844 protein-coding genes, 19 tRNA genes, 3 rRNA genes, 1 other RNA gene, 30 pseudogenes, 2 riboswitches and 2 other annotated features (2 of these 901 cut by a window edge) are annotated in these 922,746 nt (G+C 55.9%); of the genes and pseudogenes, 547 read left to right on the top strand and 350 right to left on the bottom strand.

From position 1 onward, the window contains the following. On the top strand, positions 1-297 hold the end of the coding sequence (locus tag OGM67_08810) for a hypothetical protein (protein UYJ33688.1). The gene continues 303 nt to the left of window position 1, outside the view; only the last 297 of its 600 coding nucleotides appear in the window; the start codon falls outside the window, past its left edge; it ends in the stop codon at positions 295-297. A gap of 316 nt (positions 298-613) precedes the next feature. Here OGM67_08810 and OGM67_08805 read toward each other — a convergent pair whose 3' ends face one another. The 9 genes from OGM67_08805 to OGM67_08765 form a co-directional block, all read right to left on the bottom strand. After that, complete coding sequence (locus OGM67_08805; GenBank protein UYJ33687.1) at positions 614-2,098, bottom strand: site-specific integrase; 1,485 nt, start codon at positions 2,096-2,098, stop codon at positions 614-616. 118 nt (positions 2,099-2,216) lie between these two features. Further along, a complete protein-coding gene (locus OGM67_08800; GenBank protein UYJ33686.1) occupies positions 2,217-2,456 on the bottom strand; it encodes a hypothetical protein in 240 nt (79 codons plus the stop codon). Positions 2,457-3,183: 727 nt separating this feature from the next. Then, positions 3,184-3,372: a helix-turn-helix domain-containing protein gene (locus tag OGM67_08795; protein UYJ33685.1), complete on the bottom strand. Its 189-nt coding sequence runs from the start codon at positions 3,370-3,372 to the stop codon at positions 3,184-3,186. A 1-nt stretch (position 3,373) separates the two neighbouring features. Beyond that, on the bottom strand, positions 3,374-3,796 hold the full coding sequence (locus OGM67_08790) for a hypothetical protein (protein ID UYJ33684.1): 423 nt from the start codon (positions 3,794-3,796) through the stop codon (positions 3,374-3,376). Between the two features lie 342 nt (positions 3,797-4,138). After that, the gene (locus tag OGM67_08785) at positions 4,139-4,378 is read right to left on the bottom strand and encodes a helix-turn-helix domain-containing protein (GenBank protein UYJ33683.1); all 240 of its coding nucleotides are present in this window, start codon (positions 4,376-4,378) and stop codon (positions 4,139-4,141) included. 47 nt (positions 4,379-4,425) lie between these two features. Beyond that, entirely contained in the window at positions 4,426-4,596 is a 171-nt protein-coding gene (locus OGM67_08780; protein UYJ33682.1) for a hypothetical protein, read from the bottom strand. Positions 4,597-4,624: 28 nt separating this feature from the next. Continuing rightward, a complete protein-coding gene (locus OGM67_08775) occupies positions 4,625-5,194 on the bottom strand; it encodes an accessory gene regulator B family protein (protein UYJ33681.1) in 570 nt (189 codons plus the stop codon). 82 nt (positions 5,195-5,276) lie between these two features. Beyond that, on the bottom strand, positions 5,277-6,626 hold the full coding sequence (locus tag OGM67_08770) for a GHKL domain-containing protein (GenBank protein ID UYJ33680.1): 1,350 nt from the start codon (positions 6,624-6,626) through the stop codon (positions 5,277-5,279). Further along, on the bottom strand, positions 6,611-7,399 hold the full coding sequence (locus tag OGM67_08765) for a LytTR family DNA-binding domain-containing protein (protein UYJ33679.1): 789 nt from the start codon (positions 7,397-7,399) through the stop codon (positions 6,611-6,613). Before OGM67_08765 ends, OGM67_08770 begins: the two co-directional genes overlap by 16 nt. Positions 7,400-7,531: 132 nt before the next feature. Here OGM67_08765 and OGM67_08760 point away from each other — a divergent pair, with 132 nt between their 5' ends. The 8 genes from OGM67_08760 to OGM67_08725 all read left to right on the top strand — a co-directional run bounded on the left by OGM67_08760 (position 7,532) and on the right by OGM67_08725 (position 13,350). Beyond that, positions 7,532-7,888 carry a helix-turn-helix domain-containing protein gene (locus OGM67_08760; GenBank protein ID UYJ33678.1) on the top strand — a complete coding sequence of 119 codons (357 nt, stop codon included), beginning with the start codon at positions 7,532-7,534 and terminating at the stop codon, positions 7,886-7,888. Between the two features lie 219 nt (positions 7,889-8,107). Then, positions 8,108-8,530: a hypothetical protein gene (locus OGM67_08755; GenBank protein ID UYJ33677.1), complete on the top strand. Its 423-nt coding sequence runs from the start codon at positions 8,108-8,110 to the stop codon at positions 8,528-8,530. Between the two features lie 271 nt (positions 8,531-8,801). After that, positions 8,802-9,668 carry a hypothetical protein gene (locus OGM67_08750; protein UYJ33676.1) on the top strand — a complete coding sequence of 289 codons (867 nt, stop codon included), beginning with the start codon at positions 8,802-8,804 and terminating at the stop codon, positions 9,666-9,668. A gap of 36 nt (positions 9,669-9,704) precedes the next feature. Then, positions 9,705-10,529, top strand: a complete 825-nt coding sequence (locus OGM67_08745; protein UYJ33675.1) for a hypothetical protein — start codon at positions 9,705-9,707, stop codon at positions 10,527-10,529. Continuing rightward, on the top strand, positions 10,526-11,305 hold the full coding sequence (locus OGM67_08740) for a hypothetical protein (protein ID UYJ33674.1): 780 nt from the start codon (positions 10,526-10,528) through the stop codon (positions 11,303-11,305). Before OGM67_08745 ends, OGM67_08740 begins: the two co-directional genes overlap by 4 nt. Continuing rightward, positions 11,302-12,105, top strand: a complete 804-nt coding sequence (locus OGM67_08735) for a hypothetical protein (GenBank protein UYJ33673.1) — start codon at positions 11,302-11,304, stop codon at positions 12,103-12,105. The genes OGM67_08740 and OGM67_08735 overlap by 4 nt, the downstream gene beginning before the upstream one ends. Then, positions 12,102-12,776, top strand: coding sequence for an ATP-binding cassette domain-containing protein (locus OGM67_08730; protein UYJ33672.1), 675 nt, complete (start codon positions 12,102-12,104; stop codon positions 12,774-12,776). The genes OGM67_08735 and OGM67_08730 overlap by 4 nt, the downstream gene beginning before the upstream one ends. A 1-nt stretch (position 12,777) precedes the next feature. After that, a complete protein-coding gene (locus tag OGM67_08725) occupies positions 12,778-13,350 on the top strand; it encodes a hypothetical protein (protein ID UYJ33671.1) in 573 nt (190 codons plus the stop codon). Between the two features lie 283 nt (positions 13,351-13,633). Here the strand turns inward: OGM67_08725 and OGM67_08720 are convergent, their stop codons facing one another. The 21 genes and pseudogenes from OGM67_08720 to OGM67_08620 all read right to left on the bottom strand — a co-directional run bounded on the left by OGM67_08720 (position 13,634) and on the right by OGM67_08620 (position 39,149). After that, the gene (locus OGM67_08720) at positions 13,634-13,771 is read right to left on the bottom strand and encodes a hypothetical protein (protein ID UYJ33670.1); all 138 of its coding nucleotides are present in this window, start codon (positions 13,769-13,771) and stop codon (positions 13,634-13,636) included. A gap of 275 nt (positions 13,772-14,046) precedes the next feature. Next, positions 14,047-14,460 (bottom strand): annotated as a pseudogene (locus OGM67_08715) (M23 family metallopeptidase). Between the two features lie 1,225 nt (positions 14,461-15,685). After that, on the bottom strand, positions 15,686-16,075 hold the full coding sequence (locus OGM67_08710; GenBank protein UYJ33669.1) for a DUF6075 family protein: 390 nt from the start codon (positions 16,073-16,075) through the stop codon (positions 15,686-15,688). A gap of 90 nt (positions 16,076-16,165) precedes the next feature. Next, positions 16,166-16,600 (bottom strand): DUF3846 domain-containing protein, encoded by a 435-nt coding sequence (locus OGM67_08705; protein ID UYJ33668.1) that lies wholly within the window; start codon positions 16,598-16,600, stop codon positions 16,166-16,168. Positions 16,601-16,605: 5 nt separating this feature from the next. After that, positions 16,606-18,891 carry an ATP-binding protein gene (locus OGM67_08700; protein ID UYJ33667.1) on the bottom strand — a complete coding sequence of 762 codons (2,286 nt, stop codon included), beginning with the start codon at positions 18,889-18,891 and terminating at the stop codon, positions 16,606-16,608. Between the two features lie 47 nt (positions 18,892-18,938). After that, positions 18,939-19,271, bottom strand: a complete 333-nt coding sequence (locus tag OGM67_08695; protein ID UYJ33666.1) for a PrgI family protein — start codon at positions 19,269-19,271, stop codon at positions 18,939-18,941. 1 nt (position 19,272) lies between these two features. Then, positions 19,273-20,103: a hypothetical protein gene (locus tag OGM67_08690; protein ID UYJ36215.1), complete on the bottom strand. Its 831-nt coding sequence runs from the start codon at positions 20,101-20,103 to the stop codon at positions 19,273-19,275. A gap of 60 nt (positions 20,104-20,163) precedes the next feature. Next, on the bottom strand, positions 20,164-21,021 hold the full coding sequence (locus OGM67_08685; GenBank protein ID UYJ36214.1) for a nucleotidyl transferase AbiEii/AbiGii toxin family protein: 858 nt from the start codon (positions 21,019-21,021) through the stop codon (positions 20,164-20,166). After that, positions 21,015-21,608, bottom strand: coding sequence for a type IV toxin-antitoxin system AbiEi family antitoxin domain-containing protein (locus OGM67_08680; GenBank protein ID UYJ33665.1), 594 nt, complete (start codon positions 21,606-21,608; stop codon positions 21,015-21,017). The genes OGM67_08685 and OGM67_08680 overlap by 7 nt, the downstream gene beginning before the upstream one ends. An 81-nt stretch (positions 21,609-21,689) precedes the next feature. Next, a complete protein-coding gene (locus OGM67_08675) occupies positions 21,690-22,022 on the bottom strand; it encodes a TrbC/VirB2 family protein (protein UYJ33664.1) in 333 nt (110 codons plus the stop codon). Then, entirely contained in the window at positions 21,979-23,820 is a 1,842-nt protein-coding gene (locus OGM67_08670) for a type IV secretory system conjugative DNA transfer family protein (GenBank protein ID UYJ33663.1), read from the bottom strand. The genes OGM67_08675 and OGM67_08670 overlap by 44 nt, the downstream gene beginning before the upstream one ends. Before the next feature lie 5 nt (positions 23,821-23,825). Continuing rightward, entirely contained in the window at positions 23,826-24,650 is an 825-nt protein-coding gene (locus OGM67_08665) for a hypothetical protein (protein ID UYJ33662.1), read from the bottom strand. Beyond that, entirely contained in the window at positions 24,651-25,220 is a 570-nt protein-coding gene (locus OGM67_08660; protein ID UYJ33661.1) for a PcfB family protein, read from the bottom strand. Positions 25,221-25,352: 132 nt separating this feature from the next. After that, complete coding sequence (locus OGM67_08655; protein ID UYJ33660.1) at positions 25,353-29,651, bottom strand: hypothetical protein; 4,299 nt, start codon at positions 29,649-29,651, stop codon at positions 25,353-25,355. 67 nt (positions 29,652-29,718) lie between these two features. Beyond that, complete coding sequence (locus OGM67_08650) at positions 29,719-30,465, bottom strand: DUF3849 domain-containing protein (GenBank protein ID UYJ33659.1); 747 nt, start codon at positions 30,463-30,465, stop codon at positions 29,719-29,721. Beyond that, positions 30,462-30,875 carry a hypothetical protein gene (locus OGM67_08645; GenBank protein UYJ33658.1) on the bottom strand — a complete coding sequence of 138 codons (414 nt, stop codon included), beginning with the start codon at positions 30,873-30,875 and terminating at the stop codon, positions 30,462-30,464. Before OGM67_08645 ends, OGM67_08650 begins: the two co-directional genes overlap by 4 nt. 58 nt (positions 30,876-30,933) lie before the next feature. After that, positions 30,934-31,284 carry a type II toxin-antitoxin system RelE/ParE family toxin gene (locus tag OGM67_08640; protein ID UYJ33657.1) on the bottom strand — a complete coding sequence of 117 codons (351 nt, stop codon included), beginning with the start codon at positions 31,282-31,284 and terminating at the stop codon, positions 30,934-30,936. Further along, complete coding sequence (locus tag OGM67_08635; GenBank protein UYJ33656.1) at positions 31,281-31,547, bottom strand: type II toxin-antitoxin system prevent-host-death family antitoxin; 267 nt, start codon at positions 31,545-31,547, stop codon at positions 31,281-31,283. The genes OGM67_08640 and OGM67_08635 overlap by 4 nt, the downstream gene beginning before the upstream one ends. Before the next feature lie 64 nt (positions 31,548-31,611). Next, positions 31,612-32,331: a CAP domain-containing protein gene (locus OGM67_08630; protein UYJ33655.1), complete on the bottom strand. Its 720-nt coding sequence runs from the start codon at positions 32,329-32,331 to the stop codon at positions 31,612-31,614. A 69-nt stretch (positions 32,332-32,400) separates the two neighbouring features. After that, a complete protein-coding gene (locus OGM67_08625) occupies positions 32,401-38,715 on the bottom strand; it encodes an N-6 DNA methylase (protein ID UYJ33654.1) in 6,315 nt (2,104 codons plus the stop codon). 95 nt (positions 38,716-38,810) lie between these two features. Next, on the bottom strand, positions 38,811-39,149 hold the full coding sequence (locus OGM67_08620) for a TnpV protein (GenBank protein UYJ33653.1): 339 nt from the start codon (positions 39,147-39,149) through the stop codon (positions 38,811-38,813). On the opposite strand from OGM67_08620, the gene OGM67_08615 reads away from it, so the two are divergent. Further along, positions 39,139-39,423 carry a hypothetical protein gene (locus tag OGM67_08615; GenBank protein ID UYJ33652.1) on the top strand — a complete coding sequence of 95 codons (285 nt, stop codon included), beginning with the start codon at positions 39,139-39,141 and terminating at the stop codon, positions 39,421-39,423. The two genes, OGM67_08620 and OGM67_08615, sit on opposite strands and share 11 nt — an antisense overlap. Positions 39,424-39,964: 541 nt before the next feature. Here OGM67_08615 and OGM67_08610 read toward each other — a convergent pair. From OGM67_08610 to OGM67_08590, 5 genes are read right to left on the bottom strand one after another with little or no spacing between them, the layout of a single operon-like run. Further along, positions 39,965-40,540, bottom strand: coding sequence for a YodL domain-containing protein (locus OGM67_08610; GenBank protein UYJ33651.1), 576 nt, complete (start codon positions 40,538-40,540; stop codon positions 39,965-39,967). Then, complete coding sequence (locus OGM67_08605) at positions 40,540-40,944, bottom strand: hypothetical protein (GenBank protein ID UYJ33650.1); 405 nt, start codon at positions 40,942-40,944, stop codon at positions 40,540-40,542. Before OGM67_08605 ends, OGM67_08610 begins: the two co-directional genes overlap by 1 nt. A gap of 12 nt (positions 40,945-40,956) precedes the next feature. Beyond that, on the bottom strand, positions 40,957-41,901 hold the full coding sequence (locus OGM67_08600; GenBank protein ID UYJ33649.1) for a ParB/RepB/Spo0J family partition protein: 945 nt from the start codon (positions 41,899-41,901) through the stop codon (positions 40,957-40,959). Continuing rightward, positions 41,858-42,664 (bottom strand): AAA family ATPase, encoded by an 807-nt coding sequence (locus OGM67_08595; protein UYJ33648.1) that lies wholly within the window; start codon positions 42,662-42,664, stop codon positions 41,858-41,860. Before OGM67_08595 ends, OGM67_08600 begins: the two co-directional genes overlap by 44 nt. Positions 42,665-42,675: 11 nt before the next feature. Continuing rightward, a complete protein-coding gene (locus tag OGM67_08590) occupies positions 42,676-43,611 on the bottom strand; it encodes a DUF3991 domain-containing protein (GenBank protein ID UYJ33647.1) in 936 nt (311 codons plus the stop codon). A gap of 210 nt (positions 43,612-43,821) precedes the next feature. Here OGM67_08590 and OGM67_08585 point away from each other — a divergent pair, with 210 nt between their 5' ends. The 8 genes from OGM67_08585 to rhaD all read left to right on the top strand — a co-directional run bounded on the left by OGM67_08585 (position 43,822) and on the right by rhaD (position 50,882). Then, complete coding sequence (locus tag OGM67_08585; protein UYJ33646.1) at positions 43,822-43,959, top strand: hypothetical protein; 138 nt, start codon at positions 43,822-43,824, stop codon at positions 43,957-43,959. 576 nt (positions 43,960-44,535) lie between these two features. Continuing rightward, a complete protein-coding gene (locus OGM67_08580; protein ID UYJ33645.1) occupies positions 44,536-44,943 on the top strand; it encodes a helix-turn-helix domain-containing protein in 408 nt (135 codons plus the stop codon). A gap of 10 nt (positions 44,944-44,953) precedes the next feature. Next, positions 44,954-45,292 carry a hypothetical protein gene (locus OGM67_08575; GenBank protein UYJ33644.1) on the top strand — a complete coding sequence of 113 codons (339 nt, stop codon included), beginning with the start codon at positions 44,954-44,956 and terminating at the stop codon, positions 45,290-45,292. A 55-nt stretch (positions 45,293-45,347) separates the two neighbouring features. Beyond that, positions 45,348-46,106: an EFR1 family ferrodoxin gene (locus OGM67_08570; GenBank protein ID UYJ33643.1), complete on the top strand. Its 759-nt coding sequence runs from the start codon at positions 45,348-45,350 to the stop codon at positions 46,104-46,106. Positions 46,107-46,128: 22 nt separating this feature from the next. After that, positions 46,129-46,611, top strand: coding sequence for a GNAT family N-acetyltransferase (locus OGM67_08565; protein UYJ33642.1), 483 nt, complete (start codon positions 46,129-46,131; stop codon positions 46,609-46,611). A gap of 322 nt (positions 46,612-46,933) precedes the next feature. After that, positions 46,934-48,358, top strand: coding sequence for a rhamnulokinase (gene rhaB, locus OGM67_08560; GenBank protein ID UYJ33641.1), 1,425 nt, complete (start codon positions 46,934-46,936; stop codon positions 48,356-48,358). A 124-nt stretch (positions 48,359-48,482) separates the two neighbouring features. Further along, on the top strand, positions 48,483-49,904 hold the full coding sequence (locus tag OGM67_08555; GenBank protein UYJ33640.1) for an arabinose isomerase: 1,422 nt from the start codon (positions 48,483-48,485) through the stop codon (positions 49,902-49,904). Positions 49,905-50,051: 147 nt separating this feature from the next. Beyond that, positions 50,052-50,882 carry a rhamnulose-1-phosphate aldolase gene (gene rhaD / locus OGM67_08550; GenBank protein ID UYJ33639.1) on the top strand — a complete coding sequence of 277 codons (831 nt, stop codon included), beginning with the start codon at positions 50,052-50,054 and terminating at the stop codon, positions 50,880-50,882. Positions 50,883-50,957: 75 nt separating this feature from the next. Here rhaD and OGM67_08545 read toward each other — a convergent pair whose 3' ends face one another. Both OGM67_08545 and OGM67_08540 read right to left on the bottom strand, forming a co-directional pair. Next, complete coding sequence (locus tag OGM67_08545; protein ID UYJ33638.1) at positions 50,958-52,034, bottom strand: Xaa-Pro peptidase family protein; 1,077 nt, start codon at positions 52,032-52,034, stop codon at positions 50,958-50,960. A gap of 44 nt (positions 52,035-52,078) precedes the next feature. Then, entirely contained in the window at positions 52,079-52,951 is an 873-nt protein-coding gene (locus OGM67_08540; GenBank protein ID UYJ33637.1) for an AraC family transcriptional regulator, read from the bottom strand. Positions 52,952-53,285: 334 nt separating this feature from the next. Here OGM67_08540 and OGM67_08535 point away from each other — a divergent pair, with 334 nt between their 5' ends. Further along, entirely contained in the window at positions 53,286-53,978 is a 693-nt protein-coding gene (locus tag OGM67_08535; protein ID UYJ36213.1) for an L-ribulose-5-phosphate 4-epimerase, read from the top strand. Positions 53,979-54,097: 119 nt separating this feature from the next. Continuing rightward, positions 54,098-54,757, top strand: a complete 660-nt coding sequence (gene fsa / locus OGM67_08530) for a fructose-6-phosphate aldolase (GenBank protein UYJ33636.1) — start codon at positions 54,098-54,100, stop codon at positions 54,755-54,757. 64 nt (positions 54,758-54,821) lie between these two features. Here the strand turns inward: fsa and cls (OGM67_08525) are convergent, their stop codons facing one another. Continuing rightward, positions 54,822-56,369 carry a cardiolipin synthase gene (gene cls, locus OGM67_08525; protein UYJ33635.1) on the bottom strand — a complete coding sequence of 516 codons (1,548 nt, stop codon included), beginning with the start codon at positions 56,367-56,369 and terminating at the stop codon, positions 54,822-54,824. 183 nt (positions 56,370-56,552) lie between these two features. Between cls (OGM67_08525) and OGM67_08520 the strand changes: the two genes are divergently transcribed. The 4 genes from OGM67_08520 (at position 56,553) to OGM67_08505 (ending at position 60,907) form a co-directional block, all read left to right on the top strand. Further along, positions 56,553-57,227 carry an amino acid ABC transporter permease gene (locus tag OGM67_08520; GenBank protein UYJ33634.1) on the top strand — a complete coding sequence of 225 codons (675 nt, stop codon included), beginning with the start codon at positions 56,553-56,555 and terminating at the stop codon, positions 57,225-57,227. Between the two features lie 4 nt (positions 57,228-57,231). Then, the gene (locus tag OGM67_08515) at positions 57,232-57,978 is read left to right on the top strand and encodes an amino acid ABC transporter ATP-binding protein (GenBank protein ID UYJ33633.1); all 747 of its coding nucleotides are present in this window, start codon (positions 57,232-57,234) and stop codon (positions 57,976-57,978) included. Continuing rightward, the gene (locus OGM67_08510; protein UYJ33632.1) at positions 57,978-58,817 is read left to right on the top strand and encodes an amino acid ABC transporter substrate-binding protein; all 840 of its coding nucleotides are present in this window, start codon (positions 57,978-57,980) and stop codon (positions 58,815-58,817) included. Before OGM67_08515 ends, OGM67_08510 begins: the two co-directional genes overlap by 1 nt. Before the next feature lie 473 nt (positions 58,818-59,290). Next, complete coding sequence (locus OGM67_08505) at positions 59,291-60,907, top strand: ATP-binding protein (protein ID UYJ33631.1); 1,617 nt, start codon at positions 59,291-59,293, stop codon at positions 60,905-60,907. Between the two features lie 73 nt (positions 60,908-60,980). Here the strand turns inward: OGM67_08505 and recQ are convergent, their stop codons facing one another. The 6 genes from recQ to OGM67_08475 all read right to left on the bottom strand — a co-directional run bounded on the left by recQ (position 60,981) and on the right by OGM67_08475 (position 70,046). Further along, complete coding sequence (recQ, locus tag OGM67_08500; GenBank protein UYJ33630.1) at positions 60,981-63,230, bottom strand: DNA helicase RecQ; 2,250 nt, start codon at positions 63,228-63,230, stop codon at positions 60,981-60,983. Positions 63,231-63,249: 19 nt separating this feature from the next. Next, on the bottom strand, positions 63,250-63,822 hold the full coding sequence (locus OGM67_08495; protein UYJ33629.1) for a cysteine hydrolase: 573 nt from the start codon (positions 63,820-63,822) through the stop codon (positions 63,250-63,252). Between the two features lie 81 nt (positions 63,823-63,903). Further along, a complete protein-coding gene (locus OGM67_08490) occupies positions 63,904-65,853 on the bottom strand; it encodes a bifunctional metallophosphatase/5'-nucleotidase (protein UYJ33628.1) in 1,950 nt (649 codons plus the stop codon). A gap of 285 nt (positions 65,854-66,138) precedes the next feature. Next, positions 66,139-67,866: an MATE family efflux transporter gene (locus OGM67_08485; GenBank protein UYJ33627.1), complete on the bottom strand. Its 1,728-nt coding sequence runs from the start codon at positions 67,864-67,866 to the stop codon at positions 66,139-66,141. A 240-nt stretch (positions 67,867-68,106) separates the two neighbouring features. Then, a complete protein-coding gene (locus OGM67_08480) occupies positions 68,107-69,378 on the bottom strand; it encodes a GHKL domain-containing protein (GenBank protein ID UYJ33626.1) in 1,272 nt (423 codons plus the stop codon). A gap of 53 nt (positions 69,379-69,431) precedes the next feature. After that, positions 69,432-70,046 (bottom strand): class I SAM-dependent methyltransferase, encoded by a 615-nt coding sequence (locus tag OGM67_08475; protein UYJ33625.1) that lies wholly within the window; start codon positions 70,044-70,046, stop codon positions 69,432-69,434. Between the two features lie 381 nt (positions 70,047-70,427). Between OGM67_08475 and OGM67_08470 the strand changes: the two genes are divergently transcribed. Beyond that, complete coding sequence (locus OGM67_08470) at positions 70,428-70,676, top strand: DUF6061 family protein (GenBank protein ID UYJ33624.1); 249 nt, start codon at positions 70,428-70,430, stop codon at positions 70,674-70,676. A gap of 49 nt (positions 70,677-70,725) precedes the next feature. On the opposite strand, the gene OGM67_08465 is transcribed toward OGM67_08470, so the two are convergent. From OGM67_08465 to OGM67_08435, 7 genes are all read right to left on the bottom strand, one after another. Next, positions 70,726-71,751: a sensor histidine kinase gene (locus OGM67_08465; GenBank protein ID UYJ33623.1), complete on the bottom strand. Its 1,026-nt coding sequence runs from the start codon at positions 71,749-71,751 to the stop codon at positions 70,726-70,728. Beyond that, positions 71,748-72,425 (bottom strand): response regulator transcription factor, encoded by a 678-nt coding sequence (locus tag OGM67_08460; GenBank protein ID UYJ33622.1) that lies wholly within the window; start codon positions 72,423-72,425, stop codon positions 71,748-71,750. Before OGM67_08460 ends, OGM67_08465 begins: the two co-directional genes overlap by 4 nt. Before the next feature lie 19 nt (positions 72,426-72,444). After that, positions 72,445-74,517 (bottom strand): ABC transporter permease, encoded by a 2,073-nt coding sequence (locus tag OGM67_08455; protein ID UYJ33621.1) that lies wholly within the window; start codon positions 74,515-74,517, stop codon positions 72,445-72,447. After that, the gene (locus OGM67_08450) at positions 74,507-75,274 is read right to left on the bottom strand and encodes an ABC transporter ATP-binding protein (GenBank protein ID UYJ33620.1); all 768 of its coding nucleotides are present in this window, start codon (positions 75,272-75,274) and stop codon (positions 74,507-74,509) included. Before OGM67_08450 ends, OGM67_08455 begins: the two co-directional genes overlap by 11 nt. Before the next feature lie 77 nt (positions 75,275-75,351). Beyond that, positions 75,352-76,539 carry a hypothetical protein gene (locus tag OGM67_08445; protein ID UYJ36212.1) on the bottom strand — a complete coding sequence of 396 codons (1,188 nt, stop codon included), beginning with the start codon at positions 76,537-76,539 and terminating at the stop codon, positions 75,352-75,354. A gap of 35 nt (positions 76,540-76,574) precedes the next feature. Beyond that, positions 76,575-77,282 carry a hypothetical protein gene (locus tag OGM67_08440; GenBank protein UYJ33619.1) on the bottom strand — a complete coding sequence of 236 codons (708 nt, stop codon included), beginning with the start codon at positions 77,280-77,282 and terminating at the stop codon, positions 76,575-76,577. A gap of 10 nt (positions 77,283-77,292) precedes the next feature. Further along, positions 77,293-78,399, bottom strand: coding sequence for a DUF6076 domain-containing protein (locus OGM67_08435; GenBank protein UYJ33618.1), 1,107 nt, complete (start codon positions 78,397-78,399; stop codon positions 77,293-77,295). A gap of 222 nt (positions 78,400-78,621) precedes the next feature. On the opposite strand from OGM67_08435, the gene OGM67_08430 reads away from it, so the two are divergent. From OGM67_08430 to OGM67_08375, 12 genes are all read left to right on the top strand, one after another. After that, positions 78,622-79,242 carry a CHC2 zinc finger domain-containing protein gene (locus OGM67_08430; protein UYJ33617.1) on the top strand — a complete coding sequence of 207 codons (621 nt, stop codon included), beginning with the start codon at positions 78,622-78,624 and terminating at the stop codon, positions 79,240-79,242. A gap of 1 nt (position 79,243) precedes the next feature. After that, positions 79,244-80,590 carry a phage/plasmid primase, P4 family gene (locus tag OGM67_08425; protein ID UYJ33616.1) on the top strand — a complete coding sequence of 449 codons (1,347 nt, stop codon included), beginning with the start codon at positions 79,244-79,246 and terminating at the stop codon, positions 80,588-80,590. Positions 80,591-80,990: 400 nt separating this feature from the next. After that, entirely contained in the window at positions 80,991-81,206 is a 216-nt protein-coding gene (locus OGM67_08420) for an LLM class flavin-dependent oxidoreductase (GenBank protein UYJ36211.1), read from the top strand. A gap of 346 nt (positions 81,207-81,552) precedes the next feature. Beyond that, positions 81,553-82,842 carry a plasmid recombination protein gene (locus tag OGM67_08415; protein UYJ33615.1) on the top strand — a complete coding sequence of 430 codons (1,290 nt, stop codon included), beginning with the start codon at positions 81,553-81,555 and terminating at the stop codon, positions 82,840-82,842. 18 nt (positions 82,843-82,860) lie between these two features. Further along, complete coding sequence (locus tag OGM67_08410; GenBank protein ID UYJ33614.1) at positions 82,861-83,163, top strand: hypothetical protein; 303 nt, start codon at positions 82,861-82,863, stop codon at positions 83,161-83,163. Next, positions 83,163-84,890: a recombinase family protein gene (locus OGM67_08405; protein UYJ33613.1), complete on the top strand. Its 1,728-nt coding sequence runs from the start codon at positions 83,163-83,165 to the stop codon at positions 84,888-84,890. The genes OGM67_08410 and OGM67_08405 overlap by 1 nt, the downstream gene beginning before the upstream one ends. Positions 84,891-85,148: 258 nt before the next feature. After that, positions 85,149-85,907 carry a LytTR family DNA-binding domain-containing protein gene (locus tag OGM67_08400; protein ID UYJ33612.1) on the top strand — a complete coding sequence of 253 codons (759 nt, stop codon included), beginning with the start codon at positions 85,149-85,151 and terminating at the stop codon, positions 85,905-85,907. After that, on the top strand, positions 85,895-86,638 hold the full coding sequence (locus OGM67_08395; protein ID UYJ33611.1) for a hypothetical protein: 744 nt from the start codon (positions 85,895-85,897) through the stop codon (positions 86,636-86,638). Before OGM67_08400 ends, OGM67_08395 begins: the two co-directional genes overlap by 13 nt. Continuing rightward, positions 86,605-87,390: a GHKL domain-containing protein gene (locus tag OGM67_08390; GenBank protein ID UYJ33610.1), complete on the top strand. Its 786-nt coding sequence runs from the start codon at positions 86,605-86,607 to the stop codon at positions 87,388-87,390. Before OGM67_08395 ends, OGM67_08390 begins: the two co-directional genes overlap by 34 nt. A gap of 368 nt (positions 87,391-87,758) precedes the next feature. Continuing rightward, positions 87,759-90,839: a glycoside hydrolase family 3 C-terminal domain-containing protein gene (locus OGM67_08385; GenBank protein ID UYJ33609.1), complete on the top strand. Its 3,081-nt coding sequence runs from the start codon at positions 87,759-87,761 to the stop codon at positions 90,837-90,839. Positions 90,840-90,983: 144 nt separating this feature from the next. Next, entirely contained in the window at positions 90,984-93,401 is a 2,418-nt protein-coding gene (locus tag OGM67_08380) for a glycoside hydrolase family 3 C-terminal domain-containing protein (GenBank protein UYJ33608.1), read from the top strand. Between the two features lie 13 nt (positions 93,402-93,414). Continuing rightward, positions 93,415-93,960, top strand: a complete 546-nt coding sequence (locus OGM67_08375) for a GtrA family protein (protein UYJ33607.1) — start codon at positions 93,415-93,417, stop codon at positions 93,958-93,960. A 625-nt stretch (positions 93,961-94,585) separates the two neighbouring features. Here the strand turns inward: OGM67_08375 and OGM67_08370 are convergent. Beyond that, positions 94,586-95,479, bottom strand: a complete 894-nt coding sequence (locus tag OGM67_08370; protein UYJ33606.1) for a hypothetical protein — start codon at positions 95,477-95,479, stop codon at positions 94,586-94,588. Positions 95,480-95,643: 164 nt separating this feature from the next. Between OGM67_08370 and OGM67_08365 the strand changes: the two genes are divergently transcribed. The 9 genes from OGM67_08365 to OGM67_08325 all read left to right on the top strand — a co-directional run bounded on the left by OGM67_08365 (position 95,644) and on the right by OGM67_08325 (position 107,332). Beyond that, entirely contained in the window at positions 95,644-97,083 is a 1,440-nt protein-coding gene (locus OGM67_08365; protein UYJ33605.1) for a response regulator, read from the top strand. Positions 97,084-97,208: 125 nt separating this feature from the next. Then, on the top strand, positions 97,209-98,603 hold the full coding sequence (locus OGM67_08360; protein UYJ33604.1) for an ABC transporter substrate-binding protein: 1,395 nt from the start codon (positions 97,209-97,211) through the stop codon (positions 98,601-98,603). A gap of 310 nt (positions 98,604-98,913) precedes the next feature. Beyond that, positions 98,914-99,816 carry a sugar ABC transporter permease gene (locus OGM67_08355; protein UYJ33603.1) on the top strand — a complete coding sequence of 301 codons (903 nt, stop codon included), beginning with the start codon at positions 98,914-98,916 and terminating at the stop codon, positions 99,814-99,816. After that, positions 99,813-100,658, top strand: coding sequence for a carbohydrate ABC transporter permease (locus OGM67_08350; protein ID UYJ33602.1), 846 nt, complete (start codon positions 99,813-99,815; stop codon positions 100,656-100,658). Before OGM67_08355 ends, OGM67_08350 begins: the two co-directional genes overlap by 4 nt. 16 nt (positions 100,659-100,674) lie before the next feature. Beyond that, positions 100,675-102,405 (top strand): hypothetical protein, encoded by a 1,731-nt coding sequence (locus tag OGM67_08345; GenBank protein UYJ33601.1) that lies wholly within the window; start codon positions 100,675-100,677, stop codon positions 102,403-102,405. After that, a complete protein-coding gene (locus tag OGM67_08340) occupies positions 102,405-102,758 on the top strand; it encodes a glycoside hydrolase family 125 protein (GenBank protein UYJ33600.1) in 354 nt (117 codons plus the stop codon). The genes OGM67_08345 and OGM67_08340 overlap by 1 nt, the downstream gene beginning before the upstream one ends. Before the next feature lie 29 nt (positions 102,759-102,787). Beyond that, entirely contained in the window at positions 102,788-103,654 is an 867-nt protein-coding gene (locus tag OGM67_08335) for a glycoside hydrolase family 125 protein (GenBank protein UYJ33599.1), read from the top strand. Between the two features lie 204 nt (positions 103,655-103,858). Further along, complete coding sequence (locus OGM67_08330) at positions 103,859-106,234, top strand: glycoside hydrolase family 2 protein (protein ID UYJ33598.1); 2,376 nt, start codon at positions 103,859-103,861, stop codon at positions 106,232-106,234. 156 nt (positions 106,235-106,390) lie between these two features. Further along, positions 106,391-107,332: an ROK family protein gene (locus OGM67_08325; GenBank protein UYJ33597.1), complete on the top strand. Its 942-nt coding sequence runs from the start codon at positions 106,391-106,393 to the stop codon at positions 107,330-107,332. Here OGM67_08325 and OGM67_08320 read toward each other — a convergent pair. From OGM67_08320 to OGM67_08285, 8 genes are all read right to left on the bottom strand, one after another. Next, positions 107,295-107,582 carry a M23 family metallopeptidase gene (locus OGM67_08320; GenBank protein ID UYJ33596.1) on the bottom strand — a complete coding sequence of 96 codons (288 nt, stop codon included), beginning with the start codon at positions 107,580-107,582 and terminating at the stop codon, positions 107,295-107,297. The two genes, OGM67_08325 and OGM67_08320, sit on opposite strands and share 38 nt — an antisense overlap. A gap of 203 nt (positions 107,583-107,785) precedes the next feature. After that, complete coding sequence (locus tag OGM67_08315) at positions 107,786-108,307, bottom strand: hypothetical protein (GenBank protein ID UYJ33595.1); 522 nt, start codon at positions 108,305-108,307, stop codon at positions 107,786-107,788. Positions 108,308-108,385: 78 nt separating this feature from the next. After that, the gene (locus tag OGM67_08310; protein UYJ33594.1) at positions 108,386-108,550 is read right to left on the bottom strand and encodes a transposase; all 165 of its coding nucleotides are present in this window, start codon (positions 108,548-108,550) and stop codon (positions 108,386-108,388) included. A gap of 411 nt (positions 108,551-108,961) precedes the next feature. Continuing rightward, positions 108,962-109,555 carry a Fic family protein gene (locus OGM67_08305; GenBank protein ID UYJ33593.1) on the bottom strand — a complete coding sequence of 198 codons (594 nt, stop codon included), beginning with the start codon at positions 109,553-109,555 and terminating at the stop codon, positions 108,962-108,964. Between the two features lie 6 nt (positions 109,556-109,561). Beyond that, on the bottom strand, positions 109,562-109,738 hold the full coding sequence (locus OGM67_08300; GenBank protein ID UYJ33592.1) for an antitoxin VbhA family protein: 177 nt from the start codon (positions 109,736-109,738) through the stop codon (positions 109,562-109,564). A 262-nt stretch (positions 109,739-110,000) separates the two neighbouring features. Then, positions 110,001-111,068, bottom strand: coding sequence for an SGNH/GDSL hydrolase family protein (locus tag OGM67_08295; protein UYJ33591.1), 1,068 nt, complete (start codon positions 111,066-111,068; stop codon positions 110,001-110,003). After that, complete coding sequence (locus tag OGM67_08290; GenBank protein UYJ33590.1) at positions 111,065-112,189, bottom strand: GDSL family lipase; 1,125 nt, start codon at positions 112,187-112,189, stop codon at positions 111,065-111,067. Before OGM67_08290 ends, OGM67_08295 begins: the two co-directional genes overlap by 4 nt. After that, positions 112,186-113,112, bottom strand: coding sequence for a 1,4-beta-xylanase (locus OGM67_08285; protein UYJ33589.1), 927 nt, complete (start codon positions 113,110-113,112; stop codon positions 112,186-112,188). The genes OGM67_08290 and OGM67_08285 overlap by 4 nt, the downstream gene beginning before the upstream one ends. Positions 113,113-113,299: 187 nt before the next feature. Between OGM67_08285 and OGM67_08280 the strand changes: the two genes are divergently transcribed. From OGM67_08280 to OGM67_08160, 25 genes and pseudogenes are all read left to right on the top strand, one after another. Continuing rightward, positions 113,300-114,307, top strand: a complete 1,008-nt coding sequence (locus OGM67_08280) for a LacI family DNA-binding transcriptional regulator (protein UYJ33588.1) — start codon at positions 113,300-113,302, stop codon at positions 114,305-114,307. 281 nt (positions 114,308-114,588) lie between these two features. Then, positions 114,589-116,013 carry an ABC transporter substrate-binding protein gene (locus tag OGM67_08275; GenBank protein UYJ33587.1) on the top strand — a complete coding sequence of 475 codons (1,425 nt, stop codon included), beginning with the start codon at positions 114,589-114,591 and terminating at the stop codon, positions 116,011-116,013. Positions 116,014-116,089: 76 nt separating this feature from the next. Further along, positions 116,090-117,097: a sugar ABC transporter permease gene (locus OGM67_08270; protein ID UYJ33586.1), complete on the top strand. Its 1,008-nt coding sequence runs from the start codon at positions 116,090-116,092 to the stop codon at positions 117,095-117,097. Between the two features lie 20 nt (positions 117,098-117,117). Next, positions 117,118-117,984 carry a carbohydrate ABC transporter permease gene (locus OGM67_08265; GenBank protein UYJ36210.1) on the top strand — a complete coding sequence of 289 codons (867 nt, stop codon included), beginning with the start codon at positions 117,118-117,120 and terminating at the stop codon, positions 117,982-117,984. Positions 117,985-118,001: 17 nt separating this feature from the next. Continuing rightward, positions 118,002-119,025, top strand: a pseudogene (locus OGM67_08260) (glycoside hydrolase family 130 protein). A gap of 18 nt (positions 119,026-119,043) precedes the next feature. Next, positions 119,044-120,222: pseudogene (locus OGM67_08255) on the top strand (AGE family epimerase/isomerase). Continuing rightward, positions 120,209-121,392 (top strand): annotated as a pseudogene (locus OGM67_08250) (glycosidase). The pseudogenes OGM67_08255 and OGM67_08250 overlap by 14 nt, the downstream one beginning before the upstream one ends. 370 nt (positions 121,393-121,762) lie before the next feature. Then, positions 121,763-122,140 carry a hypothetical protein gene (locus OGM67_08245; protein ID UYJ33585.1) on the top strand — a complete coding sequence of 126 codons (378 nt, stop codon included), beginning with the start codon at positions 121,763-121,765 and terminating at the stop codon, positions 122,138-122,140. Positions 122,141-122,179: 39 nt separating this feature from the next. Continuing rightward, on the top strand, positions 122,180-122,938 hold the full coding sequence (locus tag OGM67_08240) for a hypothetical protein (protein ID UYJ33584.1): 759 nt from the start codon (positions 122,180-122,182) through the stop codon (positions 122,936-122,938). A gap of 120 nt (positions 122,939-123,058) precedes the next feature. Further along, a complete protein-coding gene (locus tag OGM67_08235; GenBank protein ID UYJ33583.1) occupies positions 123,059-123,640 on the top strand; it encodes an alpha-galactosidase in 582 nt (193 codons plus the stop codon). Continuing rightward, a complete protein-coding gene (locus OGM67_08230; protein UYJ33582.1) occupies positions 123,582-124,001 on the top strand; it encodes an alpha-galactosidase in 420 nt (139 codons plus the stop codon). The genes OGM67_08235 and OGM67_08230 overlap by 59 nt, the downstream gene beginning before the upstream one ends. Positions 124,002-124,064: 63 nt before the next feature. After that, a complete protein-coding gene (locus tag OGM67_08225; GenBank protein ID UYJ33581.1) occupies positions 124,065-124,346 on the top strand; it encodes a GH36 C-terminal domain-containing protein in 282 nt (93 codons plus the stop codon). 15 nt (positions 124,347-124,361) lie between these two features. Further along, positions 124,362-126,050, top strand: a complete 1,689-nt coding sequence (locus tag OGM67_08220) for a phospho-sugar mutase (GenBank protein UYJ33580.1) — start codon at positions 124,362-124,364, stop codon at positions 126,048-126,050. 123 nt (positions 126,051-126,173) lie between these two features. Further along, entirely contained in the window at positions 126,174-127,079 is a 906-nt protein-coding gene (locus tag OGM67_08215; GenBank protein UYJ33579.1) for a class I mannose-6-phosphate isomerase, read from the top strand. Between the two features lie 11 nt (positions 127,080-127,090). Beyond that, positions 127,091-127,276: pseudogene (locus OGM67_08210) on the top strand (hypothetical protein). Positions 127,277-127,344: 68 nt separating this feature from the next. Further along, positions 127,345-127,689 carry an HTH domain-containing protein gene (locus OGM67_08205; GenBank protein UYJ33578.1) on the top strand — a complete coding sequence of 115 codons (345 nt, stop codon included), beginning with the start codon at positions 127,345-127,347 and terminating at the stop codon, positions 127,687-127,689. A 950-nt stretch (positions 127,690-128,639) separates the two neighbouring features. Then, positions 128,640-129,815 carry a helicase RepA family protein gene (locus OGM67_08200; GenBank protein UYJ33577.1) on the top strand — a complete coding sequence of 392 codons (1,176 nt, stop codon included), beginning with the start codon at positions 128,640-128,642 and terminating at the stop codon, positions 129,813-129,815. Beyond that, positions 129,812-130,081, top strand: a complete 270-nt coding sequence (locus tag OGM67_08195; GenBank protein ID UYJ33576.1) for a hypothetical protein — start codon at positions 129,812-129,814, stop codon at positions 130,079-130,081. The genes OGM67_08200 and OGM67_08195 overlap by 4 nt, the downstream gene beginning before the upstream one ends. Then, positions 130,068-131,414 carry a relaxase/mobilization nuclease domain-containing protein gene (locus OGM67_08190; GenBank protein UYJ33575.1) on the top strand — a complete coding sequence of 449 codons (1,347 nt, stop codon included), beginning with the start codon at positions 130,068-130,070 and terminating at the stop codon, positions 131,412-131,414. The genes OGM67_08195 and OGM67_08190 overlap by 14 nt, the downstream gene beginning before the upstream one ends. A gap of 12 nt (positions 131,415-131,426) precedes the next feature. Next, positions 131,427-132,626 carry a site-specific integrase gene (locus OGM67_08185; GenBank protein ID UYJ33574.1) on the top strand — a complete coding sequence of 400 codons (1,200 nt, stop codon included), beginning with the start codon at positions 131,427-131,429 and terminating at the stop codon, positions 132,624-132,626. A 162-nt stretch (positions 132,627-132,788) separates the two neighbouring features. Further along, a complete protein-coding gene (locus tag OGM67_08180) occupies positions 132,789-133,964 on the top strand; it encodes a site-specific integrase (GenBank protein UYJ33573.1) in 1,176 nt (391 codons plus the stop codon). After that, positions 133,961-134,236: a hypothetical protein gene (locus OGM67_08175; protein ID UYJ33572.1), complete on the top strand. Its 276-nt coding sequence runs from the start codon at positions 133,961-133,963 to the stop codon at positions 134,234-134,236. The genes OGM67_08180 and OGM67_08175 overlap by 4 nt, the downstream gene beginning before the upstream one ends. 1,158 nt (positions 134,237-135,394) lie before the next feature. Next, complete coding sequence (locus OGM67_08170) at positions 135,395-136,093, top strand: LytTR family DNA-binding domain-containing protein (GenBank protein ID UYJ33571.1); 699 nt, start codon at positions 135,395-135,397, stop codon at positions 136,091-136,093. Position 136,094: 1 nt separating this feature from the next. Then, entirely contained in the window at positions 136,095-137,450 is a 1,356-nt protein-coding gene (locus tag OGM67_08165; protein UYJ33570.1) for an ATP-binding protein, read from the top strand. A gap of 397 nt (positions 137,451-137,847) precedes the next feature. After that, positions 137,848-140,979, top strand: a complete 3,132-nt coding sequence (locus tag OGM67_08160; GenBank protein ID UYJ33569.1) for a glycoside hydrolase family 3 C-terminal domain-containing protein — start codon at positions 137,848-137,850, stop codon at positions 140,977-140,979. A gap of 155 nt (positions 140,980-141,134) precedes the next feature. Here the strand turns inward: OGM67_08160 and OGM67_08155 are convergent, their stop codons facing one another. The 4 genes from OGM67_08155 to OGM67_08140 form a co-directional block, all read right to left on the bottom strand. Further along, complete coding sequence (locus OGM67_08155) at positions 141,135-141,662, bottom strand: hypothetical protein (protein ID UYJ33568.1); 528 nt, start codon at positions 141,660-141,662, stop codon at positions 141,135-141,137. 4 nt (positions 141,663-141,666) lie between these two features. Then, on the bottom strand, positions 141,667-141,843 hold the full coding sequence (locus tag OGM67_08150; protein ID UYJ33567.1) for an antitoxin VbhA family protein: 177 nt from the start codon (positions 141,841-141,843) through the stop codon (positions 141,667-141,669). 75 nt (positions 141,844-141,918) lie between these two features. Continuing rightward, positions 141,919-143,124 carry a helix-turn-helix transcriptional regulator gene (locus tag OGM67_08145; protein ID UYJ33566.1) on the bottom strand — a complete coding sequence of 402 codons (1,206 nt, stop codon included), beginning with the start codon at positions 143,122-143,124 and terminating at the stop codon, positions 141,919-141,921. Between the two features lie 3 nt (positions 143,125-143,127). Then, entirely contained in the window at positions 143,128-143,361 is a 234-nt protein-coding gene (locus tag OGM67_08140) for a hypothetical protein (GenBank protein ID UYJ33565.1), read from the bottom strand. A 238-nt stretch (positions 143,362-143,599) separates the two neighbouring features. On the opposite strand from OGM67_08140, the gene OGM67_08135 reads away from it, so the two are divergent. The 9 genes from OGM67_08135 to OGM67_08095 all read left to right on the top strand — a co-directional run bounded on the left by OGM67_08135 (position 143,600) and on the right by OGM67_08095 (position 158,193). Continuing rightward, positions 143,600-145,264, top strand: coding sequence for an MFS transporter (locus OGM67_08135; GenBank protein UYJ33564.1), 1,665 nt, complete (start codon positions 143,600-143,602; stop codon positions 145,262-145,264). A gap of 58 nt (positions 145,265-145,322) precedes the next feature. Continuing rightward, positions 145,323-147,062: a family 43 glycosylhydrolase gene (locus OGM67_08130; GenBank protein ID UYJ33563.1), complete on the top strand. Its 1,740-nt coding sequence runs from the start codon at positions 145,323-145,325 to the stop codon at positions 147,060-147,062. A 26-nt stretch (positions 147,063-147,088) separates the two neighbouring features. Next, entirely contained in the window at positions 147,089-149,368 is a 2,280-nt protein-coding gene (locus tag OGM67_08125) for a DUF4982 domain-containing protein (GenBank protein ID UYJ33562.1), read from the top strand. 11 nt (positions 149,369-149,379) lie between these two features. After that, complete coding sequence (locus tag OGM67_08120) at positions 149,380-151,962, top strand: glycoside hydrolase family 78 protein (protein UYJ33561.1); 2,583 nt, start codon at positions 149,380-149,382, stop codon at positions 151,960-151,962. Next, the gene (locus OGM67_08115) at positions 151,952-153,037 is read left to right on the top strand and encodes a family 43 glycosylhydrolase (protein ID UYJ33560.1); all 1,086 of its coding nucleotides are present in this window, start codon (positions 151,952-151,954) and stop codon (positions 153,035-153,037) included. Before OGM67_08120 ends, OGM67_08115 begins: the two co-directional genes overlap by 11 nt. Before the next feature lie 1,057 nt (positions 153,038-154,094). Beyond that, entirely contained in the window at positions 154,095-155,228 is a 1,134-nt protein-coding gene (locus OGM67_08110; protein UYJ33559.1) for a helicase RepA family protein, read from the top strand. 155 nt (positions 155,229-155,383) lie between these two features. Beyond that, positions 155,384-156,583: a site-specific integrase gene (locus OGM67_08105; protein UYJ33558.1), complete on the top strand. Its 1,200-nt coding sequence runs from the start codon at positions 155,384-155,386 to the stop codon at positions 156,581-156,583. A 162-nt stretch (positions 156,584-156,745) separates the two neighbouring features. Beyond that, the gene (locus OGM67_08100; protein UYJ33557.1) at positions 156,746-157,921 is read left to right on the top strand and encodes a site-specific integrase; all 1,176 of its coding nucleotides are present in this window, start codon (positions 156,746-156,748) and stop codon (positions 157,919-157,921) included. Continuing rightward, positions 157,918-158,193, top strand: a complete 276-nt coding sequence (locus OGM67_08095; GenBank protein ID UYJ33556.1) for a hypothetical protein — start codon at positions 157,918-157,920, stop codon at positions 158,191-158,193. The genes OGM67_08100 and OGM67_08095 overlap by 4 nt, the downstream gene beginning before the upstream one ends. A gap of 227 nt (positions 158,194-158,420) precedes the next feature. Here the strand turns inward: OGM67_08095 and OGM67_08090 are convergent. The 13 genes from OGM67_08090 to feoB (OGM67_08030) form a co-directional block, all read right to left on the bottom strand. Further along, positions 158,421-158,497, bottom strand: a tRNA-Arg gene (locus tag OGM67_08090). A 568-nt stretch (positions 158,498-159,065) separates the two neighbouring features. After that, on the bottom strand, positions 159,066-159,665 hold the full coding sequence (locus tag OGM67_08085; protein ID UYJ33555.1) for an ATP-binding protein: 600 nt from the start codon (positions 159,663-159,665) through the stop codon (positions 159,066-159,068). A 275-nt stretch (positions 159,666-159,940) separates the two neighbouring features. Then, positions 159,941-161,002 (bottom strand): glycosyltransferase, encoded by a 1,062-nt coding sequence (locus tag OGM67_08080; GenBank protein ID UYJ33554.1) that lies wholly within the window; start codon positions 161,000-161,002, stop codon positions 159,941-159,943. After that, positions 160,999-162,222 (bottom strand): glycosyltransferase family 4 protein, encoded by a 1,224-nt coding sequence (locus OGM67_08075; GenBank protein UYJ33553.1) that lies wholly within the window; start codon positions 162,220-162,222, stop codon positions 160,999-161,001. The genes OGM67_08080 and OGM67_08075 overlap by 4 nt, the downstream gene beginning before the upstream one ends. A gap of 146 nt (positions 162,223-162,368) precedes the next feature. Next, on the bottom strand, positions 162,369-163,349 hold the full coding sequence (locus OGM67_08070) for a glycosyltransferase (GenBank protein ID UYJ33552.1): 981 nt from the start codon (positions 163,347-163,349) through the stop codon (positions 162,369-162,371). Beyond that, positions 163,350-164,366: a glycosyltransferase gene (locus tag OGM67_08065; GenBank protein UYJ33551.1), complete on the bottom strand. Its 1,017-nt coding sequence runs from the start codon at positions 164,364-164,366 to the stop codon at positions 163,350-163,352. 20 nt (positions 164,367-164,386) lie between these two features. Next, a complete protein-coding gene (locus OGM67_08060) occupies positions 164,387-165,403 on the bottom strand; it encodes a glycosyltransferase (GenBank protein ID UYJ33550.1) in 1,017 nt (338 codons plus the stop codon). Further along, the gene (locus OGM67_08055) at positions 165,400-166,665 is read right to left on the bottom strand and encodes a glycosyltransferase family 4 protein (GenBank protein UYJ33549.1); all 1,266 of its coding nucleotides are present in this window, start codon (positions 166,663-166,665) and stop codon (positions 165,400-165,402) included. Before OGM67_08055 ends, OGM67_08060 begins: the two co-directional genes overlap by 4 nt. Beyond that, positions 166,666-167,886 (bottom strand): hypothetical protein, encoded by a 1,221-nt coding sequence (locus OGM67_08050; protein UYJ33548.1) that lies wholly within the window; start codon positions 167,884-167,886, stop codon positions 166,666-166,668. After that, complete coding sequence (locus OGM67_08045) at positions 167,886-168,875, bottom strand: glycosyltransferase (GenBank protein UYJ33547.1); 990 nt, start codon at positions 168,873-168,875, stop codon at positions 167,886-167,888. The genes OGM67_08050 and OGM67_08045 overlap by 1 nt, the downstream gene beginning before the upstream one ends. Then, complete coding sequence (locus tag OGM67_08040; GenBank protein ID UYJ33546.1) at positions 168,872-169,993, bottom strand: glycosyltransferase; 1,122 nt, start codon at positions 169,991-169,993, stop codon at positions 168,872-168,874. The genes OGM67_08045 and OGM67_08040 overlap by 4 nt, the downstream gene beginning before the upstream one ends. 106 nt (positions 169,994-170,099) lie before the next feature. Next, entirely contained in the window at positions 170,100-170,252 is a 153-nt protein-coding gene (locus OGM67_08035; GenBank protein ID UYJ33545.1) for a FeoB-associated Cys-rich membrane protein, read from the bottom strand. Between the two features lie 33 nt (positions 170,253-170,285). Beyond that, entirely contained in the window at positions 170,286-172,658 is a 2,373-nt protein-coding gene (gene feoB / locus OGM67_08030) for a ferrous iron transport protein B (protein ID UYJ33544.1), read from the bottom strand. Between the two features lie 175 nt (positions 172,659-172,833). On the opposite strand from feoB (OGM67_08030), the gene OGM67_08025 reads away from it, so the two are divergent. Further along, positions 172,834-173,331 (top strand): N-acetyltransferase, encoded by a 498-nt coding sequence (locus OGM67_08025; protein UYJ33543.1) that lies wholly within the window; start codon positions 172,834-172,836, stop codon positions 173,329-173,331. 58 nt (positions 173,332-173,389) lie between these two features. On the opposite strand, the gene OGM67_08020 is transcribed toward OGM67_08025, so the two are convergent. Genes OGM67_08020 through OGM67_08010 form a run of 3 tightly spaced genes read right to left on the bottom strand, consistent with a single transcriptional unit; the run spans position 173,390 to position 176,175 of the window. Next, positions 173,390-173,926 carry a hypothetical protein gene (locus OGM67_08020; protein UYJ33542.1) on the bottom strand — a complete coding sequence of 179 codons (537 nt, stop codon included), beginning with the start codon at positions 173,924-173,926 and terminating at the stop codon, positions 173,390-173,392. 60 nt (positions 173,927-173,986) lie between these two features. After that, positions 173,987-175,495, bottom strand: coding sequence for a HAMP domain-containing histidine kinase (locus OGM67_08015; protein UYJ33541.1), 1,509 nt, complete (start codon positions 175,493-175,495; stop codon positions 173,987-173,989). Next, a complete protein-coding gene (locus OGM67_08010; protein UYJ33540.1) occupies positions 175,492-176,175 on the bottom strand; it encodes a response regulator transcription factor in 684 nt (227 codons plus the stop codon). Before OGM67_08010 ends, OGM67_08015 begins: the two co-directional genes overlap by 4 nt. 203 nt (positions 176,176-176,378) lie before the next feature. Between OGM67_08010 and OGM67_08005 the strand changes: the two genes are divergently transcribed. Together OGM67_08005 and OGM67_08000 are read left to right on the top strand one after the other, a co-directional pair. Continuing rightward, positions 176,379-177,227, top strand: coding sequence for a glycerophosphodiester phosphodiesterase family protein (locus tag OGM67_08005; GenBank protein ID UYJ33539.1), 849 nt, complete (start codon positions 176,379-176,381; stop codon positions 177,225-177,227). A 94-nt stretch (positions 177,228-177,321) separates the two neighbouring features. After that, a complete protein-coding gene (locus tag OGM67_08000; protein ID UYJ33538.1) occupies positions 177,322-177,864 on the top strand; it encodes a DUF4830 domain-containing protein in 543 nt (180 codons plus the stop codon). A gap of 1 nt (position 177,865) precedes the next feature. Here the strand turns inward: OGM67_08000 and OGM67_07995 are convergent, their stop codons facing one another. Continuing rightward, positions 177,866-179,158: a hypothetical protein gene (locus OGM67_07995; protein UYJ33537.1), complete on the bottom strand. Its 1,293-nt coding sequence runs from the start codon at positions 179,156-179,158 to the stop codon at positions 177,866-177,868. Positions 179,159-179,394: 236 nt separating this feature from the next. Between OGM67_07995 and OGM67_07990 the strand changes: the two genes are divergently transcribed. Beyond that, positions 179,395-179,934, top strand: coding sequence for a phosphatase PAP2 family protein (locus OGM67_07990; GenBank protein UYJ33536.1), 540 nt, complete (start codon positions 179,395-179,397; stop codon positions 179,932-179,934). A gap of 14 nt (positions 179,935-179,948) precedes the next feature. Next, the gene (locus tag OGM67_07985) at positions 179,949-180,563 is read left to right on the top strand and encodes a hypothetical protein (GenBank protein UYJ33535.1); all 615 of its coding nucleotides are present in this window, start codon (positions 179,949-179,951) and stop codon (positions 180,561-180,563) included. A gap of 70 nt (positions 180,564-180,633) precedes the next feature. Here the strand turns inward: OGM67_07985 and OGM67_07980 are convergent, their stop codons facing one another. After that, positions 180,634-181,254, bottom strand: a complete 621-nt coding sequence (locus tag OGM67_07980) for a flavodoxin family protein (GenBank protein UYJ33534.1) — start codon at positions 181,252-181,254, stop codon at positions 180,634-180,636. A gap of 76 nt (positions 181,255-181,330) precedes the next feature. Between OGM67_07980 and rlmD the strand changes: the two genes are divergently transcribed. Together rlmD and OGM67_07970 are read left to right on the top strand one after the other, a co-directional pair. Further along, a complete protein-coding gene (rlmD, locus tag OGM67_07975) occupies positions 181,331-182,749 on the top strand; it encodes a 23S rRNA (uracil(1939)-C(5))-methyltransferase RlmD (protein ID UYJ33533.1) in 1,419 nt (472 codons plus the stop codon). A gap of 24 nt (positions 182,750-182,773) precedes the next feature. Then, positions 182,774-183,019: a DUF6061 family protein gene (locus tag OGM67_07970; protein ID UYJ33532.1), complete on the top strand. Its 246-nt coding sequence runs from the start codon at positions 182,774-182,776 to the stop codon at positions 183,017-183,019. 51 nt (positions 183,020-183,070) lie between these two features. Here the strand turns inward: OGM67_07970 and OGM67_07965 are convergent, their stop codons facing one another. The 7 genes from OGM67_07965 to OGM67_07935 form a co-directional block, all read right to left on the bottom strand. Then, positions 183,071-185,716: an ABC transporter permease gene (locus tag OGM67_07965; GenBank protein UYJ33531.1), complete on the bottom strand. Its 2,646-nt coding sequence runs from the start codon at positions 185,714-185,716 to the stop codon at positions 183,071-183,073. Between the two features lie 15 nt (positions 185,717-185,731). Beyond that, positions 185,732-186,403 (bottom strand): ABC transporter ATP-binding protein, encoded by a 672-nt coding sequence (locus OGM67_07960; protein ID UYJ33530.1) that lies wholly within the window; start codon positions 186,401-186,403, stop codon positions 185,732-185,734. A 135-nt stretch (positions 186,404-186,538) separates the two neighbouring features. After that, positions 186,539-187,438, bottom strand: a complete 900-nt coding sequence (locus tag OGM67_07955) for a HAMP domain-containing histidine kinase (GenBank protein ID UYJ33529.1) — start codon at positions 187,436-187,438, stop codon at positions 186,539-186,541. Continuing rightward, positions 187,431-188,108, bottom strand: a complete 678-nt coding sequence (locus OGM67_07950) for a response regulator transcription factor (protein ID UYJ33528.1) — start codon at positions 188,106-188,108, stop codon at positions 187,431-187,433. Before OGM67_07950 ends, OGM67_07955 begins: the two co-directional genes overlap by 8 nt. Before the next feature lie 16 nt (positions 188,109-188,124). Continuing rightward, positions 188,125-189,297 carry a hypothetical protein gene (locus OGM67_07945; GenBank protein ID UYJ33527.1) on the bottom strand — a complete coding sequence of 391 codons (1,173 nt, stop codon included), beginning with the start codon at positions 189,295-189,297 and terminating at the stop codon, positions 188,125-188,127. Positions 189,298-189,323: 26 nt separating this feature from the next. Continuing rightward, positions 189,324-190,526, bottom strand: a complete 1,203-nt coding sequence (locus OGM67_07940) for a hypothetical protein (protein ID UYJ33526.1) — start codon at positions 190,524-190,526, stop codon at positions 189,324-189,326. 5 nt (positions 190,527-190,531) lie between these two features. After that, positions 190,532-191,638, bottom strand: a complete 1,107-nt coding sequence (locus OGM67_07935) for a DUF6076 domain-containing protein (protein UYJ33525.1) — start codon at positions 191,636-191,638, stop codon at positions 190,532-190,534. A 221-nt stretch (positions 191,639-191,859) separates the two neighbouring features. Between OGM67_07935 and OGM67_07930 the strand changes: the two genes are divergently transcribed. The 16 genes and pseudogenes from OGM67_07930 to OGM67_07855 all read left to right on the top strand — a co-directional run bounded on the left by OGM67_07930 (position 191,860) and on the right by OGM67_07855 (position 203,773). Further along, positions 191,860-192,480 (top strand): CHC2 zinc finger domain-containing protein, encoded by a 621-nt coding sequence (locus tag OGM67_07930; protein ID UYJ33524.1) that lies wholly within the window; start codon positions 191,860-191,862, stop codon positions 192,478-192,480. Beyond that, complete coding sequence (locus OGM67_07925) at positions 192,455-193,846, top strand: phage/plasmid primase, P4 family (GenBank protein ID UYJ33523.1); 1,392 nt, start codon at positions 192,455-192,457, stop codon at positions 193,844-193,846. Before OGM67_07930 ends, OGM67_07925 begins: the two co-directional genes overlap by 26 nt. Before the next feature lie 377 nt (positions 193,847-194,223). Then, positions 194,224-195,513, top strand: coding sequence for a plasmid recombination protein (locus OGM67_07920; GenBank protein UYJ33522.1), 1,290 nt, complete (start codon positions 194,224-194,226; stop codon positions 195,511-195,513). Positions 195,514-195,528: 15 nt separating this feature from the next. Next, positions 195,529-195,714: a hypothetical protein gene (locus tag OGM67_07915; protein ID UYJ33521.1), complete on the top strand. Its 186-nt coding sequence runs from the start codon at positions 195,529-195,531 to the stop codon at positions 195,712-195,714. A 90-nt stretch (positions 195,715-195,804) separates the two neighbouring features. Then, the gene (locus tag OGM67_07910) at positions 195,805-196,035 is read left to right on the top strand and encodes a helix-turn-helix domain-containing protein (protein ID UYJ33520.1); all 231 of its coding nucleotides are present in this window, start codon (positions 195,805-195,807) and stop codon (positions 196,033-196,035) included. A gap of 31 nt (positions 196,036-196,066) precedes the next feature. Then, the gene (locus tag OGM67_07905) at positions 196,067-198,001 is read left to right on the top strand and encodes a recombinase family protein (protein ID UYJ36209.1); all 1,935 of its coding nucleotides are present in this window, start codon (positions 196,067-196,069) and stop codon (positions 197,999-198,001) included. Between the two features lie 119 nt (positions 198,002-198,120). Continuing rightward, a complete protein-coding gene (locus tag OGM67_07900; protein ID UYJ33519.1) occupies positions 198,121-198,942 on the top strand; it encodes a ParA family protein in 822 nt (273 codons plus the stop codon). Further along, on the top strand, positions 198,899-199,825 hold the full coding sequence (locus tag OGM67_07895; protein UYJ33518.1) for a ParB/RepB/Spo0J family partition protein: 927 nt from the start codon (positions 198,899-198,901) through the stop codon (positions 199,823-199,825). The genes OGM67_07900 and OGM67_07895 overlap by 44 nt, the downstream gene beginning before the upstream one ends. A gap of 12 nt (positions 199,826-199,837) precedes the next feature. Beyond that, a complete protein-coding gene (locus OGM67_07890) occupies positions 199,838-200,113 on the top strand; it encodes a DUF5720 family protein (protein ID UYJ33517.1) in 276 nt (91 codons plus the stop codon). A 29-nt stretch (positions 200,114-200,142) separates the two neighbouring features. Next, positions 200,143-200,328, top strand: a complete 186-nt coding sequence (locus OGM67_07885) for a hypothetical protein (GenBank protein UYJ33516.1) — start codon at positions 200,143-200,145, stop codon at positions 200,326-200,328. A 66-nt stretch (positions 200,329-200,394) separates the two neighbouring features. Further along, complete coding sequence (locus OGM67_07880) at positions 200,395-201,273, top strand: helix-turn-helix domain-containing protein (GenBank protein UYJ33515.1); 879 nt, start codon at positions 200,395-200,397, stop codon at positions 201,271-201,273. 48 nt (positions 201,274-201,321) lie between these two features. Further along, positions 201,322-201,684: a hypothetical protein gene (locus OGM67_07875; protein ID UYJ33514.1), complete on the top strand. Its 363-nt coding sequence runs from the start codon at positions 201,322-201,324 to the stop codon at positions 201,682-201,684. Continuing rightward, positions 201,677-201,988, top strand: a complete 312-nt coding sequence (locus OGM67_07870; GenBank protein ID UYJ33513.1) for a DUF5720 family protein — start codon at positions 201,677-201,679, stop codon at positions 201,986-201,988. The genes OGM67_07875 and OGM67_07870 overlap by 8 nt, the downstream gene beginning before the upstream one ends. A 98-nt stretch (positions 201,989-202,086) precedes the next feature. Then, entirely contained in the window at positions 202,087-202,587 is a 501-nt protein-coding gene (locus tag OGM67_07865; protein ID UYJ33512.1) for a PcfB family protein, read from the top strand. Next, positions 202,584-203,444, top strand: a pseudogene (locus tag OGM67_07860) (type IV secretory system conjugative DNA transfer family protein). Before OGM67_07865 ends, OGM67_07860 begins: the two are co-directional and overlap by 4 nt. A 29-nt stretch (positions 203,445-203,473) precedes the next feature. Beyond that, on the top strand, positions 203,474-203,773 hold the full coding sequence (locus tag OGM67_07855) for a CD1845 family protein (protein ID UYJ33511.1): 300 nt from the start codon (positions 203,474-203,476) through the stop codon (positions 203,771-203,773). Between the two features lie 74 nt (positions 203,774-203,847). On the opposite strand, the gene OGM67_07850 is transcribed toward OGM67_07855, so the two are convergent. After that, the gene (locus OGM67_07850; GenBank protein ID UYJ33510.1) at positions 203,848-205,260 is read right to left on the bottom strand and encodes a putative DNA binding domain-containing protein; all 1,413 of its coding nucleotides are present in this window, start codon (positions 205,258-205,260) and stop codon (positions 203,848-203,850) included. A 121-nt stretch (positions 205,261-205,381) separates the two neighbouring features. On the opposite strand from OGM67_07850, the gene OGM67_07845 reads away from it, so the two are divergent. Further along, positions 205,382-206,794 (top strand): relaxase/mobilization nuclease domain-containing protein, encoded by a 1,413-nt coding sequence (locus tag OGM67_07845; GenBank protein UYJ33509.1) that lies wholly within the window; start codon positions 205,382-205,384, stop codon positions 206,792-206,794. Between the two features lie 211 nt (positions 206,795-207,005). Next, positions 207,006-207,140: pseudogene (locus tag OGM67_07840) on the top strand (TnpV protein). A gap of 59 nt (positions 207,141-207,199) precedes the next feature. Here OGM67_07840 and OGM67_07835 read toward each other — a convergent pair. Beyond that, complete coding sequence (locus OGM67_07835; protein ID UYJ33508.1) at positions 207,200-208,192, bottom strand: AraC family transcriptional regulator; 993 nt, start codon at positions 208,190-208,192, stop codon at positions 207,200-207,202. 205 nt (positions 208,193-208,397) lie between these two features. Here OGM67_07835 and OGM67_07830 point away from each other — a divergent pair, with 205 nt between their 5' ends. The 7 genes from OGM67_07830 (at position 208,398) to OGM67_07800 (ending at position 215,976) form a co-directional block, all read left to right on the top strand. Continuing rightward, the gene (locus OGM67_07830; GenBank protein ID UYJ33507.1) at positions 208,398-208,982 is read left to right on the top strand and encodes an MptD family putative ECF transporter S component; all 585 of its coding nucleotides are present in this window, start codon (positions 208,398-208,400) and stop codon (positions 208,980-208,982) included. Beyond that, positions 208,979-209,722 (top strand): energy-coupling factor transporter transmembrane protein EcfT, encoded by a 744-nt coding sequence (locus OGM67_07825; GenBank protein UYJ33506.1) that lies wholly within the window; start codon positions 208,979-208,981, stop codon positions 209,720-209,722. Before OGM67_07830 ends, OGM67_07825 begins: the two co-directional genes overlap by 4 nt. A 12-nt stretch (positions 209,723-209,734) precedes the next feature. Further along, complete coding sequence (locus OGM67_07820; protein UYJ33505.1) at positions 209,735-211,207, top strand: energy-coupling factor ABC transporter ATP-binding protein; 1,473 nt, start codon at positions 209,735-209,737, stop codon at positions 211,205-211,207. Then, entirely contained in the window at positions 211,204-212,949 is a 1,746-nt protein-coding gene (locus tag OGM67_07815) for an ABC transporter ATP-binding protein/permease (protein UYJ33504.1), read from the top strand. The genes OGM67_07820 and OGM67_07815 overlap by 4 nt, the downstream gene beginning before the upstream one ends. Positions 212,950-212,963: 14 nt before the next feature. Further along, the gene (locus tag OGM67_07810; GenBank protein ID UYJ33503.1) at positions 212,964-214,700 is read left to right on the top strand and encodes an ABC transporter ATP-binding protein/permease; all 1,737 of its coding nucleotides are present in this window, start codon (positions 212,964-212,966) and stop codon (positions 214,698-214,700) included. A gap of 11 nt (positions 214,701-214,711) precedes the next feature. Next, positions 214,712-215,083 (top strand): metal-dependent transcriptional regulator, encoded by a 372-nt coding sequence (locus OGM67_07805; protein ID UYJ33502.1) that lies wholly within the window; start codon positions 214,712-214,714, stop codon positions 215,081-215,083. A 467-nt stretch (positions 215,084-215,550) separates the two neighbouring features. After that, positions 215,551-215,976, top strand: coding sequence for a sigma-70 family RNA polymerase sigma factor (locus OGM67_07800; protein ID UYJ33501.1), 426 nt, complete (start codon positions 215,551-215,553; stop codon positions 215,974-215,976). Between the two features lie 59 nt (positions 215,977-216,035). Here the strand turns inward: OGM67_07800 and OGM67_07795 are convergent, their stop codons facing one another. After that, the gene (locus OGM67_07795) at positions 216,036-216,410 is read right to left on the bottom strand and encodes a helix-turn-helix domain-containing protein (GenBank protein ID UYJ33500.1); all 375 of its coding nucleotides are present in this window, start codon (positions 216,408-216,410) and stop codon (positions 216,036-216,038) included. A gap of 171 nt (positions 216,411-216,581) precedes the next feature. On the opposite strand from OGM67_07795, the gene OGM67_07790 reads away from it, so the two are divergent. Beyond that, positions 216,582-217,565 carry a 23S rRNA (adenine(2503)-C(2))-methyltransferase RlmN gene (locus tag OGM67_07790; protein ID UYJ33499.1) on the top strand — a complete coding sequence of 328 codons (984 nt, stop codon included), beginning with the start codon at positions 216,582-216,584 and terminating at the stop codon, positions 217,563-217,565. A 239-nt stretch (positions 217,566-217,804) separates the two neighbouring features. On the opposite strand, the gene OGM67_07785 is transcribed toward OGM67_07790, so the two are convergent. Both OGM67_07785 and OGM67_07780 read right to left on the bottom strand, forming a co-directional pair. Continuing rightward, a complete protein-coding gene (locus tag OGM67_07785) occupies positions 217,805-218,713 on the bottom strand; it encodes an IS3 family transposase (GenBank protein UYJ33498.1) in 909 nt (302 codons plus the stop codon). Beyond that, positions 218,710-219,042: a transposase gene (locus tag OGM67_07780; GenBank protein ID UYJ33497.1), complete on the bottom strand. Its 333-nt coding sequence runs from the start codon at positions 219,040-219,042 to the stop codon at positions 218,710-218,712. Before OGM67_07780 ends, OGM67_07785 begins: the two co-directional genes overlap by 4 nt. A 363-nt stretch (positions 219,043-219,405) precedes the next feature. On the opposite strand from OGM67_07780, the gene OGM67_07775 reads away from it, so the two are divergent. The 7 genes from OGM67_07775 to rny all read left to right on the top strand — a co-directional run bounded on the left by OGM67_07775 (position 219,406) and on the right by rny (position 225,531). After that, positions 219,406-219,843 carry a sigma-70 family RNA polymerase sigma factor gene (locus OGM67_07775; GenBank protein ID UYJ33496.1) on the top strand — a complete coding sequence of 146 codons (438 nt, stop codon included), beginning with the start codon at positions 219,406-219,408 and terminating at the stop codon, positions 219,841-219,843. Continuing rightward, positions 219,827-220,069, top strand: coding sequence for a helix-turn-helix domain-containing protein (locus OGM67_07770; protein ID UYJ33495.1), 243 nt, complete (start codon positions 219,827-219,829; stop codon positions 220,067-220,069). Before OGM67_07775 ends, OGM67_07770 begins: the two co-directional genes overlap by 17 nt. 207 nt (positions 220,070-220,276) lie before the next feature. Beyond that, positions 220,277-220,804, top strand: coding sequence for a hypothetical protein (locus OGM67_07765; GenBank protein UYJ33494.1), 528 nt, complete (start codon positions 220,277-220,279; stop codon positions 220,802-220,804). Between the two features lie 94 nt (positions 220,805-220,898). After that, positions 220,899-222,581 carry a recombinase family protein gene (locus OGM67_07760; protein UYJ33493.1) on the top strand — a complete coding sequence of 561 codons (1,683 nt, stop codon included), beginning with the start codon at positions 220,899-220,901 and terminating at the stop codon, positions 222,579-222,581. Between the two features lie 32 nt (positions 222,582-222,613). Next, positions 222,614-222,877, top strand: a complete 264-nt coding sequence (locus OGM67_07755) for a hypothetical protein (protein ID UYJ33492.1) — start codon at positions 222,614-222,616, stop codon at positions 222,875-222,877. 5 nt (positions 222,878-222,882) lie between these two features. Continuing rightward, positions 222,883-223,626: a tRNA threonylcarbamoyladenosine dehydratase gene (locus OGM67_07750; GenBank protein UYJ33491.1), complete on the top strand. Its 744-nt coding sequence runs from the start codon at positions 222,883-222,885 to the stop codon at positions 223,624-223,626. A gap of 351 nt (positions 223,627-223,977) precedes the next feature. Beyond that, positions 223,978-225,531, top strand: a complete 1,554-nt coding sequence (gene rny / locus OGM67_07745; protein UYJ33490.1) for a ribonuclease Y — start codon at positions 223,978-223,980, stop codon at positions 225,529-225,531. Positions 225,532-225,843: 312 nt separating this feature from the next. Here rny and nrdD read toward each other — a convergent pair whose 3' ends face one another. Beyond that, positions 225,844-228,021, bottom strand: coding sequence for an anaerobic ribonucleoside-triphosphate reductase (nrdD, locus tag OGM67_07740; GenBank protein ID UYJ33489.1), 2,178 nt, complete (start codon positions 228,019-228,021; stop codon positions 225,844-225,846). 429 nt (positions 228,022-228,450) lie between these two features. Between nrdD and nrdG the strand changes: the two genes are divergently transcribed. From nrdG to OGM67_07720, 4 genes are all read left to right on the top strand, one after another. After that, positions 228,451-228,999, top strand: a complete 549-nt coding sequence (gene nrdG / locus OGM67_07735) for an anaerobic ribonucleoside-triphosphate reductase activating protein (GenBank protein ID UYJ33488.1) — start codon at positions 228,451-228,453, stop codon at positions 228,997-228,999. Positions 229,000-229,041: 42 nt separating this feature from the next. Beyond that, positions 229,042-230,418, top strand: a complete 1,377-nt coding sequence (locus tag OGM67_07730) for an MATE family efflux transporter (GenBank protein ID UYJ33487.1) — start codon at positions 229,042-229,044, stop codon at positions 230,416-230,418. Positions 230,419-230,655: 237 nt separating this feature from the next. After that, the gene (locus tag OGM67_07725; protein ID UYJ36208.1) at positions 230,656-231,702 is read left to right on the top strand and encodes an alcohol dehydrogenase; all 1,047 of its coding nucleotides are present in this window, start codon (positions 230,656-230,658) and stop codon (positions 231,700-231,702) included. Positions 231,703-231,744: 42 nt separating this feature from the next. After that, a complete protein-coding gene (locus OGM67_07720; protein ID UYJ33486.1) occupies positions 231,745-232,515 on the top strand; it encodes a conjugal transfer protein TraX in 771 nt (256 codons plus the stop codon). A gap of 245 nt (positions 232,516-232,760) precedes the next feature. Here the strand turns inward: OGM67_07720 and OGM67_07715 are convergent, their stop codons facing one another. Then, entirely contained in the window at positions 232,761-234,146 is a 1,386-nt protein-coding gene (locus OGM67_07715; protein ID UYJ33485.1) for a glycoside-pentoside-hexuronide (GPH):cation symporter, read from the bottom strand. Positions 234,147-234,175: 29 nt separating this feature from the next. Next, on the bottom strand, positions 234,176-237,247 hold the full coding sequence (locus OGM67_07710) for a DUF4981 domain-containing protein (GenBank protein UYJ33484.1): 3,072 nt from the start codon (positions 237,245-237,247) through the stop codon (positions 234,176-234,178). A gap of 186 nt (positions 237,248-237,433) precedes the next feature. Here OGM67_07710 and OGM67_07705 point away from each other — a divergent pair, with 186 nt between their 5' ends. The 3 genes and pseudogenes from OGM67_07705 to OGM67_07695 all read left to right on the top strand — a co-directional run bounded on the left by OGM67_07705 (position 237,434) and on the right by OGM67_07695 (position 239,103). Then, positions 237,434-238,297 (top strand): AraC family transcriptional regulator, encoded by an 864-nt coding sequence (locus OGM67_07705; GenBank protein UYJ33483.1) that lies wholly within the window; start codon positions 237,434-237,436, stop codon positions 238,295-238,297. Between the two features lie 80 nt (positions 238,298-238,377). Beyond that, entirely contained in the window at positions 238,378-238,872 is a 495-nt protein-coding gene (locus OGM67_07700; GenBank protein ID UYJ33482.1) for an MATE family efflux transporter, read from the top strand. Positions 238,873-238,902: 30 nt separating this feature from the next. Then, a pseudogene (locus tag OGM67_07695) lies at positions 238,903-239,103 on the top strand (alpha/beta hydrolase). A 72-nt stretch (positions 239,104-239,175) separates the two neighbouring features. Here the strand turns inward: OGM67_07695 and OGM67_07690 are convergent. The 3 genes and pseudogenes from OGM67_07690 to OGM67_07680 form a co-directional block, all read right to left on the bottom strand. After that, on the bottom strand, positions 239,176-239,487 hold the full coding sequence (locus tag OGM67_07690) for a type II toxin-antitoxin system RelE/ParE family toxin (GenBank protein UYJ33481.1): 312 nt from the start codon (positions 239,485-239,487) through the stop codon (positions 239,176-239,178). Continuing rightward, positions 239,477-239,737, bottom strand: a complete 261-nt coding sequence (locus OGM67_07685; GenBank protein UYJ33480.1) for a type II toxin-antitoxin system Phd/YefM family antitoxin — start codon at positions 239,735-239,737, stop codon at positions 239,477-239,479. Before OGM67_07685 ends, OGM67_07690 begins: the two co-directional genes overlap by 11 nt. A gap of 54 nt (positions 239,738-239,791) precedes the next feature. Continuing rightward, a pseudogene (locus tag OGM67_07680) lies at positions 239,792-240,085 on the bottom strand (hypothetical protein). A gap of 749 nt (positions 240,086-240,834) precedes the next feature. Here OGM67_07680 and OGM67_07675 point away from each other — a divergent pair. After that, positions 240,835-241,473 carry a DUF1847 domain-containing protein gene (locus OGM67_07675; protein ID UYJ33479.1) on the top strand — a complete coding sequence of 213 codons (639 nt, stop codon included), beginning with the start codon at positions 240,835-240,837 and terminating at the stop codon, positions 241,471-241,473. A 162-nt stretch (positions 241,474-241,635) separates the two neighbouring features. Here OGM67_07675 and OGM67_07670 read toward each other — a convergent pair. The 6 genes and pseudogenes from OGM67_07670 to OGM67_07645 form a co-directional block, all read right to left on the bottom strand. Beyond that, positions 241,636-242,412, bottom strand: a pseudogene (locus OGM67_07670) (virulence RhuM family protein). 95 nt (positions 242,413-242,507) lie between these two features. Then, positions 242,508-242,870 carry a DUF3846 domain-containing protein gene (locus tag OGM67_07665; GenBank protein ID UYJ33478.1) on the bottom strand — a complete coding sequence of 121 codons (363 nt, stop codon included), beginning with the start codon at positions 242,868-242,870 and terminating at the stop codon, positions 242,508-242,510. A gap of 430 nt (positions 242,871-243,300) precedes the next feature. Then, positions 243,301-243,798 (bottom strand): hypothetical protein, encoded by a 498-nt coding sequence (locus OGM67_07660; protein UYJ36168.1) that lies wholly within the window; start codon positions 243,796-243,798, stop codon positions 243,301-243,303. Continuing rightward, entirely contained in the window at positions 243,795-244,112 is a 318-nt protein-coding gene (locus tag OGM67_07655) for an STAS-like domain-containing protein (GenBank protein ID UYJ36167.1), read from the bottom strand. Before OGM67_07655 ends, OGM67_07660 begins: the two co-directional genes overlap by 4 nt. Before the next feature lie 41 nt (positions 244,113-244,153). Then, the gene (locus OGM67_07650) at positions 244,154-244,897 is read right to left on the bottom strand and encodes a hypothetical protein (protein ID UYJ36166.1); all 744 of its coding nucleotides are present in this window, start codon (positions 244,895-244,897) and stop codon (positions 244,154-244,156) included. Between the two features lie 394 nt (positions 244,898-245,291). Beyond that, positions 245,292-245,786 carry a tyrosine-type recombinase/integrase gene (locus tag OGM67_07645; protein UYJ36207.1) on the bottom strand — a complete coding sequence of 165 codons (495 nt, stop codon included), beginning with the start codon at positions 245,784-245,786 and terminating at the stop codon, positions 245,292-245,294. Positions 245,787-245,886: 100 nt separating this feature from the next. Between OGM67_07645 and OGM67_07640 the strand changes: the two genes are divergently transcribed. The 9 genes from OGM67_07640 (at position 245,887) to OGM67_07600 (ending at position 255,508) form a co-directional block, all read left to right on the top strand. Continuing rightward, positions 245,887-246,318 carry a GyrI-like domain-containing protein gene (locus tag OGM67_07640; GenBank protein UYJ36165.1) on the top strand — a complete coding sequence of 144 codons (432 nt, stop codon included), beginning with the start codon at positions 245,887-245,889 and terminating at the stop codon, positions 246,316-246,318. Next, positions 246,318-247,223, top strand: a complete 906-nt coding sequence (locus tag OGM67_07635) for a radical SAM protein (protein UYJ36164.1) — start codon at positions 246,318-246,320, stop codon at positions 247,221-247,223. The genes OGM67_07640 and OGM67_07635 overlap by 1 nt, the downstream gene beginning before the upstream one ends. A 450-nt stretch (positions 247,224-247,673) precedes the next feature. Beyond that, a complete protein-coding gene (locus OGM67_07630; GenBank protein ID UYJ36163.1) occupies positions 247,674-248,096 on the top strand; it encodes a sigma-70 family RNA polymerase sigma factor in 423 nt (140 codons plus the stop codon). Between the two features lie 345 nt (positions 248,097-248,441). Next, a complete protein-coding gene (locus tag OGM67_07625; GenBank protein ID UYJ36162.1) occupies positions 248,442-248,612 on the top strand; it encodes a hypothetical protein in 171 nt (56 codons plus the stop codon). Positions 248,613-248,749: 137 nt separating this feature from the next. Continuing rightward, a complete protein-coding gene (locus OGM67_07620; GenBank protein ID UYJ36161.1) occupies positions 248,750-248,935 on the top strand; it encodes a hypothetical protein in 186 nt (61 codons plus the stop codon). 86 nt (positions 248,936-249,021) lie between these two features. After that, a complete protein-coding gene (locus OGM67_07615; GenBank protein ID UYJ36160.1) occupies positions 249,022-250,527 on the top strand; it encodes a recombinase family protein in 1,506 nt (501 codons plus the stop codon). 373 nt (positions 250,528-250,900) lie between these two features. Then, positions 250,901-251,725 carry an extracellular solute-binding protein gene (locus OGM67_07610; GenBank protein UYJ36159.1) on the top strand — a complete coding sequence of 275 codons (825 nt, stop codon included), beginning with the start codon at positions 250,901-250,903 and terminating at the stop codon, positions 251,723-251,725. A gap of 88 nt (positions 251,726-251,813) precedes the next feature. Beyond that, complete coding sequence (locus tag OGM67_07605; protein ID UYJ36158.1) at positions 251,814-253,127, top strand: AraC family transcriptional regulator; 1,314 nt, start codon at positions 251,814-251,816, stop codon at positions 253,125-253,127. Continuing rightward, positions 253,124-255,508 (top strand): glycoside hydrolase family 31 protein, encoded by a 2,385-nt coding sequence (locus OGM67_07600; protein ID UYJ36157.1) that lies wholly within the window; start codon positions 253,124-253,126, stop codon positions 255,506-255,508. Before OGM67_07605 ends, OGM67_07600 begins: the two co-directional genes overlap by 4 nt. A gap of 839 nt (positions 255,509-256,347) precedes the next feature. Here the strand turns inward: OGM67_07600 and OGM67_07595 are convergent. Then, a pseudogene (locus OGM67_07595) lies at positions 256,348-256,737 on the bottom strand (M23 family metallopeptidase). Between the two features lie 9 nt (positions 256,738-256,746). On the opposite strand from OGM67_07595, the gene OGM67_07590 reads away from it, so the two are divergent. Together OGM67_07590 and OGM67_07585 are read left to right on the top strand one after the other, a co-directional pair. Beyond that, complete coding sequence (locus OGM67_07590; protein UYJ36156.1) at positions 256,747-257,109, top strand: hypothetical protein; 363 nt, start codon at positions 256,747-256,749, stop codon at positions 257,107-257,109. Positions 257,110-257,235: 126 nt separating this feature from the next. Beyond that, positions 257,236-257,469, top strand: a complete 234-nt coding sequence (locus OGM67_07585; GenBank protein ID UYJ36155.1) for a hypothetical protein — start codon at positions 257,236-257,238, stop codon at positions 257,467-257,469. 60 nt (positions 257,470-257,529) lie between these two features. Here the strand turns inward: OGM67_07585 and OGM67_07580 are convergent, their stop codons facing one another. Beyond that, positions 257,530-259,254 carry a M23 family metallopeptidase gene (locus tag OGM67_07580; protein ID UYJ36154.1) on the bottom strand — a complete coding sequence of 575 codons (1,725 nt, stop codon included), beginning with the start codon at positions 259,252-259,254 and terminating at the stop codon, positions 257,530-257,532. 319 nt (positions 259,255-259,573) lie between these two features. Between OGM67_07580 and OGM67_07575 the strand changes: the two genes are divergently transcribed. The 7 genes from OGM67_07575 (at position 259,574) to OGM67_07545 (ending at position 268,129) form a co-directional block, all read left to right on the top strand. Next, complete coding sequence (locus tag OGM67_07575; protein ID UYJ36153.1) at positions 259,574-259,780, top strand: hypothetical protein; 207 nt, start codon at positions 259,574-259,576, stop codon at positions 259,778-259,780. A gap of 338 nt (positions 259,781-260,118) precedes the next feature. Further along, on the top strand, positions 260,119-261,462 hold the full coding sequence (locus OGM67_07570; GenBank protein UYJ36152.1) for a hypothetical protein: 1,344 nt from the start codon (positions 260,119-260,121) through the stop codon (positions 261,460-261,462). Between the two features lie 102 nt (positions 261,463-261,564). Further along, on the top strand, positions 261,565-262,842 hold the full coding sequence (locus OGM67_07565; protein UYJ36151.1) for a hypothetical protein: 1,278 nt from the start codon (positions 261,565-261,567) through the stop codon (positions 262,840-262,842). Positions 262,843-263,151: 309 nt separating this feature from the next. After that, positions 263,152-264,516: a hypothetical protein gene (locus OGM67_07560; protein UYJ36150.1), complete on the top strand. Its 1,365-nt coding sequence runs from the start codon at positions 263,152-263,154 to the stop codon at positions 264,514-264,516. Between the two features lie 65 nt (positions 264,517-264,581). Further along, a complete protein-coding gene (locus tag OGM67_07555; GenBank protein UYJ36149.1) occupies positions 264,582-265,349 on the top strand; it encodes an ATP-binding cassette domain-containing protein in 768 nt (255 codons plus the stop codon). Continuing rightward, entirely contained in the window at positions 265,346-267,751 is a 2,406-nt protein-coding gene (locus OGM67_07550) for a hypothetical protein (GenBank protein ID UYJ36148.1), read from the top strand. Before OGM67_07555 ends, OGM67_07550 begins: the two co-directional genes overlap by 4 nt. A 90-nt stretch (positions 267,752-267,841) precedes the next feature. Further along, positions 267,842-268,129 (top strand): winged helix-turn-helix domain-containing protein, encoded by a 288-nt coding sequence (locus OGM67_07545; protein UYJ36147.1) that lies wholly within the window; start codon positions 267,842-267,844, stop codon positions 268,127-268,129. Positions 268,130-268,140: 11 nt separating this feature from the next. Here OGM67_07545 and OGM67_07540 read toward each other — a convergent pair whose 3' ends face one another. Then, the gene (locus OGM67_07540) at positions 268,141-268,566 is read right to left on the bottom strand and encodes a M23 family metallopeptidase (protein ID UYJ36206.1); all 426 of its coding nucleotides are present in this window, start codon (positions 268,564-268,566) and stop codon (positions 268,141-268,143) included. Positions 268,567-268,953: 387 nt separating this feature from the next. Here OGM67_07540 and OGM67_07535 point away from each other — a divergent pair. The 5 genes and pseudogenes from OGM67_07535 (at position 268,954) to OGM67_07515 (ending at position 271,611) form a co-directional block, all read left to right on the top strand. Then, positions 268,954-269,061: pseudogene (locus OGM67_07535) on the top strand (SOS response-associated peptidase). 173 nt (positions 269,062-269,234) lie between these two features. Continuing rightward, positions 269,235-270,023 (top strand): sigma-70 family RNA polymerase sigma factor, encoded by a 789-nt coding sequence (locus tag OGM67_07530; protein ID UYJ36146.1) that lies wholly within the window; start codon positions 269,235-269,237, stop codon positions 270,021-270,023. After that, the gene (locus OGM67_07525; GenBank protein UYJ36145.1) at positions 270,010-270,372 is read left to right on the top strand and encodes a DUF4179 domain-containing protein; all 363 of its coding nucleotides are present in this window, start codon (positions 270,010-270,012) and stop codon (positions 270,370-270,372) included. The genes OGM67_07530 and OGM67_07525 overlap by 14 nt, the downstream gene beginning before the upstream one ends. Further along, positions 270,359-270,985 (top strand): histidine kinase, encoded by a 627-nt coding sequence (locus tag OGM67_07520; GenBank protein UYJ36144.1) that lies wholly within the window; start codon positions 270,359-270,361, stop codon positions 270,983-270,985. Before OGM67_07525 ends, OGM67_07520 begins: the two co-directional genes overlap by 14 nt. Continuing rightward, complete coding sequence (locus tag OGM67_07515) at positions 270,982-271,611, top strand: PrsW family intramembrane metalloprotease (GenBank protein ID UYJ36143.1); 630 nt, start codon at positions 270,982-270,984, stop codon at positions 271,609-271,611. Before OGM67_07520 ends, OGM67_07515 begins: the two co-directional genes overlap by 4 nt. A gap of 279 nt (positions 271,612-271,890) precedes the next feature. Here the strand turns inward: OGM67_07515 and OGM67_07510 are convergent, their stop codons facing one another. The 24 genes and pseudogenes from OGM67_07510 to OGM67_07395 form a co-directional block, all read right to left on the bottom strand. Further along, a complete protein-coding gene (locus tag OGM67_07510; GenBank protein UYJ36142.1) occupies positions 271,891-272,097 on the bottom strand; it encodes a hypothetical protein in 207 nt (68 codons plus the stop codon). A gap of 233 nt (positions 272,098-272,330) precedes the next feature. Continuing rightward, positions 272,331-272,990: a hypothetical protein gene (locus OGM67_07505; protein ID UYJ36141.1), complete on the bottom strand. Its 660-nt coding sequence runs from the start codon at positions 272,988-272,990 to the stop codon at positions 272,331-272,333. Between the two features lie 803 nt (positions 272,991-273,793). Next, positions 273,794-275,029 carry a site-specific integrase gene (locus OGM67_07500; protein UYJ36140.1) on the bottom strand — a complete coding sequence of 412 codons (1,236 nt, stop codon included), beginning with the start codon at positions 275,027-275,029 and terminating at the stop codon, positions 273,794-273,796. Between the two features lie 37 nt (positions 275,030-275,066). Next, complete coding sequence (locus OGM67_07495) at positions 275,067-275,237, bottom strand: hypothetical protein (GenBank protein ID UYJ36139.1); 171 nt, start codon at positions 275,235-275,237, stop codon at positions 275,067-275,069. 105 nt (positions 275,238-275,342) lie between these two features. Next, on the bottom strand, positions 275,343-275,552 hold the full coding sequence (locus OGM67_07490) for a DUF6462 family protein (GenBank protein ID UYJ36138.1): 210 nt from the start codon (positions 275,550-275,552) through the stop codon (positions 275,343-275,345). Positions 275,553-276,225: 673 nt separating this feature from the next. Further along, positions 276,226-276,797 (bottom strand): annotated as a pseudogene (locus tag OGM67_07485) (CDP-alcohol phosphatidyltransferase family protein). Then, a complete protein-coding gene (locus OGM67_07480) occupies positions 276,787-277,851 on the bottom strand; it encodes an FUSC family protein (GenBank protein UYJ36137.1) in 1,065 nt (354 codons plus the stop codon). Before OGM67_07480 ends, OGM67_07485 begins: the two are co-directional and overlap by 11 nt. Positions 277,852-277,884: 33 nt before the next feature. Continuing rightward, complete coding sequence (locus OGM67_07475) at positions 277,885-278,928, bottom strand: HAMP domain-containing histidine kinase (GenBank protein UYJ36136.1); 1,044 nt, start codon at positions 278,926-278,928, stop codon at positions 277,885-277,887. Further along, positions 278,928-279,638, bottom strand: coding sequence for a response regulator transcription factor (locus tag OGM67_07470; GenBank protein ID UYJ36135.1), 711 nt, complete (start codon positions 279,636-279,638; stop codon positions 278,928-278,930). The genes OGM67_07475 and OGM67_07470 overlap by 1 nt, the downstream gene beginning before the upstream one ends. Further along, on the bottom strand, positions 279,617-281,050 hold the full coding sequence (locus tag OGM67_07465; protein UYJ36134.1) for a phospholipase D family protein: 1,434 nt from the start codon (positions 281,048-281,050) through the stop codon (positions 279,617-279,619). Before OGM67_07465 ends, OGM67_07470 begins: the two co-directional genes overlap by 22 nt. A 210-nt stretch (positions 281,051-281,260) precedes the next feature. Then, a complete protein-coding gene (gene cls / locus OGM67_07460; protein UYJ36133.1) occupies positions 281,261-282,820 on the bottom strand; it encodes a cardiolipin synthase in 1,560 nt (519 codons plus the stop codon). Positions 282,821-282,856: 36 nt separating this feature from the next. Beyond that, positions 282,857-283,537, bottom strand: a complete 681-nt coding sequence (locus OGM67_07455; GenBank protein ID UYJ36132.1) for a GTP pyrophosphokinase family protein — start codon at positions 283,535-283,537, stop codon at positions 282,857-282,859. 148 nt (positions 283,538-283,685) lie between these two features. Continuing rightward, positions 283,686-284,156, bottom strand: coding sequence for a hypothetical protein (locus OGM67_07450; protein UYJ36131.1), 471 nt, complete (start codon positions 284,154-284,156; stop codon positions 283,686-283,688). Continuing rightward, positions 284,129-286,825, bottom strand: a complete 2,697-nt coding sequence (locus tag OGM67_07445; protein UYJ36130.1) for a hypothetical protein — start codon at positions 286,823-286,825, stop codon at positions 284,129-284,131. The genes OGM67_07450 and OGM67_07445 overlap by 28 nt, the downstream gene beginning before the upstream one ends. Before the next feature lie 19 nt (positions 286,826-286,844). Beyond that, positions 286,845-290,465, bottom strand: a complete 3,621-nt coding sequence (locus tag OGM67_07440) for a helicase-related protein (protein ID UYJ36129.1) — start codon at positions 290,463-290,465, stop codon at positions 286,845-286,847. Positions 290,466-290,477: 12 nt separating this feature from the next. Beyond that, positions 290,478-292,994, bottom strand: a complete 2,517-nt coding sequence (gene pglZ, locus OGM67_07435) for a BREX-1 system phosphatase PglZ type A (protein ID UYJ36128.1) — start codon at positions 292,992-292,994, stop codon at positions 290,478-290,480. Between the two features lie 82 nt (positions 292,995-293,076). Next, positions 293,077-296,745 carry a BREX-1 system adenine-specific DNA-methyltransferase PglX gene (pglX, locus tag OGM67_07430; GenBank protein ID UYJ36127.1) on the bottom strand — a complete coding sequence of 1,223 codons (3,669 nt, stop codon included), beginning with the start codon at positions 296,743-296,745 and terminating at the stop codon, positions 293,077-293,079. A gap of 33 nt (positions 296,746-296,778) precedes the next feature. Next, positions 296,779-300,396: a BREX system P-loop protein BrxC gene (brxC, locus tag OGM67_07425; protein ID UYJ36126.1), complete on the bottom strand. Its 3,618-nt coding sequence runs from the start codon at positions 300,394-300,396 to the stop codon at positions 296,779-296,781. 26 nt (positions 300,397-300,422) lie between these two features. Beyond that, positions 300,423-300,992, bottom strand: coding sequence for a DUF1788 domain-containing protein (locus tag OGM67_07420; GenBank protein UYJ36125.1), 570 nt, complete (start codon positions 300,990-300,992; stop codon positions 300,423-300,425). Then, positions 300,989-301,594 (bottom strand): DUF1819 family protein, encoded by a 606-nt coding sequence (locus OGM67_07415; GenBank protein ID UYJ36124.1) that lies wholly within the window; start codon positions 301,592-301,594, stop codon positions 300,989-300,991. The genes OGM67_07420 and OGM67_07415 overlap by 4 nt, the downstream gene beginning before the upstream one ends. Before the next feature lie 357 nt (positions 301,595-301,951). Continuing rightward, positions 301,952-302,308: a BlaI/MecI/CopY family transcriptional regulator gene (locus OGM67_07410; GenBank protein ID UYJ36123.1), complete on the bottom strand. Its 357-nt coding sequence runs from the start codon at positions 302,306-302,308 to the stop codon at positions 301,952-301,954. A gap of 183 nt (positions 302,309-302,491) precedes the next feature. Beyond that, positions 302,492-302,749: a hypothetical protein gene (locus tag OGM67_07405; GenBank protein UYJ36122.1), complete on the bottom strand. Its 258-nt coding sequence runs from the start codon at positions 302,747-302,749 to the stop codon at positions 302,492-302,494. A gap of 7 nt (positions 302,750-302,756) precedes the next feature. Then, positions 302,757-303,161, bottom strand: a complete 405-nt coding sequence (locus OGM67_07400) for a hypothetical protein (protein UYJ36121.1) — start codon at positions 303,159-303,161, stop codon at positions 302,757-302,759. A gap of 382 nt (positions 303,162-303,543) precedes the next feature. Next, positions 303,544-305,673, bottom strand: a complete 2,130-nt coding sequence (locus OGM67_07395; GenBank protein ID UYJ36120.1) for a relaxase/mobilization nuclease domain-containing protein — start codon at positions 305,671-305,673, stop codon at positions 303,544-303,546. A gap of 108 nt (positions 305,674-305,781) precedes the next feature. On the opposite strand from OGM67_07395, the gene OGM67_07390 reads away from it, so the two are divergent. Continuing rightward, complete coding sequence (locus OGM67_07390) at positions 305,782-306,975, top strand: ATP-binding protein (protein ID UYJ36119.1); 1,194 nt, start codon at positions 305,782-305,784, stop codon at positions 306,973-306,975. A gap of 138 nt (positions 306,976-307,113) precedes the next feature. On the opposite strand, the gene OGM67_07385 is transcribed toward OGM67_07390, so the two are convergent. The 21 genes and pseudogenes from OGM67_07385 to OGM67_07285 all read right to left on the bottom strand — a co-directional run bounded on the left by OGM67_07385 (position 307,114) and on the right by OGM67_07285 (position 328,122). Beyond that, entirely contained in the window at positions 307,114-307,458 is a 345-nt protein-coding gene (locus OGM67_07385; protein ID UYJ36118.1) for a hypothetical protein, read from the bottom strand. A gap of 139 nt (positions 307,459-307,597) precedes the next feature. Continuing rightward, entirely contained in the window at positions 307,598-308,587 is a 990-nt protein-coding gene (locus OGM67_07380; protein UYJ36117.1) for a hypothetical protein, read from the bottom strand. Next, entirely contained in the window at positions 308,574-309,035 is a 462-nt protein-coding gene (locus OGM67_07375) for a C40 family peptidase (GenBank protein UYJ36205.1), read from the bottom strand. The genes OGM67_07380 and OGM67_07375 overlap by 14 nt, the downstream gene beginning before the upstream one ends. Positions 309,036-309,727: 692 nt before the next feature. Then, a complete protein-coding gene (locus OGM67_07370; protein ID UYJ36116.1) occupies positions 309,728-310,510 on the bottom strand; it encodes a hypothetical protein in 783 nt (260 codons plus the stop codon). Between the two features lie 23 nt (positions 310,511-310,533). After that, entirely contained in the window at positions 310,534-311,214 is a 681-nt protein-coding gene (locus tag OGM67_07365; protein UYJ36115.1) for a hypothetical protein, read from the bottom strand. Beyond that, positions 311,183-311,899: a hypothetical protein gene (locus OGM67_07360; protein UYJ36114.1), complete on the bottom strand. Its 717-nt coding sequence runs from the start codon at positions 311,897-311,899 to the stop codon at positions 311,183-311,185. Before OGM67_07360 ends, OGM67_07365 begins: the two co-directional genes overlap by 32 nt. Further along, complete coding sequence (locus OGM67_07355) at positions 311,868-312,341, bottom strand: PrgI family protein (protein ID UYJ36113.1); 474 nt, start codon at positions 312,339-312,341, stop codon at positions 311,868-311,870. The genes OGM67_07360 and OGM67_07355 overlap by 32 nt, the downstream gene beginning before the upstream one ends. Before the next feature lie 836 nt (positions 312,342-313,177). Further along, positions 313,178-314,068 (bottom strand): hypothetical protein, encoded by an 891-nt coding sequence (locus OGM67_07350; protein ID UYJ36112.1) that lies wholly within the window; start codon positions 314,066-314,068, stop codon positions 313,178-313,180. A 66-nt stretch (positions 314,069-314,134) separates the two neighbouring features. Beyond that, positions 314,135-315,052 (bottom strand): Abi family protein, encoded by a 918-nt coding sequence (locus tag OGM67_07345; GenBank protein UYJ36111.1) that lies wholly within the window; start codon positions 315,050-315,052, stop codon positions 314,135-314,137. 171 nt (positions 315,053-315,223) lie between these two features. Further along, complete coding sequence (locus OGM67_07340; GenBank protein UYJ36110.1) at positions 315,224-315,760, bottom strand: hypothetical protein; 537 nt, start codon at positions 315,758-315,760, stop codon at positions 315,224-315,226. A gap of 1 nt (position 315,761) precedes the next feature. After that, positions 315,762-316,496, bottom strand: coding sequence for a hypothetical protein (locus OGM67_07335; GenBank protein ID UYJ36109.1), 735 nt, complete (start codon positions 316,494-316,496; stop codon positions 315,762-315,764). Between the two features lie 249 nt (positions 316,497-316,745). Beyond that, a pseudogene (locus OGM67_07330) lies at positions 316,746-317,096 on the bottom strand (tyrosine-type recombinase/integrase). After that, positions 317,066-317,587 (bottom strand): hypothetical protein, encoded by a 522-nt coding sequence (locus OGM67_07325; GenBank protein UYJ36108.1) that lies wholly within the window; start codon positions 317,585-317,587, stop codon positions 317,066-317,068. The pseudogene OGM67_07330 and the gene OGM67_07325 overlap by 31 nt, the downstream one beginning before the upstream one ends. Then, complete coding sequence (locus OGM67_07320) at positions 317,584-318,333, bottom strand: ATP-binding cassette domain-containing protein (GenBank protein UYJ36107.1); 750 nt, start codon at positions 318,331-318,333, stop codon at positions 317,584-317,586. Before OGM67_07320 ends, OGM67_07325 begins: the two co-directional genes overlap by 4 nt. A 130-nt stretch (positions 318,334-318,463) precedes the next feature. Further along, positions 318,464-318,766 carry a hypothetical protein gene (locus OGM67_07315; protein ID UYJ36106.1) on the bottom strand — a complete coding sequence of 101 codons (303 nt, stop codon included), beginning with the start codon at positions 318,764-318,766 and terminating at the stop codon, positions 318,464-318,466. Between the two features lie 133 nt (positions 318,767-318,899). Further along, a complete protein-coding gene (locus tag OGM67_07310; GenBank protein UYJ36105.1) occupies positions 318,900-319,559 on the bottom strand; it encodes a hypothetical protein in 660 nt (219 codons plus the stop codon). A gap of 311 nt (positions 319,560-319,870) precedes the next feature. After that, entirely contained in the window at positions 319,871-321,373 is a 1,503-nt protein-coding gene (gene lysS / locus OGM67_07305; GenBank protein UYJ36104.1) for a lysine--tRNA ligase, read from the bottom strand. Between the two features lie 104 nt (positions 321,374-321,477). Further along, positions 321,478-321,966 carry a transcription elongation factor GreA gene (gene greA, locus OGM67_07300; GenBank protein UYJ36103.1) on the bottom strand — a complete coding sequence of 163 codons (489 nt, stop codon included), beginning with the start codon at positions 321,964-321,966 and terminating at the stop codon, positions 321,478-321,480. Positions 321,967-322,077: 111 nt separating this feature from the next. After that, positions 322,078-323,088, bottom strand: a complete 1,011-nt coding sequence (gene trpS / locus OGM67_07295) for a tryptophan--tRNA ligase (protein ID UYJ36102.1) — start codon at positions 323,086-323,088, stop codon at positions 322,078-322,080. A 421-nt stretch (positions 323,089-323,509) separates the two neighbouring features. Further along, positions 323,510-326,794: an N-6 DNA methylase gene (locus tag OGM67_07290; protein ID UYJ36101.1), complete on the bottom strand. Its 3,285-nt coding sequence runs from the start codon at positions 326,792-326,794 to the stop codon at positions 323,510-323,512. 188 nt (positions 326,795-326,982) lie between these two features. Further along, on the bottom strand, positions 326,983-328,122 hold the full coding sequence (locus OGM67_07285; protein UYJ36100.1) for a hypothetical protein: 1,140 nt from the start codon (positions 328,120-328,122) through the stop codon (positions 326,983-326,985). A 279-nt stretch (positions 328,123-328,401) separates the two neighbouring features. Between OGM67_07285 and OGM67_07280 the strand changes: the two genes are divergently transcribed. From OGM67_07280 to glmM, 3 genes are all read left to right on the top strand, one after another. Continuing rightward, the gene (locus OGM67_07280) at positions 328,402-328,782 is read left to right on the top strand and encodes an excisionase family DNA-binding protein (protein UYJ36099.1); all 381 of its coding nucleotides are present in this window, start codon (positions 328,402-328,404) and stop codon (positions 328,780-328,782) included. A 4-nt stretch (positions 328,783-328,786) separates the two neighbouring features. Further along, on the top strand, positions 328,787-329,245 hold the full coding sequence (locus OGM67_07275) for a low molecular weight phosphotyrosine protein phosphatase (protein ID UYJ36098.1): 459 nt from the start codon (positions 328,787-328,789) through the stop codon (positions 329,243-329,245). Positions 329,246-329,349: 104 nt separating this feature from the next. Next, positions 329,350-330,735: a phosphoglucosamine mutase gene (glmM, locus tag OGM67_07270; protein UYJ36097.1), complete on the top strand. Its 1,386-nt coding sequence runs from the start codon at positions 329,350-329,352 to the stop codon at positions 330,733-330,735. Between the two features lie 378 nt (positions 330,736-331,113). On the opposite strand, the pseudogene pckA reads toward glmM, so the two are convergent. The 7 genes and pseudogenes from pckA to OGM67_07235 all read right to left on the bottom strand — a co-directional run bounded on the left by pckA (position 331,114) and on the right by OGM67_07235 (position 339,787). Continuing rightward, positions 331,114-332,719 (bottom strand): annotated as a pseudogene (pckA, locus tag OGM67_07265) (phosphoenolpyruvate carboxykinase (ATP)). A gap of 217 nt (positions 332,720-332,936) precedes the next feature. Continuing rightward, positions 332,937-334,379 (bottom strand): C69 family dipeptidase, encoded by a 1,443-nt coding sequence (locus OGM67_07260; GenBank protein ID UYJ36096.1) that lies wholly within the window; start codon positions 334,377-334,379, stop codon positions 332,937-332,939. A 148-nt stretch (positions 334,380-334,527) separates the two neighbouring features. Beyond that, entirely contained in the window at positions 334,528-336,501 is a 1,974-nt protein-coding gene (locus OGM67_07255; GenBank protein UYJ36095.1) for a fructose-1,6-bisphosphatase, read from the bottom strand. A gap of 120 nt (positions 336,502-336,621) precedes the next feature. Beyond that, entirely contained in the window at positions 336,622-337,617 is a 996-nt protein-coding gene (locus OGM67_07250) for an asparaginase (protein UYJ36094.1), read from the bottom strand. A 49-nt stretch (positions 337,618-337,666) separates the two neighbouring features. Further along, positions 337,667-339,193 carry a UvrD-helicase domain-containing protein gene (locus OGM67_07245; GenBank protein ID UYJ36093.1) on the bottom strand — a complete coding sequence of 509 codons (1,527 nt, stop codon included), beginning with the start codon at positions 339,191-339,193 and terminating at the stop codon, positions 337,667-337,669. Beyond that, positions 339,151-339,462, bottom strand: coding sequence for a hypothetical protein (locus OGM67_07240; protein ID UYJ36092.1), 312 nt, complete (start codon positions 339,460-339,462; stop codon positions 339,151-339,153). The genes OGM67_07245 and OGM67_07240 overlap by 43 nt, the downstream gene beginning before the upstream one ends. Further along, a complete protein-coding gene (locus OGM67_07235; GenBank protein ID UYJ36091.1) occupies positions 339,419-339,787 on the bottom strand; it encodes a UvrD-helicase domain-containing protein in 369 nt (122 codons plus the stop codon). Before OGM67_07235 ends, OGM67_07240 begins: the two co-directional genes overlap by 44 nt. A gap of 447 nt (positions 339,788-340,234) precedes the next feature. On the opposite strand from OGM67_07235, the gene OGM67_07230 reads away from it, so the two are divergent. The 14 genes and pseudogenes from OGM67_07230 (at position 340,235) to OGM67_07165 (ending at position 352,801) form a co-directional block, all read left to right on the top strand. Next, the gene (locus OGM67_07230; GenBank protein UYJ36090.1) at positions 340,235-340,426 is read left to right on the top strand and encodes a hypothetical protein; all 192 of its coding nucleotides are present in this window, start codon (positions 340,235-340,237) and stop codon (positions 340,424-340,426) included. A gap of 246 nt (positions 340,427-340,672) precedes the next feature. Then, positions 340,673-341,461: a glycosyl hydrolase family 28 protein gene (locus tag OGM67_07225; GenBank protein ID UYJ36204.1), complete on the top strand. Its 789-nt coding sequence runs from the start codon at positions 340,673-340,675 to the stop codon at positions 341,459-341,461. 265 nt (positions 341,462-341,726) lie between these two features. Beyond that, entirely contained in the window at positions 341,727-342,194 is a 468-nt protein-coding gene (locus OGM67_07220) for a MarR family transcriptional regulator (protein ID UYJ36089.1), read from the top strand. A gap of 189 nt (positions 342,195-342,383) precedes the next feature. Further along, the gene (locus OGM67_07215) at positions 342,384-342,695 is read left to right on the top strand and encodes a hypothetical protein (GenBank protein ID UYJ36245.1); all 312 of its coding nucleotides are present in this window, start codon (positions 342,384-342,386) and stop codon (positions 342,693-342,695) included. Positions 342,696-342,720: 25 nt separating this feature from the next. Then, positions 342,721-344,389, top strand: a pseudogene (locus OGM67_07210) (ABC transporter ATP-binding protein/permease). A gap of 1 nt (position 344,390) precedes the next feature. Next, positions 344,391-346,202 (top strand): ABC transporter ATP-binding protein/permease, encoded by a 1,812-nt coding sequence (locus tag OGM67_07205; GenBank protein ID UYJ36088.1) that lies wholly within the window; start codon positions 344,391-344,393, stop codon positions 346,200-346,202. A gap of 393 nt (positions 346,203-346,595) precedes the next feature. Beyond that, positions 346,596-346,943 (top strand): cupin domain-containing protein, encoded by a 348-nt coding sequence (locus OGM67_07200; GenBank protein UYJ36087.1) that lies wholly within the window; start codon positions 346,596-346,598, stop codon positions 346,941-346,943. 281 nt (positions 346,944-347,224) lie between these two features. Continuing rightward, entirely contained in the window at positions 347,225-347,782 is a 558-nt protein-coding gene (locus tag OGM67_07195; GenBank protein UYJ36086.1) for a TIGR01440 family protein, read from the top strand. Continuing rightward, positions 347,779-348,504, top strand: coding sequence for a YggS family pyridoxal phosphate-dependent enzyme (locus OGM67_07190; protein UYJ36085.1), 726 nt, complete (start codon positions 347,779-347,781; stop codon positions 348,502-348,504). Before OGM67_07195 ends, OGM67_07190 begins: the two co-directional genes overlap by 4 nt. 216 nt (positions 348,505-348,720) lie before the next feature. Beyond that, complete coding sequence (locus OGM67_07185) at positions 348,721-349,134, top strand: EamA family transporter (protein UYJ36084.1); 414 nt, start codon at positions 348,721-348,723, stop codon at positions 349,132-349,134. A 96-nt stretch (positions 349,135-349,230) separates the two neighbouring features. Further along, a pseudogene (locus OGM67_07180) lies at positions 349,231-349,386 on the top strand (hypothetical protein). Between the two features lie 19 nt (positions 349,387-349,405). Continuing rightward, positions 349,406-350,224, top strand: coding sequence for an alpha-amylase family glycosyl hydrolase (locus OGM67_07175; GenBank protein ID UYJ36083.1), 819 nt, complete (start codon positions 349,406-349,408; stop codon positions 350,222-350,224). Beyond that, positions 350,109-351,164 carry a hypothetical protein gene (locus OGM67_07170; protein UYJ36082.1) on the top strand — a complete coding sequence of 352 codons (1,056 nt, stop codon included), beginning with the start codon at positions 350,109-350,111 and terminating at the stop codon, positions 351,162-351,164. The genes OGM67_07175 and OGM67_07170 overlap by 116 nt, the downstream gene beginning before the upstream one ends. Before the next feature lie 281 nt (positions 351,165-351,445). Next, positions 351,446-352,801 carry a citrate/2-methylcitrate synthase gene (locus tag OGM67_07165; GenBank protein UYJ36081.1) on the top strand — a complete coding sequence of 452 codons (1,356 nt, stop codon included), beginning with the start codon at positions 351,446-351,448 and terminating at the stop codon, positions 352,799-352,801. Positions 352,802-352,892: 91 nt separating this feature from the next. On the opposite strand, the gene OGM67_07160 is transcribed toward OGM67_07165, so the two are convergent. From OGM67_07160 to OGM67_07140, 5 genes are all read right to left on the bottom strand, one after another. After that, positions 352,893-353,636 (bottom strand): hypothetical protein, encoded by a 744-nt coding sequence (locus tag OGM67_07160; protein ID UYJ36080.1) that lies wholly within the window; start codon positions 353,634-353,636, stop codon positions 352,893-352,895. Then, positions 353,608-353,904 carry a hypothetical protein gene (locus OGM67_07155; protein ID UYJ36079.1) on the bottom strand — a complete coding sequence of 99 codons (297 nt, stop codon included), beginning with the start codon at positions 353,902-353,904 and terminating at the stop codon, positions 353,608-353,610. Before OGM67_07155 ends, OGM67_07160 begins: the two co-directional genes overlap by 29 nt. Next, on the bottom strand, positions 353,894-354,379 hold the full coding sequence (locus tag OGM67_07150) for an RNA polymerase sigma factor (protein UYJ36078.1): 486 nt from the start codon (positions 354,377-354,379) through the stop codon (positions 353,894-353,896). The genes OGM67_07155 and OGM67_07150 overlap by 11 nt, the downstream gene beginning before the upstream one ends. Before the next feature lie 167 nt (positions 354,380-354,546). After that, a complete protein-coding gene (locus tag OGM67_07145; GenBank protein UYJ36077.1) occupies positions 354,547-355,620 on the bottom strand; it encodes an acyltransferase family protein in 1,074 nt (357 codons plus the stop codon). Positions 355,621-355,672: 52 nt separating this feature from the next. Beyond that, positions 355,673-356,047 carry a transcriptional repressor gene (locus tag OGM67_07140; protein ID UYJ36076.1) on the bottom strand — a complete coding sequence of 125 codons (375 nt, stop codon included), beginning with the start codon at positions 356,045-356,047 and terminating at the stop codon, positions 355,673-355,675. 186 nt (positions 356,048-356,233) lie between these two features. Here OGM67_07140 and OGM67_07135 point away from each other — a divergent pair, with 186 nt between their 5' ends. The 11 genes from OGM67_07135 to OGM67_07085 all read left to right on the top strand — a co-directional run bounded on the left by OGM67_07135 (position 356,234) and on the right by OGM67_07085 (position 364,129). Beyond that, complete coding sequence (locus tag OGM67_07135) at positions 356,234-356,776, top strand: rubrerythrin family protein (protein UYJ36075.1); 543 nt, start codon at positions 356,234-356,236, stop codon at positions 356,774-356,776. Between the two features lie 296 nt (positions 356,777-357,072). Then, complete coding sequence (locus tag OGM67_07130; GenBank protein UYJ36074.1) at positions 357,073-357,666, top strand: DUF3793 family protein; 594 nt, start codon at positions 357,073-357,075, stop codon at positions 357,664-357,666. A 38-nt stretch (positions 357,667-357,704) separates the two neighbouring features. After that, positions 357,705-358,133: a flavodoxin gene (locus tag OGM67_07125; GenBank protein ID UYJ36073.1), complete on the top strand. Its 429-nt coding sequence runs from the start codon at positions 357,705-357,707 to the stop codon at positions 358,131-358,133. Between the two features lie 156 nt (positions 358,134-358,289). After that, a complete protein-coding gene (locus OGM67_07120) occupies positions 358,290-358,664 on the top strand; it encodes a cation transporter (protein UYJ36072.1) in 375 nt (124 codons plus the stop codon). Between the two features lie 225 nt (positions 358,665-358,889). After that, a complete protein-coding gene (locus OGM67_07115; GenBank protein UYJ36071.1) occupies positions 358,890-359,102 on the top strand; it encodes a ferrous iron transport protein A in 213 nt (70 codons plus the stop codon). Between the two features lie 63 nt (positions 359,103-359,165). Beyond that, positions 359,166-359,387 carry a ferrous iron transport protein A gene (locus OGM67_07110; GenBank protein ID UYJ36070.1) on the top strand — a complete coding sequence of 74 codons (222 nt, stop codon included), beginning with the start codon at positions 359,166-359,168 and terminating at the stop codon, positions 359,385-359,387. Positions 359,388-359,416: 29 nt separating this feature from the next. Then, positions 359,417-361,615, top strand: coding sequence for a ferrous iron transport protein B (gene feoB / locus OGM67_07105; GenBank protein ID UYJ36069.1), 2,199 nt, complete (start codon positions 359,417-359,419; stop codon positions 361,613-361,615). A 39-nt stretch (positions 361,616-361,654) separates the two neighbouring features. Continuing rightward, positions 361,655-361,864 carry a FeoB-associated Cys-rich membrane protein gene (locus tag OGM67_07100; protein ID UYJ36068.1) on the top strand — a complete coding sequence of 70 codons (210 nt, stop codon included), beginning with the start codon at positions 361,655-361,657 and terminating at the stop codon, positions 361,862-361,864. 76 nt (positions 361,865-361,940) lie between these two features. After that, positions 361,941-362,330 carry a helix-turn-helix domain-containing protein gene (locus OGM67_07095; protein UYJ36067.1) on the top strand — a complete coding sequence of 130 codons (390 nt, stop codon included), beginning with the start codon at positions 361,941-361,943 and terminating at the stop codon, positions 362,328-362,330. 184 nt (positions 362,331-362,514) lie between these two features. Continuing rightward, complete coding sequence (locus OGM67_07090) at positions 362,515-363,699, top strand: LL-diaminopimelate aminotransferase (protein UYJ36066.1); 1,185 nt, start codon at positions 362,515-362,517, stop codon at positions 363,697-363,699. A 19-nt stretch (positions 363,700-363,718) separates the two neighbouring features. Continuing rightward, entirely contained in the window at positions 363,719-364,129 is a 411-nt protein-coding gene (locus OGM67_07085) for a pyridoxamine 5'-phosphate oxidase family protein (protein ID UYJ36065.1), read from the top strand. A 233-nt stretch (positions 364,130-364,362) separates the two neighbouring features. Here the strand turns inward: OGM67_07085 and thiT are convergent, their stop codons facing one another. From thiT to OGM67_07070, 3 genes are all read right to left on the bottom strand, one after another. Then, complete coding sequence (thiT, locus tag OGM67_07080; GenBank protein ID UYJ36064.1) at positions 364,363-364,929, bottom strand: energy-coupled thiamine transporter ThiT; 567 nt, start codon at positions 364,927-364,929, stop codon at positions 364,363-364,365. A 77-nt stretch (positions 364,930-365,006) separates the two neighbouring features. Next, positions 365,007-365,124: riboswitch (TPP riboswitch) on the bottom strand. A 132-nt stretch (positions 365,125-365,256) separates the two neighbouring features. Then, complete coding sequence (locus tag OGM67_07075; protein UYJ36063.1) at positions 365,257-365,772, bottom strand: glucose PTS transporter subunit IIA; 516 nt, start codon at positions 365,770-365,772, stop codon at positions 365,257-365,259. Between the two features lie 92 nt (positions 365,773-365,864). After that, positions 365,865-366,431 carry a TetR/AcrR family transcriptional regulator gene (locus OGM67_07070; GenBank protein ID UYJ36062.1) on the bottom strand — a complete coding sequence of 189 codons (567 nt, stop codon included), beginning with the start codon at positions 366,429-366,431 and terminating at the stop codon, positions 365,865-365,867. A gap of 176 nt (positions 366,432-366,607) precedes the next feature. On the opposite strand from OGM67_07070, the gene OGM67_07065 reads away from it, so the two are divergent. Then, positions 366,608-367,381, top strand: coding sequence for an HD domain-containing protein (locus OGM67_07065; GenBank protein UYJ36061.1), 774 nt, complete (start codon positions 366,608-366,610; stop codon positions 367,379-367,381). On the opposite strand, the gene OGM67_07060 is transcribed toward OGM67_07065, so the two are convergent. Further along, entirely contained in the window at positions 367,378-368,742 is a 1,365-nt protein-coding gene (locus tag OGM67_07060) for a sodium-dependent transporter (GenBank protein ID UYJ36060.1), read from the bottom strand. The genes OGM67_07065 and OGM67_07060 overlap by 4 nt on opposite strands. A 133-nt stretch (positions 368,743-368,875) precedes the next feature. On the opposite strand from OGM67_07060, the gene OGM67_07055 reads away from it, so the two are divergent. After that, complete coding sequence (locus OGM67_07055; GenBank protein ID UYJ36059.1) at positions 368,876-369,928, top strand: aminotransferase class I/II-fold pyridoxal phosphate-dependent enzyme; 1,053 nt, start codon at positions 368,876-368,878, stop codon at positions 369,926-369,928. Between the two features lie 94 nt (positions 369,929-370,022). Here OGM67_07055 and OGM67_07050 read toward each other — a convergent pair whose 3' ends face one another. The 4 genes from OGM67_07050 to OGM67_07035 all read right to left on the bottom strand — a co-directional run bounded on the left by OGM67_07050 (position 370,023) and on the right by OGM67_07035 (position 373,228). Next, entirely contained in the window at positions 370,023-370,721 is a 699-nt protein-coding gene (locus tag OGM67_07050; protein ID UYJ36058.1) for an ABC transporter permease, read from the bottom strand. Beyond that, positions 370,721-371,719, bottom strand: coding sequence for an ATP-binding cassette domain-containing protein (locus OGM67_07045; GenBank protein UYJ36057.1), 999 nt, complete (start codon positions 371,717-371,719; stop codon positions 370,721-370,723). The genes OGM67_07050 and OGM67_07045 overlap by 1 nt, the downstream gene beginning before the upstream one ends. A 212-nt stretch (positions 371,720-371,931) precedes the next feature. Continuing rightward, positions 371,932-372,828, bottom strand: a complete 897-nt coding sequence (locus OGM67_07040) for a MetQ/NlpA family ABC transporter substrate-binding protein (protein UYJ36203.1) — start codon at positions 372,826-372,828, stop codon at positions 371,932-371,934. A gap of 148 nt (positions 372,829-372,976) precedes the next feature. Then, complete coding sequence (locus OGM67_07035; protein ID UYJ36056.1) at positions 372,977-373,228, bottom strand: hypothetical protein; 252 nt, start codon at positions 373,226-373,228, stop codon at positions 372,977-372,979. Between the two features lie 92 nt (positions 373,229-373,320). Between OGM67_07035 and OGM67_07030 the strand changes: the two genes are divergently transcribed. Next, positions 373,321-373,773 carry an RrF2 family transcriptional regulator gene (locus OGM67_07030; GenBank protein UYJ36055.1) on the top strand — a complete coding sequence of 151 codons (453 nt, stop codon included), beginning with the start codon at positions 373,321-373,323 and terminating at the stop codon, positions 373,771-373,773. A 193-nt stretch (positions 373,774-373,966) separates the two neighbouring features. Here OGM67_07030 and uxaC read toward each other — a convergent pair whose 3' ends face one another. Further along, complete coding sequence (uxaC, locus tag OGM67_07025) at positions 373,967-375,409, bottom strand: glucuronate isomerase (protein UYJ36054.1); 1,443 nt, start codon at positions 375,407-375,409, stop codon at positions 373,967-373,969. A 354-nt stretch (positions 375,410-375,763) separates the two neighbouring features. On the opposite strand from uxaC, the gene OGM67_07020 reads away from it, so the two are divergent. The 3 genes from OGM67_07020 (at position 375,764) to OGM67_07010 (ending at position 380,060) form a co-directional block, all read left to right on the top strand. Further along, positions 375,764-377,263, top strand: coding sequence for a tagaturonate reductase (locus OGM67_07020; GenBank protein ID UYJ36053.1), 1,500 nt, complete (start codon positions 375,764-375,766; stop codon positions 377,261-377,263). A gap of 286 nt (positions 377,264-377,549) precedes the next feature. Further along, complete coding sequence (locus OGM67_07015) at positions 377,550-379,034, top strand: altronate dehydratase family protein (GenBank protein ID UYJ36052.1); 1,485 nt, start codon at positions 377,550-377,552, stop codon at positions 379,032-379,034. A gap of 153 nt (positions 379,035-379,187) precedes the next feature. Beyond that, positions 379,188-380,060, top strand: a complete 873-nt coding sequence (locus OGM67_07010) for an aldose epimerase (GenBank protein UYJ36051.1) — start codon at positions 379,188-379,190, stop codon at positions 380,058-380,060. A gap of 251 nt (positions 380,061-380,311) precedes the next feature. Here OGM67_07010 and OGM67_07005 read toward each other — a convergent pair whose 3' ends face one another. Beyond that, positions 380,312-381,121, bottom strand: a complete 810-nt coding sequence (locus OGM67_07005; GenBank protein UYJ36050.1) for a gluconate 5-dehydrogenase — start codon at positions 381,119-381,121, stop codon at positions 380,312-380,314. A 127-nt stretch (positions 381,122-381,248) separates the two neighbouring features. Further along, a complete protein-coding gene (kduI, locus tag OGM67_07000; protein ID UYJ36049.1) occupies positions 381,249-382,094 on the bottom strand; it encodes a 5-dehydro-4-deoxy-D-glucuronate isomerase in 846 nt (281 codons plus the stop codon). A 278-nt stretch (positions 382,095-382,372) separates the two neighbouring features. On the opposite strand from kduI, the gene ilvA reads away from it, so the two are divergent. Beyond that, positions 382,373-383,578 (top strand): threonine ammonia-lyase, encoded by a 1,206-nt coding sequence (gene ilvA / locus OGM67_06995; GenBank protein UYJ36048.1) that lies wholly within the window; start codon positions 382,373-382,375, stop codon positions 383,576-383,578. A gap of 185 nt (positions 383,579-383,763) precedes the next feature. Here ilvA and OGM67_06990 read toward each other — a convergent pair whose 3' ends face one another. Continuing rightward, positions 383,764-384,939 (bottom strand): ATP-binding protein, encoded by a 1,176-nt coding sequence (locus tag OGM67_06990; GenBank protein ID UYJ36202.1) that lies wholly within the window; start codon positions 384,937-384,939, stop codon positions 383,764-383,766. A gap of 139 nt (positions 384,940-385,078) precedes the next feature. Then, positions 385,079-385,322 (top strand) — a binding site (T-box leader). Between the two features lie 114 nt (positions 385,323-385,436). Here OGM67_06990 and ilvB point away from each other — a divergent pair. The 4 genes from ilvB to ilvD all read left to right on the top strand — a co-directional run bounded on the left by ilvB (position 385,437) and on the right by ilvD (position 390,706). Then, entirely contained in the window at positions 385,437-387,101 is a 1,665-nt protein-coding gene (ilvB, locus tag OGM67_06985; protein ID UYJ36047.1) for a biosynthetic-type acetolactate synthase large subunit, read from the top strand. 10 nt (positions 387,102-387,111) lie between these two features. Continuing rightward, positions 387,112-387,681, top strand: a complete 570-nt coding sequence (ilvN, locus tag OGM67_06980) for an acetolactate synthase small subunit (GenBank protein ID UYJ36046.1) — start codon at positions 387,112-387,114, stop codon at positions 387,679-387,681. 164 nt (positions 387,682-387,845) lie between these two features. Further along, positions 387,846-388,865, top strand: a complete 1,020-nt coding sequence (ilvC, locus tag OGM67_06975) for a ketol-acid reductoisomerase (GenBank protein ID UYJ36045.1) — start codon at positions 387,846-387,848, stop codon at positions 388,863-388,865. 182 nt (positions 388,866-389,047) lie between these two features. Then, on the top strand, positions 389,048-390,706 hold the full coding sequence (gene ilvD / locus OGM67_06970; GenBank protein UYJ36044.1) for a dihydroxy-acid dehydratase: 1,659 nt from the start codon (positions 389,048-389,050) through the stop codon (positions 390,704-390,706). Between the two features lie 223 nt (positions 390,707-390,929). Here ilvD and OGM67_06965 read toward each other — a convergent pair whose 3' ends face one another. Continuing rightward, positions 390,930-391,448 carry a gamma carbonic anhydrase family protein gene (locus OGM67_06965; protein ID UYJ36043.1) on the bottom strand — a complete coding sequence of 173 codons (519 nt, stop codon included), beginning with the start codon at positions 391,446-391,448 and terminating at the stop codon, positions 390,930-390,932. Positions 391,449-391,586: 138 nt separating this feature from the next. Between OGM67_06965 and OGM67_06960 the strand changes: the two genes are divergently transcribed. The 3 genes from OGM67_06960 (at position 391,587) to ptsP (ending at position 394,566) form a co-directional block, all read left to right on the top strand. Next, positions 391,587-392,360 carry a Cof-type HAD-IIB family hydrolase gene (locus OGM67_06960; GenBank protein UYJ36042.1) on the top strand — a complete coding sequence of 258 codons (774 nt, stop codon included), beginning with the start codon at positions 391,587-391,589 and terminating at the stop codon, positions 392,358-392,360. 187 nt (positions 392,361-392,547) lie between these two features. Beyond that, the gene (locus OGM67_06955; GenBank protein UYJ36041.1) at positions 392,548-392,808 is read left to right on the top strand and encodes an HPr family phosphocarrier protein; all 261 of its coding nucleotides are present in this window, start codon (positions 392,548-392,550) and stop codon (positions 392,806-392,808) included. Between the two features lie 78 nt (positions 392,809-392,886). After that, positions 392,887-394,566 (top strand): phosphoenolpyruvate--protein phosphotransferase, encoded by a 1,680-nt coding sequence (gene ptsP / locus OGM67_06950; GenBank protein ID UYJ36040.1) that lies wholly within the window; start codon positions 392,887-392,889, stop codon positions 394,564-394,566. Positions 394,567-394,777: 211 nt separating this feature from the next. Here ptsP and OGM67_06945 read toward each other — a convergent pair whose 3' ends face one another. The 5 genes from OGM67_06945 to OGM67_06925 form a co-directional block, all read right to left on the bottom strand. Continuing rightward, positions 394,778-396,832, bottom strand: a complete 2,055-nt coding sequence (locus tag OGM67_06945; GenBank protein UYJ36039.1) for an AAA family ATPase — start codon at positions 396,830-396,832, stop codon at positions 394,778-394,780. After that, complete coding sequence (locus tag OGM67_06940) at positions 396,829-398,004, bottom strand: hypothetical protein (protein UYJ36038.1); 1,176 nt, start codon at positions 398,002-398,004, stop codon at positions 396,829-396,831. The genes OGM67_06945 and OGM67_06940 overlap by 4 nt, the downstream gene beginning before the upstream one ends. Next, positions 398,001-399,398 (bottom strand): radical SAM protein, encoded by a 1,398-nt coding sequence (locus tag OGM67_06935; GenBank protein UYJ36037.1) that lies wholly within the window; start codon positions 399,396-399,398, stop codon positions 398,001-398,003. Before OGM67_06935 ends, OGM67_06940 begins: the two co-directional genes overlap by 4 nt. Before the next feature lie 163 nt (positions 399,399-399,561). Next, entirely contained in the window at positions 399,562-400,446 is an 885-nt protein-coding gene (locus tag OGM67_06930) for a YitT family protein (protein ID UYJ36036.1), read from the bottom strand. A gap of 15 nt (positions 400,447-400,461) precedes the next feature. Next, complete coding sequence (locus OGM67_06925) at positions 400,462-402,075, bottom strand: peptide chain release factor 3 (GenBank protein ID UYJ36035.1); 1,614 nt, start codon at positions 402,073-402,075, stop codon at positions 400,462-400,464. 253 nt (positions 402,076-402,328) lie between these two features. Between OGM67_06925 and OGM67_06920 the strand changes: the two genes are divergently transcribed. Both OGM67_06920 and OGM67_06915 read left to right on the top strand, forming a co-directional pair. Further along, complete coding sequence (locus OGM67_06920; GenBank protein UYJ36034.1) at positions 402,329-403,321, top strand: Gfo/Idh/MocA family oxidoreductase; 993 nt, start codon at positions 402,329-402,331, stop codon at positions 403,319-403,321. Between the two features lie 59 nt (positions 403,322-403,380). Continuing rightward, positions 403,381-404,079, top strand: a complete 699-nt coding sequence (locus OGM67_06915) for a M23 family metallopeptidase (GenBank protein ID UYJ36033.1) — start codon at positions 403,381-403,383, stop codon at positions 404,077-404,079. A 210-nt stretch (positions 404,080-404,289) separates the two neighbouring features. On the opposite strand, the gene OGM67_06910 is transcribed toward OGM67_06915, so the two are convergent. From OGM67_06910 to OGM67_06890, 5 genes are all read right to left on the bottom strand, one after another. After that, on the bottom strand, positions 404,290-406,152 hold the full coding sequence (locus OGM67_06910; protein UYJ36032.1) for a heavy metal translocating P-type ATPase: 1,863 nt from the start codon (positions 406,150-406,152) through the stop codon (positions 404,290-404,292). 63 nt (positions 406,153-406,215) lie between these two features. After that, entirely contained in the window at positions 406,216-406,431 is a 216-nt protein-coding gene (locus OGM67_06905; GenBank protein ID UYJ36031.1) for a cation transporter, read from the bottom strand. A 195-nt stretch (positions 406,432-406,626) separates the two neighbouring features. Next, on the bottom strand, positions 406,627-407,028 hold the full coding sequence (locus OGM67_06900; protein ID UYJ36030.1) for a metalloregulator ArsR/SmtB family transcription factor: 402 nt from the start codon (positions 407,026-407,028) through the stop codon (positions 406,627-406,629). A gap of 91 nt (positions 407,029-407,119) precedes the next feature. Then, complete coding sequence (locus OGM67_06895; GenBank protein ID UYJ36029.1) at positions 407,120-407,473, bottom strand: hypothetical protein; 354 nt, start codon at positions 407,471-407,473, stop codon at positions 407,120-407,122. A gap of 75 nt (positions 407,474-407,548) precedes the next feature. Further along, on the bottom strand, positions 407,549-408,877 hold the full coding sequence (locus OGM67_06890; GenBank protein UYJ36028.1) for a uracil-xanthine permease family protein: 1,329 nt from the start codon (positions 408,875-408,877) through the stop codon (positions 407,549-407,551). A 248-nt stretch (positions 408,878-409,125) separates the two neighbouring features. Between OGM67_06890 and OGM67_06885 the strand changes: the two genes are divergently transcribed. Beyond that, positions 409,126-409,521 (top strand): thioesterase, encoded by a 396-nt coding sequence (locus OGM67_06885; GenBank protein ID UYJ36027.1) that lies wholly within the window; start codon positions 409,126-409,128, stop codon positions 409,519-409,521. Between the two features lie 45 nt (positions 409,522-409,566). Here the strand turns inward: OGM67_06885 and OGM67_06880 are convergent, their stop codons facing one another. Next, complete coding sequence (locus OGM67_06880) at positions 409,567-409,770, bottom strand: hypothetical protein (protein UYJ36026.1); 204 nt, start codon at positions 409,768-409,770, stop codon at positions 409,567-409,569. A 106-nt stretch (positions 409,771-409,876) separates the two neighbouring features. On the opposite strand from OGM67_06880, the gene OGM67_06875 reads away from it, so the two are divergent. Together OGM67_06875 and OGM67_06870 are read left to right on the top strand one after the other, a co-directional pair. Continuing rightward, complete coding sequence (locus OGM67_06875) at positions 409,877-410,881, top strand: nucleoid-associated protein (GenBank protein UYJ36025.1); 1,005 nt, start codon at positions 409,877-409,879, stop codon at positions 410,879-410,881. A gap of 118 nt (positions 410,882-410,999) precedes the next feature. Continuing rightward, positions 411,000-412,364: an MATE family efflux transporter gene (locus OGM67_06870; protein ID UYJ36024.1), complete on the top strand. Its 1,365-nt coding sequence runs from the start codon at positions 411,000-411,002 to the stop codon at positions 412,362-412,364. Between the two features lie 55 nt (positions 412,365-412,419). Here OGM67_06870 and OGM67_06865 read toward each other — a convergent pair whose 3' ends face one another. Beyond that, positions 412,420-413,271 carry a methyltransferase domain-containing protein gene (locus OGM67_06865; protein UYJ36023.1) on the bottom strand — a complete coding sequence of 284 codons (852 nt, stop codon included), beginning with the start codon at positions 413,269-413,271 and terminating at the stop codon, positions 412,420-412,422. Positions 413,272-413,612: 341 nt separating this feature from the next. Between OGM67_06865 and OGM67_06860 the strand changes: the two genes are divergently transcribed. Next, positions 413,613-415,016, top strand: a complete 1,404-nt coding sequence (locus OGM67_06860; GenBank protein UYJ36022.1) for a trypsin-like peptidase domain-containing protein — start codon at positions 413,613-413,615, stop codon at positions 415,014-415,016. 236 nt (positions 415,017-415,252) lie between these two features. Here the strand turns inward: OGM67_06860 and spoVAE are convergent, their stop codons facing one another. Genes spoVAE through OGM67_06840 form a run of 4 tightly spaced genes read right to left on the bottom strand, consistent with a single transcriptional unit; the run spans position 415,253 to position 417,669 of the window. After that, positions 415,253-415,609: a stage V sporulation protein AE gene (spoVAE, locus tag OGM67_06855; GenBank protein UYJ36021.1), complete on the bottom strand. Its 357-nt coding sequence runs from the start codon at positions 415,607-415,609 to the stop codon at positions 415,253-415,255. Beyond that, complete coding sequence (locus tag OGM67_06850) at positions 415,606-416,619, bottom strand: stage V sporulation protein AD (protein UYJ36020.1); 1,014 nt, start codon at positions 416,617-416,619, stop codon at positions 415,606-415,608. The genes spoVAE and OGM67_06850 overlap by 4 nt, the downstream gene beginning before the upstream one ends. Before the next feature lie 3 nt (positions 416,620-416,622). After that, on the bottom strand, positions 416,623-417,066 hold the full coding sequence (locus tag OGM67_06845) for a SpoVA/SpoVAEb family sporulation membrane protein (protein UYJ36019.1): 444 nt from the start codon (positions 417,064-417,066) through the stop codon (positions 416,623-416,625). Between the two features lie 33 nt (positions 417,067-417,099). Next, positions 417,100-417,669: a hypothetical protein gene (locus OGM67_06840; protein UYJ36018.1), complete on the bottom strand. Its 570-nt coding sequence runs from the start codon at positions 417,667-417,669 to the stop codon at positions 417,100-417,102. Positions 417,670-417,948: 279 nt separating this feature from the next. Here OGM67_06840 and prmA point away from each other — a divergent pair, with 279 nt between their 5' ends. Both prmA and OGM67_06830 read left to right on the top strand, forming a co-directional pair. Then, the gene (gene prmA / locus OGM67_06835) at positions 417,949-418,878 is read left to right on the top strand and encodes a 50S ribosomal protein L11 methyltransferase (GenBank protein ID UYJ36017.1); all 930 of its coding nucleotides are present in this window, start codon (positions 417,949-417,951) and stop codon (positions 418,876-418,878) included. A gap of 3 nt (positions 418,879-418,881) precedes the next feature. Then, positions 418,882-419,610 (top strand): 16S rRNA (uracil(1498)-N(3))-methyltransferase, encoded by a 729-nt coding sequence (locus tag OGM67_06830; protein ID UYJ36016.1) that lies wholly within the window; start codon positions 418,882-418,884, stop codon positions 419,608-419,610. Between the two features lie 174 nt (positions 419,611-419,784). On the opposite strand, the gene OGM67_06825 is transcribed toward OGM67_06830, so the two are convergent. From OGM67_06825 to OGM67_06815, 3 genes are all read right to left on the bottom strand, one after another. Further along, complete coding sequence (locus tag OGM67_06825; protein UYJ36015.1) at positions 419,785-420,813, bottom strand: A/G-specific adenine glycosylase; 1,029 nt, start codon at positions 420,811-420,813, stop codon at positions 419,785-419,787. Beyond that, positions 420,813-422,198, bottom strand: a complete 1,386-nt coding sequence (gene asnS, locus OGM67_06820; GenBank protein UYJ36014.1) for an asparagine--tRNA ligase — start codon at positions 422,196-422,198, stop codon at positions 420,813-420,815. Before asnS ends, OGM67_06825 begins: the two co-directional genes overlap by 1 nt. A 198-nt stretch (positions 422,199-422,396) precedes the next feature. After that, complete coding sequence (locus OGM67_06815; protein ID UYJ36013.1) at positions 422,397-423,515, bottom strand: stage II sporulation protein P; 1,119 nt, start codon at positions 423,513-423,515, stop codon at positions 422,397-422,399. Between the two features lie 139 nt (positions 423,516-423,654). Here OGM67_06815 and rpsT point away from each other — a divergent pair, with 139 nt between their 5' ends. Then, positions 423,655-423,921, top strand: coding sequence for a 30S ribosomal protein S20 (gene rpsT, locus OGM67_06810; GenBank protein UYJ36012.1), 267 nt, complete (start codon positions 423,655-423,657; stop codon positions 423,919-423,921). Between the two features lie 74 nt (positions 423,922-423,995). Here the strand turns inward: rpsT and OGM67_06805 are convergent, their stop codons facing one another. Together OGM67_06805 and OGM67_06800 are read right to left on the bottom strand one after the other, a co-directional pair. Further along, entirely contained in the window at positions 423,996-425,549 is a 1,554-nt protein-coding gene (locus OGM67_06805) for a PEP-utilizing enzyme (GenBank protein ID UYJ36011.1), read from the bottom strand. A 54-nt stretch (positions 425,550-425,603) separates the two neighbouring features. Next, complete coding sequence (locus tag OGM67_06800; GenBank protein ID UYJ36010.1) at positions 425,604-426,788, bottom strand: patatin-like phospholipase family protein; 1,185 nt, start codon at positions 426,786-426,788, stop codon at positions 425,604-425,606. A 245-nt stretch (positions 426,789-427,033) separates the two neighbouring features. On the opposite strand from OGM67_06800, the gene OGM67_06795 reads away from it, so the two are divergent. The 31 genes from OGM67_06795 (at position 427,034) to galE (ending at position 462,731) form a co-directional block, all read left to right on the top strand. After that, positions 427,034-427,963, top strand: coding sequence for a sugar phosphate nucleotidyltransferase (locus OGM67_06795; protein UYJ36009.1), 930 nt, complete (start codon positions 427,034-427,036; stop codon positions 427,961-427,963). A gap of 313 nt (positions 427,964-428,276) precedes the next feature. Next, positions 428,277-428,504 (top strand): phosphatase, encoded by a 228-nt coding sequence (locus tag OGM67_06790; protein UYJ36008.1) that lies wholly within the window; start codon positions 428,277-428,279, stop codon positions 428,502-428,504. Between the two features lie 90 nt (positions 428,505-428,594). Continuing rightward, positions 428,595-429,827 (top strand): M23 family metallopeptidase, encoded by a 1,233-nt coding sequence (locus tag OGM67_06785; protein ID UYJ36007.1) that lies wholly within the window; start codon positions 428,595-428,597, stop codon positions 429,825-429,827. 109 nt (positions 429,828-429,936) lie between these two features. Further along, positions 429,937-431,910 carry a peptidoglycan DD-metalloendopeptidase family protein gene (locus OGM67_06780; GenBank protein UYJ36006.1) on the top strand — a complete coding sequence of 658 codons (1,974 nt, stop codon included), beginning with the start codon at positions 429,937-429,939 and terminating at the stop codon, positions 431,908-431,910. 146 nt (positions 431,911-432,056) lie between these two features. Beyond that, entirely contained in the window at positions 432,057-432,860 is an 804-nt protein-coding gene (locus tag OGM67_06775; protein ID UYJ36005.1) for a dipicolinic acid synthetase, read from the top strand. After that, positions 432,857-433,438, top strand: a complete 582-nt coding sequence (locus tag OGM67_06770; GenBank protein UYJ36004.1) for a dipicolinate synthase subunit B — start codon at positions 432,857-432,859, stop codon at positions 433,436-433,438. Before OGM67_06775 ends, OGM67_06770 begins: the two co-directional genes overlap by 4 nt. Positions 433,439-433,665: 227 nt before the next feature. Continuing rightward, positions 433,666-434,937, top strand: a complete 1,272-nt coding sequence (locus OGM67_06765; GenBank protein UYJ36003.1) for a UDP-N-acetylglucosamine 1-carboxyvinyltransferase — start codon at positions 433,666-433,668, stop codon at positions 434,935-434,937. A gap of 312 nt (positions 434,938-435,249) precedes the next feature. Further along, positions 435,250-436,491: a cell division protein FtsZ gene (gene ftsZ / locus OGM67_06760; protein ID UYJ36002.1), complete on the top strand. Its 1,242-nt coding sequence runs from the start codon at positions 435,250-435,252 to the stop codon at positions 436,489-436,491. A gap of 30 nt (positions 436,492-436,521) precedes the next feature. Continuing rightward, entirely contained in the window at positions 436,522-437,529 is a 1,008-nt protein-coding gene (locus OGM67_06755; GenBank protein ID UYJ36001.1) for a hypothetical protein, read from the top strand. 609 nt (positions 437,530-438,138) lie between these two features. Further along, positions 438,139-441,066: an acyl-CoA dehydratase activase gene (locus OGM67_06750; protein UYJ36000.1), complete on the top strand. Its 2,928-nt coding sequence runs from the start codon at positions 438,139-438,141 to the stop codon at positions 441,064-441,066. An 11-nt stretch (positions 441,067-441,077) separates the two neighbouring features. Next, the gene (locus OGM67_06745) at positions 441,078-442,400 is read left to right on the top strand and encodes a 2-hydroxyacyl-CoA dehydratase (protein ID UYJ35999.1); all 1,323 of its coding nucleotides are present in this window, start codon (positions 441,078-441,080) and stop codon (positions 442,398-442,400) included. Positions 442,401-442,511: 111 nt separating this feature from the next. Beyond that, positions 442,512-442,587, top strand: a tRNA-Val gene (locus OGM67_06740). A 149-nt stretch (positions 442,588-442,736) separates the two neighbouring features. Further along, positions 442,737-442,812: transfer RNA gene (locus OGM67_06735), tRNA-Val, on the top strand. Positions 442,813-442,937: 125 nt separating this feature from the next. Continuing rightward, positions 442,938-444,746 (top strand): ABC transporter ATP-binding protein/permease, encoded by a 1,809-nt coding sequence (locus tag OGM67_06730; GenBank protein ID UYJ35998.1) that lies wholly within the window; start codon positions 442,938-442,940, stop codon positions 444,744-444,746. After that, the gene (locus OGM67_06725; GenBank protein UYJ35997.1) at positions 444,739-446,622 is read left to right on the top strand and encodes an ABC transporter ATP-binding protein/permease; all 1,884 of its coding nucleotides are present in this window, start codon (positions 444,739-444,741) and stop codon (positions 446,620-446,622) included. The genes OGM67_06730 and OGM67_06725 overlap by 8 nt, the downstream gene beginning before the upstream one ends. A 191-nt stretch (positions 446,623-446,813) precedes the next feature. Next, positions 446,814-447,275 (top strand): DUF4430 domain-containing protein, encoded by a 462-nt coding sequence (locus tag OGM67_06720; GenBank protein UYJ35996.1) that lies wholly within the window; start codon positions 446,814-446,816, stop codon positions 447,273-447,275. Beyond that, a complete protein-coding gene (locus OGM67_06715) occupies positions 447,253-447,774 on the top strand; it encodes a hypothetical protein (GenBank protein ID UYJ35995.1) in 522 nt (173 codons plus the stop codon). Before OGM67_06720 ends, OGM67_06715 begins: the two co-directional genes overlap by 23 nt. 167 nt (positions 447,775-447,941) lie before the next feature. Then, positions 447,942-448,439 carry a crossover junction endodeoxyribonuclease RuvC gene (gene ruvC / locus OGM67_06710; GenBank protein ID UYJ35994.1) on the top strand — a complete coding sequence of 166 codons (498 nt, stop codon included), beginning with the start codon at positions 447,942-447,944 and terminating at the stop codon, positions 448,437-448,439. A 98-nt stretch (positions 448,440-448,537) separates the two neighbouring features. Next, on the top strand, positions 448,538-449,137 hold the full coding sequence (gene ruvA, locus OGM67_06705; GenBank protein UYJ36201.1) for a Holliday junction branch migration protein RuvA: 600 nt from the start codon (positions 448,538-448,540) through the stop codon (positions 449,135-449,137). Positions 449,138-449,191: 54 nt separating this feature from the next. Continuing rightward, complete coding sequence (gene ruvB / locus OGM67_06700) at positions 449,192-450,214, top strand: Holliday junction branch migration DNA helicase RuvB (protein ID UYJ36200.1); 1,023 nt, start codon at positions 449,192-449,194, stop codon at positions 450,212-450,214. Between the two features lie 58 nt (positions 450,215-450,272). Then, positions 450,273-451,136, top strand: a complete 864-nt coding sequence (locus OGM67_06695) for a class I SAM-dependent methyltransferase (protein ID UYJ35993.1) — start codon at positions 450,273-450,275, stop codon at positions 451,134-451,136. 3 nt (positions 451,137-451,139) lie between these two features. Further along, the gene (locus OGM67_06690; protein ID UYJ35992.1) at positions 451,140-451,982 is read left to right on the top strand and encodes an energy-coupling factor transporter ATPase; all 843 of its coding nucleotides are present in this window, start codon (positions 451,140-451,142) and stop codon (positions 451,980-451,982) included. A gap of 227 nt (positions 451,983-452,209) precedes the next feature. Further along, a complete protein-coding gene (locus tag OGM67_06685; GenBank protein ID UYJ35991.1) occupies positions 452,210-453,085 on the top strand; it encodes an energy-coupling factor transporter ATPase in 876 nt (291 codons plus the stop codon). After that, positions 453,086-453,904: an energy-coupling factor transporter transmembrane protein EcfT gene (locus OGM67_06680; GenBank protein UYJ35990.1), complete on the top strand. Its 819-nt coding sequence runs from the start codon at positions 453,086-453,088 to the stop codon at positions 453,902-453,904. It abuts the gene before it with no gap. Between the two features lie 103 nt (positions 453,905-454,007). Next, complete coding sequence (gene truA / locus OGM67_06675; protein UYJ35989.1) at positions 454,008-454,769, top strand: tRNA pseudouridine(38-40) synthase TruA; 762 nt, start codon at positions 454,008-454,010, stop codon at positions 454,767-454,769. 118 nt (positions 454,770-454,887) lie between these two features. Then, on the top strand, positions 454,888-456,231 hold the full coding sequence (locus tag OGM67_06670) for a DUF5711 family protein (GenBank protein UYJ35988.1): 1,344 nt from the start codon (positions 454,888-454,890) through the stop codon (positions 456,229-456,231). Positions 456,232-456,311: 80 nt separating this feature from the next. Continuing rightward, positions 456,312-456,983 carry a CvpA family protein gene (locus tag OGM67_06665; GenBank protein UYJ35987.1) on the top strand — a complete coding sequence of 224 codons (672 nt, stop codon included), beginning with the start codon at positions 456,312-456,314 and terminating at the stop codon, positions 456,981-456,983. Positions 456,984-457,135: 152 nt separating this feature from the next. Continuing rightward, positions 457,136-459,448, top strand: a complete 2,313-nt coding sequence (locus OGM67_06660) for an ATP-dependent Clp protease ATP-binding subunit (protein UYJ35986.1) — start codon at positions 457,136-457,138, stop codon at positions 459,446-459,448. 65 nt (positions 459,449-459,513) lie between these two features. Next, a complete protein-coding gene (locus OGM67_06655; protein ID UYJ35985.1) occupies positions 459,514-460,515 on the top strand; it encodes a hypothetical protein in 1,002 nt (333 codons plus the stop codon). 185 nt (positions 460,516-460,700) lie between these two features. Further along, positions 460,701-461,633, top strand: coding sequence for an AraC family transcriptional regulator (locus OGM67_06650; protein UYJ35984.1), 933 nt, complete (start codon positions 460,701-460,703; stop codon positions 461,631-461,633). Between the two features lie 72 nt (positions 461,634-461,705). Beyond that, positions 461,706-462,731, top strand: a complete 1,026-nt coding sequence (galE, locus tag OGM67_06645) for a UDP-glucose 4-epimerase GalE (GenBank protein UYJ35983.1) — start codon at positions 461,706-461,708, stop codon at positions 462,729-462,731. 218 nt (positions 462,732-462,949) lie between these two features. Here the strand turns inward: galE and OGM67_06640 are convergent, their stop codons facing one another. Further along, positions 462,950-463,732 (bottom strand): AraC family transcriptional regulator, encoded by a 783-nt coding sequence (locus OGM67_06640; GenBank protein ID UYJ35982.1) that lies wholly within the window; start codon positions 463,730-463,732, stop codon positions 462,950-462,952. A gap of 122 nt (positions 463,733-463,854) precedes the next feature. Here OGM67_06640 and ugpC point away from each other — a divergent pair, with 122 nt between their 5' ends. The 10 genes from ugpC (at position 463,855) to OGM67_06590 (ending at position 477,793) form a co-directional block, all read left to right on the top strand. Continuing rightward, the gene (ugpC, locus tag OGM67_06635) at positions 463,855-464,967 is read left to right on the top strand and encodes a sn-glycerol-3-phosphate ABC transporter ATP-binding protein UgpC (protein ID UYJ35981.1); all 1,113 of its coding nucleotides are present in this window, start codon (positions 463,855-463,857) and stop codon (positions 464,965-464,967) included. 75 nt (positions 464,968-465,042) lie between these two features. Then, on the top strand, positions 465,043-466,926 hold the full coding sequence (locus tag OGM67_06630; GenBank protein ID UYJ35980.1) for a fructose-specific PTS transporter subunit EIIC: 1,884 nt from the start codon (positions 465,043-465,045) through the stop codon (positions 466,924-466,926). 104 nt (positions 466,927-467,030) lie between these two features. After that, complete coding sequence (locus tag OGM67_06625; protein ID UYJ35979.1) at positions 467,031-468,782, top strand: glycosyltransferase family 39 protein; 1,752 nt, start codon at positions 467,031-467,033, stop codon at positions 468,780-468,782. A gap of 18 nt (positions 468,783-468,800) precedes the next feature. Next, positions 468,801-471,140: a hypothetical protein gene (locus OGM67_06620; GenBank protein UYJ35978.1), complete on the top strand. Its 2,340-nt coding sequence runs from the start codon at positions 468,801-468,803 to the stop codon at positions 471,138-471,140. 14 nt (positions 471,141-471,154) lie between these two features. Beyond that, positions 471,155-471,775: an epoxyqueuosine reductase QueH gene (locus tag OGM67_06615; protein ID UYJ35977.1), complete on the top strand. Its 621-nt coding sequence runs from the start codon at positions 471,155-471,157 to the stop codon at positions 471,773-471,775. Positions 471,776-471,878: 103 nt separating this feature from the next. After that, entirely contained in the window at positions 471,879-473,174 is a 1,296-nt protein-coding gene (locus OGM67_06610) for a putative ABC transporter permease (protein UYJ35976.1), read from the top strand. Between the two features lie 83 nt (positions 473,175-473,257). Continuing rightward, positions 473,258-475,225 carry a BMP family ABC transporter substrate-binding protein gene (locus tag OGM67_06605; GenBank protein ID UYJ35975.1) on the top strand — a complete coding sequence of 656 codons (1,968 nt, stop codon included), beginning with the start codon at positions 473,258-473,260 and terminating at the stop codon, positions 475,223-475,225. Next, positions 475,222-475,875 (top strand): metallophosphoesterase, encoded by a 654-nt coding sequence (locus OGM67_06600; GenBank protein ID UYJ35974.1) that lies wholly within the window; start codon positions 475,222-475,224, stop codon positions 475,873-475,875. Before OGM67_06605 ends, OGM67_06600 begins: the two co-directional genes overlap by 4 nt. A gap of 126 nt (positions 475,876-476,001) precedes the next feature. After that, complete coding sequence (locus tag OGM67_06595) at positions 476,002-477,000, top strand: NAD(P)-dependent glycerol-3-phosphate dehydrogenase (GenBank protein UYJ35973.1); 999 nt, start codon at positions 476,002-476,004, stop codon at positions 476,998-477,000. A 10-nt stretch (positions 477,001-477,010) separates the two neighbouring features. Continuing rightward, complete coding sequence (locus OGM67_06590) at positions 477,011-477,793, top strand: Cof-type HAD-IIB family hydrolase (GenBank protein UYJ35972.1); 783 nt, start codon at positions 477,011-477,013, stop codon at positions 477,791-477,793. A 141-nt stretch (positions 477,794-477,934) separates the two neighbouring features. On the opposite strand, the gene OGM67_06585 is transcribed toward OGM67_06590, so the two are convergent. Together OGM67_06585 and OGM67_06580 are read right to left on the bottom strand one after the other, a co-directional pair. Then, positions 477,935-478,918: a helix-turn-helix domain-containing protein gene (locus OGM67_06585; protein UYJ35971.1), complete on the bottom strand. Its 984-nt coding sequence runs from the start codon at positions 478,916-478,918 to the stop codon at positions 477,935-477,937. 82 nt (positions 478,919-479,000) lie between these two features. Then, entirely contained in the window at positions 479,001-479,723 is a 723-nt protein-coding gene (locus OGM67_06580) for a uracil-DNA glycosylase (protein ID UYJ35970.1), read from the bottom strand. Positions 479,724-479,967: 244 nt separating this feature from the next. On the opposite strand from OGM67_06580, the gene OGM67_06575 reads away from it, so the two are divergent. The 3 genes from OGM67_06575 to OGM67_06565 all read left to right on the top strand — a co-directional run bounded on the left by OGM67_06575 (position 479,968) and on the right by OGM67_06565 (position 483,176). Then, positions 479,968-481,107 (top strand): hypothetical protein, encoded by a 1,140-nt coding sequence (locus tag OGM67_06575; protein ID UYJ35969.1) that lies wholly within the window; start codon positions 479,968-479,970, stop codon positions 481,105-481,107. A 71-nt stretch (positions 481,108-481,178) separates the two neighbouring features. Further along, entirely contained in the window at positions 481,179-482,051 is an 873-nt protein-coding gene (locus tag OGM67_06570) for a YitT family protein (protein UYJ35968.1), read from the top strand. 105 nt (positions 482,052-482,156) lie between these two features. Further along, entirely contained in the window at positions 482,157-483,176 is a 1,020-nt protein-coding gene (locus OGM67_06565; protein ID UYJ35967.1) for a helix-turn-helix domain-containing protein, read from the top strand. A 304-nt stretch (positions 483,177-483,480) separates the two neighbouring features. Here OGM67_06565 and buk read toward each other — a convergent pair whose 3' ends face one another. Together buk and ptb are read right to left on the bottom strand one after the other, a co-directional pair. After that, entirely contained in the window at positions 483,481-484,548 is a 1,068-nt protein-coding gene (gene buk, locus OGM67_06560) for a butyrate kinase (GenBank protein UYJ35966.1), read from the bottom strand. Positions 484,549-484,603: 55 nt separating this feature from the next. Continuing rightward, entirely contained in the window at positions 484,604-485,512 is a 909-nt protein-coding gene (gene ptb / locus OGM67_06555; protein UYJ35965.1) for a phosphate butyryltransferase, read from the bottom strand. 413 nt (positions 485,513-485,925) lie between these two features. Here ptb and coaD point away from each other — a divergent pair, with 413 nt between their 5' ends. The 7 genes from coaD (at position 485,926) to OGM67_06520 (ending at position 492,651) form a co-directional block, all read left to right on the top strand. After that, on the top strand, positions 485,926-486,417 hold the full coding sequence (gene coaD, locus OGM67_06550) for a pantetheine-phosphate adenylyltransferase (protein UYJ35964.1): 492 nt from the start codon (positions 485,926-485,928) through the stop codon (positions 486,415-486,417). 87 nt (positions 486,418-486,504) lie between these two features. Further along, positions 486,505-487,719, top strand: coding sequence for an acetyl-CoA C-acetyltransferase (locus tag OGM67_06545; protein UYJ35963.1), 1,215 nt, complete (start codon positions 486,505-486,507; stop codon positions 487,717-487,719). An 18-nt stretch (positions 487,720-487,737) separates the two neighbouring features. Next, positions 487,738-488,523, top strand: a complete 786-nt coding sequence (locus OGM67_06540; protein ID UYJ35962.1) for an enoyl-CoA hydratase-related protein — start codon at positions 487,738-487,740, stop codon at positions 488,521-488,523. 93 nt (positions 488,524-488,616) lie between these two features. Continuing rightward, positions 488,617-489,489 carry a 3-hydroxyacyl-CoA dehydrogenase NAD-binding domain-containing protein gene (locus OGM67_06535; GenBank protein ID UYJ35961.1) on the top strand — a complete coding sequence of 291 codons (873 nt, stop codon included), beginning with the start codon at positions 488,617-488,619 and terminating at the stop codon, positions 489,487-489,489. Positions 489,490-489,563: 74 nt separating this feature from the next. Continuing rightward, positions 489,564-490,733: an acyl-CoA dehydrogenase family protein gene (locus OGM67_06530; protein ID UYJ35960.1), complete on the top strand. Its 1,170-nt coding sequence runs from the start codon at positions 489,564-489,566 to the stop codon at positions 490,731-490,733. Between the two features lie 14 nt (positions 490,734-490,747). After that, positions 490,748-491,533, top strand: coding sequence for an electron transfer flavoprotein subunit beta/FixA family protein (locus tag OGM67_06525; protein ID UYJ35959.1), 786 nt, complete (start codon positions 490,748-490,750; stop codon positions 491,531-491,533). A gap of 17 nt (positions 491,534-491,550) precedes the next feature. Then, positions 491,551-492,651, top strand: coding sequence for an electron transfer flavoprotein subunit alpha/FixB family protein (locus OGM67_06520; GenBank protein ID UYJ35958.1), 1,101 nt, complete (start codon positions 491,551-491,553; stop codon positions 492,649-492,651). Positions 492,652-492,715: 64 nt separating this feature from the next. On the opposite strand, the gene OGM67_06515 is transcribed toward OGM67_06520, so the two are convergent. Together OGM67_06515 and OGM67_06510 are read right to left on the bottom strand one after the other, a co-directional pair. Beyond that, on the bottom strand, positions 492,716-493,393 hold the full coding sequence (locus OGM67_06515) for a hypothetical protein (GenBank protein UYJ35957.1): 678 nt from the start codon (positions 493,391-493,393) through the stop codon (positions 492,716-492,718). Beyond that, positions 493,390-493,944, bottom strand: a complete 555-nt coding sequence (locus OGM67_06510; protein UYJ35956.1) for a 5-formyltetrahydrofolate cyclo-ligase — start codon at positions 493,942-493,944, stop codon at positions 493,390-493,392. The genes OGM67_06515 and OGM67_06510 overlap by 4 nt, the downstream gene beginning before the upstream one ends. A 187-nt stretch (positions 493,945-494,131) precedes the next feature. Between OGM67_06510 and rfbC the strand changes: the two genes are divergently transcribed. The 7 genes from rfbC to OGM67_06475 are packed head-to-tail and all read left to right on the top strand — an operon-like array spanning position 494,132 to position 500,785. After that, positions 494,132-494,698, top strand: a complete 567-nt coding sequence (gene rfbC / locus OGM67_06505) for a dTDP-4-dehydrorhamnose 3,5-epimerase (protein ID UYJ35955.1) — start codon at positions 494,132-494,134, stop codon at positions 494,696-494,698. Between the two features lie 9 nt (positions 494,699-494,707). Next, a complete protein-coding gene (locus OGM67_06500; protein UYJ35954.1) occupies positions 494,708-495,505 on the top strand; it encodes an ABC transporter permease in 798 nt (265 codons plus the stop codon). A 12-nt stretch (positions 495,506-495,517) separates the two neighbouring features. Then, on the top strand, positions 495,518-496,294 hold the full coding sequence (locus OGM67_06495) for an ABC transporter ATP-binding protein (protein UYJ35953.1): 777 nt from the start codon (positions 495,518-495,520) through the stop codon (positions 496,292-496,294). A gap of 3 nt (positions 496,295-496,297) precedes the next feature. Then, entirely contained in the window at positions 496,298-498,172 is a 1,875-nt protein-coding gene (locus OGM67_06490) for a glycosyltransferase family 2 protein (GenBank protein UYJ35952.1), read from the top strand. Positions 498,173-498,185: 13 nt separating this feature from the next. Beyond that, positions 498,186-498,434, top strand: a complete 249-nt coding sequence (locus OGM67_06485; GenBank protein UYJ35951.1) for a kinase to dihydroxyacetone kinase — start codon at positions 498,186-498,188, stop codon at positions 498,432-498,434. 1 nt (position 498,435) lies between these two features. After that, positions 498,436-498,957 (top strand): transposase, encoded by a 522-nt coding sequence (locus OGM67_06480; protein ID UYJ35950.1) that lies wholly within the window; start codon positions 498,436-498,438, stop codon positions 498,955-498,957. After that, positions 498,947-500,785: a glycosyltransferase family 2 protein gene (locus OGM67_06475; GenBank protein ID UYJ35949.1), complete on the top strand. Its 1,839-nt coding sequence runs from the start codon at positions 498,947-498,949 to the stop codon at positions 500,783-500,785. Before OGM67_06480 ends, OGM67_06475 begins: the two co-directional genes overlap by 11 nt. Before the next feature lie 210 nt (positions 500,786-500,995). Here OGM67_06475 and cysE read toward each other — a convergent pair whose 3' ends face one another. Further along, positions 500,996-501,646: a serine O-acetyltransferase gene (cysE, locus tag OGM67_06470; protein ID UYJ35948.1), complete on the bottom strand. Its 651-nt coding sequence runs from the start codon at positions 501,644-501,646 to the stop codon at positions 500,996-500,998. 174 nt (positions 501,647-501,820) lie between these two features. Here cysE and OGM67_06465 point away from each other — a divergent pair, with 174 nt between their 5' ends. The 9 genes from OGM67_06465 (at position 501,821) to OGM67_06425 (ending at position 512,910) form a co-directional block, all read left to right on the top strand. Further along, the gene (locus tag OGM67_06465; protein UYJ35947.1) at positions 501,821-502,822 is read left to right on the top strand and encodes an SGNH/GDSL hydrolase family protein; all 1,002 of its coding nucleotides are present in this window, start codon (positions 501,821-501,823) and stop codon (positions 502,820-502,822) included. Positions 502,823-503,152: 330 nt separating this feature from the next. Next, positions 503,153-504,343, top strand: coding sequence for a dihydroorotase (locus OGM67_06460; protein ID UYJ35946.1), 1,191 nt, complete (start codon positions 503,153-503,155; stop codon positions 504,341-504,343). 149 nt (positions 504,344-504,492) lie between these two features. Then, positions 504,493-505,356, top strand: a complete 864-nt coding sequence (gene pyrF / locus OGM67_06455; protein UYJ35945.1) for an orotidine-5'-phosphate decarboxylase — start codon at positions 504,493-504,495, stop codon at positions 505,354-505,356. Then, positions 505,337-506,107 (top strand): dihydroorotate dehydrogenase electron transfer subunit, encoded by a 771-nt coding sequence (locus tag OGM67_06450; GenBank protein UYJ35944.1) that lies wholly within the window; start codon positions 505,337-505,339, stop codon positions 506,105-506,107. The genes pyrF and OGM67_06450 overlap by 20 nt, the downstream gene beginning before the upstream one ends. Next, complete coding sequence (locus OGM67_06445) at positions 506,107-507,012, top strand: dihydroorotate dehydrogenase (protein ID UYJ35943.1); 906 nt, start codon at positions 506,107-506,109, stop codon at positions 507,010-507,012. The genes OGM67_06450 and OGM67_06445 overlap by 1 nt, the downstream gene beginning before the upstream one ends. Positions 507,013-507,242: 230 nt before the next feature. After that, the gene (pyrE, locus tag OGM67_06440) at positions 507,243-507,839 is read left to right on the top strand and encodes an orotate phosphoribosyltransferase (GenBank protein ID UYJ35942.1); all 597 of its coding nucleotides are present in this window, start codon (positions 507,243-507,245) and stop codon (positions 507,837-507,839) included. A gap of 131 nt (positions 507,840-507,970) precedes the next feature. Next, entirely contained in the window at positions 507,971-509,101 is a 1,131-nt protein-coding gene (carA, locus tag OGM67_06435; GenBank protein UYJ35941.1) for a glutamine-hydrolyzing carbamoyl-phosphate synthase small subunit, read from the top strand. Further along, complete coding sequence (carB, locus tag OGM67_06430) at positions 509,094-512,333, top strand: carbamoyl-phosphate synthase large subunit (GenBank protein UYJ35940.1); 3,240 nt, start codon at positions 509,094-509,096, stop codon at positions 512,331-512,333. The genes carA and carB overlap by 8 nt, the downstream gene beginning before the upstream one ends. Positions 512,334-512,634: 301 nt before the next feature. Then, positions 512,635-512,910, top strand: coding sequence for an HU family DNA-binding protein (locus OGM67_06425; GenBank protein UYJ35939.1), 276 nt, complete (start codon positions 512,635-512,637; stop codon positions 512,908-512,910). 110 nt (positions 512,911-513,020) lie between these two features. On the opposite strand, the gene OGM67_06420 is transcribed toward OGM67_06425, so the two are convergent. Together OGM67_06420 and OGM67_06415 are read right to left on the bottom strand one after the other, a co-directional pair. Beyond that, positions 513,021-514,241, bottom strand: a complete 1,221-nt coding sequence (locus OGM67_06420; GenBank protein UYJ35938.1) for a 6-phosphofructokinase — start codon at positions 514,239-514,241, stop codon at positions 513,021-513,023. Positions 514,242-514,273: 32 nt separating this feature from the next. Beyond that, positions 514,274-515,098, bottom strand: a complete 825-nt coding sequence (locus OGM67_06415) for a Cof-type HAD-IIB family hydrolase (GenBank protein UYJ35937.1) — start codon at positions 515,096-515,098, stop codon at positions 514,274-514,276. 111 nt (positions 515,099-515,209) lie between these two features. Between OGM67_06415 and OGM67_06410 the strand changes: the two genes are divergently transcribed. The 6 genes from OGM67_06410 (at position 515,210) to OGM67_06385 (ending at position 519,045) form a co-directional block, all read left to right on the top strand. Next, positions 515,210-515,974, top strand: a complete 765-nt coding sequence (locus OGM67_06410; protein UYJ35936.1) for a DUF1624 domain-containing protein — start codon at positions 515,210-515,212, stop codon at positions 515,972-515,974. A 164-nt stretch (positions 515,975-516,138) separates the two neighbouring features. Beyond that, entirely contained in the window at positions 516,139-516,315 is a 177-nt protein-coding gene (rpsU, locus tag OGM67_06405; protein UYJ35935.1) for a 30S ribosomal protein S21, read from the top strand. Positions 516,316-516,482: 167 nt separating this feature from the next. After that, a complete protein-coding gene (locus OGM67_06400) occupies positions 516,483-516,992 on the top strand; it encodes a YqeG family HAD IIIA-type phosphatase (GenBank protein UYJ35934.1) in 510 nt (169 codons plus the stop codon). Next, positions 516,985-517,848 carry a TIM barrel protein gene (locus tag OGM67_06395; protein ID UYJ35933.1) on the top strand — a complete coding sequence of 288 codons (864 nt, stop codon included), beginning with the start codon at positions 516,985-516,987 and terminating at the stop codon, positions 517,846-517,848. The genes OGM67_06400 and OGM67_06395 overlap by 8 nt, the downstream gene beginning before the upstream one ends. A 117-nt stretch (positions 517,849-517,965) precedes the next feature. Then, on the top strand, positions 517,966-518,526 hold the full coding sequence (efp, locus tag OGM67_06390; GenBank protein ID UYJ35932.1) for an elongation factor P: 561 nt from the start codon (positions 517,966-517,968) through the stop codon (positions 518,524-518,526). Between the two features lie 72 nt (positions 518,527-518,598). Continuing rightward, entirely contained in the window at positions 518,599-519,045 is a 447-nt protein-coding gene (locus tag OGM67_06385; GenBank protein UYJ35931.1) for a zinc-ribbon domain-containing protein, read from the top strand. An 82-nt stretch (positions 519,046-519,127) separates the two neighbouring features. Here OGM67_06385 and OGM67_06380 read toward each other — a convergent pair whose 3' ends face one another. The 14 genes from OGM67_06380 to OGM67_06315 all read right to left on the bottom strand — a co-directional run bounded on the left by OGM67_06380 (position 519,128) and on the right by OGM67_06315 (position 533,220). Then, a complete protein-coding gene (locus tag OGM67_06380; protein UYJ35930.1) occupies positions 519,128-519,415 on the bottom strand; it encodes a hypothetical protein in 288 nt (95 codons plus the stop codon). A 107-nt stretch (positions 519,416-519,522) separates the two neighbouring features. Then, complete coding sequence (locus OGM67_06375) at positions 519,523-519,882, bottom strand: DUF2304 domain-containing protein (protein ID UYJ35929.1); 360 nt, start codon at positions 519,880-519,882, stop codon at positions 519,523-519,525. Between the two features lies 1 nt (position 519,883). Next, positions 519,884-520,603 (bottom strand): glycosyltransferase family 2 protein, encoded by a 720-nt coding sequence (locus OGM67_06370; GenBank protein UYJ35928.1) that lies wholly within the window; start codon positions 520,601-520,603, stop codon positions 519,884-519,886. A gap of 1 nt (position 520,604) precedes the next feature. Then, complete coding sequence (locus OGM67_06365) at positions 520,605-521,735, bottom strand: glycosyltransferase family 4 protein (GenBank protein UYJ35927.1); 1,131 nt, start codon at positions 521,733-521,735, stop codon at positions 520,605-520,607. A 95-nt stretch (positions 521,736-521,830) separates the two neighbouring features. Then, entirely contained in the window at positions 521,831-524,383 is a 2,553-nt protein-coding gene (locus OGM67_06360; protein ID UYJ35926.1) for a DUF2142 domain-containing protein, read from the bottom strand. 22 nt (positions 524,384-524,405) lie between these two features. Then, complete coding sequence (locus tag OGM67_06355) at positions 524,406-524,912, bottom strand: HAD-IIIA family hydrolase (GenBank protein UYJ35925.1); 507 nt, start codon at positions 524,910-524,912, stop codon at positions 524,406-524,408. A gap of 2 nt (positions 524,913-524,914) precedes the next feature. Further along, positions 524,915-526,474: an aldolase catalytic domain-containing protein gene (locus tag OGM67_06350; GenBank protein ID UYJ35924.1), complete on the bottom strand. Its 1,560-nt coding sequence runs from the start codon at positions 526,472-526,474 to the stop codon at positions 524,915-524,917. After that, positions 526,467-527,201 carry a 3-deoxy-manno-octulosonate cytidylyltransferase gene (locus OGM67_06345; protein ID UYJ35923.1) on the bottom strand — a complete coding sequence of 245 codons (735 nt, stop codon included), beginning with the start codon at positions 527,199-527,201 and terminating at the stop codon, positions 526,467-526,469. Before OGM67_06345 ends, OGM67_06350 begins: the two co-directional genes overlap by 8 nt. A gap of 144 nt (positions 527,202-527,345) precedes the next feature. Beyond that, positions 527,346-528,320, bottom strand: coding sequence for a glycosyltransferase family 52 protein (locus OGM67_06340; GenBank protein ID UYJ35922.1), 975 nt, complete (start codon positions 528,318-528,320; stop codon positions 527,346-527,348). A gap of 3 nt (positions 528,321-528,323) precedes the next feature. Then, positions 528,324-529,601 carry a polysaccharide ABC transporter ATP-binding protein gene (locus tag OGM67_06335; protein ID UYJ35921.1) on the bottom strand — a complete coding sequence of 426 codons (1,278 nt, stop codon included), beginning with the start codon at positions 529,599-529,601 and terminating at the stop codon, positions 528,324-528,326. 13 nt (positions 529,602-529,614) lie between these two features. Continuing rightward, positions 529,615-530,493: an ABC transporter permease gene (locus OGM67_06330; protein ID UYJ35920.1), complete on the bottom strand. Its 879-nt coding sequence runs from the start codon at positions 530,491-530,493 to the stop codon at positions 529,615-529,617. 262 nt (positions 530,494-530,755) lie between these two features. Beyond that, positions 530,756-531,472: an amino acid ABC transporter ATP-binding protein gene (locus tag OGM67_06325; protein ID UYJ35919.1), complete on the bottom strand. Its 717-nt coding sequence runs from the start codon at positions 531,470-531,472 to the stop codon at positions 530,756-530,758. Next, positions 531,459-532,226, bottom strand: coding sequence for an amino acid ABC transporter permease (locus tag OGM67_06320; GenBank protein UYJ35918.1), 768 nt, complete (start codon positions 532,224-532,226; stop codon positions 531,459-531,461). Before OGM67_06320 ends, OGM67_06325 begins: the two co-directional genes overlap by 14 nt. A gap of 154 nt (positions 532,227-532,380) precedes the next feature. Beyond that, positions 532,381-533,220 carry an ABC transporter substrate-binding protein gene (locus OGM67_06315; GenBank protein ID UYJ35917.1) on the bottom strand — a complete coding sequence of 280 codons (840 nt, stop codon included), beginning with the start codon at positions 533,218-533,220 and terminating at the stop codon, positions 532,381-532,383. A 643-nt stretch (positions 533,221-533,863) separates the two neighbouring features. Here OGM67_06315 and thrS point away from each other — a divergent pair. After that, positions 533,864-535,654, top strand: a pseudogene (thrS, locus tag OGM67_06310) (threonine--tRNA ligase). 125 nt (positions 535,655-535,779) lie between these two features. Here thrS and OGM67_06305 read toward each other — a convergent pair. The 3 genes from OGM67_06305 to OGM67_06295 form a co-directional block, all read right to left on the bottom strand. Next, positions 535,780-536,199, bottom strand: a complete 420-nt coding sequence (locus tag OGM67_06305; GenBank protein UYJ35916.1) for an AraC family transcriptional regulator — start codon at positions 536,197-536,199, stop codon at positions 535,780-535,782. Continuing rightward, on the bottom strand, positions 536,196-536,399 hold the full coding sequence (locus OGM67_06300) for a hypothetical protein (GenBank protein ID UYJ35915.1): 204 nt from the start codon (positions 536,397-536,399) through the stop codon (positions 536,196-536,198). Before OGM67_06300 ends, OGM67_06305 begins: the two co-directional genes overlap by 4 nt. A 173-nt stretch (positions 536,400-536,572) precedes the next feature. Beyond that, positions 536,573-536,722: a hypothetical protein gene (locus OGM67_06295; protein ID UYJ35914.1), complete on the bottom strand. Its 150-nt coding sequence runs from the start codon at positions 536,720-536,722 to the stop codon at positions 536,573-536,575. A 105-nt stretch (positions 536,723-536,827) separates the two neighbouring features. Here OGM67_06295 and OGM67_06290 point away from each other — a divergent pair. Then, positions 536,828-538,002: pseudogene (locus OGM67_06290) on the top strand (MFS transporter). Positions 538,003-538,155: 153 nt separating this feature from the next. Here OGM67_06290 and OGM67_06285 read toward each other — a convergent pair. Further along, on the bottom strand, positions 538,156-538,428 hold the full coding sequence (locus tag OGM67_06285) for a hypothetical protein (protein UYJ35913.1): 273 nt from the start codon (positions 538,426-538,428) through the stop codon (positions 538,156-538,158). On the opposite strand from OGM67_06285, the gene OGM67_06280 reads away from it, so the two are divergent. Next, entirely contained in the window at positions 538,406-539,110 is a 705-nt protein-coding gene (locus OGM67_06280; GenBank protein UYJ35912.1) for a hypothetical protein, read from the top strand. The two genes, OGM67_06285 and OGM67_06280, sit on opposite strands and share 23 nt — an antisense overlap. A gap of 7 nt (positions 539,111-539,117) precedes the next feature. Further along, on the top strand, positions 539,118-539,294 hold the full coding sequence (locus OGM67_06275; GenBank protein ID UYJ35911.1) for a hypothetical protein: 177 nt from the start codon (positions 539,118-539,120) through the stop codon (positions 539,292-539,294). A gap of 12 nt (positions 539,295-539,306) precedes the next feature. Here OGM67_06275 and OGM67_06270 read toward each other — a convergent pair whose 3' ends face one another. Continuing rightward, on the bottom strand, positions 539,307-540,098 hold the full coding sequence (locus OGM67_06270) for an rRNA pseudouridine synthase (protein UYJ36199.1): 792 nt from the start codon (positions 540,096-540,098) through the stop codon (positions 539,307-539,309). Further along, positions 540,098-540,592: pseudogene (gene ybaK / locus OGM67_06265) on the bottom strand (Cys-tRNA(Pro) deacylase). The gene OGM67_06270 and the pseudogene ybaK overlap by 1 nt, the downstream one beginning before the upstream one ends. Positions 540,593-540,959: 367 nt before the next feature. Between ybaK and aroF (OGM67_06260) the strand changes: the two are divergent. Then, the gene (gene aroF / locus OGM67_06260) at positions 540,960-541,979 is read left to right on the top strand and encodes a 3-deoxy-7-phosphoheptulonate synthase (GenBank protein ID UYJ35910.1); all 1,020 of its coding nucleotides are present in this window, start codon (positions 540,960-540,962) and stop codon (positions 541,977-541,979) included. A 258-nt stretch (positions 541,980-542,237) separates the two neighbouring features. On the opposite strand, the gene OGM67_06255 is transcribed toward aroF (OGM67_06260), so the two are convergent. From OGM67_06255 to OGM67_06225, 7 genes are all read right to left on the bottom strand, one after another. Continuing rightward, positions 542,238-543,005, bottom strand: a complete 768-nt coding sequence (locus OGM67_06255) for an SDR family oxidoreductase (GenBank protein UYJ35909.1) — start codon at positions 543,003-543,005, stop codon at positions 542,238-542,240. Between the two features lie 49 nt (positions 543,006-543,054). Beyond that, entirely contained in the window at positions 543,055-544,056 is a 1,002-nt protein-coding gene (locus tag OGM67_06250; protein ID UYJ35908.1) for a TPM domain-containing protein, read from the bottom strand. A 22-nt stretch (positions 544,057-544,078) separates the two neighbouring features. Continuing rightward, positions 544,079-544,705, bottom strand: a complete 627-nt coding sequence (locus OGM67_06245) for a hypothetical protein (GenBank protein ID UYJ35907.1) — start codon at positions 544,703-544,705, stop codon at positions 544,079-544,081. A 197-nt stretch (positions 544,706-544,902) separates the two neighbouring features. Beyond that, positions 544,903-546,081 (bottom strand): toxic anion resistance protein, encoded by a 1,179-nt coding sequence (locus tag OGM67_06240; GenBank protein ID UYJ35906.1) that lies wholly within the window; start codon positions 546,079-546,081, stop codon positions 544,903-544,905. 25 nt (positions 546,082-546,106) lie between these two features. Then, on the bottom strand, positions 546,107-546,736 hold the full coding sequence (locus tag OGM67_06235; GenBank protein UYJ35905.1) for a 5-bromo-4-chloroindolyl phosphate hydrolysis family protein: 630 nt from the start codon (positions 546,734-546,736) through the stop codon (positions 546,107-546,109). 93 nt (positions 546,737-546,829) lie between these two features. After that, complete coding sequence (locus OGM67_06230) at positions 546,830-547,354, bottom strand: DNA-deoxyinosine glycosylase (protein ID UYJ35904.1); 525 nt, start codon at positions 547,352-547,354, stop codon at positions 546,830-546,832. Beyond that, complete coding sequence (locus OGM67_06225) at positions 547,355-548,161, bottom strand: Cof-type HAD-IIB family hydrolase (protein UYJ35903.1); 807 nt, start codon at positions 548,159-548,161, stop codon at positions 547,355-547,357. Positions 548,162-548,332: 171 nt separating this feature from the next. Here OGM67_06225 and OGM67_06220 point away from each other — a divergent pair, with 171 nt between their 5' ends. From OGM67_06220 to OGM67_06205, 4 genes and pseudogenes are all read left to right on the top strand, one after another. Further along, complete coding sequence (locus tag OGM67_06220; protein ID UYJ35902.1) at positions 548,333-548,956, top strand: hypothetical protein; 624 nt, start codon at positions 548,333-548,335, stop codon at positions 548,954-548,956. Between the two features lie 60 nt (positions 548,957-549,016). Then, positions 549,017-550,804 (top strand): penicillin-binding transpeptidase domain-containing protein, encoded by a 1,788-nt coding sequence (locus OGM67_06215; GenBank protein UYJ35901.1) that lies wholly within the window; start codon positions 549,017-549,019, stop codon positions 550,802-550,804. A 210-nt stretch (positions 550,805-551,014) separates the two neighbouring features. Continuing rightward, positions 551,015-551,740, top strand: a pseudogene (locus OGM67_06210) (AAA family ATPase). A gap of 35 nt (positions 551,741-551,775) precedes the next feature. Further along, on the top strand, positions 551,776-552,180 hold the full coding sequence (locus OGM67_06205) for a methylglyoxal synthase (GenBank protein UYJ35900.1): 405 nt from the start codon (positions 551,776-551,778) through the stop codon (positions 552,178-552,180). Between the two features lie 57 nt (positions 552,181-552,237). On the opposite strand, the gene OGM67_06200 is transcribed toward OGM67_06205, so the two are convergent. The 11 genes from OGM67_06200 to serC form a co-directional block, all read right to left on the bottom strand. Further along, the gene (locus OGM67_06200; GenBank protein ID UYJ35899.1) at positions 552,238-553,257 is read right to left on the bottom strand and encodes an FAD:protein FMN transferase; all 1,020 of its coding nucleotides are present in this window, start codon (positions 553,255-553,257) and stop codon (positions 552,238-552,240) included. Continuing rightward, positions 553,254-553,658 (bottom strand): DUF3783 domain-containing protein, encoded by a 405-nt coding sequence (locus tag OGM67_06195; protein UYJ35898.1) that lies wholly within the window; start codon positions 553,656-553,658, stop codon positions 553,254-553,256. Before OGM67_06195 ends, OGM67_06200 begins: the two co-directional genes overlap by 4 nt. Before the next feature lie 57 nt (positions 553,659-553,715). Next, positions 553,716-556,586, bottom strand: a complete 2,871-nt coding sequence (secA, locus tag OGM67_06190; GenBank protein UYJ35897.1) for a preprotein translocase subunit SecA — start codon at positions 556,584-556,586, stop codon at positions 553,716-553,718. 208 nt (positions 556,587-556,794) lie between these two features. Further along, positions 556,795-557,700 carry a DMT family transporter gene (locus tag OGM67_06185; protein UYJ35896.1) on the bottom strand — a complete coding sequence of 302 codons (906 nt, stop codon included), beginning with the start codon at positions 557,698-557,700 and terminating at the stop codon, positions 556,795-556,797. A 142-nt stretch (positions 557,701-557,842) separates the two neighbouring features. Continuing rightward, positions 557,843-558,487 (bottom strand): HAD family hydrolase, encoded by a 645-nt coding sequence (locus OGM67_06180; GenBank protein ID UYJ35895.1) that lies wholly within the window; start codon positions 558,485-558,487, stop codon positions 557,843-557,845. 16 nt (positions 558,488-558,503) lie between these two features. Continuing rightward, positions 558,504-559,028 (bottom strand): QueT transporter family protein, encoded by a 525-nt coding sequence (locus OGM67_06175; GenBank protein UYJ35894.1) that lies wholly within the window; start codon positions 559,026-559,028, stop codon positions 558,504-558,506. Between the two features lie 6 nt (positions 559,029-559,034). Beyond that, a riboswitch (PreQ1-III riboswitch) is annotated at positions 559,035-559,136 on the bottom strand. A 145-nt stretch (positions 559,137-559,281) separates the two neighbouring features. Then, on the bottom strand, positions 559,282-560,184 hold the full coding sequence (locus tag OGM67_06170) for a DegV family protein (GenBank protein UYJ35893.1): 903 nt from the start codon (positions 560,182-560,184) through the stop codon (positions 559,282-559,284). Continuing rightward, complete coding sequence (locus OGM67_06165) at positions 560,181-560,690, bottom strand: tRNA (cytidine(34)-2'-O)-methyltransferase (GenBank protein ID UYJ35892.1); 510 nt, start codon at positions 560,688-560,690, stop codon at positions 560,181-560,183. Before OGM67_06165 ends, OGM67_06170 begins: the two co-directional genes overlap by 4 nt. Before the next feature lie 27 nt (positions 560,691-560,717). Continuing rightward, the gene (locus OGM67_06160; protein UYJ35891.1) at positions 560,718-561,548 is read right to left on the bottom strand and encodes a PfkB family carbohydrate kinase; all 831 of its coding nucleotides are present in this window, start codon (positions 561,546-561,548) and stop codon (positions 560,718-560,720) included. 170 nt (positions 561,549-561,718) lie between these two features. Then, entirely contained in the window at positions 561,719-562,879 is a 1,161-nt protein-coding gene (locus OGM67_06155) for a phosphoglycerate dehydrogenase (protein ID UYJ35890.1), read from the bottom strand. A gap of 104 nt (positions 562,880-562,983) precedes the next feature. Next, on the bottom strand, positions 562,984-564,078 hold the full coding sequence (serC, locus tag OGM67_06150) for a 3-phosphoserine/phosphohydroxythreonine transaminase (GenBank protein ID UYJ35889.1): 1,095 nt from the start codon (positions 564,076-564,078) through the stop codon (positions 562,984-562,986). 367 nt (positions 564,079-564,445) lie between these two features. On the opposite strand from serC, the gene OGM67_06145 reads away from it, so the two are divergent. Beyond that, on the top strand, positions 564,446-564,838 hold the full coding sequence (locus OGM67_06145) for a BlaI/MecI/CopY family transcriptional regulator (GenBank protein UYJ35888.1): 393 nt from the start codon (positions 564,446-564,448) through the stop codon (positions 564,836-564,838). A gap of 9 nt (positions 564,839-564,847) precedes the next feature. Here the strand turns inward: OGM67_06145 and OGM67_06140 are convergent, their stop codons facing one another. The 3 genes from OGM67_06140 to OGM67_06130 form a co-directional block, all read right to left on the bottom strand. Further along, positions 564,848-565,615 (bottom strand): TIGR03915 family putative DNA repair protein, encoded by a 768-nt coding sequence (locus tag OGM67_06140; protein UYJ35887.1) that lies wholly within the window; start codon positions 565,613-565,615, stop codon positions 564,848-564,850. Next, the gene (locus tag OGM67_06135) at positions 565,594-566,958 is read right to left on the bottom strand and encodes a putative DNA modification/repair radical SAM protein (GenBank protein UYJ35886.1); all 1,365 of its coding nucleotides are present in this window, start codon (positions 566,956-566,958) and stop codon (positions 565,594-565,596) included. The genes OGM67_06140 and OGM67_06135 overlap by 22 nt, the downstream gene beginning before the upstream one ends. A gap of 166 nt (positions 566,959-567,124) precedes the next feature. After that, a complete protein-coding gene (locus OGM67_06130; protein ID UYJ35885.1) occupies positions 567,125-567,754 on the bottom strand; it encodes an XRE family transcriptional regulator in 630 nt (209 codons plus the stop codon). 249 nt (positions 567,755-568,003) lie between these two features. On the opposite strand from OGM67_06130, the gene OGM67_06125 reads away from it, so the two are divergent. Both OGM67_06125 and OGM67_06120 read left to right on the top strand, forming a co-directional pair. After that, positions 568,004-568,273 carry a hypothetical protein gene (locus tag OGM67_06125; protein UYJ35884.1) on the top strand — a complete coding sequence of 90 codons (270 nt, stop codon included), beginning with the start codon at positions 568,004-568,006 and terminating at the stop codon, positions 568,271-568,273. 132 nt (positions 568,274-568,405) lie between these two features. Then, entirely contained in the window at positions 568,406-569,152 is a 747-nt protein-coding gene (locus OGM67_06120; GenBank protein ID UYJ35883.1) for a copper homeostasis protein CutC, read from the top strand. Between the two features lie 79 nt (positions 569,153-569,231). Here OGM67_06120 and OGM67_06115 read toward each other — a convergent pair whose 3' ends face one another. The 3 genes from OGM67_06115 to OGM67_06105 all read right to left on the bottom strand — a co-directional run bounded on the left by OGM67_06115 (position 569,232) and on the right by OGM67_06105 (position 570,597). After that, positions 569,232-569,990, bottom strand: coding sequence for a hypothetical protein (locus OGM67_06115; protein ID UYJ35882.1), 759 nt, complete (start codon positions 569,988-569,990; stop codon positions 569,232-569,234). Between the two features lie 73 nt (positions 569,991-570,063). Continuing rightward, a non-coding RNA gene (ssrS, locus tag OGM67_06110) (6S RNA) lies at positions 570,064-570,254 on the bottom strand. Between the two features lie 16 nt (positions 570,255-570,270). Then, positions 570,271-570,597: a DUF1292 domain-containing protein gene (locus tag OGM67_06105; protein ID UYJ35881.1), complete on the bottom strand. Its 327-nt coding sequence runs from the start codon at positions 570,595-570,597 to the stop codon at positions 570,271-570,273. A 131-nt stretch (positions 570,598-570,728) separates the two neighbouring features. Here OGM67_06105 and OGM67_06100 point away from each other — a divergent pair, with 131 nt between their 5' ends. Further along, positions 570,729-571,505, top strand: a complete 777-nt coding sequence (locus tag OGM67_06100; protein UYJ35880.1) for a peptidylprolyl isomerase — start codon at positions 570,729-570,731, stop codon at positions 571,503-571,505. A gap of 298 nt (positions 571,506-571,803) precedes the next feature. Here OGM67_06100 and uppS read toward each other — a convergent pair whose 3' ends face one another. The 6 genes from uppS to eda form a co-directional block, all read right to left on the bottom strand. Beyond that, a complete protein-coding gene (gene uppS, locus OGM67_06095; protein UYJ35879.1) occupies positions 571,804-572,529 on the bottom strand; it encodes a polyprenyl diphosphate synthase in 726 nt (241 codons plus the stop codon). A gap of 15 nt (positions 572,530-572,544) precedes the next feature. Beyond that, the gene (gene ruvX / locus OGM67_06090; protein ID UYJ35878.1) at positions 572,545-573,003 is read right to left on the bottom strand and encodes a Holliday junction resolvase RuvX; all 459 of its coding nucleotides are present in this window, start codon (positions 573,001-573,003) and stop codon (positions 572,545-572,547) included. A 305-nt stretch (positions 573,004-573,308) separates the two neighbouring features. After that, the gene (locus OGM67_06085) at positions 573,309-573,854 is read right to left on the bottom strand and encodes a biotin transporter BioY (protein UYJ35877.1); all 546 of its coding nucleotides are present in this window, start codon (positions 573,852-573,854) and stop codon (positions 573,309-573,311) included. 95 nt (positions 573,855-573,949) lie between these two features. Beyond that, complete coding sequence (locus tag OGM67_06080; GenBank protein UYJ35876.1) at positions 573,950-574,930, bottom strand: biotin--[acetyl-CoA-carboxylase] ligase; 981 nt, start codon at positions 574,928-574,930, stop codon at positions 573,950-573,952. 201 nt (positions 574,931-575,131) lie between these two features. Beyond that, on the bottom strand, positions 575,132-576,157 hold the full coding sequence (locus OGM67_06075; protein UYJ35875.1) for a sugar kinase: 1,026 nt from the start codon (positions 576,155-576,157) through the stop codon (positions 575,132-575,134). A gap of 91 nt (positions 576,158-576,248) precedes the next feature. Beyond that, positions 576,249-577,211 carry a bifunctional 4-hydroxy-2-oxoglutarate aldolase/2-dehydro-3-deoxy-phosphogluconate aldolase gene (gene eda / locus OGM67_06070; GenBank protein ID UYJ35874.1) on the bottom strand — a complete coding sequence of 321 codons (963 nt, stop codon included), beginning with the start codon at positions 577,209-577,211 and terminating at the stop codon, positions 576,249-576,251. Between the two features lie 294 nt (positions 577,212-577,505). Here eda and OGM67_06065 point away from each other — a divergent pair, with 294 nt between their 5' ends. Further along, on the top strand, positions 577,506-578,267 hold the full coding sequence (locus tag OGM67_06065; GenBank protein UYJ35873.1) for an IclR family transcriptional regulator: 762 nt from the start codon (positions 577,506-577,508) through the stop codon (positions 578,265-578,267). A gap of 410 nt (positions 578,268-578,677) precedes the next feature. On the opposite strand, the gene OGM67_06060 is transcribed toward OGM67_06065, so the two are convergent. From OGM67_06060 to OGM67_06050, 3 genes are all read right to left on the bottom strand, one after another. Further along, entirely contained in the window at positions 578,678-579,040 is a 363-nt protein-coding gene (locus OGM67_06060; protein UYJ35872.1) for a helix-turn-helix domain-containing protein, read from the bottom strand. 140 nt (positions 579,041-579,180) lie between these two features. Next, positions 579,181-580,242 (bottom strand): hypothetical protein, encoded by a 1,062-nt coding sequence (locus tag OGM67_06055; protein ID UYJ35871.1) that lies wholly within the window; start codon positions 580,240-580,242, stop codon positions 579,181-579,183. Positions 580,243-580,255: 13 nt separating this feature from the next. Further along, complete coding sequence (locus OGM67_06050; protein UYJ35870.1) at positions 580,256-581,665, bottom strand: MBOAT family protein; 1,410 nt, start codon at positions 581,663-581,665, stop codon at positions 580,256-580,258. A 221-nt stretch (positions 581,666-581,886) separates the two neighbouring features. On the opposite strand from OGM67_06050, the gene OGM67_06045 reads away from it, so the two are divergent. The 4 genes from OGM67_06045 to OGM67_06030 are packed head-to-tail and all read left to right on the top strand — an operon-like array spanning position 581,887 to position 585,749. Then, positions 581,887-582,819, top strand: coding sequence for a hypothetical protein (locus OGM67_06045; GenBank protein ID UYJ35869.1), 933 nt, complete (start codon positions 581,887-581,889; stop codon positions 582,817-582,819). A 9-nt stretch (positions 582,820-582,828) separates the two neighbouring features. Continuing rightward, entirely contained in the window at positions 582,829-583,806 is a 978-nt protein-coding gene (locus tag OGM67_06040) for an alpha/beta hydrolase (GenBank protein ID UYJ35868.1), read from the top strand. A gap of 15 nt (positions 583,807-583,821) precedes the next feature. After that, entirely contained in the window at positions 583,822-585,069 is a 1,248-nt protein-coding gene (locus OGM67_06035) for a hypothetical protein (GenBank protein ID UYJ35867.1), read from the top strand. After that, on the top strand, positions 585,066-585,749 hold the full coding sequence (locus OGM67_06030) for a DUF6320 domain-containing protein (GenBank protein ID UYJ35866.1): 684 nt from the start codon (positions 585,066-585,068) through the stop codon (positions 585,747-585,749). Before OGM67_06035 ends, OGM67_06030 begins: the two co-directional genes overlap by 4 nt. A gap of 76 nt (positions 585,750-585,825) precedes the next feature. Here OGM67_06030 and OGM67_06025 read toward each other — a convergent pair whose 3' ends face one another. From OGM67_06025 to OGM67_05985, 9 genes are all read right to left on the bottom strand, one after another. After that, a complete protein-coding gene (locus OGM67_06025; GenBank protein ID UYJ35865.1) occupies positions 585,826-586,680 on the bottom strand; it encodes a prephenate dehydrogenase in 855 nt (284 codons plus the stop codon). A 6-nt stretch (positions 586,681-586,686) separates the two neighbouring features. Continuing rightward, positions 586,687-588,003, bottom strand: a complete 1,317-nt coding sequence (gene aroA / locus OGM67_06020) for a 3-phosphoshikimate 1-carboxyvinyltransferase (protein UYJ35864.1) — start codon at positions 588,001-588,003, stop codon at positions 586,687-586,689. A 1-nt stretch (position 588,004) separates the two neighbouring features. Further along, positions 588,005-589,021, bottom strand: coding sequence for a 3-deoxy-7-phosphoheptulonate synthase (aroF, locus tag OGM67_06015; GenBank protein ID UYJ35863.1), 1,017 nt, complete (start codon positions 589,019-589,021; stop codon positions 588,005-588,007). A gap of 71 nt (positions 589,022-589,092) precedes the next feature. After that, positions 589,093-590,352: a shikimate dehydrogenase gene (locus OGM67_06010; GenBank protein ID UYJ35862.1), complete on the bottom strand. Its 1,260-nt coding sequence runs from the start codon at positions 590,350-590,352 to the stop codon at positions 589,093-589,095. An 18-nt stretch (positions 590,353-590,370) separates the two neighbouring features. Continuing rightward, a complete protein-coding gene (aroC, locus tag OGM67_06005) occupies positions 590,371-591,483 on the bottom strand; it encodes a chorismate synthase (protein UYJ35861.1) in 1,113 nt (370 codons plus the stop codon). Positions 591,484-591,633: 150 nt separating this feature from the next. After that, positions 591,634-592,659: a 3-dehydroquinate synthase gene (gene aroB, locus OGM67_06000; GenBank protein ID UYJ35860.1), complete on the bottom strand. Its 1,026-nt coding sequence runs from the start codon at positions 592,657-592,659 to the stop codon at positions 591,634-591,636. Between the two features lie 24 nt (positions 592,660-592,683). Then, positions 592,684-593,790 (bottom strand): chorismate mutase, encoded by a 1,107-nt coding sequence (locus OGM67_05995; protein ID UYJ35859.1) that lies wholly within the window; start codon positions 593,788-593,790, stop codon positions 592,684-592,686. 234 nt (positions 593,791-594,024) lie between these two features. Continuing rightward, positions 594,025-594,867, bottom strand: a complete 843-nt coding sequence (locus OGM67_05990) for an HAD hydrolase-like protein (protein UYJ35858.1) — start codon at positions 594,865-594,867, stop codon at positions 594,025-594,027. 116 nt (positions 594,868-594,983) lie between these two features. Then, positions 594,984-595,721, bottom strand: coding sequence for an NAD-dependent protein deacylase (locus tag OGM67_05985; protein ID UYJ35857.1), 738 nt, complete (start codon positions 595,719-595,721; stop codon positions 594,984-594,986). Between the two features lie 77 nt (positions 595,722-595,798). On the opposite strand from OGM67_05985, the gene OGM67_05980 reads away from it, so the two are divergent. The 14 genes from OGM67_05980 to OGM67_05915 all read left to right on the top strand — a co-directional run bounded on the left by OGM67_05980 (position 595,799) and on the right by OGM67_05915 (position 611,746). Beyond that, entirely contained in the window at positions 595,799-596,686 is an 888-nt protein-coding gene (locus OGM67_05980) for an NAD(P)H-hydrate dehydratase (protein UYJ35856.1), read from the top strand. A 265-nt stretch (positions 596,687-596,951) separates the two neighbouring features. Further along, a complete protein-coding gene (locus OGM67_05975; protein UYJ35855.1) occupies positions 596,952-597,947 on the top strand; it encodes a WYL domain-containing protein in 996 nt (331 codons plus the stop codon). A gap of 177 nt (positions 597,948-598,124) precedes the next feature. Beyond that, complete coding sequence (locus tag OGM67_05970) at positions 598,125-599,537, top strand: undecaprenyl-phosphate glucose phosphotransferase (protein UYJ35854.1); 1,413 nt, start codon at positions 598,125-598,127, stop codon at positions 599,535-599,537. A 33-nt stretch (positions 599,538-599,570) separates the two neighbouring features. Continuing rightward, positions 599,571-600,725 (top strand): glycosyltransferase, encoded by a 1,155-nt coding sequence (locus tag OGM67_05965; GenBank protein ID UYJ35853.1) that lies wholly within the window; start codon positions 599,571-599,573, stop codon positions 600,723-600,725. After that, positions 600,722-601,774, top strand: a complete 1,053-nt coding sequence (locus OGM67_05960; GenBank protein ID UYJ35852.1) for a glycosyltransferase family 4 protein — start codon at positions 600,722-600,724, stop codon at positions 601,772-601,774. Before OGM67_05965 ends, OGM67_05960 begins: the two co-directional genes overlap by 4 nt. 57 nt (positions 601,775-601,831) lie before the next feature. Beyond that, a complete protein-coding gene (locus OGM67_05955) occupies positions 601,832-604,234 on the top strand; it encodes a hypothetical protein (GenBank protein UYJ35851.1) in 2,403 nt (800 codons plus the stop codon). 18 nt (positions 604,235-604,252) lie between these two features. Continuing rightward, positions 604,253-605,191, top strand: a complete 939-nt coding sequence (locus tag OGM67_05950; protein ID UYJ35850.1) for a glycosyltransferase family 2 protein — start codon at positions 604,253-604,255, stop codon at positions 605,189-605,191. Between the two features lie 283 nt (positions 605,192-605,474). Next, the gene (gene rpe, locus OGM67_05945) at positions 605,475-606,128 is read left to right on the top strand and encodes a ribulose-phosphate 3-epimerase (GenBank protein UYJ35849.1); all 654 of its coding nucleotides are present in this window, start codon (positions 605,475-605,477) and stop codon (positions 606,126-606,128) included. A 14-nt stretch (positions 606,129-606,142) separates the two neighbouring features. After that, complete coding sequence (locus OGM67_05940) at positions 606,143-607,162, top strand: RnfABCDGE type electron transport complex subunit D (GenBank protein UYJ35848.1); 1,020 nt, start codon at positions 606,143-606,145, stop codon at positions 607,160-607,162. Further along, positions 607,143-608,417, top strand: a complete 1,275-nt coding sequence (locus OGM67_05935) for a hypothetical protein (protein ID UYJ36198.1) — start codon at positions 607,143-607,145, stop codon at positions 608,415-608,417. The genes OGM67_05940 and OGM67_05935 overlap by 20 nt, the downstream gene beginning before the upstream one ends. After that, the gene (locus tag OGM67_05930; protein ID UYJ35847.1) at positions 608,398-609,051 is read left to right on the top strand and encodes an NADH:ubiquinone oxidoreductase, subunit RnfA; all 654 of its coding nucleotides are present in this window, start codon (positions 608,398-608,400) and stop codon (positions 609,049-609,051) included. Before OGM67_05935 ends, OGM67_05930 begins: the two co-directional genes overlap by 20 nt. Positions 609,052-609,078: 27 nt before the next feature. Continuing rightward, a complete protein-coding gene (locus tag OGM67_05925) occupies positions 609,079-610,368 on the top strand; it encodes a DUF1015 domain-containing protein (GenBank protein ID UYJ35846.1) in 1,290 nt (429 codons plus the stop codon). 14 nt (positions 610,369-610,382) lie between these two features. After that, positions 610,383-610,934 carry a hypothetical protein gene (locus tag OGM67_05920; protein UYJ35845.1) on the top strand — a complete coding sequence of 184 codons (552 nt, stop codon included), beginning with the start codon at positions 610,383-610,385 and terminating at the stop codon, positions 610,932-610,934. Then, on the top strand, positions 610,931-611,746 hold the full coding sequence (locus OGM67_05915; protein UYJ35844.1) for a methyltransferase domain-containing protein: 816 nt from the start codon (positions 610,931-610,933) through the stop codon (positions 611,744-611,746). Before OGM67_05920 ends, OGM67_05915 begins: the two co-directional genes overlap by 4 nt. Before the next feature lie 113 nt (positions 611,747-611,859). Here the strand turns inward: OGM67_05915 and OGM67_05910 are convergent, their stop codons facing one another. Next, positions 611,860-612,042: a hypothetical protein gene (locus tag OGM67_05910; GenBank protein UYJ35843.1), complete on the bottom strand. Its 183-nt coding sequence runs from the start codon at positions 612,040-612,042 to the stop codon at positions 611,860-611,862. 83 nt (positions 612,043-612,125) lie between these two features. Between OGM67_05910 and OGM67_05905 the strand changes: the two genes are divergently transcribed. The 10 genes from OGM67_05905 to OGM67_05860 all read left to right on the top strand — a co-directional run bounded on the left by OGM67_05905 (position 612,126) and on the right by OGM67_05860 (position 622,794). Next, positions 612,126-613,001, top strand: coding sequence for a hypothetical protein (locus OGM67_05905; protein ID UYJ35842.1), 876 nt, complete (start codon positions 612,126-612,128; stop codon positions 612,999-613,001). Positions 613,002-613,228: 227 nt separating this feature from the next. Then, positions 613,229-613,378, top strand: coding sequence for a 50S ribosomal protein L33 (gene rpmG / locus OGM67_05900; GenBank protein ID UYJ35841.1), 150 nt, complete (start codon positions 613,229-613,231; stop codon positions 613,376-613,378). Positions 613,379-613,394: 16 nt separating this feature from the next. Next, positions 613,395-613,688 carry a preprotein translocase subunit SecE gene (gene secE, locus OGM67_05895; GenBank protein ID UYJ35840.1) on the top strand — a complete coding sequence of 98 codons (294 nt, stop codon included), beginning with the start codon at positions 613,395-613,397 and terminating at the stop codon, positions 613,686-613,688. Between the two features lie 24 nt (positions 613,689-613,712). Then, on the top strand, positions 613,713-614,252 hold the full coding sequence (gene nusG / locus OGM67_05890; protein UYJ35839.1) for a transcription termination/antitermination protein NusG: 540 nt from the start codon (positions 613,713-613,715) through the stop codon (positions 614,250-614,252). Positions 614,253-614,399: 147 nt separating this feature from the next. Beyond that, positions 614,400-614,825, top strand: coding sequence for a 50S ribosomal protein L11 (gene rplK / locus OGM67_05885; GenBank protein UYJ35838.1), 426 nt, complete (start codon positions 614,400-614,402; stop codon positions 614,823-614,825). A gap of 18 nt (positions 614,826-614,843) precedes the next feature. Next, on the top strand, positions 614,844-615,536 hold the full coding sequence (gene rplA, locus OGM67_05880) for a 50S ribosomal protein L1 (protein ID UYJ35837.1): 693 nt from the start codon (positions 614,844-614,846) through the stop codon (positions 615,534-615,536). Positions 615,537-615,670: 134 nt separating this feature from the next. After that, positions 615,671-615,810, top strand: a sequence feature (ribosomal protein L10 leader region). 55 nt (positions 615,811-615,865) lie between these two features. Next, a complete protein-coding gene (gene rplJ, locus OGM67_05875) occupies positions 615,866-616,378 on the top strand; it encodes a 50S ribosomal protein L10 (protein ID UYJ35836.1) in 513 nt (170 codons plus the stop codon). A 92-nt stretch (positions 616,379-616,470) separates the two neighbouring features. Next, the gene (gene rplL, locus OGM67_05870; GenBank protein UYJ35835.1) at positions 616,471-616,845 is read left to right on the top strand and encodes a 50S ribosomal protein L7/L12; all 375 of its coding nucleotides are present in this window, start codon (positions 616,471-616,473) and stop codon (positions 616,843-616,845) included. A 283-nt stretch (positions 616,846-617,128) separates the two neighbouring features. Continuing rightward, entirely contained in the window at positions 617,129-619,621 is a 2,493-nt protein-coding gene (locus OGM67_05865) for an MMPL family transporter (GenBank protein ID UYJ35834.1), read from the top strand. Continuing rightward, complete coding sequence (locus OGM67_05860; GenBank protein UYJ35833.1) at positions 619,618-622,794, top strand: hypothetical protein; 3,177 nt, start codon at positions 619,618-619,620, stop codon at positions 622,792-622,794. The genes OGM67_05865 and OGM67_05860 overlap by 4 nt, the downstream gene beginning before the upstream one ends. 366 nt (positions 622,795-623,160) lie before the next feature. Here OGM67_05860 and OGM67_05855 read toward each other — a convergent pair whose 3' ends face one another. Then, positions 623,161-623,862: a gamma-glutamyl-gamma-aminobutyrate hydrolase family protein gene (locus tag OGM67_05855; protein ID UYJ35832.1), complete on the bottom strand. Its 702-nt coding sequence runs from the start codon at positions 623,860-623,862 to the stop codon at positions 623,161-623,163. 105 nt (positions 623,863-623,967) lie between these two features. Continuing rightward, entirely contained in the window at positions 623,968-624,414 is a 447-nt protein-coding gene (locus OGM67_05850) for a CBS domain-containing protein (protein UYJ35831.1), read from the bottom strand. A 218-nt stretch (positions 624,415-624,632) separates the two neighbouring features. Here OGM67_05850 and OGM67_05845 point away from each other — a divergent pair, with 218 nt between their 5' ends. The 9 genes from OGM67_05845 to OGM67_05805 all read left to right on the top strand — a co-directional run bounded on the left by OGM67_05845 (position 624,633) and on the right by OGM67_05805 (position 635,220). Then, a complete protein-coding gene (locus tag OGM67_05845) occupies positions 624,633-624,986 on the top strand; it encodes an Asp23/Gls24 family envelope stress response protein (protein UYJ35830.1) in 354 nt (117 codons plus the stop codon). 39 nt (positions 624,987-625,025) lie between these two features. Continuing rightward, on the top strand, positions 625,026-626,711 hold the full coding sequence (locus OGM67_05840; protein ID UYJ36197.1) for a DAK2 domain-containing protein: 1,686 nt from the start codon (positions 625,026-625,028) through the stop codon (positions 626,709-626,711). A gap of 134 nt (positions 626,712-626,845) precedes the next feature. Continuing rightward, a complete protein-coding gene (gene recG / locus OGM67_05835) occupies positions 626,846-628,888 on the top strand; it encodes an ATP-dependent DNA helicase RecG (protein UYJ35829.1) in 2,043 nt (680 codons plus the stop codon). Positions 628,889-629,312: 424 nt separating this feature from the next. Next, positions 629,313-630,632, top strand: coding sequence for a serine hydrolase (locus tag OGM67_05830; GenBank protein UYJ35828.1), 1,320 nt, complete (start codon positions 629,313-629,315; stop codon positions 630,630-630,632). Between the two features lie 24 nt (positions 630,633-630,656). Next, entirely contained in the window at positions 630,657-632,102 is a 1,446-nt protein-coding gene (locus OGM67_05825; protein UYJ35827.1) for a nicotinate phosphoribosyltransferase, read from the top strand. A gap of 253 nt (positions 632,103-632,355) precedes the next feature. Further along, positions 632,356-632,751 carry a putative ABC transporter permease gene (locus OGM67_05820; GenBank protein UYJ35826.1) on the top strand — a complete coding sequence of 132 codons (396 nt, stop codon included), beginning with the start codon at positions 632,356-632,358 and terminating at the stop codon, positions 632,749-632,751. 372 nt (positions 632,752-633,123) lie between these two features. Beyond that, positions 633,124-633,261, top strand: coding sequence for a hypothetical protein (locus OGM67_05815; GenBank protein UYJ35825.1), 138 nt, complete (start codon positions 633,124-633,126; stop codon positions 633,259-633,261). Positions 633,262-633,537: 276 nt separating this feature from the next. Further along, positions 633,538-634,557 carry a glycosyltransferase family 2 protein gene (locus OGM67_05810; protein ID UYJ35824.1) on the top strand — a complete coding sequence of 340 codons (1,020 nt, stop codon included), beginning with the start codon at positions 633,538-633,540 and terminating at the stop codon, positions 634,555-634,557. A 9-nt stretch (positions 634,558-634,566) separates the two neighbouring features. Then, positions 634,567-635,220 (top strand): HAD family hydrolase, encoded by a 654-nt coding sequence (locus OGM67_05805; protein ID UYJ35823.1) that lies wholly within the window; start codon positions 634,567-634,569, stop codon positions 635,218-635,220. A 36-nt stretch (positions 635,221-635,256) separates the two neighbouring features. Here OGM67_05805 and OGM67_05800 read toward each other — a convergent pair whose 3' ends face one another. Beyond that, positions 635,257-636,141 carry a MerR family transcriptional regulator gene (locus tag OGM67_05800; GenBank protein ID UYJ35822.1) on the bottom strand — a complete coding sequence of 295 codons (885 nt, stop codon included), beginning with the start codon at positions 636,139-636,141 and terminating at the stop codon, positions 635,257-635,259. Between the two features lie 138 nt (positions 636,142-636,279). On the opposite strand from OGM67_05800, the gene OGM67_05795 reads away from it, so the two are divergent. From OGM67_05795 to OGM67_05775, 5 genes are read left to right on the top strand one after another with little or no spacing between them, the layout of a single operon-like run. Continuing rightward, positions 636,280-636,672, top strand: coding sequence for a hypothetical protein (locus OGM67_05795; protein ID UYJ35821.1), 393 nt, complete (start codon positions 636,280-636,282; stop codon positions 636,670-636,672). Between the two features lie 34 nt (positions 636,673-636,706). Continuing rightward, positions 636,707-638,062: a tRNA nucleotidyltransferase gene (locus OGM67_05790; GenBank protein ID UYJ35820.1), complete on the top strand. Its 1,356-nt coding sequence runs from the start codon at positions 636,707-636,709 to the stop codon at positions 638,060-638,062. Next, a complete protein-coding gene (gene acpS, locus OGM67_05785) occupies positions 638,059-638,433 on the top strand; it encodes a holo-ACP synthase (protein UYJ35819.1) in 375 nt (124 codons plus the stop codon). The genes OGM67_05790 and acpS overlap by 4 nt, the downstream gene beginning before the upstream one ends. 30 nt (positions 638,434-638,463) lie before the next feature. Then, complete coding sequence (locus tag OGM67_05780; protein ID UYJ35818.1) at positions 638,464-639,552, top strand: acyltransferase; 1,089 nt, start codon at positions 638,464-638,466, stop codon at positions 639,550-639,552. 53 nt (positions 639,553-639,605) lie between these two features. Then, complete coding sequence (locus OGM67_05775; GenBank protein ID UYJ35817.1) at positions 639,606-639,983, top strand: type II toxin-antitoxin system PemK/MazF family toxin; 378 nt, start codon at positions 639,606-639,608, stop codon at positions 639,981-639,983. Between the two features lie 26 nt (positions 639,984-640,009). Here the strand turns inward: OGM67_05775 and OGM67_05770 are convergent, their stop codons facing one another. Together OGM67_05770 and OGM67_05765 are read right to left on the bottom strand one after the other, a co-directional pair. Next, positions 640,010-640,705 (bottom strand): LrgB family protein, encoded by a 696-nt coding sequence (locus OGM67_05770; protein ID UYJ35816.1) that lies wholly within the window; start codon positions 640,703-640,705, stop codon positions 640,010-640,012. Then, positions 640,698-641,057, bottom strand: a complete 360-nt coding sequence (locus tag OGM67_05765) for a CidA/LrgA family protein (protein UYJ35815.1) — start codon at positions 641,055-641,057, stop codon at positions 640,698-640,700. Before OGM67_05765 ends, OGM67_05770 begins: the two co-directional genes overlap by 8 nt. Before the next feature lie 192 nt (positions 641,058-641,249). Between OGM67_05765 and OGM67_05760 the strand changes: the two genes are divergently transcribed. The 23 genes and pseudogenes from OGM67_05760 to OGM67_05650 all read left to right on the top strand — a co-directional run bounded on the left by OGM67_05760 (position 641,250) and on the right by OGM67_05650 (position 661,238). After that, positions 641,250-641,678, top strand: a complete 429-nt coding sequence (locus tag OGM67_05760; protein UYJ35814.1) for a hypothetical protein — start codon at positions 641,250-641,252, stop codon at positions 641,676-641,678. 265 nt (positions 641,679-641,943) lie between these two features. After that, a complete protein-coding gene (gene hisG / locus OGM67_05755) occupies positions 641,944-643,527 on the top strand; it encodes an ATP phosphoribosyltransferase (protein UYJ35813.1) in 1,584 nt (527 codons plus the stop codon). After that, complete coding sequence (gene hisD / locus OGM67_05750) at positions 643,524-644,807, top strand: histidinol dehydrogenase (protein UYJ35812.1); 1,284 nt, start codon at positions 643,524-643,526, stop codon at positions 644,805-644,807. The genes hisG and hisD overlap by 4 nt, the downstream gene beginning before the upstream one ends. Then, entirely contained in the window at positions 644,807-645,337 is a 531-nt protein-coding gene (locus tag OGM67_05745; GenBank protein ID UYJ36196.1) for a transposase, read from the top strand. Before hisD ends, OGM67_05745 begins: the two co-directional genes overlap by 1 nt. Next, positions 645,334-646,398: a histidinol-phosphate transaminase gene (gene hisC, locus OGM67_05740; protein UYJ35811.1), complete on the top strand. Its 1,065-nt coding sequence runs from the start codon at positions 645,334-645,336 to the stop codon at positions 646,396-646,398. The genes OGM67_05745 and hisC overlap by 4 nt, the downstream gene beginning before the upstream one ends. Before the next feature lie 23 nt (positions 646,399-646,421). Beyond that, positions 646,422-647,039 (top strand): imidazole glycerol phosphate synthase subunit HisH, encoded by a 618-nt coding sequence (hisH, locus tag OGM67_05735; protein UYJ35810.1) that lies wholly within the window; start codon positions 646,422-646,424, stop codon positions 647,037-647,039. Positions 647,040-647,060: 21 nt separating this feature from the next. After that, the gene (gene hisA, locus OGM67_05730; protein ID UYJ35809.1) at positions 647,061-647,780 is read left to right on the top strand and encodes a 1-(5-phosphoribosyl)-5-[(5-phosphoribosylamino)methylideneamino]imidazole-4-carboxamide isomerase; all 720 of its coding nucleotides are present in this window, start codon (positions 647,061-647,063) and stop codon (positions 647,778-647,780) included. 4 nt (positions 647,781-647,784) lie between these two features. Beyond that, positions 647,785-648,543 carry an imidazole glycerol phosphate synthase subunit HisF gene (hisF, locus tag OGM67_05725; GenBank protein UYJ35808.1) on the top strand — a complete coding sequence of 253 codons (759 nt, stop codon included), beginning with the start codon at positions 647,785-647,787 and terminating at the stop codon, positions 648,541-648,543. Between the two features lie 201 nt (positions 648,544-648,744). Next, positions 648,745-649,401, top strand: a complete 657-nt coding sequence (hisIE, locus tag OGM67_05720) for a bifunctional phosphoribosyl-AMP cyclohydrolase/phosphoribosyl-ATP diphosphatase HisIE (protein ID UYJ35807.1) — start codon at positions 648,745-648,747, stop codon at positions 649,399-649,401. Positions 649,402-649,403: 2 nt separating this feature from the next. Beyond that, positions 649,404-650,231, top strand: a complete 828-nt coding sequence (locus OGM67_05715; GenBank protein ID UYJ35806.1) for a histidinol-phosphatase HisJ family protein — start codon at positions 649,404-649,406, stop codon at positions 650,229-650,231. 112 nt (positions 650,232-650,343) lie between these two features. Continuing rightward, positions 650,344-650,434 (top strand) — tRNA-Ser (locus tag OGM67_05710). Between the two features lie 42 nt (positions 650,435-650,476). After that, positions 650,477-650,567: transfer RNA gene (locus OGM67_05705), tRNA-Ser, on the top strand. A gap of 207 nt (positions 650,568-650,774) precedes the next feature. Beyond that, entirely contained in the window at positions 650,775-651,431 is a 657-nt protein-coding gene (gene sdaAB, locus OGM67_05700; protein ID UYJ35805.1) for an L-serine ammonia-lyase, iron-sulfur-dependent subunit beta, read from the top strand. A gap of 13 nt (positions 651,432-651,444) precedes the next feature. Beyond that, positions 651,445-652,335 (top strand): L-serine ammonia-lyase, iron-sulfur-dependent, subunit alpha, encoded by an 891-nt coding sequence (gene sdaAA, locus OGM67_05695; protein UYJ35804.1) that lies wholly within the window; start codon positions 651,445-651,447, stop codon positions 652,333-652,335. 248 nt (positions 652,336-652,583) lie between these two features. Continuing rightward, positions 652,584-652,787: pseudogene (locus OGM67_05690) on the top strand (RNHCP domain-containing protein). A gap of 249 nt (positions 652,788-653,036) precedes the next feature. Then, positions 653,037-654,434 carry a Sapep family Mn(2+)-dependent dipeptidase gene (locus OGM67_05685; GenBank protein ID UYJ35803.1) on the top strand — a complete coding sequence of 466 codons (1,398 nt, stop codon included), beginning with the start codon at positions 653,037-653,039 and terminating at the stop codon, positions 654,432-654,434. A gap of 294 nt (positions 654,435-654,728) precedes the next feature. Next, positions 654,729-656,081: an RnfABCDGE type electron transport complex subunit C gene (locus tag OGM67_05680; GenBank protein UYJ35802.1), complete on the top strand. Its 1,353-nt coding sequence runs from the start codon at positions 654,729-654,731 to the stop codon at positions 656,079-656,081. A 3-nt stretch (positions 656,082-656,084) separates the two neighbouring features. After that, positions 656,085-657,041: an RnfABCDGE type electron transport complex subunit D gene (locus OGM67_05675; protein ID UYJ35801.1), complete on the top strand. Its 957-nt coding sequence runs from the start codon at positions 656,085-656,087 to the stop codon at positions 657,039-657,041. Then, positions 657,041-657,616, top strand: coding sequence for an FMN-binding protein (locus tag OGM67_05670; protein ID UYJ35800.1), 576 nt, complete (start codon positions 657,041-657,043; stop codon positions 657,614-657,616). Before OGM67_05675 ends, OGM67_05670 begins: the two co-directional genes overlap by 1 nt. A gap of 2 nt (positions 657,617-657,618) precedes the next feature. Then, on the top strand, positions 657,619-658,311 hold the full coding sequence (locus OGM67_05665) for an electron transport complex subunit E (GenBank protein ID UYJ35799.1): 693 nt from the start codon (positions 657,619-657,621) through the stop codon (positions 658,309-658,311). Further along, a complete protein-coding gene (locus OGM67_05660; GenBank protein UYJ35798.1) occupies positions 658,308-658,949 on the top strand; it encodes an electron transport complex protein RnfA in 642 nt (213 codons plus the stop codon). The genes OGM67_05665 and OGM67_05660 overlap by 4 nt, the downstream gene beginning before the upstream one ends. Positions 658,950-658,967: 18 nt before the next feature. Further along, positions 658,968-659,816, top strand: a complete 849-nt coding sequence (locus OGM67_05655) for an RnfABCDGE type electron transport complex subunit B (GenBank protein ID UYJ35797.1) — start codon at positions 658,968-658,970, stop codon at positions 659,814-659,816. Positions 659,817-660,083: 267 nt separating this feature from the next. Further along, positions 660,084-661,238, top strand: a complete 1,155-nt coding sequence (locus tag OGM67_05650; GenBank protein ID UYJ35796.1) for an FprA family A-type flavoprotein — start codon at positions 660,084-660,086, stop codon at positions 661,236-661,238. Positions 661,239-661,385: 147 nt separating this feature from the next. On the opposite strand, the gene OGM67_05645 is transcribed toward OGM67_05650, so the two are convergent. Further along, positions 661,386-661,462, bottom strand: a tRNA-Val gene (locus OGM67_05645). Positions 661,463-662,860: 1,398 nt separating this feature from the next. On the opposite strand from OGM67_05645, the gene OGM67_05640 reads away from it, so the two are divergent. After that, positions 662,861-664,804, top strand: a complete 1,944-nt coding sequence (locus OGM67_05640) for a replication initiation protein (protein ID UYJ35795.1) — start codon at positions 662,861-662,863, stop codon at positions 664,802-664,804. Between the two features lie 100 nt (positions 664,805-664,904). Here OGM67_05640 and OGM67_05635 read toward each other — a convergent pair whose 3' ends face one another. Then, positions 664,905-665,840 carry a GTP-binding protein gene (locus OGM67_05635; protein UYJ35794.1) on the bottom strand — a complete coding sequence of 312 codons (936 nt, stop codon included), beginning with the start codon at positions 665,838-665,840 and terminating at the stop codon, positions 664,905-664,907. 196 nt (positions 665,841-666,036) lie between these two features. On the opposite strand from OGM67_05635, the gene OGM67_05630 reads away from it, so the two are divergent. After that, positions 666,037-666,110: transfer RNA gene (locus tag OGM67_05630), tRNA-Gln, on the top strand. A 35-nt stretch (positions 666,111-666,145) separates the two neighbouring features. Next, positions 666,146-666,221 (top strand) — tRNA-Pro (locus OGM67_05625). Positions 666,222-666,509: 288 nt separating this feature from the next. On the opposite strand, the gene OGM67_05620 is transcribed toward OGM67_05625, so the two are convergent. From OGM67_05620 to OGM67_05600, 5 genes are all read right to left on the bottom strand, one after another. Then, positions 666,510-667,505, bottom strand: a complete 996-nt coding sequence (locus OGM67_05620; protein ID UYJ35793.1) for a hypothetical protein — start codon at positions 667,503-667,505, stop codon at positions 666,510-666,512. Continuing rightward, a complete protein-coding gene (locus OGM67_05615) occupies positions 667,498-668,241 on the bottom strand; it encodes an SDR family oxidoreductase (protein ID UYJ35792.1) in 744 nt (247 codons plus the stop codon). Before OGM67_05615 ends, OGM67_05620 begins: the two co-directional genes overlap by 8 nt. Before the next feature lie 36 nt (positions 668,242-668,277). Next, positions 668,278-668,694: a MaoC family dehydratase gene (locus OGM67_05610; protein UYJ35791.1), complete on the bottom strand. Its 417-nt coding sequence runs from the start codon at positions 668,692-668,694 to the stop codon at positions 668,278-668,280. 99 nt (positions 668,695-668,793) lie between these two features. Beyond that, positions 668,794-669,033, bottom strand: a complete 240-nt coding sequence (locus OGM67_05605) for an acyl carrier protein (GenBank protein UYJ35790.1) — start codon at positions 669,031-669,033, stop codon at positions 668,794-668,796. Between the two features lie 68 nt (positions 669,034-669,101). Continuing rightward, a complete protein-coding gene (locus OGM67_05600; GenBank protein UYJ35789.1) occupies positions 669,102-669,413 on the bottom strand; it encodes a hypothetical protein in 312 nt (103 codons plus the stop codon). 321 nt (positions 669,414-669,734) lie between these two features. Here OGM67_05600 and OGM67_05595 point away from each other — a divergent pair, with 321 nt between their 5' ends. From OGM67_05595 to OGM67_05575, 5 genes are all read left to right on the top strand, one after another. Next, positions 669,735-672,146 (top strand): transglycosylase domain-containing protein, encoded by a 2,412-nt coding sequence (locus OGM67_05595; GenBank protein ID UYJ35788.1) that lies wholly within the window; start codon positions 669,735-669,737, stop codon positions 672,144-672,146. Between the two features lie 355 nt (positions 672,147-672,501). Further along, a complete protein-coding gene (locus tag OGM67_05590) occupies positions 672,502-672,930 on the top strand; it encodes an ACT domain-containing protein (protein ID UYJ35787.1) in 429 nt (142 codons plus the stop codon). 120 nt (positions 672,931-673,050) lie between these two features. Next, complete coding sequence (locus OGM67_05585) at positions 673,051-674,280, top strand: homoserine dehydrogenase (protein ID UYJ35786.1); 1,230 nt, start codon at positions 673,051-673,053, stop codon at positions 674,278-674,280. A 15-nt stretch (positions 674,281-674,295) separates the two neighbouring features. Continuing rightward, entirely contained in the window at positions 674,296-675,186 is an 891-nt protein-coding gene (gene thrB, locus OGM67_05580; protein ID UYJ35785.1) for a homoserine kinase, read from the top strand. Positions 675,187-675,220: 34 nt separating this feature from the next. Beyond that, positions 675,221-676,426, top strand: coding sequence for an aspartate kinase (locus OGM67_05575; GenBank protein UYJ35784.1), 1,206 nt, complete (start codon positions 675,221-675,223; stop codon positions 676,424-676,426). A gap of 86 nt (positions 676,427-676,512) precedes the next feature. On the opposite strand, the gene OGM67_05570 is transcribed toward OGM67_05575, so the two are convergent. Further along, on the bottom strand, positions 676,513-677,793 hold the full coding sequence (locus OGM67_05570; GenBank protein UYJ35783.1) for an amidohydrolase family protein: 1,281 nt from the start codon (positions 677,791-677,793) through the stop codon (positions 676,513-676,515). Positions 677,794-678,057: 264 nt separating this feature from the next. On the opposite strand from OGM67_05570, the gene OGM67_05565 reads away from it, so the two are divergent. The 10 genes and pseudogenes from OGM67_05565 to OGM67_05520 all read left to right on the top strand — a co-directional run bounded on the left by OGM67_05565 (position 678,058) and on the right by OGM67_05520 (position 685,362). Continuing rightward, positions 678,058-679,359, top strand: a complete 1,302-nt coding sequence (locus tag OGM67_05565; GenBank protein ID UYJ35782.1) for an insulinase family protein — start codon at positions 678,058-678,060, stop codon at positions 679,357-679,359. Continuing rightward, positions 679,349-680,647, top strand: a complete 1,299-nt coding sequence (locus tag OGM67_05560) for an insulinase family protein (protein UYJ35781.1) — start codon at positions 679,349-679,351, stop codon at positions 680,645-680,647. The genes OGM67_05565 and OGM67_05560 overlap by 11 nt, the downstream gene beginning before the upstream one ends. A gap of 17 nt (positions 680,648-680,664) precedes the next feature. Then, a complete protein-coding gene (gene lgt / locus OGM67_05555) occupies positions 680,665-681,261 on the top strand; it encodes a prolipoprotein diacylglyceryl transferase (GenBank protein UYJ35780.1) in 597 nt (198 codons plus the stop codon). Beyond that, the gene (locus OGM67_05550) at positions 681,254-681,544 is read left to right on the top strand and encodes a prolipoprotein diacylglyceryl transferase (protein UYJ35779.1); all 291 of its coding nucleotides are present in this window, start codon (positions 681,254-681,256) and stop codon (positions 681,542-681,544) included. Before lgt ends, OGM67_05550 begins: the two co-directional genes overlap by 8 nt. Continuing rightward, complete coding sequence (locus tag OGM67_05545) at positions 681,531-681,704, top strand: hypothetical protein (GenBank protein ID UYJ35778.1); 174 nt, start codon at positions 681,531-681,533, stop codon at positions 681,702-681,704. Before OGM67_05550 ends, OGM67_05545 begins: the two co-directional genes overlap by 14 nt. 104 nt (positions 681,705-681,808) lie before the next feature. Continuing rightward, positions 681,809-682,661: pseudogene (gene folD / locus OGM67_05540) on the top strand (bifunctional methylenetetrahydrofolate dehydrogenase/methenyltetrahydrofolate cyclohydrolase FolD). Positions 682,662-683,030: 369 nt separating this feature from the next. Continuing rightward, positions 683,031-683,342 carry a 50S ribosomal protein L21 gene (rplU, locus tag OGM67_05535; GenBank protein ID UYJ35777.1) on the top strand — a complete coding sequence of 104 codons (312 nt, stop codon included), beginning with the start codon at positions 683,031-683,033 and terminating at the stop codon, positions 683,340-683,342. 14 nt (positions 683,343-683,356) lie between these two features. Continuing rightward, positions 683,357-683,608 carry a 50S ribosomal protein L27 gene (gene rpmA, locus OGM67_05530; GenBank protein UYJ35776.1) on the top strand — a complete coding sequence of 84 codons (252 nt, stop codon included), beginning with the start codon at positions 683,357-683,359 and terminating at the stop codon, positions 683,606-683,608. A gap of 63 nt (positions 683,609-683,671) precedes the next feature. Next, positions 683,672-684,955 carry a GTPase ObgE gene (obgE, locus tag OGM67_05525; GenBank protein UYJ35775.1) on the top strand — a complete coding sequence of 428 codons (1,284 nt, stop codon included), beginning with the start codon at positions 683,672-683,674 and terminating at the stop codon, positions 684,953-684,955. A gap of 2 nt (positions 684,956-684,957) precedes the next feature. Beyond that, positions 684,958-685,362, top strand: a complete 405-nt coding sequence (locus tag OGM67_05520) for a cysteine--tRNA ligase (GenBank protein UYJ35774.1) — start codon at positions 684,958-684,960, stop codon at positions 685,360-685,362. Positions 685,363-685,518: 156 nt separating this feature from the next. Here OGM67_05520 and OGM67_05515 read toward each other — a convergent pair whose 3' ends face one another. Further along, positions 685,519-685,656 carry a hypothetical protein gene (locus tag OGM67_05515; GenBank protein ID UYJ35773.1) on the bottom strand — a complete coding sequence of 46 codons (138 nt, stop codon included), beginning with the start codon at positions 685,654-685,656 and terminating at the stop codon, positions 685,519-685,521. A gap of 101 nt (positions 685,657-685,757) precedes the next feature. Between OGM67_05515 and OGM67_05510 the strand changes: the two genes are divergently transcribed. The 3 genes from OGM67_05510 to OGM67_05500 all read left to right on the top strand — a co-directional run bounded on the left by OGM67_05510 (position 685,758) and on the right by OGM67_05500 (position 689,799). After that, entirely contained in the window at positions 685,758-687,131 is a 1,374-nt protein-coding gene (locus tag OGM67_05510) for an RsmF rRNA methyltransferase first C-terminal domain-containing protein (GenBank protein ID UYJ35772.1), read from the top strand. 108 nt (positions 687,132-687,239) lie between these two features. Beyond that, positions 687,240-687,977, top strand: a complete 738-nt coding sequence (locus OGM67_05505) for a YebC/PmpR family DNA-binding transcriptional regulator (GenBank protein ID UYJ35771.1) — start codon at positions 687,240-687,242, stop codon at positions 687,975-687,977. Between the two features lie 187 nt (positions 687,978-688,164). Continuing rightward, entirely contained in the window at positions 688,165-689,799 is a 1,635-nt protein-coding gene (locus tag OGM67_05500; GenBank protein ID UYJ35770.1) for a PASTA domain-containing protein, read from the top strand. A 246-nt stretch (positions 689,800-690,045) separates the two neighbouring features. On the opposite strand, the gene rpsR is transcribed toward OGM67_05500, so the two are convergent. Genes rpsR through rpsF form a run of 3 tightly spaced genes read right to left on the bottom strand, consistent with a single transcriptional unit; the run spans position 690,046 to position 691,097 of the window. Continuing rightward, on the bottom strand, positions 690,046-690,288 hold the full coding sequence (gene rpsR / locus OGM67_05495) for a 30S ribosomal protein S18 (protein ID UYJ35769.1): 243 nt from the start codon (positions 690,286-690,288) through the stop codon (positions 690,046-690,048). Positions 690,289-690,324: 36 nt separating this feature from the next. After that, complete coding sequence (locus tag OGM67_05490; protein ID UYJ35768.1) at positions 690,325-690,801, bottom strand: single-stranded DNA-binding protein; 477 nt, start codon at positions 690,799-690,801, stop codon at positions 690,325-690,327. A gap of 11 nt (positions 690,802-690,812) precedes the next feature. Further along, positions 690,813-691,097 carry a 30S ribosomal protein S6 gene (gene rpsF / locus OGM67_05485; GenBank protein ID UYJ35767.1) on the bottom strand — a complete coding sequence of 95 codons (285 nt, stop codon included), beginning with the start codon at positions 691,095-691,097 and terminating at the stop codon, positions 690,813-690,815. Between the two features lie 318 nt (positions 691,098-691,415). Between rpsF and trkA the strand changes: the two genes are divergently transcribed. Further along, entirely contained in the window at positions 691,416-692,780 is a 1,365-nt protein-coding gene (trkA, locus tag OGM67_05480; protein UYJ35766.1) for a Trk system potassium transporter TrkA, read from the top strand. Positions 692,781-692,790: 10 nt separating this feature from the next. After that, complete coding sequence (locus tag OGM67_05475; protein UYJ35765.1) at positions 692,791-694,266, top strand: TrkH family potassium uptake protein; 1,476 nt, start codon at positions 692,791-692,793, stop codon at positions 694,264-694,266. Positions 694,267-694,380: 114 nt separating this feature from the next. On the opposite strand, the gene OGM67_05470 is transcribed toward OGM67_05475, so the two are convergent. Beyond that, complete coding sequence (locus tag OGM67_05470; protein ID UYJ35764.1) at positions 694,381-694,809, bottom strand: hypothetical protein; 429 nt, start codon at positions 694,807-694,809, stop codon at positions 694,381-694,383. 112 nt (positions 694,810-694,921) lie between these two features. Between OGM67_05470 and OGM67_05465 the strand changes: the two genes are divergently transcribed. The 3 genes from OGM67_05465 to OGM67_05455 all read left to right on the top strand — a co-directional run bounded on the left by OGM67_05465 (position 694,922) and on the right by OGM67_05455 (position 697,831). Beyond that, positions 694,922-695,764, top strand: coding sequence for a polysaccharide deacetylase (locus OGM67_05465; GenBank protein ID UYJ35763.1), 843 nt, complete (start codon positions 694,922-694,924; stop codon positions 695,762-695,764). 183 nt (positions 695,765-695,947) lie between these two features. Further along, complete coding sequence (locus OGM67_05460; GenBank protein ID UYJ35762.1) at positions 695,948-696,487, top strand: hypothetical protein; 540 nt, start codon at positions 695,948-695,950, stop codon at positions 696,485-696,487. Positions 696,488-696,505: 18 nt separating this feature from the next. Next, positions 696,506-697,831 (top strand): alpha-amylase family glycosyl hydrolase, encoded by a 1,326-nt coding sequence (locus OGM67_05455; protein UYJ35761.1) that lies wholly within the window; start codon positions 696,506-696,508, stop codon positions 697,829-697,831. 103 nt (positions 697,832-697,934) lie between these two features. Here OGM67_05455 and OGM67_05450 read toward each other — a convergent pair whose 3' ends face one another. From OGM67_05450 to OGM67_05435, 4 genes are all read right to left on the bottom strand, one after another. Beyond that, on the bottom strand, positions 697,935-699,407 hold the full coding sequence (locus OGM67_05450; GenBank protein UYJ35760.1) for a glutamate synthase subunit beta: 1,473 nt from the start codon (positions 699,405-699,407) through the stop codon (positions 697,935-697,937). A 15-nt stretch (positions 699,408-699,422) separates the two neighbouring features. After that, positions 699,423-703,973, bottom strand: coding sequence for a glutamate synthase large subunit (gene gltB, locus OGM67_05445; GenBank protein ID UYJ35759.1), 4,551 nt, complete (start codon positions 703,971-703,973; stop codon positions 699,423-699,425). A gap of 604 nt (positions 703,974-704,577) precedes the next feature. After that, a complete protein-coding gene (gene mscL, locus OGM67_05440) occupies positions 704,578-705,000 on the bottom strand; it encodes a large conductance mechanosensitive channel protein MscL (GenBank protein ID UYJ35758.1) in 423 nt (140 codons plus the stop codon). A 119-nt stretch (positions 705,001-705,119) separates the two neighbouring features. Beyond that, entirely contained in the window at positions 705,120-705,944 is an 825-nt protein-coding gene (locus OGM67_05435; protein ID UYJ35757.1) for an Mrp/NBP35 family ATP-binding protein, read from the bottom strand. A gap of 280 nt (positions 705,945-706,224) precedes the next feature. Between OGM67_05435 and OGM67_05430 the strand changes: the two genes are divergently transcribed. Continuing rightward, positions 706,225-707,541 (top strand): oligosaccharide flippase family protein, encoded by a 1,317-nt coding sequence (locus OGM67_05430; GenBank protein ID UYJ35756.1) that lies wholly within the window; start codon positions 706,225-706,227, stop codon positions 707,539-707,541. Positions 707,542-707,678: 137 nt separating this feature from the next. Here the strand turns inward: OGM67_05430 and OGM67_05425 are convergent, their stop codons facing one another. After that, positions 707,679-709,451, bottom strand: coding sequence for an ABC transporter ATP-binding protein/permease (locus OGM67_05425; GenBank protein ID UYJ35755.1), 1,773 nt, complete (start codon positions 709,449-709,451; stop codon positions 707,679-707,681). Positions 709,452-709,666: 215 nt separating this feature from the next. Further along, positions 709,667-711,421, bottom strand: a complete 1,755-nt coding sequence (locus tag OGM67_05420) for an SGNH/GDSL hydrolase family protein (protein ID UYJ35754.1) — start codon at positions 711,419-711,421, stop codon at positions 709,667-709,669. 171 nt (positions 711,422-711,592) lie between these two features. On the opposite strand from OGM67_05420, the gene OGM67_05415 reads away from it, so the two are divergent. The 3 genes from OGM67_05415 to OGM67_05405 all read left to right on the top strand — a co-directional run bounded on the left by OGM67_05415 (position 711,593) and on the right by OGM67_05405 (position 713,694). Next, positions 711,593-712,048, top strand: a complete 456-nt coding sequence (locus tag OGM67_05415; GenBank protein ID UYJ35753.1) for a DUF2975 domain-containing protein — start codon at positions 711,593-711,595, stop codon at positions 712,046-712,048. A 13-nt stretch (positions 712,049-712,061) separates the two neighbouring features. Continuing rightward, positions 712,062-712,277, top strand: a complete 216-nt coding sequence (locus tag OGM67_05410) for a helix-turn-helix transcriptional regulator (protein ID UYJ35752.1) — start codon at positions 712,062-712,064, stop codon at positions 712,275-712,277. 100 nt (positions 712,278-712,377) lie between these two features. Next, the gene (locus tag OGM67_05405; GenBank protein UYJ35751.1) at positions 712,378-713,694 is read left to right on the top strand and encodes a DUF4173 domain-containing protein; all 1,317 of its coding nucleotides are present in this window, start codon (positions 712,378-712,380) and stop codon (positions 713,692-713,694) included. Between the two features lie 366 nt (positions 713,695-714,060). On the opposite strand, the gene OGM67_05400 is transcribed toward OGM67_05405, so the two are convergent. The 3 genes from OGM67_05400 to OGM67_05390 all read right to left on the bottom strand — a co-directional run bounded on the left by OGM67_05400 (position 714,061) and on the right by OGM67_05390 (position 717,911). Next, positions 714,061-715,644, bottom strand: a complete 1,584-nt coding sequence (locus tag OGM67_05400; GenBank protein UYJ35750.1) for a UDP-glucose--hexose-1-phosphate uridylyltransferase — start codon at positions 715,642-715,644, stop codon at positions 714,061-714,063. 199 nt (positions 715,645-715,843) lie between these two features. Then, positions 715,844-716,773, bottom strand: a complete 930-nt coding sequence (locus OGM67_05395) for a sugar phosphate nucleotidyltransferase (protein ID UYJ35749.1) — start codon at positions 716,771-716,773, stop codon at positions 715,844-715,846. 121 nt (positions 716,774-716,894) lie between these two features. Further along, positions 716,895-717,911, bottom strand: a complete 1,017-nt coding sequence (locus tag OGM67_05390; GenBank protein UYJ35748.1) for a DUF2628 domain-containing protein — start codon at positions 717,909-717,911, stop codon at positions 716,895-716,897. Between the two features lie 391 nt (positions 717,912-718,302). Between OGM67_05390 and prfB the strand changes: the two genes are divergently transcribed. The 6 genes from prfB (at position 718,303) to OGM67_05360 (ending at position 722,510) form a co-directional block, all read left to right on the top strand. Further along, a complete protein-coding gene (gene prfB, locus OGM67_05385) occupies positions 718,303-719,424 on the top strand; it encodes a peptide chain release factor 2 (GenBank protein UYJ35747.1) in 1,122 nt (373 codons plus the stop codon). A gap of 1 nt (position 719,425) precedes the next feature. Continuing rightward, positions 719,426-719,893, top strand: a complete 468-nt coding sequence (locus OGM67_05380) for a MarR family winged helix-turn-helix transcriptional regulator (protein ID UYJ35746.1) — start codon at positions 719,426-719,428, stop codon at positions 719,891-719,893. A gap of 249 nt (positions 719,894-720,142) precedes the next feature. Further along, positions 720,143-720,625: a hypothetical protein gene (locus OGM67_05375; GenBank protein UYJ35745.1), complete on the top strand. Its 483-nt coding sequence runs from the start codon at positions 720,143-720,145 to the stop codon at positions 720,623-720,625. Further along, a complete protein-coding gene (locus OGM67_05370) occupies positions 720,531-721,172 on the top strand; it encodes an HAD-IC family P-type ATPase (GenBank protein UYJ35744.1) in 642 nt (213 codons plus the stop codon). Before OGM67_05375 ends, OGM67_05370 begins: the two co-directional genes overlap by 95 nt. 47 nt (positions 721,173-721,219) lie before the next feature. Next, positions 721,220-721,762 carry an HAD family hydrolase gene (locus tag OGM67_05365; GenBank protein UYJ35743.1) on the top strand — a complete coding sequence of 181 codons (543 nt, stop codon included), beginning with the start codon at positions 721,220-721,222 and terminating at the stop codon, positions 721,760-721,762. Beyond that, complete coding sequence (locus tag OGM67_05360; GenBank protein UYJ35742.1) at positions 721,701-722,510, top strand: HAD-IC family P-type ATPase; 810 nt, start codon at positions 721,701-721,703, stop codon at positions 722,508-722,510. Before OGM67_05365 ends, OGM67_05360 begins: the two co-directional genes overlap by 62 nt. A gap of 48 nt (positions 722,511-722,558) precedes the next feature. Here the strand turns inward: OGM67_05360 and OGM67_05355 are convergent, their stop codons facing one another. Then, a complete protein-coding gene (locus OGM67_05355; GenBank protein UYJ36195.1) occupies positions 722,559-723,209 on the bottom strand; it encodes a DUF1275 domain-containing protein in 651 nt (216 codons plus the stop codon). 352 nt (positions 723,210-723,561) lie between these two features. Here OGM67_05355 and OGM67_05350 point away from each other — a divergent pair, with 352 nt between their 5' ends. The 12 genes from OGM67_05350 to fucO all read left to right on the top strand — a co-directional run bounded on the left by OGM67_05350 (position 723,562) and on the right by fucO (position 734,535). Continuing rightward, entirely contained in the window at positions 723,562-723,954 is a 393-nt protein-coding gene (locus OGM67_05350) for a DUF2798 domain-containing protein (GenBank protein UYJ35741.1), read from the top strand. Next, positions 723,936-724,100: a hypothetical protein gene (locus OGM67_05345; protein ID UYJ35740.1), complete on the top strand. Its 165-nt coding sequence runs from the start codon at positions 723,936-723,938 to the stop codon at positions 724,098-724,100. Before OGM67_05350 ends, OGM67_05345 begins: the two co-directional genes overlap by 19 nt. Before the next feature lie 211 nt (positions 724,101-724,311). Continuing rightward, entirely contained in the window at positions 724,312-724,644 is a 333-nt protein-coding gene (locus OGM67_05340; GenBank protein UYJ35739.1) for a hypothetical protein, read from the top strand. After that, positions 724,641-725,699, top strand: a complete 1,059-nt coding sequence (locus OGM67_05335) for a V-type ATPase subunit (protein UYJ35738.1) — start codon at positions 724,641-724,643, stop codon at positions 725,697-725,699. The genes OGM67_05340 and OGM67_05335 overlap by 4 nt, the downstream gene beginning before the upstream one ends. Before the next feature lie 191 nt (positions 725,700-725,890). Further along, positions 725,891-727,807, top strand: a complete 1,917-nt coding sequence (locus tag OGM67_05330; GenBank protein ID UYJ35737.1) for a hypothetical protein — start codon at positions 725,891-725,893, stop codon at positions 727,805-727,807. Positions 727,808-727,956: 149 nt separating this feature from the next. Then, positions 727,957-728,331, top strand: a complete 375-nt coding sequence (locus tag OGM67_05325) for an ATP synthase subunit C (GenBank protein ID UYJ35736.1) — start codon at positions 727,957-727,959, stop codon at positions 728,329-728,331. A gap of 4 nt (positions 728,332-728,335) precedes the next feature. Further along, positions 728,336-728,641, top strand: a complete 306-nt coding sequence (locus tag OGM67_05320) for a V-type ATP synthase subunit F (GenBank protein UYJ35735.1) — start codon at positions 728,336-728,338, stop codon at positions 728,639-728,641. Positions 728,642-728,652: 11 nt separating this feature from the next. Continuing rightward, complete coding sequence (locus tag OGM67_05315; GenBank protein ID UYJ35734.1) at positions 728,653-729,243, top strand: V-type proton ATPase subunit E; 591 nt, start codon at positions 728,653-728,655, stop codon at positions 729,241-729,243. 11 nt (positions 729,244-729,254) lie between these two features. Then, entirely contained in the window at positions 729,255-731,009 is a 1,755-nt protein-coding gene (locus tag OGM67_05310) for a V-type ATP synthase subunit A (protein ID UYJ35733.1), read from the top strand. Between the two features lie 15 nt (positions 731,010-731,024). Beyond that, positions 731,025-732,413 carry a V-type ATP synthase subunit B gene (locus OGM67_05305; protein UYJ35732.1) on the top strand — a complete coding sequence of 463 codons (1,389 nt, stop codon included), beginning with the start codon at positions 731,025-731,027 and terminating at the stop codon, positions 732,411-732,413. Positions 732,414-732,587: 174 nt separating this feature from the next. Next, the gene (locus OGM67_05300; protein UYJ35731.1) at positions 732,588-733,211 is read left to right on the top strand and encodes a V-type ATP synthase subunit D; all 624 of its coding nucleotides are present in this window, start codon (positions 732,588-732,590) and stop codon (positions 733,209-733,211) included. Positions 733,212-733,386: 175 nt separating this feature from the next. Next, positions 733,387-734,535 (top strand): lactaldehyde reductase, encoded by a 1,149-nt coding sequence (gene fucO, locus OGM67_05295; GenBank protein UYJ35730.1) that lies wholly within the window; start codon positions 733,387-733,389, stop codon positions 734,533-734,535. A gap of 326 nt (positions 734,536-734,861) precedes the next feature. Here the strand turns inward: fucO and lepA are convergent, their stop codons facing one another. From lepA to OGM67_05270, 5 genes are all read right to left on the bottom strand, one after another. Further along, positions 734,862-736,670 (bottom strand): translation elongation factor 4, encoded by a 1,809-nt coding sequence (lepA, locus tag OGM67_05290; GenBank protein UYJ35729.1) that lies wholly within the window; start codon positions 736,668-736,670, stop codon positions 734,862-734,864. Beyond that, positions 736,670-737,851: an alanine racemase gene (gene alr, locus OGM67_05285; GenBank protein UYJ35728.1), complete on the bottom strand. Its 1,182-nt coding sequence runs from the start codon at positions 737,849-737,851 to the stop codon at positions 736,670-736,672. Before alr ends, lepA begins: the two co-directional genes overlap by 1 nt. A 55-nt stretch (positions 737,852-737,906) precedes the next feature. Then, entirely contained in the window at positions 737,907-739,217 is a 1,311-nt protein-coding gene (locus OGM67_05280) for a chloride channel protein (protein ID UYJ35727.1), read from the bottom strand. A gap of 252 nt (positions 739,218-739,469) precedes the next feature. Beyond that, positions 739,470-739,542 (bottom strand) — tRNA-Pro (locus OGM67_05275). An 84-nt stretch (positions 739,543-739,626) separates the two neighbouring features. Next, positions 739,627-740,322 carry a conjugal transfer protein TraX gene (locus OGM67_05270; protein UYJ35726.1) on the bottom strand — a complete coding sequence of 232 codons (696 nt, stop codon included), beginning with the start codon at positions 740,320-740,322 and terminating at the stop codon, positions 739,627-739,629. A 139-nt stretch (positions 740,323-740,461) separates the two neighbouring features. On the opposite strand from OGM67_05270, the gene OGM67_05265 reads away from it, so the two are divergent. The 5 genes from OGM67_05265 (at position 740,462) to OGM67_05245 (ending at position 745,491) form a co-directional block, all read left to right on the top strand. Next, complete coding sequence (locus OGM67_05265) at positions 740,462-741,199, top strand: AzlC family ABC transporter permease (protein UYJ35725.1); 738 nt, start codon at positions 740,462-740,464, stop codon at positions 741,197-741,199. Further along, on the top strand, positions 741,192-741,491 hold the full coding sequence (locus tag OGM67_05260; GenBank protein ID UYJ35724.1) for an AzlD domain-containing protein: 300 nt from the start codon (positions 741,192-741,194) through the stop codon (positions 741,489-741,491). Before OGM67_05265 ends, OGM67_05260 begins: the two co-directional genes overlap by 8 nt. A gap of 232 nt (positions 741,492-741,723) precedes the next feature. Continuing rightward, positions 741,724-742,479, top strand: coding sequence for a DeoR/GlpR family DNA-binding transcription regulator (locus tag OGM67_05255; GenBank protein UYJ35723.1), 756 nt, complete (start codon positions 741,724-741,726; stop codon positions 742,477-742,479). After that, the gene (pfkB, locus tag OGM67_05250; protein ID UYJ35722.1) at positions 742,476-743,387 is read left to right on the top strand and encodes a 1-phosphofructokinase; all 912 of its coding nucleotides are present in this window, start codon (positions 742,476-742,478) and stop codon (positions 743,385-743,387) included. Before OGM67_05255 ends, pfkB begins: the two co-directional genes overlap by 4 nt. A gap of 178 nt (positions 743,388-743,565) precedes the next feature. Continuing rightward, entirely contained in the window at positions 743,566-745,491 is a 1,926-nt protein-coding gene (locus OGM67_05245) for a fructose-specific PTS transporter subunit EIIC (GenBank protein ID UYJ35721.1), read from the top strand. Positions 745,492-745,626: 135 nt separating this feature from the next. On the opposite strand, the gene OGM67_05240 is transcribed toward OGM67_05245, so the two are convergent. Then, positions 745,627-746,703: a 6-phosphofructokinase gene (locus OGM67_05240; protein UYJ35720.1), complete on the bottom strand. Its 1,077-nt coding sequence runs from the start codon at positions 746,701-746,703 to the stop codon at positions 745,627-745,629. Positions 746,704-746,916: 213 nt separating this feature from the next. Between OGM67_05240 and OGM67_05235 the strand changes: the two genes are divergently transcribed. The 14 genes and pseudogenes from OGM67_05235 to OGM67_05170 all read left to right on the top strand — a co-directional run bounded on the left by OGM67_05235 (position 746,917) and on the right by OGM67_05170 (position 757,934). Further along, a tRNA-Tyr gene (locus OGM67_05235) sits at positions 746,917-747,001 on the top strand. 318 nt (positions 747,002-747,319) lie between these two features. Beyond that, a tRNA-Arg gene (locus OGM67_05230) sits at positions 747,320-747,396 on the top strand. Between the two features lie 569 nt (positions 747,397-747,965). Next, a complete protein-coding gene (locus OGM67_05225) occupies positions 747,966-748,169 on the top strand; it encodes a hypothetical protein (GenBank protein ID UYJ35719.1) in 204 nt (67 codons plus the stop codon). Continuing rightward, positions 748,166-749,095 carry a replication initiator protein A gene (locus OGM67_05220; protein ID UYJ35718.1) on the top strand — a complete coding sequence of 310 codons (930 nt, stop codon included), beginning with the start codon at positions 748,166-748,168 and terminating at the stop codon, positions 749,093-749,095. The genes OGM67_05225 and OGM67_05220 overlap by 4 nt, the downstream gene beginning before the upstream one ends. 6 nt (positions 749,096-749,101) lie before the next feature. Next, positions 749,102-749,929: a ParA family protein gene (locus OGM67_05215; protein ID UYJ35717.1), complete on the top strand. Its 828-nt coding sequence runs from the start codon at positions 749,102-749,104 to the stop codon at positions 749,927-749,929. Continuing rightward, positions 749,886-750,812: pseudogene (locus tag OGM67_05210) on the top strand (ParB/RepB/Spo0J family partition protein). Before OGM67_05215 ends, OGM67_05210 begins: the two are co-directional and overlap by 44 nt. An 8-nt stretch (positions 750,813-750,820) precedes the next feature. After that, positions 750,821-751,348, top strand: coding sequence for a hypothetical protein (locus tag OGM67_05205; protein ID UYJ35716.1), 528 nt, complete (start codon positions 750,821-750,823; stop codon positions 751,346-751,348). Between the two features lie 54 nt (positions 751,349-751,402). Then, entirely contained in the window at positions 751,403-752,044 is a 642-nt protein-coding gene (locus tag OGM67_05200; GenBank protein UYJ35715.1) for a DUF3846 domain-containing protein, read from the top strand. 10 nt (positions 752,045-752,054) lie between these two features. Beyond that, positions 752,055-752,366, top strand: a complete 312-nt coding sequence (locus OGM67_05195) for a DUF5720 family protein (GenBank protein ID UYJ35714.1) — start codon at positions 752,055-752,057, stop codon at positions 752,364-752,366. Positions 752,367-752,402: 36 nt separating this feature from the next. Then, positions 752,403-752,885: a PcfB family protein gene (locus tag OGM67_05190; GenBank protein ID UYJ35713.1), complete on the top strand. Its 483-nt coding sequence runs from the start codon at positions 752,403-752,405 to the stop codon at positions 752,883-752,885. After that, positions 752,885-755,752, top strand: a complete 2,868-nt coding sequence (locus OGM67_05185; protein UYJ36194.1) for a recombinase family protein — start codon at positions 752,885-752,887, stop codon at positions 755,750-755,752. Before OGM67_05190 ends, OGM67_05185 begins: the two co-directional genes overlap by 1 nt. Next, on the top strand, positions 755,712-756,089 hold the full coding sequence (locus tag OGM67_05180) for a TnpV protein (GenBank protein UYJ35712.1): 378 nt from the start codon (positions 755,712-755,714) through the stop codon (positions 756,087-756,089). The genes OGM67_05185 and OGM67_05180 overlap by 41 nt, the downstream gene beginning before the upstream one ends. Positions 756,090-756,205: 116 nt before the next feature. Then, positions 756,206-756,640, top strand: coding sequence for a MarR family transcriptional regulator (locus OGM67_05175; GenBank protein ID UYJ35711.1), 435 nt, complete (start codon positions 756,206-756,208; stop codon positions 756,638-756,640). Next, positions 756,633-757,934 (top strand): MATE family efflux transporter, encoded by a 1,302-nt coding sequence (locus OGM67_05170; GenBank protein ID UYJ35710.1) that lies wholly within the window; start codon positions 756,633-756,635, stop codon positions 757,932-757,934. Before OGM67_05175 ends, OGM67_05170 begins: the two co-directional genes overlap by 8 nt. 93 nt (positions 757,935-758,027) lie before the next feature. Here the strand turns inward: OGM67_05170 and OGM67_05165 are convergent, their stop codons facing one another. Further along, entirely contained in the window at positions 758,028-758,834 is an 807-nt protein-coding gene (locus tag OGM67_05165) for a helix-turn-helix transcriptional regulator (protein UYJ35709.1), read from the bottom strand. Between the two features lie 483 nt (positions 758,835-759,317). On the opposite strand from OGM67_05165, the gene OGM67_05160 reads away from it, so the two are divergent. The 18 genes and pseudogenes from OGM67_05160 (at position 759,318) to OGM67_05075 (ending at position 775,357) form a co-directional block, all read left to right on the top strand. Then, positions 759,318-759,506, top strand: coding sequence for a hypothetical protein (locus tag OGM67_05160; protein ID UYJ35708.1), 189 nt, complete (start codon positions 759,318-759,320; stop codon positions 759,504-759,506). Continuing rightward, entirely contained in the window at positions 759,503-759,844 is a 342-nt protein-coding gene (locus tag OGM67_05155) for a DeoR family transcriptional regulator (GenBank protein ID UYJ35707.1), read from the top strand. Before OGM67_05160 ends, OGM67_05155 begins: the two co-directional genes overlap by 4 nt. Next, positions 759,837-760,133, top strand: coding sequence for a DUF3847 domain-containing protein (locus tag OGM67_05150; protein ID UYJ35706.1), 297 nt, complete (start codon positions 759,837-759,839; stop codon positions 760,131-760,133). Before OGM67_05155 ends, OGM67_05150 begins: the two co-directional genes overlap by 8 nt. 376 nt (positions 760,134-760,509) lie before the next feature. Beyond that, positions 760,510-760,731 carry a DUF4318 domain-containing protein gene (locus OGM67_05145; GenBank protein UYJ35705.1) on the top strand — a complete coding sequence of 74 codons (222 nt, stop codon included), beginning with the start codon at positions 760,510-760,512 and terminating at the stop codon, positions 760,729-760,731. A 184-nt stretch (positions 760,732-760,915) separates the two neighbouring features. Further along, positions 760,916-762,496 carry a MobA/MobL family protein gene (locus OGM67_05140; GenBank protein ID UYJ35704.1) on the top strand — a complete coding sequence of 527 codons (1,581 nt, stop codon included), beginning with the start codon at positions 760,916-760,918 and terminating at the stop codon, positions 762,494-762,496. Positions 762,497-762,561: 65 nt separating this feature from the next. Continuing rightward, positions 762,562-763,206, top strand: a complete 645-nt coding sequence (locus OGM67_05135; protein UYJ35703.1) for a CHC2 zinc finger domain-containing protein — start codon at positions 762,562-762,564, stop codon at positions 763,204-763,206. Further along, positions 763,184-764,512, top strand: coding sequence for a virulence-associated E family protein (locus tag OGM67_05130; GenBank protein ID UYJ35702.1), 1,329 nt, complete (start codon positions 763,184-763,186; stop codon positions 764,510-764,512). Before OGM67_05135 ends, OGM67_05130 begins: the two co-directional genes overlap by 23 nt. A gap of 241 nt (positions 764,513-764,753) precedes the next feature. Continuing rightward, a complete protein-coding gene (locus OGM67_05125) occupies positions 764,754-764,951 on the top strand; it encodes a hypothetical protein (GenBank protein ID UYJ35701.1) in 198 nt (65 codons plus the stop codon). Next, complete coding sequence (locus OGM67_05120) at positions 764,952-766,622, top strand: recombinase family protein (protein UYJ35700.1); 1,671 nt, start codon at positions 764,952-764,954, stop codon at positions 766,620-766,622. Positions 766,623-766,712: 90 nt separating this feature from the next. Further along, positions 766,713-766,796 (top strand): annotated as a pseudogene (locus OGM67_05115) (Maff2 family protein). A 25-nt stretch (positions 766,797-766,821) separates the two neighbouring features. Then, the gene (locus OGM67_05110; protein UYJ35699.1) at positions 766,822-767,688 is read left to right on the top strand and encodes a CD0415/CD1112 family protein; all 867 of its coding nucleotides are present in this window, start codon (positions 766,822-766,824) and stop codon (positions 767,686-767,688) included. A 17-nt stretch (positions 767,689-767,705) separates the two neighbouring features. Continuing rightward, on the top strand, positions 767,706-768,140 hold the full coding sequence (locus tag OGM67_05105; protein ID UYJ35698.1) for a PrgI family protein: 435 nt from the start codon (positions 767,706-767,708) through the stop codon (positions 768,138-768,140). Next, the gene (locus tag OGM67_05100; protein ID UYJ35697.1) at positions 768,100-770,487 is read left to right on the top strand and encodes an ATP-binding protein; all 2,388 of its coding nucleotides are present in this window, start codon (positions 768,100-768,102) and stop codon (positions 770,485-770,487) included. The genes OGM67_05105 and OGM67_05100 overlap by 41 nt, the downstream gene beginning before the upstream one ends. A gap of 3 nt (positions 770,488-770,490) precedes the next feature. Then, the gene (locus OGM67_05095; protein UYJ35696.1) at positions 770,491-772,227 is read left to right on the top strand and encodes a C40 family peptidase; all 1,737 of its coding nucleotides are present in this window, start codon (positions 770,491-770,493) and stop codon (positions 772,225-772,227) included. A 14-nt stretch (positions 772,228-772,241) separates the two neighbouring features. Continuing rightward, positions 772,242-772,499, top strand: coding sequence for a DUF4315 family protein (locus OGM67_05090; protein UYJ35695.1), 258 nt, complete (start codon positions 772,242-772,244; stop codon positions 772,497-772,499). Further along, positions 772,489-773,172: a DUF4366 domain-containing protein gene (locus OGM67_05085; protein ID UYJ35694.1), complete on the top strand. Its 684-nt coding sequence runs from the start codon at positions 772,489-772,491 to the stop codon at positions 773,170-773,172. The genes OGM67_05090 and OGM67_05085 overlap by 11 nt, the downstream gene beginning before the upstream one ends. 151 nt (positions 773,173-773,323) lie before the next feature. Beyond that, complete coding sequence (locus OGM67_05080; protein ID UYJ35693.1) at positions 773,324-774,556, top strand: ATP-binding protein; 1,233 nt, start codon at positions 773,324-773,326, stop codon at positions 774,554-774,556. A 177-nt stretch (positions 774,557-774,733) separates the two neighbouring features. Further along, positions 774,734-775,357: pseudogene (locus tag OGM67_05075) on the top strand (DNA topoisomerase). Between the two features lie 90 nt (positions 775,358-775,447). On the opposite strand, the gene OGM67_05070 reads toward OGM67_05075, so the two are convergent. After that, positions 775,448-775,897 (bottom strand): helix-turn-helix domain-containing protein, encoded by a 450-nt coding sequence (locus OGM67_05070; protein ID UYJ35692.1) that lies wholly within the window; start codon positions 775,895-775,897, stop codon positions 775,448-775,450. A gap of 285 nt (positions 775,898-776,182) precedes the next feature. Here OGM67_05070 and OGM67_05065 point away from each other — a divergent pair, with 285 nt between their 5' ends. From OGM67_05065 to rnr, 12 genes are all read left to right on the top strand, one after another. Then, positions 776,183-776,746, top strand: coding sequence for a hypothetical protein (locus tag OGM67_05065; GenBank protein UYJ35691.1), 564 nt, complete (start codon positions 776,183-776,185; stop codon positions 776,744-776,746). A 262-nt stretch (positions 776,747-777,008) separates the two neighbouring features. Further along, positions 777,009-777,314, top strand: coding sequence for a helix-turn-helix domain-containing protein (locus OGM67_05060; GenBank protein ID UYJ35690.1), 306 nt, complete (start codon positions 777,009-777,011; stop codon positions 777,312-777,314). Positions 777,315-777,828: 514 nt separating this feature from the next. After that, positions 777,829-778,236: a type II toxin-antitoxin system PemK/MazF family toxin gene (locus OGM67_05055; GenBank protein UYJ35689.1), complete on the top strand. Its 408-nt coding sequence runs from the start codon at positions 777,829-777,831 to the stop codon at positions 778,234-778,236. Between the two features lie 6 nt (positions 778,237-778,242). Next, positions 778,243-778,479 (top strand): helix-turn-helix domain-containing protein, encoded by a 237-nt coding sequence (locus OGM67_05050; GenBank protein UYJ35688.1) that lies wholly within the window; start codon positions 778,243-778,245, stop codon positions 778,477-778,479. A gap of 117 nt (positions 778,480-778,596) precedes the next feature. Beyond that, on the top strand, positions 778,597-779,220 hold the full coding sequence (locus tag OGM67_05045; protein UYJ35687.1) for a helix-turn-helix domain-containing protein: 624 nt from the start codon (positions 778,597-778,599) through the stop codon (positions 779,218-779,220). Between the two features lie 4 nt (positions 779,221-779,224). Then, on the top strand, positions 779,225-780,598 hold the full coding sequence (locus tag OGM67_05040) for a site-specific integrase (GenBank protein ID UYJ35686.1): 1,374 nt from the start codon (positions 779,225-779,227) through the stop codon (positions 780,596-780,598). A gap of 85 nt (positions 780,599-780,683) precedes the next feature. After that, positions 780,684-780,989, top strand: a complete 306-nt coding sequence (locus OGM67_05035) for a hypothetical protein (GenBank protein UYJ35685.1) — start codon at positions 780,684-780,686, stop codon at positions 780,987-780,989. Between the two features lie 743 nt (positions 780,990-781,732). Continuing rightward, positions 781,733-783,256: a DUF1538 domain-containing protein gene (locus OGM67_05030; GenBank protein ID UYJ35684.1), complete on the top strand. Its 1,524-nt coding sequence runs from the start codon at positions 781,733-781,735 to the stop codon at positions 783,254-783,256. 1 nt (position 783,257) lies between these two features. Beyond that, entirely contained in the window at positions 783,258-783,947 is a 690-nt protein-coding gene (locus tag OGM67_05025) for a hypothetical protein (protein ID UYJ35683.1), read from the top strand. 98 nt (positions 783,948-784,045) lie between these two features. Then, positions 784,046-785,020 carry a choloylglycine hydrolase gene (bsh, locus tag OGM67_05020; GenBank protein UYJ35682.1) on the top strand — a complete coding sequence of 325 codons (975 nt, stop codon included), beginning with the start codon at positions 784,046-784,048 and terminating at the stop codon, positions 785,018-785,020. 119 nt (positions 785,021-785,139) lie between these two features. Then, positions 785,140-785,388: a preprotein translocase subunit SecG gene (gene secG, locus OGM67_05015; GenBank protein UYJ35681.1), complete on the top strand. Its 249-nt coding sequence runs from the start codon at positions 785,140-785,142 to the stop codon at positions 785,386-785,388. Between the two features lie 143 nt (positions 785,389-785,531). Further along, positions 785,532-787,667, top strand: a complete 2,136-nt coding sequence (gene rnr / locus OGM67_05010; protein ID UYJ35680.1) for a ribonuclease R — start codon at positions 785,532-785,534, stop codon at positions 787,665-787,667. 84 nt (positions 787,668-787,751) lie between these two features. On the opposite strand, the gene OGM67_05005 is transcribed toward rnr, so the two are convergent. Together OGM67_05005 and OGM67_05000 are read right to left on the bottom strand one after the other, a co-directional pair. Further along, on the bottom strand, positions 787,752-789,107 hold the full coding sequence (locus tag OGM67_05005) for an MATE family efflux transporter (GenBank protein ID UYJ35679.1): 1,356 nt from the start codon (positions 789,105-789,107) through the stop codon (positions 787,752-787,754). Between the two features lie 258 nt (positions 789,108-789,365). Continuing rightward, on the bottom strand, positions 789,366-790,583 hold the full coding sequence (locus OGM67_05000) for an iron-containing alcohol dehydrogenase (protein UYJ35678.1): 1,218 nt from the start codon (positions 790,581-790,583) through the stop codon (positions 789,366-789,368). Positions 790,584-790,768: 185 nt separating this feature from the next. Between OGM67_05000 and OGM67_04995 the strand changes: the two genes are divergently transcribed. The 5 genes from OGM67_04995 (at position 790,769) to OGM67_04975 (ending at position 798,101) form a co-directional block, all read left to right on the top strand. Next, positions 790,769-792,568: a penicillin-binding transpeptidase domain-containing protein gene (locus OGM67_04995; GenBank protein ID UYJ35677.1), complete on the top strand. Its 1,800-nt coding sequence runs from the start codon at positions 790,769-790,771 to the stop codon at positions 792,566-792,568. A 212-nt stretch (positions 792,569-792,780) separates the two neighbouring features. Beyond that, positions 792,781-793,299, top strand: coding sequence for a MarR family winged helix-turn-helix transcriptional regulator (locus OGM67_04990; GenBank protein UYJ35676.1), 519 nt, complete (start codon positions 792,781-792,783; stop codon positions 793,297-793,299). Continuing rightward, entirely contained in the window at positions 793,293-795,050 is a 1,758-nt protein-coding gene (locus OGM67_04985; protein ID UYJ35675.1) for an ABC transporter ATP-binding protein/permease, read from the top strand. Before OGM67_04990 ends, OGM67_04985 begins: the two co-directional genes overlap by 7 nt. Then, the gene (locus OGM67_04980; protein UYJ35674.1) at positions 795,050-796,981 is read left to right on the top strand and encodes an ABC transporter ATP-binding protein/permease; all 1,932 of its coding nucleotides are present in this window, start codon (positions 795,050-795,052) and stop codon (positions 796,979-796,981) included. The genes OGM67_04985 and OGM67_04980 overlap by 1 nt, the downstream gene beginning before the upstream one ends. 250 nt (positions 796,982-797,231) lie before the next feature. After that, positions 797,232-798,101: an RICIN domain-containing protein gene (locus OGM67_04975; protein UYJ35673.1), complete on the top strand. Its 870-nt coding sequence runs from the start codon at positions 797,232-797,234 to the stop codon at positions 798,099-798,101. 253 nt (positions 798,102-798,354) lie between these two features. Here OGM67_04975 and OGM67_04970 read toward each other — a convergent pair whose 3' ends face one another. Beyond that, the gene (locus OGM67_04970; protein UYJ35672.1) at positions 798,355-801,063 is read right to left on the bottom strand and encodes a valine--tRNA ligase; all 2,709 of its coding nucleotides are present in this window, start codon (positions 801,061-801,063) and stop codon (positions 798,355-798,357) included. 381 nt (positions 801,064-801,444) lie between these two features. After that, on the bottom strand, positions 801,445-801,786 hold the full coding sequence (locus tag OGM67_04965) for an arsenate reductase family protein (protein ID UYJ35671.1): 342 nt from the start codon (positions 801,784-801,786) through the stop codon (positions 801,445-801,447). 173 nt (positions 801,787-801,959) lie between these two features. Here OGM67_04965 and OGM67_04960 point away from each other — a divergent pair, with 173 nt between their 5' ends. The 14 genes and pseudogenes from OGM67_04960 to OGM67_04895 all read left to right on the top strand — a co-directional run bounded on the left by OGM67_04960 (position 801,960) and on the right by OGM67_04895 (position 813,444). Beyond that, positions 801,960-802,592: a VanZ family protein gene (locus OGM67_04960; GenBank protein UYJ35670.1), complete on the top strand. Its 633-nt coding sequence runs from the start codon at positions 801,960-801,962 to the stop codon at positions 802,590-802,592. Further along, the gene (locus tag OGM67_04955) at positions 802,589-803,887 is read left to right on the top strand and encodes a bifunctional folylpolyglutamate synthase/dihydrofolate synthase (protein ID UYJ35669.1); all 1,299 of its coding nucleotides are present in this window, start codon (positions 802,589-802,591) and stop codon (positions 803,885-803,887) included. Before OGM67_04960 ends, OGM67_04955 begins: the two co-directional genes overlap by 4 nt. A 151-nt stretch (positions 803,888-804,038) precedes the next feature. Beyond that, complete coding sequence (locus OGM67_04950; protein UYJ35668.1) at positions 804,039-804,335, top strand: anti-sigma factor antagonist; 297 nt, start codon at positions 804,039-804,041, stop codon at positions 804,333-804,335. 15 nt (positions 804,336-804,350) lie between these two features. Next, positions 804,351-804,785, top strand: coding sequence for an anti-sigma F factor (gene spoIIAB, locus OGM67_04945; GenBank protein UYJ35667.1), 435 nt, complete (start codon positions 804,351-804,353; stop codon positions 804,783-804,785). Positions 804,786-804,816: 31 nt separating this feature from the next. Beyond that, the gene (locus OGM67_04940; protein UYJ35666.1) at positions 804,817-805,500 is read left to right on the top strand and encodes a sigma-70 family RNA polymerase sigma factor; all 684 of its coding nucleotides are present in this window, start codon (positions 804,817-804,819) and stop codon (positions 805,498-805,500) included. A 610-nt stretch (positions 805,501-806,110) separates the two neighbouring features. After that, positions 806,111-807,622, top strand: a 16S ribosomal RNA gene (locus OGM67_04935). Positions 807,623-807,768: 146 nt separating this feature from the next. Then, positions 807,769-807,844 (top strand) — tRNA-Ala (locus tag OGM67_04930). A gap of 3 nt (positions 807,845-807,847) precedes the next feature. Continuing rightward, positions 807,848-807,924 (top strand) — tRNA-Ile (locus tag OGM67_04925). 245 nt (positions 807,925-808,169) lie between these two features. Continuing rightward, positions 808,170-811,001: ribosomal RNA gene (locus OGM67_04920) — 23S ribosomal RNA — on the top strand. A gap of 97 nt (positions 811,002-811,098) precedes the next feature. After that, positions 811,099-811,215: ribosomal RNA gene (rrf, locus tag OGM67_04915) — 5S ribosomal RNA — on the top strand. Together the 16S, 23S and 5S rRNA genes with 3 tRNA genes alongside form the textbook arrangement of a ribosomal RNA operon. Positions 811,216-811,339: 124 nt before the next feature. Beyond that, a tRNA-Lys gene (locus OGM67_04910) sits at positions 811,340-811,415 on the top strand. 414 nt (positions 811,416-811,829) lie between these two features. Then, positions 811,830-812,759 (top strand): ParM/StbA family protein, encoded by a 930-nt coding sequence (locus OGM67_04905; protein ID UYJ35665.1) that lies wholly within the window; start codon positions 811,830-811,832, stop codon positions 812,757-812,759. Then, a complete protein-coding gene (locus tag OGM67_04900; protein ID UYJ35664.1) occupies positions 812,756-813,028 on the top strand; it encodes a plasmid segregation centromere-binding protein ParR in 273 nt (90 codons plus the stop codon). Before OGM67_04905 ends, OGM67_04900 begins: the two co-directional genes overlap by 4 nt. Before the next feature lie 200 nt (positions 813,029-813,228). Beyond that, positions 813,229-813,444: pseudogene (locus OGM67_04895) on the top strand (DNA cytosine methyltransferase). Between the two features lie 84 nt (positions 813,445-813,528). Here the strand turns inward: OGM67_04895 and OGM67_04890 are convergent. From OGM67_04890 to OGM67_04880, 3 genes are read right to left on the bottom strand one after another with little or no spacing between them, the layout of a single operon-like run. Further along, on the bottom strand, positions 813,529-814,575 hold the full coding sequence (locus tag OGM67_04890) for a site-specific integrase (GenBank protein UYJ35663.1): 1,047 nt from the start codon (positions 814,573-814,575) through the stop codon (positions 813,529-813,531). Further along, positions 814,562-815,536 carry a tyrosine-type recombinase/integrase gene (locus OGM67_04885; GenBank protein UYJ35662.1) on the bottom strand — a complete coding sequence of 325 codons (975 nt, stop codon included), beginning with the start codon at positions 815,534-815,536 and terminating at the stop codon, positions 814,562-814,564. The genes OGM67_04890 and OGM67_04885 overlap by 14 nt, the downstream gene beginning before the upstream one ends. Continuing rightward, complete coding sequence (locus tag OGM67_04880) at positions 815,533-815,955, bottom strand: tyrosine-type recombinase/integrase (GenBank protein UYJ35661.1); 423 nt, start codon at positions 815,953-815,955, stop codon at positions 815,533-815,535. The genes OGM67_04885 and OGM67_04880 overlap by 4 nt, the downstream gene beginning before the upstream one ends. On the opposite strand from OGM67_04880, the pseudogene OGM67_04875 reads away from it, so the two are divergent. The 23 genes and pseudogenes from OGM67_04875 (at position 815,905) to OGM67_04765 (ending at position 833,112) form a co-directional block, all read left to right on the top strand. Beyond that, positions 815,905-816,318: pseudogene (locus tag OGM67_04875) on the top strand (DNA cytosine methyltransferase). The gene OGM67_04880 and the pseudogene OGM67_04875 overlap by 51 nt on opposite strands. Beyond that, positions 816,308-817,255, top strand: a complete 948-nt coding sequence (locus tag OGM67_04870; protein ID UYJ35660.1) for an amidoligase family protein — start codon at positions 816,308-816,310, stop codon at positions 817,253-817,255. Before OGM67_04875 ends, OGM67_04870 begins: the two are co-directional and overlap by 11 nt. Before the next feature lie 11 nt (positions 817,256-817,266). Continuing rightward, positions 817,267-817,752, top strand: coding sequence for a gamma-glutamylcyclotransferase (locus OGM67_04865; GenBank protein ID UYJ35659.1), 486 nt, complete (start codon positions 817,267-817,269; stop codon positions 817,750-817,752). A gap of 57 nt (positions 817,753-817,809) precedes the next feature. Continuing rightward, the gene (locus OGM67_04860) at positions 817,810-819,123 is read left to right on the top strand and encodes a hypothetical protein (protein ID UYJ35658.1); all 1,314 of its coding nucleotides are present in this window, start codon (positions 817,810-817,812) and stop codon (positions 819,121-819,123) included. Continuing rightward, positions 819,120-819,458 (top strand): hypothetical protein, encoded by a 339-nt coding sequence (locus OGM67_04855; protein UYJ35657.1) that lies wholly within the window; start codon positions 819,120-819,122, stop codon positions 819,456-819,458. Before OGM67_04860 ends, OGM67_04855 begins: the two co-directional genes overlap by 4 nt. A gap of 83 nt (positions 819,459-819,541) precedes the next feature. After that, the gene (locus OGM67_04850) at positions 819,542-819,850 is read left to right on the top strand and encodes a MobC family plasmid mobilization relaxosome protein (protein UYJ35656.1); all 309 of its coding nucleotides are present in this window, start codon (positions 819,542-819,544) and stop codon (positions 819,848-819,850) included. Positions 819,851-819,867: 17 nt separating this feature from the next. Then, positions 819,868-821,187 (top strand): relaxase/mobilization nuclease domain-containing protein, encoded by a 1,320-nt coding sequence (locus OGM67_04845; protein UYJ35655.1) that lies wholly within the window; start codon positions 819,868-819,870, stop codon positions 821,185-821,187. A 20-nt stretch (positions 821,188-821,207) separates the two neighbouring features. Beyond that, on the top strand, positions 821,208-821,459 hold the full coding sequence (locus tag OGM67_04840; protein UYJ35654.1) for a DUF4314 domain-containing protein: 252 nt from the start codon (positions 821,208-821,210) through the stop codon (positions 821,457-821,459). After that, a complete protein-coding gene (locus OGM67_04835; protein UYJ35653.1) occupies positions 821,456-822,196 on the top strand; it encodes a PcfB family protein in 741 nt (246 codons plus the stop codon). The genes OGM67_04840 and OGM67_04835 overlap by 4 nt, the downstream gene beginning before the upstream one ends. Beyond that, a complete protein-coding gene (locus OGM67_04830; GenBank protein UYJ35652.1) occupies positions 822,197-823,111 on the top strand; it encodes a hypothetical protein in 915 nt (304 codons plus the stop codon). It abuts the gene before it with no gap. Between the two features lie 82 nt (positions 823,112-823,193). Continuing rightward, complete coding sequence (locus OGM67_04825; GenBank protein UYJ35651.1) at positions 823,194-823,499, top strand: hypothetical protein; 306 nt, start codon at positions 823,194-823,196, stop codon at positions 823,497-823,499. A gap of 8 nt (positions 823,500-823,507) precedes the next feature. Then, complete coding sequence (locus OGM67_04820; GenBank protein ID UYJ35650.1) at positions 823,508-824,299, top strand: DUF4240 domain-containing protein; 792 nt, start codon at positions 823,508-823,510, stop codon at positions 824,297-824,299. Positions 824,300-824,401: 102 nt separating this feature from the next. After that, positions 824,402-827,206, top strand: a complete 2,805-nt coding sequence (locus OGM67_04815) for a type IV secretory system conjugative DNA transfer family protein (protein UYJ35649.1) — start codon at positions 824,402-824,404, stop codon at positions 827,204-827,206. Then, the gene (locus OGM67_04810; protein ID UYJ35648.1) at positions 827,203-827,547 is read left to right on the top strand and encodes a TnpV protein; all 345 of its coding nucleotides are present in this window, start codon (positions 827,203-827,205) and stop codon (positions 827,545-827,547) included. Before OGM67_04815 ends, OGM67_04810 begins: the two co-directional genes overlap by 4 nt. Before the next feature lie 136 nt (positions 827,548-827,683). Beyond that, positions 827,684-828,202 (top strand): ClbS/DfsB family four-helix bundle protein, encoded by a 519-nt coding sequence (locus OGM67_04805; GenBank protein UYJ35647.1) that lies wholly within the window; start codon positions 827,684-827,686, stop codon positions 828,200-828,202. 119 nt (positions 828,203-828,321) lie between these two features. Next, positions 828,322-828,507: a hypothetical protein gene (locus OGM67_04800; GenBank protein ID UYJ35646.1), complete on the top strand. Its 186-nt coding sequence runs from the start codon at positions 828,322-828,324 to the stop codon at positions 828,505-828,507. 44 nt (positions 828,508-828,551) lie between these two features. After that, on the top strand, positions 828,552-828,911 hold the full coding sequence (locus OGM67_04795; GenBank protein UYJ35645.1) for a DUF3847 domain-containing protein: 360 nt from the start codon (positions 828,552-828,554) through the stop codon (positions 828,909-828,911). Next, positions 828,877-830,373: a MobA/MobL family protein gene (locus OGM67_04790; protein UYJ35644.1), complete on the top strand. Its 1,497-nt coding sequence runs from the start codon at positions 828,877-828,879 to the stop codon at positions 830,371-830,373. Before OGM67_04795 ends, OGM67_04790 begins: the two co-directional genes overlap by 35 nt. Then, positions 830,370-830,669 carry a hypothetical protein gene (locus OGM67_04785; protein UYJ35643.1) on the top strand — a complete coding sequence of 100 codons (300 nt, stop codon included), beginning with the start codon at positions 830,370-830,372 and terminating at the stop codon, positions 830,667-830,669. The genes OGM67_04790 and OGM67_04785 overlap by 4 nt, the downstream gene beginning before the upstream one ends. 186 nt (positions 830,670-830,855) lie before the next feature. After that, the gene (locus tag OGM67_04780; GenBank protein ID UYJ35642.1) at positions 830,856-831,014 is read left to right on the top strand and encodes a transposon-encoded TnpW family protein; all 159 of its coding nucleotides are present in this window, start codon (positions 830,856-830,858) and stop codon (positions 831,012-831,014) included. A 41-nt stretch (positions 831,015-831,055) separates the two neighbouring features. Beyond that, positions 831,056-831,925: pseudogene (locus OGM67_04775) on the top strand (type IV secretory system conjugative DNA transfer family protein). Continuing rightward, positions 831,922-832,242 carry a hypothetical protein gene (locus OGM67_04770; protein UYJ35641.1) on the top strand — a complete coding sequence of 107 codons (321 nt, stop codon included), beginning with the start codon at positions 831,922-831,924 and terminating at the stop codon, positions 832,240-832,242. Before OGM67_04775 ends, OGM67_04770 begins: the two are co-directional and overlap by 4 nt. A 33-nt stretch (positions 832,243-832,275) precedes the next feature. After that, positions 832,276-833,112, top strand: a complete 837-nt coding sequence (locus OGM67_04765; GenBank protein UYJ35640.1) for a hypothetical protein — start codon at positions 832,276-832,278, stop codon at positions 833,110-833,112. Between the two features lie 37 nt (positions 833,113-833,149). On the opposite strand, the gene OGM67_04760 is transcribed toward OGM67_04765, so the two are convergent. Beyond that, entirely contained in the window at positions 833,150-833,527 is a 378-nt protein-coding gene (locus OGM67_04760) for a type II toxin-antitoxin system death-on-curing family toxin (protein ID UYJ35639.1), read from the bottom strand. Further along, a complete protein-coding gene (locus tag OGM67_04755) occupies positions 833,524-833,766 on the bottom strand; it encodes a type II toxin-antitoxin system Phd/YefM family antitoxin (protein ID UYJ35638.1) in 243 nt (80 codons plus the stop codon). Before OGM67_04755 ends, OGM67_04760 begins: the two co-directional genes overlap by 4 nt. Before the next feature lie 82 nt (positions 833,767-833,848). Between OGM67_04755 and OGM67_04750 the strand changes: the two genes are divergently transcribed. Next, positions 833,849-834,247: a PrgI family protein gene (locus OGM67_04750; GenBank protein UYJ36193.1), complete on the top strand. Its 399-nt coding sequence runs from the start codon at positions 833,849-833,851 to the stop codon at positions 834,245-834,247. Positions 834,248-834,273: 26 nt separating this feature from the next. After that, on the top strand, positions 834,274-836,580 hold the full coding sequence (locus tag OGM67_04745; protein ID UYJ35637.1) for a TraE family protein: 2,307 nt from the start codon (positions 834,274-834,276) through the stop codon (positions 836,578-836,580). Between the two features lie 69 nt (positions 836,581-836,649). Here OGM67_04745 and OGM67_04740 read toward each other — a convergent pair whose 3' ends face one another. Together OGM67_04740 and OGM67_04735 are read right to left on the bottom strand one after the other, a co-directional pair. Continuing rightward, positions 836,650-836,904 (bottom strand): CPCC family cysteine-rich protein, encoded by a 255-nt coding sequence (locus tag OGM67_04740; GenBank protein ID UYJ35636.1) that lies wholly within the window; start codon positions 836,902-836,904, stop codon positions 836,650-836,652. 47 nt (positions 836,905-836,951) lie between these two features. Next, positions 836,952-837,158 carry a hypothetical protein gene (locus OGM67_04735; GenBank protein UYJ35635.1) on the bottom strand — a complete coding sequence of 69 codons (207 nt, stop codon included), beginning with the start codon at positions 837,156-837,158 and terminating at the stop codon, positions 836,952-836,954. A 315-nt stretch (positions 837,159-837,473) separates the two neighbouring features. On the opposite strand from OGM67_04735, the gene OGM67_04730 reads away from it, so the two are divergent. After that, complete coding sequence (locus tag OGM67_04730) at positions 837,474-839,201, top strand: M23 family metallopeptidase (protein ID UYJ35634.1); 1,728 nt, start codon at positions 837,474-837,476, stop codon at positions 839,199-839,201. Between the two features lie 135 nt (positions 839,202-839,336). Here the strand turns inward: OGM67_04730 and OGM67_04725 are convergent, their stop codons facing one another. Then, the gene (locus tag OGM67_04725; GenBank protein UYJ35633.1) at positions 839,337-839,795 is read right to left on the bottom strand and encodes a phage holin family protein; all 459 of its coding nucleotides are present in this window, start codon (positions 839,793-839,795) and stop codon (positions 839,337-839,339) included. A gap of 142 nt (positions 839,796-839,937) precedes the next feature. Here OGM67_04725 and OGM67_04720 point away from each other — a divergent pair, with 142 nt between their 5' ends. Together OGM67_04720 and OGM67_04715 are read left to right on the top strand one after the other, a co-directional pair. Beyond that, entirely contained in the window at positions 839,938-840,927 is a 990-nt protein-coding gene (locus tag OGM67_04720; protein UYJ35632.1) for an N-acetylmuramoyl-L-alanine amidase, read from the top strand. Positions 840,928-841,040: 113 nt separating this feature from the next. Then, positions 841,041-842,069 carry a M23 family metallopeptidase gene (locus OGM67_04715; protein ID UYJ35631.1) on the top strand — a complete coding sequence of 343 codons (1,029 nt, stop codon included), beginning with the start codon at positions 841,041-841,043 and terminating at the stop codon, positions 842,067-842,069. Positions 842,070-842,169: 100 nt separating this feature from the next. On the opposite strand, the gene OGM67_04710 is transcribed toward OGM67_04715, so the two are convergent. Next, positions 842,170-842,874, bottom strand: a complete 705-nt coding sequence (locus OGM67_04710; protein UYJ35630.1) for a hypothetical protein — start codon at positions 842,872-842,874, stop codon at positions 842,170-842,172. Positions 842,875-843,016: 142 nt separating this feature from the next. On the opposite strand from OGM67_04710, the gene OGM67_04705 reads away from it, so the two are divergent. Beyond that, positions 843,017-843,952: a M23 family metallopeptidase gene (locus tag OGM67_04705; GenBank protein ID UYJ35629.1), complete on the top strand. Its 936-nt coding sequence runs from the start codon at positions 843,017-843,019 to the stop codon at positions 843,950-843,952. Positions 843,953-844,125: 173 nt separating this feature from the next. Here the strand turns inward: OGM67_04705 and OGM67_04700 are convergent, their stop codons facing one another. After that, the gene (locus tag OGM67_04700) at positions 844,126-844,950 is read right to left on the bottom strand and encodes a hypothetical protein (GenBank protein UYJ35628.1); all 825 of its coding nucleotides are present in this window, start codon (positions 844,948-844,950) and stop codon (positions 844,126-844,128) included. 205 nt (positions 844,951-845,155) lie between these two features. Between OGM67_04700 and OGM67_04695 the strand changes: the two genes are divergently transcribed. Then, positions 845,156-845,548 (top strand): hypothetical protein, encoded by a 393-nt coding sequence (locus OGM67_04695; GenBank protein ID UYJ35627.1) that lies wholly within the window; start codon positions 845,156-845,158, stop codon positions 845,546-845,548. Positions 845,549-845,583: 35 nt separating this feature from the next. Here the strand turns inward: OGM67_04695 and OGM67_04690 are convergent, their stop codons facing one another. Further along, positions 845,584-846,585, bottom strand: coding sequence for a hypothetical protein (locus OGM67_04690; GenBank protein UYJ35626.1), 1,002 nt, complete (start codon positions 846,583-846,585; stop codon positions 845,584-845,586). Positions 846,586-846,882: 297 nt separating this feature from the next. On the opposite strand from OGM67_04690, the gene OGM67_04685 reads away from it, so the two are divergent. After that, positions 846,883-847,863: a hypothetical protein gene (locus OGM67_04685; protein UYJ35625.1), complete on the top strand. Its 981-nt coding sequence runs from the start codon at positions 846,883-846,885 to the stop codon at positions 847,861-847,863. Positions 847,864-847,954: 91 nt separating this feature from the next. Here OGM67_04685 and OGM67_04680 read toward each other — a convergent pair whose 3' ends face one another. Beyond that, positions 847,955-848,743 (bottom strand): hypothetical protein, encoded by a 789-nt coding sequence (locus tag OGM67_04680; protein UYJ35624.1) that lies wholly within the window; start codon positions 848,741-848,743, stop codon positions 847,955-847,957. Positions 848,744-848,889: 146 nt separating this feature from the next. Here OGM67_04680 and OGM67_04675 point away from each other — a divergent pair, with 146 nt between their 5' ends. Continuing rightward, on the top strand, positions 848,890-849,897 hold the full coding sequence (locus tag OGM67_04675) for a M23 family metallopeptidase (protein UYJ35623.1): 1,008 nt from the start codon (positions 848,890-848,892) through the stop codon (positions 849,895-849,897). Positions 849,898-849,991: 94 nt separating this feature from the next. Here OGM67_04675 and OGM67_04670 read toward each other — a convergent pair whose 3' ends face one another. Together OGM67_04670 and OGM67_04665 are read right to left on the bottom strand one after the other, a co-directional pair. Then, on the bottom strand, positions 849,992-850,789 hold the full coding sequence (locus OGM67_04670; protein UYJ35622.1) for a hypothetical protein: 798 nt from the start codon (positions 850,787-850,789) through the stop codon (positions 849,992-849,994). A gap of 73 nt (positions 850,790-850,862) precedes the next feature. Continuing rightward, positions 850,863-851,414: a hypothetical protein gene (locus OGM67_04665; protein ID UYJ35621.1), complete on the bottom strand. Its 552-nt coding sequence runs from the start codon at positions 851,412-851,414 to the stop codon at positions 850,863-850,865. A gap of 479 nt (positions 851,415-851,893) precedes the next feature. Between OGM67_04665 and OGM67_04660 the strand changes: the two genes are divergently transcribed. Continuing rightward, complete coding sequence (locus tag OGM67_04660; GenBank protein ID UYJ35620.1) at positions 851,894-853,075, top strand: hypothetical protein; 1,182 nt, start codon at positions 851,894-851,896, stop codon at positions 853,073-853,075. Positions 853,076-853,168: 93 nt separating this feature from the next. After that, positions 853,169-853,567, top strand: coding sequence for a M23 family metallopeptidase (locus OGM67_04655; protein UYJ36192.1), 399 nt, complete (start codon positions 853,169-853,171; stop codon positions 853,565-853,567). On the opposite strand, the gene OGM67_04650 is transcribed toward OGM67_04655, so the two are convergent. From OGM67_04650 to OGM67_04630, 5 genes are read right to left on the bottom strand one after another with little or no spacing between them, the layout of a single operon-like run. After that, a complete protein-coding gene (locus OGM67_04650) occupies positions 853,500-854,582 on the bottom strand; it encodes a hypothetical protein (GenBank protein ID UYJ35619.1) in 1,083 nt (360 codons plus the stop codon). The two genes, OGM67_04655 and OGM67_04650, sit on opposite strands and share 68 nt — an antisense overlap. Further along, complete coding sequence (locus tag OGM67_04645) at positions 854,575-856,062, bottom strand: HlyD family secretion protein (GenBank protein UYJ35618.1); 1,488 nt, start codon at positions 856,060-856,062, stop codon at positions 854,575-854,577. Before OGM67_04645 ends, OGM67_04650 begins: the two co-directional genes overlap by 8 nt. Continuing rightward, positions 856,059-856,919, bottom strand: coding sequence for a carbohydrate ABC transporter permease (locus OGM67_04640; protein UYJ35617.1), 861 nt, complete (start codon positions 856,917-856,919; stop codon positions 856,059-856,061). Before OGM67_04640 ends, OGM67_04645 begins: the two co-directional genes overlap by 4 nt. After that, positions 856,903-857,805 carry a sugar ABC transporter permease gene (locus tag OGM67_04635; GenBank protein ID UYJ35616.1) on the bottom strand — a complete coding sequence of 301 codons (903 nt, stop codon included), beginning with the start codon at positions 857,803-857,805 and terminating at the stop codon, positions 856,903-856,905. Before OGM67_04635 ends, OGM67_04640 begins: the two co-directional genes overlap by 17 nt. Further along, complete coding sequence (locus tag OGM67_04630) at positions 857,789-860,008, bottom strand: hypothetical protein (protein UYJ35615.1); 2,220 nt, start codon at positions 860,006-860,008, stop codon at positions 857,789-857,791. The genes OGM67_04635 and OGM67_04630 overlap by 17 nt, the downstream gene beginning before the upstream one ends. Before the next feature lie 91 nt (positions 860,009-860,099). Here OGM67_04630 and OGM67_04625 point away from each other — a divergent pair, with 91 nt between their 5' ends. Genes OGM67_04625 through OGM67_04615 form a run of 3 tightly spaced genes read left to right on the top strand, consistent with a single transcriptional unit; the run spans position 860,100 to position 862,085 of the window. Continuing rightward, a complete protein-coding gene (locus tag OGM67_04625; protein ID UYJ35614.1) occupies positions 860,100-860,573 on the top strand; it encodes a response regulator in 474 nt (157 codons plus the stop codon). Then, positions 860,573-860,782, top strand: a complete 210-nt coding sequence (locus OGM67_04620) for a winged helix-turn-helix domain-containing protein (GenBank protein ID UYJ36191.1) — start codon at positions 860,573-860,575, stop codon at positions 860,780-860,782. Before OGM67_04625 ends, OGM67_04620 begins: the two co-directional genes overlap by 1 nt. Continuing rightward, the gene (locus tag OGM67_04615) at positions 860,766-862,085 is read left to right on the top strand and encodes a HAMP domain-containing histidine kinase (protein ID UYJ35613.1); all 1,320 of its coding nucleotides are present in this window, start codon (positions 860,766-860,768) and stop codon (positions 862,083-862,085) included. The genes OGM67_04620 and OGM67_04615 overlap by 17 nt, the downstream gene beginning before the upstream one ends. A gap of 105 nt (positions 862,086-862,190) precedes the next feature. On the opposite strand, the gene OGM67_04610 is transcribed toward OGM67_04615, so the two are convergent. Both OGM67_04610 and OGM67_04605 read right to left on the bottom strand, forming a co-directional pair. Continuing rightward, entirely contained in the window at positions 862,191-862,340 is a 150-nt protein-coding gene (locus OGM67_04610) for a hypothetical protein (GenBank protein ID UYJ35612.1), read from the bottom strand. A gap of 110 nt (positions 862,341-862,450) precedes the next feature. Beyond that, positions 862,451-862,906 (bottom strand): hypothetical protein, encoded by a 456-nt coding sequence (locus tag OGM67_04605; protein UYJ35611.1) that lies wholly within the window; start codon positions 862,904-862,906, stop codon positions 862,451-862,453. A 319-nt stretch (positions 862,907-863,225) separates the two neighbouring features. On the opposite strand from OGM67_04605, the gene OGM67_04600 reads away from it, so the two are divergent. The 6 genes from OGM67_04600 to OGM67_04575 all read left to right on the top strand — a co-directional run bounded on the left by OGM67_04600 (position 863,226) and on the right by OGM67_04575 (position 868,922). Continuing rightward, positions 863,226-863,546, top strand: a complete 321-nt coding sequence (locus OGM67_04600) for a helix-turn-helix domain-containing protein (protein ID UYJ35610.1) — start codon at positions 863,226-863,228, stop codon at positions 863,544-863,546. Between the two features lie 504 nt (positions 863,547-864,050). After that, a complete protein-coding gene (locus OGM67_04595; protein ID UYJ36190.1) occupies positions 864,051-866,000 on the top strand; it encodes an ATP-dependent DNA helicase in 1,950 nt (649 codons plus the stop codon). A gap of 15 nt (positions 866,001-866,015) precedes the next feature. Further along, on the top strand, positions 866,016-866,462 hold the full coding sequence (locus OGM67_04590) for a recombinase family protein (protein UYJ35609.1): 447 nt from the start codon (positions 866,016-866,018) through the stop codon (positions 866,460-866,462). Positions 866,463-866,471: 9 nt separating this feature from the next. Further along, a complete protein-coding gene (locus tag OGM67_04585; protein ID UYJ35608.1) occupies positions 866,472-866,897 on the top strand; it encodes a recombinase family protein in 426 nt (141 codons plus the stop codon). Then, positions 866,884-867,069, top strand: a complete 186-nt coding sequence (locus OGM67_04580) for a hypothetical protein (GenBank protein UYJ35607.1) — start codon at positions 866,884-866,886, stop codon at positions 867,067-867,069. Before OGM67_04585 ends, OGM67_04580 begins: the two co-directional genes overlap by 14 nt. Positions 867,070-867,176: 107 nt before the next feature. Further along, positions 867,177-868,922, top strand: coding sequence for a recombinase family protein (locus OGM67_04575; protein UYJ35606.1), 1,746 nt, complete (start codon positions 867,177-867,179; stop codon positions 868,920-868,922). Between the two features lie 163 nt (positions 868,923-869,085). On the opposite strand, the gene OGM67_04570 is transcribed toward OGM67_04575, so the two are convergent. Then, positions 869,086-871,620, bottom strand: a complete 2,535-nt coding sequence (locus OGM67_04570; protein UYJ35605.1) for a DEAD/DEAH box helicase family protein — start codon at positions 871,618-871,620, stop codon at positions 869,086-869,088. A gap of 187 nt (positions 871,621-871,807) precedes the next feature. Here OGM67_04570 and OGM67_04565 point away from each other — a divergent pair, with 187 nt between their 5' ends. The 5 genes from OGM67_04565 to OGM67_04545 all read left to right on the top strand — a co-directional run bounded on the left by OGM67_04565 (position 871,808) and on the right by OGM67_04545 (position 875,218). Next, positions 871,808-872,797 (top strand): Rpn family recombination-promoting nuclease/putative transposase, encoded by a 990-nt coding sequence (locus tag OGM67_04565; protein UYJ35604.1) that lies wholly within the window; start codon positions 871,808-871,810, stop codon positions 872,795-872,797. Positions 872,798-872,922: 125 nt separating this feature from the next. Continuing rightward, complete coding sequence (gene dgt, locus OGM67_04560) at positions 872,923-873,786, top strand: dNTP triphosphohydrolase (protein ID UYJ35603.1); 864 nt, start codon at positions 872,923-872,925, stop codon at positions 873,784-873,786. Between the two features lie 38 nt (positions 873,787-873,824). Continuing rightward, entirely contained in the window at positions 873,825-874,373 is a 549-nt protein-coding gene (locus OGM67_04555) for a hypothetical protein (GenBank protein UYJ35602.1), read from the top strand. 18 nt (positions 874,374-874,391) lie between these two features. Continuing rightward, on the top strand, positions 874,392-875,078 hold the full coding sequence (locus OGM67_04550) for a hypothetical protein (GenBank protein UYJ35601.1): 687 nt from the start codon (positions 874,392-874,394) through the stop codon (positions 875,076-875,078). A gap of 59 nt (positions 875,079-875,137) precedes the next feature. After that, positions 875,138-875,218: transfer RNA gene (locus OGM67_04545), tRNA-Lys, on the top strand. A 586-nt stretch (positions 875,219-875,804) separates the two neighbouring features. Here OGM67_04545 and OGM67_04540 read toward each other — a convergent pair. Further along, complete coding sequence (locus OGM67_04540) at positions 875,805-876,371, bottom strand: type II secretion system GspH family protein (GenBank protein ID UYJ35600.1); 567 nt, start codon at positions 876,369-876,371, stop codon at positions 875,805-875,807. A gap of 264 nt (positions 876,372-876,635) precedes the next feature. On the opposite strand from OGM67_04540, the gene OGM67_04535 reads away from it, so the two are divergent. The 4 genes from OGM67_04535 (at position 876,636) to OGM67_04520 (ending at position 884,341) form a co-directional block, all read left to right on the top strand. Continuing rightward, the gene (locus OGM67_04535) at positions 876,636-877,343 is read left to right on the top strand and encodes a LytTR family DNA-binding domain-containing protein (GenBank protein ID UYJ35599.1); all 708 of its coding nucleotides are present in this window, start codon (positions 876,636-876,638) and stop codon (positions 877,341-877,343) included. Next, on the top strand, positions 877,343-878,617 hold the full coding sequence (locus tag OGM67_04530; GenBank protein ID UYJ35598.1) for a GHKL domain-containing protein: 1,275 nt from the start codon (positions 877,343-877,345) through the stop codon (positions 878,615-878,617). The genes OGM67_04535 and OGM67_04530 overlap by 1 nt, the downstream gene beginning before the upstream one ends. A 213-nt stretch (positions 878,618-878,830) precedes the next feature. Then, positions 878,831-881,833 carry a glycoside hydrolase family 3 C-terminal domain-containing protein gene (locus OGM67_04525; protein UYJ35597.1) on the top strand — a complete coding sequence of 1,001 codons (3,003 nt, stop codon included), beginning with the start codon at positions 878,831-878,833 and terminating at the stop codon, positions 881,831-881,833. Between the two features lie 90 nt (positions 881,834-881,923). Further along, complete coding sequence (locus tag OGM67_04520) at positions 881,924-884,341, top strand: glycoside hydrolase family 3 C-terminal domain-containing protein (protein ID UYJ35596.1); 2,418 nt, start codon at positions 881,924-881,926, stop codon at positions 884,339-884,341. Between the two features lie 388 nt (positions 884,342-884,729). Here OGM67_04520 and OGM67_04515 read toward each other — a convergent pair whose 3' ends face one another. The 3 genes from OGM67_04515 to OGM67_04505 form a co-directional block, all read right to left on the bottom strand. Beyond that, complete coding sequence (locus OGM67_04515; protein ID UYJ35595.1) at positions 884,730-885,503, bottom strand: sulfite exporter TauE/SafE family protein; 774 nt, start codon at positions 885,501-885,503, stop codon at positions 884,730-884,732. 4 nt (positions 885,504-885,507) lie between these two features. After that, complete coding sequence (locus OGM67_04510; GenBank protein ID UYJ35594.1) at positions 885,508-885,939, bottom strand: MarR family winged helix-turn-helix transcriptional regulator; 432 nt, start codon at positions 885,937-885,939, stop codon at positions 885,508-885,510. 119 nt (positions 885,940-886,058) lie between these two features. Further along, positions 886,059-886,134, bottom strand: a tRNA-Ala gene (locus OGM67_04505). 287 nt (positions 886,135-886,421) lie between these two features. Between OGM67_04505 and OGM67_04500 the strand changes: the two genes are divergently transcribed. From OGM67_04500 to OGM67_04415, 18 genes are all read left to right on the top strand, one after another. Beyond that, the gene (locus OGM67_04500) at positions 886,422-886,694 is read left to right on the top strand and encodes a hypothetical protein (protein ID UYJ35593.1); all 273 of its coding nucleotides are present in this window, start codon (positions 886,422-886,424) and stop codon (positions 886,692-886,694) included. Position 886,695: 1 nt separating this feature from the next. Next, positions 886,696-887,490, top strand: a complete 795-nt coding sequence (locus OGM67_04495; GenBank protein ID UYJ35592.1) for a hypothetical protein — start codon at positions 886,696-886,698, stop codon at positions 887,488-887,490. A 15-nt stretch (positions 887,491-887,505) separates the two neighbouring features. Continuing rightward, on the top strand, positions 887,506-888,309 hold the full coding sequence (locus OGM67_04490) for a HAMP domain-containing histidine kinase (protein ID UYJ35591.1): 804 nt from the start codon (positions 887,506-887,508) through the stop codon (positions 888,307-888,309). 158 nt (positions 888,310-888,467) lie between these two features. Continuing rightward, positions 888,468-889,175: a UMP kinase gene (gene pyrH, locus OGM67_04485; GenBank protein UYJ35590.1), complete on the top strand. Its 708-nt coding sequence runs from the start codon at positions 888,468-888,470 to the stop codon at positions 889,173-889,175. A gap of 77 nt (positions 889,176-889,252) precedes the next feature. After that, the gene (frr, locus tag OGM67_04480) at positions 889,253-889,807 is read left to right on the top strand and encodes a ribosome recycling factor (protein ID UYJ35589.1); all 555 of its coding nucleotides are present in this window, start codon (positions 889,253-889,255) and stop codon (positions 889,805-889,807) included. A 99-nt stretch (positions 889,808-889,906) separates the two neighbouring features. After that, positions 889,907-890,767, top strand: coding sequence for a phosphatidate cytidylyltransferase (locus OGM67_04475; protein UYJ35588.1), 861 nt, complete (start codon positions 889,907-889,909; stop codon positions 890,765-890,767). 10 nt (positions 890,768-890,777) lie between these two features. Next, positions 890,778-891,929: a 1-deoxy-D-xylulose-5-phosphate reductoisomerase gene (gene dxr / locus OGM67_04470; GenBank protein UYJ35587.1), complete on the top strand. Its 1,152-nt coding sequence runs from the start codon at positions 890,778-890,780 to the stop codon at positions 891,927-891,929. A 134-nt stretch (positions 891,930-892,063) separates the two neighbouring features. Further along, positions 892,064-893,146: a M50 family metallopeptidase gene (locus OGM67_04465; protein ID UYJ35586.1), complete on the top strand. Its 1,083-nt coding sequence runs from the start codon at positions 892,064-892,066 to the stop codon at positions 893,144-893,146. Between the two features lie 11 nt (positions 893,147-893,157). Next, complete coding sequence (ispG, locus tag OGM67_04460; protein UYJ35585.1) at positions 893,158-894,210, top strand: flavodoxin-dependent (E)-4-hydroxy-3-methylbut-2-enyl-diphosphate synthase; 1,053 nt, start codon at positions 893,158-893,160, stop codon at positions 894,208-894,210. A 301-nt stretch (positions 894,211-894,511) separates the two neighbouring features. Further along, positions 894,512-898,819, top strand: coding sequence for a PolC-type DNA polymerase III (locus OGM67_04455; GenBank protein ID UYJ35584.1), 4,308 nt, complete (start codon positions 894,512-894,514; stop codon positions 898,817-898,819). Positions 898,820-898,965: 146 nt separating this feature from the next. Next, a tRNA-Gly gene (locus OGM67_04450) sits at positions 898,966-899,041 on the top strand. A gap of 52 nt (positions 899,042-899,093) precedes the next feature. After that, positions 899,094-899,426 carry a hypothetical protein gene (locus OGM67_04445; GenBank protein ID UYJ35583.1) on the top strand — a complete coding sequence of 111 codons (333 nt, stop codon included), beginning with the start codon at positions 899,094-899,096 and terminating at the stop codon, positions 899,424-899,426. A 116-nt stretch (positions 899,427-899,542) separates the two neighbouring features. After that, on the top strand, positions 899,543-900,250 hold the full coding sequence (locus tag OGM67_04440; protein ID UYJ35582.1) for a LytTR family DNA-binding domain-containing protein: 708 nt from the start codon (positions 899,543-899,545) through the stop codon (positions 900,248-900,250). After that, positions 900,251-901,534, top strand: a complete 1,284-nt coding sequence (locus OGM67_04435) for a GHKL domain-containing protein (GenBank protein ID UYJ35581.1) — start codon at positions 900,251-900,253, stop codon at positions 901,532-901,534. Between the two features lie 170 nt (positions 901,535-901,704). Further along, complete coding sequence (locus OGM67_04430) at positions 901,705-903,624, top strand: glycoside hydrolase family 2 protein (protein ID UYJ35580.1); 1,920 nt, start codon at positions 901,705-901,707, stop codon at positions 903,622-903,624. A 52-nt stretch (positions 903,625-903,676) separates the two neighbouring features. Further along, on the top strand, positions 903,677-905,239 hold the full coding sequence (locus OGM67_04425; GenBank protein ID UYJ35579.1) for an MFS transporter: 1,563 nt from the start codon (positions 903,677-903,679) through the stop codon (positions 905,237-905,239). 163 nt (positions 905,240-905,402) lie between these two features. Then, positions 905,403-905,486: transfer RNA gene (locus tag OGM67_04420), tRNA-Leu, on the top strand. 71 nt (positions 905,487-905,557) lie between these two features. Then, complete coding sequence (locus tag OGM67_04415; protein ID UYJ35578.1) at positions 905,558-906,499, top strand: AEC family transporter; 942 nt, start codon at positions 905,558-905,560, stop codon at positions 906,497-906,499. On the opposite strand, the gene OGM67_04410 is transcribed toward OGM67_04415, so the two are convergent. The 6 genes from OGM67_04410 to OGM67_04385 all read right to left on the bottom strand — a co-directional run bounded on the left by OGM67_04410 (position 906,500) and on the right by OGM67_04385 (position 912,374). Beyond that, complete coding sequence (locus OGM67_04410; protein UYJ35577.1) at positions 906,500-906,946, bottom strand: Lrp/AsnC family transcriptional regulator; 447 nt, start codon at positions 906,944-906,946, stop codon at positions 906,500-906,502. It abuts the gene before it with no gap. Positions 906,947-907,084: 138 nt separating this feature from the next. Then, the gene (locus OGM67_04405) at positions 907,085-908,446 is read right to left on the bottom strand and encodes a peptidoglycan DD-metalloendopeptidase family protein (GenBank protein UYJ35576.1); all 1,362 of its coding nucleotides are present in this window, start codon (positions 908,444-908,446) and stop codon (positions 907,085-907,087) included. A 72-nt stretch (positions 908,447-908,518) separates the two neighbouring features. Then, entirely contained in the window at positions 908,519-909,748 is a 1,230-nt protein-coding gene (locus OGM67_04400) for a M23 family metallopeptidase (GenBank protein UYJ35575.1), read from the bottom strand. Positions 909,749-909,752: 4 nt separating this feature from the next. After that, positions 909,753-911,669, bottom strand: coding sequence for a peptidoglycan DD-metalloendopeptidase family protein (locus tag OGM67_04395; GenBank protein UYJ35574.1), 1,917 nt, complete (start codon positions 911,667-911,669; stop codon positions 909,753-909,755). A 2-nt stretch (positions 911,670-911,671) separates the two neighbouring features. Beyond that, positions 911,672-912,049 (bottom strand): BlaI/MecI/CopY family transcriptional regulator, encoded by a 378-nt coding sequence (locus tag OGM67_04390; GenBank protein ID UYJ35573.1) that lies wholly within the window; start codon positions 912,047-912,049, stop codon positions 911,672-911,674. 233 nt (positions 912,050-912,282) lie between these two features. Then, positions 912,283-912,374: transfer RNA gene (locus tag OGM67_04385), tRNA-Ser, on the bottom strand. 291 nt (positions 912,375-912,665) lie between these two features. On the opposite strand from OGM67_04385, the gene OGM67_04380 reads away from it, so the two are divergent. Continuing rightward, positions 912,666-913,862 carry a cation:proton antiporter gene (locus OGM67_04380; protein ID UYJ35572.1) on the top strand — a complete coding sequence of 399 codons (1,197 nt, stop codon included), beginning with the start codon at positions 912,666-912,668 and terminating at the stop codon, positions 913,860-913,862. A 76-nt stretch (positions 913,863-913,938) separates the two neighbouring features. Here OGM67_04380 and udk read toward each other — a convergent pair. From udk to OGM67_04355, 5 genes and pseudogenes are all read right to left on the bottom strand, one after another. Beyond that, a pseudogene (udk, locus tag OGM67_04375) lies at positions 913,939-914,561 on the bottom strand (uridine kinase). 13 nt (positions 914,562-914,574) lie between these two features. Then, positions 914,575-915,054 (bottom strand): dCMP deaminase family protein, encoded by a 480-nt coding sequence (locus tag OGM67_04370; GenBank protein ID UYJ35571.1) that lies wholly within the window; start codon positions 915,052-915,054, stop codon positions 914,575-914,577. Positions 915,055-915,083: 29 nt separating this feature from the next. After that, positions 915,084-915,359: a sporulation transcriptional regulator SpoIIID gene (locus OGM67_04365; protein UYJ35570.1), complete on the bottom strand. Its 276-nt coding sequence runs from the start codon at positions 915,357-915,359 to the stop codon at positions 915,084-915,086. 94 nt (positions 915,360-915,453) lie between these two features. Then, the gene (locus OGM67_04360) at positions 915,454-917,331 is read right to left on the bottom strand and encodes a hypothetical protein (protein ID UYJ35569.1); all 1,878 of its coding nucleotides are present in this window, start codon (positions 917,329-917,331) and stop codon (positions 915,454-915,456) included. Positions 917,332-917,339: 8 nt separating this feature from the next. Continuing rightward, entirely contained in the window at positions 917,340-918,254 is a 915-nt protein-coding gene (locus OGM67_04355) for a radical SAM protein (protein ID UYJ36189.1), read from the bottom strand. Between the two features lie 105 nt (positions 918,255-918,359). On the opposite strand from OGM67_04355, the gene deoD reads away from it, so the two are divergent. From deoD to OGM67_04330, 5 genes are all read left to right on the top strand, one after another. Next, positions 918,360-919,091 (top strand): purine-nucleoside phosphorylase, encoded by a 732-nt coding sequence (deoD, locus tag OGM67_04350; protein ID UYJ35568.1) that lies wholly within the window; start codon positions 918,360-918,362, stop codon positions 919,089-919,091. A gap of 2 nt (positions 919,092-919,093) precedes the next feature. Then, positions 919,094-919,513: a cytidine deaminase gene (locus OGM67_04345; protein ID UYJ35567.1), complete on the top strand. Its 420-nt coding sequence runs from the start codon at positions 919,094-919,096 to the stop codon at positions 919,511-919,513. A gap of 64 nt (positions 919,514-919,577) precedes the next feature. Then, positions 919,578-920,741, top strand: coding sequence for a BMP family ABC transporter substrate-binding protein (locus OGM67_04340; protein ID UYJ35566.1), 1,164 nt, complete (start codon positions 919,578-919,580; stop codon positions 920,739-920,741). Positions 920,742-920,893: 152 nt separating this feature from the next. After that, a complete protein-coding gene (locus tag OGM67_04335; GenBank protein ID UYJ35565.1) occupies positions 920,894-922,027 on the top strand; it encodes a BMP family ABC transporter substrate-binding protein in 1,134 nt (377 codons plus the stop codon). Between the two features lie 247 nt (positions 922,028-922,274). Then, on the top strand, positions 922,275-922,746 hold the beginning of the coding sequence (locus tag OGM67_04330) for an ABC transporter ATP-binding protein (GenBank protein UYJ36188.1). It continues 1,043 nt past the right edge of the window; the window shows 472 of its 1,515 coding nt (coding positions 1-472); the start codon lies at positions 922,275-922,277; the stop codon falls past the right edge of the window.

Here is a 922,746-nt window from a genome sequence, read left to right as displayed (position 1 = left end):
ATTTCCTGTTTATTGGGTGCGCAGACCTATAGGGAGAAGCGTATAACAAAGGCCGAAGAACTCATTCCATATGTGGAGGCTTTGGAAGATTGCCGCATTGCTCAGAGGAGCAAGCCATTATATGTGGTGCTTCTCTTGGAAGGCGATTTTGGATCACAAACAAGAAATAAGGCTATGATAATGTATAGAATCCAGCAGTACCTTGAGAAAAAATTAAAATGGTTAAACTGCAGAATTTCTGTTGAAGATACCAGTACGTATAGCAAAAGACTATTCAGCATTGAGCGCATAGAATAGCCATTACATCTATATTTTCAACCAGCAACAATTAGCTTAGGATTCTCTCAGTGAATTCCTATTTTCTTTCCATTGAACCCATCTACCAACTCATCTACGGACAGCCATTCTGGTTGAGAAACGCTGCGAAAATTACTACACATTATCTAAAATCAGTTGCTCTTATTTGTAGAATACCAACAAAATTTTACGGCGATTCTAGAATTATTGCCAGCGATGCTTTCTCATAACCGGTTCAGTGGGGGTTCGAATCCCTCACGGCCCATAAAAAGAACGCAGCTATGTTATTTTTTTAAGATAACACAGCTGCGATTCTTTATTTTTCGTACAATTCACGGCTCAACTGATTGCGTATCGACTCCCGGCGTTTTTTGTATTGCTGGGTGTAGATCATTAAAGTCGTGCTCGGCTGGGCGTGACCTGCTTCAGCGGCAACCGTTGCAACACCGATGTCAGGATTCGACATGAGCAGGCTGACAAAGGTATGGCGAAACATGTGTGGGTGAATATCCTTGAGACCGGCTTTCTTTGCTACACGCTTTACCAGCGCATTGTAACCATCCGGGTTGCGAGGCCAACCGAAATCGTCAATGATGACAAATTCTTCTCCGGCCAGTCGCATCAGTGATTCACGCTTGCTCTCTTTGCTTTTTACCATGTCTCGTTGCCAACTGGCCCCCATCAACCTCTTTTTTGTGTACCACCACTCTTTGTATTGCTGCATAAATTCCATGTACTCTGGGGCTACATCAATATAACGGTCATTGCTTTCTTTGGTGGCTGTGTGCTGATAGCCGAAATCCCTAAAAACCAAAAGGCTTTTGTTGACATGAACGGTACATTCCTTGAAATCGAAATCACTCCATGTCAGTCCAGCCAATTCAGCACGACGCACACCCGTATTCAGAAGGGATAATACAATGGCTTGCTCCGGCATAGAGCATTTTTCAATTTCTGACATGAGTTTGCGTACTTCGTCCTCATGTATACAATCTACAAATCTGGGGCGTGCTCCTTTCGCCGGCATCTTGAATTCGGCTTGCACCGAGTGATAGCGCTCATTTGCAAAGTGCAGCACTTGATTGGCGAAGAGCACATATTCCCGAATTGTCTTTTTAGACAGGGGTCTCTCGTCGCGCTCAAAACGGAACGCATCGCGTACAGAAACACCGAGAATATTGGAAACCACTTCTGCCGTTTTTCGCGTGACTGCCGCGCCGCTGAAGCACTTCATGGCGGTATAAGCAGAAATGTCATAGCCAACTACCATTTTAGTAAAGGATTTGTTTTTCATTGCAGCATACTCTGGCAGGATAAAAGCATATTCACTGCGCAAACAGCCTTTTTCTTTAATTTCCTCAATAACTCTTGCGCAGTCCTCTCTTGTGATTTCGGACACGGACTTTTTGGCAAACCATGGCGCTACGCTTACGATTTTCTTCAGATAGCCAACTTTGTTGAGCGTTGTATTTGCCTTGTTTTTATCTGAGTCATAGTTGCCGCGCAGCAGCGCTGCAGGCTCCAGCTTGGCTTTTGCCGAAGCAATGTATTCCTCGGCTACTTCTTGGAATGGCTTATTGGCACCGCTGAGGCTGCGCTCGGCTTCTTCCTGTGCTTTTGCTTCAAATTCAAATGCTGCTGCCGTGGCTGCCGCTACGCGCTGCTTTGCGGTTCTTAGTGTTTTAGGGTCAAAATCAAAGCGGGAAAATTTGCGTATGGTCTGACCATTGAGTGTGATACTTGCTGTGATTTTGTAGTAGGCAGGTTTATTCTTTGGGGTACGCAGTTCGATGGATGCCATTTTCTATTCCTCCTTGGCTGATTTTTCTGACAAGCCACACTATACAGCGTTTGCCATAAAAGCGGTAGGCTGTCGTCAGAACGCACGACACCCTTGACATTGCGGCCCTTTTGTGCTCTTACCCAGCGGCATTTCTGCCCGAATTGTTGTAGTAATCAACTAGTTTCCCCAAGTTGATGTACCACTTGATGCCGGACTGAAATGCCACGCCGGGAACCTCTTTGCAAAGCCGCCGCAGGTAATACGGCGGCAGCCCCAACATTCGGCTGGCTTGCTTAATGCTGACGATTTGCGGCAGCACAATGTGCTCCACTTCTGCGGCTACAATTTCCGTAGCCATAACAGAATTCATTTCCATAGATTTTCCTCCTTCATGTGTATCATATTTGATTCCACAAGCATAGCGGCCACTTGTGGAAAACAAGTGACCGCCATAATCTGAAATCAAATTGTACGTCCTATTCGACACTACTTCCCGGACATACGAGGGCGAACCACCGACCCGGCTGCTGGAAACAGCTCCCGCTTCCTGTACCACATTGTTGGCAGTACCGCCGACGCCTTGAGAGCATCGCCACGGTGCGTATCATGATTGCTGACCCTTCGCTTGAGGTATGTGTTCCACGCCACCTCTCCCGCCTCTGGGGGCGCTCCACCGCCGTTACGGCGGTATCCTCGCGTCAAAACCGGGACGCACCTGCCGAAACGCTCCTTGGGTTGCGGCAAGGTCAGTTGTATGTAGCCGGTGATTCGGATATTTTGCTTTCAAGGTCCTCAAGGGGAGAGGGTCTTTTTTGTCCCTCTATATATATCATCGCAATTAAAAGCCAAATCGTGCAAAAAAATCAAAAAAATTTTATAATTTTTACTATAAGCCCCCAAAAGCTATCAAATTTTGCTATAATAAAGCTAAATATAGTATGATGATAAAGTGTTTGCTCAAAAGGCACCGCTACCCGCCGGAAGGGATGGACGATGCCGTGCAAACAGTTATGACCCAGTGTGAACTGTGGACAGATAATAACGATATGGAATCAGCCTAAAAGAGGAAGTGGCCGCCGCACTGAATTGCGACAGCCACTTTTTTAGTTAAATTTTGAATGCGGATACAGCCGCACAAATTCAAGAATCAAGGACTGATATAAATCTTCATCGAAATGTCCTTGTATAATGCTGCACTTTTTCAGCAGAGGATCGTAGCGATTAAGCAATTTCTCCATTGCCTTTTCATTACCCTGCTGGGCCAGCAAAAGGGTGTTTTTGAACATTCCCATTTTATTTTTCCTCCATTGCTTTGCGAATTTTGTCACAGGCGCTGTCACGGCGGCGCCTGACCGTACTGGCATCAACTCTCAACTTAGCAGCCGTAGCCGTAACGGAAAGACGGTCAATGTACAAGGCTATCATAACCTCGCACTCTTTCAGTTCCAGTTTGGGCAAATATTTTCGAATAGCTTCCCACATTAGCTTGGCTTCAATACTTTCCTCCAATGAATTACCTGAGCGCATGGATTGAGATTCAATATCCGAATCACAATCTTCAATCGAGCACTCATGTTCCTTAATCTTCATTAGTGCGCGGATATAATTTGCTCGCTGATTGTATACCACTCTTGTCAAATAGCTTGTAAGGCGCGCGGCTAATTCTGCATCCTCGCCGTAAATCCAATACTTATCGGCAATATTTTTCTTTGCCATTGTAAACCTCCTGAATTTTGAGTTTCATTGAATAGACCTCAAAACTCGGAGGGGCGCGGGCAGAAAACGGCAGTCCTCTGCCGCCAAAGCAAAAAAGAAGCAAAAAAATACGCCAGATGGTTATAAAAACCATCTGGCATACGAATAATACAAGAAAAACTACGCGGCGAAGGGACTTTTGAAAGGACGCAGTAGCGCTTGACGGGGTTTCTACCTTAATACGGCATGGCTCCGCTTACCGGAGCGTCAAGCACATCTGCCATGCAATACGCCTTTCAACTAAATATGTTCCACAAAAAGAAAAAGCCCGGCAAGCAAAAACTTGTCGGGCAGAAAGCGGATTTACTTTTCTTCCATCCAACCAAGGAATGTCTGCAATTTCTGTATGTCACCGTCATCGAGGTCTTGCAGTCGGTTAAAAATGTTGATACGGTCGGTTTCATCCCCGGCACCGGTAAAGAATTCCTGCGGGGTTACGCCGAGGTATTCACAGATGCGCAGAAATTCGTGCATTGAGGGCAATGCCTTGCCGATTGAAATACTGCGCATATAGCTGCCGCTTTTGCCAAGGTCAAGGCTCATTTTGTGTTCGGAAACGTGGAGGCGATGGCGCAGCTGCTAAGATGGGGTTACTTGCTGGGGGTCTTAGGCTGGGCTGCCGCGGGCTTTTTCTCCGGTCGGTGGGGCTGGTAAAAAAACGCAGCGCTTTGGGGCGGCCAACCATCGTATTCGCGGCGGATCATGCTTTGAATGGTTTTCCGTTCTGCTGCGTGCAAATGTTGCTTCATGGTTTCTTTCATGGGTGGATTCCTCCTGATTTATAAAGATTTATTGTATGCCAAAACCGGCTGTGGCCATCATAAGGGAAACTGCGACCGAAAGTTCCGCCAACGCAATGGAGCTGGCGAAAAGGTGGCCATGGACGCCCAACAGGGCAAGCGAAACAGCGTCCAGAAGCAATAGCCGCAAACGTGCGCGCTTTGCCATCGCCTTGCTTTCCGCACGGGAAAGGTGCATCTGCTTATTATCGGCAGGTGACGAAACCCATATCAGGGCAGAGGAGGCAATCATAATTGCCCAATAATTGTTGGGCTCCTCCGCAAAAATCGGTAAAGCGAACATCGTTGCAAAAATCATGGCGGCAGAGTATAATGCGCACTGCCATTCTGTTTTGGCATGGTAGCCGCCGGTGCGCTCACGGAGGAAAAGAAACGAAACGGTAAAGCAAAAAGCCAAACCGAAATCCGTAATCAGCCCACCAAGCAGTGTCAGAGCAATCAGGCCCACGGCGCGGGAAATATGTCGGTACAGCGCGTATTGGCACACCTCGACGTCGTCCTCTTTGATAAGACCGTGCGCCAGAAAGTATTGCGTCAGCTTTTTTGCAATCTGTTCCATCGGCATCTCCTTGTCATCTTTCGCCCTTATCCTACCGCAAACCAGGCTAAAGTGCCAAGAATCCTGCGCAAGTGACAGAAACTCATGCGTGAACGCAAGAATTGCAGGCCACATCGGGCCATTCAAAGCAGAATTGGAACGCACCGTCATGATAATCCATCGTGTAAAAGGCGTTGTTGCGGCGCAGCAGCTCTTTGGCACAGGGCAGACCAAAGCCGTGCAGATGCGGTTCCAATTTCGTTGTGGCAATACAGTCCTTTTCGATGTGGACCGGCAGGCTGGTGTTGATAATCGAGACATACAGCTTCGCATCGCCGTCCGCGTAGGCTTCGTCCCGCAAAACGCTGACCTCAATGCGGCGCTTTGCTTCCTCCAGCTTTAGGCAGGCTTCGATGGCGTTGTCCAGCAGGTTGCCCAGCACGACTGTGCAGTCAATCAGTTCGATTTGCAAGGGCGACAGGTCGTTGACTTCAAACTGAATATCGATATGCTGCTTCTGAGCGGCATAGCCCTTTTGGTTCAGCACGGCGTCGATGGCCGAGTTGTGGGTGTTGACCATCAGGGCACGCTCAGTCTGCTGCTCCTGCAAAGCGGCAAGATAGTCCTGTGCCTGTTGTGTCTCGCCTCCCTGCAGCATCCCGGAAAGGGCCGCGATGTGATGCCGAAAATCGTGCGTCATTTTGCGCTGTGTGGCGTAGGCGCTGCTCAAGGCATCAATGTTGGCACGCTGGGAGCGCAGCTGCTCGTTAAGCGTTTTTTGCTGCTCCTGCGCGAGGTTGTTTTTTTCTGTCAAATCTATCAAAATCAGAATCACGGCATTGGTTGCCAGCAGAATTCCACTTGAAAAAAGTACAAATGCGGCTGCTATTTTGCCGTTCATGGATAAATAATAGCAAATTGATATACCAACCAGAGAAATAAGTGGAAATCCAATTGTCAGGGGTGCCCATTTGATGCTGGCGGAACTTGCCACCATCGGCTTGTGAATCTTTTTGATTCCAGAAGAAAGTAAGAATTTGAGACTATATGTTATAGCTGCGCTTGCAAGATAGAGCTTCATATTCGCCACATATTCATCATAACGAATATGAAGCAATGCCAGCAGAGAATAAAGAACGCAAAATTCCAGCAAGGTGGAAATTGCATACGCCAAAACAACCACCAGCAGCCGCAACCAGAATTTCCCGGTATAAAGCAAGGATGCAAAAACGAAGTAAACCGTAATAAGTGCGGCAAATTTTAAAAGCGTTATCGGCGATTCTTCCGAAATATGCGAAACGAAAATCGTAGCGATATAAGACAATACTCCGCAGAGCAGCGCCCCCACTACAAAGCGTAAGCCTCTTGTTTTTCTTTCAAGAAACGCATCGCAAAAAACGGCCACGCACAGCACGTCCAAGCAGCTGAAAACGATCCCTAACCAATAACCCATTTTTTCGCGCTCCTCCACTGCGTATAGATTTTCCGCACGGCACTGGCTGTGTGCGAACTGACCGGCAGCTCGGTTCCGTCGCGCAGATACAGTCGCGTGCTTTGCAGATCGCGGATGTGCTCCATATTGACCAAAACGCTTTTGTGTGTGCGCACGAAGCCGTGGTTTTCCAGTAGGTCAGCCAAATCGGCCATGGTAGCGGTCGTGTACAACAAGGCCCGGTCGCCCCCCTGCAGGTGCAGGCATACCTTGCGGGCCGACATCTCGGCGTACAAGATCTGCTGCGGCTGCAGCTCGACATCCTCGCCATCGCAAAATATGCGAACCGTATCGCGGGTCTTGCGGTATGCGGTAAGGGCCTGCTGCACATAACGCTCCAGCTTTTGCGGCATCTCGGCTTTCAGCAGATAGCGAAACGCCTGCACCTCGTACCCCTGCAGGCTGTATTCGACGTAGTTCGTCACAAAAATCAGCAGCATATCGGGGCGCAGCTCATGCAGGCGACGGGCCAGATCAACGCCGTTCAGCGGGCCCATATCAATATCCAAAAAAGCCAGATCGTATTTTGCCAGCGGCAAAGCACGCAACTGCGCTGCATCTGTGGCGCAATCCACCGTGGAGCGCGGCATTTGCGGCTTTACGATGGCCTCTATCTTTTCCGCCAACTGACCGGCAAAGGCTGCGTCGTCATCGCAAACCAGTATGCGCATGGAAAAATTCTCCTTTTCGGCATTTTTGCCCGGCGTGTGCTTGCGGGCATCTGCTGCAAACATAATCTTTTGCCCCCCTTGTTGTCAAGTATCTTGCCTAAAATCGCAGAATTACTGTTGTTTTTCTGATTATATAACAGATATATCGGCGTGTCAAACGGTACACTATAAGGTAGTGGAAGGGGGCCGTTTGGTATGTTTGATATGGGCAAGCGCATCTGTAAATTGCGTAGGGACGCACACCTGTCGCAAAAGCAGTTGGGCGAGAAAATTGGCAAATCAGCCTCGACCATCGGTTCGTATGAAAACGATACTGCCGTGCCGACGCTGGAAAACGCGGCAGCACTGGCGGAAGCGCTTCATGTTTCGTTGGATTATCTGCTGTACGGTGAAAAGAGCCGCACCCTTCCGCTGCAAAAGATGAGCGAGAACCGCGTGCAGCTGTTGACCGATCTGGCGCAGGAGTTTGCAGCACCTACTAGCCACGGTGCAGCTTTCAGTGACCGAAAGCTGGATATTCTGCGGCGGCTGTATCAGGAATTTTATCGTTAAAAGCATTGGCTGCTCGGCGTGTCTGCCTCCGGTGGGGGCAGACACGCTTTTGCGTTCACGCACGATTTTCTGTCACTTGCGCAGGTTTTGTAGATTTCGGTGAAACGCTGTGGTATTTTGGGGGCACAGCAAAGGTTCCCAGCATCGGCGCGCAGATGCTGAATATATCCGCCCCGAAACAAACCCGATACAAGTTGCTTTTAAAATGGGGGAACTCTTATGACTACGTCAAGAAAATCTTTTCTTTCTTTTGCTGTGGCCTGCATTGTAGCGCTTATGGCGGCTACGGCAGCCTTTGCATCCAATTCTGCCGACACTGACTTCACCTTCAAATTTAGCGGTGGCTTGCCCCAAAGGACGGAATGGCGCTCAAAGACCGATGATACCAACGTCTATATGTCGGTAAAAGGCGTACAACACGCCTTTACCGCTCATGTGGTTGGAGCAGATAATAATTATTCCACCACTGCCCACGATTGCTCTCATGGATATACATATTCTATCTCTAATGTAGGCGTATATCGGATGCGCAACTGGGTGCACGATGGCTCGCCGAGTTATCCATATGCGGCCATCTATGCAGCGCCCAATTATGGATATGAATTTAGCGCGTGGGGCCAATGGAGTCCGGATTCCGTATGATGAGATAGTAGTATTATAAATTCCTTGTTTTATCTCTGAGTGTCCCAGTTCGTGTATTGGCTTTGCGATATCGAATCACTTTTTGCACTTTCAACGATTCACTGCAATAAGCCAATACACGAACTGGCTATTAGAGAAAACAAATCGCACTGAACTCTTGCGCCAAGAGGTCAACGGCTTTGGCTGCGGCGTGCTACAGCTATATTTAGTCTGTTATTATATAAATGTTGCACTACCCTGACTCAATTCACACCAGAACGGAGGAACCAATATGAGAGTTTCAAAGAAAGCGCTTCGTCCCTTTGCCGTGATTCTTGTTTCGCTGTCAATGTCTGCACTGCTCACCGGGTGCCAGACCTCCTCAGACAGCGCATCGCAGGCAGTCGGGGGTTCGGATGCAGAAAGCACTATCCAGCAACAGACCACCGACGCCTCCAATTCGGAGACGAATGAACAAAACGGTTCCAATGAAACGGTTGCGTCCTTGCCGCAGGTTTTTGTGACCGACGTAGAGGGCAACCGCCGAAACCTTTCCGATTTCCCCTGGGCGCAGAAATATCCGACTCTGCTGGACGGCATCGCAAGCGACACCCTGACAGACTATGCATTTTACACGATAGCCTCCGAAAATCTGAAAGCAAGGGGCGAAAGCCTGACGTGCGATTACTTCGGTGACCAACAGGTAACTATCTCTGTGGCGGGCGCTGAAAAGGGGGAGGCTGCGGCTCAGATTCCGCAGGATAAGTTACAGGAGGGGATAGACACCTTCGGTGAGAAGAACGAAAACTATGAATATCTGACTGTTACGGTGAATCTGACAAATTCCGGCAGCGCAGAGGCCGAGGCTTATCTGAACAACCTGTCCATTCGATGCTGTGTTGACGGTTCCATCGCAACAGAAACGACTTGCAGCGAGGCTGTCACATCTGACTTGCCCGCGGTTGCTTCCGGTGAAAAGAACCAGTTCCAGCTCATGTTGGCCCCGGGGGAGACACGCACTTGCACGGTCCTTTACTATGTGAGAGCGGAAATCGAGTTGAGTGACTTATATCTGAGGGCAAACCTCGGCGGTAATGCGGTGACCGAAGTCAAGACCGCCGACAATGTGATGAACGAAGAGTGGCTGGCGTTAGCCTAATGCTCCTGCCATGCACACAGAAACGGATATGTGACCATGAAAAGCATTCTATGTTTTGAGCTGAAGCGCTGTTTTGGAAGCAAGCGGCTGTATCTCTCTCTGCTGACAGGCATCGTCATTTCCCTTCTCCATATCATATTCGGGGTTCTTCCCTTGACCCAGTGGCTGTCGAGTTGGCAAGGAGATTTTTTTCTTACTCCTCACTCTGCATACGGGCATTGGATCGGGATGGACTCCTCCACTGTCTGGCCTACCCTTTTGTATATGCTTCTTCCGTTCCTTTGTGCCTTTCCGTTTTCGGATACTGTATCATGGGACTTTAACACGGGCTATGTGATGCAGATTTTTGTGCGCCGAAAAAAATCCACCTATCTGTTTGCCAAGGCTCTGACGATTTTTATTGCCTCCGCCTTTTTGACAGCGACAATCTTGTTCTTCGACTTTGCAGGCACCGCCTTATATTTGCCGCTTGTCCGGCCGGAAGCGCTTACCAACCTTTACGGAATCAGCAATCGCAGCCTGATGGCGCATCTGTTTTATCATAAGCCGCTGCAGTACACCGTCATCTATATTATAATGGATGCTTTATTGGTTGGCGCATGGGAAATCATTGCCCTGGCAGTATCGGTAGCTACAAGAAATCCTCTGCAGCCTGCGCTGTTTCCTTTCTTGCTCTACCTGCTCCTGTATTTTATCTGCAACTGGCTTCAGATGGATTCGGTCTCGTTGTTTGCAATTCTGTTGCCCTTCCAGCCTGCGGTCAATGTGAAATGGGTTACGATTGCAATTTACTTCTTAGCTGTCCCCATCGGCAGCATGACCATGTATTTCTTGAAGCGGAATAAGAGTGATGTGCTTTGACAATTTATCGGCAATTTTGGGTAACTTATAGAAAGCGATTGCTGGTTTATTCGCTTTTGTGCGTTGCGCTTGCAACCGGCAATGCACTTTTCTGGTTGCATAAATGGCATAAACAGGGTGTGGAGCTGTGCTTTGCCGACACTATGATGACAGGCGTTCAACCGAGCTTCCTTTTAATGCTGCTGATTCCCCCGACGCTTGGCCTTGTACACCAACTGAAGTTCATTTTAGAGCAGCCCTTTGTCATTTGTGCGTTAGATAATAGATCACGGCTTGCCCGCAATCTCCTTGCTGCGCTCCTTTTCATTGCGTTCAGAGCGGTGATGGCGGTTTCGATCCCGTCCATTGCATTGGGTGCTCTGCTGTTTCGAGGTAGCAAACCTTGTACATGGGAAAGCGGAGCAAGCTACTATGCCTATATGACGGGCCAAACGTTAATAACCCCTGTCAAAACAGGCTCCTTGATTGTCTGGCAGGCTATGACGATCTGGCTCACAGTCTTGCTGGTATCGATTCTTTTCCTGTCAATCAATCTTTCCTGCGAATCGCACCAGCTCGGAAGCATACTCTCATGGGGCGTCTGCCTTTTGGCTTTGTGGATGTGTTCGTTTCCTGTTACACCGAAACTATACAGGCTGCAAAAGAGCGTTTCTTTCTCCGTGAATCGAATTGCCGAAAATACAGTTTGGCGCTATTTTCTCTCAGGCATCTGTATTCTGTTTCTTGAATCTCTGTTTCTGCACTTTGCCGTTACCAGAAAGGACTTTTTAAAGTGAAGAACAGTTTTATTCGATTGCTCCTGCGGGATATCAAGAACTATATCCGAACGAATCGTTTCTTCCTGATCGCGGAAGCAGCGCTGTTTTTGATTGGCTGCATGATTGCGGATATGCAAAAGCCCGATAGCTACGGCAAATATACTACCATTCAATATTATATGCAGATATTTCGGGGCTGCTATCCGTTTACGGATGCCAGAACAGAAGTGTTTCAGGTTCCACTTACATGGTTTACACTCATGTACTTTTGTATTTACACTGCTCTCTTATATCCGATTCGGGACGCCAGCGGGGCAGGCATTCATGTTCTGCTGCGGGCAAAGAGCAGAGCCTTGTGGTGGTTCAGCAAATGTCTTGCGCTAACCGTGTGGAATCTGCTTTACTTTGCAGTCGGCTTTTGCTCTGTATGCGTATTCTGCTTTTTTACAAATGGTTTGTCTTGCTTTACCATTTTGCCGCATGATGTATTGCCTTGCGATGCTTTGACCTGCCTTTTGCCTTTCGGTTTTGCGTTGGCAATCTCGCTTCTTGCCTTTTGCCTTTGCATCTTTTGCTCTTTTGTCTGGGGACAGGTGTTTGCCATAAGTTGCCTTGTGGCCGTCTCATTCACTGAGTTTCCATCTCCTTTTCTCTGCTATGCCATGCTGATTCGCTGTAGAGCCATGTCTCCCGCTGGATTCGACGAAAGGGCAGGCTTGCTTTTCTACCTTATATTTGCCGGAATCGTATGCTTCATCGGTATGTTCCTGTTTTTACAACTTGACTTGTTTCCCGGACTTCAAAGGAGGCCGCAATGAAAGTTGAAATCAACCATCTTACCAAGGTGATTCAGGGCAATGTTGTTCTGGATGATATCAATGCCTGTTTTTCCTGTGCTTCCGGCGAAAACGGGGGACGGATTTACGGGATTCAAGGAATCAATGGAAGTGGCAAAACCATGCTTATGCGCGTGATCTGTGGCCTTGTGCTTCCCACAATGGGCACCGTGTCAATCGATGGAGAAATCATTGGTAAGGGTATCTCATTCCCGCGAAGCATTGGCCTTTTGCTGGAGAACCCAATCTTTATCGATGAATTCACTGGCGCAAAAAATCTTTCTCTTCTCTGTGATATCAAACGACTTGTTTCGCAAGCGCAGATTGGCGATACGTTGCGTCGTGTCGGACTGAACCCATCCGACAAAAGGCCCTTCCGCAAATATTCTCTCGGCATGAAGCAGCGCCTTGGAATCGCAGCCGCTATCGTTGAATCACCTGATCTGATTCTGTTGGACGAGCCATTTAATGCGTTGGATGAGTCGGGAATAAAAGAAATACGTGACCTTTTGCGTGAACTGCGCCAAAAGGGAAAGCTGATTGTGCTGACCTGCCATGATCGCCAGCAAATGGAATCGCTTGCGGATGAAATCATAGCGATGCGTGAGGGCCGGATTGTGAATGTGGACAAGAATTGCCACGAGGAGGTTTGAAGTGAAAAACAAACGACTTCATCATCGTGCGATTCTGCTTTTGCTCCTTTTGCTGGTTCTCTCTTTCGCAATCGGCCTGAGAATCACACGCTTAAATGGTTCTTATTTGGCAACCGAGGATTGTTATGGGTATCCGCAAAAGCCTATCGAGTGGAATGGTCTGAAAATAGAATTGATCGGTGCTGAAATTGTTGACGGGGAAGCATTTTTACAGGAATATAACATCGATCGGGAATCAATTTTTTCGGATTCCCTGTCAGAAAAGTACGCACTGTTTCATATATCTGTGACGAAGGTGTCGGATTCCCCATTGTTGACATACTATCGTTTTGATTATTGCGGAGCGGAAAAAGATGGCTGGCGAAATTTGGTTTCCCCGGAAATTTTCGAATCGCTGAACCCTCTGGCAAAAAAGCCGTCGCAGCTATCCGTAGGTGAAACCGAAGAACTCGCAATGGCGATTGGACTCCATAAGGATGCTTTTCGCAATACGGAATGGAGTAACCTTTCCACTTCCGATATAAGCCTCGTCATGTCTGTTTATCCACAAAAAGTGATTCTGCAATCTTCATGAGAGTGAAAATACACAGGAAAAGCAGCTTTGCCCCCAGTTCTGAAGCGCTGTATGGGGTATCGTACAGGCCTAAACTTAGGGGGCAATGGGTGCCGGTGCTCCGGCTACTCGCCGCTGCGGCGCTTGCGTGGGTGCTGATCAACGCCTTGGTCGAAGCCTACGGAGTGGGCGGGTGCAAATCTTGATGCGTTGAATCTTTGCAGAGGTCTGCAAATTAGAACTGCCGCTGCCTGGCTTCAAATCGAGTGTTAGCCGTCGCCGCGTTTGTTGATGTATGCCATAGTTAAGCCTCCTCAATGCGGGCAAGCCATGCGTCAAAGCTGGCCTTGCTGACTCGGATCGAAGTACCTATATGCAGCACACGGAAATCCGTTGTTGTGTTGCACAGTGTATAAGCTGCCCGCAGGCTGATGGACAGCATTTGGGCAATATCCTCGACCCGATAGACAAGCGCGCTTTGTTGCGTTGACTTGCCAATTTGTGTCGGTCCTATGGCATTGGTTTGAGAACCTGTCTCTATTGCTATCCCAGCCAGAACCGTTAGTATATTTGAATGGAATGACCCAGTGCTGGTTCAAGCTAACGGGTAAGCAGTGACAAATCGGAGGAATACCCTAGTCGATATAGCGCTTAATATGGGTATCTTATTAAATAAACCCAAAATCATGTTGCAGACTACTGTGCGAACACTAACTCCAAGGGGTTCATTCTCACGCCGTTTTGCATCACCTCAAAATGCAGGTGGTTGCCGGTGCTGTCGCCGGTGCTGCCTACATAACCTATAATCTGCCCTGCCGTTACCGCTTCACCTGCGGTAACGGCAGTTTGCGTCATATGGGCGTACCGCGTGGAAAGTCCAGCGCCGTTATCCAGCAGCACCTGATTGCCGTAGCTGTCGTTCCAGCCGCTGACCAGCACCGTGCCGCTGTGGGCAGCCAAGATGGGTGTTCCCTCCGGTGCGGGAATATCTGTGCCGCGATGCCCGGCATTGCCGAAGGCGTCCACTTCCCCGAAGTGGCAGGATATATAAGTGTGCCCCGGCAGCGGCCAGCACAACTCGCCATCGGCAACAGCAATCCCGCCGCACAGAGCAAGCAGGCTGGGGCGCATTTCCTCGGATAGCAGCTGGTGCAAAATGTCTTTTTGGTCTTGGGTGAAATTGTACAACTCGGCCAGTTCATCCACAGTTTTGCTGCTGACGGTGATGTGCAAAATATAGTCGGTCTGCTGCTCCGGGTCGGGGTCGTCCTCGGTGGGTTCGGGAGTGGTGTCTACTTCTTCGACCTCGTAGGTGATCTCGTGCATAGCCCAAAAGGTGTCTTGGATGCGCTGCATTTGGGCGGCATTGATAACGACAACGTCGCTATCAGAGTTGAGGTTGGTATGTACTGCAAAGATGGCCAGCACCTCCGGCCAGTAGCTCGCCCAAGTGTGACCGTCCTCGTAGTCGTAGGTGATGGTGGTTTCGCTGCACTCCGGGTGCGCCGACACAATGTCGTTGATCGCCGTGCCGAAGTCGGCGTTGGTGTCGGCTACGATTTCGGCAATAGGGATGCTGTTGGGATCGCCGGATTCATTCGCAAACAGGATGCCCATCGGTGAGCCGATCACCGCCGCAGCCGCGCCTATGACCATCGCCAGCAACAGCACCACGCCGCCTGCGCCAAGTAGCGCCAGCAGCGATTGCGCGGCGCGCCGCACAGTTTGGGAGAGCAGGGCTTTGATTTTGGCTGCGATATAATGAACGCCACGGCTGATTGCTTCAACCGTGGCTTGTTTATTGCTGATTGTGGGCAGCTTGGGTGCGTGGGTAACGATGGGAGCGGTATTGCCCGCCGCTGTGGCAGTCGTCTGCTTTTGCAGATAGCGGCGCACAGCCTCGCGGGTCAGGTGCTGCCGCTTTAAGCGCTGCATTTGGGCGCGGTAGTGCGGCAGTGTTGGTGCAAGAATATCAGCGGGCAGTGCGGGGGCTTGCGGCGCGGACTTTTTGGCTGCAACGGCCTTTTGGCGGAAACGCTGCTTTTTGAACATTTCCCGGCGTTCGGTCTGTGTGGGAACAATGACTTGTTCTTTTTCAGGCGGCTTTAGCGTAGTTGCGGCGCTGTCCTGTATATCCACCTTTCTGCGCCGCTCCTGCATCATACGAAACTTGCGGTAACTCATGCGGGCGGTGCTTTGCGTTGTGCCGTTTACACGGTCAACCGCGCCGGAAATGCCCTGCTGCACCTCGGTTTGTGCGTATTCTTCGGGTGATTCCTGCCGCTGCTCGGCGGCGCGTTCCCCCTGCGCCTTGGCCCGCATAAGTGTTTTGCGCACAAGCTGCTTGCGCTTTGCTTTAATTCCGGGCATCGTCGATCACCACATCGTCCAACTGGCGTGTGTATTCCGGGTAACGCAGTTTCACCGCCTCATACATATACGGTGCAAAGGAGCAGTCGAACAGGTCATAGGGCGTACAAGATTTGTCATCGTACCCATTCCAAAGGTTATAGGCAAAACGAGTCAGTTTCGTTGTGCCGGTGGTCTGCCAACCGGCGGCCAGTGATTCCGGCTTAATTTCATCTTTTTCAAAGTCGAAGCAACTTTCAATGTTGTTGCGGAGTGCGGGTACGGCAGTCAGGGTGTAAATCAGTGCGCGGTGGTAGCTGTCCATTGCCTTGCAGCGGTTGAGGTGGGTTAAGTATGCCCTACGGTGGGGAGGGGTCATAAACTTGGGTTCGGTCATGGTGGTATCCTCCTATTTTATATATCAGGCGTGTTTCCTTATTTCTAAGGCGGGCGGCAGCCCGCTTTTTGTTTGTGCAAAATCATGGGGTTAGCGCTCCCCGTGGTCGATGGGTCTGATCTTTAGTTTGTTGCCGTCGCGCTGGAATTGCTCGTACTGCTCCGGGGTACATTTCATTGCCAGTAGACCATGCGGCGTAGGGAGAAAGACAACAGGGTTATGATACAGCCTTTCATATAAGAAAACCTGTCTATCAGTCAAACTGATAAAGTCTTCTCCGCCATTGCCGCAGACCACAAAAGAACCTGCAAGAAAATCTGTATGTCCGTAAAGCCGGTTAGGCGGCAAACCGTCAATCTTCCCGGAGTCGTTGCAGATAACGCAAACGCTATCTCTCCACGGACGGCAACATTCAATATCACCGCCGACAAGCTCCTGCAATGCCCTTAATGTGTTGGGAATCGTGCGTTCCTCCGGGTATTTACCGGGCTGCACATACAGCACGCGGATTTCATTTTCACTCATAGGATTCACTCCATTTCACCGGGTTTGGTCGTGAGTAATTTGTATGTTTTGGTGTCTTTCGGTTGAGGGTTATTGAATGGGATAAGGCTGTTGCCCATCTTGATAATTCCCTCACCGGGTTGGGCCAACAGCAAATATTTCCGCTGCGGCTCGGACAAGCCGTACAGTTCTACTACGCTGTCAATGTCCTTGGTCTGACGCAGCATAACTACAAATTCGGAGTTTGCCAGCATTGCATAGGCTGTGTCATTGGTTAGGCAGTCTTGCACATTCTGCGTGATGCCGGTGGCGTAGGCGTTGTACTTCCTAAAACGTTTCCAGCTTGTGTACAGGAAATTGGCGCTCAAAGAATCGCGCAGTAGCAGATAGATTTCATCAAAGTATACCCATGTGGCGGCCTTGGGGTCGTTGCGTTCGTTGCTCATAACGGCGGTGTTGATGTACTCCAACATGGACAGCATAGCAACTGGCTTTAGCTGTTCCCCCAAGCTCTGGATGTTGAAGCAGATCAGGCGGTTGCTCATGTCCACGTTGGTGGGCTGGGCGAACGCTTGCATACTGCCGGTGGCGAAAATTCGCAATGCAAGCGCGATTTCCTTTGACCGTTTATCGCGTTGATTGTTCAGTGCCATCCACAAGTCTTTGATGGTCGGGCATGGCGCGGTATAGTTGGATTCCATCAAAGGTTTATAGATGTTTTCAAGGGCATCGTCAATCAGACTTTTATCACCGGCCAGAATATGCTCCTTGCCCATTATCTGCTCACACAGGCTCAATACAAATTCTGCCTTAGCAACATGGGGAGGAATTTTCGTTGCCTTATCGTATTTGAAGTCCAGCGGATTAAAGTGCGTAGCGCTGTCCACCGAGATATTCACAACCTCGCCGCCCAATTCCTGCACAAGCGGCGCGTACTCATTTTCGGGATCTACGACATAGAATCTAGCCTTAGTAAACCGCAGATACAGCATCAAAATTTCCAGCTTAACAAACATGGATTTACCGCCGCCGGAGGTAGCGACAACCATTGCATTGCCGTTCACAAGGCTAGTGCGCAGCCCGATGATGAGATTGCCTGTCACGGCGTTTCTGCCGTAACAGATGCCGCCCGGAGTGAGAATTTCTTGCGTATTGAACGGTACAAGTGCTGTCAGCGATTTCGTCAGCATCGTGCGCACACTCTCGATGCGGCGCAAGCCGTAAGGCATGGCCGTGTTAAAGGCGCGTTCCTGCTGAAAATACAACTCGGTGAATCGGCAGTTATAGTTTGCCGCCGTGGTTTTCAGTGCATCGGTTTCCAGCGCGAGATCTTCCAGTGTGTCAGCAAAGTAAGTGACGGTGAGCAGGCTCAAAAACATCTGCTGGTCGTTCTCCGTCATTTCTTTGCGGATGTTGGCAATGATGCGGTCCTGCTCCTGCGTCCGCTGCGGTACGGAGGAAGTGAAGTCCAGATTTTCCACGGATTTCTTATTGAAACGGACTTTCTCGGCATCGGTTTTCATCTGCGCATTGTCAATTTCTTTGAAAGCATCCTCGGTTTCCACCGGCTCAATGTCGATTGATAACACAATGTATGGCACTTGCTGGAGCAGAGCAGAGATAAACTTATCATCAAGCTGCTGCGGGTACTCGCTGATCGTCATGCACTTGGCATAAAAATCCTCGATTTCAATATGCTTTTTGCAAAAGCGGATGCAGTCCGGGGCGATAGAATCGCGGAAGTCCTGCCCCAGTTTGGCGCAATTATCAAAGTCGAAGTTAAAATGACCCTCCTCGGAAATGCGGAAAAACTTGTGCAGTACCTCCAGCCGTGCGCGGTTGTCCAGCGGCGTGACGGCACATTCCAAGGCGGAAAATGCAGACAGCAAATGCCCCTGCACCTGTACAAAGCGTTCGCGGGCCTCTTTTACGCCGGGTTTGTTCGTGGACACGATGATGTATTTATGCTGCACCACATTTCCATTTTCGCGGGCGTTGGCCTTGATTTGGCGGTTACGCTCGGCGCGGAGGGCATCAAAGCCGTCGTTCTCGCGGTGGTACAGCACATCACGGGCAAAGGCTTTTTCATCCATGCGCTGGCTGACGATGCAGACTTGCATCCAGCAGTCAGCGGGGATGCCCGCGTAGACCGTGCCAAGCTGCGTTAGAATATTCTGCTTGGCCGCGTCACTCTGCATGGCGTAGTTGATGTCGCTGATTTGCCACATCAAGCTGAACACATTTTCCGATTGCCAAACACCGTCTGCATAGATTCTGTCGATGGGGATGCTCTGCTGCACCGAACGCGGCATTTTATGGCTGCCGCGCGTTTTTCGCGTAGATGCGTACTCACTTAGTCTCAATGCTTATCACCTTTTTTCTTTTTGCAATATTTGTTGTCGGTTTTCCATAGCCGCCAATCGTTTCTGATAACTGTGCTGTCTATTACAACAAGCAGGAATTTTTCAAAGGTCAGACAGTCATAAGTGAAAAATCCTGCTGCTGCAATCGGCGCAGCGGCCACAATGCAGACCCAGCCCGCCGTTTCATGACCCAACAGCGGGGTCAGCCCCAAATAGACCGCAACTGCCACGGCAATGGCCGCGCCGGAGCAAATCATCTGCCGCAGATTCAGCCCCAAAAAGATTTCCTCTTGGTAATGGCGGATTTCTTTATTTATCGGAATTTGCATATTACAACCCCATCATTTCATGGATAATTCGGTCAGAGCCTTTGATAAGGCCAACCAATACGAGCATATTGAAAACTGTTTCTGCAAGATAACTCCACACAATAGTGGTTGCCTCGCCGCCTGTCACAGTCGGCGTACCGACAAATGCTGAGTAAATCACGCAGGCCAGTACAATGACCGCACCCTCTAAGCACACGCCGACATAACTTTTCAAAAACGATATGCCCACGGATTGTGTGCTTTCCCCCGCAAAAGCCGCCAGCGGCAGCGGAGCCAGCGCTGTGTACATATACAAACGGAAGAAGCGACCATACACGGTAAGGATCATTACAAAGGAAAGCACCGTAATGAACAAGCTGCCGAGAATCGTTACGAGCCATAGCGGTATGCTGGCGAGAAATCCCACATTTTCGATAGCGGTCTGCATTTCTGCGGGCAGCGACACCATAGCTTCTGAGATACCGCCCATGCTGTCGGCCATATCTGTGACGATGCCGTTACAGATGGAAAACACATTCAGCATAATGTCCATGCCATATCCCACAAGTGCCTTTGCCGCCACAAAGCGGAGAAAGTAGTGGATAGCAGCTTCGGGGCGTTTTAACTCGTGAAAATTCATTGTGTTTTTGCATAGCGATATAGCAAAGAACAGCACGACCAGTGCATAGCCAATGCCAACCATACCATTGTGCAGTGTCTGCATCACGCTCCACACTGCGCCGCCCTTAAAAGTTTGGGGGCCGGTTGTCACCAGCCCCCATAACTCACCCAGCTTTCCATTCCATGTAGAAAAGGCGTTGTTCAGATTTTCGACGATCCAGTTTTGATTCAAGTTTTCACCCACTTTCAGATAAAAGAAAACAGCCGACAGAAAGTCTGCCGACTGCATAGCTTAATTAAAAAAATTGTTTGTTATTAGGGTGTCCATTGTAGAAGCAACTGCATCACACACTTCATCAAAGCTGATGGTGGAAGCGTAGTCGAAATCTTTTCGGTAATTATCCCATTGCCTACGCATAATCTCGCTGTTTCGCACCGCTTCCACAATTGCTCTATAATCTTGCAAAATCGAATCAGAGCCTCGCTTACTGGCTGTAGCCATCAGTGCCGCCCCTAAAGCGGGAAAGTCTATATTTTCTGCTTGCAGTTTGGTAAGGATATAGACATCATAATAATCTCTTGGCCGGGTATTCTGGTCACTGCGAGATATTACAGTCTCCAGCTTTTCCGCCAGAATGGTGGCCAAATTGTATGCCATAACTTGAATATGACGATCTTCCAGCATCAACTTGTAGTCATATTGAATTTCGCGTGGTGTGATTTTATCGCCAGTAGTGATGTCCAGCTTTAAGGGGACTGCCATAGGCGGAAAATCGGCTGTCAAAGCTACGCGGTATCCAGTATATTCATCACCCTCCCGGATTTCACCAATGCTTTTGAATGTAAATGTGATGTCATCGTCAACAGGAACGGTGAGAATCTGCTCTATCATTTTTTGGACGGCATCCTGCGTAACTGGATAACCCTTTATGGTTGCATCCATATCCATTGTCGCTCTGGAGTTCAGCCCCACCATAGAGGAAATTAAAAAGCCACCTTTGATAATGTAATTATCCCGATACGGGGATAATGATACCCGCTCCAAGAATCGTTCCAGCATATAATTTTGCAGAACAAGCTGTGCGGAAATCTGGTTTTCTTTCGCCAGCTTTTTCATAATAGCTTTCAGCTGCATAGCGTTTTTCATAATAGTACCTCCAAATAAGGACGCAGCCGCTTTTCTACGCGTAGTTGATGAGCATATTCCGAAAGCAAAGGAATGTTCTTATCTTTACGGCCAGCGTACCGCTTGAATGCATCTGTAATGATCTGAATATCCGTGTGGCTGATGGGCTTTAGAATTTCACATAGGGTTTTTTCTGCATTGTAGGCCCGGACTGTATTTCCGGCAGGGGTGTCAACCAGCGCGATTCCAAGACTGTAATAAGGCTCTTTCTTGCAAGAGCATAAAATTCCCGCTGCTTTTGGACTGGATGTATTATATCCATAGGGAAATGCCATGTGAAACTTGTGTGGTGTCCTGTCAGTCAAATCATGCAGAAACAATGCGGTATCCAATGCAAATACACCACGCTTATATCGCTCTTGAATGGATACAAATTCATCCTCCCAAACTTCCGGCAGGGTATATACCCCACGGGAGACCTGATCTAATCGGCCTGTATCGGCCAAATATTTCAAACTTCCGCGTGATATTCCGGCAGAAGAAATCATAGCAGCAGTTACGATGCCATTATTTTGGGAAGCCAACTCTATAATCTTCGTTGTAGAATCCATAGCACACACCTTCTCTTAAATTGACTTTCACGCTAAACATTATACGCTTATTTAGCATAAAAGTCAACGAGACGGCATCGCTTACAGAATCATATCAAGAATATCCTTTGCAAAGTAAATGACTACGCCGCCAAAAAACGTCATAAAACCTTGCGCCCGCTGGCTGGCATCGTGGCCTTTGAGGGCAAGGCCGATTTGCACGATGCCGAAGCCCAGCAGGATTGCGCCGATGGCTTTGATGGCGCTGAACACAAAGTCGCTCAGATTGTTGATGGTCGTCAGCGGATCATCTGCAAAGGCAGGCATGGCCATAACAAAAGCAGCGGCAACCACCGTCGCCGCCACAAGATAAAGGCGCTTGATTTTGCGGTCAGTCACCTTGGTCGTATTGAGAGAAGTTTTCTTCATTTTCATAATAATTTTCCTCCGGGTGTTTTTCTAAGGAGTCGAGCTGTTCGTACATTTCTTCGGTGATTTCGGGTGCTGTCGCTGCGGCAACAGCGTCCATTGTGATAGTGACGGCGTCACCCATATAGTCGGGCGGCATTACATAAGGCTCACCTCCTGCATCGGGTGTATATTTTACATTCGGGTGATGAAGCAGATTATACTTTTTGTCGATGACCGGGTCCTCGCTGCGCATCAGCAGCAGGCACTCATCGTCACGCATACGGCGGATTTCATCGGGCATACACAGTTCACGGCCCGCCGTTTGCAGGCTGTCGCTGCTGCTGCCCCGGCTGCCTTTGCCAATGCTTTGGCTTTTGGTGCGTTCGGTTTCCTTGCCGAGAATTTTGGAAAGATACTCGTATGTACCGTACTCGTTACCGCCGAGGTAAAGCAGGGTGTCACAGTTTCCGATTATGCCTTCCCAATCGTCTTTGAACAGGCTTTTTAGCTGGGCAATGTTCTGCAAAACAATGTCACAGCTGATATTTCGGCTGCGGCACACTGCCAAGATATTTTTGAAGTTCTTGGGCAAGGCAACATTTGCAAACTCGTCCATCATCAGCCGCACATGAACCGGCAGCGCACCGTTGTATTCCGGCGTGGAATCTGCCAAACGAAAAAGCTGGTCAAAAAGCTGCGTGTAGAGCATCGTTGCAATGAAATTAAAAGTTGTATCATTGTCGGGCAAAACAATAAATAATGCCCGCTGCTCCAGCCCCATACGCGGCAGGAACATTTCATCGCGCGAAGTCATTTCCGCAAACTTGCGGGAGTTGAACATGTACATGTTTGCCGCTGCCGAAATTAAGATGGATTGCAGCGTCTTTTTCGCACCCAACATAAAAGACTTGAATTGCAGGACAGCGGGGTGCTGCGGGTCGCGGCGCTCCAGTTCTCCAAACAGCATCATCAAGGGGTTCTCGACCATTTCATTTTCGCTGACTTGGCAATTCAGAATCATATACATCAATGTGGAAAAATTCTGCTCACTGGCAGGGGCTTCGTACATGAGATAGAGAATCAGTGCGGAGATCAGCAGCACAGAAGAATCATCCCAAAACTTATCACCGCCGCTGGGGGCATCCTTGGGTTTGGTGTTGTTGACAATGGCGAACGCCAGCTTGATGGCGTCCTCATCGGTTTCGAGATAGGCCATCGGATTGTAATGGCCTTGAAAATGCACAAGGTCAAGCACTGTCACGCTGATACCTTTCGTTTCCATGATTCTGCCGAGGGTGCGCGTCAATTCCCCTTTGGGGTCCAGAAATAGATATGAGCCAATCAGTTGCAGCGCGTTGGGCTTCACATAAAAGCGTGTCTTGCCGCTGCCAGATCCGCCGATTACGATAATGTTGAGATTATGTTTATGCGCGTGGCTGTCGGTGCTGAAGCGTACATTCTCGGTCAAAATGTAATTTTCTTTGGTGTCTTTGGTATTGCGGTACTTGATGTTTAGTCTGTGGGCGCTGCCCCACTTGGCCGTGCCGTGCTCTGCGCCGGGGTGGCGATCTGCTTGGTCGAGCATATAGCAGTAGACGGCCAATGGATAAAGCACCAGCACCGCCAGCAGGAATTTTGGAGTGCTGGCGCACCAGCGCAGCATGGATGGGGTGTGCAGAATTTCGGACAACACTGCGGTGATTTCTGCCAGCCCCTGTGCCTGTTCAGTTGCCTGTGCCAGCGCTGCGGCAGTAAACAGCAGCGGTATCAGCAACAGCCCGTACAGAATAATTTCTGTGCGGCGGTCCTTATTCGGGCGCATGATGTTTAGCGGGCCTCATCCCGCTGCGGTGCGCTCTGACCGCGCTGCAAACCGAGTGCCTTTTCCACAGTGTCTCCAATAGTCACAGACAGTTCCCGAATTTCTTCCAGTGTTTTGCGTTCCTCGCCGGGTGGAATGTGGGTATCCATCCCGTCCAAAACAGCGGCAGCGGTATCGGGCATCGGCAGGGAAAACCGCCCGCAAAACTCCACCGATACTGCCATAGCCGTTTTTTGTAGATAGGGCGCTTGGGAGATACCCGGCGTGTGCTGCTCTGCGGTTGCAATGACGATTTCGGCGGACAGTCGTGCCAGCACTTCACGCTGCGGCATGGCCGTTGGGAACACAATCGCGTGTTGCTCGGCATCGTACCCGACAACGCCCTCATTTTGAAATATGATGTTGACCGGGGAAAGGCGCTCCAGTTCCTTGATGGCCTTGTCCATCTGCTCCGGCTTGATTTCAGGAATCGGATACGGCTTATTGCCGTAGGTCATGGACACATCGAAAAATGAGCCGACATTATAATAACCATTGACGCGCACAAGCTGCGGGATGCCTTTTGCCCCTTTGTTTACGCGTCGCCCGAATTTATCCCAGTCTTTGGCGGTCAATACGGCCCGCGCTTGCGGCAGGGTTTGCAGCACAAGTGCTGCATTGCCGGATGTGATATGGCTGCCAAGCCGCCCCCTGCCGTACAGATAGTCGGCAAGGCGCTGGCCATCCTGCACAACTTCCTGCAATACGGATTTTTGCGCCGCAATGGTTTCTTTAAGTTCGGCTTGCTTTTTGGCTTTCCACTCCTCGATGGGTAATCGCTGTTCGTACATTTATCGCTCCTCCTTCGCAGTAATATCCTGCACTTTTTCCTGCGCCTGTTCTGCCTTCTGCGCTGCATTTTTCAGTGCCATAATTGTGGCTCGCACAGATGGGCGTGGATCAATATCCAAAGGATTCTTCCCGCGCGTCAACAAGCTGTCGCCGGATTGACGGCGGGTTGGGTCTTTTTTTCGGTCTGCCGTAGTGACCTTGGGAATGGCATATCCCAACTGCTCATAGATGCGGTTCAGTTTGGCGACATCTTCAGCTTTGAACATGACGTCAACTTTTTCGTTCTGTGCCTTATCCTTGATGACCGCGAACAAGACGCCGTACTGCTTTGCCAATTCCTTAAACTGTCCCACGTCTTTGCTTTGCAGGGCAATAATTTTTAGTTCCTTGCCCTCCCGCAACAGACGGTCAAGGCTGGTTTTGCCTTTCACTTTAGGATTTTCCTTGGCGTAGGCCAGCGATAAGGCCAGTGCGTTTTTAATGCCCAGCGCAGACAGCTTAATGGCTACTTCGGTAACCTGTAAGGCTTCCCGCACCATCTGATCGGCTGCTTCGCCTCCGTTGTTCATCTTGTTTCACCTCATTTCGTTCTTCCTGTGCGGCAAGTTCTGCTTGCCGTAGTTTTTCCTGCACCTCGGCAGCATCTGTTTCGATGTCGGAACAGATGTAAACCTCATGGCGCAGGGCTTTCATTTGCTGGGTCAGTGATTTGATTTTTTCTTCCCGCGCGGCACGTTCCGGTTCACGCTTTTGCCGATATAAAACTTTGCGCTGGCGGGCAAGCTGTTGGATTTGGACTTCTGCATTTTCCTTGTAGGCCAGCAGTTCATCCATAGTTTCAATATGGTTTTCCCATAGGAATTTTGTCTGCTGCTGGTATCGGCTGAACAGCAGAAAATCCTCACGCAGCAAAAAGTAGCAGCGCTTTGTGCTCTTGCCGTGGTAGGCTTTCCGCAGCAGGGCGCAGTAGTGATAGTAGCAAGCCATAAAGCCGGACACCTTGGGATACCGGCGTGGCAGCTTGCCGCGATACCGCACCCGCTGCACAGGGGGCTGTAATTCTGTGGGCTGCCATTTCGGTTTTTCCGGGGCGTTTTCCTGCCGGTATTCCTGCTGCATTTCGATGGGCATGCGGTGCAGTTGGCGGTAATACTCCCGCAGCGCTGTTTCAGAAAAGCGCGGGTCGAGCCGGTCAATGCGGATATTTCGCTGAGCGTCTTTATGGCGCACGGCCATGTGTTCCACACGCGGGCCATATTTGACCGTGTAGCCCATGTTCTGCAATTCCGTGATAAAGCCATCTCGGCAAGCTGGTATTCGTTGGAGCTGCCGGTGGGTTGCCAGCCGTTGCCCTTGCCGTTTTTGTTTTCTCCTGCGGCAGTCAGCGTTTTGTTGTACGCGGCAATTTCGTCAGCGTTGACCTCATAGGTCTTTGCGATGGCCTGCGTTTCCGCAGAAAAATCCCACTTCGGATGCTCGTTATCGTAGGTCTTATCAATGTAGGCATCCAGAATGCTTTGCAGGGTGTAGCTGCCGCTGCGGGTCTGCTCAAACTGTTCTACTTTGGACAGGTCGGACACAAGGAAGAATGTAAAGCCCGCGCCCTCCAGTTCCAGTCCATTGCTTTGGCCGCTGGAGGATACGATTTTGCTGATTTCCACATTGCCTTTGGCAACTTGGTCTTGGCTCTCGGCCAGCGCATTGTCAGCATGGATGTGGTAATTGGCGCTGTAACTGGTCTTGTCGATCTGTTCACCGGCTGCCTGTCGGTTGTCGGCAAAGGTGGTCTTTTCTACATACCAACCCTCATCAGAATAGGCGGGTGTGATGTAGTAATTATGCTCATCGACAAGATAGCCGTCTGCAAAGGACAGGTAATAGGCATCGTAGGTCCAAGAGCCATCCAACGCTTTACCTTTAGAGACTGTAGAAAACTGGTTCTTGTACACCCAATCCGTGTACTGGCCGCTGCCGTTCTTGGCAAGCGCGGCGGTCCGCCCGGTGGCTGCCTTGGTGCGGCTGTCCACGGTGGGATAGGTGCCGGAAACAGCAAGAGCGCCGTCACGCAGCGGGATAACCACGCCGGTGGAGCGTTCTACGACATAATATTTGCCGAGGTACAAATTGCTGAAGCACAGCCAGCCGTTCTCAATTTTGGCGCTGGCAATAAGATGGTCTTTCTTCAGCACAGGCAGATAGTCAGATACCCACTGCCCGCTGTTGTTGCGGATTGTGGTATGCCAGATGGGATTGCCGTTCGCATCCACAATTTTGGAGTAGTCCACCACGCCGGTCACGCCATCGGGGTGCGTAATATCTTCGGCGGCGTAAAGGTCGTACACCGCGCCGTCCAGCGTGGCATCGCCGTGGGCTTGCCCGCTGGCAAGAGCTGTGCCGTGGGTGGTGCTGCCGCCCACATACCGCACGGCATCAAGGTCAACCTTGGAGATGCTGATTTCGCCCAAGGTGCGGTCATTTTTCATAACGCCGTCTGTTGGCGTGATTGTGTAGCTGTCCTCGTTGGCTGCTTTGCCGCTGTTGTCGGTGTTGTAGCTGCGGTTAGGGTTCTTGTACACATTGGAAATCGTGACAGTGGTTTCCACGCCGCCACTGGTAACCAGCTTGGTGCCGCCCTTGTCGGTTGTCAGGATGTCGGCATTGTAGTCGGCATTGTCCAGCCATAGCACGGAACTGTCATTGTCCTGCGTAATCTCGATATAATAGGCACGCTTGCCCAAGGGCGTTCCTGCCGTGCCGGGGCGGTCGATGTCCGTCCAGTCGCCAAAATACCCGGCAGGGGCTTTGGTTTCCACAAGGATAAACTTGCCCTGATTGCGCTGTGTGTAATACAGCGTGTGGCGCATCGCGTCATTGACGGCATAGGCGGCGCTGTTGATGACTGCATAGCTGCCGTCGCCCTGACGCTGCACGCTGTAGGTGTTGTAGCCCCCGGTGGGCTGGTATTTGCCGGTCACCACATCCCACTGATAGATCTCATACTGGGCATCGGCTGCGATCTGGTTGCCGGTTTCGCTGTCGGTTTTCTTGAGGTTGACCTGCAAACTCCACTCATCATTTTTCATAACATAGTCGTTGTTAGTGTTTGCGAGTACCGAGATGGTCTGGCTGCTGCCGTTCGTGCCCCAGTACTTGCCGAATCCATACGGTACTGTGATTTCCTCATAGCGGAACTGGATGCTTCCCAGCTGCGCTTTGGCCGCTGCTATAGCATTGTTGACAGCGTTCTGAGCCTCACCCTGCAATTCCGCAATCGCGGCGTCGCGGGCGCTGTTGGCGGCCGCATCAGCAGCCTCCTGCGTGGTGAAGGGTCCAACCTGTCCGTTGCGTGTGCCGGAGGTCTTAGTCACCGCGTAGTGCAGGCTCCAGCTTGCGGCTGCATCGCCGCCGTTCAAGTGATAATTATTGTCGTTCGTATGCCCGCTGGTGGTTACGGTCTGTTTGCTTGCCGGGCTGATAGACCAGCTGCCGCCCTCGATGGTGCCGGATTTGGTCGCGGGTTCGATTTCAATCGTTGCACCGTCCACTTTTTCCAGTGTGGCAGCCTGAATCTTGTCGGTACGCACACCATAGGAAAAATCAAAACTGCCGCTGGCGGTCTGGACAGGGGCATCCCAATCGGCAAAATACTCCTGCACGACGGGTTCGGGGGCTTCTTCGCCCTCACCGATTTCGGGACCGATCAGGGCAACGGTCTGCCAGCCCTCGCGACCGGGATTGTAGATGTAGGTGTAGTACCCACGGGCGGAAGCGTAGGTTTCCACACCGTTCAGCAGCTCATCGGCAGAGGCAAGATAAATTTCCGCGGCAGTGCTTTCAGGGAAGTTTTCGATGATATACATCTGTACATCGTCATAAATTGATGCGCAGAAATCCAAAAGAGAGATTTCTTCACCCTCGTCAGCGGAAAAAACAGCGGGCAGATCGTCCGCATCGCCCAAAGAAAGCTGGTTCAAGCCGCCCCAGATTCTGTACTGGTTGCCATAGTGGTCGCCGGGTACATACTGGTCTGCGCCAACCATAGAAGTATTGACATAAGTGTACGTTGGACAGTTCTTGGGCTGACCGTTGGCACCGTGGGTGCAGCAGTAGGCGGGTTCGCCGTTGAACCAAATCAGCCAAGTGCCATTGACTTTGGCGACCTTGGTGATTTTGCCGCTTGTTACGTCGGGGATAGGGCGTTCGCCGTAGGCAGCAATACCGGCATCAGCAAACGGAGATGCCACCGTGTGTTCACGGTCAATGGTGACATACAGCGTTTTAGTCTGCGTGCTGCCGTCGGGCGCGGTATAAACCAGCTGTGCGGTAAAATCCGCATCCGCCTGTACATATACGCCCATGACGGCGGCAGAGGTTTCATGGTAGCTATTGTGCAGCAAGGCATCGGCATCAGTGGCGGGTTCGCCGTAAAAGTCCAGCAGAGTCACGCTGTCCGGCAGAACCAGATCGAGCGTGCTGCCATCGGCAGGGTACTCCACCTGTGCCAGAATCGGCACAATGGCGTAGTCGGTATCTTCCAGCAAGGGCGTTGCCAGCGTATGATTGTCACTATCCAGCGCCTCGGCGCTCAAATAGCTATCCTGTTCCAAATCGGCATCCCACGCGCCAAGCCCGATTTTGGTCTCACCGGTCGCTACCGGCAAACCGTAGCTGCCAAGGTAGGAGCCTGTGGGGGCGTCCGGCATATCCTGATACAAAACCTCACCGTCAAAGGTGTAAGGCTCGTTTTCTTCAGCAGGCTCATCCGTGGTTGGTGCTGCGCTTTCCTCGGTAGCTGCTCCGGGGTCGGGGCTGCTGGCATCGGTCTGCCCGTTGTCGGTTTCAGACGGCTCGGTCTGCTGCTCCATCTGCACGGTTTCCTCGGTGGGCTGCGGTGTGGGTTCCTCCGCAAACGCTGCACCGGGCAGCATGGAGCAGAGCATTACCGCCGCCGCAAACAGTGCAGTAACGCGATGCTTCAATTTATAATGTGTTTCTTTCATTGTGAAATCCTTTCAAAACAGAGATTATTTCACGAAAAAAAGCGCCTGCAAAATGCAGACGCTGCGGTTATCTTTCGGGGGTATCCTGAGCGGGCTGGGCTTTGGCTTTTTCAAATTTTCGCACTTGGTTTACAAAACCGTCCAATAGGCAGGTATGCGCTTGTAGGTCAGCGTAGTAACAGGAACGGTCAAATCCACGGCGATCCATATCTTTGATCGTGCGAATGGAATCTGCCCATTCTCTATTTGTGTGAGAAATACGACCATCTCCATCACGGGTTTGAATGGCCGCTGCCAACACATATTTCGTGCGCTCCAAACCATATTCCGCCACTACCTGTTCAACAACGCCAGCGCCCAGCCGCAAACCATCAAAGCGCTGTGCAAGCGCTGCGTCAATCTCGTCCCGACACCTTTCATTCAAGTGGCAAGACGCATGGTACTGTGGCAATTCGCCGTGTTCGCGGGCATAAGTGACGGACTGTCGATATACTTTGGGTGGGTTCTGCTGCTGTTCCTTTTTCAGCAAGTCATCTGCGCGGTCTTCCACGCACTGAGCCACAATGCTCATATAATCGGTTTCCAGCTTGGAAAAATCCTTATACACATCCGCCAGCGGCGCGGGAGATTTCAGCAGCGCCCGCACCCGTGCAGGGGTGAGGTTCATTTCTTCCGTTGCAAGAATAATGTCCTCACGGACGCTGTACTCGTAGGCGTGGTGTAGAATTTCTTCTGGCGGCTGTGCGGTCAGCCATAGGCAATAGGCGCTCTGCTCCACCCGCATTTTTTCGCAGAGCTGCTCCTGCGGGGTCATTCGGCATCCTCAAAAACAAGAGAATTGCTTTCAAGAATATATTCCCAAAAGAAGCGTTTACCGTTCATATCCGCAGCATCATAGCAGAATGTGATAAGCGCCGGGAACATGGCTGCCGCTGCATCTTCGGAAACATTCAGCTTCTTCCCCGTGGCTGTGCAGTGGTTCAGATATTCCACCAGTTCGCCCAGCGTGGCCGCACTGCTTTCTTTCAAAATCGGTGTGCACGCTTCCGGCCACTCCTGTTTGTCCAGCGGCAACGCCAGCATTTCCTCGCTGATTGGGGCGCTGACTTCAATTTCTGTGTCTGGGCGCTGGCTGAAACCGTCCAGCACTTCAAGACAGCCTACGGTTTCTGCTTTTTCGAGCAGCGCAGCGGCCAAAACTTCAATAATATCATCGTAAGACATAACGTCCTCCTAAAAAGAAAAGCGCCCACAAAAGTGAGCGCTTGGGTAAAATATTCGGTTATGAGAACATCGGCAAACTGCCGTTTGCTGCATCTGTTTTCAGAATGGTGATCCAGTTGCTTTTGCCGTAGAGAAACCGCACGATATGCACCGTTTGCGTGGCATCGTCCACCGTATAGAACGCAAGGTAATTCATAACGATGGTGAAGCGGATTCCCCATAAGGAAAGCAGTTTGTCGGAAACGACTTCAAATTTGTGCGGGAATTCTGCCAGTGCTCCGATTTTTTCGTCGGCCACATCCAACAGCTTGTCGGCGGCAGTTGGATTTTTCAGTACAAGGTCGATATAGTCGTAGGCGTTCGCCATATCGCGCTCGGCGGCTTGGGTGACATGAATGTTGTATTTCATCTGCGCTCCCTGCGGTGGCGCAAATCAGCCATAACATCGGCAAAGGGGCGCGTGTTCCCGGCTTCTACGTCGGCAAGGCCCTCTTGCAGCTTGCTGTACAGTTCAATGCGGCCCGCCATTTCCTCGTAGGTTTCCATGCTCATAACGGCAAGGTCGCCCTTACCGTTTTTGGTAATAAAGACCGGCTCGTTGTAGGCATGGCAGTAAGAGGAAATGTCATTGTAGTTGTTTCTCAAATCTGCGCTGGAACGAATGTTCGGCATAGATAGCACCTCTCTTTCATACAAAAATTATATCATAATTTGTGTATGAAAACAAGTAGGAGTTTTAGTTGAATGTGACAGTCCAGTAGGTATACTGCCCCTCGGCGGTGGAGCAGAACCAACAAGCTACGCCCATGCTCGTAAAGCTGGCGTTGGTGATGTTGGCATAGTGGGCAGGACTGTTCTGCCAATAGCTGCATACGCTGCTGGCCGAGCCGATAGGACCGGCTGCGCAGATTTCGCTGCGGGTGGTCATGCCGCTGTGGTCGAACGCACCGCCCGCGACAAAGCTCTCGCAGCGGGAATCTGCCGCCGCGCTCAGCCCGCCGTCCATTGCCAGCGGGGAAAGTCCCACCGCCGCACGGATGGCGTTGATGTTCTCCTGCACGGCCCAGTATGCGCTGTCGCTGCTGTCGATGCTCCACCATTGCTCCGTACCGGCTGCTGGGTCGAACGGCACCGCACCATAACTCATACTAACCTGTGCCGGAGTGGCGGCTACGGTTTCCTCCACCGGGGCTTGCGTGGGTTCTGCGGTGGGGACCGCCGTAGGCTCTGCTGTCGGCGCGGGCGTGGGGGACTGTGTCGGTTCGGGTGTCGGCTCAGGGGTTGCTGTCTGCGCAGGTTCGGCAGTTGCAGCAGCTTCCATCGGCTGCGCAGTTTCTTCGGTGGCCGGTGAGATTTCCACCAGTGCAGCCGGTTCAGCCGCAAGAGTTTCATCCGCTGCCGCTGCACACCCGGACAGCGCCAATACTATGCCCAATGCAACAATAGATTTTTTCATAAAAACTACTCCTTTCATCCTTGGGGTGGTCGCGTATACGATTGGTCTTTCTGCCTTTAATCATAAAATTTATCGTTCCTCCTGTCCACGCTGTCGATTGTCGGTCTGACACTGTTGTTCCGGCCCGGTGTCGGTCACAATGTCTTTGTCGTTCATGTTCAGCAGTCCCTCCAGCACCGCAAGACGCTTACTCTTTTCAGTCAGTTCTGTTGCCTGTGGAAATGGCCGCTTGACTTCTTCCTCGGCGCTGGCAAGCTGCTGTTCCAACTGGATTTGCATATTGCGGGTCTTTTCAATGCTCGGTTCAATACCATTTGCCAAATTGGAAAGGCGTGTCAGATTGCCTAGCACATCAGCTCCCAGTTGAGTGCTATATGTACCAGAGCCAGCCAACCTTGCATGGTATTCGTTGCCAAAAGGCAGATGTTGGATTTGCAGTTCCATGCCCTTGAAATACCCGATAGGTACAGGCTTTTCGCTATTCAGTGCCAAGCCCAGCAGACCTAACAGGGCTTTCCCCGCAGGTTCTTTTTCGTAGTAAACTTTCTTTTCCAACTGGATACAGAAAACATCTTTGCCGTCCGCATCCACTGCGGAGTGTTCCTTTACGGTGGCGGCGTCTACCGTGGCATTTTCAATCTGATCTTTGCATTTTCGGATTTCAGCCGGGAAACCGATGGCAATTTTGTTCTCCAGTTCATACCGTTGGCTGTCATGGGCAGCTTTCAGTGTTTTAAGACGGGTCAACTGCACGTCCAAGTCCATCTTTTCCTTGATAAGCGGATTGCCTGCCGCCAATGCCTTTACCTCGGCGTAGGACAGTGCGGCCTCGTCCATATCATCGCAGCTGCGAGCCGGAGATTTTGAGGTCATGATCTGCCCGATGAATTTTTGCTTATTCTCGATAAGCTGCCATGAGTAGGCATCAAATGTCCCCTCCGTTACATAACGGAAAACATAGACCTCCTTATTTTCATTGCCCTGTCGTAATATTCTGCCCTCACGCTGCTCAATATCAGATGGCCGCCACGGTACATCCAGATGGTGCAGCGCCACAAGACGCTGTTGCACATTGGTGCCCGCTCCCATTTTGGCCGTGCTGCCCATCAGCACGCGAACGGCACCGCTGCGAACTTTTCCGAAAAGTTCCGTCTTGCGGGCATCGGTGTTCGCTTCATGGATGAAGGCAATTTCTGTTTCGGGGATTCCGCGTTCGATCAGCTTTGCTTTCATGTCATCGTAGACATTGAAAACGCCTGCCTTGGGCGTGGACAGATCGCAGAAAACAAGCTGCGCACTGCGTTGAGGCATGGTCTGCTCCCATATCTCAAAAATTTTGCCCACGCAGATATTGACCTTGCTGTCAGGATCGTCGGGCAAGTCGGGGTCGATCAAGCGCTGATCCAGCGCCAATTTGCGTCCGTCGTTGGTGATTTTCAGCATATTGTCCTCATAGGGCTTTACCATTTTATTGCGGATTTTGTCGGCTCGTTCGCCCAATTCCGCTACCATCTGTTTTTGTATTTCGGAGGGCTTTAGCTGGATGTTGGTCGGCTTGCCGCCCACAAGAGCAGGGACAGGCAGTTTCAGCATATCTGCTGTTTGAATGTCAGCGCATTCTTTGAACATTGCCATAAGTTCCGGCAGATTGAAAAAACGAGCAAAGCGTGTTTTTGTGCGGTAGCCGGTTCCCTCCGGCGCAAGTTCGATGGCTGTGACGGTTTCGCCAAAGGTGGCCGCCCAACTGTCAAAGTTTGCAAGGCCGTTGCGTTCCAAGGTGTACTGCTGCAAATAGCGCTGCATGGTATATAGCTCGGTCATGCTGTTGGAAATGGGGGTGCCCGTGGCAAACGTTACGCCCCGCGCCCCGGTGATTTCATCAAGGTACTGGCACTTCATAAACAGGTCACTGGCCTTTTGGCTCTCGGTGGTGCTGATACCCGCGATGTTGTGCATCTTTGTAACGGTCATGAGGTTCTTGAAATTGTGTGCTTCATCGACCATGAGGGAGTCTGCACCCAGTTCCTCAAAAGTCACCACATCATCCCGTTTCGGGGCGTCCAGTAAATTTGACAGCTTGGTTTTCAACTGCTTTTTCTTACTTTCCAACTGCTTGACGGTCAGACGGCTTTCGCTGTTGTCCATGCTCTCCAACTGCATCTCCAGTTCGTCAATTTGCTTACGGATAAACTCGGCTTTTCTGGCATCGGAAAGTGGAATCTTTTCAAACTGGCTGTGACCGATTACCACAATGTCATAGTTGCCGGTGGCGATTTTGGCGCAAAACCGTTTACGGTTTGACTTTTCAAAATCGCGCTGCGTTGTCACCAAAATGTTTGCGTTGGGGTATAGCTTCAGCGCTTCACTGGCAAACTGGCCTGTCAGATGATTTGGCACGGCGACAAGTGTTTTGCTGCATAATCCCAATCGCTTTTTCTCCATCGCGGCGGCGACCATCTCATAGGTCTTACCTGCGCCGACAGTGTGCGCCAGCAGTGTGTTGTGCCCATACAAAATATGTGCAATGGCATTGCGCTGGTGGGGCCGCAGCGCGATTTCCGGGTTCATGCCGAAAAACTGGATGTGGCTGCCGTTGTACTCACGGGGGCGAATGCAGTTGAACTTTTCATTGTACAGCGCCACCAAGCTTTCCCGGCGTTCACGGTCCTTGAAAATCCAGTCTTTAAAAGCATCTTCTATCATCCGCTGCTTGGCCTGTGCTTCTTCGGTGGCAGGACCATTGAGTTTATGCTGCTCCTTGCCGTTTTCGTCATAGATTGTATCGTAAATTTTGGTGGCCCGCAGGTTGAGTGCGTTCTCCAACAAATGATAGCCGTTGATACGTTTTGTGCCGTAGGTGTTCGTGACGCGGATATTATCGTTGCCCTGGCTCTTGTTGGAAATATACCAGTTATTCAGGTATTCATTGTAACGGACAGCTATTTTCTGTTCGCGGTAGGTTGACTGAAAAAGTTCATCGGCAAACCGCTTGATGATTTCCGGCCCGATCCATGTGACACCCAACCGAACCGTTATCTCGCCCGCCGTCAAGTCCTTGGGCTGCACCTGTTCCAACGCTTCTACATTGATGCGGAATGCCGGGTCTTGGTCGGCTGCAACATGAGCAATACGCAGCTTTTCGCGCACATTGCCGGATAAATACTCGTCCGCCATAAGGTAAACAGGGCTGCCGTCCTCCTGTTTGCGGAAAGGCTCTACAAAAATAACGCCCGCCAGTTCCTTAGCAAGCGTTGCTTCATCTTTCCCGGTAAGGTGCATCATGTAAGGCATATCGACCTTGGCACGTTCCCCGATGCTCAGTGCCAGAGCGTCCGATGCCGTGTCGGCGTGGTCTGGTATCTGTGCAGAGCGGATAGTCCTTTTGGTGAACATATCCGACTTGCTGATAAAGTTTCCTTTTTCATCGACATTTTCAAGTGAACACAGCAAATAGTAGCTGCTGTCATCCCGGAAAGACAACTCCGCGCTGCGGCTGTTGATTAGGCCGTGCTTGCCGCGGAAGGCATCATACTGGCGGTTAAGCTGGGCTTGCAGACGGCGGATTTCCTCGTCCGGCAAGTCCTGCAACTGCGCATCGATCAGAGCGCGGGTGGTATCGCGCAGTTCCACCAGTTTGCGGATACGCTCGGCAGATGCTGCGTTGGGATTACACTCCCGCATGACTGCGCCTTCGCGGTAATAGATTTTATCGTCCTTTACCGTGTAGCTGAAATTACGCACAAAGGGGTCGGCATCAATGTACTTGGTGTCCTCGCCGCTTTCTTCCTGCACAGAGATTTCGGCTTTTGTCAGCGTGGCGGTCAAGTGCTGCATGGCAGTGTCGATTTGCGTTTCCAGCAACGGCTTTCCGAAACGGTCCACCGCATCGGGGTCTATCGGCTGACAGGTGGAAGTCGGGCCATACGGACCGGAGACTATCTCCATTCTGCCGCAAATCATTTCGGAGTGCTCCACAAAGTAGCGGTTCATGGTAATGCCGTTGGCATCTTCTGCAAGGTGCAGCCAAGGCTCGTCCTGCTGGCGCAGTGTGTCACGCTTTTGCAGGAAAATTACATCCGTCATGATTTTAGTTCCGCTGCCCTTGAACGCATTGTTGGGCAAGCGCACCGCACCGATAAGGTCGCAGCGCTCGGCAATGTACTTGCGGGCACGGTCATCCTTTTTGTCCAATGTGCCGCTGGAGGTGATGATTGCCATGATGCCGCCGGTGCGCAGCTTGTCGATGCTCTTGGCAAAGAAATAGTCGTGAATGGGAAAATGCAGCCGGTTATACTGCGGGTCATTGACTTGGAAATTGCCGAAAGGGACATTGCCAATAACGCAGTCAAAATAGTTATCGGGGAGAAGCGCATTTTCATAGCCAGTCACTTGGATATTGGCCTTTTGATATAGCTGCTTTGAGATGCGGCCTGTGATGCTGTCCAATTCTACGCCGTAGAATTTGGCATCGCTGCTGCCAAAATGTCCGTGTGCGAGAAATGCGCCTGTGCCCATGCTGGGTTCTAGGATTTTTCCGCCCTTTACGCCGAAGCGTTCCAGTGCGCGGTAGATGGGGTGGATAACGGTGGCGGGGGTATAAAACGCCGTCAGGGTGCTGCTGCGGGCAGCTTCGTATTCGGATTCAGACAATGCTGCTTTCAGCTGGCTGTACTCGTTCGACCATGTACTTTTGTTCGGGTCGAACGCATCCGAAAGCCCGCCCCAGCCCGTGTACTGTGCTAAAATTTTCTGCTCATCCTCAAAAGCAGGGCTGCCGCCGTTCGCTACGCGCTGCTCGATTTCTTTCAGCTTTTGGATGGCGGCAATGTTGGCTGCAAACTTTTCGCGCGGTGCTGTCGGCAGGTTGTCCAGATAAGGGGCTTCATAGGTAATGGGTTCGCGGTGGTAAGGTTCATCTTCTGCCGAAAGCCGTTCTGCGTCCGCCATAACCTGTGCCACAAAGGGGCTGGGTTCTTCGATGACTTCGCCCACGATGGGTTCGGCAGTTTCTTCCGGCTGCTCTTGGCGGCTTGGAACTTCCGGGGCGGATAGTGCTGCATTTTTGGGGTTGGCAGCAAGCAGCCGCGCAAACTCCTCGTGGCTGACGGCACGGCCTACCAGCGGGAAACTTTCATCCCGCAGATGAATGTTTTCCCTGCCGATTTCCTCGACGGTAAAGGGTCTGTCATCTTCCAGATAAACCGTGCTGCCGATAGTTACAGGTGATTTTTCGACTTTTCTTGTAGTCGGATGATGCTTTTCAAACTCTGCTTCGGCGGTATTGATAAAATCCGAGAAGGCGCTGTTTTCAATGCCCTGCGCAGCAAGCTCGTGGTTATCTTGGAAGTAGTCGATATGGACAATGTTACCGTCAACCTCATAGCGGATTTCGTTCCGCAGAAGATTGGCATACACTTGGATCTCGTGCTCATCGTCCTCGGTGGTAGAGTAAGCAAACTCCACGCGGGTCAAGTCGGAGAAATTCGGCTCGTTTAGCCCCTCATTCTCGCAGAAATCCGTGATGGCGTGTTTTGCATGGTCGAGGGCGGCATCGTTCGCTGCGCGGGCGGCTTGCTGTTCTGCTGCCCATGCCTGATAGGGGGCTTTTTCGGCATCGGTCAGATACTGGTCGTTGTAAACCAAAAGCCGCAGGCGTTGGGCAACCTCTTTCCACTTCAAAACGCGGCGATACTCGCCGTCCTCTGTACGTCGGGTGATTTCAAGATTTTTGCCCATGTGGTCAAGAAAGCCGTGCCCACCATCACGGAAGAACCATGTGCCGCCGCCGATGCCGTATTCCTTTTTCAGCCAGCGGGCTTGATCTTCCTCGATAGGAAGTACCTGTGCAGAGAGATATTGCTGAATGCGAAATTTGCTATCTTCAAACCCGCCGCCTTTGCACAGTGCATCGGTAATGTCCTGCTCCGTAATGTACTTGCCGGATGCGTCAATGATGGGCTCGTTCCACTTTTTGGCTTCTGCCGCAAGGTCGATATTTTTTGCTTGCTGCTCATGGCTCGGCAGTCCTGCCTTTTCAGAATCTTCGGGAGTAAGAGTAAGCTGCTCCATCTGCTGCTGCACGGGTGTAGCCTTGATGGGAACCATCAGACGCCCTTGCTCGATGAGGTCAGCAATCTTTGCGGCAACAGCATCCCATGTCAGATTGACCTGTGCTGTTTTGGTAAGATAGTTACCCTCCCAAAGTTCAAGGTACATATCATGCCGGATAAAACCCACGGTATGGTCATCCACGAACAAATATGTATAAATTTGCTTGTAACAGTGCTTGCAAAAGGCGCTGCGCTCGGCAAGGTCGGGATGCTCATTGAAATATTCCAGAATAGCCGCATTGTCGGCACGGCTGAAGGATTCTTTCGCCAGCAAGCCTAGAATCAGTTCATCGCTCAGCGGCGGCAAATCAGAAATGGGTACAGAAAAAGCGGAGGGCGTGGTATCGCTCTCCGCTTGGGGTTCTTGTATTACAGGCTGTAAATCTGCTGCATCGCCAGTTCCTCGGCTTGGGCCTGCAAGGCGTTCATCCACTGCGTCCAGCCCATCGGGTCTGTCTGCCGGTTCGGGGCGGTGCTCTGCTGCATCAGCGTCTGCATCGTCTGTTCGATTTGCCGGTGTACTGCGTTGTCCATCTCCGCCAGATGTGGGTACAGCGTTCCCTCCAGCAGCATCTCGTCGAACACCATCGGCGCGTTCTCCAGCAGGAATTTCCGCCGCAGGCTGCCGTACTTGCCGATCTCCGGCATCGGCGGCTCGTTCAGCGTCAGCGCCGGGATTTGGTAGCCGTTCACCATCATGTACTCCATTGTTGACCTCCTTGGTGTTATTGCTTTCTTCCTGTTTGTCACCATAATAGCGGACTTTTTCGGCGCGTGCAACACTGTCGATTTCTCTCGTGATGCTACCGATCTGCTGCATGAGAGGCCGTGCCGCCTGTTGGCAAGCGCTGCCCAAACACAGAGTGATGCGGTTTGTATCAAACTGGTTCACGGACTCAAGGGCAGACAGGTCCAGCCGCGCAGTATCCACGCCGCACCGCAGCGCGGCCATATACAGACAGCTTTGGGTGATAAGCTGTAAAAATAGCTGCCGCTGTTCGTCTGGCTTGGCCCACTGTAAGCTGCTGCCATCTATGGCCTTTTCCAGCGCGGTTGTGAACATGGCGCTGCGCTGGGCAACGCAGGATGTGGAGAGCATGAGGAGGGCGCTCTGGATGCTGTCAGCGTGATTATCCGCTACGATTTTATCCCAAACAGGCCGCCAGTTCTGGTCTGTAATGACCCACGGCAGCGCGTCGGGGACCTCCGCACGGGGGATGGTATCGGAAATGTCAAACAGATACCGCAGCCGGGAAGAATTGGCGCGAGTGTCAAATACCGCGATACCGTGTGCGCCGCGCTTGACCCAGCGACCCGCATTATTATTCCAGTAAGCTATGTCGGCCACGGCTGTGGCGGTGGGGCTTTGCTCGTGAATCAAAAGCTGGTTCGGGAAACTATAATTATAAGCAATGGCCGCTGTCCGCAAAAATGCTTTCCAGCGGTCGCTGCTCTCCGTGACGGCTTGCAGTTGCTTTTTGGCAAGCGCACGGATATTTTCGTATTTTGCCATAGGCTGCTCCTTATCGCTCGTGCTGTTCTGCTTTTGACGGTGTGGCATTTTCAAGTTCCGGCAACAAGTTATCTACCTGCTTATACCCAATCGGCTGAACATAAAAAGCGTGTGTCTCGTTATCTTTGTGTGTCACAATAATATCGCTGACAGAGACGGAACGCATAGTTTTGGCGTTTGGACGGTCATCCCGATTATGCCGTGAATAAATGCTGTCCAGCGTTTCCCAACGCTCCATCTGCCCCTTGTACACGAGTTCGTAGTCCTTTGCTCCGGCAGCGAGCCTCGCAGGAGAATACTCCATAAAAACAAGGTCTCGCCTGTTAGTTTGATAGATTTCATAAGGGATTTGCACTCGCTTTTCGCTGCGAAATCCCCACGGAAAATAGGTGTCTGAATCAAATTGGAGTGGCTCATCCAGTTCATCTGAGAATACAACCGGTGTCACTGGCCGCCCACAATCCAAGGAATCCAGAATTTCATCCTTGAATTTTTCCACGCTTGTGTAAGGAACGATTTCACCGATCATCCCGCCTGCACCGAGATATTCGATGTAGCCGACTACTTTATCTGTCTTTTCTTCCATTATCTTTCCAACCTTTCCCAAAAAGATAGTTTGTTCCCGTAGCGTTCATCCTGCGGGCGTACCTTTGCGGCGGGCAGTTCACCGCTTGCCATATCTTCGACTTGCGGTAGAAAAAGTAGACGGCTGTATCGGTCTGCCTGGTCTTTGGATAGGCCCACGACTTTATCACCATTTAGTCCGCAGATGAGAAATCGCCCGCGCACGGTAATTCCCTCGTCATTGACCTGCCTGTTATATTTCAGCCGGCTTTGGGCTTTGCTGCATATCAGCCCGATGCGAGGTGTGCCAAACGGTTTTAGAATTTGGCTTTCACCCTCGATTACCTCGGAAACCGCAGTCGCCGCACTGGAAAAACCCGCTTGATAAGGGCAGTAGCTGGGTTCAACAACTAATAATCTCGTCATCGGTGTCCCCCCTCATCTGCTGCCGTGCTGGTGGGCGCGGGCATAGTTTTCCAGCAGTTTTACGATAACCTGCTGCATCTGGTCGCTTGTAAAGCCTTTCGGAAAGTATCGTTCAACTTTTGCAACGGGAATCATAAGCTGCGGGTCACGCGGCTTTACACTTGGCGGTTTGGCGGCCATAATATGCTGGATTTTTTCTGGTGTCAGTACGCTTTCCTTGCTGGCTTCTTTGAGCTTTTGCGCCTGTGATAGCGATGGTGTGCAACCCTCGGATTCCATGTAAGAGAGGAAGTCCTCTTGTTCTTCGGGGGTAAGGTAGCTAAGTTCTACGGCGGGAGTGGTTTTTAGCTTGCCATCATCCACCATTTTCATGAGTTCAGGGGTGAGTTTGTTCAGACGGATGAAGCGCTGGACTTGCTTAACACTTTCACCGGCTTCATCCGCGACAATTTGGTTTGAACGACGCTCATCAAAATTCGGGCCAACTTGGCCCGAATTTATTTTTGACGGTCTGCCGCTCTTTCTCTTTACGGCTTCCAGCTTCATCTGATACGCTTTCGCCTTTTCGCTCGGCAAAATATGCTCTCGTTGGCAGTTACTGTCCACCATCAGAATAATAGCAGTATCGTCGTCCATATCCCGCACAATGCAGGGCATAGTTTCCACGCCCGCCCGCTGGCTGGCATGACAGCGGCGGTGGCCCGCTACAATTTCATACCCACCATCTTTCCGAGGGCGGACAATGGCAGGGGTCATAACGCCGTATTCTTTTAAACTGTCCACCATTTTGTCCATTTCGTCATCGTCACGGACTTGAAAAGGATGATTCCGAAAGGGATGCAGTTCCGTCAGCGGCAAAATTTGGATTTTCTCTAATTTTGCGTCCTGCCGCTCCTGCTCACTCGAAAAGAGATTATCGAGTGAGGGCAGATTGATGTTGCTGCCGTACTCTCTCATTTTCCGTCACCTCCTTGGCAAGCGCTTTATATGCCATACTGGCTGGCCCGTTGGCATCGTAGGTCAGCACGCTATGTGTACTGGCAGCGCTTTCTGCTGTGCGCGTACTGACCGGGATTTCTGCACGGTAAATTTTCAGCGCGTGACCGTAGGCACTGCGCAGGGCAGCACACACATCTTTGGATAGGTTGGTGCGCTTGTCCACCATCGTCAGCACAATGCCGTCAATATCCAACCGGGGATTGATACGGCGCTTTACTTGGTTGACGGATTTGAACAGGGACACCAGACCTTTGAGGGCGAAATGCTGTGCCTGCACAGGAATCAGCACTCGATCCGCCGCAACAAGCGATGCCACGGTGATGATGCCCAGCGAGGGCATACAGTCGATCAAGCAGTAGTCATATTTATCCTTAAACGGCTCCAATGCCTGTTCCATGATTTTTTCGTGCGCCATAACATTTACAAGGCTCACTTCCATATCAGACAGACCAATGTCGGAGGGAATGAAATCTACCTTTTCTTCATGGTGAATTACCACTTCTGGCGGCTTTTCGTCCTTGATAACAGATTCCATTAGGTCGCTGATTGTTGCGCCGTTTTCGGTGCCCGCATAGCCGAGATAGCTGCTCAAATCGCCCTGCGGGTCGGCGTCCACCAACAGCACCTTGTAGCCCATCGCCGCAAGTGCTGTGCCAAGATTTACGGTGGTGGTCGTTTTGCCCACACCGCCTTTTTGGTTTGCTACTGCAATAGTTTTCATTTTCTGCTCCTTTACCGTTCCATGCTGATAAGTCTACGAGCCGCCAGCAGATAGTCGTTATAATCCTTGCCTATGGCGGGGGGCGTGTCCTGTACGACATATCCGCGTTCTGCAAGCTGTTTCGCAACAATTTTTGTGAAGTTTCGTCCGGGGTCGTCACGGTCAAAGCAAAGCGACACGCGCTTTACTTCGGGATGCTGCTGCAAAAAGTAGTCAATCGGCTGATGGTTCAACCCGCCCAGCGCCAAGTAGTGGACGCTGCGCCACGGGGAATCGTGTTTGTACTGCCGCAGCGTTGCGCCGGACATGGCATCAATGGGGGCTTCGTAGATTTCCACGGTATCGCAGTTTTCTGATTCGGCGGGAATCAGAAAACCATACTGCTTTTGACTGCCCGCGACATCTCCGCGAAAGCTGCCTTGACAGCCGCGCTGAAAAGCAGAGCGCGGTACGCCGTTTTCATCTTTGCCCACAAAAACGCAGTTGCGGTAGTTGCCGCGCGTAGTTTGGTATAGGATTCCACTACCCACACAGTAGCGCAGCACTTTCGGGCTGATGCCACGGTGCATCAGATAGGCCGTTGCAGCTTCGGTGTTTCGATCTGCGGTGGGTAACTCAAACGGGCGGGTCGTGTGCTGCTGGGGAGAAGAAGCCTTAGCCGTCTGAATAGAAACAGGCGCGGGAGCCATTGCACTCAACAACCGTACCGCCGAGACAAAGTCCATGCCCTCAACCTTTACCAGATAGTCGAGTGCATTGTTGCCACCCTTGCTCTGCGAAAACCAGTGAAACAGCCCATTTGCGGGCGTGATAACAAGGCTGCTGTGCGTCTTGGTGCAATACTCCTTGTCTGTTTTGCGGACAAGCTCGCCGGGATGGTAGGTTTCAAGGTACTGCATGACGCTGATGCGCCGTGCAGCCTCAATATTTTTTTGATATTTGCCCATGATGACCTCCGATTTTTGAAATTAAAAAAGCACCTTGCCTGTGGACAGGTAAGATGCTTATAAGAGCCGATATTCTCTTTTTCAGTTGGCTGTTTCTTCAGCCAGCTGGAGAGGGGGTGTGGGGGAGAGGAACACTGGGTCGGTATTCTACTAAAATGGTACACTTCCCCCTTGTTGGCGATATTGACATTCTAAAATGAACGATTTATAATGAGAAAAACGGTGGGGCATAAAAGCCTCGAATCCACAGTAGCTTTTTTCATCGCCAAAATCGCACCAAATGAGTCTTTTTTGGCGATTTTCGTCGCCAGCTTTTTTTCTGGCGACGAACCTGGCGATTTAGTCTGATTTTCACTACGAAATCGGACTAAAAACTCCGTCATAATAACTAATGCCTCTTGCTCGTGCGCCGATGCTATTTGTCACTGTTGCACAAGAAAAACGGGATTTTAAGATTTTCGTGATTCTCATAACCGCTTGAGTGGGGGTTCGAATCCCTCACGGCCCACCAATAAAAGAACGCAGACGCGCTGTTTTTGAAAAATGGTGTGGCTGCGATTCTTTATTTTTCGTACAATTCACGGCTCAACTGATTGCGTATCGACTCCCGGAGTTTTTTGTATTGCTGGGTGTAGATCATTAAAGTCGTGCTCGGCTGGGCGTGACCTGCTTCGGCGGCAACCGTGACAGCATCAATGCAGCAGGGGTCTGTTTTTTTGTGTGCAGAAGCTTTCCTGAGAGAAAAAAGCGTGGTATACTGAATGCAGCAATGCAGAGGCGGTAAGAGATAAAATTCGTTCTTAAAACCGCGTTCATTCGTTATGTAAAACAATTTTGACACTTGAAATTCCTTCGTGTAAAAGCAATTTGATAGACAATAGAGGTGCAATGTGGCAAGATGTTTCCGAAAGGGGGGCTGCGAATATGGAGATCGGGAAAAAGCTGAAGGATGCTCGTATGAAATCCGGATTTACGCAAGAAAACGTTGCTGAAAAGATCAATGTGTCCAGACAGACAATTTCAAATTGGGAAAACGAAAAATCGTATCCGGATATTATCAGCGTCATTGCGTTAAGCGATCTTTATTCCACAAGCCTTGATGATTTATTAAAGGGAGACCGGGAAATGATGGAGCATCTGGAAGAATGTACAAATGTTGTAAAAAGCACGCAGAAATTGATAGGCGCTATTATACTTAATGCGGTTACAGTGATTCTGTTGATTACTTTAAGTATGCTTTTGCCGGACAAGAGCTATTATTTGCTTGTGGTATTCTGTCTGGCTATTATGAGCTCGTCTGTGCTGCTGTATCAAATTATCAAACGGATTTAAGGAGAAATGGATGATAGAGTGGAATATGGTTTTGGCCGTGATATTTGTTGCAGCCGCAGTTGTTGGCGGGGCAGAAACCGTTTATCAGATCTACAAGCTAACGGTGCTTGATGCGGCTGCGCGTGGACTGGAACATCCGAAGCTGTGGGGGTTGCTTGCAGCCAATGGAAACAATTCAAGCGGATTGCTGTTATATCTGATACAAAGAAGAAATTATCCGCTGAAAACTATAGACGGTGAACAATTACAGCTTATTGAAAAAAGAAAAAAATCCGCCGGAATAGGTCTGGCGTTTATGGCCGTTGGTGCCATTGGATTTGTTTTGTGCTTTGGCGTGTTGACTACGTGATAGTGTTATAAGAAGTTGAGCAAGACTCATTCCAGCTTGCGGAGGGAACACCACAATGATACTATGCTTTTCAGGGACCGGAAACAGCCGCTATATCGCAGAGCGCATTGCAGAGGCGCTGCAGGACGAAATAGTGGACTTGAATGCAAAAATCAAGGCGGCAGACTATGCGCCGATACAGGCGGGGGAAGATATTGTCCTCGTCACACCTACCTATGCGTGGCGTATCCCGCAAATCGTGTCTGTGTGGCTTACTAAAACGGAGCTGCTTTCGGCAAAGCGCATTTGGTTTGTGATGGATTGCGGCAGCGAGATCGGTAATGCCGCAAAATTCAATCGTGTCCTTGCCGAAGAAAAGCGCCTGCAGTATAAGGGCACGGCACAGATCGTCATGCCGGAAAATTATATCGCCATGTTCAAGGCCCCGGAGAGGGAAGAGGCCGAAAGCATCGTGAGGGCAGCCGAGCCTGCTATCGCAGACGCCATTGCCTGCCTGAAAGAAAAAAAGCCTTTCCCGGCAACGCGAAGCAACCTCTATGACCGGTTTATGAGCAGCGCAGTAAATCCGATTTTTTATCGGCTTTTTGTGAAAGCTGCTGCGTTTCAGGTGAGTGATGCCTGCATCGGCTGCGGACAATGCGCCGACCGTTGCCCGCTGAACAACATTACCATCAGGGCCGGAAGGCCGGTGTGGGGAAACGATTGTACCCATTGCATGGCATGTATCTGCTATTGTCCGACCAAAGCGATTGAATACGGGAAAAAGAGTGTTGGAAAACCGCGCTACCATTTTGAGCAGCTGGGCCGCCGATAAGGAATGAGTGGGGGAGAGTACGATGGTAAAGTATAGAGAAATTGAGCCTTCTGATGATGCAAGAGTTGCCGAGATCGCCCGCTATAATTTGAAGAAGTTCCATCTGGATCTTCCGGGGACAGTATATTTCGACCCGGAGTTGGACCACCTGAGTACCTTTTACAGCGAGAAGCCCGATAAGCGCCGGTACTTTGTCGCGCTTGGTAAGGACGGCCAGGTTATTGGCGGTGCGGGGTTTGCGGAATTTGAAGGTCTGGACGATTGTGCAGAACTCCAAAAGCTCTATCTGGTGGATTCCGTCAAAGGGAAAGGCTACGGAAAAGATCTGGTACAGCTCGTTGAGGAGGGCGCAAAAGCGGCAGGGTACAAGAGCTTGTATCTGGAAACACATACAAACTTTGCCGTAGCCCTGCAGCTGTATGAGAAGATGGGATTTCAGCAGATCGAGAAGCTGTGTGTGACCCAGCACAGCACGATGAACCGATTCTATTTGAAGAAGCTGTAATGCGATTGCAAACATACGGCGCTGGAATATATGCAAACCGGGCCGGGAATCCCGGTGCTGTAAAGCAAATTTTGGGGGCTTGTATATAATTCGGCCTGTTTCCTTGGAGGACCGCTTCGGCGGCCCTCCCTTTTTTGTAAATGTGCCTGCTTACCCGCCTGTGCCCGGATGCTGCGGCAAAAGGGGACGGCAGGGCAGGAAAAAGAATGGAATTTTCACAAAGAATCAAGTTGTTTTGGGGATGGAACAGCCGCAGACGGTGGCGTATAATGCAGATACATTGAGTGAAAAGTACTGTCATTTTGCAAAGAAGGAGAACACTATGCAGACTTGTACACTGGCGGTCGACATCGGCGCATCCAGCGGGCGGCACATTGTCGGCACCGTGCAGGACGGCAGGATCGTCCTGCAGGAGGTCTACCGCTTTGAGAACGGCGTCCGGCGCAAGGACGGCCACCTCTGCTGGGACATCGACACGCTGGCCAGAGAGGTCGTCAACGGCCTGCGCGCCGCCCACGATGCCGGGTTTGCCCCCGCAACCATCGGCATTGACACCTGGGCGGTGGATTTCGTTCTGCTGGACGAGGCAGGGCAGCGCATCGGCGATGCCGTGGCCTACCGCGATGAGCGCACCGAGGGCATCCGCGAGGCGCTTGAAAAGGAGTACGGCCTGACCTTTGCCGAGCATTATGCCCGCACCGGCATCCAGTACCAGCCATTCAATACGGTCTACCAGCTTATGGCCCTCAAGAAGGAACACCCCGAGCAGCTGGCAGCCGCCCGGACCTTCCTGATGGTGCCCGATTACCTCAACTACCTGCTCTGCGGCGTGGCCGCCAATGAGTATACCAACGCCAGCACAACGGCACTGGTCGGCGCGGACAGCAAGGACTGGGACGATGCGCTGCTGCAAAGGCTCGGCCTGCCGCGCGGCATCTTCCAGCCTATCAAAACGGCGGGTACCGTGCTGGGGCATTTGACAACGGCAGTGCAGGCAGAGGTCGGCTTTGATGCCGAGGTCATCCTGCCTGCGACCCATGACACCGGCTCGGCCTTTCTGGCGGTGCCAGCGCGGGACGAGTTCGCCGCCTACCTCTCCAGCGGCACATGGAGCCTGCTCGGCGTCGAAAACCCGCGCGCCATCACCAACCCCGAGAGCTGCGCCGCCAACTTTACAAACGAGGGCGGTTACGAGTACCGCTACCGCTATCTCAAGAACATCATGGGCCTGTGGATGATCCAGTCCATCCGCCGCGAACTGGGCGAGCAGACCGGCACACGGCCCAGTTTCCCGGAACTGATCGCCGCCGCCAAGGGGGCGGCAGACTTCCCCAGCTGTGTCGATCCGGACGACAACCGCTTTTTGGCGCCGGAGTCGATGATCGAGGCGGTCAAGGCCGCCTGCGCAGACACGCAGCAGCAGGTCCCCGCCACCACCGGTGAGGTTATGCAGTGCGTTTACAACTCCCTGACGCAGGATTACCGCCGCGCGGTGGAAAAGCTGCAGACGCTGACCGGCAAGACCTACACCAGCCTGAACATTGTGGGCGGCGGCAGTCAGGATGCCTACCTCAACCAGCAGACCGCCAACGCGACCGGCCTGCCCGTCTTTGCCGGCCCAACTGAGGGCACGGCGCTGGGCAACCTGATGGTGCAGTTCATCCACGCGGGCGTGTTTGCTGATCTGGCCGAGGCCCGCGCCGCTATCAAGCGCAGCTTTGAAATTAAGGAATACCAGCCGCAGTAAACGGCCCGGCGGGGTGGGGGCACCCCGCCCTACTTACCCGCAAACAACCTTTTGCCTTACACGACAGGGCCGGGCATGCCCGGCCCCTACCAAATACAACAAATTCACATACAGGAGGTCCACCATGTTAGTTGAAACCAAGGCCCGCGTTGGCGTGTTTGCTATTGCGCTGGGCGCTTATCTGCCGCAGTTCCCCACGCTGGTGCCGGAGTTTGAGGGCCAGTACGCCGCCTTCAAAAAGACGCTGCCCGACACCGTTGAGATCGTTGACGGCGGCATCGTCACGACCAAGGAGCAGTCGATGGCAGCAGGCGATAAGTTCCGCGCTGCCGATGTTGATCTGGTCATCCTGCAGCTGCTGACCTACGCTACCTCTTATAATATGCTGCCGGCAGTGCGCGATCTAGATGTGCCGGTCGTGCTGGTCAATGTCCAGAAGAAGAAGGCACCCGACTACGCCAACACCGACATCCCGACATGGCTGGGCGAGCTGTACGCCTGTGGTGCCGTTGGCGAGATGGTCGCGGATCTGGAGCGCGCCGGCAAGCGTCATGCCGTTATCACCGGTGTGGTCGAGGGCGGTGACCCCACCGTGCAGGCTGAGATTGAAGATTGGTGCCGTGCCGCTCAGGTGCGCCGCCGTTTCCGCGATACAAACCTCGCCCAGATCGGCCGCCCCTACCCCGGCATGATGGATCTGTACATTGACGAGACGAACCTGTACAACCGCATGTGGCTCTACACCAAGCAGTTCGACTGGGAGAAGATGTGGGCCATTGCCGACAACATCACCGATGAAAACGCCATCCGCGCCAAGGCGCAGGATATTCTGGACACCTTTGACATTGAGGGCGGCGGCACCATCGAGAAGGTCTGGGATATGGCCCGCTATGTGGTCGCGTTTGAGCAGTGGGTCAAGGACGAGAAGATCGCCTTTGTGGCCAGCCACTATGACGGCTTTGCGCAGGGCAAGGCGGGCGTGCTGGATTCGATGCTGATCCCCGCATTCTCGATGCTGATCAAGCAGGGCGTTGCCTGTGCAGTCGAGGGCGACATCAAGGTGTCGATGGCTATGTCCATCCTCAAGACAATCTCCGGCTGCGGCCAGCTGAGCGAGATGTACTCCATTGACTTCAACGAGGATATCTGCATCATCGGTCACTCCGGCTCCGGCGATGCCGACATCTCTCAGGCCAAGAAGCCGACCATGAAGATCGTGCCGGTGTTCCACGGCAAGACCGGCGGCGGCTACCTGACCCAGTTCTATCCGCCGGTGGGCGATGTGACCTACCTCGGCATCACGCAGGACAAGGACGGTCACTTCAAGTTTGTCGTGGCCGAGGGCGTCAACGAGCCGGGCCCCATCTTCACCTTTGGCGATACCAACATGCGCACCCGGTTCAGCTGCGGCGCACGCGAGTTCTGCAACCGCTGGAGCGAGGCCGGCCCCACCCACCACATGGCCGCCGCCCCGGGCCGTCATATCGACACGATCCTGAAGGTCGCAAAGATCTTCAATGTGCCAGTGGATATTGTTACGCGGTGATTTACAACGAATGCACGGTAGGGGCCGGGCATGCCCGGCCCTCAACATAAAAATCATGACCCGTAAATGGGCAGCTGCGCAAGGTGGCGGGCCGGACATGTCCGGCCCCTACAGGCACGGCAAAAGCAAAAAAAGGAGCAAAAAACTATGTCTACAATTTATGAGATCCCCTGCGTCAAGGGCTTTATCCGCATGTGCAACGATGGCTGGCTGCAGGGCTGGCATGAGCGCAACGGCGGCAACCTGACCTACCGCATGACGGCGGAGGAGGTCGCTGCCTGCCGCCCCTACTTCGACGCCGAGCCGCGCGAGTGGGTCAACATGGGTGTTCAGGCCGATAACCTTGCAGGTGAGTACTTCATCACGACCGGCTCCGGCAAGTTCTTCCGCAATGTCGAGCCCGATCCCATCCACAGCATCGGCATCGTGGAGATCAACGACAAGGGCGACAGCTGGCGCATTGTCTGGGGTCTGGCCGAGGGTGCCCGCCCGACCTCTGAGTTCCCGAGCCACTTCATGAACCACAGCGTCCGCAAGGCGGCCACCAACGGCGCCAACCGTGTGATCTACCACTGCCACGCCACCAATGTCATTGCGCTGACCTATATCCTGCCGCTGACCGACCGCGACTTCACCCGCGCACTGTGGCAGAGCGCTACCGAGTGCCCCGTTGTCTTCCCCGAGGGCGTCGGCGTCTGCCCGTGGATGGTGCCGGGCGGTGCGGACATCGCCATGGCCACCTCCGAGAAGATGAAGACCTATCAGGCTGCCGTCTGGGCGCAGCACGGCCTGTTTGCCTCCGGCCCGGACTTTGACATCACCTTCGGTCTGGCGCACACCATCGAAAAGAGCGCCGAGATCTATGTCAAGGTGCTGTCGATGGGCGGCGGACTGATCCGCCAGACCATCACCGATGATGATCTGCGCGCCATCGCCCGCGACTTCGGCGTCACCCTGAACGAGAACTTCCTCGACTAAGCAATTCCGCAATAGACAAACAGCTCCCCCGTCCGCAGCAGTGCGGGCGGGGGAGCTGTTTGTCTATGCTGGGCGTTATTGACCTACAAGCGCCCAGTGCTTGTCATTGTGGTTCAGCACCTCGCAGCCGGTCTCGGTCACAAGGACGAGATCCTCAATGCGGACGCCGAACTCACCGGGCAGGTAGATGCCCGGCTCAATGGAAAAGATCATGCCGGGCTTGGCAACGGCTGTGTTGGCGCTGCTTACATCGCCCTTTTCGTGGTCGGTCTGGCCGATGAAATGGCCCAGCCGGTGGTTGAAGTATTCACCATAGCCGGCCGCCGTGATCAGGCTGCGGGCGGCAGCGTCAAGGTCGCAGAGCCGCACGCCGGGCTTGATAAGCGCCTCGGCGGCCTCGTTGGCGCGGCGCACAAGGTCATGCACGGCGGCCTGCTTCTCCGTGGGCTGCCCGCAGAACCATGTACGGGTCATATCGCTGCAGTAGCGGTCCTTGATGCAGCCCATGTCGAACAGCACACAATCGCCGGGCTTCAGCACCGTATCATCCGGCTCGTGGTGGGGGTCGGCGGCATTGGCACCGAAGGAAACGATCGTGGTAAAGCTCGGCCCTTCGCAGCCGTGGGCGCGGTACTGGCTGTCAATGAAGGAGGCAACCTCGCGCTCGGTCATGCCGGCCTTTACATACTGCTTGGCAGCCTCGTTCACAGCGTCATTGATGCGGGAGGCGGTGCGCATCAGCGCCTGCTCCTCGGCGTCCTTGCAGGCGCGGCAGTCATCCACGCAATCGCTGGACAGCACGACCCGCATACCGGGGTGCGCCTCCATCAACGGGATCAGAAACCGCGCCGGCCACTCCTTGTCGATGCCCAGCGGGGCGGCGGGGTCCACCACGGCGGCGATCTGTGCCACCGGGGCATCGGTGTCGGTATGCCAGATGGCCCGGCAGGGGACCTCCGGCAGATGGAACAGCCGGTTCAAAAACAGCACCGGCTCGCCGTCCACCGGCAGATAGAGTGCCAGCAGCCGCTCATAGGGGTCAACGGAGACCCCGGTCAGGTACCAGATGCTCTTCGGGTCGCAGACGATCATCTGTGTCAGCCCCGCTGCGCGCAGGGCGGTGCGCACACGGTCAATGCGTTCGGTTTTCATGAAAAATGCCTTCTTTCCCAAAACCCAAAATCTTCAAAGCGCAGTCACTCGGCCCCGGCGGGCTTCATCGCACTTTTGCGGTACTGCTGGGGGCTTTGCCCCACCATGGCGGCAAAGCGGGTCGAGAAATTGCTCTCGTCCCCGAAGCCGACCTGATGCGCGATCTCGCTGATGGAAAAATCCGTCAGCACCAGCAGCTCCTTGGCGCGGGTGATGCGTGTGGACAACAAAAAATTATAGGGCGTTGTGCCCATATACTGGCGGAACAGCCGCAAAAACCAGCTTTTGCTCACCGGCGTCTGGGCCAGCAGCCGGTCAAGCGAGAGCGGCTCGGCGTAGTGCTGGCGGATAAACTCTGCCGCATGCTCAATCAGGGTGCGGTTGGAGCGGCTCTCGTCCCCGGCCAGCAGCTGGCGCGCCATCAGCGCCAGCATCCTGTGCAGCAGCAGCCCGGTCTCGATCTGGGCGGCGGTGGTGCCATGCTCCCACTCGCTGGTCAGCGATTCAAACAGGGGCTGCATCTCCAGCCGGCTGACCGGCACGGCGGAAAGCCGCCCCAGCGGCAGCAGCACCTCGGCGAGGTTGGCAACGCCCGCGCCGTCCAGATGCACCCAGTAGTGGTGCCAGTGGTCCTGCCCGGGGGCCGTGCAGTAGCTTTGCGGGGTGCGGCAGTTCAGCAGCAGGGCACTGCCCGCAGGCAGCTCGATGCGCTGGTCGTTCTGCTCAATCAGACCGCTGCCGGACAGGGTGTAAAACAGGATATAGCTATCCTTGTCGGTGCGGGCTGTGGCAAAGTGGGCGCGGCCGTAAAAGTTGCCGGCCTCGGTGCAGTAAAAGGGCTGCGCCATGGCAGCGGCGCCGGGGGTGGCCCGCAGCCAGACGCTGCGCTCCTCCACGTCCATGTTACAAGTCAGCATAGGCTCTTCCTCCTACCCTTATGATACAACAAAGCGCGTGTTTGTCAAGGTAAAGTGGTGTGGCAGCGGGGTATTCTATTGTGCGCTTTATTACAACACCCCGCTGCAAAATCCTGCCTGCGCCACCATATCTGGTGCGCTGTGCCGCAGCAAAACGCAAGGCAACGCCAAAAATCCTGTCTGTATGCAGGTTTTGGTGTTATGCACGGCACAATTCCGGCCGCGCCGCTGCAAATATTTGAACAAAAATCCAGTGTTTTTGACTCTGGGGCCTGTTTTTTTTCACCGGGTCTGCTATAATGAAGGCAAAAGCCAACAAGGAGCGATCAGAATGCTGGAAAAACTCAAGCAGCAGGTCTATGAGGCCAATATGGAGCTGCCCCGCCGCGGGCTTGTCACCTACACATGGGGCAATGTGTCGGGCATCGACCGGGAGCGCGGCCTTTTCGTCATCAAGCCGTCCGGTGTCGCTTATGACGCGCTGACGCCGGAGCAGCTCGTCGTCATGGATCTGGACGGCAACAAGGTCGAGGGAGACCTCAACCCCAGCAGCGATACAAAGACCCATCTTGCGCTGTACCGGGCATTTCCGGCGTTGGGCGGCATCGTCCACACCCATTCCACCCATGCGGTGGCGTTTGCGCAGGCCCGGCGGGACCTGCCCGCCTTCGGCACGACCCACGCGGACTACTTTTACGGCCCGGTGCCCTGCACCCGGGAATTGACCCCCGCAGAGATCGAGGAGGACTACGAACTGAACACCGGCAAGGTCATCATAGAGACCTTCCGTGAGCGCGGCATCGACCCGGTGCATCTTCCCGCCGTGCTCTGCGCAAGCCACGGCCCCTTTACATGGGGCAAAACGGCCGCCGAGGCCGTCTACCACGCCGCAGTGCTGGAGGAGGTCGCCAAAATGGGCATCCTGACCCTGACGCTGGACCCCAACGCAGAGCCGGCGCCCCGGCATGTGCTGGAAAAGCACTTCCTGCGCAAGCACGGCCCCAACGCCTACTACGGGCAGGGGTAAGCGGTGCGCAAAATCCAAACTTCTGTCCGGTTTTTATCACACACTTTCTTGCCCGGGCACGGTCTGCCGTGTACAATAATGTTGACAGTAAAGCACATTTTTTACAGGAGGAGCGTTCTATGAAGTTCTATATCGACACCGCCAATGTGGACGAGATCCGCAAGGCAAATGACATGGGCATTATCGCAGGCGTGACCACCAACCCCAGCCTGATCGCAAAGGAGGGCCGCGACTATGCCGAGACCCTGAAGGAGATCACCACGATCGTGGACGGCCCCATCTCCGGTGAGGTCAAGGCCACGACCGCAGACGCCGAGGGAATGATCGCCGAGGGCCGCGCCATCTACGCGCTTGATCCCAAGCACATGGTCGTCAAGATCCCCATGACGGCCGAAGGCCTCAAAGCCATCAAGGTCCTCTCCGCGGAGGGTATCCCCACCAACTGCACCCTGATTTTCAGCGCCAATCAGGCATTGCTGGCCGCCCGCGCCGGTGCTACCTATGTCAGCCCCTTCCTCGGCCGTCTGGATGACATCGGCCAGCCCGGCATCGACCTGATCGAGACCATCCATGATATGTTCCTGAACTACCCCGACATCAACACCCAGATCATCGCCGCCAGCGTCCGCAACCCCATCCATGTGACCGATTGCGCGCTGGCCGGTGCCGACATCGCCACCGTGCCCTACAAGGTCATTGAGCAGATGCTGCATCACCCCCTGACCGATGCCGGCATTGAGAAGTTCAAGGCCGACTACACCAAGGTGTTCGGCGCATAACCTGCCCTGAAATGAGGAAAAGCCGCCTGTGTGGGTCCCACACGGGCGGCTTTTGTATACAGGCTCACATCAGCGGGCTGAACAGGCGCAGCACGCAGTCCAGACCGCGCAGGGCAACGCTGCGGCGGGCGGCGTACTCCTCGGTCACCTCATGGCAGAGGGGAAACAGCTCGTCAAAATCACGGCGCACCTCGGCCACGGCCCGGCAGCCGCAGAACCAGCACGCATTCTCAAAATGCAGATACAGGCTGCGGAAGTCAAAATTGATCGTGCCCACAACGGCCTCTGCGCCGTCTGCGACGCACTGCTTTGCGTGGATGAACCCGGGCGTGTACTCATAAATGCGCACGCCGCTCTTGGCCAGCGCCGCATAGTAGCTGCGCGTCACCGAGAAGATCAGCTTTTTGTCGGGGATACCCGGCGTGATGATGCGCACATCAACGCCGCTGGAGGCTGCAAGCCGCAGGGTACGCTGCATCTCATCGCTCAGGATCAGGTAGGGCGTGGTGATGTAGACATATTCCTTCGCGCTGCGGATCATGTTCAGGTAGACATTCTCGCCGGTGGCCTCATCATCCAGCGGGTTGTCGGCGTAGGGCAGCACTACGGCGTTCTCACGCGCGGTGTAGGGGACCTCGGGCAGGTAGCGCTCGATCTCGGGCGGCTCCTTCTGGGTCGCGCCCCACAGCTCCAAAAAGATCAGCGTCAGGCTGCGCACAGCGTCACCCTCCAGCCGGATGCCGGTGTCCTTCCACCGGCCGTAGGGGTGGGTGCGGTTAAAATATTCCTCGGCCAGATTGTAGCCGCCGGTAAAGCCGATGCGCCCGTCCACGACTGTGATCTTGCGGTGGTCGCGGTTGTTCATGAAAACATTCAGGATCGGAATGACCGGGTTGAACTGGCGGCACTGGATGCCGCGGCTCTCCAGCTTTTTGACAAAGGCGCTCGTGATAAAGCCGATGCTGCCCACATCATCGTAAAAAACGCGGACCTCGACACCGTGGGCGGCGCGCTCGGCAAGGATGTCCTCCAGCTCCTGCCAGGCGGAGGCGTCCTCAATGGCGTGGTACTCCATAAAAATAAAATGCTTGGCGCTGCGCAGTGCCTCCTTCTGTGCCTCCAGCGCGGCGCAGGTGTCGCCGTAGAAGGTCACATCGGTGTTGTCATAGGCCGGGTAGCCTGCCCGCGTCTGCAGGTAGTGGGCGTGGTTGCGCGCGGTGCGGTCGGGGTAGGGCAGCGCCCGGCGCTGGGCCAGCAGGGGCGCGTGGTAGCTGCGCAGCAGCGCAAGGTTGCTGTTGAACCGCTTGCGCATGACGCTGACCGCGCCGGCGCGGCCGAACAGCAGGTAGATCGTCAGCCCGAACACCGGGAACAGCAGGATCAGGATGATCCACGATATTTTATACGCAGAGTTGATATGCAGCCCGTATATGCGCAGCGTGATCAGGAAGGCCAGCACCGAGGTGCAGACCTGAATGGCGGTCGAGTAGTCGTTCAGCTTGATGGCCAGCCAGCAGATCCACGCGACCTGCAGGATGACGCCGATACCGGCAAACAGCATCCGGTTGACACTGTTCGGGATGGATTCGCGTTTTTCTTCGGTAGTGTTCATGATGTTTCTCTTTTCTGTGGAAGCAGTGTACCTTTTCTATCTCAACAGTATAGCACACCACCGGCAAAAATACCATAGCCCCGGCGGCTCTTGCAAAATGCGGGCGGATGTGCTACAATTTCATAGCATACTGTTTTGGTGGGAAATACAACCGCCCCCGTATATAAAGGAGAGAACCGCCCCATGTCCGAACGCCTTGTCGGCATCCTTCTGGATTCCTTTGGTAAAATCCTGCTGCCGGGTCTGACCGTTACGATCCCGCTGACCGCCATTTCCTTCACACTGGCGCTCATCATCGCCGTGGCGGTGGCGCTGGTCCAGTTTGCACAGGTGCCGGTGCTGCAGCGCATCGCCCGGTTTTACATCTGGGTCATCCGCGGCACGCCGGTGCTGGTGCAGCTTTTTGTCGTCTTTTACGGCCTGCCGGGTGTCGGCATCCTGATCGAGCCGTTCCCCGCGGCGGTCCTCGTCTTTTCAATCAACGAGGGTGCGTACTGCGCCGAGACGATCCGCGCCGCGCTCGAGTCGGTCCCCCGGGGCCAGATGGAGGCCGGGCAGTGCGTTGGCATGAGCTATCTGCAGATCATCCGCCGCATCATCCTGCCGCAGGCACTGCGCACGGCGTTCCCCACGCTGGCAAGCTCGCTGATCGCCATGATCAAGGATACCTCGCTGGCGGCCAACATCACCGTGACCGAAATGTTTATGACGACCCAGCGCATTGTGGCCCGCACCTATGAGCCGCTGGCGCTGTATATCGAAGTCGGTCTGGTTTACCTGCTGTTCTGCACAGTGCTGACCCGCCTGCAGGCCGTGGGCGAGCGCTACCTCAACAGCCGCGGCGCACAAAGGAGTTGAAGCTATGCTGGAAATCAGAAACCTGCGTAAGGCCTTCGGCCCGCTGCAGGTGCTCAAGGGCATTGATCTGGATGTGAACAAGGGCGATGTGGTGGCCATCCTCGGCTCAAGCGGCAGCGGCAAGACCACCATGCTGCGCTGCCTGAATTTTCTTGAGAGGGCAGATGCCGGCACGATGGATTTTGACGGCCGCCGCATCGAGCTGCACCGCGCCACCCATGCCGAGATCAACGCCCTGCGCCGCCGCACGGGCTTTGTCTTTCAGAACTACAACCTGTTTGCAAATAAGACCGCGCTGCAGAATGTGACCGAGGGGCTTATCATTGCCCGCAAGATGCCCCGCCGCACGGCCGAGGAGCTGGCCCATGCGCAGCTTGTCAAGGTCGGCATGGATGACCGCGCCGACTACTACCCCAGCCAGCTTTCCGGCGGGCAGCAGCAGCGGGTAGCCATCGCCCGCGCCATGGCGGCCGACCCCGAGATCCTCTATTTTGACGAGCCGACCTCTGCGCTTGACCCTGAGCTGACCGGCGAGGTGCTGGCCGTTATGCGCCAGCTTGCGCGGGAGGGCCGCACGATGCTGGTCGTCACCCATGAGATGGATTTTGCCCGCCATGTGGCCAACCGCGTGGTGTTTATGGAGCAGGGCGTCATTGTGGAGCAGAACACCGCCGAGGCGTTCTTCAACGACCCGCAGCAGCCCCGCACCCAAGAATTTTTACAGACCTACAAGCAAAGGAGCCTTTTGTAATGAAAAACCTGAACAGGCTGACCGCCCTGACCCTGACCGCCGCCCTGACCGCTGCGCTGACTGCCTGCGGCGGCACGGCTGCAGCATCCTCCGGCACGGCAGCGTCTGCCGATGCCACCGCCGCCGACCTGCTGAGCGAGATCCAGACCCGCGGCACCATCACCATCGCAATGGAGGGCACCTGGGCGCCCTGGACCTACCACGATGAGAGCGATACCCTTGTGGGCTACGATGTTGAGGTCGGCACCAAAATCGCCGAAAAGCTCGGCGTGGAGCCGCAGTTTGTTGAGGGTGAGTGGGACGGCCTGCTGGCCGGTCTTGACGCCGGGCGCTATGACATTATGGTCAACGGCGTTGACATCACCCCCGACCGCGCCGCAAAATACGATTTCTCCACCCCCTACGCCTACAACCGAACGGCTGTCATCACCCGGGCGGACGATGACAGCATCCAGACGCTGGGGGATCTGAACGGCAAGACGACCGCAAACACGATCTCCAGCACCTATGCCCAGCTGGCCGAGCAGTACGGCGCGACCGTCACGGCGGTCGATGACCTGAACCAGACCTTTGAGCTGCTGAACAGCGGCCGGATCGATGCGACCCTCAACGCCGAGGTGACCTTCTACGACTACACGAAGGAGCATCCCGATGCCAATGTCAAGATCGCTGTGCTGACCGATGATGCCAACGAGGTTGCGATCCCGATGCGCAAGGGCGAGGAGACCGCAACCCTGCGCGCCGCCATCGACACCGCCATTGAGGAACTGCGCGCCGACGGCACGCTCAAGGCGCTGAGCGAGAAATATTTCGGCACGGACATCTCGACCAACGACTGAAAAGCGCATTATCTCATTGCAGAGTGCCGCAGTCAGTCTGACAAAGTAACATAAGGCAATACCGCATAATTCTAAGTGCCGATACGGCGAGCGAGGTACGGCAGCTGCTAAGCCAAAAGCGCAGATAATACTTTGTGTATTATCGAGCATTTTGGCAACGCAGATGCCGTGCCGCACACCGAGCCGCAGCGAGGCGCTTCGGAGCGCAACCGCCGCTTGCGGCGGCTCTTGGCGCGGAGATCCGCCGGAGCGGTGCTTAAGCCGTCAGGCGGGAATTGTGCGGTGTTGCCATAGCTTTTCGCTGCAAGGGGGCAGGCCTGTAGGCCTGCCCCCCTTGGTGTTTTTGGTGCGGCAAATGGACAGAATCGCTGTATTTGTTGCAATAAAACAAATAACGCTTGCAATTTAACCGCAAAACAATTACAATGTAACTAATTGAGCGCAAACCGCAACAGGAGAACAGGGAGCATTGCATGATCAAAAGCTTTTACGAGGAGCCAATTTTCAGCAGCGATTTTCAGCGGAAGGATCTGCAGGTAATCGACAAATCCATCCAGCAGCTGCTGGATAAAAATAACGGCGTCGGCGTTGTAGGCGGCTTCTACACGCCGGGGCTGCCGGTCGGCATCATCAGTGAGCTGGCGCTGCGATCCCTCGGCTGCCATAGGGACGAGGTGTTCGGCAGCGGCTACACGATGCAGTTTGCTGACTGCTTTGCCGAGGACTGCGACCTGCGTGACCTTGAGAATTTCCGTCAGTTCAAGGGCAAGCGTACCCTCTGCCTGCACACCCGGGATGGGGGCTGGCGCTGGTTTTACCTCTGCAAGGACGAAAAGCAGCTGCCGGACGGCCGCGTTATGTGGCTGCTGACCCTTTGCGACTGCAACGCCCTGCACAAGCGCGAGAAATGGCTGGTCGAGGCGCGCAACAGCGCCGAGGCTGCCAACAGGGCAAAATCATCCTTCCTCTCCCGGATGAGCCACGACATACGCTCGCCGCTCAACGGCATTTTGGGCATGGCTAAGATCGCCTACGACAACGCGGAGAACCCTGAAAAGGTCCGCGACACGATGGAGAAGCTGACCGCCGCCGGGCAGCAGCTGGAAACGCTCATCAATGATGTGCTGGATATAAGCCGTATGGAGAGCGGCCGTATGCGGATCACCCATGAGCCCTTTGACCTGTATGAGCTGCTGGCCCGCTGCGGGGACACGCTGCACACCCAGGTGGTAAGGATGCAGCTGACCTGCCATGTGCATTTCAACCACCGGCATAGCCATGTTATCGGCAGCCCGTTGCATGTGCAGCGCATCATAGCGAATATCTCCAGCAACGCGGTCAAGTACAACCGGGTGGGCGGCACGATCAACTACACGCTGGACGAGATCCCCAAGGACGAGAACCACGCTGTCTACCGCTTTACGGTGCAGGATACCGGCATCGGCATGAGCGAGGAGTTCCAGCGCCATATCTATGAGCCCTTTATGCAGGAGAATGAAGCCCTGCGCAGTGAGCTGAAGGGCACCGGGCTGGGGCTGGCCATTGCGAAAGAGCTTGTGGACCTGATGGGCGGCACGATCACGGTAAGCAGCACGCTGGGCGAGGGCACGACCTTTGTCATTGAGCTGCCCCTTGAACTGGATCTGAGCGCGCCGAAGCAGCCTGCCGCGTGCAAGCCGCTGCCCAGCCTGAACGGGATGAAGCTGCTGCTGGCCGAGGATAACGCACTGAACGCCGAGGTCGCCTGCTACCTGCTGGAAAACGCCGGGGCTGCGGTGACGGTGGCCGAAAACGGTCAGGCGGCACTCGATGCCTTTTTGGCAACCGGTAAGGGGGAGGCCCCGCTGCTTGATGCGATCCTGATGGATGTTGTCATGCCGGTGATGGACGGTCTGCAGGCGGCGCGCGCGATACGCGAAAGCAGCCACCCGCAGGCAAAGGAGATCCCCATCATTGCGCAGACGGCCAACGCCTTTGCCGAGGATGTACAGCGCACACAGCAGGCAGGTATGAACGACCATATCTCAAAGCCGCTGAATGAGGCCGCTCTGCTGCGCGTGCTGGCGCAGTATTATAGGCCCCAACAGTAAAATAAAAATCAGCCTCGCCCGCCGCTGCAGTTATGCAGCGGCGGGCGAGGCCTTTATACGGCGGGCGATGCCGTTACTTCACGATAAAATGCTCTACGATCATTCGCTGCACCGGCGGGGTGTACTGCAGCACGGCGTAGGGCGTGCCGCGCGCGCTGACACGCTCGGCGCTGCGCAGACCGGCATCGACACCGGCGGGGGTGGGGACATAGTAGAACCCGCTGGTGGGCAGCTTTTCCATGGCGATCAGGCGCTGCTCAAGCAGCCATGCCTCAATGGCCTTGATGGTCGGGGCCTTCATGCCGGGGCCGCCGGCCTCGGCCAGCGCAGCCTTCAGCTCTGCACCGGTGTAGGCGTCCCCGTAGCGGAACTGCCCGGCGGTCTCCTCGGTCAGGGAAAAAGCTGCCTTGGGGCCCTTGGCGGCCTTGCGGGGTGTCTCGCCCTCGGCGGGGGCAGGCTCCGCAGCGGGGGGATCAAGGCTCAGCACGGCATCAGGATGTGCGGCGCGGTAGGCCTCGATGACGGCAAAAAAGCGCGCTGCGTACTTTTCATACTTGCGCTCGCCCATGCCGTACACGCCGATCATCCCCTCCACACTGCGCGGCGCGCGCAGGCACATATCGGCCAGCGATTTATCACCAAAGACAACATAGGGCGGCAGTCCCTCGCTCTGCGCGATCTCAAGGCGCAGCGTGCGCAGCTCGGCAAAGAGTGCAAGCCCTGCACCGGTCAGGCTGTCCATGATGCTGCGGTTTTGTGGCTTCGGGGCGGTGCGCTCCGGCTCCTGCCGGGGCGGCAGCCGCACAAGGACCTGCGCACCCTCCTTCAGCGGGGTGATGTCACCCAGACGCAGCACAGCGTACTGGTCATCGGTCTGTACAAGGTAGCCGTCCTCCAAAAGCTGGGCCAGCAGCCGGTCCAGCGTATCGCGCGGCAGCGCCTGCAGGGTGCCGTAGCTTTTCAGGCCCGGTGCGCCAAGCTCCCGCAGGCGGGCGCGGTTCGCGCCCTGCAGCGTGCCGAATACGACCGCCTTGCCGAACCGCCCGCGCAGCTCCGCCACGCAGTTGATCATCCGCTTGGCGGCATCGGTCAGGTCGGCCTGCTCATAGACATTGTTGCAGCTGCCGCAGCTGCCGCAGGGCGCGGTGGGATGCTCGCCGAAATAGGTCAGGATCGTGTTGCGCAGGCAGGCGGTGGTGCGGCAGTACTGCTCCATCACCTGCAGCCGCTGCAGATCGCGCTGGTACAGCAGCGCGGCGTCCTCCTCCTCTAAATCAGGGTTCTCCCTGCGCTCAAGCAGGAATTTGTTGATGATGACATCCTGCGCCGAAAAAAGCAGCACACATTGGGCGGGCAGTCCGTCACGCCCGGCGCGGCCGGCCTCCTGATAGTAGTTTTCCATACTGGAGGGCATGTTGTAGTGCAAGACAAACCGCACATTGGATTTGTCAATACCCATGCCAAAGGCGTTTGTGGCTACGATGACCGGCGCCTTGTCGTAGATGAAATCGTTCTGGTTGGTGCGGCGGGCCTCGGCGGTCAGCCCGGCGTGGTATTTGGCGGCGGCAAAGCCGGCCTCGGCCAGCAGCTCCTGCAGCTTATCGACATTTTTGCGGGTGGCGCAGTAGATGATGCCGCTCTCGCCCGGGTGGTCGCGCAGGTATTGCAGCACAAAGTCGTCCTTGCGGCGGGTGGCCTCGACCTGAAAATACAGGTTCGGGCGGTCAAAGCCCGTCACCAGCACCTTGGGGTTCTGCAGCCGCAGCGTGCAGCGTATATCCTCCTGCACTGTCCGGGTCGCTGTGGCCGTAAAGGCCGAGAGGATCGGCCGCCGGGGCAGACTGTCCACAAAGGCAAGGATCTTGAGGTAGCTGGGGCGGAAATCCTGCCCCCACTGGCTGATACAGTGCGCCTCGTCTACTGTGATCATCGAAAGCTCGGCCGCTGCGGCAAAGCTGCGGAAGGCGCTGCTCTCCAGCCGCTCGGGTGCGACATAGAGGAGCTTGTAGCTGCCCTCGGCGGCAAGGGTCAGTGCCTTGTCGATCTGCGCCTCGCTCAGGCTCGAGTTGATGAAAGCGGCGCGGATACCGGCGTTGTTCAGCGCCTTGACCTGATCCTGCATCAGCGAGATCAGCGGCGAGATGACAAGGGTAATGCCCGGCAGCAGCAGGGCAGGGACCTGATAGCAGAGCGACTTGCCTGCGCCGGTGGGCATGACGGCCAGTGCGTCCCGCCCGGCCAGAATGGCGTTGACAATCTCCTCCTGCCCGGGGCGGAAGGAATCGTAGCCGAAATAGCGTTTGAGCGCTTCAAGCGGTGTCATGGTGCGGATGCCTCCGGCCTTACAGGATCGTAAACTGGCAGGCACGCATGGCGTCCAGCGCGGTGCGGTGGGTGCCCGGTGTCACCCCGGCGCAGCAGTCGGAGAGGATCTCGATCTCCGTTTCGGGGAAGGCGGCGCGCAGCACCATCGCGTTGCTGATGACACAGATGTCGGTGCAGTAGCCGTAGATAACGATTTTTTCAAGGTCGGTCACGGCCTTGTTGTGGGCCATCAGCTCGTCCAGAATATCGCTGGGCAGCATATAGCTGCCGAAGGTGGCCTTGTTGATCACGCGGCAGACCGCAGGCTCGGTGCCGGCCATCGCGTTTTCCAGCTCCGGGGCAAGGTTCCAGCCGTCCTCGCCCTCGATGCAGTGCTCCACCGGCAGATGGCGGCCCTCCCGCGTTTCCAGATAGTTGTCGGGGTGGGTGTCGCGGGTAAAGAACATCCAGTGCCCGGCCTCGGCGTGGGCCTTGGCGGTATCGGCCAGATGGGCTACATTGGCCTGCGCAGCGGGGTTTGCCAGCGCACCGGTGATAAAGTCCTTCTGCACATCGACCACAATATCAAGAATGATTTTTTCGCTCTCCATGTTTGCTCTCCTTTTAGGGAAATACCTATACTGTATTCGTATCCAGTATAGCCCCGATGCGCCCTTTTGGCAAGGGCGGCCTTATGCGGCGCGGCGTCTGGCCTTTTTGACCAGCTTTCGGATCAGCAGTACAACCAGCACGATCAGCAGCACCGCCACGGCCAGCAGACCGGCGTAAACGGCGGTGAATTTGTTGGGATTCTTCAGCAGGGCAAGGGGGCTGCGGCTGGTATCGACCAGCTTGCGGCCGTGGGTGGTGCTGTAATACGCCGGCACATTGGCAATGCCGTCGCCGTCCGTGTCGGCAAACGAGGCCATATAGCGCGCGATCGAATCCCATGCCTTCAGCTCCCGGCCGTTTTCCGTGATGATGACATCCTCAAAGTCGGTGATGGGGGTGCCGTCCGCATACTTCGGCACGATGGCGAGGATGCCATAGGACATGTCGGTCACGGCGCTCAGCATCTGGCCGCTGTACAGGTCAGCCACGATGCGGTACAGCTTATCATCCTCCAACGCAACGCGCTGCCCGTCATCCTCAAGGCAGACATCGGTCACCTTGTTCAGCAGCAGCCGGTGCGGGTTGTAGGTGAAGTTCAGCCCGCTGCAATACAGGCGCGCCGTTGTCATAAAATCGGACACGGAGGCATCGATCTCTGCAGCAGTACGGATCTCCCGCCCGGTCAGGTAGACGCTGATGAGCGGATAGCCGGGCACGCCGTCCGCACCGATACCCAGCGAGAAGGAATTGAACACCTGCTCGACCGTAATGTCGCCCCGGGCGTAGGTGTCGCGCACTGTGCCGCTCGGCACAACGGCCAGATCCACCGGTACACCGTCATAGTCGGCGGCGTTCTCCACGGCGTAGACATAGGCATCCGCAATGATGTCGCCGAGGTTATGCTCCTCGTGGATGTTTTCAAGATCCTTCTGGGTGGAAAAGACAATGTCGTTCTCTGCAAGGACCTGATCCTTCGTGTAGCCGAACCGGGCAAGATAGTCGGTATCCACGGTGTCCATAAAGCTGTCGATCGTCTGCTGCGTGGCGGCGTGCACCGCAATATCCGATGTGATCGGGATCAGCTCATAGGCAGACATGGCCCACCGGCCGTCCGCCTGCTGTGTCAGCGTAAGCTCGCCAAGGTTCTTGCCGTACTCGCCGCAGGATACCACATAGGTGCTGCCGTGTTGGATCGGCTTCTCGAGCTCGGTGTGGGTATGGCCGCTCAGGATCAGATCAAGGTCGGGCACCGCCTTGGCCAGCAGCTCGTCCTCGGACTTGCTCTCGTCCTCCCATGTGCCGCTGTGGGAAACGCAGACGATCATATCCACATCCTCGTTGGCCTTGATGTCGGCCACGGTCTGTTTGACCGCCTCGATCGGGTCCTCAAATTTCAGCTCGCAGGTCGGGGCGCAGGCAAGCGCGTCCTTGCCGAAAACACCCACCACGGCAATGTCCACATCGCCCTTCTCCAGCACGGTATAATCGCTGACGCCGTATGTGGCAAAGGCGTCCTTCAGGCGCTGCTGCCCCTCGGTCAGGCCCTCTGCCTCCATCGTGTCCCAGTCTACATTGCAGACCACCATGGCCGGGACAGCATCCCCGGACGCCTGTGCGCTGGTCAGCATGTTGGCAAGCCCCTTGGAGCGATAGTCAAACTCATGGTTGCCGAGGGTCGTTACATCGCACCCAAGATGCCCCAGCATGCGCAGCTCGGCCGCCTGCGTTTCAAACACGGTCTGGATCAGTGTTCCCATAGAGAAGTCGCCGCCGTCGATCACCAGCGTATCGGGGTTTTGCGCCCGCTGCGCCTCGATCAGGGTGTTCATGCGTGCAAAGCCGCCCAGCTCTGTTTCCAGCCCGTCCACCACCGTGGTGAAGGTGTTCAGATGAGAGTGGGTGTCGTGGGTAAATACGATGTCTACCGCTGTGCCCGGTGCTGCGTCCTGCGCGCAAACGGGCCATGCGCAGGGCACAGCCGCAAGCAGCAGCACGCCCGCCAGTGCCAGCGCGGTACATTCTTTTCTCATTTCCTATTCTCCTTTACCAATGCCCGCCGAAGTCACAGGGCCGCAAGCTGCCGCCTCCCTCCGGTATATAAGAGCATTACTGCTATATAGTTGTAACCATATTGCTGATATTTTAGCATATATGCACAGCCCGCACAAGCCTTTTCGGCAAGGGTAAAAGAAAGCGGAAGAAATAGGATTTGACAGACATTGGAAGCTCTGGCAATGGCACACAAGGCGCAAATACAGCGCGGCCTCTGGCGAGCAGGGGCCGCGCTGTGATGACGAAGCGATGGAAAACACTTTTTATATCCGCACGACAAGGGTGCTGAAGCTCTCATACTGCTGGTAAGAGAACTCCTTGGCCTGCTGGTGGATGACCTGCATACCCACGGCCTCGATGTCCAATGTGCCTTTTCCGCCAAGGCGGTCGGCCTGTGCGGAGAAGGAGTCGAAAAAGTCGGTGTTGTCCCGGATGTGCAGCTCAAAATCGCCGTCCTCAAGCGCGACAAGCGTGATCTGTATCTCCGCGATATGCCCGGGTGCCTGTTCGAGGAACGCCGAGCAGCTTTCTGCTGCAGCCATCGAAACAAAGTACCGCTGCCGTGGTGCCGCCTGCCACCGGTCGCAAAAGGCTGCAATGCCGCCGGCCATGGCCGTGAACTCCCGGCTGCTGCCGTGCATCGTCAGTGAGTAGACCCGCGCGGCATCAAACAGGCGTTCCCGGCCTGTCAGGCAGCGCCATACAAAAAGCAGCAGCAGAGAAAGCAGCTCGGTCACGGGGTAGAGCCACCAAAACTGCGGCAGGGAAGTGGCAAAAAATACCGTGCAGGGCAGCAGTATTACAAAGTTTCGCAGCAGGGTGATGATAAAGGCGTTTTGCTCCTCATGAATCGAGCGATAATAGGTGTGCAGCACCATGCTGACACCGGCCCCTATACTGCTCAGGGCATACAGCCGCAGCGCCGGTGCGCCAAGGTAGTGCAGTGCCTCCTCGTGCAGACCGAAGGCACTGCAGATAAGGCCCGGAAACAGGAAGATCAGCGCCGCTGCGGTGCTGCCGGCATAGAGGCCCCACCGCAGCGCAAACGCGAGGGCGCGTCGTGCCGCCGGCAGGTTTTTCTCACCGTAAAAGGTTCGGAACAGCGGCTGCGCCGCCTTGGCAGCACCGATGTATATGTACAAAATCAGATACGCGGTGCTTTGCACCACGGCGAAAACCGCCACGCCGTTTTCCCCCTCGAGGCGCAGCAGCAGATGATTGGCAAAGAGGAAAAACACCATCCGGTACAGGTACGGGGCCGCGGCGGGCAGCCCGCTTTTCAGGCAGGAGAGTGTCTCGCGCGGGTTTGGCCGGGCAGCGGCAAGGTGCAGCGTGCGGTCTTTCGCAAAAAGGGCGGGCATATAGCACAGCACCGACACCGAAAGTCCAATCAGGGTAGCACCGGCGGCACCGGCTGTGCCCATCCCCAGACCCGGCACAAGCACAAGATCCAGCGCGATGCGGATGGCGTTGCCATACAGGGAACCACGCGTTGCCAGCCGCCGGTTGTCATCGCTGCGCAAAAAGTCGTTGAGCACATACTTTAAAAGAAAGAGCGGCGCACCGGATGCGATCAGACACAGATAGCCTTTGGCGGCGGTGTACAGTGTGCCGTCAGCGGGTGTGGTGCCCAAAAGCTCCAGAATTGCTTGCGGGAACAGATTGACAAGCGCGGCAAGCAGCACGCTGACGGCAAGCCCCGCCTGCAGGACGCGGTTGAAGCAATCTGTTGCCTGCGCGGGCTTTCCCTCCGCCAGAAGCCGGGCATAGCGCGTGCTGCCGCCCAGCCCCAGACCATGTACAAAGGCAAGGAGCATCGTATGCAGCGGCAGACTGAAGCAGAGCGCCGCCAGGCCGGTGACGCCCATCTGCCAGCCGATTACTATGGCATCTGCCATGGCAGCAAACGCCAGCCCTAAGGAGTACGCCAGTGAGGGGGCGAGCAGGCGGTGGAACATCCGCGGTGTAAAGTGATCCTTATGTTGACTCATAGCAGAGGATAGGCCTCCCGTATTTCATGCTTTGCAGTGCCTTGAAAAGCGGTTTTCTGCAGACTGGGTATCTATACTCTGATTATAATCGGATAATCCGGCTTTACCTCATTTTTGCGTGAAACGCCGGTTATTCTGCGTGAAATACAGCGGCGGCCGCCGCAAAAAAAGCGGAGGCTCACCGGGAGCCTCCGTGATAACTTGTTATGCTTTTGCGCCTGTTGGGGCTGCGGTGTTGCCTTAGCAGTTCAGGACAAGGCTGGCCGTCACGATGCCGTCCTGCAGGTGATAGCGGATGTTGCCGTCGTATTTGTCGACCGCCATCAGGATGCTTTCAATGCCGGTGCCCTTCGGCTCGATCATATCGTCCACGATCACAAGGCCGGGGGCACAGGGGTTGCTGCACACGATCACGAGCTTCCCCTTTTTTATGCGGAGGCTTACCGTGATCTTTCCGTGGGAGCCGCACGCCGTACAGCCGTTGCACGCGTTTTCCAGCAGATTGGAAAGGATCGCCACAAAGTCCATGTCGGCAATCGCCGTATCCTCGGGCACCTCGGCTGTCACCGAAACGGCAATGCCCTCCTTCTGCGTGCGGTTGTAAAAATTGTTCAGAATAGCGTTGACCGTGACATGCGGGCAAAAATCGATCTGGCTTGCGGTGTCCAGACTGTGGATAAATTCCTCAATATAATGCTCTGCCTCCTGCGGCTTTTCCTGCTGGAGCAGCAGCGCAAGATTCTGCATATGATGCCGGAAATCATGGCGCATGGCCTTGGCTGCCATGGCGTTTTCCCGCGCGGTGGCAAGCTGCCCCTGCAGGTATTGCACATTTTGGCTGATCAGCTCCATCCGCGCCTCGGCGCTCATGGATTGGATCGTGCCGAATATGACCCAGAGAACGGCAACGAAAATCACCGTGGTCGTGCCAAACAGCATGGAATACACGGTGTCGCGCGTATTGCGCATGATGAGTGCGACCAGCAGGGAAAACACAAATAAAAACAGCGCCGATACAAGCGAGATGGAATACCATGTCCGTTTTTTGTCCCCCGGTACCGTGCGCATATACGGGCGGGCATGGCGCAGATACAGCAGGATTGCCGGTACAGTCAGCGCTATGCGCACGATGCTGCGCGCGTATATCTGCCCAACGCTCGACAGGCCCGGCAGCAGACTGTCACACAGCAAAACCGAAAGACAGAGTATGATGCAGAAGATGTTTGCATAGGTGAGGATCAGGAACAGCTTTTTGCTGAAGGAGTCGGCCGAGGTGTACAAAAACAGCGCAACGGCCGGTACGATGGTGCCCACAAACGAGAAGGAGATCACATGCGGGGAGGTCTTGCCCAGCAGCATAAACGCCAGCAAGGCCCATACGATAAAGAACAAGGCGTAAAGCCCGTAGAGCAGCAGGGTCTTTTTGACCGAATACTTCCGCTCGGTCATTGCGGCAAAGCAGGCGATATGCGTTGCCACCATAAGCAGGGAGGTCATAACCAGATGATTCATTGCTATGCTACCTTTTCTTCCAAAAATCGGGCGGCGCGGCGAAAGAGTAATTGTCAGCCTAACATCAGGACGCCTGCACAATCAGACATTTGCGTAAAGGAAAGAGCCGGGAAATCTTTTCTTAATTCTTCAACGACAAAGTAGATTTCATCAGGATCCCATGCATCGCCGGCCTTCCATTTGCACTGCTCTAAAGCCTCGCGTGTCTCAAAGGCAACATCACCGATGATGATTTTGCCGTTCTCCTTTAAATAGCTGCGCAGGTCTGACAGAAAGCTTCTCTTTTGCGCATCCGTCAAATGATGCAGAGAGTATGTCGCAACAATATAATCATAGCGGCAGCTTCGCAAAGGCTCAACAAGCCCTTTTGAAAAGTCCCCCTGATATAAATGTGCGTTTGGCATTTTCTCAGATGCCAAAGCAATCATTCTTGACGAAAAATCCTGCCCATAGATGGAGCAACCGTGCTCGTACAGTTTGGTTGTCAATGTGCCTGTTCCGAACCCGATATCCAGCACAACGGCATTTTCTGATTCCATTATGGTCTGAAAAATGAACCCGAGCACCTTTTTATAACCGGCAAAGGGATAGGTATTTCCCTCATCAGAAAGGCCGACCGCTTTGTCATACCCATCAGCCCAAAGGTCAAATTCCTTGCTGTTCAGCATACTTATATCCTCGATGACTTCTGATTTATCTGCTGTTCCCGGCGGGCTTGCAGGGGACGCAGTTTTCCTCACAAAGCAGACCATAAAAAGCAGATCTGCCCCGGCGGCACCGCAAACCATTACACTTTTTTTACAGGATACCGCACCCATGGGTGCTTGTCAAGGCGCGCTTGCTATACCCTGAGTGCCTCGGTTCTGCACAGCGGCTCGCAAAACAGGAAAAAGCCCGTTGTTGGTTGGCTTAACAGTGATAAGGAACTAATTTACTTATCAACTGTTAGCTGACGGTTTCCGGGGTGCATACGGACAAATCCCGTCTGATTTCTAACAGGAAGTCAGACGGGATTTTCGCTTTATATTACGAATTATGGAGGACATACCATGAAAACCTTAATATCTTGTGCCTACAATATGGATAATTGCTGTGTGGAAGTGAAATTCAGCGACGGCAGTATGATTGCGATTGACACTATCGTCGTTGAGAACGAGATTGCTGACAATATGTATCAGCGGTCAGAGCTGGATTATTTGATCTACAACGCTCCTTTGGAGTATGCAGACCTTATCTTGAACGGCGATCCCGAAACCTATTTGAAAACTGTAACAGAATACAAGCCTTGGGATAGCTGACAACACGCTGCCCGCAGGAGAAAATCCTGCGGGCGTTTTTCTGTTTATATTATTTCCCTCCGTTGGATCTCAATTTAGGAAAGAAGATGACAATCTTGAAGCTCTTTCCCCACTGGGAAGCTGCTTCCAGATGAAGATTTAGATCGTCGGCCATCTTCTTAACCAGGTAAAGTCCCATACCGGTAGCCTTCTTTCTGCTGTCAGTAGAATCCCCGGTAAAGCCCTTTTGAAAAATGTACGGCAGATTATATTTTTTTACGCCAATGCCGTTATCTTCAACAGAAAGGATATCTGCAGTCTCCGAATGTATCACGGAAATTGTAAGCATGGGACTATCGCTGCTATATTTGATGGCATTGCTAACGATTTGTCCCAACATAAACTGAAGTCCTCTACGGTCTGTATAGACTGTTTCAGATTGCAGTTTGTTGAGAATGACAAAATGCTTCTCTTCAAGAAGTGGGGCATAGTCCTCCAGAACTTCACCCAAGCAGTCATTCAAATTGACATCCTCAAATCGGTAATCCTTTGTACTGCTCTTCAACCGGGCATAGTACAGCATCTGCGTGACATCCTCCTGAAGCTGACTGCGGACATAATCCAGCTTTGCTTGCAGGGAAGGAGAGATTTCATCGTTCCGGTTATCCAAGAGCATGGTCAGCAACGATAGGGGCGTTTTCGCTTCATGTGCCCAGCCCTCCACGTATTCTTCATAGTCCCGTAGGGCATCCGCCATATTGTTACTCTCGTTTTTGTATTCCCGTAAAACCGAAGCCAAAAATCGGACAGATTCTCCTTCTTTCTGACTAATGGCACTGAGCAGCCGTTCTTCATTGCAGATGGTAGGATCACTGAGGAAATCTCGGAACAGTTCCATGTGGGTGTTCTCCCTCTTGTTTAGTACAAACAGAATCGCTGAAAACAAAAGGATGCTCGTCAGAACTACTAACCCGATCAAGGTTTGAAATACCTGAATGTCAGAAATCCAAAGAATGACAGCGCAAAAGCAATCCACGCCCAGCAGCAACAGAAGCCAGGGGTAGTACCGTTCTATCATGTGCCAAAGCTGCTTCATAGAGACACCTCCGCTTCCAAACGGTAGCCCATTCCTCGAACTGCAACGATTCGCTGCTTCATTTCAAGGGCGGACATCGTTTTTTTCAGCCGGGTTAGGTTAACCTGCAAGGCATTTTCATCTATGTATTCCGTGGTTCCCCATAGTGCCATGCAAAGCTGCTCCGTCGTGACCAGAGCATCGCCGCCGGACAAAAGAGCGACCAACAGTTTTCCCTGATTTTTTGGAAGCACCACAGAGGTATTATGAATATAAAGCGTGTAGGTCTGCTGGTCTAACAGGAAATCTGGTCCCTCTATGAGATTGGTACGGCCTTCATACCTTTTGAGAATATTGGATACCCTGGCAAGAAGTCGATCTTTTCTGCACGGCTTCGTCAAATATTCATCGGCACCCAACTGGAACGCTTGCAGTTCATCCTTTACCTGATCTCTGGAAGTCAGCACCAGGACGGGGATAGCAGTTTTATTCTTTAGCTCCTGGCAGATTTGAAAGCCACTGATCTCCGGCAAGTTCAGGTCTAAGATCACAAGGTCAGGGCGGAGGGCTGCCAAGAGCCGAGCGGCATCTTCAAACTCGGTAATTGCCTCCACAAGATAGCCGTCCTTTTGGAGCATATCGCAGAGTTCTTCCCGCATATAGACTTCATCTTCCACAACAGCAATTCTTTTCATGACAGCACCTCCTTCCAAATTATTCTTCTCTCTGCGGCTGCATCAGTGTCAGCAAATACCGATCACTGGAGCGCTTGACCACTCTCATATAAATATATTCTATCACGCAAAGTAGTAAAATCATAGCAGCAGATACAAGCAGCATTTCAGACACTGTCCCACGGGTTCGGGACGAGAGTATCCCTGTAAATAACGCCCTGACTCCAAACAGACTGCTGACAGCCGCAACCAATACAGGAAGTCCCATAAACCAGGTAATTTGCTTTCCAGCAGACTGGCAAAGGGTTTCGTAAGTAGCTCCCAGGCGGATCAGGGTCTGGTATCTGCGCCCGGTTTTCTGCTGACTCATCAGGAACTGAACACCCACGATGGTGTTGGCAACTACCAGGAAAACAATCGCAAGATAGAGGGTAATATAACTGGATGCTATGGTGTAGAAAAGCTGACGACCTATATTCTGAAGATAGCTTTCATATTCAATGCCAGTTTCGTCCAGCTTCTCGTTCAAATCCAAATATGCAGTCATAAGGCTATTTCCATCCAGAGCCTGCTCACTGAGCACCGCATTGACATAGGTATCATACATTCCCTGGCTATAATATAGGAATGCTTCATCCGGAAGAATCAATGCAAAGGACAAGGTTATAGAACGGTCCGTGACCAAATTCACAGACTGAACCTCTCCTGTAAGATGAATCGGACTACCATCCAGTTCCACCTTGGGCTGTCCGGCCAATACTTGGTTCAGCATTGCGGTACGGCTTACCGTAGTAAACTCTGTATCAATATAGACAGCGGCCTCCTTTTCGCCTAATTGGAGAGCCGGTTTGCCGGACAATTCCAACAAACGATTATAGTCCGATAAACAAATCAAATATGGGTATGTGGCATAACCAAGATTGTTCAGAAGGACATCCCGGTCTTCCGACTGGGGCAGGCTCCGAAGAGAGTCCATAACAGCGTCCATGCTGTAGGCATTATCATAATCTTCTGTGGTGCGAATACGCCCAACCCTCATTTCAAAAAGCTCTGAAAATTGATTTTCCAAACCGTTTTCTTTCAGGGCTGCCTTTATATTCGGAAGAACCTGCGATGAATCTTCTGCAGTATGATCTTCAAAAGTATAGTCGATTACATGGCCAGAAGACAGGCTATTCGTTCCTGCAATTCCTACGCCCGCACCAAAACAACACAGCGCCGCCAGAATCAGCAGGGAGCTGATGGCCATGGAGGTTGACTGATGAATAACATTCTCCTGAATCTGCCGGAAGGTAAATACATGAAGCTGCTTATTTCCTTTTCCTTTCTTAACAATCAAAGCAATCAGCGCACGCATCCCATAGAAAAGCAGCATCGTACCAACTATGCCCAACAGCAAAGTCAGTCCCATCATACTTACCTTTGTCCATGCAATTCCCTGAATCGCCATGTAGTAAGCCACTGCCAACATCACACTTCCGCATATAGCAGCCAGTCCATAGATAACAGATGGCATTTGCTTTTTGGGGCGGTTCGTTGGCTGGGATAGCAAAGTACCGATCTCCTGGCGGCTGATTCGTCCACTCAAAATCAGAAGTGCCGTCAGCTTAATTGCCAGAAATCCTGCCAGCGTCCATTCAATTGCAGACCAGGATAAAGAAAACTGATGACCGATGATCCCCATGCCTACCAGCTTGGCGGTGACAAGACTGACAATTTCTGAAAGCACCACAGCCACAGGTAAGCCTATGAGCATGGCAAGAATACTGGTCAGGAAATCTTCCGCCAGAAGCATACCAAACAGTTTACTTCTACGCATCCCCAACATTAGATAAACACCAAACTCATGCCGTCTGCGCTCGAACTGATACTTGCAGGCAAAATAGATCAAAAAGAACAGAATACCGAGGGTCATCCCATAAAACGCAGGAATCAGAAGCAGGAGTTTGTCAACTGCGTCACTCTCCATTTTCTGCAAAAAGAGCATCACATCTTGAGTGGAGATGGAAAGAATCATGTAAAAGGCAACAATAGAAATCACCAGGGAGCTGAAAAACAGACCGTTTTCCTTTCGGCTGCGGTGGCTGTTCCGAAGAATGAGATTAGAGAACATTTGCGCTGCCCCCTCCCAGTTGCGCCATCACCTTCAGGATGCGCCCGTAGAACTCCTGCTGGCTTTCGTCTCCACGCCGAAGCTCATGAAAGATCACGCCGTCCTGGATGAACAGAATGCGCTTGCAAAAGCTGGCGGCATTGGAATCATGGGTTACCATCAGGATCGTAGCTTGTTCGTCACGATTCAGGCCGGACAGCTTCTCCATAAGACTTCTTGCGTTCTTAGAATCCAGCGCACCCGTCGGTTCATCGGCAAGGATCATTTGGGGATGTAAGATCAGAGCCCTTGCTGCCGCAACACGCTGACGCTGGCCGCCGGACATCTTGGACGGAAACTTATCCAGAACATCAGTGATTTCCAGATAGTCAGCCAACTGCTTCAGCCGCTGGCTGCTTTCTGCTTCGGATACCCCATGCAAGGAAGTCGGGAGCAGGATGTTTTCCCTGCCAGTCAGGTTGTCCAGCAATTCAAAGTTCTGGAATAGATAACCAACTTTTTTGCCACGGTACTCTGCAAGAGCCTTTCCCTTGAGGGATTGCAGAGTATCGCCTTCCACCTGAATGCTTCCACCTGTGGGTTGAATCACAGTCGCAATACAATTGAGCAGTGTGGATTTACCGGAACCGCTGCTTCCCATAATGCCGAGAAACTCTCCCGGCATCACCTGGAAGGTGATCCCATTCAGTGCCTTTGTTTGACTTGGCACATTGCCATAGATTTTTGTTAAATTTTCAATATTCAAAATGGGTTTCATGTGAATACCTCCTATCATTTGTAATAAAATGATAGCATGGGAACACAGCAAATACCACTTACAGTGGTTGTAAGGATTCAAGATATAAGTGGCGGCTCAAGGGGGACGAGCATATATTTTGTAAGAGCATCAGGCGACAATGATAAAATATACCGGATCGCCTCCTTGGCAAACCAGTTCGTTTTAATTGTATCCCAATCAGCAAGTCGGATAATCTCTGCTGTGCCGTTCTCAAAATCAACTGAAATTTCGCCCCATTCGCCGTCGCAGTCTGCTTGATATTCGTAGATTGTGGCGGCGATTTTCTTTTTGCGCTTGGTTTTGGTTTTCTGTTTCAGCCGGACAGCATGGAGCGCACCTTCGGCAACCAGCAGTTCTGTCAGTTTGTCCACCGCTTTCCGGTAGGCTCGCTCTGCACCGCTGGCTGTGCTGCCCTCAAACATAATCGCCAATTCTTCAAAAGTGGGGCGGTTCTTCCATGAGTCAACTCGCCCGCAGGTCATACAGATTGCTAACCGTTTTTCGAGCAAGGTCTGTTCCCGGTAATTCAGCTTCTCAAATGCCCGCTGTACCTTTTCTGCTTGTATGCCGTTCCAGAGGATGTCGGTATAGTTCCAGCTATCGTCAAGGGCTATATCCTCGCCTGTTTCCTCGCCGTCCTCGTCCGTTATATAGAACGGCTGCTGGTTGCGGATTCCACGGACAACTTTCAGATATTCTTCCGCAAGAGCAAGGTCGCAGTTATACTTCTTGGAAAACTGGTTGACCGCATCTTTGGTGTTATGGTACAGCCACGCCATTGATCGCACCATTTTGTAATTGGTCAGAGAGGATACCGACCATTTTTCTTCGCCCATGCGGAAACGGAGCATAGAATCCCAGATGAACGGATAGATGTATGTAGCATACTCCGCACCCTTGGCAGGATCATAGTCCATCAGCTTTTGGAGCATTTGCTCCCGGCAGGAGATCTTTATATCGATAAATCGGTCTGTGTCGTACAGATTGCCGCCGTCCACACTGAGAAAGCCTTTGATGCGCTTGTTGAGCTGCGTTTCGTAGTGGTGCAGAAAGAACGAAAAATATAGCAAATTCTTTTCCCGCAAAGCAGACAGGATATATTCATTCAGACTGTCCACCGCTGGCGGTTCCGGTTCCAGTTGGAAGATGCGCTCTGCCACATAGGGGATGATGCCGTCACCGTGTGGATTAACTTGGTGCTTCGGTATGTATCCGGTCATGTTCCACGAAAAATCATTTAGCATAGCGCACCTCCCTTCTAAGTAATCAGCGGGAATAATTAACCATAATTCCAAGTTTGTCTTGCAGCATTTATATTATCCAGAAGAACAGATGCAGGATTTGCCTCGTAATAGTACGTGCTCATATCCAAAATGCCTTCTTCCATTTCACCCCACTCTGCTGTGCGAGAAACAAAGATTCTATTATATACACACCAATCGCATGTGGTGGTGAAAGCAGCAATATCTGCAAAGTCTTTTGGAAATACAATTCTTCTTCCATTTGATGTTGGCTTAAGATAGTTCTCCATTATTTCTTTGAAATTCTTCAGATCATAATCCGTAGCGTTTTCCAAAGCTTTACAGACAATCAATTCTTCGTGCGTGAATTCTGTAAGTGTTTCTAAATGGTTTGCAAGAATTAGACCATAAATAACGCAAACCTTTGGGCATTCTGCATTTACGGTTTGTTTGAACAGATTGGCTACGATAATAGCCTTTTCCGGGCTGGAGTTTACATAGTTGTAAAGCTCGTTCAATCTTCTTTCGAGATTAAAGCCAGATGCAAGACCGTTCAGTAGATGGCCGAGTTTGAAGGTATTGTATTCAGATAGAAGATCATTTCCTATTCCGCCTACAATTCCCGCAACTGGGTTTACTACGCCCAACACACCAATAGAGCCAGAACGGATTATTTTGGTCATAGGATTGTCCATAACCCGGCTAAGCGCATTCCCAATATCAGTTAAATCATATTTCTGTGCCATTACATATTCCTCATTTCGTCCGTAATTTTGCTTCTTTCTTCAAAGCAGCCTGTCCCATCTCTTTTTCGTAATCACCTTTGGCATAGGCGACATTGCTCAGCGCTCGAAGCATTTTATCCTTTGCCAGCTTTTTCATAACCTCTGCAAGATCAGCGTCCAGAGTACCACGCTTCACATAGCGGTTTATGGTGTTCAGCCGTTTCTCATAAATCTGTTTCACCGGATGATCGTCCGCAAGCTCCCGTTGTTCTCTGCCTTTCAGGTTGCCGATCTGTCGGCAAGTGCGGTGCAGCTTGTCCCCCGGTGCATAGCCGCCGCAGTATTTGGTGTGCCTTGCGTTGGTGGTGAGGAACCACTTGCCGCAGATTTTGCATTTTTTCGGGGCATGACCAACACATAAGCCCTCAAAAAGATCAGACCGGAACATCCCTACAAAGGATACATAGTGCATCCGCTTGACCAGCTTCGCAACTTTTTCGCCGGGACGGATGACCGATATATACTGAACGGAATTATTCAAAGTAGACATCCAGGCATTGCCCTCCGTGATAGAGAACTCCGGCGGAAAATAGTCGCCGAACATTTTTGCAAAACCCTCTGCGGTGCGTTCTGCTTCATTGCCGTCTGATTTTTCTGCAAAATCAAGCATGGCCGTTTGGTATTCCCCAAGGGAGTATGCCAGATGCCCGAAAACTGCGGTATAGCGTTGGAGCATCATCGCATCGGCAAAGTTCTGGATTTCTTCAAATTGCAAAGAATTGGTTGCGGCTTTTATGGCAAACTCCACATATTTCAGCGCATTGTCCACAGTAAAGACTTTTTCAATCCGTTCTCTGTGCTTTGAGATATTCATATAGGAGAACGGCGGTGTTTGACTGAGAATATCAAGCATCGTCAGAGCAGCTTCCGTTGCAATAGGACAGAGTGCAGAAGCATCCTGTCCGGCGTTTAATATTCCAAGCAGCAGATTGATTTTCTCGCATTGCTCGTTCATCTTTGCGATGGTATCCGCAGGGACATTCAGCGCATCACAGGCAAGAGCGCCGACAGGAAGTGTTTTTCCCTCATATATGACCGTATCCTGCCAAAAATCCAATGTCATCAGTTCTTGGTTCATGCTTGCCCCTCCTGTCCTGTTTTTTCATTTTCTTAATTCTATCATGCTAATGTAAAGAAATCTACATCTATCCATAAGTTGTCCTGTTTTTTGAAACGGGGTTGTCCTCCGATTAGCCTGTTTTTTGAAAAATCCGGCATAACCATAGTAGAAGGAGCCAAACCCCTGCCAATCACGGCGGGTGTTTCGTGCTTTCTAAATACTATGAACGGAGGTTTTTCTATGACAATCTATGAAATCATCAAGGCGGCAATCAGCGTAAAGCAAGCCGCAAAACACTACGGGCTGAATGTCAACCGCAATGGTATGGCTTGCTGCCCGTTCCACAACGACAGGCATCCGAGCTTGAAGCTGAACGAGGATTATTTCTTCTGCTTCGGCTGCGGAGCCAAGGGGGATGTAATCGACCTTGTGGCAAGACTGTTCGATCTGAGCAGTTATGAAGCAGCGCAAAAGCTGGCTGCGGACTTCGGGCTTGACCCGAAACCGCCCACTGCCGCAGCTATGGTCAAGCCAAAGCGTCCCTATATCCGTCAGTTCCGGGAGAATGAAATGCTGTGTTTCCGGGTGCTGACGGATTATCTGCATCTGCTGGAAGATTGGAAAATACGATACGCACCCAAGACACCGGAAGATGCTCTGGATGACCGTTTTGTGGAAGCCTGCCAGATGCACTGCTATATCGAATATATGGCAGATGTGCTGACGGTGGGTGATCTGGAAGAACGGGTGGCATTGGTGGACAAGCTGATGCAGGACGACAAAATTGCTTTTCTGCAAGAGTATACCGCACGAAAGAAAAAGGAGGTGGCGCACCGTGGCGAAGAACCGGAAAACGCCTAATATGAATTTTCCTGTCTGGTTTGACGGGCAGAACATCAACGAAGCTCTGTTTTGTGAAGAATTTCTGCATGAGCGCAGAATCATCTTCGCAAACGGAGCTTTTTTCACGCCCGATGGTCGAGTGACGGATGACCTTCCTCTGCGTGGGGAGATTTACGACAAGCTGAAATTTTGTGCCGTGAACAACATCCCACGGAAGATCACCAACATTCTGGAAGTGCTGAAACTGGAAGCGCAGGTGTCTGACTTCCCTCCGGAGCAGGATCGCATCCATGTTGCCAACGGTACGCTGCTCTTGAACGGCACTTTCACCGAAGGCAGACCGGCTATCGTGCGAAGCCGTCTGCCTGTCGGCTATAATCCCGATGCTCCTGCACCGGTGATCTGGCTGAACTTTCTGGATGGGTTGCTTTACGCCGAGGACATTCCAACTTTGCAGGAGTTTATCGGCTATTGCCTGATTCCCTCCAACAAGGGGCAGCGCATGATGGTGATTAAAGGCAACGGTGGCGAGGGTAAATCTCAAATCGGTGCGGTGCTGTCCACCATCTTCGGCACGAATATGAAAGACGGCAGCATCGGGAAGATTTCTGAAAACCGTTTTGCCCGTGCCGATCTGGAACACATCCTGCTGTGCGTGGATGATGATATGCGGATGGAAGCTCTGCGTCAGACCAACTATGTAAAATCCATCGTGACTGCACAGGGCAAAATGGACTTGGAACGCAAGGGCAAGCAGAGTTATCAGGGCTGGATGTTTGCCCGGTTGCTGGCATTCAGCAATGGTGATCTGCAAGCCCTATATGATCGCAGCGATGGTTTTTACCGCAGACAGCTTGTGCTGACCACCAAAGAAAAGCCCATGGACAGAGCCGATGATCCTGACCTTGCAGAGAAGATGAAAGCTGAAGCCGAGGGTATCTTCCTGTGGGCATTTGAAGGCTTACAGCGGCTTGTTGCCAACAACTTTAAGTTCACGGAGAGTGACCGTATCCGGGAAAACCGGGAAGCGGTCAAGCGTGACAACAACAATATCTTTGATTTCATGGAGTCGGAGGGATACATCCGATTGAAAGCGGATGCTTCCATCAGCTCTAAGGATTTCTATGAAATCTACCGGATGTGGTGTGAGGAAAACTCCCTTGCACCGCTGAAAGCCCGTAGATTCAGCGATGCCATGATTGCCAATGCCGGGAGATTCAATCTGGAGCATTGCAACAACATCACCAACTCTGCCGGACGGCGGGTGTGGGGCTTTATGGGCGTGGAAGCTGTGGCAAGACCTCATATAAATGGATTTTACGATGTTTCGCCGTGTACGTACGTACCGGAGGACTGGCGGGATTGATTTTGCCAGTCATGCTCTGTACGTATGTACGCAGCATTTACCCCTGTTTTCTTCCGTTATAGGAAACAGCAGCTTTCAAAGCTGACCTGTTTTCGGGCATTAAAAATCAATGGTAATGGAAACAGCAAAGTTTTTGACCGCAGGACGAAACTATTTCACGAAATCGTGCTTCTCTGAACCGTGTACCCTGTTCACGGAACAATGGGTGTTTTCACTGTTCCAGACCAAACCACACAAAACGGCAAAGTGGGATATGGTCATATATGGACAGGACATCACAAGCGAAATTCTGAACGGATTTCGGAGATTGCAGATTTTTCACTGTTCGGTGCATCCACTCCACCTTGGAGCGCAGAGGTTGCACCGACACATGAACTGAATTATGGAGGATTTTATCAATATGAATATACGCAACGAAATAAAGGCACAGATCATCCGTGCCGGGATGACCATGCAGGAAGTTGTTGACCTGCTCTCGGACGAGTACGGATGGAGCGACAGCGTTTCCAACCTGTCCGCAAAATTACAGCGGGAAAGTATACGATACAAGGAAGTATTGGAGCTTGCCGCTGTGCTTGGTTACGACATCGTATGGCAGAAAAGACGGGAGAAGTGATACCCCGGCAACAGCCCTCCGCATCTCCCGTCCCCATAGGCGCACCGCAGTGCTGCCCATGGACAGGCAGTGAAAGATACGGTTTTCGCTGCCATCGTCTGCAAGAAATGTTCCGCAGAACAGCTTCATGCAGACGGGCTGACCAAGGTAAAAGGCGCAGACATTTTGCCTTGGTCAGCAGAGGTCACCGCAGTGACCGCATTCCCCCTCGGGAGAGCCCTCGGAGAGCCCACGGCACTTTGTAGCCAGCATGGATGAAAGTGTAATAGTGGGTTATTACACTTTGAAAAAGTGCCGTTCCTCAGCCCTCCGCTGTCTGCAAATCTTAAAGAAAGGACAAAAATCTATGGCAAGAAATGATGGAATTGATCGTACCTTAGCCAGAAATCAGGACTTGGAAACTCCGGATGATGTGACAAAAGTACAGGAACACAATGAGCGTGAAAAAGACCGTTATTCCAATGTGGACATCGTGCCGGAACGTACTGCGCTGAATGTTCACTTCAAGTCTCCCACTGACGATTATGTAAAAATGTTTGAGCAGATGGAGCAGGACAAGATCATCTCCACCAGAGGGCTGAAACCGGATGCCGTCAAATATGGCGAGTTGGTTTTCGATGTGAACTCCGCTTATTTCTACAACCACGGCGGCTATGAGTTTGCAAAACAGTTTTATGCCGATGCCTATAAAGCCGCCGTGGAGATCGTGGGCGGTGAGCAGTATATCCTCTCCGCTGTAATGCATGCCGACGAGCGCAACCGGGCAATGTCGGAAGCTCTGGGTGAGGATGTGTACCACTATCACCTTCATGTGGTTTATATCCCGGTGGTGGAGAAACAAATCCTGTGGTCGAAGCGATGCAAGGATGAATCCCTCCGGGGAACGGTAAAGGAAACGATCACACAGGTCAGCCGCAGTAAGAAGTGGGAATCCAAACCCGTTCTTGATGAAAACGGAAATCCTATGTTGAACGCAAAAGGGAAAAAGATTTTGAAGTCGTCCTACAGTGTGCTGCAGGATGACTTTTTCAATTTCATGCGAAACGCTGGTTATACCGATGTAGAGCGTGGAGAATGTGGCAGCACCGAAGAACATCTGACGGTGACACAGTTCAAGGTACAGGCCGAACAGCAGCGTTTGGAAGCTGTGACCGGACAGGTGGCACAGGCCGAGCAGAGCTTAGCGGATGCCAAAGCTGCCACGGAGAAGCAGAAAAAGAAACTGGAAGCTCTGAAAAAGGAAACTCAGGCTGCTAAGTCTGTTGCTATGACTGCACATGAGATTGAGTCGATGGGCAAGAAAAATCCCATTACGGGAAATGTTACCATGACGGCGGATGAGTGCCGCACGCTAAAGGATTATGCGGTCAGCAGCTTTGCGGAAAAGTCTGAGAAGCTGAAATACAAGCAGAAATTCGAGCAGGCAGATAAAAACGCAAAGATATGGAAAGACCGTTTTGAAAAACTGAACAAAGACTATGAGGAGCTGAAACAAAAAGCCCAGCCTTTCCTGGATGCGATTGAGATTGCATCTGAAAAGGTCTGGGCTTTTATCAATGCCATCCTCGCCAGGGGAAAGGAACTGTATGAACACAAACACCCTGCCCGCAATCGTGGACAGGACATGGAAATTTAAGAAAGGAACTATTTGCCTATGAAGAAAACCGTAGATGAAATTAACAAGATGATTATGGAAGATGCCCCGATGGAAGAAATCAACGATGCCATCGGCTATATTGATATTTGCTCCTGCTTCGATCCGATTTTTGAGCCGCCTATTGATTTTCTGGAAGAATGCCGCAAGCGTTGGGAAGCGGCACAGTCCTCTTTCTGCAAAACCATTGAGTGCAAGATCGGAAACACATGGTATGTGATTGAAACGGAGTGTGATGGAAATGAGCCACTTACCGACAAGGTAAAACGGCTCATTTTTTCTGACAAGGGGGTGATTTGTTAATGACTGCGACACAAAAGCATGATATAATTCCAATATGCACAACGGTACTGTCGGCTGACCAACCACCGAAGGAGGATATTATGTTGGATCAGCAGAAAATTACCATTCTCTATTGCCGTCTGAGCAACGAGGATGCCCAGGAAGGCGAGAGTAACAGTATCGCAAATCAGAGAGAGTATTTAACCCGATATGCCCGTGACCACGGGTATACAAACCTGAAAATTCTGGTGGATGACGGTTATACGGGGACGAACTTCAATCGTCCCGGTGTGCAGGAAGGCTTTGAGCTTGTCAAGCAGGGGCTTGTGGGCTGCTGGCTGGTCAAAGACCTCAGCCGCTTTGGTCGTGACTATCTGACTGTTGGACAATATACGGATATTATCTTTCCGAGTTATGATGTCCGCTTTATCGCTATAAATGATGGCGTAGACAGCAACCGGGGAGACAGCGAGGGCTTCGCCGCAATCCGTAATCTGTTCAACGAGTGGTATCCCCGTGATACCAGCAAGAAAGTCCGTGTCAGTTTGCGGCAGAGAGGAACCAGTGGGAAGCACATGGGCAAACCGCCCTACGGATACCGCTGTGACCCGGAGGACAAGGATCACTGGATTCTGGATGAAGAAGCGGCTCCGGTAGTCAAGCTCATCTTCGACCTTTGCATTGACGGCAAAGGCCCGGAGCAGATTGCAAGGATTCTGGAAGAAAAGCAGATTATGACCGCAAAGGCACTCTATGCCAAGCGAAAGAAAAAGCCGATGCCGGAAAGACCGTACCACTGGGGCAACCAGTCCATTGCAGGGATTTTGGAACGGCAGGAGTACACAGGCTGTACCTGCAACTTCAAGACTTATTCCAAGTCCTACAAGCTGAAAAAGCGGATTCCCAATGAGCCGGAGAATATGTTTTATCTGCCGGACACACAGGAAGCGATTGTATCTCAGGCACAGTTTGACAGGGTGCAGGAACTGAGGAAAAACAAACGCCGCCCCGCAAAAGCGGAACGGCAGGGATTGTTCTCCGGGCTTCTGTTTTGTGCCGATTGCGGCGGCAAGCTCCACTTTGCCACAAGCAAAAGCTTTGAGGGCAAGCAGGATCACTACGTCTGCAACAACTACAAGAGCAACCGTGGTACTTGTACTGCCCACTATATCCGGGAAGATGTGCTTCGTGAAATCGTTCTGGAACGCATCCGGGCAGTCAATGAGTATATCCGAAGCGATGTGGACGGTTTTCAGGAGGAATGGCTGCAATGCCGCAGGACTGACCAGGAGCGCAGCATCCGGGATGACAAAAAGAAGCTGGAACAGGCAAAGAAACGCCTTGCCGATCTGGATGTCATCATCGCCCGGCTGTACGAGGACTATGTTCTTGGAAATCTCAATCAGGACAGATACAGAAAGATGTCTGCGGACTATGAAGCGGAGCAGGAACGGTTAAAGCTCGAAATTGAAGTTATCGAAGAATGGGTGGAACAGCGGGAAGAAATGAACGACGGTCTGGATGCCTTTATCGCCCTGACACAGAAATATGTGGATGTGGAGGAGCTGACACAGACCATCGTGAACGAGTATATCAAGAAAATCATCGTCTATGCCCCGGACAAATCCAGCGGCAAGCGCAAGCAGAAAGTGAAGATTTTCTTCAACTTCGTGGACGATGTAGATATTCCCGTTATTTCCGAGCCTATCATCACGCAAACAACCTATGAACACAGAAAAACGGCGTGACCTTCGGGTCACACCGTTCTCTGCGACAAAATAGTTACTTGTCACTATTAAGCCTTGTCACAACAGGTTTTTTCAATGTTTTATAGTGCTACTGCACAGTAGTGGTCATACGGTGGTCAAGAATCTTCCATACCCAGCACGCGGCGTTCTGGAAATATCTTGAAAAAATTGGGCGATTCACTCGTAAAAGGTTGACGCGGCTGCGTTCGGGGGTATATCATATTTATATAGAACCTTGCGCGGAGGGAGGAACGCACGGTGATCCGAATCGGCATTGTGGACGATGAAAAACAAGAAAGAGACCAACTGAAACAGGCGCTGGCACGGTTTAGCGCGGAGAACGGCACAGAACTGAACGTACAGGAGTTCGACTGCGCGGCAGTCTATCTGGCGGCGCAAGACCGTGATTTTGACATTTTATATCTGGACATTGATATGCCGCAGATGTCCGGCATGGAACTGGCCGAAAAAATTCGGGAGACAGATCAAGACGTCATCCTCATTTTTTGCACGAATTTGCAGCAATTCGCGCTGAACGGGTACAGCGTTGGCGCGCTGGGCTTTATTGTAAAGCCTATACAGTGGTACTCCTTCCATATGTATCTGACGCGGGCGCTGAAGGCGCTGCAAAAGCGCGCCGGTCAAAAGGTTACGCCGCCGCACATTGTCGTCAAGGACGGCACCGTGACGCGGCTGCTGGATGCAGCGGAAATCGCCTATGTGGAGGTACGCCAGCACGACCTGCTGTACAACCTGTGCGGCGAGGACGGTAAGACCGAGATCATCAAAAACCGCGGTTCGATGCAGGAAATCGCGGCGCAGCTGACACCCTACGGCTTTGTGCGATGCAGCGCCAGTTACCTTGTGAACCTGCGCTGTATCACGGCGGTAAGCCGTATGAATGTCTATGTCGGCGGGGCGGCACTGCCCATCGGGCGCACCTACAAGGACGCCTTCACCGAAGCATTCTCCCGATATATGGCAAAAAAGGAGTGGGAAGATCCGTGCCGGTCATAAATTGGATACTGAGCCAGCAAATCCAGCTGGGTATGATTCTGTGCGCCTGCCTGTTTGTCCCGTGGGGGCAGCGCCGCAGCTGTTTCGTTCCGCGGCTGGCGGCGGGTGTATGCGTTTTTCTTGTGCTGACGGACACCCTGACATTCCTGCCGTTTTGGGCAAAATTGCTGCTGTATACGGCGCTGCTGTTTGCTCTGATATGGTTCAGCTTTGACTGCAGCCCGCTGCACGCTCTGTTTTATACAACCTGTGCCTACGCGGTGCAGCACATTGCCAGTAAGCTGGCCTATATGCCTTTTATTTGGCTGCTTCAGCATGGCCGCACAGACAGGCTCGTTACCTTTGTCATTCTGCTTTTCAGCAACCTTGTGGTCTGTCTGGTCATCTACCTGCTGTTCACCCTGCGCATCCGGCGCGGGCGCCTGCTGTTTGACAATGTCAAGACTGTGCTTTACTCCGGCTTTTTCCTGATTGCCGCGGTCTACCTGAGTGTTGTGCTGGAGGATGTTCTGGACAGCAGCGCAGAGTCCTACCTGACGGCCTATCTGGCGCTGAATGCGTTCTGCATCCTGTTTGCCATCACGATTCTGGCGCTGGAATTTTCAAATTGCAGCATCAAGAGTCTGGAACAAGAGAATGAAATGCTGGCGCAGCTGCTGGAATGTGACAAGCAGCAGTATGAGCAGGCAAAAAAGACATGGAAAAAATCAACATCCGCTACCATGACCTGAAACAGCAGTATTCCCGCGCCACAGATGAGGAACGCGCCCGTCTGGAAGAAGAAATGGACAACCTGAACCTGCGCTATCTCACCGGGAATAAGGCGCTGGACATCACACTGACCCAAAAGTCGGCACTCTGCGGGCAGGCAGGGATTCAGCTGGTCTGCTCGGCAGACGGCAGCTGTCTGGAGGATATGAAGCACTACCACATTTACTCCCTGCTGGGCAATGCGCTGGACAATGCCATTGAGTGTCTGACGCAGGTAAACGATGCGTCTAAGCGGGTCATCACACTGGACATCAGCCGCTGCCGTGACATGGCGGTCATCCGCGTGCAGAACTACACCCCCGCACCGCCGACGCTGCGGGACGGCGCTATCGTCACAACCAAACAGGATACCGAGGAGCATGGCTACGGCATAAAAAGCATCAAAAGCATTGCTGAGCTGTACGGCGCAACCGTGACCGGTGTGGACGACCTGAACCAGACCTTTGAGCTGCTGCTAAGCGGCCGCATTGATGCCACGCTGAACGCTGAGGTGACCTACTATGATTACATGAAGGAGCACCCCGACGCGAACGCGAAAATCGCCGTGCTGACTGCGGACGCGAACGAGGTTGCCATCCCGATGCGCAAGGGCGACGAGACCGCCACCCTGCGCGCTGCCATCGACACCGCCATTGAGGAAATGCGCGCCGACGGTACGCTGAAGGAATTGAGCGAGAAGTACTTCGGGACGGATATCTCCACGAATGAATAAATGAAGCATCCCCCGCCGCGTTGAAACGGCGGGGGAATTTTTGTGTGGGGGAGATGGATGGGAAAACGGGAAATTGCCGGAAGGCTGCGGGCCGGGTATGCCCGGCCCCTACAACTCTGTCTCGCGGCTCGTAGGGACGGGGCTCTGCTCCGCCCGCGCCGCGTACCCGCAATTTTGCACAAAGGGATGCGACCTTGTCTTGTGCGCTTTGCACTACGCTTTTTGTAATCTTTTTGTTACAATTACAGATTGCGCGCCCAAAACGACAGGTTATGCAAATTTTGTGCCACAAAGCCCCTTTTCTGCTACAATAAGGTCAGAACAAAGGCAGGGGCCAAAAGCCCCACCAAAATTCAAGGAGGAGAAAAATGCAAAAGAAAAAACTCACACCACTGCAAATTGTAGGCCATATTCTGCACACAGGTATTCTGGCTGTGCTGGCAGTTGTCATGGCAGTGCTGTTGTTTGCAGCCAACGTCATTCTGCCTAGTTACGCCCGCATGATAAATGCAATGCTGGGCTACAAGAAATCTTGGGACAACAGCAAAGTACAGACCGAAGGCCTGGACCTGGACTATAACACGGCGGACTATACCGCCGACACCATCGGTGATGCCGAAAAAGACCTGACCGACCGCATCAACAATGAAGGGGTCGTTCTGCTGAAAAATGACGGCGCCCTGCCCCTGGCCGAGGACACGACCGTGAGTCTGTTCTCTGCCAACAGTAAGCAGAATGTGGGTGCCGGGCTGATGGGCGGCGGCTCGCCGTTGAATACGGCCCTGACCGAGCGCGGCCTGAACGTGAACGAGACGCTGTGGAATTTCTACACGCAGGGTGCAGGTGCCGGGTATGGGCTGGCCAGCGGCTCCATCAGCTTCGGCGATGCCGAGGACTTCCGTATCAACGAGTGCCCGCTCTCTGTCATGCAGGGTGAGAGTGGTCTGCTGGACAGCGTACAGGGCACGACCCCGGTCTATATTCTCAAGCGTGTGGCAGGCGAGGGCCGTGATATGCCCCGTTCGATGTACAACCACGCTGCCAGTGAGGAAGACAAGGTCCGCAGCTATCTGGAACCGGACTCCACCGAGCGTGAGATTCTGCAATACCTGAATGATAACTACGACAATACAGTGCTGATCGTAAACTCCAACGCAGCGCTGGAGCTGGACTGGCTGGCCGATTACCCCAACATCAAGTCGGTGCTTTACGCGCCGACCATCGGCGCAGCTATGGCGGATGTGCTGACCGGCAAGGTCAGCCCCAGCGGGCGCACGGTGGACACCTTTGCGGCCGATGCCTCTGCATCCCCGGCGGCGCAGAACTTCGGTGATTATGCCTACTATGACGAAAACGGCAGCATCACAAAGTATAACTACGTCACGTATGAGGAAGGCATTTATGTCGGCTACCGCTATTACGAGACTCGGTATGAGGACGTTGTCCTCGGCCAGGGTAATGCGGGCGATTACGACTATGCCGGCGAGGTCGTGTATCCTTTCGGTTACGGCCTGAGCTATACGACCTTCGATTGGAGCGACTTTAAGGCAGACTGGAGCGGTGACACCTGCACGGCACAGGTCACTGTCACCAACACCGGCGATATGGCAGGCAAGGACGTTGTGGAGCTTTATGTACAAAGCCCCTATACGGATTACGACAAAGCAAACGGTGTGGAAAAGCCTGCCGTGGAGTTGGTCGGCTACGGAAAAACGTCTGAGCTGGCACCCGGCGCAAGTGAGACGGTAAGCGTTACCTTTACGAAAGACCAGCTCAAGGCATATGACGCCAGCGGTGCGAAAACATACATCCTGGATGCAGGTGACTACTATATTACCGCGGCAGAAAATGCCCACGACGCTATCAACAATGTGCTGGCGGCCAAGGGAAAAACCGTTGCAGACGGTATGACCGCCGACGGTGATGCGGCATTTGCCACCGTGTATACCCCTGCCAACACCGAGACAGATACCACCACCTATGCAGTCGACAGCCGCACGGGTGCTGCTGTCACAAATCAGCTGGATGCCGCCAAGGGCGATGCCGGTTACCTGACCCGCAGCGATTGGGCAGGCACGTTCCCGAAACCGGACGGCGAACCCAGCGATGTGATCAGCACCTGGGGCAATGAAATCAACGGCACGGATGCTGACGGCAAGCCCGCCTCTTACCAGTACAAAAAGACTGCCGGTGCAGAGCTGGTGGCGCAGCTGGATTCCACCGATTCCGGCAACCCGACTGTGGGTGATACCTACGAGGATGAAATCGTCTACGGTGCCGACAACGGGCTGAGCCTGATTGACCTGCGCGGCAAGAGCTACGACGACCCGATGTGGAACGACCTGCTTGACCAGCTGACGGCAGACGATTATTACAACATCATCACCTGCTCTGGTTACGGTGTGCCCGCCATCAATAGTGTGGGCAAGCCCTTTGTGATCGATGCTGACACAGCAAGCGGGCTGATCTACGGCGGCACCGGTACTATGTTCCCCAACATGATGACCCTTGCCCAGACCTGGAACCAGGATCTGGCGCAGGAATACGGCACGATGATCGGCAATGAGGCGGTCATCGGCGGCTGCGACGGCTGGTATGCACCGTCCATGAACATCCATCGTACCCCCTTCAGCGGTCGTAATGGTGAGTATTACTCCGAGGATCCGTTCCTTTCCGGCACAGTAGCATCCAAAGAAGTCTACGGTGCTGCCACCAAGGGGCTGTATGCCTATATCAAGCACTTTGCCTTTAACGACCAGGAAAACCACCGCGGCGACCGCGATGGGCAGTACGGCGCGGCAACCTGGCTGAATGAGCAGTCTGCACGCGAAATCTATCTCAAGCCTTTTGAGATGTGCATGAAACTGGATGACGTCACGCTGAACTATGTGGAGAAGCAGGCCGACGGCAGTTACAAGAATGCGACTACTACCATCCCGGCGGCACTGGGCGTTATGACAGCCTTCAACCGCGTTGGCGCGACCTGGACCGGCGGCAGCTACGCGCTGATTACCGGAATCCTGCGCACCGAGTGGGGCTTCAATGGCGCGGTTATCACTGATAACGCCAATACCGGCGTCTTTATGGGCGGCCAGCAGATGATCGAGGCAGGCGGCGACATGAAGCTGACTTACGAGAAAAACTCCGCCCGCTGGGATGATTTCGACAAAGACAATGCCGAAACCTACCACTATGCACGCGAGGCACTGCACCATGTGTTGTACACGACCGCCAACACCAAAGCAATGAACAGCGCAATGCCGGGCAGTATCTACAAGGATGGTCCGCAGGTCAGTACGACCGTGCGCACAGTGGTCAACATCCTCTGCACGCTGCTGCTGATTCTGCTTGCTTACCGGGTATTCCGTGTATGGAAGCCCAGCAAGCGCAAGCTGGCAAAGATGGAGGCAAAAGCGGCCAAGAAAGCGGCCAAGAAGGCAAACACCTAATTCGGAAAGTAAGGGCAACACCGCACAATTCCCGCCTGACGGCTTAAGCACCTCGCTCGCCGTATCGGCACTTAGAATTATGCGGTATTACCTAAGGGCGGCAGAATGCGCTGCCGCCCTTGCTTTTTATGCGGGGAGAGACCCATGAAACACACAGATATTATAACCAAACTAAACCTTGAACAAAAATGTGCTCTGCTGTCCGGTGATACCGTGTTCACGACGCGGGGCTACAAAAACGCGGGCGTGCCGTCCATCACCCTGTCCGACGGCCCCAACGGCGTGCGCAAGCAGGCCGGGGCGGCGGATCACCTGGGGCTGAACCCCAGCGTGCCGGCCACCTGCTTCCCCACAGCCGCCACCGTGGCGTGCAGCTGGGATCCGGCGCTGGGCGAGGAAATCGGCCGGGCCATGGGCGAGGAGGCCGCCGCGCAGGAGGTCGCCGTTCTGCTGGGGCCGGGCCTGAACACCAAGCGCAGCCCCCTCTGCGGCCGCAGCTTTGAGTATTTCTCCGAGGACCCGTATCTCGCGGGCAAGCTGGCGGCGGGATATATTCGCGGCATCCAGTCCAAGGGCGTAGCCGCCTGCCCGAAGCACTTTGCCGTCAACAGTCAGGAAACGCGGCGTATGGCTTCGGATTCCATCGTGGACGAGCGCACCCTGCGGGAAATTTACCTGACCGGGTTTGAAATTGCCGTCAAAGAGGGGCATCCCCGCAGCATTATGTCATCGTACAATCTTGTGAACGGTACCTACGCCAACGAGAATAAGCACCTGCTCATGGAGATCCTGCGCGGTGAGTGGGGCTTTGATGGCGCGGTCATCACCGACTGGGGCGGAAGCAACGACCACGCGCTGGGTGTGAAGAACGGCTCCACGCTGGAAATGCCCGCGCCCGGTGGGGACAGTGTGCGCGAACTGTTGGCGGCGGTGGAAAGCGGGAAAATCTCTGAATCCGACATCGACGCCCGCTTGTCAGAGTTGCTGCCGCTGGTGTTTGATACCAAGGCTGCGCTGGACGCTGCCCCGCGCGAGTTTGATGCGGCAGCCCATCATGCGCTTGCCCGCCGTGCCGCCGAGGAAAGCCTTGTGCTGCTGAAAAACGAGGGCGCTTTGCTGCCGTTGGCGGCGGGCAGCAAGGTGGCTGTTATCGGCGACTTTGCCAAAAATCCGCGCTATCAGGGCGCAGGCTCCAGCATGGTGAACTCGACACAGGTGGATGTGCTGCTGGATAAGCTGATTGACTCCGAGTTGAATGTCATCGGGTATCAGCAGGGCTTTGACCGCCACGGTAAGCCGGATGCAGCTTTGCAGAAATCCGCCTGCGAACTGGCGACACAGGCGGATACAGTTATTTTGTGCATGGGTCTGGATGAAATCGCCGAGAGTGAGGGTCTTGACCGCAGCAATCTGCGCCTTGCGCAAAATCAGGTGGATCTGCTGCAGGCTGTGGCGGCCGTCAACCCGAAAATTGTCGTGGTATTGTACAGCGGCAGCGTAGTCGAAACGCCGTGGCTGGACAACTGCCAAGCCCTGTTGTACGCCGCTTTAGGCGGTCAGGCGGGGGCGGGAGCCGTTGCGGATGCACTGACCGGCAAGGTCAACCCCTGCGGCAAGCTGGCAGAAACATGGCCGTTGGCCTACGCCGACGTACCCAGCGCTGCCGACTTTGCCACCCGCCGCAAGACCGTGGAGTACCGCGAGGGGCTGTACATCGGCTACCGCTACTTTACCACGGCGGAAAAAGCAGTGCGCTTCCCGTTTGGCTATGGTATGAGCTACACGACGTTTGCGTACAGCGATATGGCTGCCGATGAACAGGGGGTCAGCCTTACCGTAACGAACACCGGCAGCGTGGCAGGTACGGAAATCGTGCAGCTGTATGTTGCTAAAAAGAACAGTGAGCTTTTCCGCCCTGTCAGGGAACTGAAAGGCTTTGCCCGCGTAACACTCGCCCCCGGCGAGAAACAGCGCATCACCATTACGCTGGACGATAAGGCGTTCCGCTTCTGGAATGTCAAGGCTAACCGCTGGGAAATCGAGGGCGGCGAGTACGAGCTGCTTGTCGGCGCAAGCGTGGAAGACATCCGGCTGTGCGAGAAAATCTCCGTGCATGGAACGGCTACCGTGCATCCGTATGAAGATGTGGACCTGGATTGCTATTATAAGGGCGATGTGCTGAGCGTTTCCGATGCGGACTTTGAAAAGCTGCTGGGGCATCCCATCCCGGACGGAAAAACCAAAATTGACCGCAATCTGACCTTGGGCGAACTGAACCACGCACGTAGCCCGCTGGGCTGGCTTGTGTGGCTTGTGCTGACGATCCTGCTGGATGTCAGCTATAAACGCGGCAAGCCGGACCTGAACATTTTGTTCCAGTACAATATGCCCCTTCGCGCCTTGGCAAAGATGACAAACGGTGCCATCAGCATGGGCATGGTGGACGGCATTGTCATGGAATTGCAGGGCTTCTGGATCTTGGGTCTTGTGCGGGTGATTTATGAAGCGATTAAGAATGTGGTGCTGAATGCGCAGATGGAAAAGCGTCTGCGCGGCGCTTGATGGAGGTTGTATTATGCAGTTTTGGAATAATTTTGCGGCAAAACACCCTGCCGCAGCCAAGTGGGTGCGCGAGGGCGGTCTGTTCGTCATCGTGTCGAATCTGATTACCGTGTTCAAGTATCTGCTGCTGCAATTTCTGCCCGCTGCATTCAGCAGTCTGCCGGTGGTGGATTTCGGCTGGCCCGGCGTGGATGTGACCCTGTTTGGCGAAACCTTCAAGTGGAACATCCTCGGCTACGATGCCGCCCACGGCGGGCTGCCGTACTTCTGCGCGTATATGATCGCCATGGTCATTGGCGAGTGCATCAACTTCCCGATTCAGCGCAATTTCGTGTTCCGCAGCAAGGGCAATCTGGGCAAGCAGATCGCGTGGTATGTGTTGGCATTCTGCGTCATTACCTGCATTGTCAACTCCATCAACTGCGTATGGGTTGCCGTAGCCGGATTGCTTGTGCCGGACTTCATCTATAACATCGGCACGACGGTTTTGAACGGCGGCGTGTCTATGGTCATTTTCTTCTTTGTCAACAAAATCATCTTCCCTGAAAGCGGGAAGTGATTCTGAAACCAAAATAACATCAAGCCAAAAAGCGCATTGCAAAAGTACATTGCAATGCGCTTTTTGGCGCACTCGAAGGGATTCGCCAAGCCGCGGGGCACGGGCTGTTCGAATCCTCCCTTTTGCTGCCTCATAAAATCCGCGCATAACAAAAAGAGCAGCACCCCATAAGGTGCTGCTCTTGGTGCGCCTGAAGGGATTCGAACCCCCGGCACCTGGCGTCGGAGAACTACGACATGGCAGTGCAACCAGACGCTGAAGCGTGAATTTTGTTGGTTCTGCACATTTGCCGCTAAAACAAGAAAAAGCCCGTTGTTGGTTGTCACAACAGGCTTTTCCGGCATTTTATAGTGCCACTGCACAGTAGTGGTCAAATGGTGGTCAAAAACCGCGTAACCTTAAGATGAGATGCTTTAAGGATGAAAAGAATTACGATTTCAATCGGTACTTTCTTGCCCTGCTGCTACCCTCCGCAACAATCGCTCCACTGGCAATCAGTTCTAACAGATACATCTTTGTGCGGGGGACTTGTAAGCCGATGGCGTCGGCAATTTGGGTGCTACTTGCTTCCGATGTGTCGGTCAAATATTGAAGGATGTCGTTCTTTCGCTTCTCTGAGATAGAATTAGACTTTCCGCCGTTTTTTGCCGCCGTTTTTTGCCGCCGCTTTATTGGCGGCAAGCGGCAACAACAGTGTTGTGCGGTCTGGATTAAAGCTCTCCACGATTTCCGGCTCCTGCCAGCCCTGTTTTTGCCAGACGGTACGGATGCTCGGCAAACCGCTGCCCGCGCGCTCACCGACATTGATCAGGTTGAACATCTTAATGAGCGACTCGTTTCGCGGGTCGGATATGCTACCGGCAAGGGCCTCCTGCACATTGATACGGAACGCGCCGGGATTGGCGATGCGAATTTTATCCGGCCATTTTTGAATCACCAGACCGCGCCGGTCATAGTAGTCGGCGTGAATCAAGGCGTTTGCCAAAGCCTCGCGCAAAGCCTTATGCAGAGGGGTGTCGTCAATACGATCTGTACCCTCCAGCTTAAAAGGCACTTTAATATCCTGCGCAATCCGGTTGTATACGCGGAAGTAAAAGTCGCAAATGTTACCACTCCAATCACCGGAACTGGAGACGATACGGTCTGTCCAACGTTCATCTTCTGTGACAGAACGGTCATGCTCTTGATAATCCAGAAAATAATGTGGGAACTCGCGTACAATTTCGTATTCATGGCCGAACATAAGCAATCCGGCCGCTGTGGGGCGCAGTTTACCGTCCGTATCTCGCGCCATAGCACCGATGCGGTGCAGAAAATCCTCCACAGCTAATTCTGACCATACATGACCGGGTCGGAGATTATCCATGCGCTGGCGATAGCGGCGGATGGTGTCCCTGTCAAGGCAGTCTATCGTCATAGTAGGTGAAGGATACCCCAAGCTGCGAATAACAGCATTCTCATTGAATCCGGATTCAATAAAAAGTTGAATAGCATCTGTGCTTTGTTCAAGGCTGTACATCTCTGGCCTCCTACACATTTGAGTCCAGGATTTCGTCCGCACCCTCTTCACATGAAAGGTGAAAGGGCGAAAAATGACATATTTTTTTTAAAAAAAGGCATTGTAATGTTAGGTGCCTATGTTATACTTAACGCAAACCCATATCGGGTATGGAGGTAAGCGTAATGTACGGAATTTTAATTGTAGATGACAACTCTCTCGTCCGCATGTCGCTGGTGAACTTAATCAGCTGGAAGCAGCATAACGCTACCCTGGTTGCAATAGCGCATGATGGAAACGAAGCGTTTCGGTTGTGCGAAGAGCGTCTTCCACATATTGTAATCACCGATATAAAAATGCCCGGCTGTGATGGAATTACATTGATGCAGAAGATACACCGGTATTATCCGATGATTCAGGTTATCGCCATTAGTGCCCATGGAGTGTTTGAGTACGCTAAGCAGGCCATGCAGGCGGGATGCCTCAACTATATTCTAAAACCGATCAGTGGTGAAGAGCTGAACGAGTCCATTGCTTCGGCCATCGCTGTCATTCAAAGCAGAGGCGGACGGACAGACGAGGATCTGTACAACTTATACGAATATGCCTTGAACAGCTATCTTTCTTCTACCGAAAAATATTGTGCGGTCTTTTTGGCCGGCTGGGAGCTTCCGACGACAGAGGAGATCGAAAGCATCTGTGCGACAAAGTATTCGGGGCAGATATTGAAGGCACCCACTCAATACTTTCAAACCTTCTTATTGATTTTTGAGAAGAATGACGTCCTGGACAATTTGAAAAAGATAACAAATGCCTTAGTCGCTCGAGATGGTTGCAGATATGTGATTGAGCCCATTCCGGAGGCGGTATTGATTGACGAAGTGGGGAGCTATTTTGTTGGCATCAAAAAAAAGGTCGCCCTTACGGCTTTTTGGGCTGGGAATCTGGTCGTACATGACGAGAGGTTTATCTTAGAAAAATTAGAGGATGAAGTAAAAATCTATTGGTCTTTGATTGACTACCAGGGCATGGCTAACGCACTAATGAAGCGCTTGGACCGAAGTGACATCCGTGATTTCTCTGCGATGAGAAAAAACAAAAAACTGATTGAGGATTATCTGCGGCTGCTGATGACGATATGTTTGTCCCGGTTCGACGAAGTGTGCGAGCTAATGCTAAACATCCGTAACCAAGAAACGAACTTTCACTATAAGGACATACTTCAGGTTTTGGAAGATGTTGAGCAACTACTGCTTCTAATTTGTGAAGATGCGGCAAAACAGAAGCAGGACGGCGTCGGGATTTCCTGGAAAGTTCGCCGGATCATTGACATAAACTATCCGTCACCAATCAATCTCTCGATGTTATCGTCCATCTTGGTATATTCACCTTCCTATATTGATAGGAGTTTTCGGAAGATCTTTGGGATGAGTGTAAATCAATATCTCATTCAAACACGGCTTAATGCGGCGAAATCCCTGCTTTGGTCCACCAACAATAAAGTCAGAGATATCTCGGAAAGCGTTGGATATAATGACTACTTTAACTTTGCCAAACAGTTTCGGAAGCAGTTCGGCTTGACGCCGACAGAATACCGAGCACAGCGAGAACGTAATAAGACATAAAAAAAGATGGAATAATGACATATTCATTTACGGTCTGTTTGTTATACTGAATTTGCACCGGTGATAATGCAAATCCGCATGAATTTGCGAATAGGTGCAAAATACAACGAAGGAGAATAAACGAAATGAGAAAACGGAAAGCTTTTTTAGGAGTTGGTTTGGCCTGCGCACTTCTGCTTACTATGCTCGCCGGTTGCGGAGCACAGGAATCCAGTGCTGCGCCCACGTCTGAGGCGTCTGTGAAGACAGAACAGACTGAATCCCAGAGTGGAAATGTATTCACCAACCCGGATGTGAGCATCGGCGAGGGAACAATCACAGTGCTTACTAATGTGACGGAAGGCAATCGCCTGAAGGAATTGGAGAAATACGCTCAGGAGTTCGATGCGAAATATCCCGGTACTCAGAAGGTGGAATTCGAGGCCATCGACGATTATGAGAATCAGACGAAAATCCGTTTGTCCGGCTCGGATTATGGCGATGTCCTGCTGATACCGAACACGGTGGATGTTGAGAACTTGGACGAGTACTTTGTACCGCTGGGAAAATATGACGAGTTGTCGAAACAGTATTACTGCATTGATGACCGCACTTACGATGATGTGGTATACGGAATTCCGGTGTCGGTGCAGTTCACAGGAATCTTCTATAATAAAACGGTTTTCGAGGAAGCCGGCATCACACAGATTCCGCGCACGATTGACGAGTTTATGGATGTCCTAAAGACGATTAAGGAAAAGACGGATGCAATTCCTTTGTATACGGCATATGCGGAACAGTGGCCGCTGAATCAGTGGGAGGCCAACACGCTGACGGTGGCCGGCGATGTGGATTATCCGTATGTGTTGCAGGCTCATGATCGTCAGAACTTCTTGAAGGGGAGCCCGAACTACAATCTGTACCGCATTATGTATGAGGCCCCTGCAGCAGGTCTGATTGAAGACGATCCTGCCACGGCAACTTTTGACGAAGCAAAGCGCCTGATGGCAAATGGCAAAGTGGCGACATGTGTGTGCAGCTCTTGGGCAATCAGCCAATTCCAAGAGGCGGCTGCTGATGCCGGAGTGAGCGAGGATGTGATTGGGTACATGCCGTTCCCGACCCCAACGGCTGATATGAAGCAGTTGGTGCGTTTGGGTCGTGACTATGTGAACGGAGTCAGCGTACATTCTAAGCATCAGGACATCGCGCTTGCTTGGGTGAAATTCTTCGCGGAGACCGACTACTCCACTCGTCTTGCTTCCAGTGTTTCTCCCCTGGTTGGCAGTGAGCTCCCGGAGATCGCTGTGGATTGGTACGATTTGGGCGTAGAGTTTGCAGCCTGCACAGCGGCCCAAGGAGAAGATCAGGGTTTGCTCGATAAGATTGATAAGGAATCTGAGGTCGGCCTTCTGGATGCGACTTTTAAGCAGCGCATCATTGACGCCGCCATCGGCAACAGAGATGAAACCTACGATGATATCATGAATGATCTGAACAGCTCTTGGGTCGCCGCGATGGATACACTGGGCGTACAATGAGCGTCTGACTTGTTCAAATGTAGAAGATTGCTTTGCAGAATGAAGCGTTCTGCCTAACGCTTCATTCTGCTTTTTTACTTCATTTTGCTTTTCTACAAGGAATAAAGAAGCACCCAGTTCAGGAAGCTCTGATTATATCAATGAGAGCCGGCGGCAAAATACTTTGCATTTTTACCGTTTTCGGAACTGCAAGGACGGAGCAAAAGATTCGCCGCCAGCCGAAATTGAATTATTCAGAACCTTCTCAGATTCGGATGTAAATTAAGACCATCTGAAGCGGGGTAAAGGGTAACGAAAGGGATACACGTTGATGAAGAATTTCAAGTTTACCAGGTTTGCCGATTTGAAACGAAAAACTCAGCAACGAATTATCATTGTGGGCTTTTTACTATTTCCCACGACATTGCTGATCGTATTCAATTATCTGCCTCTTACACAGCTACTGCTTTACAGCTTTACCGACTGGAACGGCACCAGCAGAAATTTTCGGTTCGTTGGCCTCAATAATTACGCTAAACTGTGGCAGGATCCGGAACAATTTGCTGTCCTAAAGGTATCTTTGTACTACATCATCGGTACACTGATTCAGACGGCCCTTGCTCTGTATTTTGCGACGATTTTGAGCTTCAGGGTAAGGTTTAAGAACTTTTTCAAAGCTGTTATTTTTTTCCCTTATTTGATCAATGGTGTAGCTATCGGATTCATCTTCCTGCTTTTCTACCGCAGCGAAGGGATGCTGGATGTTGTTATGCAGTTCCTGGGATTGGGAACGCACATTCACAAGTGGCTGGGAGATCCCCACATTGTTAACTGGTCGATCGTGGCAGCATCCATATGGCGCTACATGGGATTTATGTTTGTGATTTTCTATGGAGCTATTTCCTCGATTCCCACGGACATTTATGAAGCGGCAGCAATTGACGGTGTGAATGCATGGCAGAGGTTTTGGTTCATTATTGTGCCATCAATCCGCCAGGTGATTTTCGTAAACCTGGTCATCAACATCAGTGGCGCGCTGAGCATTTATGAGATGCCGTATATCATGACAGGAGGCGCCAATGGAACAAAGACTTTTTTGATGAACATATTGGATACCGCTTTTAAATACAATAAATACGGCGTTGCTTCCAGTATGTCGCTGGTTTTGCTGGCTGTCGTTTTGCTTGTGGCAGTACTGCAAAAGCTTGTCATTGGAAAGGAGGAGGCAGAATGAGTGTCAGGAAGCGTTCTACCCTGCTTGGGAAAGTGCTGGTGGCACTGAAGTACATTTCCCTCATTCTCATCACGCTTGTGTGTTTAGCCCCCATTATACTGGCCATTGTTACATCGCTCAAATCAAAGGCGGAAGTGTATGATTTAGGTGTTCTGCAACTGCCTGAAAGGCTTCATTTTGAAAATTATGTCACAGCCTTTGTGGACGGAAATATGCTGAACGGTTTTATGAACACTGTCATCATGTTGGGTGTGTCGTTAATCTTCGTGATTTTGAACGGGACAATGCTCGCATATATCTTCAGTCGGTTTGAGTTCCGCGGAAAGAAACTTCTGAAAAACGCTTTCTTATTCGCTTCTATCGTCCCAAGTATGAGCGTTCAGGTGATGGTATACCGCATTATCAGTGCTTTAGGTGTGTATAATACGCGGATGGCGGGTTTTCTTCTGTACATCGGCACCGACATAATCGCCATCTATATTTTCTTGCAGCAACTCTCGACCATCCCCGTATCACTGGATGAAGCAGCCATCATTGACGGGGCAAGTTACTTCACAGTGTACCGACGCATCATTTTACCGTTGCTCCGACCGGCAATTACCACGATAGTCATCATAAAGGGAGTTGGAATTTACAACGACTTTTATATCCCCTATCAGTACATGCCAAAGAACAGCTTGCGTGTAGTTGCCACGACATTGTTTCAATTCAAAGGGCAATATGGAACGCAATGGGAGGTCATTTGCGCGGGTGCTATCATTACAGTTATCCCAATTCTAATAATATTTATCTTGCTCCAAAAGCAAATTTACAATGGGCTAATTCAGGGATCAATTAAATGAAAGGGAACTGTTTGCTATGGTAGAAAAGAAAAAAATGCTAATGTTTATCTCCCAGTTGGAGATGGCAGAAGTATCGGTGATTATCCCCACTCTGTCTTGGGTGGCAGAGCAAGCCGGAATGGTTTTTGAAGCTTACTTGGGGAGTGAGCGGGACGGACTTCTTTTTGCGAAAACGGGTAGCACAGTACTGGGGGGCAACCATTTTCAGCAGTTTAATTATTTGAATGCATATTATGACATTTACTATTTCATCTATGGGACAACCAGCTTGTTCGATTCTTCGATTCGGGCATTTTCTAAAAATGTAATTGTGCGAGCAAAATCCATCCGGGAATTTTACTGCGGCGTACAGGATTACTTTGGTCTGGAAGAAGAAAAAGTCGTATTGTTCGACACAGAGTACATCAACGACGGAACCACCAGCCGGGAATTTCTTCCGTATTTCTATCCGGAAGTGCTGTTTCATCAAGCGTGGGGATACATAGGTCAGAAGGAAAATTTTCTGCCCGAAACCATTATTTCGGAGATTCCCCCCCTCTCGAATACGATTGGAGTAGAAACTCTGTCGGCTGAAATAGCTCACCGGTACGAAAAGCAGGCAAAGGGAGTTGCTTTTGGCGATCCGGATGCCATTTTGTCCATGATGGCCACGCTTTGTCGGGATAAATATGTTGCTCTTTACGGGGCAGCGAAACCCAAAAAGTTGAAAGATATAGAGGTATCGTCCTACACCGAGCAATACACCTGTGCAATGGAAGATATTAAGCAGCTGACAAAGGCAACAAACAATAATGTTTTAGTCGGGCGCCAGATTGGGGACGGAGATTTGTTTGAGTGGGGAAAGCACGGCATCTGCATTAAAATCATGGATCCGAATCGTCCGGCGTTTCCGAGTGTTTCTACCATTCCGTATCAGTGGGCCAATACAGAACGCTGCTGGGATGAGAACGAACCCAGTGACGAACAACTGATGCAATATGCCCAGCAGGGAAAAATCCTCTCCACCTTAGTGTGGCATTCGGGCGAAATGGCCCATAACGAGGCCATGATCAATTTGATGGAGTTGGCTTCCTTCACCGGCATTAAAATGGGAATTGGCGTACATGCCGCACGCTATCAGACATGCCCACAGCTGTGGGAACTGCTTTCTGTGGAACGCTCACAGGGCGGTGTGTGGGGCTTGATCGAACCCATTCTGCACTGCGGCGGCATGGGTGTCATGGCCGAATGCGGCTGCCCCCCGGAGGCGCTGAAACAGCACTGCGTCCGTGCAATGAAGGAAATCGAAGAGATTGCCGGAAAAGCAGGAATGCCAAAGGGCTATATGGCATTTATGGATACTGATTTAAAAACGCTCACACAGCTTCATCCGGAGCTGTATCAGGCGGTGGAGGAAGTCGGTCTGGATTATTACATTTCTTCCGCACTGCCGGGAAGAAATCGCATTCTATACCAGGGAAAGTCCATGGTTGCTTTCAATCTTACCCCGCGCAATGTGTGCGCCGGGTCCCCCTATGTGCGTATGTCTGTGATGGAGGACATCGTTGAGTGTGAGCGCACTGCGCCCGGCTGGATTATGGGAGTGCTTGATTCGCCAGTTGTCTCGTTCACGCCATATATTTGGAATAGGGGCAGCAAATTCATGGAAATCGTCAACTGGATGGTGCATGGGGAGACAATCAATGTTCTTCCGCACACAATCTCGAGATACACTCGGATTCTCAAAAAAATGGGGTACATTGAGTAATGTTTATGATTAAGCCTTTGAAAGAGGCAATAGAAGAATCTTATACCAAAATTAGAGAGCTGGAAATTGCCCAGCTGTATGCCAGCTGCTACAAAACGGCATGGGAGACGACGCTGTCCCTAGAGGAAGATGGAAAGAGTTATGTATTCACGGGCGATATTCATGCCATGTGGCTACGGGACAGCGCAATGCAGCTTCTTCCGTATTTGAGTATGGCGGATATTGATGTTGTGGCGAGGGCTCTGCGTGGCGTTGTGCTTCAGCAGGCACACTTTATTCAAATTGATCCCTATGCCAACGCGTTCAACCGAAAGCCGATGGCAGCTGCTTTTGCGCAGATCACACGCAAATGAGCCCGTGGGTTTGGGAGCGAAAGTATGAGGTGGATTCTCTGGCGTTCTTTCTGTTCTTCCTGGAAGCCTATTTCCGTCGGACGAAGGATCGCACGGTATTTACCGAGACCGTGGTTGGTGCGGTGCAGACCATATTAGAGGTTTGGCGAACAGAGCAAAAACACGCGGAATTCTCCCCCTATCGGTTCGAACGTGACTCTCCTTTGAAAACGGAAACATTAAGCAATGGAGGGCAGGGCACGCTTGTGGGCTATACAGGAATGACATGGTCCGGCTTCCGCCCGAGCGACGACGCGTGCGAGCTGCATTATTTGATTCCTGCCAATATGCTGGCGGTCAGTGTGCTTAACCGTTTACAGGAACTACCATTGCCTGATGCCATCTTGAAATCTGCCAAATCGCTCAGCAGGGAGATTGATTCCGGCATTCAAAAGTTCGGAGTTATCGAGCATCCGAAGTATGGTCGCATTTTTGCCTATGAAGTGGATGGTCTTGGAAACTATACTTTGATGGATGACGCGAATCTGCCCAGCTTGCTGGGTGCCCCATGGTACGGCTACTGCCAGCCGGAGGATGAGATCTATAAAAACACGCGTCGTTTTCTCCTCAGCGAGAATAATCCATATTATTTCACGGGAAAGTTTGGCGCGGGGATTGGAAGTCAGCACACCCGTAAAGGGTATATCTGGCCGATTGCACTTGCCGTCCAGGGGTTGACATCCACGTCGCTTGATGAAAAAAAGGAAATCCTGTCGATGCTTTTCAACACCACCGCCGGCACCTATCACATGCATGAAAGTTTTGAGGCGAACGATCCGACACATTTTACGCGCGCATGGTTTGCATGGGCCGATTCGATGTTCTGTCTCTTGGTGCAGCAAATATATAAATTATGACGTACTCTATGCGTAGCTGCGATGCCATATGGGACGCGGAAGCGTTTATGCTCGCAGAAGGGAGGGCGTCGGAACAGAGTCATTCAATAACAGAGGAGTGCCGTCATGATAACACAAACACTGAACAGAGGCTGGTGCATCCGGCCATGTACGCACGGAGACTGGGAAATAAAGGCGAATATTCCCTGCAGTGTGTTGCATGCAATGCTGGATGCAAAACTGGTATGTGATCCCTTTTATCGAAAAAACGAGTATGAAGTCCGAGAGCTGTTTAATCAGGACTTTTGCTACACGCTGTGCTTTGTACCGCAAAAGGAGATTCTGAAGCAGGAGTATGCCGAATTGGTCTTTTACGGACTGGACACCCTGGCTGATATTCGATTGAACGGTGAGTTCCTCGCGTCGGTGGATAATATGCATCGCACATGGCGTTTGCCGGTTGCCGGCAAATTGAAAAGGGGCGAAAACCATCTGGAAATTATCTTTCGATCTTCGTTGAAATTTATCCGGGAAAAAGGTCAGGATCCCTCCATACACTATGTGGCAAAGGGCTGTATCCGCGGAAACAATTATTTACGAAAAGCACATTGTATGTTCGGCTGGGATTGGGGTCCCCAACTGCCGGATGCAGGTATCTGGCGCCCGGTGGAGTTGTGCGCTTTTTCGGACGCGCGCATCGCCGACGTGCGCATAAAGCAGGAACATTGCACCGGAACGGTCTTCCTTCAAACGAAAGTGCGTCTCGCCCAACTTGCAGACTTAGAGAGTTACACTGTCTGCTGCACACTCACTTCGCCGTCAGGAGATGCGCTATATGCACAAAGTGTGTCCGCAGAGGAAACAGCAGCGGTATCTTTCGTGCTGAAATCTCCGCAACTGTGGTGGCCGAACACGTATGGCGAGCAGCCTCTGTATACTTTGAATGTGGAACTGCATGACAAAGATAGTCAAGTGCTGGATGACTGGCACAAGCAGATTGGTCTGCGGGAGTTGACGATAAGCCGTAATCAGGATGAATGGGGTGAGGAATTCTGTTTTCGGGTCAATGGTGTCAAGATATTCGCCATGGGAGCTGACTATATACCCGAGGACAGTGTAGTCACGAGAGTTACGCCCGAGCAGACGCTGCGTCTTCTGAAGGATTGCGCCGCTGCCAACTTCAACACAATCCGCGTATGGGGCGGTGGCTACTATCCCGATGATTGGTTCTACGACGCCTGCGATCGCCTTGGCTTGATCGTCTGGCAGGATGCAATGTTTGCCTGTAATGTGTACCGGATGGATGCGGCGTTTGAAGAGAATATTCGTGCAGAGCTGCGGGACAATCTGCTGCGCATTCGTCATCACGCATGCTTGGGTCTTCTATGCGGTAACAACGAAATGGAGCTTGGCTGGGTGGGCTGGGAAGACGTGGTAACGCACCATCCTGCGCTGAAAGCAGACTACATCAAGATGTTCGAATACGTAATCTCGCAGGAAGCACAGATTAATGCGCCGGACGTGTTTTACTGGCCCTCCTCGCCCTCCTCGGGTGGTTCCTTCGATGATCCGAATGCCGAGAATCGGGGAGATGTCCATTATTGGGACGTATGGCATAGAATGAAGCCCTTTACAGATTACGAAAAGTTCTATTTCCGTTTTTGCTCTGAATTTGGATTTGAATCATTCCCCGGGCGCAAAACCATTGAGACTTTCACAGAGCCAAGTGACCGTAATATTTTTTCTCCCGTGATGGAAAGCCATCAGAAAAACGGTGCAGCCAATGGATTGATCATGTTCTATATTTCCAGCTATTACCGCTACCCGAAGGACTTTGACAGTCTGCTCTATATTTCGCAGCTTTTGCAGGCGGAAGCGATGCGGCACGGCGTGGAACACTGGCGACGTAACAGAGGCCGCTGCATGGGCGCCATTTACTGGCAGCTCAACGACTGCTGGCCGGTGGCATCGTGGGCCAGTATTGATTATTTCGGACGCTGGAAAGCGTTGCACTATTATGCACGCCGCTTTTTTTCGCCGCGTATGGTGACGGCAAAGGCGGAAGATGCCAAACTGCGGATGTGGGTTCACAACGACAGTCGCACAGCGCTTGAGGGCACGGTTGAGGTAGAGCTGAGAGACACGGCTTATGGTCTTTTGGCTCATATGGAGGTGCCGGTTCAGGTGCCGCCTCTCAGCGTGACAGAACTGGATCCGGTTGACTTTATGCAGGAGTTGGCGGAACGCGGACAGGATACGGTATTTGTTGCGTATCGGTTGTGCGAAAAGAACAATACCGGCGCATATGCCAGCACGCTGTTCTGTCGACCCAAACAAATGGAGTTACCACGACCGAACTACACAGTGCATGTGCTGGACTGCGGTAATGTGTTTGATATTTACGTAAAAAGCGATTGTTATGCGCATCAAGTGGAGATAGAAACAAACTTGACTGACCGCCCATTCTCCGATAACTACTTCTCCTTGTGTACACCGCAGGGTGTACATGTCGCACTGGAAAAGGACTCTGTGGCGCCGGGAGTGACAGCAGAACAGTTGCGAGAAAGCTTGCAAGTGCGTAGTGTGGCAGATACATTCTGAAAACTAAATATGTCATTTTTGCTTCGAAATAAGAATAGACATCAGCATTGGGGATAACACGGTGAGCCACTCCACTTCCCGTGCTAGCTGATTGATTTTGTAACGCAAAGAGAATCAGCGCAGAAACTACCCTGAAGCAGTAAAGGAGGACTTGGTATGGCATATTTGGGCGTTGACCTAGGTGGAACCAATATTAAGGCGGCGCTGGTGACGGAGGAAGGGAAAATCCTGCGAGAAGCATCAGTGCCCACGGCGCTCCCGCGTTCGTCCGAGGCTGTGTGCGATGACATAGTGAAGCTCTGCACAGAGTTGGCCTCGGGGGAGTGGGTGGAAGCAATCGGTGTCGGTTGCCCTGGTTCGGTGGATCGTGGCCGGGTGCTCTATTCTAACAACTTGAATTGGCATAATTTTAATATGGCAGAATATTTGCAGAGTCGTACAGGTCTGCCAGTTTATATCGGTAATGATGCCAATGTGGCAGCCTTGGGTGAGGCGCTGGCGGGCTGCGCCAAAGGTGCAGAAAGCGCGGTCATCGTGACATTGGGCACCGGCATAGGCGGTGGCGTAGTGCTGCAAGGAAAACTTCTAACTGGCTATACTGGTGTAGCCTCAGAGCCTGGGCATATGGTGATTATGGACAGCCTCGATGCACCACGCTGCACTTGCGGGCGGTGTGGATGCTTTGAAAGCCTCGCAAGTGCAACGGCTTTGATCCGAATGACGGCAGAGACATACCGTGCCCACCCGCAGAGCCTGCTACATACGCTGGCCCCGCGGGAGGATGCTATAACAGGACGAACCGCCTTCGATGCCGCAGTCCAAGGCGATATTGCGGCTCAGGAAGTGGTGGAACATTATATTCATTACTTGGCGGTTGGAGTAGCAAACCTCATTAATATCTTTTTCCCGGAAGTCATTGGACTTTCAGGCGGCGTGGCAAATCAGGGAGAGGCACTTTTGAAACCACTGCGTGCAGCAGTGGAACCGATGGTGTTCGGCAATGCCTTTGCCCAAAAGCATACGAGGATTACGACCTGTACGCTGGGTTACCACGCCGGGGTCATAGGTGCGGCGCTTCTGGCAAAACAAAAGCAGTAAAGCGAATATACTTTAAAGAATGCAAGCTCAGCGGATCAACCCTAACCCAGCCCTGCATGACCTCAAAATGCAGATGGTTGCCAGTTGAATCCACATACCCAACAACCTGCCCTGCCGTTACCGCTTCACCAGCGGTAACGGCAGTTTGCGTTTTGTGGGCATACAGGCGAAATAAACGTCCATAAACGGTGAGAATCACCGCACCTGCAGATTCGCATCCAGAAAGACGGATTGCTAATTTCCCTGCCAAGCACTCTGCCTGCTGCGTATATTCTGGAAATTGTGAAAGGACTCGCCTAATGCTGGGAAAAATTCCTCAGACCTAAAATGTGTATATCGTAACCGGGTATACGCAAAGGGCTTCGAAGTCCGGTTCCATATGTTATGCAGAATTTCAAAATGAATCCATATGACAGGGGCTTATTTCTGTTCTGCGGTAAAAAGTGCGACAGGTTAGGATTTTCCATGCTTATGCCATAAATAGGTCAAAAACGGAATCGGCGTGCCGAAGTCCGTTCTGTTGCTGAATACGCCAATGTCGGTTATGAAACCGCTGTTGACAGCAAACTGAACATTATATCCGGGTTTTAGCTGACCATTGCGCATATGGTCGTCTTTCATATGCATAAAAGTGGCATCTGTGTCTGTCTTGGAATAGCTGTTGCGATTCTCCCCGCAAATTGCCTTCTTTCTGTTATACTCCATCCAGCGGCTATACAAGAGAGCCAGTTCATCCCGCTCCCGAACGATCTCCGGCTTATGATGCCCGCGGCCTTTTTTCACTTCAATGCCCTGCGCCTCGATTTCCGCATTGAGCTGTTCCGGTCTTTTCTCAACCTTAGTCGAGGTCAGATTTCCTTGCGGACATACCAGCTCTTTCAACCTTGTCTTGATTTTCTCAAGCTGTTTGCTTACCTGCTTTAGCCATACGAATGTATACCGATTTGCCATGCTTTCGATTTTGGTTCCATCCACAAACACCTCAGAGTGCTCGGTATACCCTTTATCCTCCAGCTTCTTTACATATTGAAAGAACAAATCCTCGAACGCTTCCTACAGGTTACGGTTGCTCCGAAATCTTGCTATGGTGCAGTGATCCAGCGCTTTCTGATCCTCCAGCATCCAGCGGAATACCATATTCTCCCTGCACAGATCCTCTATTTTACGGCTGGAATATACGCCCTTCATGTAGGCGCACACCAGAACTTTAAATAACACACGCGGCTCTATCCGCAATTTTCGGATTTCCGAATAAACGCTATACAACTTTGTGAAATCCAGTCCCTCAAGCTGGGTGCTTGCCTGATAGAGCGCGTTGTGTTTCGATATTCTTATTTCTGTCGGCATCCGAAATTTTAACTGTTGACTTTTTTCCAAAATTTCGATATGCTGTTCTTGCTTTTGAGTTTCTTTCACAACTATTAACTTAAAGCAAAAGACCGAAGTTGTAAAGCCTTTTTTGGCTTTTTACTTCGGTCTTTCTTTTTTAGAGGGGGATGTGCAACAGCCCCCCCTTTTTTTTGGCGTTTTGTGGTGCCGCTGCACAGTAGTTGTCAAATGGTGGTCAACTACGAATGGGCAGAAATTCAGGGAGCCAAAGAAATAGAAGACTTGGACAGAGCCAATACACTATTCGGAAATCATTTCGCCAAATAGCTCTTTCAAAAAATCATCCACGCCGCCTGCAGCCTGAATTGTGGCAATCATCAAATCATCCGGGTCAACACGGGCAAAATCAATGACATATCCCGCATGGCGGGCAAGCTGCGAAAGAAAAACACGCTGGGTCCTGCCGTTGCCTTCGCGGAATGGGTGAAGTTCATTTGTCCGTTCGTATAAATCTACTATGGCAGAAATGAAATGTGCTTTATCTAACCCCACAAGAAAGCATTGCTTCTCTAATCTGGAAAAAATCGCACTTGATGTACTTTCAATTTGCGCAGCGAGGCAAAACTGCGTGCCTTTCTTTGCAATATCTACGGTGCGCGGCTTACCCGCCCATTCGTATAAATCTTCAAACAAAAAGCGATGAATCGCACAGTAATGCGCAAAATCGAAACTTTCTGCTAAAGGTTTTTCTTCCCATAAAGCAGCCTTGGCAGGAACGATCGTACCTTCCACAGCGTCCAAATCCGCTTGATTACGAATGTTCAATGTGTTTATCAATACAACCGTACCCGGATAGCACCCATCCTGCAAAGAATCCACTGCATAGTTTGCCATGGCATTTTACCCTCGCTGCGCCCTGCGCCGTGCCAGAATTTCGGCAGCCAAGGTGCGGGCATCTACTTTGCCGTCCATCAGGCGGCGGCAATCTATGCGAGTCTGTTCCGTAACCTCGTACCCTTCCATGCGCGAAGATGCCAAAGCGTTTTCCAATGCCTGTTCGCGGGTAATCGGTGCCATATACAAAACCGCCTTCCTATGATTTTGTATCTATTATAAACGATAAGCCGGGCAAAAGCAATCACGCTTTTGTCCGGCTTTCAGGGTCAAGGCAATACCGCATAATTCTAAGTGCCGATACGGCGAGCGAGGTGCGGCAGCTGCTAAGCCAAAAGCGCAGATAATACTTTGTGTATTATCGAGCATTTTGGCAACGCAGATGCCGTGCCGAAGCCGCTGGAGCGGTGCTTAAGCCGTAAGGCGGGAATTGTGCGGTGTTGCCTTAAGCAAGAATCAGCGACAGCAGATAGAACGGTGTCGGGTCCGGGGCGGCGGAGGGAAGCGCTGTGATCGTCACGGTGTGCCGGGCGCGGGGGGCGTGGTGCAGCACCGGGGTCAGCGCCAGACTGTCGCCCCAATCCTCGTCAAAGTTGCCGTCCAGCAAAATCGGGTGCGCGGTGTCGCCGTCCATCACCAGCTGCGCCTGCAGGGCGGGGCGTTGGATCGTGCGGCGGAACTGCACCGCAAGGCAGCTGCAGTCCACCGTAAAGGTCAGGGAATCCCCTGCCTTTTGGGCAAACCAGCCGTTTTTCCAGTGGTCGAGATGCCCAAGCTTTTCCCTCGTGTCGGCGCGGAAACCGTGCAGCGCGGGGCAGGCTTCGCGCAGTGTCAGCCGTTGGGCGTTTTCGTAGGCGTTGGCGGTCAGCGGGGCGGGCAGCGGAGATTCGGCTTCCGGCTCGTCCCGCTGGGCATTGACATCTGCCAGCAGCTTTGTAATCTCCTCTGCCACAAGCCCGTGGCCGAAGTCGTTCGGGTGCAGACCATCGGGCGTGAGCTGCTGCATTGTGTACTGTCCGTCTTTCATTTGGCGGTAGATCGTGTTTTGTACACTGACGCGGGGCAGGGCGTACCAATCGCCCACGGCACCGTGCTGTGCCTCGGTGGTCAGACCGCTGTCATAATAGATGTTGTGCAGCAGCACCAGCGCAGGACGGGACGGCCAAGACAAGATACGGCGGACGGCTCCCTCGTAGGTTTCCTGACAGAATGTGTTGCGTGTGTCGTTGACGCTGAAATCCAGCACGACAAAGTCGGGCTGGTACATCAAAAGGTCGGTCACAGCGCGGGACACCCCATACAGCGAGTCGGTACCGCCGATGCCGCCGTTGACATAGTGGAATTTTGCCTGCGGGAACGTTTCGCACCACCAGCGGTATACACGGTAGGCGTAGGTGTTTTCCGGCTGGGTGGTAAGGCTGCCCTGTGTGATGGAGCCGCCCAGAAATCCGATGGTCAGTTCCTCGCCGGCAGCGGCGCGGCAAAGGACGCTTTTCAGTTTGGTTGTGTTCATGCCTGTTCCTCCAGCTTGTGTTTCAAAAAGGCGGTCAATACCTCGGCGGCGGCACGGTGAGAGAGAACGCCCGGGTGCTGCCGCGAACCCACGGTGTCGGCAGTTGTGTCCGGCAGCGGCAGGTAGAAGGCGCGCGTGTCGCCGCTGCGGCTGCCGTATTGTTGAACGGCACCCTGCAGCACCTCCTGCAGCCCGCTGCCCAGCATTCCATAGCTCCAGACCAGCACGGCGCGGGGGTTGCGCTCACGCAGTATCGTCAAAAAATCGCAGACGGCATCTTGCAGGCGGCGCACATCCTCGGGGTGGTAGCTGCCGTCCGGCAGTGTGCGCAGCTTGTACGCTTTGCCGGTCACGGGGTCGAGCCACGCCGGATTGCAGAAGGCGTGTTCATCGTTGGTGGCGAGGTTTACAATGACTGCATTGGGCTGCCAAGCAGAAAAATCGTTCTGCTGTTTAGCACCGAGGGCAGTGTTGCGCGCACCCTCCGCCACGCCGCAGACCTGCTCGTAATAGGGCGGCAGGGTATGGTGCGGGTCATTGTCCCACCCGCAGACGATGCCCCAACCACTCTGGGAGACAAGGCGGTACTCAGCCCCGAGCGCATCGGAGGTCAGGCGGGCGTAGTGGTTTTCGGCGCTGAAAAAGGCACCGATCCAGTCCTCCTCCTGCCGGGCTCCCAGCGTACCCTCGCCGCTGGTGATGCTGTCTCCCACAAATTCCAGCCGACAGCGCGGCTCCGGCAGGGGCAGAAATTCGCCGCCGGCATATTCTACGGCGTTCAGCTGCAAAAAGTGGGTGGGATCCTGCTGCATCGGCTGTACATCATTTAAAAGGCGGACGTGCTTCGGCGTGCCGGGCGTCATACCGCGGAACGCGCAGACACGGTTGCGCCCCGGGGTCAGTGCCTGCCGGGCAATCCATGCGCCGTTCAGCTCGATGCTGACCCACGGCTCGATCTCGGTGTAGTCACACTCCAGTTGGAACCACAGCTCACTGCCGGTAAAAAGCAGCTCTGCGCCGGAGGCAGTCCAGAACAGCGGCAGCGGGTTGCGCCCCCTATGGCGGCCCAAGGCGCGGATCTGCGGCAGGACGGAAAGCGGGCTGATTTGCAGTGCGGTCATTTGCGGTACATTCCTTTGTAATAGGTTTCAATGATGTCGGCAGCGGGACGGTTGTTGACGGCGTAAGGGCTGGAAACGCCCGGGTCGGCGGGCCAGTCCCAGACGCCGAAGCCCTGTACAAAGGGAGCCTGACGGCAGGCATCGAACATGGCCTTGTACCATGCGGCCTGCTCGGCATTGTCCGGTGCGCCCGTCAGCTCCCAGTTGTTCGGTACGGCGGCGGAGCCATGCACCGCCATGCAGCCTGCCTCGGTAAAAAGCACGGGCTTACGGAATTTTTCTGCCACCTGTCCGATGCGCGCCAGCTGGCGCGGCCAGTCCTGCAACGGATAGTACCCGCTGGACGCAATCACATCCACGGCATCCCACCATGCGATGTGATCCTCGCCGTATTTGTCACAGTTATAGGTCAGTGTGCCGGGGTATACCCCGCGCACGGCGGCCAAAAGCTGCCGCCATTCGGCTTCACGGTGCTCGGTCATTGTCATCTCGCAGCCGGTGATGAACAGCTTGCAGCCTTCGCGGGCGGCGATTTCGGCGTAATGCAGCTGAAACGCTGTGTACTGCGCAAACCAACGGCCCCATTGGCTCTCGCAGGGGACATCGTGGTCAAAAAAACTGATGCGCGCCCGCCATACGCCGTTGGCGCAGTTGACGGTAGGCTTGAGTGCGACCTCCAGCCCAAGGCTGCGTGCAAAGCGGATGCAGCCGCAAAGCTCCGCGTCTGTGGGGGTGGCGGCGCTGCGGTAGTCGATTTCTTCACTGTACGGGGTGGCCTGCACCCCGGCAGGGGTAAGGATGACCCAGCGGCAGCCGGTTTTGGCGGCCATTGCGGCAAGGCTGCGGCGAGCGGTGCCCCCGCCCAGTACGCCGCGGTGCGGGAATACGGCAAAATTGACAGCAGTAAACGGGTGATTGAACATAGCGAGGCAACCCCTTTGCACGAAAAATATAAGTCCCTGTTTGGCTTTTAGTATAGCAAAGAAAAACGGTCTGTCAAGTAGTTTTAACTAAAAATGATTGCGGTATTTAGCTAATTTGATGGTTGACCTTTAGCCATACAGCCATTATAATAAAGTATATACTAGGATGGGTAAGGAGTGTTTGCGTATGGCAAAGGGTGTCCGGATGGCGGATATTGCCGAAAAATTAGGCATCAGCATCGTATCGGTGTCCAAGGCGCTGGCCGGCAAAGACGGCGTAAGCGAGGAGATGCGCGCCAAAATACTCTCCACGGCGGAGGAGTTGGGCTACCGTTCACCTGCTGCCAAGGCGACGGCCACGCAGCAGACCGGCGGACAGATCATCGGCGTGCTGGTGGCAGATCACTTTTTTAACGAAAATACATTCTATTCCAATCTGTACCGCGCTATTTTGCAGCACAGCGCACCGCAGGGCATCAGCGTGGCGATGGAAATCGTCTTCCCTCAGGCGGAGCAAAGCTGTACGATGCCTACCTTTTTGGTCAACCGCAAGGTGGACGGACTGATTTTTATGGGGGAGATCGACCGCCGGTATATGTCCACTGCTGCGCAGAGCGGCCTGCCGTTCCTGCTGCTTGATTTCTACGATGATGCGATCGCGGCAGACTGTGTGCTGTCCGACAATGTCAGCGGCGCGTATCAGCTGACCGAAACTATTCTGCGCACCGGGCGCAGGGAGATTGCCTTTGTGGGCAGTGTCAATGCGACCAGTTCAATCATGGATCGCTATCTCGGCTACACCAAGGCATTGCTGCGCGCCGGTCTTGAGCCGCGCGCCGACTGGCGGCTTGAGGACCGCGGTGCGGACGGACGGTTTATCCCGCTTACGCTGCCGCAGCAGATGCCGCAGGCATTTGTCTGCAGCTGCGATGAGGTTGCCTACAATCTGGTCGAGACACTGCGCCGTGCCGGATACCGGGTGCCGCAGGATGTGGCCGTGGCAGGATATGACGATTTCCGATATTCCACCATCTGCGATCCGCCGTTGACAAGCTACCGCGTGGATGTGGACAGCATGGCGGCCGCTGCCGTGGATCAGATGCGCCGTAAGATGGCACGAAAGCACAGCCTTGCCCCTACCATTATGGTGCCGGGGGCGTTGGTCGTGCGCGAGTCCACCGCCAAGCAGGATTAAGTATTTAACTTAAACGCAGGCTAAATAATTCGTTTAGCTTGCGTTTTGCCATATTTCGAGCGTTTTTGTTGTCGTTTTGCATAGTCAGAAACCACGAAATTTGCGCGATTTCCCAAGTTTAAGAAACTTTTAGCTAACATATTGACTTAAACGAAAGAAAATAATATACTAAATATGCAATCAGGAGTTAGCTAAACGGACGCGAGCGATGCGGAAACAAGAGCGAATGTTTAGGGGTACTCCGCCAATGAAACTGCTTTTCTTAAGGAGGAAAACGCATTATGAAAAAGCTTATCGCAATGGGTATGGCCGGTGCCATGTCCGCCGCACTGCTGGCAGGCTGCGGCGGCGCTGCATCTTCTGCCGCAGACACTGCTTCAACCGCCTCTACCGGTACCGAGGCATCCTCTGCCGCCACGACTGAAGCTGCAGATGGCCTGAACTACAGCAAGCTGACCGTTGGCACTGACGGCACCGACCTGACCGCCAGCCTGAAGATCCTGACCCAGCGCACTGACCTGATCGAGGACGGCACCTTTGATAAGTACATCTCCGAGTTCAATGCCATCTACCCCAACATCTCCATCAAGTATGAGGGCATGACCGACTACGCCAACGATATGACCACCCGCCTGACCAGCAATGACTGGGGCGACATCTGCATGGTGCCCACCACCATCCCCCTGACCGAACTGGGCGATTACTTTGAGCCGCTGTGCAGTGTTTCCGACATTGAGAACGACTACAACTTCGCCAGCAACCGTTCCTTTGACGGCACGGTCTACGGCATCCCCTCCACCGGCAATGTGCAGGGCATCGTCTACAACAAGGCCGTCTTTGAGAAGGCCGGTATCGACAAGCTGCCTACCACCCCTGATGAGTTCCTTGATGCACTGCAGAAGATCAAGGACAACACCGATGCCATCCCCCTGTACACCAACTACGCCGCAGGCTGGACGATGAGTGCCTGGGATGCCTACATCGGCGGCGGCGCTACCGGCGATGCCGACTGGATGAACATCACGATGCCCCAGACCGCTGACCCGTTTGCTCCCGGTGTCCCCACCGGTGATGCCCAGAGCGGTCCCTACGCCGTTTACTACACCCTGTACGAGGCTGTGAAGCGCGGTCTGACCGAGGATGACCCCACCACGACCGACTGGGAGGGCTGCAAGCCCATGATCAACAACGGTCAGATCGGTGCTATGGTTCTGGGCAGCTGGGCGGTCGTGCAGATGCAGGATGCAGGTGACCATGCTTCGGACATCGCCTATATGCCGTTCCCCATCACCGTCAACGGTACGCAGTACGCCTCCGCCGGTGCTGACTACTGCTTCGGTGTCAACAAGAACATCTCTGACGACAACAAGCTCGCTGCCGAGCTGTACATCAAGTGGTTCAGCGAGTCCAGCAACTTCTCTTACGACCAAGGCGGTGTTCCCGTTCTGAAGAGCCAGGAATACCCCGAAACCCTCGCTGCCTTTGACGGTATGGAGTTGGTTGAGGATACTACTGCTCCCAGCGAGATCGCTGACCTTGCCGATAATGTCAAACAGGAGGCTGAGCTGGCCCTGAACGCTGACGAGACACATGTGCAGCGTGTGGTTGAGGCTGCCGTCAACGGGGACGAGACTCTCGATGACATCGTGGCCGACTGGGACGATTCTTGGGGCAAGGCCGTTGAAAAATACGCCCCCAAGGCATAAATAACCTTGTAAGCCTAAGGGACGGGGGATGACCCCGCCCCTTGTTTTGTGGAAAATCTCAGAGGGAGGAAAACCTATGAGTACACCTGTTCAAGCCACTGCAAAGCCCAAAAAGAGCTTTCTCGAATGGTGCAAGAGTATGCGCGGGCAGCAGATCATCTGCACGGTGGTCTTTCTGGTGCTGCCGCTGCTGCTGCTTTTCATGTTCACCTATCTGCCGTTCTTCAAGATGGTGGAGTTCTCTTTCTTTAAAATGAAGTACATCGGACGGCGTACCTTTGTGGGGCTGCAGAATTACATTGATGTCTTTACCCGCAAGGACTGTTTCCAAGCCCTCAAGCTCAGCCTCTATTATATGGTCGGTTCGGTCGTGCAGATGGCGCTTGCGCTGCTGTTCGCCACGATTTTGAGCTTCAAGGTCAAGGGCGGCAAGTTCTTCCGCGGTGCGCTCTACTTCCCGTGCCTGATTTGCGGCATTTCGGTTGGTTTTATCTTCAAGTTCTTCTTCACCCACGGCTTTGTGCTGGACACACTGCTCTCCTGGGTGGGCTTCAACCCTGAAACGCTGCCGTACTGGCTGCGCGATGAGTCCATCAACAACATTGTGCTGGTGGCGTGTTCGGTCTGGAAATACGTCGGGCAGAACATCGTGATGTTCATCGGTGCAATCGCCTCGGTGGATGCCACTCTGTACGAGGCCGCCGAAATTGACGGCGCCAACGCATGGCACCGCTTTAAGGACATCATTCTGCCATCCATCCGCACCATCGTGGTGCTGAACCTCATCATCTCGGTTTCCGGTGCGTTGTCCGCCTTCGAGATGCCCTACGTTGTCACGGGCGGCGGCTTCGGCACATCGACCTACTTTGTTGTTATGGATAAGCTCGCCCACACTGACCAGAAGGTCGGTCTTGCCTCCGCGATGGCAGTTGTCCTGCTGGTACTCATCATGATCGTGACCTATGTGCAGAAGTGGGTGCAGCACATGATGGAAAAGGCGGAGAGCCGCCCGGTCAAGCTGACGGTAACCACCGAGCAGAACACCGCCGCCAAGGCGATGAGCGCCCGCCCGGCGAAGGAATAAGGAGGGAAACGGTTATGGCTATGGTAACAAAAAAGAACGATTCCGTTTCTTATAAAATCAAAAATGTTATCCTCAACATCTGCAAATATGCATTGCTGATTTTTGCCGCCTTCATTGCGCTGGTGCCCATTGTGTCCTGTGTCGTCACGGCGTTCAAAACGGTGGATGAGTACAACAACACCAACGTGATGACCCCGCCCAAAAGCTGGCTGAACTTCGATAACTTCATCACCGCATGGCAGAAGGCCGATATGGGACACGCCTTCCTGAACAGCTTTTTGGTGCTGGTCTGCGTGCTGGCAGGCTCCATTATGATCTCCTCGATGCTGGCGTATGTGCTGAACCGCTTTAAGTTTCCCGGCAACGGCCTGATCCGCAACCTGTTTATGATCGCCACGCTGATTCCCGGCATCGCCACGCAGGTCACCGTCTATCAGATCATGACGGCGCTGCACCTTGTCAACTCGCTGCCCGGCTATATGCTGCTGATGATGGGTACCGACGTTATCACCGTTTACATCTTCCTGCAATTTTTTGAGAACCTTTCAGTCAGTCTGGACGAAAGCGCCATTCTGGACGGCTGCAGCTACTTCGGCGTGTTCTTCAAAATTTTGCTGCCGCTGCTCAAGCCCGCTGTTGTGACCAGCGCTATCCTGAAAGGTGTCAGCACCTACAACGAGTACTATATGGCAAACCTGTACCTGCAGGACAAAAACAAGTATCAGGTCGTTTCCACCAGCCTGTATGTTTTCTCCGGCCCTATGGGCAGCCAGTATAACTACATCTGTGCCGGTGTTATCATCACCATCATCCCCGCGCTGATCATCTTCCTGCTGTGTCAGGATCAGATCTACAGCGGCATGGCCGCCGGCGCGGTAAAAGAATAATAGAGGAGTGACCCAATATGTCTACTGTAAAACTGTACTGCGGCGCACTGCCGAATATGCCCTGGCAGGAAAAGCCTGCCTCCTGCAGCGCCCCTGTTTGGCGCTATACCGAAAACCCCGTTATCGGGCGCAACCCGCTGCCCGGCGTGGCGCGCATCTTCAACTCTGCCGTGGTGCCCTATCAGGGCGCGTACATCGGTGTTTTTCCGCGGCGAGCAGGTCAACGGCATCCCGTATATCTATCTGGGACGCAGCGCCGACGGCATCCACTGGGATTTTGACAAGGATAAAATTCCCTTTGTGAACGAAAAGGGCGAGCCGTTTATGCCGGTTTATGCCTACGATCCGCGCCTTGTCGAGATCGAAGGCACCTACTATATTATCTGGTGCCAGGATTTCTACGGTGCGTCCATCGGTATGGCGAAAACCACCGATTTCAAGACCTTTACCCGCATCGAAAACCCGTTCATTCCCTTCAACCGCAACGCGGTGCTGTTCCCGCGCAAGATCGGCGGCTACTACACACTGCTGTCCCGCCCGTCCGACTCCGGTCATACGCCGTTCGGCGATATTTTCCTCTCCCAAAGCCCCGATATGGAATTCTGGGGTCGTCACCGCCATGTGATGAGCAAGGGCTCCAACTGGTGGGAGAGCGTGAAAATCGGCGGCGGCGCAGCCCCCATCGAAACCAGCGAGGGCTGGCTGCTGTTCTACCACGGCGTTACCGGCACCTGCAACGGCTTTGTCTACTCCATCGGCGGTGCCATCCTTGACCGCGATGAGCCGAGCAAGGTACTGTACCGCTGCGGCAATTTCCTGCTGACGCCCGAAACCGACTACGAGGAGCGCGGCTTTGTGCCGAACGTCTGCTTCCCCTGCGCGACCCTGCAGGATGCCGACACCGGGCGCATTGCCATCTACTACGGCGGCTGCGCGGACTCCTATGTCGGTATGGCGTTTACCACTGTGGACGAGGTCGTGCAATACATCAAGAATAACGACAACGCCAACGAAACCGACAAGGAAATCGGCATCCGCTGATAAAGGGGGAAAGGACTTATGCGCATAGCACAAGCAGCGCAGGCGATGCTGGAAAACGGCATCGTACCCTTTTGGAAAAACCTGCGGGACGACGAAAACGGCGGCTACTACGGCTATATGGACTTTGATTTGCAGCTTGACAAGACCGCCGAGAAGGGCTGCATCTTAAACAGCCGCATTTTGTGGTTCTTTGCATCGGCGGCGCTGGCAACCGGGCGCGAGGATCTGCGCGCCGAGGCGGATCACGCTTACCGTTTTATGACGCAGCACTGCGTGGACCGCACAAAACGGCGGTGTGTACTGGAGCGTGACCTACGACGGCAAGCCGCTGGACACCACCAAGCACACCTACAATCAGGCGTTTGCCATCTATGCGCTGTCCGCCTACTATCGGCTGACGAAAAAACGCCGACGCGCTGGCTTTGGCGCGCAGCCTGTTTGAGGCAATCGAGAGCCACTGCACCGATGCGGGCGGCTATCTGGAGGCTTTCACCATCGACTGGCAGCCCGAAAGCAACGAAAAGCTGTCGGAAAACGGCGTGATGGCGACCCGCACGATGAACACCCTGTTACACGTTTTTGAAGGCTACGCCGGTCTTTACGAAGCCGCCCCCCTCTGACGAGGTGCGCAGCGCGCTGGTGCGGATTCTGGACATCTATGTGTCTAAAATCTACAGTCCGGAGCTGCACCGCCAGCTGGTGTTCTTTGACCGCGACTACAACAGCCTGATCGATTTGTACAGCTACGGTCACGATATTGAAACGAGCTGGCTCATTGATTGGGGTACAAGGCTGCTGGGTGATGAAAAGCTGACCGCTGCCATCGAAGAAGTGGACAGCGATCTGGCACAGCACATTTATGAGATTGCCTACACCAAGCACAGCGTCGCCAATGAGTGCGAGCGCGGCACGGTGAACACCACCCGCGTGTGGTGGGTGCAGGCAGAAAGTGTGCTGGGCTTTGTGAACGAGTGGGAGAAATCCCACGACCCCAAATACGCCGCCGCTGCCGCAGATATTTATCACTTTATCTGCGACAAGATGGTTGACCCCCGCCCCGGCAGCGAGTGGTTCTGGCAGACCGATGAAAACGGCGTGCCTGCCCAAAAACCAATCGTAGAACCGTGGAAATGCCCCTATCACAACGGGCGTATGTGTCTGGAACTTATGAGGAGGGACCCCGATGTCCAAGTGTGAACTGCATCCCGAATACGCGCGCCAAAAAGCCAAACTGGAGGCGCTTTTGACCCGCCGCAACGCCGTTGACGAGGATTTTTACAACGGCATTTATGACCGCTGGCAAAACCCCGTGCTGACCCGCGAGATGATCCCGCTGGAATGGCGCTTTGACCTTGACCCCAAAACCAACCCCTATTTTATCGAGCGTCTGGGCGTCAACGCCGTGTTCAATGCGGGCGCTATCAAGCTGAACGGCAAATACTATCTGGTAGCCCGCATCGAGGGCAACGACCGCAAGAGCTTCTTCGGCGTGGCGGAAAGCGACTCCCCCGTGGAGGGGTTCCGTTTCTGGGACAAGCCCATTGAGCTGCCCGACACCTGCCCCGAGGAAACCAACGTCTACGATATGCGCCTGACCCAGCACGAGGACGGCTATATCTACGGCATCTTCTGCTCCGAGAGCAAGGATACCGCCAACCCTGACCTCAGCGCCGCCGTGGCAGCTGCCGGTATTGTGCGAACCAAGGATCTGAAAACATGGAGCGCCTGCCCAACCTTGTCACCAAGCGCAGCCCGCAGCAGCGCAACGTAGACCTGCTGCCGGAGTTTGTCAACGGGCAAATACGCCTTCTTTACCCGCCCGATGGACGACTTCATCGACACCGGCTCCGGCGGCGGTATCGGCTTTGGGCTTTGCAGCGACATTACCCACGCCATCGTGGATGAGGAAATCATCACCTCCGCCCGCCGTTACCACACCATCACCGAAGCCAAGAACGGCGAGGGTGCGACCCCCATCAAGACCGACAAGGGCTGCTGCACATTGCCCACGGCGTGCGCAACACGGCGGCAGGGCTGCGGTATGTCGTCTACGTTTTTGTGACCGACCTCAAGGAACCGTGGAAGGTCATTGCCGAGCCCTCCGGGTTCCTGATTGCCCCCCGCGGCTGGGAGCGCGTGGGCGATGTGTCCAACGTTGTGTTTACCAACGGCGCCATTGCGGACGATGACGGCAAGCTGTACATCTACTACGCCGCCAGCGATACCCGCCTGCACGTTGCCACCACCACGGTGGATAAAATGCTGGACTTCGCCTTCAATACCCCCGCCGACCCCCTGCGCAGCCGCGACTGCGTGGCGCAGCGGGTGGCGCTGATCGAAAAGAATCTGGAATTTTTGAAGAAATAAAAATAAGCAACCGGTAGGGGCCGGGCATGCCCGGCCCGGCCGTCTGCCATATCGTAAGGTTTGCGGTTTGGCACACACCGGGTGAGGCTTGCCTCGCCCCTACGGTGCATTTATGGGGAACTTACACCATGAAAAGGCTCAACATCGACAACTGGTTTTTTCCGCACAATGGCGCTTATCGGGGACTGGGTGCTTCTCAGTGTCCTGTGGGTCATCGGCTGTCTGCCTGTGGTGACAGCCGGTGCGGCGACACTGTCGGTGTTTGCGGTTGCCCATAAGATGGCAGCCGGGCAGGACTACGCCGTCTGCCGCGATTTCTGCAAGGCGTTTTCGGCGCGATTTCCGGCAGGCGACGGTCATCTGGCTGCCAATGCTGGCACTGGCGCTGCTGTTGGTGCTGGACGGCTGGTACGGCGGGCGCATCCCCGCGCCGTGGGGCGGTCTTTTGCGGGGTGCGGCTGTTGTGGCGGCACTCGTCTGGGCGCTGGCGCTCAGTTGGGGGCTGGCGCTGCTGGCACGCTTTACCTATAATAAAGGAAGCGATGCACTCAAAAACGGGCTTGTGCTGGCGCTGCGTACCCCGCGGGCGGCGCTGCTGACTTTGCTGCTTGCGGTTCTGCCTTGGGCGGTTTTAACAGGCGCACCCCGCGCTCTTTTTCTACCTGCTGCCGTTTTGGCTGTTCGTTTTGCCCGGTGCGTCCGCGTGGTGTATTGCCCGCGCCATGCGCCCTGCCGTGACCGAACTTGAGCATAAAAACAATTACTATCTTGACAGGGAGGAAAACCCATGATTCGATATGACGCTGCTGCCAAGATTTTTACGCTTTCTACCCCGCACACAAGCTACCAGATGAAAACAGATGCCGACGGTCGGCTGCTGCACACATGGTACGGGCGGCGTCTGCCTGACAGCTGCCCTGATATGGCCGAACCGCGCGCCCCGCACACCGATCCTGGCTGCTGGCCTGACCTGCTGCCGTTGGAATACCCTGCCCCCGGCACGGCGGACAATCGCTGCTGCGCCGTCTGCCCGGAGTACGCCGATGGCACCGAAGCTGCCGATTTGCGGTACGCATCCCACAAGATATTGCCCGGCAAGTACAGCCTGCCGCGTTTGCCTGCTTTTCGGCAGGATGCAAACGCCGAGAGCCTTTGCATTACGCTGTGGGACGCCGCCGGTCTGCAGGTCGAGCTTTGGTACGCGGTGTATCCGGACTGTGACCTCATTACCCGCGCCGCCGTCCTGACCAACACCGGCAGCGCGCCGCTGATTTTACGCAGGGCGGCAAGCGCTTGCTTGGATTTTTCCCCGCGCTCCGTTGGAGCTTATCACCACCGACGGCGTCTGGGCCGGGGAACGCACACCCCCACCGCGCCCCCTTGCGTCCCGGCGAGCAGACCATCGGCTCGGTGCGCGGCATTCCCGGTCACGCCACAACCCGGCGGCCATCCTCTGTACACCAGACACCACCGAAACGCAGGGCGAGGCATGGGGCGCGCTGCTGGTATACAGCGGCAACTTTGCGCTGACCGCCGAAAGCTGTGAGGCCGGTACCCGACTGCTGCTGGGCATCCACCCCTATCACTTTGCATGGACACTGGCACCGGGACAGAGCTTTGCCGTCCCCGAGGCGGCCTTTGTGTACAGCGGCAGGGACTTGGCGAAATGAGCCGGCAGTTCCACACGGCAATCCGCCGCCATCTTCTGCGCCGACCGTGGGCTGACCCGCAGACGCCCCGCCCGGTGCTGATCAACAGCTGGGAAGCCTGCTATTTTACCTTTGATGAGCAGCGTCTGCTGCAGCTGGCGCGCGCCGCCAAACAGGCCGACATCGACCTGTTTGTGCTGGACGACGGCTGGTTTCAGGGGCGCAACGATGACGGTACCAGTCTGGGGGACTGGGTCGCAGACCCCGCCAAGCTGCCCGATGGTTTACCGGGCTTATGCAAAAAAGTCAACGATATCGGACTGGATTTCGGCCTTTGGGTAGAGCCGGAGGCCATCAGCCCCGACAGTGATCTTTACCGCACTCACCCCGACTGGGCGCTGAAGATACCCCACCGCGAAACCGTTGCCATCCGCCGCCAGTATACGCTGGATTTCTCACGCCCTGAGGTTGTGGACGGCATCTGGGCACAAGCTGCAGGCGGTGCTGAATTCCTGCCCCATCCGCTATCTCAAATGGGATATGAACCGCAGCCTTGCCAATGTGTACAGTGCCGCGCTGCCCGCCGCAAGGCAGGGTGAGGTTTACCACCGCTATGTGCTGGGCGTCTACGAATTGCAGCGCCGCCTGACCGAAGCCTACCCCGACCTTCTGCTGGAAAACTGCGCCGGTGGCGGGGCGCGGTATGACTGCGGTATGCTGTATTTCAGCCCGCAGATCTGGTGCAGCGACAACACCGATGCCCGCGCCCGAATGAGCATCCAGTACGGCACCGGACTGTTTTACCCCGGCTGCACGATGGGCGCGCACTTTTCCACCGTACCCAACCACTGCACGGGACATATTTCCGCCCCGCAGGCGCGTATGGCGATGGCATTGTTTGGCACATTTGGCTTCGAGCTGGATCTGACCGCCTATACCCAGAAGAACTGGACGGTTTAACGCCGTTTATTGCATGGTATCGCGCCCACGGCGCACTGCTGCGCGGCGGCGATTTGTACCGCCTTGTCAACCCCCGATGCCGCCAACCTCGGCGCGGCGTGGATGACAGTCAGCCACGACAAGGTGGAAGCCGCCGTCTTTGCCGTAGGTACGGCACTGGCGGGCAGCGGCGGGCATTGCCCGCGCCTTGTTCTGCAGGGACTAAACGAATCCGTTGCTTACACCGTCACCGACGGCGAAAACACCGAAACCTGCAGCGGCTTTGTGCTGCAAACGCTGGGGCTGCCTCTGCCCGGTGATTACGGCGAGGCGCCGTCAAAAATCTGGTACCTGAAACAAGTATAAAAGGAGATGTTCCGAATGGATCACTGCAAGGAACTGTATGCCCGCTGGTTGGCACAGCCCGCGTTGGATGACGCCGTGCGGCAGGAGCTTGCCGGCATTGCAGACGATGACGCCGCCATTACCGACTGTTTTTACCGCGATCTGGAATTCGGCACCGGCGGTCTGCGCGGGGTCATCGGTGCGGGCACCAACCGTATGAACCTTTACACCGTGCGCAAGGCAACACAGGGGCTGGCGGACTACCTGAACGCAAGCGACCTGCCCAAAAAGGTAGCCATCGCCCACGACAGCCGCCATAACGGTGAGCTGTTCGCCCGCGAGACCGCCCGTGTGCTGGCCGCTAACGGCATCACGGCCTATATGTACCCCCGCCTTGAGCCGACCCCGGCGCTTTCGTGGGCGGTGCGGTATCTCGGCTGCGGCGCGGGCGTCTGCGTGACCGCCAGCCATAACCCCGCCAAGTACAACGGCTACAAGGTCTACGGCGCGGACGGCTGCCAAATTACCTTGGAGGCTGCCGAGAAAATTCTGGCAGCTATCGAAAAAATTGATTGCTTTGACGATGTCCGGCTGGCAGATTTTGACGCTGCCGCCGCCGCGGGGAAAATCGTTGGCATTGACGATGCCTGTCTGGACGATTTTGTGCAGGCGGTCTACGACCTGCGCGTGGGCGATGGTGCGGGCATTGATGCGCTCAAGCTCGTCTACACTCCGCTGAACGGCACAGGTCTGGAATGTGTTTCCAAACTGCTGAAAAAGCTCGGCGTGACCCATGTGACCGTTGTGCCCGAGCAGGAAAAGCCAGACGGTGACTTCCCGACCTGCCCTTACCCGAACCCGGAAATCCGCGAAGCTATGCAAAAAGGCTTGGAGCTGTGCGACAAAGTTCACCCCGATTTGCTGCTGGGCACCGACCCTGACTGCGACCGCTGCGGCACCGCCGTGCCTGATGGCAAGGGCGGCTACCGCCTGATTACCGGCAATGAGATGGGCATCATTCTGCTGGATTACATCTGCCGCACCCGTATGGCGCAGGGCACGATGCCCGCCGACCCCGTGGCAGTAACGACCATCGTTTCCACCGATATGGCAACGCCGGTGGCAAAAAAATACGGTGTGGAGCTGCGCCGCACCCTGACCGGCTTTAAGTTCATCGGTGAACAAATCGGCAAGCTGGAAGCCGAGGGGCACCCTGACCGCTATATCTTCGGCTTTGAGGAAAGCTACGGCTACCTGTCCGGCGCACACGTCCGCGACAAGGACGCTGTCAATGCCACGCTGCTTGTCTGTGAAGCAGCGGCTTGGTACGCCCGACAGGGCAAAACGCTGCTGGACGCCATCGAGGCATTGTACAAGGAGTTCGGTTACTACCGCAACGCGCTGTGCAGCTTTACCTTTGAGGGCGAAAGCGGTATGCACGCGATGCAGCAGCTGATGCAGAACCTGCGCACCGATGCCCCCACCGCGCTGGCGGGCTATGCAGTGGAAGGCTGTGTCGATTACGATACCAACGGCACCGGGCTGCCCCGTGCCAATGTGCTGGAATACCGCCTTGCGGGCGGGCATAAGCTGATGGTGCGTCCCTCCGGCACCGAGCCGAAAATCAAGGTCTACCTGTCCGCCGTGGGTGAATCCGAGGCAGCCGCCGATGCCGTAAACGAGGCATTGTCCCAAGCTGCCGCCCGGTTGATGCAGCAACAATAATCCATTTTGTTTTCTCTATACTGTCCTGCTCCTGCCGCCGCAAATGGCGGGGGCAGCTTTTGTTGTACCCTTTTCGGAAAATAAGTACGATACAGCGTATGCTGCACAATAGGAGGTATTTGTATGCCTGTTCTGAAACTGACCCCCACCTGCAAGGATTATCTATGGGGCGGCAACCGCCTGCGCACCGATTTCGGCATCAAGAGCGACCTTGACCCGCTGGCAGAGGCGTGGGTACTGTCCTGCCACCCGGACGGAGCCAGCTATCTGCCCGACGGCACCACGCTGGCAGAGTATGTTGCCGCGCACCCCGGCTGCCTTGGCACCGACTGCGACAAGTTCGAGCAGTTCCCGATTTTGACAAAGCTGATTGATGCCAAGCAGAACCTGTCCGTTCAGGTGCATCCGTCCAACGACTACGCGCTGAAAAACGAACACCAGTACGGCAAAACCGAGATGTGGTATGTGCTGGACTGCGTGCCGGGGGCGCACCTGTACTACGGCTTTGACCACGAGATATCCAAAGAGGAGTTTGCGGAGCGCATCAAAAATAACACCCTGACCGACGTGCTGAACGCCGTGCCGGTACATAAAGGGGACTGCTTTTTTATCCCGTCCGGTACGCTACACGCCATCTGCCAAGGCATCGTCATTGCCGAGGTGCAGCAAAACTCCAACGTGACCTACCGTGTGTACGACTATGGGCGCGTGGGCGCGGACGGCAAGCCCCGCGCACTGCATATTGAAAAGGCGCTGGATGTGACCCGCCGCACCCCGCCGCAAAAGCAGGATTTCGGCGGCCATCTTGCGCAGTGCGAGTATTTTACCGTTGACGTGAAAAGCGGGAGTTTCAATGGTACAGCGGACGAAAAATCCTTTGTGTCGCTGCTCATCACCGATGGTGCCGGCACATTGACCTGCGGCGGCGAAACAGCCTGTGTCCAAAAAGGCGAAAGCTATTTCCTGCCCGCGAACAGCGGCCATTACACTGTGCAGGGCAACTGCCAGACCCTTGTGACCCGCGTCTGAAGAAACATCCACCAGTCGAAAAAGCGGTTTTAAATGCAGATGCAGTTTGTGTTAGCCTTAATGATGTGCCGGGCTTTGACAAAGACCTGTATATGCCGGAGCGGCTTAAAGATGAAAACGGAAAGACTTATGCGTACAGGGATAGTGCCGGAAATTACTACGAATATGGATTCGGGTTGTGTTTTAAAAGAACCTAACAGCAGTCTTTTTATACATGAGCATTGAAAGTCGCCTGATTTAGCAGCGTGAAATAGTGGGAGGCGATATGATTCCAAAGGTGTATTTGAATCCAAAATTATCACTTTATGAACGCCGCAGACAGCTGATAGCGGTTTTATATGAACGGCAAAGCGATACCGTTGGTAATCTCGCCTTTGAATTTAATGTAAGTTCCCATACGATCCGCAATGATATTCGGATACTGGAATTGGAATATCCTATTTATACAAAGATAGGTGCGGGTGGAGGAGTGTTCATACTGGATTCGAGTCGCTTGCAGCAGCGATGGCTGACAGTACATCAGCGGGAACTTCTGATGGATGTGTGCAGTGTTTTGGATGATGAACAAGCCCTGCTTATGAAATCCATCATAGGCGGATTGTCACCGTGAATTGTGAATGGCGTGTAAACAATTAGCACTTACTATTGACCGACTGCTAATCTGCGATGTATACTAATCACACGGATTTACTCCGTACCAGCACCTTTACAATTGAATACACAGCATAACAGGTACTTTACTTTCCCGGTGGGGCGCACAGCAAGGTCAAGGCAGACCCCAACCCACGGCGGGGAGAGAACATAATGATACTCCAGATGCCCCACAGCTTCAGATGGGGTGACCGCGCAGGGATTGGAATCAGTAAGATCCTTGCAGAGTCAGTGTACGGTCGTCGTCAGCGGCTTGCCTGTTATGTTCCCAAGTCTGGGGGCGAGCGGCAAATTAGACATTTTTCTTCAGCATTTATTTTGATGTACACGGTCTCTTTTATTATTTACATGACCGTGTGATTGACGCTATTACGCGCAGTATTTGATTTTTATTGAATTTACATCAAGATTTGCGGGGAAAGTGTACCCTCACGCCCGGATAGAACAGAGAAAATATATAAAGAGCCCGGAGGACCTTACCAAATCGGTAAGGTCCTCCGGGCTCTTTTTTCTCCTCCGGAAAGTGTATTCAAGAGGGTTACACAGAATAACGATACAACACGGAAAGGTAGTGAACTTATGATTAGACCAATTCTGAGAGATTGTGTGAAATACGCACGAGGACCGCCAAAGTGAATCAGAACTGATTCACTCTGGGGAGGTAAAACCGAAAAAGTGAATCAAATCTGATTCACTCTCACATTTCGTCCAAACGCGCCCTGTGTGGGGCGGATGCTCCGTATCGCACACGGACGCGACATCACCCGCAAACCCGCCGTTTGGCGCGTATGTGGGGCTGTGGGACGGCATGAGCCGTACAACTTAACACTAGAGAGTAAAACTTACTACACACAAAATTACGATACTATGAGATAATAGATATATATCAAACAAGAAGGGATGATGCAAATGACTTTTACGAAACTTCCGAAATCTATTACCGCAGAAGAACTCCTCTCAACGCCGCTGCCGCCCGTAAAGTGGATTGTTCCCGGTCTGCTCCCGGCAGGACTGGCGCTGTTCGCAGGCCCCAGCAAGGCGGGCAAAAGCTGGCTGACCTTGTGGCTGTGTTTGCAGATCGCGCAGGGTAATCCTGTCTGGAATCGAGAAATAGAGCCACGCACCGTGATTTATTTTTCGCTGGAAGATACATTTAATCGTTTGCAAAACCGCATTTTTCAGCTTATCGACGGCGGAGATGCCCCAGAGCGTCTGATTCTCCAAACAGAATGCCCCAGCATCGGACAGGGCTTAGAAGAACAGGTAGAATCTTTGATTCATACATACCGCGATGTTGGCTTGATTGTCATAGATACACTTCAAAAAGTGCGTGTAAGCGATGGAAACGGTGGAATGTATGCGAACGACTATAAGGAGGCCGGTGCATTGAAAAAGCTTGCTGACAAGTATGGCATCTGCATTTTGCTGATTCACCACTTGCGTAAGCAGAGTGCGGCTGATCCGTTTGACCAGATTTCAGGCTCCACGGGGCTTATGGGTGTGGCAGATACAAGCTGGGTTATGCAGCGCAAGCGAATGAGCCAAACTGCTGATATTTTGCTTACCGGACGCGATATGGACGATAGAACGCTGCATTTGCGGGAAGGAAATTGCATCTGGACTTTGGAAGATGAAGAAACCGCAGAGGAACGAGAGATCAAGGCTGTGCCGGACTACTTGTGGAAAGCAGCTGAGTACATCGAAAGCATTGGGAACTGGCAGGGAACGGCATCTGAATTGCTTGCGGCAGCAGGTATTGAAAATGCCAAACCGAACCAGTTCACCTACAACATGGCCAAGTATTTCGATAAAGTATTCGAGCCGAAAGGGATTCACTATAAAACTCATCGAAAAAATAAGGTTCGCCTCTTGAACTTCTATGGTGACGATGGTGACGGTGGTGACGATGATATTGATATAACTCAATTATCGGGGTGGGGTATCCCAGAAAGACCGTCACCATCGTCACCATCGTCACTCGGAGCGCTTGAGGGAAGCAAGCATGGGCGAAGTGTTGCCACAGGGCAACCCGCCGAAAAGCCTACGGGGACAGCCCCGAACCCCTGTGAGGCTGTTGGCGCATGAGAAAGCGCAGCGTCGGAATCAACGTCCGCGTCAGCGTCACTGAAAAGAAAAAGGTGACGATGTTGGCTCGGAAGTGCGGCTTGTCACTCTCAGAGTATTTACGCCAGCGGGCGCTGGGATATGAGCCGGGCGGGCATCCGCCCACGGAGGTGTTTAATGTATTGGATAAACTCGATGAAATTGCAGAAATCAGTCAGCCAAGCACAAGCGCTAAAATCACAGCCTGTGCAGATGAGATAAGGGACCTGCTCATTGGCGGTAACTAAGATTTGGGCAATCAAGGACAGTTTACAGCGCGTCCTTGATTATGCCGCCAACCCGAACAAGACCGAATATGATGCCCTTGCTCAGACACTGCACTACGCAGAGAACGATGCCAAGACCAAGCTGAACGAGAGCGCCCAGCTTGTCACCGGCATCCATTGCAGGGCAAATCATGCGTGGGAAGATATGCGGGCTGTACAGGAACGCTTTGGTAAAACAGACGGCGTGGTGGCACTCCATGCCTACCAAAGCTTCCGCGAAGGGGAGGTTACTCCGGAGCAGTGCCACGAGATCGGCGTGGCACTGGCCCGCAAGGTCTGGGGCAAGCGTTTCCAAGTGCTGGTCGCCACCCACATGAATACGGACAACCTGCACAACCACTTCGTTATCAATTCTGTGTCTTATGTGGACGGCAAGAAATACGAGCAACGCCGCAGCCAATACGCAGAGTTCCGGGCGGCATCTGACAAGCTGTGCAGGGAGTACGGCCTGTCGGTAGTGGAGCAGCCCAAAGCCAAGGAACCGGCGCGGTACGCCCGGATGCGGGAAGCCATCGACCAAGCCTGTGAGGATGCCAGCACTGCAAAGGATTTCCACAGGGCGCTGTATCGGCAAGGGTATATTTTCGGCAGTGACCCCAATCGAAAGTATGCAACGATTCGGGCACGGGATGGCGGACGAGCCGTGCGGCTTTATAGGCTGGGAGAAGAATACGATCTTGCGGCCATAGATGACCGACTGCGCGGAAACTATCTGCTGTATGGGTCAGGGCTGTATGAACGGAAACGCCCGACCCGACAGTATACGCCGAAACGGTATCGCCCCAAGGATACCTATGTAGGAAAAGGCATCCTCCAAATTTTCTTCGAAGTATTCTTCGGGGAATCCCAGATGCACCGCTTATATCTGTACTACTGTTACCAACTGGGCATCTTACCCAAGAAGCAGCAGCCACGCATCAACCGTCCGGAATTAGAGCGCATTTGGAAAGACACCGAGAAAATCCTTGCAGAACACGCCTTTGTCCACGACCACAAGTTCCCGTCTTTACAGGCAATCGTAGACTACCGCAAGGGCTTGTCCCAGCGGATGGAAACCCTTGCCGCGCAACGGGCGGAAATCGTTAAGCAGATGCGCCGAAAGGACGCCTCGCCGGAGTTGGCTGACCAACGCATGATACTGACTTGCCAAATCGCCAAACTGCGCAAAGAGGATAAAATCGCAGGGGGAGCCATCAAGCGCGTCCAGAGAACACGCGAATCCAACCGCATAGATCAAGAAAATCAATATACGAACAACAAGAACCGACGCCGAAATCGTTCTCGGCAGCGCTGACAAGGAGGTACAATGGCTTACATCAAGAAAAAGTCCGAACGAAAATACAAAATCACTGTCTGCAACGGCTACAAGGTCAATGGGCAGAAACGCATGAAGGCGCAGACCATCACTGTGCCATCATCCGTGCCAAAGCGTGGCATCCAGCAATATGTCATGGCGGAGGCCGAGCGCATCGAGAAGAAGTTCAAGTATGGCGTAGAAGAAAGCGACCAGACCCACTTTGAACAGTACGCCGAAAATTGGCTCAAACGGCAGGAACCGTTCTTTAAGGCTACCACTTACGCAGGGTATAAGAGAAACCTTGACATTGTTTATCCGCTGATTGGGGGCATTCCGCTTGCAAAACTCCGCCCTATGACGCTTGAAGAAATGTGCGAGGAATTGCGCAAGCGCCCGGGGCATGGTGGAAATTGCATCAAGGAAACAACGGTGCAGAAATACCTCGAAACGGTTTCCTCTGTGCTGGAGGATGCCAAGAAAAATGACATTATTCCGTTTAATCCGGCGCACCGCGCTCGGAAAAAGCATTTTGAAAAGGAGGTGCAGCATATTCCGCAGAAGTATGAAATGAGTAAACTAATGCGGACGATTCAGAACGAACCGATTCTGTATCGCGCCTATTATACCTTGGCAATTACGACCGGATTGCGGCGTGGGGAACTGTGCGCCCTGCAATGGCGGGACATAACCGGTGCTTGTGAACTGACCGTCCGCCGTTCCCGCAGCTGCGCATCCGGGCAGATTGTTGAGAGCGACACCAAGAGCCATCGGGAACGGATTGTAACCATTCCGCTGGGGATATGGGAACTTCTGATGGCGCTGCGACAGCAGCAGGTGCTGCATAGCGGTGTTCCGGATAGAGAACAGCCGATTTTTACAGACCCCGATGGTCATGTACCGCACCCGGATACCTTTACCCGACATCTGCGTAAGCTGTATAAGCAATGCGGATTATCTGAGGATTACCACCTGCACACCCTGCGGCATTTCTACGCAACCTATCTGCTGCAGGAAGGCACCAGCAAACAGGTGGCGGCATCCCTGCTGGGTCATGCGGATACGGCATTCTTGGAGCGCACCTACTGCCACCCGCAGGACGTGGCGAAACAGCAGGCCGCAAACCTGATGCAAGATTTGTTGAACAACCAAAATCCGTGCTATGTTGCATTTATGAAAAATAAGAATAGAAAAGCCAAGAAGGCAGGTTAAATAAACAGCGGCACCGTCAGCAATGGCGGTGCCGTTTTTGTCAGTAATAGGTGAATTTTTAGCATAAAGATTGTTGGGTGTGGTGATAGCTTTCTGTCGCAGTTGTCGGTATGCTTTGTAGTACCAGAGGTCAATAAAACATACAAAGGAGCGTTGAAAACAATGGCGTCTATCAGAAAACGCGGCAGTAACAGTTACTTGATTGTGGTATCCCGTGGGTACGATTACGAGGGAAACAGGCTGAAATCCGTACAGAAAACGGTCAAGCCACCCAAGGAATATACACCGAAGCAAGCCGAGAAGTGGGTAAAGGAGCAGGCAATTCTATTTGAACGAGAGGTACAGCATACACCGGAACCCATTAACCGCAGCATTACGCTGGCAAAGTACATTGAGCATTGGGTGACCGATGTTGGACCGAAGAAGCTGGCTGACTCCACATTCCGACGCGACGAACAGGATATTCGCAGAATCTTGCCAGCACTGGGCAACTACAAGTTGACCGATTTGCGAAAAGAAGTAATCCGTGAGTTTTACGAGGAAATGCGGCACACACCGCGTCTGGACGGCAGAGGAAATCTATCCGAGAAGTCAGTCGAAGGTTTACACAACACGCTGTGCGGCATCCTATCGGCGGCTGTGGACGAGGGCTATTTGACCCACAATCCCGCATGGCGGTGCTATAAGCCCAAAGGAAAAAAGAAAGAACGCCCCGTAGCCGATGAGGAAACCGTAAAGAAACTGATTACAGCGTTTGAAGGTCAGAGTATGAAGTACGAAACCTATTTCAAGCTGGTGCTGGCAACCGGGCTGCGGCGTGGGGAAGCCTGTGGGCTGAGGTGGAGCGATATCAACTGGCGAAAGCGTACCATTCATGTACAGCGGGGTGTGGTCAAACTTAGTCACCAAGAATCAATCACTAAGGACCCTAAGACCAGCAGCGGTGATCGTATGGTCTACTTGAGCAAAGAAATGTGCCAGCTACTCAAAGCATGGCGGAAAGAATGCGAATGGGATAGGGCGCAAACCGCGAACGAAACCGTATCTGAAGATGATTACTTATTCCGCCAGCCGAACGGAAAGCCTATGTGCCCTAGCACATTCACATACAGATTCAAGCTGATATTGAAAGCAAATAACTTGCCGCTGGATTTGAATGTGCATAGCTTGCGGCACACAAACGCCAGCTTGCTGATTTCACAGGGCGTGGATGTGCGCACGGTGGCTAGCCTACTGGGCCATGCACAGGCCAGTACAACGCTGGATATTTACGTCCACGCCTTTGACAAGAACAAACGCAAGGCGCAGGAAAAGTTGGGAAAGGCGATTGGACTATGATGAAGAAAATCAAATTAACCAGAGCAAACAAAAGTATTACGCTGAAAGCACTCGCACCTTACTATTACCAGCAAAGGGCGCTTGGGTATGGCACACAAGAAGTTGGAAAGCTAATACTGAAAATTGATTCTCTCCCAACCGATAAAAAAGCAAGTTTCTACGCAGAAGAAATTTTCCTTATGCGAAGTACCATAAATCAGTTGAGAAATGATCAACTGGCAAAAGGGCAATACACTGATGCCGCAGATGATATGCTACTAAAATTATTCTAAACCTAAATAACATTAAAACAAAAAGCGCATTGCAAAAGCACATTGCAATGCGCTTTTTGGTGCGTCCGAAGGGATTCGCCAAGCCGCGCCCTAGAAACGCCCCACCGGGGCGTTTCTGCCCCGCAGGACGCAAAGCGCGGGGCACGGGCTGTTCGAATCCCTTCTTTTACTGCTCCGTAAAATCCGTGCAAAACAAAAAGAGCAGCACCCCATAAGGTGCTGCTCTTGGTGCGACCGGGAGGATTCGAACCTCTGGCCTTCCGGGTCGGAGAACTACGACACAGCGCGCAATTTGATGATATACTGCATTTTTTTGTTGGTTCTGCACTGCTCTGCCACACCTATCACGAGTAATATAAAACGATGTGCCAACGATAAAAACTGACCACCGGCAGCAAAAATCACTGCCGGTGGTCAGTTGGTGGTCAATCTGTTGCCCAAAATTGTAAGCTACAATTGAAAAGAAAGACCGTACCGTAGAAATGTCTCGACCCTCCTTGCGGGCTTTTTGCTGTTCAAATGCCACACGGGCAGCTTCTTCAATAAACGCTTTTACTTCTGGAGTCGCTGCAGGCCAGACAACATTGAACTGGCGGCAGATCTTATAAAATACACGATAAAATTCGTCCCAATCTTGGTTGCGGTTAAATAGACGCGTGGTTCAGAAGTTCCCGTTTCATTGTCCGATGAAAACGCTCAATCTTTCCTTGTGTCGGGGAATGCTTGATTCGCCCGTGAGTCGGCGGAATATTCAATTCCATGAGCCAACGTTCAAATTTCGTATAGCCTTTCCGAAAACCGGCAAACCGCGGTCCATTGTCGGAAAGGATAGAGTCCGGCAGCCCGTATTCGGAAAACACCTCTTGAAACATCGGAATGACAACATTTTTTGTGCTTAATCCGGGCGCTATTTTGATGGAAAAGCGCGAGAAATCGTCGATAATGGTGAGCGGATAACAATAGTTTTGGTCTTTCGTGAAGTAATTCTTTTCGACTCTTCACTTTTTTTCTGAATTGCGATATACTTTAGGCAACACCGCACAATTCCCGTCTTGCGGCTTAAGCACCGATCCGGCGGCTGCCGCACCTCGCTCGCCGTATCGGTACTTAGAATTATGCGGCATTGCCTTTACTTACTATGAACAGGGTTGGTGTGCTATGGTACGAGTTGCGGTTGTGGAAGACTCACGGCAGGACGCGGATATACTGTGTCAGCTTTTGGATACAGTAGAACGAGACCTGACGATAAAAACCTACCATTGCGCCGAGAACTTTCTGGAGGACATCGAGCAGGGGGTTGACATTGTCTTTATGGATATTGAGCTGCCCGGCTGTAACGGCATGGAGGCAGCCCGCCAGATGCGGCAAAAAGATGACAAGGCACTGCTGATTTTTATTACCAATATGGCGCAGTATGCGGTAAAAGGTTACGAAGTCGATGCGCTGGATTTTATTGTGAAGCCTGTGGCTGCCACGGATTTTGCCTTCAAGATGAAACGTGCCCTCTGTGCATTGGATGCTCGTAGACAATATGATTTTGTGATTGCCGATAAGCAGAATTTCCGCCGCATCAGCACAGCGGATCTCTGCTATGTGGAGGTGTCCGGTCACAAGCTGCTGTATCATCTGCCGCAGGAAGTTGTCGAGGTGCGTGGTCGTCTGACTGATGTCGAAAACCAGCTCAAGCCCCACGGATTTTTACGCTGCAACAACTGTTTTCTTGTCAACCCGCGCTATGTACGGGCCGTGAATGGTTACACCGTTACTGTGGAAACAGATGTTCTGCAAATCAGCCACCCGCGCCGCAAGGAATTTCTGCAGGAGCTCAGCCGCCTGCTTTCCAAAGGTGGTGTTTGAAATGCAGACACTTTATCATGGCAATGCGCTGTTTCTGTTTGCAATTCATGCCCCGGCGCTGATTCAGTTTTTGGTGGGTACATTGCTGTTTTCACACGGTTATACAAGAAAGCCGTACTTTGCTGCCAGGATGGTCACAGGTATAACAATCGCGTTGATTGCCTTTGCGGCGGTACTCGTTCCCATCGGCAGGCTTCCGATGCAAATGCTGATTGGTTCTGTACGGAAGTCTATCCTGATTTATGCATTTCTTTTGGCAGAAAACTACATCTTGCTTCGAAATACTTTTGAAGAATCCCGCCGCTGCATACTGACTGGCTTAATGGCAGGGTACGCGTATCAGCATTTCGGCTCACAGGTTTGTTTGTGCATATATGCCCTGTTTTTCCAAGATTTTGATAACTTGATTTTGGGTGGGCTTGTGTTCCGCTTCGTGGAGATTTGGATTTTTGCCGCCATTGCAGCATGTATATATTTTCTTTTTGCCAGACAGGCAAACTATATCGATAAAAACGGCATACAGGACAAAAACGTGTGGTTGCTTTCCCTCTGCACCATCGGTCTGCTGCTATTGTTAAGCAGCTTCCGGGACTATTATCAGGACGAAAGTCTGCCTCTGACCCTGATCACCCGAATTTTTAGTATGTTCTGCAGTGTGCTTTTGCTGCTTCTGCGCAGCGGATTCTTTGAGCAGAGCCATCTGCAGGCGGAAATTCAGACTATTCAACAGCTGCACCGCAGAGAAATTGCCCAGTATCAGCAAAATAAAGAAACGATTGATTTAATCAATGCGAAATGTCACGATATCCGCCACCGCCTGGCGCAGTACTGCAGCCACCCGGATGCCATCACCTGCGAGGAGCTGGCTCAGCTGGAAAAAGGCATCTCTATTTACGATTGCACAATAAAAACCGGCAATGAGACGCTGGATGTGATTCTGACCGAGCGTAGCCTCCTGTGCCAGAAAATGGGAATTACCTTTTCCTGCATTGTGGACGGCAGCAGTCTGGATGCTCTTTCACCGGGGGACATTTACTCACTATTCGGCAATGCTGTGGACAACGCGATTGAAGCCGTGGTGCAGCTGCCGCAGGAAGCAGAGCGGATAATCAGCCTGAATGTGCGCCAGCGCATGGGGATGCTGTCGATTCTGGTAGAAAATCCCTATGCCGGAAAGGTCGATTTTGCGGACGGACTGCCCCGGACAACCAAACAGGATACGCAGGAGCATGGCTATGGAATACGCTCGATTCAGATGATTGTGCGAAAATACGGCGGTGAAATGACAGTTACGGCAGATGAATTGTTCCATCTGTCAATACTGCTGCCGATATCCAACCATGCAGAGGTTTCATAGGCAATACCGCATAATTCTAAGTGCCGATACGGCGAGCGAGGTGCGGCAGATGCTAAGCCAAAAGCACAGACAATACTTTGTGCTGCAAAGGTGAGCGCCGCCAGTGGCGGATACAGCGAACCGAAGCAGGGGCAGCGGTCGCAGAGTGCGAGGGGCTTTTGCTCCCGAAGCACGATGCGGGTACCGCAACCCGACATTGGCGAGCATTTTGTGGCAACGCAGATGCCGTGCCGCAGCCGCCGGAGCGGTGCTTAAGCCGTTAGGCGGGAATTGTGCGGTGTTGCCATAAGGTTACGCCAAAAAATGATAAGTTTAGGACAGCTTTGAGAAAAGGCTGTCCTTTTTTGGTACACTGAAACCTGTAAAACTGCATAAGCAGTATGAAGGAGGAAAAACTATGCAAACTGAAAAACCGAAAAAACTGCGGATGCGTAGCGGCAATTTCATTGCGCTGACGGCACTGCCGATGGCAATTCTATTGCTGCTGAGTGTTGCCCTGACAGTGGTATCCAATATGCTTGCCTCTACATTGGATACCTATCTGGGAAAGGGAACCACGCAGAAGATTGTACCGGATGGTACCGCAGAATGGGACACAGAGTACTACACCGAGCTGTACAGCAATACGGACGATTCCGCCGCGGCAGCCTACGCGGTGGCAGAACAGCTAATGGAAGAAGGCAGCGTTCTGCTGAAAAATAACGGAATTCTGCCGCTGGCAAAGGGCAGTACACTGACACCCTTTGGTCGCGGGTATCTGGATCCGATTTACGGCCAGCTGACAAGCGGCGGCAGTGCTAAGTGGGTGGTGAATCCCGTCACGCCTGCGCAGGCGCTGGGCAGCGTTTATACGCTGAACGATGCCGCAGTGGATAAGATGAAGGCAGCTGGCTCTCCGGAAGCCTTGGGCGAGGCAGAGGAAACCAGCAAAGCCGGTGAAGTCGGCAATATGCTGGGCGGCGACAGCTTCCTGTATGAGTATGACCCTGCCATTTACGAGGGCATGGATGATGTGAGCGGTACGACCGGCATTGTCTTTTTGACCCGCGCAGGGCAGGAGGGCAGTGACAAAAAGACAGACGCGTATGCAGACGGTACGCCGCATTATCTGGCTCTGACCGAGAACGAAAAGGCGGCAATCCGCACGGCGAAAGAAAAAACCGGTCATGTGATTGTGGTGCTTGTCTCCTCCGCTACGATGGAGGTCACACCGCTGCTCTCTGGCAATCTGGAGGCGGATGCCATCCTGTGGGTGGGTCACCCCGGTGAGCGCGGCTTTACCGCGCTGGCCGGTCTGCTGGATGGCGATGTGACACCCAGCGGTCGCACGGTTGATACCTATGCAGCCGATTTGACTGCTGACCCGACCTACCAGAATTTCGGCGATTACCGCTATGAAAATGCAACGGTCACAAGCAGTAGCTTTACGGACGGCGGCAAATTCAATGCGCCGTTCATTGAGTATCAGGAAGATCTCTACATGGGCTACCGCTATTATGAAACGGCAGACTTTATGGATGACAGCTTTGTCTACGGTACGCTGGACGGCAAGGGTGCCTTTGTCGAGCAGGGCGCTGTCTGCTATCCCTTCGGCTATGGTCTGTCTTACACGACCTTTGCACAGGAAATCACAGATTATCAGGACAGCGGCGACAAGATTACCGTCACGGTAAAGGTCACCAACACCGGCAGCACCTACGCCGGCAAGGACGTTGTGCAGTTGTACTACAACGCCCCCTATACAGAGAAAGATATTGCCTACAAGGTGGAAAAGCCCGTTGCCAACCTGATTGCGTTTGATAAAACGGGTGTGCTGACCCCCGGCGCCAGTGAGACGGTAACACTGTCTTTTGCCAAGGAGGACATGGCCAGCTATTGCTATACCCACCAGAATCCGGACGGCACTACTGGTTGCTACTGGCTGGAGGACGGCGACTATGAAATCTCCCTGCGCAATAACAGCCATGATGTGATTGACTCCCGCACCACGTCCCTGACAGAAATGTGGTACGATGGCAGTGACGATGATCATATCCGCCAAAGTGATAAGGATGCCCAATCCGAGTTGGACGATAACGGTAATGCCACCGGCGTGGCCATGAACGGCAGTTTTGTGGCTGCCACCAACCAGTTCCAGACTTCCAGCGACTACATGAACAGTGAATCCACCATCCTGAGCCGCGCCGACTGGAAGGGTACCCAGCCAAAAGCACCCGAAAACAACACCAAGACCATCAGCGAGGAGTACGCCTCTCAGCTGGGCTCTGACTCCAGGTTTGATGTCAATACCGACCCGACCTTCGGTAATGTGGAAGGCAGCCTCGTCTATCATGCCGACCAGCCCACCAGTGATGAAAAAAACGGTCTGACGCTGGCCTCCATGCGCGGGCTTGCTTATGATGACCAGAAGTGGGAATCTTTCCTCAATCAGATTGACTGGAAGGCAGATAAAGACGGCATCATTATGAACCATTCCGGCGCTGCCTACGCGCTGGGTCAGATTGAAAGCCTTGGCATCCCCGGAACGGTGCAGGAGGATGGTGCAAACGGACTGAAGGTACAGGGTAATGATAACGGCTATGATATGTCCAAGTCTAGCTCCTTCCCCTTCGCCCCGGTCATTGCCGCCAGCTGGAATGAAGATTTGCTGTACGCCGTGGGCGCTGCCTTCGGTCAGGAAGCACTGCAAAACGGGATTACCGGTTGGTACTGCCCGGCAATCAACCTGCACCGCAATCAGTTCGCCGGACGTATTTTTGAGTATTATTCCGAGGACCCGGTGCTTTCCGGCAAGTTGGCCGCAGCCTGCATCTCCGGTGCAGGGGATCAGGGTATGGTCTGCTACCTCAAGCACTTTGCGCTGAATGAGACCGAAACCAACCGTTCCTCCATGTGCTACACATGGGCTACCGAGCAGACCATGCGCGACCTTTACCTGAAGGCCTTTGAGATTGCTATCAAAGAAGCCAAGATGACGGTAAAATATACAGCCGATGAAACCGGCGCTACGTCCACCAAGGTCATGCGCGCCTGCACCGGCATTATGCCTGCCCAGAACTGTGTGGGTCTGACATTCGGTCACACCAGCTACCCGCTGCTGAACAACGTCCTGCGCGGCGAATGGGGCTTCCGCGGCATGGTCATCTCTGACTACTGGGTATGGAGTGACAATAACCTGCGTGACCTCTGTGTGCGTATCGGTTGCGATGCGTACCTCTGCATGGCAATGCCTGCAATGTGGACGCTGACCGATTATGACAGTGCAACTGCCCGTTGGGCCATGCGCAATGCACTGCACAATATCGCCTACACGCTGGCCAACTCCAACGCTACACAGAATTGTGCTCCCGGCACGGTGTATAAGACGGGGCTTTCTCCGTGGAAGATTCCGTTTACTGTGCTGAATGTCATTCTGTATGCACTGGTTGTACTGTATATCTGGCGCTTGGTTCTGCGCATCCGCGACCAGAAGCAGCACCCGGAACACTTCAAGCCCAGCCGCAAAGAACGCAAAGCAGCAAAAAAATAAGCTGGGTATAGCGATGGTGATTTTGTTCCTCGTCAATAACCTATTACTTTCCGCTGTGGAAGATTCCGCACAATCCTAATCAATTCTGACATTCTCATATTTGCTTTTTTCTCCAAAAGACCCGCTGTGCATTTGCACGGCGGGTCTTTTCGTAATCATCGGGTTTCAGGACGGGAAAATCTCTGACAGGTGGGCGTTTGGTGCACCAAATGTTGTGCTTGCTTGCTGGCTGGCAATATCCTGCAGCAGATATGGACAGTGAGTGTGTTACGTTTTCGCCCCGCATTTTCCGACTGTATCGGCTGAATCCGGCTACATAATTTTCCATTCAAAATGCCGCACAAATAATTTTGCTCTTTCAGATGCGTGAAAATGGCCTGTGCCACAGACTCGATTTGCGTGGCAGGGCAAAATTGAGTTCCTTTTTTGGAGATATCCACTGTGCGTGGAACGCCGGCCCAATCGTATAAATCCTCAAAAAGAAATTTGTGTACTGTGCAGTAGTGCGCAAAATCAAACGAATCAACAGGCGGATTTTCTGCCCACAAGGCTGCTTTGGCAGGAACAATGGCACTTTCCACAGCATCTAAATCGCCCTGATTGCGAATGTCCAGTTTGTTTATCAAAATCTTTGTGCCGGGATAGCACCCATTTGCCAACGAAGTTACTTGATAGTCTGCCATCGTGTTAATTTCTTTGTGCCTTGCGCCGTTCCAAAATCTCGGCAGCAAGAGTGCGTGCATCTACTTTCCCCTCCATCAAGCGCAGGCAGTCACGGCGGGTTTGCTCGTCCGCACGATAACCCTCCATGCGGGAAGAGGCCAGTGCATTATCCAATGCGCGCTGACGCGTAATTTTAGGCATAAAAAAGACTACTAATACAGTAGTTGCCTATATCATACACGAAATTATACTTCTTTACAAGTAACAATTCCTCTTTTACGCGTGCCTTTCGGCGTTGGCACGGTAGGTGCTGGGGGAGCAGCCATAGCGCTTGCGGAAGGAATCCGAAAAATAGCTCAGTGAACAGAATTGCAGCCTTTCGCTGATGGCTATGACCGGCTCTGCGGAGTTGGCTAGCAAAAAGCAGGCGCGCTCCAGGCGGATTTCGCGCAGATAGTCCTTGAAGCTGCGGCCAGTTTCGGCGCGGAACTTGCGGCTGAGGTAGTAGGGCGCATAGCCCAGCTCTGCCGCAAGGCTCTCGATTGTGATGGGCTCCTCCATGCGGGAACTGAGCTGCTCCATACAGATGCGCACCGGCTTGGAGTACGCTGCGTTCTGGCGGTACTGATGCACCCGGCGCACAAAATCGTCCTGCATGGCGTTGTTGATGTCAATAATGGCTTGCATGGAACGGCTTTTCTCAACGCTCTGGTAGTAGCCGTCCGAGATGGTGTAGGCGGTTTCCGGCGGCAGGCCACCCTCCATAGCGGCGCGGGAAAATAGCGTGATGTTCACGATAATCATATTTTTCAGCTGGCGCAGCTCCTGCCCATCGCTGATATTGCCGATTTGCCCTTGGTTGAACATCGACTGAATTTTCTTTTTGTAGTGCAAATCCCCTTCACGCACCAGGCGGAGCATCTCGCGCTCGGCCTCATAGGTGCCGTGGCTGCCTCGGATTTCGGCCTCAGACAGAACCTGCGGCTGCTCATCCGGGAAGCGGATATCATCCGGCGTCAGTTTTTCGCCGGTGATGCAGTAGTGCAGAAGGATGCCGTATTCCAGCACGCGGGGCAGGCCGATGACCGGCAGGGCGCGGAAAAATTCAATGGCCGGGTCCAGCAGGGCGGGGGTCAGCTTGCGCTGCCGTAGCTCACGTTCCAGCTTGTTTGCGGAGGAATCATACATAAAAAACGGCCCAAGAATGTGCAGCTTTTCAAGCTCGTTCTTGTCAAACCTAGCATCGGCAATCCACAGAAGGCCCAGATTATTTGTCACAATGACCGGCTTGCGGTATTGCAGCATATGGGTGCAGATTTCCTCCTTGTGGGCATAGGGAACCACCAGCGGGTAGAACTGCTCGCCGCAGGGGCAGCTGGTCTGTAAAATATGTAGGCTACTGTCCAGCGTCCAGAGATAGAGCGCCTGACAGCAGGAGACCAAATCCTGAAAAACCGGCAGATACATTTCCTGATACGGCATGGCTTACTCCTCGCAAAGAAAAGGAAGCAGGATGGCTTCGTCGGTCTTGCTCTCTATCTGCAAAGCAGCATCCTGCAGCTGCACCTGCCCGCTGACTGCGGCGGCAAAGATAAACTGCGACAGCGTGGATTTCAGGTTCAGGCAGTCGCCATCCGTTGTCACCAGCATAACATTGCCGCTGCATTGCCCGATGGCCTGCAGCAACCTTCCATAATCAATATTTTTGCGCAGCTTCATAGAGGGCTCCCTTCGGTTTGACTTCTGCTTTTTGTTCATTATAATCATTTTTTTGCTACATTTCAATAGAATAGCTAAAATACGAAACTATTAGCTAATATATAAAATACAAATCGGCGTGCGTTGTGTTATATATAGAGCAGGAGCCAAGCAGGCGGCAAGCGTTCTTGCGGCCAAAAGAACGCGCCGCGCTGCTTGCAAAATGAGGAACGGCCCAAAAAACAACAGGAGGCGTATCATGCTGACAAAACTCTTTGAGTCAAAATTCTTTGACTCTAAAATCAAATCGGCCAACACACAGAACAGTGAGCGTTGGCTGGGCTATTTCTTTGGCCCGTGTCTATTGTATATGTGCTATTACGGCATTGCGAGCACCTATCTGACGCAGTTCTATACCGATGTGCTGGGCATTACCGGTATGTTTCTGACTCTGATGCCGGTCATTTCCAAAATTGTGGACGCTGCCACAAACATCGTGATGGGCCGCATCATTGACAATACCCGCACAAGGCAGGGCAAGGCGCGGCCGTGGGTGCTGATTTCCGGCGTGCTGATTGCCGTCACCGGCATTTTGCTCTACACTGTGCCGAAGGCCTCCTACACGGTGAAAATCATCTGGATTGTGGTCAGCTACAACCTGTTCTTTGCGCTGGCGTTCACCATCTACAATATGAGCCACTCCCTGATGGTGCCGCTGTCCACCCGCAACACCAAGCAACGCGACACACTGGCGCTGCTGAACTCCACCGGCACCACGATGATTCCCGGTATGCTGGTTACGATTGTTATGCCGCTGATGATTCGCGCCTTTGGCGTCGGCGCGGATTCACAGGGAACCTGGATTACCATGATGAGCATCCTCTCGGTGCTGGCCATCCCGGCAACGTTGCTGGAATACTACTTCACCAAGGAGCGCGTGACCGAGGATGCAGCGCCCATAGGTAAGGGCGCGGAGGAAAATAAAATTAGCTTTGCCCAGCAGATGAAGGCCTGCCTGAATGACCCCTATTGGTTGATTGTCATGGGCTTCTGGCTGACCTACCAGATTTTTAACGGTCTTTCGACCAACGGCATGATTTATTACTGCAACTGGGTACTAGGCAATTCGGTCGATTCCGGTGCTGCCAAGCAGGTGCTGGTCAACATGATTGGGCAGGCACCGCTGGGTATCGGCCTTGTGCTGCTGTGGCCGCTGGTGCGCAAATTCGGTAAGCGGTATGTGATGATGTTCGGCTTCGGCATTGCGGCCATCGGCTCACTGATTGTGCTGCTGGGCGGCAGCAATATGGGCATTGTTCTGAGCGGTCTGGTCATCAAGTCCATCGGCGCACTGCCAAGCTATGTTATGGCTGCGCAGCTGGCCGAGGCGCTGGACCACATCGAGTGGAAGAACGGCTACCGCGCCGACGGCTTCTCTGCGTCGGTGTACAGCATTATCATCACGGTTGCAGCCGGTGCGGCGCAGACGATTCTGCTGGCCGGTATCAGTGGGCTGGGCTACATTACCCCGACCTCTGCCGCTGACGTTATCACCCAGCCCGCGGCGCTGCAGACCTTCTTCAAGTGGTGCTTTGTGGGCGTGCCGATGATTGGCTACCTGATTGGCTCGCTGCTGATGATTCGCTTTGACGTTGAGGAGAAGATGCCGCAGATTTCTGCCGATATTACCGCCCGCCATAAGGCCGAGGCCGAGGCACGCGGCGAGGTCTACTACTCGCCCGAGGAAAAGGCGGCGATGGAGCAGGCCGAGCAGGACAAAATTGCCGAGGCCAAACGCATTGAGGAGCTGAAGGCCAGATGCGCCAAGAAGGGCCTGAATTTTGACGAGGAAGAGGCCAAATATCAGGCCAAGCTGGCGGAAAAGAAAGTGAAGGAAGCTGCCAAGGCGGCCAAGAAAAAGTAAAAAATCAGGATAAGAACGGCGGAAAAACCGCCGTTCTTATCCTGATTCTCGGGAGGAAATGATGGATTATTATTGTAACCCACTGAATCTGGAATACAAATACCAGCACTACGGCAAGGCTGCGCACCGGGAAGTTGCCGACCCGACGCTGATTCTCTTTAAGGGAACGTATTATCTGTTTGCCTCCATGTCGGCGGGGTTTTACTACTCCAAGGATTTGCTGCACTGGAGCTGGCACGAAAACCGCAATCTGGAGCTGTACCACTACGCGCCGGATGTACGCCAGGCAGGGGAATGGTTGATTTTCTGTGCCTCTGACCGCCACCACAGCACGATATGGCGCACAAAAGACCCCTTCGCCGACACCTATGAGAAGGTCAGTGAGCCGTTTGCCTTCTGGGACCCGGATACCTTTGTGGACGATGACGGGCGGGTGTATTTCTACTGGGGCTGCGACAGCGGCCGCCCGATTTACGGCATTGAGCTGGACAGCAAAACCTTTTTGGCGATTGGCGAAAAGAAAGCGCTGATTTTCGGCCAGCCGCAGGAGCACGGCTTTGAACGGCAGGATTTCCCGGGCCGGGAGGCGGAAAAACCGACCCTTGCCATGCGGATGCTCTACAAATTGATGGAGCTATCCGGCCGCGGCAAGGACGCACCGTTTATTGAAGGCGCGTTCATGAGCAAAATCAACGGCAAATACTATCTGCAGTATGCCGCCCCGGCTACAGAGGTTCCCACCTACGGAAACGGTGTGTATATCGGCGAAAACCCGATGGGGCCGTTTGTCTACCAGCAGCACAACCCCATGTCCTCCAAGCCGGGAGGATTCATCACCGGTGCGGGGCACGGCAGCACGATTCAGGACGCCTACGGCAACTGGTGGCACGCAGCGTCAATGCGCATTTCGGTAAATGCCAGCTTTGAGCGCCGCGTGGGGCTTTTCCCGGCTGGTGTGGACGAGGACGGGATTCTCTACTGCAACCAGAACTATGCCGACTGGCCGTTGCAGCTTCCGCAGGGCAAATTTGACCCGATGAACTTGCGCCCGGCATGGATGCTGCTGAGCTACAAAAAGACCGGCACGGCATCCTCCGCCACGGCGGGGCATGGTGTAGAGCTGGCCCTGAATGAGGATATCCGCAGCTGCTGGTGCGCCGAGGGTTGCAAGGGCGAATGGTACAAGCTGGATCTGGGCGGCACCTACACGGTATGCGCGGTGCAGATTGACTTTGCTGATGTGGATGTGCCGGTCCTCAAAAAGCCAAGGGCGGAGCGTTCCGACCTTCAAACCAGCAACCGCTATATTGACTCCGGCCGCAATTTGCGCACCCGCTGGCTGCTGGAAGGCAGCACGGACGGAAACGAGTGGTTCGTATTGCAGGACAAGCGCCGCGCTGACAGCGATTTGGCACACGACTGCCTGTATTTTGAAGCTGGCGTGCGGGTGCGGTACCTACGCCTGACGGCGGAAGAACTGCCCTACCATGAGAAATTTGCCCTCAGCGGTCTGCGTGTTTTTGGCCTGCCGCATGGCAAAGCGCCCGCAGCGGTGGAAACCGTCACCACCGCCCGGATGGATGCCACTACAGCACAGCTCTCATGGCCGCGGGCGGATTATGCCGTCGGCTACAATGTCCGTTACGGCATCGCGCCGGATAAGCTGTATGCAAGCTATCTGGTATACGAGACGCCCGGCGTTGTGCTGACGATGCTCAACAAGGACCAGACCTACTACTTTGCCGTGGATAGCTTTGGCGAGGGCGGCATTACCGAGGGCACGCCCCAAAGGCTGTAACCCGCTGATGAGAAAGGAATAGTACGATGAAACGAGTTTCTTTTAACGATAACTGGCGCTGCAACGGCAAGGCTGTGACCTTGCCGCACGATGCAATGATTCAACAACCGCGCGGCCCAAAGGCGGCCTGCGGCAGTGCGGGGGCGTTTTTCCCGGACGGTAGCTTTACCTATGAAAAAACCTTCCCGCGGCCTGCGGCGGAGCACGTGCTTTTACAGTTTGAGGGCGTGTATAAGGACGCCAAGGTCTACATCAACGGCAAGCTAGCGGGCGGTGCGGCCTACGGCTACATTCCGTTCTTTGTGGAGGCTGACGCCTTTTTGCAGGACGGCGAAAACACCCTGCGTGTGGAATGTGCCGTACAGCACCCGGATTCCCGCTGGTATTCCGGCGCGGGCATCTACCGCCCGGTCTGGCTCTGGACCGGCCCCAAGGACGGCATTGTGCCCGAGAGCGTGCGTGTCAGCACGGTGAGCATTGCCCCGACCGTCATCCGGGTGCAAAGCGACGCGCCGGTTCATTTTGATGCAGCCGGGGTGCAGGGCGAGGGCACGGACTTTACGCTTACCATCCCCAATGCCAAGCTGTGGAGCGAGGGCGCACCGAACCTCTACACTGCAAAAATCACCAACGGCAGCGATGAGGCCGCGCTGACCTTTGGCATCCGCAAGGTGGAATGGTCGGCCAAGGGGCTGTTCATCAATGGGCAGGAAACGCTGCTGCGCGGCGGCTGCCTCCACCATGACAGCGGGATTCTGGGCGCGGCCACCTATGACGAGAGCGAACTCCGCCGCGTGAAAAAGCTGAAGGAGGCCGGGTTCAACGCCATCCGCTGCGCGCACAATCCCTGCTCCCGCGCCATGCTGGAGGCGTGCGACAAGCTCGGCGTCTATTTGATGGACGAGACGTGGGATATGTGGTACAACCACAAAACTGTACATGACTACGCCGGTTCTTGGAAGGAAAACTATATGGCAGATCTGCAGGCCATGGTCAGCCGGGACTTCAATCACCCCAGTGTGATTCTGTATTCCATCGGCAACGAGGTTTCCGAGCCCGCCAAGCCAGCGGGCGTGCAGGCCGCCAAGGAGATGGTGGACTATCTGCACAGTCTTGATGCAAACCGCGCTGTGACCGGCGGCATGAACCTGATGATTCTTACCCGCAGCGCCAACGGCAAGGGCGTCTACAAGGAAGAGGGCGGGCTGGAAAAATCCGATGACGGCAAAATGCAGGGAATGTCCAGCACGATGTTCAACCTGATTACCTCGGTGGTCGGCCCCGGTATGAACAGGGGTGCCAACGGCAAAAAGGCCGATAGCATTACTACCCCGGTGCTGGATGCGCTGGACATTGCGGGCTACAACTACGCCTCCGGCCGCTACCCGCTCGAGGGCAAGGCCCACCCCAACCGCGTGGTGGTGGGCAGTGAGACCTTCCCGCAGGACATTGCCAAAAACTGGGCAATGGTCAAGCAGTACCCCTATCTGGTCGGCGATTTTATGTGGACGGCGTGGGACTACCTCGGCGAGGTCGGCATTGGCGCATGGGCCTACACGCCGGACGGCAAGGGCTTTGACAAGCCGTATCCGTGGCTGCTGGCCGATGTGGGCGCGTTTGACATTCTGGGCAACCCGAACGGCGAGGCGTTCCACGCGGCGGCTGTTTGGGGCAAGCTGGACAACCCGGCCATCTGCGTGCAACCCATCAACCACGATACAAAACCGGCCAAGGCAACATGGCGCGGCACAAATGCCCTGCCCAGCTGGAGCTGGTCCGGCTGCAACGGCAAAAAAGCCGTGGTGGAGGTCTACTTTGACGCCGCCAGCGTGGAGCTGTTCCTGAACGGGAAATCCATCGCCAAGGCGCGCACAAAGGGGTGCAAGGCAGTTTTCAAGGTAAAGTATGCGCCGGGCACGCTGGCGGCGGCGGCCTACGGCCCGGATGGACGCGAGCTTGGCCGCAGTGAGCTGCACAGCGCCGAAGCCCCGCTGCAAATTGCGGTACAGCCCGAAAAAGTCACGGCACACGCCGGTGAGCTTGTCTATGTCCCGGTACAGTTGACCGGCACCAACGGCGTGACGGAGTCGAACACCGACCGCAAACTGACTGTGACCGTAGCGGGCGGCGAGCTGTTGGCCTTTGGTTCGGCCAACCCCCGCACCGAGGAGCAGTACCACACCGGCAGCTTTACGACCTATTACGGTGCGGCGCTGGCCATCGTCCGGGCAGGCGACAGCGGCACGCTGACCGTGACCGCAACGGACGGTGAACATACCGGTAAAGCAGAAATTACGATTCAATGAGGAAATGCCCGATGAAAGCTACACATTTGCAGGTGGAATACCTGACCGCCCCGCTGGGGCTGGGCAACGCGCAGCCACGCTTTTTCTGGCACTGCACAGGCGGCGTCACCCAGACCGCCTATCAGCTGGTGGTGCGGCGGGGTGAGGAAACCCTCTGGGATAGCGGCCGGGTGGAGTCCGGCCATATGACGCAGATTGCATACGGCGGCAAGCCGCTGTGCAGCCGCGATATTCTGGATTGGAGCGTGCGCCTGTGGGACGAATACGGCACACCCGGTGAGGAAACCACTGCCCGCTTTGAAATGGGGCTGCTGAGCCCGGAGAACTGGCAGGCCAAGTGGATTAGCGGCAATTACAAGCCGGAGAAAAACCGGCGCTACCCGGTGGATTGCTTTCAAAAGAAATTCGCGCTGCACGGTGAAATTGTGAAAGCGCGGCTCTATGCAACCGCCCGCGGCGTCTACGATGTGACTATCAACGGCCACCGGGTCGAGGACTTTATCCTTGCCCCCGGCGCAACCGATTACCGCAAGCGGATACAGGTGCAGGCCTACGATGCGACGCCGCTTTTGCAGGCTGAGAACACGGTGGAGTTGCGCCTCGGGGACGGTTGGTACCGCGGCAGTGTGGCGGCCTACGGCGTGACGAACGTCTACGGCCGGCAGACCAGCGTGCTGGCGCAGCTGGAGGTAGTATTTGCAGACGGCCACACCCAGACCATCGTCACTGATGCAGACTGGTGTTGGAGCAATGACGGCCCCCTGCGCTTTGCCGATTTGAAGGACGGCGAGCTGTTTGACGCCCGCCGCCAACCCAGCTATGCCGGTACGGCGCTGGAGGTGTCCGCACCGGAACACGTTGCCTTGCTGCCCGCCGATAACGTGCCTGTTACTGAGCAGGAACGGTTCACCCCGGTGCTGTGCATCGCACAGGATGGGGCAAAAATCCTCGATTTCGGACAGAATATCGCCGGGTATCTGGCATTTACCGTGCAGGGCAAGCCCGGCCAGCGGCTGCGCCTTGTCTGCGGCGAGCTGCTGGACGAAAGCGGCCATGTGAACCTGCAGCCCATCCAGGAGACAAAGCCCGCGGACAAATGGACGCAGCTGGGTCTTGTGAAAAAGCTGATGACCGGCAAGGTCAGCGGCGAAACCGCGCTGACCCCGATGCAGGAGATTGACTTTATCTGCTCCGGCGTGAGGGACTGCTACAAGAGCAGCTTTACCGTGTTCGGCTTCCGCTATGTGCAGGTTGAGGGACTCGACGAGGTGAACCCGGCTGATTTCACGGCGATTGCAGTCTATTCCGCCATGGAGCAGACCGGGGATTTCCACTGCTCGGACGAGTGCGTGAACCAGCTGCTGCGCAACACGCGGTGGAGTATGAAAAGCAACTTTCTGGATGTGCCCACCGACTGCCCCACGCGGGAGCGCCTGGGCTGGACCGGCGATGCGCAGATTTTCTTTGACACCGGCGCTTACCTGATGAACACCGCGCCTTTCTTTGCCAAATGGCTGCGCGATATGCAGGACGCACAGTATGAAAACGGCCTGCTTCCGGCAGTGCTGCCCTACAACGGCGTCGAGATGATGTACAAGAGCACCGGCGAGTCAGTCGGTTGGGCGGATGCCGTATATCTGGTGCCGTACCGCTATTATAAGCGGTATGGCGATGTGGAAATCCTGCGCCGCTGCTGGCCGATGATGAAGCGCTACGCCGCGTATCTGCTGGGTCATCTGGGGCAAAGCGACAAAAAAGCCGCCAAGGCGAACCCCTACAACGCGTACACCTACGAGAAGGGGATGCACCTTGGCGAATGGCTGGAGCCGAAGGAATTCAACGAGGCAATTTCGGCAGGAAGCCGCCCCAAGCATACCGAGGAAGCCACGGCCTACTTCCACCTGACGATGACCACGATGGCGGAAATCGCCGATATACTGGGCGAAACGGACGATGCCGCCCTGTGGCGCACCTACGTGGAAGGCTCGCAGAAGGCCTACCGCCAGTTTGCCGAGTTGGACACCGACCGTCAGGCAAAGCTGGTCCGGCCGCTGGCGCTGGGCCTGCTGGACGGCGCGGAGAAAAGCAAAGCACAGCAGCGCCTGAAGCAGGCAGCGGAAAACTACCAGTACCGGGTCAGCACCGGTTTTCTGTCCACACCGTTCCTGCTGCCAATGCTGACCGAGTCCGGGTATGCGGATACCGCATACAAAATGCTGCTGAACCCGGAGCGCCCCGGCTGGCTGTATGAAGTGGCACAGGGCGCAACCACCGTCTGGGAAAACTGGGAAGGGTCTGCCAGTCGCAACCACTATTCTCCCGGCGCGGTCTGTCAGTGGCTGTTTGACACGGTGGCCGGTATCCGCGTGGCGGCCGAAAACCGCTTTGTGTTGGCCCCGGTTCCGGGCGATGGGCTGACCTTTGCACAGGCGGAATATGCCAGCCCCTATGGCAAAGTGACCAGCCGCTGGGAAAAAACAGAAACCGGCACAAAATTCAGCTTCTGTGTGCCGTGCAATACAACGGCGGAGATCCGCCTGCCGGACGGAAGCGTAAAACAGGTACAAGCAGGAGAGTATGCGTATGAAGTATAACAGCATCCGCCCGGGCCAGCTCTGGCTGGACACAGACGGCAAGCCAATTCAGGCACATGGATTTTCGGTATTTTACAATCCCGCCGACCAACGGTATTATTGGTACGGCGAGAATAAAGAGCACACGGTGGGCGGTGCCGCCAACAAGGTGTGGCACTGGGGCGTGCGGTGCTATGTTTCTGCCGATCTGTACAACTGGCAGGACAAGGGGCTGATTATCCCGCCGCAGCCCGATGATTTGCAAAGCCCGCTGCACCCCACCTACTGCATGGATCGCCCGCATATTCTCTACTGCAAAAAGACCGGCAAGTATGTGGCGTGGCTGAAAATTATGTGCGGCGCGACCAGCCAGTTTATGTCGGTGCTGCAGGCCGATGCCTTTACCGGTCCCTATGAGTTTGTGCACAAGGTGTACAAGCCCTTGGATATGGACACCGGTGACTTTGCGCTGGCCGTGGACGAAACCACCGATAAAGCGTATTTTATCTTTGACCGCCCGCATTTTGAGGTTGTGACGGCCACGCTCTCCGATACGTACACCGAGGTGACCGGCGAATTTTCGGAACATTACACCGGCCTGTGCCCGCCGTTCTCCCGCGAGGCACCGACCTACTTTACCCGCGGCGGCAAGCACTACCTGATTACCAGCGGCACCAGCGGCTACTACCCGAACCCCAGCCGGGTGTGCACTTTTACGGATTGGCATGGTACGTATACCGATTTGGGCAACCCCTGCATCGGCGATACCGATGGCACCAGCTTTTACGGGCAGTTCACCTGCGTGCTGCGCCTGCCCGGCACGGACAGATATATTGCAATGGCGGACCGCTGGAAGCCAAAGCCCAACCAGATGAAATTCGGGCGGCGGTATCTCAAGCTGGTGGAAAAGGCCATGTCCGGTGACCGACACGCAGATTTGCGGATTCCCGACCGCAGCATCCGCCCCGCGGGCACACTGTCCGGCAAGCCGATGACCCATATGGAAAACACGAGCATCGCCCGCTATGTCTGGCTGCCCATTGAGTGGGAGGGCGATAAGCCCACCATCCGCTGGCAGGAGGAGTGGAAAATCTGAGGGAAGTATGCTTTTAATGTAGGGTGCTATCAATCACGAGGAGAACAAATTCTCGGACTTATCTTGGAAGAAGTAATTGGGGACGCGAACTGTAACGCAAGCATAGCGTTTGGATATCCACAACGCATTTTTGGGGTGAACCCCAACCCCCCGCAGTTGAAAAATGTTACGATTTTCTCAATTATAGCCACTTTCCATTGACAGGCTGGTGAACTCTGTGTTATCCTGAATTTGCAGAGAATCTCTGCACAGCACCTTTACAACTGAATACACAGCATAACAGGTACTTTACTCTCCCGGTGGGGCGCACAGCATGGTCACGGCAGACCATAACCCACGACTGGGGAGAGGGCATAATGATACTCCTGCTGCCCCACGCGTCAGATGGGGTGACGGCGTTTGGATTGGAATCAGTAAGATCCTTACAAGGTCAGTGAACGGTCGCTGCCAGCGGCTTGCCTGTTGTGTTCCCATGTCTGGGGGCGAGCGGCAAATTAGACATTTTTCTTCAGCATTTATTTTGATGTACGCGGTTTCTTTTATTATTTACATAACCGCGTGATTGACGCTATTACGCGCATTATTTGATTTTTGTTGAATTCACATCAAGATTTGCGGGGAAAGTGTACCCCCACGCCCGGATAAAACAGAGAAAATATAGAAAGAGCCCGGAGGGCCTTACCAAATCGGTAAGGTTCTCCGGGCTCTTTTTTCTCCCCGGAAGGTGTGTTCAAAACGGTTATACGAAGCAACAAAAAGGAGATGAGCAAATGGCAAAAAGAAGTGTTCATTATGCCCGCGGACCTCCAGAGTGAATCAGAACTGATTCACTCTCTTGAATCAAAACCGAAAAAGTGAATCAAACCTGATTCACTCGCATACCACGCCCAAACGCGCCCTGTGTGGGGCTGATGTCCAGCATCGGACACAGCGCGAAGCTGCCCGCAAAGCCGCTATTTGGCGCGTCTATGGGGCTGTGGGACGGCGCGAGCCGTACAACTTAACACTAGAGAGTAAAACTTACTACACGCAAAATTACGATACTATGAGATAATAGATGTATACCAAACAAGAAAGGATGATGCAAATGACTTTTACGAAACTTCCGAAAGCAATCACTGCAGAAGAACTGCTCTCTACACCGCTACCGCCCGTAAAGTGGATTGTTCCCGGCCTGCTCCCGGCTGGTCTTGCTTTATTTGCTGGCCCCAGCAAAGCGGGCAAAAGCTGGCTGACATTGTGGCTTTGCCTGCAGGTCGCACAGGGTAAGCCTGTGTGGGGTCGGGAAATTGAACCGCGCACCGTGCTGTATTTGTCGTTGGAGGATACCTTCAACCGCCTGCAAGACCGTTTGTTCCGGCTTGTGGGCAGCGAGGATACACCGGAAAAGCTGATTCTGCAGACCGAATGCCAGAGTATCGGACAAGGCTTGGAGGAACAAATTACCAGCTTTCTTTACAACCATTCGGATACCGGGCTGGTAGTCATTGATACCTTGCAGAAAGTCCGTTCCTGCGATCAAAGTGGCAGTATGTACGCCAGTGACTACAAGGATGTAAGCACGCTGAAATCCCTGGCAGATAAGTACGGCATCTGCATTCTGTTGATTCATCATCTGCGTAAGCAGGCAGCATCTGACCCATTCGACCAGATTTCCGGTTCCAATGGTCTGATGGGCGCAGCGGACACCACATGGGTCATGCAGCGCAAGCGAACGAGCAAGAATGCTGACATTATCCTGACCGGGCGTGATTTGGACAGGCGAACGCTGTATCTGCATGAGGAAAACTGCATCTGGCTGTTGGACGAGGAAGAAACCGCCGAGGAGCAGCGGCTGAAGGCCGTGCCGGAATACCTTTGGAAAGTTGCGGAGTACGTCGGGCAAGCCGGAAAGTGGCAGGGGACTGCAACGGAACTGCTCTCAGCTGTTGGTATTTCCGAAGTCAAACCCAATCAATTCACCCGAAAAATGGCAGAGTATGCGAATGAGCTTTTTACTCCACGCGGTATCAAATACAAGTATACCAGAACTGAGCAAAAACGCCTGTTTGAGTTCTGTCATGACGATGATGACGGTGCTGACGATGATATCGACATAACGCAATTATCCGGCTGGGATATCTCAAAAACACCGTCATCATCGTCATCATCGTCATTCGGCAAGCCTTGGAGCAGAAAATATGGGGCATAACCCCATAGTGAACATCCAATTCAACTGAAATATTGACGTATATGCGTTAATCGCGATGATCGTAAAGAATGGCGCTGTTTCGCAAAACCGAAAAAGAAAAATGACGATGAAAATTTGAAATGACGATGTGCATTTTACAATCGCAAGGAGGTATAATGGCTTACATTAAGAAAAAATCCGAACGAAAATTCAAAATCACCGTCTGCAACGGCTATAAGGTCAATGGGCAGAAACGCATGAAAGCGCAGACCATCGCTGTGCCATCATCTGTGCCAAAGCGCGGCATTCAGCAGTATGTCATGGCTGAAGCGGAGCGCATCGAGAAGAAGTTCAAGTATGGCGTAGAAGAAAGCGACCAGACCCACTTTGAACAGTACGCGGAAAACTGGCTCAAGCGGCAGGAACCGTTCTTTAAGGCTACCACCTACGCAGGGTACAAACGCAATCTGGATATTGTTTACCCGCTGATTGGCGGTATTCCGCTTGCAAAACTGTTGCCCATGACGCTTGAAGAAATGTGCGAGGAACTGCGCAAGCGCCCGGGGCGTGGTGGAAATTGCATCAAGGAAACCACGGTGCAGAAATATCTCGAAACGGTTTCTTCGGTGCTGGAAGATGCCAAGAAAAATGACATCATTCCATTCAATCCGGCGCACCGTGTCCGCAAGAAGCATTTTGAGAATGAAGTGCAGCATATTCCGCAGAAATATGAAATGGGTAAACTGATGCGGGCAATTCAGAACGAACCGATTCTGTATCGGGCGTACTACACACTGGCAATCACGACCGGATTGCGGCGTGGGGAACTGTGTGCTCTGCAATGGAGGGACATAACCGGTGCTTGTGAACTGACCGTCCGCCGTTCCCGCAGCTGCGCATCCGGGCAGATTGTTGAGAGCGACACCAAGAGCCATCGGGAACGGATCGTAACGATTCCCATAGGAATATGGGAACTTCTGATGGCGCTGCGACAGCAGCAGGTGCTGCATAGCGGTGTTCCGGATAGAGAACAGTCAATTTTTACTGACCCCGACGGTCATGTACCGCACCTGGATACTTTTACACGGCATCTGCGCAAGCTGTATAAAAAGTGCGGGTTGCCAGAGGAATACCATCTGCATACGCTACGGCATTTCTACGCAACCTATCTGCTGCAGGAAGGCACCAGCAAACAGGTGACGGCATCCCTGCTGGGTCATGCGGATACGGCATTCTTGGAACGCACCTACTGCCACCCGCAGGACGTGGCGAAACAGCAGGCCGCAAACTTGATGCAAGATTTGCTGAACAGCCAAAATCCGTGCTATGTTGCATTTATGAAAAATAAGAATAGAAAAGCCAAGAAAGCAGGTTAAATAAGCAGGCGGCACCGTCAGAGATGGCGGTGCCGTTTTTGTCAGTAATAGGTAGAATTTTGGGTGAAAGATTGTTGGGTGTGGTGATAGCTTTCTGTCGCAGTTGTCGGTATGCTTTGTAGTACCGCAGGTCAAAAAATAACACTAAGGAGCGTGCAAAACATGGCGTCTATTAGAAAACGCGGCAGTAACAGCTATTTGATTGTGGTATCCCGTGGGTATGATTATGAGGGCAACAGGCTGAAATCCGTGCAGAAAACGGTCAAGCCACCCAAAGAGTATACTCCGAAACAAGCCGAGAAATGGGTAAAGGAACAGGCAATCCTATTTGAACGCGAGGTTCAGCATACGCCTGAACCCATCAACCGCAGCATCACACTGGCAAAGTACATTGAACACTGGGTAACTGATGTGGGACCGAAGAAACTGGCAGGTTCTACATTCCGACGCGATGAACAGGACATCCGCAGGATTTTACCAGCACTGGGCAACTACAAGTTGACCGATTTGCGTAAAGAGGTTATCCGTGATTTTTACGAAGAAATGCGGCACACACCGCGTCTGGATGGCAGAGGAAATCTATCCGAGAAGTCGGTCGAAGGCTTACACAACACGCTGTGCGGCATCCTGTCGGCGGCTGTGGACGAGGGATACCTGACACATAATCCCGCGTGGCGGTGCTACAAGCCGAAAGGAAAGAAAAAAGAACGTCCCGTGGCTGATGAGGAAACTGTCAAGAAGTTGATTACAGCGTTTGAAGGTCAGAGTATGAAATACGAAACCTATTTTAAGTTGGTACTGGCAACAGGCTTGCGGCGCGGTGAAGCCTGTGGGTTGAAGTGGAGCGACATTAACTGGAAAAAACGTACAATCCATATCCAGCGCGGGGTGGTAAAGCTGAGCCACGAGGAGTCCATTACCAAAGACCCGAAAACAGCCAGCGGTGACAGAATGGTATATCTGAGCAAGGAAATGTGCCAGCTATTGAAAGCGTGGCGTAAAGAGTGCGAGTGGGATAGAGCGCAGACAGCAAATGAAACTGTGGATGAGGATGACTACTTATTCCGCCAGCCTAACGGCAAGCCGATGAATCCCAGCACCTTTACATTCCGATTCAAGAAAATTCTCAAACAAAATGGCTTACCGACGGACTTGAATCTGCACAGCCTGCGTCACACCAACGCCAGCCTGCTGATTGCGCAGGGCGTGGATGTGCGCACGGTGGCTAGTCTATTGGGTCATGCACAGGCGAGTACAACGCTGGATATTTACGCCCACGCATTTGACAAGAACAAACGCGAGGCACAGCAAAAACTCGGAAAGGCGATTGGATTATGACGAGAAAAATCAAGCTGACCCGCGCGAACAAAAGCATTCTGCTGAAAGCGCTTGCTCCTTATTATTACCGTGAAAGGGCGCTTAGGCATAGCACACAAGAAGTTGGAAAACTAATACTGAAAATCAATCCTCTCCCAGCCGATAAAAAAGCCACTTTTTCCACAGAAGAAATTCGCCTTATGCGAACCACCATAAATCGACTGAGGAACGAACGGCTATCAAAAGGGCTGTACACAGACGCAACCGATGATATGCTGCTGAAGCTGATTTAAAGCGGAAATAGAGTAAACAAAAAATCACCTTGCAAACTACATTGCAAGGTGATTTTTTGGTGCGCCTGAAGGGATTCGCCAAGCCGCGCCCTAGAAACGCCCCACCGGGGGCGTTTCTGCCCCGCGGGACGTAAAGCGCGGGGCACGGGCTGTTCGAATCCCTTCTTTTACTGCCCCATAAAATCCGTGCAAAACAAAAAGAGCAGCACCCCATAAGGTACTGCTCTTGGTGCGCCTGAAGGGATTCGAACCCCCGGCACCTGGCGTCGGAGGCCAGTGCTCTATCCAGCTGAGCTACAGACGCAGATGTATGAAAAATCGCTTTTCAGCGGTTCTCAACATATGAAATTATAGGGAAAAATCGGTCAGATTCCAATAGTGGTCAATTCGTGGTCTGACTACCGTTGACCACCGCAGTTTGAACGCTGCAAACAACGATACATCGCACAAAAGCAGCAATAAAATATGCTCTGTCGCAGTTGTCGGAGCCGAACGCTCTATCCAGCTGAGCTACGATCGCTTATATATGAAAAACGCCGTTACAGCGTATTTCAATCTTGTAAAGTAGTCAATTTCCAATAGTGGTCAATTCGTGGTCTGACTACCGTTGACCACCGCGTTTTTGCAGATGCAAATTACGCTGTATCGAGCAAAAACGAGCCTAAAACCTGCGATGTCGCAGTTGTCGGAGCCGAACGCTCCTATCAGCTGCCCTATGTCAACGCAGGCTGTTTGCTACAGCTTTTATAGTATAGCAAATTTCAAAGCAAAATGCAAATGTTTCTTTGGGTTTTGTGCAGAATTTTTTGCAAATGGCGGGGCTGCCAGCGCAAAAATAAAGCGGCATCCGTGCATGAGGGATGCCGCCTGAATCACTTTTCTGCGTTGCTTTGCAGAATTTGTACGCAGTCTTGCATGGATGCCTCAAATTCTGTATCATTGTTATTCTTAAAGAATATCAGATTGTCCTTGTGCTGCGGGTCGGCCAGATTTTCCGGCAAAGAGAAATTGCAGCGGCTGATGTACTCATCCCAGTGCGCAAGCTTCCAAGTGTCGCGGTCGGAGTTGCGTTCGATCATGCGCTGATGCACGACATCAGGAGAGGTCTCGACCCAAATCACGGCCAGAGTCGCGCCCTTTTCAGCCAGTTTAGCCTTGAGGTCTGCGATAAAGGCGTTGTCGCGCACCTCCTTGGTGAAGGGGGCATTGACCAGAACAAGGTCGTTATAATCCAATGCCTCCAGCGCAAGGGCCAAAATGCAGTCGTACTCATAATCGCGGATATTCTTCTCAAAAAAGGCGCTGCTGCGGTCGTAGGGCTGCCCGGCGACCTTGAAGATCTGTTTGGACAGCACGATCAGGGTGTCCTTATCCAGATAGACGATATTGTGCAGCTGCTTTGCCAGCGCCTTGGCAACATAGGTCTTGCCGCAGGCGGGAGGCGAGGTCACGAGAATGAGTTTTTTGTTCATACAAATCCTTCCCCCATGCGTAAACATCTTGTACTTTGTGAACCATCGTCATTGTAGGACAAAAAATTAACAATGTCAATACGCGAATCTGCAGAATGAACAAAATGAGCAAACTGCACCAAGAAAACGGCGGATTTGTGTTATGTGGTAAGCAAAGCACATGGACTATTGTGCATCACATGGGAAAATGATGTATACGAAACGCGGCGTGCGGACAGCAAAAAAGGAGCCGCGGTGTCTATGCTGCGGCTCCGGTATTTCATATTTGTTTTTTCTTAATCCCGGCGCAGCCTGCCGCCCAGCAGGTAGTAGCCGGCCCAGTCCAGCTTGCCGAACATTGGCGAGCCGGTCCGCTTGGCCTCAGCCAAGGTAAAGATCAGGCGCACGCTGCGCCAACGGCAGGGCAGATAATAGGCGCTGTAGCACCGTTCGATCCGCATGCGCTCCAGCAGGGCGTGCAGCCAGGGGCTGCGCAGCGCGGCAATGGCCTTGTCACGGCGTACAGCGGCGCGCTTGGCCGGGTCGCGGCGCAAAATATCCGCCACGCCCTCGGCGTAGACGGTAAGCTCGGCGCGGTGCAGGGGGCGCATATCCTCCTGCGGGCAGTGGGCGTTGCAGCAGGCCTTATTCAGCTTGGCAAAATGCTCCGGCCAAATTTTGCAATAGTCGGCATGGTACCGGGTTGAGAGGGTACCGCCGCGGCTGCAATCGTAAAAGGTCAGCGGCGCGGTCAGGACAGTGTAGGTGAACGCCGGCTCCCGGCTGCCGAGCAGGGCAATATAATCCAATACAAATTGTAAATCTTCGCCAAGAGTATACTGTGTGTCAAACGGAACCTGCTGGGCATATTCAGTGCGGTAGAGCTTGTTCCACGGCATAGCCAGCAGGCAGTCCAGCCAAAGGCGCGCAAGACCGGTCTGCGGGCGGCTCTCAGCTGCGGAGGTAACCGGCGCGGTGTCGGCCTCCTCAGTCGTATACTGCCAGCAGACGAGGGAATGCGGCGCGCGCCGCTGGGCATCGAGCGCTGCCTGCAGGGCACCGGGACGCAGTGCATCATCGGAGTCCAGAAAAACGATATACTCGCTCCCGGCTGCAGCCAGACCGGCATTGCGCGCGCCGGAAACACCGCGGTCCTCCTGATGGATGACCGTGACGCGGGAATCCCGCGCGGCCCAGACATCGCACATTTTTCCGCTGTCGTCGGGGCTGCCGTCATCGACCAGAATACAGGCGATCGGCTCCTCCGTCTGTTGGGAGACGATGCTCTCCACGCAGCGGTCAAGGGTGGCCATGGCCTTGTAGACCGGCACGATAACGGTGATGGTCGGCTTGCTCACAGGGTACCTCCGGTTTCGATCATATCGTGCGCGATGCGCACAAATTCTGCGTAGTAATGCTCGGTGGAGAACTCTATCCCGCGCAGGGCTCCTGCCGCGCCCATCTCGGCGCAGAGGGCCGGATGCTCATACAGCATGCGGATGCTCCAGGCAAGCTGATCGGCTACGGTGTCACCGCGCTCCACAAGCACGGCCTGACTGCCCTGCAGATACTCGGGCATGCCGCCGCTGCGGGTGGCCAGCACGGGGCGCCCGCAGGCCATTGCCTCGACCGCGACAAGCCCGGCCGCCTCCTCCACCAGTGTGGGCACACAGCAGAGATCCGCCAGCCGGTAGTAATCGGGCAGATCCTCGTTGGGAATGTAGCCGGTAAACTGTACGCGGCTGCCAAGGCTTTTGGCCTGCTGTTCCAACCGGCGCTGGAAGGGACTTTGCTGGGTGCGTGCAAAGAAGGGGCTGCCTACGATCAGCAGCTTGATCTGCGGGATCGGCAACGCGGCAATGGCCTCCATCAGCTTATGGATGCCCTTGTCAGGGTCGAGCCGCCCGCAGTACAGTACGATGAAGTCCGCATCGGTAAAGCCGAGCTGTGACCGCAGCGCTTTGGAAGCGGGGCCGGGGCAGAAACGGCTGGTGTCGATGCAGTTATGCAGAATGTAGGCCCGCTGCGGGTCAAGGGTGCTGGTTTTCAGGTAATCCTCGCGGATAAACTCGCTCAGCGCCAGCACGCCGCCGTAGATGTCGTCCATCACGGGGGTACAGCCGGTCTGGCCGTGCAGATGCGCCAAGCACCGCCTGCGGCCGAACATCCGGCTGATGGCGCTGCATTGGGTCAGGTTGCCGCCCTCGGCCACGATCAGGTCAGGCGGGGGCAGCTCCAGCGCAAGCGAAAGTTGGACCTTCTGATACCATGGGTCATAGGGGGCCGCAATACCCATGCAGCGCTCGACAAAGACCATCGGCCAATACCGGCGGTGCCCGCTGGGGCGGGGGACATAGAGCATTTTGGTATGCTGCCAGCCCTCGGCAGCGCGGCGGGCGGCATCATCGGGGACACTGGCGCAGAGCAGCTCCAGCAGGCCCTGCTTTTCATTCTCGCGGATCAGATGGGTCAGCAGGGTCTCGACCGCGCCGCCCTGCACGGCAGGGACCGGCAGGTCCGGCGGCGGCACCAGCAGCACGCGGGGGCGTTTTTCTTTGTCGGGCTTTCGTATCGCCAAGGTCGGCTCCTTAGAAGGTGGATTTTGAACAAAAATACCGCCGCGCATGTAGGGGCCGGGCATGCCCGGCCCCGCGGCTTCACATCAGAGGGCACTTTTGGGTAGGCTGCGGGCCGGACATGTCCGGCCCCTACAGAGCAATGGACTTATTTGATTGGGCACAAGCTCTGCGCGCTCATCATGGCCCAGCGGGCAGCGCTGAGCTTTTCGGTCATCTTCATGTTACGGCAGTTCGGCAGGTAGCTGATCAGCCCCTGCATCAGGAACTGCTCCTTGCTGATCGCCTTGACCAGCTCGGGGGTGGGGTTCTGCCGGACCTTGGCGCAGAGGAAGAGATACCGCCGCCAGCAGGCCGCGTAGGCGGCATCAATAACAGTGCGGTCGGCGTGGTTCTCGACATAGAAGCGGTAGCGGTCGGCAAGGCCGTCCACGGCGTCAAAGGCCTCCGGGCGGATATTGGTGCGGCAGATGCTGCCGTTGCGCAGCCGGTAATGGTAGAGCGGCTTGTCGACGCAGACGACCTTGTCGCAGCGCCAGAACAGGCGGTGGGCCACAAAGTCGTCCTCATGCAGGCGGCCTTCGGGGTAGTGCAGCAGCTTCCAAACCTCGGCGCGGTACATCTTATTCCACGCAACGGTGTAGACCGTGCCGTAGGGGGTGTAAAACTCATTCAGCAGGTCCTTGCCGCAGAATACGCCCTCCTGCGTGGGGCGGGTGAAGTAAGCCGGGTCGCAGCTTTTGCCATTCTCCTGCACATCCTCGACCGAGCAGAGCGCCATATAGGCATCGTGGCGCTCGCAGGCATCGTACAGCGTCTGTAAAAAGCCGGGCAGAACCACATCGTCTGAGTCGATGAAGGAATAATAACGGCCCTTGGCGGCGTCAATGCCGGCATTGCGTGCGGCTGAAAGGCCCTGATTCTCCTGATGGATGACCCGGACGCGGGCATCGCGGGCGGCGTAGCGGTCGCAGAGGTCGGCGCAGCCATCGGTCGAGCCGTCATCGATCAGCAACACCTCAACAGGCACATTGATCTTCTGGTCAAGGATGCTCTCAATGCACTCCTCCAGATACGGCTTGGTATTGTAAATCGGCACGATCACACTGATCGCAATATGTTCCATCATTTATTTCCCCTTCCTCTTGTGCAGGCGGCCCCAGGCCGCTGCGGCGCCGTAGGTCAGCGTGGGGCTGGCACAGAACGCCGCCGCCCGCAGCTTTTCGCCCAGCGGCAGGTGGCGGCTGGACAGAATATCCGGTAAAATGGCGTCCAGATGTTTTTTGTGCGCCATGAATTTCGGCTTCAGCTCCGGCAGGTTGCCGGCTGCATCGCTCTGGCACCAGAACTGGTAGAAGATCCGCCAGTACCGCACCACAGCCCATTCGTAGTATTCCTCGCGCCCCGGCCGGGCCGAGAAGTATTGCAGCCATTCCCAGTACATCCGCAGATCATCGGTCTTGCGCGGCGGGAAACCGGCTGTGGTGATCTGCCCGGCGCGGGTGCGGTAGTGATACAGCACATCGGTCAGGCAGTTGCAGCGCTCCCCCTCAAAGACACGGTGCAGTACGCTGGCATCATCGCCAAAAAGCATCGTCTCATCGTAGTGAATGCCCTTTTCCCGGAAAAGCCGTGCATCAAACAGCTTATTCCAGCTTAAGGGCCCGTAAAAGCTGCCGGTCTGGAAGGCCTCCAGCAAAAGCTCCTGCGCATCGCGCACGCCAGGCTGGCGGATCGTGACACTGCGCCCCTCAATCCGGCGGCCCTCGGCGTCAATGCAGTCTGCGGCACAGGCGGCCAGCCGCACGCCGGGCTGCTGCACGGCGTTGTACAGCGTCTCAAACATCGCAGGCTCGATGAGGTCATCGGAGTCCACAATGCCGATGTAATCACCGCAGGCATTGTCCAGCCCGGTGTTGCGGGCGTGGGCAGGGCCGCCGTTGGGCTGGTGGAATACACGGATGCGGGCATCCTGCCGGGCCAGCGCATCGCAGACCTCGGCAGAGCCATCGTGGCTGCCGTCATCCACCAGCAGCAGCTCAAAATCGGTGAAGGTCTGGGCCAGAATACTTTCCACCGCCGGGCGCAGGTAGGGCCCGGTGTTGTAGACGGTGGAGATTATGCTGATTTTGGGATGGTCAGACATAGATACTTCCTTATATCATACTAGCTGCGTTGCCCCTGCAAAAGGGGCTGCTTTGCAATCGTGTACGCCGCCAACAAGCCCGGCCACTGCAGGGCGACACCTGCGCGGTACGGCAGGGCCAGCAGCCTGTGCGGGTCATGCTGCAGCCGCTCCCGCAGGGCGGCGCGAGCATCGGGGTCAGCCAAAATCTCGGCAAAAAGAGCGCGGCGGACGGCATACGGCAGATCTCCCCGGCAGCCGGTCAGCAGACCGTACTGATTCAGGCAGGCGCGCAGCCGGCTGGTGCGCTCATACGGGGCCGGGTCCATGCCGTTGGCGCGCAGCAGCTCGGCCAGCGCCGGGCGGGTGATGCACTCGGCATCCAGCAAATCGCCGCGCAGCCGGCGCGAAAGACTGCCGGCCTGCGTATCATACTGCTTATAGTATACACCATGCAGGCAATAAATGGCAGGGGTATTCTGTAAAAATTGTATGTTAAATAAAACATCCTCGTTGATCTTCAGCTGCGGCGAGAAGCGCAGCGCCCCGACGGACGACCGACGGAACAGCTTGGGATAAGGTGCGGCCAGCAGCCCCGTGTCAAACAGCAGGGGGGCGAGCGCACTGCCCAGCGCCTGCAGGTCGGGATAGGCTCCTTCGGCCAGAAAATCGGCAGGGGTCACAGTCGTGCCGCTCTCCCGCGTCAGACCGAACAGGATCATGTCCGCCTCGGTGGAAAGTGCCGCAAGCGCGGCCCAAAGTCCCGGCAGCAGGACATCATCGGCATCGAGAAAAAGCACCCAATCGCCGCGCGCGGCATCCAGCCCGGTGTTGCGCGCCGCACCCGCGCCGCCGTTTGGGCGGTGCAGCGCACGGACGCGCGGATCCTCAGCGGCAAGCGTGTCGCAAAGGGGGCCGGTATCGTCGGGGCTGCCATCGTCCACCAGCAGCAGCTCCAGCCCGGCGGGGGCATCGGCCAATGCGCTTGCTGCGGCGCGGCGCAGCGTGGCTGCGGCCTTGTAGCAGGGAATGATGACAGAAATGTTGCGTATGCTCACGGCTGTTCCTCTTGCAGAATCGTCTTGTAAATTTGTTCCAGCTCCCCGGCGTTGCGGGCGGCGTCATGGGTTTGCAGGGCCCGTGCGCGGGCGGCCCGGCCCAGTGCCATGCCGCCGTCAGCGCTCTGCAAAATGCGCAGCACGGCATCGGCAAGGGCCTTATCATCCAGCGCATCGCCGTAGAGCAGCCCCTCGCGGCCGTTTTCCAGCATTGAGGGGATACCGCCCACGGCGGCGGCTACGCAGGGGAGACCCAGCAGCATGGCCTCCCCCAGACTGTTGGGGCTGTTTTCACAGCAGGAGGGCAACAGAAAAACATCGGCCTCCAAATATGCCTGACGCATTGCGGCGGCGTCCAGCGGGCCGGTATAGCGGATGTGCCCCGCAATGCCAAGATCGGCGGCAAGCTGCTTACAATAGCGCTTGTAGGGGAACATCCGGTCAATGACGGGGCGCAGCAGCGGGCCCTTGTCAAGCGGCGGCCAGCCTGCGATGACAAGCTGTGCATCGCCGTAAGCTGCCAGCACGGCGGGCAGTGCCCGCAGGGCAGTGTGCAGGTTTTTCAGTGGGTAGTTGCCCTGCGGCAAAAACAGCACCGGCGCCGCGCCGAACTCCCGCGCATGCCAGGGGGTCCCCGTGTAAAACAGGGGGCGCAGCGTTTCATTGCAGGCGAAATACCGGGCGGCGGGGGCCAGAGCGGCGCAGGCGCTGCGGTCAAAGGCCGTGCGGCCGGTCACATAGCGGGCCTGTGCCAGAAGTGCGGCCTCCTTGGCAGCCAGTGCGTCAAAGCTTGCCTGCATCGTGTCAAGCAGCTCGCCGGGAACGATCCTGTCAAGGGTATGCCACAGCGCGCCGGAGCGGCGGTAGGCGGCGGGGACGCCATCGCACAGATGCGCGGCGCAGTCCCGCATGACGCCCTGTATGCTGAACAGCACAGGCAGACCGGCGGCCTTGGCAGCCTCGGCCATGGCGGCGGCCGCGTCATACTCGGTGCCCCAGATGTGGACAAGATCGGGCCGCAGCTGCTGCAGCAGCGGGGCAAAGGCGGCGGTGCCGGTCACAATACGGTAGTCCACGCCGTCCGCGCGGCCGGTTGCCTCTGCCTTGCCGACACACAGCACGGTCAGATGCAGCGCCGGGTGCGCCTGCAGCGCGGCAAGCTGCCCGGTCAGCCAGCTGCCGCTCACATCGCTGGCACCGGCCAGCCCGCAGGCGGCCGCCGCCTGCGGCAGCGTGGTTTTGACAAGCCAGAGGATCTGCATTTATATCCACCTCAAAAATTCATTTGCAACATACTCCGGTGTAAATTCCGGGTAGAGTGCGGCAACCTCGGCAAAGGGCAGGCGGCGGCCGCAGACCTCGTGCAGCCAGCGGCCAAGCGCTGACGCAGCGGCGGGGGTCGCGCCGTCCTCAGCGTGCAGCACCAGCGCCAGCGGGTAGCGCGCCAGATAGGGCAGCGCCGGGTCAGCCTTGCTCACGGCCAGATGCAGCACCGGCTTGCCGGTGCCAAAATAGCCGAACAGCTTGCTCGGCAGCTGGTTGTCGCAGGCATTGCCAAGGCTCACCAGCACATCGGCGCGGTCCTCCAGCGCGGCAGCGTCCTCGGGCGGCAGCAGACCGGGGCGCACAAAATTTGCACCCATCGCCGCAGCGGCCTTGTCGGCATCGGCGGCAAAGCGCTCCCACCCGCCGCCCGCCATCGTCAGCGTTACGGCGCTGTCGTGCAGCGCGCTGAACAGCGCCAGCGCAAAGCCGGGCTCGCGCAGTGCCGGGTAGAGACTGCCGCAAAAAACACACTGTACCGTGTCATGCCCGCCGCTGAAGGTTGTGCGCGGCAGCAGTGCCGGGAAGCCCAGCGGATGCACCTTGCCGCGGCGGGAGGCCAGCGGTGCGCCGTCCGCATAGTCCGGGACGGCCTGCGGCGTGATAAAGCTGCCGTCCAGCGCGTCAAGAAGCTGCCCCTCCCGTGCATAGCCGCCCGGGGCCGTGTAATCACGGTTTGCAGCATAGGGGTCAAGCTGCCAGAGAAATTTCTTTCCGCCGATGGCCGCTGTCTCCAGCGCAAAGGCGGCGCGGTAAGGCGCACAGACCGCACAGACCGCGTCAAAGTGAAATTCCGCGTCCAGGCGTTCGATCTCGCGGCGGCTGTCCACCGTGCGACGGGGGGCCTTCAGCACAAGCTGGCGGAAGGCTGCCGCCACCGCTGCCGGGTGGGCGCACAGGCGCGCCAGCCGCACAGCCACCGGGGTGCCGCCTTTACGGCCGTTTTCAAGGGCCTCGTTCATCAGGCGCTCATCGGCAAAGGCGAGCAGATGCTGCACGGCGCCCTGCGGCGGGGCGGGCGGGGTGTGCAGGCCGTCCCACAGTGTCAAAATATGTACGGTGTGGTCCCGCGCCAACAGCTGCTCCGCCAGGCGGAGGCCCATCAGGGCGTTGGCGCTGGCGGCGTTCTCCACACGGTCCAAAACAAGTAAAATGCGCATTATTGTCGGTCCTTCAAGAAAGTTCGGCAGGCCCACCGCCACAGCCGCGGCATATGCAGCGTCAAAAACGCCGAGAGCCTTATGCTGCGCGGCAGCTGCGGATTGCGCCCCAGCTGGGGGTCGTGCGCGCCCGCCCGGATGGCGACCTGCAGCTCATACAGCTGCACGCGGTAGGCATCGGCGTTGGCGCGCCGCAGGATCATGCTAGCCAGATAGACGAGCTTTTCGTAGTAAAAGGCGTTCACGCTCTCCTGCAGGGCAGCAGGGGCGGTGGCGCGTATCTCCGCCGCCGCGCGGCGCTGGTCATCAATGCTCTGGGGCGGCAGGGCGCGGTGGCTGGCACTGTCGGCGTGCTGGCGGTAGTGGTAGCCCGTAAAATCGCAGAAGGCGCACCCCGGCGCGGCCAGAAATGCCCGCCAGTTTGCAAGCAAATCCTCATTGTAGGCAAGGCCGTTGTCCAGCATATCCTCGCGCAGAAGATCGGCAGCGTAGAGCTTGTTCCACAGGCCGTAGTCCACCGCATGGTCGTGCAGCAGCGCGTCCAGATGGGCCGGGCCGCGCAGGATGCGGCAGTTTTCCGGCGCGGCGGCATCGGCGGGCGGCGTGTCGGCAAAGGTGTCATAGCGGCAGCAGGCCAGCGGCAGACCGCTGTTGGTCACGGCGGCGTACAGCGTGTCCAGCAGGTCGGGGTGGTACAGATCATCTGCATCGCAGAAGGAGAACCACCGCGCACCCAGCGCGCGCCCCTGCCGCAGGCCGGCCGTGCGTGCGGCACATACACCGCTGTTGGGCTGATGCAGCGCCACAAACCGCTGGTCCCCGGCTGCGATGGCATCGCAGAGCGCAGGGGAGCCGTCTGTGGAACCATCGTCCACCAAAATACACCGGAAACCGTCAAATTTCTGCGCGGCAATCGCATCGGTGCAGGCGGTCAGATAGGCTGCTGCATTATAGACCGGCACAATGACCGCGATCTCACAGGGCTTCATTTTGTCACCTCGGCATAGCGGCGCAGGTAAAATTCCTGCAGCACCGCAGCGCTTGTGTGGATATCGTACCCGGCGCGGACGGCTTTCTCCCGTGCCTGTGGGTCACGGCGGAAGGAGGCCGCCGCGATCGCATCCGCCCAGGCACCGGTATCCTGCAGCGGCAGGAACCGCACCCGGTCGGTGAAAGCTGCACCGGGGTCCACCGTGTCCGAGACAAAGCAGGGCAGACCGGCGGTCTGGGCCTCGACCAGCACTACAGGCAGCCCCTCAAACAGGCTGGGCAGCATAAAAGCGTCCATCGCATCGTAAAAGCTCTGGATATTGCTGCGCACCCCGGCAAAGATCACGCTGTCACCAAGGGCAAGCTCCTGCGCAAGCGCCTGCATTTTTTCGATATAGGCAGGCTCGCCGCCGCCCAGCAGCACCAGCCGCGCCTTAGGCAGACGGGCGCGCACGGCGGCAAAGATCTTCAGCAGGCCGGGGTGGTTTTTCTGGGCGGAAAACCGCCCCACATGGCCGAACAGGAGCTCCTGATCGGTCACGCCCAGTTCCCCGCGCAGCAGGGCGCGGCGCTGGGGGTCGCGGGCAGCAAACCGCGCTGTGTCGATGCCGTTCGGCACGACCGTAAAGGGCTTGCTGCCGTACAGCATCTGCCCGGCTTTTTCGCTGCAGGCAAAGCGGTCGGTAAGCCCGGCGCTGAAAAAGCTGCTCATAAACCGGTCCAGCCGGCCGACAAGGTTCGGCTCATAGGCGGTGTTGTGGCTGTGGCCGCACCGCACGGGGATGCCCGCCCGCCTTGCCACAGGGTTGTAAAACATGCCGAAGCCGCTGTAATGGCCGTGGATGATGCGCCACTCCGGGTGGGCGGCAAACAGGCGGTGCAGCTCGCGCAGATAGCGGGGGAGGTTATTGTCCTGCCGGACAGTCAGCTTATAGATGCGCCCGCCCAGCGCACGGATCTCATCATCGAAAAAGCACGGTTTATCGTAATGATATAAAAAATCGAACTGCACCTGCTCACGGTCGAGGGTGCGGTAGACATTCATGACAAAGGTTTCCATGCCGCCTGCGTCCATGGCGGGCATGATCTGTAAAACACGGATGGGCTCAGCGTTCACGGGCAGTGCCTCCCAAAATAATATACTTACCAATAGTATAGCGCTTTTTAGGGGATTGTGCAAGGACAGCCACAAAAAAAGCGGCTCCCGCAGGAGCCGCTCAGGGTCATTTCTTTTTCTTGTCAGCGTCAGCGCATTTGTTGTGGCAGCCTGCGCAGTTGCCGCCGCAGCCGCCCTGCCAGCCGCCGTTCTGGCAGATAAACAATATCGCCAGCGCCAGCAGCACAAAGATGATCACAACAACGATAATACTTGCCATAGGGGTCTACCTCATACTTTCTGCGGGGCGGGGTTATACCAGCCCGAACAATCCACCCACTAAGTGTACCACAAAAGCAACCACCCATGCAATAGCGCACTGCATCAGAACAACGCCGGCAGCGGCTTTGCTGCCGCCCAGCTCGCGCTTGACGGCAGCCACGGCAGCCACGCAGGGGGTGTACAGCAGAGTGAACACCAAAAACACAACGGCTGTGAACGGGGTGAACATCGTGCTCAGCGCGCCCGTATCCCCGCCAAGCAGAACGGTCAGGGTCGAGACGACGCTCTCCTTGGCGGTAAAGCCGGTGATGAGCGCCGTGCTGACGCGCCAATCACCAAAGCCGAGCGGCGCAAACACCGGCGCGATAAAGCTGCCGATGGCGGCCAGCAAGCTGGCATCGGGCGTGGCGGCCACATTCAGCCGTGCGTCAAAGGTCTGCAGGAACCAGATCAGCACCGTGGCCACAAAGATGATGGTGAAGGCCTTCTGCAGGAAGTCGCGCGCCTTCTCCCAGATCAGCTGGCCCACACTGCGCGCAGAGGGGAAACGGTAGTTGGGCAGCTCCATCACAAAGGGGACGGGCTCGCCCTTGTACTTGGTCAATTTGAGGAGTAGTGCGTACAAAATGCCGCAGACGATGCCTGTTAAGTACAGCCCGATCATCACAAGCGCGCGGTACTGCCGGGGGAAAAAGGCCGTTGTAAACAGCGCGTAGATCGGCAGCTTGGCCGAGCAGCTCATGAACGGGGTGAGCAGGATCGTCATTTTGCGGTCGCGGTCACTCGAGAGGGTGCGGGTCGCCATGATGGCGGGCACCGAGCAGCCAAAGCCGATCAGCATCGGCACAAAGCTGCGGCCCGAAAGCCCGATGCGGCGCAGCAGCTGGTCCATGACGAAGGCCACGCGCGCCATGTAGCCGGTATCCTCCAAAATCGAGAGGAAGAAGAACAGCGTGACGATGATGGGCAGAAAGCTCAGCACGCTGCCCACGCCCGCAAACACGCCGTCAATGACGAGGCTGTGCACAACAGGGTTGATGCCGTAGGCGGTCAGCGCCCGGTCGGTCAGGTCTGTCAGGGCGTCGATGCCGAGGGTCAGCAGGTCGGACAGACCGGCACCGATGACGCCGAAGGTCAGCCAGAACACCAGCGCCATGATGCCGATAAAGCAGGGCAGCGCGGTGTATTTGCCGGTCAAAACCTTGTCGATTGCTACGCTGCGTTTATGCTCGCGGCTCTCACCGGGGCGCACAACGGTCTTATCGCAAAGGCGTTCAATAAAATTGAACCGCATATCAGCCAGCGCTGCCTCGCGGTCAAGGCCGGTCTCGCTCTCCAGCTCGGCGATCGTGTGGGCAAGCAGCTCGGTCTCGTTTTTGTCAAGGTCCAGCGCTTTTTCAATCAGCGGGTCACCCTCGACCAGCTTGGTGGCTGCAAAGCGGACGGGCAGCCCGGCGCGGGCGGCGTGATCCTCGATCAGATGGTTGACGGCATGGATGCAGCGATGCACCGCGCCGCCCTTGCCGTCCCCCGCATCGCAGAAGTCGATGCGGCCGGGGGTCTCGCGGTGGCGGGCTACATGCAGCACATGCTCCACCAGCTCGTCAATCCCCTCGTTTTTTGCGGCGGAGATAGGTACGACCGGCACGCCCAGCAGCTCCTCCAGCGCGTTGACCATGATGGTGCCGCCGTTGGCGCGGACCTCGTCCATCATGTTCAGCGCCAGCACCAGCGGGATGTTCAGCTCCATCAGCTGCATCGTCAGGTAAAGGTTGCGCTCAATATTGGACGCATCTACGATGTTGATGATGGCGTCCGGGTGAGTGTTGAGCAGGAAGTCGCGGGTGACGATCTCCTCGCTTGAATAGGGGGACAGGCTGTAGATGCCGGGCAGGTCGGTGACGGTGGCCTCCTCATGCCCGCGGATCGTGCCGTCCTTGCGGTCCACCGTCACACCGGGGAAGTTGCCCACATGCTGGTTAGAGCCGGTCAGCTGGTTGAAAAGCGTAGTTTTGCCGCAGTTCTGGTTGCCGGCCAGCGCAAGGTGCAGCGGCTGCCCCTTGGCGATCTCGGCACCGGCCTTGCGGTCGTGGTAGCTGGGGGCTTTGCGCAACTCACCCACGCCGGGATGGGGTACGGGGGCGTGGCGCTCCTCACTGCGGGCAGCGCGGTCGGTCTCATGGACATTCTCGACCTCGATTTTTGCTGCATCGGCAAGGCGCAGCGTCAGCTCATAGCCGCGCAGCTCGACCTCGATGGGGTCGCCCATCGGCGCAACCTTGCGCAGTGTGACCTCGGTGCCGGGGGTCAGGCCCATATCCAGCAGATGGTGGCGCAGCTCGCCCTGCCCGCCAATGGTGCGCAGCACGGCATCCTGCCCGATTTTTAATTCCGCGAGTGTCATAATTACATCCTCTTGTTATAAAAGTTTGATGCTTCTAACTTTTGCAGATACAGTGTAGCACAACCGCGGTTGTGATGCAAGGGGGAATCCCGGCATACGCGCCCTACGGTGGACAGAGCCGGGAAATTGTGCTATACTGCCCGGGTATTATTTTATAATAAAGGAGAGAACGGCTATGACACTTACCGTCCGCAAGGCGGTGCGGGGCGATCTGCCGGCGCTGCTGGCGATCTATGAGAACGCCCGCCGTTTTATGCAGACCCACGGCAACCCGACCCAGTGGCCGGCCGGCTACCCCGGTGCCGCACGCCTGACGGCAGAGATCGACCGGGGCGTCTGCCATGTCGTGACGGGGGCGGGAGCGATACAGGCCGTGTTCTGCCTGATTTCCGGCGAGGACCCCACCTACCGCCAAATCGAGGACGGCGCCTGGCCGGAGGATGTCCCCTATGCCACGATCCACCGCCTGGCATCGGCAGGGCGGGTGGGCGGCATCGGGCGGTTCTGCATTGACTGGTGCCTGCAGCAGGGGCTGCCGCTGCGGGCCGATACCCACGCCGACAACATCTACATGCAGCGCGCGCTCACGGCAATCGGCTTTGTGCGCTGCGGCACGATCTATACCGAGGACGGCACCCCGCGGCTGGCGTACTACCACCGCCGCGCGGACTGACGCGGCACACAAAAACTGCCCTGCACGGAATGTGCAGGGCAGTGCTTTTATGGGCGGGTCATCGGCCGAAAACCGACCCCAGACCGTTGAACCAGTTGGTGATGCTCTCCACCTGACTTTGCAGGCTGCTCACGGTGTTCATCAGGGCGGGCAGCTCGGTCAGGACCTTGTTCAGCGCATCGACATCAATTTTTTTCAGCTGCTCGGTGATCTCGGGCAGATCCTGCATCATGTCGTCCAGCTGGCTCTGATCCAGCGTGTCCAGACTGGTCTGCACGGTGTCCGCCAGCGCGTTGACACGGTCACAGGCAGCCATGACATTGCTGTAGGCCACATTGATGCGCCAGCCGAAGAACGCCAGCACCACCAGAATCACCGCGACCAGAACCACGCTCAGGATCATCCGCTTGTGCTGGTTTGCAATGATGCCGCGGTTCTGCTGGTCCTGCAGCTCAAGCTGAGCCTCGATGCGGTTCAGCTGGGCCTTCAGGTCGGCGGCGTCCAGCCTGCCGTCCTGATTCTCATCATTGGCGCGGGTCAGCTCGTCCACGCGGGTGCGCAGCTGGGCGTCCATTTTTTCATTGATGCTCTCCATGAAAAGCCTCCTTTGTTCGGCATGTCAGGGATGCCGGACGGACCCGGCACCCGCAGGGAACTATGCTCTTGTGTCAGCCATCTCAAACCAGAAGGTCGAGCCCTGCCCCACAGCGCTGTTGACGCCGAACGCAAAGCCGTGCTGCTGCAAAATGGCTTTTGTGATGGACAGGCCCAGCCCCGTGCCGCTGCGGCCGGAATCCTGCCGCGCACGGTAGTACCGGTCAAAGAGGTAGGGCAGATCCTCCGGCGGGATGCCGGGGCCGTGGTCCTCGACCTCGATGCGGCAGCCGCGCTGCTGCGGAATGGCCCGCAGCACCACCACACCGTCGCTGCCGATGTGGTGGAAGGCGTTGCCCAAAAGGTTGTGCAGCACCCGCTCCATCATGGCCGGGTCGGCGCTGACAGGGCAGGCCTCATCAGCCTGCAGGTCAAGGTGCCAGTGGTTTTTGTCGCACAGGGCATCGTAGCGGCCGGCAACCTCAAAGCAAAGCTCGCTCATGTCAAAATCGACAAGGCTCGGCTTCTCGGCACCGCTCTGCACCTTGCTCAGCTCCATGACGCTGTTGACGAGCGTGGACAGGCGGTCGGTCTCGTCCACGATGATGTTGCACTGCTCGGTGCGCTTGGCATCATCATCGCCGGTCAGGTCGCGCACCGTCTCGGCATAGCCCTTTATCAGGGTCAGCGGGGTGCGCAGGTCGTGGCTGACATTGGCCAGAATGTCTTTTTCCAGCTGGGCGCTGCGCTTGACCTCGGCGGCCATGTGGTTGAAATCCTCTGCCAGACGGCCGATCTCGTCATGATGCTCGACCCGGATCGCCACATCGTAGTTGCCGGCGGCAATCTCCTGCGCACCGTTGGACAGCTTGCGGATGGGGCTGGTGAACCAGCGGCTGAACAGCACGGCCAGCAAAAGGTCCAGCACCAGCAGCACAAGCGCCACCGGGCCAAGAATCGTCCGCAGCACCTCGGCCGCCGTTGTGATCTGGGCAAGGCTTGTCGAAACGATAACGCCGTACTGCCCGTCGGCAGAAAGGCGCCCCACGCACATCTGCATGGAGCTGCCGATCCGTATGATCTGGTAGAGCGAACCCTCCTCAAACAGCTTTTGACGCAGCTGTATGGCCACCCGGGTGTCCACATTGTAGCCGAAATCCCCGCCGAACGCGCCGGTGCTTTCGTGCAGCAGGCAGGGGTACATGCTCTCATAGGCCTTGAGGCAGCGCAGCGTTGTATCGGAAAAATCGACACAGCAGCCGTCTACATTGATCCTTTTGTCCTGAAAGGTCCCGCTCACGCCGCTCCAGAACTCGTCGTTCAGGGTCAGGCCCAGATAGCTCCGGGTGGAGATGGGCTTGTCCGCCTGATCGATCATCGCTGTGATGGCGGCGGCCTTGCCGTCAAGCTTGGCACGGATCGTGCGGTTGTACTGCGGCTCCAGCGCAAAGGTGATGATGCTCCACACCAGCAGCAGGGTAAACAGCGTAATGCCGCCGATGAACAGCATCAGCTGCCCGCGGATGCTGACGGTGAAGGGATGCTTTCCCGCTTTATCGTGTTTTTTCATAAGGTGTCCGGGTCAAATTTGTACCCGATGCCCCATACGGTGACGATGTAGCTGCGGCAGTGGCCCAGATGGCCGCGCAGCATCTTGATATGGGTATCCACGGTCCGGTCCTCGCCGTAGTAGTCGTAATTCCAGACCTTTTGCAGGATCTTCTCACGGCTGAGGGCAATGCCCTTGTTGCTGACAAGAAAGACCAGCAGATCAAACTCCTTGGGGGTGAGCGGCGCCTCCTGCCCGGCGACCTTAACGCTGTGGCTGGCGGTGTCGATCGACAAATCACCGAAGGTATAGCTGCCGGCATCCTCCGCCGGCTTGGGCATTGTGCGCGCCAGCACCGCCTTGACGCGGGCTACCAGCTCCCGCGGGGAGAAGGGCTTGACCACATAATCATCGGCGCCGCTCTCCAGCCCGGCCAGCTTGTCGTATTCCTCGCTGCGGGCGGTCAGCATGATGACCGGGGTCATGATCTTGCGGGTGCGCATCTCACGCAGGCAGGTCATGCCGTCCATAAACGGCATCATGATGTCCAAAATCACAAGATCAATGCCGCCCTGGCTCAGCACGCTCAGCGCGGCGGTGCCATCGCCGGCTTCCTCACAGGTGAAGCCGGCGTACTGCAGATGCTCCCGGATGAGGTCACGGATGCGCGGCTCGTCATCCACGATCAGAATTTTAGCCATGGGATTACCCTCCTTACACTCTCTATAATACCACAATACATCGCAAGCGTGGAAGAATTGTGAAAAAAATAAAAACTTTTCTAAAAAGATGAGAACAGAAAGCCCGCCCGCAGCGCCCGTTTGTAAAACCTGCCGTCAATTTGCGAAAGCTGTTGCATTTTGCGCCCCTGCGCGGTACAATGGCAGCAGGAGCGTGATCTTGTATGAAAATTCTGCTTTGTGTTATCCTGCTGGTTGCAGCTCTTTTGCTGTTCGCCGTCTGGCCCGGCAAGCGCCGCGACGAACTGCGCCTGCCGTTCTACGGGCGCAATTACGCCCACCGCGGCCTTTTCGGCAAGGACCAGTGCCCGCCGGAGAACAGCCTGCCCGCCTTTGCCGCCGCAGCGCAGAACGGCTACGGCATCGAGCTGGATGTCCAGTTTACATCGGACCATCGGCTGGTTGTTTTTCACGATGATACGCTGGACCGCATGACGCCGGCCAAGGGCTTTGTGCATGATATGGACTGGGCGCATTTCTCCGCCCTGCCGCTGGCGGGCAGTGAGGAGCATCCGCCGCTCTTTGCCGATATGCTGCGCACGGTGGCCGAGGCCAACCCCGCCACGCCGCTGATCGTTGAGATCAAGAGCCGCAGCGAGTACAGCCAAACCTATCTGGAGGAGCTTTGCCGCGCGACCCTCGCAGAGCTCAAGACCTACCCCGGTCCCTACTGCCTTGAAAGCTTTGACCCCCGTGTGGTGGGCATTGTGCGGCGGCAGGCCCCCGAGGTGCTGCGCGGCCAGCTGGCCGACAGCTACCAAAGCTACCGCAGGATCGGCGTCAAGGCAGTCCCGGCGTTTGTCTTCTCCCACTGTCTGGGCAATGTGCTGGGGCGGCCGGATTTCATTGCCTGGTGCCCCGATGAGCGCAACTGGGCCGTGCGGCTCTGCGCGGCGCTCGGGGCCATGATGGTTATGTGGACCGCTCTGCCCGAGCATGACACCGAAAAGCTGGAAAAGGACTATGACGGCGTGATCTTCCAGTGGTATGCGCCGAAGCCGAAGTACAAGTAACCTGCCGCAGGCGCGGTGACCCCGCCCCCCGTAATACATAAACGAAGCAGCCCCCGCATACATTGCAGTGACAATGTGTGAGGGGGCTGCGCTTATGTTTATGTTTACTGTTACCAAACCGGGACTGCGGCAGGCCGGGGCGCTGGCCCTGTGTGCCGTCTGCCTGTGCGGCACCGTGGCCGCTGCCGTACATTTTACCGGGGATGCTGTCACCGCGTCCGCCGCTGCCGTGCCGGGCATCGAAACGACACAGGACATCGGCATCTACTTCAACGGCTACGGCTTTGACACCGACCTTGCCAGTGCCGCCGTAGATAAGGTGAAGATCCCCAAAAAGTGGGATGACAGCTTCGCCGCCTTCAACCAGATCGTGCAGGAGAGCGGGCTTGACCTTGCGGACTATAAGGGCAAGACTGTGGAAAAGTGGACGGTGCTGTGCCCGCAGCTTTCCACCGGGGAGCATGACACCTACTGTGTGCTGCTCGTCTACAAGGCCAAGGCAGTCGGTGCCTACCTGCTGCAAAAGCCCTCCGGCGAGGTGACGGGGCTGGTGACAGCCGCCAAGGCCAGTGCCGAGGCCGCCGCGCAGGAGGAGGATACGGTGGAGATCTCTGCAGACGCCTTCCCGCAGGATTGAATCAATCCTCCTCAAACATCCAGCGCGCGGTTGGCAGCGCATACACCGCACCGCAGAGCAGCAGCACGGCAGGGTCGCTGGTCAGGTGGGTGATCTGACTCTCCATATAGCCGTAGGCCAGCATCGTGACCAGACAGGCTACAGCCTGCCACTGACCGCGGCGGGCATAGCCGTACAGCGCCGCCATCATCAGGGCGCAGACCAACACGACCATGACCGGGCCGGTCAGGTAGAGCAGATACACAAAGATATTGTCCAGCGCGGGCCAGTCGGGAAGCATCTGGCCCGCAATTTTTATGGGAAATACACGGTAGGCCGCCCATGCCAGCGAGATCCGGCAGGTCAGCAGGTCATCAAGCTTTTTCAGCCAGGCGGGGCCGATGTCGTTTGCCCACGGGCCGATCTTTACCACAAAGAGCGGCAGGCTATAGCTTACCGCTGCCAGCAGCGGCACCAGCGCGGCGCAGCCGGCTGCCAGTGTGCGGCTGCCGGGGCGCGGGCCGCGCCGGGTATGCAGCTTTGCCGCTGCCAGCAAAGCTACAAGCAAAAAGGAGCAGAGCGCCGCCGAGCGGGACTTGGGGCCGATCATCAAAAACGCGCCGACCGCCGCCACGCCGGCCAACTCAGCCCAGGTCAGGCGGGCGCGGCGCAGCAGCACCCACGCCAGCACAAGGCCGAACACCACCCCGCCGAAGGTGTTGGGGTGACCGTAACCGAACATCAGGCGGAAGCTGCCGTCGCGCTCACTGGCGGCATCGGGGGCAATAACGCCCGCAAAGTGCAAAAGCTCCACCAGCGCCAGCGTGGGCAGGCCGCAGGCCAGCAGCGCCTTCATGCAGCGGCGCAGCGGTACATCCTTTGCGGCCAGCAGGGCAACGCAAAGCCCCAGCCACCAGATATTCTGCCCGTTGAAGTAGACCCACCGCGCCACAAAATACAGCGCACCGGCGCAGAGCAGGCTGCGCCCGCTGTACCTTGTGCCGAGCAAAATCTTGCACCCGAAGCATAGATACATCACCCAGTCCAGCACGGGGGAAACGCGGGTCTGCAGCCATGGCCAATTCTCCCGCGCCATGCTGTTGTTGAACACGACGATGAACTCATACACCATCACGCCCAGCAGGAACGCGGCGGTGCCGTACCGTTGGCGTACCGCTGCGCCGAGCGCGCAAAACAGCGGGCGTTCCTCCGCCCACCACGCGGTGGGGGAGAGCCTGCGCCGCAGAACCGGTACAAAATCAAGGCAGCCAGCCGCCAGCAAAAGCAGCAGCAGCGCATTTGCAAAACCAAACAAAAGGGACACCCCTCCTACAATGTAATCACCTCTGACCGCCAATGCCACAAAAAGCACGCAGATACACAGAATATCGCGTGCCCGTTGGGCTTGGCAGTCGGCGCACCCCGCGCGCCGTATCAGCGGCTGAAGGGGTGCGGTACTGCCTTTATTATAAACATCTGCATCGGCGTTTGACAAGCCTTTTTCAGAATGTTATTCTAATGGTGAAATGTTATGAATGGGAGGATACCCTTATGAATGCAGAGCAGTACCGCGCCGTGATCGGGTGGTTCAACGCAAGGCCCGCCGCCAAAAAGGCGCTGCGGCTCGTCAGCCGCGGGGCGGTGGGGCTGGTATATCTGCTCTACCTTGGTATGCTGGCGTGGCTGGCACTGCACCGCAGTGAACAGCTCTGGCCTGCGATCATTGTACCGGCAGCAGCGTTTCTGGTCGGCACGCTGGTGCGCCGGGTCATCGACCGCCCGCGCCCCTACACGGCGCTGGGGTTTGCGCCCCTCTTTCCGAAGGACAAGCCCGGCCAGAGTATGCCGAGCCGCCACTGCTTTTCGGCGGCGGCCATCGCCGGGGCCGCGTGGTTTGTGCTCCGCCCGCTCGGCATCGTGCTGGCCGTGCTGGGGGTGCTGATTGCGGTCTGCCGGGTCGTGACCGGCGTCCACTATATCAGCGATGTACTGGCAGGGCTGGCGTTCGGCGCAGCGTTTGCCGTGCTGGGCTGGAACGCCTTTGTGCTGGCGGCATCCGCTATGGGCTTTTACAGCATCATGCTATTATAAAAGGAATGAACTTTATGAAAAAAAGTATCGCAGCCGCCCTCTCCGTCTTGGCGGGGCTCGCCCTGACGGGGTGCAGCTTTCAGGATTTTATGCTCTACCTTTACGGCGGTGACGGCTTTGTCAAAAACGAGGAGCCGGACTATGCCAGCTGTGACGGTGACAACGGCGTGACCATCGTCTACGATCAGAACCAGTGGGAGCAGCCTGTCATGGCGCAGGCGGATACCCTCTCGCTGACGACCGGCAACCAGCTCAGCTACACGGTCGTGCTGCTGCAGATGACCGACACCTACACGGATTTTCTTGCCCAGTCGGGGCAGGAGCTGGAGGAAACGACCGGCACGGTCCGGTATGACATCGGCTTTACCATACCCGATGCCGCTGTGTCGGCGGTGCGCTATGACTGCGGCAGCTACCAGACGATCTTTGCCCAGATCGACTACGACTGCGGCGAGACGATCTATGTCACGGCCGCTGCCCGCACGCAGGATTATGAGCCGATCCTGACGCTGCTGCAGAATGTCTGGCCGACCGGCCATGCGCCGCAGTCCGCCCAGCAGGCGGATACCTCGGTCAAGGCCGTCACCGAGGAGGATGTCAGCGGCGGGCGCACCAAGAGTCTGGCATAACTCCCTCTGAAAAAAACAAGAGCGGCGCTCCCGCAGTGGGAACGCCGCTTTGCCGCCCGCAGGGCGCGTGTCAGCGGATAAAATTCGTCCGCTTGTCGTTTTCTGCAACAGGTGCCTCGATCCCGGCAGCCTTGCCGGCTTCGATGCAGCGCAGAATCCACGCCATGTTGCGGCTCAGATTGCGCATGATCTGCATACCCTCCGCATCGGCGGCTGCCTCCTCGGCCTTGCCGCCGTGGACCATCGGCCAGTAGGTCGAGCTGATGAGCGGCATCTCAAAGAACTGCGGTACCTTTTCCATGGCCTCCAGCGCCGTGGTCGTACCGGCGCGGCGGGCGCTGGTCACAACAGCGGCGGGCTTGTGGCGCAGGTATTTGCCGCCGCTGATGGCCAGCCGGTGCATAAAGCCCAGCATGCTGGCTGCCGCCGTGGCATAGTGGACCGGCGCGCCGAACACAATGCCGTCAGCCTTCCCGACCAGCGGCAGCACCTCGGCTACCGGCCCGCCAAAGATGCATTTGCCGGCCTTGCCGCAGCCGCCGCAGCCCACACAGCCGCCCACCGGGGCAGACCCGATGTGGAAGATCGTTGTCTCGATGTCGGCCTCGTTCAGTGCTTTGGCCATCTCGGCCAGCGCCGCGTTTGTGCAGCCGTCCTTGTGCGGGCTGCCGTTGATAAGTAGCACATTCATAGCAATACCTCCGTCATTTGCTCTGTATTTATAGTATAGCACACTGCGCAAGCCTGTGCAAAGAAAGGTCGTAACCATGCCCACTACCTGCCTGAACTACGATAAAAAGTGCGGCGGCTGTCCGCTGCTTGCACTGCCCTACCGGGAACAACTGAACCAAAAACAAGCCCGCCTGCAGGGGCTGCTGGGCGGGTTTGCCCCCGTCCGGGCCGTGCAGGGCATGGCCGAGCCGTACCATTACCGCAACAAGGCCATCGCCAGCTTTGCCATGCAGCACGGCAGACTGGTCTGCGGCCTGTATGCCGAGGGCACGCACAGGGTCCTGCCAAGTGCCGACTGCCTGCTGCAGGAGGAGATCCTCAACAAGACCCTTGCCGCCGTGCTGGAGGCCGCCCGCGCCTGCCGCTGGACAGCCTATGACGAGGACCGCGGCACAGGGCTGCTGCGCCATACCGTGCTGCGCAGCAGCGGGGACGGTAAGGTGCTGGTCACGCTGGTCACGCCCGGCGCAGACCTGCCCGGCAGCAAAAATTTCTGCGCCGCGCTGCGCAAAAAAGCGCCGTGGGTCGTCAGCATCGTACAGAACATCAACCCCACGCGCAGCAGCGCCGTGTTGGGCAACCGCGAGAAACCGCTTTGGGGACCCGGCTTTGTGCTGGATACGCTGTGCGGGCTGCAGTTTGCAATCTCGTCCCGCAGCTTTTATCAGGTCAACCGCACCCAGACCGAGGTGCTGTACAAAAAGGCGCTTGAGCTTGCCAAACTGACCGGACGCGAGACGGTCGTAGATGCCTACTGCGGCATCGGCACGATCGGCCTGTGCGCCGCGCCCCATGCAAAGCAGGTCATCGGTGTTGAGCGCAACCCCGCCGCTGTCAGGGACGCCGCCGCCAACGCCCGCCGCAACAAGCTGGCCAACGCCCGCTTTGTCTGCGCCGATGCCACGGAATGGATGATGGCCGCCGCTGCGGAGGGACTGCGCCCCGATGTGGTCTTTCTGGACCCGCCGCGCGCCGGCAGCACACCGGAATGCATAGCCGCCGTAAACCGGATGAAGCCCAAGCGCATCGTCTATGTCAGCTGTGACCCCGAAACACTGGCACGCGATGTGGCCGCCTTCACCCGCCTCGGCTGGCGCGCCGCCAAATTCTGCCCCGTTGACCTTTTCCCGCAGACACGGCATGTTGAGACGGTTGTCTTGCTTTCCAAGGGCGAAGTCGACTCGAAAAAGATTCGGGTTGAGTTCTCTTTGGAAGATATGGATATGTCCGAATTTCAGGATGGGGCAACCTATCCGCAGATCAAGGAGTATGTGTTGGAGCATACCGGGTTAAAGGTGTCCAACCTCTATATCTCACAGATTAAACGAAAATGTGGGATTGGGGTTGGTAAGAACTATAATCTGCCGAAGTCCGAGGATTCCAGACAGCCCCAGTGTCCGCCGGAAAAAGAGAAAGCAATCCGAGAAGCATTCAAATATTTTGGGATGATCTAACATCCCGCAAAATGGAGGTTTCTTATGGATAGATTGATTTCTTGTGAGTTTAACATGGATACCGCTTGTGTGGAACTGAAATTTTTAGATGGCAGCATGATTGCCATTGATACCATCGCCGTGGAGAATGAGGTTGCTGACAATATGTATCAACGGTCAGAACTGGATTATCTAATCTACAATGATCCGGTTGGATATGCAGACTTGATCTTGAACGGTGATCCCGAAATTTATCTAAAAACTGTAACTGAATGTAAACCCTTAGATTAAAACTCAGCCCTCTGCCTTTTCCTTGGCAGAGGGCCGTTTTTTGCTTAACAGTTATTGAGCATCCCTTAATTGCTCTACAACACTGCATTTCGCTGCATTGTCATACATCATGCAAGGAATCAGCCACCCCAGCAGAAGAAATACCGGAATTGTCAGCAGGACAGGCAGAATGGTGAATCGATACTCAAAGAACCAGAACATACTGCCCAGCATTTTTCCTGCAAGAGGTCCCACCGCCAGCGACAGAATAAAGGCCGCCGATACGGAGGACATTGCGTAAAACAATCCCTCGTAGATCAGCATGGTTTTGAGCTGCCGGTTCGTCATTCCTACAGCCTGAAGCACAGCAAATTCACGGCGGCGGGAAAGAATACTGGTCATCATGGCGTTGAAGAAATTTAAGAGTCCCACCAGCCCGATGATAGCACAGAGGATACCACCTACCAGAAGGAACATCTGCCGGAACTGAGCAAACTCAGAGCGAGCCGTGGCCTTGCTTTCATACATCAAGGGTGAAAACTCACCGGCAGTGAGCTTCGATAGATATTGCTCTGCTTCGGCCTCGTCTGCGTCGTCTGCTGTGTCGAACAGGTAGAGCATCGGAATGGCCGCACCGCCGCTGTCCCTCTGTGCGGTATCCACAGACAAAACTGTCTCATATCCAATACCACCATAACGATAACTCATGGAATACGGAAGCTCTACCAAGGCGCAGACCGTGTACTCTACATCTCTGGCTCCATACAGTTTTTCCTGAAAGTACTCCTCCGGTGTATCTTCGGTGCGGAGTTCCCCGGTGCGGCTGTCGATATATTTCACATCGTCCGCATAGGTGGCGGTGATCGTGTCTCCCACCTTGGGGTAGTATTCAGGATTGGGCAGATTACCGTAGTCATCTAAGGAAACCGCAATGGCAATAGCGTTATTGTTTGGCTCCAGCATAGGAGAAATATCTCCGTCGAACACTTGCAGCTTGTCAAACAGGCTGTTATCCAGAGCCTCGATTCTGGTATCTCCCATCACCATATCGCCCCGGTGCTCCATGCGGCTCATATGGCTGTCCAACTGCTCAGCACTTTCGTACCTTGCATAGTCCTGCCGCAGAGCATCCTCCGTCATCCAAAGATATACGGGTTTTCGCACAGCATATCCCGTGCCGGAAAGACTGGACTTTGTGTTTGCTGCGATCTCTTCGATCTGTTCCGGCGTGATGAATTCATCTGCCGGGTTGTAACGGAAATAGTCGGGCGTGCTGACGATAAAATCGGCGCAGGTCATGAAGGATACATACTTCTCCATGCTGAAGCCGCCCACAAAGGCACACAGTGCATTGAACAGCGTCACCGACAGTGCCAGAGACACCACCACCAGCACCGTCTTTTTTTTGTTTCGTCCCAGATTGGCAAAGGCCATCTGATGGAGCTTCGCTCCCCGGGTGCTGCGCTGTTTTTTCTTGGTCTGCATCGCATCTGTATATTTGGTAGCCTCCACCGGAGAAACCCTGGCTGCCATTTTCCCGGGCTTGGAGCAGGACAAAAGCACCGTCAGCAGGGCAAACAGCACGGAGCCAACAAAGATCACAGGCGAAGTGCTGATGGTGGTGATGCCTGCATCCAACTGGGTGGAGCGCAAGACAACAGGCACCAGAACAGCGCCAATGCCATAGCCCAACAGCAGCCCCGCCGGAATGCCGATCAGACAAAGCAGAAGTGCCTGCTGGCGAATGATGCGTTTGAGCTGCCGGGGCGTTGTGCCAATGGTTTTCAGAAGCCCGTAAAACCGGATATCCCCCGCAACAGAGATCTGGAAAATGTTATAGATGATAAGATACCCGGTGAAAATCACCAGCAGCAAAAAAGCTGCTATGGCGATCACAAGTTCCGGATCGAGATGCGACTCCAGCTGGGATGAGGTATATCCCCAGTTGACGCCGATCCGGACGCTGTTGGGATCGGTATAGCTGTCCCATGTGTAGCCGAGATCGGTATCCACCTGCTCCATCTGCCCTTGAATGTTTGTACTGGAAGCCATCATGACATTCAAATCGGTGCGGAAAGGCTGTAAACCTGTTTTCACTGCCTGCGCTTCGATGTCATCTGCGTAATCACGGCTGATGTTGATGTAATGAACAGGCATTAGTTCATCATAGTCCCAATAGCCCACCAGCGTAAAGGTATCTGTTACAGTAAAGGCGGTTTGATCCTTGTCCGTAATGGAATAGGAAACCGTGACCTCGGCGCCCAGCTCCGGCGTTACGCCAAGCAGCTGCAACGCTGCCGTATCCATGGCTACCTCTTTGCCGCTTTCGGGCATCCGTCCGGTAGTAGGGGTTGCATAGCTCCATTTAGTGCAGTTGGCATCCATGTAGCTGATCTCTGCAGGGGTTTTGGAAAAGACACCCTCCGCAGTGATACCGATTACCTTCCGTACCCCCGCAGCCTTCACCTTTGGGTGGGCAGCGATACGTTCCGCCTGCTCGGGGGAAACATCCTTAAAGGTACCGTGTGCATAGCCACCTACCTGCCGAAACTGGTAGGTTTCATAACTGGCGTTCAACGACAAGACAATGGTGAACATGGACGTAAATAGCAGCGTTGTCAGTGCAATGGCAAAAATAGCGATCAGATTGCGGCGACGGTTCGCATAAAGAGATTTTAAGCTGAGCTTTCGAATACATTTTCTGTTTTTGACATTCATCGTAGCCACCTCCCGTTAGTTCTGGGAGACGATCCGACCATCTTCGATACGGATAATGCGGTCTGCCATCTGCGCAATTTCTTCGTTGTGAGTGATCATTACGATTGTCTGGGCGAACTTTTGACTGGTGACTTTCAAAAGGCTCAATACATCCTGGCTGGTTTTGGAATCCAGATTGCCGGTGGGTTCATCTGCCAGAATGATAGCGGGTGCTGCCGCCAGCGCACGGGCAATGGCTACTCGCTGCTGCTGACCGCCGGAGAGCTGATTGGGCAGGGCATCCAGACGATCATCCAGCCCAAGTGTCTGTACAATTTGCTGTACGAAATCCTTATTGACCTTGCCACCGTCCAGCTCAATGGGTAGAACAATATTTTCATACACATTCAGCACCGGAACAAGATTATATGCTTGGAACACAAAGCCGATTTTCCTGCGGCGGAAGATGGTCAGCGCTTCCTCCTTCAGGGAGAAAATATCCTGTCCGTCCACCATGACCGTGCCACTTGTAGGGCGATCCAGCCCGCCCAGCATGTGCAGCAGCGTGGATTTGCCGGAGCCGGATGTGCCGACAATTGCAACAAATTCGCCCTTCTTTACACTTAAATCAACTCCATCCAACGCATGAACTGCGTTATTGCCGGAGCCATAAATCTTTTTCAGGTTTTTTGCCTGTAAAACTTCCATAAATGAGTACCTCCATAAAAAAATCTGTATGTATGAAAGGAAATGATCCTTTGATACATACAGATTATCGCATAGGAATCTTTCCACATTCTTTCCGGCGGAAAATGAAATCTAACAGTTTTGATAGAATTGTTGTTATTTCGGCAGAAATATGGAAAACGTACTTCCTTTTCCCGGAACGGAAGCAACCTTGATATAACCGCCCTCGCCGGATATGATCTGTCGGGCAAGGTATAAGCCGATGCCGATCCCTTCTTGTTTCTGCACACTATTTGAGCGGTAAAAGCGAGCAAATATCTTCGCTTGCTCATTTTCCGGGATGCCTGAACCGGTATCCGATATATCGATCCTTGCAAACATTTCATAGCTTACGGCAGAAATAGTAATGGTGCCATGCTCTGTATATTTGATGGCGTTGTCTACGATATTAGCCAGCGCTTCCGCTGTCCATTTGAAGTCGAATACAGCAAAAGCATCTGTATCCTGCAGTTGCAAAGACAATCCTTTTTCAGAAGCCTTGGCAGTATATTGTTCTACCACACTTTCAAGCAGCGGCTGCAGCGCTGCTTGCTGAGGGGAGAGTGAAATGATCCCGTTTTCCAGTCTGGAAAGCTTTACGAGAGAATCGATCAGAAATCGCAGCTTTTCCGATTGTTTGTACAGCGCCTCCACATTTGCCTTCGCCGATGCAGGCAGAGTTTCCTCCATCAAAAGCTCGCTGTATAACAGCAGATTTGCAATCGGCGTTTTCGTCTGGTGGGAAATGTCCGCAATCAAGGTTTTGATTTTGTCTTTTTCCTGAGCTATATTTTGAGAAGATGCTTCTGCTGCGGAAAGATAGTGCGCAAACTTCGTTTCCAATGCAGACAGCTGGCTTTCATCAAAATTGGTTTCAGAAAAGGAGCTGGTCATGGCAGCGTCCAGCATCCTTTCGATTTCTTCCATCGTTTTTCTGGTCTTTCTCCGCTCCCATAACACAACAGCTGCCGCCGCCAGAAAACACAGCAGTATGATCACAATGCCGGTTTTATTCATCTTTTGTCACCCAGCTATAACCGATTCCGTAGATGGTTTTAATGTATTTCTGTGCGCCAAGCTTATCCCTCAGACGCTTGATCGTAACAGACAAAGCATTTTCATCCACATATTCTGCGCCATCTGTCCAGATCCGGTCGACAAGGTCTCCACGGGTCATGGTTCGACCACGGTTTTCAACAAGCAGACGCAGTAATTTTTGTTCTGTTTTACTCAATTCCACTTTTGAATCTCCCACATAAAAGGTCATAGCCTCAAAGTCAAAGTGAAATAGATCCATATGGAACGGCGCATTTTTATGGCTTGACGCTTGCTTTCGCAGTTGGGTATTCACCCTTGCCCGCAAAACCGAAAGAGAAAAGGGCTTGGTAATGTAATCATCAGCGCCCCTCTCCAGTCCGTCTACGATGTCCAGATCGGTGTCGTTGGCAGTCAGCAGAATAACAGGAATATAGGGTGTGTTTTCCTTGACCTCCCGGAGCAGCTCGAGCCCGCTGCCATCCGGCAGATTGATATCCAGCAGGATCAGGGATACACCGCCGCAAAGAAGCTGTTCCTTCGCCGTTTTTAGGTCTTGGCAGGATATAATCTGACGGTCATCTGCTTTCAGTGCTTTACTTAAACCCTGATTCAACCCTATATCATCTTCAATAATCAATAATTGTTCCATGTATCTCACTCCCTCGTTATTCAAAGGCCACCATTATTTCCTTGGGTAATTTTTCGTTCTCACAGTTCAGAAGATAGGCGATTGCTCTGCTTGCAAATTTGTTTGTTTTCACTGTATCCCAATCGGCAAGCAAAATGACCTCTGCCTTGCCGTTCTCAAAATCTAATGATATTTCGCCCCATTCGCCGTCGCAGTCTGCCTGATATTCGTAGATTGCGGCGGCGATTTTCTTTTTTCGCTTGATCTTGGATTTCTGTTTTAGCCGGACTGCATGGATTGCGCCCTCGGCAACCAACAATTCCGTCAACTTGTCCACTGCTTTTCGGTAGGCTCGTTCTGCACCGCTGGCTGTACTGCCCTCAAACATAACCGCCAGTTCTTCAAAGGTGGGGCGTTCTTTCCATGAGCTGACACGCCCACAGGTCATGCAAATTGCTAACCGGTTTTCGAGCAAGGTCTGTTCCCGGTAATTCAGTTTCTCAAATGCCCGCTGCACCTTTTCTGCCTGTATGCCGTTCCAGAGGATATCGGTATAGTTCCAGCTATCGTCAAGGGCTACATCCTCGCCTGTTTCTTCGCCGTCCTCGTCTGTGACATAGAAAGGCTGCTGATTGCGGATTCCACGGACAACTTTCAGATATTCTTCCGCAAGGGCAAGATCGCAGTTGTATTTCTTGGAAAATTCGTTGACCGCATCCTTGGTATTGTGGTACAGCCAAGCCATTGACCGCACCATTTTGTAATTGGTCAGAGAGGACACCGACCATTTTTCTTCGCCCATGCGAAAACGGAGCATAGCATCCCGGATGAACGGGAAAATGTATGTAGCATACTCTGCACCCTTGGCAAGGTCATAGTCCATCAGCTTTTGGAGCATTTGCTCCCGGCAGGAGAGCTTTATATCTATAAATCGGTCTGTGTCGTACAGATCGCCGCCATCCACACCGAGAAAGTCTTTGATGCGCTTGTTAAGCTGCGGCTCGTAGTGGTGTAGGAAGAATGAGAAATATATCAAATTCTTTTCCTGCAAGGCAGACAGGATATATTCGTTCAGATTGCCCACCGCTGGAGGCTCCGGTTCCAGTTGGAAGATGCGCTCTGCCGCATAAGGAATGATGCCGTCACCGTGCGGATTGACTTGGTGTTTTGGTATGTATCCGGTCATATCCCATGTAAAATCATTCAGCATAGCGCACCTCCTTCCAAGAATGAATCTCAATATTTTTCGGCGTATTTCTCAACCAAATCTACTAACTCTAACCCAATTAAAGAGCTGTTCACTCGATCGCTATCTGTTTTAGATTTGCAATCCAGCATTGCCATCTGCGTAAGTTCATCATTGGGTTTCATCCCTGTTACATAAAACAAGGTATCAGATTCACGAGTTGTTTCAGCATGGCGCAACTTTTCGTCTAATACCCACATTCGAAATCTTTGTCCTCGTCCATTCATTTGCCATACATTTCGAAAGTCTAAGAACATCAAGCCCTCTAATGCTTCTGTGTAAATTATAACAGCGGTGATTTTTTTGAAAACATCAGGTGATACACCTATGCTCTGGGCAGCATTGGGATGCGTAAGAATACCATTTATCGCATTGGTTAACAAAGACCATGCTTCAAGGAAACTGTTCGAAGCAAAGTCACAATATGACCAATTTATATATAATAGATTGTACTCGTTGCTTTGTGGAACAGAAAATTTCGAAGAAGCGCTGTTAAGAAAATCTTTGAGTTTCATAACACGTGGACTTATATAGACAATCCCATTATCCTTGCAGAATGCTGGAATTTCTTTTCTACCTTCATCAGAAAGCAAAACGGTAGGTATCGCAATTTTGCATTCTTGATTCTCAATCGATGGGAACTTGGGACATTTCACCTCTATATTGATAGTAATTTTCTGAGCATCACCATTCAACGATAATTCGCCAATGAATCTCGCTTCTGGATTTTTTGACAACTTTGATTTGCCAATAGGAGGTTCATACAGGGCTTGTTTCCACCTGCTCCTGAACGTATAAAAATATAGAACAGATACTTCGGACACTGCTTCAAAAAATGTATCTTCGTTATAATTTTGTTTTCCTGCCGACAACTGATCTTTGATGAATCTTTCCATGTGGTCGCTTCCAAATACGGATTCTAAGCACGCTAATCGGCCAGATAAATTCATGCAGAAATTTGAATTAAAGGTATCGTTGTCAATAATGCCCTTAGCCTTGATTACCCCATGAAGATTAGGCTCGTTATTAAGCATTTGAGTATATCCAACAAAGGTTGTCAACCTGTTTTCTATTGCCTTTATAAGAAAATGTTCATCAGAATAATCGTCAAGCCAGCCACATTCCCAAATATTCTTCAAATAGTGGCATATTTCATAATCATTATGTATTGGAAAAGGTATATCATGTCGCATTTTTATCACCTACTCTTCATCTTTGCTTCTTTCTTCAAAGCAGCCTGATCCATTTCCTTTTCATAATCGCCCTTGGCGTAGGTGACATTGCTGAGCGCCCGGAGCATCTTGTCTTTTGCCAGCTTTTTCATAACCTCTGCAAGATCAGCGTCCAGAGTACCACGCTTCACATAGCGGTTTATGGTGTTCAGCCGTTTCTCATAAATCTGTTTCACCGGATGATCGTCCGCAAGCTCCCGTTGTTCTCGCCCTTTCAGATTGCCGATCTGCCGACAGGTGCGGCGCAGCTTGTCACCCGGTGCAAACCCACCACAGTATTTGGTGTGCCTTGCATTGGTGGTCAGAAACCACTTGCTGCAGATTTTGCATTTTTTCGGTGCATGGCCAACACACAAGCCCTCAAAGAGATCAGACCGGAACATCCCCACAAAGGATACATAGTGCATCCGCTTGACCAGCTTCGCAACTTTTTCGCCTGGACGGATGACGGATACATACTGAACAGAGTTGTTCAGGGTGGACATCCAGGCATTGCCCACCGTGATGGAAAACTCCGGCGGGAAATAATTGCCGAACATTCTGGCAAAGCCCTCTGCGGTGCGGTCAGCTTCGTTGCCGTCTGATTTTTCTGCAAAATCAAGCATGGCCGTTTGGTATTCCCCAAGGGAGTAAGCCAGATGCCCGCATACAGCGGTATAGCGTTGCAGCATAATTGCTTCGGCATAGTTCTGGATTTCTTCAAATTGCAAAGAATTGGTTGCGGCTTTTGTGGCAAACTCCACATATTTCAAGGCATTTTCGACAGTAAAAACCCTTTCTATCCGTTCTCTGTGCTTTGGCATGTCCATATAAGAGAACGGCGGGGTTTCGCTGAGAGTATCCAGCATCGCCAGAGTAGCTTCCTTTGCCATAGGACAGAGTGCAGAAGCGTCCTGTCCGGCGTTCAGCATTCCAAGCAGTAGATTAATTTTCTGGCATTGTTCATTCATTTTGGCAAGAGTATCCGCCGAAACATTCAGCGCATCACAGGCAAGAGTGCCGACAGGAAGTGTTTTCCCCTCATATATGACCGTATCCTGCCAGAAATCCAATGTCATCAATTCTTGACTCATGCTTACCCTCCTGTCCTGTTTTTTATTTTTCTAATTATATCATGTATATGTGAAGAAATCTATGTCCTCAGATAAGTTGTCCTGTTTTTTGAAACAGGATTGTCCTGTCATTAGCCTGTTTTTTGAAAAATCCGTCATAACCATAATAGAAGGAGCGAAGCACCTGCCAATCACGGCGGGTGCTTCGTGCTTTCCAGAATAATATGAATGGAGGTTTTTCTATGACAATCTATGAAACCATCAAGGCGGCAATCAGCATAAAGCAAGCCGCCGAACACTACGGGCTGAATGTCAACCGCAACGGTATGGCTTGCTGCCCATTCCACAACGACAGGCATCCGAGCTTGAAGCTGAATGAGGACTATTTTTTCTGCTTCGGCTGCGGAGCCAAAGGGGATGTGATCGACCTTGTGGCAAGGCTGTTCAATCTGAGCAGTTATGAAGCAGCGCAAAAGCTGGCTTTGGACTTCGGGCTTGACCCGAAACCGCCCACTGCCGCAGCTATGGTCAAGCCGAAGCGTCCCTATATCCGTCAGTTCCGGGAGGATGAAATGCTGTGCTTCCGGGTGCTGACGGATTATTTGCATCTGTTGGAAGATTGGAAAGTGCGCTATGCTCCCAAGACACCGGAAGATGCTCTGGATGACCGTTTTGTGGAAGCCTGCCAGATGCACTGCCATATCGAATATATGGCAGATGTGCTGACGGTGGGTGATCTGGAAGAACGGGTGGCATTGGTGGACAAGCTGATGCAGGACGGCAAAATTGCTTTTCTGCAAGAGTATACCGCACAAAAGAAAAAGGAGGTGGCGCACCATGGCGAAGAACCGGAAAACGCCTGATATGAACTTGCCCATGTGGTTTGACGGGCAGAACATCAACGAAGCTCTGTTTTGTGAAGAATTTCTGCAAGAGCGCAGGATCATCTTCGCAAACGGAGCTTTTTTCACGCCCGATGGTCGAGTGACGGACGATCTTCCTCTGCGTGGGGAGATTTACGACAAGCTGAAATTCTGTGCCGTAAACAATATCCCCCGGAAGATCACCAACATTCTGGAAGTGCTGAAACTGGAAGCGCAAGTGCCGGACTTTCCACCGGAGCAGGATCGGATTCATTTGTCCAACGGTACGCTGCTATTGAACGGCACATTTACCGAGGGCAGACCGGCTATCGTGCGGAGCCGTTTGCCGGTTGCTTACAATCCCGATGCTACTGCGCCGGTGATCTGGCTGAACTTTCTGGATGGGTTGCTTTACGCCGAGGACATTCCAACTTTGCAGGAGTTTATCGGCTATTGCCTGATTCCCTCCAACAAGGGGCAGCGCATGATGGTGATTAAAGGCAACGGCGGCGAGGGTAAATCTCAAATCGGTGCGGTACTGTCTACCATCTTCGGCACGAATATGAAAGACGGCAGCATCGGCAAGATTTCTGAAAACCGCTTCGCCCGTGCCGATTTGGAACACATTCTCCTGTGCGTGGATGATGATATGCGGATGGAAGCTCTGCGCCAGACCAACTATGTAAAATCCATCGTGACAGCACAAGGCAAGATGGATTTGGAACGTAAAGGCAAGCAGAGTTATCAGGGCTGGATGTTCGCCCGATTGCTGGCATTCAGCAACGGTGATCTGCAAGCCTTGTATGACCGCAGCGACGGATTTTATCGCAGACAGCTTGTGCTGACCACCAAGGAAAAGCAGGTGGACAGAGCTGACGATCCTGATCTTGCAGAGAAGATGAAAGCTGAAGCCGAGGGTATCTTCCTGTGGGCATTTGAAGGCTTGCAGCGGCTTGTTGCCAACAACTTTAAGTTTACGGAGAGTGACCGCATCCGTGAAAATCGGGAAGCGGTCAAGCGTGACAACAACAATATCTTTGATTTCATGGAATCAGAGGGATATATCCAGCGCAAAGCGGATGCGTCCATCAGCTCCAAGGATTTCTATGAAATCTACCGGATGTGGTGCGAGGAAAACTCCCTTGCACCGCTGAAAGCCCGCAGCTTCAGCGACGCCATGATTGCCAATGCCAGAAAATTCAATCTGGAGCATTGCAACAACATCACCAACTCTGCCGGACGGCGGGTTTGGGGATTCATGGGAGTGGAAGCCATTGCACGACCTCATATAAATGGGTTTTACGGAGATTCGCCGTGTACGTACGTACCGGAGGACATTCCGGAGGAATGGCGGCAGGTCGAGTAAATCCCATTGCTGGTACGTATGTACGCAGCAAAAGAGCGTGAAACGCTTGTTATAGAAACAGCACACATCCTCTCGTTCGGGCTGCTTCTATGTCCACAGGCTTTTGAAAAAGTGTCTGTGGACACCGGCTGCAAGAGGAAGTTGACACAGAACAGCTTCATGCAGACGGGCTGACCATGGGAAAAGGCGCAGACATTTTCGCCTTGGTCAGCAGAGGTCACCGCAGTGACCGCATTCCCCCTCGGGAGAGCCCTCGGAGAGCCCACGGCACTTTGCAGCCAGTATGGATGAAAGTGTCATAGTGGGTTATTACACTTTGAAAAAGTGCCGTTCTCCAGCCTTCCGCTGTTGCAAATCTCAAAGAAAGGAAAAATCCAATGGCAAGAAATGATGGAATAGACCGTACCGTAGCCAGAAATCAGGACTTGGAAACACCGGCTGATGTGGCGAAGGTACAGGAACACAATGAGCGTGAAAAGGACAGCTACAGCAATCAGGACATCGTGCCGGAACGCACTTCTCTGAACGTCCATTTCAAAGCACCCACGGACGATTATGTAAAAATGTTTGAGCAGATGGAACAAGACGGCGTGATCTCCACCAGAGGTCTGAAACCGGATGCCGTCAAATACGGTGAGTTGGTATTTGATGTGAATTCCGCTTATTTCTACAATCATGGCGGCTATGAATTTGCGAAACAGTTTTATGCCGATGCCTACAAAGCTGCTGCGGAGATCGTAGGTGGTGAGCAGTATATCCTCTCCGCTGTGATGCACGCCGATGAGCGCAACCGAGCAATGTCCGAAGCTTTGGGCGAAGATGTGTACCACTACCACCTTCATGTGGTTTATATCCCGGTGGTGGAAAAGCAGATCCTTTGGTCGAAGCGATGCAAGGATGAAGCCCTCCGGGGAACCGTTAAGGAGGTCATCACACAGGTCAGCCGCAGTAAGAAATGGGAGTCCAAGCCGGTGCTTGGCGAGGACGGAAATCCCATGCTCAACGCAAAAGGGAAAAAGATTTTGAAGTCATCCTACAGTGTGTTGCAGGATGACTTTTTCAATTTCATGCGAAACGCCGGTTATACCGATGTGGAGCGTGGAGAATGTGGAAGCACCGAGGAACATCTGACTGTGACCCAGTTCAAGGTGCAGGCAGAACAGCAGCGGCTGGAAGCTGTGACCGGGCAGGTGGCACAGGCAGAACAGAATTTGGAGGATGCCAAAGCTGCCACAGCAAAACAGAAAAAGAAACTGGAATCTTTGCAAAAGGAAACCAAGGCGGCAAAGACCATTGCGCTGACAGTGCAGGACATTGAAGTAATGGGCAAAAAAGCCACATTCGGAAACAATATCACGCTGACACCGGATGAATGCGACACACTCAAACGCTATGCGGTCAATGGCATTATCGCCAATGCTGACAACAAGCGTCTGAAAGAAAAACTGGCTTCCGCAGAAAAGACGGTTTCCATCTGGAAGCAGCGGTATGAAGCGGTAAACGAAAAATATATGGAACTCAAACAGAAAGCCCAACCCTTTCTGGATGCACTGGAAATCGCATCCGAAAAGGTTCGGGCTTTTATCAATTCTATCCTCATCAGAGGAAAGCAAACACAGGAACACGAACACCCTGCCCGGAAGCGTGGACAGGATATGGAACTTTGATGGAGGAATCGCCTATTGAAGAAATATTATGAGGAAGCGAAATATAATGCGGCATTTGACCGATGTGTGGATGTTATGAGCCAGATGCTCCAGAAATATGGACATCAGGTTTTGGATAAATTGGAACAGGACGCACCGCAGGGAGTGGAGCATTCCGAGGAAAGTAATCAAGCGCAGCTTCTGACGGATAAGGCTGCATAAAATTTGCAATTTACACGTTGCGTATTCGCTATGGCTATGCTATAATGATTACGCAACGTGTATTTTTTTGCTTTTGTGGAGAAAAGACGGATGGATTGTAAAAACAGAATTATAAAGTTGCGTGAAAGCACAGGACTGAATCGGAAAGATTTTTGCAAGCTCGTCCATATTCCTTACCGGACTATGACTGAATGGGAATTGGACAACCGCCATGCACCGGATTATGTGCTGTGGCTTTTGGAGTATTATATCCGCAACGAGGGACTTATGGTAAAAGGAAGGAATGAGGGAGGTGGAGATTCTGAAAAAGAAACAACTTAAATGCTATCTTTATACAAGAGTGTCCACCTCGATGCAGGTTGACGGATACAGCTTGGATGCCCAGCGTGACAAGCTGCGGAAGTATGCGGCATACGAGGATATGATCGTTGCCGGGGAGTATTCTGACGAGGGCTTTTCCGGAAAGAACATTCAAGGGCGGCAGGAGTTTCAACGGATGCTGAATGACATTCAGGACGGCAAAGATGATGTTTCTTATGTGTTGGTCTTTAAGCTGTCCCGATTTGGCAGAAATGCAGCGGACGTTCTGAATTCTTTGCAACTCATGCAGGATTTCGGTGTCAATCTGATCTGCGTGGAGGATGGCATTGACAGCTCCAAGGATGCAGGAAAGCTGATGATCTCTGTGCTGTCTGCGGTGGCAGAGATTGAGCGAGAAAATATCCGCACACAGACAATGGCAGGACGTGAGCAAAAGGCTCGTGAGGGCAAATGGAACGGCGGTTTCGCTCCATATGGATACAAACTGGAAAATGGAAACCTTGTCATTGCAGAGGATGAAGTGGAAGTAATTCGTGTCATTTATGACCGCTACATTCACACTAATGAGGGTGTTGCAGGAGTTGCAAAATATCTGAACCGCAATGGTTATACTAAGAAACTAAGACAGAATAATACCATTCCGGGATTTTCAAGAGATTTTGTGAAAAATGTATTGTACAATCCTGTTTATATGGGAAAGATTGCTTACGGCAGACGAAGAACAGAAAAGAAACAGGGTACAAGAAACGAGATGCACGTGGTTGAGCAGTCGGAGTTCCCGGTTTATGAAGGACAACACGAAGCTATCATTTCCGAAGAGGATTGGTATCTGGCACAGGAAAAGCGCAAGATCAATTCTTTTAAGCGGGAAAAGGTTAACAATCCAGACCACGCACACATCCTGTCCGGTATCTTGAAATGCCCATGCTGCGGAAAGAGTATGTACGGCAATATCGCCAAGGCGCACAGCAAGGACAAGAAAACACGGTATTATTACTACTGCAAAAATACGGTAACACCTACCGGGCATGAGTGCAGTTTCCGTCTGAATATCGAGCAGACGGAAATCAACAAATTTGTGGCGAAGGTTATCTCCGCTATGGTCAACAATCCACGGTTTGTAGAAGCGATTCAGGCGAAAATCGGAACAGCAGTTGATACAGAAGATATGGAACGGCAGATTGCTGTCCTACAAGGGCGGCTAAAGCAAGCCTTTGGAACGAAAAGCCGCTTGGAGCGTCAGATGGATACCTTGGACATCAATGATGCCCACTATGACAGAAAGATTTTGGACTTGCAGCGCCGCTATGATGAGCAGTATGACACCATAGAGGAAATCGAAGTTCAGATTGGCGAATTGCAAAGTCAGATCCGCAGCATCCAGCAGGAGAAGATTTCCGGAGACAATATCTATCGCTTGTTGCTGGCATTTGATGAAGTCTACCATTCCGCAATGGAAGCGGAGCAGAAGGAGTTTATGAAGGCCTTTATCGAGCGAATTGAGATGTTCCCGGAGAAAAGGAAAGACGGAAGCTGGATAAAGAAGATCGTATTCAATTTTCCTGTGCCTGTTGATGGTGAGGAAGTGAAAGAACTTCCCTTGGAAACTGAAACAACTGTCGAGACGGTAGTTCTTTTGTCCCACAAAAAAGCCGATAGTTATATCCACATTGATGTGGAGTTTGGAGAGGGCGAGGGCAAGATTCCGGTAGATAGTATTGCTAAAAGAGCCGAAGCGTACAAGCCCAAAGAAAAAGTGACCTACAAAATGATTAAGGAGTACATAGAAGCGAAATACGGCTTCAAGGTACATACCGCGTATATCGCAGAGGTAAAGCGAAATTTGGGATTGCCGATGTATGATGCTCCTAATGCGGTAGAAGAATTGAAACAGCCGAGGAAACATCCGACACCAGAAAAGGTAGAAGCAATCAAAGATGCACTTCGTTATTTTGCAGTGATATAAAACTTTACTTACAATCGAATATTTCTTACATAGCCGTTTATTCATTTATTTGAGTAAGCGGCTTTTTTCATCCCTATTTTTCGGAATAGGGATATTTTTTGTAGAAGGAGGAGGTTTATTTGAACACGCAAATCATCGCCATCGCCAACCAGAAAGGCGGCGTTGGCAAAACAACAACCTGTGCGAACTTGGGAATAGGTCTGGCACAGGCCGGAAAGAAAGTGCTTCTGATTGACGGGGACCCGCAAGGAAGCCTGACAATCAGCTTGGGAAATCCGCAACCGGACAAGCTGCCATTTACACTGTCGGATGCAATGGGCAAAATTCTGATGGATCAGCCTATACGCCCCGGAGAAGGTATTCTGCATCATGCAGAAGGCGTTGACCTGATGCCTGCGGACATCCAGTTATCCGGTATGGAGGTATCCCTGGTAAACGCCATGAGCCGTGAGACTATCTTGCGGCAATATCTGGACACGCTGAAGGGGCAATACTCCCATATCCTCATCGACTGCCAGCCCTCCCTGGGTATGCTCACAGTCAATGCGCTGGCCGCTGCGAACAGGATCATAATTCCCGTTCAGGCAGAGTATCTGCCCGCCAAAGGACTGGAACAGCTGCTCTCCACGGTAAACAAGGTAAAGCGGCAGATCAACCCCAAGCTCCAGATAGACGGTATCCTGCTGACGATGGTGGACAGCCGAACCAACTTTGCCAAAGAGATCTCCGCGCTCCTGCGTGAGACCTATGGCAGCAAGATCAAAGTATTCGGCACAGAGATCCCCCACTCTGTCCGGGCAAAGGAAATTAGCGCAGAGGGAAAAAGTATTTTCGCCCATGACCCTGGCGGCAAAGTGGCAGAGGGGTATCGAAATCTGACGAAGGAGGTGTTGAAACTTGAAAAGCAGCGCGAAAAAAATAGAGCTGGCCTCGGTAGATGATCTATTCTCCACCGAAGAAGGCCGTCAAGATGCAAAGCTGGAAAAGATTCAGGAGATTCCGCTGTCTGAGCTGCATCCCTTTAGGAACCACCCATTCAAAGTCAAGGATGACGAAGCCATGATGGAGACCGCTGACAGTATCAAGCAGTATGGCGTTCTGGTTCCGGCGATTGCTCGACCGGACCCAGAGGGCGGTTATGAGCTGGTAGCCGGACACAGGCGGCACAGAGCCAGTGAACTGGCAGACAAGGAGACCATGCCAGTCATTGTTCGGGATTTGGATGATGATGCCGCCACGATCATTATGGTTGACAGCAATTTGCAACGAGAAAGCTTGCTCCCAAGTGAAAGAGCCTTTGCCTACAAGATGAAGCTGGACGCCATGAAACATCAGGGAGAGCGAGTTGATTTAACTTCGTCCCAAGTTGGGACGAAGTTGAGAGCCGATGAAATATTGGCTCAGCAGGCTGGTTCAAGCAGAAATCAAATTCAGCGCTATATCCGTCTGACAGAGTTGATTCCCGAACTGCTGGACATGGTGGATGAAAAGAAGATTGCCCTGAACCCTGCCTATGAGCTGTCCTTTCTCAAAAAGGAGGAACAGGTAGACCTGTTGGACGCAATGGACAGCGAACAGGCTACCCCTTCTCTTTCTCAAGCCCAGCGGCTCAAGAAATACAGTCAGGAGGGGCATCTGACCCTCGATATGATGCGTGTCATCATGGGTGAGGAAAAGAAAAGCGATCTGGACCGAGTGACATTTACCTCTGACACCTTGCGGAAGTATTTCCCTAAAAGCTATACGCCCCAGCGGATGCAGGAAACCATCATCAAGCTGCTGGAGGCATGGCAGAAAAAGCGTCAGAGAGACCAGGAACGATGAAAGGAGCCGCCTATGAGGGATATTTCAGCCCGTGAGCTGAAAGGACACAACATTCTCGCCGTAGAGAGGTTTTGGGATGACACACGCTGGATGATTGAGTTTTCCGTCCTGCGTCCCAGCGCAGCTTACGGCAGTCCCGGAGAGGAAATGCGGCTGTTTTTGACCGAGGACGGGTATCAGGCCGCTCTGCAAAGCCAGCAGCGCCGGGAGATCAAGATCAAGCGTTACGCTCGTGTGATTGAGGGACATATCCTCGATTTCAAACCGGGAAAACGCCGCCGCTCATAAACCCATACAACGAAAGGAAAGGAATGACTATGTGTACGGTAAAGGAAATTCAAGAAGCAATCCGGGAAGATTGCAAATCTCAGCATGACATGGATACAACGGATATTGACCGCGTGATGCAAACACTTCCTTTCGCCCAGGAGGAGCCATTTGCAGAGGCGCGTCTTCAAAAGCCGCTGTTTTGGTTCTATGCAAGAAAATTTGAAAAGTGTTGAACACCGCAATTCTTTGGAATGAGGATTGCGGTTTTTTGTACCCAAAATTCGGAAGGAGTGAGGTCGATGGCCGTTTTTCGCATTGAACGGACCCGTGATTATACCGTGATGAGCAATCATCATTTACGAAATGCAAATCTGTCGTTAAAAGCCAAGGGGCTGCTTTCCATGATGCTGTCTTTGCCAGAGGACTGGAATTACACCACCCGTGGTCTTGCAAAGATTTGTAAGGAGGGCGTGGATGCCATAGGCGCTGCGTTGCGGGAATTGGAGGCTGCCGGTTACATTGTGCGGCACAAACTGCGTGACCGCCAGGGACGCATCAGTGATACGGAGTATGTCATATATGAGCAGCCACAGCCGAAGAACCCGGATACGCCCCAGCCGGATATGGCTTCACCAGATACGGAAAACCCGTATCTGGATAAACCGGATACGGAAAAGCCCGCAGAATTAAATATAGAGAAATCAAATACAGAAAAAACAATTACTTATGGATCAAGTACCGATTCTATTCCCTTCCGGGAGCCAGCGGCAGCACAGCTGCCGGAACGGAAAGGAAGGGATGCGATGTCTGTCTCAGAGATGGAAAGTTATCGGGATTTGATTCTGGAGAACATCGAGTATGACCACCTGTGCCGGGAGTTTACCACCTACCGGGAGGACCTGGACGAGATTGTGGAGCTGATGGTGGAGACTGTCTGCGCCAAGCGGAAAACCACCCGGATCGCTGGCAGTGACTTCCCCCATGAGGTGGTGCGCTCCCGTTTTTTGAAGCTGGACAGCGAGCATATCCGGTTTGTCATGGACAGCTTACAGAAAAACACCACCGAGGTCCGCAACATGAAGCAGTATCTGCTTGCGGTGCTGTTCAACGCGCCGACCACGATCAGCAACCACTACACTGCACAAGTCAACCACGATATGTATGCAGGCGGCTGGTAAACAGCCGCTTTTCTGCTGCCCGGATACACCGGGAGAAAGGATTTTGCCATGAAACGACCCCTTGCTTACATTACGGCTCCCTGGAGCAACAGCCAGTATGAGAACGCCGAGAACGCTGCGGCCTACTGCCGTCAGGTGTACGACGCCGGGTATTCGCCCATCTGCCCGGTGCTGTTCCTGCCCACCTTCCTCAAGGACGACATTCCCCAGGAACACAAGGACGGTCTGGATATGGCGCGGGACTACCTGCGCCGTTCCCATGTGCTGGTGGTCTGCGGCCACGGCATCGACGAGATCGTGAAGAATGACATTGCCACCGCCGAGCGCCTGCGGATTACCGCCACCACCCTGGACGGCATCCTGACCGTGAAGGGCCAGGGGCGTGGGAAAGGAGGTGCGCGCCATGCCTGAGCGTAAGACTGTGGGCCAGCTGATGGAGGAAATGCGCCTCAAGGCCGGGGCGCAGAACTACCACGGCCACGAATACATGGATTTGCAACGGTTTGCCGAGGACACCCGGCACATGATTATTTTTGATGTGCTGACGAACGATTCCCCTGTTGGCTGGAAAGGCGAACGAACCCGCCTGTTCCTGTCGGATACCGGTTATGAAAAAGCACTGGATAGTCAGGAAAAGGGGCAGATTAAGATTTTGAGCCACGCAAAGGTGCGTCAGGGCAATCTGCACTATGACCGTACTGACCAGTTACGCTAAGGAGGGCGGTATGAAGCGTTATCTTCTGCGGCGGCTGGTGGTTCCGCCTTAGCAAAAATGAGATTCCCTGCAAACTTCGTGGAAAGGAGGCGTTGAAAATGCAGGAAGAAGTGGAAAACAGAACTTTGACGCTGGTTGTCAGTGGAACAAAGTTTACCGGCAGAATGTTTAAGGCTGCCATAAGCAAGTACATGGCACATCGAAAGGAAAAGAAGCTGGAAAAACAGAGAAGCCGTGATGCGCCGGTTGTTCCGCATGGAAAACAGACTGTGAAGCAGCTTGTCGGGCAGAATCAGGGAATATCCAACATTGAGATCACAGACCCCTCTATCAAGGAGTTTGAGAAAATCGCCCGGAAATATGGTGTGGATTATGCGGTGAAAAAGGACCGCAGCAGTTCTCCGCCAAAGTACCTGATTTTTTTCAAAGGCCGTGATGCAGATGCTCTGACAGCAGCTTTTACAGAGTACACCAACAAAAAAGTCAAAAAGGCAACGAAAACAGAGCGCTCGTCCGTACTGGCAAAACTTAACCAGTTCAAAGAGATGGTTAAAAATGCTGTGGTGGATCGCACCAAGCGAAAGGAGCTGGAACGATGAAAAAGACATTGGACATCAAAAAGCTCATTTTGCTGAATATGCCGTATATCCTGATGGGACTGTTTGCTACCAATTTTGGAGAGGCATGGCGAATGGCACAAGGGGCGGATGCTTCAGAAAAGTTTCTTTCGCTGATTGCGGTTCTGCCTGGAGCGCTGGAAAGTTTCTGGCCAAGCCTGCATCCATTGGACTTGTTGGTAGGGCTGTGCTGTGGAGGCAGTCTGAGGCTGGCGGTGTATCTTAAAAGCAAGAACGCCAAGAAATATCGACATGGTTTGGAATATGGTTCGGCCCGCTGGGGAACCCGTGAGGATATTGCACCTTACGTTGATCCTGTATTTCAGAACAATGTGATTCTGACGAAAACGGAGAGCCTGACCATGAACAGCCGCCCCAAGGACCCAAAGACTGCCAGAAACAAAAATGTACTGGTGATTGGCGGCTCCGGTTCCGGTAAGACCCGCTTCTGGCTCAAACCGAATCTGATGCAGATGCACAGCTCCTATGTTGTGACGGACCCGAAGGGAACAATTCTGGTGGAGTGCGGAAAAATGCTCCAAAGGGGTGCGCCCAAGCTGGGGAAGGACGGGAAGCCAGTAAAAGATAAAAATGGCAAAGTCATTTATGAACCGTATCGTATCAAAGTGTTGAACACCATCAATTTCAAAAAATCCATGCACTATAATCCATTTGCGTATATTCACAGCGAAAAGGATATTTTGAAGCTGGTGACAACGCTGATCGCCAATACCAAAGGCGAGGGAAAAGCCGGGGACGATTTCTGGGTCAAGGCAGAAACGCTTCTGTACTGTGCCCTTATCGGATATATCCATTATGAGGCTCCGGTATGCAAACAGTATCTGGAGCGTTGGAAGGAGGAACAGAAATGAAGATTTTGAAATGTCTGCTGATGATCGTAACTGCACCGGTCATTTTGGTGTTGACGCTTTTTGTCTGGCTCTGCACGGGGCTGATCTACATATCCGGTCTGGTGCTTGGTCTACTAAGCACGGTAATTGCTCTGCTTGGCGTGGCTGTGCTGATTACCTATTCCCCGCAGAATGGTGTGATTTTGCTGGTTATGGCATTTTTGATTAGCCCGATGGGGCTGCCGCTGGCTGCGATCTGGCTGCTGGGAAAGGTGCAGAGTTTGAAATTTGCGATACAGGATTGGGTGTATGGGTAAATGATGTGAATATAATTTGGAATGAAAAAGAAGCAGGACAATGGGAGATGAGACCCAATGCCCTGCTTCTCTGTTTATTCGGAACGAACTGTAATATATTTTTGATTGCGACTTTTAGGTTTATCGGGAATAGTCATTTCTAATTGCCCGGATTCTAAAAGCGGATTGATATGTTTCAAAGTGAAGTTTCTTAAATCTTTGAAGCCGCAAAATACTGCAAGCTCTTTCTTGGATTTTGGTGTTGTGCAAAAAGTCAAAATCTGTTTGGATACCGTTGATAGTTCAATAACTTGGTGGGTAACTTGGTGGATAACTTGGTGGGCGTCACCCTCTAAGTTGTAGTTTACATTTTTCAAGATGACTCTGAAATCTGTCGCTGTTGAGGAAAATTCGGGCTTATATGCCTCTGTGTATCCAGGCAGCTTTTCAGTTTCACTGACGATTTTGCGCAGACCACTTCCACGGCGTTCCATGTACTTCATGCGGTGGAACAGGTCAGCGATCACAGGGTTTCGTCGCATCGAACGAATACTGTAAATATCGTATTCCTGAATTGAGCCGCCGCCAAACATACCGCCCGGAGATGTGATTTCCACCCGATCATCAAACATATCAATGTGGACTTCGCTGCCAAGCACAATATAATCACGATGGATGAGAGCGTTGACAAGAGCCTCTGTTACAGCTCGTTCAGCATAATCCGGCTTGTCTACCCGATACTGAGCTTCTTTGGCAAAACGGACTTTGGAATTATTGCGAATAAATTCACTGCCGCTTTTCAGTAAATAAATCAAATTCCCCTCGTATTCCTTATCGTCCAGCGCATCATCAAAGATAGAGCCTTTTTCCAAGCCATTCCACCGGGTACAGAACATACGGGAGTTATAAACTGTGTGCTGATCGGTCATGAGCTTTCCGGCATTGGTCAGGAACCCATTTTTGTCAGCCAAACCGAATGAGACATAATCGGATGGCTCGAAGCGGAGGCCGGTTCGTTCCAGATAGGTTGCCTCCAGGAGTGTGAAGCTGTAATCCTTTTTCACAGCTTCTGTTGTTAAGGTGTCAAAGGACTGATTGGTTCCCTTTAAGATCAGTTCATTCACAATGTAATCCGGTGCAATTACGCTTTCATTTCCAACACGGATGTATGCTTCCATTACTCCGTCTGCCTTGTAATAGTATGGGGTGCTGCGGCCAGGAGAAACCTCCAGAGCCAACAGGTTTTTACCATCTTCCTGCAATGGCTTTAAGATAAACTGCGGTAATGGTGTGATACGTTCTTTGATTAAGCGGCTGATCGCTTCAGCATCCTTTTGAACATCGGACAAGCCGATAGGCTCCCGGTCATCAGAGACTCCGAAAAACAGAGTGCCGCCGATCCCATTGGAAAAGGCACTGACACTTTTTAACCAGCTTTTTGGCTTTTTTGTTTCGAGAGCAACTTTGAAATCACATTCCGTTGCTTCGGCAATGAGCTGTTCTATCATAAAATCCCTCCTTTGAGGTTGTAGAATGTTCTTTTTTATTATACCCAGCGGAGAAAGTTATTGCAACGATAGAAGCAAAGAGTTCAGCGAAAAAATATTTATGAGAGGAGGGCCTTCTATTATGGCAACTACAAGAATCATGCCGCTTCATGTTGGCAAGGGTCGCACAGAAAGTCGGGCAATCAGTGACATCATCGACTATGTAGCAAATCCACAGAAAACAGATAACGGCAAGCTCATTACCGGCTATGCGTGTGACAGCCGGACTGCGGATGCAGAGTTCCTTCTGGCGAAGCGGCAGTATATCGCCGCCACCGGGCGGGTGCGCGGGGCGGACGATGTGATCGCTTACCATGTGCGCCAGTCATTCAAACCCGGTGAAATCACGCCGGAAGAAGCCAACCGTCTGGGTGTAGAATTTGCCAAGCGGTTTACCAAGGGCAATCATGCCTTTGTGGTCTGCACCCACATAGACAAGTCGCACATTCATAATCACATTATCTGGTCATCGGTCAGCTTAGAATATGACCGGAAATTCCGAAACTTTTGGGGCAGCACCAAGGCGGTTCGCCGGTTAAGTGATACCATCTGCATTGAAAACGGACTGTCCATTGTAGAGAATCCGAACCCTCATGGAAAGAGCTATAACAAATGGATGGGAGATCAGGCAAAGCCCTCTCATCGAGAGCTGCTTCGTGTGGCGATTGACAACGCATTATCACAAAGTCCTGCTAATTTTGAGGAGCTGCTGAAGCTGCTGCAAGAGTCCGGCTGTGAGGTATCAAAGCGCGGAAAATCGTATCGACTGAAGCTCTCTGGTTGGGAGAAAGCCGCCCGCATGGACAGTCTGGGCGAAGGATATGGATTGGAAGATTTGCGGGCAGTTCTCTCCGGGAAGAAAGCACATACCCCGCGAAAGAAAACAGTCACACAGGCAGAGCCGCCAAAGATCAATCTGCTGGTGGACATTCAGGCAAAATTGCAGGCTGGAAAAGGCGCTGGCTATGCTCGATGGGCTAAGGTGTTCAACCTCAAGCAGATGGCGCAGACCATGAATTACCTGTCAGAGCACAACCTGCTGGAGTATGCGGTTTTGGAAGAAAAGGCTGCGGCTGCCACGGCACATCACAATGAGCTTTCGGCGCAGATCAAAGCGGCTGAAAAGCGCATGGCAGAGATCGCTGTTCTGCGTACTCACATCGTAAATTATGCCAAGACCCATGAGGTCTATGTGGCATACCGCAAGGCGGGTTACTCTAAGAAATTCAGGGAAGAACATGAGAAAGAAATTCTGCTCCACCAGGCTGCTAAGAATGCCTTTGATGAGATGGGCGTCAAGAAGCTGCCCAAGGTCAAAGAGTTGCAGACAGAGTATGCGAAATTGCTGGAAGAAAAGAAAAAGACCTATGCCGAGTACCGGCGTTCCCGTGAAGAAATGCGAGAGCTTTTAACGGCAAAGGCCAATGTAGATCGGGTCCTGAAAATGGAGGTAGAACAGGATGTTGAAAAAGAAAAAGACCACGGCCAGCGGTAAGCTGGTCCTGGTCAAAAGCGTTCGCAGAACGCGTAGCCACAGAATGAAATTCTGTGTTCAAAGGGGCTTGGGGGCGCTGCCCTCAACAAGCAAGCGGAGAGGAAAATCACGGAGGGATTTTCTTCTCTGCGGGCCTGTGTGTATTAACACAGGCATTGCTTGCCGGTATTATCCCTGAATCAGAATAATTTCGGAATAACCACCGTTCTAACTATCCCACATGATGGAGACTGCGGGTGTCACGGAAGAACTGAAAGCCTGTGACCCTATGCGTTGGGTGGGGCTGATGAACACGCTGAAAGCGCAGGCAGAGGAAATTATTCAAGATGAACTGATTTACAAATAGTTTTTAGGCACAAGAAAGGCCGGGACTTTGCTATCAAGTGGCAAATCCCGGCTTTACTCTTATATATTTCCCAAATTCTTTGACCGCCGGTATTCCAGTGGGGACAGACCAAATTGCTTTTTGAATACCGAAGCAAATTTGCTCTGGTTTATATATCCAACCTGCTCCGCTGCCTCTGCTACAGACAGCTTTGTGGTAGAAAGTAATTCTGCGGCTTTTTTCATACGGGTTTCACGCAGATACACGGAGATGTTCTGTCCAAAAACTCCCCGGAAATAGTTTTTCAGGCTGGTTTCACTGACGGAAAACTGTGCAGCCAGTTCCCACGCAGGATGGTGCTGGCGCAGATCAGAAGTGATGATTTTTTCCACACGCTTTGCAATATCTACCTGTGTTTCTGTGAAGAATGTGCAGGCTTGAGAAGGCGGTATTTCTTTCAGATTCTGGAGCAGCGAAAAAAGCGCCAGGGTATAGATTTTCATTTGCATAATGGAAAGCGGCACAGAGATATCCAACAAGGACCACAGTTTTTTTAGTATTTCTTCTATTTCGGGAGAAATGGCCGAGATATAAGTGCTTCCAGCTGGGCAGTAAAGCTCTCTGATTTTGTGGAAATCAATATCAAATTCCGTTTGTATCCAGGCACTTTGCTCTGCTGCGGCATCCATATCAATAAAAAACTCCATACCTTCATAAATTCGGCGGGGATAAACATATTGCTGTCTGGCAAAGCGTTCTGTCAGAGATATTTCACCGTCTTTCACATACACAAAGTTTCCGTTATTCAGAATGAGCTCACACCGCCCGGTTACGCAGTAATTTAAGAGCAGCGGGCCTGTTTCTATGGAGCCATTATCACGAAAGTCCGGAGCTGCCCATGTGGGTGAATTTATAAAAATATAGGCTAAGGTGAGTCCGGGAAACAATGGGAAAAAGGTCATAGAGCCTTTTCCATCTTTCTCTTTTAAGATGAGCTCGGCGCTATATTCACTGCGTTTTATGGATATACCGGGGACTTCAATGCTTTTCTTAATGATTTCATCTATCTTCATTTCATAACTCCTACTATTCGGTTTTTTGGCGGGCCTGCTTGAATTGGCAATTCTATTATAAAAGCAGGAACCCAGCCAGTCAACCTTAAAACTCGTTGCTGTTTGGAGCTAAAAAGACGATTGGTTGTAGAGAACTGTGTCGTACTATGGTATCTTATAAAGAGGTTAGTAAATGCTAACCAGCAAATGAATGGAGGTATTCGTTATGAATAACAAGTTACAAACAAAAGACCTGATTAACCTCGGTCTGTTCACGGTTCTTTACTTTGTCATCGGGTGCTGTGTTGCTATTCCCATTGGGTTTGTTCCGATCTTTCTTCCTGTCCTCGGAAGTCTGTGGTCGCTGATTACCGGCATCCCTTTCATGCTGTTCCTCACCAGGGTTAAGAAATTCGGCATGGTTACAATCATGGGCGTTTTGAGCGGCCTGCTGATGGGGCTTACCGGTATGGGTTTCTGGGGTGTGCCTATGGGGCTGATTTTCGGCTTGCTTGGAGACCTGATTTTGAAATCCGGCGATTATAAAAGTGCAAAGAAAAGTATTCTTGGTTATGCAGTATTCAGTCTGTGGATGGTCGGTACATACATCCCCATGTATTTTATGGTCGAGGACTCCTGGGCCAGCTTTGCCGCCAGTTTCGGTGAGGAATACGCCGATCGGGTAATGGCGGTCATGCCGATGTGGAGCATTATCCTTGTGGTTGCCGGGATTTTTGTCTTTGCCATTTTGGGCGGTCTGCTTGGAAAAGCACTCCTGAAAAAACACTTTGCGAAAGCGGGAATTGCATGATGGAGGGGGTATCCTTCTCTGCCACAACGGACAATCGCAGAGGGATTCGGCTTGATCCGCGCACGAAGTTGATTTTGCTGCTGACGGTTACTACATTGATGTTCAGCACCAGCAACGAAGGGATTATGAATTTTATAAAACCTGTGTTAAGCCTGATCCCCTTTGTGCTGATCCTGTCGGAACGCCGCTTCAAAACGGCAGGCAAGTATCTGTTTTTATATCTTGCCTGTTTTGTATTGGAACGCATAGCTCTGACGACATTAAGTGGTCTGTTGTCCTTTGTGGTTTTGGCAATTACATCCATTATGACGCGGTTTGCCCCAGGCATTATGACGGGGGCCTATCTGCTTTCTTCAACCTCAGTCAGTGAGTTTATCGGTTCTATGGAACGTATGCACCTGACAGAAAAAATTATAATTCCTATGTCTGTTATTTTTCGTTTCTTCCCCACAATCAGCGAAGAATACCAGGCAATCCGGGACGCAATGAAAATGAGAGGCATACGATTTGGTGGGAAAAACCCATTTTTAATGGTGGAATACCGTCTTGTACCGCTGATGGTGTCCGTTGTAAAAATTGGGGATGAACTTTCCGCCGCTGCACTGACGCGGGGGCTTGGCGCTCCGGTCAAACGGACCAACGTATGTCAGATTGGTTTTCATATTCAGGACATGATTGCTGTTCTGCTCTGTGCTTTATGTTTTGCGCTGTTTTTGATGGGACAGTATTTTGTTTTTTAAGGGGGTGAGCTTATGATAAAGATTGACCATATTTCATTTTCCTATGGAGAAGAAAATGAAAATACCGGGGGCGTCCGGGATATTGATCTAAATATAGAAGATGGTCAGTTTGTTGTCCTCTGCGGTGAAAGCGGGTGTGGAAAGACCACGATTACCCGCCTGATTAACGGGTTGATCCCTCATTATTATGAGGGACAGATGACGGGAGAAGTATGGGTAAATGGGGAAAAGGTTTCCGAGCAGCCTCTTTACGATACAGCCGCAGTTGTAGGCAGTGTGTTTCAAAACCCCCGGTCCCAGTTTTTCAATGTGGATACAACCAGTGAAATTACATTTGGCTGCGAAAATCTTGGACAGCCAGAAAAAGACATCCGAGAACGGTTTGCAAAAACGGTTCGGGATTTCCGGCTGGAGAAGCTGATGGATCGTAATATCTTTCACTTATCCGGTGGAGAGAAACAAAAAATTGCCTGTGCCGGAGTATCCATTATGGAACCGGATGTTCTCGTTATGGACGAACCCTCGTCCAATTTGGATGCAGCGTCCATCCTTGATTTGAGAAAGATTCTTGCGTTCTGGAAGTCGCAGGGGAAAACAATTACTGTATCGGAACACCGGCTTTATTATCTCCGTGGTCTGGCGGATCGGTTTATTTACCTGGCAGAGGGGCAGGTGAGCCGTGATTATTCTGCGGCAGAATTTGAGCAGCTCACGGAGCAGCAGCGATCTAATATGGGACTGCGCACATTTGCTTTAGAGCGTCTCCTGCCTCCGGTTCTACCGCAGCAGGAAAAGACTGCCCTTGCGCTCCATAATTTCCGCTTTGCCTATAAAAATGAACCGGAAACCTTACATATCATGGATTGTGAAATTCCCACAAACCGAATTGTTGGGATTATTGGGAATAACGGTGCCGGTAAATCCACGTTCTCTCGCTGTTTCTGCGGCTTGGAGAAGCGCTGTGGGGAGATTGTCTGGAACGGAAGAAAATACCGTCCGAAAGACCGGCTGAGTACCTGCTATATGGTCATGCAGGAGGTAAATCATCAGCTTTTTACCGAGTCGGTTCTTGATGAAGTGCTGATTAGTATGGAGGAAGAAAACCAGGAGCGGGCAGAGGAAATCCTGAACCGGTTAGATTTGCTGGCTTTCAAGGACAGACACCCCATGTCCCTTTCCGGCGGCCAAAAACAGCGGGTAGCGATTGCCTCGGCAATCGCTTCTAAACGCTCTATTTTATTTTTTGATGAACCGACCAGCGGCCTTGATTATAAACACATGAAAGAGGTTGCAAATGTCCTGCGACAAGTCAGGGACACGGGTATTACCGTGTATGTCATTACTCATGATCTTGAGTTGATATTAGACTGTTGTACGGATATTGTCCATTTTGAGAACGGTTCCATCATTGACCAATTCCAAATGGATGAGGCGGGTCTTGAAAAAATCAGAAACTATTTCATAAAGGGGGTATCTGTAAAATGAAGGAGGAAAAGAAGGAGTCACCCATAGGCATCTTATGGGGATGGGGCAAACCCTATCACGGGAAATTCATCGGCAGCATTGCCCTTGCGGTATTAGGCGTAGCCTGCCAGATGGTGCCTTATTTCTGTGTAGCTCATATTGTTACGCTGATGTTGTCCGGGGATCAGAATTTTTCGCACTATACAGCAGCTTGTGTTATTGCGCTTTGCGGTTATTTGGGAAAAGTCATATTCTCAAATCTTTCCACAACAATTTCTCACGCAGCGACCTATTACACGCTGCGAGATCTCCGGGAGAATATTACCGAAAAACTGGCCCGCGTCCCGATGGGGACGATTTTAGATACTCCGTCCGGTCAGTATAAAACGACGATTGTTGACCGGGTAGAAGGGATGGAGCCAACCTTCGCGCACCTGATCCCGGAAATGACTGCAAATGTGCTGGTGCCTTTGGTAATTGTCGTGTATCTATTCGTCATGGACTGGCGCATGGCTCTCCTGTCCCTTGTCACGCTGGTGGTGGGCCTTGCGGTTATGTCTGCTGGCATGAAGAACTATCCCGTTAAGTGGGAGGGCGCGGTTAAAGCGGGAAAGCAGATGGCAAACGCCATTGTAGAGTACATTGGTGGGATTGAGGTAGTCAAAGCATTTAGTCAATCCGCCGGTTCCTACAAAAAATATTCTGACGCAGTAAACTACAATGCCAACTACTATGTGGACTGGATGAGAGAAAACCAGAAAACCATGAGCGCCTACAACGCCATTTTGCCCTCGGTGTTGATCTGTGTGCTACCCTGCGGCTTCGCGTTCTGGCTCTCCGGTAGCCTGGAACTTTCCACTTTCATGTCTACCGTAATTTTCTCGCTGGGCCTTGTTGGGCCGATTATCGCGGCCTTTACCTTTACGGACGATTTGGCCGTATTGGGGACAAATGTGGAAGAAATCAGCCAGCTTTTGAACGCTGAAGAACTGAACCATAAGGATGCGCCGGTCAAGCTGGCAGACACTGGCATTTCTCTTAGGTCTGTGTCTTTTTCCTATGATGGGACAACAGAGGTTTTGCATGATGTGAATCTCGCCATCCACCCCGGAACCATGACCGCCCTTGTAGGGCCGTCCGGCTCCGGCAAGTCTACGGTGGCGAAGCTGATTGCCGGGTATTGGGATGTTACATCCGGCAGCATTACCCTCGGCGGCCATGAGCTGAAGGATATGCCGCTGTCTGAAATTGCAGACCAGATTTCCTATGTATCTCAGGACAACTACCTGTTTAACCGCAGTATCCGGGAGAATATCCGCATGGGAAGCCCCAGTGCCACGGACGCAGAGGTGGAGCAGGCAGCCAAACAAAGCGGCTGCGACGCCTTTATCCGCAAGCTGGATAATGGCTATGATACGGTTGTCGGCAGCGCCGGTTCCCATCTTTCCGGCGGTGAACGCCAGCGGATTGCCATCGCCCGCGCCATGCTGAAAAATGCGCCGGTTGTCATTTTGGACGAGGCAACTGCCTATATCGACCCAGAGAATGAGGCGCTGGTGCAGAAAGCCATTTCCACTTTAACTGTCGGCAAGACCCTGATTGTGATCGCACACCGGCTGTCTACCATTGTTGGCGCAGATAACATCGTTGTGGTGAAGGATGGAACCATCCACGCACAGGGTACGCATGAGAAACTGTTGGAAACCTGCCCCCTCTACCGGGATATGTGGCAGGCGCATATCGGCGCGAAAGACCAGATGTAAGGGGGTGTTGTCAGATGTATGGAACATTGAAAAAAATCTTTGCTTTTGCAGGCAGCAAAAAAGGGCTTTTGAAAAAATCCCTGTTGTTTGCGTTTCTGTCCGGGCTGTTTTCAGCCATGCAGTTTGCCGCCCTCTTTGTAGTGATCGGTGCGCTGGTATCTGACAACCGGGACGGAAGCATTGTCTGGATTTCGTTGGGAATTATGGCGGTATCCCTCATCGGGCGTATCATCACGACCTACTTTTCCACGATGGAGCAAACGGAAACTGGATATTGCATGGTAGCGGAAAAGCGTATCCACATTGGAGATCGGCTGCGCTATATCCCGATGGGCTACTTCAACAAGAATAGTATCGGGAACATTACCGCCATTGTCACAACAACTTTGGGCGATGTAGAGAACTCAGCAGCCCGTGTCCTGGTGTCAGTGCTGGGCGGTTTTTTCAACTCGGTTGCCCTCGTCATCGTCCTGTTGGTATTTGACTGGCGGATCGGTCTTGTGGCCGCTGCCGGTGTCCTGATTTACCTTGCGGCGGCGGAACTGGCGCTTCGCAAATCTGCCGCGCTCAGCGGGGTACGCCAGCACACACAGGAGTCCCTTGTGGAGTCTGTGTTGGAGTACATTCAGGGGATGGGGATTGTCAAAGCATTTGGACTGGAACGGGACAGCACGCAGTCTATCGGCAGTGCAATTAAGGCGAGCTGCCGGGACAACCTGAAACTGACAAAGGCCAGTGTTCCCTATGACGCCATCAAACAGGCCGTTGTCCGGGTGTTTAGCGTCCTGTTGCTTTTGGCCTCGGTCTGGTTCTGGCTGGACGGCTCCCTGTCGCTGGCCTACGGCTTGATTTTGGTGATTGCTTCTTTCATGGTGTTCAACGATTTGGAGAACGCCGGGAATATGGCCTCTTTGCTGCAAATGCTGGCGGCCTCGATGGATACGGCAAACTCCATTGATGACACGCCGGTGATGGACGAGAAAGGCGCTGACATTACGCCGAAGTCCAGCGAGATCGTGTTTGACAAGGTGGATTTTTCCTACGCAGACCGCAAGATATTAGATCAGGTCAGCTTTACCATTCCCGAAAAAACGACTACGGCCATTGTCGGCCCTTCCGGGGCAGGAAAGACAACGATGTGCAATCTGATTGCCCGTTTTTGGGATGTGAATGCCGGGAAGATTACCATAGGCGGTACGGATGTACGGGATTTTAAGCTGGACAGCCTGATGAAGAATATCTCGATGGTGTTCCAGAGCGTATACCTCTTTGCAGATACGATTGAGAACAATATCAAGTTTGGCTGCCCGGATGCTACCCATGAACAAGTGGTTGAAGCGGCGAAAAAGGCTTGCTGCCATAACTTTATTTCTGCCCTGCCGGATGGCTATGACACCGTGATTGGCGAGGGAGGCGGTAGTTTGTCCGGCGGCGAGAAACAGCGGATTTCCATCGCCCGCGCTATGCTGAAGGACGCACCTATCATCATTTTGGACGAGGCAACAAGCAGCGTTGACCCGGAGAATGAGGATGAATTGCAGCGGGCTATCGAGGCATTGACCCATGACAAGACCATCATCATGATTGCCCACCGTCTGAAAACCGTCCGCAACGCCGATCAGATCCTTGTACTGGACAACGCTCATATCGTCCAGCGCGGCACTCATGCGGAGCTGATCCAGCAAAAGGGCCTGTATGCCGATTTTGTATCGGCCAGACAGGAGGCCATCGGCTGGAAGCTGGCTCAGTAAAGGAGGTTCAGATGAAACTTCATGCGTCCGGGGAGGACTACCTGGAAACCATCCTTGTTCTCCAAAAGAAACGCGGTATGGTGCGCTCCGTAGATGTGGCCCGGCACATGGAGGTGTCAAAGCCCAGCGTGTGCCATGCAGTGGCTACCTTGCGGGACGGCGGCTTTCTTACGATGGACGAAGATCACTTTCTCCATCTGACTGATGTGGGCCGCGAGGTAGCCGAAAAAATCTACGAGCGTCACTGCTTCTTTACCGAGCAGCTTATCACCGCAGGCGTTGACCCCAAAACTGCGGAGGCCGATGCCTGTCGTATTGAACACATCATCAGCGATGAGAGTTTTGACCGGCTGAAAGAGGTAGCCGAACAAGAGCAAAACTAAAACCGAATAATCCAAGCGATCCTGCCCCGCAAGACGGGGAAAGAAAAAAACCGTTGCAGGGCAGGCAGCTTTGTGCGCCCAAAATGGATTTTCCGGGTACTGCGGCGGTTTTGAGTAACATCAAGGCCGCCGTTCCTTATGCCCTCGACAAAGGAGTGACGACTACACGCTGACACGGCGGCTTTAGGAGGGAGCCGCCGTGAAGCAAAGACCGCTTCGACATAATTCGGCAGGAATTTACCTGTCAAAAAAAGCCTGACCGTCAATCGGCCCCCGTCTGCTTATGAACAGGCACTATCGTGGCTGGTCCATAAGCGTCATAAGTCCTCTTTTAGCAGCGCCAGCCGCCGTTCTTCGGATGCTGGCGCTTTTGTTTGTCGTTTTTTCGGGAATTTCCCCGAAAGATGTCGCTCACCGCCTTCATTTTGGTTCACCCGTCAACCCGTGAATCGAAATGGAGGTACATAATGCAGAAGATCAATCTTCGGGAACTGTATCCCGATGTGTATAAAACCAATGTCTTTGTAGACGTGGCCGAGGAAGTCGTGGCCGCGATCCGGGGCCAGGAGCAGGACGATGCCGCCTATGAACGCCGGAAGTTCCGACACAAGGCTCACTACTCTCTGAACCGGGAGGATGGCATTGAAAACGATGCCCTCAACCGGCCACTCACCCCGGAGGAAGTCCTGGAGCAGAAGCTGCTGCGGGAGGAAGTGTATGCCGCGCTGATGCAGCTGACCGCCATCCAGGCCCGGCGTATCTACGCCCGGTTTTACTTGGGCATGACGGTGGCCGAGATCGCCCGGATCGAGGGTGCTGACCGCCGCCGCGTGTGGGAGAGCATCCGGCGCGGACTGAAGAAGCTGGCGCGGTTGCTGGATACGGCCCAATAACCTGATCGCCTCATAGCGGCAAAAAGAGAGCCGGTGGGGGTTTTTATTCCTCCACCGGCTTACTTATTCTCTAAATGTTCATCTGGGTCAACCCCAGCCGTCTGCACCATCTCTTTTAGCTCATCAGTCAACGCGCGGGTCGAGTTTAACAGCACTTTTCTGGCAGCCGGAGGGCACGAAAGGTAAAGCTGCCGCATATCGTTGGCGGCTTGCTCATCTTCAGGCAGATCGAGATTCATCAGGGAATCTAAAGATAAATTCAAGACTTTGCAAAAAGCGCGCAGAACCTCAAAAGAAGGATTCTTCACCCCTCTTTCGCAGCCTTGAACGTGCTTTAGAGAAACGTGGCTCAGATCTGCGAGTTCCTGCTGCGTCAATCCTTTTTCCTTACGCGCTTTTTGTATCCTTCGTCCCAGCTCTTTTATCAGTTCCATAGGCACTATCGTCTCCTTAATTATATTTTATCGTGCCCATTTCCTTGCAGGAAGAACCTCATAAAAGGCGTTTTTGAGTACGATAGTACCTATTTTATTGTGCTTGTAAGGAGCTTGTAATCAAAAATACAGAAAAACAAACTTTTATTATTTAGAAGAAAGGATATAAAAATGAAACGTTTACCTAAATATACGCCTGCGGAAGTACGGAATGATCCATACGGATTTACTTACAAAGAAATGTCGGAAGTTATTGGCGAGAATGAAGCAAAAGCCTTATATGAAGAATTATATAAGCAATTACCACGCAAAAAAAATCTATCAATGTTGGTAAAAAATATTTGCAAAAGCAGTGATACTGAAAAGTATGTTTACGAACTGAAAGACAACAAATACATTGAAACGGTTTTTATCAAGCGGCGAGATGGTGGAACTGTTTGCGTGAGCACACAAGTCGGTTGTCCTGTTGGTTGTATTTTTTGTGAGTCCGGGCGAAATGGCTTTGTTCGTAATCTAACATCGTCAGAAATCGTACAACAGATTATATTGTTGCGTCGAAAAGTAAACCGTATCGTTTTTATGGGTATGGGAGAGCCTTTATTCAATTATGACAACTTGATAAAAGCAATCCATATTCTCCGAGATAGATATGGGCTCAACTTTCCAACCGACGGCATTACCATATCAACAGTTGGTCCGGTCGATCAATTAAAAAAATTGCGCGAGGAACATCTTAAAATTCAGTTGACAATATCTTTACACGCAGCAACACAATCTGCAAGAAATCGTATTATTCCTCACATGCGCATATATGCTATTGAAGATGTTGTTAAGCAAGCCTTATCCTATTCTGAAAGGCATAATCGCAAAATTGTCTTTGCGTATTTGCTTTTACCGGGTATAAATGACCGGCCCTCAGATGTAAGACAACTTGCAAAATGGTTTCGGGGCAAAAAAGTTATGATTAACGTGTTACAATACAACCCAACAAGCAATTCAAGAATTAAAGCACCACAGAAACGGGAAATAGTTGCATTCAAACATCAATTAGAGCAAGCAGGACTTGAAGTTACTATGAGAGTTTCTCATGGCAGAGAGATTAACGCGGCTTGTGGACAGTTAGCTAACACATATAATAAATTCAAAAAAAAATGATTAAAAGTGCCAGACGCATAGACGCAGAGCCGATAACGCATTAGGTCAAAAAACCTATGTGTTATCGGCTTTTTTATTTAATATTGCGCAAAAGCCGCTGTTCCCTATTATAGAATGGATTGCGGGTAGTGTATTAAAGTCGCCCTTTTTTAAGGATACGGCGGTATCGGGGAGGTATCGCCGTGTCCATTTGATATTGTCAAGATTAGTTGACACATTTTTCTCAAGGATATCACTGACTATGCCACCAGCTCCAAAGTCTCATAATACTGCCTACGTTTTACCATGGGAGGAACCCCTCCATTGGCAGAGCAGATCCTCCGGTTATTCCAGTAGCTGAGGAAGTATCTCCAAATGAGTACCTTTAATTCCTCTACCGTCATCTGCTTTGTATCATAACGGTCATAAAGGAGCTCTGTCTTCATTCTGGCCCACATACTCTCGCAGCGTGCATTATCATGGCAGCGCCCTCCCGCACTGTTCATGCTTTGCTGGATATGGTATTTCTGGATAGCTTGACGATAGACTTCGCTGGTATACTGTGTCCCACGGTCACTGTGGATAACAGCACCTTCCAGCGTGGGATAAGCAGTCAGGGCGTTTTCCAGTGTTCGGATACACAAATCTGCTTTCATGTTTGTTTCCATTGCCAGACCGAGGACGCTAAGATCAAAGCAATCGAAAATCGCAGATACATACAGTTTTCCATTGGAAGCCGGGATCTCTGTGATATCTGTAATGCACTTTTCTAATGGGACATCGGAATGGAAATCCCGCTTCAGCAGATCATCCGATTTCATGGCTTCCCGGTCTGCCTTTGTGAGTCCATTCGGTTTTCTCCTTGGCCGATGACTCAGACCGATTTGATCCATAACCCGGTATACAGTCCGCTCACTTGGGATATGGACTCCCTCCGGCTGTTTCAGCAACAGTGCCTGATACATCCGGATCCGTCCGTAAGTATCGTTACATTCGTCCTCGTTGATGATTTCTTTCATGGCATCCGCCAAGTCCTGGTACTTCCAAGGACGGTCTTTATTCGCAAGATATTTATAGAAACCTTGCCGGCTGATACCAAGCATCCGGCAATAAAATGAGATTTTTCCGGTAATCCTGCCGTCCTCTGTTTTCAAAGCCAGAAATATCATTCTCTGGTTTTTGCTGACTTCCGACGGCTGGCGGCGAAAAAAGCGCTGGCTTCCTCCAGAAATTCGTTTTCTTCCTTCAAACGGCGAATTTCTTTATCCTGCTCCTTCACCCGCTTACGCAGCATAGTAATCTCTTCTGACAGGCTCATTGCACTGGCAGGGGTCTGGGAACCTTCCCCGATATCTAACTTACCGGCCCTTACAGCTTTCAGCCAAGTATGGATGGTTCCTTCAGGGATTCCTAATTCTTTAGCAGCCTTAGCGCCACCGATTTCTTTGGCAAGCTTTGCTGCCTGTACTTTGTATTCATGGTCATATTTACGTGCCACTTTGAATACCTCCTTATTCTCATGATTCTATTATGAAATCCTTGAGAATAAACTGTCAACTTTTTTTATACCACACCAATTTTTATTTACTGTAACCCGCCTAATGCTTTGCGGTCAAAAAAAGCTATGCTCCGCAAGCGGGATATTCCGGCTATGAATGTGAACTGTCAATACATTTAGCTACTGCTTACATTTCCTTTGCGCCCGTCCGCGTCTTGCGGACGGGCGCATTTTGCTTTTTTCAACTTTTTTCTGAAAAGCGCACTCAAGAGCCATCTCCCGAACGGGTACGGAGCGAAAGGGGCAGAGAGGACAAGCCCTTAACTCCCGTCCTCTACTCCACGCGGGAAGGAGGTGAACTCTATGGAGCTATCTTCTTCCGACAAGGAAAGAATACAACATCAGTACGACGCATTAGCAAAGAAAACTTTGGTCGGCGAAGCGAAAAGCCACCGCCGCACTCTTGCGAAACGCGCAGCACGCGAAGTTACTTTTTCGGATTTGAGCGAAAGCGAACTCGCGCAGCTTTTCACAACGGACGAATACGAAAGCGATTATTTCCGTTTTCAAGTGTCCGGCTTTGATGTACTCGTCAAAAATGAACTGCTTGCCGAAGCCCTTAACGCTTTGCCCGAAAGGAAACGCGACATTATCCTTTTGTCCTACTTCTTGGATATGAGCGACGCGGAAATTGGCGAACTGCTGAATGTTGTACGCACGACGGTTTTCCGGCACAGGAAATCCGCGCTTGCGAAAATCAAACAGTATTTGGAGGGAAAAGCAGATGATGAATACCGTTAGGAAGTCTGAAAATCTGTTGCCGTTCCCTGTCATTTCCGCAGCGGCAAACGGCGACACAACCGCCATGTGCGCGATCTTGAAGCACTACGAGGGTTACATAGCGAAACTTTGTACCCGCACGCTGAAAGACGACGCGGGCAATACCTATTCCTATGTGGACGAGGAAATGCGTAACAGGCTGCAAGTGCGCCTTATTACCCGCACCCTTGCTTTTCATGTAGGATAATCTTTTAGCCCATGCGGGGAGCGTGTCCCCTTTCCACGCTTCCCGTTATGGGCTATTTGTCGTTCCGCAAAAGCATATCCGCTGTTGATGTGCTTTTGCAGGCCGACAAAGCCTATTGTTCTTTGACAAAGAAAGCGGCCTTTGGTGCGCAGCATAACAGGCAAACGGGTACATTCCGTCTGTACCGAGCCAGTCGGCGGGTACGCCATGACAGCTTTTCCCCTACGGGGAAAAGTCGAGCGACAACTACCGCGCCGTAAAACAGGTTTAGCAGCTTGTGGGCGACGACATACAAGGCGGCACAATGATACTCCCGCGTTGAACACCCTCAAAGTATTGCGCGGCGCACCCATAAGCATGGGCCGGGGTGAAACTCCCGTGAGGTTGCAGCTAACAACCGCCCGTTTCAGCCTTATTTCTCATATCGTACAAGCCGGAGCGCATATTCTGTACTATGCCGCTAACCGGGAGGGAAAGAAGATGATTACCAAGTTACAACTTCAACAAATGAGAAATGTTGATATTACACAGGTTGACCGCAGCACTTTGGTTGATATTCGTAATATCCATATTGACAGTTCTTTGCCAGCAGCAAAAAAAATGCAAAGCTACTTGGAGCAGATCGTCAATCCGTATTGTTTTCTTTGCGGCGATACGCCCGTAAGAATACGGTTTGTCGCAGAGGATAGAACGCTAAAGCAATCATTGTGCGATTACTTTTTAAGTCTGAAATAACCGCCGACTTTCCCTAACTCTATGGGTAAGACCTTGTGATTACGGGGCGAAAATGGTATAATTAACTCGTAATTATAGGGGGAAAGGAGGTATAATGCCCCGCATACGCAAAGACAAAATGGCACGCAGTTATGCAGAGCCGTTTTGGAAAATTGGGCTATACATTCGACTATCCAGAGAGGACGACAACGAGGACGAAAGCGAGAGTGTTATCAACCAAGAAAAGATACTCCGCGACTTTGTAGACAGCTATTTTGAGCCGGGAACCTATGTGATTGTAGACGTGTTTGCCGACGACGGATTGACAGGCACCGACACAGCGCGACCAAACTTCAAACGGCTTGAGGGCTGCATTGTCCGAAAAGAAGTAAACTGCATGATTATCAAATCCCTTGCACGCGGTTTCCGCAACCTTGCCGACCAGCAAAAGTTTTTAGAGGAGTTCATACCCATTAACGGTGCAAGGTTTATTTGCACAGGCACACCATTTATTGACACTTACGCAAATCCCCATTCTGCAAGCGGCCTTGAAGTACCTATTAGGGGAATGTTCAACGAGCAGTTTGCCGCGACCACTTCCGAAGAAATCCGCAAAACATTCAAGATGAAACGGGAGCGCGGCGAGTTCATAGGCGCGTTTGCCCCTTACGGCTACAAGAAAGACCCAAACGACAAAAACAGCTTGATTGTAGATGAAGAAGCAGCGGAGGTTGTCAAAAGCATTTACCATTGGTTTGTCAATGAGGGGTACAGTAAAATGGGGATTGCAAAGCGGCTTAACCAAATGGGAGAGCCGAACCCCGAAGCCTATAAGAAGAAAAAAGGCTTTAAGTATAACAACCCTAATTCCGACAAAAACGATGGTTTGTGGTCTGCCAGCACGATTGTAAGGATATTGCAAAATGAAGTTTATACGGGCGTAATGGTGCAAGGCCGTAATCGCGTAATAAGCTACAAAGTACACAAGCAGATCAACGTCCCCGAAGAAGAATGGTTTGTCGTCCCCAACACACACGAAGCGATTATTGACAGGGAAACATTCGAGAAAGCGCAAGCCCTACATAAGCGCGACACAAGGACAGCCCCCGGCAAACAGGAAGTCTATCTCATGTCCGGCTTTGTCCGTTGCGCGGATTGCAAAAAGGCCATGCGGCGCAAAACCGCCCGCGATATTGCCTACTACTCTTGCCGCAGCTACACCGATAAGAAGATTTGCAGCAAACATTCTATCCGGCAAGACAAGTTGGAAAACGCGGTATTGGCAGCGTTGCAAATGCAAATTGCCCTTGTAGATCGGCTTGCAGAAGAAATTGAACGGATTAACAACGCGCCTGTTATCAACCGGGAAAGCAAGAGATTATCCCATTCCTTGAAACAGGCAGAGAAGCAGCTAAAACAGTACAATGACGCTTCCGATAGCTTGTACCTTGATTGGAAAAGCGGTGAGATTACCAAAGAGGAATACCGCCGCTTGAAAGGCAAGATTGCAGAACAGATACAACAGCTTGAAGCGAACATCTCCTATCTGAAAGAGGAAATGCAGGTAATGGCTGATGGTATCGGAACCGACGACCCGTATCTAACCGCCTTTCTGAAATACAAAAACATTCAGAGCCTTAACCGCGGGATTATGGTTGAACTCGTAAAAGCGGTTTGGGTGCATGAGAACGGGGAAATAACGGTTGACTTCAATTTTGCCGACGAGTACCAGCGAATTATTGATTACATCGAGAATAACCACAACGTTATCCGAGTGATTGAGAACAAGGCAATCTAACGGCTTGCCTATTCAACACAAAGGAAAATCTAATGTTGTGCATAAATAAACGGCTCTACATCACCCATTGGCACGGCTTCAAGCACCCGCGCATCGCGCGCTATAATGCGGAGACTGTGTTTGCCCTGAGCGATAAGGAAAAGGACATCATCCAAAGCCACATGTGGCCGCTGACGCCCACCGATATGCCCCATAGCCGGGAGGCCGCGCTGGTCTGCATGGCGGACAAGATGTCGTCCGGCTACGAGACAGTGCTGGAACGCAAGGCACAGCGAAAGGAAAAACAAGAGAGGTAACGATAATGATCGATCAATATACACGCACCCGCGCCCAGCTGGGCACGCCCGCGCTGGACGCATTGCGCAGCGCCCATGTGGCGGTGTTCGGCATCGGCGGTGTGGGGGGACAGGCCGTTGAGGTGCTGGCGCGCAGCGGGGTAGGGGAGCTGAGCCTCTTTGACAGCGACACGGTGGCGCTCTCCAACCTGAATCGTCAGCTGGTGGCGCTGCACTCAACACTCGGCCTGTACAAGGTGGACGCTATGGCTGCCCGCATCGCGGACATCGACCCCACCCTCACCGTACACCCAAACCGGATGTTTTACAACGCCGAGACCGCCGACAGCGTGGATCTGACGCAGTTTGACTATGTGCTGGACTGCATCGACACAGTCAGCGCCAAGCTGCTGCTGATCCGCCGCTGCAAGGAGGCCGGGGTGCCGATCCTGTGCAGCATGGGGGCCGCCAACAAGCTGGACCCCACGGCCTTTAAGGTCGCCGATATTGAAAAAACAGCGGTGGACCCGCTGGCCAAGGTCATCCGCATCGAGTGCCGCAAGCGCCGCCTTGGCAAGGTCAAGGTCGTTTTTTCGGAGGAACCGCCCCTGCCGCCGCTGGCGGAGGAGACACTCGAGACCCCGGTTGCCGCACGCCGCACCGTGCCCGCCAGCAATGCCTTTGTGCCCGCCGCCTGCGGGCTGGTCTGCGGGTCGGAGGTCGTGAAGGATCTGCTGCGCAAGGCGGGGGTCTATCGCGGTCAAAAATAATTTTTGTGCGCCCTGTTTCAGAAAAACGGGGCGTTTTGCATGAAAAACACTACTTTACGCCCCGGTTCTTCTTGACAATTACACCAAAGCAAAGTAAAATTATATATAGGAAATAAAGAGCCAAACGGCAGGTCTGCCCTGTGCGTGGCTCCTTAAAGGGTGTCGCCCACCGGGAACGCCGCTTTTTTACGATATTCAACGTCGCTTAGACGGTTCTGTGTATATTCTGCGTGTAGGGGCATTGTGCGCCTTTTTGGCCGACCTGCCGCGTTTCTTCCTGTAACAATATCATAACGGAAAAGCGTCCCGCTGCGCCGCATCCTCCTATTTTAATAAGGAGTGAAACCAACTATGTCACCAATTTTGATCGTGGTGCTGGTTCTTGTTGCTGCCGCTGTTGCCGGGGCGCTTGGTTTTTACCTCGGCGGTGAAAACCGCAAGCGCACTGCTGAGGCAAAGATCGGCAGCGCTGAGGACGAAGCCAAGCGCATCGTGAACGATGCTATCAAGGCTGCGGAGCAGAAGCGTAAGGAAACCATCATCGAAGCAAAGGACGAAGCCTTTAAACTCAAGAGCGATGCTGACAAGGAGATCAAGGACCGCCGAGCCGAGATCACCCGTCAGGAGCGCCGCATCGACCAGAAGGAAGAGGCCCTCGACAAGCGCACCACCCAGATGGAGCGCAAGGAGGAGGACCTGAAGCGCCGCACCGAGACTGTCGAGGCTCGTCTGGACGAGCTGGAGCAACTCAAGCTGCGCCAGACCGAAAAGCTGGAAACCATCGCGGCCATGTCCAAGGAGGATGCCCGCGCCGTCCTGCTGAAGCAGGTGGATGACGAGCTGACCCATGAAAAGGCGATGAAGATCAGCGCCTATCAGGCAAACATGAAGGACGAGTGCGACAACCTCGCCCGCGAGCTGATCGGTCAGGCCATTGCCCGCTGTGCGGCCGATGCCACGAGCGAGGCCACCGTCAGCGTTGTGCCGCTGCCCAGTGATGAGATGAAGGGCCGTATCATCGGCCGTGAGGGCCGCAACATCCGCGCGCTGGAGACCGCCACCGGCTGCGATTTGATCATTGATGATACGCCGGAGGCCATCACGCTGTCCAGCTTTGACCAGACCCGCCGCGAGGTTGCCCGCATGGCCCTTGAACGCCTGATCGCTGACGGCCGTATTCATCCCGCCCGCATCGAGGAAACCGTTGACAAGTGCCGCCGCGAGCTGGAGATCCAGATGAAGCGCGAGGGCGACAAGGCTGTTATGGAGCTGGGCGTTCACAGCCTGCACCCCGACCTCGTCAAGCTTATCGGCCGCCTGAAATACCGCACCAGCTTCGGCCAGAATGTCCTGAGCCACTCTCTCGAGGTGGCATGGCTGGCCGGTCTGATGGCCGGCGAGCTGGGCGTCAATGTCCAGCTGGCACGCCGCGCAGGTCTGCTGCATGACATCGGCAAGGCCCTTGACCATGAGATCGAGGGCAGCCATGTCCAGATCGGCGTTGACATCTGCAAAAAGTACCGCGAGAACCCGCAGGTCATCCATGCCATCGAGGCGCACCACGGTGATGTCGAGCCCAAGACCACGCTGGCGTTCATCATCATGGCCGCTGATGCGATCTCGGCCGCGCGTCCCGGCGCCCGCCGCGAGAACATGGAAAGCTATATCAAGCGTCTGGAGACACTGGAGGCCCTCTGCAACGGCTTTGAGGGCGTGGAAAGCTCCTACGCTGTGCAGGCCGGCCGCGAGGTCCGCATCCTTGTCCAGCCGGATAAGGTCGGCGATGACGAGGTCATTCTGCTGGCCCGCAATGTCGCAAAGAAGATCGAGAACGAGCTGGATTACCCCGGCCAGATCAAGGTCAGCGTCATCCGCGAAAGCAGAGCAACCGAGTACGCAAAGTAAGGCTTATAACGAGCAAAACAACAGGCAGACCGTCAGAAATGGCGGTCTGCCTGTTTTGCTATACGATGCGGCAGGGGCCGGGCATGCCCGGCCCGCAGGCTTTCCCGCAAGAGGGTGCTTATTTTACAGTGCCGGGCCGCACATGTGCGGCCCCTACTGCATGGCATCGCAAGGCCCGGCGCAGGTTCTCGGACTTAATCTTCCTGCGGCTGGCGCAATGCACCCGGAAGGGATGAATCCCTCCCCTACAAAATAATAAGCCCCCGGCGTAATACCGTACAGCGGCAGGCGTCGGGGGCTAAACTTATTCTATTACAGATGCAGCACTCGATCCTTGATCTCGGCGGTGCGGCCCTGATTCCAGAACTGGGTGCCGATGTAGCCGCAGGTGCGGCGGGCGACATTCAGCTTGTTCTGGTCGCGGTTGTGGCACTTCGGGCACTCCCACACCAGCTTGCCGTCCTCCTGTACGATCTGGATCTCGCCATCGTAGCCGCAGACCTGACAGTAATCACTCTTGGTGTTCAGCTCGGCGTACATGATGTTCTCATAGATGAACTGCATGACCTTGATGACGGCCTCGAGGTTGTCCTGCATGTTGGGCACCTCCACATAGCTGATGGCACCGCCCGGGGACAGCTTCTGGAACTCGCTCTCAAACTTCAGCTTGGTGAAGGCGTCGATCTTTTCCGTCACATGGACATGGTAGGAGTTCGTGATATAGCTGCGGTCGGTGATGCCGGGCACAATGCCGAAGCGCTTCTGCAGGCACTTGGAGAATTTGTAGGTCGTGGATTCCAACGGCGTGCCGTACAGGCTGAAATCAATGTTGTGCTGGCTCTTCCACTTGGCGCAGGCATCGTTCATATGCTGCATGACATGCAGCGCAAAGGGCTTGGCGGCAGGGTCGGTGTGGCTCTTGCCGGTCATATACTTGCAGCACTCATACAGGCCAGCATAGCCCAGACTGATCGTGGAATAGCCACCGTAGAGCAGCTTGTCGATCGGTTCGCCCTTCTTCAGGCGGGCCAATGCGCCGTACTGCCACAGGATGGGCGCGGCATCGCTCAGCGTGCCTTTCAGGCGGTTGTGGCGGCACATCAGGGCCTTATGGCACAGCTCAAGGCGCTCGTCAAACAGCTGCCAGAACTTGTCAAAATCGCCGCCGCTGGACAGTGCCACATCCACCAGATTGATCGTGACAACGCCCTGATTGAAGCGGCCGTAATACTTGGGCTTGCCGTTCTCGTCCAGATAGGGGGTCAGGAAGCTGCGGCAGCCCATGCAGGTAAAGCAATGGCCCTCGCCGTTGGCATCGACCTTGTACTCCAGCATCTTCTTTTCGCTGATATAGTCGGGCACCATCCGCTTGGCGGTGCACTTGGCGGCCAGCTTGGTCAGGTAGTAGTAGGGCTGGCCCTCATAGATATTGTCATTTTCCAGCACATAGATGAGCTTGGGGAAAGCGGGGGTGATCCAGACGCCGGCCTCATTCTTGACGCCCTGATAGCGCTGGCGGAGCATCTCCTCAATGACGATGGCGAGATCCGACTTCAGGCGCTGATTGTCACCGGCCTCGTTCAGGTACATAAAGACCGTGATGAACGGTGCCTGACCGTTGGTGGTCATCAGCGTGACGACCTGATACTGGATCGTCTGCACGCCGCGCTTGATCTCCTCGCGCAGGCGCTTTTCAACGATCTCGGAGAGCTTCTCCTCGCCGGGGTCGATGCCCAGATCCTGCATCTCTGCCTCGACATCGCGGCGGATCTTCTTGCGGCTGATGTCAACAAAGGGGGCCAGATGAGTCAGGCTGATGCTCTGGCCGCCGTACTGGCTGGACGCGACCTGTGCGATGATCTGGGTTGCGATATTGCAGGCGGTGGAGAAGGAATGCGGCTTCTCGATGAGGGTGCCGGAGATGACGGTGCCGTTCTGCAGCATGTCATCAAGGTTGACCAGATCGCAGTTGTGCATGTGCTGGGCATAGTAGTCGGCATCGTGGAAGTGGATGATGCCCTCCTCATGCGCCTTGACGACCTCCGGCGGCAGCAGCATACGCATCGTCAGGTCCTTGCTGACCTCGCCGGCCATATAATCGCGCTGGACGCTGTTGACGGTCGGGTTTTTGTTGGAGTTCTCCTGCTTGACCTCCTCGTTGTTGCACTCGATCAGCGAGAGGATCTTGTCATCGGTCGTGTTGTGGGTGCGCTTGAGACTCTGGACATAGCGATAGGTGATATAGCGGCGCGCGACCTCGTAGGCACCGGTCGCCATAATGGCGTCCTCCACAAGGTCCTGAATCTCCTCAACATTCATGGCGTGGCTGCGGTTATAGCAGACCTCCTGCACATGGTCGCTGATCTCGATGATCTGCTGCTTCGTCAAGCGCTGGGCTTCGGGTACGACCTTATTTGCCTTTGTGATGGCCGAAATGATTTTGGTAATGTCAAAGACAGCCTCGCTGCCGTTGCGCTTGATGATCTTCATGGTAACTCCTCTTTTTGCAATCTATAGACAGGGTGCGTACAGTACAAATCGTATATCTTGTCAAATCGTACTAAGCCCGCTTTGCGAGCAAGACTATCATACCGCACCGGGCTGCAAAAGTCAATCGGCAAAACCACAATATATAGTGGGCGAAGTGTGAAATTTAACAAAATATTCCGTTTTCATCGTTTCATCGTTCAAAAACAAACATGCCAAAAATCAGGCGAAAATTTTAGCTATTTTGGTTGGTTCTACTCTGGATAACGGTATATCGCATAATATTGGCCTGCCATGCAGAAAGTCCCGCTTGAATTGTACCGGATAAACTGGTATACTGGTTGAGGTTTTGGGGTAGTATGCCCCATTACATACAAGATATTGGGTAACACTGTACAAGGCAGGGCAAGGACAGCCCGCAGGAGAACCGCTATGAATTACGCTACGATCAAATATTGTGACATTGCCAACGGCGAGGGCGTGCGCACCAGCCTGTTTGTATCGGGCTGCCGCCGCCACTGCCCCAACTGCTTCAATGCAGTGGCCTGGGACTTTGGCTACGGTGCGCCCTTCACCAAGGAGGTTCGCAACGAGATCCTTGAAAGTCTGGCCCCCGGCTACATCAACGGCCTGTCGCTGCTGGGCGGCGAGCCGTTTGAGCCGGAGAACCAGCGCGAGCTGCTGCCCTTTGTCAAAAATGTCAAGGTGCTGTACCCGAACAAAACGATCTGGTGCTATACCGGCAACAATCTGGAGCATGAGATCTGGCAGCCCGGCCCCGGCCGCTGTGAGGTCACCGATGAGTTCCTGCAGTATATTGATGTGCTGGTGGACGGCGATTTTGTGCAGGATCAGTATGATATTTCGCTGCGGTTCCGCGGTTCAAGCAACCAGAGGCTGATCGACATGAACAAGACCCGCGCAGCGGGCAGGGTGATCCTGTGGCAGGACGACCCGATCTTTGCCGACCACAGCATGTGACGGCTGCCCATTATTATAAATAAGGAGAAGTATAACCAGATCATGAGCTGTCAGGCAAAATCCAAATCTATGACCGAGGGCCCGCTGGCCAAGCAGATCCTGCTCGTCAGTCTGCCGCTGGCACTGTCCAACCTGCTGCAGATCCTTTTCAACATGTCCGATGTTGCCGTGGTGGGCCGCTTTGCGGGCTCGACCGCACTGGGCGCTGTCGGCTCCACCTCCACCTTTGTCACCCTTTTCACCGGCTTTCTCATCGGCCTGAGCAACGGCGTCAATGTCTTGGTCGCGCGGTACTATGGTGCCCGCCACCCCAAGGATGTCAGCAAGACCGTCCATTCGGCGCTGGTAGTCAGCCTGCTCGCCGGTATTTTGCTGCTGGCCGTGGGGCTGTTCGGCTCCCCCGCGCTGCTGCGGCTGCTCAACACGAAGGAGGATCTGCTGCCCGGCGCGATCCTTTACCTGCGGGTCTATTTTCTGGGCATGCCGGCGCTGGCGCTCTACAACTACGGCAATGCGGTGTTCAGCGCCATCGGCGAGACAAAAAAGCCGCTGGCCTACCTGTCCGTGGCCGGTGTGGTCAACATCCTTCTCAACCTGTTTTTTGTCATCATCTGCAAGCTGGATGTGGCCGGTGTCGCGCTTGCCAGTACGATTGCCCAGTGCCTTTCGGCCGGGCTGATCCTGCACGCCCTCACCAAGGTGGAGGACTGCTATGCGCTGGATCTGCACAGCATCCGGCTCGACCTCGGCACGACAAAGCGTATCCTGATGCTGGGCATACCGGCGGGCCTGCAGAACGCGATCTTTGCCATCGCCAACCTGTTTATTCAGGCGGGCGTCAACTCCTTCGATTCTCTGATGGTCAAGGGCAACTCGGCCGCCGCCAACGCCGATGCGATGATCTATGACGCGATGGCGGCCTTCTATATGGCCTGCGCCAGCTTTATGAGCCAGAACTACGGTGCCGGCAAGCTTGACCGGATGCGGAAAAGCTATTTTATCTCGCTGGCCTACTCCTTCGGCGTGGGCCTTCTGCTGGGCGGCGGGCTACTGCTATTCGGCCGCCAGTTCCTGATGCTCTTCACGACCGAGAGCGCCGTCGTCGATGCCGGTATGAAGCGCATTATGGTCATGGGGCTTGCCTACTGCATCTCCGCCTTTATGGACTGCACGATCGCCGCCTCCCGCGGGCTGGGCAAAACCGTTGGCCCGACCGTCATTGTGATTCTGGGCTCCTGTGTGTTCCGCGTGATCTGGGTCTACACGATCTTTGCGCATTTCCACACGATTCCTTCGCTGTATCTGCTGTACCCCTTCTCCTGGCTGCTGACGGCAGCGGCCGAGATCGTCTACTTCATCTTCAGCTATCGGCAGGCGATCCGCATCTTCCATGAGCAGGAGGCCCTTGCACAGCTGTAAAACCACCAAAAAACAGCGAGCGGCCCGCATGGGGGCCGCTCGCTGTTTTTTTATAGGGCTTACTCCCGGTATTTTTCCATCATCGTCTTGAACAGCTCCGCAGCGCCGGGCGGGAAGATTTTCCCATTCTGCGCAGCCTTTGCAAAATAGCGCCGGGCTTGCTATAATAGGCGCAGAAAAGTCGAAGGTCGGCGGCGGAAATAGGGCCGCGGCCTTCAGAAAGCAAAGGTGAAAGCAATGCAGACCTATACCTATGTCTCGAAAGGGAAATTTGAGCGGCGGGAAAAGCCCAAGCCGGTGCTGCAGGATGCGCGCGATGCCATCGTCAGGGTGATACTGGCGAGCATCTGCTCAAGTGATCTGCACATCAAGCACGGCAGCGTGCCCCGCGCCGTACCGGGCATCACGGTCGGTCATGAGATGGTGGGCATCGTTGAGACTGTCGGCGCTGCGGTGACCCATGTAAAACCGGGGGACCGCGTGACGGTCAATGTTGAGACCTTCTGCGGGGAGTGCTTCTTCTGCAAGAAGGGCTATGTGAACAACTGCACCGACAAAAACGGCGGCTGGGCACTTGGCTGCCGCATTGACGGCGGGCAGGCTGAATATGTGCGGGTCCCGTTTGCCGACACCGGGCTGAACAGGATTCCTGACGGCGTGACCGACCGGCAGGCGCTGCTGGTCGGCGATGTTCTTGCCACCGGTTACTGGGCGGCGCGCATCTCTGAGATCACCGAGGAGGACACCGTCCTCATCATCGGCGCCGGGCCTACGGGAATATGCACCCTGCTCTGCGTTATGCTCAAAAAGCCGCAGCGGATCATCGTCTGCGAAAAGGACCCCGGCCGCATCCGCTTTCTGCAGGAACAGTATCCCGAGGTGCTGACGGTCACACCGGAGGGGTGTGCTGCCTTTGTGCAGGCCAACAGCGCACACGGCGGTGCCGATGTGGTTCTGGAGGTCGCGGGCGCATCCTCCACCTTCCGCCTTGCGTGGGAGTGCGCAAGACCCAACGCCATCGTAACGGTGGTCGCGCTGTATGACACGGCGCAGACCCTGCCGCTGCCGGAGATGTACGGCAAAAACCTGACCTTCAAGACGGGCGGTGTCGATGGCTGCGACTGCGAGGAAACGCTGCGCCTCATCGCAGAGGGCAAGCTGAATACCGAGCCGCTCATCACCCACACTTACCCCCTGAGCAGGATCGAGGAGGCCTACGATCTGTTTGAAAACAAGCGGGACGGTGTGATAAAGGTTGCAGTCGAATGTCAAAGCATTGACTGATGCCGCCGCACCGCAAATCAACAACTGTAAAGGAATGACCGTATGACGAATCAGAAAACCCTTTCCAGCGGCGCAGGCCGCTTTGACATCAGCACAGCGGGCCTGCACATTCTGGCTATGACCCTTATGCTGATGGACCACCTCTGGGCCACACTGCTGCCTGCGCAGGAGTGGCTGACCTGTGCAGGCAGACTGGCTTACCCTATCTTTGCCTTTATGGCGGTGGAGGGGTACTTCCACACCCGCAGCTTCCGGAAATACGCACTGCGGATGCTGGTTTTCGCCGTGCTGTCCGAGGTTCCGTTCAATCTGATGTGCGGCGGGACATGGTTTTACCCGGTACACCAGAATGTGATCTGGACGCTGCTGATGGGCCTTTTGGGGGTGCATCTGCTGGAAACGGTGCGCCGAAAGCAGAACCCCGCTCTGTTTGCGGCGGCCGCAGTCGGCGTTATTCTGGCGGGGGCGGTGCTGGGAATCCTCTGCATGGTCGATTACTACGCTGTCGGCGTGCTGACGGTGTTGGTTTTCTACTTCTTCCGTGGTCGGGCATGGTGGTGCCTGGCAGGGCAGCTGCTCGCACTGTACTGGCTCAATGTCGAGATGCTGGGCGGCCTGATGTACCCTGTGCAGCTGTTCGGCGCTTCGTTTGAGATCTGCCAGCAGGGCTTTGCGCTGCTGGCGCTCGTCCCCATCTGGCTGTATCGCGGGCGGCAGGGATACCACAGCCGGTGGTTCCAATATTTCTGCTATGCGTTTTATCCTGTACACATGCTGGTGCTTGCACTGGCTCTGCAGTTCCTGAACCGCTGACACCCCAAATAAGCAGCAAAAACACCCCTCTCAGCATGAACCGCATCCCGTCAAGCGTACAATGAAATAAAATAAGATTTTGCTGCCAAGAGCACTGCTCTTGGCAGATTTTTTACGCAGCAAATGCCATCTGGTACTTTTCCATTGGCGTAACAACCCCAAGATTGCGCTGTAAAGCACTATACAGAAAAAGGGCTTCCGCCAGCAGATGCGGAAGCCCTTTTTGAGAAGGAGAATAGTGAATATCAGTTTTTCATTTCGGCGCGAATCTTATCGTTGGCCTCCTCGACCTTCATGCGGGAGAGGATAAAGGTAATGATGGCGTCCAGCACAAAGGGAATTACGAGGTACATGAGTTTCAGCATATTGATGCAGGATTCCGGCTGCACAGCCAGCGCCTTATCATAATTGCTGAACGCCAGCAGCCAGCCGGTGATGGCGGTGCCGAGACCGCCGCCCAGCTTGACACCGAGCGAGGTGCAGGAGTACATCGTGCCGTCCACGCGCTTGTGCTTCGTCAGCCAAGTGTACTCGGAGCAGGAGGCGATAACGGCATTCATATCGCCCTGCCACGGGCCCTGACCCAGTGCAGCGATGGCCGTGAAGAGCAGCATCATCTTGACATCGCCGGTGCCAGTATAGCCGGCCACAGCAACGAGCGCACGGGCTACGGTAGCAAGGGCATAGCTGCCGACATTCAGCTTGTACATACCGTGCATCTTGGCAACGAGGGTCGGGGTAAAGACCAGTGCGATGATCAAAGGAATGTTGATGGCCCAAGAGAACACGCCGAACAGGTTCTTGTCGCCAAGGATATGAGCAGTGTAGTAGGTACCCATGCTGATCATGGCACCGTAGATCTGCTGCAAAATGTAGGTAACGCAGATCATCAGGTAGTATTTGTTGGAACCCAGCAGCTTGGCAGCTTCGACAAGACCGTACTTCTCGTCTTTCTCGATTTCGGCTTTATCCGTGGTATCGACAAACTCTTCCTCCGGCAACTCCTTGACGGAGAAAACAGAGAGCGTGTTGACGATCAGACCGATCATGGCATAAACGATAGCCACGGTGCGCCATGCTTCGGCAGTGTCGCCCAGTGCGGAGACAGCCAGCAGCGTGACGGACTGGATGGCAAGGCTGGTGGCGAATGCGAACATGAAGCGGTAGGAACCCATCTCGACTCGCTCGGCGCTGTTCTTGGTGACAAGGGCGGTCAGGGCAGAGTAGGCGATGTTGTTGGCGGTGTAGAACACGGCATTCAGCAGAGTGTAGCAGATTAAGAACCATGCGTACTTGGCAAACTCGCTCATGCCCATGGGGATGGCGAAGATGCCGACCAGTGTGATGGCGCAGCCGATGTAGCCGTAGAGCATCCACGGGCGAGCCTTGCCCAGCTTGGAGTGCGTCTTGTCGATCATCGAGCCAAAGAAGATGTCGGTAATGCCGTCAAACAGCTTGGACACAGCAATCAGCGTGCCGACGATGCCGGGATTCAGGCCGACGGTGTCGGTCAGGTAAATCATAACAAACGAGGAGAGGAACGCATAGACCACGTTGCCTGCAACATCGCCGGAGCCGTATCCGACTTTGTTATACCATTTTAAATAGCGTCTTTCCGTGTTTTCAGACATGAGATTTTCTCCATTCTTTTGTGTAGGGGTTATGCTTTTTCAGGAATCAAACGGATGCTGAAATCGAAGGAAGCGTCGTCAAGGCGGTACTGCTCCGCCAGACGCGGCCCGCAGCTGGCAGAGCCGATGCCGTTCTGTGCATAGTCAAGGCAGAGAACGGTGCTGTCACAGGGATGCAGCTCATAGTTGTGCGCCTTTTCAGTCAACTCTTCCTGCGTGTAGTGCGAGGCGTTGAAGCAGAACGGCTTTGCACCGACAGCGGTAAGCTTGATGCCCGCGCCATCCAGTTGGACATAATCGCAATCATAGTGACTGCCGTTCTCCTGCGGGCGAATGTAGTCCTCGTGCTGCTGCCAGATGGTGGAACTGAAGTAGTCGTGGCTGGCAGCATGGTGCTTGTCGCAGTAGCTTTCCATCGGACCCATGCCGAAGTAACTGACGCGGGCCATTTCTTTTGGCAGGAACAGGCGCAGGCCAAAGCGCGGCAGTTCGGGGAATACCGTGTTGCGCTCAGCGTGCAGTGCCAGCGTTACTGCACCGCTGTTGGAAACCGTCCAGCAGACATCCAAATCAAGGAATTTCTGCAAGCTGATCGGTGCAATGCCGACTTTGGCGCGCAGAGTCACACCGCTGTCCGTCACCTGATACTCGGTGCGGTAGGCATTGGTCATACAGTGGTCATAGCGGGCAGCCAGCCAATCCAGCTTCAGCTTGCGGTCATTGTCCGTAGGAGCACGCCAGATGTTGAACTCCATTTCCTTGTCCAACAGGACTGCATCCTCGTACTGCATCGCGGCGAACAGACCCGTCAGCTTATTAAAGTTGTAGGTGAAGTTCTTGCCGCGCAGCGTCAAATGGCGGTCCGTCTCCTGAACAGTGATTGTGCTGTTGGAAGGGGCATCACTCCACATAGCCAAGGTTTTCTGGTTGCGGCTGTCTTCGTTTTCCAGCAGGATTTCATCAAACCCCAGAAGATGATCTTCCGAACGCAAGGGCAGGTCTTTTTTGCAATGGTAGAAGATTTTCAGGAAACACTTGCCTTTGTCGGGAATATGGACGGCCAACGGCAAGGCGCTTTCGCTGTGCGGCGGCAGGGTGAAACCGTCAGGGTAGGGGATGAAGCCGTTGTCGATGACCTTGCCGTCGCAGCTTACCTGATAGGTTAGTGCGGCATACTCAGTCAAATCAACAAAGTCCATGTAGTTATGCAGCGTGAGCATGCCGGATTCCCGGTCGTACTTCACAACACGCGCCGGGCGATAGATGTTCTTGAACTCCAACAGCCCGGTGTGCGGGCGGCGGTCGGGGTAGACCAGACCGTCCATGCAGAAATTGCCGTCATGCGGCCACTCATTGTGGTCGCCGCCGTAATAATAGATGTCGCGGCCGTCGGGCATCTTCCCTTTATAAATACCGTGGTCGCACCATTCCCACAGGAAACCGCCGACCAAGCCGTCATGGCTCTGAATGAACTGGAAGTAATCCTCCAAATCGCCGGGGCCGTTGCCCATGCAGTGGCTGTACTCGCACATGATATAGGGTTTGTCCGGCTCGTTGTCCAGATATTCCTGAATGCTTTCGAGAGAAGGGTACATATTGCTGAACATATCAATGTTCGAGAAATCATATTTACGGTTCTTGCTGCGGTACTGGGCGCTCTCGTAGTGGGTCAGGCGGCGGGGGTCAAAACTCTTTGTCCATGCCAGCGCTTCTTCGAACGTGCAGCCGTAGGCGCTCTCGTTGCCCATCGACCAGATGATGACGCAGGGACGGTTCTTGTCACGCTCCACGCAGAGGCGGGTGCGGTCTACGGTGGCCTCGGTGAACTCCGGGTTGTCTGCGATGGGCTTGTTCCAGTTTTCAACGTGGTTGGGCCAGCTTTCGTTGCCCTCGCAATAGTATTCGGACGCACCGTGGCTCTCGTTGTCGGCTTCATCAATGACAAAGAAGCCGTACTGGTCGCAGAGCTGGTAGAAGTAAGGCACATCCGGGTAATGGCTGGTGCGGATGGCATTGAAGTTGTGCTTTTTAATCATGAGCAGGTCTTTTTTCGTCTGCTCAAAGCCAACAGCATATCCCGTGACGGGGTCGGATTCGTGGCGGTTTACACCGTGGAACTTGATGGACTGGCCGTTGACATAAATCTGGTTGTTGGCAACATGAACCTCACGGATGCCGACACGGTCCGTAATAGTCTCGTTAGGCGTGTCCAACACAAGGGTATATAAGTAGGGCTGCTCTGCATTCCAGAGTGTCGGGTCAACAACGGTGATTTCTGCATGATAGGGGAATGCCGCATCATCCGGTGCTTCCACGGGCGTTACGCTGCCGACCATCGTGCCGGCTGCATCGTAGAGGGTGATGCGGGTGGCAACGGCGGAATCGTAGTAACGCAGGCGGACAGCAACCTCTGCGGTACTGCCGTGGATGTCGGTGGTGATGAAATAGTCCTCGATGCACTGTTCCGGTCGGTGCAGCAGGTAGACATCACGGAAAATGCCGTTCATGCGGAACATATCCTGATCTTCCATGTAACTGCCATCGCACCATTTCAGCACGAGGACCGCCAGATGGTTGGTGCCGTCCTGCAAAAACTTCGTTACATCGAACTCGCTTGTGGAATGGGCGACCTGACTGTACCCGACAAACTGACCGTTGAGCCAGACGTAGAAGCAGGAGGCAACGCCCTCAAAATTCAGAAATGCGCGCGGGGCAGCGGCATCCTTTTGGTAGGTGAAGTCGTAGAGGTAAGCGCCGCAGGGATTCTCTTTGGGAACATACGGCGGATCAGCGGGAAATGGATAACGGATGTTGGTGTACTGGTGGTGGTCGTAACCGTGGTTCTGCCACACGCTGGGGACCGGGATGCTGTCAAAAGCGGAGGCATCATAGCCGACCTCATAGAAAGCATCCTGCAAGTCATAAATACTGGCGTAGTACCGAAATTTCCAGCTTCCGTTCAAAAGCTGGAAGCGATCCGAGGTCTCGCGGTGCTCGACTAAGGCATCGCTGCGCCGGGATGCCGGAATGTAATAGGCACGATTCGGCATGGTACCCACATGCAGCGTGTGCGGGTCCTCGTAATAGTGCGGAATAATCATCCATTCTCCTCCTGTGATTTATACAGTTCTGCTTGCGTTTCGTCTGAAATTATTATACAATTTCTATATACAATAAAACATAAACGGTATTGCACTAAATATGCACAAAATCAATGGCTTTTTGTAAAGTGAAGGTAAAATGGACGAAGCACCTAGCAATATTCACAAAAACAGGAGGGAATTTTTGTGTACATTAACGCTGGATATCTGAACAATTCCCGTACAGATTTCAAAGACAACTCCACGCCGTTGGTGGTGGGCAGCTGTGGCACCTACCGGCTGAAAACGCGCCCCAAACTACCGACTTACTGGCAGAAAGGGCGCAGGGATTACCAGATTTTATATGTGGCAAACGGCAAGACGCATTTCTGGTTTGACGGCAAGGAAGAAATCGTCAGCGCGGGTCATATGGTGCTTTACAAGCCGGAAGAAATCCAAAAATATGTATATTATCTGGAAGATAACCCGGAAGTTTTCTGGATTCACTTCACAGGCAGTGATGTAAAGAACATACTGGAGTATCACGGCATCTCGCTCGATGAGCATGTGTTCTACTGCGGTGTGCTGCCGGATTACAAGGCGTTGTTCCGCAAAATCATTCAGGAGTTGCAGCTGTGCCGCTATGGGTACGAGGACTATATTGCATCGCTGTTCAACGATATTCTGCTGTTGGTGGACCGCCAACAGCATGAACAGAAAAAAACCACCGGCAACGTCCAAGAGCAAATTGAACGCGCGGCGGCTTACTTCAACGAGAACTATAACACAAAGATCAGCATAGACGATTATGCGGAATCCCTGCACATCAGCACCAACTGGTTTATACACAATTTCAAACAGTACGCAGGTATGTCCCCGGCCCAGTACATCCTCTCCTTGCGCATGGTCAACGCCCAAAGCCTGTTGGAGCGGACGACCTACAACATCAAGGAAATTTCCGAAATCGTAGGGTATGAGAACCCGCTGTATTTCAGCAGGGTGTTTAAGAAAGAGATAGGGAAGTCACCGGCGCAGTATAGGAAAGAAATGATCCCTACTGAGGCAGTATAAGGCGCGAGAGATTATCTGCTAATGAATGAGAGTATTATGATTCCGATACGGCGATTGCATTCTTCGGTGCGTATTTTAAGGTGCAGCAGCTGATCGTTATGACAGTAAACGGCTTGATTCAGGGCTGTTTGCCTATTATGCGGTTTAACTACGGTGCGGGAAACAGAGATAGGCTGCACTCCGCTTTCCGATACGGAACCGCTTTGGTCTCCGGTATGATGATACTGGGAACATTGACCGTCAACTTCTTTCCGGCGCAGCTTTTGGAATTATTTACAGCGTCGGAAGCCATGCGCTCCTTTGGAATATCCGCTATGCGAATCATGGCGGCAAGCTATCTGTTTTGCGGTCTCTCTACCATGATTTCCACCTATTTTCAGGCGACAGAAAAAGTAGGTTCCAGCATAGCGATTCAATTATGCAGACAACTGCTTTTCCTTGTTCCTGCCTTATGGTGTCTGAACAAATTATTCCAACTGAACGGAATCTGGCTTGCATTTCCTGTTGCGGAAACCGCCACTATGCTCATTGCTCTCATAATAATGGCATGGCATCGCCACAAAAATATCTTATAACATGTTCCAATGAGGAGAAATGATGAACGATACCATCCCCGCAGTCTGAACTCCAACGGCGGCTGGAACGTGACGTCCTCGCTGTCGTTCCTGAAGATGCCGATCTTGCAATACAGCAGCGAGATTCGCTCTGCCGTGCTGCTGGTACACGGAGAGAAAGCGCACTCCCGCTATTTCAGCGAGACGGCATACAGCAAGCTGACCGGCGATAACAAGGAATTGCTCATCATATTTTGATTTCGATAAAAGACACCTCCTGTAAACAAAAGCGCCGCTATGCAATCTGCACAGCGGCGTTCTTCATTATAAATATTTCGTATAATTTTGTGTTCCGTGGAAGATTCTGTAAATTTCCACGGCATTTCTTGGCTCATCAATTTTGAAGAGAGCCACATATCTTCCAATCAAGAACTTCCTGTATTCTCTCTGCCGAAGCACCTCGTCGCGGGAGTACCCATAAATTGTAGGAGTCTCTTCCAAACGAAGCAGCACTTCACCAAAATCTTTTACAAACGAACGAATTGCCTGCTGAGAGTCGAACTGTCTCTCAAAGTATCGCAAGATTTCTTGGTAATCATCCTCAGCTGCTGGCAGCAAAATGACATTATAACTCATACTTCTTGCCCGTTTCTTTTAGAATATCAGCAAGAGATCGCCCCATTCCAGCTTCGTGCTGTGCTTCAGCCGTTGCCAGCTTTGCGTATACATCATTCATGATTTGTTGGTGCTCATAGGCTTCCATGCTCATGATAACCATATCACCATAACCGTTTTTGGTTACAAAGATAGGTTCTGCTGTTTCATGACAGCGTTGGGAAATTGCGTTGGTGTTCTTTAAATCACGAATCGGAATAATTTCAGGCATAGTCTCAGCTCCTTTCGTGGCTCTATTATACCACAAAAAAGCCGCGCCTGCAACTCACAATCCCATAATTTCCTTGACGATGCGGTCGCAGCCCTTGATGGCTCCTACCAGCACCAGCAGGTTGAACGCCAGTTCTCCGACATAGGTCCAAACGGCGGTGACAACAGATGCGCTGGTATCCACGGCGGGCGGGCTGGACGAGATGGCGGATAAAATAATGCAGGACAACGCAATCACCATGCCCTGCAAACACACACCCGCATAACTGCGGATGAAGTTTTTACCCACACTGCTTGTAGGCTCACACGCGAATGTAGACAGCGGAATCGGCGCAATAGCGGCGTACATGCCCTTACCATAGACCCCGAAATCCATATCCTTCAGCATAGTAGTTACCTCCGCTTTGTATTGGGGAAGGGAACCGCTCCCTTCGATACTTCTATTATAAATCATTGCCTGTCCTATAATTTGTACTTTGAACACATTGCACGAAATTATACAATTCTCTGCTTTGATACAAACAAGCGCTCTCTGCAAATTCACCTCATCTTGAGGATTTGCAGAGAGCGCCTGTTAAATCTACTGTTTTATCACCCGATAATTTTCATCTTTGGGTCTTCAAGTATTATGAATAAGGGATACAAAGGCAAACTGGGAGTTATCAATTTCCCATATCGATAATTTCTTAGTTTGATGTAAATCGCTGTTTTTTAGTTTTTTATCAAATGAAGTACGTCCCGCCTATTTGGTGAAACGGTACATCTTTAGTTTTTTGATAAATGCTTGACTAAATCCAAAGATGATGGTCTATCAGAGAGACTGTTATATATCTTCAAGTTTAAAAAGATAATTTTCAATAATTTTTCAAAAATCAGAATCGACAATTCATGACAAATCACCCCTGAATCGGGGAACGTTTCTCATAGAAAAGAACTACAAAAAATAAGAAAATAAAAACGGAAAACCATTGTCTGTAGTATAAGTATTTGTTATTATGAAGTAAATAGAGGATATTTTACAAAGTAAAGCTTAATCTAGAGAATCTGCCAGTGGCAGGCCTCTGTAGATACCAAGGTATACAAAAGGAGAATGAAAAAATGAAAAAAGAAGACATGTCCTGTATCGACTGCGCAGTAAAAAACTGCAACAAAATGGATAAAACCTATCCGGATTTCTGTCTGACAACACACATGGATGAAGAAGTTCTAAATGAAGCTATGGAATGCTACAATGAAGACGAGAACCGCAAAGTAACAATCGCTGCAGCTGAAGTAGAGTATGAGAATTACTGCAAACATACCCGTGTCGAAGAAATCATGGATTTTGCAAAGAAGATTAATGCGAAAAAGATCGGGATCGCAACCTGTGTCGGATTGTTGAAAGAAAGCCGTATCCTGGCAGATATCCTGCGCAGACATGGCTTTGAGGTGTATGGTGTCGGCTGTAAAGCCGGAACACAGAAGAAGACATCGGTCGGCATCCCGGAATGCTGCGAAGGTGTCGGTGTGAATATGTGTAATCCAATCCTGCAGGCAAAGCTTCTGAACAAGGCGAAGACGGACCTGAATGTTGTGGTCGGACTTTGTGTGGGGCATGACAGTCTGTTTTACAAATATTCCGAGGCACTGACTACGACAGCAGTGACGAAAGACCGTGTATTGGGGCATAATCCGGTGGCGGCGCTTTATACTGCGGATAGTTATTATTCGAAGTTGAAGAAGAGTGAAGAAGAGTAATATTTCTAATTTGGGCGTTTAAAGATACATAAAGATATCCCATTCAAGCATTTCTCTTTTTATCCAACGAAAAAAAGAACACACAACACGCTGTATGTTCTCTTTCTGTAGTTACGTCACACTTACACCAGCAACCTGCTTTCCAATGGGGCTGCTCCGAAAGATGTACATTGTTACAATCTCATTCAGTTCTTGTAACTCATCTTGCTGCAAATAGTTCTTTGCAATAGAAACATCGGCTTTGACTATCTTCCCGTTTGGGGCATTCTTCCATGAGGTCAACCCCATGTGGTCTTTTGTGTGGTCTGCCCGTTGCACAATGACTTCTGCGGCAGTACTGCCATGAACAGCGTAGTGCATTTTATTCTGAACGGTTGCAAAAAAGTCTTTGGTCGTTTTGCTGTCTACCGAGTAATCTACGGCAGTAGCATAAATGTCCGTAATTTTCTGGTAAAAGCGGCGCTCGCTGGCGCGGATTTCCTGTATTTCGGAAACCAAATGGTCGAAGTAATCTTCATCAAAGATTTGCCCATTAATAAGCCGATCCTTATCCAGAACATATCCCTGCCGGGTAAATGTATCCAGCACTTTGGTTGCCCATTGACGGAATTGCGTGGCACGGGTGGAATTGGTGCGGTAACCAACAGCAATAATGGCGGGCAGGGAGTAGAATTTGTAGTGATAGGTCTTGCCATTATCTGCAACTTGTGCAAATTTTGCACAAGTTGTACTTTCGGATAATTCATTTTCCGCAAAAATATTCCGCAGATGTTTGGCAACAACACTGCGGTCAACATCAAACAGTTGTCCGATGCCTTTTTGCGTCAGCCAGACCTCGTGATCCTGAACGCGAACTTCTATGCCATCTGTCTCTGAATCTTTCGTGAAAACAAGAAAATCTGCTGTGCTGTTACGAACATACCGTTCTTTGCCTGCCATCGCTGCTCTCCTTACATCAGTACAATGTAAGAATAGTATATCATGCTTTTCAATAAGAGCAAAGCCCATTTTCACGATTTTCCATACAAATGGACTTATCTCTCATCACGTTCATTTTCTTGTGTATCATGCTGATGTTCCTCTCCCATACATTTGCCATACAATTCTGGTGTGCATTTGAGAGTAATCGGCTTCGGATATAGCTCAAGGAAAATCAGGGGTGAGTGATATTTTTTCTCATATTTTGCAATTTGACTATCCGTCAAACTTATCAGATCTTCACCACCGTCTCCGCATATCAGAAACGGACCTGCGAAGAAATCCGTTGGACCATATAAGCGGTTCGGTAGTATCACCGCATTGCTTCCGCGCAGAAATGCACAACTACATAAACAAAAAAGCAGAGAGTCATCCGTAAGAGGATAACTCTCTGCTTTCTTGTAAAGCCTTTTCTGCACAAGTTTGGTGTCAATGTGGTGTCAAATCAGCCAAACCGGGTTGATAAAAGGCGTGGAATCAATGCTTTTTAGTCGATGGGCTTCATCGTGGGGACTTGCACGATTCGCTCATTTGATAGTTATATCTTGGTTCATCATTGGGACATTACTGCGATACACCGCAAATTGCAGTTTTATCATATTATGTATTATTCTATCACGCTTTCGGCATTTGGTACACGGTTTGGTACATGAACCGCGTGATAAACCGGGATAGACATCGCATCTAATCAGGATAAATATCTATCGAAAAGAGTTGTTAACTAGTTGAGTGCAATGATGATGTAGCACAAAGGGTGGGCTGTCGACTGATGAACTTTGACAAATCAAATCTCATGCAAAAGCACGTTGACAGATTCTTCCATAATCCTAACTATATCAGCAACTTCTTTCACGATAAAATATGTATATGCTCATTGGATATAAGATCTTCAAAATCTCCATCAAATGTATAAAAATCAATATTGTTTGTTACACAGTACTGATAATAGAGATAATCATTTATGTCTACCAAATGCAAATTGCTGATAATGCTATGGATTGGATAATCCGATAAAGGTTTTAACTGTGATAAGGTTTCCACATCCGATATAACTTGCTCACAAAGGGCCTTTGTGTTCTGAAATTCTGGCATATGTCTAAAGTCTTTTAAATTTCCTGCTCCACGCTGCCCTTCCCTTCGCAATCTATTGAATTCGCGTAATTTGCTTTTTTGGACAGCTTGAATAATTTCAACCAATTGTTCTTCACAAGTTACAATTATTTCACCAGAGGTTTGCAATCTTGCCAGTAATGCACTTGCCGCCTGAACGCGACTTGCATCTGCTGGTGATGAAGGAAGCGCTGTAGCACAAACCTCCAACCATACACATGTATCTAAAAAAGTCATTCTTCGTTCAAATCCTCTCTCTTCAAAAGCGCACCTTCTTTCACAAGGCGGATTTTCTCAATAATAGCGCTGTTGGCATTGCGGATTTGTACTTTTGACATAATATCGTCACCGTAGTTGAGTATCATATCACCGATCACAGGATTTAAGAACGCCGTAATCACAAAGTCTATCCCAGAAAAATCCAAGATGATTGTATTATCAGTAATTCCATTTTCATTTATGCTACAAGAAATTGTATCAAAGCATCTCTTACCGTCCTCATAAGAAATTGCAGATGCTCCATTTGCATAATCTCTTATATAAATTACCATAGCAACCTCCCAATTGATATGATGTGACAACACATGCTATTTTATAGCTGATCCAATGAAATCGCTTCGATACTTTCTCCCGTTGGATCCAAAAACACCATTTTATCAAAATTAAATAGCTTGATTTTAAATGTAACATTTGTTCCACTTAAGTATCCGCGAGACATATCTGTTATTTGGGAACCATCACTCTTTAACATATAGTAAGCATTTCCAGAAAAGATGCACAATTCTCCGTTAACCTTTTGCAAATACTCTATTAGAGTTGGTAGTCCATATCCTCCAGATCCCTCGCGTGTTGTATTTCCCTTTTGAATTGCCCAACTTAACGCTTCCTTTGGATCTATATTCTTTGAGACTCTTTTTCTCAAGAAATAATCATGCACATTTTCAATAATAGTTTTACCATAATCAATAATATTTACACAAAGCGTAAAGGAATTTTCCTCATACAAAACATCGTACATTAAAAACACACGTTCTTGTGCGCTATGGTTATAAGAGTTAGAAACGATCTCACCAATGACTGTTGTAAAATACTCTTTTAGTACATCGGGATTTGCCGAAAGATTGTATGATACCATAAAATTGGATATTTCATGCAACGCCATTTCGACATCTTTATCTGAATCAAAATAGTAGATATTTAAGTTAGGAGACTTAATTAAATCTTCAATTTTTTCGGTAGAAACGAATTTCCCGTGCGTCGGATGAACCGTAGATATAACTCTCTGCGACAAATTCTTATGCCAGAGTATCTTAACATCCTTTACAGATTTTGCCAAATGTCCTATACTACAATAAAGATACGCAAGTACAAGCTTATCATAGTTTGGTGCTTTTTTCGTCCTTGCATGAGATAAGAACCTGCGTACAATCCTTTCGAGTAACCACTGCATCAAACAATCCCACAATATCGTCAAGAAATGTTCGATCAAAAGTGATTTCTAAAGGAATAGAGACATATAACCGATGGTCTTCCGCAAAATAGTTATAGACAAACATCTTTTTTCCTCAGTATACTAAAGCAGTATATACTATTATAGTATACAAAATTCACTTTCAAAATGCAATATTATTTTGTGTGAAATTATTAGATGTGTTAAACTATGCTTAGGAATAGGGACAGAAAGTGCCGGAGCGGTAATCCTGTGAATACCGCTCCGGCATATACATTATTTACATAATCTTGATTTTTCCGTTCAGATTTGCCATTGCCTGCTGCTTCTTTTCCTTGGTGGCTTCGGCGTAAATGTTCATTGTGGTGGTGATGTCTGCGTGGCCCATGATGTCCTGAATGACTTTTAGGTTCGTTTCATTTTCGCAGAATCGGGTACAGAATGTATGGCGTAAATTGTGTACGGAAAAGTGGCGGATCAGCATCGGCTGTCGCCCTTCTGCGCGGGCCTGCTCTGTTTCCTGTTTGTTGTAGCCTTTGTACATCCGCTCGATGACGCGGTTGATGGTATGCGGGTTGCATACGTTTCCAAAGCGGTTTGTTAGGATGAACCCGGAGTAACCATCGATTTCATCGTGGGCATCCCCGACAAGCACCTGCCAGTTTTTAAGTTGAACCAGAGCATCGTAGACCTCATCCATCATGGGAATTTCTCGGATGCCCGCTTCGGTTTTGGGGGTGGTTATGTGGTACTCTACCCGGCCATCGTCTTGCAGACGGTAAATCAGTGTGTGATTGATGTTGATGATGCGCTGCTTAAAATCACAATTGTATTCATTAGCCTATGCGGTCAAGTCATCTTATAAGGCGGTATCTTTGCAAGAAGAAATCCATGACTTCGCAGTTTACCCGCTGGAAGGTATCTGGACAAAAATAAATGGGGATTACCTTGACAAAGCAAAACTGGAATATACCATTATGATTCGACAGCCAGATTTCATCAGCGAAGAAATGGTAAATGAAGCGTTGGGCATGGTCAGAATAAAGAAGCCTAACCCCTTGCTTGAAGAAATTCATTTTGAAACGATGCAGAACGGACTGTGTGTAGAAGTTCTCCATGTTGGTGCTTTTGACGATGAACCCGTATCTTTTGAAAAAATGGATCAATTTTCAGCAGCACATGGTTTGCGGCGTTCAGAGAACTATCACAGAGAAATATATTTAAGCAACGCAAACCGTGTTGAAAAAAGCAAGCTAAAGACGATTTTACGCTATTCAGTTGAACAGATTCCTGCGGGGAGAGTGTAATGCACATTGTCGAGGCTAAAGGAATTTTATCTGCAAAGAATGGAATGAATTTATATCGGGGATGCTCGCACGGTTGTATATACTGCGATTCAAGAAGTAGTGTCTATCACATGGATCACGATTTTGAGGATATAGAAATCAAAGGAAATGCCATTGAATTATTAGAAGCCGCCCTGAAACGAAAACGCTCAAAATGTATGCTTGGAACAGGTTCAATGACAGATCCGTATATTCCTATCGAGCGCAAAATTGGAAATGTGAGAAAAGCACTGGAGCTGGCAGAACGGTATGGTTATGGTTTTTCCCTGATAACAAAGTCAGACTTGATATTGCGTGATTTAGATTTACTAAAATCAATCAATGAAAAAACAAAATGCGTCATACAAATGACGCTGACTACATATGATGAGGGACTATGCAAGAAGATAGAACCAAATGTATGCACAACAAAAGCACGGTTTGAAGTTCTAAAAGAATTGCGTCGCATAGGGATTCCAACCGTTGTGTGGCTCTGTCCTATTTTGCCGTTTATCAATGATACAGAGGAAAATATCAAAGGTATTTTGAACTACTGCTCTGAAGCCGAAGTCTATGGCATCATTTGTTTTGGAATGGGATTAACGCTTCGGGAAGGAAGTCGAGAGTATTTTTTTAGGCAGTTAGACCATCTATTTCCGGGAATGAAAGAAAAGTATTTGCAGACCTATGGTATGCAATATCAAATTGTAAGCAACAAGAATGATGAACTTATGCAGTTATTTCATCATACTTGCGAGAAGAACGGAATTGTGCATGATAACAGGAAAATTTTTGAATACTTGAGCACATTTGAAACGAAATGCGACAACGTTCAGTTGAGTTTATTTGATAAGGATTTCGCAGGCAAGTCGCCCAACGGCATATAAAAAAAACCGTTGTATTGGCGACTGAGTTCTTGCGGGCTCGTCAAAATATAAGTGGCCTAACGGCGGTTTGAAATGAAATCAAGCCGCCGTTTTCCTTTTGAAAAAATGGATTTACGGAGGGTGTGATAAAGTCGCCCTTTTTTAAGGATATGGCGGTGTCCGAGGAGGTATCGCCGTGTCCTTTTTGCCTTTTTGCAGTATCCATGATCTACACCAGTTAAAAAAAGCGTAGCTCCCCCTCCGGGATATTCTAACCACGAAGGTACAATATATCAGTACTATTCAGATAATACATTTTCATGCGCCCGAGCGGCTTCATGCCGCCCGGGCGTTTTTGCGTCTATATGGAGCCTCGGGCCAACTTGGCCCGAAGTCCGGCCCCGGTGCCGCTCTCCGCCGCCTTCCGTTTCGGCTACCTGTCAACACCAATCACCGAAACGGAGGTACACAATGAAGGAAATCAATTTGCGGGAATTTTACCCGTGGTATATGGAAGATGTTATGGTCGAAGTCACGGAAGAAGTTGCAGAAGAACTGCTGGCGGGTCAGAGGTACATCAAGGCCAGCCGCCGTCGTATCTATCGTAATAAGGCGCACTACTCGCTGGATGCCGAGGATGGCATTGAGTATTCTGCCTGCTTCTCTAACCCTTCTCCGCAAGAACTGATCGAGCGCATGGAACGCTTTGAACATATCTGCCATGCGCTGAATAGTCTGCCTGACGCACAGGGCCAGCGGGTGTTTGAGCACTATCTGCTGAACCACTCGGTCAAAGCGATTGCTGCCGCCGAAGGTGTGACGGAAAGGGCCATCAACGCCGCCATCCAGCGTGGCTTGGAGAACATGAAAAAATATTTGGAAAAAGTTCTGTGAGCCTATTCCTTTTCCCATTCTAACTGACACGGTTAATGAGAGGATGAACCTTCCTCACACAACTGAATAGCGGGGAACTCGGAGTGCCTGGCAAGGAGCCAAGCAACAGGTACGCCAAGACTTTTCCATAAGGAAAACGAGCGACAACTACTCATGCCGCAGGTGGGGACAAGCCATCTCCACGGCCACGATCTGCAACGGGCCGCAAGGAATAAGTTGGCAACTTATTCGCTCCGATTTGCCGCACAATCCAGCGGGGACGCTGACGGAAAAAACAGTTGTCTTGTGACAGGCCAAACATATAGCGTCAGCGTCCCCAGCTTTATAAGAAAGAAGGTCTTGACCATGAATGAGGAATGGAGCAACGACGCCTGCCGTGGCTATGTTATCAAAGCCATGGAAAACTGTGGGTTCCATGCAAAGGACATTCATCAGGTGCTCGTTGAGCTTTATGAAGTCTTTGACTTCTGCGCTGTTGAGGAGGCGGCGCACTACTACGAAAATTGGCAATACTGACCTCGGGCCAAGTTGGCCCGAGGTGTGGAGAAGAACGAAAGGACAGCACTCTTTGCCGGGTGCTGTCCTTTCGCTTTTCCCCACTGGGACAATGCGGGAAATGCTGGCAGTCAACCAACTACGCAAAGGAGGCTTCAATGGTACAATCCGTTACTTATCAGAGTGAAACCAAAACCGTCCATTTTCAGGGGAAAAGCATTGTGCTGGAAAGTCTTACGCCGGTACTCTCTCCGAAGGAAAAGGAAAAGCGAAAAAAGGAGATTGAACGCTGTCTTTATGAGGTGTTCAGCAAGTACAGAAGGGCCAGCGATACCCCGGCCTGACCATCGACAACATTGTCCTTCGGGGCTATCAATGGTATAATATACTTGTAGGTTGGTAGCTCCATTCCACAGGAAAGGAGCCCAACATGAATATCAGAGAAGATGTAATTTATGCAAGACAATCCGTAGACCGCAAGGACAGTATCAGCATTGAGAGCCAGATTGATTTCTGCAAGTATGAGTTGAAAGGCGGCAGTTGCCGGGTTTTCAAAGACAAGGGTTATTCCGGCAAGAATACCGACAGGCCCGAGTTTCAAAAGCTCCTTGGTGAGATACGCAAGGGCAAGGTTCGCCGGGTAGTTGTCTACAAACTGGACAGAATAAGCCGCTCCATTTTGGACTTTGCGAATATGATGGAGCTATTTCAGGAATACGATGTGGAGTTTGTTTCTTCCACAGAGAAGTTCGATACCTCGACCCCCATGGGCCGGGCCATGCTGAATATCTGTATCGTATTCGCCCAGCTTGAACGTGAAACAATTCAGAAGCGTGTCACAGACGCTTATTACTCCCGGTGCCTGAAAGGCTTTCACATGAGCGGTCAAGCTCCCTATGGCTTCGACTTGGAGCCGACGGTGGTTGAAAATATCCGCACAAAGATGATGGTAGCCGACCCCATAGCCGCAAGCCATGTACGCCTGATGTTTGAAATGTACGCCGAGCCCGAGACTTCCTTTGGAGATATTACCCGGTATTTTGAGGAACGGGGTATCAAAGTATATGGGAAGTCATTGACCCGTTCCTACTTATCCCAGCTTTTACGCAACCCCGTCTATGCACAGGCTGACTTGGAAATGTACGAGTTTTTCAAAAGTCAGGGTACGGTGGTAGTCAATGACGCCGCCGACTTCGCCGGGACAAATGGCTGCTACCTCTATCAAGGCCGGGATGTGAAGGAAGACAAGGACAAGAGCCTGAAAGACCAGATCCTTGTGATTGCGCCCCATGAAGGCTTTGTATCTGCTGATGTTTGGCTGAGGTGTCGTAAGAAGTTGATGACAAACACCACCTTCCAGAATGGCCGCAAGGCCCGTAACACTTGGCTGGCCGGGAAAATCAAATGCGGGAAATGCGGGTATGCACTCAAAACGACCCACAATCCCTCTGGTTATGAATATCTCCGCTGTTCCAAGCGGGCCGACCACAAGGGCTGTCCGGGGTGCGGCACTCTCCGCAAGACGGAGTTTGAACAGTTCATTTTTACCGCCATGGGAGAAAAGTTCCGGGAGTTCAAGCTACTGCGGGGCGGCGAGGAAAAGGCAAACCCGAAAATCACCGCCTATCAGGTGGAGCTTGCACAGGTAGAGGCCGAGATTGAAAAACTGCTTGATACGCTGACCGGGGCCAACGCCACCTTGCTGGCCTACGCCAACAAGAAAATCGAGGATTTGGACAACCGCCGCAAAACGCTGTCCAAGGCGATAGCTGACTTGTCCGTTGAAACGCTGTCCTCCCAGCAGATTGAATTGCTGGCCGGGTATCTGGACGATTGGGAGAATATCAGCTTTGAGGACAAACGAAAAGCCGCTGACGGCCTGATTTCTTCAATCAGCGCAACCAGCGACTATGTAAAGATAGAGTGGAAAATCTGACACTCTTTCCACTCTATCAAACCACTTGTTTCTTTATACTGCTTGTAGCCCCTTGTACACCGTTGCTTCTTATGATTGATGATCAAAAATAGGCTAGTAATCAGAAGTAAGGCCAATGAAAATATAAACGTCTTATATCGCTCCCCTCTAAAACGCTATCATACCCGGTATCGTAACACGCAGCATCTGATAAGTCAATCTTTTTTATGGAATTTATTTAGAAATTTGTTGAGAAATGGCTCAAAACTGGAAATGTCTACAAAACTTGGGAGTAGAAATTAGGAACAGCACGTGCTATCCTAATTTTAAACCACAGCAATATGGTGATCACTGGATATGCTGTATTAAAAAAACTAAAACAAGGAGAGACAAAATGAGTAAGAAAATCTTAGCACTGATTCTGAGTATCGTCATGATACTCGCCTGTCTAAGCGGTTGTAGCAGAACACAGCCATCCGACACAACCGAGCAGCCTTCGAACAGCGACCCTCAGCAGACCACAAAGACTACTACGGAGCCATCCACCTCTTCCGGAGATCCCACTGTCATTACCATATGGGACGGCAATGCCCACCAGAAGGCGTTTTTAACGGAGAAGGTTGCAGCGTGGAATGAGTCCATCGGCAAAAAACTGAATGTTCAGATTGAATATGTTTTTCAAGACGGTATGAGCGATAAGCTGACGGTCGCTTACGAAACCGGAACTGAGCCGGATATTTTTTATGAGCTGAATTACAATGCAAGAGTGCAGCGCAATGAAGTGTGCGCTATGGAAGATATTCCGGGAACAGAAGCAATCATTGAAAAGTACGGCCATTATGGAATTCCCACGCAGACCATCATCGGCGGCAAGACCTATTCCGTTTACAGTACAACTACCACCTACGGTATGGTCTACAACAGGGATATGTTCCGTGCGGCTGGTTTGGTAGACGAGAATGGTGAGCCCACTCCTCCCGAAACCTGGGATGAGTACGTGGAATACTGCCGGACCCTGACCAATCCTGCCAAGAAGGAATACGGTATCATCATTGACGGTAAAGACTCTTGGTGGTATGGCAACTACATCGGCTATGAAGCTTCTACCACCGATGGATTTAACAACTCTTGGAATATGCACGTGATGCAAAGGATTTTGCAGAGAGAATCGGTGCCAGAAAGGCTGTTCCTATTCACTGGGGAATGTTTGACGAAATAGACCCTAAGATATTCAAATTTGAAGGATCTGTAATCCCCCACATATATAAAGAGATAACCGATGTATAAGCAATCATATTGATGGGCAAATGCTTGTGGGCTACTGCACGAAGATGGGGCGCAGTTTCGACCCGGTTTTGATTTTTTTCTCTGTCAGCGTACAAAACAACGACCAGCTGAATTCCGTGGTATCGTTGAACAGCGGTATTGATTTTTATATTAAGAGCCGTGATAACGGGAAGATTTTGCTTTCGCTACAAGACTCACCAGCGTCAACAAGCACCACAGGCGTATATACAAGCGATAGCGGCACATTTCCACTGACCTATGAGATTCGTGTCACTTCCGATTCACTGCGTGACAGCCTTACCGCTTTTTACTCAACAATGCAGTTTCTGTGGTTTACAACGATTCCGTTTTTGCTGATTCTAACCTTGCTGGCCATCTTCCTTGCCTACAAACCGGTGCGATTGCTTGTCAAGGAAATGGAACCCACTGAGGAATCCGGCGGCAGCGAGTTTGATATTATCCGCAACTCCATCAGCGAGAAAAACACGAAAATCAGTGAACAGGCAGACCAAATGGAAAGTCTGCTTGTTGACCACCTTGTAGATGGCGGCCACAATTCCAAGCATCATTTGGCCGAACTGGGCATCAGCACCGAGCAAACGCCTTACTATTGTGTATATCTGATTGAGGGCAGCACTTTCCTTGCCGGAGAGATGAAGCAACTTTCCAAAGCCGCACAGAAATTCTTTGGGTTGCAAATGTTTATCACCGAGACGGAGGACGATACCCGCCGTATTGCTGTTGCTTTTTTGAAAGAGGAAAATAGCGAAGCGGTGCGCCTGTGGGCTTTGCAATGGTTGCGCGAGCAATACGCTGCCGAGTATACCATTAAAGCCGGAAAAGTCGTCACCGATCTGGATGAAATTCGTGCCAGCTTTATTTCCTGCTATCGGCAAAATGATGGACTTGCCGATATGAACCAGGTCCAAAAAGATTTGAAGTCTTTGGAGCAAAAAGAGGAACGTCGCAAAAAGCAGCAGGAGGACATCCTCAATTATTTGGAAAAACACTATGCCGACCCGGATTTGAGCCGACTCCAAGTTGCAGAAGCCTTTGAGATGTCCACCAGCACCCTGAGCCGCCTGTTCAAAAACCAAATCGGCGTTGGCTTTTCTGAGTACGTCAATGAAAAGCGCATTGAACGTGCCAAGGATTTGCTGCTGACAACCTCTGCCTCAACCCGCGAAATCGCAGAACAAGTCGGTTTACCCAATTACAACTATTTCCTACGTCTATTCAAAAGTACAGTTGGCGTATCTCCAACCGTATTTCGCCAAAATACAAAAAAGGCCGGGGAAATTTGTGAAACATCCGATAAAGGAGAACTTGTATGAAACCCTGCTATATTACGCACACTCATCCGCAAGCCTTAGCAGAAAATTGCATTATCGGTCCGCATTACCGTATCACGCTGCTTACAGATAAGCTTGTCCGCTTTGAGTACAATGCCCAGAACAAGTTTGAGGACCGCCCTACGCAAATCGTTATGAACCGCGATTTTCCGGCAGTTTCTTATACCGTAGAACACACGGCAGACGGTCTCGTTGTGCGCACTGATCGTCTGCGCATTGTCTATGACGAAAAGCCGTTTTCTCCCAATGGATTGTCCGTAGCGCTTGTCGGCTACGAGAACGCTCACACCGGCAACTGGTACTATGGTGATACTGTCCACGACTTGAAAGGCACCGTACGCACGCTGGATGCGGTGGATGGTGATAATGTTGAACTGGGCCACGGCTTGATCTCAACGGAGGGTTATGCGGTGCTGGATGACAGCACAAGCCTTGTCCTGCAGGATGATGGCTGGGTGGAATCCCGCAGCGGCGGAGAAGATTTCTATTTCTTTGGCTATGGCCGGGATTATTTGGAAGCCATTCAAGACTTTTATCATTTGTCCGGTCATGCTCCCATGCTGCCGCGCTATGCGCTGGGTAACTGGTGGAGCCGCTTTTATCCTTACACCGAAGAAACCTATCTCAGCTTGATGGAGCGTTTTCACAACGAAAACCTGCCCTTCTCTGTGGCGGTTATCGATATGGACTGGCATATTGTCGACATTGACCCTAAATATGGCAATGGTTGGACAGGCTTTACATGGAACAAGAAGCTTTTTCCGAAACCGGAACGTTTTCTTTCCGAGCTGCATCGGCGCGGCATGAAAGTTACCTTAAATGTCCACCCCGCAGACGGCATCCGCGCCTATGAAGATGCCTACACCAAAATTGCCGAAGATATGGGTGTTGATCTCGAAAGTGGCCATGCTGTAGAATTTGACCCTGCCGACCCTAAATTCCTGCAAAACTATTACGCCGATGTTCTTCGCCCTCTTGAGGATGAGGGGGTTGACTTCTGGTGGGTCGATTGGCAGCAGGGGACGCACACCCGCATTGCTGGGTTAGACCCGCTATGGATGCTGAACCACTACGGATTTTTGGATAACGGCCAAGGCGGCAAGCGCCCCATGGCGTTTTCCCGTTATGGCGGCCCCGGCAGTCATCGGTATCCCGTCGGTTTTTCCGGCGATACAATCGTCACATGGGATTCACTGCGTTTCCAGCCGTATTTTACAGCTACTTCCAGCAATATCGGGTATTGCTGGTGGAGCCACGACATCGGCGGCCATATGCTGGGCATAAAAGACGATGAAATGATGGCTCGTTGGACACAGTACGGTATTTTTTCTCCGATTATGCGTCTGCATAGCGTGTATAGCGAATTCTGCGGCAAAGAGCCCTGGCGCTATAAAAAGGAAACAGAGAAAGTAGTGGGCGATGCCCTGCGTTTCCGCCACAAAATGCTGCCGTACCTCTATACCATGAACCACCGCTGCTATGCCGAGGGGATTCCCCTTGTACTGCCTCTGTACTATATTGAGCAGAATCGAGCCGAAAGCTATGAGCATCCCAATGAATATTACTTTGGCAGCGATTTGCTGGTTCTGCCGGTAACCTCCCCGCGCTTGTCGGGATTGAATGTTGCTAAAGAAAAACTCTATCTGCCCGATGGCGTTTGGTACGACATCTTCACAAAGCGTGTATATCGCGGAAACCGTGAATTGGATATCTATCGCCCGCTGGATAAGATTCCTGTGTTTGCCAAGGCTGGTACGATTTTGCCGTTGACCGATGAAATTGACCCCGCCACGATTTCACAGAATCCGAAGCAGCTTCATGTTTGCGTATATTTGGGCGCGGATGGCACGTTCACACTGTACGAGGACGACAACGAAACGACTGCTTACGAGACACAGCCCGGTGTGCGCACAACTATGCAGCTCTGCGGTGAAAGCTTTACCATTCATGCTGCACAGGGTCAGACCGAACTTTTGCCCTCTGTACGCCAGTACACTTTGGAATTTAACGGCTGCGCTGATTTAAGTGATAAGGTCACTGTGCGTGTCGATGGCAAAGCCATCCCCTTTACTGCGTCCTATGAACCTGTCGGCCATGTATTCACGGTTACAGTTTCGGACATTCCCGTGACGGAAAATCTGCTGGTGAGCCTTGGCAGCGATGCCGTCTGCATTAGCAACGATGTGCAAAGCGAAATTTTCGCTTTCTTGGATCAGGCTGAAATTCAATTTATCTGGAAAGATCAGATTTTCAATCTCGTCAAGAATACACCCGACAAACTTTTGCTGCTCAGCAAGCTGTCCACACTGGAACTGCCCGCTGACCTTTACCGTGCATTGGTCGAGCTTATCACAGCCTATTAAGGGGAGATTCCATGCAAGTCAAAACTTTTTCACTAAAAGACGGGGCAACTTTGACTGCCTATCTGCATATCCCAGTGAATAAATGACCTTTACGTTCTGCACAGCCCGTCCAGCAGTGATTGTTTGCCCCGGTGGCGCTTATACGTCCTTGTCTGACCGAGAAGCTGACCCCCCGGCGCTTGAATTTTTGAATATGGGGTTCCAATCATTCATTCTGCGGTATCATGTTGGAGCAGAGGCACGGCACAAGCAGCCCCTACTAAAGGATCTGGCATAAGCAGTACTGTACCTTCGCGCTCACGCTGGAGCGCTACATATTGATGTAAACAAAATTGCGGTTCTCGGTTTTTCTGCCGGAGCGCATTTGGCCGCTTCCCTCGGCGTTCATTGGAATGACCCAGTCATCACGGCAGCTTGTGATGTAACGGAGTCGAGCCTACTCCGCCCTAATGCAATGATTTTGGGGTATCCCGTTATCACTGCCTACCAGTTTGCACATCAAGGCAGTATCGAAACCGTAAGCGCAGATTGTAGTGAGCCCTTAGACTATTGGAGTCTGGAGCGTTGTGTTACGCCACAAACACCGCCGACCTTTTTATGGCACACCATGAATGACCCCTGCGTACCTATGGAAAACAGCTTACTCTTTGCACAGGCGCTACACGCTACAAATGTTCCGGCTGAATGCCACATCTTCCCAGGCGGACCACATGGCATGACGACCTGTACCCAAGAGGTTGATACCCCTTCCGTTCATACCCGCCAATGGCTGATTTTGTGTGAAATGTGGTTGAAAGAGCTTTTCGGGCACTAACCTTTCATTTTGTGTTTACTATTTCCAACGGATTGACGCGAACGCCGTTCTGCATCACTTCAAAATGAAGATGGAAACCCGTGCTGTCGCCGGTGCTGCCTACATACCCAATAACCTGCCCTGCCGTTACCGCTTCACCTGCGGTAACGGCAGTTTGCGTCATGTGGGCGTACCGCGTTGAAAGACCTGCGCCGTTATCCAGCAGAACCTGATTGCCGTAGCTGTCGTTCCAGCCGGAGATAACGACCGTGCCGCTGTGGGCGGCGAGAATCGACGTACCCTCCGGCGCAGGAATATCCGTGCCGCGACGGCCGGGGTTGCCGTAAGCATCAGATTCACCGGAGTTGCAGGAAATATAGGTGTGGCCGGGCAGCGGCCAGACTAACTCGCCGTCCTCGATAATGCCGATATGCACAAGCTGGCAATGGCTGAAATTGAAAGACTCGGCAGAGATGCGTCGATTCCGTATTATTATGTAGGGGATTGGACGCACACGAACGATTACGGTGCTTACCGTGCAGCTGGATACGCAGCATGGGAACTTAAGCGAATGGGCAATATCTTTGCAGTGTATAAGCCTCTTGCCGATGCGGTGAATGCTGCGCAGGACAAGTGGCTGCCCATTCCCGCCCTGCTGCTGGAAAAGCCGGCACGGTTGCAGCATATTCCCGACCCCCATGCCGCAGATAACGGCGAGGCTGCCCAAGATCACCAAGCCGAAAAAGACGGCGGCGATTCACCGGCAAGACCGCTGGATGCAGTGAAAAATGCGAAAGAAAATCAGTAAGGAGGCATACCAAATGAAAGCAAAAACCAACCGTATATTGGCGTTTCGGCAGAAAGCTATGCATCTAATTCCGCCGTTGAATCGGAAGGGTACAGCGAAATCAAAGAAGCTGCCGGTAACGCGGAAATGAAAGCCTTAGGCGAAAGTATCCGCGCAGGGTCGGTAGCTACCGTAAAAACACCACAGCCGAAGCAACTACAGGAACCGTGTACTATATTTCCAATGATGGTGACGACGCAAACAGCGGTACATCGGCTGACGCGCCTTGGCAGAGCATTCAAAAAGTTAATGTATGTGAGCAATGCCAGAAAGAGGGGAGAGACTGAAATTGCAACGCCGGAAATGGCAACCGAATTTTAATCGCATTTCCTTTCGGTAAAGAGGTGCAGGCGGGAGATTATCCTGCCCACGCTTCTTTGCCTATTCAAAGAAAGTCATTGCATCCGTGCGGCTTCCGTCGATGCGCACTTCCAGATGCAGATGATTGCCCGTGACCCGCCCGGTGTGACCCACATAGCCGATGACCTCTCCCGACTGCACCTGCAGACCGGTGGTGACACAAATGCGGGAGCAGTGGGCGTACAGTGTTTCCAGCCCGCCGCCGTGGTCGATTTGAATGTAATAACCGTAGCTGCCGCCCCAACTGTCAAGACCGTTGGCAACGGTGACGATGCCATCTGCAGCGGCGAGGATCGGCGTACCCTCGGCGCAGGCAATGTCGGTGCCGGTGTGGGAGCTGACTTCGCCGGTAATGGGATCCACTCGGTGACCAAATTGAGAAGTAATCGTACCCGCCACTGGCAGCGGCCATTGCAGGGTGCCTGTCGGGATGCGGGTGCTGTCCGGGTTCATAAGTTTTCCCCCGCCCTGCTCAAAGCCGCCGAGCAATTCTGCCCACAGTTCCTCATACTGCGGGTCTTGTAAAAGTTGCAGATAGGTGTTCTGACGGGTGGTGAAATGATAATCTGCCGCCATCTCATCGGGTGTTTTGTGGGTCAGCTCAATAACAAGGACGGTTTCAGTTATCTCTGTGGTGGTCGGGTTTCCGTCCTCATCGGTGGTTTCTATTGTGGTAGTCTCCGGGTGGGTGGAACAATCCACCGCATTCATCGCCCACATAGTTTCCCGCAGTTTATCTACCTGCTCCTCTGTCAGTGCCGCAACGGGTGCGCCTTGTTCATTTCCTGAAACATACGAAGAAAAGACCGCCAGGACATCTTGCCAACGAATGTAGTACACGTCATCGTTGGCTGTAATGTCTTGGCGGCCATGCTGTACGGTGTCGGAGATTTCTTCCAGCCTGTCGCGGTATTCTGCGGTCAGTGTTTCTACTGCCTGTTGCACGGTAATTGTGTCGGTGTTGGGCGCATTGGCGGCAAAAAAGATGCCATAGGCCGAGCCGGACACAAAGGCCACAAGGCTGATGACAATAATAATGCTGAGTGCCACGCTAATCCCTGCAGCAATGGCCGCGACAAGACTGTGCAGGCCGACAAGAAAATGCCGTATTGCCGAGCGCACCGCCACAGCCGTCTTGCGGGTGCTGCTGGCGGCTTTCTGGATAGCAAGCTGCACTTGACGGGTACGGGTCTGCATTTGTGCTTGGGTTGTTATGCTCCACACAGTTTCATTTGCGGCGGTTCGCAGTTGGCGCTGACTTTGGGTCACACCGCGAATATCGCGCGGCACGGTCTTGGCGGTGACGGCTTTTTCTTTTGCTCGCTGGCGGGGCAAATCCGCCCCACGGCGCGAGCGCTGCTCTGCATCGGTCAGCGTGTCGTGCCCAGCCTGTTTCGGGCTGACACCGCGCTCACTGGCGGTGTGGGCGCGGGTGGTTTCGGTTTGTTCTGCGGCATGGCGTTCTCGGTACTTTTCTATCTGCTTGCGGGCAAACTTGCGGCCCTGCTGTACGGTGAAATCGGTGTTTTGTTTGATAGCCGAATAGGATGTATCGGTTACCACCGTGCTGGTATCTTGCGCAGTGGTATAATCACCGTCTCCCTGCGTAGAAGTGCTTTCTCGCAGCATGGTTCGGCTTTTCTCCTTGGCCTCCGCCCACGCCTTTTTCAGCGCAGCTTTCGGGATTTCCCCGGTTGCATTGCTTCTCGGCATATGCGCGGTTGGCTTTTCTTTAATATCTTTCATGGCATCACCCCACGTCATAAATTATTCAAATTGAATTTCAAAATCGTTCAAACAGCTTTTAAATTCTACACACAAGTCGCCGCTATAATAAGTCTCGTAATCAAAACAAACGCGGGAAGCATCCCGCACACCACTGCGCCTTAGACCATGCCAGAGCAATCGCTCGGTCAAGGCCAGACAACAAATTGGGCTAAAGGGCCATTACATATAAAAAAGCAATGCTGTATCTTCCGATTCTGGACGATACAGCATTTTCTTTGCAATTATGAAAAGATGTTGCTATAATAGAATCATCTCTCTGAAACGCGAGGTTTCTCCCATGAATTTATATATCAGTGCCGCCGAGTATGACTACCACACCCTGCTGAAAGTGGCCGAGATGGCAGGGCTTGCGGGAATCATTGGTTTTCATGAGGCCGGGGACGGCTATCTGGTAACTTTCCCGGATGGTGAAAATGCTGAGGCTCTCATCAACGATTATAAAGGTCGGCTGCGCGATTTGGAAAACAACATTTGGATGCACTAATGTAGGCATACAAATCGAAATTATTCGGGAAATGTGATTAACAGCGATGCAAATCCTGATGTCGCAATAAACATTTATCGATCGTCTACTAATTCTATGCCCGAAGTCAACTTAAAAAATCTCATAGGTAATAAATTTGCTGATGTTGTGATAACAAGAAACGGAACATCTTATAGTGTCGGGCCTCGCGCCGGAATCGGCACACGTTACTTGCAAAGAACATCATCTATTTCAAATTCTGGTGGAGGCCAATATATGCGGTAGGGGACAACGCCGTCTCCGTTTTACGCATATGATGTTCCTTATAATGTTTTCACCTGACTTTATGGTTGAGAAATATGAAAAAAGCCGCAAGATTCTCAATTGAAATTCTGTCCCTGCTTCTTCTCATGAGCCACTTTTTGGCTGGTTGCTCGGAAGAATACGGTTATAATTCCGAGGTTGCCGCCACAGAGTCTGCAACGCCAGCGCCAACAATTATTGATGAGGACGCGACGGAAACTGTTCCGTCTTCCGGCGAAGAACTGCATATGCTTACCGCACAACAGGGAATTGCCATGACTGTGGGCGGTGAAACAGCAAACGGGTGTTATAGTTTAGATCCTTACCCGGACGCATCCGCAGATATTATTTATTATGATTACTTAACGCAGGAATGCATCAGGTTATCTGCTGACGCAAATTTGGGGCATGATGCTGCAAGTACCGCCTACATCCCATCCTTTAAGGGTGGCGCAAGGTGCTTTGTTGTAGGGGACTATCTGTATGTTATAAAAAACGGACAGCCTTATACAGATGCCTCGGTCTCGGGTAATGACCCCACGGCCAGAATCTACAGCATGGCATTGGATGGTTCCGACAGAAAAATTCAGGAATACGGGTCGAATATGGTTTTCAATTGGTTTGGAGGCGTTGCAGGCAATGGAACGGATGCCCTTTTCACAATTGTGTCCATTGTCGACCCGCAAAAAGCGGAGGTGAAGTCCGCTTTAGTAAAATTCGGAAGAAATCTTTCGGGATATGAAATTTTATATGAGTGGAACGATGACGTTGTTGCTAATCTGGTCGGAACTTGTGATGATTCTTTTATTGCTACCATAACGTCAAAATCTGACCCCACAAAAACAGAATGGATAAGTATATCGCAAGAAAGAGTGTTGAAAGACAACTTACTCGGCGATGAAAAAGAATCCAATATCACGAGCTACACGATTTATGATGGCATTATGTATTACACAAAAGAAAAATCTGCCGCCGTTTACCGCTATGATATTCTCCATGATGTTCATCTTGAAAGCCTCGAAACTGATGAGTATGAAGATTTTCTTCCCTCTCGTACAATGATAAGTTGTGAGGTTAGGGATTCACATTTAATTCTTTATTTAGCGAACGAAGCCCTGTACAAAGGTACTTATGCTTCTGTAGATTTAGATACAATGCAGATTGCCCCATTGAATCTTTATGCAAAAGAAAACGGAGAGGATGTCTTTGTGGGAATATTTGCAGAGGGCGAAAAAGATTTCCTTGTTCGTGTTGGAAAATTCACACGAAAAAGAAACGATTACGGGACGGATGGGACCCCTTTCACCTATGAGCAAAGTTTCGAGGATTATGTACTCATCAGAAAAGAAGATTATTGGAATAGCCGGCCTAACTATCTAAGATTCAAATATTATGAGTAATCATGTGGATACAAATGTGGATACAAATTTGATTTTGAACGCATGGCGAAAAGCAAGGCGCTGAGCTTTAGCTGATTATGAATCTTACAAGGAGGAACGAATATGAAACTTTCTTGTGCCAAAGGCTTAAAGAAAAGGCGGCTTCTATATGCTGCAGCTTTCGGCGTCTTGCTGTTGATACTCGTACTTGCGCACCATATCCTTTATCAAAACAAGGGGGTTGACCGTGGGGAAATGTCTGCGCCGACAGATATGTTTACATCGGAAGACTCGTCTGAGCCAACGGAAATGTCTGCGCCGACAGATATGTTTACATCGGAAAACTCGTCTGAGCCAACAGAAGCATCGCACGAAATGATACAAGCATGGGACGGCAATGTTTCCCGCCTGCAAAAAATTAACGGTCCATATTCGACAGGAGTTGTTTCTGTATTGGCACTCGTCGATGACGAGGTATATTGCTATAATGTAGAAAATACAGCAACGATCTTTGCCTATAATCTTCAAAGCGGCGAGCGCACCATACTGGGACAAATTGACGGTTTATCGGTGGGGCTGGCACAGCCGGTCCTTTTGGACGGAAAAATATATTTTACTGTAAACAAAAGGACAGAAAACCCCGATATGGGCAACACCCTGATAGCCATTGACTGCCAGGAAAAACGTGCTTCGGAGTGTGTTTCCATAAAAGCCTCTGACCCGTTTATGCATATTGCCTTGTGGGGAGATCAGTTGCTGCTCTTGACGAGGGACGAGCTCGAGGACGGATATGTCAGTGAATTTTTTTCCTATAATCCGAGCACTGGCATGGTTTCCGAGGAACTAACGGAAAAAATATCCAAAGATGGTATGAGAGGCAGAATAATTTGGTGCTTTTGTGCGGCAGGGAATTTTTTATACACGCTTGAGCAGAGCGGCTCTGCCGATGCGCCGAGATTTTTTTTGGTAAAACGCGATACCGATTATATACAGTTAGCCGAATATGAAATAGAAAGTAAAGATTTACCTGCGCGTCCGGGAGAAATGTTCTGCGTAGACGAAAACCATTATGGTCTCCGAACTTTCGATGCCGACCTCCGTATTTTGGAGATTAACGCCAACAAAGGTGCGGAAGCAATCCAATTACTGGAGGAAACCGGCACGACAAGCGATTTGCAGGCAACAATTCCAACGCTTTACAGCAAAAAAAGCATATATTACAGAAATGCGGATAGCGCCCCTTTGTACAGTGAACTGCCCCTCCAAGTGCCGGAGGACGAGGAAATCTACCGCATTCGTTCGTGGAAAGATACGTTTTTGATTGAAAGCGTTTCGTCAAACACAACGTTATACAATACGATACACAGCTGGTATTTGCTTGCGCCGTCAACAAGCGATTGAACACAGGCTGCCGCTCATCAATGGGTAGCGGCAGTCTGCTGCGGCGCTCTATTTGTGGCCGCATTCTACACGGCGTTTGCCCGTGCGCAGTTGCCGCCTACCGCTAAACGTGGTAGTGTTGCGTGATTCCGGCGCTTTGCTTGCTTTTTATGATTTTTTACCGCCTCGTTGCTATAGGAATTACCTATGCAGGTCTGCGCGCCAAGGCAAAATAAATGGCAGCAAATTAAAAGACTGGTGATGCTCTGGCATCCATCCAGATACAATTGCGATAGGGGGAGAATCATGCATAATTCATCGTTTTGTCGAATGGCTTTTACCCTTTGTATTTGTCTGCTGTTTTCCGGATGTGCAGCTTCTCTTTCCGATGCAAACGCCAAAGGAAAAGAAACTGTCACAGAAAGTACATCGCAGACGGATTCTGTGGATTTGACGCAGCCATCTGACGGAAGTTCTGATGCCGCGCAGATGAAAATCATTTCATCCGCCAATGGTATTATCGCTTCTGGCATGTTGGGAAATGAAAAGGGCTGCTACGAGGTCTTTGATCGACCTGCCAACGGCGGAAACCTACTATATACCGACTATGCTACAAAGAGCCATATTTATCTTTCTAACCAGATTAACAGTGATCACAACAATGAGTCCGATACCAGTTATCTGGAAAGTACAATTGGCGGTTGTTATCTTGCCCTAAGTGATGATTACCTTTTTATTTTCAAACTGAACACGCCATCCTTTGCGGCAGACGAAACTTCTGAGCGACAAGGGTATATTGCACGATGTAACCTCGATGGTGCAGACCGACAAATCTTGACGAAATTGGCTGCGAATGAATCAATCGTAAGCGGCTGTGTTGCCTGCGACGGCGAAAATCTTTACTATCTTTCTTGTCTGCTTCAAGACAATGGCACAACAACCCCAAGCACATTGATTCAGTTGAAGATTGCCGATGGTACGCGACGGGAAATATGTCAACTCGATTCGGAATCACGACATTTCATCGTCGGAGCGCATCAAGATAAAATTATCCTAAAAAGCATTTTGAATCCGGCCAAGTTAAGCGATGACCTTTCTGCGGATGATATCGTACGCGCTGTCCAAGAGCAGGTACATCAGCTTACACTGCTTTCAACTGATGGTCAACAGCAGGAGCTTTGCCGCTGGAAGCAAGATGAGCGAAGCGAGATGTTTATGAACGGGAATATGTACTATTGGGACAAGGAAACGAACGGTCTTTATTGCTGGGATTTGGAAAGCGATACGCCGGAATGCTTGTTCTCCGATCCAATTTGTTTCGACGATGAAGTATCTTACGACCAACTTTCATTAAGTGCAGATTCTTTCGATGGGCATTTGTTGGCCACTGCTATGCATGATTCAGGCGGTCAGGCAGTTTCGTGTGCGTTTGATCCAATCAGCAAGTCACTTCAAAAATTGACTCTGACATCCGATGATGAGAAAAGTGTTTTGATTTTAGCAGAAGGATCGGAATATTTTCTTGTTAGGTATGGCCTGATGGAATATGAGGTGCCAGACTACGCTCCGGATGGACGCGAAATTACCACTACAATGCTTTTGCCAAACCTTCGCCTGATTGCAAAAAGCGATTATTGGAACAATATTCCGAACTACATACTCCTCGACGATTATGTATATAGCAAGAAATCATAATACGCACTGGATGGTTCGATCATTCTTATCTCAACCTTTTGGAACAAAGAAAGCGTACCTCTGCCATGCAACTTACATTGAACGATCTGCGCAAAACCTATCTGCTGCCTGCCCCGCTGCTGCACCGCCGCGGGCAGGGCAAGCCGAAAACCAAACAGGCTCTGGCCGGGGTGTCCATCACCCTCGGCCCGGGCCTGTTTGGCCTTTTGGGGCCGAACGGCGCGGGGAAAAGCACGCTGATCGGCATCATTACCGGCGGGTTGGCCGCCGATTCGGGCGAAGTGCTGTGGTGCGGCCGCGCCGCGCACGGCATCGCGTTCCGCCGCGTGCTCGGCTATATGCCGCAGCAGCAGGGTCTGTACGACAACTACACCGGCCGCCGCTTCCTCGCCTACATGGCCGCGCTGAAGGAGATCCCGCGCGCCGCCGTGCCCGGCGAGGTCGCGCGCGTGGCCGCGGCCGTCAACCTGACCGACGAGCTCGACAAGAGGCTGGCGGCGTACAGCGGTGGCATGAAGCAACGCCTGCTGCTGGCCGCCGCCCTGCTTGGCGACCCTAAGCTGCTGATTTTGGACGAGCCGACCGCCGGTCTTGACCCGCGCGAGCGCGTGCGTCTGCGCACACTGTTGGCCGGCATGGCACAGGACCGCATCATTCTGGTGGCAACGCACGTCGTCTCGGACATCGAGAGCGTGGCGACCAAGGTGATTTTGCTGCGCGCGGGCAAGATCGTGGACGCCGCGCCCGTGCCCGATCTGATCGCAGCCCACGCCCCCGGCGGCGGGCTGGAGGACGTGTATCTGAACGTGTTCGGCGAGGAGGACGGCAAATGAGCCTGTTTTGGGCCGAGCTGCGCAAGGTGTGGGGCAACCGGCTGTTCCCGCTTTTACTGGCCGTGCTGGCCGCCGCCAACCTGCTGCTGCTCTGGATGGGCACCCGCCCCACCTCCGGCCAGCCGTCCGCTGCGGCTTACCGCGCCGTCGGCGCGCAGCTTGACGGCCTGACGATGGAAGAAAAGGGCGCGTACCTGCACGGGAAATATACCGAGATTGAAAGCCTTGTCAAGATCGGCGGCTTCTACCGCGATATGGCCTACGCCGGCAACAGCTACCTGCAAGCCTACCGCGACGAGAACGCTGCGATGTTCGACGCCTACGAGCAGGAATACAAGGACAAAAGCTATACGCTGTTCACCGACGATCTGAACACCGAGTACCGGCTGTTCAACCAGCTGCAAAATGAGTACGACACCGTGGCCTCCTACACCGATTTTCTGGACGGCGTGCAGACCAAGGCGACGCAGCTGGCGGGAATCTCGATCTTTCAAAACGACAAGACCGGCTACGACTTAAAAAACATTGAAGCTACGGCCAAGGTGTATGCGGGGCTGACCGCGACCGAGATCAGCTACTACCCGCAAAAAGGGCTGTACACGGCGATCTCCTACGCCTTTACCGACCTGATTTTACTGGCCGCCATGCTGCTGTTGGCACTGCTGCTGGTAAGGCAGGAGCGCGACAGCGGTTTGTTAGGGCTTGTGCGCAGCCTGCCGGGCGGGCGGCTGCAAACGGCGCTGGCTAAGCTGTCGGCGTTCGGCGTCAGCCTGTTGGCCGTGCTGACGCTTTTGTACGGCGTAAATTTGGCCTACTGCAATGCGAGCTTTGGTCTTGGCCCGCTGACGCGCACGATTCAGAGTGTGCCGGCCCTGATGCGCTGCACGATGCGAATTTCCGTGGGGCGGTATCTTGTTCGCTTTCTGCTGGCCAAGTGGGCCGGGGCGTTCGTGATGGGTCTTTGGGTCATGCTGGCGGCGTTGACGGCGCGCCGCACCGCCGCGGGCTGGGTGGGCGCGCTGGCCTTGCCGTTGGCCATGTACGGCGTGCGCGCAGCCATCCCCGCCACGAGTCGGTTAAACGTAATCAAGTACGCGAATCTGGTCAGCCTGCTGCAAACCAATGAGCTGTTGGGCAACTACCGCAATTTATTCTGGTTTGGCAGTCCCGTTCCTCTGCCGCTCGTCGAGTGGACGGCGGCCGTGTGTTATGGCGTTTTGTTCGCGGCAGCGTTCTGCACGGTGTTTGCCCGCGCGCAGCTGCTGCCCGCCGCCAAACGCGGCATCGTGCTGGGCCTGACGCGCAAAACAAAAGCCACTTCTATTATAAAGGAAGAAGCCCGCAAGCTGCTTGTGCTGAACGGCGCGGCGGTGTTTCTTGCGGCGTTTCTGGTGTTCGGTGTGTATCAGGGCGTGACGAGTGAGAGCTACATCGACGCCGACGAAATTTACTATGCCTATTACATGAAGCACATCTCCGGTCCGTGGACGGCGGAGAGCCGCGACTGGTTGACTGCACAGGGCGAGGAGTTCGCCCCGATGCTGGCCGTACAGCGGCGCGTGGCGCGCGGAGAGCTGAGCAACGAGGCGATGCTGGCCTACGGCGCGTTGCAGCAGAAGCACAATATTTACCAGCAGGTCGTGCAAAACAATATCAACTACTACTTAAAGGAGCACCCCGGCGCGTGGCTGGTGTACGAGAGCGGCTACAAAAAGCTGTTCGGATTGTCCGGCACCGCCAATGTGCAGGATACGCTGTGGGCGGGGCTGCTGTGTGCACTGTGCTTCAGCGGTCTGTTTGCCATGGAGCGCAAGGGCGGCATGGAGACCGTGCTGCGCGCGACGCCCTTAGGCCGCCGCGCCACCGTGCGCGCCAAACTGCGGCAAAGCAATTTGGCGGCCATCGTGATTGCGGCAGGCACGGCGCTGCCGCATCTGTGGCAGGGGCTGCGCGATTACGGCTTGCCCGCGCTGTTGGCCCCCGCAATGAGCATTTCCGAGTTGGAAGCCGTTCCGAAATGTATCACGCTGTCGGATCTTTTGCTGTTTTGGCTGCTCTGCCGCGCGGCAGCCTGCCTGTGCATGGCGCGGCTGACGCTGTGGTTGGGGCAAAAATTGGGCAGCCTGTTGGCGGCGCTGTTCGTCTCGGCAGTCGGCTACTGCCTACCCGCGCTGCTGGCGCTTTCGGGCATGAGCAACGGCATCGAGTGGCTGGGCTTTTACCCGCTGTTCCACGCCGCCGCGCTGTGCCAAACGCAGGGCACCAACGCCGCCGGTGCGCCGTACAACCTGATGTGGGTGCCGATATTTTTGGTGCTTGCAGCCGCGGCGCTTGCGTGGGCCATCGGCAGCGATTTGACGGAAGCCTACGAGTGGGCGGGCGTAGATTTGGACGCATTGTGAGTCTTTGCAGAGGTTTGCAAATCAGTACTATACACGCATGGCTGCTAGACAACGGTCACGCCGGATTTTACGAATAATCAGGTGTTACACATGATGAACAACATCAATTTACAAATTGACGCCGCCGCACGGCAGGTATCGCAAAACGGCAAAGCCGTGTACCTGACGCAGACCGAGCTTGCCCTGCTGCTGTATTTGCTTGACAACGCCGGTCGCATCACCACCCGCCCCGAGCTGCTGGCGCAGGTCTGGGGCATCACCGCGCCCGTTCACACCCGCACGGTTGATATGCACATCGCCAAGCTGCGCCGCAAGCTCGGCACGCAAATCGAAATCACCTCCGTCATGCGCAAGGGGTATGTGACGAAGAAAGCCTGATCAATGCAAAATCAAAATAAGAGCATCGGGTCCGTCAATCCTCCATTCAGCATCACCTCAAAGTGCAAGTGGTTGCCAGTGCTGTCGCCGGTGCTGCCGACATATCCGAGGGTTTGTCCTGCGGTCACGGTTTGACCGGACGTGACGATAAACGCGGTCATGTGGGCATAGCGGGTGGAAAGCCCTGTGCCGCTGTCGAGCAGCACTTGGTTGCCGTAGCTGTCGTTCCAGCCGCTGACAAGCACCGTGCCGCTGTGGGCAGCTAAGATGGGTGTGCCTTCCGGCGCGGGAATATCCGTGCCGCGATGCCCGGCATTGCCGAAGGCGTCCACTTCCCCGAAGTGGCAGGATATATAAGTGTGCCCCGGCAGCGGCCAGCATAACTCGCCATCTGCAACAGAAGTCCCGCCGCAAAGTGCCAACAGGCTGGGGCGCATTTCATCGGAGAGAAGTTCGTGCAATATATCGTTTTGGTCTTGGGTGAAATTGTACAACTCGGCCAGTTCATCCACAGTTTTGCTGCTGACGGTGATGTGCAAAATATAGTCGGTCTGCTGCTCCGGGTCGGGGTCGTCCTCGGTGGGTTCGGGAGTGGTGTCTACTTCTTCGACCTCGTAGGTGATCTCGTGCATAGACCAAAAGGCGTCTTGAATACTCTGCTTTTGGGCGGCATTGATAACGATAACATCGCTGTCGGAGTTTAGGTTGGTATCTACCGCAAAGATAGCCAGCACCTCCGGCCAGTAGTTCGCCCAAGTGTGACCGCCCTCGTAGTCGTATTCCATCGTGGTTTCGCTGCACTCCGGGTGGGCGGATACGATTTCATTGATGCCCGTGCCGAAACCGTGACAGAAAAGCCGATGTTTCGCCGCAGTATCGCCTTCCAGCGCTGCGTGATCCCCGCCACCGGCTTTTATGAATGGGACGCCGCCAAGCACAAATACAAGAACAAGCTCCAACACTCAATAGCCTTTGCAAAAAATTACAAGCCCGCCCTTTTTTGCAGCGGCAGCCAGCCCTTGCATTTATTGTCGATATCTTGACTGTAATGGAAGAACTGTGATACAGTTAGAGAGAAAAGGGAGTGCTTTATGGATGTTTTTCCATGCTGCGAACAGCTGCACACACTCTGCCCGGTGCCGTTGGACTTCTGCAACCGCGTGGTGGATACCAAAAAGACGGCGCACAGAGCGCCGTCATCAAAAACTGCCTGCAGTATATTTCCACCCATCTGCACGAGGAACTGCGTTTAGAGGAGCTGGCGCACGAATGCGGGCTGCGCAGCCGCAGCAGTACCGCGATAACCCGCACGGCGCATACGAATCGCAGGAAGGAGGGGGACACGATGGTCAGTGACGGGGATTTTTATCGCCAATATCTGAACGGTGATGACGCAGGGCTGGAGGCCCTGATGGAAAAATACGGCGATCCTCTGACTGTGTACCTAGACGGCTACCTGCACGACATACACGAGGCGGAGGAACTGATGCTGGATGTGTTCGCCTATCTGTTCACGAAAAAGCCCCGCATCCGGGAAGGCGGCTTCAAGGCGTATTTATATAAGGCGGCGCGGCACATGGCGCTGCGCCATAAAAGCAAACGAAAGCTGATGTTCAGCTTAGACGCGCTGACCGATGAGCCGGACGGGCAGCAGCTGGCGGAGGAGGTCATCGGCACAGCGGAGCGCAACCGCATTCTGCATTACTGTATGGGCGAAATGAACCCGGACTATCGGGAGGTTTTGTATCTGACCTATTTTGAGGGGATGAGTTACGCGCAGGCGGCGGAGGTCACGGGAAAAACCGTGAAGCAGATCAGCAATCTGGTGTATCGCGGAAAAGAGAGCCTGCGCAAATTACTGGAACGGGAGGGAATCACAAATGCGGAGCCATGAAGAACGCTTTGCGGAAACAAAGCGGCGCATCGCCGCAAGACAGCGCAGGGAACAGCGGCGGCGCAGTACGATCACTACGATTTCTGCTGCTGCGGCGTGCCTTGTGCTGATCGTGAGTGTGTCCTTTGCCATGCCCGGCATGGTTGCGGGGATCCGCCCCGGCGATTTCGCGGGCTTTGAAACGGCCGCCAGTATGTATGGCGGCGGCGCGGCGCTGGGGTATATTGTCATCGGGCTTTTGTCCTTTCTCTTGGGCGTGTGCGTGACTGTTCTGTGCTTCCGGCTTCGGCAGATAAATCGGGAGGACAGTCAGGATAGGGAAGGCGAGGGGCGGCATGGAGCTGATTGAGAACCTGCTGCAATTATTGACCACCTTCCTCGGCGCGGTGCTTTCGGGTATTGCATGGCAAAAAAGACGCAGACAGGCGTATTTTTTGCTGCTTTGCTTTTACGGCTGCTTTGCCCTGGGATCGCTGTACTGGACGCTGTACCTGCTGCTGTTCAACACCACACCGCGAGTCTTTTATGTGTCGGAGTTCGGCTGGGTCGCCAGCGTGATTTTTCTGCGGATTTTGCAGGTCACGCTGACCGATTCGGGGGAACGCGGCTTTCGCTGCCGAAAAGCGTGGCTCGCCCCTTTGGTCGGCGTGCCGCTGCTGGTGTTCTACTGCACGTATGGGGACGTTCTCTCCAACCTGATTTGGTGCGGCTTGATGATCTGGCTGTCCTTCTGCGCTGTACGGGGGCTGTTTTATGCAAACACCCTGACAGGCAAAGCGCGGAATCGGCGGTATTTCCACATCGGTATGCTGTGCTATGTCGGTTCGGAATATCTGCTCTGGACGGTGGGCTGCTTCTGGTCGGCTGCCTCTTTCGCAAGCCCTGCATTCTGGTGCGATCTGCTCCTGACCTTTGCTCTGCTGGGGCTGCTGCCCGCGGTAAGAAAGGCGGTGGAACTATGACCTACATTGAAAATATCTTCCTCTGTATGGTGTCCCCGCTGCTGGTGGCCGCCCTGTGCATGGGCAGACGGCAGCTTCGCTTTTTTGTGTTCTGTATCGCCGGAATGGGCGTGTGTCTGCTTTCGGCCTATATCAACACCTTTCTCGCGGCGGTCTGTCATGCAGACGCCCTTGCCGCCACGGCAGAGATCGCACCTGTGGTGGAGGAAATTATGAAGTTGCTGCCGCTGGCATTCTACTTGCTGGTGTTTGAGCCGGAGAGCGAGAAAATCAAGCCCGCCGCCGTCACAGTCGCGCTCGCCTTTGCCACCTTTGAAAACGTGTGCTACCTCATCCAAAACGGCGCCGACCGATTCTCGTTCATCTTTTTTCGGGGCTTCGGTACGGGTGCCATGCACGTTTTGTGCGGTATTATTGTGGGCGCCGGGCTTGCCTACTCATGGCAGCGGACATGGCTGAAGATTGCCGGAACCTGCGGGCTGCTGGGCGCGGCGATCACCCTGCACGCCATCTACAACCTGCTGATTGCCTACGGCGGTGCAGCGCAGTACATCGCCTACGCCCTGCCGGTGCTGCTGGTAACGGCGGGAAAGCTGTCTGCAATTCGCATATCACGGAAGAAATAACCGAATATCCGCTTCTTAGGAGCCGCCTTTGGGCGGCTCTTAATTTTTTTGTAAATTTTTGCATTTTGGGTGAGAGTTTTCCCGAATTTTTGTACCTATATAGGTGAAAGAACTTTTCACGCTTAGGCAATACCGGAAAGGAGGCTTCCCCGATATGTATGATACCGCAAGACGGGTCGAGCTTGTCAAAAGGCAGATACGCAAAAACACCCGACGAAGGCAGAAACGCGGCATCGGCAGGCTGAGCGCTGTATGTATTCAAAAATAGCGCAGCCCTCCTTACACGACCGTCAGGGTGCCGAAGTAGGCGGCAACCGCGATAATCAGCACGCCGCCCGCCATAGCCCACGCGCCGCTGCTGATGCCGGGGCCGTTGTGGTCTTTGAGGTTGGTGCCGAGCGTGACCGCGCCGAACAACAGCAGCAAACCACCGGCAAAAGTCACGACATTAGAAATCAGGGACGTAATCGTATTTACCATTTCCATTTTGATAAACTCCTTTGTGTTTTGAAAAATAGGTACAAAAAAGCCACGGTGCAAAGGTGCATCGTGGCGAAATAGGGCTATAAAACAGGAACGGGGAACGGCATCTGAACCGTTCCCCATCGATTGGCATTTGGCGGGTGTGCCCTTTCCCGCATTTCTTTTGGCCCAGTGGGCGTGTAGCAGCACATTCTCTACTTCAAATGCAACCTTATCCTATGCTTATTATAACAGAATTATTCTTTAATGTAAAGAACCGGATTCTTGTCCATAAGTTTTTTAAGATTTTTTTCACGAATTCGATAAAATGTCATAACTGAGTTTTTGAAATTTGGATTGTCGGTATCTAAAACTAAGCGCAGTACAACATTGAGATTTGTTTCAGGTAGTCTTTTTACTGCAAAAACAGTACCAACATTCTTTACATCCTGAATCAAAATATCTGGCGATAAAACCGTGTCCCGCCCGTACTGTTCAAAAAGCAAGTAATCTTCTGGATGCCGTTGTTTAATGTGTAAGACACGTTCATCTGTTACAACAACTTCTGTTGTCTGTAAAGGGCCAAACGTTTCAGTAAATGGAGCAGGATTTAAATAGTCATCCCTCGAATCAAATAAACTAAGCTGCTCGCCCTCCAGCGAGAACTTCTCATCCAACTGCCATAAGGTATAGCTGCGGTTGAATTTTTCGGTTGCCTTGTTGGGCGTGCTTTGCAATTCCATCATCAGCTGCCACAAGTCTGGGTGTGCGTGGTACAGGTGCCGCAGCTCTGACATAGACGCATTGGGACAAAACCAGCACCCGCCACGGTGGCTGTATTGGTACAGAGGCGAAAGCAAACCCTCTGCTCTGCACATATTCCACGCATCCGACTCCGTCACCTTGTATTTTTGCATAAGGGATACCTGTCCGGGCTTGAGCCGTGCCAATCGGATCGGCTCATCGTAAGCTATCTCCAAGTATTGCACGGTGTCAGGTGGCAAGAACTTCTGGTATTCCTTGATGGGCGGCAGCTTGCAATCTCGCTGGATGCTGCACCGGCCCACCAGCGGGAACGAGGACAGCTTTCCCTTTGAATCACCTCGGCTGACCACATGGAAAAAGCAGGATTGGTAGGTCTTTTCGGAACGAAGAATCCTTGTAGGAATACCGCGCTGCTCGAAATACGGTATGGCGGTGTCGTAGATAAATCGGGTATAGGCTTGTAATCAGTATTCATACCGTTTTCCTCCAAACGATTTAAGTTGACTGACTGATTAACAGAAGTTGCGCACAGGAAATAAAAAAAGAGCACCTCTTGGTATTCCAAGAAGTGCTCTTACGGTTATATCTAAATCTAATGCTCCTCACCGAAACGTAGCTACGCGTTGTCACGCGCCGTCATCTTACACGATTTTGTGGTCAAATTGATGTCAAAATGCAAGTACAACAAGCCACGCTGCCAATATATAGTATTTAGAAAGTTCACGACACACTATATATTGTGGTTTTCTTAGTCGATAGGCTTCATCGTGGGGATTATATTTAGAATCACTTCACAACGCTTCGTGATGCTTTACTATCACGGTTTTGTGTGATTTCCAAATATTCGTGATCCTTCGTGATTCACCATTACTCTCGCGTATTTGATGTCAATTTGCTGTCCTTGGAGAATTTTTGCTGTCAGAAGAAATACTCAGTAAGAGCACTTCTTCGCTGATTAAAAAACATCCAGTGTTGCAGCCAATCGTTCGAACGATTCTTGTTTTTTCTGTTCGGTTGCTTCGGCATAAATGTCCATCGTAGTCTGGATGTCTTTATGCCCCATAACCGATTGGATAACCTTCAGGTTGGTCTCTTTTTCGCAAAGCCTTGTACAGAATGTGTGACGCAAATTGTGTGCAGAAAAGTCTGGAAGCAAAACCGCATTACGGTGCTGTTTCTTTGATGCCACTTCTTCGCTCTCATTGTAATCTGCAATGATTCGCTTGATAGCACGATTTACAGATTGCGGATTGGGAACATTGCCGAAACGGCTACAAAAGACAAATCCTGTCATTCCGTCAATTTCAACATCGTTCCAGCCAGACTCTTTCTGCTCTTCCCGCAGCATTTCAAAGGCATCTTTCACGGCATCAAGCATCGGAATTGTCCGAATGCCAGCATCCGTTTTAGGCTTTGAGATATGCTGAATAGAACTGCGGTTCTCGCCCACCGGGTAATAAACTAGGCTATGATTGATGTTGATAGTACGCCGCTCATAGTCCAGATCATCCCAGCGCAAGCCCAATGCTTCACCGATGCGACAGCCCGTTCCCAGCAGCACCGTAAACAGCGGCCACCAGTGGCAGTAGACCGGGTGATTGGCAATATGCTCCATGAACGCCCGCTGCTGTGGAATCGTCAGAGCATGGCGTACACCGGTGGTCTGTTCGGAGCTTTTCTTTATCTCTGTCAGCACACCATCGGTGGGGTTCTTGCGAATAATTTCGTCTCGAACCGCCAACTGAAAAGTGGGATGAAGAAGTGTATGAACGCTCTCCAATGTATTCACCTGCAAGTCTTGCTTGTCCAGTAAATAATTATAAAACTGTAATACGTCCGAATACCGAATCACGGCAATTTTCTTCTTACCAAACGTGTCACGGACAAAGCGATCATACATATAAAGGTAGTTGCTCCGGGTAGTCTGGCGCAGATTCGTTTTCAGACTCATATAGCGGTCAAAAACAAAGTTGACCGTTGCCTTGCCTGCAACGTAAATGTCCAAACCATCTAACTGATCTTTAGTGAGTTGAGTTTCCTTTTCCCGAAGGGTTACAAGGTCATTTGCGTAGATGTATTTGCGCCGCCCCAGCGGATCTTTATAGGAATACGCATACCGTTTATCGGAGCTGCGCTGCATCTCGCCTTTGCGCAGGGTACGTCCCCGCAAGTCTTTTCTTGTCGTTGCCATATCAATTCTCCTTCTCGAAAGAAGAAGGGCATGATACTTATTCTGGATCTGATAAAATCATATTCAGCCCCAGCAAAACAACTTCTGTCATACTCATTTGATGTTGTGCAGCATAAGAACGGATACGCTCGTATAGGGCATCCTCCACCCGAACATTTACGGATTTCTTTTTTGCATTATCGGATTTTGGTCGTCCCATCTTTGCCATAGCAGTTCTCATCCCTCCACATCAACAGTATACTTATTGTGAAGCAGAAAGTCAAGTTCAGAATTTGCCCTTCCGAATTTAGCAATGTACAATTTATGGCTTTGATTACAGAATATGAAAGGATTCTAGATAGCGTTCAAAAATCTCACAGTTTACCAAAGCAACCTTGTCAATTTTGTAAACAGCTTTAGCTTCCTTGGCGAGTTCTTGAAACTTTGTCAGGCCAAGACTGTATTTTTCAGCTCCTTCTTGATACCGGACAAACTTCTTAGCATTCATCTTTGATTTCTCAACGTCTTTACGCGAATATCCCATATAAAACACCTCTGTCTGTTTGAAATTTGGGTAAACGTCATTCTATAACGATACAAAAATACCGTGGAAAGAGAAGCAATCTTTCCACGGCACGATCTGTCGTTATAGCTGTGCGTTTTTCTCCCTCTGCAATTCCAGACAGGCAACCTTTCCCGGCGCTGTGCCCTACAATGGCCTTACGGCCAGTGCAGTATGTTCTCTCGCATCTTGGCACGCTCGCAGATTCCCGGTCATGGCGCTGCTTCCCCAATGCGGTACAAACAGAGGACGCTATTCTCTTTTTCGGAGGCTTTTAACCCTCCTATAGTATAAGAGAACACGTTCCCGGAAATTTTCGCAGAATTTTTCAAATTTCTTCTAAAAAAGTTAAAAGTATTCGAAGCTGCGCATCTTTGTGATTGAAATATAATAGTTGGATGAAGCTGTTTGGACAGTATTGTATTTCAATGGCTTAAAGATAAAGAAAGTTGCTGGAGAAAAAATTCTCCAGCAACTTTGTCTTTTATGAATAAAGGCGATTTTCGCCCGCCGCTAACATTGATAAGCGCCTGCGTGTTTTCTGTATCCGGAAAGCTGACAATATAGCCGCCCTCGGATTAGTTTGTGTGTTTGACTTACTGTTTATATCTATCTTCTCCTAAATATTTTTCTAGTCATTGCAATATAAAATTGCTTATACAGTCTCTCCTTTAATAGTCCTGGTATTCTGTATAATATACAGAGCGACCGATATGACCATCATTATAGCGCACAAACCAATCAACAGATCTGATACCATCGGTGTAATGTGGAACCATATAATATGCACCGCTGCAGTTCCATATAATAAAAAGGTTACTATCTTTCCATGCCAGTCTGCACCATGTACTTTTCCTGTCTTTTGTATCACAAGACATCCACTGACTACCATATACAGCTCCTTACCTGCCATTATTACGATTAAAAGAAGCACATGCGGAAAACGAGTAAACAGACAGATTAACATCGCTGCCTGTGTCAGCTTATCAGCCACCGGATCAAGTATTTTTCCTAAATTACTAATCCTATGGAATCTTCTTGCGATATATCCATCAGCAAGATCCGTAAGACCAGACAGCAATAAGATTTCACCAGCTAACAGAGGATTTTTCTTTACACAATAACTCCATATAATTACCGGAATCAGACAAAGCCGAAAAAAGAAAGAAGATTAGGAACCGTAATAATTCTATTCAAATTTTCTTCCTGATTCACTTCACTCTGCATGTACGGTTACCTCACTTTCCTTTTTTTTAGGCATAAACCAATAAAATATAACACAAAATGCTAAAGCAAACACAACACCAAAAACATTTTGACTCACTCTAAGACTAACCGCTCCTTGTAGTCCATATGTCTCTGCAGCAATGGCTAAAGCACCAAATGTGTTAAATACTGCCTGCCAGCCATATTGTGCTGAAAATCCTACACCGATTCCACCAAGAATTCCTATATATGCATAGATTGACGAAGGAAGCAGAAAATATAATACTGTAAAACATATAACACCTGCAATATTTCCGACAATCCTTTTATGGACTCTGTAGTGCATATCTTCCATAGACGGCAAAATCACGGACATGGCCGCAATACCAGCCCACATTGCACGTGGCATATTACAAAGTTCTGCAATGCAAAGGACAATCGGTACGCATAAAATCTGACATATCTGCCATTTTGTTCTGGAAGAAGTGATATCAAATTCTTGTATCAGATCTTTCAGATTTTTTTTATAAGTTCTGTTTTTATGATTTCGATAAAATACGAAGCAGGTAAGTGCTGCACCTAAAGCCATTCCGACTAATCGCATCTGATAGCTTTTTCCCGTAACATCATAACCATATAGCAGCAGATACCCAAGAACCAATGTAGATTGATTAAACATGGATGGATTATGGCATCCGAACAGAATCAACACAGCCAGTGCCGCAATATTTAACAGCATTCCCAATACCGGTGAAAACTGATTTGCTAAATGCGGACATACAGTCATAATTACAAAGAACAAAGCCAAAAGCATCGTAGATTGTCCGGTGTGGATCCCCAGATCCGCATTCCTAAACACCATGAGACATAATAAGACTACTACACCTACAATGCTGTTCTCATTTCCAAATAGGATGCTGAAAATACTAACAAAGAAAAAACAAAATGCCATTGTAGCAGCTATCTTCACCAGATATACCCACATATGATATAATTTTTCTTTTAGTGTTTCACTCTTTTTCAACAGGTTTTTAGAACCTGCCTGATTTAACTGCAACTCCTGATAAAATGTCATATAAATTCTCCCATCTTCTAATTTATCTTAAAACTAGATAATCTCATCTTTCTGCTTTGGCAGCTCTATAACAAATCTGCATCCACCATATTCACGGTTTTCTGCTTTGATTGTTCCTCCGGCACTATCTACAATCCGTTTTACAAGTGCAAGACCTAGGCCATTTCCTTCTGCTTTATGAGATCCATCTACCTGATAGAACTTGTCAAATATTCTGGATTTTACATCATCCTCTATTCCTGGTCCTTCATCTTCCAGAATGAACTTAACAGAATCCTGTTCTTGTTTCAGAAACATCGTAATTGTCCCCTTTGAAGGGCTGAACTTAATCGCATTATCCAAAAGATTTATCCAGATATGCATAAAAAGTCCTTCATTCGCAGTATATTTAACTTCCTCCAATTCTACCTGAAAACCAATTTCTTTTTCTGTCCATTTTGTTTCCAATGAAAGAACTGCCTGGCGGATCTGTTCATCCAGACGATATTCTGTTTTTTTCATTGGTATATTCTGATTCTCTAACTTGGATAACAGCAAAATATTACCAACCAATCCGGAAAGTCTTTGGGTGTTAAATAAGATTTTTTCTACATATTCCTCTTGATCCGGAGACAGTTCTTCTCCCTGAAGCAGCATTGTATATCCTTCAATGGCATTAATTGGGGTCTTAAACTCATGAGAAACATTAGATACAAAATCCATCTGCAGCACCTCTGTTGCACGAAGTTCTTTTGTCATAACGTTAAAACTTTGATAAGATTCTCCAACTTCTGCTATACGGCTGTTCGTTTCCAAATGCTGTTCAAAATCTCCCTGAGAAACTTCCTTCATTGCTTTACTAAGTCTGGTAATTGGTTCCAGTAACTTTGCATTGATAAAGGAAGTGATCAGCCCTGCAATCAATGTATTGAAAATCAAAAGCCAGCCAAGCACAGGTATGCTGCCCGGCAGATTAAAAAAATGATTCAAAAAAGCAAATAATAAAGCAGATATGACTGTTGAAAATACAAGTGCCAGCCAGATTGCACCAGTCAGACAGGATCGGATCCGCAATCCTTTTTCTTTCTTTTGTTCCATTATTTTTTCACCACCTTGTATCCAATTCCACGCATTGTTACGATTTCAAAATCAGGGTTATCTTTAAAACGCTCTCTGATTCTTCCTATATGTACCTCTATCGTATGTGGGTCTGCCTCCGTCTCGTATCCCCATACTTCATCCATCAACTGTTGTTTTGTAAATGTTCTGCCTGGCGAAGCTGCAAGCTTATATAAAAGCAGGAATTCTTTTTTAGGCAAAACAAGACTTTCCTTATCAGTTGTAACCGTCATTGCATCATAATCAAACTCTGTTGAACCGATCACAATTTTGTGCTCATTCAGTATCTGTGCACGGCGAAGCAGTGCTCCGACTCTTAAAACCATTTCATTCACATTTACCGGTTTTACCATATAATCGTCACTTCCCGAAAGAAATCCCTGGCGCATATCATCAAAGGAACCTTTCGCAGTGATCATAAGCACTGGTATCTGATATCCTGCTGAACGAAGTTCTGACACTAGTTCATAGCCATCCATAACCGGCATCATAATATCAGAAATGATCAGATCAATATATTCCTTATCCAATACTTCTAATGCCTGTGCTCCATCCGATGCACTTTTGACTTGATATCCATTCTTCTCAAGCACTTTTTGGAATAGCTGGCTTAATTCTTTATCATCTTCTACAATCAATATTTGAAACACGTTTTCCTTCCTCCTTATTAAAACAGATACCTTGCCCATCCAAGCAGATGCTGTACCAAAAATATTTTTCTCTGACGTTTCTTTGTTAATTCGATTGGCTCTACATGATATGGATCATTATAAGTTCCGCCTTCTAATATCTGGCGGGACACTCTTTCATATTCCATCATGCCCTCTTCCAACTGTTTATTAATATCTTTACTGCGAATTACAAGCATCAGTTCCGTATCCAGATATGCACTTCTCATGTCCATATTAAAGGAACCGATTACAGACAGATCATCGTCAATCAGAATACTTTTTCCATGGTATGAATAACCGCCTTCATATTCCCAGATATTAATTCCTGTACTTAAGATTCTATTTCTGTTTTTCGCATAATCGGCAGCCCCAAATGGATTCCCATTATTCGCAACTGAATTTGTCATGATAGAAAAATCTGAAACGTTCTCTGCAATCTCCTCCCATGTATTATACATCATATCATTACAGATAATATATGGCGTGTGGATCTTCACACGATTTTTTGCATTTTTCATCAATTTTCCCAACTGATACCACACTACTGGTTCTTTGGAACCTGTGTGAATAGGATTTGACACTAATGCAATCTTTTCTGTCTCAAAAGTTTCGTCCGTGTAATCGGTATCGCAGATTCTTTCCTTATTCTCTTCAAAATATTTCTGATAGCCGTTCTGCAGCTCTAAAACTGCGTTCTTTACAGATTTTCTATTTGCCAGTTTTTTATTGTCATGAAAATAATCACTGTCTTCTTGTTCCCATATCGTTTCAAAATACTCTAACAACTGGTTAACTGAATTTTCTTTCTCAGGTTCATCGCAAACCACTAACACGTCTCTGTCATAGTTCTTATGTCCCGGAAAATCGCCCAGGAAATAATTGTATGTATTTCTTCCCCCAAGAATATATCTCTTTCCATCTGCAATCAAATATTTATCATGCATTCTACCCATCATTTTCCACGGTTTCAACGGATTGGCCTTATTATACAGTTTAATTTCAACATTCTCATGGGAAGATAATCCATAGAAATACGGATTTCCTTCCATATCAATCCAGCTCTCCATTCCATCTACTAACAGACGAATATGTACACCTCTGTCTGCCGCATCATGCAGTGCTCCTAAGATCAATTTTCCACTTTCATCGGATTGAAATGCAAAAGTAGAAAGAATAATTTCCTTTTTTGCATTCTTGATCAAACGCACTCTTTGTAAAAGCGCTTCTGGATTCTTTTCTATGATTACTGCCCGTTCTGTATTTTCACTGCATTCGTTCCATGACCCATTTTTTGTTTCTTTTTTGGTTGTATTGGACACTTCCGGCTGCTTTTTATATGCAACGCAGATTCCGAGCAATTCATAAAAAGCCACACATAAAAAAATTGCCAGTATAACAAGAAGGATTTTACATATTTTATGCTTTTTCATTGTACATCACCTGATTCCTTTTTATTTCTTATTCTTATTCATTAGCAATACAATACAATGGAAAACTCAATTTAACCTCAACAAGGTTTGTTTTTTCATCCATGCAAAATCTTCTTTGTACAACAGACTGTTAGATATAGCAAAAACGGCCTTTCAAAAACAGTTAACTTCTAAATCAACTGTTTTTTGAAAGGTCGTTTCATCAGATTCTTATAGCAATCCAGCAAATAATCTCATAAATAATTGTCCCAGTCGCAAATATGCACTTCGTCCGGTTTGATATTGGTCTGTCACATCACGACATTCTCCCATCGTTCTTATCAGATCATTTTTTATTTCCACAACTGCCTGACAATCTGCCATAAAACAGCCGTTTTCAAAATGGTGATATAAACTTCGATAATCCAAATTAATTGTTCCACAAGTTGCCATACAGTCATCTGCCACACTCATTTTTGCATGACAGAAACCAGGAGTCCACTCATAAACACGAACACCATGTTTAACTAATCCATGATAAAAAGAACGAGTTACATTATAAATGAATTTTTTATCAGGGATACCAGGTGTGATAATTCTTACGTCTACCCCTCGCTTAGCAGCCAGACATAACGCATGCGTCATTTCATCTGTTATGATTAGATATGGAGTCATAAACCAACAATATTTTTCAGCTTTATTTATCATACTGATATAAACTTCTTCTCCGACCTGCTCATTATCCATAGGACTGTCTGCATAAGGCTGAACAAAACCTGTTTGCTGTGCTTTATAATCGTAATGAATAATGTATTTACTAAAATCAGTATCATTCGTAGCTTTTTCACTAACAGCATTCCACATTTCTAAAAATGTCACTGTAAGCGACTGAACAGCATCTCCTTCTAAACGAATACCTGTATCTTTCCACTGTCCATACGGGTGTGTGTAATTAAAATATTCGTTTGCTAGATTATATCCACCTGTAAATCCGACTTTTCCATCAATAACTGTTATTTTTCTATGATCACGATTGTTCAAAAACAGATTTAAACCTGGCATAAACGGATTGAATACACGGCAATGAATTCCTATTGCCTCCATTTTTTTCACAAAATCTGTGTTAATAAAGCCTATAGAACCCATATCATCGTAGAATACTCTAACTTCCACACCTGCTTTTACTCGCTCTTCCAGAACATCTTGAATCTTATGCCATGCTTCAGCGTCTTCTATCGCATGATATTCCATAAAGATAAACTTTTGTGCTTTCTCCAAATCCTTAAGCTGTGCCTCTAATCCTTTCACTGCTTCATCAAAATACACAATATCCGTATTCTGATAGATTGGATACTGCGAATTTCTTTGTATATAACTTGCAATATTTCCTGCCTTCGGAATCGTTTCGTTTATTCTGTTTAAGCACTCCTGATTATCGGAAAGCATTGGTAACAATTTGCTATCAATTTCTGCATATCGCTCACGCATTTTATGTGTGCCGCCATTCAAACCAATCAATAAATATAGGCCTACACCCATAATTGGGAAAATTAAAATTAATATAACCCAAGGCATTTTCATGGAAGATGTCTTATCTGATGCATACAATCCCAAAACTAAAATTCCACTTAAAATCCTTGTAAATAGATTTATGATTTCTGCATATTCATTTAAGCGTGTTACAATAGTAATAATAAAAACTACTTCTAGAAGAATGCAGACTATGGAAAAACACAATCGTTTTACTCCGTTTTTTGTTTTCGCTTTTCCTTCTAAAGTATCTTGTTTCATATATATTCCAACCTTTCTATTCGATCAAATTTCTGCTTAAATTTCGTGGAACATACCAATTTTGTCTTTTATTCTCTGCATTTCATTATCTGCTTCAATGATAGCTCTTGCAGAATGAAGTAATTCTTCACTTATCTCATCATAGCCAGGCATTTCTTCAATTCCTTTTTTATAGCGAAGTTGATGTTCCAACGTTGCCCAGAAATCCATACCATTGGTTCGAATCTGTAATTCTACACGCATAGGTGTTTTACCCTTAGCAAAAAATACTGGTATTTCAACAATCATATGATAGCTTCGATAACCATTCGATTTTGGATTTTTTATATAATCTTTTATTTCAATAACTTTAATATCATCCTGTTTGGTAATCAAATCTGATATCATATAAATATCGTCAATAAACGCACAAACTATTCGAACGCCTGCTACATCATTGAGATATATCTGTATATTTTCTGTTGTAAATTCATATCCCATCTTCTGCAGTTTATTGTAAATACTATTGGGCTTCTTAATTCTTGTTTTTATAAAAGAAATAGGATTTCGATTGTTCTCAACTGAAAATTCATCATCCAAAACCTCAAGCTTAGTTTGTATCTCCCGAATAGCACAACGATACATCATCATTAAATTATAAAATTTTGTAGCATTATTTAAAAACTGTAGTGATTCCGGACTGTTCATCCTGAGTTTTTTTACTTCATCTTTTGTCATGGAACTTTCCTTTCTACCTCATCCCTGATTTCAAAACATTATTTATTAGCTGAAACGTTGCCCGAATACGCTGTTCTGTGCTCCATCTTTTAGCGAATCCAATCATAGTGTCTCCTTTCTTCCCACAGAGCCTTTATTTTCTGCGGCATCATTTAGCATCGTCGGAATAATACTCAATTGCTTTTTGCAGTGCCAAGAAATGCTTTCCAGTATATTTGATTGTCCTTTGTTCTCCCTGCATTTCTATCCTGCAGGTAATCAAATTTTCGTCATTTTCTTTCACATGGTAATCTTGTATCATCGAAATAAGCTCAGACAGATTCTTTTTTCCGTACTTAAATTCAGCAGCACAGTTAGGACATAGACAAAGAGAATTCCAACCTTCTGAAATGCTATGTTTGTACCTATCTGGAATAGCATTAGTCGGGAGAATATTGCAGGCTTCAAAATAAGGCTTTCCATTACTACGAAAAATCTGTTTTCCGCAGATTTGGCATTTTCCATAATATTGTGCCGCCAAGAAAGCTTTTTCTCCCTGATTACTCTCTGAGTAAACGTAGTGCAATCGCGGTGCTACCGCAGTTGTTCCCTCTAAGCCTTCCTGAAAGCTTTCTTCCAATTTTTTTCACGACGGTTTACATTTCGGACAGCGCCATATTCACCCAATGTTTCATCATCTGGTGCAGAATTAGCATCTATCTCCGTCTGTTCGCTGCTCTGACTTTCCAGCACTTGAATTAAAGATTTTGGTTGCTGTTCCTCCTTCATTTTCTTCTTCTGGAACTTTTGATAGGCTTCATACATCCAACGTAATTCATCGGGTTTCTTCAGCATTGTACTGACGAAATCCTGATAGGGTGTATCTACGCTTTGAATGGCAGCCTCTACTGCTTCATTTTCCTCGATAAAATTGAGTTGCGCAAACAATTTCCTACCGTGCCCAGTATAGACTGCGTGAAGTTCGGAACGTTTTAGCTCAGAAGCAATCTTTGCCGTTCCATCAGCGTCATATAGCCATTTTGCCGATTCCAACGCTACCGCTAATGCAGACGGAATATTTCCAAGTGTTGCAACACTTTTTCCGTTGAAATTTCTATCGTTTGCTCCTCGCATAGTGCCATATAGTGGATGGCTTTTTACGACATCATCCAAGTAATCAACGATTTCAAGCGATTTTTCAAGCGATACTTCCGAAAGCAATTCCCCAATATGATCAATCGCAAACGACCAATTCCAAATCTCTGGCTCAGTGGTTTCTATAATTTCAGTGTAGGTTTTATTAAATATTGCTCCACGTACCTTCACACACAAATCAGGATTGTACTGCGACAGCAATTCCAAATAGCTTCTTTTATCAACTTGGATTGACTTCAGAGTTACATTACATCCGATTTTTTTGAATACATCTGCTGCCACATATTCCTTATATCTGTCAGATACCCACTTCAAATTCACCCCATGAAGTAACTGGCTCTCTTGTGGTGTCCGATTTACCATTTCATCAGGCAAATAGCAGGCTGTAGGTGGCATCCATCCTGCATTACTCAGTACGATTGGTACATTTTTTAGAATCTTTCGAACCTCTGTTTCATTTTCCTTTAGCGCACGCTTGATAACCGAGAAATGTTCAATATTGTCTTCAAAAGGAATATCTGTATCCTCTGAATCTTCCCCGTAAAAGCACACCACATCATCTTTCAATTCTTGAACAGCATTGTACTCTCCAATTCCAAGTGCGTCTGTATAAAACTCATACCCACGTTCATCGTAAAGAATCGAATTTCGAATTTTGTTTTTACAAGAAATCGGATTATTTATATAAACCTGCGCAACGCCCTCATACTGGCAGCAGATATGTCTACCATCTTGAAGGCGAACAAGGGGAATTGTACGAGCATCTACTTTATCCCTCAGCTTCAAGAAACCAGTGCAAGTAGGATAAATAACATCCAGCAGATGCAAGAGCCATTCATCAGATTGTTTCTCAAGTATTTCAGCACCCAGTTTTGGAAGAACATCTCTCCAACGCAAGACCTTGATACCTAATGTATGCGTCAAGTATTCCCATAACCGTGCGTAGGCCTCTGTACAAACATCTGCTTTAACCCAGCAAACACGATTTTCATTTTCACTTTGCAATATCTCTTGTGTAATGCTTTCAGGTATATTTTTTGCATACGGCAGGACGGCTTCTGGGACTGAGCAATAATCATTATCTTCCGTTTGAAAAAGCCGAACGCCCTCTTCAAACAACTTTTTCCCGGTGTAGTAAAGTCCCTGTAGTGTTTCTTCTCTGCAATCATCCTCCAGTGGATAGACATTGTTAAGGAACTTGAGCGTTACATAGCCGTGTTCAAGCAGCCATTTTATACTATCGGCAAACAATTGATTTAACTGTTTTGAAAGAACTTTGTTGATTTCATTATGGCGAACATTGTCGCGAGCCGGTGTAGTAGAGAACGGGGCATGGATATAAAAAGACAAATGTGTTTCAACAGATGTTGGGAAAAAAACATAAAGATAATGCTGATTAGCAGGTATCACATATTTTTTTCCATCTTCTGCTTCTGCCAAGCTATATCCTATTAAAATCGGCTGGCTGTCCGTTGTATGGAAAACAAGCAATTCTTTTTCTTCATTATAGGGCTCTTCAATAATATGAATGTGATCGACGAATTCAGATAGGGGATTACTTTGCTTGACAATGGTCCACTCTTCTTCAGTTGGATAAACCTTGCAACCTATTTTTTTGATATTATGGAGTGCGAAAAGAACATCTGAAGAAATGTACTTTCTTAAGGCAATTTCAATATCACAATTAGCGACATCGGCATTCACATTGCCGTCAAATGGCAAAATGAGAACTGTATTCCCTTCAGAGGATATATTGTTTTCGGCATACGGAAGAATCAAATTTTGAATTCTAAACGCATATTGTCCAGAATAGATAGCTGGCGTTTTGGTATACGCATAAACCGATTTGAATCCAATGCCAAATCTTCCAATTTTACCGGAGTCCGGCTCATCCTTTGTTGACCGTATACCACATATCCCTCGAATATCGGCTTCTGTAAACGGCTTTCCATTATGGCACAACACAAGACGATCAGGGTAAAGATTAAACGTCAGATATGTTGCTCCTGCATCCTCGGCATTCTGAATCAACTCATAGATAAAATGCGTCCGGTCACTATATTGATCCACCAAAATGCGTGGAGCCCACTCTTCAAATTTTGAACCATAATCTTCAATGTGCTGTTTTCGAATTTCAGCAAATAAATCTCCCATAGTACTTCCTCAAATTCAATCAGCAGACAGTAATAATGCCCTTCACCAAGGTGTTTTCTTCTACAGTTGCACGTTCCTGAATATCGGACAATTCCTTTAGCCTTTCGTTCTTCTCATCCTCAAGACTGCTAAGCTGACTCTTGTACATACGCAAAATATTGGCATCTGCTACATTTTGAATTCTCGCCGTCAAATCCTCTTTTCGGAATTGATAACTTTTCAAAACGGCTGCACGGCGGTAATCACACTTTTCCCTTACGTCTGCCTTGAGTTGAGTAACAGCCTGCTGCCATTGCTCACGCTTTAACCGAGACAGCTTTTCCCATTGATTCTCTGCACACGCATCAGGAACATCTCGATAATCTGCAGTTTCCAATAAATCGCAAAAATCCGATGCCGACAAGCTGATGTCAGAGATAGGAACAATCCGAACTTCTTTTCGCATCCCGATGATTATCCGTTCTTCTATTAAGAACGGATAATCTCCGCAATTAACAGGGTAGTCATTGGCGCTAACAAAAAGCTGTATATAGACCTCTTGCTTTTTATGAAGTTCCATCGCCGCCATTTTTACAAGGGGATGCACTGCGGTGAAGAAAATGGCATTCCTATCACGTGCAGCTTCTTCTTGGTCGAAGGTCACAGAAACTCGCGTATCGTTTCCCTTTAGATAGTCTAACCATTGGTTGTACATTTCCGATTTTTTCATACCGGAACTGCGAAGCAACCGCTTTAGTGTGGCTCTATTCTCGCCACTCAATGTCAAAACCTTATGCGCTCCATCGCCTTGAATGTAATTTTTCTTTTCCCCAAGGACTTTATTAAAGTAGTCAATCACAAGCGCCTGAATATATCTTTCGCCAATCCACGGATTTTCTGCTTCTGTAACACTGCGATCCATTACATAGCCAGACAAGTCAATGCCAAACAGTTCCTTGCTTTCATCTTCGAGCTTTTTCATCTCGCTTGCTCTGGAGACTTCGTTATCTGCAATTTTTTCAATCTTTTCTTCACGTTCTTGTTGCGTGAGCGTAGAATCAAAAATTGCTTCGTTGATTTGCTGGGTCATATCGCCCAAAATGCCTGCGCACTCACCGATGGAGTTTTCAAAAATACCAATACGCTCCAAGCAACGGTGATAGATTTTCGCATCAATGGTTCCTTCGGTTACAATATTGCAAATGATAACGGTATCACTCTTTTGACCACGTCGATCAATACGACCAATACGCTGCTCAATCGCCATCGGGTTCCACGGGAGGTCATAGTTAATCATAAAATCGCAGAACTGATAATCCAGACCTTCGCAACCAACCTCGGTAAACAGTAAAATATCCAATGCATTAGCATTGTCTGCTGGAAGTTCAAATCGTTTGCGGAGATCCAAGCGTTCTTCGTCTTTAACGCTGCCGTTTACTTGTGCCACGCGATAGCCGCGCTCAACAAGGTGCTGCTCCAAGTAGCGCAGTGTATGGCGGAAAGAACTGAACAGTATAATTTTATTGTTTGGCTGGTGAGACTTATTTTCTATCACCTCAAACAAACGATCCAATTTTTCGTCTGTCTGAGGAAGATTTTCCGACAATTCGATTACATAATTCGCCATCTTGCGGAAATCAGCCTCAAGACCGCCCAATTTGATGTTTTCAAGATCAGCTACCGAGACGTTCCCATCTTCGGCGCAATAATCAGACAAAACATCGGCCAAGCGCCGATTCACCATTCCCTTAAGCAACGGTGCAAGTCCAAAAATGCAGCTGGACGCCTGACGCATCAGTGTGCTCATCATAAATGTTAGGGGAACACTGCTGTGCAAATAGCTAAGTGCATTAGATTCAAAGTCCATCAACGCATCATACAGCTTTTGTTGTTCTGCGGTAAAGTTGACAGAAATACTTTGAGGACGACGCACGCAGAAATCATTCTGTATATCCTGTCTGCGGGTTCGGTTGATCATTCCCGAAAAACTGTGCAGTCCTTCAACATCGTGAAGGATACCAATACGCGCTGTACGATCAAGCGTCTCTCCGCTTTTTAGCTGTGTCATCACATTTTTGTAAGTTGGATTTTCTGCAATAACACTACGACCCCAGCTGGTCTGCGCGGCATTAGTTAAATGCTCAGCAGATTCGGAACGCCAGTTGTTTGCCTGATGCCGAATCAGTCGTGCGGCCGCGTTGATTTCCGCATTCGGTTCCTGCATTTCCCTAAAGGTCTTTTTATCCAGAATCACATCCGGGCGCAAAGCGTTCAGCAGCGTATACAAATCATCATCGTCCGTCTGCACAGGTGTTGCGGTCAGCATAACAACGGCATCAGCGTTATCAGTAAAATAGCGTGCAACCCTGTAAGCGCCAGTATTGGAATGGCGCATATGATGTGCCTCATCTATGATAACAAGATCAAAATGGACAGGATCTTCCAAGTCCAGCAAGCCTTTTTGCTTGCCCTTACCATTGAGAAGTTCCTTTGTCATCAGCGAATAAGGCAGAATCATCTTGCGCATGGCCATCGGCCATTCGCCCTCTCTATCATATTCATTGATTGCTTCTCGGAGAGTCACACCATCCAGCTCGGTAAAGTTCTCATCAAACCGTTTCATTTCGGTACGCCACTTGTGCTCAGCGACCAGCGGCTTGGGGCAAATAATCAGAACGGATTCAAAATCTTCATTACGGGCCTGCAATTCGCGAAGAATCAGTCCAGCCTCAATCGTTTTACCGACACCAACACTATCCGCGACCAGAATGCGCGGACGCTCGGAATGAATCATCTTCAATGCCGGTCGGAACTGATACGGAACAAAATCCACACGCGCCGCATTCAAGGAGTACAACTGATCGTTAGACGGGTTGCAAAGCTGCTGTGCGGTCAGAAGCACCTTTAGTTCATCAATGGTGACATTGTACCGCTTCGGGGTTACATCATTGAGCAGCAGTTGGTCGGCATAAAGAGTCTCAACCCTGTTATTGACCCAGACACTATACTCTGCCTTGTCGCCCTCACCACGGATTTGCATAATGGGTCCCATCTGGCTGGGGTCGCTCTTTTTGTGAACAATCGTCCCCACAGCAAAAGGCTGCGCCATTGCCTTTACAGGCTGCGCTGCAACACGCACCTCCGCTGGTTTAGGCTGAACGCTGACTGGCTCCGGAATACGGATAGGGTTAGCATGCTCCGGGTTAATAAGTGTAGCCCGGAACTCCTTGGCTTCGTTGATGTCGCTTCTATCACCATCGAACAGTTCCATAAAGTTGATGTACCTTGTCATAGCGACTTTAATCTTCTCTTCCGAATAGTCAAGCAAAGTCGTATGTGCCACATCATTACGAACCTGAAACATCTGCCGGATGGCATCCTTCATTTCATGGTAATTCGTAAAATACTCATAGTTGCCAAGAGGGTACAAATTGCGCTGAATCACACGCAGCAAAGCTTGCAGATCAAGACCGTCAAGTGTAGTTATATTGTTGCGCTGCACCTGTTCCAACTGCATATCAGACAAGTTGGTGCAAACCGTAGTTTGCCACCAGTCATGTGAATCGATTCTTTTCAAGCGCGGCTCCAGCCAGTTACGGCACAGCTGCGCGGCTTTAATGAGGTACTCATTCATTTTTGAAATAGCTGTTGCGTATTCCATGATTTACACTCCTCACTGTTTCACGATGTCGATTTTCACCGGGCGCTTTTCGGCTGTTTCTCCCGTCTCCTTGTCTACCAGCAGGAAATAATAATTGCGTTCGCGCGAATACGGATTATTTTTCAAAGTCAGCACCACATCAGTATACCGTTCTTCATCCCGGCAACCGGCCAGTTTGTCGGCTGCGATGGTGCGCTTTGTCGAAATGGTATCGCCCATTTCGTTTACGATACGGACCTCATAATTTGCCGGCAGGACTGTGTCCGTCACCAAATCCGACTGCAAGAATTTCAGGGGAACTCTGCGATCCATAAGAACTTCCGGTGTGGGCAGCAGGGAAATACCCGCTTTCGTGGTTTCCACGCGACCGGATTGTGTACGGATGTTCAATACAGGAATCACCATTTCCTGCACCGATGCACCGCCATGCACATAGTTCTGACCGCCACCGGCGATTTTGAAAATCGAGCTGCCCAGCGGCGTATATACCGTGCGGGTATCTTTGGTTTTCAGAACTTGTCCCAAGGGATAGCCGACTGCACCGGCGATTGGCGCAGTGCTGTCTGAAACGATAAAACGCTTATTCTTGATTTCAGCCTGCGGCAGGTTGATGACCTTATCACTCTCCAAAATCGGGTCATGCTTGTACAGGAATCCGTGGTCCGCCGTCACAATAAAGTGGCGGATGTTTGCATTGTCGCTCAGGCGGCGGATTTCTTTATACAGTTCCTCCACGGCTTCTTCGCAGGCGGAGAAAACTTCATTTTCTGTTCGAGCCTCATCTCCGCGCGCGTCAATCTGGTTGTGGTAAACAAACACCACATTTTTGCCGGAGAAATAGCTGCGCAGGTCATCGCGCCGCATATTCTGCATCTGGTCGAACTGGATGCAGCTGTTATTTTTGTCGGATGCCTGCAAAATGCTTTCACGCGCTGCGGTTCCGTTTGTCTTTTTGCCGAGAATCGTCACCGTGCTGTCCGGCTGAAGCTCCAAGCTGACATGGGGCAGCAGCGCAGCCATGCCCAGCTGCGTATAGGACGGCACTGTGCTGACTGCAGGGGTCAACTTGGCATCGCATTTGGCATCCAATGCCAGCTTCTCAAAAAGCTGCTGTGCCACTTCATAGCGCATGGCATCCGATATAAACACAACGATGCGTTCCCGCACACTGCTGACGTTTGTGCTGTAAAATGCAATCTGCCGTTCGGTCTGGAATGTCGTCAGGTCGCGGGACAGGCTCTGGCACCAATGCACCGTCAGCGGGTCAAGGAAGTTGTTGGTGTACACATTTTCCACTAACGATTGCAGCTTCTCGATGTCCTGCGTCCGTTCGATCTTCCCATAGCTCAAATAGAACTTGCGGTAGGCGGTATCCATCTGCCACGCGGTATCTTTATACTGCGCAACCAATGCGTCAATGCCATCCACCGGTGCAAAGTGCAGCGCTTCAAGAATGGTGCAGGCGTTCGCCAAAAGACTGTACTGCTCTGCGCGGGCGGGCTTGGAGCCAAAATACGTCTTGCTGCGCTCCTCACAGATGCGTTTGATGCTGCGGTCTTTGAGGCAGGCAGACGTGTTTTCTTCCAGCAGGCGGTTTATGATCCAGCTGCCGATCTGTTCCTCGGCGGCATCAAAGACCGTGCAATCCAGCAACAAATCTGGGTTTGTATGCTGCAACTGCCCAAGCGTCTGCATGGCGTTCAGCTCCTGCGCGGCCACGGTGGAGAATTCTTCAAAGCGCGGCTGGTCGGGCAGGTAGTTCATCATGCTGTCAAGGAAAGCCAGCACTTCGCCTTCCTCCGGCAGGCTGCGGTCCCCCCATGCGTCCGGGGCATCAATGTCCATTGCGTGGGCGGCATAGGTGGCAAACAGGCACGTCACTAAATCCTTCAGGCTCTTTTCTGCCGGATTATAACCGAACAAACGGCGGCAGACCTGCCAAAAATCACTCACCAGCCCAAACTTAGAAAACGCCAGCAGCGATTCATTCTCGGCATCCAAGGAACCGCGCAGTACGCTGCGCACCACTTCTTCCGGCTTCGGCGGGCATTTGCACAGCACGGCCAGCATTGCCAGCGCAAAGGTGTCCTCGGTATAGACCGGTGTGCCAAAATCGTAAAACTTCTTGGCACGATCCTGCGCGGCAAAGAAGCTGATATGCTCCTTCAAAAAGAGCTTCGTTCTTTCATCCAGATTGAAGTCCTGCGCAATCATCGTCACCCTGTCGGTAGAATACTCCTGCGAATAAAACAGCATATCGGCAAGGTGATTATCCTCCAGCGCGGGTTTTGCGTAGGGGGCATAAATCAGGAAACTCTCGTCCGGGTGCTCCAGTTCCAGCATCCATTTGGTGGCGAACTGTGTGTTCGGTTCCATGTGGTAGATCGTCACATCGGGGATGTTCAGCTGCTCTACCTCATCTTCAAAGCTGGCAGATTCATCGTACCAGAACACCAATTTGCGGTGTTCGCCCGGCGTAAACATAATCCGAAGGCGATCTTCTATCTGGCGCAGTGTCGTTTTAGCCATGCGGGTTCATCGTTCCTTTATCTTGTAGTATAAACACCAATACACCGGAGGCAGAATTGCACCCCAGTGTATCGGCGGTTTGTTATTTAAGGGGTGCAAGCACGTTCAGGTTTTTGCCATCGGCGGCGGTCTGTGCCTTGACATAGTTGACCTTTACACCATCGTCAAGGTCAAGGGAGATGCGCAGACCGGCAAGGTGGGCGATATTCTTCTCGTACTTTTCGCACTCGGCCTGCTGTAACTTCAGCTTATCCAGACGCTTTTGGGCAAGCGATACCGTGCGGGCATCGCTGCTGGCAGAAATGACGTTGTTTTCCTGCACGATCTGCTGGGCATAGGTGCGCAGCAGCGGACTGAGATAGTTGTTGTTGACGCGGCCGGTGGTATCGGCATCCCAGCGGTGGAGGTAGACCAGCGCCTTGAAGCCATTCTTCTTGCCGCTGTCAAACATCCAGTAGATGGGGCGCTTCTGGTAAATCTTGCAGTGGTCTGCAAAGAAGTCCTTCAGGAAATAATTGCGGATGATTTCACGGCTGGTGTTGCCCTTGTTGCCCAACGCCTTGGCAATGAACGCAAGGTTTTCTTCCAGCGACGCTGCACCGAACACTTCTTTTATGAAGTCTACAACACGGTTCACAAGGTCATTTTCGCCGAAATATTCCTCATCGCACAGGGGAACCACATTATCGGCCACAGGTTGGAACCGGGAGTATTTACCGGCATCCCATTCACCGCCGGCATAGGCAAGACCGGGCTTATCCAGCGAGTAGCGGCCAAGGATGCAGCCGACTGCGTAGGAGAGCAGGCTGCGGATGTCGCGGCTCAAATCGGCTTTGCGCACGGTGACGTCCTTATCCTCGACTTCGGGGGTCAGTTCATCCTGCAATCCATAGATGTCGATGAAGATGCGGTTGAGTTCTTCCTCGTTAGCTTTGAGCTTGGCGAAGCGGTCATTGCACTCGCCCTGCCAGAGCATATAGCACAGCTCCACCGGGCAGGAGACTTCGGGGCGCTCGCCGTTGTAATAGTAGTCCATCGTGGCGGCGATGGACGTACAATCCCACAGGTCATGTGACCATTTTACAAGCGGATGCTCGGCAAAGTCCCACGATGTTTCGAAAGAGTCCCAATCAGATTTTGCAAGGTCTATATTTTGTCTGACAATATCATCTGTATTTAGCCTTTTCTCGCTTTTATATGGCACTTTCCAAATACTATCAATCGGATAACTAACAGTCGGGTTTATCATATTCAATATCAAATTGAATACAGATGAGTTCATAAACGCCATCACGTTATAATTGAAATCGCGATGGAAAAATATAGTGTTTGACGCAACATCACTAAGTACATTTTCCGGTAAATATCTGCAGCTAAACTTATCACTACCAATAAGAGGCCACAAAATTCCCTTTACAAAATAATTTTCAGGATTTCGAAGCCGATAAGTATCCCTACTAATGGTTGCTCGAATATTAAGTGCGTTATTTTCAAAATCTACAACGTGCTCATAGCCACCATACCACTTATGATAGCCGCCGCCCTTATTATAGTAATACCACTTGTTTTTACTCGTCGAAAGACTTTGTAGCGTTGGTTTTGATGCGGTCTTCTTTTTCGCTACTTCATACCACAAGCGTAAAAACAAATCGTTATTTCCCGTTTTTATTCCCGGATTTAACTCAACACTATTTCCTAATGGTGCAGTGTGACCCAAGACATTTGCAAACGATTCTTTGCACCAGTATGCAAGTATTTTATTGGGGAGTTGTCGAAAGATTTCATTTGAAGACACGTAAACATCTTTTGCGTTATTGAAATTCAATTGCTTTTCTTCGGCTGTTGCATAACCCACAAGTCGGTCGTATTTTCCCTTGAAATCATTAACCCTGTGTTTATCCAACACAAAGGCTGCTGTTCCAAAGCCACAATCAAAAGCCTTAAATCCAAGATGAACAATATTCTCGATAATGAAATTATTGAATATATTTTCTCTGATGCCCAAGTAGGTATATAAAAACATCCATGATTCCGGTGTAACCATGGAGACTTTTTCGCGAGTCATCTCCATACAGCGTTCTTCAAAAACCGCAAACAAATCTGCTTTTGAATTCGAGTAGTTCTTTTTAAGATAACTGCTAAGTGCCGGGGAGTAATTTCCCCCCATGTAAGGCGGATTCGTCACGACCACATCATACTTTTGGCCCATGGCTTCGCCAATATTAATTAATGGCTTCAGCCTAGCCACAGTTTTTTCTAGTCCGACACTTTCCATCGAAACCTGCGCATCTTCACCGGCAACATCCGCGCAGCTGCGCAGCAAGTCCCAGTTATAACTGCCCATATTCAGAATGGAGCCGTACTCTTTTGCATCTGTCAGCGTATCCAGCAGCCCTTCCAGCTGCAAGCGCGCCTCATTGCGCTCAAAGTCAGAAAGCCCATTGCCGAAGAATTTCAGCTGGTTGCGGTTGATACCGTTGCTCTCCTTAATATCATACACCTTGGGCTGCGGAATCTTGCTGCGGTCAAAGAAGCCGCTGTCATACTCACGCGCTTTCATCATCACAGAAAAATAGGCAATCTGTGCCGCGCGCTTGTCAATGTCCAGACCAAAAAGGTTGTTTTCCAGAATAGAGCGCACAGCCTCACGGCGGGAGTAGCCATTGTCCAGATAAATCTGCATCAGCACATCAAACAGATAGCACAAAATATGGCCGCTGCCCATGCAGGGGTCAATGACTTTCAGCTGTTCCGGCTCAATGTTGGCATATCGGGCGCGAATCTCTGCAAGCTGCTGCTCCACCTGCGGTTCCTGCTGCGCTTCATCCAGATAGTATTTCCACTCGGATTTATCAAAGTCCGGGTGTCCCTCATACCATAAGCGGCCAAGGCTGTTTTCGACCATGTAGCGCACGATCCAATCCGGGGTAAACAGCTGGGTTGCGGCAGGAATGTTCTCTTTGCTGATTTTGATATTCTTTTTCAAATCAGCAAACACCTTGTCTTTGGGATCGGTGTTGTAATACTGGTACATCCAGCCAATAACCTGTACCTGACCGACAGGATTACCGTCATCGCCCTTGGCGTGAATATCAAACCACGCTTCGTCTATATCATGGACCAAGCGGTAAACCACACCGTTGGGGTCATTGAAGCTCAAAACAACCAGCAGTTCCGAAAAGCTGTCATCGCCATTTAGATTTTCAAACAGATAGGGCAGGATGCGGTTCAAATCATTGCACTGCTTGAAGAACAAGAAGCGGAAAAGGTCATCCTCCTTGTTCGCATCCTGCAAGGCAAAAATCTGCTGTTTTTCGTTCTCGTCAAACTCCAAATCGCCAGCGAAAGGAGACTTAACCAGATCCGGCAGATTCTGCCCCTTGATTTCGCTGGAAAGAACACGCACCGGGATATAGCGGTTGACCTCCATAAAGCGGATGGCAATCAAGCGGTTGAACCATGTGTAGGCCATTTCCTCCGCAAACTGGTCAAGCTGCTGCTTGGTGTTGGCAGCACCGTAAAATCCGCGCAGATGCTCCACCAGATTGCGGTATTGCTTCACATAGCGCTCACCCTTGATGGTCTGCGTATTGCCGTTGCCAAGGTCAAAAATCAGCGCACTGTCCGTGCCGGTCTGCGGCTCCAGAATGCCGTTTTCCGTAATGCCATACAGCCCCAGCTGGAATTTAACATCTTCGATCAACTTGCGGCGGGCGTCCACCGCAAATTTTTTAAGGGATGCCTTTTCCATAGTGTTCCTCTTTTCGTTGTTGTCGGAAAATCCTTACCAAATATCCACGTTCAAGGTATCGCCATTGCTCAGCTTTTGCTCCAACGCACGGCGCAGCTTTTCAATGTAATCGTCCAGCTCTGCCGTGGTATTGATCTGCCACGATGCCGGTGTCACGTCCTGAATGCTGACCGTAACGCGGCGGCGAACCACCGGCGTAGGCTGAACCGGCGCGGGAGCCGTACCACCTTGATTGCTGGATGGAGACGGTGTAGGCACCACCGGCTGCTGCGCGTTCTTGTAGTCGTCGATTTTGTTGAACCACTGAATCTTATTTGTATTTGCATCGGCTTTCAGCAGCACCAGATCATTCAGGTTCTGTACATTTTCAACCTTGCTCACCGCCGCATCGCGTTCGGCTTCCACCGCCGACTGGAAGCGCTGCTTGCACTGGTCGGTGTCAAGATACTGGAGAATACGGTCATAGCAGCCTGCCACATAATCCTTGGCCGGGGCAATTTCCTGCGCTTTCAGCGCATTGTACTTGTCCATAAACTCGCTGCGCAGGGTAGACAGGGTGCGGATTTTTTCGTAGGGTTCTGCCATCGCCAGAATCTTGCTCATGGCATCCGCAGCCTTTTTCACTTCGTCATCGTGAATCTGGCTCTGGTTGTTTTTGTACAGTTCAACGGCTGCATGGGCTTCGCGGAAGTTTTTGATCTGCCCCCCGTTGAAAAAGTCCCGCAGGTACTCATACGATTCCTTGAAATCGCGGTAGTTATCCTGCTCATCCTCCAACGCGGTATAGAAAGCATCCGTATTGGTCGGAATGGTAAGCGCCAGCATCAGCGCTTCGCCAGCCTGCACCGTGGTTTTGCCGGGCAGATAAGGCTCTCTTTCGTAAGCCGACTTCTGTTCATTCAGACTGCGAAGCATTTTATCGCATTCGCTTTGCAGCTCATGCATCAAATCCTCGTCATCGTCAGACGAAACGCCCTTATTGAACAGGTCGCGCATCATATCGCGGACAAGGCGTTTCTGCTTGTCCGTGGCGTGCTTGCGAATATCGCACAGCAGGCGTTCTTGGAATTCCACCCTCGTAAACAGACGCTGGAACTCCTGCGGGTTTCTGCTGCCGGCGCTGATTTGTTCATGGTTCATCGTCAGCGTCAGAATGCCGTCCACAAACAGCTGTGCAACAAGCCATTCCACATCCACCGGCAGGAATCCATACGGTTCTTTCGTGAAAATGTTCAGCAGTGTTTTCAGGGAAGTGACCGTATGCGCCATAGAATTGCGCTCAATTTTGGTGCGAATATCTTCCAGCGCGCGGCTGTTATTGGTACCGGCACCACTCATGTGCAACTGCCCAATATCGGCGAACAGCTTGCCAATATCCTGCTCTGATACGGCCTTATCAATATCCGTCAGGTGGTTGAACAGGCGCTCCACCTGCTGCTTAAAGGCATCGTTCAGGCGGGTTTCAAAGTCGCGGGAGCTGCCGGGCAGCTTTGTGCCGTACACGAAAATATCCGCTTCCGTGAGGGCCTGCTTTAAGAATACTTTAACGTTCTGGCGGCGTTCCTCGACTTCCTCCTGTTTGGCATCGCAAATCGTCCGGTACTTGGTAATACGACCGGCGGTGCCGCTGCGCAGATAATTCTGAATCTGCAACATGGTCCGCAGCTCATTGTTCAGGCGGGTGTCATCATGCAGCAGCACAAAAATCGTGTGGTCGCCGCTTTCACCGGCAGAAAGCATCTTCAAGCGGTTCTCGTCTGCATCATCGCCGCGCGAAGTAATGATCTTGACGGTAACGGCATTGTCCGGGCGGGAGAGGGCATCGTATTCGTCAATCTTGCGGTTGAAGCCGAAGGTGTATCTGCCGTTCAAATAGGGATAGCGGTACTTGTCCGCGCGGTAGTTCTCATCAAAAATCAGAGAAGCCAGCTCACGGTTCATCTCGGAATCTTCAACCTGACGCTGTGCGATTTCACGGTTGACTTCCTGCTCCTCGTTGGTCAGGAAAATGTAGTTATCACCGAGGTTCTGCACCAGTTGCTGCTGTACCAGTTTTTTCAGGGCAATCTCAACGCGCTTTTCCAGCTGGTAGCGGTCCTCGTCCATCCGGGAGGCCATCAGCGTTGCAATGTTCTGCACGGTGGGAGCCTTAAACTCCTGAACATTCTTAACCATGAACAGGACTTTGAGCACTTCGACCTCGAAGCAGATTTCTTCGCGGTCCGGGTTCAGATAATTGTTCCGCAGAGCGTTGGTAATTGCAATGGAGGTCTCGTGGTCAACCAGTGTCGAAATTCCCTGATAGAACGCGCTGAAGGGAACCAGAATGCCTTCTTCCTCGTTCTGGATTCTTTTGGAAGTGCTCAGATACATACTCAGCATCGAACGCTCACCATAGGAGCTGTTCTTGCCGGGGCTGCTGAACAGGCGAACCGCATCCAATACTTTACCTAACAGGTTAAACTGATAGGGTACAAACGGATATACGTCCGCAAAATCTGCCGCGCTTTCGTAAAGTTTCATTTCCGGCATATCACCGGAGAATTTGACGATAGTGTTTAAGGCATCCACTTTCTGGGGATAAATGGATTCCAACTCTGCCTGTGCTGCGGCGTTCTTCTTCAGAATACGCTTTTTAACGACCTCCGCCACATCGCTGGAGGACAAGGACAGGCGCGTATCAAAACGCCCCTGAATTTTAGAGAAGTCTACTGCATTGACAACTTGAATCTTGTCGATGGCTTCCTGCGCCGTGACGAGCATCCACGCTTTGCCTTTGCATTTGCCCGCCAAGTCATGCTCCAGCGCTTGGAGATCCAGCATCATATTGGAATCATCACCAATGTACTGGCCGACCTCATCAACGCAGAAAACAACATGATGGTCGTTGCCCTTGCGTTCAATATGCTTTTGCACGAGCTTAGCAAAATCTTCAGTGCTGATGCTGTATTCTTCACCTACGCGGTCACACCAGCTGCGAGCAGCATCCTCACTCATAATACCCTGCTCAACCATCGCCTGAACAAAAGCATCCTGCTCAATATCAATACCGGCTACAGCATCTTCCCAATTTTCAAAGGTTAGCTCGCAAACACGCTCACGGAATTTTTCGAGTTTCCCCTCTGCATCCAGCTTACGCTCTAAATCGGCCATACGGGGATACTGGTAGGAATAGCCCAACTTTTCATTGAAAGCACGGAGAAACACCATTGTGATGACATCGCGCTTGGCTGCACTGCTGGTGCGGCTCTTGGAGGCAATGTCAAACAGGATAACATCAGTGTCAACGCTTTCGGCAGCACGGATGTCATCCAACACCTTTTGGCTTTCAATTTTGTTGTCCTCGATGAAATAGTCGAGCGCTGGCTTGCCGTCAACCTCATCATCATCGATCAGATAGGAAAGCATCTTCAGAAAGTGCGATTTACCACTTCCGAAGAAGCCGGAGATCCAGACACCAATGCGGTCGGTATTGGCCCCAATGCCCAAACGATAATTTGAGAAAAATTCCGCAAAGTGCTTTTGGAGTTCCTGCGTCACAACATATTCCTGAAGTTCCAGTTTGACGGTGGCGTCATCAACCTGACCGGGTTTAACAACCGGTTTAATGTCACGGTTGATTGGTTTCGCAAACATCTGACCAATATTCATATCGGTTCCTCCCATTACGCGTTCCTTTAGATAGGCTTCGCGCGGTAATTGTTGCCGTCCTTTACTTCTCCAAAGAGATACAAATAACCATCTTCGTATTTGCCGGGGAACATCATAAGTACGATTCCCTGTGCCAGACGATCATGCAGGTCATTCAAGATTTTGTGCGAACGCAGAAGTGGGTAGCATTTCCCTACACCTGTTAGAAGAATGATAGAATCTTCTTTTGGTATGTGTTCCACAATATAGTTCAACATAAGATCCATCGGCAGACCGATGTGCAATACACTATTAGCAGCGTTGACAACGCGCGTCATACTACCATAACGCATCTCCAACCCCTCATATTTTTTTCGGGGATGCTTATCTACCAGCAGAGTGGTCATAATCTTATAGAGGTCAAACTCTACCACTGGCCGATGGTTTTCTTGCAACATTTCAACTTCCCGTGCAGTCCAGTGCCGGACTTTCATTTCATCTTTTGGGTCATAGCTGAACACATAATATCCAGCCTCACCGCCGAGTCCGGTTGTTGTTTCTGTGGAAATTGTATGTAGAAAGTCATCGAGCTTATTTAACTTCTGATCCGTGTTCATTCATCTGCTCCTGTGATGGCTTGTAAGTATGCACTCATATCATGCTCTTTCAGATAACGCTTTACCGCTACACTTGGCAGGGGTGGAATGATTTTTTCACCCATAAGAAGCCCTGCATCATTGAGCAGTCTACGGTACGACTGGGACAGCTTCCGAATTGTAGTATCCTTCCATTGACTTATTTCCTCAGATGCGTTCTGCATAAGCCTAAAGAAGGATAGTACTTCGCTAGATTCCAAACGATCTGCACCGATAATCAGTTTGTCCCTGTATGTCCGGTACATAAACATAAAAAACAGTTTGTCATCAGCCATAATTGACAACAACACCATCAGCTTTTGACCAGAAATACTCTGTTGCATAAAAACATCTCGCCACTCTGGCTCGAATTGCATTACTCGGCGTGATACGCAGGAGAGAATTTCTTTAACGCGATATTCTTTTGCCGCCGGAAACAAGTTCATCTGTAGAGCCTGTGCTTTTATTTCTTCCGTCGTATATCCTTTATTCAATTGTTCCGCGTAGGTCTTATATTCATAAAACCAAAACGGTTTTGAAACCAGCCCAGCAGAAAAGCGTTCTTTATCTTTCATTCCACCCATAAAGCACTCTCACAATGGTCATAATAGTCGAAATCATCACTGTGTACAACAAACTGCCGCCAATACAGAATCGGTCATGTATCATATCACTCAAATATTGCTAATTACACTAATGCAATTATAGCAAATTTCAATAAATATGTCATCTGTTATTTGACATATTTCGCAAAATGCTTCATTATTCGCCACGATGCTTTTTCTATGCCTATATACATTCTACCTTTTTGACAGTCCGATAGTCTGTACTTTCAGCAGTAATTTCATCATTTCGGCATTATGCATATATTTGACAAATCAATATCAGGCGTTACTACATATAAAAAGCCCTCTCCTCCCTAAGAGAAGAGGGCAATGCTCTTATTCAGTTGGTTCTTCTTTCAAGAGCCGCCGCAGTATGTGTAAAAACTCGTTTGCTTCTTTTCCATCAAGAGAATTGTAAACAGCATTGGCATACCATTCTGGGCGGGTCATCGTAGGCTGAAAAGTTCTTGCGTATGTCTTACCACTACGGACAAAACCAGCCTCTTGAACCATTCCCTTATCCATCAGCCCATTTAGTAACGTAAAAATGGATCGTTCCTTAAATGTCATCTCTCCGCTATCAGATGCCACCATCACAATTTGTTGCTGAGATAATGGCTCCTTAACGCTCCAAAGGATGTTCATAATCTGATCTTCCGCTTTCGTGATATGAAATGGTCTAGTATTTTCCATAATTTGCCCCCAATAAATGCTGTATATGTTTATCATATTAAATTTTCTGTCAAACGTCAACAGCATCACTTAACAAAGTGATATTTATCACCTTAAAATATGTCCAACATTGGAAGACATTATTACAAAACCTCTTTGCAACAGATATTCAGCGCTCAGACCAACATATTTGCCTATATGCTATTACCGCCACTTCCGCTTTTCTTCATAGTGGCCTCTTTTACGTTTATGTACCTGTTTATCAGTTTCCGCATAGATGGAAAATTTATTGAAGTCCCACCAAAACCACTCCAGCATGAGACCGAACAAATCCTCATCACCAAAATAGCTGTACTCGTTGCACAGGTTCATCATCGTCCCATAATAGCAGGAAAGCAACCACTTCAAGTCCTCCTGATTATGATTTTTAGCGCCCTTAAAGTGCTCATCAAAACTATTCATTGCACCGTCACCCTTTTAATCCTTCCAACTTATTCGAAAGGCGCCTCCGCTTACGGTAGACGTTCGATACAGAGCAATCAATTTGCAATGCGATTTTGCCTATATCCAGCGCCAAGAGATACACCAGCAGTTCTTTTTCTTCCTGCTTCAAACGCTGCAATCCCTGCTGAAGCGCCACTTCGATTTCCACTTCACGGAACATCTCGGCAGCACGCTCATCTTGAGGCTCATCCAGAATATTATCAAGTGAAATCGTTACAATACTTTTCCTCTTATGGGCAGCATAGCGAATTGCTTGCCACTCCAGCCGCCGCGTAATGTACTTGGTGAAGCGCCCCTTCAGAACGCTATTCTCATTCTTTTCTTCGTCAGACATTTGATCGTATAATGCCAGAAGTTCATCCTGAATCATAATACATCCTCCGTTTACTTGTTTTTTGGGGAAAACAAGTAAAGGAGGAGGCGCACGAGCCATTCCGGAGCCAAACAGACATAGTATAATAAAAAACAGGCTCCAAAATTGGCACACGTTTGTCACTTCCCCTCAAAAGGTAAGAGAACAAATCGGCTGAAATTTTGGAGCCTATTTTTTCGATTTTACAAAATGTTAACAATTAATATTCAGAGGTTTCTACTCTTACGCACTTGATGTTAAATGTGTATTCACACACTTGCACGGTTAAGCACAACATTTTCCATACAAGCGCATAGTATCGCCAACTCTATTATAAATCCTCGCTTGTCCGATAATTTGTACTTTGAACTTTTAACAAAAATATGTACAAATTGGGCATTCATTCAACCAAATCCGATTGAATTTCAGCAAGAGTTTGCTGTTCCTGACGGACTTTCTGTTCCTGCAAATTTACGTCTCTTAATTGTTCCACTAATTCATCCATCCGATGCCCCATTTCTTGTGCGAGGACATTTACCTTATCAATCTCTACCGATTGGTCGATGCCCTCTTTTTCGAGGTATGCTGCTGCATTGCGGTATGCTTGAAGTTCCGTACTATGTTGATTGAAATATTCCATCTTTTGATTTAAGGGTTTTGCTGCATACTCCATCCATACAGGCTTATAAGTCTTGCATATCTGCAAATGTTTTGCAGCAGCCGCGTAGGTAGTTCGCTTCTGCTTCACCTCTGCCAGTTCATTTGTAAGTCCAATCTGCGTTTTTCCAAGATTATGTATAACTTTATCGTAATCGCCGGTGGTATTGATTCGACTATCGGTCATGCCTTGCAGCATTTTGCCGAGGAACTTCGCATTTTCAATTCCTGCGCGCCGTTCTACCGCAGCAATTTTACGCTTTAGTCCAGTGCTTTCCGTTATAGGATTAATTGAACTTCCCAGAAATTCGGAGAGACGGTCGCCTTGTATGTTCAGCCTTTTCTTTGAATCTCCGATGGGGACATAACTATATTGCTGGTTGGGATATAAAAGCACTGTACACTGCCCGGCATCCAAATCACGAAGTACATATTTTTCAGGTATAAATAGTCGCTCAATGCCATTCTGCGGCAGATGGATCGACACGCCTCGAATAGACATAGCTTTTATCTGATTTTCCGAAAGGATGACTTGCACAGGCTCTACGTGGTTTTCCTCGTCAATCTGCTGAATCAGCTTTGCGCCTAGGATCGTGCCGTGGGTTCCGTCCTCATAAACCAAGTCATAAGAGAAGTCGTTTCCGACATTGAAAGTGATTTCGCCGTCCGGCGAAGTTGTCACTTCGCTTTTGTTGACCATTAGTTTGGCGGGGTTTCCATTGTCATCGTGGACCTGAAGAACCAAGCCGTTTTTACCCGTCGACAGAATTTGGCGGCTGCTTAACTTCACTGCTGCCGTACAAACTTCTGGATACTGAATCGTCAATTCCTGATAACGGTCAAGCAGCGTGATTTCCACGTCTTCTGCAATCTGCATTTTCCCATTCTTTAGCGCATACTCAATTCCTTCACCGGTGAATTCGGAACCGAGCGCATCTTCGGGAACCCACGCGCCATCCAGCGCCGTGGCTCGGTACAGCACCTGACCAGTTGCTTTTTTTACTTTAGTTTCGATGCCTGCCGTTTTCAGCTTGTCAGCAAAGTCTGCCATGCCTGTCGCTGTACTGAGGATGCCGGTAATTGTCTCCCTCAGGTATTTCTGCTCTTGTGCATTGTCAGACAGTCTGACGCAGATACCGGCATAAGTAAATGTATCAGTATCAGATAAGCTATTGTCCCGGACAGCTCGACCCGCGCCCTCCAGCAAATAGCTCATATGCTTACCGCGGATTGTAGGTGTGATTTCCAGCTCCTTTGCCATAGAAAGGAATTGGCTATAATCCGTTGCCCGCTCCAAACAGAAGTTCAGCCGCTTTCGGATTTCTGTTCGGTTGGATACAGATTTCTTTTTCCCTGTGTTTTCTGGGTATAGTTGCCCAATCTTTTGCGGATCATCAATCACGGATAAATGAGCTTCCATGCATAAGCGGTCGGAAATATCCCGTATCTGACGTGCCGTGCGGTAAGGCACCGTCCGCAGTTTCTTATAGTCGTAAAAAGAGACCGCATTGAGCATGATGTGGTTATGAATATGACCTTTGTCAATATGTGTTGCTACCACATATTCATACTTGCCGCCTGTGTATTCAAATGCCAGCTTCTTTCCCAGTTCATGCGCCTGTTCAGGCGTTACCGCATCTTCCGGTGAAAATGACTGTATCAGATGATAAGCAAGATTTGACGAACGCTTCCTTTTCAGATTCCGCGCTTTGTGCGCAAGTACCGCTGTCATTTCAAAGTCGATAGAAGCTGTTTGCGGCTCGCAATTATAGCCAGACACCAACATCTGCCCATCGGTCTTGTCTGGGTTTTCGATATAGGCCAGTGCCTTGCCGAGAGTAGATTTTATCGCATGGATTTTTGTGATAGCCATAAATTTCCCCAATGTAATTTTAATCAAAAAAAGTATCTATTACCCAAAAATGAAATTTGCTTGATTTTGGGTAATAGATGGAGTATCATAGGAGAGAGGTGAACTACGATGCGGCTGATAGAGCGAAATGATTACCTGCAAAAAATCATTGAGGTAATGGGTACTCCCGATATCAAGGTTATTACAGGCGTAAGACGAAGCGGAAAGTCAAAGCTGCTGGAGGCATTTCGAGATTATGTAGTAAAAAATGTACCGAATGCAAACATAATCCACATCAACTTTAATCTGACTAAATTTGAGGCGTACAAGGACTACCATGCCCTGAACGATTACATTGAAAGTTCGTTCAAAAAAGGCTGTGAGAATTTTGTTTTAATTGATGAAGTTCAGATGTGTCCCAACTTTGAGCTGACAATCAACAGTATCCATGCAATGGAAATGTTTGATATATATATCACTGGCTCAAACGCATTCTTGTTAAGCTCTGATTTAGCCACTCTCTTTACCGGCCGTACCTACGAAATCAAGGTTTTCCCTTTTTCATTTGCCGAATTCAAACAATACTTCGCAATCGAGGACAATTATGAGGCGTTTGACCGTTATCTGAAAGAGGGCGGTATGGCAGGATCTTACCTTTATCGCAATCAAGATGCAAAGTACGATTATATACGCGATGTATTTGATACGCTTATCATCCGGGATATAAGGCAAAAATATAAGATTCGTAATCCGGCATTGATGGATAGGATCGTCGATTATCTGATGGATAATATTTCGAACCAAACATCCGCACGAAATATTACAGATGTCTTGGTTCGCAGTAACGAAGCCATTAACCATAAAACTGTTGGCAAGTACTTGGAATATCTTTGTAATGCGTTCGCATTCTATCGCTTCCGCAGATATGACATTCGCGGCAAAAAATATCTTTCCTCCAATGACAAATTCTATTTGAGTGACCACACGTTCCGATACGCGAAACTTGGTACAAGAAATATGGACTATGGACGCATATTGGAAAACATTGTAGCGATGGAGCTAATGCGCCGCGGCTATGAGGTTTACGTTGGTGTATTGTACAAAAAAGAAATCGACTTTGTTGCCTTACACAGAAGTGAAAAGATCTATATTCAGGTATCTGACAATATTAGTGACGAAAAAACTTTTGAACGAGAAGTCGATCCCTTGCTGAAAATCAAGGATGCCTATCCCAAAATGGTTATTGCAAGAACGCATAATGAAGCCTACCAATATGAGGGGATACAAATTGTAGACATCGCTGATTGGTTGAACGGAAAATGAATATTTCCCAAAACGCGAAAAAGTTTATTTTTGGGAAACAGAGAAATCCCTAATCTATGAACAAATAAAAAAGTGACCACACATTATGCGAAGAGCAATTCCGTGTGGTCACTTTTTTTATTTAAGAGTGGGCACTCTTCAATAGAGCTTTCTCAATAGCTTAACCACACGCTCTAGATAATCTGCTTTCAGTTCCAGAAATTCTCGACGCAGCTGTTCCACATCATTGGTGTGAACCGACTTATTTTCATTGCAGCGTTTTGCAATTTGGTTGATGCTGCCCGCGATGCGACCAATATAAGCCGTCTGCTCTTTAAGCACCTGAAAATCGTAATGACGCACTTCGCCCTTAACCAGCTGTTCCCGGCAATAAGCGGAGAAGTTTGTCATCCCGGCTTCCTGCATTTTTCCTTGAATAATTTGAAGCTCTGCTTCCGAAAAAAAGAGAAGTTTGCTGATCGGTCGTTCTCTGTTCTTTTTCATCTATCCGGTCCATTTCTCGTCAAAAGGGCATGGGGGATATTCCCCAAAACGGGTTTCAGGGTGTCCCTGAGCGCATCTGTGTATATACAGATGCAATGCTTGCTAACCGTCGCTCACGCTCCGGTTACCCCTGCGGGTCTCAACGGCGATGCTTGCAGCGCACTGCAAAGAGCACCGCCCCCACAAGCACCACCGGCATAAAGTCCAGCAGCAAGGAAAGCAGATCAAGCTGCTTTTCTATCTGCTTTACAGGTTGGGAAACAGTCTTCGGCTCAACGGTCGACTGCTGCGGTGCATCCGTATTTTTGTTGTTGAAACTGTTTGCCGCCTGCACCGTGCTGTTTTGATCTCGGCTGGGCGTGTTCATCTCGCGGTCTGGATTGGCAGTGTCCGTCACCGTCAAATGAAAATCCGCACCGGTTTCCGTGGAAAGTTCATTCTGCTCACAGTTAAATTGGTAACGGTTTTCTGCATCGCCAACAACATAAGCAGAAAGAAAAGCGTATTTTCCGCTCAGTGCATTTGGTTCAACGGCAGCCAATTCATTCGATTCATAAAGCTCCAAATCATAGACATCATCAGTGTACAAATTCTGCAAGTAAACTATCACATGTTGGGAAAAGCCAACTGGTGCGGTCAGGTACGCTCCTACTTGCGCCGGTTTTGGCTCATAGTTCTCTGGTGGCGTTTCCAGCGGTTGCAACGTATAGTGCCGCTGCTGGCCGGTCACGCTCTCATACCAGCTGCTGTCTGCCAAGGTATAAATCAGGTCGTAGTGGTTCCCATCTTCCACTTGCAAAAATGTCGTCTGGTCGATTTCCTGCAAGGGATAATCCCCCAAGGCATCGTACTGCACAGCAGCAGCGCAGTAATATTCTGACGGCACAACTGTCACTGTTTCTGTGTAGTTGTTCAACCCATCCAGAACAATAACTGTTGATTCTGTATCAGATGGGCCATTGCCAAGTGTGACAATCACAGTGCGGTTCTGCAATTTCTGCGGGAAATTCGCAACGGTCACCGTTACAGTTGCAACATCTTCTGCATATACTTTTGTTGCAAAGCAAAGAAAAGCCACGACAAGTAATGCGAGAAATTTTCTCATAAAAAACACCTCAAAATCCTGCATACCGGAAGTAATAGCACGGTCTACTTTCCATCCAGGCGTTGGACATATTCACCGCCACACCATAGCCATAGCAGCACTCGACCCACGCACCGCCGCCAAGCGCCATCTGAACGTGCCCCTGCTCGCCGCCGGAGGCATATACCACGCGCAGATCTCCCGGCTGGACTTCAGACGGGGAAATACTTACTAGGTCTGCTGCGTTCCGATAAGCGGCTGTGCTGCCTGCGGAAAAAGGCAGGTTCTGCGCCCAATAGCAATATTGGACAAAGCTCGAACAATCCAGATTGATGCCCACGCTTGGATTGCCCGGCCCGCCGCGCAGCGAAGACGGCTGGGCATAGACAAACTTTCCTTGGCAGCTCAGGGCAAAGTCAACGACCTGTCCGCGCGCGGTGGTGGCGTCAATATTCAGGCTGTCAAATAGCTGCCGCAGTTCTTCCTCGGTCATGCCGCTGCCGGTGGCGCGGCATTTTATGCCGTCCACAATGTCATACAGTTCTTCCCAGTCCATGCGATACAGAAGCAATGCCCATTCCACATTTCCATAAGCATCTTCGCCATCTTTATACCAGCCTTGAAATCCGCTTGCGCCATTGGGCAGCGTGATCGTTTTTGTATATCGGGCGGATACTGCATTACCGGCATACTCGTTGCCGTACTGATCCTGCTTGATGATTGTCCGGGTCAATGTACCTGCATCGCAGCTTTCAGCCAGCGCTTCCAGATTGCCTGTTCCGCCGTCCGCACCGTTTGGGGCCTGCGTTTCCGGGTCTGTGTAGCGGTCATAGCCTGTCAGATAAATCGTGCAGTCGAGATCGTAGTGACCGTACTGCCCATCGTTCAACTCTCCGGGACACCAAGGTATAGCGGTTGCATTGGAAAAAGTAACCTCGTAATCATCGGAAACTGCATCATCACCCTCGCCAGTCACAACAGTAAAAGTGACCGTCAGCTCGTCAGGGGTATAAAACCAGTCGTTCAGTTCACCCTTGTACAAATTAGCGCTATCATCCAGCACAATATTGCCGGTGCAGTCCGCTGCCTTAATTTTCCCATCAGCAACTGCGTTGTATTCTTCCGGCAAATCGGAAAGTTCAGAACCCGTTGCACCATCCGGGAAAATGATAGGAAAAAAGACGGTCACATCATGTGTGCCGTCCTCTTTCCATACAGTATAGCTTTCGTTCTCCGCATGACCTTCATTCCAGTGCCACTCTGCGGCAGCATCGTACTGCCCGCAGGCATCATCGCCCTCACTGCAAGTATGCGTTTCAAGGCGATAATCCTTAACGGAAACCACTTCACCTTTCCACCAGCTTTCAAGGCGTCTTTTGCATTGATTGTTTCATCCTTCAGTTCTTTCAGGATGTTGCCGGTCTGCTTGCCAATCACAAAAGCACTATCTGCTGCGGCGGCCATGATATTACCTTCCACAACAGTCTGCGCTACTGCCATGTGCAGCCCTGCATTTTGAACGGCATCCGTATCGAAGTCATCGTGATAATTCAAAGCGCTGGCTCCGGCTTGCAGCGGACTTTCTATTGTATCCACAACCCGGTATGCAGGAGCTTTATAGTGACCGTTCTTGTGCTGGCTGCGCAGCAAATCATAATAGGCGCTGGCACGGCTGGAGCGCGGTGTGTTTGTGCCGGTGATAGTATTCTTATTACCTCCAGCTGAATCATGCAGGATTCCGGATGTGTCACCGGCACCGACATCATCGGACATTCCTGTATCAGATAGCGCATCTGGTTCAGAATCCAGACGACTGGACTGGTCTTTATTTGGTCCCATCTTTGCATCAAGCAGAAGGTCTTTTCCCGTATGCGGCATACCGAATTGAGTCTGAATGTTCGCTACAATATCCTCTTCTGTTCGAAAGAGTCTCTTCTGCTTATTCGTTTGCGTGAATAGTTCTGACATTTCATAACCCCTACAATCCCGGCTTATTTCTTGCGGTTAGGATTGGTATCCATCAGGCGGAAAAGCTCAGTGTCCTGCGGGAAAGTATTGTTGAAAGGCACCACCACTTTATCCGCAATCAGCAGCCCGCTGCCAACCTCGGCATTTTCAATATACCGTTTTTCTTCATCGGAGATATGCAGCAGTCGCGCAATGTCGTTTGCATCGTCCGGGGCCTGATTCAACAGCTTGATGTAGCCGCAGTCGGACAGCATACGGCGGGCATCCTCGTTGTTCAGCACAGAGCGAACGTGTTGGGTAATGGAAGTCAGGATCGCGCCCCACTTGCGGGCACGGCTGGAAAGCTCGAAGTAGTAGTTCGTGCAGGCGCTGTTGCCCAGCAGGAGCTGGAACTCATCGGTGAAAATCCAAGTGCGGCGTCCCAGCACACGATTGCGGGTGATGCGGTTCCAGATCTGGTCCAGCACCGTCATCATGCCGATGGACTGCATACTCTTGCCCAGTTTCACGGTATTAAAACAGATGCAGTGGTTCTGCAAATCCACGTTTGTCTGGTGGGCAAACAGGTCCATTGTGCCATCCACATACATACTCAACGCCATCGTAAGCGCTTTTGCCTGCGGGCCCTGCAAAGACAAATTATTGTAAAAATCATGCAGCGAGGGCATCTGCTCACGCTCCGGATGCAAACTGGTAGCGGTCATTGTACACAGCGCGGGAATCATCATGCTCCGGCTTCCAGTTGTAACCACTGGGCGCAATAAAATCCTTTGTAGTAAGGGAATCTTCTGCCAGCAGCCAATCATAAGAAAATTCCATAACCTCTTCCGGGCGGGTAATACCATGCAGCAGGTTCAGGCGCTCGATACCGGAGAGCCTGCGTACAGTGCTGCCCATGCGCTTGAACAGGTTTTGGATGTCCTCGGCGCGTTTGAGGAGTCGAACCTGCGCTTTTCTGTAATTATCCTCATGCAAGCTGATGGTGATATACTTCTCCCGAATCAATCCGTTTTGCCCTTGCAGTGCTTTTTCCGATATAACGCGGTTCATTTCCTCGCTATACCGGTCACGGGCATCACCGCGCAGCGGCAGAAACGTGTCGCGGCGGAACTCCGCTGCATCCACGCGCCGGGTCACAAGACTGATTTGCAGATGCGTATCTGGGTCAAAATAGTTCAGGAATTCACTGTATTGGGTAAAAAGACTTTTCTGCTCTTCCTGCCGCGCCAGCTGAAAATTGACATCCGTGAATGCCATTGTCATGGAGAAAAGCCCCGGTTCCACCTCACAGATGCCGCTTTCGTACATACGCTCATATTGCAGACAGTCCGCAGCCTTCTCAGGCGCACGGCGCTTCTTAATGCTGCGGGCGCTCTGCGCGGCATTCATTTCGGATTGTTTTGCGGATCTGCGCAGCTGCTTTGACCGCTGCTTTCCTTCCTTTGCGCGCTGCTTTTTCGTCTCGGCGGCAATAGGTTTCACATTCGGAATTTCTGCGAGTTCTTTTCTTTTGAACATTTCGACTCTCCTTATAGGGGCGGATCGGCACCGCTTCATTTTCGCTGTGCCATGCCCAGTAAATTTTCACGAGCTTTTCAAACGGATAACCGTCACGGTGGATAAAGCCCAGTCCCAGAAAAGGCAGCACCTCCACCATGACGATATAAGAAACGACCTGCATATCCATCCGCAGCCAGTGCAGACAGACAAAGCAGGTCGCAATCGCCAGCACCGCAGCCGAAGCAAAGCAGGCCAGCTGGCGGAGGGATAGTCCTAAAAAGAACTTCTCCCTGTACTCTGTAATTTCGAGGTTTGTTTTTGTGGCAATCATAGTTGCTCCTATAAAGACATCCTCCAATTTGATGACAGAAGTCGAATGCAGGGATAAAAAAAGAGCACCTCTCAGATTTCTCTAAGAAGTGCTCTAAGGTTTTATGCAAACCCCAGTTCGTATTTCTGCTGACATTCATCACGCTTCATAACGAATCGTGATTCTCCATGGATTTGCTGTCAAATTGATGTCAAATCGAGGGTGACACAGCTATTCTTACATATTTCGCATTTTGTGTTTGACGTATTAACGAAATATTTTCGATAAATTACTGGTCAATGGGCTTCATCGTGGGGACTTGCACGATTCACTCATTTTATGGTTATATCTTAATTCGTCATTGGAGCGATACTGCGATACACCGTAAATTACCGTTTCATCAGATTATGTATTATTCTATCACGCTTTCGGCATTTGGTACACGGTTTGGTACATGAACCGCGTGATAAACCGGGATAGACGATGCGCCTGAACGGGTTAAACGGCCACCGAAAAGAGCCGAAACAAATTTGACGAAGATGGTTATGTTCAGCAATGAACGCCCCAATAAATCAAAGGCTCTAAAAAGCGCTTGACTCCTGTTGTGTGTAATAAAAAAGAGGCCCTCCTACGAATAGGCCCCCCTTTGAGTTGCGGGCCTCACAAATATCCGCAATACGATCACTAAAAACATTTTACGCGAAATAGCCAGTGACGATACTCCGTGATTAAATTGTATGCTATTTCCTCAAATCAAACTAATTGATACACTGAGCATACATATTTATGTACTTTACCATTGTACCGCAAACTATTTACGGATTTTGTACATAGTCTGTTGGGCTTTTCCTTAACTCTCAAGGTAAAGGAAAATTGTTCGCGTTGTCATTTACAGTAGATGTATCTATTACGGATACAGAATTAGACAATTCGTAGACCATGTCCCAGTCAATAGGATTGGCATTGATAATAACATTTCCAGCAGCTAAGTCTTCGCGGGTGGCCTCGCGCCCGTTTTCAAATTTAAGATCAAAAATGTGATAGCAATGTATATCATGATGGAACTGCTTCTGTAAGAAATCCCCCCATGCTCGAAGATGCAACAGCTTTTTTCCTACATCCTTTGTATTTAAAAGGTAACGTAATACAGGCGCAAGCGCCTCATTGAAAGCCCGAAAAGCAACAGAAAGAGTCTTTATTAAATCGATATTCTCTCCAGAGCTATTCATATAATTCCTGTCAACAGGTTTCCATTTGTCATATTCATCAAGGAGCTTTTGAACATTACTAGATATGCCAATTCCAGTAGAGGAATTGAACCCATGAACAATGTTTTGGCAATGCTGAGAAACATTTCGCAGATGGCATGTAAATGCATATTCGGGATATGCATCATAAGCAGCATGCGTGCTTTCTTCAAAGACTTTTAACAGCTCTGACTTTTTGCCATATTTATGTTTGATTTCAGTTTCCATGTGGTCAAGACAAGTTCTCCACTCGAATAAAAAGCTCCGTACTAAACGTTCTGAGGAATGCAAATTTCGCATAATATAGTTGCCGTTTGGATTGGCAATAGAACTCCACTGAAGCAACGCATCCAATGAATCACCGACGCATTTTCCCAAATAATAGAACTCTAAAGTTTCACTAACTATTGTAGACGAATCAAGTATTTGATAACAAGTATCGCTGTTTATACCGTCGATAAAATTCATTTTATCATCGTGTAAATCTACCAAATAATACATAACTTCCTCTGGATTCAGAATAAATTGAGTAATCGCCTTCTGGAACTTCTCGTTGCTACAAAATTATTAGAATTTGTATTTGGTAATATCTTTCCAATTTTTAGGAAATCCCATAGCCGATAACAACTCGTCTCTTGTAATATGATTTGCCGATTTCGAGATTGCATCTATTTGCGCGGATAGCTTTTTCTTGAAAAGGATGAAATCCTCACGGGGGAGTAAATAGCGAAAAGCGATGACCACGGCAAATAAATCTGTTTTCCCGTGTTCGTATGTGTCGCCCTTTTTCGGAATGTCCAGCTTTTGATGAAGCTTTGTATCAGGAATAGCATCTCTGCATCGGTAAGAAAAGAGCCGTTCGTTATGGGCGCACACATTGCGGAACTTAGTGAGAACGGAAAGAAACTGGCCAAGCTGCTTTTCGTTAACGCTGGGAAAGTTCTTGCCCACTTTACTTTGTAGGTCGGAAGGAAAGAAAAAATACATCTTAGAAAGCGTTCCAAAGGTTAGTGCGTTAACCAAAACCCACAGGGGTACATTATGGTAGTTTTTACGTTGATATGCTATGTAAGGGTGTCGTTCTGTTTGCGTTAATTTTTGTAGTTCATTAACAAGACGGTCTATGCCATTCTTGTGTTTTCTACTATAATTATAGTTTTCCTTATTCAGATAAGAGTCTTGCCGTTCACCGTTCTTCTCCGTAAAATAATACGGCAAAAGAGAACGCATATGGCGCTCAATATGTAGCAAGTTATGAAGAAAAAGGTCTCGCAGTGATTCATCGAATTCATATAAAGCTACAATTTCGTCAAAAGAAACCCTATCCTTATAGTTCTTCTGATTCGGGACACGGAAAAGATGCTTATAACCACTAATAAGAGAGTAGTAGCCGATGTGTTTCAACTTATTTGATGCACTTTCCTCATCGGAAATCACAAGATGCTTTTCGTCGCGTAGCTTTGCAAGCTGCTGTTCATAAGTCAAAAACGGCTTTAGCATTTCTATTCCTCTTAAAATTCATTGTTACTAAAATAGTTACTAAAAAAGGGGCTCCTACAAGTAGGAACCCCCTTGGGCTGTGGGCCTCGCAAGTATCCACAGCACGATCACTGCTAATAGTATATGCCAATCATTAGAAAATGTCAAGGAATATCTTTACGTTTCACTATTGTCTTGTGGTAGTAGTGAATCAACAGACATCATTCGCTCTATAGTATCAACTAGTCTTTTGCAGCAGAATAGATTCTCGATAACTTCGTCCAAAGCGTTACGGCTCTCTATCTCTATATCGCTTCGAGAAAAGCCTGTATCTTTCAAAAGACTCTCATTAAGAGTCATCCCCAACGGATAAAACTCATTATAATGTAATGTGAAAACGCGAAATCTATAGGATTGGCTGTAAATTTCAAATTTATAATCTTGTCGTATGAAAAGTTCATTCGCATCATTTTTGTTGGCATTTTCATCAATTTCGTTTCCATATGATGACATTGCTTTGGAAATAGCCAAAGTGGTATCCAACATTTGAGTAATACCATTTCTGCCATACTCTATTTTTGAAAAAGTCGCCTTGACTTTTCCACCTGTTTGCTTTTCAAGTGATCGAGCCTCAGAACGAAGCATTGGAATTACATCATTTGCAGGCGTAAGTAAATTGTTGTTTTTAAAATTTGGCCACTTTGTTCCGCCCATGTTAAGTCCTCCCGTTTATTACACCTATAATAGGCAAATGATCACTTATTGCACTGTTCGGACGCAAATTTTTTATTAAGTTTGTATTTCCAGCCCTTTTGCAAAAGTATACATTTTGAATATCGTTAGCCAAAGCCTTTCTTACTAACAACTGATCATAGCAATACCAGTATAAAGATTCCGCATTGCCAGCATAATAGTAAGAGCCATAGGACTCATCCTTTTCGGTAAGATATTCAATAATAGGGTTATAAAATCTCTTATATTGACGTCGGTTGCATGTAACAATTTCTGCCTTATTGATTAGTTTCTTAAAGAGAACGACATTCATTTTATTCTTCGAAATCATCTCTACATCGAATGGACTACAGTTAAAATCTCCCATTACAATAGTACGACTGTGCTTTACCTCTTTTTCAACATCTTGAATAGCTGATACCATCTCTTGAATAGGGATTTCACGATCCGACGGCGATGCATACGGTTTTGCGGGCAGGTGAACACCTGCCACAATATATTTTTGATTCAAAATCGAGACAGAAGATATTGAATATCGAACATCTTCGCGGCGAACAGATACTTTTATAGAGGATTTTGCAATAAGGCGTATCTTTTCGCAGTTTCCATAACCTTCTATAAAGACATACTTCTCATTGAGAACTTTCTCACATAATATTCTAAAATCAACGCCTGAATGCTCCGCAAAAATGGCGACGTCTATATCCTGTTCAGCCAAAATTTCCTTGATATATTTCGACAAGTTGTGTTTTGCTAGATTCCAAAACAATATTTTCACTCATTACACCCTAACTTCAATTAGCCCAATAGTGGGTGAGATGTATTTTCCCAGAGTACGAGGGTAGTTTTGAAAATATTATACACTATTTCAAGCGTAAGGACAACCCAAATCAAACAATCAATAGTTACGGTAACAAAACGAGCGGGAACAGCACCCAATTCGGTGCTGTTCCCGCTCGTTTTGCTTTTACATAATCTTGATTTTCCCGTTCAAATTTGCCATTGCCTCCTGCTTCTTTTCCTTGGTGGCTTCGGCGTAAATGTTCATTGTGGTGGTGATGTCTGCGTGGCCCATGATGTCCTGAATGACTTTTAGGTTCGTTTCATTCTCGCAGAATCGGGTACAGAATGTATGGCGTAAATTGTGTACGGAAAAGTGGCGGATCAGCATCGGCTGTCGCCCTTCTGCGCGGGCCTGCTCTGTTTCCTGTTTGTTGTAGCCTTTGTACATCCGCTCGATGACGCGGTTGATGGTATGCGGGTTGCATACGTTTCCAAAGCGGTTTGTTAGGATGAACCCGGAGTAACCATCGATTTCATCGTGGGCATGCCTGACAGTTGGGCGGCCTTGGTTTGAACCCCCTCCAAGAAGTCGTTGTAAGCAGCCACGGTGTCATACTCGCTTTGCAGCTGGCTGAACAGGCGGTACTCTGTGTTCAAGTTATCCGTAAATAGAGTATAGGTCTTATCTGTGTACTCTTGTTCATAGGCATCGAACATAGCGGCATTGTCCTGCCGATACTGAGTGAGCCCATAGCCGCCGTAAGCCAGTTCCCGATAATACTGCCCGATTTTTACAAGGCTTTCTATCTCGGTGTATTTGTCGTGAAGGTAGGCTCTCTTTTCTTCCATGGTTTTATCGGAAAGCTCGACACCTACTGCGCGATAAGCTGATGCAGGAGGCTGTTTGGCGGTGGGGCGGGTGCCCATCCACAGCAGCAAGAGATTGGCGGACGCCAGTATCGCCAACAGGACAGGGAACACCCTGCCACCCCAGATTTTGCGGAGTTCAGCAAAAAATAGACTCATTTACCGTCTCCCTCACCAAACACATTCAAGTACACATCTTCCAGACCTTGGCCGGGAGCATATTTTTCAATCAGCTCCGGCACGGGCGCGGCATCCACAATCTTGCCGGCGCGCAATAGGATAACTTTGGTTGCTACTGTTTCTACATCCGAAACAACATGTGTTGCCACAAGGATGATTCGATCCTTAGCCATATCTGCCAGCAGTTCGCGCAGACGGACGCGCTCTTTCGGGTCAAGACCTGCCGTTGGTTCGTCTAAAATCAACAGCTTCGCATCTCCAAGCAGAGCGGATGCCAACAGTAGGCGCTGCTTCATGCCGCCGGAATAGGCAGAAAGGCGCTTGTCCAATTCGGCGGTTAAATTTACGGCGGCAGCCACACGGGCTATCTCGGCGGCAACGGTCTTTCGCGGGATTTCTTTCAGCGCGGCCATATAGGCAAGAAAACGGCGGCCGGTATAGCTGTCATACAAACCCTGCTGCTGCGGCATATAGCCAAGAATACGGCGGAAGACAATACCCATTGCAGGCTTGCCGCACCAAAGAACCGATCCGGAATCAGGAGCAAGCGTGCCTGTGATGATGTGAATTAAAGTAGACTTGCCAGCGCCATTAGGCCCTAAGATTCCATATAATCCGGCAGAGAATGAAATGGAAATTCCTGATAATGCGTGCTTCGCTTGAGATTTTTTTAGTGAAGTTAATATGAACGTCTTTCGTAAGATATGTAATTCTAACGTAATCATAAATAGAAATTTTCAAATCTTAATCGTTTCTAAAACGTGCAAGGAACAGTTGACTCGCCTATATGGTTGAAACAACTTGTTCCATAGGCATTGCTACATTCTGCGGCCAGTGACTACGCTCTGAAGTGGATTAGTTGTCTATATCGCTAACCGCTGCTATATTGTTTTTGGAAGATAAGTAATCAGTCTTTTTTAACATGCCATATTGGCTGCTGACATAATCTACATTTTGCAATGCACCATCTGTACTATAAAACTGAAAATTTCGAATTTCAATATTACTTAATACACAAAGGGCATCGCCATATTCACCAACAATCGGAAGAAGTATTCCCTGGGAAGCTAAAGTCATTGAAGATAGGTTTTGTGTCCTATTCTCCAAGTCAACAATATAATTTTCGCTTTTATCTTCTTGCCCTTCCGAATACGACACATCAAGCTCGACATAATTATCGAATAGGGGGTATGCAAAAAGCCATCCGCGTTCTTTGCGGAAGGCTTTTAATGTGAAATTTTAGATTGGTGGAAAAAATTGTCAAAGTGACTTTAGTTAGAAAGAAAGAGTGCTATTCAAAAGATTGATAATTTGTAATGCTGTGCCAGTAGTCATCTTTATTAATAATTGCATAGAGAAAATCTGGCGCAGGTAAGACAGTGGAAGAACCATCGTCTAAAGCTGATACCTCATTTTGGACAGCAAAGCCAGCGCAAACCAAGTAGTGATCTTCATCTACAGATGTAATCGGATAAAAGATTTCGGAATCACCGTCAACATCATACAAAAGATCAAACGTCTGTATATCACCGCTCGTATCTAATGCAAAGTAAGTACATTCGGAACCATTCAATTCTCGAATTAGAAGATGACCATTATCAGCAAACAGTGGTGTTACGGAAATGTTGCTGATGTCGGATGTAGGAATGCTGTACTGTGATAGAGGAATATCCTCTTTGCTTTGCAAATCCATCAAATGAAAATATCCGTCGTCACCAACGTAGGAAAGAACACCATCGCCCAAAATGGGATAGGTGTCATTCATTTTCCACGTGAAAAGTACCTCATCATTTGATGTGTCGTTGAGATCCCAGGATACGAGGCCAATAGTATTATCGTCAATATATTGATAAACCAGTATTTTATCTCCGAAAGCACCCCAAATTCGCTCATTTAACTTCATGCTTCGAAGAAATTCGGTTTCGCCGGAAATACAGTCTATGATGCTCATGGGAAATACCTTCTTTCATTTCAAAATCTTTCGGGAATCTATAATAAACGGCGGGGGAGAGTATGTCCCCCTCGCCGGAATTTTCCTTCGGAAATTGCTGCGGTTTTGTCTGTCAAGACTGGCGATAGGCTCTCAAAACCGTACCGCCAGTGGTGAAAATTCACGCTGCAACAAAAATGCGCATCCTGCTTTTCGGCAGGATGCGCGCAAAATCGCTTGTGGATATTTTCAGGCAAATGGGATAAATTTGGTACATTTTGCCCCAAAATGGCCTGTTTTTTGCAATTTTATATCGTAGCTACGACACAAAATTAGTCGATGGGCTTCATCGTCGGGAACAGCAACACATCACGGATCGAGGCGCTGTCGGTCAGCAGCATGACAAGGCGATCCACACCGAAACCGAGGCCGCCTGTGGGGGGCAGACCATACTCCAGCGCGTTGACATAGTCATAATCGACCTGTGCCCGGCACTCCGGCTCGATAGCCTTGCGCTCGGCGACCTGACGCTCAAAGCGGGCCTTCTGGTCGATGGGGTCATTCAACTCGCTGAACGCATTGCCATACTCGGTGCAGTCGATGAAGTACTCAAACCGCTCGGTGAAAGCCGGATCATTGGGCTTGCGCTTGGCAAGCGGGCTGATCTCGACAGGGTAATCATAGATGAAGGTGGGCTGGATCAGCTTATCCTCCACAAACGCGTCAAAGAACTCTGCAAGGATCGCACCCTTGGTCGGGACCTCGGGTAGCTCAACATGATGCTCCTTGGCAGCGGCAATGGCGTCCTCATCGGTTTTCCAGTCGTTGAAGTCGACGCCGGAATACTTCTTGACGGCTTCCACCATCGTCAGACGCTCCCAGTGGCCCATATCAATCTGCTTGCCCTGATAGGTGATCTCCAAGCTGCCGCAGACCTTGAGGGCCAGACGCTTGTACATCTCCTCAACCAGATCCATCATGCCGTGGAAGTCAGTGAAGGCCTGATACAGCTCGATGGTCGTGAACTCAGGGTTGTGCTTGGGGTCCATACCCTCATTACGGAAGATGCGGCCGACCTCATACACGCGGTCCATGCCGCCCACGATCAGGCGCTTGAGATACAGCTCGGTCTCAATGCGCAGAACCATGTCCATGTTCAGGGTGTTGTGGTGGGTGTAGAAGGGGCGGGCAGAGGCACCGATCTCAAACGGGGTCAGGATGGGGGTGTCAACCTCCAAAAAGCCCTTCTCATCCAGATACGCGCGAATCTCCTTCAGGATCTGGCTGCGCTTGACGAAGGTGTCCTTGACCTCGGGGTTGACGATCAGGTCAACATAGCGCTGGCGGTAGCGCGCCTCACGGTCGGTCAGACCGTGGAACTTCTCGGGCAGGGGCAGCAGGCTCTTGGAGAGCAGCGTCAGCTCGGTGATGCGCACCGAAATCTCGCCCATCTTGGTGCGGAAAACCTCGCCCTTGACGCCGATGATGTCACCGATGTCGAGCTTTTTGAAGGCGGCGTAGGCTTCCTCGCCCAGCAGGTCACGCTTGACAAAAATCTGGATGTCACCCTTCTGGTCGCGCAAATGGGCAAAGCTGGCCTTGCCCATAATGCGCTTGGACATCATACGGCCGGCCAGAGAGACGATCTTACCGGTCTCCGCCTCGGCAGGCAGCTCGGCAAATTCCTGTTTGAGGTCGGCCGAGTACGCGTCCTGCGCATATTTGGTGATTTCAAAGGGGTTGTGACCGGCTTCGCACAGGTCAGCCAGCTTCTGGCGGCGCACAGCGGCCTGCTGGGAGAGCTCCTGCTCGGTCTGGGGCTTATTCTGCTCCATGAGAGATCGTCCTTTCGTGATTATTTGTTCTATTGAGCTTGCCCTTTGCGGGAAGGGCGTAGGGGCAAATGTCCGCATCCGCCCGCGGGCGCTCTATTATTTTCTTACTTCGAGCGGCTTACTTCGAGCAGCGTGTAGGTGATGATGTTGCCGTTGGGCAGAGTGACATCAAAGTGGTCGCCGACCTTGCAGCCGATCAGGGCTGCGCCGACGGGGCTCTCGTCGCTGATGCGGTTCAGGTCCATATCGGCCTCGGTGGAGCCGGTCAGGTCGTACTCCTCGGCATCCTCAGGATCATCGCCCTCGGCCAGAATCTTGACATGCATACCGATGGAGGCGGTGTCGTTGGACAGCTCGCTCTCGTCCATGATGCGTGCCAGCTTGAGGGTGGCCTCCAGATCGGCGATGCGGGCCTCCACAGAAGCCTGCTCCTCCTTGGCGGCATCATACTCGGCGTTCTCGCTCAGGTCGCCATAGCCGCGGGCAACCTTGATCTTGTCGGCAACTTCCTTACGCTTGACGGTGCGCAGGTTTTCCAGTTCCTGCTCCAGTTTATTATAGCCCTCGCGGGTAACGACAACTTCTTTAGCCATAGCAGTGTCTCCTAACGTAAAATGGATAGTAAAAGTTGTGCGGCACCAACTGGGGAGCCGCACTAACTTACATATTATAATGGTTCAAGCGGGATTTGTCAAGACACAGCGTTATTTATCCAGCTGCAGCAGGCCGACCTTGCGGTAGACCTTGCTGACCGTGCGGTTGGCAAGGCGGGCTGCGCGCTCGGCGCCGTCCTTCAGCACGCCGTCCACATAGGCCTTGTCGGCCAGAATCTTGCCGTACTCTGCCTGCACGGGGGCCAGCGCATCGGCCGTGACCTCGGCAACGGCCATCTTGAAGTCACCGTAGCCCTTGCCCTCAAACTCGGCGGCGATCTCATCGTTTGATTTGCCGGTGAAGGTGCTGTAGATGCACATCAGGTTGGACACGCCGGGCTTTGCCTCGCGGTCAAAGCGCACCACACCGTCAGAGTCCGTCACGGCGCGCTTGAACTTGCGCACGATGGTGTCCTTGTCATCGGTCATCAGGATAAAGCTGTTGACATTTGTGTCAGATTTGCTCATCTTTTTGGTCGGCTCGGCCAAAGACATGATCTTGGCGCCGCTGGCGGGGACATAGCCCTCCGGCAGGGTGAAGGTGTCGCCGTAGATGCCGTTGAAGCGGCCTGCGATGTCGCGGGCAATCTCAAGGTGCTGGGTCTGATCCTGCCCGACCGGGACGAGGTCGGCGTTGTAAATCAAGATGTCGGCCGCCATCAGCACCGGGTAGGTGAACAGGCCGCCGTTGACATTGTCGGGGTGCTTGGCGCTCTTGTCTTTGAACTGGGTCATGCGGGACAGCTCGCCGAACTGGGTGTTGCAGGCCAGCACCCAGGACAGCTGGGTGTGCGCGGGTACATGGCTCTGCACAAAAAGCACATGGTTTTTCGGGTCGATGCCCACGGCCAGCAGCAGGGCGGCCAGCTCGCGGGTGCGGCGGCGCAGCTCGGCCGGGACCTGACGCACAGTCAGGCTGTGCAGGTCTGCCACCATATACAGGCATTCATAATCAGACTGCAAAAGGGCCCAGTTGCGCACTGCGCCGATATAATTGCCCAGCGTGGGCGTGCCGGTGGGCTGGATGCCCGAGAGGATGCGTTTGCGTTTTTCTTCTGCCATAGTTATATCTCCCTTACAAACCGCACCGCCTCCGCATAAAAATTTGCGCAGAGGCAGACAAGTTCGGCGTTTTCGTGTATACTAATAAATATAGTGAAACAGGGGCCGTTTGTCAATGTTTTATGCCCCCAAAAATTGCAGCATTATAAAGGAAACTCTGGTATGATCAAAATACTTTTCGTTTGCCACGGCACTCCAGTTTTACTATAATGCAGGGCTTTGCAAAGTAGGGCAACACAGGGCAAAATGTGGCGGAAAACCGCATAAATACTACGGGTTAGACTACTAAGGCACATAGATGAAATGGGGATAAAGTCAAATGTGTGGGGAGAAATTCCTAGTAGTAATGGACTACTTAGGGATGAATATAGCTGATAAAACCACAATCGTTGGTAGGGATACCGGGATTGTGGCTCTCGTTTTATCTAGTGGCACATAACTCTATATAAACCTTTGAAAGTTCTCTTTGAATTTTAGCTATTTTGATTTCATCATCTAGTCCAGAAGCTTTTTTTGCTAATTTACTTATTGTTCTATGCAACGAATTTGTCTTATCGTACTCAGGAAGATAAAAATGTGATTTCTTTAGGCTGTAACCATTACTTTTAAAAGTATTCTGCATATATTGGATAACAATATCACTGTTAAGAATACCAGCTATAAAGTATGCTTCATCCTTACCAATGAATTTACCGGATGTTGTTCTTCCAATTATCATTGTATGCTTAACACAAATTGATTGTTTGATTTCGCCCCAAGGAGTATTTGTTGGCTCAATTACTGTAGCACAGAATTTAGTATTGTCACGAGCTGCTACAATATAATCAGCAAAAGTATATGGACCTATCTTTGATAGTGCATAAAACTCTTCACCGCGATGCATCACCTTACTTTTTTCAGATTGACTATCGATTAAGTCCTGGTGATTCAAAAGATAATCAAACAATTCTGGATTAGTGGTCATCATTTCCGATATTCCTATTGGTGCATCTGTATTATCTGCTGAGTATGGAAGAATACAATATTCATTTTCCAAACTGCATTTGAAAGGTGTAAGTGAAGGTCCGGTAACAATAGGGTATATGTGTTCCGTAGGAAGTTCCCATCCGTTTTTTGGCATATCATCAACAACGTATTTTGAACGAGCAAATTTCTTGTTGCCAAATCTATAATGTGAAGATTTTCTAGATGTTCCCATCCCTACAAGCATGTATAATTCTTGAGGAGTAAATTCTACGCCTGTTCTGTACTCATATGAAGAGTCACCTATTATTTTGCTAAAATCATGTACATCAGATAAATAAGAAAAAGCTGATGTTGTGTCAGACATTTGAGCGGCAATTTTCTTGCCAAAAACTAGGTGCTTTTTCACTTTGTCAAATGAGGTTTCTTGGTTTAACACTATATCTGTAATATTTTTGGTGCGGGAAATGGTAGTAACATTTATACCTTTTTTATAATCTACTTTTTTCCTTGAATAATAGTAAGTGTTAAAATCTTGCGATACAACAACATCTTCACAGGTAAATGGTTTCAGTGGTTTTTCCCATTTGTCAATTTTTTGTAAATAGAGTCTTTCTTTAGCCTCATAATCTAAATAAAAATATCTAAATTCTTCATATGAGTTTTGAGACATAATACTATCGGGCATTAGAAAAGCAAGCACACCAGATTCCTTTAACCAGTTTGATGCAGATACATTTGATATAAGGGCACATATATTTAGCTGTGTGCCACCGAAACGGCCCCTTGTAGAGAAAATATGTCTAACATTGCATAGTTCTTTGATTTTTGCTGCATAAGTTGAAGGTAAATGTTCCCATTTTACCCAAGGAGGATTGCCGACAATTAAATCAAATTTTTGCAATCTTGCTATTAACATGAAATTGGTTGCAATTCTAATCCAAATACCATCCCAGTTGTTTTTGTGTAGTTCGATTAAGTCATCTGACATCGACTGTATGGCTGTAATTAAATCTTTTGAATTCTTCTCAGAATTGGATAATTTACCAGTAATCATTTCATAGAGAATTTCCGAGTTATTAGTCTTTACCGCGGATTGTAAAGATGCCATTATTTTACCGAAGTTCTTTTGTTCAACAAATCTTGAAGGCAATATTACATCAAAAGATTTTTTGTTATTACTCACTGAATATTTATAGCAAGCAATACCATCAACGTCTTCCTTTGTAGGTGTGATGGCTGAATCGCCTAAGTAAATTGGTATTTCTATGTCTTTAACATCACCAAAAGGTCGAAGGGCTAGATAGTAACCTACTCTAGCAGATAAAACTGAAAGCGGATTTATATCGATCCCATATACGCTAGAAAGGATTTTTTTCTTGAGTGATTCTTTCTGCTCATCTGAAAGATCGTATAAATTAACATTTCCCACTATATTTTTAATAAGTGCAATAATGAATGTCCCAGAACCACAACATGGGTCAATTGCTTTCCAATTTTTATTCTGTTGGAGCTTTATTCCTTCGGATACAACGTAATCAGCAAGCCAAGCAGGAGTAAAATATTCGCCCATGGAATGACGAACTGCTTTTGGCATGATACTCATATATAAATCTTTGAATATATCAACAGGTTCATATGTGATTTCAAAAGAGAAGTTCGAGTATTCATCAATACATGTGATTATTTTTATTATTGTTTCCCATAAGTCGGCATCCCATTGTTCCTTTGTTGAATACCACGAGAAAAAGTCTCCTTCTAACAGGTTGATGATATTACTGCTTCTGTAGACATAACCATCTTCGAGGTTTTCTAAAAAGTTTTGAAGCTCTGCGGCAGTAACTTTTGTTAAGTCAGAATAACTCTTGGTAGAAGAATCGTATTCTAATTTGTCGATTACTTTACATGCAATGAGTTTAACTATAATTGCGTAAGCGGTCTGAAGTGCAAACAATGCTTTATATTCTTTAACAGGGTCAATGATATTATCTCTAAAAATAAGTGAAAGTTCGGCACGTCTTTTTTCAATATCATTTCCTTTTCCATTATCATCGAATGATAAATGCATAAGACTTTCCCATTCGGCAAAGAGCATATTTGTTTTGTCTGTTGGATTGTTAATAAGCTTTGCATACAGTTCGCATGCAAGTTCTTTTGATATAGATTCTGTTTCACTATTTACTGCAAAATCTTTTAAAACATTCTCAGGAATGATTTTTTTACAATTGTTGGTTAATATTGCGCGAATGATTCTATCAATATCTTTTGCTTCAGTATTCTTAAATGCTGTGGATTCAATTTTATCGCCGTTAAAACCAAAATAGGATATTTTAATTCCGTCTGTTAGAATGGCATTATATTTAATGCCGTCATTAGTAAATAATGTTTGTAGATAGTCTTTAACCTGACTTGTCGCAGTATCTTGGTCATTCTTTTTTTCTAATTTTGAATGTTTCTTATATTCAATAATAAGATTATTTACTACGGCATCTAGTCTTCCTCTTCCAGAGGTGCGATTTTTTAATATACCGAAATCATGCGTAAGACCACCTTTAATAGGTGTTTCTTGGTTAAAATCAAGTTCAATACCTGTATGCAATCTAATAAAGTAATAAATCTGTCTTTGAAATGCTTCCGCTGTTTGCGCCTCAGTCTTTGCTGCCATAGCATCTCTCATGATTGAGGTTCGCATTTTCTCAACATGAATCCAATAATCTCCATTTTCGAGCCATTCGTAATCCATTTTTATGTCCTCCTTCATCCCCATGGGGGAGTAATTATCTCTGTTATTTTTTGTCTGGAGACCGTTGCCCCCTCAAACGCATATTTCCGCGAAATTGCATAGGGGGTATTCCGTCAGCCAAGATAAAAGGCTATTTTCTTATAATTCTCTATAATCACATACAAATAGCTTATAGAGAATAATGTACATTAATCTGGTCTTGCGTCAGATTGTTTTGAATTTTGTCCTTTTTTCTGTGCCAAATGAGCCTTTTCAGATGCTTTTCGTTCACGATAGGCTTTCTGTTTTCGAGCATTTCTAACTTTCTGACATTCTTCAGAATCACAAAATTCCTGTCTGTTACTTTTCCTTATTATAAATTTGCCACAGTTATGGCAGCATATCATAATGCCTTCTGGTCTTGAATCATTATTGACTCTATTTTCAAGAGCAGGGTCTTCTGAAATCATTCTTGCGAGAGTGTACCACGCTATATCAAACACGGAATCAATATCAGCAGAAAATTCATATCTTCCGGTAGCAGAATTAAGTTTTAACTTCATATTGAATTCCGGAATAAAGTCTGCAAGCGTTTTCCGAAGCTCGTCATAATCATCATAGGGATTGTTGTTAAAATCAAACGAACCTTCCAGTGGCTGTTCTACAGGATGTTCTTCTATGTACTGATTAGTACGCATCATGCTTTCCAACAGTTCCTGAGGAGTGTATGGTTCACCAACTACATCATCCGGTACTTCGGGAACTGCATGTTTGTATTTCTCAAAGTAGGAGTAACTTTCAAAGTATCGTCCTTCTTCATAAAGATTATATGCTACATCATCTTCGGCAAATAGAATTCCTTCAAGTGCAACATAGAATCGGACGGCATTATAAAGTTTTCCTAAATCACTCATAAATCTGTCAATCTCAAAGATTCCATCATGCTCGCCCATTTCTGCGTCAATGGTATTGATATCAAAATTTTCTATAAGTTCTGAGTGGATAAAGTCAATGCTGTAAGGATGCATATTCTCCATGCACCATCTGACTATAAGTTGTTCTTTAGGAATCTCGTTCTCAAAGCTGTCTATTACCTTTGCAAGATTACATAGGCTTACAAGGATTCCTCGTCCTGTCAGAGTATCATCATTAGGAAATGTTGGTTCTTGCCCCTTCTTGCATACGGGATAGGCACAGTAATCTTTTCCATCATAGCTGATATCATAACTTGCAAATCTGAATGGGTGATATATGAGTTGTCCGATACCACCTATTTCTTTTGAACCCAATATGTCTGTTGTTTTATCTGCCTTAGACGGAATATAGTCTCCGTTCCAGTTAAATGGCATCTTCTCACCTCACAAACCTATCGTTAATCCGTAACCGTTAGCGTTACCGTTAGTTTTTAGATTTCGGTTATATTATATACTAAAATACCCTTGAAAACAACAAAAATCTTTACAAAACAGTACAACAGATTTTTGAAATCGCACCTTGAAAACTTCATCCCGTTCTCACTTCGTAAGTCGGTGCTAACTGCCGGGACTGGTAACCTGCCAAGAGCGGTTGTGCTGAAACTGCATTGTGATGAGACGGACACCAAAATAACTAAGATTGGAGGAATTGTAATGAAAAAGACAACCATGAGTGTTCAGGAATTGTCTGCACAGATGGGGATTTCACTTCCGAAAGCCTATGAGCTTGTAAAGGAACCGGGATTTCCAACTATCAGAATCGGAGCAAAAATCTTAATTCCGATTGAAGCCTATAAGGAATGGCTTGTCAGAAGTTCCTTAAATAACAGGAGAATCAAGAAGAAGGGGGGTGAGCAAGATGGGAGATATGACAGTGGAAGAATTAAAGAAAAAAAGCTGTGGTTCTTATGGTCAACCAAGCCTGCAAAGAATGGAAAAGTAGCAAAGGTTCCATGCCAGCAAAAATACACATTTTACAAATCCTCGAAATCCTTCGCAAAACAGGGCATTTCGGGGCAAATCAAGGAGAAATAAAACAATGATAAAAGTACTTTTCGTTTGCCACGGCAACATCTGCCGCAGTCCGATGGCGGAGTTTGTGATGAAAGATTTAGCCGCCAAGGCCGGGTCAGGGGAGCGATTTGTTATTGACTCCGCTGCGACCAGCACCGAGGAGATCGGCAACCCGGTCTATCCGCCGGCGCGGCGGGAGCTTGCGGCCCACGGCATCCCCTGCACCGGGCATGCGGCGCGTCAGTTGACCCGGGCAGACTATGACCGCTACGACCTGCTCATCGGCATGGACAGTGCCAACATCCGCAATATGCTGCGCATCTGCGGCGGTGACCCGGAGGGAAAGATCCATCGTCTGCTCGACTACACCGCCCGCCCGGGCGATGTGGCCGACCCGTGGTATGCCGGGGATTTCTCGGCCACCTGGCGGGATGTGCTGGAGGGCTGCACCGCAATACTGCACCGATACACCGCCTGCCAATAATGCGGACTTGTCATCTGCGGCATAAAGTGGTATACTAAGAATGATATTATATCATATTGCTTTACCACAAATTTCACCTTTATTTGAAGGGACAAGTGTTTACTATGGGAAAATATTTTGGCACTGACGGCTTCCGCGGGGAGGCCGGCGTCACGCTGACCGCCGATCACGCCTACAAGGTCGGCCGTTTTCTGGGCTGGTACTACGGCATGCTGCGCCAGCGCAACGGCGAGACGACTGCCCCGCGCATCGTCATCGGCAAGGATACCCGCCGCAGCTCCTACATGTTTGAGTATAGCCTTGTCGCGGGCCTGACCGCCAGCGGCGCCGATGCCTATCTGCTGCATGTCACCACCACCCCGAGCGTTGCCTACATCGCCCGCGTGGACGATTTCGACTGCGGCATCATGATCTCGGCCAGCCACAACCCCTACTATGACAACGGTATCAAGCTCATTGACTGCTACGGCGAGAAGATGGACGAGGAAACGCTGCTGCTGGTCGAGGATTACCTCGACGGCAAGCTGCACCTCTTTGATCAGGACTGGCCGGAGCTGCCCTTTGCCAGCCGCGACCATGTGGGCTGCACTGTGGACTATGTGGCTGGCCGCAACCGCTACATGGGGTACCTGATCAGCTTGGGTATCTACTCCTTCCGCGGCGTCAAGGTCGGTCTGGACTGCGCCAACGGCTCCAGCTGGAACATTGCCAAGAGCGTCTTTGACGCACTGGGCGCCGACACCTATGTCATCAACAATAAGCCCAACGGCCTGAACATCAACCTCAACGCCGGCTCCACCCACATTGAGGGGCTGCAGAAGTTCGTTGTCGAGAATCACCTTGACATCGGCTTTGCCTATGACGGCGATGCCGACCGCTGCCTCTGCGTGGATGAAAAGGGCAATGTCATCACCGGTGACCATATCCTGTACATCTACGGCTGCTATATGAAAGAGCGCGGCAAGCTTATCACCAACACGGTCGTCACCACCGTCATGTCCAACTTCGGCCTGTACAAGGCTTTTGATGAGCAGGGCATCGACTACGCCAAGACCGCCGTGGGCGACAAGTATGTGTATGAGTATATGGCGAAAAACGGCTGCCGCATCGGCGGCGAGCAGAGCGGCCACATCATCTTCTCCAAGTACGCCAGCACCGGTGACGGCATCCTGACGAGCCTGAAGATGATGGAGGTCATGCTGGCCAAGAAAAAGCCGATGAGCGAGCTGGCCGCCCCGCTGAAGATCTACCCGCAGGTGCTCACGAATGTGAAGGTCACTGACAAGCGTGCTGCGCAGGACGACGCCGATGTGCAGGCCGCCGTCAAGGCCGTGGCCGAGGCACTGGGCGATACCGGCCGCATTCTGGTCCGTGAGTCCGGTACCGAGCCGCTGGTCCGCGTCATGGTCGAGGCCCCTGAGCATGAGACCTGCGAGCGGTATGTTGCGCAGGTCGTGGATGTCATCAAGACCAAGGGCTACGCGCTCTGATTTTTCGAGAATAAGCTTTACACCGCGCTGTGGAAAACACAGCGCGGTGTTTTTGTATTTGCGAGGGGAAATGTGCGGCTACCGTAACGCAGCGCGGGCGGGCAATGCTCCGCCGGCCGCAAAACAAAAACCGCCCGCATATCACAATGCTGTGACATGCGGGCGGTTTATTATGCTAGGGCAATACCGCATAATTCTAAGTGCCGATACGGCGCGCGAGGTGCGGCAACTGCTAAGCCAAAAGCGCAGATAATACTTTGTGTATTATCGAGCATTTTGGCAACGCAGATGCCGTGCCGCAGCCGCCGGAGCGGTGCTTAAGCCGTCAGGCGGGAATTGTGCGGTGTTGCCCTGGTTCTTCAAGCAGTTTCGCTCAAATTACAGCTTCGGGCCGGCGGCGACCAGTGCCTTGCCGTGCTCGTTGCCCTCGTACTTGGCGAAGTTCTTGATGAAGCGGCCAGCCAGATCCAGAGCCTTGGTCTCCCACTCGGAAGCATCCTTGTAGGTGTCGCGGGGATCGAGGATGGCGGGATCAACGCCGGGCAGAGAGGTGGGAACCTCAAAGTCGAAGTGCGGGATCTTCTTGGTGGGGGCCTCGTTGATAGCGCCGCTCAGGATCGCGTCGATGATGCCGCGGGTATCCTTGATGGAGATGCGCTTGCCGGTGCCGTTCCAGCCAGTGTTGACCAGATAAGCCTTGGCGCCGGACTTCTGCATCTTCTTGACCAGCTCCTCAGCGTACTTGGTGGGATGCAGCTCGAGGAAGGCCTGACCGAAGCAGGCAGAGAAGGTCGGGGTGGGCTCGGTGATGCCGCGCTCGGTGCCGGCCAGCTTCGCGGTGAAGCCGGACAGGAAGTAGTACTGGGTCTGCTCGGGGGTCAGGATGCTGACCGGGGGCAGAACGCCGAACGCATCAGCAGACAGGAAGATGACGTTCTTGGCAGCAGGTGCGGAGGAAATCGGGCGAACGATGTTCTGGATGTGGTCGATGGGGTAGGACACACGGGTGTTTTCGGTGACGGACTTGTCAGCGAAGTCGATCTTGCCCTCGGCATCCAGCGTGACATTCTCCAGCAGCGCGTTGCGCTTGATGGCATTGTAGATGTCAGGCTCGGAGTCCTTGTCAAGGTTGATGACCTTGGCGTAGCAGCCGCCCTCGAAGTTGAAGACGCCGTTATCGTCCCAGCCGTGCTCGTCGTCGCCGATCAGCAGGCGCTTCGGGTCGGTGGACAGAGTGGTCTTGCCGGTGCCGGACAGACCGAAGAAGATGGCAGTGTTCTTGCCCTCCTTATCGGTGTTGGCAGAGCAGTGCATGGAGGCCATGCCCTTCAGCGGCAGGAAGTAGTTCATCATGGAGAACATACCCTTCTTCATCTCGCCGCCGTACCAGGTGTTGATGATGACCTGCTCCTTGCTGGTGATGTTGAAGGCAACGCAGGTCTCGCTGTTCAGACCCAGCTCCTTGTAGTTCTCGACCTTAGCCTTGGAAGCGTTGTAAACAACGAAGTCAGGCTCGAAGTTGGCCAGCTCCTCAGCGGTGGGCTTGATAAACATGTTGGTGACAAAGTGTGCCTGCCAGGCCACCTCCACGATGAAGCGGATAGCCATGCGGGGTGTTCTTGTTGGCACCGCAGAAGGCATCGACAACGAACAGGCGCTTGTTGCACAGTTCCTTCTTGGCGATGTCCTTAACAGTAGCCCAAGTGGCCTCGGTCATGGGGTGGTTGTCGTTCTTGTACTCGTCGCTGGTCCACCAAACGGTGTCCTTGGAGTTCTCGTCCATGACGATGTACTTGTCCTTGGGGGAGCGGCCAGTGTAAACGCCGGTCATAACATTGACGGCGCCCAGCTCGCTGACCTGGCCCTTCTCGTAGCCGGTCAGGTCCGCCTTGGTCTCCTCTGCGAACAGAACATCATAAGAGGGGTTATGCACGATCTCGGTCGTGCCGGTAATGCCATACTTAGTCAAATCCAGATTTGCCATGTTTACATATACCTCTTTCTCTATACTTTTGGCTGAATGGGGAGCAGGGGACTAAGTCAGCCTCCTAGTGCCCCATCCTGACATTTATTATACAAAGATTCCGGTATAAAAGCAAGTTGAAAATTCTGCAAAGATTGTGACATTATTGTTAAAAAGTGCAAAAAAGCCGCACGGCAGCGGGCCGTGCGGCGGGGGCATCCTTTTTTATGCAGGCTTCTTACGCATCCGAGCGCGAATAAGCGTTCTTCATGCCGCTGCTCAGCTCAAACAGGACCTTGTTCAGTGTGTCGGTCGTTTCTGCCTTCGCCATCGCGGCCAGATCCGCGTTTGCCTTTTCGCGCAGGGCGGCGCGGGCGGCGGGGTCGGTCTCGGCACGCTGGGCATCGTCACAGGTGTTGATGATGTGGTTTGCCTTCGCACCAACGCTCAGGGTGTAGCGCTCAATGTGGAACACTGACTTTGCGTAGGACGCATCGGCCATCGCGGCCAGCAGACGGCTGGCCCAATAGAAGTTGTCGGTGGAGACATCCCCGGTGGTGTTGGCCAGATATTCCGGCGCAGTGTCCACATTGGCATAGAGGGGCAGCATCGTGTTGAAGGCGTTGGACGCAAAGGCCAGCCATTCCACAGCGCGGAAATCCTCCGGCATATCGGGGCGGAGCTGCAGCAGTGCCATAAAGTCGTTGCGGTTTACGCCGATGGGGCGGTAGATGCCCTTTTCGGCCGCCGTAGCTGCGTAGGGGTCGTAGGGCGTGCCCTGATAATGGGAGGACAGCACATACTTGATGTCCTCCGGCGTGATCTTTTTCTCCGGCACCATGCACCATGGCAGATCGTCGGAGCGCGGCGTGAAATCGGCATCGGGGCCGTCCCATGCGAAGGTGTTGGGGTTGAAATAGCGCAGCATGTACCAGCCGCGGGGCGTGTTGTAGACATGGTCGGCATCGTCATGGCTGCCGAAGGCATCGCGCGGGTTCAGCGCACCGCCCTGTGCAAGGTCCAGATGATACCGGTTGATAAACTCACGCAGATCGGCAGAGCAGATAAAGTCCTTCTGCTCGCCCAGTGCATCGTCCAGATCCAGCATATCCAGCCCCAGCTGGTTGGGCATGACGACATACACATCATCGGGCACGCGGCGGGCCATCCAGTGGTGGCCGCCGATCGTCTCCAGCCACCAGATCTCGTTCGTATCCTGAAAGGCGATGCCGTTCATCTCATAGGTGCCGTACTGCTCCAGCAGGCTGCCGAGGCGGTGTACACCCTCACGCGCGGAGCGGATGTAGGGCAGGACCAGATAAACGATGTCCTCCTCGCCGATGCCGCCCTTGACGAGCGGGTCGGCCCCCAGCACGCGCGGGTTGGAGGTGATGGTCTCGGTGGCGGTCATGCCGACATTGGCAGCGTTCACGCCGCTGGCAGCCCACAGGCCCTTGCCCTCCACAGCGTTAGGCACAGCGGTCATCCGCAGGCCGCCTGCGGGCAGGGGTATCTCAACGCCAGAAATCACCGACTTATATACCGCAGGGTAGTCCTTCGGTTGGAACACAGCGAGCTTTTTGGCAGTGAAATGGCCGGAGCCGGAGTCATCGTTGCGGGCGATCATAGTGGAGCCGTCATACGATGCGTTTTTGCCGACCAGAATGGTTGTACAAGGCATTTGCAAATCCTCTCCTTTTTATACTCTACACGGACGGGGTGCAGCCTGACGGCAAACGACATTTTACGGGAAAGCCGCGGGCCGGGCATACCCGGCCCCTACAGCACCCATCCGGTTCCTATTATAATGCAAACGGCGCAAATTTCAATCACATTTCCTGTGCCACACCCTGCGGCAGCACGCCGGTCTGGTAGGCCTCCACAAGGGCGCAGAGGTCGCGGATCAGCGCCTGCTTGCGGCCGCCCTCATCGGTGTCGCGCACAAGGATGCGCTGGGGTGCCGTGTAGATATATTCGCTCTTGCTTGCGATGTCCTCATCCTCATGGATGGCCTTCTCGGCGCTTTCAAACGGCTGGTGGGTGCGCAGGATCAGTCCGCGCGAGTTGTAGACCAGCGTATAGCCCGCAATGCCGGTGCGCTGGTGATAAGCACGGCAGAAGCCGCCGTCAATGATGATGAGCCGCCCGCCGCCCTTGATGGGGCTTTCCCCCTCGATGGCACGGACCGGCACATGGCCGTTGACGATGTGGCAGCCTGCACCCGCAAGGCCGAACTCCCGCAAAATGCGCTCGGCCGTGTCCAGCGCGGCGATATGCTTATAGTAGGGGTCCTTGATCTCCCGGTGGGCGGCGGGGTCGGCAACGTAGAGCCGTTCAAAGGTCGTCATGGCGCTGCGGCCGAAAAGCGGCGATTTGGCACCGCACCACAGATACCACAAAAAGTCCTGCCCGGCCAGCCGCGCCGGGCTGCCCGGCGGCGCACTGTAGCCCTGCCGGGCACGGCGGTCGCAGTAGTCAAACAGCTGCTTGCCGCTGCGCGCCACTCCCTCAAACCGGATGGCTGCAAAGGCGCCGTCCTCGGTCATCGGTACGGCGCCGTGGTAGAGCAGGTTGCCGTTGCAGATCTTGTAAAACGCGCCGTGCGCGTAGAGGAACTGCACATGGCGCTGCAGACGCTCGCTCTCGGCAAAGCTGCGCACCAGCCCGGCGATGACATGCGCCTCCTCGGCGGTGAGCGTGGTCGGCGCGGCGGGGTCCACAGTCGGGAAGTCGCAGTCCAGCAGGGGATAGACGGTGCCGTGGTAATCCACCGTGCCTGCTGCAAAATCAATATGGTTCAAAAAGTCGCGGCCCTGCAGATCGAAATCCGGGTTGCGGGCGATGACCTGTGCCTCAAGCTTGAGCATCATCACGGTTACGGCCTTGTGCATCCGGGCGGCGGCGTTCAAATCACCGGCCGCCGTGCGCGGGTCGGCGTGGGGCATCCAGCGCGACACATCGGAGTCAGCGTAGGTGCTCTGGGCAAAGCGCTCGAGCTGGCGCAGGCTGATGCCGTAGCCGCCTTCCAGCGTGTCAAGGTTGTTGTAGGCCAGCGTTGTTTTCAGCACCGTCATAATGCACAATGGGCTGCCGGCAGCGGCCCCCATCCAGACAACATCATGGTTGCCCCACTGGATGTCCACCTGATGGTGCGCCATCAGGCTGTCGAGAATACGGTCGGGGCGCGGGCCGCGGTCAAACAGGTCGCCCACGATATGCAGCCGGTCAACGGCCAGCCGCTTGATGACCTCACAGAACCGCACGATGTAGGCGTCAGCGCGGTCATAGCGCAGGATGCTCTCGATGATCTCACCGTAGTACTGGTCCTTGTCGTGGTCCTCAAAATGGGCGTGGAGCAGCTCGTCCAGAATGTAGCCGCAGTTCTGGGGCAGGCAGCGGCGCACATGGTCGCGGGTGTGCTTGCTGGAAACGAACCGGCACAGGTCGATCAGCCGCAGCAGCGTCAGGCGGTACCATGCGTGCAGATCAGGCTGGCGCGCCTTCAATTCCGGCAGCTTTTGATTGGGATAGTAGACCAGCGTTGCCAGCTCAGCGCGCTCCTCGGCGGGGACATCAGGCCCCAGCACAGTGTCGATCTTCTCACGGATAACGCCCGATGCGCTGTTCAGGATATGTACAAACGCCTCATGCTCGCCGTGCAGATCACTCATAAAATGCTCGGTGCCCTTGGGCAGGCGCAGCAGCGCCTCGATGCGGATGATCTCGCTGGCGGCTGCGGCCACCGTCTTGTATTTTTGGGAAAGCAGGCGCAGATAGCGCAAATGTTCATCAGAATACTGCACGGGCAGGCTCCTTCCTGTACTTTTGGTTCCTACTTATGGATTATAGCACACTTTTCGGCAAAGCAAAAGGCCGCAGTCCCAAAAAGACAGCGGCCAAGGCGCGTTATTAAAAAAAGCAGCTTAAATAATATCAATCTCCACCGGGGTTTCAAACAGGCGCATGACCTCGGCACGGTCCTGTGTCTGGCCCAGCGCCCACATCAGCTTGACGGCCACGGCCTCGGGGGTCATGTCGTGCGCCTCCAGCACGCCGGGCAGCTCGCCCACAGCGCGGCCCACCTCATAGACGGCAAGGTCGCACCCCTCATGCGGGACCTGGGTCGTAAACACGGCCAGCCGTCCGCTGTCGCACCAGCGGCGCAGTTCGGCAAACATTTCGCCCTGCTCACCGCCCGGCAGACCGCCCACGCCGAAGCTTTCCAGCACAAGCGCGCGGTAGTGCGGGGCCAGCAGCGGGATAATATCTGCCCGCATACCCGGCACCAGCCGCAGCACAAAGACAGCGGGGTCAAGCTGCTCATAAAACTGAACGGGCGGCAGGTCGGCCGGCCGCCGCAGGAAAGGGATAAGCCTTGTGTCACGGAAAACGGCAGTCTCCGGGTAGTCGATGCTCGAGAAGGCGTCAAAGCTGCGGGTCCGCGTCTTGCGGGCGCGGGTGCCCAGAATGACCTTGTTGTCAAACACCAGCTGCACGCCCCATGCACCCTCGCTCACAGCGTAGACAAAGGCGCGATAGAGGTTGTTACGGGCATCGGTGTCGCGGTTGTAGATGGACTTCTGGCTGCCGGTCAGCACGACCGGCTTGGCGCTGTTCTGGATCATGTAGCTCAGCGCGGCCGCCGTGTAGGCCATCGTGTCGGTGCCGTGGGCAATGACAAAGCCGTCATAGGCGGCGTAGTTTTCCCGGATGCTGCGCACAATCTCCTGCCATTGCGCAGGGCCGACATTTGTGGAATCAAGATTGAAAAGCTGCACGGCATCGATCGCACACAGGTCGGCCAGCTCCGGCACACAGGCCAGCAGCTCCTCCGAGGTGATGGCAGGGGCCAGCCCGCCCGCAGCTGTGGGCCGGCTGGCGATCGTGCCGCCGGTGGCGAGAAGTAAAATATGTTTCATAACCGTTTAATCCTCTTGTTTTTTATCCATACTGTCTGGTGCAGGCGGGTCATTCCGGCCACAGCAGATGCCGGTCGGCCACGACGCGGGCATCCAGTGTTCTTGCACCGGCGGCAAAGCGGACGGTCACGCGGCCGCCCTCTGCGCTTTCCACCGTGCCGGGGCCAAACACGGCATGGCGCACCCGCGCCCCAACAGCCGTAATCGACGCCATATCCACGGGCGGCAGCGGCTTGCGCGCCGCCGCCGGGGCAGGGCGGTGCCCTGCGGGGACGGCATCAGGGCGGCTGCGGTGCCCCGGCAGACCGGAAAGCACCTCCTGCGCAAAGGACGAGCGCTCGGCCGTGCAGTCAAACAACACCAGCTCCTGCCGGGCGCGGGTCATCGCCACATAAAACAGCCGCCGGTCCTCCTCGTACTGGCGCGTCTCGGCGGGGGTGCGGCAGCACAGCTCCGGCTTGGCCGGCAGGATGCCGTCCAGCACATCGAGCAGGATCACCCGGTCATACTCCAGCCCTTTGGCGGAGTGTATCGTGGAGAGCAGAAATTTGCACCCCGGCGGTGTGACATGCTCCTGCACGATGGTGCGCAGCTCCGCCAGCCGCCGGAGCAGCCGCCGGGGCGTAGGCTCCTGAGCGCCCAGCATTTCCAGCACAGCCAGCTTGGCGCGGTCCATGCCGTTTTTGTCCAGATACTTGCCGTAGCCCAGCTGGTCAGTCAAAAACCGCACGGCATCGTCCGCCGCCATGCGGGGCAGCCGGGCCAGCCCTGCGGCCACCTCGGCCATCGCGGCGCGGGTGCGCGGGCGGATGCTGTCCTCATTGATCAGCGCAGTCCAGCAGCCCTGCCCGTACTGCCGTGCCTGCCCGGCGGCGTACAGCGCCTGCGCGCGTGTCACCGGTACACCGAACTTGAAATAGCAGCGCAGAAAGGTATCGGCATCGTCCGGGCGGGCTGCCAGCGCAAAAATATCCGCGACATCTCGCACGATCTTGTTGGTGAAAAAGGTCTGCTCGACCGCCTTGCAGCCGTAAGGCACACCACGGCGCTCACACAGGTCGATGATGGGCAGCGCGCTCTCATGGTTGCGGAACAGTACAGCGGTCTCGACCTCGCAATGCTGCGCCTCCGCAAACAGGAAAGCCAGCTGGTCAGCGCGGCGGTGCACCTCCACGACCCGGATCGGCTCTCCGGCCCCCTGCGTAGGGGCAATGGTCTTGGGCCGGCGGTAGCGGTTGCGCGCCACAAAACGGTTGGCGGCGGCCAGAATCGGCTCCCGCGAGCGGTAGTTTTCCTCCATCAGCAGCACCCGCGCGCCGGGGTAGGTCTTTTCAAAGTCCATCAGCGCCTGCGGGTAGGCCGCGCGGAAGCCGTAAATGCTCTGGTCCTCATCTCCGACCATAAAAAGGTTGCCGCTCTGCTGCGCCAGCACCCGGATGATCTCATGCTGCACGCGGGAGGTATCCTGCGACTCATCCACGCAGAAATAACGGTACCGCTTACGGAATGCCGCTGCCACGGCGGGCGCGGCGTTCAAAATCTGCAGCGCAAAGCAGAGCTGGTCATCGTAGTCCATCTTGTGCCGCGCCTTGAGCGCCTGCTGGTAAGCGCGGTACAGCTCCGGCAGATTTTCAAGGTCCGTCTCCAGCTCGTCAAGCTCGGCATCGGTCCGTCAAGCTCGGCATCGGTCAGGCACATATTCTTAATGTAGGTGATGGCCGTGCGCAGCTCCTTGAGGGTGCTTTCGGCGGCGTATTCATGGTTGATGCTCTGCCACAGCTGCAGCAGCAGCGGCGTTGTCTCACTCTCGCTCTGCAGCAGGTCGGGCGGTGTGCGGCCGTACATCCGGCTGTAGAGCGCGATGATGCGCGCCGCCACGCCGTTGATGGTGCGGAAACTCCATCCGCGCCGCCTCGGCCTCCCCGAACCGCGCGGCAAACCGGGCGCGCATCTCCTGCGTGGCGGCCACCGTGTAGGTCATTGTCAGGATAGACTCCGGTGCGATGCCGCAGACCTCGGTCATGTAGCCCAAGCGGGTGATCAGCACGGTGGTCTTGCCGCTGCCCGGCACCGCCAGCAACAGCACCGGGCCGTCTACGGCCGCAACGGCGGCCCTCTGCTGGGGATTCAGCGCCGCCATGTGGGCGGTCTCAAACGCGGTTTTCTCCATGGCGGCCTCCTTTCTGCGGCGTTTGGGTGTTAGCGGGGCGGGCAGCCCCGCGCCCCTGTCAATCGACTTATTCTACCACATTTTACCCGCAAAAGCAAAACCTGCCCGGTGTGCCGGGCACCGAATTTGTCAAGGCTGCAAACTGTCAAAACCTGCCGGTTTTTGACCGCGGTATTTTGGCATACCAAGGTATTGGATAAACCTGCAGGCTGTGGTACAATATGTATACTAATGAATTTCTCCCTTTACCAAAGGATGTCATACATGAAACAGAACCGTTTTAAATATACGCTGCACCGAGGATTACGCGGTGCTGTACTGGGATAAGCCCGCCGCTGCGCCCGCGCGGGGCGGAGTACACGGTCTCCCTCAACGGCGAGGCCATCGGCCCGCACCGACAAGACCCATTTTACGATCGAGGGTCTGTCCTACGGCAGCACCTTCCGTGTGGATGTGGTCAGCGGCAGCTATTGCGTTGGCTCCGCCACGCTGCAGTTCGGGCAGGAAAAGCACCGAATCGACATTACCGCTGCGCCCTACTTCTGCCGCGGTGACGGCCAGCTGCTGAACACCGACAATCTGCAGCGCGCCATCAACGGACTGCGGCCCGGACGATATTCTCTATATCCCGGCGGGTGATTTTTTGACCGGTGCGCTGCGGCTGCACAGCGATCTTGAGATCTACCTTGCCAAGGGCGCTGTGCTGCAGGGCACCGCCAACATCCATGACTACGCCCCGCGCATCCCCAGCCGGTTTTGAGGGGATCGAGATGCGCTGCTATTCCAGCCTGCTCAACGCCGGTGAGCTGAACCACAAAAACCGGGCCGAACTGCCGCAACATCATCATCCGCGGCAAGGGCACGATCTGCGGCGGCGGCCAGACGCTGGCCCGCAAGATCATCGAGGATGAGCGTGCGCGCATCAAGAGCTTCCTCGATGACAACAAGGAGCTGGTCGAAAGCTGCGAGAACAGCGACACGATCCCCGGCCGTGTGCGTCCCCGCCTTATCAACCTGAGCAACTGTGAGAATGTCTGGATCAGCGGCGTCACCCTCAAAAACGGCCCGTCGTGGAATGTCCACATGATCTACTGCAACAATATCCAGACCGACCACTGCACCTTTGTATCGGAGGGCGTCTGGAACGGGGACGGCTGGGACCCCGACTCCTCGACGAACTGCACACTGTTTGCCAGCGAGTTCTTTACAGGGGACGATGCCGTGGCCATCAAGAGCGGCAAGAACCCCGAGGGCAATGAAATCGGCCGCCCCTGCGCCCACATCCGGGTGTTTGACTGCCGCAGCGACTGCGGCCACGGCATCTGCATCGGCAGCGAGATGAGCGGCGGCGTGGAGGATGTGCAGATCTGGGACTGCGACCTTGCAAATTCGCTGTCGGGCATCGAGATCAAGGCCACCCCCAAGCGCGGCGGCTATGTGCGCGGCGTAACCGTGCAGGACTGCATTGCGCCCCGTGTCATGCTGCACAGTGTTGCCTACAATGATGACGGCACCCCCGCCGAAACGCCGCCGAAGCTCAGCCATTGCTTCTTTGAGCGGCTGACCCTGACCGGCGAGGTGCTGGACCATGACCGCAGCCGGCACGATGCCGCCCCGCTGGAGATTGCCGGCTTTGACACGCCCGGCTATGCGGTGGAGGATATCGTCCTTTAAGGACATTACGATCCAAAAGCCGTCCGTGACCCTGCCGCTGCGCCTCTGCCGCGGGATCACGCTGAGCAATATCAGCTGCGCGGAACCCTGATGCCCGCATTTGTAAACAATTTTTAAAAACACACCGCACCCCCTTGCATCGCTGTGCAGGGGGGTGTATTATTATCTCGCTCCAATTATTAACATATGATAACTATTAACAGGAGGTGTGCAATGCCTGATATCGAAAACACCGACCTTGGCTGGCTGATCCAGTTCCTCGGCCGTGTCAACACACTGGGCCAAGCGCGGGATGCGCGCAGCGCTGGCCAGCCAGCCGCGCTGCCGCCTTGGTATGCTGGAGCATCTGCATTTCCAGATCGAGCAGTCCGGGCAGGACGGCAGCATCTATGTGTCTGAGCTGGCCCGCGCAATGCGCCAGCCGATGCCCGCCGTCTCACGCGGGCTGCGCCTGCTCGAGCAGGACGGCCATATCCTGCGTGAGACCGACCCCAATGACCGCCGCAAAACGCTCGTGCGCATCACCCCGGAAGGGGAGCAGGCCCGCCTTGCGGGGGAGCAGGCCATCAGCGGCTACTTCTCCCGCGTTATGGCGCGGCTGACCCCGGAGGAGCTGGCCCAGATGGTGGCCCTGAAGGACGCCTTCCTCGCCGCCATCGTGGCCGAGAACGATGCCTTGGAGCAAGACCTTGCAAACAGGAAAGGAGACCCCGCGCATGATCAAGATATTTAAGCAGCTGGGGCGTCACTGGGCGGCCTGCATCGCCGTGGTGGCGCTGCTGTTTGTTACAGGCCTACTGCGACCTGAGCCTGCCCGACTACACCAGCAAGATCGTGGACATCGGCATCCAGCAGGGCGGCAATTGAAAGCCCTGTACCCGAGACTGTCCGCGACACGACCCTGCAGGCACTGGAGTTGCTTATGTCCGAGCAGGACGCCGCGCTGGCCGAACAGTGGTACAGTGCCCCCGATGCCGACGGTGTGCGTACCCTCTCTCACGATGCCACCGCTGCCATGTCGGAACTGGAAAACGCGTTTGCCACGCCTGACATTGTGCTGTACATGGCGGCCGCCAAAAAACGCCGCCACAGCCGCCGGCACGGCCGATGCAGTAACCCCCACCGCCTACGACCTCGATGCCGTTGCGACCCAGTTTGCCGCGATGTCTCAGGCCCCCGGCGCACGGGAAATGCTGCAAAGCCAGCTGGCCGCCGCCTTTGCCTCTCTCGATGATTCGGTGACGGGCAGCCTGTCGAGCCAGGCCATGCTGCTGGTCGCGCTGGAATATGAGGCACAGGGCATCGCCCACGATGCCCAGATGGGCTATCTGCTGCGCACCGGTGGCCGGATGCTGGCCCTGACGCTGCTTATGGTCGCTGTGGCGATCGCTGTCGGCTTCATCGCCTCCCGCGTGTCGGCTGGCATCGGCCGCGACCTGCGGCGCGATGTGTTCCGCACCGTTGTCGGCTATTCCAACGCCGAGATTGAGAAGTTTTCCACTGCATCGCTCATCACCCGCACGACCAACGACATTCAGCAGGTGCAGTTCGTCTGCGTTATCCTGCTGCGCATGGTGGCCTATGCGCCGATCCTCGGCATCGGCGGCATCCTGCATGTGGCCGGCGGCAACACGGGGCTGACATGGATCATCTTTGTCGCGGTGGCGGCGCTGCTGCTGCTCATCGCTGTGCTGATGAATGTCGCCATGCCCAAGTTCAAGCAGATGCAGACCCTTGTGGATCGGCTGAACCTTGTCAGCCGCGAGATTCTGACCGGCATTATGCCGATCCGCGCCTTCAGCCGCGAGGCCTTTGAGGAAAAGCGGTTCGACCGTGCCAACACCGACCTGATGCGCACCCAGCTTTTCACCAACCGCACGATGGTCGCCATGATGCCCTTTATGACGCTGATCATGAACGGCACAAGCCTGCTCATCGTCTGGTTCGGCGGCAAAGGCCATGGATATGGGCACGATGCAGGTCGGCGAGATGATCGCCTTCATCACCTACACGATGCAGATCGTCATGTCGTTCCTGATGCTGTCGATGGTAGCCGTTATGCTGCCGCGCGCCGGTGTGGCCGCCGACCGCATTGACGAGGTTGTCACGACCCACGCCACCATCCACGACCCCGCTGCCCCCAAGTCCCTGCCGGAGAACGGCACCGAGGGCGTGGTGGCGTTTAACGATGTCAGCTTCCGCTATCCCGGCTCCGAGGAGGACGCACTTGAGCATATCAGCTTTACGGCCCGCCCCGGCGAAACGACTGCCATCATCGGCTCGACCGGCTGCGGCAAGTCAACGCTGCTCAACCTGATCCCGCGGTTTTACGATGCAACGGCGGGCAGTGTGACCATCGGCGGTGTGGATGTACGCGAGCTGACTCAGGCGCAGCTGCACGACTGCCTTGGCTATGTACCCCAGAAGGGTGTGCTGTTCAGCGGCACGATTGACTCCAACCTCAAGTTCGGCGGCGACCACATCACCGATGCCGATGTGCAGAAGGCCGCTGAGATCGCACAGGCCGCCGAGTTCATCTCCGCCAAGGCGGAGGGCTTTGCCAGCCCCATCGCACAGGGCGGCAGCAATGTCTCGGGCGGGCAGAAGCAGCGCCTTTCGATTGCGCGCGCCATTGCCAAGCACCCGCAGATCTATCTGTTTGATGACAGCTTCTCGGCGCTGGACTACAAGACCGATGTAGCCCTGCGCCGCGCGCTCAAGGCCGAGACCGGCAGCGCCACCGTCATCATTGTGGCGCAGCGCATCTCGACCGTGCTGCATGCAAACCAGATCATCGTGCTGGATGAGGGGCGTATCGTCGGCAAGGGCACTCATGCCCAGCTGATGGAAAGCTGCCCCGAATACCGGGAGATCGCACGCAGCCAGCTGAGCCAGAAGGAACTGAATTTACAGAAGGAGGATGCGTGATATGCCAAGACCCGGACGCCCGACGACGGAGCGCGCCAAGGATTTCAAGGGCACGCTGCGCCAGCTGCTGGCCGCCATGAGCAGGTATAAGCTGCCGCTCATCGTGGTCGTTGTATTTGCAATTCTTTCGACGATTTTCAACATTGCAGGCCCCAAGATTCTGGCCAAAGCCACCACAGCGCTGGCCACCGGCTGGATCGCCAAGCTGCGCGGGGTCGGCAGCATCGACTTTGCCTACATCGGGCGGGTGCTGCTCTTTCTTGCGGGGATGTATCTGTTCTCCGCCGCGTTCAGCTTTCTGCAGGGCTGGCTGATGACCGGCCTGTCCCAGAAGGTCTGCTACGACTTCCGCGACCAGATCAACAAAAAGATCAACCGCCTGCCGCTGGCCTACTTTGAAAAGCGCACCGTCGGCGAGGTGCTGTCCCGCATCACGAACGATGTCGATACGCTCGGCCAGAGCCTGAACCAGAGCATCACCCAGCTGATCACCAGCGTTACCACGATGATCGGCGTGCTGGTCATGATGCTCTCGATCAGCCCCAAAATGACGCTGATTGCACTGCTGATCCTGCCGGTATCGCTGGCGCTGGTGCTGGTGGTCGTCAAATTCAGCCAGAAGTACTTCAAGGCCCAGCAGGCCACCCTCGGCGTGGTCAACGGTCAGGTCGAGGAGGTCTACGCCGGGCACAATGTCATCAAGGCGTTCAACCGCGAGGCCGCTGTTCTGGACGACTTCAACACCGCAAATGACAAGCTGTACGAATCCGCGTGGAAATCCCAGTTTTTGTCGGGCCTGATGCAGCCCATCATGAGCTTTGTAGGCAATTTGGGCTATGTGGCGGTCGCCATTGTGGGCAGCATCTTTGCCGCAGCGGGCACCATCACGATCGGCGACATTCAGGCTTTCATTCAGTATGTCCGCAACTTTACCCAGCCCATCCAGCAGCTCTCGCAGGTGTCGAACATGCTGCAGAGCATGGCCGCCGCAGCGGAGCGCGTCTTTGAGTTCCTGAACGAGGACGAGGAGGACCAGCTGGCCGACCCTGCCCGCCGCGCCGACCCCGCCAGCATTGACGGACAGGTCACCTTCGACCATGTGCGGTTCGGCTACACACCGGACAAAACGGTCATCCACAACTTCAGCTGCAATGTCAAGCCCGGGCAGAAGGTTGCCATCGTTGGCCCCACCGGCGCCGGCAAGACCACGATGGTCAAGCTGCTGATGCGGTTCTACGATGTGGACGCCGGTGTCATCACCCTCAACGGCCACAATGTCCGGGACTTTGACCGCAGCGCCCTGCGCGAGGGCTTCGGCATGGTTTTGCAGGATACATGGCTCTTCAAGGGCACCATCATGGAGAATATCCGCTACGGTCGGCTGGATGCCACCGATGAGGAGGTCATTGCCGCCGCCAAGGCCGCGAATGCCGACCACTTTATCCGCACATTGCCCGGCGGCTATCAGATGGAGCTGAATGAGGATGCCTCCAATGTCAGTCAGGGACAGAAGCAGCTTTTGACGATTGCGCGCACGATTCTGGCGGACAACCGCATCCTGATACTGGATGAGGCCACCTCCAGCGTGGACACCCGCACCGAGCAGCGCATCCAGACTGCAATGGACCGCCTGATGGAGGGCCGCACCAGCTTTGTCATTGCCCACCGCCTTTCGACCATCCGCGATGCGGATCTGATCCTCGTCATGCGGGACGGCGACATTATCGAGCAGGGCACCCATGACGAGCTGATTGAAGCCGGCGGCTTCTACGCCGATTTGTACAACAGCCAGTTTGAGGATGTGACGGCTTGACAAATTGACGCAGATTGGTTCTATCGCAAGTCAAGAAATTAGCGCAACATTCAAACAGCATATTTGCGATATGCAATTCAACGCTGTTGCTGTTGCATTAAAAAGTTGAATTGCTATGGCAATACCGCATAATTCTAAGTGCCGATACGGCGAGCGAGGTGCGGCAGCTGCTAAGCCAAAAGCGCAGATAATACTTTGTGTATTATCGAGCATTTTGGCAACGCAGATGCCGTGCCGCAGCCGCCGGAGCGGTGCTTAAGCCGTAAGGCGGGAATTATGCGGTGTTGCCCTATAGTTGTAAACAAAGGCGGAACTCTTGCCAAACGGGTTCTGCCTTTTTATAATGGAAATAGAAAACGGCCCCGCAGCGGGGCCGGGAAAGAAGGAACATTTATGAAATTGCCGGAAAAGAAACAGCGCTGGGTCCTGCATGAGGACACTCTGCCGCAGCCCGCAGGCGCGGGCGTCACCCGCCGGGTGCTGGCCTATACAGACGGCCTGATGTGCGTGGAGAACACCTTTGAAAAGGGTGCGGTCGGCGCACTGCACCACCACCCCCACACCCAGATCACCTATGTGGTCTCCGGTGCCTTCGAGTTCACGGTGGACGGTGTGACCCGTACCGTCCACAAGGGCGACACCATCCTCAAGGAGGACGGCGTGGAGCATGGCTGCGTCTGCACCGAAGCGGGCATCCTGCTGGATATCTTCACCCCCATGCGGGAGGATTTTGTCAAGTGAAACGCTTTGGGATTTTTGTGACCGCGTAATCTACGTGTTCGCTTTCTGTATCCTGTTGATTATTCTTGTGGGTAATGCGGCGGTTACAGCGCATGCTTTCCCCGCGGGGGAAGCTGTCCGCGAAGCGGACTGATGAAGGCAAAGCTCCCGCAGCCACCCATTTATGAGCAGTATCCGCAGGGTCGCCCTCATCCGGCCCTACGGGCCACCTTCCCCCGCGGGGGAAGGCTTTTCTTTTATTGACACCCCTGCTATAATAGTAACCAAAGGGGGCTTTATCCATGGATTACACGCAACTTACCGCGCAGGCACGGCAGGCCACGGAAGAACTGCTCGAAGCTGCGCACCTTGAAACAGGGGATATTTTTGTGGTCGGCTGCTCCAGCAGTGAGATCATGGGCGGGCATATCGGCCATGACTCCAGCATGGAGGCCGCGGCCGCCGTGCTGGCGGGCGTGCTGCCGCCGCTGCAGGAGCAGGGCGTCTATCTAGCCGCCCAGTGCTGTGAGCATCTGAACCGTTCTATCGTCCTTGAGCGCGAGGCTGCCAAGGCCTACGGCTGCCAGATCGTTGCGGCCATTCCGCAGCCCCATGCGGGCGGCAGCTGGGCCACAAGCTGCTGGCGTGCCTTTAAGGACCCTGTCCTTGTCGAAGAGGTCCGCGCCGCTGCTGGTATGGACATCGGCGGCACGCTCATCGGTATGCATCTGCGCCGGGTGGCCGTGCCGGTGCGCCTGTCGCTGGATCATATCGGGCAGGCGATCCTGCTCTGCGCCCGCACCCGCCCGCCGTTCATCGGCGGTGCGCGCGCCGTCTACAGTCAGGAGGAAGTACGATGATCCCGCAAGCACAAAAGCAGCAGATGGCCGAAGCCGTTGCCCATATCCGCGAGACAATGGCTGCGGCCGCCAGAGCTGCCGGCCGCGACCCGGCGCAGATAAAGCTCTGCGCCGCCTGCAAGACCCGCACGGTCGAGGAGGTGCGCTGCAGCGCCGACCTGCCCATTGACCTTTTCGGTGAAAACCATGTGCAGGAGCTGGTTGAGAAAACCGATGCCGGTGCCTACAACGGCAAGCCGGGGCATTTTATCGGCCATCTGCAGACCAACAAGGTCAACAAGGTCGTGGGCCGCGCCGCCCTGATCCAAAGCGTGGACAGCACGCGGCTGTTGGACAAGATCGACACCGCTGCCGCCCGTCTGGGGCTGGTGCAGGACATCCTTGTGGAGATCAACATCGGTGAGGAAACAAGCAAGAGCGGCGTGGACGCCGACAGCCTGTTCCCCCTGCTGGAGGCCGCTGCCGCTAAACAGAATCTGCGGCTGCGCGGGCTGATGGCGATCCCGCCTGCAGATGCCGATGACAACGAGACCCGCCGCTTTTTTGCACGGATGCGCGAGCTGCTGGCCAAGGCTGATGCGCAGCACTATGACCGCGCACAGATGGACATCCTCTCGATGGGGATGAGCCACGATTACGCCGCCGCCATTGCCGAGGGTGCCACCATTGTCCGTGTGGGCACCGCCATCTACGGCGCGCGGGATTACAGCAAAAAGGCATAAGGCAACACCGCATAATTCCCGCCTTACGGCTTAAGCACCGCTCCGGCGGCTGCGGCACGGCATCTGCGTTGCCAAAATGCTCGATAAGACATCCAGTATTATCTGCGCTTTTGGCTTATCAGCTGCCGCACCTCGCTCGCCGTATCGGCACTTAGAATTATGCGGTATTGCCATAACTGCCGCACAAAACGATTCGGATTTTGCGGAGGGCTTCTCATGTGGTTCGTCTTTGCACTGCTGAGTGCTGTCTTTGCGGCGCTCACATCCATACTGGCTAAAATCGGCATCGAGGGGGTTGCCTCCAATCTGGCAACGGCCATCCGCACAGTGGTAGTCCTTGTCATGTCGTGGGGCATGGTGTTTCTCACTAACACACAGGGCGGCATTACCGGGATCAGCCGTAAAAGCTGGCTGTTTCTGATCCTCTCGGGCCTTGCGACCGGTGCCTCGTGGCTGTGCTACTACCGCGCGCTCCAGATTGGGGACGCCTCCAAGGTCGTGCCGATTGACAAGCTGAGCGTTGTCATCACGCTGGTGCTGGCCTTCGTCTTTCTGCATGAGCAGTTCACCGTCAAATCGCTGCTGGGTTGCGCACTCATCGGCGCAGGCACGCTGCTGATGGTTTTGTGAGCCTGCAAACGGCAGCCGGTTTGCGGATTACGCCTTGCAAACTGTCGCTCTGCCTGTTACAATATACCCATACCACTTAGTAAGGAGCGATCACCCATGAACTGGCAGCAGGCGTGTGAACTGCCCTATTACGGCGGCAGCGACCTCGGTGCAAATCCTGCGGCGGAGGAAACTGTTTTCAAGCTGTGGGCACCCACGGCCTGCGGGGTTGTAGTCTGCCTGTATGCAACCGGCACCGATGCCGAGCCCGGCGCCGGAGAGCGCGGCGTGCATGAGCTGCACCGCGAGGCCGACGGCGTGTGGGCCATCACCCCTGCCGGGCAACCTGCACGGGACCTACTATCTCTACCGCGTCTACTTCCCGGACGGCCGCATGCAGGAGGTCGTGGATCCCTACGCGCGCAGCACCGGTGCCAACGGTCAGCGCGGCATGGTGCTGGATCTGACCCGGGCCGCCCCCGAGGGCTGGGACGCAGACGCGCGCCCCGTCATACCGCCCCACGCCCGCAGCGTGTGGGAGGTGCATGTGGCAGACTTCTCCGCCGATGCGCGCAGCGGTGTGCGCCCCGAATGGCGCGGGAAATTCATGGGCTTTACCCAGCCCGACACCACGCTGGACGGTGACGGCGCGCATCCGACCTGCCTGAACTACCTGAAGGGGCTGGGCGTCAGCCATGTGCAGCTGCAGCCGATCTTTGACTACGCCACCGTGGACGAAACTCGCCCTGACGGCGGCTATAACTGGGGCTATGACCCCCAAAACTACAATGTGCCGGAGGGCAGCTTTGCCACAGATCCGTTCCACGGCGAGGTTCGCGTGCGCGAGTGCCGCGCCATGGTGGCAGCCCTGCACCGCGCGGGGCTGGGCGTTATCATGGATGTGGTCTACAACCACACCTATTACAGTGAAAGCTGCCTTGAGCGGACAGTCCCCGGCTACTGGAACCGCCGCTGGCCCAACGACAGCATGACCAATGGGCTCCGGCTGCGGCTGCGACCTTGCCAGCGAGCGCCCCATGGTGCGCAAATTCATCGTGGATTCGGTGCTGTACTGGGCCAAAACCTACCACATCGACGGCTTCCGCTTTGATCTGATGGCGCTGGAGGATGTGGACACGATGAACGCGATCCGCGCCGCGCTCGACAGCCTGCCCGGCGGCGAAAGCATCCTGATGTACGGCGAGCCATGGATGGGCGGCGGTACGAATCTGGAGTGCGGCGCACGCCCTGCCGATAAGCGCGCGCTCGATGTACTGAGCGACAGGATCGGCTTTTTCTGTGATGATACGCGCGATTGTATCAAGGGCAATGTCTTTGATGCCGCCAACGCCGGCTATGTCAACGGTGCGCCCCAGCACGGCTATGATGTCATCCACTCGATCAGTGCATGGCGCAATGGTGCGCACGGCTTTTGGCCCCGGCGCGCCGGGCAGGTGGTGCAGTATGTCTCCGCCCACGACAACTATACCCTGTGGGACAAGCTGGCCGCCGTGGCCCGCCGCGGGGATTATGACTGGCCCGATGCCGACCTGCTGGCGCAGAACCGCATGACGGCAGGCATCTACCTGACCTGTCAGGGGCTGCCCTTTATGCAGGCGGGCGAGGAATGGGGCCGTACCAAGTATGGCGACCACAACAGCTACAAGGGCCCTCTCAGCACAAACCGGCTTGACTGGGCCCGCGCCCACCGCCCGGAGTTTGCTGCGCTGACGGCCTTTTACCGCGGTATGCTGGCCATCCGCCGCGCCTACCCGCGCCTGAGCGGCGCGGCAGGGGAGCCGGAGCCGTTCCTGCTCGCGCTGCCGGGGTGGCTCATCGGCTTTGTGCCGGAGCATGACGGCACTGCCGCCAAGGGGCAGCTGGCTGTCTATTACAACCCCGAGCGCACCCGCCAGTGGGCCAGTCTGCCCACCGGCACATGGCGCAAGCTCAGTGACGGTGTCCATGCGGACGCCGCACCGTTCGGCCCATGCTTCCGCGATGCTCTTGAACTGGCCCCGACCAGCGTGACGGTGCTGGTGGCAGAATAACAATTTACAGTCTGACGGGAGAGGAATGACCTCTCCCGTTTTTTGTATCCCGGTAGGGGCGGGGCATGCCCCGCCCTCAACCATCCCGTAAATGTCCGTTTTCCATTACGCCGAGGGCCGGGCATGCCCGGCCCCTACCGTGTGGTTTGTTCACAAATTATCCATTTGACAGATTGTTCGATTTTCCGTATAATTATTCTTATACGATTTGTAAAGAATCCTGCATCTGCTACGATTTGTTTACCCACCGCGGACAAAAAAGAAAAGGGAGGCCATCAACCATGAGCGATTACGCAGCCATCGAAAAGGAAGCCCGCATCTTTACCGAGGAATGTGTCACCAACAACCGCATTGACCCGGAGCTTTTTGCCCAGTACGATATAAAACGCGGTCTGCGCGATAAAAACGGCAAGGGCGTACTGGCGGGTATCACCAACATCTCCCGCATTGATGCCTTTGAGGAGCGGGACGGCCAAAAGATTCCCTGCGAGGGCAAGCTTTGGTATCGTGGCTACAATGTCTACGACCTGATCCGCGGCCTGCGCGGCAAGCGCTACGCCTTCGAGGGTGCGGCCTACCTGCTTTTGCTGGGTGACCTGCCCGATGCTGCGCAGCTGGAAAGCTTTAACAGCTGCCTGACCAAATGCCGTGCCCTGCCCACAAACTTTGTGCGCGATGTCATTATGAAGGCCCCCAGCCATGACCTGATGAACTCGCTGACCCGCAGTGTGCTGACGCTGGCCAGCTATGACGATGACATCGGCAAGACTGACCTGCAGACCCAGCTTGAGCAGTGCATCAAGCTCATCAGCGTATTCCCGATGCTGGCGGTCTACGGCTATCACGCCTACAATTATTATGAGTGCGGCGGCAGCATGTACATCCACCGCCCGGACCCGAGCCTTTCCACGGCGGAAAACCTGCTGAAGATGCTGCGCCCCGACCAGAAATATACCGATCTGGAGGCGCATGTCCTCGATATAGCGCTGCTTTTGCACATGGAGCATGGCGGCGGCAACAACTCCACCTTCACGACCCGCGTTGTCACCTCGTCCGGGTCGGACACCTACTCGGTCGTTGCGGCGGCGCTGTCCAGCCTCAAGGGCCCCAAGCACGGCGGCGCCAATATCAAGGTCATGCAGATGATGGATGACATCCGCACCCATGTCACTGACCCGCTCGATGAGGATGCCATGTCCGATTACCTCGGCCGCATCGTGGACCGGCAGGCCTTTGACCAGAAGGGCCTGATCTACGGCATGGGCCATGCGGTCTACTCACTGAGCGACCCGCGCGCGGTCGTGTTCAAGAGCTTTGTCCACCAGCTGGCCGATGCCAAGGGCCGCAGCCGCGATTTTGAGTATTACAACACGATCGAGCGGCTGGCTCCCAAGGTCATTGCCGAGAAACGCCACATTTACAAGGGCGTTTCCACCAATGTAGACTTCTATTCCGGCTTTGTGTATGACATGCTGGGCATCCCGGTCGAGCTGTACACCCCTATCTTTGCGATTGCGCGCATCGTGGGCTGGTCTGCCCACCGGATGGAGGAGCTTGTCAATGTGGACAAGATCATCCGCCCCGCCTACCAGAGCATCATGCAAACAAGGGAGTATGTGCCGCTGGAGGAAAGATAAAAGAGAAAAAAGAGAGAAGAATTTTCGCACAGGGCGAAGGTTCTTCTCTCTTTTTATTGCCTGCTTTAAAGCCTCCCTTGAGGGGAGCTTTTTAAGAGAATCCGTCCAAAACCACCTTCAGTTCTGCCCAGATGTTCTCCTGCGAGGCACTGTAACAAAGGCTATCCGTATAGGGGCGGCAATAGACTTGGTACAAAATGCCGTCCTGCGCAAAGTAGGCTCTGGACTGGATGTAGGGCCTCGAGTTCGGGTTGCTTGTACAGTGGGGGATCAGCGCGGTGTTGCCGTTGGCCATGGGGTAGCTTTCACATTGCCACGTTAACCCGGCACTTTTTTGCCAATACAAATCCGTTGCCATCTCCTTGGGCGCATTCCCAAGATAGGCAACTGCCATGATTTCCACATTGTAGCCATCCAAAAGCACACCCGTGCGTAGGTAGAGCTTGTCCGGTGTATCGCCGCGCCCGATGGGGATAAATCCGGCGGGATATTCCTGAAATTTCGGCGTATAGGGCATGCCATCGTCATATTCATCCGGTATGTCGATCATGCCGGACGGATACATGGCAATCGACGGGAAAGTGCTTGTATCTCCCTCATCCAGTAGCGTGTTCTGCGCCAGCGGCAGACCAGTCGCGGTAGTCATTTCCACCCAGCTGTCGTACCCGCGTGCAGCCCGGGCGTACCAAACGGCGTAGTCCGCGTCGGTGGGGTGCAGCTGGCCGTTTATTTTGGCGTTCATCGGCAGCCAGCCATCGTCTGACATCTCCCCATTATGGTTTGCCACCATTCCCGCCAGCAAATCCTCATCCAGCGCAAAAATACTGCCGCTCATACGTGATGGCGTACCCGGTGTTGGCCTCCGGCGCAAAGGACGGGCGCGGGTTTTCGCGCAGGTTCGTGAACTCTGCCGTGCCTGCCAGCACTCCGGCGGCAATCAGCAGCGGCGCGGCCAGGCAGATTGCCAGCTTCCAGCGCGGGTGCCGTGCGGGGGGCGCGTCGGGCAGGTGCTCAGCCACGGCGGGCCATAGGTCAACGCCTGCCGGGTGCAGGCCGCCTGTCAGCTTTTCGTGCAAATACGCTTCTTCGCGGTCATACTTCATAGTGCTCCCCCTCCTTCAATCGCTGCGCCAGCTGCTTTTTGGCGCGGTGGTAGCGTGTGCGCAGATAGGCGGCGGGCCGTCCGTGAATGCACGCCAGTGCGGCGTAATCCAGCCCGTCCAGCACACGCTCTAAGATCAGGGCCCGATCCAGCGGGGCCAGCGTGTTCAGCGCCGCGCGCAGCTCTTCGCTGATGCCGGGGTCCTGCTTCAACGGCTCCGGGGTGGGGTAGGCCGCCGCGCGTTTGATTGCCCGCAGCATGTCAAGCGAGGTGCGGTAGGCGATGCGGTAGAGCCACGCGCGCTCGTTGTCGGTGCCGTCATGGCGCAGCGTGTGGCGCTGCTGCCACGCCTTGATGAAGGTTTTCTGCACAGCATCCTGTGCGTCGGCCTCGCACCCCAGCAGGCCAGTGCAGTACCGCAGCAGTGCAGCGGTATGGGCATGTACGAGCTTTTCTAAATCCTGTTCGTTTTGCATCGGCTCGCCTCCTTTCACCCTTATAACGCCTACGGGAGCGGGAATGTGTCACAAATCAAGCATTTTCTTGGCTCCCTCTGGCGCAAGCGCCACCTCCCCCGTATCGGGGGAGTCTGTCTCGCAGAGGGCGGCAAGAAAAAAGAGCCCCGCGGGGCTCTTTTTTTACATCAATGCGCTAAGACGGCATTTTTTATTTTCTTGTACACCGCATCTGCCGCCAGCGGCAGGGCCAGACCGGCAGCCGTGTAGGCCAGCCACCAGACACCGCCGGTAAAATAGACGGGGAAAGCCGCCAGCAGGTAACTCTCCCCGCCTGTAGCCAGCAGGCCCAGCCATGTCACAAGCTTGAAGCTCAAAAAATGCAGGATCACAATCGGCATCGTGGCGCGGCCCAGATAGCCAAGCACGGCGCTGACGCGGGGCAGGGGGGCCGTCAGGCAGGCGGCGCTGCGCACCAGCACCCAGCCAGCCATGCTGGCCAACAGCAAAAACGCCGGGTTGGTATAGCCGTTGCCCGCCAGCCCGACCGAGCCGAGCCGCCGCAGCACCAGCAGCAGAACAAAGGCCGCTGCGCCAGCAGCCGCCCGGTACAGCGGGCGCACCTCCGACCGCGCAGTGCGGCGCAGCACCGTGCCAAGGTAGAACATCCAGTAGCAGCTGGCCGCAATACCCAGCCCCCAGACATTCCAGCCGACCTGATTACAGTGCCAGCCGACCCAGAGCAGCACGCCGGAAAGCAGCCCCTGCGCAATCAGCGTATCGCCGCCATGCAGCAGCTTTTGCAGCAAAACCTCCATGACAGCGTACAATAGTGAGATTTGGAACAGCGCCTGTATGAACCACATCGCGCCGCCCAGCTGGGTACCGCCGTCAAACACGCACCAGTGTACCGTGCGGCCGATGATGTCCTTGATGCTCACCGGTGCTGTGACACTGTTGCCCGGGATCTCCGCGATCCGCGCATCCGCCGTCAGGATGTTCAGCCGCAGAAAAAGGTTATTGCAGACCGTAAATACCGTGTTGGCCGCCACAAAGGGCAGCCAGAGGGTCACCAGCTTGCGCCTGACAAAATGTACCAGCCCGCCGCGCAGGCTGAAAAACCACCCGCTGAGCATAAAAAACAGCGCCATGTGGAATAAATAAATATAATCCGTGCCCGGAAACCCGGAATGTCCCAGCACCATAAGCACAATGCCGATGCCGCGCATACTATCTAGTACAGGGTCGCGCTGCTTTGCCATAAGTTACAACCTCGCTTTTACAAAAATACCGCCCACGGTCGGGCGGCAAGGGTCACTGCGCGTTTTTGGCACGGCATTTGGGGCAGATATACCGGATCGTCAGCGTGTAGCCGCGGACCTCGGTGCCGATGGCGGCCTCAATATCGCGGATCAGCCCCACGACCGGCAGGTCTGCCAGCTCGCCGCAGCTCTCACACAGCAGGTGGCCGTGGGGGCTGGGGTTGGCATCGTAGCGGTCGGGGCCGTCGGGCATTTCCAGATGGCCGATCTCGCCGTCCAGCTCCATCAATTTCAGGTTGCGGTACACAGTGCCGCGCGCAATGTGCGGCATGGCCTGCCGCGCATGGCAGAAGATTTCGTCAGCGGTCAGATGTTCCGGGCATTTTTCGCGCATGATACCCAAAATCAGGGCGCGTTGGCGGGTCATGGGCAGACCTCCTTACCAAATTTAAGATTAACTCTTATTTAGATACTACACCATAACCGCAGCTTTGTCAACCGTCTGTTGTGTGCGGACAGCGTCGTTTCCTGCCTGCTGTACCGGTCGGGTGCAGTGCCGTGCCGCAGCAGCCACATATCAAGACTGATTCTTATTTAACGAGGAGGTATCCCTATGGAACTGAGAGGCAGCAAGACCGAGAAAAACCTGTGGGAGGCATTTGCAGGCGAGAGTCAGGCCCGCAACAAATACACGCTCTTTGCCGCCAAGGCGCGGCAGGACGGCTACGAACAGATCGGTGCAATCTTTGATGACACCGCCGACAATGAGCGTGCGCACGCCAAGATCTGGTTTGAGCTGTTGATGGAGAACGGCGAGATCCCCGACACGCTGACCTGCCTGAAGATGGCCGCCGCGGGCGAGAACGAGGAGCACACCTCGATGTACCCGCGCATGGCCGCCGAGGCAAAGGAGGAGGGCTTTACCCAGATCGCCGCCCTGTTCAAGAAGGTTGCCGCTATCGAAAAAGATCATGAAGAGCGCTACAAGGCTCTCGCCGTCAACATTGAGGCCGGTAAGGTCTTTGCGCGCGAGCATGAGCAGGTCTGGCAGTGCCGCAACTGCGGGTTTGTCTATATCGGCCGCCATGCCCCCGCCAAATGCCCCGTCTGCACCCATCCCAGAAGCTATTTTGAACTGAAAAGCAGCAATTATTGATAACGATGGGGCGGCCGCGTGCCGCCCCGTTTTTGTTTACCGTACCTATTTGTAGGGGTCGGCGTCCCCGACGACCCGGCAGTGCGGTAGCGACTATCACGCCTCTACTTTTTTCGAGATTTTGCTTGACATCTGCTCCCTGACATGCTATATTGTCTATGTTAGTTATTGCTAACCTTGCAAATTTTCAATTTGCTCTTATCACCCGCCCTGCGCGGTTCTCTCCCCGTACAGGGCGGTTTTATGGAGCGCTTGGTTAGCAAATACTAACCATCATAACGGTAAGGAGCCATCTCATGCAGGAACGCACCTACGCTACCACCAGTCCGCGCAGCTTCGCCTGTGATCTTGCCACGCTGTGCGCCCCCACGCTGGCAGGGCTCAAGCCCGCCAGCCTCTTTCGTTACCAGCCCGCCCCCGGGCAGGATGCCGCCGCTATGGCGGCCGCATGGCATACGGAGCTGTCCCCCCGCGGAGTCACTGTGCAGGTGCTCAAGCAGTGTCCGCGCACAGGGGCTGTCCTTGTCTATGTCTACCGCCCCGCGCGGGTGGCAAAGCTGTTGGCGGATGACCGCACGCTGGCATTTCTGACAGGGGAGGGCTACACCCCCGGCACAGCGGACGAGCTGCTGGCGCAGCTGGCCGAGCGGCTCTGCTGTGAGCAGGATTTCCCGCATGAGATCGGCGTTTTTCTGGGCTACCCGCTGGCGGATGTCATCGGGTTCATCCAAAACCGCGGCAAAAACTTTACTGCGTGCGGCTACTGGAAGGTCTACACCGACCCGGCCGCTGCGCAGGCGGAGTTTGACCGCTACAAAAAGTGCGAGCGCATCTACGCCCGCTGCTATTACAACGGCACCCCGATCAGCCGGCTGACCGTAGCCGCCTGACGATGCACCACATACTATCTGAAAAGGAGTCCTTTATCATGAGCAAAATTGCAGTTATTTATTGGAGCGGCACCGGCAACACTGAGGCCATGGCAGATCTGGTTGCCAGCGCAGCGGCTGCCGCCGGTGCTTCCGTGGATAAGTTCACTGCGTCCGAGTTCAACACTGCCTCCGCCGGTGATTACACCGGCTTTGCACTGGGCTGCCCCGCCATGGGTGCCGAGCAGCTGGAGGAGAGCGAGTTTGAGCCGATGTATCAGGCGCTGCGCGGTTCGCTGAGCGGCAAGCCCGTTGGGCTGTTCGGCTCCTACGGCTGGGGCGATGGCGAGTGGCTCCGCACCTGGGCCGAGGATGCCGAGGCTGCCGGTGCCCGCATGGTCGTTGAGCCGGTCATGGCCAACGGCTCCCCCGATGGCGATGCCGAGGCCGCCTGCGCTGCCTTGGGTACGGCACTGGCCAACGCCTGATTTTTTACGACATTACCTATCCATCCATAAACGGGAGGGGCAGCGCTGCCCCTCCTCTTTTTGCGCGGTACCCAAAAAGTGCCTGCTTGACAAAGCGGACGGAAGTTAGTATATTCTGATTTGGATTAGAAAAAGCTAACTTGGAGGTTTTACACTATGGCAAACATTATTATCGTTCTGCTCTTAGCGGCTGCAGTCGGCTACGGCATCTACAGCTTTGTACATCATCTGCGCTGCGGCGGGGGCTGCTGCGGTGAGCATGAGGCTGCCGCCAAAAAAATACGGGTGGCCGACCGCAACCGCAGCCACTACCCCCATCGGCTGGTGCTGGGTGTGGACGGCATGACCTGCCAGAACTGCCAGCGCCGTGTTGAAAACGCCCTCAACGCGATGCCCGGTACTTGGGCCGCCGCCGATCTGGCCGCACAGCAGGTGAGCATCCTGACCAAGGAAACGCCCGATGAGGTGGCTATCCGTCAAGCGATCCGCGATGCTGGCTACCTGCCCCTGCGCACGACCGTCAAGCAGTAAAGTGCGCCGCACACTAAAAAATATGCAAAATTGCACGATTTTGGTTAGCAATAACTATCTATTCTTACAAAATGTTATCCTACACTAACTTTGCGGCTTGACATCCGCAGTTAGCGGTGCTAAACTATCCCCGTAAGCGGTTAGAGTGCTCTAACCGCAAGCTTTTAGCCAATGTGTTAGCGTGCGCTAATATGTTGCAGATTTGCCAAAAGAGGAGTGTGTGGAATGCCTTTAACCATGTCCAAAGCAGGCGATACCGTCACCATCCAGAAGATCACCGGCAAGGATGAGGTTCGCCAGCATCTGGCCGAGCTCGGCTTTGTCGTGGGCGAGACCGTTACCATCGTCAGCGAGATCAGCGGCAACCTGATCATTCAGGTCAAAGAGGCCCGCATCGCGCTGGACAAGACGCTGGCCATGCGTATCATTGTCGGCTGATAAAAAGGGAATCTCAGCCAAAAGGCTGTTTGATTTATTGTACCTTAAGAGGAGGAACGAAGTATGAAGACTCTGAAAGATGCACAGGTCGGCGAGACCGTTACCGTTGCCAAGCTGCACGGCGAAGGCCCTGTCAAGCGCCGTATCATGGACATGGGCCTGACCAAGGGCACCAGCGTCTATGTCCGCAAGGTGGCCCCTCTGGGCGACCCGATGGAGCTGACGGTCCGCAACTATGAGCTCAGCGTCCGCAAGGCAGACGCCGAGATGATCGAGGTTGAGTGATTGCATTTTAAGAAAGGGGTATAACCAACATGGCAATTAAAATTGCTCTGGCAGGCAACCCGAACTGCGGTAAAACCACCCTGTTCAACAGCCTGACCGGTTCTAACCAGTATGTCGGCAACTGGCCCGGCGTTACCGTTGAGAAGAAGGAAGGCAAGCTGAAGGGCCACGACGATGTCGTGATTCAGGACCTGCCCGGTATCTACTCGCTGTCTCCCTACACGCTGGAGGAAGTTGTTGCCCGCGGCTACCTCGTCAACGAAAAGCCTGATGCCATCCTCAACATCATTGACGGCACCAACATCGAGCGCAACCTTTATCTGACCACCCAGCTTATTGAGCTGGGCATCCCCGTGGTCATGGCCGTCAACATGATCGACCTCGTCCGCAAGAACGGCGACAAGATCGACCTGAAGAAGCTGTCCAACGAGCTGGGCTGCGAGGCCATCGAGATCTCCGCCCTGAAGAACGAGGGCAGCGACAAGGCCGCCGAGCTGGCCGTTGCCGCCGCCAAGAAGGGCAAGGCAGGCGAGCTGCCCCACGTCTTCACCGGCAGCGTGGAGCATGCCATCGCCCACATCGAGGAGTCCATTCAGGGCAAGGTCGATGACCGCTTCCTGCGCTGGTACGCCGTCAAGCTGTTCGAGCGTGACGACAAGGTGCAGGCTGAGCTGAACCTGAGCAAGGAGCTGCTGGACCACCTCGATGCACATATCGCTGACTGCGAGAAGGAGATGGATGATGACGCCGAGAGCATCATCACCAACCAGCGCTATGCCTACATCAACGGCGTTGTTGACAAGGCCGTCAAAAAGAAGCCCCGCACCGAGAACCTGACCGCCTCCGATAAGATCGACCAGTTCGTCACCAACCGTATTCTGGCGCTGCCGATCTTCGCAGCCATCATGTGGCTGATGTATGCCATCGCAATGGGCACCTCCGTTGCGGACGGCGGCATCGGCATCGGCACCTTTGCCACCGACTGGACCAACGATGTCCTGTTCGGCGAGATCGTCCCCAACGCTCTGGGCGGCCTGCTGGAGAGCATCGGCGTGGCGGACTGGCTGTACGGCCTGATCATGGACGGCATCGTTGCCGGCGTCGGCGCGGTTCTGGGCTTCGTTCCCCAGATGCTCGTTCTGTTCTTCCTGCTGTCCATTCTGGAGGATGTCGGCTATATGGCCCGCGTTGCCTTCATTATGGACCGTATCTTCCGCAAGTTCGGCCTGTCTGGCAAGAGCTTCATCCCCATGCTGGTCGGCACCGGCTGCGGTGTTCCCGGTGTCATGGCCTCCCGTACCATCGAGAATGAGCGCGACCGCCGTATGACGATCATGACCACCTGCTTCATTCCCTGCGGTGCCAAGATGCCCATCATCGGCCTGTTCGCAGGTGCTCTGTTCGGCGGCAGCAGCTGGGTTGCCACCTCCGCTTACTTCATTGGCTTCGCGGCCATCATCATCTCCGGCATTATCCTGAAGAAAACGAAGCTGTTCGCCGGTGATCCTGCTCCGTTCGTTATGGAGCTGCCCGCCTACCATGTGCCCGCATGGGGCAATGTCCTGCGCGCTACTTGGGAGCGCGGCTGGTCCTTCATCAAGCGTGCCGGCACCGTCATTCTGGCCTCCACCATCATCCTGTGGTTCCTGCAGGGCTTCGGCTTCGAGAACGGTGCCTTCACGATGGTCGAGGATCAGGACAACTCCATTCTGGCTATCGTTGCAAGCGCAATTTCTTGGATCTTTATCCCGCAGGGCTTCGGCGATTGGCGCGCAACCGTTGCGTCCATCTCCGGCCTGATTGCCAAGGAGAATGTTGTCGGTACCTTCGGCGTTCTGTATCACTATGCTGACGAGCTGTCTGAGAACGGCGACGAGATCTGGCCCGAGGTTGCTGCCAACTTCACCGCGATCTCCGCTTACAGCTTCATGATCTTCAACCTGCTGTGCGCCCCCTGCTTTGCTGCTATGGGCGCCATCAAGCGCGAGATGAACAACGGCAAGTGGACGGCTATCGCCATCGGCTATATGTGCCTGCTGGCTTACTGCGCTTCTCTGGTCGTCTATCAGATCGGCGGCCTGATCACCGGTGAGGTCGGCTTCAACTTCTTCACCATCGTTGCTGTCGCTATTATCGCCTTCACGATCTACCTGCTGTTCCGCCCCAACAAGTACGAGGGTGTCAACGAGGTTCAGTTCGAGTCCAAGAAGGCTGTTGCTTCCAAGTAATTTGGGGTGTATCATGCTTCCGGAAAGGAGCGGATTTCTATGATGGAATTTTTGGCGACTAACTTCAACCTGCCTACGATCATCGTTTCGATTATCGTCTTCGGCGGTACCGGCTGGCTTATGTACCATGAGCACAAGACCGGTGGCCTTGGCTGCTGCGATGGCTCCTGCGGGGGCGGCGGATGCGGCGGTCACGGCGGCTGCACAGGGAACTGCAAAACCTGCGGTGGCGCCTGCCACAGCAACTAAACACAATAGTGCCTGAAAAGGGGCGCGGGTCCGTTCGTGGCCTGCGCCCCTTTTTGGTGTAAAGGAGAGAGATGCCATGACCCTGACCGATTCCAACCTGCGGTATCTGCTGGCCATCCACCATCTGGCGCAGCAAAACACGGAGGTTTCCCCGCTGGCCCTCGCGCAGGTCATGGGCGTAACCAAGCCCAGCGTGACGAGCATTTTGACCAGCCTGATGAAGCAGGGGGCCGTTGTTCGGCGGCGGTACGGCAAGATCTATATCACCGACCGCGGCGTGCTTTACGCGCGGTATTATGATGCGCTGGTTGAAAAAATATTGCAGCATTTTCCGTTGGCAGACATGGGCTTTAGCCCCGAGGAATGCCGCAGCGCCGCCATCGCCATGGCAGTAGCGCTGCCTGCGAGGGAAATTGATGAGAAGTGCGAGAGCCTGTACGGGGAGGATTGTAGGGAGGGGTCTTGACCCCTCCGCGGGGCGTCGAGGACGCCGCCCCCTACAGTAGGGGAGAGATTTATCCCTCACGGGAGGGTCAAGACCCTCCCCTACAAATCACCCATAAAAATTCCCTTTGCAAATTCTATTGCACACCGCCGCGAATTGTGGTAAAGTTAGACTATATAAAGGTATAGATAAGAGGGGGACTATCATGCAGCTGAATCCGCATTACGCAGAATTGAATGAGAGCTATCTCTTCAGCACCATCGCCCACAAGGTGGCCGACTACCAGAAGGCCCACCCCGATGCCGACATCATCCGTTTGGGCATCGGCGATGTCACGCTGCCGCTGGCCGCATCGGTGACGGAGGCAATGCACCGCGCGGTCGAGGAGCAGGGCCATAAGGATACCTTCCACGGCTACATTCCCAGCGAGCAGGGCTACGAGTTTCTGCGCGATGCCATCCGCAGCTACTATGCTGACCACGGCGTTGCGCTGGATATGTCAGAGATTTTTGTGTCTGACGGTGCCAAGAGCGATCTGGGCAATCTGCTCGACTTGTTCAGTCAGGACAACACGATCCTTGTGCCCGACCCGGTCTACCCGGTCTATGTGGACGACAATGTGATGGCCGGCCGCAAAATACTCTACCTGCCCGCCACGGCGGAGAACCACTTCCTGCCGATGCCGGACGAAGCGCCCCATGCGGATATTGTTTACATCTGCAGCCCCAATAACCCCACCGGCGCAACCTATTCGGTAGAGCAGCTCAAGGCTTGGGTCGCATGGGCCAAGGCCAACGATGCCGTCATCCTGTTTGACGCCGCGTATGAGTGCTTCGTGACCGAAAAGGGTCTGGCCCGCAGCATCTTCGAGGTCGAGGGTGCCAAGGAGGTTGCCATTGAGGTCTGCAGCTTCTCCAAGATCGCGGGCTTTACCGGCACGCGCTGCGGCTACACCATCGTGCCGCAGGCGCTGGCAGGCGGCAAGCTGAACAAGATGTGGCTGCGCCGCCAGACCACCAAATTCAACGGCGTTGCCTATGTTGTGCAGCGCGGTGCCGAGGCCGTCTTTACCGAGGAGGGTATGCGGGAGATCCAGCAGAATCTGGATTACTACCGCACCAATGCCGCCGTCATCGCGTCCGCGCTGGACGAGGCCGGCATCTGGTACTGCGGCGGCAAAAACAGCCCCTACCTCTGGCTGCGCTGCCCCAACGGAATGGGCAGCTGGGAATTCTTTGACTGGCTGCTGGAAAACGCCCATGTTGTCGGTACCCCCGGCGAGGGCTTCGGCCCCTGCGGCAAGGGATATTTCCGCCTGACTGCGTTCGGCGATGCCGCGCGCACCAGGGAGGCTGCCGCGCGCATCAAAGCCGCGCTGGCAAAACTGTGATCAAGGGAGGATGTCTGCCATGAAACCGAATGAAGAGATCCTGGAATTCCTGAAAGAGAATCCCACATTTTACCTTGCCACTGTCGATGGCTATCTGCCCCGCGTGCGTCCCATCGGCTTTGCGATGTGGTACAACGGCCACCTCTGCATTGCACTGGGCAAGCACAAGGCGGCCTACAAGCAGCTTTTGGACAACACAAATCTGGAGATCTGCGCCGCCAACGACCGCGGCGAGTGGCTGCGCGTACAGGGCACAGCCAACTTTGACAACACGCCCGAGGCTCAGGCCGCCGCGTTTCAGGTCATGCCCCAGCTTGCTGACCTGTACAACGAGGAGACCGGCAACAAGCTGGGCATCGTCTATCTGGATCATCTGTCCGCCAAGCTCTTCTCCATGTCCGGCACGGTGAAGGACATTATGAACTACTGATACTTACGTAAAGCCAATGCCCCGGTGTGCGTTTTTGCGTACCGGGGCATTTTTGCGTTGCCGAGAGCGGGCACGGGCGGATATGGAATCCGCCCCTACACCCCCTTAAAAATTGACTTGTAGGGAGGGGTCTTGACCCCTCCGCGGGGCGTCGAGGACGCCGCCCCCTACAAACCGGCAAACAAAAATCCCGGTACGCTCATATCGTGCGTACCGGGAAAAGTATTTAGCTCTTACTGCTCCTGCGCCGCAAACAGCTGCGGAGCGGCCTTGTAGATCAGCACGGCGGCAACAGTCGTCAGGATGGTTTCCGGCAGCATGTAGCTGCCGTTGTAGGTCAGGCTGTACGTCCAAGCGGGCAGACCGTCGCTCAGGTTGCCCCAGATCAGCACGCCGGACAGGAAGCTGCACATAAAGCGGATGAAGCAGACGACCGCCGTGCCGACGGCCACGCCGACGAGGCGATTCTGGAACGGCTTTGCGATGACACAGGCCAGCCCCAGCAGGGTGAAGGCCAGCACATAGTCCAGCAAAATCATGCCCACCAGCGGCAGCAGGCCGGGTGCCGGAGGTGCGTAGAAGCCCAGCAGCATCTGCAGCAGGCTGTTGACAAAGCCGGTGAAAAGGCCCCACTTCACGCCGTGGCGGAAGGAGATCATGATGAACGGCAGCATGCTGAACAGCGTGATGGAGCCGCCGTTGGGCAGCTCATAGATCTTGATGTTGGCCAGCACCGTGCCGAGGGCGATCATCAGGGCGCACTCGACGAGGGTACGGGTCTTGGAATAGGTTTTGGACATGGTATCCACTCCTCAAAAAAATGTAACACAAAACAGAAAAAGCGCCCGCAGGGTATACCTGCAGGCGCAAAAAGTGTTATGACGGGGGTCAAACTTCCTACGCCGGCATTACCCGGATCAGGTTCAAGGCGACCCAAAACTGCGGTTTGTTTTGATCTCAGCCGAGGATGCCCCTCAGCGCCCCTGTTTTAATGTCCATCTTCCATTATACACGCCGCCATGCGTTTGTCAAGCGCCATCCTTCCACACCTTCAGCAAGTATGAGGTGGCGAAAGCCTGACGCAAAAAGAGGACGCCCTCACGAGCGTCCTCTTTTGCTATCTAAACTTACTTGCTGACCTTGATGAGGTCTGCGCCCGGCTCGACATCGCCGGAGGCCACGACCTCGACTGCCTTGAAGTCATCGGTGTTGGTCACGACCGTGATGACCACGGCAGGGTGACCGGCAGCTGCGATCTTGCCCAGATCCATCTCCAGCAGCAGATCGCCCTTCTTTACCTTATCGCCGACCTTGACCTTCGGGCTGAAGCCGTCACCCTTCATCTCAACGGTATCCACGCCGACATGAATCAGGATCTCAACGCCGCCGTCAGCCATAATACCCAGCGCATGGCCGCTGTCGGGGGCCTGGGTGATCTCGCCGCCGGCAGGGGCAAAGACCTTGCCCTCGCTGGGGTTAATGCCGCAGCAGGTGCCCAGAATGCCCTGTGCAAACACCTCATCGGGGATGTTCTCCATCGGCACAAAGGCGCCCTTGGCATCAGCAGCCAGCATCATGGGGAAGGTCGGCTCCGCAGGTGCGGCAGGTGCAGCAGATTTCTTCAGAAAATCAAAAAATCCCATTGTTCATTTTCTCCTTCGTAAGCCCTTTGCGGGCAGTTTCATGGTTCTATTATACCCCCCGCCCCGTCAAAAAGCAAGGCGGGCAGACACTTTTACAGCTGCTCCATCACGGCGCGTATCGCCTGCCAGGTAATGCGAGCAATCTCAGCCGGCGGCGGCTGGAACTGATTTTCCTGCCAGGCCGCAATCGTACCAAAGCAGCCGTTGACCGCAAAGGAAAGCATATATTTCTGATCCTCAGTCCCGCCGGTGGGGGCAAAATTGCCCCAGCAGCGCTCGGCTATGAGCCGCTTTACGCTGGAGGTAAACTCCGACTCCCAGCTTTTGCCGTAGAGAGCGGCGCACAGGTCGGGGTTCTCGGTCAAATAGGTAAACAGCGCCACCAGCGCTGTGGGGACATCCTCCTGCGAGATGCTGGGGATCAGGGTATCCATCAGCTCATTCAGCCGCTTCAGCTGGGCGGCCTCCATCTGGTCCATCAGGGCATAAATATCGGTGTAATGAAAGTAGAATGTGCCGCGGCTGATACCGGCCAGCTCCGTCAATTCACGCACCGTGATCTCACGCAGACTTTTTTGCTGCAGCAGCGTGATCAGCGCCTGATACAGCCGCTGCTTGGTCATGCGCACACTGCGGTTGGCGTCCCCCTTGGCGTTCATTGTATGCACCGCCTTCCTCACGATTTACTACTTTAAGAATAGCCGTTTTTAACACTGATGTCAAGGATTTTTAAACCATTTGTACTAAATTGTCGGTATTTGTTGACGGTTTTTTATCAAATTCGCAGTTTGCACACCGGTGCGGTTATGCTACAATAGGGGCGGGGAGTGATACTATGAAAATCGACCGTGCCCGCGCGCAGCGGGCCTTTGCCGACTATGCTGCGCATTACAACACCGCTGACCCGAAGGTAAAGCTTAAGATCGACCACACCTACCGCGTGGCAGCCCTCTGCGGCAGGATCGCCGAAAGTCTTTCGCTGCCGCAGCAGGACATCGACCTTGCATGGCTGAGCGGCATACTGCACGATGTGGGCCGCTTTGAACAGCTGCGCCGGTACAACACCTTTATTGATGCGCAGTCGGTCAGCCATGCCGCGCTGAGCGTCTCGGTCCTGTTTGACGAGGGGCGTATCCGGGACTATCTCGATGACACCAACGCCGACAGCCTGCTGCGCGCGGCGGTGGAATGGCACAGTGCCTTCCGCCTGCCGGACGGGCTGGATGAACGCACGCAGCGGTTCTGCCAGATCCTGCGGGACGCCGATAAAATCGACATCCTGCGCGTCAATGTCGAGACCCCGATGGAGGAAATTTACAATGTCACCACAGCCCAGCTGCGCCAAAGCCCTGTGACCCCGGCTGTGCTGGACGCCTTTTATGAGCATCACTGCGTGCTGCACAGCCTGAAAAAATGGCCCGCGGACAACGCCGTGGGCCATGCATCTCTGGTATTTGAGCTGTGCTATCCCGAAAGCTTGCGGATCGTAGACGCGCAGGGGTGGCTCTGGAAGCTGCTGGCCTTCAAAACCGACAACCCCGACACCGCACAGGCGTTTGAAAAGATCGCCGCAGAAATGAAGCGGTGGCTCAAAGCCAACGGCTGTTAAAGTCCCTGCACTAAAATCACTGCAATCAGCACGGGCAGTACATATTTGAAGTAGGGCTTGACCCAGCGCGGCATTTTGAGACCGTCACCGGTGTTGCACTCAGCCGTGTAGCCGTCAAAGCCCCAGCCCCAGCGGGTGACGCAGAACAGCAGATACACAAGGCTGCCGCCCGGCAGAAGCAGGTTGCTGACGAGGAAATCCTCGAAATCCAGCACGGTGGAACCGGCACCCAAAGGCTGGATAAAGCTCCAGACACTGTAGCCCAGCGCACAGGGCAGCCCCAGCAGGACGAGCGCCGTCATGCCGATGACGCAGGCCCTGCGGCGGTCCCAGCCAAAGTTTTCGCAGGCGCAGGCGATGAGGTTCTCAAACACGGCAATGACCGTGGAAAAGCTTGCAAAGGTCATGAACAGGAAAAACAGCGTGCCCCACAGCCGTCCGCCCGCCATATTCGTAAAGACATTGGGCAGCGTGATGAAGATCAGGCTCGGGCCTGCATCGGGCGCAATACCGAAGGAGAAGCAGGCCGGGAAGATGATCAGCCCCGCGCAGACCGCCACAAAGGTGTCCAGCACGCAGATGCGCGCAGCCTCACCGGGCAGGGTAAAGCGGCGGTCCATATAGCTGCCAAAGATCTCGATCGCGCCGATGCCAAGACTCAGCGTAAAGAAGGACTGGTTCATTGCCGCCGTGATGACATTCCCAAGGCCCTGCTCGGCAGCGCGCCCTGCATCCGGCAGCAGGTAGAAGGCAAGTCCCTCGCCCGCGCCGGGCAGCGTAAAGCTGTGGACGACCAGCACCAAAATCAGCACCAGCAGGGCGCTCATCATCCATTTGCCGACCTTTTCCAGCCCGCCCTGCAGGCCGCGGCCGCAGACGATGAAGCCCGCCACCGTGATGACAGCCATCCAGAACACCATCTCGGCAGGGTTGGCCAGCATCTCGCCAAAGACGCTGCTCGCCTGCTCAGCGTTCAGTCCGTCAAAGCTGCCTGTCAAAAACCGGACAAAGTAATCAAGCATCCAGCCTGAGACGGTCGTGTAATACATCATCAGCAGCGTGCAGCCCGCCATGCAGAACCAGCCGTGGATATGCCACTTACTGCCCTCCGGCTCCAGCGTCTTGTACGCGGCGCGTGCTGCGCCGCGGCCCGCCCGGCCGACTGCCAGCTCCATCGTCAGCACCGGCAGCCCCATAAGCACCAGAAAAAGCAGGTAGAACAGCACAAAGATACCGCCGCCGCACTGCCCCGTGACGGTGGGAAACCGCCAGACATTGCCGATGCCGATTGCGCAGCCGGCGCTGACAAGGATGAAGCCAAGGCGCGAGCCGAAGCCCTCTCGTTGTTTTTGGGATTCCATACGATTCCTCTTTTCTCACAAAGTAGTATTATTATAGCGTATCACGGCGAGGCTTGCAAGAGGTGAATCACGGTGTTATAATTATGGCAACACCCGTAGTGTGGCGTACATACTAATGCGTAAGGAGTTAAATATGCTTCGTTTTGAATGTGACTATGGCGAGGGCGCAGCCCCCGCCGTGCTGGATCTTATGCAAAAGACCAATTTTGACCAGACCCCCGGCTATGGGGAGGATGCCTACTGCGCCAAGGCCGCCGCGCAGATCCGGCTGCTCTGCGATGCACCGGATGCTGCCGTGCATTTCTTTGTGGGCGCAACGCAGGCCAATCTGACGGTTATTGCCGCGGCACTGCGGCCGTGGCAGGGCGTGCTGTGCGCTGACACAGGCCATATCCATGTCCATGAGACCGGCTCCATCGAGGCCACCGGCCACAAATGTCTGGCACTGCCGTCCAAGGCAGGCAAGATCACTGCGCGCCAGATCCGCAAAGCGGTCGAGGAGCACCGCGCAAACGCCAGCCATGAGCATGAGGTTCAGCCCGGCATGGTCTACCTCTCCAACCCGACCGAGGTCGGCACCCTTTATACAAAGGAGGAGCTGACCGCCATTTCCGCCGCCTGCTATGAGTTGGGTCTTTACCTGTTTGTGGATGGCGCCCGCATGGCCTACGGCCTGACCAGCCCCGCCAACGACCTGACGCTGCAGGACTATGCGGCGCTCTGTGATGTGTTTTATCTGGGCGGCACCAAATGCGGCGCACTCTTTGGCGAGGCAGTCGTCATCACCAACGATGAGCTGAAGGGTGATTTCCGCTACTGCATCAAGCAGCACGGTGGCATGCTGGCCAAGGGCCGCCTGCTGGGTGAGCAGTTCCTTGCCCTGCTGGACGGCGAGGACGGCAGCGGCTGCAGCCTATATTTCACGATGGCCAAAAAGGCTGACGAGCAGGCGCTGCGCATCCGCGCCGCCTTCGAGGAAAAGGGCTGCGGTCTGCTGCACGATTCCCAGACGAACCAGCAGTTCTTTGTCCTGCCCGATGCATGGTACGAAAAGCTGGCTGAGGGCTATGCCATGACCCACATGGGCAAGCCCGACAAGCACCACACCGCTGTGCGCATCTGCACCAGCTGGGCGACGAAGGACGAGGCAGTGGAACAGCTTCTCGCCGATGTAAAAGCCCTGTAAACGGTCTTTTTCAATACCCCCGCAGCAAAAAAATCCCGCATCCTTGCGATGCGGGATTTTTTGCTGCCAGTCAAAGCAGCGCCGTATTATGTGGTCACTTCTGCACGCGCTTATCGCACTTGATAGCCAGCTTTGTGCCGACGGTCTGCAGGATCTGCACCAGCACGACCAGCAGGGCCGTTGCAAAGAACTCCAGCACAACATTAAAGCGGTAATAGCCGTAGTTGATGGCGATCTTGCCCAGACCGCCGCCGCCGATGATACCGGCCATAGCGCCGTAGCCCATGATGGTGGTAGCTGCGATTGTCACATTCGCCACAAGGCTCGGCATGCTCTCGGGGACCATGACCTTCGTGATGATCTGCAGCGGCGTTGCGCCCATGCTCTGGGCGGCCTCGATCACGCCGCCGTCCACCTCACGCATGCTCGTCTCGACCAGACGGGACACAAAGGGGAAGGATGCGATGACCAGCGGCACAATGGACGCCACCGTGCCGATGGAGGTGCCCACAATGGCGCGGGACAGCGGAATGACAATGATCATCAAAATCAGGAAGGGCACACTGCGCAACAGGTTCACAAGGCCGTTGAGCAGCGCCATCAGCCAGCGGGGCAGGGGACGCACGCCGCCCTGCTCACCGGTGACAAGGCAGACCCCCAGCGGCAGGCCGATGACCAGCGCCAGCAGGGTCGCAACTACGGTGGACCAGATGGTCTCCCATGTTTCAAACGGAATGGTGGGCAGAATCTGCATGAATGTCTGCCAGTCCTTGCCTGCAAAAAACTCTGCCATCAGCCGTTCACCTCCTCATAGGTAATGCCGGGATAGTTCTTGATATAGTCGAGCGCTGCGGCCGCCTTATCATCGTCAGGCAGGGCCAGCAGCATGGTGCCCAGCGTCTGGCCGTTCACGATGCGGGTATCCGCCGCCATGATGGACACCAGCGCGCCGCACTCAATGGCAAGGCTTGCGACCAGCGGCTTATCGGTGGTCTGGGTGCCGCCGAACGCTACGCGCACCAGCTTGTGGCCGGGCAGCGGCTCCGCCTGAGGCGCACCGGCAGGGTAGACGAGCCGCCGTGCCGCCTTGGAGGTGGGGTGGCTGAAGATGGCCTGCACCTCGCCCTCCTCCACGACCGTGCCGTTGTCCAGAATGGCCACGCGGTTGCAGACCTCCTCGACCACGCTCATCTGGTGGGTGATGATAACGACCGTGATGCCCAGCTCGCGATTGATCTTCTGGATCAGCTGCAGGATAGCATGGGTCGTGTTGGGGTCCAGTGCGCTGGTTGCCTCATCGCAGAGCAGCACCTTCGGGTCGGTTGCCAGCGCGCGGGCGATGGCGATGCGCTGCTTCTGGCCGCCGGACAGCTGCGCCGGGTAGGCGTCCGCCTTATCGGGCAGGCCTACCAGCTCCAGCAGCTCACGGGCGCGGGCCTCGGCCTTGTCCCGGGGGACCTTGGCCAGCTCCATCGGGAACATGATATTGCGCAGGCAGGTGCGCTGCATCAGCAGATTGAACTGCTGAAAGATCATTGTGATCTCGCGGCGGGCCGCGCGCAGGTCGGCTGCGTTCAGCTCCTGCATCTGCTTTCCATTGACGATGACCTTGCCCTCATCGGGGCGCTCCAGCATGTTGATGCAGCGTACCAGCGTGGACTTGCCGGCGCCCGACATGCCGATAATGCCGTAGACATCCCCGTCCCGAATCGTCAGGTTGATGTCGTTCAGTGCAATGACCGTGCCGCCCTGCGTGGCAAAGCGCTTGGTCAGGTGTTGCAATTCGATCATGGGTTTTCTCCCTCATTTACAAAGATAGCGAATGAGCGCAAAAACTCATTCGCTATAGATTGTACTCTATATTCCGGCAGGTTGCAAGGGTTTTCTTTGCGGCTGCCGGCGGGCGCATATGGAATGCGCCCCTACAATTTCGCTGCTTGCCGTACCGTAGGGGCGGATTCTATATCCACCCGTGCCCGTTCACGGCTGTACGAGGCATTTTCTTAGAAGATGGGCACGACCGCGCCGTCATAGGTGCTGTTGATGTACTCCTTGACCTTGTCGCTGGTCAGGGCGGCGTACAGGGCCTGAATGGCGGGGTCGTTCTCGTTGCCCTCCTTCACGACAAGCACATTGGCGTAGGTCTGGGCAGCCTCAGAGGATGCATCCTCGGTGGCAAGGGCGTCCTTACCAACGGAGAAGCCAGCCTCCATCGCGTAGTTGCCGTTGATAACGGCGAAATCAACGTCCTGCACGGTGCGGGGCAGCTGTGCAGCCTCGATCTCCTCGATCTTCAGGTTATGGGGGTTCTCGGTGATGTCGTTGATGGTCGCGGTCAGACCGGCGCCGTCACGCACGGTGATCAAGCCCTGAGCGGCCAGCAGCTGCAGGGCGCGGGCCTCGTTGGTGGTGTCGTTGGGCACGGCGATGGTCGCACCGTCCGCGATAGCGGCAAGGTCATTGCTCTTGCCCGGATAGATGCCGAACGGCTCATAGTGGACAGCGCCAACGCTGACGAGGTGGGTGCCGTTCTCCTCGTTGAAGCTGTCGAGGTAGGGGGTGTGCTGGAAGTAGTTGGCATCGACCTCGCCGCTCTCGGTGACAAGGTTGGGCTGCACATAGTCGCTGAACTCAACGACCTGCAGGTCGATGCCCTGCTCGGCCAGAACCTCCTTGGCCACATTCAGGATCTCGGCATGGGGCGTGGGGGAGGCGGCGACCTTCAGGGTCGTGCCGGCCAGCTCGCTGGTCTCAGCGGTGGACTCGGCGGCAGATTCCGCAGCGCTGGAAGCAGTGCTTTCAGCGGGGGCAGCCTCGGAGGTGGAGGCGGAGGAGCCGCAGGCGGCGAGGCTCAGGGCCAGAGTAGCGGCAAGCGTTGCAGAAATGAGTTTTTTCATGATATATTCTCCTTTATAATTGTCAGGTGTGTTGTTGATTGAATGTGTGTTCCCTCTATTTTCAACACATTCGCACACCGGGCTGCTTGTAAACGGGGCCTCTTGTCATAGTTACAAACTTCCTTTCCAAACAAAAGCGGGATGTCGGCTTTTACCCCGGCATCCCGCTGCAAGTTTTCATTACGCGCTGTATTTTGCGCACAAGAAAGCTGGCACAGGCTGCCGGAGCAACATGCACATGCACATCATCATCATACCGGAACGATAAGCCGTCATTGGTCTGTACCCCTTTCTCTCGTGATTGGTCAGCGGTCATTTGCTTTCCATGGCTCACAGTATACGCCTGTGAACCGGTTCTGTCAACACCTTCTTGCATAAAAATGCACATTTCGTCGATTTGCATATATCCTACTGTGTTAGTAGGTAGTAGACTTGCAAAATTCCCAGTATTATGCTATGATTAGTCTTACTAATTCCGATAAAGGGAGCATCACCATGAAATTTTCGACCCGCGACCGTTATGCCTTGCGCCTGATGGTGGAGCTGGCCAACCGCCCCAATGACCTGATCCCGCTGAAGGATATCAGCGACAAGCAGCGCATCAGCTTAAAATATCTGGAGCAGATCGTCACCCCGCTGGCAAAATCCGGCCTTGTTTCCAGCGTGCGCGGCGCACAGGGCGGCTACCGTCTGGCCCGCCCGGCTGCACAGATCACCTCCGGCGAGATCCTGCGCGCCGTAGAAGGGGAGCTGACAGCCATTCCGTGTCTGGCTTCTGCGGTGGATTGTCCCCACCGCGGCCAGTGCCACACGCTGGATTTCTGGTCCGGCCTGAACGATTTGATCAACAAATATGTGGACGGCATTACGCTCGAACAGCTGCGCACCATGCCGGAGGTGCCGGAGATTTCCCCGGAAACTTCCGAAAATTGCGAGACCGACCTCTAAGTGCTGCCATGTAGGGGTCGGGCATGCCCGACCCGCGTGTGTAAGGCCGCCGACTGCTTGCGGGAAAGCCGCGGGCGGCACATCTGCCGCCCCTACAACTCTGCCTTGCTTTTAAAAGAAAGCACCGCCCCATCTGCCATATCAGCAGATGGGGCGGTGCTGTTTATGATTGCGTTATCTCAATCAAGGAATATCACAGATTAAAATACCGCTTGGCATTATAATAGCTGATGCCCTCAACGATCTTCTGCAGGGCCTTTTCATCGTTGGGGTACTGGCCGTTCTCGACCCAGTTGCCGATCAGATTGCACATCAGGCGGCGGAACAGCTCATGGCGGGTGTAGCTCAGGAAGCTGCGGCTGTCGGTCAGCATACCGATGAAGTTGCCCAGCAGGCCCAGACGCGCCAGCGTCTTCATCTGCTGGTACATGCCGTCGTCAGTATCGCAGAACCACCAGGCGGAGCCAAGCTGGATCTTGCCGGGGATCTCGTCATCCTGGAACGCACCCAGAATGGTGCCCAGCATGTCGAAGTCGGCGGGGTTCAGGCTATACAGAATGACCTTCGGGCAGGCGTCCTCTTTGGTCAGTGCGCTCAGCAGGCTGCTGATGGTAGCGCTGCAATCGGTCACGGCGATCATATCAAAGCCGGTGTCGGGGCCGAGCTTGCGGTACATCTTGTCGTTGACATTGCGCAGGCAGCTGTAGTGCATCTGCATGACAACGTTGTGCTTCTTGTACAGGGCACCCAGCTTCAGCAGCAGGTAGGTGGTGTACTCGTCGCCTTCCTCCTTGGTCAGGGTCTCACCGGCCATGGCCTTCTTGAAGGCAGCAGTCGCTTTCTCAGCGTTCGTTTCGGCGAAGGGGATGTAGTCCAGACCGTGGTCAGAAGCGCGGCAGCCCATCTCGACGAAGAACTCCAGACGTTCTTCCAGCGCACTGACAACGCAATTTGCGCAGGCAAACTTGCGGCCCACAACTTCCTCCAGCTTATGGATGTAATCGGCGAAGCCCTCCTTGCGGATGTTCAGGGCCTTGTCGGGGCGGAAGGAGGGAGCAACCACGACCTTGATGGTCGGGTCTTCCTTGATCTTCTTGTGCCACTCGAGGGAGTCGATGGGGTCGTCGGTGGTGCCGACCATGGCGACGTTGCTCTGCTCGATCAGGCCGCGGACGGTCAGCTTCGGGTCATGCTGCAGCTTGTCGTTGCAGAGGTTCCAGACCTCCTCGGCCGTCTCACCGTTCAGCACGCCCTCATAGCCGAAGTACTTCTTCAGTTCAAGATGGCACCAGGTATACATCGGGTTGCCGATGGCCATCTCCAAGCTCTCGGCAAACTTCTGGAAGCGCTCACGGTCAGGCTTGTCGCCGGTGATGTACTCCTCGGGCACACCGTTGGAGCGCATCACGCGCCACTTATAATGATCGCCGAAGTAGTAGTCGCTGCCGTCGGCCAGCACCTGATGGCCGCCCAGCCAGACCTGCGCGATGTTCTCAAAGCGGCGGTCCTCGTAGATCTCCTGCGGGGGGATATGGCAGTGGTAATCCACGATGGGCAGCTTGGCCGAATAGTCGTGGTACAGATGCTGCGCAGTGGGGGTCTCAAGCAAAAAGTCCTTGTCCATAAACGCTTTCATGTATAGACGCTCCTTTTGTAATGGATATAATCGGATGCAGCCGCCGAGGCCCGATAGCACAAACCTTGCGCATCTCAAATGCCCCAAAACGGCATACTCTGTTACTATTATACATAACAAAAACTGCTTGCACAAGTTGCAAAAATTGCTTGATACCCTAAATTATAGCTAAAAAACTATAAACAATGTTGTGCAACTTGTGGAAAGCAAAAAACAGCGCAAAATATGTGCGCTGTTTTTTTATTGCATCTTGACGAAATCGGGCAAAGAAAATACAATGTTAGGTAACAAGGCGTACCGCAGCACCCATGCCGCAGTACCAGAATGGTTTATGATTATAAGGAGAAAGCGTCTATGGAAACCTTGAATTATGATGTTCTTGCGAAATCCGGCTATAACGGCTACATTCTGAAAAACGCCCCCGAAAAGGTCCTGCAGTTCGGCGAAGGCAACTTCCTCCGCGCATTTGTTGACTATTGGTTCGACCTTGCCAACGAGAAGGCTGACTGGAACGGCAAGTGCGTTCTGGTTCAGCCCATCGCCCCGGGTCTGGCCAAGATGATCAACGAGCAGGAGGGTCTGTACACCCTCTACCTGCGCGGCAGCGAAAACGGCCAGAAGGTCGATGACAAGCGCGTCATTTCCAGTGTTTCCCGCTGCCTGAACCCGTATGAGGAGGAGGGCTTCCGTCAGATGATGGAGGTTGCCGCCAGCGACGATCTTGAGATCATCGTTTCCAACACCACCGAGGCCGGCATCGTCTACGACCCCGCCTGCAAGCTGGAGGATGTTCCTGCATCCAGCTTCCCCGGCAAGCTGACTCAGGTGCTGTATCACCGCTATAAGGCCGGCAAGAAGGGCATCATCATGCTCGCCTGCGAGCTGATCGACAACAACGGCAAGGAGCTGCTCAAGTGCGTCAACCAGTACATCGAGCAGTGGGGCCTTGAGGACGGCTTCAAGAAGTATGTCAACGAGGACTGCACCTTCTGCGGCTCTCTGGTCGACCGCATCGTCCCCGGCCGCATCCGCGACCCGAAGGAGGTTGCCGAGCTGGAGGAAAAGCACGGCTACGCTGACCCGCTGCTTGATGTCGGCGAGGTCTTTGGCGTCTGGGTCATCGAGGGCGACACCAAGCTGAACGACGTGCTGCCCTTCCGCAAGGCCGGTCTCGAGAGCCATGTCTTTGTCACCCCCGACATGAGCCCGTACAAGAAGCGCAAGGTCCGCATCCTGAACGGCGCCCACACCGGCTTTGTGCTGGGTGCCTACCTCGCCGGCTTCGACATCGTGCGCGACTGCATGCATGACGAGACCGTTCTGGGCTACATGAACAAGATGCTGCTGCAGGAGGTCGTGCCCATCCTGCCGCTGGATCAGGACGATTGCAAGAAGTTTGCCGCCGCCGTGGAGGATCGCTTCAACAACCCGTTCGTCAACCATGAGCTGATGAGCATCTCTCTGAACTCCACCTCCAAATGGCGCGCCCGCAACATGCCCTCCTTCCTTGAGTATGTCGAGAAGAACGGCAAGCTGCCCACCTGCCTGACCATGAGCTTTGCCGCATACATTGCCTTCTACAGCAATGATGTGCAGGAGTTGACCGACAAGGGTCTGGTCTGCAAGCGTGCCAAGGGCAACGAGTACACTGTCTCCGATGACCGCTGGGTCCTCGAGTTCTACAATGCGCACAAGAACGACAGCATCCCCGCGCTGGTCCATGCCGTCATGACCAACGAGCAGATGTGGGGTCAGGATCTGACCAAGGTTCCCGGCTTTGAGGAGGCCACCGTCAAGAATCTGACCAACATCCGCGAGAACGGCGCGCTGGCTGCTTACAAGAGCTGCCTGTAAGCCCATAAAGGCTTCTCCCCGAGGGACTGCGCCCGCAGGCGCGTGTCGGAGCGCAACCGCCGAAGGCGGCTCTTAGCGCGTAGACTGAAGCTGTCACCGAAGGTGACTGATGAGGGGCGCGTTCGCTATTGCTGCCCGCAAACGGGTTGCCGCCGTAACGCCGCCCCTCATCCGACCGCGCGCCGCGCGGCCACCTTCCCCCAAGGGGGGAAGGCTTAAAACGTACCCCATTGGGGCCGGAGGATGCCCTCCGGCCCCACTTTTATTATTAGTAAGGAGGCATCTTATGCCCATTGCCATTAAGATCAATCCCGCCGATAATGTAGTCGTTGCCCTGCACCCCATCGCCAAGGGCACCGCTGTTCCCGTTGACAACACCACCGTCACCGCTGTTGAGGATATTCCTCAGGGCCACAAGATGGCCATTGCCGCCATCAAGGCGGGGGAGAATGTCATCAAGTACGGTTTCCCCATCGGCCATGCCACGGCAGACGCCGTGCCCGGCACCTGGATGCACACCCACAACATCAAGACGAATCTTTCCGGTGAGATCGAGTACAGCTACCATCCCGATGTCCACCCGCTGACCCCCGCCCCCGCCGAGACCTTTATGGGCTACCGCCGCAAGGACGGCCGCGCCGCCATCCGCAACGAGATCTGGATCATCCCCACGGTCGGCTGCGTCAATGACTGCGCCAAGGCGCTTGTGCGCAACAATCAGGATCTCGTCACCGGCAGCATTGACGGCCTGTACACCTTTACCCATCCGTTCGGCTGCTCCCAGACCGGCCATGACCACGCGCAGACCCGCAAGCTGCTGGCCGCGCTGACCCGCCACCCCAACGCCGGTGCCGTGCTGGTGCTGTCTCTGGGCTGCGAGAACCTGACCCATGACCAGTTCCTGGCTGAGCTGGGTGAGTACGACCACGACCGCGTCAAGTTCCTGACCTGTCAGGATGTCGAGGATGAGCTGGTGGCAGGCCGCGAGATTTTGAAGGAGCTGGCCGCCTACGCCGGGCAGTTCCAGCGCGAGGCGATTCCCGCAAGCGAGCTGGTCATCGGCATGAAGTGCGGCGGCTCGGACGGCCTGTCCGGCATCACCGCCAACCCGACCATCGGCCGCTTCAGCGATATGCTGTGCGCCCGCGGCGGCTCCACCGTGCTGACCGAGGTCCCCGAGATGTTCGGCGCCGAGGGCTTCCTGATGGACCGCTGCCAGAATGAGCAGGTGTTTGAGAAGGCCGTCAAGATGATCAACGGCTTCAAGGAATATTTCATCAGCCACAATGAGGTCGTCTACGACAACCCCAGCCCGGGCAACAAGCAGGGCGGCATCACCACACTGGAGGATAAATCCTGCGGCTGTGTGCAGAAGGGCGGCTCTGCGCCGATCATGGATGTCATCGACTACGGCGAGCCTGTCACCACCAAGGGCCTGAACATGCTGTACGGCCCCGGCAACGATCTGGTCAGTGCCACCGCGCTGACGGCAGCCGGTGCCCACATGGTACTGTTCAGCACCGGCCGCGGCACGCCGTTCGGCGCGCCGGCCCCGACGCTGAAGATTGCCACCAACAGCCAGCTGGCTGGCAGGAAAAAGACATGGATTGACTTCAACGCCGGTGTGGTCGCGGATGGTGAGCGCACGCTGGACGAGGCCGGCGCCGACCTGTACCGGCTGGTGCTGGATGTTGCCTCCGGCAAGCAGACCTGTGCCGAGAAGAAAGGCTTCCGCGAGATCTCGATTTTCAAGGACGGCGTTGTATTGTAAGCCTGTTTGTGGTATAATTAAACACGAAAAAAACCACTACGCTGTAGGGGCCGGGCATGCCCGGCCCGCAACTTACCCGCAATCGGGTGCTTTCCACAAAGTTGCGGGCCGCACATGTGCGGCCCCTACGTGCATACAAAGGAGAGCCTTATCATGTCTACTCTGACTACCGGCACCTATGAAAAATACGGTGCTTCCTACAAGACCCTGACCCTGACCGATGGAGAGTACGCCTTTACCGTCACCCCCGAAAAGGGCGGCATGGCCACCTCCTTCACCAAAAACGGCGAGGAATACCTCTGGCTGCGCGACAAGAATTTTGAATCCACTGATCGCCCCCGCTGCGGCATCCCCATTCTGTTTCCCAACTGCGGCAAGCCCGATGACGGCGTACATCACTTCGGCGGCGCAGCCTATCCCATCGAGGTCCACGGTCTGGCCGACCTGCTTCCCTGGCAGGTCAAGACTGCCGACGATTCTGCCATTGAGCTGACTCTGACGCCCAACGGCCTGACTAAGTTCGTCTACCCGTTCGACTTTGCGCTGACGATGCGCTATACCCTTTGCGGCAGCACTGCCACGCTGGCGCTGACCGTTGCCAACACCGGTGACAAGGCGCTGCCGTTCAGCGTTGGTTTCCACCCTTACTTCGGCGTGACCAAGCTCGACAATGTCTCCTTTGCCATTGACGCCGCCACCTGCAGCGAGAGCGCCAAGGGCGAGCAGCCCGCCGCGCCCGAGACGATCACACTGACCCGCAAGGAGGGCAGCGCTGACTCCATCCGCCTGCTGACCGGCGTCAAGAGCCCGATGCAGCTGACCGATGCCGGCAACGGCCACAAGGTCACGGTCAGCTTTGACGAGAGCGTCTTCTCCAACGGCGTGCTCTGGCAGCAGGACGCCGAAAGCTTCGTCTGCATGGAGCCGTGGAACGGCTGGGCAAACTCCGTCAATGAGGCAGGCCATCACATCGAGCTGAACCCCGGCGAGAGCAAGGAGTTCAAGTGGAGCGTGACCATCGGGTAAGGCAGTAGGGGAGGGATTCATCCCTCCCGCGGTGCATTGAGGACGCCGCCCCTACAAGCGTTGCGAGGTAGGGGCCGCACATGTGCGGCCCGCAGCCTTACCGTAAAAGCGCTTTTGCCGTACAGTTGCGGGCCGGGCATGCCCGGCCCCTACAACGATGCCAATAAAAAAGGACATCCGCCAATTACGAGCGGATGTCCTTTTTATTGTTTGAAAGCTTCTTTGTTTACTTTCTTCTCGAAGAAAGTAAATCAGCCCGGCTGCTTGCCGATGTAGGCGAGGATGCCGCCGTCAACATAAAGAATCAGGCCGTTGACGAAGTCGGAAGCCTCGGAAGCGAGGAACACAGCGGGGCCGCCCAGATCCTCGGCCTTGCCCCAGCGCTCAGCGGGGGTCTTGGCAACGATGAACTGGTCGAACGGATGACGAGAGCCATCGGGCTGGATCTCGCGCAGGGGCGCGGTCTGCGGGGTGGCGATGTAGCCGGGTCCGATGCCGTTGCACTGGATGTTGTACTTGCCGTACTCGGAGGCAATGTTCTTGGTCAGCATCTTCAGACCGCCCTTGGCAGCAGCGTAGGCGGAGACAGTCTCGCGGCCCAGCTCGCTCATCATGGAGCAGATGTTGATGATCTTGCCGCCGCCCTGCTCGATCATATCGGGAATGACAGCCTTGGCAACAATGAAGGGAGCGTTCAGGTCAACATCAATGACCTGACGGAACTGGGCAGCGGTCATCTCGATCATCGGGATGCGCTTGATGATGCCGGCGTTGTTGACCAGCACATTGATGTGGCCGACGTCGGCAGTGATCTTCTTGACCATCTCATTGACAGCATCCTCGTTGGTGACATCGCAGACATAGCCGTGGGCCTCGATACCGGCCTCCTTGTAGGCAGCCAGACCCTTATCGACCAGCTCCTGCTTGATGTCGTTGAAAACGATGGTGGCGCCGCAGTTGGCCATAGCGGTGGCAATGGCAAAGCCGATGCCGTAGGATGCGCCGGTAATCAGGGCGACCTTGCCGGTCAGGTCAAAGGATTTCGGGGTGCAAACAGACATGATGCAAAACCTCCTAAAGTTTGTAACAGTCATATATTCCAGCGCCCATCACTGGGGCGCAAGAATTAAAGTAAATGGTTGCGCATATCTTGCGCAAGCCGGCGCAAAATATGTGCGTTTCTTGCGGTCAGCGCAAATCAGTCGTGGCGATATTATCCATATCATCGAACTCCATGTTCTCGCCGCCCATGGCCCAGATAAAGGTGTAATTCGATGTACCTACGCCGCTGTGGATGCTCCAGGAGGGGCTGATGACAGCGTCATAGTTATGCATGACAATGTGGCGGGTCTCAGTAGGCTCACCGCACATGTGGAAAACCGCCTGCCCCTCGGGAACCTCAAAGTAGGTGTAGATCTCCATGCGGCGCTCATGGGTATGGCTGGGCATGGTGTTCCAGTTGCTGCCCGGCTCCAGAGCGGTCATGCCCATCGACAGCTGGCAGGTCTTGAGGACGCTGGGGTGGATAAACTGATTGATGGTGCGCTTGTTGCAGGTCTCCACAGAGCCGAGGGGACGCTTGGCAGCCTGCTCGATGGTGATGAGCTTATTCTCATAGCTGCAGTGGGCCGGGGCCGATACCATGTAGAATTTAGCGGGATGCGCCGGGTCGTCACTCTTGAAGGAGACCTTCTCGTTGCCCTTTGTGATGTACAGGCAGTCCTTGTAGTTCAGGTGATACTCTTTGCCGTCAGCCGTGACCGTACCGGCACCGTCACCGATGTTGAAGATGCCGATCTCGCGGCGCTCGAGGAAATAATGGGTGCCGAAATTGGCCCAGACATCGATGCCTTTGTCGATGGGCACTTCCTCATGCACCGGCATGCAGCCCAGCGTGACCATGCGGTCCACATGGCTGTAGACGGCCACGACCTCATCGGCCTTGTACAGGCCGGTGATCAGCATCTCCTTGCGGGTCTCCTCCGTTGTATAGCGCTTGAAATCGCGCTGGTTGCAGGAATAGCGAATATCCATACAGCGACTGCCTCCTTGACAGGTGTGTGTTTGTGAGCAAACATATTTTGCTATTGTTACCCTTATTATACAGCATTCCGCGCCGGTAACATAGTGGCAGTATTGCACAATTATTGTGTTTTGTTTTTGTGCAATTTATTGATGAATAATTTTCACTTTACAAATTAGCAGCTTTCAAGTATACTCATGTCAGTGTCACGGCCGCGAAGAAGCGGCCCGGCCCGACCCGGAAGCACCGGGTCGGGCCGATCTATTGTCAAAAACGAAGGAGCAGCCCCATGCTTACATTGGATAAGATCTACCACGCAAAATTTATTCTAAAACAGGTCGCCCGCAAAACCGATCTGATCGCAGCACCCCGGCTGTGCCCCGGCACGGACCTTTATTTAAAGACCGAGAACCTGCAGGTCACGGGCAGCTTCAAGGTGCGCGGCGCTTACTACAAGATCAGCCAGCTCAGCGAGGAGGAGCGTGCCAAGGGCGTCATCGCCTGCTCGGCCGGCAACCACGCACAGGGCGTGGCGCTGGCCGCCACCCGCATGGGTATTAAAAGCGTGGTCTGCATGCCGGACGGCGCCCCTATTATGAAGGTAGAGAGCACCAAGCGCCTCGGCGCGGAGGTCGAGCTGGTCAAGGGCACCTACGATGATGCCCACGACCGCGCAGTGGAGCTGCAGGAGCAGACCGGCATGACCTTCATCCACCCCTACGATGACGAGCTCGTCATTGCAGGGCAGGGGACCATCGGCCTTGAGATCCTCGACCAGCTGCCCGATGTAGACGCGGTCATCGTGCCTATCGGCGGCGGCGGCCTGATCTCCGGCGTAGCGTTTGCCATCAAGAGCCTGCGCCCCGAGGTAAAGGTCTACGGCGTGCAGGCTGCCGGTGCCCCCAGCATGGAGCATGCCTTCCACGACCACAAGTACGAGACACTGGACAGCGCCGTGACCTTTGCAGACGGCATTGCAGTCAAGACGCCCGGCGAAACGACCTTTGAGATGGTGAGCCAGTATGTGGACGACATCGTCACCGTAAGCGAGGACGAGATCGCCGCCGCCATCCTGGCCCTGATGGAGAACCAGAAGCTGGTGGCCGAGGGAGCCGGTGCCACACCGGTGGCAGCCGCGCTTTTCGGCAAGCTGCCGCTGGCGGGCAAAAAGACCGTCTGCCTGATCTCAGGCGGCAACATTGATGTAAACATCCTCTCCCGTGTCATCACGCGCGGTCTGGTCATGAGCGGCCGCAAGACAAACCTGATGATCGCGCTCGAGGACAAGCCCGGCCAGCTGAGTCTGGTCAGCGACATCGTCTCGGGCTGCGGAGCCAATGTCGTGAGCGTCCACCATGACCGCAGCGATGCAAACATGGCCATCACAAGCTGCTTCCTGAAGCTCGGCCTTGAGACCCGCGATGCCGCCCAGATCGAAACGATCAAGCAGAAGCTGACCGAAGCCGGGTTCAAGCTTGTGACGGAGCGCGCCTGATTCTTATGCTATGTAGGGGCGAACATTGTTCGCCCGCGGAAGCTTTGCGGCAGCGCTGACTTCCCGGGTCGTCGAGGACGCCGACCCCTACGCGTAGGGGCGGATTCCATATCCGCCCGCGGATGTTTCTGCCGCCGCGAACGAGCACGGGCGAGCATTGTTCGCCCCTACATAGTGGAGAAATTTTATACCTTGACGCCCGCTGCCAGCAGCTCGACAAACTGCTTGGCAACGCGCGGGCTGCGCCCACCGGCACGGATGGCGAATGCCGCGCCCTTGATGTACAGCTGGTCGCTGGGCATCTGGATGCCATACTGCTTCGCCAGCTCGAGCAAGATGCGCTCATAGCGGTCCTTGTCAGGCTGCTGGAAGGTCACCGTCAGACCGAACCGCGCTGCCAGACTCATCAGCTCCTGCCGGGTATCTGCCGCATGCAGGTCATCCCCGCTGCGGTCAGCCATCGTCTCCTTGACGAGATGGCGGCGGTTGCTGGTCGCATAGACCGCCACATTATGGCTGCGCCCGCCGACACCGCCCTCTAAGATCGCCTTCAGCGCCGCAAAGTTATCATCGTTGGCAGAGAAGCTCAGATCGTCAATAAAGAGGATGAATTTCAGCGGATTGTTCGCCAGCTCGTCCATCAGGGCGGGGATCTGGTAAAGCTGGTTCTTCTTGACCTCGATCAGCCGCAGGCCGTCCGGCGCAAGCTCGTTGGCAACGGCCTTGACCGTGCTGGATTTGCCGGTGCCGGCATCGCCGTACAGCAGCACATTGTTCGCGGGGCGGCCCTCCAGCAGGGCGCGGGTGTTGGCGATGACCTTTTCCCGCTCCTGCTCATAGCCGGGCAACTCGCTCAGCCGCTGCGGGTCGGGGTAGCGCACCGGCACCAGGCGGCCATCCTCCAGCGCAAACACATGGTAGCGGGCAAACATACCGTAGCCCTTGCGTCCGGCCGCCGCGCGGCGCGCCTCATAGGCCGCGCGGTAATCCGCATCCGGCGTGGTCTGCCAGCGGGGCAGAAACGCCGCCGCGCCGGGGAACACCTCGTCCAGCGTGGCGCGCCCCAGCTGCTGCAGAAAGTCCAGCTCATCGGCCAGCGCCTTTTCCAGCACAGGGCCGGCATCCTGCCCGGCCGCCACACGCAGGCAGAGGTTTTCCTCCTCCAGCACGGTATTCAGCAGGGTATCCGTCCAGTTCGTGCCGCGGGCAAACAGCTCCGCCTCCAGCGCGGCGATCGCGCCCGTCAGCTCGTTTTCCTCCGCCGCCAGCGCCGCGCGCAGCGCACGCAGCGGCTCCGCTGCCAGCAGGCCGCGAAACACCACAAGCCCATCCAGATGGGCCAACCATTCCTTACGCAACATATTCATTATTCCTTTCCCAAGAAAAACACTCTTTACCCCAGTATAACTGCCGCGACAAAAAGTTGCAAGGCTTGTTGCAGATTTTTCAAAGAAGTCTTGACAAATGTGCAAAAGTACGGTATAGTTTATCACAAATCCAGACAATGCTTGGATGGGAAGGTAGTAACGGCCCCCGCACCCTACAGAGAACTGCCGGTCGGTGCAAGGCAGCAGGGCAGCAGACCGCGAACTGATCCCGGAGCAGACCGCTTGAATCTCACCAGTAGGGCGGTACGGGTGCACCCGTTACAGTGCCGGACCTTGTTGGAGGTTCATGAGGCGGGGGCACAGCCCCAATAAGAGTGGTACCGCAGAGTCGTGTTTTTACAGGCTTTGTCTCTTGGAATACGAGGGGCAAAGCCTGTTTTCATTTATTGCCCCATACCGGGGGCATGTAGGGCATGCCGCCCTACAGCTTCCCGGTAAGCAGTGTCAGGCAACAGGAAGGAGCAAGCATCATGAAATTGACCGGTTCGCAGATCTTCGTTGAGGTACTGGTCGAGCAGGGCGTGGATACCCTGTTCGGCTATCCCGGCGGTGCCGTGCTGAATCTGTATGACGAATTGTATAAAAATTCTGACCGTATACGCCATGTATTGACCGCGCATGAGCAGGGTGCCTCCCACGCAGCGGACGGCTACGCCCGCGCGACCGGCCGCACCGGCGTGGTGCTGGCCACCAGCGGCCCGGGTGCCACAAACCTTGTCACCGGCATCGCCACCGCCTATATGGACAGCGTACCGATGGTCGCCTTCACCGGCAATGTGGCCACGACCCTGCTGGGCAGAGATTCCTTTCAGGAGGCCTACATCGAGGGCATCACGATGCCGATCACCAAGCACAACTACACGGTCCGCCGTGTTGAGGATCTGGCCGATACGATGCGCGCCGCCTTCCGCATTGCCCAGTCGGGCCGCAAGGGCCCCGTGCTGGTCGATATTCCGAAGGACATCACCGCCGCCAGCTGTGAATTCACCCCCAAGGCACCGGAGCTGATCCGCACCGTGACCCGCTACGATGAGGAGGAGGTCAAGGCTGCCGCCCGGATGATCAACGAGGCGGAGCGCCCCATCGTCTACTTCGGCGGCGGCGTGCGCAGCGCGGCGGGCTGCCAGCCCCTGCGCGACCTGCTGGAAAAGACCGGTATGCCCGCCACCTACACCCTGATGGCCGCCGGTGTGCTGAGCTACGGCGAGCCGCACAATCTGGGGCTGCTGGGTATGCACGGCTGCTACGCCGCCAACAAAGCCATTGATGAGGCCGACCTCGTCATTGCCGTTGGCACCCGGTTCAGTGACCGTGTGGCTCTGAACCCCAACACCTTCGCCAAGCGTGCCAAGATCATCCAGATCGACATCGACCCGAGCGAGCTTGGCAAAAATGTCGCGGTAGACCTGAGCCTGACCGGCGATGCAAGCTATATCCTGCAGGCCATTTTGCCCTATGTCGAAAAGACCGAGCACAAGCTCTGGATGGAGCAGATCCGCGGCTGGCAGAAAAACGACTACAAGCCTGTGGACAGCGAAACCGAGCTGAAGCCCCATCAGATCATTGACGAAATCTGCAATCAGGCCGGCCCCGAGGCCGTCTATGTCACCGATGTAGGCCAGCACCAGATGTGGGCAGCACAGTATCTGCACCACACGAAATCCCGCGGTTTCCTGACCAGCGGCGGTTTGGGCACGATGGGCTTCGGCTACGGCGCGGCCATCGGCGCGCAGATGGCGCTGGGCCGCGACGCCCGCGTTGTCATGCTGACCGGCGATGGCTCCTTCCACATGAACCTGAACGAGGGCTGCACCGCCGTCAGCTATGAGCTGCCCATCATCACGGTCATCTTCAACAATCAGGTGCTGGGCATGGTCCGCCAGTGGCAGACGACCTTCTATGAGAAGCGCTACTCCGACACCGACCCCCACCGCCGCACCGATTTCGTCAAGCTGGCCGAGGGCTTCGGTGCTAAGGGCTACCGCGCCGAGACACCCGCCGAGTTCAAGGCGGCCTTCGCCGATGCGATGAAGCAGAAGGGCCCCAGCTGGATCGACTGCCGCATCGGCAAGGACGAGAAGGTGCTGCCGATGATCCCCGGCGGCGGCAGCATCAACGACATCATCATGGAATGAGGTGACACGCATGGAACAGAATAACAGCACCCGGCGGGTCATCAGCCTGCTGGTCGATAACTCCAACGGCGTTCTGGCGCGCATTTCCAGCCTGTTCTGCCGGCGCGGCTTCAACATCGACAGCCTGACGGTCTCGGCCACCAACGACCCCGCTGTCAGCCGCATCACCGTTACGCTGCGCGGCACCGAGCAGGCGCTCAACCAGTTGATCCTTCAGACCGAACGCCTTGAGGTCACCCGCCAGATCTTTGAGCTGGACCCCGACAAGAGCCTGCAGCGTGAGCTGCTGCTTTTAAAGGTAGCGTGCGATGCCGGAAACCGCGCCGCCCTGCGGGAGATTTCCAGCATTTACAAGGCCAAGATCATCGACCTGTCACCCGACAGCATGATCTTTGAGCTGACCGGCAAGCCGGACAAGATCGATGCCTTCCTCGCAATGCTTCAGGATTACGACATTCTTGAGCTTTGCCGCACCGGCGTCACCGCATTGGAGCGCGGCGGCAAGCACCAGCACATGCAAAAGCCCGCGCAGGAGGTCGGAGAGGCACAGCTGCCGCTGCCGGGGACGCACTGCCATTGAGCTGCTCGTAAATTTTCAATGCCTGTAGGGGCGGATTCCATATCCTCCCACCGTAGGCTGCACTGCACGGGCGCATATAGAATGCGCCCCTACGGATTTTTATTTTCGTTTCCCAATTAAAATTACAAATATAAAAAGTATCAACAACAAAAGGAGACACCACAATGGCTATCAACAAGTATTACGATTCCGATTGCAACCTCGGCGTGCTCGACGGCAAGACCGTTGCCGTCATCGGCTTCGGCTCTCAGGGCCACGCCCACTCCGAAAACCTGGCCGAGAGCGGCGTCAATGTGGTCGTTGGCCTGCGCAAGGGTTCCGCCCACTGGGAGAAGGCCAGCGAGTTTGCCGCCACCCATGAGAACTTCAAGGTCATGGAGGTCGAGGAGGCTGCCAAGGCCGGTGATGTCGTCATGATGCTCGTGCCCGATGAGCTTTGCGCCGACATCTACAACACGCAGGTTGCCCCCTACATGACCGAGGGCAAGGCACTGGCCTTTGCACACGGCTTCAACATCCACTTCAAGACCATCACCCCGCCGAAGAATGTTGATGTCATCATGATCGCCCCCAAGGGTCCCGGCCACATCGTCCGCCGCCTGTACACCGAGGGCGAGGGCTGCCCCTCCCTGATCTGCGTGGAGCAGGACTACACCGGCAAGGCCAAGGAGATTGCTCTGGCTTACGCCTCCGGCATCGGCGCAGGCCGCGCCGGCATCCTCGAGACGACCTTCAAGGAGGAGACCGAGACCGACCTGTTCGGTGAGCAGGCTGTCCTCTGCGGCGGTGTCTGCGAGCTGATCCAGGCAGGCTTCGACACGCTGGTCGAGGCCGGCTATGCCCCCGAGATGGCCTACTTTGAGACCTGCCATGAGATGAAGCTCATCGTTGACCTCATCAACGAGGGCGGCTTCTCCAAGATGCGCTATTCCATCTCCAACACTGCCGAGTACGGCGACTACCGCACCGGCAAGCGCCTCATCACCGAGGACACCCGCAAGGAGATGAAGCAGGTCCTGAAGGAGATTCAGGACGGCACCTTTGCCAGTGAGTTCCTGACCGAGATGAGCCCCAAGGGCGGCCGCAAGACCCACTTCCTCGCACAGCGCCGCATCGCTGCCAACCATCCCATCGAGAAGGTCGGTGCCGAGCTGCGCAAGATGATGAGCTGGCTCAAGAAGTAATTATAAGATAACGCTCTAAGCCTTCCCCCGAGGGGGAAGGTGGCCCCGCAGGGCCGGATGAGGGCAGGGCGCCCGCAGCATCCCGTTTACGGGCAGCGGCGCAAGGCCGCCCCTCATCCGCCGCTTCGCGGCACCTTCCCCCGCAGGGAGAAGGCATTTTATTTGAAAACGGAGAAAACCTTATGAACAGCGATAATGTCAAAAAAGGCCCCGAGCGGGCACCGAACCGCAGCCTGTTCTATGCGCTGGGCTACACCCCGGAGGAGCTGGACCGCCCGCTGATCGGCGTTGTTTCCGCCTACAGCGAGATCGTCCCAGGCCACGCCCATCTGGATAAGATTGCCGATGCCGTCAAGGCAGGCGTTCGCATGGCGGGCGGCACCCCCATCCTCATTCCCGCCATCGGCGTCTGCGACGGTATCGCCATGGGGCATGTGGGCATGAAATACTCCCTTGCCAGCCGCGAGCTGATCTGCGACAGCGTCGAGACGATGTTCATGGCCCACCAGCTGGACGGTCTGGTACTGGTCCCCAACTGCGACAAGATCGTGCCCGGCATGGTCATGGCTGCAGTGCGGATGGATGTGCCTGCGGTCGTCTGCAGCGGCGGCCCCATGCTGGCGGGCCGCTACGGCGGCGAGGAGGTCAGCCTTTCCAAGATGTTTGAGGCGGTCGGTGCCTACAAGGCCGGCATGATCGATGATGCCCAGCTGGAGGACTGCACCTGCAACTGCTGCCCGGGCTGCGGCTCCTGCTCCGGCATGTACACGGCCAACAGCATGAACTGCCTGTGCGAGGCCATCGGCATCGCTCTGCCCGGCAACGGCACGATTCCCGCCGTTTATGCCAAGCGGCTGCAGCTGGCCAAGCACGCCGGTATGGCCGTCATGGATCTCGTCAACCGCGGCGTGACCGCGCGCCAGATCATCAACGAGCGCTCGATCCGCAACGCCCTGACCTGCGACATGGCGCTGGGCTGCTCCACCAACACAGTGCTGCACCTGCTGGCCATCGCGCAGGAGGCGGGCTGCCCGATCGACCTTGCGCTTTTCAATGAGATCAGCGCCAAAACGCCGAACCTCTGTCATCTGGCACCCGCAGGCCCGACCCACATGCCCGACCTGTATGAGGCAGGCGGCATTCCGGCCGTGCAGGCCGAGCTGGCCAAAAAGGGGCTGCTCGACCTCGCGGTTCCCACCGTCACCGGCAAGACACTGGGAGAGAACATCGAGGGCGCGAAAATCCTGAACGACAAGGCCATCCGCTCCATCGACAACCCCTACAGCCAGACCGGCGGTTTGCAGATCCTGTGGGGCAACATTGCGCCGGACGGCTGCGTTGTCAAGCGCAGCGCTGTTGCGCCCGAGATGCAGGTCCACAGCGGCCCGGCCCGCGTCTTTGACAGCGAAGATACCGCCATTGCGGCCATCTACGCCGGCGAAATCCACCCCGGTGATGTGGTCGTCATCCGGTACGAGGGCCCCAAGGGCGGCCCCGGTATGCGGGAGATGCTCAACCCCACCAGCGCGCTGGCAGGCATGAAGCTGGATACGACCGTGGCTCTCATCACCGACGGCCGCTTCTCCGGTGCGTCCCGCGGCGCAGCTATCGGCCATGTCAGCCCCGAGGCTGCCTCCGGAGGCCCCATCGGCCTTGTCAAGGAGGGGGACACCATCGAGATCGACATCCCGAATGCCTCCATCCACTTGGCCGTCAGCGAGGAGGAGCTTGCCGCCCGCAAGGCCGCCTACATCCAGCCTGAGCCGAACATCAAGACCGGCTGGCTGGCACGCTATGCCCGGCTGGTCACCAGCGCAAATCTGGGTGCGGTGCTGAAGTAATCCGCAAAATAAAAAGTGCTGCTTTCCGCAATGGATCGCAGCACTTTTTCTTGCTTTGTAGGGGCCGGACATGTCCGGTCCTCAGCTTTGCCGTTGGCACCCCTTGACTGGTTGCTTTGTAGGGAGGGGTCTTGACCCCTCCGCGGCGGCCAGAGGACTGGCCGCCCTACAATTCACCCGAAAAGTACATGCCTGCCCTGCGGGGCGTCGGGGACGCCGCCCCCTACAGGTTGCGCACTTTTTTGTGCGCTTCCGCCAGCTGCAAATATTCTTCTTCGTTGGCTTTGATTCCGGTGGCCTGCTCCGCACTGACCGGGCGCACGACCTTGCCCGGCACCCCGATGACAAGGCTGCCTGCCGGGATGACCGTCCCCTCCGGCACCAGCGCCCCGGCAGCGATCAGGCAGCCGTCCCCGATGACCGCTCCGTTCAGGATCGTGGCGTGCATCCCGATCAGGCAGTGGTCGCCCACTGTACAGCCGTGGACGATGGCCCCGTGCCCAATGGATACCCCCTTGCCCACCTTGACATCCAGCCCGGGGCCTGTGTGCAGTACGGCGTTATCCTGCACATTGGTGTTCTCGCCGATGGTGATGCAGCCCGTGTCGGCGCGCAGCACCGCACCGTACCAGACGCTGCTCTCCTTCGCAAGGCGCACACAGCCCGCCAGTGTTGCGTTCTCCGCCACAAACGCCGCACCGTGATCGGCAGGGGAGCGCCCATTTATTGTGATAAAAGCCATAGGGTTTCTTCCTTTCGATACCGTCCTACGGGGCGTCCATATCCGCCCGCCCTCAACCATTATACCGCCGCAAAACAAAATTGCAAAGACCTAACCGAATATGGTACAATATCCCTGTGAAATAAAAGGAGTTGTACTATGGCAATCAAAATGATCTGCAGCGACATTGACGGTACGCTGCTGCAATATGGCCGCAAAAAGCTGGAGGGCGAGATCTTTGATCAGATCCGCGCTCTGCATGACCGCGGCATCCTGTTCTGCCCGGCCTCCGGACGGCAGTACACCAGCCTGCGCCTGCTGTTTGAGCCGGTAGCCGACTGCTGCGTTTTTCTGTGCGAGAACGGCGGCGTCCTGTTCAAGGACGAGCAGTGCATTGCGGAAAATCCGATGCCCCGCGCTCTGGCCGAGGAAATTGCCCACGACCTGTGGGAGCGCAGCGACGGTCAGGGAGAGGTCATGCTTTCCGGTCAGAACTGTGCCTACCTGATGGAGCGGGGCCTCGGCATGCTCGACCGCATCCGGTTCATCGGCAACCGGTACAAGGTCATTGCCGACCCGTCCGAAATTCCGGAGGAGATTGTCAAGGTGTCGGTCTATCTGCACGAGGGGGTCGCGCCCTATGTCGACCGCTTTGTGCCGCGCTGGCAGCAGGCCAACTGCGCGGTGGCCGGCCCCTACTGGATCGACACCACGACCGCAAACAAGGGCATCGGTGTAGAATCGCTCTGCAGTGTGCTGGGCTTTGCCCACGATGAGGTGATGGCGTTCGGCGACAATTACAACGATGTAGCCATGCTGGACCTTGTCGGCACCCCCTACATTATGGACAGTGCCGCCGCGCCCCTGCGTGCGCGCTACCCCCTGCACACCCCTCGGCCGGAGGATGTGCTGCGCGAATTTCTACAGAAATAGGGCATATATGCCGCCGCATGGACGAAACGCACACCGCCGCACGAAAATTCTAGACAATTTGGCCAAAATTTCAGCGCGTTTTCGGCCCTTTTTCCGTTGACGCAGACGGATTAGTATGTTATTATAATAACAGCTTATTGAATTGCACTGCACTCTATCTGCCGTGCATTTATGGGAGGAAAAAGCTATGAAAGAATTCACCTATACCATCAAAGAACCCGTCGGCATCCATGCGCGTCCTGCCGGCATGCTGGCAAAAGAGGCCAAGAGCTGCCAGAGCACCGTCACCATCGTTGACAAGAACGGCAAGTCTGTTGACGCCACCCGCCTGATGGCCCTGATGGGCATGGGCATCAAGTGCGGCGACACCGTCACCGTCCAGATCGAGGGTGCTGACGAGGAGACTGCCGCCCCCGCCATGGAGAAGTTCTTCAACGAGCATCTGTAATTCCGATTTTACGGCCGCGGCCGCCACAGCAATACGGCGGCCGCGGCCTTTTATTTGATGAAAAGGGAGGCTCCCCCAATGATCACGATTCAAGGCAAGGGCGTTTCTGCCGGTGTCGGCGTTGGCCCGCTCTATTTTTACCGCCGCGCCACGGCAGAGATCAAGCGCTATACCGTAGAGGATACCGATGCCGAGTGGCATCGCTTTAAAGGTGCCCAGACCGGCGCCGTTGAGCAGCTGGGCGATCTGGCCGAGCAGGCCCGCAGGGATGCCGGTGACGAGGCCGCCATGCTGTTTGAAACGCACCAGATGATGGCTGAGGACCTCGACTATGAGGAGGCCATCGAGGACCGCATTCTCAACCAGAAGATGAACGCCGAGGCCGCCGTTTCCGACACGGCCGAGCAGTTTGCCGAGATGTTCGCCTCGATGGACGATGCCTACATGCAGGCCCGCGCCGCTGATGTCAAGGACGTCAGCCAGCGCATCCTGAGCATCCTCTGCGGCATCGTACAGGGCGGCATTGCTTCCGATGTGCCGGTGCTGCTCTGCGCTGACGATCTGGCCCCGTCCGAGACGATCCAGCTTGACAAGACCAAGATTCTGGGCTTTATCACGGCGGGCGGCTCCGGCTCGAGCCACACCGCCATTCTGGCCCGCACAATGGGTATCCCCGCCATCGTCGGCATGGGCGATGCGCTCAAGCCCGAGTATGAGGGCCGCGCCGCCATTGCGGACGGCAGCACCGGCGCGCTTGTCATCGACCCCGATGACGACACCCGCGACCGCCTGATGAAAAAGCGCGATGAGCAGCTGCGCCTCCAGCGTCTGCTGGAAACGCTGAAGGGTCAGGCCAATGTGACGAAGGACGGCAAGACCATCCGCATCTACTGCAACATCGGCTCGCCCGAGGATGTCCACGCCGTGCAGGTCAATGACGGCGGCGGCATCGGTCTGTTCCGCTCCGAGTTCCTCTATCTGAACACCAGCGATTATCCGACCGAGGATCAGCAGTTTGAGGCCTACAAGCAGGTCCTGTCCGACATGGACGGCAAGGAGGTCATCATCCGCACGCTGGACATCGGCGCTGACAAGCAGATCGGCTACTTTGATCTGCCGAAGGAGGATAACCCCGCCATGGGCATGCGCGCACTGCGCATCTGCCTGACCCGGCCCGAGATCTTCAAGACCCAGCTGCGCGCCCTCTTCCGCGCCTCCGCCTTCGGCAAGCTGGGCATCATGTTCCCGATGGTCACCTCCGTCTGGGAGGTCCGCGAAGCCAAGAAGCTCTGCGAGGAGGTCAAGCGCGAGCTGAAGCAGGAGGGCATCCCCTACAGCGAGGAGGTCCAGATCGGCATCATGATTGAGACACCCGCCGCCGCCATCAACAGCGACCGTCTGGCGAAGGAGGTCGATTTCTTCAGCATCGGCACCAACGATCTGACCCAGTACACGCTGGCCTGCGACCGCCAGAACAATGACCTGGGCCGCTTCTACGACCCGCATCATCCGGCCGTGCTGCGCCTGATCCGCCTTGTGACCGAGAACGCGCACAAGAACGGCATCTGGGTCGGCATCTGCGGTGAGCTGGGCGCTGACCTCGCCCTGACCGAGACCTTCCTGGCATTCGGTGTGGACGAGCTTTCCGTCACCCCGCGCTCGGTGCTGCCGCTGCGCAACGCCGTCCGCATGACCGACACCCGCGAGACCAGCGACCGCATTTTGAGCGAGCTGGATTCGGATTATACGGCACGGTAAAATTGGTTTTATAAAATAAAGTGGACACCTGATGAAATGTCAGGTGTCCATTTTTTGTGGGTGGCAGCGGCGAAGCAGCAAAGCCCCTCCGGTCATCGCTGACGCTCGACCACCTCCCCTGTGAGGGGAGGCTTTAAAAGGCTCCCCTTTCAGGGGAGCTGGCCGAGCCCGCGAGGCCTGAGGGGCTTTACCCATGTGCCGTCAGCACCACTTATTCCAACTCAAAATCCCCGGGCAGCAGCAGCTCCAGACTTGCATCCGGGTCTGCCACCAAGCGCTTCGACTGGTTGAGGATGGCCTTTTCCAGCGTATTGCGGGCCATACGGCCGTTGCCGTTCGTGGCGGCATCCTCGGCCTGCTTGCGGTCAAAATAGGTGACCAGCGGCAGTCTGCAGCCCTCGTCCAGCGTGTAGCCCTTGCCCTTGGCGATGGAGAGCATGATCTTATACAGCTCCTCGCCGGTATAGTCGGGGAACTCGATCTGGTTGGGGAAGCGGCTGGCCAGACCGGAGTTGGCGCTCAGGAAGAGCTGCATCTCCTTCGTATAGCCCGCCAAAATTACGACCAGATCATCGCGGTGATCCTCAATGCCCTTGACCAGCGTGTCGATGGCCTCCAGCCCGAAGCTGTCCTCCCCGCCGCGGTAGAGGGCGTAGGCCTCGTCAATGAACAGCACACCGCCCAACGCACTCTGTATGACCGAATTCGTCAGCGGTGCCGTGTGGCCCACATAGCGGCCCACAAGGTCGGCGCGGGTGACCTCGACCAGCTGGCCGCCGCGCAGCGCACCGATGGCCTTGAGGTATTTTGCCAGAATGCGGGCGATCGTGGTCTTGCCGGTGCCGGGATTGCCGGTAAAGATCATGTGCATGTTGACCTCGGCCACCTTGAGGCCCTGCGCCTTGCGGCGCTGCTGGGCCTGCACATTTTTGGCAATGTCGCGCACATAGCTCTTGATTTCGTCCAGACCGATGATGGCATCCAGCTCCGCCTCGACTGCGTCCACATCGCCGCGGTACTGCTGGGGCAGCAGCGCCAGCAGGTCGATGGGCGCGCCGCCGTCCACTGCCATGCACAGGCGGCCGTTCTCGGCACTCAGCAGGGCTGGGGTGCCGTCCGCGGGCGGCGTGTCGGCATCCAGCACATACTCGGCGATGGCGCGGTAGACGGTCTCGCAGTAGTCGCGCATTGCCTGCATGCCGCTGGTCTTGCCGTACTGGGCGGCCAGCAGGTCGCGCACATCCGCCCCCATTGAGAGCGCCAGCCCGCACTGCCGGCGGGTGCGCTGCGCCAGATAATTCAGCTCCCGGGCAGCCACGGCGGCCAGTGCGTCGGGGGTGAACACCTCCGTGCGGCAGATGTCGCCCGCCACGGCGTCCACAAACTTCGCGCCGAAGCTGTCGGCCAGCGCGGCCTCACCCTTGTTGGAGTAGAAAACAAAATACTTGCCACCTGCCTGCAGTTCCCCGATGGCGCCGGGGGCCAACGCCGTGCCCACATCTACCAGAATGCCGCGCTGCAGCACATACCGGCTGGACAGCGCCAGTGTGCCGTCCAGCGCAAGGGTGGACAGCATATTCAGATAGTTGGCGGCGCAGCTCTCATAATGCTCAAAGGCCAGCACCTCGGCGTCCGACTGCAGCGCCGCGTACAGATCCTGCAGAAACAGCTTTTCCTGCGCGGGGCCGGGGTAGAGAGCCAAATCGAGCGTTTCAATGCGCGCACTGCGCAAAATGCCCCGGGCAGCCAGCTCCTCGACCACACAGCCCAGCGCATAGTGGCGGCCGGTGCCGTTGGGGCCGCAGAGCAGCATCACGCTGCGCGCGCGGTCGGCCTCCTGCGCGGTCCCCAGCACAAAGGGGCGGCGGAACGCCTTGACCAGCGCCGACACAAAGGCGTCCTGCCCCAGCACCTGCGCCCTGATCGTATCGGCCACGCCGGTAAAATCCACCTTAGCGGGGGCTGCCGGGGCCGGGGCGGGGGCTGCCACCGTGCCGCCGAGCAGTCCGTCCTGCTTGAGCGATTTTGTCAGGTCGCTGCTCATTTTGCGCACGCTCTCTGCCGTGGCGGCACCCGCCTTCTGCACACCGGCCAGCACGCTCTCTGCGGCATTCTGCCGCTTTTGGGCGGCGGTCAGGGCATCCAGCTGGGCCTGCATCTGCTGCACGGCCTCACTGGCCTCGGCAGTCTGGCGGGGAGTGGCGGCGTATTTGCCGCCGCCCATCAGGCCGCGGACCCAGGCATCGTAACTGTCTTCCAGACTCATGATTCGTCCTCTTTTTCCGGGCCGATGCCCGCATCAGCCCCTGCAGAATTGCGGGGGAGTTTAACGGCGTAAAAGTCCTTGACGCTGCAGCCCGCACGGCCGCCACCTGCACAGGCGCAGGCACACGCGCAGCTCGAAGCACACGCGCAGGCGCAGCTGCTTGCGCAGCTTGCATGGTTGGAGTGGCTGCGCCCCGTGCCGCCGCCGCGCGTCCTGCCGCCGCCGGACTGGTATTTTGCCGGCGGGTCGGTGCGGTGGTAGCCGCTGGGCGGGGGTGCCGCACAGGGCCGGCGGATCGTGTGTACCCCGTTGGTGTACCAGAACCAGTCATCGGGGTCGATGTCACTGCCGAAGCCGCCGCCCCAGTCGGGGGACCGGGCCGCCACCGCAATGATGATAATGGCCGCCGCCAGCAGAAGGATAATTACGGTTGCCAGCACCCCGATGATCTCATCCGTGGTCATGCCGCTGTCGTAGTCATCGGTGGTCATGGCGGCATCGGGGGCAAAGGCTGCGGCGTTCGTCACAGGGACCGTCACATGCACATTGGCGGCCTGGCCATGCTTCAGCGCGCCGAAATCCCAGGTCAGGTACTCGCCGTCAATGCCGGTGTTATCGGCCACAAAGCCATCGTAATTGCGCCAGCGCACCTGCATATTCTCAACGCTCAGATCATCGAACCAGCCGGGCGTGAAATTGAAGGTTGCCGTGCCGTCATCATTTTTTGTAAACAGATGGCTCTGGTGTACGCGGAACGCAAAACGGACGCTGCTCTCGCCGCCGTTCTGCGCCGCTACAGCGGGGGAGTAGTAGCGCTGGGTGAACACGACCTTGGCATAGCTGCCGCCGTCATCGGAATACTGCAGATCGTAGATCGTATCGGTCAGCGGGGTCATCTCGTTCACGCTGGAATTGGCCAGCCCGATCTTGACCCAGCTCAGATAGTCGGTCTTATCGCCGTCAATGACCTGCCAGTCGATGTCGTAGGTGATGTCGGCAGAGCCGTCCTCCCGCGGATCGACCGTCACGACATAGCTGCGGATATAATCCATATCGCCGTCCTCGGCGCAGGGGGCCTCGGTCTGGGCCGCCGCAGCGGGCAGGGCCAGCAGCGCGCCGCAGGCCAGCACGGCACATAAAAGCGCCAGACGGCGCATAAATTGCATCTTCATCGGCAGCCCTCCTGCATCGGGGTATCGCCCAGCTGGCAGCGCTGTGCCATCTTCGCGCTCTCCTCCCGGATGGCGCGGCACTCATGACTGTGCCAGATGCGCGGCCACGGTGTGCGCAGCAGGTTGCCCAGCCCCTTGCCGGTCAGCCAGCTCTGGCAGGGCAGGACCGTACCGTCCGGGGCGATGGCCATATTGGACAGGCAGGCACCGCAGCTGGGGATCTGGGTAAAGCCGAGCGCCCGCAGCGTATCCTCGGGCAGCCAGCCGGGGCTTGTAAAGCTGATCTCGATGCCGTTGGCGGCGGCATACTCCATCGCGGGGCGCAGCGTTTCCTCCAGCTCGGCGGGGGTCAGCCGCACAGCGCGGCTGGCGGCGGTATCGGCATTGCCGGCCGGGATAAGCCCGCTGCAGGTCAGATACCGTATGCCCAGCGTGTGGGCCAGCTTCACGACCGACAGATAGTCGCGGTTCAGGCTGCAGAGCGGCGTGTTCAGGCTGACATTCAGGTCTGCGGCCAGCGCGTTGTGGATGCCGTTGAGGGTGTCATTGTAGCCGTCCACGCCGACCAGCTGGTTATGGATCTCTGCCTCGGCGGAATAAAAGGTGATCTGCACCGCATCAAGGTTTGCGGCGCGCAGATCCTTGCACATCATGCTGGTCAGCATCCGGCCGTTGGTGTTCAGCCGGGTCACAAACCACTGGGCCGCCTGCACCAGCTTGATCAGATCATGGCGCAGCGTAGGCTCGCCGCCGGTAAAGGTCAGCTGAGTGACACCCGCGCTGCGGCATTTTTCAATGACCGCCAGCCACTGGTCGGTGTCCAGCTCCGGCACGGCGGAAAGCGGCTGGTTGGCCGCATAGCAGTGCAGGCATTTCTGGTTGCAGTGCCACGCGCCGTCCTTGACCATTGAGCTGACCATCAGATCTATGCGGTGGGGCCCGACCATGCGGGACGCATACGCCGCCAGCTGCATGGGCTGGATTGTCAGCGTCGGCGTACCGCCCCGTGCAACGGTGCACAGGCAGTCCAGCATCGCCTGCAGATCGCCCTCGATCTGGGCATACTCAGCCTTGCGGTAAATTTTGCGGGTGGCAGACACCGCCTGCGCCTGAATGGCCTCCCAGTCCTGCGGGCGTATCTCCTTGCCGGTGTAGGGATTCAGTGCTTCGATCAGGTTGGTCAGCAGGATCGCCCAGCTGACATTCAGCGGCAGAATGTCCTGCCCGTTCAGAATTGCTGTGAACGGTGTCTCACGGTCGGGCCTGTGGCAGGGCACCAGATGGATGCGCACCACGCCGGGGCCGTCCGGGTCAAGCGTGATATGCCGCACCCGGTTCAGATGGCCATGCAGGAATCGATGCTCCCGGTAGGTCAGATGTTTTGTATTTCTCATAAAAAGAGGTTCCCCTCGTCAATCGTAATATAGCAGTATCCTTGCGATACTTATAGGAAAGTATACCATATTTTGAAAAGAATTACAACTCTGTAACAACAGAAAAGCACCCGCCGCGCAGGCGGGTGCAAGGTATACGGGGCCGGAGCGGCCCTTTGTTTTGTCAGATTGACCGGAAGCCCTTGCCGACAATCTCACTGCTGTTGACGATCGTGATAAAGGCGTGGTCATCCAGCCCGTGGACATGCAGGCGCAGCTTCTGGGCCTGCCCGCGGGTCAGCACGGTGGTCAGCACCCATTTTTTATCGTGGGTGTACGCGCCCTCGGCATGCTCCATCGTGGCGGAGCGGTGCAGGTCATTGACAATGAAGTCCCGCACAGGTTCAGGGTTGGAGGTCACAACCGTGCAGACCTTGCGCATGTTGATGCTCTCGATTGCGCTGTCTGCAACAGTGCTTTTCAGGATCATGCCCAAAATGCAGTACAGGCCGGTGGCAGGACCGTAGAGATAAGCACCCGCCAGCACAATGCCGAGATCGCTGACCATCAGCGCGCGGCCGACTGGCATACTGGTGTACTTGTTCAAAATCATCGCCACAATGTCGGTGCCGCCGGTGGACGCACCGATGTTAAAGACGATGGCCGCACCCACAGCCGACAAAATGACCGCAAAGCAAAGCTCCAGAAAGACATCATCGGTCAGCGGGCGGGACAGCGGGTAGACGCGCTCACACAGGCTGACATAGAACGACAGCGCAAAGGAGGAGTAGATCGTCCACCCCATCGACCGCACACCCAGAAAGACAAAGCCCAGTGCGACCAGCGCCGCGTTGATGAACCACATGAACGCGCCCACATTCCACCGTGGGAACAGCGTTGCCAGCACGATCGACAGGCCGGAGGTGCCGCCGAACGCAAAGTGGTTTGGCGTTTTGAAAACGGCAATGCCCACTGCCGTGGCCACAAGGCCGAGATTCAGCAGAAAGAAAAATTTGACATCGGACCACAGCTCCCGCGGGGTCAGGTGCTTTTTCAGCTGCGCTAACAAGTCAGACGCCCTCCCTTAGAATGTCAGGTTGCCGAACTCGGAGAGCTTGAGGGTCTCATTGTGCTGCTCGGCCCAGTTGATGCTCCACGGGCTGCCGAAGAGGAGCAGCGGGTTGCCCTTCATATCCTCGATGGCGCGGGTATCACTGGTCAGGTCCAGATGCTTGATGTCCAGCTCATCGGGATCGTTCAAGATCCAGCGCAGATGCTCATACGGCAGGGACTGCATACGGATATCGACATTGTACTCGTTTTTCAAACGGTACTCCAGAACCTCCAGCTGCAGCACACCGACCACGCCGACAATGACCTCCTCCATGCCGGAGCCGAGGTCGCGGAAGATCTGGATCGCGCCTTCCTGCGCGATCTGCTCCATGCCCTTGACGAACTGCTTGCGCTTCATCGTGTCCACCTGCGTCACACGGGCAAAATGCTCGGGTGCAAAGGTCGGGATGCCGGCAAACTGAACATGCTTTTTGCCGGTGCAGAGCGTGTCGCCGATCGAGAAGATGCCCGGGTCGAACAGACCGATAATATCGCCCGCATAGGCCTCGCTGACGATGGCGCGGTCATCGGCCATCAGGCTGGTGCCGGTGGCAAGCTTGATGTTCTTGCCCTCCTGCACATGGAAAGCCTCCATGCCGCGCTCAAACTTGCCGGAGCAGATGCGCAAAAACGCAATGCGGTCGCGGTGATTCTTGTTCATGTTGGCCTGAATCTTGAACACAAACCCGCTGAACTGCTCGCTGCAGGGGTCCACCAGCTCGCCGCTGGCAGCATCCTTGCGGGGCAGGGGGGCGGGGGTCAGCCGCAGAAATTCCTTCAGGAACGGCTCAACGCCGAAATTGGTCAGGGCGGAGCCGAAGAACACGGGGCTTAATTCGCCGCGCTGTACGGCCGCAAGGTCAAATTCCTCGGCAGCGCCGTCGAGCAGTTCAATGTCCTCTGCCAGCTTTTCATGGTTGGCCGTGCCGATCAGCGTGTCCAGCGCGGCATCGCCCAGCTCGGCCTCGACCTCATCGACCATCTTGACGCCGTTGGCGCGCCCATCGCTCGAGAACGCCAGCACGCGCTTGGCGCTGCGGTCGTAGACGCCCTTGAAGTCCTTGCCGCAGCTGATGGGCCAGTTCATCGGGTATGTCTTGATGCCGAGGATCTCCTCGATATTTTCCATCAGCTCAAACGGGTCGCGGGCCTCGCGGTCCATCTTGTTGACGAAGGTGAAGATGGGGATATGGCGCAGTGTGCAAACCTTGAATAGCTTGATGGTCTGGGCCTCAACACCCTTGGCGGCGTCGATGACCATGACGGCGCAGTCCGCCGCCATCAGGGTACGGTAGGTATCCTCACTGAAGTCCTGATGACCCGGGGTGTCCAGAATGTTGATGCACTTGCCCTGATAGTTGAACTGCAGGACAGAGGAGGTGACCGAGATACCACGCTGCTTCTCAATATCCATCCAGTCGGATACAGCGTGCTTGGCGCTCTGCTTGCCCTTGACGGAGCCGGCCGTCTGGATGGCCCCACCGTAGAGCAGGAGCTTTTCGGTCAGTGTGGTTTTGCCGGCGTCGGGGTGCGAGATGATCGCAAATGTGCGCCGGGATTCGATTTCTTCGCGCAATGATGCCATGATGACTCCTTATATTTGTGTGTGTACGGAATTTCGTCCCGATTCTTTACATGGGGGGCACACTCCTCTATAATAATCCAATATTATATCATACACGGTTTGCCCGCTAAATGCAATGAAAAATTTGCTTGACAGAGAGAAAAGTGTGGGGTTTAATGGGGGTAGGTGCGGCGGGCAGGGGACTGCCCGCCCTGCAAAGCCGCCGCGGAATGTTATCCTTATTGCAACTATAATAAGATAGGAGTGTCCCACTATGCCTCTCACCCTCGCTGTCATTTCCACCAGCCGCATTGTTGACGAGTTCCTTGCCAATGCCGCCGCCATGCCGGAGATCTCGGTGCAGGCTCTCTGCTGCCGTCCCCAGAGCCGCCCCAAGGCCGAGGCATGGGCCGCGCAGTACGGCATCCCGGCCGTCTACACCGATGAGGACGCCTGCTACGCCGCCGGCGGCTTCGATGCCGTTTACATCGGCACGGCCAACCACCTGCACTATGCCGCCGCCAAGCGGGCGCTGAACGCCGGATACCATGTCATCCTTGAAAAGCCCTTTGTCTCCACCGCGGCCGAGGCGCGGGAGCTGTTCGCCCTCGCCGATGCCAAGGGCCTTGTGCTGTTCGAGGCCATCACGATCCCTTATATGCCGCAGTTTGCCTTCCTGCAGCAGCAGACGGCAAAGCTCGGGCCGATCAGCGCGGCCTCGGCGGTGTTCTGCTCTCACAGCCGTCTGTACGATGATTACTGCCGTGGCATTGTCCATCCTGTGTTCGACCCGGCCTGTCAGGGCGGTGCGTTGGGGGACATGAACGTCTATTGTCTGCATCTGCTTGTCGGGCTGCTGGGTATGCCCAAGGCCGCAGAGTACCGCCCTGTGCGCGGGGAGAACGGCATTGATGTTGCCGGGCTGGCGCTGCTTGATTACGGCCGCTTTACCGCCACCGCGCTAGCTGCCAAGGATTCCAACAGCCGGAACGGCATGGTACTGCAGGGTCCCGGCGGGTACCTTGTGGTGGACGGCAACCCCAACTCTCTGCCCGCCGTTTACAGCCTGCTGGGCGCTCAGCGGAATGACTGCGTGCGCACGGACGGCCCCGCCGCGCCGCGCCACCGCATGGCCTATGAGTTCGCCGAGTTTGCCCGCATCATTGCTGCACACGACACAGCCGCTGAGACGGCTGCCCGCCTGCGCACGATGCATGTGATGGAGCTGCTGGAGCTGCTGCGCCAAAATACCGCTGACGGTGAATAAATAAGCGACCCCCGTCCAAACTAACGGCATACACATTTCAACCGAAAGGGACGGGAAGCATGAACCATATCAAACAGTTTTTCAAGGAAAAAGGGCTGTATCTGTTCTGTCTGGCCATGGTATTTGCGGCCACAGCGGCGGGGATTCTGGCACTGCGCAGCATCGTAGGCAATGTTGCCGACCTGACGCGCATCCGCAAAGAGGCCCTGCAGGACGATTCCGTCTGGACACAGCCGGATGCGGCCATCGACAAGCCTGCCGAGGATGTACCAAAGCCTACCCAGACGCCGGCCGCAGCCGAAAAGCCCGCAGCCACCGCCGCGCCCGAGGCCGCACAGGCTCCGGCAGCCGACGCACCGCCCGCCGCCAGACCGGGGATCTGGGATGCCAAACCGCAGGCGGCGTTCAGCGGCAATGAGCTGGTCTACAGCGAAACCTTGGGTGACTGGCGCACCCACAACGGTGCAGATTACGCTGCCCCCGCCGGCCAGAGCGTATGCCCCGCCAAGGCCGGCAAGGTCACATCCGTGACCGAGGATGCGCTGTGGGGGAATGTGGTGGAGGTCGAGGACGCCAACGGCATCACATGGCGCTATTGCGGCCTGGCTGCCCCCGCCGTCAAGGCAGGGGACAGCGTGACAACCACCGCCACATTGGGCAAGGCGGGTGCCATCCCCGCCGAGACGAGCGGCGAGAACCACCTGCACCTTGAGTGCATCAAGGACGGCGCGTACCTCGACCCGGAGGGCCTGCTGTAAAGTGCCTTCCCCCGTGGGGGAAGGTGCCCGAGGCCCCGCCCGAGGGCGGATGAGGGGTGGCCTTCCGGTTGCGGCCCATGCACGGGTCGTGATGGTAAACTCTGCCCTCATCAGTCAGTGGTCTGGGCCACTGACAGCTTCCCCCGCGGGGGAAGCCATTTCAAAAAAGGCGTGTACCCACACCGGGCACACGCCTTTTTTTTGCAAATTTTACTGGTACTGCTTCACATTCAGCATCCGGGTCGCGTTCAGCACGGCCAGCACCATGACGCCTACATCTGCAAAGACACCCCACCACATGTTTGTGATGCCCAGCGCCGTCAGGATCAGGCACAGCGCCTTGACCGCCAGCGCAAAGACAATGTTCTGATAGGCAATGCTCATGCACTTGCGGGAGATGCGCATTGCAAGGCTGATCTTTGCCGGATCATCGTCCATCAGCACAATGTCGGCGGCCTCGATGGCGGCATCGCTGCCCAGCGCGCCCATCGCAATGCCGATGTCAGCGCGCATCAGCACCGGTGCATCGTTGATGCCGTCACCCACAAAGGCCAGCTCTTTTTTCTCGGGCTTCTGGCTCAGCAGCTTCTCGACCCACTCGACCTTATCGGCGGGCAGCAGACCTGCATGGACCTCGTCAATGCCCAGATCCTTGGCCACCAGCTCGGCCACGGCGGGGGCATCGCCGGTCAGCATGACGGTGCGCACGCCCTGCGCCTGAAGGCCCTGCATGGCGGCTTTGGCAGTGGGCTTCTCCTCGTCAGAGATCAGGACCGAGCCCAAAAAGCTGCCGTCACGCGCCACATAAACGACCGTACCCGCGCCCTCGGCGGCGGTGTAGGAGATTTTTTCGCTTTCCATCAGGCGGGCATTGCCGGCCAGCACGGTATGACCGTCCACCAGCGTTTTCACGCCGTGGCCTGCGATCTCCTGCGCATCGGAGGCGCGGCGGGCGTCCAGCCCCGGGCAGGCCTCGCGCAGGCTCTTGCTGATGGGATGGCTCGAAAAACTCTCGGCCAGCGCGGCACTCTCGAGCAGATCCTTCTCGCTCACGCCGTCAACAGGGGCGGTGCGGGTGACCTTGAAAACGCCCTTCGTCAGGGTGCCGGTCTTGTCAAACACGGCAATGCCGGTCTTGGACAGTGCCTCCAGATAGTTGCCGCCCTTGACCAGAATACCGCACTTGGACGCGCCGCCGATACCGCCGAAGAAGGTCAGCGGAATCGAGATGACCAGCGCACAGGGGCAGCTGATAACGAGGAATGTCAGCGCGCGCATGATCCAGTCGAGCCAGCCGCCAAGGAACAGCGGCGGCACAACGGCCAGCACCAGCGCGGCAATGCAGACAGCGGGGGTGTAGTAGCGGGCAAATTTCGTGATGAAATTTTCGACAGGAGCCTTTTTCAGGCTGGAGTTTTCCACAAGGTCCAGAATTTTTGCCACCGTGGACTCACCGTAGAGCTTTGTCGTGCGGATGCGCAGCACGGCATCGGCGTTGACGCAGCCGCTGATGACCTCATCGCCGGGGCGCACGGTGCGCGGGCGGCTTTCACCGGTCAGGGCGGCGGTGTTCAGCGTAGACTCACCGGTCAGTACCACGCCGTCCAGCGGGATCTTCTCGCCGGGCTTTACAACGATTGTAGAGCCGATGGCCACATCGTCCGGGTCAACGACCGAGACGCCGCCGTCCGCAGCCTCGAGATTCGCGCTGTCGGGCCGGATGTCCATCAGCGCCGAGATGCTCGACCGGCTCTTGCCGACGGCATAGGACTGGAACAGCTCCCCGATCTGGTAGAACAGCATAACGGCCACGCCCTCGGCGTACTCACCGCAGCCCATAGCGCCCACCGTAGCGACCGCCATCAGGAAATTCTCGTCAAAGACCTCGCCGCTCTTAATGCCCATAAAGGCCTTGCGCAGCACATCATGGCCGATGATGAAATAGGGCACCAGCCACAGCGCCAGCTGCACAAACCACGGCAGTGCGGTAAAATGGAACACCACCGCCAGCAGCACCGTCAGCACCAATGCCGCAAGGATGCGCTTGAGCGTTTTTTTCTGTTTCTTCGTCATGAGTAGCTTCCTCCAAATCCGGGGCAAAAGGCGGCCCACCGCCGTGGATGGGCCACCCTTGCTTTACAGCTCGATCTCGAAATCAGGCTCGACCTTCTTCGCCGCCTTGACGGCGTCCTTCAGGACGGCATCAAACTTGTCATCATCAGCCTCCAGCAGCATTTTCTGGGCCATAAAGCTGACGCTTGCGTTCTTAACGCCGGGCAGTGCCTTGACGGCGGTCTCGATCTTGGCAGCGCAGTTGGCGCAATCGACTTCGATCTTGAATTTCTTCTGCATGGTGGTGGTCTCCTTTGTATAAATAAGTATTTTTTAATATGAGTAACTGGATTTAAAGGCTTCCCCTGAGGGGGAAGCTGTCCGCGAAGCGGACTGATGAGGGGCAAACTTGCCGTTATTGCTCGTTGGCGGGTCACTGCCGAAACGCCGCCCCTCATCCGGCCCTCGGCCACCTCCCCCCTGGGAGAAAGCTTTTTACTCCTCCGTATGCTCCATGCCCAGCGCGATCATGCTGCGCACATGGTCATCATCGAGGGAATAGTACATCGCCTTGCCCTCGCGGCGGAACTTGACGAGCTTGCTGGTTTTCAGCACCCGCAGCTGGTGACTGACCGCACTTTGCGAGATGCCTACCACCTGAGCAATGTCGTTGACGCAAAGCTCGCTTTCAAACAGTGCATACAAAATTTTGATGCGGGTCGAATCGCCGAACACGCGGAACAACTCGGCCAGATCGTACAGCACTTCATCATTGGGCAGGTCATCCTGCAGGCGGCGGATGTCGGCCTCACCCAGCTGGGCGGTTTCAGGCAGCTTTTCGCCTGTTTTTTCGTTCTCGGGCACTGTCATCATCCTCTCATATGTTTGTTTGTTCATATGATACAGCCTGACAGGAGCTTTGTCAATAGCAAAACGCAAAAAAATCCCCCGGATGTGAAAATTCTCACATCCGGGGGGGGAAAAAATCTCAGTCCGTAATGGGGGCAAAGCCCGGCTCACCGGGCAGGATGACACTGCTGTCGGCCAGCATTTTGCGGAACTCCTCCTCGGGGAAGTCAAAGACAACCTCTTTGATCATGCTCTGTTCGTGGACGAGTATCCTCCACGGCGCACCATCGGGCTGCTGCAAAAACAGGATGCCGGAAACGCTGTCCAGACTTTTCACGCCCTCATCGGCCCAGAAGGCAGGGGAGGGGGTGACAAAGTAGTGGTCAACCATCCGCCCGCCCGGGAAGTCATGCTCGATGACCGCAGGAACCTCGCCGTCAGCCTGAGCGGATTTGTATTGCAGATGCAGGTTGGTGAAGTCGGAAGCAGTCATAAGTTGTTACCTCTCGGGTGATTGTAGGGGTCGATGCAAGCATCCGCCCCTACATGGGGTTTGCGTAAATGCAAATCAAACGCGCAGGCTGGCGCTCTCAGGCTCGTTGCTGCCCTCGTCGAACTCATAGTCGTTGCCGGGCAGGATAGCGTTCAGCAGGATGCCGGCGATGGCGGCGATGGCCAGACCGGACAGGTTGATGGTGACATTGCCCAGAGCGAAGCTGATGCCGCCCACCGAGTTGAAGCCCAGCGCGCTGACCAGAATGACGGCGGCGATGATCAAGTTGCGGGAGTTGGTGAAATCGACCTTGTTCTCAACAACATTGCGCACGCCGATGGCGGAGATCATGCCGTACAGCACAAAGCTGATACCGCCCACGATACCGGCGGGAATCGTGTTGATGACGGCCTCAAACTTCGGGCAGAAGCTCAGAATCAGCGCAAACACAGCAGCAATGCGGATGACGAGGGGATCGTAAATCTTCGTCAGCGCCAGAACGCCGGTGTTCTCGCCGTAGGTGGTGTTGGCGGGGCCGCCCAGCAGGCCGGCCATGGCGGTAGCAAGACCATCGCCCAGCAGGGTCTTGTTCAGGCCCGGGTCGCGGATGTAGTTCTTGCCGGTGGTGGCGGAGATCGCGGCAATGTCGCCGATATGCTCCATCATGGTCGCCAGTGCGATGGGCACGATGGTGAACACGGCGCTGATGAAGGTCTCGCTGCCGTCAATGGCGAACAGACCCATGGAATCCTTATGCAGGGGGATGCCGAACCAGGCGGCAGCGCCGATGGCCTGGAAGTCAACTGCGCCGGTGACCAGCGCCACGGCGTAGGAAACCAGAACGCCGATCAAAATGGGCAGGATCTTGACCATGCCCTTGCCCCAGATGTTGCAGACGATAACGGTGGCCAGCGCCACAATAGCCAGCAGCCAGTTGCTCTGGCAGTTGGAGATAGCGCTGGGGGCCAGAATCAGGCCGATGGCAATGATGATGGGGCCGGTGACAACCGGGGGGAAGAACTTCATCATCTTGCGGATGCCGAACGCGGAGATCAGCGCGCTGAACAGCACATACACAAGGCCGGACAATGCCACAGCCGCGCAGGCGTAGGGCAGGTTTTCGGGGTTCTCACCGTTGTTGGACACAATGGCAAAGCCGCCCAGATAGGCAAAGCTGGAGCCAAGGAATGCCGGAACCTTGCCCTTGCACAGGAAGTGGAACAGCAGCGTGCCCAGACCTGCGCACAGCAGGGTGGTGCTGACGCTCAGACCGGTCAGCAAGGGAACGAGCACGGTTGCGCCGAACATTGCAAACATGTGCTGCGCACCCAGAATGAGCAGCTTGGGTGTGCCGAGCTGCTTGGCATCATAGATGCCCTGCGAATAATCCATTTTTTCTGCCATGAATGATATCCTCCTCAACAATGGCCGCAAAAAAGGGAGACTGCCGTGATTACCACAACACTACAGCCTCCTTGCTTATCTATATAAGGATAGCAGAATTCGGCGCAAAGTGCAAGAGATTGGCGAAAAAATGAAAATTTTTGTCGCTATGTAGTGGCCGGGCATACCCGGCCACTACTATCTTTTTGCCGGAAAGTGTGCTACTATATATAAGATATAAGATTTTGAAAATAGCAGGAGAAATGCTTATGCTTACCCCCGGCATCAAGGGGCACGCAGCGCTGCGTGTCACCACTGAAAACACCGCCCTTGCCATGGGCAGCGGCGAGCTGCCTGTGCTGGCCACCCCCGCCGTGGCGGCTCTGATCGAAAAGGCCTGCTGGCAGTCGGTCGCCTCCGAGCTGGAGCTCGATCAGGGCACGGTCGGCACCGCGCTGACCGTAGCCCACACGGCCCCCACCCCGGTCGGAATGATCGTACAGTGCGACTGTGAGCTGATCGCTGTGGAGGACCGCCGCCTGCGGTTCACCGCCCGCGTCTATGATGATGTGACCCAGATCGCCTCCGCCACGCATGAGCGCTATATCGTGGACAACGACCGCTTTACCCGCAAGGCAAACAGCAAGCGCACCGCTGAGGCATAAGCCCCGGCAGGCTGCATGTAAGGGGCAGGCCGCGCCCGCCCCGCGTCAGTAGATCGCTTCCTCTCGCCATTTTGCAAGGCGGCGCACGGTGTCCTCGTCCTCCACCCAGCCCTGTTCCGGGTCGGCGTGGGCGTTGGGGGCGTAGCGCTGCATCGTGCCGGGGCTGCGGCCCTGCAGATATTCCTGTGCCTGCTTCTGGCGGCTGGGTGCGGTGCGGCACAGCAGCGTTTCTTTTTCGGCCTTGTTCATACAAATCACCTCTTTCGTCACTATTTTGCCCGGGGCTGCCGCTGGTCAAACCCGGAAAATCGTGGTATAGTATTTTATATTGCCATCTTTAAGGAGCTATTATTCTATGGAAGTCAAGATCAATCAGGTCGTGCTGCATCTGCTGGACCCCGGCGCATCGGAGCCGGTGCTGTCGGACCGCGCCATGGACATGGACGCCGACCTGTACGAGTATTATGCCGCCACCCTTGAGCGCGCCTTTGCCAGCGATGAGGTCAAGAACTGCCGGTTCCTGCCCGACTCCGCTTTTGCGCAGGAGATGGCGCAGAATCAGGATTTCATCGACCTGTCCCGCCGCATCGCGGGCGTCATTTTTGAGCAGATGCTCCAGTATCAGGCCATACCGGCCGGTGATCTGGCCGTGGTGGATTTCACCGCCGACGGCGTACCGTTCTACGGCGTGCTGAAGCTGAACTACCGCCCCGGCTACACCCACCATACCGAGCTGCTGGGCAACGGCCGGTTCAGCAGCATGGTGCCGCAGCGCACCCTGCTGCCCGGCACCCCCAAGGCGGACGAGGCGGCCCTCATCGACCGCGCCAACGGCACGGTGCGGCTGATCGAGAAAAAATTCACGATGGATGACAAAAAGGGCTACTACCTTTCGACCCGCGTTTTCGGCTGCACCGAGGCCCTGCAGGAGAAGGCGAAGCTCAAGGCCGTATGCGAAACAGCCGTAGCCGCCGTGAAGGAGGCCTACCCCGAGCCGGAGGAGCTGGACGATGTACCGCCCTTTGACGGCGGCACCGAGACCGCCGTTGAGCTGCTGGTGCGCAATCAGGCTGTGGACAACCGGATCTCTGTCGAGGATGTCCGGGAGCGCATCCGGGAGAATTTCCCACTTGCCGCGCCGCGGTTTGAGCAGGCCCTCGCCGAGACCGGTGTGCAGCAGGACGACCGCGTGACCGTGACCCCGGCGCGCATCAAAAAGCTGGAGAGCCGCAGCTTCAAGACCGAGTCCGGCATCGAGATCAAGATTCCCGCAGAGCTGTGCAGCAGTGATGACGCTGTTGAGTTTATCCATTCGGCCACCGGCGGGCTGAGCTTATTGATTAAGGACGTATTGGTGTAAACATACGGCACTTTGCGGGCGGATATGGAATCCGCCCCTACGAATCACACCCGTAGGGGCGCATTCTATATGCGCCCGCACTCTGCCGCTCAGGATATGGGTATAGAGAAAGCAAACTATGGAAACGAAACAAAAAACAACGCTGATACAGGGCAGCGTTGCCAAGGGTATGCTGCTGTTTGCGCTGCCGATTTTTATCAGCAACCTGTTTCAGCAGCTGTATAACGCCGCCGACTCCCTGATCGTCGGCAACTTTCTGGGCGGCGAGGCCTTGGCCGCCGTTGGCTCGTCCGGCAGCCTGATCTTTTTGCTGACGGGCTTTGTCAACGGCGTCTCGCTGGGCGCCGGCGTGGTGGTGGCGCGGTATTTCGGCGCCAAAGACTGGGACCGGATGCGCCGCACCATCCACACCACAGTGGCACTGGGCATTGCCGCCGGCGTAGCGCTCACCGTGGTGGGCGTAATACTGACACCGCAGATCCTGCGCTGGATGGGCACGCCGGACAGCGTGCTGGCCAACTCGATTGCCTACTTCCGGATGTACTTCTTCGGCTCGATCGCCGTGGTCATGTACAATGTGGGTGCAAGCATCCTGCAATCGGTCGGTGACAGCAAAAGCCCGATGCGGTATCTGATTGCCGCGTCCATCATCAATGTCATTCTCGACCTGATTTTGGTCGGCTGGCTGCGCATGGGCGTGGGTGCGGCCGCCTTTGCCACGATTGCCTCCCAGACGGTCAGCGCTATTCTGGCCTTTGCCAAGCTGACCCGCAGCAAAGAGGAATGGGCCGTGCATTGGAACGAGGTCAGATTTGACGCCCCATCGCTCAAGGCAGTCGTTGTGCAGGGTCTGCCGTCCGGCATCCAGAACTCAGTCATCTCGATTGCCAATGTCATTGTGCAGTCCAACATCAACTCGTTCGGTGCGCAGGCCATGGCCGGGTGCGGTGCCTACAGCAAGGTCGAGGGCTTTGCTTTTCTGCCCGTGACCTGCTTTTCGATGGCGCTGGCGACCTTCGTCAGCCAGAATGTCGGTGCCGGTCAGCCCGACCGTGTGCGCAAGGGTATGAAGTTCGGCACGCTCTGCTCGGTGCTGATGGCCGAGATCGTGGGCGCAGGCATCTACGCGCTGTCGCCATGGCTCATCGGCGCGTTCAGCCGTGAGCCGGATGTCATCGCGTTCGGTGTGCAGCAGGCACACACGGCGGCGCTGTTCTACTGCCTGCTGGCCTTCAGCCACTGCTGTGCAGGCATCCTGCGCGGGCTGGGGCGGCCGGTCGTGCCGATGATGGTCATGCTGATGATCTGGTGTGCGCTGCGCATCACCTATATCACGATCACACTGCATTTTATCCGCGCCATCAGTGTGGTGTTCTGGGCCTACCCGCTGACATGGAGCATCTCCTCGGTGCTGTTTGCGTGGTACATCCTGCACTGCCCGATCCCGCAGCTGGGCGGCGGTGCCCCCGCAGTCAAGGCATAAACAGGGCATAAAAAGCACCCCGTATCCGCATGGGTCACACGGATACGGGGTACTTTTATTTTTTGATCACAAAGCACGGCAGCGGGGCGGTGTCCGCCCAGTTTGCAAACTCGCAGACCAGCACCGTGTACTTTGTCAGCGGCAGGCTGCGGAAAAACGCCAGCGCCGCCTGCTTTTCGGCATCACCTATGACCTTGCCGCTGTACAGCACAGCCGCCAGCACACCGCCGGGGCGCAGGGCATCCAGCGCGGCACACAGGGCGGAAAGACTGCCCTGCGCCGTGGAATATACGGTGTGCTCGGCCCCCGGCAGCCAGCCGAAGTTGAACAGCACGCAATCCACCTTGCCGGGCTGCACAAGTTCCCCCAGCTTCGCATGGTCGTAGAGCACCGCGCGCCCCACTTTCTCATACCCGGCGTCGGTCAGGCGCTTGTTCGTGTGGTCCACCGCCTTTTGCTGGATATCCATGGCCAGCACACGGCCGTTCTGCCCGGCCAGACGGCACAAAAACAGCGTGTCGTTTCCGTTGCCGCAGGTCGCATCGAGATACAGCCCGCCGGGGGTCACATGCAGCTCCAGAAACTCATGGCACAGCTCCACAGCGGACAGATCCGGCACACGGCGGCGCACCAGCCGCCCGCCCTCCGCCACAAAGTCGAACCGCCGCGCCAAAGCACGGCCCGCCTCGTCCCTGGGCAGGGGCGCAGTGAAGCGTGTGGCCTGCTTCGGGTCCAGCCCGCCGCCGCGCCGCAGCAGCTCCTTTACCAGATAGCTGCCGTAGCCGCGCCCGCGCCACGCGGGCACGATCTCCAGACGCAGGATCGCAGCGCCGTCCACCACAGCCGTACCGATGGCTTCGCTCTCCTTATATAAGGTATAGTGGCCTTTTTCCTGCTTGATCTGCATATATATTACCCGCCAATCGTATTTGTGTTCAGGTCGTAGTACAGCACATCATCCCAGTGGCGGCGCAGGGCGATCTGCGCCGTCAGCGCCAACGATTTATAACCGTTCTTCGGCGCACATTAGAATTATGCGGTATTGCCCTAAGTGTGGTTTGTAATTTGAGTATACCATATCTTGCCGCGCTGCGCAACGATATGATTTGTAAAAATCAGCAGGGCGGCGGCAGTTTTTTACTGATCACGATCTACACCGCTTTTCACACACTTTTCACTCTCTGACGAAACCTATTTCACAATTAGCGGGTATACTGTAGGCATACAAAGCGAAAGGAGACGACCCCTATGAGCAATGAATATGATTACTCCGGTCTCTATAACCATACATCCGATGGTCAGCCCGCACAGCCCCAGAGCAGCCAGCCTGAACAGGGCGACTACCCCAATGTAGGCTCCAGCGGCATGAACACCGCCAACACCGCCCGCACCGATTATTCCGGCAACGGCGCAAGCCCCAACCCGCAGCAGGACCCCAACGGCTACACCAGCAGCTTCAGCGGCGGCAGCGGGAACAACGGCGGCTATAACGGCTACAGCTATTCCAGCGCACCGCAGCAGCCCCCCGTGCCCCAGAAAAAGAAGCCCCGCAAGGTGCTGCTCCGCGTGCTGGCAGGTGTCGGCGCGGTGGCGCTGGGCTTCGGCGGCGGCTTCGGCGGCGCGATCGTTGCCAGCCGCACCGGCCTGACCGGCAATCAGGTCGTGGTCCAGCAGGTGCAGCGCAGCACCGATGCCACGGCGGCAGGCAGCACGGACGGCAGCAGCATGACCGTCCAGCAGATTGCGTCTGTCGTTTCGCCCAGTGTTGTCGCCATTACGACTGAGCAGATGAGCAGCAGCCAGACCTGGTTCGGCGGCTACTATGTGCAGAGCGGCGCAGGCTCCGGCGTCATCATCAGTCAGGACGGCTACATCCTGACCTGCGCACATGTCGTCAGCGGTGCCACCAGCGTCAAGGTCCAGCTGAACGGCAGCGATGAGTCCTACGATGCCACCATTGTCGGGCAGGATTCCACCTCCGACATCGCCGTGCTGAAGATCGACGCCACCGGTCTGACCCCGGCGGTCATCGGTGACAGTGACGCGCTGGCCGTCGGCGAGGTCGCCGTGGCGGTGGGCAACCCGCTCGGCACGCTGTCCAACACCGTCACGGACGGCATCGTCAGCGCGCTGAACCGTCAGGTTACCGTACAGGACAACGATATGACGCTGATCCAGACCGATGCCTCCATCAGCCCGGGCAACTCCGGCGGCGGTCTGTTCAACGCAAACGGCGAGCTGATCGGCATTGTCAATGCCAAGAGCAGCTACAGTGAAGCCGAGGGTATCGGCTTTGCCATCCCCATCAACACCGCAATGGAGATCAGCCGCCAGCTGATCGAGAGCGGCTCGGTCGCGCGCCCCGCACTGGGCGTCAAGATCATGGATGTGACCGATGCGCAGACCGCCCAGCAGCTGGGTGTGTCCACAATGGGCGTCTATGTGGTCGAGGTCACCAAGGGCAGCGGCGCCGAGGCCGCCGGTGTGCAGGCCGGTGACCGTGTGCTGGCTGTGGATGATACCGCTGTCAGCGATTCCTCCGCCCTGAAGAATTACCTCAAGGACAAGGCCATCGGTGATTCCGTGAACCTGCAGGTCGAGCGCAACGGCAAGGTGCAGACCCTGACTGTCACGCTTGGCTCCAACCAGTAAAAAGCAACCGGCGGGCTGCAGATCGTTTAGATCTGCAGCCCGCCTTTGTGTGTCAAAAAATCACATTCTTGGCCTATTGAATGTGTAGGGGCGACCATTGGTCGCCCGCCAGCTTGGCGCAGCAACGCATTTTCCCGAAAAGTTTTTTTCACAGACTAACGGGCACGGGCGAGCAATGCTCGCCCCTACAAAAGTTTTTTGACAGCCCGCCTTTTTATGCACTTTGCAGGGCAGCTTCAGTTCTGGTCCCTGCTTTTCCCTGCAAGCGCGGCCGCTACGCCGAAAATCAGGCTGGCAGCAATGCCGCCCGAGGCTGCCGTCAGCCCGCCGGTGAAGGCCCCCGGCAGACCGCACTCGTCCACCGCATGCTGCGCACCCTGTGCCAGCAGGTGCCCAAAGCCGAGCAGCGGCACGCTGGCCCCCGCCCCCGCAAAATCTGCCAGCGGCTTGTACAGGCCGACGGCGCTCAGGATCACGCCCGCGACCACATACCCGGTCAGGATGCGCGCGGGGGTCAGCTTCGTGTAATCAATAAGCAGCTGCCCCACAACGCAGATGCCGCCGCCCACCGCAAACGCCCAGAAATAATTCATACCGCACCTCCCAGCTCAACACAGTGGGCAATGCCGGGGATGCTCTCCCCCTGCAAAAAGGTAGTCTGGCTCATCAGCGCGCCGGTGGCCAGAAACAGCACCCGCCTCAGCTGCCCTGCCGCCAGCATCGGCAGGATCTTGCAGCACAGCACCGCCGCACTGCACCCGGCTCCGCTGCCGCCGGCCTGCACATCCTGCCCCTGCGTGTCATACAGCAGGCAGCCGCAGTCCCGGTGGTTGTCCAGCGGCAGGCCCTCCCGCGCCATCTGCTCCCGCAGCAGGGCGGAGCCGACCTCGCCCAGATCACCGGTAAAAATTGCATCAAAGTCCTGCGGGCGCGCGCCGGTGGCTGCAAAATACCGCAGCAGGGTCGAGGCCGCCGCCGGCATCATGGCCGCCCCCATATTGTTGATGTCATGCACTGCATAGTCCTGCACCCGGCCGAAAGTCACGCTGCGCACCGGCACGCCAGTGCCGTGCGCCCGCACCAGACAGGCCCCGGCAGCGGTGGCGGTCCACTGGGCGGTGGGGGTGCGCTTGGCACCGTATTCCAGCGGTGTGCGGAACTGCCGCTCCGCCGCGCAGAAATGGCTGCTCGTCAATGCCAGCGCCCGCTCCGCCATGCCGCCCGCTGCAAACACGGCGGCAAGCGCCAGCGTTTCGGCCATGGTGCTGCAGGCACCGTACACCCCCGCAAACGGAATGCCCAGCTCCCGCATCGTGTAGTTGCTGGCCGTACACTGGGCCTGCAGGTCACCTGCAAAGGTGATGTCAACCCCGGTGCGCGGCAGATCGGCCTTGCGCAGGCAAAGTTCCGCTGCCCGCCGCTGCAGCAGGCTTTCGGCCTGCTCCCAGTTTTCACAGCCCTGCTCACAGAAGCCTGCATCCTGCGTCAGGAAATCGAAGTCGGAGGCCAGCGGCCCCTCACTCTCCTTTTTGCCGCCCGCCGCGGCCCAGGCTGCCACGACCGGCGGGGTGTCGAACAGCAGGGTATCCTTTTTGCGTGCCATCGCTCACCCCACCTTTCCCAGCAGCCAGTAGACCACGCCCCACACAAAGCTTGCCAGTGTGCCGTAAGCGATGACCGGCCCCGCGATCGTAAAAATCTTGGCCCCCACGCCGGTGACCCAGCCCTCGGCCTTGAACTCGATGGCCGGGCTTACGACCGAGTTGGCAAACCCGGTGATCGGCACCAGCGTACCCGCGCCCGCCTTAGCGGCCAGCTTCTGGTACCAGCCAGGCAGCGTGAACAGCGCCGACAGAAAGATCAGTGCAATGCTCGTCAGCGTGCCTGCCAGCGTCTTGTCATACCAGATCAGAAAGAGCTGGCGCAGCCCTTCCCCGACGGTGCAGATCGTCCCGCCGACACAGAACGCCCACACGCAGTCCCGCACAACGGGGGAGGGCGGCGAGGCGCGGCCGATCATCTCATCATATTGCTTGGGATTCAGCTTCACACTCCATTCCTCCTTTTGGGGGATAGTATGTGCTCAGCCGCCGTAAAATATGACCCGGCCGCGGCAATACGGCTCCGGCACCATGACCTTGTAGAGGGCGCGCAGCTCTTTGCAGAGCACGGCATCGGGCGCAGTGCCGCCGCACGGCAGGGAAAGCACCGCATACCGGCTGCCGAACACGCGGCTCTCCAGCGCAGTGGCGCGCGCCCCGGCCCGCAGGTAAAACCCGATGCGCCGCCGCGCAACGGCGGGGTCGGGGGCCTCGGCAGGATGCTCACATTCCAGCAGCAGGTCCTGCACCCGCAGAGCGTAGTAGTCACGGATCAGCTGCAGCGCCGCCGTACCCACACCGCTGCCGCGCAAATCACACCGCACGGCAAAATAGTCCAGCAGCGCCGTCCGCTGGCCCGGCAGCACGACCTGCCATGCGTAGGCCAGCCGCGCACCGGCATCATCGGTCAGCAGCAGCGGCTCATACACCCCTGCCTCCAACAGGCGGCGTATCTCGGCAAAGGGCTTGCACTCGGCGGCGGGGAAATCCCGCGGCAGGGCGGTGTGGTACAGCTCCTCACAGCCGGCAGGGGACAGACGCTTGATTTGCATGGAGATTTCTCCTTTCTGTGATTGAATTGTGGGGGAAAATAAGATATAATAAATAAAATATGCCTGCACACCTCGTAGGGGTCGGCGTCCCCGACGACCCGCTGCTGCCTTGCGGCGGCATGGGGCATGCCGCCCTACACGCAGCCATACGGTCGTATGTAGGGCGGGGTGCCCTCACCCCGCCGCAGGCGTTCGCGCTTCCGGTAAGTTTCCGGGGCGTCGAGGACGCCGCCCCCTACGGCACACATTACTCACCTATAAAAACAAGGAGCCACCCACATGGAATGGACTGACATCAGCATCACCGTTGCTAAGCGCGACGCCGACACGGCCGAGGCCATCGCTACGATGGTCGCCAACGGCGGCATTTATATCGAGGATTACAGCGATCTGGAACAGCAGGCGTGGGAGATCGCGCATGTTGACCTTATCGAGCAGGAGCTGCTCGATAAACCCCGCGATGTGGTCATCGTACACATGTACCTTGCCCCCGATGAGAACCCCGCCGAGGTACTGCCTTTGTTTGAGGAGCGGCTGAAAAACAGCGGCATCGACTATAAGCTCAACACAACTGGCGTTGAGCAGGAGGACTGGCAGAACGCCTGGAAGAAATATTACCACGCCATGGACATCGGCAAGCGCCTTACCATCGTCCCCGGGTGGGAGGAGCATGACACCGACCGCATCAAGATCATTATGGACCCCGGCATGGCGTTCGGAACCGGCACGCATGAGACGACCTCCCTCTGCCTTGAAACGCTGGACAGCCTTGTCAGGGGCGGCGAGCGGGTGCTGGATATCGGCACCGGCTCGGGGATTCTGGCCATTGCAGCGCTCAAGCTGGGCGCCGGCAGCGCCGAGGGCGTTGACATCGACCCCATGTGCGTGCGCACCGCCGGCGAGAACGCCGCGCGCAACGGCGTGGCCGACCGGTTCAAGGTGCTTGTCGGTGATCTGTCCGACAAGGCCAGCGGGCAGTACAACATCATCACCGCAAACATCGTGGCAGCGGCCATTCTCTCTCTGGCACCCCATGTGCCGGTGCTGATGGCCCCGGACGCCCGCTTTATCGCCAGCGGCATCATTGACGAGCGCAAGGACGAGGTTCTGGCCGGTCTGCGCGCCGCAGGGCTTGCGCCTGTCGAGGTCAAGGAAAAGCGCGGCTGGGTCTGCATCATCTGCAAAAAATCCGAGACGAAAGAGGCGTAAACGATGCCGCACCGTTATTTTACCCGTGAGCTGGCGGACGGCCGCGCTGCGCTGACCGGCAGCGATGCCCACCATCTGGCAGATGTCATGCGCGCCAAGCTCGGCGAGGAGGTCGTGCTCTGCGGCCCTGACGGGCTGGAATACCTTGGCACCGTGACCGCCATCGAGCCGGGCCGGGTCGAGTTCTCGGTCACGGACGGCACGACCAGCAAGGCCGAGCCGGACTGCACCGTGACGCTGTTTGCGGGTTACCCCAAGCAGGGCAAGCTTGAGGAGGTCATCCGCCACAGCGTTGAACTGGGCGTAACCGGGATCGTTCCGTTTTTCAGCCGTTACTGTGTGGCCGCACCCAAAAAAGAGGACGCCAAGAACGAACGGTACAACCGCATTGCCGCCGAGGCCGCCAAGCAGGCGGGCCGCGCCATGCTGCCCGCCGTGGCCATGCCGCTGCCCGATTTTGCCGCCGTCTGCGCCGCCATGAAGGATTTTGACCTTGTGCTGTTCTTTTACGAGGGCGGCGGTGCCCCCCTGCGGGAGGTGCTGCACCCCGGGCAGTATAAGCGCATCGCCATCATCACCGGCAGTGAGGGCGGCTTCTCGGTCGAGGAGGCCGCTGCCGCCAAGGCCGCAGGTGCCGTGACGGTGGGCCTTGGCCCGCGCATCCTGCGCTGCGAGACCGCGCCGCTGGCCGCCCTGACCGCTGCCATGCTGCTGACCGGGAATTTGGAATAACCGCAAACCATAGTATGTAAAAACAAAAAGGAGCGTCACCCGCATGTGGGTAACGCTCCTCTTTGTGTTATTATTGCCCTTGTAGGGGCCGGGCATGCCCGGCCCGCAGGTAAAAGGCTAACGGACACTAATGGGAAACCCGCGGGCCGCACATGTGCGGCCCCTACAGCTCTGCTATTTTGCTTTCACATACGCGCCGAACGCATTCGGCACGGGGTATACCTCGGCCAGATCCTCTGGCGCGGCCCAGACATAGCCCTCCGGCAGGTCACACGCCGGGGCGGTGCCGCGCCAGCCGCCCAGCTCCCAAATCTTGTGGGTAAACACATGCTTTGCAGGGGGCAATGCCTCGCCCAGCGCGGCCCGCACGCCCAGTGCAGCCAGCGCAGCGGTCAGTTCCTCACGGGTCAGGCTCTTTTCCCACGCGGCGGGCTGCCACAAACCCGCCAGCAGTCCGCGGGCGGGGCGGCGCTGCAATAAAACGCCGCGCTCGCTCTCAATCAGCGCCACCGTCACAGGCACCCTGCCCTTAGCTTTCGGCGCGGGCTTCACGGGCAACTCGGCAGCACGCCCTGCGGCGTACCCCTGACACAGCTGCGCCAGCGGGCATACCTCGCACCGGGGCGCACCGGGCACACAGACCAGCGCGCCCAGCTCCATCAGTGCCTCATTGTACGGGCCGGGGGTGGCCTTCGGCATCTGGTCAACCACTCGCACGGTAAACGCTTTCTTTGCGGCGGGGGTCATCACATCGGCATCATCGTTGTACAGCCGCGCAAAGACCCGCAGCACATTGCCGTCCACCGCGGGGACGGGGATGCCAAACGCAATGCTCGCCACCGCGCCCGCCGTGTAGTCGCCGATGCCCGGCAGGCCGCGCAGCGCCTCATAGTCGGCGGGCAGGTCACCGTCGTACTGCTCACAGACGATGCGGGCCGCCTTCTGCATATTGTTGACGCGGTTGTAGTACCCCAGACCCTGCCACAGCTTGCGCAGGGCGTCCGGCTCACAGGCGGCCAGCGCGGCGGGGTCGGGCAGCGCCGCGATAAAACGCTCATAGTAGGGGATGGCCGCTGCCACGCGGGTCTGCTGAAGCATGATCTCGCTGACCCAGATATGGTACGCAGAAGGCTCCTGCCGGAAAGGCAGGAGCCGTTTGTTTGCGTTGAACCATTGCAGCAGCGGTGCGGCAATGGGCTGCATCAGAAGCCTCCGCAGGTGCGGGGGAAGGGGATGACATCACGGATGTTGGGGATGCCGGTGACATACATCAGCAGGCGCTCAAAGCCCAGACCGTAGCCGGCATGCTTGACGCTGCCGTAGCGGCGCAGGTCAAGGTACCAGTCATAGTCGGCGGTGTTCAGACCCAGCTCCTTCATGCGGGCCTCCAGCACGTCAAGGCGCTCCTCACGCTGGGAACCGCCGATCAGCTCGCCGATGCCGGGCACCAGCATATCGGCGGCGGCCACGGTCTTGCCGTCCTCGTTCTGGCGCATGTAGAATGCCTTGATCTCCTTCGGGTAGTCGGTGACGAACACCGGCTTCTTGAAGATCTGCTCGGTCAGATAGCGCTCATGCTCGGTCTGCAGGTCGGTGCCCCACTCGACCTTGTACTGGAAGTTATCGTTGTTCTTCTTCAGCAGCTCTACGGCATCGGTGTAGCTTACGCGGGCAAACTCGGAGTTTGCGACCAGCTCCAGCCGCTCGATCAGCCCCTTATCGAAGAACTGGTTGAAGAAGGCCAGCTCATCGGGGCAGTTGTCGAGCAGATAGCGGATGACATAGCGGGTCATCGCCTCGGCGGTCTCAAGGTAGGTGTTCAGGTCGGCGAAGGCCATCTCGGGCTCGATCATCCAGAACTCTGCCGCATGGCGGGTGTCGTAGCTCTTCTCGGCGCGGAAGGTGGGGCCGAACGTGTAGACGTTGCCCAGCGCCATCGCCATGGCCTCGGCCTCCAGCTGGCCGGAGACGGTCAGGTTGACAGGACGCTTGAAGAAGTCCTTCGTGTAGTCAACGCCGCCCTCCTCGTTGCGGGGGATGTCGTTGAGGTCGAGCGTTGTGACCTGGAACATCTCACCGGCACCCTCGCAGTCAGAGCCGGTGAAGATCGGCGTATGAACATAGGTAAAGCCATGCTCGTGGAAGAACTGGTGCAGGGCAAATGCTGCCTGACCGCGCACGCGGAACGCCGCATTGAAGGTGTTGGTGCGGGGGCGCAGGTGGGTCATGGTGCGCAGGTAGTCCATGCCCATCTTCTTTTTCTGCAGCGGATAATCGCCGCCGCAGGGGCCAAGCACGGTGATCTCGTCGGCGTTGATCTCAAAGGGCTGCTTGGCGTTCGGGGTCAGCACCAGCGTGCCGGTGACCTCAAAACTGGTGTACAGGCCGCATTTGGCGATCTCGGCATAGTTGGCGAGCTTATCTGCCTGAAACACGATCTGGACAGGCTTATAGCAACTGCCGTCCGACAGTGAGATGAAGCCGATATTTTTGGAATCGCGCACAGTCTTGGCCCAGCCGCAGACAGTGACCTTAGTGCCGTCTGCGGGGGTAGCCTTGTACAGCGATGCAAGTTCCGTTCTCTGCATGGGTAGTCCACTCCTCTTTATACTATGAATATTAGTATTGTAGCAGGTATTTTATAAAAAGTAAAGAGCCGATATTTATAGAGTTGTAGGGACCGGGCATGCCCGGCCCGCCGCTGTACGGGAACTGCTCAACAATGGGCAAGCTGAGAGCCGCGCATCTGCGGCCTCTGCAGGGCGGCGTTATTTTCATCTGTCGGCTCACAATATTTTTGCCAGCCCTTCCGCCGCATACCTTCCGGCTCTTATTGCCTCGTCCAGCGTATTGGCATGGCCGCCGACCTCTATCAACAAACTGCCGGTCGTTAAATCTTGGTTATAAAACCTGTACCCGCACAGAACAGGGCGGGTCAGGCCGGGGTGGGACTCCTCCATGGCGGCCTCCCATGCGGCGGCCAGACGCAGATTCAGCCGCCAGTTGGGCAGGACGATACTGCCCCCGTTGTCACACCCGGCAATCAGCATGACCTGCGCTGTACTCTCGCCGCCAATTTCGCACACCGGCTTGACCCGGGTGCCGTCCGCGTCCTCGATGGCATCACGGTGAACATCCAGCACGACCTTGATTGAGGGATACCGCGCCAGATATTCCTGCACGCCGGCGCGGCTGCGCTTGTAGCTGTCGGTGTAGCCGGGCGCATCGTAGAGCGTTGTGTCGTGCAGGGTGTTGATGCCGGCCTCGTTCAGCACCCGGGCCATCTCAGCCCCCACGGCGCAGACATTCAGCGCCGTGTTCCTGCTGCGGGCCGCATAGCTTTTGTCATAGACAAGGTCGGGCCAAAGCTGGTAGCTTTCCGTGGCGTGGGTGTGCATGATCAGCACCTGCGGTGCGGCGCTGTCCCTTTCTATAGAAAAAGGCAGGCTGGGGGTCGTGACGGCGGCGCGCAGGTCAGCGTCCGGATGCTCGGTGCTGTTTTTGATGCTGCCCGCCGCAAGCTGCAGATAGCCGGTGCCGCTGCCCTGCCGCAGCTGCACCGCACGGATGCGGCCCGCGTCCGCCAGCTCGGGCGCGGCGCTGGGCAGCGGTGTGGCCGTGGGGGCTGCGGACGGCTGCGGCGTTGCGGACGGTGCTGGGGCAGGGCAGGGCGTGGGCAGCGGCGTGGGGCGGCTTTCCGGCCGCTGCGGGCTGCTGACACTCTGTGCCGGGGCGGCGGGCCAGTCAAGCGCCGCCGCAGCCGCAGGGTCCTGCAGATAGAGCGCCCCGCGCAGCAGCCAGGCGCGCCCGGGGCAGAACGCCAGCGCTGCCCCAACCGCCAGCACCCCGGCCGCAAAAGCACCCCCGTACACCGCCGCCGAGGCCCACCGGCGCAGTCTTTGCATGGCACACACCCCCTCTGCACCCAAATTTTATGCGCTTTTTTTGCTTTCTATGAAGTTTTTTTCAAAAACCACTTGCAACTTTGCAAAAAGTATGATAGGATAACTTGTACTGTTATGGGGAACTAAGGAGGTGGAACGAATGCCTAATATTAAATCTCAGAAGGATCGCGTTGTTCAGGCCAAGAAAGAGGCCCTGCACAATAAGGTCGTCAAGTCCAACCTGAAAACAGTTGTCAAGAAGGCAAACGCTGCCATCGACAGCAATGCTGCTGACAAGGAGACCGTCGTTAAGGTTGCTGTCTCTGCCATCGACTCTGCTAAGAGCAAGGGTGTCATCCATAAGAACACCGCTGCCCGCAAGATCAGCCGCATGGCTAAGCGCGCCAACAAGGCTGCTGCTCAGTAATTGATCGCATGAACAATGCCCGCCGTGAAAACGGCGGGCATTTTCATTTTGTTAAGCGCTGCAAGGGTACAGGTTCAGACCTCCTGCTCCATCAGCAGCTTCTTCAGCGGCAGCAGCGCGGCAGGCTCTGCGCTGAAGGTGCGCACACCGAGCTTGAGGTACTCCGGCATGGCATTCACCGCCGCCACCGTGATGCCGCAGATATAGACCGGCACACTGCGGGCCGCAGCCTGCTCCACCACACTCTTGACCAGCCGCAGCACAGCGGGGTTTGTCAGCTGGCCCACGGCAGCGGTGGGGTTATGCACAAGGCCCAGCGTGTAGCGGGTCAGGTCCTCCGCGTCAATAACCATCAGCTGGGCGCCGCGGTCCATGATGTCGGCGGCCATCAGAGCGGCCGAGGGCATATCTATCACACAGCCCAGCATCGGCATCCCGATCTCAACACCGCTGATCTGCAGCTCATCCTTGCAGTCATTGACCTCCTGCAGGCATCTATCCCAGTCTGCCGCATCCTTTACCATCGGGAACACGACACACAGATGCCCCTCCGGGGCGGCGCGCAGCAGCGCACGGATCTGGGACTTGAACAGCCGGTTTCCGCCCAGCCGCGCCTGCAGCTCGGCAGACCAGGGGGCATCATCATCGGCGCGGGTATCGCAGGTGCGCAGTACCACGGGGACGCCCTCGGCCGAGCGCAGATATTCCTTCAGGCGGCTCGTCTGGGTCTGCTCGCTCTGCTCGCAAAGGATCGCGCTCTCGGAGCGCACGATGCCGATGCCCGCCGCCCCCTGCGTATGGGGCACCTCGTTGTCGATCAGGTTGCAGGTCTGCATCAGGCGGAAGGCTGTGCCGCCCTTGGTCAGGCAGGGCAGGGCGGCCACAGGGTCAGGCTGCTGGCCGTGCAGGCGGCTCAATGCGATCTGGCAGTCCACCCGGGCGATCTGCGCGCCGTCCGGCTCGACCACCAGTGTGCCGTTGTCGGCATCGAGGATCGCGCGGCGGCCCACCGCCATGGCGGCTGCGCCGTCCCCCAGCTGCACCACCGCCGGGATTCCCATGCTGCGCGCCATAATGGCGGCGTGGCTGATCGTGCTGTCCTGATCGCTGGCAAGCCCCAGCACCATCCGGCGGTCAAGGCTGAACAGATCGCTGGGGAAAAACCGATCCGCGACCAGAATGCTCGGCCGCTTGAGATGCAGCCGCCGGCGCGGGCGGCCGTCCAGAATATCCACGACCCGGCGGCAGACATCGCAGACATCGACACTGCGCTCCCGGATATACTCATCGTCCACATTCTTCAGCCGGTCTGCAAAGATCTGTTCTGCCCGCTCAACGGCGGCGGCACCGCCCGCACCGGCGGCGATATAATCGCCGATCTCGTTGGTGAAGGATTCATCCTCCAGCAGGGCGATCTGAAACAGCAGAATATCCGCATCGGGGCCTTTGGCGCGCTGGCTCAGCCGGCGCAGCTCGTCCTTGGCCAGCACAACGGCCACATCATAGAGCGCGCGCTCCCGGAACGGGTCACAGACGATGCGGTGCAGCCCTGTGGTGCCGTGGTCGATCTGCTCGACCGGGCCGACCACAATACCGGACGATGCCGGCACGCCGGTGTAGGTGTGCATAGAGTAGGCCTCCTTTTTGAATCTCCTCAGCCTTCCCCAAAAGGAAGGGCCTTTTTACAAAATCGGCATCTCCCCAAGCGTCTTGCTGACAAGGGCGGTCACAAACTCCTCCGGCACGGCGGCGGCAATGGCGCGCTCGGTCACAAGGGTGTTTTCTTTTCCCTCCAGCAGGGCGGGGAACCGGTCTGCCGGGTCCTTGTCAAAGCTGCCCATAAAGGTCGCAGCCAGCAGCTTCGGGGTATACGGAATGTCCTCAGGCACGCCGACACGCTCTGCCGCCAGCTCCAGCGGGGCCAGCGCGCCGCGGGTCGGGGCGCTGGGGTTCGGCGCATAAGGGGCCGGGTAGTTTGCCCGGGTGCGGGCATTCTTCTCGACCAGATCTATCTCGGGTGCGCGGGCGCAGACCTCGGCAAGGTTTTTCTGGTACCGCTCCGCGAAATGGGCAAGGTATTCCTCGTTATCGGGCAGCATGGCGTAGGCCGTGCCGCCGCACCGGCCGAACAGGCGCAGCGTATCAAAATAGCCCAGCGCAATGTTGCGCCCGGCGCGGGCGGGGTCAAAGTCCAGCGTGGGGCCAAGGTCCCAATGGCTGCGCACAATGCGGGTGGGCAGGCCAGTCGTGTTGGGCCGCACGATGCCGATGCCGTCCACATCGACTCCAAGCAACTCGGTCGCGCCCATGCGGGCGGCCAGATCCAACGGCATATTATCCCGCCAGCCGCCGTCAATGTACTTTACACCGTCAATTTCCCGCGGGCGCAGGGCAGGGAAGCAGGCGCTGGACGCCAGCATATAGTCCTTGAGCTGCCCCTCGGGGATCTCCTCGATCGGGCATTGCACGCTGCGCAGGCTGCCAAGCTCCGTCATGACAAGGCCGAAATGAATGGCGGAATGCCGCACGGCATCCTCGTCGATCAGCCGGTCAATCGTCTCAGCCAGCGGCTCAACATTCAGCCCGCCGCTGCGGAAAATATCGAGGAAGAAGGCGCGCAGCTCCTCGCGCTTGAGCGATTCGGGAATCTCCAGCACATCATGGATCTCCAGACTGCGCCAAAGCTCCTCTGCCTCGCGGGCCTTGCCCATCGTGAAAAGGCAGCCGTTCAGGGTGCCGACACTGGCCCCGGTGATGATATCCGGCGTCCAGTCCAGCGCCTGCAGGGCATGCCAGACACCGATCTGGTAGCTGCCCTTGGCACCGCCCCCCGCCAGCACCAGCGCGCGCTTTCCGGTATGTTCCATCTTCGTTCTCCCTCCCGGTCATGGTTTTCCTCATTATAGCATCTTCTGTGCAAAGTTGCCATAGCAAACTGCGTCACAATCTGCCGTTTTTTTATGGAATTTTTGTATTTTGTCAGGGGTTGCAACGGAAGGGGAAACGCAGTATTATAAAAGCAGTTGTTTATCCTGCGTACTGTAGGGGGCGGCGTCCTCGACGCCCCTGCCATATTCTAACATTGCAATACCATATCAGTGAGGGAATTTCCATGTCTACCAAACCTATCCTTGTTGTCATGGCTGCCGGTATGGGCAGCCGCTACGGCGGGCTCAAGCAGATCGACCCGGTGGGGCCGTCCGGCGAGGCCATTCTGGACTACAGCCTTTACGATGCCCGCCGCGCCGGGTTCGAGACCGTTGTTTTCATCATCAAGCATGAGATCGAGCAGGCCTTCAAGGAGGCTGTCGGCGCCCGCGCCCTGCGCGCCGGGTTTGAGGTCCGCTATGCCTACCAGCAGCTCGACAAGCTGCCGGAGGGGTTCACCGTGCCGGAGGGGCGCGTCAAGCCCTGGGGCACGGCCCACGCCATCCTTGTGGCAGAGCAGGCCATCGGCGATGCACCGTTCGCGGTCATCAACGCGGATGACTACTACGGCCCGCAGGGCTTCCGCCTTGTCTACGACTATCTCAGCACCCACGCCGACGGCGACCGCTACGCCTGGGCGATGGTGGGCTTCCTGCTGGGCAACACGGTCAGCGCCAATGGCAGCGTCAGCCGCGGCGTCTGCGTGACCGATGCGCAGCACAACCTCGTCAGCGTGACCGAGCGCACCTGCATTGAGCCGTATGACGGCGGCATCCATTACAGCGAGGACGGCGGCAAAAGCTGGTGCGACCTGCCTGCAGACGCCGTTGTTTCGATGAATCTGTGGGGCTTCACGCCCGCCTATGTCCGCGATGCAAAGGCCGGGTTTGCGGCGTTTTTGAAGGAGAATCTGCCCGTCAACCCGCTGAAATGCGAGTACTATCTGCCCACCGTCGTGACGAACGCGCTGAACAATGGCGAGGCCGATGTCCATGTGCTGACCAGCGCCGACAAATGGCACGGCATCACCTACCGCGAGGACAAGCCCGAGCTTGTCGCCGCTCTCAAGCAGATGAGCGAGGCCGGGCTGTACCCGACCGACCGGCTGTTCTGATGCCTCTGCCGGGGGACGCTGCGCGCAATATTTTACAATTACGCTGTTGTATTTGCGCGGGATGTCGGGTATAATAAAATCAGTAAATCGGATCATCAGACTGTCAAAAGCTCTTGTAGGGGCGCGCATTGCTCGCCCGTGTCCGTTTGTCTGTGAAAAAGCCTTCTTGGAAAACGCATTGCTGCGCCAAGTTGGCGGGCGACCAATGGTCGCCCCTACACATTCAATAGGGCAAGAATGTGATTTTTTGACACGCTGGAAACATTTCACTAAGCTGACGCAGCAGCGCAGCTTTTGCAAAGGAGTTTTTATCATGATGAAAAAGACCACCTTCGGTGCCGCTCTGGCCTTCCTGTTTGCCGCTGCCGGTGCCCTGACCGCCGCCGCCCTCTACCTGCATCACCGTGAGAAGGAACTGGACGAGTACGAGCGCCTGCTCTTCAGCGATGATTATGACGATTTCGATGACGAGGACGACACCAACGCCGAGGACACCACCACCTACGAGAAGATCCCCGATGCCCCCAACACCGAGGAGTAATCCCCATCGGGGTCCTGTGTGACCGAATACGAACCGGCTGGGCGCTGACCTGACGGCGCCCAGTCTTTTGTTAATGGAGAAAGCTAGATCATGCGCAAACTGCTGCTTTGGCTGGTGATGGTCGCCGCCATGGTTGCCGCGATCCTTGGCGGAACAGCGGCGTTTCTCTACAGCCGCACCGGCGAGGACCGACTTCCCCAGCAGCCCGTGCAGTTCGGCGGGCTGACGCTGACCGCCAACGGCTGGGACTGGGCCATACCCGTGCTGGGCGACAAGGTCAGCAAGACCTATGAAAGCCCGACCAACCTGACCGTGCAGAAGCTCGGCACCTTCACCGATACGATCCCCGCGCTGACCCTGCCCGAATGGGTCACAGCGGCCGAGGTGCAGATCACCGCGCCAGACGGCACCGTCTGGTCGGGCGGCCTGACCGACTGCAACACCTATACCTACACCCAGAACGGCGCGTATCAGATTCTCGTGACTGCCCACCACAGCGACAGTGATGCCCCCGGTGACCCGGTGGGCTGGTACGCCTACCGCGCAGGCTACACAATGGCGATGAACCCCAAGGTCACCCTGAGCAGCGAGCGCGCGCCGCAGGGCAGCATCGTGGCGATCCAGCTGTCCGGTATTCTGGACGGCGAGCCGACCGTTGAGAGTGATCTCGGCGAGGTATGGTTCCGCAAGACCGCCACGGGGTACATGGGCTACCTGCCCGTAACCTACAACGCCGAGGGCGGCGACCATGCGCTGCAGCTGACCTGCGGCACCCTGCAAAAGGAGATCACCCTGACGGTGACCCGCACACTGTACGACACCGTCTCCGTCCCGGCGGAGGAGGATGTCGGCGGCGGAGAGGAGTTCCGCAACGCGATCTGGCCGCTTTACACCACCGGCAGCTCCGCCAAGCTATGGAACGGCCGGTTCGAGGCCCCCAGCGCCGGTGCTGTCAGTCTGGCCTACGGCACCACCCAGATGGTGGACGGCCAGCGCAGCGGCCAGGCCACCGGCCTGACCTATGCCGCCGCAGACGGCGAGACTGTCACCGCCCCTCAGGCCGGTAACATCGTGTTTGCCGGCACGCTGACCCTGACCGGCGGCACTGTGGTCATCGACCACGGCTGCGGCGTAAAAAGCTATCTGTACGGTCTGGAAACGGTCGGCGTTGTGCGCGGGCAGTCGGTTTCCACCGGCGACCCGCTGGGTACTGCCGGGACGAGCCACAGCCTGATCTATGAGCTGCGCATCGGCAGCAAATCCACCGACCCGCAGCTTGCCCTGAACGGCAGCAGCGGTCTGCAATTCCGTGAGGCTGAATAACGCAGGCATCGCACGGCGATGCCGCCCATAGAATGTTACGATCGGCGCGGTGCCCCCGGCCCGCCGTGCCGTGTGTATGGCCGGGTGTGCTAAGAGAGTGGGAGTAAGCATGGAAGAAGAGAAGAAAGCCGCAGCCGGCGTGGACTGGGCCGAAAAAGCCCCCGCCGCGCCCCGCAGGCGCAGCCGCAAAAAGTCAGCGGCCAAGGGCAAGCCCAAAAAGCCCGCTGCCACGGCAGCGCCGAAGCAGCAGCCGGCTGTGAGCGATACCCCGGAGACCCCCGCAGAAACTGCACCTGCACCCCTGCAGGTACCCGAGGTCCCGGACGCCCCGCAGCCAGATGCCGTCCCCGTGTCGCTGCCGGAAGCCCCTGAAACAGCATCTGAAACGGCCCCGGCACAGCCCGAGGCCGCCGAGCAGTCGGAACCGGCAGAGCCTGCCGAGGCAGCCCTGTCGGATACCGGCACCGATGAAGCAGCGGCGGCCGAGCCTGCCCCCGAAGATACTGCCTCCGCAGAGCCGGAGCAGCCTGTACCCGATGCAGACGAGGGTGCGGCCAATGCACCGCAGGATGCCCCGCAGGAGGATTCCACAGAGGAGGACGCCCCCGAGGAAAAGGCCCGCGCGGACACCATCGCCCGCACGGCACAGCTTTCCATCGCCCAGATCATGGCCGGGCTGGCAGACACCCCCGCCGAGGATACCCCCGATGCGCCGCCCGCCGAACCGGACAGCACTGAGGAGGACACCGAGGAGGAGCCTGCGGACACCCTTACCCAAAAGCTTGGGCGCGGTGTGACCGGCATGCTGCGCTGGCTGCTGCTGGTCGTGCTTTTTGTGCTGGTCATCGCGTGCGGCGGCGTAGCGTGGCTCTACCACAATGCCACCCCCGATATGCTGCCCCAGATCAAGGCCACCTTTGACGGACAGGAGCTTGCCCCCACCGCCTACAAATGGCATGTGCCGATCGTTGGCAGCTGGCTCCGCCGCACCTATGCCGAGACGCTGAACCCCACCCCGGCCGAGCTGGCGCTGCCGGTATCCGGTGCTTCCCCCGATCTGGTCGTCACGCCGGGCGGCTACAGCGCCCAGCTGACCATCACCGATGCCGCCGGGGAATCCATCTATGACGGCAGCGCCACCGGCTTCCGCAGCTACCGTTTTGCTGAGAACGGCACCTACGATGCCAAGCTGATCGTCAGCACAAGCGGCACCCCCGCTGACGAGGCGACCGTGACCGGCACCGAGACCTGGCAGTTCCGCTTTACGGTCAGCATCAAGCCGTCCATCCAGCTGGCGACCGACAGCGTGGCACAGGGCGGTGTGGCGGCGGTGCGGGTCGGCCAGACCCTCGGGCAGGATGCCCCGGCCATCAAGACCACCCTCAAAAATGTCGGCTTTGTCAAGGCCGGCAGCGGCTGGATCTGCTACCTGCCTATCCCATGGAACCAGAAGCCCGGCAACATTGATCTGGAGGTATCGGCCGACGGCTACACCGAGACCCTCTCCCTGTCGGTGCGCGCAGGCTCCTTCAGCTACAAGGACTACAGCAAAACCTCTCAGATGGCCGCGCCCTACATCGGCGAGGATGATGCCCCGGCGGCGGTCAGCAAGCTGTTTGCCACTGTGGACGACAAGATCCAGTGGTCCGTAGGCGGCTTTGTGCAGCCCTTCCTCGACAGCTTTGACACTCCGCTGACCTACGGCATGACCGAGTACGCAGGCCGCTCCTACAGTGAGCGGGGCACCAACTACGGCTACGGCGGGCGCACCTCGACCAATGTGATCATCCGCCCCAAAAACGGCAAAGGCTCGATGATTGCCCCTGCCAGCGGCCGTGTGCTGCTGGCGAAGGACCTCGGCGGCCTCTATGGCAACACCCTCGTGATCGAGCACGGCGCAGGCCTCAAGAGCATCTTCTACGGTCTCGCCTCGCTGGATGTCAAGACCGGTGATACCGTCAAGCAGGGCCAGCTGCTGGGCGGCTGCAGCAAGGCCGTTGTGGCAGAGATGCGCATTGGCACCGTTCCCATCGACCCGCTGGCCGTCTGGCGCAGCCGCTGCGATGGTCTGAAGCTCTATTGATTCCCAAGGCACTCATCCCAAACGGGATGGGTGCCTTTTTTGCTGTCACCGTCCGTCCGCAGCCGAAGGGGCGGGCCGTCAGCGGATGTTCACACTCTGCGCGGGCAGGACATAGTATGGCGCAAAACAAAACGAGGTGAGCGCGTATGCCAAAGACCTTCTGTGTGGTGGGCCACGATGCCCGCCAGCAGGCGGCGGCCCGTGTGCTGCGCCGCGCAGGCTGCGGCGTGACCGCCGCCGACAACGCCGCCGCAGCGGATTATATCCTGCTGCCGATGTCCCAGGGCCGCGTCAGCGATGAGGTCGCCCGCGCCCTGCAGGGTGCGGGGCAGGGGACGCTGATTCTGGCAGGGCGCCCCGGTCTGCCGGTACGGCTGGCCGCGCGGGAGGCCGGACTGCCGCTGATCGACTATTTCCGGCGGCCCGAGCTGGAATGTCTGAACGCCGTCCCCACGGCCGAGGGCTGCCTTGAGCTGCTGCTCCGCCTGCGGGAGCGCACGATCTGGGAGAGTGCCTTTCTTGTGCTGGGCTACGGCCGGGTGGGCCGCGCCGTGGCGCGTCGTCTGGCGCTGCTGGGCGGGCGGGTCACCGTGGCTGCCCGCAGCCCCGAGCAGCGCGCCAACGCCCGCTGCAGCGGCTGCCGCGCCGCTGCGCTGACTGCCCTGCCCGCGCTGCTGCCGGGGTTCGACGCCGTCATCAACACGATCCCCGCGCCGGTGCTGCCGCGCACGCTTTTGCAGCGGCTGCCGGCCGGGGCGCTGATCATCGACCTTGCCAGCCTGCCCGGCGGCACCGACTTTGCCGCCGCCGAGGAGCTGGGCCTGCACGCCGAGCATGCACTGGCCCTGCCGGGGCGCTGCGCCCCGCAGACCGCGGGAGCGCTGATTGCCCAGACCGTGCTGGCCATTCTGGAAGAACGCGAAGAACAGAAAGAAAGGAGCGAGCCATGACGACCCGGCCGAAACGCACTGCCGCCTTTGCGCTGTGCGGCAGCTTTTGCAGCTTTTCCGCCGTGCTGCCCCAGATACAGGTGCTGACGGCGCGCGGGTGGGAGATCCTGCCCATTCTCAGCGCCAGCGCGGCAGGGCTGGACACCCGCTTCGGCACTGCAGCAGCCCTGCGGCAGACCCTGTTGGAGCTGACCGGCCATGAACCGCTCACAACACTGCAGGGCGTGGAGCCGCTCGGCCCGCAAAAGCTGGCCGACGCCCTTATCATTGCCCCCGCCACCGGCACAACGATGGCGCTGCTGGCGGCGGGCATCAGCGCGACCCCGGTGACGCTGGCGGCCAAAAGCCTTCTGCGTGGCGGCCGGCCGATCATACTGGCCCCCTCCACCAACGATGGTCTGGCGGGCAGCGCCCCGGCGCTGGGCCAGCTTTTGCAGCGGCGCAGCTACTATTTTGTGCCCTTCGGTCAGGATGACTGCTACAAAAAGCCCCGCAGCCTGAAAAGTGATTTCACCCTGCTGCCCGATACGCTGGACGCTGCCCTGCGCGGGGTGCAGCTGCAGCCGATGCTGGTGTAATATGTTGCCGGGCAGGCGGCATATAACAGGGTAGAAGATATACCCCAGCCTTCCCCTTCGGGGGAAGGTGGCCCCGCAGGGCCGGATGAGGGGCAGGCTTTCCATCATTGCCCGGCAATGTACTGCTGCGGCAAACACGCCCCCATCAGTCAGCACCGCTGACAGCTTCCCCCTCGGGGGAAGCCTTTTTGCATACAATTCTATATTTCTTCGGGGGAGGCCCGCTCATGCAGATGATCACCATTACCGGCAAACAGGCTCTGCATGGGCGCATCCGCCCGGCGGCCGCCAAAAACAGCACGCTGCCGCTGCTGGCGGCCACGCTGCTCTGCCGCGGCCCCTGCCGCCTGCAGGAGGTGCCGGCCCTTGCCGATGTAGCGACCAGTCTTGCACTGCTGCAGGCCGTGGGGGCCGATGTGCGGCGGTGCGGCGCGGACCTGTGTACACGGCCGGTGCAGACGCTCTGCGGCGAGATTCCCGAATCCCTTGCCGGGGCAATGCGCAGCTCGGTGTTTTACCTGGCGCCGCTGCTCTGCCGCACAGGGTATGTGCGGCTGCCGCTGCCCGGCGGCTGCCGTCTGGGGCCGCGGCCGGTGGATATTCATCTGGCCGGATTGGCCGCCATGGGGGCCGAGGTCGAGCTGGAGGGCATCGCCGTGACGCTGCGGCGCAAAGGCCCGCTGCATGGCGTGGACTTTACGCTGCGCCTGCCAAGCGTTGGCGCGACCCTCACGCTGCTGATGGCTGCCTGCTGTGCCCGGGGCCGCACCGTGCTGCGTGGTGCCGCGCAGGAGCCGGAAATAGGCGACATGGTGCATTTTCTGCAGGCATGCGGTGCCCGGATACTGGGCTGCGGCACGCCGGTGCTGACGGTGGACGGGGGCTGCCCGCTGGCGGGCACCGCGCACCGCCCGCTGCCGGACCGCATCGCTGCCGCCACCTATGCCGCCGCACTGGCCGCCGCCGGCGGCGAGGTTGAGATCTGCGGCTGCGACCCGGCTGTTTACGGGGCCTTTCTGCGCTTTCTAGCCGAAACCGGCGTGACCGTGACCCGGGCAGGGGACTGCGTACGGCTTGCCCGCGACCCCGCCGCGCCGCTGCGGGGCGGGGCCAGACTGACCGCCGATGCCTGGCCCGCCTTTGCGACCGACACCGCCCCACTGGCCGCTGCCGTGCTGCTGACGGCAGCGGGGGAGAGTGAGATCTATGACCGCCTGTTCGCCAACCGGTTTGCCTGCGCAGCAGGGTTTGCCGCCTTGGGGGCCGGCTGCACCGCGCAGGGACGGCGGCTGCACATTGACGGCGGTGCTGCGCTGCACGGAGCCGCCGTGACCGCCCCCGACCTGCGCGGGGGCGCGGCGCTGCTCATTGCGGCGCTTGCCGCCGAGGGGCAGACCACGCTGCGCGACCCCGGGCATATCCCGCGCGGCTACGCCGACCTGCCGGGAGAGCTGCACAGCCTTGGGGCAGACTGCACCGCCGCGCACGGTGAAGCGTAATCCAAGACCCGCGCCGCAGGGGCAGACCCGGTCCGCCCCCTGCGGCGCTTTTTTGTGGGAACTTCCTGCTTTTTCCTTTAAAATATAGCAATCTGCCGAATTTTCGCGTTTCTATCCCGTGCTTGTCCGGCAAAAGCGCAGGGAGAAACGCAATTTTTTATGAATTTGCCCTCAGGGTATTGAAATTGCATGTAAAATTTGATATTCTAATAATCAGTTATATGTAAAAAATAGCGGACCAGTGTGCCCCTGCGCGGGGTGCAGTACCCATCGGGTCCGGTTTAACAACTTCACTTTTAGGGGGATACACTCATGGCATTCGTTCTCGACGAAGAAATGCAAAATGTAACCAATATCAAGGTCATCGGCGTAGGTGGCGGCGGCGGCAACGCTGTCAACCGCATGGTCGAGTCCGGTCTGTCCGGGGTCGAGTTCGTTGCAATGAACACCGACCAGCAGGCCCTGCTGAACTCCAAGGCCACCCAGAAGGTCCAGCTTGGCGCCAAGCTGACCAAGGGCCGCGGTGCCGGTGCCGACCCGGAGATCGGCCAGCGCGCCGCCGAGGAGAGCAAGGACGAGATCACCAACGCCCTGAAGGGTGCGCAGATGGTCTTTATCACCGCCGGTATGGGCGGCGGCACCGGCACGGGCGCTGCCCCTGTCGTGGCCGAGACTGCCCATGATCTGGGCATCCTGACCGTCGGCATCGTCACAAAGCCCTTCGCCTTTGAGGGCAAGCGCAAGATGGCGCAGGCCGAGCAGGGCATTGCCTCCCTGATGATGCATGTCGACTCTCTGATCGTCATCCCGAACGAGCGCCTGAAGCTCATCAGTCAGGAGAAGATCACCCTGATGAACGCCTTCGAGGCCGCCGACAATGTGCTGCGTCAGGGCGTTGAGAGCATCTCCAGCCTGATCAACATCCCCGCCTTCATCAACCTCGACTTCGCGGATGTCCGCTCCATCATGAAGGACGCCGGCTTTGCCCACATGGGTGTCGGCGTTGCCAAGGGCGCCGGCAAGGCCGAGAACGCCGCCAAGGCTGCCATCTCCAGCCCGCTGCTGGAGACCAGCATCGCCGGTGCGCGCGGCGTCATCATCAACATCACCTCCAGCCCCGACATTGGTCTGGAGGATGTCGAGACCGCTGCCAGCATGATCACCCAGAGCGCCCATCCCGATGCCAACATCATCTGGGGTACTGCCTTTGATGAGCGCCTGAGCGATGAGATGAGCATCACCGTTGTGGCCACCGGCTTTGAGAGCACCCCCGAGGTGGACGAGCCGATTCAGGCCCATGTGGACGCCAAGCGCGCCGCCCAGCAGACCGCTGTACAGCAGCCCGCACAGCCTGTCCAGCCTGTGCAGCCCGCCGCCCCCGTGCAGCCCGCACAGCAGCCCATCAACCCGCCGATGCCCAACCCCATCTTCACCCAGTCCTTCAGCACCGGCATGGATACCCCCGTGGCTGCCCAGCCTGCTGCCCCGGCTGAGGAAGAGGATGACGGCGATTACTTTGACGATCTGCTCAGCATCCTGAACAAGCGTTCCTGATCAATTTTCTGCGAGAGGATGTAAAAAGCCATGCCGTCTGAACCTATGAACATTCAGGAACAGGGCTTCCGTTCCAGCTTGTTCGGCTTTGATAAAAATGATGTGCTGGCTTACATGAACGCGCTGGCCAACGAGGCCCAGCAGCATGAGCTGGAGTACAACCGCCAGCTGCAGCAGATGCAGTCCCGTCTGGACGAGCTGCGCAGCCAACAGAGCAGCGATGACAGCCGGATCGAGGCCCTCAAGGCCGAGGTGGCCGCTGCCAACCAGCGCGCCGAGGCCGCCGAGACCCGCCGCCGCGAGAGCGAGGAGCAGCTTGAGACGCTGCAGAAGCAGACTGCCTCCTACCAGTCCAACCAGCGCGAATCCCAGAAAAACGCCAACATCTGGCAGCTGAAGCACCACGATCTGCAGCAGAAGAATGACGATCTGCAAAAGCAGGTCGAGGAACTGCAGAAGCAGCTGGATTCAGCGCGCCAGCTGAATACCTCGTCCCTGAGCGCCCCCGCGTCCGATCTGGTGCGGGAGGCAAAGCTTGAGGCCGGTAAGATTCTGGCTGATGCCCGCCTGTACGCCGAGAGCGCCGAGAAAGAGCTGAAGCAGCAGGCAGACAGCCAGAAGAACCGCATGGCCGAGAATGCCCGCAGCATCGCCTCGGGCGTCATGCTGGTGCGGGAGCGTCTGGCCCGCGTGGATGAACGGCTGAGCGCCGCCACGCTGGATCTGGACGGTCTGACGCAGGCCATCTATCAGGCCCTTGACCAGACTGAGGCCGAGCTGAAGGAGTTGGGCACCGACATGCGCAGCTTTGCGCAGGGCACACCGGAGACGGATCCGCCTGCACCCCTGCCGCCGCGCCCCGCCGCCGCACAGACCCCGGCAGCCAAGCCCGCCGACCGGCTGCGCGTAAAGGCAAAGAAGGCCCAGTCCGCGCACCACACACCCCCAGCCCCGGCCCACCGGCTGCGCAACACGCGCCGCCCTGTGTCCCAGCTGCTGCAGGACCAGATCGACCGGCTGAATGGGGAAGAACAGTAATTAAGTACATGACCACCTAGCTCCGCGCCGGGTGGTTTTTGTTATAGAAGCCTCCCTTGTCAAAGGGAGGTGCCGAGCGCAAGCGAGGCGGAGGGATTCCTGCCCGGCCGCGGGCGGGACAGCGTGCGGGGCAAAGCCCATCGTAATCCCTCCGGCCGCCTTCGGCGTCCACCTCCCTTTGACAAGGGAGGCTTTTGCTCTGCGTTTGTTCACAAACCCTTCTTAATTTATTGAATATTCATTCACGACTTTAACACAAATCCGGGGTATACTATAGATGTTCTCAGGAAGGGAGCAGGGACCCGACCTGATGAACAGGACCCCAAGTTTTTCATCCATACTCCTCTTTTCTTTTGACGCGGAAGCGGTGCGGATTTTTTTCGCACCGCTTCCGTGTTTTTGTACAATTCCTGTCATTTGACAACGATTTTATGCGGCGGCACTCTTGCCGAATTTTCAAGAAACCTGTATAATATATGCTGATATTGTAGCGCCTTGGGGCAGACCCGGCCTTCGGTATCCCGCAATCACCCCAACGGCAACCCCGCTTATCCGCCCTACGGCGCGCAGCTTCAGTGGGTTTGCCTGACCCGCAGGAGGCTAAAGCCTATGAGAGTTGGTCTGGATATTGGTTCCACCACCATTAAATGTGTCGTGCTGAATGACGCTGGGCAGATCGTTTATTCTACCTATGAGCGTCATTTCAGCCATATTTTAGAAAAGGGCAGAGCGCTTTTGGAAAAAGTCGCCGCCGAATATCTGCCTGACGGCCGCGCGTATCTGGCCATCTCCGGCTCTGCCGGCATGGGCCTTGCCGACAGCTGCAGGGTGCCCTTTGTGCAGGAGGTCTTTGCCACCCGCGTGGCTGCCAACCGCCTGACACCGGGCACCGACTGCATCATCGAGCTGGGCGGCGAGGATGCAAAGATCCTCTTTCTGACGAACGGCACCGAGGTCCGCATGAACGGCAGCTGTGCCGGCGGCACCGGCGCCTTCATTGACCAGATGGCCACCCTGCTGAAAATGGGTGCCGATGAGATGGACAAGGCCGCCCAGGGCGCCACCCGCACCTACACGATCGCCAGCCGCTGCGGCGTTTTTGCCAAAAGCGACATCCAGCCCCTCATCAATCAGGGCGCGCAGGCAGGGGACATCGCAGCATCGATCTATCAGGCGGTCGTCAACCAGACCATCGCCGGCCTTGCGCAGGGACGCCCCATCAAGGGCAACATCCTGTATCTGGGCGGCCCGCTGACCTTCTCCAAAACGCTGCGCCAGAGCTTTGACAAAACGCTCGGCGTCACCGGCACCCTGCCGGAAAACAGCCTGCTCTTCGTCGCAATGGGCGCAGCCTTCTACGCCGATGAGGAGTCCGACCTGCGCGAGGTCGCAAAGCGGCTGGACAACTACAGCGCCGCCGCCACCTATGTAAGCCTGCCGCCGCTTTTCGCCGATCAGCAGGAGTACGAGGCGTTCCACGCCCGCCACATGAAGGCCACCGTGCCCTGCCTGCCCTTCGGCGCAGACTGCGGCCCCGTGCATATCGGCATTGACTCCGGCTCGACCACCATCAAGCTGGTCGTCATTGACAACAACGCCAACATTCTGTTTGAAAGCTACCGCCCCAACCTCGGCAACCCGATCCCGCTTGTGAAGGAGACGCTGCTCAAGCTGTATCGGGATCACCCCGGGCTGCAGATCGCCAGTGTGACCACGACCGGCTACGGTGAGGAGCTGGTCAAAAATGCCTTCCACTGCGACCGCGGCCTTGTCGAGACGGTGGCCCACTTTACCGCTGCCAAGCACTTCCTGCCCGATGTGGACTTCATCATCGACATCGGCGGGCAGGACATGAAGTGCTTCAAGATCGAGGACGGCGCCATCAGCAACATCTTCCTGAACGAGGCCTGCTCCTCCGGCTGCGGCAGCTTTTTGCAGACCTTCGCCCAGGCGCTGGGCTACGATGTCAAGGAGTTTGCCGCCCTCGGCCTGTTTGCCGACAAGCCTGTGGACCTCGGCAGCCGCTGCACCGTCTTTATGAACTCCAGCGTCAAGCAGGCGCAGAAGGACGGTGCCTCGATTGAAAACATCAGCGCCGGTCTGTCCATCTCGGTCGTCAAAAATGCGCTGTACAAGGTCATCCGCGCCTCCAGCCCTGAGGAACTGGGCCGCCGCATCGTTGTGCAGGGCGGCACCTTCTACAACGAGGCCGTTCTCCGCGCCTTTGAGAAGGAGATGGGCGTCCATGTCATCCGCCCCGACATCGCGGGCCTGATGGGCGCTTACGGCGCAGCGCTGTACGGCAAGGCCAAGGCAGGGGAGAACGCCCGCAGCACCGTGCTGACCGAGCAGGAACTTGCGCAGTTCAGCCAGAAGGTCAACACCGTGCAGTGTCAGGGGTGCGGCAACCACTGCCAGCTGACCGTCAATGTCTTTGCGGACGGCAAGCGGTACATCTCGGGCAACCGATGCGACAAGCCCGTGACCGGCAAGGCCAACAACGAGGATCTGAACCTGTACGCCTACAAGCTGAAGCTGCTGGACGGCTACCGCAATGCCCCCGCACCCGCCGCACCGCGCGCGCGCATCGGCCTGCCGCTGTGCCTGAACATGTATGAGCTGCTGCCGTTCTGGCACACGCTGTTCACCCGCCTCGGGTTCGAGGTCGTGGTCAGCCCCTTCTCGAGCCGCAGCCTGTACCAGAGCGGTCAGGCAACGATCCCAAGCGACACAGCTTGCTTCCCCGCCAAGCTGAGCCACGGCCACATCCACTGGCTGTGCGAGCAGGGCGTGGACGCCATCTTCTACCCCTGCATGAGCTACAACCTTGATGAGCATCTGGGGGACAACCATTATAACTGCCCCGTGGTCGCCTATTACCCCGAGGTGCTGGAGGGCAACTGCCCCGAGCTGAACGGCACGCGGTTCCTATACGACTACTTCAATCTGGAGCGCCGCAAGGATTTCTACAAGAAATTCCAGCAGTCGCTTGACAAATATTTCCCCGGTCTTGACAAAAAGGCGGTGCGCGAGGCCATTGACGCCGCCTATGACGAGTATCACCGCCACATGCAGCAGCTGCGCGACAAGGGCAGCGCGATCATCGCCGCCGCCCGCGCCGAGGGCCGCCGCATTATTGTGCTGGCGGGCCGCCCCTACCATGTGGACCCGGAGGTCAACCACGGCATCGACCAGCTCATCATCCGGCAGGGCGCAGCTGTCGTCAGTGAGGATTCCGTCAGCTGGCATGAGCAGAAATTCCAGACCTCGGTACTGAACCAGTGGACCTATCACAGCCGCCTGTACGCCGCCGCCAAATACTGCACCGAGAATCCCGACATGGATCTGGTGCAGCTGGTATCCTTCGGCTGCGGTCTGGACGCCGTGACCACCGATGAGACCCGCGAGATCCTGCAGGCGGGCGGCAAGCTGTATACCCAGCTCAAGATTGATGAGATCACCAACCTCGGCGCGGTCAACATCCGCCTGCGCAGCCTGTTTGCAGCGCTGGAGGAACGGAAAGAGGACAAAAAGTAAGAGGCAATTCCATGGAATACATAACTCCCAACTTTACCAAGGACATGGTAAAGACCCATAAAATTCTCATTCCCAACATGGCGGTTACCCAGTTCCGGCTTATGCAGGCGGCACTGGCCAGCGAGGGCTACCAGACCGAGGTACTGGGCAACTGCGGCAGCGAAGTCGCGCAGCTGGGCCTGAAATATGTCCACAACGACACCTGCTACCCGGCGCTGCTGGTCATCGGGCAGTTTTTGGACGCGCTGAACAGCGGCAAGTACGATCTGGACCACACCGCGCTGCTCATCACACAGACGGGCGGCGGCTGCCGTGCGTCCAACTACATCAAGCTTTTGCGCAAGGCACTCGTCAAGGCGGGCTACGGCAATATCCCCGTGGCCTCGCTGAACTTCTCCGGGCTGGAAAAGGGCAGCGGTCTGCCGCTGACCCTGCCGCTGCTGCGCAAGGTCATTGCCAGCATTTTCTACGGCGACATGCTCGTCGCGCTGCGCAGCCAGACCCACCCGTATGAGAACCACAAGGGCGATGCCGACGCCATGACTGAGAAGTGGATCGCCACGATTCAGGGCTGGATCAAGGACGACAAGAATTATTCCGCCCACGACATGAAACGCCGGTTCTACGACATTGCCGCCGACTACGCCACGATCCCTATCACCCGTGTGCCGAAGGTCAAGGTCGGCGTGGTGGGCGAAATTTATGTCAAATATTCGCCGCTGGGCAATAACGATCTGGAAAAATTCCTTGAAAGTCAGGACTGCGAGGTCAACCTGCCCGGCCTGATGGGCTTTGTCGAGTACTGCGTGGCCAACTACCGGCTGGACATCGACCTGTACGGCGGCAATAAGCTGGTAGCGGGCGGTGCGGATTTCTTCCTGAGCTGGCTGGATTCGATCGGCTGCGCCAGCTATGACGCCATGCGCAAGTACGGTTTCTACGCGCCGGGCTCCTTCCGCGAGCTGATGAAAAAGCCCGAGGGCATCATCTCGCTGGGCGCCAAGATGGGTGAGGGCTGGCTGCTGACTGCCGAGATGATCGAGCTGGTCGAGGGCGGCTACGGCAATATCGTCTGCGCACAGCCGTTCGGCTGCCTGCCCAACCATATCGTGGGCAAGGGTATGATCAACAAGATCCGCGCCCTGCACCCCGATGCGAACATCACCCCCGTGGACTACGACCCCAGCGCCACCCGCGTCAATCAGGAGAACCGCATCAAGCTGATGCTGGCCGTTGCCCGCGAAAAGCTGGACAAGCCGGCCGAGGCACCGGTCCCCCTGACCGCAGAGGCGCTTGCCGGCGGTGCCCCGCAGCTGGAGACCGTTGTGCCGTAAGCCCCGCCCCGCGCACACGGCAAAAAAAGCAAAAGTTTTTTTGCAAAAGGGCTTGCATTTTGTAAAAGCATCTGTTATACTAATATGCGTCGCCAAGAGGCGGCGCGACATGCGCGGTTAGCTCAGCTGGTAGAGCATCTGCTTGACGTGCAGGAGGTCACAGGTTCGAGTCCTGTACCGCGCACCAAATTCCCATCGGGTCACCCCGGTGGGGATTTTTCTGTATACCGGCGCGGCAAAAATCAAGCAAAAAGTCCCACTTTTTTCAAAAAAGGGCTTGCATTTTGCAAAAACATCTGTTATACTAATATGCGTTGCCAGTCGGCGGCACAGTATGCGCGGTTAGCTCAGCTGGTAGAGCATCTGCTTGACGTGCAGGAGGTCACAGGTTCGAGTCCTGTACCGCGCACCAAATCCCCATCGGGTCACCCCCGGTGGGGATTTTTTTGTATACCGTTCTGCGCATTTTCGGGCAACGATTGACGAAACCGCGCAGGTACGCTATACTGGTTATCTGCGGCCTTTGCCGCACACTGTATGGATAAGGGAGGTATACCCGCCGTGATCTTCGGCAAACACATCAACCGATACTACCTCAAAAATGCGCCGGTGCTGCTTCTGGGCATTGTGTCGCTTTTGATGGTGGACTACATCCAGCTTCTGATCCCGGAGCTATACCGGCTGGTCATCAACGGCGTCAATCTGGGGCAGGTGGTCGTGAACGGCCAGACGGTCTCCTTTGACAAGCAGGTGCTGTTTCAGCACATCTGCCTGCCTATGATCTGGATCGTAGTGCTTATGGTGGTAGGCCGCTTTTTGTGGCGCATCTGCTTTTTCGGCTCGGCTGTGCGGGTCGCCGCCGACCTGCGGGAGCGGATGTTCGACCACAGCCGCCGCCTGTCCCAGCAGTATTACCAGCTTAACAAGGTCGGCAACCTGATGAGCCTGTACACCAACGACCTTGACACCATTCAGGAGTGCTTCGGTGACGGCATCCTGATGTTCTTTGACGCCGCCGTGCTGGGGCTGATGGCGCTGGTCAAGATGTGGCGGATGGATTTCCGCCTGACGCTGCTGGCGCTGATCCCTGCGGGCGTCATGTTCGCCATCGGCACCGTGATGAGTCAGGTCATGACCAAGCGGTGGGAGGAGCGCCAGCAGGCTTTTTCCGACCTGTCAGACTTTGCGCAGGAGAACTTTTCCGGCATCGCGGTCATCAAGGCGTTCGTCAAGGAGCTGAAGGAGCTGATTGCCTTCCGTAAGCTGAACAAGCAGAATGAGGAGATCAACGTCACCTACACAAAGATTGCCACCCTGCTCGAGGTACTGGTCACCCTTTTTGTCGAGTCGGTCATCTGTGTCATTCTCGGCTACGGCGGCTGGCTTGTCTGGCGCGGGCAGTTCAACGCCGGGCAGCTGGTGGAGTATATCGGCTACTTTGAGGCCATCGTCTGGCCCATCATGGCGATCTCGATGCTGATTGAAAAAACAGCCCGCGGCAAAGCATCGCTGAACCGCATCACCGAGCTGCTCGATGCGCCGATCAATGTAACCGACCGGGACGGCGTGGCCGACCTGGCCGACCCGCGCGGCGGCATCGAGTTTCGGCATCTGAATTTCCGCTATCCGGACGGCGAATACGATGTGCTGCGGGATGTCTCCTTCACCGTGCAGCCCGGCGAGAGCGTAGGCATCGTAGGCAAGACCGGCGCGGGCAAGACCGCACTGGTGGACCTGCTGCTGCGCACCTACAATGTGCCGGACGGTACCCTGTTTGTGGACGGGCAGGATGTGAACAGCGTATCCATCCGCTCGGTGCGCAATGCCTGCGCCTATGTACCGCAGGACAATTTCCTCTTCTCGGATACGATCGCCCACAACATCGGCTTCGGTGTGGACGGCGCCAGCCGGGAGGACATCGACCATGCCGCTGCGCTGGCCGATGTCCGGGACAACATCGTGGACTTCAAGGACGGGTTTGAGACCGTCCTCGGTGAGCGCGGCGTCACCGTCTCCGGCGGGCAGAAGCAGCGCATCTCGATTGCCCGCGCCCTGCTCAAGGACGCGCCGATCCTGATTCTGGACGATTCCGTCTCCGCCGTTGACACCCGCACCGAGCGCATCATCCTTGACAACCTGAAGGCGAGCCGCGCAGGCAAAACGACCCTGCTGATCGCCCACCGCATCTCTACGGTGGAGCAGCTCGACAAGATCATCTTTATTGAGGACGGCAGGGTGGAGGCTGTCGGCCCCCACGATACACTTTACCGCAGCTGCGCTGAGTACCGCCGCATGGTGGACCTGCAAAAGCTGGAGGACGAAGCGGGAGGTGACACAGATGACTGAACTCAATCCGCTGGTGCTGGTCGGTGCCGTCATCGGCGCCGTGACGGCACTGCTGGTGCTGGCCTACGCGCTGGTCAAGGACAAAAAGGAGACGATGGGCTTTGAGCGCACGATGGCGGACAGCGAGATCCTGCGCCGTCTGGCCGGTTATGCCAAGCCCTACCGCGCAAAGTTTGTCATTGTCCTGTTTTTGATGCTCTTTTCCATTGCCTACGACATTGTTTCGCCGCTGATCATCGGCGCGCTGGAGGAGCTGGTATCCGGGGATTTCGCCCTGCCGCAGCTTTACATCGGTGTGGCGGTCTATGCGGGTGTGCTGGTCTTTTCCATGGCCAGCACCTACCTGCAGGCGGTCATCCTGCAGCAGGTCGGCCAGCGCATCATCTCCGACCTGCGCGAGGATCTGTTTACCCATATCGAAGCCCTCTCCCATGAGCAGCTCAACGAGATCCCGGTCGGCAAGCTTGTCACTCGTGTGACGAACGACACGAACGCCATCTCGATGATGTTCACAAATCTTCTTGTCAGTCTGACCAAAAACATCTTTGTGATTTTGGGCATACTGATCGCCATGCTCTGCCTGAATTACGCGCTGACCCTGATGGTGCTCTGCTTTGTGCCGTTCATCGTGATCTTCACGGTCATCTTCCGCAAGTTTTCACGCCGCGCCTACCGCAAGGTGAAGGACGCCACCACCGACATCAACACCTACCTGTCTGAGAACCTGTCCGGCATCAAGGTCACGCAGATCTTTGGCCGCGAGGATGAGAAGATGGCGGAGTTCCGCGAGAAAAGCCAGACGCTCTCCCGGGTCACGCAGGAGCAGATCTTTGTGTTCGGCGTATTCCGCCCGCTGGTCTATATGCTGTACATCTGTTCCATTCTGTGCCTGTTCTATCTGGGCGGCATGGGGCACTTGAACGGCGTGAGTTTTATGGGCCAGACCATCACCGGCGGCACCATCGTGACCTTTTACATGTACATTTCCAAGTTCTTCACCCCCATCCAGAATCTGGCCGAGCAGTTCAACTGGCTGCAGTCGGCGCTGGCCTCCTCGGAAAAGGTGTTCTCGCTCATGGACATCGAGCCGAAGATGGTGGACGCCCCCGATGCCATCGAGCTGGACGAGGTGCGGGGCGAAATCGAATTCCGGGATGTCTGGTTCAGCTACATACCCGGCGAGTGGGTGCTGCAGGGCGTCTCCTTCCATGTGGACCCGCGTCAGACGGTGGCGTTTGTGGGGTCCACCGGCTCCGGCAAAAGCACGATTTTGTCGCTGATCTGCCGCAACTATGAGTTCCAGCGGGGCGAGATCCTGATTGACGGCATCGACATCCGCAAGATCAAGATTTCCTCGCTGCGCCGCCATTTCGGGCAGATGCTGCAGGATGTGTTCCTTTTCTCGGGTACGATCCGCAGCAACATCGTCCTGCGGGAGGAGGGCATCCCGGACGAGGAGATCCTGCGGGTCTGCCGCTATGTCAACGCCGACAAGTTTATCGCCCGGCTTGACCACGGTCTGGACGAGGAGGTCCGCGAGCGCGGCAACAACTTCTCAGCCGGGCAGCGGCAGCTTCTGAGCTTTGCGCGGACGATCCTGCACAAGCCCAGTGTCATGATTCTGGACGAAGCCACAGCAAACATCGACACCGAGACCGAGATCCTGATTCAGGATTCTCTGGAAAAGATGCGCTCTGTCGGCACAATGCTGATCGTAGCCCACCGGCTGTCCACCATCCAGCACGCGGACAACATTATCGTGCTGTCCCACGGCAAGATTCTTGAGCAGGGCAGCCATCAGGAGCTTCTGGCGAAGCACGGCAGATATTACCAGCTGTACACGCTGCAATATCATAAGGAGCAGCTGGAGGGGTAAGGGCCTAAAGCCTTCCCTCTTTGGGGGAAGGTGGCCCCGCAGGGCCGGATGAGGGGCCAGTTTGCCATTGCGGACTTTTCATGGGCAGCCACACCGCCCTCTACAACGCACTTGCATTTTTTCTTGGCATTTTGTATAATGACTGCTGCACAAATTTGTGCACAATCACAATTTTAGAGAGGTAACATCCTATGAAAAAGCTTTCTGCTCTGGTTCTGAGCCTGATTCTGGCCGCCGGTCTGCTGGCCGGCTGCGGTGCTTCCGCATCCTCCGCCTCCTCCGAGGCCGTCTCCTCTGAGGTCGTTTCCGAGGCAGCACCGGCTGAGTCCGCTGCTGTCTCCACCGCCGAGGATGCCGCTGCTGCCATCGCGGTCACCTTCACCGTCACCGGTGCTGACGGCGAAAGCACCGTCCTGACCCTTGACGCCGCAGACGGCGAAAAGCTCAGCGATGCGCTGGCCGCCGCCGGTGTCATCAGCGCCGAGGAGGCCGCTGCCGGCTTTGTCACCGTTGTCAACGGCGAGGAGGCCGACTATAACGCCGATGGTGCTTGGTGGTGCCTGACCGATGCCGCCGGTGAGATGACCACCGTGGGCGTGGCCGACATCGAGCTGCATGACGGCGACAGCTATGCCTTCACCTACACGAAGTAACCACCGCCGCGTTGTCAGTCTGGTACTGAGCGGACTGATGGGGGCACTGCTCGTTGTCAGCAAGCAGGCCATGAGCGGCCTGCCGAACATTGAGCCGGTGACGCTGCTCATCATCCTGTTTGCGCTGGAGCTCCCGCGGGAAACCCCCGCTGCCATCACGGTCTTTATTCTGCTGCAGGGCGTCTTGTACGGGTTTGGCCTCTGGTGGGCCATGTACCTGTATGTATGGTATCTGCTGGCGCTGCTGGCATGGCTTTTGCGCCGCATGGACCACGCACTGCTCTGGGCTGTGTTCAGCGGACTGTACGGCCTGTGCTTCGGCGGGCTGTGCGCTGCCGTCTACCTGTTTGCCAAGACCCCAGCCTTTGCGCTGAGCTGGTGGCTGAGCGGCCTGAGCTACGACGCCCTGCACGGCGCGGGCAACTTTGCCATTATGCTGCTGTTGTACCGGCCCCTGCGCAAGGCACTGCGGGCCGCCAAGCGGCAGATCGGGTATTGATTGCTGCCTACGCAGCCAAGCATCTCCCTGTCCGGGAGATGCTTTTTTGTTTGTAGAATTTTTATTGCTTTTTCTGTGCAAATTCACGGAATGTTTACCCCAAACAGTGGACGCAGCGTTGTTTTTATGGTATACTATATCGGTTAAAGTGGGGAGGTATGGGATAAATGCGTGTTTTGGGCATCGACCCGGGCTACGCCATTGTGGGCTGGGGTGTTGTCGAATACATCGGCAACCGCTTTGCGCCCATCGGCTACGGGGCTGTCATCACCGAGAAGGACACCCCGTTTGAGCAGCGTCTTGTTGAAATATACGAGGGCGTGCTGGATATCTGCAAGCGCTATCAGCCCGAGGCCCTCTCCATCGAAAAGCTGTACTACCAGCACAACCAAACCACCGTCATCGGCGTGGCTGAGGCGCGCGGCGTCATTCTGCTCGCCGCCGCCCAGTGCGGCGTGCCGATCTACGAATACACACCGATGCAGGTCAAGCAGGCCATCACCGGCTACGGCAAGGCCGTAAAAAAGCAGATTCAGGAGATGACCCGCATGATGCTGCATCTGGAGAGCATCCCCAAGCCTGACGATACCGCCGATGCGCTGGGCATGGCCATTGCCCACTGCCACTGCAGCCGCAGCCGCCTGATGGGGACGCCGGTGAGGTAGTGACCCCTGCCGCTGTAGGGGCGGATGCTTGCATCCGCCCGCGGGACGATGCAAGCATCGACCCCTACAACCTCTATGATGCAAAAGAAGGACACACCATGATCTACTGTCTAACCGGAAAAATCATTAAAAAGACGCTGGATTCCGTTGTGATCAGCTGCGGCGGGGTCGGCTATTTCGTGCAGATCCCCGCCACCACCGGCGAGGCTCTGCCCCCTGTCGGCAAAGAGGGCACCGTCTATACCATCATGAATGTGACCGAGAACGATGTCTCCCTCTACGGCTTTGCAACGGAGGAGCAGCGCGACTGCTTCAAGATGCTGACCGCTGTCACCGGTGTCGGCCCCAAGGCCGGGCTGTCGATCCTGTCGATCATGACGCCCGAAAAGATTGCCCTTGCCGCATCCAGCGGAGATCACAAGGCCTTTACCAAGGCGGCCGGCGTTGGGCCCAAGCTGGCCCAGCGCATCACGCTGGAACTGAAGGACAAGGTCGGCAAGGGTCTGGCCGCCGGCACCGGCTTTGCGGGCGGCAGCGCCGCCCCCGCGCCCACCTCCGCACCGGCGCAGGCTGTGGCCGCACTGGTCAGCCTTGGGTACGCCGCCTCCGATGCAGCCGCTGCCGTGGCCCGGGTGGACGAGACCCTCTCGGTGCAGGAGATCATCACGATCGCGCTGCGCAGCCTGTCGCGCATTTAAAGGGAAGGGGAGTGCTAGAGCTTGAATCAGGAATACACCGTTGACCCCAGCCGTCTGGTCAGCCCCGATGCCTGCTCCGCCGATGCGGAGGAGGTCAGCCTGCGCCCGAAAACGCTGGATGACTATGTAGGTCAGGAGAAGGCCAAGGGCAACCTGCGGGTCTACCTGCGGGCGGCGCAGCAGCGCGGCGAGCCGATGGATCACATCCTGCTCTACGGCCCGCCGGGTCTGGGCAAAACCACACTGGCCGGTATTGTGGCGCAGGAGATGGGTGTGCAGATCCGCATCACCTCCGGCCCCGCCATCGAGAAGCCCGGCGATCTGGCCGCCCTGCTCACGAATCTGCAGGAGGGCGATGTCCTTTTTATTGACGAGATCCACCGCCTGTCCCGTCAGGTGGAGGAGGTCCTTTACCCCGCGCTGGAGGATTTTGCCCTCGACATCATGATCGGCAAGGGTCCCAGCGCCCAGAGCATCCGCATCAATCTGCCCCGGTTCACACTGGTGGGTGCCACCACCCGCGCCGGGCAGCTGACCGGCCCCCTGCGCGACCGCTTCGGCATCCTGCTCAAGCTGGAGCTGTACAGCCCGCGGGAGCTGGGGCATATCATCAGCCGCAGCGCCGGGATTTTAGGCGTGCCGATCACCGAGGAGGGCGCGCTTGAGCTGGCGCGCTGCGCCCGCGGCACGCCGCGCATCGCCAACCGCCTGCTCAAGCGGGTGCGCGACTTTGCCACCGTGCAGGGCGATGGCACCATTGACGAGGAGACCGCCATCGCCGCCCGCCGGTGGATGGACATTGACGAGCTGGGTCTGGATGAGCTGGACCGCAGCGTGCTGCGCGCCATCATCGAGATGTACGGCGGCGGCCCCGTAGGTCTGGACACGCTGGCTGCCGCCCTGGGCGAGGAGAGCGTCACGCTGGAGGACATCTGCGAGCCCTACCTGATGCAGATGGGCATGCTGACACGCACCCCGCGCGGCCGCTGTGTGACCCGACTTGCCTATGAGCATCTGCACATGGCCGTGCCCCGCCGCTTTGACGACAATGACAACGGCCAGCAGAGTATGTTTTGATAAAAGCCTTCCTTGTCAAAGCGAGGCTTTCACACACGATATAAAAGGAGACATGAATATGCGCCCTGCTGATTCTTGGCGGGATTATGAGCTGCTGGATGCCACCAACCACAATCGGTTGGAGCGCTGGGGCAGCACCCTGCTGATCCGACCTGACCCGCAGGTCATCTGGAAAAATGCCGAAACCAGCCCGCTGTGGGCGAACGCTGATGCCGTCTACTACCGCTCCGCCAAGGGCGGCGGGCAGTGGGATTACCACAAAAGGCTGCCCCAGAAGTGGCAGATCCACTGGAACGACCTGACCCTGATCGTCAGCCCCACCGGCTTCAAGCACACCGGCGTCTTTCCGGAGCAGGCCGTCAACTGGGCGTGGTATCAGGAAAAGATCCGCGCAGCCGGCCGGCCGATCCGGGTGCTGAACCTCTTTGGCTACACGGGTGGCGCCACACTGGCGTGCCTTGCGGCCGGTGCTTCGGTCACCCATGTGGACGCGAGCAAGGGCATGGTGGCCTGGGCGCGGGAAAACGCCGCCGCAAGCGGCCTTGCTGAGCGCCCCTGCCGCTGGATCGTCGACGACTGCGTGAAGTTCGTGCAGCGCGAGATCCGCCGCGGCAGCAAATACGATGCCGTCATCATGGACCCGCCGAGCTACGGCCGCGGCCCCGGCGGTGAGATCTGGAAGCTGGAGGACAATGTCTACGACCTCATCACCCTGACGGAGCAGGTCCTGAGCGATGACCCGCTGTTCTTTGCCATCAACTCCTACACCGAGGGTTTAAGCCCGGCGGTCATGGAATACATCGTTAAAACGACGCTCTGCCCCGTCACGGGCGGCCACACCCACTGCGATGAGATCGGTCTGCCGGTCTCCGCCACCGGCGGTGTTGTGCCCTGCGGCGCAACCGCCATCTGGGAGAGATAAGCCATGCCGAGAGAAGAACCGATGATCAATGTCCAGAACATCCATTTCCGCTATGACCCCGAGCAGCCCAGCTATGCAGTGGACGGCGTGAGCCTTGCCATCCACCGCGGTGAGTTCGTGGCTGTGCTGGGTGCCAACGGCTGCGGCAAATCCACGCTGGCCAAGCACTTCAACGCGATCCTCCTGCCCGAGGCGGGCACGGTGCTGGTTGAGGGGATGGACACCCGCAACGAGGATCATCTCTACGATGTGCGCCAGAAGGTGGGCATGGTATTTCAGAACCCTGACAACCAGATCGTTGCCACCATCGTGGAGGAGGATGTCGCCTTTGCACCGGAGAACCTTGGCGTTCCGCCTGAGGAGATCCGCACCCGCATTGACGAGGCCATGAAACTGGCCGGCATCTATGAAAAGCGCGATGCCGCCCCCTACAAGCTTTCCGGCGGGCAGAAGCAGCGCGTTGCCATTGCGGGCGTTATCGCCATGCGGCCGGACTGCCTTGTTCTGGACGAATCGACCGCCATGCTTGACCCGCACGGCCGCAGTCAGGTCATGAAAACGATCCGCCAGCTGCGGGAGGCCGGTATCACGATCGTCTCGATCACCCATTATATGGAGGAGGCCGCCCAGGCCGACCGCGTGCTGGTCATGAGCAGGGGCCGCATCGTGATGGAGGGCACCCCTGAGCAGGTGTTCAGCCAGACGGAGCGGTTGCACAGCTACCATCTGGATGTGCCGCAGGCCGCCGAGCTGCGCGATGAGCTGGTCAAGCTCGGCATCCCCATGCCGGAGAATGTGATTACGCCCGAGGCGTGCGCGGAGGAGTTGTTTAAGCTGCTGAAATAAAGGAAGCCTTCCCCCTTGGGGGAAGGTGGCCGGGGCCCCGCCCGAGGCCGGATGAGGGGCGAGCTTGCCGAGGCATCCCGTTTACTGGCAATCGACGCGAAGTCACCCCTCATCAGTCCGCTTCGCGGACAGCTTCCCCCATCGGGGGAAGCCTTTCATTCAAAAACATCCCACATATGCCGGAACGGCACCATACCCGGGCTGTATCCGGCGGGAAAGGAACCACTATGTCCGAGATCATTCGTGTAGAAAATTTGAGCTACATTTACAATCAGGGTATGCCGGACGAGACCAAAGCGCTGGACGATGTTTCGTTCACCGTGGAGGAGGGCGACTTCGTGGGCATCATTGGCTCCACGGGCAGCGGCAAATCGACCCTGATCAGCCACTTCAACGGCCTGAACCGCCCGACCTCCGGCCGTGTGCTGGTGGACGGCCGCGACCTGTGGGAGCAGGGCGCCGACCTGCGCAGCTTCCGCTTCCTTGTCGGCCTTGTGATGCAGTACCCCGAGTACCAGCTCTTTGAGGAGACCTGCGCCCGGGACATTGCCTACGGCCCGCGCAACATGGGTCTGGACGAGGAGGAGGTGCAGCGCCGTGTCCGCGAGGCTGCCGCCTTTGTCGGCCTTTCGGACGAGCTTTTGCAGAAAAGCCCCTTTGAGCTGTCCGGCGGGCAGAAGCGCCGTGTTGCCATCGCAGGTGTCATGGCGATGCACCCGCGTGTGCTGGTGCTGGACGAGCCGGCCGCCGGCCTCGACCCCGAGGGCCGCGACACCATCCTGAGCCAGATCAAGGCCTACCACGAAAAGACCGGCATCACAGTCCTGCTGGTCAGCCACTCGATGGAGGATATTGCCAAGTACGCCAACCGCGTGCTGGTCATGCACCGCGCCAAAATCGCCATGTACGACACAGTGGAAAAGGTCTTTGCCCACGCACAGCAGCTGCTTGAGCTGGGGCTGTCGGTGCCGCAGGTCACCCAGATCTTTTTAAAGCTGCGCCAGATGGGGCTGGACATCCCGGCGGATGTCTACACGATCCCCTACGCCGTCAAGACGATCCGCCGGGCGCTGGCCGCCAAGCAGGCAGGGGAGGTACAGTAAATGCTCAAGGATATTACGATCGGTCAGCATTTTCCGGGGCATTCAGTGCTGCACCGCTGTGACCCCCGGTTAAAGCTGGTTGCCACCATCGCCTACATCATTGTGCTGTTTATCGCACCGAACCCGCTGGGGCTGGCGCTCTCGATCGGCCTTTTGGCCCTGCTTTACCGCATCGCCCGCATCCCCGGCAGGATGATTTTGAAAAGCCTGAAGCCCATCGTGCCCATAATCCTCTTCACCGCCGTGCTGAACCTTTTCTTCGTCACAGGGCAGGGGGAGCCGCTGGTGCATTTCTGGGTGCTGAACATCTATGCCGAGGGCATCAAGTACGCCGTTTTGCTGGCTGTGCGCGTCTGCGCCCTCATTGCAGGCACCAGCCTTTTGACCTACACGACCAGCCCCATCGTGCTGACCGATGCCATCGAGAGCCTGCTGCGCCCGCTGGCCAAGCTGCACTTTCCGGTGCATGAGCTGGCCATGATGATGACGATCGCCCTGCGGTTTATCCCGACTTTGATTGAGGAAACCGAAAAGATCATGAACGCCCAGAAGGCCCGCGGTGCCATGCTGGACAGCGGCACCTTCACCCAGCGCATCAAGGCGCTGGTGCCGATCCTGATCCCGCTGTTTATCTCGGCGTTCCGCCGTGCCGATGAGCTGGCCATGGCCATGGAGTGCCGCTGCTACCACGGCGGCGAGGGCCGCACGCGGCTGAAGCAGTTGAAGTTCACGAGCGAGGATTTCCGCTGCATGGTAGTCATCATTGTGGCGCTGGTGGTCATCGCCTGCACGCGGTTCTTCGTGCCGGGGCTGGCATAAAGATTTTGCCGCGATCCGTAGGGGCGGATTCCATATCCGCCCGCCCATCGGCTGCCACCCTGCGGGCGCATATGGAATGCGCCCCTACGATTTCAGGTGATTTATGACCTATCTACTTTGGATCTCCTACAAGGGTACAAACTACGCCGGCTTTCAGGTGCAGCCCAACGCACCGACAGTCTGCGCCGTTTTGCAGGATGCCATGCAGGCCGTGCTGGGCCAGCGGCCCGATGTAAAGGGCTGCTCCCGCACTGATGCGGGCGTCCATGCGCGGCGTTTCGCGCTCAGCTTCTGCTATACTGGCAGGGTGCCGATGCAAAAGCTTGTTCCGGCGCTCAACGCCCATCTGCCGCCGGATATACGCGCGGTGGACATCCGCCCCGTGCCGGACAGCTTTCATGCGCGGTACGCCGCCCACGCCAAGACCTATCACTACTACCTGCTGAACACGCGGGTGGATGATCCCTTTCTGTTTGACACCTGCCACCGGATCTGGCCTGCGCTGGATCTGGCCGCCATGCAGGCGGCTGCCGCAAAATTCGTAGGTACACATGATTTTTCAGCGCTCTGCGCCTCCGGCTCCAGCGCTGCCGCCCATGGGGACACAGTGCGAACTATTACAGATTGTACTGTTGTACAAAGCGGAGATTTATTTACAATTTCCGTCACGGCTGACGGTTACCTGTACAATATGGTGCGTATTCTGGCCGGTACGCTGGTTCAGGCCGGGCTGCACAAGCGCACGCCCGACAGTATCCCCCCACTATTGGAAAGCCGCGACCGCAAACAAGCAGGGCCGACCCTGCCCGCCAAGGGGTTGTTTTTGGAGAGGGTGGAGTATCCGGGGTTGGATGCCATTTCGTAGGGGGCGGCGTCCCTGACACCCCGCGGGCGCATATGGAATGCGCCCCTACGAATTCTGCATGTAGGGGCGGGGCATGCCCGGCCCCTACAGATACGCACGAAAGGAGGGAGCCTGCCCGATGAACAAGGCAGAAAAAGAACGCCTGGCACGGCGGCAGCGGATGCTGGCGCGGGAGCAGGGGCAGGCCCCCGAGGCAGGCATCCGCGGCACCAGCGGGGACATCAGTCTGCGCACCCCCAAGCCGGTGCGCCGCGCCGCCCCGCCGCCAAAGACCGCCGACCCCGCAGCAGGGGAGCGCGGCGCGCGGCTCAAATCCCTGACGCCGCTCTACAAGCAGCGGCAGCACCGGCGGCGGGTATTCTTCGGCGTGCTCATTGCCGTGCTGGCCGTTGCCATCACCGTGCTGACAGGCGCCTTGTCGGCCTCCCTCGCCATGCTGGGGGATACGGTGGACAGTGCGCTGCTCTATATCAACCGCACAGACGGCAGTTGGCCCGCCACCACAGGCATCAGCGAGCCGCTGCAGATCGAGCCGCTTGCGGGCGGCTTTGTCGAGCTGGGGGCCGAGGATGTGCTTGTCTATTCGGCCTACGGCGCCAAGATCCTCAGTCTGCAGCCCTCCTACGCGCGGCCTGTGCTGGCCGTGGGCGGCACCCATTTTGCCGTGTACAACCGCGCCGGAAACGAGCTGACGATCTGCAGCCGGACCCGGACACTCTATTCCCAGAGCTTTGACGCGGGCATCCTGCTTTGTGCCATGTCCAACAACAATTCGCTTGCCGTTGTCACGGAGTCGGGCCGCTACGCCGCGCAGGTGCAGGTGTTTGACCCCTCGCTGCATTTGCTGTACAGCTGGGAGATGACCCAGTCCGCCGGTACGCCGATCGCACTGGATTTCTCCCCTGACAGCCGCCGGTTCGCCGCCGGTATGCTCAGCGCCCGGGAGGGGCAGCTGAGCTGCTCGGTCTATTTTATGAGTATGGACGCCAACGCCGAAGGCCCTGTCTACACCGCCGATCAGGGCAGCATGCTCCTGCGGCTTGACTGGCAGAGTGAGCGGCGGGTCATGGCGGTGTTCGACACCTACCTTGCCGTGCTGGACCCCACGACCGGCACCGAGACCGCCCGCTATGACTACGGTGGGGCTGCGCTGCAGAGCGTGGCACCCGGCCGCCGCCAGACCGCCCTGCTGCTGACGGTGCGCGGCGGCAACAACCTTGTCACCCTGTCGGAGACCCTGACCCCCATGGCCGAGATACCGGCCCGGCAGGCCTTTGGTGTGTCGGCCACGGATACCGACATCTACCTGCTCTGCCCCGATGCCGTGGAGTGCTACGGCTATGACGGCGTGCAGAACTGGGTGTACAGTGACCTTGCCTCCCGCCCGCTGGCGGTTGTGAACGCCGCAAAGCCGCTGCTGTTCACGGGCAGCCGGGCGGAGGTGCTGGAGGGCGGCTCGTAGCATGGGGCTGCGCGGCGCCTGCCGTATTCCCGGGCAGCCGGAAATTGCCTTTGATTTTTTTGAGAAAGAAGTACCTGTCTATGTCCTTTTCACCTGCGCTTATCTATGATTTTCTTTTTCTTGCCATCTTCTCGTTTGCCGCCGTCAAAAGCTGGCAGAAGGGTTTTCTCGCCGGTCTGACCGAACTGGTCGGCGCGGTGCTGGGCGTCGGCGTTGCCGTCTGGGGCAGCCGCACACTCGCCCCCGAGGTCTACACCCGCTTTTTCAGCGATTCCGTGACTGCCCGTGTCAATGAGGCCGTAGCCCAGTCCGGCGGGGACATCGCCGCCGCCCTGCAGCAGCTGGATTTCCTGCCCGAATCGCTGCGCACCGCTGCCGCCAACGCGCTGCAGACCGCCGGAGATCAGCTGCCCGAAAAGCTCACCGCCCTGCTGGAGCCGCTGTTCCTGCCGCTTGTGCAGGTCGTGCTTTTTGTGCTGCTCTGCCTGATCGTGCGCTGGGTGTTCGCCCTGCTGGTCCGGCTGCTGCGCGGCGTCAATGCGCTGCCGCTGCTGGGCGGGGCCAACCGCCTGCTCGGGCTTTGTCTGGGCCTTGTCACCGGCGCGCTGGACTGCTGGCTCGTGGCGCTGGCCCTATGGTTTGCGGCCGGCATCACCGCAGGCAAGTTCGACTGGCTGACCCCCGCCGCGCTGCAGCAGAGCATCGGCTACAGCTTCTTCGGCGCGTTCAACCCGTTTTTAGTCCATTATTAAACATTTTTTGAACAAGCCCCGCCAAAACTTGCAATTTGGCAGGGTTTGTTTAATAATAGTAATAAGGTGGTGCGGGGCGTCGAGGACGCCGCCCCCTACAATTTTCAGCAATCCAGCGTGCCCATGCGGCACTTTTTATAGAGGTGAAGTATATGCTTTGTGTTAAATGCCAAAAACGCCCCGCCGTTGTCTTTGTGCAGCGGCTTGAAAACGGCAAGCCTGTTCAGGAGGGCTACTGCCTGACCTGCGCCCGCGCCATGCACATCCAGCCTGTGGACGACCTGATGAAGCAGTTCGGCATGTCGGATCAGGATCTGGAAAATATGGAGGAGCGGATGGGCAGCTTCCTGCAGGAGGCTGCCGACTCCGGTATGCTTGCCCCCATGATGGGCAGCGAGGAGGCCGAGACCGGCGATGACGCCGCCGCGCAGGACGATTTTGTGCCGGGCGGCAGCCCTGTGTTCCCGTTCGGCTTCGGTGCGCGCCAGAACAAGGACGACGCCAAGCCCAAAAACGGCAAGAAGGAAAAGGCTCCCCGCCGCAAATTCCTCGAAACCTACTGCGAGAATCTGACCCAGAAGGCCCGGGACGGCAAGACCGACCGCATCATCGGCCGTGACCGTGAAATTTACCGCACGATTCAAATTCTTTGCCGCCGTCAGAAGAACAACCCCTGTCTGATCGGCGAGGCCGGTGTCGGCAAGACCGCCATCGCCGAGGGCATTGCCCAGCGCATCGCCGAGGGCAAGGTTCCCGCGCGGCTGCAGGACAAGGAGATCTACCTGCTGGACATGACCTCCCTTGTGGCAGGCACCCAGTTCCGCGGCCAGTTTGAGCAGCGCGTCAAGGGCCTTATCAGCGAGGTCAAGGCCGCCGGCAACATCATTCTGTTTATTGACGAGATCCACTCCATCGTGGGCGCGGGCGATTCGGACGGCTCGATGAATGCTGCCAACATCATGAAGCCCGCGCTCTCCCGCGGGCAGATGCAGGTCATCGGCGCGACCACCTTTGCCGAGTACCGCAAATATATCGAGAAGGATTCCGCGCTCGAGCGCCGTTTCCAGCCCGTCAAGGTCGAGGAGCCGTCCCTGCTGGATACGATCGAGGTCATCAAGGGCATCCGCATCTATTACGAGAAGCACCACTGCGTCCGTGTGCCGGACGCCATCGTCACCAGCATCGTCAAGCTGTCGGAGCGCTATATCACCGACCGTTTCCTGCCCGACAAGGCCATCGACCTGCTGGACGAGGCCTGTGCCTGCTGCAACCTGCGCCACCCCGAGATTACCGAGCTGCTGGAGACACAGCGCAAGGTCACGGAGCTGGAGGCACGCGAGCATGAGCTGGAGAATCCCGAGCCGCAGAACGGTCAGGACGCCGCCATCGACTACGAGGCACTTGCCGCCGTCAAAACCGATCTGGCGCAGCAGCGCGAAAAGCTGCCTGCTCTGCAGCTGAAGGCCGCTGAGATCGAGGTCACAATGGACGATGTGGCGCAGGTCATTGAGTTGTGGACCGGCGTGCCCGCCGTCAAGATCAAGGAGACCGAGTACGGCCGCCTGCAGGGGCTGGAGGATGCCCTGAAAGCGCACATCATCGGGCAGGACGAGGCCGTCCACGCCGTGGCCGGTGCCATCAAGCGCGCCCGCGCCGACCTGTCCGGCCGCCACCGCCCCGCCAGCTTTATCTTTGTCGGCCCGACCGGTGTCGGCAAGACCGAGCTGGTCAAGCAGCTGGCCAACCAGCTTTTTGACACAGTGGACCCGCTCATCTCGATCGACATGAGCGAATATATGGAAAAATATGCGGTGTCCCGTCTGATCGGCTCGCCTCCGGGCTATGTCGGCTACGATGAGGCCGGGCAGCTGACCGAGAAGGTGCGCCGCCACCCCTACAGCGTTGTGCTGTTTGACGAAATCGAAAAAGCGCACCCCGATGTCATGAACATCCTGCTGCAGATTTTGGACGAGGGCAAGATCAACGATGCACAGGGCCGCACGGTGGACTTTTCCAACACGGTCATCTGCATGACCTCCAACGCCGGCTCGACCGACCAGAGCGGCGCGACCGGCTTCGGCAAAAAGGCCGAGGTGGCCAGTGCCGACCGCAGCATGAAGGCGCTGCAGGAGTTTCTGCGGCCCGAGTTCATCGGCCGTGTGGATGAGATCATCACCTTCCGCCCGCTGAGCGAGGAGGATCTTGAGCGGATCGCCGCGCTGATGCTGGATGAGTACAAGCCGGGTCTTGCTGCCCACGGCATCACGCTGCACTACGACCAGCCCGCCCTTGCGGACATTGTTGCCGAAAGCTCCGCCAAGTACGGCGCACGCGAGCTGCGCCGCACCATCCGCAAAACCATCGAGGACCCGATCTCCAATGCGCTGGTGGACGGCCGCCTGAACGGCAGCGAGGTCACGCTTGCGCTGGTTGACCGCGACGGAAAAGCTGTACTGGATATATAAGGCATTGCCGCACAGCTCCCGCGTATTTCCGGAATGCTGCGGCAGCGCCCGAACGGGGTTATATCATGTATAAAAAGATCGCGGCCCTTGTGCTGGCCGCAGCGCTGCTCTGCAGCTGCACGGCCCGCGTTTCGGTGCAGCGCATCCCTGCGGAGCTGCCCCGCGCCGAGGCACCCTCCGCCACGCCGACGCCGGAGCCGACACCCGCCTTTACCGAGGAGCAGCAGCGCTACGGCAGCGCTGCGCTGCTGACCGACCCGACCGTGCTGGTCAATGTATTTCTCAACGATGCCGCCCATGGCTGCACCTGGGACGCGGAGGATCGCGCCGCCGCTGTGCAGCGCACTGGGATGGCCGTGGACTGGATCAACGCACAGGCAGCCGGCTACGGCGCTGCGCCGCAGCTTATCTGCGACCGCAGCGAGGACGGCAGCGATGCCGCCCTGACCCGCAGCTACCTGCTGCAGTCAGCCATCCGGGGCGGTGAAAACTCTGAGGAAAGCACCGCCTTTCTTGAGGAGATGGACGCCCTGTGCGAGTCGCTGGCTGCAGACAGCCGTCTGGCGGTCTACGGAGCGCGGCAGATCGCGTTTTTGTTCTATCTGCCCATCAGCGGCACCTCTTTCACGATGGCCCACTATGCCGATGACGGAGCGTCCTTTTACTATGAGTACAGCTGCCTGTACAAGACCGACGCCTACACCGATGGCGAGCCGGAGTCCCCAGCCACCTTTGCCCACGAGATCCTGCACCTCTTCGGCGCACCCGATTTTTACGAGGGCAGCAGCGACCCCTATGTCGATGCCACCCTCACCGCCTATGTCGAGGAAACCTACCCTGACGATATCATGCTCAGCACCTACGAGGCGGACGGCACAAGCCGGTTCGATGCGATCAGCAAGACGATAAGCCCGCTGACCGCCTACTGTCTCGGTCTGGCAGAGAGCTGCCCCGAGCTGGAACAGTTCCCGGCGCTGGGCAAGGTGGAGCCGGGGGTGTTCCGGCATGGGACTGCGGACAGCGAGGAGCCGACAACGGATGCATGGCCGGGAGCGGTAGCGGTGTGATAAATCCTTGCCTTCCCCCTTGGGGGAAGGTGGCCCCGCAGGGCCGGATGAGGGGCGCGTGTACCGCAGCAGCCCGTAAACGGGCAATAGCGGCAAGGCTACCCTCATCAGTCAGCGGTCGGAGCCGCTGACAGCTTCCCCCAAGGGGGAAGCCACTCGTCCAATGAAACTGGGAGGAGCCCCACATGCTGAATGATGTTTTTCCGCTGCGGGTGGAGGCCGTTCCCGCAGCACACACCTCGGAGTGGCGCGCCGACGACTCCTTTCCGCCGCGCCAGACGCAGGCGTGGCAGCTGATCTATGTGTGCAGCGGCACCATCGAGGAACGCTGCGATGACCGCCGCGTGCTGCTGCGGGCGGGCGGCCTTTTGTTCCACCAGCCCGGCGAGGTGTTCGCCATGACCACGGTGGGGGAGGTCCCGCCCGAAACGCTGCGCATTGATTTTTACTGTACCGGCGCGGCGATGGATCGGTTCCGCGGCACGATCCTGCACGCTGAGCCGACCGAGCAGCATGATCTGGACTGGCTGGCTAATACCGCCAATACGGTGTTTGACGCCGCCCCCGTGCGGGGCGAGCCTCCCATCGTAAAGGAGGATCTGCCCTTCGGAGCCATGCAGCAGTTCATCATCCATCTCGAAAACCTGCTGATCCTGCTGGCCCGCCGCTGCCGCCGCACCAAGCGTCCGGTAGCCCGTGTACGGCGGGAGCGCCGCCAGTATGTGCTGGTCGAGGATGCGCGCGCCTACTTTGCCGCCAACCTCACGCGGGAGCTGAAGGTGGACGAGGTATGCGCAGCACTGGGCTGCACCCGCCCCCAGCTGCAGCAGGCGTTCCGCGCGCGGCTGCGCCGCACCGCGATGGAGGAATTTTCCGCCATGCGCATCGAATATGCGGCCCAACTGCTGGCGCGCGGTGCCTCCCCCGGCGAGGTTGCCGCCCAGATGGGGTACTGCTCGGGCGCGTATTTCAGCCAGCGCTTCCGCGCCGCCACAGGCCACACGCCGTCCGCCTACCGCCGCATCCAGCAGGGGCTGCCCGCCCGGCGGCAAAACAGGCAACAAAAAGGCAAACCAGAATCAAAAACACCTATTGCAGAAAGCCCGCAGAAAGAGTAAAATACAAAGTAAAGACAGATGAACCGCTCATCTGAAGGCAACAAAATCATAAATTATAAGGAGACGAATGTTATGGCAATTCTGGTAAGCGGTGGCGCCGGTTACATCGGCAGCCACACCTGTGTGGAACTTCTGGCCGCTGGGTACGACATTGTCGTGGCCGATAACTACTACAACTCCTGCCCCGAGGCTCTGGCCCGCGTCAAGCAGATCGCAGGCAAGGACTTCCGCTTTGTCGAGGCTGACATGACCGACAAATCTGCCGTTGAGAAGATCTTCGCCGAGAACGAGGACATCGACTGCGTGATCCAGTTCGCCGCCTACAAGGCTGTTGGTGAGAGCGTTTCCAAGCCCATCGAGTACTACTCCAACAATCTGGCCTGCACGCTGAACATTCTGGATGTCATGCGCCGTCACAACTGCCACAACATCATCTTCTCCTCCTCTGCCACCGTCTACGGTGACCCCGCCAGCGTGCCCATCCGCGAGGATTTCCCCGTGGGCGGCACCACAAACCCCTACGGCACCACCAAGGTGTTCACCGAGCGCATCCTGACCGACTGCTGCAAGGCCGACCCCGAGCTGAATGTTGCGCTGCTGCGCTACTTCAACCCCATCGGTGCCCATCCGTCCGGCCTGATCGGCGAGGACCCCAACGGCATCCCCAACAACCTCGTGCCCTACATCGCCAAGGTCGCTGTCGGCAAGCTGGAGAAGGTCCATGTCTTTGGCAACGACTACCCGACCCCCGATGGCACCGGCGTACGCGACTACATCCATGTCGTGGATCTGGCCCGCGGCCATGTGGCGGCTGTCAAGAAGCTGGCGGAGAAGCCCGGTCTCTTCATCTGCAACCTGGGCACCGGCCATGGCTACAGCGTGCTGGATGTCATCCATGCGTTCAGCAAGGCCTGCGGCAAGGAGATTCCCTATGTCATCGACCCGCGCCGCCCCGGCGACATTGCCGAGTGCTGGTGCGACCCCTCCAAGGCCAAGCGCGAGCTGGGCTGGGAGGCACAGTACGGCATCGAGGAGATGTGCGCCCACAGCTGGAACTGGCAGAGCCACAACCCGGATGGGTATAAGACCGCGAAATAAAACTGCATAAAGTAAGAATGCCCGATGCGGTGACGCATCGGGCATTTGTTTTGTATGCCTTCCCCCGCGGGGGAAGGTGGCCGAGGCCCCGACCGAGGCCGGATGAGGGACGGGTCTGCCACAGCTGCCCGTAAACGGGTTGCAATGGCAAGGTTGCCCCTCATCAGTCAGCGGGCGGAGCCGCTGACAGCTTCCCCCAAGGGGGAAGCCTTTCTTTTTTACACATACATTTCCTGACTTCTCGGCGGCAGCTTGGGGACGGCGGGCAGCGGGGCGGCTGCGGCGCGCCACGCAGCAGGGGAGAGGCCTACCTCCCGCTTGAACACCCGGCACAGATAGTTTGCCCCCGAAAAGCCGGTCAGCCCCGCGATCATCTCCAGATTGTACTCATCGGTCAGCAGCAGCGACTTGACGGCCTCGATGCGGACATTCGTCATATATTTGCCCGGCGGCACACCGATCTCCTGCTTGAACACCCGCACAAGATGGCTTTTGGTCACGCCCAGCTGCTCGCTCAGTTCCTCGACGCCGTAGAGCGCCATATAGTTCTGCCGGATGGCCGCCACCGCCTCGGCCACCAGCGGCGGCAGGGGGCGCGCCGTTTCATCGGCCCTGTCTATGGCGCAGAGCAGTGCATAGGCCATTGCGGGCGTGCGGACGCCGTGCAGCTGGGCCAGCAGCTCGGCCGCGCCGGGGCAGGCCGCACCGTCCGCCCAGCGCGGCGCACCCAGCTGCAGCAGGTACGCATCTGTACAGCGGCCTGCCAGCCGCACCCCCAGCAGGTGACAGTCCGTCCGGGGGGTCAGTGTCAGCGGCGCAGCCCCCAGCAGGATATCCCCGCTCTGCCCCGGGCGGTCAAACCCGTCCAGAAGGCAGACCCCGCGCGACAGCACCCCCACCCACAGGCCGGAGCCGGTCAGGGTAAGCGGCTCCGTGCCGTCCAGTTCAGCGACTTCGGCTGCGCTGCAATATATTTCCGGGTCAAATATCAATTTCAGCACCTCTATATCAATAAAATGCTATTTTCAAATAGATTATAACCTGTTATTATAATCATGTCAACAGAAACAGCCCGCTCTACCCGGGCTGAAACCCACTGAATATATTTTGGAGGATGAGCATTATGGCTTCCATCAGCTGCCGTCACGTCAAGAAAGTTTACCCCGGCAATGTTGTTGCTGTTCCCGATTTCAGCCTTGAGATCGCCGACAAGGAATTTATCGTTTTCGTCGGTCCCTCTGGCTGCGGCAAGTCCACCACCCTGCGCATGATCGCCGGTCTGGAGGAGATCTCCGGCGGTGAGATGTACATCGGCGACCGCCTGATCAACGATGTTCCCCCGAAAGACCGCGATATCGCGATGGTCTTCCAGAACTACGCCCTGTACCCGCACATGACCGTTTACAAGAACATGGCTTTCGGTCTGGAGCTGCGCAAGATGCCCAAGGACGAGATCGACAAGCGCGTCCGCGAGGCTGCCAAGATTCTGGAGATCGAGCACCTGCTCGACCGTAAGCCGAAGGCTCTGTCCGGTGGTCAGCGTCAGCGTGTTGCGCTGGGCCGCGCCATGGTCCGTAACCCGGCCGTCTTCCTGCTCGATGAGCCTCTGTCCAACTTGGACGCTAAGCTGCGTACCAGCATGCGCACCGAGATCATCAAGCTGCACAAGAAGCTGGCTACCACCTTCATCTATGTTACCCATGACCAGACCGAGGCCATGACCATGGGCGACCGTATCGTCGTCATGAAGGACGGCATGATCCAGCAGGTTGATACCCCGCAGAACCTGTACGATTATCCCTGCAACATCTTCGTCGCAGGCTTCATCGGCAGCCCCCAGATGAACTTCCTCGATGGCACCCTGCAGAAGAGCGGCGACCAGTACACTGTCGATCTGGCCGGCACCACCATTCCTCTGCCGAAGGAAAAGACTGCGGACGGCAAGCTGGACGCTTACGTCGGCAAGACCCTGAAGGTCGGCATCCGTCCTGAGGACATCAAGGACGACGAGGAGTTCCTTGAGAAGCACTCCACCAGCCACCTGAACGCCGAGGTTGAGGTCTCCGAGCTGATGGGCGCTGAGATCTACCTGTACCTGACCTATCAGGGCCAGAACCTGATGGCTCGTGTTGCTCCCACCTCCAAGTCCCGCCGTGGTGACAAGATCGTGGTTGCTATGGACACCCATAAGATCCATCTGTTCGATCCCGAGAGCGAGAAGACCCTGCTCAACTAATTCACACGCATTATACAGCGGTTCCGTTGCGGCGGAACCGCTTTTTTGCTAAGGCAGCACCGCACAATGGAGGAAATGGCTATGCGCATCGCCAATTATCTGCGGCCGGAGTGTGTCGCACTGCACCAGCGGGCAGACTCGCTGGAGGGCGCGGTCCAGCAGCTGGTCGCCCTGCTTGACGGCACCGAGAATCTGACGGATACCGCCGCATTTGCTGCGGATGTCCGCGCCCGGCTGGCGCTGGGCGGTGTCTGCGTGGGCAACGGCCTTGCCATCCCCCATGCCAAAAGCGCCTCCGTCAAGCGGCTGCAGCTGGCGGCCCTGACGCTGGACCCGCCGCTGGCCTGCGACACACCGGACGGCAAGCCGCTGCAGATGCTGGTGATGATCGCCGCCCCGGCCGAGGCCAATGACCTGCATGTGCAGGTGCTGGCTGAATTGGCCACCCTGTTTCTCGATACAGATTTCTGCACCCACCTGCGCGAGAGTACGACCCCGGAGGCCTTTTGCCGCGCGGTGGCCGAGCGCGAGGCGCAGGATGACCCTGCAGCACCGCCGCCCCAGACCACCGATGAACCGGGCTACCGGCTACTGGGTGTGACCGCCTGCCCCACCGGCATTGCCCACACCTATCTGGCCGCCGAGGCCCTGCAGCGGGCCGCCCAGACCCGCGGCTTCTCGATCAAGGTCGAGACGAACGGCGCGGACGGGGTAGGGGATGCGCTGACCGAGGAGGATATCCGTGCCGCCGACTGCATCATCGTAGCGGCGGACCGGGCCGTGTCGATGGCACGGTTCGTGGGCAAACGGCTCGTCTACGCCTCGGCCGGGGACGCCGTGCGGGACGCGGATGCCCTTTTGGAAAAGGCCGTCTCCGGCAAGGCGCCCATCTACCACGGCGGACACGCCTTCCGAACCAGTGATCTGCGGGAGCTGGGCCGCGAAGGCTACGGCCACCTGATGAACGGCGTTTCTCACATGATCCCCGTTGTGGTGGCGGGCGGCGTCATCACAGCGCTGTCGCTGCTGTCGCAGCAGCTCGGCCTGCCTGCCAGCTGGACGATGATGATGAAAAATGTCGGCTCTGCGGCCTTTGTCATGATGTACCCCGTGCTGGCTGCCTTCATCGCGTCCAGCATCGGGGACCGCCCCGCCTTTATGCCCGGCCTGCTGGGCGGCTATCTGGCACAGATGGGCACAACCACGCTCACCAACCTCAGCTGGATCTCAAGCGGCTTCTGGGGGGCACTGATCGGCGGCTTTGCCGCCGGTTTGATCGTGCTGCTGCTAAACCGTTTGCTCGACCGGATACCGCAGGAGCTGAGCCACATAAGGACCGGGCTGCTCGTCCCCGCATGCAGTCTTTTGTTCATCGGCTGGCTGATGCTTATGGTCGTCAATCCGCCGCTGGGCCGCTTCAACCGGTGGATGTCGCTCTGCCTGTCCAAGATGCAGGGCGGCAGCCGCCTACTGCTGGGCGCGCTTCTGGGCGGCATGATGGCCACCGACTACGGCGGGCCGATCAATAAAGCCGCCTATGTCAGCGGCACACTGGCACTGGTCACCCTGCAGTATGATCTTATGGCTGCCGTCATGGCGGGCGGCATGGTCCCGCCGCTGGGGCTGGCGCTGGCCTGTATGCTGTTCCCGACAAGATTCACCGCCTCGGAGCGCCGCAGCGTGCCCCAGACTGCGATCATGGGACTTTCCTTCGTGACGGAGGGCGCTCTGCCCTTCGCCCTGCGCGACCCGCTGCGTGTCGGCCCCTCCTGTATTGCCGGCAGTGCGCTGGCAGGCTTTTTGGCCATCTTCCTCGGCTGCGGCTGCCCCGCCCCCCATGGCGGATTGTTTCTGCTACCCGTAATGGGAAATCCGCTCGGCTTTCTGGGTGCGCTGCTCGGCGGAAGCCTGCTGGCGGCACTGCTGCTCGGCCTGCTGAAAAAGCCACTCAAACAATAATAATGTATTCGACAAAAGCCCTGTTGTGCGTTGCGCATGACGGGGCTTTATGCTATACTTGGATATATATGTGATTTTTTACGAGCGAGGAGGACCCTGCCCTTATGGAACAGGTCAGAACTTTCTGCCGGCGCTACCGCCGCTTGCTTATGGCGGCAGCCTATCTTTTGATTTTTGCCGTGGGTGTGCTGTATCTGCGCGTTACGATCAGCATCCCGCCCGAGGGCGATGACAAGCTGACGCTGAACAAATGGCTGTTTGATCTGCACCGTATGCCCTACGCGCAGTTTCTTCTGCAGGATCTGCAGGGCCGTCTGCGGTATTTCACCCTGCAGGAGCCGCGGTTTTTCCCCTTTCACTACCCCAACGCCGTGGCGCTGCTGTTCTATGGCAGTCTGAGCAGCTACCGGCTGTATATCATCGCCTTTACCGGTGCGGCGGCCTTTCTGGTCAGCCGCGTGGTACGGCGGTTCGGCAGCGGTGATGCACTGGCGCTGGCCGGCTTTACGCTGGCGCTGGCGGCAGCCCCCATCTGGAACGAGGGCATGTACAGCTACTACGCCGTGCCGCAGCGGGCGTTGTTCTGGGCCATGGCGGCATGGCTCTGCCTTTTCCCGTGGGAAACGACCCGCCACCGCCGCTGGGCTGTGCTGGGTGCTGCGCTGTCCTTTCTGGCCTGCGGCACCTATGAGATCGGCTATGTCTTTGCCGCGCTCGCACTCATCGTCTGGTGCCTGCGCAGCCGCAGCTTTAAGGCCGGTTTCTGCCATTCCGCGCCCGTGCTGGGCGGTATGGGCGCTGCGCTCGTCTTTCATGTTTTAAGCGGCCGCAACGGCGGCAGCGGCAATCCGGTATCGCTCGATCTGCCCGTTGTTCTGCGGGTGACGGTGCAGCAGATGGCTGCCTCCATCCCGGGGCTGAACTCCCGCCTGCTGCAGGAGGACTGCGGCGTGATTTCAAACGGCGACCGCCTGTGGCCGCTGGTGCTGGGCCTGGCCGCCGGGCTGCTGCTCTTCTTTGCCGTTCCGCGGGACAAGCTGCGCGCCAAAACGCTCGGCGCTCTGGCCGGGCTAGGCTTTGCATTCTGGGCACTGCCGGCCCTGCTGCTGGCGCTTTCTTCCCGCTACCAGCAGCCTGAGGCCATCACCTGGCAGTGGGGCTACATTCCGGCAGCGGCATCCTCCATCGGGTTTGCCCTGCTGGCGGCCGCACTGCTGGCGCTGCTGGCCAACGCCTGTATGCATCTGCCGCAGTTCGTCTCGCTCACAGCCCGTTTGGCACTGACTGCCGCCTTTGCTGCAGCCCTCTGCCTGAACGGCAGCTACCTGCGCGGCGTGGTGCGCACCCACCATGCGGAGAATCTGGCCGCCTACCAGTTTTTTGTCCGCTCGATCGAGGCCGGTCTGGCCGATGGCGTGACGGAGGATGATCTGATCCTCTGCAATGAGAATGTCTGGGACGGCAACAGCGACGCCGAGAGCTTATTCTTCAGCCGCTTTACCGGCCGCACCCTTCGTGCGCGGTTCATGACCGCCGGGGACGAGCAGCCCGCAGGCAGCACCTACGCCTACCAGACCTACCGGAACTACGGCGGGTACGACCTTGCCTGGTGCGGCCGTCTGCAGAGTGCTGACAGTGACCTGATGGACGGTGTGCAGATCCTTGTGCAGGGTGCGCTGGTGCCCGACAATGCGGTCATCAAATACAAGGTCCGCCTACCTGACGGCACCGAGGAGGCCCGTTCCATCTGCCTGCTCGACTGCACCCGCACCGACCGCGATGCCAACGGCGACTACCTTGCCACCGTGGAGGACACCTCCATCCTGAACGCCAAGCTCATGATCTGGGACGGCTGAGAAACGGGGCAATGAGTTATGAAGCTTTTTCATTTTTTAAAGCGCAATAAGCTGTTCGCTGTCCTGCTGGCAGCCGAACTGGCTGTGCTCTGTACCTTGATTGCCGGATTGTTCGGCGCACCGTATAAGCTGACTCTGACACCGGATCTGTTCGAGAACCGCTTCCCCGATATTGCTGCCGAGGATGCGGACGGCCTGAAGGTCTGGAACCAGATCGACTTCCGCAGTGAGGAGCCCATCACTTTTTCCAGTCAGGGGCAGGCGCTGCGCGCCGGAGCGTATGAAGTCACCGTCTCCTATTTTTCCTGCCAGACTCCGGATGCCCCCACCTTCAACCTGCTCAACTCTGCCGGCACGCTGGATTTTTCCAGCGAAATGGTACCTGCTGCCGTTTCCTTTGACACGCTGCGGCTGGACGATTGCCACCGCACGCAGACCTCCCGTCTGTGGGTCAGCAGTGGCGCTGCACTGCAGGATCTGACGGCCACCCTGACCTATCGTCAGGGGCAGCTTTACCTTTATGCCGTCACACTGACTGAACAGCCCATCTACCGGCTGACCCGCCTGTTTTGCTGGCTGTTCTGCTTTGCGGCAGCCGATGCCCTGCTCTGGCTGCTGTTTGCCCGGACAGGGGAGAGAGGCGCTGCCCACCGCCGGGAGCTCCGCCTGCCGCTGTGTCTGCTGGGCATCACGGTCTTAGCCTGTCTGCCGCTGTTCAGCAATTATCTTTATGTCGGCCACGATCTGGACTACCATCTGCAGCGCATCACCGCTATGGCAGCCGAGCTTTCCTACGGGCAGTTTCCGGTACGCCTGACTACCACCACCCTGAACGGTTACGGCTATGCAAACCCTCTTTGCTATTGTGAGCTGTTTCTGCTTCTGCCTGCACTACTGTACAATCTGTGGCTGCCGCTGCGCACCTGCTATCAGATATACATCTTTGCAGTCACACTGGCCACCTGCCTGATCGCTTATTTCAGCTTTGGCCGCATTACCGAGAGCCGCCGTCTTGGGCTGTTGGGGGCAATGCTCTACACACTGTCCTGCTATCGGCTTGTCTGCGTCTACACCCGCGCTGCTGTGGGCGAGTTCACCGCCATGGCGTTCTTCCCGCTGGTGCTGCTCGGCCTGTACGGCATCTATACGAAGGATAAGCCCCGCTTTGCGGACTGGCTGCCTATGTCACTGGGCATGGCCGCCATGGTGCAAAGCCATCTGCTCTCCTGCGAGCTGACGGCACTGCTGCTGGCCGTCTTTTGCCTGCTGCACCTGCGGGACACCCTATCCCCCACACGGCTGCTGGCCTGGATCAAGGCAGCGCTGCTCGCAACAGGGCTGAGCGCATGGTATCTTGTACCGTTTTTTATCTCTGGTGCAAGCATTCCATTCATGGTCAACGGATCTTTCATCGGAAAGATCCAGTCGCAGGGGCTGTATATAATGCAGCTGCTCAGCCCGTTCGGCACCGGGTTTGGCGGCACAAGCAGCGGCACAAGCACGGATATGACACTTTCCCTCGGCCTTCCGCTGATTTTGGGCCTTGCACTGGTCTGCTATTGCCTGCTTACCCAGCACAGTGAAAAGGACCGCTATTTCAGCATTCTGTACACAGCAGCCGGCTTTTTTGTCTTTACGGTTTTCCTGTCGCTGCATATCTTCCCTTGGGATTATGTGCAATCGGCGCTGGGACGCACGGCAGGCAAGCTGGCCGGGATGTTCCAGTATCCGTGGCGCTTTCTTTCTCTGGCCACGGTACTGCTCTGTCTGGCAACGCTCATTGCCATCCGTCTGCTGGCGGGGCAGCATCAGGCCCTCGGCAGGGCTGCAGCCGTTGTGCTGGCAGCTTCTGCCCTGCTGATGACCGGCGTAATGCAGGCCCAGATACTGACTGAGCAGGGCGAGGTTCCCCGCAATGTCTATTCCGTGGCCGATCCTTCCGTAACGGTTGCCATTGGCGAGTACATAATCGACGGTACCAGCGCCTATGAAACGATCTGGGCGCAGCCCAAGCCCGGCAGCGATGCGCTGCATCTTGTCCGCTATGAAAAGCAACGCGGCGTTGCCTGCCTGACTGTACAGAACGAGGGAGCCGAGGCCGCCATCTCGCTGCCCATCTTTAACTACGGCAACTACTATGCCGCCGATGAAAACGGTCAGCCCTTTTCCATCACCAGCGGCGAGAATGAACGCATTGTGCTGACGATTCCCGCAGGCTACACCGGCACGATCCGTGTCTGGTATCATGCGCCCGATTACTGGCGCAGCTTTGAGGCGATCTCCGCCGCCAGTCTGCTGGGGCTTATCGGCTATGCCGTGCTTGCCCGCCGCAAGCGCCGCGCCGCCGCCACCGTTTAAACGAGGTTTCACCTATGCCCAATCGCATCAATTATCAGCTGGAGATGGAAAAGGTCCTGCGCACGCTGGATGGCACGCGGCCGCGGCTGCTGCTGCATGCCTGCTGCGCGCCCTGCTCAAGCGCTACGCTTGAGCGGCTGGCTGCCCATTTCGACATCACCGTCCTGTACTACAACCCCAACATCTACCCGCCGCAGGAGTATCACCGCCGCGAGGCCGAGCTGGAGCGCTTTGTCGAGCAGGCGGGGTATCACTATCCCGTCATTGAGCTGCCCTACGACCCGCAGGAGTTTTACACCGCCGTCAAGGGGCTGGAAAATGAGCCGGAAAAGGGCGCACGCTGCACCGTTTGTTACCGGCTGCGGCTGGAGCAGGCCGCCCGCTATGCTGCCGCGCACGGCTTTGACTGGTACTGCACAACGCTCTCGATCTCCCCGATGAAGGACCCCGTGCGGCTGAACGAGCTTGGCACCGAGCTGGGCAGGCAGTACGGCGTGCCGTTCCTGCCCAGTGAGTTCCGCAAAAAGGACGGCTACAAGCGCAGCTTACAGTTGAGCGCCGAGTACGGCCTGTACCGGCAGGATTACTGCGGGTGCGTGTTCAGCAAGCGGGAGAGGGAAGCCACTGCAAAGTAGGGGCCGGGCATGCCCGGCCCTGCACCTCCCACTGTTGTGCTGTAAATTTTATGCTGCGGGCCGGACATGTCCGGCCCCTACCGTGTTATGAAAGGAGCCCCCTATGACCTTCTATCAAATTGTTTTTCTCTTCTTCGCCTACTCGTTCCTCGGCTGGGTGGGGGAAGTCCTCTTTACCGCCGTCGTGCACCGCAAATATCAGGACCGCGGCGTGCTGAGCGGCCCGCTCTGCATCCTGTACGGCATCGGCGCGCTGGTCATCACCTTTGCGCTGCGCGACATCCGGGACGGCTGGTTCTTCCTCTTTGTGTTCAGCGCCGTCTACGCCACCGTCATTGAGTGGATCGGCGGCCACATCCTTGAATACACCTCCCACACCCGCTGGTGGGATTACAGCACCCAGCCCTTCAATCTGGACGGTTACATTTGTTTGGGCGCATCCGTCACATGGGGCGTGCTGGGCGTCATCATGCTCAAGTGGGGCAACCCGCTGCTGCTGGCGCTGTACAGCCTTGTGCCGCGCGGCATCTGGGTTGTTGTGCTGCTGGCCGCGCTCGTCGTGTTCTGCGTCGATCTGGTCGGCACGCTGCTGGCCATGGCCGGTCTGCGCTACCGCTGGCCCGCCGCCGCGGCTGTTGAAAACCGTCTGGCAAACCTGACCGTCCGCGGCGGCATGTGGATTCTCGACCACGTCGAGCGCCGTATGGCGAAGGCCCATCCCGCACTGACCTTTGTGCGCCCCAAACGGCAGCAGACCGACACGTTTGCCGCCGGGTGCAGCCCGTATAAAATTATTTTACTGTTCTTCATCGGCGCGTTCCTCGGCGACATCACCGAGACGATCTTCTGCCGCGTCACCGGCGGCGAGTGGATGAGCCGTTCCAGCGTTGTGTGGGGTCCCTTCTCCATCGTATGGGGCCTTGCCATCGCACTGGTCACCCAGCTGCTCTACCGTTACAAGGACAAGCCTGCCAGCTGGCTTTTCGTGACCGGCACACTGCTGGGCGGTGCGTATGAGTATCTGTGCAGCGTCTTTACCGAGGTCGTTTTCGGCGCGGTGTTCTGGGACTACAGCGCCATCCCGTTCAATCTGGGCGGCCGTATCAATCTTCTCTACTGCTTCTTCTGGGGCTTTGCGGCGGTGGCGTGGTTCAAAGTGCTGTACCCGCCGATTTCTGCCGCCATCGAAAAGCTGCCCCGCCGCTTCGGCACGGTGCTGACCTGGGCGCTCTGCGTGTTCATGGCTGCGGATATGCTCGTCAGCTCGGCTGCGCTGGTGCGCTACAACGACCGCCTGAACGGCGTTCCCGCCGCGAACAGCATCGAAACTTATTTAGACGAGCACTACGACAATGACCGAATGTATAAGGTGTACCCGAAGGCAGTGCATACAGGGTAATTGCAAAAATCTTTGTATATTCCGCACATATGTGTTATAATAATTTTGTATCTGTTGTATAAGAATCGAGGAGGCGACCGGCTGTGAACCGCAACGAGGGAAATGAACTGTACCTGAAAGCCCAAAAGCTGGCACTGCGCGATTACCGGGAGAAAATGCTTGCCGGGCAATCGCCGTTTCTGCCTGTACTGGACGATATCCTGCAAAATGTCCCGGTGGAAAATCAAATTCCCCTCGGCCAGGTGGATATCCCGCTGAATCTGCTGGTGGGCACCAAAACGACTGGCCGCACCGCAGCGTTCGCATCCAACTTTATGCCGCTGCTGGACCTCAAGACCGAGTTTGCCAGTAAGTGGGTCAACCTCTGCCTGTCTCATCTGGAAGAGGGCATCCGCGACCCCATCCGCTGTTATGAGTATATGGGCCGCTTCTATGTGCAGGAGGGCAACAAGCGCGTCAGTGTGCTGAAATACTTTGACGCGACCAGCATTCTGGGCAATGTCATCCGCATCGTGCCGCAGTACAGCGAGGACCCCACCGTCCAGATGTACTACGAGTTCATGCACTATTATCCCATCACCCAGACCTATCTGCTGACCTTTACCAAGCCCGGCAGCTATGCCCGCCTGCAGAAGATTCTCGGCAAGGGACCTGATGAAAAGTGGAGCGATGAGGACCGCGTCGAGATCATGTCGCTCTACAACTGGGTCGAGAAGGCGTTTCTGGCCCACCGCGGTGCCAAACTCAGCGTCACGGCGGGTGATGTGCTGCTGCTTTTGCTGCGCGTCTACACCATGAAGGAGCTGGCCGATTCCAGCCCGAGCGAGCTGAGCGAAAAACTGGATGCCCTGTGGGACGATGTGCTGGCCCTGCAGAAGGGTGACCCCGTGCAGGTCAGCGACAAGCCCGCCGAGCCGAAGCAGGCCGGCCTGCTGGATCGCATCCTGCCCGGCAAGCGCACCGCCCCCAGCCACCTGAAGGTTGCCTTTGTGCATGAGCGCACCCCGGGGACCAGCTCTTGGACGAGCCAGCATGAGTTCGGCCGCACCCAGCTGGACACCGTGTTTGAGGGGCAGGTCGAGACGGTTGCCTACTTCAACGCCGTCCCCGGCGAGAATGCCGATGCACTGGTCGAGCAGGCCATCACCGATGGGGCCGATGTTGTCTTTACCACCAGCCCCAAGCTGGTGGGCGCGTCCTTACGCGCCGCCGTCAAGCACCCGCAGGTGCGGATTCTGAACTGCTCGATGGAGATGCCCTACGCGAGCATCCGCACCTACTACACCCGCGTATACGAGGCCAAGTTCATCACCGGCGCCATCGCCGGTGCCATGGCAGCGGGGGACCGCATCGGCTATGTGGCGGACTATCCGAGCTACGGCATGCCCGCCAACATCAACGCCTTTGCGTTGGGGGCACGCATGGCAAACCCCCGCGCCCGGATCGAACTGCTGTGGACCTGCCTGCCCGACCAGACCGACCCGCTGCATACCTTCACCCAGAAGGGAATCTCCGTCATCTCGGGCCGCGATGCACCGACACCCAACCGCCCCCAGCGGGAGTTCGGCACCTTTTTGGTCGGGCCCGGCGGCGTGCTGCAGGATCTGGCCACCCCGTTCTGGCATTGGGGCCAGTTCTATGAAAATGTCATCCGCACCGTTCTGAACGGCGGCTGGGTGCGGGATAAGTCCGGCACCGACGGCCGCGCCGTCAACTACTGGTGGGGCATGAACAGCGGCGTCATGGATGTACTGCTCAGCCGTGAGCTGCCGCCCGATGTCACCCATCTGGCGCAGATCCTGCGCAACGGCGTGACCTCCGGCATGATCGACCCGTTCCACTGCCGCATCACAGCACAGGACGGCAGCGTCAAGAACAGCGGCCGCCACGGCCTTGACCTTGAGCAGATCGCCCACATGGACTATCTCTGCGATGCCGTGGACGGGCACATCCCCGAATATGACGAGCTGGCCGAGGTATCGAAGCCGATGTACCGGATGCAGGGCATTCACCGCGACCTTCTCCCCGTTGAGAAGGAGGCCGAGCTGTGAGGATCTTAGCCATCGCCGATGAGGAGTGCAAAGCCCTGTGGGACTATTTCACACCGGACAAGCTCGCGGGCGTTGATCTGATCATCGCCTGCGGTGATCTGAACCGCCATTATCTGGAATATCTGGCAACGATGGCCCCCATGCCGGTGCTGTATGTCCACGGCAACCATGATGAAAGCTATGACCTGCGCCCGCCGCAGGGCGTCATCTGCATTGATGATGATGTCTATGTTCACAACGGGCTGCGCATCGCCGGGCTGGGCGGCGGCTGCCGCTACCGCACCGGTGCCTGGCAGTTTACCGAGGCCGAGATGAAAAAGCGGGTCAACCGCCTGCGCGGCAAGATCGACCGCCACGGCGGGCTTGATATTCTTGTGACCCATGCGCCGATGCACGGCTACGGCGATCTGACCGATTTGCCGCACCGTGGGTTTACTGCGTTTTCGGTCCTGCTGGACCGCTACCACCCGCAGCTGATGCTGCACGGACATATCCACCTGAGCTACGGCGCTTCCATCCCGCGTGAGCAGCAGTACGGCACGACCCGCATCGTGAACTGCTATGAGCGCGTCTATCTTGATGCCGAGCCGCCCGCCGTCAAGCCCCGCCATCGTCTGTTTGCTTCGCTGCTGGGACGGAGTGCCCTGTAGGGGCGAGGCACGCCTCGCCCTCGGCCTTCCCGTGGGCATACTTCTGCCTTTCACGCTGAGGCCCGGACATGTCCGGCTCCTATCAGGCGGCACGGCCAACTTCATCAAACAAGGAGAACTATTCCCATGACAAAAATCGCAGTATTCGGTGCAGGCACCTGGGGCATCGCGCTCGCGCGTCTGCTGGCCGTCCATGGCAAGGATGTCACGGTATGGAGCGCCATCCCCGCCGAGCTGAAAGCCCTCAGTACCACCCACCGCCACCCCAACCTGCCCGGCATGGAGCTGCCTGCCGCAATGCACTATACCGCCGACATTGCCGAGGCCTGCGCCGGCCGCGATGTTCTGCTGTTTGCCGTGCCGTCCCCCTTTGTGCGCGCCACCGCCAAAAAGGCTGCGCCGCACATCCCCGATGGCCAGCTGATCGTGGATGTGGCCAAGGGCGTTGAGGACAAGACCCTGATGACGATGAGCGAGATCATTGAGGATGAGCTTGCCAAGGCCGGCCGCAAGGCGCGGGTCGTGGCGCTGTCCGGCCCCACCCATGCCGAGGAGGTTGCCCGCGATATGCCCACCGCCATCGTGGCCGCCTGCGCAGAGGAGGAGGCCGCCAAGACCGTCCAGAAAATCTTCAACACGCCGACCTTCCGCGTCTATACCAACGATGACCGCCGCGGTACCGAGCTGGGCGGCGCGATCAAGAATGTCATCGCACTGGCCGTGGGTATTGCCCTCGGCCTTGGCTACGGTGACAACGCCAAGGCCGCCCTTATCACCCGCGGCAACGCCGAACTGGCCCGCCTCGGGGCCGCCATGGGCTGCAAGCCCGAGACCTTTGCGGGCCTGTCCGGCATGGGCGATCTGATCGTCACCTGCACCAGCATGCACAGCCGCAACCTGCATGCCGGTATGCTCATCGGCCGCGGCAAATCCGTGGAGCAGGCCAAGACCGAGGTCGGGCAGGTGGTCGAGGGCATCAACGCGCTGCCCGCCGCCTGCCACCTTGCCAAAAAGTACAAAGTCGAAATGCCCATCGTGCAGGCTGTGGAGGCCATCCTTGATGGCAAGCTTAAGGCCCGCAGCGCCCTGATGTCCCTGATGGGCCGCAGCCTGAAACGGGAGTAAGAGGTACTGCATGGCTGACATCAAGATTGCCTTTTTTGACATTGACGGTACACTGCTGCCTTTTGAGGCCAAGCACCTGCCCGCCTCAACGGTGGACGCGCTGGCCCGGCTGCGCAAAAACGGCGTCAAAACGTTTATTGCTACCGGCCGCCCGCCGGTACATCTGCCGTACCTGCACGCGCTGGACGGCACCCCCTTTGACGGCTATGTCACGATGAACGGCCAGTACTGCTACCTGGCCGATGGCGAGCTGCTGTACAGCAAGTATATCCCGGCGGCATCGCTGCAAACGCTGCTGCCGTACATTGAAAAAGAACAGCTGTCCGTCGGTTTTGTAGGCAAGGACTTCTGCCGGTTCAACCTTATCAACGATTGGAGCCGCGACTTTGCCAAAAAGCTGGAGCTGGGGGCCGGGGATGTTGCCGCGCTGATCCAGCACGAGGATATTTACCAGCTCAGCGCGTTCCTGCCGCCGGAGAAGGAGGCCGAGTTCCTGCGCCGCTGCCCCGGCTGCCTGGCTGTGCGCTGGGAGGATGATTTTTGCGATATCCTACCCGAGGGCGGCGGCAAGCCTAACGGCCTGGCCCACACGCTGGCACATCTTGGGCTGACGCGGGAGCAGTGCATCGCCTTCGGTGACGGCGGCAACGATGTGACGATGCTGGAATACGCAGGCATCGGCGTAGCGATGGGCAACGCCTGCGAGGAGGTCAAGGCCGCCGCCGATTATGTCACGGATGATATTATGAAAGACGGTCTGGCGAAGGCGTTGGGGCATTTCCATCTGATTTGATTGTAGGGGCCGGGCATGCCCGGCCTGCAACTCTGCCATAACTGCTCGTCTGCCTTGCACGACCGGGCCAGGCATGCCTGGCCCCTACATCTCTACAAAAATAACGCCCCCAACCGTTTTTGGTTGGGGGTGCTGCTATTTTCACCGATTCTTCTTCATAAACGCCTTGACCGCAATTACCAGCGCGGCGTACACCACGCCGCCGATGGCCCAGATGAACCAACTGTACTGCGGCTGGCCGTTTCCGTCCGGGCCGAAGGTGTACCACAGGAAGATGGCGACCACCACCAGCCAGTAGGCGGCAGTCAGCGCGTTTATGCGGCTCTTGATGGCTTTGTTTGGGCGGGTGTAGTCGCCCTCCTCCAACAGCTGATCCATGGCGTCCCGCACCGTGCCTACCCGCACAAAGGCGTAGACGCCGCAGGCCACCAAGGCCAGCACCAGGCAGATGGACGCCGACACCAAAAACGACGCACCAACCATCATGGCAGCAAACACCGGCACCGCCGACAAAACGCAGAGCACCGTGCCAAGGATGTTGGCCTTGTCGTACTGCGGCGCAAAGGCGTCGCGGCGCTCCTTCGCAAGGCCGGTGACGCCGTACTCAGTCTCGATGGCCTGCTTTTGCAAAAATTCATACGCCCGCACTGACGCGCTGCACTGCATGAAGATAGCCACCGCTGCGGCGATGATGACCAGCAGCGCAATGAGGCCGATGCCCCCCGCCAGGTCATCCCAGATGCCGAACAGGCCGGCCTCGCTCAACGCCCCCAGCGCCAGCAGCGGGATGGGGGAGACGACACAGAGCGCCGCCGCCAGCGCCAGCTTCGGCGCATTGGCCCGGGCCTTGGCAAGGTAGTCGTTGGCCTGGGCCAGCGTCATCCGGGGCAGGGGAGAGGTATCGTCCTCGGTGTACTCCGGCTCGGCCGCGTCATCTTTTAAAAGGTAGTCGGTCGTCACACCGAACAGGCAGCTCAACTGCAAGATTTTGTCAATGTCAGGTACAGACTGTGCGCCCTCCCACTTGGAGACCGACTGCCGGGTCACGTTCAGTTTCTCGGCCAGTTCCTCTTGGGACCAGCCCGCCTTTTTGCGCAGGGTGATAAGTTTGTCTGCAAAGATCACTTGGGTGTACCTCCTTCAATTTCCTTGCCCTTATCCTACCAGAATCCCCGGTTGCACACCATAAATCGGCCCCGGCAATCTGTCAACTGTGGGTTGCGTTTGCGGGCAGACGCCAGTCAATTTCCGCTGCATCGTTGTTTTTCAAAAATTTGTTTACCTTGCCGAACGGTGCCGAGCCAAAGAACCCCCGGTAGGCCGAAAGCGGGCTGGGGTGGGCGGATTCCAGTACCAGCACCGGGCGGCGCGCGGCGGCCCCGGTAAAGATCGGTGCATATTTCTGTGCGGGCTTGCCCCACAGCACAGCGGCCAGCGGGCCGGTGCCCTGCGCTGCCGCATAATCCAACGCCGCGCGGGTGAACGTCTCCCACCCATGGCCTGCATGGGCGTTGGCCGCGCCCTGCTCCACCGTCAGCACGGTGTTCAGCAGCAGCACACCCTGCCGCGCCCACGGCGTCAGGTCGGTGTGGGCAGCACTGCCGGGGCCGAACTCGCTCTCCAATTCCTTAAAGATGTTGCGCAGACTCGGCGGAGCCTTGCAGCCGTCCGGCACCGAGAAGGAAAGCCCCATGGCCTGCCCCGGCTCATGGTAGGGGTCCTGCCCCAGAATGACCGCCCGCACCGCCGCAGCCGGGCAGACGCGAAACGCCGCGAAGATATTCTCCGGTGCGGGGTAGACGGTCCTTTCCGCCGCAGCCGCCGTCACAAAGGCATCCAGCTCGGCAAAGTACGGCTTTGCGCGCTCCTGCGCAAAAAAAGGCTGCCAATCGGTGGCGGATAATCTGTCGAGTTCGGCGGTTAAAAGCATAGTGAATCTCCTCGGTAGCTTTGTAGGGGCCGGGCATGCCCGGCCCGCGCGTGTAAAACAGGCGGGCGTTCACGGGAAAGTTGCGGGCCGCACATGTGCGGCCCCTACATAGGTGCCCTTACACATTTTTCACAAGTATATCACACCCCCGCAGGGGTTGCAATAGCGGCAAAAATGCGGTATAATAACATTTATGCTGCGGCGTCCTGCCGCGCCTAAAGTATATCAAAGGGGAGAACCATTTATGCGTTCCATCAAAACCAAATTGTTCAGCCTTGCCATGGCTGTTTCCATGGTGCTGGCGCTGGCGGGCTGTGCCATGTCCACGCCGTCCACCGTCGGCTCCATCGGCGGGGTCGAGATCCCGGCCGGCATCTACCTGCTGGCCCAGTATAACTCCTACAACACCGCGTCCGGTCTGGCCAAGCTTGCGACCGGCGAGACGGCCTCCGATGTCAAAGCCGTGCTGAAGGCCACCTGCACCGGTACCATCAACGGCGAGGAGGTCACCGCCCCGGGCAGCGAGTATGTGGCCCAGCTGACTACCCGCGCCATTGAGTACTACGCCGCCGTGGAAAAGCAGTTTGCCGCGCAGAACGGCGTTCTGGATGACGCCGCCACCGCCGAGGCCGCCAAAACCGCCGACAGCCTGTGGGGCACCAACGGCGATCTGTACACAGCCAACGGCATCTCCAAGGCTACTGTGGAGACCTACCTGCTCAACGCCCAGAAGGCCAAGGCCCTGCTGAAGATGGCCTACGGCCCCGAGGGCACGACCCCCGTCACCGAAGCCGAGTACACCGATTATGTGAACAACGACTGCTACTACATTGAGGCCGTGCAGTTCCCGCTCGTCAACTACAGCAGCTACGCGATGGCTGATGACACCCAGAAGGCCTCCATCATGGCTACCGCCGAAAGCTGCATGGAGGAGCTGAGCCGGACTGCCACCGCAGAGACGGCCTCCGGCAGCGCCCTGTACACTGCGGCCATGACCTATGTGCCGCAGGCGATGGCCGCCATGGGCAGTGAGATGGACGCCTCGCAGGCCGTCTACTACGCTGCAAGCCAGCTTTACACCCCCGATGACCTGAGCAGCTACGGCAGCGATGAATACAACAACCTGACCAACCCGCTGGACGCTGCCGGGCTGAACCACTGGACCACGATCGATCTGGGCACCACGATTCTGGTTGCCCGCCGCATCGACCCGTTCAAGACCTACACCGTGGACGAGCTGGACAGCATGTATGACCTGCTGACTGATATGAAGTCTACCGCCATTCAGGATGAGCTGTACGCCGCCGGTGCCGCGCTGGAGCATGATCTGAACAGCGCCGCGCTGAACACCTACAGCGCCTCCAAGATCAAAAAGAACGCCTGAGCTTAAAAAGTTCAGCCGGGAGCAGCATTGTTTGCTCCCGGCTTTTTTGTTAATGAAAAGAGGTTTGTACCATGACGAAAAACAAATCCCTGAATTTCCTGCTGCAGACACTCGGCTGCCTGATCTCCGCGGCAGGCATCTACAGCTTTGCCGTTGCGGCCGGTATCCCTGTCACCGGCGTTGCAGGCATCAGCGCCATCCTGTACCGCCTGTTCGGCGTGCCGATGGGCCTGAGCAATGTGCTGATCAACATTCCGATCATCCTGTGCACCTACAAGCTGCTCGGACGCGCCTTCTTCCTGCGCAGCGTCTACTGCATGATACTCTTTGCCATCTCCACCGACTATGTACTGCCGCTGCTGCCGGTCTATCAGGGCGACCGCCTGCTGGCCACGATCTGCGCCGGTGTGGTCGGCGGCATCGGCGATGCACTGATCTACATGAACAACTCCAGCACAGGCGGCCTCGACTTCATCACAATGGCTATCAAAGCCCGCCACCCGTATCTGGCGTTCGGCAACATCACCTTTGCGGCGGCGCTGGCCGTCATCGTCCTCTCCGGTGCCGTGTTCCGCGATGTAGACTCCATCATCTACGGTATCATGTTCAATTTCCTTGTCTCCACCGTCATCAACAAGATGATGTTCGGCTTCACCTCGTCGATGCTGGCCATGATCATCACCGATGACGGCGCTGCCGCCTGTGCCGAGATCGACCGGGTAGCCGACCGCGGCTCCACGATCCTGCAGGGGCGCGGCGGCTACGGCGGCCACCCCCGAGATGTCGTGCTCTGCGCCTGCTCCAACAAGCAGCTCTATGAGATCGAGCATGCCATGCAGGCCCTCGACCCGGGCTGCTTCATCATCATGCTTCAATCCAACGAGGTCCACGGCGAAGGCTTCCGCCAGCTGGAGCTGGGAAAGAACGAGAACCGGAACGAATAAATTTCAGCGAAAACGCGTTTGTTTTAGCAACTCTATGGAGCATAGGTTGCCAAAATGAGCGCGTTTTCTTTATAATGGGCACAGAACAAAAAGGAGGTTTTAGACATGGATGCCACAAAAATCGGTAGATTCATTGGAGCGGAGCGCCGCGCTAAGGGCTGGACGCAGCGCCAGCTGGCAGATAAACTCCAGCTGACCGACAAGGCCATCAGCCGTTGGGAGACAGGTAAGGGGTTGCCGGATGTTTCTCTGCTTTTGCCGTTGGCTAATGTGCTGGATATAACCGTAGGTGAGCTGCTGGCTGGCGAACGCCGCCTTCAGCCGCCTGCCATGCAGACGGCTGAAGCTGAGGCCCGCACTACGCGTCAGCTGGTAGACTACACGCGGGAGCTTGGCCCCCAACTGCGCCGCCGCCGTGCCTGCACAGTATTGGCCGGGTTGCTGCTGTTTGCTGCGGCGTTCTTGACGCTGCAATTTTTGCGGCTGGTTCTGACAGGTGGGGCGGGCATCCATGGCTTTGGCATAGAATCTTTGTTATTACTCGTTGCTCTTCCGTTTGCTTTTACAACATCCGCCTTTTGGCTGCTGCGACTGCTTTGCACCGATGCCATGGCCGAGGTGCGAGCCTTCCGCCGCGCATCGGCCATGGCCGTGGCTGGGCTGTGGTTGCTCGATTTGTACTTTGCCGGAGCGTTTGCCGGGTGTGTTGCGTTCCCTGTGTTGGATTTCTGGCAAGCCCCATCGTGGCAGGAAAATTTAAATCTCGTACCATTTCGGCAAATCGCACAATATCTGCTCTGTCTTGTTTCAGGTCAAGGGTATCTTAACGGCTCCGGATATGCGTTTCGCGGGCATTTTGTCTTTTGGATGAACTTTTTTGTGTTTTCCTTGCCGGTTCTTCTGCTGCCGCGCATCTCACCCCGCTGGCGTGGGGCGGGTGCCGCCGTCTGGCTTGCTGTAGTTGGCGGTTGTGTGATAGAAGTTACACAACTGTTCGTGCGCACCGATACCGCACTGTTCCGTTTTGATGTGGACGCGGTAATTTTGCGCGTAGCCGGGGCCGTTGTATTTTGGTGGATAGGCAGGATACCCGCTGTCAAAAAATTGCTGGCATGTTTGTTTTAGCCGTAGGGGAGGGATTTTCCACCCGGGAACGCTGCGCGGGCGCAAGCCTGCCCGGAGCGGTCAAGACCGCTCCCTACAGCCTGCCGTTTACGGGTTCCCCGTAGAGAGGTGTCTTGACCCCTCCGCGGGGCGTCGAGGACGCCGACCACCGCCGATTTGCAGCGCGGCAGGGGCATCCCCATAAACGCCCGCCGACGGGACACCACCGGGCCGGGCATGCCCGGCCCCTACTGCGATATAAACAAAAGCACCGCCGCTGACGATTTTGCTCATCAGCGGCGGTGTGGTTTATTTTATGCTAAAATCAGTAGTTCTTAGCCTCTTCCTCGCCGGTCATGACGCGGAGAGCGCCCTGGCAGAGGGCGAGCAGCTCGTCCTCACCGGGGTAGGTGGTGACGGGAGCGATCCAGCCGAGGTAGTCGGTCAGGGTCTTGGCCGTGAACGGGTTGTAGGCAATGCCGCCGGTCAGGATGATCTGGTCGACCTTGCCGTGCAGCACGGCAGCCATAGCGCCGGCGTCCTTGGCGATCTGGTAGAAGAAGGCATCCCACACCTGCTTGGCCAGTGCATCGCCGGACTCGGCCATCTTGCCGACCTCACGGGCATCGTTGGTGTGCAGGTAGCCGTTAAAGCCGCCGTTGCCACAGATCTTCTTGTAGACCTCCTGCTGGGTGTACTTGCCGCTGAAGCACATCTTGACCAGATCGCCGACAGGCACGGTGCCGCTGCGCTCGGGGCTGAAGCAGCCCTCGCCATCGAGGATGTTGTTCACATCCACGACCTTGCCGTGGTCATGGGCGCCGACCGAGACACCGCCGCCCATGTGGATGACGATGAGGTTCAGCTCGTCGTAGCGCTTGCCGTTCTCCTTGGCGAAGCGGCGGGCAACGGCCTTCTGGTTCAGCGCATGGAAGATGGAGCGGCGGGGCAGCTCCGGCATACCGGAAATGCGCGCCTTATCGGTCAATTCATCGACAACCACAGGATCCACGATGTAGCTGGGCACACCCAGCGCATCACCGATCTCGCGGGCAAGGATGCCGCCCAGATTGGAGGCATGCTGCCCCTGAACACCGGCCTTCAGGTCAGCGAGCAGCGCATCGCTGACGGCATAGGTGCCGCCCGGAATGGGCTTGAGCAGGCCGCCGCGGCCGACAATGACATTCAGTGTCTTGGGGTCGCAGTTCTTCTCCTTCAGGAAGTCGAGAATGATCTCCTTGCGGAAATCCTTCTGATCAATGACGCTGGCATACTTGGCGATCTCCTCGGTGGGGTGGCGCAGCGTTTCTTCAAACAGCAGGGTCTCATCCTCAAACACGCCGACCTTGGTGGAGGTGGAGCCGGGATTGATGACCAGAGTTTTGATGGACATGATAAATGTCTCCTTTTTTACATTCTTTGGCTTCCCCCAAGGGGGAAGGCATTTTTTACTGGTTCAGCCCGGCGGCGACAACGGCGGCCAGCGCGATCGAGTTGACCTTGGTCTGGAAGGAGTCGCTGCGGCTGGTCAGGATGGCGGGCACTTTGGTGCCGGTCAGGATGCAGCCGTTCTTGCAGTCGGCGGTGTGGACAAGCGTCTTGTAGACGAGGTTGCCGGCCTGAATGTCGGGGAAGAGCAGAATGTCCGCATGGCCGGCGGCCGGGCGGTCCTGCGCACCCTTGTGGTGGGCAGCCTCGGGGTCGATGGCAATGTCCATGGACAGGGGACCATCCACCACACAGCCGGTGATCTTGCCCTCGGCGTTCATCTTGCGCAGCTCGTCGGCATCGACGGTGCAGGGCATCTTCGGGTTGACGACCTCAACGGCGGCCAGCGGAGCAACCTTGGGGCAGGCAACGCCGCAGGCATGGGCCACGGCAACGGTATTCTCGATGATATGTACTTTATCTTCCAGCGTCGGGTAGGTCATAAAGGCAACATCGGTCAGGAAAAGCAGCTGCTCGATGCCCTTGACCTCAAAGACGGCCACATGGGACAGGGTCTTGCCGGTGCGCAGGCCGACCTCCTTGTCCAGCACACTCTTTAGGAAGGTTTTGGTGTCCAGCAGGCCCTTCATGTACATATTGGCCACGCCGTCATGCGCCAGCTTGACAGCCTTCAGCGAGGCCTGCACCTTGTCGGGCTCGTTGATGATCTCATAGTCGGAAAGGTCGATGTTCAGCTCTGCCGCGATCTTGCGAATGGCAGCCTCGTCACCCACCAGAATGGCATCGGCAATGCCCTGCTTATGGGCGGCGTCAACAGCCTCCAGAACCGCATCGTCCTCAGCGGCGGCGACAGCCAGCTTCTGCTTGCCACAGGTTTTTACTTTCGCGATCAGGTCCTCAAAATTCATCTTACAGCACCTCGTTTTTTTCAGTCAGGGCGGGGCAGCCTCAAAAAAGCCCCGTATGTTAAAATAATAACACTTTATGCGCCGTGGGTCAAGAGGGGGAAGGGGAGCGGCGTGTCAAAAAATATTTTTTCTGTTTTGCGTGTGGTGCCTATTAAATCGGTAGGGAGCCGCCCGATTTTGCAGAAAGCTGACCGATTTTTAACAAATTTGGCATTGACAAAACCTTAACAGGATGGTAAAACTATAGTAGCGGTTCGATACGCGCACCGCTGCGGCACCATGCCGCCGTACTTCTGACCCAAAGGATACCGTCCCAAAGAGCCAGCGTCGGCGCCGGTGCCTAGCTTTACCCCTAAAGTTGTTTAATTTTTAACAGGTAAGGCGTTATTCCAAACCGAAAGGTTCACACATTCATGCCAACCATTGCCATGTATCCCGGCAGCTTTGATCCCGTCACCAACGGGCATCTCGATATTATCAAGCGCTCCAGCCGTATGTTTGACAAGGTGATCGTTGCGGTACTCGTCAACAGTGCCAAGACACCTCTCTTCACGGTCGAGGAGCGCGTTGCCATGCTGCGGGAGGCTTGCAAGAACATCCCGAATGTCGAGATCGACTCCTTCAACGGTCTGACGGTCAGCTTTGCCAAGCAGAAGGGCGCCACTGTCATGGTGCGCGGCCTGCGCGCAGTCACAGACTTTGAGAATGAGATCCAGCTTGCCCACACCAACTACGCCATGATGCCCGAGATCGAGACGGTCTTTCTGGCGACCGCCATCAAGTGGAGCTACCTGTCGTCCACCATCGTGCGGGAGGCTGCCCACTACGGGCAGGATGTTTCCCGCTTTGTACCCCGCAATGTTGAGAAAGCCCTCATCGCCAAGCGGGAGGCAGGGGAGTTATAACGCATTCACGCCGTGCGCCTTGCCGGCCTGAAGATAAAAAGTTACTCAATAGTCCATCCAAAGAGAAGTATTTTTAGGAGGCTACTTATGAAAAAGATCGTCATCGCCAGCGCCTGCCGTACTGCCATTGGCAAGTTCGGCGGCACCCTCGCCAATGTCCCCGCCGCTGAGCTGGGCTCCATCGTCATCAAAGAGGCGTTGGATCGCGCCCATGTCAAGCCCGAGCAGGTCGATCAGGTCTACATGGGCTGTGTCATTCAGGCCGGTCTGGGCCAGAACGTTGCCCGTCAGGCTTCCCTGAAGGCCGGTCTGCCCATCGAGGTTCCCGCTGTCACCGTCAACGTGGTCTGCGGCTCCGGTCTGAACTGCGTCAACATGGCTGCTCAGATGATCGAGGCCGGCGATGCCGACATCGTGGTTGCCGGCGGCATGGAGAACATGGACATGGCTCCCTTCGCCATGATGAAGGGCCGCTACGGCTACCGCATGGGCTACCCCATGGGCAAGAGCGAGCTGGTTGACACGATGGTCAACGATGCTCTGTGGGATGCCACCGGCTTCAATATGCACATGGGCATGACCGCCGAGAACGTCTGCACCAACGAGACCTACCAGAAGAAGTACGGCTACAACCCCATCAGCCGTGAGCAGCTGGACGAGTTTGCCTTCCATTCTCAGGAGAAGGCCGCCAAGGCTATTGCCGACGGCGCTTTCAAGGACGAGATCGTTCCCGTTGTCATCAAGGGCAAGAAGGGCGACACCGTGTTTGATACCGACGAAGGCCCCCGCATGAGCTCCATGGAGGTTCTGGGCAAGCTGAAGCCCTGCTTCAAGAAGGACGGCATCGTCACCGCCGCCAACTCCTCCGCCATCAACGACGGCGCTGCTGCTCTGGTCATCATGAGCGAGGAGAAGGCCAAGGAGCTGGGCGTTGAGCCTCTGGCCACCTGGGTTGCCGGTGCTCTGGCCGGTGTTGAGCCTGAGGTCATGGGCCTCGGCCCCATCGCCGCCACCCGCAAGGTCATGGCCAAGACCGGCCTGACCGTTGACGACATGGATCTGATCGAGGCCAACGAGGCTTTTGCCGCTCAGTCTGTCGCAGTCGGCGAGGCTCTGCACTTCGACCAGAGCAAGCTGAACGTCAACGGCGGCGCTATCGCACTGGGCCACCCCGTCGGCGCTTCCGGTGCTCGTATCCTCGTCACCCTGCTGTACGCCATGAAGCATCGCGGTGCGCATAAGGGTCTGGCTACCCTGTGCATCGGCGGCGGCATGGGCTGCGCCACCATCGTTGAGATGTAATTACCGGAGGAAATCAAAATGTCCTTTGTTACCACTGAAATTCAGGACGCTGTTGCCGTCCTGACCATCGACCGCCCGAAGGCGCTGAACGCGCTGAACCCGGAGGTTCTGGCTGACCTGAAGGCCGCCTTTGAGGCCATCGATCAGAACGCCGTCCGCTGTGTCGTACTGACCGGCGCCGGTGACAAGAGCTTCGTTGCCGGTGCTGACATCGGCTCGATGTCCACCATGACGAAGGCCGAGGGTGAAGCGTTCGGCAAGCTGGGCAACGATGTGTTCCTGATGATCGAGCATTTCCCGCTGCCTGTCATCGCAGCTGTCAACGGCTTCGCGCTGGGCGGCGGCAATGAGCTGGCTATGAGCTGCGATATCCGCCTCTGCTCCGACAACGCCGTGTTCGGCCAGCCGGAAGTGGGTCTGGGCATCACGCCGGGCTTCGGCGGCACCCAGCGTCTGGCCCGTCTGGTCGGCATGGGCATGGCAAAGCAGCTGGTCTACTCTGCCCTGAACATCAAGGCGGACGAGGCCCTGCGCATCGGTCTGGTCAACGCCGTTTACACGCAGGAGGAGCTGCTGCCCGCCGCCCTCAAGCTGGCCGGCAAGATCGCCAAGAATGCCCCCATCGCCGTGCGCAACTGCAAGAAGGCTATCAACGATGGCATCAGCCTGCCCATTGAGAAGGCTGTCGAGGTCGAGGAGAAGCTGTTCGGCGATTGCTTCGAGACCCACGATCAGGTCGAGGGCATGGGCTGCTTCCTGAGCCGCGAGAAGCCGAAGCCGAAGCCGGTTTTCACGAACAACTAATTTTAGATAAATCTTAAAATCGTGCGCAGCGCGCACACCGATTTTATTATCTATTATCTCTTATCTTTTTATCTTATATTGGAGGTACTTACTATGAAGGTAGGCGTTATCGGTGCCGGCACTATGGGCCAGGGCATCGCAAAGGCATTCGCTCAGGTTGAGGGCTTCACCGTTGCACTGTGCGACATCAAGCAGGAGTGGGCCGAGGGCGGCAAGAACAAGATCGCTGCCGGCTATGCCAAGCTGGTTGCCAAGGGCAAGCTGGATCAGGCTGAGGTCGACCGCCGCATGGCTGCTATCACCGCTGGCCTGAAAGAGGATCTGTGCGCTGACTGCGACCTGATCGTTGAGGCCGCTTTTGAGGATATGAAGGTCAAGCAGACCACCTTTGGCGAACTGGATAAAATTTGCAAGCCCGAGTGCGTTTTCGCTTCCAACACCTCTTCTCTGTCCATCACCGAGATCGGCAAGGGCCTGACCCGTCCTCTGGTCGGCATGCACTTCTTCAACCCTGCTGACCGCATGAAGCTCATCGAGGTCATCGCCGGTGTCAACACCCCCGCCGAGACCGTCGAGACCATCAAGAAGATCAGCACCGAGATCGGCAAGAGCCCGGTTCAGGTCAACGAGGCTGCCGGCTTCGTCGTCAACCGCATCCTGATCCCCATGATCAATGAGGCTGCCTTCATCAAGATGGAGGGCGTTTCTGACATCGCCGGTATCGACACCGCTATGAAGCTGGGTGCCAACCACCCGATGGGCCCCTTGGAGCTGGGTGACTTTGTTGGTCTGGATATCTGCCTGGCCATCATGGACGTTCTGTACAAGGAGACCGGCGACAGCAAGTACCGTGCCTGCCCGCTGATCCGCAAGATGGTCCGCGGCGGCAACCTCGGCTGCAAGACCGGCAAGGGCTTCTACGTCTACAACGCTGACCGCACCAAGACCCCGGTCGACGCTCTGTAATTTTGTAAACTTACGCGCCTGGCGCGGCGAGCACCGTGCCGGGCTGCGTTTGTTGATATAGGGAGGATTAAGTAATGGATTTTACTCTGTCTAAACAGCAGCAAATGGTCCAGAAGATGTACAAGGAGTTTGCTGAGAACGAAGTCAAGCCCCTGGCCAAGAAGGTCGACGCGGAGGAGTACTTCCCCAAAGAGACCGTTGAGAAGATGGCTAAGTTGGGCATGATGGGCATTTATTTCCCGAAGTCCGTTGGCGGTGCAGGCGGCGATGTGCTGTCCTACGTCATGGCGGTTGAGGAAATGTCCAAGGTTTGCGGCACGACCGGTGTTATCCTGTCTGCCCACACCTCTCTGTGCGCTGCGCCTATCTACGAGAACGGCACCCCCGCCCAGAAGGAAAAGTACCTGCCCAAGCTGTGCAGCGGCGAGTGGATCGGCGCTTTCGGCCTGACCGAGCCCGGTGCCGGTACCGACGCTCAGGGCCAGCAGACCTTCGCCGTTGACGAGGGCGACCACTGGAAGCTGAACGGCTCCAAGATCTTCATCACCAACGCCGGTTTTGCCGATGTGTTCATCATCATCGCCGTCACCGGTTTTGTCACCGACAAGCGCGGCCGCAAGCAGAAGGAAATCAGCGCCTTCATCGTTGAGCGCACCGATCCCGGCTTCAAGGTCGGCAAGCCCGAGGACAAGATGGGCATTCGCGGTTCTTCCACCTGCGAGCTCATCATGGAAGACTGCATCATCCCGAAGGATCGCCTGCTGGGCGTGAAGGGCAAGGGCTTCCAGCTGGCCATGGCTACGCTGGACGGTGGCCGTATCGGCATCGCTTCCCAGGCTCTGGGCATTGCCGAGGGCGCCATCGACGAGACTGTCGCCTATGTCAAGGAGCGCAAGCAGTTTGGCCGCTCCATCGCACAGTTCCAGAACACCCAGTTTGAGCTGGCCGAGATGAAGGCCCGCGTTGACGCCGCCAAGTATCTGGTCTATGCAGCTGCCCAGAAGAAGCAGGCTGCCATGGACGGCCAGAAGGTTCGTTACAGCGTCGAGGCTGCTGAGGCCAAGCTCATTGCCGCCCGCACCGCCAGCGATGTGACCCGCCGCTGCCTGCAGCTGTTCGGCGGCTACGGCTACACCCGCGATTACCCCATCGAGCGCATGATGCGTGATGCCAAGATCACCGAGATCTACGAGGGCACCAGCGAAGTGCAGATGATGGTCATCGGCGGCGCGCTGCTGAAGTAAGGAGGACAGACGTAATGAAAGCAATCGTTTGTGTCAAACAGGTTCCCGATACGCAGGGCAAGGTCGCTGTCAAGGCTGACGGCACCATGGATCGCTCTGCCATGGCTACCATCACCAACCCCGACGACCTGAACGCCGTCGAGGCCGCCCTGCAGCTGAAAGACGAGACCGGCTGCGAGGTCGTCGTCGTCACCATGGGCCCGCCGCCGGCAGAGGGTATGCTGCGTGAGCTGATGGCCCGCGGCGCTGACCGCGGCGTGCTGGTTTCCGGCCGCGAGTTCGGCGGTTCCGACACCTTCGCCACCTCTCAGATTCTGGCCGCTGCCGTCAACAAGATCGGCGTCGGCCCCGAGGACATCGTTTTCTGTGGCCGTCAGGCCATCGACGGTGATACCGCTCAGGTCGGCCCCCAGATCGCTGAGAAGCTGCATCTGCCTCAGGTCACCTATGTCACCGACATCCAGAAGGATGGCAACTCCCTGACTGTCAAGCGTCAGCTCGAGGACGGCTACATGGAGCTGAAGGTTCAGACTCCCTGCCTGCTGACCTGCATCAAGGAGCTGAATACCCCGCGCTACATGAGCGTTTCCGGTATCTTCGAGTGCTACGACAAGCCGCTTGAGGTCTTTGATTACAATGCTCTGAAGGACGATCCGCTCATCGAGACCGACACCATCGGTCTGAAGGGTTCCCCGACGAACGTTTACAAGTCCTTTGCTCCTCCGGTCAAGGGCGCCGGCATGAAGGTCGAGGACGCTGCCCAGCTGGTCGGCATCCTGAACGACAAGCACCTGATTTGAGGAAGGAGAAACGAACAATGGCTGAATTCAATGCAATGGACACCGCCGCCTTCAAGGGCGTGTGGGTTTTCTGCGAGCAGCGCGAAGGCGAGATCCAGTCCATCAGCTATCAGCTGCTGAGCGAGGGCCGCAAGCTGGCCAACGACCTTGGCGTTGAGCTGGCTGGCGTTGTCATGGGCAGCGGTCTGGCTGAGGCTGACCTCAAGACTCTGGGCGGCTACGGCGCTGACCGTGTTTACAATATCGACAGCCCCCTGCTGAAGGACTACACCACCGATGGCTATGCCAAGGCGCTGTGCGACCTCATCATGGACAAGAAGCCCGAGATCATGCTGATCGGCGCGACCAACCTGGGCCGCGACCTCGGCCCCCGCTGCGCAGCCCGTCTGCACACCGGCCTGACTGCCGACTGCACCCATCTGGACGTTGATGTCGAGAAGTACAAGAACTTCCTGCGCACCACCTCCAACATTGATGTGGACAACACCAAGTTTGAGGAGAACACCAACCTGAAGATGACCCGCCCCGCATTCGGCGGCCACCTGATGGCTACCATCATCTGCCCGCGCTTCCGCCCGCAGATGTCCACCGTCCGCCCCGGCGTCATGCAGATGCAGGCGTTCGATCAGGCCGGTGCTGATAAGGTCGTCATCGAGAATGTTGCGCCCGCTCTGACTGCCGACGACATCCATGTTCAGGTGCTCGACATTAAGAAGAGCGCTGAGAAGCTCGTTGACCTGATCGGTGCTGACGTTGTCGTCGCCGTCGGCCGCGGTATCTCCGCTGACCCCGAGAAGGGCATCAAGCTGGCTGAGGAGCTGGCCGAGGCTCTGGGCGGCGTTGTCGGTGCTTCCCGTGCCGTCACCGATGAGGGCTGGCTGAGCGCTGACCATCAGGTCGGCCAGACCGGTAAGACCGTGCATCCCCGCATCTACGTTGCCCTGGGCATCTCCGGTGCCATCCAGCACGTTGCCGGTATGCAGGACTCCGAGAACATCATCGCCATCAACAAGAACGAGAACGCCCCCATCTTCGACGTTGCCACCTACGGCATCGTCGGCGATCTGTACAAGGTCGTTCCCGAGCTGATCAAGGAGATCAAGGCTGCCAAGGCCTGATTCCGCCTGTAAACAACAAGAGCCGTGCCCCGCAAAGGGCACGGCTCTTTGTTTTTTGTATCGCTCAGTCTGCCACAGCCGGGGCGGACAGCAGCTCCGGGGGCAGCTCACTCTCGTCCTCATTGACGAGAGAGTCATCGACATCAAATGTCGCATCAAAGGCTTTTGCGGCGGCATCCGCCAACAGATCGACATCGACCAGCTCACTGTCTGCCATGACATACAGCAGCTTATCATCAAAGCTGACCACGCGGGCCTTATCTGCCTCCACGCAGACCCACTTGCGCATGCTGATGTTTTCCTCCATCGAATCGGCGATCTCGCGGGCATCGGCCTTGTCCTTGAGGCGCAGCAGCACTAGGCTGTACGCCTGACTGCCGGTCATCGGCTCGCTGACTACGGCGGCGTCCACCTTGCCCACATTGTCCGCAGTCAGCCCCGCCAGATAGCCGTACCAGCTCTCATCGGTCAGGTCAACAGCCACCGTCTCGATGCCCATCGCCTCAACAGGCTGAAGCTGGTAGATCGCGTCCACCATACCGCTCAGCTCCGCGTCCGGCTGCGGCTCGGCGGTCTCACCGGTATCCTCATCGTCAACGCTGAACTCCGGGTCCAGCTCCGCGCCTTCCTCAGGTCTTGTGGCAGGTTGGTTCGCCAGATCATCGCTGTCAGCCTTCTGGCTACCGCAGGCAGACAGAAGCAGAGAGGTCAGCAGGGCTGTTGCAAAAAGCAGCTTTTTCATCGTAAAATTCCTTTCTCGGTCAAAATTTCGTCAGGGGCAAAGCGGGCATCCCAGTCATCGGCAGGTAAGTCCGCCAGCAGGGCCGCCGCCGGGCAGAGCAGCAGCCTTTCCCCCTTATATTGTGCCAGAAAACGGTCATAATACCCACCGCCGCGGCCCAGCCGCACGCCGTCCGTCCCGGCCGCAAGGCAGGGGATCAGCGCCAGCGTGGCAGCATACCCGCCGGGGTCGGCGGCGGGCCGGTCTGCGGGCGGCTCCGGGATGCCGTAGGCACCGGGCTGCAGCAAAGACAGGCTCGGTATCTCCACCCAGTCCATCTCGGTGCGGCTCCGCACACGGGGCAGCAGCAGCCGTTTGCCGTCCGCCAGCGCTTGGCGCAAAATGGCCGCTGTGTCCGGCTCGTCCGGCATGGCTGCAAACGCCAGCACTGTGTCGGCCGCCGCCCAGCAGGGCAGGGCAAACAGCGCCCTTGCCATACCGCAGCCGACAGCCTGCATATCCAGCTCGGCGCGCCGGGCCTTTGCCAGCGCGCGTGCCTCCCGTTTTGTCATTGTACATCCCACCTTTTGAGGTATCATACCATATCTGCCCTTACCCTACAAGACGGAAAATAACCGCTGTTGTTACAGCAGCGACAAAATTTTTCCGCCATCTTGCCCGCAGAGGCAGAATAGAGTATAATATAAGCTGTATCGTTATGTATATGCTGACATTTATATAAAAAGGAGATTCAACCTCATGAGCAAGTTTAATTTTATCAAGACCGACATTCCCGAAGTGCAGATCATCGAGCCGACCGTTTTTGGTGATGACCGCGGCTATTTTATGGAGACCTACCAGATCGACGATTTTGCCGCCGCAGGCATCGACAAGCCTTTTGTGCAGGACAACCAGAGCCGCTCCACCAAGGGCGTACTGCGCGGTCTGCACTTCCAGACCAAGCACACTCAGGGCAAGCTGGTCCGTGTGACGCTGGGCGAGGTGTTTGATGTGGCCGTTGACTGCCGCCCCAACAGCGCGACCTTCGGCAAGTGGGTCGGCGTGACTCTCTCGGCCGAGAACAAGAAGATGCTCTGGATTCCCGAGGGCTTTGCCCACGGCTTTGTCGTGCTGTCCGATGTGGCCGAGTTCTGCTACAAGTGCACCGACGTCTACGACCCCACCGCCGAGGGCGGCATCCCCTACGATGACCCGACCGTCAATGTCCAGTGGCCGGACTGCGGCTGTGCGCACAAGACCAGCGCCAAGGACAAGGAGCACACCCCCTTTGCCGACCAGAAGTTTGAGTATTTTGAGAAGTATTGAGGATACACCGTGGAGAAACTGAAAAACACCTTTGCCGGTTTCTGGAAGTACCGCTATCTGCTGCAAAACCTGATCTCCCGCGATTTTAAGCTCAAATACCGCCGGAGCGTGCTGGGCGTGGCGTGGAGCGTGCTGAACCCCCTGCTGACCTGTCTGGTCATGTGGGCCGTGTTCGGGGCGCTGTTCAATGTGCGCGGGCAGGGGATTGAGGATTTCCCGCTGTTTCTGATCATCGGCCAGCTGATGTTCAACTTCTTCCGCGAGAGCACGACCATGGCCATGGAGAGCGTGCTGAAAAACGGCCCGCTGCTGCGCAAGGTCTATATCCCCAAATATATCTTCCCTCTGGAGAAATGCTGCTTCGCGCTGGTGAATTTCTTCTTCAGTCTGGTGGCTCTCTTCATTGTGGCGCTGCTAACGTGGTCGCACATCTCGATCGGGACGGTGCTGCTGGCCATTTACCCCATCGTCATGCTGTTTATTTTCAGCCTCGGCATCGGGCTGATCCTCTCCACGATGTATGTCTTTGTGCGCGACATCATGCACATCTGGGAGGTTTTCTGCACTCTGCTGGTCTACGGCAGCGCCATCTTCTACGACCCGCGCCAGATGGAAAGCTGGATGCAGTTCGTCATCAACCTGAACCCCATCTACTGGTACATCACCTCGGTGCGTTCCTGCGTCATGTGGGGCGAGGGCCTGACCGCAAACATGCTGCTGATCCCGTTCCTCTGCGCCGCACTCAGTCTGGGACTGGGTATTTTTGTCTTTAAAAAATATCAGGACAAATTTGTCCTGTACATGTAAGGGGGCATCGAAATGGCAGAGCAGAAACCCATTATCTCGATCGACCATGTTTCGATGCGCTTCAACCTCGCCAAGGAAAAGCACGAGAGTCTCAAGGAATACTTTGTGGCGCTGCTGCACGGTGGTGTCCGGTTTGATGAATTCTTTGCGCTGGACGATGTATCGTTTGATATTATGCCCGGTGACTTCTACGGCCTGATTGGGCTGAACGGCAGCGGCAAGTCTACGCTGCTGAAAGTCATTTCCGGCGTGTATAAGCCCAGCGCGGGCAAGGTCACGGTCAACGGCACCATCGCACCGCTTATCGAGCTGGGTGCCGGCTTTGACATGGATCTGACCGCGCGGGAGAACATCTATCTGAACGGCACTGTCCTCGGCTACACGCCGAAGTACATCGACTCGAAGTTTGATGACATCGTTGATTTCAGCGAGCTGCAGGATTTCCTCGATGTACCGCTAAAGAACTACTCCTCCGGCATGGTAGCGCGGCTGGCCTTTGCCGTGGCCACCATGACAAAGCCCGACATTCTGATTGCCGATGAGATCCTGTCGGTGGGCGATTTCCTGTTTCAGGAAAAGTGCGAAAAGCGGATGGCAGAGCTGCTGTCCGGCGGCACCACGGTCATTTTGGTCAGCCACTCGATCGACCAGATCGAGCGCATGTGCAACAAGGTTGCCTGGCTCGACCACGGCCACCTGCGCCGCCTCGGCCCCACCAAGGAGATCACAGCCGAGTACCGTAAATTCGAGAAAAAGGACGCCATGCCGGCAAAAGTCACCGAGGAATAAATCATGCCTGAAACTTCCCATAAGAAACCCGACAACGAGCGCCCTGCCGATCTGGCCGTACAGGACAGTGTGGGCGGGATGGCGCGCCGCCTTTTGAACCCCGCCCATCTGCGAGATCTGGCCGGCCGCAGCGTCAAGACCCTGCGGGAGCAGGGCGCTGAACAGCTGTGGCGTGATGTGAAATTCCGCGTCGGGCTGGCGATGCACCACGATGATTGGCGGCACCGGGCAGACATCCCGCTGCGCCGCGAGCTGAAGGCCCAGCGCGCCGCCGCCCTGCAGGGGCCGCAGATCAGCATCATCGTGCCGCTCTACAACACCCCGGCAAAATTTTTTGATGAGATGCTGAACAGCGTTATCAGGCAGACCTACACCAACTGGGAGCTGGTGCTGCTGGATGCAAGCGATGCCGACAAACGGCTGGAGCGCCGACTGCCCAGGCAGGTGCCGGGCACCATCGTGTATGAGTGCATCGAAAACGGCGGCATCGCGGCCAACACGACCCGCGGCTTCGCACTGGCCCACGGCGATTTTATTGCCCTGCTGGACCATGACGATGTACTGTATCCCAACGCCCTCTTTGAGGTTGTGCAGACCATCCAAAGCACCGGAGCAGATTTTGTCTACAGTGACGAAATCGTTCTCTCGGCTGATTTAAAACAACTGGGCGGGTATCACTTCAAGCCGGATTTTGCACCGGACTATCTGCGCGGCGTGAACTTCATCACCCATCTGGCGGTGTTCAGCCGCCCGCTGCTGGACGCGGCAGGGGCCTATGAGTCCAAGGAGTTTGACGGTGCGCAGGATCACGACCTAATTCTTCGCCTGACCGAAAAAGCACATCGCATCGAGCATATCAAAAAGGTGCTCTACATTTGGCGCGGCCATGCGGGCTCGACCGCCGCAGGCATGGAGGCGAAGCCCTACGCCATCGCGGCGGGGGAGCGCGCCATCGACGCGCAGCTTGAACGCCTCGGTCTGCCGGGGCACGCGATGGCCGTGCCCGACGCGCCCGGCGCGTTTCAGGTGCGGTACGAGCTGACGGGGCACCCGAAAATCAGCGTGCTGATCCCGAACAAAGACCACACCGACGACCTTGACCGCTGCCTGACGAGCCTGTACAAGAACGCGGGTTACGACAATTTCGAGGTCATCGTCATTGAGAACAACTCCACCGACCCGGCGACGTTCGCCTACTACGAGATGCTGCCCAGCCGCTTTACCGACTGCCGCGTCGTCTACTACAAGGGCGCGTTCAACTTCTCGGCCATCAACAACTTTGGCGCGACCTTCGCCGAGGGTGAGCACCTGCTGCTGCTGAACAACGACATCGAGGTGCTGTCCCACGACTTTCTGCGGGAATTGCTCAGCTACAGCCAGCGCCCCGACGTGGGTGCGGTGGGCGCGAAGCTCTACTACCCCGACGACACGATCCAACACGCAGGCGTGCTGATGGGCATTAACGGCAGCGCCGGGCACAGCCACAAGAGCTACCCGCGCACCGCCGTCGGCGATATGTACCGCCTTGTGACGACACAGGATTACATGGCCGTTACGGGCGCCTGCCTGATGACGAAAACCGCGCTGTACCGTGAATGCGGCGGTCTGGACGAGGAAAAATTTGCCGTTGCCTACAACGACGTGGACTACTGCCTGAAGCTGTGGCAGAAGGGGCTGCTGAATGTCTACACGCCCCGCGCCGAAGCCTACCACTACGAGAGCAAAAGCCGCGGCCTTGACACCTTGAGCGAGAACACCAAGCGCTACGAGCGGGAAAAAGCGAATTTCTACGCGAAATATGCGCAGTACATCGACAATTACGATCCCTATTACAACCCGCATTTCAACAATTTGTTTGAAAATTTCGGGTTGAAGTGAGGAGGTGTTTTGCATGGAAAATAAGTTTGATACCCAGTTTTTAATCGAAGGCCACGACCTCGACGAGGACACCATCCACGACGGCATTTTGAACAGCGCCAAGGGCGATTGCCTGTTGGTCGTCGGCGACGAGGATGTCGTCAAGGTGCATTACCACACCGACACCCCGTGGAAGGTTTTGGAGTACGCCGCCGCCCTCGGCGAATTGAACACCATCATCGTAGAAAACATGGAGCGCCAAGCAAAAGGGTTGCACGGGTAAATTGGCAAGGCGCAAGGTTAACCGCCTGACGGCGTATGATTACGCCCAAAACGGTGCGTATTTCATCACGATTTGCACGCATGGGCGGCAGAAAATTTTGTGGAAAAGCGATGTCCTTACGGCGGTTGAGGATGTAGGGGCGCACACTGTGCGCCCGCGCCTTGCCCCGGAGTTATCGCCTTACGGGAAAGCCGTTGAAGATGCCATTTTGCAGATTTCCATTCGGCATCCCGCAGTAAAGTTAATAAAATATGCCGTAATGCCAAATCATGTTCATTTATTGTTGTTGATTCAGCGGGAACAGGGCGGGCGCACACTGTGCGCCCCTACAATTTCACTGGTCATCAAACAGATGAAAGAGGCTGTCACGAAAGCGATTGGCTGCCCCATCTGGCAAAAATCCTTTCACGACCACGTTGTGCGTACCGAGCATGGATATGCACAGATTTGGCAGTACATCGACACGAATCCCCAACTCTGGCACAAAGATTGCTTTTATGAGGAGCCACCCCATGAGCCTTGAAACAAAACGCATCAAAGAGCTGTTCGGCTATGCGCGGACCCTGACAAAGGAACAGGGTGTCGGCGTCATGGCCGGGCGTGCCGTTGGCTTTTTTAAGCGGCGGTTCTTCGGCAAAAAGGCGCGGTATCTGCCGTCAAAGCAGACGCTGGACGCCCAGCGCGCCGATGCCGCCGCAAATGCCGCAGGCTGGCCGACCATCAGCATCCTGACCCCGCTGTACAACACGCCGCCGCAGTTTTTGCAGCAGCTTCTGGACAGCGTGCAGGCCCAGACGGCGCCCAACTGGCAGCTTGTGCTGGTCGATGCCAGCGATGACGCCCACGCCGATGTCGGCAGGGCTGTGCAGGCGCGCGCCGCGCAGGATTCCCGCATCGTCTATGCCAAAATCAAAAATGCGGGCATCGCCGCCAACACGAACGAGGCGGCCAAGCTCGCCACCGGCGACTATTTAGCCCTGGCCGATCACGATGACATGCTGGCCCCCCACGCAGTGTACTGCATGAGCAAGGCCCTTGCCGAAAGCGGTGCGCCCTTTGCCTACAGCGATGAGGCCTTGTTTGAGAAAACGCCCGAGCACCCGCGTGTCGGCCACTTCAAGCCCGACTACGCGCCGGAGTACCTGATGGCGGTCAACTACATCTGCCATCTGGCCGTCTTCAAAAAAGCGTTGTTTGACACCGTCGGCGGCGAGCGCCCGGAGTGCGACGGTGCGCAGGATCACGATCTTTTTCTGCGCCTTGTGGATGAGATGCAGCGCAGTGACCCTGCCGCCAAACCGCTGCACATCCCGCAGGTGCTGTACTATTGGCGCGTGCATGCGGCATCCACCAGCGGCGGCACGGCAGCCAAGCCCTATGTTGAGCAGGCCGCACAGCGGGCCGTAGCCGACCATCTGACCGCCACCGGGCGGCAGGGCAGGGTGGAGGCTGGGCTTTTCCCCGGCACCTGCCATGTGGTGTGGGATATTCCCGAACCGGAGCCGCTTGTCTCGATCCTGATCCCGAACAAAGATCACACCGATGATCTGGAGAAGTGCCTGCACAGCATCTACGCCAAAACGACCTATGAAAACTTCGAGGTCATCGTCATTGAGAACAACTCGACCGACCCGGCCACGGCAGACTACTACAAGCGCCTGCCCGACCGGTACGACCACGCCCGCGTTGTGACCTACAAGGGCGGGTTCAACTTCAGCCGCATCAACAATTTCGGCCGCAAGTACGCGGCGGGTAAATACCTGCTGCTGCTCAACAATGATGTCGAGGTCATCAACGGTGACTGGCTCACCCAGATGGTGGGGGAGTGCAGCCAGCCCGGTGTCGGCATCTGCGGCGCGATGCTCTACTATCCCGATGACACGATCCAGCACGCCGGCATCATCACGGGGCTGGGCGGCTATGCAGGCCACAGCCACAAGTACCACAAGCGCGGCGGCAGCGGGTACATGTTCCGGCTGGCCACCGTGCAGGATCTCTCCGCCGTGACCGCCGCCTGCCTGCTGGTGCGCACTGCCGTCTACGATGCCGCCCATGGTCTGGACGAGGAGTTCACCGTTGCCTACAACGATGTGGACTTCTGCCTGCGGGTGCGGGACGCCGGCTGGCGCATCGTCTGGACCCCCTACGCACAGCTGTATCACTATGAGAGCAAGTCCCGCGGCTCCGATGAAAACGACCCGGCCAAAAAGGCCCGCTTTGACGCCGAGCATGACCGCCTGTATGCGGTCCACGGGCGGGAGAACATCCTGCATGACCCCTACTACAGCCCGTCGCTGTCGCTGGATTATGAGGATTTCCGTGAGAGCGGGGATTTGCGGAATCTGAAATGAGTTGATTGCCTTCCCCCGTGGGGGAAGGTGCCCGAGGCCCCGACCGAGGGCGGATGAGGGGCGGGTTTGCCCTATTGCCCGTCAGTGGGAAATTCCCGGTAAGTTTGCCCCTCATCAGTCAGCGGGCGGGGCCGCTGACAGCTTCCCCCCCTCTGGGGAAGCCATACTGACAAAAAACGCACGCCGTAAATTTCACGGCGTGCGTTTTTATTATTCTTTTTTATCCGGCGGGAACTCACCCTGCTTTTCGGCCTCGAGGCGGCTCAGGCGGGCCTCCAGCTCGGAGATGCGCTGGTTGACGATATCCGGCAGATCCTGCTGGTCGAGGTCGTCCGCCGGGCAGCACTTGACATTGCCCACACGCACGATCTCCGCCGGGACGCCGACCGCTGTTGCGTTGGCGGGCAGGTTTTTCAGCACAACGCTGCCTGCACCCACGCGGACATTATCGCCGATGTAGACCGGGCCCAGCACCTTGGCCCCGGCACCGATCAGCACATTGTTGCCCAGGGTCGGGTGGCGCTTGCCGGTATCCTTGCCGGTGCCGCCCAGCGTAACACCGTGATAGATCGTGCAGTTATCCCCGATCTCTGTCGTCTCACCAAAGACGATGCCCATGCCGTGGTCGATGAAAAGCTTGCGGCCGATTTTGGCACCGGGGTGGATCTCGATGCCGGTCAGATGCCGCGCCAGCTGGCTGACAAGGCGGGCCAGAAAAAAGCAGTGGTGACGGTACAGAAAATGGGCGATCTTATGCGTCACCAGCACATGAAAGCCCGGATACAAAATGATGACCTCCGCGACATTGCGCGCCGCAGGGTCCTTATCGCGGATGTTTTTTGCGTCTTCCCAAAGCCCCATAATTCTTTTCCTCTTTGCTTTACGATACTTGTTTATTAGTATATCACAATCCCGGGCAGAGTGCAACGCGGGATCGTTGCGGATCCTTCAACTTTTCCCGCAGCACCGCCCTTGCAAAATGCCGCGCTGCTTTGTATACTGATGGTATCATAAAGGAAAAGAGGCTGCATGGTCATGGATCATCAGAACATCCGCTTTCATAATGTCGAGGAGCTGGAACCGGTCGAGGGCGGCTGGCTGCTCCGCCGCATCGGTGCCGCAGCGCGCGCCCGCATCAGCCCCGGTGTGCAGGAAAACTGCTTTGCCACCGGCATTGAGCTGCGCTTCACGATGCCGGACGGCGCAGTCGATCTGCTGCTGAAAACCATCCCCCAGGCCGAGGCCGCCACCGCCCACATCTTCTTCGGCTCATTTCAGGGCGGGTGGGAGTACTCCTCCAAAAACATCGGCGCGGATGTGACCCGCATCCACATCGAATACCCGGCCAAGCTCGCCACGCTGCGCCGCATCACGGCGGAAAAGCAACTTGCCTTTGCGCCCGAGGTCGTGCGGGTCGTGCTGCCCTATGTGCCGGTGATCTTCGCAGGGGTCGAGGGCCGGACCGCCCTGCCCGCCGCCGACCAGCTGCCGCAGAAAACCTATCTGGCCTACGGCTCGTCCATCACGCACGGCAGCCTCTCGCTGATCCAGCCGGATTGCTATGTGTTCCGCAATGCGCAGGCGCTTGGGGTCGATTATCTCAACCTCGGCTTTGCCGGCAACGCTCTGATGGAGGAGGAGATGGCAAACTACCTCGTATCGCGCAGAGATTGGGACTTTGCCTCGGTGGAAATGGGCATCAACACCACCGAGCGGGTGAAAGAGTTCCCGCTCGAGGTGTTTGAGGAGCGGATCGACCGCTTTACCGCCGTGCTGGCCCGCGATCCGCGGCCGGTGTTCGCCACCTCGTTCTTCGGCTATCTGGATGAGGACACCGACCGCACCGACAAGATGCGCCGGATCGTGCGGCGCTATGCCGCCGAGCGGCTCATCTTTACCGATGGCCTGCAGCTGCTGGACGATGAGACCCTTATCTCGGCAGACGGCACCCACCCCGATGCCCGCGGGCAGGAGCAGATTGCCGCACGCTGGAGCCGCATCATGGCGGAAACGCTTGCCAACCGCACGGCGCGGTGAGTTTTTTGGGCGTTTATCATTTTGTACAAAACTCGGCGTAAAAATCCATAAAATCCTTACTTTCGCAATCCGGGCGTTTGCATTGACACTGCCGTCCCTACATGGTACAATTAAGTAAAATCCATGTAAGAATTCGGGGAAGGAGTGTGCCGCAATGATGATGCAGTTTGTTTCTTGCTTCAAAATTCACAGTGCCGTGTTTTTTCCCGTTTTCAAAACCGGTGCTTCTTTTTGACTTTTCCCGTCTGGGAAAAGTTTTTTTTTGCCCAAAAGCGCGCCCGCAGGGGCGTGCCGCAAATCTGGTAGAGTATATCTCAGGAGGTTCCCACTATGCTGATCCGCAACGCAAGGGACTGTGCAGGCAAGCCGATCGAGGTCTGGCTGCGCGACGGAAAAATCGCCGCTGTCGGTCTGGGCCTGCTTGTCCCGGAGGGGGAGGAGCTGCTCGATGCCAAGGGCCGCACGATCCTGCCCGCCTTCCTCGACACACACTGCCATTGGCGCACCCCCGGCTTTGAGTACAAGGAGGATATTTCCACCGGCTCTGCCGCAGCCGCTGCCGGCGGGTATACCTTTGTGAACCTGATGCCCAACACAAAGCCGGTCTGCTCCAGCGCCGAAATCGCCCACGCCGTTGAGGCGGAGGCCGCCCGCGTAGGGCTGTGCGATGCCAACCAGACCGTCTCGATCACGAAGGACTTTGACGGCAAAACGCTCGACCACCTGATGACGCTGCCCGAGGATGTCAAATTCATCACCGAGGACGGCAACGGCGTCATGAACAACGCCGTCATGGCGCGGGCGTTCGCCATCGCCACCGAGCGCGGCCTGACCATCATGTCCCACGCCGAGGACCGCGAGATCAGCCCGTGGGACTACCGTCTGGCGGAAAACATTGAGACCGTGCGCAACTGCCATCTGGCCGAATACTACGGCACCCGGCTGCACATGTGCCATGTTTCCACCAAGGAGTCCGTGGACGCCATCCGGATGAGCCGCCTGCGCGGTGCGCGTGTCAGCTGCGAGGTGACCCCCCATCACCTCTGGTTTGATGACAGCCGCCTGCAGTACAAGGTCAACCCGCCCATCCGCAAGGCGGAGGATGTGACCGCCCTCATTGAGGCCATCAAGGACGGCACCGTGACCTGCATCGGCACCGACCACGCCCCCCACACCGCCGAGGAAAAGGAGAAGGGCGCCGCCGGCATGGTGGGCCTTGAGACTGCCTTCGGCGTCTGCTACACCAAGCTCTGCCGCGAGCAGCGCCTGCCGCTTGAGCTGCTCAGCTTCCTGATGAGCGCCGGCCCCGCCGCCGTGCTGGGACTGGCCGACCGCAAGGGCATGCTGGAGCCGGGCTATGATGCCGATGTCGTGCTGGCGGATCTTGACCATATGTATGAGGTCAAGGCCGATGAGCTACACAGCAAGAGCAAGAACTGCCCTTATGATGGTGCGCTGCTCTACGGCAAGATCGTGACAACGATCAAGGGCGGGAAGGTTACGTTCCAGATCGAAGAATAATACCGCTTTACGTGTAAAACACCCGTAGGGGCGCATTCCATATGCGCCCGTGCAAGGCTGCCGCTGGCACGACGCCGCGGGCGGATATAGAATCCGCCCCTACGGATTCCACATCATATAAGAAGGCAAACCAAAACGGAGGAATCAGCATGCTTACCAACATGGACAAACTGTACGAGAGCGTTGCCGCGAACGGCCCTGTCTGCGTGGGTCTGGATACCGAGATCAGCTACCTGCCCACGACCGACACCGCCAAGACAGCGGGAGAGAATGTCGTCGCATTCAACCGTGCCCTGATCAACGCCACCAAGGGCGTGGCCGGCTGCTACAAGGTGCAGATCGCCTACTATGAATCCCTCGGTCTGGACGGCATGCGCGCCTACGCCGAGACACTGAAGCTTGCACGCGCCACCGGCCTGCCGGTCATTGCCGACATCAAGCGCGGCGACATTGCCAAGACCGCCGAGATGTACGCCAAGGCACACTTTACCGGCGACTTTGAGGCCGACATCATCACGCTGGCCCCCTATATGGGCCTTGACTCGATCAGCCCCTATCTGCCGTACTGCGCCGAGCAGGGCAAGGGCGTCTTTGTCCTGTGCCGCACCTCCAACCCCGGCGCGAAGGACTTTGAGTACAAAAAGCTCGATGACGGCCGCCATGTTTATGACCTCGTCGGCGACAGCCTGACTGCCCTCGGCAAGGACTACATGGGCGAGCACGGCTACTCCAGCATCGGTCTCGTCATCGGCGGTACCCATACCGAGGAAGCCACCGCCATCCGCGCAGCCTACAAGGACACCTTCTTCCTGATTCCCGGCTACGGCGCACAGGGCGGCAAGGCAGCCGACATTGCCCAGTACCTGACCAAGGGCAACGGCGGCGTGGTCAACTCCAGCCGCGGCATCCTGCTGGCCTACAAGAAGCAGCCCGGCGTTGCCTTTGACGAGGCCGCCTACAACGAATGTGTGCGTATGCGGGAGGATATTCAGGGTGAATGCAACAAGCTGTGATTTGAAGGTCCTGCGGCAGGAGACTGTCGCAGCCGACATCATGCGCCTGACGGTCCAGTGGCAGGATCCCAGCCGTGAGCCCCACGCGGGGCAGTTCTACATGCTGCGCGCCTGGGCAGCCGATGCCACACCGATTCTGTCCCGCCCCATCAGCGTGGATGACTTTGACAACCAGACCGGTGCGCTGACCTTCCTGTATCAGGTCAAGGGCGAGGGCACCCGGAAGCTGGCCGCGCTGGCGGCAGGGGACACACTGACAGTGACCGGCCCCTGCGGCAACGGCTTTGACACCGCCGCGCTGGCGTCTGCCCACAAGCGCATCGCCGTTGTCGGCGGCGGCATCGGCACGGCACCGCTGCTGCTGCTCTGCAAGGAGCTTTGCCGCGCCGGTGTGCGCCCCGACCTCTATGTCGGCTTCCGCGATGCCTCCTACGGCATGGAGAGCTTTGTGCCTTGGTGCCACAGCATCCATCTGGCTACCGATTCCGGCAGTGAGGGGCATCACGGCCTTGTGACAGACCTGCTGGATGTCACGCACTACGACATTGTGCTGACCTGCGGCCCGATGGTCATGATGCGCGGTGTGGCAAAGCTCTGCGCCGCTGCCGGCGTACCCTGCCTCGCCAGTCTGGAAAAGAAGATGGCCTGCGGTCTGGGTGCCTGCCTCGGCTGCACCTGCCACACCAAGATCGGCCCCGTGACCGTCTGCAAGGATGGTCCGGTCTTTAACGCACAGGAGGTGTTTGACTGATGGCAGACCTACATGTTGATTTTCTCGGCAAGCAGCTGGCCGGGCCGGTTGTGGCTGCGTCCGGCACCTTCGGCTTCGGCCCTGAGTATGCGGGCATCGAGGATCTGCGGCTGCTCGGCGGCATCTCCGGCAAGGGTCTGACCCTGAACGGCCAGCCCGGCAACGAGGGTGAGCGCCTGTACGAGACCCCCTCCGGCCTGATGAACTCCATCGGCCTGCAGAACCCCGGCGTACAGCATTTCATCGACCATGAGCTGCCCGCCATGCGCCAGTGCGGCACGACCGTCTGGGCCAACCTCGGCGGCCACACTATCGAGGAAAATATCGAGGGCGTGGCTATGCTCTGCGCCGCCGGCGTGGACTTCATTGAGCTGAACATCAGCTGCCCCAATGTCAAACAGGGCGGCCTTGCGTTCGGCATCCGCGTGCAGGACGCCAGCGAGGTTGTCTCCGCTGTGCGCAAGGTCTGCACGGTGCCGCTCATCGTCAAGCTGAGCCCTCAGGCCGAGAGCATCCCGGAGATGTGCAAGGCGGTCGAGGCCGCCGGTGCGGACGCCATCAGCCTGTGCAACACCTTCCAAGCGTGCGCAATCGATCTGGAAAAGCGCCGCCCGGTATTCAACAACACCTTCGCGGGCCTGTCCGGCCCCGCCGTGCGGCCCATCGCCCTGCGGATGGTCTGGCAGGCCGTGGGTGCCGTCAGCATCCCGGTCGTGGGTCTGGGCGGTATCCTGACCGGCCGTGACGCGCTGGAGTTCATCATGGCCGGTGCGACGGCAGTACAGGTTGGCACTGCGAACTTCCTTGACCCGAAGGCCTGCACCCGCATCACCGCCGAGATCGGTGCATGGATGGATGCCCACGGCGTCAAAACGCTGGACGAGATCCGCGGCTGCGCAAGATAAAAGCCTTCCCCCTAGGGGGAAGGTGGCCGAAGGCCGGATGAGGGGCATGCTTGCACCGCCGCCCCTTCACGGGCAGCAACGGCAAAGCCGCCCCTCATCAGTCGGCGGTCAGAGCCGCCGACAGCTTCCCCCTAAGGGGAAGCCCTTGCCAAGACAATTTATTCATACACCTTGCAGTTTTATACGAAATATGCTATGATTATACAAATTATATACAGGAGGAACATACTATGGCACGCGAAGCACTTGAAGTTTTGAAGGAATGTGAAGCATTTTTGGAGGGTCACTTCCTGCTGTCCTCCGGCCGTCACTCCGGCGCTTACTGCCAGATGGCCTTTCTGCAGCAGTACCCCGACAAGTGCGCCGAGGTCATGGCCCCGGTTGCCGAGAAGCTCAAGGAACTGAACATTGACGTCGTAGTCGGCCCCGCCATGGGCGGCATCGTCTATGCCTACGAGCTGGGCCGCCAGATGGGCAAGCGCGCCATCTTCACCGAGCGCGTGGACAATGTTATGACCCTCAAGCGCTTCAAGCTCAACCCCGGTGAGCGCTGCATCATTGCCGAGGATGTTGTCACCACCGGCATTTCCAGCCTTGAGACCAAGCGCGTCATCGAGGAGGCCGGCGGTGTCTGCGTAGGCATTGCCTGCGTTGTGGACCGCACCCGCGCCGAGGCTCCGTCCCCGATCCCCATCGTGGCCAGCGCCCTCAAGCTGGACCTGCCCAACTACGCCCCCGAGGAGTGCCCCATCTGCAAGGAGGGCAAGCTGCCTCTGGTGCATCTGGGCAGCCGCAAGATGAAGGAGGCCGCCAAGCAAACCCTGTAAGCGTTGCTTGTGCAAATAATAAAGAATAAATAATAAATAATAAATTTGGCAGACTGCGTCGCTGCGCTCCGCTTAAGAAACCCCCACATTATTTATTATTTCTTATTTCTTATTTATACTAGGAGATAATTATGCAGGCATATCTGATATTGGCAAACGGCCGGGTTTTCCGCGGTGTCAGCGTGGGCTGCCCCGGCACAACCATCGGTGAGGTCGTTTTCGCCACCGGTATGGTCGGCTTTGAGGAAACGCTGACCGACCCCAGCTACTACGGCCAGATCATCACCCAGACCTACCCCCTGATCGGCAACTACGGCATGAACAGCGAGGATGTCGAGAGCGGCAAGATCTGGGCCAAGGGCTATATCGTGCGCGAGGCATGCAAAAAGCCCTCCAACTTCCGCAGTGAGGAAACGCTGGATTCCTTCCTGAAAAAGAACGGCATCATCGGCATTGAGGGCATCGACACCCGAAGCCTGACCCGCACCCTGCGCGAGAGCGGCGTCATGAACGGTGCCATCACGACTGAGTTCGACCCCGATGCCGAGCCGGAGAAGAAGGCGGCGCTGCTGCCTGAGATCGCCGCCTACGCTGTCGTCAACGCCGTCAAGGCCGTCACCTGCAGCGAGGCCAAGACCTATGAGCCGACCGCGGCCGGTGCCTGCGGCGACACCCCGCTGCATGTTGCCCTGCTTGATCTGGGCTGCAAGAACAACATCGTGCGCTGCCTGCAGAAGCGCGGCTGCCGCGTGACCGTTCTGCCCGGCACCGCCACCGCCGCCCAGCTGGCCGCGCTGAATCCCGACGGCCTGATGCTCTCCAACGGCCCCGGCGACCCGGCCGAAAATGTCGAGATCATCGCCAACATCCGTGAGATGCTCGACACCGGCATCCCGACCTTCGGCATCTGCTTAGGGCACCAGCTGACTGCACTGGCAGCCGGTGCCAAGACCTGCAAGCTCAAGTACGGCCATCGCGGCGCCAACCAGCCCGTCAGCCATGTCGGCAAGGGCCGCACCTTCATCACCAGCCAGAACCACGGCTATGCGGTCGAGGCTGAGACCCTGCCCGCGGAAGTGGGCAAGATGAGCTACTTCAATGCCAACGACGGCACCTGCGAGGGCGTTGACTACTTCCGCTGGAACTGCTTTACGGTGCAGTTCCACCCCGAGGCCAACGGCGGCCCCAAGGACACCGAATTTCTGTTTGATGAGTTTGTCAGCCGTATGCTGGCTGCGAAAGGAGTGATCGACAATGCCTAAAGACCCGCGTATCAAAAAGGTACTGGTCATCGGTTCCGGCCCCATCATCATCGGTCAGGCGGCGGAGTTCGACTACTCCGGTACCCAGGCCTGCCGTGCGCTGAAATCGGAGGGCGTCGAGACGATCCTCGTCAACTCCAACCCCGCCACCATCATGACCGACCCTGACATCGCCGATCATGTCTACATCGAGCCGCTGACCGCCGAGGTCATTGAGCGCATCATCGAGAAGGAAAAGCCCGACGCCATCCTGCCGAACCTCGGCGGCCAGATGGGCCTGAACCTCTCGATGGAGCTGGCCCGCAGCGGTTTCCTCGACCGCAGCGGCGTCCGCCTGCTGGCCTGCAAGCCTGACACGATCGACCGTGCCGAGGATCGCCAGCTGTTCAAGGACACGATGGAGAAGCTGCACCAGCCCATCATCCCCTCGAAGGTTGTGGAAGATCTGGACGACGCGCTGGATTTTGCCGAGGTCATCGGCTATCCCGTCATCGTGCGCCCCGCCTTCACGATGGGCGGCACCGGCGGCGGCATCTGCGAGGACCGCGAGAAGCTGCACGAAATTGCCACGAACGGTCTGCGCCTGTCTCCCATCCACCAGATCCTCGTTGAAAAGTGCATCTCCGGCTGGAAGGAGATCGAGTACGAGGTCATGCGCGACTCCAAGGGCAACGTCATCACGGTCTGCAACATGGAGAACCTTGACCCTGTCGGCATCCATACCGGTGACTCCATCGTTGTGGCACCCAGCCAGACCCTCTCCGACAAGGAGTACCAGATGCTGCGCACCGCCGCGCTGGACATCATCACCGAACTGGGCATCGAGGGCGGCTGCAACTGCCAGTTTGCGCTGAAGCCTGACAGCTTTGAGTATGCGGTCATCGAGGTCAACCCCCGCGTGTCCCGCTCCTCCGCGCTGGCCTCCAAGGCCACCGGCTACCCCATCGCCAAGGTTGCGACCAAGATCGCGCTGGGCTACACCCTCGATGAGATCACCAACGATGTCACCGGCGAGACCTGCGCCTGCTTTGAGCCTGCGCTCGACTATGTGGTCGTCAAGTACCCGAAGTGGCCGTTTGACAAGTTCGTCTACGCGGACAAATCCCTCGGCACCCAGATGATGGCCACCGGCGAGGTCATGGCCATCGGCAACAACTTTGAGCATGCCATGATGAAGGCCGTTTCCTCCACCGAGTTGGGTCTGGACACGATGACGCTGCCCGACTTTGAGAAGCTGACCAACGAGGAAGTCATCGAGCATCTGCATGTGCAGGATTCCGAGCGCGCCTTCTGCGTCTACGAGGCCCTCAAGCGCGGCGTGCCGCACCAGACCATCTATGACATCACCAAGATCGACTGGTGGTTCCTTGACAAGCTGCAGCATCTGGCCGACATCGAGATGGGGCTGAAGAACGGTGAGCTGACGACCGAGAAGTACCTGAACGCCAAGCGCTTCGGCTTCCTTGACAAGACCATCCGCCGTCTGGCGGGCGTGGACACCCTGCCCGAGGCCCCGAAGGCCGCCTTTAAGATGGTCGATACCTGCGCCGCAGAATTTGCCGCCAAGACGCCGTATTTCTACTCCACCTACGATGAGGACAACGAGGCCGCGCAGTTCATTGCCGAGCGCAGCGACCCCGACAAAAAGAAAGTCCTTGTCTTTGGCTCCGGCCCCATCCGCATCGGTCAGGGCATTGAGTTCGACTACTGCTCCGTCCACGCTGTCTGGACGCTCAAGCAGCACGGCTGCGAGGCCATCCTTGTCAACAACAACCCGGAGACGGTCTCCACCGACTTCGACACCGGCGACCGCCTGTATTTCGACCCGCTGAACCCCGAGAGTGTTGACCACATCATCGAGACCGAGAAGCCGGACGGCTGCCTTGTCCAGTTCGGCGGCCAGACTGCTATCAAGCTGGCCAAGCACATGGACGAGATCGGCCTGCCGATTCTCGGCACCCCTGCCGATGCCATCGACGAGGCCGAGGATCGCGAGCGCTTTGACGAGCTGCTCGAGCGCTGCGGCATCCCCCGCCCGGAGGGCCGCACTGTCTTTACGCTGGACGAGGCTTTGCAGGCGGCGCAGGAGGTCGGCTACCCGGTCCTGATGCGTCCGTCCTATGTTCTGGGCGGCCAGAACATGATCGTGGCCTACAACTCCAGCGATGTCATCGAGTACATGGGCGTCATCACGAAGCATGTTGACATGAGCCACCCCGTGCTGATGGACAAGTACATCCTCGGCACCGAGTGCGAGGTCGATGCCATCTGCGATGGTACCGATTATCTGGTGCCCGGCATCATGCAGCAGGTCGAGCGTACCGGCGTTCACTCCGGCGACTCCATCTGTGTCTACCCGCCCACGACCTTCAGCCAGAAGGTCATTGACACACTGGTCGATTACACCGGCCGCTTTGCCCGCGAGCTGAAGGTCGTGGGTCTGGTCAATGTGCAGTATGCCGTGCAGAACGACCGCGTCTATGTCATCGAGGTCAACCCCCGTTCCTCCCGTACCGTGCCCTATATCTCCAAGGTCACCGGTGTGCCGATGGTCGATCTGGCCGTGCGCTGCACGCTGGGCGAAAAGCTCAAGGATATGGGCTACGGCACCGGCCTGTGGCGCGATGGCAAGAGCCCCTACTACGCCGTCAAGGTGCCCGTCTACAGCTTCCTGAAGCTGCACGGCGTTGACACGATGCTCGGCCCTGAGATGAAGTCCACCGGCGAGGTTCTGGGCATTGCCCCGACCTTCCATGAGGCCATGATGAAGGGTCTGGTCGCCGCCGGCTACCAGTTCAAGACCCCCGGCCCCGGCTCCTGCGTGATCATCTCGGTCAAGGACAGCGACAAGGCGGAGGCCGCCGAGCTGGCGTGGAAGCTGCACGACTACGGCTACAAGATCTACGGCACCCCCGGCACGGCCCGCTACCTGAACAGCGAGATGGTGCCCTGCAGCGTTGTCCGCCAGATGAGCGGCGCACGCCCGAATGTCATTGACCTGCTGGAAAGCGGATTGGTGGATTACATCATCTCCACCAGCCCCCACGGCCGTGACCCGCACCGCGACTCCGTCAAGTTCCGCCGCAAGGCTACGGAGCTGTCCATCCCGACCATCACGGCCATGGACACCGCCCGCGTCCTCGTCGACGCCCTGCGCGGCGACCACGACATCAGCCAGATGGAGCTGGTGGATATTGCTCACCTGCACCGCGAGGCTGCAAGCGGTAAATAACTGCTGACGCAAACGCCTGTGCCTGTAAAAGGGTGCAGGCGTTTTTTGGCTAAAGGCGGCGCCGGCAATAGCCCGTGACATCCCCGATGCGCGCTGCCTGCCTTTTGGATATTTTTACATGGTGCGTGCATTTTTTGCCAAATGCCACTTTTTGATAGTCCGCACTGCGAAATTTTAGAGTTTTTGACGAAAAACACTTTTTTCCTCAAAAACTCTTGATTCTGCGCACAATTTTCTCTATAATAAACATCGTAATAACAACGGGCATTGTGTGCCTATAAGGATAGGAGTTAGAAATATCATGACGAGATCTCAGTTGATTACCAAGGTAGCCAACGACACCAACATGACCAGCGCCGAGGTGGAGAAGGTTATGGACGGCATCTTCGGGACCATTGGCGATGTGCTCAAGAGCGGCGACAAGGTCACGATCGCAGGCTTCGGCCGTTTTGAAATGCGTGAGCGCCAGACCAAGAACTTCACCAACCCCAAGACCAAGGTCACCAGCAAGCTGGAGCCCACCGCGATCCCCGGCTTCAAGGCCAGCGGCCGCCTGAAGGAGAAGGTCTCCGGCTGATCTCGTCAGGATTCATACAGCTTTTGCGGACCCGCATAACGGCGGGTCCGTTTTATTATAGGCATCAAAAAAACGGAGCATCGCTTTTTGCGATGCTCCGTTCTCTTTTTTTACAGATGGATATGCCGCGGCACGCCGTTGATATAGATGGGCGTCAGCTCCGCCTGAATGAGCGGGCGGGCATAGCGCTCAAAGTTCTCATTGACATGCATGCCGTCCTCGGTGATCCAGTCCAGCGGGACCTTCTTCTCAAAGTTGGCGACCTTCGTCACATCGACCATCTCGGTCTCCGCGCGGTAGGGCTGGTCACTCTTGCGCTTGATGGCGGCCATCTTTGCGGTCTCACCGCGCACGGCGGCCTCGACCGCAGCACCGCCGACCTGATAGGCCTCGGTGATGTCGGTGCGGCTTGCCAGATGGCTGGCGCAGCGCTGCAGGGTGGAGAATTCGATTGCGCGGGTCTTGCAGCCCAGACGCACCCGGATCAAATCCGCCAGATAACGGCTGGTACCGCTCAGGATTGCCTTATGGCCGAAGGCATCAAGCTGCCCGGCTGTGGAGACAAGATCGCAGAGGAACACGCCGTCCTTGTTCTTGACGCCCTCGCTGACGGCGATGATAACATTGTGGCGTTCCTTCTCCAGCTCTGCAACCCGCTTGAGGAAGGCCTCCTCATCAAAGGGGCGCTCCGGCAGCAGGATCAGGTCGGGGCCGTTGCAATCGGGACCGGCGGCCAGACTGGCCGCTGCGGCCAGCCAGCCGGTGTGGCGGCCCATGATCTCGGCCACCGTCACGCTGCGCAGGTCGTACACGCTGGAATCGCAGATGACCTCCTTGAGGATCGTGGCAATATACTTGGCTGCGCTGCCGTAGCCGGGGGTGTGGTCGGTCAGCATCAGGTCGTTGTCGATGGTCTTGGGCACACCAATGAAGCGGATCTCGCTGTTGACGGTCTTGCCGTAGGCGCTCAGCTTGGAGATGGTGTCCATCGAGTCGTTGCCGCCGATATAGAACACCGCGCCGATGTCATACTTGGCAAACAGCTCAAACAGCCGCAGGAACGGTGCCTCGTCCACGGTGGGATCCGGCAGCTTGTGGCGGCAGCTGCCCAAAAAGCTGGACGGCGTGCGCTTGAGCAGCTCAATATCCATCTTGTCACTCAGCACGTCATCCAGATCCACCAGCTTTTCCTCCAGCAGACCCTCGATGCCGTACTGCATACCGTAGACATGGGGTGCGCCGCAGGCCTTGGCTGTCTCATAGACGCCCGCCAGACTGGAGTTGATGACGGCGGTCGGGCCGCCCGACTGGCCTACCAGAACATTCTTCATAACTGTACCTCTCGTTATATTTTATTTGAATATTACAGAACGTATTTTTCTATTGCCTTTGCCACGCCGTCATGGTTGTTATCATCGGTCGTTGCATCGGCAATTTCCTTAATGTCATCGGTCGCGTTGCCCATGGCCACCCCCAGCCCGGCCGCCTCGATCATGGCGCGGTCGTTGCCGGAGTCACCCACGGCCATCGTCTGCTCCCGGCGCAGACCCAGATGCGCCGCCAGCGCCAGCAGGCCGCTGCCCTTCGTCACACCGGGGGCGTTGATCTCCATGTTGCCGGGCAGGCTGGAGGTCAGCTCCATGCCGGGGCAGGCCTGCTGTACCGCACGCCAGGCAGCATCGCGCTCGGCCTCATTGTGGTAGAGCATGCTGTATTTCTCGATCTCGTGGGCATGCGCCTGCAGGGTTGCCGGCATGTCCTCGACCTCCACGCGGGTCGTGCGGAAATATTCCCGAAGATTTTCGGGCACCACATCCATGTGATGCGCAGCGTTTTCGCGGGTCGTGTAGCTTTTGCCGCCGATGAAAATGCTCATCATGCCGCCGCCCTGCTCAAGAAGATCGTAAATTTTCAATGCCTGCTCGGTCCCGAACGGCTGGTTCACCAGTTGTTCGCCCGTTGTCAGGTCAACGACGCTGGCGCCGTTGGAGGTCAGCGCATACCGTACACCGGGGATCGAGGTGAATGCTGCCGGGATGCCGCTGGCCGTGCGCCCCGTGGCGGGCAGCACCGCCACACCGCGCGCCACGGCGTTGCGGATCGCCGCCAGTGTGCGGGGGGTGATCTCCTTTTTATCGTTAAAAACCGTACCGTCCAGATCCAATGCCACAAGGCGGATATCCTGCATTTTCTTCACTCCTTATACCGGCTTATTGTACCGCAAAATCGCCATGATTGCAAGCCGCACGGCATTGTGTTAGAATAAACTTGGTAATTCTTTGGGAAAGAGGGCGTAAATTTGCCTGTACTTCACACAAAAACGGGGCGGATGTGGCTGCCGGACGCACTGCGGGGGCTGGCGCTGCTGAATATGCTGGCCTACCACGCGATGTACGACTGGGTGTATGTCTTCGCCCACGCGAGCAGCTGGTACGACATCTGGTCGCCGGGCTGCCATCTTTGGCAGCAGTACATCTGCTGGAGCTTTATTCTGCTTTCCGGGTTCAGCCTGCCGCTGGCCCGCCGCCCCGTCCGCAATGGGCTGCTTGTGGCAGCGTGTGCTGCACTGCTGACCGCGGCAACCGTCCTGTTTCTGCCGTCGGAGAGTATCTGGTTCGGTGTGCTGCATCTGAATGCGGCTGCCGTGCTGCTGACCTGCCTTGTTCGCCCGCTGCTGCAGCGCATCCCTGCCAAAGCGGGTCTGGCGGCGTCTGCGGCGCTGTTTGCGCTCACGAATCAGCTGCCGCAGGGATTTATCGGGTTTGAGGGTCTGCGGCTCTGTGCCCTGCCTGCGGGGCTGTACAAGGCCAACCTGTTCTGGCTCGGCCTGCCTGACCTGACGCGGTTCTCCTCCGCCGATTACTTTCCGCTGCTGCCGTGGGTGTTTCTGTTCTGGTGCGGGGTGTTTCTGGCGCGGCTCTGGCATCCGGGCAGGGGAGAGCCCCCTGCCGCCCTGCAGCCGCTGTGCGCCATCGGGCGCAACACGCTGCCGGTGTACATGCTGCACCAGCCGGTGCTGTACGGCCTGCTCTGGGTCGGCCACGCTGTGGCGGGCCGGCTGTGACCCAAAAGCCCTGCAAACCGGGATTCACGGTTTATTTACAATAAAATTTTCATTTTAGCGAAAATTGTTGTTGACAGCAGGGGTGTTAATATAGTATAATCTTGTTTACTGGTTAATAGTATTTGACCGGCAAACTCCTGTCTCAGGTCAAGGGAGGGAAGAAGATGTCGGAGATCCGTGTCAAAGAGGGCGAGTCCCTCGAGAGCGCTCTGCGCCGTTTTAAGCGCAGCACTGCTCGCAGCGGCGTGTTAGCTGAGGTCCGCAAGCGCGAGGCTTATGAGAAGCCTTCCGTGAAGCGCAAGAAGAAGTCCGAGGCTGCCCGCAAGCGCAAGTTTAAGTAAGGTATCTTACAACGAACGACTGTGCAGGTTCGCGTTATGCGCGGGCCTGCACTTTTATTTTATCAGCGGCAGCGATGCGGCGGGGTGAGGGCACCCCGCCCTGCATCGTAGGGCGGCATGCCCTCATGCCGCCGCAACCAACCGCTATCTTAAAAAAGGTCACATCTATGATTTTAACCCCCGAATATATCTTTAAGAAAATCGAGTGTATCCACCCGGATTTCCTCGCCGCGCACGGCATCCGGGCGCTGGTGCTGGATGTGGACAACACCCTGACCGGGGACAACAGTCAGGTGCTGGAACCCTCCGTGCAGGCTTGGCTGGACGAGATGCGCGCAGCAGGCATCAGCCTGACCATCGTCTCCAACAACACGTCCAAGCGGGTGCGCCCCTTTGCCGAGCGCGTGGGCCTTGCCTGGGTACCGCTGGCCTGCAAGCCGTTCACCATCGGCCTGCGGGTGGCGCGCCGCCGCTTGGGCTGCAAAAAAAGCGAGATGGCCATGGTTGGGGACCAGATTTTTGCCGACCGGATGGCCGCCGGGCTGTACGGCTGCCCCTGCCTCTACCTGATGCCCCGCACCAGCCACGACAAAAACAAATTTGTGCTGCTAAAACGCAAGTTTGAACCGTACTGGATCGACAAATACTATCAGAAGGGCGGTACGCTGTATGAATGACACCCTGCGCTTCGGCACAGCCGGACTGGCCGACAGCTACACGGTCAAAAAGTTCGACCCCGCCGCCATTGCCGCCTATACGGCAGGCTTCGGCCTGACGGCGTTCGAGTACCAGTGCGGGCGCGGCGTGCGGCTGGCGCACGACAAAGCCGCCGCGCTGGGCGCCGCCTGTGCAGAGCGAAACATCGCCCTCTCGGTCCATGCGCCCTACTATATCAGCATGTCAAGCCTTGAGGAGGACAAGCGGCTGCACAGCATCGACTATCTGCTGCAGAGCTGCGCCCTCGTCAAGGCGCTGGGCGGGCGGCGTGTCATCTTCCATTCCGGCTCCTGCGGCAAGCAGAGCCGGGAGGCCGCACTGGAAAAGGCTCTGGACACGATGGAGCGCGCCGTTAAGGCCTGCGACGAGGCAGGCTACGGTGACTGTATCCTCTGCCCGGAGACGATGGGCAAGGTCAACCAGCTGGGCACACTGGACGAGGTACTGGCGCTGTGCGCGGTGGACAGCCGCATCACCCCCTGCATCGACTTCGGGCACCTGTACGCCCGCAGCTGCGGCACACAGTTTGCCGAGGCCACTGCCGCCGCGGATTACGCCGCCCTGCTCGACACACTGGCCGAGCGGCTGGGCGATGACCGCGCGGTACACTTTCACGCGCATTTTTCCCGCATTGCTTACACCAAGGGCGGAGAAAAATGCCACCTGACCTTTGCGGATACCGCGTTCGGCCCGCCTCATCTTCCGCTTTTGCAGCTGCTGAAGGCTCGCGGTCTGGCCCCCACGATCATCTGTGAGTCGGCCGGCACACAGGCCGAGGACGCCGCCGCGCTGGCCCAAGGCTATGCGGCGCTGTAAATTCGGCAAAAAATATCAAATTTCACGCAAAAATATCTGTACAGGCCTTGCAAAATTGCTTTCCATACTGTAAAATATAAACAGGTATGTATAATTTATTTATGGAGGAGTTTCTATATGATTTCTGCAGGCGAATTCCGTAACGGCGTCACCTTCGAGCAGGACGGCCAGGTCCTTCAGGTCGTTGAGTTCCAGCATGTCAAGCCCGGCAAGGGCGCTGCCTTTGTCCGCACCAAGACCAAGAATGTCATCACCGGCTCTGTCGTTGAGACCAGCTACAACCCGACCGCTAAGTTCCCTCAGGCTTTCATCGAGCGCAAGGAGGTCACCTACTCCTACGAGGATGGCGATCTGTACCACTTCATGGATGTTGAGACCTATGACGACATCCCCGTTGGTGCCAACGATGTGCCCGACAACTTCAAGTTCTGCAAGGAGAACGATACCTGCAAGCTGCTGAGCTACAAGGGCAAGGTTTTCAGCGTTGAGATCCCCAACTTTGTTGAGCTGGAAGTCACCGCCACCGAGCCGGGTGTCAAGGGCAACACTGCCACCAACACCCTGAAGCCCGCCACCGTTGAGACCGGTGCCGAGATCCGCGTCCCCCTGTTCATCAACGAGGGCGACAAGATCCGCATCGATACCCGCACCGGCGAGTATATGGAGCGCGTGAACTGATTTAGGTTTTCTTTGCCGGGCATGGCCGTACCGCCGCGCCCGGCATTTTTGATAATAGGGAGGATTTTGATTATGGCTATGGATCTGAATGCAAAGGCCGCCTACATCCGCGGCCTGATGACCGGTATGGAATTTGACGCAGACTCCAAAAACGGCAAGGTCATTGCCGCCATGATGGATCTGCTGGAGGAGATGGCCGCCACCGTCACCGAGCATGACGATGCCCTTGATCAGGTGTATGACGAGCTGGAAACGCTCGATCAGGATCTGGACGATGTCGTCAGCGACATCTACGGCGATGACGAAGAGGATGATGACGAGGACGAGGAAGAGGAAGATCACGGCGCTCTGTACGAGGTGACCTGCCCCAACTGCGGCGAGATCTCCACCCTGGACGAGGAGACCCTGATGGATCCCGAGGGCGATTTGGTCTGCCCCCACTGCGGTGCCACCTTTGACATTGAGCTGGAGGGCACCGAGGAGGACTCCGCCGAGGAGACCGACAAGCAGGACCGCTAAGTAAAGGGCATACCCCTACGACAAATAAAAATCCCCGCAGCCGTCTTGGCTGCGGGGATTTTGTTGTTTGTGGGGCAGGGGCTTACTTCTTCTGCAGTGCGCCCTGCAGCATAATGTCACCGAAGGAGAGCGCGTTGTACAGGCCGACCTTGTTGGCCTGACGGGCAATGCGCTCAGGCAGGGGCTTCGACTCATCGGTGGAGAGCAGCACAATATGGACCTTATCGGCCACATCCACACCGTTCTCCTTCTTGGTGGACAGCACCTGCAGATAGACTACGAACGGGTCCTTCATCGAGCCATAGTAAATATCGTTGCCGCAGCGCACCAGCGGGCGGCCCTTATAGGTCAGCTTCGGGGTATAAGCCATATCTGAAACCTTCTTTCTGTTTAGTCAATACTATATTATAGCATAGATTTTTGGGGAATACAAATTTTATTTGCAAAAGCCTTCCCCAGAGGGGAGAAGCCTTTTCATTACAGATCCAGCTTGTCCCGCTCGACCTTTTCTTCGTTCAGCGCCACCTGCTCTGTCAGGATGCGGACCTTGCTGTCCAGCTGGCTCAGCCGGATCGACATAAAAAACTGCTTGGCCAGCAAAAGAAAGATGATGACAACATAAACAAAGTTGATGGGGCTCATAAAGCCCAGCAGGTTGGCGGCCCAGTAGGCGATGCCGGGGAAGATGGCCAGAATCAGCAGCGCCGCGCTGAACAGCAGCCAGAAGATCGTATCCTCGATCTGTACCTTTGCCAGCCGGACACGCCGCAGGATATACCCCGCCGTGATAAGGCTGCCCAGAATCAGGCAGATGCGAATGAGCGTTTGGTCGAACATTTCACAGGCTCCTTTCGGGGTAGGGGGTCTCGGTGTCGCGCTTGCGGAACCACTGGATCAGCAGGATGGAGATAGCCATTTTGACCATATACTGCACGCTGCGCCAGAAGGTCAGGTAGCTTTGGCCGGCCATCCGCTCGCCCATCTCGACCTGCACCTCTTTTACGGTCGCGCCGTTCTTGATCAGGTAGCTGATGGTGTCCGGTTCGGGGCCGTAGTTGAGGTTCTGGGCAAACTCCTCAACCATGGCGCGGTTGAACATCCGCATGCCGCTGGTGGGGTCGCAGATGGCGCGGCCCGTTGTCAGGCGGATGGACCAGCTGATGATATAGCTGCCCAGCATCCGCAGCGTCTTGGGCTTTTTCACGGTCAGAAAGCGGCTGCCGATGACAATATCGCTGCCCTGCTCAAGCTCATGGAGCATCGCCTCGATATACTGCGGCTTGTGCTGGCCGTCAGCGTCCATCTGCATAGCGCAGTCGTAGCCGTTCTCCGCCGCAAAGCGCAGCCCGGTCTGGAACGCCCCTGCCAGCCCCAGATTGACCGGCAGGTCGATCAGGCGGTATCCGCGGGCGCGGCAGATGGCCGCCGTCTTGTCGCGGCTGCCGTCATTGACGACCACATAGTCGTACTGGGGATAGTCGGTCGTCAGCTCCTCAACGACCTGCACGATATTGGCTTCCTCGTTATGGGCGGGGATCACAATGAGTAATTTTGACATCTTAGCTCCTTTTGGCAGACTTTACGACTTCCATCATTGTAGCAAAGACAGCCTGCCATGTAAAGTGGCTGCAAAGGTTTTGGTAGGTGTTCTCGGCACGGGCCTGCGCGGCGGCCGGGTCTGCCAGCAGGGCGGCAAGCCCGGCGCGGATCGCATCAGTGCCGGCATCGGGCAGGAAGATCGCGTAGTCCTCCCCGGGCAGCAGCTCTCCGGTGCCCGCCGTGCGGGTCGTCACGATGGGGCAGCGGCAGGCTGCCGCCTCCAGCAGCGTGGTAGGGAAGCCCTCGGCATACTCGGTGGGCAGGCAGTAGGCATCCGCCTGTGCCAGCAGTTGAATGATCGCATCGTGCGGCAGCGCGCCCAGCGCATGGACCCGGCCGCCCAGTGCAGCCAGCACGGCCTCCTCGGGGCCGGTGCCCGCCACGGCCAGTGTGCAGCCCGGCAGGGCCTGCACAGCCTCGGCAAGGCGCAGCGCACCCTTTTCGGGGATGAGCCGCCCGATAAACGCAATGAGCTTTCCATCCGCAGGCAGGTGCAGCTTTTCGCGCCAGTTTATGGCACCCTCCGCATGGGCCAGCCTGTCCAGCTCAACGGGGTCCACAGCGTTCGGCAGGCGGCCAGCCGCCCGGATGCCGAAGGTCTGCAGCCAACGGCAGACATCCCCGGACACGCCGTAGAAGGGGAACCCGCAGCGGCGGATGCTGCCGCAGGCAAGATGCTCATACATCCGGCCCAGCGTCCCGGTCAGCCCGCCGTGCATCATATAGCCGGTGGAGTGGTCGATGACCAGCGCCGGGATGCCGCGCCGCCTGCACTGGTGCGCAGCCCAGATGCTCTGGGGGTACATGCGGGTCTGGATGACCGCAAAGTCAATGTCCTGCGCCCACAGCGCATCGGCGGGGGCAAAGGGCTTCAGCACCGGGAAGCGCCCGCCCATGACCGGCCATGACGGCAGACGGAAGATCTCGATGCCGTCGGCATCGGTCTGCCGCGCGGGCAGACCCGGCAGCGCCGCCGTAACAACAAGCGCCCTGTGACCGGCGGCAGCGCACCGCCGCGCCAGATTCCATGTGTACCGCTCGACCCCGCCGGGGGTGGGGAGGTATTGGGTTGAGAAGAAGCAAATAACCATTACAGTTGGCCTTTTCAAAATTGTAGATAATGGATAATAAATAATATGGAGTTTTTGCCGTGCCGCAAGGCGCGGCTTTTTTTATTTGCAGGGCTTCACCCTGCAATAATCGCCAACATACTATTCACCACCACGCCCGCCTGTACAAGCGCGATCGCAATCGTCAGCTTATCCTGCGCGGCGCCCTCGTCGGGCACCGTGGCCAAGCGGCGGGGCAGGCAGGCCAACAGCAGCAGCGGCAGGATCGGCAAAAAGTACCGTCCCTGCAAGCCGTACAGCGTTTCATAGCGGATCGGTGTCCAGAGCAGACAGCCCGCTACCGTCAGCAGGCAGCAGAGCGCCGCCGCTGCGCAGCACCAGCCCCGGGCCCTGCCCGTGAGCAGCTGCTTTGCGCCCTGCACCGGCAGGGCTGCGTAGGCCAGCAGCAGATACAGCACAGCGACCCAGCCCCAGGCCAGCTCCACCGTGTAATAGCTCAGGCTGCCGCCGACCAGCGTGCGGATATAGTGATCCCCATTTTTGACGACACTGCGCACAAACAGCAGTGCCGTGGCTGCCGGGTGCCGCAGGATATATCCCGGCGTATAGGTCTCCTTGTCGCCCGCATCCACCGTGCTTTGGGTAGCGCGGGTGGCGCGGGCCGCCTCGACCTGCTCCGCAAGCGCCGTGCGGTCAAGCGGGATGCGGTCATCCATCGCGCCGACCTCAACGCCCAGCCCGGCAAACTGCTCCTGACAGCTGGGCAGGCTGAACAGCTGCTTGTACGCCTGCACCGCGCCGCCCTCAGCAAAATAGGGCAGGTAGGCATCTGCATTACCCACCGTCACATCAGTGCCGAACAGCACGAGCGATGCCTCGGTATAGAACGCCTGCGCGTCCGTGTAGGTGTTGGCCTTATCCGCTGCAAAAAGGAAGCTCTGTCCCAGCACGGCGGGGGTCACATCCTTCTCGCGCAGAGCCTGCACCCAGAAGTCCACCTCGCTCTTGGCGGGCGCGGCGTTATCCTCCACATAATAGTATAGCCGCTTTACATAGTTTTCCAGCGAGTTCTCGTTGATCTGCGCTTCATACTCCCAGTCGGCCGGTGTCGGCGTACCCTTGGCGGCGCGGTCACTGCCGGCCGGCTCAGCCGCTGCGGCTGCAGGCTCCTGCACCGTACCGGTGCGCAGCGTGTCGGTCAGCAGGCCGCTGTTCAGCACCAGCGCCAGCAGCAGGCAGACAGCCAGATAGCCGCATTTTTTCGCCTTGGCATGGCGGCCCAGCCGCGCGGCAGGCACCAGCAGCAGCAGCGCTGCCAGCGGCAGATAGACAAGCTTGCCCGGGGCCAGCACCACGCCGCAGAGCAGCAGCGCCGCCAGCCGGGCAGGGGAGAGCGCCTTGCCCCGGTCGGGGCCGAAGGCTGCATCGAGCAACAGCGCCGTAAAGGCAAAGCTGCACCCCAGCAGCGGGGCATCCCGGCTGAAGCTGGCCGCCAGATGCAGCGTCATCGGCAGCAGCGCTGCCGCCGTAAACACCCGCTTGCCGAAGGGTGCCGCCCTGACAGCCAGCGCCGCCAGCGCCGCAAAGAGCAGCAGGTTTGCCAGCCGCCCCAGCAGCAGCGCGGGGGCAAACCCCAGATGCAGCAGGTAGGCGAGAAAGACCGCCGCCGCGCTTGCCAGATAAAGCAGCGGGTTCTGGTCGGTCTGCAGCTCGTTGTACTCCTGATGGCTGTCAAACGGCTCCTCGGTCGTGGTCAAAAGCTGCGAGGTGAACGCCTCCCATGTAAACACGGTCGTGTTTTCGTTCTGCAGGTCGGCGTCCTCGTCCCCCACACGGCGGAAGGTCGTTGTCGTGGGGACCCGGCCCATCCGCCATTCCTCGCGGGACAGATCATTGGCCCAGCGGCTGGCAAGGGTGAAGCTCTGGTTGATATGGTATTTCTCATCCGGCGCGGCGTAGGGCGGCAGCACAAAGCTGTACAGCAGCCCAAAGCCCAGCACCAGCACAAATACAAGGCGGTGCAGCGCCAGTTTTTTGCCAAGCACTGCCCAGACAGCGAACGCCGCCAGCACGGCAGCAAGGCCTGCCACAAGCAGGAAAAACCGCGTCAGATAGCCGCCGATGCGCTGGTAGGTGATTTGCATCGCCATCGTGCCGTCCACAGCGCGGCCGCTGACCGACATCTGCTCCTTCCAGAGTGCCACGCCATCGCTGTGGCCCACGGCAAGGATCGCATCGGTCGTGTAATGGGGTGTAACGGTCAGCCGGTAGCGGCGGCCCTCCCGGCCGGTCACTGCCGGGTCCAGCCCCAGGGTCGTATACTGGTCAGGCACAATATAGTCCATCGTACCGACCGAGCGGGACAGCTCTGCGCCGGTATCGGCGTCATAGAGCACCACCTCCAGCGCACCGCTGGGCTGCTCCCCGGGCAGGTAAAACTCCAGCCCGATCGTCAGCAGATCCTTGTCGTAGGTGAACACCTGCTCGGCGGTCTCGCCGTCATGGATCAGCTCTGCGCGCAGAAAATCTGTAATGATCTCGCTGCGGCCCTTCGTCACCTGCGGGCGCACCTCGGCCAGCCAGAGCAGCACCACCGCTGCCAGCAGCACGATGAGTGTTGCCAGCGCGGCCAACAAGGGGGTATGTTTTTTTTGTTTTGGATTTTTCATGCAATCTCCCGCAAATGCGAAATCACAACGCTGCGCCGAACGCCTTTTTCACCGCGTCGTTCCAGCGTCCATCGCTGCGCAAAATTTTCTCGACCGCGCCGCGCACGGCACCTTCGCCGCCGCGCTGGGGGCAGATATAATCTGCGCGGGCCTTTACCTCCTCGGCAGCGTCCGCCGGGCAGGCCACAAAGCCGCACAGCGCCATAGCCGCCAGATCGTTGAGGTCATCGCCGCAGTAGGCGGTCTGCTCCCGGGTATAGCCGTTTTCCGCCATAAACGCCTGCAGAAATACGGCTTTCTGCCCGACATTCTGGTATACATCGGTAATTTTCAAATCGGCGGCGCGGCGGCGGACGGCCTCGCTCTGCCGCCCGGTGCAGATCATCACGCGGATGCCCGCCGTGCGGGCCAGTACCAGCCCGGCCCCGTCCTTGATGGCAAACTTTTTCATCTCATTGCCGGTGGCATCGTAATAAACGCCGCCATCGGTCATCGTGCCGTCCACATCCAGCACCAGCAAGCGTATCATAGTCAGGCCCTCTCATACTCACTGGGGGTGATGAACCGCACCGGCAGCCCCGCCGCACGGATGGCACCGGCCATCTGGGCGTTGTAGGCCGCGCCGCGGCCTGTGTGGGTGTGCAGGCCTGCATCGGCATAGGCCGCCGTGCCTGTGCGGTAGCCATCGGCACCGGCCAGCAGCACACCCGCCGCGCCGCACTGGCGCAGCAGCCGCAGCAGCATCAGCACACTGTTGCCGCCCTGCGCATCGGTGGCGGAAAGCCGGTCATAATTCACAACAGCGGCATCCTTATCAGCGCGCAGGTTGCTGGTCAGGATCAGCGGGCAGGGGTAGGCTGCGGCCTCATCAAAGCGTTTTGCGTTGGTAAAGAAGGCGTAGTCCGGCCGCATAAAGCCCGGCACAAAGTTGGCAGATACCGTCACATCGGCAGCTGCAGCCGCCACAGCGGCACGGCCTGCCTCTGCGGCAAGGCTGGCACCGGGGGCCAGCACCAGCACCGTCTTGCCCGCAAAGGCAGCCTGCAGGGCAGCCAGCGCGGCGGTATCATCGGTGCGGCGGTTCTTGTACTCGGTGTACAGGGCATCGGCGTAGGCCGCATCAAACACCGTCTTTTTGTCGGGGGCAATGTCCGCCAGAATATGGTTGATGTCCCGGTTGGTCAGATCGCCCTTGCCGAGGTAATGCTCCGCATAGTTGCGGTGCAGATTGAACTTGGCCGACAGGAAATACGCCGGTGTATAGCCCCATGCGCACTCCCCCTTGATGGGCGCAATGTGATCCTGAATGGCGTCCATCAAATCATCAATGTTGTAGTGGCTGCCGAAATACTCGTTCATATAATCGGCGATCAGCTCGATCGGCAGGTTGCCGGGGATACGGCCCATGCCCATCAGGCTGCCGTCCACAGCCAGATCACGGCGCAGGTGCTTATCCAAAAACTCCTGCGCCAGACAGAAGCTCAGGGCCATGTTCTCATGCAGGTGCAGCGCCAGGCGGATGTCCGGGGCCAAATTGTGGTCCGCCATGCTGACGATGCGCTCCAGATCGCGGCGGCGCATGCTGCCGAAGGTATCCACGATGGAGAACTGCCACGGGTGGATGGCGTTGACCTGCTCAAAGATCCAGAGCAGATCTTTATCGCTGTAGCCCATGATGTTGATGGGGTTGATGGAGACTTTGTAGCCCAGTTCTTTAATGCGGCGGGCAAAGTCCATGCCGTCTTTAATGTCGTAATCGTGCGCGGTGATGCGGATGATCTCGATGCCGTGTCCATCGTAGGGGGACAGCTTGGCAATGTCGTAGTTGGAGCGCATCGCCATGCCGGAGTACATCGTGCGGCCGCGCTGGCTCTCGTCAGGCAGCAGGCGGTTCAGCTCCTCAATGGTGTTGCAGACCGTGACATCGGGGTCGTAGCCGTCCACATTGCGCAGAAAGCCCACCTCGACCACATCAACGCCCGCGCGGGTCAGCGTCTGGATGATGCGGCGGGCGGAGCCGAAGCCCCACTGCCAGCTATTGACATAGCCGCCGTCGCGCAGGGTGCAGTCCAGCAGTTTGATATCAGCCATGCTGCTTCTCCTTCAGAATTTCATTGACCAGCGCCAAATCTTTAGGCGTGTCCACGCTGACCGTCTTGTACGGGCTGACGATGGCGTGTACCTTATGCCCATTCTCGATAAAGCGCATCATATCGTTTTCCTCAGCCTTTTCCAGAATAGATTTCGGCGTATCATGGTAAAATTTCAGTGCCTGCTTGCTGTACAGCTGGATGCCGGTCACCTTCTCGTACTCAAAATCCAGCGTGCCCTTCGGGTAGGGGATGGGGCTGCGGGAAATCAGCAGGATCTCCCGCGCGGCGTTGGTCACGACCTTCTGGTTGGAAAAATCAATGACATCGGCCGGATGCTCCATGACATTGGTCAGCACAGCGACATAATAAGGGTCAGCCGGTAGGGCGCTGGGCAGGATCAGGTCAAACGCCGCCGGGTTCACCAGCGGCTCATCACCCATGAGCTGCAGATACAGGTCGGCGTCCTCCACGGTGCTGACCTCCCAGATGCGGCCGGTAGGGGTGTCATGGTCGGGGCTGGTCATCAGATATTTCATATCATACTTCTTGCAGGCCTCAGCAATGCGGTCATCGTCGGTGGCGATCAGCACATCGTCCAGCTTCGGGCAGGCCTTGGCGGCCTTGTACACCCACCAGATCATCGGCTTGCCCAACACATCGGCCAGCGGCTTGCCCGGCATCCGCGTACTCGCATACCGCGCCGGAATCACAGCGATTGTTTTCATGGTTGTACCTCGCATATTTGGCTTATATATAAAATGAACCACGCATGTAGGGGCCGGGCATGCCCGGCCCACAGCTTTACGGAAAGCGCTCTATTACAATCAGGTTGAGGGCGGGACATGTCCCGCCCCTACAGTTGCAACTCTTTACACCAGCGCTCTCGCTTCGTCCAGCGTCAGCAGGATTTTTTCTTCGGCGGCGGTAAAGCCGCGCAAAACAAAGCTCTGTACCGTTACGGCGCGGGCAAAGGTAAACGGCAGGCAAAAGTTCAGCACCTCGCTGGGCATCGTGCGCTCAAGCACGACCGCCTCGGGGAAAAGCGCCTGATAATCGGTTGCATCCCGCGGGTGCGTCTTGATAAACAGCGGCCCGGCAGCATATTTTGCCGCCACCGCCTTGAACATCGCGTCCTGCTGTCCCTGCGTCATCAGGCCGTCCGCCACAAAGCTGCGGGGCAGCAAAAGCGTGGCGCCATCGGCCTTTTCCGGCAGGGGCCTGGTCAAAAATACGCGGCGCACCATTGCTTTTTCGTCCTCGGTCAGGCTTTCCAACAGTTTGGCCTTGCTGTCCGTCACCATGCGGTCGGCGGCAAACAGCGTACACCGCGCGGCGTCCTCGCTCTCGACGCAGCGGCACCATGGGCTGTCACCCCAGTAGAGGTAGCCTTTTCCGCGCTGCTTCGCGGCAAAATCGGCCGCCGCGCGCTGGTCAGTCACCAGATGCTGGTCGGGGCCGAGCGTACTGCCGAAGGTGTCCTCACAGAGGATATACCCGGCGCGGCAGTCCTGCAGGTAGCGGCCCAGCACGCTCCAATCGTTGTGGATGTAGACATTTTCATACGCAGCGCGGTCAAATTTCCATCCGCACAGCTTTTCAAACGCCCGCGCGGCCCGCTGGTGGGCAAAGAGGCCGGTCACAGTGCCGGGCCACTTTGTCTCCTCGACAATGATCGTCTTGACAACACCGGTCGCGTCCAGCCGGGCCGCCAGCGCGGCGGTGTCGGGCACAGACGCGGAAAGCACCATCGTATGAGGCCCATTTTCACAGGCGCAGCGCCCGGCCCGCAGCAGATCAACAAGCACCTGATAGGCCGTGTGGCAGATGTAAAGATTCGGTTTCATGCGTCACTCCTGCACGAGCTTGACGGGCGGGAAGTGGATGCGTCCCCAGCCGGACGCCCATTCGGGCATCGTCAGGTCGCTGTTGGTCACTTCAAAGGCGAACTCGGTCACCGGCTTGTCCAGACAGACCGCATGGGCCAGCGCGCCGTCAAAAATATCGAGATAGAAGAAATACTGTCCCTCGCCCAGCAGGCTCGGGTCAAATTCAAACACCGAGGTGTAGAGCTTACCCGGCTCAGCGGGGCCGAGGTCGACCGGGTGGGTGATGCCCACAGGGGAGGAGTCCCGCGCGTGGAGATTCATCTTCATGTGGATCCCCGCAAACGGCTCCGACACGCGCCATGTGATCTTGACGCGCATCTTCTCGGTGTCCGCAAAGACGCTGGACTCCTTATCGACAAAGTCGAGCGTTTCCAGCCGGAATCGCTTACCGGCGCTGCCGGTCATGCGGGCAACATCGGCCAAGTCGTAGTGGACCACATTCACATCGGTCGTGTCCATATAGACGGCAATCGCCTGCTCCACATCTCCGTCAAAGATGACCTTGCCCTTGTCCAGCACGACACAGCGGCTGCAGAGCTGGCGGATGGTGGACATATTGTGGCTGACATACAGCACCGTGCGGCCGTCCTGATTGGCAACATCGCTCATCTTGCCAAGGCATTTCTGCTGGAACTTCATATCGCCGACCGCCAGCACCTCGTCCATGACCATGATCTCGCTGTCAAGGTGGGCGGCCACGGCAAAGGCAAGTTTCACAAACATGCCACTGGAATAGCGCTTGACCGGCGTGTCGATAAAGTCGCCGCACTCGGAAAATTCAATGATCTGCGGCAGCTTGGCGTCGATCTCGGCCTTGGTCATGCCGAGGATCGCGCCGTTCATATAGATATTCTCGCGGCCGGTCATCTCATTGTTGAAGCCGGTGCCGACCTCCAGCATCGAGGCCACGCGGCCGCGAATTTTGATTTCACCCTCGGTGGGGGCCGTGATGCGGGACAGCAGCTTTAACAGCGTAGATTTTCCCGCGCCGTTGCGGCCGATGATGCCAAGTGCCTCCCCCTGATAGACCGTCAGGTCTACGCCGTTCAGTGCCATAAAGGTTTGCCCAAACAGCCGCTGATCCGTGCCGATGACGGTGTTCGGGTCCTCCTTGCCGCGCACGCGCGCCCACCAGCTCTGCAGGTCGTGCGTCAGCGTGCCACCGCCGATCTGGCCGAGTTTGTATTGCTTTTTCAGCCCTGTAACCTCGATGACAGGGCGTTTTTCGGTTGTAGACATAATACGCCCTCCCTCAGACGGTATCCATAAAGGTTTTTTCGATGCGGCTGAACAGCACGACACCCAGCACCAGCGCGGCGGCGGTGAATACCAGACTGTACACGATGCCGAACATCGTGACCGTGCCGGTGCCTAAGGTCGCCATGCGGAAGATCTCGATCGGGGAGGTCATGGGGTTCAGCTGAACCAGCACGCGCAGACGGGGGCTGGCGTCCAGCATCGACAGCGGGTAGACAACGGGGGAGGCGTACATCCAAAGCTGCACGCCGAAGCCCACGGCAATGGCAAGGTCGCGGTATTTTGTCGTCAACGAGGATACGATGATGCCGACACCGAGGCCGAGCAGCATGACCTCCAGAATGACAAAGGGCACCGCCAGCACCCACAGTGTAAAGGCCACGCCGCTGCCGGTGGCAAAAAACCACACCCAGAAAATCAGGTACATCGCCGCCTGAATGCCAAAGTTGATCAGGCTGGTCAGCACCTGACTGACCGGCATCGTCAGGCGGGGGAAGTAGACCTTGCCGAAGATCTGCGAGTTCGTCACAAAGGTGTTGGCCGTGTTGTTGACGCAGTTTGCAAAAAAAGTCCAGACCGTGTTGCCCGCCATGTAGAACAAAAAGCCGGGCACGCCATCGGTAGGCATGTTGGCCATGCCGCCGAACACGATATTGAAGATGACCGTTGTGATGAGCGGGTTCAGGATGATCCACGCAGGGCCGAGTATTGTCTGCTTATACAGCACGGTAAAGTTGCGCTTGACAAACATCGTGATCAGGTCGCGGTAGCGCCACAGCTCGTTCAGGTCGATGTCGAACCAGCCGGTTTTGGGGCGTATGACGGTAGTCCAGCCCTCGTCGGCCGGGCGGGTGGTTTGCAGATTTTCAGCCATAAAAATACCTGTTCCTTATGTGTATGATCGTGTTTGCACAGTTCTCCATAGTAATAGTGATATTTTACCACATTTCGCGCAAAGAATCAACTTGCCGCAGCGTTTATAATTATGGTAGGGGCCGGGCATGCCCGGCCCGGTTGTGAAAGGCAAACGGGCGTTTCCCGCAAGGCTGCGGGCCGCACATGTGCGGCCTCTACAGGCAGCAAGAAAGCGGCCTGCCGAAAATCCATCGGCAGACCGCTTTTATACATTCACTATTTTACAGCACCTTTGACAAAAATGCCTTCAAGCGCTCGTTTTCGGGGTTGGCAAAGAATTCCTGCGGGCCCTTATCGACCTTGACGATGCCCTCATCAATAAAGATGATTCGGTTGGCAACCTCACGGGCAAAGCCCATCTCATGGGTGACACAGACCATCGTCATGCCGCCGCGGGCCAGCTCCTTCATCAATTCCAGCACCTCGCCGACCATCTCGGGGTCAAGGGCGGAGGTCGGCTCATCAAACAGCAGCACATCGGGGTTCATCGCCAGCGCACGCACAATAGCGATGCGCTGCTTCTGGCCGCCGGACAGCATATTGGGGTAGGTGTCCGCCTTGTCGGCCAGACCGATGCGCTCCAGCAGCTCCATGGCTTTCTTGTCGGCCTCGGGCTGCTTCATCAGGCCCAGACGCACGGGGGCCAGCGTGATGTTCTTCTTCACCGTCAGGTGGGGGAAGAGGTTGAAATGCTGGAACACCATGCCCATCTTCTGGCGCACATGGTCAATGTCGTGGTCGGTGACTTCCTTGCCGTTGAAGATGACGTGGCCGCCGTCCGGCTCCTCCAGACGGTTCAGGCAGCGCAGAAAGGTGGATTTGCCGCAGCCGGAGGGGCCGACCAGCACAACGCAGTCGCCCTTGTTGATCGTCAGATCCACGCCTTTCAGCACCTGCAGGCCGCCGTAGTTCTTCTTCAGTCCTTTAACGTCTATCACTTTGCGCCAGCCTCCTCTCAAATTTTGCAAGCAGCGCGCTGAACAGCATGACCAGCACCAGATAGGTCGCAGCAACGCCGAGCAGCGGGAACATGGCCTCATAGGTACGGTTCATGATGCCCTGCGCGGCATACAGCAGCTCCTTGCCGCCGATGACCGTGATCAGCGAGGAGTCCTTCAGCAGCATGATGAACTCATTGCCCAGCGCAGGCAGGATGGAGCGGATAGCCTGCGGGATGATGATTTCAAACATCGTGGTCATATAGTTGAGACCAAGGCTGCGGCCCGCCTCCATCTGGCCGGGATCGACCGCCATCAGGCCGCCGCGGATGATTTCGGAGACATACGCGCCGGAGTTGATGCCCAGTGCTAGTGCGCCGACCATCGTAAAGTTGCGGCTGCTGGCAAAGATGACCATGCTCATGATAAGCAGCTGCACCATCATGGGCGTGCCGCGGATGACTGTGACATACACCTGCGCCACTGCGTTGAAAATCCCCAGAATCGGGTTGCGGTGGTGGGGCTTCTGCTGGGCATAGCCCACACGGATCATGGCAACGATGGCACCCAGCACAACGCCCAGCACCAGCGCAATGGCCGTGACCAGCAGGGTCGTGCCGACGCCCTTGATATACTGCTGCCACCGGTCCGCATACAAAAATGCCTGGTAGAATTTTACGAAGAAGTCCTGGCCGAAGCTCAGCTGCTGGCCGCTTTTGGCCAGCTCCGAGAGCGCTTCAAACTGCGCCTCCATCCGCAACACAACCTTTCTTTTTGGGCCGCTCCTACAAAGCGACACTGATTTTACATGATATTGCTGATTATACCATACTTATAGGAAAAATCACAGCATAATAAAAGAAAAGCGCGCCGGGTTCCGGCGTGCCTTTCGGTAAGCTACAAAACGCTTATTCAGCGTTGATGTACTTGTCCACAATGGCCTGCAGGGTGCCGTCAGCCTCGAGCTCCTCGAGTGCGCCGTTGATGGCGTTCAGCAGCTCCGTGTTGCCCTTGGCAACGCCGATGGCGTAATCCTCCTGCGCATAAGCGGTGTCGAGGATCTTCAGGCCGGGGTTGGCCTCCACGAACTCCTTGGCGGGAGCGTTGTCGATGACGACGGCGTCAACCTGACCATTGTTCAGGGCCTGCACAGCGGTCAGACCGTCGTCGTAGGCGATGACGTTGTCCTCACCGAAGTCGTCGGTGCAGTAAATGTAACCGGTAGTGCCGCGCTGGGTGCCGATGGCCTTGCCGGACAGGTCGTCAGCGGTGGCAATGTCGGAGCCCTCAGGCACGATGATGGACTGGATGCCCTCGGCGTAGGTGTCGGAGAAGTCCATGACCTTCAGGCGCTCGTCGGTGACGGTGACACCGGCCATGACGATGTCGCTCTTGCCGTTCTGGGCAGCCAGCAGAGCGGCGTCAAAGTCCATGTCGTCGACCTGCAGCTCCAAGCCGAGCTTCTTGGCGATGGCATCCGCAACCTCAATGTCGATGCCCTCAAAGTCACCGCTGTCGGTGGTCATCTCATACGGGGGGAAAGCGGCGTTGGTGGACATCGTCAGCTTGCCGGCGGTGACGGTGGTCAGCGCCGCAGGTGCAGCCTCAGCAGTGGAGACAGCCTCGCTGGAAGCAGCCTCAGAGGAAACGGCCTCGCTGGAAGCAGCATCGGTGGAAGCGGAACCGCCGCAGGCGGCCAGACTCAGCATCATAGCGGAGCTGAGCATCAGAGCAGTGATTTTTTTCATGATGATCTCCTCGATTCAATGTATCTCAAATGTTTGTACCTTCCCAAGCCCTCACTTGGTTGATGTATACAGTATAACTGCATAAATATGTAAAGTCAATGTATATTTAATAACTTCGGCGTTTTACATGGGCAGAGCAGGGGAGTGGAAAGTTTTTTGTGCAATCTGGCGGAGGTATAAATGTAGGGGCCGGGCATGCCCGGCCCGCAGCTTTATGACAGACGCCTGCTTGCCTTTACGTTGCGGGCCGCACATGTGCGGCCCCTACAGCCTCAACATTCCAAATTTTTCTACTTGACTTAAAGCCGCACTTGTGCTATAAATAACTTAACTTCATCCTGTACAAAGCCACGAGGCAGACAAACGGGATGCGGTGCCTTGTATAAGAGAGAACCGCCGCGGATCTTCCGCGTGGTGCAAGCGGTTTTACAGCGGCCCGCAGCCTTACCACTGCCGAGCGCGGGGGCGAACCTCCGCCGGGTACGGCCCGTTACAGCCGGCTTGAGCGGCGCTTTCCTTTATTAAGTATTAAAGCAAGGCGCAATTTGGGTGGAACCGTGGAGCTTTTCAATGCTTCATCCCTTGTATGTCGTAAGGGATGGAGCATTTTTTGTTTGCAGCTATGCAAAAGGAGCGTACAACCATGAAGATCATCTACAAGGACGGCACCGTTGCCGAGTGCCCGCAGGAAGAAGAACTGCACGTTCTGCGCCACACGGCAGCCCACATCATGGCTCAGGCCATCAAGCGCCTCTACCCGCAGGCGGACTTTGCCTTTGGCCCCGCGACCGAGAACGGCTTCTTCTACGATGTTGATCTGGGCGACACCAAGCTCAGCGATGAGGATCTGGCCAACATCGAGAAAGAGATGAAGAAGATCTGCAAGGAGAATCTTCCTCTCAAGCCGTTCATCCTGCCGCGTGATGAGGCTGTCAAGCTGATGGAGGAGCGTCAGGAGCATTACAAGATCGAGCATATCGCCGACCTCGCTGACGAGACCGAGTTCAGTTTCTATCAGCAGGGCGAGTATGTTGACATGTGCATCGGACCCCACCTGTGCTACACCAAGGCACTCAAGGCCTTCAAGATCACCCAGCAGTCCGGCGCTTACTGGAAGAACGACAAAGAGAACAAGATGCTGACCCGCATCAATGGCGTTGCCTTCCGCAATCAGGAGGAGCTGGACGCTTGGGAGAAGCAGCAGCAGGAGGCCCGTGAGCGCGACCACCGCAAGATCGGCAAGGAGATGCGTCTGTTCATGACGGACGACCTCGTCGGCCGCGGCCTGCCGATGTTCCTGCCCAACGGCTACACCGTCTGGCAGCAGCTGGAGGAGTATATCAAGGGCAAGGAGCGCGAGCGCGGCTACCTGCATGTCATGACTCCCTGCATCGGCACCGTGAACCTGTACAAGACCTCCGGTCACTGGGATCACTACCGTGAGAACATGTTCCCCGCCATGGAGATGGAGGGCGAGAGCTATGTGCTGCGCCCGATGAACTGCCCCCACCACATGATGATCTACGCCAACCAGCCGCACAGCTACCGCCAGCTGCCCATCCGCATCGGCGAGATCGCCCATGACTTCCGCTATGAGTCCTCCGGCACGCTGAAGGGCATCGAGCGCGGCCGTCACTTCTGCCAGAATGACGCCCACCTGTTCTGCACGCCGAGCAGATCAAGAGCGAGGTCGCCGATGTCTGCAGCCTGATTTTTGATGTCTACAAGGACTTCAACATCACCGACTACCGCTGCGTGCTGTCCCTGCGCGACCCCGCTGACAAGAAGAAGTACCATGACGATGACGCCATGTGGAACCATGCCGAGAACGCCCTGCGCGAGGTTCTGACCGAGCTGGGCATCCACTTCACCGAGGAGATCGGCGAGGCTGCCTTCTACGGCCCGAAGCTGGATGTCAATGTCAAGCCCGCTGTCGGTGCCGAGTACACGCTGTCCACCTGCCAGCTGGACTTCTGCCTGCCCGCCAAGTTCCACCTGACCTATGTGGACAAGGACGGCAGCGAAAAGACCCCCGTTGTGCTGCACCGCGCAATCCTCGGCTCTCTCGACCGCTTCATGGCTTATCTGATCGAAGAGACGAAGGGCCGTTTCCCGACTTGGCTGGCTCCCACGCAGGTCAAGGTGCTGCCCGTCAGCGAGAAGACGCTGGACTACGCGAAGGGATGTCACTGCCAAGCTGCAGGCCGCCGGCGTCCGCGTCGTGCTGGATGAATCCAACGAGAAGATCGGCTACAAGATCCGTCAGGCCCAGCAGGTCGACCGTGTGCCCTACATGCTGGTTCTGGGCGCGAAGGAAGTCGAGGCCAACAACATCAGCGTGCGTGACCGCAAGGGCGACACCACCACGATGGAGCTGGACGCTTTCATCGCCAAGGTTGTTGATGAAATCAAGAACCGCGTGAATAACGGCTAATATCGGTTTATAAAAATACCGCTGTCAGAAAATGACAGCGGTATTTTTTATTGGTACCGGCGGCAATGTGCCAATGCCCCTCCGGCATCGTTTTACTCAGCCGCCTCTCCACTGCGTGAGGAGGCCTACACGCGGGCTTTTCCCGCTACACCCGCTCCCGCTCTTCTTGCCTTTCGGCGATACTCTGTCGGGCCGCAGCCGTAGACCTGCCGGAACGACCGCGCAAAATAGCTGCCGTCCTGAAAGCCGCACTGCCCGGCGATCTCGGTCACGCTCAGACCGGTGCCGCACAAAAGCTCTGCTGCACGCTGGGCGCGCCGGTCCCGCAGATACTGGTTCGGCGTTGTACCGATCATATCATGGAAGCACCGCAGGCACTCACTGGCGCTGATGGAGGCACTGGCCGCGATTTGATCGACCGAGACATCCTCGGCGTAGTGATCCTGAATGTACTGGAGCATCTGCTTGATGCGGTCGGCACTGCGCAGCGCCTTTTTGGGGATAGGCCGGGCGGACGGCGCATGGGTCACCAGCTGCCAGATCATCTCCGACAGAGCGGGCCCCGCGCCTTGAACTCGTAGCCCGGCACCTCATTGACCACGGCGCGGTAGGCCTGCTCCATTGCCTCCAGCGCCTGCCGCTGCCACGGGATCTCCCGGTGCAGCACCGCGCAGGGGCGGGTAGGGTCGGTCAGCAGCGGCTGCAGATACTTCTGCCAGAATACACTGTCGGCGCTGCCGCCCACCAGCGCGGGTGAAACACCATGCTGCGCAGCCGGCAGGGGACGGCCGATGCCTGCCAGTCGGCATGCAGCACCCCCGCATTGATAAAGATACCGTCACCGACCGGCAGTACACATTTTCACCGCCTGCGGCGGCCAGCACCGTACCCTCGGTCACGACCAGCACCTCCAGATCCTCATGCCAGTGCCATGGCACCGGGGTCGATCTCAAGCTGATCATGGTAGCACGCGACCGGAAACGCCGCCGTGCCGTGGGCGTTCAGCTCACGCCCGTTTTCGTCCAGCTCTGTGCAGCAGGGGCTAAGCGCCATCCCTATTACCTCCATTCTGACGGAATTGTACCAGAATCTCGGCGGATTCCTCGCATTATTCCTCCGCTTTTGATGGTATAATCATAGTGTTCTGATTTCAAATTGTCAAGAGGTATTTGTATGGTTTCTTTGCTTTTACCGGTCATCTATCTGGCATTCATCAGCCTTGGTCTGCCGGATGCCCTGCTGGGTGCGGCGTGGCCCACCATGTACCCCCAGCTGGGCGCGGGCGTGTCGTGGGCGGGCGGCGTATCGATGATCATCTCCGCCGGGACCATCGTGTCCAGCCTTGCAAGCGAGCGGCTCAACACCCGCCTCGGCACCGGGCGGGTCACGGCGCTGAGCGTGGCCACCACCGCTGTGGCACTGCTCGGCTTTTCCACCTGCACAGAGTTCTGGCAGCTCTGCCTGTGGGGCATCCCCTACGGGTTGGGCGCCGGCAGCGTGGACGCCGCGCTGAACAACTATGTGGCCCTGCACTATGAGAGCCGCCACATGAGTTGGCTCCACTGCATGTGGGGCATCGGCGCAGCGGGCGGCCCGGTCATCATGGGCTGGGCGCTGGCGGGCAGCACCTGGCAGAGCGGCTACCGCATCATCTCGATTCTGCAAATCGCCTTGACCGCTGTGCTGCTATTCAGCCTGCCGCTGTGGCAGACCCCCGCCGATGCTGGGGCAGGGGAGGACTTTACCCCCGAGCATCGCACCCTTCCGCAGCTGATGAAAGTGCCCGGCGTGCCGGAGGTGATGTGCTGCTTCGCGCTATACAACGGTTTGGAGGCCGTGGCCGGCATGTGGGCGGCCAGCTACTGCACACTGGTGCGCGGGCTGGACGCGACGACCGCCGCCAGTTGGGCGAGCCTGTTCTATCTGGGCATCACGGGCGGCCGGTTTTTGAGCGGCTTTTTGACGATGAAATTCAACGACCAGCAGATGATCCGTCTGGGGCAGACACTCATCGCCGTGGGTATTGCGCTGCTGCTTCTGCCGGGCAGCGCTGTGTTGCCGGTGGGCCTTGTGGTCATCGGACTGGGCTGCGCGCCCCATCTACCCCTGCATCATCCACGAGACGCCCGCCAACTTCGGCAAAAACCTGAGCATGGCGATGACCGGCATCCAGATGGCCGCCGCCTACGTTGGCGTGACGCTGCTGTCTCCGTTTTTCGGCGTGTTAGCGCAGAATATCACGATGCAGCTCTACCCGTGGGCACTGCTCGCCATGCTGGCACTGATGTTTTATCCTGTCGGAGCAGCTGCATAAAAAGACGGCCGCGAGGCGGGCGGGGAAGGTCTAAATAAAGCCTCCCTTGTCAAAGGGAGGTGCCGAGCGTTAGCGAAGGCGGAGGGATTCCTGCCCGGCTGCGGGTGTGACGAGCAGCTATGGCACGGCCCGTCAGAATCTCTCCGGCCGCCTACGGCGTCCACCTCCCCTTTGACAAGGGAGGCTTTTATCCTGTATAATGAGTAAAAGAGGAGGCGATACCATGCAAAAATGCAGCCTGTGCGGCGGGCGGGTCGTCAATGGCCGATGTGAGGAATGCGGCATGCCCATCCCGCCCGAACATACCTACACCCTGCGGGGCGAAAGTGCCCACTACCACCGCGTCAACGGCGAGGATGTGCTGCACCGCGTGCGGCCCACCGGCAGCCGCCCCAAGGTGGACGGCTACGACGAGGAAGAGCGCACCGCCCATCTGCATGACAGCGGCACCGACCGGCACGAGGCCCCCGCGCGCCGTTGTGCGCACCGCCCGCCGTGCCGGGATCTGCACCACCAAGCGTACAGGCACTGCCGCATGGAGCCTTATCACTGCGGCGCTGTTCCTGCTGCTGCCCGCCCTCTATCTCTTGCTGCAGCGCAGCACAGTCACCCCTGTCCCCGAGCCGCCCCTGCCTGCCGAGGAACAGGCAACAGAAGCCTACAGCAACGCCTATGACGACCTGCGCGGCACTGTGCCCGCCGCGGGTGCGGACTGGGATGGCAGCCTGACTGCGGGCCTGTACACCGTAGGGCAGGATCTGCCCGAGGGCACCTACACCATCCAGTGTGCCGAGAGCAATACATCCATTGACCTGCACATCGTCAGCGATGAGCACGGTGTTGAAATCTACGAGGATCTGTCCTCCAACGGCTATGACACCATCGACAGTGAGCGGGACGATGTTCCGCTGCCGGCAGGCACCGTGCTGTTTCTGACCGGCAATGGCACGCTGTACTTCCACAGCAGCAACGCCCAAGTCGATGCACTGCCCACTGAAACCGCCCCCAATCCGCTGGTCGGCGATACGGCGTACACCCTCAGCGACAGTGATGAGAGCCTGTATCTTCTGGTAGGTGAGGACATCGACCCCGGCGTCTACGACGTGACCTGCACGGCGGGGCAGCGGCTACTTTGCCTTTGACCTGCCGATGGAGAATACCCGCACAATGTACTGCAGCGCATGGCTCTACGGCGACCCCGACTATGTCGATACGCTCCGCCACATCACCCTGACCGAGAACACCGAGGTCACGCTCTCCAACTACAGCGATATGGATTTTACCGTGGCGCTGACCCCCAGTGAAACGGTGTATGTGCATGAATAAAAAAACGGCCACTCAAAAATGAGTGGCCGAATTTATTTTTATAGATCTGTAGAGGCCGGACCTGTCCGGCCCTGCCGTGCGGCAGAAATCACACCTTCTGCCGTTATTTCTCCACTTCTTCTTCGTCAGCTCCCGCCATTGTCCGGGGGCCAGTGCGGCATCCAGCGCCACGCCGCCGATGCTCCGGCGGTGCAGGGCATTCACACCCGCGCCATAGACGCCGAACATCCGCTTGATCTGGTGGTACACGCCCTGCCGCAGCGTCACCAGAACGGTCTTGCCGTCATCGGTCAGCGGCTCTGCCCCTGCCGGGGCCATCGTCTCACCGTCCGCAAGCGTGACGCCTGCGGCAAAGCCGCGGCGCATCTCCTCGGTCAGTGCTGTGTCGAGCGTAACAACATATTGCTTTTCAACATGATGCGCGGGGGAGAGGATGTCGTGCGCCAGCGCGCCGTCATCGGTCAGCAGCACAAAGCCGGTGCTGGTCTTATCCAGCCGCCCGGCCGGGAAAAGTTCCCGCCGGGGAAAGTCCGCCGCCACAAGGTCTACCACCGTGGTATCCCGCTTATCCCGGCTTGCGCTCACGACCCCCTCAGGCTTGTTCAGCATGATATAGACAAACGCCTGATATGCGCCCGCCAGCGGCGTGCCGTCCAGCGCAACCTCGGCCGTATGCTCGTCAAGCTGGGTGTCCGCCTTGCGGCAAACCATGCCCCCCACCATGACGCGGCCCTTCGTCACGGCCTTGCGGCTCTCGCTGCGGGTCATACCGGTGCGCTCGGCCAGATACTTGTCCAGTCGCATCATGCGCCATGCTCCTGCGTGATGGCCGCCGTCTTGCCGCGCGTGACCTTGACGAGATCGGCGGGGGCGCACTCGATCTGGGTGCCGATGCGCCCGCCGGAGACGAGCATCGTGTCCTGCGCCAAGCAGCTCTCGTCAAAGACGGTCACAAACTGCTTTTACATGCCGACAGGACTGCACCCGCCGCGGATGTAGCCGGTGACCTTGTTGATGTCGGCTACATGGATCATCGCCACGCTCTTGACACCGGCGGCCTTGGCGGCTTTTTTCAGGTCCAGCTCGGCCAGCACCGGCACGACGAAGACATAGTAATTGCGGTCAGCGCCCTGCGTGACGAGGGTCTTGAACACCTTGGCCGGGTCCTGCCCGGTCAGGCGCGCCACGTTCGCGCCGTCGACAGCCTGCCCTTCCTCATGGGGGTATTCATGCGCAGTGTAGGCAACCTTTGCCCGCTCAAGCATCCGCATTGCGTTGGTTTTTGCTTCTTTTGCCATATCTGAAAACCTCTTTATCTGTCTCTATGCCTTTCCCCGAGGGGCTGCGCCCGCAGGCGCGTGTCGGAGCGCAACCGCCGTAGGCGGCTCTTAGCGCGTAGACTGAAGGTGGCCCCGCAGGGCCGAATGAGGGGCGCGTGTTCCTGGCAACCCTCTGTTGGGCAATAATGGCAAGGCCGCCCCTCATCAGTCCGCTTCGCGGACAGCTTCCCCCAAGGGGGGAAGCCTTTGCGTTCCTATTATATAACCCCTAAACAATTTTCGCAAGGGGGCTTGACTTTAGCGCTTTAAAGTGTTAGAATATCGGCATTGACAAAAACACCTGCGTGTAAGACAATAGAAGCAGAAAAGACAGGAGTATACCACCATGATTATCGTACTGAAACAGCACGCCCCCGCCGACAAGGTCGAAGCCTTCTGCAAAGAGCTCAACGGCATGGGGTATCAGATCAATGATTCCGTCGGCAGCGACACCCACATTCTGGGCCTGATCGGCGATACCAAGGCCCTTGCCGAAAGCTGGGTGCTGGCCAACCCGGTCGTCGAGACCTGCCGCCGCGTGTCCGAGCCGTACAAAAAGGCCAACCGCAAATTCCACCCGGATGACACCGTGGTCGATGTCGGCGGTCACAAGATCGGCGGCGGCTACTTTGCCGTCATGAGCGGCCCCTGCAGCGTTGAGAGCAAGGAGCAGATCACCTTTGTGGCGCAGCGGGTGCAGGCCGCCGGGGCCAGCATCCTGCGCGGCGGCGCGTTCAAGCCGCGCACCAGCCCCTACAGCTTTCAGGGCCTGCGCGCCGAAGGTTTGGAGCTGCTGCAGGAGGCCCGCGCAGTCACCGGCCAGCCCATCGTGACCGAGCTGATGAACAACGAGCATATCCCGCTGTTTCTGGACGCCAAGGTCGATATGATCCAGATCGGCGCGCGCAACATGCAGAACTTTGAGCTGCTCAAGGCGGTCGGCAAGCTGGATGTACCGGTGCTGCTCAAGCGCGGCCTTTCCTCCACCTTGGAGGAGCTGGTCATGAGTGCTGAGTACATCATGGCCGAGGGCAACCCCAATGTCGTGCTGTGTGAGCGCGGCATCCGCACCTTTGAGACGAGCATGCGCAACACGCTGGATATTTCCGCCGTGCCTATGCTGAAAAAGATGACCCATCTGCCGGTCGTGATCGACCCGAGCCACGCCGCCGGCATCGCCTTTATGGTACCCGCACTGGCACAGGCCGCCGTGGCAGTCGGTGCGGACGGCCTGATGATCGAGACCCACAACGACCCCGCCAAGGCCAAGAGCGACGGTGCCCAGAGCCTGACCCCCGACCAGTTCGACACGCTGATGGCCACCATCAAGCCGGAGCTGGAGTTCTTCGGGAAAACGCTGAACTAAGCCACTGCGTACACGGGCGCATATGGAATGCGCCCCTACATGTAGGGGTCGGCGTCCTCGACGACCCGGGAGCTTTGCGACTGCCACTATGTTCCACGGCGGCCTGTGGGCAGGCCGCCCTACATATAACGGTACTGTCGGATGTAGGGCGGGGTGCCCTCACCCCGCCGCACAGGGCGGTTGCCGCACACAACCGCGGGCGGGCAATGCCCGCCCCTACAAAAAATCCCGCTGTCTGGCACAGACAGCGGGCATTTTTTATTTCTGGTACAATTTTTTCTTCTGCTGGTGGGCTGCGATCTTGATATAGACCGGCCTCGGCAGAAAGCGTCCCAGCGTCATACCGGCCGCCACAAGCCGGCTGGGTACAATAACCGTCTTGCGGCGGGCAATGCCGTCCAGCGCACAGCGCACGCAGTATTCCGGCGTGATGCCGCGCAGGGCGAACTCAACATTCGCCACGGCGTTGAACTCCGTGTCCACCGGGCCGGGGCAGAGGCAGCCCGCATACACCGGGCTGTGGGCCTCCTTCAGCTCCTGCGCAAGGGCGCTGGTCAGGCTGACCACATAGGCCTTGGTGGCGTAGTAGGTCGCCATATAGGGGCCGGCGGGCATCAGGCCGGCGCAGGAGCCGACATTGAGCAGCGCGCCGAAGCCCTGCTTATACAGCTTTTGGCCGATCTTTTTTGTCAGGATATGCACCGCCCGGATATTGACGGACAGCATATCCAGATCCTTGTCCAGTTCGGTCTGTAAAAACGGCCCGCAGTCGCCAAAGCCTGCATTGTTGATAAACAGATCCACCCGGCGGTCCTCCAGCGCCTTGGCCAGCCGCAGACATTCGCTCTTTTTGGAAAGATCCGCCGTCATGATCTCACAGACGGTCGTAAGATGGTCAGACAGCGTTTCCAGCCGGTCAGCGCGGCGGGCCACCAGCATCAGGTTATACCCCCGGGCAGACAGCTGCCGCGCAAATTCAGCGCCGATGCCCGAGCTGGCACCGGTGATAACTGCAAACTTAGGCATAGGTATCTCCTTCTTTTATCGGAAATCGTGCGGTATGCGGCATTCGCCTTTAATGGTGCCGCCCCACACCGCCGCCGCGTGTGGAGCCGCCGCCCGAGCGGAACCCGCCGCCCGAGGGACGCGAACTGCCAAACCCGCCGGAGGGACGGCTGCGGCCTGCACCGCCGCCACTGGTAAAGCCGCCGCCTGCGCGGAATCCGCCCGAAGGACGCGGCCCACCGGAGGGTCTTGGCCCGCCGGGACGCGGGCCGCCCGGGCCGGGGCCGAAGCCGCCGTAGGGCGGCGGGGGAGGAGGCGGCGGGCGGCGGGGCCTCCGGGATGCGCGGCCCATGCCGTACCAGAACATATTGCTGCCGATACTGCCGCCACGGCCGCCGCGCCGCGGGGGACGCGGGCCGCGGGGACGCAGCACTACCGTGGTGATCCAGATGATAAGGATCGCCGCAATGATCAGAAGGATCATGCCCATCACATTCACCCCTCCGCGTGCGGCCGTGTTGGCGGTGTAACCGCTGTCCAGCGTCACACCGTAGATGCTGCACAGCCGGTCGGCCAGCGCCTGCACGGTCTTTTGGGTGCCGGTGTCGTAATCACCGGTAGCCCAATAGGGCTCCATGTACTCGTCCAGAAGGGAACCCAGCGTGCTGAAGGACAGGCGGCTTTCCAGCCCGGAGCCGCGCATGATGTAGTAGTCGCCGCCGTCGGCCTCATAGGGGGCCAGCAGCAGCAGCACACCATTGTTCTGGTCGGCAGAGCCAAGCTCCCAGTCGTTAAAGACATTGTAGGCAAAGCCCTCCATTGTCGTGTTGCCCAGCAGCTCATCGACCGTGTAAACGCCGATCTGCGCGCCGCAGGCATCGGACAAGCTGATTGAAATGTCATTGATGTAGTTTTCCGTTTCGGCGGAAAGAATGTCCGCGTGGTCAGCCACGGCGTTTTTCTTATCCACCTGCACGCGGGGTGCTGCCCAGACGGGCAGCGCCGCCAGCACCAGCGCCGCAAGCACCGCACCTGCGGCCGCCGCGCGCCCGGCAAATGTTTTCAGTTTCATAGCGTTTCCTTTTGTTATACGCTTATCCAAGCAGTGTGAATGTCGGCATCGTCTCTACCCCCCACAGGGCGCCAAGCTGCGCTGTGGGGAAGGCGGTGGAATTTACAACAGCGGCATACTTGTTGTATTTTGTAAGATACTCCCGCACGATGATATTTTCGTATGAGGTGAACTCATCGTGCGCAATGTCCAACTCTCTGCGGTCCTGCTTATCCCTTTGGGCATGCGCCGTTTTATAGGCCAGTTCGACCGCATTGATCATCTCGCTGTGTACAATCGGCTGCTGACGGCTGATGTCTCCGATATACTCGTTTACCGCCTTCTGCGCCTGCTGTACCGCTGCGTTATCCTCGCCCAAGATCGTTCCTGCCTCGGCAACGACCTGTGCGGCGGCCTGCGCCAGTCTGCCCGTATCGGTTCTGCCGCTGTTTGTTGTACACATCTCGGTATAGGCGGCAACGGCCGCCGTTTGCGTCCCTTTCAGCCTTGCGCCACCGATGCCAAACACCGACACAAGCGCCAGTGCGACAAGCACCAGCGATGCCACACCGCGCTTTTTGGCGGGTGCAGGCAGCTTTGTCTCGACCTCGCCGAGAATTTCCAGCTGCGGGCCATGGATGGTAAAGGTTTCCTGTTGTTCGAGTTGCATTGCTAATACCTATATTGTGCTGTAGGGGCCGGGCATGCCCGGCCCTCTTGTTTTCAGAGGCCGCCCATTTTAAGGTAGGTCTGCAGGAAGGGGTCTTGACCCCTCTGCGGCGGCCAGAGGGCTGGCCGCCCTACAATCCACCCGGAAAGCCGGTGTCAATTTGCGGGGCGTTAATTACGCCGCCCCTGCGGCAATTTTCAGCTGTTGATCTCAAGCATCTTCTGGCGCAGTTCGCCCTCGATGCGGCCCAGCTCCTGCTCGGCATTGGCGCGCTTGGCCTTGCCGTCGGCACGGATTTTGTTCAGCTCGTCCAGCGTTTCGATCAGCTGCTTGTTCGTCTGCTGCAGGGTCTCGATGTCCACGATGCCGCGCTCGGACTCCTTGGCAATCTCGATGGTGCCCTGCTTGAGGGTTGCGGCGTTCTTTTTCAGCAGCTCGTTCGTGGCATCGGTCACGGCGCGCTCGGCCTGCATGGCCTGCTGGCTGTGGGCAATGCCCAGCGCCAGCACCATCTGGTTCTTCCACAGCGGGATGGTGTTGACGATGGTGGTCTGGATTTTCTCGGCCATCATCGTGTCATTGGACTGGATCAGCCGGATCTGGGGCCCCATCTGGATGGAAACATTGCGGGTCAGCTCCAGATCGTACAGCTTTTTCTCAAACCGGTCGCAGAGATCGGCCAGATCGCGGGCCGCCTGTGCATCCTCGGGCAGCTGGGTGCGCTGGGCTTTCTCCTGCGCAGCCTTCAGGTCGTTGGCGCGGACCTCGGCCAGCTTCTTTTTGCCGGCCAGAATGTACATCGTCAGCTCCTTGAAGTAGACAAGGTTCAGCTCATACATCTTGTCCAGCATCGTGATGTCCTTCATCAGGGTGACCTGATGATCCTCCAGCTGAGCCTTGATGCGCTCAACATTCTTGTCGGCGCTGTCGTAGCGGGTCTTGAGCTGTTCGATGCTGTTGGTGGTCTTTTTAAAGAAGCCGAAGATGCCCTTGGGCTGCTCGGCACCGGCATCAAAGCCCTGCAGCTCGGAAATCAGGCTCGTAATCAGCTCGCCGGTTTCCCCCATGTCCTTCGTCTTGACGCGAGAGAGCGCCGTCTCGGAAAAATCGCTCAGCTTTTTCTGGCTGGCAGCACCGTACTGCAGCACCATCTGGGAGTTGGTGATGTCGATCTTCTCAGCGAAGTCATTCACCATCTTCTGCTCCTCGGGGGAGAGGGGGGTATCCTCGACCTGCATGGGGGTCGCTTTTTTGCTCTCCTCGATGACCTTTTCATCCGCAGCGGGATCCAGCGTCAGCGTGGGAGCCGCCGGGGCGGCGTCAAAGGTCAGGGAAGGGGCGGCGGGGACATTCAGTTCATTGTTCAGATCAGCCATTGGGTTTCATCCTTTCTCATATCCATTATTTCGCAAGGTTCTGGCTCTTCAGGATACTGTCCAGCACCTCAATATCAGTAGAAATATCCATTGCCTCTGCGCTGTACAGCGCGTCAAGCTGGTTTTCAAAGGCGGTCGCGGTGGTCGCGGCGTTGCGGCGCAGCTCCGATTCGATCTGGGCGGCATTCTCCCCCTTGACACCGTTTTGCTCCAGCGCGGCATAGGTGGCCATCAGCTTTACGGTCTCCGGCAGGTAATAGCGCGCAAAGCGGTCGATGGCACGCGCTTTATCGGGCGTTTTTTCAACCACAGCGGCAATGCTGCGGCCCGCCTTTTCCATCCGCTCCATCGCAGCGGAAAGCTGCGGGTCAGGGATCGCTTCGTTCAGCTTGTGCAGTGCATCCAGATTGGCGGCAATGCCGTTGAGCATCGCGTCCACATCCTCACTGCCGGTGGCGTAGGGGATCAGCGTGCGCACCACGCGGGTGGGGCAGAGCTTTGTCCCCACTGCGTAGGCGATCAGGCTCAGCCCCGCAAGAATCAGCAGGTTGGAAAGGCGGTACGGCGGCAGCAGCAGCGCCCCGACCGGCCACACCAGCGCCGCCATATAAATGGGCAGCACCGGGCGTTTGGTTTTTTCCTGCCATTTGCTCATGCAGGCACCTCCCGTATTTTCATTCCGCAGGGGCGGATTCCCTATCCGCCCCTGCGGGAGTCTGGCACAAATTCATTATAGAACAAAATCCGTTCACTTGCAACCATCCGCGTGCAAAAATGGTGCCAGCGCCGCGCCCCAGACCGCCTGCAGGCGCGCAGGGGACCATGCGGCGTTGGCGGGGCTGGTGCTGGGCAGCACCACAGCGGGCAGGTGGGTCAGAGGCTCTGCATATTTGGCGTAGATACGACCGGATGCCGCGCCATTGCAAAAGACCACCTGCACCCCCAGCTGCCGGATCAGCGCCGCCACATCGTTCGGCACCGCGTTGCGGATGGACGCATCTGACGCCCCGCGTATGTCGCATGCGCCGATGGTATCCCACACGGCCAGACCGTGGCGCAGGATGATGCGTTTCTTCGCCTCAATGTCCGCCCAATCGGGCACAGGCTCACCGGTCACGGCGGCGATCATTGGCCAGAAGCGGTTCTGCTTGTGGCCGTAGAAAAAGCCCTGCTCCCGGCTTTTGGGGCTGGGAAAGCTGCCCAAAATCAGTGCATTGGCCTGCACCCCGTGCAGCGGCGGCAGGCCCGGCCCCACATGGGTGTACTCAGCCATTCAAAACGCCTCCGGCCAGAGGGTACGGCACAGCTCCGCAATGCCGTGCGGTTCGGCATCGGGGCCGATGCGGTCTGCGGCGGCCTTTGCGGCGGCGCTGCCGTTGCCCATGGCAATGCCGAGGCCTGCCGCCTGCAGCATTGCCACATCGTTGTCCCCATCACCCACGGCCACGCATTCCGCCGGGTCAAGACCGGCGAGCCTTGCCAGCTCCCGCAGACCCGTGCCCTTGTCGATGCCCTGCTGCAGGATGTCGCAGCCGTCACCGCCGGGGTAGGAGAACAGAAACCTCAGCCCCAGATAGCCGTATTTTTCCTGAAACCGGTCGGCCATCTCCTGCGAAAGAAAGCCGAACGCGCCGAACGGCGTCTCCTGCAGATGCTGGTCCTGATCCTCACCGTCCACGATGTTGAGCGCAAGGTTCTTCTCCCGCTCACGGCGGGCGAATTCCTCATAGCCGAGGTAGGCGTAGTTCGCATCGTGGTAGGTAAAGCGCAGGGGCAGCTCATGATCCTCAAAAAAATCCACCAGCGCGTACATTTCCTCGCTTGTCAGCCGGTGCAGGGCCAGATCGCAGCCCTTGTAGTCCACCAGCTGCGCACCGCCGGCGCAGACCCAGTAATCGGGGCGGATGCTGCGCAGCAGCCCCTTGCCCACGCCGATGCGCCCGCGCCCGGTGGCGATCGCTACCTTGACACCCGCCTTCTGCACGGCGCAGACCGCCTCGGCGTTTTCCTTCGGCACGCGCTCACAGCTGCCGGGGCGCAGCGTGCCGTCTATATCGAGTAAAAGAAGCTTGTATTGCATAAAAGTTGACCTTTCCTGATTTTTCCTAACCCCATCTGCGAGGGAGGCAAGTATTTGATTGATTCTATTATACCAAAGTCTAACCCTGTCCCGCAAGGCATATTCTGCCTTGGGGTGATGTTTGTGCAGCTGGATCTATCGCGTTCCCGCAGGCGGCGGCGCTGGAGGCTTTTGCCGCTGGTTCCGGCCGTGCTTTGGTTTTGCCTGCCGCGGCTGGCGGCAGCCCTGCCCGCAGCGGCAGCCCGGGCTGACCGGGTCATCGGGGCGCGGTACACTGCGCGGCTCGATGCCCTGCAGCAGGAAAATTTTGCGCTGCATCAGCGTCTTGCAGCCAGCGCAGACGCAGTTGCCGAGAATGAGGCCCTGCGCAGTCTCCTCGGCAGCGGGCGCGCCATCGGCTGCGTCACCCCGGCGCGGGTGCTGGCCCGGACGCCGGGCGGGCTTACGCTGGCCTGCCCGGATGCCGCGCCCGGTGCCGCCGTGCTGGACGCGGGCGGGCGGTACGCGGGGACCGTGACCAGCTCGGACGGTAATTGCTGCACCGCAGCCTTTACCGCAGCAGCCGGGCTGTGCGGCAGCTGCGTTGGGCTGGCCGCGCCGGGAAAGTGGGTGCTGACCGGCCTGCCCGCCGACTGCACGCTGACCGCCGGGGAGATCGTGACCACCCCGGGCGGGGACTGGCTGGGTATACTGGCCGCAGCCCCGGTCCCCGATGCGGACGGGCTGACGGCATCCGCCCCGCTGACCGATACCGCCGACCTGCACGCCGCCGTATATTTTGTGCGCACCGATTGATATTTTGTCGAAATTCCGCTATAATAAATGTGTTTGAAATCCACGACATGAGGTGATCCCATGGCCAACCACAATAAATCACACCGCCGCGCCCGCGTTGCGGTGCTGATGGTACTGTGCAGCGCGGTATTTGCCGCCTTTTTTGCACGGCTGGCCTGGATGCAGTTCGTCAAGGCTGACTATTACGCCGACAAGGCCGCCGAGGCCAGCTCGGCCAGCTATACCGTCACCCAGCACGCCGCGCGCGGCCCTATTCTGGACGCCGGCGGTGCCGTGCTGGCCCGCGATGCCACCGTATACGATATCTACCTGCGCATACCGGCCCCGCCCGGCACCGACCTGCGCAAGACCGTACAAACCATAGAGGAACTGACAGGCAGCAAGGATGTGGAAACACAGCTTGCTGCCTTTTGTTCTGCCGCCTCGGCGGGGGAGCTGGCGGTGGCCCGGAACGCGGACAGCGCCCTGCTGACTGCGCTGTACCGGGCCGAGCTTGTCCAGAGCGGTGCCGTGCGGCTTGCAGCCCGGGGCGTGCGCAGCTGGCCGGACGGTGCGCTGCTGCCCCACGCGCTGGGCTTTACCGGCCCCCTGACTGCCGAGCAGTGGCCCGCCGCCAGACAGCGCGGCCTTGCCATGGACGCCGTCATCGGCCAGAGCGGACTGGAGGCCGCCTACGATGCACTGCTGCGCGGGCAGGACGGGCGGCTGCTGATCAACACCGGCTTTGACGGCACGGTGCGCCGCACCGTCCAGCTGCGGGAGGCACGCCCCGGGGCCGCGCTGGTACTGACCGTAGACAGCGCACTGCAAAAAATGCTGCAGGATGCCCTGCTCGGCCAGATCAACACCCTGCGCACGACCCGGGCCGCCGGAGCCGGGCGGGAATGCCGCGCCGGGGCTGCCGTGGTAGTCGATGTGCGCACCGGCGGCATTTTGGCGGCAGCAAATGTGCCGGGGTTCGACCTGAACGCCTACCGCATCGACTACGCCGCGCTTTCCGCCGATGCCGCCGCACCGCTGCTCGACCGGGTCTGTCAGGGTCTGTACGCCCCGGGATCCGCCTTCAAGCCGGCGGTGGCCGCAGCGGCACTGACAGCGGGCATCGACCCGGCTGCCACCGTCAGCTGCACCGGCCGTTACGGCTTTTACAGCGGCTACCAGCCCGGCTGCCTGCAGTACGGCCACAGCGGCCCTGTCGATCTGCGCACCGCTCTGGAATACAGCTGCAACATCTTTTTTTACGATGTCGGGCGGCGACTGGGTGTAGATGCCTTTTCCGCCATGGCCCGGCAGCTGGGGCTGGCCGCCCCCACCGGCGTGGAAATTGCCGAGGCGCACGGCCGCCTGACATGGACGACCGATGAAAACTATCAGGCCGGCCTGACCCTGATGGCCGCCATCGGGCAGGGGAACACCGCCGTGACCCCGCTGCAGCTGGCAGCCTATGCAGCGGCACTGGCCAACAGCGGGCAGCGCCCTGCACTGCATTTTGCCGACCGGGCCGTCAATTCCGCCACCGGCGAGGTTCTTTGGCAGTATCCGGTCTCCTTCACCGAGATACCGGGCGGCGAAGCGGTGTTCGGCCCGATCCGCGATGGCATGAAGCGCATGGCGCAGACCACCCGCATTCTGCGGGAGGCTCCTGTCCTGTGCGCCGCCAAAACCGGCAGTCCCCAGCTGGCAGACACGCTCCCCGACGGCGGGCACTATGTCAACTCAGTGCTGATCGGCTACGCCCCCGCCGACGCCCCGCAGATCGCGGCGGCCGTTGTGCTGGAATACGGGGGCGGCGGTGCAAATGCCGCCCCGATCCTGCGGGCCGTGCTGGATGCGGTGTTCGGCGGATGAATCGTTTCCGCGATTTTGGTACCGCTGCGCCCCGGTTGGGCGGCCTGCCGCTGTGGCCGCAGCAAAAAGTGTCCCGCATCGTGATTTTCTTCAAAAAAGACCTGTTATATTTTACGAAAAAGCCAGTTGCAGTCCGGGCGGAAGTGTGTTAAAATAAGGTAGGATAGTGTAATGCAACTGTGGAGAGGAGCCGACATGAACGCACAGTGTATCATGGTCTGCTCCGGCAAGGGCGGTACCGGCAAAAGTACGGTTTCTGTGCTGCTGGGTGCCTGCCTTGCACGGCTGGGCCGTAAGGTCCTGCTGATCGAGCTGGACTCAGGTCTGCGCAGCGTGGACATTATCGCAGGCGTCTACGGCCGCACGGTGTACGACATCGAGGATGTCCTCTGCGGCCGGTGTGAGGGCGCCAAGGCTGTGGTGCCCAGCCCGCTCTACCCGGGGCTGTCGGTCATCAGCGCCCCCTATGAGGGCGGCGCGGTGGAGGCCGCACCTCTGGGGCGGCTCCTCGTTGCCATGCGCCCCTATTTTGATTATGTAATTCTGGACACCGCCGCCGGCATGGGCGCGCCGTTTACAGCGGCCGCCGCCGTGGCGGATAAGGCCCTGCTGGTACTGACCCCCGATGCCGTGGCCCTGCGTGACGGCAAGATCGTGGCGGACCGCCTGTTGGCCGGGACCCGCCCGCAGAGTGCTGTGCGGCTGGTCATGAACCGTGTCCGGCGGGAGAGCTTCGGGAAAAACGCCTCGGTAGCCGATCTGGATGAATGTATCGACACCGTGGGTGCCCAGCTGCTGGCAGTCATCCCCGAGAGCCGCACGCTGCAGCTGGCCGGTGCCAACGGCACGATACCGCCCGCCGGGGATCCCGCCGTCATTGCCGCACAGGCAATGGCAAAACGGCTGTGCGGGCAGCGCGTACCCCTGACCTTTTGATGAACAATTCTGCTGCGAAGGATGGTGGCATTTTTATGACGATCGCATTGATAGCCCATGACGCCAAAAAGGAATTGATGGTGCAGTTCTGTATGGCTTACCGCCATATTCTGGAACAGCACCGTCTGCTGGCGACCGGCACCACCGGCCGTCTGGTCGAGGAGAACGCCGGACTGAAGGTCACAAAATTTCTCCCCGGCGGCCATGGCGGCGCCGAGCAGATCGTAGCGCGCATCGCCTGTGAAGAAGTGGACATGCTGCTCTTCTTCCGCGACCCCATCAGCGCCAAGCCCAATGAGCCCAATGAGATGAACCTGCTGCGCATCTGCGATGTCCACAACATTCCTGTTGCCACCAACATCGCCACCGCCGAAGTCCTGATCCACGGTCTGGAGCACGGTGACCTCGACTGGCGCACCATCATCAACCCGCAGCATTGAAGTAACGACTTTGATACAGCAAGAGCCGCCGAATGTTCGGCGGCTCTTTTTTCTGCTTTATTGCGGCCAGTCTGTGCTTTGGGCCGTGCTTTTGTCGGTGTGCATCCACAGGACGGCCCAACCGTTCCGGTCTGCAAGGGTGCGGCCGGTCTGCTCCGGCAGGCAGAAAAGCCCTGTGGAGAGCGCATCGGCCAAGCCGCCGGTTTCGGCGTGGGCCAGCACTGCCACGCTGCTCACATAGCGAGCGGGGTAGCCCGTGGTCAAGTCGATCAAATGGGCGTAGCGCACGCCCTCATACTCAAAATAGCGCTGATAATCGCCGCTGATGACCAAGCTGTCCCCATCGGCCAGCTCAACGGCCTGAATATACGCAGGGTCATCGCCCCACGGGTTCTCAACACCCGCCGTCCACGGCTTTCCGCTGGGCTTGGTGCCGATGGCCCGCAGATTGCCGCCGACATTCAGCAGGGCACTCGTAAAGCCGCGCGCCTGCGCGGCCCGGGCAGCCTGCTCCACGGCGTAGCCCTTGCCGACCGCCCCGACATCCAGCGTCATATCCGGGTCGGCAAAGCAGACAGTCTGCGCAGCATCATCCAAAATCAAGTTTTCGATGTTGATGTGCTGCAGTGCCTCCGCAATGGCATCCGCAGCGGGCGGGGCGGGGGATTCACTCTCCCGCGCATCGTGCCACAGGCGCAGCACCGCACCCGCAGCGATGTTTGTCGCGCCATCGGTCGCAGGGTAGGCGGTGTCCTTACACCAGCGCAAAAATGCGTATAGTTCATCCCCGACCCGCACTGGTGCGGCGGCAGCCTGCGCGTTCACATCGTACAGGTTCACAACATCGTCGTAATGGTTGTAGATGTCAAACAGCTGATTATAGTGCGCCAGATCGTCATACAGCACCGCCGTCTGCCGGTCCCAGTCCTGTTGACTGGCGGCGTAGCCCTGCACCACGGCCACGGTATCAAACAGGTCAAACCAAGTCGCACTGTACAATTTTTGCTGTTTTTGGCAGGCTGTCAGCGGCAGGCAGAGCAGCATGGCCAGCGCCAGCGCAGCAAGGCGGCGCTTCACGCTTTTTCTCCTTGTACAGTTTCGTGCTCGGTGTTCAATTCCAGCAGCAGATTCGCCAGCATCCAGCCTTTGCTGGTGGGCGTGACCATGCTGCGCACCGGAATGGACGCGCCGCCTGCCTGCACCAGGTCAAGGAACGCGCCCAGCTCACCGGTATCATGGCGCAGACCGCTGATAATAATGGCCGGGCGGTCCGGCACAGCAATGAGCGGCGCAGCAGCCGGGGCAGGCTTGCCCGCGCAGAGGTCACCCACAATGCCGCCGAGGTCGCCATCTGCCACACGGCGCAGCTTCACCTCATATCGCTTGGCCGCGCGCTCAATGGCGGCGTAGTTGGGGTAGCTTTCATCAATGCGCCACAGCAGGGCGCACCGGGGTTCACGGATGATTCGGGCTTTCATGGTGTTACCTCATTCAAAAAAGGCGCTGCCATGTACCGGGCAGCGCCTTACTTGGTTTTACAGGTCGGGGTGGTACTCCTTGCAGGTGCACTTTTTCCACTTCAGACCGCTGCCGCAAGGGCAGGGGTCGTTGCGGCCGATCTTCGTCACGCGGACAGGGGCGGCACCCTTGGCACCGGCCTGTGCAGGGGCACCCTCACCGGTGGGCTTGGCCACCTGCTCGCGCTTGGGCTCGGCATTCTGCTGGCGGATCTCGATCGTCAGCAGCATGTGGACGGCATCCTCGCGGATCGAGGCGATCATCTCATCGAACATGGCAAAGCCCTCGATGCGGTACTCGACCACGGGGTCATGCTGGCCGTAGCCGCGCAGACCCATGCCCTGCTTGAGCTGGTCCATATTGTCGATATGCTCCATCCACTTGGAGTCAACATTGCGCAGCAGGCAGATGCGCTCCAGCTCGCGCATCGTCTTTTCACCGTAGCGCTTTTCCTTCGCGGTCAGGATATCCATGCCGCGCTTGTACAGCTCATCGGCAATGCCCTCGCGGGTCAGCTCACCCAGCTGCTCGGTGGTGTAGTTGAAGTCGGTGGGCAGGCACAGCCAGTTCATAAAGTGGCGGCGCAGACCGGCAAAGTCCCAATCATCGGCCGTTTCGCCGTTCAGGTAGTTCGCGCAGGCATCATCAATAGACTGGCGCATCATCTCATGCAGCTTGCCGGAGATATCCTCGCCGTCCAGCACCATCTGGCGCTGCTTATAGATGATCTCGCGCTGCTGGTTCATGACATCGTCATACTGCAGCACCTGTTTACGAATTGCAAAGTTGGAGGCCTCCAGCTTTTTCTGGGCGCTCTCGATCGTGTTGGTGATGAGCTTGTTCTCGATGGGTACATCTTCGTCAAGGCCCAGGGAGTCCATCAGGTTCTGCACGCGGTCGCCGCCGAAGATGCGCATCAGGTCATCCTCAAGACTCAGGAAGAAGCGGGAGGCACCGGGGTCACCCTGACGGCCGGCACGGCCGCGCAGCTGGTTGTCGATACGGCGGCTCTCATGGCGCTCGGTGCCGATGATGAACAGGCCGCCCGCAGCGCGGACCACCTCGGCCTCGCGCTTGACCTCGGGGGCAAACTCCTCGCACAGCTCCTCAAAGCGCTTGCGGGCGTGGAGAATTTCGGCGTCCTCGGTCTCGGCGTGGCCGTCGCACTCGGTCATCAGCATCTCCAGCTTCGCGTCAATGCCGACCTCCGGCGGGGTGGGCAGCTCAGTGCCGTTGGCCTTGGCGCGCGCCTTGGCATGCTCGTACTCGTCCTTCAGCTGGGCCAGATCGGCGGTCAGCGCCTTGGACAGCTCCTTCTTCAGGGCAGCCTTGGCCATGTAGGTCACATTGCCGCCCAGCATGATGTCGGTGCCGCGGCCTGCCATGTTGGTGGCGATGGTCACAGCGCCCTGCTTGCCGGCCTGCGCAACGATCTCCGCCTCGCGCTCATGCTGCTTGGCGTTCAGAACATTATGCTCGATGCCGCGCTTTTTCAGCAGCTTGGACAGCGCCTCGCTCTTCTCAACGCTGACCGTGCCGACCAGCACGGGCTGGCCCTTCGCGTGGCACTCCGCCACCTGATCAATGACGGCGTTGTACTTGCCGTTGACGGTCTTGTAAACGCTGTCGGGCAGGTCCTGACGGGCGCGGGGCTTGTTGGTGGGGATGCTGACAATGTTCAGGCCGTAGATCTCGCTGAATTCATCGGCCTCGGTGGAGGCTGTACCGGTCATACCGGCCAGCTTTTTGTACATACGGAAGTAGTTCTGGAAGGTGACAGTAGCCAGCGTCTTGCTCTCGGCGGCAACGGTCACGCCCTCCTTGGCCTCAATGGCCTGATGCAGGCCCTCATTGAAGCGGCGGCCGTACATCAGGCGGCCGGTGAACTCATCCACGATGATGACCTCGCCGTCCTTGACGATATAGTCAATGTCGCGGTGCATGACGCCGCGCGCCTTGATGGCACCGTCCACATAGTGGCGCAGCGACATATTGTCGGCATCGGCCAGGTTATCGACATGGAAGAATGCCTCGGCCTTCTTGACGCCGGATTCGGTCAGGGTGGCAGTCTTGCGCTTTTCGTCCACGACATAATCGCCGTCGACCTGCTCCTCGGCCTCGACCTTGTCGTCCAGCTCGACGATGACGCTCTTCTTCAGCGTCTTGGCAAAGTCATCGGCGCGCTTGTACATCACGCTGGAATCCTCGCCCTTGCCGCTGATGATAAGCGGGGTACGGGCCTCGTCGATCAGGATGGAGTCCACCTCGTCCACGATGGCAAAGGCATGGCCGCGCTGGACCATGTTGGCCTTGTAGACGACCATATTGTCGCGCAGGTAGTCAAAGCCGAACTCGTTGTTCGTGCCGTAGGTGACATCGGCCTCATAGGCCTTTTTGCGGTCATCCGATTCCACGCCATGGACGACCAGACCGACAGTAAGCCCCAGAAAACGGTAGACCTTTCCCATCCACTCAGAGTCGCGGCGGGCCAGATAGTCGTTTACGGTGATGACATGCACACCCTCGCCGGTCAGGGCGTTGAGGTAGGTGGGCATGGTTGCCACCAGCGTCTTACCTTCACCGGTCTGCATCTCGGCAATGCAGGCGCGGTGCAGCACAATGCCGCCGATGATCTGCACGGGGTAGGGCTTCATGCCCAGCACGCGCCAGTCCGCCTCGCGGCAGACTGCAAACGCCTCCGGCAGGATATCATCAAGGGTCTCGCCCTTGGCAAGGCGCTCCTTAAACTCGGCCGTCTTGGCCTGCAGCTGCTCATCGGTCAGCTTGGCCATCTCCGGCTCAAGGGCAAGGACCTTATCCTTGATAGGGTTGATGCGCTTGAGTTCCTTGTCCGAGAAGGAGCCGAACAGTTTTTCAAAAAAAGACATAACAGTTCCCCTGTATCTTCCGCCGCATATCGTAGAGGTGCGGCTGATTATATAGTTTTACACATGCTACTATAATACACCCGGGCGGGGGGATATGTCAATTCATAGTTACATTGGGTTTATTTATTATATTGTTGTAGGGGCCGGGCATGCCCGGCCCCTACACGGCAGCAAAAAAGGCCGCCCTGTGCGGACAGCCTTTTGCTTATTATGCTTTTGTTTTAGCCGGCAGGCTCAGCAGCACCAGCATCAAAAAGATGCAGCCGAAGCCCAGCGCATCCCACAGCGTAAAGGGGGAGCCCAGCACCAGTGTGCTGATGATGGCCGCCGTAACGGGTTCGGCAAAGCTGTAAAGGCTTGCCCGCTGCGGGCCGATGAGCGGCACACCCGACATATACAGGCTGAACGCCAGCACATTGCCCAGCACCACGACCGTGAAAATACCGAACACACCCATCGCCGTCGGCACATAGTCGATCTGCCACGGGCGGAAGATGAGCGCAAACATAATGCCGCCCATCAAGAACGCCCAGCCCTGCAGCATCGGGGTGGGGTACTGCTCCTGCAATTTTTTCGGCCACATCGTATAGATGGCAACGCAGCAGGCGCTGACAACGCCCGAGGCCAGCGCCGCCGGGCTGACGGCCAGCCCGGTCAGGCTGCCGTGGGTCGTGATGAGGAAAACGCCCACCAGCGCCAGCAGGATGGAGAAAATCTCAAACACCTGCGGCCCGCGCCCTTGCTGGATGCAGACCACCAGCAGAATAATGACAGGGGAGAGGTCCTGCAAGATCGTCCCCATGCCCGCACTGGACAGCTGGATCGTCAGAAAATAGGTGAACTGGCAGCAGCTGACACCGGCCAAACCGTAAACTAGCAGGTCAATAGCATTGCGCGGATTTTTCCGTATATTCCACGGATCAAAAAGCATTTTACGGTCCCGGATGCAGAAATACCCGCATAGAATCAGCCCGGCCAGAAACAGCCGGATCGGCACAAGCCAGGTGGAATCCATCCCCTCGCGGGTGAACAGATACTGCCCCATGCAGCCCGAAACACCCCAGCATGCCGCACCGCCCATCGTCAGGCAGGCGCCTTTTACACGGTCAGACATTATATTTTACCCCTCTGCTTGTAGGGGTCGATGCTCGCATCGACCCGCAGCATAACGGTAGGCAGTTGTTTGCAGGGTGGCGGCGTCTTCGCCGCCACCCGGGCGGATGCAAGCATCCGCCCCTACAGCCTCCCGTAAGCGCTCATTCCAAAATCAGCGCTGCGGCCTCCCGCAAACCGGCCACGACCGGTGCGCCGGTTTTGCGCAGCGTTTCCGCCGGCTGGTGGCCGCCGGACTGCAAAACGCAGCCCACGCCGAGCGCCTGCGCCACCTCAAAATCATGGACCGAATCCCCGATCATCACCGCCCGGGCAGGGTCGAAGCCTTCCTCTTTTAAATAGGCAAGGCCGATCTCCACCTTGCTCTTGGCGTAGATGTCGCTCAGGCCCAGCAGCCGGTCAAAATACCGGGTCACGCCGCGCTGCCCGACCTGTTGGCAGAGGGTGTCCCTCTTGCTGGCCGATAAAATGACCTGCCGCAGCCCGGCGCTGCGGAATGCCTGCAGCGCCTCGGCCGCACCGTCCATCAGCGGGCAGACCTCGCTGGCGGGGACATAGATCTCCATATACCGCGCTGCCAGCTCGGCAAAGCTGTGGCGGGAGAAGTCAAACCCGGCGCGGGTATAATATTCCTCGATGGGAAAGCCAAAAATCGCCCGGTACTGATCGCGGTCGTACCGCTGCGGGTAGCCGAAGTCTGCCAGCAGACGGTTGAGCGCGTCCACGCAGAGTTCGACATCATCCAGCAGGGTACCGTTCCAATCCCACAAAATCAGTTCCGGGCGCATAGAGGTTACCTCGTTTTTATTCTTCTGTAAAAATCTTTTTCAGGCTTTCATTGCTCTCGATCAGCTTGACGAGCGCCACACCCAGCACGGTGCAGCTGATCAGCTCGCCGATGGCCACGGCCACGGCATTGAAGCAGGCCAGCGCCAGCGTCGGGGCCGTGTCCGAGAAGAAGAAGGTAATCTCGAACGCGCCCACGATGAGCATATTAAAAACAACGGGCGGCAGGGACGCCGGAATGGCAAGACCCTTGACGCGGATGTCACGCAGCTTGTAGGTCACAAGGCAGGCCAGCAGCGTGGCCAGCGTGCCGAACACCACATCAATGACGGTGGAGCCCAGCAGGTTCGCCAGCAGGCAGCCCAGCGTGACGCCGATAATGTACTCCGCGCCGAAAACCGGCAGCAGGCACAGTGCCTCAGCCACGCGCACCTGCACCGCCCCATAGCTGAACGGGGCAAGCGCCAGACAGACCACCACATAGACGGCCGCGATGACAGCGCAGCGCACCAGACGGTTGACGGACATTTTTTTCATATTCATACAATACTCCGGCGGATAGATTTTGACCGCACGCAAGACCGCCAGCCTTGCGGGGTTTGCGCCGCCTCCCGCAGAGGAGGCGGCGGAGCCTAAAATCCTAAGTTGCTCAACAAATTTGTATTATAGCAAACCCCGCAGGCTGTTGCAAGGCCTGCGGGGAATTTCTTTTTTCTTATTTGCCTTCCCCTTTGGGGGAAGGTGGCCGAAGGCCGGATGAGGGGCGGCTGTGCCGCTGCCGCCCGTGAACCGGAAATCACGGCAGCTGCGGCGCATACGCCTCAAGGTTGCGGGGGTGCCCTTCATAGACGATGGCAATGGCATCGGGGCCGGTGTTGGCGCTGACAACGCCGCCAAGCTGGAACACGATCAGCGGCGGATGGCCGAACGCCTTTCTGCAAAGCTTGGCCAGCTCATCCCGCTTGGCAGTGCTGGAGGTGTAGGCCACCATGTAGGGGGTGTCCTTCATCGAATCCACGCGGCTCTCGACCCATTTCAGCATGGCAGCAGGCACGGCGGCATCGCCGCGCACCTTTGCCTCGACCTTCGAGACACCGGCATTCAGGCTGATGATGGGGCGGATGCCCAGCAGGTCACCCACCACTGCGGCGGCGGCGCTGACACGGCCGGACTTTTTCATCTGCCTCAGGCTGTAGGCGGCCAGACAGATTTCCACGCAGTCCAGCTTCTGCTTCAGCTCACCCACACAGGCGGCCAGCTCGCCGCCGTTGCGCACCTTGCGGGCGCACTCGCAGAAATACCAGCCGTAGGGCATCGAATAATTCTGGCTGTCGATGACCTGGATCTTCATTGTGAAGCCGGGGCGCTCCTCCTCGAGCAGCTCGATGGCCTTAACGGCGTTGTTATAGGTGCTGGAGCCGCCGGCGTTGATGCTCAGGTAGACCAAATCGGTGTAGCCCTCATCGACATAGCGGGCATAAATATCACAGAACTGCAGCTGGGTAATGGCCGCGGTGGTCGGCACGCCCTGCGCATCGCGCATCATCTGGTAGAACTGGTCGTTCGTAAAGTCCTTGCGCTCCATGTACTCAACACCGTCAAGGTTGATGGGAAAGCCAACAACCTCGATGCCGTACTTGTCCGCAAGCTCCTGCGGAATATCGGAACAGGAATCCGTCAAAAAACCGATCTTGCTCATTTTACATCCTCACTCCATTCATAGCGGGTCAACTGCCCGTGGGTTTCCAAATCGGCAAAATCCCATTGGCGCAGCGCTTCATACACACCCACCGCCACCGCGTTGGACAGGTTCAGGCAGCGCTCGCCCCGGCGCATGGGCATACGCACACAATCTGCTTCATGGGCGGCCAGCAGTTCCTCCGGCAGCCCGGCATCCTCCCGCCCAAAGACGAGATAGGCGCCGTCGGGGTAACTCACATCCACATGGCGGCGCGGGCCTTTGGATGTAAAATAAAAAAACGGGCCTTTGTTTTTGGCAAAAAACTCCGCCAGATCCTGATAATATGTTATATCAAGCTGGTGCCAGTAGTCAAGCCCGGCGCGCTTCAATTTTTTGTCGTCCACGGCAAAGCCCATCGGGCCTACCATGTGCAGCCGTGCGCCCGTCACCGCGCAGGTCCGCGCAATGTTGCCGGAATTCTGCGGGATCTGCGGCTCGACCAGTACAATGTTTAAGATTGGCATACATTCACAGTCCTGTTTGTTTATTTTTTACTCCTGCCTCAATTTCGGCAGCGCGGTTTCCAGCCAGACGCCCAGCCGCTCATCGGCACCCTCAGGGGTCTGCCGGATGCACTCTGCCACAAAGGCAGCGGCGGCCTGCACGGCAGCCTGCGGCACATTGCCCTGCAGGATGCGCCCCACCAGCACCGAGGCAAAAATATCCCCTGTGCCGTGGAACATCCGCGGCTGCAGCGGCGTCTTGACCGCATAGCCCTCGCCGCCGCGGGATGCGCCCACGCAGCCTATGTACCGCCCTCCGCCCAGGCCCGCCACCCCCGTGACGACCACCTGCGGTGCAATGCGGGTCAGCCGGGCCGCCTGGGCCGCTGCCTGTTCGGCACTGCCCACGCCTGGCAGCGGATCGCCCAACAGCAGCGCAGCCTCGGTCACATTGGGCACGATCAGATCAGCGTGGCTGCACAGATCGTACATGGCGGGGACCATATCCGCCCCCAGACCGCTGTACAGTCGGCCGCCGTCCCCCAGCACGGGGTCCACGACCTTGAAGGCACGGGGCCACAGCGCAAAGGCCTGCTGCACCAGCTTTGCCTGCGCGGCATCGGCCAGATAGCCTGAGTAGATGCAGTCGAACTTGACCCCGAGCCGATGGTAATGGGCCAGCGCCGCAGGGCCGTAGGCCGAATCTGCCAGCCTGGCAGGGGCACCCAGCCCGCCCGTGTGGGTGGACAGCACCGCCGTGGGCAGCGCGACCGTCTGCACCCCCAGCGCCGAAAGCACCGGTACGATGACAGACAGCGCCGCCCGGCCGAGCCCCGGCAGGTCATGGATGGCTAATACGGTTTTCGGCGCATTGGTCATGATGCCGCCCTCCTTTTTGATTTCTCATAGATTTTACCATAAAACCCCGCGCAAAAAAAGCAGTATTGGGGCGATTGGGTTGATTTGTTTGGTTTTTGAGCAAAGACAACAAAAACCGCCTGCCGGGCAGCAGACGGTTTTATACATTTGGCGGTCGTTTTCCGGCAGGTTTACAGCACCCGCACGCGGATCGCAGATTCGATGGCGCGCAGCTGCACCGCCAGATCCCCCGTCACATTGCCGGTCACATCCAGCAGGGTGTAGGCAACATCCTTCTTGCTCTTGTTGACCATGTTCTCAATGTTCAGATGAGCCTCGGTCAGCACACCGGTGATGGCCGAGATCGCACCCGGGGTGTTCTTGTGGATCATGCAGATGCGGCGGCCGCCGATGCGGGGCTGGCTGACATCCGGCAGGTTGACGCTGTGGGTAATGTTGCCGTTCTTGAGATAATCGCTCAGCTCGGCGGCGGCCATCACGGCGCAGTTCGTCTCGCTCTCGGGCGTGCTTGCGCCCAGATGCGGCGTGCAGCATACACCCTTGACGCCCAGCAGCTCCTCAGTGGGGAAGTCGCAGAAATACTGTGCGACCTTGCCGCTGTTCAGCGCGTCCAGCAGGGCGGTGTTGTCCACCAGCTCCCCGCGGGCATAGTTCAGCACACGGACACCGTCCTTGCACATGGCCAGCGTCTGGGCGTTGATCGTGTGGCGGGTCGTGGGCAGGTAGGGGACATGGATGGTCAGGTAGTCGCAGCGGGGCAGCATATCGCCCAGCGTGACGCAGTGCTGCACACTGCGGGAGAGGCTCCATGCGGCGTCGATCGAAATGTAGGGGTCATAGCCGAGGACCTCCATGCCCAGCGCCACGGCGGCATTGGCCACCCGGGCACCGATGGCACCCAGACCGATGACGCCCAGCGTCTTGCCGCGCAGCTCAGGGCCGACAAATACTTTTTTGCCCTTTTCCACATCCTTGGCGATGGTGTCGCGCCCCTTGAGGGTCTGCGCCCAGTTGACAGCATCGACCAGATTGCGGCTGCCCGCCACCAGCGCGCCGATGACCAGCTCTGCCACGGCGTTGGCGTTGGCACCGGGGGTGTTGAACACCACGATACCGGCGCCGGTGCATTCCTCGACCGGGATATTGTTCGTGCCGGCACCTGCGCGGGCGATCGCCAGCAGGCTGTCGGGCAGCGGCGTCTCATGCATATCGGCGCTGCGCACCAGAATACCCTGCGGCGCAGCGGCCTCGTTGTCAATTTCAAACTGGTTGGCAGGCAGCTTGGCCAGCCCCACCGGCGAGATAGCGTTCAAAGTTTTGATCGTGTACATATATATAACTCCCTGTTCCCCTTATTATGCTTTGTAGGGGCCGAACATGTCCGGCCCTCAGCCCTGCGCTGCAAGTCTTTAACGGGCTGCTTCCGTGCGGCAAATCAATGTTCTTTGCGGAACTTCTCCATGAAATCGACCAGCTTGTCAATGCCCTCCGGCGGCATGGCGTTGTAGATGGAGGCGCGCATACCGCCGACAAGGCGGTGCCCCTTCAGGTTCACAAAGCCTGCCTCTGCAGCGGCGGCGCAGAACGCCTTGTCGGTGTCGGCATCGGGGCTGGTGAAGGTCACATTCATCATGCTGCGGTATTCCTTCTGCACCGGGTTGCGGTAAAAGTCCTGCCCGTCCAGATAATCGTACAGCACCTTCGCCTTGGCGGCGTTGATCTTCTTCATGTTTTCAAGGCCGCCCACCTCATGCTCAAGGTAATCCATGACCAGGCCGGTCATGTAGATGCACCAGCACGGCGGGGTGTTGTACATGCTGTCGGCGTTCAGCAGGGTGGTGTAGTTCATCATTGTGGGCAGGCTGTCAGGGGTCAGGCCCTTGGCCGCGCCGCCCAGCAGATCCTCACGGATGATGGCCACCGCCATGCCGGCCGGTGCGATGTTCTTCTGTACGCCGAAGTAGATTGCACCGTATTTGCTCACATCCACCGGCTCCGAGCAGATCATCGAGCTCATGTCTGCAATCAGGGGAACGCCGTCCACCTGCGGCACATCGCGGTATTTCGTGCCGAAGATCGTATTGTTCTGGCAGATATGGATGTAGCTGGCGTTGGGGTCATAGTCAATGCCGTTCACATCGGGGATATAGGTAAAGTTCTTGTCCTTGCTGTTGGCGGCAATGCGGGCCGTACCGAACTTGGCGGCCTCCTCAGCAGCCTTTTTGCTGAAATTGCCGGTCACAAGGTAGTCTGCCGTGCCGGTTTTCATAAAGTTCAGCGGCACCATCGCAAACTGCTGGGTCGCGCCGCCCTGAAAAAAGCCCACCTTATAGTTGTCGGGGATGTTCAGCACCCGGCGCATGGCAGCCTCGGTGTTGTTGATGATCTCATCAAACCATTTACTGCGGTGGCTCATCTCCATCACGCTCATGCCGGAACCGTGGTAGTCCAGCAGCTCCGTCTGTGCCGTTTTCAGAACAGCCTCCGGCAGCATCGAAGGGCCGGCGCTGAAATTGTAAACTCTAGCCATCTTAACTTCCTCCTACAGTAAATGAAATGCGACCCGCTCACGGCGGATCGCATCTGCCGCGCCGTTGCGGTATGTCATTTATTATAGGAGCCTGCCGCCGCCCCGGCAAGCGGGCAAACTTACAAAAATGGCGCAAAATTCCGGGTGTGTTTTTGTGTTGTGACTAAATGTTTATCTATCGAGAACACTATATCCTACATTTGTAAAAGCTTTCTTCCCGTCCGTATATTTTCAGCAGTAAAATTTGTGCAACATTTTCTATTGCATTTATATCTTCCACAGATGTAAAATATATTTATGGTTATCTATTACATTTGTAAAACGCATCTTATCCATTCCGGACGACACCGTCCGCAGGGAGGTCTTTATGGAACAGCTTTCCCGCAGTGAGGAGCAGGTCATGGCAGCCCTCTGGGCCTGCAGCCGCGCCGCCACCCGGCGCGAGATTGCCGCGCAGCTGCCGCCCGCATGCCGCTGGGCAGACTCTACGCTGCTCAATTTTTTGCTCCGTCTTGAAAAAAAGAAGTTCGTCCACACCGAAAAGCAGGGCAACAAAAATCTCTACACGCCGCTGGTGCGCCGCCTGACCTACTGCGGCGCCGTCAGTCAGGCCCATCTGCAGACTCTGTACGGCGGCGATATTCGCGCCATGGTGCAGGCGCTGGCCGACACCGGCCGCATGAGCTGCGCCGACACCGAGCGGCTTCTGCGCTGGCTGACCGAATATCAGGCCGCCAACCCGGAGTACGACTACGAATAGCGCCTCACGCTAGGGGGAAGGCAAATCCCCCTGCATCTCCACCATATCTTTCCAGAACCGCTTCTGTACATGGTTCATCTGGGCCTTTTCATTGCGCCGCTCCTCGATCGTAAGCGCCTTAAAAAACCGCTTCCAGAGCCGCTGCCAGTCCAACTCCCCGGCATCAGTGCCGGGCGTGTACCGTTCCATGGTCAGATACTGCACCCGGCCGCTGCGGCGCACCAGCGCCGTTCCGTGAGTGGCGTCAAAGATCAGGAAATCGTCATCGGGCAGGCGGCCGCAGAAATGCCCCCGCAGCAGCGGCAGCACCTGATGCTTCGGGTGGATGACCGCGCCCAGCATATTGTCCCGCTGTTCAAACCGGATAAATTCAATACATTTGCAGGCCTCATTGCTGACCGCCCGCGCAAGGGCAAAGGCCGCAGCCGCATCGGGTTTTCCCAGCATCTGCGCCGCCCGGGGCCCTTGCTCAAAGCAGAGCCGTGCAAAGCGCAGCAGCGTCAGATCCTTGCCGCCCTCCGTGGAGAGAAAGCCCGTTGTGATGCAATCCTTCACCTGTGCGCCCAGCCGCTCCAGCCCGGCTGCCACCCGCCGCGCGCGCTGCGGGTCCGTCGGGATGTCCCGCACGCCGAAAAAATTCAGCTGGCCCTCCTCAGGCGGGCAGACCTCTGCCGGGATCTCTCTGCGCGCGTAGCTTTCAAACACGCAGCAGAGGAAGCCCGCAAAGCTGCCGTCATAGCAGTAGGCCACATCGGTCACATACGCTTGGTAAGACATTGCAGCGCCTCCTGCCGCACGGTTTTTGCGGCTGTATCCGCCGCCATGCCGCGGGCGGCCAGCTTTTGCACGGCCGGGGCAGCATCCGGCAGCGCCTTGGGTACAAAATCATCCAGCGAAAGTTGCTGCATCCCCACGCTGAACGCCTTGGGGTCCAGCAGGGCACCGGCGATCTCGGCGCGGGTGCCGCGGGCAGCCGCCCTGCCGCGGCAGGTGATGAAATACTGCGCCCGCTTCAGCACTACGCCGATGCGCTTCAGCTCTGCCATGCCGAGGTTCTGGGTGCGCCGCGCCTGCAGGATGCGGATAGCGCTCTTAGGGCCGATGCCCGGCACCCGCAGCAGTTCCTCTTTGCCGGCTGTGTTGACCTCCACCGGGAAAAATTCCGGGTGGCGCACCGCCCAGGTACACTTGGGGTCGAGATAGGGGTCAAAATTCGGTTCCTCCTCGGTCAGCAGCTCCTGCGCCGAAAAATGGTAGTACCGCAGCAGCCAGTCCGCCTGATAGAGCCGATGCTCCCGCAGCAGGGGCGGGGCTGTGTGCAGCGCCGGCAGGCGGCGGTCCTCCACAACCGGCAGATAGGCGGAGTAAAACACCCGCCGCAGGGCGTATTTTCGGTAAAGTCCTTCCGTCAGATCCATGATGTGGCGGTCGGTCTCCGGCGTTGCGCCAATGATCATCTGAGTGCTTTGCCCGGCCGGTGCAAACGCCTTTGCACCGCGGTAAAGTACCATCTCCTTTTTGCTCTGCGCGCTCTGCACTGCGATCTGTCCCATAGGGCGCAGGATCGCAGTTTTTTTCTTGTCCGGGGCAAGCGTGTTCAGGCTTGCCTCGCTGGGCAGCTCGATATTGACCGACAGGCGATCGGCCAGCAGTCCGATCTTTTCCACCAGCGCCGGGTCCGCGCCGGGGATCGTCTTGGCATGGATATACCCGTTGAAGCGGTACTCCTCCCGCAGGATGCGCAGCGCCTCGATCATCAGCTCCATCGTGTGGTCGGGCGTACCCAGCACCGCGCTCGACAAAAACAGGCCCTCGATATAGTTGCGGCGGTAAAAGCCGATCGTCAGCTCTGCCAGCTCCCGCGGGGTAAAGGTAGCCCGCGGCCGGTCGTTGGAGCGGCGATTCACGCAGTAGCTGCAGTCATAGCTGCAGACATTCGAGTACAGCACCTTCAAAAGCGACACGCAGCGCCCATCCGGCGTAAAGGCATGGCAGATGCCCGCCGGTGCGCAGCTGCCCAGACTGCCGTGCCGTCCCGGGCGTCCCACGCCGCTGGAGGTGCAGGCCACATCATATTTGGCGCTGTCTGCCAGTATCTCAAGCTTTTCCGCAAGGTCCATTCTGCCCGCCTCCTGAAAAAAGGGTATAAAAAATACAGCCCGCCGCATATCCTTGCTTAGCAGGGTGTGCCGCGGGCAGCATTTTTAAAAGATACTTCTGTTTTGCCGTTCAAAGTCCGGACTATGGGACTCTGCTTATGCTACAATATAGATGCGGAGAGAGAGATCACCACTTAGCCTTGGTCTCCACGACCTTGCCTGCGATGTAAAGGTGATCCAGCTCCTCCCCCTTGATGACCATTTCCTCATAGGCCGGGTTAAAGGGGTGCAGCACGACCGAGTTGCCGCGCTGGATGTACTTTTTCAGCGTACCTTCGCCGTCTGAACCGTAGACCAGCACACCAAGGTCGCCGTTGTCGAGCGTATTCTGGCGGTGGACAAGCGCAAGATCGCCATCGGAAATGCGCGGCTCCATACTGTCACCCTTGACAACCAGAAAGAAATAGTTCTCCGGGTCCTTGACGCAGGCGTATTCCTTACCGTAGTCCTCCTCAAAGGCCAGCGCACCGTACCCGGCGCGCACCGTGCCAACAACCGGGACTTGAGACTCGGTATAACGGCTGAACGCATTGCGGCCCACAGCAGAGGACGCGTCCGGCTCCTTGCGCAGCCCCAGCAGGACATCGGCAGGGGTGTCGAGGATTTCAGCCAGGCGTGCCACGGTCTGCGGATCCGGGGTGGAACGCCCCGTCTCCCACTTACCGACAGCCTGCTGCGTCACTCCCAGCATCCGGGAAACCTCTGCCTGGCTGTATCGTTTGGCCTTGCGGGCCTCTTTCAAGCGCTCTGCAAACATCGGGAAAACTCCTTTTTCAATAGGATAAAGCTGTATCTTGTGGAAATCCCATTTCATTGCTCCCATTATACAACTACCCATTGTTTTTGTAAAGAGGTTTCCGCAACTTTTTTCAAAAATAAGTTGTAATTTTATCTTGACAACAACCGTAAGATGTATTATAGTAGTCTCATCAAGCGGATCACATTCATCCGTTGTTATTTGCGGCGGGGCAGCCTTTGCGGGGCAGCCTCATCAGGAGGTATCGGTATGAACTGGGAACTCATCAAACACAAGCTTTGCAGACTGATTGCAACCACAGCCATCCTGCTGGCCGGTGCGATGGTAAGCGCGGCCGCTGCCGGCTCCATGCCGCTTTGGGCTGCGCTGCTGGGCCTTTTTGCGTCCGTTGTGCTGCTGAACGCCGTATGCGGTATTCTGCTGGGTGCCCCGTCCCGCACTGCCGAGGCTGTTCTGCCTGCAACGCACAAGCGGCCTGCCGTTCAGCTGCAGGTCGTGCGCGGCGGGCACGCCGCCTGACAACACGCCTACTCCTATTCGTTGTGATACATATAACTGCAGCAAGCCCCGCACGCTTTTTGGCCGTGCGGGGCTTGCTGCAAAGAAGGCTCTATGCTACAATGAGGAAAACGAACCAAGGATGTGACCTGCATGAAATTGTTGGAAGTCTGCGTGGACAGTCTCGCCTCCGCCCGCGCTGCCGGGCAGGGCGGGGCAGACCGACTGGAGCTTTGCAGCGCACTGGCCGTGGGCGGTCTGACGCCCTATGCCGATCTGCTGCGCCAGATCAAGGCGGAGATCAGCCTGCCTGTGCGCTGCCTGATGCGGCCGCGTGCGGGGGATTTTCTCTACACGCAGGAGGAAATCGACCTGCTCTGCCGCCAGATCACGGCGCTGCGCGCCGCCGGAGCGGACGGCTTTGTCATTGGCGCCCTGACACCGGCGGGGGATCTTGATCTGCCCGCCATGCGCGTTCTGCTGGACGCCTGCGGCGGCGCCCCCGTCACCCTGCACCGCTGTATAGATGTCTCCCGCGATCTGTGCGGCACCTACCGCGCTGCCGCCGCACTGGGCATCGACACCGTGCTGACAAGCGGCGGGGCTGAGAGCTGCCGCAAGGGCACAGCCCAACTGGCTGCGCTGCTGCGCCTGCGGGATGCGCTGAACGGCCCCGAGATCCTCATCGGCGCAGGGGTCAGCGCCGCCGTCATTGACGAGCTGCGCGCTGCGTTGCCCGGGGCGCGGGCCTTCCACGCCAGCTGTAAAAAGCTGCTCGACAGCGGCATGACCTTCCGGCGGGAGGGCGTCCCCATGGGCCTGCCCGGACTGGACGAGTGGCACATCCAGCAGACCGATGCCGAGGCTGTGAGGGCGGCGAAGGATGCGGTAATGCGGTAACGCGGGCGGATATAGAATCACCCCTGCATTAAAGCAAGAAGCAAAACCCGCCTGCCGATTTTTTATCAGCAGGCGGGTTTCAATTTTCATCATAAGGGTCATCAAACAGCCCGAACATCGAGGTTTTTTCAAGATCCGGCACAGTATATTCCCGAATCTGCCGCACAGGCTGGAACCCGCCGGTATCCTCGGGCGCGCGGCGGCCATGATGGGCGCGGGGGCGGCTTTCTGCGGCCATAGCAGCCTCCGGCTCGGCATAGGACGGCATACCAGCCTCCTCGTAATCGGGCGTCAGCTCCAGCTCCTCAAGAAGGCTCTGGATGGCTGCGCAGTCCTCGGGCACATCAGTCAGGCTCGCGCCGTAATGACAGAACAGTACGGTGCCGTCCCGGTCCAGAATCAGCGTCAGCGGCAGCTGCTGTTCAGCACCCTTTACCGGCTGGTAGCCCTGCTTTTTGGCCTCCCGCAGGATGCGCCACCCCTCCAGCGAATAGCTCATCAGCGTGCTTTTGCTTGTGGGTATGGCAAGATGCTCATACAGCACGCCCGCTGCATCGCAGAGCAGGGGATAGGGCAGCGTGTCCGGCCCGATGCTGCGCGACAGCTTGTCCGCGCGCGAGCGAACCACCAGCGCAAAGCCGCCGTCATGCAGTGCGGCGTAGGTGTCGGCATAGCGGCTTGCAAAGGTGCGCGTAATGGGATGGCCGAAGTTCGCCATAAAGACCACCACCAGCGGGGCGCTGGCCTGCAGCAGATCACGGAAGCGATTGCGGGCGCTGTAGGGCGTGTCATACAAAAAGAAGGGGAGTCTGTCCCCAACGCAGATCCGCTCCGCCACGGCCAAGCACCCCTTTCCTCAAAAAACATAACTCAAAAACCCGGACAGGAAGTCCTGCCCGGGATAGTTCTGTAAAAACCCCGCACAGCCGTCTGCAACCAATCAAAACCTACCGGTACAGGCAGGTGGGTACCCTACAAGAGCGTTCATGCTCCCTTCTTCCGCCGAAGCGGGAGGTCTGCAATCCGGTCCTCGACCCGGGTTCCCAAAATTTGATTAGTAGGATTCTATAAGGCCGCAACAAATCGAACCGCGCAGGGTGAAAAAGCCGTTCGGCCTTTTACTGCAATTCAGAATCGTCGATATCGTACATAGCGCGCAGGCGCTCCTCGAACACCTTGCCGACGGTGATCAGTTCCTCATCATCGTCCACGATGTCCATATACTCGCCCTCATCATCGGTGCCGATGCGCATCAGGATCAGCTCAGCATCCTCCTGCAGGCTCTCGGGATCCTCCTGATAGGGGATAACAGCCAGATAACGGGTGCCGTTGACCTCGGTAGCGTCGATCACCTCAAAGGTGACCTCCTTGCCGTCCTCATCCTCCAGCGTCAGCAGATCGGGGGCAGCTTCTTCCAGCATTTCCGGGCTCAGTTCGTCAGACATAAGTGACCTCCTGTGGTCGTTCGTATTTGATGCTTATAGTGTACCCTTTTTTTCTTCAAACGTCAAGGGTGTTCAAGCGGGAAGTTCTGTGGTATAATAGCTTTAATTGGATTTTTACGGAGGTTGCCGCCATGCACAAAAAACTCTGTCTGATGCCCGCGCTGGCGCTGGCCCTGCTGTGTGCCTGCAGCAGCGGCGAAAAAAAGACCCCACCCACCCGTCCGGCTGATTTCGTCAGCAGTGAGCGGCAATTCACCGCGCCCGGCAGCGGCGATATCATCGCCATTTTTGATACCTCTCTGGGCGAGGTGCGCGCCGTGCTTTACCCTGATGCCGCACCGATGGCCGTTTACAACTTTGTGGGGCTGGCCCGCAGCGGATATTACGATAACACGACGATCTGGCGCAGCGAGTACGGCTTTGCCGTGCAGGGTGGCGATGCGACCGGCACCGGTACGGGCGGCTCCACGATCTGGAGTAACAACCCCTACCCGCTGGAGGCTGACGCGGGCCTCAAGCACTACGCCGGGGCGCTCTGCGCTGCGTTTGCGGCGGGCGGCGATGCGACCGGCGGCAACAGTCAGTTTTATTTCGTGACCGCCCTGCCGGACAGTGTGAGCAGCAGCGATCTGCAGGCCGAGCTGACTGCCAACGGCTACACCGACGCGCAGGTCGCGGCCTACGCTGCCGTGGGCGGCTTACCGTACCTAGACAACACCGACACGGTGTTCGGTCAGGTATATGCGGGCATGGAGGTCGTGGACGCGATGGCCTGCGTTGACACGGTGAAGGATGATGACGGAAACGACACCTTCCGCCCCACCGAGGAAGCCGCTATCACAATCAACCATGTAACGATCACGACCTACACAGCCGAGGCGGACAACGGCCTTGATACGGTAGGCTGATACCAACAGTATATGCAAACCCGCCCCCGCAGAGCGTTGGCAGAACTGCCAAACTTTGCGGGGGCGGGTTGTCTATTATGCTATTTTCAAAGGCTTCCCCCGAGGGGCTGCGCCCGCAGGCGCGTGTCGGAGCGCAACCGCCGAAGGCGGCTCTTAGCGCGGAGACTGAAGCTGTCACCGAAGGTGACTGATGAGGGCAGAGCTGACCAAGCTGACCCGTTTACGGGCAACCGTAGCAAACCCGCCCCCTCATCCGGCCTCGGCCACCTTCCCCCAAGAAGGGGAAGGCTTTTGAGGTTTATTTCTTTGTGTTTCCGCCCATGCGTCTGTCGCGGCGGGCATACTCAGCCAGTGCCTTGTCAAAGCACTCCTTGGTAAAATCGGGGAAAAGGGTATCGGTAAAGTAGAACTCCGCATAGGCGCACTGCCACAGCAGGAAGTTGGACAGCCGCTCCTCGCCGCTGGTGCGGATCATCAGATCCACCGGGGGCAGGTCGCGGTAGAGATGCTTCTCGATGGTTTTTTCATCGATCTCCTCGGGCTGCAGCGCACCGGCCTTGACCTCAGCTGCGATTGCGCGGGTGGCATCGGTCAGCTCGGCATGGCTGCCGTAGTTCAGGCAGAAGTTGACGATACCCTTTTCGTTGTCCTTCGTCAGATCCATCATATAATCCATGGCATCCAGCACGCGCTGCTGCAGCCCCTCGCGGCGGCCGCTGAACAGCACCTTGCAGCCGCGCTCGTTCATCTCATCGGCAATGGTGCGGAAGTTGTTGGCAAACAGGTCCATCAGATAGCCGACTTCCTTGGCATCGCGGCTGAAATTCTCGGTGGAGAAAACATAGAGCGAAAGCACAAAGACGCCGCGGTCACCGACGGCATAGCGGGTGATCTCACGCAGGCGGTCAAAGCCGGCTTTATGGCCCATGCTGACGGGCAGCAGGCGCTGCTTGGCCCAGCGGCGGTTACCGTCCACGATGATGGCTACATGGGTAGGAAAGCGGGGTTCAACTGGATTCGGCATAACAGTTCTCCTTTTTTATTGCTCGGGGCGGACCAGCTCCGGCGGTTCCTCGCCGGGGTGATGGGCGCGCCAGTTCAGAAAGCTTTCCAGAATGACGGCAGCGGAGACCGAGTCCAGCCGCTCCTTGCGCTTGGCACCGAATGTATCGTTATCGGCCAGAATAGCGGCGGCGGACACGGTGGTGCGGCGCTCATCCCACATCACAACGGGCACGCCCGCCGTGTTGGCAAGGCGCTGGGCAAAACGGCGGCTCTTGCTGGCTCGGCTGCCCTCGGTGCCGTCCATGTTTTTTGGCAGGCCGCAGACAAGTCCCTCCGCCCCGCGGGCGGCAAAGACCTCCGTCACAGCGGCGGCAACCTTGTTCATGCTTTTCTCTTCGATCTGCGGCGTGATGGGGGAGGTGATCGTCTCCCCGGCATCGCACCCGGCAAGCCCGGTGCGGGAATCGCCATAGTCAACGGCAAGCCATTTCATGGGCAGGGCTCCTTTACATTTTGTCAGATATAGATATTATAGCATAAAAAATCCGCCCTGACCAGCAGGGCGGGAGATTTTGTTTGCCTTGTTGCTTTGCCTTCCCCGTGGGGGGGAGGTGGCCCCGCAGGGTCGGATGAGGGGTGGGCTTGCTACGGTTGCCCGTAAACGGGTCAGCCTGGTCAGCTCTGCCCTCATCAGTCACCTTCGGTGACAGCTTCCCCCGTGGGGGAAGCCCTTGGGGTACTGTAGGGGTCGATGCTTGCATCGACCCGCGGGGCGTCGAGGACGCCGCCCCTACAAACTCAGACCAGCGAGCCCTTCAGCCGCTTATCCAGCTGGATCGTCAGCATGGCGGCCAGAACGATCTTCACGGCATCGCCGGGCAGGTAGGGCAGCACGCACCAGCCCAGAGCGCTCACAAGGTCAGCACCGGTCAGCGTCATGAACCAGATCGTGCCCAGCAGGTAGCAGGCGGCGCAGCCTACGACCATCGCAGCGCAGAGCGCCCAGAATTTGCGGCCCAGCACCCGGACCAGCAGGGCCGTGATCAGCGCAGTCAGAATGTAGCCGATGGCGTAGCCGCCGGTCTTGCCGAAGATCGCGGACGGGCCGCCCTGAAAGTTGGCCAGCACCGGCACGCCGATGGCCGCCAGCGCAATAAAGACCACTTGGCTGGCCGTGCCCCAGACGGGGCCGAGCATCGTGCCCGCCATGTAGACGGCAAACAGTGCCAGATTGATGGGTACGCCCCAGGGCATCGGAACGGCGATCTGGCTGCAGACGGCAACCAGCGCGGTGAACATGGCACACAGCACCATGCGGCGGACATTGTCAGTAGTTTTCGTCATACTTTCGTACTCCTCTTGTTGAATGGTAATTTATAGCATTGCCGTATCCTGCCCGGGTGCCGCCGCAGCGGCTTCTGACAGAATGCAGCGATGTTTTACAGCAATCGAACGCCGGCCTCGCCGCTGGTCAGGGAAGCAGGACGGCTTTCACCGTCATAGCGCACGACAAGCCTGCATTCATCATCAATGCCCAGCACGGCGGCGGGGCGCGGTGTGCCGCTGCGCGGCGTGACCAGAACACGGTGGCCCGCCAGCGCCAGACGGCTGCGGTATTCGTCCAGATACCCGCTGCGCGGGCCGGTGCGGTACAGCGGCCAGAACTCGTTCAGAAACGCCGCTGCCAGCGCTGCCCGGGCACCGGGCGCCGGGTCGCCGTCAAACAGCGCCCCCGCCACGCTCTGCAGCTCCGCAGGCCAGCCTTCGGCCGGTGCCACCACATTAAAGCCCAGCCCCAGCACCGCATAGTCCAGCATACCGGACTCCAGATCGAGCGCGGCCTCGGTCAGGATGCCGCATACCTTGCGCCCGTTCTTCCAAAGGTCGTTGACCCACTTGATGCGGATCGGTGCCCCGCAGAGCTTTTCAGCCGCGCGGGCGGCAGCCACTGCCGCCATGGCGGTCAGGCCCACAGCCTGCCGGGCACCGATCTCCGGGCGCAGCAGGATGCTCATATACAGGCCGCCCGGCGGGGAATAGAAGCTGTGCCCGCCGCGCCCTCGCCCGGCAGACTGTGCCTGTGCGATCAGCACCAGTCCCTCGGGCGCACCGGCATCGGCACGGGCGCGCAGGGCGGCATTCGTACCGGGCAGCCGATCCACGACCTCGATCTGCAGCGCGTGCAGGGGTTCCGGCGCAAGCAGGGCCGCCACGGCGGCGGCGTTCAGCACATCAGCGTCTGCGGCAAGGGCGTAGCCGCGGTTCGTCACAGCCTCAATGGGGATTCCGTCACTGCGCAGAGCAGCCACAGCCTTCCACACCGCTGTGCGGCTGACGCCCAGCTGCGCGGCCAACTCCTGCCCGGAGATATACCGCCCGCGCGCCGCGTCCAGCGCCGCCAGCACCTGCTGCTTGACCATATCCACACCCCCCTGTAAGCCCGACTGTAGGCCAGTATACCGCGCCGCAGGCCGAAATGTCAACGCCTTTGCAGTGTTACGGTTGACAATCAAAGCAAAAAAATGTCCCGCCGGGCAGGCGGGAACGGCAAAAGCCCCGCAGGCATTGTGCCTGCGGGGCTTTTGCTATGATGCAAACAGATTTAGTGGGAAAAGTCTAACTTAGCGCTGGATACGGCCGGAACCGTCGCCGCCGGCCAGCTTCTCGACCTCGGAGACAGTGACCATGTTGTAGTCGCCCTCGATGGAGTGCTTCAGGGCAGAAGCAGCAACAGCGAACTCAACAGCGTCCTGCGTGGACTTGCCGTTCAGCAGGGCATAGATCAGGCCGCCGCCGAAGGAGTCACCGCCGCCAACGCGGTCGATGATGTGCAGGTCGTACTTCTTGGAGAAGCAGTACTCATTGGAGGCAACATCGTACAGCATGGCGCTCCAGCCGTTGTCGAAGGCAGAGTGGCTCTCACGCAGGGTGATAGCGACCTTCTCAAAGCCGAACTTGTCAGCCAGCTGCTTGGCAACACTCTTGTAGCCCTCGCGGTTGATCTCGCCGGCGTAGATGTCGGTAGCCTCGGCCTCGATGCCGAAAACGTCCTTGGCATCCTCCTCGTTGGAGATGCAGACATCGACATACTGGCACAGGTCGGTCATGGCAGCGCGGGCCTGCTCACGGGTCCACAGCTTGCCGCGGTAGTTCAGGTCGCAGCTGATCTTGACGCCATGAGCCTTAGCAGCCTTGCAGGCCTCGCGGCAGATCTCAACAACATTCTCGCCCAGAGCCGGGGTGATGCCGGTGAAGTGGAACCAGTCCACGCCCTCGAAGATGGCATCCCAGTCGAAGTCAGCGGTGGAAGCCAGCTGAATGGCGGAGTTGGCGCGGTCATAGATGCAGACGGAACCACGCTGAGAAGCGCCCTTCTCGTTGAAGTAGATGCCAACGCGATCGCCGCCGCGGGTGATCTTGCTGGTGTCAACGCCGTAGCGGCGCAGGCTGTTCACAGCGGCCTGACCGATGGCATGAGCGGGCAGCTTGGTAACGAAGGCTGCATCGATGCCGTAGTTGGCCAGAGAAACAGCAACATTGGCCTCGCCGCCGCCGAAGGTGAACTCCAGATTGTTGGCCTGAACGAAGCGCTCATAGTTGAACGGCTGCAGACGGATCATCAATTCGCCAAAAGTAACGACTTTCATGGTGAACTCCTTTTAATTCAATATTTTTTAAGATAGGGGAGCGGGGCATCGAGGCCGCCGCCCCCTGGATTTACATTGGGATTACGCCAAATCAGCGCTGGACCAGATGGAAGGCAAAGCCTGCGATCTCGTCAGCAAAGTAGATGGCAACGGTCTTGCCGTCCTTGACATTTTTGCTGTCCATGTCGAACTTGACACCGCGCTGGCCGAGGTGATAGATAGCGCGGTCAACATTGTTGGTCAGGATAGCAATGTGGCCATTGGTGCCGCGGCCCGGCTTCTTCATGATCTCGAATTCCTTCTTGCCCACGAAGATGCTGGAGTTGCCGGGCTTGACAGCCATGCTCAGCAGGCTGGCGATGGTCTCGGCGGTCTTGGCGGCCTCGGCCTCGTTCTCGCAGTTGATGCCGATGTGGCCCAGCTCAAGGCCCAGCATGACATCAACGGCCTCGCGGCTCATTGCGGCGATCTCGTCCCAGGCACCGGCCTTGATCTTGTCGCTCTTGCACATCCAGGTGCCGCCGACGGCGATGATCTGGTTGTAGCCGAGATAGTTGTTGACGTTCTTGGCGTTGACACCGCCGGTGCACATCCACTTGCAGGTCTTGAGGGCAGCGCCGATGTTCTTCAGCTTGTCCACGCCGCCGTTGGCCTCGGCAGGGAAGAACTTAACGCACTCGCAGCCCATGTTCATAGCCTGCTGCATCTCGCCGGCGGTGGCGGTGCCGGGCATCATGATGCCGCCCTTGTCGATGACATGCTGGCAAACCTCGGGGTCAAAGCCGGGGGCAACGATGAAGGAAGCACCGGCAGCCATAGCGCGGTCAGCCTGATCAACGGTCAGGACAGTGCCGGCGCCCAGCAGCATTTCGGGCAGCTCCTCATGGATCTTCTTGATGCAATCCTCGGCGCAGGCGGTGCGGAAGGTGACCTCCGCGGCCGGCAGGCCGCCGTCCATCAGGGCCTTGCACAGGGGCAGGGCCTCATCCACGCTGTTGAAGGCAATGACCGGGATAATGCCGATCTCGTAAACACGCTGCAAAACAGAATTCATAGCAATTCTCCTTCACTCATTCTGTGCGGGTGCCCGGCACCGTATGCCGCGGCAGGGCTCGCACTCGGTTACTTTTATTATATCCAATGGGCGCGCGTGCGTCAATCGGGCAAAAACACGCAGGAAACCGCACGATTTTTGTCACTTATGCTAAGGATTCCGCAATTCGGAAAAGAACTTGAAAAATGCTGCAAACTTTGTTATAATCGTTCCATAATACGGAACGAAAAGCAACCCCTGCGTTCCGTACGAAATTATGAATTTTTTGTTAAATTTCATTGGGAGGCCTGTGGTATGGCAGAAAAAGGCGGCGTACAAAGCGTGGAGCGCATCTTCCAGCTGATCGAGCATCTGGCGGCGCACCCCACCGGGGTCAGCCTGCAGACGCTGGCAGGGGAGACCGGGCTTGCCAAAAGCACCGTTCACCGGCTGCTGGCCAGTCTGGTCGGGCTGGGCTATGTGGTGCAGGACGAGGAAAACGGCCATTACCGCCTGACCCTGAAGATGTTTGAGCTGTCGAGCGGCATTGTGGACAGCATGGACATCATGGGTGTGGCCAAGGCGCATCTGGAGCGGCTCTCCCAGCGCACCGGCGAGGCTGTGCATCTCGTGATCCGGGACGGGCGGGACATCGTCTACATTTATAAGACCGAGAGCGGCCCGATGCGGATGTCCAGCCGTGTGGGCCTGCGCAGCCCGCTGTACTGCACCGGCGTGGGCAAAGCCATTCTGGCCACCCTGCCCGGCGATGAGGTGGAGGATATCTGGACCCACAGCAATGCGCAAAAGCTGACCGCCCGCACGATCACCGATCTGGAGGAGCTGCGCAGCCAGCTGGTGGAGGTCCGCGCCAACGGCTACGCCATTGACGATGAGGAAAACGAGCTGGGCGTCCGCTGTGTGGCCGTGGCCATCCCCGGGCCGGACGGCCGCGCGGAGAGTGCGTTTTCCATCAGCGGTCTGGCGCCCTACATGACGCCCGAGCGGATCCGCCGCATTGCCACGCTGGCGCTGGACGCCCGGACGGATATTCTGGCAGATTTAGGGTTGCGGTGAAATAGGGTGTATTTTTCACGTCCGGCAACAGGTAAAGCCCCTCCGGTCATCGCTTCGCTCGACCACCTCCCCACTGCGTGGGGCGGCCTTTTTGCGGCCGCAGGCCGCCAGAAAGGCTCCTCACAATGTGGGGAGCTGGCCGAGCCTGCGAGGCCTGAGGGGCTTTGTCGGGCCTTGCCGCGGCAGCCTGTAGGGGCCGGGCATGCCCGGCCCGCGACTTGGCGGACATTGCAGTTTTCCGGTTTGTCTCCTTTTTTATATTGCTTTGTAGGCAAGTGTCCAGCCCCCTCCACGGCGGCCAGAGGGCTGGCCGCCCTACAAACTCCCGTTTACGGCAAGGGCTTTATCCCTCCCGGGGCGTGGCAACAATCTGCGGGGCGTCGGGGACGCCGCCCCCCAGATTGTTTTCTTCACTCTTCGCTACGATCTATTCCCCGCAGCAGTTCCTCCGCTGCTACCCCGTACAGCTTCGCCAGCGCCAGCAAGTTTGTCGTGCTGGGGTCTGCGCTGCCGTTCTCCCATTTGGAGACCGTCTGACGGCTGACGCCTAAGCTTTCGGCTTCAAACTCCTGCGTCATATGGCAGCGGGTACGGTGGGCCTTCAGTGTCTCTCCCAGTGTCCGCTTCGCGGCCTGCTTTTCCGCCCGCACCTCCCTGCTGCCGATGTACTTTTTCAGCGCCCGCGCGATCAGCACAAACAGGTACACGACCGCCGTCAGCAGCGCTACCGTCAGCACAAGATTCAAAATCCCCCACCATGCTGCAAATGCCATCTCTATTTCCTCCTTCGTGGATTTTTCTGCCCCCAGTATACCAGACTGTGCCGCATTACACCATCAACTATCGCGTATATTTTGGGTTACATTGCAAAAAGCGGCCTGTCTGCGTTCTTTCCGCAGACAGGCCGCTTGCTTTAAAACTGTTCCAGAATTGCCAGCAGCTTGTCAAGGCTGCGCTCGTTGAACTCCAAAATCAGAATATCGCACCCCGGCGCGTCGACGATGCCCGCGTCAAAGGTATCGATGTGCTCGCGCCAGCTGGCCGCAAACCGCGCCTGCAAATAGGGCATATAATACTCACTGAACGAGTCGCCGATGACCCGCACGGCGCGGTCATCTTTTTCAAACAGTTGGGCGTAGCCGGGCACGGTGTAAGTCTCCTCGGCGGGCAGGCTGGCGTAAAGCGCCGCCACATTGGCCATATCGCCGGTGGTCGTTCCATCAGCCTCCACCGGGTAGCTCTCCGGGGAGAGGGTCGGCATATCCAGCGCTTCAAAAATACCGTCCAGCCCATACAGCGCGCCCACCGCGTTCCAGTGGGTGTCCGTCTTGTAGTAGAGCAGCCGGTCAGGGTTCTGGCGCGCCTGACTGCGCAGCAGATCATACCGCCACACCACCGGCACCGTTGTGTGGCTCTGCAGGTAGGCTGCCAGCAGGTCGGTACGGTTCTGCTCGTTCACGATGGGGTAGCCGTCCGGCATATACTCCTGATAAATGCGGTCCTTGCTGGGCGTCAGGTCCAGCACCAGCGTGCAGCCGTTTTCTGCCAGCCGGTCATTTAAGATCTGCAGCCCCGCGCTGGCCTCGGCCAGCACCTCGGCACTGTCGTTCAGTTCAGTCAGGCCCTGATAGTTTGCCATCGGCTGGGCAGCGTTCGGCCCGTCCTTGTAGAACAGCCACCCTTTCTTGCCGGGCAGCACCTGATCGCTCTGGCTTGTGCCGAACAGCGCATAATCCAGCCCGGCGTTGACCAGCACAAACTGGTAACGGAAGGGAGAATTGTCCACCAGAAAGTTATCGAGATTTCGCGGCAGCTCCCGCAGCGGGCTGTGAAGCACCTGCGGCAGGCCGGTCATCAGCCGGTTCTCATGGCTGTCCATCGACAGCTGCTTGGAAAAGATGTTGAAGATCGGGAACGCCAGTCCGATCACGGCGCAGAACACGCCGATAAAACCGATCTTTATCGCTTTGCGCATCGTCTGCACCTCCTCAGAACTGGAAATAGATAAACGCGCTGTAGGTGCCTGCCGTGACCCGCATCAGGCCAAGGAAAAGCAGCACCAGCAGCAGCACCATGCCCGCAGGGGACGGCGCTTTTCTTTCGTACAGGGCCTTTTTCAGCCGGGGGCGCAGCGCCTGCAGCGGTCCGCACAGCAGGAAGGACGCCGCCAGAATCAGCAGCAGCTTGGTATCCGCAAAGGCCGCCAGCGTATACCCGCGGGCCCCGCTCTGCCATGTCAGGATGCCGCGCCACGCGGCCAGTCCCTCCCGCAGACCCGGTGCACCGAAGATGATCAGTGTGGCCCAGAGCACCACCACCGTATAAAGATGCCGGAAAAATTTCGGCAGCTGGTTAAGCAGCTGCCCCAGACCCAGCCGCTCAAGGCAGAGGATCACGCCGTGCAGCAGGCCGAACACCACATACTGCCACGCCGCGCCGTGCCACAGGCCGGTGAGCGTAAAGACGATGAGCAGGTTCAGGCAGGTGCGGCGCAGCCGGCAGCGGCTGCCGCCCAGCGGGATGTACACATAGTCGCGGAACCAGCCGGACAGCGAAATATGCCACCGCCGCCAATATTCGCCGACAGAGCAGGCGAGATAGGGGTAGTCGAAGTTTTCCGGCAGGGTGATACCGAAGAATTCTCCGATGCCGATGGCCATATCACTGTAGCCGGAGAAGTCAAAATACAGCTGCATCATATACGCCGTGTAGCCCAGCACAAGAATGGGTGCCGGCAGCGTGGCGGCGGGCACCGCTGCGACCTTTGCGTAGATCAGCGCCAACTGGTCGGCGATGATGGCCTTTTTGGCAAGGCCCAGCACCAGCCGCTTGATGCCGTAGCAGAAGCGGTCCGCCGAAACGCAGCGCGCCTGCCCGCAGGGGTCAAGCTGCGGGGCCTGCTGCCCATAGCGGACAATGGGGCCGGACGGCCCGTGGCCGAAGAACGCAAGAAACACCGCGAACCGGAAGGGGCTTTTTTCGGGGGCGGCGCGCCCTGCCGCGACATCCGCACAGTAGCCGATGGCCGTGAACACATAAAAGCTGATGCCCAACGGCAGGGCAGGGGCCAGCACCGGCACAAGGCCCGGCGCAAAAGCGTTTACGGTCTCGGCCGCAAAGCCCGCATATTTAAAGACACCCAGCACCGCCAGATCGAGCAGCACCAGCGCCGTCAGCAGCGGGCGTTTGTGGGCCAGCCGCCCCAGCGACAGCCCGCCCAGCCAGTTGATGCCGGCCAGCAGCACCAGAATGGCCGCGCCCTTCAGCCCCGCCCAGGCAAAAAACAGCAGGCTGAACGCACCCAGCACTGCATTGCGCAGCCGTTTGGGGCAGAGCCAGTAGACCGCCAGCGCCAGCGGCAGAAAAACAAACAAAAACTGCACCGAGGAAAATGCCATATACACACAACTCCGCGCGGCACTACCGTGGGGCAGTGCCGCTTCATAAAAATTTTACATCTGTAAACATTATAAAGGGTATCCCAAAATTCGGCAAGATGTGCGCCGCAAAAAGTTGTTTTTTGCACATTCCCGCTCATTTTGCAGGGTATGACCATAGACAATCCCGCTGTGAGTGACTATAATAAAGATGTATTTTTATGTAACGGAGGCGTCTGCCCATGGAAAATCTGATTTTCGGCGCGTTTGCCACGCTGGAAGGCTACCGCGAGGGGGACGCCGCCAATCTGGGCCGCACAGTCTATGACCGCTGCACCGTCACGGCGCTCTGCAGCGCCAAGGCCCAGAACCCGCGCTGCACCGTGGCGCTGCTGACCAATGCGCCTGTGCCTGAGCCGTTCTGCAGCCAGCTTACCGGCGGCGGGGTCGAGATCTGGGACTGCCCCTTTGACGCCTACCGCGTACCGGCCGACACAAACTGGGCGCTGGCCTACTATAAGCTTTGCGCCATGGCGTGGGTGCTGGCCCACAGGGACTTTGCCCGCGCCTGCATGATCGACCTTGACACCTACACTCAGCACCCACTGGATGATCTGTGGCGGGAATGTGACGAGGCGGTGCTGCTCTATCAGGTGCCCCACGCCGCCAGCCAGACGATGACCGCAGCCATCAGCCAGTGCTTTGACGCAGTGGAGCCGGCGGGCGCCCCCCACAGCCTTACCCACTTCGGCGGGGAGCTTGTGGCGGGCAGCAGGGCACGGCTTACAGCTTTTATGACGCTCTGCCGCCGGTATTTTGATGAGCTGCAGGCACAGGGCATCACCCCGCGCGAGGGGGACGAGGCTGTCTGGTGCGGCGCTGCCTACCGCAGTCTGGCCGCCGGGCAGCCGGTACGCGCCGCCAATGCCTATATCTTCCGCTATTGGCTCGGCGGGCATTTCTACTATGTATCGACCAATTACGCGCTCGATCCCGTCTGCATCCTGCATTTGCCGGGTGCCGCCAAGGACCGCCAGCTCAAGCTGATCTACCGGATCTACGCCCGGCGCGGGGCCTTCCCTCCGCCGGAAAGGATCCACCGCCTCTGCGGCCTGCCCGCCGCACACCCGCCGCTGCTGCGCACCGTCTGGACGCGGCTGCTGGCCCGCCTGTAAGGAGCCGTTATGCCCAAGAAAAAGAACGACCTCAGCCAGCGGCTGGAAGCCGTCATCAAGACGCTGGTGCCCCAGCAGGAGCAGAACCCCGATGACCTCGGCCCGATGATGCGCGCCATCAAGGCGGTACACAGCATCAGCGACCATACCTCGACCACGCCGGAAGATCTTGAGCGCCAGCGCGCCGGGCAGGAGCTGTTCGCGCGGCTTGTCACGCCGTCGATCGGCATCCGCAACGACAGCCTGACGGTGGGGAACATCCCTGCCGAGTGGATCAGCCTTGAGCATGGTCATGACCGCCGCCACGCTGTTTTGTACTGCCACGGCGGCGGCTACACCTGCGGCCAGCTGGGCTACGCCCGTATTCTGGCCAGCAAGCTCGCCCTTGCCACCGGCTTTGATGTGCTGTCCTTTGAGTACCGCCTTGCGCCGGAGCATCCCTTCCCCGCAGCCATCGAGGACGCACTGGCCGTCTGGGATTATCTGATGTATATGGGCTACGGCGCACGGGATGTCATCGTGGCGGGGGATTCCGCCGGGGGCAATCTGGCGCTGGAGCTGGCACTGAAGCTGAAGGAGCAGGGCCGCGCCCAGCCGCGCGGGCTTTTGCTGTTCAGCCCCTGGACCGACATGACGGCCAGCGGCAAGAGCTACCGCACCTGCAAGACGCTGGACCCGATGCTGACGATGGAGTACATCGCCGCCGTGCGCGAGGCCTACACCGGCCCCGATGCCGACTGGACCCGCCCCTGCTACAGTCCACTGTTTGCCGACCTGCGCGGCCTGCCGCCGACCTTAGTGCAGGTGGGCACGAATGAGATCCTGAAGTCCGACAGTGAGCGGCTGGTGGAAAGCCTGCAGAAGGCCGGCGTCTATGCCCAGCTGGAGATCTACCCCGAGTGCTGGCATGTCTTTCAGCAGATGCCCGTCCACCGCGCCGCCATGGCGATGGAAAGCGCCGGGCGGTTCGTGCAGAAAATCATTTAAAAAAGAGGAAAACCCATGTCCGATTCCTGGTACAAAGTTGACAATGTCGCCAAGGTGTTTCTGGCCACGGCATCCATGCGGGACCCGCGCGTTTTTCGCATCTCCTGCACGCTGCAGGAGCAGGTCGACCCCGACACACTGAACGAGGCCCTGCGCCGCACCGCGCAGGAATGGCCGCAGTTTCAGGTCACGCTGCACCGCGGCCTGTTCTGGCATTATTTTGAATCCACCGATCTGATGCCCGCCGCCCAGCCGGAGACGAAGGCCCCCTGTGCGCCGCTCTACACGCCGGAGCGCCGCAACCGTCTGATCTACCGGGTGACCTATTTCGGCGCGCGGATCAATCTGGAGATGTTCCACGCCATCACCGATGGCAACGGCGGCCTGCTCTACTTAAAATCCATCGTGCGCAACTATCTGGCGCTGCGCCACCCCGGCGAGCTGGACAGCGTACCCTCGCCCAACAGTGCCTCGGCCGGGGACCTTGCGCAGGACAGCTTCCGCAACTTTTACGGCGGCACCAGACGCCGCAAGGCCGAAAAAAAGACCAAGGTCTACCGCCCGCACGGCTTTTTGCCCTACGACCAGCTGCAATTCTTTGAGGGGCATCTCAGCGCCCGGCAGGTGCTGGACCGCTCCCATGCGCTGGGTGTGTCGATGACGAGCTACCTCGGTGCCTGCTTCATGCTTGCCATCTACCACGATATGCCCGCGCTTGAGCGCAGCAAGCCCATCTCAATCAGCCTGCCGGTCAACCTGCGCAACTACTACCCCAGTGAGACGGCCCGCAACTTTTTCAACTCCGTCTATGTGACCCATACGCTGACCGAGACCGATACGCTTGAAACCGTGGCCCCCGTCTTTGATGCAAAGCTGAAGGAGGTCCTGCGCCCCGAGAATATCCGCGCCCAGATGGACGAGTACGAAAAGCTTGAACATGTGCCCGCCATCCGCCCGGTGCCGCTCTTCCTCAAAAACGCCACCGTCAAGCTGTTCACCAAATTGGAGGACCGCCATGTCACGGCTGTTGTCTCCAACATGGGGCGCATCACCATCCCGGCGGAGCTGCAGCCCTATATCCGCAGCTTTGCGGCGTTCTCCAGCTGCAAAACGCTCTTTACGGTCGTCTGCTCCTATGGGGATGACCTTGTGCTGGGCACAGCCTCGGCGCTGCGCAGCACAACGATCCTGCAGCGGTTCTACCGCAGCCTTGCCAAGGACGGGCTGGATGTCACCCTCTACGCCACGGAGGTGGAAAAATGAATACCTGCCCGCATTGTCATATCAGGGTCGGCGGGGACAGCACCTACTGCCCGCTGTGCCAAAACCGCCTGCCGGGCCCGGCGGAGGCAGCTTATTTCCCGGCGACTGCGCCGCGCATCCACCGCGCCTCGCTCCTGTATAAGATCATTGCTTTTCTGCTGTCGGCCGTGGTGGTGGTGGCCGGGGCGTTTGATTTCCTGCTGCTGGATGAAACGCCCCACCGCCATTTCAGTCTGCTGCTGGCCGTCTGGTTTCTGGCCGCGCTGCGGGTGCTGCGCTCCGTCCTGCGCCGGCGCTACAACGGCCCGCGCCAGATCTTCAACCTGCTGCTGCTCGTCTCGGCGCTGCTCGTCTTTACCGACTGGTTCAACGGCTACACAGGCTACAGCCTTGATCTGGTCGTGCCGATCCTCTGCTGCGTTGCCTTGGGGTGCAACTTCGTGTTTGCCTTTCTGCGCAGCCGCTTCACGGCAAATGCGCTGGTCTATCTGCTCATGAACATCGGCATCGGCCTTTTGCCGTACATCCTGCTCTTTCTGCGTCTTGACGGCGGCAAGCTGGACGCCCACAGCATCCCGTGGGTCATCTGCCTGATCCTGAGCATCATCACCTTCCTCGGTCTTGTCATCTTCCGCGGCAGAGCGCTGAAAAGTGAGATCGAAAAGCGGCTGCACCTGTAACGGCCGCCCTGTAAAGCCTTTATCTGCAAACAAATCGCTGCCGCCCGTTTTGCGGGCGGCAGCGATTTGTTTTGTGTTATTTTTTGTCAAACGCCTCTCTGCGCTTGGTTGAAAGACGGAACATCTCCTCAAGACCCTCACGGTCATCGTTGACGAGCTTTTCCCGCATATCCTGCAGCGCGCTGTCAAACATGTCGATTTCCGAGATGAGGTTGTCTTTATTCCAGAGGAACAGCTCCGCCCACATTTTGTCGTTGATGCGTGCGATCCGCGTCAAATCGCGGAAGGAATCGCCGGTGTAGTTGGCCAGCTCCGAGTTATCGGACGCGCACATCAGGCTCACGGCGATGGCATGGCAAAGCTGGCTGACATAGCCGATCATATGGTCATGCTCGGCGGGGGTCAGGATGCTGATCCGCTTAAAGCCCAGCTCCTCGGCCAGATCGCGGCACCAGTCGATGCCGGCCTGCGTGTTCTTATCGGTGGGCGTGATGATGAAGTTGGCGGGGGCAAAGCTTACCTCGGCGCTGTGGGTGATGCCGCTCGTCTCACGGCCGGCCATCGGGTGGCTGGCGATGAACTCGACCCCCTCCGGCAGGGCGGCCTGCACAGGCTCCACCACGCCGCGCTTTACGCCGGACACATCGGTGACCATCGTGCCGGGGCGTATCAGCCGGCCGTACTGCTCGACCCAGTCAAGCAGCACGGCGGGGTAGAGGCCGAAGATGATGCAGTCCGCCTGCCGTACAAGATCCTCAAAATCCTTATTTTTCCCGGCGCGGATATAGTCATGCTGCAGCGCATAGTCCAGCGTTGACTGGCTGTGGGTAATGCCGGTCACGCTGTAGCCCTTCTGGCTCAGCACCTGTGCGTACCTGCCGCCCAGCAGGCCCAGACCGACGATCAGATAGTTTTTGCTTTTGTCCAGCATACAAAATCACGCCTTTATGTCAAAATCTTCTTTTCTATCGCTACTCAGCTCGATTTTTGCGCCAAGGCTGCGCAGCACATTCCAGAATGCGGGCCAGCTTTTTTCCACGGCCTCGGCCCCGCAGAGCAGGGCAGGCAGACCGCTGGCAATGGCTGCCACGGCCAGCGCCATAACGATGCGATGGTCGTTGTGGCCGGACAGCGGTGCGTTGGGCGCATGGAGCGCCACGCCCTGAATGTGAACGCTATCGCCCTCCACATCAATGCGGGCGCCCATCTTCTGCAGCTCGTCCCGCATCGCGTCAATGCGGTCGGACTCCTTCAGGCGCAGCCGTCCCGCGTTGCGGATGACCGTCTCGCCGCTGCAGAAGCAGCCCAGCGTAAAGAGGATGGGGCCCAGATCGGGGCAGTCCGCCAGGTCGATCTCGGTGGCCTTCAACAGGCTGCGGTCAAAGTGGTAGCCGCCCTCCACGGGCTTGAACTTGCCGCCGCAGCGCTTGAGAATGTCCAGAATGACCTTATCACCCTGCTGGCTGTCGGGGTTCAGCCCCGTGATGGTGATGCCGCCGATCACACAGCCCAGCACCGCCAGAAACGCCGCCTGACTGTAGTCGCCCTCCACGGCAAAATCACTGGCCACATACCGCTGCGGCGCAGCCACGCGGTACATCATGCTGCCGTTTTTGCGCGCGCGGGCCGATACCTTGACGCCGAACTGCTGCATGGCATCCAGCGTCAGATCTACATAGGAATGGCTTTCGTAGGGGGCCAGCACCTCGATGCTGCTCTCGGACTCCATCAGCGGCGCGGCAAACAGCAGGCCGCTGATAAACTGGCTGGACACATCGCCGGGCAGGGTAAACCCGCCGGGGCGCAGCCGTCCAAAGATCGTGATGCCGTCCGGGCTTTGCTCAAAGCGCAGGCCCTGCCGGTCAAACAGCATCTGGTACACCGCCTGCGGGCGGTCAAACAAACGCCCCGCGCCAGTAAACTGCACCTTCTGGGCTGTCAGGCTGAACAGCGGGATCATAAACCGCAGGGTAGAGCCGCTCTCATTGCAAAAGACCGGCCGTGTCACCGTGACAAAGCCGCCCGCCGTGCCGTGGCCCTTGATGGTCAGGGAGTGCGGCTCCTCGGTGATCTTTGCACCCAGCTGGGCTGCTGCGCCCAGCGTCGCGCGGATGTCCTTGCTGTACTCAATATTCGTAATATGGCTGGTGCCATCCGCAAGGGCTGCGCACAGCACTGCACGATGCGCCGCGCTTTTGCTCGGCGGCACGGTGGCCGTGCCGCCAAGGCGGCTTACATGAATCTTCGCGTCCAATTTACATCTCCCGGCCGATGGCAGCGGCAACTTTGCGGCATTTGGCGATGACCTCGGCAAACTTATCCGGCTTCAGGCACTGGGCGCCATCGCTCCAGGCGTGGGGCGGGTCGTTGTGGACCTCGATCTCAAGGCCGTCGGCACCGGCGGCGACAGCGGCCAGCGCCATGCTCTCGATATACTTATAATCGCCCGTGGCATGGCTGGGGTCCACAATGATGGGCAGGTGGGTCTTTTCCTTGATGACCGGCACGGCGGACAGGTCCAGCGTGTTGCGGGTCGCGCGCTCAAAGGTGCGGATGCCGCGCTCACAGAGGATGACATTCTCATTGCCGCCGGCCATGATGTACTCGGCAGACATGATCCATTCCTCGATGGTGTTGGCAAGGCCGCGCTTGAGCAGGACCGGCTTGTGCATCTTGCCGACCGCCTTCAGCAGCTGGAAGTTCTGCATATTGCGTGCGCCGATCTGCACGACATCGACATACTGCTCAAACTCATCAATATGGGCCTCGTCCATCAGCTCGCTGACGATGGGCAGGCCGGTCAGCTCGCGCGCCTTGACCATGTCGAGAATCCCCTCGGTGCCAAGGCCCTGAAAGGAGTATGGGCTGGTGCGGGGCTTGTAAGCGCCGCCGCGCAGGAAGTTGGCGCCGCCCGCCTTGACAGCCTGCGCCATTGCGATGGTGTGCGCCTCGCCCTCGATGCTGCAGGGGCCTGCCATAACGGCGATGGGGGCACTGCCGCCGATCTTGACGCCGTTGACATCCACCACGGTATCCGCAGGGTGGAACAGGCGGTTTGCGCGCTTGTAGGGTGCAGACACACGGGTCACATTCTCGACCCAAGGGTTGGCCAGCACATCCTTCTCGGCGATTTTAGTCGTATCACCGACAAGGCCAAAGACATTGTAGTCAGTACCGCGGATCATGGTGACCGACAGGCCCTGCTTCTCAAAATTATCAACGATGCGGTCCAGCTCGACCTGCGGCGTCCCCTTTTTGGTAGAAATAATCATGGGTGAACCTCTTTCTTATATACTTTTTCTCTATAAAATAAACCTTTGGTTTCCCCCTCGGGGGAAGGCTTTTACAGCGTCTCATCCGCTTCAAACAATTCTACTGCTTTGTCCACGGCTTCGGTCAGAGTGGCGTTATTTTCAAGCTCTGCCGTGGCGGCGGCGGTGTAGAGCGGCGTGCGCTCTGCCTCCATCTGCCTGAGGGCCTCCCCGCCCTTGGAGAGGGGACGCCCGCGGGTCGCCAGACGGCTCAGCGGGCGGCGCACCCACAGCACAGGGCCGTTCTGGCGCAGGGCACGGCTGTTGGCCGGGTTCTTGACGACCCCGCCGCCGCAGGCAATGACCTGACTGTTGCCCTTGGCAACCTCGGCCAGCACCTCAGCCTCATAGTGGCGGAACGCCTCCTCGCCCTCCTCGGCAAAGATATCGGGGATATTATGCCCGGTCCGGCGCTCGATCTCAGCATCCAGATCGACAAACCGCTTGTCCAGCCGCTTGGCCAGCGCCGCACCCACCGTGGATTTTCCGCAGCCCGGCATCCCGATGAGGGAGACATTCGCCAGCTGGTGGCGCAGGCGGCGGCTGATGGTCGGGATCAGGGTGTCGGTGTCCAGCGTGCTGCCAGTAAAATGCTCGGCGGCAAACACAGCCTGCGCCACCAGCATCTCAAAGCCGCCCGCAACGGTCACGCCGCAGTCCTCGGCCCGCAGCAAAAGCTCGGTGCGGAAGGGGTTGTACACCACATCCAGCACGGCCTCCAGCCGGGGGAACGCCTTGGCGTCGATGAGGCACTGGCCCACATTGGGGTACATGCCGCAGGGCGTTGTGTTGATGATGACCTGCACATCGCGGCGGTGCATCGCCTCGCTGTAGAGCAGTGCGCCGTCCCGGCCGGTGCGGCTGGCCGTCAGGATCTCCCGCGCACCGCCGTCCCGGCAGACCGCCGCGACCGTGGAATGGGTGCCGCCGGTGCCGAGGATCAGCACCGTTTTGTCCGCAAAATCCACGCCGTGGGCCTTGGCCAGATAGGAAAAGCCCGCATAGTCAGTGTTGTAGCCGTACAGCCTTCCGTCCCGGTTCACGATGGTATTCACCGCGCCGATGGCCTTTGCCTTAGGGTCCACCACATCGCAGTAGGGGATGACGAACTGCTTATAGGGGATCGTCACATTGATCGCCGTAAACGCGCGTTTTTCCATAAACACGCGGGCCTCTGCCTCGGTGGGCAGGGGGAGCAGATCGTAGGTGTAATCCGCGATCTGCTCATGAATGATCTTGGAGTAGCTGTGGCCCAGCTTGCCGCCGATGAGTCCGTACAGTGGTTGCTGCATGGTTTTTCACCTCCTGTTTTACGCTTGGGGAAGGCCGTGCTTCTGGGCAAGGGTGCCGTAGCGCACGGTCAGCAGATCCAGCAGGCCGAAGGCCGTCAGGGTGTTCTGCACCACGGCGGCGCGGGGCACAATGCAGGGGTCATGGCGGCCCTTGATCTGCAGCTCCGCATCCTGCCTGCTGATATAATCAACGGTATGCTGTTCTTTATAGATGCTCGGCGTGGGTTTGAGCACGGTGCGGAACACAAGGGGCATGCCGTTGGTGATGCCGCCGTTCACACCGCCGTTTTTGTTGGTAGCGGTGGCGATCTCGCCGCCGCGCATCGTGAACGGGTCGTTGGCCTCACTGCCGCGCAGGGCGGCAAAGCCGAACCCCGCGCCGAACTCAATGCCCTTACAGGCGGGAATGGCAAACATCAGGTGGGCCAGCTCACTCTCGACACTGTCAAACCACGGCTCGCCGATACCGGCGGGCAGTCCGGTCACAACCGTCTCAAGAATACCGCCCACGCTGTCACCCTCGCTGCCCGCCGCGCGGATGGCAACCTGCATCGGCTCCTCCTTTGCCGGGTCCAGCAGGGCAAAATGCCCGGGCTGCGGCGCGGGCATCACAAGGCCCGCCGCACTCGAAAGCGGAGCGTCCTTGACGCCTGCACACTCGGCAATATGGGTGTAGACCTTTACGCCCAGACTGTTCAGCACGGTCTCGCAGATCGTGCCCGCTGCCACACTGGCCGCCGTGATGCGGCCGGAGAAATGCCCGCCGCCGCGGGCATCCTGAAAGCCCTCATACTTGGCGTAGGCCGTGTAGTCGGCGTGGCCGGGGCGCAGCAGGTCGGCCGTTTTGGCATAGTCGCCGCTGCGGGTGTTCAGATTGCGGATCATCAGGGTGACTGCGGTGCCGGTCGTGCGTCCGTTGTACACGCCGGAGAGAAACTCCACGGCGTCCGCCTCAGTCCGGGCGGTGGAAAGCCCATCGCCCCGGGCACGGCGGCGGTCCATGGCGGCCGCGATGGCAGCCTCATCCACCGGCAGCCCCGCTGCCAGCCCATCCAGCACCGCACCGACCGCCGGGCCATGGCTCTCGCCAAAAATCGTCATGCTGACGGTATTTCCAAAGGTGTTTTTCATAGTCGTTCACTTAAATATCTCAGTAGGGGCGGGGCTCTGCTCCGCCCGTGCCCGCCTGCGGCAGGGCAAAGTTCCACGGGCGGAGTAGAACCCCGCCCCTACGTTATCGTTGTGGTAGGGGCCGATGCGAGCATCCGCCCCTACAGAAATTCATTCCATGCCTAAAAGTGCCGGCAGCTCGGTCATCGGCAGCTTATCGGCGCGCCAGCAGCCAAGGCCGGGGCACTTGATGACCGTGATATGATCGCCGCTGGCCTTTTTGTCGTGCTGCATGTAGGCCAGCACCTTTTCCCGGTTGGCACCGGCACGGGTGGGCAGGCCCAGCGTGCGGTAGATGGCGCGGGTGCGCTTGAGCAGCGCATTGTCCTCGATCATCGGCAGCATGCCCAGCGCCACGCACTCGCCGTGGTACAGGCCGGTCGTGCGGCGGCCGCGCACACCGCGCACCGCCTCGATGCCATGGCCGATGGTGTGGCCGAAGTTCAGGCAGGCGCGCACGCTGCCCTCGCGCTCGTCCTGCTCCACGATCTTTTTCTTGAATTTCAGGCTGCGGTAGACGATCTGCTCAATGTTTTCCTCGGGATGCTCGCACTCAAACAGCGCAAAGAGCTGCGGGTCCCCGATCAGGCCGGTTTTCAGGGCCTCCGCCAGACCGTTGACCACCTGACGGCGGGGCAGCGTTTTCAGCGTATCAAAATCCACCAGCACGACCTTCGGCTGCCAGAACGCGCCGACGATATTCTTCGTCTCGCCCAGATCAATCGCCGTCTTGCCGCCGATGGAGGAATCCACCTGCGCCAGCACGGTCGTGGGACAGTTCACAAAGTCGATGCCGCGCATATAGCTTGCGGCGCAGAAACCGCCCAGATCCCCCACAACGCCGCCGCCCACGGCGACCAGCAGATCCTTGCGGTCCATGCCGAACGCCAGCATGGCCTGCAGCACCTGCCCATAGACCTTGAGGCATTTGCTGCCCTCGCCCTGCGGGATGGTATAGACCGTGGCCTCCGGGCATTGGGCCGCTACCGTCTGCGCATACGCGGCGGGCACGCCGGAATCCGTCAGCACAAAGACCTTGCGGTGCTGCACATTCGTGAACTGGTGGAGGTTGGCCAGACATCCGGCCTTCAAAATAATATCATAGCTGCGGCTTTTAAGCTGCATCGTCAGTTTCATGCTTCGCACATCCTTTCTCATGGCTTATTTCTCCGTACCGTCAAGGGTGAAGGCACCCAGCAGCCGCAGGGTGCTGCAAACAGAGGTCAGCGTGTCCAGCAACGCCTGACATGCTGCGCCGCTGCTGTCTACCGGGCAGACAAGCTGTACATAGAAATAATATTCAAACGGAACATGGGGCAGGGGACGGCTCTTGATGCACTCCATATTAAAGCCCCTTGCGCCGATCCGGTCCAGCGCAGCGGCCAGCTGGCCGGGCTTGTGACGCGCCGTAAACAGCAGCGCCAGCCGCTGGCCCTGCCCGGTCATGACCGGCGGCTCCGGGCTGCGCTCGATCACGATGAACCGGGTCGTATTGTCACCATCGGCGTTGATGCCTGCGCAGAGGATCTGCAGACCATATAAGCCGGCAGTCTCTGCGCTGGCGATGGCCGCAACGGTTGGGTCCTTCAGCTCCGCCACATGGCGGGCGGCATCGGCCGTGTTGCCCCATGTGCCGGTTTTAAAGCCGTGCTGCTGCACGAAAACGCTGCTCTGGGCCAGCGCCTGCGGATGGCTGACGACCGTGCGGATGGTCTGCAGCGTTGCACCCGGCACCGCCAGCAGATCCTGCCGGATGGGCAAATCACACATGCGGGAGATGATGATGTCCGGGTGGGTGTACAGCAGATCCAGCACGGTGGAAACATCGCCCGCATTGGAGTTTTCAAACGGAAGTACGCCGAATTGCGCATCTCCGCTCTGCACAGCATCAAAGACCTCGCCCCAAGTGGTGCAGGCCGTCTGCCGCGCAAAGGGGAACAGGCGCTGCAATGCAATCTGGCTCCATGCGCCGGGCACCCCCTGATAGGCAGCGGTGTCGCGGCCAAGGCGCGCGCGCTGGTACGCGCGGGAAACGGCCATAGCATCATTCAAAAAAGCGCGATAGTAGGGGCGCAGCGTCTCATCGGTGATGCGGGCCGCATTTTTATCCAGCACAGCCGCCTCACGCGCGGCGTCAAACACCGGCTTGCCGGTCTCGGCCTTATAGCGCGCCACATCGGCCACTGCGCGCATCCGCCGCTCAAACAGCGCGGCCATCTCCGCATCAACAGCATCGATCTCTGCCCGGGCCTGCTGTAATAAGTCCATACACGAGGCTCCTTTTCCCAGATGAATTTTGCATTTCCGCATCGCGGCAGGGGTAGGGCTCTGCTCCGCCCGGGCCGTTTACGGCAGCGCAAAGTGCCACGGGCGGAGCAGAGCCCCGCCCCTACGGTGCATCAGTATGACACGCGCTGTTTATTTATACAGATAATCATAGTCAGTATACCATAAATAAAGCGCCGTCACAAGAGTGACGGCGCGAAATTTGGCGTATTTGGTTTATCCATGCAAAGCGCTGCGCAGCGCGGCGATCAACTCGGCCTGATAGGCGGGGCTGAAGGTGCCATGCAGCAGCTTGGGCAGGGCCTCCTCCTGCAGGCGGCGCCAGCTGTCGGCCTCACGCCCCGGCAGGATCGGCACAAAGGCAACACCGTTGGCCGCGGCAGCCTGAGCATCGCCCATAGCATCGCCCACCATCATGACCTTGCGGCTCTCATAGCCGCAGGCCAGCATCGTGGCAATGGAGTTCGCTTTGCTGCCCACCTCCTGCCCGAAGATGACATCCGCATGGCGGGCCAGACCGTAGCGCTTCCACTCACTGGCGATGGCGCTCTCGTTGGCGGCGCTGACAACGGCCACATCGGCCACGGCGTGCAGCTGGCGCAGGCTTTCCTCCACACCGGGGAACGGCTCAAAGGTAGGCTCCAGCGCCTGAATGCGGCGGTTGCAGGCATTGTTCCACTCCTGCAGCTTGCGCAGGGCCAGACTGCCGGTCTTTTGCAGCTCCCGCTGCAGGCTGGCCGTGGAAAGCTCGGTCGCGGTGTCCACCCAAGCGGCAATGTCCTCGCTGCCGGGGATCTCGATGCCGCGGTTCTTCAGCCGGTCAAACACCAGCCGCACACTCTCAAACCGGGAGATCCCGCGGGTGATCGTGTGCAGGTTGATTTCGTCCCATGCAGCGGTGATAAAATCCGCCTGCTCATCCAGCGCAAAAACACGGATAAGTTCCGGGCACATGACCGTCGTATGCTTGATGCGCACTGTGTTCATCACGCAGCCGTCGGAGTCCATGCACACCAGAAATTCGCGTTTCTTTGTAAAATCCGTCAGCGCGTTTGCCATAAAAGCCAGCCCCCTCTTTTTACCTGCCTATAAAAGCACTATGTATCTATCATAACAAAGTCACACCACCATTTGCAATGCCTTTTTGCAAAAAACTATGGACTTTTGTGTAAAATTTAACCTTCTTCCGGGACAGCCGGGTCCAGTGCACGGCCGATCGGCCCCCGGATCAAAAGATTCGCCATACCGTCCGCCGGGGTGGGCTGCTTGTTGATGACCACCAGATTTTCACCCCGGAAATACCGCAGCAGCCCCGCCGCCGGATAGACCGCCAGACTGGTGCCGCCCACAATGAGGGTATCGGCACGGGAGATCGCCCTGACGGCGTTTTCCATCGTTTCCTCGTCCAGTCCCTCCTCGTACAGCACGACATCGGGCTTGACGATGCCGCCGCACGCATCGCAGCGGGGGACACCGTCCCCGACTCCGGCTGCTGCCTCAATGAACTGCACCGGGAAAAACTTGCCGCAGCGGGTGCAATAGTTGCGCAGCGTTGAGCCGTGCAGCTCATAGACGACCCTGCTGCCGGCGGCCTGATGCAGCCCGTCAATATTCTGGGTCACGACCGCCTTGCACTTACCCTCGCGCTCCAGCGCCGCCAGCCGCCGGTGGGCCGCATTGGGCACCGCGCCGTGCACGATGAGCTTTTGGCGGTAGAAATCAAAAAATTCTGCGGTGTGCCGCTCATAAAAGCTGTGGGAGAGCATCGTCTCGGGCGGGTATTTGAATTTCTGGTGATACAGCCCGTCCACCGAGCGGAAATCCGGGATGCCGCTCTCGGTCGATACGCCCGCGCCGCCGAAAAACACCATGTTTTTTGTGCCCGCCAAAATTTCTTCCAATGCCGGAACCATGCAAAACTGCCCCTTTCACTTTTTCTGCAAATGGATTATACTGTACCTATTATAATACATTTGCGGAGGGATGCAAGATGCAGCGCGAGATCACACAAGAGCTGGTAAAGCAGCTGCTGCCGGAGCGCCGGGCAGACAGCAACAAGGGAAGCTACGGCAGCGTACTGGCTGCGGCAGGCAGCATGGCCTACCGCGGCGCGGCTGCACTCTGCACAGAGGGGGCGCTGCGCGGCGGCGCCGGGCTGGTCTTTCTGGCCAGCGTGGAGCCTGTTGTGCAGCTGGTGCTGACCCGCACACCTGAGTGCTGTGCCTGCGGCTGCCGCACGGCGGCCAACGGCGGCATCCACCCGCATGACGCTGCCGCCCTGCGGGACTGGTTTGCCGACAGAAGCGCCGTCCTGCTGGCCGGCCCCGGGCTGGGGGAGAGCGCCCCCGGGGTGTGCCGCGCCCTGCTGGGCAAAAATGCCCCATGGCGCGGGGCTGTGCTGGACGCCGATTCCCTGAACGCGCTGGCTGCCGGCAGGCTACGGGGCGGATTGCCCGCCAACACGATCCTGACGCCGCACCCCGGCGAGGCCGCACGGCTGCTGGGCACAACCGTGGCCGAGATTCAGGCCGACCGGGCGCAGGCCGCGCGGCAGCTTGCGGAAAAATACGATTGCATCGCCATTTTAAAGGGCAGCGGCACGCTGGTGGCCAAGCCGGACGGCACGCTCTGGCACAACAACACCGGCAACGCCGGGCTGGCCCGGGGCGGCAGCGGGGATGTGCTGGCCGGGCTGACCGCCGGGCTGCTGGCCGCCGGGCTCGGGCAGGGCCGCAGCCCCGAGGATGCCGCCATCGCCGCCGTATGGCTCCACGGGGCCGCTGCCGACCGCTGCGCCAAGCGCCGCAGCATGACTGCCATGCTGCCGACAGATATTTTTGCGGATTTGGGGGAGCTTTTGGCGGAGATGGAAATGTAAGGGGCGGCGTCCCCAAAAGCCCCTCCGGCCTCGCAGGCTCGGCCACCTCCCCGCTATGCGAGGAGACTTTCACGCGGGCAAAGCCCGCGCAAAAAGGCTCCCCACATGTGGGGAGCTGGCCGCGAAGCTGGCCTGAGGGGCTTTTGCGGCCGTCCCCCCTCGTTCCGAAATCCTGCGTACAATCGTCACCAGCCCTCTTGCCCTCTTCCTTTATAGGGTGTATAATAGGACTATATCTGTTCACAGCCGGAAAGGAGCCGTTGCTATGCCGCGCAAAGAAGGCCAGAAACGCAAACTTCTTGTCCTTTTGGACATCCTCGCCCGCGAAACGGACGAGAAGCACCCCCTGAGTGTCCCGCAGCTGGTGGAGCGCCTGCAGGAGCGCGGCGTTGTTGCCGAGCGCAAGAGCGTCTATGACGACCTGAACACGCTGAACAACATGCCGGACTCCCCGTATGAGATCGTACAGCAGCGCGGGCGCGGCGGCGGCTATTATATGACCGAGGCCCCCTTTGAGCTGGCCGAGCTGAAGCTGCTTGTGGACGCCGTCTACGCCAGCAAGTTCATCACAGCGCGCAAGTCCAAGGTCCTCATCGACAAGCTCGGGCAGTTCACCTCCAAATACCGGCAGGAAGAGCTTGACCGCAAGGTCCTTGTCAGCGGCCGGATCAAAAGCACCGATGAAAAGATTTTGTATACCGTTGATGCGCTGCACTCTGCCATCACGGCCGGGCAGCAGGTGCAGTTCAAATACTGCGACTGGAACCTGCAAAAGCGGATGACCCCCCGCCACGACGGCCAGCTGTACTGCGTCAGCCCGTGGGTGCTGGTGTGGGAAAACGGCAACTACTATCTCATCGCCTATACGGACGGCCGCCTGAAGCACTACCGCGTTGACAAGATGCAGAATGTCCGCCCCTTGCCCGACACGACCCGCGAGGGCGCCGATGAGTACGCCAATTTTGATGTAAACACCTACATGCAGCAGATGTTCGGCATGTTCAACGGCCCCCTCAAGCGGGTGACGCTGCTGTGCGAAAACCGCTTTGCCGGGGCGATGATCGACCGCTTCGGCACCGGGCCGGTGCTGGTGCCCTGCGCAGACGGCGAGCATTTTACCATGACAGCCGAGATTCAGGTCAGCCCGCAGTTTTTCGGCTGGGTGGCAGGCTTCGGCACCGGCGTTGTTGTGTCCGGCCCGCCGGAGGTCCGCGCCGAGATGAAAAAGACCCTCGACCAGCTGCAGGAATTGTACCGCTGATTTGCAATAGCGGGAAAAATATGATAGAATGGATTGTTTAAATCTTTTGTACCCAACGCTCTGCAGGGGCAGGCTCTGCTCCGCCCGCGGAACGCTGCGTCTGCCGCCGCATGACCGGGCGGGGCAAAGCTCCGCCCCTGCGGCACAGTATTTTTCGATTCAGGGAGGGCACCACAGGTGCTGGAAAAAAACCAACGCATCAAAAGCCTTTTATATCTGCTGCTCGATGCAGCGCTGCTTTTTATCGGCTTTTTGCTTGCCAACTATATCCGCTTCAACTTTGTCCGGTTCTTTGAGCCGGGCGGCGCCGGCCCCGCACTGGCCGTAGCGCGCGACCCCCGCAACATCCTTGCCGGGCTGGGCACCTCACTCGTGCTGGTGCTCATCTACTGGGTCGCGGGCATCTACTCCAACGCCCGCCTGCACGGTCTGGCAGAGCGCTGCACCAAAATTGCCGTTATCAACGCGGCAGGCATCATGATCTTTGTCGCCGCGCTCTACCTGATGCACCTTGACGATTATTCCCGCATCGTGCTGGCGCTGTTCTATCTGCTGGCCACGGCCGCCGTTGTCTTTGAGCGGATGGTCCTGCGCTGGGTGGATCGCGCCCGCCGCCGCAAGGGGCTGGGTCTGCGCCATATCCTGCTGGTGGGCGGCGGCAAATCGGCCGCGCTTTATCTGCGCGCGCTGGAGCATAACCCCTACTACGGCTTTGTTGTGGACGGCTATCTGGCCAGGGTCGAAGAGCCGGGCCTGGGCGTGAAATTTCTGGGCGGATACGACAGTCTGGCCGTCAGGCTGGATGAAATGGCGGTGGACGAGGTCGTCGTTGCGCTGGAGGCAGACGAGATCGAGCTTTTGCCCCATGTTTTTGCCGCCTGCGACAAAAACGGCGTGCGCATCACGATGGTACCGTTCTACAGTGACTATCTGCCCGCACGCCCCACGATCGATGTGCTGGACGAGTGCAAGCTGATCAATGTGCGGCAGACGCCCTTTGACAACCTGCTCAACGCCGCCGTCAAGCGCGGGCTGGATATTATCGGCAGTCTGGTTCTGATTATCCTGACCAGCCCCATCATGCTGGCGACCGCCATCGGCGTCAAGCTGTCCAGCCCCGGGCCGATCATCTTTAAGCAGGAGCGCATCGGCCTGAACAAAAAGCCCTTTATGATGTATAAATTCCGCTCAATGCGGGTCAATGTGCAGCAGCAGACCGGCTGGTCCACCGATTACGATCCGCGCAAGACCCACTTCGGCAGTTTTATCCGCAAATGCAGCCTTGACGAGCTGCCGCAGTTCTTTAATGTGCTGAAGGGGGATATGTCCTTAGTCGGCCCGCGGCCCGAGGTGCCCTACCATGTAGAGCATTTCAAGGAGGAGATCCCGCGCTATCTGGTGCGCCAGCAGGTCCGCCCCGGCTGCACCGGCTGGGCGCAGATCCACGGCCTGCGCGGCGATACCGACATTGCCGAGCGCATCCGCTACGACATCTGGTATATCGAAAACTGGACCGTAGCGCTTGACATCAAGATCATCTTCCGCACGGTGTTCGGCGGCAAGATGGTCAATGACGAAAAATTGCAGTAACGCATTCTGCGTTATCGGACAGGAGTGTCTGTAATGAGCAAAAAGGAGCCCAAGGTCGCCATTGTGCATGACTGGCTCGTCGGCTATGCCGGCGGCGACCGCGTGGTCGATGCCATGAAGCATGTTTTCCCCAATGCTGTCATCTACACCCTTGTGTACGATCCCAAAAACATGCCGGAGTGGTTCAAAAGCTACGACATCCGCACCAGCTGGTTTCAGAAGGTGCCGTTTTCCAACAAGCTGTACAAGGCCATGCTGCCGCTGATGCCCGGTGCCTTTGAGGCGTTCGACCTGACAGAGTACGATCTCGTGCTGTCATCGTCCTCCTCCTGTTCAAAGGGCGTCATCACCCGCCCGGATGCCGTGCATATCTGCTACTGCCATACGCCCATCCGCTATGTGTGGGATTTTTACTACACCTACCGCGCCAATGCCAACTGGCTTGCCCGCCTCGTCATGCCGGGGCAGATGCACAAGATGCGCATCTGGGACAAGTGCGCCGCCGACCGGGTGGACTATTTTATCGCCAACTCGCATTATATCGCCCAGCGCATCAAAAAGTACTACCGCCGCGACAGCGATGTCATCTACCCCTGCTGCCATATCAACGAAAGTCCCTTTGTCGAGAAGGAGGACTTTTACCTCACAGTCGGCCGCCTTACATGGTATAAGCGGGTCGATCTCGCCGTGCAGGCCTGCACCAGACTGGGCAAACGCCTTGTCGTCATCGGCGGCGGGGGAGAGCTGGACAAGCTCAAGGCTATGGCCGGCCCGACCGTGGAATTTCTGGGCGGCGGCCTTTCCGACGAGGAAGTGCGCAGCTACTACCTGCGGGCCAAGGCGTTCCTTTTCCCGGGTGAAGAGGACTTCGGCATCACGCCGGTGGAAGCTCAGAGCGCCGGCACGCCCGTGCTGGCCTACGGCCGCGGCGGCGCGTGCGAGAGTGTGCGCCCCGGCAAGACCGGCTATTGGTTCAAAGAGCAGACCGTCGAGAGCCTTGCCGACTGCATCGAGCGGTTTGAGCGCGACGGCGTGGCTTATTCTAAAGAAGAAATCCGTGAGCACAGCCGCTCCTTCAGCGAGGAGCGCTTTGAGCGCGAGCTGAAGGAGTATTGCGAGCGCCGCATGGCCGACTGGCAGCAGGAGCTGCTGGACTGCTCCCACTGGGAGAAGGAGGAACTGGATTGAACCCCATCGTCATCAACGGCACGGTGCTGTGCGACAACATCACCGGCATCCCGCGCTATGTCTATGAAACTGTGGTGCGTCTGGACAAGCTCATCGAGGGCACTGGTCTGGATGTCCGCATCGCCTACCGGGACGACGGCCGCCCCATCCACCTGCCTGAGCTGAAAAACATCCGGCTTGTGCCGCTCAAGGCCGTCAAATATTTCTACAATCTGGCCGTGCTGCCCGCCTATCTGCGCCGCACCCACGCCTTTTATGTCGGCCTTGCCAGCGATATGCTGCTGACAAAGCGCAGTGTTGTGGTGCTGCACGACATCCGCCCGCTCGTCATGGATACCGACAAGGGCTTTTTCCGCTTCAAGTTCTGGGTGCACTGCCTGTCCACCAAATGGTTCGCACAGCGGGTGTTCACCGTCAGCGACAACCAGCGCCACCTCATCAGCGAGAAGCTGGGCATCCCGCTGGACAAGATTGGCATAACCTACAACGGCTGGGAGCATATGAAGGGCGTCACCCCTGACGAGAGCATCTTTGACAAGATGCCCGGCGTTGTAAAAGGGGAGTATTATTACGCGCTCGGCAGTCTGGCGAAGCACAAGAACTTCAAATGGATCCGCGAAGTCGCCCGCCGCAACCCCGACAAGACCTTTGTGGTCGCAGGCGGCAAGGATCTGCGCGCCTTCGGCGATGACACCGAGGCCAGGGATACCCACAATGTTTTCTACCCCGGCTATGTCTCGGACGCCGAGAACGCCGCCCTGATGAAGCACTGCAAGCTGTTTTTGCACCCTGCCGTGTTTGAAGGCTTCGGCATCCCGCCGCTGGAGGCACTGGCGCTTGGTGCGCCCATTGCGCTGGCCAACGCCACCTGCCTGCCCGAGCTGTACGGCGATACGGCGCGGTATTTTGATCCCTATGACTACGACACTGACCTTGACAAGCTGGCCGCCCAGCCCGTGGCCGCCCCTGACGAAGTCCTGCAGAAATACAGCTGGGACCGCACCGCCAATTTTTGGCTGCACGAGATCGAAAAGTACGCGAAACAGTGATAAAAGCCTTCCCCGGGGGGAAGCCTTATTCACACTGAAAGGAGCCGACTGCGCCCCATGTTTTTCCTGATAACGATCTTCCTCACGGCGCTGGTCTCCGCGCTGTTCGGGCTTTTGCCCGGAAAGCTTCAGCGACGCAGCGTCATAAAGCAGGACATCGTCTGGGCCGTCGGCCTATGGCTGGCCACCTGGCTGTTCGCCGGCTTTGCCTACCACCGCCCCGGGCTGACCGTCGGCTTCAATGCGTTCCGTCTCGTGGCCGTCACAGCACTGAACGGCTGGACCGGTTTCGTCACCGCCGGGCTGCGTAGCTTTGGCCGCAAGGGGCTGAAAGCCGTTGTTCCGCTGCTGCTCGTCACGGCGCTGGGGTTGGAAGTATTCGTCGGCAACGTTGCCTACTTCAACACCCACAGCTATGAGCCGTTCCAGCTCGTTGACTACCTCGACGAGAACATCAACGTTGGGCGTGGGCTGGGTACGATCTCGCTGGACGAGGGGCGGACCTACCTGCGTTTTTTGGACATCGACCACCCCATCTACAACCTGCGGTTTGACGGTCTGGTCAGTGACGACACAGACCCGCTCCACGCGGACAGCGCCGTCACTTTCACCATTGAGGGCACCGACGCCGCCAACACCGAGCTGACCCGCTTCGGCAGCTGGCAGATCGGCTTGCAGGCCCCGCGCACCCACACCATCAGCCTGGACCTGACCGGCAACATCGGCATGATGACGCTGACTGCCGCCGGGTACAGCTCCACCTACGCGCAGTTCCCGGTGGCGCTGACGTTCAGCGGCATCACGGCGAACGCCCCGCGGGCGCTGGATTTCTCGGTTCTGCGTTTTATCGCGGTATTTCTGGCTTTGCTGACCTTGTATGGCCTGCGCCCGGCCAGCGGGTTATGGCACCGCCGCTGGCTGGCAGGCAATGTGTGCGACCGCGCCGCAGCCGCCGTGCTGGGCCTGGTGCTGGCCGCCTTTGTGGTGGTCGTGCCTTTCTGGGAGCCGAGCAACACCGGCCTTGCCACGAAAGATTACAACACCGCGTTCTGGGATGGCAAAAGCACCGTCAGCTTTGTCTACCAGCAGTACGGCGCGCTGGCCCACAGTCTGCTGAACGGCCGCTTAGATTTGGAGGCCGACCCGCCCGCCGAGCTGCTGGCGCTGGAGAACCCCTACGACGCCGGGGCGCGGGATGCGGCGCAGATCAACGATATCCACTGGGATCACGCCTTCTACAATGGGCGATATTACGTCTATTTTGGTATCGTACCGTGTCTGTTATTCCAACTGCCGTTTGAGGCACTGACCGGTATCCAGAACTTGGCTTATGCGCCCTGCATGGTCGTTTTGGGGCTGCTGCTTCTTGCCGCCTGCTTCGGCTTGGTGGGGCAGGCCGTGCGCCGGTGGTTCCCGCGGACCACCAGCGCCGCGTACCTGCTGGCCATGGCCGCCGTTGTGCTGGGCAGCCAGCTGTATTACCTGCTGGTGCGGCCCTACATTTATGAGTACGCCATCCTCTGCGGTGCGGCACTGCTGATGCTGGGGCTGTGGCTCTGGCTTTCCGCCGCCAATACCCCAGTGGAAAAGCGCGGGGCGCTTTTAGTCAGGCTTGCCTTTGGCAGCCTGTTTGTAGCGCTGGTGGCCGGGTGTCGCCCTCAAATGGAGCTGTTCGCCTTTTTGGCCGTGCCCATCTTCTGGCAGCGGTACATCGGGCAAAAGCGGCTGCGCAGCCGCGCCGGGGTAGGGGAGGCCGCCGCCTTTATCCTGCCGGTGGTCGTAGTTGCCGCCGGGCTGATGTGGTACAACGCCGCGCGGTTCGGTTCGCCCTTCGACTTCGGTGCCAACTACAACCTGACCGGCAACGATATGACCCAGCGCGGCTTCAATGCCGTGCGCATCGGGCCTGCTGTGTTTACCAGCCTGTTTGAGCTGCCCAGCTGGCAGGGCGTGTTCCCCTTCCTGCGGGAGACGGACGTCCAGACGAACGCCGTCATTCGCACCATCAGCGAGAAATTCACCGGCGGTATGCTGGCCGCCACGCCCTACCTGTGGGTGCTGGCGCTGCCGCTGCTGCCCGCGTTCCGCCGCTGTCTGCACCACCGCCGCGCTGTGGCGGGCATTGTCTACGGCGGCATCGCCGCCATGGTCGTCATGACCGTTGTGGACTGCGAAATGGCCGGGGTGCTCTACCGCTATCTGATGGATTACAGCCCGGTACTGCTCGTCGGGGCGGCGCTGTGCTGGTTCTGTGCCGAGGGCGCACTCAGCCGCCGCACCGCCGTGGGGGATGCCACCGCCGCTGCCGCACTGTCTGCGCTGCGCGTGGTCATGGCTGCCGCCGTGGCATACACCGCCGTTTACCGCTTCTGCACGCTGTTCGCCATGGAGCCTTGGCTGCAGGGCATGAATCCGTCCCTTTATTACACCGTCAGCCGCCTTGTTCAATTCTGGATGTAAATTTCCCGGAGGAGTATTATGGATAAAATCGCCGTATTGATCCCTTGCTACAACGAATCCAAAACCGTCGAGAAGGTCGTCACAGATTTCCGCCGCGTCCTGCCTGACGCTACGGTCTATGTCTACGATAACAATTCTACCGATGGCACGGCCGAGCTGGCCGCCAAGGCCGGGGCGGTCGTCCGCCATGAGTACCAGCAGGGCAAGGGCAATGTCATGCGCCGCATGTTCCGCGAAATAGACGCCGAGGCGTACATCCTTGTGGACGGCGATGACACCTATCCGGCTGAGGCTGCGCCCGAGATGGTTGCCGCCGTGACCGAGCGTCAGGCAGACATGGTCGTGGGTGACCGGCTGTCCAGCACCTACTACACACAGAACAAGCGCCCGTTCCACAACTTCGGCAATGATCTGGTGCGGTTCTGCACCAACCATCTGTTCGGCGGCAAAATCAAGGACATTATGACCGGATACCGCGCCTTCAGCTACCAGTTCGTCAAGACCTATCCGGTGCTGTCCCGCGGCTTTGAGATCGAGACCGAGATGACCATCCATGCCCTGCAGCGCAACATGCAGGTCGAGAATGTCGTTATTGACTACCGCGACCGCCCCGAAGGCTCCGAGAGCAAGCTGAACACCTACTCAGACGGCTTCAAGGTGCTGGGTACGATCGGCCGGCTGTTTAAAAACTACCGCCCGTTTATGTTCTTCGGCATTTTGGCGGCCATTCTGGCGGTGTTCGGCGTCGGCTTTATGGTGCCGGTGCTGAGTGAGTATTTCCAGACCGGTCTGGTTCCGCGCTTCCCCACGCTGATCGTCTGCTGCTTTGTGCTGGTCGCAGCGCTGCTGCTCTTCATCTCCGGCATCATCCTGTCGAGCCAGCTGGCCAAGGACGCCCGGGATTTTGAATTCCAGCTGCAGACCGTGCACCACTGGCGCACCCACAAAAAGGACTGACCCATCATGTGCGGGCGTACCTTCACTCAAATGCTCCGGCAGCATCCGCTCTTTGCGGGACTGCTTACACTGCAGTCCTTTTTTGTCCTTTTACTGCTGGCTGCCCTTGCCCGCTGAAAAACTTTCACAACCGCCCGCAGAGCCGCATTGCGGCAGCTCTGCGGGCGGTTTGTGCTTGGCGGCCGCCTTGCTTTTTGGCTTGTAATGGGATATAATACTCTTATATGTGCGCACTGCACAGGAATTTGTGGGAACCAGTTTATATAAGGGAGTTAATTGTATCATGACGAAAGTTGCCGCTTCGATTTTGTCGGCCGATTTTGCCAACCTGCACAAGGACTGCACCCGCCTGCTGGAGGCCGGTGCCGATGTAATGCATTTTGATGTGATGGACGGCCATTTTGTGCCGAACATCAGCTACGGTGCGCCGGTGCTTACCTGCCTGCACGCCGCCCTGCCCGATGTCTTTTATGATGTTCACCTGATGATCAGCGACCCGGCCCGCTATGCCGCGGATTTTGCCAAGGCCGGCGCCGATCTCATCACCTTCCATCTTGAGGCCGTGCCCGACACGGTGGAGGATGTCATCGCCGCCATCCGCGCCACCGGCTGTCAGGTCGGCATCAGCATCCGCCCCGGCACCCCCGTGGAGGCCGTCTTTCCGTATCTCGGCGTTGTGGATCTGATCCTTGTGATGAGCGTGGAGCCGGGCTTCGGCGGGCAGAAATTTCTTCCCACCACCCCGGCCCGCATCGCCGCCATCCGTGCCGAGCGTACCCGTCTGGGCTGCAATACCCTGATCGAGGTGGACGGCGGCATAAACACCGTGACCGGCCCGCAGTGCATTGAGGCCGGTGTCGACTGGCTCGTAGCCGGAAATTCTCTTTTCCGCGCTGAGGACCCCGCCGCTGTGGTGCGTGTACTGCACAGCAAGTAAAGGAGCTTTTCCCCATGCCCAAACGTATGAAAGTCGAGCGCAGCCCGAATTACAGCTACTACAGCGATATTCTCTGGTGCTCGCTCCCGCTGGTCGGGATGTCATGCTATTTTTACGGTCTGCGCCCGGTGCTGCTTTTTTTGGCGGCGCTGCTGACCGCTTACCTGTGCGACTGCGCGCTGGCACCGCTGCACGGCACGGGCTACCAGTCCCATGAGCCGTCCAGCGAGTGCTTTGCCGCGCTGATCGTGCTGATGATGCCCGCCAGCATCTCCTATCCCATCGTCATCGCCGCCGTCATTGTTGCCGTGCTGGTCAAGGAGGCCTTCGGCGGTGAGGGGCACTATCCGTTCCACCCGGCTGCCGTCGGTGTCGTGGTCGCCGGCATCTCCTGGCCTAAGAATGTCTTTTCCTACCCCGTGCCCGGCACCCAGCTGCCGCTCTTTGGGGAGGTAAACACCACTCTGGTCGAGGGCATGAACGCGACCCTGCGCGACGGCGGTCTGCCCAGCGCCAGCACGATGAATCTGCTGACCGGCAATGTCTCGGCCGCTGTGGGCACCAGCGCCGCGCTCGTCCTGATGGCGTGCGGCCTCTTCCTGCTGGTGCGGGGCCGCATCAGCCCTCTGGTCGTCATCCCGTTTTTTGTGTTTGTCATCGGCCTGCCGTGGCTTTTCCCGAATCTGAACGAGCTGCCGACCTTCTCCCTCCCGTGGGAGTATATCCGCCAGCGCGTCTATCTCGAAAAATATATCGTGCTGTCCGGCACAGCGCTGTTCGGCGGCCTGTTCATGATCTGTGAGCCGGTCACGATGCCGGATCGTCCGATGAGCCGCATCGTCTACGGCACGATGCTCGGCATCATGACCCATGTGTTCCGCACCTTCAGCCCGTATGAGTGCGCCGTCTGCTGCGCCCTGCTGATTGCAGGCGCCATTCCCGAGTGGCTGGACCTCATCAGCCACCGTACCGAGCGCATCCGCTTTATGAGAGAGGAGGAGCAGCGTCTTGCCAATGCAGCAAAAACCGAGTAAGCGCCGGGGCGAGGAACGCTCCGAGACGCTGATCATCCCGCATATCACGAAAGAGATGGTGGAGACTGCCCGCCGCATGGCAGAGCAGGGGGCCACCCGCGCTGAGATCGAGCAGGCCATCGCCGCCATGCAGGCCGGGACCCCTGTGCCCAAAAAGCCGATCGTACAGCCGCAGGAGCAGCCTGCAGCGCCCCCGCGCAACACCGCTGCCCACAATGATACCGTCATCATCCCCACCAGCCGCCCGCGCTACACCCAGACCGAGCGCCGCGCCATGCTGGAGGAGGTCCAGCGCCGTCAGGCCGAGCGGGAGGCTGCCCGTCAGGCCGAGGCCCGCGCCGAGGAGGAGCATTTCCGCACCTACCGCGACAGGGAATACGGCAAGCCCGGCTTTACCCCGGCAGCGCCTGCCCCCGCAGCACCGGCACAGCAGCCCGCTGCCGAGGATGCCCGCACCCTGCAGATGCCCGCCGTGCAGCCCGTGGCCCCCGCGCCGCAGGCAGTCCCGCAGCCGGAGGTCACAGCACCGCAGCCTGTCCAGACTGCCCCGCAGCCCGCTGCTGCCCCTGCGCCAAAGCACAAACGGGCCGCTCCGGCCAACAGCTACAAGGAGGCCGAGGCCGCGCTGAACGAGCGCATCCGCGCCGACCACATCCTGCTCTCCAACCCGGTTGTCGTGCGCGGGCTGGGCCTGGCCCCGGTCATCGGCGCCGCACTGGACGGCCAACGGGCGCTGATGCTCTGCATCGCCGCGCTGATTCTTGTCACCTTTACCCGCATGCTGGCTGTGGCAGTCTGCCACCTGACCGGCAACCGTTTCCGCCCGGTCATCTACTGCTATACCGCAGCGCTGCTCTACATTCCCACCTATGTGCTGCTCTACGCGCTGTTCGGCGCAGATCTCACGCTGCTGGGCATCTATCTGCCGATCCTTGTTGTGGAGCCTGCCATCGTCAAGCGTATGGAATTTTCCGAGCTTGAGCCGGTGAAGGAAGCGCTGCGCCACGGCTTCAACAATGCGCTCGGCATGTGTGTCGTGCTGCTGCTGGTCGGCTGCCTGCGTGAGCTGCTGGCCACCGGTTCCGTGTTCGGCCATGTGGTCATGCACAATGCGCTGCTGCCGCTGGCCGCACTGCCCGCGGGCGGCTTTGTCATTCTGGGCGTTATGGCCGCCTGCTGGTGCGCCGCCGCCAACCTGTATACCGATTACAAGCATGAGGAGGTGCGCCGCCTGTATGCAGACCGTAAACATTGAGCTGCAGCCGATCCTGAGCGGCGTGCTGCAATTTGTCAGCTACATGGTGCTGGCTGTCTTTGCAGAGAATGTCGTTCTGGCCCGCGCGCTGGGCGTCAGCCGCCTGATAAAGCTGGTGCCGGATCACCGCACTCAGGTCTGGGATTTCTGCCTGCCGCTGCTGCTCGTCCTGACCCTGTCCGCACTGCCGGGCTGGGCCGCACACAACCTGTTTTTCCCATGGCTGCGCGACTATCTGCCGGACTGGCTGCCGATGTCGGCCCTGCGCCCCGTTGTCTACCTGACCTGCGGCGTGGCGGCCATGGCTGTCACATGGCTGCTGCTGGGGCTGCTGCCCCGCCGCCTGCGCCACAGCTGCCGCAGCCAGCTCAGTCTGGCCACCTGCAGCACTGCAGTGCTGGGCACCATGCTCGTCTGTGCCAACCAGAACTATACGATCCTGCAGTGCATTGCCTTTTCCCTTGGCAGCGGGCTAGGCTATGTCTTTGCTGTCTACATCGTCCGGGAGGGCCGCCGCCGTCTGCGCAGTAAGGCCGTTCCCTCGATCTTTCAGGGCCTGCCCAGCTCGATGATCTACATCGGTGTGCTGAGTCTGGCCATTTACGCCCTTGTGGGCCATACCGTCGTATTGTAATTTTGCTTTTGTGAGGGGGTCGTTATCATGTCCGAAGCCTGCTTTACCGCAGCCGATATTTTACTGCCTGCCGCCGGTATTCCGCTGGATCCGTGGGCCTGCATCGCTGTTGACCAGTTCACCTCCCAGCCGGAGTATTGGCAGCGCGCCGAGCAGCGCGCCGAAAACAAGCCCAGCACCCTGCACATCGTCCTGCCGGAGGCCTATCTCGGCACCCCGCAGGAGGACGCGCGCCTGCAGAGCATCCGCCGCACGATGGAGGACTACCGCCATACCGTTCTGACAAGAAAAGTACATGGCTATGTTTATGTAGAGCGCACCCAGATGGACGGCACCATCCGTCAGGGCCTTGTGGGCGCCGTGGATCTGGAGGCCTACGACTACACCAGCGGTGCCAAGCCCGCCATCCGTCCCAGCGAAAGCACCGTTGTGGAGCGCATCCCCCCGCGCCTGAAGGTACGCCGGGGTGCCACGCTGGAGACCCCCCATGTCATGATGCTGGCCGATGACGCCGGCTGCACCCTGATCGAGCCGATCGGTCAGATCAAGGACACGCTGCCCCCGCTCTATGACGGGGAGCTGATGCTGGGCGGTGGCCGCCTGCGCGGCTGGGCCGTGGAGGACCCGGCGCTGGTCGCACAGGTCGATGCCGCGCTGGCTGCACTGGCCGACCCCGCCGCCTTTGCCCGCCGCTGGCCCGCCGCCAAAGGGCAGGAGCCGATGGTGCTGGCCGTTGGCGACGGCAACCACAGCCTTGCCACCGCAAAAGCCTATTGGGAGGAGCTGAAGCCCACCCTGACCGAGGAGCAGCGCCAGACCCATCCGGCCCGCTGGTGCTTGGCCGAGGTCTGCAATGTCCACAGCCCCGCCATTGAGATCGAGCCGATCCATCGCGTGGTGTTCGGCGTATCCGCCAAGGAGCTGTACGCCGCGCTGGATGCGTGGGACCGCCGGCAGGGAAGCAGCACCACCGCCTCCGACCAGCGGCTGCGTCTGGCTGACGCCTGCGGTGAGTCCGCCGTGGCGCTGGCCAACCCGCCCGCACCGCTGACTGTCGGCAGTGTTGAAGCCTTTCTGGCTGATTATCTGCCCCGCCACCCCGGTGTAACGGTCGATTATATCCACGGCGAGAGCGTTGCGATGGCATTGGCTGCCGACCCCGCCAAGCCCGCCACCGCCATACTGCTGCCCGATTTTGCCAAGGCCGACCTGTTCAAGGGTGTTGTGCTGGGCGGCGTACTGCCCCGCAAGACCTTCAGCATGGGCCATGCCGAGGAAAAACGATACTACAACGAATGCCGTGTCATCGGCTTATAAGGATCAGGTGAATTATGGAAAAGCCCGCCCAGACCCCGAACGGTGCCCCGCACCGTCGCCGCCGCCGTCGCCCTGCCGGGAACGGCAGTGCCCCGCAGGCCCAGCAGCCCCAGCGTGAGGGCAAGGCACCTGCTGCCCGCAAGCCTGCGCCGCAGGGCACTGCCCCGAACGCCCCCAAAGAGGGGAGCCGCAGCGGTGCCCGCCCCCGCCGCGGACAGTCCGCCCGCCCGGCGGCCCCCGCACAGCACCCGGCCGCGCCGCAGCAGAGTGCGCGTCCGGCTGCACCCCAGCAGCCCCGGCGCAGCAGCCGCCCGGCACCGCAGACCCCCAGCCGCCCGCTGCCGGACCAGCCCAAGGCACCCCGCCAGCCCCGCAGCGCCCGCCCGCCGAAGCGTATGCAGGAGGACGAGCCCGGGCTGGAGCTGATCACCCGCCGCCCGCCGAAGCAGAAGTTTGCGAACTTTGAGGACTATCTGGCAGCCCACGGCGGCATAACCGTGCCCCTGCCCCCTGAAAAAACCGAGACGCCGGAGACGGCCGCACCCGCCGCCCCGGCAGCGGAATGACCCCCGCCACAGCGGCAGCGCTGCGCTGCCCTGTCTGCGGCGGACCGCTGCTGCTGAATGCGCGCACCCTGCGCTGCCCCAAAGCGCACAGCTTTGACCTCGCAAGGGAGGGCTACGCTTATCTGCTGCCGATGCAGAAAAAGCACACTGCCGACCCCGGTGACGGCAAGGCGATGGTCCGCGCCCGCCGTGCGTTCCTCTCCGCCGGGCACTATGCGCCGCTTATGCAGACGCTGGCGGAGCTCTGCGCCGCACTGCCCCACGGCCATATCGTGGACGCCGGCTGCGGCGAGGGCAGCTATGACAAATACCTTTATGAGGCCCTGAACGGCCCGCAGCTTGCGGCCTTTGACCTTTCCAAGGAGGCCGTGCGGCTGGCCTCCCGGCTGGTGCCCGAGGCAGCCTTCTGTGTCGGCGGCAGCTTTTGCGCCCCCGTGCGGGACGGCTGGGCTGACCTGCTGCTGAACATCTTCTCACCGATGGCGGAGACTGAGTTTGCCCGTATGCTGCGCCCGGGCGGACATCTGATCTATGCGGTCCCCACCGCACGGCATCTCTTCGGGCTGAAGAAAATCCTCTATGACCACCCCTATGAAAACGAGGTGCGGCAGACCGAATATGACGGCTTTTCGTTTGTGCGGGCGGTTTCGTCTGAGGCCGTCCTCACCCTGCAGGGGCAGAGCGTGCAGGATCTGTTTGCGATGACGCCTTATTACTGGAACACCCCCGCAGACGGGGCCGCCCGTCTTGCCGCCTGCGAAAGCCTGACCACCGAAATCGGGTTCCGATTTTTGGTATATAAAAAGGAGTAAGGATGCCCCCGTCTTCGATGTCCGCCGCTCTCCCTGCTGCGTGGGCATCCTGCCCGAGCGGTGGCAGTAGACGATAACGCGATTATGTAGGGGCGAGCATTGCTCGCCCCTGCTCAGTTTTCCTCCGGCGGCACGATTGCCGGGCCGTATGGCTCCTGCGCCGGGGGAACGATGACCTCCTGCGTGGTGTGCTGCGGGTTCTCCTCGCTGTAATGCTCATCGGGGATCTCGCTCAAATCGGTCCAGAGCGCCTCGCGCTCCTCCTCGGCACCGTGGGGACCAAACACATCAAACATACCAAGCACTCCTTTTTTCGTGTATAAGCGCAGCCCTTCCGGGCTACACTCTGGGCATAGTCTTTGCAAGGGGTGTGTGGGTTATGCGTTCTAAACGGGGGATCTTCTGGTACAGTCTGGGGCTGACGCTGCTGCTGCTTCTGCCCATGATCCTGACGGTGGCCTTTTTTACCGACCAATACCAAAAGCAGCAGCTTCTGCGCCGGGCCTCCGCCGCAGAAAGCACTCTGCGCATCGAGCCCGGCGCGCAGGGGATCTTCCCCCTTCTGCTGGTCATCCAGCAGGAGGAGCCTGCCTTCCTGCTGGTCCGGGCAGACGGCCCGCAGCAGACGCTGACCCTCTGCGCACTGCCCGGCTCGCTGCGCGTAAACGCGCCCGCCGGCACGACCACACTGGCGGACTGCACCCTTGCCGCAGGAGCCGGGCGGGCAGCACAGCTGCTCTGCGGCACTGTGGCCACAGGGGAGAGCGCTGCGCCCGCGCTGCATTATATCGCTGCAACCCCTGCGACATGGGCGGCCTGCGCCGGGTCCGATGCCCTGGTCCGGTTCGACACAGCCGCACTGCTCACGCCCACTGCACGGCAGGCACTGGGCTACGGCAGGGAGCCCGTAGCCGAATGCACCGCCGCACAGGCGGGGACGCTGATCGAAAAAATGCAGGGAATGCTGACAGGCGCCTCGGCGCAGGCCGATGCCCGCGCCGCCGTCTGGGCCGCCTTTGCCCGGCAGAACCCGGCGCTTTTGGCGGCGTTCCCCGCAGGGCTGCGCAGCCAGAGCGCCCGCCTTTTGACCGACCTGCTGGCCGCCGATGTAAGCGCCTTGGAGGATACGCTGACCTACCTCAGCACCCGCCCCGCATCGGCGGTGGATTATGTAACTGCCGAAACCGCCAAAGCCAAAGGCGGGGTATGCCTGACGGATGCAGGAATGGCAGCGGTGCGTGATTTGTTATCGTAGGGGTCGGCGTCAACGATGACCCGCGGGCGGGCAATGCCCGCCTGTATGCTGCGTTCCTCGCCACGGCGTCAAAAAAGTACAAAAAAATTTGCAAATCCGCTTGACTTAAACCCGCAGTCGTGTTATTATGGTAGCACCTCTTTTGCGGGTTTATTTTTTATGCCCTTTTTCAAGGGCGCCTGCAAGCGCGAGGGAGGCTTATTAACCGATAATGGAGGTGCCGAACAATGACTGTCAAGATCACCCTGGCCTGCACTGAGTGCAAGCAGCGCAACTACAACAAGGAGAAGAACAAGAAGAATTCTCCCGACCGTCTTGAGATGAAGAAGTATTGCCGTTTCTGCAAGAAGCATACCCTTCACCGCGAAACCAAGTGAGGATAGGAGCTTAGAGATGGCAGATAAAAAAGCAGCCACCGCTGCCGCCCAGACTCAAAGCGACAAGCCCAAAAAGAACGACGGCGCGAAGAAGGTTTCCTTCTTCGGTAAAGTCAAGAACTTTTTCAAAGGGATCGGCAAGTATTTCAAAGATACGAAGAGCGAGCTGAAAAAGGTCGTGTGGCCCAGCAAGAGCGACATCAAGACCAATACGATCACCGTTATCGTGGTCGTGGCAGTCGCAGCTGTCGTGCTGATCCTGCTGGATCTCATCTTTGGCGGCGCCATCCACCTGTTGATCGGCGCCTGAGCGCGTTGAGCGGAGGCAAAGACCATGGCTGAGCAAGCAAACTGGTATGTAGCACATACCTATTCCGGCTACGAGAACAAGGTCGCTACGGATCTTATGACGATGGTGGAGAACCGCCATCTGCAGGATCTGATCTGCGATGTAAAGGTTCCGACCGAGACCCGCATGGAAGAAGTTTTTGACAAGCACGGCAACAAGACCGGCGAGAAAGAGGTTCAGTCGAAGCTCTATCCCGGTTATGTCTTTGTCAAAATGGTCATGAACGACAACACCTGGTACATCGTGCGCAACACGCGCGGCTGCACCGGCTTTGTCGGCCCGGAGTCCAAGCCCGAGCCCCTGACCGAGGCAGAGGTTGCCAAGATGGGCGTCGAAACCACCGTTGACCTTGAGGTCGAGTACAAGGTCGGTGATACTGTCGAGATCACGGCCGGCCCGATGGAAGGCTCTGTCGGCACGGTCGAGGAGATCGACATTCCTGCGCGCAAGGTGCGCGTGAAGATCACCATGTTTGGCCGCGAGCTTCCGGCAGAGCTGGAGCTGCATCAGGTCAAGCTGTTCTGATTTTTCAGAACACCCAGTTTCCGGTAAAGGCCGCGAACGGGGAACACCCCGGGGTACGGTTTTTATAGGGTGTGCGGAGGTCGCACGCCCGTGGGAGGTCTGCACCGCAGGCCGCAACTCACCACAAAATTTGGAGGTGCAAGTATTATGGCACAGAAAATCACTGGCTACATCAAGCTGCAAATCCCCGCCGGCAAGGCAACTCCGGCTCCCCCTGTTGGTCCTGCTCTGGGTCAGAAGGGCGTCAACATCATGGCGTTCACCAAGGAGTTCAACGAGCGTACCAAGAACCAGATGGGCATGATCATCCCCGTCGTCATCACGGTTTACGCTGACCGCTCCTTCTCCTTCATCACCAAGACTCCTCCGGCGCCCGTTCTGATCAAGAAGGCTGCCGGCATCGACACTGCTTCCGGCGTACCCAACAAGAACAAGGTTGGCTCCATCACGCTGGCACAGGCCGAGGAGATCGCCAAGACCAAGATGCCCGACCTGAACGCTGCTTCTCTGGAAGCCGCTGTCAGCATGATCAAGGGCACCGCCCGCAGCATGGGCGTTACCGTTGAGGGCTGAATAGGAGGGTAATACGCAATGAAACACGGCAAGAAGTATATCGACGCTGCGAAGCTGATCGAGAACAACAAGACTTACGATCCCAGCGAAGCTCTGGAGCTGTGCTGCAAGACCGCTACCGCTAAGTTCGACGAGACCGTTGAGCTGCATGTCCGTCTGGGCGTTGACAGCCGCCACGCTGACCAGCAGGTCCGCGGCGCTGTTGTTCTGCCCAACGGCACCGGCAAGAATGTCCGCGTTATCGCAATCGCCAAGGGCGACGCTGCCAAGGCCGCTGAGGCTGCAGGCGCTCAGGAGGTCGGCGATGATGATCTGATCGCCAAGATCGCCGGCGGCTACCTCGACTTCGACGTTCTGGTTACCACCCCCGACATGATGGGCCGCGTCGGCCGTCTCGGTAAGGTTCTGGGCCCCCGTGGTCTGATGCCCAACCCGAAGGCCGGCACTGTTACCCCCGATGTCGGCAAGGCCGTCACCGATGCCAAGGCCGGTAAGATCGAGTACCGTCTGGACAAGCAGAACATCATCCATGTGCCCATCGGCAAGGCCTCTTTCGGCGCCGAGAAGCTGATGACCAACCTGGACACCGTCCTCGAGGCCATCGCCAAGGCTAAGCCCGCCGCTGCCAAGGGCCAGTACTTCAAGAGCGCTACCGTTGCCACCACCATGGGCCCCGGCGTCCGCGTTGCTACCAATAAGTATGGTGTTTAATTGAGCGCGTTGCGCATATGCGCGCTCAATTAAACGACGCGAAGCGGCGTTCCGCTATTGGTCGCCCATGAACATGGGCAATGAATTAAATAGAGAATTCCGCTTTTTCTATTGACAAACGCACGCTTTCGTGCTATACTAATTAAGCTGTTTTTGAGACAGCAGGTGCCGCAAGGCATAACGGGAGAATATCCCACCTGCCGAGAAACGTGCGTTTGAATGCAATGCTTTCAGGCCCTTTCCCGGCGACGGGAAGGGGCTTTTTTCTGTACATCACAAAAAAGCCGCTTACCGAAACCAATCTGTAAGTGGAATGAGGTGAATTTCAAATGCCCAGTGCAAAGATTCTGGAAGCCAAGAAGGCTCTTGTTAAGGACCTGAACGAGAAGATCGTTTCTTCTCTGGCCGGTGTTGTTGTTGCTTACAACGGCATCAGCGTGGCTGACGACACCAAGCTGCGTAAGGAGCTGCGTGAGGCTGGCGTCCATTACATGGTCGTCAAGAACACCATGCTGCGTCTGGCCGTCAAGGGCACCCAGTACGAGGCTCTGACCGACTGCTTCAAGGGTGACACGGCTATCGCTCTGTCTGCTGAGGATCCGGCTGCTGCTGCTCGCATCCTGTGCAAGTTTGCTGACGCCGACAAGTCCAAGCGCTTTGTCGTCAAGGGTGGCTTCTGCGATGGTGTTGTCATGGATGCTGCAGGTGTCAAGAGCCTGTCCACCATGCCCAACCGCGAAGGCCTGCTCTCTATGCTGGCTGGCTCCCTCAACGGTATCGTTGGTGGTTTGGCTGTTGCCCTGCAGGGTATCGTCGACAAGCAGGACGAGACTGCTGCCTGATTTCAGGTCAAGCAGGTTGAGCGCACCGGCGCAGCGCTCTTTGAATACAAACCGCGCCGCTTAAAACTATAAAATTTATGGAGGTAACTACCATGGCTTCTGAGAAGATCACTGCCATTGTCGAGTCTGTCAAGACTATGACTGTTCTGGAGCTGAAAGAGCTCGTTGACACCATCTGCGAGGAGTTCGGCGTTTCTGCTGTTGCTGCTGCTGCTCCCGCTGCCGGCGGCGCTGCTGCTCCCGCTGAGGAGGAGAAGACCGAGTTCGACGTCATCCTGGCTGACGTTGGCGCTAACAAGATGCAGGTCATCAAGACCGTTAAGGAGCTGACCGGTGCTTCCCTGATGGAGGCCAAGAAGCTGGTCGAGACCCCGAACGCCAAGCTGAAGGAGCAGGCTTCCAAGGCTGACGCTGAGGACATCCAGAAGAAGCTGGCTGAGGTCGGCGCTAAGGTTGAGCTGAAGTAATTTAGCTTACCCAATAGCTTTTCAAGTACCGTGTGGTTTGTACCGCACGGTACTTTTTGTTTTGCGCCGCAGTCGTTCGTCTGAAAGCCTTCCCCCTGTGGGGGAAGGCTCTTTTGTTTGTACACCTTAACAAAAGCTTCATCGTTTCTTTGTACATTCCCACAGTTTTGACCGTGTTCTCTCTGGCTTGCATTTCGTATAATATTGTAGTATCCTTTTAGTATCTATAATGGGAAAGTGAGGCTGTATACCCTTGGAGAATGAAAAGGCAAAAGGCGGCGGCATGGAAGAGCTCGCTGCGTTTATCGTTGATAAACGCAACCTGTTCTTTCTGTTATACATATTTGCGCTGATCTTCAGTGTCATTGCCTCCGGCTGGGTCAAGGTTGAGAATGACATCACGACCTACCTGCCGGACACCACCGAGACCCGCCAGGGCCTGACCGTCATGAACGACAACTTCGTCACCTACGGCACAGCCAATGTCATGGTCTCAAACATCACCTACGACACCGCACTTGACCTGCAGGCGCAGATCGAGGACATTGAGGGTGTCTCCACGGTCGAATTTGATGACACCAAGGATCATTACAAGGATGCCTCAGCCCTCTTTTCCGTCAGCTTTGATGCTGAGGTAGGGGACGAGCGCGCCGAGAACGCCCTGCAGCAGATCCGTGACAAGCTGGAGGGCAGCTACGATACCTCGATCTACTCGGAGGTCGGCTACGATTCCTCGGCCGATCTGCAGAGCGAGATGCTGGTCATCGTCATCATCGCCGCCGTCATCATTGTTGTCGTGCTGACACTGACCTCCCGCTCCTACGCCGAGGTCCCGGTTCTGATCATGACTTTCGGCGCCGCCGCCTTGCTGAACATGGGCACCAACTTCCTGTGCGGCACCATCAGCTTCATCTCCAACTCGGTCACCGTCATCCTGCAGCTGGCGCTGGCCATCGACTACGCCATTATCCTCTGCCACCGCTTCAGCGATGAGCATGAGACGCTGCCCACCCGCGAGGCCTGTATTGCAGCCCTCTCCAAGGCGATCCCCGAGATCTCCTCCTCCTCGCTGACAACCATCAGCGGTCTGGCCGCGCTGGCCTTCATGCACTTCGGCATCGGCCGCGACCTTGCCACGGTGCTGATCAAGGCCATCCTGTTCAGTATGCTCTGCGTTTTCACGCTGATGCCCGGCCTGCTGGTCCTGTTCAGCAAGCTCATCGACAAGACCCGCCACAAGAACCTCATTCCCAAGATCACGGCGGTCGGCAAATTCGACATCAAGACCCGCTTTGTCATTCCGCCGATCTTCGGCGTTGTCATCATTGCGGCAGCCGTCTTTGCCAACCTCTGCCCTTACTGCTACACCTTCACCGATCTGGTCACAGCAAAGCAGAACGAGCGCCAGATCGCCTACCAGAAGATCAAAAACGAGTTCGGCTCCAGCAACATGGTCGCCGTCATTGTGCCTGCCGGCAACTATGAGGCCGAGGGTGCGATCCTTGACGAACTGGACAGCTGCGCCGAGGTCAAATCCACGATGGGCCTTGCCAACATCGAGGCGATGGACGGCTATGTGCTGACCGATGCGCTGACCCCGCGCCAGCTGGCCGAGCTGGCTGATCTGGACTATGAGGTTGCCAAGGCGCTGTACGGTGCCTACGCTGTCGATCATGACGAGTACGGCGAGATCATCAACGGTCTGGACGATTACCGCGTGCCGCTTTATGATATGTTCCGCTTTTTGGAGCAGGAGATGCATGACGGAAACATCACGCTTTCCGGCGATGTGCAGGACACACTGGACGATTTGTTTGACCAGCTGGACGAGGCCCAGAAGCAGCTGCAGAGCGACAGCTACAGCCGTATGGTCGTCTATCTGAACCTGCCCGAGGAGACTGACGAGACCTTTGCCTTTGTCAACCGGATGCACGACATCATCGGCAAATACTACGACAAGGATTCGTTCTATGTTGTCGGCAACACCACCAGCGCCATGGACCTGTCCAGCTCTTTCGGTGAGGATAACCTGCTCATCAGTGTGCTGTCTGCGCTGTTCGTTATTCTGGTCCTGTTGTTCACCTTCAAGTCTGCCGGTCTGCCGGTGCTGCTCATCATCGTCATTCAGGGCAGTATCTGGATCAACTTCTCGGTGCCGTATCTGCAGCACACCCCGCTGTACTTCCTCGGCTACCTGATCGTCAACTCGATCCAGATGGGCGCAAATATCGACTACGCCATCGTTATCTCGAGCCACTACACCGACCTGAAGAAGGTCATGCGCCCGAAGGAGGCCATGGTCGCCGCGCTGAACGAGTCCTTCCCGACGATCTTCACCTCCGGCTCTATTCTGGCATCCGCCGGTATCCTGATCAGCGTCCTGACCACGAACCCCGTTATCTCTGCCATCGGCACCTGTCTGGGACGCGGCACCATCGTTTCGATCCTTCTGGTCCTCTTTGTGCTGCCGCAGATCCTGATCCTCGGCGATACGATCATCGAGCGCACCAGCTTTGAGATGAAGGGCGTCGGCGGCATCACTCGCACCGCCAGCGGCACAATGCATGTCAACGGCCGCGTCCGCGGCTACATCAACGGCGTTGTGGATGCCGAGATCAAGGGTGTGCTGCACGGCCAGTTCAACGCCAGCATTGCCACCGGCACCGAGCTCACGGTTGAAAAGCCTGACATGTACCTGTCGGAGGAGAATGTCCGCGAAACTGCGGATAACCCCGACACGACCAACGACACCGCGAAAGGAGGCGACGCCGAATGAACCACACTTCTGATTTAACGCGCCGCCTTTGGGCTGCGCTGCTTGCCCTCTGCCTGACGCTGAGCCTCGCCCTGCCCGTCTTTGCGGAGGGGGAGAGCGATACCGAGCCGGAGGCCAAGGAGACCTACCACATCGGTACGGTGGACGAGCTTTTGCAGCTGGCCGACTACTGCCGTCTGGACAGCTGGAGCGAGAACCGCACCGTTGTGCTGGACACCGACCTTGAGGTGACCGGCAGCGGCTTTACCGGCATCCCATCCTTCAGCGGCGTTTTTGAGGGGCAGGGCCATGTGATCTCCGGCCTGAGCCTTGTGGATGACGGCTCGGTCATCGGCTTCTTCCGCTATGTCCAAAAAGAGGCTAATGTCCGCGACCTTGTCGTGCGCGGCCGCGCCATGCCCACCGGCAGCCGCACCACCGTGGGCGGCCTTGCGGGCAGCAACGCCGGCACGCTGCACAACTGCCGCTTTGAGGGCGTGTCCTCCGGCGCGTCCATCGTGGGCGGCATCGCCGGCAATAACCTTGCCACCGGCGTGATCGAGAGCTGCACCACCACCGGCAGCGTCTACGGCGCCCACTTCATCGGCGGCCTTGCCGGGCAGAACCACGGCATCATCGCCAACTCCACCAATGCGGCCAGCGTCAACACCACGGTGGAGCAGAACGACATTGACCTGTCGGAGCTGACCCTAGGCGACCTGATCGGCACCGAGAACGCCGCCGACATCACCGACATCGGCGGCATCGCAGGCCAGTCCAGCGGCGTGATCCGCGCCTGCATGAACCGCGGCACCGTTGGCTACCAGCACATGGGCTACAATGTCGGCGGTATCGCAGGCAGCCAGACCGGCTACATCGAGGGCTGCGTCAACTACGGCACCGTCTACGCCCGCAAGGAGAGCGGCGGCATCGTGGGCCAGATGGAGCCCAGCAGCACCCTGCAGTACACCAAGGATACCCTGCAGGAGCTGAGCGAGGAGATGACCACCCTGCAGACACTGGTTGATCGCGCCTGCGATGACGCAAGCGCCGCCAGCAGTGACCTGTCCAACCAGCTGCACAATCTGCAGAACAGCGTCACCAGCTCCCGCAGCGCCATCGAGAATCTGCTCAAGCAGGCGGCGGATGGCCTCTCCATCAGCTCCCAGACCGTCAAGACCGATCTGACCCAGTTCAAGCAGAATCTGAAGGACACCACCGGCGATGCAAGCGACCCCAATGCGACTAAGCAGCCGGACGGTGCGATCATCGACCCCGGCTACTCCATCGGTGACCTCACCGGCAGCAGCTCGGAGGAGGAAACGACTGCGGCTGCGCCGGAGGAGTCCGCCGACACCGCCCCGGCCGAGCAGCCTGCCGTGACGGAGGACGCCCCCGCAGAGCAGACCAACCAGCCCGCTGCAGAGGATACCCCCGCCGAGCAGGCAGAGTCGGACACTGCGCGTGAGGCCCACAGCCAGCCCGATCCCGGCACTGCCGCGGATGACAGCGATCCGATCGTCGGCCCCATGCCCACGCCGGATCAGAATCAGGCGGATACCGGCTACATTGTAGAGGAGCCGGAAAACAAAGACATCGCCAAGGATCTGGTGGACGGCATCAGCGATGCCATCCCCGATTCTGTGGATGTTAAGATTCCCAAGGTCGAGCTGACCAACCGTGACGCGATCACGGCCAGCAAAAACGACCTGAGCAGCAACCTGACCGGCATCGGCGATATTGTCAGCAGCCTCAATACAAGCGCCAGCGGCAATTCTCAAGCGCTGATCAACGATGTCCGCGCCATCTCCAACCAGATCAACAAGATCGGCCAGACGCTGTCCGGTGCCAGCGAGAATGTCAACCGGGATGCAGACGACCTCGTGGACGACATCTCCGATGAGGACACCGACAGCGATGTCGAGGCCAAGGTCTCCAACTGCATCAACAGCGGCTCTGTCTACGCCGACATCAATGCGGGCGGCATCACCGGCGCAATGGCCCGCGAGAATGACCTCGACCCCGAGGACGACTACACCATCGCCGGCAGCGAGTCGCTGAACTTTACCTTCAAGACCCGTGTTGTGGCGCGCGACTGCACCAACTACGGCACCGTCAGCGCCAAAAAGCAGCGCGCCGGCGGCATTGTCGGCGATGCCGAGATGGGTTCTGTCATCGACTGCCGCGGCTTCGGCACGCTGGACGCCGAGGACGCCACCGGCGTGGGCGGCGTGGCCGGTGTGAGCAAATCCGTCATCCGCGACAGCTACGCCAAGTGTCGACTGTCCGGCTCCAAGCAGGTGGGCGGCATTGCCGGCAGCGGCGCCACCATCGAAAACTGCCGCGCCATGGTCATGATCGAGAGCGGCAGCGAGCAGATCGGCGCGATCGCCGGTATCGTAAACGACCCGCTGGACGGCAGCGTGACCGGCAACACCTTTGTGGATACGGGCACCGCCGGCATCGACAGCGTAAGCTACAAGGGCATTGCCGAGCCGCTGCCCTATGAGAAATTTGCCGCGCAGGAGAACCTGCCCAGCGATTTCTCAAGCCTCTGCATCCGCTTTGTGACCGAGGACGACTCTCTGGTGCAGCAGTATTACATTCCCTACGGCAGCGATTTCCCGACCGACCAGCTCCCGCCGGTGCCCCATCATGAGGGCCAGTACGGCAGCTGGGAGGATGTGGACCTGACCAACATGACCTTTGACACCACGATCCATGCCGAGTACAACAGCATGAACACTGTGCGCCAGAGTCAGGAGAAGCGCAGCGGCCGCTCCATCGTTCTGGTGGAGGGCAGCTTTGATACGACCGATGAGCTGATGCTTCATGAGATCGATGATGCGCCCCAGACCCTCGGCACTCTGGTCGAGGCCTGGGGGCTGGAGCTGCCCGCCGACACGGGCCACACCCTGCGCTACATGCCGCCCGAGACAACCGACAACACTGTGCTGTGGGTCAAGACCAATGCAGGCTGGCAGCAGGCCGAGACGAGTGTGGACGGCAGCTACCTGACCTGCACCGCACCTGCGGGCACCACGGCGTTTGCCGCCGTGCAGGCCCCCGCAAGCAAGGTGCCCCTGCTCGCGGCCGCCTGCGGTGCCGCAGCCGCACTGCTACTGGTGATTTTGTTCATCGCCCGCAAGCGTAAAAAGCGAAAAGCAAAAAAAGCTGCTGAAAAAGCAAAATAAAAGAAAATCCCTTCTGTGGTGTGACACCACAGAAGGGATTTTTTTGGCTTCCCCCTTTGGGGAAGCTGTCACCGAAGGTGACTGATGAGGGGCAGCCTTCCCACGACAACCCATTTATGGATAATAATGGCAAACTTGCCCCTCATCCGGCGCGCCGCACCACCTTCCCCCTTGGGGGAAGGCTTTTCCTTTAAGGCAACACCGCACAATTCCCGCCTGACGGCTTAAGCACCGCTCCGGCGGCTGCGGTACAGCATCTGCGTTGCCAAAATGCTCGATAATACACAAAGTATTATCTGCGCTTTTGGCTTAGCATCTGCCGCACCTCGCTCGCCGTATCGGCACTTAGAATTATGCGGTATTGCCTTAACACGCACCCACAAACGCCTTAAAAATCTTTCGGCTGTCCCCATTCACACGGTACGAAAATTCGGGGTGCCACTGCACAGCCCAGACGAACCTTTTATCAGGCAGGCATACGGCCTCCGTCAGTCCATCCTCCGAGACAGCCATAGCCGCCAGCCCCGGCGCAATCGTTTTTATGGCCTGATGATGCAGGCTGTTCACAGCCAGCGTATCCTTGCCCAAAAGTACCCAAAGCGGGCTGCCGGCCGTCAGCGTCACACTGTGTACCGGCGCATCGTAGGGCGGCGTCTGGTGGTGGTTTGCCGCCGAAGGGTGCTCAGCGGGCAGGTCCTGATACAGTGTACCGCCAAGATGGACATTCAAAAACTGAATGCCGCGGCAGATGCCCAGCACGGGCTTGTCCGCCGCCAGCGCAAGGTCAAGCAGCCGTGCTTCCATCGCATCGCGCGCAGGGCAGGTCTCGCCGCACTGCGGCGTCGGCGCGGCGCCGTACAGGGCAGGGGAAACATCCTGCCCGCCCGTCAGCAAAAAGCCATCGCAGGTATCGGCCAGCTGCCGCAGTGCGGCGGCATCAGCCGTCAGCGGCAGCATAATGGGCACGCCGCCCGCCTGCTCCACGCCCTGCATATAGCCGGGCAGCATCCAGTAACTCTCGCGCGCCTCATCCACCAGCGGCACGATCCCAATCAAAGGCTGTTTCATTCTTCTACCCACACCTCACTGTAAAAAATAAAACAGAGAAGCCCTTGCGTGACTTCTCTGTCCGTTGTGCTGATTATACCGCAACGCGCGGCGGATTGCAAGCCCTTACATCGGCGGGTGACTGCTTTGGAACCGCTTGTCGGGCGGCAGGGTCGTATATTTGTCGTACAGCTCCCGCAGCAGCACGGTACGGCGCACCATGCCGATAAACACATTGCGGTCATCCACCACCGGCACAAAGTTCTGGTCGATGGCCGCCTTGAGCAGGGTCGCCATATCGGTCGTGACCGTCACGGGCTTATAGTCGCGGCGGCGGGGAAAGCTTGAGATCGGCACATCCTCGCTGGCCTCCAGATCCAGCCCGTGCAGATTTTTCATCGCCCAGAGGATATCCCCCTCGGTGATGCTGCCCACATATTCGCCGTTGCGTTTCAGCACCGGGATGGTGGCATAGCGCTGGTTTGACCATTTTTCAAGTGTCTGGCGCAGGGTGAAATCCTCGTAAATGTACAAGACATCCTGCTTGGGTGTCAAAAAGAATAAAAGGTTCATGCTTTAAACTGCACTCCTTTGGCAATGTTGTCATACTTCTGTAACCAGTATATACGCTTTGTCTGTAAACTTTGTGAATGGAATGTTAAATCCGCGCCACAAAATAAATTTCTCTGAAATCTCTGTTCAAGCGGAGAAAAAAGGTGTATAATAGCTAATGATTCATATCGTGCAGCTACGGCCTTAGCCGCAGCTAACCCTGTAAAGGAGGATCGCAGATGATCACCAAGGTCAATCCCTATGGACATATCTCCCTGACGAACGACTACTTCTCCGGCTTGGTGGAGCAGGCCGCCAAGCAGTGCTACGGCATTGCCGCCATGGGTCAGGCCCCGGCCGAAAGCGTTGTACGCAGCGCCCTGCGCACCGGCAGTCTGCCGCCGAAGGGTGTCACCGTCACGCAGGAGGGCGGCAAGCTGGTCATCGCCCTGCACATCAAGGTCGGGTTCGGCCTGAATATTTCGACCATCACCCAGAGCATTACCCACCGCGTCAAAGACGAAGTTGAACTTGCCACCGGCTTAAAGGTCGCCCGCATTGATGTCTATGTGGACGATGTCATTGCCGACTAAGACTGTTTTTACCCAGAAAATATGAGGTGTAACGAAACCATGATTACTGGCCAGACCCTGCGTGACGCCATCCTTTCCGGCGCCAACAATATTGCCAACCAGCGCACCCGCGTGGATGAGCTGAATGTTTTCCCCGTGCCGGACGGTGATACCGGCACGAACATGAGCATGACCATCGGCGCAGCCCGCGCCGAGCTGGAGGCCATGCCCGACAGCTGCACCGTGGCCGAAGCCAGCAAGACCGCTGCCTCCGCCATGCTGCGCGGCGCACGCGGCAACTCCGGCGTTATCACAAGCCTTTTGTTCCGCGGCTTCTCCAAGGCGCTGAAGGATAAGACCGAGGCCTCCGCCGCCGACCTTGCCGCCGCGCTGCAGCAGGGTGTCGAGGCCGCCTACAAGGCCGTCATGAAGCCCACCGAGGGCACCATTCTGACCGTCTCCCGCTTGGCAGCCGAGAAGGCTGCCGAATGCACCGGCATGGAGGTTCCCGCCATGTGGGACGCCACCCTGCAGGCCGGTCAGGCTGCGCTGGACGATACCCCCAACCTGCTGCCCGTGCTGAAAAAGGCCGGTGTGGTGGACGCCGGCGGTCAGGGCATCATGCTGATCTTTGAGGGCATGAAGCAGGTATTCGACGGCGGCGAGATCATCGCCGGTGCCGAGGTCGCCGCCAAGCCCAAGGTCTCCAGCGAGGCCGCCGGCAAGGGCGTCTTTGCCGATGACCTGATGAAGGTCGAGGACATCAAGAACGGCTACTGCACCCAGTTCCTGCTGCACAAGGACGAGGGTGCCAGCGTTGCCCGTCTGCGCGCGTTTTTGGAGTCCAACGGCGATTCCGTTGTCGTGATCGAGGACGATGATGTGGCCAACTGCCATGTCCACACCTCCGACCCCGGCATGATGCTGAGCGAGGCCATCAAGTACGGCTACCTGACGAACTTCAAGATCGAGAACATGCATGAGCAGTTCCTCGCCCGCCAGAAGCAGGCCAAGGGTCTGGAGAAGCAGGCCGAGGCCGAGGAGAACCAGACGAGCGAGTTCACCTACGCTGCCGTTGACCCCGAGCGCGAGTACGGCTTTGTGGCCGTGGCCGCCGGCGAGGGCCTGAAGGCTGTGTTCGGCGATCTGGGCGTGGATGCCGTTGTCAGCGGCGGTCAGACGATGAACCCCTCCACCGAGGACATTCTGGCCGCGATCCAGAGTGTACCTGCCAAGACGGTGCTGGTGCTGCCCAACAACAAGAACATCATCATGGCCTCTGAGCAGGCCCAGAAGCTGGCCGACCGCAAGGTCATCGTGCTGCCCACCCGCACCGTGCCCCAGGGCATGACGGCCATGCTGAACTTTGACCCCGACCTGAAGCCGGAGGAGAACGCTGTTGCCATGATGCAGGCGGCCGACCATGTCAACACCGGTCTGATCACCTACGCCGCGCGCGACAGCGAGTTTGACGGCAAGCCCATCCGCAAGGGTGAGCTGATGGCGCTGGAGAACGGCAAGATCGTGGCCACCGGCACCGATCTGGCCAAGACGACCTACCGTCTGGCCCGCGCCATGAAGAAGAAGGACACCCAGTTCATCACGGTCATTTCCGGCTGTGATGTCAGTGACGAGGACGCCGAAAAGACGACCGATCTGGTGCGCGCCAAGTGCGGCGGCAACATTGAGGTCAGCCACATCAGCGGCGGCCAGCCGGTCTACTACTACATGATCTCTGTAGAGTGATCCGGACGCTATAACATAAAAAGGCGAATTTGGGAGCGAACCGAGTTCGCCTTTTTTGGTATATAATTTGCCCCGCGGGCCGATGACGAGAATCGGCCCCTACACAGCAACCTTCCGCGAAAGGAGGTCCCGCGATGGCCACCATCAACGATTCCGTCCAATACCTCAAGGGTGTCGGCCCGGCCTTTGCCAAAAAGTTTGAAAAGCTCGGCATCTATACCATCCGCGACCTGCTTTTGTGCTACCCGCGCAAATACATTGACTACACCCAGCCCTACACCGTTGTGTCAGCACCCTATGACACCGACTGCTGCGTGCGCGCCACCGTGCTGCAGAAGGAGCCGCCCCGCCGCATCACCGGCGGGCGCGTCATGAGCCGCGTGCTTGCGGCGGATGATTCCGGCATCCTGACCCTGACATGGTTCAACGCGGCCTACGCGGCCGACAATCTCACGGTGGGGGAGAGCTACTACTTTGAGGGGCGCATCGGCGGGGCGCTGACCCGCCGCGAGCTGCTGCACCCGCTGGTGCGCACCGAGGCACAGGTTGCGGCCTGCCCCTTCGTGGCGGTCTACCCCGGCACAGAGGGGCTGCCTGCCAGCCGCCATGCGGCCTGCGCCCACGCGGCGCTTGCCTTTGCGGACGAGCTGACCGACCCGCTGCCCCCTGCGCTGCTGACCCGCTACCGGATGCCCGCCAAAGCGCAGGCGGTGCGGGCCATCCATGCCCCGCAGAATGCCGCCGACCTCGCCGCCGCAAGGCGCAGGCTCATCTTTGAGGAGCTGTATCTGCTGCAGATCGGCATCTTTCTTTTGCGCAGCCACGGGCGCAACCGGACCAGCGCACCGATGCACCCGCTGGATCTGGGGCCGTTCTGGCGCAGTCTGCCGTACCCGCCCACCGGGGCGCAGCGCCGCTCGACCGAGGAGATCGTGAGCGACCTGTGCGGCGAGGTGCCGATGAACCGGCTTTTGCAGGGCGATGTCGGCAGCGGCAAGACACTCGTTGCCGCTGCGGCCATCTGGTTTGCCGCCCAAAACGGCTGGCAGAGCGCCCTGCTGGCCCCGACTGAGATCTTGGCCCGGCAGCACGCCGCAACGCTGGCCGACCGGCTTGAGCCGTTCGGCGTCAATGTCACACTGCTGGTCGGCGGCATGAAGGCCAAGGAGAGGCGCATCGCACTGTCGGCCATTGCGGACGGCCGCGCCGGTCTTGTTGTCGGCACCCATGCGGTTTTAACCGATACGGTGGAATTTAAAAATCTCGGCCTTGCCATCGTGGACGAGCAGCACCGCTTCGGCGTGCGGCAGCGCGGCCTGCTGGCCGGTAAGGCACAAAGCCCGCATCTGCTGGTCATGAGCGCAACGCCCATCCCGCGCACGCTGGGGCTTTTGATGTACGGCGACCTCGACATCTCCGTGCTGGACGAACTGCCCCCCGGCCGCAAGCCGGTCAAGACATGGTTCATCACCGGCAAAAAGCGGCGGGACATGTACGGCTTTCTCGACAAGCAGATCGAGGCCGGGCATCAGGTGTACATCGTCTGCCCCGCCATTGAGGAAAACGAGACCTCCGGCGGCCTGCAGGCCGTGACGACCTATTATACCGAGACCGCCTGTGCGCTGCTGCCCCACCGCCGCATCGGCCTGCTGCACGGCAAGCTCAAACCCAAGGAAAAGGACGAGGTCATGCAGAAATTCAAGGCAGGGGAGCTGGATGTGCTGGTCTCGACCACCGTCATCGAGGTCGGCGTCGATGTCCCCAACGCCACGGTCATGGTCATTGAGAACGCCGAGCGGTTCGGCCTGTCGGCCCTGCACCAGCTGCGCGGGCGCGTGGGCCGCGGCGCGGCAGACTCCTGCTGCATTTTGATCTCTGACAATGTGAATGAGCCGGTGCGGGAGCGGCTGCAGTTTTTGTGCCGCACCCCGGACGGCTTTGCCGTGGCAAAGTACGATCTGGAAACGCGCGGCCCGGGTGATTTCTTCGGCGCCGCCCAGCACGGCCTGCCGACGCTGCGGGTCGCAGATCTTGTGCAGGACACCAAAACACTGCGGGTCGCACAGGACGAGGCCAAGGCCCTGCTTGCGAAGGATCCGAACCTCATCGACCCGGCCCACCGTGCGCTCTCCGATGAGGTGGAGCGGCTGTTTGAGACCGCCGGGGCGATGAATTAGGTTTTTTGGCTTCCCCCTTTGGGGGAAGCTGCCGCCCGCAGGCGGCTGATGAGGGGCAGAGTTTCCCACAGGCAATCCGCAAGCGGGATTTCCCGGCAAGTTCCCCCTCATCCGGGCGCGGTCAGGGCCGCGCCCACCTTCCCCCAAAGGGGGAAGGCATCTTGCCCCTATAAATTCTGTTTCCTCCCTTTTATTTTCCCTTCAATTTTGGTATACTGATAGGTAATTATATAAGGCAACACCGCACAATTCCCGCCTGACGGCTTAAGCACCGCTCCGGCGGCTGCGGCACGGCATCTGCGTTGCCAAAATGCTCGATAAGACATCCAGTATTATCTGCGCTTTTGGCTTAGCAGCTGCCGCACCTCGCTCGCCGTATCGGCACTTAGAATTATGCGGTATTGCCATAAAGGAAATTTTGCCTATGAAAAAATTCTGCGCGATACTCTTTTCCTTCGTGCTTATTGTGGTGCTGGCCCTGCCGGCGGCCGCAGAAGGGGAGAGTGCTGCCCTCTCTGACACAGCCCCGGCACTTACGGCCCCGGCTGCCTATGTGGTCAACCTCGACACAAACATCGTTGTCTATGACAAAAACAGCGAGGTGCCGCTTTCGGCTGCGAGCCTGACCAAGATGATGACAACGCTGCTTCTGCTGGAAAGCTATCAAGACCAGCTCGACTCGATCAGCCTGACTGCGCCGAGTTATATCTATGATCTGATCTGGGAGCAAAGCACCAACGCCTCGACCGCTGACATCCGCCGGGGCGAGACGCAGAGCCTGCGCAATCTGCTGTACGCCATGCTGCTGCCCAGCGGCAACGAGGCTGCCTACATCGTGGCCGACTATATGGGCGGCGGCAGCATTGACAACTTTGTTGCGATGATGAACGACGAGGCCGCCGCCATAGGCTGCACTGGCACGACCTTTGTGGACCCCTGCGGCCTGAACCCCAACAACATCACCACCGCGCGGGATGCCTACCTGATCCTGCGGGCGCTGACGGCCTACGATGTGTTTGCCACCGTTGCCGGCACCCCGACCTACGACATGGGCACCAACAGCCGCTACACAACACCCGGCACCTATATTTTGCAGAACACCGACAAGCTCATCACCAACAGCAGCTACCACCGGGACTACACCAAGGGCGGCAAGACCGGCAGCCTTGGCGAATGGCAGAACTTTGCGGGCTGGCACAGCCAGGACGGTGAAAGCTACATCAGCGTTGTGCTGAATGTGCCGATGGAAAGCGATGAGGGCGGCCGCCCCGCCCTGCTTGAGACCGGCACCCTGATGGACTGGGTGTTTGCGACCTACACCATCGCCCCCGCGCTGGACCCCACCCAGCCCATCACCGAGGTCCGGGTTGCCTACTCCACACAGGCCGACACCGTCATGCTTTACCCGGTCGATAACATGATGACCCTGCTGCCACGGGAGGGCGGCGCAGCCCTGACCGAGCAGGTATTCCATGTGCCGGATCAGCTGCCCGCCCCCATCCGGCAGGGCGATGTCGTGGGCACCGTGACACTGACCATTCAGGGCGAGATCATCGGTACCACAGACCTGATCGCGGGCAGCGATGTCTCGCGCAATCAGCTTTTGTATACGCTGTCCCGCGTGCGGGAGTTTTTTTCCAGCACGTATTGCAAGGTAGTCGTCATGCTGACGATGCTCGTCATCGGCGTCTATCTGATTTTTACCGTCGGCCGCATCCTGCGTATCTGGAGCAAGGAAATGTAAGCCGAATCAATGGAGGTTTTTACCATGTTGGATGTAAAGCGCAATCTGACCACCATGACCGATTTTTATGAGCTTACCATGTCGGCAGGCTATCTGGACGAGGGCTATGTCGATAAGATCGCCGTCTTTGATATGTTCTTCCGCCGCGTGCCGGACGGCGGCGGCTACGCCGTCATGGCCGGTCTGCAGCAGTTCATTGATGCGGTGGATCATCTGAAATTTACCGACGAGGACATCACCTACCTGCGCTCCACCAAGACCTTTGATGAAAAGTTTCTGAACTATCTGGCCAACTTCAAGCTGCACTGCAACATCTGGGCCATTGAGGAGGGCATGCCGATCTTCCCGCAGGAGCCGATTGTCACGGTCGAGGGCCCTGCCATCGAGTGCCAGCTGCTGGAAACGCTGCTGCTCGTCACCTTCAACCATCAGTGCCTGATCGCCACCAAGGCCAGCCGCATCGTCCGCTCCGCTGCCGGCCGCCCGGTCATGGAGTTCGGCGCACGCCGCGCGCAAGGGTATGACGCTGCCTACTTCGGCGCGCGCGCCTCCTACATCGGCGGCTGCGGCTCCACCTCCTGCGTCATGGCCGCGCGCGACTTCGGCATCCCGGCCTCCGGCACGATGGCACACAGCTGGGTCCAGATGTTCCCGACCGAGTATGATGCCTTCAAAAAATACGCTGAGCTGTACCCCGATGCCTGCGTGCTGCTGGTGGACACCTACAATGTGCTGCGCCACGGCGTGCCCGATGCGATCAAGGTCTTTGATGAGGTGCTCAAGCCGATGGGCAAGCGCCCCAAGGGCATCCGCATCGACTCCGGCGACATCGCCTACCTGTCCAAGAAGGCCCGCAAGATGCTTGATGAGGCCGGCTACCCCGACTGTACGATCTGCGCGTCGAACTCTCTGGATGAGTACATCGTCCGCGACCTGATCCTGCAGGGTGCCCGCGTGGACAGCTTCGGCATCGGCGAGAATATGATCACCGCCAAGAGCGACCCCGTGTTCGGCGGCGTGTACAAGCTGGCCGCCGTGAAAGAGGACGACGGCAGCTACACCCCCAAGATGAAGCTGTCCGAATCTGCGGAGAAGATGACGATCCCCTGCCTGAAAAAGGTCTGGCGTATCTATGATCAGGACGGCAAGGCGATGGCTGACCTTATCACGATGGCCGATGAGGCGGTGGAAACGCAGCATGGCATCACGCTGTTTGACCCGATCGAGACATGGAAGGAATGCACCTATGTCAACTGCACGGCGCGCTGCCTGTCCACCCTCATCTATGATCACGGCCAGCGCGTCTACACCTCGCCCAGCCTTGATGACATCCGCAAGTTCTGCAAGGCGCAGATCAATACCCTGTGGGATGAGGTCAAGCGCTTTGAGAACCCCCACCGCTACTATGTGGACCTGAGCCAGAAGCTTTGGGATACCAGAAGCGCACTGCTGAAGAAGCTGTCGAAGTAAAAAATCTCCGGCTTCCCCCTTGGGGGAAGCTGCCGCCCGCAGGCGGCTGATGAGGGGCAGGCTTGCCAATACCGTCCGTTTATGAGATACTATGGCGAGTTCTCCCTCATCCGAGCGTGGTCGGGGCCACGCCCACCTTCCCCCAAGGGGGAAGGCATTTCTTCCCAAAAACTCCCACCATCCTTACAAAACGGTTACAGCCCGCACCCCCTGCACATACTGTGGTCACACAGCTTGTGCGGGGGGATTTTGTATGTTGGAGCAGCTTTCATTGTTTTTTCTGGGCGGCGGGGCCTATGCTGCGCTCGAGCTGGCCTGGCGGGGCACTACCCACTGGACGATGTTCGCAGCGGGCGGGGCCTGCCTCTGCCTTTTGCAAAAGCTGGCTGCTGCACCGCTGCCGCTGGCCGGGGCCGCCGCCCTGGGCGCAGCCGGCGTCAGCGGGCTGGAGCTGGCGGTGGGGGCAGTCTGCCGCAGCCTGCTGCACACCGAGGTGTGGGACTATACCGCCGAGTGGGGGAATGTGGCCGGGCTTATCTGCCCGCGGTACTCCTTTTACTGGTTTTTGCTCTGCGGGTGGGTCATCTTTGTGCTGCGGGGCGTAGAAAGTACCGTTTATCACCCTCAAAATTCCCTGTCCGACAGTTAAAGTCCAAATTATCGTACCGTCTGTCTGGTATACTGAGATCATACCAGATAAGAAAGGCGGTACACACCATGACCCAGCAGTTTCGTTATGTCGGCGGCCACATCGAGGTCTTTTCCGAGAGCGGCGAGTTTCTTTTTTCTGCGGACACCATGCAGGAGGCATGGGAGGAGTTGTCCGCGTAGTGCGCACAGTTGCCACGCGAATATGTACACTATGCCGAAATAGTGGAATATATACAAATAACTTTTGTAACTTTGTACAAATTGCAGCTTGCAAAAGCAAGCTCCTTCGCATATAATAAAGACAGAAAGAGGGAAGCGGAAAGCCTCCCGATATACACTGCCCTACACTAGGAAAGGAGATGGGGTTGCAATGTTGAAGATGCACACTTTGGCCAAATGGATGTACGGTTTTTTGGAGCCTGAGCGCCCCTACGGCTTGCCGGAGGATGTTTACAATGATGTGATCCCTTCGGGCATCCACAATTACAATCGCAACGAGCTTTTTTAAAGCCGCTTAACCTCCAAGCTCCGGCACGGCCCGCAAGCCCCGTGCCGGGGTATTTTTTTTGCAGCTGCAATACAAACCGCCCCTGAGTCGTATTCTTTGTAGGGGCCGGACATGTCCGGCCCGCAGCCTTTCCACAAGCAATCGCCTGCCTTACACAGCCAGGCCGGGCATGCCCGGCCCCTACAGGGCAGTCTCCCCAAAAACTTTTACTTGTTTTTTTCGTCAAAACACGGTATTCTATACTAAGTATATTATGCCTTTCAAAAGGAGCGACCTATGAAACTTATCACCTTTACCGTGCCGTGCTACAACTCGGCCGCATATATGGACCATTGCATCGAGACCCTGCTCACCGCGGGGGAGGACGCCGAGATCATCCTTGTGGATGACGGCTCCAAGGACGACACCGGCAAGATTGCCGATGCCTACGCCGAAAAGTACCCCACCATCGTCCGCGTCATCCATCAGGAGAACGGCGGCCACGGCGAGGGCGTCAATCAGGGCATCCGCAATGCCACCGGCGTCTACTTCAAGGTCGTGGACTCCGATGACTGGCTGGACACCGATGCCCTGCAGAAGGTCCTGACCGAGCTGCGCGCCCACCTCGGCGATGAACAGCCGCTTGATTTGATGATGGCGAACTATGTCTACGAGCATGTGGTTGACAACACCCAGAATGTCGTGGACTACAAGGGCATCCTGCCCGAGGGCCGCGTCTTCCATTGGAACGAGATCGGCAAGTTCCCGCCGAACAAAAACATCCTGATGCACAGCGTCATCTACCGCACCGAGGTGCTGCGCCGCAGCGGCATGGAGCTGCCCAAGCACACCTTCTATGTTGACAATATCTTTGTCTACCAGCCGCTGCCGCAGGTCAAAACCATCTACTACATGAACCTTGACCTCTACCGCTACTTCATCGGGCGCGAGGATCAGAGCGTCAACGAGGCTAACATGATCAAGCGCGTTGACCAGCAGCTGCGCGTCACCCGCATTATGATGAACGCGGTCGATGTCTATGCCCTGCCGCCGGAGCAGGACAAGCTGCGCGCCTACATGCTGAACTATTTCTCAATGATGATGGCGATCTCCAGCATCTTCCTGACGCTGGACGGCAGCAAGGAGGCGCTGGCAAAGCGCCGCCAGCTGTGGGACGACCTCAAGGCGCACGACGGCCACCTCTACCGCCGTTGCCGCTTCTCGGTGGCGGAGGGCTGCAACCTGCCCGGCTGGCTTGGCAGCAAGATCAGCATCGGCGGCTACCGCATTGCCCAGAAGATCTTCAAGTTCAACTGAGGTACACCCATGCAGGACTATACAATCATCTTGTTTGATCTGGACGGCACGCTGACGGACTCCGCCCCGGGTATCCTGAACTCCGTGCGCTACGCCTGCCGCAAGCTTGGACTGCCTATCCCCGGCGAGGAGACGCTGCGCCGCTTTCTCGGCCCGCCGCTTATCGCCTCCTTCCGGGAGCTGATGGGGCTGGACGCTGCCGGGGCCGACCGCGCCGTCAGCGCCTTCCGGGAGTATTTCCCCACAAAGGGCCTGTTTGAGAATGAGGTCTACCCGGGCATCCCGGCCCTGCTGGCCGATATAAAAGCTGCCGGGAAAACGGTCATCATCGCCACCAGCAAGCCGGAGGCGTATGCCCGGCGTATTCTGGAGCATTTCGGTCTGGCGCAGTACTGCGATTTCATCTGCGGTGCCACGCTTGATGAGACCCGCACCGACAAGGCCGAGGTCATTGCCTACGCACTGGAAACGGCAGGCATCACTGACAAGAGCCGCGCCGTCATGGTCGGCGACCGCGAGCATGATGTGCTGGGTGCCAAGAAAAACGGCCTGCCCTGCATCGGGGCCGTCTACGGCTACGGCACGGCCGAGGAGCTGACCGCCGCCGGGGCCGCTGCTCTGGCTGACACGGTGGACGAGCTGCACAAGCTGCTGCTGGGATAAATCAAATGGGAGACAGCCTGCGCTGCCTCCCGTTTTTTATTGGTCCCGGTCGTTGTAATAGAGATACCACCCGCGGAAGCCGTACCCGATGCCGAGAGCGCCCAGCGCCAGCAGCATAGCCGCCTTGTCGGGCCAAAGCGGCATATTCCGGGTGCAGACCCAAACCACCGCCAGTACAAGGCATACAAGCACCGGCAGGCCGTAGTGCAGAAATCTCTGCACCCGCAGCCGCTTCGGGTCGCCCTCCGCCGCCAGCACCGATGGATCACACACCTCGCACCGCACCCGCAGGATCGGGATATTGCGCACATGGCTTGAATACCGCACGGCCTTGTACTCGATGCCGTCCAGCATAAAACGCGGCGTCATGCCCTCGTGGGTGATGACGATCTCTTCGCCGCAGTTCGCCGCCCAGGCCAACAGCTCGGCGGTAAACTCCTGCGGGGTTGCAATGGCGGTGTCCGGCGTAAAGGTAAACTGCCGCTTATGCTCGGCAGCCGCCATTTTCCGGTAGTCCTGCACCCAGCCGGTAAACCAGCCGCCCGCCGGGGCAGGGGAGTCCATCCGCTCAAGGCAGCTGTCCACATCCAGCTCCGCCGCCGTTCGGTCGCCGGCGGCCAGCTCCGTGCAGAAGGCGGCCGCCGCCGCCAGCTTTTGCTGCTCGGCCTCCAGCCGTTGGCGCTGGCGCTCGGCAGCCTCGGCCAGCGGCAGGGTGCCGTTCAGCACCGTGCCGATCTCCTCGACCGGCATATCCAGTGTGCGCAGCATCCGGATCAGCTTCAGTGCGCGTACATCCGCCTGCGAATAGATGCGATACTCATTTCCCGGGTTGCGGGCGGGGGTCAGCAGCCCGGCCTGCTCATAATAGCGGATATTGCGGGCGGACACGCCCGATTGCTCCGCTGCCTGCTTGATGTTCATGACATCACGCTCCTTTCACCCTCACCTTACACCCTGCACCCACTGGAAGGTCAATACTTTTCGTAAAATAACCATATCATATTTCGTAAAATTGTGCTATACTGTTTTTATATATCAATACAAAAGAGGGAATTTATCATGTACAAATCCGGTGACGATAAGCTCGAGGTCCGTGAATTGCTGGTCAAGGCCTTTGCCAGCGCGTGGGAGGCCGGCGAAAAGGCCGTTGACCGCGACACCTACATCAATTCCAGCATCAATGTGATCGACTCTCTGCAGGTCGGCCCTGAGATGATCTACGGCGAGGAGGGCCAGGGCCTGCTGGACGATGAGCTCGACCATCTGCCCGATATGCTGCGCGCCGACGGCGCATGGGTCTACTACGCCGTGCCTGCGGAAAACTATTTTATCCTGACCTGGATGGAGGACGCCGAAAAGGCCGCTGCCAAGGTCGCTTCGCTCAAGGACGAGGAGGACAGTCTGGCCTGCATCGTGGACCTGACGCAGGAGTGGACGCACACCGAGGCATAAACCGCAAAAACGCCGAGAGGGGAGGGAGAACCGCATGAGCCGCGATACGATACACCTGCCGCGTGATGCTTACCGGCTGCTGCAGACGCTGCGCGCCGCCGGGCACAGTGCCTATGTGGTGGGCGGCTGCGTGCGCGACAGCCTGCTGGGCCGTCTGCCCGGCGACTGGGACATCTGCACCTCCGCCCGGCCCGACCAGCTGCGGGCGATCTTCCATGACCAGCGGCTTATCCTGACCGGCGAAAAGCACGGCACAGTAGCGGTCATCCTGCACGGCAAGCCGTATGAGATCACGACCTACCGGCTGGACGGCAGCTACCGCGACCACCGCCACCCCGACAGCGTGCAGTTTGTGGACGACCTTGCCGCCGACCTTGCGCGGCGGGACTTCACCGTCAACGCCATGGCTTACGCCCCCGGCGAAGGGATCATCGATCTCTACGGCGGCCGCCGTGATCTGGCCGCCTGTATCGTGCGGTGTGTCGGCGCACCCGCCGACCGCTTTGCCGAGGACGCGCTGCGCATCCTGCGGGCCCTGCGGTTTACCGCAAAGCTCGGCTTTACGCTGGAGCCTGCTACCGCTGCCGCCGCGCTGGCGGCCCGCGACACCCTGCGCACTGTCAGCGCCGAGCGGCTCTACGCCGAGCTGGACGGCCTGCTGCTGGCCCCCGGCGCCGGGAAAACGCTTGCGCAGTACGGCGAGATTCTGGGCGGCGTGGTGCCGGAGATCCTGCCCTGCATCGGCTGCACCCAGCCGGGGCGGTGGCACTGCTACGATGTGTGGCAGCATTCGGCCGCCGCTGTGGCCGCACTTGACCTGCACGGGCAGGACACCCGCGGCGTGCGGGTGCTGTGCTGGGCTACCTTTTTGCATGACATTGCCAAGCCGCAGTGCCGCACAGTCGGCCCCGACGGCGCGGCGCATTTCAAGGGGCACAACCAGCGGGGGGCGCAGGCTGCCCGCACGATCCTGCGCCGCCTCAAGGCCCCCGCCTACCTCACGGACGGCGCGGTGGGGCTGATCGCCGTCCATGATGCCCCGCTGCCCGCCGACGATGCGGGCATCCTCAAGCTGCTGAACCGCAGCGGGGCGATCTTCCTGCGGCGGCTCTGTGTGCTGAAATACGCCGATCTGGACGCCCACGCCGCGACACCGGAGGTCGCGGCCCGCCGCGCCGAGGTTGAGCGCTTCGCCTGCCGCATGGACGAGCTTGCCAAGACCAGCTGCTACACAATGCGTCAGCTGGCCGTCAACGGTGCCGACCTGATGGCTGCGGGCATCCCCGCCGGGCCCGGCGTCGGCGCAACACTGCAAACACTGCTTACCGCCGTTATGGAGGGCCGCCTGCCCAACGAGCGGGAGGCCCTGCTGGAGGCTGCAACCGTATGATATGGGGAGTTGGCATAGACCTGTGTGACGCAGACCGCATCGAAAAAAGCCTTGCAAAGCCGAGCTTTCTCGACCATGTGTTTGCACCGGCGGAGCAAGCCCTGTTCTCCGCCTTAGGCGAAAAGCGCCGTGCCGAGACCGCAGCCGCCAATTTTGCGGCCAAGGAGGCCTTTTTGAAGGCTGTCGGCACCGGGCTGGGCGGCTTTGCCCTCTGCGATCTGGCCGTACTGCGCCGGGAAAGCGGTGCGCCCTATTTTGCGCTGACCGGCCCCGCCGCCGCGTGGGCTGCCGAGCAGGGCGTGACCGTCCATCTCAGCCTGACCCATGAGCGCGGTCTGGCAAATGCGATTGTGATTTTGGAGAAAGTATAGGCGTTGTCTATTCTTTCACGGAGGTGACCTATGCCCGGTAAAACCGCGCGCAGCAGCAATCTGGAGCTGCTGCGCATCCTTTGCATGCTGCTTATCATCGGCGACCATCTGACCGGGCAGGGCGGCATTGCGGACTATACCACGCTGCCGTCCTCCTTCGCGTTCTGTCTGATCGGCTGCGGGTCGCGCATCGCCTGCAGCGTGTTCATCCTCATCGGCGGGTGGTTCCTGTGTGAACAGCAGTACAAGACCCGCCGCCCGCTCTCGCTCTGGCTGTCGCTCTGGCTCTACACCGTGCCTGTGACGCTGCTCTGCCGTCTGGGCGGGCTGGATGTCTCACTCGGCGCACTGCGCTGGGCGCTCTTTCCGGCGTCCACGCGGCAGCTGTGGTTCATCTCGGATTATCTGCTGCTGCTGCTCTGTGTGCCGCTGCTGAACCGGCTGCTGCACGGGCTGCCGCGCGCAGCGCAGCGCGGTGTGCTGGCGGTGCTGGCCGTGCCGCTGCTCGTCTACCCGACCCTGTTCGCGGAGAACGGCCTTACCGGCGATACCGCTTGGATGTTTTTGTATGAGTATCTGCTCATCGCCTATCTGCGCCGCTATCCGGACAACCGTCTGACGCGGCTTCTGCAGCGCCGCTGCGCTGCGCTGCTCCTCGGGCTGGGGCTGCCGCTCGTCAACACCGCTGTGCGCGCAGTGCTTGAAATGCGCGGCCTGACCAACGGCAAAGCGTTTCAGTACATTGCCTACTACCGCACCGCGCTGGGCGCACTGCCCAACCTGCTGGCCGCACTGGCGCTGTTTTATCTGTTCAAGGGGCTGTCCTTAGGCTCTGTCCGGTGGATCAACGCCCTGTCCGGCACAACGCTCGGCGTCTACATTCTGCACCAGATCCCCGCGTTCCGGGGCTTCCTCTGGAACGGGATCCTGCAAGCGCAGGCGCACCACGGCTCGGTCGGCTACACGCTGTTTGCGGTGGCGGCTGTATTCCTCGGCTGTGCGGCGGTGGATGCTGCCCGCACCGCGCTTGTCATGCGCCCGCTCGAAAAAACAAAGCTGTTCCGCACCCTCTGTGAAAAAGGCGATGCACTCGCCGCAAAAATCACAGCCGATGATTAAAAAGACCTCCCTCTGCTTATACTTTCAGTAACAAGCAAAAGGAGGTCTTTTCTATGGAAGTACACCGCGGAGAGGTTTTTTACGCCGACCTGAGCCCTGTCGTGGGATCGGAGCAGGGGGGCATACGGCCGGTACTTATCATACAGAATGAGATCGGCAACCGGCACAGCCCCACCGTCATTGCAGCCGCCATCACAAGCCGTCAGGACAAAAACCGCCTGCCCACCCACATCAATGTGCGGGCCGACCGCTGCGGTCTGGCAAAGGACAGCATCATCCTAACCGAGCAGATCCGCACGCTAGACAAGCGCCGCCTGCGCGAGCGCGCCGGCTGCATCCCGCCCGATGACATGCGCCGCGTGGATGAGGCGCTGGGCGTCTCCATGGGGCTGGAAAGCGCGGATGTGCATCATGATGGGGGCTATTTTTGAGCACGCCGCGCTGCCGAATACGCCTTTCACGGCAGGAAGTTCGCCGCCACCGGTGCCAGAAGCGCGGTCATGATGCCCGCCACGGCAATCGCCAGCCCGCTCATCGCGCCCTCGATCTCGCCCATCTGCAGGGCCTTGCTCGTGCCGATGGCGTGGGCCGAGGTACCCAGCGCCAGCCCCTTGGCCAGCGGGTCTGTAATATGGCAGACCTTGCACACCGTCTCGCCCAGCAGGCTACCGACGATGCCTGTCAGGATGATGACCGCCCCGGCCAGCGCGGCTGTGCCGCCCAGCGTTTCGGCCACATCCATGCCGATGGCTGTCGTGACAGACTTGGGCAGAAAGCTCACCGCATGGGCGCGCTCAAGCCGCAGCACCCACGCCATGGCCAGCACGCTGCCCAGACTCGTCAGCACGCCCGCCGCGATCGATGCAAAGATGGCGGCCAGATTCTTCTCCAGCAGCTCCCACTTTTCATACAGGGGGATGGCCAGACTGACTGTGGCGGGCATCAACAGCCAGCTTACAGGCTGGGCGCTGGCCTTGTAATCGGCGTAGGGCATGCCGAAGCAGCTCAAAAACACGATGACGAAGATGCTGCCCATCAGCAGGGGATTGAACAGGGCCTTGCCCGTCTTGCGGTTGACCCAGACGCCAGCGGCATAGGCTGCCAGCGTGGCCAGCACGCCCCAGCTGCCGCACTGCTGCAAAAACTCAGCCATTTTTATGCTCCTTTCCGCCTGCGCATTTCTGCGCCACCATGCCGGTGACTGCCATGACCAGCGCCGTGACCGGCACGATGGCCAGCACGGCGGGCAGCAGCAGGTTGATAAGCTGGCTGCCCAGCTCCATAACGCCGGCCGCCGCCGGGACGAACAGCAGCGGGAAGATGCCGGTCAAAAACAGCCCCGTCTCCCGCACCTGCTCCAGCTTGAGCAGCCCGGTTTTGAGCGCAGCGACCATCAGCAAAAGGCCGTACACACTGGCCGGAATCGGCAGCGGCAGCACCGCCGCCAGTACCTCGCCCGCCAGGCAGAACGCCGTGATGCGGGCAAACTGGAAAATATACTTCACGCAATAACCCTCTTTTACCGAAAATTCGTGTACCATCATACCACGCGCGTCAACATTCGGCAAGTTGTACATTGTATGAAAACCGTCCACATTTTCACACCGCAGTTGTAGGAAACAGCACTTGTAATTTGAAATAAGCTGTGGTATACTAACCGCAAACAAATGAATTTCACTCGAAAAGAGGTTTTGACCATGTCTTTACTGAAAAAACTGGCCGGTCTGGCCGTGGGTGCCGCTGCCTTGGGCGCTGCCGCTTATGTCCTGAAAAACCGTGAGCACGGCGAGGAGTATGAGCATATTGTGGGCCCGGAGGACGAGGTCGAGCCTGAGACCGAGTCCGCCGAGCCCGCCGACGAGGATGCGTCTGCTGTGGCTGAACCTGCCCCCGCTGCCGCACCTGAGGAACCTGCCGCCCCCGCCGAAACTGCACAGCCCGAGGAATCCGCGGAAGTTGAAGAAACCCCCACCCCGAAGGCTGCCGACTTTGACGCCCCGAATGTGAACCCGGTTGAGCTGGGCCACACGGAGGCCCCCCGCACGGCGGACGGCAAGATCGACCCCACCCAGATCGTTGACCCCGCTGTGGCAGGCGACTGGGAGGAGCAGGGCTGCAAGGGCTGATATACCAAACGCACAAGGCGCATCTTTGTTTTATGGCAAAGGTGCGCCTTTTTGTATTTGTTGCTGCGGGATCGCGCCGCAGCGGGCAGGGGACTGCCCGCCCTACACAAGTGCCACGGCCGTAGGGCGGCCAGTCCTCTGGCCGCCGCACCGCAGCCGCGATTTCCGCGCACAAATGTCCGCGATTTTACTACAAAAGCACTTTACAGCTTTAGTGCAGTAAAGTATAATAGAATTTGTATCGGATCAGAGAGGTAGGAATGTTATGGAGATCGAACTCAAGAGCTTTACCCCCGCCGAGCAGGCGACCTTCCGTCTGCGCGCCCTGTATGAGCAGGCCGGCTACCGCAAATACCGCGCCTCCCGGTTTGAGGAATACGCGCTGTATCAGGAATATCAGCGCTTCCTGCCGGACTCGCAGGTCATCACCTTCACCGATCTGGACGGCAAGCTGCGCGCCATCAAGCCCGATGTTACGCTGTCCATCGCCAAGACGGCGCAGCCCGCCGCCGGGGAGTGCAAGCGCTTTTATTATAATGAGGAGGTCTGCCGCCCCAGCCGGGAGAGCCACACCTTCCAGACCATCCACCAGATGGGTTTGGAGAGCATGGGTGCCGTAGACGCCGATGAACAGGCCGCCGTTGTGCGGCTGGCGCTGCAAAGCCTTGCCGCGCTGGAAGTTCCCACCGTGCTGGAGCTCAGCCACATGGGTTATCTGACCGCGCTGCTGGATGCGCTGGCGGTGCCCGCCGAAGCACGAGGCAAAATCCTTGATTTCCTGCGGGCCAAAAACGCCCATGAGCTTCGCACCGCCGCGCTAGATGCCGGGCTGGATGCGTCCGCTGCCGAGGCCCTGACCGGACTGCTGGCACTGCACGGCCCCATGGGTGCTACACTGACCGCCGCGCGCGCCGCCTGCCGGTGCGAGGCCCAGCGCGCCGCCCTAGATGAGCTGCAGTCGCTGCAGAACGCCTTGGGCGAGGCTGGGCGCGGCACCCAGCTGGATCTGAGCATGGCCGATGAGATGGAGTATTACAACGGCCTTGTCTTTACCGGCTATGTGGCGGGCATTCCCCGCGCCGTGCTGAAGGGCGGCCGCTACGATTACCTGATGCAGCGGTTCACGCCGGGGGCCAACGCCATCGGCTTCGCCATCTATCTGGACGAGTTGGAGCGCCTGGCCGCACCGCTGCCCCCCGTGCAGCAGCAGGGCGGCGAAAAAATCTGGCTGAACATCGCCCTGCCGAAGGGCCGCCTTGGCGACAAGGCCTACAAGCTGCTGGCGGGCGCGGGCTACAGCGCCACCGAGGATTACAACGACACCCGCAGGCTGGTGGTGGAAAACCCCGATGCCTGCGTGCGGTATTTCCTCGTCAAGCCGAGTGATGTTGCCATTTATGTCGAGCACGGCGCAGCGGACATCGGCATTGTGGGCAAGGACATCCTGACCGAGTCGGGCGCGGATGTCTATGAGCTGCTGGATACCGGCATGGGCAAATGCCGTATGTGCGTGGCCGGTCCCGCCACCTTTGCCGATGACGAAAGCCGCGCACTGCGGGTGGCCACAAAGTTTGTCAACATCGCCCGCAGCCACTATGCACGCCGCGGCCGCGACATTGATATTATCAAGCTGAACGGCTCGATCGAGCTGGCCCCGATTCTGGGGCTGTCCGATGTGATCGTTGACATTGTGGAGACCGGCACGACCCTGAAGGAGAACGACCTGACCGTTATCGAGGAATTTATGCCGATCTCGGCCCGGTTCATCGCCAACAAGGCGAGCTATAAATTCAAATACGCCCAGCTGACAGAACTGCTGAACAAGATGAAGGAGGCCCTTGCAAGATGATCCGTCTGTATGATTTTGATGAGGTACGCCCCGAGGAGATCCTCAACCGCGACATCCGCGCCGAAGCCGATGTGGAGGCCACCGTTGACGCCATCATCGCCGATGTGCGCGCCCGCGGCGATGCCGCCCTGATCGAATACGCCGCCAAATTTGACCACGCCGAATTGACCGATGTGCGGGTCAGCCAGGCCGAGATCGATGAGGCGTTTGCCGAGCTGGAAAAGACTGATCCGGAGTTTATCACGACCCTGAAGATGGCCGCCGGGAATATCCGCCGCTTCCATGAGCAGCAGCTGCACAAAAATTTCGTAGTCAACGACACCCCCGGCATCGTGCTGGGGCAGAAGTACACCCCCATCCAGCGCGCCGGCGTCTATGTGCCGGGCGGCACGGCTGCCTACCCCTCAACCGTTTTGATGGATGTCATCCCGGCCAAGGTCGCGGGCGTCAAGCAGATCGTCATGACAACCCCCGCAGGGCGGGACGGCAAGGTAAACCCCGCCATTCTGGCGGCGGCGGTCATTGCGGGCATTGATTTAATTTTCAAGACGGGCGGCGCACAGGCCGTAGCCGCGCTGGCTTATGGCACCGAGAGTGTTCCCGCCGTGGACAAGATCGTCGGCCCCGGCAACATCTATGTTGCCACCGCCAAGCGCAAGGTGTTCGGCAAGGTCGGCATTGATATGATCGCAGGACCGTCCGAAATTCTTGTTCTGGCAGACAGCAGCTGCAACCCCGCGTGGGTGGCCGCCGACCTTCTGAGCCAGGCCGAGCATGACAAGCTGGCCAGCCCCGTGCTTGTCACCGACAGCTGGGAGCTGGCCAAGGCCGTGCAGGCCGAGCTGGAGGTACAGATCCCGCAGCTGCCCCGCGCCGCCATCGCCCGCGCGAGCGTGGACACCAACGGCAAGATCATCGTGACCGATGACATGCGCAAAGCCATCGAGGCCGTGAATATCATCGCCCCCGAGCATCTGGAGATCTGCGTGGACGACCCGTTTGCCGTGCTGAACTCGGTGCAGAACGCCGGCAGCATCTTCCTTGGCAAGAATGTACCCGAGGCGCTGGGCGACTATTTTGCCGGCCCGAACCACACGCTGCCCACCAGCGGCACAGCGCGTTTTTCCAGCCCTCTGGGCGTGGACGATTTCGTCAAGAAGTCGAGCTTTATCTACTACACCCGCGAAGCCTTGGGCGAGGTGCAGGGACGCATCGCCGATTTTGCCGAGCACGAGGGCCTGCACGCCCACGCCAAGAGTGTGACGATACGGTTTGAGTGATGGATGGTTTTCCGAAACGAAAATCCAACCGTTTGCCGCAATTTGATTATGGCACAGTCGGCGCGTATTTCATCACGATTTGTTCCCGAGATAAAGCAAAAGTTTTCGGCCGTGTCGTAGGGGGCGGCGTCCTCGACGCCCCGCGCACGCTGCCGTCGCCGCACGGTAAAATTGTTATCGCGCAAATTGAAGCCATGGAAAATTTTTACCCGGGTTTGCAAATTGAAAAATTTGTGGTCATGCCGAATCATATCCATTTGATTGTTGCAGTCACGCAAAGCCCGACCGGGGCGTCGAGGACGCCGCCCCCTACAACCGTGCGTGCCAATCAATCCATTCCGGCATTTGTTTCCACGCTCAAGCGCATGACAAACCGCGCAGCAGACACACAACTGTGGCAGCGCGGGTATTACGACCACATCATCCGCGACCAACTCGACTATGACACCATCTGGCGCTACATCGAAGAAAACCCCGCCAAATGGCATCTTGACCGGTTTTATATTCCGGAGGGGGAGAAACACCCATGAGCCGTTATTTTACCAAAACCCTCGCGTCGCTGGAGCCATATACCCCCGGCGAACAACTCAAAATCGCTGATATTGTCAAGCTCAACGCCAACGAAAACCCGTACCCGCCCGCTCCCGGCGTGGCGGCGGCGGTGGCGGCGGCGGTGCCGGGGCTGCGGCTGTACTCCGATTTGACCAACGGCGACCTGAACGCCGCCATTGCCAGGCATTGGGGCGTCAGACCGGAAAACATCCTCTGCGGCAACGGCAGCGATGAAAACCTGCTGCTTGCGCTGCGGGCCTTCTGCGATGAGAACACACCGCTGGCCTTTGCCGATGTGACCTACAGCTTTTACACGGTACTGTGTGACCTTTTACATATTCCGCAGCACATTCTCCCGCTGGAGGACGATCTGACCATCAACCTTACCAAATACTGCGGTCTGCATGAAACGATCGTCATCGCCAACCCCAACGCCCCGACCAGCCTGCTGGCCCCGGTCGCGGCCATTGAGGAAGTGCTGAAAACAAACCCAGATAACATTGTGATCGTCGATGAAACCTATGTCGAGTTCGCGCCGGCCGGCTCATCCTGTCTGCCGCTTTTGGACAAATATGACAACCTTGTCATTACCCACACCTTTTCCAAGACCCACAATCTCGCGGGTGCGCGGCTGGGCTTCTGCATCGCGCGGCCGGAGCTGATTGCCGACATGAACCGCGTCAAATTCAGCTACAGCCCCTACAATGTCAATTCGATGACCCAGGCCGCCGGTGTAGCCGCCATCTCCGATGAGGCTTATTTTGCTGATGTAACGGCGAAGGTCATCGCCGAGCGCACCCGCACCACCGCCGAGCTGCGCAGGCGCGGTTTCACCGTGTTCGACTCGTCCACAAACTTCCTGTTTGCCGCAACCGACCGGATGCCCTGCCGGGAAATTTTTGAAAAACTCCGTGACCGCGGCATCCTGATTCGCCATTTCAATGCCCCGCGCATCTCCGGCTACCTGCGCATCACGATCGGCACCCCCGACCAGATGCAGCGGTTCCTCACCGCGCTGGATGAGATTTTAGAAGGGTAAATATATACAGAGGGGGAAGTATTATGATCGCAATCGTTGACTACGGCGTAGGGAATCTGTTCAGCCTTTCGTCCAGCGTCAAAAGTCTGGGCGCGGAGGTCCGCGTGACCCGCGATGCGGCGGATCTGCGGGCGGCAGATCATATCCTGCTGCCCGGTGTCGGGGCCTTTGCCGATGCAATGGCCAAGCTGGAGGCCACCGGCCTTGTGCCCGTTTTGCGCGAAGAAACGCAAAAAAAGCCGCTGCTCGGCATCTGTCTGGGCATGCAGCTTCTGTTTGAAAAAAGCTATGAATACGGTGAACACGCGAGCCTTGGGCTTATCCCCGGCGCGGTCTGCCCGCTGGCAGATGACCTGCGCGACCCTGCGCTCAAGGTGCCCCACATCGGCTGGAACGCTCTGGACATTGTGCCCGGGCGCGAGGCTGACCCGCTGTTCCAGTATATCAAAAACGGCGAGTATGTCTATTATGTACACAGCTATTACGCCAAAAACTGCGCTGCATCGACACTGGCGACCAGTGACTACAGCATCCCCGTGACCGGCGCGGTGCGGCAGGGGCTTGTGTACGGCACCCAGTTCCACCCCGAAAAGTCGGGGGACACCGGTCTGCGCCTGCTGAAGGCCTTTGCCGAACTGTAACGACAAACGGAGGAGATCACGATGAAATTATACCCCGCCATTGATCTGCGCGGCGGTCAGGCCGTGCGGCTCTATCAGGGCGATTACGAAAAAATGACCGTCTACAACGCCGACCCCGTGGCGCAGGCGCAGGAATTTATTGACGCAGGTGCGAAATATCTGCATGTTGTAGATCTGGACGGTGCCAAGGACGATACCACCGCAAACCTGCAGACCATCGCCGCCATCGCCAAACTCGGCGGCTTGAAGATCGAGGTCGGCGGCGGTATCCGTGACGAGGCGCGCATCCGCCGCTATCTTGATCTGGGCGTGGACCGCTGCATCCTCGGCACGATTGCCGTCAAGGATTTCGCTTTTACCCGGGAAATGGCCCAAAAGTACGGCGCACAAATCGCGGTCGGCGTTGATATGCGGGACGGCCTTGTGGCTGTCAACGGCTGGAAGGAGGTCACCCCTGAGCCGGGTGTGGCATTCTGCCGCCGCTGCGCCGAGGCAGGCGTGAAAGCCGTCATTGCCACCGATATTTCCCGGGACGGCACACTGCAGGGAACAAATCTCGACCTGTATCGTGAACTTTTGACAATTCCCGGGCTGGAGGTCACCGCCAGCGGCGGCATTGCCGCCATGGCTGAGCTGGCCGAGCTGCAGGCCATGCACTGCCACGCCGCCATTCTGGGCAAGTCCATTTATACCGGAGCCATCGATCTGGCCAAGGCTGTGCGGCTGTACGAGGGGGAGTGAACGCATGATTACCAAACGTATTATTCCTTGTCTGGATGTAAAAAACGGGCGTGTTGTCAAGGGTGTCAACTTTGCCGGGCTGCAGGATATGGCCGACCCGGTCGAGATGGCGCGGTACTACAACGCTTCCGGTGCAGACGAGCTTGTTTTTTACGATATTACGGCCAGTGTTGAGGGGCGCGGACTCTTCACCGATATTCTGCGCGAGGTCGCAAGCCAGATCTTCATTCCGCTGACCGTCGGCGGCGGCATCAACACGCTGGACGATTTTGACCGGGTGCTGAAATGCGGCGCGGACAAGGTCAGCGTCAACTCCGGCGCTATCCGCAATCCCGGCCTGATCCCCGCTGCAGCCCAAAAATACGGCAACCAGTGCGTTGTGCTCTCCGCTGACATCAAGCGGGTGGACGGCAGATTCATGCTGTTCGCCAAGGGCGGGCGCGAGAACACTGGCATGGATGCCCTTGACTGGCTCGAACAGGGCGTAAAAAACGGCGCGGGGGAACTGGTCGTAAACTCCATTGACACAGACGGCGTGAAAAACGGCTTTGACCTTGAGCTGCTCGATGCCGTGGCCGCCCGCTGCGCCGTGCCCATCATCGCCTCCGGCGGTGCCGGCAAAAGGGAGGACTTTCTGGAGCTGTTCCGCAACCACCCGGCTGTGGATGCCGGGCTGGCCGCGTCCATCTTCCACACGAAGCAGGTAGAAATCAACGATTTGAAGCGGTATTTGCGGGCGAACGGTGTAGAAATGCGGGTGTGATTTCCCCTTCGCCATGCAGCCACCCGGTAGGGGCCGCACATGTGCGGCCCGCAACATTCCCAAAAGCGTCCCCTTGCGGGAAAGCCGCGGGCCGGGCATGCCCGGCCCCTACTGCGTAACTATAGCAAACCTACACTTTACCTCTTGCCAAACCGCATAAAAAGAGGTACACTAAACTATATGACTTTAGGAGTGTCCACCATGGAAATCACCGAAAATTCCAAGACCCTCAAATTTGATGCCAACGGCCTGATCCCCGCCATCGTGCAGGACCATTACACCAAGGAGGTCCTGACCCTTGCCTACATGAACGCCGAAACGCTGGCCCTGACGATTGCCGAGGGGCGCACTGTGTTCTGGTCCCGCAGCCGCCGCGAAATCTGGCGCAAGGGCGAGACCTCCGGCAATGTGCAGCGGGTCGTTTCCATCACCGCCGACTGCGACAAGGATGCGCTCGTCATTGATGTCATCAAGAGCGGCCCTGCCTGCCACACCGGCGCCGAGAGCTGCTTCTTCAACCCGGTCTATGTCTCCGATGAACTGAAGCAGTTCACATGGCAGGGCTTGTACGCACTCATTGAGGGCCGCAAGACCAACCCGCAGGAGGGCAGCTATACCACCTATCTGTTCGACAAGGGGCTGGAAAAGATTCTCAAAAAAGTCGGTGAGGAATCCACCGAGGTCATTATCGCAGGCTCTAAGCGCGACAGGGAGGAGACCATCTACGAGATCAGCGACCTTGCTTACCATGTGATGGTGCTGATGATCGAGCTGGGCATTTCTGTGGAGGACATCACCAAAGAGCTGGAAAAACGACATGTGATCGACCATAAGGTCAAGCAGGAAAGGATGCAGTAACCATGGCAGGCGAATACCTGAAAAGCTCTGTGCACGTTCATTCCAAACTGTGCGATGGCAAAAACACCCCCGAGGAGGTCGCAGTCACGGCTTGGAAGGCCGGTCTGCAGACGCTGGGCTTCAGCGGCCACAGCCACACCCCCCACGATCTTGAATATTGCATGACCCAGAGCCGTACCGCCCTGTACAAGGCGCAGATTGCCAAACTTAAGGAGCGCTACGCGGGCAAAATGGACATTCTGTGCGGTCTGGAGTGGGACCTTTACAGCGACGATGACCCGACCCAGTACGACTACTGGATCGGCAGCACCCACTATGTCCGCGGCCCCAAGACCGGCAAGTATTATGAGATCGACTGGCGCGAGGAGGATCTGCGCGCCTGCATTGACGATGATTTTGACGGCGATGCGCTGGCCGTGGTCGAGGCCTATTTTGCCAATGTGGCCAAGGTTGCCGAGAAGAAGCCCACGATCTTGGGCCACTTCGACCTGATCAAGAAGATCAACGGTGACGGCAAGTTCTTTGATGAGAACGACCCCCGCTACACCGCCGCCGCCAACGCCGCGCTGATGACCGCCGCCCGCAACCGCTGCGTGCTGGAGGTCAACACCTCTGCGGTGTATCGCGGCTTCCGCAAGGATTTCTTCCCGTCCGATGCGATCCTGAAGGAGTGGCTGGTGCTCAGCGGCAATGTCGTCATTACCGCCGACGCCCACGATACCAAGGCGCTGACCTTCGGTTTTGAGGCTGTTGCCGCCAAGCTGAAGGAGCTGGGCTACACCAAGGTGCAGGTACTGGGTAAGGACGGCTTCACCCCCTGCGAGCTGTAATATGTGCTGTTATTTTTGCGCAAATAATTTTTAAAAGAAAATTGCAGGAAGGGGTTGACAACCCCTTCCGTTTTTTGTATAATAATACCTGCATTCTGGCGGCAGCCACTGTGGAGAGGTGTCCGAGTGGTTTATGGAACTGGTCTTGAAAACCAGCGATCCGCGCGAGCGGACCATGGGTTCGAATCCCATCCTCTCCGCCATTTTGTGATAACAAGTGAATATATAAACTCACTTTGACTTGTGGAGTAATACTCAAGAGGTCGAAGAGGCGCCCCTGCTAAGGGCGTAGGGTGGGAAACCGCCGCGAGAGTTCAAATCTCTCTTACTCCGCCAACAAAAACCCGCGTATCTGCGTAAGATATGCGGGTTTTTGGTTTATCTAAGCGCCCGTATACCCCGGCATTTACGACAATCCATCTATCCGTTCTTTGTGCAGGCTGCCCAAAATCCTTTGGTTCTTTTGTATTTCCCGCCAAAACTTGCATTACCGGTGGGAATCCGGTATACTTTCTTTATTACGATTATGCGGAGGTGCCTGCAATGCGTTTATTTGATGTGCTGGGTCCTGTTATGACAGGACCGTCCAGCAGCCATACAGCGGGCGCGGTGCGCATTGGCAGCACGGCGCGGCGTCTTCTGGGCGAGCAGCCTGCCGAGGCCGAGATCCTGCTCTATGGCAGCTTTGCCGCCACAGGCCGTGGCCACGGCACGGATCGTGCGCTGGTGGCAGGCCTGCTGGGCATGCAGCCCGATGATGACCGCATCCCCCACAGCTTTGCACTGGCCAAGGAGGCCGGTCTGCACTTTAAGATCAGCACCGCCAACCTGCGGGGTGCGCACCCCAACACGGCCATGCTGCGACTGGTGGGTGTTTCGGGCCGCAAGTTGGAGGTCGTTGGCTCGTCTATCGGCGGCGGGCGAATCAACATCTGCCAGATCGACGGCATCACGACAAACTTCGGCGGCGATCACAATACGCTGATCGTCCACAATCAGGACACGCCCGGCCATGTAGCAGCCGTCACCACCTGCCTGAGCAGGCACGGCGTCAACATTGCCACGATGCAGCTCTACCGCTCCGCCGCCGGAGGCTATGCCGTCATGGTTCTGGAATGTGATGAGCCCATCCCCGATGAGATTGCCGGGGAGCTGCGCATTCTGCCTGGCATCGTCAAGGTCACTATATTAAATTTGTAAGGGGGCAGGCAAAATGGCATTTTCCTCCGTTCGGGATATGGTCGAGCTCTGCAAAGAGACCGGCCAGCCGCTCTATGAGGTCATTCTGGAAAGCGACCTGACCGAAAGCGGCCTGACCCGCGCCGAGAGCGAGGCCGAGATGCACCGGCTCTGGTCGGTCATGTGCGCCACCAGCGCCGGCTACTGCAGCACAGACCGCTCGATGAGCGGCTTTGCAGGCGGCGATGCAGCCAAGGTCAGCGAGGCTGCGGCCCGCGGCATACTTTACGCAGACGGCTATTTTGCGGATGTCATGGCCGAGGCGCTGAAAACCGCTGAGTGCAACGCCTGCATGAAGCGCATCGTTGCTGCGCCGACAGCGGGCAGCTGCGGTGTTCTGCCCGCTGTGCTGCTGCCTTTGTGGCGGCGCGGGCTGGCAGATGAGACCGCTATACACCGCGCACTTTACATTGCCGCCGGGTTCGGGCAGGTCGTGGCCGCCCGCGCCACGCTGGCGGGTGCCGAGGGCGGCTGTCAGGCGGAGGTCGGCGCTGCCAGCGCAATGGCTGCCGCCGCACTGGTGGACATCCGGGGCGGCACGGCCGAGCAGTGCGCCGAGGCGTTCGCCATGGCGCTCACAAATCTGGAGGGGCTTGTCTGCGACCCAGTGGCAGGCCTTGTGGAGATACCCTGCATCAAGCGCAATGTCATCGGTGCCATGAACGCCGTCTCCGCCGCCGATATGGCGCTGGCCGGTGTGGTCGGACATATCCCGGCCGATGAGGTCATTGATGCGATGGCCGAGGTCGGCAACGCGATGAGCCAAGATCTGCGCGAGACCGGCATCGGCGGCCTCGCCGGCACCCCGACCGGCCGCGCCATCTGCGAGATCGTGACGATGAACGGCAGGGAAGAGGAAGCGTAAATTTCCTCCGCAGCAAACGGACGGGCATCGACCCGGAAACGCTGCGGCCGCCACCACATTATTTCCCGGGCGGCCAATGGCTGCCCCTGCAAATATTCCTACTATTATAATAAGGAGAACTGCTTTTTGAAATCAGGTGCCTTGGAGCTTGTGCGCTGACCGGGAGGTCGCGCCATTGCCAAATGCTACGCGTTCCTCCCATACGGATTTTTTACCGCTTACTGTAAAAATTCGGGAGGACACACCCTATGAACCGTGAAAACAAGCGCAAGCAATTTCAGAACGGATATTATAAAAACCACCGCTGTGACGACACCTTTACCTGCAAGCACTGCGGGCGGGTCGTGGTGCCCATCGGGGCGGGCACACAGCACCGCAACCATTGCCCCAACTGCCTTGTCAGCCTGCATCTGGACGATGAACCCGGCGACCGCACCGCCGACTGCGGCGGACAGAGGAAAAGACCGCCCTGATGGGCGGGGAGGGAAGGCTGCGGTGAATGTTTGCGGGGCGGCAAGACTACATGGCAGGGTGAGGGCACCCCGCCTCGCCAAACGGCATCACAAACCGTAGGGCGGCATGCCCCATGCCGCCGGGGCATCGAGGACGCCGCCCCTCTGCCATGCTTTCTACGCAACTTCCCGTTTACAAATTCCGACAATGTGGTATACTGGAAGAAAAACTCTGGGAGGATTCCATCCATGAACGATATGCGTTGGGCGTCCATTGACGCCTTTGCCGAGCAAAACCGTGACAATATCCTGCGCGACATCACCCGCCTTGTTGCCGTACCCAGCGTTGAGGGTACGCCGGAGCCGGGCGCACCGTTCGGTGCCGGCCCCCGCGCTGCACTGGACAAGGCGCTGGAGATCGCCGGGGAGCTGGGCCTTGACACCTTCAATGCCGATGGCTACATCGGCTGGGCCGAGACCGGCCGCATCGCCGATGGCCAGAAGTTCATTGGCACCATCACCCACACCGATGTCGTGCCCGAGGGCAACGGCTGGGACGCCGACCCCTACACCGTCCGCGTGCGGGACGGCTGGCTGCTGGGCCGCGGCGTGGCCGATGACAAGGGCCCGAGCATCCTCTGCCTGTATGCGCTGAAATACCTCAAGGACAGCGGCATTGAGCTGAAATACCCCGTGCGCGCCCTGCTGGGCACCAACGAGGAGACCAACATGCACGATGTAGACTACTACGCCGAGCATTACCCGATGCCCGCCTTCTGCTTTACCCCCGATGCCGAGTTCCCGGTCTGCAACGGCGAGAAGGGCGGCTTCAACGGCGAGATCGTCAGCCCCCGCTTTGAGAACAGCATCATCACCGCCTTTGAGGGCGGCGTGGCCCACAACGCCGTGCCTGACCGCGCAGCCTGCACCGTGCAGGTGGCCGCAGGCGCACTGGTTCCCTGTGAGGGCGTGACCTTTGAGGCAGGGGAGGGCGGTGCCACCGTCATCCGCGGCTGGGGCAAGAGCGGCCATGCCGCCATGCCCGAGGGTACCGTCAACGCCATCGGCCTGATCGTTGACTGCCTGCTCAAGAGCGGCGTCTGCACCCCGCAGGAGGAGGCCTACCTGCAGGTGCTGCATACGCTGCACGCCTCCACGGACGGCAGTGCGCTGGGCATTGCCGCCGATGACGGCCTGTTTGACCCGCTGACGATCATCGGCGGCACGATCGAGATGAAGGACGGCATCATCCGCCAGAGCTTCGACTGCCGCTATCCCACCAACACCGATCCCGAGAAGATGACCGCCGCCATGGAGAAGATCTGCGGCGCGGCCGCCCGCATCGAGAATGTGACGAGCCGCGTGCCGTTTTATATTGATGCCGACAGCCCGGCCATCCAGACCCTGATCAACACCTACAACGATGTGACCGGCGAGGGCAAGACCCCCTTCACGATGGGCGGCGGCACCTACGCGCGCCACTTCCCGTATGCCGTCAGCTTCGGCCCCGAGCACACCGACATTGCCATCCCCGACTTTGCCGGCCCCATGCACGGCGCCAACGAGGGCACCCCGTTTGAGAAGCTCATCGAGGCCCTCAAGATCTATATCCTGGCCCTGCTCCGCCTGCAGGAGATCGAGCTGTAAGTCACAGCCCGGCAGCTTTCGCTGCCGGGCTTTTTTCTTTGTCGGATTGTTAATTTTTATACAGCAGTTCAATTCTGCATCGGTTGCGAAAATTGTTGCAATTCTTGCGGGTTCGGCATAAAACTGCCGCCTGCTTGCTTGACTTGACCTTGAAAAATGGTACAATATATCTGTATTGTTATCCACCCGGGCAGGGGAGCAGACAACGCCTGCCCGGGCGAGAATCAAAGGTCATCGCCGCACGATTCCCGCCGTATCGGCAGTCAGAATGGTGCGGCAATGCCAAAAAGAGAAATGGGGGAAATCAGATTGTTCAAATCCCTAAAGCGCTCTGCCAAGGGTGCCGCTGTGCCGCATGTGAAGGCTACAGCCGGGCTGCCGACCGTCAAGATGCCGGTGCCTGAGCATGTTGTCATTCCCATGTCGATGCATATCGGCGCACCCGCAGAGCCTGTCGTCAAAAAGGGCGACACCGTCATGGTCGGTACCGTGATCGGCAAGGCCGGCGGCTTTGTGTCCGCCAATGTCTACTCCAGCGTGTCCGGCACTGTGCAGGACATTGCCCCGCTGCGCATGGTCAACGGCGCAATGGCAACGGCCGTTGCCATCAAGACCGATGGCGCGCAGACGGTAGACCCCGCCTGCGTGCCGCCTGTTGTCACCGACAAGGCAAGCCTTCTGGCCGCCGTGCAGGCCTGCGGTCTGGTCGGTGTCGGCGGTGCCGGCTTCCCGACGCATGTCAAGCTGGCTGCCAACACGATCGACACGCTGCTCATCAACGCAGCCGAGTGCGAGCCCTACCTGACCACCGACTGCCGCGAGATGCTGGAGTGCAGCGACACCATCATCTCCGGCATCGCCGCGGTTATGAAGTACTGCGAGATCCCGCACTGCATCATCGGCATTGAGCGCAACAAGCCTGAGTGCATCGACCTGCTCTGCTCGCTAACCCGCGAGATGAAGGGCGTTGAGGTCAAGGGCCTGCCGATGCGCTACCCGCAGGGTGCCGAGAAAACGCTGGTCGAGACCTGCACAGGCCGCGAGGTGCCGCAGTTCGGCCCCTCCGGCAAGCCGGGTCTGCCCGCCGATGTGGGCTGCGTCATCATGAATGTGACGAGCGTGTCTACCTTAGGCAAGTTCCTCAAGACCGGCATCCCGCTGGTGACGAAGCGCGTCACCGTGGAGGGCGATGCCATCGCCAAACCCCAGAACATCGAGGTCCCCATCGGCACGCTCTACCGCGATGTCATCGAGGCCTGCGGCGGTGTCAAGGAGGGTGTCGAGCTGGGCAAGATCATCTTCGGCGGCCCCATGATGGGCGGTGCCGCCCCCAGCGCGGACTTCCCGGTCCTGAAGCAGAACAACGGCCTGCTGCTGTTCAGCAAGGCCGCCGCCACCCTGCCTGAGCCGTCGGCCTGCATCCGCTGCGGCCGCTGCATCGAGGCTTGCCCCATGGGTCTGGAGCCCGTGGTTATTGCGCAGGACTTTGCCAACAAGGATTTTGATGCGCTGAAGGCACGCTGCGTGGATCTCTGCGTAGCCTGCGGCAGCTGCACCTACGCCTGCCCGGCCAAGCGCCCCGTCAGCCAGACGATGGGCCTTGCCAAGGGCTGGTATATGGCCGAGCTGCGGAAAGGAGGCAAATAACCGATGGAAGATCGTCTGATCGTTACCGCCTCGCCGCACATCCGCGAAGCAACCACCGCCCGCGGGCTGATGGGCAATGTTGTCATTGCGCTGCTGCCCGCCGTGCTGGCTGCCGGGCTGATCTTCGGCGTGCAGGCTCTTGTGCTGGTGGCTGTGACCACCCTGGCCTGTGTGGCGTTTGAATACTTATATGAAATGCTGCTGAAAAAGCCGAACACGGCGGGGGATCTGTCTGCCGTTGTCACCGGCATCATTCTGGCACTGAACATGCCCGTGGGCATGCCGCTCTGGATCGCCGTGGTCGGTGCCTTTGTGGCCATCATCATCACGAAGCAGCTCTTCGGCGGCCTTGGCTACAACTTTGCCAACCCCGCGCTGGTGGGCCGTATCGTGCTGTTCCTCGGCTTTACCTCCCGCATGACCGCCTATGTCTACCCCGACATGGCCGTTGATGCGCTGGCCTCCGCCACGCCGCTGGCCGTGGCCGACAAGACCAGCCTGAACCTGCTGGACCTCTTCCTCGGCTTCCACGGCGGCATGATGGGCGAGGTCTGCGTGCTGGCGATCCTGCTGGGCTTTGCCTATCTGGTTGCCACCAAGACCATTCAGACCACTGTCCCCGTCACCATCGTGGCCACCGTCTTTGTGCTGACCGCGCTGAACACCGGCAGTGCCTACACCGCCCTGATCGAGTGCATGTCCGGCGGCCTTTTGTTCGGTGCCGTCTTTATGGCGACCGACTATGTGACCTGCCCCTTCACCACAAAGGGCAAGCTGTTCTACGGCGTCTTTATCGGTCTCATCACCTTCCTGATCCGCCACTTCGGCTCGATGAATGAGGGCATGAGCTACGCCATCCTGCTGGGCAACCTGATGACCCCGTGGTTCAACGCTTGGGGCCACCAGACGCCGCTGGGCTACCAAAAGCCCAAAAAGGCCAAGAAAGGCGGTGCTGAATAATGGCTGAAAATCAGAATACCGAGAAGCAGAGCGCCTTCAAGGAGCTTGTGCTGCCCGTTATCGTGCTGGTCGTTATCTGTCTGGTCTGCAGCGCGCTGCTGGCTGTGCTGAACGATGTCACCGCCCCCATCATCGAGGCGAACAACCACGCCGAGACGCTGGCCGCCTATGTCTCCGTCCTGCCCGAGGGCACCGTCACCGATGACATGACTGAGGTCGAGGACCTGACCACCGATGGTGTGGAGGGTGCTGTCACGACCTCCGCCGGTGCGGTTGCGGTCAAGGCCGCTGCGTCCGGCTACTCCGGCAAGGCTGTCACCGTCTATGTCGCCTTCGACACCGAGGGTGCGATCTCCGCCATCTCGATCGACGGCTCCACCCAGACCACCGGCATCGGCTCCAAGGTCTCCGGCGATTCCTTCGCCTCCGGCTTTATCGGCTGGAACGGGGGAGAGGTTGCCTCCGGCAGCCCCGTGGACAGCATCGCCGGTGCGACCTACTCCAGCAACGGCGCGTTCAACGCCATCAATGCAGCCATCGACTGCTACAATAACGAGATCAAGGGGGTGCAGTAACGATGAACGAAAAACCGAGCAAGTGGAAGGTTTTTACGGCCGGTATCATCCGTGAAAACCCCGTTCTGCGTCTGGTGCTGGGCTGCTGCTCCGCACTGGCCGTCACCACCACCGTTTCCGGCGCCGTGGGCATGGGTCTGGCCATGACCTTTGTTCTGGTCTGCTCCAACATTGTTATCTCGGCACTGCGCAAGGTCATCCCGGCCAAGGTGCATCTGCCGTGCTACATCGTCATCATCGCCACCTTCGTCACCGTTGTGCAGATGGTGCTGCAGGCGTTCATCCCCGACCTGTATAAGGCGCTGGGCGTCTATCTGGCGCTGATCGTTGTCAACTGCATCATTCTCGGCCGTGCCGAGATGTTCGCCTGCAAAAACACCGTAGCGGACTCCGCACTGGACGGCCTCGGCATGGGCATCGGCTACATCCTGACGATGCTGCTCATGTCCTCTATCCGTGAGATCATCGGCAGCGGTACATGGATGGGCATCACCATCATCCCCGAGAGCGTTGACCGCATGACCGTCATGAACTCCGCCCCGGGCGGCTTCTTCGTGTTCGGCTGCCTGATGGCCGGCTGTGTCTGGCTGGAGCGCAAGCTGAACAAGCCCATCGAGCGCAAGAGCTGCGGCGATGTCATGCTGGAAAAAATTGACGCCGCTAAAGAAGAACAGAAGGAGGGTGCCGCACAATGATTTCTCATATCGCAACCTTTGCCACCATCTTCTTCAGCATGATCCTCGTCAACAACTATGTGCTGGTGCAGTTCCTCGGCATCTGCCCGTTTCTGGGTGTCTCCAAAAAGCTGGATTCCTCCGTGGGCATGGGTGCCGCCGTTATCGTTGTCATGGTCATTGCCACGGCCGTGACCTTCCCGCTGCAGATCTTCCTGCTGGATGCCTATGATCTGGGCTATCTGCAGACCATCATCTTCATCCTCGTCATTGCCGTCCTCGTGCAGCTTATCGAGATCACGCTGCGCAAGTATATCCCGGCCCTCTACCAGAGCCTGGGCGTCTACCTGCCGCTGATCACCACCAACTGCTGTGTGCTGGGCGTCACCATTCTGGCTGTGCAGGACTACTCCTCCGTTGTCGCTGAGTACGGCTTCGGCCTTGCCTTTGCCGAGGCTCTGATCTGCTCCGCCGGTGCCGGTGTCGGCTTCCTCGTAGCCATGCTGCTGTTCTGCGGCGTGCGTTCCCGCGTCGAAAACTCCAACCCGCCGGAGAGCTTCAAGGGTCTGCCCATCACGCTGGTTTCCGCCGCCATCACCTCCCTGAGCTTTATGGGCTTCGGTGGTCTGGTCGAAAACATCATCAACGCGATATTCTGAGAAAGGGGAATAAAGAGAATGAACCCGATCGTATTTGCTATCGTTGTCGTGGTGGTGCTGGGCCTGGCCGGCGGCGTGATCCTTGTGCTGGCCTCCAAATTCATGGCCGTGTATGAGGATCCGCGCATTGCGCAGGTTGCAGAGTGTCTGGCCGGTGCCAACTGCGGCGGCTGCGGCTACGCCGGCTGTGCCGACTACGCCAAGGCCATTGTTGAGGACGGCGCCCCCACCTTCAAGTGTGCGCCGGGCGGCGATAAGGCCACCGATGCCATCAACACCATCATGGGCAATGCCACCGATGACCGCCCCAGCCTGCGCGCCACCGTGATCTGCGCAGGCGGCGAGAACTGCGGCACCCGCTTTGACTATCAGGGCATCCAGACCTGCGCTGCTGCCAACGGCATTGCCGGCGGTCCCAGCGCCTGTGCCTATGGGTGTCTGGGTCTGGGTGACTGCACCCGCGCCTGCAAGTTTGACGCCATCCATGTCATCAACGGCGTGGCGGTCGTTGACCGCGAAAAATGCACCGGCTGCACAGCCTGCACCGTTGTCTGCCCGCGCCATGTCATCCAGATGAAGCCCATCGCCCCGCAGCCTGCGGTCAAATGCTCCAACAAGGACAAGGGCGTTCTGGTCAACAAGACCTGCAAGGTCGGCTGCATCGCCTGCGGCCTCTGTGTGCGCAACTGCCCGAATGAGGCCATCTTCCTGAAGGACAATGTGGCCGCCATCGACTACACCAAGTGCAACGGCTGCGGCACCTGCGTTTCCAAGTGCCCGAAGAAGGCCATCCAGTGGGTCGAGGGTACCCCGCGCCCCATTGACGCCCCCGTGCCTGAGCACGAAGTCTTAAAGACCCGCGTATAAGCTAGGGTAAGCATCCCCGCGCTCCCCGCCGATAAGGCGGGGAGCTTTTTGTTTTACCAGTGCTTTCATCCAGCTCTGTAGGGAGGGGTCAAGACCCCTCCCTACAAACCATATTGCAGGGGACGGCACCCCCGACGCCCTACAAATGCCGCCCAATAAAAATTTTCTCAAATTATTTTTGAAAAGACCGAGACAAATTCCTAAAAATATGCTATACTATGCTTGAGATAACAACCGGAAACCGTATTAATCAGGAGGTTTGCAGCTATGGAAATCACCAAAGATATTTTGTATGTCGGCGTCAACGACCACCTTGTTGACCTGTTTGAGAGCCAGTACGATGTGCCCAACGGCATGGCGTACAACTCGTACCTGATCTGCGATGAAAAGGTCGCCGTGATGGACAGCGTGGACGCCCATTTTACCGACGAGTGGATCACCAAGATCGCCGCTGCACTGGGCGAGCGCGCGCCCGACTATTTTATCGTGCAGCACATGGAGCCTGACCACTCCGGCTCGGTGGCCGCCTTTGCGCAGGCCTACCCGGAGACCACGATCGTTGCCTCTGCGCAGGCCTTCAACATGATGAAGGCCTACTTCGGCACCGACTATGCCGACCGCCGCATCGTTGTCAAGGAGGGGGACACCCTGCCGCTGGGCCGCCACACCCTGCATTTTGTCACTGCCCCGATGGTCCACTGGCCCGAGGTCATCATGACCTACGATGATGCCGACAAGGTACTGTTCAGCGCGGACGCTTTCGGCAAGTTCGGTGCGCTTGATGTGGAGGAGCCGTGGCTGCCCGAGGCCCGCCGCTACTTCATCGGCATCGTGGGCAAGTACGGCGTGCAGGTGCAGGCCGTGCTGAAAAAGGCCGCCGGCCTTGACATTGAGACCGTCTGCAGCCTGCACGGCCCCGTCCTGCACAAGGAGCAGCTGGGCGATGTGCTGGCCGCCTACGACACATGGAGCGCCTACCGCCCCGAGACGGAGGGCGTGCTGGTGGCCTACAGCAGCATCTACGGCCACACCGCTGAGGCCGCTGCCCGGCTGGCCGAGGCGCTGCGCGCCAAGGGCGTTGAGACTGTCTCGATGGATCTGGCGCGCTGCGATATGGCCGAGGCCGTGGCGCAGGCGTTCCGCTTCAGCAAGCTGGTACTGGCCACGCCTACCTACAATGCCGATGTATTCCCCTTCATGAAGGACTTCATCAACCACCTGACCGAGCGCAACTACCAGAACCGCACCGTTGCCTTCATCGAGAACGGTTCTTGGGCACCGATGGCCGCCAAGGTCATGCGCAAAATGCTCGAGAACAGCAAGGCCCTGACCTTTGCCGACACCACCGTCACCGTCAAGGGTGCCCTGAACGATGCCTCCGAGGCTCAGATCGCCGCTTTGGCCGATGAGCTGAGCAAGTAACCCCTATACAAAAGCGCGCGCCCCAAACCGCCTTCTTCGCGGTCTGGGGCGCGCTTTTCTTTGCCGTGTACACAGGCCGGAGAAAAAGCCGCGCCCTGTGTTTGCTGACAAAAATAAAAGCCGCAGATACTGCTATCTGCGGCTTTGTGGTGGAGGATGGGGGACTCGAACCCTCGACCTCTGCGATGTGAACGCAGCGCTCTAACCAGCTGAGCTAATCATCCATGTGCGATTGACAAATGATATTATAAAGGATTCCGCCGCGTTTGTCAAGCGCCGGGAACAATTTTTATCTGCAGTTTTTCCAAAGTGTGCTTTTGCCGGCAGGATGGACCGCCCCGCCCCAGCATATAGGGGAGGGCACACCGGCCGAACGCCTTGCCTTGGGTTGTTATTCCGCGCACATTTTCTCACGCTCTGTTGTTATCCACGGCACAATTCTGCGGCGGCGCCCCCCCTCAATGTTGTTATCCGGGACACAATTTTCCCCCTCCCGGATTGGAGCAGCGCGCACAGTTTGCCGCCCCGCTGTTGTTATCCAGCGCATAATTTCATCCGGCCGTTCCCGTCGGGATTTCCATGGCAGAGTTGTTATCCCGCACACATTTTACAGCTTTGCTCCGCCTTGCCCGGTGTTGTTATTCAGCACACATTTTATACCTGAAAATAATGCAGTTGTTATCGGCAGCACAATTCGCCCGTGCGGGATTTTGGTTTTCTGCGATTTTTTCTATTGTTATTCTGCGCACATTTTACAATTTGTAGAATTTCGGCAGGGTTGTTATCCACAGCACAATTCGTAAAAAAGAACGCTTTTACGCCGGTCTATTGTTGTTATACAAAGCACAATTCCAAAAATCTTTTTTCGGGTGTTGTTATTTGCCGCACATTTTACGAAAAGCTGTATTTTTCCATTCCCTGTTGTTACGGTCAGCACAGTTTTTCCGTATGCAGGGCGCGGTTGTTATCGGCAGCACAATTCCGGTCTGCAGGATTTTTTCTTCCAGGGTTGTTAAACGCAGCACATTTTTTGCAGAGCGGCTTTTCCATATCAGTATTGTAACGGAGAGCACAATTCAAAAAAATTCTTTTTTGTGGTTGTTATACCTGACACTTTTCAAAAATCCTACCCAAAATTGCGACCGCAGAATTTTTGCGCAAAAAATATTTTTTTGCGTTGTTACCGCCGGCACATTGTAGCGCAGCACACAGCCCGGTTGTTAGACAGCGCACAGCAGGGTTGGAATCTACCGCACAGTTTTGTTGTAATTTTCGACATAGCTATACCTTATTTCTAAATATATATAAATATAGCCTAAAATTTCCAAAAACAAAAAACGCATATTTCCGGCGCGGAAAAAGAAATGTGCTGAATGTTACAATAATTGACACCCGGCGCACAATCTGGTATTATACGCTTAACGAATTGCGCGATACTTTTCGGGAAATTCGCATGCTTTTTTAGATTTTTAGAAAATTGTTGTTATTTAAAGCACATTTCCGGCCCGTGCAGCAGGATGGCTGCGGGCTTGGGATGTGTATTTTTCAGTGCGTGTAAAGGCATCCCGTACAAGTCCCGTCTGCGGTGTTGTACGGCAATGCCTGAGAATGAGGTTTTCAGCATGGCTTCTTACACACCCACCCCCTCGGCCACCAAGGCAGGGAGCAAAAACGGCCGCACCAAAAAGACTGCGGCCAAAGCCGGTGCAAAAAACGGCAAAAAGCAAAGCACCGCCCCGGTCGCTACCTACAGCGGCCGCGGCAGCCAGACGATCGTCCGGAAATCCAACGACCTGATCCAGAACGCAATGTACAGTCTTTCGCTGAGTCAGCAAAAGCTGATGCTGCACATTTTCGCCATGATCAAGCCGTCGGATACCGAGCTGCCACGCTATGAGATGTCGATCTATGAGTTTCTCAAGCTCTGCGGCGTGGACCCCCACAACGGCTCGATGTACAAGCAGGTCAAAAAGAACATCGAGGATATCGCCAACGCCAAGGTACAGTGGATCCGTCTGGCAGGCACCCAAAAAATCACGATGTTCCGCTGGCTTTCCAGCGCAACGATCGATGAGGGCACCGGTAAGATCGTGCTGACGCTGGACCAGTCGCTCAAGCCGCACCTGATCCAGCTTAAAGAGTTCTACACAACAATGAACATCACCTATACGCTCCCGATGAAGAGCCAGTATAGCTTGAAGATTTATGAGCTGTGCAAGAGCTACCAGAATCTCTACCTGACGAAAAAGCAGAAGGGCGAGCCGCTCGTCTGGAACATTGAAACGCTGAAAAAACAGGTGGACTGCAACGCAGCCAACTGGGCCCATGTCCGCCGCACGGTGCTGGACAAGGCGAAAAGTGAAATCAACGGACACACCGACATTTATTTTGACTATGAGGTCTACGAAAAAGACCGCCAGCGCGTCATTGCCATCGCCGTCACGATCGAGCCTGTGGACAAGCAGGTCGCGGATGACAAGCTGAACGAGATCACTAAATCCATGTCGAGCAAGGTGCGCAGCAAGAAAAACAAGCTGACGCTGGCAGAGACCGGCACTTTGGACGATGACCCGAATGTCCTGACGCTGGAGTATGTTTCGGTGCCTGAGACAACGATCCCGTATTCCTACGGTGCTACGCCGGAAATTCTGCGTCAAGAGCTGGAGGTCAAGGCAGAGCTGGATAAGCTGGCACGAGAACTGACTGCCGATGAGATGGAGGCCGTGCATACTATCATCGGCGCCATGGTCAAGATGGCCGGAACGCCGCGCGGCAATGACAAGATGATCGACGGCGGCAACGCGCATTTCTTCCAGACGATGAACAATGTCATCGACAACTGCGGCGGCCTGCGCCGCTGGTTTGAGGGGGCTGCGACCCGCTATGCCGCCAAGGTCATCCCGGTGGCACGCACCAAGAGCGCGCCGCTGCCGTATCTGTCCCGTGCGATCCTTGAGGATCTGGAAAACTATCGTCTTTATGTCGTGGGCGGTATGCCGGAGGAGTTGGAGGACGAATACCCCGAAACGCCGGATATCGTGGAGACGACTGACTTTGTGGAGACGGACGCCGAGCCGGTGAACCAGCTGGAACCGGACGATGCTGCGACAAAAAAGGAAATCACGGCAGCCCTGCTGCGCTACATCGACCGCGAGGCGCTCTCGGCAAGGCTGACGACCGGCCAGATGGAGGCCTTTGAGGATATTCTGCAGATGACAGCCTACTTCTGCCGCCGTAATGTCAAGGGCAAGGATGACGGCATGATGGAGGGCAAGGCCAACATGCAATTTTTGGATGCCCTCAATAAGGTCATCGCCCGCTATGAAAGCCTGACCATTCTGTTTGAGGCGATGGCGGTCATGATGGACTATGACACCTACTGGAAGGATTTGATGAAGAATCCCAAGATCAAGAATCCGAAGCTGGTCTTTCAGTCCGAGGTCGAGAAGGCGCTGCTGATGCCCTCCGCCGTGATCGGCGCGTATACTGCCCGCAGGGACCAGAATGACAGCGGCCGCCCTGCAAGAAAAGAGTACAACTGGACGAAGGTTTTTGACGAAGAATAACCGCACCGTCTGCAAAATGTGCGCTGAATAACAACCAAAGCCCGTATCCCTCAACGCGAAGGATACGGGCTTTGCATATTTATTCAGATGCTATAAATATTCACAACCGCTTTACAACCGCCTCGATGGCAGCCTTATCCAGCCCCTCGCCGATGACGATCAGTACCTCCTGACCGTTTGGGATCGGCTGCAGGGTCATTGCATCCCGGGCGGCATTCAGCTCCAGCCAGCCGCCGTTTTCGGGAATGAAGCCCTTGATGCGCAGGATATGGCCGTACCCTGCGCCCTGCAGCAGCGTGCGTGCGGCCCGCTGCAGCTGCTCTGCCGTGCGGCCCAGCTCGAGAAAATACAGCGAGGTGAACGCCTCATGCTCGTCAAAGTGCAGCTTTACATAGCTTGTCTGCTGCCACCCGCAGCGGTCGATGCGTTCCCAGTCCGCATCGGTCAGCGCGGCCCAGTCTTTGCAGAGGACATCGTCACCGAAGCGGCGGGGGCAGCGGCAGGCTGCCAGCGCGCGATTCAGATGCGCAACCACCGCCTCGGCCTGCGCGCGGCTTGCCTGCTGGGCGCGGCTCATGACCACCAGCCCGGCGCTGGCAGCCTCCGAGGCCAGCAGATACTCCGCCTGCAGGGAGAGTGTGTCCTCAAGCCGGGCATCCACGATTGCAACGACATTGCCCAACGCGTACCAGCGGTCCAGCGGCTCGTCCCGCAGGATGTCGTAGAACTCGTCCACATCAAAGATGCCGCTTGGCTCAATGACCACCCGGTCAAAGCCGCGCATCGCCATCGAGATCAGCTTGGTCCGCATGCGGCGCTGATGGGTGTCGCAGTCGCAGCCGCCGCTGATCGTTTCGATGTCGCAGCGCTCCCCGATGAGGTCCTGCAGCAGCATGGCATCTACATTCACCGCACCGAAATCATTTTCCAGAATACAGACATTGTGTCCCTGTTGGATAAGATATTGTACATATTTGCGTAAAAATGTTGTCTTTCCGGAGCCTAAAAACCCGGTGATGAGATCGACCTGTACCATAAGCACCCCTCCCTATGGAAAACAGTATAGCCCATTTGCAGGCAAATGTCCATGAAAGCAGAGAAAAAGGCTGTGCAGGGCGGATAAAGATTTTTTAAAAATCTTGAAGTTTTTTTGAAAAAAGCGTTGACAAATCCTGCGAGGCACGCTATAATATATGAGCGTTGAGGGCAGACGCCCAAGACACAAAATGCGATGGGGATTCGCATAATGGTAGTGCAGCGGACTCTGACTCCGCCCGTGGGAGTTCGATCCTCTCATCCCCAACCACACCGCAGCAGCCTGGCTGCTGCGGTTTTTCTTTCCGGGGTGTAGCGCAGTTGGTAGCGCGCTTGGTTCGGGACCAAGAGGCCGTGGGTTCAAATCCCGTCACTCCGACCAAAAGGACCTCCAGCTTAGGCTGGGGGTCCTTTTTGTCGCCAGAGGGACGAGGGTTTGAACAGGACGGCGCGCCGCAGCGCGCAAAAAACAGTCCGGTGGACTGTTTTTTAGTCCGAGGGAAAATCCCGTCACTCCGACCATAAGCCTGTGACATCTTTTTTGTCACAGGCTTATTTCTTTTTGTGGTGCCTATATATTACATATAAAATAGGTAGGCGCAATCATCATAACCGATAAGAACACCCCGCGGCGAGAGGGTACGCGCCCTTCGCTGCGGGGTGTTCTGGTTTATTTCAGGTTCGGTCGGTCCTGATCGCCGTCGGCCTTGAACATGACGAAATTCTCCGGCTTGTTTGTAAAGTAGTAATATTCGGTGTTCTCATGCAGGGGCGGTGTCAGGTAGTTGGGGATGATGCAACCATCGCCCTCAACGCGCTCGGTAAAGCCGGCGGCCAGCCAGACATCGGCAGGGATACCGGCGTTGTAGCAGTCCATGTACTCGGCGCCCTCGCGGTTCAAGATCGCGTCCAGCGCCGCCCCCAGACGGGGCAGCACGCTGTCCTCACCGATGAAGTCCACCAGCCGCACCACGGCGGCGCAGCCGGTCTCCTTGGCGGAGACTGTGCGGGTCACGACATAGGCCAGCAGCTTGTTGTTCTCGCAGGCGGCCCAGACATCATATTTGAAGTGCGGGTAGTGGAAGTACCGCCGCCGCATGTACCACACATCCTTGCGCGGTGTGTGGGGCGTGGCGGGCATGCCCAGCGGGATCAGGTCGGCGGCATCTTCCACCTTGGCAAGGCCCAGATCGCGCTGGACCGGGGGCAGGGAATACCGCAGCGGCTTGGCAAGGTAGTAAGCGCGGCGGCGGCCAAGACGGTAGTAGTGGGGAAGCCGTTCGGCCCGCCAGCCGAGGAACTGGTAGAAGGTGCAGGTGTTGGGGCGGATGTTGTTGCAGGCAACCACATCGGCGTTCAAAAGCCCGGGCAGGGCGTTCATCAGCTCCAGCCCGACACCGTTGTGGCCCTTGGCGGCCACCCAGACGCTGACCCAGATGTCCGGCTTGCGCCGGGTGTTGGCCAATATGTACCCGGCGGCGCTGACATAGCGGCCGTCCTCCTCCGCCACGGCAAACTGGGGCACACCGCCGCGCCCTGCGTAGTAGTGGTGGTACAGCTCAGGCCGGTTCAGCAGCGGCAGGCGCATGTCAAAATTGTCGTTGATAAAATCAATGATGGCGGCGTCCTCGCCGAGGCGCGCCAGCCGGAAGGTTGTCTCAGACAATGGCCGACCCTCCCGTGACCGGCAGCGTTACGCCGGTGATGAACCGCGCCTCATCGGAGAGCAGGAACGCCATGGCCGGGACCACATCGGCGGGGGTCGCGTTGCGGCCCATCGGGTTTTCCTCGGCGGCGGCCTGCACGATCAGGTCGGGGGTGTCCTTCAAGAAATTCGTTTCCATCATACTGGGGGCCACGCAGTTGACCGTGATGCCGAAGCGGGCATACTCGACAGCCAGACTCTTGACAAGGCCGCCGATGGCACTCTTGGCCATGACATAGGCGGCGGTGTTCTTGGGCGGGCAGCCGATGGTGTAGCTGGTCTGGATGAACAGCACGCGGCCGAATTTTGCCTTGGCCATGGCAGGCAGCACGGCGCGGCACAGACGCACGGCGCTGTGGACCTGAATTTCCAGATCGCGGTCAAAGCGGGTCTGGTCAAACGCCTTGAACTTGGCATTGACTACGGGCAGGGCGGGCAGATGGATGAAATGGGTCGGCGCAGGGGCGGACGATGCCAGCACCTGCACAAAGGTGTCCACCTTGGCACGGTCGGACAGGTCCACATCAAAGGGGCGCACCTGTCCGGGGAAGCGGGCGCAGAGGTCGGCCAGCTTTTCCAGATCGCCGCAGCCCTGGGCCAGCACAGTCGTGTCGGCGGGGGCGTCGGCCAGCAGCCGCTCGATCAGTGCGCGGCCCACATCGCTGGTGGCACCGGTGATAAGATAGGTATAAGCCATGATTTTCTCCTTACAGTTGCAGGGGCGGCAGGGGGGCTATTTCGCCAGCCCGGCCTTGATGACGCCGCGTGTCACGCGCTTGCCGTCCTGATTGGTGATGACCGCCTTGATCTCGGCCTCGCTACCGATCTCACTGACCGAGACAACGGTCCCCTTGACGGTCAGCGTGTCCCCGATGAAGATGGGCTTGGCAAATTTACACTCAACGCCGTGGAGCAGACAATGCTCTCCGGGCAGGTAAACGCCTGCCAGTGTCGAAAAGAAGCTGGCACCCAGCATACCGTAGACGACCCGGCCGGGAAAGCCGCGGCCCTTGGCATAGTCGGCATCCATGTGAATGGGGGAGACATCCCCGGTGATGGTGCAGAATGCGTCCATCATCTCCGGCGTGACCGTGACGGTGAACTCCTCGCTCAGGCCGGGGGTCATTTCCGCCAGCGTGTAGTGGTTCATGGCAGACTCCTTTGTATCATTGGAAAAAGGCGGCAAAATTGCCGCCATGAAAGTATGCAAAAGTTATGTGGGGGCAGATGTCTGCATCCGCCTGCGGGATCACACCATCCGTGCGACGAGGTCCAGCAGATCGCCGACATCCTTCAGGCCGCGGACATCCGCCAGCTTGAACTTGATGTTGAACTTCTTCTCGATGGCGGTCAGCAGGTTGATCTGCTCCAGACTGTCCCAGTCCTCAATATCGTCCGCGCAGGTGCTGCGGTTGATCTCAAGGGAGTCATCGTCAAAATTATCGCGGAAAATATCCTGTACCGCGCTCAGAATTTCCTGTTCGCTCATAGTAATAGCTCCTTTATATATATGGTAGATGCCTATACTATACCATAAAAAGGGTGCGGACGCAAGAATCAAAGTCCGTAATCCTCCAGCCGCTGCTGCAGCTCGGCCTCGTTTGCAAGATAGACGCCCTGCTGCAGGGCCAGCACATCGCTTTCGGGCAGCAGGTGTGTGTAGATCTCCTCATAGGTGGCCAGCGGGCCGGTGCCCTCGGCTGTATACAGGGCCGGGTGGCCGGCGCAGTCCCGCAGCAGGTAGCGGGGCGGGGCAGCCTGCGGCTGCCCGCGCACAAGCCATGCCAGCCCCGCCGTCAGGCAGAGCACCGCAGCCGCCGCCAGCAGCGCGAGATATACCCCGCGCGGGCTGATTTGTCTGTTTTGCATAATAATTCCCCCTTGCACGGTTAGTATGGCCGCCATGACAGACAAAAACACCGAAAGTTGTGAATTTTGCGTCCGATACTGTACTTTTGCTGCCGTTTTGTGGTATAATCCATTCTATAGCATTGTGCATTTTCGTGTTACGGCGTAAGGCCGTATCTTTTATATGGACCAAAGGAGGCGGTTCCCATAGAACCCAAGCAGCAGCGCCATATCTCCACAGATGGCGTAAAAACGACCGCAGGTGCCACCGGTCAGCCCGGCGCACCCCAGAACAACCAGAACAAAAAGAAAAAGCCGAAAAAGCGCCGCAGCATCATTGGTATGATCCTAAGCTTTATCGGCTGTATGCTCTGCCTGTGTATCATGGCGGGCAGCGTAGGCGGCGTGCTGCTGTCCATGTATATCGTGCAGGTCACGGCAGATGATGCCGAGACGCTCGATCTGGACAACCAGAAAAACAAGCAGACCTCGATCATCTATGACCGTTATGTTGACGAGTATGACCAGCTGACCCGCGGCGAAAACCGCATCTGGCGCGAGCTTTCCGCCATGCCGGACAACCTGAAAAATGCCGTCGTCGCCATTGAGGACAAGAACTTCTGGACCGAGCCCGGCATCAACCTCAAGGGTACGATCGGCGCAGCGCTGAACGCCTTCACCGGCAACCGCATCTGGGGTACCAACCGCGGTGCCTCCACGCTGGAGCAGCAGCTGATCAAAAACCTGACCGGCGATAACGAGCAGGACAATATGCGTAAGGTGCGCGAGATCTTCCGCGCGCTGGGTCTGGACAACAAGTACAGCAAGGAGACCATCCTTGAGGCATACCTCAATACGATCCCGCTGACCGGCATCGTCCACGGCATGGAGGCCGGCTCGCTCGAGTATTTCGGCAAGCATGTCGAGGATCTGACCCTCTCCGAGTGTGCGGTGCTGGCGTCCATCACCAAGAACCCGACCAAATATAACCCGGCCACCAACCCTGAGGAGCTCATCAAGCGCCGCAACCATGTGCTGTATGAGATGTGTACGCAGGGATATATCACCGAGGCGGAGTTCGACGCCGCCAAGGCCGAGACCATCACCCTGACCGAAAGCTCGGCCATGGCTGAGAACGCGACCCGCTCCTCGAGCAACTCCTGGTTCACCGATGCCCTGTACAACGAGCTGCTGACCCAGCTGCAGGAGGATCTGAACTACACGAAGGATGAGGCCAAGGAGCTGATCTTCTCCGGCGGCCTGCGCATCTACTCCACCGTGGACCCCAAGGTTCAGGAGGGTGTAGAAAAGACGATGTACAACGAGGACGACCTGATCCCCGCCCTGTGGCATGAGGAGCCGGTCTGCCTGCGTGATTACCCCGCCGACAGCAGCAGCTGGGACGAGGTCCAGTACGATGAGGCCACCGGCCTGCCCATCACGAAGGACGGCTACGCGGTCTACGGGCAGGAGGCAATCCCCGTCTACGCTGACGAGGAAGGCACAACGCTGAAGACGGGCAAGTCCACCGACCCCGACTACCCCAACGACACGACCGTCTACCTCTGCGTCTATGAGAAGGTCCGCACCCAGGCTTCCATAGCCGTGCTGGACTATGACGGCAACATTCTGGGCATCGGCGGCGGCATCGGTGAGAAGAAGGTCGACCTCGGCTTCAACCGTGCGACCTCGCCCCACCAGACCGGTTCTACGATGAAGCCGATCGGCGCCTACGCGCTGGCGCTGGACTACAAGCTGATCAGCTATTCCTCCCAGATCCTCGATGCCCCGTACTACTCTGCGGAGGACAAGAAGGTCCTGAAGGATCAGTATATCGGCGTGATGAGCCCCTATTCCGAGGCAGCCCAGTCCCGCACCGATGTCTGGCGTGCATGGCCGACCAACTATAACGGTGTCGGCGGTCAGGGCAACCCGATGCTGATCTACGATGCCCTGCAGCAGTCCTACAACACGGTGGCTGTCTGGGTCGGCGATATGGTCGGCGTGGATTACCTGTACAACTTTGTGCATGATACGCTGGAATGCAGCTACATCAGCGCAGAGAACGATATGGACCTCGGCCCGCTGGTCCTTGGCTCGCAGAGCAATGGTCTGACCGTGGTTCAGCTGGCGGGTGCCTACACGATGTTCAACACCGGCAGCTACACCACGCCGCACTACTACACCGAGGTCACCGACTATCAGGGCAACATGATCCTCGACAACAACAAGTATATCAACACCACGCAGGCCATCAGCGCCGACACGGCCTATATCATGAACCGTATGCTGTGGAATGTTCTGCACAGCGCCAAGGGTACTGCCTACGGCAGAGCCCCCGATGGCGAGATGGATTCCGTGGCCAAGACCGGTACGACGAGCAACTACAAGGATTACACCTTTGCAGGCTTGACGCCGTACTATGTCACCGCCATCTGGTGGGGCTGTGACCGCCCGACCGAGATGGACAAGCTGGGCAAAGCGGGCGGCAGCGGCAAGCCCATCCAGCTGGCATGGAAATACCTGATGGAGGACCTGCAGGCAGACCTGCCGGTCAAGGAATTCGCCAAGGGTGAGAATGTCGTTGAAAAACGGTTTGACACCTCCACGGGTGCCATCGTCTCCGGCGGCGGCGCCGTGGGCTACTACACCGAGGATAACCTCCCCGACAGCAGCTATACCGTCACAAGTGAGGAAGACCCCTTTGCCGCACTGGCACAGGCCGCCGCAGAGGCAGCGGCAGGGGCTGAATAAAAGCCTTCCCCCAAGGGGGAAGGTGGCGCGAAGCGCCGGATGAGGGGCGCGTTTGCCGCAGCGACCCATTCCCGGGCAATAGAGGCAAAGCTGCCCCTCATCAGTCACCTTCGGTGACAGCTTCCCCCGCGGGGGAAGCCTTTATAAAAAACCACCCCAACCGCAAAACGGTTGGGGTGGTTTGTTTTTGTACGGGATACAGTTGTACTCGCACAAAAGATGTTGGCTTTTAACGGCTGTGCGCTGTGCAATCTGACAAAATGCACAAAAACCGCCCCAAAAGGCTTGCAACCTGCCCGTTGGCGTGGTATCATGGAACACATTGAGAAACACTTGTACACAAGGGGGAAACACAATGGCCGAGAGGCGTTTTCTGCTGGTAGATGCGGATGTTCTGCCGGAGGTTTTTGTCAAGGTGCTGCAGGCCAAGGAGCTGCTGGCCTCGGGTGCGGTGAGCAATATCTCCGCCGCCGCCAAGCAGGCGGGCATTTCGCGCAGCGCCTTCTACAAATATAAGGATACCGTCTTTGATGCCGAGACCGGGCGTGAGTCCATCACCGTTGTGGCTACGCTGCTCGACAAGACCGGCGCGCTGCAGAGCCTGCTCTCGGGCATTTCGGCGGCGGGTGCCTCGATCGTCACCATCACCCAGTCCCGCCCGGAGAATGGCGCGGCGCAGGTGGAGGTCACGGTCCGCACCGGCACGATGCAGATGCCGGTCGATGAGATGCTGACCCGCCTGTCCCACCAGCCCTGCGTGGTGGAGATCCACCGCGGGGCATGATGCAGGGGCGAGGCACGCCTCGCCCGCTGCCCTGCCAAAGCTGCGCTGCGGCGGGAAAGCTGGGGACCGGATATGCCCGGCATATACAGGATACCAAGTGTAAGAACAGGGGAAGATAGAATGGCTAAAATTGCAATTATGGGCTTTGGCACGGTCGGCTCCGGCGTGCTGGAGGTCTGCCGCCGCAATGCGGCATCCATCGCCCGCCGTGCCGGTGAGCCGGTAGAGGTCAAGTACATCCTCGATGTGCGGGATTTCTCCGATTCCCCCGACGCGGCGCTGTTTACAAAGTCAATCGACACCATCCTGAATGACCCGGAGGTCCGGGTCGTGGTCGAGACGATCGGCGGCACAAAATTTGCCTACCCGTATGTGCGGCAGTGTCTGGAAAGCGGCCGCAGCGTCTGCACCTCCAACAAGGAGATGGTCGCTACCTACGGCGCCGAGCTGCTTGCCCTTGCCAAGGCGCACAATGCGGCGTTCCTGTTTGAGGCCAGCGTCGGCGGCGGCACCCCGATCATCACCCCGATGCACCAGTGCCTGGCCGCCAACCATATCAGCCAGATCCGCGGCATCGTCAACGGCACCACAAACTTCATGCTCACCAAGATGAAGCGCGAGAACATGGGCTTTGACGAAGCGCTCAAGATCGCCCAGCAGCTCGGCTATGCCGAGACGAAGGACCCCGGCGATGATGTGGACGGCCGCGATGCCTGCCGCAAGATCGCCATTCTGGCCAGCCTTGCCTGCGGGCACCATGTCTACCCCGACAATATCCCGGCACGCGGCATCCGTGATATCACGGTGGCCGACATCAAGGCTGCCGAAAAGCTCGACAGCGCCATCAAGCTTATCGCCTGGTATGACGAGGGCGAGAACGGGAATATGGCCGCCGGCGTGGAGCCGATGCTCGTCTGCAACGCAAACCAGCTTGCAGGCGTGGATGATGTGTTCAATGCCGTGCTGATGAAGGGCGATATGCTCGGCGATGTGGTCTTTTACGGCAAGGGCGCGGGCAAGCTGCCCACCGCCAGCGCCGTGGTGGCCGATGTCATTGATGCACTGAAGGACGGTGCAAAGGTCCATGACAGCCTTTTCTGGAAGCCCGCCGAAAAGCCGGAGGGGCAGCTGGTGGACAAAAATACCTACCCGTGGTACATCCGGGTAACCGGTGTGGCGGGTGCGCTGCTGCCCAGCGTGGCCGGTGCGGGCCATCTGGTCTTTGAGGAAAACGGCGAGGCTGCCTACCTGATCGATGCCGCCACGGCTGCCGAGGTTGCCGCTGTCACCCGGAAGATCGAGGTGCTGGGCGGCAAGGTCGCACTGGCTATGAAAAAACTGGAAGAGTAAGAGGGAACAGGGAATATGGTAACAGTAACAGTCCCGGCAACCAGCGCCAATGTAGGGGCCGGGTTCGACTCTCTGGGCCTGGCCGTCTCAATGCACAATGTATTCACCTTTGAGGAATCCGACCGTATCCAGATCACCTCGGTGGACGGCACCCATGTCCCGGCGGGCAGCAACAATCTGGTCTACCGCTCAGCCCGGGTCGTGTATGATCAGCTCGGCATCCCGCTGAAAGGTCTGCGCATCACCCAGCGCAATGATATCCCGATGGCGCGCGGCCTCGGCTCCAGCTCGGCCTGCATCGTGGCGGGCATCATGGGGGCCAACGCCCTGCTGGGCGATAAGCTGACCGAGCGCCAGATGCTGACACTGGCAACCGCCATCGAGGGGCATCCCGACAATGTGGCCCCCGCCATGCTGGGCGGCTTTGTGACGAGCGTCATTGATGAGGGTCAGGTCTACAGCGTCAAAAAGGACATCGATCCGGAACTGGCCTTTGCGGCCTTTGTGCCGGATTTCCGCCTGCTGACCAGCAAAGCGCGTGCGGCGCTGCCTGCGATGGTCAGCCATAAGGATGCCGTTTACAATCTGTCCCGCGCGGCGCTGGCAACGGCCGCCTTCTGCGAGGGCAACTACGCGCTGCTGGGCGTGGCAACCAAGGATGTGCTGCACCAGAAATACCGTCTGCCGCTCATCGAGGGCGGCGATGAGGTGTTTGAGCTGGCACAGGATCTGGGTGCGCAGGCTGTGTACATCTCGGGCGCAGGGCCGACCATCATGGCCGTTGTGCATAAGGACGATACAGAGTTCTTTGCCCGTGCCGAGGCGGCGCTTGCGGCGGACGGCCCGCTGCATCATTTTACCGTGCATCGTCTGCTGGCCGACAATGTCGGCGCAGTGGTGAGCTGATATACGAAGGAACAGGGGAGAGGGGATACTACCAATGGGCTTGATCGTACAAAAATTCGGCGGCTCCTCGGTCAAAGACCGGAACCGCATCTTCAATGTGGCACGCATCGTCATGAATACCCGCAACGCCGGCAACGATGTCGTTGTTGTTGTTTCGGCGCAGGGCGATACCACCGATGACCTGATCGCCAAGGCGGCCGAGATCACCTCGGATCCGTCCCACCGCGAGATGGATATGCTGCTGGCGGCCGGTGAGGAGATCTCGATCTCGCTGCTGGCCATGGCGCTGCAGGAGCTGGGCGTTTCCGCCATCAGCCTGACCGGTTGGCAGGCCGGCTTCAACACCGACCGCGCCTACTCCAAGGCGCGCATCAAGCGTCTGGACACCGAGCGTGTCGAGAGTGAGCTGGCCCGCAACCGCGTTGTCGTTGTGGCAGGCTTTCAGGGGCTGAACCGTTCCGATGATATTACCACGCTGGGCCGCGGCGGCAGCGATACCTCCGCCGTTGCACTGGCGGCCGCGCTGCATGCGGACCGCTGCCAGATCTTTACCGATGTGGAGGGCGTCTACACCGCCGACCCGCGCAAGATCCCCAAGGCCACCAAGCTGAAGGAGATCACCTTTGATGAAATGCTGGAGCTGGCTTCTCTGGGTGCGCAGGTGCTGAACAACCGCAGTGTGGAGCTGGCCAAAAAGTACAATGTCGAGCTGGAGGTTATTTCCAGCATCAATCCGGTGCCCGGCACCGTTGTTAAGGAGGAATGCAAAGTGGAAGGTATGCTCATCAAGGGTGTTGCAAAGGACACCGATGTTGCCGTTCTGACTGTCAAGGATGTGCCCGATGTGCCGGGTATGTCGTTCAAGATCTTCAGCCTGCTGGCCCAGAAGAACATCAATGTGGATATTATTCTGCAGACCACCGGCCGTGACGGCAAGAAGGATATGAGCTTCACCGTGCCCCTTGGCGATGCTGAAAGTGCTGTGGCCGCCCTCAAGAACGCCACCAGCCGTATCGGCGGCGGCGATGTCAATGTTGACAAGGGCTGCGCCAAGGTCTCCATCGTGGGCGCCGGTATGCAGAGCCACTCCGGCGTTGCCTCCACCATGTTCGAGGCACTCTTCAACCAGAACATCAACATCAAGATGATCTCCACCAGTGAGATCAAAATCAGCGTCATCATCGACGAGGCCGACGCCGACAAGGCTGTTGCCGCCATCCATGACGCATTCATCAACTAAGCACTTTTGTAAAGCAATATAGAGGGATATGGGTAGGCCCCCGTACACAGTGTGGTGTACGGGGGCCGTTGGTGTTGTATAAAGGCTTACAGGAGCTTTTTGCCCTGCGCAAACTTTGCGGTCAGTGCGCCCTTGCCAAGGTAGGCGTACCGCTCCAGACGCTCGGCGGGGGTGAAGGTGCGCATGTTTTTCAGCGGATCATCGTCCAGCACAAGGGCGTCAAGGGCGTAGCCCTCCTCAAACAGGCCGACCTTCTCGCCGAAATTGGCCCAGAAATCACCGCCGCCGACCGTAGCCATGTACAGCGCCTCGGTCATCGTCAGCGGCTTTTCGCGCTGGTCAACATACCGCCAGCGCAGCTTGCTGACCTGCACGGCGGTGGCCATGACGGTGAACAGATCAAGCGTGTGGCCGCCCGCTACATCGCTGCCCAGCCCGATGCGCCAGCCGCCGCGCAGATACCGGGCGGCGGGGGCGATACCGGCAATGACATTCTCATTGCTGGTGGGGCAGTGGGCGATCATGACGCGGTTTTGCTTCATCAGTGCGTCCTCCGCATCGGGGCAGTAGATACAGTGGGCCATGACGGTCGGCACACTGCCGCCGAACAGTCCGCACCGGCTGTAGCTTTCGCCGTAGAAGCTTGTGTCAGGGCAAAGCTCGGCCACCCATGCGATCTCGCCGGGATTCTCCGACAGATGGCTCTGGGCGGGCACGCCGTATTCGGCTGCCAGTGCGCCCAGCCCGGCCATATAGGCATCGGAGGTGCTGGGGGTGAACCGCGGGGTGATCATCGGCCGCACGGCCCCCGCGTGCAGGGTGTTCTCGGCCCGGCAGGTATCCAGCCAGCGGCGGGTCTCAGCCAGACCGGCAGCCGCATCGGGCTCCCGGTAGCTGTCCGGGCTGTTGCGGTCCATGCCCAGCTTGCCGACAAAGGCGGATAGCCCGGCATCGCGCAGCTGGTGCATCAGCTCCAGCGTGGCATCGGTGTGCAGCGTTGCAAAGATGCAGGCGCGCGTGGTGGCGCTGTTTTTCAAATCGCGCACAAAGTAGGCGTAGCCAAGCTTTGCATACGCCGGGTCGGCGTAGTGCGCCTCCTCGGGGTAGGTGTACTGCTGCAGCCAGTCCAGCAGCTCCAGATCCATGGCGGTGCCGCAGTAGCTGTACTGCGGTGCGTGCAGGTGCAGATCGACCAGACCGGGGGTAATGATTTTACCCGTATAGTCGAGAATTTCGACCCCGGCAGGGGCGGCTGCGGAAAAACCGGCGCACAGGCCGTTTTCACACAGCAGGTATCCGTCCCGCACCCGCAGGGTATCGGGAGTGGGTGTGTCCAAAAAAGTGCCTTTCAGGGCGAAACGATCCATAGAAATGACCTCTCTGTATAAAATTGCTTTGCAGGGGCCGGGCATGCCCGGCCCGCAAGTGTACGGTGGATGCCCCTTTTCATGGGGGCGTAGGGCGGGGTGCCCTCACCCCGCGGCGGCCAGAGGGCTGGCCGCCCTGCAAATCGGGCTTTCATAATCTCTATTATAAACAATATATAGTATCTGTTGCAAGTTTTTTGTTTACTTTATGTCGTTAAAGCGGTATAATACCAATATCTATTGATGTTTGAAAGGAATAACGATTTGGAACGTAAACAACTCGCACCCGGCGTATACATCACCACGCTGGATGCTGCTAAATTTAACCGCTGCCGCATTACGCTGCATCTGCGTTTCCCGGCCCGGCGGGAATCTGCCACCGATGCCGCCGTGCTGGCCCTTGTCTTGGAGCGCGGCTATGCGGCCTGCCCCGATATGACCGCCCTGTCCCGCCGTCTGGCCGAGCTGTACGGCGCGGACCTCGGCGTTGACCTTGCCAGTGCGGGCACCGACCGCGTGCTTTCCGCCGACATCTGCGGCATCAAGGACGCCTACGCACTGGCGGGGGAGAATCTGACCGATGCCTACGCCGACATCGTGTTCGGCACGATCTTCGACCCGTATCTTGTGGACGGTGCCTTTGACCCCGAGGCCGTGCGCATCGAAACGGAAACGCAGGCCCGCCGTCTTGAGGCGGAGTTCAACTCCAAGCGGCTTTACTGTGTGCGTCAGGCGCGCCGTAAATTCTACGGCGATACCCCGGCCGGCATCGAGCTGGGCGGCTACCCCGGCGAGCTGGTCCATGTGACCCCGCAAAGCCTCAAGGCTGAGTATGACCGCATCCTCTCCACCGCATCCATTGATGTGATGGTGCAGGGCGTGGACGAGGCCCGCGTGGCCGATCTGCTGCTGAAAAAGCTGGAGGGTCTGCACCGCGATCCGCAGCCGTTTGCTGCCCCCACCGCGATGCCTGCCATGCCGCTGCGCCACTTTAAGGAGGAGATCCCCGGTTTGACGCAGGCCAAGCTGTGCATGCTGTTCACGACCGGCGAGGAGCACCCCAACCCGCCCAGCGTCAGCATCCTGCGCGTTGCGATGAGTGTGCTGGGCGGCTCTGCGACCAGCCGCCTGTTCCGCGATGTGCGGGAAAAGCAGTCCCTCTGCTACTATTGCGGCTCTGCCGCCCAGCGGGCCACCGGCGTCATGATGATCGACTCCGGCGTCGAGCCCGGCAAAGAGCAGCAGGCCGAGGCCGCCATCCTTGCCGAGCTGGAGGGGCTGAAAAACGGCCCCATCACGCAGGAAGAGGTCGATGACTGCCGCCGCGGCCTGCTGTCCAGTATGGACGCGCTGGGGGACAGCCTTGCTGCGCTGGAAAACTGGTACTACGGCCAGATTACCCGCGGCGAGCCGCTCTACCCGCCGGAGTACGGCAAGGTTCTGACCGGCGCCGTCAGTCTGGACGAGGTGCGCCAGACGCTGCAGAGCTACCACTATTCCGTCTGTTACGCCGTGACCGCCGAGCCGGGCACGCAGGGGAAAGGAGGCAGCGAGGATGTTGAATAACGACCACGCCGCTTTTGAGGCGGCCCAGAGCCGTGCTGCCGCCGCCGTAAGCTGTGAAAGCGTTGTACTGCCCAGCGGCCTGACTGTGCTTTGCCGCACGATGCCGGGCTACAGCAGTGTACACGCCATTTACGCTACCGGCTTCGGCTCGATCCACCGCGCCTTCAAGCTGGACGGCAAACAGGTTACGCTGCCCGCCGGCACGGCGCATTTTCTGGAGCATAAGATGTGCGAGACGCCCAAGGGCGACTCTTTCAATTTTTATGCCAAGACCGGTGCCTCGGCCAACGCTTTTACCAGCTATGACCGCACCTGCTATCTCTTCTCCGCCACCCAGAAGATCGACGAAAACCTTGACATTTTGCTGGGCATGGTCGGCAAGCCGTGGTTTACCAAGGCCACCATCGCCAAGGAGCAGGGCATCATCGGGCAGGAGATCAAGATGTACGATGACAGCCCTGACTGGCGGCTGCTGAACGCACTGTTCCGCTGCCTGTATGCGGACCACCCGCTGCGGGACGACATCGCCGGCACGGTCGAGAGCATTGCCGAGCTGACGCCGCAGATGCTTTACAGCTGCACCAAGGCGTTCTACGCGCCCTCCAACATGGTGCTGAGCGTGGCCGGCAAGATCACACTGGCGCAGGCGGTCGATGCCTGCAAGCGCAACGGGCTCTACCGCGCCCGCGCCCCGCATGAGGTCGAGTGGGCGATCCCCGCGCAGAGCGGCCCGCTGCCCCACAGGGAGGCCGTCTTTACAATGCCCGTCACAAAGCCCTGCTTCGGTGTGGCCTACCGGGAGGAGCCGCTGGCCGAGGGGGATATAAAGCGGGAGCTGCTGCTGGATATGCTGGGGGATCTCGTTGTCGGCGGCCTGACGAAGCTCTACCGCCGTCTGTACGATGAGGCGCTTGTCAACCCGGAATTCTCGGGCGATTTCATCGCGGTGCGCGGTGCCTGCGCTGTGGCCTTTACCGGTGAGAGCGATACCCCGCGCGAGGTCGTGGATCTGCTGCAGGCAGAGATCGAGCGGATGCGCCGTGACGGTGTGGACCCCGAGGTCTTTATGCTGGTGAAAAACCAGATGTACGGAGAACTGCTGGGCGATGTCGAGGCCGTGGACGATGCTGCCGAGGAGGCCGCTGCGGCCTGCCTGAAGGGCCGCACCCTGGCTGACGAGATCGCTGCACTGGCCGAGCTGACGGTGGATGATGCAAATGCCCTGCTGCGCACGGCCCTGCGGGAGGAAAACCGCGCCTATGTGCAGATCGACCCGGCAGAAGCGTAAAGAGGGGAAAGGTAAAAATGATCTATCATGTGCAATTTCCCGGGTTGGGCCTTGACCTGACCGTGAACCGGGTGGCGCTGTCCATCGGCGGGTTCAATATCTATTGGTACGGCGTTATCATTGCGGCGGGTATGCTGCTGGCAATGCTCTACGCCTTCCGCAATGCCGTGGACTACGGCATTGACTCCGACCGGCTGGTCGATGTGGTGGCCATCGGCACTGTGATGGCCATCGTATGCGCCCGCATCTACTATGTGGCTATGGCGCCCTTTGCCTACCAGAGCATCTGGGAGATGATCGACATCCGTAAGGGCGGCATCGCCATCTACGGCGCGGTCCTCGGCGCATTTATCTTTGGCGGGCTGGCCGCCAAATGGCGCAAGGTGCCGCTGCTGCCGCTGTTTGATCTTGTCTCGCTGGGGTTCCTCATCGGGCAGGGTATCGGCCGCTGGGGCAACTTCGTCAATCAGGAGGCGTTCGGCACAAACACAACGCTGCCCTGGGGCATGTACAACGGGCAGATCTTCTCGGGTATGTCATCTATCTCCGATCCGGTCCACGGGCAGATCGTCCTCGGTATGTCATCTCCGGTGCATCCCACAATTTTTGTATGAGAGCATCTGGTGTCTGGTCGGCTTTCTTGCGCTGGCTGCGTTCTTTAAAAAACGGCGCTTCAACGGGCAGATCTTCCTCGGGTATGTCATCTGGTACGGCCTCGGCCGCGCATGGATCGAGGGGCTGCGCACCGACTCGCTGCTGATCGGCAGCACGGGGCTGCGGGCCAGCCAGCTGGTGGCCATCGGCTCGGTGCTCGCGGCAGCTGTGCTGATGGTCATCGGCCTGCGCAGCGCCAAGGGAAAAAACGCTGACCGTCACGCTGGCTGTGAGGGACATTAAAAAGCAGGCCGAGGCAGGGGAGCGGTTCACCCCGGACACCCTGCCTGCCAATGCGCCCCACGCCGAATTCGTCAAGGCCACCGATGCTATGAACGCGCGTCTTGATGCGCTGGATTTGAACACCGTGGAGATCGAAGAAATAGAGGGCCCGCAGGAATAACCGGCAACCGCTTGCAGCACGGCGATAGGTGCTGCTGGTGTAAGAGTTGACACCGCTTTGCCGCCCTGTGCGACAAAAAATATATTTGAAAGAGGGAAAGTATCATGGGAGCAGCCATCATTGACGGCAAGGCATTGGCCGCAGCCACGAAGGCCGAGGCCGCAGAAAAGGTCAGGGAGCTGAAAAGCCGGGGCATCAACCCCTGTCTGGCGGTCATTCTGGTAGGCGAGAACCCCGCCAGTCAGGTCTATGTCCGCGGCAAGATCAACGACTGCGCGCAGTGCGGCATTGAGAGCCGCAGCATCAACCTGCCCGCCGACACCACGCAGGAGGCGCTGCTGGCCGAGGTGAAAAAGCTGGCGGAGGATGCCGCCGTCCACGGTATTCTGGTGCAGCTGCCGCTGCCCGCCCAGATCGACGAGAAGGCCGTTATTGACGCCATTCCGCCGGAGAAGGATGTGGACGGCTTTTCGCCCGTCAATGTCGGCCGGATGCAGATCGGTGAGCCGTGCTATCTGCCCTGCACCCCGGCGGGCTGCATCCGGATGATCGAGTCCACCGGCACTGAGATCGCCGGCAAGAACGCGGTGGTCATCGGCCGCTCCAACATCGTGGGCAAGCCGGCGGCGCTGCTGCTGCTGGCCAAGAACGCCACGGTCACGATCTGCCACTCCAAGACGGAAAACCTCAAAGAGGTCTGCGCCGCCGCCGATATTCTCGTGGCCGCCGTCGGCCGCGAGGGCTTTGTGACCGGCGATATGGTCAAGCCCGGTGCGGTGGTCATTGATGTGGGCATCAACCGCGGTGCGGACGGCAAGCTGCACGGCGATGTCAATTTTGCCGAGGCCGCCGAGAAGGCCGCCCTACATCACCCCGGTACCCGGCGGTGTCGGCCCGATGACCCGCGCCATGCTCATGCTGAACACAGTCGAGGCCGCAAAGCGGCAGGGCCGCTAATAAAGGCTTCCCCCCTTGGGGGAAGCTGTCCGCGAAGCGGACTGATGAGGGGCAACCTTGCCATTGCAGCTCACTGATGGGATACAACCGCAGACTTGCCCCTCATCCGGCCCTGCGGGCCCACCTTCAGTCTACGCGCTAAGAGCCGCCTACGGCGGTTGCGCTCCGACACGCGCCAGCGGGCGCAGCCCCTTGGGGGAAGGCAAAAGAATTCTGAAATTTTAACCTTCCCACGCTTGAAACCCCCTTGACAACTGCGGTGGTTATATGGTAAGATACTAGAGCCGCATGGTATGGGCTGTATAAGTGTGTGCATTTTTCGGCACACCGCCCTACAGACCAGCGAGACTTATTGAAAGAGGTTATCACATGTACGCAGTTATCAAAACCGGTGGCAAGCAGTACAGCGTTAAGGTCGGCGACGTTGTTTATGTCGAGAAACTGAACGCTGAGGACAACAGCGAAGTCACCTTCGATCAGGTTCTCGCCGTTGGCGAGGAGGGCTCTGTCAAGGTCGGCGCTCCCGTTGTTGAGGGCGCTTCCGTTGTTGCCAAGGTCGTTAAGACCGGCAAGGGCAAGAAGCTCAACATCCTGACCTATCGTCCCAAGAAGGGCAGCATGGTCCGCAAGGGTCATCGTCAGCCCTACACCAAGGTGGAAATCACCGCGATCAACGGCTAAGGAGGTAAATCACAATGGCACATAAGAAAGGCGTAGGTTCTACCAAGAACGGCCGTGATTCCGAGTCCAAGCGCCTCGGCGTCAAGCGCGGCGACGGTCAGTTCGTTCTGGCCGGCAACATCCTGGTCCGTCAGCGCGGCACCCACATCCATCCGGGTGAGGGCGTTGGCATCGGCAGCGATGACACCCTGTTCGCTCTGGTCGATGGCCGCGTTCACTTCGAGCGCATGGGCCGTGACCGCAAGCGCTGCACGGTCAAGCAGTAAAAAAACCGGTACGGCGGGCCTTTGCGGCTCGCTCGTTTTTTGTAGTTATCAGAGAGGTACACAATGGCAACCAGTAATTTTATTGATACCGCCACGATCTGGCTGCACGCCGGCAAGGGCGGCGACGGCGCGGTGACCTTCCACCGCGAAAAATTCGTGGCGGCGGGCGGCCCGGACGGCGGTGACGGCGGCCGCGGCGGCGACATCATCTTTGTGGCGGACGATAACCTGTCCACCCTGATGGACTTCCGCTACAAGCGCAAATACACCGCACCCGACGGCGAGAACGGCCGTGCCAAGCGGATGAGCGGTGCGGACGGTGATGACCTTGTCATCCGCGTACCGCGCGGCACCGTGCTGAAGGAGGCCGAGACCGACCTCGTCGTGGCCGACCTGACCGGCTCCGAGCCAGTGGTCGTGGCCAAGGGCGGCCGCGGCGGCTGGGGCAACAGCCACTTTGCCACCCCGACCCGCCAGATCCCCAAGTTCGCCAAGCCCGGCCTGCCCGGTGAGGACATGCACCTCAAGCTTGAGCTGAAGGTCATTGCCGATGTGGGCCTGATCGGCTTCCCGAATGTAGGCAAGTCCACCCTCATCAGCATCATCTCGGCGGCGCGCCCCAAGATTGCAAACTACCACTTTACGACGCTGACCCCGGTGCTGGGCGTTGTCCGTGTCGGCCCCGAGCAGAGCTTTGTCTGCGCTGATATTCCGGGCCTGATCGAGGGCGCGGCAGAGGGTGTCGGTCTGGGCCATGACTTTTTGCGCCATGTCGAGCGCTGCCGCCTGCTGCTGCACGTCGTTGATGTCTCGGGCTGCGAGGGCCGCGACCCCAAGGCGGACTTTGAGCAGATCAACCACGAGCTGGCCGGCTTCAGCGCTGAGCTGGCCGACCGCCCGCAGATCGTGCTGGGCAACAAGTGCGACATTGCCACCCCGGAGCAGGTCGAGGAGTTCAAGAGCTATATCGAGGCGCAGGGCCTGACCTTCCTGCCGATCTCCGCCGCGACCCGTCAGGGCGTGGACGGCCTGCCCGCGCTGGTCTACAACCGCCTGAAGGACCTGCCCCCGGTCAAGATCTACGAGGCAGAGTACAAGCGCCCCGACAAGAGCGCCCAGCCTACCCGCCCCTTCACGGTGGAGCGCACCGGCGACCACGAGTTTACTGTCGATGCCCCTTGGCTGGAGCGTATCCTTGCCGGCACGAATGTCGAGGACTACGAGAGCCTGCAGTATTTCCAAACGCAGCTGGGTGATTCCGGTATTCTGGACGAGCTGGTCGCGCAGGGCGTTGAGGAAGAGGATACCATCAAGATCGGCGAATATGAGTTCGATTATCTGTATTGATTATGCTGTTTGAAACGAAATCTGAAGTTGACATTCATGAGATGTCGCCGCTGGCACTGGCCTTTGTGGGCGATGCTGTGTTGGAGCTGCTGGTTCGCGCCCGTCTGGTGGGCACGACCCGCCTGCAGCCCAACCGGCTGCACACCGTGGCTACGCATTATGTAAGCGCCCACGCCCAGAACCGGGAGCTGGAGCTGATCGAGCCGATGCTGACCGACGCCGAGGCCGCCGTGCTGCGGCGCGGCAAAAACGCCAGCAAGGCCACGGTGGCCAAGCATGCCACCGTGCAGGAGTACCGCGCCTCCACCGGCTTTGAGTGCCTGCTGGGCTGGCTTTACCTGCAGGGCAAGAACGACCGTATTGAGGAACTGTTCAACGCGATGTGGGATGGGTATAAGCCGGAATAAAACAAAAAGCCTTCCCCCTTGGGGGAAGGTGGCCGAAGGCCGGATGAGGGGCGCGTTTCCCCGGTAATCGGGGTTGTAGGGGCGGATTCTATATCCGCCCGTGGCTGTTTGCCGTTGCCGCCTATGTACCCCGCGCCCACTGGGGCGCGGTCTGCCTCACTTGCGGCTCTTGCTGTTGGTGGTGTTGGTGCTGTTGTTGGTGCGGCTGGTGCTGCTCTGCTGGGTGCGGTTCGTGGTTTTCTGGGTGCTGTCGCTTGTGCGGTTGGTCGAATTGTTTGTCTGATTCTTTGCCATAGGTGGTTGACTCCTTTCGCAAGTAAAAAGCGATCTGCGGCCCTTCTGGGCTGCACAGGTAGTTTGCCCGCCCATGGCTTTTTTATGCAAAGGGGGCCGTTTTGGAATTTCCAAAGGATTTTACGGCGCGGGAGAAGGCGCTGCTGGGGGACCGCTTTGAGGAGTTGTATACCTACGCCACGGCGCAGCCTGCCCGCGGTGTGACGGTCAATACACTGCGCTGTACACCGGACTGGTTTGCGGCACACACGGATTTTGCCGCAGAACCGTCAAAATTCTGCCGTACTGCGTTCACCACGGCGGCAGACTTCCGCCCGGGGCGGCACCCGTGGCACCATGCGGGGCTGCTCTATGCGCAGGAGCCGAGTGCATCTGCCCCCGCCGCCTTGCTTGATGTGCGCCCCGGCATGTGGGTGGCGGACCTCTGCGCTGCGCCCGGTGGAAAAACCAGCCAGCTTGCGGCTGCCCTGCAGGGGCAGGGCCTGCTGCTGGCGAATGAGTTTGTGGCCGCCCGCGCCGAGATCCTGCGCCAGAATCTGGAGCGGATGGGCGTGACGAACGCCGTTATCACCAACGAGGACACCGCCAACCTTGCCAAAGCCCTGCCCGGGCAGTTTGACCGGGTGCTGGTCGATGCGCCCTGCTCCGGCGAGGGCATGTTCCGCAAGGAGGCGGTGGCTGCCGCCCAGCACAGTGACGCCCTTGTGGCCCACTGTGCAGAGCTGGGCGCGGAAATTTTAGAAAATGCTGCGGCCCTGCTGGCCCCGGGTGGCGTGCTGGTCTACTCGACCTGCACCTTTGCCCCGGCGGAGGACGAGGCGCAGATCGCAGCCTTTCTTGCAAAGCACCCCGAGTTCACCCTCTGCGACCTGTCCGGCTGCGGCTTTGGCCGCCCGGGCGAAGCAAACCGCGCCCCGGACCACCCGGATTTCCACGCCGAATATACCCGCCGCATCTGGCCAGCGGACGGCGGCGAGGGGCATTTTATGGCGAAGCTGCAAAAGGCCGCCGATGCCGAGGTGCCGAACCAGCCCAAGGTCAAGCCGCCCAAGGCGGTAAAACCCCCGGCGGAATGGCTGGAATTTGCCAAGGCTTATTTCCCGGCGCTGGCATCCCGCCCGCTGGCCGGGGCGGGGGAGTGGCTGCTGCTGCCCGCACCGGGCAGCGAGGGGCTGAACACCGCAAAGCTGCGCGTTGTGCGGGGCGGTGTGCTGGCGGGCAGTGTGCTGAAAAAGCGGTTCCAGCCGGCCCACGCGCTCTTTATGGCCTACGGCGCGGACTGCACGAACCGGGAGGAGCTGACGCTCGCCGACCCGCGCACCGCCGCCTGGCTGCGCGGCGAGGAGATCGATGCTGCCACCGCCCAAAACGGCTGGTGCGCCGTGCTGGTGGACGGCTTCCCGCTCGGCGGGGGCAAGGTCAGCGGCGGGCGCATCAAAAATCATTACCCAAAAGGGCTGCGCAACCTGCAATAAAGCGCGCTGCCCCTCTTGAAAAGCACGACCTGTTGTGGTATACTATTTTAATGGTAATTATCGGCTTTACTGCCGCTGCCTTGTGAATACAAATTAGGGGGATTTTCCATGTCCGGACATAGCAAATGGAATAACATCAAACGCAAAAAGGAAAAAACTGACGGCGCCCGCGCCAAGGTTTTCACCAAGATCGGCCGTGAGATCGCCGTTGCCGTTAAGGAGGGCGGCGGCAACCCCGCCTCCAACTCCAAGCTGGCTGCGCTGATCGCCAAGGCCAAGGCCAACAGTGTGCCTAACGACAACATCCAGCGTATCATCAAGCGCGCCGAGGGCGGCGATAAGACGGAGTATGAGGCAATCACCTACGAGGGTTACGGCCCCGGCGGCATCGCCGTTATGGTCGAGACCCTGACCGATAACCGCAACCGCACGGCTGCCAACATGCGCCACTACTTTGACAAGTTCGGCGGCAATCTGGGCCAGATGGGCTGCGTTGGCTTTATGTTCACCCAGAAGGGCGTTATCGTCGTCGATCTCGAGGATAAGGATCCTGACGAGCTGATGATGGACGCGCTGGACGCCGGTGCCGATGACTTCGATGCAGGCGAGGAGGCCGCTGAGGTCACCACCAGCCCCGAGAACTTCACCGCTGTCTGCGAGGCACTCGAGCAGAAGGGCTACAAGTTTGTTTCTGCCGATGTGGCACAGGTGCCCTCCACCACCACCACGCTGACCGATCCCGATCAGCTGGTTCAGATGGGCAAGCTGCTGGATGCGCTGGATGACGATGACGATGTCCAGAACGCCTGGCACACCCTTGAGAACGAGGAAGACCTCGACCGCTAAACCACAGAATGCAAAAAGAGAGTGAAGGGCGACTTTTGCTCTCTTTTTTGTACGGCAGAACGGTAGGGGCCGGGCATGCCCGGCCTGCAGCGTAGAAATGACCCGAGATTTTCGGGCTGCCGCAAAGTTCAGGGCCGGACATGTCCGGCCCCTACAAGCATGTTTTTAATTGAAAAGGAGCGTTACTATGCCTGAACTCCTTTGCCCGCACTGCCTGCAGCCGCTGGACAACGGCTACCACGGCGAGTGCGTCCACTGCGGGCGCTCGCTGGAGAACCGCAACCCAGAGGGTGCGCTGCCCCTCGGCACCCAGTTGGGCGGCAAGTATACCGTGGGCGCATACCTGAGCGCCGACGGCGATGGCCTTTCCTACCGCGGTGTGCTGAACGCAGAAGAGCGCTTTGTTCTTATCAAGGAATATTTCCCGGTCACGCTCTGCAACGGGCGCAGCGCGTCAGGGGCACTGATGCCCAAGGAGGAAAAAGAAGTCCTTTTCAAGACGAGCCGCATGGACTTCAAGGACCTGTACGACGATCTGCACAACCTGACCCCGGCCACCGGCCTGTCCACCATCCTCGATGTCATGGAGGAAAACAACACGGTCTATGCTGTGGAGGAGAACGAGAAGGGCATGACCCTTTCCCACTATCTCCACCTGCGCAGCCGCACACTGACCCCCGCCGAGACGCGCACCCTGCTGCAGCCCATCATGGAGGGCGTGGCGCTGCTGCACACCTCCGGGCTGATCCACCGCGGCATCTGCCCGGACAATATCCTGCTGCCCATTGACGGCACGGCCCGCCTGACGGGCTACGGCACACTGGCCCTGCGCACCGGCGGCAGCGAGCTGAAAAGCCAGCTGTACCCGGGCTACGCCGCGCCGGAGCAATACTCCGCCGCCGAGTTCAGCGGCCGCTATACCGATGTTTACGCATTGGCGGCAGTCTGCTACAGGATGGTCACGGGGCAGACGCCGGTGGCTGCGCCCCAGCGCAGGGTGCGGGACAGTCTGGAGTCTGCCCATAGTCTGGAGGCAGGCGTCCCCACATGGTTCTCGCAGGTATTGGCCTGCGCCATGCGGATGGACCCCGCCAAGCGGATGCAGACTGTGCCCGAGCTGATGAGCGCCCTGACCGACCCGAATGTCGCCAACGCCATGTTTGAGCGGGGCGATAACCAGATCAGCACCCGCAAGATCATGGCGGTGTCGCTGGTCGTTATCTTTGTGCTGGTCGTGCTGCTGCTCTGGAGCCTTGCGGGCGGCAGCAGCAACGGCGGTACGCCGTCCGCCACGCCGCAGCCCACAGCGGCCGCAGCAGCAGGGGAGAATGCAGAAGCTGCGACCGTGCCGAACCTTGTGGGGCTGCGCTATACGACCGACATCAAGGGCAACGATGCCTACAGCGAATTCCGCATCGTCATGGTCGAGCAGGGCTCCGACACCGTGCCGCAGGGCGTTGTCATCAGTCAGGACCCGCCTGCGGGCACGGAAAAGCTGATGGAGGACCAGATCATCCAGATCGTAGTCAGCAGCGGCCCGAATCTTGTGGAGATGCCCGACATCATCGGCTTTACGCAGGCAAACGCCAGCAAAAAGCTGGACGCACTCGGCATCCAGTACAAGATGGTCATGGTCGATAATGATGGCACGATGGCCGCAGGCTGTGTGGCCAAGACCGACTATACGGCGGGCACCAAGATCAATACCGAGAATGTGACGGTAATCGTCAGCATTGCCGGGGAGCGTGACGATACGCTGGTGGCCCAGACGGGGAATGCGGGGGAGAGTACACCCGAACCGACCCCGCAGCCGGAAGAGTGAGTGATAGCGGCAGGTGGGAAAAGCCCCTCCGGTCATCGCTTCGCTCGACCACCTCCCCACTGCGTGAGGAGGCTTTTTGAGGCGGCCAAAGGCCGCCGTCAGAAAGGCTCCCCGCCATGCGGGGAGCTGGCCGAGCCTGCGAGGCCTGAGGGGCTTTTCCCGTTTGCGGTGTAAGAAACAAAAAAGAGCAGTCTCTTGCGAGACTGCTCTTTTTCAGTGCATTTTGGCAATGCCAACGCGGCGAGATTAGTCGCTGACGTAGGGCATCAGAGCCATGTAGCGGGCACGCTTGATGGCAACCGTCAGCTCACGCTGATGGAAAGCGCAGGTACCGGTCACACGGCGGGGAATGATCTTGGCGCGCTCGCTCACGTACTTGCGCAGGCGGGGCAGATCCTTGTAATCAATGTGATCAACGCGGTCAACGCAGAAGGAGCAAACCTTCTTGCGGCCACGATGCATCGGACGAGAAGAACGATCCATAGCCATTGTGGAAACCTCCTTGTTAGAATGATACTTTCGATTTTAGAACGGCAGGTCGCCCTCATCCTCGATCAGTGCAAAGTCATCATTGCTGCCGGCAGAATAGCTCGGCGCAGGATTGGCCTGCACAGCAGGACGGGCGGCGGGGGCTGCCATGGGTGCGCCGTAGCCGGCATCACCCATCGGTGCGGCGTTTGCGGATTTAGGAGCGGCAAAGTTGACGTTGTTGGCCACGATCTCAATCGCGGTGCGGTTGTTGCCGTTCTTGTCCTGATACTGGCGGCTCTGCAAACGGCCGTCAATAGCGATCAGAGAACCCTTCTGGAAATACTTGCAGACAAACTCTGCCGTGCGATCCCAAGCAACAACATCCAGCCAGTCAGCCTGACTCTGGCCGTTGGCGTCGCGGCGTCCGCGGTCGCATGCGATGCGGAACGAAGCGACGTTTTTGCCGGTCGTGGTCTGGCGCAGCTGCGGGTCCGCGGCAAGGCGGCCCATAATAGCAACAACATTCAGCATTGGTTTACTCCTTACTCCTCAACAGCAAGAGTCATGCTGCGAAGAACGCCCTCAGTGATCTTGAAAATGCGGTCCAGCTCAGCCGGGAAATCGGGCTCGCTGGTGAAGCTGATCACCGTGTACACACCCTCGGTCTCATCGTTGATGGGGTAAGCAAGACGCTTCTTGCCCCAATCATCAACAGAATCGATCGTACCATTCGCTGCGATCAGGTTCTTGAACTTGTTGATCAGAGCGTTGGAAGCCTCTTCGTCGAGGTTCGCGGTGGTAACCATCATGGTTTCGTACTTAGCCATATTCTGTGCACCTCCTTTTGGACATTAGGCCTTCTCTTTTAACGGAAAAGACAAGGATAACTGTGTGATTTCACACAGCATCTAATTATAGCAAGTTTCCGGCAGCTTGTCAATGCAAAATTTGCCCTGCAGGGCGCAAATTTGCGGACTTTTTCAAAAAATCTTGTACAATCCGTGAAAATGTCCTATTGCTTTTTCCTGCGGCTTTGCTATAATGGGCTTAATAATGCACAACTCTTGCCTGGTATCGCGGCACTGCAGGGGCGGGCATGGCTCGCCTGCTGCCCCGGTTTGCAATAAAAGAAATGGAGCGTTCGTATGAGAATCGTGGTCATCGGCCTTGGCAAAGTCGGCCGTGCCTTGACCGCCCAGCTTACGGCGGAAAACAATGACATTGTCGTTATCGACCAGAACCCTGACCTGATCGAGGATATTGTAAACATCTATGATGTGCGCGGCGTGCCCGGCAACGGTGGCAGCTATGAGGTCCAGAAGGAGGCGTTCGAGGACGGTGCGGATCTTCTGATTGCCACGACCTCCAGCGATGAGATCAACATCCTTGCCTGCCTTGTGGCGAAAAAGCTCGGCACGCAGCACACCATTGCCCGTATCCGCAACCCGGAGTATGAGAAGCAGCTGCGCTTTATGCGCGATGAGCTGGGCCTGTCGATGATCATCAACCCGGAAAAGACCACCGCCCGCGAGATCGCGCGGGTGCTGCGCTTCCCCTCGGCCATCAAGCGTGAGCAGTTCTGCCGCCAGCGGTTTGAGCTGATCGAATACCGCCTGACCGAGGACAACCCGCTGGTCGGCCTGCAGCTGGCAGACCTCTACCGCAACATCCGCGTTAAGATCCTGATCTGTGCGGTCGCACGCGGCAGTGAGACGATCATACCCACCGGTGCCTTTACGCTGCAGGCAGGGGATAAGATCTACCTGACCGCCTCGGCCCGGGACCTTGAATCCTTCTTCCGCCGGCTGAACCTCTTTAAGGAGAAGGCAAACAATGTCATGATCGTCGGCGCAAGCCGGATGGCCTACTACCTCGTCAAGGAGCTGCAGGACATCCAGAAGCGCGTCACCGTCATCGACAGCGATGCGGCTCGCTGTCAGGAAATGAGCGAGAAGTTCCCCGGCGTGCTGGTCATCCACGGGGACGGTGCGGACGCCGAGCTGCTGAGCGAGGAGCGCATCACCGAGATGGACGCCTTTGTGGCGCTGACCGGTCTGGACGAGACGAACATCATTCTGGCAATGTATGCCTCCCAGATGAACTCCTGCAAGGTGGTGGCAAAGATCAACCGCAGCTCCTTTGCAGATCTGGCCACAGCCAAGGGCATGGTGGACAGTGTGGTCTCCACGGCATCGGTCACATCGGAGTCCATCGCCATGTATGTCCGCGCCATGCAGAACAGCTTTGAGTCGGAGAACATCAAGACGCTGCACCGCCTTGTGGGCGGCCGGGTCGAGGCGCTGGAGTTCAATGTGGCCCCGGGCCTGCCCTTCATCGGTGTGCCGCTCAAGGATCTGACGCTGCGCAAGGGCCTGCTGGTGGCAGGCATCGTGCGCCGCAGCGGCCAGACGGTCATTCCCTCCGGCAATGACGCCCTGCAGGAGGGGGACGATGTTGTCATCGTCACCACCGACACGACGCTGCACGCGCTGCGTGACATTGTAAAGTGAGGGCGGCGGCATGAATTATAAAATGGTAGGGTTTGTGCTGGGGCGCATCTTCCTGATCGAGGCGGCGCTGATGCTCTTTCCCATGGGGTGCGCAGCGATCTACGGCGAGTGGGCCTCGATCCCCGCATTCCTGATCCCGGTGCTGATCCTGCTGGTGCTGGGCCTTGCCGCCAGCCTGAAAAGCCCCAAGGACACCAAGATCTACGCCCGCGACGGTCTGGCCATCGTGGCGCTGGTCTGGGTGCTGCTGTCGGTTTTCGGCGCACTTCCCTTTGTCATCACCGGCGAGATACCGTCCTTTGTGGACGCCTTTTTTGAGACGGTTTCGGGCTTTACGACCACCGGCTCCACGATTTTGACCGATGTTGAGTCGCTGAGCCACGGCATCCTGTTCTGGCGCAGCTTTTCCCACTGGATCGGCGGTATGGGCGTTCTTGTTTTTGCGATGGCGGTGCTGCCCATGACGGACGGCCGCGCCATGCACCTGATGCGCGCTGAGGTCCCCGGCCCGACCTGCGGCAAGATCTCGAGCAAATTGAGCGACAGCGCTAAGATCCTCTACGCCATCTATCTCGCCATGACCGTTATCGAGACGGTCATGCTCTGCGCGGGCGGTATGCCACTGTTTGACGCGCTCATTCACGCCTTCGGCACGGCGGGCACCGGCGGCTTCAGCAACAAGGCGCTGAGCGTGGGTGCCTACAACGACCCTTATTTTGAGGTCGTGATCGGTGTGTTCATGCTGCTGTTCGGCATCAACTTCAACCTGTATTATTTCCTGTTGCTCCGCCATTTCCGTGAGGCTCTCGCCTCGGAGGAGCTGCGTGTCTATCTGGGCATCGTGGCATTCTCGACCCTGACCATCACGGCGAACATCGCAGGCCTGTACGACTCTGTCGGCACGGCGCTGCGCACGGCGTTCTTTCAGGTGTCGTCCATCGTGACGACCACGGGCTACGCCACGGCGGACTTCAACCTCTGGCCGACCTATTCGCGGGTCGTCATCGTGATCCTGACCTTTGTGGGTGCCTGCGCCGGCTCAACGGCGGGCGGCTTAAAGGTCTCCCGCGTTATCATCATCTTCAAGGCGGCGCGGCAGGATCTGAACAAGATGCTGCACAGCCACGCCGTCACCACGGTCCGGTTTGAGGGCAAGCCGCTGGACGAAAAGACCCTGCGCGGTGTACACAACTATTTTAACATTTATATCATGCTGCTGACGCTGTCGGTGCTGCTCGTCTCACTGGACGGCTTTGATGTGGTCACGACCTTTACGGCAGTTGCGACCTGCCTGAACAATGTCGGCCCCGGTCTGGAGCTGGTCGGCCCGATGGGCAGCTTTGCGGAATTTTCCGCCCCGGTCAAGCTGCTGCTGGCCTTTGATATGCTGGCAGGCCGCTTGGAGCTTTACCCGATGCTGGCACTGTTTGCCCCGCGCCTGTGGCGCAAGCGCATCAACGCGATGCACGAGGCGAGAGCGAAATAAGTACGAGAGTTTTATTCCTTTTCTTGCAAAAAAAGGAGCCGAAAAGAACTCCAAACAAATAAAGAAAAATGCGGGAGACTGCCGGTAAAAGGGCAGTTTCCCGCGTTTTGTTACTTACTCTACGAATAGCGAATCGTCCCCATACCGCCCAATATAGGATGGGTCTTTCTCGGAATAATACAAATTGCCCAGCACTTCTTCCGGGGCGTTGTCGGCCAGGTAGCGCGCGTGCAGCTCGGTGGCAAAATGGGTGCCCTGCAAAATTTGCAGTGTGTCCGTGTAGCTGGTGCCGTCGATCTCATATTTGACCGTGATGATGTAGACGTAATCGGTGTTGCTCCCATTGACAGAGTAGGAGGTGTGCGCCGTCGCTTTCATGTCGGTAATGCGATAGGCGTCCGGCAAAATCACGCTGGTGTAGGTATGCTTGCGGTAAATATCCATCCCCAGCACAATAAGGATGGAAAACAGTATGCCGATCCCGCAGACGGCCAGCGCCGCCAGCAGCGCCTTCTTGTCGGATTTGGTAATTTTCAGCTTCATGCGGCAGGCCTCCCACAGCGTTTTCTCTATTATACCATACACCGCTGCCTATGTCTATTTCCTGCCGCGCCCGCATACCTTGTACCAGACCATAACAGGGGAGGGGCTTGTAATGCGGCGCAATGCAAACCGGGAGGAACGAGGCGGGCGGCTGCTGTCCGCGCTGGCTGCGGCGGTGCTGCTGACGCTGCTGCTCGGCATTATTCATCGGCTGTACCACTGTGAATATACCGATACCGACACCCCCAACGACTGTTTTGCCGTGTCGGCTGCCACCGGGGAGACGGCGCTGCCCAAAATCGTTTGCCTGACCTTTGATGACGGACCGAGCAAAAATACCGTGCCGATTCTGGAAATCCTTGATCGGGAGCAGGTCCCGGCCACCTTTTTTGTCTGCGCGCAGGACGCCAACGAGCGCTATCTGCCGCTGGTGGCAGACATTGCGGCGGCGGGGCACCAAATTGCGCTGCACAGCGCGACACATCAGTACTCGAAAATTTACGCGAGTACCGATGCCTTCTGGCAGGACATCAAGGCGCTGCGGCAGGCGCTGGAGCCCTATGTTGACGTCGGCGGCATTGACTGGCTGCGCTTTCCCGGCGGCAGCACAAACACAGTCAGCCACCGCTACGGCGGGCGCGGCATTATGAAAACCCTCAAGGCGCAGGCCGAGCAGAAGGGCTACCACTGGATCGACTGGAATGTCTGCGCGGAGGATGCCACCGCCAGCCATCCCGATGCGGCGCAGATCCTGCGCAATATCCGCCGCGATGCCGAGGGGCACGACCTCTGCGTGGTGCTGCTGCACGATACCAAGGCCACCGGCCAGACTGTGAAGGCCCTGCCGGACATCATACAATGGTTCCGGGAGGAGGGCTATACCTTTTGTACGGTCGCACAGATGCAGGCCGTCAAGGATGAGGTAAGCCAGCCAAAGGAACAGCCAGCCGGGTAACACAGGCGGCGCGCCTGACGAAAGGCCCCGCATAACATCGCCAGAGGCTTTATTCTGGTAGGAAAAGGGGCACGCCTATGTAAAATTGTACAAAATAAACAGCAAATCCTTGCAATGTGGAACAAAACGGGGTATAATGTACAAGAATCGCGTGAAAGGCTAAGGCAGGAGGGAGAAAACACCATGCGCAAAACGGAAAGCCAGAAGATCGCGCTCTGCGGTATGCTGGGGGCGTTGTCGGTGGTGCTTCTGCTCATCGGCAGCGCCTTACAAATCGGCACCTACGCTGCGCCGATGCTCGCGGCTTTTCTGCTTATTCCGGTGCTGGAGGACTACGGCCCGCGCTATGCGCTGACTCTCTACGCAACGGTGTCGATTTTGGCCGTGCTGCTTGTGCCGGAGACCGAGCTGGCGTTTTTCTATGTGCTGGTCATGGGGTATTACCCTGTGCTGCGTGTGAAGCTCAACACGATAAAAAGCAGGTGGGTGCGCTGGATCATAAAATTTGCTGTATTCAATGCGGCCACTGTGCTGGTCTATCTTTTGCTGTTTGCATTGCTCGGTCCCGCTGTTCTGGACGAGCTGCTGGCCGATGGAACGGCCATGCTGGCGGTGCTTTTGGCCGCGGGCAACCTGTCCTTCTGGCTGTGTGACCGGGCGCTGGCCGCGCTGACGCGGTATTACCATCTGGTGGTCAAGCCAAAACTGAAAAAGAAGTTCTGATTTTGGAAGGAGAAAAACATGTGGTACGATGAAGCGGTAGTTTATCAGATTTATCCGCTGGGCCTTTGCGGTGCGCCGCTGCAGAACAGCGGTGACCAGACACAGGCCGGGGAGCATCGCCTGCTGCGTGTGCTGGACTGGGTGGAGCACATCAAGAAGCTGGGAGCAACCTGCGTGCTGTTCAACCCGCTGTTTGAGAGTGACGCCCACGGCTATGATACCCGTGACTACAACAGGGTAGACTGCCGTCTTGGCACCAATGATGACCTCAAGCAGGTCTGTGCGGCGCTGCATGCGGCGGCGGGCATCCGGGTTCTGCTTGACGGTGTTTTCAACCATGTGGGGCGCGGCTTCTGGGCGTTCCGCGATGTGCAGGAAAAGCGCTGGGACAGCCCCTATAAGGATTGGTTCCATATCAGCTTTGACGGCAACACGAATTACAATGACGGCTTCTGGTATGAGGCGTGGGAGGGCTGCAACGAGCTGGTCAAGCTGAATCTGCAGAACCCCGATGTCAAAAACTACCTGTTCGATGCCGTGCGCGGCTGGGTGCGCGACTATGACATTGACGGTCTGCGTCTGGATGTGGCCTACTGCCTCGATCTCGGCTTTTTGGCGGAGCTGCGCGGCTTGGCAAACAGCATCAAGCCGGAGTTTGTGCTGGTGGGTGAGACGCTGCACGGCGATTACAACCGCTGGATGAACGACCACGCCTGCCACAGCGTAACGAACTACGAGTGCTATAAGGGGCTGTATTCCAGCTTCAACACCGGCAACATGCACGAGATCAGCTACAGCCTGAACCGCCAGTTCGGCGCGGAGCAGTGGTGCCTGTACACGGGTAAGCACCTGCTGAGCTTTGTGGATAACCACGATGTAACGCGCATTGCGACGATCCTGACCGACAAGAGCTGCCTTGCGCCCCTCTATGGGCTGCTGTTCGGTATGCCCGGTGTGCCGGCAGTCTACTACGGCAGTGAGTGGGGCGTAGAGGGCGACAAGAAAAACGGCGACCCGACGCTGCGCCCGGCCATTGAAAAGCCGGAGGAAAACGACCTGACCGCATGGATCGCCGCGCTGGCCCATGCCCGTACAGCCAGCAAGGCGCTGTGCTGGGGCAGCTACCGCAATGTGCTGGTGCAGCCGAAGCAGCTGATTTTTGAACGCTATGCCGACGGTGAGCGGGTGCTGGTAGCCATCAATGCGGACGGCAATCCGTTTGACGCCCACTTTGACGCCGGCTGCGGCCGCGCGGTAGACCTGATCACCGGGGCCGACCACGACTTCGGCGGCGGCAGCACGCTGGAGCCGTACAGCTGTCATTTCTGGAAGTGCGAGCGGTAATACGATATAAAAAGGCACCTGCCGGGGAATCGGCAGGTGCCTTTTTGCGTTATATTGCAGGGGGCAATGCAGGCATCCGCCCCTACAGGATGGCCCTATTTATTTACAGGTTCGTGTAGCCCATCAGCTTTTCATCCACCACGGCGGCGGTGTCGCGGCCCTCGCGCAGCGCCCACACGACAAGGCTCTGGCCGCGGCGCATATCGCCGCAGGCGAACACCTTCGGGTCGGCGGTGGCGTACTTCACATCGGTCACCGTGCCGCGCGCTGTCAGCTCTACGCCGAAGGCATCCGCCACATACGGCTCACAGCCGGTAAAGCCAGCCGCGATCAGCACCAGATCACAGTCCACCGTATATTCCTCGCCGGTGGGAACCATCTGGCGGCGGCCGTCCACAACCTCGCTTTTCAGCTTGGCGATCAGCGCACCGCAGACCTGCCCGACCTCGTTCTTGTAGAACTCTTTGACCGTTGTCTGGTAGACGCGGGGGTCATTGCCAAACAGGGCGATGGCCTCCTGCTGGCCGTAGTCGGTTTTCAGCACACGCGGCCACTCCGGCCAGTCATTGCCGGGGGCACGGGCAGCGGGCGGGCAGGGCATCATCTCCAGCTGGGTAACGCTCTCGCAGCTCTGACGAATGGCCGTGCCTACGCAGTCGTTGCCGGTGTCGCCGCCGCCGATGACCAGCACCCGCTTGCCGGCGGCAGAAACCGCGCGGCCGTCCGCAAAGCCGGAATCCAGCAGACTGCGGGTCACGCTTGTCAGGTAATCCACCGCAAAGTAGATGCCCTGCGCATCACGGCCGGGGACATTGATGTCGCGGGCCTGCTTGGCGCCGCAGCAAAGCACGACCGCATCATAGCGGGCCTTCAGCTCATCGGCTCTGACGGTGCTGCCAACATCGGCATTAAAGATAAACTCGATGCCCTCATCCTGCAAAATTTTAACCCGGCGGTCGATGACCCACTTCTCCAGCTTCATGTTGGGGATGCCGTACATCAGCAGGCCGCCCGCGCGGTCCTCGCGCTCATAGATCGTCACCTTGTGGCCGCGCTTGTTGAGCAGGTCCGCCACCGAAAGCCCTGCAGGCCCCGCGCCGATGACAGCTACCGTCTTGCCGGTGCGCGCCGGGGGCGGTACAGCGTGGATAGCGCCGCTCTCATAGCCGTATTCCACGATGGCACGCTCGTTTTCCTTGACAGTCACGGGATCGCCTGTGACGTTGCCGCAGGTGCAGGCCGCCTCGCACAGGGCAGGGCAGACCCGGCTGGTAAACTCCGGGTAGCGGTTCGTGGCGATCAGGCGGTGTACGGCCAGATCCCACTTGCCCTGATAGACCAGATCGTTCCACTCGGGGATGAGGTTGTTCAGCGGGCAGCCGCTGAACATCCCGCCCAGCTGGACGCCGCTCTGGCAGAAGGGCACGCCGCAGTCCATGCAGCGCGCACCCTGCGCCTGCTGCTCATCGGTGTGCAGCGGAAGATGAAACTCGTTGAAATTCCGGATGCGTTCCTCGGGCGGCAGCTCCAGGCTGGTCTGCCGTGCGATCTCGATAAATCCTGTCGGTTTTCCCATTGTAGTCTGCCTCCCTTATTTTGCGTTTTTCATGGCGTAGAACGCTTCCATCTGCGCCTGCTCGCTGTCCTCGCCCTTTTCTTCCATCTGGGCGATAAGGCGCAGCATCTTGTCGTAATCGTGGGGCAGGACCTTCTTGAACTTGGGCAGGTATTCGCCAAAGTTGTCAAGGATGTGTCTGCCGCGCGGCGAGCCTGTCAGCTCGACATGCTCACGGATAAGATCCTTCAGCAGCGATACATCGTACTTATGCTCAACAGGCTCCAGACTGACCATGTCCTTGTTGACGCGCTGGTAGAAGTCCCAGTCCTCGTCCAGCACATAGGCGATGCCGCCGCTCATGCCGGCTGCAAAGTTTTTGCCGGTCTTGCCTAAGACTACTACCGTGCCGCCGGTCATATACTCGCAGCCGTGGTCGCCCACGCCCTCAACAACGGCGATGCCGCCTGAGTTGCGCACGCAGAACCGTTCGCCCGCGACACCGTTGATGAACGCCTTGCCGCCCGTGGCACCGTAGAGCGCCACATTGCCGATAACGATGTTCTCGCTGCGGTCAAAGGCGGCGTTTTTCGGCGGGTAGACGATGATCTTGCCGCCGGACAGCCCCTTGCCGATGTAGTCGTTCGCATCGCCGACCAGCTCCAGCGTCAGCCCCTTGGGGAGGAACGCGCCGAAGCTCTGGCCGCCGTAGCCGTGGCAGACCACATGGAAGGTATCATCGGGCAGCGTATTGCCGAATTTGGCGGTGATCTCGCTGCCGAAGATCGTGCCGAACGCGCGGTCGGTGTTGCCGACCTCCAGCGTCACAGTGGCGGGCTTCGGCTCGGCGGAATCAAAGTTCTTCTTGAACTTCTTCATCAGAACGCGCATGTCGGGGTTTTTTTCAAGCTGGAAGTTATAGACAGCCTTCGGGTCGAAGTGAATGTTGGAATTTTCGATGAGCGGGTTCTGCAGCAGCGCCGAGAGGTCCATCTCACCGGCGCGGGAGCCTGCGGGGGCGGGCTTGACCTTCAGCAGGTCGGTGCGGCCAACCAGCTCATCGACGGTGCGCACGCCCAGCTTTGCCATGTACTCGCGCAGATCCTCGGCCATAAAGCGCATAAAGTTCATGATGTACTCGGGCTTGCCCTTGAACCGCTTGCGCAGCTCGGGGTTCTGGGTGCAGATGCCCATCGGGCAGGTGTCGAGGTTGCAGACGCGCATCATCACGCAGCCCATCGCAACGAGGGGGCCGGTGCCGAAACCGAATTCCTCGGCACCCAGCAGGGCGGCGATGGCTACATCGCGGCCGCTCATCAGCTTGCTGTCGGCCTCGATGCGCACGCGGCTGCGCAGACCGTTCATGATCAGGCACTGGTGTGCCTCAGCCAGACCCAGTTCCCACGGCAGACCGGCGTTGTGGATGGAGTTGCGCGGTGCTGCGCCGGTGCCGCCGTCAAAGCCGGAAATCAGGATGACCTCCGCACCGGCCTTGGCCACGCCGGCTGCAATCGTGCCGACACCGGCCTCGCTGACCAGCTTGACATTGATGGCTGCCTTGCGGTTGGCACACTTTAAATCGTAGATAAGCTGTGCCAGATCCTCGATCGAGTAGATGTCATGGTGCGGCGGGGGAGAGATGAGCCCCACGCCGGTCGTGGAGTGGCGGGTCTTGGCGACCCACGGGTAGACCTTGCCGCCGGGCAGCTGGCCGCCCTCGCCGGGCTTGGCACCCTGCGCCATCTTGATCTGAATCTCGCTGGCGGATACCAGATACTTGCTGGTGACGCCGAAGCGGGCGGACGCCACTTGCTTGATGGCGGAGTTGCGCTCTGTGCCGAAGCGGTCCTCGGCCTCGCCGCCCTCGCCGGTGTTGGACTTGCCGCCCAGCCGGTTCATGGCGATGGCCATACACTCGTGGGCTTCCTCGGACAACGCGCCGTAGCTCATGGCGGCGGTCTTGAACCGCTTCACGATGGAGTCCACACTCTCGACCTCGTTGAGCGGGATACCCGCCTCGGGGTAGTTGAAGTCGAGCAGGCTGCGCAGATGCATCGCATCGCCGCCCTCATTGGCGGCGGCCGCCGTGTACTGCTTGAAGATGTCGTAGCTGCCGGTCCAGCAGGCCTGCTGCAGCAGGTGGATGGTCTGCGGATTGTACAGGTGCTGTTCGGCAGCGGGGCCGCCGCGGTACTTGTGAGCACCCAGACTCGGCAGCTCGCGGTTGATGTCCAGTCCCAGCGGGTCAAAGGCCTCCTGATGGCGGGCCTCCAGATCGTTCTGGATGTCCTGAATTGTGATGCCGCCCACGCGGGAGACGGTGTTCGTGAAGTACTTGTCCACGACCTCTTTCGAGATGCCGAGTGCCTCAAAGATCTGGCTGCCGGCGTAGGACTGGATGGTGGAGATACCCATCTTGGAGGCAATCTTCACGATACCGGCCAGCACGGCCTGGTTGTAGTCCTGCACAGCGGCGTAGTAGTCCTTGTCCAGCAGGCCGTCCGTGATGAGCGCGCCGATCGTCTCCTGCGCAAGATAGGGGTTGATGGCGGCGGCACCGTAGCCCAGCAGGGTCGCAAAGTCATGCACAAGGCGCGGCTCGCCGCTCTCAAGGATCAGGGCCATGGCGGTGCGCTTGCGGGTACGCACCAGATATTTGCTGACCGCGCCGACAGCCAGCAGGCTGGGAATGGCGACATGGTACTCGTCAATGTCGCGGTCAGACAAAATCAGGATGTTGGCGCCGTCGCGGTAGGCGCGGTCCACATCGACAAACAGCCGGTCGATGGCCTTTTCCAGATCGGTATTCTTGTAGTAGCAGATGGACAGCGTCACAACCTTGAAGCCGGGCACATCCATCGCCTTGATCTTGAGCAGGTCGGTCTCGGTCAGGATCGGGTTCTCGATCTTCAGCACCTTGCAGTTGTCGGCGTTTTCCTCCAGCAGGTTGCCCTGCGCACCGACATAGACGGTGGTGGAGGTGACGATCTTCTCGCGCAGGGCATCGATCGGCGGGTTCGTGACCTGCGCGAACATCTGCTTGAAATATTCGCTCAGGGACGGGCGAGTGTGGCTCAAAACGGCCAGCGGGGTATCGCTGCCCATCGCCCCGGCAGGCTCGCTGCCGTTCTTCGCCATCGGCAGCAGGATCGTCGAGACATCCTCATACCGGTAGCCGAACGCCTTCTGCAGCTGGACAAGCTGCTCCTTGGTGTAGGAGGGAACCTTCTTGTTGGGGACCTTCAGGCCGGACAGCGGGACCAGATTGCGGTCCAGCCACTCGCCGTAGGGCTGGCGGCCGGCGTAGTCGGCCTTCAGCTTTTCATCATCGACAAGCTCGCCCTTGATGGTATCGACCAGCAGCATCTTGCCGGGGCGCAGGCGGTCCTTGCGGACGATCTCCTCAGCGGGCAGATCCAGCACGCCGACCTCGCTGGACAAAATCAAGCGGCCGTCCCTCGTGATGTAGTAGCGGCTGGGGCGCAGGCCGTTGCGGTCCAGCACCGCGCCCATGACATCACCGTCACTGAACAGGATGCTGGCAGGGCCGTCCCACGGCTCCAGCATCGTGGCGTAATACTGGTAAAAATCGCGCCGTTTGGGGTCCATCGCCTTGTTATTGTCCCACGGCTCGGGGATCGTGACCATGACGGCCAGCGGCAGATCCATGCCGTTCATGACCATAAATTCCAGCGTGTTATCCAGCTGGGCAGAGTCGGAGCCGCCCTGATTGACGATGGGCAGAACCTTCGTCATATCGTCCTTTAGGTAGTTGGAGCCGATAGTCTCCTCGCGCGCAAGCATCGTATCCACATTGCCGCGGATCGTGTTGATCTCGCCGTTGTGCAAAATAAAGCGGTTGGGGTGGGCGCGGTTCCAGCTGGGGGCCGTGTTGGTCGAAAAGCGGCTGTGCACCATGCCGATGGCGGATTCGTAGTCGGTGTCCTGCAGGTCGGGGTAGAACAGCCGCAGCTCCTTGACGAGGAACATGCCCTTGTACACGATGGTGCGGCTGGACAGGCTGCAGACATAGGTGTCGGGGCTGGACTGCTCAAAGACGCGGCGCACCACATACAGGCGGCGGTCAAAGGCGATGCCCGCCTCCAGGCGCTGCGGCTTGCCCACAAAGCCCTGCCAGATGCTGGGCATACAGGCCACAGCCTTGTGGCCGAGGATCGCGGGGCAGGTGGGTACCTCGCGCCAGCCCAAAAACGGCAGACCCTCCTTTTTGCAGACGATCTCAAACAGCTTTTTGGCCTGATTGCGCTTCAGCTCGTCCTGCGGGAAAAAGAACATGCCAATGCCGTATTCACGCTCTTTCCCCAGTGTGATGCCCAGCTCGGCCGCAACCTTCTGAAAGAATTTGTCGCTGATCTGTGTCAGAATGCCTACGCCGTCGCCGGTCTTGCCCTCAGCGTCCTTGCCTGCGCGGTGCTCAAGATGCTCCACGATCTGCAGTGCATCGTCAATGGTTTGGTGGCTCTTGCGGCCCTTGATGTCCACGACCGCACCGATGCCGCAGTTGTCATGCTCAAATTGGGGGCTGTACAGCCCGGCGGGGGACTTGCGCTCGGTAAAGTTTTCCATGCCTTGTAATCGCTCCTTCCCAAATGCCGAAAGCATCGCAGCTACGCACATAACGCTGCAGCTCTCGGGGTAAACAAAAAAGACGCCCCCACAGGGCGCACAGGCCCCTTGTGGGAACGTCTTTGTTCTTGTCTGCATCATACCATAGATACAGGTGCTTTACAATGCTAAAGCAAAAGATTTTACGGAAATTAAGCAAAAAAGATTTCTAAATTTAATTTGAGAAGGTAAAACCTAATAAAATTAAGCAAGCGACATGTTGTAGGGGCGGCATATATGCCGCCCGCGGCTTAACGGCATACCCCTTTTCCGGTTTGCATCGTAGGGAGGGGTCTTGACCCCTCCGCGGCGGCCAGAGGGCTGGCCGCCCTACGGTCTGCCGGAAGGTACATGCCGCCCTGCGGGGCGTCGGGAACGCCGCCCCTACACAGTGCGCCGCGCTGTAGGGGCCGGGCATGCCCGGCCCGCGGCCTCCCGGAACCGCCCGTTTACGGTTGCTCCGCAGGGGAGAGATTCATCCCTCCCGCGCCGTATGCCTCCGCCGCCCAAACAAAAATCGCGCAAGGCTTTTCGCCCTGCGCGGTCATTTTGCATACTAAAAACGTTACGCCGTCTTTTCCTCGTTCTGCTTTTTCAGCTCGGCGAGGATGTCGGCGAGCAGCTCCTCCTGCGTGGGGGCGGCGGGGGCTTCCGGCTCTGCGGGTGCCTCTTCCTTATGCTTGCCAAGGTCCATCAGCTTGTTCATGCCCTTAACGATGAGGAACAGCACCAGAGCCATGATCAGGAAGTTGATGACCGAGGTGATGAAGGCACCGTACTTGAAAACCAGCTTGCCATCGCCGAAAACATCCCACATCATGGCGTCAAAGTTGACCTTGCCCAGAATACCCAGAATCGGGCTGATGAGGTTGTCAGTCAGCGAGGTCACGAGCGTTGAGAACGCGCCGCCGATGATGACACCGATGGCCATATCCATCATGTTGCCCTTCAGGGCAAAGGATTTGAATTCTTCCCAGAATTTTTTCACAAGAAAACCCCTCTTTCCAAAAACTGCGGCGCGGTGTTATTCCGCGCCGCAGCAAATTTACCGTAATACCGCAGCCGCCGCAGCGGCGGTTAAGCCGTCAGGCGGGCAATGGTGCTGCCTTACTTTTTCAGCAGCTTGGCCACCGTCTGGGCGGCGTTGTCAAGATAGTCGCCCGCAAAGACCTCGATCATGCCGGCATCGGCCTCCTTGGCCAGCTCGGGGTCAATAGGCATTTTTGCCAGCACCGGCAGGCTGTACTTGTCGGCAATCTCGTCCACATGGCTGTCGCCAAACACATGAATGTGCTTGCCGCAGTCGGGGCAGACGGCGTAGCTCATGTTCTCGACCAGACCCAAAATGGGCACATGCATCATCTGGGCCATCTGGACGGCCTTGCCAACGATCATGCCGACCAGCTCCTGCGGGCTGGATACGATAACGATGCCGTCCACCGGCAGCGTCTGAAAGACAGTCAGCGGCACATCGCCGGTTCCCGGGGGCATATCAACGAACAGGAAATCAACATCCCACACGACCTCCTGCCAGAACTGCTTGACAGCACCGGCAATGACGGGGCCGCGCCAGACGACCGGGGCCTCGGGGTCATCGAGCAGCAGATTGATGCTCATGATCTCAACGCCGGTGCGGCTGCAGACGGGGTTGATGCTCTCGCCGTCACCGGTGGCAGGGCCCTTCACGCCGAACAGGCGGGGAATAGAAGGGCCGGTAATATCGGCGTCCAGCACGCCGGCCTTATAGCCAAGGCGGCGCATCGAGACGGCCAGCATGGCGCTGGTCATGCTTTTGCCGACGCCGCCCTTGCCGGAAACAACGCCGATGACCTTTTTGATACGGCTTCTTGCGTGCGGCGGCTCATGCTGCGGCGCGCGGTGATCGCAGTTAGCCTGACAGCTGCTGCAATCATGGGTACATGCTTCGCTCATTTGTAAATGCTCCTTTAAAAATGCTTTTATAACAGTGTACCAAAATTCGCGCAGCTTTGCAAGATGCTGCGCAGCGAAAAGGCTTCCCCCAGAGGGGGAAGCTGTCCGCGAAGCGGACTGATGAGGGGCAGACTTTCCGTGATTGCCCGGTAACGGGTGGCCGCGATAATGTCGCCCCTCATCCGGCCTGCGGCCACCTTCCCCCAAGGGGGAAGGCTTCACGCGCTGGTATACCCGCTGCGCCTTTCGCATATCCATCAGCAGGGGAAGGGGGCGGCGTATGAACAACCGCAGGAATTATCTGCACAATGCGGCGCTGCTTACCGGGTCGGGGCTGGTGCTGCGGCTGCTGGGTATGGGGCTCCGGGTCATGGTGGCAGCGGCCCTCGGCAGTGAGGGGATGGGGCTGTACCAGCTGATTCTGGCGCTTTACATGGTGTTCGTCTCCTTTGCCACGGCGGGCATCCATGTGGCCTCGGCGCGTCTGGCAGCCCAAAGTCTGGCCCGCGGCAGCGGTATGGCGCAGACGCTGCGCGGGCTATGCGGCACGGCGCTGGGCTTTGGCACGGCAGCCATGGCTGCGCAGGCCGTGCTGGCAGGCCCCTGCGCGCGGTATCTGCTGCATGACATCCGTGCCGAGACTGCGTTGCTGATCCTGGCACCGAGCCTGCCGTTTATGGCAGTGTCGGGGGCAATGCGAGGGTGCTTTCTGGCGGCGCGGCGGGTGCAGCCCAACATCACAGCGCAGCTTGTTGAGCAGCTTGTGCGGATGGCGGTGGCAGCGGCGGGGCTGCGCCTGCTGGCGCAGTGGGGTGCAGGCTACGGCTGCGCGGCTGTCATGCTGGGCAACACAGTCAGCGAGGGGATCTCCTGCGGCATCATGCTGGTCTTTGCAGCCCGCACACCGGAATTTGCGCCCCGCCCCGGCGCCCCGCTGCACCCCTATACCGCGCGGGAGCTGTATAGTATCCTCTGGCCGGTCGAGGGCAGCCGCCTGCTGGCCAGCGCCCTGCAGGCTGCCGAGAGCAGCCTGATCCCTTATACGCTCACCCTCTATACCGGCAGCCGCACTGCGGCGATGGCGCAGTACGGTGCGCTCAAGGGGATGGCGCTGCCGCTGCTGTTTTTTCCGTTTTCGGTGCTGACCGCCCTGTCCGGCCTGCTGATGCCGGAGATCACCCGCGCCCACACCCGGGGAGATGCAGCCGCTGCGCGGCGGCTGGTGTTTACCATGCTGCGCTTCACCGGCGGGTTTTCTGTGCTGGCGGGGGCAGGGTTTGTGCTGCTGGGCGCGCCGCTGGCAGAGCTTGTCTACCGCGATGCCATGGTGGGCCGCTATGTGCAGATTTTGGGGCTGGCCGCGCCCTTTATGTATCTGGAAAGCATGGTGGACGGTGTACTCAAGGGATTGGGGGAGCAGCTGGCTACCTTCCGGTATTCGCTGCTGGATTCGGTGTTCCGCATCACAGCCATCCGGCTTGTGCTGCCGCAGTACGGCATGGCAGGCTTCCTGTGGATTATGATCGCATCAAATGTGATGACCTGCGGATTGAATATGAGAAGGATGATGGTACAAATAAAAAAGCCTTCCCCCTAGGGGGAAGGTGGCCGAGGCCGGATGAGGGGCGGTGCGGCCTTGCTTGCCTGTGAATGGGTTATTGCGGGAAGTCTGCCCCTCATCAGTCAGCGGGCGGGGTCGCTGACAGCTTCCCCCCTAGGGGGAAGCCGTGCATCTTATAAGGTTTCTCCACTCACCAGCCCGTTCCACAGCCTATAATACACGCCCTGCTTTGCCAGCAGCGCTTCGTGGCTGCCCTCCTCCTCGATGCCGTCCCGGCCTAAGACAAGGATGCGGTCGGCGTTCTGGATGGTCGTCAGCCGGTGGGCAATCGTCAGGGTCGTGCGGCCCTTGGCCAGCTTGTCAAGGCTCTGGCCGACCAGAATCTCGCTCTCGTTGTCGAGCGCACTGGTGGCCTCGTCCAACAGCAGGATGCGCGGGTTCTTCAAAAATACGCGGGCGATGGCAAGGCGCTGCTTCTGCCCGCCCGAAAGCTTGACGCCGCGCTCACCGACATAGGTGTCGTAGCCGTTCTTCAATGCGCGGACAAAGCCGTCGGCTCCGGCCAGACGGGCAGCCTCCTCGATCTCGGCGCGGGTCGCACCGGGGCGGCCATAGGCGATGTTCTCCGCCACGGTGCCGCTGAACAGATAGACATCCTGCTGCACCACGCCAATGGCCTCGCGCAGGCTGCGCAGTGTGACGCTGCGCACATCCTGCCCGTCGATCAGGATCTTGCCGCCTGTCACATCATAAAAGCGGGGGATCAGGTTGCAGAGCGTGGTCTTGCCGCCGCCGGAGGGGCCGACCAGCGCAACATTCTCGCCGGGGCGGATCTTGAGGTTGACATGGCGCAGGACCTTATTGTGATCATCAGGGTACTCAAAGCTGACATCGCAGAAGTCGATGCCGCCCTCCCGCACCTGCAGCGGCTCCGCACCGGGAAGGTCGGCGATGGCAATGGGGGTGTCCATGATTTCGGCAAAGCGCTCAATGCCGGTCATGCCGCGCTGGAACTGCTCGGCAAATTCCACGATGCGGCGGATGGTGGCGATCAGCGTGGAAACATACAGCACATAGGCCACCAGATCGCCCGCGCTGATGGCACCGTACACGAGGGAAAGACCGCCGGCCAGAATGACGACAAAATACATCAGGCCGTCAAAAAGGCGGGTGGAGGTGTTGAAGGCCGCCATGGCGTGATAGCCCAGCGTCTTGATTTTTTCAAAATCGCGGTTGCCCTGCTCAAACTTTTCGCGCTCCAGTTCCTCGGCTGCAAAGGCCTTGACCACACGCTGGCCGAGCAGACTGTCCTCAATGGTGGCGTTCAGCTCACCGATCTGAAAGCGCTGCTGGCGGAACCGCTCGCGCAGCTTGTGGTTCAGCTTGACCGAGACAACGCCCATCAGCGGCACACAGGCAAAGACAACGAGGGTCAGCGGTATGTTGGACTGACAGAGGATCACGAACGAGGCGGCGATCTTTATGCCTGCAATGAAAAACTCCTCGGGGCAGTGGTGGGCAAACTCGGTCACATCGAACAGGTCGTTCGTGATGCGGCCCATGATCTGGCCGACCTTGGTGTTGTTGTAGTAGGTGTGGTCGAGCTGCAGCAGATGGTCAAAGGCATCGCGGCGCATATCGGTCTCGATATGCACGCCCATGATATGGCCAACGCCGGACATAAAGTAGCTGGCTGCACCGTCAATGACGCGCAGCACAAAGTAGAGCGCCGCCAGCTTCAGCACAGTTTCGGCTGTCAGGGACGCTGCCGTGACCGTGTTTGTCAGGGTGCTCATGATTTTGGGCAGGGCAATGTCGCACAGGGTCGTCAGTGCGGCGCAGAACAGATCAAAGGCCAGCACGCCGCGGTACTTGACCAGATAGGGGAGAAAGCGTCGGATCAGCGCACTGTTTTTCGGGCGCTGCGGAGTAGTGGTTTCGGACATGGGTACCTCTTTCGTTTGATTTATGAAATAGAATGGATGCAGAAAATGTGGGGGCAAGCATTGCTCGCCCGTGCAGCGTGGCAGCAGGCGCGGTGGTTTCGGGTCGATGCCAGACATCGACCTCTACACCGTAGGGGCGGATTCCATATCCGCCCGGAAGCTTTGCGGCTGCCGCTATGTCCCGCGGGCGACCAATGGTCGCCCCTACAGGGCGGTTATTCTGCCGGTGTCTCCGATGCCGGTTCTGCCGTAACTTCGGGTTGTTCCTCTGCGGGGGTGGATTCGGCGGGCGTTTCCGGCGCGGTAGGTTCGGCGGGGGGATCGGGTTGGGTCGGCTCCACAGGTGTAACGGGGTCGGGCGGGGGCGCGGGCTCCAATTCGGGGAGCACCTCGCTGTAGGTCTGCCCGCAAACCGTGCAGGTGTAGACATTGCGCCCCTCCACGCCGACTTGAGCATCAACATGCTCGGTCTGCTGCCAACTGTGCTGCCCTGTGGCGGGAATCTCTTCCTGAATCTGCTGGCCACAGATCGCGCAGGTGCGGGTCAGCACACCGGGCGCGCCGCAGGTGGCTGCTTGGGTGACGATGCCTTCATCGTAGGTGTGGGTGTGCTGCGATTCCTCAGTTTTTGTTTCGCTGCATCCCTCGCGGCGGCAATAGTAGGTGATATAGTCACCGCTGCGCACCCCACCATCCCAGTCGTGGCCGAGGGCGGGCAGCTCTTTTTCAATGATTTCACCGCAGATCGTGCATGTATACTTGGCGGAGCCGTTGGTTGTGCAGGTGGGGTTCACCCGCGTGTCCTCGATCTCCGCATAGTTGTGCTCGTGGGCGTCGGCCTTGAAGTGCGCCGTCAGCACCACACCGCCTGCATCGGCGTCCTGCGGCATCGTAAAGCTGAGGGATTCGCTGCTGTAGCTGCCGCCTGAGCTGGCGGTCCAGCCCGCAAAGACAAAGCCTGCGTCCGGCACGGCGGTCACGGCCCCGGCGGTCGCACCCTTTTTGACAAGCTGGCTGGTGGTGCCGGACAGCGTGCCGCCGTGTTCAGCGACAAATTCCAGCGGGACCTTGGCACCGCGCACGGCGATGGGGTCCTTTGTGATAAGGTTTGCGGGCACGCCGTCCGGCTGCGGGATGCTCCCCAGCGGCTGCGGGCGGCGGTCCTCAGTCTGGTATGCGTGGGTGCGTACATAAGTAAAATACGCTTCAACGGCCTTTTTGGAGAGGTGTACGCCGTCTGACAGGGTGTAGTCGGTTTTGGCCCAGCCGGTGGTATCGTCCCGCAGGACCTCGGCGCTGTTCAGAAATTTAAAGCCATTTTCCTCGCACATCTGTACCAGAGCGGCATTGTAGGCATCGACCTGCGTCATCGTCAGGTTCGTGTTTTCGCGCTGCTTGTCCAGCGGCGGGATGGCGCTTACGATGATGTCGCAGTAGGACCACGCCTGCCGGATGGCCTGCAGCCCCTGCAGATAGGTGGCGATGAACCGGGTCGCATCGGTGGAGGCACCGGAGAGGTTGTTTGTGCCGTAGCAGATGATGATCCGCTTCGGCTTGAGCATGGCAACCGATTCCGGCACGGTGTACATGGTCGAGGAGCCTTTGAACTTTTCGCATTTCAGCGTGGTGATCGCGCCCGCGCCCATGCTGACAACACCGATGTTGTTGGAAAGGCTTGTAAAAGCGGTGCCCGTATCATCGGCATACAGCAGGTAGCGCGCGGTGTTGGAATCCCCGATGAAAAGTGTTTCGTCCAGATAGCTGCGCCCGGCGTCTGCGCCTGCGGGCAGCACGGTGCCCACTGCGGCGGCGGGCTCGGCTGCCGCAGGCTGCGCGGTGGCCGCAGGCGCGGCGGTGGGGGCGGCACTTTCCGCCGTGGCGGGCTGCCGGAGGGTGTCGGGCGTTTTGGGGGCGCAGGCGGTCAGGCAGCCGGCCAGCCCAAGCGCAGCAAGCAGGACAGATACTTTCATGAAGGGCACCTCGCACAAAAGTTTGTAGTTGTCTCTATGATACACCATTTTTTCGAGATACGCAAACGAAACGAAGTGGTTTTACAAAATTATTGAAAAACGATAAAAAATACTTGCAAAACGATATGCAATGTGCTATACTGCAGGCAATAAACCGGGAGGCGGATACAGATGAAGCAGCTTTGGAACGATCAGAGAAGCATACTTTTGACCCGCGCCGTTGTGGCGCTGGCGATTGCGGGCAGCGCGGTTATGACGGTATGCGGCCCGAAGATCACGCATTGGATGGTTACGGCACATGGGCTGCCGCCGCGCAGCGGCCCCCTGCTGCTGGGGATGGGGTATGCCTGCGCCGCGCTGGCGCTGGTCATGCTGTGCAGCCTGTATCAGTTTTTGCGCCGCATTGAAGCGGGCGAGGTCTTTGTTTCCACCAATGTTGCGGCTCTGCGGTGCATCAGCTGGTGTTGTGCTGGCGCAGCGGGATTCTGCCTGTTGGCAGCGGGAATCTATCTGCCGTTCCTGTTCTTGGCGGTGGCGGCAGGGTTCATGGCGCTGATCGTCCGGGTGCTGAAAAACGCCTTTGCGCAGGCCGTCCGCATGAAGGACGAACTGGACTACACCGTGTAAGGGGGGCGTCACGATGCCTATTGTGGTCAATCTGGATGTCATGATGGCCCGCCGCCACAAGGCGGCGGGCGAGCTGGCCGAGGAGATCGGCATCACCCCGGCGAATCTGTCCATCCTGAAGAACAACAAAGCCAAAGCGGTGCGGTTTTCTACATTGGAGGCGCTTTGCAGGGCGCTGGACTGCCAGCCGGGGGACATTTTGGAGTTTGTGCCGGACGAGGATCGGTAGGGGCCGGGCATGCCCGGCCCGCGGCTTACCCGCAAACGCCCGCGTAATTTTACACGACCGGGCCGGACATGTCCGGCCCCTACAGGAAGGTGATTCCGCTATGTTGTATGCACTTTTGATGTACCCGCTGGCGTATTTTTATCTGCGCGGGGTGATGTTTCCGCAGTCATATCCGGATTGGGGAATGCCGGTTTTTGCGGCGCTGTTCATTGTGTATGTGGACTGTGCCGCCCGTGCCGCGCACCGCACCGCCGCTAAGGAAACGCCGCTCTGGGCCGTATGCTGGATGGCGCTGGCCGTGGCGTACCCGCTGTACGGCTACCAGCCGGGGCCGCTGGGGGACTGGCAGTGGATGGTATGGCATCTGTTCGCCGTCTGGTATGTGCTGGCACGGTGCGGGATGCTGGCGCAGGGGCAGAGCGGCAGTCTGGCCCCGCTGGATGCGCTGGCCGGATTTGTCCTCCTGCCGTTCGGAAATTTCTTCCTGCGGGCGCGTACCGTCTTTGCTGCGCTGCGCACCCGCCTGCAGGACCGCACGGGGACACGAAAAGTTCTGCACCTCATCGTTACCGCAGCGGTGACGCTGGCGTTGTGCGGTGTGGCATGGGGGCTGCTGGCAGCGGCCGATGCCAACTTTGCCGCGCTGGGGCAGCAGGTGTCCAACTGGTGGAACAGGCTGCTGAACAATGTGAGATTCATTGACCAGCTGATGTATATCCTGCCCTCACTCCCGGTGGGTGCGTGGCTGTACGGGCTGGTGGGCGGCTCCCTGCGCCGCAAAGCCCCGCCCACCACGGCGCAGCAGTGTGCCGCTGTGCTGGAAAACTGCCGCATTGTGCCGCGCACCACGGCGGTGGCGGCCGTAACGGCGCTGTGCGGCGTCTATGCGTTGTTCTTTGCCGTGCAGGCAGGGGAGTGGCTTGCCGCTGCGCCGCTGGGGCTGGATGCACCAGACACCGCCGCCTTCGCAGTGAACGGCTTCTGGGAGCTGCTGAAAATCCTGCTGCTTGACTTTTCGGTGCTGGCGGGCATACAGTTCTTTGGCCGCGCGCCGCTGCCCAAAGCGTTGGCCGCCGTATTCTGCGGGTTCGGCGTGGCTTTTGCTGCGCTGGCAGCGGGCAAGCTGGCTGTCTATGTGACGCTCTGCGCCTTGACGCCCCGGCGGTTCACGGCGGCATGGTGCCTGTTTGTGCTGGCCGTCTGTGCGGTGCTGGCGCTGGTGCGGGTGTTCAGGCCGATCCCGGCGGCAAAGCTTGCCATTTTTGCGGCGGCGGTCAGCTTTACACTGCTCTGCTGCGTGAATGTGAAGCAGCGGGTCATTGATGTAAATCTGGCACGGTATGAAGCCGGGATAGATGAAGAACTGGATTGGGGCGTTTTGTGGGAGTGCGGGTATAAGGAGAACGCAGCGCAGTAGGGGCCGGGCATGCCCGGCCCGCGCGCGTAAGGCAAACAGGCGCTTGCGGGAAAGCCGCACGGAGGGGTCAAGACCCCTCCCTACAGGATGACGATAACGGGTGCTTTGTAGGGAGCGGTCTTGACCGCTCCGCGGGATGTGTACGGCAAACGGCTGCCTGCCAGAAGGCTGCGGGCCGCATATATGCGGCCCCTACAAACCTGCCGGGAGGTTCTGTAGGGGGCGGCGTCCTCGACGCCCCGCGGAGGTGCACGGCAAACGGCTGCCTGCCAGAAGGCCGCGGGCCGGGCATGCCCGGCCCCTACAAGGCAACGAAAACAGGGACACCAGCCCTTCCGGGTCGATGTCCCTGTTTCTTATGCGATTTTACACTTTCTTAAACCCTACGCTCTGCATAAACCGCACAAACGCGGCCTGACCCTGAGCGTCCTGCTTAAAGACACCGGCATTCTCCAGCACATGGCTGAACACCGTGCCAATCTCGGCCTTGACAGCCTTGTTGGCGGCCTCGGGCTTCATGCTGGTGCCGTACTTGGCAATCAGTTCATCAATCCAGTCGGCATGGACAGCCAGTGCATCGCCCTCGATACGGCTGGTGTTCGGGCGCTGGCCCGCCAAAATTTCCGCGATCTGCGCGCCCTGATCCTTCAGGCGGGCGGGCAGGATGGCCAGACCCATGACCTCGATCAGGCCGATGTTTTCCTTTTTGATGTTGTGATATTCCTTATGCGGGTGGAAGATACCGTCCGGGAACTCCTCGCTGGTGCGGTTGTTGCGCAGCGCAAGGTCAAGGATGAACCCGTCCGTCTCATCGTAGTGCAGGATCGGCGTCACGGTATTGTGCGGTGTGCCGTCTGTTTCTGCCAGAATGCCGACACTCTCATCGCTGTAGGCGCGCCAAGCGCTCAGGATGTTGTTGGCTACGATCTGCATCTGCTGGCTGCTGCGGCCAACCAGACGCACGGCGGAAACAGGCCAGTTCAAGATGCCCGCCCTGACGCCGGGGTAGCGAATATCCGTCATAGGCACGGCAATATCGGCCTTCTGCATCGGAAAAACATACCGCCCGCCCTGAAAATGGCTGTGGCTCAGGATGCTGCCGCCCACGATCGGCAGATCGGCGTTGGAGCCGCAGGTATAGTGGGGGAACTGTGCCACAAAGTCAAAAATCTCGGCCAGCGTCTGCTTGTTCATCTCCATGGGCTTATGCTGATCATGCAGCATGATGCAATGCTCATGGAAGTAGGCGTAGGGGCTGTACTGCAGGTAGAACTGCTCCCCTGCGAGCGTGATGGGCACAATGCGGTGGGTCTGGCGCGCGGGGAAGTTGATGCGGCCCGCGTAGCCGATGTTCTCCTTGCAGAGCATGCAGGCGGGGTAGCCGCTCTTGGGCTGCAGACGCTCCAGCGCGATGGTCTTGGGGTCCTTCTCGGGCTTGGTCAGGTTGATCGTGATCTCCAGCTCGCCGTAGGGGGTGGCGGTGTTCCACTGGATGTTCTTGGCAATCTGCGCGGTGCGGATGTAGTTGGTATCCACGCAGAGCTGATAGAACCAGTCGGTCGCAGCCTTGGCACCCTGCTTCTGGTAGAGTTTCTTGAACTTTTTGCAGACCTCGCTCTCACGGGGCATCAGGGCACCCATCAGGCGGGTCTCGAAGTTGATGCGGTACTGGTTTACGGCACCGTCAAAAAGCTCCTTCCGGGCGGCCAGCTCCACCATTTCATCCAGCAGGGCGGCGGGCGTCTCGGGGTCCTCCTTCGGGGGCTTGGCCTCGCTGGGGGCAGCCAGTGCCAGCAGATCCAGCAGCGTGTTGCGCGCCACCAGAACATCGAGATCCTTGATAAGCTTATGCTTGCGGCCGAAGCGCAGCAGGCGCTCCACATCCAGGGCAAGGCGTGCGTCACGCTGCTCCGGGGTCAGGGTCATAAGATCAACTTCATTCTTTGCCATGATTGCCCTCCTGTAGCGGTGTGTTGTGTATTCTGTTGTATTAACCATACCGCCTTTTGCCTCCGCTTTCCATAGCATTGTGTGTCAGGGTTTTGCAATTTTCAACCAAACGCCGCCGATTGTACATCGCCGCTTTACGATGACGCTGCCTTATAAAAAATCCCCCGTCATACGGCGGGGGAAAAGCGCGGTGTACTGTTTACTTCTTCAGATCGCTGAACAGGTCTTTCCTGTACACGCCGTCTGCGACCAGCTTGGCAAAGCTGTCGATGACGGTCTGCTTGTCCTCGGCGTAGGTGACGCCGAACCACTTGTCGTGGGTGGGCAGCACCTTGACGCTGACCTTGTCCGCGTGCAGCAGCTCATCAATGTAGATGGGCAGCAGATACTCGGCCTTGAGCGGGTTGGCAGGCGCGGCCTTCTCAAAGAACTCTACAAAGCCGGCATCGAGCAGATCGACAAACTCGGGGGTCAGTGCCCACATATTCATCGAGACAAGGCTCTCGACGTCGATGCTCTTGCCGCCTGCGGCTGCGCCATCGGCGGTCTTTTCAATGCCGCTGGTCTCCAGCACGCCGGTCAGGTAATGGGCATCGTTCATCTGGCAGATGCCGCGGGTCACGGCGCCGTTGTCGCTCAGGGTGTTCTTCAGCACAAAGCCGGCCATGGCCAGATCACCGGCCTTGTCGGGTGTGTAGCCCTGCAAAAAGTCATGCAGCCGGACAAAGGCCTCCTTGCCGTAGTAGTCATCGGCGTTGATGACGGCGAACGGCTCCTTGATGATGCCCTTGCAGGCCAGCACGGCCTGACCGGTGCCCCAGGGCTTGGAGCGTCCCTCCGGCACGGAATACCCTGCGGGGACATTCTCCAGCGCCTGAAAGGCGTAGTCGATCTCAACGCCCAGCTCGGCGCAGATCTTCTCAATGCGGTCGCCGATGGCCTCCTTGAAGGCATCCTCGATGTCGTGGCGGATGATAAAGATGATCTTGTCAAAGCCGGCCTCGATGGCGTCATGAATGGAATAGTCCATGATGATCTCGCCGTTGGGACCCACAGCCGCCAGCTGTTTGATGCCGCCGCCGAAGCGGGAGCCAATGCCTGCGGCCATAATAACCAGAGCAGTTTTCATGATTTTCCTCCTAATTTTAACACCATTGGTGTATTGCGCGTTCTTCTTCTTTGGTGATTCTGTGTTTATCTGGGGGGCGACGCCTGCATCCGCCCCTACCAGACACGATATGGCAAAGCTTTTAATAGCCGCTTATCGACATGGCGTACTGTACAAAGCCGGGCCCAGCCAGATTGATGACCAGCGAGGCAAGCAGCAGCATGATGCCGAAGTAGAGCAGCGCCGCCAGCAGATTTGTGCCGCCCTTCTGCAGCAGGGCATCAGTGCGGGCCTCGCCGTCAGGGTAGTCGGCGTAGATGCGGTCGATATTTTTCTTGGCCTCTCTGCGGTACCAGGAGACCGCAAACAGCCCCAGAATGATGTTCAGCGCCCAAGATGCCACGGCGCAGACATTGACGGCGGCCGGCAGCCAGCCCAGCGGCATCGCGCCGAGAAGCGAGGGATTAAAGACCGAGATGATCTCTATAAAGGTAGGGATGCTCAGCACAATGGTCAGAATGGCAGTCAGCAGACCCTCCTTCCACATTTTGCGGTAGAACAGGTACGCCGGGCCGAAAAGGAACGCCGACAGGCAGACGGCGGCCTTGCGGTTCGTGATGCTCATGCGGAAAAACTGCATCAGGTAGTACATCGGGCTGCGGCCTACATAGGCGGCCCAGTCCTTGGCCTTGATGCCGTCGATCGTATCCTCGGGGCCGATCTCCCGGCGGTAGATGCCGCCCTCCCGGTCAGCGCTGTAGGTCTCGATGTGCGGGCCGGGGGCAGCGCTGCGGTTGTTCGCCGCAGACGGGTCGCGGGCGTAGATGGGTACCTGCTCCTCGGGCTTGGCGGCATCGGCACTGTCGGCATCGCTGCGGGGCAGGGGACAGCCGCAATGGCTGCAGCGGGCCGCGCCCGGCGTGTTGCGGGTGCCGCAGTTGGGGCAGGTGGCCTCATGCGCGGCCTTTACGGCCTCGGGGCCGATCTCGGGCTGCCACTCAAACCCGGCGGCATGCTCGGAGCGGTGCATACAGGCCCCGACCTTTTTCCAGCAGTCCCGATGGTAGGGGGTGCCGCAGTCGGGGCAGACAACGATGTCGTCCGTATCGGTAAAAGCCTGTTCACAGACAGGGCAGTGGTTTCCTGTGTAGCGTGTCATTGAATATCCTCCCAGTAACATAAAGTCATTATACCGCATCAAATGGATAAATGCAAAGAAAACATAAAAACTTTACAAGATAAACGGAAAAACGGGCTTTTACAGCGGAGTTGTAGGGAGGGGTCTTGACCCCTCCGCGGAACCTGACGGCTGTCGCAGACTGCCCCGGGACGCATATATGCGTCCCCTACAAGCCTGCGGAAGGTCCGTAGGGGCGGCATATATGCTGCCCGGAAACCTCGCCGCTGCCGATAACGGCCCGGAGGGGTCAAGACCCCTCCCTACGAACCTTCATTATATATGATTTCCCCTCTTTACAACGCCCGCCAATTCGCTTATAATGGTACTATGTAATTTTATGCCAACTTATGTGTGACGAGGGAAACGATATATGATTACGATTGACGAACTGAAAGCAAAACTCGGCGGCATGAAGACTGCCGTGGACGACCTGCGGGACGCCCTTTCCATCGAAGCCAGCGAGAAGCGTCTGGCTGAGCTGGAGCACCAGATGACGATGCCCGGCTTCTACGATGATCAGGACCGCAGCCAGAAGATCATCAGTGAGATGGGTGAGGTCAAAAATAAGCTGGAGCGCTTCGGTAAGCTCTCCACCCAGTATGAGGAGGCCGAGACCCTGCTGGAGATGATCGAGGAGGAAAACGACCCCGCCCTCGCCGCTGAGGGTGAGGAGGCTGTCAACGGTGTGGAGAAGGCCATTGATGAGCTGCAGCTTATGACGATGCTCAACGGTGAGTACGACCACAACAACGCCATCCTGACCTTCCACGCCGGCACCGGCGGCACCGAGGCGCAGGACTGGGCCGAGATGCTCTACCGCATGTACACCCGCTGGGCGGAGGCACACGGCTACAGCGTTGAGGTGCTGGATGTGCTGGACGGTGATGAGGCCGGTATCAAGTCTGCCTCGATGATGGTCAAGGGCCCCAACGCCTACGGCATGCTCAAGAGCGAGCACGGCGTCCACCGTCTGGTGCGCATCAGCCCGTTTGACGCCAACGCCCGCCGCCAGACCAGCTTCTCCAGCCTTGAGGTCATGCCCGAGCTGGACAACAACATCAACATTGAAATCAACCCCGCCGACATCGAGATGCAGGTCTACCGCTCCTCCGGCGCAGGCGGCCAGCACATCAACAAGACGTCCTCTGCCGTCCGCCTGATCCACAAGCCCACCGGCATCGTGACGACCTGCCAGACCCAGCGCAGCCAGCTGCAGAACCGCGAGTACGCCATGGAGATGATGAAGGCCAAGCTGTACCAGATCGCTTTGCAGCAGCACAAGGATAAGATCGATGACATCAAGGGCGTCCAGAATGAGATCGCCTGGGGTCACCAGATCCGCAGCTATGTCTTTATGCCCTACACGCTGGTCAAGGATCACCGCACCAACTACGAGAGCGGCAATGTGCAGGCTGTTATGGACGGTGATCTGGACGGCTTCATCTATGCCTATCTGAAGGCAAGCTCCCGCGGCGAGCTGCAGGATGTCTGATATGAATGATCGTTTTATCCGCCTGTCCGTCTCGCTGTCCCGCCTGCAGAAGGTCATCCAGCGCATCAAGACGGACGGCATGAACCGCATTGAGCTGAAGGCCGGGCACACGCTGGTGCTTTGCCAGCTTGATGCTGCCCCCGATGGGTATCGCTTCTCGGAACTGACCGAGCGGTGCGACCTTGACCCGGCAATGATCTCCCGCGTGCTGGCCGATCTGGTCCGCAGCGGTCTGGTCCAGAAGTGCGGCGCACCCGGCAAGTATAACGCTATCTACCGGCTGACCGATGCGGGCCGCGACCGTGCCGCGCGGGTAAGGGCCGTGGTGGCCGATGTGTCGCGCCGCGCCGATGAGGGGATAGACCCCGGCGAGCTGGCCATATTCTATAAGGTGCTTGCACAGCTGACCGAAAATCTCGAGGCTGTGGAGGCCGACCCCACGGCAGCCTTTGCACCGCTGGAGGACTAAGCCGGCGCTGCCCTGCTGACCAATATGAACAAAACTGCCCGACTGCACCAAAATGCAGCCGGGCACTTGTTTTGTTCATACTTGATGGGTATACTTGCCATAATAAAGCGATGTGGATCGTTTATGCTGTAGGGGCCGGGCATGCCCGGCCCGCAGCCGAACGGCAAACGCGCAATCACGGGAAAGCCGCGGACCGCACATGTGCGGCCCCTACAACCCACCCAATTCCACCCGAAAGGAGCCTCCTACATGCCATCGTATCACGGGCTGACCGCTGCCGAGGTCGAAACGCGCCGCGCAGCGGGCCAGACGAATCAGCCGCCCCGCTCCCAGACCAAGACCACCGGTGAGATCGTGCGGGACAATATCTGTACCTATTTCAACCTTGTTTTTCTGGTACTGGCCGTCATGCTGGCGCTCGTGCGCTCGTGGCTGAACATGGGCTTTCTCGGCATCGTGTTCTGGAATACCCTCATCGGCATCGTGCAGCAGCTGCGCGCCAAAAAGACCATTGATGAGCTGACCCTTGTATCGGCCCGTAAGGTGCGCTGCCTGCGCGATGGCCAATGGTGCGAGGTGCTCTCCGATGATCTGGTCCGGGACGATGTGGTGGAGTTCGGCGCGGGGGACCAGAATCGTGGCAGACGCCGTTGTGCTGGACGGCAGCGCGCAGGCCAACGAATCCCTCATCACCGGCGAGGCCCGGGCTGTGCCGAAGGAGGCGGGCAGTGAGCTGCGTTCAGGCAGCTTTCTCATGGCGGGGCGCTGCACAGCGCGGCTGACCCATGTCGGCGCGGACAGCTACGCCAGCAAGCTGACAGCCGAGGCTCAGGCCAACGGCCACCGTGTCGCCCGGGGTGAGATGATGCGCAGCCTTGACAGGCTGATCAAATTTATCGGCATAGCGCTTATCCCGATCGGCGCGGTGCTGATCTGGAAGCAGCACTGGGTGCTGGAGCTGACGATGAAGGAGACTGTCAATGCCACGGTGGCGGCGCTCATCGGCATGATCCCCGAGGGACTTTACCTGCTGACGAGCGTGGCGCTGGCCGTGAGCATGATGCGCCTTGCCAAACGCAGGGTGCTGACGCGGGATATGAACTGCATTGAAACGCTTGCCCGGGTGGATACTCTCTGCGTGGACAAGACCGGCACAATCACCGAGAGCGCCATGCAGGCAGACGACCCGCTGCCGCTGGCAGAAAATGCGCCGCTGGACGAGATCCTGCACGCCTTCTACGCGGGGAGCAGCCCGACAACGACACCGGCCGCGCCCTGACCGATCGCTTTGGGCAGGGGGGCGCCGACTGGTTTGCGGTGCGCACGGTGCCCTTTAACACGGCGTACAAGTACAGCGCTAAGGATTTCGGCGCGCAGGGCTGTTATGTGGTGGGCGCACCGGATATTTTGGCGGGGCCCCGCGCCGGGGAGCTGACCGGCGCACTTTCCCCGCTGCTGGCACAGGGCCGCCGTGTGCTGCTGCTGGCAAAATACAACGCAGCCCTGCCTGACCCACCCGCGGCTCTGGATGCAGCGCAGCTGGAATTTCTGGCGCTGCTGCCGCTGCAGAACCGCATCCGGGAGAATGCCCCCAAGACCTTCCGTTTTTTTGCCAGACAGGGGGTCGATGTCAAGGTCATCTCGGGCGATGACCCGCAGGCTGTCAGCCATGTGGCTGCAGACGCGGGCATTGCGGGGGCCGAGCATTGGGTGGACGCCGCCACCCTGCGCAGTGAGCAGGCGCTGGCCGAGGCCGCCGAAAAATGCACGGTGTTTGGCCGTGTGACGCCTGAGCAGAAGCGCCAGCTTGTCCACGCGCTGCAAAAAGCGCGGCCACACCGTAGCCATGACCGGAGATGGCGTAAATGACGTTTTGGCGTTAAAAGATGCCGACTGCGGCATTGCCATGGCATCGGGCGCACAGGCGGCCAGTCAGGTCGCGCAGCTGGTGCTGCTCGACTCCGACTTTGCGGCCCTGCCCAGCGTGGTGGCCGAGGGGCGGCGTGTCATCAACAACATCCAGCGCTCGGCCTCGCTGTTTTTGGTCAAGAACATCTTCTCGTTCCTGCTCAGCATCGTGGCGCTGGGGCTGCCGCTGGCCTATCCGTTCCAGCCGCTGCAGTTGTCCCTCGTCACCTTTGCCACCATCGGCGCACCGGCATTCTTTTTGGCGCTTGAGCCGAACCATGAACTGGTGCGCGGCAAATTTATGCGCAATGTCATGCGGGCCGCCATGCCCGGCGGGCTGACGGATTTTCTGCTGGTGTTCTGCGCACAGGGCTTCGGCTTTGCGTTCGACATCCCATCCGAGATGGTAGGCACGATCTGCACGCTGGCCATCCTCTGTGTCGGTCTGCAGATTTTGTGGGGCGTTTGTATCCCGTTCACGCCGCTGCACTGGGCTATCTGGGGCAGCATGGCGGCGGCGGGCATTGGCGGGGCGCTTTTGCTGGCACCGTGGCTGCCGCTGGTCCGCCTGAATCTGGGCGGTGTGCTGGTACTCATCGTGCTGCTGGCGCTCAGTGCGCCGACACTGGCAGGGCTGACCTTCCTTGGCGAGCGGCTGCACGGTATCTATAATGACTTGAAAAACAAACACGCCCGCAAGCAGGCATAAAAAAAAATCCCCCCCGCAGGCCGCCATGGTCTGCGGGGGATTTTTTGCTCAGTCCTCAAGATCCTCCTTGATGAACATAAAGCAGAGGCTTACCGCAAGCAGGGCGCAGGACAGCCAGATCGTCTTGGCACCCAGCACAGCTACGCACTGGGTACCCACGCCGGCACCCAGCGCAAAGACAAGGATGACGCCGAAATAGTGCAGTGCCTTGTACAGCAGGCTTTTATCCCGCGTATGGCCGAACGCCACCAGAGAATCCATGCCGCTGCGCAGATTGCCGATGCACATGGTACTGGCAAACGGATAGCCGTGTACCTTGCGGAAGGCCTGTACCTGCATGGCGCAGGCAAAGGATACCAATGCGTTGGCACCCATGTCCCACGCGGCAGGGAAGAACCCGACCACGAACAGCAGTACGATCTCCGCCAGCAGCACCAGCTGCCGCCAGTGGACGCGCCTTGCCTCGCGCCAGCGCAGGCGGATGCACTCCGCCGCCGCCACACCCAGCGCAAAGGACAGCACGGGGATAAAATAGTGGGCGAACCGCGAAAAATCGCCCTCGAACAGGCTTTGGCTCATCAGGACGATGTTGCCGGTCTGGGCGTTGGCAAACACCTTGCCGCGCCCAATGTAGGTGTAGGCATCCTGCAGTCCGCCCGATGCGGACAAAAACATGACCGTGCGGAACGCCTCGGACATCTGGCCGCGGTGATGCAATAGTGAATGTGACATGATTTTCCGACCTCTCTATGTGACTGCGCGTGCAGGGGCGGCCAACGGCCGCCCCTGCAATCATTGCCCATTATAGCGCGCCGCGCCGCCGCTGTAAAGTTTACGGCGACACATGCGGCGTTTTGTACCAAAATGACGCGGCAAAACGGAGAAATATTTTATACAAAGTGCAGAAATTTGTGCAGGGGTATTACATAAGCGGAAAATTTGCGGTATACTGACTCCACTTTCCAACGCAGTGAGACAACAGCCGCAGGGCGTCGCAACGAGTTGAGCGACACCCTGCGGCTGTTTTTTGTTTGGAGAAAATAACATACATATGAGGAGTAATTGCAATGCCGCAAACAAAGAAACAGGAATCGTTTACACCGTCATGATGGTCTGCGTCATGGTCTACGGGATGGTCTGCTACAATATCGCACTGGATGTGGGCGGGATGCAGAATTTCATCTTCGCCGCTGCCCCTCAGCGAGCTGCCATCATGGGCGTACATCGGCTTCCTGCTGGATACCTTTCTGGTCGGCCCCGCAGCCATACGCATCGCTATGGGTTGGTTCACCCCCGGCAAGGACAAGCAGGTGTTCCTGATTGCCGCATCTCCTGCCTGTCCGCGTGGATGATGTGCCCGCTGATGAGCTTTTTCGCCACGCTGTTCTTCAAGGACAGCCATAACGCGAACTTTTTTGCCATCTGGTGCAGACCACGGCGCTGAACTATCCCGCAGCCTTCCTGTGGCAGCTGTGCGGCGCAGGCCCGCTGGTGCGGTTCGTGTTCGGCAAAGGGCTGGCCGCCCATGAAAAAGCAGTGAGATCGATTTCGCAAAACATCGACAGAAAAAACACAAACCTATTTTTGTAACAAATAAAACTGCACAAAGACCACTTGCTATATTTGGTCATAGTGCTATAATTACGGCTGAACCTGAAAGTTGGGTGTACCTATTTATATAAATAAACAGGCTGCATCCGGCGGCGGTCAGGGGACTGACCGCCCTACGCCCGCAGCACCCCTACGGTTTATGGGTGGCTACAATTCTCAGGTAAAGCTCTCAAAGAGTGAGGTGCATTGCATGAAAGATGTGAACGACCTGATGCAGGCTATTTTGGAGATGGATGCCGCCCAGCGAAAGGTCAGTGAAAAGGCCAAGCTGGAACGCACGGCCCGGCTGGCCGCGCTGGACGAGCAGAAGCAGAAGATCATTGCGGAGTGTGACGCCCGCGAAAAGGCAGCCTGCGAGGCCGCCGCCAAGGCTGCCGAGCAGGGCAACGCCGCCGCCCTTGCTGCGCTGGAGCAGCAGTGCCAGCAGGCTGCCGAGGCCATGACCGCCGCCGCCCGGAGCCATGAAGCTGAATGGTGCGCAGCGCTTGTACAGCGCACCCTGAGCGGGGAGGCCGCACAATGACGAAGGCAAGCAATGCCTCCGGCAATGCGGTGCTGGCCAAGGCGCGGGCGCTGTACGGCCGCCGCCTGCGGGCAGAGGATTACCGCCGCCTGATGGGCTGCCGCACAATGTCTGAGCTGGCCGCCGCCCTCAAGGAGCAGCCGCTCTACAGCGCGGCGCTGGCCGATGTCAACCCCCAGTACGCCCGCCGCGCCCAGCTGGAAAGCCTGCTGCGGCAGAGCCTGTACACCCGGTATGACAGCCTTTGCCGGTATGACCGCAGCGCAGGCAGCAAGGTGTATGAATACTTTACCCTCTGCTGTGAGGTGGACGAGCTGACCGCCGCGATGCGCTGCCTGGATGCGGGCCGCCCGGGTGATTACCTGTTCCGGCTGCCTGAGTTCATGCAGCAGCGCTGCTGCATCGACCTGTACGCCTTGGCAAAGGCAACGAGCCTCGATGGCATTTTGGCTGCTGTGGCCGGTACGCCGTGGGAAAAGGTTCTGGCACCGCTGAAAACCGCCAAGCCTGACCGCGGCCTGACCGCTCAGGCCGAGCCGCTTTTGCAGGATCGCCGCCACAAGGCGCTGGTGGCGCTTGCACCGATGGGGAAGGGCACAAGCGCTGCGCCTACGCTGCGCGACCTTGTGGAACTGGAGTGCGACACCTCCGCCGTCTCGAACGCCGCACGGCTCATCCGCATCAGCGCGCCGGATTCGGTGGTGCGCACGAACGCCCGCCGCGACTGCACGGCCCTGACCGCCGCCGAGTGGGAGTACCTTCTGGCAGCTCGGGACCTTGCGGAGTTCAAGGCACGGTTCGCCAGAACGAAGTACGGCCCGCTGCTGGGCCACCACGAATACAGCGTGCTGAAGGAGGGCTTCTTCCACTACCGCTGCGACTGGTGCAAAAAGTGGCTCCGCTTCTCGACTGACCCGACGCTGGTCATGATGTGTTATGTCTGGCTGGCTCGCTGCGAGGTGCAGGATCTGGACCACATCATTGAGGGCGTGCATTACAAGCTGCCGCCCGAGGAGCTGAAGCCGCTGCTGGTCGGGTTTGATGAGAACGATTGATTCTTAAACTTGCCTCTCTGTAAGAAATTGCACGGTAGGGGCGGGGCTCTGCTCCGCCCGTGGCCGTTTTGCCGTGTGTGGCTTTCCCGGAAAGGAGCGGCTGCGTAAAGCTGGCGGGCGGAGCAGAGCCCCGCCCCTACGAAGCGGCAAAAGACCGGAGAGGGGCAAGGTTGCTAAGGAGTGTGAACTGATTGGTTGAAAAGATGAAACTGGTGCGGGTGCAGGGCACGATGCCCCAGCTGAACGAGTTTATCGGCTCGTGCTGCATGGACGGACGCTTTGATCTTGAGCCTGCTACCAGATATATGTCGGAATCGCTGGGGTACGGCGCTCTGAACGAGGAGAACCCCCACACCGCGATCCGCGACCAGATCGAGACGATGGCTGAGGAAGCCAACATAGAGCTGCACGAGGGGCAGCAGCACAGCGACCCGGTGGACGAGGAACAGCGCGGTTTCCTGAGCGACCTGCTGGAGAAAATCGACGACCTGTGCGCAGAACGCAAAGTTCTGCTCGACCAGAAAAAGCTTTGCGAGGACGGCATTGAACAGTACAGCCATTTTACCGGGCTGAAGGTCAATGTTGATGATATTCTCGGCTGTGCCCATGTCAAGGTCCGGTTCGGCTTTCTGCCGACCGAGGGCTATAACAAGCTGATGAACAACTACGGCGATGACCCGTATATCCTGTTTACCCCCTGCAGCCAGACCAAGGCCGGTTACTGGGGCGTCTACATGACCCCGCGCGAGAAGGCACTGGAAACGGACGGCATCTTCTCGATGCTGTACTTTGAGCCGGTACATGTGCCCGGTGCGGCGGGCTCGCCCGAGGAAATCATCACCCACTTCAAGGAAAATCTCGATGTCGTCAACCGCAGTGTTGATGATGTGAACGGCCGCATTGCCGCTCTGTGGCAGCAGAACGCCGATAAGGTGCAGCTGCTCTACAACACGGCCTGCTACTATGCCGCTGTGTATGATCTGCGCCGCATGGCTGCGGTCAAGGGCCAACACTTCTTCTGCGTCGGCTGGGTCCCGGCGTCGGAGGTGGACGAGGTCGCGGGTAAGGCCCGCGCCGTCAAGGGGCTGCGCGTCACGGTCGATGGGCCGGAATCCGCCGGCAAGATGACGCCCCCCACCAAGCTGAAAAACCCGTGGTGGAGCCGCCCTTTTGAGTTTTTCGTCGAAATGTACGGTCTGCCCGCCTACGGCGAGACAGATGTCACCGGCTTTGTAGCGATCACATTCACCGTGCTGTTCGGCATGATGTTTGGCGATGTCGGGCAGGGCATTGTGCTGGCGCTGTTCAGCACCTTTATGTGGAAGGTCAAGCACAATGACCTGTTCCATCTGATGATCCCCTGCGGCATTTCGAGCACGATCTTTGGCCTGGTCTACGGTTCTCTCTTTGGCTACGAGGAGGCCCTCGACCCGCTCTACCATGCCATTGGCATGGCGGGCAAGCCCGTTTCGGTCATGGATTCCATCACGGGTATCCTGATGGTGGCTGTCTACATCGGCATTGTTCTGGTGCTGGCGGCTATGGCCCTGAACATGTACACCCACGCCCGCCACAAGGAGTGGGGCGAGTTCATCTTCTCGCCCAACGGCCTTGTCGGCATGGTGACCTACCTGTGCGGCGTTGATCTGGCATCCGCTTATATGGGCGCGGTCACATTCCTGCCGCAGGCGGCTGCCGTCATCGGCATGGTGGCCGGTCTGATTCTGCTGCTGTTTGCCGAGCTGCTGGCCCCGATGGTCGAGGGCAAGCCTTGGCAGCCTGCGGGCGGCATGGGCAACTACCTGATGCAGAGCGTGTTTGAACTGCTGGAAACGGTGCTGAGCTACCTTTCCAACACGATCTCCTTCCTGCGCGTGGGCGCGTTCGTCATTGTCCACGCCAGCATGATGATGGTCGTCTTCACGCTGGCCGGTACGCCCAACAACATCGTGGTCGTCATTCTGGGCAACATCGTGGTCATCTGCCTCGAGGCGCTGCTGTCCGCCATTCAGGGCATCCGTCTGGAGTTCTACGAGATGTTCAGCCGCTGCTACAAGGGCGGCGGCCGCAAGTTCGTGGCGTTTGATTTGAAGAAAGCAAAAGCGTAAGATGCGCCGTAGGGGCCGGATATGTCCGGCCCGCAACCATCCCACAATCGGACGATAGAATCGAAGCCGCGGGCCGGGCATGCCCGGCCCCTACAAAAGCGCCTGACAAAAAGGCGCGGATACAATAAAAAATTACGGAGGGTTCCATTATGAAAACCAAGTTCAGCAAACTGTTCGTTACCATCCTGATCGTGGCTGCCGTTACCTGCTGCGGTGCGCTGGGCGTCTTTGCCGCCGATGATACCGCCGATACGGCTGCCGCCGCTTCTTCTTCCGAGACTGTCAACACCGACAATGACCACAACTCCTCCCTGAGCATCGGTCTGGTCGCGGCCGCACTGGCCACCGGCCTTGCCGGTATCGGCGGCGGCATGGCCGTTGCCTCCGCTGCCCCCGCTGCCATCGCGGCCAACAGCGAGAATGAGAAGACCTTCGGTAAGAGCCTGATCTTCGTTGCTCTGGGCGAGTCCATTGCTCTGTACGGTCTGGTCATCTCGATCATGATCCTGTCTAAGCTGGTGTAATGCTATGCGGTTCTTTCTCATCAGCGACAACTCCGACGCCATGAACGGCCTGCGTCTGGCGGGCATTGAGGGCACCGTAGCCCGCAGTGAGGCCGATCTGCGCCATGCGCTGGCCGATGCCGCCAACCAGCCGGACATTGCTGTGCTGCTCGTCACAGAGAAGATCGCCGAGACTTACACAGCCACGCTGGACAGTGCCCGCGCTGCCGGTGGACCGCTGCTCATTACCGTGCCTTCCACCGGCGGCGGTGCTGCCGGTAAGGACCGCCTGACCCGCTATATCCGCGAGGCCATCGGCGTGAAGATTTGAGAGGTGTGACCATGAACGAATTAGATACCCGCGCCGAGCGCTTTCTGGAGTCCATCCGCGCCGAGGGCGAGGCTGCCTGCGCTGCCATCCGTGAGGAGACCGAGCGCGAAGTCACCGGGCGGCTGGACGAGACCCGCCGGGCGGAGAATGCCCGGGTGGAGCGCACCCTGCGCTTTGAGACCGAGCGCGCGCGCACCCGCGCCAACCGTGACCTGAGCGCCGCGCGCATGGCGGCCCGCGCCAAGCTGGCCGACCAGCGCCAGAAGATCGCGGACGAGACCTTTGCCAAGGCAAAGGCGCAGTTAGCGGATTTTGCTGCCAGCGACAAGTACGCTGCTTGGCTGCAGACCGAGGCCGCCGCACTGGCCGAGGCGCTGGGGGAGAACGCCAACCTTTCCGTCCGCAGCATCGACCTGCCGCTGCTCAAGGGCGTCAAGCTGCCCGCAGGCACGACACTTACGGCCGATGACAGCATTGAGCTGGGCGGCCTGAAGGGCGCGAACGCCGCCAAGGGGCTGGCTGCCGACGACACGCTGGCAGCACGGCTTAACGCCCAGCACGAGTGGTTCTTGGAAAACGCCGGGCTGGAGATCAATATTTGAGGGGCAAAGCAATGGAAAATAAAATTTACAGCATCAACGGCCCCGTTGTCACTATCAAGGGCAAGACTGACCTCGAAATGATGGAGATGGTCTATGTCGGCAAGGCCCGCCTTGTCGGCGAGGTCATCCGCATGAACGAAAAGGAGACCACCATTCAGGTCTATGAGGAGACCGGCGGCCTGAAGGCGGGCGAGCCTGTCGAAAGCACGGGCGGCCCGCTGTCGGTAACGCTCGGCCCCGGTATCCTGCGCAACATCTATGACGGTATCCAGCGCCCGCTGCCCGCCATTGAAAAAGATATGGGCAGCTTTATCGAGCGCGGCGCGCATGAGCCGTCCCTTGATGAGCAAGCCAAGTGGGATGTGACCGTCACTGTCAAGGCAGGGGATACCCTGACCCCCGGCCAGATCTACGCCACCTGCCCCGAGACCCCGGCCATCCAGCACCGCTGCATGGTGCCGCCGACGGTTTCCGGCACCGTGACATGGGTTGCCGCTAACGGCAGCTACACCGTCAACGAGCCTGTTGTCAAATTGACCGACGCCAAGGGCAAGGAGCACACGCTGACCCTCTGCCAGAAGTGGCCCATCCGCACCCCGCGCCCGTCTGCCGAGCGCATGACCTCGCCCCGGCCGCTCATCACCGGCCAGCGCGTCATTGATACGATGTTCCCGCTCGCCAAGGGCGGCGCAGCGGCCATCCCCGGCGGCTTCGGCACCGGCAAAACGATGACCCAGCACCAGATCGCAAAATGGTGCGATGCGGACATCATCATCTATGTCGGCTGCGGCGAGCGCGGCAACGAGATGACGCAGGCGCTGCAGGAATTCAGCGAGCTGGTCGATCCCCGTACCGGCAAGAGCCTGATGGATCGTACCGTGCTGATCGCCAACACCTCCAACATGCCTGTTGCCGCGCGTGAGGCATCCATCTACACCGGCATTACGCTGGCTGAGTATTACCGCGATATGGGCTACCACGCCGCCATGATGGCAGACTCCACCTCCCGCTGGGCCGAGGCCCTGCGCGAGATCAGCGGCCGTCTGGAGGAGATGCCTGCCGATGAGGGCTACCCGGCCTACCTGCCGAGCCGTCTGGCGGAGTTCTACGAGCGCGCCGGTTATGTCAAGACGCTGAACGGTGCGGAAGGTTCTGTCTCCGTTATCGGTGCTGTCAGCCCGCAGGGCAACGATTTCTCGGAGCCTGTCACCCAGAACACCAAGCGCTTTACCCGCTGCTTCTGGGCGCTGGATAAGTCGCTGGCCTACGCCCGCCACTATCCCGCTATCAACTGGAACGACTCCTACAGCGAGTACCTCGGCGACCTCGGCGGCTGGTACTACGACAATGTCGGCCACGACTTCATGTCCTGCCGTGAGCGCATCGCCAACCTGCTGCTGCAGGAGAACAACCTTATGCAGATCGTCAAGCTGATCGGCTCTGACGTGCTGCCCGATGACCAGAAGCTGACGATCGAGATCGCCCGCGTTATCCGCGTCGGCTTTTTGCAGCAGAACGCTTTCCACGCTGTGGACACCTATGTCCCGCTGGAAAAGCAGCTGAAGATGATGGAGACCATTCTGTACCTGTATGACAAGTGCGCTGCGCTCGTTGCCAAGCAGGTGCCGGTCAGCCGTCTGCTGGCCACCGGCCTGTTTGACGAGCTGGTGCAGATGAAATATACCGTGCCCAACGACGATTTTGCCAAGCTGGATGAGCTGCAAAAAGCCATCGATACCAAGCTGGCCGCCGTGGCCCAGGGCTGATGAGGAGGGAACAACATGATTCTGGAACATATCGGACTTTCCCAAATCAACGGCAGTCTGGTCGTGCTGGACGACGTCAAGGGCGTGCAGTATGACGAAATGGTCGAGCTGCACCTCGACGACGGTTCGACCCGCGTCGGTCGTGTCGTCCGTGTGGACGGTGACCGCTGCGTCATTCAGGTGTTCGAGGGTACGCGCGGGCTGAGCCTTGTCAACAACCGCACGGTCATGACCGGCCACCCGATGATGATGGACTTGAGCCCCGAACTGCTGGGGCGTGTGCTGGACGGTCTCGGCCGCCCGATTGACGGCCTTGGCGACATCTACCCTATGGCCCGCCGCGATGTCAACGGCGCGCCCATCAACCCCGTAAGCCGTGTTTACCCCCGCAACTACATCCACACCGGCATTTCCTCCATCGACTGCTTGGCCACGCTGATCCGCGGCCAGAAGCTGCCGATCTTCTCCGGCTCCGGCATGAAGCATAACGAGCTGGCCGTCCAGATCGTCAAGCAGGCCAGCGTGGCCGATGGCTCGGACTTCGCCATCGTCTTTGCCGCCATGGGCGTCAAGAACGATGTGGCTGCATACTTCCGTGAGAGCTTTGAGAGCTGCGGCGCGATGGAGCGCGTTGTCATGCTGCTGAACCTTGCCAATGACCCGATCATCGAGCGTATCATCACCCCGCGTGCCGCGCTGACGGTGGCCGAGTATCTGGCCTTTGACCTGAATAAAAATGTGCTGGTCATCCTGACCGATATGACAAGCTACTGCGAGGCCCTGCGTGAGTTCTCGTCCTCCAAGGGCGAGATCCCCGGCCGAAAGGGCTTCCCCGGCTACCTGTATTCTGATCTGGCCAGCCTGTATGAGCGGGCCGGCATCATCAAGGGCAGCAAGGGTTCTGTGACGCAGATCCCGATCCTGACGATGCCCGGCGATGACATCACCCACCCGATCCCTGACCTGACCGGCTATATTACCGAGGGTCAGATCGTGCTGGACCGCGGTATGGACGCCACGGGCCTGTACCCGCCGGTATCCGTGCTGCCCAGCCTGTCCCGTCTGATGAAGGACGGCATCGGCGCGGGCTATACCCGTGAGGATCATGTCACCCTGTCGAACCAGCTGTTCGCCTGCTACGCCAAGGTGCAGGACGCCAAGGCGCTGGCGAGCGTCATCGGCGAGGAGGAGCTGTCCCAGAGCGATAAGCAGCTGATGGCCTTCGGCCGTGCGTTTGAGCAGGAGTTTATCGGTCAGGGCAACACTGACCGCACGATGGAGCAGACGCTCGACCTCGGCTGGGAGCTGCTGGCTGCGCTGCCCCGCAATGCGCTGGATCGCTGCGATGCCGAAACGCTGGATAAATACTACGAGCCGGCCAAGGCGAGAATCAGTAAAAAGTAACCCCAAAGCCTTCTCCCCATGGGGGAGAAGGTGCCCCCGCAGGGGCGGATGAGGGGAGAGCGTGCGGGGAATGCCCGTAGACGGGTGATAATGGCACACTCGGCCCTCATCAGTCACCTTCGGTGACAGCTTCCCCCCGCAGGGGAAGCCAAAGCAGTATAAAAGGAGTACCCAATGGCACAGCAGGTTTTTCCTACAAAATCTAACCTGATGGCGACCAAGCGCAGTCTGGCGCTGGCCGCGCAGGGCTATGACCTGATGGACCGCAAGCGCAATATCCTGGTGCGCGAGATGATGCAGCTGATCGACCGTGCGGCAGGTATACAGGACCGCATCTCGGCGGCCTATGCCGAGGCCTACGAGGCCCTGAAAAAGGCCAATATCATGTTGGGCTCTGTCGGCGGCTATGCGGCCGGTGTGCCGGTGGAGCGCGGTGTGCAGCTCAGCACCCGCAGCGTTATGGGCGTGGAGCTGCCCACCCTCAAGCTGAACACCACCTCGCCGCTGGGGCTGTACTACGATCTGGAATCGACAAACGGCACCCTCGATGTGGCCTACCTCAAATTCAATGAGGTCAAGACCCTGACGGTCGAGCTGGCAGAGGTCGAGATCAGTGTTATCCGTCTGGCCGAGGCCATCCAAAAGACCCAGAAGCGCGCGAACGCCCTCGGCAATGTGCAGATTCCGCAGATGCAAAGGACGATCAAATCCATTGATGAGGTGCTGAGTGAGCGCGAGCGTGAGGAATTCAGCCGCTTAAAGGTCATCAAGGCGCAGAAAGAGAAAGAAGAAGCGTGACCCTTGCGGGTGCGCTGTAGGGGCGAGCATTGCTCGCCCCTACTTTTTTGCTGTAGAATTTTCACAAAGTCCGCGCTACTTTTCCAAATGGCGCTGTCAAAAAAATAACGGTATAATAGGCTTGAAAGCTGAAATCATCGGCCAAAAGCCGATACAATAAAAGGAGAGAATTTCTATGGCAAGTCGTATTGTTCTGAACACGATCTCTTATCACGGCCACGGTGCGATCGAGAATATCGTTCCCGAGCTGACCTCCCGCGGTTACAAAAAGGCTTTTGTCTGCTCTGACCCCGATCTGATCAAGTTCGGCGTCACCAAGAAGGTCACCGACCTGCTGGATGCCGCCGGTTTTGCCTACGCTGTCTACAGCGAGATCAAGCCCAACCCCACCATCCAGAATGTTCAGGACGGCGTTGCCGCCTTTAAGGCTGCCGAGGCTGACTGCATCGTGACCATCGGCGGCGGTTCTTCCATGGACACCGCCAAGGCTATCGGCATCATCATCAACAACCCTGAGTTCGCCGATGTCCGCAGTCTTGAGGGCGTAGCCCCCACCAAGAAGCATGCGGTCTTTACCATCGCCGTGCCCACCACCGCCGGCACCGCTGCCGAGGTCACCATCAACTATGTTATCACCGATGTCGAGAAGAAGCGCAAGTTCGTCTGCGTTGACACCAACGACATCCCCGAGGTCGCAGTTGTTGACCCCGATATGATGTCCAGCATGCCCAAGGGCCTGACCGCCGCCACCGGCATGGACGCCCTGACCCACGCCATTGAGGGCTACATCACCAAGGGCCACTGCACCATCTCCGATATGTTCCATCTGGAGGCCATCAAGCTGATCTCTGAGAATCTGCGCGGTGCCGTGCAGAACACCCCGGAGGGCCGCGAGGGCATGGCTCTGGGCCAGTACATCGCCGGCATGGGCTTCTCCAATGTCGGTCTTGGCATTGTTCACAGCATGGCGCACGGTCTGTCTGCCCTGTATGACACCCCCCACGGTGTTGCCTGCGCCATCATCCTGCCCACCGGTCTGGAGTACAACAAGGCTGCCGCCGGTGAGCGTTACCGCGCTGTCGGCAAGGCTATGGGCGTGAAGGACATCGACGAGATGAACGACGCCGAGGCCGCCGATGCGACGATCGCCGAGGTCAAGAAGCTCTCTGCCGATGTCGGCATCCCCGCCAACCTGAAGGGCATCCTCAAGGAGGAGGATGTTCAGTTCCTGGCTGAGTCCGCCTTTGCCGATGCCTGCTGCCCCGGCAACCCCCGCGACACGAATGTCGAGGAGATCAAAGAGCTGTACCGCAGCCTGATGTAATTTAGTATTACATAATTTAAGAGGGTATCTGCTGAAATGGCAGGTACCCTCTTTTTGTTATTGCACTGTAGGGGCCGGGCATGCCCGGCCCGCAGCCTTCCCGTAAAATCGCTTTTGCCGTAAGGTTGCGGGCCGCACATGTGCGGCCCCTACAGAGCGGCAAAATTTGCAGGGCACGGCGGCGGGATAATATAAGTAGGGGAGGCATTCATGCCTCCCGGGGTGTTGGCGTTGCCGCAAACCTCCCGGGAGGGATAAATCCCTCCCCTACAAATATTTGGAATTTTTCGCCGAGGCCTTTTTGTAAAAAGGCCGGAAAACCCCCGTTAAGAATCCGAATCCAGCTTCAGCACGGCGGTGAATGCCTCGCTCGGCAGGGTCACGCTGCCCAGCTGGCGCATCTTCTTTTTGCCTTCCTTCTGCTTTTCCAGCAGCTTCTTCTTACGGGTGATGTCACCGCCGTAGCACTTGGCCAGAACATCCTTGCGCATGGCCTTGACCGTCTCGCGGGCAATGACCTTGCCGCCGACAGCGGCCTGCACAGGAATCTCAAACAGCGCGCGGGGGATATTCTCCTTGAGCTTTTCGCAGATGCGGCGGCCCTTGGCGTAGGCATTGTCGGCAAATACGATCATCGACAGTGCGTCCACGACCTCGCCGTTGAGCAGGAAATCCAGCCGGACGAGCTTGCTCTCGTGCCAATCCTCCCACTCATAGTCGTAGCTGGCGTAGCCGCGGCTGCGGGATTTGATCGCGTCAAAGAAGTCATAGACGATCTCGCCAAGCGGGATCAGGTAGTGCAGGTCCACGCGGGTCTCGTCCATATATTTCATGTCCACCAGCACACCGCGCTTCGTCTGGCACAGATCCATCAGCGGGCCGACATAGTCGTTGGGGGTGTAGATGTGGGCGTTGACGAACGGCTCCTCCTGCTTGACGATGCGGGTCGGGTCTGGATAGGCGGAGGGGTTGTCAATGATCTCTACCGTGCCGTCGGTCAGTGTCAGCCGGTACTGGACGCCGGGAGTCGTGGTGATCAGGTCGAGGTCGAACTCGCGCTCAAGACGCTCGGTGATGATCTCCATGTGGAGCAGGCCCAGAAAACCGCAGCGGAAACCAAAGCCCAGCGCCGCACTGGTCTCCGGCTCAAAGGTCAGGCTGGCATCGTTGAGCTGCAGCTTCTCCAGCGCGTCCTTCAGGTCGGGATAGTCCGCGCCGTCGGCGGGGTAGATGCCGCAGAACACCATCGGCGTCACGGTGCGGAAGCCGGGCAGCGGCTCCGGCGTGGGGTTGGCCGCCAGCGTGACGGTATCGCCGACGCGGGTGTCGCGCACCGTCTTGATGCTGGCGGTCAGATAACCGACCTCGCCGGCCTCCAGCTTGTCGCAGGGGGTCAGGCTGGTCGCACCCATGTGGCCGACCTCGACAAGCTGGAATTCGGCACCGGTGCTCATCAGGCGGATGGTATCGCCGGGCCGGACGGTGCCCTCAAAGATGCGCACATAGACGATAACGCCCTTGTAGCTGTCGTAGATGGAGTCGAAGATCAGCGCTTTCAGCGGCGCGGCGGGGTCGCCCGTGGGGGCGGGGATGTCCTTGGCGACACATTCCAGCACATCTTTGACGCCGATGCCCAGCTTGGCGGAAACACGGGGCGCCTCCATGCAGGGCAGGCCGATGACATCCTCGACCTCTTTGGCAACGGCGTCCGGGTCGGCGCTGGGCAGATCGATCTTGTTCAGGATGGGCACGACCTCCAGGTCATGGTCAAGCGCCAGATAGCAGTTGGCCAGTGTCTGGGCCTCCACGCCCTGGCTGGCGTCCACCACCAGTACGGCACCCTCGCAGGCGGCCAGACTGCGGCTGACCTCGTACTGAAAGTCCACATGGCCCGGGGTATCAATGAGGTTGAACTCATAGGTTTCGCCGTCATCGGCCTTGTAGCGCATCGTCACGGCGCGGGCCTTGATCGTAATGCCGCGCTCCTTCTCAATGTCCATATTGTCCAGCACCTGATCGGTCATGGTGCGCTTGTCAACGCTGTCGGTCAGCTCCAGCATACGGTCGGACAGGGTGGATTTGCCGTGGTCGATGTGGGCAATAATGCAGAAGTTGCGGATGTTTTTGCGGGCCATCAGGTTTCCTCCAAATCGTTCCAGATCTCGCAGATCTTGCCGTTCTCTTTGTATACGCGGGGCACGCGGCGCGCCAACCCGCAGACAATTTCGTAGTTGATGGTCTGGGTCTTGGCCGCAATGGTGTCGGCGGTGTCGCCGCCGCCCGGGCCAAAGACTGTGACCTCGTCGCCCATCTTGACGTCGGGAATGTCCGTTACATCGAGCATAGTCTGATCCATGCAGACGCGGCCCACCACGGGGGCAGCGTGGCCGTGTATGTTCATGACGCCAAGCCCGCCGGACAAACGGCGGGGGTAGCCGTCGGCGTAGCCTACGCAGACCGTGGCAACGCGCATCGGGCGCTCGGCTGTGAAAGTGCGCCCATAGCTCACGCTCTGGCCGGGCTGCAAGTCCTTGACAAAGGTCACAACGCATTTCAGCGACATGACCGGCTGCAGGGCAGGAAAGCGGACGTCGTCGCTGGGGTCAAGCCCGTACAAAATGATGCCCGCGCGGGTCATATCGTGCCGCCACTCGGGGTGGCGCAGCTGCGCGGCCGAGTTGGCACAGTGTACGGTGCCGGTGGCAAAGCCATCGGCCTGCAAACGCGCTACCACTCTGGCAAACAGCGCATGCTGCTCATCGGTGTAGGCGGTGTCCGCAGGGGTGTTGCTGTCCGCCACGGCAAAATGCTGGAACACGCCGCAGATATCCAGCCCCGGCAGGGTGTACAGGGCTTCCAGCTCGTGGATCGTTTCATCAAACCCGGAACGCACCGCAAAGCCAATGCGGCCCATGCCGGTGTCGATTTTCAGGTGTACCTTGGCCTGTACGCCCGCCTTGACGGCGGCAGCGGAGAGTGCCTGCGCGTACTCGGTGGAAAAACAGGCCGTGGCTATGTCATTTTCTGCCAACACTGCCGCATAGGACGGGTCAGCAAAGCCCAGAATCAAAATCGGTTTTGTGATGCCGCTGCGGCGCAGGTGCCGTCCCTCGCCCAAGCTGCTGACGGCAAACGCCGCCGCACCGGCCTGCTGCAAGGCATGGGCGATGGTCGTGTCGCCGTGGCCGTAAGCGTCAGCCTTGACAACGGCACAGATATCGCCACCTACCGCGCGGTGGATATATTCAAAATTGCTGCGCAATGCTGTCAGGTCGATCTCGGCCCAGCAGTGCTTTTCCAGTGCAAGTCTACTCATAAACGCCCATCCCTCCATAACACTTAATTATACCATGGAAACAGCGTTCCCGCAACTAATTTTCGCCGTCATCGTTTGTGGTAAAATGCTTGGCATCCGTCTCGGACCAGCGGCCATGGACCCGCTGCACACCAACGATCCGCAGCTTGGAGTGCAGAAAGTGCTGCTCACGGTAAAGGCTGAAATAACTCGAGAGCATGTAGGAAACGGCACAGGCCAGTGCAAACAGGGAGATGCACTGCCCGCCAAAGACCTCGATCGCCAGACAGATGGACGCCAGCGGGCTGTTGGTGCAGCCGCAGAACAGCGCAACCATGCCCAGCGCAGCGCCCAGCTGCGGCGGCAGACCCAGCAGCGGCGCGGCCACGCAGCCAAAGGTCGCCCCGGTGAAGAAGATGGGAACGATCTCGCCGCCCTTGAAGCCTGCGCCCAAGGTCAGTGCGGTGAACAGCATTTTTAGCAGGAACGCATACGGCACGGCCTCGCCGTTGATGGCGGCCTCGATGACGGCGGCACCGGCGCCGTTGTAGTCGGTCGTGCCGAGCAGCTTTGTCAGCGCCAGAATCAGCACGCCGCCCGCCGCAACGCGCAGATAGGCGTTGGGCAGAAATTTTTTGTAGAGCTTGGGCGCTGCATGCAGCAGCTCGCAGAAGAAGATGCTCAACGCGGCCAGCAGCGCTCCCAGCACGATGACACGCACAAGATTCAGCGGCGTTGCATCGGCCCCGGCCTGCAGCACAAAGGCCTCGGGCGCATGGCCCATCTGCCCGCTGATAAAGACGCCCAGCAGCGCCGAGAGCAGGCAGGGGAGCAGTGCGGCGTACTGCATCGAGCCGACATCCACGACCTCAAGCGTAAAGATGGTGGCAGCCAGCGGCGTGCCGAAGATGGCCGAGAACGCACCCGCCATGCCGCACATCGTCATCAGGCAGCAGTCGTGGTTTTCCAGATGCAGCGCCTTGCCGAGCTGCCCGGATACCGAGCCGCCCAGCAGCAGCGCGGCACCCTCGCGGCCGCTGGAGCCGCCGAACAGATGGGTCATGACGGTGGAGGCGAAGATCAGCGGTGCTGTGCGCAGGGTCAGGGGCTTATGCTCCCGCACGGACACAAAGACCTGATTGGTCGAGCCGCCGCCGTCCGGGTCAAGATGCTCGTACAGAAATACGATGACAAGGCCCGCCGCAGGCAGCAGATACAGCAGCCACGGCTGCGCGGCGCGGGTGGCGTTGGCCCAGTTCAGAGCCAGCCCGAACGCCGCCCCCAGCGGCCCCACAACACAGCCGACCAGCGCGGCCAGCGCCAGCCATTTGGCACAGACAAGCAGATACCCGGCGGCACTGCGAAGATGACGCTTGATCCTTTCCATAAGCCCTCCCGAAAAAAAGAGAAATTTGAAATTATTATAGCTTTTTTGCAGGGAAAACACAACAGGAAATACTGCACAGGAAAGGGGTAAAATACGGCTTTTCTGCCATGCAAATAAAAACGCCCGCTCTGCATTTTCATGCAAAACGGGCAATGGAGTGTGAAGCACCAGCTTCGACCGTCTGGAAATCATAGAAGTTGCTTTTCCATGGCTTACAGACAGGGGTTGTATTGTAGGCTCACACTCTTAGTATCGAGGTGACAGGACTCGAACCTGCGGCCTCGTGGTCCCAAACCACGCGCGCTACCAACTGCGCAACACCTCGTTCTTATAGCTTACCTATTATAATACACGAAGGGTGCAGGCGTCAAGCCCCAACAGCGGTAGGCTGCGGCGCATACGGAAAATATCACGCAAGGAGGCGGAGAAGCCCCAGAATCAACAGATGGGTGGGATAAAACGCATAGAAAAACCACTTATAAAAGGTGCGGCCCCTGACGGCCCGCTTTCCGTTATAAAGGTACAGGATGACGAAGCCGGACACTAAGACCGGCATTGCGCAGCCGAGGGCATCTGCCAGAGAACCGCTGCCCAGCCCGGCCATGCCGCCGTACAGCAGCGCCGCTGCGGCAAAGGCGGCTTTTTTGCGCGCGGGTGTGTCCTTTGCCCACGAGAACAGCAGCGTAAAGATGGGCGCCAGTAAGGCCCAGTCACAGAAAAGAGAGGCGCAGATCAGCAGGACAATACAGACGCCGCGCAGCACACGGTCGTGTACCGTCTCCTGCACCAGCAGCACCAAAAAGCAGAGCAGCAGCGTGAACAGCATATTGAGCTGCACAAACCCCGCCATGCCGTAGTCCGGAAAAGCCAGCTGGTAGGGCAGCTGCGAAAGAAGTGCAAAAACCAGCAGCCGTGCAGCGTAGTTCCGCTTGGAGCGGGTGTAGCCGTAGCCCTCCACAAGGAAATAGCACATCGTCACAGCGGTAAAGTAGCCGATGAACAAAAACAGGTTCGTCAGCGGCTGCCCAGCGGGCAGAAGGGCGTTTGCAATGTGATTGAGCAGCATGGTGAACATGGCAAGCATTTTGATGGCGTCGCGATTCATGGAAAAGACCCCCTTCACTTTCATTGTAGAGTACGAGGCAGCAGGGGTCAACATTGCAAAGCAGAAAAAATTTGCGCAGCCCTTTCTTTTCCCTTGGCCCTGCGCTATAATAAAATCCGGTGAAAGGAAGGTATATAAGATGAAGGAATCCATACAGTTCAGCCGCAGGGTATTCTGTGACGGTATACGGGACGGGTTTCCGATTGCGCTGGGATATTTTGCGGTTTCGTTCTCACTGGGCATTGCGGCCCGGAATGCGGGCCTGACGCCGATGCAGGGCTTTTGGGCCAGCCTTTTGAACAATGCCTCGGCGGGGGAGTATGCGGCTTTTACGCTGATCGCCGCCAAGGCTACCTATCTGGAGGTGGCCATCATCACCCTGATCGCCAACGCACGGTATCTTTTGATGAGCTGTGCGCTGGCTCAGCGCTTTTCGCCCGAGACGCCGTTTTTTCATCGGCTGCTCATCGGGTACGATGTCACGGATGAACTGTTCGGCATCACGATTGCGAGGCCCGGATACTTAAACCCCTGCTACACCTACGGTGCGATCCTGCTGGCAGCCCCGGCGTGGGCGATCGGCACGGCGCTGGGCATCGTGGCAGGCAACGCCCTGCCGCTGCGGGTCGTCAGTGCGCTGAGCGTGGCGCTTTACGGTATGTTTCTGGCCATCATCATTCCCCCGGCGCGCAAGGACCGCGTTGTGGCGGCGCTGGTGCTGCTCAGCTTTGTGCTCAGCTTCGCCTGCAGCTACCTGCCGGGCGTTGCGGCCCTGTCTGACGGCACCCGCACGATCCTGCTGACGGTGCTGATCTCCGGCGCAGCGGCGGTGCTGTTCCCGGTGCCGGCACAGGAGGAGGTGGGCGACAATGAATAACTACATTTACATTGCCGTTATGGCGCTGGTATCCTACGCCATCCGCATCCTGCCGCTTACGCTGATCCGCAAGCCTATCAAAAATCGCTTTATCCAGTCGTTTTTGTACTATGTGCCCTATGTGACGCTGGCGGTCATGACCTTCCCGGCCATCATCCGCGCTACCCAGACGCCGATCTCGGGTGCGGCTGCTCTGGCAGCAGGTATCATCGCAGCATGGTGCGGTGCGGGGCTGTTCCCTGTGTCGGTCATCTGCTGCGCGCTGGTGTTTGTCATTGAGCTGTTTGTGTGAGCTGAATCAGCAGCAGGAAAGACTGCTTTTCAACACGCGATGCCTCCCTCACAGAGGGAGGTTTTTTGTTTTGTGCAGGATGCACAAAATACAACCATGATTTTTGGTGAGCGAAAATGACCGAAACTGATTGATTTTGACGCGATGTGTGGTATAATACAGATACAATCAACCAGAAAACATCACAAAACACCAAAAACGGTCAGGCATAAGACCGGGAAAGGAGCTGCTTATGTTAGCAGAAGAACGCTTTGCACTGATTTTAGACCTTCTGGCAGAAAAACGCACTGCCACCGTTCAGGAGCTCTGTGAGGCGCTGAACGCCAGTGAATCCACCATCCGCCGCGATTTGACCGAGCTTGACCGGCAGGGCCGGCTGAATAAGGTCCACGGCGGCGCAACGCTGCCGAACGGCCAGTTTTTGGCGGACGAGCCGACGATGGCTGCCAAGGAGTCGCTGGCCGTCAGCCAGAAGCAGAGCATCGCCGAGGCAGCGGCAGCGCTGATCACTGCTGAGGATTTCGTCTATGTTGATGCGGGCACCTCAACGCTTGCGATGGTCCGGGCGCTGAACGGCCCCGCACTCGAGGCGCATTATGTGACCAACGGCATTGCCCATGCGCGGCTGCTGGCGCAGAAAAGCTGCCATGTCTGCTTGCCGGGCGGGCTGCTGCGCCCCAGAACCGAGGCCATCATCGGCGCAGCGGCTGTCACGGCGCTGCAGCAGTTCAATTTTACCAAGGCATTTATGGGGGCCAACGGCGTGGCGATGGAGGCGGGCTTTACGACCCCTGACCCCGAGGAGGCCGCCGTCAAGGCCGCCGCGATCCGCCGCGCCCGGCAGATTTGGTTCCTGACGGATGATTCAAAGTTCGGGCGTATCTATCCGGCCGTTATCAGCGCGCTTGGCGATGCTGCGATCCTGACCAATCGCTGCCCTGATCCGAAATACGGCCAACTGACACTTGTAAAGGAGACAGAGCGATGATCTACACCGTAACCTTCAACCCGGCAATCGACTATGTTGTGCGGCTTGACAGAGAGCTGCGGGTCGGCGATGTGAACCGCGCCAGAGGAGAGGACTGCGTGCTGGGCGGCAAGGGCATCAATGTATCCGGTGTGCTGGCACAGCTTGGCTGTGAGAGCGTGGCGCTCGGCTTTGTGGCGGGTGAGACCGGCGCTTGGCTGGAGCGCGGCCTTGCTGCGCAGGGGCTGAAAACCGATTTCGTCCGCCTTGCAAAGGGGATGACCCGCATCAATGTCAAAATCAAGGCGGGGCAGGAGACCGAGCTGAACGGTGCCGGCCCCGACATCCCCGAGGATGCAATGCGGGCGCTGGAGGAAAAGCTTGACCGCCTGCAGCAGGACGATATTCTGGTGCTGGCAGGCAGCATTCCCGCAAGTCTGGCGCAGACCACCTATGAGCGGATTCTGGCCCGGCTCGAGGGCCGCGGCGTCCGCGCGGTCGTGGATGCCACCCGCGACCTGCTCGTGAATGTGCTGCGCTACCGTCCGTTCCTCATCAAGCCGAATAACCATGAGTTGAGCGAAATCACCGGTGTAAAGCTGACCACCGACAGGGAGATCGCAGCGGCGGCAAAGATGATGCAGGATAAAGGTGCGCGCAATGTACTCGTAAGCATGGCAGGGGACGGCGCCCTGCTGCTGGATGAGCAGGGGGGCGTGCACCGCATCGGCTGCCCCAAGGGCAAGGTTGTCAACAGTGTCGGCGCAGGGGACAGTATGGTGGCCGGCTTTGTGGCGGGCTACCAGCAGAGCGGCGGAGATTATGAGGCTGCGCTGCGTCTTGGCACCGCCTGCGGCAGTGCCACCGCGTTTAGTCTGGGTCTGGCGACAAAGGCGGACATTGATAAGCTGCTCAAGACGATGGAGTAGGCCGTGACTTGTAGGGACTGATGCAAGTATCCGCCCCCCTACAAAGACGCGCCGCACCGTAGGGGCCGCACATGTGCGGCCCGCAACTTGGCCATAAATGCGCATTTCCCATAAAGCCGAGGGCCGGGCATGCCCGGCCCCTACACCTCAATAGAAACAAGCGAAGGAGAACTGTCTTATGCGTATTACGGAACTGTTCACTGCGCAGTCCATCGCGCTGGATGTCGCAGCCCCGGATCAGGCTGCCATCATCGACAAGCTCGTTGATCTGCAGGCGACCCACGGCAACATCACCGACAAGGACGCCTACAAAAAAGCCCTCTATGCCCGCGAGGCCGAGGCATCCACCTATGTGGACAACGGCATCACGGTGCCCCATGCCCGCACGGCCTGTGTCACACGGCCCAGCCTGGCGGCCCTGCGCCTGAGCGAGCCGGTGCAGTATAATGCGGACGATGACGGCAAGACGGACCTGCTGTTTGCGATTGCCGCACCGGAAAACGGCAGCCTGCACATCGACATGCTGGCCCGTATGATGCAGATGCTCATGAACGAGGATTTTGTTGAGAAGCTGCGCGCCGCCAAGACACCTGCCGCCTTCCTTGATGCCATTGACGCACAGGAGGACGCCCAGTTTGGCGAGGAGAGCTTTACCGAGCAGGAGATCCCCCAGAACGGCTACCGCGTGCTGGCCGTGACGGCCTGCCCCAACGGTATTGCCCACACCTACATGGCGGCCGAGGCCCTGACCAAGACAGGGGATAAGCTGGGCCTGCCCACCAAGGTCGAGACCAACGGCTCTGACGGTGCAAAGAATATTTTGACGGCCGAGGAGATTGCCGCCTGTGACGGTATCATCATTGCGGCGGACAAAAATGTTGAGACCGCCCGCTTTGACGGCAAGCCGGTGCTGTTTGCCCGCGTGGATGACGGTATCCATAAGCCAGAGGAGCTGATCAAGAAGATCGCCCACGGCGAGGCCCCCATATTCCATGCCAAGGGCGGCGCGGCGCAGAGCCAGAGCGCGGGCGGTGCCGGCGACACGGTGGCACACAGCCTGTACAAGCACCTGATGAACGGTGTTTCCCACATGCTGCCCTTTGTGGTGGGCGGCGGCATCATGATCGCGCTGGCCTTCCTGCTCGATGATTACAGCATCAACCCGTCCAACTTCGGCATGAACACCCCGGTGGCCGCCTTCTTCAAGACGGTAGGCGGCGCGGCGTTCGGCTATATGCTGCCGATCCTTGCGGGCTTTATCGCAATGTCCATCGCCGACCGTCCGGGTCTGGCGGTCGGCTTTGCGGGCGGCGTGCTGGCAATGAACGGCACAAACTTTGCGGGGCTTGCTTCCGGTGATACGACCGGCATCTCCGGCGGTTTTCTCGCGGCGCTGCTGGCCGGCTTTGCGGCGGGCTACATTGTGCAGTTCCTCAAGAACATCACTGAGAAGCTGCCCACCAGCCTGAACGGTATCCGCCCGATGCTGATCTACCCGCTGGGCGGTATTCTGGTCATTGGTCTGGTTATGTGCGGCATCAACCCGCTGATGGGCATCATCAACACGGCCATGAGTGACTGGCTGAACGCGCTGGGCGGCAGCTCCAAGATCCTGTTGGGTGCGATCGTAGCCGGTATGATGAGCGTGGATATGGGCGGCCCCTTCAACAAGGCAGCCTATGTGTTCGGCACGGCGGCGCTGGCCTCCGGCAACTATGAGGTCATGGCGGCGGTCATGGTCGGCGGCATGGTCCCGCCCATCGCAATCGCGCTGTCTACCACCTTCTGCCCCAATAAGTGGAGCCCCGATGAGCGCCGCAACGGCATCGTCAACTATGTCATGGGCCTCTGCTTCGTCTCCGAGGGCGCAATCCCGTATGCGGCCACGGACCCGCTGCGTGTTTTGCCCAGCTGCATTATCGGCTCGGCTTTGTCCGGTGCGCTGTCCATGGTGTTCGGCTGCGCGCTGCGCGCCCCGCACGGCGGTATCTTCGTATTCCCGGTTGTTGACCACGCACTGCTCTATGTGGTGGCCCTCGCCGCAGGTTCCGCTGTCGGCGCGGTGATTTTAAGCCTGCTTAAAAAGGACTACACCGCAGAATAAACTTGTATATGGCAAAGGCCGCTCTCAAATGGGAGCGGCCTTTTTTGTGCAGGGATGCCTTATACAAAAGCTGCCCCCGCCACAAAGGGCAGGGGCAGAAAACAGAGCGGTAAAAGAGTTTGTGCGGGTAGAGAATCAGCCCAGACTGATGCCCATGGCGCGGGCGACATTCAGCATGTCGCAGTCGCCGGGCACGCCGCGGGTCTTGCCGGCAATGTCGGCCAGCGGGTTGGCGGTGACGTGGCGGTTCACCATGGCGACGGTCACGCCGTAATGCTCGTCCGCCACCAGCCCGGCCGCGTAGGAGCCAAACTGGGTTGCCAGCACGCGGTCGTAGGCGCTGGGGCTGCCGCCGCGCTGCATGTGGCCGGGCACGCAGATGCGGGTCTCGGCGCCGGTCAACTCCTCGACCTGCTTCGCAATGCGGGCGGTGGCGGTGGTGTAACCGGCCTCGGCGCGCTTGGCCGTCCACTCCTTGCGCTTCATTTTGGCCTCCTCGACCGAGAAGGCACCCTCGGCCACGGCCAAAATCGAGAAGTTCTTACCTGCCTTGGCGCGGTTCTCTACAGCAGCGGCAACCTTCTTGATATCGTAGGGCAGCTCGGGCAGCAGGATGATGTCTGCGCCGCCCGCAATGCCGGAGTACAGCGTCAGCCAGCCGGCCTTGTTGCCCATGATCTCAATGCACATCACGCGGCTGTGGCTGCCGGCGGTTGTGTGGATGCGGTCGATGACCTCGGTGGCGATGTCCACGGCAGTGTGGAAGCCGAAGGTGACGTCGGTGCCGTAGATGTCGTTGTCGATGGTCTTAGGCAGGCCGATGATGTTCAGCCCTTCCTGGCTGAGCAGGTTCGCGGTCTTGTGGGTGCCGTTGCCGCCCAGACAGAGCAGGCAGTCCAGCTTGGCGGCGCGGTAGTTTTTCTTCATCGCGGCGACCTTGTCCACCTTGTCGTCTTCGACCACGCGCATCTTTTTAAAGGGGGTGCGCTTGGTGCCCAGAATGGTGCCGCCCACGGTCAGGATGCCGGAGAACTCGTCGGGGGACATCTCGCGGTAGTTGCCGCTGATCAGGCCGTCATAGCCGTTCATAATGCCAACGATCTCAACTTTATCGCCCATCCGGTGATACAGCGCCTTGGCCACGCCGCGCAGGGTAGCGTTCAGGCCGGGGCAGTCGCCGCCGGAAGTCAGGATGCCAACACGAATCGCCATAGTAAAAACCTCCCAATGCTGTATTTATACTACTATTATAAATGTACGCTTACTGCAACTGTATGTCAAGAAAAGTTTTTGTTCGATGCTGTGATGAAAATGCGCTTTTTTGAAAAAATCACAAAAAAAATCAAAAAAAGGCTTGCATTTTGAAAAGCCCTCTGCTATAATAACATACGTCGCCGGGAGACACGGCGGCCACAAACTGAATATGGGAGCTTTCCCGAGTGGCCAATGGGGACAGACTGTAAATCTGCTGCTTAATGCTTCGGTGGTTCGAATCCACCAGCTCCCACCAAAAGAGTCGTGGCAAGTATATTGCCGCGACTTTTTCTTTGTTTCAGCACTGTAAAATGCAACCGCGCCAGCTGCATTTTACAGTGCTGCCCCGACAGGGTTTTATTCCCTTGCGCACTTGCAATTTGCGGTGGAAGCGGGTATAATAGCCTTGTTATAGCACCTTTGCATGGCACCCAAAAAACTGAATATCAGTCTCAGTAGCTCAGCTGGATAGAGCACACGCCTCCTAAGGTTGCGTTACAACGGCCACCTCAAAAAAAACTAAATAAGGGATTGCAGTTCGACTTTGATCGGGCTATAATCATATATCAGACACGTCCATATAGCTCAGCTGGATAGAGCACACGCCTCCTAAGCGTGGGGTCGGAGGTTCAAATCCTCTTATGGACGCCAGTGAACAACGCCGAAAGCCTTTGTTTTCAAGGGTTTTCGGCTTTTCTTATATAAAAAGCTACGAAAAAGCTCTTTCACTGTATGAGATAAAATTCTACTCCAAAATTTGATTTTTGACAACCCCTCCAGAATCGAACGGTTGTTATAAGACAAAATCGCCAGCTAATTTTTAGCAGAAAACGGGCTGTTCTTGCTAATGAAAATGCCCTTCCTGCTAATCAGCCCCAAAATCGTGCCAAAAATCCAGCTAATCAAAAAAGGCGGATGTTTTGAATACCATGCAGTTATAGCAGATAAAATTAAATATCGTTATGTACATAGAGCGTCTATTTGCCCCGCATTGGGGATGGATAGGCGCTCTTTTTTTATGCCCAAACCCATGGGCAAATACAAGAGATTGGAGGTGTTTTATTTGAGCAAGCCTGTTTATACCGCAGACAAGCCGAGCGACTGTCATTACTGCTACTTCTGGACGAATGGCAGAAAGGGCTGCCGTCTGGGTAGAAATAATTGCTACTACTTAATCTCTTTGCCGCCGAAACCCAAGTCGGAATGTGATGGCTGTCCCTATGGGCGAGATCACCCGTGCATTGGTTGGTGTACGAAGAAGGTTATGCGTGAAGTGGGGCTTCGTTGATATGGATGTGTATGAACAGGAATACCGCTTCTACTATTTTGCCCGATGTCCTTACGAAAAGACGGATACGACTTTCCGCAGCATTCCGCTGACAACAGAAAGTTTTCCGCAGAAAGAAGGTGGTGAAGCCGTGTGAGTTTTGATTATTTTTACGGTCAGCAATCCGATCTATTCACATTCTATCGAGTTCCGAAGGTGTTGTTCACGAACGAGAGGTTCTGGAATATTTCTGCCGATGCCAAGATGCTGTATGGCATTTTGCTTGACCGCATGAGCCTGTCTGCCAAGAATGGTTGGATAGATAAAAACGGTAGAGTGTATATCATTTTTACAATCGACGAAGCGAAGATGGCTCTGAACTGTGCTGAACAAAAGGCTATCAAGCTGCTCAGTGAACTTGAGAAGAAAGCAGGATTGATTGAACGTAAGCGCCAGGGTTTGGGAAAGCCCAACCTGATCTATGTGAAGAACTTTATCTCTGCTGTGGATTCACAACTCTTGAATTGTGAAAATCACAATTCTGGAACAATGGAAATCACAACTCAAGAACTTCCGAAATCACAATGTAATAATACTGATATTAAAAATACTGAATTTAGTGATACTGATTCTATCTTTCCTTCCGGAAATGGTGGAATGATGGACGAGAATGACCGGTATCAAGAATACTTTGATTATTTCTCGGATCAGCTTAGTATGGATTTGTTGAAGAAGGATTACCCTTACGATTCCGAAATGCTGGATAACATTCTGGAGTTGATCGTTGAAACAGTTTGCACGAAGCGACCGTTGATTCGCATTGGTGCAGAGGAGCGTCCGGCAGAAATTGTCCGCAGTCGGTTTATGAAACTGAATGCCGAACACATTCGATATGTTATGGACTGCTTCAAGGAGAACACCACAAAGATTAGAAATATCCGTCAGTATATGCTGACTACGATATACAATGCGCCGACGACAATAGACACCTACTACGATGCTCTTGTTCGGCACGATATGTCACACGGATATTTGGAAGGAGGATTTAAGAAATTGAAAATGAAGCGAGAGGAAGGAGAGTGACGATAAATGTCGAAAAAAGCAACCATCATTGCGGTGGTCAATCAGAAAGGAGGCACTGGAAAGACCACCACCACCGAGAATCTTGGCGTTGGCTTGGCTCTTGAAGGAAAAAAGGTGCTTCTGGTAGACACCGATCCCCAGGCTTCCCTGACGGTCAGTTTGGGCAATCCCTGCCCGGATGATCTGTCTCCGACACTTTCCGATCTGATGGGAAAGATTATGATGGAAAACCCTATTACTCCCGATGAAGGGATTCTTCATCATCCGGAGGGCGTTGATTTGGTGCCGTCCAACATCGAACTCTCAGGTATGGAGGTAGCACTGGTCAATGCCATGAGCCGGGAAACCATTCTTCGGCAATACCTGGATACAGTCAAACAGAATTATGATTACATTCTTCTTGACTGTATGCCGTCTTTGGGTATGCTGACCGTCAATGCGTTGGCAGCTGCCGACAATGTGCTGATACCGGTTCAGGCAGCATACCTTCCTGCAAAGGGTCTGGAACAGCTGCTTGGAACCATCAACAAGGTCAAGAGGCAAATCAACCCGAAACTGAGGATTGAAGGGATTCTTCTGACGATGGTGGACAGCCGCACCAACTACTCCAAAGACATCAGCAATCTGATTCGGGAGAGCTACGGCGGAAAGCTGAAGGTTTACAAGACCGACATTCCCCGCTCTGTCCGTGCAGAGGAAATCAGCGCAGAGGGAACCAGTATCTTCAAGCATGATCCCAAAGGCAAAGTTGCCGAAGCCTATAAAATTCTGACGAAGGAGGTGTTAAACAATGCAGAAAAAAGGCGCAAACATCAGCTTGAAGGGGTACGATGATATTTTCTCCACCGATCAATCCAGAGCTGAAGCCCAGCAGGAGCGTGTGCAGGAAATTCCGCTTTCTGAGCTACACCCCTTTGAGGGACACCCCTTCCGTGTGGTTGATGATGAAGAAATGATGAAAACGGCAGAGAGCGTCCGAGATTTCGGAGTTCTCACTCCTGCGATTGTCCGTCCTGACCCCGACGGTGGTTATGAAATCGTTTCTGGTCACAGGCGGCACCGGGCATCGGAGCTTGCGGGTAAGGAAACCATGCCTGCGATTGTTCGTGACCTGGACGATGATGCAGCCATTATTTTGATGGTTGATGCGAATTTGCAGAGGGAGAGTATCCTGCCGAGTGAAAGAGCATTTGCTTATAAGATGAAGCTGGATGCGATTAAACATCAAGGTCAACGCACCGATTTAACTTCATCCCAAGTTGGGATGAAGTTGCAGGCAATGGATATAGTCGGTCAGGAGGCAGGAGAAAGCAGAAATCAGGTACACCGTTATATCCGTCTGACCGAACTGATTCCGGAACTGCTGGATATGGTAGATACGGGTCAGATCAAATTCAATCCTGCGGTGGAGCTTTCCTATCTGGCAAGTGAAGAACAGAAGGATTTTCTTTCTGCAATGGATTATGCTCAAGCAGCTCCTTCCCTTTCGCAAGCACAGCGAATTAAAAAGCTCGCACAGGAGGGCGAGTGTACGCTGGATGCGATGTGCGAGATTATGAATGAAATCAAGAAGGGAGAGCTGGACAGAGTAACCTTCAAAACGGATTCGTTGCGAAAATACTTCCCGAAGTCCTATACCAACAAGTAGATGGAGGATAAAATCATTCAGCTTTTGGAGCAATGGCAGAAAAAAAGAGAAAAATCAATGGAAAGGTAAGGTAAAAAATGTTTACACCCAAAAACATTCAGGGCGCTTTGGAAGAACTCTACGACCTTTGCGATCCTGATTATATGGTAGATATGCTCGTAAACTACAGTGAGGAGTTCGATGATATTTCTCCTGCGCTTCTGGCAAAGTCGTTTCAGAAAAATGCCGAGATGATTAGCGAGTATCGAGTATTGTCCTCTGCTGGTGAGGGTATCGACTATCAGGGAAAGGTACTTCTGAACAGCAGAGCCGTGCGGCTTCTGTCCTATGTAGAAGATATGAGCGGCGATGAAAAAGTTCGCACGATTCAGAGCAAGGAGCTGTGGTTAGCAGAAGATATGACATTCTATGTGGTGTCCTGTATGTCTACGATCACGATGGACAAGGAAGAAGCCATTTGTCTTAACGAACACCGCAGCGTGGTTACTACGGTGGAATGCGAGGACGATATTTTCTTCGACATGGGTTCCCTGATTTGCGAACTGGACGATATTTGCTTGTTCGAGCTTTTAGCCGATGTGGATGCGACTATTTATGAACTGTAACAGGTTCATGGATGGTCGCTTTTCTTATTTCCAAAGAAACGGAGGTATCGAAACTTGAAAGAATACGATGTGAAGATCACCGAAACCTTGGAGAAAACGGTTACGGTGCAAGCAGAATCTCACGATGCGGCAGAGGAACAGGTTAGAGCCGCTTATTACAATTCGGAGTACATTCTGGACTCCGAAAACTTTACCGGTGTTGCGTTCGGCACGACCGAGGAACGGGAGGTTCAGAAAGAACAGGCAGATACCATGAATGTGTTGCTGGTAAAGCCGTTCATGTATCCGCAGGCTGTGCAGATCGGCTGTGAGCTGGAGGATTTGCAGAAAGCCGTAGGTGGCGATATTGAGGCAACTTATCCGTTCAATGAGCCGGTTGCACTGGTGATGCACGACGAAGGTAAACTCGTAGGCAAAGAACTGAACCGTGCGCTGCGTGATGATGACGGCGATATTTATGACATTATCGCCGGTGATTTTCTGGTTGTGGGATTGGGCGAGGATGATTTTTGTTCTCTGTCCCCGGAACTGATGAAGCAGTTTGAGGAACACTTTCATCAGCCTGAGACTTTTGTACGCATGGGGCGCAGCATTATGGCGCTTCCCCTGCCGGATGACATGGTGAAGAAAGAAGATGCACCTGTCAAAGCTGATTCGGTTCCCCACAAAAGTAACCCTGACCGAGATGTTCTGTAAGGAGGTTCTTATGCAAAGAAATTCGACGATTGGAGAGCTGATGGAGCGAAAGCGGATTCAGGATGGTGCCAAGGAGTACCAGGGACATACCTATATGGACTTGGCACGATTTGATGACGCCACCAAGCACATGATTATTTTCGATGTGCTGACCGATGAATCGCCTGTCGGTTGGAAAGGCGAAAGAAATCGCCTGTATTTGAGCGATGTGGGTTATCAGAAGGCTCTGGATAACCAGAAAGCTGGCAATATCAAGATTATCAGCCATGCCGCAGTTGCCAAGGGCAATCTGTATTACGACCACAGAGATATGGCACGATAATCTGTTCACTCTACTGCTTGCAGGAGGTGATGAATCATGCAGGAAGAAGTTGAAAACAGAACAGTAAACCTGGCGATCAGCACAACCAAGCTGACGGGGCGCACTATCATTGCCGGTATCCGCAAGTATTTGCAGCACCGGGAAAAAGTGAAGATGAAAAAGGCACGAGACCCTGCCGTTCATGGAAAGCAATCCGTGAAACAGCTTTTGGGACAGAATCAGGGTGCTACGAATGTTGAGATCGACAAAGAGAGTATCCGTGATTTTGAAAAGCTCGCCAAGAAGTATGGCGTGGACTTTGCCGTAAGAAAAGATAAGTCCGTTGATCCTCCCCGGTTTCTTGTTTTTGTCCGTTCTAAAGATGCAGATGCTTTGGATGCAATCTGCAAGGAACATCAGGCAAGGGCATTAACCAAGAATGAAAAGCCGAGCGTTCTGGCGCAGCTGAAGAAGTTCAAGGAAATTGTCGCAGCGATTCCGAAGAAGGTTCGAGAGAAGAAACAGGAGCGTGATCTGTGATGGATAAGAGAAAAATGAAAAAGCTCCTGATTCTGAATTTACCGTATTTTCTGGTAGGGTTGTTCGCTACGAATTTAGGAGAAGCATGGAGATTGGCTGAGGGGGCAGATTCATCTGCGAAAATCCTCAGCTTTTTTCATGCCCTTCCGATAGCCCTGAACAATCCGTTTCCCAGCTTTCACCCGTTGGATTTGCTGATTGGTATTCTCTGCGGCGCAGGACTTCGGCTGGCTGTCTATCTAAAAGGCAAAAACGCAAAGAAGTACCGACACAATGTTGAGTACGGTTCTGCTCGTTGGGGAACGGCAAAAGATATTGAGCCGTTTATTGCACCAAAGTTCGAGGACAATGTGATCCTGACGAAAACGGAGCGGCTGATGATGAGCAATCGCCCGAAGAATCCTGCCAATGCCCGAAATAAGAATGTTCTGATTATCGGCGGTTCGGGTTCCGGTAAAACTCGCTTTTGGTTGAAGCCAAACCTTCTCCAGATGCACAGTTCCTATGTGGTCACTGACCCGAAAGGCAGCATCGTGATTGAGTGCGGCAACGCCCTTTTGAAGCATGGCTACACCATCAAGATTTTCAACACCATCAACTTTCAGAAGTCGATGCACTATAACCCATTTGCCTATATCCATTCAGAAAAAGACATTCTGAAACTGGTGACAACGCTGATTGCCAACACAAAGGGTGATGGAAAAGCCGGTGATGAGTTCTGGACGAAGGCGGAAACGCTGCTCTACTGTGCCTTGATCGGATATATCCACTATGAAGCTCCGGTTGAGGAACAGAATTTCTCCACCCTGATTGAGTTCCTGAACGCAATGGAGGTGCGGGAAGATGATGAGGAGTTCCAGAACCCGGTGGATCTGATGTTTGAAGCCCTGGAAAAGAAAAAGCCGAATCACTTTGCAGTCCGTCAGTATAAAAAATACAAGCTGGCTGCCGGTGTTGTATGCTCTAAAAGACTTCTTAATCAAGCGGTTGGGAAGTCTCTTAGAACACACAACCTAAAACCGAAGAAAGGAGCGCAAGTTATGAGAAAAAATGAGAAAATCACAGCTCTGTACGAACGACTGAGCCGTGATGACTTTGGCAAAGATGATGACCAACAGCGTGAGAGCAATTCCATATCCAATCAAAAGGCAATGTTGGAGGAGTTCGCCGCACGGCAGGGCTTTACAAACATTGTCCATTTCACGGACGATGGCATTAGTGGTACTTGCTTTGACCGTCCCGGATTTTTAGCAATGATGAAAGAAGTGGAAGCCGGGAATGTGGAGTACCTGTGTATCAAGGACATGAGCCGCATGGGTCGTGACTATCTGAAAGTCGGTCAGATTATGGAAATCCTGCGTCAGCGTGGCGTTCGCCTTATCGCCATCAATGACGGCGTGGACAGTGCCAGAGGGGACGATGATTTTACCCCTTTCCGCAACATTATGAACGAGTATTACGCCAGAGACACCAGCCGTAAAATCCGCTCCACTTTCCAGTCCAAAGGCAAGTCCGGCAAGCACCTCACAGGCACGGTCATTTACGGCTATCTCTGGAACGAAGCCAGAGACCAATGGTTGGTTGACCCCGAAGCCGCTGATGTGGTCAAGCGCATCTTTGCCATGACGATTGACGGCTACGGTCCGTATCAGATCGCCAGCAAACTGAAATCGGAAAAGGTGCTTATTCCGTCTGCTTACCTTGCCCAACACGGCGAGGGCGTGAACAAAAACAAGACTTTCAAAGATATGTACGGCTGGGGTTCTTCCACCATCTGCAACATTCTTGAAAAGCGTGAATATCTGGGACACACCATCAATTTCAAGACCCGAAAGCACTTCAAGGACAAGAAAAGCCATTATGTCCCGGAGGACGAATGGACAATTTTCGAGAATACCCATGAGCCTATCATTGACCAGCAGACCTTTGACCTTGTGCAGAAAATCCGTGGGAATGTCAGACGCTACCCGGACGGCTGGGGCGAAGCAGCTCCCCTCACAGGCTTGCTTTATTGTGCCGATTGCGGCGGCAAGATGTATGTCCACCGTACCAACAACGGCAAGCGTATTTCTCAATATACCTGTTCCCAATACAGCAAAGTCCCAGTTGGAAAGCTCTGCAAGACCCAGCATCGTATCAATGAAGATGTGGTACTGTCCCTTGTTTCCGAAATGCTCAAAGCCATTGCCGAGTATGCGAAGCATGACCGAGCCGAGTTTGTCCGTGTGGTACAGGAAGCGCAGTCCAGCCAGCAGACAGCAGAGGTTAAGAAACAGCGGTCACGCCTTGCCACCGCCAAGCAGAGAGTGTCCGAGCTGGAAGTCCTGCTCTGCAAAATCTATGAGGACAACATTTTAGGCAAGCTGTCTGACAGCAGATATGCCACTCTGGACGCTCAATATGAAAAGGAGCAGACCGAGCTTACCGCCGAAATCTCTGTTCTGGAAAAGGCTGTCAAGAGCTATGAGAAGCACGAAAAGGACGCTGACCGTTTTATCGCTCTGATTGATAAGTATGAGAACTTCGACAAGCTGACCATTGCCATGCTCAACGAGTTTATCGAGAAAATCCTTGTGCATGAGCGTGACCGCAAAGGCAGTATCAGCTATAAACCACTCTGGCACACACTGTTAGAGCGTGATATGCGAAAAGAAGATTTAAGGCTTGCCGCTGGTATGACAACGAATATGATTGCCAACATGAGTAAAGAGGGAAAGCACATCAGCATGGACACATTAGCCCGTATCTGCGAAACGCTGAATTGTGAGATTACCGATGTGATTGAGTTAGTACCAGACGAGCCTACTTCCACAGGAGGTAAGGAACATGAGCGAACTGAAACCAAGAATAACGGAAAACGGAATTGATTATATCCTTGTCAGAGATTACTATATCCCGGATTTGAAGCTGCCGAAGGAACACCGCCCTATTGGAAAGTACGGACGGATGCACAGGGAATATTTAAGGGAAGTCCACCCAGTCAGATTGAACACATTGACCTTGACCGGGGAGTTATGGACATACCTTGCAGACCTGAACGAACAGGCACAGGAACGGTTAGACACCATCATGGAGCAGATGAAAGATGCCGAGGGCGTGACCGAGGAATTGAAACGAACCCAAGAAATGGAATGGGTGCGGCGTTGCAATAACATTCACAACCGGGCAGAAGAAATTATTTTGCAAGAGATGATTTATTCATAACGGTATGGTAGAATGATTATGACAAATAAGAATTTTTTGCTCCATACGCCCTTGACAATAGTCCTTACAATATACTATAATAGTATTTGTAAATACTATTTGTAAGAGGAGGACTTATGGAAAACAATCATTTTAACGTTGCGTGGGCGAAAAGCACTGCGCTATATACAAAAGCAGCTTCAGTACTTGGCGTCGGATACCCGGAAATGATGGTGCTGTATGCGCTGGAATCCATGGGAGAACTGACGCAAAAGCAGATCGCAGAGAATTTCGGTATGCAAAAACAGACGGTTCATACGGTCGTGAGCGCACTTCAAAAGAAGGGCTATTTACTGTTGGAGGCCAGCGAGGGCGATAAACGTGAGAAGCGGATCGTCTTGACTGAAAGCGGACAGGTATACGCCCACAGAATGATTGCGCCTTTACGAAAAGCCGAGGAGAAGGTTTATAGAACAATCGGGAACGAACGGCTCCAAGCCATGTGTGAAATTCTTGACCTTTTCAATCTTCTCTTTGAAAGAGAGCTGAGAGGAGGTCTGGGCAGTGAATAACAAGCGGACTTTCTTTCAGTATGTGATTCCGTCCGTGTTATCCTTTGCGCTTTCCGGGGTGTATGCCATCGTTGACGGTTTCTTTGTAGGCAACTCAATCGGGGATGCCGGACTTTCCGCAATCAACATTGCATATCCCATCACGGCGGTCCTGCAATCCGTAGGGACAGGAATCGGAATGGGTGGTTCAGTCAAATACTCCATTCTGAAAGCAGCAGGAAATGAGAAAAAAGCACGGGAGTTCGTTGCCGGTGCAACATGGCTGATGCTTCTTTTCAGCGCTGTCCTGACTGTCACCGTTTTCTTCACTTCAGAGAAAATCCTTTCTGCCCTTGGTGCATCGGGCGAGTTGCTTACTCTGGGAAATGAGTATATCAAGGTAATTGCCCTTGGAGCGATTTTACAGGTGTTCGGCACCGGACTGGTTCCGTTTATGCGTAATTACGGCGGTTCTTTGTGGGCAATGATCGCTATGATCTGCGGCTTTGCTACCAATGTTGCTCTTGACTATACTTTTGTGTGGGTTCTTGGACGGGGCATGTACGGTGCGGCATTGGCGACCATTATTGGGCAGGGAGTTACCATGGCGGTTGCACTCGTGTATTGCGCCATCAAAAAGAACCTCACTCTGAAAATCGCACCTGTTGATACCCCGAAAACGGCATTTCAGATATTAAAAATCGGACTTGCTCCATTTGGCTTGACCCTTGCCCCAAATATCTCTCTTGTGATCATCAACCGATTTTCGGTTTATTATGGCGGACAGGAGGCTATCGCCACCTATGCCTGTATCTCCTATATCATCTGCATTGTTTATCTTCTTTTGCAGGGTGTCGGTGATGGTAGCCAGCCGCTCATGAGTCAGTTCTACGGAGCAGGCGAAGAAAAATCGCTCAAACAAACCAAAACGCTGGCGTATGAATTTTCCATGGTTTTGGCGGTAATCAGTGCGATTCTGATTTACCTGCTCCGTGGAAAGATTGGACTACTGTTCGGTTCATCTGCCGAGGTAAACGCAGGGGTCATAAAGGTCATGCCGATCTTCCTTGTGTCGGTTCCGTTTGACGCCATCACACGAGTTTCCGCGGCGGCTTTCTACGCAACCGAAAAAAGTGTGCTGTCCTATGTTCTGACCTTTATCGAACCCATCATCATGCTGGTGTTGATGCTGATGCTGCCGCCGGTGTTTGGCGGTCAAATCACGATTTGGTGGAGCGCCGTATTTGCAAAGGTCATTACCGCATCAGTAAGCATTGTGCTGTCCGTTAGATACAGCGCACAAAGAAATCGATAACTTCCAGTTTATCGTTCTGATTTTCAACTGAATAACCACAGTAAAAACCGCTGCTACATGGAAGCTAACAAACCATGCAACAGCGGTTTTTCTTTACCGTTTTTTCCTTTGGCTGATAGGCGTTCCCATTTTCTTTGATTTTTTGAGAATCCGAATGAGCCAGCGAAATTCTTCATCTGACAGATTTTTATAGTTGATACCGAGCTGCTTGCAGTAAAGGACAACGAGCTTTTCATCCCGACTGCCCTTGAAATTTTCGACCGCTTCCAGATTTTCTTTCAGTTCATCGGCAACGGTGGTCTGGGGCGCACTCTCACTGTCCTTTTTGTGAGCTTCCCGAATATCCCGGATAATGAGATTGAGGTCATCCAGAACCATGTGGCTGAAATATTCATCATCGCTGATATGGGCGGCTTGCAGCACTTTCAAATGCGGGTCATCTTCGCCGGGGCGATACCGTTCAATGATTTCATGCCGGACGGTATCGACAAGTGCATTGAGATTTTGAATCTGCATGGTGGCAATCCCGTCCACATAAATCTCAATGTCTGCAAGAAACTTGATAAAATCTTTATGTGTGGCAAGCTCACAGAGCAGACGGTTGTTAATCCGACCGCTTTTCAGGAGAGCAACCATCTCATCATTCAAATGCAGCTCCGTCAATGACGTGTTGATCTGCTCCCTGTTCTCTGTCCGGCACAGTAGATAATCAACGGAAACCCCATAGAAGTCTGCCAGCGTGATAAGGTTGCCATGATTGATTTCCTTAAAATCCTCTTTTTCATAACTTCCGAGAGCAGATTTGGAAATACCCGTCAGCTTTGATAGTTCTTCCAGATTTAAGCCTTTGTCCTTGCGGAGTTCCCAAAGGCGTTCCTGTATGCTTGTTGCTCCTTTCATGGGCGCACGCTCCTTTCCGGCGGTTGCATTGCTGCCGCTTAACTGGATTATAGCACACTTTCCGCAATCGTGGAAATTTCTGATTTTTACCCCTAATTCCTACTTTGTGGACATACGGCACAGGGCACAAAAATGTTCTATGATACAGGTAGTTCATCGATGGATTATTCCAATCGAATGACCAGCCTGTGTGGGATATGCTTCCCCGGCGATGTAGTGCCATGACTTTTGGCAGGGATGTGGAGGAACCCTGACCGAAACGAGCGTACCAAAGGGAGCGATACGCCGCTGTGAGATTCAGGGGAGGAACGACACCGGGGAGAACTGGCGAACTGACACCGAAATGATACCGAAACACGACAATCTGATAGGGGGATAGTCTACCCTATCGCTGATACTTCGGGAGATTTTAGGCGGCTCTATGGCTGTAATTTTTCCGAAAATCGCCCCGAAACCATACACAAAAACGGGAGGAAGCGCAATATGCCGAGAATGAGCAAAAAGAGGAAACAGGAGCTTTCCTTTTACCTCAATGACCGGGGGCGTGTCACTTACAACGAATTATGCCGGAAATGCCAGCATGGGTGCAAGCAGAGCTTCCGGGCGGTTGTGATTGACTGCCCCCGTTATTTATCCAAACGAGCAAAGAAAAAGGAGGAACACACCGAATGAATTTTGAATTTATGACGATAGACACACCACTGCCGCCCTGTATGCCATTTCCCAGAGCGTTGACAGGATTTCCAGTCAGCAGCACCGCAAAGGTCATGTACTGCCGGATGCTGGACGCTATGCTATCCAAAGGGCAGGAGGACGAGAACGGAATCCTGTTTGTCTGCTTCCCTGTCACAGCCATTGCCGCAGTCCTGTCCCGCAGTCCTATGACGGTCAAGCGTTCTCTGAATGAACTGGAAACCGCCGGACTTATCATGCGGGTGCGTCAGGGCGTTGGAGAACCAAACCGGATTTATGTGCTGATACCGGGAAAGGGGGACGCTGCCCTTGCCTGATACCTCAAAGCTGGAAAAGCTAAACCGGGAGCTGGAGAAAAGCGAAAAGAAACTGCGGAAAGCCATCAATGATGAAAAGGCATTGCAGCACCAGTTAAAGCAGCTTACCCGAAAGGAACGGACGCACCGGCTCTGTACTCGTGGCGGTATGCTGGAAAGTTTTCTACAAGAGCCGGAACGCCTGACAGATGATGATGTCATGCTGTTGTTGAAACTCATTTTTCACAGACAGGACACACAGGAACTGTTGAAAAAACTGCTGGAACGGGAGAAGCCGGAAACCCCTTAGTTTACTAAGGGCGCAATTATACACCACCCAGAGGTTGGTGCATTGCGTTCTCCGAAGGCTCCTCGCCGGAGGGCTGTGATTTTCCGCAGTCATGGTCTGCTCCAAATCAAACAGGGGACGCTACGCTTCCCCTGCGCTGGCTTTCGCCAGCTACCCTTTTGTGGACTTGCCATCTGGGGACACCTTGCATTGCAAGCTGTTCCCAGCCGACAAGTTTTATAAAATATACTATCTTTTCGATAGGCAATGCAGTATAATAAAGACAGCAACAAATTAGAAGTTATAAGTGGACTTTTGCGAAGTTGTATGATACTATTATTTTACAAAGATTTGAAAATTCGTGGATTATTTAACAAATTAGAAGGAGGTATTTTATATGTTTAAAAAGGCTTTTTGGGTTCCTTATGAGGATAGTACCAATTACCCAACTCTTGCAAAAACTATGGAAGCAATTTCAAAATATTGTGAAGAAAATGGCGAGTCTTATACATTTATTAACGATGACGAAGTGGAGATAAATGGAAAAAGATATGAAATATATCGGGGCTACGAAAATGGTAGTAGGGGAAATTACGGTATAAAATGCAAAGAAAAATAATTTCCAGTTTTTCATTCCCTACACATCGGGTCAACTTGCCCCGAACTTTCACAACTAAATACCCGCCGCCTACACAGTGGCACACCAAGCAGGAAATCTGAAAAGGTCTCCTGCTTTTTTTCTGCCCAAGGTGGGGTGGTAAAACGCCACCTCATCCACCAATTACCGAAAGGAGGGACACGAAATGCCCTGCCCACACAACGAAATCACGATTGTTCAGCGCAGCCAGCGGCAGTCTGCGGTTGCCGCCGCTGCTTACCAAAGCGGCGAAAAGCTGTTCTGTGAATACGACCAGCAAGTGAAGCACTACCCGGAAAAGCGTGGTATTGTCCACAATGAAATTCTGCTCCCGGCAAACGCCCCACGGTCGTATGCAGACCGCAATACCTTATGGAACGCCGCCGAAGCGGTGGAAAAGCAATGGAACTCCCAGCTTGCAAGGCGGTGGGTGCTTACCATCCCAAGAGAGATACCACCCGACCAGTATGCTGTCCTTGTCCGGGAGTTTTGTGAGCAGCAGTTTGTTTCCAAAGGCATGATTGCTGATTTTGCAATCCATGACCCCCATCCGCCGGGACACAATCCCCACGCCCATGTCATGCTCACTATGAGGGCAATGGACGAACATGGAAAATGGCTTCCCAAGAGCCGCAAGGTTTATGACCTTGACGAAAACGGGGAACGGATAAAACTTCCGTCCGGCAGATGGAAAAGCCACAAGGAGGATACGGTGGATTGGAACGACCAGAAGTATTGCGAAATCTGGCGGCATGAATGGGAGGTCATCCAGAACCGCTATCTGGAAGCCAATGACCGTCCGGAGCGTGTGGACTTGCGTTCCTATGCCAGACAGGGGCTTGATATTGTCCCCACTGTCCATGAGGGGGCTGCTGTCCGGCAGATGGAAAAGCGTGGTATCCAGACGAATATCGGAAACCTGAACCGGGAAATCAGAGCCGCCAACCGCCTGATGAAGTCCATCCGGCAGCTTATCCAAAACCTCAAAGGCTGGATTACCGAGCTGGGAGAAAAACGAAAAGAACTGCTTGCACAAAAGGCGGCGGAGGAAGCGACACTTCTTCCCAATCTGCTGATGAAGTATATGGAGATACGAAAGGAAGAACGGAAGGACTGGACAAGGGCTGGACAGAACCGGGGGACTTCACAGGACTTAAAGGCAGTCAGCGAAGCCCTGTCCTATCTCCGTCAAAAGGGGCTTTCTACTGTGGAGGACTTAGAAGTATTTCTGGAATCTTCCGGGAAATCAGCCGCAGATTACCGCAGTCAGATGAAGCCAAAGGAAGCCCGCAGCAAAGTGATTGACGGGATTCTTGCCAGCCGGACAGACTGCAAAGAATGTAAGGCTGTCTATGAGAAGTACCAGAAGATATTTTTTAAGAAAACAAAGGAAAAATTCAAACAGGAACACCCGGAGGTTGCCCGGTATGAGAAAGCCGCCGCCTACCTTGCCAAGCACCCGGACGATAAGGACAGTACCCAAAAGGAGCTGCAAGAGGAGCAGGAAACGCTTCTGGAAGAAATTGCAGCCCTGAAAACACCGCTGACCGAGGTACAGGAGGATTTGAAGAAGCTGCGGGATATCCGTTACTGGGTACGGAAAGCCACCCCCGGCACAGAGGAAAGCAAAGAGCCGCCCAAGAAACAGCCTATCAAAGAAGTCTTGCAGGATAAGGCTGACGAGAAAAAAGCACAAAGAACTGCCCCGGTGCAGACAAAACACAAACAACAGGATATGGAACTTTAACAGGCACTTGCCATTTTCAGATTGAGAATGTCAGGTGCTTTTCTTTTTTTCAAGGAGGGATAGATTTGAATGTATTTGAAACTGTGAAGCAGTCCGTCACAACAAGACAGGCTGCGGAGCATTATGGAATCCATATAGGTCGGAACGGGATGGCTTGCTGCCCGTTCCATAACGATAAAACCCCAAGCATGAAGCTGGATCGGCGTTATCACTGCTTCGGCTGCGGTGCAGATGGGGATGTGATTGATTTTGCCGCCGCCCTGTATGGGCTGGGAAAGAAAGAAGCCGCCGTACAACTGGCACAGGACTTCGGGCTTTCCTATGAGGACTGGAAACCGCCGGGAAAGGCAAAAAAGCCCAAGCCCCGGCAGAAATCCCCGGAGGAACAGTTTCAGGAAGCAAAGAACCGCTGCTTCCGTATCCTTGCCGATTATCTCCACCTACTCCGGGAATGGAGAAAAGATTATGCCCCACACTCCCCGGAGGAAGCCTTTCATCCCCGGTTTGTGGAAGCCTTACAGAAGCAAGCCCATGTGGAATATCTGCTGGATGTGCTGCTGTTCGGGGAAACCGAGGAAAAAGCGGCTTTGATTACGGACTACGGAAAGGATGTGATACAGCTTGAACAGCGAATGGCAGAGCTTGCAGCCGCAGACGCAGCAAGAACTAAAAAACACCATAAACGCCATGCAGCCGCCCCAGAGCATTGAGGAAATCAAGGCGGGGCTGGAAACTACCGAGAAAGGCGGTGTCCGTCAGAGCATACGAAACTGCCTGACTGTATTCCAGCGTGACCCGCTGCTTTCCGGGGCTATCGCCTACAACATCCTGACCGACCGCAAAGACATCATAAAGCCCATCGGTTTCCACAGGGAAAGCACCGCCTTAAACGATACGGACATGAAGTATCTGCTTCTCTATCTGGAAGAAACCTACGGGCTTACCAATGAGAAAAAGATTGATAACGCCATCGGGATTGTGGCGAATGAAAACAAGTACCATCCCATCCGGGATTATCTCAATACCCTTGTGTGGGATGGGACAGAGCGAATCCGCTTCTGCCTGCGGCACTTTTTGGGGGCTGACGCAGACGATTACACCTATGAAGCGTTGAAGCTATTCCTGCTGGGTGCAATCTCACGAGCCTTTCAGCCCGGATGCAAGTTTGAAATCATGCTCTGTCTGGTAGGCGGTCAGGGGGCTGGCAAGTCCACCTTCTTCCGTCTGCTGGCAGTCCGGGACGAGTGGTTCTCCGATGATTTGCGGAAGTTGGACGATGACAATGTGTACCGCAAGCTGCAAGGTCACTGGATTATCGAAATGTCGGAAATGATGGCAACCGCAAACGCCAAGAGCATTGAGGAAATCAAGTCATTTTTAAGCCGGCAGAAAGAGGTTTACAAGATACCCTATGAAACCCACCCGGCAGACCGCCCCCGTCAGTGCGTGTTTGGCGGCACTTCCAATGCCCTTGACTTCCTGCCCCTTGACCGTTCCGGCAACCGCCGCTTTATCCCCGTCATGGTGTACCCGGAGCAAGCCGAGGTTCACATTTTAGAGGACGAAGCTGCTTCCAGAGCCTATATCGAGCAGATGTGGGCGGAAGCGATGGAGATTTACCGAAGCGGCAGGTTCAAGCTGGCTTTCAGCCCCGCCATGCAGCGGTATCTCAAAGAACACCAGAGGGATTTTATGCCGGAGGACACCAAAGCCGGGATGATACAGGCGTATCTTGATAAGTACACCGGGAGCATGGTCTGCTCCAAGCAGCTCTACAAGGAAGCCTTGAACCATGTCTTTGACGAGCCGAAGCAATGGGAAATCCGGGAAATCAACGAGATTATGAACCAGTGCATTTCCGGCTGGCGGTACTTCCCAAACCCAAGAATGTTTTCCGAATATGGCAGACAAAAGGGCTGGGAGCGTGAAAACCCGGCAACGGACTCCGGCAACCCGTCTGAAAAAACGATGGACGGTTTTGTGGAGGTCACAGAACAGATGGAGCTTCCATTCTGAAAATGACAGCCCGTTGCATCCCCTGTTGCTATCCCGTTGCCGAGCCGGTTGCCGGGGAAAACCCCATAACTGCGGGCTTTTCTCCCTTATAACAACCAAAACAACAGAAAAATAAAAGAAAAGTATAAATAGTAACCATCGCCAGATTGAGATTGTTTGCAAGGTCTTTTGAAGCCCGTTGCCGGACTTCGTTGCCGACACCCTCTGTCTGGCTATTTTCATGTATGGAGGATAACTGCCTATGGCAAAAAACAAAACAGAGATTCATGTTACAACGGTATTTGACGGGGAACTGGACGCAACCGATGTGTTCGTCAGCCTGATTTCCCAGAAATACGGTAAGACAAATACGAAAGAATATCTTGCTAAAAGGAAAGATATGAGCTATAATGAAGATGAGGTTCAAAAGAGCCAGATACCGTCTGGATTGTGTGGGTAAATGGCTATGATGAACGAAATGGAATACAGAACAATCGGTTCGGCACTTGCCGGAGGGTATCGTGCAGCGGTCTATTGCAGGCTGTCAAAGGACGATGACCTGCAAGGCGAAAGTGCCAGTATCGCAAACCAGCGTGATATGCTGGAAAAATACTGCGAAAAGCAGGGATGGGAGGTTGTGGCAGTCTATCAGGACGATGGCTTCACAGGTCTTAATATGGAGCGTCCTGATTTACAGAGAATGTTGAGAGCCATTGAGCGCAGGCAAATCAACCTTGTCATCACGAAAGACCTCAGCCGACTGGGGCGTAACTATCTGCAAACCGGGCATTTGATTGAGGACTTTTTCCCAAGAAACGGTGTCCGCTATATCGCCATGAATGACGGTATCGACACCCTGCGTGATAACAACGATATTGCCCCGTTCAAGAATATCCTGAACGAGATGTACAGCAAGGATATTTCCAAGAAAGTCCATTCCTCTTATCTTCTGAAAGCGCAGAAAGGACAGTTTACCGGGTGTCTTGCCCCGTTCGGGTATCGGAAAGACCCGGAGGACAAAAACCATCTGCTCATTGACGAGGAAACCGCCCCGATTGTGCGGCTGATTTTCGGATATGCCCTAAACGGTCATGGTCCGAACTATATCCGCAGACGGCTGGAGGAAGAAAAAATCCCCTGCCCCACATGGTGGAACCGGGAACGGGGGCTTCGCAATACCCGCACCAAATGGGAAAAGAAAGACCCGGAAAACGGGCGGTATATGTGGGACTTCTCCGTTATCAAAGACCTTTTGATGAATCCCGTCTACACCGGGGCGATTGCTTCCCAGAAAAAGGACTACCGTTTCAAAATCGGCACGATTGGGGAAAAGAAGCCGGAGGACTGGATTGTGGTGGAGGGACAGCATGAACCGCTGATTGACAGCATGAGCTTTGACATTGTGCAGAACAAGCTGAAATCCCGCCAGCGTCCGGGGCAGACCAATGAAATCAGCCTGTTTGCCGGACTGATAAAATGCGGTGAGTGTGGGAAGTCACTGACGATACGCTACACAAACGCAAAACATCCCCAGCAGATTTACTCCTGCAAAACCTACAATGCCTTTGGAAAGAACCACTGCACCCAGCACCGGATTGATTATGACACCCTTTACAGCCATGTGCTGCGGAAAATCCGGGAATGTGCCAGAGCCGCCCTGATGGACGGGGAAGCGGTTGCCGACCGCTTGACCAATACCTGTGAAGCCGAGCAGCGGGAACAGCGGGAAGCAATGGAACGCTCCCTCACAAGGGACGAGGAACGGATTGAGGTTCTGGACAAAATGGTAATGCGGCTTTATGAGGATATGATTGCAGGGCGTATCAGTGAACAGAATTTCAACACCATGCTGGAAAAGACACAGACCGAGCAAGCGGAGCTTAAAGCAAAAGTGTCCGAGGGCAGAAAGCGGCTGTCCGATGAAGTCCAGCTTGCCAATGACGCAAAACAATGGGTGGAAGCCATTCAGGAATACGCCAATATCACAGAGCTGGACGTAGCCACCCTCAACCGCTTAATCAAAGAAATCGTCGTGCATGAGCGCATTGACGAAGATAAAACAAGACACATTTCTATCGAAATTCATTTTAATCTCAAACCCATCCCAGAGGTGGAACAGGTCACTGCCTGACCTGTCCCGCCGGGACGGTTCTCTTAAAAACACCATATAGATTTTTTGTACGCCGCCGCCCGCCATCGAGCAGAGTTTTACACCTAATTGGGTATAAAACAGCTCATGGCTGGCGGCGGTGTTGCCCTCATCGGCACCACCCTTGTACCTCTGCTCTCCGGACTGTTCGGTTAATCACAAAACAAGGAGGTAATCGCCTTTGGACAGCATACTCCAACAGATCACAGACTGGCTGAAAGAAATGCTCGTTTCAGCTATTATGGGAAATCTGTCGGGGATGTTTGAGTCCGTCAACAACCAGGTTGGCGAGATAGCAACCTCCGTTGGCATGACCCCGGCGAATTTTTCGCCGGGTGTCTTTGCCATGGTACGAAACATCTCCGAGTCAGTGATTATCCCAATCGCAGGCTTGATTCTGACCTTCATTGCCTGTTATGAGCTAATTCAGATGATTATTGACCACAACAATCTGGCAAATTTTGAAACCTGGATCTTCTTCAAATGGGTGTTCAAGACTTTTGTTGCGGTCATGTTAATCACAAACACATTCAATATCACGATGGCTGTGTTTGATGTGACACAGCACGTTATAAACGCAAGCGCCGGTATCATATCCGGAAATACTGCCATAGATGCTTCGGCATTGGAAACAATGGAAGAAACGCTGATGGCAATGGATTTGGGTCCTTTGCTCGGCTTGTTCCTGCAATCCTTTATCGTGCAGGTCACGATGTCCGCTTTGGCAATCATCATCTTTGTGATCGTCTACGGTCGAATGATTGAAATTTATCTGATGGTCAGCCTTGCCCCGATTCCGCTTTCCACTTTTGGAAACAGAGAACAGAGCAATATCGGACAGAATTATCTGCGTTCGCTGTTTGCAATCGGATTCCAGGGATTCCTGATTATGATCTGCGTGGGCATTTATGCGGTGCTGATTCAGTCTATCGCATTCAGTGATGACATCATCGGTTCTATCTGGGGTGTTATGGGCTACACCGTCCTTTTGTGCTTCACCCTGTTTAAGACTGGTTCGCTTGCGAAGGGTGTATTCAGCGCTCACTAAGGGAAGGAGGAAATTGTTTGGCAGCGTATATTCCCGTACCTCGTGACCTGACGAGGGTAAAAACAAAAGTGTTCTTCAATCTGACGAAACGGCAGTTACTTTGCTTTGGTGCGGCGGCGCTCATCGGAGTGCCGATTTTCTTTCTGGTCAAAGCAACCGGAAATGTGAGCCTTGCAGCACTGTCCATGATGATCGTCATGTTACCGTTGTTCTTTCTGGCAATGTATGAAAAGGATAGTCAGCCGTTGGAAGTGGTTGTAGAACACTTCATTCAGACCAAATTCGTTCGTCCCAAGGTTCGCCCTTATCAGACGGACAACTATTATGACGCTTTGATGCGTCAGTACAAACTGGAAAAGGAGGTTGAACGAATTGTTTTTCAAAAAGAAGCCACAGGCAAGAAACATCAAAATGCCTGCAAATCTGAATCGGAAGCAGCAGCGAGAAATTAAAGCTGTTGTGGAACGGGCAAAGAAGGACAACGGTATTCCGCAGACTGCACAGCAGTCCATTCCCTTTCAGAGAATGTTCCCGGATGGCATCTGCCGTGTCACTGACAGTTATTACACCAAGACCATTCAGTTTCAGGACATCAACTATCAGCTGGCACAGCAGGAAGATAAGACTGCCATCTTCGATGAGTGGTGCAGTTTCCTGAATTTCTTTGACAGCTCCATTCACTTTGAGCTTTCCTTTATGAACCTGAGTACCGATGCTGAAAGCTTTGAAAAGAGTATCCGTATCCCGTTCAAGAAGGACAGCTTCAATCCCGTCCGTGCCGAGTATAGCCAGATGCTGAAAAAGCAGTTGGCGCAGGGCAACAACGGCTTGACCAAAACCAAGTACCTGACATTCGGCATTGAAGCCGAATCCATGCGGCAGGCAAAGCCGAGACTCAACCATATCGAAAACGATCTGCTCAATAACTTTCGGCGTTTGGGTGTCATTGCCACTACCATGAACGGCAAAGAGCGGCTGCATCTGATGCACTCTATGTTCCACATGGGTGATAATGATAAGTTCTTCTTCGATTGGAAGTATCTTGTGGAATCCGGGCTGTCCGTAAAGGACTTCATTGCTCCGACGGCGTTTGCCTTTAAGACCAACCGCACCTTCCAGATGGGCAGTATCTTCGGTTCGATGTCTTATCTGGCAATTACGGCATCAGACCTGTCTGATCGTATGCTGGCGGATTTTCTGGATATGGAATCCACGCAGATCGTGACCATGCACATCCAGTCGGTTGACCAGACTGCGGCGATTAAGACCATCAAGAGAATCATCACCGAGCTTGACCGTTCCAAAATCGAGGAACAGAAAAAGGCTGTGCGTTCTGGCTATGACATGGACATTATCCCATCTGACCTTGCTACCTATGGTAAAGATGCGAAGTCACTTCTGAAAGAATTGCAGAGCCAGAATGAGCGAATGTTCATGGTGACATTTCTGGTGCTGAACACCGGGCGCACCGAGCAGGAACTGGAGAACAATGTGTTCCAGGCACAGAGCATCGCCCAGAAGCATAACTGCAATCTGCGTCGTTTGGATTTTCAGCAGGAATCCGGACTGATGAGCAGCCTGCCTTTGGCACAAAACCTGATTGAGATTCGTCGTGGCCTGACTACCAGTTCCACGGCTATTTTTGTGCCTTTCACCACGCAGGAGCTGTTCCAGAATGGTGGAGAAACGCTCTATTACGGGCTGAATGCTCTGTCGAACAACCTTATCATGGTGGACAGAAAGAAGCTCAAGAACCCCAACGGACTGATTCTGGGTACTCCCGGTTCCGGTAAATCCTTTTCCGCAAAGCGTGAAATCACCAATGCGTTCCTGGTTACGGATGACGATATTATCATCTGCGACCCCGAAGCGGAATATGCGGCTCTGGTTCACAAGTTCAATGGTCAGGTGGTAAAAATCAGCTCCTCCAGTACCAACTATATCAACCCTATGGACATCAACCTGAACTACTCTGAGGATGACAACCCGGTAGCACTGAAAGCTGATTTTATCCTGTCCCTCTGTGAGTTGATTATGGGCAGTAAGGATGGCTTGCAGCCTATCGAAAAGACGGTTATCGACCGTTGTGTGCATCAGATTTACCAGAGATATTTCGACAATCCTGCCCCTGAGAATATGCCGATCCTTGAGGATTTGTATGATGCCCTTCTGAAACAGGACGAAAAGGAAGCCCACCATGTAGCGACCGCCTTGGAAATCTATGTTAAGGGTTCTCTGAAACTGTTTAACAACAGAACCAATGTGGATATTCAGAATCGTCTGGTGTGCTTCGACATTAAGGAGCTGGGCAATCAGCTGAAAAAAATCGGTATGCTGATCGTTCAGGATCAGGTCTGGGGGCGTGTAACTGCCAACCGTTCTGCCGGTAAATCGACCAGATATTATATTGACGAGTTCCATCTGCTTCTGAAGGAAGAACAGACGGCAACCTATTCCGTAGAAATCTGGAAGCGATTCCGTAAATGGGGCGGCTTGCCGACCGGTATTACTCAGAATGTCAAAGACCTGCTTCGTTCCCCGGAGATTGCCAACATCCTCGAAAACTCTGATTTCATCTATATGCTGAATCAGGCAAGCGATGACCGAAGTATTCTGGCACAGCGGTTGAACATTTCGCCGCATCAGCTGTCCTATGTAACCAACTCCGGTGAGGGCGAAGGACTTCTGTTCTATGGCAATGTGATTCTGCCGTTCATTGACCGATTCCCGACAGATCTGGAACTGTATCGCATTATGACCACGAAGTTAAACGAGGTGGCACAGGAAAAGGAGGCGTAATGTATGGCGAAAAGACCTACACGACTCCGTTTTACCGAAGATGACCTTGCAGATTCTCATGTGAAGAAAGCTGCCGACCGTGCAGATAAGGCGGTTGATAGGGCTGAAAAAGCGGCAGACAAATTGGCTTCTAAAAAGGCAAAGCCGAAGCTAAAGCTGGAAACAGATGCAGCCGGTTCCCGTAAAGCAAAGCTCCGTTTTGAAAAAGCGGAGTTTACGGAAATCGAGCGCCCATCTGTGGCAAAGCACATGGCAAGCCGTGGTGCCGCAGTCACGCTCACATCCAAAGCACATCGGGCGGTGTCAGAATATGAGGATGATAATATCGGCGTTCAGGCTGTGCAGGAAACGACCAAGGCTGTTGAATCCACTGTCTATACCGTCGATCATGCCGTTTACAGTCACAAGCTGAAAGCCTACGACAAGGCGGAAAAGCTGGTTGAGAAGTCAGATAAAGCAAATGTAAATGCCCTGTATGAGAAGTTCAAAAAGGACAACCCCGATGCCGGTTCCAATCCCTTTTCCCGTTGGCAACAGAAAAGGGCAATCAAGAAAGAATATGCTGCCGCCAAAGCCGGTAAGAATACCGCTTCGACAACGGCTTCTGCATCTAAGGGTGCAGGCAAGGCAACGGGCAAAGCAGCTCAGGGAGCCAAGAACATCACAGAAAGAGTAACGGAGTTCTGCACCACACACTCTAAAACGATTCTGTTTGTTTTGATTGCCGGACTGCTTTTTATGATACTCTCAGGGATGTTCTCGTCTTGTTCGGCTATGTTCCAAGGCGGCACACAGATCATTCTGGGAACTTCTTTTACTGCAAAAGAGGAAGATATTATTGGTGCGGACAATGATTACAAGGCTTTGGAAGCTGCGCTCCGCAATAAAATCAATAATATCGAGCGTACTCATAGCGGATATGACGAGTACCGGTATGACCTTGATGAAATCAACCACAATCCTTATGAGCTGGCGGCGTATTTGACGGTGAAGTTTGAGGATTACACCAGAGATGAGGTGCAGGCTACCCTGCAATGGCTATTTGAGCAACAATATGAGCTGACCCTGACGGAAGTAGTAGAGATTCGTACACGAACAACATCTTCTACTGATCCCGAAACGGGAGAGACAACAACAGAGGAAGAAGATTACGAATATTATATTCTGAATGTGAAGCTCAGAAATAAGGGCTTGAACAGTGTGATTTCAAATTCCGGCTTGTCGGAAGATGATATGGAGCGATATAGAATTTTGCTTCAGACAAGGGGCAACAGACCGGATATTTTCGGAAATGACATTTACGCCACCCCTGGCGGCGAGTACACCGATTATGATATTCCGGGCGAAGCGCTGACAGACACAAGATTTGCCAATATGATTCGGGAAGCTGAAAAATATCTGGGATACCCGTATGTGTGGGGCGGCAGCAGCCCGTCTACCTCCTTTGACTGCTCCGGATTTGTTTCCTATGTAATCAATCACTGCGGAAACGGTTGGAGTGTTGGTCGTTTGACCGCAAACGGTTTGATGGGCGTATGCGACATTATCCCGAAAAGCTCTGCCAAACCGGGAGATTTGATTTTCTTCCAAGGCACTTATGATACCTCCGGTGCATCACACGTTGGTATCTATGTTGGCAATGGTATGATGATCCACTGCGGAAACCCCATTTCCTACGCTTCTATCGAATCGAATTACTGGCAACAGCATTTTTACTGCTTCGGCAGAATCAGAAACTAAAGGAGGGATGGCGATTGAGTGCCAAGTTAGACAGAATAGGTGCAGACCTTGAAAAAGCCCGTAAGAAACGGGCAGAATGGGATGCTAAGGTGAAAGACCTGGAACGCAGATACCGTGAGGAGGAAAATTCCGAAATCCATGAGATGGTTCATGCTGCGAACCTGAATCCCGAACAGCTTTCCGAGCTGCTCCGTATGTTTGCTGCGGATATGGCTCCGAAGCCTGATACGATCAATACTATGAATGAGGAGGAAACGCAGAATGAGATTTAAGAAAATTGGAGCCGCATTGCTGGCGTGTGCAATGTGTTTTGGCGTGTTTTCTACAACGGCATTTGCCTATGTAGATGAAAGCGTAGCGACTGAAGAACCTGCGGTCGAAGAAAAAGTTCCCGAAACAGAGCCGGAGGAGCCGATGCTACCGCTTACTCCCGACGGCAATCTGACTTTGGTTGATGACGCTGGCTCGCCTACGAAAAGCGGAAAGCAGTTCATTACCGCTGTAACCAAAAACGGAAACTACTTCTATATCATCATTGACCGTGATGATAAGGGCGAGGAAACCGTGCATTTTCTGAATCAGGTGGATGAAGCCGACCTGCTCAAGCTGATGGACGAGGAAGAAGTTGCAGAGTTCACCAAGCCGGTTGAGGAAACAAAGCCGGAAGTAGTTGAAACAGTTCCTGAAATTACAGAACCGACACCGGAGGAAAAGCCGAAATCCACAAATATGCTCCCGGCGATTCTTACTCTGATTGTGCTTGCCTGTGGTGGTGGATTCTTCGTATTTAAGAAAGTCCAGGAAAAGAAGAAGGCACAGGAAGCGGCAAAGCCTGACCCAGATGCTGATTATGTGGACGATGACGAGGACTATGGGTACGATCCGGAGTTTGAGGACGACGATGAAGATAGCTCCGTCGATGAAGATGATAATGAACCTGTGTAAACAGGATAGGCTTGATGCCTGGGGCAGCCTTCGGGTTGCCTTTACATAGTTTCCGCTTTCAAAAAATAAAAAAATTTGCGTTTTTGAAAGTGACATCTTGCATATACTATTAGCAGACAGTATAATAAGTACAGCGAAGCGGTTTCGAGAAATGAAAAAACTTCAATTTTTGAAAGCGGGTGACTATATGAAAACAATCACGAGAGCAAAATATCTCGATAGAATCATTGAACTGAATGGTACTCCTGACATCAAGATCATCACGGGCATTCGTCGATCTGGTAAGTCCAAATTGATGCAGGCGTATATTGCGTATCTGAAAAGCAATTTTGAAAACATCAATATTATCTTCATCGACTTCATGGATTTGGCGTATGAAGAAATCAAGGAATACCATGCCTTACACGCCTATGTGGAAGAACATTATCAGGAAGGAAAAACGAACTACCTGTTTGTAGACGAGGTTCAGATGTGTCCCAAGTTTGAGTTGGCAATCAATAGCCTGTACTCTAAGGGAAAATACGACATCTATGTAACAGGCTCTAATGCTTTCCTGTTGAGTGCAGATCTGGCAACTCTGTTTACCGGACGCTATATTGAAATTCATGTGTTTCCTTTCAGCTTCCAGGAATATTGCCAGTATTATGATGATATTAGTGACAAAGATAAGCTCTTTGATGAGTACGCTATCAAGGGCGGTTTAGCAGGTTCCTATGCTTATAGAACCGAAAAAGACAGAACAAACTATATCAAAGAGGTCTACGAAACGATTGTTACAAGGGATTTGGTACAGAAATATACTCTCCCGGACACTTTGGTTTTACAACGTCTGAGCGAGTTCCTTATGGATAATATCAGCAACCTGACTTCTCCGAATAAGGTCAGTCAGCTACTGACAGCAAATGAGACTCCAACCAATCATGTAACCGTCGGCAAGTACATTAAGTATTTGTGCAATGCTTTTGTATTTTATGATATTAAGAGATATGACATCCGAGGTAAGAAATACCTTGAAAGCTCTGAAAAGTTCTATTTGTGTGACAGCGGTATTCGATATGCAATACTGGGAAGCAGAAATATAGACTATGGCAGAGTATATGAAAACGTTGTTTGTATCGAGCTTCTTCGCCGTGGATATGATGTCTATGTCGGCAAGCTCTATCAAAAGGAAATCGACTTTGTTGCTCAGAGAGGTAGCGAAAAGATTTATATTCAGGTCAGCGACAACATTTCCGGGCAGGAAACATTTGAGAGAGAATGCTCTCCTCTGCTTCAGATTCGAGACGCTTATCCGAAAATGATTATTGCCAGAACCAAACATCCCCAATATAGCTATGAAGGAATCGAAATTCACGATATAGCCGATTGGTTGCTACAAGAATAAGCAAGGTGAAATATCTCCGTCATTCTCTTTTGAAATGATGGAGATATTTTTATTATGACGGAGATTGTAGAACAGAAAATTGTATCAGGTTGCAAAAATCCTTTCCGAACTTTTTACATAGCAGTCATGCACTACGGTGTGTGGCTGCTTATTTTTTTGTGAAAGGAGCAGATGCAAATGAAATTAGTTTTGGCTGAAAAGCCTTCGGTTGCACAGAGTATTGCCAAAGTGTTAGGTGCTGCCAAGCGTGAGGATGGCTACTTAGAGGGAAACGGATATGTGGTCAGCTGGTGTGTAGGGCATTTGGTGGAGCTGGCACAGCCGGAAGTCTATGATGCGAAGTACAGCAAATGGGCTTATGCAGACCTTCCTATCTTCCCGATGGACTGGCAGTATGAGGTTTCTGCCGGTACGAAAAAACAGTTTGGGATTCTGAAAAAGCTCATGGCCAGAGAAGATGTTGCGAGTCTTGTGTGTGCAACAGATGCCGGTCGTGAGGGCGAGCTGATCTTTCGGTTGGTGTACCACAAAGCCGGGTGCAGAAAGCCGTTTGAGCGGCTTTGGATTTCCTCGATGGAAGATGTAGCAATCAAGGAGGGCTTTGAAAATCTCAGGTCTGGAACGGAATATGATGCTTTGTATGAAGCAGCACTGTGTCGAGAACGAGCCGACTGGATTGTTGGTATTAACGCTACTCGACTTTTTTCGACCCTTTACGGGCAGACCCTGAATGTTGGTCGTGTTATGACCCCTACCCTTGCTATGGCTGTTATGCGAGAAGCTGCCATTTCCGCATTCAAGCTTATCGACAGTTTCAATGATATGCTCTGCCGTTTTCATTTGCTTCACCTCCGAATCGCACACAGAAAACATATTCTGTGCTTGAGGATTTTACTCTTTATCTTTATGCTTTCTGTATTTCTTCGGAGTGTACTTTTCCCGTGCTGTTTTCTTAGAGTCCATATAAACTGACATAATCGCCTGGAAGAATACATCTTTTGCGTCCTCGTCCAATTCTCCACCGGCAAACAGAGAATTTACACGACCCAACACTTCCTGAGCTTCTTTTGCTCCTTTTGAACCGAAGTTTTCCTTTGCCTCTAAAATAAACATATCCTGATCTATATGGCTCTGGCTATCCGTTTCAGATTCGTCCAAAAGATAGGACACAGAGATATGCAGTGCTTCAGCAAGTTTTCTGATGTTGCTTTTTCTGGGGAGTGTTCCGAGCTGCTCATAGGTGTAAAGGGATCTTTCGGAAATGCCGGTCATCTGGGCAAGCTCCGTTTGAGATAGGTTCATAGCCAAACGAGCTTCTTTAATTTTTTCTCCAAATGTCATGGTAGTATCCTTCCTTTCAAAAATATTTATTCGTAACTTCCGATTATTTGTTGACAAACTTCTGGAAAATGCTATAATAAGAATCATAACAGAAGTTTTAATTCCACTTAATTATATATCGGAACTTTTATAAAGTCAAGAACTTCCGATTTCACTTCTGTTATTTTAATCAAATATCGGAAGTTATAGTCATTCTTGTCCCATGGTATTTGTTTCCCTTTAGCCAAGTGACAGGAGTTAGAAAGGAATTCTTATTTTATGGATTAGGCTGAAAGGAGATTCTGAATGAGCAGATATAATACACAGGTATTAAGCAGTATTCGAATGCTTTGCCGGATGCAGAACATTGACGAGAAGGTTCTGTATGAAAGAGCAAAGCTGATTTTATCCATATATCGAGAGGTGTGCTGGTCTACCATTGATCGTGCGAATGATGTATGTGATACCCTTATTTGTACTTACGGTGACAGCTTAGATGGTGCATTGATTTATCTGGAGAACTTTGCTCCGGATGAAGCGAGAGAACGATTTGAAGAACGCATTCGCAGCTTATTTGAGACAAAGTGGATCATTGAACTGGTAGATATGGCTATGTTGAAAATCAGAGAATATCCAGATAAAGGCGCTCTGTACTGTGAGATTATCTCAAAGGCATATCTCAACCGCTTCAAGTACAGGGAATCAGAAATGCTGGAGGTTTTGAATATGGAACGCAGCACCTACTATGACCGAAAGAAAGAAGCGATACTGTTATTTGGTCTGTCACTTTGGGGAACAGCCATTCCTAAATTGAAAGATTTCCTGGAAAGTGCCCGGGAGGAAGAAGCATTGTGTTATTGTGAATGCTAAGACAGGATTTTAGTCCGACTAAAATCCGATGAAAATACGACGGTTCCCCTACTGAAAGTCCGACTTGTCCAGTGTTAAAATGGCTATGCTGGGAGATAGCGGCATAAAATTGAATAGAGAGAGTTACGCCTCGTGCCTGTAATGGGTACGGGGCTTTTTTTATACCTGCCTATTTTCCCCCATAATTAACACAAAGGCATGAACGAGAGCTTGGAGTAATTTACTCCGGCTCTTTTTTTATGCCTGCAAGGAGGACAGGCAGATGGCAAAGGGTATTGAGAATCGGGCACGATCTCCTCCCGCTGTTTTTGATTTTGCAACTTCACAAATTCAAAAACACGGAGGAACGAAAATGTATTACGACTTGGTTGAAAGCGGAAAAAGAATTAAAGCCTTGAGAAAGGAACATGGGCTTACACAGGAACAGCTTGCGGAGCAGTTAGGTGTTGCCGCAAACACCATTGCACGAATTGAAACCGGCAACAGAGGTATCTCTATTGATTTGGCAATCGAACTGGTTGTGCGCTTTGAGACAACCCTTGATTACATATTTTTAGGTCGTGAATAACCTCAAAACTATACCTACGAGGCAATAAAAACTTGCATGAGGAACAGGTACAATTTAGATACAGCCAAAGAAAATCGGCTGCTTGATCCTTGAAAACTGAATACACAGTCATCGAATACGTTCCTGTTGCCGGTGCGAGAGCATCAGCCACATCAGCGGTACGCCGAGACGTATCGGATAGAGAAACAGAACGACTTTCTTCTATAAATTAAGCGCTTGTCTCTCTCCCGATGCCAGCGATCAATACTGGCTTGTAAATATTGGGTTGCTCCCAATACGGCCATGAAAGCAACAGGATTAAAGATACTTCTCTACGGAGCTGGCGGAGAACCCGGCAGAGGTTAGATTCCTATGGAACTGATTCGCAATCAGTCGTTCGGTGATTCCCTGAGGGCGTAAGCCCTCTTTCCCAGGGGTGCGTGGCAAATATGGGACACATAGACTTTTGGACTGACTGCCTGATTCCTTTCTGGCAGTCAGTTATTACATAGCCAACGAAAGGAGGTCATGGCACATGATGAAAGAAAATTGGGTATATTGCCGTGGTGATATTTATTGCGCCAAGCTGGACCCGGTAGTTGGGTCGGAACAAGGCGGCATCCGTCCGGTTATCGTCATTCAGAACGATACCGGTAATAAACACGCTCCCACATTGATTGTGGCAACGGTCACCACCAGAATCCATAAGAAAGCGAATATGCCGACGCACTTTGTTATTTACGACAATCCTGCATTCAAAGAAGCGTCCGTTGTTCAGCTGGAACAGATTCGTACCATTGATAAAAGCAGGATTGATAATTACTTAGGTAAGGTAACGCCCCGTGAAATGGTAGCGATTGAGAAAGCCTTATCTGTCAGCCTGGCAATGGAACAGCTGAAAAAGCGTTCCCCAAAACATAAAGCAAAGAGAGCGAAGGAGTGAACATAAATGTTTGAAGAAAGAATCGCTGCCATGAATCAGCGCACCGAAGAAGCGATGGCTGCTAACGCAGTTCAGTTTGATAAGAGAACCTATACGGTTGATGAGATTCAGGATATTCTGGGCATCAGCAGAACCAGCGCATACAACCTTGTGAAAAAGAAAGTTTTCCATAGCGTCCGCATCGGTGGCAGTATCAGAATCTCCAAAAAGAGTTTTGATGAGTGGTTGGATCATCAAATGTAAGATTTGTCAAGGGCGTCGTACAACCCGGCGACAAACTTCAAAACATATTGAGAGTTCGATAAAATGTAGCCATGACAAGAAACACATGGCTACATTTTTTACATAGGAGGTTGTACGATGGCGGAAATGAGAAAACGCACGAGTATGTCTGTTCTGGAAATGGGCAGGATGCTCGGTCTTGGTAAAACGGAGTCATACTGGCTCATTAAGAAGAATTACTTCAAAACCATTCTTGTCGGCAACACCATGAGGGTGATGATCGACAGCTTTGAAGAATGGTATGCCAATCAGTTCAAATACCAGAAGGTCGATGGAACCCCTCCCGGCGAGGAATTGAAGAAAACTACATATTCAATGGAGGAGCTTGGACAGCGCCTTGGGCTGAAAGAAGCGACTGCTTACGAACTGGTTGCCAAAGGGCATTTTGATGTGGTCGATGTCCTGGGCAAGCGCAGAGTGACAAAGGAGAGCTTTGAAAGATGGTATGCTTCTCAAACCGATTACCGCACGGTAGAGGATCAGGAACTGGATGCAGATATTATGGCATCCACCTACGGTCTGCCGGAAATGGCAAGAATGCTTGGGGTACATCGTCAGACCATTTACTATATCGTTGCCAATGAAGATTTTGAGCTTATCAAGGTTGGCAGGTATAAGCGAGCTACCAAAGAGAGCTTTGAAAAATGGTATCACAATCAGACCCGCTACCAGTTAGCGGAAGATAGACAGGAAAGGAGCTGATTACATGGCATCTATCGTTAAGAGAAAAAAGAAGTATTCTGTGGTTTATACATACACCGATGAGAACGGCAACAAGCGTCAGAAGTGGGAAACCTTTGAAACGAATGCCGAAGCAAAGAAAAGGAAGTTGCAGGTTGAATATGAGCAGGAGTCCGGAACCTTTATTCCCCCTTCTGCTAAAACCGTCAATGATCTTTTGGATGAGTATATGTCAATCTATGGTGTGAACACCTGGGCGATGTCTACCTATGAAAGCAGAAAGAGCCTGATTGCAAACTATATTCGTCCCCTCATCGGTGATATGAAGCTGGAGGATGTCACGCCGAGAATCATGGACAAGTATTACCGAGATTTGCTTTCTGTCAAAGCGGTTTCTTCTAAGTATGTAAAAGCCCGTACAGAATATCTGACTCCGCATACTGTCCGAGAGGTTCACAAGACATTGCGAAATGCTTTCAATCAAGCGGTCAAGTGGGAATTGATGACCAGAAACCCTGTGGAGCACGCTACGCTGCCGAAAGAAGAACACAAGACCAGGGATATCTGGACAGCAGAAGTGCTCCAGAAGGCTCTGGAAGCCTGTGACGATGATATTCTTCGTCTGGCTATTAACCTTGCCTTCTCCTGTTCCCTGCGAATGGGCGAGCTTCTGGGGCTTACCTGGGACTGTATTGACATTTCCCCCACCAGTATTGAACTTGGTCAGGCAAGCATCTTCGTTGAAAAGGAGTTGCAGAGAGTAAATCGTGAAGCGATGGCAGATCTGGACGGTAAGGACATCATGTTCAAGTTCCCACCGACCTTCGCCAGTACGCATACCGCATTGGTTCTCAAAACTCCTAAGACCAAAACAAGTGTCCGCAAGGTGTTCTTACCGAAAACCGTAGCGGAAATGTTGGTACAGCGAAAGGCTGACATCGAAGAACTGAAAGACCTTTTCGGTGACGAGTTCGTAGACTTCAATCTGGTTTTCTGTTCTTCCAATGGCAAGCCGATTGAGGGGCAGGTTATCAACCGTGCTTTCAATAAGCTGATTGAGGAGAAGGGACTGCCGAAAGTGGTTTTCCATAGTCTCCGACATTCCAGTATCACTTACAAGCTGAAGCTGAACGGCGGCGATATGAAATCCGTTCAAGGCGATTCCGGTCATGCACAGGTCAAGATGGTAGCGGATGTTTACTCCCATATCATCGACGATGACCGCAGACTGAACGCTGAAAGAATGGAAGCTGCGTTCTACTCAGGCAGACAGGCAACGCCTGAGCCGGTTCAACCAGCCGCAACGGAAAGCTCCGCTGATGATAAAGAACTTCTTCTGAAGCTTCTGCAAAATCCGGAAATGGCAGCACTCCTGAAGTCGCTGGCAAAAACATTATAGTAACTGCAAGGGCAGATCCTTTTACATAGCTACAATAGCTGTAAAAGGGTCTGCCCTTATTTTTTTGTTATGGAGGTCAACGAGTATGGATAGAATCTTTATGGACGAGTATTACGAGCATCTGAGAGCTGACAATATCGAGGCATTTTCCAAGGAAAGGAACGACGAATATGTTGGCAGAGCTGAGGAATACAAAGCAGCAAAGTCGGCATTGCTTGAAGGATTGGGACTTGAGCATTTGTTTGACCATAGCCATGAACTGACTCCGAAAGAGAAAGAAATATGGATGCTGTTCGATAGGGTTGATGTAGCAGAGCTTCTTGCAAGGGATGCTTTTGCCAAGGGTGCTTATATGCTCGGCGCTGAGGATAGAGAGATTATGCTGAAATAAAAAAAGACCTGCTTCGGCGGGTCTAAATTACATAGAATCATTGAGTCTGAAAAACCTTTGAAATTCTTAATAATTCTGGTTGAAAAATTCATTTTGAAATGATATATAAAACAGACTGAAATCTGTGTCTAAGGACACCCGCACCCTCACACGAGAATGAATAGGATTTCCTATCATTTCGCATCACGAGAAGTTACATAGTGACATTTACTTGCACTTGCAACGTCCACCAAAAATCGAAAGACTTGCTAATTTCGAGCCAATCGGACGGTGTAAAATCCCTCTGAATTAGCTATCACAGCGTAGTATCAGATGGGATTTGAAATGCTGAAAAACCTTGTATTTCCAAGCATTTTTAAGCATTAGATGCCACTTCCCGATGTCGTATCGGGTCTACTCCTAAGCGTGGGGCCGGAGGTTCAAATCCTCTCTGGGACGCCAAAAAGCAGCGCTGCAAGCCTTTTTTGGGGCTTGCAGCGCTTTTTGCTTCTCCTTCTCCCGGTGATTTCCACTTTCGTTACCGGGAAATTTTTATGCGCCGATACCAGAGCGGCAATTCAGATAACCCGGAATGAATACAGTTGCCGCAGAGAACTTGCGGCGGGGGCGTTTGTAGTGTAAAATGTAGGTAATGATATTTGCGTGAGCACGCAAATATACAAAATGACGTGCTTTTGGGGGAATGCGGCGCCACCGAAGGCACCGTGCAAAAAACAACTCTCTGTTGAAAGGTGGGCGTAGAATTGAATGTAAAACTGAAAGAAAAAATCAGAGAGTCGCTCTCTGCCGTGCTTCCGATCACCGGGATCGTCCTGATGCTCAGCATCTTTGTGATCCCGATGGAGCTGGGAAGCGTAGTCATGTTCCTGACAGGCGCCCTGATGCTGATCGTTGGCATGGGCTTTTTCCAGCTCGGTGCAGAGATGGCGATGACGCCGCTCGGCGAAGGCGTTGGCGTGCAGATCTCCAAAATGAAAAAACTGCTTACAGTCCTGCTGACAGGGTTTCTCATGGGCGTCATCATTACCGTGTCGGAGCCGGACCTGCAGGTTCTTGCGGGGCAGGTGCCGTCTGTGCCGAACATGGTGTTGATCATGACGGTGGCTGTTGGCGTGGGGCTGTTTCTGGCGCTGGCCATCGTGCGTATCCGCTATAAGATCAGTCTGTCGATGCTGCTGATCGTTTGCTATCTGGCACTCATTCTGGTGTCTGCTTTTGTGCCCAAGGAGTTCTTGGCAGTGGCCTTCGACTCCGGCGGCGTCACCACCGGCCCGATGACCGTACCTTTTATTATGGCTATGGGTGTCGGGCTGGCCTCGGTGCGCAGCGATAAAAATGCGGCAAATGACAGTTTCGGTCTGGTGGCGCTTTCCAGCGTGGGGCCGATTCTGGCGGTGCTGATCCTCGGCTGTTTCTTTAAGCCGACCGAGGCGGCCTACACCCTTACCGATGTTGCCACCGTTGTCACCACGCAGGATGTTGCCCGGGTGTTTGCGCAGGGGCTGCCGCTCTACGCCAGGGAGGTGCTTCTTTCACTGGTGCCGATCCTCTGGGTGTTTTTGATTTTCCAATGGCTGACCCACCGCTACCATGGGCTGCAAATCAAGCGCATCATCGTCGGCTTTGGCTACACCTATATTGGGCTGGTGCTGTTTTTGTGCGGTGCCAATGTCGGGTTTGCACCCGTTGGCGCCTACCTTGGCAAGGAGCTGGCAGGGCTGTCGTTCCGCTGGATTCTGGTTCCCATCGGTGCGCTGATCGGCTACTACATCGTCAAGGCAGAGCCTGCCATTCAGGTGCTGAACCATCAGGTGGAGGCCGTCACAAACGGCGCCATCTCGGTCAAAATGATGAACCGCTGTATGCAGATCGGTGTGGCAGCCAGTGTCGGTCTGGCCATGCTGCGCGTGCTGACCGGCATATCCATCCAGTGGTTTGTCATCCCCGGGTACATCATTGCGCTGGTGCTGTCCCGTATGGTGCCGGATATTTTTATCGGTATTGCGTTTGACTCCGGCGGCGTTGCCAGCGGCCCGATGACCTCGACCTTTTTGCTGCCGCTCAGCATCGGCGTATGTGAGGCGCTGGGCGGCAACCTGATGACCGATGCGTTCGGTGTTGTTGCGCTTGTTGCCCTGACGCCGCTGATCGCCATCCAGCTTATGGGGCTGGTATACAAGCTGAAAACCGCCAAGCGGACGCAGACCGTACCGGCTGCAATCGCCGATGACTGCGACATGATCGTTGATCTTGAGGAGGGCGACTAAAATGGAGCATGCGAAGAAAGTGTCATTTCAGCTGCTGGTGCTGATCACAACGCCGAAGCTGGCGGAGCACGCAGCCGAGATGTTCAAAAAAGGGGCGCTGCCGCTGCAATACCGCTTTAATGCCGAGGGGACGGCCTCCAGCGAGATCATGGATATGCTAGGCCTTGGCAGCATTGACAAAAGTGTTCTGGTCAGCATGGTCCCGAAGCATTTGTCCCCGATTTTGATGGAAAAGCTCTACACAGAATTGCAGCTGCACAAAGCCAACACCGGCATTGCTTTTACGATCCCTTTGAACGGTGCAAACAACATGATCTTGCGTATTCTGGACCACGATGCAGGCAAGGATGTTCTGAATACCAGCGGAAAGGAAGAAAACAGTATGTCTGAAACGAAACACTCTCTGGTTGCAGCGATCGTGAACAGCGGCTTCAGCGATGATGTGATGAAGGCGGTTCGTGCGGCGGGTGCCACCGGCGGCACCGTCATCCGCAGCCGGCGCATCGGCAATGAGGAGGCGACCGGCTTTTGGGGACTGAGCGTGCAGGATGAAAAGGAAATCGTTCTGGTTCTGACGGAATCCGCCAACAAGGTGGCCCTTATGCAATCCTTGGGCGAAAGCTGCGGTATGCACAGTGCGGCGCAGGGGATCTTTATGTCGATGCCGATCGACTCGGTTGCCGGCCTGTAAGAGCGGCTGCCGGCCGGATTGTTTACAATTTATGGTGGATTATCCGGCCCCGGCGTGCTACACTAGCCGTATCAGGAAATAGGAAAGGGGCATTTGCCATGTGTACCGCAGCAACTTATAAGACAGCAGATTTCTATTTCGGACGCAATCTTGACTATGAATTCTCCTATGGGGATGAAGTCACGGTCACGCCGCGCAGCTATCCGTTTGCCCTGCGCTGCATGGGGGATTTCCGCACAAGGTATGCCATGATCGGCATGGCCTATGTGGCAGGGGAGTACCCGCTGTATTACGATGCCATCAATGAAAAGGGCCTCGGCGTTGCCGGGCTGAACTTTGTGGGCAACGCCGTCTACCACCCGGCGGCAGACGGTAAAAACAACATCACCCAATTTGAGCTGATCCCCTGGCTGCTGGGCAGCTGTGCAACGCTGGCAGAGGCCCGCGCCCTGCTGGAGAAGGCCAACATTGTAAATATTCCGTTCAGTGACCAGCTGCCGCTGGCCCAGCTGCACTGGCTTGTGGCCGACAAGACCGGCAGCATTACGGTGGAATCCACCGCCGATGGGCTGCATATCTACGACAACCCCGTGGGTGTGCTGACAAACAACCCGCCCTTCCCGCAGCAGCTTTTTGCGCTGAACAACTACCGCGCGCTGTCGCCCCGTACCCCCGAAAATGCCTTTGCGGGCGGCCTTGACCTGCCGGTCTACAGCCGCGGGCTGGGCGGGCTGGGCCTGCCGGGGGATCTGTCCAGCCAGTCCCGCTTTGTGCGGGCGGCATTTGTCAAGATGAACTCAAAATCCGGTGACAGCGAGACCGAGAGTGTGGGGCAGTTCTTCCACATCCTGCACGCGGTCGAACAGCAGCGCGGCTGCTGCGAACTGGACGGCGGCAAGTATGAGATCACGCTGTATACAAGCTGCTGCAACGCCGACAAGGGAATTTACTACTACACGACCTACGGCAACCACCAGATCACGGCAGTGGATATGCACCGTGAGGATCTGGACGGCACCCGGCTTGTGCGCTATCCGCTGGTGCAGGGGGAGAAAATTGCCTTTCAGAACTGAATTGCTTTAAAAACGCGAAAAAAGCGCTTGCAACGCACAGAAAACTATGCTATACTGTACGGTGCATGAGACTTTTCGCGCCATGGCGGCGTGGATAGAAATAGAAGGAGTGCTAAGCAATGAACTGGTATGAGATCGCTCTCGGCGTCGTCCTCGTCGTCGTGTCCCTGTTGATCATCGTCTTTACCCTCGCACAGGAGCAGAAGGGTCAGGGCCTGTCCGGCGCTATCATGGGCGAAAGCTCTGCTACGATGGCTGCCGGCCGTGAGCGCGGCGTGGACGCCAAGCTGGCTAAGCTGACCAAGGTTTGCGGCGTTGTTTTCTTCGTCGTTACGCTGGTCGTCTGCGTCCTGAGCGCACGCCTGTGATGCTCGCAGGGTAAGCAAAGAAACAAAATGGGTCCGCCAAGCGCGTCAGCTTTGCAAGCAGCGCCCCGGCGGGCCGTTTTTTGTGGGAGTATATCGGAAGGGCACCGCCGGACGGCGGTGCGGCGTAAATTAAAGGAGTACACATGACACCGTTACAGAAAAGTATTTTAAACGCAGTCAAGCGCCGCCCCATGACGCTGCGTGAACTGCAGAATAACCTGCAGGTGGACAATTCCCGCCTGCGCACCAGCGTATCAGCTATGGTCGCCACCGGCGAGCTGTCGATGCGCAACGGCACCTATGTGCCGGGCTTTGCCACCTATGAGAACACAAACGCCCCGGCGGCCATTCCCTGCACGCTGGTCAAGCTGGCAGCCCGCTTCGGCTTTGCCAGCCGCGATGACGGCGAGGGCGACATCTTTATCCCGGGGCGCGCACTGCACGGCGCGATGCCCAACGACAAGATCAATGTCAAGCTGTTCGACCATCCCCGTGTGGAGGGCTCCTCTGAGGGTGAGGTCGTGGAGGTCACTGTCCCCAACAACCGCTTTGCCGGTACGGTCTGCCTGTCTGAGGACGGCCGCATGGCGGTCGAGCCGGACGGCTGCCGCGATGTGAAGTTCCTGCTGGCCAAGCAGGGGAGCGAGGGCGTACATCTGGGTGATAAGGTCGGCTTCCTTATTACCCACCGCGGCAACCGCCACAGCGACCACCGCGCCGCCGTGGTCGAAAAGTTCGGCTCCTCCGACTACGCCTCCGAGTGTGCCAAGGCGATCCTCTACGGCCGCAACGTCCGGCAGGAATTCCCGCCGGAGGTGCTGGAGGAGGCACACGCATACGATAATGCCGTCATCGACCCGACCGAGGCGGCTAAGCGTCTGGATCTGCGCGGTATTCCCATCTTTACGATCGACTCTGCCGAGACGAAGGATATTGATGATGCCATCAGCCTGCAGAAGCTTGAGGACGGCTATGAGCTGGGTGTTCACATCGCGGATGTCAGCCACTATGTCCGCCCCGGCTCTGCGCTGGACGAGGAGGCCTACGAGCGTGCGACCAGCATCTACTACGCCGACAAGGTCATTCCGATGCTGCCGACCCAGCTGTCCAACGGTATCTGCTCGCTGAACGAGGGCGAGGATCGTCTGGCGTTCTCCTGCCTGATGCGTCTGGACGAAAACGGCGAGATCCGCAGCTACAAGTTTGTCAAGAGCGTCATCTGCAGCCGCGTCAAGGGTGTCTACAAGGAGATCAATGCCCTGCTGGAGCCCCCGGAATCTGAAACAGACGCCGACCTGACTGACCTCAAGACGAAATATGAGGCTGTGCTGGACCAGCTGCCCGCCATGGACGAGCTGTACCGCAAGCGCCTTGTGCTGCGCAAGGCCCGCGGCGGCATGGACATTGAGTCCAACGAGGCAAAGCTTGTCATGGACGAGAACGGCCGCTGCGTGGACATCGTCAAGCGTGACCGCGGCACCTCCGAGTGCATGATCGAGGAGTTCATGCTGCTGGCCAACCAGTGCGCCGCCAACGCAGGCCGCACCAACAAGGTGCCCTTTGTCTACCGTGTACACGAGGCCCCCGATGCCGAAAAGATGGAGAAGCTGTCCGCCACGCTGCTGGCCTGCGGGCTGAACGCCAAGTTCAAGAACCCCATCCCGACACAGCTGGAGCTGGCCGCCCTGCTCGATGAGACCCGCGACCAGCCCATCCAGATCCCGGTCCACACCGGCATCCTGCGCAGTATGCAGAAGGCCCGCTACGCACCGCAGCCCCTTGGTCACTACGGTCTGGTGCTGGCGGACTATGCCCACTTTACCAGCCCCATCCGCCGCTATCCCGACCTTGCCATCCATCGCATTTTGAGCGAGATGCTGCTTGGTGCGTCCGCCAGCCAGCTGCAGAAGGACTTCAACGAGTTTGCCCAGCAGGCCAGCGAGAAGTCCAGCAAGCAGGAGGTTGCAGCCGTCCGCATCGAGCGCGATGTCGAGGACCTGTATAAGGCCGAGTATATGCACAACCATCTGGGCGAGGTCTATACCGGCACGGTCGCAGGCATCACGCCGCGCGGCGTCTTTGTTGAGCTGGAGAACACGGTCGAGGGCTTTGTGCCCGCCGCGCAGCTCTGCAAGGGCGAGCCGCAGGTCATTGACGGGGTGAGCATGCTCGACCCACTGACCGGCAAGAGCTGGATGCTCGGCTCCTCGATGAAGATTCAGGTGGCCGCCGCCGATGTGGCGCTGGGCCGTATTGACTTTGAGTATATGGTCGAGTGACTGCCCGAAAAATCTGACCCATAAAAAAGCCTCCCCCGCCCGTGATATGCACTGCGCATACCACAGGCGGGGGAGGCTTGTATTTTATATGACCTTATGCTCCATCCATCTGCCGCTGATAAAGCGGGCGATAAAGCAGATGTCGCGGCAGAGCCAGTCGATGAACATGCCCAGCCAGACGCCGGCCAGCCCCAGATGGAACTGCAGCACAAAGACATAGCTCAGAATAACGCGGAACAGCCACATGCTTATGATGCTGACCGTCATGGTAAATTTGGCATCGCCGCCGGTGCGCAGGGCGTTGGGCAGCGTAAAGCTGCAGGCCCAGAAAAAGACGCTGGCAATGTTGAACATGCGCACGACCATGGTGCAGAGGGCGGAGGCCTCCGCCGAGAGGTTGAACCAGACCACGAGCAGGGGAATCAGGAAGAACAGTGCGGCATTGGCAGCGGCCAGACCGACCATGGCAATGCTCATCAGCAGAAACACATACCGCTTGGCCTGCTTTTTCTCGCCTGCGCCCAGACATTGGCCGACAACGGGGATCATGGCAAGGCTCATCGTATTGCCGGGGATGTTTGCCAGCGTTGAAAGTGTGTTGGCAACGGCGTTGGCCGCGATGGCCGAGGTGCCCAGCGTGGAGGTCAGGCTGCTGACGCAGAGCTTGCCGATCTGGAACATGCCGTTTTCAAGGCCGGACGGGATGCCGATGGAGAGGATCTGCATGATGGGGGTGCGCCGCGGCCGCAGGTCGGCAAGGCTTTGGACCCGCAGCGGGTTGCAGAGCTTTTGGTTCTGCCACAGGATAAACACGGCGGCAAAGACACGGCCGATCAGGGTGGCCAGTGCTGCGCCGATGACCCCCATGCCGAAGCCGTAGATCAGCAGTGCGTTGCCTGCAATGTTGATGACATTCATGACAAGGCTGGCCAGCATACTGATGCGGCTGTTGCCCTGCGCGCGGAAAAGAGCCGCGCCGCCGTTGTACAGGCCGATGAAGGGGTAGGACACGGCGCTGATAAGGAAATACTGCTGGGCAAACCGCATGACATCCTCATCAATGCTGCCGAAAACGCCGCGCAGGATCGGGCGGGAGAGCAGCATACAGAGGATGCCCATTGTCACAGTCGAAAGGCCAAGCACGCTGTACAGCTGGGCCGCGCTGCGCCCGGCGTTTTCGGTATCCTTGCGGCCCAGATACTGGCTGGCAATGACTGCGCCGCCGGTGGCCAGTGCGGACAGGATCTGGATGATCAAAATGTTCAGGCTGTCGACCAGCGAAACACTTGAGACAGCGGCCTCACCCACGCCGGCAACCATCAGGGTGTCGGCCATACCCATCGTGACGCTGAGGGTCTGCTCCAGCAGAAGGGGCCAGATCAGTGTAAACAGCGCCCGTTTGGTAAACATGGGTGCCTGCGGTTTTGCGGTGACTGCCATGGTATTGCTCCTTTTGACATGCGTTTTGCATAGGCTTTACACTGATAGTATACAGCAAAATGTATGCGAAATCAATGGGTGGGCTGTGCGGCAAAAATGCGCTGAAAAGCCCGCGGCGACAGCGTTTGCAGCCAAAATCGCAAAAAAACAAATCGCAAGTATATTGTCCACTTTTGCGGCGCACAAAAGCCCCGGCCGCTTTATGCGGCCGGGGCAGGGGTCACGCAGCGCAGAAAAGCAGCTGCGGGCTTGTTATAATCAGAAATCGACCTCGGTGTCGTAGTAGCAGCACTTCAGCAGCTTTTCCATCTCCTCCTGACTCGGCTGGCGCGGGTTGGAGCCGGTGCAGGCGTCTGCGATGGCGTTCTTGGCGATCTCGGGCAGTCTCTCAAGGAAGACATTCTCCGGGACAAAGCCCTGCTCGCAGGGGTAGGAGTCGGGGCCGTAGTGGCCGATGCAGTGCGGGATGTTCAGGTCGTCATTCATGCCGCGCAGGTATTTGATCAGCAGCGCGACCTTCTCATCGTCATTGCTGCCGCCCAGATGCATCTTGTCGGCGATGACGCCGTAGCGTGCCTTGGCGGTGGGATCCTTGGCGTTGAAGGCGATGACCTTGGGCAGGTACATGGCGTTGGCAGCACCGTGGATGATGTGAGCGCCGTAATCAGCAAAGGCGGCGCCGGTCTTGTGGGCCATGCTGTGGACGATGCCCAGCAAAGCGTTCGAGAAGGCCATGCCGGCCAGACACTGTGCATTGTGCATGGCATCGCGCTTTTCCATATCGCCGTTGTAGCTGCCAACGAGATCCGCCTGAATCATCTCAATGGCATGCAGGGCCAGCGGGTCGGTAAAGTCGCAGTTAGCGGTGGAGACATACGCCTCGATCGCATGGGTCATGGCGTCCATACCGGTGTGGGCGACCAGCTTTTTGGGCATGGTGTGGGCCAGCTCGGGGTCAACGATGGCGACATCGGGGGTGATCTCAAAGTCCGCGATGGGATACTTGATGCCCTTGTCATAGTCGGTGATGATCGAGAAGGCCGTCACCTCGGTCGCAGTGCCGGAGGTGGAGGAGATGGCGCAGAAGTGTGCCTTGCGGCGCAGCGGCGGGATGCCGAACACCTTGCACATCTCCTCAAAGGTGATCTCGGGGTACTCATACTTGATCCACATCGCCTTGGCTGCATCGATGGGGGAGCCGCCGCCGATCGCTACGATCCAGTCGGGCTCAAACTTCAGCATTGCCTCGGCACCCTTCATGACGGTGGTGACGGAGGGATCGGGTTCGATGCCCTCAAACAGCTCGACCTCCATGCCGGCTTCCTTTAAGTAAGCCTCCACGCGATCCAGAAAGCCGAAACGCTTCATGGAGCCGCCGCCAACGCAGATCATGGCGCGCTTGCCGGGCAGGGTCTTCAATGCCTCCAGTGCATTGGGGCCATGGTAAAGGTCACGGGGTAAAGTAAATCTAGCCATAGGGATTGCCTCCTTATAATAATACTCCGTACTTTGACAATTAAATGTCACAATTAAGTATTAACAGTATACCTCTTTTTTGTATAAAAGGTCAATCGTCAATACGGAGAACTTCTCCGCGATTATTCGGCATTTTGCCAGTCGGGTCCTCATACGCTTATCGTATGGGGAAGGGGGCTGGTGTTATGCGTCATATCACACCGCAGCTGAACACAAAAATGCGCCTGCGCACGCGGCTGCTGGCGGCGGTGCTGGCGGTCGGGTGTCTGGGCGGGCTGGCGGTGCGGCTTTTTGTATTGATGCTGCGCGACCCCGGCGGCTATGCGCTGCGCGCCGCCGACCAGCAGCTGCGCGGGGCCACGCTGCCTGCCGCGCGCGGAGAGATCTACGCTGCAGACGGCACGCTGCTTGCGGCCAGCGAGACCTGCTGGACGATCCGCGCCGCCCCGCGGGAGATGGCGGACGAAGCCGTGGAGCCTGCCGCAAGGGCGCTGAGCGAGATTCTGGAGCTGGACTACGCCGAAACACTGGCAAAATTCAGCCAGCGGACCTCCAACGATTGCCTGCTGCGCCGCCGCGTGGACAAGGCGATGGCCGATGCGGTCCGGGATTGGTGCCGCGACAACGGTGTGCAGGGTGTTCAGATCCGACAGGACACAAAGCGCGTCTACCCGCAGGGGAATTTTATGGGCGGTATCCTTGGTTTTACCGATGTGGACAATGCAGGGCTGTGGGGGCTGGAGCTGCGCTACAATGACGAGCTGACAGGGGAGAACGGGCGCATCCTGACCGCCAAAAACGCATGGGGCTACGACATGCCAACCCACTACCAGACCCTTGTGGATGCGGTGCCCGGCAACACGCTGACCCTTACGATCGACGCTCAGATCCAGCACTGGCTGGAAAGTGCGCTGTCCGCCGCCGTGGCCGAGCATCATGTTGCCGAGCGGGGTGTCGGCATCGTTATGGATATACACACCGGCGCGGTGCTGGCAATGTCCTGCCAGCCGGACTACGACCCCAACTCACCGCGCAGCCTTATAAACAAGGAAGCCCGTGATACGGTGAACGCCCTGCAGGGCGAGGAACGCAGCGCCGCCCTGCAGCGGGCGCAGCAGGCGCAGTGGCGCAACAAGGCCATCAGCGACCTGTACGAGCCGGGCAGTGTGTTCAAGCTTATTACGGCTGCGGCGGCGCTGGACAGCGGTGCCTGCAAGCCCACGGACTATTTTACCTGCGCGGGCAGGATCACGGTGGCGGGCACACGGTTCCGCTGCGCCAACGGCCATATCCACGGCAGCGAGACCTTTGCCAGGGGGCTGGCCGTCAGCTGCAACCCCTGCTTTATCCAGATCGGCGCGAGGCTTGGCAAGGAGCGCTTCTGCGACTATTTCGCGGCATTTGGACTGCGGGAGCCGACCGGCATTGACCTGCCGGGCGAGATACGCCGCAGCGAGTACTACACGGCCGACCGGATGGGTCCGGTGGAGCTGGCAAGCTGCTCCTTCGGGCAGAGCAGCAAGGTGAGCTACCTGCAGATGCTTACGGCCGTCTGCGCGGTGGTCAACGGCGGGAAGCTGATGCAGCCGTATCTCGTCAGCAAAATCACCGCGCCGGACGGGCAAGTCATAAAGGAGATAGAGCCTGTGGTGAAGCGGCAGGTCATCAGCGAGGAAACCTCGGCCACGATGTGCCGCCTGATGGAGGGCGTTGTGACCGGCGGCACCGGCAAACAGGCGGCTGTGGCGGGCTATCGTGTCGGCGGCAAAAGCGGCACCAGCCAGAAGCTGGACAGCGCCAACGAGGGGGCGCGCATCGCAAGCTTTGTGTCGGTCGCGCCCATAGATGACCCCAAAATTGCGGTGCTGGTCTGTCTGGACGAACCCCACAGCTGGACCACCAGCGGCGGCGCTCTCTCTGGCCCGGTCTGTGCCGAGGTGCTGAAAAAGGCGCTGCCGTATATCGGTATAAAACCAACGGTGTAGGGTGATGGCAAACGGGAAAAGCCCCTCAGGCCTCGCAGGCTTGGCCAGCTCCCCTGTAAGGGGAGCCTTTTTACGCGGGCACAAGCTGAAAATCCCTCTTGACATTTCCCAAACCTGTGCTATACTTGTAAAGTGCGCAAACGAACAGTTAGATTGCGAACAATTAGAAATCTAACTGATTTTTGCTTGAAAATCAGAACAGGAGGGAAGAAATGTGCGTTGAATCGCAAAATGAATGCGGCTGCTGTGCCGATGTTCACTTCGGCGCACTGCTGAACCAGACCGCGCGGGTCATACGCAGGGCGCTCGATGCCCGCATTTCCGGCGTCAACCCGGATCTTTCCGGTGTGCGGGGCATGGTGCTGGGCGACATTGTCCGCGGCAACCGCAGCGGGCGGGATGTCTACCAGCGCGATATTGAGCAGTGGTTCAACATCCGCCGCTCAAGCGTGACGGCGATGCTGCAGGGGATGGAGCAGGACGGGTTTATCACCCGCTGTGCGGTTGAGAAGGACGCCCGCCTGAAACGGCTGGTGGCTACAGACAAGGGCCGTGCCTGCCATGAACAGATCGAAGCCTGCATTGCGAAGTTTGAGGATGATCTGCAGGCCGGCATTGACCCGCAGCAGGCTGCCGCGGCCCGCGCTGTGCTGGAGCTGACGCTGAAAAACGCGCAGCATATCCTGGAAGAAGGAAATATAACACAAGAGAGGGGAAATACCACTTGTTAAAAACACTCGGACGCGAAACAAAAGGCTTTCGGCTGGTATCCGTGCTGACACCGGTCTTTATGATCGCGGAAGTCATCATGGAAATGATCATCCCGAGGCTGATGGCCTCCATCATTGACAACGGCGTTACGCCGGGCAATATGCAGGTCATCTACACGGTCGGCGCACAGATGATCGTGGCGGCGCTTTTCGGCCTGCTGTTCGGTATTTTGGGCGCTGTTGCCGGCTCACATGCGGCCACCGGCTTTGCCCGCAACCTGCGCCGCGCAATGTTCCGCAACATCCAGACCTTCAGCTTCGCCAACATCGACAAATACTCCACGGCGGGCCTTGTCACCCGCATGACCACCGATGTGACGAATATCCAGAACGCCTACCAGATGCTGCTGCGCATGTCGATCCGCGCGCCTGCCAGCATGATCGTGGCGCTGATCATGTCCTTTGCCATCAATCGTGAGCTGGCAAGCGTCTATCTGGTCGCTGTTATCCTGCTGGGCGGCGCGCTCGTCTTTATCATGAGCCGCGCCACCAAGTACTTCGGCGAGGCCTTCCGCAAATATGATGACCTGAACGAGAGCGTGCAGGAGAATGTCTCCGCCATCCGCGTGGTCAAGGCCTATGTCCGCGAGGATTTTGAGGGCAAAAAGTTCAAAAAGGCCAGCGAGAATGTCCGCCGCCTGCTTATGCGCGCCGAGATGATCCTTGCATGGAACGCCCCGCTCATGCAGCTGACCGTTTACAGCTGCATCCTGCTGATCTCCTGGCTGGGTGCACAGCTCATTGTCAGCTCCGGCGCGACCGCCTTCACCACCGGCGATCTGATGAGCATGCTGAGCTACTGCATGAACATCCTGATGAGCCTGATGATGCTCTCGACGGTCTTTGTCATGATCACGATGTCTATGGCCTCCGCAAGGCGTGTGGCCGAGGTGCTGGACGAGCAGTCCGACCTCAAGAATGGTGCGGACCCCGTCATGGAGGTCAAGGACGGCTCGGTCAAGTTCGATCATGTCAGCTTTGCCTACAAGAAGGACGGCGAAAAGGCACTGGAGGATATCGACCTCGAAATCAAATCCGGCGAGACCATCGGCATTATCGGCGGCACCGGCTCGGCCAAGTCCAGTCTGGTGCAGCTGCTGCCCCGCCTGTACGATGCGACCGAGGGCCGCGTCATCATCGGCGGTGTCGATGTACGCAGCTATGATCTGGACACGCTGCGCAACAATGTGGCCATGGTGCTGCAGAAGAACGAGCTGTTCAGCGGTACGATTGCCGACAACCTGCGCTGGGGCAACCCCGGCGCCACCGACGCCGAGATCGAGGACGCCTGCAAGCAGGCCTGCGCCGATGAGTTTATCGAGCGCTTCCCCGATAAGTACCAGACCCACATCGAGCAGGGCGGCAACAATGTCTCGGGCGGCCAGAAGCAGCGCCTCTGCATTGCCCGCGCACTGCTGAAAAAGCCCCGTATCCTGATTCTGGATGATTCGACCTCCGCTGTCGATACCGCCACGGATGCGAAGATCCGCCACTCCTTTGCCGAGAAGATCCCCGGCACGACGGTGTTTATCATCGCCCAGCGCATCTCCTCCGTTGAGAATGCGGACCGGGTCCTTGTGCTTGACAACGGCAGGGTCAGCGGCTTTGACACCCCCGCCAACCTGCTCAAAAACAACGCGATCTATCAGGATGTCTACAACAGCCAGACCAAAGGCTCCGGCGATTTTGATGAGAAGGGAGGGGAGGCCTGATGGCACAGCAAGCGAAAGTGGTAAAAGTCGGCCCCGGCGGGCGCAATAACGGCCCCCGCCCCAAGGTCGAAAACCCCGGCAAGGTGTTCAAGCGTATCCTTGGGTATGTCATGAATCAGTACAAGGCGCAGGTCATCATCGTGCTCTGCTGCATTCTGCTGGCAGTGTTTGCCCAGCTGCAGGGCGTCATGTTTTCCCAGACGCTGATTGACGGTTACATTCTGCCGTTGCTGCGTTCGGGCGGCACGGATTTCAGCGGTCTGGCCGCCGCCATCCTGCGTGTGGCTTCGTTCTACTGTATCGGTATTGCTGCTATCTTTGTGCAGAACCGTTTAATGGCCCGCATCACACAGGGCACGCTGAAGAATCTGCGTGACGAGATGTTCACCCACATGCAGACGCTGCCCATCAAATATTTTGATACCCACGCCCACGGCGACATCATGTCGATCTACACCAACGACATCGACACCCTGCGCCAGATGATCAGCCAGAGCCTGCCCCAGCTGGTCAACACGATCGTCACGCTGGTCGGCGTGCTGGCATCGATGATTTACCTCAGTATCCCTCTGACGCTGCTGGCGCTGGCAATGGTCGGCGTTATGCTGCTGGTCACGAAGTATCTGACCGGAAACTCCGGCAAATACTTCCTCAGGCAGCAGCAGGAGCTGGGCAAGGTCAACGGCTACATTGAGGAGATGATGAACGGCCAGAAGGTCGTCAAGGTGTTCTGCCATGAGCAGATCGCCATCGACGAGTTCGACAAGCTCAATGATGAGTTGTTCCAAAGCGCCGACAAGGCCAACGCCTACTCTCTGGTGGCGATGCCGGTCAACGGCCAGCTGGGCAACCTGAGCTATGTCTTCTGCGCTATCATCGGTGGCGCGCTGGTTATCAGCGGCTTCGGCGGCAATCTGTCTCTGGGCGGGCTGGCCAGCTTCCTTGTGCTGAACCGCCAGTTCAACCAGCCCATCAGCCAGATCTCCATGCAGCTGAACTCGGTCGTCATGGCATTGGCCGGCGGTGCGCGTATCTTTGCCCTGCTGGACGAGAAGCCCGAGGTCAACGAGGGCGATGTGACGCTGGTCCACGCGAAATATCTGGCGGACGATTCCGTCACCGAGGCGGACGAATCCACAGGCACCTGGGCGTGGAAACATGTGGGTGCTGACGGAAAGCCCAGCTACACCGAGCTGAAGGGTGACATCGTCTTTAAGGATGTTGATTTCGGCTACGATGAGAAGAAGATCGTTCTGCACGACATCAACCTTTACGGCCGCCCGGGCCAGAAAATCGCCTTTGTCGGCTCCACCGGCGCCGGCAAGACGACCATCACCAACCTGATCAACCGCTTCTACGATATCCAGAAGGGCCAGATCTACTATGACGGTCTGGACATCAAGGCCATTGAGAAGGACGCGCTGCGCTCCTCGCTGGGCATCGTGCTGCAGGATACCCACCTGTTCACCGGCACGGTTATGGAGAATATCCGCTACGGCCGCCTGACTGCCACCGATGAGGAGTGCATGGCCGCTGCCAGACTGGCGAACGCCGATACCTTCATCAAGCATCTGCCCGAGGGCTACAACACGATGCTGACCGGTGACGGCACGAACCTGAGCCAGGGCCAGCGCCAGCTGCTGGCCATCGCCCGCGCCGCTGTTGCCGACCCGCCGGTGCTGATCCTCGATGAGGCAACCTCCTCCATCGACACCCGCACCGAGAAGCTTGTGCAGGACGGCATGGACGGCCTGATGTACGGCCGCACCACCTTTGTCATTGCCCACCGCCTGTCCACGGTGCGCAACTCTGACTGCATCATGGTTTTGGAGCAGGGCCGTATCATCGAGCGCGGCACCCATGACGAGCTGATCGCCCAGAAGGGGCGCTATTACCGGCTGTACACCGGCAATTTTGCCGAGAACAGCTGATACGGCAGCGGTCGAAAAAGGTCGCAAATCAGCCTGAAATCAATCAAAACTGCCGGGATAGCTTGTGCTGCCCCGGCAGTTTTTGTGCAAAATGCCGCAACAGCGCGAAAAAGTTGACGGACAGGAAAAAAGTGGTTATAATAGGATGCGTAGACACGCAAAATGCAGTGTCTTACGCTGCGGCCTGAGGGAAAAAACGGCCGCCCTGAAGGTAGTTTACTTTTTATGATAAACAGGAGGGTATTGCATTATGGCACCCAGAAAGAAGATCGCACAGACTGTACTTACCGCGGGTAAGTTCTACACCATCAGCGCCGCCAACGGCAAGGTCGTTGAGGTTGCTGATTATAACATCGACAACGGCGCAAAGATCCAGCTGATGGACAATGCCAACTTTGAGTGGCAGCAGTGGGGCTTTGTCGCAGCGGGTGACGGCGTCTACCGCATCCAGAACCGTTTCACCGGCAAGATGATGGATCTGGATATGGGCGGCGTCAGCGACGGCACCCGCGTCCACCAGTGGGAGGGCGCACAGGCCTCCAGCCAGCTGTGGGTCGTGGAGCCTACCAACGACGGCCGCGTTAAGATCAAGTCCAACCTGGCCGGTAAGCTGCTGGATCCCGGCATGGCTACCGAGAACGGCACTGTGCTGCAGATTTGGGCCGATGTCAACGGCGATAACCAGTTCTGGACCATTGATGAGGTGACCCGCAAGCCCAAGACCAGCGTCAAGGCCACCACTGTCAAGGCCAAGGCCGCTGCCGAGAAGGCTGCTACCGAGGTCGTCAAGGCCGCAAAGCCCGCCGCCGAGAAGGCTGTCAAGGCTGCCAAGCCCGCTGTCGAAAAGACCGTTGAGGCCGCGAAGCCTGTTGTCGAGAAGGCTGTCAAGGCTGCTGAGCCTGTTGTTGAAAAGACGGTCGAGGCTGTGAAGCCTGCCGCCGAGAAGGCTGTTGAGGCCGCAAAGCCTGTTGTTGAGAAGGCTGTCAAGGCCGCCGAGCCTGTTGTCGAAAAGACGGTCGAGACTGTGAAGCCTGCCGCTGAGAAGGCTGTTGAGGCCGTCAAGACTGCCGCTGCCAAGGCCAACACCCGCAAGGGCGGCAAGGGCAAGCGCCGCAAGTAATTTGCTTTGAACTTTTTCCCTGCAATTTTTGTGCTGTAACGAGAAAACCCCGCCCCGTCAGGATGCAGTTCCTGACGGGGCGGGGTTATTTTTTGTTTGTGGCTGAAAAGCCTTCCCCTACGGGGGAAGGTGGCCCGAAGGGCCGGATGAGGGGCGAGTGTGCCAGTATTGCCCGTGAACGAGCTGCGGCGGAAACGCTGCCCTCATCAGTCACCTGCGATGACAGTTTCCCCCACGGGGGAAGCCTTCAGACTTACCCCAGCGCCGCGATGCTCTCCTTGAGCTTGGCCAGCTTGTCCTGAGCGGCGGTCAGCTTGGCGCGGGTCTCCTCCACCAGCTTGGCGGGGGCCTTCTCGACAAACTTCGGGTTCTTGAGCTGATTCTCGAACATGGTCAGCTCCTTCTCGGCCTTCGCCATCTCCTTGTTCAGGCGGGCCAGTTCCTTCTCACGGTCGATCAGCTCCATCATCGGGATAAAGCCCTTGGCATCGGGGGTGGCCACATTGACCATGCCCTCGGTGCTGCCGGTGTACTTGCCGGTGACAGTCACATCGGTCGCAAAGGCGAAGCGGGCTAGATAGGCGCCGCCCTTCTCAAAGGCGGCCGGGCTGGCGGTCTCGATGATCATGCTCGTCTTTTTGGCCGGGTGAACATTCATCTCGGCGCGCATGGCGCGGACAGCCTTGATGTAGTCCATCAGCTTTTCAAAGTCGGCGCAATCCTCGGCCCAGATCTTCATGTTCTCATCACCGGGCCACTTCTCGGTCATGATGGTTTCGCCGCTGCCGGGCAGGGCCTGATAGAGCTCCTCGGTGATGAACGGCATGAAGGGGTGCAGCAGCTTGAGCGCCTTGTCCAGCACATAGACCAGCACCTTGCGGGCTGCATCGGCGGCGGCCGCGTCCTCGCCGTTCAGGCGGGTTTTGCAGATCTCGATATACCAGTCGCAGTAGACCTCCCAGATGAAGTTCTCGACCTTCTCGGCGGCCAGACCCAGTTCATACTTATCAAGGTTGGCGGTGGCCTCGGCGGCGACCTTGGCCAGCTCGGACAGAATCCACTTGTCGCTCATGTCAAGCAGATCCTCGGCGGGCAGGCCCGGCTCAAAGTCCTCGGGCAGGTTCATCTGCACAAAGCGGGAGGCGTTCCACAGCTTGTTGGCAAAGTTGCGGCAGGCAAGCACCTTTTCATCGCTGTAGCGCATATCGTTGCCCGCGGTGGAGCCGATAATCAGCATCATGCGCAAAGCGTCCGCGCCGTACTGCTCAATGACCTCCAGCGGGTCGATGCCGTTGCCAAGAGATTTGGACATCTTGCGGCCCTGACTGTCGCGGACGATGCCGTGGATCAGCACCGTGTCAAACGGTGCCTTGCCGGTGTAGGCGAGGCCGGAGAAGATCATGCGGGACACCCAGAAGCCGATGATGTCATAGCCGGTGACCAGCGTATTGGTGGGGTAGAAATACTTGTAGTCCTCGGCGTCCTCGTTGGGCCAGCCCAGCGTGGAGAAGGGCCACAGCGCACTGCTGAACCAAGTATCCAGCGTGTCGGGGTCCTGGGTCAGCTTGGTGCTGCCGCACTTGGGGCAGCTGCAGGGAGCATCCTTGGAAACTACGGTCTCGCCGCAGTCATCGCAGTACCACGCGGGGATCTGGTGGCCCCACCACAGCTGGCGGCTGATGCACCAGTCGCGGCCGCCCTTCATCCAGTTGATGTAGTTCTTGGTGAAGCGCTCCGGCACGAACTTGATCTCGCCCTTCTCAACGCTCTCGATGGCGGGCTTGGCCAGCGGCTCCATCTTGACGAACCACTGCTTGGAGACCATCGGCTCAATGACGGAGTGGCAGCGGTAGCAGGTGCCGACCTCATGGGTCAGGGGCTCGGTCTCCTTCAGCGCACCGCATGCCTCCAGATCGGCCAGAATGGCCTCGCGGGCCTCCAGCGCGGTCATGCCGGCGTATTTGCCGCAGTCCAGAACATCCGGCTCATCGGCGGCTGCGCGGCCGGCGGCCTTCTCGGCATCGACGGCAGCCTTGTCGGCGGCACCGGTCATGTGGCCGTCGTAGGTCAGCACGCGGATCATCGGCAGATCGTGGCGCTTGCCGACCTCAAAGTCGTTGGGATCGTGGGCGGGGGTGATCTTCACAACGCCGGTGCCCTTTTCCATGTCGGCGTGCTCATCGCAGACGATGGGGATCTCACGGCCCAGCAGGGGCAGCACGACATGGCAGCCGTGCAGATGCTTGTAGCGCGGGTCCTCCGCATTGATGGCAACGGCGGTATCGCCCAGCATCGTCTCGGGGCGGGTGGTGGCCAGCTCCAGCATCTCGCCGGTCTCCTTGACCGGGTAGAGCAGGTGCCAGAAGCTGCCGTCCTTGCTCTCATACTCGACCTCGGCGTCCGAGATGGAGGTGTTGCAGTGGGGGCACCAGTTGACCATACGGTTGCCGCGGTAGATCAGACCCTCGTTGTACAGACGGACAAAGACCTCCTTGACGGCGTCAGAGCAGCCCTCGTCCATCGTGAAGCGCTCGCGCTGCCAGTCGCAGGAGCAGCCCAGCTTTTTCAGCTGGCTGACGATGCGGTTGCCGTAGGTGTTCTTCCAGTCCCACGCGCGCTCCAAAAAGCCGTCACGGCCGACCATCTCCTTGGTCAGGCCCTCCTCGCGCATCTTGGCCACGACCTTGGCCTCGGTTGCAATGGAGGCATGGTCGGTGCCGGGCACCCACAGGGCGGCGTAGCCCTGCATCCGCTTGTAGCGGGTCAGAATGTCCTGCCAGGTTTCGTCCATAGCGTGGCCCATGTGCAGCTGGCCGGTGACGTTTGGCGGCGGCATTACGATGGTAAACGGCTTTTTGCTGCGGTCGACCTGAGTATGGAAATACCCCTTGTCGCACCAGTTCTGGTAGATGCGGTCCTCGGTGCCCTGCGGGGCGTACTGTTTGGCGAGTTCTTTCGGCATGTGATAAAACCTCCTGATAAATGTGCGGGGCGCTTTGCGCAAAAAAGAAAAGCCGCCCCATGAGTTATCATGGGACGGCCTGAATCAATTCAAGTCGCGGTACCACCCAAGTTGCCCGGCTACGGGCCGCTTTGCGGCAGGCCGAACAGCCCGCCTGCCCGGATAACGGCGGCAAACCCGGATGCGGCTGGCAGGGGAAGCACCCCTCTCACTGCATCTGCTTGAAAGTGACAGCGCCCGCCGCGCTCTGCCGGGCTTGCATCAACCCCCGGCTTGCTGCAAAAGTACGATTCGGGCACACTCTTTCGCACTGCATTTGTATCTTATAATGTACCGCAGTGCGGGGAATTTGTCAAGGGCATCGCCGGATAATAAATGCGCTTACGCCCACTTTTCCCATATATCGGGGCAGTACCCCACGGTGGCCAGCCTGCCGTTGCGCACAATGGGCTGGCGGATGAGCTGCTGGTTCTCAAACAGCTTGTCCGCCTGCTGGCTTTCGTCCAGCCATTGCAGCAGTGCCAGCGTGTCCTTGTCCTTTGCGCTCTCATCGACAAGCTGTGCCCACCCGCCGACGGCGCGGCAGACATTGTCGAACTCGCCGCGGCTCATGCCTTTTTCCTTCATGTCGATCATCTGGAATTTGATACCGCGCTCCTTGAACCAGCGCTGCGCCTTTTTGGTGTCAAAGCTCTTGTTTGAGCCGAAAATCTGGATGTTCATGGCCATTCCCCCCACAAAATACATTTTTTTCATTAGGATACCACAAAAACCGTACCTTGACAACTTACAAGGCCGGGCCTATAGTATGAGGGAAACTGCAGCAGGGCGCTTGCTCTTATGCGGGCTGCGTGCTATAATACAGGTTTATAGAGGAGTATCTATAAAGGAGTATTATGGAAAAAGAAAGAACCAGTCCGTGGCTGATCTTGTTCCGCGTGGTATTTACGGCGGCGCTGATCGCCTGCATTATGTTTATCTTTCGCAACTCACTGGAAAACGGTGCCCAGTCGTCCGCACGCAGCCAAGCCGTCATGCAGCTGGTCAACAGTGCGCTGGCCAAGGTGCATCTCGGCCCATTGTCGGAGCATCTGATCCGTAAGCTCGCGCACTTTTCGGAGTTTGCGCTGGAGGGCTTTCTGCTGATGCTCTGCATCCGCGTGTACACAAAGCATTTTGTGCGCCACATGAGCTGGCCGCTGCTCGGCGGTATGACAACGGCGCTGATGGATGAGACCATCCAGCTGCACAGCCCCAACCGCACCTCGTCGGTGGTGGATGTCTGGATCGATATGTCCGGCGTCGTGGCGGGACTGCTGTTTGCACTCATCATCCTGCTGATCGTGCGCGGCGTTACCGCATTCATCCGCGTCAAGCAGGAGAACCGCGCTCTGCGCGCCGAGAGCGCGGAGCTGCGCCGCCGCGAGCATGAGCGGCTGGCGCGCCGTGCTGCCCACCGCGCCCATGAGGCGCAGCTGAACCGCCCGGAACCCGATGATGACGAATACGATGAGGAGGACGAAGAATGACGACCCAACAGGCAATCGAGGCCCTGCACGCCCTGCCGCGTATGGGGCAGGGGAAACCCGGCCTTGCCCGCATGCAAAATCTGATGGACCACCTGGGCAACCCGGAAAAGGACCTGCAGTGCATCCATATTGCGGGCACAAACGGCAAGGGCAGCCTTGCGGCCATGACGTCCTCCATCCTGACGGCAGCGGGCTACAAGACCGGTCTGACCATCAGCCCGTATGTGGTGGACTTCCGTGAGCGGTTCCAGATCGATGGCGAGATGATCCCGCCCCGCACGCTGGCAAACCTGACGGAGAAGGTCATGGACGCAGCGGATGCCATCGAGGCTGAGGGCGGCGAAATGCCTGTCGAGTTCGAGGCCGTCACGGCGCTGGCACTGCTTTGGTTCGCACGCGAAAAGTGCGACCTTGTGGTGCTGGAAACCGGTCTTGGCGGCCGCTGCGATGCCACGAACATCGTGCCGCACAAGCTTGTGGCTGCCATCACAAAGATCGGCTATGACCACATGGAAGTTCTGGGAGATACCCTTGATAAAATTGCCGCCGAGAAGGCCGGCATCATTAAGGAGGGCGCGGTCGTTGTCAACTACCCTGACCAGCCTGCCGAGGCGATGGGGCCGATCCTGACCGCTGCGGCCGAAGCCCACACCAGCATCATCACGCCCGACAAGGATGATTTGACGCTGCTGCGCGGCAAGCGGCTGGAAAACCGCATCGACTATGGCGGCTACCGTGCGGCGCTGGGACTGCCCGGAACCCATCAGGCTAACCACGCCGCCATGGCTGTCGAGATCGCGCTGGCGCTCTGGCGCGAGTTCGGCTACGATATTTCGGACGATGCCATCCTCGAAGGCCTCGCCAACGCGAAGATGCCCGCCCGCATCGAGGTGCTGCGCCGCCATCCGCTGCTGCTGCTGGATGGCTGCCACAACCCGGACGGCGCCAAAATGCTGGCTGCGACGCTGACCCGCGCCGATTTTGAGGAAAACCTCGTCGGCGTGTTCGGCGTGCTGGCGGACAAGGACTACAAGGAAATGCTTTCCGACCTCGCGCCCTGCTTCGCGAAGGTCTACACGGTCACGCCCAACTGCCCCCGTGCGCTGAGCGCCGAGGACTTGCAGAAGGAGGCACGCTTCCACACCGACGCCGAGGCCGCCGACAGTGTGGCCGACGCCCTGCGCAAGGCCATCGACTACGCCGATGAGAACAACCTCGCGGGCGTCGTTGTCTGCGGCTCGCTTTATCTTGCGGCGGAGGCCCGCCCACTTCTCCTCAAGGAGGCAGAAAAATAACCGCTGCCCGCACAATTCCAACAAAATATGCACCCTGAAGCCTGTATCATAACGGTACAGGCTTTTCTTTATGCTGTAGGGGGAATTTTATCCATCCCGACCCTCAACCGCCAACCTGCTGCAACTCTATTACAAAAGGGGACAACCTTCCATGGCCAAAGTAACCTTCATCCCGGGCAGCGGCACCCTTGCCGCCTACCTCAGCGGCGAGATCGACCACCACGCCGCCCAATCGCTGCGGCGGGAGATCGATGCGCAGATAGATGACCGCCTTCCGGAATTGCTGACGCTGGATTTCTCGGGCGTCACCTTTATGGACTCCTCCGGTGTGGGGCTTATTCTGGGGCGCGGCCGGCATATCGGCGCGCTGGGCGGACGGCTGACCGTCCAGAATCCGCCCCGGGCGGTGCAGCGAATGCTCGACCTTGCTCACATAACCTACGCCTGAACGGAGGAAAAGACGATGAAGATGCTCAATCAGGTCAAGCTTACCTTCGCGGGGCGCTCTGTCAATGAGGGCTTTGCCCGCGCCGCGCTGGCGGCGTTTCTGGTCCAGCTGGATCCGACTGTGCCCCAGCTGGCGGATATAAAAACCGCAGTGTCGGAGGCTGTGACCAACTGTATCGTGCATGCCTATCCGGATCATATCGGCCCTGTGACAGTGACAGCAGCCATCTATGAGGGTGGAATCGTTCGTATTACGGTATCGGACCGTGGTGTCGGCATCCCGGATGTCGCCAAGGCGATGGAACCGATGTTCACAACGGGTGACGCCGAGGAACGAGCCGGTCTCGGCTTTGCTGTTATGCAGAGCTTTATGGATAAGGTCCGGGTTTCGTCTGCACCGGGGCGCGGAACCCGTGTGACCCTGACAAAGCGCCTGCAGGCCCGCACCTGACCCTCTACATATATAAAAGGAGGGGACAGCCATGCCTGCCGATATCCGACAGCTGCCGCGTGAAGAATTTATCGAAAAGAATCTGGGACTCGTACACGCCTGTGCCGGAAGGTTCAAGGGGCGGGGGATCGAATACGAGGAGTTATACGCTGCGGGCTGTCTGGGTCTGGTCAAGGCCTGCGATGGCTTTGACACCGGCCGCGGCGTCTGCTTTTCCACCTACGCCGTACCGGTCATTCTGGGCGAGATCAAAAAGCTGTTCCGGGACGGCGGCACAGTCAAGGTAAGCCGCTCTCTCAAGGAGCTGTCACTGAAGATCAATCAGGAGCGGGAGCGCTGTCTGAAGCGTACCGGGCAGGAGCCGGGCGTCACAGAACTGGCAGAAACACTGGGCACGACCCCGGAGCAGATCGCCCTCGCCATCCGGGCGGCGCTGCCGGCCCTGAGCCTGACGCCCACCGATGATGAGGACGGTCTGAAGGAATTCGATGTGCCCATCGACTCCCCGGAGGAGGCACTTTCCGACCGGATCGGCCTTGCGGAGGTGATGGACAGGCTCAGCGATGGGGACCGCCAGCTTATCCGGCTGCGCTTTTTTGCAGGCCGGACCCAAAGCGAAACGGCCCGCGTTCTAGGCACAACGCAGGTCCAAATATCCCGCCGCGAGCGCCGCATCCTGAAATGGATGCGCGAACAACTGCTGGAAGCACTGTGAAATACGGCTGCAACCCAACCTGCCCCTCACGGAAACTATTCAAAAAGCGGCCCACCCGTAGGGGCGGCATACATGCCGCCCGCGCACCACGCCAATACCACCAACCTACCCCCTGCCACCCTGTAGGGGCCGGGCATGCCCGGCCCGCAACCTACCCGATACCACAACTTGTGGCCAATGCGCAGCAAATTCCCAACATGCACCTTGCCCAAAAATCCCTCTCAAAATTTGTCGAAAAAATCAAAAACAACCCTTGACAACAGTCATACACATTGCTATAATAATCAAGCTGTCCCGCGGCGGAAGCCGCGGCAAGCGCTTCTATCAACAGTTTGTACGCGTTTTTTGAAGAAAACTTCTTCAAAAAACTTTCAGAAAACCCCTTGACAATCAAGCGTTTCTGATATATAATATACAAGCTGTCACGGAGACACGACAGCACAGCAGGACCTTGAAAATTGAACAAAACTGAAACTTGTGGAACCTTGATCGTGGGTTTGGAAACCCACGTAAATCAATTCCAAATTTACAAGTAATTCATACAGGACGCAAGCGATTGTGTCTGAGTGATTACAGCGATTTAACGCTTTTAAATGGCGATTAAATACCATTTATAAAGAGTTTGATCCTGGCTCAGGACGAACGCTGGCGGCGCGCCTAACACATGCAAGTCGAACGGAGCTTAAAGAGCTTGCTTTTTAAGCTTAGTGGCGAACGGGTGAGTAACGCGTGAGTAACCTGCCCTGGAGTGGGGGACAACAGTTGGAAACGACTGCTAATACCGCATAAGCCCACGGATCCGCATGGATCTGCGGGAAAAGGATTTATTCGCTTCAGGATGGACTCGCGTCCAATTAGCTAGTTGGTGAGGTAACGGCCCACCAAGGCGACGATTGGTAGCCGGACTGAGAGGTTGAACGGCCACATTGGGACTGAGACACGGCCCAGACTCCTACGGGAGGCAGCAGTGGGGGATATTGCACAATGGGGGAAACCCTGATGCAGCGACGCCGCGTGGAGGAAGAAGGTTTTCGGATTGTAAACTCCTGTCGTTAGGGACGATAATGACGGTACCTAACAAGAAAGCACCGGCTAACTACGTGCCAGCAGCCGCGGTAAAACGTAGGGTGCAAGCGTTGTCCGGAATTACTGGGTGTAAAGGGAGCGCAGGCGGACCGGCAAGTTGGAAGTGAAAACTATGGGCTCAACCCATAAATTGCTTTCAAAACTGCTGGCCTTGAGTAGTGCAGAGGTAGGTGGAATTCCCGGTGTAGCGGTGGAATGCGTAGATATCGGGAGGAACACCAGTGGCGAAGGCGACCTACTGGGCACCAACTGACGCTGAGGCTCGAAAGCATGGGTAGCAAACAGGATTAGATACCCTGGTAGTCCATGCCGTAAACGATGATTACTAGGTGTTGGAGGATTGACCCCTTCAGTGCCGCAGTTAACACAATAAGTAATCCACCTGGGGAGTACGACCGCAAGGTTGAAACTCAAAGGAATTGACGGGGGCCCGCACAAGCAGTGGAGTATGTGGTTTAATTCGAAGCAACGCGAAGAACCTTACCAGGTCTTGACATCCGATGCATAGTGCAGAGATGCATGAAGTCCTTCGGGACATCGAGACAGGTGGTGCATGGTTGTCGTCAGCTCGTGTCGTGAGATGTTGGGTTAAGTCCCGCAACGAGCGCAACCCTTATTGCCAGTTACTACGCAAGAGGACTCTGGCGAGACTGCCGTTGACAAAACGGAGGAAGGTGGGGATGACGTCAAATCATCATGCCCTTTATGACCTGGGCTACACACGTACTACAATGGCGTTTAACAAAGAGAAGCAAGACCGCGAGGTGGAGCAAAACTCAAAAACAACGTCTCAGTTCAGATTGCAGGCTGCAACTCGCCTGCATGAAGTCGGAATTGCTAGTAATCGCGGATCAGCATGCCGCGGTGAATACGTTCCCGGGCCTTGTACACACCGCCCGTCACACCATGAGAGCCGGGGGGACCCGAAGTCGGTAGTCTAACCGCAAGGAGGACGCCGCCGAAGGTAAAACTGGTGATTGGGGTGAAGTCGTAACAAGGTAGCCGTATCGGAAGGTGCGGCTGGATCACCTCCTTTCTAGGGAGTCAGACATTCAGTCAAAGCTGGACTTTGGTTGAATGGACAGGAAAGCAAGTTTCAGTATTGTTCAATTTTGAAGGCCTTGCAGAAATGCGAGATCTTCAAAGCATAAGGGACAGCGAAACCCGAAACGTGAATAACGCGGGGGTATAGCTCAGTTGGGAGAGCACCTGCTTTGCAAGCAGGGGGTCAAGGGTTCGAATCCCTTTATCTCCACCATTTGGGCTGATAGCTCAGCTGGTTAGAGCACTCGGCTGATAACCGAGAGGTCGATGGTTCGAGTCCATTTCAGCCCACCACAGGTTGCCTGTGAGGGCAACCCACAAATCCCTTATGGAGCTACGCAAGTAGCTGATGTACCTTGAAAACTGAATATAGAACTGCGAAATGAGATTTTATTAGCTATGTAAAATTCCTGATTTTAAATTAAAATCTATAATTTCACCAAGCGGAACTGAAGAACGCAAGTTCGACAGTAAATGGTAAAATCTCGTTGGCAAATGGAGAATCTGAAATAAGATATGTTTATCGAGAGATAAACAACGGTCAAGCTACAAAGGGCGCAAGGAGAATGCCTTGGCACTGGGAGCCGATGAAAGACGTGGTAAGCTGCGATAAGCTTCGGGGAGGAGCAAACATCCTTTGATCCGGAGATTTCTGAATGAGGAAACTCACCGGAGTTCATACTCCGGTATCCTGTACTGAATCCATAGGTGCAGGAAGGGAACCGCCTGAACTGAAACATCTAAGTAGGGCGAGGAAGAGACATCAAACGAGATTCCGTTAGTAGTGGCGAGCGAACGCGGAAGAGGGCAAACCGGGAGGAGAAATCCTTCCGGGGTATGGACCGCTTTTAGGACTTGAGTTGTTAACTGAATGGCATGGGAAGGCCAATCAAAGAGGGTGAGAATCCCGTAGGTGAAAACGACGAGAGCTGCGCGAGTTCCAGAGTACGGCCAGACACGTGAAACCTGGTCGGAAGATGGGGGGACCACCCTCCAACCCTAAATACTACCCAGTGACCGATAGTGTATAGTACTGTGAAGGAAAGGTGAAAAGGACCCCGGGAGGGGAGTGAAATAGAACCTGAAACCTTGTGCCTACAAGCACATAGAGCACATCAACGTGTGATATGGTACTTTTTGTAGAACGGTCCGGCGAGCGATTGTATGTTGCGAGCTTAAGGTCTTAAGGACTGGAGGCGTAGCGAGAGCGAGTCTGAATAGGGCGTTCAGTAGCATGCAATGGGCCCGAAACCGGGTGACCTACCCATGATCAGGCTGAAGTGAAAGTAAAATTTCATGGAGGGCCGAACCGACCTCCGTTGAAAAGGCGGCGGATGAATTGTGGGTAGCGGAGAAATTCCAATCGAACTCGGAGATAGCTGGTTCTCCCCGAAATAGCTTTAGGGCTAGCCTCATATTAGATACCCGGAGGTAAAGCACTGAATGGCCTAGCGCCCGAGAGGGTAGCGAAGCCTATCAAACTAAGAATGCCGGAGTATTGATGTATGGGAGTCAGACAGTGTGAGATAAATCTCATTGTCAAAAGGGAAACAGCCCAGATCTACAGCTAAGGTCCCAAATTGTATCTAAGTGGAAAACGATGTGGAAATACGCAGACAACCAGGATGTTGGCTCAGAAGCAGCCACTCATTTAAAGAGTGCGTAATAGCTCACTGGTCGAGCGTCTCTGCGCGGAAAATTTAACGGGGCTAAGATACAAACCGAAGCTTAGGCTGCATCGTAAGATGCGGGGTAGGGGAGCGTTGTGTAAGCGGAGAAACAGTAGCGTAAGCGGCTGTGGAGTTTACAGAAGTGAGAATGCCGGAATGAGTAGCGCGAATGTGGTGAGAATCCACATGGCCGGAAACCTCAGGTTTTTGGAGGAAGGTTCGTCCGCTCCAAGTTAGGCGGGAGCTAAGGTCAGGCCGCAAGGCGTAGCCGATGCACAGACGGTAGAGATTCCGTCCCCACCGAAAGATTTAAGCACAGGGACACTTTTAGAAGGTCGGAGCCAGGTGTTGGTTCTGGTAGTGATCGAGGGAAATTTAGTACCGAAGTCTGGCTGGATAAGAGGCGAGAAAAGCTGTGTGTATATCTAAGGTGCCCGTACCGCAAACCGACACAGGTAGGTAGGAAGAAGATTCTAAGGCCAACGGGAGAAGGGTTGTTAAGGAACTCGGCAAGTTGACCCCGTAACTTCGGAATAAGGGGTGCTCACGAGAGTGAGCCGCAGAGAATAGGCCCAGGCAACTGTTTACCAAAAACACAGGTTTGTGCTAAATCGAAAGATGACGTATACGAGCTGACGCCTGCCCGGTGCTGGAAGGTTAAAAGGAGATGTGCAAGCATTGAATTGAAGCCCCAGTGAACGGCGGCCGTAACTATAACGGTCCTAAGGTAGCGAAATTCCTTGTCAGGTAAGTTCTGACCCGCATGAAAGGCGTAATGATCTGGGCACTGTCTCAACAGCCCGCCCGGCGAAATTGTAGTACCGGTGAAGATGCCGGTTACCCGCGACAAGACGGAAAGACCCCATGGAGCTTTACTGTAGCCTGATATTGGGTTTCGGTGTTGCATGCACAGGATAGATGGGACGCTGGGAAAGAAGCGCTTTGGCGTTTCTGGAGCGGACGTTGGGATACCATCCTTGCGACATTGGAATTCTAACCTGCGCCTCTGAATCGAGGCGGGGGACATTGTTAGGTGGGCAGTTTGACTGGGGCGGTCGCCTCCTAAAAAGTAGCGGAGGCGTTCAAAGGTTCGTTCGATCTGGACGGAAACCAGATGAATGAGTGCAAACGCATAAACGAGCCTGACTGCGAGACTGACGGGTCGAGCAGAGACGAAAGTCGGAGTTAGTGATCCGGTGGTATGTGAGTGGAAATGCCATCGCTCAACGGATAAAAGTTACCCTGGGGATAACAGGCTGATCTCCCCCAAGAGTCCACATCGACGGGGAGGTTTGGCACCTCGATGTCGGCTCATCGCATCCTGGGGCTGAATTCGGTCCCAAGGGTTTGGCTGTTCGCCAATTAAAGCGGTACGCGAGCTGGGTTCAGAACGTCGTGAGACAGTTCGGTCCCTATCTGTCGTGGGCGCAGGATATTTGAAAGGCGCTGTCCCTAGTACGAGAGGACCGGGATGGACGAACCTCTGGTGCACCAGTTGTCACGCCAGTGGCACAGCTGGGCAGCTATGTTCGGATCGGATAAACGCTGAAAGCATCTAAGCGTGAAGCCGGCCTTAAGATAAGATATCCCACTGAGTCAATCAGGTAAGACCCCTTGAAGACTACAAGGTTGATAGGCACACAGTGTAAGCGGAGTGATCCGTTCAGCTAGCGTGTACTAATAGGTCGAGGGCTTGACCCCATCTTGATCAGATACTCTATTTGCAAAAGCGGTTCGATATTCAGTTTTGAGGGTACATCCTCAACAAAAAGAGAAGCATGACGAAGGTCACGCGTTGGCCGGTGTCGATGACGGTGAGGTTCCACCTGTTCCCATTCCGAACACAGAAGTTAAGCTCACTTGTGCCGAAGATAGTTGGCTGGAAACGGCCTGTGAAAATAGGTAGATGCCGGCTTCTCTTATATGCACCATTAGCTCAGTTGGTAGCGTAATTAACTCGCACTAAAGCTGTGAATGATGAACTTCGACTGAACTATTCAAATTGAGATTTAACGATGTATCGCGTAAATCTCATATATGCACCATTAGCTCAGTTGGTAGAGCAACTGACTCTTAATCAGTGGGTCCTGGGTTCGAGTCCCCGATGGTGCACCAAAAATAGCCTTACGGAAACGTAAGGCTATTTTCATAATGATTGCCGCTTTGTGTGAGTGCTTTCATTGCCGCTGACTTCTGACCGAGTCAGCGGCTCTTTTTGTTTTGTAGGAGAAATGCAAGAACTTTTAGTGTAAGAGATACGGTAGCGTATATGCAGTTGCCAATAAAAGTAAGCAGCAAAATTATTTCCTGAAAACTCAAGCGTTCACCTCCCTCGTAATTTGGAGGCGACAATCAAGAGCAAATTATATCAGAAGGGGAGAGGACTGTCAAAATATGCTCTCCAATTCCTCAATGGCGGTTTGTTGGTACAATACCAATGAACCGCTTTTTTCATGCAAAAATTCTGGAAGCCCTAAAAGGCAACCGTTTATTATAGATTGTATAATACAAAAAATGGAGGTATTTCCCATGAGCATCATTATCGGCATCGACCACGGCTACTACGCCATCAAAACAGCCCACTGCTCGTTCCCGGCAGGACTGACAAGCTACGGAGAACACGAACCCTACACCCGCCAAGGACTCTTAGAGTTTGGCGGGTGCTTTTTTGTTTGTGGCTCCGGGCGGCAGCCTATCCAGCGGGACAAGACCGTAAACGACAACTACTACCTGCTGACACTGGCAGCTATCGCAAAGGAGATTCAGCAACGCGGTTTGCCTCCCGAATGCTCGGTGCGAATTGCGGCGGGTCTGCCGCTGACCAGTTTCGGACGCGACAAACCCAAGTTCAGAGATTATCTGCTGCGGAGCAAGCAGCCGGTGAACTACAAGTTCGAGGGCGTGGAGTACAGCATCACCATCGAAGAAGTTGCCATTTTTCCGCAGGGCTACGCCGCCCTCATGACCGAAACCGGGCTGTTGCAGGACGAGCCATCAATGCTCCTCATGGATTTGGGCGGCTGGACAGTGGACCTTATGCGCATCGACAACGCCATCCCTGCGGCTGACACTGCGCACAGCTTGGAACTCGGCATGATCCGCTGTGTAGATGACATCCGGGAGCAGGTGCGGCGTGAAACCGGGCTGTCCCTCACGGATGCCCAAATCGAAAATATGCTGGCGGGTCACCCCTGCACGGTCAGCGAGGCGGTGCGTGGCATTGTGAATCAGCAGGGGCGCAAGTACACAGAGCATCTGCTGTCTGCCACAATGGAAGCGGGATTCGATTTGCACGCCATCCCCGCCGTGTTGCTGGGCGGCGGCGCATCGGTGGTGAGCCGCCACCTAAGTCCCAAAGACGGCCTTTGTAAGACGATTTTCCTGCTGGACGACAAAGTGAACGCGGTCGGATTCGAGCGTGCGTTGGCCGCCGTGTCGCGCCGCAAAAGCGAGGTATGAAACGACCGCAATATGTTTTCCGCCCGAACCTCAATGAACCGCAACACTGCCGCGCGTGGGCGTTGCTGCAACAGATGCCGCCTGCCAAACGCAAAGAGTTTCTGGTGCAGAGCATCCTTGCGGCAGAACAGACAAATAGGCTGGAGAAAAGCATCCGCAAGGTGGTGCGGGAGGAGTTGCAGGCAGTCAACATAACCAACGCTGTTCCAAGCCCACCGCCAGCGAATGCTATACCAGACTCTGCGCTCGATTTCTTATCTACACTTTAGAGGGGGTGATTCCAATGTTTTAATAATAGGTAGAAAAGCAGAAGGAAAAAGGAGGTTTATACATTATGAACGGTAAAAAAATCTTGTTCGGTGCAGCCTGTGACGGGCTGCTTTTGTTTTTGATGAGGGGTGCCTATTAAGTACGCCCAGAATAGCACCCAAGTCCATAAGGAGCCGGGTGCTTGATTAAATTCATCGATATGTTCTCCGGCATCGGCGGTTTCCGCGAAGGACTGACCCGTGCCGGAGGATTTGAATGCGTAGGACACTGCGAAATCGACAAATACGCCAACCGTAGTTACAACGCCCTGTTTGACACGAAGGGAGAGTGGTTCATTGAAGATGCCCGAAAAGCCGACCCCAGCACCATGCCCGATTTCCAGTTGCTCTGCGGCGGATTTCCTTGCCAGACTTATCCCGAATAAAATAAGAATCCCGAAGCCCAGCCAGGAATCCTTGCAGCGCAAGGATTTCTGCATAAAAACTTCGGGATAATATTTTCACTTGTATTGTTGTTTGCCTCTTAATTTAAGCATCATCTCCTCGTCATCTGTATTCCAGAGTACGTCCGGAATCGTATCGTTTAGCTTGTTTGCTGCTTGCTGAATGGCTTTCCGTTTCATTTCTGTATCAGCATGGGCATAAATTTTTGTTGTTTCAATCTGCGCATGGCCGAGGAATTCGGATACCATAGCCAATGGAACACCGTCTTGGTATAGGTGCATTGCCCGTGTGTGCCGCAGCATGTGGGGATGTACCCGTTCCGGAATGGATGTGCAGACGTGCCGTGCAGATTCTCCATATTTCTTTACAAATGCCGCAACCGTATCAGGAGACATCGGCCTTTGAGGGCCACCATAAGCATAGAACACATAGTCGTCTCGTTTTCTATTTTCTGCCGGATGGAATTTTTTCAGGTAACTGCGAAGGTGCTCCGCTGTTTTCGGCAAAATAGGAACAACCCGTGTCTTGTTTCCCTTACCTGTGAAATAGACACACGGTGAGGTTCTGTGCAGCACTAAATCCTGTATCCTTAAATCCAACATTTCCTGACACCGAGCAGCTGTATCGTACATTAAAACCAGAAACACCATATTCCGGAATCCTGTACGCTTTTTGCAGTTCGGCTGCGCGAGGAAAATAGAAAGTTCTTCTTTTGTGAGATAGCCAACCAAAGCAGGCGGTGGTTTTCGGTATCGAATTCTCTCCACGTCGGCCTGTATTGCAATTACGCGCAGATCTACAATGCCGCCATACCGCACAAAAGAGCGTATTGCGGCAAGCCTTTGCAGCTGTGTTTGTCTACTGCAGTTCCTGACTTTCTCCAACCAGTCCACGAATTCCTGTATGTTTTGGCGGGTGAAATGGCTCCAGTTTACTCGTTGTCTGGGAATATCTTTTGTGCCTTCCAAAAACGTAAAAAGCAGATTCAGAGCATCCTCATAGGATTTTACCGTATTAGAACTGCAGCTTCGGTTTTTCACAAGATAAACATTCAGAAACGAACTTACAACCGTAAAAAACTGAGCATCCTTAACCTTCATCATGCACCTCCGGAAGCAATTTTTCCCATGCAGTACGGTCTACTGTTCCAACACGCTCATAAAAATCAGGAACCATGTGGACATAGTAAAGCGTATCTTCATAACGGGCGTGTCCCATGTATGCGGAGAGAAACGGCAGCATTGCATCAATATCACGGCCTTCTCGCATCCAACGACAGATACATTCCGTTGCAAAAGTATGTCTGAAATCGTAAACCCTAGGTTTAGGTCCCTCAAACGCAGTAATTCCGGCCATACTGAAGCATCTCCAAAACATTTCTTCTGTCCAACGCTTCGTATACGGCCCCTCCCCATCGTATCTCGGAAAAAAGTAATCGCTGTCCGGGTAAATTTCTGAGATCAGGGTGGAATAGCTTCTCATAATCTGAAGCAAATCATCTGCAACCGCAACGACACGGTCCTTGTGCCCTTTGGATTCCACAACGTAGACAGAACCGCGAACCAAGTCCACATTTTCCTTCTTGAGCAGTCTCGCTTCTGCGGGCCGCAATCCGCAGCAATACAGCAATCTGTAAAATACCGGGATAACAAGATGTCTGGCCGGAGCTTTCCCGTGAGGCCGAAAGCTGTCAGCACCGTGGAAGAACGCTTTTATCTCCGCTTCATTGAAGATATGTGGAACATACCTGGGGCCTTTGCTGGTCATGGATATGGGAATCATATATGCTTCTGTTCCAACAGCCCGAAGATACTTTGCAAACTCCCGTATGACCATAATACGATTTCGGTGGCCTGCTGTGTTTTCCGTATCTCGTTTCTCCAGCCATGCAAGTGCGAGTTCACAATCCAGACAATCTTTTTCAGGGAACCTTTCTACACAGAAATCGTCAAACCTCCCTAGAATACGGATACTCTCATTGTAAGGAAAACCAAGACTGTTCTTGTAGCCTACAAAGGCGCGAATCTGTTCTCCAAAACGGCTTTTCAAAGATGGTCTTGTCATAACAAGGCCTCCTGTGCAATGGGAATTGCAGAAATAGTACCTGCGCACACTTTTAATTTCTCTAGGGATGACGCGGTATATTGGCGCAAGGACACAGACGACGAGTGTCCTAGAATATCGCAGATTAGTGGCGCAGGAATATTTGCTTCCAGCAATTGTCTTCCCATTCCTCGCCGGAAAGCATGCGGCCCATTCATCTTCTGGTCCTTTCCCAATGCAATGTGTGCATATTTTGCAATCACCGTCCACATACTTCCAATCTTTGTATAGGGGCGCAGTACCCGCAAAAATATATACTCAGATTTGCACTTGGGCCGGGCATGGAGAATGTAATCGGCAATCGCATTTCCGGTTTTTGTATCAAGCGGTACGCCACAGTCAACAGTCGGCGCGGACGGGTTGGTAAAGAGATTGCGCATACACTTACAACGGGCTGCCAACAAGGCACTGTTGAAGTTCGCCCGGTCAAAAATCCCATCAAGTCCGACCTCGCCCGCAACACCGAACGCACCGGTAAGCCCGGCGCACCCATGCATACACTTACCACAAAAGACCGTCACGGTGTTCTGTGCGAGGGGCGCATCCGCCGCCTGACACCGCGCGAATGCCTGCGGCTGCAGGGCTGGACGGATGACCGCATCGACACGATGCTTGCCATCCAGAGCGATAACCAAGCCTACAAGCAGGCTGGCAACGGCGTCACGGTCAATGTAATCGAAGCCATCGGTCGCCGCATTGCCGCCATGGACGCGGAACTTCGGGGTGAGGCACTTGCCCCTTGATTTCCGCGACCAGTATTTTGGCTGTGAAATTGAGCTGACCGGAATAACCCGCGCCACGGCAGCCCATGCGCTGGCCAATCTGTTTGGAACCCGCGCCGAGCATTCCGGCGGTGGCTACGATGCCTACCGTGTCAAAGATTTGGACGGTAAAGAGTGGAAAATCGTCCGGGACGGAAGTATTCATCCGGAAGGATATCGGCGCTCCTCTACTTCGGGCGAGTATAAAGTCGAGTTGAACTCCCCCAAACTGGAATACGCTGAGATGGAAAAGTTGCAGGAGGTCATCCGCAGCCTGCGCCGTGCAGGCGGAAGGGTCAATTCATCCTGCGGTATGCACGTGCATGTGGACGCCAGCAAGCACACACCGCAGAGCCTCAAAAATGTGCTGTCCATTATGTATTCCAAGGAAGACATTTTGTTTGCAGCCTTGAAAGTAAACCCCAGTCGAATCTCCAGCTACTGCCAGCCGGTGGATGAACCGATTCTGGAAGAAATCCGCAAGCTGCCCAGCGGTGCGAGTATGGATCAACTGAAAGACCGCTGGTATCAAGGGCGGGATGGGAGTGATTATCACTACCATTCGTCACGGTACAGGGCTTGCAATATGCATTCTGTATTCTATCACGGTACAATCGAATGGCGGTTGTTCAACTCCACGCTCCATGCGGGCGAAGCCAAAGCCAACATCATTCTGGCTATGGCGATCTCGGCGCAGGGCATCAACCAGAAGTACACGCAGTTCCGGAAAACGCCCATCGGGGATAATCCGGCGTTCACCTTCCGCACCTTTCTGCTGCGGCTGGGGCTCATCGGTCCTGAGTACAAAAATGTGCGTATGCACCTGCTGAAGAACCTGCCCGGTGACAAGGCGTGGCGGCACGACAAGTCGCTGTATCCCAGCAATCAACCACGGCTTCATACAGATGAGGTCAGATAAGGAGAAACCCAATGTCTCGAAATGAATACTTTGCCTATGGCTCCAATCTGAATTTTGAACAGATGGCCTACCGCTGTCCCGAAGCAACGGTGGTAGGCACTGCCAAGCTGGATGGCTATGAGCTGGCGTTCCGGCGCGGCTTTCTGACGATTTTGCCAAAAGAGGGCGCAAGCGTCGAAGGGCTGATCTGGTCTGTCACCGACCACGACGAATCCCAGCTTGACTGTTACGAGGGCTACCCGACATTCTATGACAAGGAGACCCTAACGGTCACGGATGCAGACGGAACGCCGCACGAAATCATGGTTTACACGATGAACGCACCGTACCGTGACCAGTTGCTCCCGGTCAGCAGCCGCTACAATGCGGTTGTTTTGCAGGGGTGTCTGGATGCGGGCATCTCTCCGCAGCAGTTCTATGATGCTGACGAAAAATACCGCAAAGCCTACAAGGCCAGAGCCGCGCCCTGTCCAAAGAAACACGCTCCCGAACGCTAACCAAGCCCGCTGCAACCCGCAGCGGGCTTTTTCTTTTGCAACAAAAGGAGAACCAGTATGAAAAACAAACACAGAATAAAGCAGGGATTGTCGCTGCTGCTGGCGGGCGCACTGACGTTTACCAATGTTGGCGCAGCGCTACCCGCCTTTGCAGAGGATGCCCCTGCCACGCCGGAGACAGCTTCAGCGGCCACACCGGAAACCGCTGAAGCCAATGTCCCGACACCGAATCTTTCGCAGATCACTGAAAATCTGTACGACGATCTGCCGGACGCGCCTACCGGCAGTTACCTTGGCAGCATGGGTCTGCCCGTGGCAACCGGCGAAACAAAAATCGGTATCTCCGCGTGGGTTTCTGACCTGTATGACGGCGTAGATGCCCATATGGATGCCGATGCGCTGAACGCAGATGAGAACACGGTCACAATCGGCAAAACTCCCGGTACCATTACCACAGGCGGTCACACACAGGACGATACCTACCACCTGAACGGCGGCGACGGTTCTGCCACATGGACGGTTCACTACGAGGTGTCCAAGACCAGCACCAGTACGCTCAGCGGGCAAGAAGGACCGTTCGCCAGCCAAGCCGAAGCGGATGCCGCTGCCGAAGCCGCCAAGAATGCAGCCATCGGGCAGCTGCAGAACGAAGCGCAGGGCATGGTAGATGCCGCTATTGCCTCGGCGCGGGCGCAGCTTGCCAATATTACATTCAGCTATGACGAGGTCACCATCCCGCACGGCTTTGATTCCACGCCCGGTGCGCTGGGCAGCCACCAGACTATTACTGTTCCGGCTAATAGTTCCAATGACTATAAAATGCAGAACGATGAATGGTCGGTAAAGGTCAGCATCGACAAAATCGACAGCGAAACCAAGCAGCGCATCAAGGGCGATGCCGAGTTTAAGATTTTCGAGTGGGATACCGTTCGGCAGTGCTATATCCCGTTTGGCGGATACAACCGGTACAAGGTCGAGCGCCAGAGCGATGGCACTTACAAGGTCATCAACCACAGCAATTATGCCAATGGTTCTGACAATATCTATTACACCCAGCGCAACGAGGGCAAGTTCGTCATCGTGGAGAGCCGCGCACCCAGCGAGTATTACGGCGATTGGACGGATGTGACCAAACCCGGCACGGCAGGCTCTGTTCTGGGCAAGCGGGCGTATGCCTTTGAAATTACCAAAGCACAGGACGGTCAGACGATTTGGCTGGGCAACGCCGATTATAACGCTGACATCAGCACGACCAACAGCGGCGGTACGCTCATCGACACCGGCGAGGGCATCGTAACTATCACTTTTGGCAGTCGCAACGCAGATAAATCTGATTCACTCCCGAAATTCAGAAAGGAAACACGAAAATGAAACGACCTTGGGCTTTTATCTGCGCCAGCGAGGGCGCAACCTCCAAACACCTGCGCAACTATTGCCGTGAAGTCTACCTGCTGGGCTACCTGCCGGTATGCCCTAAATTGCAGGACAGCCAGTATTTGGTGCTGGAAGATGCCGTAGAACGCAGCGAGTACACCGCTATTGTGAGGGATAAGCTGCTGCGCTGCCCGATGCTGGTGGTCTGCAGCCGCAATCAGGATGCAACCACCAACGCGCAGATCGGTTTGGCGCAGAAATACAACCGTATTGTCACAACCTTGGACGGTTTGAAGAAAGCCGTTTCGGAGGGCGACGACCTTGTGTCATGAACCGTTTTGCGGGGTGTCGTGTTTTGCTAGCATAGCGTCTGGTCGACCAGACGCACATTTTGGGGATGCCCCAAACCCCTGCCGTGCGTAAACGCAGATTTGTTGTCTCATTCCATGTCGATGAGAATGAATTATCATTCTTGAATCGGCAGGTTGCGGCCAGCAGTCTGAACCGAGAGGAATACCTGCGCACGCTCATTGCAGGCAAAGAAATCCATCCGCGTCCCTGCACGCACCATGCCGATCTGCTCCGCAAGGTGGCAGGGCTGTGCAACAATGCAAATCAGCTTGCCCACCGTGCCAACAGTACTGGAACAGCAGGGCAGGGGAGTGTGGATGAAATGACCCGGCTAACCCAAGAGGTCTGGCGGGAAGTAAAAGAAAACTGGTAAAGGAGTCACTATGAAAAATGGCTTACACATCCGTGATCCCTGTGCGCCGCCTTGACCGCACAGTGGACTATGTACAGAACAAAGAAAAAACAACACCGAAATCTCTGGAAGAAGCTGTGGACTATGCAGCAAACCGGGATAAAACCGAATCAGCCTGTTTTGAAACGGGACTGGGCTGCACAACCACCAGCGCCTTTGAAGATATGCGATTAAATACGCTTCGCTGGCACAAAGAAACCGGTGTGCAGGGATACCATCTTGTCCAGAGTTTTGCAGAAGGGGAGGTGACTCCAGAACTGGCGCACCAGATCGGTGTCGAGTTTGCTGAGCAGCTACTGCATGGGAAATACCAAGCAATTGTGACAACGCATTTGAACACTAAGCATTACCACAACCACATTGTATGGAGCGCCGTCAGCTTGGAGGATGGGAAAAAGTACCACAGCAACAGCAAAAGCTATTACACTGAGGTACGCGCCCTTTCAGACACGCTCTGCCAAAAGTATGGGCTTTCCATCATTGAAACACCGGAATCGCTGCGAGGAAAGCGGCAATATGAAAAGTGGAGGGCTGAGGAAAACAACAAGCCCACATGGCGCACGGCTATTCGGCAGGATGTGGACGATGCCATTCAGCAGAGCCTTACGTGGCGGCAGTTTCTTTCCGTGCTGGAACGCAAAGGGTATGAAGTCCGCATGGGGCGCAAGTATCCCGTTTTGCGTCCGCCCGGAAAAGAGCGCTTTGTTCGATTCAAAACGCTGGGCAAGCGGTACACGCCGGAAGCCATCCAGACGCGCATCCTGTATCCACAAAGCTACCACCCTTATGTGGAAAATCCACCAACAATCCAACATGGCCGTCTGCACAGCGGGAAGAAGCCTCATCGCAAGCTGACCGGGCTGCGGGTGCTGTATTACCGCTACTTGTACGAGTTGGGCGCACTCCCTCGCAAGCCGCGCCGCCCCAGCTATGCCGTGCGGCAGGATGCCTACAAGTTAGACCAGCGCATCCGACAGATGGAGTTCCTGTCCAGAAACAATATTGATACGCTGACACAGCTGGAAACTCACCGACAAGCCCTGCAAACAGAAATTAGGCAGTTGCTGACAAAGCGTAAGCAACTGCCCAAAACCGATGAAGTACAATCGCAGCATGAATCGGTCAACACCGCCCTAAAACAGCTTCGCCAAGAGGAACGGCTCTGCCGCAAAATCGCAGAACACTCCCTAGAAGTGCAGCAACACCTCACCGAAGCCCGCCGTGACCGCGCCGAACAACAACAGCGCGAACAGGAACACGAGCGTGACCGCCGCCCTAACATTGATTTGACACTATAATCTTGAAAGGAAGGATGCCTATGAAATACCCCAACAAAGACTACATCGAACACCTGCGCCGCAAGTACCCGCCCGGCACGCGGCTGCAACTCAGCTGTATGGAAGATGAGATGGCCGTTCCGCCAGGCTCTATGGGAACCGTTGATTTCATCGATGATGCCGGACAAATCCACATGAATTGGGACTGCGGGCGCAATCTTGCCCTCATCCCCGGCGTGGACTCGTTCAGCCGCTTGCCCTCGCCCAAAGAAAAGGCCGGTGATGCCAGATGAATTACGGCTCTGAACCCGCAGACCAGGTCGTCCGCTACTCGCTGGAGGGTGCAGAGTTTGCCCTGCGCATCTCCGGCACCGCTGCGAAAAACTTCTTTATTTTCGCACAGGCAGTGCTGCACGACAGCAAAAAGACCCACGGCAAAACGCACCTAATCCGCTTGCTGAAAGAGCAGAAGCCGCTGAAATTTTTCACGGTAGACAAAGACCGTATGCACGATTTTGCTCGCGCCGCCAAGGCGCATGGTCTGCTGTTTTGCCCCATCCGTGACAAGATGGACCCCGACCACATTGAGATCGCCATTTTACAGGATGATGCCTCCAAAGCCAACCGCATCATCGATAAGCTGCAACTGGCTATTGTGGACACCGGCACGGCAGAACTTATCGACACTGTGCAGCAGGAGCGTGGTGAAACCGCTCCGGAAACCGAGCGCGTCCAGACCGAGGACGGTGCGGTAGATTTTGAGGTCGGCGCAGACGAGGAACAGTTCAACATGGGTTTTCCGCAGGGCTCGGAGAACGCCAGTCCGTCCGAGCCTTTCTCCGACAGCAGCAAATCTTTTGCAAACTCGCCGTCGCCGCGCGCCGATCAGCTTCGGGCCAAGGGTGAGCGCCCCAGCGTGCGCATGGAATTAAGCGACATCACAGCTTACCTGCGCCGCAAAGTTGAACCGCCGAAAAACCGTATGCCTAGGATGCCGGTAAAAATCAAGCGAAAGGAGAAAACACTGTAAATGGACCTGAATAATTATCTCAACAACGTAGCGCCGTCAGAACCGCAGTATTCTAAGGAAGAATACGCTGCTATGAAGAAAACCGAGCGTGAAGCGGTTTGGGTGCAGGTGGATGCCCGCATGGGTGAGGTGCTGGCAGATGCCTCGACCTTGCAGGGATTTCTCGACTTTATGTCGCAATGCCGCAACTCGCTGCCGAACCAGCTTCTGCTGTCCGGGCAGAACGCCGACATCACGGACGCCCGCACATTCCAGCAATGGAAGGATGCCGGAAGGCATATCCGTACCGGAGAGGAAGGTTACACGGCCATTGTGGGGCAGGTGTACGAGAATAACGGCCGAAAGGCTTCCGGGTATAATATCGGCAAGGTGTTCGACATTACACAGACGCGCGGCAGACCGATACCGCCGCCCGCCGAATACCAAGTGGATGAACTGATCGCCGCGACCATTGAGAGCAGCCCAGTGCCGATTCAGATCTCGGACAGTCTGCCGGACGGCATCCAAGCGCAGTATGTTCCCAAGAACCGCACGATTTATGTCCGCAACGGCATGGATGCAGGCACGACGCTGTGCGCCATCGTCCGGGAATGCGCACAGGCAGATTTTCACAAGGATTACACCTACAACCGCCAAGCCTACGCTGCGCCGAGTTACTGTGCCGCCTACATGGTCGCGCATCGGTATGGGCTTGACACCACCGCTTTCAACTTTGACCGCGTGGTTGCCTTGTATGGCAATCTGGGCAAAGAACAGCAGCGGGGCTTTCTGTCGGATGTGAACACCGTTGGTGGTGGGCTGCTGCGCAGTCTGAGTCGCACGCTGGCTGTACAGACCCGCGAACTGCCCGCCGCAGAATACGCTGTTGCCGTGCCGCCTGCAAAGAAGCCTTCCCGCCAGCAGGAACGCGGCTGATTGTTTTCCGTTTGTTTTCAAATGACGGATAGCTATTGCGGCAGTTCTATGATATGCTGTGAGCAAAGGATGGTGAAAAACAATGACAGAACGTAAAGTTAAACTTGACCGTGCCAACAAAAGCATCCTGCTCCGGGCGCTGGGCGATGTCTACTACGGCCAGCGTGCCAACGGCGGCAGCACCGAGGTGACCGGACGGCTCATCCTGCGGGTGAACGATTTGCCTGCAGGCGGCAAACTGACGCTGACGGCGGCAGAGTATCGGCTGGCAAAAGCAGCCCTCAACCAACTGCGCACCCAACGCTTGGCAGAGGGCGGCTACACTGATGCCGTGGATGACGCGCTGACCCGACTGCTGTACGCCCACACGCCGCTGTTTATCTGGTGAATCCGGCTATGACATGGGAAAAATTCTGGTCGATCATTGACCGAGTCCGCGCCAAAGCGGATATGCAGGATGAAGCGGCCGTGAAACAGTTCCTTTACACGGAACTCATCAAATTGCCGCAGGATGAACTGCTCGGCTTTGATTGCGCATGGCAAAGTTATCGCAATAAAGCCAACTTTCCCAGAATGGTCGCGGCGGCCTGCATCATCAATGACGGCAGTTCGGATGACAGATTTACCGATTTCCGTAACTGGCTGATTATGCAGGGGTACGATGCTTATCGGCAGGCGCTGATTGACCCCGATAACCTTGCGGCGCTCAACATTCCGTTCCGAGATACTGAGTGGATGGGATGCGGGAATGTGGCGTGGTATGCCTACGCGGGGCAGAAGCTGCACACCTATTTTGAAAAGGAAGGAATTGCCGCCAAGTTATTCCGAAAGTATCCGGCTCTGCTGAAATCGTCTGCCGATTTACATCAGGCAATTATGCAGGAACAGCTTGTACCCCACCGTGCGCCGGAAACCGAATGGGAACGACAAATGCTGCGAACGGAAGTCAAGCACTACATAGATACCAGTGGGCTGGCGTACAGCTACAACGAATTCTATACTCAAAATATGCCGGATAAGGTTGCATGGGAAACGCTGCAAAGCGATTTGTTTGCAAATCTGCCGCAAATCAAGGCGGAACGTATGCCGCAGGACTTTTCCGTAGTTTTGCCGAAGTTGTGGAGAAAGCGTCAGGCATGGGATGCTGAGCGTACAAAGCGCCCGCCCTATCGCGGTGAAGAAAGGTAGCCCACCACGCCGGGAAGAAAGAATCCTTGGTGGGTCTGGCTGCTGCCGCTGCCCGTTGTATGGTGGGCAGCGCTGGCGGTGGCTTGCCGCTGGCAGCCGGGCATGAAGATAACGGCTCTGCTGGATGCGCTGAACAGCGCACTGGCAGAGCCGTTTGCGTTGGCGTGGAGTCAAGACAGCCCACGCTTTTTGCTTGTGTTCACGGTGGCTTATGCGGTAGCAGTTATCGTGGCCGTGACGGATCAGAAGAACACCCGCCCCGGCGCGGAGCATGGCTCGGCGGCTTGGGGTGACGTGTTCCGGTTAAACAAGTTCTACATGGACAAGCGAGGACCGAATCTGCTGCTGACCCAACACTTTCACATCGGGATAGATGGCTACAAACATAAGCACAACACCAACATCCTCATTGTCGGCGGCTCCGGCGCAGGCAAGACGCGCACCTACGGTGTGCCGAATGTGCTGGAATGTGCCTGCTCTATGGTAATCACTGACCCTAAGTCGGAAATTTTGCGTAAAACCGGCAATTTGTTGAAGCAGAAGGGCTATGAGGTACTTGTTTTTGACCTTATAAATCCCGCTGCATCGTTCTGTTATAACCCGTTTGTGTATGTACATGATGACCGTGAAGTGCTGACCTTGATTGAAAATCTGATTCAGAACACAACACCATCACATTCAAAAAGCAGCGACCCCTTCTGGGAAAAGTCCGAAACCGCCCTGCTCCAAGCCCTCATGCTATACCTGCTGCACGAAGCTCCGCCCGAAGAACAAAACTTCTCTATGGTGATGGAAATGATCGCCGCTGCTGAAGTCCACGAGGATGATGACAACTACCAATCCCCGCTGGACATCTTGTTCGAGCGCTTGGAAATGCGCGAACCCGACAGCATCGCCTGTAAGCAGTACCGCATTTTCAAGCAAGCGGCGGGTGTTGTATGCTCTAAAAGACTTCTTAATCAAGCAGTTGGGAAGTCTCTTAGAACACACAACCTAAAACCGAAGAAAGGAGCGCAAGTTATGAGAAAAAACGAGAAAATCACTGCTCTGTACGAACGACTGAGCCGTGATGACTTTGGCAAAGATGATGACCAACAGCGTGAGAGCAATTCCATTTCCAATCAAAAAGCTATGTTGGAGGAGTTCGCCGCACGGCAGGGCTTTACAAACATTGTCCATTTCACGGACGATGGCATTAGCGGCACCTGCTTTGACCGTCCCGGATTTTTGGCAATGATGAAAGAAGTGGAAGCCGGGAATGTGGAGTATCTGTGTATCAAGGACATGAGCCGCATGGGTCGTGACTATCTGAAAGTAGGTCAGATTATGGAAATTCTGCGTCAGCGTGGCGTTCGCCTTATCGCCATCAATGACGGTGTGGACAGTGCCAGAGGGGACGATGATTTTACCCCTTTCCGCAACATTATGAACGAGTATTACGCCAGAGACACCAGCCGTAAAATCCGCTCCACTTTCCAGTCCAAAGGCAAGTCCGGCAAGCACCTTACAGGCACGGTCATTTACGGCTATCTCTGGAACGAAGCCAGAGACCAATGGTTGGTTGACCCCGAAGCCGCTGATGTGGTCAAGCGCATCTTTGCCATGACGATTGACGGCTACGGTCCGTATCAGATCGCCAGCAAACTGAAATCGGAAAAGGTGCTTATTCCGTCTGCTTACCTTGCCCAACACGGCGAGGGCGTGAACAAAAACAAGACTTTCAAAGATGTGTACGGCTGGGGTTCTTCCACCATCTGCAACATTCTTGAAAAGCGTGAGTATCTGGGACACACCATCAATTTCAAGACCCGAAAGCACTTCAAGGACAAAAAAAGCCATTATGTCCCGGAGGACGAATGGACAATTTTCGAGAATACCCATGAGCCTATCATTGACCAGCAGACCTTTGACCTTGTGCAGAAAATCCGTGGGAATGTCAGGCGCTACCCGGACGGCTGGGGCGAAGCGGCTCCCCTCACAGGCTTGCTTTATTGTGCCGATTGCGGCGGCAAGATGTATGTCCACCGTACCAACAACGGCAAGCGTATTTCTCAATATACCTGTTCCCAATACAGCAAAGTCCCAGTTGGAAAGCTCTGCACGACACAGCACCGTATCAATGAAGATGTGGTACTGTCCCTTGTTTCCGAAATGCTCAAAGCTATTGCCGAGTATGCCAAGCATGACCGAGCCGAGTTTGTCCGTGTGGTGCAGGAAGCGCAGTCCAGCCAGCTGACCACTGAGGTCAGGAAACAGCGGACACGCCTTGCCACCGCAAAGCAGAGAGTGTCCGAGCTGGAAGTCCTGCTCTGTAAAATCTATGAGGACAACATTTTAGGAAAGCTGTCCGACAGCAGATACGCCACTCTGGACGCTCAATACGAAAAGGAACAGTCCGAGCTTACCGCCGAAATCTCTACTCTGGAAAAGGCTGTCAAGAGCTATGAGAAGCACGAAAAGGACGCTGATCGTTTTATCGCTCTGATTGACAAGTACGAGAACTTCGACAAGCTGACCATTGCCATGCTCAACGAGTTTATCGAGAAAATCCTTGTGCATGAGCGTGACCGCAAAGGCAGTATACAGACCACACAGGAGGTCGAGATTTACTTCAATTTTGTTGGGCGATTCGTTCCCCCGGCGTTTGGAGAAGTGGAGCTGACCCCGGAAGAATTAGAGGAAATCCGCAAGCGTGAGGAACGCAAGGACAGGCTTCATCAGAACTACTTGAAGCGGAAAGCCAGCGGAGCGCAGAAGCGATACGAGGACAAAATCAAGGGGAGAAAAAAGGCAGAAATCGAAGCCAAGAAAGCCGCCATTCGTGCGGAGGACATTGCAAAGGGAGTGTTCGTTCCCGTCAGCAGTTTACCGCAGAGAGAGCCGATGAAAGGAGTACAAACAGCATGAATATCACTTACACACAGAACGGTGATTATCTTATCCCGAACATCATTATCCGCAAGACAAAGCCCCTCGGACACTACGGCAGACTCCGCAAGGCGTATCTGGAAATGCACCGCCCGATACTGTTCAATGAGCTGGTGCTATCCGATAGGCTCTTTGAGCATTGCGCCGAGATTGACGAAGCGGCACAAAACCGAATGGAGCTGATCGTGCCGCAACTGGCAAAGCAGTACGGCGTGACCGAAAGGCTGAAAGCCGAAAACCAAATGGAATGGGTGCGGCAGATGAACGCTTGCAAGGCACAGGCAGAGGAGATTGTGAAAGCGGAATTGATTTACGATTGAGCGAGGAAGTCCGGGCAGAAAACTGTTCGGACTTTTCTCATATAGTCCAAAGTTGCGGTAGAAATGTTCACAAGTTTTATGGTATAATTTGAATACGAAAAGTGAGCAACAAATCGGAAGCTGAGGAGATAGACTATTGAGAACATATGAGAATAAAGACGAACTTAAAAACGAGATAAATAAAAGCTTTGCAAAATATATTTCAGAATTTAATGATATTCCGGAGCATTTAAAAGATAAGAGAATTGATGAGATCGATCGAACTCCGGCAGAAAATCTTGCTTATCAGGTTGGCTGGACAACTCTTGTTATTAAATGGGAATCAGACGAAAGAAAGGGTATTCCTGTCAAAACTCCTTCGGATAATTTTAAGTGGAATCAGCTTGGCGAATTATATCAATGGTTCACAGATACATATGCTCAGCTGTCACTGCAAGAATTGAAAGACAGATTGAATGAGAATATCAACTCTATTTATGCAATGATTGATTCTCTGAGTGATGAAGAATTATTTAAACCACATATGAGAAAATGGGCTGACGAAGCAACTAAAACAGCTGTCTGGGAAGTATACAAATTCATACATGTTAATACAGTTGCTCCGTTCGGAACCTTTAGAACCAAGATTAGAAAATGGAAAAAGATTGCACTATAACTTCCAGTTTGGCGAACTGATAAAATCCCTTTAGGAACTAAAGGGCGCACTTCTATACTCTCCTATCGAGAGTAGTGCGTCCTGCGGAGCTTCATTCCCGGTCAGCAGAAGAAAACTGCATGACCGAGAATGTTGCGTCACTTCGTTCCGTCAAGGTGGCTACACCCCCTTGCGCCGCTAATGCGGCTATCCCCTGTGGACTTGCCGTCCGCAAACAGCATAAAATGCTGTTCGCCGCCAGCAAGTTTGAAAAACTGAATACCGAAAAACTGACCGTTGACTGGTCGCACTATGCGAAAAGTTGACGGTCTTTTTTTATCCCCAAAATCAAAAAAGGAGGTCAATCCCAATGACAAAACCGAAAACCCTCGACCAGCTCCGAGCCGAAAAGGAACGAGCTGAGACGCAGCTTGCACAGGAACAGCACAAGCTGGAGCGTCTGGAGAACAGAAAGAAGTATCTGGAGAAAGGCGAACGCACCAAGCGCACCCACCGCCTTTGCAATCTGGGCGGCACGATTGAGAGCCTTGCCCCGGAGGTCAAAGATCTCACACGCACCGAAATGACAGAGCTGATGGAACACATCTTTTCCCTGTCCGAAGTCCAGCGAGCCGTCCGTCACATGGCGATTACCCATATCAGTCAAGCGAACAGAGAAAAGGAGTTGAAAGCCGATGGCACTATTTCATCTGAGCGTCACGCAGACTAAGCGAAGCGCAGGACAGTCCGCTATTGCTTCTGCCGCCTACCGTGCCGGGGAGCGATTGTATAGCGAGTATTACGGCGAATACAGCGACTACACCCGCAAGGGCGGCGTGATCTGCTCCGACATTCTCCTGCCGTCCCATGCACCGCCAGAATACGCAGACCGCCAGACCCTATGGAACGCCGTGGAAAAAGCCGAGCGTGGAAAGAACGCCCAGCTTGCATACAGCTTTGACATTGCCTTGCAGAATGAATTTTCCCTTGAGGAAAACATCGCTCTTGCAAGGCAATTTTTGTTGGAGAACTTTGTGAGCCGTGGCATGGTGGTTGACTTCGCCGTACACCAGCCAGACCGGGAGGACGGCGGCATACCAAACCCGCATTTTCATGTGCTTTGCCCTATCCGCCCCATCGATCAGAACGGCAAATGGGGACTAAAGCAACGCCGGGTGTATGAGCTGGACGAGGACGGCAACCGTATCCGAGACCAGAACGGCGAGTTTGTTTTCAACGCCGTTCCCACTACCGACTGGGGCAGTCCCGAAACGCTGGAATACTGGCGGCAGACATGGGCGGAGCTATGCAACGCCAAGTTTGCGGAAAAGGAGCTTGACGTTCGTATCGACCACCGAAGCTATGAGCGTCAGGGCGTGGAGCTTCTTCCCACCGTCCACGAGGGCGCAACCGTCCGGGCAATGGAGAAGAAAGGCATACGCACCGAAAAGGGCGAGTTCAACCGCTGGATCAAGGCAACCAATGCCGTTATCCGGGACATCAAGAAGAAAATCGCTCTCCTGTTCGATTGGATTGCCGAAGCAAAAGCAGAGCTTGCCAAGCCGCAGGCACCCGACCTTGTTTCTCTGCTGAACGCCTATTACACCCAGCGCAGAGCCGGGGCGTATTCGCAGAAAGGCAAGGTCAGCAATCTAAAGGAGATGAACGAGACTTTCAATTATCTCCGGGCAAACGGCATTTACTCCCTTGAAGATTTGGAAAGCCGTGTCAGCGAACACAGTGCTGCCACAGAGAGCTTGAAGAAAACGCTGGACGAACAGACCGCCCGAATGAAAGCAATTAAGCAGCTCTATGACAGCTCCGCTGCTTTCCAGAGCTTGAAGCCTGTCTATGACGGCTTGCAGAAAATCAAGTTTGAGAAGCCCAGAGCCAAGTACAAGGCAGAGCATGAAGCGGAACTGAAACAGTTCTACGCCGCCAGACGCAAGCTGACCGGAGAGTTCCCGGACGGCAAGGTGGATATGAAAAAGCTGACCGAAGAGTATGACGAGCTGGAACTGGCGCACAACACCACCTACGGCGAGTTTAAGACCGTCAGAGACGATTTACACCGTCTTTGGAAGGTCAAGTCGTGTGTAGATACTGCCGCCCGATTTAACGAGCGTACAGAGGAACAAATGCTCCAAAATCGACCCCAAACACGACACAAAAAGGAGGATATGACACGATGAAAAAATACGACTGGAAGAACGAGTACAACCCCATCCGCAGAACGGCAAAACGCCTTTTGAGCGGAGAAGCTTTGACCGATGGCAGACCGCTTTCCGACCTGATCGAGCTGGACGAACACACCCGGAAATGCCTTGCCTTTGAAGCCACCCTCACCGACCGCCAGATTGATATGTTGCAGGAGCTGGGCTATCTGCCTGTTATCATGAGACAGTACGGCGAGGAATGTGCGAACTGCCCCTACACGCTGGACGAGCGTGAGCATGGCATTTGCAGACGATCGGGGACAGACTTGTGACCGAGAAAGACGGCACAGCATGGGTCTGCTATCTCCGAGACTGACAACAGGAACACGGCAAGCGTGGCAAAGACGGCAAGGTTTTTATAGATACCTTAATGTTGCCGCCTTGCCTTCTTCCCTTATACCGACACCGCCCGATGATGAATAGTCACCGGGCATTTTTCATTTACAGGAGGATTTTGAATGAACAATACCGCAACCAACAGCACCCCTTGCCCTACTGTCAGAAAGCAGATCGGCAAGACAACCTATATCGTCCGTGTCCATTTCAGCCAGACCGCAAAAGAGACGATGGAGGACAAAATCAAGCGTCTGCTCCGTGAGGAAGTCCGCAAAATGTGACTACTTTGTGAATTTGATGAAAAAGTCCTTGACTTTTCGTCTCTGGCAAAACGGCGAAGTCGATTTTGGTAAGTGTAGGTGTGCGCCTTGCCGCGTTCAATCTGCCGTCCATCGCCAAGCTGACCATGACGGACGAACTGCATTTGCAGGAATTGGGCGAGCGCAAAATCGCGCTGTTCTGCTGCATCCCGGACTCGGATAAGTCGCTGAATTATCTGGTCGGTATGATTTATACCCAGCTAATCCAGACGCTGTACCGTCAAGCGGACCGCGTACACAAAGGACGTCTGCCTGTGCCGGTGCATTGCCTTATGGACGAGTACGCGAACATTTCCTTGCCGAAAGACACCTTTTTGTCTGCCCTTGCCACCATGCGTTCCCGCGCTATTTTCTGCTCCATCATCGTGCAGAACATGGCGCAGCTAAAGGCCATGTACAAGGACGATTGGGAATCGCTGGTTGGCCTGTGCGATGAGTTTCTCTACCTTGGCGGCACCGAGAAAGAAACCCACAAGTACGTTTCGGAACTGCTGGGCAAGGAGACTATCTCCACCACCAGCTACAACCAAAGCAAAGGCCGCAGCGGCAGTTACAGCATCAATAACCAGCAATCCGGGCGTGATCTTATGACCCCGGACGAGGTGCGGTTACTGGACAACGGCAAGTGCATCCTGTTCATCCGAGGAGAACGCCCTGTGGTGGATTTCAAGTATAATCTGCTCAAACATCCGAACATCCGCTACACCGAGGACGGCGGCGCAGCCCCTTACGACTACACCGCTGCCGACAACGCGCGGGACGATCTGCCCGGCGCACCCGAAAATTACGAACTGCTGGATATGGACGACTTTCTGCCCGCCGAACCCGCAGAAATGAAGCCTACCATACAAAGAATCAGGAGACCCAAATGAAGCTGAATCATAACAAAAAATCCGTGAAAATTTCTCTCAATTTGTTTGCGCTGTACGCCGTCATGGTGTGCGGCGTTGTTTTTGCCATGCCCGCCTTTGCCGCCAGTGACCCGCTGGTGGTCGTGGAAAATCTCTCCACGTTCATCTTTTCGCTGATCCGCGCGGTGGGGCTTATCCTGCTGGGGTGGGGCATCGTGCAGGTTGGTCTGTCTTTGCAGAGCCACGACCCCAGCCAGCGCAGCCAAGGTTTCCTGACGCTGGCCGGCGGGCTGGTGATTACGTTCGCCAAAGAAATCCTCGACCTCATTACCGCGTGAGGGTCATACCAAGAGGAAAGGCGGTGATGTCCTGTGGGTGAGTCATGGATCGTCAGCAACTTAAACGTCGCACTCTCCACATGGAATGACAAGCTGGCAGAAATATGGTCGCTGCTGACCGAAAGCCCGCAGACCTTCAAAGGCGGGCAAGTCTGGAACGTAATGACCGGCATTCACGGCGCTTTGCAGGCGATTGGCTATGGGCTGTTGGTGCTTTTCTTTGCCGTGGGCGTTATGAAAACCTGCGGCAGCTTTGTGGAAGTGAAAAAGCCCGAACACGCCCTCAAACTGTTCATCCGCTTTGCGCTTGCCAAGGGCGCGGTGACCTATGGGTTGGAGTTAATGCTGGCGGTGTTTTCCATTGTGCAGGGCATGGTGTCCACCATTATTACCCAATCGGGCAGCTCCGGGATGAGCAGCGTATCGCTGCCGCAGGAGTTGATCGACGCCATCAACAACGTGGGCTTTTGGGATTCCATTCCGCTGTGGGCGGTCACATTGATCGGCGGGCTGCTGATAACAGTTCTGTCTTTTACCATGATTTTGACCGTTTACGGCAGAATGTTCAGCCTGTGGATGTACGCCGCGATTGCGCCGATTCCGTTGTCCACATTTGCGGGTGAACCCACCAGCAGCGTGGGCAAAAACTTCATCCGCAGCTATGCAGGGGTCTGTTTGCAGGGCGTGGTGATTGCCTTGTCCTGTATTATTTTCTCCGCCATCTCGTCCAGCCCGCCCGCCGTGGATACCGGTGCATCTGTGGTGACGGCAGTGTGGACGTATGTTGGCGAGTTGGCATTTAACCTGCTGGTGCTGGTCGGAGCCATTAAGGGCTGTGACCGCATCGTGAAAGAAATTATGGGGTTGTAAAGCAAAAGCGACGCACCATTATGGTGCGCCGCAAATATTACGCCTGATGATAGAGAATCCATTCCAGCAAATCCGCTGCCTTTGCACGACCGCTTGCAATTTGCAAAATAATGTCAATCAGTTCTTCCTGCGTGTAGTCAAGTTCAATTCCGTTAATTGCCAGAAAAACCAGCATAACGTGGGCGCCGATGCGCTTGTTGCCATCCACGAATGGGTGATTGCAGACTAAGCCAAATCCAAGCTGTGCCGCCTTTGCCTGCACGGATGGATATAGATACTGCCCGCCGAATGTAGCAAAAGGAGCATTCAAAGCAGATTCCAATAAACCATCGTCACGGATGCCGGCAGTACCGCCAAATGTCTCCAACAGAGCATTATGCAGCCTTAAAACCTGTTCCTTGCTCAGCGTTTTCATTTGGCAAGTACCTCATAGGCTTGCTTGTTTTTGGCAATCAGACGCTTGGAGATTTCGAGAATGTCCTCGTCTTTCGCCTGTTGCTCGTCCTCGACTTGGCTGAACTCCATTAGCACATAACGCGGGACATTATTCTTTAAGATGACCGCCGCGCCGTTCTCATCAACCATCCGTGCTACACGGGAAAAATTCTGGTTGGCCTCCGTGATGGATACAAGATTGTCTGTGTTAATAACCATAATTCAACGCCTCCTTTGAGTATAGTATACACGAATTATAGGATAAATTCAACCTATTTATTAAAGAAGGAAGGAATGCAGTATAGAAATCAAAATACCGAAAGAAGTCCGCGACTACCACGAAAACATCTTTTTCGGGCTGAACACCCGGCAGTTTATTTGCTCGGTGCTGGCGGTCGGCGTGGCCGTAGGCATCTACTTTGCCTTGCAGCCGTATGTCGGCACCGAGGAAATCGGTTGGATGTGCATTTTAGGTGCTGCGCCGTTTGCCGCCTGCGGGTTCTTCACCTATCACGGCATGACCGCCGAACAGGTGCTGTGGGCGTGGTTCAAGTCTGAAATCCTCTGCCCGAAACTCCTTGTGTTCAAGTCCGACAGTTATTATTACGAAGCCATGCAGCCCGCCATCCGCGCGGGCATGAAACGAAAGAGAGGCAAGCCTATGAAGAAAAACACCCATGACAGCGAGGAAACCGTTTGATTAAGACCCTGACGAGAGCGCAGAAGATGGAACGCGAAAAGTTCCGTATTCCGCGCAGTGTGCAGGATGCCATTCCCATCCGCCGCATCTTTGCGGATGGGATTTTCCAAGTCGGCAACCGGTATTCCAAGACGTGGTCGTTTACCGACATCAACTACGCCATCGCCGGCAAAGAGGACAAAACCAGTATGTTCCTTGATTACTCGGAACTGCTGAACGCTCTCGATTCCGGCGCGTCAGCCAAAATCACGATTTATAACCGCCGCATCAACAAGGCTGAGTTCGAGCGCAGCGTCCTGCTGCCCGACAAGGATGACGGGCTGGACGAGTACCGCCACGAATTCAACCAGATGCTGACCGCCCAAGTGACCGGCACCAGCAACAGCATCGTGCGGGAACGCTACCTGACCGTCAGCGTGGTAAAGCGCAATGCGGATGAGGCCCGCAGTTACTTCTCCCGTGTGGGTACAGATTTGGTGACGCACCTTGCACAGCTTTCCTCGGTGGCAACCGAACTGACGCTGAATGAGCGCCTGCATATTTTCCGCGACTTTTTCAAGGCCGGGGAACAGGCTGCGGCAGAGTTCAACATCCACGAACACGCCAAACGCGGCCAGCATTTCAAAGATTGGTTCTGCCCGGACAGCATGGAGTTTGCCGCCGACCATTTCAAGCTGGATGCCCGTTATGGTCGGGTGCTGTATTTGCAGGACTATGCGAGCTACATCAAGGACAGCTTTGTGTCGGAACTCTGCGACCTTGACCGCGACTTGATGTTATCCATCGATATCCTGCCTGTGCCAACGGACGAGGCCGCCCGCCAGCTGCAAAGCACGCTGTTAGGGATCGAGACGAACGTCACCAACTGGCAGCGCCGCCAGAATGCCAACAACAATTTTACCGCGACGATTCCTTACGACATGGAGTTGCAGCGCAAGGAAACCAAGGAGATGCTGGACGATCTGACGACCCGCGACCAGCGCATGATGTTCGGGCTGGTGACGCTGGTGCATCTGGCCGACAGCAAAGAGCAGCTCGACAGCGACACCGAAACGCTCTACTCGACAGCCCGCAAGCACCTGTGCCAGCTTTCCACGCTGCGCTGGCAGCAGAAGGACGGGCTGGACACGGTGCTGCCTTACGGGCTGCGGAAAATCCAAGCCCTGCGAACCCTTACCACAGAAAGCACCGCTGTGTTGATTCCGTTCCGCGCACAGGAAATCATGGAGCCGAACGGTCTGTACTATGGGCAGAACGCCGTCAGCAAGAACATGATCGTGGCGGACCGGCGGTTGCTGCTAAACGGTAACAGCTTCCGTTTGGGCGTGTCCGGCTCCGGCAAGAGCATGAGCGCCAAGGAAGAAATCGTGCAGATCGCGCTTTCAACCGAGGATGACATTCTCATTCTCGACCCGGAGTCGGAGTTCGGCTATCTGACCGAAGCCCTTGGCGGCGAGGTGATCCGCATTTCGGCTACGTCCGATACCCACATCAACGCGCTGGACATGGACCGTGCCTACGGTGACGAGCGCAATCCTATCGTCAGCAAGTCGGAGTTTGTGCTGTCGCTGTTCGAGCAGCTGATTGGTGACGGCATGGTGACCGCGAAGGAAAAGTCCATCCTCGGCCGCTGCACCGAGCAGGTGTATCTGCCCTACATCCGCAACGGCTACAAAGGCACGCCGCCCACGCTGCAGGACTTTTACCGTCTGCTGCAAATGCAGCCGGAACCCGAAGCACAGGGGCTGGCACTGTCGTCCGAGTTGTTCATTACAGGCACACTGAACACCTTTGCCCGGCATACTAATGTGGACACGCAAGCGCGCATTATTGCCTACGACATCCGCGAACTGGGTGAGCAGCTTATGCCGCTGGGAATGCTGGTGACGCTGGATGCGATTTATAACCGCGTCATTCAGAACTGGAAGAAAGGCCGCAGGACGTGGATTTTTTGCGATGAGTTTTATATTTTGTTCCGCTATGAGTACAGCGCGAATTTTTTCTACAAGCTGTGGAAACGCATCCGCAAATACAACGGACTTGTGACCGGGTTGACGCAGAATGTGGATGAGTTGCTGCGCTCCGACACCGCCCGCCTGATGCTGGCAAACTCGGAGTTTCTCGTGATGCTGAACCAGAGCGCCACCGACCGCGCGGAACTGGCGAAGCTGCTGAACATTTCCGACAACCAGCTGGGCTATGTCACCAATGTCCCCGCAGGCTGCGGGCTGATTCGCTGCGCGGGAAATATCGTGCCTTTTACAAATTCTTTTCCCAAAAATACTAAGCTATATAAATTGATGTCGACTAACCCGTCCGAGAAAAAGGAGTAAAGCCATGACATATAAAAATAAAGGACCGCCGAAGCGGTCCGAAGGGGTGCTGCAAACTGGAATACGACGCTATGATATTTCCTTTTCGTCATCTCTCGGTGGCCGAACATAGCGTAGCATTTCTTTTACGCAAGCACCGAATTGCAAGAAATTGGATTTTGCTTCTTTTAGTGTTGTTCCATGATTGGAGTCGCTTGGCTCGTTATCAGAAGTGATGAACGGGTCATTCTCCCAAAAGCAAACGGGACAAATATACCCACAATCTTCATCTGCCGGGACATTGTAGGTAAGAAATCCACAACAAGGACATGGATATTTTTTCATTACGGAGTTTGTTCGCCCCTTTCATTTTGCAAATTTATAGACCTATTTTAATGCTGCCAAATATTGTTTTCCAAATCCCGCAGCCGTCCCTTATAGTCATCTATCAGAGCCTGAACATTTTCCCTCTGCGGGAAGGTCACCAGATAGCCGTCCCCGGCCTCATGAAAACCGATGATCCCCGCAAGCCCTGCCATCTCGGCTGCTTTCAGCAGGGTGTGGCAATCATATTCGGTGGCGCTGATATATAAATTCATGGGTGAACCTCGCGTTTCAAAGTTATACTCTTATTATAACGACATTTTTTATAATTGCAAAGAAAATGCTGCATCGCCCAGAGTTGGAAGATACAGCATTGTTTTTATATGTAATGGCCTTGCAGCCTAATTTGTTGTCTGGCCTTGACCGAGCGATTGCTCTGGCATGGTCTAAGGCGCAGTGGTGTGCGGGATGCTTCCCGCGTTTGTTTTGATTACGAGACTTATTATAGCGGCGACTTGTGTGTAGAATTTAAAAGCTGTTTGAACGATTTTGAAATTCAATTTGAATAATTTATGACGTGGGGTGATGCCATGAAAGATATTAAAGAAAAGCCAACCGCGCATATGCCGAGAAGCAATGCAACCGGGGAAATCCCGAAAGCTGCGCTGAAAAAGGCGTGGACGGAGGCCAAGGAGAAAAGCCGAACCATGCTGCGAGAAAGCACTTCTACGCAGGGAGACGGTGATTATACCACTGCGCAAGATACCAGCACGGTGGTAACCGATACATCCTATTCGGCTATCAAACAAAACACCGATTTCACCGTACAGCAGGGCCGCAAGTTTGCCCGCAAGCAGATAGAAAAGTACCGAGAACGCCATGCCGCAGAACAAACCGAAACCACCCGCGCCCACACCGCCAGTGAGCGCGGTGTCAGCCCGAAACAGGCTGGGTACGACACGCTGACCGATGCAGAGCAGCGCTCGCGCCGTGGGGCGGATTTGCCCCGCCAGCGAGCAAAAGAAAAAGCCGTCACCGCCAAGACCGTGCCGCGCGATATTCGCGGTGTGACCCAAAGTCAGCGCCAACTGCGAACCGCCGCAAATGAAACTGTGTGGAGCATAACAACCCAAGCACAAATGCAGACCCGTACCCGTCAAGTGCAGCTTGCTATCCAGAAAGCCGCCAGCAGCACCCGCAAGACGGCTGTGGCGGTGCGCTCGGCAATACGGCATTTTCTTGTCGGCCTGCACAGTCTTGTCGCGGCCATTGCTGCAGGGATTAGCGTGGCACTCAGCATTATTATTGTCATCAGCCTTGTGGCCTTTGTGTCCGGCTCGGCCTATGGCATCTTTTTTGCCGCCAATGCGCCCAACACCGACACAATTACCGTGCAACAGGCAGTAGAAACACTGACAGCAGAATACCGCGACAGGCTGGAAGAAATCTCCGACACCGTACAGCATGACCGCCAAGACATTACAGCCAACGATGACGTGTACTACATTCGTTGGCAAGATGTCCTGGCGGTCTTTTCTTCGTATGTTTCAGGAAATGAACAAGGCGCACCCGTTGCGGCACTGACAGAGGAGCAGGTAGATAAACTGCGGGAAACTATGTGGGCGATGAATGCGGTGGATTGTTCCACCCACCCGGAGACTACCACAATAGAAACCACCGATGAGGACGGAAACCCGACCACCACAGAGATAACTGAAACCGTCCTTGTTATTGAGCTGACCCACAAAACACCCGATGAGATGGCGGCAGATTATCATTTCACCACCCGTCAGAACACCTATCTGCAACTTTTACAAGACCCGCAGTATGAGGAACTGTGGGCAGAATTGCTCGGCGGCTTTGAGCAGGGCGGGGGAAAACTTATGAACCCGGACAGCACCCGCATCCCGACAGGCACCCTGCAATGGCCGCTGCCAGTGGCGGGTACGATTACTTCTCAATTTGGTCACCGAGTGGATCCCATTACCGGCGAAGTCAGCTCCCACACCGGCACCGACATTGCCTGCGCCGAGGGTACGCCGATCCTCGCCGCTGCAGATGGCATCGTCACCGTTGCCAACGGTCTTGACAGTTGGGGCGGCAGCTACGGTTATTACATTCAAATCGACCACGGCGGCGGGCTGGAAACACTGTACGCCCACTGCTCCCGCATTTGTGTCACCACCGGCCAACAAGTGCAGGCCGGGCAGGTCATCGGCTATGTCGGCCACACTGGGCGAGCCACAGGCAGCCATCTGCACTTGGAGGTACATGTAAACGGAAGCAGGGCAGACGCAATGAGTTATTTCGGAACGTAAATTGTAAAGAAAAACATCGATGAAATAGTGAATCCACTAATAAGCAAAATAGCCGTCCGCACTGACCGATGGGCGGCTATTTTTTGTTTACGCCCATTTAAAATCAACGTCTGTAACATCTTCATGATATGAATTTTATATGGAAGTATTATGTTTATCATTATCGCTGTCACGCATTTTCTCAATAGCGTTTTTTAGTAATGGTGGAATCGATGCTCCCATCTTTTCTGCGTTTTCCAGAATACTCCCCAATTCGGATACAATGTACCAAAACAGGACGATTGGCGTAAGCAGCATGTCATAATTAAAAGGAAGGGTAAGTCCTGAAATGTGATTCAGCGTTAATCCAAGCAAAATGTCGGTCAAGACACTGACAAAAACCATAATGATGCTTCCGCCTTTATGCCACAACCCTTGCCTGGCTTTATGGGAACTCCATTCGCCATTTTTAATGGCTTGTGCTGTGCCGGTCAGACAATCCAGCATCATACAGGCAGCATACAAGACAACAAGCCAACCAAGCCAGCCGTGCATTGCAGCCCATAAGCCAATGGCACCAACACCGGCAGCCTTTTCAACAGAATCTGTTTGCATACCTCAATAGATTCTCCTTTTGCTCATTTACTATTCAAAGAGAGTAAATACCGCAAAATGTAAACGCGATTTACATTTTACAGTATTTGCTCTCTTTACTTTTTGAGTGGCCACTCAAAAAGATGAAAAAAGGAGAATAAAAATGGCATACGAATTTAACCATTACTACGAGATTCAGAACGTAGCTACGGGTAAATACGTGAACGTCCTGGGCAATCACGAGGATGGTACCGTAAAAAACGGTGAAACGGTTAACCTTTTCAACCGCACGAACAACCCTGATCAGCGTTGGGCGTTGGAAAATTTCGGAGGCAATGGCAATGTCCGCATTGTTTTGCAGCGGGGCGAAGGCTGGTACGCGTTGAACTATAATACGCGAAACACCAATTGCATCGTTTGGCACCTGAATACCGCGGATGATACTGACACGGTTATTACTACCGTTGAGGTAGAAAATCGCCCCAATACTTATTATCTTATGCTGCGGGACCGCAGCATTTACCTGACGGCTGTTGGCACTGCCCTAAAATGGAGTGCCTATACGGGCGAAGAAGAACAGATGTTCACCATTTTGAAACCTGGCACCGGCAGTGATGGCAGTGATAGCGGAGAAGTCTCTAATGTTCCCGATTCGAAGCTGGTAACCAAATTTATTCCGGCTTACGAAGGAAATTACACGAAAGACCGCAAAGCACAGGGTGGGACTATTTCTGAAATCACAATTCACCATTGCGCAAGCATTTTGACCATTGACGCGCTGGGCGCACTGTGGCAGCGTGAAGGACGAAAGGGGTCTTCCCACTACGGTGTTTCTGAAACCAGCATCGGCCAGTATGTCCACGAGAATGATGTGGCCTGGACGAACGGTAACTGGGAGGCAAACTGCCGCGCAGTAACGATTGAAACCTCTAACAGCGCTGGTGCTCCAGATTGGCCCGTATCGGATACGACGTTCAATACTCTTGTAACGCTGGTTGCAGATATCGCCCGCCGCAACAGTCTGGGCAAATTAGTTAAAGGGGAAAACTTGACGTGGCACAGCATGTATGCCGCTACTGCCTGCCCCGGCCCCTACCTTTCCAACAAACTTCAGGAACTTGTTGATAAGGCCAATGCCATTAATGGATTTTAATTGTTTTCGGTTCTTGGTTTACAAAACCTTCTGCATAAGCTCTTTATTTAGTGAACGTTCAAAAAAGCGCCTGACGAGGTGCGAATGCCAATCAATCAAAGGAGTGACAAAGCATGTATACTTTTGAAAGATTTTACTATTTTCGCCCGTATCGAGGCAAAAGCAATTATTGGTTGAATCGCTATGGTGAGGGTGCTATCTCTAGCCATCAGAAAGCCACGCTTTATACGGCAACGGGGGCTGCGGATCAGCGACTTCAAGTTCACAAAGTCGATGGTGGGTGTCAGCTGATTTCGGCTCTTTCGACGGATTTTAAAGATGAGACGAAGATGTTTGGCTTGAACATCTATGGTAGTAAAGCAGGCAGCGTTTGCGATTTCTTCCCTGTGTATAACAATTTCGATGACGCGCTGATTGATTTGCTAACTGTTGATGCTGCCAATAGCCTGTATCGCATCAAACTAATCAAGCACAATCTTTATCTGACTCCGGCATCTAACGCGAACAATGCAGGGCTGACTTGGGAAACGGCATCTAACGCCGATAACCAGGTGTGGCAGCTTTGTGCATCACAGTCCAGCGGTGGTTCCAGTGGTGGCGATTCTACCAATAGTGGCGGTGGTGTAGGCCCGTACGGTGACTATGTTTATCCGACCGTTTCTCGGAAATATAGCAGAACGTATTCGTATTCTCACCCCGCAATGGATATTCGTGATATTGCCCAGGATCATAATGTATATGCAATTGCAGATGGTATCGTTGCATATACACAAAATTCCTCTGGCAGTTGGAAGCCGGGCACTACTAGTCACGATAACACAATGGAATCCATGGGCAACTGCATCGCAATCAATCACGTGAATCCATTTAATGGTCATTCTGACAATCGTTCTGGTGCATACGCAAGATCTATTTATATGCATATGGCAGAAAACCCGACTGTACGCCCCGGTGATACTGTTAAGAAAGGACAGATCATTGGCACCATTGGAACAACTGGTGTTTCTAGCGCAAATCATTTGCATTTTAGCATCAGTGTTGGCAACGGGAGCTCTTTGGCACCGGGCCAGACAGGCTGGATTCAAATTAAGTTCTTACCGGATTTCAACCCGGTATATGCATTCCCTGAGTATAGCCTCTAATGAATAACACTGCACAACAAAATCAATAGCGAAAAGAGACGTTTTGCTGAACTCCGGTGAGGTTAAGCAAAACGTCTCTTTTTAATATACTCCAAAAAAATCACTTTGTGATAGAGGAATCATTCAAAGAAAGAAGTAAATACCGACTATATTGGTTCTCTGGATGAATAGCAAAAGTGTAATTCAAAACACCTAAATCATCCACGTATCCAGGTTCTTTCCATATCATTTTTGCATTGCAATAAAGTGTTTGACCATCTAACGAAATACTATCTGAATCTAATTCAGCATAAAGATACCCATAGTCATATGCGTCACAAATTTGAGTCAATCCGTTTTCTGATTTTGGAAGATAGTTACTATAATCGATTGAATCACCGAACATAGAATGTAAAAGATTGGAATAGTAGTCGGTAGGATAGCATTCATTACCATTTGTGTCAAATTCTTTTTTGTCCGGAAATTTTTTCTGTAAATAAAGCGAAGAGATCAACCAAAAATCATATTGTTGGAACGAATCACCATCATCGGGCACATTGACTATATTGCCGAAGTGCGTGTCATTCCAATAATCCAGGAAAAGTTCTTTTTCTTCATTTGCTGAAAGCGCGCTTTCGGCGGAAGAAACATCATTATTATCAGAACTGGAATCTTCCTCGTGTGGTATTATGTTATCCGTCTCCGAAGAAGATGAACCGACATCAAATTCGGAATAACTTATTGGAGAATTAAAAGACAAGAACGAACAGCCAGTAAAAATAAAAATGAAAATAATGCCAAATAAAAAAACGTAGTATTTTTTCATCTTAATCTCCTTGAATCATGAATATCAATCTTGATTTTCCCAAATATTGGTTTACAAAAAGTACTTTCTACGCTCTTTACTTAATGAACGTTCAAACAAGTTCCTGACGAGGAGCAAATAAAAAAGAATAGGAGAATATTAAATGGCTTTTCAGTACAATCACTACTATGAAATCTATAATGGCGGCAAGTACGTAAACCTGAATGGTGACCACGAAAATAATGTGGTCAACAACGGTGAAAAAGTCACCATGTATGCCCGCACGAACAATCCCGACCAGCGTTGGGCACTCGAACGCTATGGCAGTGATAACCAGGTGCGAATTGTTCTTCAGCGCGGTGGCGGTTGGTATGCCCTGAATTACAACACCGAAAATACCAATTGTATCGTTTGGCACCTGAACTCCGCTGCGGACAAGGATACCGTTATTACGCTGGAACCGGCTGTAAGTTTCGGTGGCGTATATCGTCTGAAACTGGCACAGCGTAATCTGTACCTTACTGTTGTGGGATCTTCTCTGAAGTGGATGGCTTTTACTAACAATAATGATCAGATTTTCTCTTTCGTGGAACCTGGTGCCAATCCCGGCAGTGCAACTGGCAACGGTCTCTCGCTGCGATGCCCTGTTTCTTATTCCGGAATTAGTACGAAGTTTGTTGATGGTGGGCACCGCGGGGTAGACTATATTGCAAGTAAGGGTACTCCTGTTTATGCAGCAACAAGTGGGCGCGTAATTCGCGTCTATAGCTGGCAGGGATCCACAAACGAAGCTGCCGTTGACTCTATCGGCAATGCTGTTTTTCTGGAACATTTTGATAGCAAGGGTAACACTTGCGGAATGACCTGTTACTACCATCTGCGCGAGGCGCCTACTAGCTTGATTTCTGCCGACCAATATGTGGCGGAAGGCGATCTGATTGGCTATGTTGGCAATACTGGTAAAGTTGTTGCTATCAATGGCGATGGATCTCATCTTCATTTTGAGGTTAAAACGGGGACTTATTTCAACAACTCGACTGTTCAAGAACTGTATCATTCTGGTATTTGGGTGAACCCGCTCAATTATATTACGCACTAAAAAGATATAAAACACACCATTGAGATTGATAAAAAACAATTTCAATTCTGTTGAGAATGTTCCACAACTTTCTCCTTCTGGAATTTTGGCTATGCGTTAGAATTCCAGAAGGAGTTTTTCTATAAGCGAAAAACTCAAATAGTAACCCGAATGAACGATCCCGTAGCACAATCTTAGGAACATAATTCCACGCTCTGAAGCAGACAATATGGGGCATCTGTTTCAGCGTCTCGGAATTCAAAGGTGTAACGCAAAACGTGGTAATTTTCCCAAATACCGCGATCTTCAATTTTTAAAATAGGAGCAATTACATATATGGTCGTTCCATTTATTTGGATTTGAACATTGTCACTATCTACTCCATAGCCTCGGACGGCGATAATATCGGAGAAAGAATGTGCGGAAATTATGTGATTCGCATTATCATACTGCATAAAAAAGGCATACGGCCTTTGTTCATCAATCTGATTAAAGTCGATTGTAGTGCCAAAAAGTTTCTTTCCCCAATTTTCGACATCCGACTCTTTTAATGTGATTATTCCATTCGAGTTATCAATAATCAACGAATTGTGGCTACACATAAAGATGGCTGGGTCTATAATCTGATGACTTGCAAGACCTGACATCTCACAGGGCTCATACACATAAGATGCAAGAATTTCAAGATATATTTTGAAATAAGCAAGATTTTCCGGAACTGAAAAGAATTTCTGTGCTGTTGTATCAATAAGTTCTTCGGATTTATAATCGTTTGACTCATCTGTCGAAAAGGGTTCGTCAGATGTACTCGAAGAGGACGATAATGACTCCCGCATGGAATTGGAGGATTTCAAAACGGCATCGGATTCATTTGGCTCTTTGGAAGTGGTATCTGAAGATGATGATGGGATAGGAAAATTTTCAGAACTACTTGTGGAATCCTTGGACGGAAAAAATACACACTTCCAAAGACTGAAAAGTATAATACTACCAATAAATAACAAAATTGATTTCTTCATAGTTACTTATTCCTCACATAGGATACGTAGAAAATCCTTTGGGCAGCTTCAGAGGCAAGTATGCAGGTGAAAGCGTAGCATCCTGAAAAAGATTGGTGACATCACAGATATTGGCTTACAAAAAGTGTTTCCTATTCTCTTTACTTAATGAACGTTCAAACAGGTTCCTGCCGAGGAACAAATAAAAAGAACAGGAGAATATAAAATGGCTTTTCAGTACAATCACTATTATGAAATCTATAATGGTGGCAAGTATGTAAACCTGAACGGTGACCATGAAAATAATGTGGTCAACAACGGTGAAAAAGTCACCATGTACGCCCGCACGAACAACCCCGATCAGCGTTGGGCACTCGAACGCTATGGCAGTGATAACCAAGTGCGAATTGTTCTTCAGCGCGGTGGCGGTTGGTATGCCCTGAATTACAACACCGAAAATACCAATTGTATCGTTTGGCACCTGAACTCCGCTGCGGACAAGGATACCGTTATTACGCTGGAACCGGCTGTAAGTTTCGGTGGCGTATATCGTCTGAAACTGGCACAGTGTAATCCTTTAACTACGATTCGTCCGTACGGATACATGGCTGGCGAATAACGGGAACGGGAACTGCATCGGGCAGTTCCCGTTTCTTATTTTTTGATTAAAACGCCATCGTCCATATCGTAAAGCGTTTGAAGCGGAGAGACTTCCCCACTAATAGTGACATAGTAAAAGTCGGTATTGTCTCCATGCTTGTCAATGATTTCATATTCGATAAATGGTTGTGATGTAATACCATCACCAGGAAATGATGTATCACGATACTTTACAGATAAAGTCGGGTCATCTGAATATATCTTAGCGGCGGTTTCCCGGTCCAAATGATAATAATCGTTATAATGAAGGCCTTGGAAAGATAATGTGTGCAGCCCATTGGTATATATGTAAACGCCTGCGGAGAGGCTTTGCTTTTGCATACCATTTAATCCAGCATAGTCGGAAACTCGCTGCATTGCTTCAGATGGGATAAAAACTCTTTTGTCATCGATATCATCAAAATTTTTATGCAACACAGATAATGAATAATCCACTTTTGGAATTTGATTGTAAACATCCTCGGAAGCTGAAAGAAAAATGTCTTTAGGCTGCGTAATCGTGGTTTGCCCTGTAGTTAAATCATCTTCAAAATAGGCGACTATATACCAGCCGGAATGACATTCCTCAGAATCTTTTCCAGAATAGGAGCCTTGATTATGAAATTGTAAAAGACCTTCACCCCCTTGGCCTAAGCTACCTTCTATCCGATATTCTTGTCCGTTTGAAGTAAAACAGATATATGATTTTTGCGGATACGTTTCAAAATGGCAATCAGTTACTACGCCTGTCAAATACTGCTCATGATTGGCTAAGAGCCAAAAAGATTCCGATGTATTACTAAGTGCTTTGTTTAAAACAGAAGACTCAGGCGTCGAAATAATTTGAGGTGTAGATGGCAAATCAGAAGCATTCTGTTTGGGGCTGTTTGAAGCAGGTGCTCTACTTTCAGAATCGCTCGAGTTGGAAGAAGATTGTGCTATGGTGATACCACATCCAGAAATCACAAAAGCAGTTAATGTAATTGAAATCATTGCGAGTGCTTTTGGTCTTTTCATAAGTAAACCCTCCTTTTAGGCAAGAAATCCTATTATCATCAAGTTAAAAAAGCAGTAGCACGACACACTTTGTATTTATTCCTCATATAAAATACATAGAAAATTCTTTGAACAGCTTCGGAGGCGCGTATGAAGGGGAAAGCATAGCATTCTGAAAAAGGTCGGTAACATCACAGATTTTGCGTTGATTTTTTAATATTAGTTTACAAAAATCTGTTCCCATTCTCTTTACTTAATGAACGTTCACAAAAGCACCTGACGAGGTGCAAGAACAAAATTCAATGAAGGAGTGAAAAAATGATGGCTTACACTTTTGAGCACTCTTACTATTTCCGTCCGTATCGCGGCAACAGCAGTTTCTGGCTGAATCGCTATGGCAATGGTAGCATTGCAGATCACCAGAAAGCTACGCTGTATGCGGCAACTGGTGCAGCAGATCAACGCCTTAAAATCCATCAGGTTAGCGGTGGTTGCCAACTGCTTTCTGACCTCAACAATGCGTATGGTCTGAACATCTATGGCCGCGGGGCTAGCAGCGTGTGCGATTTCTTTCGGGTTTCTGGTAACGAAAGAGATGCGCTGATTGATCTGCTGACTGTCGATGCAGCCAACAACCTGTACCGCATCAAGATGATCAACCACAACCTGTACCTGACTCCGGCATCCAATTCGAACGGTGCTTCTCTGACGTGGGAAAGTGCATCTGGTGCAGATAATCAGGTATGGCAGCTTTGCACTACGCAGACTAGCGGCGGTGGTAGCACTAGCGGGAAAATTGTTATCCCTGTATGGCTGAGCCAGAAAAATCATCCGGTACCTTGGTTCCAAGGCAATGGGTGTGCTGTTACGGCGGGCATTATGGCTGCGGCGTATCGGGACAGAGAAAATTATACGGTGACCTCTTTTGATGGATACGTTACCACAAGCGATGGGAACATCAAACTCTGGAATTCCAACAAAGGTTACACATGGCTGACGAAAAATGGTTGGAGCTTTATTTTGGATACGGAGGTGGCAAAACGCCCGACGGATGCAGAAACGGTGGCATATATTAAATCTATCATTGATACAGGTATCCCGCCAATTTGCTATTGCCCCGGTGGGAAGGGGCATTGGATGCTCGCATTTGATTATACGAGCGGCTCCAGTTTTGAAGATATCATCATTATTGATCCGGCAGACGGTACGAGAAAATCTTTGGCAGCGGGCATGAATCTTAGTTGCTACGGTACATCTTTGGGAATTACCAAAATCCGCAAAGCACCATCTAAACATTGACGTCAAAAGCGCTGCAATAACGGCAAACTTCATGTAAAGGAAGAACTACAAGAATCGAGGGAGACTGGGAGACTAGTCTCCCTTGATTTTGTCACCCGAACATGGTGGTATGAAATTCATCAATACGCCAACCATCAGACAATTTAATCATGCGTATTGGATATTCGATAGTGTAAACATCAATTGAATCATTTGGGCCATTCCATCCATTTCGATCATAGTGGGAAATCAATGTGAAATCAATGCTGTTTTCTGAACTGCAAACCAAGCGATACGTGTCGGGAAAGGCTTCATTAACTTGAATGGTTGTACCATACACCATATCTTTTTTGAGGCTGTAGTTGACCGCAACATCTCCATCGTAATCAATGAACTTTACAGAATAGTCGGAGTTAGCAAGAAAACTATCTGTGAAAATTTGGTGGATATGATTTGAAAATTCATAAAAATTAGCATCGTATAAAACATAGTCTTCGTCTATGTAAACGACAGCTTCGTTATCGTCCAAAACAGGTCGATAGCCCCATAGATACATAAGGTTATCTCCCATACCGTACAATCCATCTTTAGCATCATAAGCAACCCGATACAATTCTTGTTGGTCAGTTGTTAAAAAGGAAAGATCCGAATATTCCTTTGTGGTATCTATAGGGGATTGTTCTGGGGTGTCTGTTGCTACAGGACTTGATGGAGCAGAACTTTCCGATTTAGAGATGCTTGAATCTGTAGTGAATGTACTTTCCTCGTGGCTATTGGAAAGAACTGAACCGTCTTGGGACTTGCTAGAAGGAGCAGGCTCTTCTAATGAAATATCACAACTCGATAAGAAGCAGACGCTTAACGCACTTAAAAGAACAGATGCTGCTTTTTGAAAATTCATAATCTTACCCCCTTAAATACTAAATAGCAATCTTGATATTTCTAAAATATCGGTTTACAAAAGATGCATTATATTCTCTTTACTTAGTGAACGTTCACAAAAGCACCTGACGAGGTGAAAAAACAAAAATGAAAGGAAGTATACCTATGGGCTATGAAAATGGCAAAATCTATTGGATTGTCCCCCAAAACAATACCGGTATTGCTTTAAGCGTTTATGGCAATACGCAGGTTTCTCAGAATCGAAATGTGATTGTGTGGAGCAAGCAGGATGTTCTTGACCAGCTTTGGCGAGTCGATATCGACAACGGCTTTGCCCGAATCAAAAGCGCAATCAATTATGATTACGCTTTGAATATCTGGCTGGGGTCTTCTAACTATGGTAACTGTGATATCCATACTTGGAGCGACAATAAGAATGATTCTAAAATTAATTTTAAGACGATTGATGCAAGCCGAAACCTCTATCTAATCCAGTGCTACCGCAATGATGCGGATAATAACCTGTACCTGACGGCAGAAAGTACTGCAAGCGGCGCAAATGTCAAGTGGGCCGCGCGCAATACCGGTGCAAATCAGGTATGGCAGCTAATCGAGAAAACCAATGCGGGTGGCAACACTGGTACAGGCGGTGGCCTCGGCCCCTATGGCAAATATGTATATCCCACGTACTGTAAGAAACTTTCTGATGATTTCCGACTCAAGGCAACCGACACTGAACGACAGCATCTGGGAATTGATATCCGCGATAAGCATGCAGACCATGGTGTCTATGCATTTGCGGATGGCGTAGTTTCTTTTGTTCAAGATGCAAATCATCCGGACTCCGGTACTAATATGTGGACTATGGGCAACTGCATTGCTATTAATCATAGCAATCCTACCACGAATATGTCGGGCCAATATGCGCGTACCCTTTATATGCATTTGCTTTCGGCTCCAACTTTAACTCCCGGCCAGCAGGTGAAGAAAGGCGATCGCATCGGTACGATTGGAAACACGGGAAAGTCTACCGGTCCGCACCTGCATTTCGGCCTATTTGTAGGTAACGATGCTCGAATGGCTCCCGGTGTGAAAGGCTGGACTTCAATTAGTCTTTTGCCGGTGGTAGACCCCATCAATGCATTGCCGTTTTATCATGTTGATAGGTCTTGATTGACATGTAACATATAAAATTACTTACTAAAGCTTTATTGGCAGGTACAGCAAAACTCCCTTGTGGGTATTTGGTTGCTGTACCTGCTTTTTACTATATACTTTTAACTTGCGAAATACGAATAGGTGAAAACCGATAAGAATTATTTTGGGAGAATACAATTTGCTCAAGATAAACTGTGGAATCCTCTCCCGGATTATAAAATTGATTTTCTAGGATAGCAGAATATTCTCCATTTCCCTTTAATAAGGTGTTCTCTTGGATAGTGGTTCCAGCCAATGAATTTTCATAGCCCCATGTCACACAAAGCATCCCGTCTGGGGCGCGGTCAGATGCAGATTCAGCCAAAGAAGAAAAGTCGTATTGGATTCCAAACAGTTCATATGCGGCTTCTTCAAAATCGGAAATTGGAAAATAAGGCACACCATCTTCGTTGGTTTGCAAAGGAAGCCCTTTGTCGGAAGCGGCCTGTGTTAAGCAGAGGGATACAGCCCACCTTAAATACTGCCTGGACTCATCGGATTCAGACAAAATAACTTTTGTATTACGCCCACTTAAAATACCCAACAACTTACTATCATTCAGAAAGTCTTCAATCTCTGCCAAGTCAATGTCGAAAGGATCAGCGGGCATCCAATCGGACGTATCTATTTCCTTTTGCATAATATCCTCGGACGGTTCTGCCTCGGATGCCGTATCCTGTGGATTTTCTACCATAGGCGTTGACGAAGCAGGCTCATCTGGCACAGGAGAGACCGTAGCAGAGGGGATTACGGTAGAAGGCTGAGACAAGCTGGGCGATGAACCCGATGTGGAAGGCGATTGACAGCCTGTTAAAAGCAAAGTACTTAAGGTAATCGGAAGAATAATTTTAGTAATCGGATGCTTCATAACAGATACCTCCTTTGAATTTTTCTGCGAAACAGCCCGGAAAATTGAAAAGCGGTAACAGTATACGTGATGATTATTGCTTGATTCCCCAATAATGACGTAATTTCTCTAATGCAGTCTTTTTGCATTTGTTTATGGCTTGCCGAGATTTCTTGTCTCTTGCAGCAATCTCCTGAATGCTATATTGACGGAAAAAGTGATCATAGATGACATGGTATTCGTCAGCTGTCAACGCACGTTGAAGATCCATCAGCAAGAGATTTGAGTATGTATCAGACTCACCAAAGTTAGAATCAAACTGCAACGAATCGAAGTCTGACTTGTCCTCGATGGACACCGTTGGAATTTTGTGCCGGTTGCCCTTCGAAAGTGCGATATAATGATGATATATTGCCTTGTTGATATAGCTTATGATAGCACCATCTGTGCTTATAATCAACTCGTTAAGTTGTAAATTTTTGGCGAAGGATAGTAAGAAACATTGAAAATCCGGCAACGCATCCTCTGATTGCAGGAAGAATGCATATTTCTTGAGCAGGGGAGAAAACTTCTCCAAAAGAGCGAGTGCCTGCTCACGGTCACCATTTTGAATATCCTGAATGCAAGTATAAAGAGATGATTTCATTTTCTTCTTCCCCTCCTGAAAGGGAAAAGAGAAAAATCATCTGCAAATGTAAACCGAAATCAAAAATATTTTTGTGTTAGGTGTCGAACGATTTGAGTAAAATAGCGCGCGCCCGGTGTATACGGGTTTTAACGTTTGATTCACTCGAATTTGTGATTTGCGCGATCTCGCGGACAGAGTAACCCTTTACGCGCAGGAATAAAGTTCGGTGGTAAATTGAAGGCATATCGGAAAGAATACTGACTGCTTTGTTTAGCTGCAGATCTGTCAATGCGATTTCTTCCGGCTCCTTAAAATTGTCAAAGCTGGCGGAGCGATTTTCATAGTCAGTTAGAACACCTCGTCGTCGCTCCCATTTTCGAAGAAAGTCAATCGTTCGCTCACGAGTTAGAATATATAAATAGGATTGGAGAGACTTTTCATTGTCGATTCTTAGTGAATCAATTTCCTTGAGAAGCTGGACAAAAGAGAAAAAGACAATGCCGAAGCAGAAAAACGCGGCGGGAAAGAATCCGCCGAAAACGAAAGTGGCAGCAATTCCACGCCAAGCCATGCGGGGCGTCTTGCGGGCACGCGAAGATGGACGCCAGCGGGTAAGGAAAGATTCTGCAGAGGGTGGGCAGTATCAAGAGGCTGCCGGACTGGAAGAAAGGCTGATTGACGATGTGGCTTCCGCAGGAAGTTCTGCGGCGGGGACGATCCTTCGCGGCAGCAAACGGGCGGTGAAACGTGCCGCCGGACAAGCCAAGCAGCAGGCGGCCCAGCCTGAGCAGGAAACCTCCGCACCCCAAGACCGGGTTGCGCCCGGCGGGACAGACGGCGCAGCGCCCTCTTCTCCGGCACGGCAGATGCAGACCGAGGGAAAACCGACAACGATAAAACGGCAGCAGGAACGGCGGCAGGAGCATCACTTCAAAAATACCGCACGGAAGCAGCCTCGCACGGCTCCATCTCCGAAAACCGCCCAGGCCCTCCGGCAGCAGGCGGCCAGGACCGATCGTGTCCGCAAAGGGGCCGCACAGGCTGTACAAAGAGCGCGCCGGGCGGCACAGGTAGCGCAAGAGACCGCAAAAAGGACTGCTGAGATCGTCCGGGCCGGGATCAAAGCGCTGTGGGTGGCAGCTCATACGCTGGCGGCAGCCCTCGCCGCGGGCGGCATGGCGGTGGTGGCCGTCATTCTGGTTATTTGTATGGTGGCGATGGTGGCAGGCTCCGCCTTCGGTATTTTCTTCGCCGCTGAACCCACAGGGGATGGTATAGGCGTTACAGAAGCTATTACGGAATTGAACGGGGAATACCAGAAACGGCTACAGGAAATTGAGGACGGCGAAGAATACGACCGCCAGGAGATCGAGTCAAACGATGGCAGTTATGCCATCGCATGGCAAGATGTTCTGGCGGTTTTTGCTTCCTATGTCAGCGGCGCGGAAGATGGCGCCCCTGTGGCCTATTTGGATGAAGAAAATCTGGATCGACTGCGCACCACACTTTGGAATATGAATGAGGTGGATCACCGCATCGAAGCGCAGAGCCATGATGTCGAGGTGCCGGGTGAAGAAGGAAATACTTCAACAGAGACCATCACCGAAACGGTCTTGGTGATCGAACTGACCCACAGGTCCCCGGAAGAAATGAGAGATGAATACGACTTTAATGCCTGACAGAACGAGTACCTGAGCCTGTTGCTGGCGGAGGATACCGCCCCACTATGGGGCGAACTGCTGGGTGGTTTTTCCACGGGTGGCGGTGAGGTGATGACACCGGGCAGCGATGCGTCGCTGGCGGATGGACGCCTCCAGTGGCCGCTGCCGGTGCCGGGCACAATCACATCCCCTCAAGGATACCGTACCGACCCGATTACCGGCGAAGTCAGCTACCACAGCGGTACCGACATCGCGGTGCCAGAGGGCACGCCGATCCTTGCGGCTGCCGACGGCACAGTGACCATCGCCAACGGGCTGGACAGTTGGGGCGGCAGTTACGGTTACCACGTCAAGCTGGACCACGGCGGCGGGCTGACTACTCTGTACGCGCACTGCTCCAGCATCTGTGTCACGGTGGGCCAGCAGGTCAAAGCCGGGCAGGTCATTGCCTATGTGGGGCATACCGGCCGCGCAATGGGACCGCATCTGCATTTCGAGGTGCATGGGTGATCGGACGTGCCCACGCCAAGAAGGCGATGATGGCAAATACAATGCTGCCAAGTGTGGCGGCTATGACTTGCAGCACGTTGACTTTGAGATGCACATCCCTTGCTGTGGGCCATAGAGCAAACCATTCCTGCAAGCGCTCTCCGGCTGCCGAAACGAGTGAACTCCACGCTGCCATACTGCCCCACTGATTCGGTATGAGCCAACCGGGCAGCGCAGATAACCACATGGGCAACAAGCAGACGAAAAGTAAGGCAACGATGAACATCATGAGTTCTCGCTGCTTTTTATTCCAGAATATCCGGAACAGGACGTTCCATAGACACCCTACAAGCAGAAGTATCACGGGCATCCCTGTCAATGCGTCCAACAGCCAAGCGACTGCGGCGTCACATAACAGTTGGTCTGGCTGCTCCAAACCACTGCCAGCTATAAATTTCTGAACGCTCTGAGAAGGGTTGCCCAAGGAGATATGGGTCAGTTCGATATAGCGGAACGCATCGGAACTGCCTGCTCCGTAGAGAACTCGGTCGGAATTGCCGGAAAAAATGCCACATACTTCGTAACTTCGCGCATTCTCCGTGTCGGGGTCCAGTGTTAATATTTGTCCCAACACGTCTGTACTGCCCCATAGATCCCAAGCAAGTGAGATACTGACGGAGCATTGACTGGTATCCCCATCACCTGGAGCTGTGCCATACAGGTAATTTGCCGCATACGCTGCCGATGCCGCTCCATAAAATCCAATGCTGCATACTTCTTGGATGGTCCGTTGACTGGCGGCAGCTTGAACGCTGCTCTCATTCTCCGTCCAGAATGTAGCAAAAATCCCGCCCTCGTTTTGCTCGCTCTGCGCATACGCACGGGCTTTCATTACCTGATCGCTCCGTAGTGCCTGAACATATCGTAAACTAGCCCCCGGACTGATTTGCTGGGCTTCGGCAGCTGCCCGTACAGCAAGCCACAGACACAGCACATATAACCCCAGCCAGAGCAGCACGATCAAACGCTTACGCATCGATCCGCACCTGCGCTCCGGCAGAAAGTGGTTTACTACTGGCACTGACGATCTGTTCCTTTCCATCCAGCGCACCAGAAACGCGTACGACCCCATCCCCGCGTTCATCGATGGTGACAGGGAGACGTATCAAAACGTTCTGTGCCCCCAGCACGGTGTTTTTCGTTTCTACAAGATAAACAAAGTCTCCTGTATTATCGCTGTTGACTGCGGTAGCCGGCAGGCAAAGCCCACTTTCGCCACTCGTGGTAGTGACTGTAATGGTAGCAGTTCCGACTTTCCATTGTGACCCCGATACCGTGAACTGCGCCATATCCGATTCGATACTTTCCAAAGCGGCGCTCCCTGTGGTCTGACCCTGTTTTACCGAAATAGTGCACCCCGACTGTATCAAGGTACTTTGCGCAGAGGTAACAGGGGTAATAAGGGTATAACTTTGCTCACCAGCGGCAAGCAGACCTGCAACTGCGGAACTGGTTTCTCCGGGTACTAAGGAAATCGCGGTAATGATTCCATCTGCTGGAGCAGAAAAGTTGCCCGAAGCATCCTTTAGCGCAGTCAGATCTGCAAGTTTTTGTTTTTCTTGACGGATCTGAGTCAAAAGCACTTCGGCGCTGGCGAGATCGGAACGGTTGGATTCCGCTAAATCGGCCGCCTCTTTTTCGTAACTGTGCTGGGCACTGTTGCGGGAGTCCTCTGCACTTTGGGCGGCAGCCAGTGCATTTTCCTGTTCGCTTTCTGCCGTTTGCTGAGCGCTTTCTAAATCGTTTTGTGCCTGTTGGACCGCAGCCTGTGCATTACTCAATTCGTTTCTCCAATCGGAGTACTTTTGCTCTGTTTCAGTCTGTTCCGGAGTGGCCATTTCCCAGTATGAATCTTCAAAAGGCCGCTGCGGCTCACGGCCTTCCACTTCACTCAATGCCTTGCGGGCGCTGTCTAAGGCTTCCTGGGCACTGGCGATAGCCTGTTCGTTTTCGGTAACTATTTGCTGATAATTGGAATAGGCACGGTCTAACTGTTGTTGTGCCTGCTGCCATGCGAACGAATCGGCAACGTCTGCATTCGTAAGCTGGTCAGCCTGCACCTGGTGCTGCTCCAAAGAAGCTTGGAGCTGGTCGATCGCAGTATCAATATCGTCTACCGAAAGGACGGCCAGTGTTTGCCCCTGCGTGACCGAATCGCCTGGCTGGACAAGGACCTGTTCTATGAGCAGCCCTTCCGGAAGAGTCAAGGGGGTACCTGCTCCGGGAGAGAGCTCCCCTGACAAAATGAAACTCTGGCTGACGGTTCCCTGATAAGGGTTGGTCACAGTGACAACAGGGGTCGTGGCTGCTGCTGTTCCACGTACAAGCAGCGTCAAAATGAGCATGACACCCAGAAAACGAAGAAAATCAATGCCCGCACGTGACTGATTCGTACTGTTTTCGGAGATGGCGTGAAGGCGCCGTTTTAGTTTATGTATGATTTCCAAATTCGTCATCCTTTCACAGCCCCTGCAGCGAGACCGGTTTCAAGGTAGGTTTGCCCAAAGCGGAAAACCAGTACAGAAGGAGCCAGCATCAATAAACTGGCCGCCATTGATAAACCTAATTGTTCAGTGTCAAGATTGGTGAGATAGAGGGACAAGGGCCAATATTGTGGGGATTTCAAAAAGGTTATGGGTTGTTCAATAGCATTCCAGGCATCAAGGAATCCCAGGGTCAGTGCAGAAATGATCCCAGGTACACCAAGCGGGATACCGATGTTCCAAAAGCGGTGCCAATGGTTAGCTCCGTCTATAGCTGCGGACTCCAATACTTCTCTCGGTATTGCGTCAAAGCCGCGCTCCATAATGAAAACCGGAAAAGTTGAGAAGATACCGGGCAAAATGACAGCCCAGGGGGTATCCAATAGACCGAATTGACGTAGAACCAGATAACTGGGAACCATTGTGACCTGGAAAGGCAATAGCATTAAAACGATATACAAACCGCGAACCGCCCCTCGGCCGTGGAAACGCAGTCTGCTGATGGCCCACGCAGCCGGTGCGCCTACCAATAACTGGCCTGCCACTTGAGTGACGGATTGCTCCATACTGTTCCAGAACATCACAAAAAACTGCGGTGTATCCAACAAGAGCGTCAGCAAAGGTTCCAAAGTGGGCCAGGTCGGCAGAATATGCCAGGAAGCGAAGCCATTGTGCAGCCCCAGCGCAGGGCCTACCGTCAGCTCCAACTCCTCTTCCGGCATCAGAGCACCGGTGCAGAGAAACCAAAGCGGCCACCATACCAGCAGCGCGGCCGGGATCAGGCAAACCCAAATCCAGTGACCTCGTTTGGCTTTATTCTTCTTTTGCACAGTGATCCCACCATTTCAACAAGGCCAGAATTCCAGCCAACAGTACCAATGCCACCAATATGGCGGCCGCCGCCAAGCGTGGCAAGTCCAAACTCAAAAACCAGTTATTAAATAGATGCTGAAGCAAATAAATGCTCTGTTGTGGATAACGCCCAGCTACCAGATACGCCTCGCGAAAGACCTTGAACGCATTGAGCAAACTTAAAATCAGGGTCAGCACCAGAGTAGGCTGAAGTGCAGGCCAAGTAATGTGGCAAAACTGCTGCCAAGGGCCTGCGCCATCCACACGGGCCGCCTCATACTGATCTGCAGGGATAGCTTCTAAGCCGGTCGCCCAAAGAACCTGTGTGTAACCACAGTTTTTCCACAGATAGGTCGCTGTTAAGACCCAAAATGCCGCTCCCGTCCCCATAAAGTCGACAGGCTGCGCACCCAGCCATGTCAACCAGCCATTGCATAACCCCTGGCGGGAAAAAAGTGTTTGCCAAAGAAGAACTATACTGGCTACAGGGATAGCAATAGGAAGCAGAAAGGTGGTCTTAAAAACGCGCGCGGCCTTTGTTTCTCGCAAGGGGCGGCTGTGAAGGACCAGGGCAAGAATCAGACTCCCGGATAGAAGAAGGGGCAGGCAAATACCCAGGAAACGAGCGGTGTTGGCTACGGCCAGCTGGAAAGCGTCATTCTGTAAAACAGAATCATAATTGGAAAAACCTACCCACGTACTTCCCATCGTGTCGAACATGCTGCGCCGAATCGTCTCGACAAATGGTAGCAAAACGAACAAAAGAACCCCGATCAAACTTGGAAGCAGGAACAACCACGCAGCCCGGTTCTCTTGAGAGGCGGTCGTGTGCCGGCTTCGCAAACGCCTATCGTTGTTCCGCATAATACAGGCTCGCCCGCTGCAGGATGTTGGCTATGGTGGTCTCCAGATCCTGATTGCCACTATACAGTTGGGAGGCTTCGTCGTAGACGAGTTCCTTCAAACTCAAGTCCGTATTGGCGGGGGTGGTCAGTTGAGCACATACGGTGTCTAAGCCCAATTCAGCAGGCGTGGGAAGGTCACTGCTGCCGCCTGTTGTGCGCATCTGCACTCCTTCACGAACAAAATAACCATTAAAACTGCCCCGGTCGGCTACTTGCTCATTTTCGCAGTCCAGCATGGTCTGGATAAATTCCACACCGGCATCTATCTGATCAGAAGTATTCAGCACCCCCATAGTCATAGCGGGAACGAACACGTCGCCCGGAAAGGGGCGAATTAAAGCCGGGACCGCTTGTGTTTCGCTGACCATATAAATGTAGGTCAGCAAATAATCGGTGGGGCAGCCGGTCGCACAATCGGCGGGGTCCTGTGGGCGTGCGTACCAATTCATGCTGACTGGAATATCTACAGCCAAATGCTGGCCATCAGAAGTGCCTGCTGTATCTTCACCATCGCCAAATAGCGGGTCAAATTCAGAAGTGATGTTTTGTGCTTGAACGACTGCTTCGGTAACAGTTAAAAATTCACGCAGAGCGCTTTCGTTTACTTCTTGCGCGCCAAGCGCAAAGATGGACGCACTGGAAGCGGGGTACAGTTCATTGAACAAGTTGTAATAGCCGTCATAGTGGAAATTTGACTTTACACAAAGCAGATCCTGCAAATCAGTCAAACACTGCGCCTGCGATAGCGGTTCGGCGTTTTCCTGCGACTTGCAATAAAGCAAGCCGGGACGGAATAAAAGCGGCAGTGCCCAACAGCCATCCGAATCTGTATAACAATTTACAATGTTCTTATAGCAATCATCGGTGTCAACCTGACTTAAATCGGCCAAAATCCCCTGATCTATATAGGACTCGATCGGCAGCCCATCCAATACAAGCACATCTGGCCCCTCTCCTGCGAAGATCTCCACATTGAGGGTTCGAATAACATCATCAAGCGTCATTCCGTTATTTATGCTGTCCTGCCCGTATTCCACTGTGATGGTCTGCTCTGGATGCTGGGCCGCGTAAGCATTGATGCCCTCCCGCAGGAGAAAACTGTCTTCCATAGCCCAGATAACCAACTCACTGCCAGAAGGAATCGTCGCTTCCGCATCGTAGTGATAGCGGTAAAGCTGCGCATGATTGTTGCCATCCATCCCGCTGACCCAATAGCTGCCGTCTTGATCCACAACAAGCTGTTGTTTTATAAACTCGTTGCTTGCGAGTACAAAACTGCGATTGTCAGCGAATGTTTGCTGCAGCATGCCATCTAGGGCGAGCTGATGGATTCCGTTACTGTCGGCCCAGGTCAAAACACCGCTGTTTACAGAAGCGGCACATGTTGAGGGCAGGGACTCGGCAAGGGGCAGTTGATATTGCTGCAAAGTATTTCCGCTGTTTGCATCAAAGACAGTCAGGTTCGTGCTGCCAGTAACAAAAGCGTAAACTTTCCCCTCTGAATACAGGACCGGGCTGCCGTAAAAGCCGGGGGTTATCGTTGTAACCTGGCGCGTGGCGCAGTCGATCAGTACGAAAATGGTGGATTCTGCCACTTGCACTGTCAGAAATACTTTCCCGTCATCGGTCAGCCGGAGTCCAACTGGTAGAGCGCCGGACTGCAGCAGGCTATCTACCTCTACGGGCTCTAATGCATTCGCGTCTTGACCGGTACAAAGCGAATACTGCCCGTCGCTGTTTCTTGTGACAGCCCAAATCGAGCCGTCATCTGCGATGTCCACATAGTTTGGGGCGTTGGCAGGCATGTCGCTTTCCTGCAGAACAGTCCATGTAGAGGATTCAAACTGTAAGAGCTGACGTTTACCCGTTGAGTTTAATCCGACCAGGAGGACGTTTCCATCCTGATCGATCCGCAGATCGTAAAAGCGGCTATATGTATCGGGCAGGTTTTCGGACATAGACTCTTGAACATAGGCGCCTGTAGCCGTACCTGTTTTTGGAATTTCCGTGGATTGTGAATCGGCAGATGCGCTGGAAGATTCACTGGCCGGAGCGGAAGTCTCGGCAGCATCCGAGGGCGAGCTTCCGCATGCGGAAAAGGCCGACACTATCATCAGGGCTGATAGTGTTGCAGATAAGAGTTTTTTTCCGATTTGCTTCATGATGGTTGACTCCCTTCGAAATTTGCTTTACACTGATTGTAACGGATGCACACTTAAATTATCCTGAATTTTTTCAAAACAGAGGACGAAAATGAAAATTCTTTTGGTAGAAGATCATGATGCTTTGCGGCACAATATCGAGGCTGTTCTGAAAAGCGAAGGATATACGGTGGTTTCTTGCGCTGACGGAATAGATGCCGAATTTCAAATTGTGAACAATAGCAGTGATCTGATCCTGCTGGATCGGATGCTGCCTGGCCAGGACGGTCTGACCATAACTCGAAAGGCGCGGGCGCAGGGCATTACGACGCCTATTCTGATGCTTACTGCGTTGGACAGTCTTGGGGATAAAGTCAGCGGGCTGGACGCAGGAGCCGATGATTATATCGTAAAACCATTTGCCATGGAAGAATTGCTGGCTCGTTTGCGGATCTGGTCGCGGCGGTCGGTCCCCCTGGAAGATCCAAGTCAATTGGATTTTGGCGATCTTTGCTACCGCCAGGAGTTCGGTTGCTCAAAGGGCCGGAAGGAGAGGAAATCCTGCCGAAGCGGTTGGCACAGTTGATGGAACTCCTTTTGCGAAGCGCGGGCACTCCCATTACAAGAAGTGTTATTTTCAATCGGATTTGGGGGCCGGATGCAGAGGTGACGGATGCGGTGATCGACACCTATATCCATTTGGTTCGGCAGCGGCTGATACATCTGCATTCAAAAGTTAAAATCATAAACAGCCGGGGGACCGGCTACCAGTTGCAATATGAAGCAGAAGAATAGAACAAAATCTTCCCGAAAAGAAATATACCGTCATTTGCAGTACCGGATAACCGCTTTTTGCGCAATTTTGACCGGTTTGGTGCTCTTTATCGCCTGTGCTATTTCATTTCATGCGGCAAAGAGAGAGATTCAGAGTGCTGCACAGTCGTTGTTTCTGTCTCAAAGCCAAACCGCGAATGCGTACTTGTCGGCACCAGGAAGTGTGGATACGCAGAGCCTGTTGCAGTTTGCAGAACAATGTGATCTATCCGTGGCCGTTGTTGATGGGGGAACATTGCTCACGTTCACGCCCACACTGACGGCAGAAATGCGGGATGCTCTTTTGGCAGAACTGAAAGAAGATGCCGTAGGGGAAACGCTGTATTCATCAAAGGCCCAGAGCGGGACCTTTGTCCTGACCGCCGCAGGAAAAGAATGGCGGGCGGCACTGCAAAATCATTCTGCTTCAACGACGCAGTGGTATAATGTGCTTGTATTGCAACCAATGACAACGGATGTTTCCGGGATGATGCGCCTGCTTGTTCAATATGCGGTCGTTTTTTGCATTGCATGGGCGGCACTGATCATAGTTGCCGCATGGCTGTCCAAGCGAGTGATCCGCCCGGTAGAAGCAGCGCATACAGAGCAGCTGCGTTTTTTAGCTGGCGCCAGCCATGAATTGAAAACCCCTCTTGCAGTGATTTCCACTTCTGTTGATCTGTTGCGGCGCGGAGTATCCGCCCCGGAAGAACCCTGTCAAACCATCCAGCGCGAGACCCGCCAAATGGCAAGGCTGATCGACGATATGCTGGTTCTTACCAATGGTGGTACCGGGCGCTGGGAATTACAACTACAGCCCTTGGTGCCGGAAGATATTTCGATGTCTGTTTATGAAAAGTTTGTTCCCATTTTTGCACAGAAAGCGCAGGAACTGACCTTGCAGCTGCCGGATACGGCACTGCCATCTGTTTTTGCGGATGAGCAGCGCCTGGAGCAGATACTCTCCATCTTGCTGGATAATGCGCATTCCTATGCCCCGGAGGGAAGTTCTGTTCAGCTGCGGGTCGATCAGTGTGAGGAAGGAAAAACACGGTTCTGGGTGGTAGACCACGGGCCGGGTATCCCGGACGAGGAAAAGCAAGCGGTTTTCCACTACTTTTATCGCAGGGAGGCGCAGCAACAGCAGGCACCAAACAAAGCCGGGCATTATGGCTTGGGGCTGTCTGTAGCAACAGAATTGGCCAGGTTGCAGCAAGGTTCGCTGACCGTGCTCGACACGCCGGGCGGTGGCGCGACTTTCTGTCTTACGGTGTGTAGTGCATAAAGATAGAAACTGACAAAAGGCAGGCTCAAGGAGCCTGCCTTTTGTCGGCGGTTCGGATTTAACCGTCGGAAAGTGAGCGGCTGATAGCGGTCGCAAGATTTGCGTTCATGTTTGCCGAATTCCCATCAACGCAACTTGCGCCACAATCTCCACCGGTTGCATCATGGTTACTACCATACTGGTTAGCCGTATTGTAACTTTCTGCTTGATAACTGCAGCAGCAACCACAATTACCACCGCCACCATGATTACCATAGTGTAAACTCATGCGAATTTCTCCTTTCCGATACAACTTTTCCATTGTGGAAAGGTTGTATCAATATTTACAAATTCCGGGTACTCGTAATGAGAAACCCAGGATTGTATTAAACAGGAACGGTGTGGTTCAAAGTTTCCATGATTTCAGGCCGCTCTTCCATTAAAGTGCAGAATGTTCCGAGCATAAGATAGGTATAGGTGCGACAGTTCTTACATTTGGAAGATTTCTCTTTTATATTTACACCGTTTTGAGAGTAGCACTCTGAATAGCACATGGGACAAATATTGTAAGCCCAACAATTCTCACACAAGGGTTTACTGGCGGCTAAATAGTCATCAATGTATTTCTTTAATACTACTTCTTTGTTTACCCCGGTCGATATCGTGCCTACTGAAGGAGAAGAACCAATTCGTTCGCAGATTGATAATTCGCCGTCGGTGTGTACATACAGCTTTCTAACTGCTGGCACACAGCATGCCTCAATGATGCCTGTTCGGAGTGCTGGATCGGAAGATGCGAAGCGATTCTTTATCCGCGCCATGATTAATGCACGAACTTCCATAGAAATTATTGTCGTTTATTCTTTTTAGCTGATTCTTTTGCCCCCGCGCGTGCGAAAAGTGAACTGCGTTTCACATTCCCTGAGAGGCGTTTCTCTCTGTTTGTTCTATACGAACAGAGAGAAGCGCCTCTTTTTCTATTTGAGGCAGACCGTAGCAGTAAAAGTTTCTTCCTTGCGCGACAGCTGGCATGTTGGCGAAGGGGAGAACCTTTGAGGAAGAATGAAAAAACCGTCACGTGTTGGGAAAAAGCGGAAGTCTTTTTTCCGCATTTTGCAATATACTCAATCCGGAGCAAAAAGACGGAGGAGGTGAAAGCCCGTGCAGGCCGCTTGGCGCAGGCGGAAGATTCTTGAACTGCTTTGCGTCCGGCGGCATATAAAGATAGGCGAGCTGGCAAAACGTTTTGATGTGACGAGTAGAACAATCTACAGCGACATTGAGAAATTGTCTCTTGCTTACCCGATTTATACGACCAGCGGGCGAGGTTCGGGCGGTGTTCATCTTATGGATGAATACACCCCCGCACAGCATAGGCTGACGGCAAAACAAATTGATTTTCTTGAACGGATAATACCGACGTTGCCCGTCGAAGATCAATTTATTGCGGAAAGCATCCTTCAGAATTTTGCCTCCATTTAGCTGGAATCTCCGGCAATTACCACCTTGACAACTGCATACCCAGCACGGCAGGTACGTTCCTGCCTCCAGTGAGCAACACGGGAAGGTGCGCCATGACGTGCCCCGCGATGCGGAACCAACTATGCCATTGATCGGCATACCGCGCAGCGACGGCAAGGAGCGATCCCATCTGTCCCATAAACAGCCCCGGCGGGCTGGATTGCCGAGACCTGGGGGCAGGGGACAATGATACGCCTGCGGCCCCGCGCGTCAGACGGGGTGGCCGAACCCAGGTTGCAATCCTTAGACCTGGGCAGAGCCAGTGAGCGGCTGTTGCCAGCAGTCCGCCTGCCGTGTTCCCCGGCCTGGGGGCGAGCTGCAAATAGGGCATATCGAGAAACTAACTTTGAACATCAACGTGCCCGTTGATGTCGAACCCGTGCGGCGCAGTCAGGACCCATGGCAAGACTACGCCGTATTATTTTGCCATCAACGATTACCCCGGAGGGGATGTTTGTGAATTCTATGGAGTCTCTCGGCTACGATGCCGCGCATCAACAAGCTGAGTATATTTTCCGCACCGTTCTGCCTGCTTGCGGGATGACCGTGCGGGAGGGGCAGATCCAGCTTTGCCATGCCATGCTGGACTCCCTATATAATAAAGAAGTTACCTTGTGCGATGCTGGCGTAGGATTGGGAAAAACCTACGCATATTTGATTGCATGCCTGCTCTGGCAATGGCAGCGCCCGCGCGAACAATGGCAGCCGGTGGTTATTTCAACGGCCAGCGTGACCTTGCAGGATGCTTTGCTGCAGCAGTACATTCCTTTTTTGTCGAATGCTTTAATACAATATGGATATATTGATGAACCTGCACATGCTGTATTGCGAAAGGGAAAGGAGCGTTTTGTGTGTGACGCACGCCTGGAAGAACGCCGGATGCAGATCGCGCAGCGTGGTGAAGCGTTTGCCCGGCGGGCCGCATTGCTTCGAGCCGCAGACCGATACCTGGATCTCGACCGTGTGGCAGGGCTTTCCCGGTATGACCGGCAGCATATCTGTGTGCCGGATCGCTGCGACCGGCAGTGCGGCGCATGGGAAAGCTGTCGTTACCGGCAATATGTCAGGGCATCCAACGGCCCGACTATTACGATCCAAATTTGTAACCACAACTATCTGTTGGCAGATGCTGTTCATCGCCAAAAGGGCTGGAACCCATTGCTGCGGGATTACCAGGCGTTGATCATCGACGAAGCACACTGTCTGCCAGACGCCGCGCAGCAAATGGCGACCCGCCGCCTGTCGGTGCAAAAACTTACGCAACTGGCAGAACAACTGGCCCGCGCACACCATCCCTACGCCGCACAGCAGGTGCAAACCCAAACACGGGCGTTGGCGGCGGCCTGCATATTGAACGCGCCCGCCGAAGGGAAACCCCGGCGGGCGTTCGCTATCACGGACGCCAGCGCCACGGCGCTGGCAGGGATGCAGAAAGTGGTGACACAGATCCTGGAGAGAGAACACACGCGGCTGCCGCACCATTTGCAAAACCAGCTGGCAGAAACGAAAGAACTGGCCGGGCGGTTCGCCCGGCTAGATGATTCCATGATCCGATACATAGAAATAGCGGAAAACGGTGAGTCTGTCTCGCTCTGCGCGGTTCCCCGTGACCTGCCCAGCCAGCTGTATGATCTGTTGTGGAAACGGGAAAAACCTGCCATCCTGACATCCGGTACATTGGCTGCGGGTCGGGACTTTGACTATACTGCACGACGCATGGGACTGCGCGATGGAGTGCCAGTAAATACCCTGCAAGTCCCTTCGCCGTTTGATTACCCACGGAACGCGATGTTGTACTTTCCGCTCCGTCCCGATGTAGGCAACTATTCAAAAGAAGCCCAGAATGAACGAGTGGCAGGGCAGATCGAGAGCCTTGTGCGGTCCGCGTGCGGCCACACACTGGTGCTGTTCACTTCCTATGACCAGATGGGCCATGTGTACGAGCAACTGGAGGGGCGGTTGCCGTATCCTATGTTCAAAGCGGCGAGGGGCGGCCAGCGGTTTGTAGAGCAATTCAAACAGTGCCCCAACGCAGTGCTGCTGGCGGGCGGTCCCTGCTGGGAAGGCGTGGATTTCCCCGGCGACATGGTCTCCTTACTGGTGATCGTGCGGCTGCCGTTCCCGGTGCCCGACCCGGTACGGGAGGCCCGGAGGGAACGCTACCCCGACCTGCACAGTTACATCCAGGCTGAGATCGTGCCGGAAATGCAGCAGAAGCTGCGGCAGGGCTTTGGGCGGGCCATCCGCACCGAACAGGATTCCTGTGTGGTAGCGATTCTGGACGAACGCGCGGGCATCGGCGGCAAGTACCATGACGCCGCGCTGGCAGCGCTGCCGACCTGTCCGAGCACCGAGAAAATTGAAGATGTGCAGCAATTCATCCGGGAGCAGAAGCGCCCGGATTACTTTTTGTGAAAAGAGGAACCTGAGATGTACCTTATGCGAAACCACGATGTCTGGATTTATGTGCGCTGCGCCAACAGCGATCCGCGCATTGCCTTTGACCGGCTGTATGACCTTATCGACGAAGCGGCAGGGCACGGTTTTCTCGTGCGCGGCACATCTTTTGACCATTGCAGCGGAAACACCTTGAAAGACCGCATCGGTCTGCGCACCATGCTGGACGCAGTAGAGAACAGTCGGGTTGAAGCCGTGATGGTGCGCGATTTGGAACAAATCAGCCGCAACAGCTACATACTGGTAGGAGTTATTGAAATTCTGCGTCAGAATGATGTCTATCTCATCACCACTGAATGCGACCTGAACGCCGAGCTCATCAACAGCGGGCTGGAACGCTTTGTCGGTGACCGCTTCACGCGAGCATCCTTTGGCAAGCCGCGCTTTGATGTTCGTCTTCCACTGATGGATCAATTCTGAGGTGCGCTCATGAAAGAATACAAAATTTGGGCGTTCGCCCGCAGTGCTGCACCGAACCTGCCCGCATTGGAAGAACAGCTTGCAGAAGTCATGCGCGAAGCCGACAGGCGCGGCTACATCATTGTCAACTCCTGCATGGAGCAAAAGTACGGTACCGAATTCTGGCGACCTGATTTGTTCGCCATGCTTACTGCTGTGCAGCAGGGGCGCGTCAATGCCGTCATGGTTCAGAGCCTTGACCGTTTGAGCCATGACCTCACGACGCTGTACAGAATCCTACGCTTTTTGCAAAATTACGGTACAGTGCTGATTACGACCGAGACCAATCTGCAATATGAACTCTATCTGACAGGGTTGGAGAGCAGACTGCTGAATCGCCCTAAGAAAAGAAAGCCTGTATTGGTATGTGAGGAATGCGAAGATGGAAATCCTTGAGACAAAAAGAGGAAAAAGCGGCGTACAAAGCATTGTTGTTCGCTGCGGCGAGTATACCGCAGAACTGACTTTTTGCGAAAACTGTGAAACGGACGTCATGATTCCTATTAAAGAGCTGATTATGTCTGCATACGATTTGCGCAAGCAACGGGAAGAACAGGATAATAGGTAGAATTGCGGTCCACATTGGCAGCGATTCTTCTCCGTTTTGGTGAATAGCTTTCCTTATTATAATAGAGTATCGTTTGTCTTGCGAAAATGCACCAACCATTTCGCAAGATGAACAGCGAGGTGAACAGAATGATTTGCGTAGATTCGAATGGTCAAGCGATTGAAATTTCGGTGGCGGACCAGATGTGGCTGGATGATGCCTATTTTAAGGGAAAGCAGATGCATCTTGAAGCGGATGCACCGCGCGTTGCACTGGCTTATCGAGTATCGACAAAAGGGCAGGTAGACCACGATGATATTCCAATGCAGAAAATTGACTGCCGAAAGTTTGCACAAAAGCAAGGGTGGCGGGTGGTAAAAGAGGTGGCCGAAAAGGGCGTCTCTGGTTCTAAGGTGTCGGCCTCAAAACGCGATGCCATCCAGCAATTGAAAGAAGAAGCCGCCAACGGAGAATTTGACATTCTTCTGGTCTATATGTTTGACCGACTTGGGCGAATCGAAAGTGAAACACCATTTGTACTGGAATGGTTCGTCCAGCACGGCATTGAAATGTGGAGTACCCACGAAGGCCAGCAGAAAATCGAAACACACGGCGATAAACTAATGAACTACATCCGCTTTTGGCAGGCGGCAGGGGAGTCGGAGAAAACATCCATCCGAACCCGCGATAGAATCCGACAAATCGTGTCCAGTGGCCATTATGCAGGAGGTTTTGTGTGCTACGGCTATCAGCTGGTAGACCAAGGCAGACGGAACAAACGGGATAAGCCGGTCATGGATTTGGTCGTCAACGAGGAAGAAGCTGCTTGGGTGCGCGAACTCTTTTACAAGGTGGTCCACGAGGGTGCCAGCGGATACTCGCTGGCCGAGATGCTGAACAACAGGGGACTGCGCACCCGCGCCGGGGCAAAATTCCAATCGAGCAACATACTCCGCATTATTCGTCACGAGGGGTATACAGGTTACATCATTACGAAAAATGCCCGTTCGGAATATATCCCGGAATTACAGATCATCGACCAAGAGACATTTGAAAAAGCCAATGACATTATCAGCCGACGCAGTGCAAAGACAGCGCAAGACAGACGAATCGCCCACACCAGCCAGAACCCAACGCTGCTGGCGGGCATTGTCTACTGCGCCCACTGCGGAGCGAAGATGTCTGGTTTTATGCACACAGACCGATATAAGCTGGCGGACGGCAGCATCCGCGAAAAAGTCCAGCCTAAGTATAACTGCTTTCAGCGCGGTCAGCGGAACAAAGGCGGCAGAGACTGTGACGGGCAAGCACTGTACCTTGCCGAAAGGGTAGATGCCGTCGTTCTGAAAATCGTCGAGGAAGTATTCGAGCAAATCCGAGACACACCCTATTCCCAAGTAGCGGAGAATCGGATTCGGCAAGAGTCGAACCTGCAAAAGACAAAACGTGTAGCCGTGGAGAAAAAGATAAAAGCCGCCCAGCACGCCTTGGAACGCTTTGAGGGCGAGATTCTAAAATGCCTTGACGGAACAAGCAATTTTACCGAGGATATGATTGCCAAGCAAATCCGTCGATACCAACAGGAATTGGATGATGCCAAGGCTGAATATGCTGAACTTCAGAATGCGAGGTTAAACGAAGCAGCTGAGATTCGGAAACTGCGTACTTACTACGACGATTTCAGAGGTTGGGCAGAAGAATTTGATACCGCCCCGCTGGAAATGAAACGGATGATACTGAGTCATCTGATTGATAGGGTAGAGGTGGGCAGAAAATACCAAGTTACAATAAAGCTGAACATGGAATATCAGCAGCTTTTAGATAATACAGTAGAAGCAATTTGTGAGGAAGGACTTGAAACACAAAGAAAATAGCAGTGGAGGCTGAGCGGCATCCACTGCTATTTTCTTTAATGTGAAAGTTGACGGTTGTTTGATTTTCGAATGGGCAACAGCCTGATTGGAGAAGGTTTAGAAGAGACTGCTCATTATGAATGGTACGGACAATGCCAGTTTTGATTGGAAATAATGGCTGGGTTTAATTAGGAGATACAGAGTAATATTCTTCTAAGAAGTTGGAATGAAGCTTGTGGCTAATTAACCATGAAGATACAGTTTCTGGAGTTAATCCAGCTATATCGTAATCTTTGAACTCTAGGGAGAATGCTTCAATATTGCTTTTTAGCAGGCTAAGTTGAGATTTAGAAATTATCTTTGTATTATGAGTTAAATAAGCGTCGTCATCAAGGTGGGTCGTTGGAATAATTAAATAGCTGGTATATTGATGACCGGGGTATTCGGTTTCAAACCACCCACAGTGTTGATCCATTTGTCCAGCCTCACTTTTGTGAATGCCCGTTCGATCAGAAGAAACGTTACTTTTGCATTCGATAAGCATATAATTCTGATGGTCATCACACCACAAATTATCAGGTCCCTGTCGAAAAGATTTGTCCGGGCGTTGAGATTGAAACCCTAATAGCTTGCCAATTTCTTCAACAGCATGTTCAAATCTGTTGGCGGGCTGACTGAAAGATAGCTGCGATAAAATGTCGCGCAAAGATAATTGGAAATCTATGAAGTTTGGGAATTTGGAAACATAGTTAATTATGGAATTGGCGCGTTTCTCACTAAAAGTAGTGGACAACTTTTTGTAAGGTAATACTTCAGTGGGTTTTAATAGTTCGTTGTTTTTAGAAAAGGCAGTGTGCTGTAGTTCGGCAGAAGTTGATTTGTGGAAGAAGTGCTGGTACTTGGCAAGTAATTGCATATACCAGTATTTGTCCTCCCCAATGGTGGGTATATCAACAATTTTTTGAATGTGTAGACATGCGTCCTCGTAGTTGCCGGACACTGCGCAGTCGTACGCAAGACGTTCTTCAAGAAGAACAGTATAAATGCTACTACGATTTTCACTGGATTCACAAATTTCATCCATTTTTTCATTATAGTAATCTTTCCAGTCAGAATCACGATCAATGCATTGATTGATAGTTTCCATTAGGCTTGAAAGCTCATCAGAAGAATTGTCGCTGTCCATATTGGCAATCTCAAAACCGATATCTAGTTGTTTTTGGGTTTGAGGGGAGAAAAAGTTCTTATTTGTGCTGGAACGAATAAATTTTATAAGATCATCGCCTAAAAGAATGATTACACTATAATCCTTTTCACCGCGAACACTTCGCCCAAGACCTTGTTCGATTTTCTGGGCAATTTTGATTTTTGCAATATCGCTATTGCTTCGGCATAATTCTTCGTAATTGTCGGCAAGGTTATCTGCGTAGGGAAGAGAATCGATAATTAAAATGCGGCATGATTCATCAGGAAGATCTATACCATCATACCGATTTGCAAAAACAATATTACGACGATGACTAGAAACAATATCAGGAGAAGCCCTAACAAAGTCTATAACAGTCGAGTACATGTTAGGTGTACCCTTATTTGCAAGTATGGCACCGTAAGATGTATATTTGCTAGCTTTCTCAAAACTTGGTACAAGGACAGCTAAGCCATATTTTTCGTGTGATGAGGTTAAAAGCAAATTTTCGATTTCTTTCTGCTTTGTATTCTTGCAAATCATAGAGGGAATTAAAATCATCTTTTCGCCAGACCAACGGTAATTTGAATCGATAAGGGGATTCTCTATAGCAGAAATAGATAGATCTAATCCTTTGACAAATAGCGTGTCCTCTTGCGTGGTTGCTGACATTAACACACGATGAGATGCAGTGTGGAAAATTCCAAATGACTTTATTGGAATGCACTCTGGAGAAATCTCTATCGCATTACTGGAAACATAGGCTCGACAAAGTGGAATTTGATCCCTAATAAGCGGCCAAGCAAATTTGATGGAAGAATCCTGAGTGCGCGTTGAAAGAAGCTGTATCACGGCCTCACCTTTATCATGCCAGGCCCAGTAGGGAATGGCGTGCGAATCGGAATCGTGCCCATTTAAAATATCTTGGTAAGTTCCTTCCCCTTGTTGTTTCAAATCATCTACAAACAGGGAGAGGAGAGCGTTATATAGGGAGTCCTTTTTCTCTATACGGATTGTGCAAGAGGATAAAATTGAATCCATACAAGCATGAGAGTCATCAAGAATTATGCAACCAACATGGAATGAACGCCCACCAATTCCAAAAAGAGAGAGACCGTTGAATATTTTTTGCACATAGGTGATGAGAATTTTTTGACTGTTTAAAAATTCTTGGGGAATTTCGCGTTCATTGGTTCCGAGATGGCAAAAGGGAATGCCGAACTTTTCGGCGTCGGCGCATGCTTGTTGCATTAGATAAATATTGGGACATACATAAACGACAGGACCACTGTTACTATTAAGATAAGAAAGACCAATAAGAAGACCAATAAGAGTTTTGCCTGAGCCAGTGGGAAGTTTGATTATGATGTCTCTGTCTTGGCGTCGATTGCTATACCATTCGGTTAAAATGCGGTCTTGAGTGGGACGAAGAGGCCCAGCTTCACTTTTTCGATCCAAAGATTCATAGATTTTTGAAGGAACGGTTTGCTTTTGTGAAATGGTAGCTTTTTTGTATTTGGAAAAGTTTGCCATACGAGACCTCCTTAAAAGAAATACTGTTTGGTGAAAATTGAGATATGCGAAAGACGTTGACAAATTAATTATAGATGCATTAAAAGAAAAGGTCAATGATTTGTGTAAGAATGGTGGAGTGACAGCGCTATTGCAAAAAGTAAAGAAACAGCGTATAATAAAGGCAAGGAAAGGGGGCGCTTATCCCATGCAGCAGGAAGAAAATTATCTGGCGCAAAGCATATCCCAAGTGGACGCGGATGCCCGCTACGATGAAGGCGTTAAGCGTCTGCTTGCCAACAAAAGCATTCTGGCCGTTATTATGAAGGAATGCGTTCCGGAATATCGCGGCTGTACGGTGCGGGAGATTGCGGAAAAGTATATCGAGGGTGAACCGCAGATTGGTGCTGTCGGCGTGGATGCCGACGAAACCAACCGAAGTGTATCGGCCACGATCCATGGCACGAACACGGAAGATGTGACGCTGACCGAAGGTACAATTCGCTATGATGTCCGTTTTTATGCCACCGCACCGAGCGAGGATGGCCTGATTGGTCTGATTCTGAATGTGGAGGCACAGAACCGCTATAATGCGGGGTATCCGTTGCTGAAACGAGCAATTTACTATTGCAGCCGCATGATTTCGGCGCAGTATGGCACGGAGTTTACCAAAGGTGAGTACGGCAAAATCAAAAAAGTGTACTCGATTTGGGTATGTATGAACCCGCCGAAGAACCGCAGAAACACCATTACGCAGTATTCCATACAGGAAAAGCATATTATTGGTGAGGCGGCTGAGCAGATCAGGAACTACGACCTTATGAGCGCCGTGATGATTTGCTTGGGCGATGAGGATGACAAAAACTATGGCGGGCTGCTGAAATTCTTGGAAGTACTGCTTTCAGAAGAAAAGAGCCCTGAAACGAAGAAAGAAATATTAGAAACGGAATTTGATGTTCCGATGACACAAACGCTTGAAAGTGAGGTGCGCAGAATGTGCAATTTGAGCCAAGGCGTTAAGGAAAGAGCAATGGAGCAGGGCGTTGCGAAAGGAATAGGCATTGGTGAAGATAAGGCAACTCTCAATGCGATTCGTAACGTGATGAACAGCTTTAAGGTGTCTGCTGATGTGGCAATGGATGCGTTGCATATTCCGACAGAAAATCGAGCAAAATATAGAGCAATGCTTCAAAGCTGATAAGGAATATTAGCGGCATGATTGTAAGAATCTCCTTTTTGACTTTAAAAGGAGATTTCTTGCTTTAAGTAGAACTGACTCTCTTGCGAAAAGTACTATCAAAATAGGTTGTGGAGGGTTGCTATATGGCTACTTTGGAATGGAACAAATTATTATGCACGAAGAGAGAACGAGAATCTAAAAGTGGTTCCTCAATTAATCCAGTAAGAAATGAATTTGAAGCTGATTATGATAGAATAGTAGGAAGCTCATCGGTTCGTAGACTTCAAGATAAAGCACAAGTTTTCCCATTACAACAAAATGATGTTGCGAGAACGCGTCTTACGCATTCAATGGAGGTTTCCGCATTGGCAAGATCGCTTGGAAAAGCGGTTGGGCGTAGGCTAGAGGAAAAAGAAATTTTTCAAGATCGAGAGCAAACGGAAAAATTGTCTGCACTTCTTCAAGTGGCAGGACTGATTCATGACCTGGGGAATCCGCCTTTTGGTCATTATGGCGAAACGGTAATCCGCGACTGGTTTGGAAAATGGTTTAGTGGAGAAGCGATGCTTTCGGAAGAGAAAAATTCGTTATCAGAGCAACAAAAAAATGATTTCATATATTTCGATGGTAATGTACAAAACCTTAGAATCGTTACAAAGCTGCAAGTACAAAATGATAATAAGGGAGCTAATTTCACATACGGCACATTGGCAACCATTATGAAGTATCCTTGGTCGAGCGAAAGCAGACCTAAAGGAAAGATAAAATTTGGATATTTTGAATCTGAGCAGGAACTGGCAGAAGCGGTTAGAAGAGAAATTGGATTAGAAGCAGGTGTAAGACACCCTGCGACGTATCTGCTTGAAGCAGCTGATGATATCATTTACATTTGTGATGATATTGAGGATGGAACAAAAAGGGATATATTGAATGGGAAAAGGAATTTGAGACTCTTTATCAAAAGGCCGAAAAAGGAAGCTATGGTGAAGAGATTGAAAAATTACTGATTAATGTAAAAAGAAAAAATGAAAACGTTGATAGCCGAATGCATGATAAGGAACAGGTTATTGCGTATGTTAGAAATTTTAGAAATATGGTTCAGTCTTTTCTCTTTAAAAAAGTTGTAGATCAATTTATGAATCAATACGAGAGAATTATGTCTAACGACCCGAAAGCTGATATGGAAGAACTGCTATCTGTTGAAAGAGCGTTTGTCAAGGACCTGAAGAACATTACTGCAAGGCAGTGCTTTTCCTCGGATGAAGTACTTAACTTGGAACTGACGGGGGATAAAGTTATTTCAACATTGCTAGATGTTTTTGTAAGAACATTGACGGAGCATGACGGTCATGAATTGTCTGACACGAGAACTTATGCGGGAAAAATTTTCAGAAAAATTTCACGTAACTTTATTTATATTGCGGAAAGTAAAATCAATGATAGTAACTATGTGGGAAATTTGTACTCTGAAGATTTGATAAACAAACTATCAGTATATGACAGATTACATTTGGTAGTAGACTATGTTTCGGGAATGACAGACTCGTATGCGGTTAAGGTTTATCAGGAACTTACGGCGATGAAACATCCTTGAAATGAAAGTGTTGGATCTATGATTATGGATGCTTTGCATGATTATTTTATAAGCAGGCCACAGTTAAGAGAACTTTATGATTTGTTAGAGCAAGTCGGATATATATATTTGATTGGAGGCGTTTTGAGGGAGTATAAAGATCATGAATGCATAATAAATTTGAGGGATATTGATATAACTATTGATGTCCAAAGCGAACAAAAATGGCAAAACTTTTTGCAAAACTATCATGTTGAAATTAACCGATTCGGTGGATTAAAAATATTAATCGATGATACAGAAGTTGACGTTTGGCGAATTGAAAACACATGGGCATATAGAAAAGGAAAAGTTGTAGCAATAGATAAAGTTGAAGCTTTACCGAAAACCGTATTTCTAAATATGGACGGTATTGTTTATGACTGTAAGCGTAATGTGTGGCTCGATAGAGAATATGAAAATGCGATGAAAACAAAAATGCTAGATGTAGTATTAGATGATAATCCTCAAATGGAACTAAATCTCTTGAGAGCGATGGTGCTGCGGAAAAAATACAATATGGTCTACTCGCAGCGCCTAAAAGATGTTTTTAGAAAAGCAATGTCCTATGAAATGGATTACGCTGAGTTGGAAAAGGTGCTGAGTAGAGAGCAAATACGAAGATACAAGAAAGAAATGCTATCGGAAGAAGAAATAAAAGACGAAATACTGACCATTTTCAAGTGATTGGATGAATCGTAGAATTCAAAAAACCAATAGACGAACAATTGTGTATGCTGCTTAATGCACCATGAGTACGCGCAACTAAGGAGAGCAACTGACTCTTAATCAGTGGGTCCTGGGTTCGAGTCCCCGATGGTGCACCACAAAGATACCTCGCAAGAAGTTGCGGGGTATTTTTTATTGCTGTTTTCCGGAAAAGCAGGAGCTTGGTGCACCATCGGGGGCGAGAAGAGCTCGTGTATTTCAGGCTGTCAAAAAAACTCTTGTAGGGGCGAGCATTGCTCGCCCGTGCCCGTTTGTCTGTGAAATAACTTTTCCGGAAAAAGCGTTGCTGCGTCAAGTCGGCGGGCAACCAATGGCCGCCCCTACACATTCAATAGGGCAAGAATGTGATTTTTTGACACGCTGATTGCCCCTGCGGGGCATGCCCGGCCCCTACAGGGTGATGGAAGATTGCATTGGCGATCAAGGAAAAGGTGGGCGGGCGGCATGTATGCCGCCCCTACAGAGGAAGCGGTAAGGCTGGTGGCGGGGAAAGATACACAGTGATCCCCCGGTACCTTGCAGGGGAGAAAGGCTCTGCTGATTTTGGCCGCCGAAGTTCCCGAAGAACAGAACAACAGACAAAGTGATATACACTCCGACTTGGCGTACTGCGAAAAGCAGTGCTGTGGGGTGCATATCACTTCTTAGAGAGAGTCCGGAGAATAGAAAAAATCGGTGAGCAATTTAATTGTCTGGATGAGAATGATCGGGATCATATGCATCCGAAGTTAGGAATGCAGGAGTGTCCCAATCTTCGAGTTTCGGCAAGCTTTCAGCAGGCTCCGGTTGTCCCCAGCCTGCGGGCTCATACTCAGTTTGGACAGCCCGGTAGGTCACGCGGTAGTTTTTGTCGCAGTAGTCAAGCTGTAGAACGGTGGCGAGTGCTGCTAAATCTTCTTCATTAGGCGATGCGATGTAAATGCGCCATTCGCACTCGTCCTCCGTTATCTCTGCCAGCGCCATAATCTCCTTGGCCATAGCGTGGGCGATGTGCTCATTAGGCTTGTCATAGCCCACTCCGTTTTTATCAAGAACCAGCTTACCATCCGCATAGGCCTCGGTAACGACCGCCTGCGAGGCAACCAGCACGGCGCGGGCCTTGGCAATGACCGCATTCTGCCGCGCCTTGTTTATGTAGCCAGTCAGCGAGGGCACCAGCAGCGCCGCCAGCGTCGCTAAAATTACCAATACAACAATTAGCTCCACCAAAGTAAAACCGGATGTCTTTTTAGAACTGCGGGATGCTTTCATGGACGGACCCTCCTGCGCAAGACAGTATAATATCGTATAAAAACAGTATAAAATTGCAGGGGCGGTCCCGTCAATGCGTAATAACGACAAAAATCGCTGCGGCCCTTTGTTGCTTCTGCCCGCAGAGGCAGTTCTTGCGCAGGGGGGCGCGGTATGCTATACTAACAGCAGGAAAAAATATCCGGGCATCACCGCGCACCGCACTGGCACGCGCGTTATGCAGCGATGCCCGGGTGCGATGCCAGCCAAAAGGAGGTGCTGCGGATGACCCGCATTGCGATCGTGGAAGACGAGGCCGCCGTCCGGGAGCAGCTGACAGGCTATGTGCAGCGCTATACACGGCAGTACGGTACACCGTTTGAGGTTTCGGCCTTTGCAAGCGGCGTTGAGATCCTTGAGGAATACCGCCCGGTCTACGACATTATTTTTCTTGATGTTGAGATGCCGCACCTGGACGGCATGGAGACCGCCCGCCGCATCCGCGCGCTGGACAGCGATGTGCTGCTGATTTTTATTACCAACATGGCGCAGTATGCCATCAAGGGGTACGCGGTGGGGGCGCTGGATTATGTGCTGAAGCCCGTGCCGTATTTTGCTTTTTCGCAGCAGCTGCAGAAGGCCGTGAACCAGCTGGCCCGCCGTGTGCGCCACTATCTGGCCGTTCCGGTGGACGGCGGCATGCGCAGGCTGGATGCGGCAGGTATCTACTACATTGAAAGTGAGGGCCACCGCATCCACTTTTACACCGAAGATGGTGATTTCTCGGCCCCCGGTGCGCTCAAGGCGCTGGAGGAAAAGCTGGCTGCGCAGCCCTTTGCCCGCTGCAACAGCGGGTATCTTGTCAATCTGGCACAGGTGTCCGGTGTGCAGCAGAGCGTTGTGCAGGTCGGCCCATATGAGCTGCAGATCAGCCGCCCCAAGAGAAAGAGCTTCCTTGCGGCGCTGGCGGATTTCATCGGGGGTGAGGGGTAATGTCCGTTTTACCGGATGTACCGCGGCTGTACACGGCGCTGGCGGAGATTCTGGCCGCCCTGCTGTATGCGCAGGCACGGCCGTCCCGCACCGCAAAGCCGGTGTACTGGGGCATAACCGCTGTCTGGGCGATCCTGCTGGCAGTGTTTTTGCACCTGACCGGCCATGTGCCGCTTGCGTGGTGGGTGCCCTGCATGGTGACGGCCATCGCGGCGATGTATCTCTACCTCTGGGCCACGCGGGAGATGAACCTGCGGGAGGCAGGCTACAGCTGCGCGCGGGCGTTTGTTCTGGCGGAGCTGGCAGCCAGTTTGGAATGGCAGCTGCACTGCTGGCTCTGGCCGCAGCGCGGGGGCGGTGAGATACCGGCGCTGCTGCTGTTGGCGGCCGTCTACGGCGCACTGTACGGGGGTCTGTACTGGCTGGAGCGCCGCCGCGTGATCGCCGCGCGGCTGAAGGTTACGGCGGCGGCCACGCTGATGGCGGCCGTTATGGCGCTGACTGTATTTGCTGTGAGCAACCTGAGCTTTATCGCCGAGGCACAGGCAACGATGAGCGTCTACTACATCCGCACGCTGGTGGATTTTGCCGGGGTGCTGATTTTGAGCGTCCAGCATGAGCAGCTGCGGGAAACGGCGCTGCACAGCGAGCTTTCCGCCATGGACGCCGTGTTGCACCGCCAATATGAGCAGTACCGCCAGAGCAAGGAGAATATACGCCTGATCAACCGGCGCTACCACGAACTGAAAATGCAGATCGCGGCCATCCGGGCCGAGCGGGATCAGGCCAAGCAAAATGCCGCGCTGGCTGAGATGGAGAGCAACATCCGCCGCTATGAGGCCGAGAACAAGACCGGCAACCCGGTGCTGGACACGCTGCTGACGGCCAAAAGCCTGTACTGCCAGCAGCACGGCATCAACATGACCTGTGTCGCAGACGGCACGCTGCTGAATTTTTTGACAACGGGGGAGATATGCACCATCGTCGGCACGGCGCTGGACAATGCCACCGAGAGTGTGCTGACCGAGCAGGACCCCGAAAAACGGCTGATCCGCACGGCCATCTACGCCCAAAACGGCTTTGTGATGCTGCGGTTTGAAAACTACTGCACCCAGCCCGTGGAGCTTGGCCCGGACGGTCTGCCCCGGCGCAGCAGCCACGGCGGCTATGACCTGAAAAGCGTCCGCGCTGCCGCGGAGGCCCGCGGCGGCACCCTGACCCTGCACTGGGAAAACGAGTGGTTCACCCTGCGGGTGCTGCTGCCGCAGAAATAATCAGCCGCCATGGCGTTGGCAGGTTGCACAACCAAACAAGGACAAACTTGGGCAAAACGCGCAGAAAATTTCCTGCTCGTTTTGCCTTTTTTGCAAAGTATGCACCAAAACCGGCAGGTTATGCAAAAAGTGCGCTGTTTTGCCTCGGCTCTGCTACAATAGAGGCAACACAAAGGCAACTGCCTGTGAATTGCAGAAAGAGGAGAAACACAAATGACGAAGCAACCGAAAGTCCGCAAGCCGCATCCCGTATTGCACGGGATCGGGCTGGTACTGTCCGCGATATTGTTGGTCGCAGTGCTGGCAGGCACCTATGTGCTGTCCACATTGGCAACCGTGATTGACAGCTTTTTCGGCGCGCCAAGCGGTCACTATTCTGACGCAGAAATTGCAGACACCAAAGTAAAGGCCGAGGCACTCGCCGCCGATGTGGAGGCCGAGGGCACGGTTCTGGTGCAGAACAACGAAAACACCTTGCCGCTGGCCGCCGACAACAAAAAGGTCAATGTGTTCGGCTGGGCCTCCACCGCTTGGCTGGGCGGCGGCTCCGGCTCCGGCGGCGTAAGCACCGTCAACACCGACCTGCTGGCGGCACTGACTGCCTACGGAGTGGAGTACAACACCGAGTTGACCGATATGTACAAGGACTTCCAGCCCGGGCGTGAATACGTCAAAACGCTGAAGAGCCGTCCCGAGCAGTCCGGCCGCCTGTACGAACCTGACATCAGCAACACCACCTACTACACCCAGTCGATGCTCGACAACGCCAAGAGCTTTTCTGATACCGCCGTGGTCGTTATCGGCCGTCTGGCAGGCGAGAGCAACGACGCCACCAAGCAGCAGTACAAGCGCACTGAAAAAGGCGGCGACATTGTGGTGGACGACACCCGCACGATGCTGGAGCTGACCACCGAGGAAGAAAATCTGCTGACCTACATCGGTGCCAACTACAAAAACGTGGTCGTACTGGTCAACTCCACCAACGTGATGGAGCTGGGCCAGATTGAGACCATCCCCGGCGTGGACGCCTGCCTGATTGCCGGTTTGTCCGGCTCCGAGGGCGCAACCGCCATCCCCGCAGTGCTGTGGGGCGAAAAAGAACCCAGCGGCCGCACCGCCGACACTTGGGCGTATGATCTGACCACAGCCGCCAGTTATGCCAACGCCGGTATGGAGGGCGTGGGCGCTTACGCCGATGCCGAGGGTCTGTACCCGGCGGACGGCACCGTCAGCGGCAACCTCGATACCTACGATGCCTATGAGCAGGTTTCCTATGTAGATTACGCCGAGGGCATTTACATCGGCTACAAATGGTACGAGACCGCTGACGCCGAGGGCTACTGGGACGGCGTTTCCAACGAGCACGGCACCGGCTATGACGGCGTTGTGCAGTATCCCTTCGGCTACGGCCTGAGCTACACCAGCTTTGATTGGAAGGTGACCGATGCCTCCGCCAACGGTGCCACCCTGACGAAGGACGGTGATGTGACCGTGAAGGTCACCGTCACCAACACCGGCGACCGCGCCGGCAAGGATGTTGTGCAGCTCTACTACACCGCACCCTATATTGCAGGCGAGATTGAAAAGTCCAGCGTGGAGCTGGGCGCGTTCGCCAAAACGAAGGAGTTGCAGCCCGGCGAGAGCGAGGAGGTTACCCTGACCGTTCCCGTCTCCGATATGGCCAGCTATGACGCCTATGACGCCAACCACAACGGTTTTACCGGCTATGAGCTGGACGCAGGCGATTACATCTTTACCGTGCGCCACGATGCCCACGATGTGGACGATGACGCCGCCGCAACCATTACCTGCAACCTGCCTGCCAACGTCCAGTATGCCGAGGACACCGTCACCGGCAACCCGGTTTCCAACAAGTTCACCGGCAGCGATGCCATTGACGGCGTAAGCCTTGACGGCAGCGATTCCGAACAGAACATCACCTATCTGACCCGCGCCGACTTTGCGGGCACCTTCCCGAAGGCCTGCACCCCCAGCCGTGCCATGACCGACAATGTCAAGGCACTGAACCTTTACACCGCCGATATGGCGAACGGCTACATCAATGAGGCCGACGAGGCCATCACCACCGGCGCAAAGAACGGTCTGAAGATTGAGGACAACGGCAAGACCACCGACCTCGGCTTCCAGCTGGGCGCTGACTTCAATGACCCGCAGTGGGATGCGCTGCTCGATGAGCTGACCGTGAATGAGATGGAAAATATGTACATCAACGCCTACGGCGGTCTGGCCGAGCTCAAGAGCGTCGGCAAGACCAAGAGCAAGGACGCTGACGGCCCCTCCCAGATTGGCGGCTTCACCGGTATGGGCGCTGGCACCGGCTTCCCGAGCTCCAGCACGCTGGCCCAGACGTGGAACGGCGAACTGGCCCAGGAGGAGGGCCGCACCATCGGCACGCAGGCTTTGCAGAACGGCTATACCGGCTGGTATGCGCCTGCCACCAATATGCACCGCAGCCCCTTCAACGGCCGTAACTATGAGTATTATTCCGAGGACAGCCTGCTGTCCGGCGTCATCTGCGGCAACACCGTGCATGGCGCCAATGACGCTGGTGTCTACACCTACGTCAAGCACTTTATCTGCAATGACGGTGAAAGCGGCATCTACCGTGATTCTGTCTACACGTGGATGACCGAGCAGGCTCTGCGTGAGATCTATCTGCGTCCCTTCCAGATGCTGGTCGAGGACTATGACGCGGTCGGCCTGATGAGCAGCTACAACCGTATCGGCGCTGTTTGGGCTGGCGGCAGTGAGGCGCTGCTGACCGGCATCCTGCGTGACGAGTGGGGCTTTGACGGCGCTGTGATTACCGACTACTGCGACCATCACAGCTATATGAACGGCGACCAAGCCCTGCGCGCAGGCGGCAGCCTGTGGATGGCTGGCTTCATCGGCGGCAAGATGGCCTTTGAGACCGGCTCCAACAGCTATCTGCAGGCCCTGCGCCGCGCTGCAAAGCAGACACTGTATATGTATCTGCACGTCCGTGTGACCAACCGCGACTATGCCGAGAGCATCGGCGATACCACCGCGCTGCGCCACGACTTTAAGCCCGCTGTGCTTGGCTGGCGTCACCTTGTTGCGCTGATCGACCTTGTTGCCGTGGCACTGTTTGCACTGGCGATCCGCGGCATTGTCCGTGATGTCAAGCTGTACAAGGCCGCCAAGGCCGCGAGAGCCGAAAACAAGAACGCATAAAAATAACCCCCGCAATACCGCACAATGCAAGCGCATGACCGTGACTTGAAATTGCGCGGTATTGCCTTATAAAAAAGGAGTGCGTCCCCCTTGAAAAACGCTGAAATCATCGCAAAACTGAATCTGGAACAAAAATGCGCGCTGCTTTCGGGCGCGGGCACCTTCACCACGCGTGGCTGCCCCAAGGCGGGCGTGCCGTCCATCACCCTGTCGGACGGGCCGAACGGCGTGCGCAAGCAGGCCGGGACGGCGGACCATCTGGGCCTGAACCCCAGCGTGCCGGCGACCTGCTTCCCGACTGCGGCCACCGTGGCCTGCAGCTGGGACCCCGCACTGGGCGAGGAAATCGGCCGCGCCATGGGCGAGGAGGCCGCTGCGCAGGAGGTTGCCGTGCTGCTCGGCCCCGGGCTTAACACCAAGCGCAGCCCCCTGTGCGGACGCAACTTTGAGTATTTTTCCGAGGACCCGTATCTTTCGGGCAAGATGGCCGCCGCCTATGTGCGGGGCATCCAAAGTGAGGGCATTGCAGCCTGCCCCAAGCATTTTGCCGTCAACAGTCAGGAGCTGCGTCGCATGGCGTCCGACTCCGTTCTGGATGAGCGCACGCTGCGCGAGCTGTACCTGACCGGCTTTGAGATCGTGGTCAAGGAGGCTGCGCCCAAGACCATCATGTCGAGCTACAACCTCGTCAACGGTACTTATGCCAACGAGAACGCGCATCTTCTGCAGGATATTCTGCGCAGGGACTGGGGCTTTTCCGGTGCCGTTGTGACCGACTGGGGCGGCTCCAACGACCATGCGCTCGGCGTAAAGAACGGCTCCACGCTGGAAATGCCCGCCCCCGGCGGTGACGCCGTGCGGGAGCTGCTGGCTGCCGTACAAAGCGGCAAGATCACCGAGGCGGATGTGGATGCCCGGCTGGACGAGCTGCTGACGCTGGTGCTGGATACAAGCGCTGCCGTGCAAAAGCACAGCCGCAGCTTTGACGCCGATGCGCACCATGCGCTGGCCCGCCGCGCCGCCGCCGAGAGCGCCGTGCTGCTGAAAAATGACGGCGGCATCCTGCCGCTGGCCGCCGGTGCAAGGGTTGCCGTTATCGGTGACTTTGCCGAGACACCGCGCTATCAGGGGGCCGGCTCAAGCGCCGTAAACTCTATCAAGGTCGATACGCTGCTTGATTGCCTTGCGCAGAGCGGGCTGCAGTGCGCGGGCTTCGCCGCAGGCTTTGACCGTCAGGGCCGCCCCGATGCTGACAAAAAGGCGCAGGCCGTGGCATTGGCCCAAAAGGCCGACACGGTGCTGCTCTGCCTGGGTCTGGATGAGATCAAGGAGAGCGAGGGTCTTGACCGCGTGGACATGAAGCTTGCCGATAACCAGATCGAGCTTTTGCAGGCGGTCGAGCAGGCCAACCCCAACACGGTGGTGGTCCTGAACGCCGGTGCATCGCTGGAAACGCCGTGGCTGGCCCACTGCAGGGCGCTCGTCTATGGGGCACTGGGCGGGCAGGCCGGTGCCGGTGCCATGGTGGATGTGCTGACCGGCAAGGTCAACCCCGGCGGTAAGCTGGCCGAGACATGGGCCAATGCCTATGAGGAAACCCCCGCCAGGGATAACTTTGCCGGGGCAGGCCGCACCGTGCAGTACCGCGAGGGACTGTATGTCGGCTACCGCTATTACCAGACCGCCGGGGTGCCGGTGGCGTTCCCGTTCGGTTACGGTCTGAGCTACACAAGCTATGCCTATTCCGACCTGAAGGTCACTGCCGACAGTGTGACCCTGACCGTGACCAACACCGGTGCGCGTGACGGCGCGGAGATCGTACAGGTCTATATCGCAAAGCCCGGTGCGGAGATCTTCCGCCCTGCGCAGGAGCTAAAGGCCTTTGCAAGGGTGCCGCTTGCGGCAGGGGAGAGCCGCACGGTTACGCTCCCGCTCGATGACAAGGCGTTCCGCTACTGGAACACCAGTACCGATGGCTGGGAGATCGAGGGCGGCCGGTATGAGGTCCGCGTCGGTGCCTCCAGCGCGGACATCCGCCTGACGGCCGATGTTGACATCCGCGGCACCAATGCCCCCGACCCCTATGCCGGCAAGGCGCTGCCGCACTACAAGAGCGGCAGTGTGCAGAATGTGCCCGATGCCGAGTGGGAGGCCCTGCTCGGACATCCCATCCCGCAGGATAAGGTCAGAATCGACCGTAACATGACGCTGGGCGAGCTGAACCACAGCCGCAGCCCGCTGGGCTGGCTGATCTGGGCCGTGCTGACAGCACTGCTGAACGCCAGCTTCAAAAAAGGCAAGCCCGATCTGAATGTGCTGTTCCAGTACAACATGCCGCTGCGCGCGCTGGCCAAAATGACAAGCGGCGCCATCAGCATGGGCATGGTGGACGGCATCGTGCTGGAGGCAAAGGGTTTCTGGGTCATCGGTCTGCTGAAGGTCATCGTCGAGGCCGTTAAAAACATCATCCTCAACGCGCAGCTGGAAAGCCGCCTGCGCAACAGCTGACAGGAAGGGCTGTCATGCAGCTTTGGAATACCTTTGCGGAAAAGCATCCTGCCGCAGCCAAGTGGGTGCGCGAGGGTGGCTTGTTCGTCGTCTTCCCGGAAGGGGAGGCTAAGAAGGCATAAGAATAGCCGAGCAGCGTAAAAACTGCTCGGCTTTGTTGTTTGTTGGTTGCGTGGCTTCCCCCTCGGGGGAAGCTGTCAGCGGCCCCGACCGCTGACTGATGAGGGGCTGCGCTGCCGTTATTACCCGTCAAAGGGCTGCCACGGCAACTCCGTCCCTCATCCGGCCCTGCGGGGCCACCGTTCAGTCTACGCGCTAAGAGCCGCCTACGGCGGTTGCGCTCCGACACGCGCCTGCGGGCGCAGCCCCTCAGGGGAAGGCTTGGAAATTACAAATAATTCACTGCCAGGATCGCCGCCCCCAGTATGACCAGTACAACGCCGGTGGCACGGTTCAGGGTGGCGGGCGCAGCCTTGTTGGCAAACTTGGCGGCGATGCGCGCCCAAAGCAGGGTGCTGACGACACAGCAGATAAGGCAGAATACATCCGGCATACCGCCGATGGCGAAATGGCTGGCCGAGCCGGTGAACGCTGTAAAGGCCATGATAAAGACGCTGGTGCCCACGGCGGTTTTCAGCTCATACCCCAGCACCGAGGTCAAAAGCAGCAGCATCATCATGCCGCCGCCTGCGCCGATAAACCCGCAGATGAACCCGACACCCGCACCGCAGAGCAGGGACTGCACAAACCGCTTCTCTGCGCTCACAGCGTTCATTGCGCTTTTGGTGGTCATGACCGGCCGCACAATGAACTTGACGCCCAGCAGAAGGGTCATAAAGGTGGAAAAGCCGCCCATCGTGGTGCCGGGCACAAGGCTGGCCACATAGCTGCCCACCAGCGTGAAGCAAAGCACCGAGGCCATCATGACAGCGCCGTTTTTGATGTCCAGATTCCCGTTTTTGCCGTAGGTATAGGCAGAGATTGCGCTGGCCAGCACATCGCTGGCCAATGCAATACCAACAGCCATGTAGGGGTCCATGCCCAAAAAGGTGATGAGCATGGGGCTGATGACCGCCGCGGCGCTCATGCCGGCAAAGCCGGTGCCCAGCCCCGCGCCGATGCCCGCAATAAAGCAGACGATAAACTTGATAAGATACGCCATTGTGTTACTCCTTCTTCAGCTGACGCTGGATGTTTGCGTCCATGCGGGACAGATATTCCTGCAGCCTCTGCTGCTCTTCTGCGGTGAAGCCCTCAAACAGCGGCTCGACCGTGCGGTGCTGGATCTCCGCCAGCGCGGCGGCGATGCGCTGACCGTCCGCAGTAAAGCCCAGCAACCGCTGGCGGCGGTTGTCCTGCGCAGGGGAGACTGTCAGCACGCCGCGCGCGCGCAGCCGCTCCACCGCCGCCGATACATTGGATTTTGCCAGACCGCGGTAGCGGCAGATGTCCCCGGCGGTGTGACATTCAGGGTTGTTGTGCAGAAACAGCAGGATGTCGATCTCCAACTGGTTGAGCCCGTATGCCGCAGAGGCGGCCTCAAACTGCGCGGTATAGTATTTTTTGTAGTGCTGTATATAGGATAATACAGGCAGCACAGGAAACCCTCCTTTGCAAGTGATAAAAAGAACAGTTCTAATTATAACTATCTAAACTGCTGGTGTCAATACAAAGCGCCGTATAAACAAAAAATCCCGCCGGAATACGGCGGGATTTCTGGTGGACCTGGAGGGATTCGAACCCTTGACCTCTCGGATGCGAACCGAACGCTCTCCCAACTGAGCTACAGGCCCATGTCTTTGCGACTAAACCAGTGTAATCCATTTTGCGCAAAAAGTCAAGAGCGAAACAAGAATTTTGTGGGGCCAAAGGGGGACAGGTCGTGTAACATACGATTTTTATTGCGGACAGCTGTTTTCCGCACGCTTATTGCGCTACACTATAAATAGTGCTATAATAATACAAATCTTGCTCTGGCCGTATAAAATCGTATACGCGGTTTGGATTGAACCTGCACAGGTGTTGCACTATAGTATTTTTAAGCAAACGGGAGCGACATTATGTGGAGGGAGATTTTTGTATGGATACGCAACGGATCGCAAGCTATCGGCGGGAATTTTCTGCGCTGGCAGACCTGCAGGCGGCTGGGACCGTGACCTATTCACTGCTGCGCGAGGCGGACGCCTTTGTCATCTGCGTGCAGCGCGATGAAGAACCGCCGGTGGAGCGGATGCTGTGCGACACAGGGGAGGAGCGCGCCGGGATGCTGACACGCTTTCTGTATGAAAACGCGGTGGAGCCTGACCAGATGCCAGCGATCCTCCGGGATATCTGCGGATGGGCGGTGGGCTGAGATGGCAGTGGCATTGATGGACAAGGCTGCCGGGCAGGCCAAACTCCCGGAAACACCGGCCGTTGTGGCACTTTTTGCGTTCGGCTCCCGCCTTGACCGGGATACGATGCAGCTGTTTGCCCGGACCCACAGCGAGGAGGTCCGCGCGGCGGCGATCGCATCCACCGGGCAGGAGGTACTGGAGCTGCTGCACGGCGGCCTTCGCCCGCAGGTGCTTGTGCTGGATGCGCTGCTCACAAAGCCTGCCGTGACGCAGGTGCTGCAGGAGATCGGCAAAATGGATCTGAAGCCGCAGCCGGCTGTGTTGGTGCTTGTGCCTGTGCCGGAGGAGACGGCCGCCCGCCGTGCGCTGGGGCTGTTCTCCCGGTATGAGATCATGCTGCGCCCCTACGGCATGAAAAACCTCTTTGATGAGATCTACCGCATGGGCACCGATGAGGAAGAAAACCGGCTCTACCGGCTGCGCCGCTGCTGTGAGGATGTGCTGGAAAGCCTCGGCGCACCCACGACCCTGAACGGCTACCGCTACGCCGAGCGGATGCTGCTCTACGCCCTGTATGCGGACAAGCCGCAGCCGATCGGCGTTTTGCAGCAGTATGTCGCAACGGAGGAGGACATCGAGGTCGGAACGGTGACCTCAGCACTGAACCGGCTATCCGCCGGCATGGCAAGGCGCGGCACCGATGCGTACCGGGCGCTCTGCCTGCGGTGCGGCCGCCCGGAGGACGGTGTGCTTTCCAACGGACAGCTTTTTAAAGGAATGCTTCAGCAGCTGCGCAGCATGACAGAACGATAAAGGGAGGCGTTTTCCATGGAGGAAAAGCAGAGCAAGGCAGACCTGCTGGCCCTGCGCGGCGGGCTGCGCGGCCGGTTCCGCCGTGTGTTTGACGGCATGGAAAACGCTTTTGAGGTCCTGCTCGACCAGCTTGAACACCCCCTGAGTCCGGCGGACCGCGCCGGCATGGCGCAGCTTGTGCAGGATATGCAGACGCAGCTGCTCGGCGCGCGCCGTCTGGGGGATCAGGCCTCCGATGCGGCGACAGCCGCTGTGCTGCACAGCACCTGCGTGCCGCGCCCCATCGACCTGCTGAGCCAACTGGATGAGATCTGCGACATCCTGCGGGAGGAGGCCGCTCGGTATGACCTGCCGTTTACGATCGAGCTGCAGACCGCCGGGCAGAGCGTGCTGCCCACGGTGGGGGATGCGGCCCTTCTGAACGGCCTGATGACGAACCTGATCTCCAACACGCTCTCCGCAGACCCGGGGGCCTGCATTACGCTGCACTGTGAGCCCGGGCTGTTCTGCTACCGGGACAACGGCCCCGGCCTGCCGCCCGATGCAAAGGCGCTGCTGACCGATGGCTGCTGGAGCGCCCGGCTGCTCTATGCAGGCGGACTGGGGCTGCCGCTTATCGCGGCCTACACAAAGGCCATGGGCTGGTCGCTGGCCGTGGGGCCGGGGCCGGGCACGGAGCTGCGCTTCACCCTGCCGCCCGCGCCGCTGCTCGATGACCTGATGCTGGAATCCTCCGTGGAGCGCATGGCCGAGCGGCAGACCCGGCGGCTGGCGCTGCGCCGCGAGCTGGCTGTGCTGCGGGCGCAGGAATTGCTGTAAAATGACATGGCACCGTTGTCCCGGCAGGGAAGCGGTGCTTTTTTTGCTGCACCGCTTTACTTTGTGCGTAAATTATTGTAAAATGTAATACAAAAAGAATGGTTTACTATGCCTGTACGGCAGGGTAGACCGCCAAAATAACTACAGGTGGTGTTTTTATGGCAATTCAGTATAAACGTATTCTTCTGAAGGTCAGCGGCGAGGCACTTTCCGGCCCCAAGGGCACGGGCTTTGATGAGGAAACCATCGCCTCTATCTGTGCCGGCATCAAGGCGGCGCACGATCTGGGTGCGCAGATCGGCATTGTTGTGGGCGGCGGCAACTTCTGGCGCGGCCGTTCCAGCGGCAAAATGGACCGCATGGACGCCGACAAGATCGGCATGCTGGCTACCGTCATGAACGCGCTGGCCGTCAAGGATGCACTGCGCCAGCAGGGCGTGGAGGCCGTTGTCATGACCAGCTCCTTTATGCCGCAGGTGGCCGAGTGCTTCACCAGCGACAAGGCCATCGCTGCGCTGGAGAGCGGCAAGATCGTTGTGTTCGGCGGCGGCACCGGCAACCCCATCTTCTCCACCGATACGGCCAGCGCGCTGCGCGCACTGGAGATCAGCGCCGATGCCATGTTCAAGGCTACGATGGTGGACGGTGTCTACGATAAGGACCCCCACAAGTATGCCGATGCCGTGCGCTATGATACGCTGACCTTTACCCGCGTGCTGGACGAGCGTTTGGCCGTCATGGACTCCACGGCCGCGACCCTCTGCCGTGATAACGGCCTGCCCATCCTTGTGTTTGATCTGGGTAAGCCCGAAAATATCGCCAAGGCTGTGCAGGGCGAGATGGTCGGCACCCTTGTGAAAGAGTAAATTAAAAAAGAAAAGCTGAAGCTTTGAAAATTCATAATTTTCCCCTATACTATTTTACGAATAAGGAGAATCTTACTATGAGCAGCACGACCAAACCCTTTGAAGAAAAAATGAACGCCAGCGTCAACCATCTGGTTCATGAGCTGGCTTCCATCCGCGCCGGCCGCGCCAACCCCGCCATCCTCGACAAGGTGGCGGTGGACTACTACGGCAGCCCCACGCCCATCCAGCAGATCGCCGCTGTGGCTGTGGCCGAGGCCCGCATCCTGACCATCTCCCCGTGGGACCGCTCGATGCTCAAGCCCATCTCCAAGGCAATCCAGACCAGCGACATCGGCATCAACCCCATTGATGACGGTCAGGTCATCCGTCTGGTGTTCCCGGCTCCGACCGAGGAGCGCCGCAAGCAGCTGACCAAGGATGTCAAGAAGCAGGGCGAGGATGCCAAGACCGCTGTGCGCAACATCCGCCGCGACGCAATGGATAAGTTTAAGGCCATGAAGAAGGCCGGCGAGATCACCGAGGACGATCAGAAGAAGCTGGAGGAAGAAACCCAGAAGCTGACGGACAAGTATGTCAAGATGATCGACGACACCTGCGCCGACAAGAACAAGGAGATCATGGAGGTCTGATCTCTCCATGAACGATAGCCTGTGCGGGCATGTCATCTGACACGCCCGCATAGGCTGTTATTGCAAGAAAATCTATTCCGCGAAAGGGAATCACTGTTTATGAAGACCCGCATCATCACTGCCGTTGTCGGCCTGGGCGTTCTGGCCGTTGTACTGGCGTTTTTCGACACCTTCCTGTTTGACCTGGTGCTCAGTGCCATCTGCCTGCTGGCCATCCATGAGGTCTTTTCCGCCATGGGCTTTGGCAAAAAGCAATGGTATCTGTATGCCGGTGCTGTGCCGCTGACCCTGCTGGTCATGCTCAGCAGCTCACAGATGGTGCGCGGGCTGCTGCTGCCGGTGGCGTTCCTGACCGTGCTGTTCTACAATGTCTGCCAGATCACGCATGTCCAGACGCTGGATTTCGGCAAGCTGACGGGGTTTGTCTACTTTTCGGGCGTGATCACCTTCTGCTTTTACTCGCTCATCCATCTCAAGCGGATGCTGCCCTTTGCGCAGTATCGCTATGATGCCATCTATTTCATCCTGCTGATCCTCTGCTTTGCATGGGGTGGGGACACCGCTGCCTACTTTGCGGGCCGCGCCTTCGGCAAGCATAAGCTGGCCCCCATTGTCAGCCCCCACAAAACGGTGGAGGGCGCTGTGGGCGGCGTGCTGGGCAGCATGGCCGCCGGTTGCGTGCTGACGCTGGTCTACTCGCTGCTGTCAAAGACCTATAATGTGCTGAGCATCCATGTGCTGGCGCGGCACTATATGGTGCTGCTCGGCATGGGTGCCGTGGCATCGGTGCTGGGCATTCTGGGCGACCTGTTTGCCTCTGCTGTCAAGCGTCAGGCGGGCATCAAGGACTACGGCACGATTTTCCCGGGGCACGGTGGTATTCTCGACCGCTTTGACAGCGTTATGTTCATTGCGCCGTTCGTTTCCATCGCGGTACGCTATTTCTTCTATCTGCTGTGAGGAATGTACAATGAGTAAAGTTATCACACTGCTGGGTTCTACCGGTTCAATCGGCACCCAAAGCCTCGATGTCTGCCGCATGCACGGCTATGAGGTGTTCGGTCTTTCGGCCAACTCCAGCGTAGACAAGCTGCTGGCCCAGATCGCTGAATTTCACCCGAAGTATGTGGCTGTCACCGACCCGGCCGCGTTCGATAAGCTGTCCGCCGCGCTGGCAGGGCAGACGGGCGCGCCCAAGCTGCTGAAGGGGGCGGACGGCCTGCGTGAGCTGGCCGCCATGGACGGCGCAGGCACGGTGCTGAACGCCGTTGTCGGCATTGCCGGTCTGGATGCCTCGCTGACGGCTATCGAGAGCGGCCATGATCTGGCGCTGGCCAACAAGGAAAGCCTTGTCACCGGCGGCCATCTGGTGACCGATGCCGTCAAGAAAAACGGTGTTCACCTGCTGCCTGTGGACAGTGAGCACAGCGCCATCTTCCAGTGCCTGCAGGATCAGCACAGCGCCAAAACGCTGGAAAAGATTCTGCTGACCGCCTCGGGCGGGCCGTTCTTCGGCATGGGCACTGAGGAGCTGCGCACCAAGACGAAGGCGGACGCCCTCAAGCACCCCAACTGGAACATGGGTGCAAAAATTACCATCGATTCTGCCACCCTGATGAACAAGGGCCTTGAGCTGATCGAGGCTGCGTGGCTCTTCGGTCTGCCGGAGGACAAGATCCAGATCGTTGTCCAGCGGGAGAGCATTATCCATTCCGCGGTGCAGTTTGCCGATCATTCCATCATCGCGCAGCTTGGCGTGCCGGATATGCGCATCCCCATTCAGTACGCGCTGACCTGGCCGGAGCGTCTGCCCAGCCCGGTGCCGGAGCTGGATTTCACGGCACTGACCAAGCTGAGCATTGCAACGGCGGATGACGAGACCTTCCGCTGCCTCAAGGCCTGCAAGAAGGCAATCCGCAAGGGCGGTCTGGCCCCCTGCGCCGCCAACGGCGCGAATGAGGCTGCCGTGGCGCACTTCCTGCGGGACGAGATCGGCTTCCTCGACATCGGCCGCCTTGTGGAGGGCATCGTGGACAGCGATTCCTTCGGCGGGGATTACACGCTTGCCGATGTCCATGAGTGCGACCGCATGGCGCGGGCCTATGTGGAGGCACATATCTGATTGGAACTGCCCGGTAGGGGCCGCACATGTGCGGCCCTCAGCTTTCCGGCAGACTCCTGCCTGCCATACACGCGCGGGCCGGGCATGCCCGGCCCCTACGACTCTATGTCCAATACTTTACTTGCGAGGTGCCTATGACTGCATTGCTGACCGGGCTGGCATCGCTGCTCGTGTTCGGCGGCGTTGTTCTGGTGCATGAGCTGGGCCACTTTATGGCGGCCCGGCATTGCGGTATCCATGTTGAGGAATTTTCCATCGGATTTGGCCCGCGCCTGTGGGCGGTCAAAAAAAACGGTACGACCTATTCACTGCGCCTTTTCCCGCTGGGCGGCTACAACCTGTTCAGTCAACCCCCGGAGGAGGACGCAGACCCGCCGGCAGAGGAGAGCGCCCCGCCGCGCAAAGCTGCGCTGTTCCCGCTGACGGTCAGCGGGCAGCAGTTTGAGCAGGCCACGGCATGGCAGCGCTTCTTTGTGACGCTTTGCGGTGCGCTGATGAATTTTCTGCTCGGCATGGCGGTGCTGCTGGTGCTGGTCCTCTCGCAGGGGCGGCTCGGCAGCACAACGGTAGCGGATTTCGGCGAGAACGCCAAGAGCGCCGCTGCCCTGCAAAAGGGGGATGTCCTTCTGCAGGTGGACGGTAAGCCCTGCCGCACGGTCTACGCGCTGTCCGAGCTGTTTGACGGCACCGAAAAGACCCATAGCATGAAGGTGCTGCGCGGCGGCGAGGTCGTGACCCTGCCTGCCGTGACGGTCAGCCCAACGCTGGATGAAAACGGCCGTGTGCAGTACGCCACAGACTTTCGGGTGGCAGCGCAGCCCTTATCGGTGCACAGCACTCTGGCCATGGCGGGAGAGCTGTTCCGCTATTACAGCGGTGCGATTCTGGGCGGCTTCTGGCAGCTGTTTACCGGCCGGGCGGGCATGGAGGATCTCTCCGGCCCGATCGGCACGGTGTCGGCAGTCAGGCAGGCTGTGCGGTACGGCTGGCGGGATGTGCTTTCCCTGATGGCTCTGCTGACGATCAATGTGGGCATCTTCAACCTGCTGCCCATTCCCGCGCTGGACGGCTGCAAGCTGCTCTTTCTTGCGTGGGAGGGGCTGACCGGCCATCCTGTACCCCTGCGCGCGCAGAGCTTTATCAACACGGCGGGCATGGTTGCCCTGCTGTGGCTCATGATTTTGGTAACGATGCAGGACATTACACGATTCTTATAAGGAGAACTACGATGCAGCGTCAACTGAAAAAAGAAGTCAAGATCGGCAATCTCAAGATCGGCGGTACAAACCCCATCGCCGTACAGACGATGCTGAATGTGCCCGTCAAGGATATTGCGGGCAATGTGGCGCAGGCGCAGCGCGTTGCGGCCGCCGGCTGCCAGATCGTCCGCGTGACGGTGCCCACCCCGGCGGATGCCGCCGTTGTGGCTGCTATTAAAGAGAAGGTGGACATTCCCGTCGTGGCGGACATCCACTTTGATTACCGCGCCGCGCTTGCCGCGCTGGATGCCGGTGCCGATAAGATCCGCATCAATCCCGGCAACATCGGTGATGATGACCGTGTCAAGGCAGTGGCCGATGCCTGCAACGCCAAAAATGTACCCATCCGCATCGGCGTCAACGGCGGCAGCCTTGAAAAGCATATTCTGGCCAAGTACGGCGCCCCCGTGCCCGAGGCCATGGTAGAGAGCGCCATGTACCATGTGCGCCTGCTGCAGAAGTTCGACTTTGACAACATCGTCATCTCGATCAAATCCAGCAATGTGCCCCGCATGATGGCGGCCTACCGCCTGCTGGCCAGCCAGACCGATTACCCCCTGCATGTCGGCGTGACCGAGGCGGGCGGCAACCGGATGGGCCTGATCAAATCCGGCATGGGCATCGGCGGTCTGCTGATGGAGGGTCTTGGCGATACGCTGCGTGTCAGCCTGACTGATGAGCCCGAGAATGAGGTCTATGCAGGCTATGACATTCTGCGCGCGGCAGGCTACGCCGTGGCAGGCCCTGAGATCATCAGCTGCCCGACCTGCGGGCGCACCCAGTACCCGATGATCGAGATCGCCAACGAGGTCGAGCGCCGTCTGCGGGACGAGGGCTTCAAAAAGCCGCTCAAGATCGCCATCATGGGTTGTGTTGTCAACGGCCCGGGCGAGGCGTCCGATGCAGACATCGGCATTGCCGGCGGCAAGGACGAGGCGCTGCTCTTCATCCGCGGTGAAAAGATCCGTATGCTGAAGGGCGACATTGTAGGGCAGCTGCTGGAAGAAATCCATAAGATGTAACCCTCTAAAGCCTTCCCCCTTGGGGGAAGGTGGCCCCGCAGGGCCGGATGAGGGGCGCGTCTGCCTTGCCGCCCTTTTACCGGGCAATGATGGTAAGCCCGCCCCTCATCAGTCCGCTTCGCGGACAGCTTCAGTCTCCGCGCTAAGAGCCGCCTCCGGCGGTTGCGCTTCGACACGCGCCTGCGGGCGCAGCCCCGAGGGGGAAGCCAACCCTCGTAGGGGCGGATGCTTGCATCCGCCCGCGGGGCGTCGGGGACGCCGCCCCCTACAACATGCTATCCACTTGTGAGGTAAAATTCCTTTGAAACCATTCGTCACCCAAGTCTGGCCGCAGTTTACCGCGGACCAGCAGTTCTGTGCGGCGTTCGGCAGTGTGCTGGTCGACCGTGTGGAGCTTTACCGCACAAAAAGACAGGTCGTGATCTGCCTGCGCAGTGCTGAACCTCTGGATCAGGCGCTGTGCGGGCGTCTTTGTGCGTCCCTTTCCGAGGTGTTTGCCGGGTATGAGCTGCAGGTTCGCAGCTATTTTGCGTACCAGAGCATCACCCCGGAGGCGGTGCGCCTTATGCTGGAGGAGCTGAAGCAGCGGGGCATGCCGGTCAACGGCTTTCTCGATAAGGCCCAGCCTGTCACCTTCGGGGAGGACGGCATCACCATCCATGTCAATGCGGGCCGCCAGATTTTGGAGAGCGTGGAGCTGCCCCGCGTGCTGGCAGAGCTTATTCAGGAGCGCACCGGCGCACTGCCCATCGTGCGGCTGGCCGATACCGGCAACACCCGCACCGAGGAGGAGTTTGAACAGTACCTGCAGGAGAAAGCGCCTACCGTCAAGTTTGAAGCCAAGGAAACGCCGCCCGACTTTACGATCGAGGGGCTGGCCCTTACCAATAAGCCGGTCAAGCTGTTCTACGGCAAGACCTTCAAGCCTGCCGACATCCGCCATCTGAATGATCTGGGGGACGGCGGCAAGGTGACGGTCTGGGGCGATGTGTTTGCCACCGAGGTCAAGGGCAGCCGCCGCAAGATCTATTTTACCTCCATCACCGACTATTCCGGTTCAGTCAACCTCAAGGTATTGGGGGACGAGGACGCCGATATGTCCAAGTGGGAGGGTCTCAAGCCCGGCACCACCCTGATCGTGCGCGGCAACTATATGTATGACAAGTACGAGCATGACTTTGTCATCCTGCCCTACGATGTTCTGCAGGTCGAGCGCGAGCAGCGGCAGGACACTGCGCCCGAGGGGCAAAAGCGGGTCGAGCTGCACCTGCATACCAAGTCCAGCTCAATGGATGGCTTCAACGACCCCGGCAAGATCGTGCGTCTGGCGCACCGCATGGGCCACCGCGCTGTGGCCATCACCGATCACGGCGTCTGTCAGGGCTACCCCGAGGCGATGCTGGCCACCGATGCCATCCACGAAACAGACCCGAACTTTAAGCTGATCTACGGCTGCGAGGCCTATTTTGTCGATGATATGATCCCCGCCGTCTACGGCGCAGCGCAGATGCCGCTGTCCGGCTCGTTTGTCGTGTTCGACACTGAGACGACCGGCCTTGACGCCAACACCGAGCGGCTGACCGAGATCGGTGCTGTCTATGTGGAAAACGGTAAGATCAACGAGGAAAAGAAATTCTGCACCTTCGTCAACCCCGGCAAGCCGATCCCGCAGAAGGTCGTTGACCTGACCGGCATCAACGATGCCATGGTGGCCGATGCCCCCACGCCGGAGGAGGCCATCCGCGCTTTTAAAGAATTTTGCGGGGACAACATTCTTGTGGCGCACAACGCGCACAGCTTTGACATGCTCTTTATCCGCAAGGCGGGGGAGAAGGCGGGCGTCAGCTGGGACGAGAACACCTATATCGACACGCTGCCGATGGGGCAGGCGCTCTTCCCGGGGCTGCGCAACTACAAGCTGGACACGATCAATAAGCATCTTGAGATACCGCCCTTCAACCACCACCGCGCTGTCGATGATGCCATGGCGCTGGCCAGAATCTATGAGGTCATGCTGACCGACCTCGAGGAAAAGGACATCCACGCGGTCGAGGCCATCAACACCGGCCTTGGCGGCAACAAAGAAGTGCTGAAAAAGAAATACTACCACCTGATTATCCTGGTGCAGAATCAGGTCGGCTTAAAAAACCTCTACCGCATTGTCAGCGCCGCCCACACCCAGTATTTCTTCAAAAAACCGCGTGTGCCGCGCAGCCTGCTCAACCAGTACCGCGAGGGACTGCTGCTCTCCCCGGCCTGTGAAGCGGGTGAGCTTTACAGGGCAATCGTGGCGGGCCAGCCTTATGAGCAGCTGCTGCGCATCGCCGATTATTACGATTATCTCGAGGTTCAGCCCCTCGGCAACAATGAATTTATGCTCCGCAACGGGCAAGTGGATTCGATCGAGGCAATCAAGAACTTCAACCGCACCGTCATACAGTTGGGCGAGGATCTGCACAAGCCGGTCGTGGCCACGGGCGACTCCCACTTTCAGGAGCCGGAGGACTGGATCTACCGCGCGGTTCTGCAGGCCGGCAACGGCTTTAAGGACGCCGACAATCAGGCACCGCTCTACTTCCGCACTACGCCCGATATGCTGGAGGATTTCAGCTACCTGCCGCAGGAAAAGGCGTATGAAATTGTGGTGACCAACCCCAACAAGATCGCCGCGACCATCGACAACAACCTGCGCGCCATCCCCAAGGGCACCTACCCGCCCAGCATCCCCGGCGCCGAGCAGGAGCTGCGCGATGACACATGGAAGCATGCCGCGCGGGACTATGGCGCGCCGCTGCCCGATGTGCTGCAAAAGCGGCTGAAAAAGGAGCTGGATTCCATCTGCGGCCACGGCTACGCCGTTTTGTATGTCATCGCCGTGCGTCTGGTGGCCTACTCCAACGCGGGCGGTTATCAGGTCGGCAGCCGCGGCTCCGTCGGCTCATCGGCCGTTGCGCACTTCTCCGGTATTTCGGAGGTTAACTCGATGCCGCCGCACTACCTGTGCCCCAACTGTAAGCACAGCGAGTGGATCAATGACGGCATCCACTTTGACGGCTTTGATCTGCCCGACAAAAGCTGCCCGGTCTGCGGCAAGCCGATGATCGTGGAGGGACACGATATCCCGTTTGAAACCTTCCTCGGCTTCTACGGCGATAAGGAGCCGGATATCGACCTGAACTTCTCAGGCATGTATCAGTCCTGCGTGCATCGCTACACCGAGGAGCTTTTCGGCAAGGAAAATGTGTTCAAGGCGGGCACTGTTTCCGGTTTGCAGGATAAAACGGCCTACGGCTATGTCAAAAAGTATCTTGAGGAACGCGGCCGTACCGTCAATCGTGCCGAGGAAAACCGCCTTGTCATCGGCTGCACCGGCGTAAAGCGCACGACCGGCCAGCATCCCGGCGGCATGGTCGTTGTGCCGGATACCTTTGATATTTACGACTTCTGCGCCATCCAGCACCCGGCGGACGATGTCAAGGGCGGTCTGCTGACCACCCACTTTGAATTTAAATACCTGCACGACACGCTGCTCAAGCTGGACGAGCTGGGTCATGATGTGCCGACCTTCTACAAATTCTTTGAGGAATACTCCGGCATCCCCATCGACTCGGTCCCGATGAATGATGAAAAGGTCTACAGTCTGCTGACCAGCCCGGCTGCGCTCGGCGTGACCGAGGAGCAGATCGGCTCGCGCACCGGCACCTTCGGTATTCCGGAGATGGGTACCAACTTTGTGCGCCAGATGCTGTTGGATGCCCAGCCGAAGAATTTCTCAGAGCTGATCCAGATCTCGGGCCTGTCCCACGGCACCGATGTCTGGACCGGCAATGCGGACGAGCTGATCCGTTCGGGCACCTGCACGATCGCAGAGGTCATCGGCTGCCGTGACAGCATTATGCTGTATCTTCTGCGCAAGGGCCTGGAACCGAAGATGTCCTTCGACATCATGGAGGCCGTGCGTAAAGGCAAGGTCGCCAAGGGCGGCTTCAAGCCCGGGTGGGAGGAGGCCATGCGCGAGCACGATGTGCCAGACTGGTATATCGAATCCTGCCGCAAGATCAAGTATATGTTCCCCAAGGCCCACGCCGTAGCCTACCTGATGGCGGCCATCCGCCTGATGTGGTTCAAGGTCTACCACCCGGCGGTGTTCTATGCTGTGTATTTCACCGTGCGCGGTGCGGACATCGACTATGAGGCCGCTGTCGGCGGTGTCCGCGTGGCCAAGCAGCACCTGAAGGACAACGAAAAGATCCCCAAGGACGAGCGCACCGCCAAGGACGATGACGCCTTAGTCAGCCTGCAGCTGGAAAACGAGATGCTGCAGCGCGGCTGCGAGTTTTTGCCGATCGAGCTGGGCAAGAGCTATGCCAGCAAGTATGTGGTCGAGGACGGCAAGGTCCGTCTGCCGTTTACGGCCATCCGCGGTCTGGGCGATGCCGCCGCCGTGGCGCTTGAGCAGGCCACAATGCACGGGCAGGAGTATATCTCGGTCGAGGAGCTGCAACAGGCCAGCGGCGTTGCGCAGTCGGTTTTTGACAAGCTGCGCGCAGTCGGCGCTCTCGGCAATCTGCCCGAAACCAGCCAGGTCGATTTGTTCAGTATGATGTAAACAGGGTGCCAATCTGCGGGAAATCCTGTAGGGGCGGATGCTTGCATCCGCCCGCGGGTCAATGCAAGCATCGCCCCCTACAACCATAACCAAGCGCAGCCCCCTTGACAACTCGCCTGATTTGCGCTATAATAGCAGTCACTGATGCGGGATTAGCTCATCCGGTAGAGTGACTGCTTCCCAAGCAGTAGGTGGCGAGTTCGAGACTCGTATCCCGCTCCAAAATGTCCTGATGCTCTTGCATCAGGACATTTTTTGTTGTGAGGTGCCCGCCATGCTTGACGCTTTCCCGATTTATCACTGGTTCCATAACGGCAACCCCTATTCCGGGGCCGAGGGCGGTATGCGGTATGTCATCACGCCCGGCAAAAAGGCAGACCCCAACGATGAAAGCGGTAAAAAAAAGCTGGAGTACCTGACCGCCCAGATCTGGCCCGGCCCGTGGAGCATCGAGCATACGGCGGAGGAAAAAATCGAGTCCGCTGAGTTTGACGGCAGCCAGTCAGGGCTGGATGCAGCAGTGGCATGGCTGCAGGAGCGCTACCGGAGCGAGGCGGCCCGCTGGGAAAATATCCCCTCCATTCTGGACTGCGAGCCGGACCGGTAAAGTGCCGGCGGCCAATAATTTCCGGTCAGGGCGGCACCTTTTGTTATAAAGGGTGTTGCTTTTTTTATGGATATTTGTCATAATAAGGATATATGTAAGAAAGGGGGAGACGGCCCGTGGCAAAGATCGCCGTTGTCGAGGACAACGCTGCTGTGCGGCAGGAGCTGTGCGGCTTTATTGCGCAGTACGCGCAGGAGAGCGGCCAGCTGCTGGAAGTGACCCCTTTTGCGGACGGCTCCCAGATCGTGGAGCCTTACCGCCCCGGGTTTGATATTATTTTTCTCGATATTGAGATGCCCACGCTGGGCGGCATGCCCACGGCGGAGCGTATCCGGCTGCTGGACCCCGATGTGGTGCTGATTTTTGTGACGAATATGGCGCAGTATGCCATACGCGGCTATGAAGTCGATGCGCTGGATTTTGTGCTCAAGCCCGTCAGCTACTACCAGTTCAGCACAAAGCTGGACCGCGCGCTGCAGCGTATCTGCCGCCGGCGCGGCGGGCAGATTACCCTGCAGGTGGGCGGCGGCGTGCAGCTGCTGGCCACCGATGACATCCTGTATTTGGAAACGCGCGACCGGCTGTTGCATTACCACACCACGACCGGGACATGGTCGGTGCGCGGCAGTCTGCTCAAGGCGGAGAAGGACCTGACCGCCTACCATTTTGCCCGGTGCAACCAGTGCTATCTGGTCAATCTGCGCCATGTGCGCGGTGTGCAGGACGACTTTGTGCAGGTGGGGGAGGAACGGCTGGAGATCAGCCGCCGCCAGCGCGCAGCATTTTTGGCCGCCGTGGCGGCGTATGTCGGGGGTGCGCTGTAGGTGGATTCCATCCTGAGTCTGGCCGTCTGCGCCGCAGGCATCTGCGGCGCCCAGCTGGCCTACTGGCTGCCGCTGAAAAAGCGGGATCGCTTCCGGCTGCGCGCCCTGCTGAATCTTATTATGGTGATCCCCCTTTCGCGGCTGATGGTCTTTGGCAACAGCGGCCGTCTGGACACCCTGCTGCTTCTTGTGATCTATGCCGTTTATTTTACCTGCGCTGCGGTATCCACACATCTGTGTACCCGGTTGGACTGGGCAGCCAGCGCCTATTGCAGCGTCTGGATCGTGCTGACCTCAGAGTCGGTGTATGAGCTGTGGCGGGTCCTGATCTGGACCGCCGAGGCACTCGGCATGCAGCATCTTTCCCTGTACAGCACACCGATGCTGCTCGGCCAGCTTGGCTTTACGGTGGTATGCTGCATCGTGGTCCGCTTTACCGTGGCCCGAACAATGCCGGAGGACGGGACCTATCACATCGGCCCGCGCCAGCTTGGCAGTGCCGGGTTGCTGGGGGTCATGTTCGTCTTTCAGTTCTTTGCCCTGCAGACAAGTCTGCGTATCGGGCTGCGCCCCTCAGCGATGGTGGCACCGTCCTTGCTGACCCAATTTTACTGCGTGACGCTGCTCTATCTGCAGACGGAGCTTTTCAAAAAGGCCGCCCTGCAGAAGGAGATGGATGCCCTCAACCTGCTGTATGACCGCCAGCGCAAGCAGTACCAGATCGCGCGGCAGAATGTGCAGATCATCAACCGTAAATGCCATGAGCTGAAGGTGCAGATCGCAGACCTGCGCCGCCTGCAGCCCGATGCAGCCGTCTCGCAAAGTCTGGACGAGGCCGAGCAGGCCGCCCGGATGTATGACGCCAACGCCGCCACCGGCAACGAGGTGCTGGATGTTGTGCTGACCGAAAAGAGCCTGCTGTGCGAGGCCCAGCGCATCCGGCTGAACTGTGTGGCCGATGGTACCTGTCTGGCGGCCATTGAGCCGGGAGACCTGTATGCGCTTTTCTCCAACCTGCTGGATCAGGCCATTGACGCCGCTGCCCAGCAGCGGGATACCGACCGCCGTATGATCGACCTGCTGGTCTGCAGACGGCAGGGCTTTGCGGTCGTCAATGTCATCGGGCCGCACTCGGCGGAGCAGCCGGATCACGGCCGCCGCCACAGCTATGAGCTAAAGGTGGCGCGCCGCATCGTGCACAAATACAGCGGCACCATGGCAACGGAACCCCGCGGGGCACTGTTTGCAGTCAAGATCGTGCTGCCGCCCCCGAAAGCTGAATAGACAAAACAAGCCCCACGGATTTGTGCAGATTGTACAAAGCAGCGGGGACTTTTTTTGTGGCGAAAAAACCGAATTTCGCACAGGCAGTACCGCTTTTCGCAAACCTATTGCGAATAAATTTGCACTCCTGTACAATGCTTATAGTATAAAATACAACACAGGAGGGCGCAATGCGAAGCACGACCAAGCTGATGAAAAACTGGCAGTTCACCGGGCCGGACGGCAAAACCGCTGCGGTGAATCTGCCCCATACCTGGAACAACATCGACGGTCAGGACGGTGGCAATGATTATTGGCGCGGCACCTGCACCTATACAACGCAGTTTGCGGCCCCCGCTTATGACGCTGAAACGCAGCAGGTCTGGCTGCAGTTTGAGGGCGTCAACGCCAGCGCAAGGGTCACGCTGAACGGTCAGGAGGTCATGCGCCATGACGGCGGCTACTCGACCTTCCGCGCAGAGGTGACCGGCCTGCTGGCGGAGGAGAATGAGCTGACCGTGGCGGTGGACAACAGCAAGAACGACCGCGTCTATCCCCAGAAGGCGGACTTCACCTTCTACGGCGGTATCTACCGCGATGTCAGCCTGCTGGTCGTCAGCAAAAATCACATTGCGCTGGACTATCTGGGCAGCTGCGGCGTGCAGATCACCCCGACCGTCAACGGCGCAAATGCAGACATCACCGTCAAGACCCGCGTTGAGGGGGAGGGCGAGATCGAGTTCTCGATCCTCGATGCCGCCGGGGCTGAGGTGCTGACAGGCAAGGGCAGTGACGCCGCAGTCACGCTTGCGCATCCCCATCTGTGGGACGGCGTACGCGACCCCTATCTCTACACCTGCGCGGTGCGTCTGGTGCTGAACGGGGCCGTACAGGACGAGGTGCGGCAGCGCTTTGGCGTGCGCAGCTTCCATGTTGACCCGCAGAAGGGCTTCTTCCTCAACGGCCGCGCCTACCCGCTGCACGGCGTTTCCCGCCATCAGGACCGCAAGGGGCTCGGCAATGCCATCACCCGGGAAATGCATGACGAGGATATGCAGCTTATCAAGGAGCTGGGTGCGAACACCATTCGGCTGGCGCACTACCAGCACGACCAGTATTTCTACGACCTCTGCGATGAGGCTGGCATGGTCGTCTGGGCAGAGATCCCCTATATCTCTGAGCATATGCCCAACGGGCGTGAGAACACGATCTCCCAGATGAAGGAGCTGATCGTTCAGAACTACAACCATGCCTGCATCGTCTGCTGGGGCGTCTCCAATGAGATCACGATCTCCACAAAAGACAAGCGCGACATGCTGGACAACCACCGCGTGCTGAACGACCTCTGCCATGAGATGGATAAGACCCGCCTGACCACGCTGGCCTGCTATGCAATGTGCGGCCCCTTCAACCCGGTGGCCCACATCACCGATCTGGTCAGCTGGAACCTGTACCTCGGCTGGTATGTGCCGGGCCTCTTCCTGAATGACCTCTGGATGGACTTTTTCCATCTCTGCTACCCGAACCGCGCGTTGGGCTTCAGCGAATACGGCGCCGAGGGCATGCCCAACCTGCACAGTGAGCATCCCCGCCGCGGTGACCATACCGAGGAATATCAGGCAATCTACCATGAGTACATGCTGCGCTGCTTTGAACGCCACAGCTGGCTGTGGTCGACCCATGTATGGAACATGTACGACTTTGCTGCAGACGCCCGCGATCAGGGCGGCGAGCCGGGCATGAACCACAAGGGTCTTGTCACCTTTGACCGCAAGACGAAGAAGGATAGCTTCTATATCTACAAGGCGTGGTGGAGCGATGAGCCGTTTGTGCATATCTGCTCCAAACGCTTTGCGGACCGCACCCAGAGCGAGATCGAGGTCAAGGTCTACTCAAACCAGAAGCAGGTAAGCCTTTATGTCAACGGCGAAAAGCTGGATGAGCAGGCAGGCGAGCATATCTTCAAGTTCCGCGTCAAGCTGGACGGCGAGACGAAGGTTCAGGCCGTGGCAGGGGATTGCATCGACGATGCGGTATTCCGCAAGGTCGAGACCCCGAACCCCGCCTACAAGCTGGGCAAGGCAAAATCCTCCAGCGCAAACTGGGTATAAAAGGCCGCCGGGGGCGGCAATGCCATAACAAATACCGATAAAGGAGCAGCCCATGAGCGAAAATGCAAAGGCGTCGAATGTCAACCGCGCCAAACTCTACCAGCTGGTACTGTTTCCGCTGAACAACGGTGCCACCAATGTCTATTATGTCCTGGTGCTTTCCTACATTGCTACCTTCGGCAGCAATGTGCTGGCGCTGGGCACCCTGTTTGCCTCGGTCATGGTCACGGCCATGCGTCTGTGCGACGCTATCACCGACCCGATCATCGGTGCGCTGATGGACCGCACGAACGGCAAATTCGGTAAGTTCCGCCCGTTTATGGCCATCGGCAATATCATCATGGCCGTCAGCATCCTGATTTTGTACGGCATCACCCCCATGATCCCTGATACCATGATGTGGGCGCGCTATGCCGCGTTTGTGGGGCTGTACTTCGTCTGGGTCATCGGCTATACCTTCCAGACCAGCTGCACCCGTTCCGGCCAGACTGTGCTGACGAACGACCCGAAGCAGCGCCCGCTCTTCACGATCTTTAACACGGTCGGCTCCCTGCTGGGCATGGGCATCATGCAGTTTCTGGCGCCGATTTTGGCCAAAAGCTATGAGGGCGGCTACTCCTCCGCAGGGTTCTTCCGCACGCTGGCCCCGGTCGGCATCGCTATGTCGGTTGTGCTGACCATCCTTGCCATCATCGGCATCTGGGAGAAGGACCAGCCCAAGTATTTCGGCATCGGCGGCGAAAAGCCCCAGAAGGTCAAGGTCAGCGAATATATCCAGATCATCAGGGAAAACAAGCCCATGCAGCGGCTGATGATCGCGGGTGCCGGCACCAAGCTGGCGCTCTCCATCGCCAACAACACAACGGTCCTCTGCATGCTGTACGGCTGCATGATGGGCGCTTACGATGGGCTGTATCTGCCCATGATGGTGCTGGGCTATCTGTTCAGTGTGCCGTTCTTCCTGCTCTCTGTGCGCACAAGCCAGAAGAAGGGCCAGAAGGCAAGCCTGACAAAGTATGTCGGTGTGGCGCTGGCCTGCTATGTCGGCGTGCTGGTCCTGCTGCTGCTGTGGGGCCACGGTGATGCATTCCACCTCAGCCTGCTGGGGGAGAATGGCTTGTCCATCAATCTGTACACGGTTTTGTTTGTCCTCTTCTTCGGCATCGGCTACGGTGCATACTACGCCACTGCCGATATGCCTATCCCGATGGTCGCCGACTGCTCCGATTACGAGACCTACCGCTCCGGCAAGTATATCCCCGGCATCATGGGTACGCTGTTCAGCCTTGTCGATAAGCTGGTGTCCAGTCTGGCTGCCACGGTCGTCGGCATCGCTGTGACCTTCATCGGCCTGAACAACCTGCCTACCCAGTATGACCCCTACACGCCGGGCATGAATGTCGTTGTCATCGTGCTGTTCTGCGCTATCCCGATGGTCGCCTGGGCGGCCACCCTCATCGCCATGAAGGGCTACGCCCTGACCGGTGAGAAGATGAAGGAGATTCAGGCTGTCAACGCCTGCCGCCGCGATGCCGTTGCAAACGGTATGACGCTGGAGGCTGCCATGGAGAAGTGGCAGACCCTTGACCAGCTGCCCGAAAGCTACCGCGCCTGATTTGCCATTTTCTTTTCTCTTCATAAACAGCCCTGCGCCCCCGGAAGGAAACCTCCGGGGGCGCAGGGCGTTTTTTGGCAATTCGTGAATAAAACTTTCGCAGAAGGCTTGACTTTTGGGTGTGGATTGTGGTATTATATCTCTCGCAGTCAATGCGATTTGAGCGGAAGTGCTGGAATCGGCAGACAGGCACGTTTGAGGTGCGTGTGTCTATGACGTGTGGGTTCAAGTCCCATCTTCCGCACCAAGAAAAGTCCTACAGTTTTTCGCTGTGGGACTTTTCTTTTTTGTTTTTATAAAGAAATGAGGGGTGCCGCAATGCAAAACCTGCTGTTTAGTCTGAATGCCACCATGCCGGTGTTCTTTGTCATGGTGGTGGGGTATCTGCTGGGGCAGACAGGCTTTTTGCCGCCTGCATTCTGCAAGGCAGCGGATAAGCTTTGCTTTAAGGTCACGCTGCCTGCCATGCTGTTTCTCGACATGGGCAGTGTGGATATTCTGCATGATTTCCAGCCCGGATTTGTGCTGTTCTGCTTTGCGGCTACGCTTGTCGGCATTCTGGCCGTCTGGGCAGGGGCCAAGCGCTTCCTGAAGGACAAGGCTCTGGTGGGGGAGTTTGTGCAGGCGGGCTACCGCAGCAGCGCCGCCGTGCTGGGCGTGGCGTTCATCCAGAATATCTACGGCAATGCGGGCATGGCCCCGCTGATGATTCTGGGCAGTGTGCCGCTGTTCAACATTTTTGCCGTGCTTATCTTAATGATGGAATCCCCCTTGCAGCGCAGCACACCGAGCGCCGGGCAGCTGCTGCGCGGGGTTGCCACCAACCCGATCCTGCTGGGCATCCTTTTTGGCACAGTCTATGCGCTGCTGCCGTTCACGCTGCCCCAGATGGTCACCAAGACCATGAGCAGCCTTGCGTCCCTCACCACGCCGCTGTCGCTTTTGTCGATCGGCGCATCGTTTGAGGGAACAAAGGCCATCCAAAAGCTCGGCCCCACGGTGGCGGCGGCCTTCATCAAGACGGTCGGTCTGGCGGCGGTGTTTCTGCCTTGTGCAGTAGCGCTCGGCTTCCGGGATGAAGAACTCGTTGCGCTGCTCATCATGCTGGGCAGCCCTACGACCCCCAGCGCCTATGTCATGAGCAAGAATATGGGCCATGAGGGCGTGCTGACATCCAGCTGCATCGCCCTGACAACGCTGCTTTCTGCCCTGACGCTGACGGGCTGGATCTTCCTGCTGCGCTGCGGGGGATACCTGTAATCATTCCTCCGGCACTGCCACCGGCACGCCGCGATGCTCTACCGGGGTAGAAAAGACGATCTGGGTGCGGGTGCGGCCGAACTGCTGCAGATGGTTGATGAACTGGTCCAGCTCCTGTGTTGTGCCGAACAGCACCTCGATCAGCATACTGTAATCGCCGGTGACGCAGTTGCACTCCACCACATGGGGGCAGTTTTGGATATACGGGTAAAACTCCGGCTTGCGCTGGGGGTCCATATCCAGATTGATGAAGGCCTTGACCATGTACCCCAGCTTGGGGGCATCGACCTGCGCCTGATAGCCGGAGATAGTCCCCGAGCTTTCGAGCCGGGCGATGCGGGCTGACACAGCAGGGCTGGACAAAAACACATGGTCGGCGATCTCCTTGAGCGGGGAACGGGCATTATTTTGCAGAATGTCGATGATTTTGCGGTCGATGTGATCCATAGCAGTACCTCATTTTAGGCAAAAAGCTCCCGTCCGTGTGCGTCATTGCACCTGAACGAGAGCTTGGTCAGCTTTACTATGTGAAGTATTCTACCACGGGAAAACAAAAAAGTAAAGTGGTTTGCAAAATAAATTTAATTATATATCCGGGAACACATTCCGTGCGCTGATCAGGGCGTTGTTGTAATACATTTCAAAATGGCAGTGGTTGCCGGTGGCGGCACCCGTAGCGCCCACATAGCCGATCAGCTGACCCTTTTCCACGGTCTGCCCGGCCTGTACAACATAGCGGCACATGTGCGCGTAGAGCGTTTTGTAGCCGTTGCCGTGGTCGATCTCCACATAGTAGCCCCAGCTCATGGTGGGGTGGTTATGCCACTTTGCGGCAATAACGGTGCCGGCGTCGGCGGCGTAGATGGGTGTGCCGTAGGCTGCAGTGATGTCCACCCCGCGGTGGCCATAGGGTAGATTAGCCCACCGGCTGATGCCCGAATACCCCGGCACAGGCCAGAGAAAGCTGCCGGTGCCCAGTTTGCCCACCATGCCGTCCTTCAGCCGGGTGCCGCGGTGTACGATTTGCGGCACGGCGGGCTGTAAAAGCTGTACATCCACGGCCTGCACAGCCACGACCGTGCCGTCTATCTCGGTGATCTCGCTTGTGACCTGCTCGGCACCGTCCTGCCCGCCCTGTACGGTCTCGGTCTTGCCAAAGTCCAGCGCGGGATCCTCAACGGTCTGTGTCTCAAAGGGCAGCGCCTTTGTCACGGTCTCATACCGCACGACCTTGACCTGCAACAGGCCGTCCCCGTGCTGCAGCGCCTCTATCAGATCAGGGTAGGGTGTGACTGCAGCAGCAGGGTAGATGCCGTCCACCATGCGCAGCCCATGCACAAAGGCTGTCTGCACACCCTCGCGCTGCCAGGGGCGGCGCAGCGCATAGAGGAACTGCCGCAGGTGGTCACCCTCGGTGGTGATGAACTGCAGCGCGCCGTCTATGTAGACGGCGGTCCCCTCGGTGATCTCCCCGCCGGAGGCGCGCAGGATGGCATCGGCGATTTCCCGCTCGGTCAGAGTAGGGGTATCTGCGCCGCCCCGGACAAGGGTGTACTCCGGCTGTATCTGCCAGTCGGCCACCCCATTGATGCGGGCCTGCACATCGGCGCGCGCTGCCTCAAAGGCTGCTTCACCGGCCACATAGCCGACACTTTGGCCGTTTACCTCGACCCGCAGCACAAAGGGCTGGGAGAGCGCTGTGCGCAGGTAGACGGCCAGCGCTGCGCAGGCCAGCACGGGCAGCAGATAATCTGCCAGCTGCCGCGGGGCGCAGAGCGCCGCCTTGAAATTTGCCGCCGCCCGCACCACAGGCCGCAGCAGCACAGCCAGCAGCGTAAGCGCGGCCCACGCAGCCCACTGTGCTGCCGCCCACACCCTGCGCGCGAGGCGCACGGCGGTATATTCGACCTGAAAGCCGACAAAATACAAAAAATCACCGAAGGTCAAAATAGGAAACCTCGTTTTCAAATCGTCCGCAGGGGAGAGGGGGCCTTCGCAGGCTGCCGATAAAATTTATCCCTACCGGCTCGGCACATAGCCCAGCGGGTCTGTGCGGCTGCCGTTCACCCGCAGTTCAAGATGCAGGTGATACCCGCCGCCGGCACCGTAGACATTGCCGGTGTTGCCCACATAGCCCAGCAGATCGCCGCGCTGCACGGCGGTGCCCTCCGCCACGGCAATGCTGCTCATGTGGGCATACAGGCTGTCATAGCGGCAGCCGTCATCCGCTGTGCCGTGGCTGACCTGTACGCAGTTGCCGTAGCTGTTCATCGCCCGCGCGGCGCTGACGATGCCGTCCGCAATGGCGTAGATCGGTGTGCCGCCCGGCGCGGCAAAGTCGGTGCCTCTGTGGGGGATGCCCCATGGGTCCGCCTCGCCGAACTGTGTTGTGATGCGCCCGTAGCTGTCCAGCGGGCAGCGGAAATTAAGACTGGTCAGCCGCAGCTCTGCCGTTGTGTAGCGGCGGCTTTGCGCTCGCACATAGGCATCAAGCGCGGCAGTAGCCTCCTCGTAGGCTTTTTTCGCGGCATCGGTCACGGTGGTCTGGGCCTGTGCGGCGGCCTGCTGGGCGGTCAGTGTGCTGTTGGCATCCAGCAGGGCAGCTTCCAGCTGGCTCTGCGCGGTGTGCAGGGCAGTCTGCTGGCCCTCCAGCTCGGCTCTTGCGGCCTCAGCGCGGCGGGCGGCGTCCTCGGCCTCGGCGCGGGCCTGCTCCAGCGCGGCGGCCTCAGCGTCAAGCTCGGCCAGCACGGCACTGTTTTTGGCGCTCATCTGGCGCAGCACGGTGTCAAAGGTCAGCAGCTGGTACAGGCTTTTGGCCTGTGTCAGCAGCCAGAGCGCCCCGCCGCCGTCCAGCCGCTGCATTGCGCGCAGCTGCTCCTTGCAGACGGCAAGGCGTGCCTCGTACTCCGCCTGCTTGGCGTCCCGGGCAGCCCGTGCGGCTTCCGCATCAGACAAACGCGCGTCAAGCTCTGTCTGTGCCTGCTGCACGGCAGCGGTTACCGCCTCAATCTGCCCCGCCAGCTCGGCGGCCTGTCCGTTCAGCGACTGGATCTCGCCCTCGGTCTGGGCCTGCTGCGCCTGCAGCGCGGCCAGTGCGGACTGCGCGGCCTCGTACTCCTGCCGGGTTTCGGTCTGGTTTTGCGTTAATTCGCCCTTTTTATCATCCGCATAGGCGGCAAAACCCGAAAAAAGGGTACAAAAAAGCAGCCCCGCCGCCAATACAGCGGCGGGGAAGTGCCTGTATTTCATCTTGTTACTCCGCTAATAGGGCAGTCCCGGTCAGGTCTGCGGGCGCGCCGTCCTGCCGTGCCTCAAAGTGCAGGTGCGGCCCGGTGGAATTGCCGGTGTTGCCCACATATCCCAAGACCTGGCCCTGAACCACGGACTGCCCGGCAGAGACGAGCAGCGACTTCATGTGCTGATACTCTGTTTCCAGCCCGCCGCCGTGGTCAAGGACGACATAGTTGCCCTTTTCAACATCGTAGTCGGCGGCGGTCACGATACCACCGGCAACGGCGTAAACCTCCGCGCCCTCCTCGGCGGCAAAGTCAATGCCGGAGTGGCCGTTTTCGGGGGCATAGCCGCTGACCTGCGGCGGGGGCGCGACCGGCAGGGTAAAGAGATCCACGCCGGAAAGGGCGGCAGCTCCATCAACGGCAGTCGTCTGGTCGGAAGCAGCGTGGCGCACGGCCTCGGCCAGAATTTCGTCTGCCTTTTCCTGCGTCAGCTCGGCGGCATCACTGCCTGTGTAGGCGGTAAAATAGCGCGGCTCCGTAAGGATGTCGTTTATGCGCATCTCAAAATGGCAGGCATTGCCGGTGGTGTACCCGGTGGAACCCACGTACCCGATGACCTGCCCGGCGGTCACGGTCTGCCCGGGCACAACGGCGCAGGACTTCATGTGGGCGTACAGCGTGACCCAGCGCAGACCGTCGGCGTCGGTACCGTGGTCAAGCTCGACAAAAATGCCGTAGCTGTAATGCTCCTGTGCGGCAAGCACCACGCCATCCGCGGCAGCGCGGATCTCGGTGCCCTCATCCGCACAGAGGTCATCGCCGCGGTGTCCGTCCTCGTCCGAACGGAAACGGGAGATGTACTTGTAATCGACCGGGCAGAGGAAGCGCGGGCTGTTTGCGGCATCGCTCAATGTCGGCAGGGCAGAGGGCTGCACCGCCGGCGCGGGCGTTTCGGCTGGCTGGGCGGTCTCGGCGGTGGCCGGGCTTTCCGGTGCGGCTGTTGTGGTCTCGGGCTGTGCGGACAGCTCCGGTCGGACCATGCAGGCGGCAAAGCAGAGGCCGACCACGGCTATGCAGACCGCCAGTGCCCCCGCGCCCAGACGGCGGTAGTGCAGCAGATGCACGATGCGCCCCTTTACGCTGCCCTGCCCGAAGGTCAGGCTGCCCGGCACCCGCTGCCCCTGCACGGCAAACTGCAGCAGCGTTTCGCAGTAGGCGCTGCGCTCGGGCAGGGGGCGGCCCTGCACGGCGGCCTCATCGCAGGCGGCCTCCATGTCGCGCTCAAAACCGCGGAACGCCAGCCATGCCAGCGGGTTGAACCAGTGCAGACAGACTGCGGCATAAAACAGCGGCTTGGTCAGCGGGTCACCGCGGCGGATGTGGGTCTGCTCATGCAGCAGCACGGCCTGCCGGGCCGTGCCCCGCAGACTGTCCGGCAGATAGATGCGCGGGTGCAGGATGCCCAGTGTGAACGGTGCAGCCACACAGGCCCCGCCGTAGCAGCCGTCCGGTGCCCTGCAGGCCAGTGCAACGCTGCGGCGCAGCCGCCAATAGCCTGCAAGGCCGCGCAGCGCCAGCACCAGCACACCGGCCAGCCAGACTGCCGCCAGTACATGCCAAAGGGTCAGCCGGGCGTACCACGGCAGCGCGACCGCAGCGGCAGGTGCTGCCGGTGCCAAATCCGGAAGCGGCAGCGCACCCAGCTCCTGCACGGTGTCGGCGGCGGCAGCCAGCGGGGCGCTTTGCGGGCGGGGCAGCCGCAGCGGAATGCCCCACGGCAGCACGAACCGTACCCCCACGGCCAGCCACAGCCAGCACAGCAGGCGGCTGGGGGCGTGGGCGCGGCGCAGCGCCCGGCAAACGCACCAGACTGCCGCTGCGGCCACCGCGCCGCGTGCGCTGAGCAGCAAAAAGGAAAGTACGATACTGCGCATAACTACCCCTCCTTTTGTTGGGCGGCGTCCAGCAGGGCGCGGATCTCGGCAGCCTCGGCCTCGCTGATCGGCTTTGAGTTGAGGAAGGCGGCCACAAAGCGCGGCAGGCTGCCGCCGAAGGTCTTGTCCACCACGGCGGCACTCTCGGCCTGCTGGACATCCTCCCGCCGGATCAGGCTTGTCACCTGACCGTCTGAATTTTGCAGTACACCGCGCTCGCAGAGCTTCTTCAAAACGGTGTAGGTGGTGCTTTTTTTCCAGCCCAGCGCGGCGGCGGCCAGCGTAACAAGCTGCCCGCTGGGCAGCGGCTCATTGTCCCACACAAGGCAGGCAAAGCGGTATTCGCCATCGGCAAGGCGGAGCGGTTCATGGTTCAGCATGGGGATACTCCTTTGGTTTACTGCAATAGACCTATCTTTATTTACAGTCTACTACAATAGACCAAAAATGTCAACAAAAATTCCCCTACAGGGAGAAATTGCGGAGAAAAAGCAAAACCGGATACCGTGCGCGGGGCTGAATAACCCCGCACACGGCATCCGGTTTTGTGTGACTGCAGCGTCCGCAAAGACAAGAAAAAGGCTACATCCAAAATAGGATGTAGCCTTTAACATGGCGGAAAGAAAGGGATTCGAACCCTTGAGGGCTTTAGGGGCCCTACACGATTTCCAGTCGTGCGCCTTAGACCAGCTCAGCCATCTTTCCATATTCTTTTTGCGCAGCGCCTGACTGCATGAGCTATTATAACAATGTGCGCGGGAAATGTCAAGCATTATTTTGCGGTTTTTTAAAAGTTTTTCGCGGCTGTGGGCGGCATGGGCAAAGTGCATGCAAATTGTGCGCTCAAACTGCATATTTTGCGCGTTTTATCCTCTTGCAAACGGCGGCGTATAGTGCTAAAACTATAAGGGCGTCATCGCGCTCGGCGTATCGGCAGCGGGCATTATGCGGTCATGCCGGAGAGAATTACCATGCTGTAAGGAGAGAGGATAGTTCATGTATTCCATTTTTCGAGATTTGGCGATCATTATCCTGAGCGCAAAGTTCTTTGCGCTGGTCGCCCGTAAATGCAAGGCCCCGCAGGTTGTGGGCGAGATCCTTGCCGGCCTGCTTATCGGACCCTGCCTTTTGAATCTGGTGCAGACCAGTGATGCAATCTCGACCTTTGCGGAGATCGGCGTTGTGCTGCTGATGTTTACGACCGGCCTTGGCACAAACTTGAAGGAGCTGCTGCGCGCAGGCCCCATTGCGACCCTCATCGCCTGCATCGGCGTTTTTGTGCCGCTGGTGGGCGGCACGCTGCTCTACAGCGCATTCTATGGCTTTTCGGCCGTGGGCAGCCCGGAGTTTTACCGCGCGCTGTTCATCGGCACGATCATGACGGCCACCAGCGTATCTATCACGGTGGCAACGCTGCAGGAGCTGGGCCACCTGAAAAGCTTCCTCGGCACGACCATTGTCAGCGCGGCGGTCATTGATGATGTCATCGGCATCATTGTGCTGACCTGCGTGCTGGGCGCCAGCTCGGGCGAGGGTACCGGCATCGGCGGTGTGCTGATCCAGACGGCACTATTCTTCCTGGTTGCTGTCGGCATCGGCCTTGTCATCCATTATGCGATGAAGTGGCTCGATGCCCGCAACCCCCATACCCAGCGCATCACCATCGTCAGCATTGCGTTCTGCTTTGCCATGGCCTACATCGCTGAGCAGTACTTCGGCATTGCCGATATTACCGGCGCGTACATTGCGGGCATCGTTCTTTGCACGATGCAGGACGCACCGTATGTTGAGCGCCGCGTTGACATCAGCAACTATGTCATCTTTGCCCCCGTGTTCTTCGCCAGCATCGGTCTGAAAACCGACATCAGCGGCCTGACGCCGGAAATTTTCCTGTTCTGCATCTGCTTTGTTCTGGTGGCCCTGCTGACCAAGATCATCGGCTGCGGTCTGGCGGCCAGAGTCTGCCGCTTCAACTGGGGCGATTCCCTCAAGGTCGGTGTCGGCATGATGACCCGCGGCGAGGTCGCCCTGATCGTGGCCCAGAAGGGGCTGGAGGTCGGCGTCGTCGATCCCGTCTATTTCACGGCGGTCATCCTGCTGATCGTGGTGTCCAGCGTTGCCACGCCGCTTGTGCTGAAGGCGTTGTTTACCAAGATGCCGCCTGTGGCGCATCCGAGCGAGGCACAGGCGTAAAAGATACCCAGACAATAAACCTGCTGCAACGAATAATCCGGCAGACGCCTCAAAAAGCGCCTGCCGGATTTGTTTTTTATTCTGCGTTGTGCAGGTGATTGTCTACCCACTTGATGAGCAGCTCCAGCGCAACGAGGTTGCGCCCGCCCTCGGGCACGATCAGGTCAGCCTTGCGCTTGCTCGGCTCGACAAACTGCTCATGCATCGGCTTGACGGTGGTCAGGTATTGGCTTACCACGCTGTCCAGCGTGCGGCCGCGCTCCTTGACATCGCGGACGATGCGGCGCAGGATGCGCAATCGGCATCGGTGTCCACAAAGACCTTCATGTCCATCAGCTCGCACAGCTCGGGGGAGTCGAAGATCAAAATGCCCTCAACGATGATGACCGGTGCGGGCTGCACCAGCACGGTCTGGTTGCTGCGGTTGTGGATGGTGTAATCATACACCGGCACCTGCACCGGATGCCCGGCGCGCAGCTCCTGCAGATGGGCGATCATCAGCGCCGTGTCAAAGCTGTCGGGATGGTCATAGTTCAGCTTGCAGCGCTCCTCATAGGGAAGCTCGTCATGGCGCTTATAGTAGCTGTCGTGGTTGATGACGCTGACCTCATTGCTGCCGAAATGCTCCCGCAGCTTTTCGGTCAGGGTGGTCTTGCCGCTGCCGGTGCCGCCGGCAATGCCGATGATGATAGTATTCATAAGCTGCTGCTCCTTATACATCCAGTTTGATCTCGCGCCCGGTGGGCTGGTAGGCCCGGCACATAACGCCGGTCATCTTGAACATGCGGCGGCTGGCCACACAGGCGTGGGTGTCGTGATATTTGTCCGAAAGGTAGATCAGCTCCTTGATGCCGCTCTGGATGATCGCCTTGGCGCACTCATTGCAGGGAAAGAGCGTCACATACATCCGGGAGCCGCGCAGGTCGTGGTTGGGGCTGTTCAGAATGGCGTTCAGCTCCGAGTGGCAGACATACATGTATTTTGTCTCAAGGTCATCGCCCTCGCGCTCCCAGGGCATATCATCGTCATTGCAGCCGATGGGCATGCCGTTGTAACCCAGTGACAGGATCTTGTTCTCCGGGCTGACGATGCAGGCCCCGACCTGACTGTTGTTGTCCTTTGACCGCATGGCGGAAAGCAGAGCAATGCCCATAAAATACTCGTCCCAGCTGATGTAGTCCTGCCGTTTCATAGATGCACCGTCCTTTATTCTTTATTCTATTATACTGTGCTGTGGTGCGCCGCGCAAGATGCTGTCTGCAAATATTTGCGCCGTGTGGCCTCGCCGCCGCGCAGATGCCGCTCGGCCTTGTTTTTCTGCACAACAGCCTGTACCTCGGCCCAAAGGCCGGGATTCTGGCGGCGCAGGCGGTGCTGGTCCTTCCAGATCGTGGATTTGCTTACGCCGAACACGGCTGCCGCCGCCCGCACGGTCGCGCCGCTCTGCACAATATACCGCCCCACCGCAGCAGCGCGCTCCTCAGGGTCGCCTTTCATAGCCTGACCTCCTCGCATAGAATTTTCTGTCAAATCCTATGTGAAAAAGTGCGCCGATATGCCGGAAAAAGATGGGCTATAAAATAGAAGGGTCTTAGTGAATCTTATACACCCGGCAGCTGCCGTTTTCGTACAACAGGGGGTACCGCTGCGCATACCATTCCTCGTTGGCATCGGCAAAGCGGCTGTAGACGGAGGAATCGAACACGGCGTACTGTACGCCCCAGATCTGCAGGGTGACAGTGTCGGGCGTTTCATACAGGGTGCGCATGGCATTGTATTCATCGGCGTAGTCCATGCCGTGGTAGTAGACATAGCTGCCCGACCCGCACAGGATCTGCCGCCCCGCCAGTGCAAACACCGGCGTCAGGTGGCTGTCGCTGGTCAAAAACAGCGCATCGCTCTCGGTGTTTTCGTCAATATACGCTGCCAGTGCAATGTCATCGGCGCTCCACTGCTGATAGTCGCTCAGCGCCTCCCGCCCAAGGGTCAGCACGCTGCCGAACATCGCCGCAAAGCAGCAGGCCGCCAGCCCCAGCGTCCGCCAGGGCAGGGCGCGCACCTTTGCAAACAGGTCGGCCAGCAGCTGGGCGGCCAGAACACATCCCAGCATATGCCAGACATACAGCAGCTTGTTGTTGTCATAATTGTTGGGCTGGAATACAACGAGCTCCGCCAGCGTTAAAATCGCCAGCCCGCCGCCGTACAGCCACCGCTGCTTTGGTTTGGCATGTACAAACGCCGGAATCAACAGAAGATACACAAGGCCGATGTTTTTGATGTAGAACCAGAGATAGCTGTCCTTCAGGGTGCCGTCATTCCGGCCGTTGATCCAGTTGAAGTGCAGCCGCAGCATCTGCTGACCGTCCAGACTTTGCGCCAGCACGGTCGGCAGCATCTGGAAAAGCCATGCCGCGCCGCAGACGGCGGCCAGCCCCAGCCAAGGCAGCAGCGTCTCTTTGCGTGCGCCCTGTGTTAATGTGTAAAGCCCGCTCACCAGACAGAGCAGCACCAGCGCCAGTGCGCTGTGCGTGTGCAAAAGCGGCAGAGGCAGCACCAGCAAAGCCAGCCAAAGCCAGAGGCGGCGTTCGCCCTCATAGCAGAACCGCCACAGCAGATACAGGGCGGGCAGCAGCACGCACCAGCCAAAGAGGGTGGCGCGCTGCGGAATCAGCAGATCTGCGATGGGGTTGACCCAGACGATGTTCTTCTCAACAAAATTGGTCGGTGTTGTGTAAAAACCGGTGAAGATGCCCGCAAAATCCGCGGCGGAGCCGAGAAAATACACAAACCCAAACCCACTGCCCATAAAAAACAGATAGAATGCAAGGCTTGCTTTGGCAACGCTGCCCGTCACGCGGCGGGCCAGCTGCCAGAACATGCCGTACACCGAGAGAAAGGCGGGCAGCATCGGCAGCAGGTAGGCGGTGCGCAGATCCGTCCCCAGCAGAAGAAAGACACTGGAGACCGTTTCGCAGAGGAACGGGTAGCCAAACCGGTGTGCGCCGCCCAACAGGGGATAGCGCGGCGGAAATTCACCGCTCTGCGCAATATAGCGGATGAACCCCAGATGCATCGGCATATCGCCGTAGCAGCTCTGCCCGGTGTGGAGGGTGCCGTTTACCATGTGCAGCACATGGGTGTGCAGCAGAAACAGCGTCACGGCGGCCACCGGCAGCAGGCAGGCCCAGCTTGCCCCGCAGTCGGGGTCCTTCGCGGTCCCATGCAGCCGTGTGCCGCACCGCAGCAGCACCCCGCCCAGCACCGCTGCAGCGGCACCCGCCAGCCCGGCGGCCGACAGGGTAAAGCCGAACGGCAGGGCAAACAGGGCGGGCAGCACCGCCAGCAGGGATACCCCAAGCCCGCACCCCAGCGGAAGGAGGACGGCGCTGTCTGCGTCCGGCACGGCCCGGCGCGCCAGCAGCAGACCGACAAAGAGAAACAGGAGCAGATAGCAAACGGATACGATCATGATGAGTCCTATACCCCTTCCAGATCAAACGGCGGGGTGTACTCCTCCCGGGCGCTGCTCTTTTCCTGCATGTAGCCATCGGTCAGCCCCAGCCGGACGGCCTCATCAATGACTTGCCGGTACTCATAGGTCGTGATGCGCCGCCCTAAGCCGTGCTCGGCCGCCTTATAAAAAGGTGTGAACTGGCTCATCAGGCTCGGGATAAATTCCACACCGGTCTCTGCCCGCAGCGCTGCCAGCCGCTGCAGCACCGCGCGGCTGTCCGCTACATGGCCGGGCAGGGCCAGATGCCGCACGATGACGCCCCGCTGCAGGTAGCCGTCTGCATCATAGATCGGCGCGCCGGTCTGCACAAGCATCTCGCGCAGGGCGGCATCTGCCACGGCGGGGTAATCCTGCGCGCAGGAAAGCTGCGCCGCCAGCGTGCTGTCGCAATACTTATAGTCGGTAAGCCAGATGTCCACATACCCGGCCAGTGCGCGGACAGCCTCAACGGTTTCGTAGCCGCCGGTGTTGTAGACAACAGGCAGGGCAAAGCCCGCCGCTCTGGCAGCATCCAGTGCCTCTGTCACCCAGGGCAGATAGTGGGACGCCGTGACCAGATTCAGATTTTTGGCGCCGCCGTTTTGCAGCTGCATAAAAATATCGGCCAGCCGCTCGGCGGTGATCGCCTTGCCCACCTCACCCTGACTGATGGGGTAGTTCTGGCAGTAGCAGCACCGCAGGGTGCAGCCGCTGAAAAACACCGTGCCGCTCCCGGTGGCGGCATCGGGGTCGCCGCTCAGGCAGGGCTCCTCCCAGTGGTGCAGGGCGGCGCGTGCCACCCGCAGGGTATCATCGGCCCCGCAGAAGCCCCGCTGCCCTGCGGCGCGGTCGGCCCCGCAGGCCCGGGGGCAAAGGGTACAGTGGTGCGGCAGCTGCATGGCAAAAACCTCTTTCACAAAAAACTTTTCTATAAGTTTACCACAAACCGGGAAAGTGTGGTATACTATATCTACCAATATCACAAAATAAAGGAGTGTGCTTTTATGTCTACCCCTCATAACCGCGCGGAAAAGGGCGATTTCGCCAAGACCGTTCTGATGCCCGGCGATCCGCTGCGCGCAAAGTTCATCGCGGAAACCTTTCTGGAGGATGTCCGCCTCGTCACCGATGTACGCGGTATGCTCGGCTACACCGGCAGCTATCAGGGCTGCCCCATCAGCGTTATGGGCAGCGGCATGGGCATGCCGTCCATCGGTATCTATTCCTATGAGCTGTACAGTCAGTACGGTGTGGAGAACATCATCCGCATCGGCTCTGCCGGCTCGTATACCGACAAGGCAAAGCTGTTTGATGTCGTGCTGGCCACCGGCGCGTATTCCGAGAGCAACTATGCTGTGACCCAGAGCGGCGACACAGACAACATCCAGACCCCCAGCGCCGAGTTGAACAACGCCCTGCGCCGCAGCGCTGCCGCGGCAGGTGTCCCCCTGATCGAGGGCAATATCCATTCCTCCGATGTGTTCTACCGCCAGCCCAGCGACGCCAGACCGACCTACTGGGAGCGCCTGCGCGATGAAAAGGGCTGTCTGGCTGTTGAGATGGAGAGCTTCGCCCTTTTCCACAATGCAAAGGTGCTGGGCAAGCGGGCAGCCTGCCTGCTGACCATCTCGGACAGCTTTGTCTCGCCGGAAATCACGACCGCCGAGCAGCGCCAGACCAGCTTTACTGCCATGATGCAGGTCGCGCTCGGCGTGGATGCCTTTTTGGAGAAGTAAGCATGGAAAAAGCTGAGATCCGGACCCTGATCCGTGCTGCGTTTGAAGGGCAGGGGTTTGCCTATGCGCCGTATTCCCGCTTCCATGTGGGGGCGGCACTGCGGGCCAAGGACGGCCGTGTGTTCAAGGGCTGCAACATCGAGAATGCAGGCTATACCGCTACGAACTGCGCCGAGCGCACGGCGCTGTTCAAGGCCGTCAGCGAGGGTGTGCGCGAGTTTGACGCTATCGCCATTGTGGGCAGCAAGGCGGGGGAGAAGAACACCCTTGTCACCGGCCCCTGCGGCGTCTGCCGTCAGGCACTCTATGAGTTCGGCGGCCCGGGGCTGACTGTAATCATGGCCAAAAGCGAGGAGGATTACATCGTGACGACCCTCGGAGAGCTGCTGCCCTACGGCTTTGGCCCGGCCAATCTGGAATGACCCCAAAAGCAGGGAAACCATGCCCCTGCAAAGAAACGAATACCAAGGAGATTTTCCCGTACCCATGAAGAAGTTCTTAGCATTGTTCCTGACGCTGACCCTGCTGGCAGGCCTGACTGCCTGCAAGGGCAGAGAAGCCATCGCCGAAGCACAGGTGGTGCATGTCGTGACCGCCCCGACCGATGACGCCACCTTTGTCTATGAGCCGGAGGACCCGACACAGGTGCTGCCGGGCGGGCAGACCATCGCGCTGGTGACCGGCCCCGGCGGCACGGACAGCGGCGAGGATGCCATGCTGTGGCAGGGCGTACAGACCTTTGCCAATACCTACCATTACACGGCCGTAAGCCAGACGGCGGCGGGCAGCACCGCCGATGATGCCGAGGCTGCCCTGCGCGCTGCGGCCGAGAGCGGCGCAAAGCTTGTGGTCTGCCGCGGCGAGGTCATGGGTCAGGCGCTCTACCGCATTCAGGAAAACTACCCGGATGTGCATTACCTGCTGTTTGACGATGAGCCCCATAATGACGACTACAGCGCCTACAAAACGGCCAATCTGGTCCACTGTGTTCTCTTTCAGGAGGAGCAGGCGGGCTATCTTGCGGGCTATGCCGCTGTGACCGAAGGGTATACCGCGCTGGGCTTTGTCGGTACGCGGGAGGTCCCCGGTATTGTGCGCTACGCCACCGGCTTTTTGCAGGGCGCAGAGGCCGCTGCCGAGCAGCAGGGTGAGCGCGTGAGCCTGCAGACATGGTTCGCCGACACGGATACAGTCAACGATGCCATCACCCAGCGGATGATCGACTGGTATAATAACGGAACAACGCTGATCATGGTCAGCGGCGGTGACCTCTATACAGGCGTTGCCAACGCTGTCAACCAGACCGGTGCCAAGGCAATCACGACAGACTGCGACCGCACCGATCAGGGTGACCGTATCCTTGCCAGCGCCGTTAAATGCTACAATGCGGCGGTGCAGCGCGAGCTGTACACCTTCTTTGTGCAGGGCACCTGGGATGCCCAGAGCGCCGGCCAGACCGAGAAGACCGGCTTTACCAACGGCGAGGTGGCGCTGCAGGCCGGCAGCCAGTGGCGGCTGGACAACTTCAGTCAGGAAAGCTACCGCAAGCTGTATGAAAAGCTGCGCACCAGCGCGCTGCGGGTGGATACCTACTCCGACCTTGACACGCTGCCCGACACCCCCAATGTCACACTGACCCGCCTGCGCTGACACAGCCCGCACAGCGGCTTTGTTATGCTTTTGTAATGATTTGTTTAGCGTTTTGTCATTGAATAACCGCCCCAAATGCGGTATACTGAACTTATTACGGCAGGGAACCGCCCTGCCGGACAACTGAAAATCAACCTAAGGAGATTAAAACCATGAAAAAGTTTCTCGCTTTTGTAATGGCTGCCAGCATGGCGCTCTCTCTGGCTGCCTGCGGCGGTTCTACCCCCGCAAGCTCCACGGCCAGCACCACGACGGAGGCTACCTCTGAGGCCGCTGCTTCCACTTCCGGCAGCAAGACCGATGTTGCTTTCGTTACCGATGTAGGCAACATTGATGACCAGTCCTTTAACCAGTACACCTGGCAGGGCGTGCAGGACTTCTGCAGTGCCAACAGCCTGAACGCCAACTACTACCGCCCCACCGAGGACTCCGACGCTGCTCGTCTGGAGCAGATGGACAACGCTGTCAACGATGGCGCTAAGGCCGTCGTTGTTGCCGGCTACCTGTTCGGTTCCTCTATCGCTGAGGCTCAGGCCAAGTACCCCGATGTTCAGTTCCTCGCGCTGGATGTTTCCACCGCTGATCTGGGCGACAAGGCGCCTACCTCCAACACCGCGCTGATCACCTATAAGGAAGAGCAGGCCGGTTATCTGGCCGGCTACGCCGCTGTTTACGATGGCTACAAGGAGCTGGGCTTCCTGGGCGGCATGGCCGTTCCCGCTGTTATCCGTTACGGCTACGGCTTCGTGCAGGGCGCTGATGCTGCTGCCAAGGAGATCGGTGCTACGGATGTCAACATCAAGTACTGGTACTCCGGCGGCTTCGCTGCTACCGATGAGGTCAAGAACAAGATGGATGGCTGGTACTCTGAGGGTACCGAGGTCGTCTTTGCCTGCGGCGGCCCCGTCTGCGAGAGCTGCGATGCTGCTGCACAGGCCAACGGCGGCAAGATGATCGGCGTTGACGTCGACCAGTCCGGCCGGTTCGACACCGTTGTCACCTCTGCCATGAAGGGCCTGGCCGAATCTGTCAACGAGGCCCTGACCGATGCCCTGAACAACGGCTGGAAGTTTACCGATGCCTACGCCGGCAAGCAGGCCGTTCTGGGCGCTGCCGAGAACTGCGTTGGCCTGCCGATGTCTACCAGCAAGTTCACCAAGTTCACGCAGGAGCAGTACGACGCTATGTATGCTGCCATCGTGGACGGCTCTCTGGTCATTGACGACAGCTTTGACGTCGATGTACACCCCGCTGTCACCAATGTGACCGTTGACTATCAGAGCTGATAGCTTAAAAGTGTGACTTTTGACCGCCCCGTGCCTTACCGCACGGGGCGGTTTTTGCGTATAAGGGCAGGGCTGTCCGCGATTTGACAGGCAAAGCGGATGGAATGACCATAATGTGACAACTTTTTGTGCAAAATCTCTTGTACAAAAATGAAATTTTCTGTATAATATAGAGTACTAAATTGTGTACAAGCCTGTACACATCGAAAGGGGCGTGCAACGGTTGACAGAAAATTATGTCATCGAAATGCTGCACATCACCAAGGAGTTCCCCGGCATCAAAGCCAATGATGATATCACCCTGCAGCTGCGCAAGGGCGAGATCCATGCCCTGTTGGGCGAAAACGGCGCCGGTAAATCCACCTTGATGAGTGTGCTGTTCGGCCTGTACCAGCCGGAAAAGGGTGTTATCAAGAAAAACGGGCAGGAGGTCAAGATCAACAACCCGAATGACGCCAACGCGCTGGGCATCGGCATGGTGCATCAGCACTTTAAGCTGGTGGAATGCTTCACCGTGCTGGATAACATCATCCTCGGCGTGGAGGACACAAAGCACGGCTTCCTGCAGAGGGACGAGGCCCGCAAAAAGGTCATGGCGCTGAGTGAAAAATACGGCCTGAAGGTCGATCCCGATGCGCTTGTCAGCGATATTTCGGTCGGCATGCAGCAGCGTGTCGAGATCCTGAAAATGCTTTACCGCGACAATGAAATTCTGATTT

This window comes from Oscillospiraceae bacterium (assembly GCA_025757985.1).
In the GTDB taxonomy this organism is placed as follows: Bacteria; Bacillota; Clostridia; order Oscillospirales; family Ruminococcaceae; genus Gemmiger.
The sequence above is the reverse complement of the archived record's forward strand: the minus strand, read 5'-3'. Positions and strand labels throughout refer to the sequence as shown.

Excerpts from the sequence above, each read along its gene's own strand:
- OGM67_07835 (UYJ33508.1), bottom strand. The coding sequence starts at position 208,192 with ATGAAGATAGATGAAATCATTAAGAAAAGCATTGAAGTCCCCGGTATA.
- OGM67_05600 (UYJ35789.1), bottom strand. The coding sequence starts at position 669,413 with ATGCAAAACAGACAAATCAGCCCGCGCGGGGTATATCTCGCGCTGCTG.
- OGM67_08155 (UYJ33568.1), bottom strand. The coding sequence starts at position 141,662 with ATGGCAGACTATCAAGTAACTTCGTTGGCAAATGGGTGCTATCCCGGC.
- OGM67_07945 (UYJ33527.1), bottom strand. The coding sequence starts at position 189,297 with ATGCTGAATGATTTTACATGGGATATGACCGGATACATACCAAAACAC.
- OGM67_07280 (UYJ36099.1), top strand. The coding sequence starts at position 328,402 with ATGAAAAAGACAACCATGAGTGTTCAGGAATTGTCTGCACAGATGGGG.
- OGM67_08675 (UYJ33664.1), bottom strand. The coding sequence starts at position 22,022 with ATGAAAATGAAGAAAACTTCTCTCAATACGACCAAGGTGACTGACCGC.
- OGM67_04700 (UYJ35628.1), bottom strand. The coding sequence starts at position 844,950 with ATGAAGAAATCAATTTTGTTATTTATTGGTAGTATTATACTTTTCAGT.
- dxr (UYJ35587.1), top strand. The coding sequence starts at position 890,778 with ATGAGTAAAGTTATCACACTGCTGGGTTCTACCGGTTCAATCGGCACC.
- OGM67_06275 (UYJ35911.1), top strand. The coding sequence starts at position 539,118 with ATGGAGAATACCCGCACAATGTACTGCAGCGCATGGCTCTACGGCGAC.
- OGM67_08165 (UYJ33570.1), top strand. The coding sequence starts at position 136,095 with ATGCAGACACTTTATCATGGCAATGCGCTGTTTCTGTTTGCAATTCAT.
- OGM67_08300 (UYJ33592.1), bottom strand. The coding sequence starts at position 109,738 with ATGGCACCGATTACCCGCGAACAGGCATTGGAAAACGCTTTGGCATCT.
- OGM67_05820 (UYJ35826.1), top strand. The coding sequence starts at position 632,356 with ATGTTGGAGCAGCTTTCATTGTTTTTTCTGGGCGGCGGGGCCTATGCT.
- OGM67_08425 (UYJ33616.1), top strand. The coding sequence starts at position 79,244 with ATGAATTTTCCTGTCTGGTTTGACGGGCAGAACATCAACGAAGCTCTG.
- OGM67_04625 (UYJ35614.1), top strand. The coding sequence starts at position 860,100 with ATGAAAATTCTTTTGGTAGAAGATCATGATGCTTTGCGGCACAATATC.
- OGM67_07175 (UYJ36083.1), top strand. The coding sequence starts at position 349,406 with ATGAGCTGCACCGCGAGGCCGACGGCGTGTGGGCCATCACCCCTGCCG.
- OGM67_04670 (UYJ35622.1), bottom strand. The coding sequence starts at position 850,789 with ATGAAGCATCCGATTACTAAAATTATTCTTCCGATTACCTTAAGTACT.
- OGM67_07090 (UYJ36066.1), top strand. The coding sequence starts at position 362,515 with ATGCAGCTGAATCCGCATTACGCAGAATTGAATGAGAGCTATCTCTTC.
- OGM67_07760 (UYJ33493.1), top strand. The coding sequence starts at position 220,899 with ATGCCCCGCATACGCAAAGACAAAATGGCACGCAGTTATGCAGAGCCG.
- OGM67_08005 (UYJ33539.1), top strand. The coding sequence starts at position 176,379 with ATGAAAATTCTGCTTTGTGTTATCCTGCTGGTTGCAGCTCTTTTGCTG.
- OGM67_04650 (UYJ35619.1), bottom strand. The coding sequence starts at position 854,582 with ATGCGTAAGCGTTTGATCGTGCTGCTCTGGCTGGGGTTATATGTGCTG.
- OGM67_08405 (UYJ33613.1), top strand. The coding sequence starts at position 83,163 with ATGACTGCGACACAAAAGCATGATATAATTCCAATATGCACAACGGTA.
- OGM67_08755 (UYJ33677.1), top strand. The coding sequence starts at position 8,108 with ATGACTACGTCAAGAAAATCTTTTCTTTCTTTTGCTGTGGCCTGCATT.
- OGM67_08460 (UYJ33622.1), bottom strand. The coding sequence starts at position 72,425 with ATGAAAAGAATTGCTGTTGTGGAAGATGAAGTCTATATGCGGGAAGAA.
- OGM67_05205 (UYJ35716.1), top strand. The coding sequence starts at position 750,821 with ATGTTTACACCCAAAAACATTCAGGGCGCTTTGGAAGAACTCTACGAC.
- dgt (UYJ35603.1), top strand. The coding sequence starts at position 872,923 with ATGGCTACTTTGGAATGGAACAAATTATTATGCACGAAGAGAGAACGA.
- OGM67_08325 (UYJ33597.1), top strand. The coding sequence starts at position 106,391 with ATGGCATATTTGGGCGTTGACCTAGGTGGAACCAATATTAAGGCGGCG.
- OGM67_05375 (UYJ35745.1), top strand. The coding sequence starts at position 720,143 with ATGCCATCGTATCACGGGCTGACCGCTGCCGAGGTCGAAACGCGCCGC.
- OGM67_05245 (UYJ35721.1), top strand. The coding sequence starts at position 743,566 with ATGCGTATTACGGAACTGTTCACTGCGCAGTCCATCGCGCTGGATGTC.
- OGM67_07885 (UYJ33516.1), top strand. The coding sequence starts at position 200,143 with ATGTGTACGGTAAAGGAAATTCAAGAAGCAATCCGGGAAGATTGCAAA.
- OGM67_06545 (UYJ35963.1), top strand. The coding sequence starts at position 486,505 with ATGAAAAAGATCGTCATCGCCAGCGCCTGCCGTACTGCCATTGGCAAG.
- OGM67_07960 (UYJ33530.1), bottom strand. The coding sequence starts at position 186,403 with ATGGAAGTTTTACAGGCAAAAAACCTGAAAAAGATTTATGGCTCCGGC.
- OGM67_08540 (UYJ33637.1), bottom strand. The coding sequence starts at position 52,951 with ATGCTGACTTGTAACATGGACGTGGAGGAGCGCAGCGTCTGGCTGCGG.
- feoB (UYJ33544.1), bottom strand. The coding sequence starts at position 172,658 with ATGACACTCGCGGAATTAAAAATCGGGCAGGATGCCGTGCTGCGCACC.
- OGM67_07135 (UYJ36075.1), top strand. The coding sequence starts at position 356,234 with ATGGAACTGAGAGGCAGCAAGACCGAGAAAAACCTGTGGGAGGCATTT.
- hisG (UYJ35813.1), top strand. The coding sequence starts at position 641,944 with ATGGAGATCGAACTCAAGAGCTTTACCCCCGCCGAGCAGGCGACCTTC.
- OGM67_06615 (UYJ35977.1), top strand. The coding sequence starts at position 471,155 with ATGCCCAATCGCATCAATTATCAGCTGGAGATGGAAAAGGTCCTGCGC.
- OGM67_05865 (UYJ35834.1), top strand. The coding sequence starts at position 617,129 with ATGGAAGAGCTCGCTGCGTTTATCGTTGATAAACGCAACCTGTTCTTT.
- OGM67_08765 (UYJ33679.1), bottom strand. The coding sequence starts at position 7,399 with ATGTTTGCAGCAGATGCCCGCAAGCACACGCCGGGCAAAAATGCCGAA.
- OGM67_05850 (UYJ35831.1), bottom strand. The coding sequence starts at position 624,414 with ATGAACCTTTTATTCTTTTTGACACCCAAGCAGGATGTCTTGTACATT.
- OGM67_06775 (UYJ36005.1), top strand. The coding sequence starts at position 432,057 with ATGCCAAAGACCTTCTGTGTGGTGGGCCACGATGCCCGCCAGCAGGCG.
- OGM67_07990 (UYJ33536.1), top strand. The coding sequence starts at position 179,395 with ATGAATGCAGAGCAGTACCGCGCCGTGATCGGGTGGTTCAACGCAAGG.
- OGM67_05830 (UYJ35828.1), top strand. The coding sequence starts at position 629,313 with ATGAAAAAATTCTGCGCGATACTCTTTTCCTTCGTGCTTATTGTGGTG.
- OGM67_08515 (UYJ33633.1), top strand. The coding sequence starts at position 57,232 with ATGCTGGAAATCAGAAACCTGCGTAAGGCCTTCGGCCCGCTGCAGGTG.
- OGM67_06360 (UYJ35926.1), bottom strand. The coding sequence starts at position 524,383 with ATGAAAAATCCAAAACAAAAAAAACATACCCCCTTGTTGGCCGCGCTG.
- OGM67_06315 (UYJ35917.1), bottom strand. The coding sequence starts at position 533,220 with ATGAAAAAAATCACTGCTCTGATGCTCAGCTCCGCTATGATGCTGAGT.
- OGM67_07985 (UYJ33535.1), top strand. The coding sequence starts at position 179,949 with ATGAAAAAAAGTATCGCAGCCGCCCTCTCCGTCTTGGCGGGGCTCGCC.
- ptb (UYJ35965.1), bottom strand. The coding sequence starts at position 485,512 with ATGAATTTTGAGGACCTGATCGCGAAAGTAAAAACCTGTGGCAAGCAG.
- OGM67_04635 (UYJ35616.1), bottom strand. The coding sequence starts at position 857,805 with ATGCGGAACAACGATAGGCGTTTGCGAAGCCGGCACACGACCGCCTCT.
- OGM67_06535 (UYJ35961.1), top strand. The coding sequence starts at position 488,617 with ATGAAGGTAGGCGTTATCGGTGCCGGCACTATGGGCCAGGGCATCGCA.
- OGM67_06955 (UYJ36041.1), top strand. The coding sequence starts at position 392,548 with ATGAAAGAATTCACCTATACCATCAAAGAACCCGTCGGCATCCATGCG.
- OGM67_07555 (UYJ36149.1), top strand. The coding sequence starts at position 264,582 with ATGCAACTTACATTGAACGATCTGCGCAAAACCTATCTGCTGCCTGCC.
- fsa (UYJ33636.1), top strand. The coding sequence starts at position 54,098 with ATGAAGTTCTATATCGACACCGCCAATGTGGACGAGATCCGCAAGGCA.
- pyrF (UYJ35945.1), top strand. The coding sequence starts at position 504,493 with ATGCTTACCAACATGGACAAACTGTACGAGAGCGTTGCCGCGAACGGC.
- OGM67_07725 (UYJ36208.1), top strand. The coding sequence starts at position 230,656 with ATGCAGACCTATACCTATGTCTCGAAAGGGAAATTTGAGCGGCGGGAA.
- carA (UYJ35941.1), top strand. The coding sequence starts at position 507,971 with ATGCAGGCATATCTGATATTGGCAAACGGCCGGGTTTTCCGCGGTGTC.
- OGM67_06025 (UYJ35865.1), bottom strand. The coding sequence starts at position 586,680 with ATGCTGGACAAAAGCAAAAACTATCTGATCGTCGGTCTGGGCCTGCTG.
- OGM67_06580 (UYJ35970.1), bottom strand. The coding sequence starts at position 479,723 with ATGCTTTTAACCGCCGAACTCGACAGATTATCCGCCACCGATTGGCAG.
- OGM67_08205 (UYJ33578.1), top strand. The coding sequence starts at position 127,345 with ATGATTCCAAAGGTGTATTTGAATCCAAAATTATCACTTTATGAACGC.
- OGM67_05450 (UYJ35760.1), bottom strand. The coding sequence starts at position 699,407 with ATGGGAAAACCGACAGGATTTATCGAGATCGCACGGCAGACCAGCCTG.
- OGM67_05655 (UYJ35797.1), top strand. The coding sequence starts at position 658,968 with ATGAACCCGATCGTATTTGCTATCGTTGTCGTGGTGGTGCTGGGCCTG.
- OGM67_05190 (UYJ35713.1), top strand. The coding sequence starts at position 752,403 with ATGCAGGAAGAAGTTGAAAACAGAACAGTAAACCTGGCGATCAGCACA.
- OGM67_08280 (UYJ33588.1), top strand. The coding sequence starts at position 113,300 with ATGGCAAAGGGTGTCCGGATGGCGGATATTGCCGAAAAATTAGGCATC.
- OGM67_06875 (UYJ36025.1), top strand. The coding sequence starts at position 409,877 with ATGGAAGTCAAGATCAATCAGGTCGTGCTGCATCTGCTGGACCCCGGC.
- OGM67_08600 (UYJ33649.1), bottom strand. The coding sequence starts at position 41,901 with ATGAGAGAGTACGGCAGCAACATCAATCTGCCCTCACTCGATAATCTC.
- OGM67_08345 (UYJ33601.1), top strand. The coding sequence starts at position 100,675 with ATGGTAGAAAAGAAAAAAATGCTAATGTTTATCTCCCAGTTGGAGATG.
- OGM67_08265 (UYJ36210.1), top strand. The coding sequence starts at position 117,118 with ATGGTAACAAAAAAGAACGATTCCGTTTCTTATAAAATCAAAAATGTT.
- OGM67_06065 (UYJ35873.1), top strand. The coding sequence starts at position 577,506 with ATGGCAGAAAAAGGCGGCGTACAAAGCGTGGAGCGCATCTTCCAGCTG.
- OGM67_07825 (UYJ33506.1), top strand. The coding sequence starts at position 208,979 with ATGATGGAGGGGGTATCCTTCTCTGCCACAACGGACAATCGCAGAGGG.
- ilvD (UYJ36044.1), top strand. The coding sequence starts at position 389,048 with ATGAACAGCGATAATGTCAAAAAAGGCCCCGAGCGGGCACCGAACCGC.
- OGM67_05475 (UYJ35765.1), top strand. The coding sequence starts at position 692,791 with ATGAATTATAAAATGGTAGGGTTTGTGCTGGGGCGCATCTTCCTGATC.
- OGM67_06685 (UYJ35991.1), top strand. The coding sequence starts at position 452,210 with ATGTCCGAGATCATTCGTGTAGAAAATTTGAGCTACATTTACAATCAG.
- OGM67_07765 (UYJ33494.1), top strand. The coding sequence starts at position 220,277 with ATGACAGCTTTTCCCCTACGGGGAAAAGTCGAGCGACAACTACCGCGC.
- OGM67_08710 (UYJ33669.1), bottom strand. The coding sequence starts at position 16,075 with ATGACCGAACCCAAGTTTATGACCCCTCCCCACCGTAGGGCATACTTA.
- OGM67_05905 (UYJ35842.1), top strand. The coding sequence starts at position 612,126 with ATGCGTTCTAAACGGGGGATCTTCTGGTACAGTCTGGGGCTGACGCTG.
- OGM67_08185 (UYJ33574.1), top strand. The coding sequence starts at position 131,427 with ATGGCTTACATCAAGAAAAAGTCCGAACGAAAATACAAAATCACTGTC.
- OGM67_07235 (UYJ36091.1), bottom strand. The coding sequence starts at position 339,787 with ATGGAGAAAACCGCGTTTGAGACCGCCCACATGGCGGCGCTGAATCCC.
- OGM67_05500 (UYJ35770.1), top strand. The coding sequence starts at position 688,165 with ATGCCTGAACTCCTTTGCCCGCACTGCCTGCAGCCGCTGGACAACGGC.
- OGM67_08775 (UYJ33681.1), bottom strand. The coding sequence starts at position 5,194 with ATGGAACAGATTGCAAAAAAGCTGACGCAATACTTTCTGGCGCACGGT.
- OGM67_06540 (UYJ35962.1), top strand. The coding sequence starts at position 487,738 with ATGTCCTTTGTTACCACTGAAATTCAGGACGCTGTTGCCGTCCTGACC.
- OGM67_07375 (UYJ36205.1), bottom strand. The coding sequence starts at position 309,035 with ATGACCGAGGAAGAACTGCGGCAGCTATTTGACAGCCTGAATATTGAC.
- OGM67_04360 (UYJ35569.1), bottom strand. The coding sequence starts at position 917,331 with ATGATCGTATCCGTTTGCTATCTGCTCCTGTTTCTCTTTGTCGGTCTG.
- OGM67_05175 (UYJ35711.1), top strand. The coding sequence starts at position 756,206 with ATGGAAAACAATCATTTTAACGTTGCGTGGGCGAAAAGCACTGCGCTA.
- OGM67_08630 (UYJ33655.1), bottom strand. The coding sequence starts at position 32,331 with ATGAAAAAATCTATTGTTGCATTGGGCATAGTATTGGCGCTGTCCGGG.
- OGM67_06945 (UYJ36039.1), bottom strand. The coding sequence starts at position 396,832 with ATGAGTCTGGAAGACAGTTACGATGCCTGGGTCCGCGGCCTGATGGGC.
- OGM67_04770 (UYJ35641.1), top strand. The coding sequence starts at position 831,922 with ATGAAGCTGAATCATAACAAAAAATCCGTGAAAATTTCTCTCAATTTG.
- OGM67_06030 (UYJ35866.1), top strand. The coding sequence starts at position 585,066 with ATGAATACCTGCCCGCATTGTCATATCAGGGTCGGCGGGGACAGCACC.
- OGM67_08110 (UYJ33559.1), top strand. The coding sequence starts at position 154,095 with ATGTATACCAAACAAGAAAGGATGATGCAAATGACTTTTACGAAACTT.
- OGM67_05415 (UYJ35753.1), top strand. The coding sequence starts at position 711,593 with ATGAAGCAGCTTTGGAACGATCAGAGAAGCATACTTTTGACCCGCGCC.
- OGM67_06215 (UYJ35901.1), top strand. The coding sequence starts at position 549,017 with ATGGCCAACCACAATAAATCACACCGCCGCGCCCGCGTTGCGGTGCTG.
- OGM67_06320 (UYJ35918.1), bottom strand. The coding sequence starts at position 532,226 with ATGGAGGCGCAGTTTGAAGCGCTCTCGGAGCTGGCCAAAAGCGGCCAG.
- OGM67_08095 (UYJ33556.1), top strand. The coding sequence starts at position 157,918 with ATGACGAGAAAAATCAAGCTGACCCGCGCGAACAAAAGCATTCTGCTG.
- OGM67_05270 (UYJ35726.1), bottom strand. The coding sequence starts at position 740,322 with ATGAATCGCGACGCCATCAAAATGCTTGCCATGTTCACCATGCTGCTC.
- OGM67_07525 (UYJ36145.1), top strand. The coding sequence starts at position 270,010 with ATGCGGAGCCATGAAGAACGCTTTGCGGAAACAAAGCGGCGCATCGCC.
- OGM67_07545 (UYJ36147.1), top strand. The coding sequence starts at position 267,842 with ATGATGAACAACATCAATTTACAAATTGACGCCGCCGCACGGCAGGTA.
- OGM67_06135 (UYJ35886.1), bottom strand. The coding sequence starts at position 566,958 with ATGGACCTTGCGGAAAAGCTTGAGATACTGGCAGACAGCGCCAAATAT.
- OGM67_05280 (UYJ35727.1), bottom strand. The coding sequence starts at position 739,217 with ATGGAAAGGATCAAGCGTCATCTTCGCAGTGCCGCCGGGTATCTGCTT.
- OGM67_06130 (UYJ35885.1), bottom strand. The coding sequence starts at position 567,754 with ATGTTTGCAGAGCGCTTGAAAGAGGCCCGCAAGGCCAAACGATACAGC.
- OGM67_08140 (UYJ33565.1), bottom strand. The coding sequence starts at position 143,361 with ATGAAGCTGCGCAAAAATATTGATTATGGAAGGTTGCTGCAGGCCATC.
- OGM67_08330 (UYJ33598.1), top strand. The coding sequence starts at position 103,859 with ATGCTGGATGCAAAACTGGTATGTGATCCCTTTTATCGAAAAAACGAG.
- OGM67_04615 (UYJ35613.1), top strand. The coding sequence starts at position 860,766 with ATGAAGCAGAAGAATAGAACAAAATCTTCCCGAAAAGAAATATACCGT.
- OGM67_06395 (UYJ35933.1), top strand. The coding sequence starts at position 516,985 with ATGAATGACACCCTGCGCTTCGGCACAGCCGGACTGGCCGACAGCTAC.
- OGM67_07880 (UYJ33515.1), top strand. The coding sequence starts at position 200,395 with ATGGCCGTTTTTCGCATTGAACGGACCCGTGATTATACCGTGATGAGC.
- lepA (UYJ35729.1), bottom strand. The coding sequence starts at position 736,670 with ATGGCCCGCAAAAACATCCGCAACTTCTGCATTATTGCCCACATCGAC.
- OGM67_06365 (UYJ35927.1), bottom strand. The coding sequence starts at position 521,735 with ATGGTTATTTGCTTCTTCTCAACCCAATACCTCCCCACCCCCGGCGGG.
- OGM67_07150 (UYJ36078.1), bottom strand. The coding sequence starts at position 354,379 with ATGCAAAACGAACAGGATTTAGAAAAGCTCGTACATGCCCATACCGCT.
- eda (UYJ35874.1), bottom strand. The coding sequence starts at position 577,211 with ATGAATTCTGTTTTGCAGCGTGTTTACGAGATCGGCATTATCCCGGTC.
- OGM67_06800 (UYJ36010.1), bottom strand. The coding sequence starts at position 426,788 with ATGGAACATACCGGAAAGCGCGCGCTGGTGCTGGCGGGGGGCGGTGCC.
- OGM67_05935 (UYJ36198.1), top strand. The coding sequence starts at position 607,143 with ATGCAGCAAAAACCGAGTAAGCGCCGGGGCGAGGAACGCTCCGAGACG.
- aroF (UYJ35863.1), bottom strand. The coding sequence starts at position 589,021 with ATGATTATTTCTACCAAAAAGGGGACGCCGCAGGTCGAGCTGGACCGC.
- OGM67_05310 (UYJ35733.1), top strand. The coding sequence starts at position 729,255 with ATGGAAAATAAAATTTACAGCATCAACGGCCCCGTTGTCACTATCAAG.
- OGM67_05795 (UYJ35821.1), top strand. The coding sequence starts at position 636,280 with ATGTACAAATCCGGTGACGATAAGCTCGAGGTCCGTGAATTGCTGGTC.
- OGM67_05405 (UYJ35751.1), top strand. The coding sequence starts at position 712,378 with ATGTTGTATGCACTTTTGATGTACCCGCTGGCGTATTTTTATCTGCGC.
- OGM67_07325 (UYJ36108.1), bottom strand. The coding sequence starts at position 317,587 with ATGAGTCTATTTTTTGCTGAACTCCGCAAAATCTGGGGTGGCAGGGTG.
- OGM67_08055 (UYJ33549.1), bottom strand. The coding sequence starts at position 166,665 with ATGCAGATCCTCTGGCTTGTCAAAACCACGCTGCCGCAGGCGGCGGCC.
- OGM67_06255 (UYJ35909.1), bottom strand. The coding sequence starts at position 543,005 with ATGCCTAAGTTTGCAGTTATCACCGGTGCCAGCTCGGGCATCGGCGCT.
- OGM67_04590 (UYJ35609.1), top strand. The coding sequence starts at position 866,016 with ATGTACCTTATGCGAAACCACGATGTCTGGATTTATGTGCGCTGCGCC.
- OGM67_07035 (UYJ36056.1), bottom strand. The coding sequence starts at position 373,228 with ATGCAAATCGACGAAATGTGCATTTTTATGCAAGAAGGTGTTGACAGA.
- OGM67_08015 (UYJ33541.1), bottom strand. The coding sequence starts at position 175,495 with ATGAAAAAACACGATAAAGCGGGAAAGCATCCCTTCACCGTCAGCATC.
- OGM67_06680 (UYJ35990.1), top strand. The coding sequence starts at position 453,086 with ATGCTCAAGGATATTACGATCGGTCAGCATTTTCCGGGGCATTCAGTG.
- rplL (UYJ35835.1), top strand. The coding sequence starts at position 616,471 with ATGGCTTCTGAGAAGATCACTGCCATTGTCGAGTCTGTCAAGACTATG.
- OGM67_08605 (UYJ33650.1), bottom strand. The coding sequence starts at position 40,944 with ATGACGAGATTATTAGTTGTTGAACCCAGCTACTGCCCTTATCAAGCG.
- OGM67_06575 (UYJ35969.1), top strand. The coding sequence starts at position 479,968 with ATGCGTTCCATCAAAACCAAATTGTTCAGCCTTGCCATGGCTGTTTCC.
- OGM67_04980 (UYJ35674.1), top strand. The coding sequence starts at position 795,050 with ATGGCACAGCAAGCGAAAGTGGTAAAAGTCGGCCCCGGCGGGCGCAAT.
- OGM67_05590 (UYJ35787.1), top strand. The coding sequence starts at position 672,502 with ATGGCCGAGAGGCGTTTTCTGCTGGTAGATGCGGATGTTCTGCCGGAG.
- OGM67_05095 (UYJ35696.1), top strand. The coding sequence starts at position 770,491 with ATGGCGAAAAGACCTACACGACTCCGTTTTACCGAAGATGACCTTGCA.
- frr (UYJ35589.1), top strand. The coding sequence starts at position 889,253 with ATGAGCAGCACGACCAAACCCTTTGAAGAAAAAATGAACGCCAGCGTC.
- OGM67_04465 (UYJ35586.1), top strand. The coding sequence starts at position 892,064 with ATGACTGCATTGCTGACCGGGCTGGCATCGCTGCTCGTGTTCGGCGGC.
- OGM67_06370 (UYJ35928.1), bottom strand. The coding sequence starts at position 520,603 with ATGTCAAAATTACTCATTGTGATCCCCGCCCATAACGAGGAAGCCAAT.
- OGM67_07605 (UYJ36158.1), top strand. The coding sequence starts at position 251,814 with ATGCTTGTGGGCTACTGCACGAAGATGGGGCGCAGTTTCGACCCGGTT.
- OGM67_04585 (UYJ35608.1), top strand. The coding sequence starts at position 866,472 with ATGAAAGAATACAAAATTTGGGCGTTCGCCCGCAGTGCTGCACCGAAC.
- OGM67_06170 (UYJ35893.1), bottom strand. The coding sequence starts at position 560,184 with ATGAGCAAGATCGGTTTTTTGACGGATTCCTGTTCCGATATTCCGCAG.
- OGM67_07390 (UYJ36119.1), top strand. The coding sequence starts at position 305,782 with ATGCGGCTGATAGAGCGAAATGATTACCTGCAAAAAATCATTGAGGTA.
- OGM67_07290 (UYJ36101.1), bottom strand. The coding sequence starts at position 326,794 with ATGGATTACGAATGGCTCGAAAATGGAGATTATTGGATTCATGTTGAG.
- OGM67_04665 (UYJ35621.1), bottom strand. The coding sequence starts at position 851,414 with ATGAAATCATCTCTTTATACTTGCATTCAGGATATTCAAAATGGTGAC.
- OGM67_08410 (UYJ33614.1), top strand. The coding sequence starts at position 82,861 with ATGAAGAAAACCGTAGATGAAATTAACAAGATGATTATGGAAGATGCC.
- OGM67_08170 (UYJ33571.1), top strand. The coding sequence starts at position 135,395 with ATGGTACGAGTTGCGGTTGTGGAAGACTCACGGCAGGACGCGGATATA.
- OGM67_04340 (UYJ35566.1), top strand. The coding sequence starts at position 919,578 with ATGAAGAAGTTCTTAGCATTGTTCCTGACGCTGACCCTGCTGGCAGGC.
- OGM67_08125 (UYJ33562.1), top strand. The coding sequence starts at position 147,089 with ATGAAACGAGTTTCTTTTAACGATAACTGGCGCTGCAACGGCAAGGCT.
- OGM67_04950 (UYJ35668.1), top strand. The coding sequence starts at position 804,039 with ATGGCCAAAGTAACCTTCATCCCGGGCAGCGGCACCCTTGCCGCCTAC.
- OGM67_08420 (UYJ36211.1), top strand. The coding sequence starts at position 80,991 with ATGAATATACGCAACGAAATAAAGGCACAGATCATCCGTGCCGGGATG.
- uxaC (UYJ36054.1), bottom strand. The coding sequence starts at position 375,409 with ATGAAAGCGTTTATGGACAAGGACTTTTTGCTTGAGACCCCCACTGCG.
- OGM67_07510 (UYJ36142.1), bottom strand. The coding sequence starts at position 272,097 with ATGGAAATGGTAAATACGATTACGTCCCTGATTTCTAATGTCGTGACT.
- OGM67_06765 (UYJ36003.1), top strand. The coding sequence starts at position 433,666 with ATGCAGATGATCACCATTACCGGCAAACAGGCTCTGCATGGGCGCATC.
- OGM67_08380 (UYJ33608.1), top strand. The coding sequence starts at position 90,984 with ATGAAACACACAGATATTATAACCAAACTAAACCTTGAACAAAAATGT.
- OGM67_08220 (UYJ33580.1), top strand. The coding sequence starts at position 124,362 with ATGGATCACTGCAAGGAACTGTATGCCCGCTGGTTGGCACAGCCCGCG.
- cls (UYJ33635.1), bottom strand. The coding sequence starts at position 56,369 with ATGAACACTACCGAAGAAAAACGCGAATCCATCCCGAACAGTGTCAAC.
- OGM67_04530 (UYJ35598.1), top strand. The coding sequence starts at position 877,343 with ATGTCCGTTTTACCGGATGTACCGCGGCTGTACACGGCGCTGGCGGAG.
- OGM67_06510 (UYJ35956.1), bottom strand. The coding sequence starts at position 493,944 with ATGACAAAACGGGAGGCACGCGCGCTGGCAAAGGCCCGGCGCGCCGAG.
- OGM67_04475 (UYJ35588.1), top strand. The coding sequence starts at position 889,907 with ATGAAGACCCGCATCATCACTGCCGTTGTCGGCCTGGGCGTTCTGGCC.
- OGM67_06175 (UYJ35894.1), bottom strand. The coding sequence starts at position 559,028 with ATGAATATGAAAAAAATGTCCGTCAACCGTCTGGTGCGCTGCGCTGTC.
- OGM67_05920 (UYJ35845.1), top strand. The coding sequence starts at position 610,383 with ATGGAAAAGCCCGCCCAGACCCCGAACGGTGCCCCGCACCGTCGCCGC.
- OGM67_07085 (UYJ36065.1), top strand. The coding sequence starts at position 363,719 with ATGAAACCGAATGAAGAGATCCTGGAATTCCTGAAAGAGAATCCCACA.
- OGM67_05425 (UYJ35755.1), bottom strand. The coding sequence starts at position 709,451 with ATGTCCGAAACCACTACTCCGCAGCGCCCGAAAAACAGTGCGCTGATC.
- OGM67_04905 (UYJ35665.1), top strand. The coding sequence starts at position 811,830 with ATGAGCATCATTATCGGCATCGACCACGGCTACTACGCCATCAAAACA.
- OGM67_08520 (UYJ33634.1), top strand. The coding sequence starts at position 56,553 with ATGTCCGAACGCCTTGTCGGCATCCTTCTGGATTCCTTTGGTAAAATC.
- OGM67_07575 (UYJ36153.1), top strand. The coding sequence starts at position 259,574 with ATGAATTTATATATCAGTGCCGCCGAGTATGACTACCACACCCTGCTG.
- rplA (UYJ35837.1), top strand. The coding sequence starts at position 614,844 with ATGAAACACGGCAAGAAGTATATCGACGCTGCGAAGCTGATCGAGAAC.
- coaD (UYJ35964.1), top strand. The coding sequence starts at position 485,926 with ATGCCAACCATTGCCATGTATCCCGGCAGCTTTGATCCCGTCACCAAC.
- OGM67_05120 (UYJ35700.1), top strand. The coding sequence starts at position 764,952 with ATGGCTATGATGAACGAAATGGAATACAGAACAATCGGTTCGGCACTT.
- spoIIAB (UYJ35667.1), top strand. The coding sequence starts at position 804,351 with ATGAAGATGCTCAATCAGGTCAAGCTTACCTTCGCGGGGCGCTCTGTC.
- OGM67_04645 (UYJ35618.1), bottom strand. The coding sequence starts at position 856,062 with ATGACGAATTTGGAAATCATACATAAACTAAAACGGCGCCTTCACGCC.
- OGM67_05845 (UYJ35830.1), top strand. The coding sequence starts at position 624,633 with ATGATCACCAAGGTCAATCCCTATGGACATATCTCCCTGACGAACGAC.
- ilvA (UYJ36048.1), top strand. The coding sequence starts at position 382,373 with ATGCTTACATTGGATAAGATCTACCACGCAAAATTTATTCTAAAACAG.
- OGM67_05490 (UYJ35768.1), bottom strand. The coding sequence starts at position 690,801 with ATGCTGAATGTTGTTGCTATTATGGGCCGCCTTGCCGCGGACCCGCAG.
- OGM67_06565 (UYJ35967.1), top strand. The coding sequence starts at position 482,157 with ATGGATGCCACAAAAATCGGTAGATTCATTGGAGCGGAGCGCCGCGCT.
- OGM67_04990 (UYJ35676.1), top strand. The coding sequence starts at position 792,781 with ATGTGCGTTGAATCGCAAAATGAATGCGGCTGCTGTGCCGATGTTCAC.
- OGM67_06180 (UYJ35895.1), bottom strand. The coding sequence starts at position 558,487 with ATGCGCCCGGAACTGATTTTGTGGGATTGGAACGGTACCCTGCTGGAT.
- rplU (UYJ35777.1), top strand. The coding sequence starts at position 683,031 with ATGTACGCAGTTATCAAAACCGGTGGCAAGCAGTACAGCGTTAAGGTC.
- rhaB (UYJ33641.1), top strand. The coding sequence starts at position 46,934 with ATGCAGACTTGTACACTGGCGGTCGACATCGGCGCATCCAGCGGGCGG.
- gltB (UYJ35759.1), bottom strand. The coding sequence starts at position 703,973 with ATGGAAAACTTTACCGAGCGCAAGTCCCCCGCCGGGCTGTACAGCCCC.
- OGM67_05085 (UYJ35694.1), top strand. The coding sequence starts at position 772,489 with ATGAGATTTAAGAAAATTGGAGCCGCATTGCTGGCGTGTGCAATGTGT.
- OGM67_05165 (UYJ35709.1), bottom strand. The coding sequence starts at position 758,834 with ATGAAAGGAGCAACAAGCATACAGGAACGCCTTTGGGAACTCCGCAAG.
- OGM67_06625 (UYJ35979.1), top strand. The coding sequence starts at position 467,031 with ATGGAACAGGTCAGAACTTTCTGCCGGCGCTACCGCCGCTTGCTTATG.
- OGM67_08160 (UYJ33569.1), top strand. The coding sequence starts at position 137,848 with ATGCAAACTGAAAAACCGAAAAAACTGCGGATGCGTAGCGGCAATTTC.
- OGM67_06730 (UYJ35998.1), top strand. The coding sequence starts at position 442,938 with ATGGATAAGGGAGGTATACCCGCCGTGATCTTCGGCAAACACATCAAC.
- deoD (UYJ35568.1), top strand. The coding sequence starts at position 918,360 with ATGTCTACCCCTCATAACCGCGCGGAAAAGGGCGATTTCGCCAAGACC.
- kduI (UYJ36049.1), bottom strand. The coding sequence starts at position 382,094 with ATGGATATTCGCTATTCCTGCAACCAGCGCGATTTCAAGCGCTATACA.
- OGM67_07810 (UYJ33503.1), top strand. The coding sequence starts at position 212,964 with ATGTATGGAACATTGAAAAAAATCTTTGCTTTTGCAGGCAGCAAAAAA.
- OGM67_07355 (UYJ36113.1), bottom strand. The coding sequence starts at position 312,341 with ATGATTGCCACAAAAACAAACCTCGAAATTACAGAGTACAGGGAGAAG.
- OGM67_08100 (UYJ33557.1), top strand. The coding sequence starts at position 156,746 with ATGGCGTCTATTAGAAAACGCGGCAGTAACAGCTATTTGATTGTGGTA.
- OGM67_07675 (UYJ33479.1), top strand. The coding sequence starts at position 240,835 with ATGAAAAAAGAAGACATGTCCTGTATCGACTGCGCAGTAAAAAACTGC.
- OGM67_06785 (UYJ36007.1), top strand. The coding sequence starts at position 428,595 with ATGCGCAAACTGCTGCTTTGGCTGGTGATGGTCGCCGCCATGGTTGCC.
- OGM67_05355 (UYJ36195.1), bottom strand. The coding sequence starts at position 723,209 with ATGTCCGAGGCGTTCCGCACGGTCATGTTTTTGTCCGCATCGGGCGGA.
- OGM67_07520 (UYJ36144.1), top strand. The coding sequence starts at position 270,359 with ATGGAGCTGATTGAGAACCTGCTGCAATTATTGACCACCTTCCTCGGC.
- OGM67_07790 (UYJ33499.1), top strand. The coding sequence starts at position 216,582 with ATGAAACGTTTACCTAAATATACGCCTGCGGAAGTACGGAATGATCCA.
- pfkB (UYJ35722.1), top strand. The coding sequence starts at position 742,476 with ATGATCTACACCGTAACCTTCAACCCGGCAATCGACTATGTTGTGCGG.
- OGM67_05050 (UYJ35688.1), top strand. The coding sequence starts at position 778,243 with ATGTTTGAAGAAAGAATCGCTGCCATGAATCAGCGCACCGAAGAAGCG.
- OGM67_05635 (UYJ35794.1), bottom strand. The coding sequence starts at position 665,840 with ATGGTACAGGTCGATCTCATCACCGGGTTTTTAGGCTCCGGAAAGACA.
- OGM67_05455 (UYJ35761.1), top strand. The coding sequence starts at position 696,506 with ATGTGGTACGATGAAGCGGTAGTTTATCAGATTTATCCGCTGGGCCTT.
- OGM67_06595 (UYJ35973.1), top strand. The coding sequence starts at position 476,002 with ATGACAAAAATCGCAGTATTCGGTGCAGGCACCTGGGGCATCGCGCTC.
- OGM67_06865 (UYJ36023.1), bottom strand. The coding sequence starts at position 413,271 with ATGCAGATCAAGCAGGAAAAAGGCCACTATACCTTATATAAGGAGAGC.
- rplJ (UYJ35836.1), top strand. The coding sequence starts at position 615,866 with ATGCCCAGTGCAAAGATTCTGGAAGCCAAGAAGGCTCTTGTTAAGGAC.
- carB (UYJ35940.1), top strand. The coding sequence starts at position 509,094 with ATGCCTAAAGACCCGCGTATCAAAAAGGTACTGGTCATCGGTTCCGGC.
- glmM (UYJ36097.1), top strand. The coding sequence starts at position 329,350 with ATGGGAAAATATTTTGGCACTGACGGCTTCCGCGGGGAGGCCGGCGTC.
- OGM67_05640 (UYJ35795.1), top strand. The coding sequence starts at position 662,861 with ATGGCTTCTTACACACCCACCCCCTCGGCCACCAAGGCAGGGAGCAAA.
- OGM67_07205 (UYJ36088.1), top strand. The coding sequence starts at position 344,391 with ATGCCAAGACCCGGACGCCCGACGACGGAGCGCGCCAAGGATTTCAAG.
- OGM67_04695 (UYJ35627.1), top strand. The coding sequence starts at position 845,156 with ATGGCTTTTCAGTACAATCACTATTATGAAATCTATAATGGTGGCAAG.
- pyrE (UYJ35942.1), top strand. The coding sequence starts at position 507,243 with ATGGCACGCGAAGCACTTGAAGTTTTGAAGGAATGTGAAGCATTTTTG.
- OGM67_08510 (UYJ33632.1), top strand. The coding sequence starts at position 57,978 with ATGAAAAACCTGAACAGGCTGACCGCCCTGACCCTGACCGCCGCCCTG.
- OGM67_07865 (UYJ33512.1), top strand. The coding sequence starts at position 202,087 with ATGCAGGAAGAAGTGGAAAACAGAACTTTGACGCTGGTTGTCAGTGGA.
- pglZ (UYJ36128.1), bottom strand. The coding sequence starts at position 292,994 with ATGGCTAAAACGACACTGCGCCAGATAGAAGATCGCCTTCGGATTATG.
- OGM67_08465 (UYJ33623.1), bottom strand. The coding sequence starts at position 71,751 with ATGAAGCAGCTTTGGCACATGATAGAACGGTACTACCCCTGGCTTCTG.
- OGM67_05140 (UYJ35704.1), top strand. The coding sequence starts at position 760,916 with ATGCCCTGCCCACACAACGAAATCACGATTGTTCAGCGCAGCCAGCGG.
- OGM67_05560 (UYJ35781.1), top strand. The coding sequence starts at position 679,349 with ATGTTGAATAACGACCACGCCGCTTTTGAGGCGGCCCAGAGCCGTGCT.
- OGM67_07385 (UYJ36118.1), bottom strand. The coding sequence starts at position 307,458 with ATGAAAAAGAACAGAGAACGACCGATCAGCAAACTTCTCTTTTTTTCG.
- OGM67_07445 (UYJ36130.1), bottom strand. The coding sequence starts at position 286,825 with ATGGGAGATTTATTTGCTGAAATTCGAAAACAGCACATTGAAGATTAT.
- OGM67_07505 (UYJ36141.1), bottom strand. The coding sequence starts at position 272,990 with ATGCAAAAATACAAGGTGACGGAGTCGGATGCGTGGAATATGTGCAGA.
- OGM67_06375 (UYJ35929.1), bottom strand. The coding sequence starts at position 519,882 with ATGTTCGACCAAACGCTCATTCGCATCTGCCTGATTCTGGGCAGCCTT.
- OGM67_05930 (UYJ35847.1), top strand. The coding sequence starts at position 608,398 with ATGCAGACCGTAAACATTGAGCTGCAGCCGATCCTGAGCGGCGTGCTG.
- OGM67_08355 (UYJ33603.1), top strand. The coding sequence starts at position 98,914 with ATGAAGAATTTCAAGTTTACCAGGTTTGCCGATTTGAAACGAAAAACT.
- OGM67_07930 (UYJ33524.1), top strand. The coding sequence starts at position 191,860 with ATGACAATCTATGAAACCATCAAGGCGGCAATCAGCATAAAGCAAGCC.
- OGM67_07910 (UYJ33520.1), top strand. The coding sequence starts at position 195,805 with ATGGATTGTAAAAACAGAATTATAAAGTTGCGTGAAAGCACAGGACTG.
- OGM67_04845 (UYJ35655.1), top strand. The coding sequence starts at position 819,868 with ATGGCTTACACATCCGTGATCCCTGTGCGCCGCCTTGACCGCACAGTG.
- OGM67_04885 (UYJ35662.1), bottom strand. The coding sequence starts at position 815,536 with ATGACAAGACCATCTTTGAAAAGCCGTTTTGGAGAACAGATTCGCGCC.
- OGM67_06045 (UYJ35869.1), top strand. The coding sequence starts at position 581,887 with ATGGAAAATCTGATTTTCGGCGCGTTTGCCACGCTGGAAGGCTACCGC.
- OGM67_04975 (UYJ35673.1), top strand. The coding sequence starts at position 797,232 with ATGGCACCCAGAAAGAAGATCGCACAGACTGTACTTACCGCGGGTAAG.
- OGM67_07955 (UYJ33529.1), bottom strand. The coding sequence starts at position 187,438 with ATGAATAAAACCGGCATTGTGATCATACTGCTGTGTTTTCTGGCGGCG.
- lysS (UYJ36104.1), bottom strand. The coding sequence starts at position 321,373 with ATGGAGCAGAATAAGCCCCAGACCGAGCAGGAGCTCTCCCAGCAGGCC.
- OGM67_04760 (UYJ35639.1), bottom strand. The coding sequence starts at position 833,527 with ATGAAAACGCTGAGCAAGGAACAGGTTTTAAGGCTGCATAATGCTCTG.
- OGM67_07195 (UYJ36086.1), top strand. The coding sequence starts at position 347,225 with ATGGATTACACGCAACTTACCGCGCAGGCACGGCAGGCCACGGAAGAA.
- OGM67_06010 (UYJ35862.1), bottom strand. The coding sequence starts at position 590,352 with ATGCAGCAACCACTGTACGGACTCATCGGCGGCAAGCTGGGCCACAGC.
- OGM67_07400 (UYJ36121.1), bottom strand. The coding sequence starts at position 303,161 with ATGATTCAGGATGAACTTCTGGCATTATACGATCAAATGTCTGACGAA.
- OGM67_07855 (UYJ33511.1), top strand. The coding sequence starts at position 203,474 with ATGAAGATTTTGAAATGTCTGCTGATGATCGTAACTGCACCGGTCATT.
- ilvN (UYJ36046.1), top strand. The coding sequence starts at position 387,112 with ATGGAACAGAATAACAGCACCCGGCGGGTCATCAGCCTGCTGGTCGAT.
- OGM67_08415 (UYJ33615.1), top strand. The coding sequence starts at position 81,553 with ATGGCAAGAAATGATGGAATTGATCGTACCTTAGCCAGAAATCAGGAC.
- OGM67_05585 (UYJ35786.1), top strand. The coding sequence starts at position 673,051 with ATGGCTAAAATTGCAATTATGGGCTTTGGCACGGTCGGCTCCGGCGTG.
- rny (UYJ33490.1), top strand. The coding sequence starts at position 223,978 with ATGTCACCAATTTTGATCGTGGTGCTGGTTCTTGTTGCTGCCGCTGTT.
- OGM67_06060 (UYJ35872.1), bottom strand. The coding sequence starts at position 579,040 with ATGGCATTTGCAGCATGGTGGGGGATTTTGAATCTTGTGCTGACGGTA.
- OGM67_05715 (UYJ35806.1), top strand. The coding sequence starts at position 649,404 with ATGGCAGGCGAATACCTGAAAAGCTCTGTGCACGTTCATTCCAAACTG.
- OGM67_06085 (UYJ35877.1), bottom strand. The coding sequence starts at position 573,854 with ATGACGAAAACTACTGACAATGTCCGCCGCATGGTGCTGTGTGCCATG.
- OGM67_04425 (UYJ35579.1), top strand. The coding sequence starts at position 903,677 with ATGAGCGAAAATGCAAAGGCGTCGAATGTCAACCGCGCCAAACTCTAC.
- OGM67_05745 (UYJ36196.1), top strand. The coding sequence starts at position 644,807 with ATGGATGGTTTTCCGAAACGAAAATCCAACCGTTTGCCGCAATTTGAT.
- OGM67_04705 (UYJ35629.1), top strand. The coding sequence starts at position 843,017 with ATGGCTTTTCAGTACAATCACTACTATGAAATCTATAATGGCGGCAAG.
- bsh (UYJ35682.1), top strand. The coding sequence starts at position 784,046 with ATGTGTACCGCAGCAACTTATAAGACAGCAGATTTCTATTTCGGACGC.
- OGM67_04335 (UYJ35565.1), top strand. The coding sequence starts at position 920,894 with ATGAAAAAGTTTCTCGCTTTTGTAATGGCTGCCAGCATGGCGCTCTCT.
- OGM67_07690 (UYJ33481.1), bottom strand. The coding sequence starts at position 239,487 with ATGAGTTATAATGTCATTTTGCTGCCAGCAGCTGAGGATGATTACCAA.
- OGM67_04785 (UYJ35643.1), top strand. The coding sequence starts at position 830,370 with ATGAAAAAATACGACTGGAAGAACGAGTACAACCCCATCCGCAGAACG.
- OGM67_04840 (UYJ35654.1), top strand. The coding sequence starts at position 821,208 with ATGAAATACCCCAACAAAGACTACATCGAACACCTGCGCCGCAAGTAC.
- OGM67_05615 (UYJ35792.1), bottom strand. The coding sequence starts at position 668,241 with ATGGCTTATACCTATCTTATCACCGGTGCCACCAGCGATGTGGGCCGC.
- OGM67_06330 (UYJ35920.1), bottom strand. The coding sequence starts at position 530,493 with ATGGCTGAAAATCTGCAAACCACCCGCCCGGCCGACGAGGGCTGGACT.
- trpS (UYJ36102.1), bottom strand. The coding sequence starts at position 323,088 with ATGGCAGAAGAAAAACGCAAACGCATCCTCTCGGGCATCCAGCCCACC.
- OGM67_06895 (UYJ36029.1), bottom strand. The coding sequence starts at position 407,473 with ATGACTGCTTCCGACTTCACCAACCTGCATCTGCAATACAAATCCGCT.
- OGM67_07585 (UYJ36155.1), top strand. The coding sequence starts at position 257,236 with ATGAAAGCCTTAGGCGAAAGTATCCGCGCAGGGTCGGTAGCTACCGTA.
- OGM67_06485 (UYJ35951.1), top strand. The coding sequence starts at position 498,186 with ATGGAAAATAAGTTTGATACCCAGTTTTTAATCGAAGGCCACGACCTC.
- OGM67_08445 (UYJ36212.1), bottom strand. The coding sequence starts at position 76,539 with ATGCTAAATGATTTTTCGTGGAACATGACCGGATACATACCGAAGCAC.
- OGM67_07845 (UYJ33509.1), top strand. The coding sequence starts at position 205,382 with ATGGCAACTACAAGAATCATGCCGCTTCATGTTGGCAAGGGTCGCACA.
- OGM67_07730 (UYJ33487.1), top strand. The coding sequence starts at position 229,042 with ATGAGCTGTCAGGCAAAATCCAAATCTATGACCGAGGGCCCGCTGGCC.
- OGM67_05605 (UYJ35790.1), bottom strand. The coding sequence starts at position 669,033 with ATGAGCGAACAGGAAATTCTGAGCGCGGTACAGGATATTTTCCGCGAT.
- OGM67_07455 (UYJ36132.1), bottom strand. The coding sequence starts at position 283,537 with ATGACAAAAGATGAAGTAAAAAAACTCAGGATGAACAGTCCGGAATCA.
- OGM67_06660 (UYJ35986.1), top strand. The coding sequence starts at position 457,136 with ATGCTTTGTGTTAAATGCCAAAAACGCCCCGCCGTTGTCTTTGTGCAG.
- OGM67_07190 (UYJ36085.1), top strand. The coding sequence starts at position 347,779 with ATGATCCCGCAAGCACAAAAGCAGCAGATGGCCGAAGCCGTTGCCCAT.
- OGM67_04500 (UYJ35593.1), top strand. The coding sequence starts at position 886,422 with ATGGATACGCAACGGATCGCAAGCTATCGGCGGGAATTTTCTGCGCTG.
- rpe (UYJ35849.1), top strand. The coding sequence starts at position 605,475 with ATGACGAAAGTTGCCGCTTCGATTTTGTCGGCCGATTTTGCCAACCTG.
- OGM67_08010 (UYJ33540.1), bottom strand. The coding sequence starts at position 176,175 with ATGGCTAAAATTCTGATCGTGGATGACGAGCCGCGCATCCGTGACCTC.
- OGM67_07785 (UYJ33498.1), bottom strand. The coding sequence starts at position 218,713 with ATGATATTTCTGGCTTTGAAAACAGAGGACGGCAGGATTACCGGAAAA.
- OGM67_05470 (UYJ35764.1), bottom strand. The coding sequence starts at position 694,809 with ATGAAGCTGAAAATTACCAAATCCGACAAGAAGGCGCTGCTGGCGGCG.
- OGM67_04710 (UYJ35630.1), bottom strand. The coding sequence starts at position 842,874 with ATGAAAAAATACTACGTTTTTTTATTTGGCATTATTTTCATTTTTATT.
- OGM67_08640 (UYJ33657.1), bottom strand. The coding sequence starts at position 31,284 with ATGAAATACAACATTCATGTCACCCAAGCCGCCGAGCGCGATATGGCG.
- OGM67_05380 (UYJ35746.1), top strand. The coding sequence starts at position 719,426 with ATGAATGATCGTTTTATCCGCCTGTCCGTCTCGCTGTCCCGCCTGCAG.
- OGM67_06990 (UYJ36202.1), bottom strand. The coding sequence starts at position 384,939 with ATGTTGCGTAAGGAATGGTTGGCCCATCTGGATGGGCTTGTGGTGTTT.
- OGM67_07240 (UYJ36092.1), bottom strand. The coding sequence starts at position 339,462 with ATGTACGGCCGCACACCGCCCGACCTGCTGCAGAGCGAGAGTGAGACA.
- OGM67_07055 (UYJ36059.1), top strand. The coding sequence starts at position 368,876 with ATGCTTCGTTTTGAATGTGACTATGGCGAGGGCGCAGCCCCCGCCGTG.
- OGM67_08805 (UYJ33687.1), bottom strand. The coding sequence starts at position 2,098 with ATGGCATCCATCGAACTGCGTACCCCAAAGAATAAACCTGCCTACTAC.
- OGM67_07530 (UYJ36146.1), top strand. The coding sequence starts at position 269,235 with ATGCTGCGAACAGCTGCACACACTCTGCCCGGTGCCGTTGGACTTCTG.
- OGM67_08150 (UYJ33567.1), bottom strand. The coding sequence starts at position 141,843 with ATGCCTAAAATTACGCGTCAGCGCGCATTGGATAATGCACTGGCCTCT.
- OGM67_04745 (UYJ35637.1), top strand. The coding sequence starts at position 834,274 with ATGGAACGCGAAAAGTTCCGTATTCCGCGCAGTGTGCAGGATGCCATT.
- OGM67_05305 (UYJ35732.1), top strand. The coding sequence starts at position 731,025 with ATGATTCTGGAACATATCGGACTTTCCCAAATCAACGGCAGTCTGGTC.
- OGM67_04565 (UYJ35604.1), top strand. The coding sequence starts at position 871,808 with ATGCAGCAGGAAGAAAATTATCTGGCGCAAAGCATATCCCAAGTGGAC.
- OGM67_05770 (UYJ35816.1), bottom strand. The coding sequence starts at position 640,705 with ATGGCTGAGTTTTTGCAGCAGTGCGGCAGCTGGGGCGTGCTGGCCACG.
- OGM67_07465 (UYJ36134.1), bottom strand. The coding sequence starts at position 281,050 with ATGAAAAAGCATAAAATATGTAAAATCCTTCTTGTTATACTGGCAATT.
- OGM67_07720 (UYJ33486.1), top strand. The coding sequence starts at position 231,745 with ATGACGAATCAGAAAACCCTTTCCAGCGGCGCAGGCCGCTTTGACATC.
- OGM67_04855 (UYJ35657.1), top strand. The coding sequence starts at position 819,120 with ATGAAACGACCTTGGGCTTTTATCTGCGCCAGCGAGGGCGCAACCTCC.
- nusG (UYJ35839.1), top strand. The coding sequence starts at position 613,713 with ATGGCTGAGCAAGCAAACTGGTATGTAGCACATACCTATTCCGGCTAC.
- OGM67_06815 (UYJ36013.1), bottom strand. The coding sequence starts at position 423,515 with ATGCAAAGACTGCGCCGGTGGGCCTCGGCGGCGGTGTACGGGGGTGCT.
- OGM67_07365 (UYJ36115.1), bottom strand. The coding sequence starts at position 311,214 with ATGACCGCTACCAGTTTGCATCCGGAGCGTGAGCAGATGCCCTCGCTG.
- OGM67_07310 (UYJ36105.1), bottom strand. The coding sequence starts at position 319,559 with ATGAGCATCATAGACTGTATTTCCGGCGAAACCGAATTTCTTCGAAGC.
- rnr (UYJ35680.1), top strand. The coding sequence starts at position 785,532 with ATGACACCGTTACAGAAAAGTATTTTAAACGCAGTCAAGCGCCGCCCC.
- OGM67_06720 (UYJ35996.1), top strand. The coding sequence starts at position 446,814 with ATGAAAAAGCTTTCTGCTCTGGTTCTGAGCCTGATTCTGGCCGCCGGT.
- OGM67_05400 (UYJ35750.1), bottom strand. The coding sequence starts at position 715,644 with ATGGCAAAGAATGAAGTTGATCTTATGACCCTGACCCCGGAGCAGCGT.
- OGM67_04605 (UYJ35611.1), bottom strand. The coding sequence starts at position 862,906 with ATGGAAGTTCGTGCATTAATCATGGCGCGGATAAAGAATCGCTTCGCA.
- OGM67_07185 (UYJ36084.1), top strand. The coding sequence starts at position 348,721 with ATGTGGTTCGTCTTTGCACTGCTGAGTGCTGTCTTTGCGGCGCTCACA.
- OGM67_08470 (UYJ33624.1), top strand. The coding sequence starts at position 70,428 with ATGAAAACCTTAATATCTTGTGCCTACAATATGGATAATTGCTGTGTG.
- OGM67_05160 (UYJ35708.1), top strand. The coding sequence starts at position 759,318 with ATGCCGAGAATGAGCAAAAAGAGGAAACAGGAGCTTTCCTTTTACCTC.
- ilvC (UYJ36045.1), top strand. The coding sequence starts at position 387,846 with ATGGCTATCAACAAGTATTACGATTCCGATTGCAACCTCGGCGTGCTC.
- OGM67_08305 (UYJ33593.1), bottom strand. The coding sequence starts at position 109,555 with ATGGCAAACTATGCAGTGGATTCTTTGCAGGATGGGTGCTATCCGGGT.
- rpsF (UYJ35767.1), bottom strand. The coding sequence starts at position 691,097 with ATGGCTAAGTACGAAACCATGATGGTTACCACCGCGAACCTCGACGAA.
- cysE (UYJ35948.1), bottom strand. The coding sequence starts at position 501,646 with ATGGGGCTTTGGGAAGACGCAAAAAACATCCGCGATAAGGACCCTGCG.
- OGM67_06805 (UYJ36011.1), bottom strand. The coding sequence starts at position 425,549 with ATGCACACCTACACCGGCGTGCCGGCATCGTCCGGTATTGTGGTCGGC.
- OGM67_08195 (UYJ33576.1), top strand. The coding sequence starts at position 129,812 with ATGAGAAAGCGCAGCGTCGGAATCAACGTCCGCGTCAGCGTCACTGAA.
- OGM67_08240 (UYJ33584.1), top strand. The coding sequence starts at position 122,180 with ATGATTCGATATGACGCTGCTGCCAAGATTTTTACGCTTTCTACCCCG.
- OGM67_07145 (UYJ36077.1), bottom strand. The coding sequence starts at position 355,620 with ATGGCAAAGCAGCGCGACCCTGTACTAGATAGTATGCGCGGCATCGGC.
- OGM67_08270 (UYJ33586.1), top strand. The coding sequence starts at position 116,090 with ATGAGTACACCTGTTCAAGCCACTGCAAAGCCCAAAAAGAGCTTTCTC.
- OGM67_04820 (UYJ35650.1), top strand. The coding sequence starts at position 823,508 with ATGACATGGGAAAAATTCTGGTCGATCATTGACCGAGTCCGCGCCAAA.
- OGM67_04715 (UYJ35631.1), top strand. The coding sequence starts at position 841,041 with ATGTATACTTTTGAAAGATTTTACTATTTTCGCCCGTATCGAGGCAAA.
- OGM67_08375 (UYJ33607.1), top strand. The coding sequence starts at position 93,415 with ATGCAGTTTTGGAATAATTTTGCGGCAAAACACCCTGCCGCAGCCAAG.
- prmA (UYJ36017.1), top strand. The coding sequence starts at position 417,949 with ATGGAATGGACTGACATCAGCATCACCGTTGCTAAGCGCGACGCCGAC.
- OGM67_05320 (UYJ35735.1), top strand. The coding sequence starts at position 728,336 with ATGCGGTTCTTTCTCATCAGCGACAACTCCGACGCCATGAACGGCCTG.
- OGM67_06400 (UYJ35934.1), top strand. The coding sequence starts at position 516,483 with ATGATTTTAACCCCCGAATATATCTTTAAGAAAATCGAGTGTATCCAC.
- OGM67_05840 (UYJ36197.1), top strand. The coding sequence starts at position 625,026 with ATGATTACTGGCCAGACCCTGCGTGACGCCATCCTTTCCGGCGCCAAC.
- OGM67_08590 (UYJ33647.1), bottom strand. The coding sequence starts at position 43,611 with ATGGGCAAATATCAAAAAAATATTGAGGCTGCACGGCGCATCAGCGTC.
- OGM67_06425 (UYJ35939.1), top strand. The coding sequence starts at position 512,635 with ATGACGAGATCTCAGTTGATTACCAAGGTAGCCAACGACACCAACATG.
- OGM67_07070 (UYJ36062.1), bottom strand. The coding sequence starts at position 366,431 with ATGAACGCCAAGGGGGACGCCAACCGCAGTGTGCGCATGACCAAGCAG.
- OGM67_04730 (UYJ35634.1), top strand. The coding sequence starts at position 837,474 with ATGAAAGATATTAAAGAAAAGCCAACCGCGCATATGCCGAGAAGCAAT.
- OGM67_05180 (UYJ35712.1), top strand. The coding sequence starts at position 755,712 with ATGAGCGAACTGAAACCAAGAATAACGGAAAACGGAATTGATTATATC.
- OGM67_08750 (UYJ33676.1), top strand. The coding sequence starts at position 8,802 with ATGAGAGTTTCAAAGAAAGCGCTTCGTCCCTTTGCCGTGATTCTTGTT.
- OGM67_07600 (UYJ36157.1), top strand. The coding sequence starts at position 253,124 with ATGAAACCCTGCTATATTACGCACACTCATCCGCAAGCCTTAGCAGAA.
- OGM67_08545 (UYJ33638.1), bottom strand. The coding sequence starts at position 52,034 with ATGAAAACCGAACGCATTGACCGTGTGCGCACCGCCCTGCGCGCAGCG.
- OGM67_08610 (UYJ33651.1), bottom strand. The coding sequence starts at position 40,540 with ATGGAAGAAAAGACAGATAAAGTAGTCGGCTACATCGAATATCTCGGT.
- brxC (UYJ36126.1), bottom strand. The coding sequence starts at position 300,396 with ATGAATATTGGTCAGATGTTTGCGAAACCAATCAACCGTGACATTAAA.
- OGM67_04720 (UYJ35632.1), top strand. The coding sequence starts at position 839,938 with ATGGCATACGAATTTAACCATTACTACGAGATTCAGAACGTAGCTACG.
- OGM67_05595 (UYJ35788.1), top strand. The coding sequence starts at position 669,735 with ATGATCCTAAGCTTTATCGGCTGTATGCTCTGCCTGTGTATCATGGCG.
- lgt (UYJ35780.1), top strand. The coding sequence starts at position 680,665 with ATGATCTATCATGTGCAATTTCCCGGGTTGGGCCTTGACCTGACCGTG.
- OGM67_06770 (UYJ36004.1), top strand. The coding sequence starts at position 432,857 with ATGACGACCCGGCCGAAACGCACTGCCGCCTTTGCGCTGTGCGGCAGC.
- OGM67_05805 (UYJ35823.1), top strand. The coding sequence starts at position 634,567 with ATGCAGGACTATACAATCATCTTGTTTGATCTGGACGGCACGCTGACG.
- ptsP (UYJ36040.1), top strand. The coding sequence starts at position 392,887 with ATGATCACGATTCAAGGCAAGGGCGTTTCTGCCGGTGTCGGCGTTGGC.
- OGM67_04515 (UYJ35595.1), bottom strand. The coding sequence starts at position 885,503 with ATGGCGTATCTTATCAAGTTTATCGTCTGCTTTATTGCGGGCATCGGC.
- OGM67_07475 (UYJ36136.1), bottom strand. The coding sequence starts at position 278,928 with ATGGAACAAAAGAAAGAAAAAGGATTGCGGATCCGATCCTGTCTGACT.
- OGM67_06245 (UYJ35907.1), bottom strand. The coding sequence starts at position 544,705 with ATGCAACTCGAACAACAGGAAACCTTTACCATCCATGGCCCGCAGCTG.
- OGM67_08695 (UYJ33666.1), bottom strand. The coding sequence starts at position 19,271 with ATGCAAATTCCGATAAATAAAGAAATCCGCCATTACCAAGAGGAAATC.
- rpmG (UYJ35841.1), top strand. The coding sequence starts at position 613,229 with ATGACTGTCAAGATCACCCTGGCCTGCACTGAGTGCAAGCAGCGCAAC.
- OGM67_04390 (UYJ35573.1), bottom strand. The coding sequence starts at position 912,049 with ATGCTGAACCATGAACCGCTCCGCCTTGCCGATGGCGAATACCGCTTT.
- OGM67_05340 (UYJ35739.1), top strand. The coding sequence starts at position 724,312 with ATGAAAGATGTGAACGACCTGATGCAGGCTATTTTGGAGATGGATGCC.
- OGM67_06105 (UYJ35881.1), bottom strand. The coding sequence starts at position 570,597 with ATGTCTGACGAACTGAGCCCGGAAATGCTGGAAGAAGCTGCCCCCGAT.
- OGM67_05800 (UYJ35822.1), bottom strand. The coding sequence starts at position 636,141 with ATGAACATCAAGCAGGCAGCGGAGCAATCGGGCGTGTCCGCCCGCAAT.
- OGM67_07155 (UYJ36079.1), bottom strand. The coding sequence starts at position 353,904 with ATGAAGTATGACCGCGAAGAAGCGTATTTGCACGAAAAGCTGACAGGC.
- OGM67_06460 (UYJ35946.1), top strand. The coding sequence starts at position 503,153 with ATGCTGATCCGCAACGCAAGGGACTGTGCAGGCAAGCCGATCGAGGTC.
- OGM67_08595 (UYJ33648.1), bottom strand. The coding sequence starts at position 42,664 with ATGAAAACTATTGCAGTAGCAAACCAAAAAGGCGGTGTGGGCAAAACG.
- OGM67_05080 (UYJ35693.1), top strand. The coding sequence starts at position 773,324 with ATGAAAAAACTTCAATTTTTGAAAGCGGGTGACTATATGAAAACAATC.
- OGM67_06610 (UYJ35976.1), top strand. The coding sequence starts at position 471,879 with ATGACCTTCTATCAAATTGTTTTTCTCTTCTTCGCCTACTCGTTCCTC.
- OGM67_05125 (UYJ35701.1), top strand. The coding sequence starts at position 764,754 with ATGGCAAAAAACAAAACAGAGATTCATGTTACAACGGTATTTGACGGG.
- OGM67_07920 (UYJ33522.1), top strand. The coding sequence starts at position 194,224 with ATGGCAAGAAATGATGGAATAGACCGTACCGTAGCCAGAAATCAGGAC.
- OGM67_06790 (UYJ36008.1), top strand. The coding sequence starts at position 428,277 with ATGATGAAAAAGACCACCTTCGGTGCCGCTCTGGCCTTCCTGTTTGCC.
- OGM67_07015 (UYJ36052.1), top strand. The coding sequence starts at position 377,550 with ATGCCCATTGCCATTAAGATCAATCCCGCCGATAATGTAGTCGTTGCC.
- OGM67_07165 (UYJ36081.1), top strand. The coding sequence starts at position 351,446 with ATGAGCGATTACGCAGCCATCGAAAAGGAAGCCCGCATCTTTACCGAG.
- OGM67_04835 (UYJ35653.1), top strand. The coding sequence starts at position 821,456 with ATGAATTACGGCTCTGAACCCGCAGACCAGGTCGTCCGCTACTCGCTG.
- OGM67_08800 (UYJ33686.1), bottom strand. The coding sequence starts at position 2,456 with ATGGAAATGAATTCTGTTATGGCTACGGAAATTGTAGCCGCAGAAGTG.
- OGM67_05395 (UYJ35749.1), bottom strand. The coding sequence starts at position 716,773 with ATGAAAACTGCTCTGGTTATTATGGCCGCAGGCATTGGCTCCCGCTTC.
- OGM67_04780 (UYJ35642.1), top strand. The coding sequence starts at position 830,856 with ATGAACAATACCGCAACCAACAGCACCCCTTGCCCTACTGTCAGAAAG.
- OGM67_07340 (UYJ36110.1), bottom strand. The coding sequence starts at position 315,760 with ATGGGCGGAACAAAGTGGCCAAATTTTAAAAACAACAATTTACTTACG.
- OGM67_05225 (UYJ35719.1), top strand. The coding sequence starts at position 747,966 with ATGGGCGAGATCACCCGTGCATTGGTTGGTGTACGAAGAAGGTTATGC.
- OGM67_06345 (UYJ35923.1), bottom strand. The coding sequence starts at position 527,201 with ATGAAAACAATCGCTGTGATTCCGGCGCGGTATGCGAGTACGCGGATG.
- OGM67_08275 (UYJ33587.1), top strand. The coding sequence starts at position 114,589 with ATGAAAAAGCTTATCGCAATGGGTATGGCCGGTGCCATGTCCGCCGCA.
- OGM67_07935 (UYJ33525.1), bottom strand. The coding sequence starts at position 191,638 with ATGAGTCAAGAATTGATGACATTGGATTTCTGGCAGGATACGGTCATA.
- OGM67_05665 (UYJ35799.1), top strand. The coding sequence starts at position 657,619 with ATGAACGAAAAACCGAGCAAGTGGAAGGTTTTTACGGCCGGTATCATC.
- OGM67_07160 (UYJ36080.1), bottom strand. The coding sequence starts at position 353,636 with ATGAGCGGCAGTATTTTTGCGCTGGATGAGGATTTGCTGGCGGGAATG.
- OGM67_05035 (UYJ35685.1), top strand. The coding sequence starts at position 780,684 with ATGGATAGAATCTTTATGGACGAGTATTACGAGCATCTGAGAGCTGAC.
- OGM67_08700 (UYJ33667.1), bottom strand. The coding sequence starts at position 18,891 with ATGCCGCGTTCGGTGCAGCAGAGCATCCCCATCGACAGAATCTATGCA.
- secE (UYJ35840.1), top strand. The coding sequence starts at position 613,395 with ATGGCAGATAAAAAAGCAGCCACCGCTGCCGCCCAGACTCAAAGCGAC.
- OGM67_04575 (UYJ35606.1), top strand. The coding sequence starts at position 867,177 with ATGAACAGCGAGGTGAACAGAATGATTTGCGTAGATTCGAATGGTCAA.
- OGM67_07950 (UYJ33528.1), bottom strand. The coding sequence starts at position 188,108 with ATGGAACAATTATTGATTATTGAAGATGATATAGGGTTGAATCAGGGT.
- OGM67_08295 (UYJ33591.1), bottom strand. The coding sequence starts at position 111,068 with ATGAACACAACCAAACTGAAAAGCGTCCTTTGCCGCGCCGCTGCCGGC.
- OGM67_08285 (UYJ33589.1), bottom strand. The coding sequence starts at position 113,112 with ATGTTCAATCACCCGTTTACTGCTGTCAATTTTGCCGTATTCCCGCAC.
- OGM67_06270 (UYJ36199.1), bottom strand. The coding sequence starts at position 540,098 with ATGCGACTGGACAAGTATCTGGCCGAGCGCACCGGTATGACCCGCAGC.
- OGM67_05610 (UYJ35791.1), bottom strand. The coding sequence starts at position 668,694 with ATGAACCACTACACGCTGGCGGAAATGACCCCCGGCCTGAGCGAGGAG.
- OGM67_07875 (UYJ33514.1), top strand. The coding sequence starts at position 201,322 with ATGAAACGACCCCTTGCTTACATTACGGCTCCCTGGAGCAACAGCCAG.
- OGM67_04410 (UYJ35577.1), bottom strand. The coding sequence starts at position 906,946 with ATGGATCACATCGACCGCAAAATCATCGACATTCTGCAAAATAATGCC.
- ruvX (UYJ35878.1), bottom strand. The coding sequence starts at position 573,003 with ATGAAATGGCTTGCCGTTGACTATGGCGATTCCCGCACCGGGCTTGCC.
- OGM67_05240 (UYJ35720.1), bottom strand. The coding sequence starts at position 746,703 with ATGGCGATTCGTGTTGGCATCCTGACTTCCGGCGGCGACTGCCCCGGC.
- OGM67_07115 (UYJ36071.1), top strand. The coding sequence starts at position 358,890 with ATGCCTTTAACCATGTCCAAAGCAGGCGATACCGTCACCATCCAGAAG.
- OGM67_07890 (UYJ33517.1), top strand. The coding sequence starts at position 199,838 with ATGAGGGATATTTCAGCCCGTGAGCTGAAAGGACACAACATTCTCGCC.
- OGM67_04380 (UYJ35572.1), top strand. The coding sequence starts at position 912,666 with ATGTATTCCATTTTTCGAGATTTGGCGATCATTATCCTGAGCGCAAAG.
- OGM67_06230 (UYJ35904.1), bottom strand. The coding sequence starts at position 547,354 with ATGGCTGAGTACACCCATGTGGGGCCGGGCCTGCCGCCGCTGCACGGG.
- OGM67_06885 (UYJ36027.1), top strand. The coding sequence starts at position 409,126 with ATGCTTACCCCCGGCATCAAGGGGCACGCAGCGCTGCGTGTCACCACT.
- OGM67_06055 (UYJ35871.1), bottom strand. The coding sequence starts at position 580,242 with ATGCGCAAAGCGATAAAGATCGGTTTTATCGGCGTGTTCTGCGCCGTG.
- OGM67_05685 (UYJ35803.1), top strand. The coding sequence starts at position 653,037 with ATGAACGATATGCGTTGGGCGTCCATTGACGCCTTTGCCGAGCAAAAC.
- OGM67_08455 (UYJ33621.1), bottom strand. The coding sequence starts at position 74,517 with ATGTTCTCTAATCTCATTCTTCGGAACAGCCACCGCAGCCGAAAGGAA.
- OGM67_06520 (UYJ35958.1), top strand. The coding sequence starts at position 491,551 with ATGGCTGAATTCAATGCAATGGACACCGCCGCCTTCAAGGGCGTGTGG.
- OGM67_05460 (UYJ35762.1), top strand. The coding sequence starts at position 695,948 with ATGCGCAAAACGGAAAGCCAGAAGATCGCGCTCTGCGGTATGCTGGGG.
- OGM67_05975 (UYJ35855.1), top strand. The coding sequence starts at position 596,952 with ATGCCGCGCAAAGAAGGCCAGAAACGCAAACTTCTTGTCCTTTTGGAC.
- OGM67_04790 (UYJ35644.1), top strand. The coding sequence starts at position 828,877 with ATGGCACTATTTCATCTGAGCGTCACGCAGACTAAGCGAAGCGCAGGA.
- OGM67_06525 (UYJ35959.1), top strand. The coding sequence starts at position 490,748 with ATGAAAGCAATCGTTTGTGTCAAACAGGTTCCCGATACGCAGGGCAAG.
- OGM67_07815 (UYJ33504.1), top strand. The coding sequence starts at position 211,204 with ATGAAGGAGGAAAAGAAGGAGTCACCCATAGGCATCTTATGGGGATGG.
- OGM67_05985 (UYJ35857.1), bottom strand. The coding sequence starts at position 595,721 with ATGGTTCCGGCATTGGAAGAAATTTTGGCGGGCACAAAAAACATGGTG.
- OGM67_04680 (UYJ35624.1), bottom strand. The coding sequence starts at position 848,743 with ATGAATTTTCAAAAAGCAGCATCTGTTCTTTTAAGTGCGTTAAGCGTC.
- ugpC (UYJ35981.1), top strand. The coding sequence starts at position 463,855 with ATGGCTTCCATCAGCTGCCGTCACGTCAAGAAAGTTTACCCCGGCAAT.
- OGM67_08235 (UYJ33583.1), top strand. The coding sequence starts at position 123,059 with ATGAGCCGGCAGTTCCACACGGCAATCCGCCGCCATCTTCTGCGCCGA.
- OGM67_06140 (UYJ35887.1), bottom strand. The coding sequence starts at position 565,615 with ATGTCTTACCAAGCGTATGTGACCGATGTGGCCTACTGCTATGACGGC.
- OGM67_06335 (UYJ35921.1), bottom strand. The coding sequence starts at position 529,601 with ATGTCTACAACCGAAAAACGCCCTGTCATCGAGGTTACAGGGCTGAAA.
- OGM67_06570 (UYJ35968.1), top strand. The coding sequence starts at position 481,179 with ATGACGAAAAACAAATCCCTGAATTTCCTGCTGCAGACACTCGGCTGC.
- OGM67_05955 (UYJ35851.1), top strand. The coding sequence starts at position 601,832 with ATGTTTTTCCTGATAACGATCTTCCTCACGGCGCTGGTCTCCGCGCTG.
- OGM67_06235 (UYJ35905.1), bottom strand. The coding sequence starts at position 546,736 with ATGAGCAAATGGCAGGAAAAAACCAAACGCCCGGTGCTGCCCATTTAT.
- OGM67_06035 (UYJ35867.1), top strand. The coding sequence starts at position 583,822 with ATGTCCGATTCCTGGTACAAAGTTGACAATGTCGCCAAGGTGTTTCTG.
- OGM67_08665 (UYJ33662.1), bottom strand. The coding sequence starts at position 24,650 with ATGTACGAACAGCGATTACCCATCGAGGAGTGGAAAGCCAAAAAGCAA.
- OGM67_07010 (UYJ36051.1), top strand. The coding sequence starts at position 379,188 with ATGTCTACTCTGACTACCGGCACCTATGAAAAATACGGTGCTTCCTAC.
- hisIE (UYJ35807.1), top strand. The coding sequence starts at position 648,745 with ATGGAAATCACCGAAAATTCCAAGACCCTCAAATTTGATGCCAACGGC.
- OGM67_07480 (UYJ36137.1), bottom strand. The coding sequence starts at position 277,851 with ATGACATTTTATCAGGAGTTGCAGTTAAATCAGGCAGGTTCTAAAAAC.
- OGM67_07415 (UYJ36124.1), bottom strand. The coding sequence starts at position 301,594 with ATGGGTGGAATGAAAGATAAAGAACGCTTTTCTGCTGGGCTGGTTTCA.
- OGM67_06880 (UYJ36026.1), bottom strand. The coding sequence starts at position 409,770 with ATGAACAAGGCCGAAAAAGAAACGCTGCTGTGCCGCACCGCACCCAGC.
- OGM67_05065 (UYJ35691.1), top strand. The coding sequence starts at position 776,183 with ATGAGCAGATATAATACACAGGTATTAAGCAGTATTCGAATGCTTTGC.
- OGM67_07795 (UYJ33500.1), bottom strand. The coding sequence starts at position 216,410 with ATGGAACTGATAAAAGAGCTGGGACGAAGGATACAAAAAGCGCGTAAG.
- OGM67_06925 (UYJ36035.1), bottom strand. The coding sequence starts at position 402,075 with ATGGCATCATTGCGCGAAGAAATCGAATCCCGGCGCACATTTGCGATC.
- OGM67_08705 (UYJ33668.1), bottom strand. The coding sequence starts at position 16,600 with ATGAGTGAAAATGAAATCCGCGTGCTGTATGTGCAGCCCGGTAAATAC.
- OGM67_04940 (UYJ35666.1), top strand. The coding sequence starts at position 804,817 with ATGCCTGCCGATATCCGACAGCTGCCGCGTGAAGAATTTATCGAAAAG.
- OGM67_08120 (UYJ33561.1), top strand. The coding sequence starts at position 149,380 with ATGAAAGCTACACATTTGCAGGTGGAATACCTGACCGCCCCGCTGGGG.
- aroB (UYJ35860.1), bottom strand. The coding sequence starts at position 592,659 with ATGAAACTGACGATGCAGCTTAAAAGCCGCAGCTATGATATTATTTTG.
- OGM67_04795 (UYJ35645.1), top strand. The coding sequence starts at position 828,552 with ATGACAAAACCGAAAACCCTCGACCAGCTCCGAGCCGAAAAGGAACGA.
- OGM67_04540 (UYJ35600.1), bottom strand. The coding sequence starts at position 876,371 with ATGAAAGCATCCCGCAGTTCTAAAAAGACATCCGGTTTTACTTTGGTG.
- OGM67_07980 (UYJ33534.1), bottom strand. The coding sequence starts at position 181,254 with ATGAATGTGCTACTTATCAACGGCAGCCCGCACAAGGACGGCTGCACA.
- OGM67_07685 (UYJ33480.1), bottom strand. The coding sequence starts at position 239,737 with ATGCCTGAAATTATTCCGATTCGTGATTTAAAGAACACCAACGCAATT.
- OGM67_06960 (UYJ36042.1), top strand. The coding sequence starts at position 391,587 with ATGGCAATCAAAATGATCTGCAGCGACATTGACGGTACGCTGCTGCAA.
- OGM67_08025 (UYJ33543.1), top strand. The coding sequence starts at position 172,834 with ATGACACTTACCGTCCGCAAGGCGGTGCGGGGCGATCTGCCGGCGCTG.
- OGM67_06940 (UYJ36038.1), bottom strand. The coding sequence starts at position 398,004 with ATGAAGATGCAATTTATGCGCCGTCTGGCGCTTTTATGTGCCGTGCTG.
- OGM67_07275 (UYJ36098.1), top strand. The coding sequence starts at position 328,787 with ATGATAAAAGTACTTTTCGTTTGCCACGGCAACATCTGCCGCAGTCCG.
- OGM67_04970 (UYJ35672.1), bottom strand. The coding sequence starts at position 801,063 with ATGCCGAAAGAACTCGCCAAACAGTACGCCCCGCAGGGCACCGAGGAC.
- galE (UYJ35983.1), top strand. The coding sequence starts at position 461,706 with ATGGCAATTCTGGTAAGCGGTGGCGCCGGTTACATCGGCAGCCACACC.
- OGM67_04960 (UYJ35670.1), top strand. The coding sequence starts at position 801,960 with ATGGAAAAAGAAAGAACCAGTCCGTGGCTGATCTTGTTCCGCGTGGTA.
- OGM67_04735 (UYJ35635.1), bottom strand. The coding sequence starts at position 837,158 with ATGAATTTATATATCAGCGCCACCGAATATGATTGCCACACCCTGCTG.
- ispG (UYJ35585.1), top strand. The coding sequence starts at position 893,158 with ATGCAGCGTCAACTGAAAAAAGAAGTCAAGATCGGCAATCTCAAGATC.
- OGM67_07405 (UYJ36122.1), bottom strand. The coding sequence starts at position 302,749 with ATGAATAGTTTTGATGAGCACTTTAAGGGCGCTAAAAATCATAATCAG.
- fucO (UYJ35730.1), top strand. The coding sequence starts at position 733,387 with ATGGCAAGTCGTATTGTTCTGAACACGATCTCTTATCACGGCCACGGT.
- OGM67_08495 (UYJ33629.1), bottom strand. The coding sequence starts at position 63,822 with ATGGAGAGCGAAAAAATCATTCTTGATATTGTGGTCGATGTGCAGAAG.
- OGM67_06305 (UYJ35916.1), bottom strand. The coding sequence starts at position 536,199 with ATGATCTGGCAGCTGGTGACCCATGCGCCGTCCGCCCGGCCTATCCCC.
- OGM67_05965 (UYJ35853.1), top strand. The coding sequence starts at position 599,571 with ATGAGCAAAAAGGAGCCCAAGGTCGCCATTGTGCATGACTGGCTCGTC.
- OGM67_07570 (UYJ36152.1), top strand. The coding sequence starts at position 260,119 with ATGAAAAAAGCCGCAAGATTCTCAATTGAAATTCTGTCCCTGCTTCTT.
- sdaAB (UYJ35805.1), top strand. The coding sequence starts at position 650,775 with ATGCGTTTATTTGATGTGCTGGGTCCTGTTATGACAGGACCGTCCAGC.
- OGM67_07125 (UYJ36073.1), top strand. The coding sequence starts at position 357,705 with ATGAGCAAAATTGCAGTTATTTATTGGAGCGGCACCGGCAACACTGAG.
- OGM67_04685 (UYJ35625.1), top strand. The coding sequence starts at position 846,883 with ATGATGGCTTACACTTTTGAGCACTCTTACTATTTCCGTCCGTATCGC.
- OGM67_06910 (UYJ36032.1), bottom strand. The coding sequence starts at position 406,152 with ATGACGAAGAAACAGAAAAAAACGCTCAAGCGCATCCTTGCGGCATTG.
- OGM67_07550 (UYJ36148.1), top strand. The coding sequence starts at position 265,346 with ATGAGCCTGTTTTGGGCCGAGCTGCGCAAGGTGTGGGGCAACCGGCTG.
- OGM67_06380 (UYJ35930.1), bottom strand. The coding sequence starts at position 519,415 with ATGGCTTATACCCCGAAGCTGACCTATAAGGGCCGCCCGCTGGTGCGC.
- OGM67_07965 (UYJ33531.1), bottom strand. The coding sequence starts at position 185,716 with ATGAATGTCAAAAACAGAAAATGTATTCGAAAGCTCAGCTTAAAATCT.
- OGM67_05815 (UYJ35825.1), top strand. The coding sequence starts at position 633,124 with ATGTTGAAGATGCACACTTTGGCCAAATGGATGTACGGTTTTTTGGAG.
- OGM67_07755 (UYJ33492.1), top strand. The coding sequence starts at position 222,614 with ATGTTGTGCATAAATAAACGGCTCTACATCACCCATTGGCACGGCTTC.
- OGM67_06515 (UYJ35957.1), bottom strand. The coding sequence starts at position 493,393 with ATGAAAAAGCTGCTTTTTGCAACAGCCCTGCTGACCTCTCTGCTTCTG.
- OGM67_05465 (UYJ35763.1), top strand. The coding sequence starts at position 694,922 with ATGCGGCGCAATGCAAACCGGGAGGAACGAGGCGGGCGGCTGCTGTCC.
- OGM67_08680 (UYJ33665.1), bottom strand. The coding sequence starts at position 21,608 with ATGGATTCTACAACGAAGATTATAGAGTTGGCTTCCCAAAATAATGGC.
- OGM67_07820 (UYJ33505.1), top strand. The coding sequence starts at position 209,735 with ATGATAAAGATTGACCATATTTCATTTTCCTATGGAGAAGAAAATGAA.
- pglX (UYJ36127.1), bottom strand. The coding sequence starts at position 296,745 with ATGGAAAAGGCATCCCTTAAAAAATTTGCGGTGGACGCCCGCCGCAAG.
- OGM67_07905 (UYJ36209.1), top strand. The coding sequence starts at position 196,067 with ATGCAGGTTGACGGATACAGCTTGGATGCCCAGCGTGACAAGCTGCGG.
- OGM67_07110 (UYJ36070.1), top strand. The coding sequence starts at position 359,166 with ATGAAGACTCTGAAAGATGCACAGGTCGGCGAGACCGTTACCGTTGCC.
- OGM67_07065 (UYJ36061.1), top strand. The coding sequence starts at position 366,608 with ATGAAAATCGACCGTGCCCGCGCGCAGCGGGCCTTTGCCGACTATGCT.
- OGM67_07030 (UYJ36055.1), top strand. The coding sequence starts at position 373,321 with ATGAAATTTTCGACCCGCGACCGTTATGCCTTGCGCCTGATGGTGGAG.
- OGM67_07395 (UYJ36120.1), bottom strand. The coding sequence starts at position 305,673 with ATGGCTATCACAAAAATCCATGCGATAAAATCTACTCTCGGCAAGGCA.
- OGM67_05155 (UYJ35707.1), top strand. The coding sequence starts at position 759,503 with ATGAATTTTGAATTTATGACGATAGACACACCACTGCCGCCCTGTATG.
- OGM67_04860 (UYJ35658.1), top strand. The coding sequence starts at position 817,810 with ATGAAAAACAAACACAGAATAAAGCAGGGATTGTCGCTGCTGCTGGCG.
- OGM67_05775 (UYJ35817.1), top strand. The coding sequence starts at position 639,606 with ATGGAAGTACACCGCGGAGAGGTTTTTTACGCCGACCTGAGCCCTGTC.
- OGM67_04690 (UYJ35626.1), bottom strand. The coding sequence starts at position 846,585 with ATGAAAAGACCAAAAGCACTCGCAATGATTTCAATTACATTAACTGCT.
- OGM67_04995 (UYJ35677.1), top strand. The coding sequence starts at position 790,769 with ATGCGTCATATCACACCGCAGCTGAACACAAAAATGCGCCTGCGCACG.
- OGM67_04800 (UYJ35646.1), top strand. The coding sequence starts at position 828,322 with ATGACCGAGAATGTTGCGTCACTTCGTTCCGTCAAGGTGGCTACACCC.
- OGM67_05670 (UYJ35800.1), top strand. The coding sequence starts at position 657,041 with ATGGCTGAAAATCAGAATACCGAGAAGCAGAGCGCCTTCAAGGAGCTT.
- OGM67_05145 (UYJ35705.1), top strand. The coding sequence starts at position 760,510 with ATGTTTAAAAAGGCTTTTTGGGTTCCTTATGAGGATAGTACCAATTAC.
- rpsU (UYJ35935.1), top strand. The coding sequence starts at position 516,139 with ATGTCGGAGATCCGTGTCAAAGAGGGCGAGTCCCTCGAGAGCGCTCTG.
- thiT (UYJ36064.1), bottom strand. The coding sequence starts at position 364,929 with ATGTCCAAAACCTATTCCAAGACCCGTACCCTCGTCGAGTGCGCCCTG.
- OGM67_07715 (UYJ33485.1), bottom strand. The coding sequence starts at position 234,146 with ATGTCTGAAAACACGGAAAGACGCTATTTAAAATGGTATAACAAAGTC.
- OGM67_06075 (UYJ35875.1), bottom strand. The coding sequence starts at position 576,157 with ATGAAAGTCGTTACTTTTGGCGAATTGATGATCCGTCTGCAGCCGTTC.
- OGM67_07130 (UYJ36074.1), top strand. The coding sequence starts at position 357,073 with ATGCAGGAACGCACCTACGCTACCACCAGTCCGCGCAGCTTCGCCTGT.
- OGM67_08490 (UYJ33628.1), bottom strand. The coding sequence starts at position 65,853 with ATGAGAAAAGAATGTACCGCGCTGGCACTGGCGGGCGTGCTGCTGCTT.
- OGM67_06355 (UYJ35925.1), bottom strand. The coding sequence starts at position 524,912 with ATGATACGCTTGCTGGTGCTGGATGTGGACGGCACGATGACCGATGGC.
- OGM67_06125 (UYJ35884.1), top strand. The coding sequence starts at position 568,004 with ATGAACTGGGAACTCATCAAACACAAGCTTTGCAGACTGATTGCAACC.
- serC (UYJ35889.1), bottom strand. The coding sequence starts at position 564,078 with ATGGCTAGAGTTTACAATTTCAGCGCCGGCCCTTCGATGCTGCCGGAG.
- OGM67_05995 (UYJ35859.1), bottom strand. The coding sequence starts at position 593,790 with ATGGACTTATTACAGCAGGCCCGGGCAGAGATCGATGCTGTTGATGCG.
- OGM67_06475 (UYJ35949.1), top strand. The coding sequence starts at position 498,947 with ATGAGCCTTGAAACAAAACGCATCAAAGAGCTGTTCGGCTATGCGCGG.
- OGM67_06340 (UYJ35922.1), bottom strand. The coding sequence starts at position 528,320 with ATGAAACCGAATCTTTACATCTGCCACACGGCCTATCAGGTGCTTGTT.
- OGM67_07580 (UYJ36154.1), bottom strand. The coding sequence starts at position 259,254 with ATGAAAGATATTAAAGAAAAGCCAACCGCGCATATGCCGAGAAGCAAT.
- OGM67_05780 (UYJ35818.1), top strand. The coding sequence starts at position 638,464 with ATGCCCGGTAAAACCGCGCGCAGCAGCAATCTGGAGCTGCTGCGCATC.
- OGM67_04365 (UYJ35570.1), bottom strand. The coding sequence starts at position 915,359 with ATGAAAGGCGACCCTGAGGAGCGCGCTGCTGCGGTGGGGCGGTATATT.
- hisD (UYJ35812.1), top strand. The coding sequence starts at position 643,524 with ATGATCCGTCTGTATGATTTTGATGAGGTACGCCCCGAGGAGATCCTC.
- OGM67_08655 (UYJ33660.1), bottom strand. The coding sequence starts at position 29,651 with ATGAAAGAAACACATTATAAATTGAAGCATCGCGTTACTGCACTGTTT.
- OGM67_08615 (UYJ33652.1), top strand. The coding sequence starts at position 39,139 with ATGTACTCCATTGTTGACCTCCTTGGTGTTATTGCTTTCTTCCTGTTT.
- OGM67_04415 (UYJ35578.1), top strand. The coding sequence starts at position 905,558 with ATGCAAAACCTGCTGTTTAGTCTGAATGCCACCATGCCGGTGTTCTTT.
- OGM67_04815 (UYJ35649.1), top strand. The coding sequence starts at position 824,402 with ATGAAGATAACGGCTCTGCTGGATGCGCTGAACAGCGCACTGGCAGAG.
- OGM67_07370 (UYJ36116.1), bottom strand. The coding sequence starts at position 310,510 with ATGTCAGAACTATTCACGCAAACGAATAAGCAGAAGAGACTCTTTCGA.
- OGM67_05195 (UYJ35714.1), top strand. The coding sequence starts at position 752,055 with ATGCAAAGAAATTCGACGATTGGAGAGCTGATGGAGCGAAAGCGGATT.
- OGM67_07260 (UYJ36096.1), bottom strand. The coding sequence starts at position 334,379 with ATGCCTTGTACAACCATTCTGGTCGGCAAAAACGCATCGTATGACGGC.
- acpS (UYJ35819.1), top strand. The coding sequence starts at position 638,059 with ATGATATGGGGAGTTGGCATAGACCTGTGTGACGCAGACCGCATCGAA.
- OGM67_08385 (UYJ33609.1), top strand. The coding sequence starts at position 87,759 with ATGCAAAAGAAAAAACTCACACCACTGCAAATTGTAGGCCATATTCTG.
- OGM67_08350 (UYJ33602.1), top strand. The coding sequence starts at position 99,813 with ATGAGTGTCAGGAAGCGTTCTACCCTGCTTGGGAAAGTGCTGGTGGCA.
- OGM67_07660 (UYJ36168.1), bottom strand. The coding sequence starts at position 243,798 with ATGACTTTTTTAGATACATGTGTATGGTTGGAGGTTTGTGCTACAGCG.
- OGM67_07515 (UYJ36143.1), top strand. The coding sequence starts at position 270,982 with ATGACCTACATTGAAAATATCTTCCTCTGTATGGTGTCCCCGCTGCTG.
- OGM67_04810 (UYJ35648.1), top strand. The coding sequence starts at position 827,203 with ATGAATATCACTTACACACAGAACGGTGATTATCTTATCCCGAACATC.
- OGM67_06920 (UYJ36034.1), top strand. The coding sequence starts at position 402,329 with ATGCCTCTCACCCTCGCTGTCATTTCCACCAGCCGCATTGTTGACGAG.
- OGM67_07095 (UYJ36067.1), top strand. The coding sequence starts at position 361,941 with ATGACCCTGACCGATTCCAACCTGCGGTATCTGCTGGCCATCCACCAT.
- OGM67_05910 (UYJ35843.1), bottom strand. The coding sequence starts at position 612,042 with ATGTTTGATGTGTTTGGTCCCCACGGTGCCGAGGAGGAGCGCGAGGCG.
- OGM67_07120 (UYJ36072.1), top strand. The coding sequence starts at position 358,290 with ATGGCAAACATTATTATCGTTCTGCTCTTAGCGGCTGCAGTCGGCTAC.
- OGM67_06350 (UYJ35924.1), bottom strand. The coding sequence starts at position 526,474 with ATGGCTGATATCAAACTGCTGGACTGCACCCTGCGCGACGGCGGCTAT.
- OGM67_04570 (UYJ35605.1), bottom strand. The coding sequence starts at position 871,620 with ATGGCAAACTTTTCCAAATACAAAAAAGCTACCATTTCACAAAAGCAA.
- OGM67_07635 (UYJ36164.1), top strand. The coding sequence starts at position 246,318 with ATGCACATTGTCGAGGCTAAAGGAATTTTATCTGCAAAGAATGGAATG.
- rfbC (UYJ35955.1), top strand. The coding sequence starts at position 494,132 with ATGAGCAAGTTTAATTTTATCAAGACCGACATTCCCGAAGTGCAGATC.
- OGM67_05265 (UYJ35725.1), top strand. The coding sequence starts at position 740,462 with ATGAAGGAATCCATACAGTTCAGCCGCAGGGTATTCTGTGACGGTATA.
- efp (UYJ35932.1), top strand. The coding sequence starts at position 517,966 with ATGATTTCTGCAGGCGAATTCCGTAACGGCGTCACCTTCGAGCAGGAC.
- OGM67_04865 (UYJ35659.1), top strand. The coding sequence starts at position 817,267 with ATGTCTCGAAATGAATACTTTGCCTATGGCTCCAATCTGAATTTTGAA.
- OGM67_08105 (UYJ33558.1), top strand. The coding sequence starts at position 155,384 with ATGGCTTACATTAAGAAAAAATCCGAACGAAAATTCAAAATCACCGTC.
- OGM67_04675 (UYJ35623.1), top strand. The coding sequence starts at position 848,890 with ATGGGCTATGAAAATGGCAAAATCTATTGGATTGTCCCCCAAAACAAT.
- OGM67_08045 (UYJ33547.1), bottom strand. The coding sequence starts at position 168,875 with ATGAAGCCCTGTGAGATCGCGGTCATTGTGCCGGTCTATAATGCAGCA.
- OGM67_06225 (UYJ35903.1), bottom strand. The coding sequence starts at position 548,161 with ATGCAATACAAGCTTCTTTTACTCGATATAGACGGCACGCTGCGCCCC.
- OGM67_04595 (UYJ36190.1), top strand. The coding sequence starts at position 864,051 with ATGGAGTCTCTCGGCTACGATGCCGCGCATCAACAAGCTGAGTATATT.
- OGM67_06295 (UYJ35914.1), bottom strand. The coding sequence starts at position 536,722 with ATGGAGGTAATAGGGATGGCGCTTAGCCCCTGCTGCACAGAGCTGGAC.
- secG (UYJ35681.1), top strand. The coding sequence starts at position 785,140 with ATGAACTGGTATGAGATCGCTCTCGGCGTCGTCCTCGTCGTCGTGTCC.
- OGM67_08555 (UYJ33640.1), top strand. The coding sequence starts at position 48,483 with ATGTTAGTTGAAACCAAGGCCCGCGTTGGCGTGTTTGCTATTGCGCTG.
- OGM67_08440 (UYJ33619.1), bottom strand. The coding sequence starts at position 77,282 with ATGGCACAGAAATATGATTTAACTGATATTGGGAATGCGCTTAGCCGG.
- pyrH (UYJ35590.1), top strand. The coding sequence starts at position 888,468 with ATGGCAATTCAGTATAAACGTATTCTTCTGAAGGTCAGCGGCGAGGCA.
- OGM67_06445 (UYJ35943.1), top strand. The coding sequence starts at position 506,107 with ATGGCAGACCTACATGTTGATTTTCTCGGCAAGCAGCTGGCCGGGCCG.
- OGM67_05570 (UYJ35783.1), bottom strand. The coding sequence starts at position 677,793 with ATGGATCGTTTCGCCCTGAAAGGCACTTTTTTGGACACACCCACTCCC.
- OGM67_06185 (UYJ35896.1), bottom strand. The coding sequence starts at position 557,700 with ATGTCTGACCGTGTAAAAGGCGCCTGCCTGACGATGGGCGGTGCGGCA.
- OGM67_06725 (UYJ35997.1), top strand. The coding sequence starts at position 444,739 with ATGACTGAACTCAATCCGCTGGTGCTGGTCGGTGCCGTCATCGGCGCC.
- OGM67_08145 (UYJ33566.1), bottom strand. The coding sequence starts at position 143,124 with ATGCCGTATCAGGAAATGTATCTGCCGGTTTTTCAGGATTTGGTCTCC.
- OGM67_06825 (UYJ36015.1), bottom strand. The coding sequence starts at position 420,813 with ATGCAGCCCATTGCCGCACCGCTGCTGCAATGGTTCAACGCAAACAAA.
- hisF (UYJ35808.1), top strand. The coding sequence starts at position 647,785 with ATGATTACCAAACGTATTATTCCTTGTCTGGATGTAAAAAACGGGCGT.
- OGM67_07540 (UYJ36206.1), bottom strand. The coding sequence starts at position 268,566 with ATGCGCCCCAGCCTGTTGGCACTTTGCGGCGGGACTTCTGTTGCAGAT.
- OGM67_05680 (UYJ35802.1), top strand. The coding sequence starts at position 654,729 with ATGGGGGAAATCAGATTGTTCAAATCCCTAAAGCGCTCTGCCAAGGGT.
- OGM67_07380 (UYJ36117.1), bottom strand. The coding sequence starts at position 308,587 with ATGCAGGATTTTGAGGTGTTTTTTATGAGAAAATTTCTCGCATTACTT.
- OGM67_05060 (UYJ35690.1), top strand. The coding sequence starts at position 777,009 with ATGGCAAAGGGTATTGAGAATCGGGCACGATCTCCTCCCGCTGTTTTT.
- OGM67_06915 (UYJ36033.1), top strand. The coding sequence starts at position 403,381 with ATGAACCATATCAAACAGTTTTTCAAGGAAAAAGGGCTGTATCTGTTC.
- OGM67_04345 (UYJ35567.1), top strand. The coding sequence starts at position 919,094 with ATGGAAAAAGCTGAGATCCGGACCCTGATCCGTGCTGCGTTTGAAGGG.
- OGM67_04655 (UYJ36192.1), top strand. The coding sequence starts at position 853,169 with ATGACACCGGGCAGCGATGCGTCGCTGGCGGATGGACGCCTCCAGTGG.
- OGM67_07830 (UYJ33507.1), top strand. The coding sequence starts at position 208,398 with ATGAATAACAAGTTACAAACAAAAGACCTGATTAACCTCGGTCTGTTC.
- OGM67_06250 (UYJ35908.1), bottom strand. The coding sequence starts at position 544,056 with ATGAAACTGAAAACATTTGCCGGGCGCGCGGCGGCCGCAGGTGCGGTG.
- secA (UYJ35897.1), bottom strand. The coding sequence starts at position 556,586 with ATGTCTTTTTTTGAAAAACTGTTCGGCTCCTTCTCGGACAAGGAACTC.
- OGM67_07440 (UYJ36129.1), bottom strand. The coding sequence starts at position 290,465 with ATGGAATACGCAACAGCTATTTCAAAAATGAATGAGTACCTCATTAAA.
- OGM67_07360 (UYJ36114.1), bottom strand. The coding sequence starts at position 311,899 with ATGAATGCCGCGCAGAGCGCCCGCAGCATTAAGAAGCGCCGTGCGCCT.
- OGM67_05260 (UYJ35724.1), top strand. The coding sequence starts at position 741,192 with ATGAATAACTACATTTACATTGCCGTTATGGCGCTGGTATCCTACGCC.
- OGM67_07490 (UYJ36138.1), bottom strand. The coding sequence starts at position 275,552 with ATGGGATATTCGCGTAAAGACGTTGAGAAATCAAAGATGAATGCTAAG.
- OGM67_06840 (UYJ36018.1), bottom strand. The coding sequence starts at position 417,669 with ATGCAAATCAAGCGTCTGTCCCCTGCCGGCTGTGAGGAGCTGTACCAC.
- OGM67_06690 (UYJ35992.1), top strand. The coding sequence starts at position 451,140 with ATGCCGAGAGAAGAACCGATGATCAATGTCCAGAACATCCATTTCCGC.
- OGM67_07320 (UYJ36107.1), bottom strand. The coding sequence starts at position 318,333 with ATGATTACGTTAGAATTACATATCTTACGAAAGACGTTCATATTAACT.
- OGM67_05185 (UYJ36194.1), top strand. The coding sequence starts at position 752,885 with ATGGATAAGAGAAAAATGAAAAAGCTCCTGATTCTGAATTTACCGTAT.
- OGM67_06165 (UYJ35892.1), bottom strand. The coding sequence starts at position 560,690 with ATGCCAATCTTAAACATTGTACTGGTCGAGCCGCAGATCCCGCAGAAT.
- OGM67_07615 (UYJ36160.1), top strand. The coding sequence starts at position 249,022 with ATGAATATCAGAGAAGATGTAATTTATGCAAGACAATCCGTAGACCGC.
- OGM67_07610 (UYJ36159.1), top strand. The coding sequence starts at position 250,901 with ATGAGTAAGAAAATCTTAGCACTGATTCTGAGTATCGTCATGATACTC.
- OGM67_04825 (UYJ35651.1), top strand. The coding sequence starts at position 823,194 with ATGACAGAACGTAAAGTTAAACTTGACCGTGCCAACAAAAGCATCCTG.
- OGM67_05675 (UYJ35801.1), top strand. The coding sequence starts at position 656,085 with ATGGAAGATCGTCTGATCGTTACCGCCTCGCCGCACATCCGCGAAGCA.
- OGM67_06965 (UYJ36043.1), bottom strand. The coding sequence starts at position 391,448 with ATGGCTTTTATCACAATAAATGGGCGCTCCCCTGCCGATCACGGTGCG.
- OGM67_08760 (UYJ33678.1), top strand. The coding sequence starts at position 7,532 with ATGTTTGATATGGGCAAGCGCATCTGTAAATTGCGTAGGGACGCACAC.
- OGM67_08000 (UYJ33538.1), top strand. The coding sequence starts at position 177,322 with ATGTTTATGTTTACTGTTACCAAACCGGGACTGCGGCAGGCCGGGGCG.
- nrdD (UYJ33489.1), bottom strand. The coding sequence starts at position 228,021 with ATGAAGATCATCAAGCGCAACGGCAGCGAGGCTGTCTTTGACATTACC.
- feoB (UYJ36069.1), top strand. The coding sequence starts at position 359,417 with ATGGCAATTAAAATTGCTCTGGCAGGCAACCCGAACTGCGGTAAAACC.
- OGM67_05435 (UYJ35757.1), bottom strand. The coding sequence starts at position 705,944 with ATGAGCGAAGCATGTACCCATGATTGCAGCAGCTGTCAGGCTAACTGC.
- OGM67_05520 (UYJ35774.1), top strand. The coding sequence starts at position 684,958 with ATGCTGTTTGAAACGAAATCTGAAGTTGACATTCATGAGATGTCGCCG.
- OGM67_06655 (UYJ35985.1), top strand. The coding sequence starts at position 459,514 with ATGTATAAAAAGATCGCGGCCCTTGTGCTGGCCGCAGCGCTGCTCTGC.
- OGM67_07200 (UYJ36087.1), top strand. The coding sequence starts at position 346,596 with ATGAAATTGCCGGAAAAGAAACAGCGCTGGGTCCTGCATGAGGACACT.
- OGM67_07075 (UYJ36063.1), bottom strand. The coding sequence starts at position 365,772 with ATGGGATTTTTTGATTTTCTGAAGAAATCTGCTGCACCTGCCGCACCT.
- OGM67_08785 (UYJ33683.1), bottom strand. The coding sequence starts at position 4,378 with ATGAGCCTTGACCTTGGCAAAAGCGGCAGCTATATGCGCAGTATTTCA.
- OGM67_05505 (UYJ35771.1), top strand. The coding sequence starts at position 687,240 with ATGTCCGGACATAGCAAATGGAATAACATCAAACGCAAAAAGGAAAAA.
- OGM67_06830 (UYJ36016.1), top strand. The coding sequence starts at position 418,882 with ATGCCGCACCGTTATTTTACCCGTGAGCTGGCGGACGGCCGCGCTGCG.
- OGM67_06795 (UYJ36009.1), top strand. The coding sequence starts at position 427,034 with ATGTCTACCAAACCTATCCTTGTTGTCATGGCTGCCGGTATGGGCAGC.
- OGM67_08130 (UYJ33563.1), top strand. The coding sequence starts at position 145,323 with ATGATGGATTATTATTGTAACCCACTGAATCTGGAATACAAATACCAG.
- OGM67_05100 (UYJ35697.1), top strand. The coding sequence starts at position 768,100 with ATGCCTGCAAATCTGAATCGGAAGCAGCAGCGAGAAATTAAAGCTGTT.
- OGM67_06860 (UYJ36022.1), top strand. The coding sequence starts at position 413,613 with ATGAGCAATGAATATGATTACTCCGGTCTCTATAACCATACATCCGAT.
- OGM67_07045 (UYJ36057.1), bottom strand. The coding sequence starts at position 371,719 with ATGATCGAATTGCAACACCTGACCAAGCGCTTTGCCACGCAGGGCGGC.
- OGM67_05025 (UYJ35683.1), top strand. The coding sequence starts at position 783,258 with ATGGAGCATGCGAAGAAAGTGTCATTTCAGCTGCTGGTGCTGATCACA.
- OGM67_07750 (UYJ33491.1), top strand. The coding sequence starts at position 222,883 with ATGATCGATCAATATACACGCACCCGCGCCCAGCTGGGCACGCCCGCG.
- OGM67_04620 (UYJ36191.1), top strand. The coding sequence starts at position 860,573 with ATGGAACTCCTTTTGCGAAGCGCGGGCACTCCCATTACAAGAAGTGTT.
- OGM67_07495 (UYJ36139.1), bottom strand. The coding sequence starts at position 275,237 with ATGGCAAAGATGGGACGACCAAAATCCGATAATGCAAAAAAGAAATCC.
- OGM67_05980 (UYJ35856.1), top strand. The coding sequence starts at position 595,799 with ATGCAGCGCGAGATCACACAAGAGCTGGTAAAGCAGCTGCTGCCGGAG.
- OGM67_06670 (UYJ35988.1), top strand. The coding sequence starts at position 454,888 with ATGAACAAGGCAGAAAAAGAACGCCTGGCACGGCGGCAGCGGATGCTG.
- sdaAA (UYJ35804.1), top strand. The coding sequence starts at position 651,445 with ATGGCATTTTCCTCCGTTCGGGATATGGTCGAGCTCTGCAAAGAGACC.
- ftsZ (UYJ36002.1), top strand. The coding sequence starts at position 435,250 with ATGGCATTCGTTCTCGACGAAGAAATGCAAAATGTAACCAATATCAAG.
- buk (UYJ35966.1), bottom strand. The coding sequence starts at position 484,548 with ATGTCCATCAAAACTCTGGTCATCAATCCCGGCTCCACCTCCACCAAG.
- OGM67_06890 (UYJ36028.1), bottom strand. The coding sequence starts at position 408,877 with ATGGCAGAAAAAATGGATTATTCGCAGGGCATCTATGATGCCAAGCAG.
- OGM67_08290 (UYJ33590.1), bottom strand. The coding sequence starts at position 112,189 with ATGACCGCACTGCAAATCAGCCCGCTTTCCGTCCTGCCGCAGATCCGC.
- OGM67_07050 (UYJ36058.1), bottom strand. The coding sequence starts at position 370,721 with ATGGCAGAGTTTTTTGCAGGCAAGGACTGGCAGACATTCATGCAGATT.
- OGM67_05810 (UYJ35824.1), top strand. The coding sequence starts at position 633,538 with ATGAAACTTATCACCTTTACCGTGCCGTGCTACAACTCGGCCGCATAT.
- OGM67_06695 (UYJ35993.1), top strand. The coding sequence starts at position 450,273 with ATGCGCCCTGCTGATTCTTGGCGGGATTATGAGCTGCTGGATGCCACC.
- OGM67_07710 (UYJ33484.1), bottom strand. The coding sequence starts at position 237,247 with ATGATTATTCCGCACTATTACGAGGACCCGCACACGCTGCATGTGGGT.
- OGM67_07285 (UYJ36100.1), bottom strand. The coding sequence starts at position 328,122 with ATGCCATTTAACTGGAACGGAGACTATATTCCGTCTAAGGCAGATAAA.
- OGM67_05950 (UYJ35850.1), top strand. The coding sequence starts at position 604,253 with ATGGATAAAATCGCCGTATTGATCCCTTGCTACAACGAATCCAAAACC.
- OGM67_06530 (UYJ35960.1), top strand. The coding sequence starts at position 489,564 with ATGGATTTTACTCTGTCTAAACAGCAGCAAATGGTCCAGAAGATGTAC.
- OGM67_04445 (UYJ35583.1), top strand. The coding sequence starts at position 899,094 with ATGCTTGACGCTTTCCCGATTTATCACTGGTTCCATAACGGCAACCCC.
- OGM67_07655 (UYJ36167.1), bottom strand. The coding sequence starts at position 244,112 with ATGGTAATTTATATAAGAGATTATGCAAATGGAGCATCTGCAATTTCT.
- thrB (UYJ35785.1), top strand. The coding sequence starts at position 674,296 with ATGGTAACAGTAACAGTCCCGGCAACCAGCGCCAATGTAGGGGCCGGG.
- OGM67_07870 (UYJ33513.1), top strand. The coding sequence starts at position 201,677 with ATGCCTGAGCGTAAGACTGTGGGCCAGCTGATGGAGGAAATGCGCCTC.
- OGM67_08745 (UYJ33675.1), top strand. The coding sequence starts at position 9,705 with ATGAAAAGCATTCTATGTTTTGAGCTGAAGCGCTGTTTTGGAAGCAAG.
- OGM67_06040 (UYJ35868.1), top strand. The coding sequence starts at position 582,829 with ATGCCCAAGAAAAAGAACGACCTCAGCCAGCGGCTGGAAGCCGTCATC.
- OGM67_05790 (UYJ35820.1), top strand. The coding sequence starts at position 636,707 with ATGAGCCGCGATACGATACACCTGCCGCGTGATGCTTACCGGCTGCTG.
- OGM67_04880 (UYJ35661.1), bottom strand. The coding sequence starts at position 815,955 with ATGCGCAATCTCTTTACCAACCCGTCCGCGCCGACTGTTGACTGTGGC.
- hisH (UYJ35810.1), top strand. The coding sequence starts at position 646,422 with ATGATCGCAATCGTTGACTACGGCGTAGGGAATCTGTTCAGCCTTTCG.
- OGM67_08230 (UYJ33582.1), top strand. The coding sequence starts at position 123,582 with ATGAACCGCAGCCTTGCCAATGTGTACAGTGCCGCGCTGCCCGCCGCA.
- OGM67_05915 (UYJ35844.1), top strand. The coding sequence starts at position 610,931 with ATGACCCCCGCCACAGCGGCAGCGCTGCGCTGCCCTGTCTGCGGCGGA.
- OGM67_04890 (UYJ35663.1), bottom strand. The coding sequence starts at position 814,575 with ATGATGAAGGTTAAGGATGCTCAGTTTTTTACGGTTGTAAGTTCGTTT.
- OGM67_08795 (UYJ33685.1), bottom strand. The coding sequence starts at position 3,372 with ATGGGAATGTTCAAAAACACCCTTTTGCTGGCCCAGCAGGGTAATGAA.
- OGM67_08370 (UYJ33606.1), bottom strand. The coding sequence starts at position 95,479 with ATGTACAGCCTTGAACAAAGCACAGATGCTATTCAACTTTTTATTGAA.
- OGM67_08790 (UYJ33684.1), bottom strand. The coding sequence starts at position 3,796 with ATGGCAAAGAAAAATATTGCCGATAAGTATTGGATTTACGGCGAGGAT.
- OGM67_08580 (UYJ33645.1), top strand. The coding sequence starts at position 44,536 with ATGGAGATCGGGAAAAAGCTGAAGGATGCTCGTATGAAATCCGGATTT.
- OGM67_07770 (UYJ33495.1), top strand. The coding sequence starts at position 219,827 with ATGATGAATACCGTTAGGAAGTCTGAAAATCTGTTGCCGTTCCCTGTC.
- OGM67_07005 (UYJ36050.1), bottom strand. The coding sequence starts at position 381,121 with ATGTCTGTTTGCACCCCGAAATCCTTTGACCTGACCGGCAAGGTCGCC.
- rhaD (UYJ33639.1), top strand. The coding sequence starts at position 50,052 with ATGTCTACAATTTATGAGATCCCCTGCGTCAAGGGCTTTATCCGCATG.
- OGM67_04430 (UYJ35580.1), top strand. The coding sequence starts at position 901,705 with ATGCGAAGCACGACCAAGCTGATGAAAAACTGGCAGTTCACCGGGCCG.
- OGM67_05420 (UYJ35754.1), bottom strand. The coding sequence starts at position 711,421 with ATGAAAGTATCTGTCCTGCTTGCTGCGCTTGGGCTGGCCGGCTGCCTG.
- OGM67_08135 (UYJ33564.1), top strand. The coding sequence starts at position 143,600 with ATGCTGACAAAACTCTTTGAGTCAAAATTCTTTGACTCTAAAATCAAA.
- OGM67_05045 (UYJ35687.1), top strand. The coding sequence starts at position 778,597 with ATGGCGGAAATGAGAAAACGCACGAGTATGTCTGTTCTGGAAATGGGC.
- OGM67_04525 (UYJ35597.1), top strand. The coding sequence starts at position 878,831 with ATGACGAAGCAACCGAAAGTCCGCAAGCCGCATCCCGTATTGCACGGG.
- OGM67_08245 (UYJ33585.1), top strand. The coding sequence starts at position 121,763 with ATGCTGGCACTGGCGCTGCTGTTGGTGCTGGACGGCTGGTACGGCGGG.
- alr (UYJ35728.1), bottom strand. The coding sequence starts at position 737,851 with ATGAGTAGACTTGCACTGGAAAAGCACTGCTGGGCCGAGATCGACCTG.
- OGM67_08485 (UYJ33627.1), bottom strand. The coding sequence starts at position 67,866 with ATGAGTCAACATAAGGATCACTTTACACCGCGGATGTTCCACCGCCTG.
- OGM67_06590 (UYJ35972.1), top strand. The coding sequence starts at position 477,011 with ATGGCTGACATCAAGATTGCCTTTTTTGACATTGACGGTACACTGCTG.
- OGM67_04580 (UYJ35607.1), top strand. The coding sequence starts at position 866,884 with ATGGAAATCCTTGAGACAAAAAGAGGAAAAAGCGGCGTACAAAGCATT.
- OGM67_08365 (UYJ33605.1), top strand. The coding sequence starts at position 95,644 with ATGTACGGAATTTTAATTGTAGATGACAACTCTCTCGTCCGCATGTCG.
- OGM67_08660 (UYJ33661.1), bottom strand. The coding sequence starts at position 25,220 with ATGAACAACGGAGGCGAAGCAGCCGATCAGATGGTGCGGGAAGCCTTA.
- OGM67_07140 (UYJ36076.1), bottom strand. The coding sequence starts at position 356,047 with ATGACCCGCCAACGCGCCCTGATTTTGGGTATCATGCGCGAAAAATGC.
- OGM67_05350 (UYJ35741.1), top strand. The coding sequence starts at position 723,562 with ATGAGGAGTAATTGCAATGCCGCAAACAAAGAAACAGGAATCGTTTAC.
- OGM67_05825 (UYJ35827.1), top strand. The coding sequence starts at position 630,657 with ATGTTGGATGTAAAGCGCAATCTGACCACCATGACCGATTTTTATGAG.
- OGM67_06465 (UYJ35947.1), top strand. The coding sequence starts at position 501,821 with ATGGATCATCAGAACATCCGCTTTCATAATGTCGAGGAGCTGGAACCG.
- OGM67_06935 (UYJ36037.1), bottom strand. The coding sequence starts at position 399,398 with ATGAGAAATACAAAACATCTGACCTACCGGGAGCATCGATTCCTGCAT.
- OGM67_04550 (UYJ35601.1), top strand. The coding sequence starts at position 874,392 with ATGATTATGGATGCTTTGCATGATTATTTTATAAGCAGGCCACAGTTA.
- OGM67_05005 (UYJ35679.1), bottom strand. The coding sequence starts at position 789,107 with ATGGCAGTCACCGCAAAACCGCAGGCACCCATGTTTACCAAACGGGCG.
- OGM67_04740 (UYJ35636.1), bottom strand. The coding sequence starts at position 836,904 with ATGAAAAAATATCCATGTCCTTGTTGTGGATTTCTTACCTACAATGTC.
- OGM67_06100 (UYJ35880.1), top strand. The coding sequence starts at position 570,729 with ATGCACAAAAAACTCTGTCTGATGCCCGCGCTGGCGCTGGCCCTGCTG.
- OGM67_04630 (UYJ35615.1), bottom strand. The coding sequence starts at position 860,008 with ATGAAGCAAATCGGAAAAAAACTCTTATCTGCAACACTATCAGCCCTG.
- OGM67_06630 (UYJ35980.1), top strand. The coding sequence starts at position 465,043 with ATGGCTATGCGCATCGCCAATTATCTGCGGCCGGAGTGTGTCGCACTG.
- OGM67_05660 (UYJ35798.1), top strand. The coding sequence starts at position 658,308 with ATGATTTCTCATATCGCAACCTTTGCCACCATCTTCTTCAGCATGATC.
- prfB (UYJ35747.1), top strand. The coding sequence starts at position 718,303 with ATGATTACGATTGACGAACTGAAAGCAAAACTCGGCGGCATGAAGACT.
- OGM67_07940 (UYJ33526.1), bottom strand. The coding sequence starts at position 190,526 with ATGCGACATGATATACCTTTTCCAATACATAATGATTATGAAATATGC.
- OGM67_08070 (UYJ33552.1), bottom strand. The coding sequence starts at position 163,349 with ATGATGGAACATATTGCGATCAGTGTGATCGTGCCGATTTACAATACC.
- OGM67_07060 (UYJ36060.1), bottom strand. The coding sequence starts at position 368,742 with ATGGAATCCCAAAAACAACGAGAGGGCTTCGGCTCGCGCCTTGGCTTC.
- ilvB (UYJ36047.1), top strand. The coding sequence starts at position 385,437 with ATGAAATTGACCGGTTCGCAGATCTTCGTTGAGGTACTGGTCGAGCAG.
- OGM67_05215 (UYJ35717.1), top strand. The coding sequence starts at position 749,102 with ATGTCGAAAAAAGCAACCATCATTGCGGTGGTCAATCAGAAAGGAGGC.
- OGM67_08215 (UYJ33579.1), top strand. The coding sequence starts at position 126,174 with ATGCCTGTTCTGAAACTGACCCCCACCTGCAAGGATTATCTATGGGGC.
- OGM67_05760 (UYJ35814.1), top strand. The coding sequence starts at position 641,250 with ATGTCTTTACTGAAAAAACTGGCCGGTCTGGCCGTGGGTGCCGCTGCC.
- OGM67_08780 (UYJ33682.1), bottom strand. The coding sequence starts at position 4,596 with ATGAAAGAAACCATGAAGCAACATTTGCACGCAGCAGAACGGAAAACC.
- OGM67_04725 (UYJ35633.1), bottom strand. The coding sequence starts at position 839,795 with ATGCAAACAGATTCTGTTGAAAAGGCTGCCGGTGTTGGTGCCATTGGC.
- OGM67_06715 (UYJ35995.1), top strand. The coding sequence starts at position 447,253 with ATGCCTTCACCTACACGAAGTAACCACCGCCGCGTTGTCAGTCTGGTA.
- OGM67_08390 (UYJ33610.1), top strand. The coding sequence starts at position 86,605 with ATGGAAAAAATCAACATCCGCTACCATGACCTGAAACAGCAGTATTCC.
- obgE (UYJ35775.1), top strand. The coding sequence starts at position 683,672 with ATGGCAACCAGTAATTTTATTGATACCGCCACGATCTGGCTGCACGCC.
- OGM67_06650 (UYJ35984.1), top strand. The coding sequence starts at position 460,701 with ATGCTGAATGATGTTTTTCCGCTGCGGGTGGAGGCCGTTCCCGCAGCA.
- OGM67_06145 (UYJ35888.1), top strand. The coding sequence starts at position 564,446 with ATGGAACAGCTTTCCCGCAGTGAGGAGCAGGTCATGGCAGCCCTCTGG.
- OGM67_07925 (UYJ33523.1), top strand. The coding sequence starts at position 192,455 with ATGGCGAAGAACCGGAAAACGCCTGATATGAACTTGCCCATGTGGTTT.
- OGM67_06905 (UYJ36031.1), bottom strand. The coding sequence starts at position 406,431 with ATGCAGAAGAAATTCAAGATCGAAGTCGATTGCGCCAACTGCGCTGCC.
- OGM67_06780 (UYJ36006.1), top strand. The coding sequence starts at position 429,937 with ATGGAAGAAGAGAAGAAAGCCGCAGCCGGCGTGGACTGGGCCGAAAAA.
- OGM67_07565 (UYJ36151.1), top strand. The coding sequence starts at position 261,565 with ATGAAACTTTCTTGTGCCAAAGGCTTAAAGAAAAGGCGGCTTCTATAT.
- OGM67_06160 (UYJ35891.1), bottom strand. The coding sequence starts at position 561,548 with ATGACCAATGCGCCGAAAACCGTATTAGCCATCCATGACCTGCCGGGG.
- OGM67_08430 (UYJ33617.1), top strand. The coding sequence starts at position 78,622 with ATGACAATCTATGAAATCATCAAGGCGGCAATCAGCGTAAAGCAAGCC.
- OGM67_06850 (UYJ36020.1), bottom strand. The coding sequence starts at position 416,619 with ATGGCACGCAAAAAGGATACCCTGCTGTTCGACACCCCGCCGGTCGTG.
- OGM67_07245 (UYJ36093.1), bottom strand. The coding sequence starts at position 339,193 with ATGGACTACGATGACCAGCTCTGCTTTGCGCTGCAGATTTTGAACGCC.
- OGM67_08020 (UYJ33542.1), bottom strand. The coding sequence starts at position 173,926 with ATGGAGAGCATCAATGAAAAAATGGACGCCCAGCTGCGCACCCGCGTG.
- OGM67_06050 (UYJ35870.1), bottom strand. The coding sequence starts at position 581,665 with ATGGCATTTTCCTCGGTGCAGTTTTTGTTTGTTTTTCTGCCGCTGGCG.
- OGM67_04370 (UYJ35571.1), bottom strand. The coding sequence starts at position 915,054 with ATGAAACGGCAGGACTACATCAGCTGGGACGAGTATTTTATGGGCATT.
- OGM67_06490 (UYJ35952.1), top strand. The coding sequence starts at position 496,298 with ATGCCTGAAACTTCCCATAAGAAACCCGACAACGAGCGCCCTGCCGAT.
- OGM67_07470 (UYJ36135.1), bottom strand. The coding sequence starts at position 279,638 with ATGGGCAAGGTATCTGTTTTAATAAGGAGGAAGGAAAACGTGTTTCAA.
- OGM67_07620 (UYJ36161.1), top strand. The coding sequence starts at position 248,750 with ATGGTACAATCCGTTACTTATCAGAGTGAAACCAAAACCGTCCATTTT.
- aroF (UYJ35910.1), top strand. The coding sequence starts at position 540,960 with ATGATTATCGTACTGAAACAGCACGCCCCCGCCGACAAGGTCGAAGCC.
- OGM67_07800 (UYJ33501.1), top strand. The coding sequence starts at position 215,551 with ATGCAGAAGATCAATCTTCGGGAACTGTATCCCGATGTGTATAAAACC.
- OGM67_04490 (UYJ35591.1), top strand. The coding sequence starts at position 887,506 with ATGGAGGAAAAGCAGAGCAAGGCAGACCTGCTGGCCCTGCGCGGCGGG.
- OGM67_05315 (UYJ35734.1), top strand. The coding sequence starts at position 728,653 with ATGAACGAATTAGATACCCGCGCCGAGCGCTTTCTGGAGTCCATCCGC.
- OGM67_05130 (UYJ35702.1), top strand. The coding sequence starts at position 763,184 with ATGCAGCCGCCCCAGAGCATTGAGGAAATCAAGGCGGGGCTGGAAACT.
- truA (UYJ35989.1), top strand. The coding sequence starts at position 454,008 with ATGACCTATCTACTTTGGATCTCCTACAAGGGTACAAACTACGCCGGC.
- OGM67_06900 (UYJ36030.1), bottom strand. The coding sequence starts at position 407,028 with ATGAACAAACAAACATATGAGAGGATGATGACAGTGCCCGAGAACGAA.
- OGM67_06385 (UYJ35931.1), top strand. The coding sequence starts at position 518,599 with ATGGCTATGGATCTGAATGCAAAGGCCGCCTACATCCGCGGCCTGATG.
- OGM67_04755 (UYJ35638.1), bottom strand. The coding sequence starts at position 833,766 with ATGGTTATTAACACAGACAATCTTGTATCCATCACGGAGGCCAACCAG.
- OGM67_07250 (UYJ36094.1), bottom strand. The coding sequence starts at position 337,617 with ATGAAACATATTTTACTTCTCGCCACCGGCGGCACGATCGCCAGCCGG.
- greA (UYJ36103.1), bottom strand. The coding sequence starts at position 321,966 with ATGGCTAAAGAAGTTGTCGTTACCCGCGAGGGCTATAATAAACTGGAG.
- OGM67_08585 (UYJ33646.1), top strand. The coding sequence starts at position 43,822 with ATGAGAAAAACGGTGGGGCATAAAAGCCTCGAATCCACAGTAGCTTTT.
- OGM67_08720 (UYJ33670.1), bottom strand. The coding sequence starts at position 13,771 with ATGCTGTCCATCAGCCTGCGGGCAGCTTATACACTGTGCAACACAACA.
- OGM67_08450 (UYJ33620.1), bottom strand. The coding sequence starts at position 75,274 with ATGAAACCCATTTTGAATATTGAAAATTTAACAAAAATCTATGGCAAT.
- uppS (UYJ35879.1), bottom strand. The coding sequence starts at position 572,529 with ATGCCGAATCCAGTTGAACCCCGCTTTCCTACCCATGTAGCCATCATC.
- OGM67_08645 (UYJ33658.1), bottom strand. The coding sequence starts at position 30,875 with ATGTCTTACGATGATATTATTGAAGTTTTGGCCGCTGCGCTGCTCGAA.
- OGM67_07020 (UYJ36053.1), top strand. The coding sequence starts at position 375,764 with ATGGAAACCTTGAATTATGATGTTCTTGCGAAATCCGGCTATAACGGC.
- rpmA (UYJ35776.1), top strand. The coding sequence starts at position 683,357 with ATGGCACATAAGAAAGGCGTAGGTTCTACCAAGAACGGCCGTGATTCC.
- OGM67_08770 (UYJ33680.1), bottom strand. The coding sequence starts at position 6,626 with ATGGGTTATTGGTTAGGGATCGTTTTCAGCTGCTTGGACGTGCTGTGC.
- rplK (UYJ35838.1), top strand. The coding sequence starts at position 614,400 with ATGGCACAGAAAATCACTGGCTACATCAAGCTGCAAATCCCCGCCGGC.
- OGM67_05335 (UYJ35738.1), top strand. The coding sequence starts at position 724,641 with ATGACGAAGGCAAGCAATGCCTCCGGCAATGCGGTGCTGGCCAAGGCG.
- OGM67_06620 (UYJ35978.1), top strand. The coding sequence starts at position 468,801 with ATGAAGCTTTTTCATTTTTTAAAGCGCAATAAGCTGTTCGCTGTCCTG.
- OGM67_05855 (UYJ35832.1), bottom strand. The coding sequence starts at position 623,862 with ATGAAACAGCCTTTGATTGGGATCGTGCCGCTGGTGGATGAGGCGCGC.
- OGM67_05990 (UYJ35858.1), bottom strand. The coding sequence starts at position 594,867 with ATGGCAAACGCGCTGACGGATTTTACAAAGAAACGCGAATTTCTGGTG.
- OGM67_07630 (UYJ36163.1), top strand. The coding sequence starts at position 247,674 with ATGAAGGAAATCAATTTGCGGGAATTTTACCCGTGGTATATGGAAGAT.
- OGM67_04900 (UYJ35664.1), top strand. The coding sequence starts at position 812,756 with ATGAAACGACCGCAATATGTTTTCCGCCCGAACCTCAATGAACCGCAA.
- OGM67_05390 (UYJ35748.1), bottom strand. The coding sequence starts at position 717,911 with ATGACACGCTACACAGGAAACCACTGCCCTGTCTGTGAACAGGCTTTT.
- asnS (UYJ36014.1), bottom strand. The coding sequence starts at position 422,198 with ATGCAGAGAACGGAACTTGCATCGCTGTACAAGGCTACCCCCGCAGAC.
- OGM67_05940 (UYJ35848.1), top strand. The coding sequence starts at position 606,143 with ATGCCCAAACGTATGAAAGTCGAGCGCAGCCCGAATTACAGCTACTAC.
- OGM67_08200 (UYJ33577.1), top strand. The coding sequence starts at position 128,640 with ATGACTTTTACGAAACTTCCGAAATCTATTACCGCAGAAGAACTCCTC.
- OGM67_06750 (UYJ36000.1), top strand. The coding sequence starts at position 438,139 with ATGAGAGTTGGTCTGGATATTGGTTCCACCACCATTAAATGTGTCGTG.
- OGM67_06080 (UYJ35876.1), bottom strand. The coding sequence starts at position 574,930 with ATGGTCAAGCAGCAGGTGCTGGCGGCGCTGGACGCGGCGCGCGGGCGG.
- OGM67_04495 (UYJ35592.1), top strand. The coding sequence starts at position 886,696 with ATGGCAGTGGCATTGATGGACAAGGCTGCCGGGCAGGCCAAACTCCCG.
- OGM67_07590 (UYJ36156.1), top strand. The coding sequence starts at position 256,747 with ATGGCTGAAATTGAAAGACTCGGCAGAGATGCGTCGATTCCGTATTAT.
- OGM67_07410 (UYJ36123.1), bottom strand. The coding sequence starts at position 302,308 with ATGGAAAATACTAGACCATTTCATATCACGAAAGCGGAAGATCAGATT.
- OGM67_04400 (UYJ35575.1), bottom strand. The coding sequence starts at position 909,748 with ATGAAATACAGGCACTTCCCCGCCGCTGTATTGGCGGCGGGGCTGCTT.
- OGM67_08635 (UYJ33656.1), bottom strand. The coding sequence starts at position 31,547 with ATGCCGAACATTCGTTCCAGCGCAGATTTGAGAAACAACTACAATGAC.
- aroC (UYJ35861.1), bottom strand. The coding sequence starts at position 591,483 with ATGAAAAACACCTTTGGAAATACCGTCAGCATGACGATTTTTGGCGAG.
- OGM67_06745 (UYJ35999.1), top strand. The coding sequence starts at position 441,078 with ATGGAATACATAACTCCCAACTTTACCAAGGACATGGTAAAGACCCAT.
- OGM67_04965 (UYJ35671.1), bottom strand. The coding sequence starts at position 801,786 with ATGAACATCCAGATTTTCGGCTCAAACAAGAGCTTTGACACCAAAAAG.
- OGM67_04555 (UYJ35602.1), top strand. The coding sequence starts at position 873,825 with ATGCATGATAAGGAACAGGTTATTGCGTATGTTAGAAATTTTAGAAAT.
- OGM67_06415 (UYJ35937.1), bottom strand. The coding sequence starts at position 515,098 with ATGCAGGATATCCGCCTTGTGGCATTGGATCTGGACGGTACGGTTTTT.
- OGM67_07625 (UYJ36162.1), top strand. The coding sequence starts at position 248,442 with ATGAATGAGGAATGGAGCAACGACGCCTGCCGTGGCTATGTTATCAAA.
- OGM67_07805 (UYJ33502.1), top strand. The coding sequence starts at position 214,712 with ATGAAACTTCATGCGTCCGGGGAGGACTACCTGGAAACCATCCTTGTT.
- spoVAE (UYJ36021.1), bottom strand. The coding sequence starts at position 415,609 with ATGAATTATTTCTGGGCGTTTGCGGTGGGCGGCGGCATCTGCGTTGTG.
- OGM67_06755 (UYJ36001.1), top strand. The coding sequence starts at position 436,522 with ATGCCGTCTGAACCTATGAACATTCAGGAACAGGGCTTCCGTTCCAGC.
- OGM67_05650 (UYJ35796.1), top strand. The coding sequence starts at position 660,084 with ATGGAAATCACCAAAGATATTTTGTATGTCGGCGTCAACGACCACCTT.
- OGM67_05300 (UYJ35731.1), top strand. The coding sequence starts at position 732,588 with ATGGCACAGCAGGTTTTTCCTACAAAATCTAACCTGATGGCGACCAAG.
- OGM67_08575 (UYJ33644.1), top strand. The coding sequence starts at position 44,954 with ATGATAGAGTGGAATATGGTTTTGGCCGTGATATTTGTTGCAGCCGCA.
- OGM67_07500 (UYJ36140.1), bottom strand. The coding sequence starts at position 275,029 with ATGGCAACGACAAGAAAAGACTTGCGGGGACGTACCCTGCGCAAAGGC.
- cls (UYJ36133.1), bottom strand. The coding sequence starts at position 282,820 with ATGAAACAAGATACTTTAGAAGGAAAAGCGAAAACAAAAAACGGAGTA.
- OGM67_04955 (UYJ35669.1), top strand. The coding sequence starts at position 802,589 with ATGACGACCCAACAGGCAATCGAGGCCCTGCACGCCCTGCCGCGTATG.
- OGM67_05410 (UYJ35752.1), top strand. The coding sequence starts at position 712,062 with ATGCCTATTGTGGTCAATCTGGATGTCATGATGGCCCGCCGCCACAAG.
- OGM67_06870 (UYJ36024.1), top strand. The coding sequence starts at position 411,000 with ATGGAAACGAAACAAAAAACAACGCTGATACAGGGCAGCGTTGCCAAG.
- OGM67_05325 (UYJ35736.1), top strand. The coding sequence starts at position 727,957 with ATGAAAACCAAGTTCAGCAAACTGTTCGTTACCATCCTGATCGTGGCT.
- OGM67_08065 (UYJ33551.1), bottom strand. The coding sequence starts at position 164,366 with ATGTCTGACCATCCCAAAATCAGCATAATCTCCACCGTCTACAACACC.
- OGM67_08670 (UYJ33663.1), bottom strand. The coding sequence starts at position 23,820 with ATGCGCCCGAATAAGGACCGCCGCACAGAAATTATTCTGTACGGGCTG.
- OGM67_08650 (UYJ33659.1), bottom strand. The coding sequence starts at position 30,465 with ATGACCCCGCAGGAGCAGCTCTGCGAAAAAATGCGGGTGGAGCAGAGC.
- OGM67_07420 (UYJ36125.1), bottom strand. The coding sequence starts at position 300,992 with ATGAACACGGATCAGAAGTTAAATAAGCTCGATGACTTTCTACATACA.
- rpsT (UYJ36012.1), top strand. The coding sequence starts at position 423,655 with ATGCCTAATATTAAATCTCAGAAGGATCGCGTTGTTCAGGCCAAGAAA.
- OGM67_04395 (UYJ35574.1), bottom strand. The coding sequence starts at position 911,669 with ATGCGCAGTATCGTACTTTCCTTTTTGCTGCTCAGCGCACGCGGCGCG.
- OGM67_08085 (UYJ33555.1), bottom strand. The coding sequence starts at position 159,665 with ATGAACAAAAAACTCATTCTCGTGACCTCGCCTCCCGCCTGCGGCAAG.
- OGM67_07170 (UYJ36082.1), top strand. The coding sequence starts at position 350,109 with ATGGGCTCCGGCTGCGGCTGCGACCTTGCCAGCGAGCGCCCCATGGTG.
- OGM67_08340 (UYJ33600.1), top strand. The coding sequence starts at position 102,405 with ATGTTTATGATTAAGCCTTTGAAAGAGGCAATAGAAGAATCTTATACC.
- OGM67_05575 (UYJ35784.1), top strand. The coding sequence starts at position 675,221 with ATGGGCTTGATCGTACAAAAATTCGGCGGCTCCTCGGTCAAAGACCGG.
- OGM67_07970 (UYJ33532.1), top strand. The coding sequence starts at position 182,774 with ATGGATAGATTGATTTCTTGTGAGTTTAACATGGATACCGCTTGTGTG.
- OGM67_08620 (UYJ33653.1), bottom strand. The coding sequence starts at position 39,149 with ATGGAGTACATGATGGTGAACGGCTACCAAATCCCGGCGCTGACGCTG.
- hisA (UYJ35809.1), top strand. The coding sequence starts at position 647,061 with ATGAAATTATACCCCGCCATTGATCTGCGCGGCGGTCAGGCCGTGCGG.
- OGM67_07775 (UYJ33496.1), top strand. The coding sequence starts at position 219,406 with ATGGAGCTATCTTCTTCCGACAAGGAAAGAATACAACATCAGTACGAC.
- recG (UYJ35829.1), top strand. The coding sequence starts at position 626,846 with ATGGCCACCATCAACGATTCCGTCCAATACCTCAAGGGTGTCGGCCCG.
- OGM67_06495 (UYJ35953.1), top strand. The coding sequence starts at position 495,518 with ATGGCAGAGCAGAAACCCATTATCTCGATCGACCATGTTTCGATGCGC.
- OGM67_08035 (UYJ33545.1), bottom strand. The coding sequence starts at position 170,252 with ATGGCAAGTATTATCGTTGTTGTGATCATCTTTGTGCTGCTGGCGCTG.
- OGM67_05070 (UYJ35692.1), bottom strand. The coding sequence starts at position 775,897 with ATGACATTTGGAGAAAAAATTAAAGAAGCTCGTTTGGCTATGAACCTA.
- OGM67_08480 (UYJ33626.1), bottom strand. The coding sequence starts at position 69,378 with ATGAATCATCTGGTTATGACCTCCCTGCTTATGGTGGCAACGCATATC.
- OGM67_07560 (UYJ36150.1), top strand. The coding sequence starts at position 263,152 with ATGGCTTTTACCCTTTGTATTTGTCTGCTGTTTTCCGGATGTGCAGCT.
- OGM67_05055 (UYJ35689.1), top strand. The coding sequence starts at position 777,829 with ATGATGAAAGAAAATTGGGTATATTGCCGTGGTGATATTTATTGCGCC.
- OGM67_04535 (UYJ35599.1), top strand. The coding sequence starts at position 876,636 with ATGACCCGCATTGCGATCGTGGAAGACGAGGCCGCCGTCCGGGAGCAG.
- ruvC (UYJ35994.1), top strand. The coding sequence starts at position 447,942 with ATGCGTGTTTTGGGCATCGACCCGGGCTACGCCATTGTGGGCTGGGGT.
- OGM67_04830 (UYJ35652.1), top strand. The coding sequence starts at position 822,197 with ATGGACCTGAATAATTATCTCAACAACGTAGCGCCGTCAGAACCGCAG.
- OGM67_05040 (UYJ35686.1), top strand. The coding sequence starts at position 779,225 with ATGGCATCTATCGTTAAGAGAAAAAAGAAGTATTCTGTGGTTTATACA.
- OGM67_08730 (UYJ33672.1), top strand. The coding sequence starts at position 12,102 with ATGAAAGTTGAAATCAACCATCTTACCAAGGTGATTCAGGGCAATGTT.
- OGM67_08435 (UYJ33618.1), bottom strand. The coding sequence starts at position 78,399 with ATGAACCAAGAACTGATGACATTGGATTTTTGGCAGGATACGGTCATA.
- ruvA (UYJ36201.1), top strand. The coding sequence starts at position 448,538 with ATGATCTACTGTCTAACCGGAAAAATCATTAAAAAGACGCTGGATTCC.
- OGM67_05430 (UYJ35756.1), top strand. The coding sequence starts at position 706,225 with ATGAACAACCGCAGGAATTATCTGCACAATGCGGCGCTGCTTACCGGG.
- OGM67_04660 (UYJ35620.1), top strand. The coding sequence starts at position 851,894 with ATGCCGAAGCAGAAAAACGCGGCGGGAAAGAATCCGCCGAAAACGAAA.
- rpsR (UYJ35769.1), bottom strand. The coding sequence starts at position 690,288 with ATGGCTATGGATCGTTCTTCTCGTCCGATGCATCGTGGCCGCAAGAAG.
- OGM67_07215 (UYJ36245.1), top strand. The coding sequence starts at position 342,384 with ATGTCCGAGCAGGACGCCGCGCTGGCCGAACAGTGGTACAGTGCCCCC.
- OGM67_05000 (UYJ35678.1), bottom strand. The coding sequence starts at position 790,583 with ATGGCTAGATTTACTTTACCCCGTGACCTTTACCATGGCCCCAATGCA.
- OGM67_07350 (UYJ36112.1), bottom strand. The coding sequence starts at position 314,068 with ATGTATTATTTGGTAGATTTACACGATGATAAAATGAATTTTATCGAC.
- OGM67_08175 (UYJ33572.1), top strand. The coding sequence starts at position 133,961 with ATGATGAAGAAAATCAAATTAACCAGAGCAAACAAAAGTATTACGCTG.
- OGM67_06665 (UYJ35987.1), top strand. The coding sequence starts at position 456,312 with ATGTCCTTTTCACCTGCGCTTATCTATGATTTTCTTTTTCTTGCCATC.
- rlmD (UYJ33533.1), top strand. The coding sequence starts at position 181,331 with ATGCCCACTACCTGCCTGAACTACGATAAAAAGTGCGGCGGCTGTCCG.
- OGM67_04610 (UYJ35612.1), bottom strand. The coding sequence starts at position 862,340 with ATGGTAATCATGGTGGCGGTGGTAATTGTGGTTGCTGCTGCAGTTATC.
- nrdG (UYJ33488.1), top strand. The coding sequence starts at position 228,451 with ATGAATTACGCTACGATCAAATATTGTGACATTGCCAACGGCGAGGGC.
- OGM67_06240 (UYJ35906.1), bottom strand. The coding sequence starts at position 546,081 with ATGGCTGATCTGAACAATGAACTGAATGTCCCCGCCGCCCCTTCCCTG.
- OGM67_08050 (UYJ33548.1), bottom strand. The coding sequence starts at position 167,886 with ATGCGCATTTTACTTGTTTTGGACCGTGTGGAGAACGCCGCCAGCGCC.
- OGM67_05515 (UYJ35773.1), bottom strand. The coding sequence starts at position 685,656 with ATGGCAAAGAATCAGACAAACAATTCGACCAACCGCACAAGCGACAGC.
- trkA (UYJ35766.1), top strand. The coding sequence starts at position 691,416 with ATGAGAATCGTGGTCATCGGCCTTGGCAAAGTCGGCCGTGCCTTGACC.
- OGM67_08475 (UYJ33625.1), bottom strand. The coding sequence starts at position 70,046 with ATGCTGAACAGCAAGGAATTTGACCTTTGGGCTGATGGGTATGACAAA.
- OGM67_08180 (UYJ33573.1), top strand. The coding sequence starts at position 132,789 with ATGGCGTCTATCAGAAAACGCGGCAGTAACAGTTACTTGATTGTGGTA.
- OGM67_08565 (UYJ33642.1), top strand. The coding sequence starts at position 46,129 with ATGGTAAAGTATAGAGAAATTGAGCCTTCTGATGATGCAAGAGTTGCC.
- OGM67_05860 (UYJ35833.1), top strand. The coding sequence starts at position 619,618 with ATGAACCACACTTCTGATTTAACGCGCCGCCTTTGGGCTGCGCTGCTT.
- OGM67_08505 (UYJ33631.1), top strand. The coding sequence starts at position 59,291 with ATGATCAAAAGCTTTTACGAGGAGCCAATTTTCAGCAGCGATTTTCAG.
- OGM67_06155 (UYJ35890.1), bottom strand. The coding sequence starts at position 562,879 with ATGTACACGATCAAAACTTTGAACGCTATCTCGCCGGTGGGGCTGGCC.
- OGM67_06120 (UYJ35883.1), top strand. The coding sequence starts at position 568,406 with ATGAAATTGTTGGAAGTCTGCGTGGACAGTCTCGCCTCCGCCCGCGCT.
- OGM67_06420 (UYJ35938.1), bottom strand. The coding sequence starts at position 514,241 with ATGAAGAATGTTCTGGTAGGCCAGTCGGGCGGCCCGACCGCCGTCATC.
- OGM67_08570 (UYJ33643.1), top strand. The coding sequence starts at position 45,348 with ATGATACTATGCTTTTCAGGGACCGGAAACAGCCGCTATATCGCAGAG.
- hisC (UYJ35811.1), top strand. The coding sequence starts at position 645,334 with ATGAGCCGTTATTTTACCAAAACCCTCGCGTCGCTGGAGCCATATACC.
- OGM67_06195 (UYJ35898.1), bottom strand. The coding sequence starts at position 553,658 with ATGAAAGCCCGAATCATCCGTGAACCCCGGTGCGCCCTGCTGTGGCGC.
- recQ (UYJ33630.1), bottom strand. The coding sequence starts at position 63,230 with ATGACACCGCTTGAAGCGCTCAAACGCTATTTCGGCTACGATTCCTTC.
- OGM67_08115 (UYJ33560.1), top strand. The coding sequence starts at position 151,952 with ATGAAGTATAACAGCATCCGCCCGGGCCAGCTCTGGCTGGACACAGAC.
- OGM67_05255 (UYJ35723.1), top strand. The coding sequence starts at position 741,724 with ATGTTAGCAGAAGAACGCTTTGCACTGATTTTAGACCTTCTGGCAGAA.
- OGM67_07100 (UYJ36068.1), top strand. The coding sequence starts at position 361,655 with ATGATGGAATTTTTGGCGACTAACTTCAACCTGCCTACGATCATCGTT.
- OGM67_06205 (UYJ35900.1), top strand. The coding sequence starts at position 551,776 with ATGACGATCGCATTGATAGCCCATGACGCCAAAAAGGAATTGATGGTG.
- OGM67_07850 (UYJ33510.1), bottom strand. The coding sequence starts at position 205,260 with ATGATAGAACAGCTCATTGCCGAAGCAACGGAATGTGATTTCAAAGTT.
- OGM67_05925 (UYJ35846.1), top strand. The coding sequence starts at position 609,079 with ATGTCCGAAGCCTGCTTTACCGCAGCCGATATTTTACTGCCTGCCGCC.
- OGM67_08360 (UYJ33604.1), top strand. The coding sequence starts at position 97,209 with ATGAGAAAACGGAAAGCTTTTTTAGGAGTTGGTTTGGCCTGCGCACTT.
- OGM67_04355 (UYJ36189.1), bottom strand. The coding sequence starts at position 918,254 with ATGCAGCTGCCGCACCACTGTACCCTTTGCCCCCGGGCCTGCGGGGCC.
- OGM67_06280 (UYJ35912.1), top strand. The coding sequence starts at position 538,406 with ATGACAGCGGCACCGACCGGCACGAGGCCCCCGCGCGCCGTTGTGCGC.